The sequence below is a fragment of the Streptomyces sp. TOM-9 genome (assembly GCF_056858595.1).
The window spans coordinates 8594343-9517088 of the sequence record NZ_JBXEQB010000001.1 but is presented as its reverse complement, the minus strand read 5'-3'; the positions used below and the strand labels follow the sequence as shown (position 1 = coordinate 9517088).

At 71.6% G+C, this 922746-nt stretch carries 741 protein-coding genes, 1 tRNA gene, 43 pseudogenes and 2 riboswitches (2 of these 787 running past the window's edge); of the genes and pseudogenes, 392 read left to right on the top strand and 393 right to left on the bottom strand.

Features of this window, described 5'->3' with window-relative positions:
- Positions 1-797: the 5' portion of a TIR domain-containing protein gene (locus AC1VWI_RS43415; protein ID WP_499517057.1), read on the bottom strand. Its footprint begins 628 nt before the window's first position; the window shows 797 of its 1425 coding nt (coding positions 1-797); it begins with the start codon at positions 795-797; its stop codon lies beyond the left edge, outside the window.
- 125 nt (positions 798-922) lie between these two features.
- Positions 923-1468, bottom strand: coding sequence for a hypothetical protein (locus AC1VWI_RS43410; protein ID WP_499516539.1), 546 nt, complete (start codon positions 1466-1468; stop codon positions 923-925).
- Positions 1469-1993: 525 nt separating this feature from the next.
- Between AC1VWI_RS43410 and AC1VWI_RS43405 the strand changes: the two genes are divergently transcribed.
- Entirely contained in the window at positions 1994-2293 is a 300-nt protein-coding gene (locus AC1VWI_RS43405; RefSeq protein ID WP_499508795.1) for a transposase, read from the top strand.
- Positions 2290-3177, top strand: coding sequence for an IS3 family transposase (locus AC1VWI_RS43400; protein WP_499508794.1), 888 nt, complete (start codon positions 2290-2292; stop codon positions 3175-3177). The genes AC1VWI_RS43405 and AC1VWI_RS43400 overlap by 4 nt, the downstream gene beginning before the upstream one ends.
- 17 nt (positions 3178-3194) lie before the next feature.
- Here AC1VWI_RS43400 and AC1VWI_RS43395 read toward each other — a convergent pair whose 3' ends face one another.
- Both AC1VWI_RS43395 and AC1VWI_RS43390 read right to left on the bottom strand, forming a co-directional pair.
- On the bottom strand, positions 3195-4124 hold the full coding sequence (locus tag AC1VWI_RS43395) for a protein kinase domain-containing protein (RefSeq protein ID WP_499516538.1): 930 nt from the start codon (positions 4122-4124) through the stop codon (positions 3195-3197).
- Positions 4125-4134: 10 nt separating this feature from the next.
- Positions 4135-4698, bottom strand: coding sequence for a toll/interleukin-1 receptor domain-containing protein (locus AC1VWI_RS43390; RefSeq protein ID WP_499516537.1), 564 nt, complete (start codon positions 4696-4698; stop codon positions 4135-4137).
- A 944-nt stretch (positions 4699-5642) separates the two neighbouring features.
- Between AC1VWI_RS43390 and AC1VWI_RS43385 the strand changes: the two genes are divergently transcribed.
- Positions 5643-6215, top strand: a complete 573-nt coding sequence (locus AC1VWI_RS43385; protein WP_499516536.1) for a GNAT family N-acetyltransferase — start codon at positions 5643-5645, stop codon at positions 6213-6215.
- A gap of 1052 nt (positions 6216-7267) precedes the next feature.
- The gene (locus AC1VWI_RS43380) at positions 7268-7594 is read left to right on the top strand and encodes a hypothetical protein (RefSeq protein WP_499516535.1); all 327 of its coding nucleotides are present in this window, start codon (positions 7268-7270) and stop codon (positions 7592-7594) included.
- On the opposite strand, the gene AC1VWI_RS43375 is transcribed toward AC1VWI_RS43380, so the two are convergent.
- From AC1VWI_RS43375 to AC1VWI_RS43365, 3 genes are all read right to left on the bottom strand, one after another.
- Positions 7581-9371 (bottom strand): copper resistance CopC/CopD family protein, encoded by a 1791-nt coding sequence (locus AC1VWI_RS43375; protein WP_499516534.1) that lies wholly within the window; start codon positions 9369-9371, stop codon positions 7581-7583. The two genes, AC1VWI_RS43380 and AC1VWI_RS43375, sit on opposite strands and share 14 nt — an antisense overlap.
- A gap of 19 nt (positions 9372-9390) precedes the next feature.
- Entirely contained in the window at positions 9391-10149 is a 759-nt protein-coding gene (locus AC1VWI_RS43370; protein WP_499516533.1) for a YcnI family copper-binding membrane protein, read from the bottom strand.
- Positions 10150-10871: 722 nt separating this feature from the next.
- Positions 10872-11947 (bottom strand): IS630 family transposase gene (locus AC1VWI_RS43365; RefSeq protein WP_499516532.1). Its coding sequence is split into 2 segments (ribosomal slippage): positions 10872-11498 and positions 11501-11947, totalling 1074 coding nucleotides; the frame shifts between segments, so codons are not numbered across the junction.
- 236 nt (positions 11948-12183) lie between these two features.
- Here AC1VWI_RS43365 and AC1VWI_RS43360 point away from each other — a divergent pair.
- Positions 12184-12786: a sigma-70 family RNA polymerase sigma factor gene (locus AC1VWI_RS43360; RefSeq protein WP_499516531.1), complete on the top strand. Its 603-nt coding sequence runs from the start codon at positions 12184-12186 to the stop codon at positions 12784-12786.
- Between the two features lie 7 nt (positions 12787-12793).
- Entirely contained in the window at positions 12794-13600 is an 807-nt protein-coding gene (locus AC1VWI_RS43355; RefSeq protein WP_499516530.1) for a zf-HC2 domain-containing protein, read from the top strand.
- 468 nt (positions 13601-14068) lie between these two features.
- Here the strand turns inward: AC1VWI_RS43355 and AC1VWI_RS43350 are convergent, their stop codons facing one another.
- The 4 genes from AC1VWI_RS43350 to AC1VWI_RS43335 form a co-directional block, all read right to left on the bottom strand.
- Positions 14069-14359 carry a hypothetical protein gene (locus tag AC1VWI_RS43350; protein WP_499516529.1) on the bottom strand — a complete coding sequence of 97 codons (291 nt, stop codon included), beginning with the start codon at positions 14357-14359 and terminating at the stop codon, positions 14069-14071.
- Between the two features lie 67 nt (positions 14360-14426).
- Positions 14427-14882: a hypothetical protein gene (locus tag AC1VWI_RS43345; protein ID WP_499516528.1), complete on the bottom strand. Its 456-nt coding sequence runs from the start codon at positions 14880-14882 to the stop codon at positions 14427-14429.
- Positions 14879-15922 (bottom strand): metallophosphoesterase family protein, encoded by a 1044-nt coding sequence (locus AC1VWI_RS43340; RefSeq protein WP_499516527.1) that lies wholly within the window; start codon positions 15920-15922, stop codon positions 14879-14881. Before AC1VWI_RS43340 ends, AC1VWI_RS43345 begins: the two co-directional genes overlap by 4 nt.
- Positions 15919-16227: a plastocyanin/azurin family copper-binding protein gene (locus tag AC1VWI_RS43335; RefSeq protein WP_499516526.1), complete on the bottom strand. Its 309-nt coding sequence runs from the start codon at positions 16225-16227 to the stop codon at positions 15919-15921. The genes AC1VWI_RS43340 and AC1VWI_RS43335 overlap by 4 nt, the downstream gene beginning before the upstream one ends.
- A 900-nt stretch (positions 16228-17127) precedes the next feature.
- Here AC1VWI_RS43335 and AC1VWI_RS43330 point away from each other — a divergent pair.
- The 11 genes and pseudogenes from AC1VWI_RS43330 to AC1VWI_RS43280 form a co-directional block, all read left to right on the top strand.
- A pseudogene (locus tag AC1VWI_RS43330) lies at positions 17128-17247 on the top strand (sigma factor); the annotation flags it as partial.
- Between the two features lie 2 nt (positions 17248-17249).
- Positions 17250-17618: a sigma-70 family RNA polymerase sigma factor gene (locus tag AC1VWI_RS43325; RefSeq protein ID WP_499517077.1), complete on the top strand. Its 369-nt coding sequence runs from the start codon at positions 17250-17252 to the stop codon at positions 17616-17618.
- Positions 17619-17643: 25 nt separating this feature from the next.
- A complete protein-coding gene (locus AC1VWI_RS43320; protein WP_499516525.1) occupies positions 17644-18435 on the top strand; it encodes a zf-HC2 domain-containing protein in 792 nt (263 codons plus the stop codon).
- 527 nt (positions 18436-18962) lie between these two features.
- Positions 18963-19385 carry an ATP-binding protein gene (locus AC1VWI_RS43315; protein ID WP_499516524.1) on the top strand — a complete coding sequence of 141 codons (423 nt, stop codon included), beginning with the start codon at positions 18963-18965 and terminating at the stop codon, positions 19383-19385.
- Between the two features lie 229 nt (positions 19386-19614).
- Positions 19615-20031, top strand: a complete 417-nt coding sequence (locus AC1VWI_RS43310; RefSeq protein ID WP_499516523.1) for a hypothetical protein — start codon at positions 19615-19617, stop codon at positions 20029-20031.
- 47 nt (positions 20032-20078) lie between these two features.
- Positions 20079-20882 carry a hypothetical protein gene (locus tag AC1VWI_RS43305; RefSeq protein WP_499516522.1) on the top strand — a complete coding sequence of 268 codons (804 nt, stop codon included), beginning with the start codon at positions 20079-20081 and terminating at the stop codon, positions 20880-20882.
- A gap of 2 nt (positions 20883-20884) precedes the next feature.
- Positions 20885-21166, top strand: coding sequence for a Sec-independent protein translocase subunit TatA (gene tatA, locus AC1VWI_RS43300; protein ID WP_499516521.1), 282 nt, complete (start codon positions 20885-20887; stop codon positions 21164-21166).
- A gap of 317 nt (positions 21167-21483) precedes the next feature.
- A complete protein-coding gene (tatC, locus tag AC1VWI_RS43295) occupies positions 21484-22383 on the top strand; it encodes a twin-arginine translocase subunit TatC (protein ID WP_499517056.1) in 900 nt (299 codons plus the stop codon).
- Between the two features lie 618 nt (positions 22384-23001).
- On the top strand, positions 23002-23775 hold the full coding sequence (locus AC1VWI_RS43290; protein ID WP_499516520.1) for an enoyl-CoA hydratase-related protein: 774 nt from the start codon (positions 23002-23004) through the stop codon (positions 23773-23775).
- A 26-nt stretch (positions 23776-23801) separates the two neighbouring features.
- Positions 23802-24956, top strand: coding sequence for an NAD(P)-binding domain-containing protein (locus AC1VWI_RS43285; protein WP_499516519.1), 1155 nt, complete (start codon positions 23802-23804; stop codon positions 24954-24956).
- Positions 24957-25195: 239 nt separating this feature from the next.
- Entirely contained in the window at positions 25196-25333 is a 138-nt protein-coding gene (locus AC1VWI_RS43280) for a hypothetical protein (RefSeq protein ID WP_499516518.1), read from the top strand.
- Between the two features lie 261 nt (positions 25334-25594).
- Here the strand turns inward: AC1VWI_RS43280 and AC1VWI_RS43275 are convergent, their stop codons facing one another.
- Positions 25595-25798, bottom strand: coding sequence for a hypothetical protein (locus tag AC1VWI_RS43275; protein ID WP_499516517.1), 204 nt, complete (start codon positions 25796-25798; stop codon positions 25595-25597).
- 47 nt (positions 25799-25845) lie between these two features.
- A complete protein-coding gene (locus AC1VWI_RS43270) occupies positions 25846-26202 on the bottom strand; it encodes a hypothetical protein (RefSeq protein WP_499517076.1) in 357 nt (118 codons plus the stop codon).
- 322 nt (positions 26203-26524) lie between these two features.
- Here AC1VWI_RS43270 and AC1VWI_RS43265 point away from each other — a divergent pair, with 322 nt between their 5' ends.
- On the top strand, positions 26525-27733 hold the full coding sequence (locus tag AC1VWI_RS43265) for an ISAs1 family transposase (RefSeq protein WP_499516457.1): 1209 nt from the start codon (positions 26525-26527) through the stop codon (positions 27731-27733).
- Here AC1VWI_RS43265 and AC1VWI_RS43260 read toward each other — a convergent pair.
- Positions 27702-28685, bottom strand: a complete 984-nt coding sequence (locus AC1VWI_RS43260; RefSeq protein WP_499516516.1) for a helix-turn-helix transcriptional regulator — start codon at positions 28683-28685, stop codon at positions 27702-27704. The two genes, AC1VWI_RS43265 and AC1VWI_RS43260, sit on opposite strands and share 32 nt — an antisense overlap.
- A 93-nt stretch (positions 28686-28778) precedes the next feature.
- Between AC1VWI_RS43260 and AC1VWI_RS43255 the strand changes: the two genes are divergently transcribed.
- Positions 28779-29177, top strand: a complete 399-nt coding sequence (locus AC1VWI_RS43255; protein ID WP_499516515.1) for a VOC family protein — start codon at positions 28779-28781, stop codon at positions 29175-29177.
- Positions 29178-29392: 215 nt separating this feature from the next.
- Positions 29393-29761 carry a hypothetical protein gene (locus AC1VWI_RS43250; protein ID WP_499516514.1) on the top strand — a complete coding sequence of 123 codons (369 nt, stop codon included), beginning with the start codon at positions 29393-29395 and terminating at the stop codon, positions 29759-29761.
- A gap of 61 nt (positions 29762-29822) precedes the next feature.
- On the opposite strand, the gene AC1VWI_RS43245 is transcribed toward AC1VWI_RS43250, so the two are convergent.
- Positions 29823-32201, bottom strand: a complete 2379-nt coding sequence (locus AC1VWI_RS43245) for an ATP-binding SpoIIE family protein phosphatase (protein WP_499516513.1) — start codon at positions 32199-32201, stop codon at positions 29823-29825.
- A gap of 823 nt (positions 32202-33024) precedes the next feature.
- Here AC1VWI_RS43245 and AC1VWI_RS43240 point away from each other — a divergent pair.
- Positions 33025-33156, top strand: coding sequence for a hypothetical protein (locus tag AC1VWI_RS43240; protein ID WP_499516512.1), 132 nt, complete (start codon positions 33025-33027; stop codon positions 33154-33156).
- Positions 33157-33844: 688 nt separating this feature from the next.
- Positions 33845-35986 carry a SpoIIE family protein phosphatase gene (locus tag AC1VWI_RS43235; RefSeq protein WP_499516511.1) on the top strand — a complete coding sequence of 714 codons (2142 nt, stop codon included), beginning with the start codon at positions 33845-33847 and terminating at the stop codon, positions 35984-35986.
- Between the two features lie 204 nt (positions 35987-36190).
- Here the strand turns inward: AC1VWI_RS43235 and AC1VWI_RS43230 are convergent.
- The 3 genes and pseudogenes from AC1VWI_RS43230 to AC1VWI_RS43220 form a co-directional block, all read right to left on the bottom strand.
- Positions 36191-36367 (bottom strand): annotated as a pseudogene (locus AC1VWI_RS43230) (DnaB-like helicase N-terminal domain-containing protein); the annotation flags it as partial.
- Between the two features lie 240 nt (positions 36368-36607).
- Positions 36608-37504: an alpha/beta fold hydrolase gene (locus AC1VWI_RS43225; protein ID WP_499516510.1), complete on the bottom strand. Its 897-nt coding sequence runs from the start codon at positions 37502-37504 to the stop codon at positions 36608-36610.
- Positions 37505-37772: 268 nt separating this feature from the next.
- Positions 37773-38675: a LysR family transcriptional regulator gene (locus AC1VWI_RS43220; RefSeq protein ID WP_499516509.1), complete on the bottom strand. Its 903-nt coding sequence runs from the start codon at positions 38673-38675 to the stop codon at positions 37773-37775.
- 168 nt (positions 38676-38843) lie between these two features.
- Here AC1VWI_RS43220 and AC1VWI_RS43215 point away from each other — a divergent pair, with 168 nt between their 5' ends.
- A complete protein-coding gene (locus AC1VWI_RS43215) occupies positions 38844-40334 on the top strand; it encodes an MFS transporter (RefSeq protein WP_499516508.1) in 1491 nt (496 codons plus the stop codon).
- An 88-nt stretch (positions 40335-40422) separates the two neighbouring features.
- Here the strand turns inward: AC1VWI_RS43215 and AC1VWI_RS43210 are convergent.
- A pseudogene (locus tag AC1VWI_RS43210) lies at positions 40423-40717 on the bottom strand (DM13 domain-containing protein); the annotation flags it as partial.
- Between the two features lie 87 nt (positions 40718-40804).
- On the bottom strand, positions 40805-42583 hold the full coding sequence (locus tag AC1VWI_RS43205) for a PucR family transcriptional regulator (protein ID WP_499516507.1): 1779 nt from the start codon (positions 42581-42583) through the stop codon (positions 40805-40807).
- Between the two features lie 223 nt (positions 42584-42806).
- Here AC1VWI_RS43205 and AC1VWI_RS43200 point away from each other — a divergent pair, with 223 nt between their 5' ends.
- From AC1VWI_RS43200 to AC1VWI_RS43135, 14 genes and pseudogenes are all read left to right on the top strand, one after another.
- Positions 42807-43094, top strand: coding sequence for a general stress protein (locus tag AC1VWI_RS43200; protein ID WP_499516506.1), 288 nt, complete (start codon positions 42807-42809; stop codon positions 43092-43094).
- Between the two features lie 81 nt (positions 43095-43175).
- Positions 43176-45074: a molecular chaperone DnaK gene (gene dnaK, locus AC1VWI_RS43195; protein WP_499516505.1), complete on the top strand. Its 1899-nt coding sequence runs from the start codon at positions 43176-43178 to the stop codon at positions 45072-45074.
- 8 nt (positions 45075-45082) lie between these two features.
- Entirely contained in the window at positions 45083-45694 is a 612-nt protein-coding gene (locus AC1VWI_RS43190) for a nucleotide exchange factor GrpE (RefSeq protein ID WP_499516504.1), read from the top strand.
- 6 nt (positions 45695-45700) lie between these two features.
- The gene (locus AC1VWI_RS43185) at positions 45701-46642 is read left to right on the top strand and encodes a DnaJ C-terminal domain-containing protein (RefSeq protein WP_499516503.1); all 942 of its coding nucleotides are present in this window, start codon (positions 45701-45703) and stop codon (positions 46640-46642) included.
- Positions 46639-47046 (top strand): chaperone modulator CbpM, encoded by a 408-nt coding sequence (locus AC1VWI_RS43180; protein WP_499516502.1) that lies wholly within the window; start codon positions 46639-46641, stop codon positions 47044-47046. Before AC1VWI_RS43185 ends, AC1VWI_RS43180 begins: the two co-directional genes overlap by 4 nt.
- Positions 47037-49676 (top strand): ATP-dependent chaperone ClpB, encoded by a 2640-nt coding sequence (gene clpB / locus AC1VWI_RS43175; protein WP_499516501.1) that lies wholly within the window; start codon positions 47037-47039, stop codon positions 49674-49676. The genes AC1VWI_RS43180 and clpB overlap by 10 nt, the downstream gene beginning before the upstream one ends.
- Positions 49673-50131 carry a thioredoxin gene (gene trxA, locus AC1VWI_RS43170; RefSeq protein ID WP_499516500.1) on the top strand — a complete coding sequence of 153 codons (459 nt, stop codon included), beginning with the start codon at positions 49673-49675 and terminating at the stop codon, positions 50129-50131. Before clpB ends, trxA begins: the two co-directional genes overlap by 4 nt.
- Positions 50132-50787: 656 nt before the next feature.
- Positions 50788-51237 carry a DUF1931 family protein gene (locus AC1VWI_RS43165; protein WP_499516499.1) on the top strand — a complete coding sequence of 150 codons (450 nt, stop codon included), beginning with the start codon at positions 50788-50790 and terminating at the stop codon, positions 51235-51237.
- 363 nt (positions 51238-51600) lie between these two features.
- Positions 51601-52159, top strand: a pseudogene (locus AC1VWI_RS43160) (Hsp70 family protein); the annotation flags it as partial.
- An 88-nt stretch (positions 52160-52247) separates the two neighbouring features.
- The gene (locus AC1VWI_RS43155; RefSeq protein WP_499516498.1) at positions 52248-52511 is read left to right on the top strand and encodes a UBP-type zinc finger domain-containing protein; all 264 of its coding nucleotides are present in this window, start codon (positions 52248-52250) and stop codon (positions 52509-52511) included.
- Positions 52511-54217: an FAD-dependent oxidoreductase gene (locus AC1VWI_RS43150; RefSeq protein WP_499516497.1), complete on the top strand. Its 1707-nt coding sequence runs from the start codon at positions 52511-52513 to the stop codon at positions 54215-54217. The genes AC1VWI_RS43155 and AC1VWI_RS43150 overlap by 1 nt, the downstream gene beginning before the upstream one ends.
- A 351-nt stretch (positions 54218-54568) precedes the next feature.
- Positions 54569-55690 (top strand): hypothetical protein, encoded by a 1122-nt coding sequence (locus tag AC1VWI_RS43145; RefSeq protein WP_499516496.1) that lies wholly within the window; start codon positions 54569-54571, stop codon positions 55688-55690.
- A 311-nt stretch (positions 55691-56001) separates the two neighbouring features.
- On the top strand, positions 56002-57177 hold the full coding sequence (locus AC1VWI_RS43140; protein WP_499516495.1) for a glutathione-independent formaldehyde dehydrogenase: 1176 nt from the start codon (positions 56002-56004) through the stop codon (positions 57175-57177).
- 319 nt (positions 57178-57496) lie between these two features.
- On the top strand, positions 57497-59668 hold the full coding sequence (locus tag AC1VWI_RS43135) for an FUSC family protein (protein WP_499516494.1): 2172 nt from the start codon (positions 57497-57499) through the stop codon (positions 59666-59668).
- Here AC1VWI_RS43135 and AC1VWI_RS43130 read toward each other — a convergent pair.
- The 5 genes and pseudogenes from AC1VWI_RS43130 to AC1VWI_RS43110 all read right to left on the bottom strand — a co-directional run.
- Complete coding sequence (locus AC1VWI_RS43130; protein ID WP_499516493.1) at positions 59642-60181, bottom strand: phosphate-starvation-inducible PsiE family protein; 540 nt, start codon at positions 60179-60181, stop codon at positions 59642-59644. The genes AC1VWI_RS43135 and AC1VWI_RS43130 overlap by 27 nt on opposite strands.
- Before the next feature lie 199 nt (positions 60182-60380).
- Positions 60381-60512, bottom strand: a pseudogene (locus AC1VWI_RS43125) (IS256 family transposase); the annotation flags it as partial.
- Positions 60513-60526: 14 nt separating this feature from the next.
- A complete protein-coding gene (locus tag AC1VWI_RS43120) occupies positions 60527-61414 on the bottom strand; it encodes an IS3 family transposase (protein ID WP_499508794.1) in 888 nt (295 codons plus the stop codon).
- Positions 61411-61710, bottom strand: coding sequence for a transposase (locus tag AC1VWI_RS43115; RefSeq protein WP_499508795.1), 300 nt, complete (start codon positions 61708-61710; stop codon positions 61411-61413). Before AC1VWI_RS43115 ends, AC1VWI_RS43120 begins: the two co-directional genes overlap by 4 nt.
- 66 nt (positions 61711-61776) lie before the next feature.
- Positions 61777-62818 (bottom strand): annotated as a pseudogene (locus AC1VWI_RS43110) (IS256 family transposase); the annotation flags it as partial.
- 230 nt (positions 62819-63048) lie between these two features.
- Here AC1VWI_RS43110 and AC1VWI_RS43105 point away from each other — a divergent pair.
- Together AC1VWI_RS43105 and AC1VWI_RS43100 are read left to right on the top strand one after the other, a co-directional pair.
- Positions 63049-63249, top strand: coding sequence for a hypothetical protein (locus AC1VWI_RS43105; RefSeq protein ID WP_499516492.1), 201 nt, complete (start codon positions 63049-63051; stop codon positions 63247-63249).
- A 123-nt stretch (positions 63250-63372) separates the two neighbouring features.
- Positions 63373-63657, top strand: a complete 285-nt coding sequence (locus AC1VWI_RS43100; RefSeq protein ID WP_499516491.1) for a hypothetical protein — start codon at positions 63373-63375, stop codon at positions 63655-63657.
- A gap of 701 nt (positions 63658-64358) precedes the next feature.
- Here AC1VWI_RS43100 and AC1VWI_RS43095 read toward each other — a convergent pair.
- The 8 genes and pseudogenes from AC1VWI_RS43095 to AC1VWI_RS43060 all read right to left on the bottom strand — a co-directional run.
- Positions 64359-64493: pseudogene (locus tag AC1VWI_RS43095) on the bottom strand (IS701 family transposase); the annotation flags it as partial.
- Positions 64494-64632: 139 nt separating this feature from the next.
- Positions 64633-65127 (bottom strand): GNAT family N-acetyltransferase, encoded by a 495-nt coding sequence (locus AC1VWI_RS43090; RefSeq protein ID WP_499516490.1) that lies wholly within the window; start codon positions 65125-65127, stop codon positions 64633-64635.
- A 90-nt stretch (positions 65128-65217) separates the two neighbouring features.
- Positions 65218-65370 (bottom strand): annotated as a pseudogene (locus tag AC1VWI_RS43085) (DUF397 domain-containing protein); the annotation flags it as partial.
- 375 nt (positions 65371-65745) lie between these two features.
- Entirely contained in the window at positions 65746-68772 is a 3027-nt protein-coding gene (locus tag AC1VWI_RS43080) for an alpha-mannosidase (protein WP_499516489.1), read from the bottom strand.
- A 60-nt stretch (positions 68773-68832) separates the two neighbouring features.
- Entirely contained in the window at positions 68833-70086 is a 1254-nt protein-coding gene (locus AC1VWI_RS43075) for a glycoside hydrolase 5 family protein (protein ID WP_499516488.1), read from the bottom strand.
- A gap of 93 nt (positions 70087-70179) precedes the next feature.
- Complete coding sequence (locus AC1VWI_RS43070) at positions 70180-71097, bottom strand: carbohydrate ABC transporter permease (protein ID WP_499516487.1); 918 nt, start codon at positions 71095-71097, stop codon at positions 70180-70182.
- A complete protein-coding gene (locus tag AC1VWI_RS43065; protein ID WP_499516486.1) occupies positions 71094-72056 on the bottom strand; it encodes a carbohydrate ABC transporter permease in 963 nt (320 codons plus the stop codon). The genes AC1VWI_RS43070 and AC1VWI_RS43065 overlap by 4 nt, the downstream gene beginning before the upstream one ends.
- Before the next feature lie 12 nt (positions 72057-72068).
- Positions 72069-73355, bottom strand: a complete 1287-nt coding sequence (locus AC1VWI_RS43060; protein WP_499516485.1) for an ABC transporter substrate-binding protein — start codon at positions 73353-73355, stop codon at positions 72069-72071.
- A 386-nt stretch (positions 73356-73741) separates the two neighbouring features.
- Between AC1VWI_RS43060 and AC1VWI_RS43055 the strand changes: the two genes are divergently transcribed.
- A complete protein-coding gene (locus AC1VWI_RS43055; protein ID WP_499517055.1) occupies positions 73742-74788 on the top strand; it encodes a LacI family DNA-binding transcriptional regulator in 1047 nt (348 codons plus the stop codon).
- 142 nt (positions 74789-74930) lie between these two features.
- Here the strand turns inward: AC1VWI_RS43055 and AC1VWI_RS43050 are convergent, their stop codons facing one another.
- Positions 74931-75767, bottom strand: a complete 837-nt coding sequence (locus AC1VWI_RS43050; protein WP_499516484.1) for a ricin-type beta-trefoil lectin domain protein — start codon at positions 75765-75767, stop codon at positions 74931-74933.
- Positions 75768-75964: 197 nt separating this feature from the next.
- Between AC1VWI_RS43050 and AC1VWI_RS43045 the strand changes: the two genes are divergently transcribed.
- On the top strand, positions 75965-77554 hold the full coding sequence (locus AC1VWI_RS43045) for an MFS transporter (protein WP_499516483.1): 1590 nt from the start codon (positions 75965-75967) through the stop codon (positions 77552-77554).
- A 36-nt stretch (positions 77555-77590) separates the two neighbouring features.
- On the opposite strand, the pseudogene AC1VWI_RS43040 reads toward AC1VWI_RS43045, so the two are convergent.
- The 5 genes and pseudogenes from AC1VWI_RS43040 to AC1VWI_RS43020 form a co-directional block, all read right to left on the bottom strand.
- Positions 77591-79104, bottom strand: a pseudogene (locus AC1VWI_RS43040) (DEAD/DEAH box helicase); the annotation flags it as partial.
- A gap of 311 nt (positions 79105-79415) precedes the next feature.
- Positions 79416-79619, bottom strand: a complete 204-nt coding sequence (locus AC1VWI_RS43035; RefSeq protein WP_326569993.1) for a cold-shock protein — start codon at positions 79617-79619, stop codon at positions 79416-79418.
- A gap of 416 nt (positions 79620-80035) precedes the next feature.
- A pseudogene (locus AC1VWI_RS43030) lies at positions 80036-80302 on the bottom strand (hemolysin III family protein); the annotation flags it as partial.
- A gap of 16 nt (positions 80303-80318) precedes the next feature.
- The gene (locus AC1VWI_RS43025) at positions 80319-80651 is read right to left on the bottom strand and encodes a helix-turn-helix domain-containing protein (RefSeq protein WP_499516482.1); all 333 of its coding nucleotides are present in this window, start codon (positions 80649-80651) and stop codon (positions 80319-80321) included.
- 1418 nt (positions 80652-82069) lie between these two features.
- Positions 82070-83307 (bottom strand): IS3 family transposase gene (locus AC1VWI_RS43020; RefSeq protein WP_499516481.1). Its coding sequence is split into 2 segments (ribosomal slippage): positions 82070-83013 and positions 83013-83307, totalling 1239 coding nucleotides; the frame shifts between segments, so codons are not numbered across the junction.
- A gap of 539 nt (positions 83308-83846) precedes the next feature.
- Here AC1VWI_RS43020 and AC1VWI_RS43015 point away from each other — a divergent pair.
- The 3 genes from AC1VWI_RS43015 (at position 83847) to AC1VWI_RS43005 (ending at position 87163) form a co-directional block, all read left to right on the top strand.
- On the top strand, positions 83847-84065 hold the full coding sequence (locus AC1VWI_RS43015) for a hypothetical protein (RefSeq protein ID WP_499516480.1): 219 nt from the start codon (positions 83847-83849) through the stop codon (positions 84063-84065).
- 100 nt (positions 84066-84165) lie between these two features.
- Positions 84166-84324: a hypothetical protein gene (locus AC1VWI_RS43010; RefSeq protein WP_499516479.1), complete on the top strand. Its 159-nt coding sequence runs from the start codon at positions 84166-84168 to the stop codon at positions 84322-84324.
- 577 nt (positions 84325-84901) lie between these two features.
- Complete coding sequence (locus AC1VWI_RS43005) at positions 84902-87163, top strand: hypothetical protein (RefSeq protein WP_499516478.1); 2262 nt, start codon at positions 84902-84904, stop codon at positions 87161-87163.
- A 176-nt stretch (positions 87164-87339) separates the two neighbouring features.
- On the opposite strand, the gene AC1VWI_RS43000 is transcribed toward AC1VWI_RS43005, so the two are convergent.
- The 5 genes and pseudogenes from AC1VWI_RS43000 to AC1VWI_RS42980 all read right to left on the bottom strand — a co-directional run.
- Complete coding sequence (locus AC1VWI_RS43000) at positions 87340-89808, bottom strand: SpoIIE family protein phosphatase (protein ID WP_499516477.1); 2469 nt, start codon at positions 89806-89808, stop codon at positions 87340-87342.
- Positions 89809-90048: 240 nt separating this feature from the next.
- A complete protein-coding gene (locus tag AC1VWI_RS42995; protein WP_499516476.1) occupies positions 90049-91119 on the bottom strand; it encodes an endonuclease/exonuclease/phosphatase family protein in 1071 nt (356 codons plus the stop codon).
- Positions 91120-91127: 8 nt separating this feature from the next.
- The gene (locus tag AC1VWI_RS42990) at positions 91128-92255 is read right to left on the bottom strand and encodes a sensor histidine kinase (protein WP_499516475.1); all 1128 of its coding nucleotides are present in this window, start codon (positions 92253-92255) and stop codon (positions 91128-91130) included.
- Positions 92248-92931 carry a response regulator transcription factor gene (locus AC1VWI_RS42985; protein WP_499516474.1) on the bottom strand — a complete coding sequence of 228 codons (684 nt, stop codon included), beginning with the start codon at positions 92929-92931 and terminating at the stop codon, positions 92248-92250. The genes AC1VWI_RS42990 and AC1VWI_RS42985 overlap by 8 nt, the downstream gene beginning before the upstream one ends.
- A 701-nt stretch (positions 92932-93632) precedes the next feature.
- A pseudogene (locus AC1VWI_RS42980) lies at positions 93633-93859 on the bottom strand (ATP-binding protein); the annotation flags it as partial.
- A gap of 2 nt (positions 93860-93861) precedes the next feature.
- Here AC1VWI_RS42980 and AC1VWI_RS42975 point away from each other — a divergent pair.
- Positions 93862-94002, top strand: a pseudogene (locus tag AC1VWI_RS42975) (LuxR C-terminal-related transcriptional regulator); the annotation flags it as partial.
- Between the two features lie 416 nt (positions 94003-94418).
- Here the strand turns inward: AC1VWI_RS42975 and AC1VWI_RS42970 are convergent.
- Both AC1VWI_RS42970 and AC1VWI_RS42965 read right to left on the bottom strand, forming a co-directional pair.
- Positions 94419-94948: pseudogene (locus AC1VWI_RS42970) on the bottom strand (IS481 family transposase); the annotation flags it as partial.
- Between the two features lie 583 nt (positions 94949-95531).
- Positions 95532-96119, bottom strand: coding sequence for a hemerythrin domain-containing protein (locus tag AC1VWI_RS42965; RefSeq protein ID WP_499516473.1), 588 nt, complete (start codon positions 96117-96119; stop codon positions 95532-95534).
- A gap of 2350 nt (positions 96120-98469) precedes the next feature.
- Between AC1VWI_RS42965 and AC1VWI_RS42960 the strand changes: the two genes are divergently transcribed.
- The gene (locus tag AC1VWI_RS42960) at positions 98470-99444 is read left to right on the top strand and encodes a tyrosine-type recombinase/integrase (protein ID WP_499516472.1); all 975 of its coding nucleotides are present in this window, start codon (positions 98470-98472) and stop codon (positions 99442-99444) included.
- Positions 99445-99467: 23 nt separating this feature from the next.
- Here AC1VWI_RS42960 and AC1VWI_RS42955 read toward each other — a convergent pair whose 3' ends face one another.
- The 3 genes and pseudogenes from AC1VWI_RS42955 to AC1VWI_RS42945 all read right to left on the bottom strand — a co-directional run.
- On the bottom strand, positions 99468-100028 hold the full coding sequence (locus AC1VWI_RS42955; protein ID WP_499516471.1) for a GNAT family N-acetyltransferase: 561 nt from the start codon (positions 100026-100028) through the stop codon (positions 99468-99470).
- Between the two features lie 6 nt (positions 100029-100034).
- Positions 100035-100643 carry a superoxide dismutase gene (locus tag AC1VWI_RS42950; RefSeq protein WP_499516470.1) on the bottom strand — a complete coding sequence of 203 codons (609 nt, stop codon included), beginning with the start codon at positions 100641-100643 and terminating at the stop codon, positions 100035-100037.
- Between the two features lie 227 nt (positions 100644-100870).
- Positions 100871-101119, bottom strand: a pseudogene (locus tag AC1VWI_RS42945) (Tn3 family transposase); the annotation flags it as partial.
- A 185-nt stretch (positions 101120-101304) separates the two neighbouring features.
- Between AC1VWI_RS42945 and AC1VWI_RS42940 the strand changes: the two are divergent.
- From AC1VWI_RS42940 to AC1VWI_RS42915, 6 genes are all read left to right on the top strand, one after another.
- On the top strand, positions 101305-101436 hold the full coding sequence (locus AC1VWI_RS42940; RefSeq protein WP_499516469.1) for a hypothetical protein: 132 nt from the start codon (positions 101305-101307) through the stop codon (positions 101434-101436).
- A gap of 162 nt (positions 101437-101598) precedes the next feature.
- On the top strand, positions 101599-102414 hold the full coding sequence (locus AC1VWI_RS42935) for a sulfite exporter TauE/SafE family protein (protein ID WP_499516468.1): 816 nt from the start codon (positions 101599-101601) through the stop codon (positions 102412-102414).
- Positions 102415-102516: 102 nt separating this feature from the next.
- On the top strand, positions 102517-102852 hold the full coding sequence (locus AC1VWI_RS42930; RefSeq protein WP_499516467.1) for a hypothetical protein: 336 nt from the start codon (positions 102517-102519) through the stop codon (positions 102850-102852).
- Entirely contained in the window at positions 102849-103295 is a 447-nt protein-coding gene (locus AC1VWI_RS42925; RefSeq protein WP_499516466.1) for a MerR family transcriptional regulator, read from the top strand. Before AC1VWI_RS42930 ends, AC1VWI_RS42925 begins: the two co-directional genes overlap by 4 nt.
- Positions 103276-103590, top strand: coding sequence for a mercuric ion transporter MerT (merT, locus tag AC1VWI_RS42920; RefSeq protein ID WP_499516465.1), 315 nt, complete (start codon positions 103276-103278; stop codon positions 103588-103590). The genes AC1VWI_RS42925 and merT overlap by 20 nt, the downstream gene beginning before the upstream one ends.
- 11 nt (positions 103591-103601) lie before the next feature.
- On the top strand, positions 103602-103937 hold the full coding sequence (locus tag AC1VWI_RS42915; RefSeq protein WP_499516464.1) for a YnfA family protein: 336 nt from the start codon (positions 103602-103604) through the stop codon (positions 103935-103937).
- A 1-nt stretch (position 103938) separates the two neighbouring features.
- Here the strand turns inward: AC1VWI_RS42915 and AC1VWI_RS42910 are convergent, their stop codons facing one another.
- Entirely contained in the window at positions 103939-106992 is a 3054-nt protein-coding gene (locus tag AC1VWI_RS42910; RefSeq protein ID WP_499516463.1) for a Tn3 family transposase, read from the bottom strand.
- 274 nt (positions 106993-107266) lie between these two features.
- Positions 107267-107509, bottom strand: coding sequence for a hypothetical protein (locus tag AC1VWI_RS42905; protein WP_499516462.1), 243 nt, complete (start codon positions 107507-107509; stop codon positions 107267-107269).
- 358 nt (positions 107510-107867) lie between these two features.
- Here AC1VWI_RS42905 and AC1VWI_RS42900 point away from each other — a divergent pair.
- Together AC1VWI_RS42900 and AC1VWI_RS42895 are read left to right on the top strand one after the other, a co-directional pair.
- Positions 107868-108087 (top strand): annotated as a pseudogene (locus AC1VWI_RS42900) (glutamate-cysteine ligase family protein); the annotation flags it as partial.
- A 69-nt stretch (positions 108088-108156) separates the two neighbouring features.
- A complete protein-coding gene (locus AC1VWI_RS42895) occupies positions 108157-108435 on the top strand; it encodes a sigma-70 family RNA polymerase sigma factor (RefSeq protein WP_499517054.1) in 279 nt (92 codons plus the stop codon).
- A gap of 62 nt (positions 108436-108497) precedes the next feature.
- Here AC1VWI_RS42895 and AC1VWI_RS42890 read toward each other — a convergent pair whose 3' ends face one another.
- Together AC1VWI_RS42890 and AC1VWI_RS42885 are read right to left on the bottom strand one after the other, a co-directional pair.
- On the bottom strand, positions 108498-109013 hold the full coding sequence (locus tag AC1VWI_RS42890; protein ID WP_499516461.1) for a GvpL/GvpF family gas vesicle protein: 516 nt from the start codon (positions 109011-109013) through the stop codon (positions 108498-108500).
- A gap of 453 nt (positions 109014-109466) precedes the next feature.
- Positions 109467-110660 carry a PP2C family protein-serine/threonine phosphatase gene (locus AC1VWI_RS42885; RefSeq protein WP_499516460.1) on the bottom strand — a complete coding sequence of 398 codons (1194 nt, stop codon included), beginning with the start codon at positions 110658-110660 and terminating at the stop codon, positions 109467-109469.
- Between the two features lie 475 nt (positions 110661-111135).
- Here AC1VWI_RS42885 and AC1VWI_RS42880 point away from each other — a divergent pair, with 475 nt between their 5' ends.
- The 3 genes and pseudogenes from AC1VWI_RS42880 to AC1VWI_RS42870 form a co-directional block, all read left to right on the top strand.
- Positions 111136-111630, top strand: a complete 495-nt coding sequence (locus AC1VWI_RS42880; RefSeq protein WP_499516459.1) for a DUF6328 family protein — start codon at positions 111136-111138, stop codon at positions 111628-111630.
- Between the two features lie 114 nt (positions 111631-111744).
- A pseudogene (locus AC1VWI_RS42875) lies at positions 111745-111962 on the top strand (CDGSH iron-sulfur domain-containing protein).
- Positions 111963-112624: 662 nt separating this feature from the next.
- A pseudogene (locus AC1VWI_RS42870) lies at positions 112625-112876 on the top strand (flavodoxin family protein); the annotation flags it as partial.
- A 57-nt stretch (positions 112877-112933) separates the two neighbouring features.
- Here AC1VWI_RS42870 and AC1VWI_RS42865 read toward each other — a convergent pair.
- Positions 112934-113691, bottom strand: a pseudogene (locus tag AC1VWI_RS42865) (leucine zipper domain-containing protein); the annotation flags it as partial.
- A 108-nt stretch (positions 113692-113799) separates the two neighbouring features.
- Positions 113800-113883, bottom strand: a pseudogene (locus tag AC1VWI_RS42860) (NAD(P)-dependent dehydrogenase); the annotation flags it as partial.
- Positions 113884-113901: 18 nt separating this feature from the next.
- Between AC1VWI_RS42860 and AC1VWI_RS42855 the strand changes: the two are divergent.
- Together AC1VWI_RS42855 and AC1VWI_RS42850 are read left to right on the top strand one after the other, a co-directional pair.
- Positions 113902-114120, top strand: a complete 219-nt coding sequence (locus AC1VWI_RS42855) for an SOS response-associated peptidase family protein (RefSeq protein ID WP_499516458.1) — start codon at positions 113902-113904, stop codon at positions 114118-114120.
- Positions 114121-115622: 1502 nt separating this feature from the next.
- Positions 115623-116246, top strand: a pseudogene (locus AC1VWI_RS42850) (TIGR03557 family F420-dependent LLM class oxidoreductase); the annotation flags it as partial.
- An 11-nt stretch (positions 116247-116257) separates the two neighbouring features.
- On the opposite strand, the gene AC1VWI_RS42845 reads toward AC1VWI_RS42850, so the two are convergent.
- The gene (locus tag AC1VWI_RS42845) at positions 116258-117466 is read right to left on the bottom strand and encodes an ISAs1 family transposase (RefSeq protein WP_499516457.1); all 1209 of its coding nucleotides are present in this window, start codon (positions 117464-117466) and stop codon (positions 116258-116260) included.
- Positions 117467-117692: 226 nt separating this feature from the next.
- Between AC1VWI_RS42845 and AC1VWI_RS42840 the strand changes: the two genes are divergently transcribed.
- Positions 117693-117956 carry a hypothetical protein gene (locus AC1VWI_RS42840; protein WP_499516456.1) on the top strand — a complete coding sequence of 88 codons (264 nt, stop codon included), beginning with the start codon at positions 117693-117695 and terminating at the stop codon, positions 117954-117956.
- Positions 117957-118031: 75 nt separating this feature from the next.
- Complete coding sequence (locus AC1VWI_RS42835) at positions 118032-118334, top strand: DUF3040 domain-containing protein (protein WP_499516455.1); 303 nt, start codon at positions 118032-118034, stop codon at positions 118332-118334.
- 7 nt (positions 118335-118341) lie between these two features.
- Here AC1VWI_RS42835 and AC1VWI_RS42830 read toward each other — a convergent pair.
- Positions 118342-122857: pseudogene (locus tag AC1VWI_RS42830) on the bottom strand (cation-translocating P-type ATPase).
- On the bottom strand, positions 122854-123375 hold the full coding sequence (locus AC1VWI_RS42825; RefSeq protein WP_499516454.1) for a hypothetical protein: 522 nt from the start codon (positions 123373-123375) through the stop codon (positions 122854-122856). Before AC1VWI_RS42825 ends, AC1VWI_RS42830 begins: the two are co-directional and overlap by 4 nt.
- Before the next feature lie 180 nt (positions 123376-123555).
- Here AC1VWI_RS42825 and AC1VWI_RS42820 point away from each other — a divergent pair, with 180 nt between their 5' ends.
- Positions 123556-124245 (top strand): haloacid dehalogenase type II, encoded by a 690-nt coding sequence (locus AC1VWI_RS42820; protein ID WP_499516453.1) that lies wholly within the window; start codon positions 123556-123558, stop codon positions 124243-124245.
- A 10-nt stretch (positions 124246-124255) separates the two neighbouring features.
- On the opposite strand, the gene AC1VWI_RS42815 is transcribed toward AC1VWI_RS42820, so the two are convergent.
- Positions 124256-124930, bottom strand: coding sequence for an HhH-GDP family DNA glycosylase (locus tag AC1VWI_RS42815; RefSeq protein ID WP_499516452.1), 675 nt, complete (start codon positions 124928-124930; stop codon positions 124256-124258).
- A 97-nt stretch (positions 124931-125027) separates the two neighbouring features.
- A complete protein-coding gene (locus AC1VWI_RS42810; protein WP_499516451.1) occupies positions 125028-125993 on the bottom strand; it encodes an LLM class F420-dependent oxidoreductase in 966 nt (321 codons plus the stop codon).
- 255 nt (positions 125994-126248) lie between these two features.
- Here AC1VWI_RS42810 and AC1VWI_RS42805 point away from each other — a divergent pair, with 255 nt between their 5' ends.
- The gene (locus AC1VWI_RS42805) at positions 126249-126971 is read left to right on the top strand and encodes a type 1 glutamine amidotransferase family protein (RefSeq protein ID WP_499516450.1); all 723 of its coding nucleotides are present in this window, start codon (positions 126249-126251) and stop codon (positions 126969-126971) included.
- Here AC1VWI_RS42805 and AC1VWI_RS42800 read toward each other — a convergent pair.
- From AC1VWI_RS42800 to AC1VWI_RS42790, 3 genes and pseudogenes are all read right to left on the bottom strand, one after another.
- The gene (locus AC1VWI_RS42800; protein ID WP_499516449.1) at positions 126913-127257 is read right to left on the bottom strand and encodes a DUF3140 domain-containing protein; all 345 of its coding nucleotides are present in this window, start codon (positions 127255-127257) and stop codon (positions 126913-126915) included. The two genes, AC1VWI_RS42805 and AC1VWI_RS42800, sit on opposite strands and share 59 nt — an antisense overlap.
- Before the next feature lie 3 nt (positions 127258-127260).
- Positions 127261-127390: pseudogene (locus AC1VWI_RS42795) on the bottom strand (hypervirulence associated TUDOR domain-containing protein); the annotation flags it as partial.
- A 285-nt stretch (positions 127391-127675) separates the two neighbouring features.
- Complete coding sequence (locus AC1VWI_RS42790; RefSeq protein WP_499516448.1) at positions 127676-128308, bottom strand: UdgX family uracil-DNA binding protein; 633 nt, start codon at positions 128306-128308, stop codon at positions 127676-127678.
- A gap of 58 nt (positions 128309-128366) precedes the next feature.
- On the opposite strand from AC1VWI_RS42790, the pseudogene AC1VWI_RS42785 reads away from it, so the two are divergent.
- Positions 128367-129379: pseudogene (locus AC1VWI_RS42785) on the top strand (SDR family oxidoreductase).
- Positions 129380-129397: 18 nt separating this feature from the next.
- Here the strand turns inward: AC1VWI_RS42785 and AC1VWI_RS42780 are convergent.
- Positions 129398-129553 carry a DUF6131 family protein gene (locus AC1VWI_RS42780; RefSeq protein ID WP_089228969.1) on the bottom strand — a complete coding sequence of 52 codons (156 nt, stop codon included), beginning with the start codon at positions 129551-129553 and terminating at the stop codon, positions 129398-129400.
- A gap of 85 nt (positions 129554-129638) precedes the next feature.
- The gene (locus AC1VWI_RS42775; RefSeq protein WP_499516447.1) at positions 129639-129962 is read right to left on the bottom strand and encodes a plasmid stabilization protein; all 324 of its coding nucleotides are present in this window, start codon (positions 129960-129962) and stop codon (positions 129639-129641) included.
- Positions 129963-130046: 84 nt separating this feature from the next.
- On the opposite strand from AC1VWI_RS42775, the gene AC1VWI_RS42770 reads away from it, so the two are divergent.
- From AC1VWI_RS42770 to AC1VWI_RS42735, 8 genes and pseudogenes are all read left to right on the top strand, one after another.
- A complete protein-coding gene (locus tag AC1VWI_RS42770; protein WP_419249714.1) occupies positions 130047-130436 on the top strand; it encodes a transposase in 390 nt (129 codons plus the stop codon).
- A gap of 41 nt (positions 130437-130477) precedes the next feature.
- A complete protein-coding gene (locus AC1VWI_RS42765) occupies positions 130478-131461 on the top strand; it encodes an IS3 family transposase (protein ID WP_419249715.1) in 984 nt (327 codons plus the stop codon).
- Between the two features lie 391 nt (positions 131462-131852).
- A complete protein-coding gene (locus tag AC1VWI_RS42760) occupies positions 131853-132524 on the top strand; it encodes an HAD family hydrolase (protein ID WP_499516446.1) in 672 nt (223 codons plus the stop codon).
- A 605-nt stretch (positions 132525-133129) separates the two neighbouring features.
- Positions 133130-133625: pseudogene (locus tag AC1VWI_RS42755) on the top strand (IS5 family transposase); the annotation flags it as partial.
- A 5-nt stretch (positions 133626-133630) separates the two neighbouring features.
- Positions 133631-134248, top strand: a pseudogene (locus tag AC1VWI_RS42750) (thiamine pyrophosphate-dependent enzyme); the annotation flags it as partial.
- A gap of 1479 nt (positions 134249-135727) precedes the next feature.
- Positions 135728-135889 (top strand): annotated as a pseudogene (locus AC1VWI_RS42745) (IS256 family transposase); the annotation flags it as partial.
- Positions 135890-136475: 586 nt separating this feature from the next.
- A pseudogene (locus tag AC1VWI_RS42740) lies at positions 136476-136829 on the top strand (alpha/beta hydrolase family protein); the annotation flags it as partial.
- Positions 136830-136866: 37 nt separating this feature from the next.
- Positions 136867-137139: a hypothetical protein gene (locus tag AC1VWI_RS42735; RefSeq protein WP_499517075.1), complete on the top strand. Its 273-nt coding sequence runs from the start codon at positions 136867-136869 to the stop codon at positions 137137-137139.
- A 169-nt stretch (positions 137140-137308) separates the two neighbouring features.
- Here the strand turns inward: AC1VWI_RS42735 and AC1VWI_RS42730 are convergent, their stop codons facing one another.
- Entirely contained in the window at positions 137309-138037 is a 729-nt protein-coding gene (locus tag AC1VWI_RS42730) for an SDR family oxidoreductase (protein ID WP_499516445.1), read from the bottom strand.
- Between the two features lie 76 nt (positions 138038-138113).
- Between AC1VWI_RS42730 and AC1VWI_RS42725 the strand changes: the two genes are divergently transcribed.
- A complete protein-coding gene (locus AC1VWI_RS42725; protein ID WP_499516444.1) occupies positions 138114-138491 on the top strand; it encodes a MerR family transcriptional regulator in 378 nt (125 codons plus the stop codon).
- 22 nt (positions 138492-138513) lie between these two features.
- On the opposite strand, the pseudogene AC1VWI_RS42720 reads toward AC1VWI_RS42725, so the two are convergent.
- Positions 138514-138760 (bottom strand): annotated as a pseudogene (locus AC1VWI_RS42720) (transposase); the annotation flags it as partial.
- A gap of 249 nt (positions 138761-139009) precedes the next feature.
- Positions 139010-139891: an NmrA family NAD(P)-binding protein gene (locus AC1VWI_RS42715; protein ID WP_499516443.1), complete on the bottom strand. Its 882-nt coding sequence runs from the start codon at positions 139889-139891 to the stop codon at positions 139010-139012.
- A 123-nt stretch (positions 139892-140014) separates the two neighbouring features.
- Here AC1VWI_RS42715 and AC1VWI_RS42710 point away from each other — a divergent pair, with 123 nt between their 5' ends.
- Positions 140015-140917 (top strand): LysR family transcriptional regulator, encoded by a 903-nt coding sequence (locus AC1VWI_RS42710; protein ID WP_499516442.1) that lies wholly within the window; start codon positions 140015-140017, stop codon positions 140915-140917.
- 25 nt (positions 140918-140942) lie between these two features.
- On the opposite strand, the pseudogene AC1VWI_RS42705 reads toward AC1VWI_RS42710, so the two are convergent.
- Positions 140943-141111: pseudogene (locus AC1VWI_RS42705) on the bottom strand (transposase); the annotation flags it as partial.
- A 477-nt stretch (positions 141112-141588) separates the two neighbouring features.
- Between AC1VWI_RS42705 and AC1VWI_RS42700 the strand changes: the two are divergent.
- Positions 141589-141963 carry a cupin domain-containing protein gene (locus AC1VWI_RS42700; protein ID WP_499517053.1) on the top strand — a complete coding sequence of 125 codons (375 nt, stop codon included), beginning with the start codon at positions 141589-141591 and terminating at the stop codon, positions 141961-141963.
- Between the two features lie 202 nt (positions 141964-142165).
- On the opposite strand, the gene AC1VWI_RS42695 is transcribed toward AC1VWI_RS42700, so the two are convergent.
- Positions 142166-142294 (bottom strand): hypothetical protein, encoded by a 129-nt coding sequence (locus AC1VWI_RS42695; protein ID WP_499516441.1) that lies wholly within the window; start codon positions 142292-142294, stop codon positions 142166-142168.
- A 513-nt stretch (positions 142295-142807) separates the two neighbouring features.
- On the opposite strand from AC1VWI_RS42695, the pseudogene AC1VWI_RS42690 reads away from it, so the two are divergent.
- The 4 genes and pseudogenes from AC1VWI_RS42690 to AC1VWI_RS42675 all read left to right on the top strand — a co-directional run.
- Positions 142808-143068: pseudogene (locus tag AC1VWI_RS42690) on the top strand (protein kinase domain-containing protein); the annotation flags it as partial.
- Positions 143069-143148: 80 nt separating this feature from the next.
- Positions 143149-143538, top strand: a complete 390-nt coding sequence (locus AC1VWI_RS42685; protein ID WP_419249714.1) for a transposase — start codon at positions 143149-143151, stop codon at positions 143536-143538.
- A 41-nt stretch (positions 143539-143579) separates the two neighbouring features.
- Entirely contained in the window at positions 143580-144563 is a 984-nt protein-coding gene (locus tag AC1VWI_RS42680) for an IS3 family transposase (RefSeq protein ID WP_419249715.1), read from the top strand.
- A 50-nt stretch (positions 144564-144613) separates the two neighbouring features.
- Positions 144614-145525: pseudogene (locus tag AC1VWI_RS42675) on the top strand (serine/threonine-protein kinase); the annotation flags it as partial.
- A 119-nt stretch (positions 145526-145644) separates the two neighbouring features.
- Here the strand turns inward: AC1VWI_RS42675 and AC1VWI_RS42670 are convergent.
- The 3 genes and pseudogenes from AC1VWI_RS42670 to AC1VWI_RS42660 all read right to left on the bottom strand — a co-directional run.
- Positions 145645-145811, bottom strand: a pseudogene (locus AC1VWI_RS42670) (IS110 family transposase); the annotation flags it as partial.
- A gap of 308 nt (positions 145812-146119) precedes the next feature.
- Entirely contained in the window at positions 146120-146494 is a 375-nt protein-coding gene (locus AC1VWI_RS42665; RefSeq protein ID WP_499516440.1) for a fic family toxin-antitoxin system, toxin component, read from the bottom strand.
- On the bottom strand, positions 146491-146736 hold the full coding sequence (locus tag AC1VWI_RS42660; RefSeq protein WP_499516439.1) for a plasmid mobilization protein: 246 nt from the start codon (positions 146734-146736) through the stop codon (positions 146491-146493). The genes AC1VWI_RS42665 and AC1VWI_RS42660 overlap by 4 nt, the downstream gene beginning before the upstream one ends.
- 605 nt (positions 146737-147341) lie before the next feature.
- Here AC1VWI_RS42660 and AC1VWI_RS42655 point away from each other — a divergent pair.
- Positions 147342-147878, top strand: a complete 537-nt coding sequence (locus AC1VWI_RS42655; protein ID WP_499516438.1) for a GNAT family N-acetyltransferase — start codon at positions 147342-147344, stop codon at positions 147876-147878.
- 585 nt (positions 147879-148463) lie between these two features.
- On the opposite strand, the gene AC1VWI_RS42650 is transcribed toward AC1VWI_RS42655, so the two are convergent.
- Together AC1VWI_RS42650 and AC1VWI_RS42645 are read right to left on the bottom strand one after the other, a co-directional pair.
- Positions 148464-149729, bottom strand: coding sequence for a hypothetical protein (locus tag AC1VWI_RS42650; RefSeq protein ID WP_499516437.1), 1266 nt, complete (start codon positions 149727-149729; stop codon positions 148464-148466).
- Positions 149722-151260, bottom strand: coding sequence for an alkaline phosphatase D family protein (locus AC1VWI_RS42645; protein ID WP_499516436.1), 1539 nt, complete (start codon positions 151258-151260; stop codon positions 149722-149724). The genes AC1VWI_RS42650 and AC1VWI_RS42645 overlap by 8 nt, the downstream gene beginning before the upstream one ends.
- A gap of 1133 nt (positions 151261-152393) precedes the next feature.
- Between AC1VWI_RS42645 and AC1VWI_RS42640 the strand changes: the two are divergent.
- Positions 152394-152516, top strand: a pseudogene (locus tag AC1VWI_RS42640) (transposase); the annotation flags it as partial.
- A gap of 362 nt (positions 152517-152878) precedes the next feature.
- Here AC1VWI_RS42640 and AC1VWI_RS42635 read toward each other — a convergent pair.
- The 3 genes from AC1VWI_RS42635 to AC1VWI_RS42625 all read right to left on the bottom strand — a co-directional run bounded on the left by AC1VWI_RS42635 (position 152879) and on the right by AC1VWI_RS42625 (position 158292).
- Complete coding sequence (locus AC1VWI_RS42635) at positions 152879-156205, bottom strand: S8 family peptidase (protein ID WP_499516435.1); 3327 nt, start codon at positions 156203-156205, stop codon at positions 152879-152881.
- A gap of 672 nt (positions 156206-156877) precedes the next feature.
- Positions 156878-157861 (bottom strand): IS3 family transposase, encoded by a 984-nt coding sequence (locus tag AC1VWI_RS42630; protein ID WP_419249715.1) that lies wholly within the window; start codon positions 157859-157861, stop codon positions 156878-156880.
- Between the two features lie 41 nt (positions 157862-157902).
- Complete coding sequence (locus AC1VWI_RS42625; RefSeq protein WP_419249714.1) at positions 157903-158292, bottom strand: transposase; 390 nt, start codon at positions 158290-158292, stop codon at positions 157903-157905.
- 592 nt (positions 158293-158884) lie between these two features.
- Between AC1VWI_RS42625 and AC1VWI_RS42620 the strand changes: the two genes are divergently transcribed.
- Positions 158885-159298, top strand: a complete 414-nt coding sequence (locus AC1VWI_RS42620; RefSeq protein WP_499516434.1) for a hypothetical protein — start codon at positions 158885-158887, stop codon at positions 159296-159298.
- A 757-nt stretch (positions 159299-160055) separates the two neighbouring features.
- Positions 160056-161366, top strand: coding sequence for an AfsR/SARP family transcriptional regulator (locus AC1VWI_RS42615; RefSeq protein ID WP_499516433.1), 1311 nt, complete (start codon positions 160056-160058; stop codon positions 161364-161366).
- A gap of 168 nt (positions 161367-161534) precedes the next feature.
- Here the strand turns inward: AC1VWI_RS42615 and AC1VWI_RS42610 are convergent, their stop codons facing one another.
- The 6 genes and pseudogenes from AC1VWI_RS42610 to AC1VWI_RS42585 all read right to left on the bottom strand — a co-directional run bounded on the left by AC1VWI_RS42610 (position 161535) and on the right by AC1VWI_RS42585 (position 170549).
- Complete coding sequence (locus AC1VWI_RS42610) at positions 161535-162251, bottom strand: hypothetical protein (RefSeq protein ID WP_499516432.1); 717 nt, start codon at positions 162249-162251, stop codon at positions 161535-161537.
- A 154-nt stretch (positions 162252-162405) separates the two neighbouring features.
- Positions 162406-162640: pseudogene (locus AC1VWI_RS42605) on the bottom strand (IS701 family transposase); the annotation flags it as partial.
- Between the two features lie 1009 nt (positions 162641-163649).
- Positions 163650-164816 carry an ROK family protein gene (locus tag AC1VWI_RS42600; protein ID WP_499516431.1) on the bottom strand — a complete coding sequence of 389 codons (1167 nt, stop codon included), beginning with the start codon at positions 164814-164816 and terminating at the stop codon, positions 163650-163652.
- Positions 164817-165095: 279 nt separating this feature from the next.
- Positions 165096-168395 carry a PQQ-dependent sugar dehydrogenase gene (locus AC1VWI_RS42595; protein ID WP_499516430.1) on the bottom strand — a complete coding sequence of 1100 codons (3300 nt, stop codon included), beginning with the start codon at positions 168393-168395 and terminating at the stop codon, positions 165096-165098.
- 140 nt (positions 168396-168535) lie between these two features.
- Positions 168536-169504 (bottom strand): sugar phosphate isomerase/epimerase family protein, encoded by a 969-nt coding sequence (locus AC1VWI_RS42590; RefSeq protein ID WP_499516429.1) that lies wholly within the window; start codon positions 169502-169504, stop codon positions 168536-168538.
- Between the two features lie 94 nt (positions 169505-169598).
- Entirely contained in the window at positions 169599-170549 is a 951-nt protein-coding gene (locus AC1VWI_RS42585; RefSeq protein ID WP_499516428.1) for a hypothetical protein, read from the bottom strand.
- Positions 170550-171450: 901 nt separating this feature from the next.
- Between AC1VWI_RS42585 and AC1VWI_RS42580 the strand changes: the two genes are divergently transcribed.
- Together AC1VWI_RS42580 and AC1VWI_RS42575 are read left to right on the top strand one after the other, a co-directional pair.
- Positions 171451-172161, top strand: coding sequence for a hypothetical protein (locus AC1VWI_RS42580; protein ID WP_499516427.1), 711 nt, complete (start codon positions 171451-171453; stop codon positions 172159-172161).
- A gap of 366 nt (positions 172162-172527) precedes the next feature.
- Positions 172528-173262, top strand: coding sequence for an alpha/beta hydrolase (locus AC1VWI_RS42575; RefSeq protein WP_499516426.1), 735 nt, complete (start codon positions 172528-172530; stop codon positions 173260-173262).
- Between the two features lie 192 nt (positions 173263-173454).
- Here AC1VWI_RS42575 and AC1VWI_RS42570 read toward each other — a convergent pair whose 3' ends face one another.
- Both AC1VWI_RS42570 and AC1VWI_RS42565 read right to left on the bottom strand, forming a co-directional pair.
- Positions 173455-173865 (bottom strand): (R)-mandelonitrile lyase, encoded by a 411-nt coding sequence (locus AC1VWI_RS42570; protein WP_499516425.1) that lies wholly within the window; start codon positions 173863-173865, stop codon positions 173455-173457.
- Positions 173866-174009: 144 nt separating this feature from the next.
- Positions 174010-174777: pseudogene (locus AC1VWI_RS42565) on the bottom strand (zinc-binding dehydrogenase); the annotation flags it as partial.
- Positions 174778-175429: 652 nt separating this feature from the next.
- Between AC1VWI_RS42565 and AC1VWI_RS42560 the strand changes: the two are divergent.
- A complete protein-coding gene (locus AC1VWI_RS42560) occupies positions 175430-176980 on the top strand; it encodes a purple acid phosphatase family protein (protein ID WP_499516424.1) in 1551 nt (516 codons plus the stop codon).
- Positions 176981-177123: 143 nt separating this feature from the next.
- On the opposite strand, the gene AC1VWI_RS42555 is transcribed toward AC1VWI_RS42560, so the two are convergent.
- The 3 genes from AC1VWI_RS42555 to AC1VWI_RS42545 are packed head-to-tail and all read right to left on the bottom strand — an operon-like array spanning position 177124 to position 179707.
- The gene (locus AC1VWI_RS42555) at positions 177124-178227 is read right to left on the bottom strand and encodes a Gfo/Idh/MocA family protein (protein WP_499516423.1); all 1104 of its coding nucleotides are present in this window, start codon (positions 178225-178227) and stop codon (positions 177124-177126) included.
- Positions 178224-178511 carry an SDR family NAD(P)-dependent oxidoreductase gene (locus AC1VWI_RS42550; RefSeq protein WP_499516422.1) on the bottom strand — a complete coding sequence of 96 codons (288 nt, stop codon included), beginning with the start codon at positions 178509-178511 and terminating at the stop codon, positions 178224-178226. Before AC1VWI_RS42550 ends, AC1VWI_RS42555 begins: the two co-directional genes overlap by 4 nt.
- Complete coding sequence (locus tag AC1VWI_RS42545; protein WP_499516421.1) at positions 178508-179707, bottom strand: cysteine desulfurase-like protein; 1200 nt, start codon at positions 179705-179707, stop codon at positions 178508-178510. The genes AC1VWI_RS42550 and AC1VWI_RS42545 overlap by 4 nt, the downstream gene beginning before the upstream one ends.
- Before the next feature lie 207 nt (positions 179708-179914).
- Here AC1VWI_RS42545 and AC1VWI_RS42540 point away from each other — a divergent pair, with 207 nt between their 5' ends.
- Entirely contained in the window at positions 179915-180283 is a 369-nt protein-coding gene (locus tag AC1VWI_RS42540; protein ID WP_499516420.1) for a profilin family protein, read from the top strand.
- Between the two features lie 99 nt (positions 180284-180382).
- Here the strand turns inward: AC1VWI_RS42540 and AC1VWI_RS42535 are convergent, their stop codons facing one another.
- The 8 genes from AC1VWI_RS42535 to AC1VWI_RS42500 form a co-directional block, all read right to left on the bottom strand.
- Positions 180383-182752, bottom strand: coding sequence for a discoidin domain-containing protein (locus tag AC1VWI_RS42535; protein WP_499516419.1), 2370 nt, complete (start codon positions 182750-182752; stop codon positions 180383-180385).
- The gene (locus tag AC1VWI_RS42530) at positions 182749-183777 is read right to left on the bottom strand and encodes a peptidylprolyl isomerase (protein WP_499516418.1); all 1029 of its coding nucleotides are present in this window, start codon (positions 183775-183777) and stop codon (positions 182749-182751) included. The genes AC1VWI_RS42535 and AC1VWI_RS42530 overlap by 4 nt, the downstream gene beginning before the upstream one ends.
- Before the next feature lie 128 nt (positions 183778-183905).
- Positions 183906-185330, bottom strand: coding sequence for an alpha-L-fucosidase (locus AC1VWI_RS42525; protein ID WP_499516417.1), 1425 nt, complete (start codon positions 185328-185330; stop codon positions 183906-183908).
- Positions 185327-185506 (bottom strand): DUF6903 family protein, encoded by a 180-nt coding sequence (locus AC1VWI_RS42520; protein WP_089228667.1) that lies wholly within the window; start codon positions 185504-185506, stop codon positions 185327-185329. The genes AC1VWI_RS42525 and AC1VWI_RS42520 overlap by 4 nt, the downstream gene beginning before the upstream one ends.
- Positions 185507-185546: 40 nt before the next feature.
- The gene (locus AC1VWI_RS42515; protein ID WP_499516416.1) at positions 185547-186491 is read right to left on the bottom strand and encodes a carbohydrate ABC transporter permease; all 945 of its coding nucleotides are present in this window, start codon (positions 186489-186491) and stop codon (positions 185547-185549) included.
- Between the two features lie 17 nt (positions 186492-186508).
- A complete protein-coding gene (locus AC1VWI_RS42510) occupies positions 186509-187450 on the bottom strand; it encodes a carbohydrate ABC transporter permease (protein ID WP_499516415.1) in 942 nt (313 codons plus the stop codon).
- Positions 187451-187602: 152 nt separating this feature from the next.
- A complete protein-coding gene (locus AC1VWI_RS42505) occupies positions 187603-188928 on the bottom strand; it encodes a carbohydrate ABC transporter substrate-binding protein (protein WP_499516414.1) in 1326 nt (441 codons plus the stop codon).
- Between the two features lie 265 nt (positions 188929-189193).
- Entirely contained in the window at positions 189194-190210 is a 1017-nt protein-coding gene (locus AC1VWI_RS42500) for a LacI family DNA-binding transcriptional regulator (RefSeq protein ID WP_499516413.1), read from the bottom strand.
- Positions 190211-190260: 50 nt separating this feature from the next.
- On the opposite strand from AC1VWI_RS42500, the gene AC1VWI_RS42495 reads away from it, so the two are divergent.
- A complete protein-coding gene (locus AC1VWI_RS42495) occupies positions 190261-192186 on the top strand; it encodes a glycoside hydrolase family 35 protein (protein WP_499516412.1) in 1926 nt (641 codons plus the stop codon).
- 152 nt (positions 192187-192338) lie between these two features.
- Here AC1VWI_RS42495 and AC1VWI_RS42490 read toward each other — a convergent pair whose 3' ends face one another.
- The 4 genes and pseudogenes from AC1VWI_RS42490 to AC1VWI_RS42475 all read right to left on the bottom strand — a co-directional run bounded on the left by AC1VWI_RS42490 (position 192339) and on the right by AC1VWI_RS42475 (position 195258).
- Positions 192339-192611, bottom strand: coding sequence for a hypothetical protein (locus AC1VWI_RS42490; RefSeq protein ID WP_499516411.1), 273 nt, complete (start codon positions 192609-192611; stop codon positions 192339-192341).
- 94 nt (positions 192612-192705) lie between these two features.
- On the bottom strand, positions 192706-193482 hold the full coding sequence (locus AC1VWI_RS42485) for an outer membrane protein assembly factor BamB family protein (protein WP_499517052.1): 777 nt from the start codon (positions 193480-193482) through the stop codon (positions 192706-192708).
- Positions 193483-193519: 37 nt separating this feature from the next.
- Positions 193520-194056, bottom strand: a pseudogene (locus AC1VWI_RS42480) (outer membrane protein assembly factor BamB family protein); the annotation flags it as partial.
- Positions 194057-194412: 356 nt separating this feature from the next.
- Positions 194413-195258, bottom strand: coding sequence for an SDR family NAD(P)-dependent oxidoreductase (locus AC1VWI_RS42475; protein ID WP_499516410.1), 846 nt, complete (start codon positions 195256-195258; stop codon positions 194413-194415).
- 112 nt (positions 195259-195370) lie between these two features.
- On the opposite strand from AC1VWI_RS42475, the gene AC1VWI_RS42470 reads away from it, so the two are divergent.
- The 3 genes from AC1VWI_RS42470 (at position 195371) to AC1VWI_RS42460 (ending at position 197026) form a co-directional block, all read left to right on the top strand.
- Positions 195371-195733, top strand: a complete 363-nt coding sequence (locus tag AC1VWI_RS42470; protein ID WP_499516409.1) for a helix-turn-helix domain-containing protein — start codon at positions 195371-195373, stop codon at positions 195731-195733.
- Complete coding sequence (locus AC1VWI_RS42465) at positions 195718-196203, top strand: MmyB family transcriptional regulator (RefSeq protein ID WP_499516408.1); 486 nt, start codon at positions 195718-195720, stop codon at positions 196201-196203. Before AC1VWI_RS42470 ends, AC1VWI_RS42465 begins: the two co-directional genes overlap by 16 nt.
- 379 nt (positions 196204-196582) lie before the next feature.
- Entirely contained in the window at positions 196583-197026 is a 444-nt protein-coding gene (locus AC1VWI_RS42460) for a VOC family protein (RefSeq protein WP_499516407.1), read from the top strand.
- Positions 197027-197169: 143 nt separating this feature from the next.
- Here the strand turns inward: AC1VWI_RS42460 and AC1VWI_RS42455 are convergent, their stop codons facing one another.
- The gene (locus AC1VWI_RS42455; protein WP_499516406.1) at positions 197170-197367 is read right to left on the bottom strand and encodes a hypothetical protein; all 198 of its coding nucleotides are present in this window, start codon (positions 197365-197367) and stop codon (positions 197170-197172) included.
- A gap of 523 nt (positions 197368-197890) precedes the next feature.
- Entirely contained in the window at positions 197891-198118 is a 228-nt protein-coding gene (locus AC1VWI_RS42450) for a hypothetical protein (RefSeq protein ID WP_499516405.1), read from the bottom strand.
- Between the two features lie 374 nt (positions 198119-198492).
- On the opposite strand from AC1VWI_RS42450, the gene AC1VWI_RS42445 reads away from it, so the two are divergent.
- Positions 198493-199470 (top strand): HEAT repeat domain-containing protein, encoded by a 978-nt coding sequence (locus tag AC1VWI_RS42445; RefSeq protein WP_499516404.1) that lies wholly within the window; start codon positions 198493-198495, stop codon positions 199468-199470.
- A gap of 361 nt (positions 199471-199831) precedes the next feature.
- On the opposite strand, the gene AC1VWI_RS42440 is transcribed toward AC1VWI_RS42445, so the two are convergent.
- On the bottom strand, positions 199832-200635 hold the full coding sequence (locus AC1VWI_RS42440; protein WP_499516403.1) for a DUF6193 family natural product biosynthesis protein: 804 nt from the start codon (positions 200633-200635) through the stop codon (positions 199832-199834).
- Between the two features lie 460 nt (positions 200636-201095).
- Between AC1VWI_RS42440 and AC1VWI_RS42435 the strand changes: the two genes are divergently transcribed.
- The 3 genes from AC1VWI_RS42435 to AC1VWI_RS42425 all read left to right on the top strand — a co-directional run bounded on the left by AC1VWI_RS42435 (position 201096) and on the right by AC1VWI_RS42425 (position 240942).
- Entirely contained in the window at positions 201096-201308 is a 213-nt protein-coding gene (locus tag AC1VWI_RS42435) for an MbtH family protein (RefSeq protein ID WP_499516402.1), read from the top strand.
- 290 nt (positions 201309-201598) lie between these two features.
- Entirely contained in the window at positions 201599-217714 is a 16116-nt protein-coding gene (locus AC1VWI_RS42430) for a non-ribosomal peptide synthase/polyketide synthase (RefSeq protein ID WP_499516401.1), read from the top strand.
- Positions 217715-217776: 62 nt separating this feature from the next.
- Complete coding sequence (locus AC1VWI_RS42425) at positions 217777-240942, top strand: non-ribosomal peptide synthase/polyketide synthase (RefSeq protein ID WP_499516400.1); 23166 nt, start codon at positions 217777-217779, stop codon at positions 240940-240942.
- Between the two features lie 137 nt (positions 240943-241079).
- Here the strand turns inward: AC1VWI_RS42425 and AC1VWI_RS42420 are convergent, their stop codons facing one another.
- The 3 genes from AC1VWI_RS42420 to AC1VWI_RS42410 form a co-directional block, all read right to left on the bottom strand.
- A complete protein-coding gene (locus tag AC1VWI_RS42420) occupies positions 241080-241760 on the bottom strand; it encodes a GNAT family N-acetyltransferase (protein ID WP_499516399.1) in 681 nt (226 codons plus the stop codon).
- A 367-nt stretch (positions 241761-242127) separates the two neighbouring features.
- The gene (locus tag AC1VWI_RS42415) at positions 242128-243405 is read right to left on the bottom strand and encodes an MFS transporter (protein ID WP_499517051.1); all 1278 of its coding nucleotides are present in this window, start codon (positions 243403-243405) and stop codon (positions 242128-242130) included.
- Positions 243406-243558: 153 nt separating this feature from the next.
- Entirely contained in the window at positions 243559-243771 is a 213-nt protein-coding gene (locus tag AC1VWI_RS42410) for an MbtH family protein (RefSeq protein ID WP_499516398.1), read from the bottom strand.
- A 517-nt stretch (positions 243772-244288) separates the two neighbouring features.
- On the opposite strand from AC1VWI_RS42410, the gene AC1VWI_RS42405 reads away from it, so the two are divergent.
- Entirely contained in the window at positions 244289-245029 is a 741-nt protein-coding gene (locus AC1VWI_RS42405; protein ID WP_499516397.1) for a thioesterase II family protein, read from the top strand.
- A 34-nt stretch (positions 245030-245063) separates the two neighbouring features.
- On the opposite strand, the gene AC1VWI_RS42400 is transcribed toward AC1VWI_RS42405, so the two are convergent.
- Entirely contained in the window at positions 245064-245861 is a 798-nt protein-coding gene (locus AC1VWI_RS42400; protein ID WP_499516396.1) for an MBL fold metallo-hydrolase, read from the bottom strand.
- A 96-nt stretch (positions 245862-245957) separates the two neighbouring features.
- Between AC1VWI_RS42400 and AC1VWI_RS42395 the strand changes: the two genes are divergently transcribed.
- Together AC1VWI_RS42395 and AC1VWI_RS42390 are read left to right on the top strand one after the other, a co-directional pair.
- On the top strand, positions 245958-246566 hold the full coding sequence (locus AC1VWI_RS42395; protein WP_499516395.1) for an ABATE domain-containing protein: 609 nt from the start codon (positions 245958-245960) through the stop codon (positions 246564-246566).
- Between the two features lie 120 nt (positions 246567-246686).
- Positions 246687-246917, top strand: coding sequence for a hypothetical protein (locus tag AC1VWI_RS42390; RefSeq protein ID WP_499516394.1), 231 nt, complete (start codon positions 246687-246689; stop codon positions 246915-246917).
- Here AC1VWI_RS42390 and AC1VWI_RS42385 read toward each other — a convergent pair.
- A pseudogene (locus tag AC1VWI_RS42385) lies at positions 246880-247062 on the bottom strand (hypothetical protein); the annotation flags it as partial. The gene AC1VWI_RS42390 and the pseudogene AC1VWI_RS42385 sit on opposite strands and share 38 nt — an antisense overlap.
- 543 nt (positions 247063-247605) lie before the next feature.
- Positions 247606-252255 carry a family 78 glycoside hydrolase catalytic domain gene (locus AC1VWI_RS42380; RefSeq protein ID WP_499516393.1) on the bottom strand — a complete coding sequence of 1550 codons (4650 nt, stop codon included), beginning with the start codon at positions 252253-252255 and terminating at the stop codon, positions 247606-247608.
- Positions 252256-252874: 619 nt separating this feature from the next.
- Here AC1VWI_RS42380 and AC1VWI_RS42375 point away from each other — a divergent pair.
- On the top strand, positions 252875-253396 hold the full coding sequence (locus AC1VWI_RS42375) for an NUDIX hydrolase (RefSeq protein ID WP_499516392.1): 522 nt from the start codon (positions 252875-252877) through the stop codon (positions 253394-253396).
- A 574-nt stretch (positions 253397-253970) separates the two neighbouring features.
- Positions 253971-254570 (top strand): hypothetical protein, encoded by a 600-nt coding sequence (locus tag AC1VWI_RS42370; RefSeq protein WP_499516391.1) that lies wholly within the window; start codon positions 253971-253973, stop codon positions 254568-254570.
- Between the two features lie 171 nt (positions 254571-254741).
- Here the strand turns inward: AC1VWI_RS42370 and AC1VWI_RS42365 are convergent, their stop codons facing one another.
- Positions 254742-255518, bottom strand: a complete 777-nt coding sequence (locus tag AC1VWI_RS42365) for a DUF427 domain-containing protein (RefSeq protein WP_499516390.1) — start codon at positions 255516-255518, stop codon at positions 254742-254744.
- A 362-nt stretch (positions 255519-255880) separates the two neighbouring features.
- On the opposite strand from AC1VWI_RS42365, the gene AC1VWI_RS42360 reads away from it, so the two are divergent.
- A complete protein-coding gene (locus AC1VWI_RS42360; RefSeq protein WP_499516389.1) occupies positions 255881-256411 on the top strand; it encodes a hypothetical protein in 531 nt (176 codons plus the stop codon).
- Positions 256412-256789: 378 nt separating this feature from the next.
- Here AC1VWI_RS42360 and AC1VWI_RS42355 read toward each other — a convergent pair whose 3' ends face one another.
- Positions 256790-257542 (bottom strand): helix-turn-helix domain-containing protein, encoded by a 753-nt coding sequence (locus AC1VWI_RS42355; protein ID WP_499516388.1) that lies wholly within the window; start codon positions 257540-257542, stop codon positions 256790-256792.
- 240 nt (positions 257543-257782) lie between these two features.
- On the opposite strand from AC1VWI_RS42355, the gene AC1VWI_RS42350 reads away from it, so the two are divergent.
- Positions 257783-258448, top strand: coding sequence for a DUF4097 family beta strand repeat-containing protein (locus tag AC1VWI_RS42350; RefSeq protein WP_499516387.1), 666 nt, complete (start codon positions 257783-257785; stop codon positions 258446-258448).
- 160 nt (positions 258449-258608) lie between these two features.
- Positions 258609-259427, top strand: a complete 819-nt coding sequence (locus AC1VWI_RS42345; protein ID WP_499516386.1) for an alpha/beta fold hydrolase — start codon at positions 258609-258611, stop codon at positions 259425-259427.
- Positions 259428-259576: 149 nt separating this feature from the next.
- On the opposite strand, the gene AC1VWI_RS42340 is transcribed toward AC1VWI_RS42345, so the two are convergent.
- Positions 259577-263293: a S8 family peptidase gene (locus AC1VWI_RS42340; RefSeq protein ID WP_499516385.1), complete on the bottom strand. Its 3717-nt coding sequence runs from the start codon at positions 263291-263293 to the stop codon at positions 259577-259579.
- Positions 263294-263742: 449 nt separating this feature from the next.
- Here AC1VWI_RS42340 and AC1VWI_RS42335 point away from each other — a divergent pair, with 449 nt between their 5' ends.
- Entirely contained in the window at positions 263743-263970 is a 228-nt protein-coding gene (locus tag AC1VWI_RS42335; RefSeq protein WP_499516384.1) for a hypothetical protein, read from the top strand.
- Positions 263971-264126: 156 nt separating this feature from the next.
- Here AC1VWI_RS42335 and AC1VWI_RS42330 read toward each other — a convergent pair whose 3' ends face one another.
- Complete coding sequence (locus AC1VWI_RS42330) at positions 264127-264882, bottom strand: SDR family NAD(P)-dependent oxidoreductase (RefSeq protein WP_499516383.1); 756 nt, start codon at positions 264880-264882, stop codon at positions 264127-264129.
- A gap of 131 nt (positions 264883-265013) precedes the next feature.
- Between AC1VWI_RS42330 and AC1VWI_RS42325 the strand changes: the two genes are divergently transcribed.
- Entirely contained in the window at positions 265014-265448 is a 435-nt protein-coding gene (locus AC1VWI_RS42325) for an Rrf2 family transcriptional regulator (RefSeq protein ID WP_499516382.1), read from the top strand.
- Between the two features lie 147 nt (positions 265449-265595).
- Here the strand turns inward: AC1VWI_RS42325 and AC1VWI_RS42320 are convergent, their stop codons facing one another.
- Complete coding sequence (locus tag AC1VWI_RS42320) at positions 265596-265958, bottom strand: superinfection immunity protein (protein WP_499516381.1); 363 nt, start codon at positions 265956-265958, stop codon at positions 265596-265598.
- A gap of 381 nt (positions 265959-266339) precedes the next feature.
- Between AC1VWI_RS42320 and AC1VWI_RS42315 the strand changes: the two genes are divergently transcribed.
- Positions 266340-266912 carry a PP2C family protein-serine/threonine phosphatase gene (locus tag AC1VWI_RS42315; RefSeq protein ID WP_499516380.1) on the top strand — a complete coding sequence of 191 codons (573 nt, stop codon included), beginning with the start codon at positions 266340-266342 and terminating at the stop codon, positions 266910-266912.
- A gap of 88 nt (positions 266913-267000) precedes the next feature.
- Here AC1VWI_RS42315 and AC1VWI_RS42310 read toward each other — a convergent pair whose 3' ends face one another.
- Positions 267001-267915: a LysR family transcriptional regulator gene (locus tag AC1VWI_RS42310; protein ID WP_499516379.1), complete on the bottom strand. Its 915-nt coding sequence runs from the start codon at positions 267913-267915 to the stop codon at positions 267001-267003.
- Between the two features lie 131 nt (positions 267916-268046).
- Here AC1VWI_RS42310 and AC1VWI_RS42305 point away from each other — a divergent pair, with 131 nt between their 5' ends.
- The 6 genes from AC1VWI_RS42305 to AC1VWI_RS42280 all read left to right on the top strand — a co-directional run bounded on the left by AC1VWI_RS42305 (position 268047) and on the right by AC1VWI_RS42280 (position 275257).
- Entirely contained in the window at positions 268047-269069 is a 1023-nt protein-coding gene (locus tag AC1VWI_RS42305; protein WP_499516378.1) for a DUF4331 family protein, read from the top strand.
- A gap of 151 nt (positions 269070-269220) precedes the next feature.
- Positions 269221-269400, top strand: a complete 180-nt coding sequence (locus AC1VWI_RS42300; RefSeq protein ID WP_499516377.1) for a hypothetical protein — start codon at positions 269221-269223, stop codon at positions 269398-269400.
- Positions 269401-269697: 297 nt separating this feature from the next.
- A complete protein-coding gene (locus tag AC1VWI_RS42295) occupies positions 269698-273462 on the top strand; it encodes a S8 family serine peptidase (RefSeq protein ID WP_499516376.1) in 3765 nt (1254 codons plus the stop codon).
- Between the two features lie 310 nt (positions 273463-273772).
- Positions 273773-274525: a hypothetical protein gene (locus tag AC1VWI_RS42290; protein ID WP_499516375.1), complete on the top strand. Its 753-nt coding sequence runs from the start codon at positions 273773-273775 to the stop codon at positions 274523-274525.
- 125 nt (positions 274526-274650) lie between these two features.
- Positions 274651-274884, top strand: a complete 234-nt coding sequence (locus AC1VWI_RS42285; RefSeq protein WP_499516374.1) for a type II toxin-antitoxin system HicB family antitoxin — start codon at positions 274651-274653, stop codon at positions 274882-274884.
- A 1-nt stretch (position 274885) separates the two neighbouring features.
- Positions 274886-275257, top strand: a complete 372-nt coding sequence (locus AC1VWI_RS42280) for a toxin Doc (protein ID WP_499516373.1) — start codon at positions 274886-274888, stop codon at positions 275255-275257.
- 102 nt (positions 275258-275359) lie between these two features.
- Here the strand turns inward: AC1VWI_RS42280 and AC1VWI_RS42275 are convergent, their stop codons facing one another.
- Both AC1VWI_RS42275 and AC1VWI_RS42270 read right to left on the bottom strand, forming a co-directional pair.
- Positions 275360-279475 (bottom strand): carboxypeptidase regulatory-like domain-containing protein, encoded by a 4116-nt coding sequence (locus AC1VWI_RS42275; protein ID WP_499516372.1) that lies wholly within the window; start codon positions 279473-279475, stop codon positions 275360-275362.
- Between the two features lie 669 nt (positions 279476-280144).
- Complete coding sequence (locus AC1VWI_RS42270) at positions 280145-280996, bottom strand: D-alanyl-D-alanine carboxypeptidase family protein (RefSeq protein ID WP_499517050.1); 852 nt, start codon at positions 280994-280996, stop codon at positions 280145-280147.
- Between the two features lie 473 nt (positions 280997-281469).
- Between AC1VWI_RS42270 and AC1VWI_RS42265 the strand changes: the two genes are divergently transcribed.
- Positions 281470-285675 (top strand): carboxypeptidase regulatory-like domain-containing protein, encoded by a 4206-nt coding sequence (locus AC1VWI_RS42265; RefSeq protein ID WP_499516371.1) that lies wholly within the window; start codon positions 281470-281472, stop codon positions 285673-285675.
- Between the two features lie 509 nt (positions 285676-286184).
- Positions 286185-286259, top strand: a tRNA-Met gene (locus AC1VWI_RS42260).
- Positions 286260-286405: 146 nt separating this feature from the next.
- Here AC1VWI_RS42260 and AC1VWI_RS42255 read toward each other — a convergent pair.
- From AC1VWI_RS42255 to AC1VWI_RS42245, 3 genes are read right to left on the bottom strand one after another with little or no spacing between them, the layout of a single operon-like run.
- Positions 286406-286990, bottom strand: a complete 585-nt coding sequence (locus tag AC1VWI_RS42255) for a carboxymuconolactone decarboxylase family protein (protein ID WP_499516370.1) — start codon at positions 286988-286990, stop codon at positions 286406-286408.
- Positions 286991-287035: 45 nt separating this feature from the next.
- The gene (locus AC1VWI_RS42250; protein ID WP_499516369.1) at positions 287036-287899 is read right to left on the bottom strand and encodes an NAD(P)-dependent oxidoreductase; all 864 of its coding nucleotides are present in this window, start codon (positions 287897-287899) and stop codon (positions 287036-287038) included.
- Positions 287900-287920: 21 nt separating this feature from the next.
- Positions 287921-288865 carry an SDR family NAD(P)-dependent oxidoreductase gene (locus AC1VWI_RS42245; RefSeq protein ID WP_499516368.1) on the bottom strand — a complete coding sequence of 315 codons (945 nt, stop codon included), beginning with the start codon at positions 288863-288865 and terminating at the stop codon, positions 287921-287923.
- 232 nt (positions 288866-289097) lie between these two features.
- Between AC1VWI_RS42245 and AC1VWI_RS42240 the strand changes: the two genes are divergently transcribed.
- From AC1VWI_RS42240 to AC1VWI_RS42195, 10 genes and pseudogenes are all read left to right on the top strand, one after another.
- Positions 289098-290015 (top strand): methylenetetrahydrofolate reductase, encoded by a 918-nt coding sequence (locus tag AC1VWI_RS42240; protein WP_499516367.1) that lies wholly within the window; start codon positions 289098-289100, stop codon positions 290013-290015.
- Between the two features lie 62 nt (positions 290016-290077).
- The gene (locus AC1VWI_RS42235; protein WP_499516366.1) at positions 290078-291424 is read left to right on the top strand and encodes an aminomethyl transferase family protein; all 1347 of its coding nucleotides are present in this window, start codon (positions 290078-290080) and stop codon (positions 291422-291424) included.
- Positions 291425-291482: 58 nt separating this feature from the next.
- Positions 291483-292340: a formyltetrahydrofolate deformylase gene (gene purU, locus AC1VWI_RS42230; protein ID WP_499517049.1), complete on the top strand. Its 858-nt coding sequence runs from the start codon at positions 291483-291485 to the stop codon at positions 292338-292340.
- Positions 292341-292380: 40 nt separating this feature from the next.
- Positions 292381-292884 (top strand): VOC family protein, encoded by a 504-nt coding sequence (locus AC1VWI_RS42225; protein WP_499516365.1) that lies wholly within the window; start codon positions 292381-292383, stop codon positions 292882-292884.
- A gap of 796 nt (positions 292885-293680) precedes the next feature.
- Positions 293681-294000: pseudogene (locus AC1VWI_RS42220) on the top strand (transposase); the annotation flags it as partial.
- 305 nt (positions 294001-294305) lie between these two features.
- On the top strand, positions 294306-295175 hold the full coding sequence (locus AC1VWI_RS42215) for a cupin domain-containing protein (RefSeq protein WP_499516364.1): 870 nt from the start codon (positions 294306-294308) through the stop codon (positions 295173-295175).
- Complete coding sequence (locus tag AC1VWI_RS42210; protein WP_499516363.1) at positions 295172-296503, top strand: M24 family metallopeptidase; 1332 nt, start codon at positions 295172-295174, stop codon at positions 296501-296503. Before AC1VWI_RS42215 ends, AC1VWI_RS42210 begins: the two co-directional genes overlap by 4 nt.
- A gap of 241 nt (positions 296504-296744) precedes the next feature.
- A complete protein-coding gene (locus AC1VWI_RS42205) occupies positions 296745-297734 on the top strand; it encodes an MBL fold metallo-hydrolase (protein WP_499516362.1) in 990 nt (329 codons plus the stop codon).
- A gap of 671 nt (positions 297735-298405) precedes the next feature.
- Entirely contained in the window at positions 298406-299245 is an 840-nt protein-coding gene (locus AC1VWI_RS42200; RefSeq protein ID WP_499516361.1) for an IS5 family transposase, read from the top strand.
- 94 nt (positions 299246-299339) lie between these two features.
- The gene (locus AC1VWI_RS42195; RefSeq protein ID WP_499516360.1) at positions 299340-299792 is read left to right on the top strand and encodes a hypothetical protein; all 453 of its coding nucleotides are present in this window, start codon (positions 299340-299342) and stop codon (positions 299790-299792) included.
- A 157-nt stretch (positions 299793-299949) separates the two neighbouring features.
- On the opposite strand, the gene AC1VWI_RS42190 is transcribed toward AC1VWI_RS42195, so the two are convergent.
- Positions 299950-300804, bottom strand: a complete 855-nt coding sequence (locus tag AC1VWI_RS42190; RefSeq protein WP_499516359.1) for a bifunctional methylenetetrahydrofolate dehydrogenase/methenyltetrahydrofolate cyclohydrolase — start codon at positions 300802-300804, stop codon at positions 299950-299952.
- A 712-nt stretch (positions 300805-301516) separates the two neighbouring features.
- Between AC1VWI_RS42190 and AC1VWI_RS42185 the strand changes: the two genes are divergently transcribed.
- A complete protein-coding gene (locus AC1VWI_RS42185; RefSeq protein ID WP_499516358.1) occupies positions 301517-304549 on the top strand; it encodes an AfsR/SARP family transcriptional regulator in 3033 nt (1010 codons plus the stop codon).
- A 468-nt stretch (positions 304550-305017) separates the two neighbouring features.
- Here the strand turns inward: AC1VWI_RS42185 and AC1VWI_RS42180 are convergent, their stop codons facing one another.
- The gene (locus tag AC1VWI_RS42180) at positions 305018-309085 is read right to left on the bottom strand and encodes a carboxypeptidase regulatory-like domain-containing protein (protein ID WP_499517048.1); all 4068 of its coding nucleotides are present in this window, start codon (positions 309083-309085) and stop codon (positions 305018-305020) included.
- Positions 309086-309952: 867 nt separating this feature from the next.
- Between AC1VWI_RS42180 and AC1VWI_RS42175 the strand changes: the two genes are divergently transcribed.
- The gene (locus AC1VWI_RS42175) at positions 309953-311416 is read left to right on the top strand and encodes an MFS transporter (protein ID WP_499516357.1); all 1464 of its coding nucleotides are present in this window, start codon (positions 309953-309955) and stop codon (positions 311414-311416) included.
- Positions 311417-311429: 13 nt separating this feature from the next.
- On the opposite strand, the gene AC1VWI_RS42170 is transcribed toward AC1VWI_RS42175, so the two are convergent.
- The gene (locus tag AC1VWI_RS42170) at positions 311430-312674 is read right to left on the bottom strand and encodes an RNA-guided endonuclease InsQ/TnpB family protein (RefSeq protein WP_499516356.1); all 1245 of its coding nucleotides are present in this window, start codon (positions 312672-312674) and stop codon (positions 311430-311432) included.
- 144 nt (positions 312675-312818) lie between these two features.
- Here AC1VWI_RS42170 and AC1VWI_RS42165 point away from each other — a divergent pair, with 144 nt between their 5' ends.
- Positions 312819-313382 (top strand): TetR/AcrR family transcriptional regulator, encoded by a 564-nt coding sequence (locus AC1VWI_RS42165; protein ID WP_499516355.1) that lies wholly within the window; start codon positions 312819-312821, stop codon positions 313380-313382.
- A gap of 44 nt (positions 313383-313426) precedes the next feature.
- Here the strand turns inward: AC1VWI_RS42165 and AC1VWI_RS42160 are convergent, their stop codons facing one another.
- The 4 genes from AC1VWI_RS42160 to AC1VWI_RS42145 all read right to left on the bottom strand — a co-directional run bounded on the left by AC1VWI_RS42160 (position 313427) and on the right by AC1VWI_RS42145 (position 316762).
- On the bottom strand, positions 313427-313633 hold the full coding sequence (locus AC1VWI_RS42160) for a hypothetical protein (RefSeq protein ID WP_499516354.1): 207 nt from the start codon (positions 313631-313633) through the stop codon (positions 313427-313429).
- Between the two features lie 155 nt (positions 313634-313788).
- Positions 313789-314478 (bottom strand): thiamine phosphate synthase, encoded by a 690-nt coding sequence (gene thiE, locus AC1VWI_RS42155; RefSeq protein WP_499516353.1) that lies wholly within the window; start codon positions 314476-314478, stop codon positions 313789-313791.
- A complete protein-coding gene (gene thiM / locus AC1VWI_RS42150; RefSeq protein WP_499516352.1) occupies positions 314475-315284 on the bottom strand; it encodes a hydroxyethylthiazole kinase in 810 nt (269 codons plus the stop codon). The genes thiE and thiM overlap by 4 nt, the downstream gene beginning before the upstream one ends.
- Positions 315285-315355: 71 nt before the next feature.
- Positions 315356-316762: a purine-cytosine permease family protein gene (locus AC1VWI_RS42145; protein WP_499516351.1), complete on the bottom strand. Its 1407-nt coding sequence runs from the start codon at positions 316760-316762 to the stop codon at positions 315356-315358.
- Positions 316753-316846: riboswitch (TPP riboswitch) on the bottom strand. (Overlaps the previous gene by 10 nt.)
- Positions 316847-317024: 178 nt before the next feature.
- Between AC1VWI_RS42145 and AC1VWI_RS42140 the strand changes: the two genes are divergently transcribed.
- From AC1VWI_RS42140 to AC1VWI_RS42125, 4 genes are all read left to right on the top strand, one after another.
- Positions 317025-317372 (top strand): transcriptional regulator, encoded by a 348-nt coding sequence (locus tag AC1VWI_RS42140; RefSeq protein ID WP_499516350.1) that lies wholly within the window; start codon positions 317025-317027, stop codon positions 317370-317372.
- The gene (locus AC1VWI_RS42135; protein ID WP_499516349.1) at positions 317369-318034 is read left to right on the top strand and encodes a nucleotidyl transferase AbiEii/AbiGii toxin family protein; all 666 of its coding nucleotides are present in this window, start codon (positions 317369-317371) and stop codon (positions 318032-318034) included. Before AC1VWI_RS42140 ends, AC1VWI_RS42135 begins: the two co-directional genes overlap by 4 nt.
- Before the next feature lie 386 nt (positions 318035-318420).
- On the top strand, positions 318421-319647 hold the full coding sequence (locus tag AC1VWI_RS42130; RefSeq protein WP_499516348.1) for an acyl-CoA dehydrogenase family protein: 1227 nt from the start codon (positions 318421-318423) through the stop codon (positions 319645-319647).
- Between the two features lie 5 nt (positions 319648-319652).
- Positions 319653-320885: a CaiB/BaiF CoA transferase family protein gene (locus AC1VWI_RS42125; RefSeq protein WP_499516347.1), complete on the top strand. Its 1233-nt coding sequence runs from the start codon at positions 319653-319655 to the stop codon at positions 320883-320885.
- A 384-nt stretch (positions 320886-321269) separates the two neighbouring features.
- Here the strand turns inward: AC1VWI_RS42125 and AC1VWI_RS42120 are convergent, their stop codons facing one another.
- A complete protein-coding gene (locus tag AC1VWI_RS42120; RefSeq protein WP_499516346.1) occupies positions 321270-321464 on the bottom strand; it encodes a hypothetical protein in 195 nt (64 codons plus the stop codon).
- A gap of 724 nt (positions 321465-322188) precedes the next feature.
- On the bottom strand, positions 322189-322392 hold the full coding sequence (locus AC1VWI_RS42115; protein ID WP_499516345.1) for a hypothetical protein: 204 nt from the start codon (positions 322390-322392) through the stop codon (positions 322189-322191).
- 633 nt (positions 322393-323025) lie between these two features.
- On the opposite strand from AC1VWI_RS42115, the gene AC1VWI_RS42110 reads away from it, so the two are divergent.
- A complete protein-coding gene (locus tag AC1VWI_RS42110; protein ID WP_499516344.1) occupies positions 323026-323376 on the top strand; it encodes a DUF6233 domain-containing protein in 351 nt (116 codons plus the stop codon).
- A gap of 235 nt (positions 323377-323611) precedes the next feature.
- On the opposite strand, the gene AC1VWI_RS42105 is transcribed toward AC1VWI_RS42110, so the two are convergent.
- Together AC1VWI_RS42105 and AC1VWI_RS42100 are read right to left on the bottom strand one after the other, a co-directional pair.
- Positions 323612-324190 carry a cysteine hydrolase family protein gene (locus AC1VWI_RS42105; RefSeq protein ID WP_499516343.1) on the bottom strand — a complete coding sequence of 193 codons (579 nt, stop codon included), beginning with the start codon at positions 324188-324190 and terminating at the stop codon, positions 323612-323614.
- Between the two features lie 441 nt (positions 324191-324631).
- Complete coding sequence (locus AC1VWI_RS42100) at positions 324632-325309, bottom strand: HSP18 transcriptional regulator (protein WP_499516342.1); 678 nt, start codon at positions 325307-325309, stop codon at positions 324632-324634.
- A 129-nt stretch (positions 325310-325438) separates the two neighbouring features.
- Between AC1VWI_RS42100 and AC1VWI_RS42095 the strand changes: the two genes are divergently transcribed.
- The 4 genes from AC1VWI_RS42095 (at position 325439) to AC1VWI_RS42080 (ending at position 327592) form a co-directional block, all read left to right on the top strand.
- The gene (locus tag AC1VWI_RS42095; protein ID WP_499516341.1) at positions 325439-325873 is read left to right on the top strand and encodes an Hsp20/alpha crystallin family protein; all 435 of its coding nucleotides are present in this window, start codon (positions 325439-325441) and stop codon (positions 325871-325873) included.
- Positions 325874-325981: 108 nt separating this feature from the next.
- The gene (locus AC1VWI_RS42090; protein ID WP_499517047.1) at positions 325982-326371 is read left to right on the top strand and encodes a DUF2267 domain-containing protein; all 390 of its coding nucleotides are present in this window, start codon (positions 325982-325984) and stop codon (positions 326369-326371) included.
- A 109-nt stretch (positions 326372-326480) separates the two neighbouring features.
- A complete protein-coding gene (locus AC1VWI_RS42085; RefSeq protein WP_499516340.1) occupies positions 326481-326876 on the top strand; it encodes a DUF2267 domain-containing protein in 396 nt (131 codons plus the stop codon).
- 101 nt (positions 326877-326977) lie between these two features.
- Positions 326978-327592, top strand: a complete 615-nt coding sequence (locus AC1VWI_RS42080) for a Ku protein (protein ID WP_499516339.1) — start codon at positions 326978-326980, stop codon at positions 327590-327592.
- Between the two features lie 66 nt (positions 327593-327658).
- On the opposite strand, the gene AC1VWI_RS42075 is transcribed toward AC1VWI_RS42080, so the two are convergent.
- From AC1VWI_RS42075 to AC1VWI_RS42065, 3 genes are all read right to left on the bottom strand, one after another.
- Positions 327659-327874: a hypothetical protein gene (locus AC1VWI_RS42075; protein ID WP_499516338.1), complete on the bottom strand. Its 216-nt coding sequence runs from the start codon at positions 327872-327874 to the stop codon at positions 327659-327661.
- Positions 327875-327951: 77 nt separating this feature from the next.
- Entirely contained in the window at positions 327952-328323 is a 372-nt protein-coding gene (locus AC1VWI_RS42070) for a CBS domain-containing protein (protein WP_499516337.1), read from the bottom strand.
- Between the two features lie 337 nt (positions 328324-328660).
- Entirely contained in the window at positions 328661-328972 is a 312-nt protein-coding gene (locus AC1VWI_RS42065) for a helix-turn-helix transcriptional regulator (RefSeq protein ID WP_499516336.1), read from the bottom strand.
- A 136-nt stretch (positions 328973-329108) separates the two neighbouring features.
- Here AC1VWI_RS42065 and AC1VWI_RS42060 point away from each other — a divergent pair, with 136 nt between their 5' ends.
- From AC1VWI_RS42060 to AC1VWI_RS42045, 4 genes are all read left to right on the top strand, one after another.
- The gene (locus tag AC1VWI_RS42060) at positions 329109-329522 is read left to right on the top strand and encodes an STAS domain-containing protein (RefSeq protein WP_499516335.1); all 414 of its coding nucleotides are present in this window, start codon (positions 329109-329111) and stop codon (positions 329520-329522) included.
- A 361-nt stretch (positions 329523-329883) separates the two neighbouring features.
- A complete protein-coding gene (locus AC1VWI_RS42055; RefSeq protein ID WP_499516334.1) occupies positions 329884-330090 on the top strand; it encodes a hypothetical protein in 207 nt (68 codons plus the stop codon).
- 204 nt (positions 330091-330294) lie between these two features.
- Entirely contained in the window at positions 330295-330486 is a 192-nt protein-coding gene (locus AC1VWI_RS42050) for a hypothetical protein (protein WP_499516333.1), read from the top strand.
- A gap of 307 nt (positions 330487-330793) precedes the next feature.
- Positions 330794-334978: a carboxypeptidase regulatory-like domain-containing protein gene (locus AC1VWI_RS42045; RefSeq protein WP_499516332.1), complete on the top strand. Its 4185-nt coding sequence runs from the start codon at positions 330794-330796 to the stop codon at positions 334976-334978.
- A 158-nt stretch (positions 334979-335136) separates the two neighbouring features.
- On the opposite strand, the gene AC1VWI_RS42040 is transcribed toward AC1VWI_RS42045, so the two are convergent.
- On the bottom strand, positions 335137-342069 hold the full coding sequence (locus AC1VWI_RS42040; RefSeq protein WP_499516331.1) for a glycoside hydrolase domain-containing protein: 6933 nt from the start codon (positions 342067-342069) through the stop codon (positions 335137-335139).
- Positions 342070-343107: 1038 nt separating this feature from the next.
- Here AC1VWI_RS42040 and AC1VWI_RS42035 point away from each other — a divergent pair.
- From AC1VWI_RS42035 to AC1VWI_RS42015, 5 genes and pseudogenes are all read left to right on the top strand, one after another.
- A pseudogene (locus tag AC1VWI_RS42035) lies at positions 343108-343334 on the top strand (ferredoxin).
- On the top strand, positions 343324-344628 hold the full coding sequence (locus AC1VWI_RS42030) for an NAD(P)/FAD-dependent oxidoreductase (protein ID WP_499516330.1): 1305 nt from the start codon (positions 343324-343326) through the stop codon (positions 344626-344628). Before AC1VWI_RS42035 ends, AC1VWI_RS42030 begins: the two are co-directional and overlap by 11 nt.
- 36 nt (positions 344629-344664) lie before the next feature.
- On the top strand, positions 344665-345867 hold the full coding sequence (locus AC1VWI_RS42025) for a cytochrome P450 (protein WP_499516329.1): 1203 nt from the start codon (positions 344665-344667) through the stop codon (positions 345865-345867).
- A gap of 350 nt (positions 345868-346217) precedes the next feature.
- Positions 346218-347024: a hypothetical protein gene (locus AC1VWI_RS42020; RefSeq protein ID WP_499516328.1), complete on the top strand. Its 807-nt coding sequence runs from the start codon at positions 346218-346220 to the stop codon at positions 347022-347024.
- 4 nt (positions 347025-347028) lie between these two features.
- Positions 347029-347421, top strand: a complete 393-nt coding sequence (locus AC1VWI_RS42015) for a GntR family transcriptional regulator (RefSeq protein ID WP_499516327.1) — start codon at positions 347029-347031, stop codon at positions 347419-347421.
- A 31-nt stretch (positions 347422-347452) separates the two neighbouring features.
- On the opposite strand, the gene AC1VWI_RS42010 is transcribed toward AC1VWI_RS42015, so the two are convergent.
- The 3 genes from AC1VWI_RS42010 to AC1VWI_RS42000 all read right to left on the bottom strand — a co-directional run bounded on the left by AC1VWI_RS42010 (position 347453) and on the right by AC1VWI_RS42000 (position 350281).
- Positions 347453-348163: a class I SAM-dependent methyltransferase gene (locus AC1VWI_RS42010; RefSeq protein ID WP_499516326.1), complete on the bottom strand. Its 711-nt coding sequence runs from the start codon at positions 348161-348163 to the stop codon at positions 347453-347455.
- 106 nt (positions 348164-348269) lie between these two features.
- Complete coding sequence (locus AC1VWI_RS42005) at positions 348270-348968, bottom strand: response regulator (protein ID WP_499516325.1); 699 nt, start codon at positions 348966-348968, stop codon at positions 348270-348272.
- Positions 348965-350281 (bottom strand): sensor histidine kinase, encoded by a 1317-nt coding sequence (locus AC1VWI_RS42000; RefSeq protein WP_499517046.1) that lies wholly within the window; start codon positions 350279-350281, stop codon positions 348965-348967. Before AC1VWI_RS42000 ends, AC1VWI_RS42005 begins: the two co-directional genes overlap by 4 nt.
- Before the next feature lie 214 nt (positions 350282-350495).
- On the opposite strand from AC1VWI_RS42000, the gene AC1VWI_RS41995 reads away from it, so the two are divergent.
- Together AC1VWI_RS41995 and AC1VWI_RS41990 are read left to right on the top strand one after the other, a co-directional pair.
- Positions 350496-351203 carry an ABC transporter ATP-binding protein gene (locus tag AC1VWI_RS41995; protein WP_499516324.1) on the top strand — a complete coding sequence of 236 codons (708 nt, stop codon included), beginning with the start codon at positions 350496-350498 and terminating at the stop codon, positions 351201-351203.
- Positions 351200-353557, top strand: coding sequence for an ABC transporter permease (locus tag AC1VWI_RS41990; RefSeq protein ID WP_499516323.1), 2358 nt, complete (start codon positions 351200-351202; stop codon positions 353555-353557). Before AC1VWI_RS41995 ends, AC1VWI_RS41990 begins: the two co-directional genes overlap by 4 nt.
- A gap of 119 nt (positions 353558-353676) precedes the next feature.
- Here AC1VWI_RS41990 and AC1VWI_RS41985 read toward each other — a convergent pair whose 3' ends face one another.
- A complete protein-coding gene (locus tag AC1VWI_RS41985; protein ID WP_499516322.1) occupies positions 353677-354654 on the bottom strand; it encodes a methyltransferase in 978 nt (325 codons plus the stop codon).
- Between the two features lie 298 nt (positions 354655-354952).
- Positions 354953-355102, bottom strand: coding sequence for a hypothetical protein (locus AC1VWI_RS41980; RefSeq protein ID WP_499516321.1), 150 nt, complete (start codon positions 355100-355102; stop codon positions 354953-354955).
- A 288-nt stretch (positions 355103-355390) separates the two neighbouring features.
- On the opposite strand from AC1VWI_RS41980, the gene AC1VWI_RS41975 reads away from it, so the two are divergent.
- The 5 genes from AC1VWI_RS41975 (at position 355391) to AC1VWI_RS41955 (ending at position 359227) form a co-directional block, all read left to right on the top strand.
- Positions 355391-356848, top strand: a complete 1458-nt coding sequence (locus AC1VWI_RS41975; RefSeq protein WP_499516320.1) for a dihydrolipoyl dehydrogenase family protein — start codon at positions 355391-355393, stop codon at positions 356846-356848.
- A gap of 119 nt (positions 356849-356967) precedes the next feature.
- Entirely contained in the window at positions 356968-357429 is a 462-nt protein-coding gene (locus tag AC1VWI_RS41970; protein ID WP_499516319.1) for a DUF4279 domain-containing protein, read from the top strand.
- Positions 357430-357601: 172 nt separating this feature from the next.
- On the top strand, positions 357602-358120 hold the full coding sequence (locus AC1VWI_RS41965; RefSeq protein WP_499516318.1) for a GNAT family N-acetyltransferase: 519 nt from the start codon (positions 357602-357604) through the stop codon (positions 358118-358120).
- Between the two features lie 62 nt (positions 358121-358182).
- A complete protein-coding gene (locus AC1VWI_RS41960; protein WP_499516317.1) occupies positions 358183-358689 on the top strand; it encodes a hypothetical protein in 507 nt (168 codons plus the stop codon).
- 154 nt (positions 358690-358843) lie between these two features.
- On the top strand, positions 358844-359227 hold the full coding sequence (locus AC1VWI_RS41955) for a VOC family protein (protein WP_499516316.1): 384 nt from the start codon (positions 358844-358846) through the stop codon (positions 359225-359227).
- 31 nt (positions 359228-359258) lie between these two features.
- On the opposite strand, the gene AC1VWI_RS41950 is transcribed toward AC1VWI_RS41955, so the two are convergent.
- Positions 359259-359885, bottom strand: coding sequence for a TetR/AcrR family transcriptional regulator (locus tag AC1VWI_RS41950; protein WP_499516315.1), 627 nt, complete (start codon positions 359883-359885; stop codon positions 359259-359261).
- A 49-nt stretch (positions 359886-359934) separates the two neighbouring features.
- Positions 359935-361266: an MFS transporter gene (locus AC1VWI_RS41945; RefSeq protein WP_499516314.1), complete on the bottom strand. Its 1332-nt coding sequence runs from the start codon at positions 361264-361266 to the stop codon at positions 359935-359937.
- A gap of 511 nt (positions 361267-361777) precedes the next feature.
- Here AC1VWI_RS41945 and AC1VWI_RS41940 point away from each other — a divergent pair.
- The 5 genes from AC1VWI_RS41940 (at position 361778) to AC1VWI_RS41920 (ending at position 365552) form a co-directional block, all read left to right on the top strand.
- Positions 361778-361981, top strand: a complete 204-nt coding sequence (locus tag AC1VWI_RS41940) for a cold-shock protein (RefSeq protein WP_030224351.1) — start codon at positions 361778-361780, stop codon at positions 361979-361981.
- Between the two features lie 373 nt (positions 361982-362354).
- Positions 362355-363797, top strand: a complete 1443-nt coding sequence (locus AC1VWI_RS41935) for a DEAD/DEAH box helicase (RefSeq protein ID WP_499516313.1) — start codon at positions 362355-362357, stop codon at positions 363795-363797.
- Positions 363798-364018: 221 nt separating this feature from the next.
- Complete coding sequence (locus tag AC1VWI_RS41930; RefSeq protein WP_499516312.1) at positions 364019-364417, top strand: CBS domain-containing protein; 399 nt, start codon at positions 364019-364021, stop codon at positions 364415-364417.
- A 48-nt stretch (positions 364418-364465) separates the two neighbouring features.
- Positions 364466-364774: an SCO5918 family protein gene (locus AC1VWI_RS41925; protein WP_499516311.1), complete on the top strand. Its 309-nt coding sequence runs from the start codon at positions 364466-364468 to the stop codon at positions 364772-364774.
- A 436-nt stretch (positions 364775-365210) separates the two neighbouring features.
- Positions 365211-365552: a MerR family transcriptional regulator gene (locus tag AC1VWI_RS41920; RefSeq protein ID WP_499516310.1), complete on the top strand. Its 342-nt coding sequence runs from the start codon at positions 365211-365213 to the stop codon at positions 365550-365552.
- Between the two features lie 34 nt (positions 365553-365586).
- Here AC1VWI_RS41920 and AC1VWI_RS41915 read toward each other — a convergent pair whose 3' ends face one another.
- Together AC1VWI_RS41915 and AC1VWI_RS41910 are read right to left on the bottom strand one after the other, a co-directional pair.
- Entirely contained in the window at positions 365587-366627 is a 1041-nt protein-coding gene (locus tag AC1VWI_RS41915; protein ID WP_499516309.1) for an SPFH domain-containing protein, read from the bottom strand.
- A gap of 3 nt (positions 366628-366630) precedes the next feature.
- Positions 366631-367062, bottom strand: a complete 432-nt coding sequence (locus tag AC1VWI_RS41910) for an NfeD family protein (protein ID WP_499516308.1) — start codon at positions 367060-367062, stop codon at positions 366631-366633.
- A gap of 319 nt (positions 367063-367381) precedes the next feature.
- Here AC1VWI_RS41910 and AC1VWI_RS41905 point away from each other — a divergent pair, with 319 nt between their 5' ends.
- A complete protein-coding gene (locus AC1VWI_RS41905) occupies positions 367382-367738 on the top strand; it encodes a hypothetical protein (RefSeq protein ID WP_499516307.1) in 357 nt (118 codons plus the stop codon).
- A 194-nt stretch (positions 367739-367932) separates the two neighbouring features.
- Here the strand turns inward: AC1VWI_RS41905 and AC1VWI_RS41900 are convergent, their stop codons facing one another.
- Positions 367933-368424: an SPW repeat protein gene (locus tag AC1VWI_RS41900; protein WP_499516306.1), complete on the bottom strand. Its 492-nt coding sequence runs from the start codon at positions 368422-368424 to the stop codon at positions 367933-367935.
- Between the two features lie 291 nt (positions 368425-368715).
- Positions 368716-369720, bottom strand: coding sequence for a LysR family transcriptional regulator (locus AC1VWI_RS41895; RefSeq protein WP_499516305.1), 1005 nt, complete (start codon positions 369718-369720; stop codon positions 368716-368718).
- A gap of 173 nt (positions 369721-369893) precedes the next feature.
- Between AC1VWI_RS41895 and AC1VWI_RS41890 the strand changes: the two genes are divergently transcribed.
- Both AC1VWI_RS41890 and AC1VWI_RS41885 read left to right on the top strand, forming a co-directional pair.
- Positions 369894-370454, top strand: a complete 561-nt coding sequence (locus AC1VWI_RS41890) for a flavin reductase family protein (RefSeq protein ID WP_499516304.1) — start codon at positions 369894-369896, stop codon at positions 370452-370454.
- 82 nt (positions 370455-370536) lie between these two features.
- Entirely contained in the window at positions 370537-372135 is a 1599-nt protein-coding gene (locus tag AC1VWI_RS41885) for a 4-hydroxyphenylacetate 3-hydroxylase family protein (RefSeq protein ID WP_499516303.1), read from the top strand.
- 100 nt (positions 372136-372235) lie between these two features.
- Here the strand turns inward: AC1VWI_RS41885 and AC1VWI_RS41880 are convergent, their stop codons facing one another.
- On the bottom strand, positions 372236-375031 hold the full coding sequence (locus tag AC1VWI_RS41880) for an FtsX-like permease family protein (protein WP_499517045.1): 2796 nt from the start codon (positions 375029-375031) through the stop codon (positions 372236-372238).
- A gap of 5 nt (positions 375032-375036) precedes the next feature.
- Entirely contained in the window at positions 375037-375735 is a 699-nt protein-coding gene (locus AC1VWI_RS41875) for an ABC transporter ATP-binding protein (RefSeq protein ID WP_499516302.1), read from the bottom strand.
- A gap of 69 nt (positions 375736-375804) precedes the next feature.
- On the opposite strand from AC1VWI_RS41875, the gene AC1VWI_RS41870 reads away from it, so the two are divergent.
- Complete coding sequence (locus AC1VWI_RS41870) at positions 375805-376389, top strand: PadR family transcriptional regulator (protein WP_499516301.1); 585 nt, start codon at positions 375805-375807, stop codon at positions 376387-376389.
- A gap of 54 nt (positions 376390-376443) precedes the next feature.
- Here AC1VWI_RS41870 and AC1VWI_RS41865 read toward each other — a convergent pair whose 3' ends face one another.
- The gene (locus AC1VWI_RS41865; RefSeq protein WP_499516300.1) at positions 376444-377379 is read right to left on the bottom strand and encodes a LysR family transcriptional regulator; all 936 of its coding nucleotides are present in this window, start codon (positions 377377-377379) and stop codon (positions 376444-376446) included.
- Between the two features lie 135 nt (positions 377380-377514).
- Here AC1VWI_RS41865 and AC1VWI_RS41860 point away from each other — a divergent pair, with 135 nt between their 5' ends.
- From AC1VWI_RS41860 to AC1VWI_RS41850, 3 genes are all read left to right on the top strand, one after another.
- Positions 377515-378759 carry an MFS transporter gene (locus tag AC1VWI_RS41860; RefSeq protein ID WP_499516299.1) on the top strand — a complete coding sequence of 415 codons (1245 nt, stop codon included), beginning with the start codon at positions 377515-377517 and terminating at the stop codon, positions 378757-378759.
- 228 nt (positions 378760-378987) lie between these two features.
- Positions 378988-379467 carry a hypothetical protein gene (locus AC1VWI_RS41855; RefSeq protein ID WP_499516298.1) on the top strand — a complete coding sequence of 160 codons (480 nt, stop codon included), beginning with the start codon at positions 378988-378990 and terminating at the stop codon, positions 379465-379467.
- Between the two features lie 64 nt (positions 379468-379531).
- Positions 379532-379900: an SH3 domain-containing protein gene (locus tag AC1VWI_RS41850; RefSeq protein WP_499516297.1), complete on the top strand. Its 369-nt coding sequence runs from the start codon at positions 379532-379534 to the stop codon at positions 379898-379900.
- 87 nt (positions 379901-379987) lie between these two features.
- Here the strand turns inward: AC1VWI_RS41850 and AC1VWI_RS41845 are convergent, their stop codons facing one another.
- Positions 379988-380887 carry a helix-turn-helix domain-containing protein gene (locus AC1VWI_RS41845; RefSeq protein WP_499516296.1) on the bottom strand — a complete coding sequence of 300 codons (900 nt, stop codon included), beginning with the start codon at positions 380885-380887 and terminating at the stop codon, positions 379988-379990.
- Positions 380888-381045: 158 nt separating this feature from the next.
- On the opposite strand from AC1VWI_RS41845, the gene AC1VWI_RS41840 reads away from it, so the two are divergent.
- Positions 381046-381480, top strand: a complete 435-nt coding sequence (locus AC1VWI_RS41840) for a nuclear transport factor 2 family protein (protein ID WP_499516295.1) — start codon at positions 381046-381048, stop codon at positions 381478-381480.
- A 145-nt stretch (positions 381481-381625) separates the two neighbouring features.
- Positions 381626-381844: a hypothetical protein gene (locus AC1VWI_RS41835; protein ID WP_499516294.1), complete on the top strand. Its 219-nt coding sequence runs from the start codon at positions 381626-381628 to the stop codon at positions 381842-381844.
- Between the two features lie 73 nt (positions 381845-381917).
- On the opposite strand, the gene AC1VWI_RS41830 is transcribed toward AC1VWI_RS41835, so the two are convergent.
- A complete protein-coding gene (locus tag AC1VWI_RS41830) occupies positions 381918-382355 on the bottom strand; it encodes a DUF6174 domain-containing protein (protein WP_499516293.1) in 438 nt (145 codons plus the stop codon).
- A gap of 101 nt (positions 382356-382456) precedes the next feature.
- The gene (locus AC1VWI_RS41825; RefSeq protein WP_499516292.1) at positions 382457-382981 is read right to left on the bottom strand and encodes a tetratricopeptide repeat protein; all 525 of its coding nucleotides are present in this window, start codon (positions 382979-382981) and stop codon (positions 382457-382459) included.
- A 156-nt stretch (positions 382982-383137) separates the two neighbouring features.
- Here AC1VWI_RS41825 and AC1VWI_RS41820 point away from each other — a divergent pair, with 156 nt between their 5' ends.
- Positions 383138-384130 carry an ArsR/SmtB family transcription factor gene (locus AC1VWI_RS41820; protein WP_499516291.1) on the top strand — a complete coding sequence of 331 codons (993 nt, stop codon included), beginning with the start codon at positions 383138-383140 and terminating at the stop codon, positions 384128-384130.
- A 151-nt stretch (positions 384131-384281) separates the two neighbouring features.
- Here the strand turns inward: AC1VWI_RS41820 and AC1VWI_RS41815 are convergent, their stop codons facing one another.
- Positions 384282-385673 carry a phosphodiester glycosidase family protein gene (locus tag AC1VWI_RS41815; protein WP_499516290.1) on the bottom strand — a complete coding sequence of 464 codons (1392 nt, stop codon included), beginning with the start codon at positions 385671-385673 and terminating at the stop codon, positions 384282-384284.
- Positions 385667-386371, bottom strand: a complete 705-nt coding sequence (locus tag AC1VWI_RS41810; RefSeq protein ID WP_499516289.1) for a peptidase inhibitor family I36 protein — start codon at positions 386369-386371, stop codon at positions 385667-385669. Before AC1VWI_RS41810 ends, AC1VWI_RS41815 begins: the two co-directional genes overlap by 7 nt.
- 349 nt (positions 386372-386720) lie before the next feature.
- Here AC1VWI_RS41810 and AC1VWI_RS41805 point away from each other — a divergent pair, with 349 nt between their 5' ends.
- The 7 genes from AC1VWI_RS41805 (at position 386721) to AC1VWI_RS41775 (ending at position 395667) form a co-directional block, all read left to right on the top strand.
- Positions 386721-387743 carry a hypothetical protein gene (locus AC1VWI_RS41805; protein WP_499516288.1) on the top strand — a complete coding sequence of 341 codons (1023 nt, stop codon included), beginning with the start codon at positions 386721-386723 and terminating at the stop codon, positions 387741-387743.
- Between the two features lie 354 nt (positions 387744-388097).
- A complete protein-coding gene (locus tag AC1VWI_RS41800) occupies positions 388098-389081 on the top strand; it encodes an Lrp/AsnC family transcriptional regulator (protein WP_499517044.1) in 984 nt (327 codons plus the stop codon).
- A gap of 124 nt (positions 389082-389205) precedes the next feature.
- A complete protein-coding gene (locus AC1VWI_RS41795) occupies positions 389206-390138 on the top strand; it encodes a polysaccharide deacetylase family protein (protein ID WP_499516287.1) in 933 nt (310 codons plus the stop codon).
- The gene (locus tag AC1VWI_RS41790) at positions 390135-391448 is read left to right on the top strand and encodes an MFS transporter (RefSeq protein WP_499516286.1); all 1314 of its coding nucleotides are present in this window, start codon (positions 390135-390137) and stop codon (positions 391446-391448) included. The genes AC1VWI_RS41795 and AC1VWI_RS41790 overlap by 4 nt, the downstream gene beginning before the upstream one ends.
- On the top strand, positions 391448-392206 hold the full coding sequence (locus AC1VWI_RS41785) for an SDR family NAD(P)-dependent oxidoreductase (RefSeq protein WP_499516285.1): 759 nt from the start codon (positions 391448-391450) through the stop codon (positions 392204-392206). The genes AC1VWI_RS41790 and AC1VWI_RS41785 overlap by 1 nt, the downstream gene beginning before the upstream one ends.
- Complete coding sequence (locus AC1VWI_RS41780) at positions 392203-394428, top strand: 2-dehydropantoate 2-reductase (protein ID WP_499516284.1); 2226 nt, start codon at positions 392203-392205, stop codon at positions 394426-394428. Before AC1VWI_RS41785 ends, AC1VWI_RS41780 begins: the two co-directional genes overlap by 4 nt.
- A gap of 141 nt (positions 394429-394569) precedes the next feature.
- Entirely contained in the window at positions 394570-395667 is a 1098-nt protein-coding gene (locus AC1VWI_RS41775) for an NADH:flavin oxidoreductase/NADH oxidase (RefSeq protein WP_499516283.1), read from the top strand.
- A gap of 112 nt (positions 395668-395779) precedes the next feature.
- On the opposite strand, the gene AC1VWI_RS41770 is transcribed toward AC1VWI_RS41775, so the two are convergent.
- Entirely contained in the window at positions 395780-396112 is a 333-nt protein-coding gene (locus AC1VWI_RS41770) for a histone-like nucleoid-structuring protein Lsr2 (RefSeq protein WP_499516282.1), read from the bottom strand.
- A 668-nt stretch (positions 396113-396780) separates the two neighbouring features.
- Here AC1VWI_RS41770 and AC1VWI_RS41765 point away from each other — a divergent pair.
- A complete protein-coding gene (locus AC1VWI_RS41765) occupies positions 396781-397260 on the top strand; it encodes a DUF4232 domain-containing protein (protein WP_499516281.1) in 480 nt (159 codons plus the stop codon).
- A gap of 476 nt (positions 397261-397736) precedes the next feature.
- Here the strand turns inward: AC1VWI_RS41765 and AC1VWI_RS41760 are convergent, their stop codons facing one another.
- The 3 genes from AC1VWI_RS41760 to AC1VWI_RS41750 form a co-directional block, all read right to left on the bottom strand.
- Positions 397737-398216, bottom strand: a complete 480-nt coding sequence (locus AC1VWI_RS41760; protein ID WP_499516280.1) for a DUF6924 domain-containing protein — start codon at positions 398214-398216, stop codon at positions 397737-397739.
- A gap of 239 nt (positions 398217-398455) precedes the next feature.
- Positions 398456-398635, bottom strand: a complete 180-nt coding sequence (locus AC1VWI_RS41755) for a hypothetical protein (RefSeq protein ID WP_499516279.1) — start codon at positions 398633-398635, stop codon at positions 398456-398458.
- On the bottom strand, positions 398632-399090 hold the full coding sequence (locus tag AC1VWI_RS41750) for a hypothetical protein (RefSeq protein ID WP_499516278.1): 459 nt from the start codon (positions 399088-399090) through the stop codon (positions 398632-398634). Before AC1VWI_RS41750 ends, AC1VWI_RS41755 begins: the two co-directional genes overlap by 4 nt.
- 225 nt (positions 399091-399315) lie before the next feature.
- Here AC1VWI_RS41750 and AC1VWI_RS41745 point away from each other — a divergent pair, with 225 nt between their 5' ends.
- From AC1VWI_RS41745 to AC1VWI_RS41730, 4 genes and pseudogenes are all read left to right on the top strand, one after another.
- Positions 399316-400059, top strand: a complete 744-nt coding sequence (locus AC1VWI_RS41745) for an alpha/beta fold hydrolase (RefSeq protein WP_499516277.1) — start codon at positions 399316-399318, stop codon at positions 400057-400059.
- Between the two features lie 224 nt (positions 400060-400283).
- The gene (locus tag AC1VWI_RS41740; protein WP_499516276.1) at positions 400284-400712 is read left to right on the top strand and encodes a VOC family protein; all 429 of its coding nucleotides are present in this window, start codon (positions 400284-400286) and stop codon (positions 400710-400712) included.
- A 244-nt stretch (positions 400713-400956) separates the two neighbouring features.
- The gene (locus AC1VWI_RS41735) at positions 400957-401568 is read left to right on the top strand and encodes a GNAT family N-acetyltransferase (RefSeq protein ID WP_499516275.1); all 612 of its coding nucleotides are present in this window, start codon (positions 400957-400959) and stop codon (positions 401566-401568) included.
- A 214-nt stretch (positions 401569-401782) separates the two neighbouring features.
- Positions 401783-402001, top strand: a pseudogene (locus AC1VWI_RS41730) (IS5 family transposase); the annotation flags it as partial.
- Between the two features lie 51 nt (positions 402002-402052).
- On the opposite strand, the gene AC1VWI_RS41725 reads toward AC1VWI_RS41730, so the two are convergent.
- Positions 402053-402751: an alpha/beta fold hydrolase gene (locus AC1VWI_RS41725; protein WP_499516274.1), complete on the bottom strand. Its 699-nt coding sequence runs from the start codon at positions 402749-402751 to the stop codon at positions 402053-402055.
- A gap of 126 nt (positions 402752-402877) precedes the next feature.
- Here AC1VWI_RS41725 and AC1VWI_RS41720 point away from each other — a divergent pair, with 126 nt between their 5' ends.
- Together AC1VWI_RS41720 and AC1VWI_RS41715 are read left to right on the top strand one after the other, a co-directional pair.
- Positions 402878-403771 (top strand): IS982 family transposase, encoded by an 894-nt coding sequence (locus AC1VWI_RS41720; protein ID WP_499516273.1) that lies wholly within the window; start codon positions 402878-402880, stop codon positions 403769-403771.
- Between the two features lie 166 nt (positions 403772-403937).
- A complete protein-coding gene (locus AC1VWI_RS41715) occupies positions 403938-404876 on the top strand; it encodes a GNAT family N-acetyltransferase (protein WP_499516272.1) in 939 nt (312 codons plus the stop codon).
- Between the two features lie 86 nt (positions 404877-404962).
- Here AC1VWI_RS41715 and AC1VWI_RS41710 read toward each other — a convergent pair whose 3' ends face one another.
- From AC1VWI_RS41710 to AC1VWI_RS41695, 4 genes are all read right to left on the bottom strand, one after another.
- A complete protein-coding gene (locus AC1VWI_RS41710; protein WP_499516271.1) occupies positions 404963-405535 on the bottom strand; it encodes an SUKH-4 family immunity protein in 573 nt (190 codons plus the stop codon).
- Positions 405532-406560 carry an NAD(P)-dependent alcohol dehydrogenase gene (locus AC1VWI_RS41705; protein WP_499517043.1) on the bottom strand — a complete coding sequence of 343 codons (1029 nt, stop codon included), beginning with the start codon at positions 406558-406560 and terminating at the stop codon, positions 405532-405534. Before AC1VWI_RS41705 ends, AC1VWI_RS41710 begins: the two co-directional genes overlap by 4 nt.
- 153 nt (positions 406561-406713) lie before the next feature.
- Positions 406714-407400 carry a TetR/AcrR family transcriptional regulator gene (locus tag AC1VWI_RS41700; RefSeq protein WP_499516270.1) on the bottom strand — a complete coding sequence of 229 codons (687 nt, stop codon included), beginning with the start codon at positions 407398-407400 and terminating at the stop codon, positions 406714-406716.
- Positions 407401-407521: 121 nt separating this feature from the next.
- Positions 407522-409012 carry a serine/threonine-protein kinase gene (locus AC1VWI_RS41695; protein ID WP_499516269.1) on the bottom strand — a complete coding sequence of 497 codons (1491 nt, stop codon included), beginning with the start codon at positions 409010-409012 and terminating at the stop codon, positions 407522-407524.
- Positions 409013-409519: 507 nt separating this feature from the next.
- Here AC1VWI_RS41695 and AC1VWI_RS41690 point away from each other — a divergent pair.
- From AC1VWI_RS41690 to AC1VWI_RS41680, 3 genes are all read left to right on the top strand, one after another.
- Positions 409520-411457 (top strand): N-acetylmuramoyl-L-alanine amidase, encoded by a 1938-nt coding sequence (locus AC1VWI_RS41690; protein WP_499516268.1) that lies wholly within the window; start codon positions 409520-409522, stop codon positions 411455-411457.
- Between the two features lie 124 nt (positions 411458-411581).
- On the top strand, positions 411582-412286 hold the full coding sequence (locus AC1VWI_RS41685; protein WP_499516267.1) for a VanZ family protein: 705 nt from the start codon (positions 411582-411584) through the stop codon (positions 412284-412286).
- Positions 412287-412331: 45 nt separating this feature from the next.
- Positions 412332-413003 carry a response regulator transcription factor gene (locus AC1VWI_RS41680; protein WP_499516266.1) on the top strand — a complete coding sequence of 224 codons (672 nt, stop codon included), beginning with the start codon at positions 412332-412334 and terminating at the stop codon, positions 413001-413003.
- A gap of 74 nt (positions 413004-413077) precedes the next feature.
- Here the strand turns inward: AC1VWI_RS41680 and AC1VWI_RS41675 are convergent, their stop codons facing one another.
- Complete coding sequence (locus tag AC1VWI_RS41675) at positions 413078-414118, bottom strand: aldo/keto reductase (RefSeq protein WP_499516265.1); 1041 nt, start codon at positions 414116-414118, stop codon at positions 413078-413080.
- 176 nt (positions 414119-414294) lie between these two features.
- Between AC1VWI_RS41675 and AC1VWI_RS41670 the strand changes: the two genes are divergently transcribed.
- From AC1VWI_RS41670 to pqqE, 10 genes are all read left to right on the top strand, one after another.
- Positions 414295-414915, top strand: a complete 621-nt coding sequence (locus AC1VWI_RS41670; RefSeq protein WP_499516264.1) for a TetR/AcrR family transcriptional regulator — start codon at positions 414295-414297, stop codon at positions 414913-414915.
- Between the two features lie 202 nt (positions 414916-415117).
- Positions 415118-416512, top strand: coding sequence for a DNA-binding protein (locus tag AC1VWI_RS41665; RefSeq protein ID WP_499516263.1), 1395 nt, complete (start codon positions 415118-415120; stop codon positions 416510-416512).
- 129 nt (positions 416513-416641) lie between these two features.
- Positions 416642-418786 (top strand): catalase/peroxidase HPI, encoded by a 2145-nt coding sequence (gene katG, locus AC1VWI_RS41660; RefSeq protein ID WP_499517042.1) that lies wholly within the window; start codon positions 416642-416644, stop codon positions 418784-418786.
- Between the two features lie 280 nt (positions 418787-419066).
- Complete coding sequence (locus AC1VWI_RS41655) at positions 419067-419528, top strand: MSMEG_3727 family PQQ-associated protein (RefSeq protein ID WP_499516262.1); 462 nt, start codon at positions 419067-419069, stop codon at positions 419526-419528.
- Between the two features lie 13 nt (positions 419529-419541).
- Positions 419542-421242, top strand: a complete 1701-nt coding sequence (locus AC1VWI_RS41650; RefSeq protein WP_499516261.1) for a PQQ-dependent dehydrogenase, methanol/ethanol family — start codon at positions 419542-419544, stop codon at positions 421240-421242.
- A gap of 46 nt (positions 421243-421288) precedes the next feature.
- Positions 421289-421384 (top strand): pyrroloquinoline quinone precursor peptide PqqA, encoded by a 96-nt coding sequence (pqqA, locus tag AC1VWI_RS41645; protein ID WP_499516260.1) that lies wholly within the window; start codon positions 421289-421291, stop codon positions 421382-421384.
- 172 nt (positions 421385-421556) lie between these two features.
- Positions 421557-422378, top strand: coding sequence for a pyrroloquinoline quinone biosynthesis protein PqqB (pqqB, locus tag AC1VWI_RS41640; protein ID WP_499516259.1), 822 nt, complete (start codon positions 421557-421559; stop codon positions 422376-422378).
- Positions 422379-422382: 4 nt separating this feature from the next.
- Complete coding sequence (gene pqqC, locus AC1VWI_RS41635; RefSeq protein WP_499516258.1) at positions 422383-423081, top strand: pyrroloquinoline-quinone synthase PqqC; 699 nt, start codon at positions 422383-422385, stop codon at positions 423079-423081.
- A gap of 5 nt (positions 423082-423086) precedes the next feature.
- Complete coding sequence (gene pqqD / locus AC1VWI_RS41630; RefSeq protein ID WP_499516257.1) at positions 423087-423416, top strand: pyrroloquinoline quinone biosynthesis peptide chaperone PqqD; 330 nt, start codon at positions 423087-423089, stop codon at positions 423414-423416.
- Positions 423409-424518, top strand: coding sequence for a pyrroloquinoline quinone biosynthesis protein PqqE (pqqE, locus tag AC1VWI_RS41625; protein WP_499516256.1), 1110 nt, complete (start codon positions 423409-423411; stop codon positions 424516-424518). The genes pqqD and pqqE overlap by 8 nt, the downstream gene beginning before the upstream one ends.
- Here the strand turns inward: pqqE and AC1VWI_RS41620 are convergent.
- The 13 genes from AC1VWI_RS41620 to AC1VWI_RS41560 form a co-directional block, all read right to left on the bottom strand.
- A complete protein-coding gene (locus AC1VWI_RS41620; RefSeq protein WP_499516255.1) occupies positions 424515-425054 on the bottom strand; it encodes a manganese efflux pump MntP in 540 nt (179 codons plus the stop codon). The two genes, pqqE and AC1VWI_RS41620, sit on opposite strands and share 4 nt — an antisense overlap.
- Before the next feature lie 274 nt (positions 425055-425328).
- Positions 425329-427860, bottom strand: a complete 2532-nt coding sequence (locus AC1VWI_RS41615; protein WP_499516254.1) for a CehA/McbA family metallohydrolase — start codon at positions 427858-427860, stop codon at positions 425329-425331.
- A 431-nt stretch (positions 427861-428291) separates the two neighbouring features.
- Positions 428292-429365: a PP2C family protein-serine/threonine phosphatase gene (locus tag AC1VWI_RS41610; protein WP_499516253.1), complete on the bottom strand. Its 1074-nt coding sequence runs from the start codon at positions 429363-429365 to the stop codon at positions 428292-428294.
- Positions 429366-429634: 269 nt separating this feature from the next.
- The gene (locus AC1VWI_RS41605; protein WP_499516252.1) at positions 429635-430501 is read right to left on the bottom strand and encodes a class I SAM-dependent methyltransferase; all 867 of its coding nucleotides are present in this window, start codon (positions 430499-430501) and stop codon (positions 429635-429637) included.
- 93 nt (positions 430502-430594) lie between these two features.
- Entirely contained in the window at positions 430595-431179 is a 585-nt protein-coding gene (locus tag AC1VWI_RS41600) for a helix-turn-helix domain-containing protein (RefSeq protein WP_499516251.1), read from the bottom strand.
- Between the two features lie 170 nt (positions 431180-431349).
- Positions 431350-432945: an ABC transporter substrate-binding protein gene (locus AC1VWI_RS41595; RefSeq protein WP_499516250.1), complete on the bottom strand. Its 1596-nt coding sequence runs from the start codon at positions 432943-432945 to the stop codon at positions 431350-431352.
- Between the two features lie 375 nt (positions 432946-433320).
- Positions 433321-436269: a M14 family metallopeptidase gene (locus AC1VWI_RS41590; RefSeq protein WP_499516249.1), complete on the bottom strand. Its 2949-nt coding sequence runs from the start codon at positions 436267-436269 to the stop codon at positions 433321-433323.
- 239 nt (positions 436270-436508) lie between these two features.
- Positions 436509-437117, bottom strand: a complete 609-nt coding sequence (locus AC1VWI_RS41585) for a TetR/AcrR family transcriptional regulator (RefSeq protein WP_499516248.1) — start codon at positions 437115-437117, stop codon at positions 436509-436511.
- The gene (locus AC1VWI_RS41580; RefSeq protein WP_499516247.1) at positions 437114-438031 is read right to left on the bottom strand and encodes a hypothetical protein; all 918 of its coding nucleotides are present in this window, start codon (positions 438029-438031) and stop codon (positions 437114-437116) included. The genes AC1VWI_RS41585 and AC1VWI_RS41580 overlap by 4 nt, the downstream gene beginning before the upstream one ends.
- Entirely contained in the window at positions 438028-438516 is a 489-nt protein-coding gene (locus AC1VWI_RS41575) for a hypothetical protein (protein ID WP_499516246.1), read from the bottom strand. The genes AC1VWI_RS41580 and AC1VWI_RS41575 overlap by 4 nt, the downstream gene beginning before the upstream one ends.
- A 3-nt stretch (positions 438517-438519) precedes the next feature.
- Entirely contained in the window at positions 438520-439746 is a 1227-nt protein-coding gene (locus AC1VWI_RS41570) for a macrolide family glycosyltransferase (protein WP_499516245.1), read from the bottom strand.
- The gene (locus AC1VWI_RS41565) at positions 439743-440684 is read right to left on the bottom strand and encodes a patatin-like phospholipase family protein (protein WP_499516244.1); all 942 of its coding nucleotides are present in this window, start codon (positions 440682-440684) and stop codon (positions 439743-439745) included. Before AC1VWI_RS41565 ends, AC1VWI_RS41570 begins: the two co-directional genes overlap by 4 nt.
- A gap of 287 nt (positions 440685-440971) precedes the next feature.
- Positions 440972-441457 (bottom strand): MarR family winged helix-turn-helix transcriptional regulator, encoded by a 486-nt coding sequence (locus AC1VWI_RS41560; RefSeq protein WP_499516243.1) that lies wholly within the window; start codon positions 441455-441457, stop codon positions 440972-440974.
- A gap of 132 nt (positions 441458-441589) precedes the next feature.
- Here AC1VWI_RS41560 and AC1VWI_RS41555 point away from each other — a divergent pair, with 132 nt between their 5' ends.
- The gene (locus AC1VWI_RS41555; protein WP_499516242.1) at positions 441590-442096 is read left to right on the top strand and encodes a signal peptidase II; all 507 of its coding nucleotides are present in this window, start codon (positions 441590-441592) and stop codon (positions 442094-442096) included.
- Positions 442097-442135: 39 nt separating this feature from the next.
- Here the strand turns inward: AC1VWI_RS41555 and AC1VWI_RS41550 are convergent, their stop codons facing one another.
- Positions 442136-442501, bottom strand: a complete 366-nt coding sequence (locus AC1VWI_RS41550; protein WP_499516241.1) for a winged helix-turn-helix transcriptional regulator — start codon at positions 442499-442501, stop codon at positions 442136-442138.
- A gap of 54 nt (positions 442502-442555) precedes the next feature.
- On the opposite strand from AC1VWI_RS41550, the gene AC1VWI_RS41545 reads away from it, so the two are divergent.
- Both AC1VWI_RS41545 and AC1VWI_RS41540 read left to right on the top strand, forming a co-directional pair.
- Positions 442556-443641 (top strand): alkene reductase, encoded by a 1086-nt coding sequence (locus AC1VWI_RS41545; RefSeq protein ID WP_499516240.1) that lies wholly within the window; start codon positions 442556-442558, stop codon positions 443639-443641.
- Between the two features lie 149 nt (positions 443642-443790).
- Positions 443791-445758 carry an FUSC family protein gene (locus AC1VWI_RS41540; RefSeq protein ID WP_499516239.1) on the top strand — a complete coding sequence of 656 codons (1968 nt, stop codon included), beginning with the start codon at positions 443791-443793 and terminating at the stop codon, positions 445756-445758.
- On the opposite strand, the gene AC1VWI_RS41535 is transcribed toward AC1VWI_RS41540, so the two are convergent.
- The 13 genes from AC1VWI_RS41535 to AC1VWI_RS41475 form a co-directional block, all read right to left on the bottom strand.
- On the bottom strand, positions 445738-447384 hold the full coding sequence (locus AC1VWI_RS41535) for a phytoene desaturase family protein (RefSeq protein ID WP_499516238.1): 1647 nt from the start codon (positions 447382-447384) through the stop codon (positions 445738-445740). The genes AC1VWI_RS41540 and AC1VWI_RS41535 overlap by 21 nt on opposite strands.
- Positions 447385-447438: 54 nt before the next feature.
- Positions 447439-449562, bottom strand: a complete 2124-nt coding sequence (locus tag AC1VWI_RS41530; RefSeq protein WP_499516237.1) for a SpoIIE family protein phosphatase — start codon at positions 449560-449562, stop codon at positions 447439-447441.
- 331 nt (positions 449563-449893) lie between these two features.
- Positions 449894-450619 (bottom strand): hypothetical protein, encoded by a 726-nt coding sequence (locus tag AC1VWI_RS41525; RefSeq protein WP_499516236.1) that lies wholly within the window; start codon positions 450617-450619, stop codon positions 449894-449896.
- A gap of 128 nt (positions 450620-450747) precedes the next feature.
- A complete protein-coding gene (locus tag AC1VWI_RS41520) occupies positions 450748-451476 on the bottom strand; it encodes a sigma-70 family RNA polymerase sigma factor family protein (RefSeq protein WP_499516235.1) in 729 nt (242 codons plus the stop codon).
- Between the two features lie 248 nt (positions 451477-451724).
- On the bottom strand, positions 451725-452177 hold the full coding sequence (locus AC1VWI_RS41515; RefSeq protein ID WP_499516234.1) for a cupin domain-containing protein: 453 nt from the start codon (positions 452175-452177) through the stop codon (positions 451725-451727).
- Between the two features lie 221 nt (positions 452178-452398).
- Complete coding sequence (locus AC1VWI_RS41510) at positions 452399-454573, bottom strand: SpoIIE family protein phosphatase (RefSeq protein ID WP_499516233.1); 2175 nt, start codon at positions 454571-454573, stop codon at positions 452399-452401.
- A 54-nt stretch (positions 454574-454627) separates the two neighbouring features.
- Entirely contained in the window at positions 454628-455086 is a 459-nt protein-coding gene (locus AC1VWI_RS41505) for a carboxymuconolactone decarboxylase family protein (RefSeq protein ID WP_499516232.1), read from the bottom strand.
- An 87-nt stretch (positions 455087-455173) separates the two neighbouring features.
- Positions 455174-456055 (bottom strand): RNA polymerase sigma factor SigJ, encoded by an 882-nt coding sequence (gene sigJ / locus AC1VWI_RS41500; RefSeq protein ID WP_499516231.1) that lies wholly within the window; start codon positions 456053-456055, stop codon positions 455174-455176.
- A gap of 103 nt (positions 456056-456158) precedes the next feature.
- The gene (locus AC1VWI_RS41495; RefSeq protein ID WP_499516230.1) at positions 456159-456644 is read right to left on the bottom strand and encodes an RrF2 family transcriptional regulator; all 486 of its coding nucleotides are present in this window, start codon (positions 456642-456644) and stop codon (positions 456159-456161) included.
- A 60-nt stretch (positions 456645-456704) separates the two neighbouring features.
- Positions 456705-457166 carry a hypothetical protein gene (locus AC1VWI_RS41490; RefSeq protein ID WP_499516229.1) on the bottom strand — a complete coding sequence of 154 codons (462 nt, stop codon included), beginning with the start codon at positions 457164-457166 and terminating at the stop codon, positions 456705-456707.
- Complete coding sequence (locus AC1VWI_RS41485) at positions 457163-457639, bottom strand: hypothetical protein (RefSeq protein ID WP_499516228.1); 477 nt, start codon at positions 457637-457639, stop codon at positions 457163-457165. Before AC1VWI_RS41485 ends, AC1VWI_RS41490 begins: the two co-directional genes overlap by 4 nt.
- Before the next feature lie 134 nt (positions 457640-457773).
- The gene (locus tag AC1VWI_RS41480) at positions 457774-461400 is read right to left on the bottom strand and encodes a S8 family serine peptidase (protein ID WP_499516227.1); all 3627 of its coding nucleotides are present in this window, start codon (positions 461398-461400) and stop codon (positions 457774-457776) included.
- 357 nt (positions 461401-461757) lie between these two features.
- Positions 461758-462957 (bottom strand): MFS transporter, encoded by a 1200-nt coding sequence (locus AC1VWI_RS41475; protein WP_499516226.1) that lies wholly within the window; start codon positions 462955-462957, stop codon positions 461758-461760.
- 99 nt (positions 462958-463056) lie between these two features.
- Here AC1VWI_RS41475 and AC1VWI_RS41470 point away from each other — a divergent pair, with 99 nt between their 5' ends.
- Positions 463057-465621 carry an ADP-ribosylglycohydrolase family protein gene (locus AC1VWI_RS41470; protein WP_499516225.1) on the top strand — a complete coding sequence of 855 codons (2565 nt, stop codon included), beginning with the start codon at positions 463057-463059 and terminating at the stop codon, positions 465619-465621.
- Here the strand turns inward: AC1VWI_RS41470 and AC1VWI_RS41465 are convergent.
- The 3 genes from AC1VWI_RS41465 to AC1VWI_RS41455 form a co-directional block, all read right to left on the bottom strand.
- Entirely contained in the window at positions 465569-466036 is a 468-nt protein-coding gene (locus tag AC1VWI_RS41465) for an SAM-dependent methyltransferase (protein ID WP_499516224.1), read from the bottom strand. The genes AC1VWI_RS41470 and AC1VWI_RS41465 overlap by 53 nt on opposite strands.
- 131 nt (positions 466037-466167) lie before the next feature.
- The gene (locus AC1VWI_RS41460) at positions 466168-468333 is read right to left on the bottom strand and encodes an OmpL47-type beta-barrel domain-containing protein (RefSeq protein WP_499517041.1); all 2166 of its coding nucleotides are present in this window, start codon (positions 468331-468333) and stop codon (positions 466168-466170) included.
- 47 nt (positions 468334-468380) lie between these two features.
- Positions 468381-470861 carry a ThuA domain-containing protein gene (locus tag AC1VWI_RS41455; protein ID WP_499516223.1) on the bottom strand — a complete coding sequence of 827 codons (2481 nt, stop codon included), beginning with the start codon at positions 470859-470861 and terminating at the stop codon, positions 468381-468383.
- Positions 470862-471062: 201 nt separating this feature from the next.
- On the opposite strand from AC1VWI_RS41455, the gene AC1VWI_RS41450 reads away from it, so the two are divergent.
- Positions 471063-472103 (top strand): multicopper oxidase domain-containing protein, encoded by a 1041-nt coding sequence (locus tag AC1VWI_RS41450; protein WP_499517040.1) that lies wholly within the window; start codon positions 471063-471065, stop codon positions 472101-472103.
- A gap of 38 nt (positions 472104-472141) precedes the next feature.
- Here the strand turns inward: AC1VWI_RS41450 and AC1VWI_RS41445 are convergent, their stop codons facing one another.
- Positions 472142-474265, bottom strand: a complete 2124-nt coding sequence (locus AC1VWI_RS41445; RefSeq protein ID WP_499516222.1) for a HEAT repeat domain-containing protein — start codon at positions 474263-474265, stop codon at positions 472142-472144.
- A gap of 152 nt (positions 474266-474417) precedes the next feature.
- Here AC1VWI_RS41445 and AC1VWI_RS41440 point away from each other — a divergent pair, with 152 nt between their 5' ends.
- Together AC1VWI_RS41440 and AC1VWI_RS41435 are read left to right on the top strand one after the other, a co-directional pair.
- Positions 474418-475266 carry a GNAT family N-acetyltransferase gene (locus AC1VWI_RS41440; RefSeq protein ID WP_499516221.1) on the top strand — a complete coding sequence of 283 codons (849 nt, stop codon included), beginning with the start codon at positions 474418-474420 and terminating at the stop codon, positions 475264-475266.
- Positions 475267-475387: 121 nt separating this feature from the next.
- The gene (locus AC1VWI_RS41435) at positions 475388-476197 is read left to right on the top strand and encodes an SDR family NAD(P)-dependent oxidoreductase (RefSeq protein ID WP_499516220.1); all 810 of its coding nucleotides are present in this window, start codon (positions 475388-475390) and stop codon (positions 476195-476197) included.
- Between the two features lie 48 nt (positions 476198-476245).
- Here AC1VWI_RS41435 and AC1VWI_RS41430 read toward each other — a convergent pair whose 3' ends face one another.
- On the bottom strand, positions 476246-476722 hold the full coding sequence (locus AC1VWI_RS41430) for a MarR family winged helix-turn-helix transcriptional regulator (protein ID WP_499516219.1): 477 nt from the start codon (positions 476720-476722) through the stop codon (positions 476246-476248).
- 104 nt (positions 476723-476826) lie between these two features.
- Between AC1VWI_RS41430 and AC1VWI_RS41425 the strand changes: the two genes are divergently transcribed.
- From AC1VWI_RS41425 to AC1VWI_RS41410, 4 genes are all read left to right on the top strand, one after another.
- On the top strand, positions 476827-477876 hold the full coding sequence (locus AC1VWI_RS41425) for an LLM class flavin-dependent oxidoreductase (RefSeq protein ID WP_499516218.1): 1050 nt from the start codon (positions 476827-476829) through the stop codon (positions 477874-477876).
- Entirely contained in the window at positions 477869-478900 is a 1032-nt protein-coding gene (locus tag AC1VWI_RS41420) for an LLM class flavin-dependent oxidoreductase (protein ID WP_499516217.1), read from the top strand. Before AC1VWI_RS41425 ends, AC1VWI_RS41420 begins: the two co-directional genes overlap by 8 nt.
- Before the next feature lie 65 nt (positions 478901-478965).
- Positions 478966-479652, top strand: coding sequence for an NADPH-dependent F420 reductase (locus AC1VWI_RS41415; RefSeq protein WP_499516216.1), 687 nt, complete (start codon positions 478966-478968; stop codon positions 479650-479652).
- Between the two features lie 88 nt (positions 479653-479740).
- Positions 479741-481966, top strand: coding sequence for a HEAT repeat domain-containing protein (locus AC1VWI_RS41410; protein ID WP_499516215.1), 2226 nt, complete (start codon positions 479741-479743; stop codon positions 481964-481966).
- A 61-nt stretch (positions 481967-482027) separates the two neighbouring features.
- Here the strand turns inward: AC1VWI_RS41410 and AC1VWI_RS41405 are convergent, their stop codons facing one another.
- A complete protein-coding gene (locus AC1VWI_RS41405) occupies positions 482028-483560 on the bottom strand; it encodes a GntP family permease (protein WP_499516214.1) in 1533 nt (510 codons plus the stop codon).
- Positions 483561-483847: 287 nt separating this feature from the next.
- On the opposite strand from AC1VWI_RS41405, the gene AC1VWI_RS41400 reads away from it, so the two are divergent.
- The 3 genes from AC1VWI_RS41400 to AC1VWI_RS41390 are packed head-to-tail and all read left to right on the top strand — an operon-like array spanning position 483848 to position 486865.
- Entirely contained in the window at positions 483848-485080 is a 1233-nt protein-coding gene (locus tag AC1VWI_RS41400) for a CaiB/BaiF CoA transferase family protein (protein ID WP_499516213.1), read from the top strand.
- Between the two features lies 1 nt (position 485081).
- A complete protein-coding gene (locus AC1VWI_RS41395; RefSeq protein ID WP_499516212.1) occupies positions 485082-486023 on the top strand; it encodes a hydroxymethylglutaryl-CoA lyase in 942 nt (313 codons plus the stop codon).
- A gap of 44 nt (positions 486024-486067) precedes the next feature.
- On the top strand, positions 486068-486865 hold the full coding sequence (locus AC1VWI_RS41390) for an IclR family transcriptional regulator (protein WP_499516211.1): 798 nt from the start codon (positions 486068-486070) through the stop codon (positions 486863-486865).
- Positions 486866-486917: 52 nt separating this feature from the next.
- Here the strand turns inward: AC1VWI_RS41390 and AC1VWI_RS41385 are convergent, their stop codons facing one another.
- From AC1VWI_RS41385 to AC1VWI_RS41365, 5 genes are all read right to left on the bottom strand, one after another.
- Positions 486918-489047 (bottom strand): bifunctional serine/threonine-protein kinase/ABC transporter substrate-binding protein, encoded by a 2130-nt coding sequence (locus tag AC1VWI_RS41385; RefSeq protein WP_499516210.1) that lies wholly within the window; start codon positions 489045-489047, stop codon positions 486918-486920.
- 4 nt (positions 489048-489051) lie between these two features.
- Complete coding sequence (locus tag AC1VWI_RS41380) at positions 489052-491277, bottom strand: bifunctional serine/threonine-protein kinase/ABC transporter substrate-binding protein (RefSeq protein WP_499516209.1); 2226 nt, start codon at positions 491275-491277, stop codon at positions 489052-489054.
- A complete protein-coding gene (locus tag AC1VWI_RS41375) occupies positions 491270-492142 on the bottom strand; it encodes a hypothetical protein (protein WP_499516208.1) in 873 nt (290 codons plus the stop codon). Before AC1VWI_RS41375 ends, AC1VWI_RS41380 begins: the two co-directional genes overlap by 8 nt.
- A 169-nt stretch (positions 492143-492311) precedes the next feature.
- Entirely contained in the window at positions 492312-492890 is a 579-nt protein-coding gene (locus tag AC1VWI_RS41370; RefSeq protein ID WP_499516207.1) for a P-loop NTPase family protein, read from the bottom strand.
- Between the two features lie 94 nt (positions 492891-492984).
- Positions 492985-493398: a hypothetical protein gene (locus tag AC1VWI_RS41365; protein WP_499516206.1), complete on the bottom strand. Its 414-nt coding sequence runs from the start codon at positions 493396-493398 to the stop codon at positions 492985-492987.
- Positions 493399-493640: 242 nt separating this feature from the next.
- Here AC1VWI_RS41365 and AC1VWI_RS41360 point away from each other — a divergent pair, with 242 nt between their 5' ends.
- Entirely contained in the window at positions 493641-496175 is a 2535-nt protein-coding gene (locus AC1VWI_RS41360; protein WP_499516205.1) for an alkaline phosphatase D family protein, read from the top strand.
- 75 nt (positions 496176-496250) lie between these two features.
- On the opposite strand, the gene AC1VWI_RS41355 is transcribed toward AC1VWI_RS41360, so the two are convergent.
- From AC1VWI_RS41355 to AC1VWI_RS41345, 3 genes are all read right to left on the bottom strand, one after another.
- Positions 496251-497234 carry an aldo/keto reductase gene (locus AC1VWI_RS41355; protein WP_499516204.1) on the bottom strand — a complete coding sequence of 328 codons (984 nt, stop codon included), beginning with the start codon at positions 497232-497234 and terminating at the stop codon, positions 496251-496253.
- Between the two features lie 127 nt (positions 497235-497361).
- Positions 497362-498462, bottom strand: coding sequence for a M20 family metallopeptidase (locus AC1VWI_RS41350; protein WP_499516203.1), 1101 nt, complete (start codon positions 498460-498462; stop codon positions 497362-497364).
- A gap of 39 nt (positions 498463-498501) precedes the next feature.
- The gene (locus tag AC1VWI_RS41345; RefSeq protein ID WP_499516202.1) at positions 498502-499095 is read right to left on the bottom strand and encodes a DinB family protein; all 594 of its coding nucleotides are present in this window, start codon (positions 499093-499095) and stop codon (positions 498502-498504) included.
- Between the two features lie 195 nt (positions 499096-499290).
- Between AC1VWI_RS41345 and AC1VWI_RS41340 the strand changes: the two genes are divergently transcribed.
- On the top strand, positions 499291-500244 hold the full coding sequence (locus AC1VWI_RS41340) for a hypothetical protein (protein ID WP_499516201.1): 954 nt from the start codon (positions 499291-499293) through the stop codon (positions 500242-500244).
- 193 nt (positions 500245-500437) lie between these two features.
- Here the strand turns inward: AC1VWI_RS41340 and AC1VWI_RS41335 are convergent, their stop codons facing one another.
- Positions 500438-501406 carry an esterase-like activity of phytase family protein gene (locus AC1VWI_RS41335; RefSeq protein ID WP_499516200.1) on the bottom strand — a complete coding sequence of 323 codons (969 nt, stop codon included), beginning with the start codon at positions 501404-501406 and terminating at the stop codon, positions 500438-500440.
- Between the two features lie 339 nt (positions 501407-501745).
- On the opposite strand from AC1VWI_RS41335, the gene AC1VWI_RS41330 reads away from it, so the two are divergent.
- From AC1VWI_RS41330 to AC1VWI_RS41305, 6 genes are all read left to right on the top strand, one after another.
- A complete protein-coding gene (locus AC1VWI_RS41330; protein ID WP_499516199.1) occupies positions 501746-502492 on the top strand; it encodes a hypothetical protein in 747 nt (248 codons plus the stop codon).
- A gap of 187 nt (positions 502493-502679) precedes the next feature.
- Positions 502680-503756, top strand: a complete 1077-nt coding sequence (locus AC1VWI_RS41325; RefSeq protein WP_499517039.1) for a PP2C family protein-serine/threonine phosphatase — start codon at positions 502680-502682, stop codon at positions 503754-503756.
- 96 nt (positions 503757-503852) lie between these two features.
- Positions 503853-505094: an acyl-CoA dehydrogenase family protein gene (locus AC1VWI_RS41320; protein ID WP_499517038.1), complete on the top strand. Its 1242-nt coding sequence runs from the start codon at positions 503853-503855 to the stop codon at positions 505092-505094.
- Between the two features lie 42 nt (positions 505095-505136).
- Entirely contained in the window at positions 505137-505595 is a 459-nt protein-coding gene (locus AC1VWI_RS41315) for an RrF2 family transcriptional regulator (RefSeq protein WP_499516198.1), read from the top strand.
- A gap of 114 nt (positions 505596-505709) precedes the next feature.
- Positions 505710-506315, top strand: a complete 606-nt coding sequence (locus tag AC1VWI_RS41310) for a GOLPH3/VPS74 family protein (RefSeq protein WP_499516197.1) — start codon at positions 505710-505712, stop codon at positions 506313-506315.
- Positions 506316-506691: 376 nt separating this feature from the next.
- On the top strand, positions 506692-507399 hold the full coding sequence (locus tag AC1VWI_RS41305; protein WP_499516196.1) for a hypothetical protein: 708 nt from the start codon (positions 506692-506694) through the stop codon (positions 507397-507399).
- 82 nt (positions 507400-507481) lie between these two features.
- On the opposite strand, the gene AC1VWI_RS41300 is transcribed toward AC1VWI_RS41305, so the two are convergent.
- Positions 507482-507958, bottom strand: coding sequence for a MarR family winged helix-turn-helix transcriptional regulator (locus AC1VWI_RS41300; protein WP_499516195.1), 477 nt, complete (start codon positions 507956-507958; stop codon positions 507482-507484).
- A 199-nt stretch (positions 507959-508157) separates the two neighbouring features.
- Between AC1VWI_RS41300 and AC1VWI_RS41295 the strand changes: the two genes are divergently transcribed.
- Positions 508158-508607: a MarR family winged helix-turn-helix transcriptional regulator gene (locus AC1VWI_RS41295; protein ID WP_499516194.1), complete on the top strand. Its 450-nt coding sequence runs from the start codon at positions 508158-508160 to the stop codon at positions 508605-508607.
- A 20-nt stretch (positions 508608-508627) separates the two neighbouring features.
- On the opposite strand, the gene tatC (AC1VWI_RS41290) is transcribed toward AC1VWI_RS41295, so the two are convergent.
- From tatC (AC1VWI_RS41290) to AC1VWI_RS41270, 5 genes are all read right to left on the bottom strand, one after another.
- Positions 508628-509494, bottom strand: a complete 867-nt coding sequence (gene tatC / locus AC1VWI_RS41290; protein WP_499516193.1) for a twin-arginine translocase subunit TatC — start codon at positions 509492-509494, stop codon at positions 508628-508630.
- A 21-nt stretch (positions 509495-509515) separates the two neighbouring features.
- Positions 509516-509797 carry a Sec-independent protein translocase subunit TatA gene (tatA, locus tag AC1VWI_RS41285; protein ID WP_499516192.1) on the bottom strand — a complete coding sequence of 94 codons (282 nt, stop codon included), beginning with the start codon at positions 509795-509797 and terminating at the stop codon, positions 509516-509518.
- A gap of 72 nt (positions 509798-509869) precedes the next feature.
- The gene (locus tag AC1VWI_RS41280; RefSeq protein ID WP_499516191.1) at positions 509870-510109 is read right to left on the bottom strand and encodes a twin-arginine translocase TatA/TatE family subunit; all 240 of its coding nucleotides are present in this window, start codon (positions 510107-510109) and stop codon (positions 509870-509872) included.
- A 50-nt stretch (positions 510110-510159) separates the two neighbouring features.
- Positions 510160-511272 carry an alpha/beta fold hydrolase gene (locus AC1VWI_RS41275; protein WP_499517037.1) on the bottom strand — a complete coding sequence of 371 codons (1113 nt, stop codon included), beginning with the start codon at positions 511270-511272 and terminating at the stop codon, positions 510160-510162.
- A 103-nt stretch (positions 511273-511375) separates the two neighbouring features.
- Positions 511376-511849 (bottom strand): VOC family protein, encoded by a 474-nt coding sequence (locus AC1VWI_RS41270; protein WP_499516190.1) that lies wholly within the window; start codon positions 511847-511849, stop codon positions 511376-511378.
- A gap of 342 nt (positions 511850-512191) precedes the next feature.
- Between AC1VWI_RS41270 and AC1VWI_RS41265 the strand changes: the two genes are divergently transcribed.
- Complete coding sequence (locus AC1VWI_RS41265) at positions 512192-512794, top strand: CGNR zinc finger domain-containing protein (protein WP_499516189.1); 603 nt, start codon at positions 512192-512194, stop codon at positions 512792-512794.
- A 163-nt stretch (positions 512795-512957) separates the two neighbouring features.
- Positions 512958-514313 (top strand): mycothione reductase, encoded by a 1356-nt coding sequence (locus AC1VWI_RS41260; protein WP_499516188.1) that lies wholly within the window; start codon positions 512958-512960, stop codon positions 514311-514313.
- A gap of 78 nt (positions 514314-514391) precedes the next feature.
- Here AC1VWI_RS41260 and AC1VWI_RS41255 read toward each other — a convergent pair whose 3' ends face one another.
- On the bottom strand, positions 514392-516350 hold the full coding sequence (locus tag AC1VWI_RS41255) for a multicopper oxidase family protein (protein ID WP_499516187.1): 1959 nt from the start codon (positions 516348-516350) through the stop codon (positions 514392-514394).
- A 502-nt stretch (positions 516351-516852) separates the two neighbouring features.
- Positions 516853-517758: an NmrA family NAD(P)-binding protein gene (locus AC1VWI_RS41250; protein ID WP_499516186.1), complete on the bottom strand. Its 906-nt coding sequence runs from the start codon at positions 517756-517758 to the stop codon at positions 516853-516855.
- 203 nt (positions 517759-517961) lie between these two features.
- Here AC1VWI_RS41250 and AC1VWI_RS41245 point away from each other — a divergent pair, with 203 nt between their 5' ends.
- On the top strand, positions 517962-520217 hold the full coding sequence (locus AC1VWI_RS41245) for a SpoIIE family protein phosphatase (RefSeq protein ID WP_499516185.1): 2256 nt from the start codon (positions 517962-517964) through the stop codon (positions 520215-520217).
- A 29-nt stretch (positions 520218-520246) separates the two neighbouring features.
- Here AC1VWI_RS41245 and AC1VWI_RS41240 read toward each other — a convergent pair whose 3' ends face one another.
- The 11 genes from AC1VWI_RS41240 to AC1VWI_RS41190 all read right to left on the bottom strand — a co-directional run bounded on the left by AC1VWI_RS41240 (position 520247) and on the right by AC1VWI_RS41190 (position 531036).
- Positions 520247-520624 carry a nitrile hydratase accessory protein gene (locus AC1VWI_RS41240; protein WP_499516184.1) on the bottom strand — a complete coding sequence of 126 codons (378 nt, stop codon included), beginning with the start codon at positions 520622-520624 and terminating at the stop codon, positions 520247-520249.
- A complete protein-coding gene (nthA, locus tag AC1VWI_RS41235; RefSeq protein ID WP_499516183.1) occupies positions 520621-521220 on the bottom strand; it encodes a nitrile hydratase subunit alpha in 600 nt (199 codons plus the stop codon). Before nthA ends, AC1VWI_RS41240 begins: the two co-directional genes overlap by 4 nt.
- Positions 521220-521882, bottom strand: a complete 663-nt coding sequence (gene nthB / locus AC1VWI_RS41230; RefSeq protein WP_499516182.1) for a nitrile hydratase subunit beta — start codon at positions 521880-521882, stop codon at positions 521220-521222. The genes nthA and nthB overlap by 1 nt, the downstream gene beginning before the upstream one ends.
- 122 nt (positions 521883-522004) lie before the next feature.
- Positions 522005-522832, bottom strand: a complete 828-nt coding sequence (locus AC1VWI_RS41225) for an SDR family oxidoreductase (RefSeq protein ID WP_499516181.1) — start codon at positions 522830-522832, stop codon at positions 522005-522007.
- Positions 522833-522929: 97 nt separating this feature from the next.
- Positions 522930-523607: a histidine phosphatase family protein gene (locus AC1VWI_RS41220; RefSeq protein WP_499516180.1), complete on the bottom strand. Its 678-nt coding sequence runs from the start codon at positions 523605-523607 to the stop codon at positions 522930-522932.
- A 91-nt stretch (positions 523608-523698) separates the two neighbouring features.
- Positions 523699-524586 carry a phosphogluconate dehydrogenase (NAD(+)-dependent, decarboxylating) gene (gene gnd, locus AC1VWI_RS41215; RefSeq protein ID WP_499516179.1) on the bottom strand — a complete coding sequence of 296 codons (888 nt, stop codon included), beginning with the start codon at positions 524584-524586 and terminating at the stop codon, positions 523699-523701.
- 90 nt (positions 524587-524676) lie between these two features.
- The gene (gene pgi, locus AC1VWI_RS41210; RefSeq protein ID WP_499516178.1) at positions 524677-526326 is read right to left on the bottom strand and encodes a glucose-6-phosphate isomerase; all 1650 of its coding nucleotides are present in this window, start codon (positions 526324-526326) and stop codon (positions 524677-524679) included.
- Positions 526319-527353: a glucose-6-phosphate dehydrogenase assembly protein OpcA gene (gene opcA, locus AC1VWI_RS41205; RefSeq protein WP_499516177.1), complete on the bottom strand. Its 1035-nt coding sequence runs from the start codon at positions 527351-527353 to the stop codon at positions 526319-526321. Before opcA ends, pgi begins: the two co-directional genes overlap by 8 nt.
- Entirely contained in the window at positions 527350-528903 is a 1554-nt protein-coding gene (gene zwf, locus AC1VWI_RS41200; protein WP_499516176.1) for a glucose-6-phosphate dehydrogenase, read from the bottom strand. The genes opcA and zwf overlap by 4 nt, the downstream gene beginning before the upstream one ends.
- Positions 528900-530048, bottom strand: a complete 1149-nt coding sequence (gene tal, locus AC1VWI_RS41195) for a transaldolase (RefSeq protein WP_499516175.1) — start codon at positions 530046-530048, stop codon at positions 528900-528902. The genes zwf and tal overlap by 4 nt, the downstream gene beginning before the upstream one ends.
- A 208-nt stretch (positions 530049-530256) precedes the next feature.
- Positions 530257-531036, bottom strand: a complete 780-nt coding sequence (locus tag AC1VWI_RS41190; RefSeq protein ID WP_499516174.1) for an RNA polymerase sigma factor — start codon at positions 531034-531036, stop codon at positions 530257-530259.
- A gap of 132 nt (positions 531037-531168) precedes the next feature.
- Here AC1VWI_RS41190 and AC1VWI_RS41185 point away from each other — a divergent pair, with 132 nt between their 5' ends.
- The 9 genes from AC1VWI_RS41185 (at position 531169) to AC1VWI_RS41145 (ending at position 543220) form a co-directional block, all read left to right on the top strand.
- Positions 531169-531645, top strand: coding sequence for a MarR family winged helix-turn-helix transcriptional regulator (locus AC1VWI_RS41185; protein ID WP_499516173.1), 477 nt, complete (start codon positions 531169-531171; stop codon positions 531643-531645).
- 149 nt (positions 531646-531794) lie between these two features.
- Complete coding sequence (locus tag AC1VWI_RS41180; protein WP_499516172.1) at positions 531795-532799, top strand: LacI family DNA-binding transcriptional regulator; 1005 nt, start codon at positions 531795-531797, stop codon at positions 532797-532799.
- Positions 532800-533076: 277 nt separating this feature from the next.
- Positions 533077-534414, top strand: coding sequence for an ABC transporter substrate-binding protein (locus AC1VWI_RS41175; protein ID WP_499516171.1), 1338 nt, complete (start codon positions 533077-533079; stop codon positions 534412-534414).
- Positions 534415-534421: 7 nt separating this feature from the next.
- Entirely contained in the window at positions 534422-535372 is a 951-nt protein-coding gene (locus AC1VWI_RS41170) for a carbohydrate ABC transporter permease (RefSeq protein ID WP_499516170.1), read from the top strand.
- 56 nt (positions 535373-535428) lie between these two features.
- Positions 535429-536226 carry a carbohydrate ABC transporter permease gene (locus AC1VWI_RS41165; protein WP_499517036.1) on the top strand — a complete coding sequence of 266 codons (798 nt, stop codon included), beginning with the start codon at positions 535429-535431 and terminating at the stop codon, positions 536224-536226.
- A 76-nt stretch (positions 536227-536302) separates the two neighbouring features.
- Positions 536303-539032 carry a glycoside hydrolase family 38 N-terminal domain-containing protein gene (locus AC1VWI_RS41160; RefSeq protein ID WP_499516169.1) on the top strand — a complete coding sequence of 910 codons (2730 nt, stop codon included), beginning with the start codon at positions 536303-536305 and terminating at the stop codon, positions 539030-539032.
- Positions 539033-539115: 83 nt separating this feature from the next.
- A complete protein-coding gene (locus tag AC1VWI_RS41155; RefSeq protein WP_499516168.1) occupies positions 539116-542118 on the top strand; it encodes a glycoside hydrolase family 2 TIM barrel-domain containing protein in 3003 nt (1000 codons plus the stop codon).
- A gap of 51 nt (positions 542119-542169) precedes the next feature.
- A complete protein-coding gene (locus tag AC1VWI_RS41150) occupies positions 542170-542535 on the top strand; it encodes a YciI family protein (protein WP_499516167.1) in 366 nt (121 codons plus the stop codon).
- A 100-nt stretch (positions 542536-542635) separates the two neighbouring features.
- A complete protein-coding gene (locus AC1VWI_RS41145) occupies positions 542636-543220 on the top strand; it encodes a hypothetical protein (RefSeq protein WP_499516166.1) in 585 nt (194 codons plus the stop codon).
- Between the two features lie 13 nt (positions 543221-543233).
- On the opposite strand, the gene AC1VWI_RS41140 is transcribed toward AC1VWI_RS41145, so the two are convergent.
- The gene (locus tag AC1VWI_RS41140; protein WP_499516165.1) at positions 543234-544274 is read right to left on the bottom strand and encodes an SDR family oxidoreductase; all 1041 of its coding nucleotides are present in this window, start codon (positions 544272-544274) and stop codon (positions 543234-543236) included.
- Between the two features lie 13 nt (positions 544275-544287).
- A complete protein-coding gene (locus AC1VWI_RS41135; protein WP_499517035.1) occupies positions 544288-544731 on the bottom strand; it encodes a MerR family transcriptional regulator in 444 nt (147 codons plus the stop codon).
- Positions 544732-544949: 218 nt separating this feature from the next.
- On the opposite strand from AC1VWI_RS41135, the gene AC1VWI_RS41130 reads away from it, so the two are divergent.
- The 3 genes from AC1VWI_RS41130 to AC1VWI_RS41120 are packed head-to-tail and all read left to right on the top strand — an operon-like array spanning position 544950 to position 549538.
- Positions 544950-546632: an ABC transporter ATP-binding protein gene (locus AC1VWI_RS41130; protein ID WP_499516164.1), complete on the top strand. Its 1683-nt coding sequence runs from the start codon at positions 544950-544952 to the stop codon at positions 546630-546632.
- Positions 546629-548407, top strand: coding sequence for an ABC transporter ATP-binding protein (locus tag AC1VWI_RS41125; RefSeq protein WP_499516163.1), 1779 nt, complete (start codon positions 546629-546631; stop codon positions 548405-548407). Before AC1VWI_RS41130 ends, AC1VWI_RS41125 begins: the two co-directional genes overlap by 4 nt.
- Before the next feature lie 57 nt (positions 548408-548464).
- Positions 548465-549538 carry an iron-siderophore ABC transporter substrate-binding protein gene (locus AC1VWI_RS41120; RefSeq protein ID WP_499516162.1) on the top strand — a complete coding sequence of 358 codons (1074 nt, stop codon included), beginning with the start codon at positions 548465-548467 and terminating at the stop codon, positions 549536-549538.
- 72 nt (positions 549539-549610) lie between these two features.
- Here AC1VWI_RS41120 and AC1VWI_RS41115 read toward each other — a convergent pair whose 3' ends face one another.
- From AC1VWI_RS41115 to AC1VWI_RS41105, 3 genes are all read right to left on the bottom strand, one after another.
- Positions 549611-551434, bottom strand: a complete 1824-nt coding sequence (locus tag AC1VWI_RS41115; RefSeq protein ID WP_499516161.1) for a hypothetical protein — start codon at positions 551432-551434, stop codon at positions 549611-549613.
- Positions 551435-551598: 164 nt separating this feature from the next.
- Entirely contained in the window at positions 551599-551805 is a 207-nt protein-coding gene (locus AC1VWI_RS41110; protein WP_499516160.1) for an MbtH family protein, read from the bottom strand.
- Positions 551802-573674: a non-ribosomal peptide synthase/polyketide synthase gene (locus tag AC1VWI_RS41105; RefSeq protein WP_499517034.1), complete on the bottom strand. Its 21873-nt coding sequence runs from the start codon at positions 573672-573674 to the stop codon at positions 551802-551804. The genes AC1VWI_RS41110 and AC1VWI_RS41105 overlap by 4 nt, the downstream gene beginning before the upstream one ends.
- Positions 573675-573876: 202 nt before the next feature.
- On the opposite strand from AC1VWI_RS41105, the gene AC1VWI_RS41100 reads away from it, so the two are divergent.
- The 4 genes from AC1VWI_RS41100 (at position 573877) to AC1VWI_RS41085 (ending at position 577330) form a co-directional block, all read left to right on the top strand.
- Entirely contained in the window at positions 573877-574902 is a 1026-nt protein-coding gene (locus AC1VWI_RS41100) for a FecCD family ABC transporter permease (protein WP_499516159.1), read from the top strand.
- Between the two features lie 2 nt (positions 574903-574904).
- The gene (locus AC1VWI_RS41095; RefSeq protein WP_499516158.1) at positions 574905-575966 is read left to right on the top strand and encodes a FecCD family ABC transporter permease; all 1062 of its coding nucleotides are present in this window, start codon (positions 574905-574907) and stop codon (positions 575964-575966) included.
- A gap of 4 nt (positions 575967-575970) precedes the next feature.
- Positions 575971-576816 (top strand): ABC transporter ATP-binding protein, encoded by an 846-nt coding sequence (locus AC1VWI_RS41090; protein ID WP_499516157.1) that lies wholly within the window; start codon positions 575971-575973, stop codon positions 576814-576816.
- 115 nt (positions 576817-576931) lie between these two features.
- Positions 576932-577330 (top strand): tautomerase family protein, encoded by a 399-nt coding sequence (locus tag AC1VWI_RS41085; RefSeq protein WP_499516156.1) that lies wholly within the window; start codon positions 576932-576934, stop codon positions 577328-577330.
- A gap of 77 nt (positions 577331-577407) precedes the next feature.
- On the opposite strand, the gene argB is transcribed toward AC1VWI_RS41085, so the two are convergent.
- Both argB and AC1VWI_RS41075 read right to left on the bottom strand, forming a co-directional pair.
- Positions 577408-578268 (bottom strand): acetylglutamate kinase, encoded by an 861-nt coding sequence (argB, locus tag AC1VWI_RS41080; RefSeq protein ID WP_499516155.1) that lies wholly within the window; start codon positions 578266-578268, stop codon positions 577408-577410.
- On the bottom strand, positions 578265-579212 hold the full coding sequence (locus tag AC1VWI_RS41075; protein ID WP_499516154.1) for a methionyl-tRNA formyltransferase: 948 nt from the start codon (positions 579210-579212) through the stop codon (positions 578265-578267). The genes argB and AC1VWI_RS41075 overlap by 4 nt, the downstream gene beginning before the upstream one ends.
- An 82-nt stretch (positions 579213-579294) precedes the next feature.
- On the opposite strand from AC1VWI_RS41075, the gene AC1VWI_RS41070 reads away from it, so the two are divergent.
- On the top strand, positions 579295-580638 hold the full coding sequence (locus tag AC1VWI_RS41070) for a lysine N(6)-hydroxylase/L-ornithine N(5)-oxygenase family protein (protein ID WP_499516153.1): 1344 nt from the start codon (positions 579295-579297) through the stop codon (positions 580636-580638).
- A 1130-nt stretch (positions 580639-581768) separates the two neighbouring features.
- Here the strand turns inward: AC1VWI_RS41070 and AC1VWI_RS41065 are convergent.
- From AC1VWI_RS41065 to AC1VWI_RS41055, 3 genes are read right to left on the bottom strand one after another with little or no spacing between them, the layout of a single operon-like run.
- Complete coding sequence (locus AC1VWI_RS41065) at positions 581769-583835, bottom strand: iron ABC transporter permease (protein WP_499516152.1); 2067 nt, start codon at positions 583833-583835, stop codon at positions 581769-581771.
- Positions 583836-583841: 6 nt separating this feature from the next.
- Positions 583842-584813 carry an ABC transporter substrate-binding protein gene (locus AC1VWI_RS41060; RefSeq protein WP_499516151.1) on the bottom strand — a complete coding sequence of 324 codons (972 nt, stop codon included), beginning with the start codon at positions 584811-584813 and terminating at the stop codon, positions 583842-583844.
- Positions 584810-585682, bottom strand: a complete 873-nt coding sequence (locus AC1VWI_RS41055) for an ABC transporter ATP-binding protein (protein WP_499516150.1) — start codon at positions 585680-585682, stop codon at positions 584810-584812. The genes AC1VWI_RS41060 and AC1VWI_RS41055 overlap by 4 nt, the downstream gene beginning before the upstream one ends.
- A gap of 79 nt (positions 585683-585761) precedes the next feature.
- Between AC1VWI_RS41055 and AC1VWI_RS41050 the strand changes: the two genes are divergently transcribed.
- From AC1VWI_RS41050 to AC1VWI_RS41040, 3 genes are all read left to right on the top strand, one after another.
- Positions 585762-586583 carry a siderophore-interacting protein gene (locus AC1VWI_RS41050; RefSeq protein ID WP_499516149.1) on the top strand — a complete coding sequence of 274 codons (822 nt, stop codon included), beginning with the start codon at positions 585762-585764 and terminating at the stop codon, positions 586581-586583.
- 191 nt (positions 586584-586774) lie between these two features.
- Complete coding sequence (locus AC1VWI_RS41045; protein WP_499516148.1) at positions 586775-587494, top strand: FAD binding domain-containing protein; 720 nt, start codon at positions 586775-586777, stop codon at positions 587492-587494.
- A gap of 143 nt (positions 587495-587637) precedes the next feature.
- Entirely contained in the window at positions 587638-588030 is a 393-nt protein-coding gene (locus tag AC1VWI_RS41040) for a hypothetical protein (RefSeq protein ID WP_499516147.1), read from the top strand.
- 16 nt (positions 588031-588046) lie between these two features.
- Here the strand turns inward: AC1VWI_RS41040 and AC1VWI_RS41035 are convergent, their stop codons facing one another.
- Positions 588047-588622, bottom strand: a complete 576-nt coding sequence (locus AC1VWI_RS41035; protein WP_499516146.1) for a TetR/AcrR family transcriptional regulator — start codon at positions 588620-588622, stop codon at positions 588047-588049.
- Between the two features lie 167 nt (positions 588623-588789).
- On the opposite strand from AC1VWI_RS41035, the gene AC1VWI_RS41030 reads away from it, so the two are divergent.
- Positions 588790-589752: an SDR family NAD(P)-dependent oxidoreductase gene (locus AC1VWI_RS41030; protein WP_499516145.1), complete on the top strand. Its 963-nt coding sequence runs from the start codon at positions 588790-588792 to the stop codon at positions 589750-589752.
- 70 nt (positions 589753-589822) lie between these two features.
- Here AC1VWI_RS41030 and AC1VWI_RS41025 read toward each other — a convergent pair whose 3' ends face one another.
- Positions 589823-590731: a GNAT family N-acetyltransferase gene (locus tag AC1VWI_RS41025; protein WP_499516144.1), complete on the bottom strand. Its 909-nt coding sequence runs from the start codon at positions 590729-590731 to the stop codon at positions 589823-589825.
- 272 nt (positions 590732-591003) lie between these two features.
- Complete coding sequence (locus AC1VWI_RS41020) at positions 591004-591891, bottom strand: hypothetical protein (protein WP_499516143.1); 888 nt, start codon at positions 591889-591891, stop codon at positions 591004-591006.
- Positions 591892-591944: 53 nt separating this feature from the next.
- Between AC1VWI_RS41020 and AC1VWI_RS41015 the strand changes: the two genes are divergently transcribed.
- Positions 591945-592478: a GNAT family N-acetyltransferase gene (locus tag AC1VWI_RS41015; RefSeq protein ID WP_499516142.1), complete on the top strand. Its 534-nt coding sequence runs from the start codon at positions 591945-591947 to the stop codon at positions 592476-592478.
- Between the two features lie 73 nt (positions 592479-592551).
- Here the strand turns inward: AC1VWI_RS41015 and AC1VWI_RS41010 are convergent, their stop codons facing one another.
- Positions 592552-594054 carry an FG-GAP repeat protein gene (locus AC1VWI_RS41010; RefSeq protein WP_499516141.1) on the bottom strand — a complete coding sequence of 501 codons (1503 nt, stop codon included), beginning with the start codon at positions 594052-594054 and terminating at the stop codon, positions 592552-592554.
- 285 nt (positions 594055-594339) lie between these two features.
- On the opposite strand from AC1VWI_RS41010, the gene AC1VWI_RS41005 reads away from it, so the two are divergent.
- On the top strand, positions 594340-596376 hold the full coding sequence (locus AC1VWI_RS41005; protein WP_499516140.1) for a S9 family peptidase: 2037 nt from the start codon (positions 594340-594342) through the stop codon (positions 596374-596376).
- 304 nt (positions 596377-596680) lie between these two features.
- The gene (locus AC1VWI_RS41000) at positions 596681-600487 is read left to right on the top strand and encodes a GH92 family glycosyl hydrolase (protein WP_499516139.1); all 3807 of its coding nucleotides are present in this window, start codon (positions 596681-596683) and stop codon (positions 600485-600487) included.
- Positions 600488-600582: 95 nt separating this feature from the next.
- Here the strand turns inward: AC1VWI_RS41000 and AC1VWI_RS40995 are convergent, their stop codons facing one another.
- The 3 genes from AC1VWI_RS40995 to AC1VWI_RS40985 form a co-directional block, all read right to left on the bottom strand.
- Positions 600583-601383 carry a DUF1963 domain-containing protein gene (locus AC1VWI_RS40995; RefSeq protein ID WP_499516138.1) on the bottom strand — a complete coding sequence of 267 codons (801 nt, stop codon included), beginning with the start codon at positions 601381-601383 and terminating at the stop codon, positions 600583-600585.
- A gap of 110 nt (positions 601384-601493) precedes the next feature.
- On the bottom strand, positions 601494-603716 hold the full coding sequence (locus AC1VWI_RS40990; protein WP_499516137.1) for a TIGR03767 family metallophosphoesterase: 2223 nt from the start codon (positions 603714-603716) through the stop codon (positions 601494-601496).
- Positions 603717-603975: 259 nt separating this feature from the next.
- Positions 603976-604770 (bottom strand): SGNH/GDSL hydrolase family protein, encoded by a 795-nt coding sequence (locus AC1VWI_RS40985; RefSeq protein WP_499516136.1) that lies wholly within the window; start codon positions 604768-604770, stop codon positions 603976-603978.
- Positions 604771-604989: 219 nt separating this feature from the next.
- Here AC1VWI_RS40985 and AC1VWI_RS40980 point away from each other — a divergent pair, with 219 nt between their 5' ends.
- Together AC1VWI_RS40980 and gap are read left to right on the top strand one after the other, a co-directional pair.
- Positions 604990-605940, top strand: coding sequence for a GlxA family transcriptional regulator (locus AC1VWI_RS40980; RefSeq protein ID WP_499516135.1), 951 nt, complete (start codon positions 604990-604992; stop codon positions 605938-605940).
- Between the two features lie 136 nt (positions 605941-606076).
- Positions 606077-607075, top strand: coding sequence for a type I glyceraldehyde-3-phosphate dehydrogenase (gene gap, locus AC1VWI_RS40975; RefSeq protein WP_499516134.1), 999 nt, complete (start codon positions 606077-606079; stop codon positions 607073-607075).
- Between the two features lie 78 nt (positions 607076-607153).
- Here the strand turns inward: gap and AC1VWI_RS40970 are convergent, their stop codons facing one another.
- Positions 607154-607321 (bottom strand): hypothetical protein, encoded by a 168-nt coding sequence (locus AC1VWI_RS40970; RefSeq protein ID WP_499516133.1) that lies wholly within the window; start codon positions 607319-607321, stop codon positions 607154-607156.
- Positions 607322-607342: 21 nt separating this feature from the next.
- Here AC1VWI_RS40970 and AC1VWI_RS40965 point away from each other — a divergent pair, with 21 nt between their 5' ends.
- On the top strand, positions 607343-607681 hold the full coding sequence (locus tag AC1VWI_RS40965) for a hypothetical protein (protein WP_499516132.1): 339 nt from the start codon (positions 607343-607345) through the stop codon (positions 607679-607681).
- An 83-nt stretch (positions 607682-607764) separates the two neighbouring features.
- Here the strand turns inward: AC1VWI_RS40965 and AC1VWI_RS40960 are convergent.
- The 3 genes and pseudogenes from AC1VWI_RS40960 to AC1VWI_RS40950 all read right to left on the bottom strand — a co-directional run.
- A pseudogene (locus tag AC1VWI_RS40960) lies at positions 607765-607872 on the bottom strand (GNAT family N-acetyltransferase); the annotation flags it as partial.
- A 77-nt stretch (positions 607873-607949) separates the two neighbouring features.
- Positions 607950-608366 carry a hypothetical protein gene (locus AC1VWI_RS40955; RefSeq protein ID WP_499516131.1) on the bottom strand — a complete coding sequence of 139 codons (417 nt, stop codon included), beginning with the start codon at positions 608364-608366 and terminating at the stop codon, positions 607950-607952.
- Positions 608367-608424: 58 nt separating this feature from the next.
- Positions 608425-609795, bottom strand: a complete 1371-nt coding sequence (locus AC1VWI_RS40950) for an alpha/beta fold hydrolase (protein WP_499516130.1) — start codon at positions 609793-609795, stop codon at positions 608425-608427.
- A gap of 210 nt (positions 609796-610005) precedes the next feature.
- Between AC1VWI_RS40950 and AC1VWI_RS40945 the strand changes: the two genes are divergently transcribed.
- Positions 610006-610992 (top strand): ArsR/SmtB family transcription factor, encoded by a 987-nt coding sequence (locus AC1VWI_RS40945; RefSeq protein ID WP_499516129.1) that lies wholly within the window; start codon positions 610006-610008, stop codon positions 610990-610992.
- Between the two features lie 32 nt (positions 610993-611024).
- On the opposite strand, the gene AC1VWI_RS40940 is transcribed toward AC1VWI_RS40945, so the two are convergent.
- On the bottom strand, positions 611025-612758 hold the full coding sequence (locus tag AC1VWI_RS40940; RefSeq protein WP_499516128.1) for an MFS transporter: 1734 nt from the start codon (positions 612756-612758) through the stop codon (positions 611025-611027).
- Between the two features lie 308 nt (positions 612759-613066).
- Between AC1VWI_RS40940 and AC1VWI_RS40935 the strand changes: the two genes are divergently transcribed.
- On the top strand, positions 613067-614722 hold the full coding sequence (locus tag AC1VWI_RS40935; RefSeq protein WP_499516127.1) for a hypothetical protein: 1656 nt from the start codon (positions 613067-613069) through the stop codon (positions 614720-614722).
- 70 nt (positions 614723-614792) lie between these two features.
- Here the strand turns inward: AC1VWI_RS40935 and AC1VWI_RS40930 are convergent, their stop codons facing one another.
- Both AC1VWI_RS40930 and AC1VWI_RS40925 read right to left on the bottom strand, forming a co-directional pair.
- Complete coding sequence (locus AC1VWI_RS40930) at positions 614793-615644, bottom strand: hypothetical protein (protein WP_499516126.1); 852 nt, start codon at positions 615642-615644, stop codon at positions 614793-614795.
- Positions 615645-615722: 78 nt separating this feature from the next.
- Positions 615723-616154: a hypothetical protein gene (locus tag AC1VWI_RS40925; RefSeq protein ID WP_499516125.1), complete on the bottom strand. Its 432-nt coding sequence runs from the start codon at positions 616152-616154 to the stop codon at positions 615723-615725.
- 165 nt (positions 616155-616319) lie between these two features.
- Between AC1VWI_RS40925 and AC1VWI_RS40920 the strand changes: the two genes are divergently transcribed.
- Both AC1VWI_RS40920 and AC1VWI_RS40915 read left to right on the top strand, forming a co-directional pair.
- Positions 616320-616622, top strand: a complete 303-nt coding sequence (locus tag AC1VWI_RS40920) for a putative quinol monooxygenase (protein ID WP_499516124.1) — start codon at positions 616320-616322, stop codon at positions 616620-616622.
- Positions 616623-616811: 189 nt separating this feature from the next.
- Complete coding sequence (locus AC1VWI_RS40915; protein WP_499516123.1) at positions 616812-617270, top strand: universal stress protein; 459 nt, start codon at positions 616812-616814, stop codon at positions 617268-617270.
- Between the two features lie 131 nt (positions 617271-617401).
- Here AC1VWI_RS40915 and AC1VWI_RS40910 read toward each other — a convergent pair whose 3' ends face one another.
- Positions 617402-619000, bottom strand: a complete 1599-nt coding sequence (locus AC1VWI_RS40910; protein ID WP_499516122.1) for a phytoene desaturase family protein — start codon at positions 618998-619000, stop codon at positions 617402-617404.
- A gap of 408 nt (positions 619001-619408) precedes the next feature.
- Here AC1VWI_RS40910 and AC1VWI_RS40905 point away from each other — a divergent pair, with 408 nt between their 5' ends.
- Entirely contained in the window at positions 619409-620956 is a 1548-nt protein-coding gene (locus AC1VWI_RS40905) for a serine/threonine-protein kinase (RefSeq protein WP_499516121.1), read from the top strand.
- Positions 620957-620980: 24 nt separating this feature from the next.
- On the opposite strand, the gene AC1VWI_RS40900 is transcribed toward AC1VWI_RS40905, so the two are convergent.
- On the bottom strand, positions 620981-621193 hold the full coding sequence (locus tag AC1VWI_RS40900; RefSeq protein ID WP_499516120.1) for a hypothetical protein: 213 nt from the start codon (positions 621191-621193) through the stop codon (positions 620981-620983).
- A 312-nt stretch (positions 621194-621505) separates the two neighbouring features.
- Here AC1VWI_RS40900 and AC1VWI_RS40895 point away from each other — a divergent pair, with 312 nt between their 5' ends.
- Positions 621506-622414, top strand: a complete 909-nt coding sequence (locus AC1VWI_RS40895; RefSeq protein WP_499516119.1) for an SGNH/GDSL hydrolase family protein — start codon at positions 621506-621508, stop codon at positions 622412-622414.
- Between the two features lie 65 nt (positions 622415-622479).
- Here the strand turns inward: AC1VWI_RS40895 and AC1VWI_RS40890 are convergent, their stop codons facing one another.
- On the bottom strand, positions 622480-623937 hold the full coding sequence (locus AC1VWI_RS40890) for a dihydrolipoyl dehydrogenase family protein (RefSeq protein ID WP_499516118.1): 1458 nt from the start codon (positions 623935-623937) through the stop codon (positions 622480-622482).
- A 137-nt stretch (positions 623938-624074) separates the two neighbouring features.
- Positions 624075-624518: a VOC family protein gene (locus tag AC1VWI_RS40885; protein WP_499516117.1), complete on the bottom strand. Its 444-nt coding sequence runs from the start codon at positions 624516-624518 to the stop codon at positions 624075-624077.
- A 205-nt stretch (positions 624519-624723) separates the two neighbouring features.
- Between AC1VWI_RS40885 and AC1VWI_RS40880 the strand changes: the two are divergent.
- From AC1VWI_RS40880 to AC1VWI_RS40865, 4 genes and pseudogenes are all read left to right on the top strand, one after another.
- Positions 624724-626252, top strand: a pseudogene (locus tag AC1VWI_RS40880) (MFS transporter).
- 40 nt (positions 626253-626292) lie between these two features.
- Positions 626293-627054, top strand: coding sequence for a GNAT family N-acetyltransferase (locus AC1VWI_RS40875; RefSeq protein ID WP_499517033.1), 762 nt, complete (start codon positions 626293-626295; stop codon positions 627052-627054).
- Positions 627055-627217: 163 nt separating this feature from the next.
- Positions 627218-630694, top strand: a complete 3477-nt coding sequence (locus tag AC1VWI_RS40870) for a phosphodiester glycosidase family protein (RefSeq protein WP_499516116.1) — start codon at positions 627218-627220, stop codon at positions 630692-630694.
- A gap of 169 nt (positions 630695-630863) precedes the next feature.
- On the top strand, positions 630864-633164 hold the full coding sequence (locus AC1VWI_RS40865; RefSeq protein ID WP_499516115.1) for a SpoIIE family protein phosphatase: 2301 nt from the start codon (positions 630864-630866) through the stop codon (positions 633162-633164).
- 16 nt (positions 633165-633180) lie between these two features.
- Here the strand turns inward: AC1VWI_RS40865 and AC1VWI_RS40860 are convergent, their stop codons facing one another.
- Complete coding sequence (locus AC1VWI_RS40860; RefSeq protein WP_499516114.1) at positions 633181-634086, bottom strand: helix-turn-helix domain-containing protein; 906 nt, start codon at positions 634084-634086, stop codon at positions 633181-633183.
- A 162-nt stretch (positions 634087-634248) separates the two neighbouring features.
- On the opposite strand from AC1VWI_RS40860, the gene AC1VWI_RS40855 reads away from it, so the two are divergent.
- Entirely contained in the window at positions 634249-635178 is a 930-nt protein-coding gene (locus AC1VWI_RS40855; protein ID WP_499516113.1) for an alpha/beta hydrolase, read from the top strand.
- 159 nt (positions 635179-635337) lie between these two features.
- A complete protein-coding gene (locus AC1VWI_RS40850; protein ID WP_499516112.1) occupies positions 635338-635643 on the top strand; it encodes a hypothetical protein in 306 nt (101 codons plus the stop codon).
- Positions 635644-635771: 128 nt separating this feature from the next.
- On the opposite strand, the gene wrbA is transcribed toward AC1VWI_RS40850, so the two are convergent.
- From wrbA to AC1VWI_RS40835, 3 genes are all read right to left on the bottom strand, one after another.
- A complete protein-coding gene (gene wrbA / locus AC1VWI_RS40845; RefSeq protein ID WP_499516111.1) occupies positions 635772-636383 on the bottom strand; it encodes an NAD(P)H:quinone oxidoreductase in 612 nt (203 codons plus the stop codon).
- Between the two features lie 148 nt (positions 636384-636531).
- Positions 636532-636900 carry a type 2 periplasmic-binding domain-containing protein gene (locus AC1VWI_RS40840; protein WP_499516110.1) on the bottom strand — a complete coding sequence of 123 codons (369 nt, stop codon included), beginning with the start codon at positions 636898-636900 and terminating at the stop codon, positions 636532-636534.
- On the bottom strand, positions 636834-637364 hold the full coding sequence (locus AC1VWI_RS40835) for a LysR family transcriptional regulator (protein ID WP_499516109.1): 531 nt from the start codon (positions 637362-637364) through the stop codon (positions 636834-636836). The genes AC1VWI_RS40840 and AC1VWI_RS40835 overlap by 67 nt, the downstream gene beginning before the upstream one ends.
- Before the next feature lie 144 nt (positions 637365-637508).
- On the opposite strand from AC1VWI_RS40835, the gene AC1VWI_RS40830 reads away from it, so the two are divergent.
- From AC1VWI_RS40830 to AC1VWI_RS40815, 4 genes are all read left to right on the top strand, one after another.
- Positions 637509-638018, top strand: a complete 510-nt coding sequence (locus tag AC1VWI_RS40830) for a nuclear transport factor 2 family protein (protein ID WP_499516108.1) — start codon at positions 637509-637511, stop codon at positions 638016-638018.
- The gene (locus AC1VWI_RS40825) at positions 638018-638941 is read left to right on the top strand and encodes an NADP-dependent oxidoreductase (protein ID WP_499516107.1); all 924 of its coding nucleotides are present in this window, start codon (positions 638018-638020) and stop codon (positions 638939-638941) included. Before AC1VWI_RS40830 ends, AC1VWI_RS40825 begins: the two co-directional genes overlap by 1 nt.
- Before the next feature lie 75 nt (positions 638942-639016).
- Complete coding sequence (locus AC1VWI_RS40820) at positions 639017-640027, top strand: LuxR C-terminal-related transcriptional regulator (RefSeq protein WP_499516106.1); 1011 nt, start codon at positions 639017-639019, stop codon at positions 640025-640027.
- Positions 640028-640177: 150 nt separating this feature from the next.
- Positions 640178-644722 (top strand): S8 family serine peptidase, encoded by a 4545-nt coding sequence (locus tag AC1VWI_RS40815; protein WP_499516105.1) that lies wholly within the window; start codon positions 640178-640180, stop codon positions 644720-644722.
- 397 nt (positions 644723-645119) lie between these two features.
- Here AC1VWI_RS40815 and AC1VWI_RS40810 read toward each other — a convergent pair whose 3' ends face one another.
- The 6 genes from AC1VWI_RS40810 to AC1VWI_RS40785 all read right to left on the bottom strand — a co-directional run bounded on the left by AC1VWI_RS40810 (position 645120) and on the right by AC1VWI_RS40785 (position 651755).
- A complete protein-coding gene (locus AC1VWI_RS40810; protein ID WP_499516104.1) occupies positions 645120-646142 on the bottom strand; it encodes a cytochrome d ubiquinol oxidase subunit II in 1023 nt (340 codons plus the stop codon).
- Positions 646142-647572, bottom strand: a complete 1431-nt coding sequence (locus AC1VWI_RS40805) for a cytochrome ubiquinol oxidase subunit I (protein WP_499516103.1) — start codon at positions 647570-647572, stop codon at positions 646142-646144. The genes AC1VWI_RS40810 and AC1VWI_RS40805 overlap by 1 nt, the downstream gene beginning before the upstream one ends.
- A gap of 205 nt (positions 647573-647777) precedes the next feature.
- On the bottom strand, positions 647778-648806 hold the full coding sequence (locus AC1VWI_RS40800; RefSeq protein ID WP_499516102.1) for a LacI family DNA-binding transcriptional regulator: 1029 nt from the start codon (positions 648804-648806) through the stop codon (positions 647778-647780).
- Positions 648807-648856: 50 nt separating this feature from the next.
- On the bottom strand, positions 648857-649756 hold the full coding sequence (locus tag AC1VWI_RS40795) for an ATP-binding cassette domain-containing protein (RefSeq protein WP_499516101.1): 900 nt from the start codon (positions 649754-649756) through the stop codon (positions 648857-648859).
- The gene (locus tag AC1VWI_RS40790) at positions 649753-650748 is read right to left on the bottom strand and encodes an ABC transporter permease (RefSeq protein WP_499516100.1); all 996 of its coding nucleotides are present in this window, start codon (positions 650746-650748) and stop codon (positions 649753-649755) included. Before AC1VWI_RS40790 ends, AC1VWI_RS40795 begins: the two co-directional genes overlap by 4 nt.
- A gap of 5 nt (positions 650749-650753) precedes the next feature.
- Positions 650754-651755: a sugar ABC transporter substrate-binding protein gene (locus tag AC1VWI_RS40785; RefSeq protein ID WP_499516099.1), complete on the bottom strand. Its 1002-nt coding sequence runs from the start codon at positions 651753-651755 to the stop codon at positions 650754-650756.
- 260 nt (positions 651756-652015) lie between these two features.
- Between AC1VWI_RS40785 and AC1VWI_RS40780 the strand changes: the two genes are divergently transcribed.
- The 8 genes from AC1VWI_RS40780 (at position 652016) to AC1VWI_RS40745 (ending at position 665346) form a co-directional block, all read left to right on the top strand.
- On the top strand, positions 652016-653029 hold the full coding sequence (locus AC1VWI_RS40780; protein ID WP_499516098.1) for a carbohydrate kinase family protein: 1014 nt from the start codon (positions 652016-652018) through the stop codon (positions 653027-653029).
- Positions 653030-653158: 129 nt separating this feature from the next.
- Positions 653159-655573 carry a glycoside hydrolase family 32 protein gene (locus AC1VWI_RS40775; RefSeq protein WP_499516097.1) on the top strand — a complete coding sequence of 805 codons (2415 nt, stop codon included), beginning with the start codon at positions 653159-653161 and terminating at the stop codon, positions 655571-655573.
- Positions 655574-656011: 438 nt separating this feature from the next.
- Positions 656012-659323: a LamG-like jellyroll fold domain-containing protein gene (locus AC1VWI_RS40770; RefSeq protein ID WP_499516096.1), complete on the top strand. Its 3312-nt coding sequence runs from the start codon at positions 656012-656014 to the stop codon at positions 659321-659323.
- Positions 659324-659462: 139 nt separating this feature from the next.
- Complete coding sequence (locus tag AC1VWI_RS40765) at positions 659463-660554, top strand: ABC transporter substrate-binding protein (protein ID WP_499516095.1); 1092 nt, start codon at positions 659463-659465, stop codon at positions 660552-660554.
- Between the two features lie 112 nt (positions 660555-660666).
- Positions 660667-662280 carry a sugar ABC transporter ATP-binding protein gene (locus AC1VWI_RS40760; RefSeq protein WP_499516094.1) on the top strand — a complete coding sequence of 538 codons (1614 nt, stop codon included), beginning with the start codon at positions 660667-660669 and terminating at the stop codon, positions 662278-662280.
- Positions 662273-663241: an ABC transporter permease gene (locus AC1VWI_RS40755; RefSeq protein WP_499516093.1), complete on the top strand. Its 969-nt coding sequence runs from the start codon at positions 662273-662275 to the stop codon at positions 663239-663241. The genes AC1VWI_RS40760 and AC1VWI_RS40755 overlap by 8 nt, the downstream gene beginning before the upstream one ends.
- Positions 663238-664266: an ABC transporter permease gene (locus tag AC1VWI_RS40750; RefSeq protein WP_499516092.1), complete on the top strand. Its 1029-nt coding sequence runs from the start codon at positions 663238-663240 to the stop codon at positions 664264-664266. Before AC1VWI_RS40755 ends, AC1VWI_RS40750 begins: the two co-directional genes overlap by 4 nt.
- 63 nt (positions 664267-664329) lie before the next feature.
- Positions 664330-665346 (top strand): LacI family DNA-binding transcriptional regulator, encoded by a 1017-nt coding sequence (locus AC1VWI_RS40745; RefSeq protein WP_499516091.1) that lies wholly within the window; start codon positions 664330-664332, stop codon positions 665344-665346.
- Here the strand turns inward: AC1VWI_RS40745 and AC1VWI_RS40740 are convergent.
- Entirely contained in the window at positions 665340-665630 is a 291-nt protein-coding gene (locus AC1VWI_RS40740) for a hypothetical protein (RefSeq protein WP_499516090.1), read from the bottom strand. The genes AC1VWI_RS40745 and AC1VWI_RS40740 overlap by 7 nt on opposite strands.
- Positions 665631-665726: 96 nt before the next feature.
- On the opposite strand from AC1VWI_RS40740, the gene AC1VWI_RS40735 reads away from it, so the two are divergent.
- Complete coding sequence (locus AC1VWI_RS40735) at positions 665727-666806, top strand: sensor histidine kinase (RefSeq protein WP_499516089.1); 1080 nt, start codon at positions 665727-665729, stop codon at positions 666804-666806.
- On the opposite strand, the gene AC1VWI_RS40730 is transcribed toward AC1VWI_RS40735, so the two are convergent.
- The gene (locus AC1VWI_RS40730) at positions 666778-667239 is read right to left on the bottom strand and encodes a transposase (RefSeq protein ID WP_499516088.1); all 462 of its coding nucleotides are present in this window, start codon (positions 667237-667239) and stop codon (positions 666778-666780) included. The two genes, AC1VWI_RS40735 and AC1VWI_RS40730, sit on opposite strands and share 29 nt — an antisense overlap.
- Positions 667240-667357: 118 nt before the next feature.
- On the opposite strand from AC1VWI_RS40730, the gene AC1VWI_RS40725 reads away from it, so the two are divergent.
- Positions 667358-668119: an SDR family NAD(P)-dependent oxidoreductase gene (locus tag AC1VWI_RS40725; protein ID WP_499516087.1), complete on the top strand. Its 762-nt coding sequence runs from the start codon at positions 667358-667360 to the stop codon at positions 668117-668119.
- Between the two features lie 19 nt (positions 668120-668138).
- Here AC1VWI_RS40725 and AC1VWI_RS40720 read toward each other — a convergent pair whose 3' ends face one another.
- From AC1VWI_RS40720 to AC1VWI_RS40710, 3 genes are all read right to left on the bottom strand, one after another.
- Complete coding sequence (locus tag AC1VWI_RS40720) at positions 668139-668720, bottom strand: TetR/AcrR family transcriptional regulator (protein ID WP_499516086.1); 582 nt, start codon at positions 668718-668720, stop codon at positions 668139-668141.
- Positions 668721-668826: 106 nt separating this feature from the next.
- Positions 668827-669579: a hypothetical protein gene (locus AC1VWI_RS40715; protein ID WP_499516085.1), complete on the bottom strand. Its 753-nt coding sequence runs from the start codon at positions 669577-669579 to the stop codon at positions 668827-668829.
- A gap of 207 nt (positions 669580-669786) precedes the next feature.
- Entirely contained in the window at positions 669787-670059 is a 273-nt protein-coding gene (locus tag AC1VWI_RS40710) for a beta family protein (RefSeq protein WP_499516084.1), read from the bottom strand.
- 305 nt (positions 670060-670364) lie between these two features.
- On the opposite strand from AC1VWI_RS40710, the gene AC1VWI_RS40705 reads away from it, so the two are divergent.
- Positions 670365-670967 carry a hypothetical protein gene (locus AC1VWI_RS40705; RefSeq protein ID WP_499516083.1) on the top strand — a complete coding sequence of 201 codons (603 nt, stop codon included), beginning with the start codon at positions 670365-670367 and terminating at the stop codon, positions 670965-670967.
- On the opposite strand, the gene AC1VWI_RS40700 is transcribed toward AC1VWI_RS40705, so the two are convergent.
- On the bottom strand, positions 670922-671662 hold the full coding sequence (locus tag AC1VWI_RS40700; RefSeq protein ID WP_499516082.1) for a hypothetical protein: 741 nt from the start codon (positions 671660-671662) through the stop codon (positions 670922-670924). The genes AC1VWI_RS40705 and AC1VWI_RS40700 overlap by 46 nt on opposite strands.
- A gap of 482 nt (positions 671663-672144) precedes the next feature.
- Here AC1VWI_RS40700 and AC1VWI_RS40695 point away from each other — a divergent pair, with 482 nt between their 5' ends.
- The 4 genes from AC1VWI_RS40695 (at position 672145) to AC1VWI_RS40680 (ending at position 675874) form a co-directional block, all read left to right on the top strand.
- Positions 672145-672714, top strand: a complete 570-nt coding sequence (locus tag AC1VWI_RS40695; protein WP_499516081.1) for a TetR/AcrR family transcriptional regulator — start codon at positions 672145-672147, stop codon at positions 672712-672714.
- Positions 672715-672788: 74 nt separating this feature from the next.
- The gene (locus AC1VWI_RS40690) at positions 672789-673967 is read left to right on the top strand and encodes a GDSL-type esterase/lipase family protein (RefSeq protein ID WP_499516080.1); all 1179 of its coding nucleotides are present in this window, start codon (positions 672789-672791) and stop codon (positions 673965-673967) included.
- Between the two features lie 204 nt (positions 673968-674171).
- Positions 674172-674603, top strand: a complete 432-nt coding sequence (locus tag AC1VWI_RS40685) for a hypothetical protein (protein ID WP_499517032.1) — start codon at positions 674172-674174, stop codon at positions 674601-674603.
- A gap of 68 nt (positions 674604-674671) precedes the next feature.
- A complete protein-coding gene (locus AC1VWI_RS40680) occupies positions 674672-675874 on the top strand; it encodes a cytochrome P450 (protein WP_499516079.1) in 1203 nt (400 codons plus the stop codon).
- On the opposite strand, the gene AC1VWI_RS40675 is transcribed toward AC1VWI_RS40680, so the two are convergent.
- From AC1VWI_RS40675 to AC1VWI_RS40665, 3 genes are all read right to left on the bottom strand, one after another.
- On the bottom strand, positions 675840-676754 hold the full coding sequence (locus AC1VWI_RS40675) for a hypothetical protein (RefSeq protein ID WP_499516078.1): 915 nt from the start codon (positions 676752-676754) through the stop codon (positions 675840-675842). The genes AC1VWI_RS40680 and AC1VWI_RS40675 overlap by 35 nt on opposite strands.
- Positions 676755-676769: 15 nt before the next feature.
- Entirely contained in the window at positions 676770-679223 is a 2454-nt protein-coding gene (locus AC1VWI_RS40670) for a SpoIIE family protein phosphatase (RefSeq protein WP_499516077.1), read from the bottom strand.
- A gap of 145 nt (positions 679224-679368) precedes the next feature.
- Positions 679369-680685: an MFS transporter gene (locus AC1VWI_RS40665; protein ID WP_499516076.1), complete on the bottom strand. Its 1317-nt coding sequence runs from the start codon at positions 680683-680685 to the stop codon at positions 679369-679371.
- 84 nt (positions 680686-680769) lie between these two features.
- On the opposite strand from AC1VWI_RS40665, the gene AC1VWI_RS40660 reads away from it, so the two are divergent.
- Positions 680770-681117: an ArsR/SmtB family transcription factor gene (locus AC1VWI_RS40660; protein ID WP_499516075.1), complete on the top strand. Its 348-nt coding sequence runs from the start codon at positions 680770-680772 to the stop codon at positions 681115-681117.
- A 9-nt stretch (positions 681118-681126) separates the two neighbouring features.
- On the opposite strand, the gene AC1VWI_RS40655 is transcribed toward AC1VWI_RS40660, so the two are convergent.
- The 4 genes from AC1VWI_RS40655 to AC1VWI_RS40640 form a co-directional block, all read right to left on the bottom strand.
- On the bottom strand, positions 681127-682983 hold the full coding sequence (locus AC1VWI_RS40655; RefSeq protein ID WP_499516074.1) for an FHA domain-containing protein: 1857 nt from the start codon (positions 682981-682983) through the stop codon (positions 681127-681129).
- A gap of 191 nt (positions 682984-683174) precedes the next feature.
- Positions 683175-684011, bottom strand: a complete 837-nt coding sequence (locus AC1VWI_RS40650; protein WP_499516073.1) for a S1 RNA-binding domain-containing protein — start codon at positions 684009-684011, stop codon at positions 683175-683177.
- 11 nt (positions 684012-684022) lie between these two features.
- Complete coding sequence (locus tag AC1VWI_RS40645) at positions 684023-684502, bottom strand: SUKH-3 domain-containing protein (protein WP_499516072.1); 480 nt, start codon at positions 684500-684502, stop codon at positions 684023-684025.
- A gap of 14 nt (positions 684503-684516) precedes the next feature.
- Entirely contained in the window at positions 684517-685365 is an 849-nt protein-coding gene (locus AC1VWI_RS40640; protein WP_499517031.1) for an EamA family transporter, read from the bottom strand.
- Positions 685366-685519: 154 nt separating this feature from the next.
- Here AC1VWI_RS40640 and AC1VWI_RS40635 point away from each other — a divergent pair, with 154 nt between their 5' ends.
- Positions 685520-686410, top strand: a complete 891-nt coding sequence (locus AC1VWI_RS40635; protein WP_499516071.1) for a LysR family transcriptional regulator — start codon at positions 685520-685522, stop codon at positions 686408-686410.
- 277 nt (positions 686411-686687) lie between these two features.
- Entirely contained in the window at positions 686688-686888 is a 201-nt protein-coding gene (locus AC1VWI_RS40630; protein ID WP_499516070.1) for a hypothetical protein, read from the top strand.
- Positions 686889-686984: 96 nt separating this feature from the next.
- Here AC1VWI_RS40630 and AC1VWI_RS40625 read toward each other — a convergent pair whose 3' ends face one another.
- From AC1VWI_RS40625 to AC1VWI_RS40615, 3 genes are all read right to left on the bottom strand, one after another.
- On the bottom strand, positions 686985-688880 hold the full coding sequence (locus AC1VWI_RS40625; protein WP_499516069.1) for a LamG-like jellyroll fold domain-containing protein: 1896 nt from the start codon (positions 688878-688880) through the stop codon (positions 686985-686987).
- A 172-nt stretch (positions 688881-689052) separates the two neighbouring features.
- On the bottom strand, positions 689053-690267 hold the full coding sequence (locus tag AC1VWI_RS40620; RefSeq protein WP_499516068.1) for a PP2C family protein-serine/threonine phosphatase: 1215 nt from the start codon (positions 690265-690267) through the stop codon (positions 689053-689055).
- Between the two features lie 77 nt (positions 690268-690344).
- Positions 690345-691223 (bottom strand): alpha/beta fold hydrolase, encoded by an 879-nt coding sequence (locus AC1VWI_RS40615; protein ID WP_499516067.1) that lies wholly within the window; start codon positions 691221-691223, stop codon positions 690345-690347.
- Positions 691224-691297: 74 nt separating this feature from the next.
- Between AC1VWI_RS40615 and AC1VWI_RS40610 the strand changes: the two genes are divergently transcribed.
- Entirely contained in the window at positions 691298-692518 is a 1221-nt protein-coding gene (locus tag AC1VWI_RS40610) for a threonine synthase (protein ID WP_499516066.1), read from the top strand.
- A 69-nt stretch (positions 692519-692587) separates the two neighbouring features.
- On the opposite strand, the gene AC1VWI_RS40605 is transcribed toward AC1VWI_RS40610, so the two are convergent.
- The 4 genes from AC1VWI_RS40605 to AC1VWI_RS40590 are packed head-to-tail and all read right to left on the bottom strand — an operon-like array spanning position 692588 to position 697702.
- On the bottom strand, positions 692588-694540 hold the full coding sequence (locus AC1VWI_RS40605) for a glycoside hydrolase family 127 protein (protein WP_499516065.1): 1953 nt from the start codon (positions 694538-694540) through the stop codon (positions 692588-692590).
- Positions 694541-694573: 33 nt separating this feature from the next.
- Positions 694574-695395, bottom strand: coding sequence for a carbohydrate ABC transporter permease (locus AC1VWI_RS40600; protein WP_499516064.1), 822 nt, complete (start codon positions 695393-695395; stop codon positions 694574-694576).
- A gap of 16 nt (positions 695396-695411) precedes the next feature.
- A complete protein-coding gene (locus AC1VWI_RS40595; protein WP_499516063.1) occupies positions 695412-696392 on the bottom strand; it encodes a carbohydrate ABC transporter permease in 981 nt (326 codons plus the stop codon).
- 5 nt (positions 696393-696397) lie between these two features.
- Positions 696398-697702: an ABC transporter substrate-binding protein gene (locus AC1VWI_RS40590; protein WP_499516062.1), complete on the bottom strand. Its 1305-nt coding sequence runs from the start codon at positions 697700-697702 to the stop codon at positions 696398-696400.
- A gap of 211 nt (positions 697703-697913) precedes the next feature.
- Here AC1VWI_RS40590 and AC1VWI_RS40585 point away from each other — a divergent pair, with 211 nt between their 5' ends.
- Positions 697914-698942: a LacI family DNA-binding transcriptional regulator gene (locus tag AC1VWI_RS40585; RefSeq protein WP_499516061.1), complete on the top strand. Its 1029-nt coding sequence runs from the start codon at positions 697914-697916 to the stop codon at positions 698940-698942.
- A gap of 55 nt (positions 698943-698997) precedes the next feature.
- On the opposite strand, the gene AC1VWI_RS40580 is transcribed toward AC1VWI_RS40585, so the two are convergent.
- The gene (locus AC1VWI_RS40580) at positions 698998-699597 is read right to left on the bottom strand and encodes a flavin reductase family protein (RefSeq protein WP_499516060.1); all 600 of its coding nucleotides are present in this window, start codon (positions 699595-699597) and stop codon (positions 698998-699000) included.
- 168 nt (positions 699598-699765) lie between these two features.
- On the opposite strand from AC1VWI_RS40580, the gene AC1VWI_RS40575 reads away from it, so the two are divergent.
- From AC1VWI_RS40575 to AC1VWI_RS40565, 3 genes are all read left to right on the top strand, one after another.
- Positions 699766-700374 carry a hypothetical protein gene (locus tag AC1VWI_RS40575; protein ID WP_499516059.1) on the top strand — a complete coding sequence of 203 codons (609 nt, stop codon included), beginning with the start codon at positions 699766-699768 and terminating at the stop codon, positions 700372-700374.
- A gap of 162 nt (positions 700375-700536) precedes the next feature.
- The gene (locus AC1VWI_RS40570; protein ID WP_499516058.1) at positions 700537-701127 is read left to right on the top strand and encodes a flavodoxin family protein; all 591 of its coding nucleotides are present in this window, start codon (positions 700537-700539) and stop codon (positions 701125-701127) included.
- 159 nt (positions 701128-701286) lie between these two features.
- The gene (locus AC1VWI_RS40565; protein ID WP_499516057.1) at positions 701287-701760 is read left to right on the top strand and encodes a carboxymuconolactone decarboxylase family protein; all 474 of its coding nucleotides are present in this window, start codon (positions 701287-701289) and stop codon (positions 701758-701760) included.
- Between the two features lie 118 nt (positions 701761-701878).
- Here the strand turns inward: AC1VWI_RS40565 and AC1VWI_RS40560 are convergent, their stop codons facing one another.
- From AC1VWI_RS40560 to AC1VWI_RS40535, 6 genes and pseudogenes are all read right to left on the bottom strand, one after another.
- A complete protein-coding gene (locus AC1VWI_RS40560) occupies positions 701879-702898 on the bottom strand; it encodes an acetamidase/formamidase family protein (RefSeq protein WP_499517030.1) in 1020 nt (339 codons plus the stop codon).
- Positions 702899-703291: 393 nt separating this feature from the next.
- Positions 703292-704203 (bottom strand): annotated as a pseudogene (locus tag AC1VWI_RS40555) (APC family permease); the annotation flags it as partial.
- A 229-nt stretch (positions 704204-704432) separates the two neighbouring features.
- Positions 704433-705692 carry a vWA domain-containing protein gene (locus AC1VWI_RS40550; RefSeq protein WP_499516056.1) on the bottom strand — a complete coding sequence of 420 codons (1260 nt, stop codon included), beginning with the start codon at positions 705690-705692 and terminating at the stop codon, positions 704433-704435.
- Positions 705689-706948, bottom strand: a complete 1260-nt coding sequence (locus AC1VWI_RS40545) for an AAA family ATPase (RefSeq protein WP_499516055.1) — start codon at positions 706946-706948, stop codon at positions 705689-705691. Before AC1VWI_RS40545 ends, AC1VWI_RS40550 begins: the two co-directional genes overlap by 4 nt.
- A gap of 84 nt (positions 706949-707032) precedes the next feature.
- Positions 707033-708457, bottom strand: coding sequence for a hypothetical protein (locus AC1VWI_RS40540; RefSeq protein WP_499516054.1), 1425 nt, complete (start codon positions 708455-708457; stop codon positions 707033-707035).
- Between the two features lie 153 nt (positions 708458-708610).
- Positions 708611-709390, bottom strand: a complete 780-nt coding sequence (locus AC1VWI_RS40535; protein ID WP_499516053.1) for an SDR family NAD(P)-dependent oxidoreductase — start codon at positions 709388-709390, stop codon at positions 708611-708613.
- A 61-nt stretch (positions 709391-709451) separates the two neighbouring features.
- Here AC1VWI_RS40535 and AC1VWI_RS40530 point away from each other — a divergent pair, with 61 nt between their 5' ends.
- The 3 genes from AC1VWI_RS40530 to AC1VWI_RS40520 all read left to right on the top strand — a co-directional run bounded on the left by AC1VWI_RS40530 (position 709452) and on the right by AC1VWI_RS40520 (position 711745).
- Positions 709452-710015 (top strand): TetR/AcrR family transcriptional regulator, encoded by a 564-nt coding sequence (locus AC1VWI_RS40530; RefSeq protein WP_499516052.1) that lies wholly within the window; start codon positions 709452-709454, stop codon positions 710013-710015.
- A gap of 72 nt (positions 710016-710087) precedes the next feature.
- Positions 710088-710768, top strand: coding sequence for an NADPH-dependent F420 reductase (locus AC1VWI_RS40525; RefSeq protein ID WP_499516051.1), 681 nt, complete (start codon positions 710088-710090; stop codon positions 710766-710768).
- A 41-nt stretch (positions 710769-710809) separates the two neighbouring features.
- Positions 710810-711745: an AraC family transcriptional regulator gene (locus tag AC1VWI_RS40520; protein ID WP_499516050.1), complete on the top strand. Its 936-nt coding sequence runs from the start codon at positions 710810-710812 to the stop codon at positions 711743-711745.
- 48 nt (positions 711746-711793) lie between these two features.
- Here the strand turns inward: AC1VWI_RS40520 and AC1VWI_RS40515 are convergent, their stop codons facing one another.
- The 4 genes from AC1VWI_RS40515 to rpmB all read right to left on the bottom strand — a co-directional run bounded on the left by AC1VWI_RS40515 (position 711794) and on the right by rpmB (position 713561).
- Positions 711794-712495: an alpha/beta fold hydrolase gene (locus AC1VWI_RS40515; RefSeq protein ID WP_499516049.1), complete on the bottom strand. Its 702-nt coding sequence runs from the start codon at positions 712493-712495 to the stop codon at positions 711794-711796.
- Positions 712496-712688: 193 nt separating this feature from the next.
- Complete coding sequence (locus AC1VWI_RS40510; RefSeq protein ID WP_499516048.1) at positions 712689-712955, bottom strand: type B 50S ribosomal protein L31; 267 nt, start codon at positions 712953-712955, stop codon at positions 712689-712691.
- Between the two features lie 64 nt (positions 712956-713019).
- Positions 713020-713325, bottom strand: coding sequence for a 30S ribosomal protein S14 (gene rpsN, locus AC1VWI_RS40505; protein WP_499516047.1), 306 nt, complete (start codon positions 713323-713325; stop codon positions 713020-713022).
- Positions 713325-713561: a 50S ribosomal protein L28 gene (rpmB, locus tag AC1VWI_RS40500; protein ID WP_499516046.1), complete on the bottom strand. Its 237-nt coding sequence runs from the start codon at positions 713559-713561 to the stop codon at positions 713325-713327. Before rpmB ends, rpsN begins: the two co-directional genes overlap by 1 nt.
- An 85-nt stretch (positions 713562-713646) precedes the next feature.
- Between rpmB and rpmG the strand changes: the two genes are divergently transcribed.
- From rpmG to rpmF, 4 genes are read left to right on the top strand one after another with little or no spacing between them, the layout of a single operon-like run.
- Positions 713647-713811, top strand: a complete 165-nt coding sequence (gene rpmG / locus AC1VWI_RS40495; protein WP_089223718.1) for a 50S ribosomal protein L33 — start codon at positions 713647-713649, stop codon at positions 713809-713811.
- Positions 713812-713857: 46 nt separating this feature from the next.
- Positions 713858-715033 (top strand): CobW family GTP-binding protein, encoded by a 1176-nt coding sequence (locus AC1VWI_RS40490; protein WP_499516045.1) that lies wholly within the window; start codon positions 713858-713860, stop codon positions 715031-715033.
- Positions 715034-715067: 34 nt separating this feature from the next.
- Positions 715068-715340, top strand: a complete 273-nt coding sequence (rpsR, locus tag AC1VWI_RS40485; protein ID WP_499516044.1) for a 30S ribosomal protein S18 — start codon at positions 715068-715070, stop codon at positions 715338-715340.
- Positions 715341-715369: 29 nt separating this feature from the next.
- Positions 715370-715540, top strand: coding sequence for a 50S ribosomal protein L32 (gene rpmF / locus AC1VWI_RS40480; protein WP_499516043.1), 171 nt, complete (start codon positions 715370-715372; stop codon positions 715538-715540).
- A gap of 18 nt (positions 715541-715558) precedes the next feature.
- On the opposite strand, the gene AC1VWI_RS40475 is transcribed toward rpmF, so the two are convergent.
- The 8 genes from AC1VWI_RS40475 to AC1VWI_RS40440 form a co-directional block, all read right to left on the bottom strand.
- Positions 715559-716686, bottom strand: coding sequence for an LLM class flavin-dependent oxidoreductase (locus tag AC1VWI_RS40475; protein WP_499516042.1), 1128 nt, complete (start codon positions 716684-716686; stop codon positions 715559-715561).
- A gap of 14 nt (positions 716687-716700) precedes the next feature.
- Positions 716701-717450: an LLM class flavin-dependent oxidoreductase gene (locus AC1VWI_RS40470; RefSeq protein ID WP_499516041.1), complete on the bottom strand. Its 750-nt coding sequence runs from the start codon at positions 717448-717450 to the stop codon at positions 716701-716703.
- Positions 717447-718823: an NtaA/DmoA family FMN-dependent monooxygenase gene (locus tag AC1VWI_RS40465; RefSeq protein ID WP_499516040.1), complete on the bottom strand. Its 1377-nt coding sequence runs from the start codon at positions 718821-718823 to the stop codon at positions 717447-717449. Before AC1VWI_RS40465 ends, AC1VWI_RS40470 begins: the two co-directional genes overlap by 4 nt.
- 19 nt (positions 718824-718842) lie before the next feature.
- On the bottom strand, positions 718843-720096 hold the full coding sequence (locus AC1VWI_RS40460; protein ID WP_499516039.1) for an LLM class flavin-dependent oxidoreductase: 1254 nt from the start codon (positions 720094-720096) through the stop codon (positions 718843-718845).
- 264 nt (positions 720097-720360) lie between these two features.
- Complete coding sequence (locus tag AC1VWI_RS40455; RefSeq protein WP_499516038.1) at positions 720361-721098, bottom strand: GNAT family N-acetyltransferase; 738 nt, start codon at positions 721096-721098, stop codon at positions 720361-720363.
- A gap of 40 nt (positions 721099-721138) precedes the next feature.
- Positions 721139-722167 carry an ABC transporter substrate-binding protein gene (locus tag AC1VWI_RS40450; protein WP_499516037.1) on the bottom strand — a complete coding sequence of 343 codons (1029 nt, stop codon included), beginning with the start codon at positions 722165-722167 and terminating at the stop codon, positions 721139-721141.
- A 78-nt stretch (positions 722168-722245) separates the two neighbouring features.
- Positions 722246-723022, bottom strand: coding sequence for an amino acid ABC transporter ATP-binding protein (locus AC1VWI_RS40445; RefSeq protein ID WP_499516036.1), 777 nt, complete (start codon positions 723020-723022; stop codon positions 722246-722248).
- Complete coding sequence (locus AC1VWI_RS40440) at positions 723019-724023, bottom strand: amino acid ABC transporter permease (protein WP_499516035.1); 1005 nt, start codon at positions 724021-724023, stop codon at positions 723019-723021. Before AC1VWI_RS40440 ends, AC1VWI_RS40445 begins: the two co-directional genes overlap by 4 nt.
- Before the next feature lie 644 nt (positions 724024-724667).
- Positions 724668-724771: riboswitch (SAM riboswitch) on the top strand.
- Positions 724772-724971: 200 nt separating this feature from the next.
- Between AC1VWI_RS40440 and AC1VWI_RS40435 the strand changes: the two genes are divergently transcribed.
- The gene (locus tag AC1VWI_RS40435; protein WP_499516034.1) at positions 724972-725757 is read left to right on the top strand and encodes a glutathione S-transferase C-terminal domain-containing protein; all 786 of its coding nucleotides are present in this window, start codon (positions 724972-724974) and stop codon (positions 725755-725757) included.
- Between the two features lie 76 nt (positions 725758-725833).
- Here AC1VWI_RS40435 and AC1VWI_RS40430 read toward each other — a convergent pair whose 3' ends face one another.
- The gene (locus tag AC1VWI_RS40430) at positions 725834-726340 is read right to left on the bottom strand and encodes a cupin domain-containing protein (RefSeq protein ID WP_499516033.1); all 507 of its coding nucleotides are present in this window, start codon (positions 726338-726340) and stop codon (positions 725834-725836) included.
- Positions 726341-726479: 139 nt separating this feature from the next.
- Between AC1VWI_RS40430 and AC1VWI_RS40425 the strand changes: the two genes are divergently transcribed.
- From AC1VWI_RS40425 to ssuE, 11 genes are all read left to right on the top strand, one after another.
- Complete coding sequence (locus AC1VWI_RS40425) at positions 726480-726914, top strand: RrF2 family transcriptional regulator (protein ID WP_499516032.1); 435 nt, start codon at positions 726480-726482, stop codon at positions 726912-726914.
- Complete coding sequence (locus AC1VWI_RS40420) at positions 726911-727828, top strand: DsbA family oxidoreductase (RefSeq protein ID WP_499516031.1); 918 nt, start codon at positions 726911-726913, stop codon at positions 727826-727828. Before AC1VWI_RS40425 ends, AC1VWI_RS40420 begins: the two co-directional genes overlap by 4 nt.
- A 488-nt stretch (positions 727829-728316) precedes the next feature.
- Positions 728317-729891, top strand: coding sequence for an ABC transporter substrate-binding protein (locus AC1VWI_RS40415; RefSeq protein ID WP_499516030.1), 1575 nt, complete (start codon positions 728317-728319; stop codon positions 729889-729891).
- A 32-nt stretch (positions 729892-729923) separates the two neighbouring features.
- A complete protein-coding gene (locus tag AC1VWI_RS40410; protein ID WP_499516029.1) occupies positions 729924-730952 on the top strand; it encodes an ABC transporter permease in 1029 nt (342 codons plus the stop codon).
- 2 nt (positions 730953-730954) lie between these two features.
- The gene (locus AC1VWI_RS40405) at positions 730955-731845 is read left to right on the top strand and encodes an ABC transporter permease (RefSeq protein WP_499516028.1); all 891 of its coding nucleotides are present in this window, start codon (positions 730955-730957) and stop codon (positions 731843-731845) included.
- Positions 731842-732720 (top strand): ABC transporter ATP-binding protein, encoded by an 879-nt coding sequence (locus tag AC1VWI_RS40400; RefSeq protein ID WP_499516027.1) that lies wholly within the window; start codon positions 731842-731844, stop codon positions 732718-732720. The genes AC1VWI_RS40405 and AC1VWI_RS40400 overlap by 4 nt, the downstream gene beginning before the upstream one ends.
- Positions 732717-733586, top strand: coding sequence for an ABC transporter ATP-binding protein (locus AC1VWI_RS40395; RefSeq protein ID WP_499516026.1), 870 nt, complete (start codon positions 732717-732719; stop codon positions 733584-733586). The genes AC1VWI_RS40400 and AC1VWI_RS40395 overlap by 4 nt, the downstream gene beginning before the upstream one ends.
- 26 nt (positions 733587-733612) lie before the next feature.
- Positions 733613-734953: an NtaA/DmoA family FMN-dependent monooxygenase gene (locus tag AC1VWI_RS40390; protein WP_499516025.1), complete on the top strand. Its 1341-nt coding sequence runs from the start codon at positions 733613-733615 to the stop codon at positions 734951-734953.
- Between the two features lie 24 nt (positions 734954-734977).
- Positions 734978-736018, top strand: a complete 1041-nt coding sequence (locus AC1VWI_RS40385; protein ID WP_499516024.1) for an LLM class flavin-dependent oxidoreductase — start codon at positions 734978-734980, stop codon at positions 736016-736018.
- 1 nt (position 736019) lies between these two features.
- Positions 736020-736814, top strand: a complete 795-nt coding sequence (locus tag AC1VWI_RS40380; RefSeq protein ID WP_499516023.1) for an alpha/beta hydrolase — start codon at positions 736020-736022, stop codon at positions 736812-736814.
- Between the two features lie 56 nt (positions 736815-736870).
- A complete protein-coding gene (gene ssuE / locus AC1VWI_RS40375; protein ID WP_499516022.1) occupies positions 736871-737428 on the top strand; it encodes an NADPH-dependent FMN reductase in 558 nt (185 codons plus the stop codon).
- A 30-nt stretch (positions 737429-737458) separates the two neighbouring features.
- Here ssuE and AC1VWI_RS40370 read toward each other — a convergent pair whose 3' ends face one another.
- Positions 737459-738337 (bottom strand): LysR family transcriptional regulator, encoded by an 879-nt coding sequence (locus AC1VWI_RS40370; protein ID WP_499516021.1) that lies wholly within the window; start codon positions 738335-738337, stop codon positions 737459-737461.
- 101 nt (positions 738338-738438) lie between these two features.
- Between AC1VWI_RS40370 and AC1VWI_RS40365 the strand changes: the two genes are divergently transcribed.
- The gene (locus AC1VWI_RS40365; protein ID WP_499516020.1) at positions 738439-738975 is read left to right on the top strand and encodes a universal stress protein; all 537 of its coding nucleotides are present in this window, start codon (positions 738439-738441) and stop codon (positions 738973-738975) included.
- A gap of 730 nt (positions 738976-739705) precedes the next feature.
- The gene (locus tag AC1VWI_RS40360) at positions 739706-740557 is read left to right on the top strand and encodes an AAC(3) family N-acetyltransferase (RefSeq protein WP_499516019.1); all 852 of its coding nucleotides are present in this window, start codon (positions 739706-739708) and stop codon (positions 740555-740557) included.
- On the opposite strand, the gene AC1VWI_RS40355 is transcribed toward AC1VWI_RS40360, so the two are convergent.
- Complete coding sequence (locus AC1VWI_RS40355; protein ID WP_499516018.1) at positions 740550-741665, bottom strand: hypothetical protein; 1116 nt, start codon at positions 741663-741665, stop codon at positions 740550-740552. The two genes, AC1VWI_RS40360 and AC1VWI_RS40355, sit on opposite strands and share 8 nt — an antisense overlap.
- Before the next feature lie 169 nt (positions 741666-741834).
- Between AC1VWI_RS40355 and AC1VWI_RS40350 the strand changes: the two genes are divergently transcribed.
- The 5 genes from AC1VWI_RS40350 (at position 741835) to AC1VWI_RS40330 (ending at position 750122) form a co-directional block, all read left to right on the top strand.
- On the top strand, positions 741835-744102 hold the full coding sequence (locus AC1VWI_RS40350) for a large ATP-binding protein (protein WP_499516017.1): 2268 nt from the start codon (positions 741835-741837) through the stop codon (positions 744100-744102).
- Positions 744103-744170: 68 nt separating this feature from the next.
- On the top strand, positions 744171-745076 hold the full coding sequence (locus AC1VWI_RS40345) for an AAA family ATPase (RefSeq protein WP_499516016.1): 906 nt from the start codon (positions 744171-744173) through the stop codon (positions 745074-745076).
- Positions 745073-746101, top strand: coding sequence for a hypothetical protein (locus AC1VWI_RS40340; RefSeq protein WP_499516015.1), 1029 nt, complete (start codon positions 745073-745075; stop codon positions 746099-746101). Before AC1VWI_RS40345 ends, AC1VWI_RS40340 begins: the two co-directional genes overlap by 4 nt.
- Positions 746095-748899 (top strand): hypothetical protein, encoded by a 2805-nt coding sequence (locus AC1VWI_RS40335; protein ID WP_499516014.1) that lies wholly within the window; start codon positions 746095-746097, stop codon positions 748897-748899. The genes AC1VWI_RS40340 and AC1VWI_RS40335 overlap by 7 nt, the downstream gene beginning before the upstream one ends.
- Positions 748896-750122, top strand: coding sequence for a toll/interleukin-1 receptor domain-containing protein (locus AC1VWI_RS40330; RefSeq protein WP_499516013.1), 1227 nt, complete (start codon positions 748896-748898; stop codon positions 750120-750122). The genes AC1VWI_RS40335 and AC1VWI_RS40330 overlap by 4 nt, the downstream gene beginning before the upstream one ends.
- A 59-nt stretch (positions 750123-750181) precedes the next feature.
- Here AC1VWI_RS40330 and fxsT read toward each other — a convergent pair whose 3' ends face one another.
- From fxsT to AC1VWI_RS40315, 3 genes are all read right to left on the bottom strand, one after another.
- Complete coding sequence (fxsT, locus tag AC1VWI_RS40325) at positions 750182-754141, bottom strand: FxSxx-COOH system tetratricopeptide repeat protein (RefSeq protein ID WP_499516012.1); 3960 nt, start codon at positions 754139-754141, stop codon at positions 750182-750184.
- Positions 754138-755319, bottom strand: coding sequence for an FxsC protein (gene fsxC, locus AC1VWI_RS40320; RefSeq protein WP_499516011.1), 1182 nt, complete (start codon positions 755317-755319; stop codon positions 754138-754140). The genes fxsT and fsxC overlap by 4 nt, the downstream gene beginning before the upstream one ends.
- Positions 755320-755689: 370 nt before the next feature.
- Entirely contained in the window at positions 755690-756838 is a 1149-nt protein-coding gene (locus AC1VWI_RS40315; RefSeq protein WP_499516010.1) for an FxsB family cyclophane-forming radical SAM/SPASM peptide maturase, read from the bottom strand.
- 721 nt (positions 756839-757559) lie between these two features.
- Between AC1VWI_RS40315 and AC1VWI_RS40310 the strand changes: the two genes are divergently transcribed.
- Positions 757560-759860 carry an esterase-like activity of phytase family protein gene (locus AC1VWI_RS40310; protein WP_499516009.1) on the top strand — a complete coding sequence of 767 codons (2301 nt, stop codon included), beginning with the start codon at positions 757560-757562 and terminating at the stop codon, positions 759858-759860.
- Positions 759861-759983: 123 nt separating this feature from the next.
- Here AC1VWI_RS40310 and AC1VWI_RS40305 read toward each other — a convergent pair whose 3' ends face one another.
- Entirely contained in the window at positions 759984-760718 is a 735-nt protein-coding gene (locus AC1VWI_RS40305) for a class I SAM-dependent methyltransferase (RefSeq protein WP_499516008.1), read from the bottom strand.
- Between the two features lie 111 nt (positions 760719-760829).
- Here AC1VWI_RS40305 and AC1VWI_RS40300 point away from each other — a divergent pair, with 111 nt between their 5' ends.
- From AC1VWI_RS40300 to AC1VWI_RS40290, 3 genes are all read left to right on the top strand, one after another.
- Positions 760830-761303 (top strand): carboxymuconolactone decarboxylase family protein, encoded by a 474-nt coding sequence (locus tag AC1VWI_RS40300; RefSeq protein ID WP_499516007.1) that lies wholly within the window; start codon positions 760830-760832, stop codon positions 761301-761303.
- A gap of 110 nt (positions 761304-761413) precedes the next feature.
- On the top strand, positions 761414-762049 hold the full coding sequence (locus AC1VWI_RS40295) for a DUF1345 domain-containing protein (RefSeq protein ID WP_499516006.1): 636 nt from the start codon (positions 761414-761416) through the stop codon (positions 762047-762049).
- 182 nt (positions 762050-762231) lie between these two features.
- Positions 762232-762558, top strand: a complete 327-nt coding sequence (locus AC1VWI_RS40290) for a hypothetical protein (protein WP_499516005.1) — start codon at positions 762232-762234, stop codon at positions 762556-762558.
- A 102-nt stretch (positions 762559-762660) separates the two neighbouring features.
- On the opposite strand, the gene AC1VWI_RS40285 is transcribed toward AC1VWI_RS40290, so the two are convergent.
- Positions 762661-763140, bottom strand: coding sequence for a MarR family winged helix-turn-helix transcriptional regulator (locus AC1VWI_RS40285; RefSeq protein ID WP_499516004.1), 480 nt, complete (start codon positions 763138-763140; stop codon positions 762661-762663).
- A gap of 383 nt (positions 763141-763523) precedes the next feature.
- Between AC1VWI_RS40285 and AC1VWI_RS40280 the strand changes: the two genes are divergently transcribed.
- From AC1VWI_RS40280 to AC1VWI_RS40255, 6 genes are all read left to right on the top strand, one after another.
- Complete coding sequence (locus AC1VWI_RS40280; RefSeq protein ID WP_499516003.1) at positions 763524-763883, top strand: hypothetical protein; 360 nt, start codon at positions 763524-763526, stop codon at positions 763881-763883.
- A 68-nt stretch (positions 763884-763951) separates the two neighbouring features.
- On the top strand, positions 763952-764266 hold the full coding sequence (locus tag AC1VWI_RS40275) for a hypothetical protein (RefSeq protein WP_499516002.1): 315 nt from the start codon (positions 763952-763954) through the stop codon (positions 764264-764266).
- Positions 764267-764817: 551 nt separating this feature from the next.
- On the top strand, positions 764818-765471 hold the full coding sequence (locus AC1VWI_RS40270; protein WP_499516001.1) for an FMN-dependent NADH-azoreductase: 654 nt from the start codon (positions 764818-764820) through the stop codon (positions 765469-765471).
- Between the two features lie 186 nt (positions 765472-765657).
- Positions 765658-765939, top strand: coding sequence for a hypothetical protein (locus AC1VWI_RS40265; RefSeq protein WP_499516000.1), 282 nt, complete (start codon positions 765658-765660; stop codon positions 765937-765939).
- A gap of 47 nt (positions 765940-765986) precedes the next feature.
- Positions 765987-768863, top strand: coding sequence for a SpoIIE family protein phosphatase (locus AC1VWI_RS40260; RefSeq protein ID WP_499515999.1), 2877 nt, complete (start codon positions 765987-765989; stop codon positions 768861-768863).
- Positions 768864-769091: 228 nt separating this feature from the next.
- Positions 769092-769355: a response regulator transcription factor gene (locus AC1VWI_RS40255; RefSeq protein WP_499515998.1), complete on the top strand. Its 264-nt coding sequence runs from the start codon at positions 769092-769094 to the stop codon at positions 769353-769355.
- A 27-nt stretch (positions 769356-769382) separates the two neighbouring features.
- On the opposite strand, the gene AC1VWI_RS40250 is transcribed toward AC1VWI_RS40255, so the two are convergent.
- Positions 769383-769928, bottom strand: coding sequence for a TetR/AcrR family transcriptional regulator (locus AC1VWI_RS40250; RefSeq protein WP_499515997.1), 546 nt, complete (start codon positions 769926-769928; stop codon positions 769383-769385).
- A gap of 173 nt (positions 769929-770101) precedes the next feature.
- Between AC1VWI_RS40250 and AC1VWI_RS40245 the strand changes: the two genes are divergently transcribed.
- Together AC1VWI_RS40245 and AC1VWI_RS40240 are read left to right on the top strand one after the other, a co-directional pair.
- A complete protein-coding gene (locus AC1VWI_RS40245) occupies positions 770102-770953 on the top strand; it encodes an oxidoreductase (protein WP_499515996.1) in 852 nt (283 codons plus the stop codon).
- Positions 770954-771027: 74 nt separating this feature from the next.
- Positions 771028-772479 (top strand): aldehyde dehydrogenase, encoded by a 1452-nt coding sequence (locus AC1VWI_RS40240; protein WP_499515995.1) that lies wholly within the window; start codon positions 771028-771030, stop codon positions 772477-772479.
- 79 nt (positions 772480-772558) lie between these two features.
- On the opposite strand, the gene AC1VWI_RS40235 is transcribed toward AC1VWI_RS40240, so the two are convergent.
- The gene (locus tag AC1VWI_RS40235) at positions 772559-773158 is read right to left on the bottom strand and encodes an ATP-dependent DNA ligase (protein WP_499509137.1); all 600 of its coding nucleotides are present in this window, start codon (positions 773156-773158) and stop codon (positions 772559-772561) included.
- A 188-nt stretch (positions 773159-773346) separates the two neighbouring features.
- Positions 773347-773703, bottom strand: coding sequence for a DUF805 domain-containing protein (locus AC1VWI_RS40230; protein ID WP_499515994.1), 357 nt, complete (start codon positions 773701-773703; stop codon positions 773347-773349).
- Between the two features lie 282 nt (positions 773704-773985).
- Here AC1VWI_RS40230 and AC1VWI_RS40225 point away from each other — a divergent pair, with 282 nt between their 5' ends.
- Complete coding sequence (locus AC1VWI_RS40225; protein WP_499515993.1) at positions 773986-774381, top strand: DUF2267 domain-containing protein; 396 nt, start codon at positions 773986-773988, stop codon at positions 774379-774381.
- 18 nt (positions 774382-774399) lie between these two features.
- On the opposite strand, the gene AC1VWI_RS40220 is transcribed toward AC1VWI_RS40225, so the two are convergent.
- From AC1VWI_RS40220 to AC1VWI_RS40190, 7 genes are all read right to left on the bottom strand, one after another.
- Positions 774400-775137 carry a hypothetical protein gene (locus AC1VWI_RS40220; protein ID WP_499515992.1) on the bottom strand — a complete coding sequence of 246 codons (738 nt, stop codon included), beginning with the start codon at positions 775135-775137 and terminating at the stop codon, positions 774400-774402.
- An 86-nt stretch (positions 775138-775223) separates the two neighbouring features.
- Positions 775224-775592 carry a hypothetical protein gene (locus tag AC1VWI_RS40215; protein ID WP_499515991.1) on the bottom strand — a complete coding sequence of 123 codons (369 nt, stop codon included), beginning with the start codon at positions 775590-775592 and terminating at the stop codon, positions 775224-775226.
- A 109-nt stretch (positions 775593-775701) separates the two neighbouring features.
- Positions 775702-776400, bottom strand: a complete 699-nt coding sequence (locus tag AC1VWI_RS40210; RefSeq protein ID WP_499515990.1) for a DedA family protein — start codon at positions 776398-776400, stop codon at positions 775702-775704.
- Positions 776401-776405: 5 nt separating this feature from the next.
- The gene (locus AC1VWI_RS40205) at positions 776406-776939 is read right to left on the bottom strand and encodes a hypothetical protein (protein ID WP_499515989.1); all 534 of its coding nucleotides are present in this window, start codon (positions 776937-776939) and stop codon (positions 776406-776408) included.
- 135 nt (positions 776940-777074) lie between these two features.
- Positions 777075-777776: a TetR/AcrR family transcriptional regulator gene (locus AC1VWI_RS40200; protein WP_499515988.1), complete on the bottom strand. Its 702-nt coding sequence runs from the start codon at positions 777774-777776 to the stop codon at positions 777075-777077.
- 84 nt (positions 777777-777860) lie between these two features.
- The gene (locus tag AC1VWI_RS40195; protein WP_499515987.1) at positions 777861-780158 is read right to left on the bottom strand and encodes an LLM class flavin-dependent oxidoreductase; all 2298 of its coding nucleotides are present in this window, start codon (positions 780156-780158) and stop codon (positions 777861-777863) included.
- A gap of 175 nt (positions 780159-780333) precedes the next feature.
- Positions 780334-780903 carry a MarR family winged helix-turn-helix transcriptional regulator gene (locus tag AC1VWI_RS40190; protein ID WP_499515986.1) on the bottom strand — a complete coding sequence of 190 codons (570 nt, stop codon included), beginning with the start codon at positions 780901-780903 and terminating at the stop codon, positions 780334-780336.
- A gap of 160 nt (positions 780904-781063) precedes the next feature.
- Here AC1VWI_RS40190 and AC1VWI_RS40185 point away from each other — a divergent pair, with 160 nt between their 5' ends.
- Positions 781064-782494 carry an MFS transporter gene (locus AC1VWI_RS40185; protein ID WP_499515985.1) on the top strand — a complete coding sequence of 477 codons (1431 nt, stop codon included), beginning with the start codon at positions 781064-781066 and terminating at the stop codon, positions 782492-782494.
- 19 nt (positions 782495-782513) lie between these two features.
- On the opposite strand, the gene mdlC is transcribed toward AC1VWI_RS40185, so the two are convergent.
- Positions 782514-784103, bottom strand: coding sequence for a benzoylformate decarboxylase (mdlC, locus tag AC1VWI_RS40180; RefSeq protein WP_499515984.1), 1590 nt, complete (start codon positions 784101-784103; stop codon positions 782514-782516).
- 669 nt (positions 784104-784772) lie between these two features.
- Here mdlC and AC1VWI_RS40175 point away from each other — a divergent pair.
- Positions 784773-785636: a phosphatase PAP2 family protein gene (locus AC1VWI_RS40175; protein ID WP_499515983.1), complete on the top strand. Its 864-nt coding sequence runs from the start codon at positions 784773-784775 to the stop codon at positions 785634-785636.
- Here the strand turns inward: AC1VWI_RS40175 and AC1VWI_RS40170 are convergent.
- The 3 genes from AC1VWI_RS40170 to lplAB form a co-directional block, all read right to left on the bottom strand.
- Positions 785581-786315 (bottom strand): CE1759 family FMN reductase, encoded by a 735-nt coding sequence (locus tag AC1VWI_RS40170; protein WP_499515982.1) that lies wholly within the window; start codon positions 786313-786315, stop codon positions 785581-785583. The genes AC1VWI_RS40175 and AC1VWI_RS40170 overlap by 56 nt on opposite strands.
- A 3-nt stretch (positions 786316-786318) precedes the next feature.
- Positions 786319-787506 carry a CE1758 family FMN-dependent luciferase-like monooxygenase gene (locus tag AC1VWI_RS40165; RefSeq protein WP_499515981.1) on the bottom strand — a complete coding sequence of 396 codons (1188 nt, stop codon included), beginning with the start codon at positions 787504-787506 and terminating at the stop codon, positions 786319-786321.
- Between the two features lie 146 nt (positions 787507-787652).
- Positions 787653-788717: a lipoate-protein ligase LplAB gene (lplAB, locus tag AC1VWI_RS40160; RefSeq protein WP_499515980.1), complete on the bottom strand. Its 1065-nt coding sequence runs from the start codon at positions 788715-788717 to the stop codon at positions 787653-787655.
- Between the two features lie 160 nt (positions 788718-788877).
- On the opposite strand from lplAB, the gene AC1VWI_RS40155 reads away from it, so the two are divergent.
- Together AC1VWI_RS40155 and AC1VWI_RS40150 are read left to right on the top strand one after the other, a co-directional pair.
- Positions 788878-789786: a Sco1979 family transcriptional regulator gene (locus tag AC1VWI_RS40155; RefSeq protein ID WP_499515979.1), complete on the top strand. Its 909-nt coding sequence runs from the start codon at positions 788878-788880 to the stop codon at positions 789784-789786.
- An 82-nt stretch (positions 789787-789868) separates the two neighbouring features.
- Positions 789869-790690 (top strand): SAM-dependent methyltransferase, encoded by an 822-nt coding sequence (locus tag AC1VWI_RS40150; protein ID WP_499515978.1) that lies wholly within the window; start codon positions 789869-789871, stop codon positions 790688-790690.
- A 289-nt stretch (positions 790691-790979) separates the two neighbouring features.
- On the opposite strand, the gene AC1VWI_RS40145 is transcribed toward AC1VWI_RS40150, so the two are convergent.
- Both AC1VWI_RS40145 and AC1VWI_RS40140 read right to left on the bottom strand, forming a co-directional pair.
- A complete protein-coding gene (locus tag AC1VWI_RS40145) occupies positions 790980-791246 on the bottom strand; it encodes a hypothetical protein (protein ID WP_499515977.1) in 267 nt (88 codons plus the stop codon).
- 474 nt (positions 791247-791720) lie between these two features.
- A complete protein-coding gene (locus tag AC1VWI_RS40140) occupies positions 791721-794348 on the bottom strand; it encodes a non-ribosomal peptide synthetase (RefSeq protein WP_499515976.1) in 2628 nt (875 codons plus the stop codon).
- Positions 794349-794622: 274 nt separating this feature from the next.
- On the opposite strand from AC1VWI_RS40140, the gene sbnA reads away from it, so the two are divergent.
- Together sbnA and AC1VWI_RS40130 are read left to right on the top strand one after the other, a co-directional pair.
- Complete coding sequence (gene sbnA, locus AC1VWI_RS40135; protein WP_499515975.1) at positions 794623-795621, top strand: 2,3-diaminopropionate biosynthesis protein SbnA; 999 nt, start codon at positions 794623-794625, stop codon at positions 795619-795621.
- 121 nt (positions 795622-795742) lie between these two features.
- A complete protein-coding gene (locus tag AC1VWI_RS40130) occupies positions 795743-796675 on the top strand; it encodes an ion transporter (RefSeq protein ID WP_499515974.1) in 933 nt (310 codons plus the stop codon).
- Between the two features lie 45 nt (positions 796676-796720).
- Here the strand turns inward: AC1VWI_RS40130 and AC1VWI_RS40125 are convergent, their stop codons facing one another.
- A complete protein-coding gene (locus AC1VWI_RS40125; RefSeq protein WP_499515973.1) occupies positions 796721-797008 on the bottom strand; it encodes a DUF6480 family protein in 288 nt (95 codons plus the stop codon).
- A 284-nt stretch (positions 797009-797292) separates the two neighbouring features.
- On the opposite strand from AC1VWI_RS40125, the gene AC1VWI_RS40120 reads away from it, so the two are divergent.
- A complete protein-coding gene (locus AC1VWI_RS40120; protein WP_499515972.1) occupies positions 797293-798138 on the top strand; it encodes a patatin-like phospholipase family protein in 846 nt (281 codons plus the stop codon).
- A gap of 121 nt (positions 798139-798259) precedes the next feature.
- On the opposite strand, the gene AC1VWI_RS40115 is transcribed toward AC1VWI_RS40120, so the two are convergent.
- From AC1VWI_RS40115 to AC1VWI_RS40105, 3 genes are all read right to left on the bottom strand, one after another.
- Complete coding sequence (locus AC1VWI_RS40115) at positions 798260-798988, bottom strand: HAD family hydrolase (RefSeq protein WP_499515971.1); 729 nt, start codon at positions 798986-798988, stop codon at positions 798260-798262.
- Positions 798989-799053: 65 nt separating this feature from the next.
- A complete protein-coding gene (locus tag AC1VWI_RS40110; protein ID WP_499515970.1) occupies positions 799054-800334 on the bottom strand; it encodes an MFS transporter in 1281 nt (426 codons plus the stop codon).
- Between the two features lie 35 nt (positions 800335-800369).
- The gene (locus AC1VWI_RS40105) at positions 800370-801221 is read right to left on the bottom strand and encodes a DUF3626 domain-containing protein (RefSeq protein WP_499515969.1); all 852 of its coding nucleotides are present in this window, start codon (positions 801219-801221) and stop codon (positions 800370-800372) included.
- An 82-nt stretch (positions 801222-801303) separates the two neighbouring features.
- On the opposite strand from AC1VWI_RS40105, the gene AC1VWI_RS40100 reads away from it, so the two are divergent.
- A complete protein-coding gene (locus tag AC1VWI_RS40100) occupies positions 801304-801738 on the top strand; it encodes a hypothetical protein (protein ID WP_499515968.1) in 435 nt (144 codons plus the stop codon).
- Between the two features lie 255 nt (positions 801739-801993).
- Here the strand turns inward: AC1VWI_RS40100 and AC1VWI_RS40095 are convergent, their stop codons facing one another.
- The 6 genes from AC1VWI_RS40095 to AC1VWI_RS40070 all read right to left on the bottom strand — a co-directional run bounded on the left by AC1VWI_RS40095 (position 801994) and on the right by AC1VWI_RS40070 (position 805575).
- A complete protein-coding gene (locus AC1VWI_RS40095; protein ID WP_499515967.1) occupies positions 801994-802569 on the bottom strand; it encodes a shikimate kinase in 576 nt (191 codons plus the stop codon).
- 94 nt (positions 802570-802663) lie between these two features.
- Positions 802664-803119 (bottom strand): tellurite resistance TerB family protein, encoded by a 456-nt coding sequence (locus AC1VWI_RS40090; RefSeq protein ID WP_499515966.1) that lies wholly within the window; start codon positions 803117-803119, stop codon positions 802664-802666.
- A gap of 94 nt (positions 803120-803213) precedes the next feature.
- Positions 803214-804086, bottom strand: a complete 873-nt coding sequence (locus AC1VWI_RS40085) for an aldo/keto reductase (protein WP_499515965.1) — start codon at positions 804084-804086, stop codon at positions 803214-803216.
- Positions 804087-804192: 106 nt separating this feature from the next.
- The gene (locus AC1VWI_RS40080; protein WP_499515964.1) at positions 804193-804342 is read right to left on the bottom strand and encodes a hypothetical protein; all 150 of its coding nucleotides are present in this window, start codon (positions 804340-804342) and stop codon (positions 804193-804195) included.
- Between the two features lie 54 nt (positions 804343-804396).
- Positions 804397-804849 (bottom strand): VIT1/CCC1 transporter family protein, encoded by a 453-nt coding sequence (locus AC1VWI_RS40075; RefSeq protein ID WP_499517029.1) that lies wholly within the window; start codon positions 804847-804849, stop codon positions 804397-804399.
- 303 nt (positions 804850-805152) lie between these two features.
- Positions 805153-805575 (bottom strand): hypothetical protein, encoded by a 423-nt coding sequence (locus AC1VWI_RS40070; protein WP_499515963.1) that lies wholly within the window; start codon positions 805573-805575, stop codon positions 805153-805155.
- Between the two features lie 271 nt (positions 805576-805846).
- On the opposite strand from AC1VWI_RS40070, the gene AC1VWI_RS40065 reads away from it, so the two are divergent.
- Positions 805847-806614 (top strand): NPP1 family protein, encoded by a 768-nt coding sequence (locus AC1VWI_RS40065; RefSeq protein ID WP_499515962.1) that lies wholly within the window; start codon positions 805847-805849, stop codon positions 806612-806614.
- Positions 806615-806670: 56 nt separating this feature from the next.
- Here AC1VWI_RS40065 and AC1VWI_RS40060 read toward each other — a convergent pair whose 3' ends face one another.
- Positions 806671-807528, bottom strand: a complete 858-nt coding sequence (locus AC1VWI_RS40060; protein WP_499515961.1) for an aldo/keto reductase — start codon at positions 807526-807528, stop codon at positions 806671-806673.
- Between the two features lie 168 nt (positions 807529-807696).
- Here AC1VWI_RS40060 and AC1VWI_RS40055 point away from each other — a divergent pair, with 168 nt between their 5' ends.
- Both AC1VWI_RS40055 and AC1VWI_RS40050 read left to right on the top strand, forming a co-directional pair.
- Positions 807697-808572, top strand: a complete 876-nt coding sequence (locus AC1VWI_RS40055) for a LysR family transcriptional regulator (protein ID WP_499515960.1) — start codon at positions 807697-807699, stop codon at positions 808570-808572.
- Between the two features lie 130 nt (positions 808573-808702).
- A complete protein-coding gene (locus AC1VWI_RS40050) occupies positions 808703-811219 on the top strand; it encodes an excinuclease ABC subunit UvrA (protein ID WP_499515959.1) in 2517 nt (838 codons plus the stop codon).
- Positions 811220-811247: 28 nt separating this feature from the next.
- On the opposite strand, the gene AC1VWI_RS40045 is transcribed toward AC1VWI_RS40050, so the two are convergent.
- The 6 genes from AC1VWI_RS40045 to AC1VWI_RS40020 form a co-directional block, all read right to left on the bottom strand.
- On the bottom strand, positions 811248-811700 hold the full coding sequence (locus tag AC1VWI_RS40045; protein ID WP_499515958.1) for a TIGR03668 family PPOX class F420-dependent oxidoreductase: 453 nt from the start codon (positions 811698-811700) through the stop codon (positions 811248-811250).
- 31 nt (positions 811701-811731) lie between these two features.
- Positions 811732-812556 (bottom strand): LLM class F420-dependent oxidoreductase, encoded by an 825-nt coding sequence (locus AC1VWI_RS40040; RefSeq protein WP_499515957.1) that lies wholly within the window; start codon positions 812554-812556, stop codon positions 811732-811734.
- A 108-nt stretch (positions 812557-812664) separates the two neighbouring features.
- The gene (gene secD, locus AC1VWI_RS40035; protein WP_499515956.1) at positions 812665-814929 is read right to left on the bottom strand and encodes a protein translocase subunit SecD; all 2265 of its coding nucleotides are present in this window, start codon (positions 814927-814929) and stop codon (positions 812665-812667) included.
- A 64-nt stretch (positions 814930-814993) separates the two neighbouring features.
- Positions 814994-815422, bottom strand: a complete 429-nt coding sequence (locus tag AC1VWI_RS40030; RefSeq protein WP_499515955.1) for a hypothetical protein — start codon at positions 815420-815422, stop codon at positions 814994-814996.
- 60 nt (positions 815423-815482) lie between these two features.
- The gene (locus AC1VWI_RS40025) at positions 815483-816148 is read right to left on the bottom strand and encodes a response regulator (protein WP_499515954.1); all 666 of its coding nucleotides are present in this window, start codon (positions 816146-816148) and stop codon (positions 815483-815485) included.
- Positions 816145-817101, bottom strand: a complete 957-nt coding sequence (locus tag AC1VWI_RS40020) for a sensor histidine kinase (protein WP_499515953.1) — start codon at positions 817099-817101, stop codon at positions 816145-816147. The genes AC1VWI_RS40025 and AC1VWI_RS40020 overlap by 4 nt, the downstream gene beginning before the upstream one ends.
- 419 nt (positions 817102-817520) lie before the next feature.
- Here AC1VWI_RS40020 and AC1VWI_RS40015 point away from each other — a divergent pair, with 419 nt between their 5' ends.
- From AC1VWI_RS40015 to AC1VWI_RS40000, 4 genes are all read left to right on the top strand, one after another.
- Positions 817521-817805, top strand: a complete 285-nt coding sequence (locus tag AC1VWI_RS40015) for a TraR/DksA C4-type zinc finger protein (RefSeq protein ID WP_499517028.1) — start codon at positions 817521-817523, stop codon at positions 817803-817805.
- Between the two features lie 40 nt (positions 817806-817845).
- A complete protein-coding gene (locus AC1VWI_RS40010) occupies positions 817846-818232 on the top strand; it encodes a TraR/DksA family transcriptional regulator (RefSeq protein ID WP_499515952.1) in 387 nt (128 codons plus the stop codon).
- The gene (locus AC1VWI_RS40005; RefSeq protein ID WP_499515951.1) at positions 818229-819014 is read left to right on the top strand and encodes a rod shape-determining protein; all 786 of its coding nucleotides are present in this window, start codon (positions 818229-818231) and stop codon (positions 819012-819014) included. Before AC1VWI_RS40010 ends, AC1VWI_RS40005 begins: the two co-directional genes overlap by 4 nt.
- Before the next feature lie 78 nt (positions 819015-819092).
- Positions 819093-819935 (top strand): aldo/keto reductase, encoded by an 843-nt coding sequence (locus tag AC1VWI_RS40000; protein WP_499515950.1) that lies wholly within the window; start codon positions 819093-819095, stop codon positions 819933-819935.
- 16 nt (positions 819936-819951) lie between these two features.
- Here the strand turns inward: AC1VWI_RS40000 and AC1VWI_RS39995 are convergent, their stop codons facing one another.
- A complete protein-coding gene (locus AC1VWI_RS39995) occupies positions 819952-820581 on the bottom strand; it encodes a TetR/AcrR family transcriptional regulator (RefSeq protein ID WP_499515949.1) in 630 nt (209 codons plus the stop codon).
- 93 nt (positions 820582-820674) lie between these two features.
- Here AC1VWI_RS39995 and AC1VWI_RS39990 point away from each other — a divergent pair, with 93 nt between their 5' ends.
- From AC1VWI_RS39990 to AC1VWI_RS39980, 3 genes are all read left to right on the top strand, one after another.
- Positions 820675-821430, top strand: coding sequence for an SDR family NAD(P)-dependent oxidoreductase (locus AC1VWI_RS39990; RefSeq protein ID WP_499515948.1), 756 nt, complete (start codon positions 820675-820677; stop codon positions 821428-821430).
- Between the two features lie 50 nt (positions 821431-821480).
- The gene (locus AC1VWI_RS39985) at positions 821481-822284 is read left to right on the top strand and encodes a class I SAM-dependent methyltransferase (protein WP_499515947.1); all 804 of its coding nucleotides are present in this window, start codon (positions 821481-821483) and stop codon (positions 822282-822284) included.
- A gap of 573 nt (positions 822285-822857) precedes the next feature.
- Positions 822858-823154, top strand: coding sequence for a hypothetical protein (locus AC1VWI_RS39980; RefSeq protein WP_499515946.1), 297 nt, complete (start codon positions 822858-822860; stop codon positions 823152-823154).
- Between the two features lie 16 nt (positions 823155-823170).
- Here AC1VWI_RS39980 and AC1VWI_RS39975 read toward each other — a convergent pair whose 3' ends face one another.
- The 3 genes from AC1VWI_RS39975 to AC1VWI_RS39965 form a co-directional block, all read right to left on the bottom strand.
- Positions 823171-823284: an Rmf/CrpP family protein gene (locus tag AC1VWI_RS39975; RefSeq protein WP_499515945.1), complete on the bottom strand. Its 114-nt coding sequence runs from the start codon at positions 823282-823284 to the stop codon at positions 823171-823173.
- 529 nt (positions 823285-823813) lie between these two features.
- Positions 823814-824008, bottom strand: coding sequence for a hypothetical protein (locus AC1VWI_RS39970; protein ID WP_499515944.1), 195 nt, complete (start codon positions 824006-824008; stop codon positions 823814-823816).
- 198 nt (positions 824009-824206) lie between these two features.
- A complete protein-coding gene (locus tag AC1VWI_RS39965) occupies positions 824207-824767 on the bottom strand; it encodes a GNAT family N-acetyltransferase (protein WP_499515943.1) in 561 nt (186 codons plus the stop codon).
- Positions 824768-825209: 442 nt separating this feature from the next.
- On the opposite strand from AC1VWI_RS39965, the gene AC1VWI_RS39960 reads away from it, so the two are divergent.
- From AC1VWI_RS39960 to AC1VWI_RS39930, 7 genes are all read left to right on the top strand, one after another.
- Positions 825210-826241, top strand: coding sequence for a LacI family DNA-binding transcriptional regulator (locus AC1VWI_RS39960; protein ID WP_499515942.1), 1032 nt, complete (start codon positions 825210-825212; stop codon positions 826239-826241).
- 113 nt (positions 826242-826354) lie between these two features.
- A complete protein-coding gene (locus AC1VWI_RS39955) occupies positions 826355-827629 on the top strand; it encodes an extracellular solute-binding protein (protein WP_499515941.1) in 1275 nt (424 codons plus the stop codon).
- Between the two features lie 9 nt (positions 827630-827638).
- Positions 827639-828601, top strand: coding sequence for a carbohydrate ABC transporter permease (locus AC1VWI_RS39950; protein ID WP_499515940.1), 963 nt, complete (start codon positions 827639-827641; stop codon positions 828599-828601).
- Between the two features lies 1 nt (position 828602).
- A complete protein-coding gene (locus AC1VWI_RS39945) occupies positions 828603-829496 on the top strand; it encodes a carbohydrate ABC transporter permease (protein WP_499515939.1) in 894 nt (297 codons plus the stop codon).
- A gap of 91 nt (positions 829497-829587) precedes the next feature.
- A complete protein-coding gene (locus tag AC1VWI_RS39940) occupies positions 829588-830604 on the top strand; it encodes a glycoside hydrolase family 130 protein (RefSeq protein ID WP_499517027.1) in 1017 nt (338 codons plus the stop codon).
- Entirely contained in the window at positions 830601-831797 is a 1197-nt protein-coding gene (locus AC1VWI_RS39935; RefSeq protein WP_499515938.1) for a Gfo/Idh/MocA family protein, read from the top strand. Before AC1VWI_RS39940 ends, AC1VWI_RS39935 begins: the two co-directional genes overlap by 4 nt.
- The gene (locus tag AC1VWI_RS39930) at positions 831794-833458 is read left to right on the top strand and encodes a glycoside hydrolase family 13 protein (RefSeq protein ID WP_499515937.1); all 1665 of its coding nucleotides are present in this window, start codon (positions 831794-831796) and stop codon (positions 833456-833458) included. The genes AC1VWI_RS39935 and AC1VWI_RS39930 overlap by 4 nt, the downstream gene beginning before the upstream one ends.
- Positions 833459-833581: 123 nt before the next feature.
- Here AC1VWI_RS39930 and AC1VWI_RS39925 read toward each other — a convergent pair whose 3' ends face one another.
- The 6 genes from AC1VWI_RS39925 to AC1VWI_RS39900 all read right to left on the bottom strand — a co-directional run bounded on the left by AC1VWI_RS39925 (position 833582) and on the right by AC1VWI_RS39900 (position 842241).
- Complete coding sequence (locus tag AC1VWI_RS39925) at positions 833582-834499, bottom strand: LysR family transcriptional regulator (RefSeq protein ID WP_499515936.1); 918 nt, start codon at positions 834497-834499, stop codon at positions 833582-833584.
- Between the two features lie 271 nt (positions 834500-834770).
- The gene (gene fdhD / locus AC1VWI_RS39920) at positions 834771-835610 is read right to left on the bottom strand and encodes a formate dehydrogenase accessory sulfurtransferase FdhD (protein WP_499515935.1); all 840 of its coding nucleotides are present in this window, start codon (positions 835608-835610) and stop codon (positions 834771-834773) included.
- Positions 835598-837892, bottom strand: a complete 2295-nt coding sequence (locus AC1VWI_RS39915; protein ID WP_499515934.1) for an FdhF/YdeP family oxidoreductase — start codon at positions 837890-837892, stop codon at positions 835598-835600. The genes fdhD and AC1VWI_RS39915 overlap by 13 nt, the downstream gene beginning before the upstream one ends.
- 289 nt (positions 837893-838181) lie before the next feature.
- Positions 838182-840575 (bottom strand): SpoIIE family protein phosphatase, encoded by a 2394-nt coding sequence (locus tag AC1VWI_RS39910; RefSeq protein ID WP_499515933.1) that lies wholly within the window; start codon positions 840573-840575, stop codon positions 838182-838184.
- Positions 840576-840649: 74 nt separating this feature from the next.
- The gene (locus tag AC1VWI_RS39905) at positions 840650-841627 is read right to left on the bottom strand and encodes a WGR domain-containing protein (protein ID WP_499515932.1); all 978 of its coding nucleotides are present in this window, start codon (positions 841625-841627) and stop codon (positions 840650-840652) included.
- 65 nt (positions 841628-841692) lie between these two features.
- Positions 841693-842241, bottom strand: coding sequence for a GNAT family N-acetyltransferase (locus tag AC1VWI_RS39900; protein WP_499515931.1), 549 nt, complete (start codon positions 842239-842241; stop codon positions 841693-841695).
- 122 nt (positions 842242-842363) lie between these two features.
- On the opposite strand from AC1VWI_RS39900, the gene AC1VWI_RS39895 reads away from it, so the two are divergent.
- A complete protein-coding gene (locus AC1VWI_RS39895) occupies positions 842364-843083 on the top strand; it encodes an SDR family oxidoreductase (protein WP_499515930.1) in 720 nt (239 codons plus the stop codon).
- Between the two features lie 60 nt (positions 843084-843143).
- The gene (locus tag AC1VWI_RS39890; protein WP_499515929.1) at positions 843144-843614 is read left to right on the top strand and encodes a winged helix-turn-helix transcriptional regulator; all 471 of its coding nucleotides are present in this window, start codon (positions 843144-843146) and stop codon (positions 843612-843614) included.
- Between the two features lie 15 nt (positions 843615-843629).
- Here the strand turns inward: AC1VWI_RS39890 and AC1VWI_RS39885 are convergent, their stop codons facing one another.
- Positions 843630-844040 (bottom strand): DUF3662 domain-containing protein, encoded by a 411-nt coding sequence (locus AC1VWI_RS39885; RefSeq protein ID WP_499515928.1) that lies wholly within the window; start codon positions 844038-844040, stop codon positions 843630-843632.
- A gap of 229 nt (positions 844041-844269) precedes the next feature.
- Here AC1VWI_RS39885 and AC1VWI_RS39880 point away from each other — a divergent pair, with 229 nt between their 5' ends.
- Positions 844270-845433 (top strand): right-handed parallel beta-helix repeat-containing protein, encoded by a 1164-nt coding sequence (locus AC1VWI_RS39880; protein ID WP_499515927.1) that lies wholly within the window; start codon positions 844270-844272, stop codon positions 845431-845433.
- Positions 845434-845436: 3 nt separating this feature from the next.
- On the opposite strand, the gene AC1VWI_RS39875 is transcribed toward AC1VWI_RS39880, so the two are convergent.
- Positions 845437-846477, bottom strand: a complete 1041-nt coding sequence (locus AC1VWI_RS39875; RefSeq protein WP_499515926.1) for a serine/threonine-protein kinase — start codon at positions 846475-846477, stop codon at positions 845437-845439.
- A gap of 376 nt (positions 846478-846853) precedes the next feature.
- Between AC1VWI_RS39875 and AC1VWI_RS39870 the strand changes: the two genes are divergently transcribed.
- Positions 846854-848521, top strand: coding sequence for an ABC-F family ATP-binding cassette domain-containing protein (locus AC1VWI_RS39870; protein WP_499515925.1), 1668 nt, complete (start codon positions 846854-846856; stop codon positions 848519-848521).
- 53 nt (positions 848522-848574) lie between these two features.
- Here AC1VWI_RS39870 and AC1VWI_RS39865 read toward each other — a convergent pair whose 3' ends face one another.
- The 4 genes from AC1VWI_RS39865 to AC1VWI_RS39850 all read right to left on the bottom strand — a co-directional run bounded on the left by AC1VWI_RS39865 (position 848575) and on the right by AC1VWI_RS39850 (position 853602).
- On the bottom strand, positions 848575-850038 hold the full coding sequence (locus AC1VWI_RS39865; protein WP_499515924.1) for an amidase family protein: 1464 nt from the start codon (positions 850036-850038) through the stop codon (positions 848575-848577).
- A gap of 210 nt (positions 850039-850248) precedes the next feature.
- On the bottom strand, positions 850249-851466 hold the full coding sequence (locus AC1VWI_RS39860) for a phospholipase D-like domain-containing protein (protein WP_499515923.1): 1218 nt from the start codon (positions 851464-851466) through the stop codon (positions 850249-850251).
- 105 nt (positions 851467-851571) lie between these two features.
- Positions 851572-852099 carry a DoxX family protein gene (locus tag AC1VWI_RS39855; RefSeq protein ID WP_499515922.1) on the bottom strand — a complete coding sequence of 176 codons (528 nt, stop codon included), beginning with the start codon at positions 852097-852099 and terminating at the stop codon, positions 851572-851574.
- A gap of 54 nt (positions 852100-852153) precedes the next feature.
- On the bottom strand, positions 852154-853602 hold the full coding sequence (locus AC1VWI_RS39850; protein WP_499515921.1) for an amidohydrolase family protein: 1449 nt from the start codon (positions 853600-853602) through the stop codon (positions 852154-852156).
- Between the two features lie 259 nt (positions 853603-853861).
- On the opposite strand from AC1VWI_RS39850, the gene AC1VWI_RS39845 reads away from it, so the two are divergent.
- Genes AC1VWI_RS39845 through AC1VWI_RS39835 form a run of 3 tightly spaced genes read left to right on the top strand, consistent with a single transcriptional unit; the run spans position 853862 to position 856735 of the window.
- Positions 853862-855052, top strand: a complete 1191-nt coding sequence (locus AC1VWI_RS39845) for a CaiB/BaiF CoA transferase family protein (protein ID WP_499515920.1) — start codon at positions 853862-853864, stop codon at positions 855050-855052.
- Positions 855045-855875: a citryl-CoA lyase gene (locus AC1VWI_RS39840; protein ID WP_499515919.1), complete on the top strand. Its 831-nt coding sequence runs from the start codon at positions 855045-855047 to the stop codon at positions 855873-855875. Before AC1VWI_RS39845 ends, AC1VWI_RS39840 begins: the two co-directional genes overlap by 8 nt.
- Positions 855876-855877: 2 nt before the next feature.
- On the top strand, positions 855878-856735 hold the full coding sequence (locus AC1VWI_RS39835) for a dioxygenase family protein (protein WP_499515918.1): 858 nt from the start codon (positions 855878-855880) through the stop codon (positions 856733-856735).
- Between the two features lie 67 nt (positions 856736-856802).
- Here AC1VWI_RS39835 and AC1VWI_RS39830 read toward each other — a convergent pair whose 3' ends face one another.
- Positions 856803-857615 carry an IclR family transcriptional regulator domain-containing protein gene (locus tag AC1VWI_RS39830; protein ID WP_499515917.1) on the bottom strand — a complete coding sequence of 271 codons (813 nt, stop codon included), beginning with the start codon at positions 857613-857615 and terminating at the stop codon, positions 856803-856805.
- Between the two features lie 529 nt (positions 857616-858144).
- Here AC1VWI_RS39830 and AC1VWI_RS39825 point away from each other — a divergent pair.
- Positions 858145-858996 carry a formate/nitrite transporter family protein gene (locus AC1VWI_RS39825; RefSeq protein ID WP_499515916.1) on the top strand — a complete coding sequence of 284 codons (852 nt, stop codon included), beginning with the start codon at positions 858145-858147 and terminating at the stop codon, positions 858994-858996.
- A gap of 55 nt (positions 858997-859051) precedes the next feature.
- Here the strand turns inward: AC1VWI_RS39825 and AC1VWI_RS39820 are convergent, their stop codons facing one another.
- On the bottom strand, positions 859052-859978 hold the full coding sequence (locus AC1VWI_RS39820; RefSeq protein WP_499515915.1) for a pirin family protein: 927 nt from the start codon (positions 859976-859978) through the stop codon (positions 859052-859054).
- A gap of 125 nt (positions 859979-860103) precedes the next feature.
- Here AC1VWI_RS39820 and AC1VWI_RS39815 point away from each other — a divergent pair, with 125 nt between their 5' ends.
- Positions 860104-860592, top strand: coding sequence for a carboxymuconolactone decarboxylase family protein (locus tag AC1VWI_RS39815; RefSeq protein WP_499515914.1), 489 nt, complete (start codon positions 860104-860106; stop codon positions 860590-860592).
- Between the two features lie 74 nt (positions 860593-860666).
- Here the strand turns inward: AC1VWI_RS39815 and AC1VWI_RS39810 are convergent, their stop codons facing one another.
- Positions 860667-861689 carry an aldo/keto reductase gene (locus tag AC1VWI_RS39810; RefSeq protein WP_499515913.1) on the bottom strand — a complete coding sequence of 341 codons (1023 nt, stop codon included), beginning with the start codon at positions 861687-861689 and terminating at the stop codon, positions 860667-860669.
- Between the two features lie 175 nt (positions 861690-861864).
- Here AC1VWI_RS39810 and AC1VWI_RS39805 point away from each other — a divergent pair, with 175 nt between their 5' ends.
- The 4 genes from AC1VWI_RS39805 to AC1VWI_RS39790 all read left to right on the top strand — a co-directional run bounded on the left by AC1VWI_RS39805 (position 861865) and on the right by AC1VWI_RS39790 (position 863991).
- Positions 861865-862491 carry a TetR/AcrR family transcriptional regulator gene (locus AC1VWI_RS39805; protein ID WP_499515912.1) on the top strand — a complete coding sequence of 209 codons (627 nt, stop codon included), beginning with the start codon at positions 861865-861867 and terminating at the stop codon, positions 862489-862491.
- Between the two features lie 120 nt (positions 862492-862611).
- The gene (locus tag AC1VWI_RS39800) at positions 862612-862821 is read left to right on the top strand and encodes a DUF2180 family protein (protein ID WP_499515911.1); all 210 of its coding nucleotides are present in this window, start codon (positions 862612-862614) and stop codon (positions 862819-862821) included.
- Between the two features lie 72 nt (positions 862822-862893).
- Positions 862894-863331, top strand: a complete 438-nt coding sequence (locus AC1VWI_RS39795) for a Fur family transcriptional regulator (protein WP_499515910.1) — start codon at positions 862894-862896, stop codon at positions 863329-863331.
- A gap of 150 nt (positions 863332-863481) precedes the next feature.
- Positions 863482-863991 carry a Dps family protein gene (locus AC1VWI_RS39790; RefSeq protein WP_499515909.1) on the top strand — a complete coding sequence of 170 codons (510 nt, stop codon included), beginning with the start codon at positions 863482-863484 and terminating at the stop codon, positions 863989-863991.
- 60 nt (positions 863992-864051) lie between these two features.
- Here AC1VWI_RS39790 and AC1VWI_RS39785 read toward each other — a convergent pair whose 3' ends face one another.
- A complete protein-coding gene (locus tag AC1VWI_RS39785) occupies positions 864052-864810 on the bottom strand; it encodes a DeoR/GlpR family DNA-binding transcription regulator (RefSeq protein ID WP_499515908.1) in 759 nt (252 codons plus the stop codon).
- Between the two features lie 99 nt (positions 864811-864909).
- Between AC1VWI_RS39785 and AC1VWI_RS39780 the strand changes: the two genes are divergently transcribed.
- Together AC1VWI_RS39780 and AC1VWI_RS39775 are read left to right on the top strand one after the other, a co-directional pair.
- Entirely contained in the window at positions 864910-866070 is a 1161-nt protein-coding gene (locus tag AC1VWI_RS39780) for an MFS transporter (RefSeq protein ID WP_499517026.1), read from the top strand.
- The gene (locus AC1VWI_RS39775; protein WP_499515907.1) at positions 866067-866828 is read left to right on the top strand and encodes an alpha/beta hydrolase; all 762 of its coding nucleotides are present in this window, start codon (positions 866067-866069) and stop codon (positions 866826-866828) included. The genes AC1VWI_RS39780 and AC1VWI_RS39775 overlap by 4 nt, the downstream gene beginning before the upstream one ends.
- 13 nt (positions 866829-866841) lie before the next feature.
- Here the strand turns inward: AC1VWI_RS39775 and AC1VWI_RS39770 are convergent, their stop codons facing one another.
- A complete protein-coding gene (locus AC1VWI_RS39770; RefSeq protein ID WP_499515906.1) occupies positions 866842-867822 on the bottom strand; it encodes a D-cysteine desulfhydrase family protein in 981 nt (326 codons plus the stop codon).
- Positions 867823-867996: 174 nt separating this feature from the next.
- On the opposite strand from AC1VWI_RS39770, the gene AC1VWI_RS39765 reads away from it, so the two are divergent.
- Both AC1VWI_RS39765 and AC1VWI_RS39760 read left to right on the top strand, forming a co-directional pair.
- Positions 867997-868389 (top strand): SRPBCC family protein, encoded by a 393-nt coding sequence (locus AC1VWI_RS39765; RefSeq protein WP_499515905.1) that lies wholly within the window; start codon positions 867997-867999, stop codon positions 868387-868389.
- Between the two features lie 254 nt (positions 868390-868643).
- A complete protein-coding gene (locus tag AC1VWI_RS39760; RefSeq protein ID WP_499515904.1) occupies positions 868644-869483 on the top strand; it encodes a helix-turn-helix transcriptional regulator in 840 nt (279 codons plus the stop codon).
- Here the strand turns inward: AC1VWI_RS39760 and AC1VWI_RS39755 are convergent.
- The 4 genes from AC1VWI_RS39755 to AC1VWI_RS39740 form a co-directional block, all read right to left on the bottom strand.
- Positions 869473-870069 (bottom strand): chloramphenicol phosphotransferase CPT family protein, encoded by a 597-nt coding sequence (locus AC1VWI_RS39755; RefSeq protein ID WP_499515903.1) that lies wholly within the window; start codon positions 870067-870069, stop codon positions 869473-869475. The two genes, AC1VWI_RS39760 and AC1VWI_RS39755, sit on opposite strands and share 11 nt — an antisense overlap.
- Before the next feature lie 49 nt (positions 870070-870118).
- Positions 870119-870262 carry a hypothetical protein gene (locus tag AC1VWI_RS39750; RefSeq protein WP_499515902.1) on the bottom strand — a complete coding sequence of 48 codons (144 nt, stop codon included), beginning with the start codon at positions 870260-870262 and terminating at the stop codon, positions 870119-870121.
- Positions 870263-870480: 218 nt separating this feature from the next.
- Positions 870481-870750 carry a hypothetical protein gene (locus AC1VWI_RS39745; protein WP_499515901.1) on the bottom strand — a complete coding sequence of 90 codons (270 nt, stop codon included), beginning with the start codon at positions 870748-870750 and terminating at the stop codon, positions 870481-870483.
- 148 nt (positions 870751-870898) lie between these two features.
- Positions 870899-871513 carry a TetR/AcrR family transcriptional regulator gene (locus tag AC1VWI_RS39740; protein ID WP_499515900.1) on the bottom strand — a complete coding sequence of 205 codons (615 nt, stop codon included), beginning with the start codon at positions 871511-871513 and terminating at the stop codon, positions 870899-870901.
- 127 nt (positions 871514-871640) lie between these two features.
- On the opposite strand from AC1VWI_RS39740, the gene AC1VWI_RS39735 reads away from it, so the two are divergent.
- The gene (locus tag AC1VWI_RS39735) at positions 871641-872201 is read left to right on the top strand and encodes an ester cyclase (protein WP_499515899.1); all 561 of its coding nucleotides are present in this window, start codon (positions 871641-871643) and stop codon (positions 872199-872201) included.
- A gap of 15 nt (positions 872202-872216) precedes the next feature.
- Here AC1VWI_RS39735 and AC1VWI_RS39730 read toward each other — a convergent pair whose 3' ends face one another.
- Both AC1VWI_RS39730 and AC1VWI_RS39725 read right to left on the bottom strand, forming a co-directional pair.
- On the bottom strand, positions 872217-872786 hold the full coding sequence (locus AC1VWI_RS39730; RefSeq protein WP_499515898.1) for a TetR/AcrR family transcriptional regulator: 570 nt from the start codon (positions 872784-872786) through the stop codon (positions 872217-872219).
- A gap of 5 nt (positions 872787-872791) precedes the next feature.
- The gene (locus AC1VWI_RS39725; RefSeq protein ID WP_499515897.1) at positions 872792-874198 is read right to left on the bottom strand and encodes an amidase; all 1407 of its coding nucleotides are present in this window, start codon (positions 874196-874198) and stop codon (positions 872792-872794) included.
- A gap of 55 nt (positions 874199-874253) precedes the next feature.
- Between AC1VWI_RS39725 and AC1VWI_RS39720 the strand changes: the two genes are divergently transcribed.
- On the top strand, positions 874254-875048 hold the full coding sequence (locus tag AC1VWI_RS39720) for an SDR family NAD(P)-dependent oxidoreductase (RefSeq protein WP_499515896.1): 795 nt from the start codon (positions 874254-874256) through the stop codon (positions 875046-875048).
- Between the two features lie 94 nt (positions 875049-875142).
- On the opposite strand, the gene AC1VWI_RS39715 is transcribed toward AC1VWI_RS39720, so the two are convergent.
- The 5 genes from AC1VWI_RS39715 to AC1VWI_RS39695 all read right to left on the bottom strand — a co-directional run bounded on the left by AC1VWI_RS39715 (position 875143) and on the right by AC1VWI_RS39695 (position 880180).
- The gene (locus tag AC1VWI_RS39715) at positions 875143-876120 is read right to left on the bottom strand and encodes an ABC transporter permease (protein WP_499515895.1); all 978 of its coding nucleotides are present in this window, start codon (positions 876118-876120) and stop codon (positions 875143-875145) included.
- 175 nt (positions 876121-876295) lie between these two features.
- Positions 876296-877240 carry a MerR family transcriptional regulator gene (locus tag AC1VWI_RS39710; RefSeq protein WP_499515894.1) on the bottom strand — a complete coding sequence of 315 codons (945 nt, stop codon included), beginning with the start codon at positions 877238-877240 and terminating at the stop codon, positions 876296-876298.
- A gap of 34 nt (positions 877241-877274) precedes the next feature.
- A complete protein-coding gene (locus tag AC1VWI_RS39705; protein WP_499515893.1) occupies positions 877275-878924 on the bottom strand; it encodes an FAD-dependent oxidoreductase in 1650 nt (549 codons plus the stop codon).
- Positions 878921-879595, bottom strand: a complete 675-nt coding sequence (locus AC1VWI_RS39700) for a DUF5987 family protein (protein WP_499515892.1) — start codon at positions 879593-879595, stop codon at positions 878921-878923. Before AC1VWI_RS39700 ends, AC1VWI_RS39705 begins: the two co-directional genes overlap by 4 nt.
- Before the next feature lie 3 nt (positions 879596-879598).
- Positions 879599-880180, bottom strand: a complete 582-nt coding sequence (locus AC1VWI_RS39695; protein WP_499515891.1) for a hypothetical protein — start codon at positions 880178-880180, stop codon at positions 879599-879601.
- A 194-nt stretch (positions 880181-880374) separates the two neighbouring features.
- On the opposite strand from AC1VWI_RS39695, the gene AC1VWI_RS39690 reads away from it, so the two are divergent.
- Entirely contained in the window at positions 880375-881067 is a 693-nt protein-coding gene (locus tag AC1VWI_RS39690; protein WP_499515890.1) for a FadR/GntR family transcriptional regulator, read from the top strand.
- Positions 881068-881127: 60 nt separating this feature from the next.
- On the opposite strand, the gene AC1VWI_RS39685 is transcribed toward AC1VWI_RS39690, so the two are convergent.
- Positions 881128-881865, bottom strand: a complete 738-nt coding sequence (locus AC1VWI_RS39685; RefSeq protein ID WP_499515889.1) for an SDR family NAD(P)-dependent oxidoreductase — start codon at positions 881863-881865, stop codon at positions 881128-881130.
- A gap of 135 nt (positions 881866-882000) precedes the next feature.
- On the opposite strand from AC1VWI_RS39685, the gene AC1VWI_RS39680 reads away from it, so the two are divergent.
- The 5 genes from AC1VWI_RS39680 (at position 882001) to AC1VWI_RS39660 (ending at position 887140) form a co-directional block, all read left to right on the top strand.
- Entirely contained in the window at positions 882001-882642 is a 642-nt protein-coding gene (locus AC1VWI_RS39680; RefSeq protein ID WP_499515888.1) for a TetR/AcrR family transcriptional regulator, read from the top strand.
- A gap of 270 nt (positions 882643-882912) precedes the next feature.
- Positions 882913-883224 (top strand): SRPBCC family protein, encoded by a 312-nt coding sequence (locus AC1VWI_RS39675; protein WP_499515887.1) that lies wholly within the window; start codon positions 882913-882915, stop codon positions 883222-883224.
- 50 nt (positions 883225-883274) lie between these two features.
- Complete coding sequence (locus AC1VWI_RS39670) at positions 883275-883826, top strand: YrhB domain-containing protein (RefSeq protein WP_499515886.1); 552 nt, start codon at positions 883275-883277, stop codon at positions 883824-883826.
- Between the two features lie 234 nt (positions 883827-884060).
- Positions 884061-884804: an HAD family hydrolase gene (locus AC1VWI_RS39665; RefSeq protein WP_499515885.1), complete on the top strand. Its 744-nt coding sequence runs from the start codon at positions 884061-884063 to the stop codon at positions 884802-884804.
- A complete protein-coding gene (locus AC1VWI_RS39660) occupies positions 884801-887140 on the top strand; it encodes a glycoside hydrolase family 65 protein (protein ID WP_499515884.1) in 2340 nt (779 codons plus the stop codon). The genes AC1VWI_RS39665 and AC1VWI_RS39660 overlap by 4 nt, the downstream gene beginning before the upstream one ends.
- 60 nt (positions 887141-887200) lie before the next feature.
- Here the strand turns inward: AC1VWI_RS39660 and AC1VWI_RS39655 are convergent, their stop codons facing one another.
- Positions 887201-888190: an LLM class oxidoreductase gene (locus AC1VWI_RS39655; protein WP_499515883.1), complete on the bottom strand. Its 990-nt coding sequence runs from the start codon at positions 888188-888190 to the stop codon at positions 887201-887203.
- Positions 888191-888270: 80 nt separating this feature from the next.
- On the bottom strand, positions 888271-889485 hold the full coding sequence (locus AC1VWI_RS39650) for an MFS transporter (RefSeq protein WP_499515882.1): 1215 nt from the start codon (positions 889483-889485) through the stop codon (positions 888271-888273).
- Positions 889486-889645: 160 nt separating this feature from the next.
- On the opposite strand from AC1VWI_RS39650, the gene AC1VWI_RS39645 reads away from it, so the two are divergent.
- Both AC1VWI_RS39645 and AC1VWI_RS39640 read left to right on the top strand, forming a co-directional pair.
- Complete coding sequence (locus tag AC1VWI_RS39645) at positions 889646-890116, top strand: MarR family winged helix-turn-helix transcriptional regulator (RefSeq protein ID WP_499515881.1); 471 nt, start codon at positions 889646-889648, stop codon at positions 890114-890116.
- A gap of 170 nt (positions 890117-890286) precedes the next feature.
- A complete protein-coding gene (locus AC1VWI_RS39640; protein ID WP_499515880.1) occupies positions 890287-891114 on the top strand; it encodes an aldo/keto reductase in 828 nt (275 codons plus the stop codon).
- 64 nt (positions 891115-891178) lie between these two features.
- Here the strand turns inward: AC1VWI_RS39640 and AC1VWI_RS39635 are convergent, their stop codons facing one another.
- Both AC1VWI_RS39635 and AC1VWI_RS39630 read right to left on the bottom strand, forming a co-directional pair.
- Positions 891179-892042 (bottom strand): alpha/beta fold hydrolase, encoded by an 864-nt coding sequence (locus AC1VWI_RS39635; protein ID WP_499515879.1) that lies wholly within the window; start codon positions 892040-892042, stop codon positions 891179-891181.
- Positions 892043-892080: 38 nt separating this feature from the next.
- Positions 892081-892473 carry a hypothetical protein gene (locus tag AC1VWI_RS39630; protein WP_499515878.1) on the bottom strand — a complete coding sequence of 131 codons (393 nt, stop codon included), beginning with the start codon at positions 892471-892473 and terminating at the stop codon, positions 892081-892083.
- 239 nt (positions 892474-892712) lie between these two features.
- On the opposite strand from AC1VWI_RS39630, the gene AC1VWI_RS39625 reads away from it, so the two are divergent.
- Positions 892713-895055 carry an FdhF/YdeP family oxidoreductase gene (locus AC1VWI_RS39625; RefSeq protein ID WP_499515877.1) on the top strand — a complete coding sequence of 781 codons (2343 nt, stop codon included), beginning with the start codon at positions 892713-892715 and terminating at the stop codon, positions 895053-895055.
- Positions 895056-895119: 64 nt separating this feature from the next.
- On the opposite strand, the gene AC1VWI_RS39620 is transcribed toward AC1VWI_RS39625, so the two are convergent.
- Entirely contained in the window at positions 895120-895539 is a 420-nt protein-coding gene (locus tag AC1VWI_RS39620) for an SRPBCC family protein (RefSeq protein WP_499515876.1), read from the bottom strand.
- 35 nt (positions 895540-895574) lie between these two features.
- Positions 895575-896585 (bottom strand): aldo/keto reductase, encoded by a 1011-nt coding sequence (locus tag AC1VWI_RS39615; RefSeq protein WP_499515875.1) that lies wholly within the window; start codon positions 896583-896585, stop codon positions 895575-895577.
- Between the two features lie 287 nt (positions 896586-896872).
- Here AC1VWI_RS39615 and AC1VWI_RS39610 point away from each other — a divergent pair, with 287 nt between their 5' ends.
- From AC1VWI_RS39610 to AC1VWI_RS39600, 3 genes are all read left to right on the top strand, one after another.
- Entirely contained in the window at positions 896873-897976 is a 1104-nt protein-coding gene (locus AC1VWI_RS39610) for an NADH:flavin oxidoreductase/NADH oxidase (RefSeq protein WP_499515874.1), read from the top strand.
- Positions 897977-898085: 109 nt separating this feature from the next.
- A complete protein-coding gene (locus tag AC1VWI_RS39605; protein ID WP_499515873.1) occupies positions 898086-898655 on the top strand; it encodes a GNAT family N-acetyltransferase in 570 nt (189 codons plus the stop codon).
- Between the two features lie 276 nt (positions 898656-898931).
- Positions 898932-899456, top strand: a complete 525-nt coding sequence (locus AC1VWI_RS39600) for an AAA family ATPase (RefSeq protein WP_499515872.1) — start codon at positions 898932-898934, stop codon at positions 899454-899456.
- A gap of 32 nt (positions 899457-899488) precedes the next feature.
- On the opposite strand, the gene tpg is transcribed toward AC1VWI_RS39600, so the two are convergent.
- Together tpg and tap are read right to left on the bottom strand one after the other, a co-directional pair.
- Complete coding sequence (tpg, locus tag AC1VWI_RS39595) at positions 899489-900037, bottom strand: telomere-protecting terminal protein Tpg (RefSeq protein WP_499517025.1); 549 nt, start codon at positions 900035-900037, stop codon at positions 899489-899491.
- Between the two features lie 15 nt (positions 900038-900052).
- Positions 900053-902077 carry a telomere-associated protein Tap gene (tap, locus tag AC1VWI_RS39590; RefSeq protein ID WP_499515871.1) on the bottom strand — a complete coding sequence of 675 codons (2025 nt, stop codon included), beginning with the start codon at positions 902075-902077 and terminating at the stop codon, positions 900053-900055.
- A gap of 450 nt (positions 902078-902527) precedes the next feature.
- Here tap and AC1VWI_RS39585 point away from each other — a divergent pair, with 450 nt between their 5' ends.
- A complete protein-coding gene (locus tag AC1VWI_RS39585) occupies positions 902528-902851 on the top strand; it encodes a hypothetical protein (protein ID WP_499515870.1) in 324 nt (107 codons plus the stop codon).
- A 128-nt stretch (positions 902852-902979) separates the two neighbouring features.
- Entirely contained in the window at positions 902980-903837 is an 858-nt protein-coding gene (locus AC1VWI_RS39580) for an alpha/beta fold hydrolase (RefSeq protein WP_499515869.1), read from the top strand.
- Positions 903838-903855: 18 nt separating this feature from the next.
- Here the strand turns inward: AC1VWI_RS39580 and AC1VWI_RS39575 are convergent, their stop codons facing one another.
- Complete coding sequence (locus AC1VWI_RS39575) at positions 903856-904905, bottom strand: TDT family transporter (RefSeq protein WP_499515868.1); 1050 nt, start codon at positions 904903-904905, stop codon at positions 903856-903858.
- 276 nt (positions 904906-905181) lie between these two features.
- Here AC1VWI_RS39575 and AC1VWI_RS39570 point away from each other — a divergent pair, with 276 nt between their 5' ends.
- Both AC1VWI_RS39570 and AC1VWI_RS39565 read left to right on the top strand, forming a co-directional pair.
- Positions 905182-907314, top strand: coding sequence for a SpoIIE family protein phosphatase (locus AC1VWI_RS39570; protein WP_499515867.1), 2133 nt, complete (start codon positions 905182-905184; stop codon positions 907312-907314).
- A 58-nt stretch (positions 907315-907372) separates the two neighbouring features.
- On the top strand, positions 907373-907516 hold the full coding sequence (locus AC1VWI_RS39565; RefSeq protein WP_499515866.1) for a hypothetical protein: 144 nt from the start codon (positions 907373-907375) through the stop codon (positions 907514-907516).
- A 198-nt stretch (positions 907517-907714) separates the two neighbouring features.
- On the opposite strand, the gene AC1VWI_RS39560 is transcribed toward AC1VWI_RS39565, so the two are convergent.
- Complete coding sequence (locus AC1VWI_RS39560) at positions 907715-908551, bottom strand: polysaccharide deacetylase family protein (protein ID WP_499515865.1); 837 nt, start codon at positions 908549-908551, stop codon at positions 907715-907717.
- Between the two features lie 117 nt (positions 908552-908668).
- On the opposite strand from AC1VWI_RS39560, the gene AC1VWI_RS39555 reads away from it, so the two are divergent.
- Genes AC1VWI_RS39555 through AC1VWI_RS39545 form a run of 3 tightly spaced genes read left to right on the top strand, consistent with a single transcriptional unit; the run spans position 908669 to position 912233 of the window.
- Positions 908669-909193, top strand: a complete 525-nt coding sequence (locus tag AC1VWI_RS39555) for a PadR family transcriptional regulator (protein ID WP_499515864.1) — start codon at positions 908669-908671, stop codon at positions 909191-909193.
- Positions 909190-909876 (top strand): ABC transporter ATP-binding protein, encoded by a 687-nt coding sequence (locus tag AC1VWI_RS39550; protein ID WP_499515863.1) that lies wholly within the window; start codon positions 909190-909192, stop codon positions 909874-909876. The genes AC1VWI_RS39555 and AC1VWI_RS39550 overlap by 4 nt, the downstream gene beginning before the upstream one ends.
- Positions 909873-912233: an ABC transporter permease gene (locus AC1VWI_RS39545; protein ID WP_499515862.1), complete on the top strand. Its 2361-nt coding sequence runs from the start codon at positions 909873-909875 to the stop codon at positions 912231-912233. Before AC1VWI_RS39550 ends, AC1VWI_RS39545 begins: the two co-directional genes overlap by 4 nt.
- A gap of 15 nt (positions 912234-912248) precedes the next feature.
- Here the strand turns inward: AC1VWI_RS39545 and AC1VWI_RS39540 are convergent, their stop codons facing one another.
- The 5 genes from AC1VWI_RS39540 to AC1VWI_RS39520 form a co-directional block, all read right to left on the bottom strand.
- Positions 912249-913268, bottom strand: coding sequence for a LacI family DNA-binding transcriptional regulator (locus AC1VWI_RS39540; protein ID WP_499515861.1), 1020 nt, complete (start codon positions 913266-913268; stop codon positions 912249-912251).
- Between the two features lie 41 nt (positions 913269-913309).
- Positions 913310-915586 carry an alpha-xylosidase gene (gene yicI, locus AC1VWI_RS39535; RefSeq protein ID WP_499515860.1) on the bottom strand — a complete coding sequence of 759 codons (2277 nt, stop codon included), beginning with the start codon at positions 915584-915586 and terminating at the stop codon, positions 913310-913312.
- Positions 915587-915765: 179 nt separating this feature from the next.
- Positions 915766-916551 carry a carbohydrate ABC transporter permease gene (locus AC1VWI_RS39530; protein ID WP_499517024.1) on the bottom strand — a complete coding sequence of 262 codons (786 nt, stop codon included), beginning with the start codon at positions 916549-916551 and terminating at the stop codon, positions 915766-915768.
- A 32-nt stretch (positions 916552-916583) separates the two neighbouring features.
- Positions 916584-917486 carry a carbohydrate ABC transporter permease gene (locus AC1VWI_RS39525; protein WP_499515859.1) on the bottom strand — a complete coding sequence of 301 codons (903 nt, stop codon included), beginning with the start codon at positions 917484-917486 and terminating at the stop codon, positions 916584-916586.
- Entirely contained in the window at positions 917483-918778 is a 1296-nt protein-coding gene (locus tag AC1VWI_RS39520; RefSeq protein ID WP_499515858.1) for an ABC transporter substrate-binding protein, read from the bottom strand. Before AC1VWI_RS39520 ends, AC1VWI_RS39525 begins: the two co-directional genes overlap by 4 nt.
- Before the next feature lie 720 nt (positions 918779-919498).
- Here AC1VWI_RS39520 and AC1VWI_RS39515 point away from each other — a divergent pair.
- The gene (locus AC1VWI_RS39515) at positions 919499-919813 is read left to right on the top strand and encodes a hypothetical protein (RefSeq protein WP_499515857.1); all 315 of its coding nucleotides are present in this window, start codon (positions 919499-919501) and stop codon (positions 919811-919813) included.
- Positions 919814-919904: 91 nt separating this feature from the next.
- Here AC1VWI_RS39515 and AC1VWI_RS39510 read toward each other — a convergent pair whose 3' ends face one another.
- On the bottom strand, positions 919905-920372 hold the full coding sequence (locus AC1VWI_RS39510) for a hypothetical protein (RefSeq protein WP_499515856.1): 468 nt from the start codon (positions 920370-920372) through the stop codon (positions 919905-919907).
- A 406-nt stretch (positions 920373-920778) separates the two neighbouring features.
- Between AC1VWI_RS39510 and AC1VWI_RS39505 the strand changes: the two genes are divergently transcribed.
- From AC1VWI_RS39505 to AC1VWI_RS39495, 3 genes are all read left to right on the top strand, one after another.
- On the top strand, positions 920779-921111 hold the full coding sequence (locus tag AC1VWI_RS39505) for a tetratricopeptide repeat protein (protein WP_179279764.1): 333 nt from the start codon (positions 920779-920781) through the stop codon (positions 921109-921111).
- Positions 921112-921249: 138 nt separating this feature from the next.
- A complete protein-coding gene (locus tag AC1VWI_RS39500; RefSeq protein WP_499515855.1) occupies positions 921250-922395 on the top strand; it encodes an alpha/beta hydrolase in 1146 nt (381 codons plus the stop codon).
- A gap of 109 nt (positions 922396-922504) precedes the next feature.
- Positions 922505-922746, top strand: partial view of a TetR/AcrR family transcriptional regulator gene (locus AC1VWI_RS39495; protein WP_499515854.1) — the beginning only. Its footprint extends 463 nt past the window's final position; only the first 242 of its 705 coding nucleotides appear in the window; it begins with the start codon at positions 922505-922507; its stop codon lies off the right edge, out of view.

The following is a 922746-nucleotide window of genomic DNA, read 5'->3' as shown; positions in this document are numbered from 1 at the left end:
CCGTGGCGGACGTCCACGTGCCAGGTCGCGGCGAGATGGTAGTTGACCTTGCCGTGCAGCAGAACGGGAACGAACGGGCGGGCATGCACCTGGCCTTCCAGGATCATGCGGGTGATGTCGTCGGAGTCCTGGGACTCCGGGCTCATCACGACGATCACCGCCACGGCGTACCGCAGCTGCTGCCGGATCGTCCAGAAGTGCGCGTCCCCCGGGCGCAGGTCACCGACCGACCACACCCGCAGCCCCGCCGCTCTCAGCTGCCCGGCCAGCAGCCGGCCGTACTCTGCGTCGGCGGGCGCGTAGCACACCACGAACGCGGGCCGTTCCGGCGCAGTGACCGGCCTGGGCGCAGCGGTTTGAGCGGCCGCGAGATTGTCGCCGGGACCCGGGCTGCCTGCGGGGATAGGGCGGCCCGCGACGACAGCCGCGAGTTCGGCGACCTTCTCACCGAACTCCCGGCCGGTCACCCCGCTGAAGTCACGCCACACCCGGTTGGCGGCGAACGCAGGCGGCTGCGCCTGCTCGAGCAGCACCGGGATGAACCGCAGGCCGCGCCGGGCAGAGGCGGTGGCCAGCGCCGCGTACTCCTCCATCGCCCGCGGGGAGCGTGCCGATGCCGGGCTGATCACGGCGATACCGTGCGCGGCGGTAAGGAGAGCGGCGTCCACCTTGTGGACCACGACGTCGCCCGGTTCGATGCTCCACTGGTCGAAGAACAGCGACACACCGTGTCCGGCCAGGTGTTCGGCCAGCATCCGGGCCCAGGCGGCGTCCTCAGTGGCATAGGAGAGGAACACATCGTTCAACCCGCCGGACCTCCAGGGTGAGCGGTGGCACGGGCCGTTACGTTCCAGCCGGACCACGATAAGGCCGGAATGCGCCATTCCACCCCGCTTGTTGCACAATCAACCCGACCGTGCGATCAGCGAGTAATGACGAAGCCCTGCCGCCCGGGGCCGTTGTCCAGGTAAACCGATCCGGAACTGTATTCGACCACGTGCACGTCAAACCGGGTGCCCGGGAACTGGCCGTAGAACTCCTGGTCGGGGATGGAAAACCTCACCCGGAAACAGCCGCGACTGTCGGTCGGCACGGTCCCGACCACGTCGGTGTGGAAGTACACCTTGGCCTTGCCGTCAGCCACCACGCCGGATCCGGTGAGGGTGATCCTGGTATGGATGTCGCCCCGTGACGGAGACAGCGACAGCCGGCGCTCGGCAGGGCAGACACCTACACGCGCCGTCGACAGCGGAATCGCGGGCCGGGACGACGGCCCCGACAAAGGCCCGGACAAAGGACTCGACGAACGCCCGCGCGAAGGACTCAACGAAGGCTTGGCCGAAGGCCCGAACGAGGGACTGGACGAGGACGGGCCCCCCGGTGCGAGCCCGAAAAGCCCGCCGTCGCCACTCAGCAGCACCGAGCCGGCATACAGGATCACCCCCACCCCCACCCCCAGCACGACCATCCTGACAATGAGCCTCACCACCCACGGCAACCGGCGCCGCCGGACGACCGGGGCCGCGGCCGGCCAGGACCGAGGTGGAAGCCGGGGCCCGGGCCGGGACAAGGGCTGGTCCTGCGGCCCGAACAAAGACTGGGCCAGGTCCTGAGGCAAGGACCGGAGCAACACCTCGGCCAGGTTCTGAGGCCGAAACAGAGACCGGGGCCAGTCCTCGGGCCGGAACAGAGACTGAGGCCAGTCCTCGGGCACATCCCTGGGCCACGCTTGGGGCCGGGACTGAGCCTGGGGCTGGGATTGAGCCTGGGGCTGGGGCCGGGGATGCGGCTGGGGTTGGGGCCGCGAGTGGGGTTGGTCGCCCGGCCGGGGCTGGGGGCCCGGCCGCGGCTGGGGCCGGGGCGTCGGCCGGGGCGCTGGAGCGGAACGGGCAGGAGAAGGAGAGGTGCGTCCCGCGCCCGCCAACTGAAGCTTCCCCTCGATCGTGGACACCTGGAGACTGGGATCTTGAGGTTCCAGAGGAAGTAGCACCAGGTGGGAAGTAAGTACACGAAGCGTTACACCGAGGAGTTCAAGCGGGATGCGATCGCGCTCGTTGATTCCTCGGGCAAGACGGTCACTGCCGTCGCTCGGGAACTCGGCATCAGCTCCGAGTCCCTGCGCGGCTGGTACCGCCGGGCGAAGGCAGACCAGGGCGAGGGCAAGTCCGGTGAGCTGACCAGCGCCGAGCGCGAGGAGCTCAAGCGGCTGCGCAAGGAGGTCCGCGAACAGCAGCAGACGATCGAGATCCTGAAAAAAGCGACGGCCTTCTTCGCGAAGGAGAACGACCGGTGAGCGAGCTGTACCGGTTTATCCACACGGAGAAGGCGAACTATCCGATCATTCTGCTGTGCCGGGTGCTGAAGGTCGCCCGGTCCTCCTACTACGCCTGGTGCGAGGGCGAGGCCGCCCGCCGTGCCAAGCGGGCCGCCGACGACGCACTCGCACACGAGATCACCGTGGTGCACATCGCTTCCCGGCACACCTACGGCGTCCCGCGCATCCACGCCGAACTGCGCCGCCTGGGCCGACGGGTGAACCGCAAGCGCGTCGCCCGCGTGATGCGTGAACGCGACATCCGCGGCGTCACCCGGCGCAGACGGCGTTCGCTGACCCGGCCGGACGCGAAAGCGAAGCCGGCCCCGGACCTGATCGGCCGCGACTTTCATGCCGAACGCCCCGGGACCAAGCTGGTCGGCGACATCACTTACCTGCCCACCGCCGAGGGCTGGCTCTACCTCGCCTGCTGGCTGGACCTGGCCACCCGCGAAGTCGTCGGCTACGCCATGGCCGACCACCACCGCGCCGAGCTGGTGGTCGACGCTCTCGACATGGCGCACGGCCGAGGCGGACTCGAGCCCGGCTGCGTGGTCCACAGCGATCGCGGCAGCGAATACACCTCGACCCAATTCCGTGAGCGCATAGGGAGGTTGGGGCTGCGGCAGAGCTGCGGACGCACCGGATCATGCTTCGACAACGCCGCCGCGGAGAGCTTCTGGGCCCTGCTCAAGGAAGAGATCGGCACCCGCACCTGGCCCGACCGGGCCACCGCCCGCGCCGAGGTCTTCTCCTTCATCGAGACCTTCTACAACCGCCGCCGCCTACGCAAGCACCGCACGTTCGGCTACCTCACCCCGGCCGAGACCAGGCAACGTCAGCAGCACACGCTCGCGGCATAACGATCACGTGTCCGAGATCACGGGGAAACTTCAAACAGAGCCGGCGCCGGCGTGAGTGTTTCTCCCAGCAAGGGCGCAGCCAGGTTCCGCAGCACAGCCGTGCCGCGCGCGTCCCAGTTCGGTCCCAGTTCCCTGGCCGCCACGCGCTCCACCGCGATCGCCAGCCTCCCGGCGTCGGGGCGCAGCGCGGGATTCTTCGTCAGCCCGTCGGCGAGCAGCGGGCGCAGCGGCCCGGGGATCGCCGTCATCGGGACCGGTGCCGTGGTGTGCCCCGCCATCACACTGAACAACTGGACCGCGGGAAAAGGAAGGTCACCCGTCAGGCACGTGTGGAACACACAGGCCGCCGCGTACACGTCGGCCGCCGCGGTCGCGGCACCGTCGCCACGCCACAGCTCCGGCGCGCGCACTCCCGGCGCGCCTTCCGTCAGCGCGGCGAGCCCGAAACCGGACACCGACACTGCCGCGGCACCACCGACCAGCACCTTGGCCGGCCGTAGATCCCCGTGGACCAGCCCATGGCCACTCGCAGCGGCCAGCGCCCACAGCATGCGATGGAACACCACCAGCGCAGCCGGAGCACGCAACCTCCCGTGCGCCTCCAGCACCCGCGACAGAGCCACGCCCTCGACCGCGTCGCTCACCAGCGCGCCACCAACCGCCCCGACAGACCGGCTGTACGCGGACACCAGCCCCTTGGCCTGAACATACCGGCGCAGCCGCACCACCTCAGGCACATCAATCCCGGCAAGGCGCCCGACGTCCGCCCGGAACGCCTCGCCACGCTGCCGATGGATCAGCAGCCGGGCCGGCACATACCGCACGATCACCAGGCCGCCGCCCTCACCGTCCACCCGCGCCAGCACCGTCCGCCCGCACCGCCCCTGGTGCAATTCCCGCACCTCGGTGCTGCCCGGCAACTGCCACGGCCGGGTCACCATCGCCATCGGCATCCGCTCACGCACCCGTCCGCGACCGCTGCCTGCGCACAATCCCCACCAAACGGGAAACTTCAGCGTCATAACGCGGCCCACCGGGCTCACTCAGATCCAGCGGCTCACGGATCGCGGCGAACTGCGGCAACGCCACATCCCCGGTCCGGGCCGGCACGAACCGGAACCCACCGCCGTGCACCCGCTGCAGAAGCGCCGCGTACTCGTCCCTGATCCGCAGGTCGGCCATGGTGGCATCACTGAACAGCAGCACCCCGAACGTCGCACCCGCCAAAGCCCGCTCGGACTCCAGATACGACACCAGCCCCGGCTCCACCCAGCGCACCAGAAACACCCGAATACCGGCCCCTTGCAGGCACCCCGCCAGCCGCTCCGCCTCCTCCACGTCCGGCGCGGCATACGACACGAACACCTCGTAGGCATCCCCGCCCTCAGCCGCCACCAGCCGACCCCCCTCGCCACCACGCCGCCGCCGGATCCGACCCCTCACCCCGACATAGCCGAAATACGCCGACACCACCGCAATGATCAGGCCAACAACACCGATCGCCAGTTCCACCCCCGCCATGAGCCTATTTTAGGGAAATTGACCACAAAAATAAGAGGTTTGGCAGGGCAGCCCGGCAGGCGCCATCAGCAGGCGCTGACCTCGCATTCCCGCACCGCAAGCAACCGACAGGCGATCCGGCCGACACACCCGCGCCCAGCGCCCGGCAGGCAGGGCCGATTCTCCATCGTGGTGATCTTGCCGGGTACCGGACGCAGGATGCCCAGGAGCTTGAATGGGTCAGTGAAGGACTCAAAACCTCACCAAGACCCACGGCACCGTTGTGGTGGCCTCCGGTGACACTACCGACCCTGGCTAGGGCTGCCGGAGGGGTCGATCGATGAGCCCGAACCGCAAGGACGGGCGAGCACTGCCCGTCCTCGCGTTGAGACCCCGCCTCCCGCCAAAGGGACCGGCCGGGATCCGGCCGTGCCGGTCTCTGCGGCTGTGCCGCAGAGACGGAAGAGAACGGGCGGGTGACGAGGGGGGAGGGGCGGTCGTAGGGCGTGACCGGGGCGGGCTTGCGGTGCTGCGGGAGAAGGACTTGGTGCGCGCGGGGCTGGATGTCGCAGGGCTGCGGCGAATCACCGTGCCGTTGGGCCGTGCCGGGGGCGGCAAGTGGCACGTGCCCGCGACAGGGACGGGGTGGCGGGGTGCATTGCCGGTACGCGGAGCATCTGACCGGAAGTCCGCAGGTACTGCTGGACGCGCGGGAGCAGGTGTGCCAGCACTGCATCGGCCTGGTGAAGTGAACGGCGTACCTCCATCCGTCCGGAGTCCGGTACAGGACGAGACTGGTCAACGTCCCCCGGGGGCGCCACGGCCGCCGCCTACTCGCCATGCCGGCGAGGGACTGCGCACTCGCCGCCCGTGCGGCGCGTTCGGCGTCACCGGGACGTACGCGGCCCCGACCGTCCGGGTAAACGGATGGTCGAGGGCGAGCGTGACGCGACAGGATGCTCCGCATGACATTGCCCACCCCCGAGCTGCACACCGCTCGCCTGCGACTGCGGCCGTTCACCGACGCCGACGCGGCGCCGCTCTACGCGCTGCACAGCAGCACCCACGTGCTGCGTTACTGGGACTCAGCGCCGTGGACCGAACCGGCCCGCGCCCAGCGCTTCATCGCGACCTGCCGGACGATCGAGGAGGAAGGCACGGGAGCGCGGGTGGCCGTCGACCGCGTCTGCGACGGTGCGTTCATCGGCTGGTGCGGCCTGACCAGATGGAACCCGGACTTCCGCAGCGCGTCCCTTGGCTACGTCTTCGGCGCCGCCGCGTGGGGCCACGGCTACGCCACGGAGACCGCGCACGCCGTCCTGCAGTGGGCGTTCGACACCCTGGACCTGAACCGCGTCCAGGCCGAGACCGACACCCGCAACTTGGCGTCCGCCCGGGTCCTGGAGAAACTCGGCTTCGTCCGCGAAGGCACCCTCCGCGAGGACTGCGTCGTCAACGGCGACGTCTCCAACTCCTGGGTCTTCGGCCTCCTCCGCCGCGAGTGGCACCCGACGAGCACGCCGACGGCCGGCCGATAGGACCGAGACGCGCCGGCTTTTCAGTCCACAACCTCCACCGAGGTCACCGTGACTCGCTCCGGCGAGCTCAACGTCTTGGCTTGCCCCACCCCACCGATCCCGACCATCCGCACCGCTGGAGCATGGAGCGGCAACATTCTCATCTGCGTACTCGGGTGCTGTCGCTTCTCGTGAACATCGAACACGCTACGGCCCGGGTGCCTTCCGAAGCACTGAACAACTGCTGTCGTCACCGGTGAACCTAGCCACCACGCACCTCTGGCACTGTTCGCCCGTATCCCCGGGCAACTGCCCCGGCCCCGCATGGACAGGGCAATGTCCAAACCGGCGTCTCTGCTTCGGCGTTACCACTGGGCCGGTGCCCGGGGAAGTCGCGACCGATCTGGGGTGCACCGGCTGTCCACCAAGGTGTGGGGCGGCCCGATCATCCGCCGCAACCGCACGAAATCATGGCGGGGCGCAAAGTCGGGTCGCGTCCGGGTGCCACCGCTGCGGCGGCTGACGGGTGCCTTGGGCTGAGGTCTTCCACCGAGCCGGGGTACTCCTACGGGCGCGACGGGCTGGTGATGCGGGTCCTGGTGGCTCAGGACGCTCCCCGGCACACGCTTGGGGCGTCCGGTGGCGCCGCCGGGCGCGTTGCGGACAAGCTCAGCCGCGGAAAAGGGGCGGGCCGCGCGCCGGGACGGCACGCCCGCGGCCGCCCGGCGGGACAGTCGGGCAATCTCCCGTCCAACCCCTTGGCACGTATCCGGGCCGCGCAGCCACATAGCCCACAGCCGGTGCGAACGTCTGTGCAGATTCGCCGCACCCGGCGGCCAAGCCCTGCCGTCTGCGCTCCCCCGCAGACGGCAGGTCTTCCCTTCGACGACCCAAGTGTTCCGCCAGACGCTGCCGACAGCGTTGCGGGCCGAGGAGGATGCGTGACCCATTCCCGTCCCCTGTATCCAGGCGGCTTTGTGCCACACCAGCCTGCTGCTCACACTGCCCCAGGACCGCAGCCACCCAACCAGGTACAGGACGGTAGCTTCGCGACCACCCACTCCCCCAGCACCGTGACCGGGCCCGCCTCCCCGAGCGGCTCCCCATCCCCCAAGCCGGAACCGACCCGGTCACACCTCGAGAAGTTACTGCTGGGCGCCACCGTCACAGCGGGCATCGCCCTCGGCGCACTCGGCGTGACCTCTTCCTACCAGGCGCTGCTGAACAAGGCTGCCGCCTCACCCGCAGCAGGAGGATGGGGGTGGGGCGCCCACCCGTGGATGCTGCCCATCGGCCTGGACTTCGTGCGCCGGGTCCGTGACGAGATCAGGGCCCCCGTGGAGAACCTCATCGCCGAGATCGGTCTGCGCCACGCGGACCTGGGCCTCAGCCGATCCTGACCCGGCCGCGCACCGTGATCTGATCGATCTCCGACGTCCGCACGGTCACCGCCAGGGCCCAGGTGCCGGATACCGGCACCTGGAAACCCGAGGTGGTCCAGCGGCCCGCGGACAGCCGGCGCACCGGCACCCACAGCGGACCGATCCCCTGGGCTTTCAGGGTCAGCGCGACCTGCACCTCGGGGACGTCAAGCATGTCGCCGCCGGGCCGGGTGACCGACACGTTCACCGCGTTCGCACCGCTGCGGCCGGGATCCACCACGGCGGTCACGGTGCCCCGGCCACGTGTGCCGTGCGTGTCGAACGGCAGCTCCACGGCCGGGGGCGCGGCCGCCGCGGACTCCTGGGTGCGGGCTGGTTCGGTGGAGGTGAGGACCGCGGTGATGGCGAGTATGCACACGCCGACCAGGGTCTCGGCCGCTACCCAGCGGCGCAGCGCAGGCCGTGCCGGGGTGGTGGCCGGGGGTGTCTGCGGGTTCTCCTGGCCGGTGGCCGGGCGGGGTGCTACGGCGCGGGCGGGGACGGCCTGGGTCACCCGTGGCGGGGCGGTCGCGGTCCGGGGAGCCACGGCGGCCCGGGCGAGGCGGCCGATGAAACGCCGCGAGAAGAACGCCAGGCCCAACAGCAGCCCCACGGCGGCCACCTTGGCCGTCAGCAACTGCCCGTAGCGGGTGTCGGTCAGGGCGGTCAGGGTGCCCACTTGCCGCCAGGACTGGTAGATGCCGGTGGCCACCAGGACGGTGACGCTGGTGAACGCCAGCCGTGAGAACCGGGCCACCGACCGGGCGGGCAGCTCGGGGCTGGTGAACAGAGCCAGCGTCAGCAGGGTCAGGCCGCCCAGCCAGACCGCGGCGGCGAGCAGGTGCACCACGTCGACCGGCATGGCCACTGCGGACTGCAGTCCGACCGAGGCGTGTTCCGCGGCCGCCCAGGTCGTGGCCAGCGCCGCGGCCACAGCGGCCGCCGCCGTAAGCAGTGCCCGCCTGCGCCCCGCCGGCAGCGGCCCGCTTCTGCGCCACCTGGCCCAGGCCGCTGCGCAGGCGGCCAGCAGCACCAGGCGCGCCCCCAGCATCACGCCGGCTTTGGTCTGCGCGGCCTCGGTCAGCCGGGAGAGGTCGGCGACGTCGCCGAAGCGGCCGGAGCCGGTGTAGGCGCCCCGCAGGAGGAGCAGCGCAGCGGTGCTGGCGGTCACCAGGGCCCATCCGGTGATGACGGCGCGGCGCAGGGGGCGTCTGCTGAGTCCGAACGGCCAGCACAGCAGCAGGAAGCCGGTGCCGCCGACGAGGAGCAGCAGTCCGGCGTAGGCGCCGAAGCGGCCGGCCAGGTAGGCGTGTGCGACCGGTCCGGAGTCGGCGCTGTCGGTGTCGGCGGCGGACACCGAGGTGGTGGAGGGTGCGCCGATGGAGAAGGTGTACGCACCGGCCACGGGATGGCTGTCGGCGGAGACCACGTGGTAGGCGACGGTGTAGGTGCCGTGGGCCGGTGTCGTGGGCAGGCCGACGGCGTAGGCGGTGCCGCCCTGTGCGGTGGGGTGGGCGTCGTCGACGCGTTTGCCGGTGGGGTCCAGGACACGGATGGCATCGCTGTTCAGGGCGATCTTCTCGGAGAAGACCAGGACGACCCGGGTGGGTGGCCGGGCGGTCACCGCTCCTTGCTCGGGCGTGCTGTGTGTCAGTGCGGCGTGCGCGCCGGCCGGAGCGGTGGTGCCCAGCAGCAGGCCGATGGCAGCCAGGAGCAGCAGGGCCCAGCTGCGCAGGCGTGGAGCGGTGACCGTCATCGGTACTCCCTCAGCCTGGTCAGGCGCGGCTGCTGCGGGGGCGGCCTGCGAGGGCGGCGAACGGGATTCCGGCGGCGAATACGACCAGGCCCGCGATGCCCAGGCCACGGGCCGTGCCGTCGGTGGTGTCACCTGCTGTGGGTGCCGTGTTCTTATCGGCGTTGCCGGTTTGGCCGGTGTCGGGGTCCTTGGTGGCCGATGCCTGGTCGGCGGCGTCGTCTTGGTGGTGGTCGTCCTGCGTGGCGGCGGCCAGTTGCAGGGTCGGGGCGGGATGCTCCGGCTCCTCCTGGCCCTCGGCCTGCGGCTCGATCCACCGCACGACCTCCTTGTTGCTGTAGGTCTGCAGGGCCTTGAACACCAACTGGTCAGTTTTCTTGGGTAGTTGCCCCAGCGACAGGGGGAACTTCTGGAAGGAGCCGGGCGCGATGCCCTTGCCGGTGGCGGTCCAGGTCACCTTGGTGACCGCCTCGCTGATGCTCTGGCCGTGCAGTGCCAGCGGCTTGTCCGGCTTGGACTTGGTGATCTTGATGTCCCAGCCCGTGATCGCCTGCGGCTGGACCGACGCCAGCGGGTGATCGGCGGGGAGGACGACCTCGAGCTTGGTGGTGGAGGCGTTGTCCCGCTCGTTGGGGACCTTGAAGTTCACCGTGGCGTAACCGCCCTTGGTGGCCGGGCTCTGCGGCTGGACGGAGACGTGGGCGAAGGCGGGCGTCGAGGCGAGGACGATGCCGGCGGCCGCGGCAGCCGTGGCGATGCCGATACGGAAGGAAGAACGCATGACAGAACTCCGGTGGTGGAGGGCCCCGCGCGCGGCACGGTGGCGGCGCGTGGGGGGACCGCAGGGGTGTGGGGTGGTCGGCGCGGGGCGTGGTGATCGACGCGGTCCGGCCGGTACTGGGGTGCGGCCGACGGGGCGTCAGGCGTGGGCGGCCATCTCGGCCGGAGGTCCGCGGCGTGTCACCGCGTGCGTCGGCGACACCGGCATCCTGCTCGCGGGGTCCGGCGTCCGGGGTCCGTCAGGAGGGCGGGCAGCACAGCAGCCGCGCCATCGCTCCCTGGCAGCAGCCTCCTGGCCGGGTCCGGCACAGCAGGGTGATCATCCGCCGCCTGTTCGTCGAAGGCAACCAGTGCACCCTCCACTGGGACTGCAGCCCCCACCCCGAAGACCTCTACACCACGCTCACCCACGCCGTCATCGGGCTTGCCGGTGCCCAGGGCCGTTCGACCCACGACGGCTGGATCTTGCAGGACGCAGGCATCCCAGAGGGGTGTGTCACATCAGGCCGACGGCGTTGCCGAGCACGGCGGACGTGGCGTGCGCCGGTGGCTGGACGCCGGCGCGTGGGTTGCGACGGCGTCGCCGCTGTACGTGATGACAAGGGGGCCCGGTAGGACGCGGGCGGCACATCCGCCGTGCTGGTCGAGCGCGTCGTGGGGCCGCAGCACGAGGTCGTATCGCATGCGCACGGGCCGCACGGTGCGGGAGGCCTCTACTGAGGATTAATGCGTGATGTCGCCGGGGTTTGTGGCGAGGCCGGTGCCGATGAGGCAGCCGGTGATGATGGTGGGCCGGTACTGGATCTGGCGTAGGCCCCGGCGGACTGCGCTGACCAGGTGCGTGTAGTCGGTGAAGGCGATGTTGGCCAGGCTGGTGCGCCGCAGGCTGGACCAGATCCCCTCCACGGGGTTGAGGTCCGGTGCATAGGCCGGCAACTGGAACACCGTGAGCCACTCCCGGGCCGTGGCCCAGGCGCGCATCGCGCGACTGAGGTGCAGGCCGACGTTGTCCCAGACCAGCACGATCGGCCCGCCGAGCTTGGTGTGGGCGGCGGTGAGCAGGTCTCGTAAGTCCTTCCAGGAGAAGCCCTTGCGGCCGTCGACCCGCCGGTCACCGGTGTGCCGGAAGACCAACCGCGGCCGCTCGCCGGGCTTGTAGCAGCACAGAGCGGCCACTGACAGGTGCCGCCTGCTGCCGCCGTTGACCCGGATCACCGGGGTAACACCTGTGGGGGACCATGTGCGGGCGATGTGCGGCGTCATCGAGAACCCGGCCTCGTCGGCGAAGACGGTCCAGGCCCCGAGCGCCGCCGCGGTAGTTCCACGGCCGGCCAGGTCTCCTTCACCCACGTCGCAACCGCCTCATCGTCGCGCTGCACCGCCCTGCGAGCCGGGACCTGGGGCGACCAGCCGCGCCGGTGCAGCAACAGACACACCCCGGGCACGGTGTAGCTCTTGTGGAACATCCGCCCGATCAGCGTCCTAATCCGCGCGAGCGTCCAGCGCTCGTCAGACCAGCCGTGCGCCACCGCCCCCAACGCCAAAGCCGCCTCCAGCTTCACGAACAACTCGTCGCTGAGCTTGGGCAAGGACGCCGGCCCCTTCGAGACCAGGCCCGCCTCACCCCACTCAGCCCACTCACGCCGCCAGCGCTGCACCGAACGCACATGCACCCGCAGCACCCTCGCCACCTCGGCGTTGTCGCAACCGGCCGCGAACATCTCACCCGCGTCCAGACGGATCTGCTCGCGAAATGCCCTCCGCTCGGCAGTCAGCCCGCCACCCTGCGCGTACCTCATGACCGTGGTGTACCGCGACGATCACGACCTGTCAGCACCCCACGACATCACGCATTACAAGTCAGTAGGGGCGGCGAAATCTTCTCGGTCATCTCGGCTCGCTTCTCGTGGGACGGGAGGGGGATCCCGGCGATCGGTACTTATCAGGCTTCACGGGCGCCGGGGGCTGCACGGTTCGACACGTAAGCACCTTTTGTGGAATTTTGCAGATTTGCGCGATATGGGATCATTGCCTTATGCCGTGGCGTCTTCCGAAACGCGATCCGACGAGTCAGCCGGATCGCCCCGGGAATCGCGTCTCCGACAGGGGGACCATTTCCTACGCGGACGAGGAACTGCTCCGCACGCTGTACGCCGAGCATGCCGGGCCGCTGTTCCACTTCGTTCTGCGACTGACCTCGGGAGACTGGCAATGGGCCGAGGACGTGGTGCAGGAGACACTGCTGCGGGCCTGGCAGCATCCCGCGGCGTTCGACCCCGAACGCGGTCCGGCCCGGGCGTGGCTGTGTACGGTCGCCCGGCATCTGGTCGTCGACGCCCACCGGGCCCGCAAGGCCAGGCCGACCGAGGTCGACGGCGAGGTACTGGAACAGGTCGCGGAGCGGACGGCCGGGGAAGACGAGATCGAGCAGGCGCTGCAGAGCTGGGCGGTGGCCGACGCCATCCGGACCCTGTCCCCGGAGCACCGGGCCGTGCTGCTGGAGACGTACTACAGGGGCCGGACGATGGTCGAGGCGGCGAAGGTGCTCGGCCTTCCGGTGGGCACCGTGAAGTCGCGGACGTACTACGCCTTGAAGGCGCTGCGGCTGGCGCTGCAGGAACGGGGTATCGAGCCGTGACAGCGGCATGGAGGAGGTGCGGGCCATGAATGGCGGCCATGACGCCGTCCGGTTCTTGCTGGGCGGGTACGTGCTGGGGACACTGTCCCCGGCGGAGACGGAGCAGGTGCGCACCCACCTCGCGGAATGCGACGAGTGCCGCGCCGAGCATGCCGAGCTGGCGGGATTGCCCGCGCTGCTCGCGACGGTCAGCGTGGCCGAAGCCGAGGCTGCGGCCGCGCCCGCAGCAAGCGAGGAACTGGCCGACCGGCTCGTACAGCGGGCCGCCGCAAGCGCGCAGCCGCAGCCTGTACCCGCTGCCGTACCGGGCCCCTCGCGGGGAGCTGGACGGGGCCGGGTCGACCGGTTGCTCCAGCAGGCCGCGTCCCGGCGTCGTACCGCCTGGCGCAGGCAGCTGGTCGGGGTTGCCGCGGCCACGGCGCTCATCGCGGCGGCAGCGTCGGGCGGCACGTGGCTGGCCACCATCGCGTCCACCAGCGGCCAGGTGGCGCAGCCTGCACCGACGTCACCGGCCCCGGTCCGCACTTTTTCCGGAACCGACCCCACCACAGGCGTGTCCGCCTCGGTGAAGGTCTCGCCCGCCGCCTGGGGCAGTGCCGTGCAGGTCTCGGCCAAGGGAGCGCCCCCCGGGATCACGTGCAAGTTGCAAGCGGTCGGGGTCACAGGCACCACAGCGACCGCCGCCACCTGGCAGGCCGGCGAGTACCCGGGCGGCGCCAGGATTTCCGGGACGGTACCCATGTCCCCGGAAACGATCAGCCACTTCGCCATCTACGCCGGCAACGGCCAGAAGCTTCTCACCATCTCGGCGTGAGGCCTCACCCCGGCGTCGCCTACCTCGTGGGGTGGCGGTGATGGTCCGCCATCAGCTCTCGAATCCCACAAAGGCCCGCACGCGGGGAAATGTGTACGGCTTCGACGCGGTGGGCGGTTCCGGGCCTTGCAAGTACCTGCAAGGCCCGGGCTTTCACGGTGCCTGTCGGCCATGTGCGACGCAACGGCTGATGCCAGGCGGCCAGTTGGCCATTGCCTGGCCGAAGGATCTCCGCTGCCGGCTCCTGCACGCCGCCGCCCGTATCACCCACGGCGCCCGCCCCCTGCACCTGCAGATCGCCGCCACCCGGCCCTGGCACCACGACCTGGCGGCAGACCCTGCCCGGCCCGCCACCCGAGCCGGCACCGGCCGCTGCTGCCCACCCACGAATCGAGGCCCCTTGGAGAGCCCGGCCTCTGCGGGGTGGGCCCTGGACATGCCCCGCGACCGCACAAAGCCGGCAGGACATCACCGGCGCCGTCGTCCCGGCTCGGCCGGAGCCGACCCGAAGGCGGCGGCCAGGTCGTGCTCGGTGATCTCGTCGGCGGGGCGGTGGAGTGTCCAGCGGTGGACCCCGCCGTCCATGGGCACCACCTCGAAGACGGTTTCCCACGGCGGGTAGCCGGGTTCACCACAGCCGAATTGGCGGATCATGACGGCGGTGTCGTCGTCCAGGCCGAGCAGGATGCGCACAGCGTCCCTCAGTTCGCGCAGGTGCGGACTCGGCCAGGCGATTCCTGGGCGTGGTTCCAGGTGCATGGGAGATACCCCCTTGGTTCCGGGAAGAGCGGCAGGTGGCGTGGACGGCGGGCTGCGCTGTGTTGGTTCACTCCTGTGGTGTGCGGGTGGTGGCCCGGTTCCGGACCGGTGGCGTGAGGGGTGGTCGGGCAGCGCGGTGTTGTGCGGCCAGCGTCATCTGCCAGGTCGCCAGGAGCAGCAACGTTCCGGTTTCGGCGAGGAGAGTGAGGAGGGCCTGCGGTGCGGGCTGCAGACCGCGCTCGGTGAATCCGAACACGCCTACGGTGCGCGAGGCGGCGAAACCGCCGAGGGCCCCGAGCGCGACGCCTGCCGCGGCGGCCCTCAGCAGCAGGGGTGGCGTCCCGAACAGCAGCAGGGCGGCGAAGGCGAAGGAAGAGCCGGCCTGGAGGAGGAACAGGGGGCCGATGAGATGGATGAAGCGGTACTCGTCGAGGTAGAGCTGGGCGTGGATGTATCCGCCGGCGGCCAGGGTTGCGGCAGTCGCCCACCGCAGGACGGGGATGAGCAGTCTTCGGGTGTTCATACCAGCCTCTGATCCTTGATGGCCAGTTCGCGGTCGCCTTGGCGGTAGCCGACGCTGCGGATGCCCAGTGCGTCCTTGAGCTGCCGGGCGGGGACGACCTGCGGGGTGGGCGCGGGGGCACGGCCCGGCTTGGGCAGGGGGTAGGCGGTGGTGGTGGCGGAGTGGAAGGTGATGTTGCCCTCTGTCTTGGTGAACAGCTGGTGGACGTGCCCGTTGAGACAGGTGACGGAGGAAAAGCGGCGCAGGAGGGCGATGACCTTGAGGGCGTCGTCGGTGCTCCACCCCCACTGCGGGTACATCGCGAACAGCGGGATGTGGCTGAAGACCACGATCGGGGTGTCCGACGGCAGTCCGGCGACGTCCTTGCGGACGAAGTCGATCTGCTCGTTGCCGAGGTGGCCGAGCTTCTCCAGGCTCAGGGTGTTGACCAGGGCGATGAAGTGCACGCCGTGGGTGTCGAAGCTGTACCAGCCGTCGCCGAGCGTGCCCGTGCCGAAGGTCCGCCGGTAGGCGCGGCCCGCATCGCCGATGGAGTCGTGCTCGCCCGGTACGGTGAAGACACGGTCTGTCTTCATTGCTGCCATCATCTGCTTGACCTGGTCGAACTGCCCGGTCGTGGACAGGTGGGTCAGATCGCCACTGTGCATGACGAAGTCGGGCCTGAAGCCAAGCGAGTTGACCTGGTTGATCGCTTCGGTGAACGATCCGGCCACGTCCATGTTCGCAGGACCCTGGAACCCGATATGGCTGTCGGAGACCTGCACGAACCGCAGCGCGCCGCTTCCCGCGGCGGCGGCACCGGCCCCGGCGTTGGCGCTGGTGCCCCGGGCGTTGGCGCTGGTGCCCTGGGCGTCGGCGTTGGTGTCCCGGGCGTCGGCGATGTGACTGATCACCTCTCCACCGGCCACGGTCAGTACCACCGCGCCGCCGAACCACCCTGCGTGGCGGATGAGCTGGCGACGTGTCATGCCGTGTTCGGTATCGGACCGGCCGGCGTCGTGGTCCGGCGCTGCGTTGTGGCTGTCGTAGTAGTCGGTCATCGGGTCACCTCCACGGTTGCGGTCATGAACGGATGGATGGTGCAGAGGTAGGCGTAGGTGCCGGGTTTGGTGAACGTGTAGCTGTAGGTGGCGTGGGTGGCCAGGGCGGCGGACTGCAACGGGCCGCCCGTTGCGGCGCTGGTGACGGTGTGGTCGTCGGTGTCCTGGTTGGTCCAGGTCACCGTCGTCCTCACCTTCACCTTCAACGTGGCCGGGGAGAAGGCGAAGTTCTTGATCGCAACGGCGTTCCCGGTCACCGGCGCGGCCGGCGCGCCCGCACGCGAGTGACTCGTGGGCATGCTCATGCCGGGCATCGGCGAGGCGCCTGGAGGGGTGCCCGCCGCCTTCCCCGGCCCTGTGGCACCGGGCATCCCGGCCGTTTGGTGCTGGCGCGGACCGGGTGTGACAGCGCCGGCTCCGGAGGGCGAGGAATGCGGCGACTGAGCGCATGAGCTGAGGAGCCCCAGCGCGCCGACGGTGGCGACGGTGGCAACGGCCAGCCCGGCCGCAACGCGTGATCGCCGGCCCGGTGTGCGGAAGTTCAGATGCATGGTGTTGGTTCCTGACTGGTCAGAGGGAGACGGGGGCTGCGACGGCAGGGCAGGCAACCGCAGGGATGTGTGGTGGACGCCGTGTTCACGGCCTGTCGAGGTCGCTGCACGCGTCCGGCGCCGCGCAGCGCCGTCGCCGTGGCGTGCGCCGGGTACGGGCCGAGGCCGCGCGGTGGCGCCGGCTTCGATGTGCCAGAGCACGGCGAGCGTGGCCGGCGCCGGGAACAGATGCGTCGCGCGGTGTGTCCCGGTCGCCTGCGATCCGTCCTTTGGCACGTGGGGCATCGATGAGGAACTGCGTGGAAGCCGGCTTCTGCCCGGCTCCACGGACGGCGAGGGCCATACGGTTCGACATTTCTGCACTTTTGTGAGGTTTTTTGGCATCGCCGCAGATCGGTCGGCCTGCCCGGGCGCCGTGCACGCATGGTCCCGGTGATGTCGTGGGACCAGCCGCCGGCGCACCTCCCGGGACCATCACCGAGAGCTGCCTATGCGCCTCTGTGCGTTACAGAAAAAAGCCGTGCATGTGCGCGGTGATCGGCTTATGTCGCGGAGTTCCGAAAACGTGACCTGAAGACCGATCCGGATCGCTCCGCACGCCGTGTCTTGGGTAAAGGGACTCTTTCGGCCGCGGATGAGGAACCGCTGCGCACTGTGTACGCGGAGCACGCAGGACCCCTGTTCCACTACGTGCTGCGAGCGACCTCAGGAGATCGACAATGGGCCAAGGACGTGGTGCAGGAGACGCTGCTCCGGGCGTGGCAGCGTCCCGCCGCATGCGATCCGGCACGCGGCCCGGCCCCGGCATGGCTGCGCACCGTCGCCCGGCATCGGTCATCGACGCGCACCGGGCCCGGCAGGCCAGGCCTGCCAAGGCCCACGGCGACGTACTGGAGCGAGCCGCCGAAACTGCACCGGGCAAGGACAAGACCGAGCAGGCACCGCAGAACCGGGTGGCTGCCGACGCCGTGCGGACGCTGTCCCCGCACCACCGCGCGGTGCTGCCGGAGACCCACTACCGGGGCCGGACCATGGCGCCGGCCGCACGAGTGCCGGGCATCGCGCCGGACACCGTGAAGCCGCGGACGTACCCCACCTTGCACGCCCTACGACCGGCGCTTAAGGCGCGGGGGATCGAGCCATGACCGCGGCGTGCAGGAGGTGGCGACCATGAGTGCGCAGCACCACGCCCTCCGGCTGGCGCTGGGCGGATACGTCCTGAGCACACTGCCCCCGGCAGAAACCGAACAGGTGCGCGTCCACCTCACGGAATGCGACGAGTGCCGGGCCGAACACATCCGGCTGTCGGGACTGCCCCCGCTGCTCGCGGCGGTCAGCGCGACCGAGGCCGAAGCCGCGGGCCGGACAGCGCCGGCGGCGCACGGGGAGCCGGCCGACCGGCTGGTGGCACGGGCAGCCAAAAGCACGCAGGGCCCTTCGCCCGCACGGCCCGTGGCGCCGGCGACGCCGGCACCACAGGCGGGCGCCCTGGACCGGCTGCTCGACCAGGCTGCAGCCCGGCGCCGCAGGACCTGGCGTCTGCAACTGGCCGGCGCCGCCGCCTCCCTGACGTTCATCGCGGCAGCGGCCGGCGGCACATGGCTGGCGGCTACCGGATCCCCGAGCAGCCAGGCGAAGCCACCCGGGGCGACCGCGCCGGCTGCCTGGCGCACCTTCTCCGGAAGCGATCCCACCACCGGTGTCTCGGCCACGGTGAAGGTCTACCCCTCCGCCTGGGGCAGTGTCCTTGAGGTCTCCGCCAAGGGCGCGCCCGCCGGAATCACCTGCCGGCTGCAGGCGGTGGGGCCCGGCGGCGCCAGGACGGACGGCGCCACCTGGCGGGCGGGCCAGTACCCTCCCGGCACCACGATCACAGGGGCGGTTGCCATGTCCCCGGGAGCCATCGAGCACTTCGAGATGCTCACAGGCAACGGCCAGAAACTGGTCACCATCCGATCATGAGGCATTGACAACCGCCGCCATCACGCCGCGCTCCTGCTCCGCCCCCACCACCTGTCATCGCAAAGACTGTGCCGGCACCGGCGCAGCTCAGCGGCCCCGTCGCCGGCCGGCTGTGGTCCGCTCCCGCCACAGGGCTTGGGCAGTGGCGGGCCGGCCACCCCGGGCCAGCACCTCCCGGTCCCCTCGCACCCTCCCCTCGGCTCCCGCGAACCGGCCTGGTCCTGGGTCGGCTTGATGCGTGAGTGAGCCGACGATCGCGCGAGGGGACCCAGCTTGTCCTGCCCGGCCGGGTACGGCATCGATCGAGCTCCGACACATGCGCGTGGGTCCAGCCAGGTCACCGTACTGACGTGACCCACAAGAAATTACACAAAAGGCACGAATAGCCCGAACCGACGGGCATGTGCCATCCGTGGAACTGAATAACCGCGCCCATCAGGACCGGCCCACCAACCGCCCCGACGTTGCTGGCGCTCTCCCCCATTCCAAGCTCCGCACATCCACAGAAAAGCCAGACGACCATGTTTGTGACCGATTCGCCCCGCCCGAGTTCGCTGCTCGACCAACCCTGCCGCCACCAGGCGTTGCTCACCCTGCCCGCACAGGAGGCGCACGTCTCCGCCGCTCGTCACTTCGCGGCCGATCTACTCGAGACCTGGAGCGTGCCCACAAGCGAGCGGGACTCCGCCGTCCTCATCGTCGACGAACTCACCACCAACGCCGCCCAGTACGGCCGCGAACGCATGACCCTGGTGCTCGTCCTCGACCACGGAACTCTTCACATCGTCGTCACCGACTCCGGCATGACCGTGGAGCGCCCTCCTCGCGACATCGCCGCCGACGAACACGGCCGCGGCACCGGCATCGTCCAAGACCTCGCCCAGTCGACCGAGATCCACCAGACGCACGACGGCCGCGAGGTCCGCGCCTGCCTGAGGTGTCCGGCATGACCGGCCCGGGCATTCCGCGCGAGCTGCGGCGCCGCGTCACCCGACGACCCCGCGCGTGGGCCTCCGCGACCCAGGGGCCCTGCCCCATCGACGGTTGCCCAGGGCCGGCCCAGGTTCCCCTGCGGTCCGCGGCGCATCCACCGGCCCTCGATCGCGGCGGCCCCGACCACGACAGGGTGCTGTGTCGACGCTGCGGCGTCGGCCCTTGCGTACCGGCGGAGTGGTGACCGTGGACCTCACCCCGAACAGCCACGAGGACATCGGCGCCCCGCCTGCCCGCGAGGCGTACACCAACGCACCCGATCTGCACCGCGAGATGCACCAAATACTCGCTCTCGACGCCGAACGCGACGGCCGCCAAGCACCGACCGTCACCCGCCCCCCGCTCGACGCGACAGCCGCCGAACGGGCCCGGCTGCTACGCCGGGCCGCCCTCATGGACCGCATGGCCCTGAACGACCCCCGCCCCGGCCCCCTCGCAGCAGCCGCAGAAACCGCCGAACAACTCCTCCTGCACGACTGCCGCCATCCCCACCTCGTGGCCGGCCCGCACCACCCCGACGCGACCACGCCCGCTCCCAGCCGCCGCTTCTACGTCCGCCAGGAGTACGCCGCCTGGACAGCCGCCGGGCGCCCCGGAACCTGAACCGACACCGACACCGACCCGACCCGACCCGACCCGAAGAAGGACACATGACCGCCAAGGACATCAACACCCGGCACGCCCCCGCAACAGCCGGCCGACTCCCCCGCCCGACCGCCACGCGTGAACATCGCGCCAGCCGGCAACAGGGACGGTCACGCCAGTCAAAGCCGATGAACGCACCGTGGCCGAACGCGAAGACGCACCGGCTGTTCCAGGTGCCCGAACGCAGGTGTTCCCAGGGGCAGCAGCTGGGGCTCCATCCGGCCCAAACGCCCCCGCACACTCCGCTGGCGGGGCAGCCGGCGCAGGTGGCCATGCAGGTCACAGGCGGCGAAGTGTGCCTGGCCACAAGCCCGCCTGCGGTCCGGCTCCCTGCGGTTGCGGCGGCGACGGGCGACGAATTCGCCCGCAAGGCCTGGCTGGACGACGCCGTGGGAATCTCCCGATGGCACGGGCGGCGGACACCGGTGACACCACAGTGCCCAGTGCACCGGGAAGCCTCCTCCCCGGCGCCCGCGCACGAGACCGCGGGCGCGGGCGCGGGCACGGACGCCGGACTGCCCGGCCACCTCCTGCGGATCGCCTTCTGCGACGACGAGTGCCAGCCATCCGTCGGTGCAGAGCCGGAAGGGGAACTCTTCGCCCCATCGGCGAACGGGCAACCGTGCCGGACGCTTCCTCGGGCAGCGGCCGAGGCCCTGCGCGCGCCCGCAGAGCGCCGGGGCCATGCTCGGGGCAGCACGACACGATGCGCCGCGGACGCCCCCGTCCCCACCACCGCCTCGCACGAACAAGCGGCACGGATCGCCGAGACAGGCACGAAGGCCGACACGTTCGCAGGGGCGGTGTGACGATGTTCCGCAACGCGCTGGAACCCTGGCACCTGCTGATCCTGGTCGCGGTGCTGGTTTTGATCTTCGGCTCGAAGAAGCTACCCGACACAGCCCGGGCGCTCGGCAAGTCCATGCGGATTCTCAAGAGCGAGACCAAGGCCATGAACGACGACGGCGCCTCAAACGAGCCACGCCCCGAGCCCGAGCCTGAACCTGCACCGGGAACGGGAACGATCCCGGACGCTCCCGAAGACACCGCCACCGCCCGCACCGCGCCAGCGGACAGCACGACCAGCCGCTGAGACTGAGCCCGGTCGTGCGCGCCCTCGGCACATCCCCGCACGAGACGCTGCCCGAAGACCTGCCGGTCCGCTCACCTCTCGCACTGCCGGGCCGCCCGCATCACTGTCCGCGGTTTCGCCCGGCGCCCGGGCCGAAGCAGCGACCACGGTAAGTGGTGCCGACCCGGACAACCGCCTCCCGGACGCACCACCGGCCGCAACCGGCGCCACGGCGAACCGTACTGACGCAGGGCCGGCAATCTCCGGTCCGCCGCACGAGATGAGGACGTGGCGTGCCCCAATCGGCCCGCAACAAAGAAGAGGATCCCGAGCGGCGGATGCCGCTCGCGAAGCACCTTCGTGAGATCCGTAACCGGCTCGTCAAGGCCCTCCTTGCCATCCTGGTCGTCACGATCGCCGCGGCCTTCCACTACAAGGGCATCGTGAACTTCTCCACCAGGCCGGTACTGGACTCGGTCGGCTGCCCGACGTCCTTCGCCGATCTGGCCAAGCGGACCGCAAACACCACCTGCGCGCGGATCACGATCAATGGTCTGCTCGCGCCCTTCACCCTGACGCTGAAAGTGTCCCTCATGGCCGGCGTCGTACTGGCCTCGCCGGTATGGCTGTACCAACTGTGGGCGTTCGTTGCCCCCGGCCTGCACAAGCACGAACGGAAATACGCCTATGCATTCGTCTGCGCGGGCGTCCCGCTGTTCTGCGGCGGCGCCTTCTTCGCCTACAAGGTGCTGCCCACGACCGCGAAGGTATTGATCGGCTTCACCCCGCACGGGGTCGACAACCTGCTGCCGCTGGACGATCTGCTCGACCTCGTCACCCGCATGGTCGTCGTCTTCGGCCTCTCCTTCGAGATGCCACTGCTGCTAGTGATGCTGAACCTCACCGGAGTGCTGTCCGGACGGCGGATAATCGGCTGGTGGCGCGGCATGATCATGGGAATCACGGCCTTTTCGGCTGTGGCGACGCCGAGCACGGACCCGCTGACCATGCTGGCGCTGGCCGCGCCGATCTGGGTGCTCTATTTCGCCGCCGTTGTCTTTTCCCTTCTCAACGACCGGCGCAAGGCCCGAAAACAGGAAGCAGAACCCGGCGACCACGAGATCTCCGACCTCGACCTCACACCTCAGGACATCGGCGAGGTGGAACCAGTGTCCGCCAGCCAGGCCCTGCCTGCGCAGCCGGACACCGACGACCGCTTCGACGGTGAGACGACGTGACCTGAGGGGCCTTCAGCAGCCCCGAGGACTGGCGCGGTGGCCCGTGAAGGCAATGCCAATGACAGGCCGGCGCGCCGACGGGCGTCTACGCGCAGCATGATCACCGGGTACAGCTGACGGTGCTCCCTGGATTGACGCGCCCCGCCCTGCACCCCTTCACCCCCGCGCAGGCACGGTGCATCTCATCCAATCTGGAACGATCGGTCATTCCCAATGTTGGGCTCGATCACACCCTCCGCGCGCCGCGAGTGGCCTCACCTTCTGGGCGCGACGGAGGGTCATTCCGTAATGATCGGTAAGGAAACTGGGAAGCATGTCAGGGCTGCAGTCGAAGGTGATCGTCGTGACCGGCGGTACGGCCGGAATGGGTGAGGCGCTCTCGCGTCGCGCCGCCTCGGACGCCCGCCACCCGGTGCCGGGGCAAACACCCGGATCAGGTGGGACCCCGTTCACCCCTTCCAAGGACGCAACCACCTTCCGTCTCAGTATCAGGCTGTCCGGCCCGGAGGGGGAACTCCCATGTGGACGGAGTCCGCGATGTGGCGCCGTCCCGACGCCGACTCGGCCACGCCTCGCCCATTCGGGATAGATCGCCAGAATCTACGATAAAATTCTCTTGTGGCCGCATATGAGAATCTCGTCATGGCCAGTCAAGGGGATTCCGTCTGGATCACCCTGAATCGGCCTGAACGCCGAAATGCCTTGAGCTGGGAGCTGCTTCGCGAGTTGCAGAAGGCACTGACCGAGGTGGCGGGCTCGTCGGCCGTAGGGGTTGTTCTGGCGGCGAATGGACCGGTTTTCAGTGCCGGGCATGACTTCTCCGACGTGCTCGCACAGGACGCCAAGGGCATTCGGGAGCTGCTGCATCTGTGTACGGACGTCATGCGGCTTCTTCAGTCCGCACCGCAAGTGGTGGTGGCCAGAGTGCATGGTTTGGCCACGGCCGCAGGTTGTCAGCTCGTGGCATCGTGTGACCTGGCGGTGGCGGGTGAGTCTGCCGGATTTGCACTTCCCGGCGGCAAGGGGGGTTGGTTCTGCCACACGCCTGCCGTGCCGGTGGCCCGCTCCATCGGACGCAAGCGACTCATGGAGATGGCTCTCACCGGCGAGGTGATCGGTTCCCGTACCGCCCTGGAGTGGGGACTGGTCAATCGAGTGGTCCCCGACGGCGAACTGGACGAGGCGGTCGAGGAACTCCTCGCCCGGGCCAGTCGTGGCAGCGCGGCCAGCAAGGCGCTGGGGAAGCGAACCCTCTACGCACAGCTGGACCGTCCCGAATCCGACGCTTATGAGATCGCTTGCGAGGTCATGGCTGATGCCTCTCAGACCCCGGCAGCTCGCGAAGGCATTGCATCCTTCCTGGAGAAGAGGCCGCCGGTGTGGCCCGAGTGACGAATGAACGGAGCCCTGAGACGCCGATGCAGGATTCCACGTCGGTGCCGATGCTCATCATCGGCGGGGGGCCGTTTGCGCTGTCGGCGGCCGCGCTCGCCGGTGACCGAGGCGTGGATGCCGTCGTGGTCGGACGGCCGATGGGGTTCTGGTCCGAGCACATGCCGCAGGGAATGCTGCTGCGTTCGGGCATCGACTGGCATCTGGACGCCACCGGCGTCTACACCCTGGAGGCGTATCTGCGGGAACGGGCCCTCTCGCCCAAAGAGGTTGATCCGATTCCCGTGGAGCTCTTTCGTGAGTATGCCGACTGGTTCCGCCGCGCCAAAGGCATCACCCTGAGGCAGGACCTGGTCACGCGCCTCACCCACCGGGACGGCACGTTTCACGCAGAGCTCGACAGCGGCGAGCGGATACGCGCCGATGTCGTGGTCGCCGCGCCGGGTATCAGCTATTTCACCCGACTACCCGATTGGGGCGGCTCGATCCCGTCCGGCCGCGCGTCCCACAGCTGTGACCTGGTCCGCTTCGCTGCCCTGTCCGGGCAGCGTGTGCTCATCGTCGGAGGCCGACAGAGTGCGTATGAGTGGGCGGCTCTGATCGGTGAACACGGGGCGGCTCGCGTCGATGTGGTGCACCGCCATCCCATGCCCCGTTTCGCGTCGGTGAGTTGGACGTTCTTTGACGACTACCTCGAGGCCACGATGCGGGGTTCCGGATGGTGGCGCCGCTTGCCGGTTCCCGTACGGGAAGCAATCCTGGCGCGATGTTGGGAGGCCGGCCGCGGCACGCTGGAGCCGTGGCTGCCGGCGCGGCTCGATGCGGCCGACGTCCGGATCTGGCCGGAGACCGCAGTGGTCCTGGCGGAGCCGACAGTGGACGGCGGGCCGGTGCGGATCACGATGTCGAACACTCAGTCCCTGACCGTGGATCAGGTGATCTTCGCCACTGGATACGCGGCCGAACTGGCCCGCGTCCCGTTCCTGGCGGACCTGGTGGAACGCATCAAGATGCGAAATGGCTCTCCAGTGCTGGACGAAGCCCTCCAGAGCACCGTTCCTGGGCTGTATCTCACCGGCTTCTCCGCGGCGCAGGATTTCGGGCCGTTCTTCGGTTTCGTCAAGGCCGCTCCGGCATCCGCCGCCCTGATCATGCGCGACATGCTGGCACGTACGGGCTGAAAGTGGCACCCAGTCTGCATCGAAGCTCACACGGGCCTGGGTCCATCTCGAACACGCATATGTGCGAGCCGGTGCCGCGTCGGCGTTTCGCTGCGACCGTCGCCGACTGTGGACCCACGGCTGGCCGACGACCGCAGACCGCGGAACGCGTTGGTGACGGGTCAGTTGGGGGCGTTGGGTCTTACGTGGGAGCCGCGAACTCCTCAAGGCCCCGCTGTGCCGCCGCCGGGTCCATCCACATGGCTTGCCAGGGGTGGCCGTCGAGGTCGACGAAGCTACGCGAGTACAAGGAAGCCGTGGTCCTCGGCGCCATCCGCCTCAGAGCCGCCCGCGGCGAGCGCAGCGGCAGCGACCGCGTCAACCTCGTCGCGGGATGACACGCCGAGTCCACCGGCGTAAGCGGCCGCCCCCAGCGCGGATCGGTTCGCCGGCCTTGGACCGTCCATAAGTGGACCAGGCGGAGGCCAGGCAATGGGAGCACCAGGTGATGGACTCCACGCGGCGCAGCGACCCGCGCAGCACAACTCGCCGCCTGGCTTGGTGACATCAAGGCGCTCCGGGCGCACCTGCCGTCACAACGCCGCCTCCGCCGGCGGCGAGCGGCGCTCGCGGCGCCGGGTGCCATCGCGCCCGGGTTCCTAGTCGCCGTCGCCGCCCGTCCGGCTCAAGCTCCGGCGCCGGCTCCTGTCCGATTGGCGAAGCAACTCCCCCGCAGCAAGCGTCACGGTCGCAACGACACGGACCCAGCGGGGTCCGCCGCGCTCCGCCCACACCACGCAGACGCACCCGCCGACGACAAGCGCCAGCACGCCGAGCATCACCACAACGAACATGTTCTCCATCTCCGCAAACAGAGGGCCCCGCCGACCCGTCACTTGGCGGACGCACCTCACGAGCTGTCGGTTCCCGATCCCACACCCCGCCATGGGCCCGCCACCGTTCCAGCAGCCCCAGCAACGGCGGCCCAGGCCAAGCGGCAGTAGGTGAGGCATCGGCCGTGCTGGCAGAAGGAGCAGGCGCGCCGGAAGCGCAGCTTCGAGAGCACCAGCTCGATGCACAGGCGCGGATCCGCCGATGGGTGGGATTTCCCGGCGCGGGCGCCAGTCACGGCGGGCGGTGCGCGGGCGAGGCTGGTCTCGGCCACGGGGCCGGCGAGACCATCACCACCGACACCGACCCGTACGGCTTGATCGGCGGGCAGAAAGGTGAACACGGCTGCGACGACCAGCGGCACGACAGCGAACACCGCTCCCCCACCCAGCTGACCCATCCCCCCCGTCACCGTCATCTGCACCGGCCCGCGCGACGTGCTGGCTGCGCCATCCCATGATGTGGGTTCCTCGCCCTCCGTCAGACTCGTCGGGCGTGGGAAGCGAGGCGATCGGCGAACGCGATGACGAGGTCGCGCAGCAGGGCGGCTGCAAGTTCCTGGGGTGTGCGGCTGGTCGGGTTGTGACCGGTTGGGGCGTATAACAGGGCAGGCACGGGCTTCGTGATCATTGTGGTGTCTAAGCCCGATGATCACGAGGTTGCCCGTGCCTGCCGCTGTATCTTCTCCCATCCCTGCCGTGCTGGTGAAGCTGGGTCCACTGGATGCCGGTCGGATCGCCGACCTGCGTCCCTACTTCGACTCGGTACCCGACCCGCGCTCCCGGCGGGGCCGGTGGTACTCGCTGACCGCGATCCTGCTGGTGTCCGCCTGCGCGGTCGTCTCGGGAGCCAGGAGCATCGACGAACTCGCCGAGTGGGGCCAGCGTGCTTCGAACGCACTCCTGACAGTGATCGGTATCCGCCGCCACCTGCTCAGATGGCGGCGCGCTCCGTCGCCTGCCACGATCGGCCGTGTGCTGGGGGCTGTTGACGGTGACGCCCTGGACCGGGCGGTGGGCGCCTACCTGGCCGACCGGCATCGCGCCGCCACCGAGCCCGCCCAGGCGCCGTCGCCCTCCGCGTCCGGGCGGCCGCGCGTGATCGCTGTCGACGGCAAAGCACTCAAGGGATCAGCCCGTCTGGCCGCGACGCGCCGGCATCTGCTCTCCGCGGTCACCCACGGCACCGTCGTGACCCTCGCCCAGGTGGAGGTCGGCGCGAAGACGAACGAAACCACACACTTCCAACCGCTCCTGGCGCCGCTGGACCTGGCTGGCGCCGTCGTCACCTTCGACGCCCTGCACTCGGTCAAGGCGAACATCTCCTGGCTGGTCGAGACCAAGAAGGCCCACTACATCGCCGTGATCAAGACCAACCAGCCGATCGCCCACCGCCAGCTCGCGGCCCTGCCGTGGCGGGACATCGCAGTCCAGCACACCGCCTCCGCCTTCGGGCACGGCAGGCGCGAGTCCCGCTCGATCAAGACCTGCGCGATCGCTGAGGAACTCGGCGGGATCGCCTTCCCCCACGGCCGCCTGGCCATCCGCGTCCACCGCCGCCGCAAGCAGACCGGCAAGCGCGAAACCCGTGAGAGTGTCTACGCCGTCACCAGCCTCGACGCCCACCAGGCCGGCCCGGCCGATCTGGCCGCCGCGATTCGCGGGCACTGGGGAATCGAGAACTCCTCGCACCACATCAGGGACGTCACCTTCGCCGAGGATGCCTCCACCGTCCACGCGGGGACCGCACCACGAGCCATGGCGACCCTCCGCAACCTCGCCATCGGCGTGCTGAAAACCCTCGGAGCCGACAACATCGCCAAGACCACCCGAGCCATCCGCGACGAACCCGAGCGAGCACTCCCCATCCTGGGCATCACCAACGATCCGGACACCTACGGAACTTGATCAAGCCCTGGTCGCGCAGTTCATGGGGGCGCTCGACGACGAACGGCCGGTCGAGGGTTGCGAGCACCCGGGGCAACCAGTCGAGCCGCTCCGCCCGTAGTTCGACGCGCAGCCAGCGCTCGGTCTCCATGTCCTGGGCTGCCGCAGGCTCGGGGTGCCCCTCCAGGCTCGCGATGCCGGCGGGAAGGTGAGCACGGATCTGATCAACTGTCCCGTGGATCCGCAAGGTCACCTCATGCTGGTACTCGGCCGTGGCGAACCCTGCCAACACGCGCTGCGCCGGATCGGGATCCACGGGCGCTTCGAAAGAGCCGGGCAGGGTCCGCACGTCTGCGATGCGGTCGAGCCGGAAGGTCCGGTCCTCGCCGCTCCGGGCATCCACGCCCGTGACGTACCACCGGCCCGAATGGGCGACGATCCCGTACGCGTGCAGCGTGCGTTCGCCGCGCCGTCCGTCGCGGTCGGCGTAGCGGATCGACAGCGGTCGGCGGTGGCGCACCGCGTCGGCGATGGCGAGCAGCACCGCAGCGTCCGGAGTGGCGAACTCGCCCGGCTGATCCGTGAAGGCGAGAGCCTCCAGGAGGGCGTCGAGCCGACGGGCGACGTGCTTGGGCAGCACCCGCCGGATCTTCGCCGATGCCGTCTCGTTCGCCGTACGCTCCGTCGTGGTCAGCCCTGCGCGGCGCCCGGCGACCAGGCCGAGCAGTACGGCCAGCGCCTCGTCTTCGCTGAGCATGAGCGGAGGCAAGCGGTACCCCGGGGCGAGCCGGTACCCGCCGTAGCGGCCGCGCACCGATTCCACGGGCACGTCCAGGTCGATCAGCTGGTCCACGTATCGCCGCACAGTGCGCCCTTCGACGCCGAGCCGGTCGGCGAGTTCGGCCATCGTCCGGGTGCCGCCCGACTGCAGCAGCTCCAGGAGTGTCAGCACGCGGCCGGTGGGGCGAGACATACTCACAGTTTAAGGTCTATACAGGACCGATTCTGTCCACTATTTCTCCTAGCCTGCGCAGTGCACGCCCTTCAGCACAGCCAAGGAGATCCCGTGGATTTCGTCTCCATCCGCATCATCACCAGCGACGTGGCCCGCCTCGTCGAGTTCTACGAGCGAGCCACAGGGGCGCGGGCGACGTGGGCCACCGCGGACTTCGCCGAGCTCGAGACCGCGGGCGCCACTCTCGCGATCGCCGGCACCCGCACCGTCCCGCTGTTCGCCCCCGGCTCTGCCCGACCGGCGGACAACCACAGCGTGATCACCGAGTTCCTCGTCGACGACGTGGACCGCGTTCGCCAGAACCTGACCGACTTCGTCACCGACTTCGTCGGCGGGCCCACCACGATGCCCTGGGGCAACCGGTCACTGCTGTTCCGCGACCCCGACGGCAACCTCGTCAACTTCTTCACCCCCGTCACCCCAGCGGCCATCGAGAAGTTCGCACGTTGATGCCAGGCACAGCCGCGCACGCGCCGCTGAGCCCCGAAAGGATGACTGCGCTCGTGCCTGCGGATTGACGCCGGACGTCCGATCACACACCCACCCCGAGACCTTCGCTGAGCCGGACCACAGCGGACCGTGGCATCAGGAGCCGGGCTGACCAGGGCTCGCGGCGATCTCAGCGATCCATGCTTTTGTCCAGTTCTTCAAGGTGTTCGGTTCTCATGGTGATCGTGGCGGCCGCCGCCGAATTCCGCACGGTTTCCGGCCGGGTCGCCCCGGAGACCGCAATGAGGGACCAGCTCGCCATGTACCTGGCCGAGTCCCTGGCCGCCGGGCGGGAGAGCTGGCTGAAGGCCCTGGACACCATCGAACAGCTCGACCCGACCTCAGTCGTGTCGGGGTACAAGCGGGACGGGGATCCCGACAGCCCCGAGGACATCGCGCGCACCCGCCGCTACATCATGGACTTTTCAGCCGCGCGGAAGGAAGCCAAGGACGTCAACGCGCTGTACGAGGCGATGGTCAGTCGCTATCCCGATCGCGTCAACCGCGGCGTGCTGTGGAATTCCGCGAAGGCCGCCATGCCCTGAGCCGCAGATCCCGATGTTGGGGTTCGGCAGCTCACGGGACGACGCCTTCTCGGGGCGTATGTCAGATGCCGGGTGTCAATTCCTGTTCGGCCCAGACGATCTTCCCCTCGCCCGTCGCGTAGCGGATTCCGCGTCGTTGCGAGAGCCGGTTGACCAGGAGCAGACCGCGGCCGTTCTCGTCGGTGATGCGGGCGTGGCGCAGGCGCGGAAGGCTGTTGCTGGTATCGGAGACTTCGCAGGTCACGAATTCGTCGCGAATGAGGCGGAGGCTGATCGGCCCCTTGCCATGTCGTATGGCGTTGGTGACGAGTTCACTGACGATGAGTTCCGTGGATGCCGCCAGACGTTCCAGTCCCCAGGTCGCCAACTGGCGCGCCGACAGGGACCGGGCCCTGCCGACGGCAGCCGGGTCGGGAGGCAGGTCCCAGGAGGCGACCTGACACGGCCCGAGTACGTGGGTTCGGGCCATGAGCAGAGTGACGTCGTCGGCCGGCGGGTGCGTTGACAGGGCGTCGACGACGGCGGAGCACTGCTCGTCCAGCGGGAGGCCGTGCTGTGCCAGGACGGCCCGAAGACGGTCGGTCCCGGCGTCGACGTCCTGAGTCCGTGATTCGATCAGGCCGTCCGTGTACAGGGCGAGCACGCTGCCTTCCGGCACTTCGATCTCGATGGCTTCGAATGCGGACAGACCCACGCCGAGGGGAGTTCCGGGCGGGAGATCGGGGAAGGTGACATGGCCGTGCGGGTGTATGACCGCGGGCGGTGGGTGGCCGGCGCGTGCCATGGTGCATCGTCTCGTCACCGGGTCGTAGATGACGTACAGGCAGGTGGCCCACAGGACTTGAGTCGCCAGTTCCTGGACGCCGTCCTCCCGGGTGAGACGGATGATCAAATCGTCGAGGTGGGTGAGCAGATCGTCGGGGGGCAAGTCCAGGTCGGCGAGGGCCCGTACGGCGGTGCGCAGCCGGCCCATCGTCGCGGCTGCCTCGATGCCGTGCCCGACCACGTCGCCCACGACCAGTGCCACCCGAGCCCCGGACAGCGGAATCACGTCGAACCAGTCCCCGCCGACCCCCGCGTCGATGTCGGCCGGCAAGTAGCGCGAAGCCACGTCGACGGCGGATCCGCCCGTCAGGCGTTGTGGAAGCAGGTTGCGTTGGAGGGCCAGTGCGATGGCGCGTTCGCGCGTATATCGGTTGGCGTTCTTCAGGCTGACCGCAGCCTGCGCCACGATCTCCTCCGCGAGGAGCAGATCGCCGTCCTCGAACGGCACCGGGTTTCTCGAACGGGCGAAGGCCGCCACGCCCAACGCCTCGCCCCGTGCATGGATCGGCACGACCATGAAGGCGTGGATCCCGTACTCGTGGATCTTCTCGTCCCAAGCCGTCCCCCGGTGGGGACGGCCGTCGGGCAGAGACCGCAGGATCGCCCTGGACGGTGTTCCCGTGGACAGGACGCGGGCGTAGGTCGAGGTCGGTGGGACGGAGATCTCCTCCCCGGGCATCCAGATGGCCTCCGGGGCCCCCGGGTTGACGGACGCCAGGCCCGCGCGGCGGAAGACGGGGGTCGGACCACCTACCGGAGCCGGGTAGAGCAGGGCGTCCTGGCCGAGTTGGACCGAGTCGGCCAGGTCGACGATCGCGAAGTCCGCCAGGAGCGGTACCGCGATGTCGGCCAGCTCCTGACCCGTCCGCGCGACGTCCAAGGTCGTGCCGACACGGCTGGCGGCCTCGCCTATGATCGCCAGGCGTTCGCGGGCCCGGTCCCTGTCGGCGCTGTTCACCCACATCGCGCACACGGCCGGCGGGCTGCCGTCGGGGCCGTCGAGGCGGAAGTACGACGCCGCGAAAGGGCCGTACGCACCGACCGCCGAGAGCCATTCCGGATACTCGAGGTCGATGGCCGAGGTCCCGCTCTGCAAGACCTGCCGCATCGCCGTCTCCAGCGCTTCGGACTCGGTGCTGGGCCGCACGTCCGACAGACGCCGGCCAAGCCGCGTCGCGGCAGGAATTCCGTCGAGGAGTTCCGCGGTGCCGTTCACCCAGGTGCAACGCAGCCCCGCATCGCGGATGCAGATGGCGACCGGTGCGCGACCCAGGAGCGAGGACGGCCTCAGACCTCCGGCCGGCGAAGAGAGCACGGCATCCGCCCGGGTCGCCGAGACGAGCCACCGGACGACGCCGTCCGCCCCGGACAGCCGGGAGAGCCGCAGCCCCACCTCGAGGGCGCGCCCGTCGATGTGGCGGAGCCTGACAGTGCCGGACCAGACATCCGGGGCCTGGGAACGCCGTGCAAGGGCGGATGCCGTCGTCCAGTCCGTGGCTGATGCCAGCATGCTCGCTGCTGGCCGCCCCATCGCCTGCGCCGGGGAATAGCCGATCAGCTGTTGGGCTGTCCGGGTCCACCACAACACGGCGCCTTCCCCGTCGATCACGGCCATCGGTGTGCAGACCACCTCGGAGACTTCGAGAGGTGCGGGAGGAGCATGTCCTTCGTGTGTTGTCATCGGAGAGACGTCTCCTGACTGGTATGTGCCTTCAACGAGCCGTCGACGCGGGCTGCGCCGGCTGGGCTTCCCCTTCGGCGACAGCGGTCCGGGACTCGGACCGGCCTGGACCTTCTGCCCTGTGATCCAGTAGCACGGCAGTGCTGTCCTCAGCGCCTTCAGCCGGACGCATCCACCCGCTGCGGTCAGTGTCCGGCAGGCGGGCCCGCCTGCCGGATGCGGACACCGCCGGACAGGTCGCGAGGCCCACTCCTGTGCTCATCGGGATCGCCTCGAGATCTGGAAGGTCGATGCCCCGCTGCCAGGGTGCCCGACTTCTTGGCCACGCAGATCCGTGTTTACCCGCAGGATCGAGCCCCGGTTTCGAGCGGCTCCCAGGCCCCGACTGCGGGTTTGCCGCAGATCTGCGGCCGGCGCGGCGCTGCGGCAGCGTGGTGCGGGACCGCGTCGGCGATGAGCCTTCGCCGCCGGTGTCCGGCAGCCGGGGGGCGCGACCTCCGGCACATCCTTGGACCAGGGCCCGGGCGGTCTTGCCCCCGCCGGCCTTGCCGGATGCACCTCGAACAGCGTGTCGGCCTGGTCCGGGCAACGCCGCACCTGCACCTGCACCTGCACCTGCACCAGGCCGGGAGGAACCGCCGCTCAGGAGGTGGCGGGCAGGATGTTCTGGTTGGCGCGGAAGTTGTAGGGGTCGTAGCTGCGTTTGTTAGGTCCGTGCTGCGCTGGCACTGCACCCATGCCACGGAGTCGGCCCCTCGTGATGATCGTGCACGTGGCCAGCCAGGCGCCTGGGTCGTCGTCGCTGGCGACCTCCTTGTTCCGCCACCACTCGTACAGTCCCGCGAAGGCCTACTGGTGGAACCCGGACGCGATCTGCGTCGTGCGCTGAGCGGCCTCGCCGGCTCGGGCGGAGGGTGGGCGAGGCCGCCCAGCCACCATACCCATGCCCCCTAGCTAGTCGAGCGCGTCGAGACGGGAGGACGCGCCGGCGGGGCCGCGTGGGGCGCGCGCCCGGCCCTCACCACGTAACCGGGCGGGATGCTGGGGGTTACGGGCTGCGCGCCGCGCGGGCGGGCATCAGCAGGTTCCAGCCGACCCGGAGCCACCCCGTTGATCGTGACCCCGCGGCCGTCCACGGGCGGAAGGACGATGACGGACGGCTCCTTGACCGGGCATATATCCAGCGTGTCTCGCGCGGGACGCGGGTGCATTCTGGAGGTGCGGCTGTGGCTCCGCGGCACAGGATTCAGCCCTCGGGTGGGGGCGATGGCCGCTCCGTCACGCGATTGGTGGGTCCAGCGTTGCCTGCTCGCCACATCCACCACGCTCGCTGTGCCCACTGCCGGTGACACCACCGAGGCCGGCCCGGACGTCGCCGACTGTGTGTGCTATCCGAGCCCACCGCCCGGGCCGTTCCAGGACCACCGCGCTTCATGCGAAGCATCCGTGGAGGCGGCGCCCCGCGGCAGGTATATGGCCAGGCAAGCCCGGGCAGGCGCAGGAATGACGGGCGGTGGCAGCTCCGGCTGGCTGGGCTAACCCGCGATTTCCGGATGCCGGTGCACAGCGCCAGGTTGGTGACGACAGTGCAGGAAGCATCGCCGTCAAGCGCCGGGCCGGGCCTGGAACAGCTTGCGCGGCTGTTGGAGAACGTGCTGCAGGACTGCAGGGCGTCTATCGGCGCGCTGTATCTCTTGCCACCCGGCGGCAAGGCGCTGGAGCTTGCGATGCTGTCCGGCGGCCCCCGGAAGATGGCGGCGCCATGGGCGCGGATAGCGCTCGACGACCCCATGCCCCTGGCAGATGCCGTGCGACAGCGGGGCCTGGTGTGGGTGGGGAGCCAGGAGGAGATGGCCCGTCGCTACCCACGACTGGGGTTCGTGCTGCCCTACGACTTCATGCTGGCAGCTGTCCCGTTCACCCACGGGGACACGGTCTGGGGCGGACTGGTACTGCTGTGGCCGGTCTGGCACCCACCCGCACTGAGCTCGCGAGAGCGGGACACGATCGACGACTTCTGCCGCCATGCGGGCCTGCTCCTACAGCGGGCAGCTGACGAAGGCCAGCCGCTGCTCGCCGAGCCGACACCACGGACACTGGCCCCACTCCGGCACACCACACCGGAACACGCAGACGCCCTGGCCGCACACCAGTTCACCGAGCGGCTCCCTGTGGGCTGCTGCTCACTGGACCTCGATGGTCGGGTGACCTACCTCAACGCCGCCGCCGCCGAACTGCTGGACGTCGGCGCCGCCCCGCTGGTTGGTTCCAAGCCCTGGAAGGTCCTGCTATGGCTAAACCATCCCGATTTCGAGGAACGGTACCGAGCTGCGGTCATCAGTCGCCAGCCCACCACCTTCACCGCTGTGCGACCGCCCCACCACCGGCTGTCCTTCCACCTCTATCCCGACGACTCAGGAGTTAGCGTCCACATCACGCCCACGCCGCAGGGACCATGCGGAAACGCCACCGCACTACCGGCGCAGACACCGCGAGGCGCAGCCGAGTCGGCCGGCGCGACCACCCTCTATCACCTGATGCACGTGGCGGCGACCCTCAGCGAGGCAGTACACGTCAAGGACGTCGTCGACCTACTGGCCGATCAACTGGTGCCCGGCTTCGGGGCCCAAGGGCTGGCCCTGATGCTGGCCGAAGGCGGACGTCTTCGGATCGGAGGTCACCGCGGCTACAGCCCTGAGTTCCTGGCCCGCTTCGATGGCAAGCCCCTGACCGAGCCGACACCACCCGTGCAGGTACTGACCAGCGGCTCGCCAGTCTTCTTCTCCAGCTACGCCGACTTCCAGCGCGCCTGCCCCGATGCTCCCCGCTACCAGGACCGCGATGCCTGGGCCTTCCTGCCCCTGATCGTTTCCGGCCGCCCCATTGGTCTGCTCGCCCTGTCCTACGACCGCTCACGCGCCTTCCCCACGGCCGAACGCGCCATCCTGACCTCGCTCGCCGGTCTGATCGCCCAGGTCCTGGACCGCGCTCGCCTTTACGATGCCAACCTCAACCTGGCCCGGACCTTGCAGGCCGGCCTACTCCCACAAGCCCTGCCCGCCATCGCCGGATTGCAGGTCACCGCCCGCTACCTGCCTGCCGGCCACGGCACGGACATCGGCGGGGACTTCTACGACCTCATCCGTTGCGGGCCCCAGTGCGCAGTCGTCACCATCGGCGACGTCCAGGGCCACAACGTCCAGGCCGCCGCACTCATGGGCCAGGTCCGCACGGCCGTCCACGCCCACGCCACCGCCCACACCCCACCGGGCGCCGTCCTCGTCCGGACCAACCGCCTCATCGCCGACCTCAACCCTGGCCTGTTCACCAGCTGCCTGTATGTCCACCTGGATCTGGCACGGCACAAGGCTCGACTGGCTACCGCCGGTCATCCCCCACCCCTGATCCGACACCCCGACGGCCGCGCCGAGGCTCTGACCTTGACGCCCGGCATCCTGCTCGGGGTCACTTCAAGCGCCAGCTACCCCACCCTCAACATCCCCGTGCCGCCGGGCACGGTCCTCATCCTGTACACCGACGGTCTCGTTGAAGCTCCAGACACCGACATCGACCACGCCACCGATCGCCTCGCACGGCACCTCACCGAAGCCAGCGGCACTCAAGACGTGGACGACCTCGCCGACAACCTGCTCGAGCACGCCATGCTGGCCGTTCCCGGAACCGACGACATTGCCCTCCTCGTAGCCCGCATCACGTGACGACGTCGGCGATGTCAGTGCTGACACGTTTGCTCCGGACCACGGCCAGCCTAGCGTTCCCGATTGTCTGGCTGACCTTCGGAGATTCGCGTGATGCGGCCCGTAAGGCGGTGCGCGGGCATCACCGTGCCACGGGACCGGTGCTGGAGTGACGGAGTAGCAGCGGGCCGGTGCACGGCTCCTCGTGGCGGGGGCAAGGAAGACCTCCCGGCATGCCGGGCTGCTGAAATGCGCGGGCGGCAGGACCGCCATGACGTACGGGACCAGTCGCGAATGCTGGAGCAAGGCCACCAGGACCATGCGCTCGGCGTGCTTATCACGAGGAACAGGCTCGGCCGGCGGCTGATCAGGGTCGGAAGTACCGACCAAGGTCTTGGACATGGGCGCCTCACGGATGGGCAGAGCACGGACTCAACAGCTACGACGCTGCCGGAACGGCAGCGTCGACCGCAGCGGGATGCCGGTAGCCCCGCCTTCAGGCGGAGGCGACGGTTCCTGCCTGTGCGCGGGTTAGGGATCGGGGAGCCGGTCGCGGATGTACTGGCGGTGGCGAACCGGGTCGAAGGGCTCCCATTCGGTGCGCGTGTGGTCTGCGGCCGCCGCACGGGACGGTGCCGGACCTCAGCCGGCTGCGAAGAAGTCGAGGTAGGCCTGGGCCAGAGCGGTCGGGTTCTCCAGCGCGACGTTGTGACCGGCCGCGGGGATGACGACGCCGTGGACGTCGTCGGCCACTTGCGCCATCTGTTGTGCTACCGCTTCCCCGAGGTATTCCTCGGCTCCGACGGCCAGGACCGGGCAGCTGAGCGGGTCGGCGTAATGCGGGCGGTTCTGTTCGGCGTCGGTCTGCCGGGCGCGGTACATCTCCAGGATGGCCCTGGTGCCGCCCGGCTGCTCGGCCGAGTGCACGATCTCGTTGACGTCTTCCTCGGCCAGCGCGCTGGGGTCCCACATCTGGCGGCGGGCGTAGTACGTCCAGAAGGGCCGTTCCCGTCCGGCCAGCAGCAGTTCGGGGATGTGCGGCAGGCTGAAGAAGCTGAAGTGCCAGCCGGTGCGGCCGTCGTCAGGGGCGAGCGAGGGGTCGGGGCCGCCGCCCGGCATTCCCGGGCCGACCGGAAGTCCCGGCAGGAGCGTTTCCTGGAAGACCAGTTGCCGCACCCGGGGCCGGTGAAAGGCGGCGACGGCATAGGCGATGGCCGCGCCCCAGTCTTCGCCGGCGACGCGGAACCGGTCGAAGCCGAGGTGGGTGGCGAGTGCGGCGACGTCGGTGGCCATCGTGGAGGTGTCGTAGCCGCACAGGGGGCGCTGGGAGCTGCCGGCACCCCGGTTGTCGAGCACGATGACGGTGTAGTGCGGGGTCAGCAGCGGTACAACGTGACGCCAGTAGGCCATGGTCTTCGGCACGCCGTGCACCAGGAACACCGGCTCGCCGGTGCCGCCGATCGCGTAGTGGATCTCCACACCATTGACCTTGGGCTTGCCGTGTATGAGCCGGACTCCGGCGTGGTCAGTGAGGTTCACCTCAGTGACCTCCTTCTTCTTCTCATGGACTGTGCCGGCGCAGACCGTGTGGCGGATCTTCCGGAGCGGCGCTTCTTGGCCGCCGTCCAGCCGCGGTCGGCGTGAAAGCTTCACCCCCATGCAACCGCGCCTCCATCGCCGCTGATGTCGCATGCGTCGTGCTTGCCCCAGATGGAGTCCATCTGACGATCAGATGGTGGCAGCGCGGGCGCCTCCGCAGCCGCGCCGCTCCGGGTCGGCAGGGCCCCGGTCGCCGATGGGCGGCGAGTCAGCCGCCCGTCGAGCAGACGCGCAGCAGCTGATCGGCGAACCGCGCCGCTGCCGGGCTGGTCTCGCCCGCCGGGGGCAGCATCAGGTGGATGTGCCGCTCCAGACGCAAGCCCTCGACCTCGACGAACCGCAGGACGCTGTCCGGGTCGGTCAGCACCGGGTACTGCAGGCCGGTCGGAGCGAAGCCGATGCCGACGCCCGCGCCGACCAGTTCGAGGAACAGTTCCCAGTCGCCGACCTCACAGACGACCCGGCGCTGGATCCCCTCGGTGGCGAACGCGGCGTCACTGAGAAGGCGGGCCGTCCACCGCGGGGGCACCTCGACGAACCGCTCGTCGGCCAGTTCCGCGATGGTGACGTCGGACCGCTCCGCCAGGCGGTGATCGGCACGGCAGACGAGGCGCAGCGGCTCCCGCGCGAGGCCGGTCATCCGGATGCCGGGGACCCGGCCGACCGCGGGTCCGATCACACAGTCCAGCTCACCGGTCCCGACCATCGAGATCATCGTCAGCGCGGGCCCGTACTGGAGGCGCAGGTCGATACCGGGGTGATCGCGGGTGAACTCGCCGAGGTAGGAGGCGAACGGCACCAGATGCTGGGCGGAAAGCCCGACGCCCAGACGCAGGGTGCCGATGAGCACGTCACGGGTGTGATGCACGGCCTCTTCCGCCTGCGCGGCGCTGATCACGGTCCGGCGTGCCGGGCCGACCAGGGCTTCACCGGCCGCGGTGAGCCGGACCGGCCGGGTCCCGCGGACATAGAGGGGCGTGCCGAGTTCGCGTTCGAGGGCCTGGAGCGAGTTCGACAGGCCCGACTGAACGATGAGCTCCCGCTTTGCGGCGCGGGTGACGCTGCGCTCATCGACCAACGCCAGAAAGTGCCGTAGCTGTCGGAGTTCCATCGGCCGCCACCTCCAGGCCTGCATTGCAGTGCATCTGGACAGTTCCATCTGTCGGACAGATGCAGCCTATCTCGGCACGCTGCCGCCGGATCGCCATCGAGGTTCCGACCTGCGTGGTTGACACCGTCGAACCGGTAAGGAACACCATCAAGGACAGGGGATTCACCCATGCCGGACCACTCGGCGAAGCACGCCGCGCCTCAGCCCGCCCGAAGCGGATCGCAGCGGGCCGCGTTCGTCATCACACTGATCTGCGCCGCCCAGTTCGTGCTGCAACTGGACTTCAGCATCGTAAACGTGGCGCTGCCGTCGGTTCAGTGGGAGCTGGGCATGCCTGCAGCGCAGTTGCAGTGGATCGTCACCGGTTACGCGCTGTCCTTCGGGTCGTTGCTGCTGGCGGGCGGCCGCCTGGCGGACCTGCTCGGCCGACGGCAGGTGCTGACCGTCGGCCTGGCCCTGTTCGGGATCGCTTCGCTGGCCTGCGGTCTGGCGCAGTGGCCGATCATGCTGATCGCCGCCCGGATCGTGCAGGGCGCGGCCGGGGCGATGGTCTCCCCGGCCGCGCTGTCGCTGCTGACGACGACCAGTGCGGAAGGGGCAGCGCGCCACCGGGCGCTGGCGATCTGGCAGGCCACCACCGCGGCGGGCGCGACCGCCGGGATCGTGGCGGGCGGGCTACTCACCCAGTACTTCGGCTGGCGGGCTGTCTTTCTGATCAACCTGCCGGTCATCGCCGTCATCCTCGCGCTGGTCCCGCACCTGCCGGCCGGGAAGCGGTCCGGTGGCGGCAGCCTCGACGTGCGCGGGGCACTGCTAGTGACCACGGGCATCGCGGCGCTGATCTTCGGCCTGAGCAGCGGGCAGCAGCACGGCTTCACCACGCCCGCCACCCTCGTCGCTCTCGCCTTCGCGGTGCTGCTGACCACGGGCTTCGTGGTCGTCGAAAAGCGATCGGCGACCCCGATGCTGCCCCTGCCGATCTTGGCGGAGCCGGCCCGGCGGGCCGCGATCGCTGCCATGCTGCTGATCGGCGCCATCCTGGCCGGCTACGTATACTTCGCGTCGCTCTACCTGCAGAGGGTGCTGGAATTCAGCCCGGTGGCGACCGGACTGGCACTGGTCCCGTCGACCGGCACCGTCGTGCTGGTCTCCACCTTCGGCACACGCTGGCTGACGGCCCGGTTCAGCGTCAGGGCCCTGCTGCTCGCCGGGCTGGCCTGCATGGGAGCCGGGCAGCTGTGGCTCGCCCAGATCACCGCCGGGGCCGGCTACCCGGCGGCCGTACTGCCCGGCATGGTGCTGACCGCGGTAGGGGTCGGGCTCGCCCTGCCGACCGCCTCGATCGCGATCACCAACGGTGTCCGGGCCGGCGAGCAGGGGCTGGCCGGGGCGCTGTTCACCACCAGCCAGCAGACCGGCGCCGCTGTCGGCCTTGCGGTCCTCGCCACCGTCGCCGCGGCCGCCACCGGCCACAGCGGCTCCCCGGTGGACGGCTACCGCCTGTCGTTCCTCATCGCGACCGCTCTCGCGGTCCTCGCCACGATCATCGTCGCGCTTCAGCTTGGCTCGACACCCCGCCGCCTCGAACCCCAGCGCCGGCAGCCCGGCCCCGACGGAACGGCCAATGCGCGGACCGCGGCGCAGCTCGACGAGAGGTGACGGGACCGACGGGGGCCGCCTGGCAGCGTCGCCCCCGGCCAGCCGACGCCAGGCCAGGGGCGCGCCTCGATTCAGGGCGAGACGCGGGTTTCCGCAGTTCGGCAGCGCCGAAGGATACGTTGAACCGATCGCACCAGATACGCACGCTCGTGTACTTCTCGAGATCTCGGCGGCAGCGGGCAGTTGTGGCTGCCTTTGTTGCCCTTGAGCTTGCCGAGGCTGAGAAAGGCTCCGTCGTCGAAAACGTCCCGTCCGTCCTTGCCCGGCTTCACTGTCGCGTCCGTGATCCAGACTTTGAGGTCAGGGCCGTTGCCGGTGTCCAGATCTTCCAGGCGCGGCGCCCGGGAACCATCCGGCAACAACTGGACGATTTGCACGCTGCCGGGCCCTGGAAGTGGTGTACGGTTTCCCACCTTATCCAGATGTTTGCCCGGCGCCGGAGTGAGGGTCTCAAACTGAGACGGCCACTACTACTCGGCTCCGCCCAGCACGATCTTCCACACTCGGGTCGCCACCTGGAGGTTGAGCCGGTCCTCGACGTTCGCGAGGTTGTTGCCGCTGATGTCGCGGATGCGCTGGAGCCGATAGCGCAACGTGCTGCGGTGGATCGCGAGGGATTCGGCGGTGTCGTCGTAGTTGCCCCCGCAGTCGAAGTACCGGGATAGGGTCTCCACCATGGCTGTATGGTGCCGGGAGTCGTAGTCGATGAGCTGCCCGAGCCACTCGTGGACGAATGTCTCTAGTTCCCGGATATCGTTGCCAGGTCCCAGGATGCGGTAGAGGCCAAGCTCGTCGAAAAACGTCGTGCCGTAACGCTCGCGGGAGTGGCTGCGCACTTCCAGGGCGCGCTGCGCCTCCTGGTAGCGGTGGGGGATGTCGTCCGGGGAGTTGCACGGGGCGCTCACCCCGATAGCCCCGGCCCGTGACCCGATCTCCCTGGCAAGCGCCTCGTACAAAGCCCGGGCGTGCGGTCTGTCGTCGGCGAGTAGGACCACGTGGCCGGAACGTCGGGTCAGCAGCGCGCGCATGCCCGCGGCAGAGGCCGCCCGGCCCACGGTTTGTGCGAAGTGGGCGTCTGCAGTCCTGTTCGACCACTGCACCACGACGATGTAGTGGCTGCGGTGCAGGTCGTGTCCGACTGCCTCGGACCGGGCGTAGGCGCTCGCCTCGTCCGTCCCGGCCAGGAGATCGTCGGCCAGCTCGCGGTGCAGCCTTAGCTCCACTTCGGCCAGGTGACGCAGGTGCGCCAGCTCCGGGGCGAGCGACGTGGCGGCGTGCTCCAGCGCGAGCACAGTGTGCTCGTCGGCCTCGTCCCGGGCGTCGACCAGGGCCAGCACGCCCAGGATCTCTCCGTGGGGGCGGACCAGGGTGATCAGCCGATCCTTGATCCGCACCGGCCCGGCCTCCCGGGCGACGGCGTACAGCATTTCGTCCTGGCGCGCGGGGTCCGGTTCCGGATAGGGGTCAGGGCGGCTCGGGCCGCTCCAGGACCTCAGCCGACCGAAGCGGTCCTCGACCAGCGCGGGAAGTCCAGTGAGCCCGTGGAGAGCGCGGGTGATGGCTTCCTCGCCGCCGCCCGAGCCAGCAACCTCGGTCATGATCGCGTGTACGGCCCGCTGCCACCCCAGCTCGGCCACGACGGAAATCAGCTGCCGCTGGAGGGCTGTCCGTTCCTCCCTGAGCCGGTGAAGCTCCAACGCGTCCTCGCGGTGGCAGCGGCGTGCGAAGGCGACTGACAAAGCAGCAGCGGTGTGCCGGACCAGCGTGGCGAGTAGGGATCGCTCGGCCTCGGTGGGCTGGGATCGGGACGTCACCACGAGGTAGCCGAGGAGTCCCTCATGTCCGCGCAGCCCCAGGGCCTGGCCCCAGGGCCGGTCGGGTACGGTCACAGGGCCGTCTTGCCCGGCCAGCTCCCGCACCTTCCGGTCCACGGCCAAGGCATGGATCTGCCCGTTCCTCGGGCTCGGGACCAGGTCACCTTCCACCCTGAGGTATCCGGCCTCGGCGTTATATGGACCTGCGGCGCCTATGCGGTCCATGGCCAGCCGCAGGATCTCGCCTTCGTCCCGAGTGTCGAATAGGGCTCGGGATAGCGCCGTCAGTTCGTGGGGCGCATGCTCGGCTGGGGTTGGAACGCGTGGGCGGGAGCCTCTCCGCGCGGCCGTGGGGTACCGCCCGCTACACCGCGTGGGGCTGCTCTCCTGGTCGAAGTGGTGGTGGTACAGGTTGTGCGGCCGGCTGCCGGCCATGGGATCACACCCTTCCCCCCCCGAGCCTGCCGAGAAATGACGGCGACGCTTCCCGTACACCCCCCACCCCAACTTACCCGAGATGTCCGGAGTCTCCGGCTTGTGCTCACGGAGCGACGGGCTCTGCTGTTCTTTGACTTGCCGGGTGCAGGCGTAGCGCTGCTCGGTTCGCGAGTCTGGGTCTGTCGGGGGCTGCCGTACCCCCGGCAGGAAGGACTGGGCAATGACCGGGCACCCACGTAGGCCGATCGTCCCTTACGAGACGTACCAGGAAGCCGAACGGGCCATCGATCGCGTCTCGGACCAGGGGTCTTTCGTACAGAGGGTGGCCATCATCGGTCACGACGGCCGCCTCGTCGAGCATGTCATCGGCCGTGTGGACTACGACAGGGCCGCCTGGCACGAAGCGGCGAGCGCGGCCCTTCCCGATGCGCTGATCAGCTGGCTTTGCGGCCGGCGACCGGGTGGACCCCCCTCGTCTCCGCCCCGCTCGACGCCCTCCACGGCCTGATTTTCGGTGCGGTCGTGACCCATACCTGAACGATCAGATCCACAGTGCCGGCGCATGCCGCCGCACCGGGAGGAGTTCCTCATGGCCAAGGCAGTGGGCATCGACCTAGGCACCACGAACTCGGTGATCGCCGTATGGGAGGGTGGTGAACCTTCCGTCGTGCCCAACACCGAGGGCAGCCGTACGACACCGTCCGTGGTCGCCTTCACCGACACCGGGGAACGTCTCGTGGGACAGCTGGCCCGGCGCCAGGCGATCCTCAACCCCAAGGGCACCATTTACTCGGCCAAGCGATTCATCGGCCGGCATTTCAACGAGATCTCCGACGAGGCCAGGGCAGTGGCTTACGACGTCGTCGAGGGCGACGGCGGAGCGGCCCGCTTCAAGGTGCGCGACAAGCTCTACGCGCCTGAGGAGATCAGCGCACAGGTGCTGCGCAAACTCGCCGACGACGCCTCCAAGCAGCTCGGGGAGCGAGTCACGGAGGCAGTCATCACGGTGCCCGCCTACTTCAACGACGCCCAGCGCACCGCCACCAAGGACGCCGGACGGATCGCAGGACTGGAGGTGCTGCGGATCATCAACGAGCCGACGGCGGCTGCCCTCGCGTACGGCATGGACAAGAAGCAGCACGAGACCATCCTCGTTTTCGACCTGGGCGGCGGCACCTTCGATGTGAGCATCCTCGACGTCGGCGACGGGGTAGTGGAAGTGCGCTCCACCGCCGGCGACAGCCACCTGGGCGGCGACGACTTCGACCGGCGTCTGGTGGACTACCTCGCGGACGACTTCCAGAAGGAGAACGGCATCGACCTGCGCAAGGACCCGCAGGCCCTGCAACGACTGTTCGAGGCGGCGGAGAAGGCGAAGACCGAGCTCAGTTCGGTGACGCAGACGCAGGTCAGCCTGCCGTTCATCACAGCGGACGCCTCGGGCCCCAAGCACCTCACCGACTCGATCATGCGGTCCACGTTCGAGCAGATCACCGGCGACCTGGTGGAGCGTTGCCTGGGGCCGGTCCAGCAGGCAATGGCCGACGCCAAGGTCGGCGAGAGCGACCTCGACGAGGTCATCCTCGTAGGCGGCTCCACGCGTATCCCGGCGGTCCAGGCTCTGGTCCGCCGCCTGACCGGCGGCAAGGAACCCAATATGAGCGTCAACCCCGATGAGGTCGTGGCCTTGGGCGCCGCGATCCAGGCCGGGGTCCTCAAGGGCGAGGTCAAGGACGTCCTGCTGCTCGACGTCACGCCCTTGTCGCTGGGCGTAGAGACGCGCGGTGGAGTGATGACGAAGATCATCGAGCGGAACACCACGATCCCGGTACGTCGCAGCGAGACCTTCTCCACTGCGGAGGACAACCAGCCGGCCGTCGATGTGGTGGTCCTCCAGGGCGAGCGCGAGTCCGCGGCCGACAACCGCGTGCTCGGCCGGTTCCAGCTCACCGACATCCGGCCGGCTCCGCGGGGCGAACCGCAGATCGAGGTCACCTTCGACATCGACGCCAACGGCATCCTCAACGTCAAGGCCCGCGATCGGGACACGGGCAAGGAACAGGGCATCACCATCAGCGAGAGCTCCAACCTGGACCGCAGTGAGGTCGAACGCATGGTGCAGGAGGCCGAGAGCAACCGGGGCCAGGACCAGGCACTGCGCGAGGCCGTCGACGCCCGCAATGAGCTCGACGCCGTCGCGTACCAGGTCGAGAAGCGCCTGGCCGAACTGGGCGACGCGGCGCCGGCTCACGAGAAGGCACGCGCCGAGATGCTCGTGTCCGACGCCCGGGCGGCGGTCAAGGAGGAGGCGGGCGTGGAGCGCGTGCGGCCTCTCACCTCCGAACTCCAGCAGGTGCTCGCCGGGCTGGCGGCCCATCAAGGCGCCGCTCCCACGGGCAGTCCCGGCCAGGACGCCGCCACCGGTGGTCCCACGAGTGGCGGTGGCAGTGGCGACGATGTCATCGACGCCGAGTTCGACAAGGGCTGAGGCGCACCATGCCCAGCCGCCCTCAGGAACCCGACCGGGCCCCGTCGGATCCAGTCGAACCGGTCCCGGAAAACGCCGTACGCCCTGCGCGCGGGGATTTGCCGCAACCTGGCCCGCCGCCCCGGCCGGAGGCGGCGAACGACGAACCGGGGCCCGACGCCGCCGGCCCCGCGCCTGCCGAGGACGAGTACACGACCGCGATCCAGGATCTGGAGGACCGCTGGCGGCGCGCGCTCGCCGACCTCGACAACCTTCGCAAGCGTCACGCCAGGGAACTGGAGCGGGAGCGGGCGGCCGAGCGGGCCCGCACCGCCGCCGCCTTCTTGCCCGTCATCGACAACCTCGAACTCGCCCTGACCCACGCCGGCGCCGACCCGGGCGCGATCGTGGAGGGCATCCGAGCCGTACGAGACCAGGCGGTGAACGTCCTCGAACTGCTCGGCTACCCACGGCACGCGGAGACCGGCGTCGCCTTCGACCCGGCGCGGCACGAGGTGATCGGCATCGTCCAGGACCCCGACGTGGAGCCGGGCACGGTCGTCGAGGTGCTGCGCCCCGGCTACGGGGACGGCGAGCGGCAACTCAGGCCGGCAGCGGTGACCGTCGCAAAGCGGGAGTGACCGGCGATGGCAAGGGACTACTACGAGGTGCTGGGCGTGTCACGGACCGCGAGCCAGGACGAGATCCAGCAGGCATATCGCAAGCTCGCCCGCAAAAGCCACCCCGACGTCAACAAGGACCCCGCGGCGGAGGAACGCTTCAAGGAACTCAACGAGGCCTACAGCGTCCTGTCGGACCCGAAGACCCGGACCCGTTACGACCGCTTCGGCGAGGACTTCCGCAAGATCCCCGAGGACTTCGACGAGCGGGTCGCGGCGGGAGCGGGCGCCGGCTTCCGCGATGGGAGGACCACGGGCGCGGGCGGTCGCCGCGTGCGGTACGCCACTGGCTTCGGAGCGGAGGGCATCGACATCGAAGACCTGCTCGGCTCCATGTTCGGAGCCGGCGCCGCCCGAGGCGGCGTCCCCGGAGCGGACCAGGAGGCCGAACTGCCCCTCACCGTCGAGGAGGCGTACAAGGGAGGCCGTCGCACCGTCACGCTCGCCGGTCCCACCGGGCAGCCGCGGCGGTACGAGGTCGACGTACCGCCGGGCGTCACCGACGGGCAGCGCATCCGGCTGGTGGGCGAGGGCGGCCAGGGCAGTGGTGACGCCCCCGCGGGCGACCTGTACCTGCGGGTGCGTATCCAGCCCCACCCCCGGTTCCGGCTGGACGGCCGCGACGTGCACATCCAGGTCCCGGTCGCCCCCTGGGAGGCGGCCCTGGGTGCAACTGTGCCGGTGCCCACCCCCGGCGGTGGCACGGCCAAGGTCACGGTGCCCGCGGGCTCGTCCAGCGGCCGACGGCTGCGGCTGCGCGGCGAAGGCATGCCCAACCCGCGCGGCGCGAACGGCGACCTGTACGCCGAACTCCGCATCATGGTGCCGCCCACCCTCGGCGACCGGGAGCGCGAACTGTTCGAGGAGCTCGCCGCCACCTCCTCATTCGACCCCAGGAGGACGCGATGAACGACCGACCCACGGGAGCGGCAGGCATCGGCCGGGCCAGCCTGGGCGACCGTCCGGTACGAACGGGCGCCGACATCACCGCCTCGACGGCCGTCCGATACGCGCTCGTGGCCGCCCCCAGGCTCTCCCTGGACGTGGTGGCCCGTCGCTCGGGCCTCCACCCTGATCTGATCCGCCGGTTCGTCGCCCTCGGCCTGGTCGACGCCGAACGCGACAGCGCGGGGCGCCTGGTATTCGACCCCACGGCCCCGGCGGTCCTCGCCCGTATCCAGCGGCTGCGCTCCGGACTCTGCCTCAACTACGCATCCGTCGGCCTGGTGCTCGACCTGCTCGACCGCATCAGCCTGCTCGAAGCCGCCCTGCGCGGCCGCGGCACGAGGAGTGAAACACCCCCATGGACATGAACCGTCTCACCCAGAAGTCCCAGGAGGCCCTCCAGGAGGCCCAGACCGCGGCCGTCCGCATGGGGCAGACCGAGGTCGACGGGGAACACCTGCTGCTCGCACTTCTCGATCAGGAGGACGGTCTGATCCCGCGGTTGCTGCAACGGGCCGGCACCGAGCCGGAGGAACTGCGCGCGGCTGTGCGCGAGGAACTCTCCCGCCGCCCGAGGGTCACCGGCCCCGGCGCGGCACCCGGCCAGGTGTTCGTCACTCAGCGCCTCGCCCGCCTGCTCGATGCCGCCGAACGGGAGGCCAAACGCCTCAAGGACGAGTACGTGTCCGTGGAGCACCTCCTGCTCGCCCTTGCTGAGGAGGGCTCTTCGACCGCCGCCGGGCGACTACTCAAACAGGCCGGCATCACCAGGGACTCGTTCCTGAGCGCGCTCACCCAGGTCCGCGGCAACCAGCGCGTCACCTCCGCCAACCCCGAAGTGGCCTACGAGGCTCTGGAGAAGTACGGCCGTGATCTCGTCGCCGAGGCCAGGGACGGCAGGCTCGACCCGGTCATCGGCCGGGACGCCGAGATCCGCCGCGTCACCCAGATCCTCAGCCGCAAGTCCAAGAACAACCCCGTCCTCATCGGCGACCCCGGTGTGGGAAAGACCGCCATCGTCGAGGGCCTCGCCCAGCGCATCGTCCGCGGCGACGTGCCCGAAGGACTCCGCGACAAGATCGTATTCGCCCTCGACATGGGTTCGCTGGTCGCCGGCGCCAAGTACCGCGGTGAGTTCGAGGAACGCCTCAAGGCCGTGCTCAGCGAGGTCAAGGCCGCCCAGGGGCGCATCTTGCTCTTCGTCGACGAACTGCACACCGTCGTCGGCGCGGGGGCCGCCGAAGGGGCCATGGACGCGGGCAACATGCTCAAGCCGATGCTCGCCCGCGGCGAACTCCACATGATCGGCGCCACCACCCTCGACGAGTACCGCAAGCACATCGAGAAGGACGCCGCCCTCGAGCGCCGCTTCCAGCAGGTCCTGGTCGACGAGCCGAGCGTGGAGGACACCATCTCCATCCTGCGCGGACTGCGCGAACGTCTCGAGGTTTTCCACGGCGTGAAGATCCAGGACACCGCGCTGGTCTCCGCGGCCACCCTCAGCCACCGCTACATCACCGATCGATTCCTGCCCGACAAGGCCATCGACCTCGTCGACGAGGCGTGCGCCCGGCTGCGTACCGAGATCGACTCGATGCCCGCCGAACTCGACGAGATCACCCGCCGCGTCACACGCCTGGAGATCGAGGATGCGGCCCTGTCCAAGGAGACCGACCCCGCCAGCAAAGCCCGCCTGGAGGAGCTGCGCAGGGAACTGGCCGACCTGCGCGGCGAGGCCGACGCCAAACACGCCCAGTGGGAGGCCGAACGGCAGGCGATCCGGCGCGTGCAGGAACTGCGCCAGGAACTGGAGCAGGTCCGCCACGACGCAGAGGAGGCCGAACGCGCCTACGACCTCAACCGCGCCGCCGAACTCCGCTACGGCCGCCTCCAGGACCTGGAGCGGCGACTCGCCGCAGAGGAGGAGCAACTGGCCGCCAAACAAGGGCAGAATCGGCTGCTGCGCGAGGTCGTTACCGAGGAGGAGATCGCCGAGATCGTCGCCGCCTGGACCGGCATTCCCGTCGCCCGCCTCCAAGAGGGCGAACGCGAAAAACTGCTGCGCCTCGACGAGATCCTGCGCGAGCGCGTTATCGGCCAGGACGAGGCCGTCAAGCTCGTCGCCGACGCCATCATCCGAGCCCGCTCCGGCATCCGCGACCCTCGCCGCCCCATTGGATCGTTCATCTTCCTCGGCCCCACCGGCGTCGGGAAGACCGAGCTGGCCAAGACCCTCGCACGGACCCTGTTCGACTCCGAGGAGAACATGGTCCGCCTCGACATGAGTGAATACCAGGAGCGGCACACTGTCAGCCGGCTCATGGGCGCACCGCCCGGATACGTCGGCTACGAGGAAGGCGGCCAGCTCACCGAGGCCGTACGCCGCAAGCCGTACTCGGTTGTGCTGTTCGACGAGATCGAGAAGGCGCACACCGATGTCTTCAACACCCTGCTGCAAATCCTCGATGACGGCCGCATCACCGATGCTCAGGGCCGCACCGTCGACTTCCGCAACACCGTGATCATCATGACGTCCAACATCGGCTCCGAGCACCTCCTCGACGGCGCCACCGCCGAGGGTGAGATCAAGCCGGACGCCCGCGCCCTGGTGATGGGCGAACTGCGCGGGCACTTCCGCCCGGAGTTCCTCAACCGCGTCGACGACATCGTGCTGTTCAAGCCGCTCGGTGAGCGGCAGATCGAGCGGATCGTCGAGCTGCAGTTCGACGAGTTGCGGCAGCGGCTCGCCGAGCGCCGTATCGCGGTCGAACTCACCGACGCGGCCCGCGAGGTGATTGCCCACCAGGGCTACGACCCGGTGTACGGCGCCCGGCCGCTGCGTCGTTACATCTCCCACGAGGTCGAGACGCTGGTCGGGCGCGCCCTGCTGCGCGGCGACGTCCAGGACGGCGCGACGGTGCGCGTCGACGCCGAGCACGGAGAGCTGGTTGTCACCTACGACCAGCCGGAGGGGGCCCGGGAAGCGAGAGCGGCGTGAACACCACCCGGACGACGACCGTGACCTGCCCGAACTGTGGGCGTGACAACCGGGTTCCGGTGGCTGCCGAAGGACGCCCCAACTGCGGCCACTGCAAGCGGCCCCTGCCCTGGATCGTCGACGCGGGCGACGACGACTTCGCCGAAGTCGCCGACAACGCCACCCAGCCCGTCGTCGTCGACCTCTGGGCCACCTGGTGCGGCCCCTGCCGCATGGTCAGCCCCGCCCTCGAACAGGTCAGCCGGGACCTCGCCGGACGGAGCAAGCTCGTCAAGGTCGACGTCGACAAGAACCCACGAGTCAGCCGGCGATTCGAGGTGCAGGCGGTGCCGACACTGCTCGTCCTGGACCACGGAGAGACAGTCGCCCGGCAGGCCGGTGCGGCGCCCGCGCACGTCCTGCGCTCGTGGGTCGAGCAGGCGATGACGGGCGGGCAAACCACTGCAGGAGAGTGAACACGATGGGCCGACCACCGCGGAAGCCGACGAGACCGCAGTCCCCGGGACTCCGGGATTTGCACGGAAGGTATCCCCCGTTGACTGGACGAGCGGATCGGGCCAACGGCAGCACCAGACGAGTCGTGCATACCGTATTGGAGGGTCTTGAACGCCACGTCGGCGAAACAAGGGTGCGCCACGGCGCGCAAGAAGACGGAAGGCGATGAACAGGGATGCAGGACGCCCCGGCGCGCGGCCCGCCGTTCCGGTCGGGCACCCCGCGCCCAGCAGGTGGCGACCTGGGCGTCGGAACAGCGGCCCCACAGGCAGACCGAGATTCCCTGACACATGAGGAGAAGACCGGAGGCCCACTACTAGGGCGCCCTGCAGCGGACGAAGGGCCTGCGTCTGCCTGGGCCCAATTCACCCGGCCGGCCAGGCAGACCGACACAACAAAGATAGCGAAAATATCCCACCCGCAGGTACGTCCGGATCGACGGATCGCACGCTTGTCCGCCTACCCGGGGAGTCGGACGCCTGGGCCTGGCAGGGCAATTCAGGGAGACCGATTGGTCCCGACAAGCGTATGCGTTCACGTGCCCCGTCGGCGAGGCTGGCGAGGGAAGCCCAGGGGCCGGGAGCCACCCCGGCGCCCGCAGTCGGAGGTTGCCATCATGACCGTGATGTCCATAGCCAGGTTCGAAAGGTTCTTCCGCGCAGCCGCGGGGCTGGACGTCGACAAGAACGATCTCAAGCGCTACAGCGACTTCGTCGACGCCAAGCTCTACGATCTGCTGACCGTTGCCCAGGCCACCGCCAAGGCCAACGGGCGCGACATCATCCGGACCTGTGACCTGCCGATCACAAAAGGCCTGCAGGAAAGCATTCACCACTTCCAGAAGATCGACCAGGAAGTACAAATCAAGCCGATTCTCGAACAGCTCGCCACCCACCCCGCGCTGGACCGGACGCCCGACGAGGAGACCGAGGCGGCTTATCCGGACATCATCGGCGGACTCAGCCTGGCCCTTGCCCAGAGCTTCAAGATCATCCACCCCGACCTGAAGAACCCCCAGACCCAGCACTGGGACGAGGCTCGAGCAGTCTTCGACCTCCTGCTGTGAGTGGCGATCACCTGATCCACGTCCAGGGTGCCGCCAAGAGCGGTCTGCGACATCGCCAAAAGCGCAGTCGGTCCCGAGCCCGCTGCAGCACCGCGTCCACGTCGAACTCATCCATGAGACCGCCTGCGTCGCCCGGCCACGATTTCGTCGGCAACGGGCGCCCCTGCGAGGCGACAGTCCACAGGCTGGATGGGTGCGCGTAGCGCATAAAGCCCTGGCGCCGCGACGCTGGACCGGTTGGAGCGCCCCGAGGCCCGGGAAGCGCGTCTCGACGCGTCCTGCTCCGGACTGGTGCCCGGTTTGGCGCGCACGGCTCTGCGGGCCCACCCACCATTCCAGGAGTTTCGAGGAATGAAGACTCCTATGGCCAAAGCAGTCGGAATCGACCTCGGCACGACCAATTCTGCGGTCGCCGCGTGGCAGGGCGGGGAGGCCGCGGTCATCCCCGACTCTGCGGGTAGCCTTGCCACCCCGCCGGTCGTCGCCGCCTTCACCGACACTGACCAACCCTTGGCCTGCCGGCTCGCTGCAAGCGGGCTATCCCCAACCCCAAGGGGACCGTTTAGTCCGCCAAGCGTTTCACCTGCCGATGCTTCGACGAGTTCCACGACAAGGCCGAGGCTGACGGCTTCTACTTCGTCCCCGACGGGCACCGCAACGCGCGGTTCAAGGTCCGCGACAAGTTGCGCACGCCGGAGAGGATCAGCGCGCTGGTGCTGCGAAACCTCGCCGACAACGCGGGCAACGAGTGACGGAGGCGGTTCACCGCGCCCGCCCCTTCGACGTCAGCCTCCACCTCGTCGGCGATGGCGCGGTCGATGTGAGGTCCTCGGCGGGCTACAGCCACCCCTGGGGCGAGGGCTTCGACCGGCGCCAGGCGGCCCATCCTGCCGACACGTTCCGGCAGGAGAACGGCATCGACCCGCCCCTGGTCCTGCTCGATATGGGAGGGGCGTGGAGAGCATCGCCGGCCGCGGCTGAGCAGTCCCACCCACGGAAGGAGAACCCTGATGGCCACGATTCCTGACCCGCACCTGGCGATGGTGCACCCAGTGACGCCGCGTACCCCGGAGGGCTGCGAGGAGTGTCTCAAGGAGCGTTCCCCGTGGGTGCATTTGCGGCTCTGCCTCACCTGCGGGCACGTCGGCTGCTGCGACTCCTCGCCCCTCAAGCACGCCAGGCGGCACGCGGGCACCGCCGGTCACCCCATCGTGCAGTCCTTCCAGCCGGGAGAGGACTGGCGCTGGTGCTACGTCCACGAGGCCATGGTCTGATGAGCGCGGCCGAGCACAAGCAGAGTGCGGTCCACGAGACACCGGACCGATACGGGGCGTTCCCGCGCCTGACGCCGGAACAGTTCGAGGACCTGACCGCGCACGGTGAGCGCCGAAGGACCGCCGAGGGCCAGGTGCTGTACCGCGAGGGCGAGCCGTTCCGGGAGTTCCTCGCGATCCTCAGCGGGACCGTAGAGGTACTCCACGACCTCGGCGGGCCAGACGAGCGCACGGTGGCGGTGCACGGACCCGGCAGATTCCTGGGTGAACTCGGGTTGCTGGAGGGCCAGAGGGCGTTCGACACCGCCGTGGTGCGCGAGGCGGGCGAGGTCCTGGCCGTGCCGGTGGAGCGGCAACGCTCCCTGGTCGGTCGCGACCCCGTCCTGGGCGACCTGATCCTCCGCGCTTACCTGGGCCGCCGGTATCTGCTCATCGGCCTCGGCGCCGGCTTCCGGATCCTGGGGTCGTGTTATTCACCTGACACGCTGCGGCTGCGTGAGTTCGCCGCCCGCAACCGGCTGCCCCACCGGTGGGTGGATCTGGAGAAGGACAAGGAGGCGGAGGCGCTGCTGCGCCGGTTCTCCATCCGCCCCGAGGAGACTCCGGTGGTCATCTGGAAGGGCGAGCGGGTGCTGCGCAATCCGAGCAACGCCGAACTCGCCCGGCTCATCGGGCTGCCCGCCCCTTCCTCGGAGGCCGGGCGGTGTGACGTTATGGTGGTCGGTGCGGGCCCCGCGGGACTCGCCGCCGCCGTGTACGGTGCCTCCGACGGTCTCACCACGGTCACTGTCGATGCCGTGGCCACCGGAGGCCAGGCCGGTACCTCGTCGCGCATCGAGAACTACCTTGGCTTCCCGTCGGGCATCTCCGGGGGCGAGCTCATCGAACGCGCGGTGCTCCAGGCCCACAAGTTCGGCGCCCGCCTCATGGTGCCGGCCCAGGTCAGCGGGCTCACCCCGCAGGACGACAAGTACGTCGTCACCTTCACAGACGGGTCCCGAGCCCGGGCAGGCGCCGTGGTGCTCGCCTCGGGCGTCTGGTACCGCCGGCTCGAGGTGCCCGGCATCGACCGCCTGGAGGGCATCAGCGTCTACTACGCCGCGACGGTCCACGAGGCCAGTCTCTGCCAGGCGGATCCGGTCGCCGTGGTCGGCGGCGGGAACTCCGCCGGGCAGGCGGCGCTGTTCCTCGCGAACCACACGTCCGGGGTCCACCTCCTCGTCCGGGGCGGTGACCTCAACGCGGACATGTCGCGCTACCTGGTGGACCAGGTGGAACGGCACCCGAAGATCGAGGTGCTGCTCCACACCGAAGTCCGGCGTGCCTCTGGGGAGGAGAAGCTGGAGTCGCTGATGGTGGAGGACAACGCAAGTGGTGAGCGCCGGGAGCTGCGGGTCGCGGCGCTGTTCGTGTTCATCGGGGCCCGGCCGCACACGGAGTGGCTCAGGGGCGTGCTGGCCCTGGACGAGAAGGGCTTCGTCCTCACCGGCGCCGACGCCCAGCCTGCGGCCGACCCGACCCGGTGGGACTCGCTCGGCCGGGGTCCGTTGCTGCTGGAGACCACCCTTCCCGGGGTCTTCGCCGCCGGCGACGTCAGGAGCGGCTCGGTCAAGCGGGTGGCCTCGGCGACCGGTGAGGGTGCCATGGCGATCCGCCTCGTGCACGAGCACCGGGGAAAGACGGGAAATCTGGTCCGCTCCGCTTGACGATCCGTAGGCGGCCGGGCCCCCCGGGCGTCCTCCCAGCCGGCGTCCAGCGCCACGGCGACGGTTTCCATGGACGGGCTGAACCGGACGAGGGAGAGGGAGTGCCCAGCATCGCGCTGGTGACCGGCGAGCGGGCGCAACGACTCCAGTGTGAGCAGGAACGCTGCAGTGACTGAGCACGAACAGCATGGCATAGAGGCAGGTGATGCCGATGAGCAAGGCGGAGGAGATCTGGCTGTACCTCCTGCACCTGCTGGCTGAGGCCAGCGTGTCACACGGCGTCGACGTTACCTCAGGGGCATCCTGTGGGCACTTGCGATCGCGGGGGCAGCCGACGAGAAGGGCCCAATCATGCGGGTGTCGCCTCAGGGCGTTACGGTCGTGGCTCTCCTGGCGGATCCGGATGCGCCGACGGAGATCGCGCAGCGCATGGCCCAGGTACTTCCCAGGCGGCTCGCCGACAAGTCGGGCCAGGGCCGACGTTTCGACGTCGAGGTGGTCAGTGAGCCCTTCACCGCAGGGACCGAGGACCCGCCCACCTTGATGCGCCGGATCATGGACCGCGGAAGAGCGGAGAATTGGGACATCATCGTGGCCCTCACCGACCTTCCGCTCCAATCACACGGGCGCAGGCTCGTTGTGGATCTGAGTCACGAACACGGTTTGGCACTGCTGTCTCTTCCTCCGTTGGGGGGCTTACGTCTACAGACGAGGGCCCGGCGGGCCGTGGAAGAAGCCGTGCTTGGCTTGGCGGGTCCGCGGGCCACCGGGACTGGAGGACCTCCGCAAAGTCAGCCGCTGCTCGGGCCCTTCGTCAGCCGTCTCGCGCCTATTCACCTGGGCCCGGTCGAAGAGGAGGAGACCGCTGATCTTCGGTACGTCGTAAGCGGGCCACGCGGTTACCTGAGGGTGCTCATCGGGATGGTCCGCGCCAACCGGCCGTGGCGGTTGGTGCCGGGCTTGTCGAAAGCCCTGGCGGCCGCACTCGCCACGGGAGCAGTCGCCACCGTGAACTCCACCATCTGGAGCCTGGCCGAGTACCTGAGCGCGCCACGCCTCGTGATCGCCATGGTCGGATCTGTCGGGCTCATGATCGGCTGGCTGATCGTCGACGCGGAGCTGTGGCATCGATCAGCAGATGTCTCGCCGGAGGCGAGGCAGAGGGCGAGGCTCTACAACGCCTCGACGGTCATGACCGTGGGTATCGGGGTGCTCGTCTGCTACGGCGGTCTGATCGTCATCAACCTGGTGTGGGCTCTGTTCATCATCAACGGACAAGTGTTCGCTTCCGTGACACGAACCTCACTGCACGCCGCGGAATACTTGACGTTGTCATGGTTCGTCGCTTCGGTCGCGACCGTGGGCGGCGCGCTGGGATCAGGCTTGGAGAGCGACGAGGCGATCCGGGCAGCCGCCTACTCCAAGCGCGAACAGGAACGTCGCCTCATGCTCAATCACGACCATGGCGACTAGCTGGTAACGTGAGTTGGAGATGCGTTGTTTGTTGAGGGTCGTCCGGGTCCGATGATTCCGCTGGTCGATCGGTGCGTGGCTATTTCGCATCATGGGCCGACGGGGACTCGGACGATACGCCGCCGGAGCGCTGGGGCTCCGCCTCGCGGCCCGGCTGTGGGACCACCGTTCCATCTGAACCGCGTGAACGGCCGCACAGAGGGATGCCGGAGCCACGGACCCCAACGCACCAACTCCCGGGAGTCAGGCCCTTTGCGCCGTCTCCGTGCCCGCCGTGCTGCGCTCATGTCGCAGCACCAAAGGAAGCCATCATGAAAGCAGCGGTATATGAAGGCCCGCGAACGGTCACAGTGAAGGACGTACCGGACGCGAAGATCGAACACCCCTGCGACATCATTGTCAAGATCACCTCTACCAACATCTGCGGTTCGGACCTGCACATGTACGAGGGCCGCACCTCGTTCGAGTCTGGCCGCACCCTGGGACACGAAAACCTGGGTCAGGTCGTGGAGGTCGGCTCGGCCGTCCGCAAGGTCCAGGTCGGCCAGTACGTGGTCCTGCCCTTCAACATCGCCTGCGGCTTCTGCAAGCAGTGCGAGCGCGGTCTGACCAACTACTGCCTGACCATGCAGCCGGAACCGGCCCTCGCCGGAGCCGCGTACGGATTCGCTGACATGGGCCCCTACCAGGGCGGCCAGGCGGAACTGCTGCGCGTGCCCTACGGCGACTTCAACGCGCTGCGTCTGGGCGAGGACGCCGCCGACCGGCAGACCGACTATGTGATGCTCGCCGACATCTTCCCGACCGGCTATCACGCCACCGAGATGGCCCACGTCAAACCGGGCGACCAGACGATCGTCTTCGGGGCCGGTCCCGTCGGGCTGATGGCGGCCTACTCAGCCCTCCTCAAGGGCGCCGGCCGTGTCTGGGTAGCCGACCACCAGCCCGACCGGCTGCGCAAGGCGGAGGAGATCGGGGCCCTCCCGATCAACACCGCCGAGCAGGAGCCTGCGGAGGTCGTCAAGGAGGCCACCCTCGGTCTGGGCGCCGACAACGGCTGTGAGTGCGTCGGCTATCAGGCACACGACCCCAAGGGGCACGAGGACGCCAGCCTCACACTCAACGGACTGATCGACTCGGTCAGGTTCACGGGCGACATCGGCGTGGTGGGTGTGTTCCTGCCCCAGGACCCCGGCGGTGCCAAGGCCCAGGGGGAGTTGGAGGCGCAGGGCAAGGTCCCGATCGACTTCGGCATGATGTGGTTCAAGGGCCAGCACATGGGCACGGGGCAAGCGCCGGTGAAGAAGTACAACCGGGCGCTGCGGGATCTGATCGCCGGTGGGAAGGCAAAGCCGAGCTTCGTCGTCTCCCACGAACTCAGTCTGGACGAGGCCCCCACCGCCTATGAGCACTTCGACGCCCGTGACGAGGGCTGGACCAAGGTGGTCCTGCACCCGAACGGACACGGCAACGGCCACAAGGGGTAAGGGACCCGAGGGCCGCCGTCCCGCCGTTCCCCCGGACCGGTCCCGGCCGACGGCTGGCGCTCGCCCCGGCTCCGGCCGGGGCCGGACGGGTGACGATCGCCTGCGCTTCGACCGGACCTGAACCAGCGGCGATCGCCCGGGCTCGGGCCCGGTGGGACGGACGGTGGACGCCCAGCAGTGTCCGCAGTGGCAACACCCCGTCCCAGCGGTGCGGCCGGCCTGTTCCTGGGCCCGTGCCGGAAGCTTCCTTCCCTGACGGCTGCCGCACCTCGACCAGGTCGACGCGACCCGGCAGGGCGTTCCGGCTAGGCTCACACCCGTGACGTGGCTGCGGGCCTTCGGGGAGGTCGTGCGATCCGGGCTCACGATCGAGGAGACGCGGCTGGAGCCCTTGCTCGCGCTGCGCACGGCTGCTGGAGTGGCGATCGTCGTCGGGCCGGCGCTGTGGCTGGCTTCCCCTGCGTACGCCGCGTCCGCTGCCCTCGGTGCCTACTCCGCGGGTGGGGCCACCTTCCAGCGCACCTGGCGTCCACGCAAGGTGATCGCGCTCGGCGCGGGCGCGGGCCTGGCGCTCAGCACATTCGTGGGCTACCTGGCAGCGGGGCGACTCGTGACGTTCCTCCCGCTGCTGGCCGTATGGGCCTTTCTCGCGGGGATGGCGTGGGCCGTCGGATCGACCGCTGGGATCGTCGCAGCGACGACCGTCGGCAGCATGCTGGTGACCATCACCCTGCCCACGAGCGTCGGGCGAGCCCTGGAGCACGCCGGGATCATCGCGCTCGGAGGTGTGGCGCAGGCAGTGCTGATCTTGCTGTTCCCGATCCGCCGGTGGGGAGCGCATCGTGACGCGCTCGCCGAAGCTCTGGCCGCCGTGGCGGACTACGCCCGTCGGCTGCGGCACGACCCGACCGCCCCGTTCGACCCGGAGCCGTTGATGACGGCCCGGGACGCGGCCGCTGTGACGCCATCACAGGCCCGCACCCGTCCCCCCGCCCTCCACGGCCCCCGGGGCCTGGCAGAGCGCATTCGGCCGGTCGTCGCCGCGCTCGCCGACCCGGACGTCGGTGCCCCGGCGGAGGGACCCGGGCGGGACCGGGCCCGGGAACTGCTCGGCGCGGCCGCCGACGTCCTGGACGCGGCCGCCCGTTCGATCCGCCGCGGCACTCCCGCCCAGGTGCCGCCCGGGAGCGCGGATGTCCTGCGCGTCGACGAGGGGCACGAGGTACTGGAGGGGCCCGCCCGGCAGGCCGCCGAGCGGCTCGTGGAACTACTCGGCGAGGCGTTGGAGATCGCCGGGACCGGCGCGCGCGGGAGGACGCCCACGCCGCCCGGCCCCGCCGGAGCCCAGTTTCTGGTGCGCCCGACCATGTTCCGGCTGCTCCCGGTCGTCGTCCGGGCGGTCCGCGGTGAGCTCCGCCGGGACTCACCCGTGTTCCGGCACGCCATCCGCCTGGCGGCGGTGGCTACGCTCGGCTATCTGATCGCCGCCCAGCTACCCCTGCACCACGGCTACTGGGCGCCCATCGCCTCGGTGATGGTGATGCGGCCTGACTTTCACCGGACGTACGCGCGTGCGGTGGCGCGTCTCGCCGGGACCCTGGCGGGGGTCGCGCTCGCCACCGGGATGGTGCGGATCCTGGGCCCGGACGCCCACGTGCTCGGCGCGCTGGCGGTGGTCTCGGCGGGCCTGTCGTACACGCTGATCCGCACCGGTTACGCCTACTCCCAGTGCTTCACTGCCGCGTACGTCGTCTTCCTGCTCGGCATGGGCGGCCAGGCATGGGAGCAGACGGTCCCGGAGCGAGTGGTGCTCACCCTGATCGGCGGGGCCTTGGCCATGCTGGCGTACGTGGTGTTCCCCGCATGGGAGACGCCTCGGCTGCCGAACCGGCTTGCGGACTGGCTCGCCGCCAACGGCCGCTACGCGGCCGCGGTGCTGCGCAGCTACGCCGAACCGACCGGGGAGCACCGCGCCGACATGCGCAGGGCATTGCTGGCTAGCCGGGAGGCACGTGCCGCCTGGCAGGAGGCCTACGACCGGGCAAGGCAGGAACCGGTCCGCCCCAGGGGTCTGACGTCGCGCGAGGCGGAGGAGGCGCAGGAGGCGCTCAAGCGTTTCGGCCGGGCAGCGATGCTCATGGAGAGCCACGTCCCGCGGGCCGACAGCCGTTTCATCCCCGAGGCGGAGCGGTTCGCCGAGGCCCTGGAGGCGGACACAGCGCAGGCAGCGGACGACGTGCGCGAGCACAGGAATCCGGACTGGGGGCGCGTGGAGGAGGCGCTCCACGAGTGGGAAGGCGCCGCCGGCGACCGGAGCACAGTGGTGCGGCGCGGGGCGGAACTGCAGAAGCGAGCCTTGGAGGACCTCACGACGGCCGTCAGTCGCACCCCCCTGGAACGGGACGTCGACTCTGCACGCGAGGAGCGGCGGGTGCGGGCAGCCGTGGCGTCGGAAGGTGACGGATCAGGCCCCGCTCACCGGGGCCGGTGACGGCGCTGGCGGTGGGTAGCGCCGCGCCTCATGAAGCGGGAAGTAGTCTCCTGGCCGCGTCGAGCGCCGCCACACGTACCCCGCTGTCGCCATCACGAGGATTAGCCCCGCCAGGATGAGCAGTTCGATCCCCTCGACGTTCCACCGGAAGGACTTCTCCGCTTCGGCCGTCACGATGAGCACCTTGCGAATGCCGGCAATCAGGCCGACGACGAGGAACGGCTCCGCGTCGAGGGTCTGGTTCCTGATGGTGAGGCGGACGGTGTGGAGCAGCTCGGCCACGATGAACAGCACAAGGCCGTTGTCCAGGGCGGAGAGAACGACCGTGTCCTCGCGGTACGGCCCCTGGATCGACTTGATGACGTCGTGGACGACACCGACGGTCAGGAGCCCCGCGAGCAGTACGAGGAGCGCCGCGACGACCAGGTGGATGCCGTCCTCGATGAGCTGCAGGAGGCTCTGTACCCGGCCGCCGCCCTCGATCTTCGGGAGAATGAGTCGCACAGTCAGCATGCTAGGTGTCCCCCGGCCCATAGGCGCGGCGTGCTGCCGAACGGGTGGACAGTATTTCGTCGGTGCCACGTGTCCCTGAACGCCTGCTCAGATCGCCGATAAATTCGCAGGGTCAGTGCCTCATTAGAATTCCGGATATTTGATTTCCTGGAAAGGGTTTGTCCAAGGAACGGTGTAACTCAGGTGGTGGGAAATATCGGCGGCTGAGGGAGAGTCGACCGTCGAAGGTGATGTCGAAGGCTTGCAGGGCGGGTTTCCATCGCAGGGTCCAGCATTTGCGGCCGGCGCCGGTGGGGTTCAGGCTCATCACGGTGAAGTTTCCCCGTGATCTCGGACACGTGATCGTTATGCCGCGAGCGTGTGCTGCTGACGTTGCCTGGTCTCGGCCGGGGTGAGGTAGCCGAACGTGCGGTGCTTGCGTAGGCGGCGGCGGTTGTAGAAGGTCTCGATGAAGGAGAAGACCTCGGCGCGGGCGGTGGCCCGGTCGGGCCAGGTGCGGGTGCCGATCTCTTCCTTGAGCAGGGCCCAGAAGCTCTCCGCGGCGGCGTTGTCGAAGCATGATCCGGTGCGTCCGCAGCTCTGCCGCAGCCCCAACCTCCCTATGCGCTCACGGAATTGGGTCGAGGTGTATTCGCTGCCGCGATCGCTGTGGACCACGCAGCCGGGCTCGAGTCCGCCTCGGCCGTGCGCCATGTCGAGAGCGTCGACCACCAGCTCGGCGCGGTGGTGGTCGGCCATGGCGTAGCCGACGACTTCGCGGGTGGCCAGGTCCAGCCAGCAGGCGAGGTAGAGCCAGCCCTCGGCGGTGGGCAGGTAAGTGATGTCGCCGACCAGCTTGGTCCCGGGGCGTTCGGCATGAAAGTCGCGGCCGATCAGGTCCGGGGCCGGCTTCGCTTTCGCGTCCGGCCGGGTCAGCGAACGCCGTCTGCGCCGGGTGACGCCGCGGATGTCGCGTTCACGCATCACGCGGGCGACGCGCTTGCGGTTCACCCGTCGGCCCAGGCGGCGCAGTTCGGCGTGGATGCGCGGGACGCCGTAGGTGTGCCGGGAAGCGATGTGCACCACGGTGATCTCGTGTGCGAGTGCGTCGTCGGCGGCCCGCTTGGCACGGCGGGCGGCCTCGCCCTCGCACCAGGCGTAGTAGGAGGACCGGGCGACCTTCAGCACCCGGCACAGCAGAATGATCGGATAGTTCGCCTTCTCCGTGTGGATAAACCGGTACAGCTCGCTCACCGGTCGTTCTCCTTCGCGAAGAAGGCCGTCGCTTTTTTCAGGATCTCGATCGTCTGCTGCTGTTCGCGGACCTCCTTGCGCAGCCGCTTGAGCTCCTCGCGCTCGGCGCTGGTCAGCTCACCGGACTTGCCCTCGCCCTGGTCTGCCTTCGCCCGGCGGTACCAGCCGCGCAGGGACTCGGAGCTGATGCCGAGTTCCCGAGCGACGGCAGTGACCGTCTTGCCCGAGGAATCAACGAGCGCGATCGCATCCCGCTTGAACTCCTCGGTGTAACGCTTCGTGTACTTACTTCCCACCTGGTGCTACTTCCTCTGGAACCTCAAGATCCCAGTCTCCAGGTGTCCACGATCGAGGGGAAGCTTCACGGCCATGTAGACGCACTTCAGCCCGGCGGCCTCGTTCGGGAAGTGCCCGCGGGCCCGGACGGCTGTGCGTATGCGCGCGTTCACGCTCTCGATGGCGTTGGTGGTGCAGACGACGCGCCGGATCTCTGTGTCGAACTGCAGGAACGGTACGAACTCGGCCCAGGCCTTCTCCCAGAGTTTGGGGCCCCACTGTTCTTGGAAGTCCAGGAAGCGGTCCTGGGCGGCCTTGGCGGTCGGCGCGGTGTAGACCTGCTTGAGCGCACGGGAGATCTTGTCCCAGTCCTGGCGGCCCGCGTAGCGGAACGACGCCCTGATCACGTGGACGACGCAGGAGCCAGTACTTGGCGCCTCGCCGCCGTCGCCGGCCCACAGACCGAGGATGTCGCGGGTGCCGTCCACTGTCACCGCGAGGGCGACATAGATCGGCCGGTTGGCGACCTGGCTGTCGCGGACCTTCACGTGGATGCAGTCGATGAAGATCACCGGATAGGCCGGGTCCAGGGGCCGGTTCTGCTTTCGACCATCCCGTCCATGACCTTGTCGGTGATCGTGGAGATGGTCTGCTTGGACACGCTGGCCCCGTAGACCTCGGCCAGGTGCGCGAAGATGTCGCCGTGCGTCAGTCCCCGCGCGGACAACGACAGCACCATCTCGTCGACCCCGGTCAGACGCCGCTGGCGCTTCTTGACGATCTGCGGCTCGAAGCTGCCGTCACCGTCCCGCGGCACCGCGATCTCGACCGGGCCGACGCCGGTCAGCACCGTCTTGGCGCGCACCCCGTTGCGGGAGTTCCCGCAGCCGGCGCCGGCCGAATCGTGCTTGTTGTAGCCGAGATGGTCGGTGATCTCGCCCTCCAAGGCGGACTCCAGCACGCGCTTGGTCAGCTGCTGCAAGAGCCGCCCTCACCAGCCAACTGGAGGCCGCTCGCGCGGGCCCGCTCGACCAGCTGCCCGATCAACTGGTCGATCAGCAGATCCGCCGACAGCTCGACCGGGCGGACCTCTTCAACCGCCTCGACAAAGGCAGTCACCCCGCTCATCAGGAGTTCTTCCTTGATCGGGAGTTACACCGCTCTTTTTGCAGTCCCGGAGCACGAGGAGTTTCCCGCCCCGAGGGTTTCGTAGAGGTCTGCGAGGTAAGGCGACCAGCCGGAGCCGCCCGTTTCGCCCCCCGTTCGGGCGGTTCCCCGAGAGGCTCCCCCCTCTCGGCGGTCACGCCTTGCAAGCCGGGGCCTGCTCCACTCAGGCCCCGGGCCGGCGAGGAGGTCACATGGACGAGACGACCCGCATGCACCGCCCCGGCGAGAAAGTCCCCGCCAGCGGCATCTACGAATGCACCTGCGGTCAGGGCCACCGCTTCACCATCACGAGCACAAACGTGCAGGGCCACACCTTCCCGCCGGTACCGGAAAACTGCTCCGGAGTCGGCTGGAACCTGCTGATGCCCGCCCGCGCGGAGCGCAGCCCATAAGACAGCCGATACGCCCGCCTGGCCGTGCGGGGCCAAGGCAAGCGGTCAAGGCGGGCCTCAGACGCGGTCCCGTCAAACGCTGACCCGCCTGCCGCGGCAGGACCGCCACCCTTAGGAACGACCATGCACATCAACAGCATCACCGCCCGCCGGGTCGCAGCCGCCGCCCTCGCGGCACCTATCCTCGCGCTCGTCGGGGTCGGCACGGCCGCTGCCGCGCCACAGCAGACCGCCACCGCCACCCACCAGTCCGTCGTCGACCACGGCGGCTGCTGGGGTTACGGCTGCGGCTACGGCGGATACGGATACGGCGGCTATGGCTACGGACCCGGATTCGGGTACGGACCTGGCTACGGCTATGGATACGGACCCGGCTATGGCAACGGCGTCATAGTGATACTCGGGTAACCGCACGGCTGGAACCTCATGATCCCCGCCCGCGCGGAGCGTAGCCCGTAGACCCCCAAGCAGCCCGCCCGGTTACGTGGTGAGTGCCGGGCGGGCGCCCCACGCGGCCCCGCCGGCGCGTCCTTCCCAAACCTCGGCGGGGCCGCCCTACTGCCCGGGGCCCTCGGCCGCCACCACCCGCCCGCGCCCCGCCAACTTCACGCCCTCGCCCCAAAGTCGCATTTGTTTCTGGAGGCACGCATCACATAGCGGATTGGCCCCGACGCCGTAACGGACGCAGGGCTCGAAGCACTGCCGGCAACTGCTGTTCGCGATCCTCGGAGCGGTAGGAGTGGCCATGCCGCGCCCCCTAACCCCGGGCACTGACAGCCGACCGATTCATCACGTTCAGTGTTCTGGCGAACGCGTGCTGCTACTCTCAACCCAAGCGAGATCCACGGGAATCAGACCCCCCGCCGGCCCGGCACCCCACGCCGCCGAGCCACCCCAACGGCCCCTCTTCAGGCCGTGCTCAAGCAGCCCCCGCCGGTCACCCGGCTGGGGCCGCACCCGTTCAGACCTGCCGCCCGCGGTGCCGGACGAGTCACGGTGCCGTGACCGCCACCCGGCGGACCTCAACCCTCGTGATCGTGACACCAGGCGCTGTCCAGTCAGTCGCCCGGCGGAGTCGCCTCGCGCGCATGCTCCTCGGTGTCGAACAACGGGGTGTCTTCTCCAGCCCATTCGGCGATGCTCCAACAGTTTTTGCGTGGCAGGTCCGACAGCAGCCCCAGCATCAGATCCCGTACCCGACGCCGGGGTTCAACCCGGGCGAACCGGCCGGCTATCCGGCTCATCAGGCCCTCGAACGCTTCCTGCCAGCGAGCAGGGTCCACGCTGTGACCTGCAGCCATCGCAAGATCGTTAGTCTTCATCCACCGAGATCAGCGGTGGCCCGCAGCCTTCCCGCAGCCGACCCACGAGCGAGATCACGGTCTATGGCTGGAGGTCGCGCTGGTACCAAGTGCCTGACTTGCCGCCGAGATCGGCCGGGGTGGCAGGGCCAACCGAGACGAACCCGGCCTTGGCCAAGACTTTCTGGGACGCGGCGTTGTCATGGGAGGTGGCCGCTCGCAGTGTGAGCAGGCCGTGCATCGCCTCCGCCATCCGGCACAGCTCCCGGACGGTTGCGGTCGCCACGCCGCGGCCGGCGACCCGCTCCGCGACCCGGTAGCCGAGTCTGGCAGTGCCGTCCTCCACGTCGTACAGGTTGAACCTGCCGAGTACCGAGCCGTCCTCGGCGACGAGCACGTAGAAGGCGCAGATGCCGGCCTCCTGCTCGGCCAGCGAGGCGTTGTACCGGTCGGTGAACTGGTCGAAGAAGTCGTCGCCGCGGTCGGAGATCGAGGCAGCGAAGTAGGCGCGGTTCGCCAGCTCGAAGGCCAGGACCGCCGGGGCGTGGCCAGCATGCAGCGGCTTCAGCTTGGGCATTGCCCGACCTTACCCAGATGGTCCGCTGAGGCCACCTGGTTTTGCAGACAGCTCCAAGACCAGGGCACATAACGATCTACGACTGGAGAACTAGTCGAACTCGCCCTCGCGTACGCCTTCCCGGAAAGCCCTCCACTCCTCTGCCGTGAATCGCAGGGGCGGCAGGTCCCTGTTCTCGGAATCACGGATGGCGACGTCTCCGTCACCGAGCTCTGCGACTTCGACGCACTCCGGCAGATAGCCGCTCTTGCTGCTCTCGAGCTACCTGGCTCTACTACGTGGTGCACGAAGCGTGGGACGCGATACAAGCCAAGGAACTTGCGGCGTATGGGGGCCGCCGAAGATGTATGCCTCGGATATCTTCCAGAGGCCAACGACGCAGTACGGGTTACGGTCCAACAGCTTCGCGAGGACGGCATCGGTCGCCAGCACCTTGTGTCCGGCATGTGAAGGGGAGCACCGCCCGTCACTGGGCCGACGTTGCTGCGAGCGTCGAGCCCCCCGCCTGAACACAATCAGCTACGACCTATCGACAATGCGTTGACACGAGACTGACAGTCCCTGTCGGCGTTGCCCGGAAGCCGAACACGGCTTCCGGGCATCGCGTTCGTGCCGTCATCAGTTGCTACGGGTCAGCCTGAGAGTCACCAATTGGAAGGGTCGCAGCAGGAGTTCTACGGCGCCGTCGACCAGCTCCGGACCGGCCGCCCCGGCCGACGGCCGCTCCAGCAGGTCGGTCGCGGTGACGTCGGCCGCCGTGAAGTTGGGCCGCAGCCGTGCGGTCGCCCTCCCGCCCCGGGACTCGTACACCCGGACGATCACATCGCCGCTCTCGTCGTCCGCGAGCTTGACCGCGCTCACGACCACCGCGTCGTTGTCCACGGTGACCAGAGGCTCGACCGCGGCGGTGCCCGGCACGCGGCGCTCGGGCAAGTTGATGCCGTAGCCCTCGGCGACCGCGTCGCCGATCGAGGCCCCGGGCGCCAGGGCGTGCCGGAAGCGGTGCACCCCCTGGTCGGTCTCCGGGTCGGGGAAGCGCGGAGCGCGCAGCAGCGAGACCCGCACGGTGGTGGTGGTCCCGCCGTCCTCGCTACGCACGGTGCGCGTCACGTCGTGCCCGTAGGTGGAGTCGTTGACCAGGGCGACCCCCCAGCCCGGCTCCTCGACGTGGACGAAGCGGTGGTTGCACGCCTCGAATTTGGCCGCGTCCCAGCTGGTGTTGGTGTGTGTGGACCGGAAGACGTGTCCGAACTGGGTCTCGGAGGCGTATCGCTCGGCGTGCACGTCCAGAGGGAAGGCGGCCTTGAGGAACTTCTCGGTCTCGTGCCAGTCCACCTCCGTGTCGATGTCGAGGCGCTTGGCGCCCGGAGCCAAGGACAGCAACTGGGTGACCGAGGAGGAGCCGAAGCGGCGCACCACTCGTACCGACGCGGTGCCGTCGCCGGCCGGGACCAGCTCCTCCAGGTCGGTCAGGTCGGTGACGGTGTTCCGGTAGAACTCGTCGACGTCCCAGGCATCCCACTGGTTGGGGAAGTCGGGGTGCAGCTGCAGCAGGTTGGCCGCCGTTCCGGGGGCCACGGCCTCTCGGCGTGCGCTGAGGTCGAACGCGGAGACGACCAGGCCGCGCCCGTCGATCTCCACCCGCAGCAGGCCGTTGTCGAGGACGAATCCGCCGCCGTCCCGGGGCAGCGGTGCCGTGGCCACAGCCGCGGCCACGGGGGCGGCGCCGCCGGCGGACACGCCGGCACGGGTGTGCGGCGCGGCGTTGAAGACCAGTTCGCCGCCCGTGGCCGGGCCCGCCAGGGCACGCTGCGCGGCGTCGATGATGCCGAGCAGTTCCTCGGCGACGGCGGCGTACGTGGCGCGGGCCTCGCGGTGCACCCAGGCGATCGACGAGCCGGGCAGGATGTCGTGGAACTGGTGCAGCAGCACCGTCTTCCAGAGCCGGTCCAACTGCTCGTACGGGTAGCTGAAGCCGGTCCGCACGGTGGCGGAGGCCGCCCACAGTTCGGCCTCGCGCAGCAGGTGTTCGCTGCGCCGGTTGCCCTGCTTGGTCTGGGCCTGGCTGGTCAGCGTGGCACGGTGCAGTTCGAGGTAGAGCTCGCCCACCCACACCGGCGGGTCGGGGTACTCGGCCTCGGCCTTGGTGAAGAACTCGCGGGGGGTCTCCCAGTGGACCGTCGCCGAACCGTCGAGGTCGCGCATCCGGGCGGCCTTGGCGATCATCTCGCGGGTGGTACCGCCGCCCCCGTCTCCCCAGCCCGTCGGCGCGAGGGAGTGCCGGGCCCTGCCCTTCTCCTTGAAGTTCCGCGCGGCGTGCGCGATCTCGCTGCCCTTCATCGAGCAGTTGTAGGTGTCGACGGGCGGGAAGTGCGTGAAGATCCGCGTGCCGTCGATGCCTTCCCAGGTGAAGGTGTGGTGCGGGAACTTGTTGATGGTGCTCCAGGAGATCTTCTGGGTGAGCAGCCACTTCGACCCGGCGGCCTTGATGATCTGAGGCAGGCCGGCGGCGAAGCCGAAGGTGTCGGGCAGCCACGCCTCCTCGTTCTCGATGCCGAATTCCTCGAGGAAGAAGCGCTTGCCGTGAACGAACTGGCGGGCCATCGCCTCGGAGCCGGGCATGTTGGTGTCGGACTCCACCCACATGCCGCCCGCCGGGATGAAACGCCCCTCCGCGACGGCCTTCTTGACCTTCGCGTACACCTCGGGGCGGTGCTCCTTGATCCACGCGTACTGCTGGGCCTGGGACATGGTGTAGACGAAGTCGCCCTCGTCCTCCAGCAGGGCCGTCATGTTGGACGTGGTACGGGCGACCTTCCGCACGGTCTCGCGCAGCGGCCACAGCCAGGCGGAGTCGATGTGCGCGTGCCCGACCGCGCTGATGCGGTGCGCGGTGGGCCGCGCGGGTACGGCGAGGACGCCGGCCAGCCGCTCGCGAGCGGCGGCCGCGGTGCTGTTCACGTCCTGCAGGTCGATCGCGTCCAGGGCGCGGCTGACCGCGCGCAGGATGTCGTGGCGGCGGTCGGAGTCCTCCGGGAGCTCGACCATGAGCTCGCCGAGCACCTCCAGGTCCTGCACCAGCTCCCAGACCGTCTCGTCGAGAACGGCCAGGTCCATGCGGGTCAGGGTGTACTGGGGGTCGTCCCCGGCGGTGTCCTTGTCGCCGAGCTGCGTCGGCAGGAAGGGGTGGTAGTCGAGCAGGACCGGGTTGGAGGCAGCCTCGATGTGGAGCAGCACCTCCTCACCGCCGGTGGCCGGGGAGGCGATCCGCACCCACTGGTTGCGGGGGTTGAGGCCCTTCACCGGGCTGCCGTCGGGCCGGTAGACCAGGCCCTCGCACTGGAAACCCGGCATGTTCTCGTCGAAGCCGAGGTCCAGGACCGCCTCGACGGTCCGCCCGGCCCACGCCTCGGGCACGGTTCCGGACACACGGAACCAGCTGGTGCCCCAGGGAGCGCCCCAGCGATCGCCGACGGCGACCGGCTCCACGGGGGCGGTCAGGCCCTCGGCGACGGGTACCGGCTCTCCCGGGGCGGTCCACACGGACACCTCGAGCGGTGTCGACTCCGGGTAGAGGGCGGGCCGGATGCGTTCGTCGAGGACGCGCTTGAGGCGGGCTTCGACCAGCTTGCGGTCGTCGTGCATGGGATGGCTCCTGTGCGGGTGGGGCGGAAGGGATGGACGTGAGGTGGGAAGCGCAGCGGCTCAGCGCACCTGATCGGGCCGGACGACCTCGGTGATGCCGCGTGCGGCGAGGTGGGCGGCGTCGTCGGCGCGGGAGGCGAGCACCGCGGCGGGGCGGACACCGTCGGCGGTGAGCCGGACGAACGCCTCGTAGAACGCGCCTCCGGGCGCGCACACGGAGCGGTCGGGGGCCGCATCGTCGTCGCCGACGTCGACGGCGAGCGCGGTGGTCCGGGGCGCCGGCCGGCGCGGTTCGGCACGGCGCTCCCCCACGATCCTCCGGATGGCCTCGCCGGCCGGCTTGACCTTGCCCTCGTTGGTCAGCAGGCCGAGGGAGTACTCGAGTTCGGGGAAGTCGGCGAGGTCGCGGGAGACATCATGCGAGCACCACCAGGTGATGCCCCACACGTCCTCGCAGTCCAGGGCGTTCGCGACGGTGGCCTCGGTGAAGTCCGCGGCGTGCTCGGCGGGTATCAGGGGTGCGGGCGCGCCGACCTCCTGGAGCCAGACCGGGCGGTGCGGGTCGCCGGCCCATGCCTTGGACAGCTCGATGAGGTAGGCGGCGTGGTGTTCGGTGGCCGTTCCGGTGCGGCCGTGCCGCTGGGCCGTGCCGTTGAAGACCCACGAGTGCACGGCGGTCATCGCCCCCAGGTTCGCCGCGTGCGCGGGGGTGAAGGGGTGCCCGTCCAGGTACCAGGCGGCGTCGTAGGCGGCGTGCAGGTGCTGCCTGCCGGGGGCGGCGTCCTCGCATGCGGCGAGCACGGTCCGCAGCCAGGCGGCGGCCTGGGCCGGCGTGATCGGGTCGGGGTCGGGATGGGGCGGCCCGGAGAACTGGTTGATCTCGTTGCCGATGGTCATGCCGATGAAGTTGGGCAGGTTGTCGAGGGCGGCGGCCAGCGTGCCCAGGTAGGCGGCCTGGCCGGCGACGACGTCGGGGTCGGTGAAGATGTTGCGACGGTGCCAGGTCTGGGTCCACGCGGGCAGGAAGTCGAAGCTGGACAGATGCCCCTGCAGTCCGTCCACGTTGACGTCGAGCCCGCGTTCGCCGGCGGCCTCGGCGAGCGCGACGAGCTGCTCGACGGCCCGGGGCCGGATCAGGGACCGGTTGGGCTGGAAGACCGGCCACAGCGGGAAGACCCGGACGTGGTCCAGGCCGAGGTCCGCGATCGCGTCGAGGTCCCTGCGCACCGCATCGAGGTCGAAGTCGAGCCAGTGGTGGAACCAGCCCTGGCTGGGCGTGTAGTTGGCGCCGAAGCGCGGTCCTTGGGCGGGCATCGGTACGGGTGTCCTGACTCTCGTGGGGACCTGTTCCGCCGGGGGCGGAGCAGGCGGATGGTCGGTGCCGGTGGGCTGTGCGGGGCCATACGGTCAGCCCTTGACGGCTCCCTCCCCGACGCCGCGGAAGAAGTACCGCTGCAGGGCGCCGAAGAGCACGATCAGGGGGGCCACCGCGATGATGGTCCCGGCGGCCACCAGGCGTTCGTCGTTGGCGAAGGTGCCGTGCAGGTAATTCAGGCCGACCGTCAGGGTGTACTTCGAGGGGTCGCTCAGCACCACCAGGGGCCACAGGAAGTCGTCCCAGGCGCCCATGAAGGCGAAGATCGCCACCACGGCCAGGGTGCCCCGCGCGGACGGGAGGGCGATGCTCCAGAAGCGCTGCCAGACGTTGGCGCCGTCCATGTATGCGGCTTCCTCCACCTCGTTGGGCAGGTTCCGGAACGCGTTGCGCATCAGCAGCACGTTCAGCGCGCCGACAGAGCCGGGGAGCAGTACGCCGATCAAGGTGTTGTTCAGGCCGAGGTCGCGTACGAAGGTGAACTGGGCGATGATCAGGCCCTCCACGGGCACCAGCATCGCCAGCACGAACGCCAGGAGGAGCGCGCGCCGTCCGCGGTGCTGCAGCCGGGCCAGGGCGTAACCTGCAAGCGCCGCGCCGACGCAGTTGGTGACGACGCTGGACACCGCCACGGTGAGCGAGTTGAGCGCGTAGTCCCACACCGGGATGGTCTCGGAGACGCGCCCGAAGTTGTGCAGGGTGGGCTGCTGCGGCAGGAACGAAGGGGGCGTACTGAAGATGTCCTCGTGGGGGCCCTTCAGCGAGGTCGACAGCTGCCATAGGAACGGTCCCACGCTGATGGCGAGGACGGCGAGCAGCAGCAGGTAGCGCAGAACGAGTTCGGGGACCCGCACGCGGCGGCCGTCGGCGTCCAGCACTCCGCGTCGCGGCCGGCGACCGGCGGCCGGTGTGGTGGCGGGAACCGTGGGGGTGTCGGTGGCGCTGGTCACGCGTCCTCCTTCCGGTCGGCGCGCAGGGTCAGCAGCATCAGCGCGACCACCACCACGAAGATGACGACGGAGATGGCCGAGGAGTACCCGACCCGCCCGGTCAGTCCGGTGCCGGTGCGCTGGACGAGCATCACCAGCGTGGTGTCCTCGCCTGCGGGGCCGCCGTTGGGCCCGGCGAGGACGTACACCTCGGTGAAGACCTTGAAGGCGGAGACCGCGGAGAGTGCCGCGACCAGCACCATCGTGGAGCGGACGGCCGGAACGGTGACGGTGAGGAAGCGGCGCAGGGCTCCCGCGCCGTCGACCGCGGCCGCCTCGTGCAGCTCGCGCGGGACGTCGGCGAGCGCCGCCAAGTAGATGATCATGTAGTAGCCCAGACCCTTCCAGATCGTCAGGGCCATGGCACTCAGCAGCAGGGTCCACTGCTCGCCCAGGAAGTTGACCGGGCTCCCGCCTACCGCCGTGACGATGGAGTTGAGCAGGCCGCGGTCGTCGAGCAGCCACACCCAGATCAGGCCGACCACGACCACCGAGGCGACGACGGGCGTGTAGAAGGCGGCGCGGAAGAAGGTGATGCCGGGTATGCGCCGCTGTACGAGCAGGGCCAGCAGCAGTGGCAGGATCACCAGCGCCGGGACCACGCCCGCCACGTACAGGGAGCTGTTGCGCAGCCCGATCCAGAACGCGTCGTCGTGGAGCAGGGCCTGGTAGTTCTCGAACCCGACGAAGCTGCCGCCGACGAGCGTCCGGCGGTCGGTCAGCGAGTTGTACAGGGTGCTGCAGAACGGCCAGAGGCTGAACGCGCACACCACGATCAGGCCCGGCGCGGCGAACAGCCACGGGCTCCACCAGCGGTGGCGGCGGATCCCGCGGGAGCGCGGCCGTCCGGAGCCGGAGCTCCGGACGGCCGCGGTCCGCGGACCGCCGGCGATCGTTCCAGGGGCGGTCGAGGACGTCATGGCGTATCCCGGTCAGCTCTGGGCGAGGAGCTGGTCGGCTTGCTTGACAGCGTTGTCAAGCGCTTCCTTGGGGCTCTCCTTGCCCTGCAGCGCCTTGGCCACCTCGTTGCCGAGGGCGGTCTTCATCTGGTCGCTGAACTGCACCGGGGTGTAGTTCACGGCGTTGGCGAGGGAGCTGGCCGCCGCGATCCGCACCCGGGTCTCGTCCGTGCCGTCCTCCTTCGTGAAGTACGGGTCCTTCAGAGCACCGGCCGTGCTCGGGAAGATCGCGACCTGCTTGGCGAAGGCCATCTGCCGTGTGTTGTCGGTGACGAAGTGGGCGAAGGCGATGGAGGCCGCCTTCTGCTTGGCCTTGGAGTTCACCATCATGCTCTGCACGTAGACGTTGACCTTGCCGGTGTTGGTTATCTGGTCGGTGATCCCGATGTTCTTGTAGAGCGTCGGCGCCTGTGTCTTGAAGTTCTTGAGGTCCAGCGCGCTACCGGGGTTCATGGCGACCGCGCCGGTGAGGAACTTGTGGCCGGCCGACTCGGGGGTGGCGGTCAGGGCCTGCGGGTCCAGTGCGTGCGCGTCGTACAGCTTCTTGTAGTGCGTGAGCAGTTCGACGCCCTTGGCGTCGTTGAAGGTGAACGCGGTGCCGTCCTTGTTGACCAGTTGGGCCCCGTAGCGGCCGAAGTCCTCGATGGTGGGCACGTTGGACAAGGTGGCCACCTTGCCCTTGCTGTTCTCGGAAATGGCGAGGGCGTCGGCGAACAGGTCGTCGTAGGTCTTCGGCGGCTTCTCCGGATCCAGCCCGGCCTCCTTGAACAGCGCCTTGTTGTAGAACAGCGGGCCGGTGTTCAGATACCACGGGAAGGCGTAGGTGCCCTCCAGGCCCGGGACGGCGTCGGCGGACCAGGCGCCGGCCAGGTACTCGGACTTGTACTGGGCGGCGTCCTTGTCGAGGTCCAGGGCCAGACCGGCCTTGGCGAGCGGCGCCAGCAGGTCGGGGGTGACGTTGACGACGTCGGGGAGAGTCCCGCCCGATGCGTCGGCACTGAGCTTCTCCGCATAGCCGTCGGCCGGCTGGTCGACCCACTTGACGTGGGTGCCCGGGTACTTCTTCTCGAAGTCGGCGATGACGCCGTTGAAGTAGCCCGCGAAGTTGGCCTTCAAGTTCCAGGTCTGGAAGGTGATCGTGCCCGTCACCTTGCCTGACGAGTCGGTGGACGCATCTCCCCCGCCGCTCCCGCAGGCGGCGAGGGAGAACGTTGCAGCGGCGACGACGGCGGTGGCTACCGCCTTGTAGGAAGAACGCACGGTGGACGGCTCCTTTGCTCGGACCTTGCGCGTGGATGACGACCCGGGGCTGGGCCGGCCGGGTGCGCACGTGGGGGAGACCATTCCAGCCGCTGGGGGGAAAGTCAACGAATTCCCTGGAAGTTTCTTCTCGGTCGAAGCATATAGGCAGGTCAGAGTGGGTGCGGGAGGCGTCTTGGACTCGCAACTAATGCGCTTTAGGGCCGGTCCACTGAAGCGCTTTAGTTCCGTCCGCCGGTTCTGGGTCGGAAAAGCACGCGCGGAGCCGTACGATGTGTGCTCACGTGCAGGGAAGGGGACCACTCGCGGTGGCAGACGAGCAGCAGGGCAGAGACGTGGCCGATGCGCCGGGGCACGGCCGTCCGGCCGGGCGCCGCCGTCCCACGATCAAGAACATCGCCCAGCGGGCGGGGGTGTCCGAGAGCGCTGCTTCGTTTGCGCTCAACGGCCGTCCCGGCGTCTCCGAGGCCACGCGCGACCGCGTACGCCGCGTCGCCGAGCAGCTCGGCTGGCGACCCAGCGCCGCCGCACGGGCCCTGTCCGGCGAGGGGGCGGCGACGGTGGGCCTCGTACTGGCCCGGCCCGCCGAGACCCTGGGCGTCGACTCGTTCTTCCTGCAACTGGTCTCGGGTATCCAGGAGGTGCTGGCCCCGCGTCATCTGGGCCTGCTGCTCCAGGTGGTGGAGGACACCGAAGCCGAGTGCGGTGCCTACCGTCGCTGGTGGGCCGAGCACCGTGTCGACGGGGTACTGGTCGTCGACCCGCGCACCGACGATCCGCGCCCCGCCCTGCTCGATGAACTCGGCCTCCCCGGCGTGGTGATCGGCGCCCTTCCGGAGTCCGACCCCGGTGCGCACCACCGTCTGTCACAGGTGCGGGTCGAGGACGCGCAGGCCATGGCCGCCGTGGTCGGCCGCCTGCACGCCCTTGGCCACCGGCGCATCGCCCATGTCGCGGGTCTTCCGACCCTGGCTCACACCGCTCGCCGCATCGAGTCGCTCACGAAGGAGGCGGCACGCCAAGGGCTGGCTTCGGCACGGTCCGTGGTGACGGACTACTCCGACGCCGAGGGCGCCGCCGTCACACGCCGGGTGCTACAGGAGCCCGATCCGCCTACGGCGATCATCTATGACAACGACGTGATGGCGGCAGCGGGTTGGGGGGCGGCCGTCGGCCTGGGCCGCGACGTGCCCGGCGACGTCTCCATCGTCTCCTGGGAGGACTCAGCTGTGTGCCGCCTGGTCCAGCCATGGCTGACCGCGCTGTCCCGCGACGCGGTGGCCTTCGGCCGGACCGCGGCCGAGGAACTGACCGCCCTCCTCGACGGCGGCGTGGCCCGCGAGGTGAGTCTGCCGTTGCCCCGGCTCATCGAACGCGGCAGCACCGCCTCCGCGCCGTCCCGCGCCCTGAGCGAGGGGTCATCCGCAACGTGACTCCCTTGCGCGACCGGCCCGGGACGTGGGCGGGTGCCCCTACGGCGCAGTGGCTTTTTGACCGGAGAACAGCCAGGTCAACGTGACCGCGCGGACCAGTTCGAAGGGGGGCCCAGAATGCAGTCTCGCACGTGTCAAGGACTCATCGGGGTCCCGCACGGCTCACCCGGATGAAGGTGAGGCCAGTGCTTTGCGCTCCATGCTGGCTGCGTACAGCGGGGTCTCGAGCTGGTTGTGGGCGACGACTGCGATCTGGCGGTGGGAGGCCACATCTGCAAAGTTCAGGTCCTGCTGGGTGAGCATGCCAGGTCTGGCCGGTGCTGCCGCAGGTGGCGAGGGTGAGCTGGGTGCCGTTGGTGGCGCTGGCCGACGGGTCGGCCAGGCACCTGGTGTTCTCGGCGTTGCTGACCAGGGTGCCGTTGGTGGTGACCTTCCACTTCTGGGTCGCATCGGTGTTGCAGGTGTCGATAACGATCAGCGCGCCGGCGGCGGTGGAGTTGGCGTTGGTGTCCAGGCGCAGGCCGAGGACCTTGACGGTGCTGTCGGTTCCGATGGTCCATTTCTGGGCCGTGGAGGTGTTGCTGCAGGTGTTGATCTGGACCTTGGTTCCGGGGGTGGTGGCGCCCCCGGTGTCGTCGATGCATTTGGTGCCGCCGCCAGTGAGGGTGAAGCCGGTGACGAGGGGGCCGGTGACGCTGGCCTTCCGGCTCATGGTGTTGCCGGCTTTCTTGTTGGGTGTGTACCCGGTGTCGAGGTAGCTGGGAGTCTGGGTGGCGGTACCGGTGGCGGGGTTGCTGGTCGTGGTGACGCCAGCCTGGTTGGGCAGCGTCGCGGCGACGGTTCCGTCCGTACCGGGGTGTGCCGTCGTCTGGGTGGTGTCGGCGAGGGCGTTGCCGGTGGTGTCGTGGTTGACGGCACCGGTGCGGTCGCCGAGGAGGTCGTAGGGGATAAGGGCGACCTCACAGACGAAGAGTTCCAACGCGCCAAGGAGAAGATCGTGCACTGAGCGACACAGGTCGCGCAGGTGCAGACTCCACCATTCAAGGGCGGTCCCATCGATGCAGCCCGTTTTCGGCAACGGATGTACCGAAAGTAAGGGTATGCCTGCCTTATGGTGATCTGAGCGGTCGCGCAGACGAGCCGTGACGCACACCGGAAGCTCTGGAGGTGCAAGCGGTGAGGCGATGGCGGGCTCTGATCATCCTCGGTACCGCCCAGTTCCTGATGGTGCTCGACACCTCGGTCATGAACGTCTCGATCAGCCAGTTGGTAGAGGACTTCAACACCGAAGTCACCTCGATTCAGGCCGTCATCACCCTCTACACCCTGGTCATGGCAGCCCTCATGATCACAGGTGGGAAAGTCGGGGACATGCTCGGACGCCGCAAGGTGTTCGGCATCGGACTGATCGTGTACGCCACGGGCTCCGCCCTCACCGCTGTGGCCCCGGTCCTATGGGTGCTCACCGTCGGCTGGTCCGTGATCGAAGGACTCGGCGCGGCGCTGGTCCTCCCGGCGCTTGCCGCCCTCGTGGCCGGAACCTACCAGGGACGGGACCGGGCCGTCGCCTACGGGGTCGTCGGCGGCCTGGCCGGAGCCGGCATCGCAGTCGGGCCTTTGGTCGGTGGTTGGGTCACCACCTACCTGACCTGGCGTCTGGTCTTCGCTGCCGAGGTCGTGCTGGTGGTGGCCATCCTCTTGGGCATGCGCTGGATCGAGGATCAACCCCACCGCGGCTCCAGACCGCATCTCGACAAGGTCGGGGCCGTGCTGTCCACCGTCGGCCTGGCCCTGGTGGTACTGGGTGTCCTGCAAAGCAGCAACTGGGGCTGGCTGCGGCCCCGCAACTCCCCCGTGACCGTCTTCGGCTTCTCCCTCACCTTCTTCGTCATCGCTGCAGGCGCCGTCGTGCTGTGGTTCTTCCGGTTGTGGGAGCGACGGCAGGAGGCTCAAGAGCATGAGCCCCTCGTACGCTTCTCGCTGTTCGGCGTGCCCACTCTGCGGGCCGGCCTTGCCGCGTTGCTCAGTCAGAACCTCATCCTGCTGGGCCTGTTCTTCGTCATCCCTTTGTACCTCCAGATCGTGCAGGGCCTCAGTGCCTTCGAGACCGGGCTGCGGCTACTACCTGTGTCGATCAGCATGCTCGTGGTCTCCATGAGCGGCCCCCTGCTCGGCCGGTTCGCCTCGCCCCGCACAGTGGTCCGTACGGCCCTGCTGATTCTCATCGCGGCGATTCTCGGGCTGCTGGCCGTCATCACTCCGTCCCTCAACGATCTTTCGTTCGCCTGGGCGATGGCCTTGCTGGGCACGGGTATGGGCCTGCTCGCCTCCCAGCTCGGCAACGTCGTCCAATCCAGCGTCGGCGAGTCGGAACGCAGCGAGGTCGGCGGTCTCCAGTACACCGCTCAAAACCTGGGATCCTCCCTGGGAACCGCCCTCATCGGCTCGCTTCTCATCGGAGCACTCGTGCACGTGTTCACAACCCGGATCGAAGACAACCCGCAGATCTCCAGCGCAGCACGTCAACAGATCGGCATCACCATCGAGGCCGGCGTCAGCTTCGTCGGCACCAACCAGGTACGAGCCGCGGCAGAGCGCACAGGCCTGGCCAAGCCCGAGACCGACACCCTCGTGGCCGAGTACGCCGAGGCACAGCTCGGCAGCCTCAAAGCCGCCGTCCTCGCCACCGCCGGCATCGCGCTCGCCAGTTTCCCGTCCACCCGGCACCTGCCGACGGACCGGCTCCGCATGCCCTCGCCCAGCTGAGGGCTTCGATCCAGGACGGGTCACTACAAGAGCCCCGGCCTGGCCACGCCCGCACTGCCGCACGCGCACGCGGCGGGCACCCGAAGCGGGACTGCGGCGACCGCGGGAGGCCGCACTGCGCTTGCGTCGCTCGGGCGCCGACGCCGGCGCGGTGATGGTGACGGGGATGCCGGAGGGGGTCTGGGCGTCGGTGATACGGTTGAGGGCTTCATCGCCGGAGCGGACCTGGGTGGTCTGGGGCATGATGCCGGCGGCGGCCATGAGGCGGGTCATGTCGCGGCGCTGGTTGGGGGTGACCAGGTGACGACGCTGCCGGACCCGCCCGCGCGGGCCGTACGGCCGCCGCGGTGGAGGTAGTCCTTGTGGTCGGTGGGCGGGTCCACGTTGACGACGAGGTCGAGGTTGTCGACGTGGACGCCGCGGGCCGCGACGTTCGTGGCGACCAGCACGGTGACGTGCCCGGTCTTTAACTGGGCGAGGGTGCGGGTGCGCTGCGGCTGTGACTTCCCGCCGTGCAGGGCGGCCGCCCGTACTCCGCTGTTGAGGAGGTCCTGGGTGAGCCGGTCCACGGCGTGCTTGGTGTCCAGGAACATGATCACCCGGCCCTCGCGCGCCGCGATCTCCGTCGTCATCCGGTGCTTGTCGGTGCCGTGCACGTGCAGGACGTGGCGTTCCATCGTGGTGACCGCGCCGGCGGACGATTCGACGGAGTGGACGACGGGGTCGGTGAGGTAGCGGCGGACCAGGAGGTCAACGTTGCGGTCCAAGGTCGCGGAGAACAGCATGCGCTGGCCCTCGGGGCGCACCTGGTCCAGGAGTGCGGTGACCTGCGGCATGAAGCCCATGTCGGCCATCTGGTCGGCCTCGTCGAGGACGGTGATCGCGACCTGGTTCAGCCGGCAGTCGCCGCGGTCGATGTGTTCCTTGAGGCGTCCGGGGGTGGCCACGACGACTTCGGTGCCACCCCGCAGCGCGCCCGTCTGCTTGCCGATCGACATCCCGCCGACGACGGTGGCCAGGCTCAGCTTCACCGCTCTGGCGTAGGGGGTGAGGGCATCGGTCACCTGCTGAGCGAGTTCCCGGGTGGGGACCAGAATCAGGGCCAGCGGCTGGCGGGGTTCGGTGCGCTGTCCGGCGGTTCGGGCCAGTAGGGCCAGGCCGAATGCGAGGGTCTTGCCGGAGCCGGTCCGGCCGCGGCCCAGGACGTCGCGGCCCGCGAGGGTGTTCGGCAGGGTCGCGCCCTGGATCGGGAACGGCACCGCCACACCCTGCGCGGTGAGCGCGGCCAGCAGCTCCCGGGGCATGTCGAGGTCGGCGAACGCCTCGACGGCGAGCAGTGCGGGAGTGAGCGTTTTCGGCAGGGCGAACTCGCCCTGGACGGCTGCGGGCCGGCGGCCGTAGCCGCCCGAGCGGCTCGGACCCCCGGAACGGCTCGGGGCGGACGGACCGAAGCGGCTGCCCCGAACCGAACCAGCGGCGGAACCGAAAGCGGGGCCGCCGGTGCGGCGGCGGGTACGGGAGGAGCGGTCGTTCGTACGCGTGGGGTTCATTCAGAACCTTCCTTGATACGGCAGGTATCAAGGAATTCCCGCAGCGGGAGAGCAGCGCGGGGAATCACAAGAACGGGCCTAAATGGAATGCGAAAGCGCATCTGGCCTGCGGTAGCTCCAGTGCGGGGTGCAGGCGATGAAATGGTGACTTCACGTGGGCGTGAATCCAGTACGTCGACGGGTGCAGCTCCAAAGAGGTCCGCATCGGCGGGCGGGGGTTGTCCCACAGGTGACACAACTGTGGGACATGCCCGCGACTGGTGCCCGCACCCCGAGGGGTTCGGGCATCAGCTGCAAAACGGGCGCCGGCGTCAGGCGGGAACGATGTTCTCGGCCGTCGGGCCCTTTGGGCTCTGCGCGATGTCGTAGGTGACCTTCTGGCCTTCGCGCAGCTCGCCAATGCCCTGGGCGGCGATGTTCGAGAAGTGAGCGAACACGTCAGCGCCGCCACTGTCCTGCTCGATGAAGCCGAAACCCTTTGCCGCGTTGAACCACTTCACGGTGCCAGACGCCATGCCAAATCTCCTTTGGGGCAGTACACCAGCATCCGCACTGTACGGACACCGTGTCGCCGCGATGACGCCCCGCCCGGAAAATAACCGGTATATAAAAACGCCTCCAGTGGCCGAAAATACCTCACGGAGGTGCTTTAAGTTTTGGGAACCGCGACTGCAACTGAGGTCGACAGTAGCATGCCGTATCGGCCCGCGTACGCTGAATAACTTCACTCTGTTTATTGCGGGTAAAACTCTCCCCGCGCTACGCGCTAAATCCTCGCTTCGCGGTCATAGATACTGGCCTGCCGGGAGCGCGAAGTTAAGGAAGATGGTTGCCCTTCGCCACTCGAGGTCTTGCCTGCCGCGCCCCCGATCAACCCCCGACCTCGGGTGGCTGAGCACGGGAGGAGGGGGGCTGGGCCTCGCCGAGGCAGTCATGTGACTGCCAGGACGATGGCCGTGTAGTGCGCGGTGAAGGCGGCGATGGTAAAAGCGTGGAAGACCTCGTGGAAGCCGAACCAGGCCGGTGAAGGGTCAGGGCGCTTGAGTCCGTACACGACGGCGCCCGCGGTGTAGAGCAGGCCACCGGCGATGACGAGTACGACCACCGCGGTGCCGCCGGTGCGCGCGAAGTCGGGCAGGTAGAAGACGGCCACCCAGCCCAGCACGAGGTAGCACGGGGTGTACAGCCACCGGGGAGCCCTGCCTATTTGCGCGTCAGCTGTCGGACGCCTGCCGGGATGCGGCGCGGCGGTATTCGGCGTTGATGCGCTGCGCCTCTGCGAGCTGGTCTTCGAGAATGACGATGCGGCAGGCGGCCTCGATGGGCATCCCCTGGTCGACAAGTTCCCGGGCGCGGGCCGCGATGCGCAACTGGTAGCGGGAGTAGCGGCGATGCCCGCCCTCGGAGCGGAGCGGGGTGATCAGGCGGGCCTCGCCGATGGCGCGCAGGAAACCCTGGGTGGTGCCGAGCATCTCGGCAGCCCGGCCCATCGTGTAGGCGGGGTAGTCGTCGTCGTCAAGCCGGCTGAACGAGTCGTCTGCTGTCATTGCACCTCTCTATGAAACGCGCTGAGGGGCCCTGGTGCCGTATGGCACCAGGGCCCCGAAGGAACTGCTACACCATCTACCGGCCCTGGAAGTACGCCGGCCTTCTGTTTCCGCCCACCCGACCGGAATGCTGCCGGGGGTGCAGGGATCGCGGATGCGTGACCGGAGACCACCTCACTATCGATGTCCTGCGGTACCCGGGCTCACGATGTCCGCCCGGGCGATCCTGATGGCGCTCGGCTCCTCCGTTCTTCCCTCGGGAATCAATCACTTACCCACTGCGGGTACTGCTCTCCTGCGTACTGCTGGTGATGCGAACCGCTCAGTGACGTACCACAGCGCCACTGTCCGGCAGCCAGCCCCGTCGCCCGTCCTGCATCTGCTCCGGCTTGGAACCCCACTGCCGAACCTCCCGGCGCGCGCCCGCAGCCGGCGCCTTCACCGAGGTACTGCTCACTGACTTCACTGCTGGGTACTGCGAACTGCACTTACAGGTACTGCTCACGGCGGCCCCTGATCACTGCGGGCCACCCGGTCCGGCGTCAGTCCCGTCGCCGTCCTGCAACCGCTCTGGCTTCGGAACTCCACTACCGCACCGTCCTGCACACTGCAACTAGCTGTACTGCGGATACTGCTGACCGGCAGTTCGTCTCTGCCAGGCCCTCTGGTCCCTCTGGGCTACGAGAGAAACCATAACCACACCACAGCCCAATGTCTACTCCAGCCAACACAGATTTTTGTGCGCCGCACGGTGAGGTAATCGGCGGCGACAGCGACGTGGACAGGGTGCGAGACGCCGGCCCCGGCGGCCCGGTCCACGACCCCCGGCCACCGCACCCTGTGAATCCCGGTCCCCACCTGCAGCATGACTTCCGGCGGGAGCGGCGCGGACACGGCCACCTGGACGAAAAGGGCCGCAGAGCACCCCCTTTGGCCTTCCATCGCCACGCATGACATATCCGTCTTTTCATGGGATCTGCCCTATGAATGGCGGTTACTTGTATAGCGGCTCAGTCCCGGCCGGGACTCGCGATGGGCACCCGGCCAGCCGTTTCAGCGCCATAAGGCAGTCGGCCTCAGGCCGAGCGCGCCCCGGCCAGGGGCCCGCCGAGACGACGTCTCCCCCTCAAGCCCGCACACGGCCCACAGCGCCCCGCCCCGAAGCCGCCCGCCGCCGCGGCGCCTGACTCGAACCCGGCCCCACCCCCGGCCGCCCTCCCCCAGCCGGCCGGGATGAGCGCGCCACGGGCCCGTGCTGCGCGCAACCCCCGGTCCCGGCCACGCCCCGCGACAGCCAGGAGCGGGCGCACCCGCGCAGGGAAAGCCCGCCTACCCCCTCCCACAAGGGAAGTCAGGACCAGCACCGGGAGCTGGCGACGGCAGCCTGAATCGCTCCGGGTTTGGTGTCGAGCGGGATGTCACGCGCTGACGGGTTCGTCGGCGTGGGTGTGTTGGTGATGGTAGGCGTCTTCGTACTCGGCTGGGGTGGTGTGGCCGAGGGCTCCGTGTAGGCGCTGGTGGTTGTACCAGTCGATCCACTCGGCAGTGGCGAACTCGACGTCGGTGAAGGTCTTCCAGGGCTTGTTGCGGTTGATGAGTTCGGTCTTGAACAGGCCGATCGCAGACTCGGCCAGGGCGTTGTCATACGCGTCGGCGACGGTCCCGATCGAGGGTGCGATGCCGGCCTCGGCCAAGCGCTCGGTGAACGCGATCGAGGTGTATTGACTGCCGGCATCCGAGTGATGGATCAAGCCGCTGACCTGCTCGTTCGGCCGGTAGCCGCGCTGCCACAGGGCCTGCTCGACCACGTCCAGGACCAGGGATGTCTGCTTGCTCCGCGACGCCTTCCAGCCCAGGATCCGGCGCGAGAAGGCATCCACGCAGAATGCGACATAGACGGTCCCGGCCCAGGTGGGCACGTAGGTGAAGTCCGCGACCCACAACCGGTTAGGCCGCTCGGCGTCGAAGTCACGGTTGACCAGGTCACCTGCCCGGCACCCATCCTTGCCCGGCAAGGTGGTCCGTATCCGTCGTCCGCGGACCGCTCCAGCCAGGCCTGCCTGGCGCATCAGACGCTCAACGGTGCACCGCGCAACCTCGGTGCCCTCACGCCGTAACTGATGCCAGACCTTCCGCGCCCCGTAGACGCCATAGTTGACCTGATGGATCCGCCGGATCTCCTGGATCAACTCGGTATCGCGCACCGACCGCGCCGAGGGAGGCCGACGCTTGGCCGCGTAGTAGGTGGAGGCCGAGGCGGGGGTGCCAGCCCAGGTCAAGGTGCGGCAGATCGCCTCAACGCCGAACCGTTCGCGGTGAGCATCGATGAAACGGATCAACGCGGCGGCTTCGGGTCGAGTTCGGAGGCGAAAAAAACGGCCGCAGCCTTGAGGATCTCATTCGCCCGCCGCAGCTCGGTGACCTCCTTCTCCAGTTCCCTGATCCGCTCACGCTCCTGCTGAGCGGCAGCCGCCCGCGGATCGGCCTGGGCCTCGGCCTTCTTCACCCAGTGCCGCAGGGCCTCGGGATGAATCCCGAGAAGATCTCCGACCTCCCGGATGATCCCCGACCGCCCCGGAGACTGCCCCCGCTTCTCAGCGACCATCCGCACGGCCCGCTCGATCAGCTCCGCTGGGTACTTCCTCTGCGCCGGCATGAGCGCATCCTTCCAAGGTTCAACGCTCTGCACCGAACCCGGAGCGATTCAGCCCACCGCCGCACTGCAGCTCGGCCAGCGTCACACTCCGGCTGTACCGCGGTCGCCGCCCGCAAGGGGTCGGCCCAACGCGTCGTTGAGCGAAACAACTCTCATCAGACGTCTCGCGGGTGAGGGCGGGGCTCCGGTCAGGGGAGGGTCGCAGATCCCCGCTGCGGGCCGGTGATGTGACAGCTGTGGCGGCACCGGCCCGTCAGCTCACTGAAACCGCCCCGTGCCCTGCGAGGCGATCGGGCACGCCGTTGAGCAGCATGAATTGCCGTGGGGATCAGCTTGATGGTGCACCCGGCTGGGCTGTCGGTGCGATCCGGCTGTGACACGGCCACCTGAATGGCCTATCGGTGCGACCGGTGGCGCTGCGTTGATTCCACGCAGCGGGACGGCCCCGGCTGCCGCCGTTGCGGGCCGCTTGGGTATGCGTCGTACTCCCGTTCGGCGTAACACTGGGCCGGTCAGGTTGTCGACGCAAGGAGACAGCTATGGCGGTTGTTCACTGGCTTTCGGTGTTCTGGCTGGTCATGGACTGGCTGTGGACCGTGCTCCTGGGCCTCGCCCTGGGCCTGATGGTGAGATCGGGCTCGCCGTGGAAACGGCGGATCCCGCTGAGGCGGCCCACCGCTCTTGGAACGCTGGGTGTTCTCGCCGGAAAAACGGCGGCCAAACGGTTCGGCATCGGGCACGAGCCGGGCATCGACTGAGACCAGCATTTCCTGTAAGACTGGCGCGGTGGCCACTGTCACCGCATGGGTGCTTTGTGGCGTTCTGGCCGCACAGTTCGCTTCTCCCCGGGAGGCAACCGTGGTCGCGAGAGCCCTGCTGATCCCGGTCCTGATGATGGTGCTCATGCTCGTCCTCGACGTGCTCGAGGACGACATATTCCGGGCCCGGCCACCTCCGCCCACGGACGAGGACCAGGCCATCGCAGAACCCGCCCCGAGTGAACGAGCTGACCCCTAGAGGCAGTCACACCCGCGCACCAGCCTCTTCCTTCTCTTCCCCAGCGGCTGCCGCGCCAGAGGGGGAACGTGTCACCACCTAGCACCGACTTGACCACCCACCAGCAACCACACCCCCACGCCGGAGAAGCGCGTCCCCGGTGGGCCGGCCTCGATGATGCCGCCCAGTCGCCAAGGCGCCCGCAGCGCAGGCGCATCACCTCGAAAGCGCTTGCTGCTACAAGTCTAGTCAGGTGTCCGTCCCGCGAGCCGGGACGCGGCGGCATGGAAGAACGGGTGACTGAACGCCATACGGGGACGCGGTGCGTGCTTGGCCGATAGGTCCAGCCCCGCAGAGATGCCCGTGTCGTGGAACGCGACGTACACCCAATTCCCACATTTTCAGTCTCTCGCGGTGACCAGGCGCCTACATTCGCCGGCTGCGCCCTGGTACGGCGTTACGGCCAACTCGTCCCGTGGGGAACGGATTTACGCCGACGCAACTGGCGCTCCCCCACTACGGCAAGGTGACATCGTCAGCCACTAGTGTGGCGGGTGACCTGCACCCCCCATCCTCGGTAGCGACAGGAGCAGGACTGATGACCGGCCACGTGATGGCTGCCACCGACGCCGGTGGCGAGCGGCTCGCGGAACGTACCGTCTCCAAGGCGCCCGCTCTCGGTGAAGCCGCCGAATTCGGCGACGATTATCAGACGAACTACGTGTCGGTTCGCCATGGCCAGGACGACATCACCCTCTATGGGAAAGACGCCACCGGCACCTGGTCGGTCCTCGTCGCCGATGCCCCCGCCGCCGTCGTCGTGGAGATACGCCGCCAGCACGATGCCCTGTGCCGGCCGGAGCCGGCCTGGGACCGCGACCCTAACGTCGGCGACCCCTTCGCCTACGCCCCTCCCCTCGAGGAGGGTTACGTGTCGACCGCCATCGACGTGAACGGCGAACCGTACGGCGAGCGGGTCAGCAGCTCGGCGGCGACGCTCGCCGAGGCCGCCGAGCTCGGCGATCTTCATGAAACGGACTACGTGATAGCGGGCCGGGGCGACGGCGATGCGGTCACGCTCTACGGGCGGGACGCCGGCGGCTCTTGGTCGGTGATCACGGCCGACGTCGATGCCGAGACCGCCGAGGAGGTGTGCCTGTGGTTCGACCTCACGCAGCATTACCGGGGCCGGACCTCGGCCGGCACACACCCCAGCGGCCATGCCGGGCACCCTCTCGACCACGTCTCGGCACCCGAGGGCGGGCGGATGCCCGCAGCGCAGGCGATCTCGCTGGCCGTTGAGCGGATCCGGGCACGCCACCTGGACTACCCCACTCAGGGACTGGCAGCGGATCGCTTCGAAGCGGGCTGGAGCGTGTACGCGCCGGTCGACGTCGACGAGAGCGACCCAATGGCCTTCCTGAACATGCCGGTGGGCCGCTCGGTGTTCCTGGTGAGCGACGTCGGACGGGTCAAGGAGATATCGAGCTCGATCCCCCCACAGCAGGCGGAGGACATGTTCACCGCCGAAGAGGCCTACGTTCGCCGCAGGCCCGCCGAGGAACGGTTCATGACCGACCTCAGGGACGAAGCCCTGCGGCTGGACTCCGCCTCGGAAGGCTCCGCGGGCATCAGCTCCTTCACCATAGACGCCCCCGCCGAGGAGGCCGTCGCGTCCAGGGCATCCGGGCTGATCGGGCCGATAGCACAGCAGTTGGCCCAGCTCGGCCCACCAGGGTGGGACCGCCTTGCGGCGGTCTTCTCCTTCACGGTCTCCAGCGAGGTCGCCCAACTGCGATTTTGGACCGGGAAACGCAGCACCGAAGCGCGGGTACCCGAGCAGATAGCCCTGCTGGTCCGCCGACAGCGACACCTCGCCGCGCGAATGCCGGCCGGGCCGTGGTGGCGCCTGCTGCTCACCGTCAGCCACAGCGCAGGCACGAACGCCCAGGTCGCCACGGACTACGACTACGGCGACCATCCCATCCCCGACGACGATCTACTGGCCCCCGAGAATTACCGCGACGACCTGGCCGCCTACCCGCGCGCCCACACACCGACATGGCTGACCGCATACGTCAGCAGCGCCGACGCGCCCGGCGCCCCGACTCGCCCGGCACCGCAGGCCGCCGGTGCGACCACCCGGCCGCCCGACCCGCGGCAAGACCGGCCCGCGCCACCACCGCGACGGGCGCCGGCCCCACTACCCGACGCGGTGGCCCCTGGCCCGCAAAACGCGCCGACACCGCCGCAGGGCCCGACGCCCCACGCTGCGGCGGTGCAACCCAGCCAGATGCCGGTCCTCGACACCAAAATCGGCTGGACAAGCCTCCACGCCGACCCCCAGGTCATCACCTACGGCAAGAAATCGATCGCGCTCGACCAGGTGGAGTGGATCAGCTATTCGGCGACCCAGATCGCCGAAAAACGCTTCATGTTCCCCACGTTCTACGAGAACAAGTGGGACTTCCAGGTGGGGCGTTACCCGTACCACGGCGGGCCGAAGGTCGCCGTGCACTTCTCCAGGGCGGGCCGCCGAGCCGACCAGCCCGAGGAGTGGACGTTCCTGATGAACCTGGCCAGGCAGTACCTGGAGCCCCGGTTGCTCACCGAACTGGTCGCCCAGGTTCGCCGTGGTCAGACCATCACCATCGGCGGCAGCGTGAAGGTGAGCCAGGACGGCATCGCTTGTGCCAAGCCGCGGCTCTCCCTGCCCTGGGAGTCGATCAACGCTCCGCAGCTGAGGAACGGCATGATCTGCATCTACCAGAAGGGCGTCGACAAGCCGGTACTGACCGTACCTTTGAGTCACCCCAACGCGGCGTTGATCCCAGGCGTCTTCGCCACACTCACGTCATGATCGAACCGGCCATGGCATGACTCGCCAGATGCCGGCGACTCCACCGCCGGTACAAGCACAATGTGGAAAGCAGCATGGCGTGACATCGATGGCCAGCGCCACTGGTATCGCCCAGACGTCGCCATCGCAAGCTACTCGCGGTGGCCTCACCAACACAGATGACCTTGATTCGACTGTCAAGCAAGCTTGGGGCTGTATTCGGTGAGGAGTAGGGCGATGTCGTCGGCGCGATAGGGGGAACGCGTGGCGTGATGGAGCAGCCGGTCGGCAAGTTCGTCCAGGGAGGTCGCAGGGGCGTGGGCCAGGCATGTCCGCAGCCGGTCGATCCCCACATCGATATCAGTGCCGCGTTCCTCGACCAGGCCGTCGGTGTAGAGGGCGAGGATGGAGCCCGGTGGGAAGTCGATGACCGTTTGCGGGTAGGCGGGGGTGTGGTCCACCCCGAGGAGGGGACCGCCCTCCAGGTCCAGCACGTCGGTCGTTCCGTCGGGGCGGCGCAGCAGGGGCGGGGGGTGGCCGGCGCGGGCGGCCTGCAGGCGGTGGCCGTGCTCGAGGCGGATGTAGCAGCAGCTGGCGAGCTGCCCCGGGTCGAGGTCGATGAGTGTGCGGTTGGTGCCCGCCAAGATGTCGCCGGGTGTGTGACCTACCGTTGTGAAGGCCCGGACAGCGCTGCGCAGTTGGGCCATGGTGCCCGCCGCGGCGATGCTGTGTCCTTCGACGTCCCCGATCACCAGGGATACTCCGTCGCTGGTAGGGATGACGTCGTACCAGTCGCCGCCGATGTCCATGCCGCTGGTGCCGGGCAGGTAGCGGACGGTGGTGTGCAGGTCGGGGAGTTCCGGTAGTCGGTGCGGCAGTAGCGCCTGCTGCAGGCCGCGGGCCAGGGCGAACTCCGCGTCGTACAGCCGTGCCCGTTCCAGGGCCTGGGCGATCAGGCCGGCGAGCGCGGTCAGGACGCTGCGGTCCTTGGTGGTGAACGGGTGGGTCTCGTCGAAGCCCAGCACGCAGGTGCCGACGGGGTGGTTGGAGGCGATCAGCGGCAGATATCCCCAGGAACTCACCTCTCCCACGGGGATGCCCGGGTAGTCCCTCGACAGGTCCTGCTGCGAACCGATGAACAGAGGAACGCCGGAGGTGAGGACCTCCGTGGCGGGTAGGTGGGCGTGCAGCGGCGTGCCTTCCAGCCAGTCCAGGAAGTCCTCGTGGTGGCCGGTGTGGAAGAGCAGGTGCATGGTCCCCTCACTGACCACGTAGATCGCCAGCTGCTGGCCCCCGAAGGCCGGCAGGAGCTGGTCGGCGACGACGTCGCACACCTCACGCGCGGTGACCGCTTCGGTCAGCGCGCTCCCGAGCTGCAGGACGTGGTACATCACGCCCAGACGCGCCGGTGCGCCGCCGCCGGGTCCCTTGGTGGTCGGCGTGGCGGGCGCCGGCTCGGCTGAGGCGGGCCGTGCCACCGGCGCGGCTGTGCCGGTCACGCCGCCGGCATCCGGGTGGAGGGAGAAGGACAGCCACTGGTCCGGGGGCCGGCAGGCTATGAAAGAGGCTGGCATCTGCGAGATCACCACGGACCGGTGCCGGTACTCGACATCGGGATCGGACAGCCACGGCAGCACGTCCCACAGGCACCGCCCGAGCAGCGCCTCGCGCCGTACGCCCAGCAGCCGCTCCAGGCTGGTGTTCGCGTAGGTGACCCGGCCGTCCGGGCCAAGGGAAAACAGCCCGTCCCGCAGCCGCTCGACCGCAGCGACAGCCGCACCGCCGATCTGTGCGTCGAGAACCGCGCCAACCAGGTGGGTGCCCGCCTGCTCGTCGCCGGTTTCCGGCATGCGGCCCCATAGCTCGACCGTGCGATACCTCTCGCCGCTGTGCGCGCCGCTCTGGGCCTCTCGTACGCGCAGACGCCGTGCCGTGATCCTACCCTCGCTGGCGGCCGCGCGGGCCGCGGCGCGGAAGGCGGCAAGGTCGCCGGGATGGAGTCGGCCAGCGAAGGTGTCCGCCCGTCCGTCGAAGGTGCAGGGGTCCACACCGACGATGGCACAGAGCTCGTCGTCCCCGGTAAAGGCGCCGGTCAGGAGATCCCAGTCGAACAACCCCACGCGCACAGCCGGTGCGCAGGGAGCCGGGATCTGGGCAGGAACCGTCTGTGGGCCGCAGTCGACGGGATCGCCGGTACGGCAGTGGAGGGCGCCCAGGGCAGCACCGAGCCGGTTGGCGACGGTCCGCAGATGGCGACGCTGCGTCTTGGGCAGCCCTTCACAGCCAGGCAGCGCGGCCCAGACGACCGCCAATGCCCCGAAGGTCTCCCCGCCTGCCCTGACCGGCACCGAGCAGGAGCCGAAGGCGTGCGGCAAGGCCACCGCGAGCTGGGGATACCTACGCGCCGTCTCGTCGGCATCAGCCAGGTGGATCGTGCGCCCGCAGCGGTAGGCCGCGGCAACCGGGATGGGGCTGTTCACCGGGATCAGACGCCAGCCGCCCAGCAGGGACGGAGGCACCCCGCAGGTCGCGGCGAGCACGAGCGAGCGGCGATCCCCAGAACGGAGGAAGACGCTCCCCGCGTACGCCTTCGTCCCCTGGACGGCCTTGACGACGGCCGCTGCCAGCAGATCCTCACGCTCCGCACTGACGGTCACAACACCCATATACACAGTGTGCGCAGGGTTGCCGCTCCATGGGCCCCGGTCACGACATACCGCAGGTTGGGCCAGTACATCCGGCCCGCACACTGACCGACGCTCCGGGCAGCCGCCGGCCCACAGGTCAGCCGACCGGGGCGAGGGCCTCCCCCCGAGGCGTGACGCCACAGACGGGGAACAGCAGCAGCTTCCCCCCGACGGCCACGAACAATGCAGGTGGTAGCCAGGCGGCGCCCGCGGGTGAGTTCACCAGCTGATCCCGGCCGCCACCGGAAGATGATCGCTGCCGGTCTCCGGAAGCACCCAGGAGCTCTTCGGCTCCACACCCCTGACCAGGATCTGGTCAATCCGCGCCATCGGGAACGACGCCGGCCAGCTGAAGCCGAAGCCATCTCCGGCCTCCTCCTGGGCCGAGCGCAGCTGCGAGGTGAGGCCGGCGAACGTGCGGTCGTCCGAGGTGCCGTTCATGTCGCCGAGCACCACCATCCGCTCGCTGCGCTCAGCGGCGACGGCCTTGGTGAGCTTCGCCACGCCGTCGTCCCGTGAGTCCGTCCAGAAGCCGCCCCTGGGCATCACACGCACCGACCCAAGGTGCACCACGTACACCGCGAGCGGCCCTTGGTCCGTGGCCACCGTGGCGCGCAACGCACGGGGCGGGTCGACGGGCACGTCCTCGGGCCGTCGCTGTCGCGCCAGCGGTCCGACATTGCCGCGCAGCACGTCGACCGCCCGGATGTCCGACAGCGGCAGCTTGCTCCACAGTCCGACCGTGCCCTCGACCGCGTGGTGCGGATACGTCTTCGCGAGCTCCTTCTCGTACGTGTCGCGGGCCTGGTCGGTCACTTCCTCGAGCGCCAGCAGTCCCGCACCGGAGGCGGCGAGGGCGCGTGCGGTCCCGGCCGGGTCGGGGTTCTCGGCGCCGACGTTGTGACTGACCACGGTGAGGTCGGCGCCCGCCTGGGACTTGTCGGTGAGCACCCCGCCGAAGAGGCTCACCCACACCACGACCGGAAGGAGCAGCGCCACCACGGCCGTGGCCGACCGTCGCCACAGCGCGGCGGCGAGCAGCACCGGGACGAACACGCCGCACCATGGCAGGAAGGTCTCCACCAGTGAGCCGAGGCCACCGAAGTCCGTGATCTTGGAGTGCAGCGCCATGAGCAGGCCGAGGAACACCGCAAGCGTCGCGAGCAGGATGCCGCGCTTCCATGGGCCCGGACCGGCGAGGGTGCGGACAGCCCTGCGGATCCGCGGATGCAGACCGTTGTCCTCATGGCCCGCGCCGCGCTGCTGGGGTGCGTCGGTGACTTCTCGCACTGCTTGACTCACTGATCAGACGTCCTGTCGCTGAAATGTGCCGATGCTGCGGGCAGTTCGACGGCGATGCGGAGCCCGCCGTCCTGGCGCGGGGTGATGGTGAGGGTGCCGTCGTGCACCTCGGTGATCCGCTTGACGATGGCGAGCCCGAGGCCGACCCCCGAGTGATCGCTGTGCGTGCGCTCGGTGGCGCGCTGGAACGGTTCGGTGAGCGTCGCGACCACCTGCGGGGAGAGCTTCTCGCCGGTGTTCTCGACCGTGAGCAGCACGCTCTCGGGGCCCACGCTGGTCGCGACCTCCACGGAGCCCTTCTCGGGCAGGTTGTGGACGATCGCGTTGTGCACGAGGTTCGTCGTCAGCTGCAGCAGCAGCGCCGGCGAGCCGAAGCCCGTGGCGATGTCACCGGAGGTCTCCAGGGCGACACCGCGCTTCTCGGCGAGCGGGAGCAGTGTCTCGGCGGCCTCGTCCACGAGCAACGACAGATCGACCGGCTTGCGAGTGAAGGACCGCTGTTCGGCCCGGCTGAGCACGAGGAGCGCCTCTGTGAGGTCGATGGCCCGGGCGTTGACGGTGTGCAGCCGGTCGAGTAGCTCGCTGAGATCCTGCGTCGGATCGTTGCGTGCCACGTCGAGGAGCGCCTGGGAGATGGCCAGCGGCGTACGCAGTTCGTGGGAGGCGTTGGCCGCGAATCTCCGCTGCTCGTCGAGGTGCGCCTCGAGCTGGCCGAGCATCGTGTCGAAGGCGTCGGCAAGTTCACGGAACTCGTCCTTGCGTCCCGGCAGCCTGATCCGGTGGGACAGCGAGCCCTTCGTGGCCAGGCGGGTGGCGTCCGTGATGCGGGTCAGGGGGGCGAGCATCCGGCCGGCGAGCAGCCAGCCTCCGACGAGGCCGAAGATCAGCAGGAACGCCATGACCGATGCCGCCTTGGGAGCGAATTCGTGCAGGAGCCGGGATCGGATCGGGAAGACACCGTTGAGGGAGTCGGGGTCCTGGTTCGTGAGCATCGCACGATCGGGGACGTACGCCAGGAGGAACATCCAGACCGCCGCGAGCAGCAGAGTGCCCGCCACCATGAGGAAGCCCGCATAGCTGAGTGTGAGCTTGATCCGGACGCTGAACCCGGGCTGCCTATCCACAGTCGCCTCCTCCTGGCTGGCTGTCGATGCGGTACCCGGCACCGGGCACCGTGGTGATCAACCAGGGCTCGCCGAGCCGCTTGCGCAGCGCCGAGACCGTGATGCGTACGGCATTGGTGAACGGGTCGGCGTGCTCATCCCACGCCCGTTCCAACAGCTCCTCGGCGCTGACGATCCCACCCTCGGCGGCGGCGAGGACTTCGAGCACCGCGAACTGTTTCCTGGTCAGCGCGACATGCAGGCCGTCGCGGTAGACCTCGCGACGGAACGGATCAAGCCGAAGGCCCGCGATCTCCCGTACCGGCGGCCTGTGGTGCGCCCGCCGCCGGTCGAGCGCCCTGAGCCTGAGCACGAGCTCCTGCAGGTCGAACGGCTTCGTCAGATAGTCGTCGGCGCCGAGTCCGAACCCGCTGGCCTTGTCGTCGAGCCGATCGGCGGCGGTGAGCATCAGGATCGGCATCCCACTGCCGGAGGCCACGATGCTCTTGGCGACCTCGTCCCCGCTGGGTCCGGGGATGTCCCGGTCCAGGACGGCGATGTCGTACGCGTTGACGCTCAGCAGCCCCATGGCGGTGTCGCCGTCGCCCGCGATATCCGCCGCGATCGCTTCGAGGCGCAGCCCATCACGGATGGCCTCCGCCATATACGGCTCGTCCTCGACGATCAGCACCCGCATGGTTCGAGGCTACGAGCCGCCGCATATCGTGGGCATATCGAAAACCGCAGTCGTACCCGCACCCCAGGGCGCGGGCCTCAGGCCCCGCATACGTACCTGCAACACCGCACTTCGTTGACTGCGGGGCATGAACCGCCGTGAACCCGTCACCGCTCGTATACGGCCCGTCGGCCCGCACGTCCTGCCGTACTCGAAGGATCGCCGCCCTTGCCGTCACCGGCGCGACGCTCGGTGCGGTCGCCGGCTGACCTGATCGCCAACCGCCACAAGCGCGGCTCCCACGGCGGCCGACCCATGAAGTTCGACAGAAACGACTAGGCAGTTTCGATTGGATCAGCCGGTCATTGGTCCGGATGTGTCGCTGACTGACGCGCAGTGGGTGCGGATCGAGCCGTTGCCTCCCGACCGGGCGCCGAAGCGGGCGGGCGATGGCCGCATCAGCGGCAGGTGATCGACGCGATCGGCTTTCAAGTACCGCACCGGCGCCTCGGCACAAGGAACAAGGAACACGCCCCGGTGTCCGTCCGGGCGCATCGTGTTGTCAGCACGCACCTTCACGGGGTCGATGCGTGCAAGACAAAGGACACTGGGGTAAGCCCGCTTCATGGATTAGGGGCAGCCGCCGTGCTGGGGGCGGGAGTGGGAATGGTGGGCACAGCCACCACGGCTGTGTTCACCTGGTCCAATGCGGTCACAGCACTCTAGACGCAACCGTGGGTCCGGTGGAGCCCGTCCGGGAGTGCAATTTCGGCCCAGATGGTCTTGCCGTCGTGCCGTTGCCGGGTACCCCAGCGCTCGGCGAGCTGCGCCACGATGAACAGCCCCCGCCCGCCTCGTCGAAAATCCGGGCACGGCGCAGGTGGGGGGCGGTGTTGCAGGCGTCGGACACCTCGCAGATCAAGGTGTCCTCGCGGATGAGCCGCAGTTGGGATCGCCGACCGCATGGTGATCAGTCCCATGACCGCGAAGACCCATCTCAACCGGCCCATGACCAAGCTCCACTGCCGCGATCGTGCCCAGCTCGTGGTGCGTACCTACGAATCCGGCCTGATGGTCCCACCCAGCTCCTGAGAAGTCATCCGCTTACCGATCAACGGGCTTGCCGGGTGGACAGGGATCCCGATCGTCTGATCGCGGTGCGGTCGGTGCATGAAGGCAGCGGCCGGTGTCCTGGTCACGGTCCCCTTGTCACGGCCGTACTCGTCTTCCAGCGGCGCATCATCGCCGGACTGACCGCCGGCGGCGTGCAGTAGGGGCTGTGATCCGGTGGTGGACACCGGATCACGCGCCGGCGTCCCGCGATCTCGTTCGGACACGTGGATATGGAACTTCCGCACGGGCACCCCAACCAGGCAGCCTGTCTCTGCACATCAGGCACCGCGTGGTTCTATCCCCGCTCATGGCTCCGGGAACGACGATGATCCGCAAGCGTGATCACGAGATCGACTTGCGCGTTCTGGACGACCCCTGGCAATCGCCCGACCCCGAGATTCGCGGGCACTGACGGACACCTCAGTGAACGACGCCATAGACGATCTTCGTTTGTTGCCGTGGAAGACCTGGATGACGGTGTCGTCGAGGTGGCCGGTGACGACCTGGCGGGCCCAGGTGCGGCCGACTTGGACGCGTTGGCCTGCGACGACGAAGCCGCCATTGCTGGAGACGATCCGCTCGGCGGTCTGCGGTGCCGGCCGTGGGACGGTCGGTGGTGGGCCTGCGGGCCGGGCTCCGCGCAGTCGGCCGCAAGCCGTCGCTGGCAGGGCAGTGCGGCCTGCAAAGTCCGGTGCTCGTCCAGGACCTGCATGACGGTGCCGTCGAGCCGGAGGGTGACCCGTTGTCCTGCGAACGCCCAGCCGATGTTGACCTTGTCGCCGCCGAGGCCGACGTAACCGACCGGGTTGACGGTGCGGTCGACCTCCACCGCCGCGCCGGTGACCGGGCCCGGCTCCTGCGTCCACGGGCCGGCGGGCCGGGCATCGCCGCAGGCCAGCAGTGTCCGTAAGTCCCGGCCGGACAGCGTCCTGATCGACGGCGCCCGGCACAAGACGCTGGCCTCCACTGATGGACCGCACCCGCGACGCCATCCGGAACGCGATGAACGGCGACACCTGACGACAGGACCGCCTGGGCCTAATTCCGAGGCAAGGAGAGGCCCAGGCGGTTCACCTCGGCAGCATCCCCGCGGATAGGCCCCAGAGGGCTGGCCAGGTAGCCCACGATCCGAATCGCGAGCTGAACCAGGCTAGCCGCACACTCCTGGATTCTTGCATTCGATTCATTACCCTGGGTGACAGGGATCCCTGGCGTTGACCGCTATGCCCGCCCCATCCACATCAGGCCGCGGCGCGCCAGTCGGAACTCAGATGGTCCACAAGCGAAGCCCTGTGCAGCGCAGCCACGGGCTCCAACCGGTGGGGGTGCCGAAGCAGGGACGCGGCGCGCCGATCATAGGCGTCCGGGGTAAGGAGCCGGGGAAATCACTCACTGCCTTCCCACCACCTTCTCACCAAGTGAGGCAGAGCAGCGCGTCGGAGCCCGGGCCGCCGACCCCACCACGGCGAGCCGGCACGCTCCTCCGGCCAGGACCTCAGACCATGCCCTCAGTGACGGCTGCGGGAGGCTTCGACCGCGTCCTTGACCCGGTCCAAAAGTGAAGCGAACGGGCCCATCACCCATTGCGCTGCCGTTGATCCGGCGACCTTGGGATGCGGGTGTGTGGGCGCTATGGAAAGGACCGACTGCAGGTGGTAGCCCATGGTCCTCAATTGATCTCGGTCACAACCGGCGAGCACGGCGGGGAACTCCTGCTGTTCCTCTCGTTCGGCATGCGTGATGACGGCTCGTTCGAAGTAGGCGAACTTCTTGTCGAACTCGTCGCTGTCGACATCCATCGTCTCGAGTTCAGCCAGTGTCTCGCTGGCGAATTTTTCCTCGAGGTTGCGCGCCTCGACCTCTGCCTCGCCGGCGGCGCGTTTGGCAACCGGCCGCAGGATCATCTCCTCGGCGGTCTCGTGGCCGGCGAGTGCGGCACGGAGCTTGTCGAACCACTGCTGCCTCTCATCGCCCCGCGTTTTCTTCACGTTCGAGAACAGGTCCCGGATGTGAGCGTGCTGCTGCAATAGGATGCGTACGACATTGCCACCCGGAAGGTCGTCTGCTTGTTGACGTTCGGTTTTCGCGTCGCCCATGGCTCTCCACCCGCTCACGTAGCATTGGTGCACTTCTCGAGCCTCCCAACGGAGCACCTGACCGCAACGAGCTGCCCCAAACGAAACGCCTACTCGTCGGGTCTCCCTCTGCCGAGATCAAGCTGAATATGCGGGAGCACGTTCAGCCTGCTGATCGGTCCTGCGATCAGTGCCCCCGGCCGCAGTCGCAGGCGGCGGTTGACGAACGGGCCCATGACACGGCTGCGACTTGTCAGCGTCACCAGCGGAATCAGCGCGAACGGTATCCCGAATTGGCAGCGATGGCGGAGTCGATCGACTGGTTCAGCACGGAATGGCGGCCGGGCGACCAGTGACCTAAGAGGTCGTCTCATTTGGTGAGCCTGCGATAGCAGATGAGGGTGCAGGCGATGCGTGGGCCTTGTTCCAGCGGGTGGTACCCCCTGCACCGACCCTCGAAGTAGGGGTTTCCGAGGGCAGCGCGAAGATCCATGAAGTCGGCTGGGCTCGTAGGAGGTGGGTGGGCGGTCCCGAGGCTGGAGGCCCTATCGAGTGCTGAGCCCGCCCGGCTGGGGCCCGGGCCTCGTGGATGGTTCACACGACCATCGGGGCGGACACTTGCGGGCGGCCGCGCCTCTAGTCAGGGAAGGACGGCGACGATGCCGCACTTAAATGGTGCGCCCGCTCCCGAGAAAATGCGAGGCCCTCACCGCGCAGCCGCGGCGGTGGGGGCCCCTTCTTCCCGGGCGGCCTTGCGGGCGTGTAGAGGCACGTCGGGCAGGCTCGCTTTTCCAGAATGCCCGCAAAGGCTCGTTGCCGAGCGCTGAAGATGTAGGCCAGGCCCCGCCTCTCGCACGGCAGGGTCCTGGCCCTCGGCCGGAGGACATCTTGGGTGAGGTGGACAAACCCTCGGCGCTGCATCTAGCCTCCGCGGCCTGCAGGGGGCCGCAAGCTAGTCGCCGCAGCCGAGTGAGGGGCGGCCCCTCCCTGTGACGTCTCCCGCGTAGACGGGGCTGCGCTACCAGCATGCGACTGCTCGTGGCTGGGGTCACGCTTGCCGCATGAACTGCCGTGTGATCGTGTACCCGCCGACGGGTAGCGGGGGACGCCGTGTGCGTTACGACGGGAAGATCCTTGGCCTCACATACGCTCCGCGAGACCTGGTCGCGCTCGTGCGCCGCGCTGGGCTCCCGCTGCGGATAGCTGACTTGTACAGGGCGAGGTTGTCGAATGGCGTGGGGGCGGCCCGACGATGTGGACGGCGTAGCCTCCTCTGTTGGACCGCTCCCGGACCAGGGAAGGCCATTCTGGGGGCGGAGTTGGGTCGGAGCGCGACCCCGCCCGGTGTGCGCGACGGAGTCAGAGGGCGGGTCGCAGCCCAGGATGCGCAACATGCCCGGTAGGAGCACGCGGGACAGCGCGAGTCGGATGTCGTCCTACCGCCGCCAACGAGCGATGGCCGGCGCGCGTGAAGGGGCTTTGGGAGTGGCCCTCCGGTGTCCCTACGGCGCGTCGGCCTAACGCCTTACCTTGCACGCATCACCGAAACCTCAGGGGCCGGGAAGCTCCTGCGGGGCGGTGATCCGCATGCGACAGCGGACCAGGCCGTCCTCGGGCAGGTAGAGCAGCATGCTGCTTCCGTCGGTGGCGCGAGCCTGAATCCATGCGCGGACGTAGGCGACCTAGTCGACGGGGCCGGTGAGGACGATGTCGACGGCGTCGTGGTCGGGTGGCGGGAAGCGGTCGTTCTCGACTGTGCTCATAGCGTGTCAACGGTTGTCTGGGCTGGTGCGGCGGCCCGGGGCGGTGGCCACTCGAAGGAGTGGCGCCGGCTTGGCTGTGCCGCTCCCCCGCCACTCGCCGCGCTCCGACCAGCCCGCGGCGAATCCGCGCAGGCCTGCACCACTGCAGTGCCGGCATAGGTCCTCGGTCGGCGGACCGACGTCCTGGCCTCCAACCGACCGGCCCGGGCCTTTCCTCACCGACTGGGACCGCCTCGCTGCCGAGACCGCAAAGATCCTTAGCCTGAAGGCCGGGTGCCCCCCAACCGGTAACTCGCAGACCTGTGGGCCAACTCACGCTGCAGGCATTCGCATTTCTTGATCACCGCGGTGTGGCGCGCGCTGCGCCGACAGTCGTTGTCTGCGCCATGCCGGGCACGTCACGGGGCTTGAGGAACATCGGAACGAAAACCGGCGCTAAGCCCTCGTCGGCCCTGGTCGGCGGCTGACGGCGACTCGGCGCGGGTCGCGGTCTGAAGTCTTCCCACGGATAACACCCCAATATCTGCGGTAGCTTGATCCGTCACCTGCGGTGACGTTCTCCGGGCCGTACGTGAAGCGGCCCCGTTATCTGTGGCAAGGGGGAAGCGGTGCCCACCGTCGTGCAGCTGTCGGCCGGGAAAGCGTTGATTGTCCGTGCGGCGGCGGACGTGTTCCTGGACTCGCTCGGCAACCCGAACACGGTCCGGAACTACGGGATCGGGGTGGGCAAGACCGCCGATCGGCTCGGCGAGGCCCGGCCGCTGGCGTCGGTGGCGGACGACGAGATCGGTGAGGCTCTGGAACTGCTGTGGGGCACCGCCGCGGTGAACACGTGGAACTCCCGCCGCGCGGGGGTGCTGTCCTGGCTGAGCTGGTGCCGTGAGCGCGGCTACGAGGGGCCGATGGTCCCGGCCTGGACGAAGCGGCTGGCGGTGCCGGGCTCCGAGACCCCGGCCCGCTCGAAGATGGCGGTCGACCGGCTGATCGCGCGCCGGGAGGTGCACCTGCGAGAGAAGACGCTGTGGCGGATGCTCTACGAGACCGCTGGGCGCTCGGAGGAGATCCTGGGCGTGAACATCGAGGATCTGGACTTCGCCGGGCGCCGCTGCCCGGTCAAGGCGAAGGGCGCGCGGAGCAAGGCCCGTCGCCGGGGCCAGGCGCGCGAGGACTTCGTGCTGGAGACGGTGTACTGGGACGCCGGCACCGCCCGGCTGCTGCCCCGGCTGCTGAAGGGCCGCACCCGCGGGCCGGTGTTCGTCACCCACCGCCGCCCGGGGCCGGGCAAGGTCGTCAGCCCGCGTGACGTGTGCCCGGACACCGGATTGGCCCGGCTGTCGTACGGGCAGGCCCGCGCGCTGCTGGACGAGCACACCGCCGTGCGCGGGCCCGGGACGGGATGGGATCTGCACGAGTACCGCCACTCCGCCCTGACCCACCTCGGCGAGCAGGGTGCCTCGTTGCTGATGCTGATGGCGAAGTCCCGGCACAAGAAGCCGGAGAACGTCCGCCGCTACTTCAAGCCCTCCCCCGAGGCGATCGCGGAGCTGACCAGCCTGCTCGCCCCCGGGGACAGCAGACGCTGAGTTCCTGGCCGGTGGCCGGTGGCCTAGCGGGAGCGGTGCATCAGCACGCGGGCCTGCCCGCTGGGGATGGACAGCAATCTGGCTGTCTGCCAGCCGCGGGCCCGGTAGAGCGCCAGGGCCGGTGCGGCGTGGGGGTGGGTGACGAGCCAGCGGGGGCCTGCCCGGGTGGCGGCGGCGAGCGTGTCGTGGAGTGCGGCTCCCAGACCTTGTCCGCAGGCGTGCGGGGCAACCGCCAGTTCGCGCAGCTCGAACGGTGCGACACCGTGGGGTGGTGGCCGGCCGGCCAGGGCGGCGAGGTGGCAGGCGGGGCGTCCGTAGGCGAATCCGGCCGGGTGGCCTGCGCCGTCGTGGGCCAAGACGAGGATGAACCCCGGGTGCTGGGTGTCGTGGGTGAGCCGGTCGAGCGAGCGGGTGATGTCGGCCGGTGTCGCGCGCCACGGGCGGGGGGCGAAGGCGGCATGGGCGAGCCGGGCGAGTGCGTCGAGATGTGGTCCGACCGCGGCCGGCGGTATCAGATGCAGGCGCGGGGAGCGGGGTGGGCCGGGAAGTTGAGCTTCCCGGCCCACCGGTGAGGGTGCGCTCACCGGGTGTCAGGCACCGGTGGCTGCGGTGTAGCGGGCGGCGACGTCCTCCCAGTTGACCAGATCCCAGAGCTTGGTGACGTAGTCGGGGCGGACGTTCTTGTACTGCAGGTAGTAGGCGTGTTCCCAGGCGTCGAAGACCAGGAGCGGGACGCTGCCCTGGCCGACGTTGCCGTGGTGGTCGTAAACCTGCTCCACGATCAGGCGGCGTCCGAGCGGCTCCCAGGCCAGTACGCCCCAGCCGGAGCCCTGGACGCTGGTGGTGGCCACGGTGAGCTGCTTCTTGAACGCCTCGAAGCCGCCGAGGTGCTCGTCGATGGCGGTGGCCAGGGCGCCGTCGGGGCGGTCACCGCCGTCCGGGGAGAGGTTCTGCCAGAAGATCGAGTGCAGGACGTGGCCGGAGAGGTTGAAGGCGAACGTCTTCTCCAGTCCGACCAGGCCGGTCGGGGTGATCTGGTCCTTGTCGCGGACCTCGGCGATCTGCTCCAGGGTGTCGTTGGCGCCCTTGACGTAGGCGGCGTGGTGCTTGGCGTGGTGCAGCTCCAGGATCTCCGGCGTGATGGCCGGAGCGAGCGCGGAGTAGTCGTACGGCAGGTCCGGAAGCGCGTAGGCGCCCATGCGGTTCAGCCCCTTTCAGGCGGTGATCGTCGGAAGCAAGCATGACCCTTATTGCGATCTAGTTGCAACAACAAGCCTGGTGCATCAGCATGGAGGGGCGGGGTCGGTCAGTCAGCTTTCGGCAGTGCGGCACCATGAACGGTGCGTCCCTTCCCGAGAGGTGATCGTCTTCTCACCCGGCGCCCGCCGGTATCGGCCGGCCCCGCCTTCGTGCCGCGGGCTCGCGCTCACTCCTGCTCGGCCGCGTCCCGGGCACGCAGGGGCCGCAGCCCGTCGAGCAGGTCGGGGAGCTGGAAGGAATACCGGCCCAGCATGTTGATGTGGTGCCGGACGAACGGGGAGAGGCGGGCCATGTCCTCGCCACGGACCTCGAAGCCGTCCACCCGGAGCTGGTTCACCGCGGCGTCCATGTACCGGGTGTTGAACAGCACGAGGGCGTTGAGGACCAGGCCCAGGGCGCCGATCTGGTCCTCCCGAGCACCCGACCGGCGAGGAGGACGTCTCTGCCCTGGAGTTGTCGATCACCCTCGACATGCCGGGCAAGGTCGCCGACTTCCTTCGCTCGGCCGACCTGGAGCCCGCCGAGCGGGCCGCGCTCGACCAGGGGGTGACCGTACGGCGCGGCTAGGGCTACACCCTGCGCGTCAGCGCCATCCCCGCCGTGCACCGCCAGCTCCTGGCCCGCTGCCAGCCGCTCGACAGCGACCAGAGCATCCCTGCGGTCCCGGCGCAGCGCAAGGCCCGTCGCGAGTACGAGAAACGCGTCAGCACCCTCGCACCGATCGGACCATGATCGTTCTCAGCGCCAACCGCTGTACCGATGTTCCCCGAGGCCGGGATCGAAGGCCTGCGATCTGTGAGACCTGCTGAAACGTGAGGGGGCCTGCGGTGTCTTTCCCCGAAGGTGGGGTCGTGCCGTAGCGAGCGCAGGCCGCGACCAGCGAGGATGCCCGCTGTGGCCATAGAGAAGAACCTCGCTCCCGTACGTTCGACGCACCCGGCGCCTCTGGTGTTCGGTGCGGGAGCAGCCATCGGCGTTCTCGGCGGGATGATCGGCTTGGGAGGAGCGGAGTTCCGCCTGCCGCTGCTGATCAGCCTGTTCGGGTTCGCCGCGCTCTCGGCGGTCATCTTGAACAAGGCGATGAGTCTGGTCGTGGTCCTGGTCGCGCTGCCTGCCCGTCTGGCAGCGGTCCCGGCCTCGGAGGTGGCCGCCCACTGGCCTGTCGCGGTCAATCTGCTGGCCGGGAGCCTGCTGGGCGCGTGGGCCGGAGCGTCCTGGGCGGTGCGCATGCGCAGCTCCACCCTGTACAAGGTGCTGGCTGCGCTGATGGTCCTCATGGCCGCAGCCCTGCTGGTCACACACACGACCGTCCTGGAGACACTCTCCCTGCCACTGTGGGCTCAGGTGCCCTGCGGTGTCGTGGCCGGGTTCGGCATCGGGGTGGTCGCGGCGATCATGGGCGTGGCTGGGGGCGAGTTGCTGATCCCGACGATCGTGCTGCTGTTCGCGGTGGACATCAAGACCGCGGGAAGCCTCTCGCTGCTGGTGTCGCTGCCGACCATGCTGGTGGCCTTCGCCCGTTACAGCCGCGACGGCAGCTTCGCCGTGCTCGGCGCCAACCTCCGCTTCACCCTGACCATGGCAGCAGGCTCGATCGCCGGCGCGGTACTGGGCGGCCTGCTCCTGGACGTGTTCGCGGACCTGGTTCTCATCCCTGTGCTGGCGGTGATCCTGCTCGTGTCCGCGGTCAAACTCGCCCGCCACACCTGAGGGCGGACAAGCGCGCTCACCAGCTTGCATCCGGTACCCAGGTACAGGTTTACCGTCGGAGGTGTCCCCACCCCAGGGGACGTGACGACGGGAGTGAGCGCGATGAGTGATCTTGCGTGGGTGCCGCAGTCCTGCACCCTGCCCACCGAGGAGCGGCCCCTGCGGGTCGCCGAGTGGGATGCGCTGTTCTCCGAGCGGCTGACCTCGCTGACCCGGCCGCAGCCGCTCCACCTGCGTCTCGACCTGGCCGGCGGCCAGGGCGTGGAGGACAGGGTCCGTGACCTGGTGGAACGCGAGAGCGGCTGCTGCTCGTTCTTCACCTTTACCACCACCCCCGGCCAGGACCTGATCCGCCTGGACATCTCGGTGGACCAGGCGCACGAGGCCGTCCTGGATGCCCTGGCGGCGCGGACCGCTGCCGCCGGGGAGCAGCGGTGAGTACGGGCCTGCGCAGCGGGCAGGTCGCCGAGGCGGCCGGGGTGAACATTCAGACGCTGCGCTACTACGAGCGGCGCGGCCTGCTGGCCGAGCCGGAACGCAGCAACGGCGGCCACCGTCTGTACGGCGAGGACGCGGTGACCGCGCTGCGGGTGATCAAGGCCGCCCAGCGCCTCGGGTTCACCCTGGAGGAGGTCGCCGAGCTGCTGGAGGCCGGCCGCCACCGCCACGGCCGCCCCGTCGCGGGCCTCCAGGAGCGGGCCGCGGCCAAGCTCGCCGAGGTCGACGCGAAGATCGCCGACCTCACCACCATCCGCACCGCCCTGGCCACCGCCGTCGAGGCCGGCTGCGACGACCTGACCATCTGCGCCTCCAGCGCCTGCTGCCCCATCCCCTTCACCGACCTCGCCGAGGAGAACCGCCATGCCGGACCCTGCTGCTGACCCCCGCCCCCAGCGCGCCCCGAAGGCACTCGGGGGCCTAGCCGCCCTGGCCTGCGTGGCGTGCTGCGCGCTGCCCGTCCTGATCACGGCCGGAGTCGTCGGCGCCGGTGCGGGGGTGGTGGTGGGCTGGCTGCCCGCCCTCGCCGCCGTCCTGGCCGTGCTCGCCGCCGGCACCTGGTGGTACGGCCAGCGCCGCCGCCCCTGCTCCTGCGCATCGAAGACCGCAGGTGAGGGCGGGTGCGGCTGCAAGACGTCCGCCGACCCGCTGAAGATCACGAGCACCGGCCGCCGGTAGGGTCGGCCGGTATGACCGTCGCTCGTTCCGTTGCCCTGTTCGTCGTCGCCGCCCTCTTCGAGATCGGCGGCGCCTGGCTGCTGTGGCAGGGCATCCGCGAGCACAAGGGCTGGGTGTGGATCGGCGCCGGCGTCATCGCCCTCGGCCTCTACGGAGTGGTGGCCACCTTCCAGTCCGACGACAACTTCGGCCGGATCCTCGCCGCGTACGGCGGGATCTTCGTGGCCGGGTCGATCGCCTGGGGCATGGTCGCCGACGGCTACCGCCCCGACCGCTACGACGTCATCGGCGCCCTGGTGTGCCTCGCAGGGATGGCCGTGATCATGTACGCGCCCCGCAGCCACTGACCTACTCCTCGTCCACCGCGTCCGCATCGCGCAGGGGCCGCAGGCCGCCGGGCAGGTCCGGCAGCGAGAAGGAGTAGCGGCCCAGCATGTTGATGTGGTGCCGCACGAACGGCGACAACCGGGCTACGTCCGCATCCCGTACCTCGAAGCCGTCGGCGCGCAGCCGCGTGACGGCGGCGTCCATGTAGCGGGTGTTGAACAGCACCAGGGCGTTGAGGACGAGTCCCAGGGTGCCGATCTGATCCTCCATGCCGTCCTGGTAGCGCTGGTAGAGCTGCCCGGCCCGTCCGTGGAAGATCTTCCGGGCGAGCGCGTGGCGGCCTTCCTGGAGGTTGGCCTGCACCTTGATCTGGCGGCGGTAGCCGGGCTCGTCGGCCAGGCGCAGGATGTGCAGGGTCTTGGCGATCCGCCCGTAGTGCGCGATCGCGTCCCCCAGCGGTGTCGGCCGCCCGTCGCGCGACAGCATCCGGATCACGTCGTAAGCGCGGACGGCTCCGGTGTGGATGGAGCCGATGATCCGCAGGATGTCCTCCCAGTGCCGCTCGATCCGCGCGAGGTCGACCCGGCCGCGGGCCGCGTCCTGGAAGGCCCCGTAGTCGGCCGCGCGGTCGATGCGCCACATCTTCTGGTCCGGCAAGTCCGCCAGCTGCGGCGCGTACGCGAACCCTGCGAGCGTGAGCAGCCCGAAGACGATGTCGCTGTAGCTCGCGGTGTCGGTGACGATCATCTCCGGGCGCTTGCCGCCGTCGCGGTCGTAGAGGACATCCAGCACGTACAGCGAATCGCGCGGGGTGCCGGCCACCACCTTCCCGCCGAGCCCCGCCGCCTGGTCGTTGATCATGTTGAGCCAGGTCGCACCGCCCCGGCGCCCGAAGTACTTCGGGTTCGGCCGGGCGTACACCGAGGGCACCGGCACTACGAACCGCATCCCGTCCACCGACGCCACCAGTCCACCACCCCACGCGCGGGCGAGAGGGATGGATGCCTGGTGCTCGATCAGGGTGGCGTTGGCGGCCCGGTAGGTCGCCAGGCGCAGATACGTCTGGTCGACGTGGGACAGCCGCCCGTACTTCAGCGCGTCGATGCCGCTGATGACCGGCGTGTAGCCGACGTTGCAGCCGTGCGCGACCAGCAGCGCGGCGATCGTGACGTACAGGTCCTTCAGCCGGGCCTCGCCGCCGGTGACCGAGGTGAACGCCTGGTCGGCGCCGGTCCAGGAGAACACTTCCAGCAGTACCTCGGGCAGGTCGACGCGGGGCAGCATCGCGTTCACCGCGGCCCGCAGATCGAGCAGGGAGGCCGGTTCGGGCTCCGGCTCCAGGGCGGCGAAGTGCAGCCGGCCGTCGTCGAAGACGATCTGCGCGTTGTCCGGCAGCCGCCCCGAGACCTCCCGGTAGGTGCCGTCCAGCAGCGCGGCCCGCGCCGCCAGGTGCTCGTCCGCCGCGGCCGGCAGCCCGAGGGAGGCCAGCACGGTGGGCTTGGCCTGCTCCCACGCCTCACCGGCCAGCAGCTTCGCCCGCGGGTCACCCCACTTGGAGGAGTTCTTCGCGAACACCTCCTTCCGGCGCAACATCCGGTGGAACTGCTCCAGCACGCAGAACACGTACGCCTTCCAGTCCACCGTGCCCGGCTCCAGGTGCGGGGCCGCCAGCACCAGGCGCCGCCACGACCCCACCAGCAGACCGGTGTCGATCTCGGCCGGGCCCACCTTCTTGCGGCCCATCAGATCCGGCAACGACTTCAACGCGGTCAGGACCGGCAGCCCCTCCGGGGTGGCGCCGAAGTCGACCACCTTGACCAGCAGCTTCAAGAACGGCCGGACCGTGCCGAACCGGGTGACCAGCATCGACCGCCATGCCTCGTCCGCATCCGAGTCCAGCGGCGGCGTCAGCTCGAACAGCGCGGCAATCGCGGCGGCCAACTCGTGGCGGGGCACCACCGCCTCGATCTGCTCCCACATCGCCTCGAACGACTCCACCTTCGGCCCGCTGACCTCGCCGGTGTCGGTGTCGACCTGCTCGGCGGTGGTGTCGAACACGACCTGGAACGCGGTCGCCAGCTTCGCCGACGCGCGCTCCACCCTCGGCAGGGTCTTGATCTTCTCCTTGACCGTCTCCCGCTCCGCCTTGGCCAGCAGCTTCGTCGCGATCAGCACCTCCAACAGGTCCAGCGCGTCGTCCACAGCCCGGGTCGTCAGGTAGACCGCGGTGGCCAGCAGCGTCGCCAGCCGCCGCGAATCGCCGTGCCGCCGCAGCAGCGACGCCTTGCCGTCCACCCCGTACCGCGACAGCTCCGCCAGCCGCCGCGGCGGAATCGCCGAGACGTCCAGCACGCCCATCCCGAGGTCGGCGATCTCCTCCGCCCGCTGAAGCGACCACTTCATCTGCGGCCCGGACACCCGCACCGGACCCCGGCGCAGCCGGTCCAGCTCCGAGACCCGTGCGCCGGGCGGCACGGTCAGCAGCGAGTCCAGCACCGCCCGCTGCCCGGTGTTCAGCAGCCCGTACAAGGTCTCCCACAGCCGCTGGTTCGCCGCCTCCCGCACGGAGGCGACCAACCGGGCCAGCGTCGTCACGCCGGGCAGCAGCACCCGGCGCTCGCGCAGCCAGCCGGCCGCCGCGTCGAACAACGCCTTCGGGCCCTCGCCCGTCGTCCAGGCCCGCGCGTCCACCCACACCCGCAACTCCGGCTCCGCCTCGGCGAACTCCCGGTACTCCAGGACCCGCCGCAGCTCCCGCACGTGCTCAAGCCGGGTGTTCTCCCGCTCGCCGTACGCCTTCAGCACCGACGCATCTCCGATGTCGAGCTGCTCGGCGAGGTAGTCCACCACCTCCACCGGCACATCCGTCGGATCGTCCAGGAACACCCCGAGATACCGCGCCGCCGTCAGCTGCACCGCGAAGCCCAGACGGTTGTGCGCCCGCCGCTTGCCCTCGATCAGCTCCCGATCCGCGTCGTCCAGGAAGAAGAACCGCTCCAGCTCCGTACGCGACGGCGCCCCACGGAACGCCGCGTAAGCGGCAGCCTGCTCATCCGTCAAAAACTCGACCGGCACCCCGGACCTCCAGACAATCGATCAATACGACTGCCGAAGGTTCGGCCCTCACAGAAGCCCAGGTCAAAGCCCTCTCAGCACCGGGCAAGGCTTAGCGCCGGTTTTCGTTCCGATGTTCCTCAAGCCCCGTCACCGCGGGCACAGGGCACGGACCCTGTGCCCGCGACGCCACATGATGCCTGCTGTTGTGCGCGAACGGTGCAGAGAGCAGGGGGCTGGCGCTTGTGGCAGGCGCCGGCTGCCGTCGTAGTCTGAACTTGTCCGTCCGGCCGGATCAGGCCCTACGGGGGCCGATTAAGGCCGGGCGGGCCCGGCACCACACGTCGGGGCCGCCGCCGCGCCACTCGATCACGTCCGGGTCGGCGATGTCGAACCAGGCGGGATCAAAGCCAGCGAGCCAAAGAAACTGCTCCAGTTCTGTCATGTTACGGGCAGTCCCGAAGTACACCCCGTTGATCGTGACCCCGCGGCCGTCCACGGGCGGAAGGACGATGACGGACGGCTCCTTGACGGGCATATATCCAGCGTGTCTCACGCGGAACGCGGGTGCATCCTGGAAGTGTGGCCCTGCCCGTGCGGAGGGGACGCAGCCCTCGTGGCGGGGTCGCCCAAACGTCTGCCTGGCCATGCGAGTTGTCCACGCGGCTGGCCAGGTGGGCACGAAGGCGCGGTCCCGTCGCTTCCTCCGGGGCCTTCGGCGGGGCCGCTCCGTCGCGAGTTCCTTGACGAGACGGCCACCGAGAGCTGACCCCGCTGACTCGACACGTTGGCCAACCGTACAGTCGAACATATGAGCGACTTGCCGTCTGATGCTGAGCGGCTGCGGGTAATCCGGTTGTACCTTCAGCTGCAGATCGACGCGGTCGACGCGAAGATCCGCCCTGCTGGCGCTGAGCGCCAATTCGCCCTTTTGGCAGGGGCAGGACAGTGGCTACGCCAGTTACCGAAGCCGTGTATGGGGCAGATCGCCTCGGCTGGCCCCGTGGAGCCCCTCGGGTCCGCCGATCGCTACCACGACCTGGTGCGCACCATGGTGGCCACTGGGGCACTGCGGACGAAGGCATGATCTATTTCGATGCCAGGTTGTCGCGACGCAGGGGAGAGGGAGCCCCGACCTGCTGCCCTGCCACGCCGCCGAAGGCCAACGCCTAATCCGCCGCCTCACTGGATGCCCCGCCGCCTCAGGAAAGCGCCGGTTCCGGTACTGCCTGGACCGACCGCTTCGGCTACGAGGACGCCCGGCTGGACAGGGTCGCCGATTTGCACGCCCTGAAGCCGCTGCTGGACGAGCTGCCTGAGCGCGACCGGCTAATCATTTCGATGCGGTTCGGGCAGGACATGACCCAGGCTCAGATCGGCCGGGAACTGGGGGTGTCGCAGATGCATGTCTCCCGCCTCCTCTCGCGCATCCCGACCCCGCTGCGCGGCCAGATGGTGGCCTGAGGTCTCCGGTCGTCCGGCAGCGCGCACCAAATCGCGGCGGTCATTCCCGGCCGCGTGGGCTGCTACGACCGGCCGAAAGGTTCCTGCGCATAGCCTCTGGGCTCGGGCCGGGGCAAAGCGGCTGGGGAGAGTGGATCAGGCTGGTTCCGCGGGCGGGGTGAAAATGTAGGGGGCGCCGGGTCCGGTGATTCGGTCACCTCCCACTCCTGCTGGCCAGCCAGCGAGGTCAGCACGTCGGTGAAGTGCTGATGGTGCGCTGCCACCATCGCCGCCAATTGTTCCTGGTCCCGGTGTACGGTGGCCAACTTCAGCGTCAGCACGCTGGTGTGCTGAGCCAGGGCGTCTACGGTGCTGCGATGTATGCGAGCAGTCGCCTCCAGCCAGGAAAAGTCTTCCAGATGCCGTCTGAGTGCCTTGCGGGTGTATTCGATGCGCGGCACTTTGCTGACGGCTACGGCCAGGTCCGCGGTGTAGATGATCCGAACGCGGCGGCCAGCAATCCCACGTAGGTGCCGCAGGGCCTTGTCCTGTCCGGTGAAGGGCAACAGGACGGCGTAGCTGTACAGGGCGGTACTCAACGGTCCGTTCTCCCCTCGGGTAAGGTTTGGTCTGGGCGATTGAGCCGTCCGCTGGCTGTGAGGTACCTGGGGCCGCACGACGGATCGCCGGGAAGGTCCGTGATAATCCGAACGCGTTGCCGACGGGCCACCCATGGTGGCGTCTACCCGGGGCAGGGTGCGTGCGCTACGCGAGTCCCCCGCTGGTCCCCGGCGACGCCGAGTTGGTTGCCCGCCGTATTACCGCGGTCTGCTGGACACCCGTCAGCGCCTCGCGGACCAGCAAGCCGCCTTGCCTCGCCGAGCAAGGGTTGGCTGGCACGTCACCTCAGTTCCAGGCCGCCACCTGACTTTCGCTTGGATGCCGAGCCCCTCATGGCACCCTTTGAAAGCGGCCGGGGTTGCTCGCGCTCTTCAGGCGCTGGCCATGTGTGCAGGGGGTGAAAGTTCGGCATGCTGAACCAGCGTGCGCCGCTACGGGGCAGCTCCGATCCATTCGCAGATGAGGACGGTGGCGTCGTCTTTGAGCCTTCCACGATGGTGCTCGACGACTGCGTGCATGAGTCGGCGCAAAGTTTCCGGGGCCGGCATGCCATCGGCCTGCTGGCGGATGATGAAGTCGGTGAACCGGCCCCGGCCGAATTCGTTGCCTTGCGCGTCGCGGGCTTCTGTGACGCCGTCGGTGTAGAGCAGGACGCGGTCGCCGCGTTGGAGATGTTCGTGGCACGTCTGGACGGGCAGGCCCAGGTCGCTGCCCATTGGGTGCGAGGGCGGGCAGTCAAGGACGTGCACCCAGCGCCCGCCACGGATCAGCACCGGCGGCGGGTGACCTCGGTTGACCCACGTGAAACGGCCGGTGGAAAGGTCCAGGTCGGCCAGCACGCCCGTGATGTACCGCTGGTGCGCAAACTGCTCGATGAGCACCTCCTCGATAGCGGCACTGGCCGCCGCAAGGCCGACGCCGTGACGGCGCTGATTACGGCAGGCGGCCATCGCGAGTTGTGACGTCAGCCCGGCGGCGTTGTCGTGGCCCATGGCGTCGAAGATCGCCAGATGGAGTACGTCGCCCGCCAGTGCGTAGTCGAATGCGTCCCCGCCGACCCGGTAGGCCGGCTCCATCTCGGCGCAGACCACCACCCGGCCGTCGGCAAACGCCCGCGGGGGCATGAGCGCCCACTGCATCTCGGCGGCGATGTTCATAGACTCGACGCGCACCAGACGCGCATGCGAGTCGCTCGAAAGCCGTTTACTGACGAGCTGCAGTCCCACCAGAGAAGCGAGATACTCGGCCGCATCAAGGCCCACGCCGAGGGCTACGTCGACCCGCAGGACGCCCAGACGATGCGTGCCGTCAAGGATCGGCACCCAGTGGCGCTGCCGACCCGGTCCGGCACCCGGAGCGGTCATGATGCGGGTGTGGCGGAAGGCACGCCCCGGCAGCGTCGTTTCGATGCACAGCTCCTCACCGTCCCGGCCGGCATCGAGCCCGACGCCCGTCAGCTCTCGGAGCACCTCCTGTCGCAGGTCCGACACATAAACGCGGGCATCCTCCAGCTCCGCCTTCGCCGCGTGCTCGGCCACCAGCCCGGGAAGTTGCTCGATGCTCGCCAGGTGACCGGCCTGCAACAGGCCACCCAACATCCGAAGCACGTCATCGGACCGCGCCATCCAGTCGCCACCCTTACTCACCGATCCGTCCCCCACCCATCGTGCGCCTCAGGACCGAAGAGCAGACGCATTGCCATCCGCCTGGCTCGCCGCGTCGCCGGTGGTGAGGAGGGTCCCTGAGAGCCGGCGTACCCTGCAAACGGTCCACCCGGCTGGCCGTGTGAAGGGCCCGCGGCGGCCGCTTCGCCAAAGCAAACACGACGGCTGGGCGAAGCGGCCCCGCCCGCTGCCCTCGATGGGGGCAGATGATGGAGCCCCAATATCGTTTTGTTTCATATCGAAACCAACCTGCCCCTGCCACACCAGGAGCAGCGCGACCTCTGCAGTGCTGGCAGGCTGGTGCGGCGATCCGTCCGTTCAGGGCACCCGGCTCGCCCGATCGGACGGGCTTGTGTCGCGCCCACGCTGCCACCAGTTGGGAGGGCGGTAGACAGCAAGGTGACAATGCCGCCGAGCCGCCTGTGAGAGAGACGCCATGGCCGCTGACGCCCATGCCTCCGGACGCCATGAGACCGAGGAAGAGCGCGCGGACCGCAAATGGGGCGAACTGATCCAGGAGGTGCGCGTCGCCCAGACCGGCGTGCAGATCCTCTTCGGTTTCCTGCTGACGGTGGTGTTCACTCCCCGCTACGCGCAGCTGCAGCACGCGGACCAGGTCATTTACCTCGTCACCGTCGCCCTGGGGGCCTCGGCCACCGGCGCCCTGGTCGGGCCGGTGGCCTTCCACCGCCTGGTGTCGGGGCTGCACATCAAGCCGCAGACAGTGCAATGGGCCTCCCGCGTGACCTTCGTGGGTCTGATCCTGCTCCTCGCCACGATGACAGCGGCACTCTTGCTGGTGCTGCGCGTAGCCACGCAGGACCCCTTCGTCCCATACCTGGTCGGCGCGGTCCTGGCCTGGTACCTCATGTGCTGGTTTGTCCTGCCCTGCTGGGCACGGGTTCGCTTCGCAGGTCACCGGCACAAGTGAGCGGACGGATCCAATGGCGGCGGCTGGCTGCCAGACCCCCAACCTCGGCATCAGCCCTTACGCCGCACGTGAGGGTACCCGCGCCAGGACCTAAGGAAGAGCTGATGGTGATCCGTGCCGAACGCGAACGGTGAACCAGCGCCGACGCGCGTGACGATCACCCGGGACGGACCGATCCTGATCGAAGGCCCCGTCGCCTGGACGACTGCCGTGTCGTGCGTTCCGACCGCTTCGTCGTGGCTGTCTGCGCCTGCAGCCGCATCCGCACGTACCCGTGGTGCGACACCAGCCATCGCCGGCGCGCCCGGCCTGCCCCGGCTCCCGCGGATTAGGTCCCCGGAACGGCGGTTGCCCTGCCCTTGACCGGGGACGTCCGGTCAATCCGGCCTCAGCGGGGATGGTCGGCCGAGAACCGCGTTTCGGGGGCCAATTGCTCGGCGGATGGTTCCGATGGTCGGCCCACGCGCAGTGGCGGCAACGTGAGCAGCCTGCGGGCGCACAGTTCCTGTACGACGAGGAGCAGCACATTGCTCTGGTCCAGCCCACGCACCCACGCCGCGTCTGGGGCCGGCGCGGCTTCTACGGGCGACGCATCCCGTGGTCGCGGGACGCGTGGAGTCTGTCGAGCGGGTTCCTCAGCGCACTACCGCGATATCGGCGCCGAAGACTTCGTCTTGATAGGGCAACCGGGTGATGCCGCTTGGAGCCGATCACGTCTGGGTGAATCGGCTTGAGACTCAGCGTGATCCAACACAGCAGGTACCTCACCAGCCCATCGCCGCAGCGGTACCGGACGCCGTCGCGTGGTGACATGCCTGCTTCCGGCGGAGGCGCCCGATTCGGCTCACGCGCGGCTCTGACCGGGCGGGTGACACCAGCACTTTTCCGGAACGTACCCGTGCACCAGAGGTAGGTAGAGCCGCATGAAAGCTCTCGTCGTCAACTGCACCCTCAACGGTCGCCGCAGCCGTCCAACATCTACGCCATTGCAAGGGTGGCGGCGGACCAGCTCGCCGCCTGCGCCGTGGACATCGACTGCGTCCGCGCCGTGGACCTCGACATCAAGCCGGTAGTGACCAGCGACGAAGGCAACGGAGACGCGTGGCCCGAGGTCCACGGCAAGCTGTTGTCCTCGGAGATCCTCATCGTCGCCTCCCCCATGGTGGGTAGGACCTCGTCGATCGCCCAGCGCGTGCTGGAGCGCATGAACGCCATCATGTCCGAGACGGACGACCGTGGCCGACCGGCCGCCTACAACCGGGTGGCCGGTGTGGCGGTGACGGGCAACGAGGACGGCGCACGTGAACTTCTGGCGGGCTCCGATGGTGTGGCAGGCAGCCTGGAAGTCGTGCGAGAGCCGGTAGTTCTTGGCGTTGTCGGTCATGATCCGCGTGATGTGCGTGATGCCGTGGGTGCGGAAGAACGCGGCGGCGCGGGTCAGGAAGCCTGCGCAGGTCGTGCCCTTCTCGTCGGGCAGGATCTCGGCATAGGCCAGCCGTGAGTGGTCGTCGATGGCGGCGTGGACATAGTCGTAGCCCAGACCGCGCACTGCGGCTTGGTGCCACGGCCGTGGGCGCGGTGTCCGCCGCCGTCGGGGATCTTCCCGAGCTTCTTGACGTCGAGGTGGATCATGTCGCCGGGACGGGCGTGCTCGTAGCGCTCGGTGCTGGCGCGCGAGGCGCGGATGGCCTGTCCGGTCAGCGGGTCGCAGGCCGACAGTGGTGGCACGTGTTGGCGGTGCAGGATGCGGCTGACGGTGCGGGCCGGCACCCCGGTGTAGTCGGCCAGGCGCTAGGGTCCGCATCGCAGTTCGCGGCGGGCGGAGAGCACCCGCTGTTCCACGTCGGCGGGTGTGCGACGCGGGCACTGGTGAGGGCGGCTGCTGCGGTCGTGGAGTCCGGCCCAGCCCTCGGCCCGGTAGCGGTTGACCCAGCGATGAGCACACTGCCGAGAGACCCCCATCTCCTTCGCCACGTGCGCGACCGGCCGCCCGTCGAGGACGACACGACGCACGAGCAGGCATCTGCCGTGAAAGGTCAGCCGGGCATTAGCGTGGGCCACCAGGACCTCCGAGGTGAGTGAAGACGGCAATCTCCACTACGCCCGGAGGTCCTGCCATGATCAAGCACCGGCCAGCACTGTCACCAACGTGTCGACCGAATACAGCTAGTCCAGCAGATGGGCGCTGGGCTTGTACGCCTGAACGGAGCTGGTGTTGATGATCGAGCCGCCAGCGGTGAGGTGCTCGAGGGCCATTGCAGCGAACACGGCATGGCCTTCGCCAGCCTGTACGAATGGTGGCGGAACCAGGATATCGCGCACGATGACGACCCGGGCACTTGGCTGGCGACCTGCACGATGATCACTACCGAGGCGACCGATCTCGCCGGACGGCTCCGTCCCCGTATGCCGCTGACCATCGCGGCTGCCGACTACGACGCATGGCTCCTCCCGGAACACCAGGACGTCGACGAACTCCGCGCCTCCTGACGGCCCCTGCTGGTGGCCACCTGTCGGTCCGACCCCTACGGCCTGACGGCGCTCAGCGGGGCGGCTGGCGGAGACGCAGCACCAAGCGCTTGCTGTGCTCATCGATCTCCACGGCCCCACCCCGCTACCAGCAGGACCGTCCGCGGCAACGAGGTCAGCCTCAACCAGCGCCCCCGCCCTGGCCCTGAGCGGCGAATGGTCACAGCAGATCGTCCGCCACTGAACCTGCCCCGACCACCACGGTCCCCGACCACAGCGGTCGCACACCCACGCGCCCCCTTCCAACGACCGTCGCAGTTCCCGCCGATCGAGAGGTGAGTGCCTCCGGCTGGTGATCGCCGTCAACTCACGGGTGCGGCAGGAAAGCCCGCAAACACAGCGGACGCGCCTGGGTGAGGAGTTCACGGGTAGGCGAGGAGTCGGAGCAACCCTTCCCCCGGGGCACCACTCGGAGGTCGAAACCTCCGCGGCTCCCCTCCGCAACCACACGGTGAGGCGAAATGCAAGATCGAATAGTTATGGCTTACAAAGAGTGGCCCGACGGGTCTCCCCTGTGGGTTCTCATCACGATCATCGTGATGATGGGCTCGCTGGCGCTCATCGCCAAGCTGTTGCGCGACAAGAAGTGACACATCAGAAGGTACGGCTAACGCGAACTTCCCTCCGGTCCGGGGTACGCCGCTGTCATGCCGCGTCTACTGAGTTCGGCACCGATGACGCCGTGGACGTTGGGCAGCGGCAACCCTCGCGCCCCGGCCGTCCGGTAGCCGCCACCCGGCAACGACATGGCCTGCCGTGCCCGCCACGTGGCTGGACCAGCCACAAGACTCCCGACAAGAGCACGGGCACAAGCTCCGCAAGATCGAGGACGCCGCTGCGTGGCCCACCTCCCACCCGCGCCACGCTGTTCGAGCACCGTTTGCAGGATGCCAGGTTGTTCCAGATGGAGGTCGTGTTTCCAGCCCCGGGGACGCTCATGGCCAGTGTCCCGGATCGCTGCTGGAGCAGCCTGCCTCATTCCTCCGCAGTCAACGCCGCTCATCTGGCCCGCAGCCTTCGCGCCGCCCCAGTACCCGCCCAGCTGATCCCACCCTGAGCGGCCCATTCCCTCCGGAACACTCGACGACGGTCCCGCTTCGCCCAGCACCAAAACCCCAGTCCCTTACCTCAGCGCCGCCGTGCCCACCGGCCCCCGCTCACAGCGCGCCAGCGCGCCAGAAACGCGCATGATGGGAATACGGACGTTGCCATGGAACGTGCCTAGATTGGCGATGCGGGCCGTGCTTCCGCCCGCGGTTCCTCAGCGACGCCGGCTGGATGCCAGCCAGCATAAAGTGCCTTGCCGCAGCGCTCTCCCCCGGAGCCCCTACAGCCAGGCAAGGTCGTTGACGACGATATCCCAATGTGGCCCAGGGGCACGTAGAGCTGCTGCACAGATCGAGGAGACGTTTGAGTGCCGAATCGCTCGTCGCCTGATCATCAACCTGTAAGAAGGAAACGCTATGACCGCCCACGGATACTTCCTGTCCTCGGAGGAGTTCGCCCCCGCGGAACTGCTCGACCAGGCACGCATGGCCGAGCAGGCCGGTTTCCAGGCGCTGGCCATCTCCGACCACTTCCATCCTTGGAACGACGAGCAGGGCGAGAGTTCGTTCGTCTGGTCCATGATCGGTGCGTTGTCACAGGTGACGTCGCTGCCGATCACCACTTTGGTTACCTGTCCCACGGTGCGTCTTCATCCGGCGATCAACGCCCAGGCCGCCGCGACAGCGGCCGTGCTTACCGAGGGCCGATTCCGTTTCGGTCTGGGAAGCGGTGAAGCACTCAACGAGCACATTCTCGGCGACGCTTGGCCCGAGGCTGCTGAGCGCCTGCAGATGCTCGAAGAGGCCGTGCAGATCATCAGGAAACTCTCCACAGGAGAACGCGTCACGCACCACGGCACCCACTACACCGTGCAGAACGCCCGCCTCTACACCATTCCCGCCGAACCGGCTCCGCTTTACATCTCAGGCTTCGGGCCCGAAGCCGCCGCGCTGGCCGGCCGCATCGGGGACGGCTTCGTCACGATGACACCCGATACGGCGTTGGTGGAGCAGTTCCGGCGGGCCGGTGGCGGGAGCAAGCCAGGGCTTGATCAAGTTCCGTAGGTGTCCGGATCGTTGGTGATGCCCAGGATGGGGAGTGCTCGCTCGGGTTCGTCGCGGATGGCTCGGGTGGTCTTGGCGATGTTGTCGGCTCCGAGGGTTTTCAGCACGCCGATGGCGAGGTTGCGGAGGGTCGCCATGGCTCGTGGTGCGGTCCCCGCGTGGACGGTGGAGGCATCCTCGGCGAAGGTGACGTCCCTGATGTGGTGCGAGGAGTTCTCGATTCCCCAGTGCCCGCGAATCGCGGCGGCCAGATCGGCCGGGCCGGCCTGGTGGGCGTCGAGGCTGGTGACGGCGTAGACACTCTCACGGGTTTCGCGCTTGCCGGTCTGCTTGCGGCGGCGGTGGACGCGGATGGCCAGGCGGCCGTGGGGGAAGGCGATCCCGCCGAGTTCCTCAGCGATCGCGCAGGTCTTGATCGAGCGGGACTCGCGCCTGCCGTGCCCGAAGGCGGAGGCGGTGTGCTGGACTGCGATGTCCCGCCACGGCAGGGCCGCGAGCTGGCGGTGGGCGATCGGCTGGTTGGTCTTGATCACGGCGATGTAGTGGGCCTTCTTGGTCTCGACCAGCCAGGAGATGTTCGCCTTGACCGAGTGCAGGGCGTCGAAGGTGACGACGGCGCCAGCCAGGTCCAGCGGCGCCAGGAGCGGTTGGAAGTGTGTGGTTTCGTTCGTCTTCGCGCCGACCTCCACCTGGGCGAGGGTCACGACGGTGCCGTGGGTGACCGCGGAGAGCAGATGCCGGCGCGTCGCGGCCAGACGGGCTGATCCCTTGAGTGCTTTGCCGTCGACAGCGATCACGCGCGGCCGCCCGGACGCGGAGGGCGACGGCGCCTGGGCGGGCTCGGTGGCGGCGCGATGCCGGTCGGCCAGGTAGGCGCCCACCGCCCGGTCCAGGGCGTCACCGTCAACAGCCCCCAGCACACGGCCGATCGTGGCAGGCGACGGAGCGCGCCGCCATCTGAGCAGGTGGCGGCGGATACCGATCACTGTCAGGAGTGCGTTCGAAGCACGCTGGCCCCACTCGGCGAGTTCGTCGATGCTCCTGGCTCCCGAGACGACCGCGCAGGCGGACACCAGCAGGATCGCGGTCAGCGAGTACCACCGGCCCCGCCGGGAGCGCGGGTCGGGTACCGAGTCGAAGTAGGGACGCAGGTCGGCGATCCGACCGGCATCCAGTGGACCCAGCTTCACCAGCACGGCAGGGATGGGAGAAGATACAGCGGCAGGCACGGGCAACCTCGTGATCATCGGGCTTAGACACCACAATGATCACGAAGCCCGTGCCTGCCCTGTTATACGCCCCAACCGGTCACAACCCGACCAGCCGCACACCCCAGGAACTTGCAGCCGCCCTGGGAGCAAGCCGGTCATCGGCGGACTGAAGGTGTGCTGGGACACCGACCGAACGCGCGCGGTGAAAACCGTGCACGGGCTGTGGCCCAACGAGCAGCTTCCGGGCGAGCTGGCCCAGATCGTCCCCACCCCGGAGCACTTCGAGCAGGCCGCCACCCTCGTCACCGAGGACATGATCGCCGACGCCATCGTCTGCGGCGACACCACCAACGACCATGTCGAAGCGATCGACGAGGTCTACGTGAACCAGATCGGACCCGATCAAAAGCAGTTCTTCGACTTCTACCACGCCGAGATCCTACCGAGGCGGTCCGCTGGTTGCTCCGCCGGTTGATCTCTGCGCAGGGCGCGTGCCCTACTCGTGGTGCCCAGAGCGGAGATGTCGACGATCACCTGCAGGGGGTCCAGAATGGTTCTCGACGGAATCGAGCGCCTGCTCCGCCATGAGGACCGGGCGCTCGCTCGGCGACTGCGCACCATGCGCATCCGTACCCCCGTGCGGGAGGTCGCGGCGCGGTTCGCGCGGTGGCCGCGCGCCCTGCTGGTGACCTTCGTCGCCGGCACCACCCTGGCCCTGCTGCTGTCGGCGACGCTGACCAAGGACGCCCCGCTGGTGTGGGTCGGTGCGGCCTCGTGGGTCGTCACCTTGCTCGCCGCCGCATGGCCCACCTCGCAGAGGTGGTGGACTGGTTGGCGCAGGCGGGTCGTGTAACGGGCCCTCAGGTGGTGGACGGTGAGCACGGGGCGAGCGCGGCGAGGGCAACTGCTGCGGTCACCCCGGCCCAGGCGACGGGGCCGAGCGGGGTACAGCCGAAGAACTGGCTCACGCCGGGGGTCTGGATGACCGCGATGAGCGCGGCGGCGGAACCGAGCACCGTGAGCCACACCATGGGGCTGTGACGGCGACCGGTCACGGTCTGCGTCAGCTGGGCACCGACCACTCCGCACAGCGCCATGGTGCTGGTACGCCGGGCGCTGCCAGGGGTGATGGTGCCGACCAGCCAGGCGGCCGCGGCGCCCAGAGCGGTGAGGATTGCCGCGGTGGCGGATCTGCCGGGCCAGGGGTGCGCCCAGGATTCCCAGGCCCAACGGTGCGGTGCCGGTCCGTTCCGCTCCCTGTTCCGTGTCGGCGCTGGTATCCGCAGTGCCTTGGGGGGTCACGGCGACCGCCATGGCCGGGAACATGTCCGTGAGCAGGTTGACCAGCAGCAGTTGCCGGGTGGACAGCGGGGACGTGCCGGAGACCAGGGTCCCGAACAGGGAGAATCCGATCTCACCGGCGTTGCCGCCGATCAGGACGGTCAGCGCGTCGGCGACGCTGTGCCACAGGGCGCGGCCCTCGGCGACCGCCTCGATCAGCGCGGAGAGTTCGTCGTTGACGATGACCAGGTCGGCGGCGTTGCGCGCGGCCGCGGAGCCCCGGACGGCTATGCCGACGCCGACGTCGGCGGCTCTGATGGCGGCCGCGTCGTTGGATCCGTCACCGACCATGCCCACGACTCGTCCGGATTCCCTGAGGGCCTCGATGACCTGGAGCTTCTGCTCGGGGGCGACGCGGGCGACGACGCCGCAGTCGCGTACGAGCTCCGCCCGTCCGGTGCGGTCACGGGCGGCAAGCTCGTCCCCGGTGACGACGGAGACGTCCTCGGGCCAGCCGAGTGCGACGGCCACGGCCTTGGCGGTCTCGGGGTGGTCACCTGTGAGCATCACGGGTCGTACGCCGGCCTTCCGGAGGCCTGAGATCAGCGGTGCCGCGTCGGAACGGGGCGTGTCCGCCAGCGCGATGAAGCCGGTGAGCATCAACTCATGCTGCTCCAGGGGACTTTCCAGTGCACCCTCGAACTGGTCCGACTGCAGTTGGTGTTCCGCGACAGCCAGGACGCGCAAGCCCTCCGACGCCAGCCTCCGAGCCGTCTCCATCGTGTCGTCGGCGTCGGGGCAGAGGGGCAGCACCACCTCGGGGGCGCCCTTGACCACGAGCAGCGGGGTGTCCTCCGCGTCGTGACCGGTGGCCGAGGCGTAGCCGCGGGTGGCCTGGAAGGGCTGGGTGTCGCCGGGGGCCCAGTCCAGGTCGTCGCCCGCCGCCTCGAGGACGGCACCGTCGGTGGCGTGCGCGTGAACGCCGTGGTCGTCGTCGGCCTGGGGGCAGGTCCGGGCGGCCTGCCGCAGGATCGCGTGGCCTTCAAAGGATTCGGCGTCATGGTCGTGGCCGTCGGGCCCGGCGGTGCGGACCACCCGCAGCCGGTTCTCGGTGAGGGTGCCGGTCTTGTCGAAGCACACCGTGTCCATCCGGCCCAGTGCCTCCAGGGTGCGCGGGGTGCGCACCAGCACTCCGTGCTCGGTCAGCCTGCGGGCGGCGGCCAGTTGGGCGACGGTGGCGGTGAGAGGCAGCCCTTCGGGCACGGCCGCGACGGCGACGGCCAGCCCTCCGGCCACGGCTTGCCGCACGGGGGTGCCGCGCAGCAGCGACACTCCGGTCACCGCGGCTCCGCCTGCCAGGGTGAGGGGCAGGACGGTCGAGGTCAGTTCGCGCAGGCGGGCCTGCACTCCGGGCGCGGGCGGCATCCGGGCGGCCAGGTGGGCGGCGCGGCCTGCCTCGGTGTCGTCTCCTGTGTCGACCACCACGGCACGACCGTGGCCCGCCACCACGGTCGCGCCCTGGAAGACCATGCAGTCGCGGTCGGGGACCGGGACCCGGGGGGTGGCTTCCACCTGTTTGAGGGTGGGCAGGGACTCCCCCGTCAGGGAGGACTCGTCGACCTCCAGGTCCTCCGCTTCGAGCAGCCGCGCGTCGGCGGGGATCACGTCACCGGTCTGGAGGTCGATGATCTCTCCGGGGGTGAGCCGTCGGGCCTCGACGGTGCGCGTGTCGCCGGTGTCCGGGTCGACCACCCGGCGGGCCTGCTGACGCTGGCTCACGGCAAGTACGGCCAAGGCCTGTTCGGCGCGGAGACGCTGGATGCCACCGACGAGGGCGTTGACGCCCATCGCACCGGTGACCAACAGGGCGTCCACAGCCGAGCCCAGCAGAGCGGAAGCGGTGGCCCCGACGGCGAGCACGGGGGTGAGGGGGTCGTTCAGCTCGGCACGGACCACGCCGGCCAGACGACCCGTCAGGCGCAGTGGCGCGGCTACGGGTGACGCGGCCACGGCCTGGCGGACGCGCCCAGCCGCCGACCGGGCACGGGGCGTCTCATGGCGCAGCGACCGTTGCGTCTCCCGCAGCCGGTCGACGACCTCCTGGGGCTCCAGAGCATGCCAAGGCACACGCGGCCGGGGCCGTGGGACGTCGTGGTGCAGTACGTGCCGGGCGCCGCGCCAGCCGTCGACGAGGGCAACTGCCGCGGCGGCGTTGACCGGGCTCAGCCGCAGCCCCACACGCCAGGCGGCGCGACGTCCCCGCGAACCGCGTGTGAGCACCATCAGTTCCGACAGGGCAGCCCCGGCCTCGGCCAGGATCTTGGCGTGCCGGGCTGCGGTGTGGGCGCCCGGTACCGCGGTCAGCAGCCGCCACACGCCGGCCAGGTCGTCCAGGACGAGCGCGTCCGCGGCCCACAGCACGGCGCTGCTCCCATCGACGACGGTCACGGCCACGTCGCTGCTGAGCAGTCCCGTGGGCACATCGCCGTCGGGTCCGGTACCGGGGGCCGCCCGAGCCACCGTGAGCACGATCCGCCGGGACTGCCGAAGTTGACGAACGAGGTCCGTCAAGGTGACCTCCTCGGGGGTGAGTTGGTCGGCGAGCGCGCCGAACTCGCCGAGGGTCCCGTCGTCAGCCACGACCACGTGCAGGCCGGCCCGGCGGGCCACGTCGAGCACCGCCTCGGCCAGCGGGTCGACTTCCCTGCCGACGAAGACGGTGCCCACCTCACGGTTGTCCTGGTCGAGAGCGGTCATCTGCCCGGTGCGGGTGCCGGGGGCGGTGCCGGGAGCAGGCCGCAGACGCACCTCTCGGCCGGTGCCGGATTCACCGTCCGTCGGCTGCTCGTCTTGGTCCCGAACCGTGGCCGCGGCGGCATGCCACAGCCGGTCGTGGTCCCAGTCGTCGCCCCGGGGGCTGACCTCCATAAGGGTTCGTTTGCGTCCACTGATCACGGAGTGGTGCAGCACGATCGTGTCGACCAGCTCCAGCTGCCGGATCCTTTCCAGGTCCCGTACAAGCACCTTGCGACGGGCCAGGCCGGTGCCCAGGGCGGCGGTGAACGTGACGGGCCCATAGCGGGCGGCCCGCGGCGCGGCGGCGAGCACCGCCTCGGCTGCCTCGGCGCCATTGCGCATGAAGACCAGCGTCGCAGCCGCACCCAAAAGCCCTCCAGTGACGGCCTGGTCCGCGTACTGCTGGGCCGGCAGCACATGAAGGCGGGGCCGCCGCACCCGGGGCGCGGGCAGACTCTCCCGTTCGGGCGCGCACAGCCGATCGTGGACCTCGTCGAACAACGCGGAACGCGCGACGGATTCGACGAGCTGACCCGCGCGCAGGGCCGCGTCCAGCATGAGAGCCGTCGGGGACTGCCCGAAGCCGTGGGCGGCGGCGTAAGCGGCGGAGAGGACCACATCGGTGGCCGGTGTCCCCAGCCTGCGCTGGAGCCAGGTCCGCGGTCGGGAGTCCTCGCGCAGCGCCGTCACGGCCGCGGTCACCATCCGCGGGGAGCTGCGCAGGCGCAGCACCCGCGCGGCTGTCGCGGTGACGATCCCGGCCACGTCGCAGCCCAGGGCGGCGGCGTGTACGCGAGCCGCCGGGGCCTGCCCAGGGTGATCGTGGTCCAGCATGGGTTCCGCGGGTTGCTCCAGCTGGTGGGCGTCGGCGAGTTCCACCGCCCGGCCCGCCACCGTGTCGGCCACCGCGTCCTGTGCCAGCCGCACCACCAGCGATTCGAGGCCACCGTCCCAGTACGCCGCCAGCACCTCGGGGTGTTCGGCCAGCGACCGGGCTACCTTCTTCGCCGCCGCCTCCACCTGCCGGCGGTCCAAGGCCACGCCGGGGCGTGCCCGCAGAGGGACGTGCAGGCGGCGGTCGCCAACCCAGCAAGAGCCCGCGGTGACCGCCTGCTGGGTGGCCCGCCCCAGCCGCACCGCACCGTGTGAGGCGGTCACGGCGCTGCGCACTGCCGCGCGCGCCCCGGCGTTCGCCAGAGGGACCACGTGACGCGCCACGCCAGTGGGCGCGCTCGCCGCGAGCCGCAGGCCCGCGGCGGGCAGCCCGATCAGCAGTCCAAGCCCGTCCAGCGGCCTCATGTGTCGGAGGCCTTCGCCTTCTTGCCTTCCTTCGCCTTGACCTTGGCCTTGCTCGGCCCGCCCTCGGGAGTAGGCAACTCATAGGGATCGGTCATCGCTGCCGGCCCCTTCTCGGCCGTGGGGGACTCGCGCGTCTCCGTTGCTGACATGTGCCCCTGCGCGTGGGATTCGGCCGGAATCCGCGTCTCCGGCGGGATCATCGAGTCCTGCATCTCCGGCATGCCCTGCGCGGCCTGCGTCTGGGCCTGGTCCTGGACCGGCGCTTGGGCCCGCTTCGCGCCCGGCCGCTGCTGCGTCAGCCACACCGCGGCCGCGCCGGCGGCCGCGACCGGCCACTCGACGACCCCGGCAACGCCCAAGAGCCCGGCCCCGGTGTAGGCGGCCACCCGCCGCGTCCTCGGCGACACCACCCCGACCGTGTCCAGTACGTTGTCGACGGCCCCTTTGACCGTGTCCGCCCCTGGCAGCCGCTGCGCCGTGGACTTCATCGTGTCGAGGGGGTGCGCCATCGCGTCCATGACGGCGGAGGATCCATTACGCCCACGTTCATCCATCTTTATCACCTCATATACGTGCTGCCCAGAAATGCGAGGCTGAACAATCCACACCCAGGCGGCCACGCACGGAGGCCGCGCGCGCACCGACGGTGTCGCGCGGTGGAGAAACAGCCCACCAGCCACCGCTCAGGAGTCGTCATCGTGGCCGTGAACCGCATTGGCGTGATCGTCTTCGACGTGAATGAAACGCTCAGCGACATAACTCCCCTAGGCGATCGTTTCGCGGACGTCGGCGCGTCCGCCGACCTGCTGCCCACCTGGTTCGCCGGGATCCTCCGCGACGGTTTCGCACTGACGGCCGCTGGCGGGTACGCGGACTTCTCCGAGATCGCCACGGATAACGCGCGTGCCCTGCTCACCGGGTTGGGCGACTGGACCGGTGACGCGGAGGTCGCCGCCCACCACCTGGTCGAAGGATTCGCCGCGCTCACCGTGCACCCGGATGTGCCCGAGGGCGTCCAGATGCTGCACGCCGCCGGCTACCGGCTGCTGACGATGACCAATGGTTCCCGGGCCACGACGCAACGGCTGCTCGACAGCGCCGGCCTGCTGGAGCACTTCGACGCCCTGCTGGACGTCTCGGGGCCGCGCTGCTGGAAGCCCTCTCGGGACGCGTACCTCCACGCCACGGACACGGCGGGCGTGCGGCCTGCCGAGGCGATGCTCGTGGCCGTGCATCCCTGGGACGTCGACGGCGCGCGACGCGCCGGTTTGGCGGGAGCGTGGCTGCGAAGGGGGCGCGCACACTATCCCGAAATCATGACGCCTGCGAACTGGGAAGCGGCTAGCTTGACGGAACTCGCCGAGAAGCTCCCCGAGGCGCGCCGCTAGGAGCCCTCGCTCAGGACTGTGCCTCGGCGACCTCTTCGACGACATGGCGGTCGAGCGCCGCCCGCACCAGGGCCGCAGCGAAGACCGCGTGGGCGGCCTTGGGCACCAGGGCCGCCAGCTCTTCCGGCCGAGCCGGAAGCCCGAGCCGCTTGGCGCCCTGCAGGGCCTTGTCGTCGAACAGAGGGCCCGTCTCCGGCCAGACCGCCTGCACCTCCCGCAGGAAGATCTCCACGCCAACCGGCCCGAGCCCGGGAACCTGGCGCAGAGCGCGCCGGATCTCGTCCGGGTCGCCGTCCGCCTCGTCCCGCAACCGGCGCAGGTCGCCGCCGTAGCGGTCAAGGAGCAGCTCCGCCCCGTCCCCGAGCTGCGTCGCCGTCCGTTCGTCGTAGCGCCGGTAGTGTCCCCTGCCCAGCGCGTCGACCCGCTGCTGCCAGGTGGCGTCGCGCATCCGGCGCGGGTCGCGCATGCCCGCGGCGAAGAGCTCGTGAGCCGCGTCAGTGGCCACGGACGCCTTGATCCGGGCACTGAGCAGGCAGGCTGCCACCAGCGCCTGGTAGAGCGGCTGCGGGGTGTTCTTCAGCTTGATGCCGGCGTCCTCGGCATAGGTGTGGCCCTCGCTGTCCAGCAACGCCTCGACCGTCGCCTTGTCCTTCGTACGGTCCCGGGGTCCGGTGGTCCCGGCCATCACGCATCACCTTCTCGGAAGTCGAGGCATCACCTCATGCCGACCGCCTGCAGCCGTGCGGTGGTCTCCTGCCGACCGCGCCTGTGGGTGAGCGGGGTCAGAGTTCCCGCAGTGCGGGTAGGAGAGTCTTCTCAGCCCAGTCCAGGAACGATGGCTGCGTGTCGCCGCCGACCTGGACGAGGGCGACCTCAGTGAACCCCGCCTCCATGTACGGGCGAACCGCCTCCACGAAGTCCTCCGGGTCGCCGCCGCAGGGGATGGACTCCGCGACGTCCTCTGGCCGCACGTGGGAGGTGGCCGATGCGAAGGCCGCGGTGCCGGGGAGTTCGGAGTTGACCTTCCAACCGCCGCCGAACCAGCGGAACTGTTCGAGTGCCCGGCGCACGGCGGTATCCCGGTCGGGGTCGTAGGAGACCGCTAGCTGCCCGACCCGGGGCTTGCCCGCACCGCCCTGTTCGTCGAAGGCGGTCACCAGATCCGCATCCGGCTCCGTGGCGATCATCAGGTCGGCGAGGCGGCCAGCCAGTTCGCAGGACTGTGTCCCGGACACCGCGACCCCGATCGGCGGCGGCCGGTCGGGCAGGTCCCACAGTTTCGCCGACTCCACGGCGAAGTGCTCGCCGCGGTGGTTGACGTAACCTCCGCCGAACAGTGCCCGGATGATCTCTACGGCCTCGGCCAGCATCTCCTGGCGGACGTCCGCGGCGGGCCATCCGCCGCCCACCACGTGTTCGTTGAGGTTCTCGCCCGACCCCAGCCCGAGCCGGAAACGGCCGTCTGACAGCAGTTGCACCGTCGCCGCCTTCTGAGCGACCACGGCAGGGTGGTAGCGAACGGTCGGGCAGGTCACGTACGTCATCAGCGGGATCCGCGAGGTGGCCTGCGCGGCCGCGCCCAGAACGCTCCAGGCGTAGGGGGCGTGGCCCTGCTCGTCGAGCCACGGGAAGTAGTGGTCGGAAGTCACCGAGAAGTCAAAGCCCGCCTCCTCCGCCCTGACGACATGGGCCACCAGGTCCTTCGGGCCTGCCTGCTCGGTCATCATCGTGTATCCGAATTGCGTCATATGTGGCGGCTGCCCGGCCGGTCAAGGTGGAAACGGCCTCGTACGCGTGTGTGCGACGGCGGATCGGGGGTAGCCGGATGGCACGGTGAGACAGGCCGCATGGTGGGTGAATGCCCCGGACGCCGGGCCCCCCTCCCGGCGTCCGGGATCGCCTCGCGGCATTTGGCGTGCCCGACCATCAGTCGGGGGGTTCCTGTTGGCGGAAGGTCGCGCGGTGCATCGTAGACCTTTTTGTCCTGCCGCCCGCGTCCCGCAGTGTCGCTCGCCGACGTACAGCCCAGTCCCGCGCTGTCGCAGATCGGCAACACCTGGCCGACCGCCGGGCGCGTCATCGGCATCGTCACCGACGGCACCGGCGACCTGGGCGCCGTGGACGTCGTGCGACGCTCCGTGCTGGCAGGCGGCATGGTCCCGCTGATCGTCGCGCCCACCGGCGGCACTCTCACAGGTGAAGGCGCCGATCCCGTGACCGTGCAGCGCACCTTCGCCACCGCCCGCTCCGTCGAATTCGACGCCCTGCTGCTGGCCGGGACCCCCGGACCGGCCGCCGACGCCCAAGGTGGGCGCGACGCCAAAGCCGGCGTCCCGGCTCTCGCCGCCACGCCCGTGGACCCGCGCATCGTACTGATGCTCCAGGAGGCCTACCGCCACGCGAAGCCCATCGGCGGCTGGGACGACCCGGGCCCCGCACTGCAGGCGTCCGGCATCACCCGACGCACTCGGCGTCGTCACCGGCTCCGACGGCGAGACCGTACTGCGCGACATCACCGCGCTACTGGGCACCCACCGCATAAGGGACCGGTTCCCGGCCCCGGCAGAGAACGGCGTGGTCTGAGCGGTCGCGAACAGCCGCGGCGACGTCCCTCTCAGACGGCTCCGTCCCGGCTGAGGGAGGCGCGTCGCCGACTCGGCGTCCCGGTCACTTCAGTGGATCGTGGCTCCAGTTCAGCAGGGAGTAGCGCCACCGCGTGTCGGTGACGTCACCGCCGGGGCGCTGCTTGAGGTGACGGTGGACATAGCCGACGACCTTGCGCATGTGCGCCAGGTCGTCGTCGCTGAGGGCGCCCTTGTCCGTGCGCAGGAGGGTGACGATGCGCCGACCCGAGGCGTGGCCCACGCTCTCGCCACCGCCGCTCTGGCCGACGCTCTTCGACTTCTCGGTCACGAGCCACTTCTCGAACTGGGCTGCCGTCATGTTGACCGCTTCTTCGAAGGCGTCCACGGCGTCGTTCCGGTCGTCCCGGCTCTGGAGCTTCCCGGCCATGTGTCACCCCACCTTGCCCAGGGACCCGGGCTTGTGCACCGCGGAGCGCCCGGTCAAGTCGCTCCACCTCGTACGGCGGTTCCTCGCTCGAGGCGTCGACGGTGCGGCCCGCCGCCCGGGTGCGTCTGGTGATCTACACCGGCAGTGCCCTTCTCGAGTGCCCTCGCCCCGTACAGGTGCTGCAGGCCCCCGCCCCGCCTCCCACAGCAATGGGCTGGTTCCCGCCACACCACCACGGGCGGAAACCAGCTCATCGGGTTGAGGGCGCGAGAGGCCAGCGGCCCTCAGACGGTGCTCTTCACTGGTTGCAGCGTGCACCCAGCACGGCGATCTGGCATCTCGCACCCAGCGGAACGAGGCATGGTCAGTGCGTCTGCTGAGCCTGTGCCCGGGACCCGGCCCGGGAAACGGAATCGGGTCATCCGAGGGCGTCGGCCACCACGCGCAGGTCCGCCACCAGTCCGGCGTACATCTCCTCGCGGTTCTCGCCGGCGCGCAGTACGGCGGAGGGGTGGACGGTGGCGAGGACGTGCGCCCCGTCGAGGGGCACGCCCGGCGTCAGGAGCTTCCCGCGCTGCCGGGTGACCCGGAACTCCGGGCCCATCAGGGCCTTCGCGGCGGTCGCGCCGAGGGCGACCACGATCCGCGGGGCGATCCGTTCCAGCTCGGCCTCCAGCCAGGGCTTGCACGCTGCGACCTCGCGGAGCGTGGGCTGCTTGTGGATCCTCCGCCTGCCGCGCTCCGGGACGGTGAACTTGAAGTGCTTCACGGCGTTGGTGACGTAGGTGTCGGCCGGATCGATCCCGGACTCGTCCAGCGCCCTGCGCAGCACCTTCCCGGCAGGGCCGACGAAGGGAAGGCCCTTCCTGTCCTCCTGGTCCCCGGGCTGCTCGCCCACCAGTACGAGCCTCGCGGACGGCTCCCCGTGCCCGAAGACGGTCTGGGTGGCATCCGCGTACAGCGGGCACCCCCGGCACCCCGCAGCCGCGCTGCTCAGCGCCGCCAGGTCCGCGTCCTCGGGGACGTAGGGCGAGGCGTCATAGTCCGCCATGGGGGGTGCCTACCCCCGCGGCCTTGATACGAAGCCCACGACTCGGCTAGCCGAGTCCATGACGAAGCAGCGGCACACCAGGACGGTCGTGGTCACCGGCGCCAGCGGCGGCGTCGGCAGGGCAGCGGCCCGGGCGTTCGCCGCCCACGGGGACCGCGTCGCACTGCTGGCCCGCGGACGCACCGGGATGGCTGCCGCGGCGGACGACGTAGTGCGGGCGGGCGGTGAGGCGTTCACCGTGCCGGTCGACCTGTCGGACGCCGACGCCGTGGAGGAGGCCGCCGCGCGCGTCGAGGCGGCGTTCGGAGCCCCCGATGTGTGGGTCAACAACGCATTCACGGGTGTCTTCGCGCCCTTCATTGAGATCGCCGCGGATGAGTTCCGGCGGGTCACCGAGGTCACTTATCTGGGCTACGTGTACAGCACGCAAGCCGCGCTACGGTGCATGCTCCCGCGTGACCGCAGTGCGATCGTGCAGGTGGGGTCTGCGCTGGCCTATCGCGGCATCCCGCTGCAGTCGGCCTACTGCGGCGCCAAGCACGCCATTCAGGGGTGGAGCGAGTCGCTGCGGTGCGAACTGCTGCATTCGGGCTCACGGGTGCGTACGACCATGGTGCAACTGCCGGCGCTCGACACACCGCAGTTCGACTGGGTGCTGAGCCGATTGCCGCGCCGGGCCCAGCCTGTTCCGCCGATCTACAGGGCCGAGGTGGCGGCCCGGCGATCGTGCACGCCGCGGATCACCCTCGTCGGCGCGAGTCTGGGTGGGGGCGAGCACCGCTGGGACACTGCTGGCCAACGCGGTGGCACCAGGTGTTCTGGACCGCTACCTGGCGCGCACCGGCTGCCGTTCCCAGCAGACGGCTGAGGACCGCGGCACCGGTGAACCTGTGGTCCCCCGCCGACAGCGGTCCCGGCGGCCACGACTTCGGTATGCACGGGCGTTTCGGGCGGCAGGCTCGCGCGACGAGCGCGCAGTCCTGGGCGCCGCGCCACCGTGGGGCCGTGGGGACGGCGGCAGTGGCCGCTGCGGCGGCCGTGGCGGTCGCGCGCGGCCTTCGGATCGGCTGACGACGGGACCCGCGCTGCCTACCAGTAGTGCTTCCGCCCGCCGACGCTGTGCCCTACGGCTCCCAGCACCCAGAGCACGAGGCCGATGATCACCAGGATGATCCCGATGGTCCACAGAATCGAGATCCCGGTGAGGAAGCCGATGATCAGCAGGATGATTCCCAGGATGAGCACGATGCCCTCCGTTGGTCGGCTCTGTGGACGCGGCCCGCATGGCTGTGACCGCGTGATCACGTTGCACTCGGACTTGTGCCGACAGCTACTTTCCGAGCGCGCGTTCGAGTTCCGCCTTGTTCATGTGGGACCGCCCGTCGACGTTGCGACGTTTGGCCTCCGCGTAGAGCTGGTCGCGGGTTGGGCCCTGCGGCCCCTTGCCGGACCGCTGGCCGCCTCGCCGCCCGGAGGACATGTCCTCTATGGAACTGCGGCTGGCGGTCTTGGACTCGCCGCCGCGAGCCCGCTCCTTGTTGACCGTGCGGGCGGCGATCTCCTTGGCCCGCTTGTCACTCTCGCCGCTTTCGTTGGCGCTGTCCTTGATGTGCTCGTACTGGCGCTCCCGCTTGCGGCTCGATCCTGTTGGCATCTCGTTCCCCTCTCTGACAGCCTCGGCTGAGACACCCGGTTTATCGGGTTAGTCTGGATGGGCGAGACAGGAGATCCCTTCAGCATGGCCAGCACGACCCCGATACCCGCCGGTGACGATCCGGCGCCGAAGCCGAAGCGGCGGACGTTTTCCGCGGAGTACAAGCTGCGGATCGTTGCCGAGTACGACGCCGCCCCGGCCGGGGAGAAAGGCGCGATCCTGCGCCGTGAGCGGCTGTACCACTCGCACATCATCGAGTGGCGCCAGGCCCGCGAGGCCGGCGCCCTGGATGCCCTGGCCGACCGGCGGACCTCGGCGGTGCGGCCGAAGAAGGCGGCCGAGCAGGCCGAGCTGGAACGGCTGCGCAAGAAGGTCGCACGACTGGAGAAGGACCTGGCCCGCCGGGACGCGGCCCTGGAAGTCATGGGAAAAGCCAACGCGCTCTTGGAACTGCTCTCCGAGAGCGCGGACTGAAGCACGCCGCCGCGCCCCTGATCGACGAAGCGTTCACGGGTGTGCAGGGCCAGTTGGGGACCACAGCAGCCTGCCGGCTGACCGGGCGCTCACGCGCCACCCACTACCGTCACATCAACCCCAAGCCGAAGCCCGCACCGTCCCCAAGACCCACGCCCGCCTCGGCCCTCTCGCCGGCCGAACGGGCAGAGATCCTGGCGCTGTTGAACCGGCCGGAGTACGTAGACCTGCCGCCCGCGCAGGTCTGGGCGCGTGAGCTGGACGCGGGGAACTACTGGTGCTCGGAGCGGACGATGTACCGGATCCTGTCCGCCGCCGGGCAGAACGGCGAACGCCGCCGCCAGGCCACCCACCCGCCCAGGACGATCCCCGAGCTGACGGCGACCGGCCCCTCGCAGGTCTTCACCTGGGACATCACGAAGCTGCCCGGCCCGGACAAGGGCATCTGGTACCACGCCTACGTGATCATCGACATCTTCAGCCGCTACATCGTCGGCCACACCGTCGAGCGGGCCGAAACGGCTGAGCGGGCGGAGGAGTTGATCCGCGAGACGATCGAGCGCAACGGCATCGTGCCAGAGACCGTGCACGCAGACCGCGGCACCTCGATGACCAGCAAGAAGGTGTCCCAACTGCTGATCGACCTCGGCATCACCAGGAGCCACTCGCGCCCCAGGGTCAGCAACGACAACCCATACTCGGAAAGCCAGTTCAGGACCACGAAGTACACCGCCGACTACCCAGAACGGTTCGATTCGCTGGCCCATGCCCGGGAGTGGATGGACGCCTTCATCACCTACTACAACCACGACCACAGACACTCCGGGATCGGCCTGCACACCCCCGCCTCCGTCCACTTCGGCACTGCAGAGGAGGTCCGCGACCAGCGGGCCACCGCTCTCGCCGAGGCATACGAACGCCACCCCGAACGCTTCGCCCGCCGACCAAGACCACCCGAGATACCCGGCCAGGTCTGGATCAACGACCCGGCGAAACGAAGGCAACCCGAACCACAAGGTTCATAGCACCGCGAACGTCTCATTTGACTTGACAACTACCGTTCACTCCTGGGTGATGCGTCTGAGGCCGTCCTTGAGCTGCCACCCGCCTTCGTGACCGGTATTTCCGGAGAGAGAGAACGATCCCGACCAGCTCCGGATTTACAGTGAGGTTCTCGACACCGTGAGCTGAGGGGAAGAACCGCCAGCCAAGATGCTCGCGGTGCGCTACTCCGCCCGCGTGATCCAGCGTGATCGATCGGCCAAGCAGAGTCCTGCGTGCACGCCCCAGGAGGCATCCTTCACAGGCGGTGGCTGACCGCTGGACCGTGGAGCAGACACGCGCGTCCACCTCAGAGATGACGGGTAGCCGCCTTGGCAAGAACCACTCCAGTAATCGATCGGAAGGAGGGGCCTCATGAGTGACGAGGTCGAACGCGCGGCGCTGTTTGACATGGACGGCACTCTCGTCGACACCAACTACCTCCACGCCGTCTCGTGGTGGGAGGCGTTCCGGCAGGCCGGGCACACGGTGTCGATGGCGGACATCCACCGCTGCATCGGCATGGGGTCCGACCATCTCCTGGAGCGCCTGTTGGGCAGGGAGCGCGACTGCAGCGAGGATGCCACGATCAGCGGCGCCCACAAGGCCCTGTACGGCGCCTACGGCCCCGCGCTCGCTCCTTTGGACGGTGCCGCGGACCTGCTGCGCGCGGTGGCGGCCCGGGGTTTCCGGGTCGTCCTGGCCACCTCGGCGGACGGCAAGGAACTCGCCGTGATGCGGGCAGCCCTCGACGCCGACGACGTCATTGCGGACGCCACCAGCAAGGACGACGTCGATGCGAGCAAGCCGGCGCCTGACCTGGTGGCACAGGCCCTGGAACGAGCGGGCGTACCCGCAAACCGGGCGGTCTTCGTGGGAGACACGGTGTGGGACATTGAGGCCGCAGGGAAGGCGGGGGTGCCCTGCGTGGCGCTCCTATCTGGCGGCATTGGCCGCGCTGAACTGGAGGAGGCCGGCGCCGCCGCAGTGCACCGTGATCCACGCGACATGCTGACCTCCCTCGACAGCAGTCCCATGTGGCGATAGTCCCGCTTGCCGGGTACTGCCCGTTTGATCACGCAGAACGTTTTCGAGCCACTCCCAGGCGTCCCCCCGGGGCACCTTCGACGCGTCCTTCAGCGTTGGAAGATCGTTCTCCTGGGTGTCCGTGGGTTCCCCCGCGGCTCGCGGAGTCGTTCGCGTTGTCCGGACGAAGGTCATCACTGCCGCGCCCTCCCTGGTGGCCTAGCCTCACGGACGCCTTCCAGGTACTTCCGGAGATCCGCACGGGCCGGCGCCCGCAGTCAACGGCGATCGTCGGCCGTGCTTCCATATCGGGGGGCACATCCGCGGCAGCCAACTTCGACGGCCGGCCCGCGCCCGAGGGGCGTTGGGCAAGCAGCCTGCGAGCGCACAGAAGGAGACCGGTCCGACCAGCGCGCCGGTCGCGGACGCGCCCAGCGCGACCGTGAGGTCGGTCTGCCCGCTGGCGGTCCGCTCGCTCCTCCGGGTCTCATCGCGGCCCTCCCGACGGCCGGTTCCGTGAGCAGGCACAACGTCCTCCCGCCGATCGGTGATCTGTCCGGTTCCCCTCCACGTACCCGGGCAGAGAGCAAGGCGTCCTAGGGTCCGTCTTCAAAGATCATCGGGCAGTGGATCATGGTTGCGTGATACGTCGTCATGAACTAACCGATGAAGAGTGGGAGTTGCTCGCTCCGCTGATACCGCGGGCTGCGACAGGCCGGCCGCGAGTGGATGACCGGCAGGTCATCAACGGGATGGTCTACAAGATCCGGACCGGGATCTCCTGGCGTGACCTGCCGGAACGCTATGACCCGTGGCAGACGGTCTACACCCGCTTTCGCCGCTACGCACTGGACGGCGTGTTCACCCAGGCCCTGCAACAAGTCCGGGCTGAGGCCGACGCGGCCGGCGACATCGACTGCCTCGCACAGATCGACTCCACCATCGTCCGCGCCCATCAACATGCCGCAGCCACCGGCAGAAAAGGGGGAGCCTCAGGCCGGACGAAACGGATGATCACGGTCTCGGTCGGTCCCGAGGAGGGCTGACCACCAAAACCACCTCGCCTGCGACGGCAAAGGCCGCCCACTCGCGATCTTGCTCACCCCAGGACAGCGCCACGACAGCCCCGGCACTTGCGGATGCGCGGCAGCATGCGTGGTTCCCTGTCCGACACGCTCGCCACCATGGGGTCCGGTGTGCCGTACGTGATCGGCGCGAAGTTCGCCCACCCGGACCGCCCGGCGATCGCCCTGGTCGGTGACGGGGCGATGCAGATGAACGGGATGGCGGAGCTCATCACCGCCGCCAAGTACTACCGCGGGTGGTCCGATCCGGGGATGGTCATGGCCGTGCTCAACAACGGCGACCTCAACCGGGTGACCTGGGAGATGCGCGCCATGTCCGGAGGGCCGCAGTTCCTGCCCTCCCAAGCACTGCCGGACGTCGCCTACGCCGACTTCGCCCGCTCCATCGGCCTGGACGGCCTCCGCGTGGAGAAGCCGGGCGAGGTCGAGGGGGCCTGGCAGCGGGCGCTGGCCGCGGACCGCCCGTTCGTCCTGGACTTTCGCACCGACCCCGCCGTCCCGCCCATCCCGCCGCACGCCACGCTCGACCAGATCGAGGCGGCGGCCGCGTCCGTCCTCAAGGGGGACTCCGACCGCGCCGCCATGGTCCGGCAGGGCTTCAAGGCGAAGGTGCAGGAGATGCTGCCCGGCCGAGGACGCCACGCACACGACGAGCAGTGAGCCCCGCCACGATGGCGGGCAGCAAAGCAGATGCGGCTTTGGGGTGAGGGCGTGAAGTTGGCGGGGCGCGGGCGGGTGGTGTCGGCCGAGGGCCCCGGGCAGTAGGGCGGCCCCGCCGAGGTTTGGGAAGGACGCGCCGGCGGGGCCGCGTGGGGCGCCCGCCCGGCACTCACCACGTAACCGGGCGGGCTGCTTGGGGGTCTACGGGCTACGCTCCGCGCGGGCGGGGATCATGAGGTTCCAGCCGTGCGGTTACCCGAGTATCACTATGACGCCGTTGCCATAGCCGGGTCCGTATCCATAGCCGTAGCCAGGTCCGTACCCGAATCCGGGTCCGTAGCCATAGGGCGGGCATCAGCAGGTTCCAGCCGACTCCGGAGCAGTTTTCCGGTACCGGCGGGAAGGTGTGGCCCTGCACGTTTGTGCTCGTGATGGTGAAGCGGTGGCCCTGACCGCAGGTGCATTCGTAGATGCCGCTGGCGGGGACTTTCTCGCCGGGGCGGTGCATGCGGGTCGTCTCGTCCATGTGACCTCCTCGCCGGCCGGGGCCTGAGTGGAGCAGGCCCCGGCTTGCAAGGCGTGACCGCCGAGAGGGGGGAGCCTCTCGGGGAACCGCCCGAACGGGGGGCGAAACGGGCGGCTCCGGCTGGTCGCCTTACCTCGCAGACCTCTACGAAACCCCAGCATCGCCTGCACCCTCATCTGCTATCGCACGACTCTAAAATTGGTGAAGCCAGGCTGTGACCAGCAGTACCGTCAGTACCCCCAGTACCCCGGCCAGCAGGACCGGCCACCACGGAACTCCTTCACCGGAGGCACCCCGGTCAAGCGCCCGGTCGGCAACCGTGACACCGCGCAGTGCACCGAGCGCGACCAGCACCACCGGAATCGCGAGAGCTGCATGCGCTGCCCAAGCCCCCACTAGCGTGGGTCCACCCCACGAGTGCTGATAATCATGGTCGTCGATGAGGGGGTATAACAGCCCGTTTCCCGTTGCCTGGCCGGCCAACAACGCCACCGCCGCGCCGAACAGTCCAAGTACCACACCGCAGCCCCCGCGCAGGATGAGTAGCCCCCGATGCGTCCTGAGGCCCAGGACGAGTCTTGCCAGGGCAACCGGGAGCAGCACCGACCCCTTCGCCGCATCACGCCATACCGAGGCTCCTACGAGACTGGTCACCAAGGAGAGTCGATCGAGAAGAAGCGCCGTGGGACGCCGATTGTCTGCCATACCAACAAGGGAACCAACCAATGAACGTCGTCTCCATGGTGGTAGCCCGAGTGGAGGAACTCAGGGCTTCCCCCCTTCCGGTGCTTCGTTCGGCTGCAACTCACACGCCGCAACCAGCCCCGCGGAGTACCCGGCCGAAAGCGCGTCTTGGCTCGCACTCTGCTCGCCCCGCTGCCCGCCCGGCTGCCCAAGCCGCCGCCTGGGGACTATAAAAAACGGTGTAACTCCCGATCAAGGAAGAACACCTGATGAGCGACGTGACTGCCTCTGTCGAGGCGGTTGAAGAGGTCCGCCCGGTCGAGCTGTCGGCGGATCTGCTGAACGACCAGTTGATCGGGCAGCTGGTCGATCGGGCCCGCGCGAGCGGCCTCCAGTTGTCCGGTGAGGGCGGCCTCTTGCAGCAGCTGACCTGCAGTACTGGGAGCTGTCCGGCCGATCATGTGACTACTTGATGTCCGGGTCGTTGATGGACATCGGGCGGGGCGATCTGACAGACGCAGAGTGGGAACGGCTGTCGAAGCGAGCGTCGCTGGAGTACCAGTGGGAGCTGTCCGTCGCGCCCGGCTGGAAGGCGGGCGGCTGGCCGGCGGAGTTCACCTTCCGGAACCCGACGATGAGCTGTGCTGCGGCGAGTGCGGCGGCCCGGCGGAGGCGCTGCTGACGGTCCGCGCGCCCAGCTTGCTGAACGCGTCCAGCTTCTCGCCCGCCCGGCCTCTGCACCGCGCAGTCGTCGCGCAGGTTCCGGGAAGCCGGAGACCTTTGTCGCCGATGACGTGCGAGGGCCGGTTCCGAGGCTGCCCGGGTCCGATCCGTACCACGTGGAGGGGCCCGGCATGACGGCGGTGAACCGTGTGCAGACGCTGCGGTGGTGAGCAGATCGCTCACCACCAGCCCCGCACGTGGGACAGCCTGACGCCCGTCACCGGACCGCCCTGACGGTCAGGGCCGGATCTACCACGGCGGGTACGACTCCACCCTCGAGGAGAACTACTGGCGTTGGCCGCGGGCGCGCTGCGGCGCGGCTACAACGTCCTCACCTTCGACGGCCCCGGCCAGGGCAGCACCGTCCGCGACCAGGGCCTGCACTTCCGGCCCGACTGGGAGGCCGTGGTCACCCCGGCCGTCGACTTCGCGCTCACCCTGCCCGAGCTGGACGCCGAGAAACTCGTATTGATCGGCACGAGCCTCGGCGGCTACCTCGCCGCCAGGGCGGCCGCCTTCGAACACCGCATCGCCGCGTGCGTTCTGCACGACGGTGTCTACGACTTCCACGAAGTGGTGAAGGCGCTGGCCGCCCGCGCCGTTGCGACGCCCGGCGGCATCGAGGAGATGATGGCGCGGGACACCCAAGTGCGCTGGGTGGTGCGCAACGGCCGGTGGCTTGGGTGTGTCCGGTTTCGACGAGCTCGTCAAGGCCAGCGAGGCCTACACCATGGCCGGCATCGCCGACCGCATCACCTACCCGACACTCGTCCTCGACGCCGAGAACGACCAGTTCTTCCAGGGCCAGCCCAAGCGCCTCGTCGGTGAGCTGACCTGCCAGAAGGAACTGATCCTCTTCCGCGAGGACGAAGGCGCCGGCGAGCACTGCCACGAGGGTGCCATCTCCCTCTTCCACCAGCGCGCCTTCGACTGGCTCGACACCCTGCTCGCCCACTGACCCCGGAGGGCGGGCTGCTGATCAGGTCGAGTCCTGCCGGAGCGGCTGCGGAGCGCCGCTCCAGCGGGCGGGCACCGAGCACTGCCGAACCCGGAACGGTTCAGTTGGTGGAGTTCGAGAGGCCGATCGAGAAGCAGCCGACCGAGGTCCGTGCGGTCCGAGGGGACCCTCAGGCCGCCATCAGCGCCGCCAGGGCGCGGTCCATTGCGGCGTTGAACTCTTCGGGCGTCAGCGGAAGACGGGACTTGACGTCCCGACTCCACTGGTCGGCGAGGACCTCGGCGGAGCCCGCCTCGACTCCGTCGAGCGCCACGTCGGCCAGGTCCGACGGCGCGATCTTGTCCACGGGCCAGCCCGCGGCCATGTCGGTGTCGGCCAAGCCGAGGTGTACCGCTGTGACGAGCGTGCCCTGCTCGGCGAGCTCCAGGCGGACGCCGTTGGTCATGGCCCAGGCGGCGGCCTTGGTCAGGTGGTAGGCATTGGCGCCCTTGCCCCCGAACCACGACATGGCGGAGAGGACGTTGACGATCGCGCCCCCGCCGTTCCCGGCGAGCGCCGGCGCGAACTCCCGGATCATTCCCAGGTGGCCGAACATGTTGGTCTCCAGCTCGTGCCGCACCGCGTCCAGCGAACCGGTCAGCAGGTCGGTCCCCGTAGAGATTCCCGCGTTGTTGATGAGCAGCGATACGTCCGGGGCGGCCTCGGCGGCGGCCCTCACGGATGCGGGATCGGCGATGTCAAGGGCCAGCACCTCGACCCCGGGCAGGTCCACGGTCTCAGGTCGGCGGGCCGTCGCGTAGACCTTGTGGGCGCCGCGTTCAAGCAGGCGCTGGGCGAAGGCGCGGCCCAGGCCGCGGTTGGCTCCGGTGACAAGGGCGACGGAGTTGTTGATATCCATGCCCGGTACGCTAAAACCTGACGTTGACGTAAGAGGCAAGTGCTGGTCCTCAGGGCCAGGGGTGAGAGGAATCACCATGACCGTTACAGCGGCCGCGGCCGAGCGGTTGATCCGCATCGGCGAGGTGGCACGGGGTGCCGGCGTCTCGGTACGCGCCGTGCGCTACTACGAGCAGCAGGGGCTGCTCATCGCGGAGCGCAGCCCGTCCGGCCAGCGCCTGTACCGGCAGGACGCCATCCTCCTGGTCCGCTTCTTCCAGCAGATGTTCGCCGCCGGCCTGACCAGCCGAAGGATCAGCGAACTCCTTCCGTGCTGGGTCTCCGGGCACACCGACGCCGAGCAACGAGCCATGCTGCGCGCCGAGCGTGAGCGCATCCAGGGCAAGATCGACGACCTGCAGGCCGCTCTGGACCGCCTCGACGAGGTCATCGCGATCACGGACACGCACCCGTAGGCACGGTCGGCCAGACGTCTCACCAGCGAATACGGTAACTGCCGCTGCGGAGCTTGGGGATGGCCAGCTCGACCGTGCCGGCCCTGGCGTCCCACTCGCGCGGGCGATACCCGTTGCGGTGGTTGACGCGTTCGTCACTGACCTGCCCGTACCGCGTTGCACAGGGCATCGGCCTCCGCGGACATCAGCGCGTCGGCGAACGTCTTGACCATCGCGCGCAGCAGATCGGGACTCGCCGCTGCGAGGTTCTCATCGGTCAGGGCGTGCAAGACTGTCTGGTGCGGTCATCGTGCTGATCTCCTTCGAGCCTTAGACATCTCGAAGTTCAGCCGGTGGCCGTCTCCATATCCGGACCCTCACCTCGATGCCGGGGCAAACACCCGGATCAGGTAGGAACCCATACACCCCTTCCAAGGACCCAACCTTTCGAAGGGCGGCATCGCCCGATGCTGACGTGCGGGGCCGCCTCCTTCGGTGCTGGATTGGGCGGCTGTGCCGGGCACCGACCGGCGCGCTGATCAGGACTGGACGGACGGCAGCAAGATGCCCTGGCACCACTGGCGGAAATCGGTGGCGGTGGCGGAGGCGGGGTCGCAGGGTTCGGCGTCGTAGATTCCGTTGTTCTGCGCGTTGACCATGTCGGCCATGTCCTGGGCCAGCGCCGGGCTCGCGCCGCGCTGCACCATGCGGGCCTGGAAGTCCGCGAGCGGGACCTGCTGATAGCGCACCGTGCGGCCCAAGGTCTCGGAGATGATCTCGGCCATGGCGGCGGGGGTCAGGCTGTCGGGGCTGACCAGTGGAACGCGGGCCTGTCCGCTCCAGGCGGTGTCCAGCAGGAGCGCTCCCGCCGTGGCAGCCACGTCCCGGGTGGCAACGGTCAACAGCGGCTGGTCCGCGGCGTTCGCCATGGAGAACACCCCCTGCTCTGTGATCGTCTGGGCCTGATGGAGCAGGTTCTCCATGAAGAACGGCAGTGCCAGGGCCCGGTACTGCACGCCGGTGCTCGCGATCAGCTCGTCCATGTCGAGCGCGGCCGACAGGAGTCCGGCTCCGTCCTGGTAGCCGTGGCCCAGGGAGGTGACGTGCACCATCCGTACGCCCCGGCTCGCGGCCTCCTGGGCTACTGCCCGAGCGAAGTCCAGGTAGTAGCGCCTGGCGGGGCCGGCGTCACGGAAACCGGCCGGGGGCACGAGCCAGAACAGCCGCTCAGCGCCCTTCAGTGCCTTTGCGATCGTGTCCGCGTCGGCGTGGGAGCCCGCCACCACCTCAACCTGCGTTCGCACGTGCTCCGGGAGGCGGGAGAGGTCGCGGACGATCACCCGGACCGGCTCACCGCTGTCCACAACGCGGTCCAGGACCTGCCGGCCGATGTCACCGGTCGGCGTAGTAATGGTGATCATAAATTGCCTCCATGCGTGGTGGTCGACGGCGCACCCCAGGGCGCCGGGCAGGTGCTCTCGAGTGAACCCGGAGCAACGCTGCAGGTGAAGGACCAACCTGGTCGCGATTGATACCCTGGGGATATGAATGATCTGGAGGTACGGCAGCTCCGGTACTTCGTCGCGGTCGCGGAGGAACTGCACTTCGGGCGCGCCGCCGCCCGGCTGGGCATGGCGCAGCCCCCGCTGTCCCGCACGATCCGGGACCTGGAACAGCAGCTCGGTGTGACGCTGTTCGAGCGGACCACCCGGCATGTGAAGCTCACTGTCGCCGGGGAGGTTCTGCTGCGCGACGCCAGAACCGCCCTGGAGGCGATCACCGCCGCCGCTCACCGTGCTCGGCACGCAGGCAGCACCTCGCCCCGGCTGCGCATCGCACTCAAGGCCGACATCGACGGTGGCCTGCTGCCACAGATCCTGGACGCCTACAGCACCGACCCCGCCGCCCTGCCCACCGAACTGATCCTCGGAGGGTTCGGCGATCAGCCCAAGGCACTGCGCGATGGCCTGGCCGACGTGGCACTCGTGCTCTGCCCCATGGACGACCGCGGGCTGGACAGCGAGCCGCTGATCACCGAGCCGGTCCTGGTCGCCATGGCCGCCACCGACCCGCTGGCCGTCAGGACCCAGCTGTGCCTGGCGGACCTGGCCGGCCGGAAACTCCCCAGCGGTGCGCCAGCCGAGGCCGGCCGCGCCGAGCCGCGCCAGCCCGGGGCGACAAGGCCGGCCTCCAACTTGTCGGAGATCTTCAACCTCGTCGAAACGGGCAGCATCGTGTTCTTCGCACCTGCCTCGGTCGCCCAACGCAACCCGCGACCTGGGGTCGCCTACCGGCCGGTCAGCGACCTACCGAACTGCACACTGGCCATCGCGTGGCCCCAAGACGCCCGCTCCCCGGCCGTTGCCGCCCTCGTACGCGTCGCATGCACGATCGCAGCCACCCACCGCACACAAGCAGAGCCCCAGATGCAGAGCACGACCGCCTGAGGTCCACCGCCACTGAGACCGTGTCCTATGTGGTGAGGCGGTCGAGCCGTTTGCAGCAGCAGAGGGCAGCGGCGAGGCCGAGGAAGGCCAGGTAGTTGCGGGGATCGCGTTCGTAAGGGTGGTTGAGCCGGCGGTAGCCGGTGCCAGGACATGGTGCGCTCGATGGCCCACCTGCGGCGGCCGAGTCGCTGGCTGAATCAGGCAGGTCTCCTCCTGTTGCTGTGCGTTCCCGCGCTTCTTGACGGCGATGACGGCGGTGACGGACGGCGATCGGACCGGCCCAGGATGGCGGGCACGGCGTTGGGCAGGGCACTGTCGTCACTGTCGGGTGCCCATCGATAACACCGTGCGATGGGTCCTGATGCCGCCATCGCCGGATTGTGGCGGCCGCCCCTCAGGAGGCAGGGTGGTCTCGGGACAGGCGCACGGCGTCTCACGGATGCGGCTGAAGCCCGTCCTCATCGTGAAGCACGAGGTGTGAGCCCGGAACCCGGCGAGGTCGCTCGCCGCCGAACGGGTGGCTCAGTAGTACACAGGCCCGGAAGGCGGTGGCCGACGCAAGATCGTCCACTCCGGGCGGGCTTACGGAGGTGTCGTACATGTCAGAGGAGAACCCGGTACACGCGCCCGCTGCCGAGAGGCACGAGGTCTCGCTGCCACCCGAAGTCAAGATGCTCCAGGAAGTCACTCCGCCCTTCTTCCCCGAAGGCGGTTCGGGGATGACCATCCTCGTCGAATGGCCTCCCGGCCACCCCGGGCTCCCTCCGCACCGCCACTCGGGGCCGTCATTCGGCTACGTGATGGAGGGCGCGATCCGGTTCGAACTCGAGGGTGAGCCGGAGCGTGTGATCAAGGCCGGCGGGACGTTCTGGGAACCAGGTGGTGATGTGATCCACTACCAGGACGGTAACGCCTTGGCGGACGCACCGACCAAATTCGTAGTGATCATGGTGTGCGCGCCGGGTCAGCCGATGCTCACGCTGGTCGACGAAGAGGAGCTGAAGGGACGGGCACATCTGCGGGCTCCGCGCCCTTCCGCGGGCTGACCCGCGAGGCGACAAATCTCAAGGCGCCCGCGAAGTGGTGCGTGGCGGCCGCTTCGGTCACCCGGCGGACGTCGGTCGGGTGACCGTGCCTGGCGGGGCAACGGAGTGCCGCCACGCCACTCGAGTGTTTCCTCCTGTCGGGATCGGTCACTCAGGAGCCGACCTTCCTTCATGGATGTCGCGGCCGCGGGCTTCGACTTCCCTACCCGAAGGTGCCCGGCGGCCTGTGTCCTCGCGCCACCGTCTCCCGCTCGTCGAGGAGCGCGAACGCCATGTCGGAAAAGGGTTCCCACGGCATACCGAAGGTGACTTCCTTGGGCTGGACGGTCACGGTTCCCCCTGTGGCCGGCCGGAACATCCCCGTGAGCGCCGACACGGCGGACACCGATTCCGGAGCGTTCCCGCGCACAGGAAGGCGCTCCAAGACGCCGGCGCGCCGCGGGCTTCGGGAGAACAACCTGTCAGCGCGCGACGGTCTCCCCGGCAGGGCGCCCCTACCGGCGCCCACGCGGATCGTCCCCCAGGGCGGTCCACACAAGGCCTCCAGGCCGACCGTGGGTGTTCGGATGTGTCGGTCGGGCCGGCCTTCCCTCACCTGCGGATCGTCGGCGTGAAAACGGTTCGGCGCAGATGCGGGAGTCCTCCACGTGCGTGTGGCGGCCGCATCCGTCAGCCCATGCCTGCTCCGCCGCGAACGCCGCCTTGCATGCCCACCCGCGTGGCAGGCAGGAGCGGTCGGTGCACTCGCGCCGGGTTTGTACGCTGGATGGCGCCGCGCCGCAGATGCTACTCATGGGTTGGTGTGGCGCGGGACTGTTGTCGTGGGTCAAGGAGCGCTGCGGGCGTGCTGGTGGCGGGGCGGTATCGGCTGGAGGAGTCACTGGGGCGTGGGGGCATGGGAGAGGTATGGCGGGCCGCCGATCAGGTACTCGGAAGAGCGGTGGCGGTGAAACTGATGCTCGGCGACGCGGATGCCGAGAGCGCCGGCCGGTTCCGCCTGGAAGCCCGGACAGCGGCCCGTCTCAACCATCCCCACGTCGTCAGCGTGTACGACTTCGGCTCGCATGACGGCCAGTTATACCTCGTGACGGAGCTCGTCAACGGGCGCCCCTCTCTGACAGCCTCGGCTGAGACACCCGGTTTATCGGGTTAGTCTGGATGGGCGAGACAGGAGATCCCTTCAGCATGGCCAGCACGACCCCGATACCCGCCGGTGACGATCCGGCGCCGAAGCCGAAGCGGCGGACGTTTTCCGCGGAGTACAAGCTGCGGATCGTTGCCGAGTACGACGCCGCCCCGGCCGGGGAGAAAGGCGCGATCCTGCGCCGTGAGCGGCTGTACCACTCGCACATCATCGAGTGGCGCCAGGCCCGCGAGGCCGGCGCCCTGGATGCCCTGGCCGACCGGCGGACCTCGGCGGTGCGGCCGAAGAAGGCGGCCGAGCAGGCCGAGCTGGAACGGCTGCGCAAGAAGGTCGCACGACTGGAGAAGGACCTGGCCCGCCGGGACGCGGCCCTGGAAGTCATGGGAAAAGCCAACGCGCTCTTGGAACTGCTCTCCGAGAGCGCGGACTGAAGCACGCCGCCGCGCCCCTGATCGACGAAGCGTTCACGGGTGTGCAGGGCCAGTTGGGGACCACAGCAGCCTGCCGGCTGACCGGGCGCTCACGCGCCACCCACTACCGTCACATCAACCCCAAGCCGAAGCCCGCACCGTCCCCAAGACCCACGCCCGCCTCGGCCCTCTCGCCGGCCGAACGGGCAGAGATCCTGGCGCTGTTGAACCGGCCGGAGTACGTAGACCTGCCGCCCGCGCAGGTCTGGGCGCGTGAGCTGGACGCGGGGAACTACTGGTGCTCGGAGCGGACGATGTACCGGATCCTGTCCGCCGCCGGGCAGAACGGCGAACGCCGCCGCCAGGCCACCCACCCGCCCAGGACGATCCCCGAGCTGACGGCGACCGGCCCCTCGCAGGTCTTCACCTGGGACATCACGAAGCTGCCCGGCCCGGACAAGGGCATCTGGTACCACGCCTACGTGATCATCGACATCTTCAGCCGCTACATCGTCGGCCACACCGTCGAGCGGGCCGAAACGGCTGAGCGGGCGGAGGAGTTGATCCGCGAGACGATCGAGCGCAACGGCATCGTGCCAGAGACCGTGCACGCAGACCGCGGCACCTCGATGACCAGCAAGAAGGTGTCCCAACTGCTGATCGACCTCGGCATCACCAGGAGCCACTCGCGCCCCAGGGTCAGCAACGACAACCCATACTCGGAAAGCCAGTTCAGGACCACGAAGTACACCGCCGACTACCCAGAACGGTTCGATTCGCTGGCCCATGCCCGGGAGTGGATGGACGCCTTCATCACCTACTACAACCACGACCACAGACACTCCGGGATCGGCCTGCACACCCCCGCCTCCGTCCACTTCGGCACTGCAGAGGAGGTCCGCGACCAGCGGGCCACCGCTCTCGCCGAGGCATACGAACGCCACCCCGAACGCTTCGCCCGCCGACCAAGACCACCCGAGATACCCGGCCAGGTCTGGATCAACGACCCGGCGAAACGAAGGCAACCCGAACCACAAGGTTCATAGCACCGCGAACGTCTCATTTGACTTGACAACTACCGCGCAGCCTCGCTCAGGAACTCGCTGCGCGTAGCCCCGTGGACTCCGTGCGGGCGTCGGACATAGGTGCTCGGGCTGCTACGGGGCTGGCTGCGGCGCACCGGCAGGCCGTCATCCACCGCGACATCAAACCGGCCAATGTGATGGTGACCGTTGACGGCACCGTGAAGATCGCCGACTTCGGGATCGCCCGCTTCGCCGACGAGGCGTCCCGGGCGCTCACCGCCACCGGCCGGGTGATGGGCTCGAGCGGCTACCTGGCCCCCGAGCGGGCGCTGGGTCGCCCGGCCGAACCCGCCTCGGACGTCTATGCCCTCGGCTGCGTCCTGTACGAGCTGGCAACCGGCCGGCCCCCCTTCGTCGGCGAGACCCCGCTGGCGGTGATCCACCAGCACGTCGACGCGGCGCCGGTACCCGTCAGGCGGCTCAACCCGGCGGTGTCGGGCGCGCTGGCGGACTACATCCTGTCCCTACTGGCCAAGGACCCGGGCCAGCGTCCCACCGCCGACCAGATAGCCGACTGGGTTGCCGCCTCGGCAGGCCAGCACCCCGAGCGGCGGTCAGCGACTCCGGCCGGCATCGAGCCGACACCCACGGCGACCCTCCCCGACGCGGCCGCGTCCCGCCTGTACGGGCGAGGTGCCGCGCAGCCGCGGCGCACTCGCATCCTGGTCGGTGTCGCCGGACTTGCCGTGTTCGGGGCTGCGGCCGCCGTCGGTGCGGCCTGGAGCTCCGACGACGACGGCACCTCGTCACCCGGGCCGACGTCGTCTCCTTCCCCTGCTGTCACTGTGCCCCCCGTACCCTCCGCCGAAGTCTCACCGCCAGCCGGCGGCACGTCGCCGACCTCCCGGACTCCGCCAGGCCCTCGCGGCAAGGGTGAGGAGCACACAGGCAAGGACCACAAGAAGCACGGTCACGACGACTGACGGGCGCGACGCCACTCCCCAAGTGCCCTTGGCGCGGTGCACTGATGCCTCGGCTTGACGGAGTGACGTTGGGCGTCGAGGGTCAGGCCCGTGCCGGGCGTGAAGGCGCCAAGGGTGCCGGGCCGGTACAACAGAAGCAGGGCACGGATGCGGTTGGAGGTGCGCGGGTCGCGTCGGCCACCAGGGCCTGGTCGAAACCGGCCAGGACGGTCAGCTCGGCAGGGCCCTTGTCGGTCAGCGCCCCAGCGAGCGCCGAGTGTGTGTGCGGCATGACGCGTGCGAAATCCCGATGACGGCGGCATCACCCGGCATCCGCCGGGCCCGGTGAGACCCCCTGCCTCATTCCGAGACCGGGACCCGGCCCACCACCCCCGGCGGCACCCCGCGCGACCTCAACCCCACCACACCACACCTTTCGCCGACGACCTCCTGGTCACTTCCGCCGACGCGCGGTAAGCGCTGCGGCCGGCCCCTGAGGGTCCGCTCACGTAGCGGGACAGCGCAATCGGTGGGGGCACCGGGTGCACTACGAGTCACCACCGGCACCCGGCCCACACAGGGCCGAGGTCCTCCGACGCCTGCGAGCGCGACCGCCTACGCCGCCACCCATCCCCGGATGGCCTCTGCGACCGCCCGCACGTCCAACGCGTCCCGGTCGATCCGCGTCGCGAGCTCCGCCGCTTCCTTCGCGCCGACGGTCACGATGGCCCCGCTCGCCGTCAGGTAGGCCGCCGCCACCACCGCCCCGAACAACTCGTTGGCGTACTCCAGCGCCGGTACCCGGATGAGCTGGTGCATCAACGCGGCCGCTCGGTGGTGCACCTCCGTGTAGACGGGGGTGCCCATCACCTTGTCCGCGTGGCGCGCCACAGCGGCCGCCATCGACCCGAAGTCGGTGATGTCGGGGTCACCGGGCATGTTGCGGTGCGCGAGGTCCAGCAGCCACGCCCGGTCAATGTGGACGATCACGCAGCGGCCCCGGCGCTGCCATCGGCCCTGGGGTGCCCGAACTGCTCGGCGAAGGTGTCGCCCCAGGCGTCCGCGAAGTGAGCGCCCGCGCCGAGGAACCGGTGCCGCAGGTCATTCGCCTCGTCCGCGAGGACCTGACGCGCGTAGTCGGGCACGCTCATACCCGCCGCCTTGGCCCGCGCCTCGATCCCGGCGGCCGTCGCCTCGTCCACCCGTACGTTGATCTGCTTCTGACTGCTCATGCCCTTCATGGTAGCGCCCCGTTCGAGCCGCTACACCGGTTTTCGGGGGCGCGCCGTGGCACCACGCCCCGCGCGAGTCCACCTGATCGATGCTGCCGTCGGCCCCTGTCGCGCCACGCCCCCGACTAGGCACGGGCGTGTCAGCTCGTCGGCGCGCTCCCCTCGGACGTCACCTCGCCGCTGCCCTCGGGCCGCCTGGCCCCGCGGCACCCGTGCCCGGCTCTCGTTCGGGTGATCCGTCGGCGCACTGGGGCGACTGGACAGGACCCTTTGACGGAGGGCGGGGTTCGCGGCACATGAGGCACAGGGTGCCGGCCCCGCGCCGCCGACGCCGGGCGGGCAGGGCGGGCTTCTTCGCGCTTGGGCACACCAGAGACGATCGCAGCCGAGGGGACCGCGGGCACATTCGCCGCAGTGGCCCACCGGAACACGGTGCGACCGGGTTCTCTCGTGACCGTCATGGCACCGCCTTTCCGATCGCTATCTTCGGACCGGCCACGCCGACCTCGGCCGCGAGGGGCCCGTGCCCAGCGGCCGGTCATCGGGGAGGGATCAGGTGGGGAAACGCAGTTGATCGGCTGGCGCCCCTGGTATAGCAATGCCCCGTGATACGTGGCGAAAGGATCGGGCTGCGTGCCCGGCACGAGAACGACGTCCCAGTTCTCCACTCCGAGCTGTACGACGACGTGCCCACGCGGTCACGCGCCGACTCCCGCCCGTGGCGACCCATCCCACCGGGTCTGGGCCACTCGCCCTTCGCCGTGACCGGGCCATCGGACGAGGCGGCGTGCTTCTCCGTCGTCGAGCTGGAGTCGCATGAGCTGGCCGGCGAGGCCCTCCTCTGGGGCATCGACACGCACAACCGGACGGCTCACGTCGGGATCGCCCTGCGCCCCGCATTCCGCGGTCGCGGGCTCGGCGTGGATGTCCTGCGCGCACTGTGCGAGTACGGATTCGCCGTACGCGGACTACAACGCCTGCAGATCGAAACCCTCACGGACAACGGCCCCATGCTCGCGGCGGCAAGCAGGGTCGGGTTCACCCGGGAGGGAACACTGCGGCGCTCCGCATGGGTGTACGGCACATACGCCGACGAAGCCGTGCTCGGCCTCCTCGCGAACGATTGGACACCCCGGGGCTGAACAGCAGCACGAGCGGCAGGGGGAACGTTGACGAAGCCCTGCCCACACGCCCGGTCAGGGCCAAGTGGCTAGTGAAAGCCCGCGTGAAGCAGGCGTCCAGGTCCCGACTGCCTCCCCGACCCGCGCGTATCGGCCGGCTCGCCGTGGCGCCGGCCCGCCGGACAACTCACCTGCCCCACCGCCGCCACTACGGTGGCCGGCGGTGCCCAGCATGTCTTTGCGGCGGTTCAGGCCCCAGGAGCCGATCCGGCCATGCCGCATAGCGACCGCCGACCCTTGACGCACCACGGGGCGGCGAAGCCTGACCAGCAGAGACAAGCGCCGACCGCGACGGGGGGACACGGTCGGCACCTGCAGCCTTTGAGACCGTCCTCTGCGCGTTCACGCAGGCCTGGAACCGAACGCTTGGCGATGGGGCCGCGGCGACTCCTGAAGGCCCCGACGGGCACGGCCGATTCCGGGCCGGTCCGCGGAGGTGATCCGGCAGCGGTGCCGCAGGACCGCGTTCTTGCGCGGTTCCGGAACCGACTGCCGGATCTCCCCACCCGGGGTGGCCCGCGTGGACGTCCGCGGATCGAACGGACGTCACCAGTCCGAGTTGGTCGCCCCCAGACTCAGCAGGACCTGGTCGAAGGTGTTGCCGTCGTTGTCATCGGTGTACGACATGGAGAGTGTGCCGAACGGGGAGGAAGCCAGCGAGAGCTGCTCCTGCCGACCGGTCGTGACCTGGCTGACGGGCTGGGCCGGCAACCGGCCGGTGAAGGTGCCGTCGGGGTTGAGGCCTCGGGCCCAGACCGCCGGATCGGTGCCGGTGACGCTCCAGCCGACCACGGCGTCGCGCTGGTCGTCGATGCCGACGGTGGGATTGCCCGCTCCGGCTCCGCTGGAGACCTCGACCTCGGAAGAGCCGGCGGTGCCGGTCGCGGAGAACGATCGCGCCCAGACGCCACGGGTCCCGGTGTGATCGGACTCCCACACCACGGCGAAGTCGCCGTTGAAGTCGGCGGCCACGGCCGGGCGCTGCTGCTGCTGCCCGTCGCCGAGGCTGTTGGCACTGCGGCGGCTGAGCGTGACCGCCCCGTTCGCCTTGGCCAGCTTCACCAGACCGATCTGGTAGACGCCGTTGTTGTCGGTGTCCTCGTCCCAGACGACGACGGCGTCGCCCGAGGCGGAGGTCGCGACGTCGGGGTTGTGGTGCGCGCCGCCGGCCGCGTTGACCGTCACCTCGTAGGCCTTGGCGGTGGTCCCGGTGAACCCGGCTGCCTTCACCGTCGCCGCCGCCGTGCCCTGGACGTCCTCCCACACCACGGAGAACGCGACCGCCGTGGTGCTGTTGGGCGCGCCGTCCGGATCGACCGCGACACGCGGATGGATCTGCTGGCCGTCGGCGCTCGCGTTGGCCTGGCCGGAGCCGAGGAGCGCGCCGGCCGGCGAGAGCACACGGTAGGTGACGTTGTAGAACCCGTTGCCGTCCGGGTCCTCCGCCCACACGACGACGGCGTTGCCCCGGTCGTCGAGTCCCACGTCGGGCTGGAGATGCCGCCAGGCCACGCCCGCGGTCCCGCCGGCCGAGAGCTTCTTCTCGTAGGCCGAGACGCCGTTGCGGTACATCCGCACCCACACGTCGCTGTGCGCGTTGTCCCCCGGGTTGGTCGAGTCGCGGTCGTCCTCCCACACCACCGCGACGTCGCCGAGGCGGTTGGCCGCGATCGAGGCGGTGTCCTGGTCACCCGCGGAGTCACTGTTCGCGGTCACCCAGGACGAGGGACCCGCCGCCGAGGCCGGGGCGACCACGGCGAGGACGGCGACCAGGCCGGCGACGGCCGCGCCGAGTACGGAGAGCTTACGCATCGGCCAACCCCGGCCTTCCCTCGTGGATGACAAAGGTCCGGGCGGTGGTCGCCGGCGCGCCGTGTTCGGTCACCGTCGCCACCGACCGGAAGTCGGCTGTGAGCTGCGACGGCGTGATGTGCGTGCGGACGTAGCCGCGCCGTTCGGAGTAGAAGCGCAGATGCGGGTTGAGCGATCCGTTGGGGATCGTCGTGGTGGCGCTTCCGTTGCCGGTGCTGGTGATGGAGGTGCAGACGAGCTCGGAGCCGATCGTCGCCGACGACGGATTGGCGTAGTCGGCCTTGAGGTCGTTGGCCCATGCCGTGTGCACGTCACCGGTGAGGACGACCGGGTTGCGTACGCCGCGGTCGATGATGCCCTGCTGTATCCGCGCCCGGCTGGCCCGGTACCCGTCCCAGGCATCCATGTTCATAGCACCCGCCGAGTTGACGTTGCGGGCGAAGAAGACCTGCTGGCCTATGAGGTCCCAGGTGCTCAGGTGTTGGCCGAGTCCGTCGAGCAACCACGCCTCCTGGTTCGCGCCGGTGATCGAACGGGCCGGCAGATCGGCGTCGGCGCAGACCTTCATCCCGTCGCCGCAGGCCTGGTCGTCGCGGAACTGGCGGGTGTCGAGCATGTGGAACGTGGCGAGGGTGCCCCAGCGGACCCGGCGGTAGAGCGGGATGCTGTTGCCGGAGGGGGTCGCGGCGGCCCGCAGCGGCATGTTCTCGAAGTAGGCCTGGTACGCGGCGGTGCGACGCGCGGTCCACTGGGCCGCCGTCAGCACCGGGCTGCTGTCGGCGCGGACCATGTTGGCGTAGTTGTTCTCCACCTCGTGGTCGTCCGGCACGACCAGCCACGGCGCGATCGCGTGCGCGGCCTGCAGGTCGGGGTCGCTGCGGTAGAGCGCGTAGCGGCGGCGGTAGTCGGCCAGCGACACGATCTCGCTGCCGAGGTGCTGACGCACGGCGCCGGCGGTGGCGCCACTCTCGTAGATGTAGTCGCCCAGGTGCAGGATCAGGTCGGGGCGGTCGTCGGCCATGCGTCGGTAGGCGGTGTAGTAGCCCTGCTCGTAGTGGGCGCACGAGGCGAAGGCCATCGTGAAGTCCCGCCCGACCGTGTTCGGAGCCGGCGCGGTGCGGGTCCGGCCCACCGGGGAGGTGAATCCCTGGGCCCGGAACCGGTAGTAGTACTCAGAGTCGGGGGCGAGTCCCCCGGCCAGCACGTGCACCGCGTGGGCCTGTGCGTAGCGCGCGGTGAACGTGCCGGAGCTGACGAGGGCGGTGAAGTTCTGGTTGGTCGACACCTGCCAGTCGACGGCGACGTCGGCGTTGGGCATGCCGCCCTGACCGTCCGCGTTGGTCGGTGTGGGAGCCAGACGCGTCCAGAGAACCACGCTGTTGTCGTCCGGTTCGCCGGAGGCGACACCGAGCGTGAAGGGGAAGGGAGTGGAGGCGGCGGCTGGCTGAGCCACCGCCCCGAGCTGGAGCGCTGCGACGCTCGCGGTGGTGAGCCCGCCTAGGATGAAGATGCGGCGACTGAGGTTGCTCATGGCCGCAGATGCTCGCGGGCGCAGGTGAACTTCCCGCCCTGCGATGAGGACGGTCAAGTGACATGACCAAACCGCGAGTTGGTGGGCTTTTGTACGGCTATCGCGGGCACCGAAGCTGGAACTCAGCCCCTGACCAGCCGTTGCGGTTCAGCCGCACTGTTCACATCCTCGGCATCCGGTTAACCGCCCCTCCAATGACGGCCCTGACACGCAACCCGTCCTTCATTTTCTGACATGGTTCGATCAACGAAGCATGTCCTGACGGGCCCGTCATACTACTTACCCGAGGAGAGCCCAGCAGCTTCCACCGATGCCTCCCGCAACGCGCGAGGGCATCGTGCCGGCCGGGTCCCTCGCAGCGGCCGGCTGGAGCGCCGCCGGTACCGAAGTACCACGCACCACGGGTGCCCACGGCGGCGCTCAGAGCGGCGAGCGCATGTCAATTGGGTGCGGTTCGGTTTGAGAGACCTGGTGACCAGGTGTTGCGGCTTGTGGCAGCCCGGTAAGTCCTTGGGTGGTGCGGGGTTGGGCCCGGCGCGTCAGCGCTGGCGGCATCCGGGAGGCACGGGTGGAAGAAGTGCTGTCCGCGCTGTTGAAGGAGCGTGAGAACGGGGCTCAGGGGCTGGGTGGAGAAGCTGCGGGGCGAACTGGCCGCGCTGAACGTGCAGATCGCGACTGCCGGAGGCGAGGTGTCTCGGCTGGCGATCGCGCGGGAGACTCAGGCTGCCCTGGGTGTCGAATGCATCCCTCCAGTGCTGCAGTTTGAATCTCGCCGTGCCGGTTCGCGGATCCGGACGATCTGTCCGCACCGGTCCGGGCGTCGCGACAGGCAAGGTGTCTCCGGAGGGTAACTGGCCCTTGCCCCCTACTGACCAGCACCGACGCGCCACTTACGGCCAGGCAGATCTGCGAGCAAGTCCAGGAGACTGTTGACCACCGGCAAATCGCGGCGCTGCGGATGCGACTGAGGCCTCGCGACGGCGTGGTACGCCGCCGACTGTTGTTCACGCAATCCGGGCGCGCCGCAGGTCGAGCGGATCGCCTACCGCGCCCAAGGGGCCTCGAACCTGTATCCGGCCGACACGGAACTGGACCTGCCGACCGGCCGACACTCCCACACGCTGAAGAAGCTGGTCCACCTGGTGGTCTCCGACGCGCACGCCGGGCTGACCAGCGCCATCGGCAGGGTCCTGATCGGCGCGGCCTGGCAACGCTGCCGGGTGCACTTCGTGCGCAATGTGCCGACACAGTTCCCGCCGCCACCAGGGGATTCGACGTGGGCAAGAAGGTGAAGGGCCGCAAGAGGTTCATCGTCACCGACACCCTCGGCCTGCTCCTGACCGTCCACATCGTTGCGCCTTCTCGTGGCTCACCGCCCACCGGCGCCTCGCCGGGACAACCACGTCTGCACTGTTCTGCGCCAAGACGGTACGGTGGCGGCCGCGACCATTCGGCCAACCCTTTGGGAACGCGGGCGAGCCTAGTGGCCTGGTAGGCCGCCCGTTGATCATGACGGGAGAGGCCCCCGCCGTTGCGGGGCCCGTCGGTGCAGCGACGTCCGTGGGCCGGAACCGCGGAGGGCACGAGCCCTGGACCGCGGTTCCGGCCCGAGCGTGGGCTACTTCGTCAGGTAGGCGTCGACGATGGTCTCGTCCACGGTGTTGCCCTGCTTGTCCACGGCCTGGGCCTTGAACGAGACGCTGCCGCCGGCCTTGGGGTTGGTGACCTGGACCCGGCCGTCGCACACGCTCAGCTTCTGCCAATGGACTCCCTTGTCGTAGGAGGCCCACACACTGAGGGACTTGAGGTTCCTGCCCGCGGCGGTGCCGCGGACGGTCACCGGGACCCACACCTTCACCCGTGCCTTGCCTGTGTTGTCGAGGGACAGGACAGGGTTGAAGCGCACGACGGAGGTCGGGAGCTTGGTGATCCCCGGGGCGAACTCGGAGGAGAACGTCCAGCTCGCGGTCATGCTCGTGGAGACGTCGGCGACCGTGCCGCGCTTGACCGAGGTGGTCAGCCGGTAGTCGGCACGCTCGTTCTCCGCGACGTAGAAGACGTCCATCGGGTTGAGGCTGGTGTTGACGAGCTCACCGTTGCGGTAGAGGGACGTTCGCGCGCTCTCGATCGGTGAGCGGTTGTTGCTGATGTTCCCCTCGCTGTCCGAGAAGAGCGGAAGCCGTCCGTCGATCGCCTCGTCGGCCCGGAGCAGTCCGGTGCCCTCCGGGAGATCGGGACCGAAGACACCCACATTGAACACGTGCTCGTAGGAGCGCCTGGGCTTGAACGTCCTCGCAAGTGCGTCATAGCGGGACTCGTACGAGTCATTCGCGTCGACCTGCATGAAGCCCAGCTGCCACGCGTTGGTCCCCGAGAGCAGGTGCAGGGTACCGGTGTAGGGCAGGGCGTGCACGGTGCCGCGGCCGCCACCGCCCTCGGTGATCGGCGTGACGAACCCGAACTTGCCCTTCGCCGGCGCTCCGAGCTTCACTTGGACCTCGGCGAACTCCCTGGACTTGGCGTGGTGGGTGAAGCCGGTGAGGTACCTGTCGCCGGTCGGCTGGTACACCAGGTGGTACTCGTCGTGCCCGTTGACCCCGGTGGAGAAGCTGGCGACGAGCTTCTGGCTCAGCTTGTCGCCCGCGGCCACCTTGGGGCCCAGGTGGCCGGTGCGGTACTGCGCGAGGGAGCTGGTCAAGACCCCGAAGTAGGTACTGGATCCGTCCGGCAGCTCGACGCCTGCACCGAAGAAGCCGAATACCTGCTGGGCGGAACGGTCGGGGACGGTGATGTCCAGCGGCTTGGCGGTGCGCGCGTCCACCGTCACCACGGTGTCCTTGCTGACCTCGAGGTCGGGCTGGTTGAACCAGTCACCGCCGAGGTCGTACGAACCCGCCGGGTCGACCCGGACCATGCTGTTGAGGAAGTACCGGCCCTTGGGGACACGCACCGAGTACGTGTCGCCATACAGCACGGCGCCGACCCCCATCGCGGGTCCTGACAGGCCCTGCAGCTGAACGTCCCAGGCGGGCGCGGGTACGGGCTCGCCCTTGCGGTCCAGCGGCTTCACCGTGACGGTGTACATCTCCGACTCACGTTCCACAGCCAGCGCGGTGCCGACGGTCTGCCCGTCGCCAGTGGCCGTGATCCGTCCCGTGAAGAGGCCGACCGCATCGCCGCCGAGGCGAGTGTCGGCGGTGACCTTCACCGTCGCCTCGCCGTGCGCCGGGACGGTGACCTGGTCGTCGGCGGTGAACATCCCGGCGGGCGCGGCGCTTCCGTCCGGTCCGGTGGCGTCCACGGTCAGCTTCAAGGTGACCGGGGCGTCGCCCGTGTTCCGGTACGTGAGGTCCTTGGTGAGCGGCTGGTCGTCGGTGTGCGGCCACTGCGCGACACCGTACGAGAGCGACGTCTCGCGGGCGACGACGGTCTGCTTGATCGCCTTCCGCAGGTCGACCCGGCCCGAGCCCTGTTCGAAGGGCGTGTAGCCGAGAGGCGTCGTCGAGGAGACCAGCGCGTCCTTGATGTCGTCGCCGGTCCAGTCGGGGTGCTGCTGGGCGAGGATGGCGGCGGCGCCGGCGACGTGCGGGGTGGCCATCGAGGTGCCGTTGAGGGCGATGTATCCGTCCGCGACGGAGGGGGCGACACTTGCCAGGTAGCTGTCGTGCGCGGCCGCGGCCCCGATCGCCACGCCGGGCGCCGTCAGATCCGGCTTGATGCCGCCGTCACCGACGCGCGGGCCGGTGCTGGAGAACGGGGCCAGCTTGTCCTGCTTGTCCACCGCGCCAACGGTGAGGGCGGCGTCGGCGCTGCCCGGGGAGTTGATCGTGGCGGCCCCCTGCTCGCCGTTGTTGCCCGCCGCGACGACGAAGAGGGTTCCGCTCTCGGCCGACAGCCTGTTGACCGCCTCCTCCGCCGGATCGATCTCCGGGGAGTCCCCGGTGCCGAGGCTGAGGTTGACGACGTCGGCCTTCTCGGCGACGGCCCACTCCATGCCCGCGATGATCTGCGACATGCTGCCGCTGCCACCGTCGCCGAGGACCTTGCCGCTGAGGATGCGGGCCCCCGGCGCCACACCCTTGTACGTGCCACCGGACTTCGCGCCGGTGCCGGCCGTGATGGATGCGACATGCGTGCCGTGACCGAACCGGTCCTCGGTGTCCGGCGAGTTGGTGAAGTTCTGCTCGGCGACGACCTGCCCGGCCAGGTCGGGATGCGTGGTGTCCACTCCCGTGTCGAGGACGGCGATACGCGTACCGGTGCCGTCGAAACCGGCCGCCCACGCCTCGGGGCCGCCGATCTGCGGGACGCTCTTGTCCAGGCTCGCCTGGACGACGCTGTCCAGCCACACCGAGGCGATACCCGGTGCGACGGCGCGCTTCATCGCGTCGGCGGACCCGCTGGTGACCGCGGACCACAGTTCCGCGGTGCCGTTCGCGGGCGCGCTCACGGCGTCGGCGTCGATGCTGCTCAGCGTCCGCTGCACGTGAGCGCCGCGGGTGGAGCGCAGGGCCGTCCTGGCCGCCGGACGGGCCGCGTCGTACATCACGATGAGCCGCAGGTCATGGCGGTCCGAGTAAGCCGGCGCGCTCAGCGTGGTGATGTCGAACAGACGCCGGTCCACCCGACCGCTCTGGACGAGGTCCCGGGCGTCATCGGGCATGGCGTAGGTGTGGCCGTCACGGGTCTCCACCCGGATGGGTATGCCCTCGCGGCCCTTGGCGGGACGAGCGGCGACGACCTCGCCCTTCGCGTTCACCGCGATCCGGTCACCGGTGATCAGCGGGATCCACCGATGTGACCCGGTACCAGCCTCCTTGGTCCCGCGGCCCGTTCCGAGGGCCGGGGCCGAAGACGCGGCCAAGAACGGCGCGGCCGACGATGCCGTGCCGGTGGGCGTGGAGAGTGCCACGGACACCGACGGGGTAGCGGCGACCAGCAGCATGCTGATTCCCAAGACCGTGCCGATCGCAGGTCTCTTGGACGTGAATTTCACGGTTTCCTCTCGCTCATTCACCCCGCGCCAAAGCGTGCATTTCACGGTGGACTTGAGGTGCGCCGCACAGCGAAGCACCCGCCCCGAGTGGGTGTCAACGGGTTGATCTTGGATAGACGAATGATAAACGGGTCGTCAACCGGCAAGTTATCTCCGGCATGAAGCCTTTTTCCACCCCAACTCGCCCACCATCCGGCAAGACAGGCGCAGATCACGCACCACCTGCGGTGACATCGCACGACGGCCGACAGCCTCCATTCCTCCTCCACGGAGAAATCCATCCGGAATTCACCATTTCCCCGCCCGCCTCATTCGCTTCGAACCGAATGCGAAGACGCCATTGGGCGAGCACCCGTCCCAGTACTGCCGCGTCCGGACAGACAACGTCCGCCCGCACCTGGCAGGGCCACCAAGCGAATTCATCATCGGCACGCCGGCTGGCACACCGCCTCCCAACTGAGCGAATGCACACGCGACCTGAGCCGCAAGAAGTCATCGGCGGGCGATGCCCGTTCACCTGTGGCAAGAAGAACTGCACGCTACGGACTGGTGCCCTACGACCTGGGCTGGTGCAGGTATGCGACCGCGGTAGTTGTCAAGTCAAATGAGACGTTCGCGGTGCTATGAACCTTGTGGTTCGGGTTGCCTTCGTTTCGCCGGGTCGTTGATCCAGACCTGGCCGGGTATCTCGGGTGGTCTTGGTCGGCGGGCGAAGCGTTCGGGGTGGCGTTCGTATGCCTCGGCGAGAGCGGTGGCCCGCTGGTCGCGGACCTCCTCTGCAGTGCCGAAGTGGACGGAGGCGGGGGTGTGCAGGCCGATCCCGGAGTGTCTGTGGTCGTGGTTGTAGTAGGTGATGAAGGCGTCCATCCACTCCCGGGCATGGGCCAGCGAATCGAACCGTTCTGGGTAGTCGGCGGTGTACTTCGTGGTCCTGAACTGGCTTTCCGAGTATGGGTTGTCGTTGCTGACCCTGGGGCGCGAGTGGCTCCTGGTGATGCCGAGGTCGATCAGCAGTTGGGACACCTTCTTGCTGGTCATCGAGGTGCCGCGGTCTGCGTGCACGGTCTCTGGCACGATGCCGTTGCGCTCGATCGTCTCGCGGATCAACTCCTCCGCCCGCTCAGCCGTTTCGGCCCGCTCGACGGTGTGGCCGACGATGTAGCGGCTGAAGATGTCGATGATCACGTAGGCGTGGTACCAGATGCCCTTGTCCGGGCCGGGCAGCTTCGTGATGTCCCAGGTGAAGACCTGCGAGGGGCCGGTCGCCGTCAGCTCGGGGATCGTCCTGGGCGGGTGGGTGGCCTGGCGGCGGCGTTCGCCGTTCTGCCCGGCGGCGGACAGGATCCGGTACATCGTCCGCTCCGAGCACCAGTAGTTCCCCGCGTCCAGCTCACGCGCCCAGACCTGCGCGGGCGGCAGGTCTACGTACTCCGGCCGGTTCAACAGCGCCAGGATCTCTGCCCGTTCGGCCGGCGAGAGGGCCGAGGCGGGCGTGGGTCTTGGGGACGGTGCGGGCTTCGGCTTGGGGTTGATGTGACGGTAGTGGGTGGCGCGTGAGCGCCCGGTCAGCCGGCAGGCTGCTGTGGTCCCCAACTGGCCCTGCACACCCGTGAACGCTTCGTCGATCAGGGGCGCGGCGGCGTGCTTCAGTCCGCGCTCTCGGAGAGCAGTTCCAAGAGCGCGTTGGCTTTTCCCATGACTTCCAGGGCCGCGTCCCGGCGGGCCAGGTCCTTCTCCAGTCGTGCGACCTTCTTGCGCAGCCGTTCCAGCTCGGCCTGCTCGGCCGCCTTCTTCGGCCGCACCGCCGAGGTCCGCCGGTCGGCCAGGGCATCCAGGGCGCCGGCCTCGCGGGCCTGGCGCCACTCGATGATGTGCGAGTGGTACAGCCGCTCACGGCGCAGGATCGCGCCTTTCTCCCCGGCCGGGGCGGCGTCGTACTCGGCAACGATCCGCAGCTTGTACTCCGCGGAAAACGTCCGCCGCTTCGGCTTCGGCGCCGGATCGTCACCGGCGGGTATCGGGGTCGTGCTGGCCATGCTGAAGGGATCTCCTGTCTCGCCCATCCAGACTAACCCGATAAACCGGGTGTCTCAGCCGAGGCTGTCAGAGAGGGCCGCCACGTGCAAACGAGGCATCGACGCCTGCTTCCCGCACATCTCCGACGTGAAGGAGCTGCCGGGCGACGGCGATCTCGACCTCAGTCGCGATCACCTGGGCCGGGGGACCACCCCACCGAGGAAGGCGAACAAGATCAGCGCGCCTTAAGGTCCACGAAACCCGCCGACAAGCGCTCGCCCCTGCGCATCACCGTCGAAAACACCTCGCAGCGCGAGCACCTCGGCGGCCTGCGATGTCGATGCCCAGCAGCACCCCGGGGACGGACAGGCTTGCGGGTCACCTTGTCACGCAGCGAAACGATCACTCGCATGTGACGCCAGCCGAACCCGCCCCACCACCTGCAGCGATGGCTCTCCGAGCCCGGCAGGTGCCGCGCCGTTCCAATCACAGGTTTGCCTGCGAAGAAATAGGAGCATATGCTCATATCTGCTCGCTGGAATCACCGGACCGGCAGCCAATCGATACGACGCGCAAGCCGCGCCCCGACCGGATCCTCGAAGGAGACATGACATGGCGAACGCGGAAAGCAGTGACACCGACCGCCAGGGACTCAGCTACTACCCGTGGTGGCTGGACAACCTGGCCGAGGACGTCACACTGGAAGGCGCCGCCATGAACGGCACCGCGCGTGGCGCGGAAGCGGTTCGCGCCATCGTGGTCAAGGCCCGCGAACTGTATGAGTTCCAGGACTTCAGCTTCACCGGAGACTTCGGTGACAACGGCTTCCTCGAGATCTACGACGCCTCGGTCCTCGGCGAGCCCATGAAGGTCGTCGTCACGGTCACCTGCAACGCCGACGGACAGGCCCAGGAACTCGCGGTGCTCCATCGGCCGCGCAACACGCTGCTGCTCTTCTCCCGCGAGATGAACAAGAAGTTCGCCGGCACCCCCCTCGCCGAACACTTCCTCGCCGACGAGTCCTGAGGCGACGATCGCCCGGCGGGTCTCACTGCCCAGCCCAGGCACCGTCACCTGGGCCGTCCGGCCCGGTCGGCTGCGAAGCAACCCGAACTCTGCCCGTTGGGATCCAAAAGGGTTCAGCCCACGGACGGCCTGAGCAGGCCCCACTGGGTCGTCGAGCAGACCTTCGCCTGCCCAACCAGTTCAAGCGGCCCCGGATCCGCTACGAGATACGTGCCGATCTCCACCTGCGCTGCTCCCCCACGGCTGCACCATCACCTGCCCGAGAGGCCTCCGGGACCGCTCCGCTGTCACCCGCGCGATCGCGGAGATCCACGTTCCTTCGGCGGCTGCAGTTCGATCAAGCTGCCCGACAGCGAACGGAACGTTGACCGCTTCGGGTCGCAGAACTGCGGCGGCTACCCGAGGCAGCAGTGCGCCAACCGAAGGGATTCACCTCGATCCGCCACCATCGAGTCGTCACATCCGCACCGGTCACATCGTCTACCTGGCGTGAACATGGGAACCCAATGGGACGCTCGCACTGCCGTGGCTGCCGGTGCGCTCGCCGGCCCAGCCTATGGCGCGGCTGGGCCGTGCCGCGCGATGGCCGACGCCATCCGCCTCGGCTGCTCGTTTCGTGAGCAGCTTCGCCGAACGACACACTGAGCCGACCGCCGGAAAGCTTCACTCAGACCGACAACACACGACTGTTGCCATCCGCCGACACCCAGATCGGTACGGGGTGGGCCGCACCACTTCGAAAGGGACCAGTGCCGACGTGAGCGAACACTTCTGGTTCACGGTGTTGGGCCCGGTGCGCGCCCAACACGGCTCGACAGAGATCGAACTGGGATCCCGTCAGCAACGCGCGGTCCTTGCGGCGCTTCTACTGCGAGAGAATGGCCATGCCTCGGTCTCCGAGCTGGTCGAGGCGGTATGGGGGAAAGTTCCGCCACGCACGGCCAGGCAGACAATTCGTACCTACATACACCGTTTGCGGAAGAGTCTGGGACCGGCACACCATGCGGGAGCCTCGGTCATCGTCTCCACGGATAATGGCTATGCACTGCGAGTCTCCCCCAGCCGACTGGATCTAAGTGTGTTCCGTCAACGGGTTGCAATGGCAGATGAGGCCGCCGAAACAGGACACCACACCAGAGCCATAGCCCATCTCCGCGATGCTCTCGACCTGTGGCATGGAGAACCGCTGGCCGGAATTCCCGGAACGTACGCCATGTCGCAGCGCAACCGCCTCGAGGCGTTGCGCCTCGTCGCAGTCGAGCGACGCATCAACGCGGAATACGAGCTCGGCCGATTCGGCGAGGCCACCGCGGAGCTCTTCGATCTGGTCGCCAAAGACCCTCTGAACGAAAGATTCAGGGAGATGCTCATGTTCTCCCTCTGCAAAACCGGACGGCAGGCCGAGGCACTTGCGGTGTACCGAGAGGTGAGGAATCTCCTCTCGGAGGACCTGGGCATAGATCCCGGTCCCCGGCTGCAAATTCTCCACGAACGTGTCCGAAAAGCTGACGCTGAATTGCTGGTGTCGGACATATTTCCCGATCCCGCAGTCGGCTCTGCCATCCCGGAACACACGGCCGACACTGCCCCCGAGGTCTCGCCACCCCAGGCGCCCCCGCGGCCCGCCGACGTGGCGACGTGTGTCGGCTGCGACAACGAACTGGCCGTGCTCGACGCCCTGCTGGCTGCCGATGCACAAGGCGCCACCGCCACAGCGATCGGCGTAATCGTTGTCATGGCCGGAGTGCGTATGACCACCCCTGCGGTGCACTGGGCACACCGGATCGGGCATCGTTTTCCCGATGGGAACATATACCTCGATTTGCGCGGATCTGATTCTTCCAGCCCGGCCATGACTCCGATCGAGGCATCCGGATCGATTCTCCGGTCACTCGGAGTTTCCTCGCCGCTGCTCCCATCCGACTTGGAGGGTCGAACAGCGCTTTATCGCAGTCTGCTTTCCGGCCGGCGGATATTGCTGGTACTCGACCATGTCCGTGACGCGGAACAGATACGCCCCCTGCTGCCCCGCACGTCGAGTGCGCTGGTGGTCGTCACCAGCGGATGATCTCCGGCGCATCGGTTCACATGAGAGTTCGACAAACTCACCGCGAAGTTCGGTGCTGTGCCGGTGGTCGTAGATAAGTCTGCCTCGACAGCGGACCCATCTTTGCCTGCCGCTCGATATGCCACTGCTCCAGCGGCACGTCCATATACGAGCGCCGTGGGGTCCGTGTCAGATAAACAGGACGCTATCGATGTCGATAGTGACGAGTTCCACGTCCCGGAACACAGTGCCGTTCTCCCCGCGGCGGTAGACACGCCGCCGGGTTGGAATCATGATCCCGTCGAACTTCCTGTACTCGCCGACGTAGTGTGCGGCATGTCCGGCGTTGATGACCTCAGGCGTATAGTCATGCCTGCGCAGCAACCCGTCCGAGTCGAAGTAGAAGACCTGCTGCTGGCTGTGCGTCGCAATGCGGTCCGGGAAAGTGACCTCCAGACGCCTCCACTCCTCTCCCTGTTCCGTGACAGGAGACAGTTCCACAGCCCTGAATCCTGGCGAGGTGAACGTGAACGGAGACGTGAGGTACGTCCACATTGCATAACCGGCGAAGTAGGCAACGTGCAGATCGTCCCAAGCAGCACGCACGTCGGCCGGGAACGAAGCACGTGGGTCGAATCGCTCGGCCGTCACCTCCCCCGCGGAGGTCTCGACGGCCACGCGGTGCGGGGTGAAGGACGTCCGCAGGTGGGGCGCGGTAAACGGGTAGTGGCTGACACTCTGCCGGTACAGGTCGATCGAGACAGCCGTATGACTCAATATCCCCTCCTGCCCCTTCAGTCCCCACAGCGAGCCTCCGACACGGAGATGCGCGGTCGCTGAGCTGAACTGGTTGTAGCGTGCCAGCCCCCCGTGCGCCTCAGTGGCAATGGTGACAAGATCACACATATCGAACACTCCTTCGTCTATTGATGGCCGCGCGACCGGGGCGCACGCCTGCGGCGGACAGCAGGCGACCGCGAACGCTTTTAGGAGCATATGCTCCTATTCGCATGGCGGCAAGTATGGGGAGACATCGCCGTTCATGGCTGGAACCACGAGTCCAGGAGATCTCCTGAGGCCGGCTTACGCTGCGGCAGGCGATCACCCAGTGCCGGCGGTCCTCGCGGGTGCCAGGGGCGGACCTCCACGCGGGCCCAGTCGACAACGCGCGGACCGTGGGGGCGCCGGCGCCGCACGAGCGGCGTTTCCACCTCTGCCGTGGCAGGCCGATGAACAGGTCGTGGACGGGTGGTCCATGGCCAGCGGCTGACGACGGTGTCATGACGGGTTGCTGCGGCGGCGCTGGACGCGTTTGCCAGCCTGCCGGGTGTTGTGCAGACCATGTTGAGCGGGAATCTCCGTGCGGTCGCGGAGATCAAACTGCAAATGTTGGCGTTCTCCAGAGCCGGTGACTGCGGCTGGGACACAGGTGAGGAGGCCCGAGCCAGCGCGCTCCTCTGCAGGGCAGGCGGGACGCCATGGCCGGGCCTCGATTTCACTCACTGAAATCACCGGTGACGTGCCGCACAAACACGGTGCGGGGGCCGAGGTCGGCCCCCGCACCGTGCCGGTATTCGTCAGAGCGGCAGGTGGTGCTTCTTTCGGCGGTGTCGCTCACTGAGGGCAGTGAGCGTGGCGAGGACTGAGAAGGGCATGAACGCGATCAGCATCTCACTGGCAGTGAGGCCACCCTGTGGTACTAGGAACGCCAGTGTCACCAGTGTTCCCGCCACCAGTCCCACGAGGATGGGGTGGCGTGCGGCCCAACGGTTCGCAGCGTCACGACGTGGGGAAACACCCATGGTCACCACCGGTTCCATCTGCTGTAGCGGTGCCAGCCGCTTCTGAATCCGTTCCGGTATGCGCGCCGGACCGTGCTGCAACCGTACCGGCGCCACCGCGAAGCAGGACGACCGAAGTAGTGGCCGTACCGGCCGGCTCCGTGACCGAGTCCGCTTCCGTCGGGGCGTGGAGCAGCGGTACGACAACGCGTTGCCGATTGCACCACCAGCGATGGAGCAGGCGACGGTTCCCCAGCCGGCGGTCAATACGAACACTCCGGGCCGGATCCCGTACCTCGGCGACCCGCACCTGGCAGCAGACCCCTGACGGATCCGGGCAGCACGGCCGGAACATCGGGGGCGACCGCTCGCCGGGGCGGGCAGGAAGCCTGCGCGGCACGGTGGCGTGCTCCTGGGTCGGCCCGATCGGGCGAGGACCGGGGACGCACGCCGATGCAGGCTCTGGCCACGCCGCAGGGGCTGCGTACCGGGGCCGGGGCGGCCGGCGCATCCGGCCTGTCCGTCAGAGATGCCGCTGGAAGTCGAGTTCGCTGGCCAGCAGTGCCGCGCCGGCAACTCCGGCACGCGGGCCGAGTTCTGACAGCACGATCTGCAGGTTCCCGGTCGCGAGCGGCAGCGAGCCCTTGTACACGACGCTGCGGATCTCGGCGAGCAGGAGATGGCCGAGGCCGGAGACGCCGCCGCCGATCACGATCATCGACGGGTTGATGAAGCTGACCAGCGTGGCGAGGACTTGCCCCACCCGGTGGCCGCCGTCCCGGATCAGGTTGACGCACGTGACGTCCCCGCCGGCCGCGCACTCCGCCACGTCCACGGCGGTGAGGAGGCCCTCCGCGGCGAGGCGTTCGGCCAGCGCCGGCGACTGCCCCGAACGGGCGGCCTCGGTGGCGTCCCGGGCCAGGGCCACACCGCCGAAGAGGGCCTCCAGGCAGCCGGTCCTGCCGCACGAGCAGGCCGGTCCCTCAGCCTCGACCTGAATGTGGCCGATGTCGCCAGCGGATCCCTCCGACCCGCGGTAGATCTGGCCGTTGACCTGCACACCGCAGCCTATTCCGCTGCCGATCTTGACGAACAGCAGGTTGTCGACGGTCTTGGCCACCCCCGCGTACCGCTCGCCGAGGGCCATCACGTTCACGTCGTTGTCCACCACGACCGGGCAGCCGTGCGCGCGGGTGAGGGTGTCCCGGACGGGGAAGCGGTCCCACCCCGGCATGATCGGCGGGGAGACCGAGATGCCCTCCTTGAAGCTGACCGGCCCCGGCAGGCCGATGCCGATGGAGTTGAACCGCGCGCACCCGGCCTGGTCCGCCATTTTGTTCAGGAGTTCGTTGACCCTGTCCAGGACCGCGCGCGGACCTTTGCGGATATCGGCCGGTTCGGCATAGGAGGCGATCGGTTCCAGCCCTCCGTCGGTGATCTCGATGTCGATCGAGCTGGCCCCGAGGTCCACCGCCGCGAACCGGATTTCGGGATCGAGTTGGACGAGGGTGGAGGGACGGCCGCCTCGCGAGGTGGCCGGCCCCGCCTCGAGCACCTTCCCGGCAGCGATCAAGCGGTCGAGTTCAGCCAGCAGCCTCGGCCTCGCCACTTCCAGCTGGTCGGACAGCTGTGCGCGCGACAGCGGCCCGAGGTCGCGCAACAGGCTCAGCGCGCGGTACTGGATGGTCACAGGCTCACTTCCCGGGTATCAGCCGCATGTGTGACAAAACGTTAGGGGGGTTACGTCATAAGCGTCAATGGCTTTCGCGCGGATCTCCGAAAGTTAAATCAGAAACAAAGAAAGCATCGGTGTGCCGAGAAGTTACCCGACCCGAATCCCCGTCCGTGACTGCCGGCATGTGGACACACTCGAGGGCCCGGCGGCCGACGTCCGTCGACGGCCGCGGGTGGGCCCTGAAGCCGCCGGCAGGGTGCTGCCCGCCGTGACGGGCGGGCAGCACCCTTGGCTTCAGCCGGCCAAGCCTCCCTTCACGGCGAGGGCATCGCGGGCAAGAGCGGTGCGTGCGGTCGCGTCGGTCACCAGTGCGGTGTCCTTGGCCAGTTGCGCGACCTGGTCCAGGACCGCGGCCGCCTGGTTGGTGCGCCCTGCGTCGGCGTGCGCCCGGGCCTGGTCGAGCCGGACCGTCAGCCGCTGCCGGCCCTGCTCGGTCAGCCGGTTCTCCGCACGCAGCTGGGTGATCAGGGTGTCCATCTCGTCGAAGGATGTGCGGGTGGTGAAGTGCACGGTGCGCGTGGTGGTGTTGCCCGCCGCGTCACGACCTGTGACCACCAAGTCGTGGTCGCCCAGCGGCAACCGCCACAGCAGCAGTGGCTGCCCCGGGGTGACGGGAGTACCGTCCAGCGTCGCGGTCGCGGTCGGCCCTCCGGAGACGGCGTCCGTGGCCGAGACCACCGGCGTCGGGCGCTGGGAGTCCCCGTAGGCGGTGTCGGCCGTCACGCCCGTGACCGTCACCGTGGGTCCGGTCCGGTCGATCCGGACGGCGATGGTGCCGACCGCGGAGATGTTGTTGGCCGTGTCCGTCGCCCGGTACCGGATGGAACTCATCCCCTCCGTGGAGAGGGTGACCGCGCTGTTCGCGCTCAACCAGGTCGTGCCGCCGTTGAGCGAGTACTCCCGGCTCCTGACGGCGCCGTTGTCGGTGGCGGTGACGGTCAGCGACACATTGCCCGTGTACCAGCCGTTGCTGCCGGTGGGCTGCGCCGGGTTGAGGGCCGCCGTCGCCGTCGGCGGGGTCCTGTCGGCGATGCCGGACCCCTGGAAGGTGAAGGAGTCCACATCGACGCCGCCGGAGGACGTGACGTAGAGCTGCCCGCTGCCGGAGGGAGCCGCGCTCAGCGCCGTGTTGATCGTCTGCCAGCCGTCACCCGCCGGGACCGTGATCGTGGCGAACGGGTCGGACCTGGGTGTGCCCCAGCGCAGCGACAGGGTTCCGGCGCCGGTGGCACGGGTCTGCACCCCGGTGATGCCGGCGAAGGACACCGGGTCGTAGCCGATCCAGTCGCCGTTGTCGAAGGCGGTCAGCTTGCGCTGTCCGGACGCGGCGGCGTCATCGGTGATCACGACGCCCTGGGACGAGTCGTAGTGTTCGCCCTGCATGACAGCGGGGTTGAGGACGACCTGGGCGTCGCTGGTGGCGGGCGGCACGGAGCCGGCGCCGCGGTCGGTGTAGGTGAGACCGAGGACGCCGAAGACGTTCTCCGTGTCACCGTGGCCCGCGTCGGCCGGGGTGGTGATCGCCCCCGAGCAGCCGGTCCCGCTGCTCACCGGGTGGCCGTGCTGGTTGTGGCCGAGGCCGAGGGTCCAGGCGGCCTTGGTGCAGTCGACGTTGGCGCCGTCCTCCGGATCGTCGATCCGGGTGGCGTACGGCACCACGTCGCCCCAGGTGAAGAAGCCACCGTTGGGCGGGGAGGTGAACGCCACCGTCGGAGCGGTGTTGCCCACGGTGATCTGCTTGCTGGTCAGGCCGGTCTTGCCCTCGGGGTCGGTGACCTTGAGACGGGCCTGGAGCTGGCCGTTGTCGGGATAGGTGCGGGTGGCCGTGGGGCCGGTGGTCTCGAAAGTGCCGTTGCCGTCGAGGTCCCACTGGTAGGTGAGGGCGGAGCCTTCCGGGTCGCTGGAGCCGGTGGCGCTGAAGGAGACGGTGAGCGGCGCCTGGCCCGAGGAGGGGCTGGCACTGATCACCGCGGTGGGGGCCTTGTTGCCTTCGGCGTAGTCGATCCGGTAGAGGCCCGCGTCGGGGTTCTGCCGGAAGAAGCCGTCGCCGTAGTCGAGGACGTAGAGCGCGCCGTCGGGGCCGAACTCCAGGTCCATCGGGTTGTCCCACGGCGGGATGCCGTTCTCGGAACGCTGGCTGTTGGGGAGTACGTTCTCCAGCTTGGTGACCGGGCCGTCCGGGCCGGCCAGGGTCAGGGCGGCGACGTAGTCCTGGGAGAACTCCCCGAAGAAGGCCTTGCCGTCCCAGTAGGCGGGGAACTTGCCTGGGGCGGGGTTGGACGCGTCGTAGTGGTAGACCGGGCCGCCCATCGGGGCCTGGCCGCCGGGGCCGCCAGGGCCGCGGAAGGCGGTCAGTTCCGGCCAGGGCTGGTCGGTGTCGCGGTCGCCGTACCACAAGGTGGCCGCCCTCGACGGGGGCAGCTCGGTGAGGCCGGTGTTCCAGCGGGAGTCGTTGACCGGCGCCGCGCAGTCGAAGGCGGGGCCGGGGGTGAGGGTGGCGAAGTCGAAGTCCCGGTACGGACGGGTGTTGTCACCGGTGCAGAACGGCCAGCCGCTGTTCATGGCGGTGGTGGTGGTGTCCCACTCAACGTAGCCCATCGGTCCGCGGTTGGGGTCGGCGTTCCCGGCGTCGGGGCCGTAGTCGCCCCACATCACCGCGCCCGTGGCCTTGTCCACAGTCATCCGGTAGGGATTGCGCAGGCCCATCACGAAGATCTCGGGACGGGTCTTGTCCGTGACGACGGGGAACAGGTTGCCCGGCGGGATGGTGTACGTCCCGTCGTCCTGGACGTGGATGCGCAGGATCTTGCCGCGCAGGTCGTTGGTGTTCCCGGAGCCGCGGCGCTCGTCGAGGCCGGGGTTGTAGGTGGCCGCGTCGTTGATCGGGGTGTAACCGTTGACGTTGGGGCCGGACGCGGGAGTGTTGCCGCCGGTGGACAGGTAGAGGTTGCCCTGCGCGTCGAAGTCGACGTCGCCGGCGACGTGGCAGCACTGACCGCGGTTGGTGGTGACGCGGATGATCTCCTGGGCGGTGGACAGGTCGAGCTTGTCCCCCGTCCACTTGAAGCGGGTGAGGGTGTCGTAGCCCTCCCACTGCTTCCAGTACGCGTCGGTCTGCCCGGCCGGCAGCCGCTCGGGGGCCGCACCGGCGGGAGTGCTCAGCGGCGGCGAGTAGTAGAGGTAGACCCAGTGGTTGCTGGCGAAGTCCGGGTCGAGGGTGACGGTCTGCAGACCCATCTCTGAGTTCTGGTAGACGTCGAGGTGGTTCACGACCTTGGTGATTCCGGTGCCGGGGTCGGTCATCCGCAGATCGCCGTTGCGGGCGGTGTGCAGGACGCGCAGATCGGGCAGCACGGCGAGGTCGATCGGCTCGCCGGTGTCCTTGCTGAGCGTGGCCTTCTCGTAGTTCGACCAGTCCACGGCGGGGTCGGCGCTCGCCTGCGCCGCAAGTGCGTCGTCCGGGTGCGCCTGCGCAGCCGGTGCCAAGGCGAGGCCGCCCAGCATGGGCAGCGACGCCAGGAGCACCCCGGCCATGAGGCCTCTCAGGGTACGGTACACAGTGATGCGTCTCCTTGGTCTGTGCCGGTCAGGAGGTGCGCAGCCGGGCCGGCCCGCCGGTTGCGCCGTGGCAGCGGTACGCAACCGGCGGGCTGTGCCCGGTGGGGTGCCTGCGATCAGGCCAGCAGCCCCTTCAGGGCCGTGAAGCTGCGCTGCGCGGCGCCGAACGAACCCGGGGGGTTGGGCTGGGTGTTGGGCGCGGTGTCCTGCTCCCAGATGCCGACGTGGCTGCCGCGGGCCCCGATGTCCCGGATGAACTGCTGGTACGGCAGGACGCCGGCGCCGAACTCGACGATGGAGTAGCCGTCCGCACCCGAGCTGGCGGCGCCGTCCTTCATGTGGAACAGCGGGTACCGGTAGGGCTGGTTGCGCACGTAGGCCGCGGGGTCGAAGCCCGGCCAGCGGTGCTGGCCCACGTACGCCCAGTACACGTCCAGTTCCAGGTAGACGTAGCGCGGGTCGGTGTTGCGCAGGAAGACGTCGTACAGCCGGACCGACGGCTGGTCGGAGGCGAAGGCGAACTCTCCCGCGTGGTTGTGCTGGTACAGCTTCAGACCGCGGGCGGCCGCGGCCTGCCCCCAGGCGTTGAACTCGTCCGCGGCGGCGAGGTAGCCGGCGACCGTGTTGGAGTTCGACGGTGCGTTGGCGGTGCCGACGTGCGGCATGCCCAGGATCTGCGCCGCGTCGAGCTGGGCCTGGAGGTTGTTGCGGAAGTCCCCGATGCCGACGTGGCTGCCGATCGCCTTCAGGCCGTTGTCGTCCAGCAGTTGCCGGATCTCCTGGAGCGTGATCTGCCGGCCGAGGATCGAGGTGTTCTGCGTGTAGCCCGCGAACTCGACCTCCTTGTACCCGATGCGTGCCATCTCCTCCAGGACGACCCGGAAGCCGAGCGAGCTCACCTTGTCGCGGACGCTGTAGAGCTGCAGGGAGATGCGGTCCTTCGGGATGGACAGGATGCTGGTCGCGGCGGAGGCGGACGGCGCCGTCGCGGCGCCGACGATCGAGGCGGCGGCGACCGCCACGGTGCTGGCGGCGGTCGCCCGCAGGAAGTCTCTGCGGTCGAAGGACTTGTCCAGGTGGCCCACGGTCACTCCTTGATGGGTGGGGCAAAGAAGAGTGGGGTGTGAGGTGTGTGGTGCTGACGGCGCGAAGCGCTCTTCGCCCGTGGACGGGCTGCGATCACAGACCGGTGCCCTCGGCAGCCGCTTCGGCCTCCGCCTGCGCGGTACGCGCCGCCACCTTCGCGGCGAGGTCGGCACCGCGATCCTGCGGGGCCGCCTTGGCGGCCCGGGCGAGCGACGCCGAGGGGGCGGTGGTGGTCGCGGCGATGCCGCCGCGCACGCGGGCCAGTTCGCCCACCTGGAGGGCGGGGCTGTTGTCCGTGGCGGTGAGCTTGCCGCGGACGATGGTGTTGTCCAGGACCACGTTCGCGTTGTTGCCGGTGACCGCGAGGTCGCCGCCGAGGTAGGTGGCCTGCGCGCAGGAACTGAGCGGGCCGTCGCCGCCGAGCTGGAGGGTGTCGGAGTTGTTCTGGTAGGCCGTGTCGCCCTGGACTTCGCTGGCGCACAGGACACCGCCGAGCGTGTTGGCGCTCACGGTCAGCGTCTTGGCGACCGTGCTGTCGTATACGTCGGTGTAGAGGTTCGCGTCGCCGGAGACGGCGCCGGAGACGGTGGTGCCGGAGATGTACAGCTCGCCTGAGGAGGCTCTTATGTCTCCCTTGACCGTGGCGTCGACGCTGTACAGGAAGCCTTCGACGGCCGAGATGCCGCCACTGGCCGTGGTGTTCTGCACATGTACGCCGAAGGCCCCCTGCTCGGTCACCGCGCCCTTGACGCTGCTGTCGGTGATGTCCAGGTAGGCGTTGTCCCCGACGGCGACGGTGCTGCTGAAGGTGACGCCCTTCGCCACGAGGTCGGCGCCGGCTTCGATCGTCACCGTGCCCTTGACCTTCGTACCGGTCAGCGTGCACGACGCACCGGCCGGCACCACGAGGGCGCCGCTCACGGTGACGGCTCCGCCTTCTCCCACACAGGTGGTCGTCAGCGCCGCCTGCGCGGGCGCCGCAATCGTGACCAGCCCTCCCGAGGCCACCAACGAAGCTGCAACAAGGTAGTAACGGATCTTCATGGAGCTTCCCTTCTGCTGCGGTTACGGCCACGGCGACATGCCGCGGCCGGGAACCCCCGCCACGGCGGGGTGCTGCGGAGTGCGGGACAACTGTTACGACGGAAACCCGCTACGTGCGGCGGGCGGGAGCTCGGCTTCTCGTCGGCGGTGAGGACGCGTCACATACGGCCCCGGCATGCGGGGTGGGTTGCAAGGCCGCACTGGCGTTACGTCGACGCAACATCGCGTCGATCGGCTGGAACGCTAATCGGGGTCCCCAGTGGTGTCCAGAGCTTTGGACGGAGTCATCAAAATCTTTTGGGCGAACCGTCAAAAGATCGCCGTCATACGCGAATTGAATCCGCCCAAATGTTGGATAGCACCTTGACAGGGGTGACGCTCTGCCGCACGCTCGTGACGCTTCGCCACCCAGTCAGCGGTTCCAGGCACCATCGTCATCCCTGACAGGAGCGCTCATGCCGACCGGATCGTGGATCACCGGCGCCCGTGGCTCGGTCGCCACCACGGCACCTCCCGGACCGCTCGCCCTGCGGGCCGGACCGGCCGAACGCACCGGACGCGTGACCTGGTTGCCGCTCCCCCACGCAGGCCTTCCCGGGCCGGTCCGCCCCGGTCGTGGGCAACTGCGATGTATACGATCTCCCTCTGCGCCTGAACGCGGGGCTGCTCACATCGACGTGGGCGACGGCGGCAACTTCCCTTCCCCTCACCCGCCTCAGGGCTGCCGTAGCGCCTGACCGGCCTCGGCGAGGCCGCCTGTCGGGGCGCGGCCCACGGCCTCGTCTGTGAGGGACTGGACCGTGTGCCAAAGCAGACGAGCGTCTGAACTCCCGATCCGAGCCACGCTTGACCACGACCTGCTCCAGGACGATTGAATGCCCAAGTGATCGACTGGACGTAGGTGCTCGACCCCCTCGGGACTGCCGGCCGAGTGCCCGCCCTTCTGGACCAAGTGGAACATGATGAAGGTGCCGAGGCATGGGATCACCTTTGGGACGCGCTGTGCCTCGAAGGTGAGACCGTGGTTCCGGCGAGCTTCGCCGCACTTCCGCGGCTCGTGGCGCTCGGTCGGAGAAGTCCTGAAGCGCTGAGCCTGGCCGGGGCGATCATGCGCGGAGCCCTCCAGGATCACGGCGCTGACGACCTGCTGCTGAAATGCATCGACGTGGTGGCCCAACTACGGAAGCTACTGGACCAACGACTGAAGTCGCGGCCGACCGGCTACCTCCATGTCTTTCGCGACCTGCTGGCAGCCGATGGCCAGTACCACTGGAGTGCCGTACTGGGCAACTTCGCGGACGACTTCTACCACCTGCACTGCCCACGCTGCGACGTGCAGGTGACCGTCGCCATCGGCGACTACGGTCGGTACTCGGCCATCCGGGACTGGCATGCCGGAGATACAGAGAAGCGCGAACTGAAGCCCGCTTCGCCCGAAGACCTCGGCGGCACCGGACGCTGGATGTACGACACGGCCGTCCGTGACGGCCAGGACTGGCTCGCCAAAGGACTCACCTACCTCTTCGGGCGAGCCGAGTGCCCTCGTTGCGCCAGCACCTTCGTCATCGCGGCGGAGTACACGGCCGCCAACCTCCCGTCCCCGGAAGAGTGATCACAGGCAAGACTTCTGAAACAGGGTTTCGACGGCACCCAGCGTCACCGCCAGAGAAGTTGAGCCAGAACCTGAGAGACCACAGCGTCAATGCATCCCCGGCGTCGCAGAGCCGCCACTCGGGAAGTCGCGACGACACCCGAAGCGCTGCGCGGTGCCCCCGCGGCGTCCGGCCACGGAGACTCCGCAAAAACCCGTAGGCGGACGAGGCGCCCACTGCTACATTGCCGGAGGCCGTGCGAGAGATCGAGGAGGTGGTACCCGTGAACGCAGTATCGACATGGGTGCTCCCCTCCGGGGTCACGGTCGGGCGGTAGGCAGGTCGTCCGGGAGCGCCGTTCCAGCGCACTCCCGAAAGGCACGACCATGCATTTCACTTCCGAGCAGCGCCTCGACGACGGCGTCCTCGAACGCGAATTCACCCTCGGGGAGATCCCCGGCATCCTGTGGACACCCGCATCCGCATCCGCACCGGTGCCGCTGATCCTGCTCGGCCACCCTCCCCTTGGGCTGCGCAAGATGTACCCCCGACTGGTGGACCGGGCCCGGCACTCCGCGGCGGAGGGCTTCGCGACGGCCACCATCGAGCTCCCCGGGAGCGGTGACCGGCCCCGTTGGCCCGCCGCCGAGCAGGCCCGCGCCGACCTGCGCCGGGCGATGGAGGCCGGCGAGCGGGTCAGCGACGAGATCGTCGACGCCCTCATCCTCCCGCTGGTCGACAAGGCGGTCCCGGAATGGCAGGCCGCCCTGGACGCCCTCCTGTCGCTGCCCGAGATCGGCGGTCCGGTCGGGTACTCGGGGGGAGTGATCTCCATCGGCATCCGGCTGGCGGTGGTCGAGCCGCGCATCGTGGCCGCCGGTCTCTTCGCCGGGAGTTTCGTGCCCCGCGCCATGTTCGAGGAGGCCCGCCAGGTCACCATCCCGCTGCACGTCCTACTGCAGTGGGACGACGAGGGGAACGACCGGCAGGCGGCCCTGGACCTGTTCGACGCCTTCAGTTCCAAGGAGAAGTCCCTGCAGGCCAACATGGGCGGGCACACCGGCGTCCCGCAGTTCGCGGGAGACGCCGCGGCCCAGTTCTTCACCCGGCATCTGAAGTGAGGCCGAGCCGTCGGACCGGCAGCAGACGGTAGCTGATGCCGGCCGGCATGCCGCTCATGGAGGACAGGTCCCGGCCCTCCGCAGTCCTCCACAGCGTGGCCCCTGCCGAACGCTCGGCAGGGGCCCGTGCTGCCTGAAGTCAGGAACTGTTCGATTGTTCAGACCGTGTGGAGGGTCGGTTCAGGACCGGCGTCAGTCGGCGGCGGGCGCGGCGGCGTATTCCTGATCGGTGACCGGAGTCAGCCAGTGCACGACGTCGTGGTCGGCGTCGCTCTCGTTGACGGCCAGGTGGACCATCAGCCGGTTCGGCGCCGCGCCGTGCCAGTGTTCCTCGTCGGCCTCGAACAGGACGCGGTCGCCGGGACGGATGACCTCGACGGGCCCGCCGCGGCGCTGGCACAAGCCGACACCTTCGGTGACGAAGACGGTTTGGCTCAGCGGGTGGCGGTGCCAGTGGGTGCGCGCGCCTGGCATGAAGTGCACGAGGTTGGCACTGACCCGGGACGGGGCGGGAGCTGCGGCAACGGCGTCGATGTAGACGTCGCCGGTGAACCAGTCGGCCGGACTCTTGACGGTGTTGATGGAGCTTCGGGTGATCTTCAAGGTCGTTCCGATTCTGTGCGGGCGGCAGGTGAGCCGGCATGGCGAACCCGCCGCCCTCCTGGACAAGCACGAGCGGTGGCCTGTCGTCCGGCCAGGTCCGCATAGGAGTGCCAGGAGGAGGGCGAACGTTGCGCGGGTGACTGGTCAGGGCTTGAGGAGCGTCTTGATGGCGCGGCGTTCGTCCATGGCCTTGTAGCCCTCCGCGACGTGTTCAAGGGGCAGGGTGAGGTCGAAGACCTTGCCCGGGTTGATCTGCCCCGACAGGACGCGGTCGATCAGGTCGGGCAGGTAGCGGCGCACGGGGGCGGGGCCGCCGCGCAGGCCGACGTGGGAATAGAACAGCTCTTCCCCGTCGATGGCGACGTCGTGGGGGACGCCGACGAAGCCGACGTTGCCGCCGGGCCGGGCCGAGTACAGGGCCTGCCGCATGGACTGGGAGGTGCCGACGCATTCAAGGACGGAGTCCGCGCCGATGCCGCTGGTGAGGTCCTTGATCCCGGCGACGCCCTCGTCCCCGCGCTGGGTGACGATGTCGGTGGCGCCGAACTCCAGGGCGAGCTTCTGGCGTGTCTCGTGGCGGCTCATCACGATGATCCGCTCCGCGCCCATCTCCTTCGCCGCGATCACCGCGCACAGTCCGACCGCGCCGTCACCGACCACTACAGCTGTGGAGCCGGGCTTGACCTGGGCGGCGTCGGCGGCGAACCAGCCGGTGCCCATCACGTCGGAGACGGCCAGCAGGCCGGGCCAGAACTCCTCGCCCGGCACCTCGCCGGTGGCGACCAGGGTGCCCTGGGCGTTCGGGATGCGCACGTACTCGGCCTGGCAGGTACTCATGAACTGGCGGCTCAGGCAGCTGGACTGGAAGCCGTTCCGGCAGTTGGCACAGGTGTTGTCCGAGGTGGCGAACGATTTCCTGCCGATCGCGAGCGATCGGCGGCCGGACAGCGGCGGGCCAAGCCGGGAGAGGTGCTGAGCTGCCCAGGTCATGATGCAGGGAGGCTCCCTGAGGGACGAGGTCATTGCGACCTGGCAGAGGCGGGGTGAGGGTGTCGATCAGGACTCGGACAGGTAGCAGGGTGCTGTCGGTGGCGGTTCCAGGCGCCCTGGCGAGGACCTGCATGGCGGGGTCGAGTACGGCGCCAAGGCGCCCACCGATCGCCCGCTTCGGATTGCCCTGTATCTACCTCGCCCGAGTTTCCACACATTTTCGGCGTGCCCCCAGCCTTCCGTGATGCCGGTGACTCCGCCAACTGCCATCCAGGCGCAGACTCCAAACGGCACGGGAGCGCGCCCGCGCACCCCAACCGCCGGGAATGGCCGTCCGTTGCGGTGACCGACATCTGCCGTTCATACCTGTCCCACCGCTCCGGTCGACCGTGCTTCCTAGCGTCCGAGAGTGCGCGCACCGCTGACCTGCCGCAGCCCGCTGTCAGGTTCGGAGCGCTGCTGTCCGGTCGGTGTGCGACTGCACCCGACGACGCGAAAGGCCCCCGGAATGTCGCAAGAACCCAAGCAAACCAGAATCTCCCGCCGCAACGCGCTCGGCTTGTTCGGCGCGACGGTGTCCGGTGCAGCCGCCGGTCCACTGGTCCTCGGCGCCGGAACCGCCGAGGCGGTCCCGGCGAAGTCGGAGGTCACCGGTCTCACCACCGGCTCGGCCACCACCCCCGTCCAGGGCCTGCACCTGACCTTCGGCGCCGACCCGCGCAGCCAGATGGTCGTCTCGTGGGTCACCGACGCGGCGGTCAAGAACCCCCGGGTCGTTTACGGCACGCTGAGTGGCGGCTTCGGCTCCACGGTGCACGCGAGGACGAAGACCTACGTGGACGGCACCTCCGGGCGGACCGTCTGGGTCCATCACGCGCTGCTCAGCAAGCTCAAGGCCGACACCGACTACCTGTACGCGGCCCAGCACGACGGCGCCACCCCCGACGCCGGCACCTTCCACACGGCGCCGTCCGGCCGAGCTCCGTTCACCTTCACCAGCTTCGGCGACCAGGGTGCGCCCAGTGTGACGTGGAAGACCGGAGCGAACCCGGCCGACGCCTCGGGCCGGGACTTCGAGCCCAACGCCACGCCCGCCGCTGCCGACATCGTCACCGGCGTCGAGAAGGTCGGCCCGCTGTTCCACCTCCTCAACGGTGACCTCTGCTACGCCAACACCGGGCCCGACCGCATTCGCGTCTGGCGCGACTTCCTCACCAACAACAGCCGCTCGGCGCGATTCCGTCCGTGGATGCCGTGCGCGGGCAACCATGAGATCGAGCTGGCCAACGGCAAGCTCGGTCTCGACGCGTACCAGACCTACTTCGAGCTGCCCTCGACCGAGACCCAGCCCGAGCTCGACAACCTCTGGTACTCCTTCACGGTCGGCGGGGTGAGGGTGATCGCCCTGCAGAACGACGACATCGCCCTGCAGGAGGGCGGTGACATCTACATCAAGGGCTACTCCGGCGGTCGGCAGCTCGCCTGGCTGGAGAAGGAGCTCAAGTCGGCACGGGCTTCGAAGGACATCGACTGGATCGTCGTCTGCATGCACCAGGTGATGATCAGCTCGGCGACCGCCGCGAACGGCCCCGATGTCGCGCTGCGCGCGGCGTACGGCCCGCTGTTCGACAAGTACGGCGTCGACCTGGTGGTCTGTGGCCACGAGCACGACTACGAGCGCTCGTTGGCGGTGCGTGGCGTCGTCCCCGGCAGCGTCACCCTCACACCCAACCCGAGCCAGACCGCACTCGACGTGATCGACAGTGCGCACGGCACGACGCACATGGTCCTCGGCGGTGGCGGCGTGTCCGGCATCACCAACAACAGCTTCACCACCGACGACGCCGACGGTCACGGGCATCACTCGGCATACGTCCAGATGGAGCACGTCGGCAAGTACAACTCGGTCAAGGAGAAGGAGACGGCGGTCTGGATCGGCGTCCGCGACGCGGACCATCCGTACGGCTTCGCCGAGTTCGCCGTCGACCCGGGCCGTCACCCCGGTGACATGACCCGCATCCACGTCACCTACTACAACATCATCACGCCCACAGGTGAGCTGTCGGTCTTCGAGAAGTTCACGCTCCAACGCCGCCGTAGCGACGGCGGCCACGGCCAGCACTGACCCACCGCGACCAGCCGCAGCAGTCGGCAACGCCTGGGGCCGGGACGACGTCCCGGCCCCAGGCGTTGCCGACCGGGAGCCCTTGGCGTGTGGGCGCTGGAGCACCGCGGGCGGGCACGAAGAAGGCCGCGCGGCCGGCGGGATCAGCGGGCCGCCCACGCCTCCACCGCGGTCGTCACCGGCGCCCCCGTAAGCGCCGACTCATCGATGGCCAGCGCCAGCAGATGGTCCTGGCAGCCCTCGGCCAGCGGATACGGTTCCGGGCCGGCGTCCCGGACCCACGTGCCCGTACGGCACAGCAGGTCCACCACGGCGAGGTCGTCCTCGGACAGGCTCGCGCCCAGATAGTCGTTGCGCCACACAACCCGCCCGTCGAACGAGATGTGGTGCACCTCCGCCCCTTCGAGGTTGAGGTCGGTGCCGGTGCGGCGACGCACCAGCGGGGACTCCACCGGCGTGCGCGGATCGGCCATCCGCACCACCGTGTCGTCCACGATCTCGCCGAGCGAGCCGCGCACCACGATCCGGCGGGCACGCAGCGGATTCCACCACTGGTTGTCCGTGAAGTCGTACAGGCCCGTGCGGGCCCCGCCGAAGTCCAGGAGAGCGAGAGTGGTGACGGCGTCCTTGGGCGTGAGGTCGTCCGACCAGCCGCCAGGGGACAGCGGATCGGCGAGCGGGGCGGTGAAGGCCCGGGCCGTCACCGTCACGGGCCCGCAACCGACACCCAGCGTGCGCCGGATCAGCGACATCGCGTGATACATGTGGGTCGAGGACACCTGGACGGACGTGACCTCGCCGATCACGCCTTCTCGTACGAGGGCGATACGAGCGGCATGGCCGGGCATCAGTGTGTATTGCTCCGCGACCTGGACTAGTGCGCCGCCCCCGGCGCGCGTCGCGCCTCCCACGGCATCCCACAACTCCCGAAGCCCGGTGACGTCGGGCGCCGGCGGTGTCTCCGCGAGGACCGGGACCTCGTGCTCGACGAGTTCCCGTACGACCTGGGGCGTCACCTCCCACGGCACCGACGGGATGACGAACTCCGGTTCAGTGCCGCACAGTTCATCGACCGTCCGGAAGGCGGGCACCCCCCACTCCGCCTCCACCTGGGCGGCTCGATCGGCCGAGCGCGTCACCACGCCGGCCACCGCCAGCCGTTCGGGCAGCGCCCTCGCCAGCCGGGCGAAGAACTCGGCCCGCCAGCCACTGCCCACGATGCCGAACCGTATGGGTGCTGCGCTCACGTGTCCGCTCCTTCCCGCGTCCGGGGCGCGAGTCCAACCCGGTGACCTGTACCACGCGCCGCCGTCAGGGCGCACCTGTCCGGGGCGTACAGAAGGGCCGCCGCGTTCGCCCCGACCGGGCCGTCGATGACCGAGAAGGTCATGTCGGACGCAGCCACCTGCTCGGCCTCCCGTGCAGAGCTGTTGCAGTGCGCCGCGGCCTGGTCGCCGGCCCGCGCGAACGCCGCGGCGACGGCCCGGCCAATGCCCCGGGACGCGCCCGTGACCAGCGCTCCGCGGTTCACTCGGCCACCTCCGCGACACCGTCGATCAGCCGCTGCACGTCCTCGCCGTCGACGTACGGGGCGAGCCCGGCACGCACCGCACCGGTGTCACTGAGCCCCAGCAGCCGCGATGCCTCCAGCGCGTAGAAGTTGCCCGCGGGGGCGTTCACACCGCGCCGCGCCAGCCGCTCGTAGACCTCCCGGCCGGGCACTCCCTCCACGGAGAAGAACACCGTCGGCGTACGGCGTGCCGGCGCGCCGTACAGCCGCACCCTGTCGATGCCCGACAGCCCCTCCAGCAGCCGCCCCAGCAGCTTCTGCTCGTATGCCTCGACCGCTCGCATCGACTCCAGCACCCGGCTGCGCCGGTCGCCCGCGGAGGACGCCAGTGAAGCTATGTAGTCCACGGCCGCGGTGGTACCGACGAGCATCTCGTACGGCAGAGTGCCCAGCTCGAAGCGTTCCGGCACGTCATCGGTGGAAGGCAGCAGCTTGTCCGGTCGCAATTCCTCCCACAGTCCCGGATCGGCGACCACGACACCATGGTGGGGGCCGAAGAACTTGTAGGGCGAGCACGAGAAGAAGTCGGCGCCCAGGGTGGCCAGGTCGACCGGGGCGTGCGGCGTCAGGTGCACCCCGTCCACGTACAGCAGGGCTCCGACCGCGTGGACGGCCGCGGCGATCGCCGCCACGTCGGGGCGTGTGCCCAGCACGTTCGACGCCCCGGTGACCGCCACCAGCCGGGTCCGGCCGGACAGCTGTTCCCGCAGGGCGTCGACGCTCAACTCACCACTCCGGGGATCGAACGCGGCCCACCGCACCGCCGCACCGGCGGATTCCGCGGCCTGGATCCACGGCCGGATGTTGGCATCGTGGTCCAGACGGGTGACGACGACCTCGTCACCGGCTGTCCACTGCCGCGCCAGGATTCGCGAGACGTCGTACGCCGCCTGCGTCGCCGACCGGGTGAAGACGACACCGCGCGGCTCGCAGCCGAGAAGGTCCGCCACGGCCCGCCGCGCCTCCTTGACGACGTGCTCGGCACGGCGCTCGGCAGCTGTCACCGCGCCCCGGTTGGAGATGCCCGAGCACATCGCCGCGGCCATCGCCTCGGCGACCTGGCGGGGCACCTGTGAGCCACCCGGCCCGTCGAAGTGGGCCACCTTTTCCCTCAGCGCCGGGAAGTCGTCACGGATTCGCAGGACATCGAGATGCATGCACCTATCCTGCCGGAGCGCGGATTCCGCGCGGGCCGGGTCGCACAGGACGGATCCGAATCGGTGGTTCCTTTGTGCGTGCGCTGGTCACCGGCCCGGAGCAGCATCCCGCGCGGGGACCCGCCCCGGGTTGCACGCTAACGGTATGCGCGCTGTCTTGGAGCCGGGTCCGGCCGCCGTCGGCTCCCCATCGGAAAGGAGCGGTTCATGAGCTGGGAACCGTCCTGCGAAGGCATCGTCCGAAGCACCCCGGGCGTGGACGCGGTGTTCCTCGCTGATCCCAGCGGGAGCCTCTATGGCACCAGCGACGCCGCGCACTGGCGCCCCTCGCCCCAGGAGACCAACGACATCGTGCAGACGGTCCGCGACCCCGAAGCCACTCCGCGCCTGGCGGTTCAGGGCGAGGAATACGCGCTTACAGCGCGCCAGGACGACACCGTCATCGGCAAGAACGCCGACAAGGCAATCGTCGCGGTCGCCACCAGCAAAATGGTCATCGTCGCCCGCGTCGACGAGAGCGCCGCGCCTCAAGCCCTGCGCAAGCTCCAGAGCTACGCCGCCGAGAACGCCAGCTGACGATCAGCGGCCGAGGAATGGTTCCGGGATTACATCCAGACCGGGTTCAGGCCCGGCGGGCGCCGGTCCCGCGGAATGCCCGCGGGACCGGACGGGGGATCAGGACGCCGAGTTGTAGGCCGAGATCTCGGTCAGCGTCGGCGTGTACTGCTCCGTGGCGATCTTGCCGGTGAGGGCCACCCGCAGCTTGGAGGTGGTGACCGAGCCGAAGCCGGTGACGGTCAGGTCGTGACCGATGCCGGTGTCGCGGCTCGCGAAGGTGACCCAGGTGCCGGTGGTGTCGTCCCAGCGCTGCAGGTCGAAGGACTGGACGCGGGGGTTGGTGCCCGAGTCGGTGTACTCGTCCAGGTAGACCTGGTCGAAGGTGGTCGCCGCGCCGAAGTCGACGTCGAGGGTGATCGGGTAGGCGGCGTCGTCGGCGGCGGCCCAGCGGGTGCTGAGGTTGCCGTCGGTCAGCTTCTCCGCGCCGAGGGTGCCGTTCGCCCCCGGGTGGGTGGAGCTGGCGGTGACCGTCTTGCCGAGGGCGAGGTCGACGTGGTGGTCGGCCTCCTCCTCGATCGGGTCGTCGTCGACCGGGTGGGCAACCCGCTTGCCCTTGCGGGACTCGGCGATGCCGATGTCGGGCGCGGTACCGTAGTAGAGCTTGGTGCCGAGGAAGTCGGCGGTGCCCAGATGGGTGTTGTAGCGGCCCGCGTCGATCAGGGGCGAGTTCTTGCTCAGCGAGAAGTGCGCCGCCGCGGTACGGATCTTCGCGACGCCGGCACCGGTGACGTAGGTGTCCACGCTGCCCTTGAACTGCGGGTCCACGCGCAGGCCGTCGGGGTCGGCCGGCTCCTGGGTGGAGTGCTTTCCGCTCGCCTCGTAGTAGTCGTTGTTGGAGAACACGGCCTGGCGCAGCGCTCCGGTCCGCCGGTACCAGGTCGTCTCGTCGGTCTTCGACGTGTTGTGGAAGATGTTGTTGAGGAAGTACACGCGGCTCAGGAACGTCTCGTCGTGTACGTAGTCGAGCTGGGAACCGTCGTACACGAAGGTGTTGTTGACGAAGTACGAGGGCTCGTAGTTCGACGACAGCATGTTCTTCACCAGGACGCCGTTGTCGTTGACGCTCAGGTTGTAACGCGCCACCGAGTTCGAGCTGTTGCCCATGTAGGCCATCCAGCCGGCCGCGTTGTCGTGCGAGTAGTTGTACTGGTACGTGACGTTGAAGTTGGTGTACTCCATGTCCCAGGGCGTGCCGTCGTACTCGTTGTCCGGGCCGCCGTACACCTCGTTGTACTGCATGGTCGAGTCGGCGCCCGCCCACAGGTACAGGCCGCAGGAGACCGCGTCGTAGCGCTCCAGGAAGCCGTTGACCTCGTTGTACTCGACCGTCATCCGCTCGGTGTCGGCGAGCTGGATGGCACCCTGGCCGATGCTCTCGGCGTAGTTGTGGCCGATGTAGACGTCACGGCTGTACAGGTCGCGGGTACGCACCCACAGCTGCTCCCAGCCCTCGTGGAACTTCCCGCTGTCGTCGTACTGACCCGCGGCGGTGCCGTCCGCGTTGAACCAGTTGAACCCGAACTGCACCGCGTGCAGCTCCACGTTGACGAACGTGTTGTTCTCGATCCGGACGTCCTTGAAGTAATGGCCGCCGGTCGCGTAGTCCTTGTAGCTCTTGTTGCCGAAGACCTGGAAGTCCACCGCACCGTAGTGGATCTTCTGCCAGCGACTCGGACCGTCGAGGTCGTGGACGAAGATGTCCGAGATCCGGAAGTGGTCCATGATGTTGTCCTCGCCGGCCTTCAGCAGGTCGGCGTTGATCGACACCATGATTCCGTCGCGGACGTACGTGCCCGTGGTGATGTCGGTCGAGAAGTCGTCGTCGTTGGACAGCTCGACGTTGTCGATGTCCCAGTACTGCTGGTTGCGCAGCACGATGGCACCGGTGAGACCCACGGTGTCGGGGTTCTTGGTGCCGTCCGCGTTGAACGGGCTGGGGACGTTGCCGTTGGTCGCGATGTACGGGCGGCCGTCGTTCTTGTCACCGTAGGCCGAGATGGTGATCGGCTTGCCCGCGCTGCCGGAGCCCTTCGGCCACAGCTGCTCGTCCTGCCACTGCTCGCCGGCCTTCAGCAGGATGCGGTCGCCCGGCTCGAAGGTGGTCGCGTTCGCCTTGGCCAGGCTCTTCCAGGCGTGCTGCGCCGAGGTGCCGGACGCGGTGTCGTGACCGTGCGTGGCGTCGAGGTAGTAGTCGGTGCCGCCCGTCTTGTTGGGGGTGTTGCCCGGCCAGGACTTCGCGGTGGCCGCGGCCTTCGTCGCGGGCTTCGCCGCGGCGGCCGGCTCCGCGGCGGCGTACGCGGACGGCGCGAGCGGGCCCACGAGCAGCGCCGCGAGCAAAGAGGTGAGGCCGGTGCGCAGGCTCCGCCCGGTGATCCTCGGGCGCCGCGCCTTCCTGTCCTCGGGTGGGCCGACGTCGGCAGGTCTCATGGGTGCACATCCTTCGCGTTGATGGCGGCCATCGCCGAGTGGTCGACGTGCATCGAGGCGTCGTTGGCCCGGCGCTGGAGGTATCCGTCGTACTTCTTCTCGACCAGCGACTGGCGGATCCGCGACTTGTAGTCGCTGAACGCCTTGTCGTCGTCGGTCTTCTTGCCGTCGAGCTGGTAGTAGGTGATCTGTCCGCCGCCCTTCTCGGGCTCGGAGATCCCGCCCGGCTTCAGGTCGCCGAGCACGGACATCAGGTCCTGGTCGTGGGTGTTCACGCTGGTGGTGCCGTCACCGCCGTAGGTGTCGGTGGTGACCTGGGCGTCCGCCCACCCGCTCACGTCCGAGAGGTCGCCTGCGGCCTTCACCCGCCGCGCGAGCTTCGCGTCGAAGTCCGCGCCCGCCTTCGCCGGCACCTGCACCACGAGCTGTGTGTACGTGTAGGTGGTGGCGTTGGAGTTCCAGGAGTCCGGGTCGTCGTCGTACGCCTTCCGCACCTCGGCGTCGGTGACGTGCAGCGGGTCGCCCGGGCTCCTGCTCAGCTTGTCCTTGAGATCGGTGGCGAGCTCGGTCAGCCGGTGGCTGTAGTACTCGTCCAGGGAGTAGTCCGTGACGCCGTACACGGTCTGGCCGGCGGCGACGGCCTCGGCCCGGGAGGCGTTCTCGGCGGTGCGCTCGGCTTCCAGGTCCGCGAAGTCGACGGAGCCGACGAGGCCCTGCTGGTGCGCGAGCAGCAACGTGGTCTTGTCTTCGCGGATCTCGGCGAGCGCCCGCGACTCCAGACGCTGCAGCGCGGTGCGGTTCCCGGCCTCGGCGTTCCAGGAAAACGATGTCTTCAGGCCGGCGTAGGTGTTGCGCAGCTCGTTCTGCACGGTCGGCGCGAGGCGGTCCATGTGGAAGAGGAGCTCCTGCCGGGTGACAGGGTGGCCGTCCAGCGAGGCGACCTCGTCGCCGTGGTCCTGCCCTCCGAACGCGGTGACCGTGCCGGCGACCAGCGCGGCGACCGCCAGGCAGGCGGCGCCGGACACGGCGGCCACCCGCCGCGTCAGCCGTCCGCGGCCCGCCGCCGTGGGCGGGGGCGCGACCGACCGCCGGGCGGCGGAGGCCTTGCGTGCGCCAGGCTTGCGCGAACCGCCCGGCCGGCGGCCGCCCGCGCTCACGAGGACGCCCCGATCGCCGCCACCCGGGCGAGGACCGGGGTGTCCCGGGCCGCGGTGATCTGGAAGGCGATGGTGTCCACCTCGGTGGGCGGGAAGGTGAGGACGCGCTGGTAGCCGACGGCGCCGGTCTCGGCGAGCGTCGTCCAGACGCCGTCCAGGGCTCCCCGGACGACGACATGTTCGACGCGCTGGCCCTGGGTGATGTCCTCGCCGACGACGACCGCCTCGACCGGGCGGGGGCCGCCGAAGGCGAGCGTCACGCAGGGGCGTGTGTCGTCCTCGCCCGCGCGCCAGGAGGATTTGGCCCGGCCGGGCCAGACGGTGGCGATGTCGCCCGGAGTGCCGGAGCTGACCGTGGCGGTGGCGTCGATCCGGCGGGAGCGGAAGTCCGCGATCCGCCGGCCCAGTTCCCCCAAGGCGTCCACGTCCGCCTGGTGGAGCCGGCCGTCGGCGGCCGGGGGCACGTTGAGCAGGAAGCAGGAGTTGCCGCCGACCGAGCGGAGGTAGAGCGTGAACAGCTCGTCCACCGACCGGACCTGGGAGTCCTCGGCCTCGTGGTGGAACCAGCCGGGCCGGATCGAGGTGTTGACCTCGGCCGGGAACCAGACCAGGTCGTCCTCGTGCCCGGCGAGCGCCGCCCGGCTGCCGAGGTCCTGGTCGTCGCTGCGCACCAGCCGGGCGAAGGTGCCATCGTCGGCCTGCTGCGAGCGGGACGCGGTCCGCTCGGCGTCCTGGAGGGCGCGCGGTACGACGCTCCACTCGTCGGGGCGGGTCTCGCCGGCCTCGTTGCCGCACCAGCGGACGTCGGGGCCGCAGACGTTGATGACCGCGTCCGGCTGGAGTTCGCGGACCACCGCGTAGTATCGCTCCCAGTCGTAGGTCTGGCGCTTGCCGTTGGGGCCCTCGCCGTTGGCGCCGTCGAGCCACACCGAGAACACCGGGCCGTAGCGGGTGAGGAGTTCGGTGAGCTGGGCGACGTAGAAGTCGTCGTAGCCGGTGCCGGAGCCGTAGGAGGCCTCGGTGCGGTCCCAGGGGGAGAGGTAGACGCCGAACTTCAGGCCGTGCCGGCGGGCGGCGTCGGCCACCTCGGCGACCACGTCGCCCTTGCCGTCCTTCCACGGGGACGCCGCTACCGAGTATGCGGTGGCGTCGCTCGGCCACATGCAGAAGCCGTCGTGGTGCTTGCAGGTGAGGATGACACCGGTCATCCCGGCCGCCTTCAGCGCCCGCACCCACTGGTCGGCGTCCAGTTCGGACGGGTCGAACAGGGCCGGGTCGTCGTGTCCCTCGCCCCATTCGCGGCCGGTCATGGTGTTCATACCGAAGTGGATGAAGCCGTAGAACTCCATCTCTTGCCAAGTGAGTTGCCGCTCGCTCGGCCGGACGGCGGCCAGCGTCCGCGCGGACGCCGCGGCGGTCACCGGAACGTCCGGTTGTACGAGGCGAGCAGGGCGAGCAGTCCGCCCAGCGCGACGAGCATCACCGCGAGGTGGCCCCAGCCGACCGTCGTCCGCTCCACCACCACGAGCGCCACCAGGGCAGCCGCGATCAGGGTGCGCACGACGACGAGCAGGCCGGCACGCGTCGAGTCCTTCATCTCGGTTTGATTCCTTCCGACTTGGTTCCACGTGGGGGCGTCAGCCCTTGACTCCGCCGGACGCCATCCCCTCGATGAGCCGCTTCTGGATGAGCGCGTAGACGAGCAGCACGGGCACGATGACGATGACCATGCCGGCGTACAGACGGCCGTAGTCGGCCGCCGCCTTCTGTGCGGTGAACAGGTTGAGCAGGCCGACCTGGACGGTCTTGCCCTCGCCGGGCAGCAGGGTCAGCGAGATGATGAAGTCGTTCCAGTAGGCGAGGAAGTTGAAGAGGATCACGGTGGTCACCGCCGGGCGGGCCATCGGCAGCATGATCGTGGTCATGATCCGGAAGCGGGACGCCCCGTCCAGACCCGCCGCTTCCTCGTACTCGACCGGGATGGACCGGAAGTACGCGGTCAGCAGGTAGATGGTGAACGGGATCGAGGTGGCCGCGTACACCAGCGACAGCACGGTGGGGTTGTCGAGGAAGAAGCCGTCGGGGAAGGCGTCGACCAGCGCCTTGTCCCAGTCGACCAGCATCAGGAAGATCGGCACGACGATGTAGTTGACGTTCACGAACAGGCCGGCGAGCAGGGCCGTCTCGACGGCGCCCTTGCCGGGGAAGTCGAAGCGGGCGATGACGTAGGCGGCCGGCACCGACACCGCGAGCACGAAGACCAGGCCGAGCACGGTGACGAAGACCGAGGTCAGGAAGTACGAGCCGAGGTGGGCGTCGGTGAACGCGTCGACGTAGTTCTGCCGGCGCAGGCCCTCCGGGAGGGTCCAGGGGCTGCCGAAGAACTCGCTCTTCGCCTTCAGCGAGGCCATCAGCACCCAGGCGACCGGTACGGCGATCGCCAGCGCGAGGGCGGTGACCAGGGTGTAGGTGAGCGCGCGGCCGGTGCGGGCGGAGCCGGCGCCGGGACGGGCGGAGCCGGCGCCGGGACGGGCGGAGCCGGCGGAGGGCCCGCCGGAGCTGCGGGAGTCGATCATGGTCATGGTGTGGGGTTCCGTCCTCAGAACTGGAGGGGCTCGCGCCGCGTCGCACGGCTCACCAGCAGCGACACGAGGAACGAGAACGCGAAGATGACGACACCGATGGCCATGCCGTAGCCGTAGGACGAGTTGGTGTACGCCTGCTTGTACATGTAGCTGAGCAGCACCTCGGAGGAGCCGTCCGGGCCGCCGCCGGTCATCGCGCGGACCAGCACGAAGCTGAGGTTGACCGCGCTCATCACGAAGAAGGTCAGCGAGGTCCGCAGGTTCTGCCAGATCAGCGGCAGGGTGAGGGAGAAGAACTGCCGTACGGCGGAGGCCCCGTCGAGGGAGCTCGCCTCGTACAGCTCCTCAGGGATGCTCGCCATGGACGACAGGTAGAGGACCATGTAGTAGCCCAGCGACTGCCAGACCATGGCCATCCCGACCGAGTAGAGCACCAGCTTCTGGTCGCCCAGCCAGACCTGCTGCCAGGTGTCCAGGGACACCGCCCGCAGGCTGCCGTTCAGCAGGCCGTTGTTCTGGTCGTAGACGGCGGAGAAGATCGCCGCGATCACGACCACGGAGAGGATGTTGGGGATGTAGAGGACGAACCGGAGGAGGTTGCTGCCCCGCAGCTTCTGCCGGGTCATGATCGCGGCGAGGAACAGGGCCATGCCCATGGTCACCACGGTCACCACGACCAGCAGGGCGACGGTGTTCTGGAAGGCCCGCACGAACTGCCGGTCGTCCAGCAGATGGCGGAAGTTGTCCAGCCCCACGAACTTCATGTCCGGGGAGAAGCCGCTCCAGGTGTAGAGCGACATCCGGAACACGTTCACGGTGGGGTAGACCATGAAGACCGCGAACAGGACCAGCGCGGGAAGCAGGCAGGCCAGCACGAAGCGGGTGTCGCCCCGCTTGCGGGTCCGGGCGGGGGCACCCGGCCGGGTGCGGCGGAAGGTCGTCCCGGTCTTCCTCACGGGGCGTGCCGCCGGTTGTTGGGGTGGGGTGGAGAGGGTCGTCACCGTGCCGGTCCTCCGGTCGTACGAAGTGGTGCTGGCGAACCCGGAGGTTCACCGGATGGGGAAGGCTCCGGCGGCGGCCCGGCCGGACCACGCCGCCGCCGGGCCGGTCAGTTGCCCGCCTGGCGCAGTTTCTCGCTGGCCTCGTCCAGCGCCGCCTGCCACTTGGCCTCGGTGGTGTCGCCGCTGATGATGCTGTTGGCGGTGTCGAACAGGTCCGACTTGATGTCGACACCCTCGACCGGGTTCGTCGAGGCGAAGCCGCCGACCAGCGCGGAGACCGACGTGTCGTCGTAGAGCGAGTAGAACCCGGCGCTCTCACCGGTCAGGCTGTCCGAGAGGCCCTTGACGGGCTGGATCGCGTTCGACTTGGCGAAGATCTTCGCGGCCTCGTCCGAGTACAGGAAGGCGATGAACTCCTCCCCCGCGTCCTTGTTCTTGGCGGCACTGGGCACCCAGACCGACTCGACCGAGGTGGTCAGGTAGCGGGTGTCGCCCTCGTTCACCGAGGGCAGCGGGGTCAGGCCCCACGCGAAGCCGTCCGAACGGGGCGCGTCGGCCATCTCGCCGGTGATCCAGGTGCCGTTCGGCATGAACAGCGCCTTGTTGTCGAGGATCGACTGCTGGTTCTTGGTGAAGTCCTGCTCGTTGGCGTAGCCGACGGTGGACTTCCCGGCGTAGCCGAGCAGCCTGGTGGTGATGTCGAGGACCGTCTTGGCCTTCGCCGTCTTCCAGATGCCCTGCTTGTATGTCATGACGTCCTGGTAGAACTGCTCCCCGCCGACGTCGGCGAGCAGGGCGTAGAAGTACGAGTCGAGGTAGCCGGCGGTCGGATAGGTGAAGAGGGCGATGCCCTCCTTCTTCGCCTTGTCGCCCAGCGCGAACATCTCGTCCCAGGTGGCCGGGACGTCCCAGCCCTTCTGCTTGAACAGGCTCTTGTTGTAGAAGAGCCCGGTCGGGGAGTAGTACATCGGCATCAGGTACGTCTTGTCCGTGCCGTACGGGTTGGTGTTGAGGTTGCCGACGATGCCGTCGGTCAGCTTCTCGCCCACCGTCTGCTTCTCGCCGGGGACCTCGGTCTTCAGGACCGGGGTGAGGTCCTCCAGCGCCTTGTCCTTGATGAGGGTTTCGGTGAGACCTGCCTCGCGGCCCTGGCCGAGCACGACGACGTCCGGGTACTTGCCGGCCTTCATGTTCGGCGTGATCTCGTCCTCGATGCTCTTCGAGATCTGGAGCTGGACGTCGACGTCCGGGTGCGAGGACTCGTAGGCCTCGATGACCTGGTGGTACATGTCCTTGCCGTAGCCGCCCTCGAGAGCGGCAACCTTGAGGGTCGTCGTGCCCGAGCCGGAGTCCGAGTCACCGGCGGACGAGCAGCCGACGAGCAGCGAGAGCGCCATGACCGTGGTGCCGGCGAAGGCGACCGATCTCCTCATTTGGGGGTCCTTCCCATGGACGTACGCCCACCTGACTTGAGCGGCAGTGCGGGCCCGTCACGGACCCCGTCCGGGGCCCCTCCGCGTCGCGGGCACCACGCCACCGCACCCCGGATCCGGTGGACGTACGACCCGGCGTTGTTACGGTGGCACCGATAACATGCTGGGTACCATGGCATCGATCACATGACGGGCGCAAGGGGTCCGATGCCGTCGGATCAGCTCACAGCCGAAACGTGGCTCTTGAGCGCCACGCTGGCGCCCCTCAGACGGCGCGCGGCGGCGCCGTGGAGGCCCGCACGGAGAGCGTGGGGGTGCCCACGGCCTCCTCCGGACCCGCGTCCGCGTCCAGCAACAGCCGTACGGCCGCGGCGCCGTAGCCGAAGAAGTCCTGCCGTACGGCGGTCAGCGGCGGCGCGCAGAACGCGGCCAGGGCGATGTCGTCGACGCTCACGATGGACACGTCCTCCGGCACCGAACGGCCCCGCTCGCGCAGCGCCTTGATCACCCCGAAGGCCATCTCGTCGCTGGCCACGAAGACCGCCGTGACCTCGGGGATCATGGCGAGGATCTGCCCCTGCCGGTAGCCGGAGACGGGCGACCAATCGCCCTCCAGCGGCGGCGGCGCCTCGATCCCGGCCTGCTCCAGGCACTCCCGCCAGCCCTCCCGGCGCTGTCGGGCCTCGATCCACTCGTCCGGCCCGGAGACATGCCAGACCTGACGGTGTCCCAGGTCGAGGAGGTGCTGGGTGGCGATCCGGCCGGCCTCGCGCTGGTCGATGCCGAGCACCCGGGCACCCGCGGTCCGCGACCCGTCCAGGGTGACGGTCGGGATGTCCCGGGTGATCTCCTCCATCTTGCGGGTCACCGAGATCAGTGGCACCGCGATCACGAAGCCGTCGACGTTCTGGTCGGCGAGCTTGGCCAGGGAACGCTCCATCAGGCCCACGTCCAGAGCGGAGATGGTCGCGATGCTCACCGCGTACCCGGCCTCGCCGGCCGCCGACTCCACACCGGCGGTCACCGCCGAGCGCGAGTAGTAGCCGCCGGAGGCCAGCAGGACCAGGCCGATGGTGTGGCTGCGGCCCGAGGACAGGGTCCGCGCGGCGCTGTTGAAGCGGTAGCCGATCTGCTCGACGGCGGCCAGGACCCGCCGGTGCGTCTCCGGATTGACGTTCGGCGAGCCGCGCAGGACGCGGGAGACGGTCTGGGCCGACACTCCGGCGATCCTGGCCACGTCGGCCATGCTCGGCTGCCGCGGCCGCGAGGCGTCCTCGTTCATGGTGCTCCCTCCCCCGATCGGTTCGGAGGACCTTAGCAGGCTTGTTACTGATGTCATCGATAACATACGCTCCCCTGGTGAACGAGTCGCCCACGACGAACATCGACCCGCCGCGGCGCCCGGCCGAAGCCGCCGAGACCGACCTTGCCGCGCCCGAGGGCGCGGCGCCGACGGCCGCCTCCCCCGCACTTCTGTCCTGGCGGGACGGCCGCCTGTACCGCGACGGGATCCCTCACCGCATCCTGTCCGGGGCACTGCACTACTTCCGGGTACACCCCGATCTCTGGCGCGACCGCGTCCGCCGGATCGCCGACCTCGGGCTGAACACCGTCGACACCTACGTCGCCTGGAACTTCCACCAGCCCCGGGAGGACCGCGCGCCGCGCTTCGACGGCTGGCGGGACCTCGAGCGGTTCATCCGCACGGTGGGAGAGGAAGGCCTGGACGTCGTGGTCCGGCCCGGTCCCTACATCTGCGCCGAGTGGTCCAACGGCGGCCTGCCCAGCTGGCTGACCGGCCGGGACCTCGCGATCCGCAGCTCCGACCCGGAGTTCACCTCGGCCGTCGCCGCCTGGTTCGGCGAACTGATCCCGCGCCTGGCCGCGTTGCAGGCGTCCCAGGGCGGACCGGTCGTCGCCGTCCAAGTGGAGAACGAGTTCGGCTCCTACGGCGACGACCACGCCTACCTGCGCTGGAACCGCCAGGCCCTCACCGAACGGGGCATCGCGGAACTGCTGTTCACCGCCGACGGCCCCACCGAACTGATGCTGGACGGAGGCACGCTGCCCGGCACCCTCACCGCCGCCAACCTGGGCTCCAAGCCGAAGGCGGCCCGCGAGCTGCTGGCCGGCCGCCGGCCACAGGAGCCCTTCGTCGTCGCGGAGTTCTGGAACGGCTGGTTCGACCACTGGGGCAAACGGCACCACGTCCGCAATGTCGACAGCGCCGTCCACACTCTGAGCGGCATCCTCGACGACCACGGCAGCGTCAGCATCTACATGGCGCACGGCGGCACCAACTTCGGTCTGTGGGCCGGCGCCAACGAGACCGAGGGCCGGCTGGAGCCCGTCGTCACCAGTTACGACTCCGACGCGCCGATCGCCGAGGACGGTCGCTTCACGCCGAAGTTCCACGCGATGCGCGAGGTGCTGGGCGCGACCGGGCCGCTGCGTTCCCCCGAGCGGCTTCCCGTCCTCCCGCCGTCCCGGGTCGCGCTGGTCCGCCGGGCCGGCCTGCTCGACGGCCTCGACGCCGCGCTCCGAGCCGTACCGGTGGAGACCTCGGCCGCGCCGCGGCCCGCCACCTTCGAACGACTCGGCCTGGAGGCGGGCCTGGTGCGCTGCACCGCCCGCCCGCGCATCCCCGCCGGCGAACACCGGCTGGTCTTCACCGACGTCCGCGACCGCGCCCTGGTCTTCGCCGACGGCGTCTACCTCGGCGTTGCCGACACGGACTCCCCCGAGCTGAAGATCACCGGCACCGGGGAGACCGTCCGTCTGGACGTCCTGGTCGAGAGCCTCGGCAGGGTCAACTACGGTCCCGGCGTGGGCCGTCCGAAGGGGCTGCTCGGTCCCGTCCTGGTCGACCGGCGCATGGTCCAGGGCTGGCAGAGCACGCCGGTGGCACTCCCCGAGTGGTCCGAGCGGGAGCTGTCGGCGGCGCTGGACGCGGGCGTCAGCCCGGTCACCGGTACGGATGCCGGATTCGCCGTCGCCCAGTTCCACGCCGACGCGCCCGCCGACACGTTCCTGGCGCTGCCGGGATCGGTGCACGGACTGGTCTGGGTGAACGGCTTCCTGCTCGGCCGCCACTGGGACATCGGCCCCCAGGTCACCCTGTACTGCCCGGCGCCGCTGCTGCACGCGGGCGTCAACACCGTCACCGTCCTCGAACTCGAGGGCCTCGGGGACACCCTGGAACTCCGGGACGAGCCCGAACTGGGCCCGACCGAGGAGTACGTCGAGGAGTTCGACTGATCGGGCAGCCGGGGCGCAGCCGCTCCGCTCCCCGGCGTCGGGATCTGCTCGCGCCAGATCTTCAGCAAGCACGGGGGCCGGTCGGCGAGCAGGGCCGGTGACAGCAGTGACGATGGCCTGTGCGGCGCGGGGTCAAAGTCGCTGATCAGGTGTCACTCATAGCCGAGAAATTCCTTGGAGTGCAGGCGCCACCCGCCGTGCTGCTTGACCAGGACGAAGGCCGTGCGCTCAAAAACGTCGTAGTACCCGGATTCCGGTTCGTGGCCATATGAGAACCAGAGCGCCTCGATCCGCGCCGTCTGCGGGGTCTCGCTGACGACGGTCACCTCTTGCAGCGTGGTCACGGCGCCGAACCCATCGGTTATGTCGTGGTTGTGCGCTCTCGCGTACTCGGCGCAGAAGTCGGCAGGGCTCTGGTAGAGCATCTGAACCTCTTCGGTACAGGTTGCGGCCGGTTCGTATGAGCAGACTGTGATGGGCCTGGACACACTGACCGGCGCGGCGGCTGTGGGTGTGCTGTCAGGGGTTCTCGCGCTGTAGTGCGTACAGCGTGGCGCCGTGCTGGTCTGCCAGTGTCTGTCCGCCGGGGCCCGGGAACGGCTGGGCCAGGATGTAGAGCGTGCGGCCGACCGGGCAGGCCACGGCTTCACCGTTGGCGGTGAGGGGGTGGTGCCAACGAGTGGTGCCGGAAGCGGGGTCCAGGAAGGTGAGCGTGCCCCGGTCGGTGTGTTTCGTGGCGCGGGTGGCCACGCAGATCGTACCGCCGGTCAGGACGGGGCCCTGTGAACTGACCTGGGTTCCCATGTCACGGCTCCAGCGGCGATGGCCGGTGGCGGCGTCGAAGACCTGGACGAGGTAGGAGCCGGTCAGTTCTGGGAACTTCCTTCCCCCGGCCAGGACACTGTCGCCGAAGACGAGGAGGGGGGTCCTCACCATGTCGATGTCGGTGTCCGCCCGCCAGCGCGCACGTCCGGTCGAGGCCTCTATCGCGACGAGGGTGCTGCGGTACTGGTCCCCGTAACGGCGAACCGCCGAGTACAGCGTGCCGCCTGCCCGCTGCATGCTCAACTCGGTCCCGACCGGCAGATTTTCCGCCCGCCGCAGGACCTTCCCCCGAAGCGGCGTCGAGCGTGACGAGCGCGTTGTGCCCCTGGTCGGCGCTACCGCTGCTCGGGCTGGCGGTGATGTGGAGTTCGCCTCCGGCCAGAACCGGGGTTCCCAGGAAGCCTTCGGAAGGGAACTTCCAGCGCAGTGCGCCGGTCGCCAGGTCCACTGCCCACGCCATCGACCCCTCACTGAACACCCCGGTAGTCAGGTACACCAGGCCGTTTCCCGTCACCAGTGCCGACGGTCCCAACGTCACCGCGGGCAGTCGGGTACGCCACCTGGTCCTGCCGGACCCGGCGTCCAGCGCGTGCAGGACCGTCTCCGAAGCCACGGAGCGCTTTCCGGTCACCACGATCATGACGTCCCCGGCCGGTGCCGGGGCGTACAGGGTCAGACCGTCGAGTTCACGTTCCCACAGCACGCGGCCCGAGGACGTCTCCAGGCCGTTCACCACCGTCCGCCCGCCCGTCCGGACGCCGGTGATACAGACGACGCCGGCGCCGAACGCCGGGGCGGACTGGCTCTCAAGCCCCGACAGCGCCTGCCACCGCTTGCCGCCCCGGGACTGCTCCACCGCAGCCACCCCGCCGAAACCCGACACGTACACGACCCCGGCGTGCGCGTTCAGCGCCGACGGATACAACCCGTCCAGCGGCTCGGACCACTCTTGCTTCCACGGCCACTGCTTCACGCCGCTGTCGAAGAGCCGCCAGATGCCCACCCCACCGGCCGCGGCAGCCAGGCCACCCGCGCCCAGCACCATGAACCGCCGCCGCCCCGCGAACAGGCCTGACACCGGCCCGTCAGTTGCCGTCATCCCGTCAGCCGCCTCTGCCCCACACTGCCGCACCGACCCGCCGATCAACCATTCTCGCTCAACTAGCGCCGAAACAGCACGAGTTCGCCTGGTTCCAGGCTGCGATGGCGAGGCGGCGTCCGGCCCAGCGGATGCCCTTTCATTCGTAGGATCAGCTGGACCCAGGGGTTCTGGGTACGGCTGTCAGCGGACCGCCACAAGACGGCTGGAACCGATCCGATGCCCCGGCGACCGGTACCCAGGGTGGAGTCCAGGCTCCCCATCGCACGGGTTGGGAGCCTGGAGACGCATGACGTGAGCGGTCACCTCCCCGCCGGGTTGCCCTGGGCGAGGCAGGAGATGTGGTCCCACTCCTCCAGCCCCGCGAGCCGGCCGGCGAATTCCGTGCGCAGCGCATCGAGGCCGCCTGCGCCGAACAGCACCCGCAGCGGCGGCTTCAGGGCATCGGCCACCGCCAGCAGCGCCGCCGAGGTCGCGGCCGGATCACCCGGGACGAAACCGCTCGCACTCGCACCGGCGCACAAAGCCTCCCGGGCGTGGGTGTAGGCCGGGTTCGGCTGCGACTGCGACTGCGGGGAGGCTGCGGCCAGGCCGGTGGGGAACATGATCGGCTCGATCAAAGTGACGTGGATGCCGTACACCTCGACCTCGGTGGCCAGGGACTGGCTCATGGCTTCCAGGGCCCACTTGGAGGCCTGGTAGATGCCCAGCGCCGGGTAGGCGACCAGCCCGCCGATCGAGGAGACCTGCAGGATCCGGCCGGAGCGGCGCTCGCGCATCCCGGGCAGCACGGCCCGGGTGGCCCACAGCGCACCGAAGTAGTTGACGTCCATCTGCGCCCGGGCCTGCTCGGCGCTGACCTCCTCGACCGCGCCGTGGAGCATGTGCCCGGCGTTGTTGACCAGAATGTCGATGCCGCCGAACTGCTGTTCGGCGGTGTGGACCGCTGCGTCGACGGCAGCCCGGTCGGTCACGTCGAGTTCCAGCGGCAGCAGCCGGCTGCCGTGGCGGTCGGCGAGCGGCTTGAATACCGCTGCGTCGCGGGCGGTGGCCGCGACCTGGTCGCCGTGCTCGAGGACCGCCTCGGCCCAGAGCGCGCCGAGCCCTCGGGAGGCGCCGGTGATGAACCATGTGCGGGCAGTAGCCATGCGATTTCTCCGTACGTGAGTCCGTGCAACCCAGCGTCGGCGGTCCGGCGCGCGGTAGGCAGAGTGAGGTTGTCCCTGGCTACCGCGTCGCCGGGAGCACAGACTTTTCGGCATGGACACCCAGCAGCTCGCCCAGTTCCTCCGCATCCGGCGCGAGGCACTCAGCCCCGCCGACGTCGGCCTGGCCGCAGCCGGGCGGCGGCGTACGCCGGGGCTGCGCCGGGAGGAGGTGGCCGGGCTCACCGGTATCTCGACCGACTACTACACCCGCCTCGAACAGGAGCGGGCCACGGCGACGCCCTCGGAGTCGGTGCTGCGCGCGCTGACCCGCGCGCTGCGGCTGAGCCTGGACGAACGCGACCACCTCTACCGGCTCGCCGGGCTGAACGTGCCGGACCGCCGGCGCGGCGACCGGCACGTCGCCCGGCCCTGCTGGCCGTCCTCGACCGGCTCCACGACGTGCCCGCCCAGGTGATGACCGACCTCGGTGACACGCCGGCCCAGGACCACCTTGCCCGCGCCGTGTTCGGTGACCTCACCGGCCGCAGCGGCCCCGAGGCCAGCATCATCCACCGCTGGTTCACCGACCCCGGCACGCGCTGCGGCTACCCGGTCGAGGACCACGCCAACGAGTCGCGGGCCCTGGTCGCCGACCTGCGGGCCGCCGTCGGCCGCCGCGACGACGACCCCGCCCGCACCCTGGTCGACCGGCTGCGCAGCGACAGCCCCGAGTTCGCCGCGTTGTGGGATCTCCATGGCGTCGCCGTGATGCGGTACCGACGCAAACGGATCCTGCACCCCGAGGTCGGCCTGCTCGATCTGGACTGCCGGTCCCTGATCGACGAGGACCGCACCCAGGTCCTCGCCCTGTTCTCGCCGGTCGCCGGTACCGCGACCGCCGAGCGGCTCACCCTGCTCGGCCTCACCAGCAGGCCCCACCCGTGAACCCGCACCCCCAAGGCCACGACATCAAGTCCGCGGCCGGGCATCTCGGCTTGTCCGCCGACCCGCAGGGCGACCATGAACAGCACGGCCATGATGTAGCTGCGCGTGCAGTCGTGGTTTCGTGGCCACCGAACGAGAACACGCCGAACTGCGCCCCAGGCCGCTCATAGCTAGCTGCCCGACATCCCCGGGGTGTCACAGAACCACAGCCGCTCTGGTCGGCTACTGCGGAGCGGGCGGCCGCCCGGGGCAGAGCCCGCCGGCCTCGTGCACTGCACAAGTCTGCCGCACGCGGCTGAGGTGACGGCCTCGTGGCCACCCCGCTCCGTCGTGGTCCTCACCCCGGGACCACCCCACTTCGACGAAGGGTGACCCGACGATGACGGTACCTCCCGGTGACCTGCCCGTGCCCGAGCACGGTCTGCTCCTCACGCACTTCCTGACCGTGCGGGACGTCACGGTCTCGCGCCGCTTCTACGCCGACGTCTTCGGTGGCCAGGTCGTGATGGAGGAGAACCCGGCGATCGTCAAGATCGCCAACAGCTGGCTCATCATGAACCCAGGCGGTGGACCCACCCCCGACAAGCCGGACGTGACTCTGGAAGCGCCCCACACCGGCGACCGTGTATCCGGTTTCCTGAACGTGCGCGTCGCCGACCTCGCCGCCTTCCATGCGCACGCCGTCGCCCAGGGCGCTCACTTCCTGACCGAACCGGTGGACCGAGGCTCGGAGCTGCGCTGCTACCTGCGGGACCCCGACGGCTACCTCATCGAGGTGGGCCAGTCCACCGGCCTGCTCCGGGGAATCCTGGCCCAGCAATAGCGCAGCAGCACACCAAGGGGGGCCACCACCAACGGACCTGGCACGTCGGCCACTTCGACGGGCCTGTGTACGGCACGCGGACGGCCACCTTGGACGAGCCCGAACTCGAGCTGGTGGCACCCACTCCGGACCTCACACGGGTGTCACCGGTCGTACTGGTCGGTGTACTGCGGCCCGTCCGTCTCGGCCTTGCATCCCTCGGCGCCCGCGGGCATGCCGTGGGAGAGCACGAGAGCGTAGGACTGAGGGACGAAGTCGCAGCCCTTGCCCGACCACTGGGACGCCAGGAAGGTCCAGCCGACGGCAGCGGCGGCGAGTGTGTACTTGGTCTTGGCGTTCATACGAGATCGCGCCTCGGTTACGTAGGGTAATCGGGACCCGACTAGGGGTTATGCATAAGTATGAACGGATTGCACCCATACGCGCACCCCGACCTCAGGGGCAGGTGCACCCCAGGAAAGCCACCGTACGGGGGCCGTGAAAGCCGTCGCCGCAGGTCAGCCCGCGCGGCGGCACCCATTGAGGACGCCACTGGGGATGCGGGCGTGCAGGTATCCGCAGCTTTCGAACTCGTGGACGATGAAGGGCCGCGCCAGCCGGCACCGGGCGGTGGACGGCCGCAGGGCCGCCCGGTGGGAGCGGCACCGCTTGCCACCGTGCTACCGGCAGGCGGCCAGGACGTGCCGGGCGTGGGACTCGTCCGTCGTCACGACGCGGTCAAGGTCAAGGGCCTCGTGGTGATCCGGCGGGTCAGCGTGCAAGCGGGCGGTTGGCACGTCATGGCCGCCGACACACCGTGGCAGGGGGGATCGCCTCACCGGAATACATGACGCCCGATACCGGCCGGCCGCGTCGGGCACCGGGTCACCGGGCCGCCTGCTGAGCCGCCTGGTACGCATCCCACAACGGCTGCACCACCGTGCACTGACGCGCGGCCCCGTCCCGGCACGTCGGGCACGAGGTGGCGTGGTCCAGCCACGCCCGGTACGCCGCCTGAACCGCCTGGTTCACCTGCGCCACACGCGCCCGCACCACAGCACCGGGCCCCGAGCCGGTCTCCAACCAGCGCTCGGCGAACCCGGACTCCCCCATGACCAAAAGCTCCTCAACCCCGCCGGATCCCACATCCGGCCTGCCCCGACAGCCGACCCCAATGTATCCACACGCCGCACAACACACCCTGAACCGCCACATCATCAAGACAACTCCCCCAACTCGCACACACAACTGCCCCGCCGTGCAGCAACCGGTACGGAAACACGGACCCCCTGCACCCCTGAGCAAGCCCGGCTGCCGGTACCCAGGACAGGACGGCACCGGTTCTCCGAGGAACCGGCCAGGCGGAAACCCAGCGCGGTGCTGTGCGGGTGCGGTGACCGGAGCGTACGCTGACCCCCGCCATGCGGGCGCTGGACCGGCGGGAACAGGTCCCCGGTCCACGCCTCACCTCAGGGCAGGAGGCCCAGGTGACACCAGCCGAACTGTTCCGGTACGCCGACGGCACACTGGATGGTGATCCTTGGCCGCTCGTAAGGGAATTGGCCGTGAGCGGTGATCGCTCGGCGGCAGCGTCCGTACAGGCCGCGCTGGAAAGCTACGCGCGCGAGCGTAATTGGTACGGCCGGGACCTGATGGCACATGCCTTGGCCGGTCTCTCCGGGGCCGAAGCGTTCCCGCTGCTCCTGCGGGTCTTCGCCGGCGCGCTGCGCAGCGAGGACGACGATGACGGGGAACAACTGGGCATGGCGTTGAGCGCTGTCATGCGAGCCGATCGGACCGCGTGCCGGGCCGTCATACTCCCGGCGCTCGCCGGTGATGATCCCGACTTGCGCAGAGCCGCGCTATGGGCACTCCGCGACGTATGGGAGACGCCCGACATGGGGGTACTGCGCGACGCGCGGGCCGACCCCGATGCGACGATCCGGCGAACCGCCCTCAACTCCCTGCCGAGCGTGCACAACAACCCACAGGCATACGCGCTTGTGATCACGGCCTTGCAGGATCCGGACCCCTGGGTCCGGCATGATGCCGTGCTCCTGCTGGCCTGGACCGCCCCCTCGGCGGCCGTCGACCACCTGGTTCCGCTTGCCTCCGATCCCGCCTGGTACGTCCGTTCGGTGCTGGGCGAGGCGGTCGGCCGCAGGGCCGCGAACTCCGATCGCGCCCCGGCCGCGGCTGCCGCCCTGCGTGAACTGCTCGCCGACTCCGAACCGTCCGTGCGGGCCGGGGCGGCCCGCGGCCTCGGCATGCTGGGCGTGTCGCTCGATGCCCTGCGGTCCAGGACGGACGACCCAGACTGGTGGGTACGCGCCGCAGTCGCGGGTGTCCTCGCCACCAGTCTGCGGCACTGGCCGCCCGCACGTCCGCTACTGGCCCAACTGACCGACGACACGAATCCGACCGTGCGGGAAACAGCGACAGAAGCACTCCGCGCCTTCGAATGACACCCGCCGGAACTCGAGCGCGTGAGAGCTGGTAACACGATCACGTGGTGCAGCGCAGGTCGGCCGTAACCCCGTAAACGCCTCGACGCGCTGCTCGGCGACAAGGCGTACGACAGCGAAGTGGTCCGCCGGAGCTCAGGCGCCGATGCATCCTGCCGGTGATCCCCCGACGTGGCCACCCGGACATTCACGGCCTGGGCCGGATCCGCTACGTCGTCGAGCAGACGTTCGCTCTGCTGAACCAGTTCAAGCGCCTCGCCGTCCGCTGGGAAGGCCGCATCGACCTCCACGATGCCCTCGTCTCCCTGGGCTGCACGATCATCTGCTGGAGACGCCTCAAGAACCCATGCCCGTCGTCGTGTCATGATCCCAAAGCTTGCGGGACAGCATCGTCGGGCAGGCCGTCCAGGATCATCGCGACCGTTGTCGCCGCACCGTCCACCTCCTGAACCCGACCGTCGGCGAAGGTCACCTCGAATCGGCCGTTGCCGAGCGGTCTGGTCCGTGGCAGGTCGTGACAGATGGGCGGCGCGGCCCGGCGGCTGAAGGTCAGCCAGAACATGGAGCGTCCTGGCGACAGGACCCGCAGTCGCGGCTGTTCGAAGGCGGCTTCGATGAGGTCCTGCCAGTCAGCGTCCTGCCTGCGCACGGCGGACTCGCGCATCATCTGCCACCGAGCCGGCACGGCCTCACCGCGCTCGTGGGCTTCGGCCAGCTCCCAGGTCCTCAGGAAGGCCCACTGCGCGACGAGCTCGCGCACCCTGGCCCCCTGAATCCAGGTGCGCACTGCACCGGCCACCTCGGCCAGGTCCTGCGTGCTGCCCGAGGCCATGTGGATTTCGTGGGCCCAGCAGTCGACCAAGAACGTGCGCTCGCCGCTGGCCATCAGGACATTCGCCGAGCGATCGTCGGCTTCCATCGTCGCGGCGACGAGGCGCCAGCCCGGTGAGGACGTCAGCTCGACCGTAAGCGCACGGCCCTCACGATCGACCGTCGTCTGGAGAGCGTTCTGCAGCGAGCCCGCCTCCACCACCTCGGGATAGAGCGTGGCGTACTTGTGCAGGGGGTGGGTGGCATCCGTTGACGCCACATCCGGAAGCGGCGCGTACTCACCAACCGGATTGGCGACTCTGGCCGGTGTCACACCTGGAAGCTGCTCGGACATACGGCCGAGTCTGCCACCGCAGCCCCCGGATCTGAGGCCATCGACAAGATCGTGCAACGAGCTCTAAGGGTGCTGTCCGATGGAGTTTCGGGGTCGAGGGTCAGGGTCTGCCGGACGGCGAACCCGCGGCGCCGGAGCGAGCCGGGCCAGTGGCCGGAGAGCGTCGCGCCCTTCGCGATGCCGACCACGAAGGCCCGGCACCCGCACACGCCCCGGCGTCGCCGCCGGCCTGAACCCCCGCAGTCCGCGCCGGAACTCGCCGGTCCGCGATCCGGTGCAGCAGCTCAGTCAGGGCCTGCCGCACCCAGACGACAATGCGGGATCCACTGTCACCTGCAACCGCAAGATCATCCCGGTGCTGGTCGGCGGTAACTCCATGTTTGCTTGCGATCGCTACATTCCGCTGAGTAAAGTTCGGTAAAGCACGGGTAATTTGAACGAGCATCAGGAAGCACCAGACATGACGAACCCGTTCGAGGACCAGGAAGCCACTTACCTGGTGCTGGTCAATGCGGAGAAGCAGCACTCACTTTGGCCGACCTTTGTCGAAGTCCCCGAGGGCTGGGATATCGCATTCGGCGAGGCTTCACGACAGGACTGCCTGGACTACGTCGAGCGCTCTTGGACCGACATGCGGCCCAAGAGCCTGGTCGATGCCATGGGCGGCAACTGAACGCCCCGGGATGGGCGGTCCGTTGAATCGCAGCGGACCGCACTCGGGGCCGAGCAGCCCCGGGCAGGGACCGTCGCACGCGCTTCACGTCTTCGCCGCCCTCCGAGCTCCGAGGCGGCTCCCCGGTCCGCCGCCCGGGGACTGAACGCAGACCACAGGTGCCCCATACGGGCGCCGAACTGTTCACCCAGGCCGGATTCACGGCAGGCGGAGACTCGTTCTTCTGATATCAGCGAGAACTCACCACACCTTCGCAGACGGTTGTTAAAGCTTCGCTGGTCGCCACCCGGGTGGGTCCAGCATCACACGGCGCTCGCGGCCGGACCTCCGAGAGCCGAAACAGGATCCGCCGGCCACCTCTGTCGCTGACGGATGCCGACTCCGCGCAGCACGGAATTTCGCGCCGATTTCTCGCTGGATATCAAGTACACGGGATATGCAAAATGCCTAACCATGCCAAAAACGCCCTGACCGCGGCTCAAAAAGGCATCTGGTACGCCCAGGCACTGGATCCGGAAAGCCCGGCCCAGAACATGGTGGAGTACCTGGACATCGCCGGCCCTCTGCAGCTCGGCTTGCTGGAGAAGGCGTTCGGCCAGGCGCTGGCCGAGGCCGAGCTGTCGCATCGGTGGTTCGGGCAGGGCGACGATGGGCCGTGGCAGGTGGCCGAACCGCTGCCTGACTACCGGTTGCCCGTGATCGACCTGCGGGACGAGTCCGAGCCGGTGGCGGCCGCTGAGGCATGGATGCGTGCCGACGCCGCCCGCCCCGCCGATCTCGAACACGGCGGAATCATCACCTTCACCGCGCTCCTGGTGGGCGAGGACAGGACCGTGGTGTATCTGCGGGCCCATCACATCGCGGTGGACGCCGTCGGGTACGGGGTGTGGCTGAACCGGGCGACGGAGATCTACACCGCCCTGGAGGAGGGGCAGGACTGCCCGTTCACGCCGTTCGCGACCCTCGAGGAGATCGTGGCCGACGATGAGTCGTACCGCGGGAGCGCGCAGTTCGCGCAGGACCGGGCGTACTGGGCGGAGCGGATGGGGGACGCGCCCGAGGTCGTGACCCTGGCCTCGCGGACGGCGTCGGCGTCTCGTGATTCCCACCGCCGGACCGCCGTGGTTTCGGCTGAGGTCGCCCAGTCGCTTCGACAGGTGGCCCGCGCGTCGGGCGTCGCTCTGCCCGCCCTGCTGATCGGAGCCGCCGGGCTGTACGTGCACCGGGTGGCGCAGGTGCAGGACGTCGTGCTGGGACTGACCGTCACGGCACGCAGAGGATCGCGTGTGCAGGGGGCGGTGGCGAGCATGGCCCAGGTGCTGCCGCTGCGTATGCGCATCACGGCGGGCATGACCGTGCGTGACCTGGCCAGGGAGGCGTCCGCGCGGAGCCGGGGGGTCCTGCAGCACCAGCGTTACCGGTACGAGGATCTGTATCGCGACCTGAAACTCGCCCGTACGGGCGGTCACCTGTCCGGCCCTGGTATCAACTTCCTTCCCGATGACCGGACGATGCCCCGGTTCGGGCGATGCGAGACCACCGCGCGCACCTACCTGGCGAACGGTGCGGTGGACGACCTGACGATCCTCATCTACGAGCGGGACGCGGGTCTGCGGCTGGACTTCCTGGCCAACCCCACGCTCTACACCGAAGAAGAGAACGCCGCCCACCAGGCGCGTTTCCTGCATCTGCTCGCGGCCCTGGCCGGCCTGGAGCCCGACGCGCCGATCTCCCGGCTGGATCTGGCCACCCCCGTCGAACACCAGCGCATGCTCGTGGAGTGGAACGACACCACCCGGGACGTTCCCCTCGCGACGCTTCCCGAGCTGTTCCAGTCGCAGGTCGCGCGCACGCCGGACGCGACCGCGGTGGTGTTCGGGGACACCCGGTTGACGTACGCGGAGCTGAACGCCCGGGCGAACCGTCTGGCGCGGCTGCTGGTCACCAGGGGTGTGGGGCCGGAGTGCCGGGTGGCCGTGCTGATGGACCGCTCGGTCGACCTGGTGGTCGCCCTGCTGGCGGTGGTGAAGGCGGGGGCGGCGTACGTGCCGGTCGACCCCGCCTACCCCGCCGACCGGATCGGCTACATGCTGCGGGACGCCCGACCCGGCCTCGTGCTCACCAGCGAGGTGGCGCAGGAGGGACTGCCGGATGAGGTGCCTCCGCTGGTGGTCGATGCTCCGGGTACCGTCGCGGTGCTGGGGGACCTGGGTGACACCGACCTGGTCGACGCCGAGCGGTGCGGGGTGCTGCGGTCCGCGCATCCGGCGTACGTGATCTACACCTCCGGTTCCACCGGCCGGCCCAAGGGCGTGGCGGTGCCGCACGCGGGACTGGTGAACCAGTTGGTGTGCCTGCGCGAGGCAAGCGGCACGAGGGCCGGTGACGTCGTTCTGGCACGTACGTCCGTGAGCTTCGACGCGGCCGGATGTGAGGTGTGGCTGCCGCTGGTCAGCGGCGCCGCGATGTCCCTGGTGTCCACCGAGGAGGCCAGGGATCCGCAACGGCTGATGGCTCACATCGTGGGCCACGGCGTCACAGTGGCGCAGCTGGTTCCCTCGATCCTGGACACACTCCCGCTGGAGGACGCGGGTCGTCTCCGGCTCGTCCTCGCTGGTGGCGAGGCGCTTCCCGCTCCTTTGGCGGCGCGGGTCGCCAGGGCATGGGGCGTTTCGCTGATCAATCTGTACGGGCCGACCGAGACGACCATCCAGGTCACGCATGGACGATGGAGTGCGGCAGACCGCGAGCACTCCACCGTGCCCATCGGCCGCCCGGTGTGGAACACCCAGGCGTACGTGCTCGACGGTGCGCTGCGACCGGTGCCGCCGGGTGTCGCAGGCGAGCTGTACATCGCCGGGGTGCAGCTGGCGCGGGGATACCTGGACCGTCCCGCCCTGACCGCGCAGCGGTTCGTGGCCAGCCCGTTCGCGTCGGGTGAGCGGATGTACCGCACCGGTGACCTGGCGCGATGGGGCGCCGACGGTCAGCTGGAGTATCTGGGCCGGGCGGATGACCAGGTGAAGATCCGTGGTTTCCGGATCGAGCCGGGTGAGGTCGAGGCCGCGCTGACGGCACATCCGTCCGTGGACCGGGCGGCGGTGGTCGTGCGTGAGGACCAGCCCGGCGACAAACGCCTGGTCGGATACGTCGTCCCGGCGAGCGGTCCGGACGGTATGGACGTCGCGGACGTCCGTGCCGGCCTGTCAGCCGTGCTGCCCGGCTACATGATGCCGGCGGCGATCGTCGAACTGGACGCGCTCCCGCTCACGGTGAACGGCAAGCTGGACCGCAAGGCACTGCCGGCTCCGACTCACGACGCGGATGCCGGCGGCCGACGTCCTGTGACGGCACAGGAGGAGATCCTGTGCGCGCTGGTCGCCGAGGTGCTCAACCTGCCCTCCGTCGGGGTGGACCACAACTTCTTCGAGGTGGGCGGGCACTCCCTGCTCGCGACCCGTCTGGTCAGCCGCATCCGGTCGGTGTTCGGCGTGGAGATCCCGATCCGGACCCTGTTCGAGGCACCCACACTCCGTGAACTGGCGGGCCGGCTGACCACCTCCGGCGCGTCCCGGCCCCCGTTGACGCCCGCGCGGCGACCGGAGCTGGTGCCGCTGTCGTTCGCCCAGCAACGCCTGTGGTTCCTCAGCGAACTGCAAGGCCCCTCGGCCACCTACAACATCCCCATGGCGCTGCGGCTGACCGGCATGCTGGACACCGACGCCCTCCGCGCCGCGCTGCACGACGTCGTGGGCCGGCACGAGGTGCTGCGCACGATCGTCACCACCGTGGACGGCCGGCCCTACCAGCGGGTCCTTCCGTCCGAGGAGGCATGCGTCGTCCTGCCGGTCGTACCGGTGACGGAAGGCGCTCTGCAGTCGTGGGTGACCGAGGCCGCGGGGCACCGGTTCGACTTGGCCACCGACATCCCCGTCCGCGCGTCGCTGGCCGAGGTGGGGCCGGACGAGCACGTGGTGGTCCTGGTGGTGCACCACATCGCGGGTGACGGCTGGTCGCTGGGCCCGCTGGCGCGTGACCTGTCGGCCGCCTACGCCGCCCGCGCCACCGGTGAACTCCCCGCCTGGAGCGCGTTGCCGGTGCAGTACGCCGACTACGGCATGTGGCAGCGGGAGCTGCTGGGTGACGCGACCGACGCCGGCAGCCTGCTGTCGGAGCAGCTCGCCTACTGGCGCCGCACGCTGGACGGGGCGCCCGAGGAACTGGCGCTGCCCACCGACCGGCCCCGGCCACCGGTCGCCACCCACCGCGGCGGCACCGTCGACCTCCACATCGACGCCGAAGTACACCAGGCGCTGGTCGAGCTGGCCCGCGCACACGGCGTCACCGTGTTCATGGTGACGCAGGCGGCACTGGCCGTCCTCCTGCACCGCCTCGGCGCCGGGGACGACATCCCCATCGGCACCCCCATCGCCGGACGCACCGACGAGGCGGTGGAGGACCTCGTCGGATTCTTCGTCAACACCCTCGTCCTGCGATCCGATGTGTCCGGCGATCCGACGTTCCTGGACATGCTGAGCCAGGCGCGTGAGACGGCTCTGGGCGCGTACGCGCATCAGGACGTGCCGTTCGAACGCCTGGTGGAGGAGCTCACGCCGACCCGGTCGATGGCCCGCCACCCCCTGTTCCAGGTCATGCTCACCCTGCAGAACAACACGACACCGGATCTTGAGCTGCCCGGCCTGAACGTCGAGATTCTGCCCACCGGCGACGTGCCGGCCAAGTTCGACCTCGACGTCCAGCTCAGTGAGCACGTCACCGACGGAGGCGAGCCCGCGGGCCTGCACGGCGTGATCACCTATGCCGTCGACCTGTTCGACCACCACACCGCGGCCGGGATCGGCGAACGTCTGGTCCGGGTCCTGGAAACGGTGACCGCCGATCCGTCGGTCCTCGTGAGCCGGATCGACATCCTCAGCGCGGCCGAACACCACCACATCCTGGAGCAGTGGAACGACACCGGCCGGGAGGTGCCGCCGGCCACGGTGGCGGGGTTGTTCGAGACGCAGGTCGTACGCACCCCGCACGCCACCGCCGTGGCGTTCGAGGGCGTCGAAGTGTCCTACGCGGAACTCAACGCCCGCGCCAACCGGCTCGCCCGACTGCTGGTCGGGAACGGGGCACAGCCCGAACAACTGGTCGCTCTCGCGCTGCCCCGCTCCGTCGACCTCATCGTCGCCATCCTGGCCGTACTCAAGGCAGGGGCTGCCTACCTCCCGATCGATCCCGGTCACCCGGTCGATCGCATCGCCTACGTGATGACCGACGCCCGGCCCGCGCTGGTGGTGACCACCCGTGCGGTGGCGCCGGTACTGCCCGAGGGTACGGAGCGGCTGGTCGTGGACGTCCCCGAAACCGTCGAGGCGATCTCACGTCTTGAGGGCGGGGACCTGACCGCCGCCGGCCGCGGCGCGGCACTGCTGCCCGCCCACCCCGCGTACGTGATCTACACCTCGGGCTCCACGGGCCGGCCGAAGGGCACGGTGGTCTCCCACCACGCGCTCGGCAACTTCGTCGCCGCCATGCGCGAGCACCTGACGCTGGACGCCGACGACGCCCTCGTCGCAGTGACCACAGTGGCGTTCGACATCCACACACTGGAGGTGTACGTACCCCTGGTGTCGGGCGCCCGCGTGGTGCTCGCAGACCGGGACACCACCCGGGACCCGCAGGCGCTGGCGGAACTCATCCGCCAGTCGGCGGCCACGGTCCTGCAGGCGACGCCCGCGGTATGGCAGACCCTGGCCGTGGAGGCCCCGGACGCGATCAGCGGACTGCGGGCACTGGTCGGCGGTGAGGCACTGCCCCCGGCGCTCGCCCAGCAGTTGACGGCGACCACGACGTCGGTGACCAACCTGTACGGCCCCACCGAAACCACCGTCTGGTCGACGCTGGCGCCCCTGCATCCCGGACACCACGGCCGCATACCGATCGGACAGCCCATCTGGAACACCCGGGTATTCGTCCTGGACGCCGCGCTTCGGCCGGTACCGAGCGGCGTGCCCGGGGAGCTGTACATCTCCGGAGCCGGCCTGGCCCGGGGGTACCTCGACCGGCCCGGCCTGACCGCGGAGCGGTTCGTCGCCAACCCCTACGGCGAACCGGGTGAGCGGATGTACCGGACCGGGGACCTGGTTCGCTGGACTGCCGACGGGCAGCTGGAGTATCTGGGCCGTACCGACCACCAGGTCAAGATCCGCGGCTTCCGCATCGAACTCGGCGAGGTCGAAGCCGCCCTGGCCTCCCACCCCGCCGTCACCCAGGCCGCCGTCATCGTCCGCGAGGACCAGCCCGGCGACAAGCGCCTGGTCGGATACGTCGTCCCCTCGAGCGCTCCGGACGGTGTCGACATCGCGGACGTCCATGCCGGCCTGTCAGCCGTGCTGCCGGACTACATGCTTCCGGCGGCCATCGTCGAACTGGACACGCTCCCGCTCACCGTCAACCGCAAGCTGGACCGCAAGGCCCTGCCCGCCCCCGACTACACCGCCGGGGTCACCGGCCGAGGTCCGGCGAACGCCCAGGAAGAAATCCTGTGCGCCGTCTTCGCCGAAGTGCTCAACCTGCCGTCGGTCGGCGTCGACGACAACTTCTTCGACCTCGGCGGCCACTCCCTGCTCGCGACCCGCCTGACCAGCCGCATCCGGTCGGTATTCCGCGTGGAGATCCCGATCCGGGCGCTGTTCGAGACCCCCACCCCGGCCGCCCTCGCCGACCGGCTGACCACCTCCAACGCCTCCCGGCCCCCGCTGGCACCGGCGCAGCGCCCGGAACTGGTGCCACTGTCCTTCGCCCAGCAGCGTCTGTGGTTCCTGGGCGAGCTGGAGGGCCCGTCGGCCACCTACAACATCCCGATGGCGCTGCGGCTGACCGGCACCCTGAACACCGACGCCCTCCACGCCGCGCTGCACGACGTCGTGCGCCGACACGAAGTCCTGCGCACGGTGATCACCACCGTCGACGGCCAGCCCTACCAGCAGATCATCGACGCCGACACGATCGGTGACCTACTTACGGTCGTCGACGTCGAACAGGTCCCGCAGCCTGAGCTGAACCGCCTGATCACCGAAACGGCGCAGCACCGGTTTGATCTCGCGGACGAGATCCCGCTGCGCGCCCGACTGTTCCGGACCGGTCCCGATCACCATGTGCTGGTCGTGGTGATGCACCACATCGCCGGAGACGGCTGGTCGCTGGGCCCGCTGGCCCACGACGTATCGACCGCCCACACCGCCCGCGCCAACGGTGACGTCCCCACATGGGGGCCGTTGCCCGTGCAGTACGCCGACTACAGCCTGTGGCAGCGTCAGTTGCTGGGCGACGCGTCCGATTCCGCCAGCCTGCTGTCGGAACAGTTGGTCTACTGGCGCCACACGCTGGACGGGGCGCCCGAGGAACTGGCGCTGCCGGCCGACCGGCCGCGTCCACCGGCGGCCTCCCATCGCGGCGCCACCGTCGATCTGCACGTCGACGCCGAAGTGCACCAGGCCGTCGTGGAACTGGCCCGGGAACACGGTGTGACCGTGTTCATGGTGATGCAGGCCGCACTGGCTGTGCTGCTGAACCGCCTGGGCGCCGGTGAGGACATCCCCATCGGCACCCCCATCGCCGGACGCACCGACGAAGCACTCGACGACCTCGTCGGCTTCTTCGTCAACACCCTCGTCCTGCGCTCCGACCTGTCAGGGAATCCCGACTTCACGCAGCTCCTCGAGCGCACTCGTGAGCACGCACTCAACGCCTACGCGCACCAGGACGTACCCTTCGAGCGCCTCGTGGAAGAGCTCACACCGACCCGGTCGATGGCCCGCCACCCCCTGTTCCAGGTGATGCTCACCCTGCAGAACACCGGACAGGCCAAGCTCGACCTGCCCGGCTTGACCGTCGCGGCCCTGCCCACCGGCAACGGTCCCGCCAAGTTCGACCTGGACCTCCAGCTCAACGAACACCTCACCGACAGCGGAACCCCGGCGGGCCTGCACGGCGTGATCACCTACGCCACCGACCTGTTCGACCACCACACCGCGGCCGGCATCGGTGAACGATTCGTCCGAGTCCTGGAAGCGGTCACGGCACAGCCGTCCGTCCTCGTGAGCCGGATCGGCATCCTCAGTCCGGCCGAACACCACCGCGTCCTGGAGGAGTGGAACAACACCACCCGGCAGGTGCCGCAGACCACGGTCACGGAGCTGTTCGAGACCCAGGTCACGCGTACTCCCTCGGCGCCGGCCGTGGCGTTCGAAGGCGTCGAAGTGTCCTACGCGGAACTCAACGCCCGCGCCAACCGTCTCGCCCGACTTCTCATCGACCGCGGCGTACGGCCTGAAGACATCGTCGCTCTCGCGCTCCCTCGGTCCGTCGACCTCATCGTCGCCTTCCTGGCCGTACACAAGGCAGGGGCTGCCTACCTCCCGATCGATCCGGGTCACCCGGTCGATCGCATCACCTATGTGCTGTCTGAGGCACGGCCCACGGTCCTCATCGCCGACGATGCGACGTGGGAGAGTCTGCGGGGCGTCGACGTGGCTCGTTTGTCACTCCACGACCCCCTGTTGCGGCAGGACCTGTCGGGCCGCGCCGCGCATGATCTGTCGGACGTGGAACGGCGCAGCCCGCTGCTGCTCGACCACCGCGCGTACGTCGTCTACACCTCGGGCTCCACGGGGCGCCCCAAGGGCGTGGTGGTCACGCATCGCTCGCTCGCCAACAACATCGCCGCCGTCGCGTCGGAATACGGGATCGACGAGCGTTCGCGGGTGCTGGGGGCGACGGCGTTCAGCTTCGATGTGTCGGTGCAGGACCTTTTCATGACCCTGACCTCCGGTGCGGCTTTCGTGCTCGCTGCCGATGAGGATCGGGTCGACCTCGATCGCCTGCAGGGTCTGATGCGTGCGCAGAGCGTGTCGGTGGCGCATGTGACACCGGGGGTGGCGCGGCCGCTGGACCCCGCACGGTTGCCGGAGCTGCGGTTGCTCGTGGTGGGGGGTGAGGCGCCGGACGCGGGGCTGGTCGACCGGTGGACCACTGCAGATCGTGCGTTCTACAACAGCTACGGGCCGACGGAGACGACCATTGGGGCCACGCTCATGCGGTGTGCCGCGCCGTCGTCGGGCCGCATTCCCCCGATCGGCCGTCCGATAGCGAACACCCGCGCCTTTGTGCTGGACCGGTCGTTGCGGCCGGTGCCGCCTGGGGTGGCCGGGGAGTTGTACCTGGCCGGCGTCCAGCTGGCGCGGGGATATCTGGACCGTCCCGGGCTGACCGCCGAGCGGTTCACGGCGAACCCGTTCGGGGCGTCGGGCGAGCGGATGTACCGGACCGGTGACCTGGTCCGGTGGAACGCCGAGGGCCGACTCGAGTTCCTGGGCCGTACCGACGACCAGGTCAAGATCCGCGGCTTCCGCATCGAACTCGGGGAGATCGAGACCGCCCTGCTCACCCACCCGTCCGTCGCCCAGGCGGCGGTGGTGGTGCGGGAGGACCAGCCCGGCGACAAGCGCCTGGTCGGGTACGTCGTCCCGGCGAGCGCTACGGACGGTGTGGACATCGCGGACCTCCGCACCGGCCTGTCCTCCGTGCTGCCGGACTACATGCTGCCGGCGGCGATCGTCGAACTGGACGCGCTCCCGCTCACGGTGAACCGCAAACTGGACCGCAAGGCGTTGCCCGCCCCCGACTACACCGCCACGAGCCCGGGCCGGGAACCACGGACCCTCCAGGAACAGCTCCTCAGCCAGGCGTTCGCCGGCGTCCTCGGTCTCCCGTATGTCGGGGTGGACGACAACTTCTTCGACCTCGGCGGCCACTCGCTCCTGGCGACGCGCCTGGTCAGCCGCATCCGCACCACCCTCGGGGCCGAAGTCCCGGTTCGGGCCGTGTTCGAGACCCCCACCGTCGCCGGGCTCGCCCTCCGTCTCGCCAAGACCGGCTCCGACGCGGCGCGCCTGCCGCTGACGGTCCGGCCGAGGCCTGGGACGGTGCCGCTGTCGTACTCCCAGCAGCGCCTGTGGTTCCTGGAACAGCTGGAAGGACCGTCCGCGCTCTACAACATCCCCATCGCGCTCCGCCTCACCGGCGACCTCGCCCCCGATGTCCTGCGAACCGCTCTCAACGACGTCGTCACCCGCCACGAAGTCCTCCGCACCGTCTTCGGACATGTCGACGGCACACCCGAGCAGCGGGTCCTCGCCCAGCAGGCGATCGACCTACCGCTCTTCCCGGAGGAGATGACGGAGGGCGAGTTGGCGCAGGCGGTGGCGGAGGAAGCACGTCGCCCCTTCGACCTCACCGCTGAACTTCCCCTGCGAGCACGGCTGTTCACTGTCGCACCGCAGGAACACGTCCTGGTCCTGGTGCTGCACCACATCGCCGGCGACGGCTGGTCCCTCGCACCACTCGCCCGCGACATCTCCACTGCCTACACCGCCCGCGCCGACGGCCAAGCGCCGGCCTGGGAACCGCTCCCGGTCCAGTACACGGACTACACCCTCTGGCAGCGCGATCTCCTGGGCGAGGACCACGACGCGGCGAGCATCCTCAGCCACCAGCTGGACTACTGGCGCGAGGCCCTCGCCGGCCTGCCGGAGGAACTCACCCTGCCCACCGACCGGCCCCGGCCACCGGTGGCCGGCCACCGCGGCGGCACCGTCGGCGTGCGCATCGAGAACGAACTCCACCAGCGGATCAACGACCTGGCGCGCGCCGAGGGCGTCACCGTGTTCATGGTGCTCCAGGCCGCCCTCGCGGCGCTGCTCTTCCGCCTCGGCGCGGGTACCGACATCCCCATCGGGACCTCGCTGGCGGGGCGCACGGACGAAAGCCTGGACGAGCTGGTCGGGTTCTTCGTGAACACCCTGGTCATCCGCACCGACGTCTCGGGCGAACCGTCCTTCCGCGAACTGATGCACCGCGTACGCGAACGGGGTCTGGACGCCTTCGCCCACCAGGACGTGCCGTTCGAACGACTGGTGGAAGACCTGGCCCCCTCCAGGTCCATGGCCCGCCACCCCCTGTTCCAGGTCATGCTCGCCCTGCAGAACGCCGCTCCCGCGAGTCTCGATCTGCCCGGCGTCGAAACCCACCTCCTGGACGCGGGCGATCAGCCCGCGAAGTTCGACCTCGACTTCCAGCTCCGTGAGACGCACGCCGGCAGCCTGATCGGCTCCATCACCTACGCCGCCGACCTGTTCGACCACGCCACGGTGGAATCGATGGCCGCGCGGTTCGTCCGGGTCCTCGACACCGTGACCGCCGACCCGGCACGGCCCATCACGGACATCGAGCTGCTCAGCCCGGACGAGCGGCACCGCGTGCTGACGGAGTGGAACGACACCGCCCACGAGGTGCCGGTGGCGACGCTTCCTGACCTCTTCCAGGCACAGGTCGCACGCACCCCCGACGCCACCGCCGTGGTCTTCGAGGACGTCCGGCTGTCCTACGCCGACCTCAACGCACGTGCCAACCGGCTCGCCCGTCTCATGGCCGGACGCGGCGCCGGTCCCGAGACCCTCGTCGCGGTGCACCTGGAACGCTCGGTCGATCTCGTCGTCACCCTGCTGGCCGTCCTCAAAACAGGCGCCGCCTACCTCCCCGTCGACCCCGACCACCCCGCCGACCGCATCACCCGTCTCCTGGACGACGCCGGACCCGTCCTTCTGCTCACCACCCATGCCCTGAAGCCGGCGAACGGCGCACAGGTCCCCTGCCTCGTCCTTGACGACCCGGAGCTGACCACCACCCTGAGCCGTCTGTCCGCGATCGACCTCGAGAACGGCGACCGCACCTGCGGCCTGCTCGTCGATCACCCGGCGTACGTCATCTACACCTCAGGCTCCACCGGACGTCCCAAGGGCGTCACGATCACCCACGGGGGCCTGGTCAACCGGCTGGCGTGGATGCAGGACGCCTACCGGCTGACGTCGGACGACCGGGTGGTGCAGAAGACGCCGTTCGGGTTCGACGTGTCGGTGTGGGAGTTCTTCTGGCCGCTCATCGAAGGTGCGACGCTGGTGGCGGCCCGTCCGGGCGGTCACCGTGACCCGGGGTACCTGGCCGGGCTGGCCCAGCGCGAGCAGGTCACCGTCGCCCACTTCGTCCCGTCGATGCTGCAGGTGTTCGTCGCCGAGCCCACCGCCCGGGATTGCTCATCCCTGCGGGCCGTGGTCTGCAGCGGCGAGGCGTTGCCGGCCTCGTTGCGCGACCAGTTCCACGCGGTGCTGCCGATCCCGCTGCACAACCTGTACGGCCCGACCGAGGCTGCCATCGACGTCACCGCCTTCACCTGCGCGCCGGGGGCCGACGCCGCCGGCGGGGTACCCATCGGACGCCCGATCTGGAACACCCGGGTGTTCGTCCTGGACGCCGCGCTGCGGCCGGTTCCGGCCGGGGTGGCGGGCGAGCTCTACCTCGCCGGCGTGCAGCTGGCCCGGGGCTATCTGGACCGGCCGGGCCTGACCGCCGAGCGGTTCGTCGCCAACCCCTACGGCGGGCCGGGCGAGCGGATGTACCGCACGGGTGACCTGGCCCGGTGGAACACCGACGGGCAACTGGAGTACCTGGGGCGTACGGACGACCAGGTCAAGATCCGTGGGTTCCGCATCGAACTCGGCGAGATCGAGGCCGCCCTGCTCACCCACCCGTCCGTCACGCAGACGGCCGTGGTGGTGCGAGAGGACCGGCCGGGCGACAAGCGCCTGGCCGGGTACGTGGTGGCAGCAGGTGACACGGACGTCGCGGAGATCCGCGCTCACTCGGCTCGGATGTTGCCCGAGTACATGGTCCCGGCCGCGATCGTGGTGCTCGACGAACTGCCGTTGACGGTCAACGGCAAGCTCGACCGGAGGGCGCTGCCGACTCCGGATTACGGTGCGGGGGTCACCGGGCGTGGGCCGTCGACGGTGCAGGAGGAGATCCTGTGTGCGCTGTTCGCCGAGGTGCTCGGCCTGCCCTCCGTCGGTGTCGATGACGACTTCTTCGAGCTGGGCGGGCACTCCCTGCTGGCGGTGACGCTGGTGGAGCGGGCCCGGGCGGCGGGCGTCGCGGTGGATGTGCGGACGCTGTTCACCAGCCCGACCGTGGCCGGTCTGGCGGCACTGGAGGGCGCTCCGAAGGTGGTGCTGCCGGACAACGGCATCCCCGCAGGTGCCACGACGATCACGCCGGAGATGGTGACGCTGGCCGATCTCACGGCGGAGGAGATCGACGCAATCACCGCGGAGGTGCCCGGCGGTGCGGCCAACATCGCCGACATCTACCCGCTGGCCCCGCTCCAGGAGGGCATCCTCTTCCACCACCTGCTGGAGGGCGAGAACGGCAGCGACCTGTACACGCTGCCGTACGTCCTCGGCTTCGACTCCCGGCAGCGGGTGGACGCCGTCCTCGCCGCCGTGCAGCAGGTGGTGGACCGGCACGACATCCTGCGGACGGCCTTCCTGTGGGAAGGGCTCCGGGAGCCCGTCCAGGTCGTCCTGCGCACCGCCCCCGTCTCGGTCCGGACCCTCCAACTGGAGGGCGCGGATGTCGTGGGCGGCCTGCTGGCCACGCGCACCGCGCCGATGGACGTCCGGCGCGCCCCCCTGCTGCAGGCCTGCGTCGCGCAGGAGGCTGACGACGGGCGGTGGTACGTCCTGCTCGAAGTGCATCACCTGGTGCAGGACCGTACGTCCCTCGCCCTGGTCTTCAAGGAGATCCGCGCGATCCTCTCCGGCAGCGGGGACACGCTGCCGGCGCCGCTGCCGTTCCGCGAGTTCGTCGCGCGGGCACGGCTCATGATCTCGGCGCAGGAGCACGAGCGGTTCTTCGCGGAACTCCTGGGGGACGTGAGCGAGTCGACCGCGCCGTACGGGCTGCTGGACGTGCACGGCGACGGCCGCGGCGTGTCCGAGGTGCGCATGCCACTCGACGCGGATGTGGCGCGGCGATTGAGGGAGCAGGCGCGAGGCCTGGGTGTCAGCCCGGCGACGCTGTTCCACGTCGCCTGGGCGCGCGTCGTGGCGGCAACCTCCGGCCGTGACGACGTGGTGTTCGGCACCGTGCTGTTCGGCCGGATGAACGCCGGAGCCGGCGCGGACCAGGTGCCCGGTCTGTTCGTCAACACGCTGCCGGCCCGCCTCGACGTCGGCTCCGTGAGCGTGCGCGACGCTGTGCACGCCCTGCGGCGGCAGCTCGCGGACCTGCTGGTGCACGAGCACGCGCCGCTCATCCTGGCTCAGCGGGCCAGCGCTCTTCCCGCTCGGACGCCGCTGTTCACCTCGCTGTTCAACTACCGGCACGCCGAGGACACCGCCGCACCGACCCCCGAAGGCGTCGAACTGCTGCACGGGCACGAGCGCACCAACTACCCGCTGGAATTCGCCGTCAACGACCAGGACCCCCTGTTCACCTTCACCGTCCAGTCGGTGGCGCCGGTCGATCCGCGATCGGTGGGCGCCTTCATGCACACCGCGGTCGGGGATCTCGTCACGGCGCTCGAGGAGGATCCCGGGCGGCCGTTGCGTGCGATCCACGTTCTGGACGACAAGGAGCGCCGACTGCTGGTCGAGTGGAACGACACCGCCCGCGATGTCGCTCCCGCGACGCTTCCGGAGCTGTTCCAGTCGCAGGCAGCCCGGACCCCGGACGCCACCGCCGTGGCGTTCGAGGACGCCGAACTGTCTTACGCGGAGCTGAACGCGCGGGCCAACCGGCTGGCACGTCTGCTGGTGTCCCGTGGTGCGGGCCCGGAGCAGCGGGTGGCGGTGATGATGGACCGCTCGCCGGAACTCGTCGTCACGCTGCTCGCCGTGCTCAAGGCCGGTGCGGCGTACGTGCCGGTCGACCCGGAGTACCCGGCGGAACGAGTGGCCTATGTGCTGCGTGACGCCACACCGGCGCTGGTGGTGACCACCCGCCAGTTCGAGGGTGCCCTGCCCGAGGACGTGGCACGCGTGGTGCTGGACGACCCCGCGGCCGTGACCGAGTTGCAGAGCCAGGGGGACACCGACCGCGACCAGGTGCCGCTGCCCGCCCACTCGGCGTACGTCATCTACACCTCCGGCTCCACCGGACGGCCCAAGGGCGTTGCGGTCCCCCACGCGGGTGTCGTGAACCGGCTCGCGTGGATGCAGGACACCTACCGGCTGACAGCGGACGACCGGGTGGTGCAGAAGACACCGTTCGGGTTCGACGTGTCCGTATGGGAGTTCTTCTGGCCCCTCCTCGAAGGCGCCACCCTCGTCATGGCCCGCCCCGGCGGACACCGCGACCCCGACTACCTCGCCGACCTCATCCGCCGCGAACACGTGACCATCGCCCACTTCGTCCCATCAATGCTGCAGCTCTTCGTCACCGCGGCCGAGACCTCCCAATGGGCCCTGCCATCACTGCGCGCCGTCATGGCCAGCGGCGAAGCCCTGCCCGCCGAACTCCGCGACCGGTTCACGGCCTTCATCGGCGTCCCCCTGCACAACCTGTACGGACCCACCGAAGCCTCCATCGACGTCACCGCCCACGCCTGCGAACCCGACGCCGACACCGGCGGCGTCGTGCCCATCGGCCGTCCCGTCTGGAACACCCAGACATTCGTCCTCGACACAGCACTGCGACCGGTACCGCCCGGCGTCGCCGGAGAGCTGTACCTCGCCGGAGTCCAACTCGCCCGGGGATACCTCGACCGGCCCACACTGACCGCCGAACGCTTCGTCGCCAACCCCCACGGCGGGCCCGGCGAACGCATGTACCGCACCGGCGACCTCGCCCGCTGGACCACCGACGGGCAACTGGAATACCTCGGCCGCACCGACGACCAGGTCAAGATCCGCGGCTTCCGCATCGAACTCGGCGAAATCGCAGCCGCACTCCTCACCCACCCGGCCGTGGGCCAAGCCGCCGTCATCGTCCGGGAAGACCAACCCGGCGACAAACGCCTCACCGGCTACATCGTCCCGGCGTGCGAGTTGTCCGCCGAGGACGTCGACGCCTTCCGGGCGGCGGGCGGCGCCCTCCGGACCCATGTCGCGACCCTGCTGCCGGAGTACATGGTCCCGTCCGCGATCGTCGTCCTGGACGCGCTGCCGCTGACGGTGAACGGCAAGCTGAACCGTGCCGCCCTCCCGGCGCCCGATTACGCCGGCCAAGGCGAGCGGAGGGAACCCGCATCAGCCGAGGAAGCCGCTCTCTGCGACATCTTCGCCAAGGTGCTGGGCGTCCCCGGCTTCGGAGTGGACGACAACTTCTTCGACCTCGGCGGGCATTCCCTCCTCGCGACCCAGCTCGCCGGTCATATCCGCGCCACCCTCAACAGGGAAGTGCCGATCCGCGCGATCTTCGAAGCGCCCACTCCGGCCGGACTGGCGAAGCGGCTGGGACCGGAGAAGAACAGCCGGCCCGTCCTGCGTCCCCGCCCGCGCTAGGCACTGTCGTTCCTGCGCACCCTTACCTGTTCAGTCCGTCATTTGTCGTAGAGAGCACTCCGATGATTCCTCTGTCCTTTGCCCAGCAGCGGTTGTGGTTCCTCGGTGAACTGCAGGGACCCAACGGGATGTACAACATCCCGATCACTCTGCGGCTCACCGGTGACCTGAACCGGGAGGCCCTGCACACGGCACTGGCGGACCTGACCGAGCGGCACGAGGCGCTGCGTACGCTGATCGCGACGGATGACGGCGTCCCCGAGCAGCGGATCCTCTCCCCGGACGACACCAGCCTGCGGCTACCGGTGATCGAGGTGGCGGAAGACGACATCGCGCGGGTGGTGGCCGAGGAATCCGCCCGTCCGTTCGACCTCTCCCGCGAGATCCCCTTGCGGGCATGTCTTCTCGCGGTGGCACCACGCGACCACGTGCTGGTCCTGGTGGCCCATCACATCGCGAGTGACGGCTGGTCCCTGGCGCCTTTGGCGCGGGACGTCTCCACCGCCTACACCGCCCGGTGCAACGGTCACGCCCCCACCTGGGATCCGCTCCCGATCCAGTACGCCGACTACGCCCTCTGGCAGCGTGAACTCCTCGGGGGCGAGGACGACCCGGCGAGCTTCCTCCATCAGGAACTGTCGTACTGGCGGCAGGCGCTGGCCGACCTGCCGGAGGAACTGCCCCTGCCGTTCGACCGTCCGCGCTCGTCCGTGCCGAGCCACCGCAACGGCAGCGCGGACCTCGACATCCCCGCCGACCTGCATCGGCGGCTCGCCGCCCTTGCCCGGGCCGAGGGCGTCACCATGTTCGCGGTGCTCCATGCCGCTCTCGCCACCACCCTCTCCCGTCTCGGCGCCGGCACCGACATCCCCATCGGGACTCCGGTGGCCGGGCGTACCGAGGTCGCTCTCAACGAGCTCGTCGGCTTCTTCGTGAACACCCTGGTGATCCGCGGCGACCTGTCGGGACGCCCGTCCTTCCGTGATGTGCTGGCCCGGGTGCACGAACGGAATCTGGACGCGCTGACCCATCAGGAACTGCCCTTCGAGCGGCTGGTGGAGGATCTCGCGCCCGCCCGGTCGCTGGCCCGTCAGCCGTTGTTCCAGGTCATGCTGGCGTTGCAGGACAACGTCGAACCGGCCCTCGCGCTGCCCGGCCTGGACGTGACCGTGCTGGCGAGCAGGGAGGCGCCGGCCCGGGCCGACCTCGCCGTCTCCGTCCGGGAGACCTTCGGTCCCGGCGGCGTCCCGGCCGGTCTCGTGGGTGGCATCGGCTACGCGGCGGACCTGTTCGACCACGGCACCGTGCGGACACTGATCGAGCGCTTCGTGCGGGTACTGGACGCGGTGACCGCCGACCCGGCACAGCCCGTCGACGACATCGACCTGCTCAGCCCGGCCGAACGCCGGCAGGTCGTGGTCGGGTGGAACGACACCGCGCACGACGTCCCGGCGGCGACGCTGCCCGAGCTGTTCCAGGCACAGGTGGTTCGCACCCCCGACGCGGCGGCGGTGATGTTCGAGGACTTCGAGGTGTCCTACTCCGAGCTCAACGCCCGCGCCAACCGTCTCGCCCGCCACATGGCCGGCCACGGCGTCGGCCCGGAGACCCTCGTCGGGGTGCATCTCGAACGCTCCGCCGATCTGGTCGTCACCCTCCTGGCGGTGGTGAAAGCCGGCGGCGCCTACGTCCCCATCGACCCCGACCACCCCGCCGACCGCATCGCCCACCTGCTCTCCGACGCCCGGCCCGCCGTCGTCGTCACCACCGGCGCTCTCCTCCCCCGTCTCCCCGCCGGTGAGGAGGTGCGGCACCTCGTCCTCGACGACCCGGACACGACGCTCACCCTCGACGGCCTGTCCCCGACCGACCTGGACGACAGTGACCGCCATGGTGTGCTGCTGCCCGCGCACCCGGCGTACGTCATCTACACGTCCGGCTCGACCGGACGGCCCAAGGGTGTCGCCGTACCGCACCAGGGGGTGGTCAACCGACTGGAATGGATGCAGCACCAGTACCCGATCGGAGCCTCGGACCGGTTGCTGCAGAAGACCCCGTTCGGATTCGACGTGTCGGTCTGGGAGTTCTTCTGGCCCCTCCTCCAGGGCGCCGTCCTGGTGGTGGCCCGCCCCGCCGGACACCGCGACCCCGGCTACCTGGCCGACCTCATCCGGACCCGGCACGTCACCGTCAGCCACTTCGTCCCCTCCATGCTGAAGGCCTTCCTCACCGAGCCCTCGGCCTCCCGCTGCACCACCCTGCGCGCCGTCCTCTGCAGCGGCGAAGCCCTCACCCCCGAGCTCCGCGACCAGTTCCTGCGCACGCTGAACGCTCCCCTGCACAACCTCTACGGCCCCACCGAAGCCTCCATCGACGTCACCCACGCCTCGCATCTCGCAGCTGACGGCCCGACCGTCCCCATCGGCCGACCGGTGTGGAACACCCGCACCTACGTCCTCGACGCCTCCTTGCGACCCGTTCCCCCCGGCGTCCCCGGCGAGCTCTACCTCGCCGGCGCCCAGCTCGCCCGCGGCTACCTCAAGCGCCCCGGTCTGACCGCCGAGCGCTTCGTCGCCAACCCCCACGGCGGGCCCGGCGAACGCATGTACCGCACCGGCGACCTCGTCCGCTGGACCACCGACGGTCAGCTGGAATACCTCGGGCGCACCGACGACCAGGTCAAGATCCGCGGCTTCCGCATCGAGCTCGGCGAGGTCGAAGCCGCGCTGGCCTCCCACCCGTCCGTTGCCCAGGCCGCCGTCATCGTCCGCGAGGACCACCCCGGCGACAAACGCCTCATCGGCTACGTCGTCCCCAAGAGCGACATCGACGGCACCGACGTCCGCACCCACGTCGCCGGCCTGCTGCCCGACTACATGGTGCCCTCGGCCGTGGTGGTCCTGGACGCCCTCCCCGTCACGGTGAACGGCAAGCTCGACCGGGCCGCCCTGCCCGCGCCCGACTACGGCACGGGGCACGCCGGCCGGGGGCCGCGCACCCCCCGCGAGGAGATCCTGTGCGAGGCCTTCGCCGAGATCCTCGGCCGGCCGCACGTCGGGGTGGACGACAACTTCTTCGACCTCGGCGGGCACTCGCTGCTGGCCGTGACGCTGGTGGAACGGCTGCGCGCCCGTGGCCTGTCGGTCGACGTGCGGTCCCTGTTCACCACACCCACCGTGGCCGGTCTCGCGGCGACCACCGGTCGGGCCGAGGTGCAGGTCCCCGCGAACCGCATCCCGGTCGGTTCGCAGGTGATCACGCCGGACATGCTTCCCCTGGTCGACCTGGACACCGGGCACATCGCGGAGATCACCGCCCGCATCCCCGGCGGCGCCGCGAACGTGGCGGACGTGTACCCGCTCGCCCCGCTGCAGGAGGGCATCCTCTTCCACCACCTCATGGGCGGCGGGACCACGGATGAGGACGTGTACGTCCTCCCCACCGTTCTCCGCTTCGATTCCCGCGACAGACTCGACGCGTTCGTGGCCGCCTTGCAGAAGGTGGTGGACCGGCACGACAACCTGAGGACCGCTGTGCTCTGGGAAGGGCTGCCCGAGCCGGTGCAGATGGTGCTCCGGCGCGCCGTGCTGCCGGTGCGGGAAGTCGTGCTCACCGGCGACGCCGACGTTTCGGCCGACGACCGCGAACTGGTCGCCCGGCTGCTGGCGGTGTGCCCCCGGTCCATGACCGTCGGCAGTGCTCCGCTGATCCGTATGCACGTGGCCGCGCAGCCGGGCAGCGGACAATGGCTCGCACTGGTGCAGGTCCACCATCTGATCCAGGACCACACCGCGCTGGACGTCATCCTGGGCGAGGTGCAGGCGTTCATCGACGGACGCGACGACGAGCTGCCCGCACCGTCTCCCTACCGCGACGTCGTCGCCCAGGCACGAGGCCAGGTGTCCCGGCAGGAACACGAGACGTACTTCGGTCGCCTGCTGGGTGACGTCACCGAGCCGACCGCCCCGTTCGGGCTGGTGGACGTCCGGGGAGACGGTACGGGGGCCACCGAGTCCACCGCCCGTATGGATCCGCGACTCTCGGAGAGACTCCGTGAGCAGGCACGGCGCCTCGGCGTCAGCCCGGCGACGTTGTTCCACGTTATGTGGGCCCGCGTGCTGGCCGCGACCTCGGGCCGCGACGACGTGGTCTTCGGGACGATCCTGTTCGGCCGGATGGGCGCGGGCGCCGAACGGGTCGTGGGTCTGTTCATCAACACCCTCCCGGTCCGCGTCAGCACCGGCGGCACCACCACGCGCGACGTCGTCGGCGCCGTACAGGCCCAGTTGGCCGAATTGCTGCTGCACGAACACGCACCGCTCGCGCTGGCACAGCGGGCGAGCGGGATGCGCGGGGACGCCCCGCTGTTCACGTCGCTCCTGAACTACCGCCACAGCAGGGCGGATTCCGAGCAGGCACGTGACGGGCTTCCGGGCGTGGACGTGCTGTTCATGCAGGAGCGGACGAACTACCCCGTCGGAATGATCGTCGACGACACGGGCGACGGGTTCGTCCTCACGGCTCAGGTCGTCGCACCCGGGTCGCCCGACGTCCTGTGCGCCATGATGGAGACCGTCGGCGAGGGGGTGGTCGCCGCGCTGGAATCGGCTCCGGATGTGCCGCTCGGCGACATCGAGGTGCTGGGTGCCGATGAGCGCCGGCGTGTCCTGGTGGAGTGGAACGACACGGCGCGGGACGTGCCGGCGAGGACGCTGCCCGAGCTGTTCCAGGCCCAGGCCGCCCGCACCCCGGACGCGACCGCGGTGGTGCTCGGCGACACCGAACTCACCTACGCCGACCTCAACGCCCGCGCCAACCGCCTCGCCCGCCACCTGGTCGAGCACGGCGTCGGACCCGAGCAACTGGTCGCCCTGGCCCTGCCCCGGTCCATCGACCTCATCATCACCATCCTGGCCGTCACCAAGGCCGGCGGCGCCTACCTGCCGATCGACCCCGCCTACCCCACCGACCGCATCGCCTACCAGCTCACCGACGCCCGGCCCACACTCCTCATCACCAGCGCAGCAACGCTGCAAAAGCTGAGCGCGGCCGACGTCACACAGCTGTCCCTGGACGACCCCCAGCTGCGACAGGCCCTGTCGGCCCTCCCCGACCACGACCTGACGGACACCGAGCGACACGGTCCCCTGCGCACCGCCCACCCGGCCTACATCATCTACACCTCCGGCTCCACCGGCCGCCCCAAGGGCGTCACCGTCACCCACCACGGCCTGGCGAGCCTGGTCACCGCACAGGCCGACACGTTCGCAATCACAGCCGCGAGCCGCGTCCTGCAGTTCGCCTCACCCAGCTTCGACGCCGCCGTCTCCGAGATCGCCGTCACCTTGTGCACCGGTGCCACCCTCATCGCCGCCACCCGCGACGACCTGCTCCCCGGCCCGGCGCTGACCCGCCTCGTCACCGACCAGAACGTCACCCACGCCACCCTTCCCCCCGCCGTCCTCCCCGATCTCGACCCCCGCGAGCTCCCCCGCCTCACCACCCTCATCACCGCGGGCGAAGCCCTCCCCGCCCACCTGGTCACCCCCTGGGCGGCCGGCCGCGCCCTGATCAACGCCTACGGACCGACCGAAACCACCGTCTGCGCCACCACCGGCCGGCTCACCCCTCCCACTGACGTCCACATCGGCACGCCCATCGCCAACACCCGCCTCTACGTGCTGAACACCGCGCTGCGACCCGTCGCCCCCGGCGTCCCCGGCGAGCTGTACATCACCGGACCCGGCCTCGCCCGCGGCTACCTGAACCGCCCAGGCCTGACCGCGGAGCGGTTCGTCGCCAACCCCTACGGCGGACCGGGCGAGCGCATGTACCGGACGGGTGACCTGGCCCGCTGGACCGCCGAGGGTCAACTGGAGTACCTGGGCCGTACCGACCACCAGGTCAAGATCCGCGGCTTCCGCATCGAACCTGGCGAGGTGGAAGCGGCCCTGGCCTCCCACCCGGCCGTGGGCCAGGCCGCCGTCATCGTCCGCGAGGACCAGCCCGGCGACAAGCGCCTTGTCGGCTACGTCGTCCCCACCACCCCGGACGTGGACGCCGCCGCGCTCCGCGCCCATGTCGCCGGCGTGCTGCCCGACCACATGGTGCCCTCGGCCGTGGTGGTCCTGGACGCGCTCCCGCTGAGCGTGAACGGCAAGCTCGACCGCAACGCCTTTCCCGCGCCCGCGTACGCGACAACCGAAGAGTGCCGGGAGCCGCGAACCCCGCAGGAACAGCTCCTGTGCCAGGTGTTCGCCGACGTCCTCGGTCTCCCGCACGTCGCGGTGGACGACAACTTCTTCGACCTCGGCGGCCACTCCCTGCTCGCGACGCGTCTGGTCAGCCGCATCCGCACCACCCTCGGCGTGGAACTCCCGATCCGGGCCCTGTTCGAAACCCCCACCGTCGCCGGACTCGCCGACCGCCTGACCGATGCCGGGACGGCGCGCCGGAGGCTGACCACCGGGTCGCGCCCCGAGGTCGTCCCCCTGTCCTTCGCCCAGCAACGGCTGTGGTTCCTCGGTGAACTCGCAGAACACTCCGGGCTGTACAACATTCCCATCGCCCTCCGGCTCACCGGCGACCTCCACCCCGAGGCCCTTCGCACCGCCATCCACGACGTCATCACCCGGCACGAAGTCCTCCGCACCGTCTTCCCGAGCGTCGACGGCTCGCCCAGCCAGCGCATCCTCGGCCCGGACGCGATCGACCTCCAGCTGCCCGTGATCGACATACCCGAAGGCGAAGTCGCCCGGGCCGTCAGGGAAGGAGCCGCACGCGCCTTCGACCTCAGCCGCGAGATCCCGCTGCGGGCACGGCTGTTCGCGGTGACGCCGCAGGACCACGTCCTGGTTGTCGTCCTCCACCACATCGCCGGTGACGGGTGGTCGATCGGTCCACTGGCGCGGGACATCTCCACCGCGTACGCGGCCCGGGTCGACCACCGGATCCCGGCCTGGGAAGCCCTCCCGGTCCAGTACGCCGACTACACGCTCTGGCAGCGTGAGCTCCTCGGGGACGAAGGCGACCCCGCAAGCCTGCACGGCACGCAGCTGGCCTACTGGCGTGAGACCCTCGCCGGCCTGCCGGAGGAGCTCGCCCTGCCCGGCGACCGCCCCCGGCCGCCGGTGGCGTCCCACCGTGGCGGCACCGCGCGCCTGCACATCGACGCCGACATGCACCAGCGGCTCAACGCGCTGGCCCGTGCCGAAGGCGTCACCATGTTCATGCTGCTCAACGCGGCACTGGCGACACTGTTCTCCCGCCTCGGCGCGGGCACCGACATTGCCATCGGCACCCCCGTCGCCGGACGGACCGACGAAGGTCTGAACCACCTCGTCGGGTTCTTCGTCAACACCCTGGTGATCCGCACCGACGTATCGGGCGCCCCCTCGTTCCGGGAAGTGCTGCGGCGGGTCCGCGAGCAGAGCCTGGGCGCCCTCGCCCACCAGGACGTGCCGTTCGAACGGCTGGTGGAAGACCTCGCCCCCGCACGGTCCATGGCCCGCCACCCCCTGTTCCAGGTCATGCTCGCCCTGCAGAACACCGCCGACCCGGCACTCGACCTGCCCGGCCTGGACGGCCGCCTCCTGCCCAACGGGGACCAGCCCGCCAAGTTCGACCTCGACCTCCAGCTCCGCGAGAACCACACCGACGGCCGGCCCACGGGCCTGACCGGCACCATCACCTATGCGGCCGACCTGTACGACCGCTCCACCGTGGACACCCTCGTCCAGCGGCTCCTGCGCGTACTCGACGCCGTCACCACGGACCCCGCGCTTCCGGTCACCGGCATCGACCTCCTCGGTGACGTCGAACGCCGGCAGGTGCTGGTCGACTGGAACGACACCGGCCGTGAGGTACCGCGGGCCACCCTGGCGGAGTTGTTCGAGGCCCAGGCGGCCCGCAGGCAGCACGCCACGGCGGTCGAGTTCGGCGGCGTCGCGTTGTCCTACGCGGAGCTGAACGCGCGGGCGAACCGTCTGGCGCGACTCCTGGTGTCCCGCGGCGTGCGGCCGCAGGACCGGGTGGCGGTGATGATGGACCGCTCGGCCGATGTGGTGGTCGCGCTGCTGGCGGCGGTCAAGGCGGGGGCGGCGTACGTGCCGATCGACCCGGCTTATCCCGCTGACCGGATCGCCTTCATGCTGGCGGACGCCCGGCCGGTTCTGCTGGTCACGCAGCAGGCCCATGTCCGTGCGGACATCCCCGCGGAGCGCGTGGTGGTGGACGATCCCGCCACGGCAGCCAGGCTCGCGGATCTGCGAGGGGAGGACCTGCCGGACGCGGACCGGGGAGGGAGCCTGCTGGCCGGCCACCCGGCATACGTGATCTACACCTCCGGGTCGACGGGGCGTCCCAAGGGCGTGGTCGTGCCCCAGCAGGCGGTCGTCCGCCTCGTACGGCAGGCGAACTACGTCACGCTCGGCACGGATGATGTCGTCGCTCAGGCGTCCTCGGTGTCGTTCGACGCGGCCACGTTCGAGATCTGGGGTGCGCTGACCAACGGTGCGAAGCTGGTGGGCGTCGACCGCGATGTGCTGCTGTCGCCCGAACGGCTCATGGCGCAGATCGAGCGCAGCGGGATCACGACGATGTTCGTCACCACCGCGCTGTTCAACCGTCTGGCGGCGGAGTCGCCAGGCGGGCTCGGACGCCTGCGGTACCTGCTGTTCGGCGGCGAGGCCGTCGACCCTCTGAGCGTTCGGCGGGTCCTGGAGCTCGGCGCGCCGAAGCACCTGCTGCACGTGTACGGGCCGACGGAGACGACGACGTTCGCGACCTGGCAGCCGGTGGAGCGGGTCGAGGGCGGTTCCGTGCCGATCGGCGGACCGGTCTCCGGCAACCGGCTGTACGTCCTGGACGCCGCGCTGCGGCCGGTGCCGCCGGGGGTGGCCGGGGAGTTGTACGTGTCCGGGGCCGGGCTGGCCCATGGCTACGTCGACCGGCCCGCGCTGACCGCGGAGCGGTTCGTCGCCAGTCCCTTCGACGGGGCGGGCGAGCGCATGTACCGCACCGGGGACCTGGTCCGCTGGAACGCTGACGGGCAACTGGAATACCTCGCGCGCACCGACCACCAGGTCAAGATCCGCGGCTTCCGCATCGAACCCGGCGAGGTCGAAACAGCCCTGACCTCCCACCCTGCCGTCGCCCAGGCCGCCGTGGTCGTCCGCGAGGACCACCCCGGGGACAAGCGCCTCGTCGGCTACGTCGTCCCGGACACCGACGGCCCGGACGGCGGGGCGGTCCGGGAGTACGTGTCCCGGCTGCTGCCCGACTACATGGTGCCCTCGGCCGTGGTGGTCCTGGACGCGCTCCCGCTCACGGTGAACGGCAAGCTGGACCGCAAGGCCCTGCCCGTCCCCGACCACACCGCCACCAGCCCGGGCCGGGAACCACGGACCCTCCAGGAACACCTCCTCAGCCAGGCGTTCGCCGACGTCCTCGGCCTCCCGCACGTCGGGGTCGACGACAACTTCTTCGACCTCGGCGGCCACTCCCTGCTGGCCACCCGCCTGGTCAGCCGCATCCGCGCCAGCCTCGGGGCCGAGCTCCCTATCCGGGCCCTGTTCGAATCCCCCACCGTGGCCGGACTCGCCCAGCGCGTGACGGATTCCGGGACGGCACGCCAGAGGCTGACCTCCGGGCCGCGCCCCGCGACGGTGCCGCTGTCCTTCGCCCAGCAACGCCTGTGGTTCCTCGGCGAACTCGAAGGACCCTCCGGGCTCTACAACATCCCCATCGCCCTCCGCCTCAGCGGAGACCTCGACCACGACGCCCTCCGGGCCGCCCTCACCGACGTCATCACGCGGCACGAAGCCCTCCGCACCGTCTTCGCGAGCGTCGACGGCACGCCGGAGCAGCACATCCTCAGCCCCGATGCTATCGACCTCCGGCTGCCCGTGACCGAGATGCCGGAAGGCGAGCTCGAGCAGGCGGTGGCCGACGAGTCCCACCGCCCCTTCGACCTCGCACGCGAAATCCCGCTGCGGGCAGGGCTGTTCGCGGTGGCGCCGCAGGACCACGTCCTGGTCCTGGTCCTCCACCACGTCGCCGGCGACGGCTGGTCGCTCACCCCCCTGGCGCGGGACATCTCCATCGCGTACGCCGCCCGGTCGGGCGGCCAATCCCCCGCCTGGGAACCGCTCCCGGTCCAGTACGCCGACTACTCCCTCTGGCAGCGCCACCTCCTGGGAGACCCCGCCGACCCCGGAAGCCTGCACAACGCGCAGCTGGCCCACTGGCGTGAAGCCCTCGCTGATCTGCCGGAGGAGCTCGCCCTGCCCGGCGACCGCCCCCGGCCCCCCGTGGCCACCCACCGCGGCGGCACCGCGCGCCTGCACATCGACGCCGACCTGCACCAGCGGCTCAGCGCCCTGGCCCGCGCCGAGGGCGTCACCATGTTCATGGTGCTCAACGCGGCGGTGGCGACACTGCTGTCCCGCCTCGGCTCGGGAACCGACATCCCCATCGGCACGTCGGTGGCCGGCCGCACCGACGAGAGTCTGGACGAGCTCGTCGGGTTCTTCGTGAACACCCTGGTCATCCGTACCGACGTCTCGGGTGAACCGTCCTTCCAGGAGATGCTGCGCCGCGTCCGCGAGCGGAACCTGGACGCCCTCGCTCGCCAGGACGTACCGTTCGAACGGCTGGTGGAAGACCTCGCCCCCGCACGGTCCATGGCCCGCCATCCGCTGTTCCAGGTCATGCTGGGCCTGCAGAACACGACATCGCCCGTCCTCGACCTGCCGGGGCTTGCCACCGCCCTGCTGCCGACCGGCGAGCAGCCGGCCAAGTTCGACCTCGACATCCAGCTCCAGGAGACCTTCGCTGCCCACGGCCGGCCGAGCGGCCTGACCGGCGTCATCACCTACGCGTCCGATCTGTTCGAGCACACCACGGTCGTCACCCTCGCCGAACGGCTCGTCCGGCTCCTCGACGCCGTGGCCGCCGACGCCGCCCGGCCCGTCACCGGCATCGACCTGCTCAGCCCGGCCGAACGCCACCAGGTCCTCGTGGAGTGGAACGACACGGCACACGAGGTGCCGGCGTCGACGCTTCCGGAGCTCTTCCAGGCGCAGGTGGCCCGCACGCCGGACGCCACCGCCATCGTGTTCGAAGACCGCCAGGTGTCCTACACCGACCTCAACGCGCGCGCCAACCAGCTCGCCCGCCTCCTGGTCACACACGGCGCCGGCCCCGAACACCTCATCGCCCTGGCGCTCCCCCGCTCGACCGACCTCATCGTCGCCCTGCTGGCCGTACTCAAGACAGGCGCCGCCTACCTCCCCATCGACCCCGACCACCCCGCCGACCGGATCGCCCACCTGCTCACCGACGCACGGCCTGCGCTCCTGGTCACCACGGAAGCCGTCGACCCGGAGGGGGACGTCCCCCGGCTCGTCCTCGACGACCCGCACACGGCACGCGTCCTCGACGGCCTGCCCGCGGGCGACCTCGACGAGGCCGAGCGGCAGGGCCTGTTGCTGCCCGCGCACCCGGCGTACGTCATCTACACCTCCGGCTCCACCGGGCGGCCGAAGGGCGTGGCCGTCACCCACCAGGGCGTGGTCAACTACATCGCCCGCACCTGGGACGCCTATCCCGACCTCAGCGGAAGCACCCTGCTCCACGCGTCCATAGCCTTCGACCTCGGCGTCACGGCCCTGTACGGCGCGCTCACCAGCGGCGGGCGCCTCCACATCGCCCCCTGGGACGAAACCCTCCCCGCCACCCTCGCCGGCCACGAGATCACGTTCCTCAAGGCCACACCCAGCCACCTGGCGTTCCTCCAGACGCTCCCCGGCAACTGGGCGCCCACCGGCCGGCTCATGCTCGGCGGAGAAGCCCTGCGCACGGCGCAACTCCAGCAGTGGCACCGCGACCACCCGGACGTGCCCGTCGTCAACCACTACGGCCCGACCGAGACCACCGTCGGCTGCACCGACCACCCCGTGAACTTCAACGGCGGTACCGGCGATACCGGCCAGGGGATCACGCCCATCGGCCGCCCGATGTGGAACACCCGGACCTACGTACTCGACGCGGCCCTGCGGCCGGTTCCCCCCGGCACCCCCGGCGAGCTGTACGTCGCCGGCGCCCAGCTCGCCCGCGGATACCTCCACCGTCCCGCCCTGACCGCCGAGCGCTTCGTCGCCAACCCCTACGGCGGGCCGGGTGAGCGGATGTACCGCACCGGCGACCTGGCCCGCTGGACCGGCGACGGCCTGCTCGAATACCTCGGCCGGGCCGACGACCAGGTCAAGATCCGCGGCTTCCGCATCGAACCCGGCGAGATCGAGGCCGCCCTCACCTCCCACCCCGCGGTCACGCAGGCCGCCCTGCTCGTCCGCGAGGACAGTCCCGGAGACAAGCGCCTCGTCGGCTACGTCGTCGGGGGAACGGACGTGGACGGCGCCGCCGTCCGCGCCCACGTCGCCGGTCTGCTGCCCGACTACATGGTGCCGTCGGCCGTGGTGGTCCTGGACGCGCTCCCGCTCACCGCAAACGGAAAGCTCGACCGCCGCGCGCTCCCCGCACCCGCGTACGAGACGACCGGGGGGAGCCGCGAACCGCGGACCCTCCAGGAAGAACTCCTGTGCCAGGTGTTCGCGAGCATCCTCGGTCTGCCGCACATCGGAGTGGACGACAACTTCTTCGACCTCGGCGGCCACTCGCTGCTCGCCGTACGGCTGGTCAGCCGCATCCGCACGGTGCTCGGGGCGGAGGTCCCCATCCGGGCCCTGTTCGAAAGCCCCACGGTCGCCGGACTCGCGGCCCGGCTGGGGGACATGGACGAGACACGGCCCCAGGTCACGCCCAGGCCGCGGCCGGACGTCCTGCCGCCGTCCTTCGCCCAGACGCGGCTGTGGCTGGTGCGTGAACTGGAAGGCGGGAACGCCAACTACAACATCCCGGTGGCCCTGCGCCTGACGGGCGACCTGGACATCGAGGCGACACGCGCCGCCCTGCGCGATGTCCTCGTACGGCATGAAGTGCTGCGGACCGTCTTCCCGGCCCCCGACGGCGCGCCGCAGCAGTCGGTTCTCCCGTCGGAGTCCGTGTCCTTCGACGTGCCGCTCATCGACGTCGCCGAGGCGGACGTGCGGGAGGAGATGGCGCGGGTCTCGCGCTCCGCGTTCGAGCTCCGCACCGACATCCCGCTGCGAGCCTGGATCTTCAGGCTGGGCGCGCGGGAGCACGTGCTGGTGATCGTGGTGCACCACATCGCCGCCGACGCATGGTCGTTGGTCCCCCTGGCGAGGGACGTGTCGGCCGCCTACACGGCCCGGACCAACGGCCGGCCTCCCGTCTGGGAACCGCTGCCGGTCCAGTACGCCGACTACACCCTCTGGCAGCGTGACCTCCTCGGCGCCCCGGACGACCCCGCAAGCCTGCACAACACCCAGCTCGCCTACTGGCGGGAAAGGCTGGCCGGGCTGCCGGAGGAACTCGCCCTGCCCACCGACCGCCCCCGGCCCCGGACGGCCACCCACCGAGGCGGCACCTACGGCCTGCACATCGACGCCGGCCTGCACCAGCGGCTGACCGCACTGACCCGCGCCGAAGGCGTCACCATGTTCATGGTGCTCAACGCCGCACTGGCGACATTGTTCTCCCGCCTCGGTGCGGGCACCGACATCCCCATCGGCACCCCCATCGCCGGACGCACCGACGAAAACCTCGACCAGCTCGTCGGCTTCTTCATCAACACCCTCGTCATCCGCACCGACCTGTCCGGCGACCCCACCTTCCGCGACATACTCCACCGCGTCCGCGACGAGAGCCTGGGCGCCCTCGCCCACCAGGACCTGCCGTTCGAACGACTGGTGGAAGACCTCGCCCCCGCCCGGTCCACGGCGCGCCACCCCCTGTTCCAGACCATGCTCGTGCTGCAGAACGTCGCGCCTGCCACGCTCGATCTGCCCGGACTGGACATCGAGAGACTCGACGTCGGCGACAACCCGGTCTTCGACCTGTCCTTCATCCTGGGAGAGGAATTCGACGCCGAGGGCGGTGCCGCCGGTGTGAACGGAATCGTCACGTTCGCCGCCGATCTGTTCGACCGGGCGACCGTCGACATGCTCGTCGACCGGCTTGTCGAGGTGCTGAACGCGGTGACGGCCGACCCAGACCTTCCGGTGGGCCGCCTCGAGGTGCTGGGTGCCGATGAGCGGCGGCGTGTCCTGGTGGAGTGGAACGACACGGCGCGGGACGTGCCGGCGATGACGCTGCCCGAGCTGTTCCAGGCCCAGGCCGCCCGCACCCCGGACGCGACCGCGGTGGTGTTCGGCGACACCGAGCTCTCCTACGCCGACCTCAACGCCCGCGCCAACCGCCTCGCCCGCCACCTGGTCGAGCACGGCGTCGGACCCGAGCAACTGGTCGCCCTGGCCCTGCCCCGGTCCATCGACCTCATCGTCACCATCCTGGCCGTGACCAAGGCCGGCGGCGCCTACCTGCCGATCGACCCCGCCTACCCCACCGACCGCATCGCCTACCAGCTCACCGACGCCCGGCCCACACTCCTCATCACCAGCGCAGCAACGCAGCAAAAGCTGAGCGCGGCCGACGTCACACAGCTGTCCCTGGACGGCCCCCAGCTGCGACAGGCCCTGTCGGCCCTCCCCGACCACGACCTGACGGACACCGAGCGACACGGTCCCCTGCGAATCGCCCACCCGGCCTACATCATCTACACCTCCGGCTCCACCGGCCGCCCCAAGGGCGTCACCGTCACCCACCACGGCCTGGCGAGCCTGGCCACCGCACAGGCCGACACGTTCGCGATCACGCCTGCGAGCCGCGTCCTGCAGTTCGCCTCACCCAGCTTCGACGCCGCGATGGCCGAGATCGCGGTGACGTTGGGCAGTGGGGCCCGCCTTGTCCTGGCGGCTCAGGAAGAATTGGCGGGCGGCCCGGCGCTGGCCCGCTTGATCACCACCGGCGCGGTGACTCATGTGACGCTGCCGCCTGTCGTGCTGGCCGAGCTCGCGGCGGACAGCCTGCCCACGGTGACGACGTTGGTGACCGCCGGCGAGTCGCTGCGGCCGGATCTGGTCGGCCGCTGGGCGGCAGGGCGTCGTCTGGTCAACGCCTACGGCCCGACGGAGTCGACGGTCTGCACGACGATGGGGGTGCTGACCGCGGACAGCGCGATCCCGTACATCGGGGAGCCGATCGCTGACACCCGGGTGTTCGTGCTGGACGCCGCGCTTCGGCCGATGCCGATCGGGGTGGCCGGGGAGCTGTACATCTCCGGAGCCGGCCTGGCCCGGGGATACCTCGACCGGCCCGGCCTCACCGCGGAGCGCTTCGTCGCCAACCCCTACGGCGGGCCGGGTGAGCGCATGTACCGGACCGGTGACCTGGCCCGCTGGACCACCGAGGGTCAACTGGAGTACCTGGGCCGTACCGACGACCAGGTCAAGATCCGTGGCTTCCGCATCGAGCTCGGCGAGGTCGAAGCCGCCCTGGCCTCCCACCCCGCCGTCGCCCAGGCCGCCGTCATCGTCCGCGAGGACCAGCCCGGCGACAAGCGCCTGATCGGATACGTCGTCCCCACCGGGGACTCCACCCCGCAGAGAGACGGATCCGCCCTCCGCGCCCACGTCGCCAGTCTGCTGCCGGACTACATGCTTCCGGCGGCCATCGTCGAACTGGACGCGCTCCCGCTCACGGTCAACCGCAAGCTGGACCGCAAGGCCCTGCCCGCCCCCGACTACACCGCCGGGGTCACCGGCCGAGGTCCGGCGAACGCCCAGGAAGAACTCCTGTGCGCCGTCTTCGCCGAAGTGCTCGACCTGCCGTCGGCCGGCGTCGACGACAACTTCTTCGACCTCGGCGGGCACTCCCTGCTCGCGACCCGCCTGACCAGCCGCATCCGGTCGGTACTCGGGGTGGAGATCCCGATCCGGGCGCTGTTCGAGACCCCCACCCCGGCCGCCCTCGCCGGCCGGCTGACCACCTCCAACGCCTCCCGGCCCCCGCTGGCGCCGGCGCAGCGCCCGGAACTGGTGCCACTGTCCTTCGCCCAGCAACGACTGTGGTTCCTGGGCGAGCTGGAAGGCCCGTCGGCCACCTACAACATCCCGATGGCCCTGCGGCTGACCGGCACCCTGAACACCGACGCCCTGCACACCGCGCTGCACGACGTCGTGCGCCGGCACGAAGTCCTGCGCACGGTGATCACCACCGTCGACGGCCAGCCCTACCAGCGAACGCTGGATGCCGACGCGATCGGTGACCTACTTACGGTCGTCGACGCCGAACAGGTCCCGCGGCCTGAGCTGACCCGTCTGGTCGCCGATGCGGCGCAGCACCGATTCGACCTGGCCGGCGAGATCCCGCTGCGCGCCCGCCTGTTCCGGACCGGTCCCGATGACCACCTGCTGGTCGTGGTGATGCACCACATCGCCGGAGACGGCTGGTCGCTGGGCCCGCTGGCCCACGACGTATCGACCGCCTACACCGCCCGCGCCAACGGCCAGGCGCCGGCCTGGGAACCGCTCCCGGTCCAGTACGCCGACTACAGCCTGTGGCAGCGTCAGTTGCTGGGCGACGCGTCCGATTCCGCCAGCCTGCTGTCGGAACAGTTGGTCTACTGGCGCCACGCGCTGGACGGGGCGCCCGAGGAACTGGCGCTGCCGGCCGACCGGCCGCGTCCACCGGTGGCCTCCCATCGCGGCGCCACCGTCGACCTGCACATCGACGCCGAAGTGCACCAGGCCGTCGTGGAACTGGCCCGGGAACACGGTGTGACCGTGTTCATGGTGATGCAGGCCGCACTGACCGTCCTGCTCAACCGCCTCGGCGCCGGGGAGGACATCCCCATCGGCACCCCCATCGCCGGACGGACCGACGAAGCACTCGACAACCTCGTCGGCTTCTTCGTCAACACCCTCGTCCTGCGCTCCGACCTGTCAGGGAACCCCGACTTCACGCAACTCCTCGAACGCACTCGTGAGCACGCACTCAACGCCTACGCACACCAGGACGTACCCTTCGAACGCCTCGTGGAAGAGCTCACACCGACCCGGTCGATGGCCCGCCACCCCCTGTTCCAGGTCATGCTCACCCTGCAGAACACCGGACAGGCCAAACTCGACCTCCCCGGCCTGACCGTCGCGGCCCTACCCACCGGCAGCGGACCCGCCAAGTTCGACCTGGACCTCCAGCTCAACGAACACCTCACCGACAGCGGAACCCCGGCGGGCCTGCACGGCGTGATCACCTACGCCACCGACCTGTTCGACCACCACACCGCGGCCGCAATCGCTGAACGCTTCATCCGGGTCCTGGAAACCGTGACCGCCGATCCGTCGGTGCCGGTCAACCGCATGGACGTGCTCGACGCCGCCGAGCGGGACCGCATCCTGGTGGAATGGAACGACACCGCCCGCAAGGTTCCCCTCGCAACCCTTCCCGAGCTGTTCCAGGCCCAGGCCGCGCGCACCCCGGACGCGACCGCGGTCGTGTTCGAGGACACCGAGCTGTCCTACTCCGAACTCAACACCCGCGCCAACCGGCTCGCACGCCTTCTCATCGACCGCGGCGTACGGCCTGAAGACATCGTCGCTCTGGCACTGCCACGGTCGATCGACCTCATCGTCGCCATCCTGGCCGTACTCAAGGCAGGAGCTGCCTACCTGCCGATCGATCCGCGCTATCCCGCGGATCGAATCGCCTACATGCTCAGCGACGCCCGACCGGCAGTCCTCATCACCGGCGAAGCAGAGCAGGACGAACTGCCGCCCACCGGCGTGGTGCGACTGTCGCTGGAGGAAGCGCAGTTGCGGGAAGACCTGGCGGGCCACCCCGGCCACGACGTGACCGAGGCCGAACGCCACGGTCCGCTGCTGATCGGCCACCCCGCCTACGTCATCTACACCTCCGGCTCCACCGGCACCCCCAAGGGCGTCCTGGTCACCCACCGGGGTGTACCGAACCTCGCCGCCGACCACATCGAACGGCTCCGGATCGGACCCGAAAGCCGGCTGCTGCAGTTCGCCTCGCCCAGCTTCGACGCCTCGGTGGCCGACATGTGGCCGGCATGGCTGGCGGGTGCGGCCGTGGTGCTGGCTTCCGCTGACGAGATGTCGCCCGGTGCGCCCTTGGCACAGCTGGTCGCCAGGCAGCGCGTCACACACGCGACCCTGCCCCCTGCGACGCTGCCGCTGCTCGCCTCCGCGGGCGGTCTCCCGGAAGCGACAACCCTGGTCGTCGCCGGTGACGTGTGCCCGCCGGAGACCGCCGAGCGGTGGTCTCGCGGCAGGCTCATGCTGAACATCTACGGGCCGACGGAAGCGACGGTCGCCTCACTGGCCAGCGCCCCCTTGTCCGGGTCCGGCGTTCCGCCCATCGGCGCACCCCTGTGGAACATGCGCGCGTACGTGCTGGACTCCGCTCTGCGACCGGTGCCGCCTGGCGTCGCCGGCGAGTTGTACCTGGCCGGCGTGCAGCTGGCCCGGGGATACGTCAACCGGCCCGCGCTGACCGCGGAGCGATTCGTCGCCAACCCCTACGGCGGGCCGGGTGAGCGGATGTACCGGACCGGTGATCTGGCCCGGTGGAACGCCGACGGGCAGCTGGAGTACCTGGGCCGCACCGACCACCAGGTCAAGATCCGCGGCTTCCGCATCGAACTCGGCGAGGTCGAAGCCGCCCTGGCCTCCCACCCCGCCGTCGCCCAGGCCGCCGTCATCGTCCGCGAGGACCAGCCCGGCGACAAGCGCCTGGTCGGATACGTCGTCCCCGCCGCCCCGGACGTGGACGCAGCGGCGATCCGCGCCCATGTCGCCGGCCTGCTGCCGGACTACATGGTGCCGGCGGCGATCGTCGAACTGGACACGCTCCCGCTCACGGCGAACCGCAAGCTCGACCGCAAGGCCCTGCCCGCCCCCGAATACGGCGCCGGGGTCACCGGGCGGGGGCCGGCGAACGCCCAGGAGGAAATCCTGTGCGCGGTCTTCGCCGAAGTGCTCAACCTGCCGTCGGTCGGCGTCGACGACAACTTCTTCGAACTCGGCGGGCACTCCTTGCTCGCAGTGACGCTGGTGGAGCGGGCGCGGGAGCGGGGCATCGCCGTGGATGTCCGCTCGCTGTTCGTCAGCCCGACGGTGGCGCAACTGGCCACGGCCGTCGAACAGGCGGCCGGGGAGGTGGCCGTCACGCCGAACGGCATCCCCGCCGATGCCACGGTGATCACGCCGGAGATGGTGACGCTGGTCGACCTCACCGGCGAGGAGATCGATCGGATCGTCGCCGCCGTTCCGGGAGGGGCGGCCAACATCGCCGACATCTACCCGCTGGCCCCGTTGCAGGAGGGGATCCTCTTCCACTCCCTGATGGAGAGCGGGAAGGCCAGGGACCCCTACGTCCTGCCGATCGTGCTGGGCTTCGATTCCCAGGCACGGGTGGAGACGTTCCTCGCCGCGGTGCAGCGGGTCGTCGACCGGCATGACATCCTGCGGACCTCCTTCGTCTGGGAGGGGCTGCGCGAACCGGTCCAGGTGGTGGCGCGCCAGGCAACGCTTGCCGTGCGGGAGGTGGACCTCCCCGCGGAGATGGACCATGACAGTTCGGAGGTGGCGGACGGGCTCCTCGCGGCATGCCCGCCGCGCATGGACCTCTCCCGAGGCCCGTTGCTGCACGCCCATGTGGCCCGGCAACCGGGCGGGGGCCGCTGGATGGCGGTCCTGCAGGTCCATCACCTGATCCAGGACCACACCGCGTTGGACGTGGTCATGGGTGAGGTGGCCGCCTTCCTCGACGGGCGGCAGGACACCCTGCCCGAGCCGCTGTCGTTCCGGGAGTTCGTCGGGCAGGCCAGGTCGGGAGTGTCCTCCCGGGAACACGAGGCGTTCTTCGCGGCTCTGCTCGGCGATGTGAGCGAGCCGACCGCGCCGTACGGCCTGCTGGACGTACACGGAGACGGCCGTGACGTGACCGAGGCGCGGACGCCGCTGGACGCGGACCTCGCGGTACGCCTGCGGGAGCAGGCCCGGCGCCTGGGTGTCAGCCCGGCGACGCTGTTCCACGTCGCCTGGGCGCGCGTCGTGTCAGCCACCTCCGGCCGTGACGACGTGGTGTTCGGCACCGTGCTGTTCGGCCGGATGAACGCCGGAATCGGCGCGGACCGGGTGCCGGGACTGTTCATGAACACCCTTCCCGTCCGGGTGAACGCGAATGCCGGTGGCGTGCTGGAGGCGGTGCGGGGGATGCAGCGGCAGCTCGCGGAGCTGCTGGTGCACGAGCACGCTCCGTTGGCGGTGGCACAGCAGGCCAGCGGGGTTTCCGCCCAGACCCCGCTGTTCACCTCGCTGTTCAACTACCGCCACAGCGAGGCCGCCGCTGCCGGCGCCGGGCTCGACGGCGTCGATCTGCTCCAGGCGCACGAGCGCACCAACTACCCGGTCGCCGTCAGCATCGACGACACCGGTGAGGGCTTCGTCGTGAAGGCTCAGACCGTCTCCCCGATCGATCCGCACGCCCTTGCCTCGATGGTGACCACGGCGGCCGACGCCGTCGTGTCGGCGCTGGAGACGGCACCGTCGACCGCACTCGGCCAGGTCGAGGTGCTCGAAGCCGTCGAGCGGGAGCGGCTTCTGGTCGAGTGGAACGACACCGCCCATGATGTTCCTCCCTCGACGCTTCCCGAGCTGTTCCAGTCGCAGGCAGCCCGGACCCCGGACGCGGCCGCGGTGGTGTTCGAGGGGCTCCAGCTCACCTACGCGGAGCTGAACACGCGGGCCAACCGGCTGGCACGTCTGCTGGTGTCCCGTGGTGCGGGCCCGGAGCAGCGGGTGGCGGTCATGATGGACCGCTCCGCCGACCTCGTCACCACCCTGCTCGCCGTGGTCAAGGCCGGCGCGGCATACGTGCCGATCGACCCGGAGTACCCGGCCGAGCGGGTGGCCTATGTGCTGCGGGACGCCAAGCCGACGCTGGTGGTGACCACCCGGGAGGTCGAAGGCGTACTGCCGGCGACCGTGGCGCGGGTGGTGCTGGACGACCCGACAACCATCACCAAGCTGGCCAGGATGACCGACGACGACCTGTCGGACACCGACCGCGGCGGAGCGCTGCTGCCCGCCCACCCGGCGTACGTGATCTACACCTCCGGCTCCACCGGACGGCCCAAGGGCGTTGCGGTCCCCCACGCGGGTGTCGTGAACCGGCTCGCGTGGATGCAGGACACCTACCGGCTGACAGCGGACGACCGGGTGGTGCAGAAGACACCGTTCGGCTTCGACGTGTCCGTATGGGAGTTCTTCTGGCCCCTCCTCGAAGGCGCCACCCTCGTCATGGCCCGCCCCGGCGGACACCGCGACCCCGACTACCTCGCCGACCTCATCCGCCGCGAACACGTGACCATCGCCCACTTCGTCCCATCAATGCTGCAGGTCTTCGTCACCGCAGCCGAGACCTCCCAATGGGCCCTGCCATCACTGCGCGCCGTCATGGCCAGCGGCGAAGCCCTGCCCGCCGAACTCCGCGACCGGTTCACGGCCTCCTTCGGCGTCCCCCTGCACAACCTCTACGGACCCACCGAAGCCTCCATCGACGTCACCGCCCACGCCTGCGAACCCGACGCCGACACCGGTGGCGTCGTGCCCATCGGCCGCCCGGTCTGGAACACGCGCGTGTTCGTGCTGGACGCCGCACTGCGACCGGTACCGCCCGGCGTCGCCGGGGAGCTGTACCTCGCCGGAGTCCAACTCGCCCGGGGATACCTCGACCGGCCCGCACTGACCGCCGAACGCTTCGTCGCCAACCCCCACGGCGAACCGGGCGAACGCATGTACCGCACCGGAGACCTCGCCCGCTGGACCACCGACGGGCAACTGGAATACCTCGGCCGCACCGACGACCAGGTCAAGATCCGCGGCTTCCGCATCGAACTCGGCGAAATCGAAACCGCACTCCTCACCCACCCGGCCGTAGGCCAAGCCGCGGTCATCGTCCGGGAAGACCAACCCGGCGACAAACGCCTCACCGGCTACATCGTCCCGGCGAGCAGTTCGGGCGGCGGTGTGGACATCGCGGAAGTCCGTGCCGGCCTGTCAGCCGTGTTGCCGGAGTACATGGTGCCGTCCGCGATCGTCCAGCTGGTCGACGGGTTGCCGCTGACGGTGAACGGCAAGCTCGACCGCGCGGGGCTGCCGGCCCCGGATCACTCCACCGCACCCACGAGCAGGCAACCGGGAACCTCCCACGAATACCTGCTCCGCGAGGTATTCGCCGACGTCCTCGGCCTTCCTGAGGTCGGGATGGACGACAACTTCTTCGAACTCGGTGGGCACTCCCTGCTCGCCGTGCGGCTGTTGGGTGAGATCCGCAACGCCACCGGCACACAACTGTCCCTCGTGAGCGTGTTCCAGAACCCGACCGTGGCAGGCCTGGCGTCGCTCCTCGGCGCCGGCACCGAGGAGGACCTCTTCCAGCCGGTGGTGGCGCTGCGCGGGCACGGAGACCGGCCGCCGCTGTTCTGCCTGCCCCCCGCCAGCGGTGTCGGCCTGTCCTACATCGGTCTGGTGCGGCACCTGGACGCCGACCAACCCGTGTACGGACTGCAGGCTCCGGGGGTCACCCTCGCGCAGACGGCCCCGTCCGACCTCGACGCGCTGGTCACCTGGTACGTCGACCACATCACGAGTGTCCAGCCCAGCGGCCCCTACCACCTGCTCGGCTGGTCCATGGGCGGCAACCTCGCGCACGCCGTCGCGGTACGGCTCCAGGAAGCCGGGCAGGAGGTGGCTCTGCTGGCCGTGATGGACGCCTACCCGCCGGACACCGGGGCTCCGCACGAGGAGGCCGACGACCACACCATCATGGTTCAGCTCCTGCATGCCCTCGGGCACCCGGTGGACACCCCGGAGCATCCGCTCACCGTGCCCGGGACACTGAAGATCATCAAGGAGGAGATCCCCGCCCTGAAGGAGCTGACCGAGGACCACATCCGAGGGGTCATCCAGAACACTCGCGACAACTGGCGGATGGTCCGGCGCACCACGCCGGGACACTTCGCCGGCAACATCCTCCACTTCCCCGCCACCGAGACCGGGTTCTCACAGGAGGAGGTCCGCCGGCGGTGGGCGTCCTACTTCACCGGGCACCTGTCCATCCATCCCGTCGCCTCCGCGCATAACGACATGACCCGGCCCGAGCCCCTGCGTCAGGTGGGGACCGTACTGGCTGCCGTCTTGGCGAGCCGTTCGCGGTGACGTCGGGGCCCACGCGCGAGATCGCGCGTGGGCCCCGCGAGCGCGGGAGGGCGGAGCGGCAGGAACGGGATCTCCTTCTGGTCAGCCGACGTAGACACCCGGATGATCACCGCTGTCGTCCCCGTGCTTCTGCCGCGTCAACTCCCGCTCAGCGCGGCCGGTCTACACGATCCCGGAACGTGCAACATCCCTGGGCGGGCGGCGGCGGCCAGGGCCGGCGAAGGTTGCCCGACTTGGTGCAGCCGGACTCGGACCGGCGTGGAGAAGCGGCGGCAGACGTGGACCCGGGCGAACTCGCCCCGCAGTCGCTCTTCGTCGGCGAGCGTGGCGTGCAGGAACAGTGCGATGGGCCGCAGGCCTCCTCGGGCCGCCTCGATCGCGTGGCCGGGTTCATCGGACGAGGTGTAGTGGTTGGCGTAGACGTGCAGGTAGTGGTCGCTCTCGGCGAAGCCCATCGCCCGATACCAGGCCAGGGTGTCCGCGTCGTCGCGCGTCCAGGCGTCCAGCGTGGAAGCCCCGGCGGCCCGGGCCCGCGAGCGGGTCTTCTCCAGCAGTCGGCGGCCGATGCCGCGGTGCTGGTGGTCGGGGTGGACTGCGACGGTGTCGATGGTGGCCAGGTCGCCCTCGACGCTGGTGTCCATGATCCCGACGAGGCGGTCGTGCTCGTCGACCGCGACCAGGTCCAGGCCCGGGGCCGACGTGCCGGGCCTGGCCCGGAGGACGTCGTCGAAGTAGGCGGTGGTCAAGAAGGCCAGCACCCGGCAGTGCAGCCAAGCGGTCTCATCGGCGGGCGTGTACTCGCGGACGGTGTAGTTCACGGTCGTGATCCTCTGCAGGCGTGGTGGTGTGCGGACGGCGGCTGCAGAGGCGAGGGATCACGCCGCAGATCCTGGCCGACCCCGCGGACGGTCGGCAGGCGAGTTTCCCGCTCCCGCGGACCTGGCATGCGAAACGCCAGGTCAACGGCATCCGTCCTGCGCGGCAGCACCGCCTCCGGCAGCAGCACATGGGTCGTCGCGCGGGCAGGGCACCGCGTACGGCGGGGCCTCAACGTCAGCCCCGCACCGAACCGGTCCCGGGTCCTACGAGGCCGCGCATGATCGACGGCCCCGCTCCTGCGGCCCTCAGCCCACCCCATCCGGCACTGCGTCGCCGCCACCCGCTCGGGGCGGGAGCGTCGTCGCGTCACGGGAGATGCGGATCCACGTTCACCAGCGGGGCCGGCGCGCCGGCGGTCTCATCAACTGCGGCATCGACGTGGGAGCCGAAAAGAAACGCGCCGGCCAGGCACAACAGTACCGCTCCGGCAAGGAAGGAAGCCCGGGGGCCGATGCCGTAGTAGACCAGCCCTGTCAGCAGGACCCCCAAGGCGCCCGCACCCACGTTGACCATCTGAAAGGTCATGCTGACCCGGCCCAGCAGACCGGCCGGAACCTGTGTCTGGCGAAGTGAAGCCGCAGTGACGTTCCACACCAGGCTCACCGCTCCGTACCAGGCGACGAACAGCACCGCTGCCGTGGCCGATCCGGCCAGGCCGATGCCGGCGCAGATGCCCCCCATGATCAGTGAGCCGATCCACAGCACGCGGACCGGACCGATCCGGGTCCCCAGGTAGGACGCAAGCGGCACACCGGCGATCCCACCGACCGCGAACGCCGCCACCAGCAGGGCATAACCGGAGCTTCCCATTTCCAGTGTTTGCCGCGCGTACAGGACCAGAACGGACATCAGGCCGGCCACCACGAGATTGACCAGCGCGGACATGGCCCACACACGACGCAGCAGACCGTGCCGCCACAACCAGCGGAGACCGTGCAGAGCGTCCTCACGTAGTGACCGCCGAGCGTCAGGGGTGTCGCCGGACGCGGCCGGACGACCACCCGGCATCAGCAGAATGAGCCCTGCAGAGCACATGAATGACAAGGTGTCGATTACGAGCGGCAGTGCCGGTGTGATCTCGAAAAGGACGGCTCCCACCGGTGCGCCCACCAAGCTCCCGGCAATCAGCCAGCTGGCCTGGAGGCGTCCGTTGGCCTTGGTCAGCGATTCAGGGGCGACCAGGGAGGGCACGAGGCCGGACCAAGCGCCACTGTAGAGCGTGTGGCCGCAGCCCAGGAGAAAGGCGACCCCGGCCAGCATGGGGATCGACAGGCCCTGGAACACCGTGAGAAGCGCGACACCGGCCATGATCGCTGCCCGTGCCATGTCGACGAGCCACAGGACACGACGACGCTCAAGCCTGTCCGCGAGGACACCGGACACCAGGCTGACCAGAAGCCACGGAAGCTGTCCCGCGAAGGCCACCAGCGCGACCTGCCGGGCGTCGTCAGTGAGGTCGGCGGTGAGCAGAGGAAGGGCGACCTGCCGCATGCCGTCACCCAGACTGGAGACGGTCACCGAGGCCCAGACGGCGTGGAACTGCCGGGGCAGTTGCGGGCGGGTGTTTCGCCTTGGAGAGCGCATAGAAGGTTTCAGTAGATCAGCGGACCCGGACATGAGGGGCTCGTGGAGCGGGACCGCGATTCGGCCGACGGCCCACGCCGAGAGCGCTGGATCGCGCCCGGCAAGGTTTCGCTGCGGCTGACGCGACCGAGCCCCTGTTGTCTCGGATACGACTCAGTTGCCGTCCATGGCGTCAACAAGGCTCTTCGGCCGCATGTCGGTCCACGCCTGCTCGATGTAGTCCAGGCAGTCCTGCCGAGGAGCCTCGCCGAACGCGGTCTCCCAGCCGTCGGGGACCTCGACGAATACCGGCCACAGCGAGTACTGCCGCTCCGCGTTGACCAACACGAGGTACTGGGCGTCCTGGTCCTCGAACGGGTTCGTCATGACCATTTCCTTGTTCTCTGGTACTGGGTACTGCTCGAGGGAGGTCGCGCTCACGCGACGGCCGGATAGCAATTGAAGCTCCATGGTTGGTTCATCTTTTCACCAAATGCAACACTCCGGTGAGCGCAAGATCATCGGCAGGTTTACTGCGCCCCAACCTTTGGGGCGCTCACCGGTGCTCAGGTCTCACGTTGTGACATGACGGAACGCCAGGTGACAGGCCGCACCGCACTTCGATCCCACCCGGAACGACGTGCTAGCCTTCACCGGCTTCCGACGTGAGATCTGGCGGCAGGACTGATCCGCACACTCCGCAGGAACGGCTGGCCAAGGAAATCCGGCGCCGCACCAGGGGTACTCACCACCTTCCTCAAACCACCGCGCATCAGCCGGCCGGTGCCGTCCTGACGTAGCAGAGTGGCGGAAGGACCGAAGCCCGACGCTGACAACAGAGAAGAGAAGAGACGTGATGCACCGCCCGGCCAGTGGGACGTCGCTTCACCCCTGGTTCCGACAGGTGCGGAACTGCCGCGCCCCACGCCTGCGGCTCATCTGCTTCCCGCACGCGGGAGGATCGGCCGGCTTCTTCCGTTCCTGGGCCGGACTCGTTCCCGACGATGTCGAACTGCTGGCCGTCAGATACCCGGGGCGGGAGGACCGCTTTGCCGAACCGCCGGCCCAGCGCATGGAGGAGCTCGCCGAGCCGATCGCTCAGGCATGTGCGAAGCTCGCCGGCAGTCCGCTGGTCCTCTTCGGCCACAGCATGGGCGCTTCCGTGGCATTCGAAGTCGCGGCACGCCTGGCGGCGGCTCCCGCCGCGACCGGACTCGAGGCATTGTTCGTCTCGGGTCGGCCCGGTCCCGAGAAGATGCGCTCCCGGAATCTCGCCGACGCGAGCGACGAGGAACTGGTCGAGGAACTGGTCGCCATGAGCGGCACCAATGCGGAGGTGCTCGCCAACCCGGAGCTCCGGGAGCTGTTCCTTCCGGTGATCCGGGGCGACTACCGCCTCCTCGACGCCTACGAGGCCACGGTCCCGCCGCCGACTCTGGCCGTTCCAGTCGTCGCCTACTACGGCGACCAGGACGAGCACGTCGACGAGGACGCGGTGAACGCCTGGTCCGCAGTGACCCGGTCGGGCTTCGCCACACGCTCCTTCCCCGGCGGGCACTTCTACCTCGAACAGCACGCGGCACCCCTGGTCGCCGACCTGTTCGCCCGCCTCGACACGAACGCACCGCACCCGGACCAGGGCTGACGCGCCGGACATGCACGAGGGCCTCGTCCACGGTTCAGGCTGAGGAACGCTGCGCCCAGTCCTGGTCCAGGCGGTCGGCCAGACCCGCGGCGGCAAAGGCGGCCTCCAGGTCCTCGCGGCCCTCGGTGAAGTGGGCCCAGCTGTCGTGGTGGACCGGGACGACACGGCGGGCGTCGAGGATCCGGGCGGCCTCGGCGGCCTGCGCGCTGTCCAGGACGATCAGGTTGCCGTCGAAGAGCACGGGAAAACGAGGTGCACCGGCGAACAGGATGGCGGTGTCCACCGGGGCGAAGCGCTCGGCGATCTCCTTGACGGCGTCGAGGGAAGCGTTGTCGCCGCTGACGTAGACCGTGGGAAGGCCCTCTCCGGTCAGGACGAAACCGACGACCTGGCCGGTGAAGGGCTCGACCTCCTCGCGCGGGCCGGGGCCGTGGACGGCGGGAACACCGGTGACGGTGACGGTGCCGCCGCCCGGGCGCTCCAACTCGACCGTCTCCCAGTCGGCCAAACCCTTGGCCTTCTGCCCGAGGCGCTCGCCTCCGCCGGGGGTGGTCAGGGTGAGGGGGACGTCGGCGAGCAGAGCACGGCCGGAGGTGTCCAGGTTGTCGGGGTGCTCGTCGTGGGAGAGCAGGACCACGTCGACGGGGCCGACATCGGCGGGGGTGCCGGTGGAGGGGGCGGTCTTGGTCAGGACCGGGCGGCCGGGCCGGCCGTAGTCGCCGGGGCCGTCGAACGTCGGGTCGGTCAAGAACCGCAGGCCGCCGTACTCGAACAAGGCGGTCGGGCCGCCGTACGTGCGGACCGGGAACTGATCGGCGTTGAGCTCGGACATCACGTCTTCCTCATTCCTCACGCAAAAGATCTGTGTTTAACGTGACACCAGGCTAGGCAGGCCTCATGGAAAAAAGCAACCGCTACCATGAGAAGCATGGACGACACCCTGGCCACCGACACAGCGCGGACCGCCCTGCCCCCAGCTCCGGGTGCCGGCCAGTACCGCTCCCTGGACTTCGCCAACACCGCCGCGACCCTGCCCGCGGGCCAGAGCTACGACCTGCTCGCCACCCCCGGATCCGCCATGCACTGGCTCGTCGCCCACGACCTGACCACCCCGGACGTGCAGTTGTACGAGGTGTGCGCACAGCGGATGCGCGCGCTTCGCGCACACGTACGCGCCCTGTTCGCCGCCCGCGTCACCGGCACCACGCCGCCCGAAGACTCCCTGAGCGCGGTGAACGAGGCACTCACGGCTGTACCCACCGCACCCCTCCTCGCCTGGGACGGGGCTCAGGGACTGCGCCGCATCCAGGCACACCCCACCGACCAGGCCGTCAACCACGCACTGGCGACCCTCGCCGCCGACGCCGCCGACCTGCTCACCGGTCCCGACGCCGGCATCCTCGCCACCTGTGGCTCCGCCCCCTGCGACCGGTTCCTCATGCGTACCCACGGCCGGCGCCACTGGTGCTCCATCCGCTGCGGCGACCGCGCCCGCGCAGCCCGCGCCTACGCCCGGCGCAACGGCGCCTCGGGCTGACGCGCCGCCCAGAACCCCACCCCGGGCTCGTGCCGGCCCCTCATGCCGCCCCCGCGCAACCCGACGGATCACGCGTTCGTCCGCACTGATGAGCCCAACCCACACCACCAAGAGGCGGCCATGTCGCACCCCGCGGAACCACTCGTCGAATACTGCTTCATCATCACCTTCAGCCATCGTGACCAGGATCTGATGACCTTCTCCGGCACCTACACACCCGCGCCTGGAATGACCAGGCACGACGTCTACACCACCATCCATGCCGATCACGTGCGGCAGTTGCCCTCACACGTGCAGAGCAGCTTCTACCAGGTCACCTTCTTCTCCCTGGAGCGCAACCAGCTGACTTGACATCCTCCCCGTCCCAAAGGACGGGGATTCCTGGCTCACGTTGGCTGGGGACCGGCGGTCCGCCAGCGCTTACACGATCGGCACCAGCCGGGTTGAGACCAGCCCGGACCAGCATCACGCGGGCGGAGTTCCTGACCCTGGGGCTGGGCGGGATCGCCCAGCCCCAGGGTCACCGCACGCCAACGCACCCGCGTCGCCGCGAGAAGGACGTCCGATGGGCCGGCAACCCGCGGCCGGTCGAGCTGAGCGTGGGCGGGCGCATCATGGCTGCGCGTCGCAGGCTTGGTTATCGACCGTCGTCATGAGTGCCACCGAGGACGCGGCCATCGCCACACCCAGCGCGTTCCGGAACGGGGCCGCGCCTCTGGCGGGCACCCTCGCACCCGGTGCGACAGCGATGAAGACCGACGACGCGGTGATCGACCGCAGGCACGGCCGGAAGATCCTCGTCGTCGTACGACGTGCCGGCAGCGTGGCGGCACCCGAGTTCATCGGCAGTATCCGCGGACAGGCCCCAGGCGAGAGGCGGCACGGCCGGCGGGGTATCGCGACACCGATCAACCGTCCAGGGCCGCGGGGCCCCAGCGCACAGGCAAGGGCGTGCCAGATGGCCTTGCCCTTGCCGCGGGTCGTGTGCCTGAGCACCCCGTCACGGGGTGCTCAGGCACACGAGGTGTCGCCGGCTACATCAGTCGACTGGCATCACCCACACGTCGGCGATCGAGGGGTCGTAGTCGGCGCCGGTGTCCTGGAAGCGGAGCCGCACGGTGCCGTCCGACGTGCCGGCGGAGGGGTCGACCACGAACTGGTGGGTGATGGTGCCCTGGCCGCCCTCGCTTCGCCTCAGGTCGACGCTGTGCACCACCTGGCCGTCGACCTGGACGTCATAGGTCTTGCGCCGAGCGCCGTCGAAGGTCTCGACGATGCGGACCACGAAGCGGCCCGTGGTCGGTACGGCGGCGTCGAACTCCATCCAGCCACCCGGGTAGGAGGAGTGGGTGTAGCGCCGTGTCAGCCCGGCCTCGATGTTCGTCCCCGAGTGCTCCGACGCCGTCAGCCGGTGGGCGGACTCCGACGGCCCGTCACCGAGGTCGACGTGGTCGCTCGACTGCGCGGGTGGGGTGGGCAGCGAGACCGCGATCGTGCCGGTCGCCTGCTCCGCCGGCGTGGAGCCGGTCGCCACGGTGACCGTGGCCGCCTGGCCGACGACGGTGAGCGGCACCGTCACGACGGCTTGGACCGTCTTCTTCTCCCCCGGGTTCAGTTGGTAGGCGACCGGGTTCGGGGTCGGCCAGCCCTCGGGGAGGGCGAGCGTGAGCTTGCCGGACTGCACCACATCGGTGCGGTTGGTCAGCACGGTGGCGACGGTGGCCTCCTGGCCCGGGCCGGCCGGGTCAGGCGTGGTGGACACACCGTCGATGGCGACGCCGGGGGCGACCGGCAGGCCCGCCGACACCGGTAGCGTCGCCGTTCCTCCCGCGTATTGGTAGGACACCGAGCCGGTGAGGTCGGCCATGGACGCCTGCGCGTTGGTCGCCACGGTGACGTCGTAGGCGTGCTTGACCGTACTGCCCGCGCCTGTGGTGGACGCGTGCCGGCCCACGGGCTTCACCGTCCAGCCGCTGGGCGCCTGCAGAGATGAATCGACGCCGGTCAGTGGCCGCTTGCCGGTGTTCTTCAACGCCACGGTCACGCGGACGACATCGCCCGGGAGGATCTCGTCGGCCGGCACCTCCAGCGTGGCGACTGCGCCGACCAGGCGCGACGATGCCCGCGAGAGGGTCCGTTCGATACCGGTCAGTGCATCACGCAGCGCCGTGGCCGCCGTCTTGTCGATGGTGCCCTGATCGGCGTACGTCTGCGTCCATCGGTCGAGGTCCGCCACGCCGGCGAGCGCACGGTGCACCGCGGCGGCGGTCAGCCGCTCGTCCGCGCCCTCACTCTGCAGGCGCCAGGCGGCTGCGAGTTCGGTCCGCATCAGGGCGGTGCGCACCTGCAGGTGACCCTTGGCGATCTTGCCGGCGCCACGCACCTGCAGCGCGTCGACGTCGTCGGAGAACGACGCTGCTTGCTCCCGGGCCGCCCCCAGGTCCCCGAGCATCGGGTCGACCGCGAACGCATAGTGCCCCGAGCCGACCTCCAGCACCACGTCCCCGTCGGCCTGCTCGACGTATCTCACGTCGTCGACGTCACTGATCGGCGTGCCGCCCTCGGTGACCGCCCAGCGGTTCGCCGCCGGGATGCGCACCTCGGCGGTGGTGTTCGCCGGCACGGTGACGTCGAGCTTCATCGTCCCGCTGGTCGTGCTCCACGCGCTGCGCACCGTGCCGTACGGCGTCTGGTGGCTGAAGTCGACGTGGTCGATGCCCTCACCGGGCTCGGGGGCGATGAGCACCTTGCGGTAGCCCGGCTCGGCCGCCGAGACACCCGCCATGGTGCGGTACATCCACTCGCCGACCGCGCCGTACGCGTAGTGGTTGAACGAGTTCATCCCCACGTCGTTGAAGGTGCCGTCGGGGTTGATGGAGTTCCACCGTTCCCAGACGGTGGTCGCGCCCTTCCCGATCTCGTAGCCCCAGGACGGGTAGTCCTTGTGCTGCAGCAGCCGGTAGGCGATGTCGGAGCGGCCCGCCTGGGTGAGTGCCGGCAGCAGTCCGTCGACGCCGAGGAAGCCGGTCGACAGGTGGTAGTCGCGGCGCTCGAGGGTCTTGACGAACTTGGCGACGATCGCGTCACGCCGGTCGGCGGGGGCGAGGTCGTTGGTCAGCGTCAGGATGTACGAGGTCTGGCTGTCGCCCTTCACGGTGCCGTCGGCGCCGATGAACGCCGACTGGTACGCCGACCTGATCGCCTCGTAGCGCTGCTGGTACGCCGCCGCGTCGCCGTCCCGGCCGATGGCGGCCGCCATCTGCGCGAACTCGCGGGTGCTCTTGGCGACGAACGCGGTGTCGAGTACGTCGGCCGGGGTCGCGTCGTCGAGGTTGAGCCAGTCGAGGTAGCCGCCGGCGGAACGGATGTGGCCGGTGGAGTCGGCGTCGAGGAAGTCGACGTAGCCCTTCATCATGTCGTAGTTCTCGCGGATGACGTCGGTGTCGCCGTACGCCTGCCACACCGTCCAGGGCACGTGCACGCCGGAGTCCATCCAGCCGGCCGACTCGTAGCCGCCGTCGAAGCGGCCGGGGACCACGGGGGCGACGCCGGGCAGCGAGCCGTTGGGCCGCTGGGTGTCCCGCAGGTCCTGCAGCCACTTGGTCAGGAAGGACTGTGCGTCCATGTTGTAGACGGCGGTGCGGGCGAAGACGTTGATGTCGCCGGTCCAGCCCATCCGCTCGTCGCGCGCCGGGGTGTCCGTGGGGATCGACAGGAAGTTGCCGCGCATGCCCCAGACGATGTTGCTCTGCAGCTGGTCCACCAGATCGGAGTTGGTGTCGAGGCTGCTGGTGAGGTCGCCGTCGGTGCCGACGACGACACCGGTCAGGTCCTTGGCCGCGGGGGCCTGGTCGACGCCGGATATCTCGACGTACCGGAAGCCGTGGAAGGTGAACGACGGCTCGAAGGTCTCCGGCTGGTCGGTGGCGAAGGTGTAGTGGTCGGTCGCCTTCGCGGTGCGCAGGTTCGCGGTGTAGAGCGTGCCGTCGGGGTTGAGCACCTCGCCGTGCCGGATCGTCACCGTGCGGCCCGGCTGGCCCTTGAGGGTGAGGCGTACGTGGCCGACCATGTTCTGCCCGAGGTCGTAGAGGTAGACGCCGTCGGTCGGCGAGGCGATCCGCTTCGCGGTCCTGAGCTCCTGGGTGACCCGTACGTCGACCGCGGTCTGTGGCTCGAGTACGTTCACCGGCTCGTCGCGGACGTCCGCCGTGGCCCAGTGCGCGTCGTCGAAGCCCGGCTTGTCCCAGCCGCCCACCTGCTTCGCCACCCGCGCGTCGTAGGACTCGCCGTCGAGCAGGTCGGCCTCGCGGGTCGGACCGCCGGTGGTGGTCCAGGTGCCGTCGGTACGGACGGTGGTGCTGGTGCCGTCGGTGAACTCGACCAGCATCTCGGCGATCACCGAGTTGTCCTTGCCGTAGACGTCGGTGCCGAACATGGCGACCTTGCCGCTGTACCAGCCCGGCGCGACCTCGGCGCCGAGCACGTTGGCGCCGGCGCGGACCTGCCGGGTCACGTCGTAGGTCTGGTAGTCGATGCGTTTGTCGTACGCCGTCAGGCCGGGTGCGAGTTCGGCGCTGCCCACCCGGGCGCCGTTGAGCCGCAGTTCGTACACGCCGCGTGCCGATGCGTAGACGCGTGCCCGGGCGACCTTCTTACCGCCGAGATCGAACTCCTTGCGCAGCAGCGGGACAGGCTCGTCGCGGCGCAGCCAGGCTTCCCCGCCCGCGCTGTCGACGCGCAGGCCGCCGTCGGTCACGGTGCCGGACGCGAAGGTGCGGTCGCCCGCAGGGAAGGCGGTGTCGACCAGGACGGTTCCGTCGTCGCTGGTGACCGTGACGTCGCGGACCAGACCGCGCTCCGCGCCGCTGGTGCGGAAGCCCATCGTGCCGGGGCCGCCGAACGTCGCATCGGTGCGCTGGTCCAGCTGCTTGCCGTCGACGGTGGTGGTGATCGTGGCGCCGTCGACGGCGATCGCGTAGTCGTGCTCGGCGGCGAAGTCGAAGCCGGCCGGGAACGGTGTCGCCTTGAGGACCGAGTAGTTGCTGTTGCGCTTGACGTGCGGGCGCAGCGCGTCATCGGCGTCGCTGATCTGCCACATGTAGGCGTTCTCGGTGTCCTGACCGCGGAAGTAGACGCCAAGTGCCCCGTTGATGTCGGAGGCGGTGAACTTGATCGTGTAGTCGGTCCACTTGGCACCCAGCGCCGGTGTGTCCGCACCGATCCACGCGGCGGTCCACGGCCGGTCGCCCAGTGCGGTGCCGAACGTGGCGGGCGCGCTCCATTTGGAGGCGATGCCCCGGTCGTCCCATACGCGGACGGACCAGACGTAGTCGGTGTGCGGCTGCAGCGCGGGGCCGCCGTAGCGGACGCCGACCGACTGACGGGAGGAGACCTTGCCGCTGTCCCAGACATCGGGATTGCCGAGGCGGTCGGCCGAAGTGGCGACGTGTATCTCGTAGGCCCGCTGCGTGACGCCGCGGCGCTCGGAGCCGAGCTGCCAGCCGAGGGTAGGGGCCGCCAACGGGATACCCAGCGGGTCGTCAAGGGCGTTGACCGTCAAATCGCCGACGCTCGTTGCAGCGGCGGCGGGGGCGGTGGAGGCGGTGGGTGGACTCGCTGCCGTCGCCGTCGCGGGTGCCGCCACGACGAAGACTGATGCAGCGACCACCGCGGTGATCTGCTGACGCACGGGTGCTCCTCAAGAAGGGTACTGAAACGCTTCAATCACACCCTGGCGGCCAACACCCCCCATGGCAACGGGTTGGACAGATTTGATGGGACAGATTCGAGGGATCAATGAATCGGTTTAAGTCGATGAGGCCATCGCGTCCACGTGGCAGCGGGCTGGCCCGGTGGCCCGGCCTGCGAGCCCGTCGCCCACGCCGAGGCGGGTCCACGAGGCCTTGCCGTCGGGGAGGCAGCCCGGTCCGGACGGGCTCGTTCGCGGGCGTTGATGTGCACCACGGCGCACGGCACAGCACTTGGCAGGCCCGCCCTGGAAACCCGGCGGGCCGACCGGCCACTCGGGGTGCGGCAGGCTTCCACCTCACCCGGCCGACCGGCCCGGGCTCAGCGCCAGAACCTGGATGCGCGCCGCGAACTGCCCGGCGCCCGGGCGTGCCTTGAGGCAGTGGACGAGGTTGTGGCGATGCGGCCCGGCCGGGTCTGCCAGCCGGCAAGTCATTGAGAATTGAGACAGGGGCGTGATCCTTCGTTCGGTGGGGTGGGGCCGGTCTGAGTGCTCGAAGACTGTGTGACGGTCCGGTCATTCCGAGCGGGTGTCAGTGGGTTGTGCGATCCTCCGCGTCGTGGATGAACTCGTGGAACGCGTCGACGCTCAGGACCGTGTGCTGGGGGTGGTCAGTCGGCGGGACGCCGTTCGGGAGGGCTGGCTGCACCGGGTTGGCGTGGTGGTGTGCCGCGATGGGCAAGGCCGTTTTCTCGTGCATCGGCGGGCCGAGCACCTGTCCCGTTTCCCAGGGCACTATGAACTCGGAATCGGGGGTGCTGCGGGAGTCGGCGAGTCCTATGAGCAGGCAGCTGCCCGCGAGCTCAGCGAGGAGCTGGGAGTGCGGGCGACAGCGCACTTTCGGTTCAAGTTCCTCAACCGGGGCGGGCTCAGCCCTCACTGGCTTGCGGTCTGTGACGCCGTGCTTCCGCAGATCGTCGCCCCTGATCCGGCAGAGGTGGCCTGGCACGGGTGGCTGACCGAGTCCGAGCTGCGGCGCGCTCTGCAGCAGTGGACCTTCACCCCTGATAGCCAGGCGGTTCTCGATCGATATCTCGCTGGTCGTGCTGCCCCGGCTTCTGCGCAGGAACGGTGGTCATGAGCTGAGTCAGTGGGAGCCCGACCGATATTCGCTGTGAACTGCAGCCACCGGTTGGCCAGTTGATGCTCGGCGACAGTGGGGGACTTGCCCCACGGGATCGGGGCCATGACGGCGAACTAAACCCGTCTGATGCCACATAAGGCAGACGTACCGGGTGAACACGGGTGACAGCCATCGCCTGCAGCCTGGTACGCGGAGGGAAAATGCAGCACCGGCACCTCCGGGCCGACAAGGGGCGACCATTCCCGCACCGGCAAGGGGCTTCGACGGCGCCCGGTGGGGCGCCGACGCCGCTGCGCTGTCAGTCCCCCGCACTAGACTCACCGCGCGTGGCTCCCCCTGCGAACCGCGCTGCCGCGGAAGACGACGCATCCCTGAACAGGCTGCATGCCCCGATCGTGCGGAGCAGGAGGCTTCTGGGATCTTGTCCGGGGGTGGCGACGTCACACGACGCGCCTGCCACTTACGCTACGTGACGCGTAGTCACCACCGGGGCAGCCGACAGACCGCGGCCCAGCCGCGAGCAGCAGGCTGCCGAACTCCCGGTGGGGCTATACGAAGAAAGGGAAAGACTGTGAACACCAGCAAGGTTACGGCCCGGCGTCTGACGGCCGAGGAGGTCTCGGAACTGGGCCTCAAGGACGAGATCCTCGTCTCGGCAGCCATGGATGATCTCCCCCTCGGCTGCTACGCGCCGGCATCCCTCACGAAGTCGGGCAAGAATTTCGAGGGCGGATCCTTCACCGCGAGGACGGTCTTCGGCGAGGAAGTCCACATCCTCCCCGACGACGCCGAGCAGCCTGGGATATGGGTTGCCGACGAAGCCGGAGAGGAAATCGAGGTCCTGGCCAGTGCCGGCGTCCTGCTGAACCTCGCCCTCTTCGTGCCCGGCGGCAACACCGCGTCCCTCGAGTCGCTCTACGCCGCCGCACGGGAGGCGTTCGGCGCGGGAATCGTCCAGCGCTGGAACGAGGAAGTCGTCGCGGTGCCGGACGTCAAGGTCGACCTGTTCGAAGAGCCGGCCCGCGGGCGCAAGGGCACGACCGGCCAGAACCGGGACCGCCGCGCCCTGGACATCTACCCCACCCGGGTGCGGTTCATGGAAGCCAGCGCCGGCTGGAAGTTCGTCCTCGAACTCCACCAGGAACACGTCGACGAGACACCGACGATCTGAACCGGCGACGGCCCACCCCGGACGCCGGCGGCACCACGCCCCCTCCACGCCGGAGGGGGCCCCGCCGCGCCCAACCCGGTTTCAGACGGGACCAGGCTGCCCTCCCGGCCCGCGCGGGGAACAGGGGACGTGCCGTGTGGGGCGGCCCGGACTGCCGGGCCGCCCCAGGGCTCAGGGGGTGGCGGCGGCGGGCTTCGGCAGCAGGACGCCGTCGACGTACAGGTCGACGTGCTCGTTGTAGAACGCGACCAGGCCCGCGATGCGATTGGCCTGAATGGTGGGGAAATCGTACGCCCAGGCGATGTCCTGCTGCAGGTCACCGTCGCTGTCGAAGGACCAGTAGCCGCTCGTGGTCCCCTTGTAGGGGCATCGCGACACCGTGTCCGAGGCCTGCAGCCGGGCCCAGTCGACGTACATGCGCTCCACGTAGTAGCGGGTCGGCAGACCGGTCTCGAACAACTTCACGCAATTGGGCGCCTCGGCCAGCACCACCCCGTCCAGTTCCACCCGCACGCTGCTGGACGAACGCAGAGCGTCCACCCGCGAATACGGACTCCGCGGGTGGACGAAGACCGGCTCGTCCTCCTCGAACCAGGAGTCCAGCGCCTCCCACTCGAAGCGCACCTGGCCGCGCAACGGCCCAGGGGTACCCTCGTCCCACACCCACGCCGCACCCTCGCGGACCTGCGAACCCACCCGCAGCGCGTGCCGGCGTGCGGGACCGGCACCGTGATGCTCCGTGTGATGCTCATCGACGAGCACGCCGTCGACCAGGTCCTCCACCGGAATACTGAACTGCGGGTAGGCCCGCCACTCCCACACGTACAGTGCACGACGCGTGTCGAACACCACGCGGCTTCCCACCACGCCCCGGACCCTGCGCGGCACCGGCTCGACATGCCCCACCGGGACAATCAGGCTCGGATGCGCAACACTCTCACTTGCCATTGTGCCGACCTCGGTTCTCTCGTTCGTCTTGCATGCATCGCCTCGCGCGGCAGACGCCGCCCAGCACGGTGCTCCTGTCCACCGGAGCGGGCAGAGGCCGGATCGGCCCCGCCACCCACCTCACGACCGTGGTCGAGGTCGTGTCCTGCGCTGGTGACACCGCCGCGCACTTCCCCACATCCCTTACCGTCGCGGAGGGGGACCCGCCCACAGGCGGCGTACCCCCTCCGGACAAGCAGCAGCCACGCACGTCTTCTCGAGCACAGACCGGCGATGCACTACAAACGTGACAGGTTCCTGGAGGGGCTGGCTCGAAGCAGGGACCCTGCCGGTCCCGCCACCCCGTCCGGCATCCTGGAGCGGTGAGCACACCCGCAACGCCTTCACTCAGTTTGGTTCCCAGCGCTGGAGACACGTCATGGGGGCCAGAGTGGGTCCCACTCGATGCCTTCCGCGAGCCCACGGCGGTTGAGGAGCTCACCCGGTCTGCCTTCATCTGGGACAACTTCAAGGTCGACGTCAGCCTCAGGATCGGCAATGGCGACTTCTCCGACACCGCGACCTCCGTCTGCGTACTGGACTTTGTCCTCATGCTTCACGCCGCGAGGGTCACGCTCCGCAAGGACGGGCTCGCAGTGTTTGAACTGTCCGATCGACAGGACGAATGGCGCTTCACACGGGGTAAGGAGCTCATTGGGTTGCGCACCCGATACGCCACCCGGGAGGGCTGGTGCTTCCGCCCCGCAGAAGGGCACTGCCCGGCGGGTGAGTTCGACAGCCTGGTGGAGCACTCACTGACGGACGCTCTCGCTCTGATTTTCTCGAGGCAACCCGTGACACGACGGAACCCCTATCTGCAGGCGCTCGCAGGCGGCGGCTTCGGCGCTGCCTGACCGAGCCTGTCGTGCTGCTGACTGGGCACATTCATCCGTGCGTGCCCGAGCAGTTTCAGGAGCACGCCTATGACGGCTGTGAACGACCCCGGGGCTGCTGCCGATCCCGCAGTGGCGGCAGCACGTCCACCCGCCGGCCGCACGGCGCGCTCCGCGGCCGGAGTCGGCCGGTGCCATCACGCGGGCACGCCCCTGAGCAAGGCCGGCCGCCGGTAGCCAGGACAAGGCAGGACAGGACGGGACCAGTTCTGCCAGGAACCCGGCCGGACAGTAGCCCAGCGCGGTGCGGTGCGGTGACTAAAGGCACCGGGTCGGCTCTGCACGCACGCCTGCCACCGGCTCGCCGGCCGCAGCAGTCCCCGCCACCCAGAGGGCTGTCTATCCGTGGTCCGGACGCGGCGGGGCGGCGTCGGGGCTGGTGCCCGGCCTGGTGTGGAGGACTTCGCGGGCCTGCTCGGCAGCGCGGGTGATGCTTTCGCTGATGAAGTCCAGGAAACGGGCGATGTTCTCCAGCCGGGCGGCGGCAGGCGTGTCAGAGCCGAGAACGGCAACACCCTGACGTGCGGTCGCCACCAGCTGGTCGTTGGCCCGGGCGCTGGCGATCGTGGCCTGGTAGAACAGCTCGTCATCGACGACGTAGCGGTCCCGGCGGCGCTCGTCGCGCTCGCGGCGCACCAGGCTCTGGCTCTCCAGGAACGCGATCGCCTTGGAGATGGATGCCGGGCTGACCTGGAGCCGCTGGGCGAGTTCCGACGCGGTCAGGCTGCCCGCATCGGTGGTGAACAGACAGGTCAGCACCCGGGCCGACATTTTGCTCAGGCCCGAACCCATCAGCACGGTGGTGAACGTCTCCTCATATTCCGCCACCGCCTCGGCATCCCGCCCGTGCGGCTGAAGGCCCGGCTGCGCCCCCCGCGCCGAGGCGGGCCTGCGTCGGTGGGCACGGCGTTCGGTGGCCCGGTGCGCCAGGTCGGCGCGGTAGGCGGTGGGGCCGCCGTTGCGCATCACCTCCCGTGTGACCGTCGACGTCGGACGGTCCAGACGCCGGGCGATCTCGGCGTAGGGGAGGCTGTCGGCCAGTCCCAGCGCGATCTGCTGACGTTCGGTCTGGGTGAGCCTGCCGCCCGGCATCGCGGTCTCCCTCGGTGATCCTGCGTGGTGGTCCCTGACGCCCGCCACTATAGCGTTCACTCCACTGCCATTGCAATGATCGCAGCAGTGGGCGTTGCGTTCTCGGCAGAGCCGTTGCAACAGTTTCCAGGCATCTACCTGTGCAGATACGGATTTTGCGCAACAAGCTTGTTGCCACGAATTGGAAAGCAACGTAGCGTTTCCGGTGTCAGAAACCATGAGCGAACACGGGAGACCACGATGCGCACCTTCGACACCCCCGCCCCGATCTCCGCCGTCCTGGACGTCCCCGCCGGACGCATCCAGTTCATCGCCGCCGACCGCACCGACACCACCGTCGAGGTCCTGCCCGCCAACCCCGCCAAGAACAGCGACGTCCAGGCCGCCGAGCAGACCACCGTCACCTACGCCGACGGCGTCCTGCAGATCCGCAGCACCCAGGCCGGCAACCGGCTCTTCGGGCCCTCCGGGTCCCTGGAGGTCACCGTCCAGCTGCCCGCCGGCTCCCACATCCAGGCCAAGACCGCAAGCGCCGAGCTGCGCGGCGTCGGACGCCTCGGCGACATCGACTTCGACGGCGCCTACCGCCAGATCAAGATCGACGAGGCGGCCGGCGTCCGCCTCTCCGCCATCGACGGCGACATCGAGATCGGCCGGCTCACCGGCTCCGCCAAGATCAGCACCCAGCGCGGCGACATCCGCATCGCCTCGGCCCTGCGCGGCACCGTCGAACTGCACACCCAGTCCGGCGACATCACCATCGCAGCGGCCGCCGGAGTCTCGGCCACCCTGGACGCCGGCACCGGCCACGGCCGCATCAGCAACGCCCTGAAGAACAACGGCACCCCCGACCTCGACATCCAGGCCACCACCCCCCACGGCAACATCACCGCCCGCAGCCTGTAAGCGGCGCAGCACCACCCCGGGACAGCCACCGACCAAGAAGTCCCGCACGGCGGGTCACCAGCCCGCCCCGCCCCGCCCCGCCCCCGGGGCCCCGCGACCCACGTCGCGGGCCCCCACAAGGCCACACCTCACGTCCTCACACCACCAAGGCGGAAAAGACATGACCAAGAACAGCACTCCCCCGGCCGGCTCCGCGTGGAACGGCATGGTGCCCGTCGACGACACCGCCCTGGCCGTCACCGACACCGGCGGCCCCGGCACCCCCGTCCTCTACCTCAACGGCCAGTTCGCCACCCAGGGCTACTGGCGCCGGGTCATCACCGAACTCGGCTCCGGATGGCGGCACATCACCTACGACGAACGCGCCCGCGGCAGAAAATCGAAGCGCTCGGCGGACTACTCCTTCGAAGCCGCCGTCCGTGACGTCGACGCCGTCCTCGCCGCCAGGAACGTGGCACATGCAGTGCTGGTGGGCTGGTCCTACGGAGCAGTCGTCGCCGCCCACTGGGCCCACCGCAACCCCGACCGCACCCTGGGCGCGGTCCTGGTCGACGGCGCATTCCCCCACGACTGGCTGGACGGGGCCATGGAACAACGCATCCGCACCTTGTTCCGCCGCATGAGCTGGATCACCCCGCTCCTGCGCCCCACCGGCCTGACCCCCCGCATGACCGCCCACCAGATGGCCGACAGCAACATCGAACTCGGCCGGCTCTCCCGCGAACGCGAACTCGGCCCCGTCCTGGACGCCATCACCGTCCCCGTCCGCTATGTCGTCGCCTCCGGAACCTCCCTGGGAAGCCGCGGGGACGAGCAGGAACGCATACGGACCAGCCTCGAGGCCGTCACCACCCGCAACCCCACCATCCGCATCAGTGCGAAGGTCGCCAGCAACCACGGCGCCATCCTCAAAAAGGACGCCCCCGCCATCGCCCACGCCGTACACGAAGCCACCGGCCTGAACCGTGCCAACCACTGACCACACGCCACCACACACCGCCACGAACCCACGCACCACGCTGCGGCGGCAACAGCGAAGCAGGCCGGCCAGCCGCCTGCTTCGCTGTGCCATTGCGTTCGGTGCGCTCACCGCGCCGTGACCGCACCGGCGCGGTGTCGGCTCGCGGACTATCCGGCCGGCCAGTGCGGCCAGGCCGGGGCGTATCCGCACCACTGCTCCGGGCAGCCGACGCGGTAGGCCCGGGTGACCGTCTCCGTCACCGATGTGCCGGAGCGGTCCGTGGCGGTCACCTGCAGTGAGACCCAGCCGGTGCCCGTCGCGGGCACGGTCACCCGCCGGTCGCCGTCCCGGCCCCGGACCTCCGCCGCGCGCCAGGTGGCGCCGTCGTCCGTGGAGTACCGCACCGCCACCCGCTCGATGCCGGCGCCGCCGCTCACCCCGGCCTGCCGGCCGATGCCCAGGCCGAAGGTGAACTCCCGGTTCGCCGCGACCGAGTTGTCGCCGTCGAGCCCCGCCATGTCGTAGCGCGCGTCGAGCAGCGGCAGCGGGCGCTCGGCACCGGTGTGCTCCGAGCGGAACCGCCAGGTTTCCGTGACGTGCGTGCCCAGCTTCCACTCCGGGCTGTCGTGGTGCGCGGACGAGGTCATCTCGTACCACTGGCCACGTGCGGGCACGTCGAAGACGCCCTGCCCCGGCTCGTCGTTACGGGCGATCACCTTGCCGGAGCCATCGCGCAGCACCGTCTCGCCGGACTCCAGATTCCGCAGCGGCTCCGACCGGTGGCCCGCGGCGTCCGAGAACATCGGCAGCGCCAGACGCAGCTTGTCCCCGGCGCGGGTGGCCTGTGCCCGGCCGTCGGGGCCGTTGACCGACAGCGACGGGTTGAACGGCGCGGTGAGCCAGTTGTCCGTGACGGTGCGTCCCTGGCGGAGGACCGTCGGGTTGGTGTACTGCACACCCAGCGGTCCGTCGTCCAGCGCGTACTCGAACGTGGCCGTCGTCCACGGCACTTCGGGTGTGTAGTACGCCGTCATCCGCTGCGGTGCGCGGAACAGCGTCGACTGCTGGGCGAGATTGAGACCGCGGTAGGTCACCCAGCCGTAGATCCCCTTGGGGTCGTTGGGGAACCCGGTGGTGCGGAAGCTGTGGTCCACGCGGGCCAGGTCCCGGCGCCGGTCCTGCCAGTTCGCGCCCGCCGGCACCCCGTCGTCGTGGGCGTGGAACGTGAAGTAGGTGCGCTCGCCGTTGCGCTCCCCCTTGATCCGCAGGGTCACCTCGCCCTTGGCGAGCCGCTCGCGCAGCAGGGCCACACCGTGGTCGTCGGTACCCAGCGTGGGGTCGTCCGCGCCGATCGACGCCGACCCGGCCAGCAGGATCGCCGCCGGCCGCAGCGCCTTGACCGCCTGGTAGCGCCGGTCCAGCTCCTCCCAGGGCAGGCTCCAGTCCGACTCCAGGAGCACGATCCGGTCCTCGATCTCAAGACCCGTCAGGTCCCCGCCGTCGCCCGCGTCGGTGACCCGCTTCTCCAGGTCCCACTCCAGCCGCTGCGTCATCAGCCACACCGGCACGTCCACCGGGCTGCCGGAGCTGCCGGCGGTCGCCGCGAGGACGGACGGCTGCTCCCAGGAGGCGGCGGAGAAGTACGTCAGTCCGGGTATCTTCGCGCTGCCCACGGCATAGGACCGGTACGCGCCGGAGTAGAGCGGCGCGACCAGGCCCTCCGGGACGCCCGCCCCGGCCGACGAGACCAGCCCGGTCGCCGACCCCCACTCGTTGATCCGCATCTTCGGGTCGTCGATGCCCATGGTGACCGGCTTCGCGCCGGACAGGTCGGTCCGCAGCGTCCGGTCGCCGGTGAGGGTCAGGCGCCGGGCGACGGCGACGGACGTCTCGGGCACGCTCGCCCTGCCGTACCGGACGTACTCCCACACGCCGCCGAACACCCGGTAGTCGCCGACCGGCAGCCGGAGCTCCTCGGACCCCTCGGTGAGGCTGACCAGCCGGGCCTCGCCGGTCTGCTCGTTCTGCACCACCAGGTTGGTGTACGCCGTCTCGACCCCGGGCCGCAGCGCAGCGGCTTCGAGGGTGAGCGTGGCGGCCGGGCCCTCCGCGTCGACGCCGACGGGGGTGCGCGTCGTGCTGCCGTCACTGCCGTGTGCGGTGATCCAGGCGCTGTGGGCACCGGCGGACGCACGGGCGGTGTCGATCCGCACGGTCGCCTCGGCTGTGCTGCCCGCCGGGACGGTCAGCCGGCGTGTGACGAGCGAGACCGGTGCCTTGCCGCTCAGGGAGAGGTCCAGCCGGATGTCCTTGCCGCCGCTGTTGCGGTAGGTCACCGTGCGGGTCGGGTTGCCGGTGTACGGCCAGGTCAGCTCAGCGGAGACCACGGAAGGAGAGGCGGTGACCGTCGACGAGAGCGCGCCGGGCACGTCCACGCTGCCCGCGCCCTGCTCGTACACGCCGGCGCCGTCGACCGGGTCGGCGGTACCGACGAGCGCCGCCTTGAGCCGCTGCGCGTCCCAGTCCGGGTGCCGCTGCTTGAGGATGGCGGCCGCCCCGGAGACGTGCGGGGTCGCCATGGAGGTGCCGCTGATCGTCGCGTAGAACTCGCTGTTCGCGGCGCCGTCCAGCGTGCCCGCGGCTCGGGCGGCGGTGATCGCGCTGCCGGGCGCGGTGATCTCGGGCTTGACGCCTCCGTCGGTCACCGCCGGTCCCTGGGAGGAGAACGACGACATCGCACCCTCCTTGGTGATCGACCCGACGGTCAGGGCGCTCGGAGCGGCGGCCGGCGTGCCGATGGTGCCCGGCTTGCCCTCGTTGCCGGCCGCGACGACGAACAGCGGTCCGCCGTCCCCGGACAGGGTCTCGACGGCCTGGGAGATCGGGTCGCTGCCGTCGCTCGGCAGGTTGGAGCCGAGGCTCATCGAGACGATGTCGGCGTCCTGGGCGGCGGCCCATTCCATGCCTTCGAGGATTCCGCTGAAACTGCCGGACCCGCTGCCGTCGAGCACCTTGCCGATCAGCAGGTCGGCCCCCGGTGCGACGCCCTTGTAGCGGCCCTGCGAGGCGGCACCGCTTCCGGCGACGGTGGAGGCGACGTGCGTGCCGTGGCCGTGGAGGTCGGTGACGTCCTCGTCCCAGGTGAAGTTCTTCTCCGCGACGACCTTGTTCTTCAGGTCGGGGTGGGCGGGGTCGTACCCGGTGTCCAGCACGGCGACGCGCACGCCCTTGCCGTCAAGCCCCTTGCGCCATGCCTGGGGCGCGCCGGTCATGGCGACGGACCGGTCGAGGCTCGCCTCGACCTCGGCGTCCAGCCAGAGTTTCCCGGACGCGGCGGCGCGGGACGTCCCGCCGGCGGCGAGGAAGCCCCGCCAGGCCGTGGCCGCCTCGGACTTGGCGACCGTACGCGCCGCCAGCCCAAGCTCGGGGAAGGTGTCCCGCTGCGTGGACCCGCGGAGCGCGGGACCCGCCTGGGCCGTCGTGATCAGCGGAATGGACGCCCGGGTCGCGTCGTCGAGCCCTTGCGCGGCGAGTGCGGTGACGTCGAAGAGCTGCCGGTCCACCCGCCCTTCGGCCAGCGGCTCCGTGGCGTCGACGGGAATCACGTACTCGTGGTCGTTGAGCCTCGCCCGGGTGAACGCGATGTGGCCCCGGCCATTGCCCGGGGTCACCCCGCTGACCTGGAGTCCGCTCCCGCTGCCGGTGAAGCCGACCCGGTCGCCGCTGATCAATGTGACGGTGTGCTGCGCGGGCGGCGCCGGCGGTACGGCCGGGCGGCCGGTGCCGGCGGCCGGCTCCGGCCCGGCTGCCGCCGGCATCCCGGTGGCGAGCAGCGCCACCGCGGTGGCCGCGACCACGGCCGCGGTCCTCGATCTGGATCGCATAACGTTGTACCAACTCCCCTGAGATCGCCCGATGAACGAGCGTCACCGGCGTGTGCCCGGCAACAGTCGGGCCAGGAGTTGACGCCGTGCCAGGTGGAAGGGGTGGCACATAGACGCCATGTCACCTGTTCGCCAGTCGGCCACCCTGCGAGCGGTGGCGTGACCAGCGAGGGCCAGGTGCTCGGGAGTTGCCGCGTCCATCCGTGCCCAACTGCCGGCCGGCAAAGACGAGCTCGCACGACCGAATCGTCAACTGCCGCACGGCAGCTACGTCATCCGGGATCGGGAGGCGAGGTGGTCCGGCAGCCGGGCGATGGTGGCCGGGAAGGAGCCGGATGTGGCGCCGTCCGCGGCAGCGCGGTCCGGATGTCGGCGGTGCGGCGGCCGCAACCGGATGGATCGTTCGTTCGTCCGGAATGACGAGACCGGTCCCCCACCGAGAGGCAGCTGTGACCCAGCCCGCGGATCCCCTCGTCGAGTACTGCTTCATCATCACCTTCAGCCATCGCGATCAGGATCTGATGACCTTCTCCGGTACGTACACACCGGCGCCGGGGATGACCAGGCACGATGTCTACAACACGATCCGCGCCGATCATGTGCGGCAGCTGCCTTCACTGATCCAGGGCTACTGCCAGGTGAGCTTCTTCTCGCTGGAACGCAACCAGCTGCTGTGACGGGCTGTTCCGCCGGACGGGAACGCGCCGCTCCTGGAGCCGGCGATGGTCGCCCGGGGCGAGCGGCCACCGTGCCGCGGGCCGGCGCGGGCGCGCATGGCCCGCGGCATGGTGGCCGAGGCTCGATGTCTCTTCGGGGGCGCGGCAGGATCGCCCTCAGGCGTTGTAGCCGCCGTGGGCGTCCAGCACAGCCCCTGTGACGTACGACGCGGCGGGGCTCGCCAGGAAGGCGATCGCCGCGGCGATCTCCTCGGGGCGCCCCATGCGCTGGAGGGAAAGGGAGCCGACGAGGGCCTTGAGGGTCTCGGGGTCCGGCGGTTCCATGCCGCTCTCCATCAGTCCGGCCTCCACGACGTTGGCCGTGATGCCCCGGTGCCCGAGGTCCCGCGCGACGCCCATGGTGTACCTCTCGATCCCCGACTTGGTGGCCGAGTAGTCGGCCAGACCGGGAAGGCCGACGCGGGAACCGAGCCCGGAGCTCACGGTGATGATGCGGCCGTCCGCACGCAGCACCCGGGAGGCGGCCCGGATGACGGCGATCACACCGAGGTAATTGGTGGCGTGCATGCGGTCGAGTGCGGCGGTGTCGGCGTCCGGATCGTCCACCGTGCGGCCTTGTTCCACCGATATCGCCGCGTTGTTGACGAGGATGTCCAGACCGCCGAAGGCGGCGACCACCTCGTCGATCAGCGCCGGCGCCAGGCTCGTGTCCCCCTGGTCGGTCTGGATGGCGACGGCCTTCGCTCCCTTGCCGCGCACCTCGTCGACGACGGCCTGCGCCCGCTCTGCGGAGCTGACGTAGGTGAACGCGACATCGGCACCCTGCTCGGCCAGGAGCCGTACGGTGGCGGCTCCCAGTCCGCGGGATCCTCCGGTGACCAGGGCGACCTTGCCCGTGAGTGGCTGGCTCATAGTTCCCACCTCGTTGAATCTGTCTCTTCCGACGCCTGTCGCAACAAGAATGGTTACGACAGCTATCGCAACTATACTCGTTACGACTGCATAGTCGTAACAGAAAATGTTTCCACTGCGAGGAGGGTCACATGAGCGCCAACAGCAGGTTGACGATCGCCGCTCACGCGCTGGCCTGGATCGGCCTCTACCAGCGCCAGGGCCATGAGGTTGCCACCTCCGAGCAGATCGCGACCAGCGCGAACACCAATCCGGTGGTGATCAGACGCCTGCTGGGCGAACTGCGCCGAGCCGGTCTGGTGGAGTCCCGGCGAGGCGTGGGCGCAGGCTGGACGCTGGCACGTGAGCTGGGGTCGATCACCTTGCTCGACGTGTACGAGGCCGTGGAACCCGGCCCGCTCTTCGCACTGCACCGGACCACCCCGGACCAGGGATGCGTGGTCGGTCACGGCATCCAGCCGGCGATGCGGGGTGTCTACGAGGGCATTGAGGAGACCGTGCGACGCGAACTGTCCCGCGTCTCGCTCGAGGACGTGCTCCGGGACGTCCTCGCGGCACCTCGCTGACGGCAGGCGCGGCCCAGACGTGCGACCCGCGCCCACCGATCACTGCGGCGCGGGCCGCCCTCGGGGGTCGGCGGGAGGCAACCATCCGGCGCGTACGGGCCCCCGGCAGCCACCGTCCCTCACACTCTTGGCGACCTCACCAGCGATTCACGCCGAGGCTTGCACCGACGCCTTGGGCTTCTTGGGCGTGCGGGTTGCCATGTAGAGGGCCACACCCCACCCGATGAGCGATGAACCGAGGAACACGTTGATGACAAGAATCAACCACCGGTCCTTTGCTCCACGCGCAAACGCCACGTACGACGGCGCCATGTAGAGCACGGCAAAAGCAAGTATGAGCATGAACGTCAGCAGGTCTTCCACAGCGCCCCCCACGAGTTGATCTTGAAAGACTGCCACAACATACACCCGTGCCCGGGGTCCGCTGAAGGCTTCACGGGCGACCGTCCACCCTTTCCGGCCGACTCCTACCATCGTCACCGCACGTAGGCGGTCAAACACATCCTCCATCCATGATCCCTTGGCAAAACGCGCGAAAATGAAGAAGCAGTTGTTTCGGTATGTGCCAGGGAGCAACCCATGAACGCCTCGGACGAACTCCTGCAGAGGGCTGACCCGGCGGCTCTTGTGACGCTGGACGGGGCCATCCGCAGCCTCAACCCTGCGATGGCCACAACGCTGGGCAAATCGGCGGAGCAGTGCCTGGGACCTGGCAGGCCAGGCGCTGAGGCGCATCAGGTTGCAGCAGGCACGAGTCGAGCTGGCCACCGCGCTGCAGCAGACCATGCTCCCCACGCTGCCCGAGCACCTCGCGGGCCTGGAGGTCGCCGCCCGCTACCGACCCAGCAGACACGGGCTGGACGTCGGCGCGACTGGTACGACGCCTTCGTCATGCCCGACGGCGCCATCGCAGTGGAGATCGGCGACGCCCAAGGGCACGACGTGGACGCCGCCGCCCTCATGGGACAGGTCCGTTTGTCCATGCGCGCCATCGCCGCCCACGAACCGCATCCGGCAACCGTACTGAGGCGCACCAACGAGCTGCTCCTCACGATACGAGCGGCACGATTCGCCAGCTGCACCATGCTGCACCTCGACCCACACGACGGGCAGGTCACCGGCGCCGGCGCCGGCCACGTGCCGCTGCTGTGCGCGCACAAGGACGGCAGCCACAGCATCCACGAGCTGCCGGGCGGGCCGGTCCTCGGAGTCGTGCCCGACACCGAGTACCGCGAGGAGACCTTCACCCTGGACAAGGACAGCGCGCTGATCATGGTCACCGACGGCGTCGTCGAAGGACCGGGCCTCACGTTGGAAGCCGGACTGGAGCGAGCCGGAACACTGGCCGGCGCAGCCCTCCACGACGGACTGAACACCGAGGAGACCGCCGACCGCATCATCGACGCCGCGGTCGCGGTGGACCACGCCGATGACGTGGCCGTACTGGTCATCCAACGCACATGACGGCGCCCACGTCCTCACGCACCCGCATCGTGCGGGCAATGAGCCGGGACTCCGAGAAGGTCCGTGACTGGGCATCAGCCGGCAACCGTCAGCGATCCTCGCGGTGGGTACGCGCCGCGATCCGGAGCAGTTCCTCGACCGCGCCGGTCAACGGGCGGTCCTTCGGCCACACGGCGCGCAGCCGACGGCGCAGGTCGGCCCCCGTCACCGGGACCTCCACGATGCGCCCCTCGGCCAGGTCGTCCCGGACACTGACGGCGCTGAGCACCGCCGGGCCCGCGCCTTCGGCGACGGCCTTTCGTACCGCGACGTTGGCGTCCAGCACCATCAGAGGTCTGGCCGGCTCGGCTCCCGCGCCGGCGAGCACACGCTCGATGGTCTCCCGCGTACCTGAACCCGGTTCGCGGACGATCAGGCGGGTTCGGGCCAGCTCGGTCAGATCCACCGGCTCTCGCCGTCGTGCCCAGGCATGCTGCGGCGCGACCACGACGACCAGCCGGTCGGCACCCACCTGTCGTGAGCTGAGGCCGGACGGAACGGTGGGCGCCTCGATGAACCCCAGACTGATCCGGCCATTCGCCGCGAGCGTGGCGACCTGTTCGGAATTGGTCACCTTGAGGCTGACGTATACGTCGGGCGATCCGCGCTGCAGCGTGCCGATCCACCGCGGCACGAAGTGTTCGGCCAGCGTCATGCTGGCCGCCAGGTGCAGGTCGAGGGCGTGGTCACCGCGCAGCGCCGCGACGCCCACCATCAGGGAGTCCACTTCGGCCAGCACCCGCCCCGCCCATTGGCACACCGCCTTGCCCTCGACGGTCAGTGCGGAGCCGCGGGTGTCGCGCTTCACCAGCGTCAGCCCCAGGCGCCGCTCGAGTTGTGTCAGGCGCTTGCTCGCGGCGGGCTGGCTGATCCCCATCCGCTCGGCGGCCTGCCCCAGGCTGCCGATCTCGGCCACCCATGTCAGCAACAGGAGACTGCTGAGATCGGGAGACGACCTGCTCATAACCACAGTGTATGACGGCATTCCCGATGTGGCGGTACCAGGCCGCCGCCCGCTCGGCGAGGATGAAACAGCCGGAAAAACGCCCGGCACCCTTTCCTCGGAGAAAAACCGAAAGAGTTTAAGGACCGACCATGTCGCACCATCTCGACACTCCGCTGGCGGCCCAGAACGGCCAGCTGTTCATCGACGACCTGTACGTCTTTCCCGGTGAGCGCAGCACGGTGTTCATCATGGACGTCAACTCCGACATCACCGGCGTCTACGCCGAGCCCGGGTTCCACCCGGAAGCACGCTACGAATTCAAGGTTCACTTCGACGGCGCCGAATTCGAGACCTTGACCTATCGGGTCTCCTTCGACGAACCCGGCCCCGACGGCAGGCAAACCCTGCGCCTGCACGTCCTGACCGGAAACGAGGCGCGCGAGGACTCCGCTGACGGCGACCTGGTGCTGGAAGGCCGCACCGGTGAAACGGCCGACGGGGACGGCACCCGCGTCTGGGCCGGGCGCATCTCCGACTCCTTCTACATCGACCTGTCCCTGCTGGCCGTCGTCAATGGGGCGGTGGCCAAGGGAACGGCGGTGGACCTCTCGGACTGGCGCCCGCAGGAGGCGCAGAACAGCTTCGCCGGCACCACCGTGGAATCGATCGTGCTGGAGGTTCCGCACGAGCACGCGCAGCTGCGCCCCGGGGCCCGCACGGGCGTCTGGTGTGCGACCAAGCTGGCCACCGACGCCGGCGGATGGCGGCAGATCAACCGCGGCGGGCACCCGATGATGTGGCCGATCTTCTGGCCCGGCGACACCGACTTCAGCAACCCGGCCAACACCCGGCACCCCTCGCAGGACCGCGCCGCCGTGGGCGAATCCATCGCGGGCCAGGTCTCGGCTGTCGTCGCGGCCACCGGGACTTGCGCCGACCCAGAGGGCTACGGCCGGACCGTGGCCGGGCAGCTGTTCCCCGACGTGCTGGCCTACGTCGTCGGAACGCCCGCCACGTACGGCTTCGCCGCCCGCAACGGCCGCACCCTGGCCGACAACGCGCCTGAGGCGATGCTCTCGCTCGTGACCAACACGGCCGTGCCGGCCGGACTCAAGCCATCCGTCGCCCAGCACCTGCGGAACGACCGCTTCCCGTACGTCGTGCCCGTATGACCACCCCGGTCACCCGTCCCCTCCGCGTCGAGATCGTCGCGGAGGGCTTCCGGCTCACGGGTTCCGACCGCATCGAGAGCCCTCACGACACCGCCAACCATGGCGGCGGAGGACTTCGCGGGCACCGTCGAAACGCTCATCGAGGGCGTGGATGGCCGCGCCGGACGGCGTGAACGCCGTGGCGCCAGGCAAGGACGAGCCGCTGCTCATCTCCGGCGCCACCGGCGGTGGCGTCGGTGCCTTGGCCGTGCAGATCGCCGCCGCCCGCGGCGCTCACGTGATAGCCACTGCCCGCCCCGGCGTCGAGGCCGACGTCGTCACCTGCGCCTGACCCCGCCCTTCCGCGGTCCGTCGCCCAGGCGGCGGACCGTACCCCACCGCGGCCGCCCCGCCCCGCCCCGACAGCCCCCGCCGTGGAGGGGTATCGCGAGAGCACCGATGGGCGCTCCCGACTGCCGATCACAACGAGAGCCCGTTGTTCCGTTGGTGTGCCCACACCGATCTCTGGGAGCCGGCGGCACAGGCGGTGGGCGGAACGGGGCGGTTGAACGGGAGGTAGGCAACCAACACATCACATGTTGTGACACCATGCGTTGCACATCCAACGGAGACTCGACCAAGGACTCGTGTGCGACCACATATTCCGGCCCGGCAGGGCCTGCCCATCTTGGCGGCGGTCACCGCGCTGCTGACGGTGGTCCCCCTGGCGACAGCCGCCGACCACACCCCCGCCGCGGCCAAGGGCGTCACCATAGCCAACGGCGGTTCACTCGGATCCACTGCGCGGACCGTCACCCTCATCTCCGGTGACCGCGTCACCGTCACCCCCGACGGCTCCGGCCCCGCCACCGTCACCGTGGCCGCACCGAACGGGGACCGGGCGGACGTACGCGTCAGCAGCAGGGACGGGGACGTCTACGTCGTGCCCGCCGTGGCGGAGCGGTACGTGGCCGCCGGTCTCCTCGACGAGACCCTGTTCAACGTCACCCGACTCGTCGCCGACGGGTACGACGACTCGCGCTCTCGTGGGCTGCCCCTCATCCTGAGCTATTCCTCGGACTCGCTGCGCAAGATGGACCTGGCGTCCCTGCCCGAAGGTGCCACCGGCGCACGGGCGTTGACCAGCATCGACGGCACCGCTGTCACCCAGATCCACAGCCGGGCGGCGGACTTCTGGGCCGAGCTGACCCAGGCGACGCCCGCGGCTCGCGGCACCACCGCGGGCGCGCCGGCGCTGAACGGCGGCGTCCGCAAGGTCTGGCTGGACGGCAAGGTCAAGGCGACGCTCGAGTCGAGCGTCGCACAGATCGGCGCCCCCGACGCGTGGGCGCGCGGCAACACCGGCAAGGGTGTCGACGTGGCCGTCCTCGACACCGGATACGACACCGAGCACCCGGATCTCGCAGGCGTCGTCGCCTCGTCCCGGAGCTTCATCCCGTACGAGGACGTCGTGGACCGCAACGGCCACGGCACACACGTCGCCTCCACCATCGCCGGCAACGGCGCGGCGTCCGGAGGCAAGGAGAAGGGCGTCGCGCCCGGAGCCGAGCTTCACGTCGGCAAGGTCCTCGACAACTCCGGCTCCGGATCCGACTCCTGGGTCATCGCCGGCATGGAGTGGGCGGCGCGTGAGACCAAGGCACGCGTGATCAGCATGAGCCTCGGCGGTATCGCCCCCGACGACGGCACGGACCCGCTCAGCCAGGCGGTGAACGCACTCAGTGCCGAGACGGGCGCCCTGTTCACCATCGCGGCGGGCAACAGCGGGGAGAACGGCCCGTCCACCGTCGCCAGCCCGGGCTCCGCGGACGCCGCCCTGACCGTCGGCGCCGTCGACTCCACGGACGCACTGGCCTGGTTCTCCAGCCGCGGCCCCCGATTCCGTGACGACGCGATCAAGCCCGAGATCACCGCGCCCGGCGTCGGCATCCTCGCGGCACGCTCGCAGTACGCCACGTTCGGCAGCGGCTCCTACGCCTCCCTGAACGGCACGTCCATGGCGACCCCGCACGTGGCCGGCGCCGCCGCCCTCGTGGCGGCCGGCCACCCGGAGTGGACCGGGGCCCGCATCAAGGACGCCCTCGTGAGCACGGCCCACGAGACGCCCGCCAACACGGCCGACGACGGTGGCAACGGGCGCGTCGACGCCGCGGCGGCCTCCGCGGCCCGCCTGGTGGCCACCGGCACCGCCGACGCGGGCATCCACTCCCTGGGCGGAAAGCCCGGGCAGACCGTGGAGCGCCGGATCGAGTGGCTCAACTCCGGCGACAAGGCGGTCACCGTCACGCTACGGGTCGACGCGCCCGACGCACCGCAGGGCCTGTTCACCGTGGCGGACCGTCAGGTGACCGTGCCGGCCGCGGGCACCGCCGCCACTACGCTCACCACCGTCCTCGACCGCGCACCGGCGGGTTCCCGCTTCACCGGACACCTCACGGGCCTGGTGGACGGCAAGCCCGCCACGCGCACCCTGGTCGCCGTCAGCACCCGCGAGGAGCACCACCATCTGCGGCTGCACTTCCAGGGCCGGGACGGCGAACCGCTGGCCGACGTGGTGCGGGTCCAGCGCCATGGTGACGGGTCCCGCTTCGAAGGGGTGACCAACACACGCGGCGACATCGACCTGGTCGTGCCGAACGGCGTCTACACGGCCTGGTTGTGGGGCGACGTCCGAGGCACCCACGGGGCCTCGTCGCTCGGGCAGGGGCTCCTGCTCAAGACCGGCATCCAGGTCCGCGACGCCGACACGTCGGCGACCGTCGACGGCAGGCAACTGCGACTGACCGAGGTCGTCACACCGCAGGTGACCACGGCAGGCGTCGTCCGCGCCGATTTCCTCCGGTCGTTCACCGACGGCTCTCCCGCCATCGGCGAGACCTCGACCCTCGCCCCCCAGCACGACAGCATGTGGGCGCTGCCGGCGAGCAAGCCCGCAGACGGCGATCTGCTGTACACCGTCCGGGCACGGATGGAGCAGCCTCTGCTCAGCCTCTCCTCGGGCTTCCAGAACTTCGACGACCTGGCTCTGGAGCCCGGTTCGGCCCGGCCGGCCGACCGGACGCACACCCTCCCGGCCGTTTTCGCCGGTGACGGCCGGGAGCAGGACTACGTCGCGGCCGGGGCCCGGGGCAAGGTGGCCGTGGTCCGCTACGTACCCCCGCCGGACGACGACGATGACGGCGATTCCCGGACCGCCTCCCACGACCAGATCGCCGCCGCCGAGAAGGCCGGCGTGGCGGTCCTCGTCATCGTCAACGGCGACAGCGGACGCTACTGGCCGAGCGGCAGCCGCAGCAAGATCGTCGTCGCGGGCATCTCGCGAACCGAGGGCGAGATCCTGATCGGCCGCATCCAAAGCGGTTCCGGCTCGGTGCCCATGCACATCGTCGGCCGCTCCACGACCGCGTACCTCTACGACCTGGTGCGCACCTGGCGCGGCGGCATCCCGAAGACCCTGCGCTATGCGCCGGGCACGAGGGAACTCGCCCGGGTCGACGTCGATTTCCGCACGACGAACAAGGTGTACGAGAACCGGTTCGACATCCAGCCGTACCAGCTCTTCCTGCTGGACTCGACCCGGCTGTCGACCTCCGGGGCGCGACGCACCGACTGGGTGACCGCCGCCCCCGGCGCCGTCTGGAGGGAGGAGGCCCATCAGAGTGGCAGCCAGTACTCCGACCAGTATTCCAGCCAGGTCGCCTATCCGGCAGGACGTGCCACGAGCGTCCAGTGGTTCGGTCCGGTCGAACGGCCCCGGGTCGTCGAGTACCTGGACACCCCGCGGCGCACGGGCGCTTCCGTCGCCGGGCAGATTCCCGGCTTCGGGGACGGCGGCCGCCATCACGCCGGCACCAATGGGCCCGGTACCACGACGCAGTCCGTCGAACTCCGCCGGAGCGACAAGCTGCTCGGCAGCACCGAAGGCCCGTACTTCGACTTCCCGGTTCCGAGCACCCCGAGCCGCTACCGGCTGGTGACCACCACGAAGCGCACCGAAGGGCACCCGTACTCCATCTCCACCCGCACCGAGTGGGGCTTCATGTCCGGGGTACCGCGGAACGGCAAGGCGCCGCTGCTCCCCCTCGTGCAGCTGGACTACACCATCCCGACCTCGACCGACGGGTCGGCCCGGCGTGACGCCGAGCTCGTCGTGGAGCCGTCGCACATCCGCGGCGCCTCCACGGCCCGGGTCCGCACCGACACGGTGGAGGTGTCCTACGACGACGGCAGGACCTGGCACCGCGTCAAGCAGCGGGACCTGCGGGACGGCGCCGTGCGCGTGAGGTTGGACGCCCCGCGGAAGGCCGCGTTCGTATCGCTGCGGGTCCACGCCTCGGACAAGCGGGGCAACACCGTCACGCAGACGGTCATCCGGGCCACCGGCCTGCGCTGACCGGCCGTCGGCGACCGGGCCGGGTGGGAACCACTCGGCCCGGTCGGCCTCGGGGCCCTCGGGGTCCTCGGGGAGGTGCCATCGCGAGCCGCACCTGGCACGGGAAAAGGGCTCCGGGGCGATCCGTCCCGTGCCATGATCCAGGCTTGTGTGGGGTGACGAAAGTCTGGCCGAACTCGAGGATTCCCTGAAGCGCCTGGCGGTACCTGGCCGTGCTCCGGCCCGGGTCCGCGTTGCCATCCGTCGCAGGCGTCACCTTCGCATCTTGTTGACCTGCATCCTCTGTTGCGCAGCGACGGGTGCGGTCTTCGTGACCGTCGACTACATGACCGCTGACGGTGTTTCCATGGCACAGACCCCCTGGGCAGTGGTCGCGCTGGTCTTCGGTGCCGTCGCGATTCCGGTGATGACCCTTCGCAGTTCCCTCGGCGGACGCGAAGCACCGCAGACCCGCTTGTCCTTCCGGCAGGTAGGCGTGGTCTTCGGTGCACGGCGGTACGCACTGGTCATGGAGATCGCCGAGGCCATCACGGCCTGCGCGGAGGCGCACAAGGCGGGCGGCGAAAGGCTGGCACCGAAACTTCGCACGGTCTCCCGCCGGATCGGAGCGGTCAGTCGTGGCATATCCGCCGCTCACAGGCAACGGCGCTCCGTCTCCTTGCTCTCGCACCGCCGCAGGACGCTCAAGGCGCACGAGCGCCGGGTGATCGCCGCGCTGCGCGCCTGCGAAGCCCGTCTCGACAGCGATCCGCGCCCGGCGCTGGAGGAGCTGGGCGGACTCCTTCTGACCATCGCGGATCGCTACTGCCAAGCCCGGGTGGGCGCGCTTCTGGACGAGGGCCAGTTACAGGGCGCCGTGGCGGGGCCTGACCGGGAGTGGATCCGTACCGTCACGTGGGCCGTCCTCACGATCGGAGGCGTGATCGGCGTCTCCCGGCTGGGGTTGTCCGACGGTGCTGAGCCGATCGTCATGGCGTGCACCGCCATCGCGGTGGCGGCCGTGGTCTGGAACCGCTCCGTACGTCGCGCCCTCGACATCGTCGGCCTCGCCCTGGGCCCCTGAGAGCGGCCCCGCGCGCCGTGGGGCGCACCTGGGCGAGCGGGCGTCGGCACCAGCGTTCGCCGTCGCTTCGGCCTTGCGCTTGGAGCGGCATCCTGATGTATAGCAGTCTGCTATACACTGGGGGCATGGCGAAGCAGATCAACATCCGGCTCGATGACGCCGTTCATGCCCGTCTCGTCGCACGCGCCGAGGCCGAGGGCACCACGGTGACCGCACTGATCACGCAGGCTGCCGAGCGCGACCCCCGCCTCGACGACGGGGCCGCCACGGCCGCTGCGTTCCTGGCCAGGCATGCCGCGGAGTTCGCCGAGGCGTTCCCGGAAGAGGAGCCGGACAGCGCCACCGGACGGGCCGCCTGAGGTGGAGCTGCAGGTCGACATCCGCTGGCTGCTGGAACGCCAGGCCGAGGTGCTGCCGAAGGAGCCGTCGGTCCACGACTTCTCCGGTCTGGTCGCGGCGGTCGCCCGGCACCGGGTCAACGCCCCGAAGCTGGATTACACCGTAGACGCGGCCTGGCGTGCGGCAGCCCTCTTCCACGAGATCGTTTCGGTGTGCCCGCTGCCCGCCCGCAACGCCATGTACGGGGCGCTCGTCGCGGTGGCCTACATGGCGGCGTGCGGCCAGGCGGTCGATGCGCCGTACGGGGCGCTCAGCGACCTGGCGAAGCAGGTCCGTGCGGGGCGCGCGGACGTCTACGCCTGCGCCGACCAGATCCGCCGCTGGCGGCTCTGACCCACCTGCATCGTCACCCGCGACGAGGCGACCCGGCACCCACGGACGGGCGCGGGCCGGTCCCGAGGGGCCGGCCCGCGTCCGCTTCCGCCGGATCTGCGGTTACTGCTTCTTCAGCGTGAAGTCGCTGGTGACCGTCGCCCCCTTCTGGATCTTCACGGTGGTGGCCACCGGCCGGTAACCGTCCTTGGCCACGATGACCTCCAGCGGGTTGTTGCGGGAGTCCAGCCACAGGGAGTAGGTGCCGTCGGCGGCCGTCCTGAGCGAGTAGTCCGCCGCCCAGCTGCCGATCTCGACGGTGGCGCCGGCCAGCGGCTTGGTGGTGCCGTCGCTCTGGATGCCACGGACGGTTCCGGTGATCTTGCCCCAGGTCTTCGGCGGGTCGACGTGCAGGGACACCGGGACCTTCCGCATCCCGTACGGGCTGTCGTTGTCCAGCGCCAACTGCGCCGTGAAGTCACCCGGCTGCGCGACCTCGGGCACCGAGGCGTCCAGCGTGACGGTGACGGTCGTGCTCGCACCGGGCTGCAGGGTGAAGTGCTGGGTGCTCGTCCTCAGCCACGGGACGTCGCTCGTGCCTCCCTGGTCGTAACCGGGCAGGAGCTCCACGGTGTTGCTCGGGGTGTACGGCTCGCTGCCGCCGCCGATCTTGTACAGGCCGAGGGCGGCGCCGCCGCGGTAGGTGGCCACGTTGGCGTTGGGCAGGGCGGTCCAGGCGCCGGCCTGCGGGTCGTAGGCGAAGCCCTGGTTGGTGAGGGCCTCGTGGCTGATGCCGCTGGAGATCACGAGCTGGTCGTTCGCCGCGGTGGACGAGGAACTCCACAGCGGGATCGGCAGGTCGGGAAGCGCGGTCCACGTGTCGGCGGCCGGGTCGTACACGTAGGCGTGCTTGCTCTCGCCGAGGCCGTCCGCGTTGCCGCCGGCGCAGTAGAGCTTGCCATTGACGCCGCCGCACGACTCCCAGGCGACCCGCTCCGGGTAGTCGGCGATCCGGGACCAGGTGTCGGTGTCGGGGTCGTAGGCGTACGCCTCGGCGGTGCCGCAGCGGTCGTCGCAGCCGCCGACCGTGTAGAGCTTGCCGTCGAGAGCCGCGTTGCCCTGCCCCGCATAGGCCGCGGGCGTCGGTGCGCCGGTGCTCCAGCGGTCGGCGACGGGGTCGTAGATCTCCAGCTTGGGGTCGGTGGTGTTGTCCGGGAGCCAGCCCCCGACGGTGTAGAACTTGCCGTCGACGAACTGCCCCGAGGGCGCCTCCCGACGGTCCGCCGCGCTGGCCACCCGGCTCCAGCCGCCGACGACGGGGTCCAGGACGTACATCGCGTTGGTGACGTCGAAGCCGGTGTAGCCGAAGGCGGAGTAGACCTTGCCCCCGTAGGTGCCGACCGCGTTGCCGAGGACGGTCTCCGGGAGGTCGGGGCCGGTCTGCCAGGCGCCGCCGGACGGCGCCGCGGCGTGCTTCGCCCCGGTCGGGGCCGAACCCTTCTTGCTCGCGTGCGGGGAGAAGTGCCCCTTGACGGTCTGGAGGGGTGCGCCGCTGCCGAGGGCCTGGGACTGGAAGCCGCCGGCCCGTTCGCCCACCGTCACGGTGACGGGCGCGCCCCCGGTGTTCTTGACGGTCATGTTCCGCGTGGCGGACTTGCCCCAGGCGAGGGTGGCGCCGACGGAGTCCGGGGTCACGGTCAGTTGCCCGGCCTTGAGCTTGTAGGAGGCCGTGACGGCGCTGTCGGCCGCGATGTTGACGCTCTTGGTCAGCTCCGTGTAGCGCGGCCTCGCAGCGCTGACCTCGTGCTTTCCGAGGCCTGGCGAGAACATGAGGTAGAGCCCGTCGCCGAGTGCGGGGTCCTCGGGGGTGGCCACGCTCGTCGCGGTCGCCCCCGGCTCGCCCTTGACGGTGACGGCGGCGCCGACCAGGCCCTTGCCGGTGTTGGCGTCGGTCACGGTCCCGGTGACCAGGCCGCCGGGGGTGGCCGTGTAGCCGCGATCGCCGACGAAGACGTCGTCGACGCCCCACCACCAGGCGAACTCGGTGACGAAGTGGAAGCGCACGCGGACGTCCCGCTTGCCGGCGAAGTCGTCGAGCGGGATCTCGACCTTGGCGTGGTCCGCGAAGCCCGCCGTCGCCGACCACAGGGACTTCCATGTGGCGCCGTCGTCGGAGCTGGCGTCGACCGAGACCGCGCTCCCGTCGGACACCCAGTACATGGCGTCGAAGGCCAGCTCGGGATCGGACGCGCCGGTCAGGTCGTAGGCGGGGCTGATCAGCTGTGTGTCGTAGGGCGAACCGATGGTGGGGTTGTCGGCGATGGCGAAGGCTCCGTCGCCGCCGGTCTGGTTGCCACGGCCGCCGGGGTCGTCGAAGGTCCAGCCGCCCTCGCTGCCGTCGGCGTTGACGACGCGCCAGCCCTGCGGGGCGGAGTCGGTGGACGCGAAGTGCTCGGTGGCGCCGTCCAGGTGCACGGCGTAGCCGGGTGCGGTGGCCTGCCAGGGGTCGGCCCGCAGGGGCAGGTCGAGGGACTGCGGAGCGTCGGTGACCGTGAGGGACCTGGTCGCCGTCGTGTAGCCGGGCAGGGACGCGTCGGCGTGGAGGGTGTAGTCGTGGCCCTCGGGAAGGCTGAGGGTGAAGGCACCGGTGGCCGGGTCGGTCCACACCGGGCCGCCGGGGACACCGTCCACGGTGATCTTGGCGTACAGCGGCCAGCCGTGACCGGAGTCGTCGGTGACCTTGCCGGAGACGGTCTGGCTGGGGACCGGCTTCAGCGCGAAGTCCCGGGTGACGGTGCCGCCTTCGGTGACGTCGACGTCCTTGGTGGTGCTGCCGGCGTAACCGTAGGCGTCGACGGTGACGTCGTAGCCGCCCACCGGGAGGCCGAGGCTGTAACCGCCGTCGGCCCCGGTGCGCGTGACGTTGTCCGTTCCCGCGCTGACGGTGGCACCGGCGAGGGGCTTGCCGGTGACCTGGTCGGTCACGGTGCCGGCCAGCGTCCCGTGCGGGCCGGTGCGGAAGGCCCGCAGGCCGTCGGGGGTGCCCAGGCCCGTCGGGCCGTCGTATCCGTCGGCGCCGGAGCACAGGTAGGCCGGGGTGCAGGTGCCGTTGCTGCCGGCGGTGACGTCGTGGAACCCCGCGTCCGCCGCGTAGGGGTAGGAGTTGGGGTACGTGCCCGCGACGGGGGTGCCGGCGTTGGCGTAGACGGCGGCGATGATCGGCGAGCCGGCGCTGGTGCCGCCGAACTGCGCCCAGCCGCCGCCACCGTAGGTCTGGTACACCGCGACCGGGGTGGCGGGGTCGGCCACCGCGGCGACGTCGGCCACGGCGCGGTTGGCGCAGCCGGTGTCCTTCTGGAATGCGGGCTTGGGCACGTAGAGCGAGCACCCGGACCCCGCGCCGTCCCAGACGGTCTCGGACCAGCCGCGGCTGCTCCCGCTGTCGGCGGTCAGGGAGGTGCCGCCCACCGCGGTCACGTAGGACGACGCGGCCGGGTAGGAGACGCCGTAGCCGAAGTCGCCGGAGGAGGCGACCATCGCGACGCCGGGGTGGTTGTAGTGGGCGTCCAGCACAATCGTCTGGTAGGGATCCTCACCGCTGCCGAAGCGGTAGTCGGTGCCGTAGGAGTTGGAGACGAACTTGGCGCCGAGCGCGACCGCCGTGTCGACGGCGGCGCCGAGGTCCTCGAAGCCCGGGGTGTCGGCCTCGACGAGCAGGATGTGGGCCTCGGGGGCGATCGCCGAGACCATGTCGAGGTCGAGGGAGATCTCCCCGGCCCAGTCCGGGTCGGGCTGCGGGTAGTCGGTGCCGCCGCGCTGGTCGACCTTGCGGAAGCAGCCGTCGTCGGCGGTGCAGGCGGGCAGGCCGTACTGCTCGCGGTAGACAGCCAGGTCGTCCTCGGCGGTCGGGTCGTCGAAGGCGTCGACGATGGCGATCGTCTGCCCCGCTCCGCCGCCGGCCGGGAGGTTGTAGGCCGAACGCAGGTCGGCCGGTCCGAACCCGCCCGGCGCCGCGGTGGTCCGCAGGCCCTTGGCCGGCTTCACATCGGTGCGGCGCAGGGCGTAACAGGTGGCCTCGCCCTTCTTCGCGGCGCCGCACGCCGCTTCGTAGGGCGCGTCACCACCCGCGGCAGCGGACGCGGTGGCGGTCGCGGCGGAGGGCGCCGCAGCCTGGGACGGTGTCTGGATGCCCAGGACGGCCAGCGCGGCGGTGACGATCACCGCCGACCATGTGGACATCCGCCGCCGGAGCGGTGGACCGGATATATGTGCTACGCGCAACGTCCGACTCCCCAGTGATCCCGTGAAACGCCGATATATGAAGGTTCGACAGCGAACTTCTGCGGTCGCCGGGAGTCCATTAGCGGAGAGATCACGTATCCATGTCAACGCCGAAAAGGCAGAAACGGGCCGCCATTTCGCGTTCTCCGGTGCACTCGACGTGAATGTGTCCGGATTCCGGTGAGCGGGTGTGGATCAATGGCGCCATGCGTGACAGGTCGCACCATGAGGGTGGTTGACGCACGCATCGCCCGATTCCCGGCCTGCCGTCCTTACCCCGCCGTGGAGCCCGTGTGCCCCGCTTGCGGCCATCTGGCCCCAATCACGCGACGTACCGGGGTATTCGCCGACATCCCCGCTTTTCCCGGTTTCCGTGCGCGACCCCGGCCGGGTCGTTACCGCCGGGCAAAATCACGTCAATTATTCACCCATTGATGTTTCACTCGCCCGCGGGCGACTTGGCCGTACGGCGGGCACGGGATTGCCTATTCCCCATTACCTCCGACTTCCGGGACGGACATCCGGTCGCCGCGCAGGATGCCGGCCGGGCGGGTCCGCCGGCGAACGACGAAGGGTGTGCCCACGACCGTGCGGTCGTGGGCACACCCTTCACCATGGTGGGCTTGCCTACTTCTTGAAGCCGTAGTTCATCAGCTTCGTCGCGTCCGAGGCACGGCTGGTCGCCGAGGAGGAGGCGAGAACGGTACCGATGACCGTCTTGCCGTTCCGGGTCGCGGCGAAGACCAGGCAGTACTTCGCAACCGCGCCGGAACCGGTCTTGACACCGATGGTTCCGGAGTAGCTCTTCAGCAGCGTGTTGGTGTTGGTCCACGACATGTAGCGGTAGCCACCGCTCTTCGTGGTCACCTTCTGCTTGGTCGCCTTCGTCTTCACGACGGTGCGGAAGGTGGAGTACTTCATCGCGCTGCTGGCGAGCTTGGTCAGGTCGCGGGGAGTCGAGTAGTTCCCCCCGTTCCCGATGCCGTCGAACGAGTCGAAGTGGGTGTTCTTCAGACCCAGGCTCTTGGCCGTCGAGTTCATCTTGCCGATGAACGACTTGACCCGTGCGGCCCGCGTGGAGCCGCTGCCGAACTTGTCGGCGAGAGCGTAGGCCGCGTCGCAGCCGGACGGGAGCATCAGCCCGTACAGCAGCTGACGGACCGTCACCTTGTCACCGACGATCAGGTGCGCCGAGGAGGCGCCCTTGGAGACGATGTAGTCGCTGTACGCCTTCTGAATCGTGACCTTGGCGTCAAGGTTCAGATTCGGCTGGGCGAGCACGACGCGAGCGGTCATGATCTTGGTGGTGGAGCCGGTGGAACGGCGGGTGTCGGCGGCCTTCGAGTAGAGGGCCTTACCCGTCGCGTTGTTCATCACGAAGCCGCCCTTGGCGGTGATCGTGGGCACCGTAAGCGTCGCGGCCTGGGCCGGGACGGTGAGTGCTGCGGCGGACAGCACTGCTCCCGCAGTGATCGTCACCGCAGACACGCGGGATGTGATCTTTATACCGTTTTTCAAAGTGTATACCCCAAATGTTCCTATGGGTTGACGGCATGACGAAGCCGCCAGCCCATAGGACTCCCGAGGGGCGCAAAGGGATGCACATCCTGCCGAGAATTTTCCGAGTTCTCACGCGATTCATTCGGGCATAAGCATCGAATCACCCCTGCGTGGAGGATTTCGGGCCGGTGCGGCATGATGCCGACCCCGCCACGCACTCTCCCCCATCCAGGCCCGCCGCGGGACCGGCATCCGCATGCGCGACGGCCGCCGCCGGCATCTCCCGGTCGCCCGCCCGACGCTGCGCACCGCCCTGGGGCCGCTCCGCCAAGATCCGCTCAACCAGCCACCCAGCCAGCAGAAACGATGTCTAATGGCCCCGCAGTGAATGGATTCATTCGCCACCGCCGACACAGCTGATGGCGCATCACCGTCCAGATGGGATCACTTACTTGCACATATCGAGAAAGCTCACGCGCTTCGGACGGCACAGACTCACCGCGGGCCTGACGGTACTGAGCCTGTCGCTGCTCACCCTGCTGGGGACGCAGGCATCGGCCGCCACACAGACGCCGACCGGGACGACACGCGAGGTCGCGGACACCGGCAGGGACAACGGGCTGTCCATGGAGCCCTCCTGCTCCACACCCGAAAAGAACGAGTTCGCGTGCTTCGCCCTGCGCCGCACGGACCTCGCCACCGCCAGGCGGTCGTCGGAACCGGCCGGGTACGGCCCCGGCGATCTGCGGAGCGCCTACGACCTCCCGTCCAACGGCGGCGCCGGCCAGACCGTCGCCGTGGTCGCCGCGTACGACGACCCCACCGCCGAGCAGGACTTAGCGGTGTACCGGCAGCAGTACGGACTGCCGGCCTGCACCACCGGCAACGGCTGCTTCCGCAAGGTCGACCAGCGCGGCGGCACCGACTACCCGCAGCCCGATCCCGAGTGGGCCGGGGAGATCTCGCTGGACCTGGACATGGTCTCTGCCGTGGCGCCGAACGCGCACATCCTGCTGGTCGAGGCCGACAGCGCCGACCGCGAGAACCTCGGCGCGGCCGTCGACCAGGCCGTCGAGCTCGGCGCCAAGTTCGTCTCCAACTCCTACGGCTCCTACTACGACAGTTACCCCGGTGGCGGTGAGGACCCCGCCGAGACCACCGACACGCACTACGACCACCCCGGTGTCGCCATCGTCGTCGCCTCGGGAGACCTGAACTACGGGGTCCCCTATCCCGCCGCCTCCCCCTACGTCACCTCGGTGGGCGGAACCTCCCTCGCCCGTGACCCGAGCAGTCCCCGCGGATGGTCGGAGTCGGTCTGGAGCAACGGGAACGACGGCACCGGCTCGGGCTGCTCCGCCTACCAGGCGAAACCGGCCTTCCAGAAGGACACCGGCTGCCCGCGGCGTACCGTCGCGGACGTCTCGGCCGTCGCCGACCCCGCCACCGGGGTGGCGGTCTACCAGACGTACGGGCAGACCGGCTGGCAGGTCTACGGAGGGACCAGCGCGGCCACGCCGATCATCGCCGGGGTCTACGCGGCGGCCGGAACGCCGGCGGCCGACAGCTACCCCAACTCCTACCCCTACTCCGCCGTCGGCGGCCTCAACGACGTGACCAGCGGGGCCAACGGCGAGTGCGACCCCGCCTACCTGTGCACCGCGGGGCAGGGATACGACGGACCGACCGGACTGGGCACGCCCCGGGGTCTCGGCGCGTTCCGCGGCGGGCCGCGTGGGGAGGTCTCCGGGACGGTCACCGACTCCGGGACCGGCAAGCCGGTTGCCGGGGCCGCGATTTCGGGCGGTGACGTCGTGGTGCACTCCGACGCCTCGGGGGCCTACACGCTCTCCCTGCCGGCCGGAACCTACGACATCGGCGTCGAGGCCTTCGGCTATGCGACCGTGTCCACACCGGACGTCACGATCGCCGACGGGGCCGCCCTGACGAGGGACTACGCACTCCACACGGTGCCCAGCCGCACGGTCACGGGGAAGGTCACCGACGGTTCCGGCCACGGCTGGCCGCTCTACGCCAAGATCGCCGTGGACGGCTCGCCCGCCGGCCCGGTGTGGACCAACCCCACGACCGGTGCGTACAGCGTCAAGCTCCCGCAGAACCGTGCGCACACCCTGCGGATCACGGCCTCCCTCCCCGGCTACGAGGAAGTCACCCGGCACCTCGCGGCAGGAACGGCGGCGCAGAAGCTCGACATCCCGGTACCCGCCGACGTCTGGTCGGCCGGCGCCCCCGCCTACGCGCCGAAGCTGACCGGCCCGACGCAGGAGTTCGCCTCGACGGACTCCGCGCCGGAGGGCTGGTCGGTGGTCAACGCCGAGGGGACGCAGGGTGGCTGGGCGTTCGACGACCCGGGATCGCGTTCCAACACCACCGGCGGCGACGGCGGTTTCGCGGTGGTCGACAGCGACCACTACGGCTACCCGGCCAACCAGGACTCCAGCCTGGTCAGTCCGCGGTTCGACTTCACCGACGTCGCGGTCCCCGAGCTGGCCTTCGACACCGACCTGATGCCCTTCTTCGGTCAGACCGCCGACCTCGACGCGAGCACCGACGACGGCCACACCTGGAAGAACATCCGGTCCCTCACCAACGACGCGGCCGGCCCGGCACACCTCGAGGTGCCCCTGGCCGGGTACGCGGGCGAGCCCTCGGTCCGGCTGCGGTTCCACTACGCCGCCTCCTACGCCCTGTGGTGGGCCGTGGACAACGTCTTCATCGGCGGCCGGGAACTCACCCCCACCCCGTCCGGCCTGATCACCGGAACCGTCACCGACGCCAACACGGGCACGGGGCTGGCATCCGCCACCGTCACCGACCGCGACGAGCCCAGCCTGAGCGCGATCACGGCGTCGACACCCGACGACCCGAACCTCGGCGACGGCTTCTTCACGCTGACCGCGCCGCCGGGCAAGCACGCCCTCACGGCATCGACGCCGCGCTACACCGAGCGGACCAAGACGGTCGCGGCTCGCGCCGACACCGCCGTCGCCTCGTCGTGGGAACTCGCGGCGGGTCAACTGTCCCTGACGACCGACCCGATCGAGGCGACCGCTGTCCTGGGCAAGAGCGCGACGCACAAACTGACCGTCGCCAACACCGGGGGCGCGCAGGCCACCTTGACCCTGGCGGAACGGGCGGGCTCCGGCGACGCCGACGAGGGCGCACCTCTCCACCGCGTCACCCAGCGTCTGCTCCCGTCCTCCGGCGCCGACGGGCACTCCGCGCAGATCGACGGCCGCACCACGCGGACGGCCGGACACGCGGCTGCCCCCGCCACGGCCGGACCCTCGGGTGACGCCTGGAAGCCCGTCGCCGACCTGCCCACGGCCATCATGGACAACGTCGTCGACACCTACGACGGCAAGGTCTACTCGGCCTACGGGTACGACGGGGAGGACGACACCGGCGACCTGTACCGCCTCGCCCCGGACACAGGAACCTGGACCCGGCTCACCTCGTCCCCGCACCCGCGCCGCGCTCCCGCGCACGGCTTCATCGACGGCAAGTTCTACGCCGCGGGCGGCTGGGGCAGCAGCACCGGCGGCATCGACCCGGGCCTGGACGTCTACGACCCGGTCCGCAACACCTGGACCAGCGGCGCGAAGGCGCCCAAGGCCTACGCCGGATCGGGCAGCACCGTCCTGGACGGCAAGCTGTACACGATCGGCGGTTGCGCGGCCACGAGCTGCGGCACGACCGACGCCTCCGTCTACGATCCCCGGGACGACCGCTGGTCCGAGATCGCCCCGTATCCGGAGCCCATCGCCTGGCAGTCCTGCGCCGCCATCGGAACCAGGATCTACTGCGCCGGCGGGGAGAGCGGAGGCGCCGCCGCCGTCTCCTCCGCGTACGTCTACAACCCCGCCACCGACAAGTGGTCGGCCCTGCCCGACATGCCGATCCCGCTGTGGGGGGCGGCGTACACCGCGGCCAACGGACTGCTGCTGATCTCCAGTGGAGTGACCGACGACAGTCAGCTGACGAACCAGGGCTTCGCCCTCGACCCCGCGACCGGCACGTGGAGCACCCTGCCCAACGCCAACACCAGCACGTTCAGAAGCGGCGGCGCGACGGGCTTCTACAAGGTCGGCGGCACCGTCGACGCGTACGAGCTCTCCCCCACCACCACCGTCGAGCTCCTGCCCGGCTACGACCAGACGGGACTGTCGGAGGTCACCTGGCTCGGCGAGTCCGCCAAGAAGATCACCCTGGCCCCCGGCCAGAAGACGGTGCTCACGCTCACCTTCGACACCGCGGAACTGGAGGTCGCGCAGCCCGGCGACTACGGCGCCCGGCTGGCCCTGTTCACCGACACCCCCTACGCGCTGCCCGACATCCCCGTGTCCCTGCACGTCGACCCGCCCAGGACCTGGGGCGCCATCAGCGGAACGATCCTCGGGGCGACCCCGGCAGGAGGCACGGCTCCCCTGGCGGGCGCGACCGTGCAGATCGACGGCTGGGCCGGCTCCTACACGCAGACGACGCGCGCGGACGGCACCTTCGGGCTGTGGCTCGACAGCCGTAACAACCCGCTGACCGTCATCGTCGCCAAGGACGGCTACCGGCCGACCGTGGCCACCGTGCGGCTCGAGAAGGGAGCCACCGTCACCCACGACGTCACGTTGAAACGGGTATAGCGGCCACGGCCTCCCCGGGGACCGCGGCGGCCGTACGCAGTCCCCTGTGGGCTGCGTACGGCCGCCGCCATGGTCCACCCGGACGATCCGTCCGGTCCCTTGGGCGCGCCGCGCCATCGCCCCGAGGGCGGTGGCGGGACGCTCGCCGTAGCCGCGACGGGTTCCTCCCGTCGACAGGCCGGGCGCCGTATCCCCGAGCACGGCGCCCGGCCACCGGTGCGGTCGGGCGGCGGGTGCATGGCTGCGGCCATGCGGGGCAGCCAACTAAGTACGGCCGCGCCGCGACCATCCCACCCCCCGGTCGCCGGCGCGGCCGCCGCACCAAGGAACAAGGTCAGGACTCGTGGGAGACGAGCCGTGCGCGCAGTGAGGTCGTCGGCCAGGTCGGTAGAGGGCCGGCGCAGACCCTGCTCCGGTATCCGCTGACGGACACCGGCAAAACGCCTCCCGGACTCGCCACGGTAAATGTCAGCCCCGCCCGCCCGGATGACGTATGGTGGACTCACCGACGCGGGGTGGAGCAGCTCGGTAGCTCGCTGGGCTCATAACCCAGAGGTCGCGTGGTTCAAATCCCGCCCCCGCTACGACATCCGGCCCCTGCCACATCACGTGGCAGGGGCCGGACTTGTGTGTGCCGGGGCCCCACGCGAGGCGGAGCGCGTCCCGTCACCAGCCCCCAGGCCGGTACCGCGGAACTGCCGCGGTACCGGCCCTGAGGTGATGCAGATGCTCAGACGGCGGCGTCCACCGCGGCCGGCGGCTTACCGAGATCGAGGTCGAAGTCCATCACCCGGTGGAACCGGGTAAGGGCGTTCCACAGGCCGACGGACATCACGAGTTCGACGAGCTCCCGCGGTGTGAACCCGTCCCGAACCTGCGACAGCAACTCAGGGTCGACGCCGGTCACACTGTCACCGCGCCCGGTCACCGGGATGTCGACCGTGAGAGCACGCGTGAACCGCAGGGCCAACCGCTCCCTGCTGCTCAACGATGCGAAGTCACCAGCGGCCACTCGCTCCAGGTCCGCCTCGCTCACGCCCTTGGCCAAAGCCGAGTAGCAGCGGTGACTCGTGGTGTACCGGCAGTGGTTGAGCAGCGAAACGTAGATCGCGGAGAGCTCCTTGATGCGCTGGTCCAGTGCGCCGGGACCACTGACCGCCCGGACGAACGGCAGGTACGTCGCAAACATGCCGGGGCTGTTGGCAATGGCGAGCCATGTGTTGAGCAGCGTGCCGAACGACTCCTCCCCTGCCTCGATCAGCGGCAGATCGGTCGGATCGATCTGCTCCTTGTTCACCAGGGGCACGAGTGCCATGGCAGGACCTCCTTGGGCCGGATGGTGGTGGTTTGCGTCCGCCGGTCAGTCATGCCGCAGCACTTCCACGATCGACGCCCAGTCGTGGTCGGCCTTGCCCCGGTCGATCGCGGCCTCGAAGGTCCGTCGCAGTGCGGGCATCGCGGGCAGCTCCAGCCCGACCGAGCCGGCGGCGGCCTCGGCCAGACCGAGATCCTTCGCACCCAAGGTGGTGCGGAAGCCCGCCGGCAGGTACGCGCGGTCCGCCATGAGCTTGCCGTATCCCTGGTACACCGGGCCCGGCAGCAGGGTCCCCGAGATCAGCTCGTGCAGGTCGTGCGTGTCGACCCCGTGGCGCTCCGCCAGCGTGAAGCCCTCGGCCATCGCCTCCAGCGCGTGGATGATCAGAAGGTTCATGGTGATCTTCACGACGTTCGCCTGCCACGGCTCGTCGCCCACCCGCCAGGTCCGTCGGCCGAGCACCGAGAACACCGGTTCCAGAAAATCGATCAACCGGCCATCCCCTGCGGCGAGGAGGTTCAGCTGCCCCGCCTCGGCGACCGACGGACGTCCCAGCACCGGGACCGCCACGTAGCCGACCCCGGCGGTCCGGTGCCTCTCGGCCATGGCCCGCCCGGCGTCCACCGAGATCGTGGACATCCCGACGTGGACGGCGTCCGGCCCGGCCTCGGACAGTACCCCGCCGTTGAAGACCGCGGCGACCGCGGCGTCGTCAGCCAACGCGGACAGCACCGGCCCGGCGGCGAACAGCTCGGCCACGGACTCGGCACGCTCGGCGCCGAGCGCGACAAGGTCATCGACGGCCTCGGGCGACCGGTTCCAGACCGTCACCCCGATGCCCTCCGCCAACAGGCGGCGGACCATGCCCTTACCCATGTTGCCCAGACCGGCGAAGGACACCTGTTTCATGCGAAGCTCCCTCACCGGCGGTCAAATGACGGACTTGCCGAGACCGCCGTCGACTTGGAGGACCTGTCCGGTCACATACGAAGCGAGGTCCGAGGCCAGGAACACGGCCGCGGCCGCGATCTCCTCCGGGCGTCCCCAGCGACCGAGGCGGATCCCGAGGCTGTCGACCATGCCGTCCCGGACCTGCTCGGCGGTGAGGTTCTTCGCCTTCGCGGTGGCCTCATGACGGTCGCGCCAGACCTGCGTAAGAGTCATACCCGGTGAGATGCCGTTCACCAGCACACCCTGTGAGGCCGCTTCGGCAGCCAGGTAGCTGGTCAAGGCGACGACGGCGGCGTTCACCGCCGCGGCGACACCGATGTTCGGGACGAGCACGTGCGCGGCCATGCCGGCGACGTTGATGATGCGTCCGGTGCCGCCCTTCTCGATGAACGGGAGGGCCGCGCGCGCAACCCGTAGATAGCCGACGGCCTTGGCGTTCAGGGCGTCGGCCATGGCGGCCTCTTCGGCGTCCGCCAACGGGCTGACGGCCAGGAGCGGAGCGGCGCAGTTGACGACGATGTCCAGTCGTCCCTGCCACTCGTGGACCTGACGCATCGCGTCCACCACGGCCTCGTCGTCATTGACATCCGCCACAACGGAGAGCACCGGGCTCCCACCACGCGCGGCGAGATGCTCCGTGGCCGTCTCCAGCTTCGCCTTGGTGCGACCCAGGACGGCCACTGCCGCACCTTGCGCGTGAAGTGCCTGGGCCGTCGCGAGACCCAGCCCGCTGCCGCCACCCGTGATGAGCGCCGTGCGTCCGTCCAGTCCGATCCCAAGTGTCATTTCCGTCTCTCCGTCCTCAAATTCCGTACTCAGCGCGAACAGCGCCGATCGCGATCGTCCATCAATGACGGCCGAGCGACAAGGACGATTAACGACGCAGACAATTCCTCCGGATGCGGTTAACGAGTGCCTAACCATCCGGGCCGTAGGATCTCGCCTCACAGTGATCTCCCATCACTGACAACTACGCGATCCCCCACCTATGGAGCCGGGCCGCGCTCCGTTCAGGAAAAAGCGATCTCCGGCGATGTACATCCGGCATGACGACACGTATGCCCACGGTCATGGCGCGGCGTTGGATCAGCCCCAGTCTCCTCGTCAACCGCGAGGGAAACCTCTCGTCCATCTGCCCATAGCTGACGGCGGGTTCGTGGAACGAGGCGCGGACCGATCGCGTCTGCCTGATCTGCTCCAGCTCAAGAAAGTGGAGAATGAAATGACCCATCCTACTGGCAGGGAAACGTCGGTCGACGACATCGTCCGAAATTCCAGTATCGAGATCATTCCCCTCAAGGGTGCGGAGGAGAAGGCGGCGGTCGTGCCGGCCGGCACAACCGTGACCATCACCTGCTCACCCAGGTTCGGGCTGTCGCGGACCCTCGACCACGTCGAGGCGGCATGCAGGTCGGGGCACCGGGTCGTGCCGCATCTGGCAGCCCGAATGGTCGAGGATCGCCGGGAACTACGCGAATTCATCCGCAGGATCACCGATCTCGGCGTCGACGACCTGTACGTGGTCGGCGGTGACGGGGAGCAACCCGCCGGCAGGTTCGGTGAGGCCGGGGAAATCCTCGAGGAACTCGGCGAGTTCGATCACACGCTGAAGCGGCTGGGGGTCGGCTGCTACCCCGAGGGTCATCCGAAGATAGCCGACGAAACACTGTTCGACGCCCTGGTGCGCAAGCAGCAGTACGCCGACTACATGGTCAGCCAGCTGTGCTTCGACGCCACCGCCATGATCCGCTGGTTGCGCGTCACTCGCGAGCGTGGCATCACCCTGCCGTTGCGCATCGGCGTCGCGGCCCCGCTGCAGACCAGGAAGCTGATCGAGCTCTCGATCAAGATCGGTGTCGGCCAGTCCGTGCGGTTCCTGTCCAAGCAGCACGGCCTGGTCGGCAACCTCCTGCTCGGACGGGCCTACGAGCCTATGGACCTGCTGCTCGCCCTCGGCAAGGAGATCTCCTTCGACGATCTCGGGATCGAAGGACTGCACCTGTTCTCGTTCAACCAGGTCGACATCGCACTCGACTGGCTCTCCCGCGCCGGCACTGCGGAGAAGGCCGGGTAGTTCCGCGACCTGATACCGACAAGAAACCCAACACCCGCGGACCGAAGATTGGGCGTGGCTTCATGAATCTCGACGAGAAGATCCAAAAGAACGGAAACATCGCGGACATGCTCCGCAATGCGCCGCAGGGACCCTATGTCTATCCCATGCGCGCCGAGTACACCAATTGGCGGGACGAACAGCGTGCGTGGAAGCAGACCGCCGTACTGTTCGACCAGTCGCACCACATGACGGACATCTATTTCAAGGGTCCGGACGCACTGCGGCTGATGTCCGATCTGGGTGTCAACGGATTCAAGAACTTCGGCAGGAACAAGGCGAAACAGCTCATCGTCTGCAACTACGACGGCTATTTCGTCGGTGACGCCATCCTGTTCGGCTTCGAGGACGACGAGTTCAGCCTCGTGGGCCGGCCGGTCGCTCCCAACTGGGCTGCCTTCCACGCGGAGAAGGGCAACTACCGGGTCACCGTGACCCGAGACGAGCGCTCCATCGCCAACGACGGAAGGCGGCTCACCTTCCGCTACCAGCTCAACGGGCCCGCCACCCACAAGATCGTCGAAAGGGCGGTGGGCGCCCCACTGCCTCGCATCAGGTTCTTCGCCATGGGCGAGTTCGAGATAGCCGGCGTTCCGGTGCGCGCGCTCAACCACACCATGGTCGGTGTCCCCGGGCTCGAGTTCACCGGACTCGAACTCGTCGGTCCGTCGGAACACTCCGAGCGGGTCAGAGAGGCCCTCCTCGAGGCAGGAGAGGACTTCGGGCTGCGAGAGGGCGGAGCACGGGCGTACCCGTCCACGGCCATCGAGTCCGGCTGGATACCCGCGCCGGTGCCGGCCATATACACCGGCGAGGCGATGAGGCCCTTCCGGGAGTGGCTGTCCGCGGATGGCTTCGAGGCGAACGCCTCCATCGGCGGAAGCTTCGTGTCGGACGACATCGAGGACTACTACGTCACCCCATGGGACCTGGGTTACGGACACGTCATCAGGTTCGACCACGAATTCATCGGCCGGGCGGCCCTGGAGCGGATGGCGACCCGGCCGCACCGCAGAAAGGTGTGGCTGCGCTGGAACGACCGGGACACCACCGAACTGATCTCCGACAGCCTGTTCGGCAGCGGGCCGCATGCGAAGTACCTGGAGATGCCGGTATCCAACTACGCCACCGGGTCCTACGACAAGGTGCTCGTCGGCGGACGGCTGGTGGGCATCTCCGCCAACGCCGGCTACACCGTCAACGTGGGCGGCTGGTCCTCGCTGGCCATGGTGGACGCCGGCGAGGCGATCGACGGCCGCGAGGTGACGATCGTCGTCGGCGAGGAGAACGGCGGATCGGCCAAGCCCACCGTCGAACGACACGTACAGCGCCACGTCCGCGCCACGCTCCGCACCCAGCCGCTGGTATGACGGCGTCCCACTGCAGCGTGCCCGGGCAATCCGACTCACGGTTGAGGACGTGATCCGTTTGAGCTCCACGCGCTATGTACTCACCCTGACCTGCTCCGATCGACCAGGGATCGTCTACCACGTCTCGAAGTTCCTGCTCCACAACGGATGCACCGTCGTGGAGAGCCAGCAGTTCACCGACCGGGCGGCAGACAAGTTCTTCATGCGGGTGGAGTTCGAGGCTGCGGACCCCCTTGCCACGGCGGACTCCTTGCGCGCGGGCTTCAGTTGGGTGACCGAGCAATTCTCCATGGAATGGCGTTTGCTGGGCACCGCCAGGAGACAACGAATCCTGATCATGGCCAGCAAGTTCGGGCACTGCCTGAACGACCTGCTGTTCCGGGCCTTCAACGGAGGAATGGACGTCGAGGTCGCGGCCGTCGTGTCCAACCACGCGGACCTGCGCTACCTCGCCGAGGCCTACGGCATCGCCTACCACCACATCCCGATCACCCCGGAAACCAAGGAGGCCGGCGAGAAGAACCTGGTCGACCTGGTCAACGACCTCGAGGTGGACCTCGTGGTGCTCGCCCGCTACATGCAGATCCTCTCCGCCGAACTGTGCAAGACGCTCGAAGGACGCGCCATCAACATCCACCACTCGATGCTCCCCAGCTTCAAGGGCGCCCGACCTTACTACCAGGCGCACGACAGAGGAGTGAAGATCGTGGGTGCCACCGCGCACTACGTGACCCCGGATCTTGACGAGGGGCCCATCATCGAGCAGGAAGTGGCGCGCGTCGACCACTCCATGACCGCCGCCGAGGTGACCACCCTCGGCCGCGACGTCGAATGCCTGGCGCTGTCCCGTGCGGTGCGCTGGCACACCGAGAACCGCGTGCTCCTCGACGGCAACAGAACCGTGGTCTTTCCCTGATCAGCGCCGCACCGGCCGACAGCAAGCTATGGAGGTTCCTTTGACGCCCATCCCCGGACTCACTCGTGTCGACCATTTCGGGATCACGGTTCCCGATCTGGATCAGGCACGGGAGTTCTTCGAAGAGGTGCTCGGATTCGAGTACCTGTACAGGCTCGGACCGCTGAGGGGCGAGGGCCACTGGATGAGCGAGCACCTGAATGTGCACGACGAGGCGGTGGCACCGCGTATCTACTTCTTCCGGATGGGCGGTCAGGCGATCCTGGAGGTCTTCGAGTACACGTCACCCGATCAAAGGCCGGAGCCGCCACGCAACAGTGACATCGGCGGCCACCACTTGGCGTTGTACGTGGACGACATGGATGCCGCCGTGGCTGACCTGCGACGGCGCGGACTGCGGGTACTGGGGGAGCCTACACAGAGCAGGGGTCCGCACGAGGGGCAGCGGTGGGTGTACTTCCTGGCGCCGTGGGGACTGCACTGCGAGCTGGTCTCCTACCCGCAGGGCAAGGCGTACTTCCGTAACCCGGGGGCCTTCATATGAGCCTGTCCCTCCACGTCCCTGGCGTGAACGGCAGGCGAGCCCCGCGGAGCGCGCCGGCTGACGCACCCTGACGCCGCCGCCCTCGCACGTGCAGCCCGGCCCCACCGCCCAAGTCGGTGGGGCCGGGCTCTTCGTGCGTACGCCTTCGTCAGTCCGCCCGGTGCCGCGAGCGTCGAAGAACCCGTGTCAGTCGACTCCATGGGAGTCGACCGTTCACCTGCAGCCCCTCATCGAGGCCCTGACCGGGCAGTTTGAGGACCACCACGCCCGGCTGCCGGGGGTGCTGCCAGGCACCGTGGCCATGTCACCGCACAGGTCCAAGGACTCGACCGACTTATCGCCTACGCGGCCTACACGCTGGAAAAGATCCCAACCCCGCACGACGGCCGAGGAGCAGAACCGTCCGCCGGTGGCGTGAACGCCCGCTCCGTGGCCGAGAAACCGGACGCCGTCCCCCGGGATCGGTCCGGCCACCGCGCAGATCATCCGGCATCGCCTCACGCTCTCCCCGACAGACGCCGTCCGGGACCGCACGCAGGCCGGCAACGAGCTCCGCTCCCACCTGCGCTACTTCCCCGGATTCCGCACCGCCTTCCAGCCCGGACGCGAGGGCCTGTGCTCGGAGACAGCCGGGCTCGTACTGGCCGCCGCCCCGAGCCCGGGACAGGCCGGCAAGCTCACCCGCACCCAGCTGTGCTCGATCTTGAAGAAGGCCGGCCGCCAACTCGGAATCGAGGCGGAGGCCGAGCGGCTCCGCCAGGCTCTCCGGACACCGCGATACGGCAGCTTCCGCAAGTCGAACCTGCCATGGGCCGCCCACCTCGCCTCCTACGCGGGCCTCGCCCCCACCACCAAGCAGTCCGGCACCTCGATCCACGGCGAACACGCACCCCGAGCCGGGAACCGGCGACTGAAACGCGCGATGTTCCTGTCCGCGTTCGCAGCCCCGCACGACCCCGCCTCCCGCGCCTTGGACGCCGCTGCAGAGCTCGGGGCAAGACCCACACCCAGGCCCGCCTCCGCCTCGCCCGCCACCGCATCAGAGCCCTCTTCGCCCTCCGCAACTGCACCTTCTACGAATCCAGAACCCCGCGTGCCGCTTGCCGAAGGACATAGAGGCACCCCCCGTTAATCTCGGCGAATTCGAAGTGGATCCACAGCATGAATGCCATCGGCTAAGGACGGCGTGGGGTCGCACGGCTCGGCCCTGCAACTGCGGTCACCGACCTCATCGTGGCCACGGCGTGCGTGACCGGCGGTGGCGGGAAGACCACGTCCGAAGCCTCGGCGCCGCGCGACCCGAGCCGCCCCGTCCCCTGAAGTTCATCACGTAACGACGGTGAGCCGCCGATTGCCAAGGATTAACGCCCTGTCGAGCACACTCGAGCCCGCCACATTCTGCCAACCGTGGAGGGAACCTCATGGCATACCACATCTCACGTGCCTCCGAACGCGAGTGGGTCGACGTCAAGGACGTGCCTGGACTGCGCCAGGCGCTGATGGTCGGCGAGATCCACGGATCTCACCACATGGAGATCTCCCTCTACGAGCTCGCACCCGGTGCGACGCTCGGATGGAACCGCTGCCCGTTCGAGGAGTCGTGGTTCGTGACGGCGGGCAACGGGCGCGCCGCGCTCGCCGGCCTGGAGTACGACCTCGGCGCCGGGGACTACGGCGTGGCCCCCGTCGGTCTCTCGCACTCGCTGTCGGCCGGCGACCAGGGCCTGAGCTGGTTCTCGGTGCGGGCACCGAAGCCGCCCACGTTCGACGGTGCGCGCAGCAGCATCTCGACCCGACCGCTTTCCGGCGAGCACCTGGGTCGGCCGTCGGAGACCGACCCCCGGCACCGCTACGTCGGCCACTTCAGTGAGTCGGACGTGGCGCCCCATGGCGACCTGGCCATGCCCGGGTACCACGGGCCCAACATCAAGAACATCAGCATCCGGATGATGGTGGACCAGTTGCTGGGGGCCCAGCACCACACCACCTTCATCGCCAGCATCGCGCCGCGCTCCGGCCCCGGGAAGGCCGCGAAGGTGCACTACCACCCCTTCGAGGAGATCTACTACTTCATCGGCGGCGGCATGCGCGGCTGGATCGACGGCAATGAGGAGGTCACCGAGACCGGCGACCTCGTGTGGGTCAGCACCGACGGCACCCACGGCTTCGTCAACGAGCGTGACGAGCCCGCCCGTTGGATCGAGGTGCAGTCGCCCGTCCCGCCGACGTCGGACGCCTTCTTCTTCCCGGACGACTGGCGCGCGCTGCCCGAGGACGGGGAGACGCGATGACATCTGCGGCCACCTCCACGTTCGGCCTGAACACCGTCGACTGGGAGCGGCGGGTCGACGTCGACGGGCTGCGCGACGACCGGCTGCGAAGGCTCCGGGAGCAGTTGGAGGCATCCGAACTGGGCGCCGTCCTCGCGTTCGACTTCGCCAACATCCGCTACATGACCGCCACCCACATCGGCACCTGGGCGGTCGACAAGTTGATCCGGTTCGCCCTCCTGGTACGAGGTGGCGAACCCATCGTGTGGGACTTCGGCTCGGCGGCGCGGCACCACCAGTTGTACGCGCCGTGGCTCGACCACCCGCTCGACGAGCGCAACCCGTCGGGCGCCCGGGCCGGCATCTCCACGCTGCGCGGCGCGTTCGACCCCGGTGCCGGTGTCGCGGCCGAGGTGGCCCGTAAGGTGCGCCACGAACTCGACCTCTACGGCTTGGCCGCAGAGCCCGTGGGCGTGGACGTCATCGAGATGCCCGTCCTGGCCGCGCTCCGGGACGCCGGCGTGACCGTGACCGACGGGCAGCAGGTGTTCCTGGAAGCCCGTCGGATCAAGACCGACACGGAGATCACGCTGCTGACGCAGGCGTGTGCCATGGTGGACGCCGCCTACGACTCGCTGTACAGCTTCCTGCGCCCGGGCGTACGCGAGAACGAGTGCGTCGGGTTGGTCAGCAAGACCCTGTACGACCTGGGATCCGAGCAGGTCGAGGGGGTGAACGCGATCTCCGGCGAGCGGTGTTCCCCGCACCCTCACGTCTACTCGGACCGCATCATCCGGCCCGGTGACCCCGCGTTCTTCGACATCCTGCACAGTCACATGGGGTACCGCACCTGCTACTACCGTACCTTCGCGGTCGGCAGCGCGTCTCCGGCGCAGCGCGACGCCTACACGCGGTGCCGCGAGTACATGGACCGGGCCATCGAACTCGTGAAGCCGGGTGCCACGACCGCGGACATCGTGTCCGTGTGGCCGACCGCTCAGGAGTTCGGCTTCCCGGACGAGGAGGCCGCGTTCGCCCTGCAGTACGGCCACGGCGTGGGACTGTCCATCTGGGAGAAGCCGATCTTCTCCCGCCTGGTCTCACTGGACCACCCGGAGGTCCTCGAGACGGGCATGGTGTTCGCTCTGGAGACCTACTGGCCGTCCGCCGACGGCCTGGGTGCTGCCCGCATCGAGGAGGAACTGGTCGTCACCCAGGACGGCTGTGAGGTGATCACCAAGTTCCCCGCGGAGGAGCTGCTGGTCGCCGGGCAGCGCTACTTCGCTGTCGGCGGCCCATTGTCCACACTCCGCGAACCCCAGTCGCACCGCAACCGCGCCCGCGACTGACCGGTCCGGCCCGGCGTCCTGACGCTTCCGGACACGTCCGCCATCCGGCCTCGCGTCGACCGGGTCACCGTACTCGCAAAGCTGCTGCCCAGGAGTGCCCGGCCAGCCCCGACACGGGCACCCCTGGGCAGTATCGCCCCGCCCCGCCTCCGGCACACGGCCCACGCAACATGACGTGCGCCCATGCACGGCCTGCGACTCCGTCAGGCCCCGTGATTCCTCCACCCGAAAGTGAGCAACGATGACGCAGACAGCCCGCGGAATCGACGTCCCCCTCGTCCCCCAGAACGCGCTCGGTCCCACGGTGCCACCTTCCGGCTACCTGGTCGAGGAGGTCGTCGACGGCGTCCACTGGGTTACCGACGGCGGCTACCAGTGCGCGTTCGTCGTGTGCGACGAGGAGGTGATCGCCATCGACGCGCCCCCCTCGCTCGGCGGCCTGGTCACCCGCGCGATCCGCGACGTGACCAGCAAGCCCATCACTCACGTGGTGTACACGCATTTCCACGGCGACCACATCGGGAGGGTCGACCAGTTTCCCGATGAGACCATCCGGATCGCGCAGCAGGAGACCCATGCGATGCTGCGGGCGGCCAACGACCCCCTGCGTCGGCTTCCGGACGTGACCTTCAAGGACTCGTACCGGATGGAGGTTGGTGGCCAGGTCCTGGAGATGCACTACAAGGGCAGCAACCACGCGCCGGGCAACAGCTTCGTCTATCTGCCCCGGCAGAAGCTCCTGATGCTGGTGGACGTGATCTACCCGGGGTGGGTGCCGTTCACCAACATCGCACAGTCCAAGAACATCCCCGGATTCATGGCGCACCATGATCACGCCCTCGCGTTCGACTTCGACACGATGATCACCGGGCACTTGACCCGACTCGGCACGCGCCAGGACGTCGAGACGCAGCGCGAGTACATGCACGACATTCACGACGCCGCCCGGCATGCGCTGGAACTCACCCCGGTCAAGCGCGCCCTCGCACGCGACACCGTCGGAACGGATCACATCTACGAGTACTTCAAGACCATGTACGAGGGAGCGGCCGCGGAGGCGGCCGGGCCGGTCATCGACAAATGGTCCGGCCGACTGGGCGGTGTGGAGACCCTCGGGGTGAACCACGTGCTGACGATGTATCACAGCCTGCGCCTGGACGGCAATGTCGAGCCCCACGTGGTGTTCTTCCCGCCCACTGACGGCAGCGCCGGCGCCGATCACGTGTGCTGAGGGAGAGCCGGCCGGCGTGAGCCCGGATCGGTAAGGGTCGATCCGGACGACGCGTGGGACGAGGAGTTGCTTGCCGTCCCGCCGGCGGCGACGGCGGCACGTGCGCTCGCGGGTACGCACCAAAGAGCCGTGCCCGCCGGTAACGGTCCCTCCAAACTGCCGGCACCACTCGCGCGCGAGTAGCGGCAAGCGCCTCCCGTGTCCGTTCGTCACGCGACTCTGGTGGTGAGCGCCCCCCGCTCATTGCGAGTGGATTAACTCCCTGGCGGCGATGCTCGAGCCCGCTACCGGGATCACCACAGGGAACTGCCGCACTGGTCGAAGACCATCTCGAGATCACCGGAGCCCCCGGTGGAGACCGATCAGAGCCGAGGCAGTCCCGGAACCCCGCGCCTCAGGTGAGGCGACACCCGGCGACTCGCGGCCCGATCACCACAAAACCGCTCATGAGTGGGCATTTAGAGATGCTCTATGCCGGTAAGTAACTTTCACGGCTGCCAGACTTAGGGTTTTTATCCCATACGTACACCATCGCGCCCGTCGATCTGCGAAATTGCCTGCCGGTTTGCTCCGGCTCTCATGCACGAAGTCCGTCTGGTTTGAAGATCGGGCAGAAACGCCCAGCAGTAGCGGAACGGAACCGTCCGCCACATCCATGATCACGCTACGGCGTGAGCCAGCGGAAGCCGTACCCCAGCGACCTGTCCGACGCCCGATGGGCCTTAATCGAGCCGACGTTGACGGCCTGGAGAAAGGCTCGGCTCGACCGAAGGCCCACCGGGCAGCCGGCCAAGGTCGACCTGCGCGACGTATTCAACGCACTCCTCTACATCAACCGCACCGGAATCCCCTGGAAATACCTCCCGCACGACTTCCCCAACCACGGCAGCGTCTACGCCTACTACGCCGCCTGGCGCGATGAGGGAATCCTCGCCCAGCTCAACTACGACCTGACCGGTCTGGCCCGCGTGAAGGAAGGGCGCAAGCCCGAACCGACCGCTTCCGTGATCGACACCCAGAGCGTGAAGACCTCCACCAACGTGCCCCTGACCAGCCAGGGAACCGACGCGGCCAAAAAGATCGTCGGCCGGAAACGGGGCATCCTCACCGACACGATCGGACTCATCCTCGCCGTCACGGTCACCGCCGCGAGCCTGTCCGAGAACGCCGTCGGAATCCAGCTCCTCGACCAGGCCAAGAAGACCTACCCGACCATCTCCAAGAGCTGGGTCGACACCGGCTTCAAGAACGCCGTTATCGAGCACGGCGCCAGCCTCGGAATCGACGTCGAAGTCGTCAACAGAAACCCGCGAGTTCGCGGCTTTCACGTTGTCAAAAGGCGCTGGGTGGTCGAACGAAGTATTGGTTGGATCATGCTGCACCGGCGCCTCGCCCGAGACTACGAGACCCTGCCCGCCAGCTCCGAGGCCATGATCCACGTCGCCTCGATCGACAACCTCACCAAGCGCATAACGGACGAGACGACACCCACCTGGCGAGGAACTTACTAGTAGATAAAGGGCAATCCACCTAGATCAAACGCCCTCTGAGAGCTACACACCCGATCGCGATCGACCCTCCGAGCCCGACGTCCAGGAGAACCTCATGACCGAAGCCGTGTCCCCGTCAACGGCCGGCGCGTCCCCAGCCGGGTCCTTCAGTTCGGGGTTCCTGCACGACTGGATCGGCCGCCGGGCGACGTTCGTCCTCTTCGCGGTCAGCGGCGTGGTGTGCATCGTGGCGTACACCCAGATTCCGCAGGGAGCCAACGGCCTCCTCCTGGTGCTGGGCGTTCCGCTGGGAACCGCGGCGTGCGGATCGCTGGCCGGTACGGGCGTGTTCTTCAGCGAGCTGTTCCCCAGTCCGGTGCGCGGCACGGGTGTCGGGGTCGTCCACAACTTCGGTCGAGGGGTCGCCGCCTTCTTCCCTTCCATCGTGGGCGCTCTCTCCTCGGTGTTCGGGTTGAAGGCGGCCATGGGTGTAGGAGCCCTCGGGTACGTCCTGGTGATCGTCGGGGTGGTGGCCCTCCCGGAAACCCGGGGTCGGCAGATCGCGTAGGCCCGACAGTCCGGCATCGAGCCGAGGAGGAGGAACGGTCACCTGTGCGGCATCCCAGGAGTCGGGCGGGATGCCGCACAGGTGAGCACGCCTGCAGGCCCCACGGTCCACTGAGGATCAGCGGGTACGGGTGACCCTCTGCCGGGCGCGGGCGTCCTCAGTCGGCGCTGCGCTCGGCCGCCTCGACCACGTTGACGAGGAGTTGCGCGCGGGTCATCGGACCCACGCCGCCCGGATTGGGGGAGATCCAGCCGGCGACCTCGGCGACACCGGGGTGGACGTCGCCGAGGATCTTGCCCTCGGCGGTGCGGGAGACGCCGACGTCGAGCACAGCGGCGCCCGGCTTGACATCCTCGGACCGTATCAAGTGAGGTGAGCCGGCGGCCGCGATGATGATGTCGGCCCGCTTGAGATGTGCGGAGAGGTCTCGGGTGCCGGTGTGGCACTGGGTCACGGTGGCGTTCTCGCTGTGCCGGGTGAGCAGCAGCGGCATCGGACGGCCGATGGTCACTCCGCGGCCGACGATCACCACCTCGGCGCCTTTGATCTGCACGCCGTAGCGGCGGAGCAGCGTCAGGATGCCATTGGGGGTGCAGGGCAGCGGGGCGGGCTCGTTCAGGACCAGGCGGCCCAGGTTCATCGGGTGCAGGCCGTCCGCGTCCTTGCCGGGGTCCATCATCTCGAGGATGGCGTTCTCGTCGATGCCCTTCGGCAGGGGCAGTTGAACGATGTAACCGGTGCAGGCCGGGTCCTCGTTCAGCGCACGTACGACTGCCTCGATCTCCTCCTGGGTCGCCGTACCGTGCAGCTCGCGCTGGATAGAGGCGAGGCCGACCTGAGCACAGTCCCGGTGCTTGCCGGCGACGTACTTCTGGCTGCCTGGGTCGTCCCCGATCAGGATGGTGCCGAGGCCGGGCGTGATGCCCTTCTCTCCGAGTGCCGCCACGCGGGCGGTCAGATCGGACTTGATCTCAGCTGCGATGGCCTTGCCATCGAGAATCCGGGAGGTCATCGTCTCTGATCCGCGCTCGGACGGCTGTGCCCACCGTGGACAGCGTTCCGCACGTGCGGCAGTGCCTGGCGGGCGATGGCGGCCATCCTGTCGTCGCAACTGACCATCAGGGCATCGACCGGGGCCACACAGGTGAACCGCCGGGCCGGCTGTTCCCTGCCGGTGTGGCTGCGCCGTCGCGCGATAAGCGCCGGCCGTCCGTCAAGTCGCATATCTGGAGTCATTTGCACTTCCCCACTGGGTCACGGCGTGCATATCGTTCCCGTAAGCATCCGTCGCCGCCGACCATGCAGCAAGGACGATTGACGGCTCGGCTTTCCCCAGCGAAATTCGCTTAACGGTCGACAAACGAGCGCTGGTGCCTCGCGGCTTCTGACCGCAGATGACCACTTCAGGGAATAGGCCACTCACAAGGCGCGCTGTGACGGCTTCGACGAAACGAGCCAAAGTCACGCATCGGCTCGAAACGGCGCCGTAGAAGAAGCCGACGGGCCCTCAGGGAAACAAGCCCAGGCACCGTAAGCCCAGTCAGGAGACGCCGCTTGACGGGATGGAGCCACCATCCCCGTTAATGGCTGCGAAACCGAGCTTGACCCAGGTACATCGCGCTACCGAATATTGACGGCGTGGGGTCGTCCGGCTCTGCCCGGCAGCAGCGATGACCGACCCGACGAGGGTGCATGTGTTGTGACTCTGAGTGAGGCGGGCCACGATGGACGACGATCCCAGTTGTGGGGCGGGCAACCGGCCGATGGTGATCCGGCGAAAGCTCGCGGCACCCGAGCCCGGTGACGGCATCGTCCCGCGGGACCGGCTGACCGGGTGCATCCGATCCCTCATCGACCGGCATCCCGTGGTCACGGTGTGCGCGACCGCCGGTGGTGGCAAGACCACGGCCGTCGCCTCGGCGCTACGCGATCTCGACCGCCCCGTCGCCTGGCTGTCGCTCGATGGAACGGAGCAGGCTCCCGGCCGGTTGCTGGTGTACCTCGAAGCCGCGGTCGAGCAGTACGTCCCGGCCGCCGCCCGCGTCGCCTCCGACGCCCTGCGGAGCGGGATCCAGATCGGCGAGGCCGCGGGGCTGCTGGCGGAGAGCCTGCAGGGCAGCCACCTGGTGCTGGTGTGCGACAACGTCGAGCGGATCACCGCCGACGAGGGATCGTTCGTCGTGTTGTCGGCGCTGGCCAGGTACCTGCCCGGCGACGTCACCCTGGTGCTGATATCGCGTACCAGCGTTCCGCTGGACATCGGCTCGATCAGCGACATGGCTCGGGTCGGAGAACTGGGTGAGAGGGACCTCGCGTTCGACGCCGGCGAGGTGGCGGCGGCCCTACGGCTGATCGGCCACTCCGACGCCGACGTCCAGGGCATCGTCAAGATGACGGGGGGATGGGTGGCGGGAGTGCTGTTCGAGGGCTGGCGGACCGCGGAGGTGACCAGTGACAAGTCCGACGCCCTGCGCGGCTACCTGTCGGCCAACATCCTCCGCACCCTCTCCGCGGCCGAGCGCACCTTCTTGCTGCACACCAGTCCGCTGGCGGAGATCTCGGTCGCCGACGCGGTGGCACTGGGCCAGACCGACGCGGTCCGGCTGATGGCCTGCCTGCGGGTCAAGCGGCTGCCCGTCGCGTGGTCCCAGGACGGCAGCCGGCTGACCCCTCATCCCCAGTTCCGCGAGTTCCTGGCAGACGAACTGGCCAGGACGGAGGATCCGGACACCGTACGCCACCTGCACCGTCGGCACGCGGACCTGCTGGTGCAGCGCGGAGAGCTGGAGGAGGCCGTCGATGCGCTCCTGCAACTGGGTGAGACCGAGGACGCGTGGCGGCAGGCCGCAGTCGCCCTCCCCGACCTCGTAGGCCGGATGGACTTCGCACTGGCGGCCCGTTGGCTGGACGCGCTGAACGCCTCCAGCAGAACGCCCACACCCGAAGTCGGCACCATGGTCCTGCGTGTGTCCTTCGCCCTCGAACACTGCGGACGTGGCAACGAACTACTCGACCGGCACGGCCAGGACTGGTTGCCGTCACCCGGCTCACCGCATTTCGATGAAGCACTGCTACTGGCGACGTGGTGCCTGTGGCACTCCGGCCGACTTGCCGAGGCACGCGCGCTGGCCGACAGGCTGCCCGCCGGCCGTTCCCGAGAGGCCGCCGAGAACCTGCTGGCGTTGGCCGACGGCACCGCGCCGCCTTTCCCCGACTACACGCCGACCCCCTCCGGCACGGCCGACGGGATGCTCATGCGGATCGGATACGTACGAGGCCGCCTGAGCGGACTCGACCGGCCCGCCGCCCTGGATCCGTGGCGGACCGTGCTCGGCGCGCCGTGGGTCATCGCCGGACTGCGGGCGACCGGTCGCCTGCACGAGGCCATGGAGATGTACGAGGTACGCCGCGATTCATGGCAGCCACCTTGGCTGCACGCGTTCGACGCTGTCGACCTCATGATTGATCTCGGCCGGGGCGACGAGGCGAGCGCCGCCCTGGAACGAGGACACCGGCTGATCGCCGAGACGGGCTCCCGGGTCTACCGGGTCTACGGACTGCTGAACGAGGCCAAACTGTGCCTACGACTCCACCAGGACACCGAGGCGGCCGACCGTGCGCTCGCCGAGGCGGAGGCGTGCGGAGCGGCTGACTACGCGTTCAGCCGCGAGCTGTGCCTACTGTGGCGTGGTCTGTCCCTCCTTCTGCGGAACCGCAACGCCGAGGCACGCGAAGCGCTGGAGGCGTGCGTCGAAGGAATGCGGCGCGGCGACCGGCGTCTCGAGCTCGCCACTGCGGCAGCCTATTTGGCCGAGACTTATTGGCGTCTCGGTGAAGAGGACGCATCCGACGCCGCCGCCGAACTCGCGCTGGCGGAGTCCGCGGCGCAGGGATCACAGCATCTGCTGCTCAGCGCGCTGACCGACGTGCCTGCTGTGGCAGCCAGGGAAGCGGACGCCTCTCCGACCCGGATGTCGCGCTGGCACGAGCTCACCTCCGCGCTGTCCAGACAGGAGACACTGCGGGTGACCGCCAGGGCCCCACGTCTGCTGCTGGAGGAGTTCGGCGAACCCGTTCTCATCGTCGACGGGCAGCAGTCGGCGCTGCGGCTGAGCAAGAGCATAGAGTTGCTCAGTTACCTGCTCAGCGCGCGACGCGCAGTGTCCAAGCAGGAGGTTCTGGACGCGCTGTTCGACAACCAAAGCAAAGCCGCCGGACGCAACTACCTGCGCCAGGTTGTCTATCGGCTCCGCGAAGTACTCCCCGAGGACCTCGTCCCACAACAGGACGGGAACCAGCTCTACCTCGCATACCCTGACCTGGTCTGCGGCACGGCGCAGGTCGTGCTGGACGCACTGGCCCAGGCAGACCACCAGGACGGAGAGATCCGCCTGCGCACCATGACCGAGGCGTTCGCCCACGCCGACCGGGGACCGTACCTGTCGACGCTGACCAGCGGATGGGCGGAGCAACGCCGGTCCGAGATCAGCGACAGGGTCACCAGCGGCCGTATCGAAGCGGCCAGACTGGCCCTCCGGCTCAGCAGGTACCGAGAGGCCCGGCAGTTGGTGGACGATGTACTCAAGGTCAACCCGTACCGTGAGCAGGCCTGGCAGCTGTCGATCTCTCTGGCGCACGCAAGCGGTAGCGACGACGCCGTGCTGACGCTGTATCAGCGGTACTCGGCGGCGATGCGCGAGTTCGGTGTCGCCCCGTCCGCGGAGATGCGCCGGCTCGTCAAGCATCTGCGGCAGTGAGCCGCCGGTCCGGGAGGATCAACGCATTTAGCAGCCAGCCGGGCCTCGGCCAAGTCGCTTCCTCGAAGCCCCGCTCCGCCGGTGCGCGGCTCGAACACCGCCGCCGCGTCCGAGGACACCGAGCGGCGACCGGCGCGGTCGGCGGGCGGTGAGAGGGCTGAAGGCTGCGGTGGAAGACCGCGTTGAACGCCTTCGGCATCACCTTCGACGGCCGGATCTCAGCGGCCCGCCGGTAACCCGACCACCCTGGTTCCACCGTTCAATCGACCCGCGACCGGACCACCATCCTCTCGGCCGGCCTGACCGGCACCATCGGCTGACCCACCACACGGCCACGGCGCACCCCCGTTCGGGGGTGCGCCGTGGCCGCGGACGTCCATCTCCCGCGGCCGGCTCGGCGTTCACGTCCGCGGTGCGCCGACGGCCCGTTGCACGGGCCGTCGGCGCCGTCCCCGGCGCTTTTCCCGGTTACTTGCGCTTGAGGGTGAAGTTGGCGGTGACCGTCGCTCCCTTCTTCAGCTTCACCGTCGTGACGGTCGGCTGGTAGCCGTCCTTGGCGACGATGACGGTGAGCGGGTTGTTGCGGACGTCGAGCCACAGTCCGTACGTGCCGTCGGCGGACGTGGTGAGCGTGTAGGACGAGGCCCAGCTGTCGATCTGCACGGTCGCGCCGGCCAGGGGTGCGGTGCCGCCGGTGGCCTTGTTGCCCAGGACGAGACCGGTGATCTTCCCCCAGGTCTTGGGCGGGTCGACGTGCAGGCTGACCGGGATGCGCGGCACCGCATACGGCGTGTCGGTGCCCACGCTCAGGCCGGCGGTGAGGTCACCGGGCTGGGTCACGGAGGGAGCCGTGGCGTCCAGCGAGACGGTGACGGTCGTGCTGGCCCCGGGCTGCAGGGTGAGCTCCTGGACGCTGGTGCTCAGCCAGTCGACGTCGCTCGCCCCGCCCTGGTCGTAGCCGGGCAGCAGCTCGACCTTGCTGATCGGCCTGCCGGGGGCGTTGCCGCCGCCGACCTTGTAGAAGCCGGGTGCGCCGCCGCCGCGGTAGGTGGCGACGTTGGCGTTGGGCAGGGCGGCCCAGGTGCCGGACCTCGGGTCGAAGGCCTGGCTCCGGTTGGTGAGGGCGTTGTTGCCGATTCCGCCGACCAGCAGCAGGCGCCCGTTGGCCGCGGAGTAGTGGGTACCCCACTGCGGGGCCGGGACGTCCGCGAGCTGCGACCAGCTGTCGGCGCCCGGGTCGTAGGCGTAGGTGTGGATGACGTCGTTCTCGCTGGCGCCCAGACCACCGGCGCAGTAGATCTGGCCGTCGATGGCGCCGCACGCCTCCCACGAGATGGGCTCGGGGTAGGCCGCGATCTGGGACCAGCTGTCGGTGCCCGCGTCGTAGACGCTCGCGTCCGTGGTGCCGCAGGAGTCGGAGGTGCATCCGCCGATCATGTAGAGCTTGCCGTCCAGGACGGCGGTGCCGGAGCCGGCGTACGGCTTGGGCGCGGACGCGCCGGTGGTCCAGCTGTCCGAGGCGGGGTCGTAGATCTCGAGTTTGGCGTCCGGGGTGCCGGTCGGGCCCCAGCCGCCGACGGCGTAGAGCTTGCCGTCGATGAACCCGTGGGCGGGGTCCTCACGGGTGTCGGACGCGCTCGCCAGCTTGGTCCAGCTGCCGGCGACCGGGTCGAGGACGTACAGGTCCTTGACGTCGGTCGATCCGTTGTACCCGAAGGCCGAGTAGACCTTGCCGTCCAGGGTGTCGACCGCGTTGTCCATGAGGGCGGTCGGCAGGTCCGGGGCGGTCTGCCAGGTGTCGTCGGCAGGGGTCGCCGCGGCGGGCTTGGCCGTGTCGGCCGGTGCCCGGGCGTTGCTGGACAGCGGGTTGAAGTTGCCCTTGACGTTCTGCAGCGCGGCGCCCTTGGCCTGTTGGGTGAAGCCGCCGGCCTGTTCGCCGAGCTTGACCGTGGCGGCGGCGCCGCCGGTGTTCCTGACGGTCAGCTTCTGCGTCTTGGCCCCGCCCCAGGCGACGGAGGCGGAGACGGAGGCCGGGGTGATGGCGACCTGACCGGCCTTGAGCTTGAAGTTCGCCTGGACGGCGCTGTCGGCCCCGGCCTTGGCGGTCTTGGTCAGCGAGGTGTACTTCGCCTTGGCCGCGGTGTAGGGGTGGCTGCCGAAGGCGGACGAGACGAACGAGTAGTAACCGTCGGGGAGGTTCGGGTCGTCGGGGGTGGCCCCGGTGGTGGTCTTCTCGGTGGGCTTGTCCTGGCTGGTGACGGTGGCACCGACGATGCCGCCACCGGTGTTGGCGTCGGTCACGGTGCCCACGACCAGGCCGGCGGGGACGGGGGTGAGCTGCCGGTTGCCGATGAAAACGTTGTCGACGGCCCACCACCAGCCGAAGCTCCCGGTGAAGTGGAAGCGCAGCTGCACCTCGGACTTGCCCGCGAAGTCGGACAGCGAGGCCTCGATGTGGTCGCCGGTGACGTCCGAGCCGGGCGACCAGATCTTGGCCCAGGTCTTGCCGCCGTCCGCGGTCGCCTCGACGGCCGCGGACTGGCCGCCGTACTGCTTGTACTCGGTGTCGAAGGCGACCTCGGGGTCGTTCTTGCCGGTGAAGTCGTAGACCGGGCTGATCAGCGAGGTGTCCTGGGTGACGCCGCCGCCGAAGTGGTCGCTGTCGATGACGGCGAACGCGCCGTCACCGCCGGTGTGGTTGCCGCGGTCGCCCGGGTCGTCGAACTGCCAGCCGCCCGTGGTGTCCTTGGCTTTGTCCACCGTCCAGTCGGCGGGCGGGGCGTCGGTGGCGTCGAACGGTTCGGTGGTGCCGGTCACGTCGACCCGGTATCCGGGCGGGTTCGCCGTCCAGGAGTCGACCGGGACCGCGATGCCCACCGTCTGCGCCGAGTCGCCGACGGTGATCGTCTTGCTGACGGTCTTGTAGCCGGGCGTCGCCGAAGCGACGTGCAGGGTGTAGGAGTGCCCCTGGGGCAGGTCCAGGCTGTACGCACCGGTCGCGGGATCGGTCCACACCATGCCGGGGACGCCGTCCGCGGTGATCTTGGCGTAGAGCGGCCAGCCGTGGCCGGAGCCGTCGGTGACCTTGCCGGCGACCGTCTGGCTCGGCACCGGGGAGAGGCTGAAGTTCTTGGTGACCGTGGCGTCCTCGTCGACCACGATCCCGTCGGCCGAGCCGTCGGCGTAGCCGAACGCCTCGACGGAGACGTCGTAGGTGCCGGTGGGCACGGTCAGGGAGTAGGCGCCGGAGGCGTCGGTGTGGGCGATGCCGGTGCCCGCCGTGACGGTGGCACCGCTGACCGCCTTGCCGGTGGCGCTGTCGGTCACGGCTCCGGCGATCACACCGTGCGCGCCGGTACGGAACGCGTTCAGGCCGGCGGGCGTGCCGAGGCCCGTCGGGCCGTCGAAGCCGGTGGCTCCGTTGCACAGGTACGACGGGGAGCAACTGCCGTTGCTGCCGGTGGTGATGTCGTTGAGTCCGGTGCCGGCCTCGTACGGGTACGCGTTCGGGTACGAGCCGGCGACGGGGGTGCCGGCGGCGGCGTACACCGAGGCGATGATGGGCGACGAGACGCTGGTGCCGCCGTAGACCGCCCAGCCGTTGTGGCCGTAGGTCTGGTAGACCGCCACGTCCTCCGCGACGGCCGAGACGTCGGCGAGTGCGCGGTTGTCGCAGCCGGTGTCGTGCTGGAAGGCGGGCTTGGGCTCGTACAGCGAGCAGCCGGAACCGGCCAGGCTCCAGGCGTCCTCGGTCCATCCGCGGGGGGTGGACGGCGCGCGGGTCAGTGTGGTGCCGCCGACCGCGGTCACGTACTGCGAGGCGGCCGGGTAGCTCACGCCGTAGCCGTAGTCGCCGGTGGACGCGGTGATCGCGACGCCGGGGTGGTTGTAGTGGGCGTCCAGGTCCGTGGTCTCGGACGGGTCCTCGCCGTTCCCGCCGCGGTAGTCGGTGCCGTAGGAGTTCGAGACGTACTTCGCACCGAGCGCGACCGCCTGGTCGACGGCGGCGGACAGGCTCTCGAAGCTGTTGTCGTCGGCCTCGACCAGCAGGATGTGCGCGTTGGGCGCGATCGCGGAGACCATGTCGACGTCGAGCGAGATCTCACCGGCCCAGCCGGGGTCCGGTACGGGGTAGTCGGTGCCGCCGCGCTGGTCGACCTTGCGGAAGCAGCCGTTGTCCGTGGTGCAGGCCGGCAGCCCGAACTGCGCCCGGTAGACGGCGAGGTCCGCTTCGGCGGTCGGGTCGTCGAAGGCGTCCACGATGGCGACGGTCTGTCCGGCGCCCCCGTCGGCGGGCAGGTCGTAGGCGCTCTGCAGATCGGCGGCACCGTAGCCGGCCGGGGTGTCGGCCGCCCGCAGCAGGCCCTTGACCGGCTTCACATCGGTGCGGCGCAGGGCGAAGCAGCTGAAGTGGCCGGGCTTGGCATCGTCACAGGTGGGTTCGAAGGAGGGGCGGCCGTCGGAGGCCGAGGTGGCGGACTTCGCGCCTGCGGCCCCTGTGGCTAATGCCGGTGCTTGTACTCCGAGCACCGCCATGGCGGCGGCGCCGAGGACGGCCAGTCCTCTGGTCACCGTCCGGCGGAGGGGGTTGGTGGTTCTCGCTGGTCTGCGCAACGTGACTCCCATGCGTGCGTGCAGGGATAGAGCCGTGTACGGCTCCCGGGCGACGGCGAACGTCCGAGCGTTCACCGGAGCCCATTAGCGAGTTCCGCTCTGTTCATGTCAACAAGGAAGAATCGGCACCGATGGTGACCGAACGTCATCGCACGAATGCTGCACGTGCACGCCAGCCCCGATTGTTGGGCGTTTTGGAGGGGAATTGGTGTTGTAGCGTGTTCGCTGAGTGAACGCTGGGCTTCTGTTACTCGTGAGTGGTCACTGCACGTATCGAGGGCGTGAATACGACACGCGACGGAAAGCCGCCAGCACCCCGGAGGGTCGATCAAGGTTCCCGGACGGCATTTACGCTGGTCAGCAGCCCATTCACTGACAACTCACCGGCGCGATAGGTTCGTCCGCCGGAAATGTCCTGACGTGACCCGCCGCATCCGTAGAACCCGCCTGCGGCACGCCCCAATGCCGCCTTCCCGGCGTCCGGCGGAATTGCGGACCGCATCTTGGGTGGCGGCTTCCATCAATCCTTTTCTGACCCGTCATCAGCTCGCAGGGGCGATCCGGGGGAATCTCGGGCCGCACCGCATTCCTGATGGACGGGTTTGTCGCAGATCGGCTGCAGCACGCGTCGGCGTGCTTGCGCCGCAGCTCCTCGACGGAGACGCGGCCCGCCCCTCCCCGGCCAGGGAGGACGCTGCCGGGGAGGTGCCGGGAATATTGTCATCATGCGATGACTTCAGCTGAAGACATCGCATGATGACATCGAGGAGAGTCGTGGAGAATCCCGCGATGGCGGAGCCCCGGTCCGCGCGGCAGCGAGCGCTGGTTCCCGTGCTGGTCTCGCTCGGCATGCTGGTCGCCGTGGTCAGCAGCCTCGGCGCCCCGCTGGTGCCGACCATCGCCGCCGAGGAGCACGTCTCCCTGAGCGACGCCCAGTGGTCGCTGACCGTCACGCTGCTCGTGGGCGCCGTCGTCACACCGGTGATGGGACGGCTGGGGGACGGTCCACGCCGACGCCCGGTGATCCTCGGGGCCCTGGTCGCGGTGCTCACCGGCTGTGTCCTGGCGGCGCTGCCGCTGGGCATCGGCTGTCTGGTGACCGGGCGCGCGCTGCAGGGCCTCGGGCTGGGCCTCACCCCGCTGGCGATCGCCACCGCCCGCGACGCCCTGCCGCCGGAACGGTCGCGCCCCGCGGTGGCCCTGCTGTCGATCACCACCGTCGCCGGCGTCGGCCTGGGATACCCGGTGACCGGGTTGATCGCGCAGTCCTACGGGCTGTACGCCGGATTCTGGTTCGGGGCGGCGGTCAGCGCCGCCGCGCTGGTGGCGGCGGCCGTGGTCCTGCCGCCGTCCCCGCGCCGCGCCGCCCCGCGGCTGGACGTGCCGGGTGCGGTGCTGCTCGGCACCGGACTCGCGGGACTGCTGCTCGCCCTGAGCGAGGCCGAGCTCTGGGGCTGGGACTCGGCGCGGCTGCTCGCCCTGGTCGCGGGCAGCGTCCTGCTGCTCGCACTGTGGGTCGTGCACGAGCTGCGGACGGCACGGCCGCTGGTCGACCTGCGGCTGACCAAGGACCGCACGGTACTCACCGCGAACGTGACCGCGCTGGTGGCCGGCCTCGGGATGTACCTGCTGCTGTCGCTGGTCACCCGGTTCGTGCAGACGCCGCGCGAGGCCGGTTACGGATTCGGCGCCTCGGTGGCCGTCACCGGGCTGGTGCTGCTGCCCTTCTCCCTCGCCAGCATGGCCGCCGGCCGGGTCGTGCCGCTGCTGGCCCGACGGGCGCCCACCGCACTGGTGCTGTCGCTCGGGGGCGCGGTCTCCCTGGCCGCCGTGCTGGTCTTCGCCCTGGCCCGCGGGCAGCTGTGGGAGCTGTTCGTCATCATGACGGTGGCCGGCTTCGGGGTCGGCTGGATGTTCGCCGTCATGCCCGGCATGATCGTGGGTTCCGTACCCGCACACGAGACGGGCAGTGCGATGAGCTTCAACCAGGTGCTGCGCTACGTCGGCTACTCCACCGGAAGCGTGCTGAGCGCCACGATCCTGCAGGCCCACACCGCCGCCGGAAACGCGCTGCCCACGGGTGACGGCTACCGGACGGCCGCACTCCTGGCCTGCGGGGTGTGGGTCGCCATGATCCTGTTCACCGCCGTCCTGCCGCCGCGGCACCGGCGCGCCGCGATCACGGCTCCCGCACCGGGCACGGACGCCGTGACGCACGGTGGGGAATCGGCACGGCAGGAGGCGACACGTTGACGTCCTCCCCGTCCTAAGGGACGGGGATTTCTGGCTCACGTGGGCTGGGGACCAGCGGTCCTCCAGCGCTTACACGATCGGCACCAGCCGGGTTGAGACCAGCCCGGACCAGCATCACGCGGGCGGAGTTCTTGTCCCTGGGGAAGACGGCTTCGCACGCGGTGCAGGTGTAGGTACGTTCCGAAAGAGGAAGTGCGTGCTTGGTTCTCGCTCCGCACGACGCGCAGTCCATGGTGGTGTGCGCGGGATGCACCAGGCGGACGTCCCGCCCGTGCTTGCGGCCCATCTCGATCAGGGCCTGCTTCGTGGCGCCGATCGCGGCGTCCGCGGCCTTGCGCGCCATGGTGGTCTTCGCCAGGAACTTCGGCCGGAAGTCCTCGACCGCGATCGCGTCATGGTCGCGCACGACGCGCTTGGCCCACTTGCGGGCGGTTTCCTGCCGCCGACGGGCGATCTTCTTGGACACCTTCGCAGCGGCCTGGCGGGCCTTGCGGTAACCGTCGGTGTCGGGCCTGTTCCTTGGGGTACGCCGGCGGGCCATCATCTTCTGGTACCGCGCGAGGCGCTGCGCGGCGCTCTTCCCATGATGGGCGTGCGGCAGGTCGTGGGCGTCGCTGGTCGTGGTCGCGGTCTCCTTGACACCCCAGTCGATACCGATCACTGCGCCGGTGGCGGGCAGCGGCTGCACCTCGACGGCGACGACGAACGAGGCGTACCAGTGACCGAGGCTGTCCCGGTACACCCGTACCGACGTGGGGACTGCGGGCAGGTCACGGGACCACACCACCGTGAGCACGATGCCGCCCGCCAGGTGCAGGCGTCCGTCCTTGAGCCGAAAGCCGCGGGTGGTGTAGTTCAGCGACGGGGCGGCCTCGCGCTTGCGCTTGATCCGGGGCATCCCGGCACGCCGCCGCATCGGCAGCCGCGCCGCGATGTCCTTCAACGCTTTGACGCGGGCCTTGGCGAAGTCCCGGATGACCTGCTGCTGCGGCACCGAACTGCCCTCCCGCAGCCACGCCATCGACCGCCTCGCCTCGGTCAGCATCCTGTCGAGCTGCGCCGGGCCACACGTGATCTTCTGCCCGGCGGTCCTGTTCAAGCCGTGGACCTTGCGGGACACCGCCACGCACTCATTCCACACCCACCGGCAACGCGCCCACTCCGCCTCCAGACCGGCACACGCGGTCGCGGACACACGCAGCCGGTAGGTGTACCGGGCGTACCCGGACTCCTGCCCGGTCACTGCTGTCGTCGTCACGCTGCGGAACCTAACAGCCCCCACCGACAATGAAAGAGAGCACAGGTCAGAACAGATGCGCAGCCAACTCCGCCGCTTCGCGGCTCCGACCCAAGGACCCATTCCTCCCCGGCCTGAAAGCCCGGGCATCCTGGGAGAAATCAGGTGAACGAGGGCACACCGTCGCGCAAGCGCGACTCCACCCGCAGCCGCGAAAGGCTGTTCCAGGCGGCGAGCGAGATCTTCAGCGAGCGGGGCTTCGACCGCACCACGATCCGCGACATCGGGGAGCGGGCGGGCGTCGACCCGGCGCTGATCGCCCGGTACTTCAACAACAAGAGCGGCCTGTACACCGCGGTGCTGCGCGCCGAGCTGGGCGACGCGACCCCACCGGACCTGCTCGCACCCGAGCGTCTGCGCGCACTGTTCGACCGCGGGGACCAGCGCGGCACCGGCCCCGTCTTCCGCTCGGCCGTGCACGCCCACGACGACACCGCCGTGCAGGACGCCGCCCGCGCCCAGCTGTACCTGCGCGTGGTCGACCCACTGCGCGAGCGGTTCACCCGCGACGGGCTGGACCGGCCCCAACTGCGGGCCGAGGTGGCGGCCGCCGCCTTCATCGGGGTGCTGCTGGCCCGCGGCGCGGGAACACTCGACAAGCTCGCGGCCGCCGACCTCGACGATCTGGTGCCCCTGGTCCGCGCGGCCCTGGGCGGCCTGGACGTCTGACGCAGACAGGCGCAGCTCGCCGGAGGCGTGAGCGGGCCCGCCGGTCACGGGTTGAACGAGCCGAACGGGTTGCCGTGCGTGGCCAACGAATTGAACGTCATTCGGTCGCTGTGGGCCTGGTCGCGGCGGGCCTGCTCGATGCGCAGGCCGTCGGCGGTCTCCGTGCGGCGGTTGCTGCGGCGCAGGAGCTTGACGGTCAGAAAGGTCGCGAAGGAAGCGAGCAGGAGCAGGAAAATCGCAAGTTCGACCACAGCAGCTCTTCCCCGGGTTCAACGGCTACGTGATCGGCAGCGTAGCTTCGGCCCCGCGTCCTGTCTCTCCTCTTGAGCGCCTCTTGAGCTTGCACAGAAACCGGTTGGCGGGCGCCGGGACGGTACTGCGCGCGCCCACCTCCGCACACGCACCGTCAGGCGAGGTGCCTCTCCCGGCTCCGGGTCGGCACACGGCCCCAAGCGAGGGCGTACGCGCGGGCCGCGGCACGGGGGTCCTCGGCGGCGCAGATGCCGGACACGACGGCCGCGCCCGCGGCTCCGGCCTCCCGCAGTCGTGGAAGGTCGGCAGGGTTCACGCCGCCGATGGCCACGGTGGGCAGTGCGCTGAGCCGGGCGAGGCGGGCGAAGCCGTCAAGGCCGAGCGAAGGCGGGGCGTCCGCCTTGGTCCGGGTCGCGTGCAGCGCGCCGATGCCGACGTGGTGGACGCCCGCGGAATCCTGGGCGGCGGCACGCAGTTCCTCGGGGGTGGCGGCGCTGAGGCCCAGGACCGCGTGCGGTCCGATCAGTTCGCGGACGGCGGCCGGGGGCAGGTCGGACTGTCCGACGTGGACGCCCGACACGCGGATGCCCCCGGCGCGGGCGGCCAGGAACACGTCCACCCGGTCGTTGACGATCAACGCCACGTGCTCCGGGAGGACCGCGGCCACCTCCGTGACCGTGCGCAGGAATGCACCGCCGTCGGCGTGCTTCTCACGGATCTGCACCGCGGTGACGCCGCCCGCCACCGCCTGGGCGACGGTCTCGGCCACGCTGCGGCCCCTGGCGCTGCACTGGGCCGCGTCCGTGACCAGGTAGACCGACAGATCGACCGGCGTCGCCGTCACGAAACGGCCGCCCGCTCGGCGATGTCGGACTCCCGCAGCGCGGCGAGCGCGTCCAGGAACTCCACGGCGAAACTGCCGGGCCCGGCGGCCTTCTTCGCGGCCAGTTCGGCGGCGACCGTGTAGGCGGTCACGGCCGCCACCGTCGAGGCGAACGGGTCCTCGTCGACCGCCGCGTAGGCGGCCATCACGGCGCCCAGCGCGCAGCCCCCGCCCGTCACCCGGGTGAGCAGCGCGTCACCGTTGGCGATGCGGGCCGTACGCACCCCGTCGGTGATGAAGTCCACGGGTCCGGAGACGGCGACCACGCCGCCGGTCGCGCCGGCCAGGCGCTGTGCCGTCTCCTCCGCCGCCTCGACGCCGTCGGAGGAATCCACTCCGCGGCCGCCGCCGCCCGCTCCCGCCAGCGCGATGATCTCCGAGGCGTTGCCCCGTACGACCGTCGGCCGCAGCTCGAGGAGCCGGTGCGCCAGCGCGGTGCGCACGGGCAGCGCGCCGACCGCCACCGGGTCGAGCACCCACGGGGTGCCGGCCGGGGCAGCCGCCTGCGCGGCCTCGACCATGGCGGAGCGCTGCTCGGCGTGCGGGGTGCCGAGGTTGACCAGGACCCCCGAGGCGACCTGGGCGAACGGTCCGGCCTCCCCCGGGATGTCGACCATGGCGGGCGAGGCGCCCAGCGCCAGCAGGACGTTGGCGGTGAACCCCGTCACCACCGAGTTGGTCAGGCACTGGACCAGCGGGGAGTGGGCCCGTAGGCGCGTGAGCGCCTCCGCGGCGAAGGCGGTGTGGTCGGCGGACGTCGGGGACATGCGGTGTCGCTCCTTGGGGGGACGGACGTGTGCGGGCGCCTGCGATGGTCGGCGGTTCGGGACGCGGCGGTTCAGGGCCGCGAGCGCTGACGCAGTCGCAGCGGGGTGTACACCGCGAGGGCCACGAGGAAGGCCACGTAGTACGACAGGTCCGCACCGTGCAGGGCCTCCGCCACCGGGCCGACGTACAACGTGGTGTCCATGAACGGCACGGCCGCGGCGAAGGCGGCCACGAACGCGACCACGGCCGGTAGGCCGGGCTGCGACCGGTCGGTCTCGGCGGCGAGGTCGATCTCGGCGCCCGCCCGTGCCCGTGCCCGGACCAGCCAGTCGACGATGACGATCGCCACGAAGCCGGGGATCCAGTAGCCGACGAACAGCAGCACGTTCTGGAAGCGGGCGGTGGTGTCGGCGGCGTGCATCCACAGCACCAGGGGGAAGCCGAGTACGGCGGCGAATGCGGCCGCCGCCGGGCGGGGAACGCGCACGCCGACGGTCTGCAGGGCCAGGGATCCGCTGTAGTCGTTCATGGCGTTGCTGCACAGGGCCGCCAGGGCCACGGCGAGCAGCCCGAACGCCCCCAGCGGCCCGCCGCCCAGCAGATCGGCCACGCCCGCGGCGGTCTGGTCGGTCAGGACGGACGCGCCCCACAGCCCGAGGACCTGGACGGCCACGAAGGACACCACCAGGCCCGCCAGGGTGAACCAGAACATGCGCGAGCGCGAGGTGGTCCGTGGCAGGTAGCGGCTGAAGTCGCTGGCGTACGGGGCCCAGGACAGGGACAGGCTCAGCGCGATGGTGCTGGTCAGGACGAACGCCCCGCCCCGGTCGGCGCCGTGGGCGGAGCCGGTGACCGCGGGGTCGACGCCGTCGAGCAGCTTCCAGGCGATCAGGGCGAAGGCGACGGCGAGCACGAAGGTCATCACGATCTGGAGCCGGTGGATGGCCTCGTAGCCGAGGACGCCGAGAGCGCCCTGGCCGAGCATCATGATCAGGACACCGAGCCAGAAGGGCAGGCCGCACAGCCGCGCCAGCGCGTCCCCGCCGAAGAGCCCGATCAGGGCGTCCCAGGCGACCGAGGACAGCCACTGCAGGATGCCGGGCAGCGCGACGGCCCGGCCGAAGGCCAGCCGGGCCAGCGGCAGCTGCCCCGCGCCCGTCCGGCTCCCCCAGGTGCCCAGGTAGGCGGTGGGTATCGCGCCGATCACGGTGCCGAGCACCACGGCGGTGAGCGCGGTGGCGAAGTCCAGGCCGAGGACGATGCCGATGGTGCCGGTGAACACGCCGGTCATGGTGAGGTTGGGGGCGAACCACACGGTGAACAGGCGCCCCGGTCCGCCGTAGCGGTTGCCCTCGGGGACCGGTCGTATGCCGTGTGCTTCGATCCGTAGGTCGCCGGCGGCCGCCGGCATGCGGCCGTCGAAGACGGTCTGTCGGCTGTCGGCGGGCAGACCGCCGGAAACATGCGCCAATGGCATGGAGACATCCCTCCGCCAGTACGAACTGGTTCAGGTTCGACGGGTGTGATCTCAGCCCTCGGCGGGGCACCCCGTGTCCGGTACGGGGGACAGACTAACCCGACGGCGACGCCCGGTGCGCCGGGCGGGGCGGCCTCCGGCAGGGACCCGTTCGCGAGCGTTCACCCGGCGCCTGGAGGGGCGTGACGGTCACGGCGACGGCGCCCGCCCCGGATCGGCGGGTTTGTGGCCCCGGTACCGCGGGCTGGGAAATAATCGGGGCATGGCATCGACGTCCAGCACCACAGAGCTGCGCCGCGATCGGTTCCGCAGGCGGCTGCCCGCGGAACTGTCCGCTCTGCGGGGACCCGCGCACGGGACGATCGCCCTGCCGCTGCACCTGGCCTGGTCGGGCCTGACGGAGTTCGATCTGGACCAGCCGCGGCTGCGCATGAGTTGTTACCGGACCGTCCTGGCCGAGGGCCTCCACGACGACTTGGTCCGCTACCTCGACCGGGACCTTCTCATCAAGCTCTGGCCCGTGCTTCGCACGCTGATCAGCCGCGACATCCGCGACGTCTGGGAAGCCGCGTTCAGCGAACTCCCCGCTCGGGCGCCTCGAGCAGCGTGAACCTCGATCCACTGCACCGCCGGCTGCTGGCGGACGTCCTCACCATCGGCAATCCGTATCCCCTGGTCCTCACGGGTGGCTACGCGGTGCAGGCGCACGGCCTGGTCCAACGGCTCAGCCAGGACCTCGACGTCGCCACGGACCACAACGACCCGATGGACCAGATCGCCGCGACCGTCACCGCCGGGCTTCGCGACCGCGGCTGGCAGGTGCACGTCGTGGAAGCGGACCCGCTGGCCGCACGTCTCACCGTGACCGACCCGGACAGCGGTGAGGAATGCGAGCTCGACATCCTCAAGGAAGTCCTCACCCGCCCCGCCGTGATCACCGACCACGGACCGGTCCTGTCCCTCGAAGACGTGGTAGGTACCAAGGTCCGCGCACTGGCCGACCGCGGGATCGCCCGGGACCTCATCGACGTCCGTGCCGCGGCCCACCTGTGGTCCTCGATCGAGCTCGAAGCGCTCGGCCGCCGCCACGCCCGCGACGCCTTCGACCTGGAGGACCTGCTGGCCCGCCTGGGCGGCGCGGACTGGATCGACGACACCGAATTCGCCGCCTACGGTCTCACCGAGCCCGAGATCGGCGAATTGCGCCAATGGGCCCAGGGATGGGCCGACGATCTCACCGCCCGTCTCCACAACCAACCCCTCGACGACTGACCGCCCTCAGCGACGGCAGGCTCGGTCGCGGGAACCGGACGCTTCGCCCGTGGAGGGCACCGGCAGCCGTGGACCAGCCGCACGTGCGGTCCGCAGGGCCTGGCCCTACGAGCGCTGCGCCGAAGCACCAGCAGCGGCGCCGACGCACCACCGCCGACATGACGTTCCGGCAGTTCCCGCATCCTGCCCCGCCCGCCTCTCGCGCACCGTCGGCGACGGGCCACTCGGGTGGTCCGCGGCGACACCACCACCCTGGGCGGCGCGGGTCCGGGGGCGCCGCTCCGGATCCGCGTTTAATCGCGCTCGGATCCGAAAAGCCGGGGGCTGAGCGCGCCGGCGGGCGCGGATCTCCGTGCCAGGCCTCACAGCGCTTGAGGGAGATTGCCATGAGCGGCACCACGACCTTGCCGGCACCGTCCGGTCCCTACCTGGGCGAAGGGCTGCTGCCCGCGGACTTCTACGCCTACGAGGAACTGCTGTCGGACCGGGAACGGGAGAAGGTCGAGTCCGTCCGCGAGTTCCTCCGCACGCAGGTCGCCCCGATCGTCGACGACTACTGGGCGCGGGCCGAGTTCCCCTTCCAGTTGGTCGAAGGCTTCGGGAGGCTCGGGCTCGTGGACTGGGCCGACCCGGACTCGACGGAACCCAGGCCGAGCAACCTCTTCGCGGGTCTCATGGCCTTGGAGCTCGCCCATGCCGACGCTTCGGTGGCGACGTTCTTCGGTGTGCACACGGGTCTGGCCATGGGCACCATCCTCGCCTGCGGCTCCGAGGAACAGCGGCGGCGGTGGCTGCCGGCGATGAGCCGCTTCGAGAAGATCGGCGCCTTCGGGTTGACCGAGCCGCACGGCGGCTCCGACGTGGCCGGCGGGCTGCGGACGACCGCGCGCCGCGACGGCGACGGATGGATCCTCGACGGCGCGAAGCGGTGGATCGGCAACGCGACGTTCGCCGACCTGGTCGTCATCTGGGCCCGCGACGTCGAGACCCGTCACGTGCTGGGCTTCGTCGTGGAGAAGGACACCCCCGGGTTCACCGCGACGAAGATCGAGAACAAGATGGCGCTGCGGATCGTGCAGAACGCGGACATCGTGCTCGACGGTTGCCGTGTTCCGGAGGCCAACCGGCTGCAGAACGCGAACTCGTTCAAGGACGCCGCGGAGATCCTGCGCCGGACCCGCAGTGGGGTGGCGTGGCAGGCGGTGGGCATCATGTTCGGCGCCTACGAGATCGCCCTGGAGTACGCCAAGCAGCGGGAGCAGTTCGGGCGGCCCATCGGAGGCTTCCAGCTGATGCAGGACCTGCTGGTGAAGATGCTCGGCAATGCCACGGCGTCGTGCGGGATGGTGACGCGGCTGGCCCAGCTGCAGGACGCCGGGGTGTACCGGGACGAGCAGTCCTCGCTGGCGAAGGCCTACTGCACCGTGCGGATGCGGGAGACCGTGGGATGGGCGCGCGAACTGCTGGCCGGCAACGGCATCATCCTCGACTACAAGATCGGCCGGTTCGTCGCCGACGCCGAGGCCATCTACTCGTACGAGGGCACGCGCGAGATCCAGACCCTCATCGTCGGGCGTGCCGTGACCGACGGCCTGAGCGCTTTCGTGAGGTGACGACGTTGACCACCGAATCCGTGTTCACCGGGCTGAAGGTCCTTGACGCATCGAGCTTCATCGCGGCACCGGCCGCGGCCACCATGCTCTCCGACTTCGGAGCCGACGTCATCAAGATCGAGCCGCCGGGGAACGGCGATCCCCAGCGGCGGCTGGGCTCCGTGCCGCCCAGTCCCCAGGCACGGGCCAACTACAGCTGGCACCTCGCCAACCGCAACAAGCGTGGCATGGTGATCGACCTGAAGTCCCCGGCGGCCACCGGGATCCTCAAGCGCCTCGTCGGGTGGGCCGATGTGGTGATCACCAACTTCCCGCACGGCACCCGCGAGCGACTGCACCTCGGCTACGACGAGGTCGCGGGCTGGAACCCGCGGGTCGTCTACGCCGACATCACCGGCTTCGGTGACACCGGCCCCGACGCCGGGCAACCGGGCTTCGACCTGACCGCCGCCTGGTCGCGCAGCGGGCTGCTGGCCTCCACCAGGGACGCGGGAGCACCGCCGACGGTGCCGGTCTGGGGCAGCGGCGACTACATGTCGGCGATCGCCGTCTACGCGGCGATCGTGACCGCCCTGTACCGCCGTGAGCGCACGGGACAAGGGGCCAGTGTCGGGACGTCACTGCTCGCCACGGGCGTCTGGGCCACGGGAACCCTGGTGGCCGGCGCACTCGCCGGCGGCACGTCCTTCCAGCTGCACGACCGGAAGGCGCCGGCGAACCCGCTGGTCAACCCCTACCGGACCGCCGACGACGAGTGGTTCATGCTGGTCGCGTCTCCCCCGCACTGGCCGGGACTGACGCGGGCCATCGGGCGCCCCGAGCTGCTCGAGGACCCGCGTTTCGCCGACGTCGAGGGTGTCCTCGAGAACGCCGCCGCGCTCAGCGAGCTGCTCGACGCCGAGTTCCGCGCGCGGCCCTTCGCCCACTGGAAGGAAGCCCTGGGACGAGAACGCGTCACCCACAGCCTCATCCAGACCCCTGAGGAGGCCGCGCAGGACCCGCAACTGCGCGCGAACGACGTCGTGGTGCCGCTGGAAGGAGTCACCGGGCTCACGGAGACCATCAGCAGCCCGGTCAACCTGCGAGGGGTGCCGAAGGTGCCGGCGAAGCGTGCGCCGGACCTGGGCGAGCACACCGACGAGATCCTCGCCGAGCTGGGATTCGGCCCCGCCGAGATCGCCGAACTGCGCGCCCAGGGAGCGATCCCCGGCGGGTCGGAAACGAAGGCGCCGCGGTGAGCGGGGCATCAGCGTTGCGGGCCCCGATCCCTCGGGCTCGGCACCGAGCACCAACTGGCCCACGTGATCTACCGCAACGGCGCCCGGTACCCGGTGCAGGCATGGACGGACACGGCGACGCTCGCCAAGAGCGCAGCCGTCGCTGCTACAAGCCGTGCTGGGTACGCTCCAGGCGGCAATCCTTTGTCTGACTCCTGCTCCGGAAGCAGACGGAGCTCTGGCGTGAGGGCGTGAACCTGGCGGGGCGCAGGCGCCTGACGCCTGCCCCGACCCAAGCTCCCGCGTAGTAGAGCGGCCCCGCCGCGGACAGGGGAGGTACGCCGGCGGGGCCGCGTACGGCGCCCGCCCGGTACTCACCACGTAACCGGGCGAGCTGCTGGGGGCCTAGGGGCTGCGCTCCGCATGGGCAGGGATCAGTAGATTCCAGCCGATGCCGGAGCAGTCCTTCGGGACCGGAGGGAAGGTGTGGCCCTCCACGTCTGTGCTGGTGAAGCGATGGCCCTGGCCGCAGGTGCATGCGTAGATGCCGCTGACCGGGACCCTCTTTCCGGGGAGATTCACGCGGGTTTTCTCGTCCATCACGTCCTCCTCGCCGACCGGGGCCTGAATGGAGCAGGCCCCGGTCTGCAAGGCGCTGACCACCGAGAGGGGGAGCCCCTCGGGGCGCCGCCCGGTCGGGGGGCGAAGCGGGCGGCGTCGGCAGATCGCCTTACCTCGCACAGGTCGCCGAAACCTCCTAGGCGGGAACATCTGCAGCTCCGGGAGGCTGTGATCCGCATGCGGCAGCGGACGAGGCCGTCCTCGGGCAGGTCGAGCAGCATGCTGCTTCCGTCGGTCGCGCGGGCCTGAATCCGGGCGCGAACGGGGGCGACCTGGTCGACGGGGCCGGTGAGGACGATGTCGACGGCGTCGTAATCGGGCGGTGGAAAGAGGTCGTTTTCGACAATGCTCAAAGCGTGTCAACGGTTCGTACTGGGCGGCGGGGCCGGGGCGGTGGCCACTCGAAGGAGTGGCGCCGGCTGGGCTGTGCCGCTCCCCCGCCATCAGCGCCGCCACTGGCGCTCCCACCAGCCCACAGCGAGTGCGTCCAGGCCTGCACCTGATGCTGCAGACACTGCAGCACTCGCGGGCACACGGCACGGACCGGTGCCCGCGGGCGCCACATGACGCCTGCGGTTGCGCGCGAACGGTGCGAAGAGCAGAGTGCCGGCGCTTGTGGCAGGCGCCGACTGCCGTCGTAGTCTGAACTTGTCCGTCCGGCCGGATCAGGCCCTACGGGGCCGATTAAGGCCGGGCGGGCCCGTCACCACACGTCGGGGCCGCCGCCGCGCCACTCGATGACGTCGGGGTCGGCGATGTCGAACCAGGCGGGATCGAAGCCGGCAAGCCAAAGGAACTGCTCCAGTTCTGTCATGTCGCGGGCAGTTCCGAAGTAAACCCCGTTGATCGTTACTCGGCGGCCGTCCACGGGCGGAAGGACGATGACGGACGGCTCCTTGGCAGGCATATGTCCAGCGTGTCTCGCGCGGAACGCGGGTGCATGCCGGATGTGTTGACCGACGGCGTCTCCCGCCGCGTAGAAACCGACTCCGGACCCGGCGGCATCTTGGTCGTGTGCCGCGCCGAGGCGTGCGACAAGCGGGCACCGAGCGTGTTGGCTGTGGCGGCGGGCAGCACGCTGGACCCATCAACTGGGTGACGGAGCGGCCCCGCCGAAAGCCCCGGAAGGAAGCGACGGGGACCGCGTCTTCGAGCCCATCCGGCCAGCCGCGTGGACCACTTGCATGGCCAGGCAGGCGGTAAAGCGACCCCGCCCCGAGGGCTGACTCCGTTCCGCATGGGCAGGGCCGGTCTACCACTGGGAGCGGGCGCAGGTGCCGGACGGGGCCGTTCCGGCCTCCGCCCCTCGGCTGCGGGTATCGGTACTGGGCGGCATGTACGGGCTGCCTGGGGGGTACGTGGTCAGGTGCGGCTGGGGGTCCGAGTTCGGCGTGAGCCGCGGCACTGTGCGGAACCTGACCGCGGCCCTGCGGGAAGACCTCATCATGACCGCCCCGGGCATGGTTCGTTCGTCGACGAGACGGCTACCGAGAGCTGATCCCGCTGGCTCGACACGCTGGCCAGCCGTACAGTCGAACGTGTGGGCGACTTGCCGCCTGATGCTGAGCGGCTGCGGGTAATCCGGTTGTACCTGCAGCTGCAGATCGACGCGGTCGACGCGAAGATCCGCGAGGTCGAGGAGAGGGAGCCTCGACCCGCTGCCGCTGCTACGCCACCGAAGCAGGAGCGGTCGCACGCCAAGGGCGGGATCGGCTGGCGCCTCCAGCACATACCCAAGGGCGGGTCCCTCCACGGTGTGATCCACCGCGGCGACTGCCCGGACGCGGTCGGCGGCTGGCTCAGCCCCCGCGAGGTGGAGATCGCCCTCGGCATGCCCGACGTCGAGGCCTGCCCCCGCTGCCACCCCGCGCGCACCGCAGCCGGGGCCTGAAGACACGAAAGCGCCCCCGCCGTTCCGAAGGACAGCCGGGGCGGCCCAGTGCTGGAGATAGCGGCGCCTGCCACGCCCGTGAGGGCGCGACCCGCCACTGCTGTTCTGCTCCACCACGATGAGCGGCTTACCAGCCATGGCGGCATTTGCGATGAGGCACTTTCCTGCTGAGCGTCCGATCGCCAGAGGGCCTCGCGTTCGTGAAGCACATGGCCTTGCTGGCGGACCGGACCGGTCATGGTGGCGGGAGCGGTGTCCCGGCCTCGACGCCCAGCGGGACTTCGTCCGCTGGGCAGAGGTGGGTGCCCATGTTGCGCTCCATCATGCGCAGCGCCGCGTCGGCCAGGTCGCGATGGATGTGGGCGACGGCGTCACTCGCGACGGTCGTCGGCAGGTGCCGGACGTGCGCGTCGAGTGCCGAATACAGCACGCACTGCTCGGTGACCTGCCCGCACAGCACGAGATGGCCGACGCTCCGCCGGTCCAGGAGGTACTCCAGCGGGGTCTGGAAGAAGATCGAATGCCGGGCTTTGACGACGAACAGCGAGTCGGCGTCGGGCTTGACCGGTTCGACCAGGTCGGCGTGAGGGCCAGCGAGTGCCATGTCGAGGATTTCGTCGTGATGGGAGCGCCAGCGTCCGTAATTGTCGTTGACGTAAATGACGTCCACACCGATGGCGCGAGCGCGTGAGATCAGCTTCCGTACGCCGGGGAGCGCCTCTCGCACAGATGGCAGCAGCAGTTCGGCGTCCTCGTGCTCATACGTATTGATCATGTCGATCACGACGAGCGCGGTCGTTTCCTTGTCGTGCATTCGTTGCGGACCTCGATGGTTGCCGTGTCAGGCAGTCACTCCCCGGCGGCGTGCGGGGCTCGTACGTGGGGGAAGTGCAGAAAGCTCCGGACAGGGTCGTTGTTCCAGCATGCGGCCATCAAGACTGCGTCGCAGCCTGGAGGGGTGGAATGCCGAATGATCGTGTATACGCCTTCGGAATGCGGCGGGCGCCGGGTCCGGCTGGATGAGCGCATCCTCACCGTGGCCCACGGCCCAGGGGCATTCTCGTCTTGCTGCGGCGGGCTGGGCTCAGGCCCCGAGTCAGAGACCTCTGGAAGGGGAGCTGGTCGAATGGCGGGGCGGCGGACCTGATCTTTGGTGACAGGCGGCGCGCCACGCCGCCCGGTTCGCATCGACCCCCGATCCACCGTTCGGGCCTGCCCGGGGGGACGCCGGGCCGCTGCGGTTCGTTCCGCTGGGTCAAGCGTCGCGTCGCTGGTCGTTGCTGTCCTGGCGCAGCTGGTCGGCGTGCCGAATGAGAGCGTCCACGCGCGCAGCTATCTCCGGATGCCCCGGCTGCAGATGGATGCGGGCGGCCGCAAGGGGGGCCATCAATCGGGCCGCGTCGTTGTGGGCGAGGGCCCTGTCGATGGCGGCGATGGCGGAGCGAGCCGCGGGGGGAAGGTCGGACAGCCCGGTGACGAGAGCGGCCAGGCGGCGCAGGTCTGCGGCGTTGTCGCGTGCCCAGGCTGTAACGGTGCGGTCGGCGGCGCGGCGGTCGCGGGTGGCCTTCACCCGCTCCTCCCCCGTGCTGCCTGCTGCTCCCGGCTGCAGGCGCAGGTAGCGGCGCTCGGCAGCCTGGCGACTGGCGACCCCGAGAGGGCCTGCCAGGTCGGCCCAGCTGGTGCCGGCGGCGCGGGCGGTCTCGATAAGGCCCCTCTCCCACCCGGCGAGCTGCTCGCGCACCTCTCGCAGCAGCATGAGCGAGGCCAGCGCCTGTTCTGTGTCGTCACCTGAGATGGCTGCCGGCGTCGTATCCGCGGCGCGGGCCGTACGCAGAGCCTCGTCGATGACTGCCAGAGCGGTTGCGGCGGCCAGGAGCGGCACGGCTCCACCGTCTTTGGCAGCCGTCGACGCAGAGGGCTCGGTGGCATCCATGAGGCAGGTGTCTCCTCGTGTCATCGCCTCGACGACTTGACGTTTGTCATCGCTTGGACGACATGGTACAAGTGAAAGCAGGTGAAGCGCATTGGCAGCCACTGCCCGAACGCTTGGAGGTGTTTCACGATGTTGATGCGCACCGATCCGTTCCGTGAGCTGGACCGTCTGACCCAGCAGCTCCTGGGGACGTCCGGCACATGGACGAGGCCCTCGACGATGCCGATGGACGCCTACCGCGAAGGCGACCACTACGTGATCGCCCTCGACCTTCCCGGCGTATCGCCGGAAGCGATCGACATCGACGTCGAACGCAACATGCTCACGGTCAAGGCCGAACGCCGTCCCGTCGCCAAGGCCGACGACGTGCAGATGGAACTGTCCGAACGGCCCCTCGGCGTCTTCTCCCGGCAGCTCATGCTCGCCGACACCCTGGACGCCGACCACATCGAGGCCGAATACGACGCCGGCGTCCTGACCCTGCGCATCCCGATCGCGGAGCGGGCCAAGCCCCGCAAGATCGCCATCACGTCCACCGGCGACCGCAAGCAGATCAGCGGCTGAGCCCTGAGCCGGGCACCACCCGGCACATGCAGGCGGCGGAGGACGGCTAACCGTTTCCCTCCCTCCTCGGTTCCGTCCTCCGCGCAACCCAAGGGGATTACCGTGCCCATGCGACCGGATGCGTTCCTCGCACGCGTGCAGGAACGCGGCGAATACTCCACACCACAGGAGGCGGACCAGGCCGCACGCGTCGTGCTAGCCCTGCTGGGCGCACACGTGGTCGGCGAGGAGCGCGCAGAACTCGCCGCTCGACTCCCGGAGACCTACGCACTCATCCTGCTCAATCCGCTGCAGGCCGCCGAGCCGCTGGACGCCGAGCGGTTTGTGCGGGCCACCGCCGCCTGGATCGAAGGCGCCACCGAACAGACCGCACGCTGGGACGTCGGCGCCGTCCTCAGCGTGGCCGCCGAGGAGGCCGGACCAGACCTCCTGCGCCGGCTCTTGCTTCAGCTGCCCCCGGGCTACGACCTGCTGTTCGGCCACCTCGAGCCGGCCTGACCCTCACGACCGTGGGGCGGGACACGCTGCCCCCGCCCCACACCACAACAAGAAGATGAAAGGCACACCGATGTCCCCGCAGCCCCCAGCGGACCTCCGTACAACGGCGATGACGTTCGACGCGATGGTCGAGCACGTACGCTACGAGGGTGCCTACCCAACCCGCGAACGGGCCGAGCAGGCCGTCCGTGATGTGCTGGCCGGACTCGGTCGGCAGCTGATCGGCGAAGAACGCGTCGCCCTGGCCGCCCGGCTTCCTGTCGAAGCCGCGCTCGAGCTCACCGCCCAACTCCCCCGCACCGAACCGCTCACCGGCTTCGACTTCGTCTGCGACCTGGCCACCCGCACCGGCGGCACGCCCGCCACCGCACGTTGGGACGCCGGGACCGTTTTCGCGATTCTCAGTCGCCTGGCCGGGGACGACCTCATCAACCGCGTTCTCGCACAACTGGCAACCGGGTACGCCCTGCTATTCGGTCGGGCCGAATTGGCGCCGACCGCATAGCGGTGGCCGCGGTCGGCTCTCGCCCAGCAGTTCACCCCTTCGGCACACAACCCACTCGGACTGAGCTCGTTGCCCACTGGTGAAAGAGCGCCCGGAGCCGCTTGCGGACAAGGGGCATCGCAAAGCAACCGACAGTACCTACGCCGAGTCGAGCATTCCGCGCTGAAGGCCTACGAAACAGCTTGCGGGAGCGAGCCGAGCAAGAACCCGCCCTGCGTCTCAGTACGTCGGTACTGCTTCCAGGCACCGGATTCCACCAGGTCCACGCGAGCGACGGAGCCCGCATCAGGCACCGCAGGGTCTGCGAGCGCGAAGAGGTGGGGGTACCGCAGTCGGACATCGCGCGCGGCCGGCAGCGCCCCGACGGCCGCACCGTCGTGCTCCTCGATGAGGACCTGGCCGCACTCCCTTTTCCCACGAAGCGAACCGTCGACGTCCTCGGCTTCGTCGATGAGCGCGACGTCTACCCGATGCTCTACGCCAAGCCCTACTGGGTCGGGGCCGGCGAGCAGGGTCAGCGGCCATACGCGCTCCTGGTGGAGGCGCTGGCCCTGCACGGTTGCCGTCGACAAGGTCACCTTGCGCACCCGGGAGCGCCTGGCGGTCCTGAGGCCGCGGCACGGCATGCCGCCGGCACCGCGGCGATCCCCGCAACCGAGTGGGTGTCGGTCATCGACCTGGCGGCGCGGCTGCTCCTTTGGCCGGAGGCGATGTAGCCGCCAGAACGGGGGTAGCCGCCCCTTAGGTCCCCTGCCCGGCCCCAAGTGATCCCAGAAACCGGGTCAGGCAGGGGACTCACCAAATTTCGGGCCTGCGCTGCGCCGGTCGAACAGTTCGTCGTCCAGATAGACCGAGTCAGGGTCGAGGCCTGCACGCCGCAGGGACTCCATCAGGTCCCGACGGTCGTACGCGATGCCGAGGTCCTGGCAGTCCAGGCGCACGCGCCGACCGCCACCCTCAGAAGGCGGCGGATACACGACCACCCGATGCCGCTCCATACGAAGACTTCAGGCTGCACCGCCCGGGAGGGCGGCGGCCTGCCCTTTGGCAGGCAAGGGGGCAGCCCGCCACCGGATCAGGCGTTGACGTACACCCGGGTCACGAATTCCACGATCTGACCGTCCGTCAGATTGCGCGCGAGGTCGGCTTCGCTGATCATGCCGACCAGTTGGTGACCCTGCTCCGTGTCGATGACTGGCAGGCGCTTGATCTGATGCTGTTCCATCAACTGCAATGCCTCATCGGCACCGGCGCTCGCGTCGATCCATTGCAGATCACCGGCAAGGGTTCCCGCCTGGACCGTTGCGGGGTCGATGCCCTCCGCGTCGCACTGGACGACAATGTCCTTCGCCCGCGCAGGGGGCCTGTGTTCCAGGGCTGCACGTGCTGCGATTCTGGCTGCCGGGTCCGGTAGACAGCGGATGCTCGTGAGGCTGGTCAGAGCCATCTCGTCGATCGTTCGTGCGCCCCGCCGTGGCTCCAAGCCCATGCTGCAACCCGGCGTTCACAGGAAGGGGTGCTGTACGAAGGCACCCTCCTCCAGGATCGGCTTCGTCCCCACGGCTCGCAGGAGATCGCCGGGAGATCGCCGGAAATGAGACCATCCGAGGCAACGCATGCACGAACCCAGTGGGCGACAGCTGATCGATGGCATACGGCAACCGGGCATGCACCTGGCAGGGTGGTCACTGTCCGGAACCAGGTGCCGAGGTCGACATCCGTGCCCGGCATCGACGGCTTCCGTACGCCAGTGCCCCACCCGGCACCGACAACACGGCCGGCCGTCACGGCGCCGGGGGTTCGGTGATCAGCGCCAAGAGGCCGGCGATCTCGTGATCGGACTCGGCCGGATGACGGAACATGGCGCCAGGGACGATCTCGTAGCGGTTTCGCCGGCCCTCGCGGGACCGGACCAGGTATCCGCCCTCTTCGAGGTCGGAGACCACGCCCTGCACCGTCCGCTCCGTAAGGCCACAGGCGGAAGCCACGTCACGGAGCCTGATGCCGGGGTCGCGGGCGATCATGATCAGGACCCGCGCGTGACTGGTGAGGAAGGTCCACCGCGGCTGGTCCTGGTCCTGTGCGCGTCCGTCCATGCGCCCCATCATGCGCTCCCCGTTTCCTGATTATCAACCCACGAAAAATATTTCATGATTTGTTTGACGTACGTTGCCGGTCCGAGCATCATCACAGTTGGCAGGAAGTCCCCTGGTGGAACAGCGGGAGCCCACGATGTCGCGGCCAGACCACACCCACGAAGACGACGGCACCGCCCCGGACCCCTGGGCGCTGCCCACCTATCTGCCTCCCGGAGGCACGCGGAGCTTCGCCGACCGGGCCACGCTGAGCCTCGCAGCGCGCGGAACGGACGGAGCGGTGGCGGTGATCACCGGGGAAGTGGACGCCGGTTGCGCAGCGGACCTGGAACGCTGCCTCATCGCGGCCATGCGCGCCCACCCCGAAGGCCTCGAGCTGGACTTGTCCGGGGTCACCTTCTTCGACTGCTCGGGCCTCAACGCGCTTCTGGAGGCCAGGACCTTCGACGGCCGCGGCGGAGGCATCCTGACGATCAAGGTCATGAGCCCGCCCGTCGCCCGCGTCCTCGACTTGACCGAGACCCGGGCACTGCTCACCCGCGGCCGCTGACACCACCGGTGCGCACGGGTGCGTAGCGGACGCCGGCGGAAGCTGGCGTCCAGGGGCGCCGGTTGCCAAGCTCGCAGGTAACCAGCCTGTCAGGTGGAGACCCCATGTCACCCGCCGATCACTGATTGTGTCCGACGAAGTTGACCGTGAGGAAAGGACGTGTCGTGAGCTCCACCTACACCTACGTGCAGCGATTCGTCCTGACGGTGTCGATGCCGAACGGCTGACGTCTGATCGCACCTCGCCGCGGAGGCCCCTGCGTGGACGTCCGGCCAAACGGTACGGACCGACCCTCTGGGGTCGCAGTCTTGCGACCTGTTGGGGACGGGCCTCCGCACGCCGGGTCTGGGGTTCCCGGGGAGTGAGCACCCCCTTGGGGACCACCCAGCAGCGGTTCATGCGCCGTGGCGCCACCAAGATCTACTTCCTGGCGGACATACCGCGGCGACGAACGTGCCGACCCGCCAGGAGATCACCACTGGTCGACCTGTGCGGCGCGATCTCCGACGTCGCCGGCTGGTCGCTCGGCAACTCCCCGATCGACACCCCGACCTGGGCTCGACGCTGACCACGTCGATCCCCGGCGAGGACAAGGCCGGCGACACCATCGAGACCCTGCTCAAGAAGGGCGAGGAGGGTTTCGTCGTCATCCTGCGCAAGGGTGACGTCCCGGCGTCGAAAGCGCGGAAGAGATGGTCCCGGCGGCCCCCTTCGGGAATGACAACGGCGACGGAGTCATCACGTACCCGCCGGGCGCCGTCTGGTACTCCGAATGGCGGAAGTGGTCTCCCCCGGGGTGCTGCAGCAGCATCTCGCCAACGGCGAGTTCCACCGCGTGCCGTCCCTGAACCTGTGGACCGCCGACGCCGGAGACGGCCGCGCCCAGCTCAACATGAGACCGGACGAGCCCGGCGGGACCACGTCCCACTCCCGCGGCCGGTTCGAGGGCGACAGGTCGCGATGAGGCCCTTGCCAAGCGCAGACGGCAACGGCGCGGACGTCATGTGCAACAGGCTCAGGCGTTGCACGGTTGCGAACAGGGTCGCGGACCGGCCGCCCGATGGTGAGGCGCATCGCCACGGCGGGGCGGTTGCCGAGAAGTCGTGAATACGACACGCGGCGCCAAGTCGCCAACTCCATCCATTGACCTGGTTGTCGAGCGCGCGCGATCTTTCTTCGGGCAACGCGTCATGTGCCCGACAACGTTATCGGACCACTGCCGGAGTCGCCCCGTGCTCGTTCCCCGTCCTTCACGCCCCCTCTCCCGGTACTTGAGGGGCGCCCCCGCCCGGCCGACGGGATCCCGGTGGCAACGTGCCGTCGGCGGGGCCGCCGCCCTGCTGCTGGCCGTCCTCGCGGTCCAACTGCCCCAGCAGAGCCCGGCCGTCGCCGATGACGCCGGGCCGGCGGCGGAGTCGCTGTGCGGCGCCCCGCAGCCCGGGCACTTCGGTTGCTTCGCGGTGCGCCGAGCGGACACCGAGAGCGGTCGCACCGCACGGTCCGCCACTCCCGAGGGATTCGGCCCGGCCGACCTGCGCTCGGCGTACGACCTGCCCGCGGACGGCGGCGCCGGGGCGACCATCGCGGTCGTGGCGGCCTACGACAACCCGCTGGCCGAGCAGGACCTCGCCGCTTACCGGGACCAGTACGGGCTGCCCTCCTGCACGGCTGACAACGGCTGCTTCCGCAAGGTCGACCAGCGCGGCGGCACCGACTACCCGCAGCCCAACGACGGCTGGGCCGGCGAGATATCCCTGGACCTGGACATGGTCTCGGCCGTCGCGCCCAAGGCGCACATCCTCCTCGTCGAGGCCGACAGCTCCGCCACGGACGACCTGGGCAGCGCCGTCAACACCGCGGTGGCGCTGGGCGCCCGCTACGTGTCCAACTCCTACGGCGCCTACTACGACGGCCCCGACCTCGCCGCCCTGGACGCCGCGTACTTCGACCACCCCGGCACCGCCGTGGTGTTCGCCTCCGGCGACTACGGCCACGGGCTGAGCTACCCGGCCTCCTCCCCCTACGTGACGTCCGTCGGCGGCACCTCGCTCAGCAGGAGCGACACCGGTGCGCGCGGCTGGACGGAGACGGTGTGGAGCGGCACGGGCTCGGGGTGCTCCGCCTACCAGCCCAAGCCGGCCTTCCAGACCGGCACCGGCTGCGACAAGCGGTCGGTGACGGACGTCAGCGCGGTCGCCGACCCCGACACGGGCGTGGCGGTCTACAACACCTACTCCGGCGGCGGATGGGGCGTCTACGGCGGCACCAGCGCCTCCGCCCCGATCATCGCCGGTCTGTACGCACTGGCCGGGACGCCCGTCGATGGCACCTACCCGGCCGGGTACCCGTACCGCGCGCCCGGTGCGCTCAACGACGTCACCACCGGCAGCAACGCGCAATGCTCCGACGACGCGCCCTGCGACCCGGACACCACGCCCGCGTGCGAGCCCGCGAACAGCTGCACCGCGGGCCCCGGCTACGACGGACCGACGGGGCTGGGCACGCCGAACGGCGTCGGCGCCTTCCGCCCCGGCCCGCACGGCACCGTGACCGGCAAGGTCACCGACAAGGGCACCGGCAAGGCGCTGTCCGGCGCGACGGTACGGCTGGGCGCGAACTCGGCGGTCACCGGCGCGGACGGAAGGTGGTCGCTGGCGGCGCCCACCGGCTCGTACACGCTGACGGTCAACGCCTTCGGCTACTCCGAGAAGGACCTGGGCAAGGTCACCCTCGCCGACGGCACGGAGCTGACCAGGAACGCCGCGCTCGTGGCCGTGCCGACCACCACGGTCTCCGGCACCGTCCGGGACGGCGGCGGACACGGCTGGGGCCTCTACGCCCGGCTGACCGTCGACGGCGTGCCCGGCACCGTCCACACCGACCCCAGGACGGGCCGCTACTCCGTCCGCCTCGAGCGCGGAAAGACGTACACGCTGCGCGCCACCGGCCTCTACCCCGGCTACCGGCCGGCCGAGACGAAGGTCGTGCTCGGATCGTCCCCGAAGACGGCCGACCTGACGCTCCCCCTGGTCGGCTCCGGCACCCTCCCGCCGGGCTACGCCGTCGACTACCACGGCGGCGGTTTCCAGTCCTTCGACACCGCCGCGAAGCCTGCCGGGTGGAGCATCGTCAACCACACCGCAGCCGGCGGCTGGGGCTTCGACGACCCGCTCACCCGCGGCAACCAGACCGGTGGTGACGGCGGCTTCGCCCAGGTCGACGACTACGCCCTCGGCTGGGGCGAAGTCGACACCGAACTGATCAGCCCCGCCTACGACTTCTCGGCGCAGACCCGGCCGGCGCTGGAGTTCGACACCGCGCTGCCCAGTCTGTGGCGCTTCAACGACCCCACGGCCGACATCGACGTGAGCACCGACGGCGGGGACCACTGGGAGAACCTCTGGCACCACACGGACGTCGTGGAGGGCCCCTCCCACCAGGTCGTTCCGCTCACCGCCTACGCCGGCAAGTCCTCGGTGCGGCTGCGCTTCCACTTCGCCGGCTCCCTGACCGGCATCTGGCAGCTGGACAACGTCGCCGTCGGCACCCGCTCGCTGGTCACCGTCCCCGGTGGGCTGCTGACGGGCCGGGTGACGGACGCCAACACCGGTGCCGGAGTGGTCGGCGCGACCGTCTCCGCCGCGAAGGCCCCCGAGGACAGCGGCCACAGCATCGCCACGCCGGATGACCCGGCCGTGGGCGACGGTCTGTACTGGGCCTTCTCCTCCCGTACCGGCCGCCAGGAGTTCACCGCCGCCCTGCCCGCCTTCGGCTATCCGGCCGGGACGTCGTCCGTGTCGGTCAAGGGCGACGTCGTCACTACCGCGGACCTCGCGCTGCGCCCGTCCCGGCTGAAGGCCACCCCCGGTGCCGTGGGCGTCACCGTTCCCTGGGGCGGTAAGAAGACCGTCACGGTGAAGGTGCGCAACACCGGGGGCGCCCCGGCCTCCCTCGCCGTCGGCGAGCAGGCCGTCGCGGGAGCCCCGGCGCGCGTGTCCGGCGCCGCCAGGGAGCGGACGGCGGCCAGACCCGATCCGCTCGACGTCGCGGCCACCGCCACGACGAACACCACGGCGGCGGGCCGGACCGCCGGGGCGGCCGCCGGGCAGGCGTGGCAGCCGCTCGCGGACCTCCCGCAGCCCATGACCGGGGGGATCGCGGCCGCGTACGACGGCGTCCTCTACACCGGTCTCGGCCAGACCCCCGACGGTCAGTGGACCACCGCTCTGCGCTCCTACGACCCGGCCACGGCGACCTGGAAGGACCTCGCCCCGGCCGTCACCAAGCGCAGCGGCGCGGCCTACGGGTTCGTCCGGGGCAAGCTGTACGTCGTCGGCGGCAAGAACCGCGCGGGCACGCCGATCGCCGGGGGCGAGGTCTACGACCCGGCGAGCGACACATGGTCGCGGATCGCCGACGCGCCCAAGGCGTACGGCAGTTCGGCCGCGGCAGCGGTCGGCGACCGGCTCTATGTGATCGGCGGCTGCACCGGCATCTCCTGCGGCACGCGCGACGTCCAGGTCTACGACCCGGCCGGCGACACGTGGTCCACGGGACCGGCCTACCCTGTGCCGACCTCCTGGCAGAGCTGCGGAACCGTCGACGGGACGCTGTACTGCGCGGGCGGTGTCCACCAGGGCGACGGGCAGCCTCCGCACGCCACGGCCGTGGGCTACGCCCTGGACCGGGCCGCGGGCCGCTGGACGCCGATCGCCGACCCGCCGGTGGACTTCTGGGGTGCCGCGACGGCGAGCGGCGCGGGCCGGCTCATGGCCGCCGGCGGTGTGCTGGTCGGGGCCGCCGCGGTGACCAACGAGGCCTACGCCTACGATCCGGCCGCGGACACGTGGAGCCCGCTGCCGAACCTGCCGCAGCCGCTGTACGCGGCGGCCGGAGCACCCGGCTGGTCGGTCCTGGGCGGCCAGAGCGCGGACAGGGTGATGCAGACCTCCGCCCTCGAACTGCCCGGTTACGACGCGCCCCACGGGGACGTGACGTGGCTGGCGGCGAAGGCGGGCTCGTCCTCCGTCGGCGCGGGCAGGACGGCGGAGCTGACCGTCACCGTCGACGCCCGGGACATGGGTCCGGCCGACGCGGGCGTGCACCAGGCGCGGCTGGTCATCGACAGCGACGGGCCGTACGCCTCCGTCACCGTGCCGGTCACCATGACCGTGGTGGCGCCGCCGGGGTGGACGCACCTGACCGGCACCGTCAGCGGCGCCGGGCGGCATGGCGACAGCACCCCGCTGGCCGGAGCCACGGTCCGGGTCGGGACCGGGTCGGGCGCGCACACGCTGAGCACCGCGGTCGACGGCTCGTACCAACTGTGGCTCCCGGACGCCGGACCCGCCGTCTCCCTCACCGTGACTGCCGAGGGCTACCGGACGGCCGAGCGCACGGTGCGACCGCGCGGTCGTGACGCCGTCACCGCCGACGTGGTTCTGACAAGGCGTTAGGCGGACCTGCAGGACACGGTGGGGCCGGCCCTCCGGGCCGGCCCCACCGTGTTGCGCGGGCGACCGCCGCCGCCCACGGCCGCCCGGAATGCCGACGGCCCCTCCGGGTGAACCACTGGGGTTCACCCGGAGGGGCCGGCCGCCGGCGGCGGTGTGCGCTACCCCTGGGGGATCCACATGGGGTTGGCCCACTCCGTAGACGGCGCCCAGAATCCGGCGCCGCCGGCGGAGCCTGCTCCGTTGCTTCCGCGGCTCAGCAGGTCGGTCGCCCCGGCGATGCGGTCACCACCGTTGCCGCCGGCCGCGACCGGACGGTCGTCGCGGTCCGTGGGCTGGAACCCGACCGTGTAGGTGCGGGTGACCGAGCCGTTGGCCGAGGTCACCTTGATGGTGCGAGTGGTGAACCGGTGCCCGGTCGACGACAGGACCGAGCTGCCGTCGGTGACCTTCACGCGCGCACCGGACTGGGCCGGTACAGCGGAGAGGGCCGGGACCTTCTTGTTCTTCGGCCAGTCGACGACGTACGTGGACACGGCCGGGTCGAACCCGTCGATCGCGATGCCTCCGACGGTGATCGCCTTGGCGTCGGCGACGCTGGCCTTGGTGGCGTCCGTGTGGTTCGTCACCTTGACCGACCCGTCGGCGTTGACGACGACGCGCGCCGCCATCGCCGCCGCCAGGTTGATCCGCTCCCAGCTCGCTCCGCCGTCCGCGGTGAGGTCCAGCGGGGAGCCGGAGTCCGTCGCGGTCTGCTCGAGGATCTGGGTGCGCTGCTCGGTGGTCAGGTCCGGGAAGGCCGTGATCAGCAGGGCCGCCGCGTCGGACGGCGCCTTGAGGGCCTGCCCGGACTTCCCCACCTGGGAGAACCCGTAGTCCAGGCGCTGCGTGTACAGGTCGACGTGCTGCGCCGTGCTCAGGCCGGCGTAGGAGTCGCCCTCGCAGGCCTCGAGCGTGTCGCCGTAGCCCTCCTTCTCGCAACTGGCGAGCAGCACGTTCTCCATCTCGGTGTGGGCCTGCGTCAGCAGCTTCGCGAAGTCGGCGTCCGCCCACCGGTGCGCGACGGTGGCCTGTGCGGCGATGCGGCCGCCCATCACGTCGAGCGGGTAGTGGAACCCGAGGACGATGCGGTTGTCCCCGTACTCCGAGGTGCGGGCGAGGATCGACGGTGCCAGCTCCGGCAGGAGCGTGGCGAGGATGGTCCCCGCTTCGTAGCCGCCGTAGGTGTGGCCGCTCGGGTAGGAGCCGCTGGTGGTGAGGCTGCCGTAGGAACCGTCCTGCGACTCGTAGACGGCGCCGCCGTCGCCGACGAACCCGAGCCGCACGTACGGGCGCTGGTAGCCGAAGTGGTCCTTCGCCGCTCCGCCCTTGTCGAGGCCCTGCGTGACGCGGGAGAACAGCGCTCCGGTCTTCGGCAGCCGGCCGCCGTTGAGGGCGTCCAGGTAGATCCGGCCGAGCCGGGAGCCGAGGCCGTCGGCCATCGTGACGGTGGAGCTGTTCGTGGCGTCGACCTCGGCCCGGTCCACCTCCTTCTGCGTCGCCGCGTTGTTGATGCGCACCGCGATCCGGTCGTTCTCAGCGGTGAGCGGGGTGCCGCCCGGCACCTTGGTGTTGGCGGCGAGGATGTCGGAGTCGAGGTCCTTGAAGCCGTTGAGCAGGCCGTAGAAGTAGTCGGTCCCGTCACCGGTGCCCGGCCACTTGTCGGACGCGTAGGTGGCGTTGAGCGTGTCGTCCGGGAAGGGGGACGGCTCGTACGCCGGGTCGGAGGCGTCCGCCGCGGCGGACGCCGCGGTGGTCACCGGGGCGGTCGCGGCACTGTCGTCCGAGGTTCCGGCGAGGGTGACCGCGGTGACGGTGGCCGCGTGGGCCTTCGCCTTGCCCGTGGTCGTGAGCAGCGTCGTGCCCGTGGTGGCGGGGACGTGCGCGGTGGTTCCGTCGTCGAGGGCCACGGTGTAGCCGATGACCGGGAATCCGCCGTCGCCGGCCGCCTGCCAGGTCACGCGGACCTGCTTGCCGTCGGTGATCACACCCGTCACGGCCGGCTTCTGCGGCTTGCCGCCGCCGGTGACCACGGGTGCCGTGGCGGCGCTCCGCTGCGAGGTGCCGACGGCGTTGACCGCCTGGACGCGTGCCGTGTACGACCTGCCCGACCGCAGCCAGGTGAAGGTCGTGCTCCGGCTTTCCGGATCCTTGATCTTGATCTGGTGGCCGTCGCTGAGGGTGATCTCGTAGCCGGTGACCGGTGAGCCGCCGGTGTCCTTGGGTGCGGACCAGGCGACGGTCACGCTCGTGCCGGACGAGGTCGCCGACACCGCGTCAGGCGCGGCCGGCACCGTCTTGGGCTTCGTGGTGAGCGCGGACAGGGCGTGGCGAAGGGTGTCGTACCGGGCGGTGAGGGTCGCGTCCGTGGCCGCACCGTCGGCGACCGCGGTCTTCGCCACGGCGAGTGCCCCGGTGAACGCCTTCCACGACGCGTCCGTGTAGCGGTCGTCGTCGAGGGCGGACGCGGTGGCGACCAGGTCCTCCAGCTTCAGCCGCGGGAGCGGGATCAGCTGGCCCGCGGCCAGGGTGAGGCTGCGCGTCTGCGTGTCGACCTCGAGCTGGGTCGCGTCATCGGCGGTGACGAGGGTACGTGCGGCCGCGAGTTCACGCCCGTACACACCGAAGTCGATCGCGTCGTAGCGCTCCGCGTCGGCGGAGAGCCCCTCGTACTGCTCGATCGCCTTCCGCAGGGCGGACTTGTCCGTGACGGCGGGCGTCTCGACGTGGTTGAAGGTGATCCGGCCCAGGTTCGCGACGTACGGGTGCGAGGAGTCCGGGTTCGTCGTCAGCCGCAGGTAGACGGTGTGCGTGCCGGTGATCGCCTTGGGCAGCGTCACGCTCGTCGTCCCTCCGGAGGACCACGCGGATCCCGTGACCGGCAGCGGCGCGGTCGCGTACGGCGTGCCGGGGTTGGCCGTGTCGAAGGAGTCCAGGTAGAGCTGGACGGCGGAGCCGGTGCCGCAGCGGGCGGAGTTGTTGACGTAGGTGATCGTGACGGTGCTCTTCGGGGAAGCGCCGAAGTCGATGTCCCCGTAGTTGAGCCAGGCGCCGTTGTAGGTGCCGCCGAGGTCGGTCGTGGAACCCGAACCCGTCCAGCCGACGGGCTCGCTCTTGAGGCCGCCGCCGCTGTTGGAGCGCCACGCGGTGGCGTCGAAGCCCACGGGGGCGTCGGCGGTCTGCGTCAGGGCCAGCGAGTAGACGTTGCCCACGTAGGGCTGGGAGGCCGTCTGCGTGCTGGAGACGAACGCCGCGTACACGTCCTGGACGCCGGTGAAGACGCTCGGGTCGAGGTGCACGCTCGTGGAGGCGATGGTTCCCCAGCCCGATCCGCTGTAGTCGAGCGGGATGTCGACGCTCTTCGCGCCGTCCTTCGAGCCGAGGTGCAGCTCGATGTGCGAGTCCGACGCGGCCCGCGACTGGGGCTTGTCATAGCGGACGGTGACGGTGTCGGCGCCGCTGCGGAGGTTCGTGTCCTTCCACTGCGCCCACGCGCCGTTCGTCACGTTCTCGAAGATGCCGTTGCCGAGGTTGAGCGGCAGCGAACCGTTGCCGGTCGCGGTGCTGTTGACCGCGGTCAGCGTGGCGAGCGTAGTGGTGGGGGACGTCGAGACCTCGTACGGCGAGAACTGGTACCAGTCGAAGTTCGACACCCACTGCTGGCCCGACGGGGCGTGGAACACGAACGTCGCGCTCTTCGCGTCCAGCAGGGCGTCGGCGTCGGTGACGGCCGCCTGCACCGTGGAGTAGTACTGCCAGCCGCCGGTCCCGGGGAGCGAGACGGTGGCCACGACCGGGCCGTCGGCGGCGCCGGCGTGGATGTCCACGCTGCTCGGCTTCGCGTTCGTCGCCTGCGAGTTCGCGTAGCGGACCGAGATGGTCCGCGGGGCGACCCCGCCGAAGTCCAGCTTGGCGAACCGCTCCCACGATCCCTCGGTGACGCCACCGAGGTTGCCGTCGGAGTTGTTCCGCTCGCTGATGAGGCTGGGTCCCTCCTTCTGGTCGGGGCTCTCGGCCTGCAGGACGGCGTAGCCGCCCTCGTCGATGGTCAGGGCGTCGATGGCGGTCTGCAGCGCGTCCTGCGCGGCCATGATCGTGCCCGTCGCGGAGGAGGTGTCCGCGAGGACGGTCCGCGCGCGCTCCAGGGCCGACCGGAAGAGGTTCCAGGAGCCGTCGGAGTAGTTGGCGCTGCGCACCACGGACGCCTGGTCGACGAGTGCGCCCAGGGCCTTGCGGTGCACCGCGGCGGCGGAGATGAGGAGCGGGTCGGTCGGGGATATCCCGGTGCCGCTCACCGTCGAGGCCCGCACGCCGTGGGCGAAGGCCTCGTCGCGGAAGGTGATGCCGAAGCGTGCGTCGGTCTTCGTGGTGCCGGTGAGGGACAGCGTCGCCGTCCGCTTGTCACCGACGCGGAGGTCAGCCGTGACGCCGGCCGGCAGGCCGGTCACGCTCGCCGCTCCGGTCTTGGTGAGGCTGGTCCCCTTGCGGGCGTCGAACGACGCCGGTCCGTCCAGGGTGAGCTGCACGCTGTCGTGGAGGGTGCCGTCCTCGTCGGTGTCAACGGTGCCCGGGCGGGCGGAGACGACCGTGTCGCCCTTGTCCGTGCCCGCGTCACCGTCGCCCGTGTCGCCGCCGTCGGTGTTCAGCGAGTACGCGGGCTCGGTGTGGGCGCCCCACTGGGAGGGCTTGGAACCCATGGTGAAGTCCAGGGTTCCGCCGGAGATGATCTGGGAGTAGTCGAGCCACGTGTTGTCGAAGCGCTTGCCGTTGAGGGTCGCGTTCTGCACGTAGTAGTTGCTCGGCGACACGCCGTCGGCCTTCACCGTGAACCGGGAGCCGTTGGCGTAGCTGATCGTCGTCGAGTCGAAGAACGGGCTGCCGATCTGGAACTGGCTGGATCCGGCGGTCACCGGGAACAGGCCGAGCGCGGCGCCGACGAACATGGTCGACATGGTGCCGGCGTCGTTGTCCATGGTCGGCAGGAAGCCGTTCGGGGAGAGCTTGTAGACCTGGGTCTTGACCGGCGGGGTGAACTGGCCGCCGGAGCTGGGGGCCTCGTTCGTCGAGCCCGTCGCGATGTAGCGGTTCCAGGTCGTGCCGGTGTAGATGGCGCGTACCCACTTCTGCGTCAGGCTCGGCTCGCCGACGTAGTTGAACAGGTACGGGGCCTGCAGGTCGATCTCGTTCGCGTTGGAGTGCAGCATGGTCGATCCGTCGTCGACGCTGGAGTCCTCGCCGAACATGTGCTTGACCGCGGCCTTGCCGGCCTTGTCGCCGCCCATGGCCTTGATCAGGCCGCCCATGTCGTACGCGTCGTACCAGTGGTACTGCCACAGCGTGCCCTGGTAGAGGCCGGCCGCCTCGAACTTCTCGTAGTCGGCGCTCTGCCAGTCGCCGTTCGCGGCGCGCGGGGTGAGCAGCCCGACCTTGGTGCCGTCGGCCGCTGTCCAGGCGCCGGACTTCACGAGGTTGTCGATCGCCATCGTCGACTGGGTCCGCAGCTTCTTCGCGTCGTCCTTCTTGCCGAGCGCGTCGGCGACGACGGACAGCGCCCACTGGTCGTAGCCGCGCTGCACGGTCGTACCGGGGTCACCGGTGACGTACCCCTGCCGCAGCTGCGCGCCCGTGTAGTAGCCGGAGTACGACAGCAGCGCCGGGTACGCCTCGTCGAGCCGGTCGAAGTTCTTGAAGCCCTTCGACAGCGCGTCGGCGACCAGCACGGCCGAACGCTCCCAGCGCACGGTCGGGACCGAGTGGGTGAGACTGCCGAGGCTCTTGCCCGAGGTACGCGCGTCGGCGAAGAGCACGATGAGCGACTGGATCATGTCCCGGTAGGTGGCCGGGTCGATGTAGGACTCGACGGAGTACTTGCGGAAGTCGTCCCAGGTGGACCAGCCGTCGTAGTACGTGAAGCCGTTCGCCTTGTGCACCGCGCCGTCCGCGCCGCGGTACGTCCCGCTGGTGCTGGTGGCGTTCACCGGCAGCGCGTACATGCGGTACAGGTGCGTGTAGAACTCCTTGGTGAGCGTCGACCCGGGGTCGGACTTCACCGAGGAGCGCACGTCGACGGCGCCGAGCGCCTTGTTCCAGTCCGCCTTCGTCTGCGCGCGCGCCTGGTCGAAGGTGAGGTCGCCCACCTCGTTGTGCTGGTCGGTCGTGGCCTGCTCGGCGCTGATCGGCGACAGCGTGATGCGCAGCTCGATGTCGTCGCGCGCGGCCTCGTCGAACCCGAGGACGGCGCCGGTGTCGGACCCGTCCTGCGTGGTCGCGTCGCTCAGCTTGCCGTCGTTGCCCCAGCTCTTCAGGGAGGTCACGGGGACGTTCGTGGTGGCGGCGTAGTACAGCTTGTACGAGGCGCCGTTGAACGAACCCGCGATGAGCCCGGTGATCGACGTGGTCCCGTTCGGGAGCGTCGTCGCCTTCATCGTCGAGCGGGTGCGGCTGGTGAAGTTGTTCGCGAGGTCGAGGACGAGCTCGGGGTTCGACCCGGCGGGGAAGCTGTACCGCTGCAGCGCCGTGCGCGTGGTCGCGGTCATCTCGGCCTTGATGGTGCCCGGGTCCTGCTTCACCGACGACGCGGTTCCGGAGATGGCCCCGAGGCCCACCTGGTAGGAGCCGGGCGTCGCGCTCTCGTCGTCGTGGCTGTACGCGTGGGCGTACGTGCCGGCGGCGGGCCGGCTGTCGTACTGCACGGAGGTCGGGACGACGAGCAGGTCGCCGCCGCCTCCGGAGCCGCCGACGCCGTCGAGGTCCGTCGCGGTGAACCCGGCGATGTGGTCCTCGTTGTAGTCGTACCCGGTGTGGTTCCGGTTCGGCGTGGTCAGCGGGTTGACCTTGGCCAGGCTGTGGGGCGCCTGCGCGCCCGGCAGGTCGTTGCCGTCGTCGCCCGCGGTCGACACGAACGGGTCGACGAGCTTGGTGTAGTCCGTCCCGCCGGACGCCCCGCCGGACCCCGTGGACGTGGTGGCGACGGGCACGGCGGCGGCCGCGCCGCCACCCGCCAGCGCGCCGAGGCCGAGCGCCCCGGTGAGCAGCGCGGCGACCGTCGCGCGCAACGGCCGGCGACGCCCGCTCGCGGTTCTCGGAAGGACCGCGGGGGGCAAGGGGGGATGGGATCTGATGGACACGTAACCTCTCCAGCGTCGCAATACGCACGCACGGTTCGGCCTCACCAGAAGACAACGTTGTCAGCCCGGAAACGCCGGGCGTGCAACCCAGAGCGAGACGGTAGTGGACGAACGGCATCGCAGCCGCCGCTTTCACGACCGTACGTCATCAGACACGGAGAAGGCGTACGGAAGGAGAACAGAATTCGTACAGCACGTGCGCGCCGGGGGCCGCGAAGACGACACAACGGCTCGGCGTGCGGCGGGGCGTGAGGACTTCGGCCGACGACGGGTCAGAGCGTAGCGGGGCGGGCCCGCCCTGTACACGTCATCCGAGCCCGGTCCTTCGTCACGGGCGAGATCCGCGCCCCCATCCGGCTGTCCCCCTGCGTTGCCGCCGTTTCGACACTCATTCGACTGCGGCAGGTCGTGCGACGCGCTTCACTGGTGCCGTGGAGCTTGTCGAAGGACCGGTCACATGGGAACCGCAGCGGCATGCCGCCGGCACGAAGTCTCGCGAGCAGCGTTGCGCTTGGGCTTCTCCATGCGCACATGAGGCGGTGTGGAGCGTGCGCGTGAAGGACAAGGGTGCCGAGAGTTCGTGGGCCGTCTGCGAGGAGCACCGTGCCTCGTCAGCCGTCCTGAACGCCCTACGTCCCGTTGACTAGGACTTGCCCGGCCGACCATGTTCGGAGCCGGATGGTGAGGGTCGCTGCGACCGTCCAGGGGTGCCGGCCGAGGCAGCACACAAGCCCACAGGCCGACCTCGAATCCCAGCTCGGTCAGTAGGCCGAAGAACTGGTTTCACAGTTCCCCGAGGAGCTTCCCTTTGCCTCGCGCGAGGCCCGGTCCCTCAGCGCCGTCTCGCCTTGCGAGACCTGGGCGGAAGGCTGAACCTGAAAGTGAGGCATGCCTACCGACCACATGGACCGAGCGCGGACGGCAGCAGGGCTCGGGCACCGCGGCCCCTGCAGGGAACGGATTCCCATGAGGCTTGTCGTCGATCTCAACCGGTGCCAGGGTTCGCGCAGTGCGTCTTCGTCGCCCCGGACGTCTTCGCCCTGCACGGGGAAGAGGCGCTGCTGTTCTCCCCTCGCTTCGACGAGGCACAACGTGACCGGGTGGAGAAGGCCGCTGCCGCCTGCCCGGTCCAGGCGATCCTCGTCGACCACTTCGACGAGCCGACGAAGCGGGTGAAGTCCCATGTCGTCTGACGCGGACGTCCAGGTCCTGCGGCGCCAGGGCGGCATTGTCGTCGTTGGGGCCTCGCTGGCCGGTCTGCGCGCGGCGGAGACACTGCGCGAGAAGGGCTTCACCGGATTGCTCACCATGATCGGCGACGAGCCGTACGATCCCTACGACCGGCCGCCACAGTCGAAGCAGGCACTGCTCGGGCGGGCACGGCCCGAGGACACCGCGTTGCCGCGGCGGCGCGACATCGACGCCGAACGGCGTCGGGGCGTCGCCGCCGAGAGCCTCGACAGGGACGCCGAACAGGTACGCCTGACAAACGGCGACACCGTCCCCTACGACCGCCTGCCGATCACCGCCGGCACCAGAGCGCGGCCTCGGATCCACCCCGAAGAGACTTCATTGGACGGCGTGTTCGTGCTGCGCACGCGCGACGACTCCGCCCGCCTGCGCCGGAAGCCGACCGGGGGCGTGCCCCGGGTGCTGGTGATCGGCGCCGGTTTCACGGGCTCCGAGGTCGCCTCCGCCTGCCGAGAGCTGGGCCTTGCGGTCACGGTCGCCGAACGCGGCCCGGCACCGCTGGTGGGTGCTCTCGGCGGAGTGATCGGCACGGTCGCGGACCGGCTGCAGCGCAAGCACGGAGTCGACCTACGCTGCGGCATGAGCGTCACCGCCCTGGAGGGCGACGATGTAGGACGACTCAAGCGCGCCCATCTATCGGACGGCTCGGTGATCGACGTGGACGTGGCGGTCGTCTCGCTCGGCGCCGTCCGGAACACGGAACGGCTCGCCGGCTCGGGGGTGGCCGCGGGTCCCCGGGGCGTCGCCTGCGACGCCGGATGTCGGGTGTTCGACGTCAACGGCATTGTCACCGACGACATGTACGCCGCCGGCGCCCACAACATGATCTGCGCGGGTCCCGAGCGCCGTCCCCACCTGTGGCTGCCGACGTTCTGGTCCTCCCAGTTCGGTGTCTACATCAAGTCCGTGGGCGTGCCCCCGCTGGGCGACCAGCTGGTCGTCGCCCAAGGGGCCCTCGCCGAGGACCGGTTCGTCGCGGTGTACGGCTACCACGGCCGCGTCATCGCCGCGGTGTCCTTCGACGGAGCCAAGTGGCTGGGGTTCCATGAGCAGCAGATCGCGTCCGGCGCCCCCTTCCCTCCGGAGTACCGCACGGTCGACCGCCGCAACGAGACCTCGCAGCCGGTCGACCCGGCCTTCCCCGATCCCCATCTGCCCACCCGCGGGGCCACGGTCACGCTGACGGGTCACTCACCGGGCGAACGACGTGTTGCGTTCACTCCATCGCATGCCTGATCACCGGCCCTGTGCCGCCCGGCCCCAGGAGACGCCATGACGCCCGGCACCATCATCGAGCAGATCACCGACTACGCCAATCGAGCCGATCCGTACCCGCTCTACGAGGAGCTGCGCAAGACACCGGTCAGGCTGGAGGACGACGGCACGTACGTGGTCAGCACGTACTACGAGGTGCGGAGCCTGGCCAACGACCCACGGCTGAGCAACGACACGCGCAACCGGGCCGCCGGCTACGCACGCACAGCGGCCGCGGGCGACACGAACCTGCCGCCGAGCTTCATCTTCACCGACCCGCCGGTGCACGACCGACTGCGCGACACCATCAACCGGCCGTTCGGTCCCCCGCACAGTCCCAGGTTCCTCGACGACCTGCGCGGAGACCCCGCCAAGGTCGTCACCGAACTGCTCGACGCCTTCGCGGGCAAGGACCAGGTCGACATCGTCGAGGACTTCGCCTACCCCCTTCCCGTCACCGCGATCTGCAAAGTCCTGGGCGTGCCGCGCGACGACGAGTCGCGCTTCCACCAGTGGGCCGATGCCCTGGCGTCGTCACTCGATCCCCAGTCCGGCGCCGCCGGCCAGGAGAAGGGACAGCAGGCACGCCAGGAGCTGGGCGCCTACCTGTCCGGCCTGATCGAGACCAAACGCCGCCACCCCGGCCCCGGGATGCTCAGCGCGCTCGCGCCCGACATGACACCGGCCGACCTGGAGGCCACCGCGGTGCTGCTCCTGGTCGCCGGCCACGAGACCACCGTCAACGCGATCACCAATACGACCCTGACGTTGCTCCGCCACCCCGACGTCCTCCAGCGCTTCCGGAGGGAGCCGGACCTGGCCGCCCCGCTCATCGAGGAAGTGCTGCGGTACGAGCCCCCGGTCCAGTTCGTGCCGTGGACCACCGCGCTGGCCGACATCGAGGTCGCCGGCACCACGATCCCCAAGGGCTCGCCGGTGTGGCTCATGCTGGCCGCGGCCAACCGCGATCCCAAGCGCTTCGAGGACCCCGACCGGTTCGATCCCGACCGCAAGGACAACGAGCACCTGGGTTTCTACACCGGCATCCACTACTGCTTCGGTGCCCCTCTCGCCCGTATTGAACTGCACCTGGCCGTGCCCGAACTCTTTCGCCGGGTCAAGTTCTCCCGGTTGCTCGAGGACCCCCCGCCGTACCGCGCCAACGCGGTGCTGCGCGGCCCGCGCCATCTTCCCGTGGCCATCGAGGGCCTGACGGCCTGAGGACCACCGACGCAGGGCCGACTGAGGAGAACCCCCGTGGCGGCGTCGGTGCGCACCTTCAAGCTCTGAGGCGGGCACATGGCCCACGGGGTCGGCGGAACGCGGCTGGCCGGGAGCTGCTTTGGCACGAGTGATCATGGATCCGTAACCTTTCGGCACGTCGGGCAGTCTGTGGACCTGCCCGGAGCGTGAGTGCCGCCGGCGCCTTGACCCCGGCGGCCCTACGTTTCGGGCCGGCGTGGCGTCGGCGCCGCCGCGCTGCATTCCGTTGACTTGTCGCAAGGCTTGACGCACTATCTTGAGACAACGCTTGCGACATAGAGGAGTCACGTCAAAGGGAGGGTTGCTGGATGCCCGAGCAGTCCGTGCGTCCGGCGGATGTCGAGCAGGCCGGCGTGTGGTTGGCCCGGCACGGCCTGGTCGACGTCCGGCCGACGCCGCTGTTGGCCACGCGCCTGGCGGTCCGGCGCGGTGCCCGGCTGGCCGCTCAGGTCCTGCTGGCGGCGTTCATCATCGCGGTTGCCCTTGTCTACACGACCGACCGGCCTCCTGGGGCTGACGGCTCCGGGTCGTACCGGGAATCGTCGTTGCTGGTCCTGACGGCGGTGGTCGTCGGGTTGGTGCTGGCCCAGTCCCTGCTGGACTGGTGGGTGCGGCGGGTCGACCGGCGCGCCGGCGCGACGTTGCCGCGCCGGGTGGCCCACCCGGTCCGGCTCGGATGGCGCACCGTGCTCGGCCGGCCGCGTGCGGCGTTCGCGGTCGCCACGTTCGCGGGCGCGTCGGTACCGGCGGTCGTCGCCCTGACCGTGCGGGACTCCACCGCGCGGTATGCGGCACTCGTCCTGCTCATCGGGCTGTGCGGGGTCGCGGTCGGTACGGCTGTCCAGCTACGCCACATCCTGACGCACCCGGTCGTGGCCGACGACGAGGTCTCGCTGACCGCCGACGTCATCATGCGGGTCGAGGACGCCCGCGAGGTCGCCACGCCGACCGTGGTGTGGCTGCTGCCGATCGTGTCCGTGTTCGATACCGCGCTTGGCTGGTGGAACACCGCCTGGCTCGTCTTCGTCGCCCTGAGCACCGTCACGCTCGCCCTGATCACCAAGCGGACCGCGCAGAGCGGCACGGTGGCGCGGCACGCCACGAGCGTCCGGTGAGCCGATGATCGTCATCGACTCGGCCTCGCCCGTCCCGCCGTTCGAGCAGCTCCGCGCCCAGCTCGCCCGGCGGATCCAGGACCGCACACTGGCCGTGGGCACCCAGCTGCCGACCATCCGCCGCCTGGCCGCGGACCTCGGCCTGGCCGTCAACACCGTCGGCCGGGCCTACCGGGCGCTGGAGGAGGCGGGGCTGATCGAGACCCGCGGACGGGCGGGCTCGTTCGTCACCGCGGCCGGCGAGCAGGGGCGCGAGCGGGCACGCCACGCCGCCGCCGAGTACGCCGCCGTCATCGCCAGTGCGGGCATCGACACCGACGAGGCCGTCCGCATCATCCGAGCGGCGCTGGCCAACGGCGTCGCGGCATCGCCCCCTTCACGCACTTCGGTTGAATGAGGGGCCTGCCTGACGGGGTCCCGGCCCGCCGTCACGCTTTGCGGGCCAGGACCAGGCGCGCGTACGGGGCACCGTCCGGGCGGTGACCGAAGTCGGGTACCGCGGTCGTGCGTACGGTGAAGCCCGCCGCCGTCAGTTCGGCGCGCACCGCGCGGAGCGGGAAGGTGCGGTAGTACATGACGAAGGCCGGCCGCCAGACCGCGTTCCGTATCCGCATCGCCGCGTCGAAGCCGGCGGGTATCCAGTAGCGCCGGGAGGCGATGCGCGGCGGTGCGAAAACAGGGAAGGCGAAGAGCCCGCCGGGCCGGAGGGCGCGGTGCACCCCGGCGAACAGGGCCGGCCGCTCGGCGGCCAGGAAGTGCCCGAAGGCGCCGAAGCTGACGGCCAGGTCGAACTCCGCGGCGAAGGGCGGCTTCCGTGCGTCAGCGCGTATCCACTCCGCGTCCGGGTGGGCACGGCGCGCCTGCGCGAGCATGCCGGCGCTGAAGTCCACGCCCGCGACCCGGCCCCCGCACAACGGTTGCAGGACGCGCAGGCCCGCTCCCGTGCCGCAGCACACGTCCAGCCCGTCACCGAAAGGGCCGAAGGGACTCAGGGCGGCGGCGGTCGCATCGAGGATGCGGTCCGGGGTGCGGAACGGAGTGTGGTCGAACCTCGGGGCGAGCAGGTCATAACCGCGCTCGACGGACGACAGGGCCTGCACGGCCAGCTCACGCAGCGAGGGGCCTTCGGGTGAGAACACCGGTCCAGGGTAAGGCCGTTCGACCGGCCTGACGGGCAGCATCCGCTAACCCGAGCGCTCCGCCGAACTCCCCAGGTGAAGGGCGGCGTAGTGTCTCGGATCCGGGCTACGTCTGCTCGTCGGACTGCTGGCCGGCCTCACGTCCACCGGCGCTGACCAGCCCTGTCTCGTAGGCGACGATGACGGCTTGGACGCGGTCGCGGAGTCCGAGTTTGGCGAGGATGCGGGCGACGTGGGTCTTGACGGTCGCCTCGGCCAGGTGGAGGCGGTTGGCGAGCTCGGTGTTGCTGAGTCCTCTGGCCAGCAGGCCGAGGACCTCCAGTTCGCGGGGCGTGAGCGAGGCGAGGTCGCGGTGGAGGGCGGCGGTGTCGCTGCCGTGTTGGGTGAAGCGCTGCACGAGGCGGCGGGTGATGGCGGGCGCGAGGAGGGCGTCGCCGTTGCGGACCGTGCGGACGGACGCGGTCAGATGCTCGGGGGTGACGTCCTTGAGGAGGAAGCCGCTGGCGCCGGCGGACAGTGCCGCGTAGACGTACCGGTCGAGGTCGAACGTGGTCAGGATGATGACGCGGGGTGCGGTGGGGGCGCCGGTGAGGATGCGGCGGGTGGCCTCCAGGCCGTCCATCTCGGGCATCCGGATGTCCATGAGGACCACGTCGGGCCGCGTGCGGCGGACCGCTTCGACGGCTTCGGCGCCGTTGGTCGCTTCCGCCACGACGTCGATGCCGTCGGCGCCGAGGATCATCCGGAATCCGGTGCGGACCAGGGTCTGGTCGTCGGCGAGGGGCACGCGCAGCGGCTCGGTCACGGCGTCTCCAAGGGGATCAGGGCCTCCACACGGTAGCCGCCGGTCATGCGCCGGCCGGTGGTCAGGGTTCCGTCGTGGACGGCGAGGCGCTCGCGCAGGCCGATCAGGCCCCGGCCGTTTCCGGTGGGCGCGCCCGCGCCCGGGTGTCCGCCGGTGTCGGTGACTTCCACCCGGAGCCGGTCCTGGCCGTATTCGACGGTCACGGCGGCGGTGGCGCCGAAGGCATGCTTCACGGTGTTGGTCAGGGCTTCCTGGACCACGCGGTAGGCGGCGAGTTCGAGGCCGGGCGGGAGGGGGCGGGGCGGGCCGGTGACGGTCAGGTCGACGGGCAGTCCGGTGTCGCGGACCCGTCCGACCAGCGATTCCAGCTGGTCCAGACCGGGTTGCGGGGCCAGTTCCGCCGCGGTGCCGGCCAGGTCCAGGTCTGCGCCTTCGTCCGTGTCCTCGCCCTGCCCGGCCATGGTGAGCAGTCCCATGACGTGGCGCAGTTCGGTCATGGCCGCCCGGCCGCCCGCCTCGACGGCGAGCAGCGCCTCGCCGGCCTGCTCGGGGGAGGTTTCCATGATCTTGCGGGCGGCGCCCGCCTGGATGATCATCACGCTGACGTTGTGCGTGACGACGTCGTGCAGTTCGCGGGCGATCCTGGCCCGCTCGTGCTCGACGGCCCGGCGCAGCGCCTCGCCCTGCTCGCGTTCCAGCGCGGAGAGCCGGGTGCGGCCCTCGTCGGTGCGGAGCTTCCAGGTGCGCAGGCCGACGGCGGCCACGGCCATCGGGACCAGGATCAGCAAGGCGATGTATTCGTTGGGGACGATCGGGGTCACCGAGTTCCCCGAGGTGCCGACCAGGACGACCGACACCGGCAGCGCCGCCAGGGTCGCCACCCGGTACGGGCTGAACACGGCTGCGCTGTAGACGGCGATGACGAACGCGTAGAAGGTCAGCCGCAGGACGCTCTGCGGTGTCGCCAGGGTCGCGGCCGTCACGACGCACAGCACGGCGAGCGGGTAGCGGCGGCGCAGGGCCAGGGCACCCGAGGCGACGGCCGCGAGGGTCACCATGAAGGCCATGCCGCCGGGGCCGGACGGGCGCGGTATGACCCGCACCACGCCGGGTGCGATCTCCCGCATCACGACGTTGTCGGCGTTGTCGATGCCGTAGTAGACGGTGGAGATCCCGATGACCAGGGTCAGCAGCAGGTCGAACTGCCAGGCGCGCCGCGTGGGCCGCAGCGGTGGACCGCTCGGCAGCCTGGCGTCGCGGACCGTGCGGCGGGCGGCCTCCCTCAGCCGCTCCCGCGTCGTAGGTACGTCCATCACCGGTTCATTGTCGCGGCCGCGCGGATCCGCGGAGTCCGTCCCGGTGGTCATTCCCACTGCTCCGGGTACATCGCCCGCCTACATCGCAGGGATGACGTTTCCGGGGATCGTCCCGGCGCGGTACCGCAATGGGTCCGGGCGGGCGACGCGTGCGGGCCGGGCCCGCTCCTAGCGTTCACGCAGCCGACCGCGCCTACCCGAGGAGCCCTCCATGACCGTGCCGGTGATCGAACTGCGCGAGGTGAGCCGCCGATACGACGACGGCCCGCCCGCCCTGCACGAGGCGGCGCTGACCGTGCGGCCCGGCGAGTCCGTCGCGATCCTCGGCCCCTCCGGCAGCGGCAAGTCCACACTGCTCAATCTGATCGCGGGCCTGGACCGGCCCGACACGGGGACCGTCACCGTGGACGGGGTGCGGGTGGACCAGCTGGGCGAGGCCGGATCGGCGCTGTTCCGGCGGTCGAAGATCGGCATGGTCTTCCAGTTCTTCAACCTGCTCGACGATCTGACCGTCACCGACAACGTCGTCCTGCCGGCGCGCCTGGCGGGCATGGCACGTGGCGCGGCGGACCGCCGGGCGGCGGAACTCCTGGAACTGCTGGGCGTCGACCGGCACGCCCGCGCCTACCCGGGGCGGCTGTCCGGCGGCGAACGGCAGCGCGTCGCGGTGGCCCGGGCGTTGGTGAACCGGCCGACGCTGCTCCTGGCCGACGAGCCGACCGGGGCCCTGGACACGGCGGCCGGACAGGACGTCAGCAGGCTGCTCGCCGGCCTCAACGCCGAGGGCCAGACCATCGTCGTGGTCACGCACGACCTGTCGTTGGCCCGGTCCTGCACAAGCCGTACGGTCCGGATCGCCGACGGCCGGATCACCGAGGACGTCCGGTCGCAGGCCGTCGCCCCGGAGGCCGTCCGATGAGCGCGCTCGGCGCGGTGGTGCGCTCGGGGGTGGGACGGCGCCGGGTGCAGACCCTGGTGATCGGGCTCGCCACGATAATGGCGGTGGCCGCCTCCGTCCTCGGCGGATCGCTGCTCGTGGTGTCCGGCGCGCCCTTCGAGGACGCCTTCGCCAGGCAGCACGGTGCGCACCTGTCCGTGCAGTTCGACGCGGGCAAGGTGAGCGCCGGGCAGTTGTCGGCGTCCAGGGACGCCGAAGGGGTGAGCGGTGCGGCCGGGCCGTTCCGTACGGCGACCGTCACCCCGCGGTCCGACGGGGCGGGCCCCGGGTGGCCGATGACCGTGGTCGGCCGGGGCGATGCCGGCCGGGACGTGGACGAGGTGGCGCTGCTCGACGGGCGGTGGCCCACGCGTGACGGCGAGATCGTCCTGTCCCCCGACTCCTCCCTCATCCCGACCATGGGCATGGAGATCACCTTCCCCGATCTGTCCGGCGGCCCGGCGCTGACGGTCGTCGGTGTGGCCCGTTCGGTCACGCAGACCGCCGACGCCTGGGTGGTTCCGTCCCAGATGCCGGCGCTCACCGCGCCCGGCAGCGGCGGCTACCAGATGCTGTACCGCTTCACCGACGCGGGCACCGCCGCGCAGATCACCGCGGACGGCAAGGCCGTGACGGGATCCCTGCCGCCGGGATCGGCCGTCGGCGCACAGTCATGGCTCACCGTCAAGAAGAACGCCGAGCGCGACACCTCCCTCTACGTCCCGTTCCTCGTCGCGTTCGGCGCCCTGGGCCTGGTGATGTCGGTGCTCATCGTCGGCAACGTCGTCGCGTCGGCCGTCGGCATGGGGACGCGGCGCATCGGCATCCTCAAAGCCCTCGGCTTCACCCCGGCCCAGGTCGTGCGGGCCTACGTGGGCCAGGCGCTGATCCCGGCCGCCGTCGGCACGGCCCTCGGTGTCCTCGCCGGCCACCTGCTCGCCGTCCCCGTACTGGCCGAGACCGGGGAGGTGTACGGCACCGTGTCCCTGGCCGTCGCGCCCCGGGTCGACCTGGCGGTGATCGCCGGGGTGCTCGTCCTGGTGGCGGCCACCGCGTGGGCGAGTGCCTGGCGGGCCGGCCGACTGCGCACGGTCGACGCGCTCGCCGTGGGGCGTACCGGTACGGCAGGGCGCGGCCGGTGGGCGGCACGCCTGGCCGGACGGCTGCCGGTGCCGCAGCCGGTGGCCCTGGGCCTGGTCCGGCCCTTCGTGCGGCCCGCCCGTGCGCTGGCCATGGGGACGGCGATCCTGTTCGGCGCCGTCGCGGTCACGTTCACCGTGGGGATGAGCGCCTCGCTCGGCCAGGTGATGAAGGCCAGGGCACACGACGCCGCCGATGTCGTCGTGCCCGCGCCGTTGCCGGACTTCGGGCCTCAAGGCCCCGGCCCTGAGAAGCGGCCCGCCCAGCCCTCAGCCGATCCCGCCGCGGTCGCCGCGGCCATCGGGACCGCCGCGGGAACCGGGAGGTACTACAGGGCCGCGACGGTACGGGCGACCGTGTCCGGCCTGACGGGCACCGTCGACGTGATCGCCTTCACCGGCGACGCCTCCTGGGGCGGCTACACGATGGTCTCGGGCCGATGGATCGACGGGCCCGGCGAGGCCGTGGTCCCGACGCCGTTCCTGACCGCCACCGGCACCCGCACCGGCGACACCGTCACCCTGAACGGCCTGGCCGAGCCGGTCACAGTCAGGATCGTCGGTGAGGTCCTGGACACCCGCAAGGGCGGCATGCAGGTCTTCACCGACTCCTCGACCCTGGCGTCCGCGCATCCCGACCTGGCGGAGACGAGCCATCACATCGCGGTCGCGCCGGGCACGGACGTGACCGGTTACGTCAAGTCGCTGAACAAGCACCTGGGACCGCTGGGGGTCACCGCCCGGGCCGGCGGGCTCGACTCGGGCAGCGACATGGTCGTCACGCTCAACGCGTTGTCCGCGGTCCTCACGCTGATGCTCGTCGCCGTCGCCGCGCTCGGCGTGCTCAACGGCGTACTGCTCGACACCCGCGAACGCGTCCGGGAACTCGGTGTCCACAAGGCGCTCGGCATGACCCCCCGTCAGACCGTCGCGATGGTCGTCACCTCGGTCGTCGTGACCGGACTGGTCGCGGGCGCCCTGGGCGTTCCGCTGGGCGTGGCCCTGCACGGCTGGGTCATCCACGCGATGGGCGACAGCGTGGGGCTGCGCCTGCCCGGTTCGGTCATCGCCGTCTACCACGCGGCCGAACTGCTGCCGCTCGCGCTCGGCGGCCTGCTCATCGCCGCCCTCGGCGCGCTGCTGCCCGCCGGCTGGGCCGCCAGGGCCCGCACCGCCACGGCCCTGCGCACCGAGTAGGAGGCCGGGTTCAGGGCTCGTGGCTCCGGTCCCCACCGCAGGGAGCGGTGGGGACCGGTCGGCTCGTTCCCGCATGTCTGGCGCGGGAGGTGGGAGTCGGGAGTTGGGGTTCCGGAGTCTCAGACCGCCTCCAGCTCGATGATCTTGAACTGGAAGCCCGTCGGGGTGACGGCGGTGCGCCGCCACCCGGATGCGGCGAAGAGCCCGTCGAACTCGGGGAGGTCCCGCTCCTGCCCCGACAGCATCGCGAGCATGTGCATGTCCGCAAGGGGTTCGAAGCCGGGCGCTCCGATCTCCCCGATCACGTTCTCCACCACCACGACCCGCGCGCCCGGCCGTGCGGAAGCACGGCAGTTCTCGAGGATCCTGACGCAGTCGGCGTCGTTCCAGTCGTGCAGAACCATCTTGAGCAGGTACAGGTCGGCCGACGGGACGGACTCGAAGAAGTCTCCGGTGACCGCGGTGAACCGGTCGCCCACCCCCCGCTTCTCGGCTGCCGCCTGCGCGCCGGCAGCGGCGTGGGGCAGGTCCAGGCTCTGCCCTCGGAGGTCCGGGTTCGCCTGCAGGAGCCCCTGCACGAGCGCCCCCGTGCCGCCGCCGACATCGACCGCGACCGTGGTGCCGGTGGTGTCGAGCGCCTCGGTGAGGTCGCCGTTCAGCCGTTCCGCCATGCCGGACATGGCGACCGAGAAGAGCTCCGCCTCGGCAGGGTTGTCGCCGAGGTAGGTGAAGAAGTCCGTGCCCAGCGCGCTTTCGATCTGGGTACCCCCCTTGCGGACGGCCTCCGGGAACCGCTCCCAGGCACGCCAGTGGGAGGGCCCGCCCCACGTGAGCGCCACCTCCCGCAGGGTGTTCGGCACCCCGCTACGGAGCAGCCGGCTCAGGGGGGTACCGGAGAACCGGCGCTCGCCTTCGTAGGCCACCAGGCCCAGGGAAGCGCAAGCACGCAGCAGCCGGTAGGTGGTCGCGGGATCGCTGGCCTCGCGCTCGGCGATGTCCTCTGCGGCGAGGGGCCCATCAGCCAGATGGTCAGGAAGGGAGAGCTCGACCGCGGCCCGGACGATCTGAGTCACCCAGTAGCCGCTGAGCATTTGCATCAGGACACCGGCATTCTCGGTCTCGGAAGACGAGTTGGGACGATTCTCGGTCATCGACAAGCACACCAATCGGGACTGGTTTAACGGTCAACTACATGTAACTGTACCTCGTCCCAGAACCCCGCCCGTGTGACCTGCGTCAAACAAATGCCCTGCCGGGCCGCCCAGTTCGGCAAAGCGTCGGCGAAACTTCCACGGCAATTCACCATCCAGATCCGCGGGTCCAGGCGATACCGCCGTTCAATGTCGGCCTCCTGCAGGACTTCGGCGGCACCAGCAGCCCGGACGCCGTTGACGGTCAGCGCAGTTCGCAGGGCGCCTCGTGCAGCAAGGTCGCCGAGGCCGCGGCCGCGGTCACCATCGGTGCAGGTCCGCTGGGGAGGGACCGCACGTGGGCGTTCATCCGCCCGGCTGCGTCCTGGGCGACGGACGATGATTTGTGAGCCATTCGAATGATGAAACCCGGCCACAAGTAAATCGAATGAAATTCTCCCCGGGCATCCGCACAACGACGGACCGGGGCTGCGACACTGAGCCCGTAGGCCCGATGCTCTACCGCCCGCAGGGCGGCCGTACCGCACGTGGCGTCGGGACGGTGGCCACGCAATTGGCAGGCCGACCGTCAGGAGGGAAGGCATGGGAACGCGACGAGGGGAATTGCATTCGCTGCGCGTCCGGTCGTAGACGCTCCGCGATGCCACCTGCGGATCAGCACCGAAATTGAAGTGAGGCAGCAATGACCGAAGCATCCGGGATCCAGGATCACGACACATACGACGTGATCGTGCTGGGAGCAGGCCCGGTCGGGCAGAACGTCGCCGACCACGCCCGCGCCGCGGGACTCTCGGTGGCCGTGGTGGAACGGGAACTGGTGGGCGGAGAGTGCTCGTACTGGGCGTGCGTGCCCAGCAAGGCGCTGCTGCGGCCGGTCATCGCCGTCGCCGACGCGCGGCGGGTCGACGGCGCCCGGCAGGCCGTGACCGGGTCGCTGGACACCGGCAGGGTGTTCGCCCGCCGGGACCACTACGTCACCGACTGGGACGACACCGGCCAGGCGCGCTGGGTGAAGTCCATCGGCGCCGACCTCTTCCGCGGCCACGGCCGGCTCGACGGACCGCGGAAGGTGACCGTCACCGCGGCGGACGGCACCCGCCACACCCTTGCGGCGCGGCACGCGGTCGCCATCGCCACCGGCAGCCGCCCGGTGCTGCCCGACATCGACGGCATCGAGGAAGCCCGGCCGTGGACCAACCGGCACGGCACCGACTCCAGCACCGTCCCCGGCCGCCTGATCGTCGTCGGCGGTGGCGGGGTCGGGGTGGAGATGGCCACCCTCTGGCAGGGCCTGGGCTCCCAGGTCACCCTCCTCGCCCGGCGTCCTCTGCTCCCCCGGATGGAGCCGTTCGCCGGCGAGCTCGTCGCAGACGGGTTGACCGACGCCGGCGCGCAGGTCCGCATCGGCGTCCAGGTGACCTCCCTGCGCCGCCCCGACCCCGCCGGGCCGGTCACCTGCATCCTGGACGACGGCAGTGAACTGGAAGCGGACGAGATCATGTTCGCCACCGGACGCGCCCCGCTGACCGACGACATCGGTCTGGACACCGTGGGCCTCACCCCGGGGTCCTGGCTGGACGCCGACACCACGTGCCTGGTCCGCGAGGTCCCGGGCGACTGGCTGTACGCGCTCGGCGACGTCAACCACCGCGCCCTCCTCACCCACCAGGGCAAGTACCAGGCACGCACCGCCGGCGACGCCATCGGCGCGCGTGCCGCCGGCCGTCCCCTGGACGACGCCCCGTGGGGCGACCACGCCACCACGGCCGATCAGCACGCGGTACCGCAGGTCTTCTTCACCGACCCCGAAGCGGGCGCGGTGGGCCTGTCCGCAGCACAGGCCGCGGAGGCCGGTCTCCCCGTCAAGGTCATCGACCTGGACTTCACCGCCGCCCAGGGCGCCAACCTCTACGCCGACGGCTACCGCGGTCACGCCCGGATGGTCGTCGACACCGACCGCGAGGTCCTGCTCGGGGTGACCTTCGTCGGCCACGGCGTCAGCGAACTGCTGCACTCCGCGACCGTCGCCGTCGCAGGCGAGATCCCCCTCAAGCGGCTGCGGCACGCCGTCGCCTGCTTCCCCACCATCAGCGAGATCTGGACCTTTCTCCTTGCCGCGTACCACCGCGACGGCGACTGACGCCGTTGTGCCGGGCGCATGCGCTCGCTCCTGGAAGGGGGATGGCGGCGCGTGACGCCCGGCCCCGGGGCACCGAACAGTCCTGCTCGGCCCGCCTCCCGCGCGGCTATCCTCCCGGGATGCCTCTTCGCCAGTACGCCTATTTCGCGCTGTTCAGCCGGCATACCTCGGCAGATGAGATGACCGCGCACCTGGGCATCGCTCCTGACGAAGTGTCCATTCGCGGCAGCAAACGCACCACACCGAGAGCTGTTCCGGTCAACCACTGCTGGAAGGCCGTCTGCCAGGAACCCAACCTGTGCGTCGACGAGCAGATCGCCCGCATTCTCGACAGGCTCCGGCCCCATACGGACCGCATCGCCGACCTCGCCGACCGCCTGGCCGACCACGGCGGCGGAGCGGTTCTCCAGCTCGTACGCCATTTCGACGACACCGACCCGGACCAGCCCGATCGCGCGGATGCCCCCAACCTGTTCGGCTGGCACCTGGACCGCGGCGTCCTGGACTTCCTCAGCGCCACCGGCGCCGTGCTCGACGTGGACGAGTACGACATGACCGGGGACGGCGAGGACGGCGGCTGAGCGCGGGGAAGGCGGAAGCAGCAGGACCACACGAACCGCACCCGGTTGCCGGACCGGGGCCCTCTGAATCGCCCGGCCGGCCCGCGGCCGGACGACTCGATCGTGACACCGACAACCCTGCCCACGTCTGGATGAGCAGGAATGGCCGCCCCGGCCGATCGTGAGAAGACTGGTGCGGTGGCCGTACGAGGCCGCACCTCCGGGCGTCGCAGAGGCCGTCCGGTGCCGTGACAGCCTGGATAGGAACCGGATCATGAGCCTTGAGGTTGCGGTCGTCCGCGAGGCGGACGACGAGATGGTCGAGGCGTTCACCCGCCTGCTGCCCCAACTGTCCCGCAGCGCCGCCCCGCTGACCCACGAGACGCTGCGACGGCTCCTGGCCGCCGAGGCGAACACCGTGCTGGTGGCACGGGTCGACGGCCGTGTCGTCGGGACGCTCACGCTGGTCCTGTTTCCCCTGCCGACCGGGATGCGGGCCTGGATCGAGGACGTGGTGGTCGATGAGGCCGCCCGCGGTTACGGCGTCGGGGCCGCCCTCACCGAGGAGGCGGTTCGCCTGGCCGACGCGGCGGGAGCCCGCACGGTGGATCTCACCTCGCGCCCCTCGCGGCAGGCGGCGAACCGGCTGTACGAGCGGCTCGGCTTCGAGGTACGGGACTCCCGCGTCTTCCGCTACGCCCTGCAGCAGTAGTCGCGGCGGTTTCCCCGTACGCCGTCGGGAACCGTGCGGTCCCGGCGTACGTCGTATCCGCCATGATCAAAGAACCCGGACGACGCCTGCCCGGCGCCACGTTGCTCGCCCTCCCGCTCGCCGCGCTGCTGCTGTCGTGCTCTGCCCCGTCGGACACCGGCACGGACCGGGCAGCCGGCGGCACCCCCGCGCCGGCGGCCGCTTCGGCGTCCGCGTCCGCGTCCGCTTCGGCTGCCGAGCCGGCGGGACCGGTGGAGAAGGTACGCGACGCCTTCGCCACCTTGCAGGCCACCTACCACTCCGGCTGCACCGCCACCACAGCGCGGGGCGAGTGTGAGTACTTCCTGACCCGGGTGCACACCGAACTCGCCGAACTCGACGCCGCGATGAAGGCCGATCCCCAGGGCCCCGGCCACTTCAGCGAGCCCCTCGCCTGGATGACGGATCTGCGCGACGTCCTCGGCGCGGACACCTCCTTCGAGAACCTCAAGGCGCACCAGGACGAACTCGTGGCGACGCGCGACCGGATCAACCGCTGGATGCAGGGCCACCCCGAGGACTACCGCTGAGCCGCTGTTCGGACAGCGGAGAGTGCTGAGGAGGCCAACGCCGGAAACATCCGTACGTGCCGCGCCGTCCTCAGCCTCCTCGCACGGCCGCCGGCGGCCGTGCGCCTGAGAACTCGGTGGCGTCCCGGGGCGGGAGTCGGGAAGGCTTGCGCGCATGGTTTCGGTCTTGCAGAACGTGGCGATTGACTGTGCGGACGCCTACGGGTTGGCCCGGTTCTGGAGCGGGGTGACCGGCCGTCCGCTGCATCCGGAGGACAAGCCGGGTGACCGGGAGACTCAGGTGGTGCTCGCGGAGGGCCCGGTGCTGTACTTCAACCAGGTGTCCGAGCCCAAGAAGATCAAGAACCGGATCCATCTGTGTCTGCGCCCTGAGACCTCGCGCGAGCAGGAGGTGGAACGGTTGCTGGGCCTCGGTGCCACCTTGGTCGCCGATCTCCGGAATCCCGACGGCTCTGGCTGGGCGGTCCTTGCCGACCCCGAAGGCAACGAATTCTGCGTCCTGCGCAGCGACTCCGACCGAGCCGCGATGAGTTCCTGAAGCCCAGGCGACAACCCCGCTGCCGTATGCCTCAGCCCCGCTGGCCGGCCTGCGGCGCCGGGGTCAGGGCGGCGTCCAGGAGGACCTCGGCGGCGGCCCGGGCCGCGGCGGCGGCGCCGGGGTCGCCGTCCATGCGGACCGAGACCGCGCACCCGTCGTAGAGCAGGTGCAGACGGCGGCCGAGGGTCTCCGGGTCGGGAACGCCGGCTTGCCGGGCGAGGTCGGTGAACAGGCCCCTTACCCATGCCCGGTAGTCGTTGGAGGCCTGTTCTGTGCTGCTGCCCGGCTCGGCCTCCGCGCTCGCGGCGATGAACGCGCAGCCGCGGTAGCTGGGGCCCTTGAACGACTCCGTCAGCGCGTCGAAGACGCCGAGCAGCCGGTCGCGGGGGTTCTCGAAGCGCTCGAGGGCGGCGAGGAGGCGGGCGGAGGTGGCGGCGTGCCGGGACTTCAGGTACGCGTGGACCAACTCGTCCTTGCTGCCGAACGTGTTGTAGAGCGAGGCCTTGGCCACCCCGGCGCGTTCGATGATCCGGTCGATCCCGACGCTCTGCACACCCTCGGCGTAGAAGAGCTCGTTGGCGGCGGACAGCAGTCGCTCGCGTGCCGGAGCCTTGACCTCGGTGCGCGCGTCGTGCGCCCTGGTGCTGTCGGCAACCATCCCGGCCTCCCTGCTGGTTCGTGCCATCTTCCGGGCCTCGAGGCTCACTTTAGGCAATCACGGGTCGCGAACGGCTGCTGCGCCGTTCCGTCAGCAGACCGAGCAGGGCCAGCAGTGCCAGGACGATGACGGCCGCGCCGTACTCGCGGGCGGTGGCGAGCAGGCCGCCGGCGTGGACGACGAGGTAGCCGGCGATCACCGACGGCACTCCCATCCCCAGATAGGACACCACGTAGAGCAGGGACAGCACTCCGGAACGTTCGTGGGCGGCGGTCAGCGGAATCACGGTGCGGATGCCGCCCTGGAAGCCGCTGCCGAATCCGATGCCGGCGATGGCCGAGCCGGTGAAGAACAGGGCGGGCGAGCCGTTCTGCACCGAGAGCAGGGTGAGGCCGACGCCGACGACGAGGCTGATGATTCCGCCGACCATGACGCCGCGGGCGGGTGCCGTACGCAGTACGAGGGTGGCGGCCGCGGCCACCCCGGCCAGGACGAACAGGGCCAGTCCGCCGTAGACGGCCGACGTGGAGTGGGTGAGGGTCCGCACGAGCGCCGGGCCCAGGGAGGCGTAGAAGCCCGCCAGGGCCCAGACCGCGAACAGGACCGGGGCGGCGTTGAAGACGGCGCGCCGCACGGTCCTGGGGAGCTTCACGTCCGGGACCAGGGTGGCGAGCGCGCCCGGGGTGGGTGTGAGGGTCTCCCGCATCAGGACGACCCCCAGTGCCTGCACGGCCATCACGACAAGCAGGGCCAGGTAGACCAGGTGTGTCGGCGCGGGAAGGTACTGCACGAGGAACGCCGACGCCAAGGAGCCGGTGGCGGTGCCGAGACCGGGGGCGAAGGAGTTCGCGACGGTCCCGCGGCGGCGGTCGATGTCCAGCATCCCGGCCCCGATCGCGCCCAGCGCGGCACCGGTGGACAGTCCCTGGACCACCCGGCCGATCATCAGTTCCGGCACGCCGTGGGCCGTCGCGAACACCACCATCGCGGCCGCCTGTGCGGCGAGGGCCGCGAGCAGGACCGGGCGGCGGCCCAGGTGGTCCGACAGCCGTCCCAGGGTGAGCAGCGAGACCAGGACCGCGATCGCGTACACGCCGAACACCAGCGTGGTGGTCACCGGGCTGAAGCCCCACTCCGCCTGGTAGACCGCGTAGAGCGGGGTGGGGGCGCTTGAACCCGCCAGGAACGACACGACGATCGACGCCAGGAGGTAGAAGGCCACGCGCTGAGGCAGTACGCCGCCTGCGACACGCCCTCTCCCCTTGGGCGCGGCCGAGGTGAGCGGGGCCGGGCCCCCTGTCTCCGCGCCGACCGGACCGGTATCGGCCGCCGGCGTGGTGACCACGTTGCCGCGGTCCTGCGAGGTGGGCTGCTCGGGCATGCCACCGTCCCCATCTTGAGTAGACCGGTCTGTTCATTTTCGCTAGACAGACTGTTCATTTTCGCTAGACAGACCTGTCCAACACTGGCGTGAGGCGTTTCCTTCCCGTCATACCGACCGGATCTTCGGCCACCCGCGGGTCGCCCGGGTAGACAGGTCCGCCAGCAGGCGCGCCTCGGATCCGGCCGTGCGCGCGGGGGCTCGCGAGACGGAGGGCCGACCGCCGCCGGGCTGTGGTGCGCGGCGCAACGTGCCGAACGGTGTGTTCCGGGACGCTGAATATCTGTGCTCGCGAAGTGAGAAATTGGCGCAACGCGCGATGAGGTTTCTCACACGCCACGGCCGCGCCCGGTTATTAACCGTGCACAGCCGATCGCGCCATGCTACTCTCGAATAAGTTGCAGTTGTGGTTCCCAAAATTCCGGTTCATTTGCTGGCGGGGCAATCATCGCGGCGACGCGGGGTCCGTACAGTACGGATTCCGGGCACTGCCCCAAAGGAGATGCACCACATGGCTACTGGCACCGTGAAGTGGTTCAACGCGGAAAAGGGTTTCGGCTTCATCGAGCAGGACGGTGGCGGCGCTGACGTGTTCGCCCACTACTCGAACATCGCCGCCCAGGGCTTCCGCGAGCTGCAGGAGGGCCAGAAGGTGAGCTTCGACATCGCGCAGGGCCAGAAGGGCCCCACGGCCGAGAACATCGTTCCCGCCTGACGCTGAGCGCACGCATCGCAGCTGGGGCCCGCACCTTGGGTGCGGGCCCCAGCTTGCTGCACATCAGGACGCACCCTGCCCTGATGACGCCGTGACGACCTCACTGGTCCCACGATTTTGAGGGTGCCGCGATCCCACCGGCAACGGACGCTCCCGTCGGACTCCGGATGCACATCCGTCAGAGCTCCCCGACGCCCGTAACCCCGGTCTTTCGGACGCGGACCAGATCACCCCACCCGTTCGGCGCCTCGGCCCGCGGACTTCTCCCGCCGGCTGAATTCGCCATCGCATTTGCTTGGCCCATTCTTGCGATTCCCCGTCCTGCTCATCGCAGCGGAATCCCTTGATGCGGCCGCTTCAAGGAAGGTTCTGCATGAGCCGTACACGTACGAACGACCGTTTCACCGACCCGAGCCGTTCCGGCGGCCGACGCCGTCGCCCCGCCGCACCGCAGGCAGAGTTCGCCCTGCCGGACACGGCGACTCCGGCACTGCCCGCCGCCGGGGCGTTCGCCGATCTCGACATGCCGCGGCCGCTGCTGGCCGCGCTCACCGCCGAAGGCGTGACCGTGCCGTTCCCGATCCAGGCGGCGACCTTGCCCAATTCCCTCGCGGGCCGTGACGTGCTGGGCCGCGGGCGGACCGGTTCCGGCAAGACCCTCGCCTTCGGCCTCGCGCTGCTGGCCCGTACCGCCGGGCAGCGCGCCGAGCCCCGGCAGCCTCTGGCCCTGGTGCTCGTACCCACCCGGGAGTTGGCCCAGCAGGTCACCGACGCGCTTGCCCCCTACGCCCGTTCGATGAGGCTGCGGCTGGCCACCGCGGTCGGCGGGATGCCGATCGGCCGTCAGGCCGGCGCGCTGCGCAGCGGGTCGGAGGTCCTCGTCGCGACGCCCGGCCGGCTGAGGGACCTCGTCGAGCGCGGCGACTGCCGACTGGACCGAGTCGCCGTGACCGTCCTGGACGAGGCCGACCAGATGGCCGACATGGGCTTCATGCCGCAGGTCACAGCGCTGCTGGACCAGGTGCACCCCGAGGGGCAGCGAATGCTGTTCTCGGCCACCTTGGACCGCAACGTCGACCGTCTGGTCCGCCGCTACCTGCACGACCCGGTGGTCCACTCCGTGGATCCCTCCGCGGGCGCGGTCACCACGATGGAGCACCACGTGCTGCACGTGCACGCCGCCGACAAGCACCAGGCGACAACCGAGATCGCGGCGCGAGAGGGTCAGGTGATCATGTTCCTGGACACCAAGCACGCCGTCGACAGGCTGACCGAGCACCTGCTCAGAAGCGGCGTCCGCGCCGCCGCGCTGCACGGCGGCAAGTCGCAGCCGCAGCGCACCCGGACCCTGGCCCAGTTCAAGACGGGACACGTGACCGTCCTGGTGGCGACCAACGTCGCCGCACGCGGGATCCACGTCGACAACCTCGACCTGGTCGTCAACGTGGACCCGCCCAACGACCACAAGGACTACCTCCACAGGGGCGGCCGCACGGCCCGCGCCGGCCGGTCCGGCATCGTGGTCACACTGGTCACGCCCAACCAGCGCCGCGACATGGCCCGTCTCATGCAGCACGCCGGAATCCGCCCGCACACCACCGAGGTCCACCCGTCCGGGGACGATCTGATCCGCATCACCGGCGCGCAGACCCCCTCGGGCATCCCGGTCGTCATCACCGCACCGGCGGCGGAACGCAAAAACGGCGCCCCAGCCTCCCGCGGCGGGCGCAGCCGTGCCACCGCTCAGGACCGCCGCACCGGCGGGGCAGCACGCCGCACGGCCCAGCGGCGGCCCGCCTACGACGCGGTGGCCTAGGCCGTGTCGTCAAAGTCCCGCCTGCCCAGCGGCGCCTGGCACGGCACCTCGCTGCGTTGTCGAATCGTCCGAGTAGCCCACTACGAGGACGACTCTCCGCCTTACGATGCACCGCACCAGACGCCGCTGGGCCCGCCCTCCGGGCGGCCGGCGCTCCTTTGACGACACGGCCTAGCACTTTCCCCGTCACGCCGCCCATCAACTTCTCCAGGAGGCACTTCTTGACCCTGGCACACGACTTGCCACGCCCTGCGGATTCCGCCCACGGAACCGTGGCCGACGTCATGGACATGCCCGGACCGCAGGTCTGGGACGACATGACCGTCGAGGTGGCCCTGTCGGTCATGGCCAGCGCCCGTACCGGACATCTGGTCGTCTGCGACGAGGACGGCCGGTGCACGGGTCTGGTCACCCATGCCCAGCTCACCGCCGTCCGTGACGGCCACGGCTACACCGATCAGGTCCGCCTGCGGGAGGTCGCCGGTGACGGCGGGCCGTTCGCCTCGCCGATGACCAAGATGACCGAAGCGCAGCACGTCATGCGCCACCGGCAGCTCGCGGCCGTGCCCGTCGTCGACGAGCACGGCTGCGCCGTGGGTGTTCTCACGCGCTCACGCTGACCCGTCGCCCACCGGTCCCATCGCTTCCCACTCCTCCTGCGAGGCACCATGCGCTGCGTCATCGCCCGTTTCGCGTTCGACCTGTCCAAGACCGGGGTGGTGGCGTCGATGAAGGGCGTCAGGCCCGAGCCGGTCACCGGTGAGTCCGTGATCATCGGCCGCCGCCACTACCCCGTCATGCAAGTGGGCGAGGTCATCACCCGGCAGGACCGCCGTGACTTCACCGCCGGCGAGGTCCTCCGCGCCATGACGCGCCTCGGCTTCACCTGCCGCGCCCTCCCTGCCGCAGCACCGGCGCCCGGGCTCACCCCGCTCCAGGAAGCGTCGGCCCTGCTCGGCGTCCCCACCGCCGGGTAGCCGGGGTCGGGACGACGCACTGGCCCGACCATGGCGGCATGAGGGCTCGGTCGGCGCATGCCGGCCGAGCCCTCATCGAGTGGGGCGCCCGGTGCGGCTTCCCGTGGTCTGCCGTCCGTGGACGGCAAGCGGCACATCCCGGCCGTCCTGGCACTGACGCGCCGCCAGGTCGACGTTCGGCATGGAACCGACCTCTATCTCACCCGCCCGGACTGCCGCCGGCCTTCGTTCGGGCGCTGCCCCTGCCGGCCCACGGAGCGGGACCATGCCTGGCATGACCGGATCCGTATATCTTCGACCTCGACACACCACAACCATTGCGAGGAAACAAGAGGTCGGCGCGGACGAGGGCCGCCAGAAGGGAGTAGCAGTCCCTTCGGGGCCCTGGTGGCGGGACGGCGTCAAGGCCCCTCCACATGTTCCACAAAGAGGTGCAATGACGGCAGCAGCTGACTCCTTCGGCCGTATCGATGACGACGACTACCCCGCCTACACCATGGGCCGGGCCGCCGAGATGCTCGGCACCACCCCGGGCTTCCTCCGTGCCATCGGCGAGGCCCGCCTGATCACCCCGCTCCGCTCCGAAGGCGGACATCGCCGCTACTCCCGGTACCAGCTCCGCATCGCGGCCCGAGCCCGTGAACTCGTCGACCAGGGCACCCCCGTCGAGGCCGCCTGCCGCATCGTCATCCTCGAGGACCAGCTCGCAGAAGCCCAGCGGATCAACGCCGAATACCGCCGCGCCGCCGGATCGACGGATCCCACGGGCGCAGCCTGAGACGGGCCGGACCCCGCGGAGGGTGCGCCGGTTCTCACCCAGGACCGGCGAGGGGGTCGGCCGAGGGGCGTGCCGAGGGCGCCTCGGCCTGGGCGGCGTCGGCAAGGGCCTCGGCAGCGGCCTCTGCGGCCCGCGCGGCGTCGGCGGCGGCCTGGGCGGCCTTGTCGTCCGAGGACTTCTCCCGGGTGGCCGGCGACTGCGGCAGCACTTCGCTGAATGCGCGCGACACACCGTCCAGTGCGGAGGTGACCTCGCTGGGGATGACCCAGAACGTGCTGCCCGCGCCCTGCGCGAGCTGGGGCAGCATCTGCATGTACTGGTACGCGAGCAGCTTGGGGTCGGGGTCGTTGCGGTGCACGGCCTGGAACACCTCGTCGATGGCCCGTGACTGGCCCTCGGCCTTGAGGATCTCAGCCGTGCGGTTGCCCTCCGCGCGCAGGACGGCGGCCTGCTTGTCGCCTTCGGCAGTCAGTATCTGCGACTGACGTTGTCCTTCGGCCCCGAGGATCACGGCCCGCTTGTCCCGCTCGGCCCGCATCTGCTTCTCCATCGCGTCCTTGATGGACTGCGGCGGGTCGATGGCCTTGATCTCCACCCGGTTGACCCTCAGCCCCCATTTGCCGGTGGCCTCGTCCAGCACACCGCGGAGCTGGCTGTTGATGGTGTCGCGCGAGGTGAGGACCTTCTCCAGGTCCATGGACCCGACGACGTTGCGCAAGGTGGTGACGGTGAGCTGCTCGACCGCCTGGAGGTAGTTGGCGATCTCATAGGCGGCCGCCCGCGGGTCGGTGACCTGGAAGTACAGGACGGTGTCGATCTCCACGACCAGGTTGTCCTCGGTGATCACCGGTTGCGGTCGGAAGGAGACCACCTGTTCTCGCAGGTCGATCACCGGATAGACACGGTCGATGTAGGGGATGACGACGTTGAGGCCGGGTTTCAGGGTGCGGTGGTAACGGCCGAGCCGTTCGACGTTGCGGGCGCGTGCCTGGGGCACGATGCGTACCGCCCGCAGCACGGTGAAGACGACGAAGAGCGCGACAATCACTCCGGCGACGAGGAGCCCCGATTCCATGGTTCACTCCTGGGGGTAGACGAGTGCGGTGGCGCCGCTGATCTCGATGACGTCGACGGTCGTTCCCGGAGGTATCACCAGCGTCTCGTCATAGGCTCGGGCCGTCCATTCCTCGCCTCCGATGCGGACCCTGCCGCCCATGCCCGTCACCTCTGAGACGACGTAGGCGCTCCTGCCGACCAGCGCCTCGACACCGAATCGCTCCGCCGGGGGCCGGCGCACGTGGCGCAGCACGACGGGACGGATGAACAGAACGGTGCTCGCAGCAACGACGGTGAACACCACGAACTGCAAGGGCAGCGGAAGCCCGGCTGCCGCGGATCCCGCCGTGATCAAGGCAGCCCCACCCAGCAGCCCCAGCGCGGCAGTGAGCGTGAAGAGCTCCGCCACGGCCAGCCCTGCCGCGGCGATGAGCCAGATCAGCCACGGGTCCATGCCCCTCCTGCCGCGTGCAGTAGGTGAACGGCCGGCCGACGCGCCCCGCTCGGTCGGCGACCAAGTTCCCCCTTAGGTGACCTACCCGTACGAAATGCCGGAAATCAAAGCTTCAGCCGGAATGAGGGGAAACGCCGGGACGGGCGAGCAGCGCACGCCGTCGCAGCCACCCCCTGCCCTGGACGTGTGGAGTGGGGCGCCGCTGTTCGTCACGGACGGCGTAAACGATCAGCACCTCATGGCCGCACTCGACTGAGCGGCTCGCCGGACGCCCCGCGGCTACCCGCCGGGCCGGGCGCCGGCGCGAGAGGATTCCCGCATGCCGCACATGACAGCCGAAGAGGCCGCCGACTGCCTCGGCATCGCCGACGAGCACCTCGCCGCGTTCGTCGCCATCGTGGACGCACTGCGCACCCCCGACGCCCGGCGGGCCGAGATCGAGCAGCTGCGCGCCGAGCTCGAAGCAGTTGACGAGGTGCTGCGCGAGGCGGGGATCGACCACCCGACGGGCGCCCTGGGCGTCCACGACCTGCACAGCATGCGCGACATCGCCCGCGAGGACGCCGACGAGGACGCCCGGGCGGCACGAATCGTCGCCGCCCTCAGACGCACGAGGAACAGTCTGCCCGCGGAAGTCCTCGCCGCCCTCGACGAGTACGACGCGGCTTCGACGTGACGGGCGGGAATTGCGTGGCGCACAGGGGCAGACGCAGTGCCGAGGTCCACGCGCACGACGGGGCCGCCGGTGTCCGGGGGCGGCATCACCGTCACCCGGCGCTCCGCTCCTCCACGACAGCATCCTGATGGAGCAGTTCCGCGCAGATGACGCGGGGCGCGGGCCTCAGCCGGGCCCGCGCCGACCGTTCTGCGTCACCGGCGCCCCAGCCCTCCAGGGGTGTGTGACATGCCGTGCTCCTGGGCGCGAGCGCCACCGGGACGCGTTGTTGCCGCAGCAAGCGCGAGCACCAGGCCGATCGCTCCGACGATCACGTTGTTCGTGATGGTGCGCCACGTACTGACATCTCCCGCGATGCACCAGGGCGAGATGATCGTCCACAGGGCGATGATCGCCGCAGCCCAGGCCTTGGAGTGGGTGCGCTCGAAGCCTCGCCCCGCCCCGCCCATGAGCAGGGCGTACGCGATACCGGCGATGAGGTTGTTGACGGCGATCGTCGACAGCGCATTGAAGCCCAACAGCGCGTTGAAACCCGCGATCCACGGTGACGCGGCCAGATAGACGCCGGTGAGCAGACCCATGGCCCTGATGGCCTGACCGCGATGGGTCGCGGTCGCACGCTCGTAATCGGCGCGAAGTTCCAGCAGATCGGGGTGCTGCTCGATGCCGGGTTGTGTGCGCGACATACGGACCATCTCCCGCCATTTTGGTCATTCCACATATCCCCCTACCCGGACTTATGCATTCGATTCCGGTCGTTTCCGACCAGGCGCGACGCGGAGATCCAGCCGCCGGCAGGGCGGGGGCGCGGTCGGCAGGGGCCCGGAGCGTCCGGGGGGCGTCGGCGGCGGTGACGTGGCAGAGCTCGGCGACGCACACGCCCCGAGGGCGATGAATGCTTTCAATGACAGTGCCGACGGTCCGGACGAAACGAGCGGGATCCGCGGACGGCCCGCCCGCACCACCGAGCGGGTGGGTCAGTCCTGGCGCGTGCGAGGTCCGTCCATGCCGCCGAGGACACTCGCGGAGGCGAGCAGGCGCTCGCGCAGCCAGAGGTGCGCCGGGTCGCTGGTGTGACGGGGGTGCCAGTACATCCTCTCGTGGATGTCGGGCAGGGCGACGGGCGGGGGCAGGAAGCGGATGTCGGTCGTCGCGGCGGCGAGTTGGCGTGCCGCCCGCTCAAGGACCAGGCTGGCCAGGGACGTACCCCGGATCAAGAAGGGGACGAGGAGGAAACTCTCCACCGTGAACTCGATCCGGCGTGGGGTGCCGAGCCGGGCGAGGTGCTGGTCGGCCAGGTTGAGTCGCCTGTCCGGCCCGATGCTGTACACGAGGTGCGGAAGACGGAGATATTCGTCGATCGTTATTCGCTGCGTCGCGCCCGCGGGGTTCGCGGCGTCGACGGCGCACAGCCATTGGTCGCCGAACAACGGATACGACGGGAATCCGGTGTCGCCCATCAACTCTTTCGGTTCGATGATGAGCTCGGCAACATCGGAGTCGAGCAATTGCCGCGGATCTCTCGATCGGGGAAGGACGTGGATCGTCACGCCGGGGGCCTCGGCGGCCACTGCTTGAACAAAGGGGCTCAGCAATACCAGCGTCGCGTAGTCGGACGCGCTGATGGAGAAGCTCCGTACGTCCGTGGCCGGGTCGAATTCGGAACGCTGCGCTATGGTCCGCTCGACGAGGTCGAGGATCTCCCGTACGGGTCGCACCAGCCGCTCGGCTTCTGCCGTGAGGGCGAGTTCCCTGCCCTGCCGCACCAAGAGCGGGTCACCGAACAGCTTCCTGAGGCGGGCGAGCGACGAGCTGGTCGCGGGCTGACTGAGGCCCAGACGCCGCCCCGCGCGGCTGACGTTGCGCTCGGCCAGCAGGGCGTCCAGCGCCACGAGCAGATTCAGATCGACGTTCCGCAGGTTCATCATCCCTGACCAGTCCATATATTCGCGGCGCAAATACCGTGAATTCAACATATGCATTTGACGGGTGTGTTGCGCAGATCATAGCGTCCCGGTCCAGCGGTGCGGCCCGGACGGCCGAAACTGCGTCAGGTTTCCCCTCCTGGGCGGTGGCACCCGCGCCGTCGCCGGTTTGGAGAGATCGGATGATGGAATCAGGAAATACCGGCGGCGGCCCGTACGGGAAAGACACCGTGCGGCTCGACGCCGCGCCGCGGCCGCCGGAAAGGACGGCGGATGCGGATGCCTTCCGCTCGGCGATGCGCCGGGTGGTCGGCGGATTGGCCGTGGTGACCACCCGTCATGACGGTCGCGCCTGGGGAATGACGGTCAGCGCGTTCGCCTCGGTCTGTCTGGAGCCGCCGACGGTGCTGGTGTGCGTCAACGAGCGCACGGTCACCGCTGCGGACATCCACCGCGAGAGCCGTTTCGCGGTCAACCTGCTCAGCCTGGACCAAGTCCCCGTGTCACAGCTGTGCTCACGCCAGGGAACCGTGAAATTCGTCGACGACCACGTCGTCGCGGGCAGCGAACTGCCGGCCGAGGTGAACTCGCCGGTGCTGCGGGATTCGCTGGTGACCTTCGACTGCGAGACGGCCGAGGCACGGCCCGTGGGCAGCCACCTCGTCGTCATCGGCAACGTGCGGGCCGTCATCGCGCCCGACCTCCGCTCCCCCCTGCTGTTCGGGCAGGGACGCTACCAACGCGGCGTGGACATGGAGGCGGTTCCGGCGATGACGGAGGCGGTGGCATGACGCCGACCGGTCCGCCGGCCCGCCTGTACGAGGCCGCCACCCACCACCGTCACACCAACGACACCACCACGGGAGACACGCCATGAGGACCGGCAAGGAATACCTGGAGTCGCTGCGCGACGGCCGCAAGGTCTACGTCGGGGGCGAACTCGTCGAGGACGTCACCACCCACCCCAAGACCCGCGGATACGCCCAGGCGATCGCCGAGTACTACGACCTGCACCTGGACCCCGAGCACCAGGAGACCACCACCTTCGTCGACGGGAACGGCAAGCGCCAGTCGATGCACTGGTTCCTGCCGCGGTCGAAGGAGGACGCCGTCCGCCGCCGCAAGTACGCCGAGTTCCTGTTCCGGCACTTCAAGGGCGGCATCTTTACCCGGCCGCCCGCCGGTATGAACGTCGTCATGTTCACCCAGGTCGACGACCAGCAGCCGTGGGCCGAGAACTCCCGCTTCACCGGCCCCCGCCGCGACCTTTCGGGCAACATCCAGCGCCAGTGGGAAGAGGTCACCTCCAAGGACCTCGCGATCTCGCCCATGTTCGTCGACGTGCAGTTCGACCGCGGCCGCGACGACGCGCTGGCCGAGACCCCCATGCTGCGCATCATGGAGGAGAACGACGAGGGCATCGTCGTCCGTGGCTGGAAGGCCATCGGCACCTCGCTCCCCTTCGTCAACAACCTCCTGATCGGCAACCTGTGGCGGCCCGGCCAGACGCCCGAGCAGACCATCTACGCGATGGTGCCGCTGGCCACTGAGGGCGTGACCGTGGTGGCCCGGGAATCGCGGGCCCAGCCCGACGCCGACCCCTACGACCGTCCGCTGGCGACCATCGGCGACGAGCTCGACGGGATGGTCTACTTCGACGACGTGCTGATCCCCTGGCCACAGGTCCAGCACATCGGCAACCCCGACCACGCCAAGTGGTACCCGCAGCGGCAGTTCGACTGGGTGCACCTGGAGACCCAGATCCGGCAGTGCACGCACGCCGAACTCATGGTCGGCCTCGCGCTGCTCATCACCCAGGCCCTGGGCACCAGCCGCCAGCCCGTGGTGCAGTCGCAGCTCGCCGAACTGATCCGGTTCCGCGAGACCTGCCGCGCGTTCATGCTCGCGGCCGAGGAGACCGGTTTTGAGACCCCGGGCGGGCTGTACAAGCCGAACAACATCTACATCGACTTCGGCCGGGCCCACTACCTCGAGAACCAGCACGACATGGTCAACAAGCTGATCGACTTCTGCGGCCGCGGCGTGGTCATCCAGCCGACCAAGCGCGAGCTGGACGACCCCTACATCGGCCCCAAGCTGGAGGAGGCGCTGCGTGGTGCCGAGATCAGCGCCCGGGACCGGATCAAGATCTTCCGGCAGATCAGCGAGCGCTTCCTCACCGAATGGGGCACCCGCCACGAGATGTTCGAGAAGTTCAACGGCACGCCGCTCTACCTGATCAACATGCTCACCATGCAGCGCACCGAGTACCAGGTCGACGGGCCGCTCACCCAGCTCGCCCGCGACGTCCTCGGTTTCGGCGACACCTCCGAGCTGGGCAGGCGGGCGCAGGAGGCGGAGAAGGCCTCGCACTACGCCGGCGTGCGCTTCCAGCCCGGGTACGCCCGTGGCCAGGACGTCCACGAGGGCTACATCGGCCCTCGGCCGGAGGGGGCGGCCGACCGGCCGTGACGACACCTCCCCCGGCCGTCCCGGGGCCCGGGGCTCCCGGGCCCCGGGCCGCGGGTGACGGCCCCACGACGGATGGCCTCCCCGCCGTTCCCGGCATCCGTCATCCCACCGCCAGCAGATGGGCGGGGGCGATGCGTGACTGGGCGCGGACCGGGAGGGCCAGGGCGGCGCAGACGAGGACCACGGCGGCCAGGGTGGCGAGGAGCGCCGCGCCGCCGACGGCCGGGAGGCGCCCGTCCAAGGTGCCCCAGCCGATCGCGAGGACCGTCCCGAGCCCGGTGACCGCACCGGTGAGGCCGCCCAGGAGGGCGAGCAGGGCACCCTCGTAGTAGCTGAGCAGGGCGAGTTCACGGGTCGTCCAGCCGGTGGCGCGCAGCACGGCGAGGTCGGCGGCGCGTTCGCGCATGGACAGCACCAGGACGTCCACCGCGCCGGCGGCTCCCAGGAGCAGCGACAGGGCGACGCTCAGGTAGTCGGCGGTGCGGGCCTGTGCGACGACGGCGTTGCCCAGCAGCGAGCCGGCCGCCTCGCCGCGGAAGCCCAGGGTGAGGGCGAGCAGGACGGTGAAGGCCGCCACCGCCAGGGCCAGTCCCGCCGCGCCGAGCGCGGTACGGCCGCGTACCCGCAGCAGGTTGCGTACGGCGAGTCCGGGGACCGAACGTACGGGCGCCGCGCGGCCGGTGGCGGTCACCGGGGGCGTGATCGCGTCCAGGGGCCTCAGCCGGGTGGCACGCCAGGCCGGGAACAGCCCGGCGGTGACCGCGAGCAGCAGCGAAACGGGCAGCACGAGAGCCGCCTTGGTCCCCGCGTCGGGCAGCTTCAGCAGCAGGCCCAGGACGTAGGCGAGGACGGCGCCCGCGGCGCCCGCGCCCAAGCCGATGGCCAGGAGTTCGCCGAGGATGAGCCGGAGGATCTCCGGCGGGCTCCAGCCCAGGCAGCGCAGGGTGCCGATCTCGGTGCGGCGTGATCGCACGGAGGCCAGGGCGGCCTGGGCGAGGAAGAGCGCGCAGACGACGAGGACCAGCACGAACAGCACGGCGCTCTTGGCGTCGACGGCCTTGAGGATGCGCAGGGCCACGCCCTTGGCGGTCCAGTTCTCCACGACGTCGACGCCGGGCAGCGCGATGGTCTGCGGTGCCGGTGAGCTGCCGATGGTGATGTCCACCTGGAGACCGGGGTACGCGGTGCGGATGCGGCCCGCGACCGCGTTGACCCGGGCCTGCGAGGCCGGGTCGACTCCGGTGACGCCGGCGACCCGGATGCGGATGGCGCTGATGGGGGCCTTGTCCTGCGCGGTCGGCTGCCGGCGGCTCTTGGTGAGGACGGGGAGGGCGTCCAGGGAGGTGAGCATGGTGGGCGGTGCGGCGAGGTAGCCGCCGAGATTGCGGTCGGGACGCAGCGGCCTGTTGTGCAGCGCCGTCCGCCCGGCCTCGTCGGCGCCGGTGACCTGGGGCGAGCGGTAGGTCTCCAGCGGTACCTCGGACAGCGAGGAGAAGCCGGGCAGTTCGGTGGCGTCGTAGCGGCCGACCGGGGTCAGGTACGGGATCGGCGTCCTGCCGTAGTCCTCGTGCGCGCAGGTCCGGGTACCCCAGCAGGCGGTTCCGGGGTGGCTGACGATCTCGCGGAACTGGGTGCCGGTGTTCTCCTCGGGCACGAACTCCACGAACTGGCGGTCCGCGTTGGTGCGCCACACCTCCGGGGACTGGCCGGCGCGGGCGCGTGGGGCCAGGCCCGTCCCGGCGCGGCGGTAGTCGACGGGGCCGACCGTCCAGTAGCTGTCGGCCAGGGGGGCGAAGAGGGACTTCCCGGGAAAGCCCCGCTCCAGGTCGGCGCTGACGCGTCCCACCGGTGTTCCGCGCAGGTCGTCGACGAAGTCGTGGGCGGCGGGGCTGCCGAGCTTCGCGCGCAGGGCGGCGGGGTCGCCGGCGTCCAGCCGCTCCACGGTGGCGTTCACCGTGCCGGAGGTGAGGGTCTGGTCGCTGAGCACGGCCGGGATCGTCCAGTAGGGCTCGTTCGACCAGTTCTCCTTGCGGCCCCAGACGGGCTTGTCCCGGTCGGTGAGCATGCGGCCGGAGGTGATGGCGTGTGCGAGGCCCACCAGCCGGTCCTCGGCGGCGGGGTCCACCGCCGACAGGAGCACCGGGTAGGAGACCGGGATCTCGGCGATCGCCTTGTCCCGTCCCGACCGGCAGGTGAGCCAGGAGTTCATGTCGGGGTCGAACGGGGACTCCTCGCGGCGGTCCTCGCGCATGAGGCTGGGCTTGAGGGGTCCGAATCCGCCGTCGTCGGTGTGCTCGATGTGCACGTCGGTCTTGTTGTGGTTGTAGTACCAGCAGACCGGATAGGTCCGGTGGTCCGCGTGCTCCTCCAGCAGACCCGGGAACGTGGAGTCGGAGAAGGTCTCCGACGGCTCGATCGGGTTGCGGCTCAGGTACACGTACTGGTCGGCGGTCCGGTAGCGGCCCAGACCCGCCGTCAGGGTCGGCTTGATCCGCAGGATCTGGGAAGGCGCCGTGCCGTCCAGGAAGGACGACACGTCGACCTTCAGCGTCCCCGGCACCATCAGGTAGCCGACGTTGGCGACCGGCGCGGCGACCTCGATCCCCGGCATCTTCTTGATCCGGTCGTACTCGCCGAGGCCGATGCCGCCGAAGATCCCGGACAGGAAGTTCGCCTCGACCAGTCCGTCGCCGCGCTCGACCGCGGTCTGGCTCGCGTGGGGACGCACCAGGACGTCGTACGCGGAGCGGGCGTTCTTCCGGACGGTCTCGGTGGTCCGCGCCTGACTGGTGGTCACCGTCGAGGTGAGCAGGGTGAAGCTGGTCGCGGCCACGAGGATGCCGGCGGCCAGTGCCAGCGCACGGGCCCGATGACGCCGCAGCTGGGACCAGATCATGGCGATCACGGGCGGAGCCCCCCGAGCCGGTCGAGGACGTCGGTGGCCGGCGTCACGCGTTCGTCGGCCACGATCCGTCCGTCGCGCAGGCGCACGATCCGGTCGCAGCTCGCGGCCACCTCCACGTCGTGCGTCGCGACGAGCAGCGTCATCCCGTACTGCTCGGTCAGCGAGAGCAGCAGGTCGATGATCTCCCTGCCGGTCGCGCTGTCCAGGTTGCCGGTCGGCTCGTCCGCGAGCAGCAGGCCGGGCCGGTTGATCAGCGCCCGCGCGACCGCCACGCGCTGCTGCTGACCGCCCGACAGCTCCGAGGGCAGCGCCCCCGCCCGCTGTGCCAGGCCCACGGCCTCCAGGAGTTCCATGGCGCGGGCCCGCCGGTCGAAGTCCACCCGGCGGGGCAGCACCGGCGCCAGGACGTTGTCCAGCACCGTCAGCGCGGGCAGGAGGTGGAAGCGCTGGAAGACGAAGCCGATCCGGCGGCGATGGGCGTCGAGCCCGCCCGGTGTCAGCGCGGTGCCGTCGACCTCCACCGTGCCGGAGTCGGGCAGGTCCATGCCGCCGACCAGGTGCAGCACGGTCGACTTGCCGGCGCCGGACGGGCCGGTGAGTGCGACGGATTCGCCGTCCCCGATCTCCAGGTCGACGCCGTCCAGCGCCACGACTCCCGGGTGCCGGCGGGACACGTCCCGCAGGGTCACGCTCATGCTTCCGACCACCCCTCATGCATTGCGGCAATGCAGGGGTACATTGTCACAATACAGAGGGGATGCAAAATGCCGCTGCACCACGCAGTGCTCGCGCTGCTGTCCGAGGGACCGAGCCACGGCTACGAGCTCAAGAGCCGTTTCGAGGACGCCATCGGCCCGCAGTGGGGCGGCCTCAACATCGGGCACCTGTACCAGATCCTGGACCGCCTGGTGCGCGACGGCCACGTCACCCGGTCCCAAGTGGCGCAGAGCGACCGCCCCGACAAGACGCGCTACACCCTCACCGCGCAGGGCCAGGACGAGTTGCACTCCTGGGCGACCACGGCGTGGGTCCGCACGGGCGGCTTCCGTGACGAGTTGTTCCTCAAGCTGTTCGGCGCCGCCTCACTGGGCTCCGACGCCGTGCACGCCCTGGTGGAGACCCAGCGCCAGACCTACCTCTCCGAACTCGCCGGTCTCACCCGCCTGCGGCGCGGCCACACCGACGACCCTCTGGTGGCCCTCCTCATCGACGCCGCCATCGCCCACACCAAGGCGGACCTCGAACTCGTGGACAGCGCCGTCCAGCGGCTCGCGCCGCTCACGCGGCCCGGTGTCCCGTCGCGCGGGGCGGCGGAGGAACCGGAAGCCCGCGAGCGCAGGGCGACGTAGGGCGAGCCCCGCGCCGCCGCAGTCCTGCCGGGATCATCGTGGACGCGGCGGCGTTCAGTGCGCGGTCACCCAGCCCGGCGTCCAGGTCCCGGCGGCGTCGTGGCCGGCCGTGGCGGCGGCGAGGTGGGCGCGGAGGGTGGCCAGCGCCGGGTGGGGGTTGTCGCGGTGCCACAGGAGCGAGTGCGGGTAGACGGGTGTCGGGTCGGTCACCGGGATGCGGCGCAGGCCGTGGCCGGCGGGCCAGACGAGGCTGGTGTTCCCGCCCATGAAGGTGGCCAGGGCCGGGGTGTCGGCGACGGTGTCGAGGAGCGCGTCGGAACCGAAGTTGGGGCCGGTCGCCTCGATGGTGAGGCCGAACTCGGCGACGAGGTCGTCGTAGTAGGCGGACCACTCGGTACCCGGCACGATGCCGGGCATCCAGATCCGGTGCCCGGAGAGCTGTGCGACCGTCACCGACCGGGCGCCCGCCAGCGCGTGGGCGGGGCCGACGAGGAGCTCGAGCGGTTCGTCGAGCACCCGGACGGACTCGACGTCCTCGGGAAGGGGCCGGCCGGGCGCGGCGACGGCGCGGAAGGACGCGTCGATCTCACCGGACCGGATGGCGGCGACGGCCGTCTCGATGTCGAACAGCATCACCACGTCGAGCTCGATCTCGGGGTGCGCGCGGTGGAAGCCGCGCATCATGCCCGACGCCGCGCCACGCGAGGCGATGATGTCGACGCGCAGCGGACGGCGGCCGGTGCGCACCGACGCGACCGCGCGCTCGGCGACGCGCAGCAGCTCGCGCGCGTGGGGCAGGAACGCCTGCCCGTCGATGGTGAGCTCGGCGCCGCGCGCCGTGCGGGTGAACAGCCGCACGCCGAGGCTGCGCTCCAGCGCGGCGATGCGCTTGGAGACGGCCTGCTGGGTGACCGCCAGCTCGGCGGCGGCCTCCTGGAACCGCCCCGCGTCGGCGGCGGCGACGAAGGTCCGGACGGTCTCGATGTCCATGCCCGACACCCTACGGCCACAACCATTGGTTGTGGCCGCCGGTTCTGCGGTTGTTTGATCCCAGGCCGCGGGCCTCGCTTTGATGAGTCCGATCGCGGACCGGTTGTGCAGGGTGAGTGGCGAGGGGCGTCGGGCATGGGGAGCGGGCACCGGCTGGGACGGCGGTTCGGGTGGCTGTGGGCAGCGTACGGGACCAGCGCGCTCGGCACGTGGCTCGCCTTCGGCGCGTTCCCCCTGATCGCCATCCAGGTGCTGCACGCCGGACCGGCCGAGGTCGCCGCGCTCGCCTCCGTGGGGTCCGCGGTGGGCGCGGCCGTGGCGGTGCCGCTCGGCCCGTGGGTGGAGTTCCGCCGCAAGCGGCACGTGCTGATCTCGATGGACCTGGTGCGGTTCGCGGCGCTGCTGACCATCCCCGCCGCGTTCGCGCTCGGCGTCCTCACCTTCCTCCAGCTCCTGCTGGTCTCGGTCGCCGTCGCGGCGGCCGACATCACCTTCCGCGCCGCCTCCGGCGCCTACGTGAAGACCCTGCTGCCGGCCGAGGACCTGCTCGTCGCCAACGCCCGCTTCGAGTCCACGGCATGGACGACCACGATCATCGGACCACCGCTGGGCGGCGCGGCGATCGGGCTGCTCGGCCCGGTGGCGACGGTGGTGGCCGACGCGGTCAGCTACCTGCTCTCGGCCCTCGGCATCCGCGCGACGGGCGGGCACGAGCCGCGGCCCGAGCGCCGGGAGGCCACGCGCATGAGGAGCCGGGACCTGCTCGACGGCTGGCGGTACATCCTCGCCGACCGGGCACTGCGTCCGTTGTTCTTCAACACCGCCCTGTTCAACGGCCTGGTGATGGCCGTCCAGCCGTTGCTCGCCGTCCTGATGCTCGGCAAGCTCGGGTTCACAGCATGGGAGTACGGCCTCGCCTTCGCGGCGCCCTCGATCGGCGGGCTGCTCGGTTCGCGGCTGGCCCGGCCGCTCGTCACCCGGTTCGGACAGCGCCAGGTCCTGGTCGTCACGGGGGCGCTGCGCGCGCTCTGGCCCGTCGGCCTGGCCTTCCTGGGGCCGGGCACCGGAGGGCTGCTGCTGGTGATGGGCGTCGAACTGGGGCTCATCTTCTGCTGCGGGATCTTCAACCCCGTCCACGCCACCTACCGCCTCGAGCGCACCGCGACCGACCGGGTCGCCCGCACGCTGTCCGCCTGGGCGGTGACGACCAAGGCCTCGACGGCGCTCCTGACGGCCGTCTGGGGCGTGCTGGGAGGTCTGCTCGGGGCGCGCACCGCCATCGGCCTGGCCGGCGTGCTCCTGCTGGCGACCCCGCTGCTGCTCCCCCGCCGCGCGGCAGCGCACCCGCGAGAGCCGGAGCCGGCACCGAGCCGCCCCTGACGGAGTGCGCGGTCCCGACCGGCATCCCGCACACGGTGATCGCTTCTGACGGTACGTCAATGTGTCGTACACGGGTGCTTGTTGTGGACATGATCCATGGAACAGACTGGCGTCGATTCGCACAAAGAATCGAATCGCGGTGACGTGATCACCGCGGCCGCGTCCGACCGCCCGGACCGCCGCGCCGGCGGCGGTCCGCCGTACGCACCACACCAACGAGGGGGAACCATGTCCGTACGTCCGTCGCGCAGGTCGCTGACCAGCGCCGCAGGCGCCTTCGCCTTAGCCCTGGGCTCGACGCTCGCGGGCGCCGCCGTCGCGCCGACCACCGCCGCCGCCGACACGGGCGACCGCACGTCGACCGTGGCCTGCGCGTCCCTGTGGGTCAACGACTCCGGTGGCACGACCCACGCCAGGCTCCGGAACTGCTCCGTCACCTGGGGCAAGAACATCTTCGACGGCTCCTACTGGCAGACGGTGAAGTTCGAGCTGTACGACGCCCTCACCGACGGCGTCTGCGCCAAGTCGAACGTGATCCTGTCGCCCACCGGGGCGAGCTCGCAGGCGAGCGAGTGCAACGGCGTCTACACCGCGAAGTCGGCGACCTTCAGCGGCCGGGCCACCAACATCTTCATCAGGATCACCTACGGCTCCAACTCGACCTACGGCAAGATCAGCACGAACGTCGCACCGCCGTCCGGTTTCTGACAGCCGCGGCCGGCGGGTTCGCCTCCACCGGAACCATGCCGGCGCCAACGGGAGGGGATCAAGCATGCGATCGACACGCAAGGCGAAATGGGCGGCACTGGCCGCCGGAGTGCTCGCCGTGCCGGCGGCCCTGGTCGTGAGCACCGCGGGGCCGGCGACGGCCAACGCGTCCTGCGGTCAGGGCGCCTGGGGCACGGACGGCACGGACGTGCGCATGCCGCCGGGCGTCAGCGCCAACATGCGCAGCGGCTCCAGCACGGCGTGCGGGGTCGTCGGCTGGGCCGACAACCAGGACGTCCTGATCTACTACTGCTGGACGTCCGGCCAGAACGGCACCTGGACGTACCTCTACAACCAGCACGACGACCGCACCGGATGGGTGAAGGACTCACTGCTGCCCTACAACGGGTCCAACCAGTACTGCGGCTTCTGACAGCCGACCCGGCACCCCGGCCCCCGGCGGCGCCGGCCCGCACCGCGCACGACGCATCGGTGCGGGCCGGCGCCGCATCGCGGATCGTCAACCCTTGCGCCGCTCGTCGGTGTGGTCCGCCTCCCGCTCCGCTGCGGTGGCGGACCAGTTGGCGAGGATCGTCAGGGCGTCCTCGGCGGCGGACCCGGAGGGCGCGCTGTAGACGACCACGCTCAGACCGCTTTCGTCGGGCAGGCTCATGGTTTCCTGGTCGAGTTCCAGGTCGCCCACGAGCGGGTGGTTGAGGCGCTTGGTGCTGTCGCGGAAGACATGCACGTCGTGGGATCCCCACAGCATGCGGAAGGCGTGGCTGCGGGTGGACAGTTCACCGACCAGGTCCGTCAGTTCCCGGTCGTAAGGGTGCCTTCCCGCCTCGACACGCAGGGCGCCGACGGCGAAACGGGCCATGCGTTCCCAGTCGGCGTAGAACCGCCCGGCCGCGGGATGGAAGAAGGCGAACCGGGCGACGTTCGCTCCGCAGGTCGGGTCGGCGTACATCTCCGCGTACAGGGCCCGGCCCAAGGGGTTGGCGGTCAGCGTGTCGAGGCGGTTGTTCATCACGAACGCCGGCATCCGCGGCATCCCCTCGACGATCCGCGCCACGCTCGGCCGCACCGCGGGCCGGCTCTGCTGCGGTACCCGTGCCCGTACCCGCGCCGCGGGCGCCGGTCCCGCGGCACGGGCGAGGTCGTACAGGTACATGCGCTCGGTGGCGTCGAGCCGCAACGCCCGGGCGAGGGCGTCCAGCACGCTGCCGGAGACACCTTTGAGGTTGCCGCGCTCCAGGCGCGTGTAGTACTCGACGCTGACCCCGGCGAGCGTGGCCACCTCACCCCTGCGCAGCCCGGACACCCTCCGCTGACCGTACGTCGGCAGTCCGGCCTGCTCGGGGGTGATCCTGTCGCGTCTGGAGCGGAGGAAGGCACTGACGGCGTCCCGGTTGTCCATACGGACAGGGTAGGCAGGCCGCGCGAAGCGTGGGGGACCCTGGCAGTACCCCTCACGGCAGGGACTCCCCCGCCCCGGCCGTCCGGCGTTGCATGGTCTGTGCCCCGACCCCCCGGGGCACCACCCCCATGGTGAACAGGACCGGAAGGACACAGACGATGAACAAGGCGACCGAGACGGTGATTGAGAGCCCCGCGGATGTCGTGCGGGGGCTGTACGCCGCGCTGAGCAGGGGCGACGTCCCGGGTCTCCTGGAAAGGCTCGCCCCTGAGGTGATCGTCGACGAGCCGAACCAGCTCCCGTACGGCGGTGTGCACCAGGGCCGCGAGGTGTTCGTGCAGTCGGTCCTCGGCGCGATGATGGGCTACGCCGCCGTCGCCATCACCGCGGCCGAGGTGTACGAGGGCCCGGCGGGCGTCGTCGGCACGCTCACCGGAACGCTCACGGCCCGCACCACCGGTGAGGAGTTCCCGCTGACCATGGTGGAGATCCACCAGGTCGAGGACGGCACGGTGCGCAAGATCGACGTCTACACCAAGAACCCCCAGGCACTCGCCGCGTTCTACGCGCGGGCCGAGGCCGGAATCCGCTGACGACCGCCCCGAGCGGTCGGCAGACCGTCCGCCCGGTCTCTGCCGGTCCACGCGGCCCGAGCGGCCCTCCTGGTCGGGGCTGAGCAGACCGGCGCAGACCGCTTTTGCGCCCGCGGAGGCTGCCGGGCGTGCCAGTCTGTGCGGCATGGAGAAAAGTGCGGTGTGGATCGATCTGTCCGAACTCGACCCGGGCAGCGTGTCCGCTGCCCGGTGCACCTGGCACGGCGACCGTGCCCACCCGTGTACGGCCGACCCCGTGACCGGGGTGGTCGACCGCGCCGGGAAGCGGTTCTCGGCCTGCGCCCAAGCGGCCCGCGCCGTCGCCGCGGACCGTGGTGTCCCTCTCCCGTCGGCGGCGCTGTAGAGAAGCAGGGGGCAGGGACACGGTCGTGCTCTGCGACCCGGGTGGTGTGGGGGTGCGCAAGCGCGAACGATCCTCAGGGGTGCACGCGATACTCGGTGATCAGGTAGTCGGCCTCGTCGTCCACGGAGTTCGTCTCCCAGTCGAGGTGGATCTCGGTGGGGTGTCCGTCGGGAGCGAACACCGCGTCCGCGACATCGGCCTCGTCCGCCCGGGCCTGTCGCAGCTCGGTGAGGAGGTCGCGCAGGGTCCGCACGTTCTGCGGCTCGCGGGCGATGGTCCGCCGGGCCGCCTCGTCGAGACCTACCGCCTCGGCCACCTTCCCGTCCGCCACGGTGATCCGGTACTTGCCCAGGCCACCGCGCTCGCCGCCTTCGGAGAGCAGCGTGAAGGAGTACCGCGCCGGCTCGGCCCATCGGGGCTCCGGGGCCGCTTCGGTATCGGAGCCGCAGGCGGTCGCGGCCAGCGCGAGCGCTGACACCGCGGTGAGCAGGAGTGCGTGAGGTCTCGGCATCGGCGTGCCTTTCCGTGGTCGGCTGTCGCTCCGACGCGACGGGCGGCGATCCGGTTCCGCGCCGAGGTGCGCGGTACGGGTGTCGGCGGCGCTGTGCCAACTCAGTCCTCGATCAGAGCCTTTCCGTAGTGGGCCATGGAGCGGTTGTACCGCGGCAGATGCTTGGCCAGGGCGATCAGGACGAGCGACAGCCCTTCGCGTTCGCGGCCGAGTGAGGCGAGGCACAGCGCGGTGACGGCATCGAGAGCGTCGTCGAGGTGGTCCGAGCCGTGGGCGCGCTCGGCCTCCAGCATCGCCAGGCCCGCGGCCGCATCGCCGGTGTTGCGCAGGGAGCTGGACATCTGGATCACGGCGCGGCAGCGGTTCTCGCCGGTCAGGCCGCCGCGTTCGAGCGCCTCGCGGTAGAGCGGGACGGCCAGGCCGGAATGGCCCCAGGAGTCGCGGGCGCAGGCCCTGTGGAACAGGCCGTCGGCATCTCCTTCGGGCAGTTCGGCCACGAGCGCGTCGATCTGCGCGAGGAACGCGGCCTCCTCGTGGTTGTCGATGACGGCGAACAGCGCGGCGGCGCGGCGGTTGACCTCGGCATACCGGCCGCCCGGCCCGGCTTGGTCGGTGACGTCGTGCATTGCCGTACTCCCTTGATTCTCCGGTGGGTTCGACCGGTGCCGGCCGAGGTGATCAATCCTGGCCAGGCGGTTAGGATCACCACCAGTGATTCGGTACGGGCCGAATCACCGTCGCCGGCGTACGACGCTCGGGACACGGAACCCACGGGGGTGGGCGTGGCCATCAGCCTCGGCTTCGGGCCGTCCGACCTGGCCCGCTGCCGGTTCGCCTACTCCCCGGTCTTCGAGACCCTCGCCGCAGTACGGATCGCGACCGGACCGCAGGGCCCCGGGCCCGGTCCGCATCACCGTCGGTGGCTGCAGGAGGCGCTGCCCCGTCTTCAGGCGGTCGACCTGCGGCCGCTCACTCTGCTGCAGCCACGTCGCGGCTACACCCCGGACTTCCTCTCCCTGCCCCCGCTCACCTCCTCCCCGGACTTCGACGGCGAGCTCACCCGGATGGCAGCCACGCCCGCTTCCGTCGTGCGCCGCGAGATCGAGATGTCACTGCTCGACACCCCGGGCGCCCAGGCCGACGGACTCGGAGGGCTGCTGCTCGGCGACCCGGCCGACGTGCTCGGGCTCCTGACACAGTTGGTGCGCGCGGCGTGGCAGGCGCTCGTCGAGCCGGTGTGGCCGCAGGTGCGCGCAGCGCTGGAGGCCGACATCGCCTACCGCTCGCGGCGACTTGCCGAAGGCGGTCTGGACGGCCTGTTCGCCGATCTCGACCGGACGTTGCACTGGACGGGCGACACCCTCGTACGCGACCCCGGCGGCAACGAGCACGTCGCGCTCGCCGGGCGAGGCGTGCTGCTCATGCCCAGCGTGTTCAAGTGGGACGAGGCGATCGTGATCACGCAGCCGCCGTGGCAGCCGGCGGTCGCCTACCGGGCCCGGGGCCTGGGCAACCTCTGGCAGCCGACGCGTGAACTCCCGAGCGCCGCCCTGGCACGACTCATCGGGGGAACCCGTGCCGCCCTGCTGACGGCGCTCGACGAGCCGGCGTCGACAACACGGCTGGCACAACGGCACCAGCTGGCACCCGCCACGGTCTCCGAGCACCTGAGGGTGCTGCGGGACAGCGGGCTGGTCGTCGGGGCGCGACACCGTCACGAGATCCGTTACCGGCGTACACCGTTGGGGTCGGCGCTCGTCCACGGCAACGAATAGCCGATCAGCACAGTCCCCTCGTCACGCGCTCAACCCCCATCGCCGTTCGCCCTGTGCCGCCACCGGTTTCATCCCCTGTTCGGGACCGGTGGCGGCGCATCTCAGGCGACGGCGCCCTCGTCCGGCGGAACGGACACCGCCGGGCACCGGCTCACTGAAGGGGGTATCCGCCCGGACCGGCGAAGACCGCGTCGGCGACGGCACGTTCCTTCCCGTCCGACGGGGTGTTGGCGAGCGCGTTCTGCCACACCAGGGTGGTCGAGCCGCCACCGTCCATGTTCAGGGCGTCCACCGCGCCGAGGTCGCGGAGCAGGTTGGCCATCTCCAGGCGGGTCGCGCCCTTGCTGGCGCTGCCCCGGTCGACCGTCACGAGCATCATCCGACCGTAGCCGTCGGTGCCGATGGCCGTGCGCGCCACGGCGGAGTCGGTGGTCCCCGCCGGCTGGACGTACTCGACCGCGGTGTTGCGTACCAGCAGGTCACCGCCGGCGGTCGCGTTCAGCGAGGGGCTGAGGGGGATGTCGTCGCCGAAGCGTGTGTCGACGAGCGTCTCGGACACCTTCAGCTGCGAGCCGACGGCAGCGTTCGCGCGGAGCCAGACGGCTCCCTCGCCGATACCCTGGAGAATGCGGCCGCCGACGGGGACGGCGCGGCCGCCGCGAGGCTCGTAACGAGCGAGGACCGTGTCGTTCGCGTCCAGCACGACTTCGATGCCGCCATCGAGGCTGATCGTTCCGGGCTCGTTCGGATGGTCCGGGTCGTTCCCCAGGGCCTTGGCGGCGGTGGTGGGCGTGTTCGCGCCGTATTCGGGGGTGAAGGACACGATCTCGCTCGGATCGGTGCAGACGCCGTTCTCGTAGGTCTCGTCGGCGTCGGCTTCCGCGGCCCCCTCGCAATGGGCGTTGCGACCGGGGAAGCGGTTGATGCCGTCGAGTTGCCGCGGCGGGACGGAGCCGTCCTTCGGCTGCACCGTGAGCGTGGTGTTCAGCTCGGTGATGTACACCCGGCCGTGCTGCAGTACCAGCGCGGAGCCCACCGGCTTGTCGCCCTTGCCCCTGACGGCCTCGCTGAGCAGCCGCCCGTTGCGGATCACGACGCCGGCGACGTCGCCGCTGTAGGGCGGAGCGGACGGATCGGTGGCGTCGATGTCGAAGAAGCCCCCGTTGACCCCGGCCCGGGGGCGGCGCAGCAGGTTGGTGGACACGCCCTGGAGCATCGAGGTGGTGGTCTGGGCGGCAGCCATGCCGCTGCCGTACGTCCCCTTGAGGGTCAGCGGCGCCTTGTCCGGGTCGACGAGCACCACGTTGACCTTGTATGGGCCCGAAGTGCCGGTGTAGGCGTAGGTCGTTCGGGTGACCCCGGGTACGCCCGTGTCGTCGTCGTGTGTGCCCGAGTTCAGCAGGTCGAGGGTGAGGGTCGTCTCCGCCTGGGCGCCCGAAGTCTGGGCTCCGGCGGGTGCGGCCACCGTCGAGGAGGCCAGGATGAGCGCGGCGGCACCCAGGCCGGCCACCCGGCTCGCGTTCAGTCGTCCGCGGTTCAGCATGCGCTCGTCCCTTCGACCAGCTTGTGGGCGGAGAAGCTGCCCGCGTACGGCTGCGGTATCACGGTGGCGTCGGTCTTGAGCACCACGTAGGTCCGGTACGTCGTGCCCGCGTCGGTCCACGAGCCCCCGTAGCCAGGATCGCGGTAGAAGCACACGTGCAGGTTGGTGTAGTTGGCGACGGACACCACGCGGTTGTCCCACGCGGCGTCGTAGCGGTCGACGTCGCCCTGGGAGGTCGTCATGGCGCCCCGGCCGCTGGGCTGCGTGAAAAGGCAGAGGTTTCCGTCGGGGCACCGCTCGAAGCCCGTGAAGCAGCCGCTCTTGGACTTCGCCGACTTCTGCGAACTGACCCGGTCATCGAGCTGGGTGCTGGTGTCGGCCAGGTTGCCCTGGAAGCCGGGCCGGATCGCCTGGACGACGCTGCCGTAGTAGGTGTCCTCGTAAAGACAGGCCCAGTACGGCGAGTTGTTGTGCACGGAGCTGATCTGGTTGTCCCACTGTGCGGTGTGGACCTGGATCGCGGCGTCCGGTGCCGAAGGGAGTTCCCGCCCCTGGCCGTCGGTGTCGGTGTAGACGCACACTCGGCCGTCGGGGCAGTCCTGCCATTCGGCAGCGCTTGCCTGGAAGCCCGCCAGCGCGGTCAGGAGCAGGGCCACGAGGGAGACCCCGAGACCTGCTCGGGTCAGGGTTGGTTTCACAGGAAAGGCACTCTTCCTTCGTCGGTGGGATGCGTAGGACGCTCGCCGGTGAGACCGTCCGGGCAGCCGACGACCACCTGGCGGCGGAGAGCGTCAGGACATGGCACCGCTTCCCGGCATGATCACAGAACGAGCGTTCGGGCCGCACCTTACCGTGCGGGGCGGGGCGCTGACGGAGCGAAGTCCCCTACGTGGGCGCCGGCATGGGCGAGTGCACGAGGCCCTTCGGGGCCACCCCCGCCCGGCGGATGCGTCCCGCCCTCCTGGAAGGGAAGCGCAGGGTGCGGCGATGCACCCCGGTCACCGGTGCCGCGGCTCTCCGCAGGCTCGTCTCCCCTGGGGCGCGGGCATGCTTTCCCGCGTCCTGAAGTCCTCCAAGACGCGGGCCGTCGCCCCTGAAAAAACCGGCGGTCCCGGTTCGTCGAGCGCCGATATGCTCGCGGGCGTGACGCATCAGGGATCGCCGGGTACGGGCGAGGGCCCGCCCACCACAGCGCGGCTGCGGGCAGTGCTGGCCCGCGCCGCTCGCGTCGAGATCGTCGAGGGACCGCCCGACCAGACCGACTCCGCCGACCTGCCGCGACTCGTGGTGACCGGTGGCGAGATCGCCGACCTCGCTCGGGTGCTGTCCATCGTCGACGGTGGGACCGGCGACCTGTGCCGGTGCATCGGCTGGCCGACGATCCTGATTCACGACCCGAGCGGCAGACTGATCGCGCGCTGGTCCCTGCACCACCGGACCGGTCTCCGAGGGCTCGGTGATTGCGACGCCGACCTGGAGGACGGACCGGCACTCACCGCATGGCTGGCGGAGCGAGGCCTGACCGGATCACAAAGGGTCCAGGCCGAGCTGGCCGTCCAGGAGAACGAGGCCGAGCAGCGCCGGATGCGGTGGATACACGCCGCGCCGGCAGGGCTGTCCGATGCGGCCGCGGACGTGGCCGAGGCGCCGGGTGACGACCTCCTGGCCTGGTCAAGCCGACTGCGGGAGGCGGAGAAGCGGCTCGTCATGCGTACCCGCCGTCACTACCCTGACGCGATCGAACGGATTCGCGTCCTACTGGCCTGGGCGGGGATTCGGTCCAGGGAGTCCTCCGGCGGCTCCATGTGGTACGACCTGGCGGTGCTACGCCAATTGCTGGCCGAGGACGCCCACATCCTGCTCGCCGCACTCACCGTGCACCCGCCAGACCCGGCTCAGCTCGACGGTGCCGCCGAACTGTTCGGCTCACTTGAGTGGACGAACGCCCACGGCCGGAAGCTTCCCGAGCCCCTGAAGTCGATACTGATCGGACACATCAAAGCCTTCGGTACCGACGCGATGAGATTCCGCATGGACCACGGCACCTACGGTGCCCAACGGTCCGTCTGACGGCTTCCCGCGGTGACGTGCCGCGGCGTGGTCCGGACGCAACGCTCACCGATTGACCCGGGGACGGAACAACTGGAAGCGGCGTGCCGAAATAGAAGCAGCGTGCCATCGTCCATATCTCCGGCCTGTCGTGCGGTATGCGGCCATGAAAGAAAAGTGCAGTGCTCCGTGAAGGTATCCTGCACTCTCGCAGCGAACCCCCGTATGACTGTTGACCTGCAGATATGCAATATGCGGGCGCCAGACGGGCGGAGCGCGGGAAGAGGTGCCTTCGCCATGGCGCAGGATTCCTCCGTTGACCGTCATTTGGCCCAGGCTTAATGTTCCGGCATGCCTGATCGCCCCCACTCCGCAATCGTCGATGATATGGACCGCCGCATCATCGCGGCGCTCCAGCTCAACGGCCGTGCCCCGTGGAGTGCGATCGCCCATTGGGCGGGCGCCAGCGAGACCACCGTGCAGCGCCGGTACCAGAGCCTGCGCGAGCGGGGGCTCGTCCGCGTCGTGGCGACCCTGGAACTCGACCGCACCATGTCCGGTTCGTCCATGCTCGTCCGTGTCCAGGCGCGTCCGGGGAAGGGCCTGGAACTGGCGCGGTTGCTGGCCGAGTGCCCGGAGGTGCGTTTCCTGGCGGTGGTCACCGGCGCGGCGGACCTCATCGTGGATTTCGTCGCCCAGGACAACGACCAGTTGATGCGCCTGCTGTACACCGATCTGCCGGGCGCCCACCTGATCACGGGTACGGAGTGCGTCGCCGCCATCCGCAGCTTCACGTCACCGGCCCACTGGGACACGGGCCTGCTGCCCCCGCAGGCCCGCGACGCGCTGCGTCCCGTAGCGCTGGCGGCGCCCTTCGAACGCACCGGGTGGGACGAGGCGCCACAAGCGCTGTCCGATCTGGAACGGGAGGTCGCCGGGTCCCTGTCCTCGGACGGGCGGCTGCAGATGAGCACGCTCGCACGGCAGTTGGGGCGCAGCGAGTCCAGTGTGTCCCGGGCCCTGGAACGGATGGTCAACCGGGGGGTGCTGTACTTCCGCACCCTGGTCGACCCGGCGCTGCTGGGTTTCGAGGCCGAGTTCATGGTCTGGTTGTCGGTCGAGCCGGACCGGCTCGACGCGGCCGGACGGCAGCTCGCCCGCCATGCCGGGACGAAGTTCCTGTCCGCCGCCACCGGCAGGTTCAACCTGGTCGGGCACGTCGTCCTGCCCCACCGCACCGACGTGTTCCGCTACACGGCCGAGGTCGTCGGCGCCCTGCCCGGCCTGGTCGCCTCCGAGATCACCCTGCATCTGGCCACCCTCAAGCACGCCTGGACCAAGATGACGATCCCGGCCTGACCTGCTCGGGTCCGGGCTCTCCGGCGGTCCGACCGCCGCCTTCCCCGCCAGGGCACGCCGCTTCGGCGTCGCGCTCCTCGCGGATCTCTTCCTCCTGTCGTTCCCGACAAAGTGGAGACCTCCCATGCCCGAAACGGACAGCACCCCGCCCGCGGAGAGTTGGCGGTGGCCCGAGAGCGAATGGCGCCGGCACGTCGACGCGGTGCGCGCCGGACGGCGCCTCACCCCCGCCCAGTGGCCCGGCGGGGCTCGCGTCGCCGTCGCCGTGTCCTTCGATCCCGACCACGAGACGATCCCGCTGCGTGACGGAGAGACGAGCCCCGGCCGGCTCGCCCAGGGCGAGTACGGCGCTCGCGTGGGCGCACCCCGCATCCTGGCGCTGCTGGAGAAGTACGGCGTGCCGGCGACGTTCTTCATGCCGGCCGTGTCCGCCCTGCTCCACCCGGAGGAGGCCCGTTCCTACACCCGGACCGGCCATGAACTGGCCGTGCACGGCTGGATCCACGAACGCAACACGCTCTTGTCGGCGGCCGACGAGCGCGCCCTGGTCGAGAGGTCCGTGGACACGCTGACCCGGCTGACGGGTGAGCGACCGGTCGGTGTCCGCACCCCCTCCTGGGACTTCTCGCCGAGCACGCTGGAGACCCTCCTCGGCTTGGGGTTCAGTTACGACTCCTCGTTGATGGCCGACGACGAGCCGTACGAGATCCTCGCAGCCGGGCAGCCCACGGGGCTGGTGGAGATCCCCGTCGACTGGATCCGCGACGACGCCCCCTATTTCACGATGGACCGCTACGGCTCCGTCCGGCCGTACACCCGCCCCCGCGACGTCCTGGAGATCTGGACGGACGAGTTCGACGCCGCCTACCGGGACGGCGGGGTCTTCCAGCTCACCCTGCACCCCCACGTGATCGGCCACCGTTCGCGCCTGGTCGTCCTGCGTGAACTGCTCGACCACATCGCAGCCCACCCCGGCGTCTGGTACGCCACCCACGCACAGCTGGCGGAAGCGGTGCGCCACGACATCCCGTCTCGCGGAACGGAGAGCAGAGCATGACCGCACAGCAGGACCGGACCGCCCCCACGGGCGCCGAGCCCGCCGCGCGCCTGAACGCGCGTCAGGTGAAGGCCATCGCCGCGGGCGCCGTCGGCAACACCATCGAGTGGGTCGACTGGGCCCTCTACGCGATCTTCGCGAAGATCATCTCCACCGAGTTCTTCCCCTCCGGCGCCGACGACGTCGCCTTGCTGTCCACGCTGGCGATCTTCGCCGTCGGCTTCGTCATGCGCCCGGTCGGTGCCGCGGCACTCGGCGTCTACGCGGACCGCAACGGCCGCACGAAGGGCCTGACGCTGACCGTGGGTCTGATGGCGGGCGCGTCGTTCGTCATCGCGCTGACCCCGTCGTACGGCAGCATCGGCGTCGCCGCCCCCCTCGTGCTCCTGCTGGCCCGGCTGGTCCAGGGGTTCTCCGCCGGAGGCGAGTTCGGGTCCTCCTCGGCGTTCCTGGTCGAATCCGGGGTCCGGGGCGGCCGCGCGTTCGCCGGCTCCTGGCAGCAGGTGCCCGTCGGCGGCGGCGCACTGATCGCCTCGCTGCTCGGCACCCTGACGACATCCACGCTGGACGACGCGGCCCTGCACTCCTGGGGCTGGCGGGTGGCCTTCGCCGCCGGCGGCCTGCTGGGACTGGCCGGCCTGTGGCTGAGGATCTCGGTGGAGGACACCGACTCCTTCCACCGGGCACGGAGCGCGGGCCTCACCCGTTCGAACCCCCTGCGCATCATGGTCACCGAGCATCCCCGCGCGGCCCTGCGCGTCGCCGGCATCACCATCGCCGGCACCCTGACCTACTACATCTGGGTCAACTACCTGCCCACGTACGCCAACCTGACCACCGGCATACCCCTGAGCAAGGCACTGCTCTCGCAGAGCCTGTGCCTGGCCGTCTTCATCACCTTGCTGCCCCTGGTCGGCCGGCTGTCCGACCGCATCGGCCGCAAGCCCACGCTGGCCGGATTCGCCGCCGGGTTCATCGTGCTGAGCTGGCCCCTGCTCCACTTCCTCGACGCCAGCTTCACCCGCCTGTTCCTGGTGCAGCTGACGGGCATGCTGCTGATCCTGGGCTACTCCGCCAACTGCGCGGTCATCATGGCCGAGCAGTTCCCTCCCGAGATCCGCGCCACCGGCATCGCCCTCCCGTACGCCTTGGCGGTGGCCCTCTTCGGCGGCACCGCGCCCTACGTGACCACCTGGATGCACGACCACCACTACGGCGGCTGGTTGTGGCTCTACGTCTCCGCCGCCTCGCTCGTCTCCCTCGTCGTCTACCTCACCATGCCCGAGACCAAGGACAAGGAGTTCGCCTGATGCCCCACGCCGTCATCACCGGCGCCGCCGGCGGGATCGGGCGGGCGGTCGCCCGGCGGTTCGCGCAAGGAGGCTTCCGCCTGACGCTCGCCGACCTCCCGGGCGACGCGCTGGAGGACACCGCCGCAGCGCTGGGGGCCCATCCCGTTCCCGGGGACCTCACGGAGCCCGACACCGCCGGCGCTCTGGTCGAAGGGGCCCGGGCGGCCGGAGGCCCGATCGCCGTCCTGGTCAACGCCGCCGGTGTCTACCCCTCCCTGGACATGGCCGACGTCACCGCGCGGACCTGGGACCGCTTGTTCGACCTGAACCTGCGCGCGCCGGTGCTGGCCACCGCCGCGTACGCGAGGCAGGCACGGCAGGACGGGGCCGGGGGCTGCGTCGTCAACATCTCGTCCGGATCGGCGCTGCGTTCCCGCCTCGGCGGCGGCCCCTACGCGACGTCGAAGGCCGCGCTGGAGATGGCAACACGCGCCGCCGCCCTGGAACTCGGTGCCGAGGGCATCCGCGTCAACGCCGTCAGCCCGGGATTCGTCCCGGTCGGCAGCAGCGTCAATCCCGTCTCCGCGGAGTACGCCGCCGCCATCTCGGTCAACCCGCTCGGACGTGCGGGAACGCCGTCCGACATCGCCGAGGCCGTCTACTGGCTCAGCACACCGGAGGCTTCCTGGATCACGGGAGAGGTCCTGCGGGTGGACGGCGGCTCCAGCGCGGGAACCCTGCACCTGCCCCGCATCCAGGAGGGACGCACCGCATGACCGAGGGCACCTACACCGTGGTCGGGGGCGGCGCCATCGGCGGCGTCCTCGCCCACCGCCTGGTACGGGCGGGACAGCGCGTCCGGCTCGTCGACACCGATCGTGCTCACGTCGAGGCCATCCGCGCGCACGGGCTCGCGCTGGCCCGTGACGGCCGGGAACCCGAGGTCGCGCACGTCGAGGCGCTGCTGCCGGAGGAGTACGAGGGCCCGCTGCACCACGTGCTGCTGGCCGTGAAGGCACAGGCGACCGACACGGCACTCGACTGGATCGCCCCGCGCCTCCGCCCGGACGGATGGGTCGCCTCCCTGCAGAACGGGTTCAACGAGGATCGCATCGCCGAGCGGGTGGGACCGGACCGGACGATCGCCGCCTTCATCAACGTCTTCGCCGACGTGACCGAACCCGGCGTGGTGCGCGACGGCGGCACCGGCGCCCTCGTCCTGGGCGAGATGCGTGGCAGGCCGGTCTCCGCGCGGGTCCGCCGACTGGTGGCCCACCTCTCGGTGGGCGCCGACGCGGTGGCCAGCAGCAACGTGGACGGCTATCTCTGGGCCAAAGCGGGCTTCGGCGCCATGCTGGCCGCCACGGCGCTGGCGGACGCGCCGATGGCGGACCTGATCGACCGGCACACCACGGTCATGGCCGCGGTCGCCGCCGAGGTCTTCGCGGTCGCCGACACCCTCGGCGTCACCCTGGAACCCTTCGACGCCTTCGAGCCCGACGCCTTCCGCGCCGGCGCGTCCCCGCAGCGGGGACGCGCCGCGGCAGACCGGCTGACGCGGTGGCTGCGCACCCAGCCCAAGAACCGCAGCGGCATCTGGCGCGACCTGGCCGTCCGTGGCCGTCCTGTCGAGGTGACCACGCACTACGCCGAGGTGTTCGCCCGGGCCGACCGGCACGGCATCCCCACACCGGTGCTGCGCGCGGTGGTCGACGGCCTGAAGGAGCTCGAGAAGGACCCCGCCACCATGTCCGAGGAGCGGCTCGAAGCCCTGCGGCCCCTGGCCGCCAGGGGTGACGACGCGACCCGGCCCCCCGGGCGGGACGTGCCGCACCTGCCCGCGGCCGGCCCCGGGGACGCCGAGCGCATCCGGTCGTGGCTCGCCGGCCGGCACGAGGAGATCGTGGCGGACCTGGCCGCCTACACCGGGCTGGAGAGCCCCAGCGACGACCGGGAGCTCCTGGGCACGTGCCTCGACTGGCTGCGGCGGTGGCTCGACGAGCGCCTGGGGACCGACTGCGAGCAGGAAGTCCTGCGCCGCCCTGACGCGGGCGACATCCTGATCCGCCGCCACGCCGGCACCGGGGGCGCCCCCGTACTGCTCCTCGCGCACTACGACACCGTCTGGCCCGCGGGCACCCTGGCGGCACGCCCCTTCCACGTCGACGGTGACCGCATCACCGGGCCCGGCGTCTTCGACATGAAGGCCGGCCTCGTCCAGGCCGTCTGGGCGCTGAAGGCCCTGGACGCGCTCGGCCTGCCCCGGCCGGCCGTCACCCTGCTCCTCAACGGTGACGAGGAGACGGGGAGCCGGGCATCGCGGGACGTCATCGTCGACGAGGCCCGGCACAGCCGCGCCACCCTGGTCTTCGAGGCGTCCGCCCCCGGCGGAGCCCTGAAGACGGCACGCAAAGGCGTCGGCCTGTTCCGTGTCACCGTCACCGGGGAGGAAGCACACGCCGGTCTGGACCCGGAGCGCGGAGCCAGCGCGGTGGACGAACTGGCCCGCCAGATCCTGGATCTCGCCGGTCTGCGGAACCACGACGCCGGCACGAGCCTCAACGTCGGCGTCGTCACCGGCGGCACCCGGCCCAACGTCACCGCCGGCCACGCGGTCGCCGACATCGACGTCCGCGTCTCCACACAGGCCGAGGCGCAGCGCATCACCGCAGCCCTGGACGGCCTGCGGCCCCACGATCCCCGCACCACCGTCACCATCACCGGCGACTGGAACCGGCCGGTCTTCACCCGCACCACCGACGTGGCCGCCCTGGCCGGACTGGCACGGCGCTGCGCCGGGCTGCTCGGCGAGCGGCTCGACGAGGCGGGTGTCGGGGGCGCGAGCGACGGCAACCTCGCCGCAGCCGCGGGCAGCCCCGTCCTGGACGGACTGGGCGCGGTCGGCGACGGCGCCCACGCCGTGTCCGAATACGTCGACGCCGGCCGCATCGTGCCACGCGCGGCGCTTTCCGCGCTGATCCTCACGTCTTTCGCCTGAAAGACGCGGCAGCACCACCGCGAAGGTGTGTGGGCGCCGCCATGGCGGCGCCCACACACCTTCGTCATGGGGAGGGCATCGGTGGATTCCCCCTCCCGCACCTCATTTCCCACTGTTCTCACGTATTGAGGAGACACCTTCGTGAGCACGCTCTTCGAGCCTTTCACCCTCCGGTCGCTGACCATTCCGAACCGGATCTGGATGGCCGCGATGTGCCAGTACAGCGCCGCGCCGGACGGCGACCAGGCGGGCGTGCCGAACGACTGGCACTTCACACACCTGGCGGCCCGGGCCACCGGCGGCACCGGACTCATCATCACCGAGGCCACCGCGGTCAGCCCCGAGGGCCGGATCAGCCCGTACGACCTCGGCATCTGGAACGACACCCAGGCCGAGGCCTTCCGCCGGATCACCGACTTCCTGAAGTCCCAGGGCACCGTGCCCGGCATCCAGCTCGCCCACGCCGGCCGCAAGGCCTCCACCGAACGCACCTGGGTCGACCGCGGCGCCCCCATCACCCCCGACGCCCAGCACGGCTGGACACCCGTCGCACCGAGCGCGACCGCCTTCAAGGAGGGCGCGACGACTCCCGAAGAGCTCTCGGCCGATGAAATCGCCGCCGTCGTCGAGGCGTTCGCCGACGCCGCCCGGCGGGCCCTGGACGCCGGGTTCCAGGTCGCCGAAGTCCACGGGGCCCACGGGTACCTGATCCACCAGTTCCTGTCCCCGCACAGCAACCGCCGCACCGACGCCTACGGCGGCGACTTCGCCGGCCGCACCCGCTTCGCCCTGGAGGTCGTCGACGCCGTACGCGAGGTCTGGCCTGCCGGCCTGCCGGTCTTCTTCCGGGTCTCCGCCACCGACTGGCTGCAGGAGAACGACGATGCGCGCGACGGTTGGACCGCGGAGGAGACCGTCCGCCTCGCCAAGGAGCTCCGCTCCCGCGGCGTCGACCTCCTCGACGTCTCCACCGGAGGCAATGTGCCCGATGTGAACATCCCGGTCGGCCCCGACTACCAGGTGCCCTACGCGCAGCGCGTACGCGAGGGGGCCGGCATGCCCGTGGCCGCCGTCGGCATGATCACCGAGCCCGGTCAGGCGCAGGCCATCGTCGGCTCCGGTGGTGCGGACGCCGTCCTCCTCGGCCGCGAGCTGCTGCGCGACCCGTACTGGGCGCGCCACGCGGCCACGGCACTGGGCGGGCAGGTCACGACCCCCGTCCAGTACCACCGCGCTTGACGCTGGCGGCCCGGCGGCAGGGGGCCCGTGGTGTCTCCTGCGGTGAGGCGGGCAACGCAGTCCGGCCGGCAGGCGTGTCCCTGCCGGCCGGGCCGTCGTGCCGGTGCGGGTCTCAGCCGTTGGCCGCGGCCTCGAACTGACGGCGGACGCTTTCCGAGATACGGCCGCGGTCGCTGATCTCCACGCCGTTCGACTTCGCCCAGGCGCGCACCGCAGCATTGTCGGCACCGACCTGCGTCCGCTGCTGCGGCACTCCCCTGCCACGGCTGCGCGACTGCTTGCGGGCAGCCTTCTGGAACGGAGCGAGCGCATCGCGCAACGCAGCCGCATTGTCGTCGCTGAGGTCGATCTCGTACTCACGCCCGTCGAGGCCGAAGTTCACCGTCTCGTGAGCGGTACCGCCGTCGATGTCATCGACCAGCAGAGTCTGCACGCGCTGCGCCATTTTTCTTGTTCCTTTCCCGAACAACCAACGTGACCCTACACGCAATCGGGATAGGTGACCTGGGCGAGTTGCGTGACGGTTGTTGATGCGTTTGGAAGGCTCACTCCCCGGCAGGTCAGCGTCATTTCCGATCCGCTCGGCACCGGAAGTGCCGAGGGGCACGTTCTCGTGAATCCGGAAGGACCGCGGGATCGGACATCCCTCGGCGACGCGCCGGGCGAAGGCCGGTCGTTCGAGACAACACGCGTGCCCGCCGCGTTCACCGCCCGCAAGGCAGGGGCGAAATATTCGGTGAGCATGCGGTCGGCCGACGCCGTCGCTGCACCGTACCCGACAAATCCCGGTCCGGACGGTGAGAAGTCACCCCTGCGGCGCATCACGGGCGGCCGGCGCCGTCATCTCTTCGACCACGGTTCGTTAGCCGGGAAGACCCAGGACATCACCTGTTGGTCCGCCACCGTCGGTGCCGCCCGAACTCAAGTGACCGGCGTCCTGCCGGAAGGGAGCTTCCCGTGGTCCTCACCAGGCCTGCCGGCCGCCGCGTCGGCGTGCTGCTGGCGACGGGTGCCGTCTGTGCTGCGACGGCCCTCCCGGGCTGCTCGTACGCCACGCGCAGCACGGGGGCTGCGGCCCCCTCTCGCTCGGCGTCCACCGTCACCGTCGACACCATGACATCCGACTTTCCCGCCCGGGCGAATGATCGCCTTTCCGCGGGACCAGGGCCGTGCACCGAACTCGAGGCCCATCTGGGCAACAGCCAGGTCGACGCGGGACATCAGCGGGATCTCATCGTCCTCATCAACACCTCGACCCGGCCATGCGCGCTGTGGGGCTATCCTCCCGTTGCCGTGGCAGGCAGGAATGGCAGTCGCGTCGCGATCAGGATCACGCACGATGGCGGCGACGCCTTCTACACCGAACCCGCTCGCCGCCTTGTCGTGCAGCCTTCGGGTGAAGCCTCGTTCAACGTCGCGTGGCAACGCGTGCCGGAAGGGGTGAGCGACGTCTGCCGCGCCGGCTCCGCATACGTCGTGGGCGCTCCGATCGCCGCCCGCACGGCGTACCTCCCCATCGACGTTTCACCCTGCTCGCGCGGCCTCCTGGCAGTGTCGGCTTTCGTTCCCGGCAACGTGGGAATCAACGCCTAGCCGGTCGGTGGAGGCCGATTGCCCGGCCTTTCCCGTGGATGCCGGCTCAGACGCATATGGGTCCCGCTTCGTCCGTCCACGGGGCCTGTCACCGTCCTGACCTTCGCACCGTCTACAGCAGTCAGACCTGGCGCGCCGTCACCCGTCGAGCCGAATGCAAGCTGACACGCCGTGCACGCACCGGACTCGGCTCGTATGGTCGGTACGCAGGCAGGACCGACCCTGAAGATGCGCAGACAGGGTTGTACCAATGAGGTACGGCCGCTTCCCGAGTGGGGGCGGCCGTCCGCATCAGGGGCGCGGGGCGCACTGCCGTCAGTAGCGTCGGCCTCACCTTCGGGCGTACCCGACCGGGAGCTCTGGCCCTGCTGCCAGGGTACGAAGCCGCAGTTCAGGGGCACCTGGCACGAACATTCCCACGCCCCGAGCACGGACCGGGCCCGCCACGCTCGTGCGGGTCGGGTCCGTCCACGGCTTCAGTCAGATCCGCGGAAGACCCCCTCGGAATCATCGTGGGCCCATGCCGCGTACTCCTCGAATCCCAGGTTGGCGATACTCAGGTTCGCGTGGACCTCGTGGACCCCCGCTGGGGTGGTGCGGAATTCCCGGCCGAACTCGATCAGCTGCTCGTAGTCCTCATCGTCCTCGCAGTCCTCTCGCCTCAACGTCGTGACCGCCAGGAGCGAGTGGCTTTCGGCCTGCATGGTCGTCCGGTCGGCGAGGAATACGACGGACAGGTCCTCCGCAGCGCGGACCGCCTCCAGCACCTCGCCAACGGCCGCTCCTGCCCAGGCCGGATCGTTGATGACGTGGACCTGAGCGTCGTACTGCTCGTCTCCCCAGGGTTTCACCAGTGCCGCTGCCACGTCCTGCCACGCCGATTCGTCGTCGTAGTCGGTCCTGACGACGAGGGCCTCGAACTCATCCCGTCCGGTCATGGCGGGAAGTGGTCGCATGAAGGCTCCTCCTCGGTGGCGATCCGCAAACTGCGTCCGACCCTCTCATGGGCCTTTCATCGACCGGGAACTCGGTTACAGAAGAGTGCGAACGAGACCCGGGCACCATGGCCCGCTCGAGCGTTCTCACCCGGTTTACGTGACCCTCGGCCACACCGGAACTCCTCGGGAGGGCGGGCACCGTGTTGCCCACCCTCCGTCAGAGCGCGCCGTGCGCCGGGCGCTTGACCGGCGCCGATTCAGGTCGTCCCGCGGCGCTGCCGGGCCGCTCGCGACTGCCGACCGAGGCGGATGGCGAGGGCGGCCACGCCCGTCAGGCTCGCGGTCTTCGCCCACAGCGTCCCGGAGGCGTAGGCCAGCATGAGCGGCGCGAAGAAGGTGAACAGGTGCATCGGGTCCGCGCGCCCGGACTCGGTCACCCCGGGGCCGGCCGGCGCCTGGAAGGCGGTGACCGATCCCACGACCATCGGCACGCCCAGCGGCCTGCGAGAAGGCACCCCAGGACGACCGGCCACGGTGCATGGGCGAGCGGCGCATAGGTGCGCTCGCCGTCCCAGGGCAGCGGATCGCGCGGCCACACCGCCGGCAGCGCCGCCGGCAGCGAGGCCGCCACCGCGACGATGCAGGGGATCAGCGCGGCCAGCACCCGCCCCGCCGGGCGGGCCGAGTCCAGGCCCGTCCGCATCCGCAGCGCGTGCCCTGCCGCGGCCGCCGTCTCGCGCAGCGCCTCCAACCGGCCCACGCCACTGGTGACGTCCAGGGTCGCCGCGATCTCCGCACCGTGCTGCCGGCGGTACGCGGCCGGATACAGGCCGATCACCGGGTGCCGTCCGCCCACCGGGCGCTCCCCCGCCTCGACCTCACGGTCGCTCATGCGCTAGCTCCGCCCTGCACCGGCCCGGGGCGGCCCAGCCCGATGCGGCGGGCGGCCTCGCGCGCCGTCGCGCGCAGTCCCTTGACTCCTCCGACCGCTCATTTGCCTTGCCTGCAATCGACTTGTGCACAAGTCAATCTGGCGCTAGATTTCTCGGTGTCGGCGGCGCCCCAGCGGCGCACCGGCGAAGGACACGACCCGCACTGCCCAAGGAGAAGAACCACCATGAACGACACCTCCGCCCGCCCCGCCCCGCACAAGCCCACGGTCGTCCTGGTGCACGGCGCGTTCGCGGACTCCTCCAGCTGGAACGGCGTCATCGAGCACCTGCGTCAGGCGGGACATCCGGTCCTCGCGCCGGCCAACCCGCTGCGGGGCCTGGCCGGTGACGCCGCGTACCTCGCCAGCGTGCTGAAGAGCGTCGACGGACCCGTCGTGCTCGCCGGGCACTCCTACGGCGGCGCCGTGATCAGCCAGGCCGCCGACGGAGATCCGAAGGTCAAGGCCCTGGTGTACGTCGCCGCCTTCATCCCCGAGAAGGGCGAGAGCGCCCTGGAGCTGTCCAACGCCTACCCGGGCAGCACCCTCGGCCCGAACCTCGACGCGGTGCCCTTCCCGCTGGCCGACGGCGGCACCGGGACCGACCTCTACATCAAGACCGACAGCTTCCACGACCAGTTCGCCGCCGACGTGCCGCAGTCCGTGACCGACCTGATGGCCGCCACCCAGCGCCCGGTCGCCGCGGCGGCCCTGGAGGAGACGGCCACCGCGGCCGCCTGGCGGTCGATCCCCTCGTGGAGCCTGATCGCCACCGCGGACCGCAACATCCCGCCGGCGGCGCAGCGCTTCATGTCCGAGCGCGCCAAGGCCCACACGGTGGAACTCGACGCGTCCCACGCGGTGTCGGTCTCCCAGCCCGAGGCCGTCGCCCGCATCATCCGGCAGGCCGCCGAGAGCGCCACCCGCTGACCAGGCTTCCGGCAGATGTTCGGAGGAGTTGCCCAGGCCCGTGGCAGTCACTAAGTTCGATCGGGTGACTGCCGGGTCGGCCTTGAGCCATGCACGAGTCGGGTTGCCGGCCTCGGCGTGAGCGCGAGGCGGGCAAGAGCCCCGCCCTCCTTCCGAGTCTCCTCGCGGCGCCCCACGCGGTGCCCGTTCCCAGCGAATCCGAGACCCGGAGACCGATGTCACCCATGCCGAACGAGCAGCAGAACCCGTACGCGAACGAGCCGCCGACGGCTCCCGCCCGATTGGACCACACCGCTGTCCACGCCCGGGACCGGCAGTTGTCGGCCGAGTTCCTGGCCGTGATGCTGGGCCTGAAGGTCGGCGCGCCCTTCGGTCCGTTCCTCCCCGTCGAGCTCGGCAACGGCGTCACACTCGACTACTACGCGAAGCGTGACGAGCCGATCCAGTCGCAGCACTACGCGTTCCTCGTGTCCGAGGACCAGTTCGACGAGGTGATCGCCCGCCTGGAAGCGGTGGGGGTCACCTACTACGCCGACCCCGGCCATGCCGATCCCGGCCGGATCAACCGCCTGTTCGGCGGTCGTGGCGCGTACTTCGCCGACCCGGACGGTCACAACATGGAGGTCATGACCCGGCCCTACGCCCGTCCGTAGGCGACGGCGGTCGACCCGCCGTTCCTCCCGGCCCCGGGCGGTGAAGCCCGGGGCCGGCCGAGGGTGGGGCCGGTTCGCCAGTGCGGTGACCGCATAGGTTCACCGGGTGGGTGGTCGGGAGCCAACCCACGCGGTCACAGCACCAGGGGCGTCCATGTTCCGAACGCGGCGGAAGCGGCCGCGCGCACCACCGGTCCGGTGACACGGCGACTGGTCGGCGGAGTGGCCTGGGTACAGTCGCCCGATGCTGTGTATCGACTCTCCGATCGCCACTGCCCGGCTGATACTCCGCCCGTTCCGGCCCGAGGACGCGCAGGACGTTTGCGAGTACCAGCGCCGGCCCGACGTCGCCCGCTTCATGCGATGGGAGCCGCGCGGACCGGAGGACGTCCGGGTGGTGGTGGAGCAGATGGCCCGGGAGACCACACTGGTCTCGGACGGGGACTGTCTCAGCCTGGCGGTCGTCGAGCCGGGCACGGGGACGGTCGTCGGGCAGGTCGAACTGGTCCTGATCAGCGCGGAACACCGCCAGGGCGAGCTCGGCTACGTCTTCCACCCCGCCCACCAGGGCAAGGGCTTCGCCACCGAGGCCGCCTTCGCCGTCCTGCACCTGGCATTCGACGCACTGGAACTGCACCGGGTGATCGGCCGCTGCCACGCGGACAACGCCGCCTCCGCCGGGCTCCTCGAACGGCTGGGCATGCGCCGGGAGGCCCACTTCATCGGAACGGAGTTCTTCAAGGGGGCATGGCGCGACGACCTGGTGTACGCCCTGCTCCGGCGGGAGTGGCGGGCTTCAGCCGTCCACCGGAGCACGCCATGCACCCTTGAAACAGGCACTGGCACTTGCCCTTGAGTGAGATCAACGAGCAACCCGGCGAAGCTATGTGGTCGTCACAGCACTAGGGCGTGTGTCGAAAGTAGATCTTGGTCGTGAGACGATCTCGGTCTGTGCCGCGTGGTGACCTGACAGATGAGCAATGGGCGGTGCTGGAGCCTCTGTCGCCCAAGGGCAAGAAGCCTGGCCGACGGCCGATATGGACCAGACGGCAGCTGATCGACGGCATAGGCTCCCGGACAGGGCCGATCAAGCGCGCAACCGCGCGAAACGGGGCTCGTCCGGTGGCCGGCCGCCGAAGTTCGACCCGGTGGACTACCGCGAGCGGCACGCCGTCGAGTGCGGCATCAGCCGCCTCAAAAGGAACCGGGCCGTGGCCACGCGGTACGACGAGCTCGCGGTCCGCTACGAGGCGACCGTCCTCGTCGAAGCCATCAATGAGTGGCTGTGACCAGCGCACGTGATGCACGTCGGCAAGGAGTCCGCAAACATGGATCTAAGGTCATGCCGTGGCTATGTTCATGAGGATCTGCGCCAGTTCACGTGGCTCGGAGAGCATCGGCCAGTGGCCGGTGTCCATCTCGATCAGCCGCCAGTGCTCGCTGGTCAGCAGCTTGGCCACGTCGTCGCTCGGCTCTGGGTCACCGAGCGTGCACTTGATGTACGTCGCCGGGAGATCGCCGAGTGGCCGTGCCAGGGCGGCGGGTTCAGTCAGCGTGGCGCCCGGATGCGGCGTCGATCCGGCCACGATCCGTGCGATCTGCTCATCGATGAGACCGTGGCCCTCGTAATGGGCCGCGGGCGCGACCGGCCAGAATCCCCCGTTGTTGGCGATCGATGCCCTCATCATCGCCCCGCCGTCCGGCCAGGCGGAGACGAACGGTTCGCCATCGGTCGGAACGCTGGAGTCGACGAAAACCACGTGGACCAGCCGGTCGCCAATCCGCTCGGCGGCCTGACCGACGGGGATGCCCGAGTAGCTGTGACCGACCAGGACGACGTCGCGCAGATCCTGGCGCTCGACCTCGCCGACGATGTCCTGGACGTGGGTCTGCTGCCCGGCTGGCACGCCTTGCTTCTCGGCGAGACCGGACAGCGTCAACGGGTGGACTCCGTGGCCGGCCGCAGCCAGATACGGCACCACCTCGTCCCACGCCCACGATCCGAGCCGCGCACCTGCAACCAACACGAAGTTCGCCATGGCCGCACCGTAGCGGAGCGACACGACAACCACTCCGGAAATACTTTCGATACACGCCCTGGACGAGTAAGTCCTATGTCCCGGGCCGGTGATCGGGCGTGAAGAGAGGGTGTTCAAGATCATGTTGTGACGCAAGACCTGAACACCCTCTTGACCGCACTGTACGTGAAGATCGATGACGAGTTGGGAGGGCCGCGGTGGACGGGCAGACCGCCGGTGCTGACCGACTCCGAGCTGGTGTGTGTTGCGGTCGCCCAGGCGCTGCTCGGCTTCGCCTCCGAGGCGCACTGGCTGCGCTACGCCCGCAAGCATCTGGCCGGCATGTTTCCCTATCTGCCGCAGCAGTCCGGCTACAACAAACGGCTGCGTGCCGCCCTTGGCCTGGTCAAGCGGGTCATTCGGATGCTCGCGAAGTCCAGCGACTTCTGGCTGGACGACTGCTGGATCGCGGACTCCACCCCGGTGCCCTGCGGCATGTCCCGGCCCCCGGTCAAGCGCTCGGATCTGGCCGGATGGGCGGGCTACGGCCCCTGCGCCAGCCACTCGCGGTTCTACTGGGGGCTGAAGCTGTACCTGGTGTGCACCCCGGCTGGGATGCCGATCCTATGGGCGCTGGCCAATCCGAAGATCGGCGAACGGGAGGTGCTGGCCGCGATGCTCGAAGTCGACGCCGGCGTGGCTGCCGAGCATGACGGCATCCTCCTGATCTGCGACAAGGGATTCGCCGGGAAGGATTTCGAAACGCTGCTGGGCCAGTACGGCATCACCATGCTGCGTCCGTCCCGCAAGGACGAGAAGGCCCGCTACGGCGAGCCCATGCTCAAAAAGGTCCGGCAGCTGATCGAGTCGGTCAACGACACCCTCAAGGGTCAGCTCGACCTGGAAGACCACGGCGGACGCAGCTTCGAGGGCGTCGCGATCCGGGTCGCCCAGCGCGTCCTGGCGATGGCCGCCGCGATCTGGCACAACAACCACACCGCAGCCCCCGTCACCCGGTCACTGATCGCCTACGACCACTGACCGGGCCACCGACGGAATCCGTTGAGCTGCGGAAACACGGCTCGGGTGGTGTGGCGTTCCCTTGTCCCTGCGTGAATGTTCCCGGTGAACTGTGGCAAAGAACCGAGCGCGGAGGGAAGCGGCAAATGCTTTGACCCGGTCCCGCCCAGCCGTGATCATGGGCCGGATGCGATTCCTTCCCGCCACCGCTGACCCCACCACCCTTGACCGTGCCGCCGCGTACCCCACCGACGGCCCGGTTGCCGCCCTGACCGCCGAGAGGTTCAGCGGAGAGCTCGACGCCAACCGGTTCCGCCCGGAGTGGATCTGGCTTGCCGAGGACGAGGACGGGCAAGTCCTCGCCCGCGCGCTGTGGTGGGGCCGCGCCGACAGCGAGCGGCCTATAGCCCTCGACTGTCTCCAGGTCCGCTCCACAGTCGCCGATCCGGTCGCCGTCGCCACCAGGCTCCTCGACGCCGGGCATGCCGCCTTCGGCACGCGCCCGCTGTACAACCTCTCTCTCCCAGCGAACTGGAGCACCCGCCCGGAACTCACCGAGGCGGTCGCCTGGCGTCGTGAAGTGGGCTTGCGCACAGGGTTGAGCCGGGAAATTCAGCGCCTACGTTACGAATGGACTCCCGCGGCAGGACTGCCCGAAGCCGGCGGTCGGCTGATGTTCCGCGAGGGAAGCGACCAGGAGTTCCTGGATGCCTTCATCCGGGTGTCGGCAGGCAGCCTCGACCAAGCCACCCTTGACGAGCTGCGCACCAAGGACACCAGGCAGTTGGCCGAGGAGGACATGCGGTTCTACCTCGACTGCCCGGGCGAGCGCTCCTGGTGGAGGCTCGCGGAGCTGCCCGATGGCACGCTCGCCGGTCTGGCCGTCCCGTCAGCGACCCCGTACAACCGCAACGTGGGCTATCTCGGAGTCGTACCCGAGCAGCGCGGTCAGGGGCTGATCAACGAGATCCTCGCCAAAATCACCCGTTTCCATGCAACCGAAGGCGCCGAGCGGATCACCGCGACGACGGATACGACGAATGTCCCGATGGCCGCGGCCTTCGACCGCGCCGGCTACGAGGTGACGGAGATCCGTATGGTCCTGGAGGCTCCGGGGGCCGCATGACCAGCCGCGCTCGCGTTAATCGGCATTCCGTCACATCGGAGGCAGTATTTCGTCAGTGGGCCTGACCGGGCTTCGGACTTACTCGTCTAGTCCTGCATGAGGTTCCGCACGTACCGCAGCACGCTGTACCAGACGGAGTCCTCGTCCTCCATGACCGCGGCGTCGGCACGACGCATGCGTGTCAGCAGCCTGTCGCGCGCGCCCTGCGGGTCGACGCCCTCGTCGGTGGCGGCCTCGGGGTCGTAGTCCGGCCGTTCCTCCTCCAGCGCGTGGAGGAAGAACGCCAGCGCATCCACCGTGCTGTTGAGCAGGTGCGGTCCCCCGTCCTCCGGAACGCAGTACACGGCCCCGGTCCTGGTGTCGGCGACGACGTCGTCCATGCCGATCCCGCCGAGGGACAGCCACGACGACATGTCGAAGGGGCAGTTCGGGTACTTCTCCGAGACGGCCTGCCAGGCCTCGCCGCCGATGCGCAGGTCGCCGTCGATGAGCCGCTGGTCCGCCATGAACCAGCCGATCCGGTCCGGAAGGCCCACGTCCCTCAGAAAGACCCGGGTCGGCTCGTGGATGACGCCGGCGAGCGCCGCGTCATCCACGGTCACCAGTTCATCGGGGCCGAAAACCGACTCCATCGCGACGCGGTCGACCAGGGGACTCATTTCGCAACTCCCGGCCCTTCACCCGGGGGCGCTTGACGGCCGACAGTGATGACGGTCTTGCCGCGGGCATGGCCCCGCTCCACGTGGCGCATCCCCTCGGCAGCCTCGGCCAGCGGGTAGGTACGGTCGACCACGGGGGCCAGCAGGCCCGCCTCGATCAGCGCGGTGACGGCGAGCAGGTCCTCGTGGGTGGGCCCGGCCGGGGCCGCCGGGAGGATGACGCGCAGCCGCTGCCGGACGAACGCGTTGGCCGCGACCACGCGCAGCGTGGAGGCGACCGCGCCGAACATGCGGCCGGGTGAACCGCCCCCGTTGGCCACCAGGATGCCTTCAGGCGTGAGTGCCCGGCGCAGCCGGGCCGGCGGGTGGTTGCCGACGTTGTCCAGGATCAGGTCGTAGCGCGCGCCCGACCGGGTGAAGTCCTGCCGGGTGTAGTCGACGACGTGCGCGGCGCCCAAGGAGCGTGCCAGGTCGGCGTTGCCGGGGCTGCACACCGCGGTGACCTCGGCGTCCAGGGCCGCGGCGATCTGCACGGCGAAGTGGCCCACGCCTCCGGCGGCGCCGTTGACCAGCACCCGCTGCCCGGCCTGCGCCCGGCCCACGGTGCGGATGCCGCGCAGCGCGGTCACCGCCCCCATCGGCACCGCCGCCGCCTGTTCGAAGGTCAGCCCCGCGGGTTTGGGGACCACCAGGTCGGGGGTGGTGCGGGCGTACTCGGCGAACGAGCCCGGGCAGAAGCCCAGCACCTCGTCACCGGGTGTGACGCCCTGCACGCCTGCGCCGACCGCCTCCAGGTGCCCGGCCGCGTCGATGCCCGCCACCGGTACCTTCGGCCGGGTCGCCCCCATGCCGCCCATCAGCCGCGCCACATACGGGTCGCCGCGCATCATGTGCCAGTCGTACGGGTTGACGGCCGCCGCACGCACCCGCACCAGTACCTCGCCGGCTCCCGCCTCGGGCCGCTCGACGTCCTCCAGGCGCAGGACTTCCGGCGGACCGAACCTCTTCTGGACGATCGCTTTCATCGAGCTCCCCAGCCCCTCGTCGCCGACCGCCCGGAGCGGTACGCCCGGACGGTACGCCACTCAACTCCCTTGTCACGCACCGTAGGTGTACGGCGTACACCCGTCAAGAGGCGCGGGCAGGGAAGGCCGCTCGGGGGCGATCCTGCCGCCGCGTCAGACCCGGTTCCGGAGCCGCTCCAGGCCGTCCAGCATCAGGTCGAGGGCGAACTCGAACTCCAGCTGGTCGTCGCAGCCGGCACCGACGACGGACTGCTCGTCATGGGCGACGGCCATGGCCAGCTCGGTGACGTGCGGGTAGCGCGCGGCCATCTCCTCGGGTGGCGGTGCGTCCGGATCCGGCTCGCCGCCCGGGCTGTCCTCGAACAACTCCTGGGAGAAGCCCAGGACACGGCTGCCCATGACGTGCATCGCATGATGGACCAGGTCCAGTGGGAAACCCCCGGCCCTGAAGATCCCGATCATCGAATCCAGGTACGCCAGCACCGCCGGCGTCGGGGTCGTCCGCGCCTTCATCCGCGCCTCGATCACCCCGGACGCCCACGGATGACGCAGCAGCATCCGGCGCGCGGACAGCACGCGCCCCCGCACCGCACCCTGCCAGTCCGCCCCGGCGACCGGCGGGTCGATCTCACCGACCACGGCATCGATCATGCCGTCGAGCAACTCGTCCTTGTTCGCCACATGCTTGTACAGCGCCATCGGCACCACACCGAGCGCCCCCGCGATCTTCCGCATGCTCAGCGCCGCGACCCCGCCGTCATCGGCCAGGGCCACAGCGGCACCCAGGATCCGCTCCCGGCTCAACGGCTTGCGGGGCCGCGTCGTGGCTCCGGGCTGCATGGCGATCTCCACCGTCCCCCTCTCAACTGCTCCACCGGGCCTGCCCCGACCCGTCCCCACCGGCACACGCCGGCAGGCCGGGCCCCATCCTCCCCCACACCCGCTGCCGGTGCGTGTGGGGTCAGCTGTCGCTGCGCCGGCGCGGGTGCCGGACGGCGGCGAGGGCGGTGCAGGCCGCGGCCGCCAGGAGCAGGAACGTTGCCCCCTCTCCGTAGTAGCCGGACCTGCTCGCGATGACCGGCCCGACGCACAGGATCGCGCCGTAGGACAGCACCTGGGCGGCCGTTCCCGACCGGTAGAACACCCCCACCGCGCACGCCACGGCCAGCAGCAGGAGAATCACGATGCCCGGCATGTCGTCGCGCACCCACAGCAAGGTGGCCGGTGCGACCGCGGCGAAGGCCCCCGCAAGGCCCGGACGCAGGCACGTCAGCATCAGCGCGGTGAGCCACGCGGCGACCAGCGCCGTCATGGCCGAGCTCGAATAGGCGTAGGAATCCCACGTGGAGACCACCACGGGCAGCGCCAGCAACGTCGCCACGAAGGGGGCCAGCCGTTCGCCCCGCCACAGGGAGCCGATCTTCACCCCGCCCGGTGCGGGTGCGGCGGGGGGCGCCGCCGCGCCCGTGCCCGCCACCGGAGGGATCGTCGGCGCCGACGCGGGCTGAGGGGGCACCGGCGGTGCCGGCTGCGCGACACGCGCTGCCGGGGGCGGCCCGGCCGGCACCGCCACCTGCTCCTGCGACCCCGCGAGGCGGGTGCCGCCGGCCGTGCCCGCCAGGCTGCCGCCGCTGTGCAGGTTCCCCAGGGCGTCGCGCAGGGCGCCCATGCCCAGGAACCGCTGCCCGGGCTGCTTGGCCAGCGCGCGGAGCACCACGGAGTCGACGGCGTCGGGCAGTTGCGGGCGCAGTGCCGAGGGCGGCACCGGGTCCTTGGCGAGGTGCTGGTTCATCACCGCGAACGGCGAGTCACCGGTGAAGGGCGGCCTGCCGGTGAGCAGTTCGTAGAACAGGCACCCCAGCGAGTACTGGTCGGTGCGCGCGTCCACCGCCGTGCCGTGGATCTGCTCCGGTGAGAGGTAGGCGGGCGTCCCCACGGTCATCCCGGTCGCGGTCAGCCGGGTCGCCGTGTCGGCGACGACCTTGGCGATGCCGAAGTCGAGGATCTTGACCTGGCCGTCAGCCGTGATCATCACGTTGGACGGCTTGACGTCGCGGTGGACCAGCCCCTGCGCATGGCTGTGGGCCAGGGCGTCGGCGACGTCCCGCATGATCGCCGTCGAGCGCTCCATCGTGAGGGGACCGTCGCCCAGCACCTCGGCGAGCGTGCGCCCCTCGATGAACTCCATGACGAGGTAGGGAACGACCTCCTCACCGCCGGTGTCCTCACCGACGTCGTGGAGCACCGCGATCCCCCGGTGGGTGAGCGAGGCGACCGTACGGGCCTCCCGGCGGAATCGGGTCCGGAACTCCTCGTGCCGGGTCAGCTCGGGGGGCAGCACCTTGACCGCCACGGCACGGCCGAGCTCACGGTCGATCCCGCGCCAGACCTCGCCCATGCCGCCCCGGCCGACGGTCTCCACCAACTCGTACCGCCCCGACAGCACACGCACGGCGTACCTCCCGCCCCGTTCCCCACACACCCCACCCAGGTGACTTGCTGTCAGCCTATAGACGTACTTGTCACGTGTGGGCCGTTTTCCACAGGCTTCGGTGGGGGCGCAACGGCGTGAAGGGCGGCGCCCGGCGGGACCGGATGCTCCGCGATCACACGATGCGATGCCGGAGACCGCGACCGTCACAACAGTGTCATTGAGGCGCCTCGGTCACGGCCGTCTTCCCGCCCCGAAACGCCCCCCGGAAATGCGCGAATACCGCCCCATACTCGGCATCACGCCTCCCCCTTCCCCACAAACACACTGTTCATCTCGGCACCAAGACAGTGTGATACGTTCATCGGGCATCGAGTTCAGGGGCGATGCGACCTGGACCATGACGGTCACTCAGGACGGGCTCCGCTGGGGCCTGTTGGCCGGGCCGCCCTTCACTGACGGTCCGTTTCGTGCCGCTCCTCAGCGTGGACAGGTGGCGTGACCTCGTCACCCCGGAATCGGGATTCAATGACCAAAGACTCAGTACCGCGCCGGAAGCACGCTTCCCGCCGTCCCATCGCGCTCGGCGCGGCGATCGTCGCGGTGGCGGGAGCCATCGCCGTTCCCGTCGTGGCCCAGGCTGCGGAGGACACCCCTCGGGCGGACACCGCACTCCAGAGCAACTTCGCCGCCGCCGCGGCCGAGTACGAGGTGCCCGAGCAGGTGCTTCTCGCGGTGGCCTACCAGCAGTCGTCGTGGGACACCCACGAGGGGCGGCACAGCGCTTCGGGCGGCTTCGGACCCATGCACCTGACCGACGTCACGCCCGACATGCTCGCCGGCGGCGCCGCGGGCACGGCCGGCCGGGCGGAGGCCGCGGAACTCGCCTCGGGCGCGGCGCAGCACACCCTCCGGACCGCGGCGGCGCTGACGGGTCTGCCGGCCAACGAGCTGCGCGACGACCCGGCCGCGAACATCCGCGGCGGAGCCGCACTGCTGGCGTCGTACCAGAGGGAGCTCGGCGCGGAACCGTCCGACGACCCGGACGACTGGTACGGAGCGGTCGCCCGCTACAGCCAGTCCACGGTGCGGCAGGGTGCGACCGCGTTCGCCGACCGCGTCTTCGCCACCATCAAGAAGGGCGCCGCCCGCACCACGGACGACGGCCAGAGCGTCAGGCTCGACGCCGACGCCGCGGTGAGCCCCGCCACCTCGCAGGTGGACAAGCTCAAGCTGTCCGCGGCCGTGGTGGCGGACACCGAGTGCCCGCCGACGGTGAACTGCACCTTCGTCCCGGCCAGCCCGAAGAACGGCCAGGTCTCCGACCGGCCCGCGAACGGCGTCCGGATCGACCAGATCGTCATCCACGACACCGAATCGCCCTACGAATCGGCCATCGCCACCTTCCAGAACCCGCTGAGCAGCGTCGCGGCGCACTATGTCATGCGGTCCTCCGACGGCGCGGTGACCCAGATGGTGCCCGCCAAGGACCTGGGCTTCCAGGCGGGCAACTACTCCACCAACCTCCACTCGATCGGCATCGAGCACGAGGGCTACGCCGCGCACGGCGCCCAGTGGTACACCGAGGCGCAGTACCAGGCGACGGCCGACCTGGTGGGGTACCTGGCCGAGCGGTACGACATTCCGCTCGACCGGCAGCACATCATCGGCCATGACAACGTTGTCGCCCCCGCTGACCGGTTCGTCAACGCCCAGCACTGGGACCCGGGCCCGTCCTGGGACTGGGAGCACTTCATGGAGCTGCTGGGCGCTCCGGTCGCGGGCCGGCACGGCGTCGGCACGGTGGGCTCCGCCGTGACCATCGCCCCGGGCTTCGCCCGCAACAAGCAGACCATGGAGCTGTGCCCCGAGGACGACGGCAGCGACGCAACCGAGGAGTGCACCACGGTGCGCCAGGCGTCGAACTTCGTCTACGTGCGCACCGAGCCGCGTGCGGACGCCCCGCTCTTCGGCGAGCAGTCGATCCACCCCGGTGCCCCCGGCACCAACCGGATCAGCGACTGGGGCAGCACCGCCCAGGCGGGGCAGCAGTTCGTCGTCGCCGGCAAGAAGGGCGACTGGACCGCGATCTGGTTCAGCGGCAGCAAGGTGTGGTTCCACAACCCGCGCGGTGTCAACACGATCCCCGCGCGCGACGTGACGATCGTCAGGCCCGCCGCGGCCGTCCCGGTGAAGGTCTACGGCACCAGCTACCCGGACGCCGCCGAGTACCCCGCCGGTCTCTCGCCGTCCACGCAGGCTCCGCTGAGCATGTACGGCATCCCGGCGGGCCAGGCCTACGTCTCCACGGCGGCCCCGGCCCTGACGGACGACTTCTTCCCCTCCAGCGGGAAGGTCGTCTTCGGCGCCAAGAAGATGTACACCGTCCAGTACGGCCACAAGACCGCCCTGATCTACGCGGATGACGTGACCGCCAAGGGACGTCCGTCCCACCACGGCTCCTGACCCGGTCCTCGGGCAGGTCCACCGGGGGGTCCGGCACACACTGGTGTGCCGGACCCCCCGTGTATCGCGGGCGTATCGAAAAGCGCATACGCCACCGCAACGGCCCCGCGTCTCCAATGGGGGCGTGAACGACAACGCATCCCCGTCAGCACCGCTCCGCCGCATGCGCAGCTTCGTGCTCCCCGGCCTGGTGGTCCTCGGCGTGGCGGTCGCCGCGTTCGTCGTGCGGCGGCCGCTCATGATGTCCGCTCCGATGTGCATGGCAGGGCGGTGGCACGGCTGCTTTGACACGTTCAACGGCGTGGTGCTCATGACGTTGGTCGCGCTGCCGTTGGCCTTGCTGGTGGTGTGGGTTCTGGCGCGCGGTCGGCGTGCCGCCGGCGGCAGATCGGCCTGGCGGACGTCGCTGGCCGAGGTGGGCATGGTCCACGGGACGGTGCCGTTCCTGTGGCTGACCATGATGCCGGGCGGCGGGGCCGGCGTCGTCCCCGCCCGGGTGAGCCTGGTTCCGCTGCGGGACCTGGTCACGATGGGGCCGCTCGGGATCGCCGGCAACCTGCTGGTCTTCGCGGCGCTGGGGTTCTTCGCCCCGATGCGGTTCGCGGCGCTGGCGTCCGTGCCACGGATCCTGGCGCTCGGGGCGGGCTGCTCGGTCCTGGTCGAAACCGCGCAGTACGTCCTGGAGTTGGACCGGGTGTCCTCCGTGGACGACGTCCTGGTCAACGCCACGGGCGCCGTGCTGGCCGCGCTGGCGTCGCGCCGCTGGTGGCGCACCACGGCGCAAGCGCCGTCGGAGCGGCCTCGCCCCGCGCCGGCACGGGCAGGCTGAGGTGGGCATACGTCGGCGATACGTCGTGGTGCCTAGGCTTCGGACATGCGCGTACTGATCGTGGAGGACGAGCCCTACCTGGCGGAAGCCGTCCGTGACGGTCTGCGGCTGGAGGCGATCGCCGCCGACATCGCAGGCGATGGCGACACCGCCCTGGAACTGCTCGGCGTCCACTCCTACGACCTCGCCGTCCTCGACCGCGACATCCCCGGCCCCTCCGGCGACGAGGTCGCGCGGCGCATCGTCGCCTCCGGCAGCGGCATCCCGATCCTCATGCTCACCGCCGCCGACCGGATCGACGACAAGGCTTCCGGGTTCGGGCTCGGCGCCGACGACTACCTCACCAAACCGTTCGAGCTGCGGGAGCTCGTCCTGCGGCTGAGGGCGCTCGACCGCCGACGCGCGTACGCCCGGCCACCCGTCCGCGAGATCGCGGGCCTGCGGCTCGACCCCTTCCGCCGGGAGGTCTTCCGCGACGCACGCTACGTCGCGCTCACCCGCAAGCAATTCGCCGTGCTGGAAGTCCTCGTCGCCGCCGAAGGCGGGGTCGTCAGCGCCGAAGAGCTACTGGAACGGGCCTGGGACGAGAACGCCGACCCCCTCACCAACGCCGTGCGCATCACCGTCTCCGCGCTGCGCAAACGACTCGGCGAACCATGGATCATCGCCACGGTGCCCGGCGTCGGCTACCGGATCGACACCGGCGCGCGTACGTAGACGCCCGGGGCCCGGCGCCCGCCCACGGGGAACCGGGGCCCCGGAGGCGCCGTCGGCGCCGAGGCGGCGGCCGGTCAGGCCAGGTTGCCCGCCGGGATCCGGGTCGGGGCGAACCACTGCTGGATCCAGTTCGGGTAGGCGAGCGGCGGCCGGCTGACCTCGTCGAGCTCGGCGAGGTCCTGCTCGGTCAGCGTCAGGCCGACGGCGGCGACGTCGTCCGCGAGTTGCTCCACCGTGCGGACGCCGACGATCACGCTGGTGACGGCGCGCTGCGCCAGCAGCCAGGCCAGGGCCACCCGGGCCGGGCCGACCTCGTGCCGCGCGGCGACGTCCCGGACCACGTCGAGCACCGCGAAGCCCCGCTCCTCGTCGAACGGTACGAAGTCGAAGCCGTTCCGGGCCCGGCGGGAGTCCGGTTCCGTGGTTACCCCGCCGCGGTCGAACTTGCCGGTCAGGAATCCGCCGGCCAGCGGCTGCCACACCGTCAGGCCCAGCCCCGAGTCCTCGGCCAGGGGTACCAGGTCACGCTCGGCGTCGCGGGCCACCAGGGAGTAGTGGGTCTGGTTGGCGACGAACGCCGCCCGGTGGTGCAGTGCGGAGATGCCCAGCGCCTTGCTGATCTGCCAGGCGGCCAGGTTGGAGCAGCCGATGTAGCGGACCTTCCCCTGGCGTACCGCGTCGTCGAGGGCGCTCAGCGTCTCCTCCAGCGGCGTCACGTGGTCGTAGTTGTGGATCTGGTAGAGGTCGATGTAGTCGGTCCCCAGCCGGCGCAGGCTGTCCTCCAGGGCCCGCATCACGTGCAGACGCGACAGGCCCTGGTCGTTGGGCCCCGGCCCGACCGGAGCGAGGAGCTTGGTCGCCAGCACGACATCCCGCCGGCGCCGCCCGACCGCCCGGCCGAGCAGCTCCTCGCTCTCTCCGTCGGCGTAGACGTCCGCGGTGTCCAGGAAGTTGATCCCGGCGTCCAGTGCCGCGCCGACCACCCGGTCCACGTCCTGCTGCCCCAGTGCCCCATGGGGGCCGTACACCGGGTGGTCCTTGCCGCCGAACGTCATCGCGCCCAGGGAGATCTCGGAGACCCAGACCCCGGTGCGTCCCAGCAGACGATATTTCACCAGTCACTCCTCATCGCACACGTGCTTGCTCGCGCAGGCGACCGGGAGTCCCTAACCTTTCCGGTCACTGCATCCGGACATCGCGTCCGGAAATTACGCTACACGATGTCCGGACGCGGTGTAATGTGACGTTCGCTGCCGGGCCCCCCGCCCCGCGACGACCTCAGGATCCGGACATGCCTTCGATCACCCGACGCCGCACCGCGAAGGTCGGCCGCCCCACCTCGGCCGAGGCGGACGTCCTGGACGCCACCCAGCGCCTGCTGGCAGGCGGCGCGAACTTCACCGAACTGGGCGTGCAGCAGATCTGCACCGAGGCCGGCGTCGCCCGCTCGACCTTCTACAGCCACTTCCGCGACAAGGTCGACCTACTGCTGCGCCTGGCCGGCCGGCTCATGGCCTCCTCCTTCGACCTCACCTCGGCCTGGCAGCCCTCGGCCGGCGTCGAAGGCCTCGAGGAGGCCTTCGTGCACGTCATCGAGGTCTACCGCCGGCACGCCGCCGTCCGGCGGGCACTCGCCGAGGTCGCCACCTACGACACGGCCGTACGCGACTACTTCACCGCCGAACTCCACCAGTTCACCGACTGGACCATCAAGATCCTCCGCGACGAACAGGAGGCCGGCCGCACCCCCGCCGACCTCGACCCCGTCAGCGCCACCCGGATCATCGTCACCGGCGGCGAACGCGCCCTCACCGACCAGGTCACCACCGGAGACCCCGCCGGCGACCCCGCGTTCGCCCGCGAACTGGCACGCACCTGGTGGCACGGCATCTACCGCCGCCCCCTCGGCTAGTGCCCACGGGGCGTCCGCAGCCCGCCGACGGTACTAAGGTGGGCAGTGGAGGTCTGTGACACAGCCCGGAACGGGTGACGGAGCAGGGAGACCCGCGACGCGGTACGCGGTCCGCCGCAGGCCCGGCCGCCATGAGCGGTGACCGGCCCGGACCGCGGGCATGCCGCCGGCATTGGGGATGGACCAAGGGCGGTTCTGAACCATGAGAAGCACACATCGGCTTGAGCCCAACTCGGCGAACCTCGGCGGCGGCCCCGTTCTCGCGGCGTGGGAACGGTTCGTGCAGGGCGAGGACCACGTCCCCGGTGTCCGGCCCCTGGTGGCGATCTCCTGGCAGCGCTGCCGAGAGCAGTACCGAGTCGATCCCCACCTCACGAAGGCTCCGCCGGCCGTCACGAAGCCCGACCACACGCCCGAGCACGACGTGGTCCTCGCCGAGCTGGGCTTCCGGGCCGCCGCCGTGGCACATGAAGTGGGCAACCTCGGTGGGGTCGTCTCCGTCACCGACGCCACCGGCCGGATCCTGGCCGCGTGGGGTGATCACGCCACGCTCGCCCGAGCCGACGACTGCAATCTGGCGCCCTGGTTCTGCTGGTCCGAGTGCGCGGTCGGTACGAACGGCATGGGCACGGCGCTCGAGGCGCACGGCCCGGTGCCGATCAGGGGCGCGGAGCATTGGTGCCAGGCGTTCCACAACTGGGTGTGCGCGGGCATCGCGGTGCGTGACGTGGTGACCAGGGAACCGATCGCGGTCCTCAACGTCTCCTTCTGGCGCAACGGGCTTCCCGCGGCCGCCGAAAGCTGGCTGGCCGGCGCCGTCACCATGACCCGGTACCCGCTGAAGAGGCGCGCCCGGGACAGCGGCGCGGAGTTGGTCGCGGCCTACACCCAGGCCAGGGCGACGTCGGGTGCGGCGCTCGCCGCCGTGGACACCGCGGGTAAGGTGGTGATCGCCGACGACATGGCGAGCGTGCTCCTGGGCGTCCCCGCGTACACCCCGGCGATCGACCCCACCCTGCGCTGGAACCCCGGGCTGCCGGAATTCATCGCGGCCGCCCGGTATGCCAGCAGGCAAGGGGCCCACGATCCCGACTGGGTCGGCTCGACGCAGATCTTCGCCCACCTGGCCGACGAGCCGACGACGATCACCATCCGGCCCGTCTTCTCCTCCGGGCACCTGATCGGGAACCTGGTTCTGTTCGGGGTTTCCGACGGGGCGCGGCTCCCCCAAAGGGAGGGGGCGTCCCACCCTCGGGTGCCGCCGCGCCGACTGGTCGCGATGCGCGACAACCGGATGGTGCTGCTGCGACTGCCTGAAGTCTCCTTCGCCGAATCGCACGGAAACGACGTGTGGCTCTCCACCGATCAAGGTCGATTGCGAGCCGCCTCCCTGAGCCTGGACAAGCTCGACAGCGATCTGGCGGATGTCGGCTTCCTGCGGGTGCACCGCCGTTACGTGGTCAATCTGAGCCGCATCCGGGAGGTCGAGCGCGGGCTCAAGGGCGAGTTGTCCCTGGTCATGGACGACCGGACGAACGAGATGGTGCCGGTTTCCCGGCGGAACGCGCCAGCCGTGCGTCGCGCGCTGAACATCTGAACCACGACGCACCCTCTGATCCGGAAGGAGATCCCCGTGTCCGACATCCCGCACGCCGTTGCCGGCGAGACGGACTCCGGCAACGCGGGCGGCCTCGGCCTCTCCGTCACCGGGTACCGCGGACGGCCGATCGCAGGCGCGAGCAACCGCGACTGGTGGCCGAGCCGGCTCGACCTGAGGGTCCTGCGGAAACACCCCGCCGAGGCCGATCCCATGGGCGAGGACTTCGACTACGCGGCGGCGTTCCGCACGCTGGACCTCGACGCCCTGGCGCGCGACGTCGACGACGCGCTGACCACGTCGCAGGAGTGGTGGCCGGCCGACTTCGGCCACTACGGGCCGCTCGTGATCCGGATGGTGTGGCACTGCGCCGGGACCTACCGCATCCACGACGGCCGCGGTGGCGCGGGCGCCGGAATGCAGCGGTTCGCGCCGCTGAACAGCTGGCCGGACAACCGCAACCTCGACAAGGCGCGCCGGCTGCTCTGGCCGGTGAAGAAGAAGTACGGCCGCAAGATCTCCTGGGCCGACCTGATGGTCTTCGCGGGCAACCGCGCCCTGGAGACGATGGGTTTCACGACCTTCGGCTTCGCCGGCGGCCGGGCGGAGGTGTGGGAGCCCGACGAGGACGTCTACTGGGGTCCCGAGCACGCCTGGCTCGGCGACGAACGCCATGGCGGCGTCCGGGAGCTGAAGCGCCCCCTGGCCGCCGACCAGATGGGCCTCATCTACGTCAACCCGGAGGGGCCCAACACCGTCCCGGACCCGCTCGCCTCGGCACGGGACATCCGCGAGACCTTCCGGCGCATGGGGATGAACGACGAGGAGACCGTCGCGTTGATCGCGGGCGGCCACACGTTCGGCAGGACCCACGGCGCGGCCGCCCCGGACGCCCACCTCGGCCCCGAGCCCGAGGGCGCCCCGCTCGAGGAACAGGGCCTGGGATGGAAGAGCAGCTACGGCACCGGGAAGGGCACGGACACCATCTCCAGCGGGCTCGACGGTACGTGGACGCCCACCCCCACGACGTGGGACAACAGCTTCTTCGAGACCCTGTTCGGCTACGAGTGGGACCTGGAACTGAGCCCCGCCGGTCTGTGGCAGTGGGTCCCGCGGGACGGCGGCGGGGCCGGTACGGTCCCGGACGCCCACGACCCGTCGACGACGCACGCCCCGACCATGCTGACGACGGACCTGGCGCTGCGGTCGGACCCGGGCTACGAGCCGATCTCACGGCGCTTCCTGGACAACCCGGACCAGCTGGCGGACGCGTTCGGGCGGGCCTGGTTCAAGCTGACGCACCTCGACATGGGCCCGGTCCAGCGCTACCTCGGACCGCTGGTCCCCCGGGAGACGCTGCCGTGGCAGGACCCGGTCCCCGCCGTGGACCACGAGCTCGTCGGGCCGGCGGACATCGCCGTGCTCAAGAGCCGGCTCCTCGCCTGCGGGCTGTCGGTCTCCCAGCTCGTCTCGACCGCGTGGGCGTCTGCATCGACGTTCCGCGTCAGCGACAGGCGCGGCGGGGCGAACGGCGCGCGCATCCGCCTCGAGCCGCAACGGGGGTGGGAGGTCAACGAGCCCGACGCGCTGGCACAGGTGCTGCGCACCCTGGAGGGGATCCAGGAGGCCTTCAACGCCTCCCAAGCCGGGGACGAGAAGATCTCGCTGGCCGACCTCATCGTGCTCGGCGGGGCCGCCGCCGTCGAGCGGGCCGCCGGGACGGCCGGCCACGACGTGCACGTCCCCTTCCTCCCGGGACGCACGGACGCCACGCAGGAGTGGACCGATGTGGAGTCCTTCGCCGCCCTCGAGCCGACCGCGGACGGGTTCCGCAACTACCACGGCAAGGCCGACCGGCTGCCGTCGGAGCACCTGCTGGTCGACCGCGCCAACCTGTTGGACCTGAGCACGCCCGAGATGACCGTCCTGGTCGGGGGCCTGCGGGTGCTGGGCGCCAACCACCGTCAATCGCCGCTGGGCGTCTTCACCGCGAAGCCCGGGTCGCTGACCAACGACTTCTTCGTGAACCTGCTCGACACGCGCACGGAGTGGGAGCCGGTGTCCGCGACCGCCGAAACCTTCGTGGGCCGCGACCGGGCGACCGGCGAGGCCAAGTGGACCGGCAGCCGCGTCGACCTCGTCTTCGGCTCGAACTCCGAGCTGCGTGCCGTCGCGGAGGTCTACGCGAGCGACGACGCACGGGAGAAGTTCGTGAAGGACTTCATCGCCGCGTGGGACAAGGTCATGTGCCTCGATCGGTACGACCTCGCTTGATCCTCCCAACGGTGGCACATGGGGGACGAACGGTAGCCGGTCGCGGACGAACGGCATGAGCCGGCCCGCACGCGCGCTCACCCTTGTCGGTGTGATCCATACGGCGTAGCGTGCTTATTGGGTAGCAAATTGTCCGCTTTTCGGAGCAATTCAATCCACCCGCGCCGAATTCCACGACAATTCGGAGAACGTTTTCGAGGGAAGGTGTGTGATCGGCCGCGGAGCACCGCCGCCGGCGGAAGTGGACACAGCGATTCGGCATGAGGAGGGTGAAGCCCCGATGACGACCATGCAGGAGCGATCCGACCTGCTGGACAAGATCGGGTTGGCCGAACAGAACAAAGCAGCGCTGGGTCAAGTGCTGGGAACCGGTTGCATCGGATATGCCGCCGAGAAACCGGACGGCACCATGCAGGCCACCATTCGAATCCACCCGGATGAGCTGATCTGGGATCCATCAATTCTGGTCATGCCCCATGGAGGCGATATCGAGCTCGAGCTCATCAACGACGACCAGAACACCCACTGCGCGCTCCTGCCGAGCAACGGCGACCGGAAGTTCATCTGGCTGGTGAACCATTCGCGCGGACGGGCGACCCTCAACCTCGACGGACCGGGCTACTACTGGTACTGCTCGCCCACGGGCAACGACGAGGGCCGGGGGTTGACCGGGGCCATCGTCGTCCTGGGGGAGGCTCCGCCGGAGGCTCGCCTCGACCGCCCCGAGCAACCGCGGCCGTAGGAAGGAGGAGGAGATGTCCCTCGACTACGTGGACGCGGGCGAGGCAGTCGACCAGGGGTTGCTGAGCGGCAAGGTCGCGGGCGGGGAGGTCGCGCCGCCGGTGGTGGCCGGCCTCGACTACGAGCGCATGCTCAACGCCCGCCAGGAGCCGCACAACTGGCTCACCTACTACGGCGCCTACAACGGGCAACGCTACAGCCCGCTGGACCAGATCAACACGGAGAGCGTCAAGCGCGTCGTCCCCGCATGGGTCTTCCAGGCGGGCACGACCGGACTGATCGCGGGCGCGTCGACCTACTCGTTCGAGGCCGCCCCGATCGTCGTCGACGGGGTCATGTTCGTGTCCGGCTGGGACGGCTGGGTCTGGGCCCTCGACGCGAAGACCGGCGTGGAGATCTGGCGGTACAAGCACGCGGTCCCCTTCGACGTGTCCTTGTGCTGCGGGAACGTGAACCGCGGGGTCGCCGTGGCCCAGGGGAAGGTCTTCTCCGTCACGCCGAACGCCCGTCTGCTCGCACTCGACGCCACCACCGGAAAGCGGGTCTGGGACAAGACCTACGGTGATGTCCGGGCTGGGGAGAGCGCCACACTCGCCCCGTTGATCGTGAAGAACATGGTCATCGTCGGCAGTTCCGGCGGCGAGTTCGGCGTACGCGGCCACCTCGACGCGTTCGACCTCGCCACCGGCGAGCACCAGTGGCGCTGCTACACGGTGCCCAAGCCCGGGGAGCCGGGCTCGGAGACCTGGCCCGCCAACGGCGAGGCCTGGGCGCGTGGTGGGGCGAACTGCTGGGTCACCGGCACGTTCGACCCGGAGACGAACCTGCTGTACGTCGGCACCGGCAACCCGGCGCCCGACTTCGACGGAGGTGTCCGCGAGGGCGACAACCTCTTCACCGACTGCGTCATCGCCGTCGACGTCGACAGCGGTCAGATCCGCTGGCACTACCAGTGCACCCCGCACGACGTGTGGGACTACGACAGCATCGCCGAGTGCATCCTGTTCGAGCGGGACGGGCGCAAGCTGCTGGGGCACTTCGACAAGAACGGCTACTTCTTCGTCCTCGACCGCACCAACGGGGAGAGGGTCGGGATCACCCCCTTCGTGGACCGCATCACGTGGGGGGCCATCACGAGGGACGGCCGGGTGACGGCCAAGTCGTACCCGGACAAGGAGGGAGAGCCCGTCCACTTCTACCCGGGTCCGGCCGGTGCGAAGGAATGGACCCACGCGGCCTACAGCCCGAAGTCCGAGCTGTTCTACGTGCCCGTCCAGGACACGGGTGCCACGGCCACCCGACGGCGCCGGGAGTTCAAGGAGAGCATCCCGTACTGGGGCGCGGGCGTTCAGGTGGACATCGAGGACATGGCGGGGTCCGTCAGCGCGTTCGACGCCGACGGCGAGGAGAAGTGGCGCTGGCGCAACGAACTGCCCATGTGCGCCTCGGTGCTGGCCACCGGTGGTGACCTGGTGTTCGCCGGTGAGCCGTCCGGCGAGTTCAACGCGCTCGACGCCCGCACCGGGCAGGGGCTGTGGCAGTTCCAGTGCGGGAGCGGACACCACAGCAGCCCGACCACCTACATGGTCGACGACAGGCAGTTCATCGCCGTACCGGTCGGCTGGGGCGGGTGGGCCGAGGGATTCCTCCCCGGCATGCTCGGCGCGGGACACGGTAGCGCCCTGATCACCTTCGCCCTCCCGGAATGGTCGTAGCGCGCGACCAGAGCTTGCCACGACCGGCCAGAGAGGAGGTGAGTCCATGGAACCCCAGCTTGCTGTGTGGGAGACGCCCGAGTTCGAGGAGATCGCGGTCGCGGCCGAGGTGACCATGTACGTCGCCCGGCTGGAGGACTAGCGGACGTGGGGCATGCCGGACCGGTTCCGGCGCCCCGACGGCTCGGGACGCCGACAGGCGGCCGGGCCGACGACGGACCCGGACATTCGACGAACGGAGTGCCGGCGTGTTGGTGCGAGTGCTGGGCTCAGCGGCGGGGGGCGGGTCCCCGCAGTGGAATTGCGGCTGCCCCGTGTGCGCCGCGGTCCGCTCAGGGGCCGGCCCCCCGCGCACCCAGTCCTCGATCGCCGTCAGCGCCGACCGCTGCCGGTGGTTCCTCGTCAACGCCTCACCCGACCTCCGCGCCCAGTTCGAGGCCTTCCCAGGCCTGCACCCGCAGGGCGACCGGACGACGCCTCTGGAAGCGGTGCTGCTCACCGACGCCGAGCTGGACCACACGCTGGGTCTGCTTCTGTTGCGCGAGGCCCATGCCCTGCGGGTGTACGCCACGCCGGCGGCACACAAGACCCTGTGTGACGGCTCGGGCATCCTGAGCACGCTCCAGCACTACTGCACCGTGGAGTGGCGGGCGGTGATCCCCGGCACCGACCTGGCTCTGGCGGACGGGCTGTCCTGCCGTGCGTTCGACGTACCGACCGCCAAACGCGCCCGGTTCGGGGCCGAGGCGGACCACGGCCGCGTCGTGGGCTACCGGCTGACCGACGAACGCAGCGGGGGGACGCTGGTCTACCTGCCGGCCGTGCAGTCGCTGACGCCGGCGCTGTGCGCGGAGCTCGAGGGCTGCGGATGCCTGCTGTTCGACGGGACCTGCTGGCGCGACGACGAGCTCGTACGGCTCGGACTGGCCGGCAAGACGGCCCGGGAGATGGGCCACCTGCCCATCGACGGCCCGGACGGCAGCCTGGCCCGGCTCCCGTCGCTGGCCGCGGGACGGACGGTCCTCGTGCACGTCAACAACACCAACCCGATCCTCCTGGAGGACGCACCCGAGCGGCACATCTTGCGGGAAAGCGGCATAGAGGTGGCCACGGACGGCCTCGAGATCCAGGTGTAGAGCCGTGACGACGACAACCACGAGAACCGGCGCCGACGACTTCGTCGAGGCGTTGCGGGCCCACTCGCGGCGGTACCACGACCAACACCCCTTCCACGTCCGGATGAACACAGGCCGGCTGAGCCATCGGCAGATCCGCGGCTGGGTGGCCAACCGCTTCTACTACCAGGAGAACATCCCCCGAAAGGACGCCGCGATCCTTTCCAACTGCCCCGACCTGGACGTGCGCCGCCGCTGGATCCGACGGATCACCGACCACGACGGCAGCGCCGCCGGCGAGGGCGGCATCGAGGCGTGGCTGCGCCTCGGCGAGGCCACCGGGCTGACCCGCGACGAGGTCCGGGACCACCGGCACCTGGTACCAGGCGTGCGGTTCTCCGTCGACGCCTACGTGAACTTCGCCCGGACCCGCCCGTGGGTGGAGGCGGTGGCGTCCTCGCTCACGGAACTGTTCGCGCCCGACCTGATGGCCGCGCGCCTGGCCGCCTTCGAGCGCTGGTACCCGTGGATCGACCCCGACGGCCTCGCCTACTTCCGCACCCGCTTGGAGCAGGCCCCGCGCGACTGCGAGCACGCCCTCCACGTGGTCACGTCGCACTGCCTGTCCGCCGAGTCGCAGGCGCGCGCCGTCGACGCGCTCTCGTTCAAGTGCGACGTCCTGTGGAGTCTCATGGACGCCGTCGACCAGGCCTACCCGGAGTGACCGCCATGGACCCGACACCCCCAGGAGCGACCCGGAGCAGGACCAGGACCGGGCCCGGCGTCGAGGTGTGCGGCCCGGACCGGCCCCGGCTGGCGCGTCATGTCCGGCTCACCTTCTGCCGGACCAGGCAGCGTCAGGTACTGCTGCACCCCGAGACGGTGGTGGTCCTGAACGGCAGCGGCGCGGCGATCCTCGAGCTGTGCGACGGGCAGCACACCGTGGCCGAGATCGTGACGGAGCTGGGTGCCCGCTACCAGACCGTCCCGGATGACGAGGTGCGGAGGTTCCTGACCCGGCTCGTCACGCGGCGCTGGATGGAGCTCACCGATGGATAGCCCCTTCGGGTTGCTCGCCGAACTCACCTACCGGTGCCCGCTGGCCTGCCCGTACTGCTCCAACCCGCTGAACATGGCCGGTTACCAGGACGAGCTGGCCACGGACGAGTGGCGGCGGGTGCTGGCCGAGGCCGGCGACCTGGGCGTCCTGCAGTGCCACCTGTCGGGCGGGGAACCACTGCTGCGGCGCGACCTGGTGGAGATCACGGCGGCCGCCCACCACCTGGGCCTCTACACCAACCTCGTGACCAGCGCCCTCGGGCTCTCCCACTCGAAGGCCGAGCAGTTGCGGGCCGCCGGCCTGGACCACGTGCAGATCAGCATCCAGGCCGACGAAGCGGCCGCGTCCGACCGGATCGCCGGCGTCCCGTCCTTCGAGCGCAAGATCGAGGCGATGCACGTGGTCAAGGAGCTGGGCTGGCCCCTGACCGTGAACGTGGTCCTGCACCGGCACAACATCGACCGGGTCGCCGACGTGCTCGACCTGGCCGAAGAGGTGGGCGCCGACCGGCTGGAGCTGGCCAACACCCAGTACTACGGCTGGGCCTGGCGCAATCGTGCCGCGCTACTGCCCAGCCGGGCCCAGCTCGAAGCGGCCGAAGTCGTCGTGCGGGCAGCCCGTGAGCGGTTGCGGGACCGCATGGACGTCATCTACGTCATCTCCGACTACTACAGCCGCTACCCCAAGCCCTGCATGGGCGGCTGGGCGTCCCGGCAGCTGACCGTCACGCCGAACGGCGACGTCCTCCCCTGCCCGGCCGCCCAGTCCCTGCCGTTGCCGAGGGCCAGCGTACGTGAGGACTCGCTGGCGTGGATCTGGACCGAGTCCCCGGTGATGACCGCGTTCCGGGGAACCGACTGGATGCCCGAGCCCTGCCGGAGCTGCTTCCGGCGGGAGCTGGACTTCGGCGGCTGCCGTTGCCAGGCGTTCCTGCTCACCGGCGATGCGGCCCGCACCGACCCGGTCTGCCACCTGTCGCCCGACCATCACCTGGTCGCCCGGGCGGTGGCGGCCGCCAACGCCGGATCACGTTCCGACGATCCTCCGCTGGTCCCCCGACCGCACCGGGTTCGCCGGCCGGACCGCATCCGGGGCGGCTAGCCGCCGAACCACAACGGCAGCGCGGCAGCGGCGATGATCAAGGTGACCCCGCTCAGCAGGTCCGAGCGGATCCGGATGAGGCGCGCCGCGAACCGGCCCAGCTGCAGCCCGACCAGCGACATCACCGCCGTCATGATTCCGAAGACGGCGGCCGAGAACCACGGCGAGAGTCCGAGGATCCCCAGGCTCGCCCCGGCGAACAGGTTGTCCAGGCTCAGCGTCAGCGGGATGCCGAACAGCGCCCACGGATGGTCCAACTCCTCCGGCTCGGGGTGCCGAAGGGCCGAGACGACGAGGTAGAGCCCGTACCCACCCAGAGCGGCCGCACCCACCAAGTCTGCGACGTCGCCGACGGATTCCCCTATCCGGCGACCGATCAACAGCCCGACCAAGGGCATGACCGCGTCCCACAGCCCGAAGGTGAGCGCAACCTGCACCGCGCGCTTCAGACCGAATGGCACGGTGCCGAGCGCGATCGACACCCGGAAATTGTCGAGACTGAGTACGAAACCCAGGACCAGTATTTCCCAGATCATGGCGATGTCGCTGCCCGATGACGACCGATGACGGCGGGGCCGAATCCGCCGCGCGGAGTGACCGCCAGGTTGGAAACAATATCCCGGACGTCCCGCGCAACAAATCCGCGGAACCGACTTCCGGAGCACTGTCAACACTACTCGCCGCGGCGCGCGCGGCCAATTGGTCCGCGGAACCGCCCCGCCGCAGCACCCCCTCCCCTGGCGCGCCTGCGGCCGTAGGGAGAACCCGAGGCGCGGGGAGAGGGGGTACCGGAGGACCGATGCCGGCGGTTCAGACCAGCTTCGCCCGGAAGATCTGCTGCGTCTCGTCGCGCTGCGTGCGGGTCGCGCCGCGGTCGCTGGTGAACACCACGACGCCACGGTGCAGGGCGGGCCAGGTGCCGTTGCCCTGGTGGCTCACCTGGGTGGCTTCGGACCAGCCCTTCGCGCGGTCGAGGGTGGCGGTGAAGACCTTCCAGCGCCAGTCGGTCGAGCGGGAGTCGTACCAGACCGCGCGGACCGTGCCGTCAGGGTCCACTCCGAGCTTGGCCCGCTGGCTCATGGCTTCGGCGTCGAGGGCGACGTTCTCGAACGCCGTCCAGGTCGTGCCGCCGTCGGTGGAGCGGCTGGCCCGGAGCTGGAGGTTGGAGCCGGAGCTCTGGAGCGCACCGCTCTCCCAGATCGCGACGAACGTCCCGTCCCGGTCCACGGTCAGGCCCGGGTGCCTGTCCGAGCGGTCACTGACCCTGCTGACCTGGACCGGAGTACTCCAGCCGCGGCCCGGCGCCTTGCGCACCGACGCCAGGACCTGCCAGTTGTCCGGGTCGGTACCGCCGGCGGCCGGCTGGCCCGCGGGCGGGGTGTGGCCGGTCCACAACGGGTCCGGGTCGTAGCGGTCGTCCTGCCAGCTGATCACGGCGTGCTTGCCGTCGTGGACGGCGACGACCGGGAACAGCGAGGCGGGGTAGCGCGGCGAGCGCGCATCGCCGGGCACGCCAGGACCGGTCGCCTTGCCCGCCGCGGAGATGTTCACCGCGGCCTTGTCGATGCCGACGATCTGCGCGTACACGTCGAACGCGCCTTCGCCGTTGTCGGACCAGGCGACCAGCGGATGCTTGTCGTCGACCAGTGCCAGTGCCGGGTGGACGGCACGCCCCTTGCCCTTGCTGATCTTGGTCGGGGCCTTGAAGGAGCCGCCGCCGTCGGCGCTGTGCGCCAGGAGGATCACCGGACGGTGCGGCTGCTCCTTGCCCTGCTCGTCCTGCCAGGCCACCCACACGTCATGGGAGGTCGCGACGATCCGCGGGAACCGCGCCGTCGCCGAACGGCCGGACAGGGTGACGGACTTGGTGATCCTGCCCTTGCCGTTGAGCCGGCGGTAGACCACCTTGCTCGCCTGGTCCTCGTGCACCTCCGCCACGACGTGCGTGACGTCGCCCACCACCGCGACATCGGAGAAGCCGGTGAACGTGCCCAGGTCGCCGGTGACGAACGCCGCCTTGTCGTGGGCGGTGTCGGCGGCCGGGAGCGCGATCTCGGGCCGGGGGTCGGCCGGAGCACCGACGGAGACGAAGACGGGCGAGGTGGCACCGCGGAGCTGGTCGGGCAGGTTCGGGTCGGCGTCGGAACCGGAGGCGCTGCCGGGGGAACGGGCCTCGGCCCGGTACCAGCCGTGGTCGGTGCCCTTCAGGACGAGCGGCAGTTCGTAGCTCTCGTTGGCCCGTTGCGGCCGGTAGCTCGCGATGGGGCCCGCCGAACGACCGGGCGCCGCGTAGACGTGGACGGTGGTTCCCTTGCCGCCCCTGACGTTCACACGCAGCGTGGCCTTCTTGGGCAGCTTGCGGTCGGCCACGACCACCTCGTCGCCGCCGATCGCCTCGAACACGCCGTCACCGTCGACGTCGGCCTCGATGGTCAGGAACGGCCCCGCGGTGTTCTGCGCGACCGTCGTACGGCCGCCGCGGAACCCGTCGAGGATGCCCAGGACCGAACGCTTCGCCGCGAAGACGTGGGTGGTGGGCGTCCCGGGGGCGTCGATGTCCCACAGCTCGCGGAAGTGGCAGTCGCTCGCCGCCGCGACCCCGAAGCGGAAACCCGCGTTCCAGCGGTTCTCCGCGTACTCGACCTGCTCGTCCGGACCGGTGGACACGTTGAGCACCTCGACGAGGTCCGCGCCTTGGACGCTCGCGTTGGCGTTCGGGCCCGTCGCCGGCGTGTACTCACCGTCGTCGGGGTGCGCCTGCGACCACACCGCCCCTTGCGCGTGCACGTCCCAGACCGACTGCTGCACATGGCGGAAGGCCGCGGAACCGGCCGGGTTGGCGCCGTCCACGATCACGTCCACGTTGCCCAGCACGATGGCGTGGGGCGAGCCGTTCGCCTCCTCACCCGGGAGCAACAGCAGCTTGGACGACGTCCACTGGGGGTCCCAGACCTGGTCGTACGTCCGGTGGTCGGTCAGGGGCATGAAGTCGAGGCCGGCCTTCTCACCCTGGGCGATCTGGTCGCCGACGGGAAGGTTCCCGGGGAGGGTCTGGTGCGAGGTCTGCCGGGGTCCGCTGCCGTCCGACGAATGGTCGTCGTGGACGTGGGTGTCACCCGCGAGCCACGTGCCCTTGGGCGCCTTGGCCCGGTTGAGCACGGAGCTCCCGCCCACCGTCTTGACCTTGCCGTTCGGCTCGAGGGCGGATCCGCTGACCGCCTCGGCGGTGCCCGCACCGACGCCGACCGCCGCGACGGCGGTACCCGCCATGACCACGAACCGCCGGCGGGAAAGGCCCTCGGGCTCACGGTCCGGCCCGGTGGACCCTCTTGTCGTCTCCATGTACTGCGCCTTTCCGTGCACCGTTCCCCTGTGGATCGGTGTGAAGTCCCCGAGACGCTAAAGCGCGCCTTTTTCCGCGAAATGAACGAGCAGCGAACCATTCGCACCCATTGCGGGTATGTGGCATCACTTGCCGCCCGGATGATTCCCCCGTGCACGCGCCGAAAGGGACGACCGACCGGCCCGGAGCCATGCGGAAGGGCATCGCGAGGTCGCGGGCGCGGGAGCGGCCGCCTCCAGGCAGCGCTGATGAGCCGGTTTCCACGACCGGCCTCGCAGGGAGCCCAGCCGTCCTCCCTGCCCCGCCACTGTGACAGCCGGTGCGTGTGCCCTGCATGCGTCAAACGCCCCTATGGGTGTGGCTGCCCTCCGGGTCAAACGGCTCCCCTGGGCATTCCTCGGAACCTCGGCACGTGGTACCGGGCCGGTGGTCAACCGTGCCGCCACTGCTCCGCGTCCTCGCGCCAGGCCTCACCGGCCGACCTGGACAGCACAGCCGCGCTCGGTTCCTCGACACGGGTCAGGGCGACCATCGCCAGGTCGTCCTCGGGAAGCGCGCCTGAGTGCTCGACGACGTCCTCGAGGATCTCCCCCAGCACATCCGGCAGGCACACGTGGCCCGGTGTGCCCTCGCGGATCCACCGCCACGTCGTGGCGCGTTCCAGCAGCGGGTAGCACCGCCCGGCGGCGTCGCGGGCCTCCATGAGGCCGTCGGTGTAGAGCAACAGCGTGTCCCCGGGACACAGTTCGAAGCGTTCCTCCATGGCTCCGCAGTCCCGCAGACCGTACAGGCCCAAGGGGGGAGCCGGGCAGCCCGCCACCAGCGCGACGCTCCCCCGGCGGGCCCGTATGGGCGGCGGATGGCCGTGGTTGACCATGCGGGCGAACGGCTCGCCGTCCCGCACCTCCAGCAGAAGCGCCGTCACGAAACGTTCGTCCTTCTCGCGGGAGAGGTCGTCGCTGTCGGCCAGGTGGAACAGGAAGCTCTCCTCCAGCCGCGCCGAAAGCTCCGCCAGGGTCGCGGCGCGCGGCGCCCACTCCCGGAAGGCACCGAGCACCGCCGCGACGTCCTCGAACGTGGGCAGGCCCTTGCCGCACACGTCACCGATGATCAGGCGGGTCGCCTCGCCCGCGCGCGCGACCGCGTACAGGTCACCGCCGACCTGTCCCCGGCCCCCGCAGGGACGGTAGATGGAGGCGAGCCCCAGCGCGCCGATGCGCCCGGGGAGCGGCCGCAGCAGGACCCGCCGGACGGTGTCGGACACGGCGTGCGCCCGCGCCGCCCGGCAGCGGTAGCGGTCCTTCACACGTCCGAGCACCATCGCCGCGGTCCCCGCGGTGATCAGCGGCGCGAGGCCGCACGCGAGGCTCGGGTGGGAGTACAGCGGCAGGATCACACACACCGCGCACACCGCGAGGATCCACGCCACGACGCTCGCGACGGCCAGGTACCGCAGCGGTTTCCCCTCGTCCCGCCGCTCCTCGAACTGTTCGACGTCGGTCATCAGCGTCACTCCCTCGCGGTCTTGCGCGGGCCGGGAGCCGACGGATCCGCGAGCGGCCCCGGAACCGCGCATTGGCGTCCCACTCGTGACGGGACAACTCGACCGTAGGGAGGAGTACGGCCGAGCCCCTTGCCCCGTCGTGCACAGGCCTTTGCCCGTCCGTGCAGTGCCCGGCACCGTGGCACCTGGACCACTTGGGTACCGCCGGACCGCGGCGGCACAGGTGAGGGTGTTCAGCGGCACACGTGACGGTGTTCAGCGGCAGCGGGTCACGCCCGGCGGGCCGCCCAGACCGAGCGCTCGGTACGGACGCCCACGTCGGTGCGGCGCGGGATGCCGTCGGGACCGTCGGCGTCGAGCAGCCGGTCGAGGGCGGTCAGGTCGCCCGCCGTCAGGGCGGAGGCGACGGTGGTGCGCATGCGGCGCAGGCTGCTGAGTGCGTAGCGGCGGACGGTGTCGGTGGGGGGCGGGGCGACGTCGATGGTCAGGGTCCGTTCGCCCTCGATGGTGAAGCCGGCCTTCGTCAGCTTGGTCCCCCAGTCGGCGCCGCGGTGGGGGATGCGCTCGGCGTGGTGGTGGTCGAGTGCGGCATGGCAGCGCTCCTCCAGGCCCGGGGCGTCCCGCGGGGCGTCCCCGGGCAGGAAGCGGGGGAAGCCGGCCAGCTCGACGACGGCGAACAGTCCGCCCGGGGCGAGCAGGTCGTTGACCTGGCGCAGGGTCCGGTCGGGCTCGGTCATGTGGTGCAGGGAGGCCGAGGCCCACACCAGTTCCGGGGTGCCGAGATCGGGCCAGGCCGCCGCGTCGAGGTCGGCCTCGACCAGGTGCACGCGGTCGGCCACTCCGGCTGCGGCTGCCTTGGCCTGCAGGCGGCGCAGGTGCGGGGCCGAGGAGTCGACGGCCGTCACCTGTGCCGCGGGGAAGCGCCGAAGGAGGGCGAGGGTTCCCGCTCCCGTCCCGCAGCCCAGGTCCACGATGCGGCGGGGGCTGGTCTCGACGGGCAGCCAGGCCGTGATGGACGCGTTGTGTTCGGCGAGCACTTCGGCGTCCAGGTCGAGGATCTCCGCCTGAACGGCCGTGTCGTGCTCGTGGACGTGGGGCGCGGCATGGTCCGCTGCGTGCGGGTGGGGGTGATTCATGGCGCCCACGCTAGGTGAGCGGTCCGCGGGCGGCCCCGCGGCTTCCGGAATGCGCAAGGCGATGCCCGGCCGCGCTGCGGCAGGCGCAAACCGTCACGGTCTCGCCTTGCCGGTGGGCTCGCCGCGCTGGTGGCCGCGGCGGGCGTCGCGGTCGAAGATGCCCAGGATCTCGCAGGGTCCGCCCTCGGCCCCGATGGCGTGCGGGAGCATCGTGGGGAACTCCGCCGCCTGGTTGGTCTCGATCCGCAGGCGGCGGTTGCCCAGGAGCAGGACCGCGGTCCCGGACAGGACGACGAGCCATTCACGGCCGGGGTGGGCGCGCATGCCCGAGGGTTGGTCGGGCGGCGGGTTCGTCATGCGCTGCCGGATGACGGTCATGCCGGGTTCCGCCTTGACGGGCCAGCGCATCTGCCCGCGCGCCCGGTCCACCGTGGGGTGCGAGACGACGTCGTCCGACGCGGTCTCCACCAACTGGTCCAGGGAGGTGTCCAGGGCGCGGGCGAGGGTGACGAGCTGGTCCAGTGCCAGGCGCCGCTGCCCGTTCTCGATGCGGGAGAGCGTGGACTGACTGACGTTGGCGCGCGCGGCCAGGTCCTCCAGGGACCAGCCCTGGGCCACGCGCAGGGCGCGGATGCGCTTGCGTACCAGGCTGTCCAGATCACCATCGTCTTGCGTCATGAGCAAGAGTCTATGCGTGCGCGGCAAGGCCTGCCCAGCATCGCCACCGTTCGGCCCCGCCAGGGCCGGGGCCGCGAGCGGGGGCCGCGAGGAGATCCGCCGCTACGGCGGCACGGACGCGGCGGCCGTGAGGGGGCGTGGCCGCCGCGGCTGCGCGCATCGTCGTCCGGCTACTGGGTCACACCCTTCTGGATCTCCCAGAAGCGGAAGATGGTGGACGGGTCGAGGGTCCACTCCAGGCCGTTGATGTTGTCCTTGGACACCACGTACTGCTTGCCCTGCCACAGCGGGATGATCGGGACGTCGTCGGCGACCGTGCCCTGCAGTTCCTCGAAGTCGGCGCTGGTCGCGGCGCGGCCGTCCTCGGCGGCGGTGCGCGGGATCAGCTCGCCGGTGATCTTCTTGTTGACGTAGTTGTTGGACAGCACGTTGCCGTCACCGAAGAACGGGGCGGTGAAGTTGTCCGGGTCCGGGTAGTCCGGCACCCAGCCGCGCACGTACACCGCGTACTTGCCGGCCTCGATGTCCTTGGCGTACCGGTCGGCGTCGGCGCTCTTGACGTCCACGTCGAACAGCCCGCTGTCGTTGAGCTGCTTGGCGATCGCCTTCAGCTCCGCCACCGTGCCCGGCCCGAACCGCACCGGCGTCGCCCACAGCGTGAACGACACCTTGCTCGTGATCCCCGCCTGCGCCAGCACGGCCTGCGCCCCGGCCCGGTCGCCGCCCTCGCCGTAGCGGTCGAAGAACGCGGTGTTGTGACCGGTGATACCGGCCGGCACGATCGAGTACAGCGGGGTCGCGGTGCGCTGGTAGACGTCCCGGATGAACGCCTTGCGGTCGATCAGATACGCCACCGCGCGCCGCACGGCCCTGTCGCCCACCACCGGGTCCTTGAGGTTGAACACCAGGTGCTGGACCTCGGCGCCGGTGCCCTCCACCACCTGGATCCCGGTGTCGCCGGCTATCGAACTGGCCTGCAGCGAGGCGATATCGGCCGAGTCAAGACCACGGTAGGCCAGGTCCACCGACCCGTCCTCCACCGCCTCCTTCAGCGCCGGCTCGTCACCGAAGAACTTCATCGTCATGCCGGAGTTACGGATCTGCGCCGTGCCCCGGTAGTCCCCGTTGACCGAGAACACCGCCTGCTTGCCGGCCTCGTAGGAGTCCAGCTTGTACGGGCCGGAACCGGTCGCCTTGTCGTCCGTGCGGAGCTCGTCCGCCGGGTACTGCGTGTGGTCCACGATCGACCCCGCACCCGAGGCGATCTTCATCGGGAACGTCGCGTCGGAGTACTTCAGGTGGAACACCACCCGCTCCGGCGAGGGCGTGTCGATCGTCTTGATCGCGTCCAGCAGCACCGCCGGACCGTTCTCGTCATTGATCTTGATGGTGCGCTCGAAGGAGTACTTCACGTCCTGCGACGTCAGCGCCTCGCCGTTGCTGAACTTCAGACCCTGCCGCAGCGTGCAGTCGAACGTCTTGCTTTCCGCGTCGGTGAACTTGCAGCTCTCCGCGGCCTCGGGCTCGGGCTTGGTGGCGCCCCTGGGGAAGCTCAGCAGCGACTGGAAGACGTTGTTGAACACGATCCAGGAACCGACGTCATAACCGGCGGCCGGATCAACGGCCGTCACCTTGTCCGTGATCCCCATCGTGACGGACTTCCCGGAGGCCTCGCCGTCCGACCCTCCCGAACCGCAGCCGGCGACCACGACCGCCGTCAAGGTCGCGGAGAGCGGGAGCGCCAGTCGCTGGACTCGATTCCTCACAAGACTTCCCTCACTACTTTTTGGTGAACCTATCCCTGCTCACGCGCATACAGAAGGAATTTCCGGATTCGCGCCAGCCGGTCCCTCATCCTGCCAGGCCCACCGACGGCTCCCGAACCCGGGGTGACCAGCCCGAACGGCGCCAGGCGGTGGCGCGTTCGGATCGCGGGCCGTCAATCCCGGGCGACACACGTGCAGGAGCCACTTACTAAGCGTTCGCTTTTTGCTTCCGAATTGCCGCGCAATGGCTCGGTCGTGGATATCGCCCGCACCGCGTGCCGACGAAGCAAAAGGCGGCCCGTACCCACAAGGGGTACGGGCCGCCTGGTTCACCGGCCGGCGTCCGCCACGCTCGGTCCGGAGGACGCCCGGGCGTCATCGGCGGAGTGCCTTGAGTGCCTGACGGACCAGTGTCGCGCGGTCGGACGCCGAGGTGACGTGCTCGAGCCCGAAGCCCAGCAGCACGGTGTCGTCCGTCGTGACGGCACCCTGCGTCAGCGGGCCGGTGCGCACCCAGTCCCGCTGGGCCGGCGGGCTGCCCGCGGGCGGGCCGGTGACGGTCCAGGGGCCGAGGGAGGTCTCGAAGCCCTCGGTCTCGGTGACCGCGCCGCCGATGACCAGCGAGGTCTCGTCGGCCTGGACGCCCTGGCCGCCGGAGCCCGGGTCGGTGACGTAGCTGAGCGAGACCTCGACCTTCTTGCCCGCGTAGGCGCTCAGGTCGAAGTTCACCGGCTGCCAGCCCTGGGACGCGCCCGTGAAGCTGTTCCAGGCGCCCGAGGTGCCGGTCGCCTTGCAGCCGTCCGCGCCCGGGGTCAGGTAGTGCGTCAGCCACGGGTGCTCGCCGATGTAGAACCCGGCCTCGCACTCGGCGGGCACGGTGGTGCTGGTGGCGCCACCGGCCTCGGGGAGCGTGGTCCAGTCGTCGGCGCCGACGGTGTGGACCTCCAGGATCGCGTTGTCGTAGCCGGGCTCGGTGCTCCACAGCAGGCGGGAGCGGAGGGTGGGCGAGTCGGCCGCGCTCACGCCGGTGAGGTCGATCGTCCGGGTGAGCCGGTTGTAGGCGTCGTCGGTGTGGACGGCGGCCGCCATGTACGAGCCCGCGTAGGGCGCGTCCGAGCCGACGGAACCGGTGTAGCGGCCGGCTCCCTTGCTCGCGAACGTCGGGAAGGTGGCGGGCGCCAGCCAGTCGGAGGTCACCCGGTAGGTGCCCGCCGTGTCCAGCGGGTTGCCTGTGGCGGCGCCGAGCGGACCGGTGAAGCCGGCCAGTGCGCCCGTGCCGCCGAAGCCGGTGGCCCCGGTGGTCGACGTGCGCGAGTACGCGCCCAGGTAGTACTGGCTGAAGTCGTTCGAGGGCGTGCCGTCGGCCAGGGCCACGTTGCCGCCCGCCCGCTCGCCCGCCTCGATCAGCTTGCCGCCCTCGTTGAGGTAGGCGCGCAGTTCGAGCTGGGTGGGATTGCCCGGCAGGGCCGCGCCCGTGTAGTGCACGACGGTGCGGAAGTGCGCGAGGACCCCGAGCGCGTCGGGCGCGCCCTGGGTGGCGACGTCCCACACGGCCGCACGGTGGCCGTTCGCCTTCAGGGCCTCGACGTACGCCGTGGTCTGCGTGGCGGGTGCGCCTTCCTCGGCGACGACGAGGGTGTCGGCCGAGGGACGGGCGGCCACGGTGTAGGTGAAGTGGTCGCTGGAGACCTTCTTGCCGCTCTTGGTCCGGGCGGTGAACCACACCTCGACCTTGTCGCCGACGTCCCCGTCGCGGACCTTCGCGCGGTACTCGTCGAAGTAGAGGTTGTCCTCACCGCCGTAGGTCTCGCCGCCCCGCCAGTAGCGCAGCGCCTCGTCCTTCGTGCGGCCGCCGTTGACGCGGTAGTTGAGCTCCTTGCCGCGCAGTGACTTTCGGGCGACGACCGCGACCTCCTGGTCGTTGCCGCGCGCGTAGGAGGTCGTGAAGGACCCCGGGGTGAAGTCGGCGGCGTCCAGGCCCACGGAGGAGGAGGGGACGTCGGGGTGGGAGGCCGTCTCGGCCACGGAGAGCGCGAACGGGACGTTCTTCTCGAACTCCTGCTCGATCAGCTTCTCGTCGTCGGGGAAGTTGAACCCCGACTGGCAGTCGGAGGCCACCCACTGGTCGTCCGGGTCGATGTCGGACGCGGTCTGGCACGTCGACATCTCGGGCGTGAACATCGCCAGGCCGTTCGCGTTGGACGCGTGACCGTCGGCCTCGCCGTTGGTGGTGTACAGCTCGGACGACACCTGCGGGTGGTAGCCGGGGATGGCGGAGTTGTCCGGCGTGCCGGCCAGTGACCTGTACAGGACGTCGTCGGGGGTGTCCGTGGCCACCTGCCAACCGACCCCGTAGAGCAGCAGCTCGGCGGCGGAGTGGTAGTTGATGCCGTACGTGAAGTCGATGCGCTTCTGGAACGCGTCCAGCGCCCGCGTCTCCGGCTCGGAGTTCGGGCCGGCGCCGCGGTAGGTCTCGCTGGCCGGGTTCGGGGACGAACCCTCGTTGTCGTAGCCCCACTTGTAGGCGAAGTTGCGGTTCAGGTCGACGCCGTCGCCCGCGGTGATGACGCCGTCGCCGTTGTTGTCCCGCAGGTTCTTGCGCCACAGGCGGGTGTCGTCGCTCTGGAAGGTGTAGTCGTAGCCGTCCGGGTTCGCGGATATCAGGAACCACAGCTCGGTGGAGTCGACGAGCTTCTTGATCCGCTTGTCGGTGCGGTAGTTGTCCAGGTAGTGGTGCATCAGCCGGCGGGTCATCTCCGGCGTGATCCACTCGCGTGCGTGCTGGTTGGACATGTACAGCACGGAGGGCTTCGAGCCGTCCTTGGACTTCGCGGCGTCCTTGGTGAGTTTGAGGGCGAGGATGTCCTGCCCGCCCGTGGTCTTGCCGATCGAGACGACCTTCGTCAGCCCGGGGTTCGCGCGGTTGGTGGCGAGGATCTCCTCCTTGATGCCGCCCTTGCCGCTGTAGGGGCGGAACACCTTGTCGGCCGCGTTCTGCACCCGCGCCTCGGCCTTGGCGCCGAGCGTGTGCTCGGTGAGCCGCACGCCCTCGCGCCGCAGTTCCTCCGCCTGATCACCGGTGAGGTACACCTCGACCGAGGCCGTGCCCTGCGCCGGCGGCCGCTCGCTCAGCTCCTGCGCGTCCTGGCCGGCCTGGAGCAGCAACGGGATCTGGCTCTTCGTCACTTCCGCGCGGTACACCTTGACGGTGTCCGCTCCGGCGGCGGCCGTGCCCGCGTCGCGGGCCTGGGCCATGGGTGCGACGGCCGCACCGCAGAGGATGAGGGCGCCGACTGCTGCGATCGATAAGGATCTGGTTCTCACGAGCATCCCTTCACGTCGTTCCAGGACAGAGGCGCCAATCCCATAAGAAGTCAGGTCGCCCGTCAAGGTGCCGGGAAAACACGCCTCGGGGGTCGGCGCCCCGCGGGAGCGGACATTTCCCTTTGGGCAACGGGAAATTCGGCCGCCATTGCCCGAAGGCCGGGGCGAGGCGTCGGGAGAATTTCGGGATCTCGGTGAACGCGGTTTGTGATGGCCCGGGTGTACGTCGCGAGCACCTGCTATTGGCAGGAACAACTCGTTCCGCGCTCGACGGCGAGGCCGAACAGCTTCGTCAGCTCCTCGACGTCCAGTGAGGCCAGCGGTTCCGCCGGGAAGACGTAGCGCAGCATGACCAGGCCGGTCAGTTGTGCGGACACCGAGGACGTGAACATCGGTGACCGCTCGGTCTCCTCCGGGGCGATCCGGCCCAGGCACGAGGCGAGGGCCGCTTGGACACGGTCGCGGAGCGTCCTGGCGATCGGCCCGTCCGACATGCCGGTCCGGTACACCGCGACGAGAGCCGGGCGGGTCGACTCGTCCTCCCAGACGGGGAGGAACGTCCGGGCCAACCGCTCCCCCCGGCTCATGGGAGCGGCTTGCGCCTCCTCGGCCGTGGGCCCGTCGAAGAGGGTGGACAGGTCGATGCGGGAGGACACCGCGTCCCGGAAGAGGACGTCCTTGCCGTCGAAGAAGTAGCGGATCATCGCGGGGTCCACGTCGGCGCGCCCGGCGATCGCGCGCAACGTGGTGCCCGAGTACCCCTTGGCGGCGAAGAGTTCGAGCGCGGCCCTGAGGATCCTGGTCCTGGTGTTGCTCCTCCGGGCACGGCGGCCGGCGCCGTCGCTCATGGCTCCGCCACATGGTGGGCGCGCACGGCCGCGATCACGGTGTCGGCGGTGCGGTCGAGGTGACTGCGGCCTTCGGACGACCGTGCGGTGGGGCTGATGTAGCCGAGCGGTCCGACGTGCGTGGCCGGGTCGAGCCGGTGCACGCTGATCTTTCCGGCACGGCGGGCCCGGTTCCAGCCACTGCCGCGGGCCAGCGGCCAACGCTGGGGGAAGATCCAGGTGCCGAGCCGTTCGATGCGGTCGCTCGCGCTCGTCAGCCGGTGCAGGTGCTCGGCGTGGGTGAGGTCGTTGGCGCCGTTGTGGAACCCGCCCAGGGTGATCAGCACAAGTGGCGCGCCCAGTTGGGCGTGCAGTTCGTCGACCGCGCCGGTCGCGACCTGGGCCCCGCCGCTGTAGCTGAGCAGCACCACGGGGGTGCCGCTGCCGGGCGGGTAGCCGGCGAGCCGGAGCTGGGTGGCGATCTGGCGACCGACGGCCCGGTTGTACAGGGGGCGGTAGCGGTGGTCGGCGGCGACGAAGATCTGCACGACGTTGTGCAGGAACAGCAGCAGTGCGACGCGGCGGCGCAGCCACGCCCATACCGGCCGCTCGGCAAGGGGCTCCGCGAGGGGCGAGTAGGGCTGGACCTGGCCCAGTACCCGCAGTTCCGGCGCCCTGGCGATGAGGGCCGCGACGAGCCGGCCGCCGTCGCGGGTGTCGCGGACGCGGCGCTTGCCGATGCCGTCCAGGTAGACGAGGTACGCGTCGGGGTGGCCGTCGGGAGCCGCGCCGCGTGCGTAGGGAACGCCGTCCGGGAGTTCGGTGACGGGGGCGCGCCAGTGCGCACCGTAGGCCAGCACCTCGTAACGGGCCAGCAGCGCTTCGGCGATCAGCGCCGTGCCGACCGCGAACGCGCACATCAGGTACCCGTTCATGTCTTCGCCTCCAGCGGTTCGGTCGTGCTGATCCGCACGACCAGGCGTCGCACGGCCTCGACCGTCACACCCAGCCCGGTCCCCGCAAGGGCCACGCAACCGGTGGCGGCCCACCAGCCCAGGCCGGTGGCCGTGGCGAGCCGGCCGGCCAGCCCGGCCCCGACCCCGGCGAAGAGCAGCAGGTGGAGCAAGGGCCCGAGCCAGGGGAACGCGAGGACGCCGGCGAGCAGCAGCGGGGCCGCCAGGCCCGGCGTCCACACCGGTCCGGCGCCCGGCGGTGGCGCGGACAGTGCCAGTTCGGCCAGCGTGGCCGCGCTCAGCGGCCACACCGCGAGCACGGCGGCTTCGATGAGGCCACCGCCGATCAGCGATCCCGCCACGAGGGTGCGCGGCATGCCCGGCCCGCGTACGGCCAGGGGCAGGATGCGCCCGGCGGCTTTGGACACCCCGGCGAAGGCCAGCAGGATCATGGCGGGGAGCGACATGGGTCAGCCTCGCCCCCGCACGTGGGCGTGGACCGGCGACTGGTCGGCGGAACCCGCGGCCTGCAGGTACCGCTCGAGTGCGTCGGCCGCGCCCAGGTGTCCGCCGGCCGCCCGCTGGGCGGTCCGCAGGGCGGCCGCGGCAGCCCTGAAGCGGGGGTCCCGGACGAGGCGTCCCGCCCGGGCACGCACCGCGTTCCCGGTGACCTCCCGGGTGGGGATCGACAGTCCGGCGCCGAGTTCCTCGACGCGACGGGCCACCATCGGCTGGTCGGCGCCCTGCGGGACCACGAGCATCGGAACCCCGGCGTACAGGGCCTCGTTGACGCTGTTCATTCCGCCGTGGGTGACGAACAGCGCGGCGCGGTCCAGCACTTCGGGTTGCGGGACGAAGCGGCGGACGAGCACGTTGGACGGCAACGGGCCCAGCGCGGCGGGGTCGGTGCGTCCGGTGGAGACGACGGTGGTGCCCCCCAGTGTCGCCAGCGCGGTGGCGAGGGTGCGCAGCAGGTGCGGGTCGGCGTTGAACACCGTGCCCAGCGACGCGTACACCACGGGGTTCCGCAGCCGGCCGGTGGGGAAGGTGGGGTCGGCCGGGCGGGCGCCGATGCTGGGGCCGACGAACCGGTAGGTCCCGTCGAAGCGTTCGGCCTGGGGCTGGAACGCCCGTGAGGTGAAGACGAGGTTCAGGGGCTGGCGGATGTTGCCCAGGTCGACCGGGGGCAGCCCGTGGGTGTCGTAGTGGTGGCGCAGGTCCTGGCGCGACCGCAGGTAGCCCCGGACGCTGCGTGGGCGGGCCGCCGCGGCGGTCAGCAGGTCCCAGGAGCCGCGGGTGGGGCTCGGCACGTCCCGGTTGAACGCGAAGGTGGTGAACGACGAGGCGGCGGGCACGCCGAGTTCACGGGCGGCGACCGCGCCCCACGGGCAGGCGTTGTCGTGGACGATCAGGTGCGGCCGGATGCGGCGCAGTTCGGCGAGCACCGCGGGCAGCAGGCCGACGGCACTGCGGGCGAGCCCCTCCAGCAACGTGACCGGTGTCGGCGGATCGGGGAGCGGCTGGTCGCCGCCGGGGTAGAGGTACACCTCGGCGCCGGCGGCCTCGATCTCCTCACGGAACGCGGCCGAGGTGTGGTAGGTGACGCGGTGGCCGCGCCGGACGAGCTCGGCGACCACGGGCAGTGTCGGGTTGACCCGCCCGTGCATGGCGACGTTGAGGAACGCGATGGTGCTCACAGAAGGCCCCCTGATGCGCGAGGAATTGCCCCGGCCGGTCCGGCCGGGTCCGGCGGAGTGACGTCGGTCCGGTACAGGCCCGGTCCACTGGTGCTGAGCCCGTCGAGGAAGTCCCCCGCGGTGCGGTGCGCGGTGCTGATCAGCCGCTCGGAGTGGCCGAAGTCCCAGGGCGCGGGCCAGGTCTCGACGCCGGTCGGCAGTACGACGGTCGGGATGTGCCGGGACACCTCGTGCAGGTCGCGCTCGATCTGATGGCGCATCAGCAGCAGTCCGGCCCTGGCGGCGACCGCACCGGCCCCACGCCGCCGGGCGTCCGGGACCGGCGGCGAGCTCTCGGGCCCGGTCGACAGCGCCACGACGCTGGCCGCCCCGGCCTGCAGGGCCGCCAGTACGGGGAGGTAGGCGATCACTCCGCCGTCGACGAGCGTCCTGTGCTCGCGATCGACCGGGGGCAGGATGCCGGGGACGGCCGCGCTGGCCAGCAGGGCGGACTCCAGGTCTCCGTGGTCGAGCAGCGCCGGGGCGCCGGTGTCCAGGTCCATGGCGACCGCGGTGAACGGGATGGGAAGTTCCTCGATCCGGGACGGCAGCCCCGACCGCGAGATCAGCCGGCGCAGACCTCGATCGGCGAAGACGCTGGCCCGTGAGGGCGGGTACCCGATCGGGTACACCTCACGGCGGCGCAACTGGGTCCACACGCTGTCCAGCCATGCCGCCGAGCCGTCGGGGTGGGCGGCCGCGATCGCCCCCAGCAGCGCGCCCACCGAGGTTCCGACGATCATGTCGGGGACGAATCCGCGCTCTTCCAGCGCGTATGCCACACCGACGTGTGCCGCCCCGAACACGCCGCCGGCGCCCACCGCCGCGGCCACGGGACGGGGAAGGGCAGCCAGGGCCGCCGGCATGGACTGCGGTTTCCCGCCACGAGCAGTCCTCATGATCCACCTCTTTTCGCCAAGGCACCGCATCGGAGGGGTTGAGCGGGCCTGCACCCGGCGGCCCCGCGGATGCGGTCAGGACGGCGGGCGCTCCCGCGCCCACCGGGCATCCCCGGGGGCCACCCGGCCACTTTCGTTACATCTACGACCGTATCACCCGATACCGTCTTATGTGCGACTAATGGTGAACGCATCCCGCCGGCCGGCGCCGGCACCATCCGCGGGTGAACGACGAAAGCCGCGTGGCGGGCGCGCCACGCGGCTGGACGGTCTTCGCTACGGCAGGCTTACGCCTCGCCGCCTTCGGAATAGGCGAACCGGGTCAGCAGGTCCTTCAGCCGCTCGGTCTCACCGGGACCCAGTTCGGCGACCAGATGCTCGGCCAGGGGCACCGCCGCCACGTGGGCCGCGTCGAACAGCTCGACGCCCGCGGGCGTGATCTCCACCGCCCGCACCCTCCTGTCCCCCGGAACGGATTTGCGCACGGCGAGCCCCTTGCGCTCCAGGTCGTCCACGACCCGCATGATCCCCGCCTTGTCCGACCCGGTCGCCGCGGCCAGGTCCCGCTGCACCGTGGGTCCGCGGTCGACCAGCACCATCAGCACCGCGAAATGCCGCACCTCGATGCCGAGCGGCCGGAGCGCCTCCCCCATCACCGCGCCCGCGCGCCAGTGCGCGCGGCGCAGCAGCAGCCCCAGGGCGAACGGGGAGGTGTCCCCGGGTCGGTCGGTCGCACGCGGGGCGCTGGTTCCACGAGGGGCGTCGGCAGTCATGTACGCACATTACCAGCCATCTGATCGTTCGATACCGTATCGAGTGATACCGAACCTCGCTGCGGTCGCCCGCCGCGCCGCCGGAGGCTGCGCGTACGCTCGGTGCAGTCACCAGCGATCAGGAGGTGGGCGGTGCGGCGGGCGTATCTGCTGTGGACGGTTGCGGCGGCCGGATTCGCCGTGGACCAGGTCACGAAGGCGATCGCCGCGGTGGTCGTCGAGGGCCACGAACCCCGGCACGCCCTGGGTGGCGCGGTGACCTTCACCGCTTTCCGGAACTCCGGGGCGGCCGGCTCCTTCGCCCCCCGCGCGACCCTGCTCTTCACCCTCGTGGCGGTCGTCGCGCTCGTGGCCATCGCGCGGGTCGCCGGCTCCGTACGCTCCACGGGCTGGGCGACCGGCCTCGGGCTGATCTTCGCGGGTGCCGGCGGGAACCTCGCCGACCGCGTCTTCCGCACCCCCGGGTTCGGCCGGGGAGCCGTGCTGGACTTCATCCAGATCGGCGATTCCGGGATCTTCAACCTCGCCGATCAGTGCATCACGGCCGGTGCCGTGATCGTCCTCATCCAGGCCTTCCGCGGCGTCCCGCTGCGTGCCGCCGTCACGGGCGGCGTCGGGGGCCAGGCGCTGGAGCGGTAGCGGCGACGGGGCGCGGCGCACGGTGCGCGCCGCGGCCCGTCACGCCGTCAGCCGGATCTCCTCGCCGGAGGGAGCCTCCTCGTCCTGCGCGGGAAGCCAGGACTCGGCCCACTTCGAGATCTCCCGGACGACCTCCTCCAGCGCGCGGCCCTTGTCGGTGAGGCGGTACTCGATGGTCACCGGGGTCGTCGGGAGTACGTGGCGTTCGATGACGCCTTCCTGCTCGAAGCGCTTGAGGCGGTCCGACAGCAGCTTGTCGGTGATGTCGGGGATGGCGTCGCTGATCTGACGGAAGTGCGTCGCACCCCGGAGCAGCTCACGCAGGATCACCCCCGCCCACCGGCGGCCGATCATCTCGACGGCCAGGTGGTACCGGGGGCAGAAGTCGGGCTCGTAGCTGCTCATACCAGCCAGCTTACCAATGGATAGCGGCTTGCCGACAGGGCCAGCCACTTTCTAATGGATAGTCCCTATCCTCCAGGAGTGGTGCAACCTCACCGGACAAGGACAGACCTGAGGGTCCCCCACCGGATCTTCATGTCGCCCATGACGCGCAACCGCGCGACCGTCGACGGCGGACTGGCCACCGACGCCATGGTCGACTACTACGTGCAGCGGGCCGGGGCGGCCGCGCTGATCATCACCGAGGGCACCCAGCCCAGCCGGGTCGGCCAGGGCTACATCGCGACCCCCGGCCTGCACAGCGACGAGCAGGTGGCCGCCTGGCGCACCCTGACCGACGCCGTGCACGCGGCGGGCGGCACGATCTTCGCCCAGATCATGCACGCCGGGCGGATCGGCCACCGGGACCTGACGGGCCTGGTCCCGGTCGCGCCCTCCGCCGTACAGGCGCCCGGCGTCACGTACACCGCCGAGGGGGCCAAGGAACACGACGTCCCGCGCGAACTGACCGACGCGGAGATCCTCGGGACCATCGACGACCACGTGTCGGCGGCGCGCAACGCCGTCGCGGCCGGCTTCGACGGCGTGGAACTCCACGCGGCCACCGGCTACCTCCTGCACCAGTTCCTCTCCGACAGCGCCAACCTGCGCACGGACCGCTGGGGCGGCAGCACCAGGAACCGCATCCGCTTCGTGGTCGAGACCGTCAGGGCCGTGGCCGAGGCCATCGGCGCCGAGCGCGTCGGCCTGCGCATCTCCCCCGGCAGCACCGATCAGGGCATCGTCGAGAACGACCCCGCCGAGCTGTACACCGCCCTGCTGACCGCCCTGTCGGACCTGCCGCTCGCCTACGTCCACACCCGCGAGCAGGCCGGGCGCGACCTGACGCGCAAGGTCCGTGCCGCCTGGCCGGGCACGCTCGTCCTCAACCCCCAGTACGACGACGGGCGCCCGCCCCACGAGGCCGTGGCCGACGTGTTCGCGGAGGGCATCGCCGACGCCGTCACCCTCGGCCGGGCGTTCCTCGCCAACCCCGACCTCATCACGCGCATCAAGGCCCGGGGGCCGTACAACACCCCAGAGCCGGCGAGCTACTACGGCGGCGACGGGCGGGGCTACACCGACTACCCGGCCCTCGTCTGACCCCGCCCGCGTGCCGCCTCACCGGCGGCCCGCCGCAGCCGGACGCGCCGGGCGGCTCCCTCCCCGGGACACGCCGGGCGCTCTGGTAGGACTCGTCCCACGGCGCGGGCGGGGCACGGGTTCCATCGCCGTTCGGACGTTCGGAGGCCATGAGGTTGCCCCACTTCCCAGCCGGCCGCGCCGGTGGCCTCCTGCACGACGCCCTGCGCTCCGGCGGCGGGCCCGGCTACCGGTACGCCGCGGGGCTGCGCGCCGCGGTGAGCATCGGCGTCCCCCTGACCGCCGGGGCCGCCACGGGTCACCTGCCGTGGGGGCTGACCGCCACGATGGGTGCCTTCACCGCCGTCTACGGTGCGAAGGAGCCCTACGGCAGGCGGGCGGTGCTCCTGGCCGGGGTGGGGGCGGGGTTCGTACTCTCCGTCGCCGCCGGGTCGCTGGCCGGGGGCAGGATCTGGCTCGCGCCCGTCGTGATCGGCCTCGTCGGCGCGGTCGCCACCTACGTCTGCGACGCGCTGCGGATCGGGCCACCGGGTGGCTACCTCTTCGCCCTCGCCTGTGCCATGTCCACCCCCCAGCCCGTCGACGCGGCGGCGATCGGGCAGCGGGTCACGCTCACCGTGGCCGGTGCCGCCTGCGCCTGGCTGGTCTCGATGTCGGGATGCCTGATCGACCGCCACGGGCCGGAGACCAGGGCGGTCGCCGACGCCTACGACCAGCTCGCCGCCTACCTCGAAGCGATCGGCGGCCCCCGCCAGGACGCCGCCCAGCACCAGGCGGCCCTCGCACTGCGCACCGCCTGGTACGCCGTCGCGGCCCCGCCCCAGCCCCTGGGCCGGGCGACCGGCCGGGCACGGCTGCGACCGGCCGTGCGCCAGGCCCACCACGTGTTCGCCGCCGCCGTCCGCGCCGCCGCCACATCCCCCGCGCCGCTCCCCGGCGACCTCACCGCGGGGCTGCGCCGCACCGCCGAGTGCCTCCGCCACCGGCGTACGCCCCCGCCACCCCCGGCCCACGGGCCCGGCGGGGAGCCGGCCGTGCGTCGCGCGGTGCGCGGCGAGGTCGAGCAGGCCGTACGCGATGCCGCGTCGGGGGCGCCGCCGGACGACGAGGGGGAACTCCTCGAACCGTCCAGCGCCACACGGCTGCTCGCCTCGGCCAGGAAACGGCATTCGCTGGTCCTGCCCGCCGCGCTGCGCGTCGGATCGGGCGCCGTCATCGCCGGCTGGCTCGCCCACGCGTGCGGACTCGCGCAGCCCTACTGGGCCTCCGGCGCCGCCATCGTCGTCCTGCAGGGCGCCAACGTCACGACCGTGATCCGGCGCGGTATGCAACGCGGCACCGGCACCGCCGCCGGGGTCCTGCTCGGCGGCGCCGTCCTGGCCTTCCACCCCGGCCCGCCCGCGCTGGTGGCGGCAGTGATGCTCGCCCAGTTCGCCGCGGAAGCCGTCCTGGCCCACAACTACGCCCTCGGCGTCGCCTTCATCACCCCCCTGTCGCTGTTCCTGACCGAGGCCGCGCAGCCGGCGTTGCCCGTGAGCCAACTCGTCACCGCCCGCCTCCTCGACACGGTGTGCGGCTGTGCGGTCGGCGTGGCCGCGGGGCTCACGCTCTGGCGGCGCACCTCGACCGTCCGGCTCCCCAGCGCCCTCGCCCACGTCATCCGTGCGGAAGGCACGACCTGGCACCTGAACCTCACCGCGGGCGACGACGCCGGGTACAGCGCCGCCGCCACGGCCCGTCACCGCCTGCGCACCGACCTGATCAACCTCCGGGCAGTCGCCGACAGCGCCGCCGGCGAACGCCCCGCCCCCTGCGAACTCGCCCGGCTCTGGCCTGCCATCGCCGCCACCCAGCAACTCGGCTACCTGGCGATCTCCACCACCCGCCCACTGCCCCCGCAAGCGCGGCCCGGCCCCGACGACGCCGCCCGCGTCCGGCGTGCCTTCGACGCCCTCGCCGCCTCGGCGGCCACCGTCACCCCGCCCCCGCCCCTCGAACTGCCCCGCCTTCCGGCGCCGGCCCGCCTGGACGCCGCTGTGCACGGCCTCCACAGCGCCCTGAGCACACCGCAGGCCGAGGAATGCGGCTGCCGGCCGCTACGGCGCCGGCACCGCTGAGTCAGTCCGGGCACGGCGGTGTCCGACCCGCCGCCGGGCGTCCTTCAGCACCCGGCGGGCGGCGAGCAGGCCCGACGTGGCGTTGGTCCCCGCGCCCGGCCAGGTCGCGGCACCGGTCAGGTACAGGCCGGGGACCGCCGTGCGGTAGCCGCCGTGCCCGGGCATCGGCCGGAACAGGAAGTTCTGCGCCAGGTGGTGGCTGCCCCCGGTGCTGTCCCCGCCCACCAGGTTGGGATCGGCCGCTTCCAGGTCCTGCGGGGTGTACGCGGTGACGTGGGCGATCCGCGCCCGGCTGCCGGGCGCATAGCGCTCCAGCTTGGCCAGTACCCGGTCCGTCATCGCCTCGGCGACATCCGGCCAGTGGGTCTGCCGGATCGTGCCCGCCGCGTCACCACGGATGCGGGTGGGCATCGTCCGGACCTGGATCCACACGACGTGGCGGCCCGCGGGGGCGCGTGTCGGGTCCACGGAAGAGGTCTGCCCGACGATCAGCAGGGGGTCCGCGGGCAGCCGCCCCGCCTGGGACTCGGTGTAGGTGCGCGCCAGGTCGTCGACGTACGGCGCCACATGGACGTACCCGAAACCGGCCAGCTCCTCCCCCGCCGCCCACGGCAGCGGGCCGTCGAGCGCGAGGTGCAGCATCAGCGTGCCCGGGCCGTACAGGAAGCGGTCCGCTGTACGGCGCACCTGCTCCGGCACCTCCTCCGGTTCCAGCAGGTGCCGGTACAGCGCGGCCGGAGCGGTGTTGGCGATCACCGCGCGCCGCGCGGTGATCGTGCCGCCGTCCGCCGTACGCACGCCGACGGCCCGTCCGTCACGGCACAGCACGCGCTCGACCTCCACACCGGTGCGGACCTCGCCGCCGTGGTCGGCGAGGACGGCCGCGAGCGCCTGCGGCAGCCGCTGCGCGCCGCCCTCGACGACCGACATGCCGTTCTCCATGTCCGCGAAGAGTTCCAGGAGGGGGAACATCGCTCCTCCGGACACGTCGGGGGCGAAGTCCAGGTGCATGCCCCAGCAGGCCGCCATCGCCCGCGCCTCGCGCGTGGCGAACCAGACCTCACCCAGCTCCCGGGTGCTCATGAGCAGCGTGTGCGCGAGGTCGCCCGCGCCCCGCACGCCGTGGTGGCGCAGCAGGCTCAGCACCTGGCGTGCCGCCGACCGCGACGGCAGCGCGGATCCGTAGAGCGCGAACAGGTACGGCGCGAACCGCTGGTACTCGCGGTACAGGCCGGCGAAGCCGTCGGCGTCCCCGGCGTCGTGGGCCGCGAGCTGCTCCATCGTGCGCGCGTAGTCGCCGTACACCCGGAGGCTGCGGCCCTCGGGGAAGACGTTGGCGTAGGGGCGGTCCGTGGTGCGGAACCGCAGCCCGTGGCGCGCCAGTTCGGTGCCCAAGTCGGCGTACGCCCGGGAGCCGAGGAAGAGGTTCTGGTTGGTGGAGTACAGGTCGTGCACGAACCCGGGCAGCGTCACCTCGCCACCGGCGATCGCACCGCCCACGGCGGCGTTGCGCTCCAGCACGGCCACCGACCACCCCGCCCGCGCCAGGTACAGGGCCGCCACCAGGCCGTTGTGGCCGCCCCCGACGACGACCGCGTCGTACTCGCGGGAGCCGGCGGCCGTCATCGCCCCGCCCTCCCCGTGCCGCGTTTCCTCTCGCTTCGCCAAGGGGTCATGGGCCTATCCTCCGTTCGCCGGTGAGGGGGCCGCGATCAGCAGTGCCGTGTCGTCCGTACCGGGGGCGGTCCGCAGGGCGTGTTCGAGGAGACTGTCCGCAACGGCGTCCACGCCCTGGTCGGCCGCCGCCACCAGATGCCGCACCAGGTCGGCCGCGGCCAATTCGGCGTCGGCGCCGGGGGATTCGACGAGGCCGTCGGTGTACATCGCCAGCATCGTGCCCGGGGGCAGGGGGATCTCCGTGGTGGGGTACTCGCCGTCCGGTGCGATACCCAGCAGGAGGCCCGGCGTGAGTCCGAGGATCCCCGCGCGGCCGTCGGGATGGCGGATCAGGGGCGGGGGGTGACCGGCGGTGGCCAGCCGGGCGACCTGCCGCTGCAGGTCGATGTGGACGAACAGGCAGCTGGTGAACAGACCCGGGTCCAGGTCGGCCAACAGGCGGTTGGTCCGGGCCAGCAGGTCGCCGGGTGAGGAGTGGGCGGTGGCGTAGGCGTGGACGGCGATGCGGACCTGCCCCATCAGGGCGGCGGCCTGCAGGTTGTGGCCCTGGACGTCGCCGATGGTGACGGCCGCGCAGTGGGGTCCGCAGTGGATGAGGTCGTAGAAGTCACCGCCGATGTCGCTCCCGTGGCCGGCCGGCAGGTAGCGGGCGGCGACGTCGAGACCGGGCACCCGGGGCAGTTCCTTGGGCAGCAGGCCTGCCTGCAGGGTGCGGGCGAGTTGGTGCTTGGTGTCGTAGAGGTGGGCGCGGTCCATGGCCTGTGCGATGAGCCCGGCCAGTGCGACGAGGACGGTGCGCTCGGACTGCGGGAAGGGCCGGGGCCGGTCGTAGGACAGGACGAGCAGCCCGACGGGGCGGCCCGAGGTGATCAACGGCAGGAAGGCCCAGGCGTCCCTGTGCCGGAAGCGCAGGGCCTCCGGGTGGGCGCGGTGCAGTTCGGCGAAGCTGGAGAAGAACAGCGGGGTGGCGCGGTTGAGGGCCTGGGCGGTGACGATGCCGGAGGTCAGGGGCGTTCCGTCGATGCGGGCCATGAACTCGTCGGTGTAGCCGCGGTAGCCGGCCAGGCGCAGGCGCCCGCCCTCGGCGAGGAGCACGACCAGGCCCTGGGCCTCGAACGCCGGGATGAGCTGGTCGGCGACCTGGTCGACCACGTCCTGCACGCCCACCGCCTCGGTGAGCCTCGCGGCCAGGTACATCAACTGGTACATGGCCGACGCGCCGACCGGGCCGCAGACGCCGGCAGGGACCACGGGCTCCTCCGCCGCGTCCATCTGCTCCCGCGGTGAGCCGGCGATGCTGACGCTTATCCCGGTGGGTCCCGGGTGGAGCCGGAAGGACAGCCACAGGTCCGGTGGACGCAGGGCGGTGAACCAGGTGGTCTGCTTGGTGATGACGGCGGCACGGTACGCGTCCTCGAACGCCGGGCCGTCCAGCCAGAACAGCCGTTCCCACGGGCGTGAGCCCTTCAGGTCCGCCGCACCGACGCCCAGCAGGTCGGTCGCCGCGGCGTTGAGGAATCTGACCCGGCCCTCCAGGTCCAGCGAACAGCACCCGGTCGGCAGCCGTTCGGCGAAGTCGTAGGCCGCAAGCGCCTCGGCCCGGCTGGGCTCCCGACGCCGTACCGCGCGCAGGATCAGCGCGTCCGCGCCGGCCAGGACGGGGTGGCCCCGGTCCGAGTAGTGCCTCAGCAGCCGCCCCGACCTGCCGCAGAAGATGCCGATCGTGTCCCGTTCCCCGGGGCTCAGGACCGGCGCGTGCCAGATCGGCCACAGCAAGCACACGCCGCCCCACATCACGTCGCCGTCCATGATCGGCGCCGCCGCCAGCATGATCTCGTAGGGCGCCACCAGCGCGACCCGGGGAAAGCGTTCCGCCAGCTCCGTGGAGTTCCCCACCCACACCAGCGACCGCTCCCGCACGGCCTGCGCCACCGGCGCCGCGTCGTCCAGGGCGATCCGTGCCCACGGGGCGGCGATCCGCCGGGACGTGCCGGACAACGCCACCAGCTCCAGCGTCCGCTCCCCCGGCGCGAGCACGTAGAGCATGCCCACCGCGGTGTCGGTGTCCCGGACGAGACCCTCGAACAGGCCGGCGAAGCGCCGCATGCCGCCTGTCAACGGTTTCACGTCATGCCGGGTCACCGCGTTCGCCCCCGTCGCCGTCGTGCCGGGACACGCGGGCAGGCCACCGGCGGTACCGGGCCCGCCGAGCCGTCCGTCCGTGCCGCAGAGCCCCGCGGCCCCAGCACCGCTCTGGTCCCATAAACGGACCATACGCCCCAAGGGGCACTACGGCATCCACGGCGCCGGTCACGGTGCGCGGACCCACGGGGCAGGCCGTGTCCCCCGGGAGGGTCGGCGACCCTCGCCGTGCGGGCGGGTCGGACGGGCCGCCGGCTCCGCGCACGCCTGCACCCTGCGTGCGCGGAGCCTTCCACGGACCGGTGCCGGAGCGCCGCTACCGCAGGCCCTCGGTGACGACGTCCATGTCGGCGCTGAAGATGACGACCTTCTCGATCAGGTCCCCGTGGAGCTGGAGGATCTCCGATCCCAGTGCCGACTTGCCGCCAGGGAAGCCGAAGTCCCAGGCCCAGTGGATGAATTCCCGGTTCTGGGAGTGACCCGTGATGAGGCCGCTCAGCGGCGGCGCCTGACGCTGCACGGCGGTGATGTACGCGTTGATGGCCTCCCGGCCCACGATAACCTGGTCGGGCTCCATGATCGTGATGTCCTCGGTGTAGATGCCCTCCATCACCTCGGCACGCCGGGCCGGGTCCGGAGTCATCCAGACCTCCAGGTGCTTGGCTATGAGCACCCGGGCGCGGTCCGACCCGGCGGTCAGCGTCAGGTGGAGCCGGGAGATCCGCCCGTCCGGGCCCAGGGAGACGGAGACCGGTCCGCTGCCGGAGCGACCGTTGCCCCGGACGTCCAGTCCGGCCCGGCTCCACGTGCCCGTGATGGAGCCGTCCGCCGCCACGGAAGCCGTCCACTGGTGCGTGGACTCCTTCCACTCGGCAGCCAGCGTCCGGTGGAGGTCGACGGCGGGCTCGCGGCCCTGGACCATGTCCCCGCTGTGCATCAGCAGCACGTCCTCGGCGAAGACGTCCCTGAGGTCGTCCAGGTGGGAGTGGCCGCCGTCGGCGGAGTCCACGATCTCGAAATAGCGGTCGAGCATCGTCGTCACGCTTGAATTCCATTCTGTCTGCACGTGTCGGTGGCGCCGCACTGCGGGAGGGCGCCCGGGGGCGGTGGCGCATCGTCGCGATCACGTTCCCGCCAGGGAGACGACACGGCCCGCACCGACGTGACGGATCAGGCGCCCGGAGTTCGCTCCGGGTGCTGGTTCCAGCGGCGCAGCTTCTCCGGGTTGAGCACGGCCCAGACCTGCGCCACGCGGCGGTCGGTGACGTCGAGGCTGATGACCGCGGCCACGGTGTGGTCGCAGCGCACCACGAGTCCGGTACGGCTGTTCACGGACTGGGCGGTCAGGGTGGTGCGCGGGTGGGGGCCCAGCAGCGTCAGCAGGCTGCGGGTGACCTGCTCGCTTCCGTGCACGGATCGGACCAGTGTCCGGACCTTGCCGCCGCCGTCGAAGACGGCCATGGCGTCGGGTGACAGCGCGGACGCCAGCAGCCCGGCGTCGCCCGCCGTGCAGGCTTCCCCGACGGCGCGGACGGCCGCGTCGTGCTCCAGCGGGCCCGACGGACCGGAGCGCTGTGCCTGGAGCCGGCGACGCGCGATGGCGGTGAGTTCGTCGTACCTCGACCTCGCCTCCGGGCCGTCGCGCCCGGGGCCGCGGTGCCCGTCGGGCGTGCCCGGGTCGCCCAGGCAGATGCCGCCCGCGGTCGTCGACAGCCAGGCACGGGGCGACGTGATGGCCGCGCGCTCCGCGTCGGACAGCGCGTACCACCGGCGATAGGTCTCGTCGATCACGCTCTCCGCATCGCTGCGGCTGCCCGACATGCGGTGGGCGACATCCAGCAGATGCCGGCGCTCGTCGAGCAGCACCGCGATCGGCACCGCGTCGCTGGCCACGTCCATACGGCATCCTCCCTCTCGTACAAGACCACACAACGCGGCCGCACGCAGCAACCTCGTCGAAGTTCGAGGGCGTGGGGGAGTGGTCCGCGAGGCGGGTGTCTTCCCGGGTCTCGTCAGGGAGACGACGTGGCCCGTACGGGTGTGACAGGCCGGCCCGAGGAGAGCGGCTGGGCGGACTCCGAGGAGTTCATGGCCCATTCCGGGCCGCGGCTGCCGCCCCTGACCCGGATGCTCACCGGCGACCGGGATCAGGACGGTCGCGGTGCGCGGCGGTCCCGGCGACCGGCCAGTTCCCGGTCGTCGACGAACGTGAGCATGGGCTTGCCCTTCTCGCAGAGCATCACCACGACGAAACGGAGCGGTTGGTCGTCCTGGTTGTTGCCGTCCTGGTAGTGGATGACGTCGCCGCCGGGCTCCCAGAACGACTCGCCTGCCCGCACGAGGCGCTCCGGCTCGCCCTCCAGCTCGAAGAGCATCTCGCCTTCGATGACGTACCCGAACGCGGGACCGGTGTGCCGGTGCGGGGGGATCCCCGGATAGCCGGGCGGGTACTGCACGAGCAGGGTCATCGCCTGGGGGTGTTCGGGGACGAAGGGCGGTTCCTGTTCCAGCAGCGTGGTGATGCACGATTCCCAGGGGACCTGGTCCGCGGCAGCCCCGGAGCGGCCCTGTCCGGACCCGCTGGTTTCGTTGTTCGGCATGGTCACTGACCTCACGATGGACAAGCGCGCCGTGGACATCGGCAGCTCAAGGACCCCTTCCACGCTACTGCTCAGCCGGACGACGCGCTCAGCACGTCGCGCCCGGCGCAGCTGTCACACCGGCGGGGGCCGCCTCGCGGGCCAGGGACGGTCGGCGGGCCGGCACCCGGACGGCGCCCCACCCGCTGACGATCCGTCACCCGGCGTGTCTGGAGCGCGTGTTACGCGGCGGCGACGGACCTGATGAGCAGTAGCGCGATGTCGTCGGTGCGGGGGGCGGTCCGGCGCGCGTGGTCGATCAGGTCCGTGGCGAGCCGGTCCATGGGCTGGGGGGCGGTACGGGCGAGGCGGGCGGCGAGCCCGGCCATGGCGTCGTCGAGGTCGACCCCGGGGGTCTCGACGAGTCCGTCGGTGTACAGGGCGAGGACGGTGCCGGGCTCCAGGGGGATCTCGGTGGTGGGGTAGTCCGCCTCGGGGTCGATGCCGAGCAGCACCCCCGGCGGAACGGTGAGGACCTCCGTGTGCCCGTCCGGGTGGCGCAGCACCGGCGGCGGATGGCCGGCGGTGGCCAGGAGGGCCCGGCGTCGCGCGAGGTCGAGCCGGGCGTAGAGGCAGCTGACGAAGCGGCCCGGGTTCAGGTCCAGCAACTGGCGGTTGGCCTGGCGCAGGGCCTGCGCCGGTGCGGCCCCGGCGAAGGCCTGGGAGCGGATGGCGGGCCGGATCCGGCCCATGAGGGCCGCTGCCCTGACGTGGTGGCCCTGGACGTCGCCGATGACCGCGGCCGCGGTGGTGTCGTCGACCCGGACCAGGTCGTAGAAGTCGCCGCCGATGTCCATGCCCCGGACGCTCGGCAGGTAGCGGGCGGCGACGTCGAGTCCGGGGAGGTCCGGCAGCGAGTCGGGGAGCATGGCCGCCTGCAGGGTCTCCGCGAGCTCCTTGACGGTGTCGTAGAGGCGGGCACGCTCCAGCGCCTGGGCGATCAGCCCCGCGAGTGCGGTCAGCACGGTCCGCTGGTTGCCGGAGAATCGGTGGGGCCGGTCGAAGGCGAGGACGCACAGGCCCACGGGCCGGCCGGAGGCGATCAGCGGCAGGTAGGCCCAGGCGTCCAGGCCCTCCCGGCGGGGGGCGCGCGGATAGGCGCCGAGCATCTCCTCGAAGGTGGCGAAGAAGGCCGGCACGCCCTCGGCGAGGGTCCCGAGCGCGGCCGGGGAGGTGAGCGCCGCTCCGGTGAACATCTCCGCGGGACAGGGGTTGTAGCCCCGGCAGCCGACGAACCGCAGGGCGCCGTCCACGGGCGAGAACAGGGCCAGGGCCAGGGTCCGGGCGCGGAAGGTCGGCAGCATCTCGTCCGCGACGAGGTCGACCACGTCGCCCACGCCGACGGCCTCGGAGAGGGCGGCGGCCAGGTGCAGCACCTGGTAGAGCTCGCCCAGGGCGATCGGCGCGCCGCGGGGTGCCGCCGTGCCGGGGGGCACCGCGTTCCGGACGCGGTCGGGACCGTAGGGCACGATGCGGACGCTCACCCCGGAGGCGTCGGGGTAGAGATCGAAGGCGAGCCGCCGGTCCGGCGGGACCGTCGCCGTGAAGGATTCCTGCTGCCGGCTGACCACGGCCGCCCGGAAGCGGTCCTCGAAGGCGGGGTCGGTGGACCAGGACAGGGCCTGCCAGGGGCGTCTGCCGAGGAGACCGGGGACGGTCCCGCCCAGCAGACGGGCCGCGGTGGCGCTCAGGTAGGTGAATCTGCCCTCGAGGTCGAGGGTGCAGCTGCCTCCCGGCAGGCGTTCGGCGAAGTGTGCCGCGGCCTGTGCCTCGGACGGCTCCCACTCCTGGGCGGGCGGCTGGGCCAGGGTCCGCGGGGACGCCGCGGGGGTGACCGGGTGCCCGGCGTCCGCGGCGTCCCGCAGGAACCGCCCCAGGCGCCGGCAGGCGGCGGCGACCCGCTCGTGGCTGGGTCCGGCGAGCTCGGCGGCGTCGCAGCAGGGCCAGAACAGCAGGAGCGCCCCCCAGGTCTCGGAGCCGTCGAGGACCGGTGCCGCGGCCACCGCGAAGTGGTACGGCAGGGCGATCGCCGTGCGGGGGTAACGACGGGCGAGTTCCTGGGGCTTGCTGAGCCACACCAGGCGTCTGTCGCGCGCCGCGTCGGACACCGGGATGTGGGCGGACAGGGCCACCCCGAACCAGGGTGCGAGGTACTCCGCCGGCATCCCCGTGGTCACTTCGAGCCGCAGCGACCGTCCTTCGGGGCTCAGCAGGAACAGCGCGCCCGCGTGGGCGCCGGTGTCCCGCGCGGCGAGCTCCAACAGCCGGTCCAGTTCCGCCCGGCACGTCGGCCCGGCGGCGTCGGCAGCGGTGCTCGCGTACGCCTGAGCAGCACCGTCGTCCGGTGTAGCGCTCATGGCTCAACCGTACGTCCGGACCGGCCGGCCCCGCCCGGGACGCCGGGCGGCGGCTCAGCCGGCGACCCGGTAGCGGCTGGTGATCGCGACGCGGTTGAACGCGTTCATCACCGTCGCCAGCCAGGCGACCGCCGAGACCTGGTCGGCGGTGAGCACGGCCGCGGCCGCCTCGTAGTCCGCGTCGCTCACGTGCCCCTCCGGCACGCGGGTGATCGCCTCCGTCAGGCGCAGGGCGGCGCGGTCGGTCCCGGAGAAGTAGCCGGCTTCCTCCCACGCGGGCAGCACGGCGATCCGGTCCGGGTTCTCGCCCTTCTTCAGGGCGTCGCGCGTGTGCATCCGCAGGCAGAACGCACAGCCGTTGATCTGGGACGTGCGGATCTTCAGCAGTTCGACCAGGAGCGGGTCGAGGCCTGCCGCGGCGGCGCTCTCCTCCACCACCGTGGACAGGGCGAGGAGCGCCTGGTAGCTGTCCGGGTGCTGCTTTCCGATGTTCACGCGCTGCTGCTCGGTCATGGATGTCCCCTCTGGGTGTGGTCTGCCGGGTAAGCCTCGTCGAAGGTCCGCCGTCACGCGCGGCGGGGTGCCGTCCGGTGGCACGGGTCAGACGTGTGCGATCTTCGCCGGGTTGAGGACCCTGCGGTAGGCGGTGATCAGGCCGTCCTCGATCTCCACCGTGTCGACGGAGAAGACACGGCCTGCGCGGCGGTGCAGGAGCGCGGGTTCGCCGCCGACCTCGACGAGGTCGACGCGGTCCGGACGCCACCGGAGCCACACCCCCACCATCAGCTTGGCGATGCGCGTGCCGCCGTGGACCAGCTTGCGCGCCGTGAAGACCTCGCCGCCGCCGTCCGTGACGTACACGGCCTCGGGGTGGAGGAGCCGCACCAGCCCGGCCATGTCCCCGGCCTCGTACGCGGCGCGGAACGCTGCGAGCAGCCGTTCCCGCTCCGCCCGGGTCGCCTGCGGCGTGGAGTGCCTCGCCTTGGCCACCTTGCGCCGGGCCCGCGAGGCGAGCTGGCGGGCGGCCGGTGCGGAGGCGTCCAGCACGTCGGCGATCCGGCTGAACTCGAGACCGAAGACGTCGTGGAGGATGAAGGCCACACGCTCCGGCGGGCTCAGTTCCTCCATGACGAGCAGCATCGCCGACCCGACGGACTCGTCGACGAGCACCGGCTCCGACGCGTCAGGCCCCGTCAGCAACGGCGCGGGCAGCCACGGCCCCACATAGGTCTCCCGGCGGGCGCGCGCGGACTTCAGGACGTCGTACGACCGTCGGGCGGCGACCGTGACCAGCCAGGCCCGGAGGTCGCCGATGTCGCGCAGGTCCGCTCCGGCCGCCCGCAGCCACACGTCCTGGGCGATGTCCTCCGCGTCGGCCACGCTTCCCAGCAGGCGGTACGCCACCCCGAAGACGGCGGGCCGGTGCGTCTCCCACTCGGCCTCGAGCACCTCGGGCGACCTGGGTATACGCGTGAGACTCATGCTGGCGTGACCTCCTTCGCCCCCACATCCGGCAAAATCGAGATGTTTTTCATCCTGAATGAAGCTCCGCGGGAGCAAAGGGCGCCCAGCACCGGAAGCGGGCTCAGTCGCGCCCGAGCCCTCCGCGTACGTACGACCCCACCGCGGGAGCGTGCGCTTCGGCCTCCGCCCGCACCTCGGCGAGACTCTGCTCGGCCAGCGCCTTCCGCCAGGCCAGCTCGGCCCGCCCCATGGCGCTGTTCACCGCGCAGGGGCGGCGGAAGCCGCCCGCCGGCACCCGTTCGCCGATCGTGCCGCAGCGGCGGATCTCGGCGCAGCGGAACAGGGGGTCGTCGCCCTCGACGGCGAGGACCACGTCCAGCATCGACACCGCCTCCAGTGGGCGGGCCAGCCGGAAGCCGCCCCGCGCACCCGGCACGGATTCCAGCAGCCCCGCCTTGACGAGCTGCTGGAGTTGCTTGTTCAGGTAGGACGCCGACAGATCGTGACCGGCGGCCAGCTGCGCGGTCGGGACCGGCTCGCCGTCCCCGAGCCACGCGAGGTTGAGCAGTGTGTGCACCGCCCACTCGACGCCCTTACCCGTTCGCATATCTGGATAATAAACATCCAGATATCGCCCGTCAAAGGTCATGTCCCCTCGTGGGGCACCTCAGCGGTGACGGCCGCCCCTGCGGGGGTCGCCGGTCCGGCTGCGCACCACGGGGAGGGTCACGGCGTACGCGCCGAGGGCGGAGGGGGTCACGACGGCGCCGATCCACGTGGTGCGCAGGCGTATGTCGCTCCAGGACAGCGCCGTTCCCCAACCGTGGGGCAGCCCCAGGAGCACGGCGCTCGTGAGGAGCGACAGGGTGGCCGACCACGCGAGGGCGGCGGTCAGGTGGACGAGCCAGCCGGGGGTGCGGTGGTCGCGGGTCCGCCACACACGGGCGAGGCCGTAGGAGGGGAGGACTCCCGCCGTGCCGGCGAGGACGGCCAGCAGCAGCGCGCCGATGATGCCGCCGTGGTAGCTCCCGGCGAGGCCGAGGCCGATGACGAGCAGCGCCGCGACGGCCGTGCCTGCCCCCCATGCGGCGGGCAGGCGGAGTTCCCCGCTCCTTCCCGGGTGCGTCATCGGACACCCGCTTCCGCGGCGGGCGGTCCGGCCGAGGCCGGTCGTCCGGGGGCCTGCGGGCAACGGTCGCGGTACCCGGACACCGCGAAGGCGGCGGCGCAGAGTGTGCCGGCGGCGCCGGCGCCGATGCCGAGGACGGCGGTCGGCGGCATGTCGTCACCTGCCGGGTAGCGCCGGCCGCACAGGCGTACCGACCGGGGGTCGTCCGCTGCCGCCTCCAGGCACGGGTGGGCACCCACGGCGACGCGGCCCGGCATCTGCGACACGGGCAGGTCACGGTCGGCAAGGGGCCGCCCGGCGACCTCGTACCCGACACGCGCACTCGTGCCCCTGCCGAACGTCACCTCTTCGATCACGCCGTCCACCCGCACGGGCGAGGCGTCGATCCGGTCGGCGCCCCGGACCTGGCCGTAGAGGAACCAGGCGACGCCCAGCGTCAGGAGCAGGCAGCAGACGGCAATGAGACACGGCACTTTGGGCACTGTCTTGGCGAAGTCCCCCCGCATGCACCGGAGTATGGCACCGCGGCGGGACGAAAGCGCCCGGCCGGACGCCGGGGCCCGCGGGGCCGGTGCCGCGGTGTGTGCGCGGCACCGGCCCCCGGGCGTCACTTCAGGCCGAAGGCCCGGATGACGGTCTGCGCGACCGATCCCCCGGCGCGTGCCGTGGCGCTGGTGCGCAGCGACACGAACGCGGCCGAGGAGGGGGCGTGCAGGGTGGCCCGCCAGGACCCCTGACGGACCTTCAGGTCCTGGCGGTGCCAGGACGCTCCGTCGTCGTAGGAGACCTCGAGCCGGACCGAGGACACCGCGTCCTTCGCGGACGTGCCGAGCACCGAGGGGGTGACGGTGACCTCCTGCGTGCGGCGCGCCCTGCCCGCGGCGTCGAGTTCCGTGCCGTAGTCGAGTTGGACCAGCGGCACGGTCCCGGACTGCGCCTTGCCCGAGACGAAGTCCCACTGCGTGTGGGTCTTCGACGAGTACGGGCTCAGCGCCGGATCACCCGCGGTGTCGACGACCAGGCGGTACGGCAGCGACTCGGCCGGCAGGTCGAAGGCGTTGACGTAGGCGCTGTCGGTGGTCAGCAGCGTGGTGCCGCCCTGGAGCAGTGAGGTGCGTGCGGTCATCGTCTCGGTTCCCGCGGAGCCCGTGTGCGGGGCGCCCGAGTCGCTCCAGCCCGGGACGACCAGCGAGAGGGAGGTGTCGTCCCGCACCTGGGAGTCGCCGTCGGACATGCGAGGCCGCAGGACCGGGCCTAGCCACCGTTCCTGCTGGACGCTGCCCGGCCGGTAGGACGTGGGACTGTTCGTCGCGCCCACCCAGCCGCTGACCGACGCGGTCTGCTGCCACGTGGCGTCCTCGCCCGCGGTCACCCAGTCGGTACGCCGTCCGGGTGCCATGGGCTCGAGTCCGAAGGAGTACCCCGCGGCCCACTCGTACGCCGGGTAGTCCGTCCTGCGCTCCAGGGCCTGCTTGCCCCGCGGCTGGGCGAAGTCGACGTCGACGCGCGCCAGGCGGTCCGGGTCGGCCCGGTAGGCCACGTCCGAGGGCACGGCGCCCGCGTGGTACTTGACCAGGTCGTACAGGTACGAGGGGGACGGGTGGGCCGCCACCCGGAGTCCGACCCGGTGCTCGCGCGCCGAGGCGATCCTCGCGATCAGTGCCTCGCCCTCGTCCTTGGTCACCGACACCACGGGCACGTCCGAGTCGGCGGTGTAGTCCGGCGACCCGTACCAGGCGGCCAGCCGCCCCACTCCGTCGTTGACCACGAGCAGCGCTCTGGCGCCCGCCGCCTTCGCGGCCGACGCCTGCTCCGAGGGCGCGACCTCGGCGCTGTGGCGGACCACGGCGACCCTGCCGCGGGCTCGCGCCCTGGCGAACTCCTCGGGCGAACCGGCGCCGGCGAACACCGCGTCCGGTGTCGACGTGCCATCCGGCAGGGCCGCGCTTCCCTCCTGGGCGAGCGCGTCGTCGATCCTGCCGCCGCCGTAGGACAGGTCGAGCGGCGTCTGCTGGGCCCGCAGGCGGGTGGCGAACACGAAGCTGCCATGCCGTACCTTGGCGCCGGTCGGCTGGGCCCAGACGCTGTCGTAACCCGGGCCGACGATCACGTTCTCCCTGACCGCGCCGTAGTCAGCGGGGCCGGGTTCGGTGGAGGTGAAGGAGCGGAAGAAGTCCAGCCGGGTGTTCACGAGCGTGGTGGGCTTCGGTGTGACGGCCCGCACCTGGTGCGCCGTGGAGGCGTCGAGGACGACCTGCCGGTCCGCGGTCAGGTCCACCTCGGGGGCGCTCAGCAGGGCGATGCCGCGGGAACTCGGGCCGTGGGTGCCCACGACGTCCGCGTACGACACCACCGTGTAGGTGTCGGCGGGCAGACGCAGGGTCAGCTCCCCGCTCGCGGGGATCTCGTACGCGGTGGTGGACCTGCTGAGGGCGCCCTTGAGGTGGATCCAGCCGCTCATCGGCTCGCCCGAGCGGTCCTTCATGGTGATGCCGAGGTCGTACCGCTCCGGCTCGAGGCCGATGCCGGCGACCGTGTGGGCGACCGCCGCGCCGGTGGCGTCGCGGGCGACGACCTGGGCGGTGTGGTCGCCCCGTGCGAGGCCGGACGGGTCGGCGCCGACCTCCACCACGGTGCTGCCGTGGGCCGGCACGGTGACCTGGTCGGCGGAGAGGGAGAACACGCCGTCGTCCGGGGCACCCGCCTCCACCGCGAGGCGCAACGTCAGCGGCTCGTCCCCGGAGTTGGTGTACGTGATCCCCTGCGTGACGGGGCCGGTGCCGCCGTTGGGCCACCGGAGGAAGCGGAAGACCGAACCGGTCGCCGTGACCCGGGCGCGGACCGCGGCCGCGACGTCGACACGCCCCGAACCGCCCTGGTAGGCGGTCAGGTACGGCGTCGCCTTGCTGGTGCTCATCAGGGCGTCCTTCAACCGGCTGCCCGGCCAGTCGGGATGCCGCTGCGCCAGTAGGACCGCGGCGCCCGCGACGTGCGGGGAGGCCATCGAGGTCCCGCTCATCGTGGTGTAGGGGCCCTCTCCCCCACTCGCGTACTGCGACCGGGCGGCCAGGACGTCCACACCCGGGGCCGTCAGGTCGGGCTTGACGCCCTCGTCGCCGACCCGCGGTCCGACGCTGGAGAAGAACGCGAGGTCGTCGGAGGGGCCGACCGCGCCCACGGTCAGCGCGGCGTCGGCGGCGGCCGGGGAACCGATGGTGTACGGCGTGGACCCCCGGCCGCTGTTGCCGGCGGCGACGACGAACAGCGTGCCCGTCTCGGCGCTCAGCGCGTTGAGGCTCCGGCTCATCAGGTCCGTTCCGTCGCTCGGCTCGGCGCTGCCCAGGCTCATGTTGACGACCCTGGCGTGCTCCGTGCGCGCGGCCCACTCCATGCCGCCGATGACCCAGGACTCCTGTCCCTCGCCGCGGTTGCCGAGCACCTTGCCGACCACCAGGTCGGCGCCGGGGGCCACGCCCTTCTCCTTGCCGTCCGACGCCGCACCGGTGCCGGCGACGGTGGAGGCGACGTGGGTCCCGTGGCCGCTGCCGTCCGGCACGTCCTGGTCGGGAACGAAGCTGCGGGTGCTGACGATCCGGTCCTTCAGGTCCGGGTGCCCGGTGTCGGCGCCGGTGTCCAGCACCGCGACCTTGACGCCGGAGCCGGTGTCCCCCGACTCCCAGACCTGCGGCGCGCCGATCTGGGCCGTGGTGTCGGCGAGCGTCGCCTTCGTCCTGCCGTCCAGCCAGATCTTGTCGATGCCGCCGGTGAACGACGGGACCGCGGCGGCACGGCGGGACCCGGTCGCCTCCTGCCCGGAGGAGCCGGCGCCGCCCGCGGTGAGCACGGCCCAGGCGTCGGCCGCTTCCGACCGGTCGGCCGCGAGGGCGGCGCCGCCGACGGAGGGCAGATCGCGGCGGGTCTCCGCACCGGGCAGGGCGGAGCCGCCGCGGCGGAGGGCGGCGTGGTTCCCGCCGGTGACGATCAGGGGCAGCCGCGGGGCGTGCGCGTCGTCGTAGCCCTGCGCGATCAGCCCGGTGACGTTGAAGAGGCGCTTGTCGAGGCGGTCCGCCGCCACGTACGCGAGGGCGTCGTCCGGGTAGACGTAGGTGTCGCCCGCCTCGGTGACGATGCGCACCGAACCGGCGGCCCCGGGACGGCGCTCGACGCTCAGCGAGTCCCGCGCGCCGCCGGTCCCCGGGGTGACGACGACCTTGTCCCCGGTGATGAGGGTCACGGTCTTCACCCGACCCCCGGCGGGGGCCGGCGGCCCTTCCGGCGGTGCGGCGGACGCGGCCGCCCCCGCCGACGCGGGGCTCAGGAGAGTGACGAGTACGGCGGTGGCGGTGCCCAGAGCCGCCAAGCCCGTTCTTCGGGCCGTGGTGAACAGCACTGTTCCTCCTTGCGTTTTCCTGGGCGAATACGATCACATCCCTGAGATTTCGAACAGATCTTGACAGCCTCGAACAGCGCAGCGGCGCATGTCGGTTGAGGCGCTGATTCCTGGAGCGGCGCTCGGGTCGAAGCGCGGTGTCAGGTGCGGGTGCGGGGTGGGGTTCCGGTGCCCCGCATGCGCTGCGCGGCCTCCGTCACGTCACCGCGTACGCAGCGGCCGGCGCAGCAGGAAGACGCCGACGGCGGCGGACACCAGGATCACGTACAGCGCGAAGACCACGCCCGCGTCCCGCAGTCCGAGCGCCAGGCTCAGGGCGCCGACCCCGACCACCGGTACGGAGATGCCGACGTAGGCGGCGACGAAGAAGGCCGAGATTGTCGCGCCGCGGTGCTCGTCGGGGGCCACCGCGCTCACGCCGGTCAGGCCCGCGCGGAACGACATCCCCTGCCCGAGGCCGCCGACCAGGGCACCCACCACCAGTACCGGCAGGGACTCCACCACCAGCGAGGCCGCGACCACGGCCATGCCCGCCGTGAGCGCCAGGCATCCGGCCGGCAGTGCGCGCCGGACGCCCAGACGGCCCATCAGCATCTGCCCGGCGGTGGACGCGCAGAACACGGAGAAGACGACGAGGCCGTCTACGGCCAGGTTGTGCTCCCCCAGCGTCATGGCGAGGAAGCTCGGCGCCACCGCCGTGAACAGGCCGAGCATGGAGAAGCCGGCGAACGCCGCCAGCCCGGCGGGGACGAACGCCGCCCGCGTCGGCGGCGGGACGACCATGCCCTGAGGACGCAGCGGGGGACGCGGGCTGCGCACCGCCACCGTCTCGGGCAGGGCGCGCGCGACGGCGTAGGCCGCCAGCAGCAGGACGATGTGCACCAGGAAGGGCAGCCGGAGGGGCCACGGCGCGTACTGCGCCAGGACCCCCGACAGCAGCGGCCCGCAGCCGAGGCCGCCCATGTTGGCGGCGGTGGCCGCGAGGCCCGCGCGTGCGCGCCGGTCCGGGGGCGCCAGTTCGAGCACCGCGGCCGTCGCGGCCCCGCTGAGCAGACCGGCCGAGAACCCCGACAGCAGCCGCCCCGCGAACAGCAGCGGCAGGCCGCTCTCGAAGAGGAAGCACACCGCGCTCAGCAGCGACAGGCCCAGCGCGGCGAACAGCACCGGACGCCGGCCGAGGACGTCGGAGAAGTCCCCGGCGACCAGCAGCGCGGCGATCACTCCGATCGCGTAGACCGCGAAGACCACCGTGACGACCAGTTCGGAGAAGCCGATCTGCTCCCGGTAGAGCCCGTACAGCGATGTCGGCAGCGTGGTGCCCGCCATGCCGACCGCGAACACGCCCGACGCCGCGACGTACGCGCTCCGCGCGCGGCGTTCCCCGGTGGCTTGCTTGATCACCCTTCCACGCTAGCTGACGACCCGTCGGATCGGACGCTCCTGCGCGCCCCACGGCGGCGCCTTGAGAACAGGCAGGCCGACGTGCCAGGCTGACCCGCCATGACCCGCACACCCGGCCCCCGCCTCGACGCCCGGGGCATCGACCGCGCGGCCGGGGTGCTGCTCGGGGCCGCCGTCGGTGACGCGCTGGGCGTGCCCTACGAGTTCAAGGCGACCCTGCGCGAGGACCAGCAGCCGGGCATGATCGGCGGCGGTCTGGGGCCGTACCGGCCCGGCGAGTACTCCGACGACACCCAGACGCAGGTGTGCGTCGCCCAGGTCGCGGCGACCGGGGCGGACCTGCGCAGCCCCGCGGCCCTGGACGCGATCGCCGCCGGCTTCCGGCACTGGGTGGACGGCGGGGCCAGCGACGTCGGCGCCCAGACCCGTTCCGTGCTGGGCGCCTCCGAAGCGCTGCCCGGAAGCCCGGCGGAGGCGCTGCGGGAGGCCGCCCGCCGGTACGCCGCCGGGCACCGGCTCACCGCGGGGAACGGCTCGCTGATGCGCACCGGGGTCGTGGCGCTCGCGAACCTCGGGGACGCCGCCGCGATGGCCGAGGCCGCCACCGCGGTCAGCGCGCTCACCCACCCGGACCCCGACTGCGCCGACGCCTGCGTCCTGTGGTGCTCCGGCATCCGCACCGCCGTGCTGCACGGCACCTTCGACGGTGTGCGGGCCGGGCTCGACCTCCTCCCGCCCGTACGGCGGGACACATGGGCGAAGCGGCTGGACGAGGCGGAGGCCGCGCCGCCCGGGCACTTCGCCGACAACGGCTGGGTCGTCCGGGCGCTCCAGGCGGCCTGGTCGGCGATCACCCGTACCCCCGTGCCCGAACTCGACCCCGGAAAGGGCCGTTTCCCCGCGGGGCACCTGCGGCAGGCGCTGGCGGCGGCGGTACGGGCCGGTCACGACACCGACACCGTCGCGGCGATCGCCGGCGCTCTGCTCGGCGCGCGCTGGGGCTGCTCCGGCATCCCCCTGGACTGGCAGCGGGCCGTCCACGGCTGGCCCGGCCTGAGCGGGCCCGACCTGGTACGGCTCGCGGTCCTCACCGCCAGGGACGGGGCCGACGACGATGACGGCTGGCCCTCGGCACCGCGCATGCCGCTGCCGTCCCACTCCCCCACCGGCCTCGCCGTCGCCCACCCGCACGACCCCGGTGTGATGCTGGGCAACCTGGCCCTGGCCCAGGGCGCCGAGCCGGTCCCGGTCGACGCCGTGGTGTCGCTGTGCCGTACGGGAACGGCGCCCGTGCTGCCCGGCGCCGACGTCGAGCACATACAGGTGTGGCTGCGGGACGGCCCGGGAGACAACGCCAACCTCGCCTTCGTGCTGGACCAGGCCGCCCGGCAGGTGCTGCGGCTGCGGCGCGCGGGCAAGAAGGTCCTGCTCCACTCGTCGGCCGGGCAGAGCCGGACCGCCGCCGTCGCCGCCGTCTACAGCCATCTCGCCGGCGGAGCGCCGGGCGGGTCGTACCCGGTGCCGGCCCACCCTGAACTCCGCGACGCCCTACGGGCACTGACCGCGGCACCCGCCCCGGCCGCCGCGTACGGCACAAAAGCCCCCGCGGCGGCCGTGCCGGCGGCGCGCGCCGCCTCCCCGGAGGAGGACGCCGCCGACGGCATCGACACCTCCGACCCCGAGGAGGAGCCGGAGCACGAGGGCGAACGGCCGCCACTGCCGCGGTACACACTGTCCCGCGTGCGCGGGCTGCTGCTCGGCCTGGCCCTGGGCGACACACGGGGCTCCGCCCAGGGCACACTGCCGGACCGCGGCCCGCTGAGGGCCGGCGCCGGCACGCAACTGGCCTGCTTCACCGTCGAAGGCATCATCCGCGCACGGACCGGTGCCCGGCACGGCACCGGTCATCTCCCGTCAGCCGTGCGGCGCGCCCACGGCCGACGGGCCGCCCTCCAGGAGGCAGGCGGCCACCAGCCGGACGGCTGGCTCGCTCGCGTCCCCGCACTGGCCGAACCGCGCGGCGAGGAGCCGGACTTCCTCGCCACCGTCCTCGCCACCGTCCTCCCCGCCGTCCTCCCCGTCGCCGTCACCGGCGCCACGCACGGCCCGGCCCAAGCGGCCGCCTGGGCACGCGAGATCGCCGCCGACTCCGCGGCGGCCCACGCGACCGTGCTGCTCCACCACTGCCTGACCGGCACTGCGGAGGCCCAGGAACCCCTGTTCGCCGAGCATTCGCAACTCCACATCGCCCTGCGAGCCGGCCTGGACGCCCTCGGCGACACCGGCGTTCCCGGCGACCTCCACACGGCGTACCGGCAGGCCACGGACGACCCGGCCGACCCGCGACGGCTCGCCGCCCTCGCCCCGGACGCGACCGCTCCCTCAGCGCTGCGCGGCGCCCTCTACTGCGCCGCTTCCTTCCCCCACCGGCACCAGATCGGCGACGCCCTCCACCTCGCCGCCGCGGCGCCTGACAGCGCGTGCGTCGCCGCCGTCACCGGCGCCCTCCTCGGCGCCGCCCACGGCGTACGGGCCCTGCCGGCCGGTCCGCTCAGCCGCCATGAACTCGCCTGGGTCCTGGACACCCTCGCCCACGACCTCATCGCGCCGGCTACGGCTGGAAGTACTCCGACATCAGATCGCCGACCCATTCCGGCTGCTTGACGTCCACCGCGCGGAACTCCACCATCGTCGGCTTCAGGTCGATGACCGGGGTGCCCGAGACCGCGTCGAGGCCCACCACCGTCAGTTCGCGGCCGTGGACCGATTCGATGGCGCAGCACGTCACCCCGATGCGGTTCGGCCTGCGGGGGCCGCGGCCGGCGAAGACACCGACGGGCGGCAGGTCGGAGCGGCCGCGGTAGGGGCGGGGTTCGCGGTGGTCGTCGCTCTCCGGGAACCGGTCGAAGACGAAGAGGACCTCCACGTGGGAGAAGCCCTCCAGACCCTGCAGGCACGCCTCGCCGAAGCGCTCGTCGACGGTGATCGTGCTGCGGACGGCGCCCCAGTTGTCCGTGTGCTGGACGTCCGTCCGGTCGTTCCGGACCGTACCTATCGAAGTGACCTCGAAGCTCGGCATGCCAAGGTTCTACCGCTTGGGGCGGTGTCGTGCCCAGATGAGGACCGGTCCCGGGACCGGCTGCCCGGGCGACGCGGTGGGCCCTCCCCGCGGGTGCGGGGAGGGCCCGGGAAGCGGTCAGGGATGGCGGATCACAACTGCTTGATGCGGATGTCGCGGTAGGAGATCACGTCCGTCGTGCTGTGGACCTGGAGGCCGATGTAGCCGGTGGCGTAGCGCCGGCCGTCGGTGCCCGGGTCCCCGGCGCGCGGCGGGGTGAAGACCTGGCCGCCGACGTTGTCGAACTCGTTGATGACGACGCCGTTGCGCAGGACCGTGAAGTGCTGGCCCTCGGCGCGGATCTCGTAGTCGTTCCAGGTGCCCTTCGGGGTCACGCCGGCGCCGCCGAGGCCCACGCGGTCGAAGCCGTAGACGGAGCCGGTCTTGTACATGTCGCCGTCGGGGCGGTCGAGGATCTGGATCTCGTGCCCGTAGTTGATGGCGACCCACTCGGGGCGGGACTCCTCGGGGTGGTCGTGGACGTCCGGGAAGCGGATGAAGACACCGCCGTTGGCGTTGCCGGTGCCCGGGGCGTCGTCGCGGAACTGGAGCTTGAGCGAGAAGTCGCCGTACTTGCGCTCCGGGAACCACAGCATGCCCATGCCGGGGACGGTGGTGCTGCTGGTGATGGCGCCGTCGCCGGAGAGGGTGAAGCGGCCGCCGCCGACCTGCTCCCACTTCGCCAGGGAGGCCTCGGTGCCGTCGAACAGGTCGCGGTAGCCCTGCGTCTGGCCGGGCTTGCCGATCTTCGACTGCTTGGCGGCCTTGGTGATCTTGTTGAACTCGCGCTGGTCGATGACGTTGTCGGCGAGCAGCCCGTCGAGCACGCCGTCGACGTGCTTGAGGAACAGGGCGTGCGAGGACCAGTCCTTCTCGTCCTCGATCAGCTCGTTGATGGTGCAGCGGCTGCGGGTGAGCCGGTTCGGCACACCCGAGTCCACCGTGCCGACGATGACGGTCAGCCGCTCGTCGTACTCGGGGCAGTTGGGCGCCGGGACGCCGCCGCCCTGCGCGATGGTGAAGGTCACCTCGCGCGCCGTGGCGGTGTTGCCCGCCTTGTCCGTGGCGCGGTAGGCGAGCGTGTGGGAGCCGATCCGGTCGACGATGACGGGGGCGGAGTACACGAGGTAGGGGCCGCCGTCGAGGGAGTACTCGATCCGGTCCACCCCGGAGCCCTCGTCGGTGGCGGTGACGGTGACCTTGGCGCTGGTGATGTACGCGCCGTTGGAGTTCCTGGTGCCGGTCACGGTCGCCGAGGTCTGCGGCGCGGTGGTGTCCTGGGTGGGCGGCGCCACGACGGTGAACGCGACGGACTTCTCGGCCGACGCGTTGCCCGCCTTGTCGGCGGCGCGGTAGCGGACGGTGTGCGAGCCGACCTGGTGCACCATCACCGGCGCGGTGTAGGTCTGCCAGGCGCCGGTGGTCCCCACCGCGTACTCGATGGTGTTGACGCCCGATCCGGTGTCCGAGGCGGTGACGGTGACCGTGGCCATCGTCAGGTAGTTGCCGTCGGCGTCCTTCTCGCCGCTCACGGTCGCCGAGGTCTCCGGCGCGGTGGTGTCGTCGGTCGGCGGCGCGACCACGTCGAAGGCGACGGACTTCTCGGCCGCGACGTTGCCCGCCTGGTCGGTGGCGCGGTAGCGGACGGAGTGGGCGCCGACCTGGTCGACGACCAGCGGTGTGGTGTACGGCTGCCAGGGGCCGTCCTGGCCGACCGCGTACTCCACCGTCTTCACACCGGATCCGTCGTCGGTCGCGCTGACGGCGACCGTGGCGGAGCCGACGTAGGCGCCGTCGGCGTTCTTCTGGCCCGTGACCTCGGCCGCCGTGGTGGGCGCGGTGGTGTCCTCGCCGCCGGGCTCGGTCACCGTGAGGATGCCCTGCATCTGGCCGTGGCCGGGGATGCTGCAGAAGAAGCGGTAGCGCCCGGGCGTGAGGGTGACGTCGACGGTGTGCCGGCCGCCGGTGTCGTCGCCCGGGTTGGCGAGGATGTTGACCGGGACGTCGTGGTTGTACTCGGGGTCCGACACGTCGAAGGTGAGCGTGTGCGGCATGCCGATGTCGTTGCCGGTCGCCGCGCTGTTCTCGAAGACGAGCGTCGTCGGCCCGGCCACCGCCGTGGTCGGGAAGCTCGCGTACCGGTCGGTGCGCGAGCTGGCCGTCCAGGTGAGCACCTGGGCGGCGGCCGTGGTCCCGCCGGCCGCCGCACGGTCGTCGGTGCGCCCGTACGCGACGGTGGAGGTGAGCCCCAGCACCATCAGCAACGCGCCCAGCAGGGCCGCCAGCGGGCGTAGAGGTCGCTGTCTCACTGTGCCGCCTTCCTGACCAGGTCCTGCGCGGCGGGGGTCGCCGCGCCGCCCGTGTACGTCACGCGCCACAGCGCGGACTGGGAGTCGGAGGTGAAGAAGCCGCGCCCGTAGTCGAGGACGTAGAGCGAGCCGTCCGGGGCGAACTTCCAGTCCATGAGGTTGCGGATGCCGCCCTGGCCGACCGGGATGATCTTCTTCAGCGACCCGGCGGTGACGGGCAGCCCGCCCTTGCCGACGGTCTTGGGGTCGGTCAGCACCGCGTGGCGCGGGTTGTCCGCGTCGTAGAAGTCGCCGACGAACCACTTGCCGTCCCAGTACTGCGGCCACGCGCCGGCGCCCGCGGTCGTGGCGTCGTAGCGGTAGACCGGGCCGTCCATGGTGGCCTGGCCGCCGCCCTTGAGCCAGGGCAGGAGGTAGGTGGCCTCCTCGTTCTTGTAGCTCGGGACTCCATTGGCGTCCCGGGGGAAGTCGGGGGCGCCGCCCTGCGGGGAGTACCAGATGGTGTTGCCGGTGACGGGCGGGAGGTTCACCAGTCCGTCGTTGTTCGGCGACTCGTTCTTGGGGGCGTCGCAGTCGTACCAGCCCAGCGGCTTGCCCGGGTCCGGCAGGTTGCGGTCCCGGTAGGGCTGCTTGTTGCCCATGCAGAACGGCCAGCCGTGGTTGCCCGCCTTGGTGATCGCGGCGAACGTGTCGTACTTCGCCGGTCCCCAGGTCGTGCTCGGGGCACCCGCGTCGGGGCCGACCCAGCCCGCGTAGAGGATGTCGGTCTTCTTGTCGACCGAGATCCGCGCCGGGTTGCGCACGCCCATGACGTAGATCTCGCCGCGGGTCTTGCCGCCGCCCTCGTCCTGCTCCTTGCCGGTGAAGAGGTTCCCCTCGGGCAGGGTGTAGGTGCCGTCCGGCTCCGGGTGGATGCGCAGGATCTTGCCGTTGAGGTTGTTGGTGTTGCCCGCGGTGCGGCGGGCGTCGGCGAAGGACAGGCCCTTGAAGTTGGGCTGGGGGTTGTTGCCGGAGTAACCGTCGCTGAATCCGGACGAGTTGTTGTCGCCGGTGGCGATGTACAGGTTGCCCTTGGAGTCCCAGGCCATCCCGCCGCCGGCGTGGCAGCAGCTGTGGACCTGGACGGGCCACTTGAGCAGGACCTTCTCGGAGGCGAGGTCCAGCTTGTCGGTGGCGAGGTCCAGCGTGAAGCGGGAGACGCGCCGCTCCGCGACATGCTTGTCGCGGTCGAGGCCGGAGTGCGGGGTGTAGTGGAGGTACACCCAGCCGTTGGTCTCGAAGGCGGGGTCGAGCTCGATGCCGAGCAGCCCTTCCTCGACCTTGGTGAGCTCGTCGCCGCCGCCCTTGTTGCCGAAGACGGTCAGGGCGCCCGCGAGGGTCACCTTCTTCGTCGCCGGGTCGTAGACGTGGACCTGGCCGAGGCCCTTGCCCATGTCGGGGCTGTTCCAGTCGGTCACGACCGGCGCGCCGTTGGCGCCGCCGCCGCGGCCGATGTACAGCACCCGCCCGTCGGGGGCGACGACCATGCCGTGCGGTTCGCCGATCTGGTCCTGCTGTCCGGGCTGGTTGGGCTGGGTGACCTTCACCGCGCTGTAGTTGGCGTCGATCGTCGCCTTGCAGTCGGCGCGTGAGAGCCGGGTGGTCCACTGCAGGGCGCCGCGCAGGTGGTCGCGGAAGTCGGTCTCGGCGAACGACTCCGCCGTACCGCCCATCCCGGTGTAGAAGGACCGGCCGCCGTCGTAGTCACGGCACCAGGAGACGGGGTGGTCGACGCCGTTGGCGCCGGTTCCCGGCGTGTAGCTGCTCTCCCTGACCTTGGCGACGGTGTGCACCGTGCCGGTCGGGTTGCTCGCCCAGTTCAGCCACTTGTCGGGCCGCTTCCACTCCAGCGGCAGGTCCTTCGTGGCCGGATTGGTCCGGTCGGGGATCTCGACGACGGCGCGCTGGACGGCGGCCGGGCTGGTGGCCGCGGGCCGGGCGCCGATCAGGCCGGCGAACCAGTCGGAGTACGGTTCGGTGCGCGCCGCGTCATGGATGCCGAGGAAGCCGCCGCCGGCCTCCATGTAGGCCTCCAGGCCGGCTTCCTGCTCGGGGTCGAGCACGTCGCCGCCCCCGGTCAGGAAGACGACCGCGTTGAAGGTGCCCAGTCGCTTGGCGTTGGTGAAGACCGAGGCGTCGTCGGTCGCGACGGTCTTGTAGCGCTGGGCCGCGGGCCCGGTCAGGCCGATCGCCTCGATCGCCTCGATGCCCGCGTCGACGGTCGGGGACTCCTCGGTGGCCGAGGCGTGGAACACCAGGACCTTGACGTTCTTGCCGCCCGGCGGGGACGGCAAGGATAACGTTGTCGGCACCGGCTCCGGATACGGTCTGGCCGAGGCGGTGGTACCGCCCAGCAGGGATGCCGCCAGGGTCCCGGTCACCAGGACCGCGGCCGCGCCTCGCCGGGATCTCGACCGGTGATGTGGTGCGCTCTGCATCGTTCACCCACCTTCGTAGGTCACAGCAACAGCGCCTGAAGCTAGACGGCTTTTGACGGTCCGCCAACAGCTATGGACGGAATCTCACCAACTTTGTCCTGGGTGTGGATAAACGGAGATCCCTGGTCTACCGTGTGGCCGTCCCCGGGGACCCTCGCGCCCCGACCGTCTCCTCACGGCACTGGAGAGACCGGTATGGCTTTGGACAGAAGGAGTTTCAACCGGCGGCTGCTGGCCGGTGGCGTGGTCGCCGCCACCGGGACGGCCTCGCTGGCGGTGGCCTCCGCCCCCTCGGCTTCCTCCGCGGAGCCCTCACCGCCCACCGCACCGGCCGGCGGCCAGGTGCGCCACCTCAAGCTCTACGCCGAGACCTTGCCGGACGGCCGGATGGGGTACGGCCTGGAGAAGGGCAAGGCCACCGTGCCCGGCCCGCTGATCGAGCTGGTCGAGGGCGACACCCTGCACGTCGAGTTCGAGAACGCCTCGGACGTGGACGCCAGCCTCCACGTCCACGGCATGGACTACGACATCGCCAGCGACGGCACCCGGATGACCCGCAGTCACGTCGAGCCGGGCGGCACGCGGACGTACACCTGGCGCACCCACGCCCCGGGCCGGCGCAAGGACGGCACGTGGCGCCCGGGCAGCGCGGGCTACTGGCACTACCACGACCACGTCGTGGGCACCGACCACGGAACGGGCGGGATCCGCAAGGGCCTCTACGGGCCGGTCGTCGTGCGCAGGAAGGGCGACATCCTGCCGGACAAGCAGTTCACGATCGTCTTCAACGACATGACGATCAACAACAGGTCCGGCGCCGACACCCCGAACTTCGAGGCGACGGTGGGCGACCGCGTCGAGATCGTCATGATCACGCACGGCGAGTACTACCACACGTTCCACATGCACGGTCACCGCTGGGCCGACAACAGGACGGGCCTGCTGACCGGACCCGACGACCCCAGCCGCGTGATCGACAACAAGATCACCGGACCGGCGGACTCCTTCGGCTTCCAGATCATCGCGGGCGAACACGTCGGCGCCGGCGCGTGGATGTACCACTGCCACGTCCAGAGCCACTCCGACATGGGGATGGCCGGTCTGTTCCTCGTCGCCAAACCCGACGGAACGATCCCGGGCTACGAACCGCACCACCCGGACCACCCCGCGGACGCGGCGAAGTCCGGGAAGAACGGCGCGAAGACGTCCTCCGGCGGGGAACACGCGCACCACATGGGGTGAATGCGCGCCCCGCCGCGGTCAGGCCCTTCCCCGCAGGTTCAGGACAGGCGTGCGAGGAGGGCGCGGCACGTCCGCTGCAACTCCTCGTCGTTCTCCACGTTGCCGAACCGGCCGCTGCGACGGGTGCGGGTCAGCTCCTCGCGGACACGCGGCAGGGCCTCCCCCGCGGCCGGACCCATCCGGTCGAGGCAGGCCACGACGTGGTTCGACGTGGCGCCGTTCTCCTCCCACGCGGCGAGGAGGGTCCGTACGACGACGGCTGCCTCGGCCGGGCCGCCGACGTCCCACAGGGCGCTCGCGCCGTGGACCCGGGTCCACTCGTAGTCGGCGGTCAGCATCTCCCGCAGGCGCGGCAGCGCACGGGCGGCCGGCCGTCCGATCCGGGCGAGCACGTCGGCCGCCTCGTGGTGCGGGTGGCCGTCGAGGACGTCCTCCAGCAGGGGCACGACCGTGGCCGGATCACCTTCCGCCGCCCACAGCGCGGCCGCCGCGGCCACCCGGGCGGAGCGGTCGTCGGCCCGGGCCAGCCCGCGGACCGCTTCGAGGGCGGGTGCGGCCGCGGTCCCGAAGGTGGCGAGTGCGTTGAGGGCGGCGGCGGTGGTGCGCCACCGCCCGTGGCCCGCGGCGGCGGTGGCGGTCCCGGCGAGCACGGGCACGGCCGCCGGGTCGCCCAGCCGGGCGAGCGCGGAGAGCACGGCGTTCGTGCTCATGTCCTGCCACTCCTCCGTGGTGACGTCGATGCCGCCGAGGTGCCGGCACAGCCGCGGCACCAACTGGTCGGCCGCCTCGACGAGGTGGCCGGCCACCTGCACGGCGCGCCAGGCGTCGACGCCGCCGTCCAGTGCCGTCAGCAGGCAGGGCAGGGCGCGCATGTCGCCGAGGCGGGCGAGGGCCATGACGGCCTGTTGGTGCGCACGGCGCAGCACCGGGCGAGGGGTGGCCCAGACCTCCGGTCCGTGCGTGTCGCGTTGGGCCGCGACGTACGCGGCGAGGGCCTCGCGGGCGGGTTCGGCGATCGGGGTCAGGGCGCCGAGGGCCTCGGCGGCTTCGGCGGCGGTGTACGGGTGGCCGGGGAGCAGGCAGGCGGCGAGCTGCGTGACCAGGGCGGTGTGGTCGCCGCGCCAGGCGCCCATGAGCTCCTTGGCCATGCGTATCGCGTCATGACGGATGGCCTGATCCGGGCTGCCGATCTGCTCGGTGAGGAGCGCGGTGCGCTCGGCGACGCGGGAGTCCAGCACCTCGTGGAAGGTCCGCAGCAAGGATGTGAGCGGGGAGTGCGTGCGGTTGTACCGGTCGAGGTCCTCGAACGCGGCGAGGACCTGCGGCGGCACCTTCTGCGCCGACGCGTCCTGCGGCACCTCCGCCGGTGCCTCGGACGCGGCGCACCGGCACTCCCCGGCGGTGCATCCGCCGGCGGCCTCGTCGCCGGCCCCCGGTGCCGGGGCGGGTGTGCTCTGCCGCAGCAGGCCGATCGCCTCGGGCACCGTGCCGGCGACGATGCGTTCCGGGGCGCAGCGGGCGCCGTGGACAAGGGCGGAGAGCCGGGTGACCGGGTCCGCCGCAGCGTCGGCGGTCAGCGCGTCGAACCAGGTGGTCGCGGCGTCCCGGGCCGCCGGCAGGCGCAGCACGAGCGTGGCCGTCGTCTCCACGACGAGCAGCCGCTCCTCGATCCCGTCCTCGGCGGGCAGGCGGTCGCGCAGCAGTGCGGCCGCACGGACGGCGTCGTCGACGAACAGCCCCAGTCCCTCGATCGCCGCCCGGCGCACCAGGGGATCGTCGTCCGTCGCGTAGCTCACGAAGGTGTCGGCACGCTCACGCACGACGACGGCGCTGCCCTTGTAGTCCGGCCCGTCCACGTAGTCGTACCCGCAGCGTTCGACCGCATGGCGCCCGATGCTGACCAGCAGCCCGACGATCGAGGCGCGGTCGGGCGTTGCGGAGTCGTCGGCCAGGGCGAACAGGAAGGGCAGGCTCGCCGTCGTGCTGGCGTACACGTCCCCTTGGTGGTGGACGGCGCTGTAGAAGTGGTTCAGGGCCTTCCGGCGGGTCTCGGCGTCCGGGGAGGCCAGGTCCCTCAGCCAGGCCGGGACCTCGTCAGCGGGGCCGTACGCGTGATGCAAGGACGACCAGTCGATGGCGTCGAGTTCTCGTTCGTCGATCATGGCGGCACTCTGCCGGAGGGCACTGACACCGGCGCCGCGGCGGGAATCCGACGCGTCCCTTTGTCGATATATGATCCGCGCGGCCCCTCCCCGCCAGGGGTCGTGTTCCGGCCCGCGGGCGACGTGCACCAGAGAAGAGAGCCAGGCCTCCCATGAACGCAGTGGTCCCCCCGGCGGTCGCGGAGCGGTCCGAGGCCGAGGCGATGTACCGGTTCGAGACGGAGGCGCCCGGGTCGGTGCGGGCCGCGCTCGGGATGAACGCCGCGCGGATCGGTGGCGGTGTCGTGCTGTCGATGCGCAACGACCCCACCCACTACTGGAGCAAGGCCCTCGGGTTCGGCGTCACCACCCCTGTCACGGCGGAGGTGATCCACGAGGTGTGCGACTTCTACCGCTCGGAGGGGACCGCGCAGGCCGTCCTCCAGATCGCGCCCGCGTTCCTGCCCGAGGACTGGGACGACATCCGCGGCCGCGAGGGCATCACCGCGGGATCGTCCTGGGTGAAGCTCGTCTGCCCGGTCGAGGAGGCCGTGGCGCGCGCCGAAGCGCTGGGACCGCCCGCCGCCGGGATTTGGGTGGCCCCGCTGGAGCCGGAGCAGGCCCAGGAGTGGGGCGCGGTGGTGACCCGTGCGTTCGGCATGCCCGAGGAGCACTACGCGCAGATGACCGCCGCCTCGGCGAGCCGGCCCGGGTGGCATCCGTTCGCGGCCCGGCTGGACGGGGAGATCGTCGGCACGGGCACGATGCACGTCCACGGCGACGCGGCCCAGATGTTCGCCGGTGCGGTGCTGCCGCACGCCCGCAAGCGCGGCGGACAGACCGCCCTGCTCGCCGCACGGGCCCGGAGGGCACGGGAGCTCGGCTGCGGTGTGCTGGTCGCCGAGACCGGAGCCGAGGCACCGGGCACCCACAACTCCTCGCTGCACAACATGCTCCGGCTCGGCTTCCAGGTGGCGTACGAGCGCCGCAACTGGGTCTGGCGGTCGTCGCCCGAGACGTGAGGTCCCGTGGGCGGCCGCGACGCGTCCGCCGCCCGTGCGGCGGAGCGCGGCCCGGGCCGCGACGATGGGTGGACCGGGTCCGCGCGACGGGACGGGTCCGGCCCGCCCCCGGAAGGTGCCCATGACCCGCGACCAGGCAGACCGCGCCCGAGCCGCACTGATCACCGGCGCGTCCTCGGGGATCGGGCGTTGCTACGCCGAGCAGCTGGCCCGGCGCGGCTATGCGCCGATCCTCGTCGCCCGCCGCGCGGACCGGCTGGCCGCGCTCGCCGAGTCCGTGCACCGGGAGACCGGTCTCGAGGCGACCGTGCTCGCCGCCGACCTGGCCGACCCGGGCGGCCTCGCCCGTGTGGAGCGGGCCGTCCTCGACCACGACGGCCTCGCCGTGGTCGTCAACGCGGCCGGCCTCGGGGCCCTCGGGCCGCTGCGCGAGGCCGCGCCCGCGGACCTGGACCGTCTCGTCGCGGTGAACGTGCTCGCGCTGACCCGGCTGTCCCGGGCGGCGCTGCTCTCCTTCGACCGGCACGGCTCCGGCACGCTGATCAACGTGTCGTCGATCGGCGCGTTCCACGCCCCGCCCGGCGGCACCGCCTACGCCGCCAGCAAGGCCTACGACCTTCATTTCTCGCGGGCCCTGCAACGCGAGGTCGAGGGCAGCGGCATCCGCGTGCAGGTCGTGCTGCCGGGTCCCGTGCGCACCGAGTTCTTCGAGGCTTCCGGCGTGGATTCCGCCCTGTTCCCGCAGGAGTCGTTCGTCGAAGCCGACGACTTCGTCCGCGCCGCCCTCGTCGGCCTGGACATGGGAGAACTCGTCTGCATCCCCACCCTCCCCGACATGTCGGCCTGGGAGGACGAGGCCGCGCGGGGGCAGGGCCTGCGGAACGCCGCGGGTCTGCGCGGCGTCATCAGCGACCGTTACGCCAGGCCCTGACCGGTCAGGGACCGGTCCCCGACCGGGCCCCGACCGGCCCCGGCGGCCTCAGGAAGGCCCGGAAGCGGCGTCCAGCCGGGCGCGCAGGGCCCGGGCGATCTCACCCGCGGCGGCCATCTGCTCCGCCGTGAGGGAGTCGACGAACATCTCCCGGACGGCGCCGAGGTGCGGCAGCGTGGCCCGCCGGAAGGCCTGGGCCCCGTCGTCGGTGAGGAGCACCTCGGCGCCCCGGTTGTCGGTGGTGCACTCCACGCGGCGGATCAGCCCGCGCCGCTCCATGCGTCCGAGGTGGTGCGACAGGCGGCTGCGTTCCCAGCCGATCGCCGCCGCGAGCTCGGAGGAGCGCAGCCGGTGGCCCTCCGCCTCCCGCAGCGCGAGCAGGACGCCGTAGTCCCCGGGGGACAGCCCCGAGTCGCCCTGCAGGCGCGACGCCAGGTGGGAGCGGAGCCGCTCCGTCGTCTCGATGAAGTCACGCCAGATCCCGAGTTCTTCCGTGGTGGGCAGAGGCCCGTGTCCGCGTCCCATGACCGCCCCTCTATTTGACACGTCAATCATATCGATGCATGCTTGACGCGTCAATCACTTGGCCGCCGGACGCGGAACCGTTCCGGAGGCGGGAGGAGGGGACCATGACGCCCACTGCCTTCGAACTGGGTCTGAACTCGTTCGGAGAGATCGCGACGGACGACGGCCGCGTGCTCGGCGACGCCGAGACCGTCCGGCTGCTCGTCGAGGAGGCCGCGCTCGCCGACGCCGCGGGACTCGACGTCTTCAGCGTCGGCGAGCACTACCGGGCCGGGCACATGGACACCGCCACCCCCGTCCTGCTCTCCGCGATGGCCACCGCCACCGAGCGCATCAAGCTCGGCACCTCGGTGACCGTGCTCAGCACCAACGACCCCGTGCGGCTCTACCACGCGTTCTCCACCCTGGACGCGGTGTCGGACGGCCGCGCCCAACTCGTCCTCGGCCGGGCCTCGGTCACCGAGTCCTTCGCCCTGTTCGGCCACGACATGGCCGACTACGACCGGCTCTTCGACGAGAAGCTCGAACTGTTCATGCGCCTGCAGCAGGAGGAGACGGTCACCTGGTCCGGCACCGTCCGGTCCCCGCTGACCGACCAGCACCTGCGCCCGCGCATGCGCAAGGGCGGCATCCCCACCTGGATCGGCGTGGGCGGCAGCCCCAACTCCACGATCCGCGCCGCCCGGTACGGCCTGCCGCTGATGCTGGCGATCATCGGGGGCCGCCCGCAACGCTTCGCCGGCCACGTCGACCTCTACCAGCGGGCGCTCCAGCAGTACGGGCACCCCGCCCAGCCCATCGGGCAGCACTCCCTGGGCCTGGTCGCCGACACCGACGAAGAGGCGGTCGAGACCTGGTGGCGGTACTGGGAGCCGGTCGTGGCCGCGATCTCCGAGGAGCGCGGCTTCTACAAGCCCAGCTACGAGCGCTACCGGGCGGAACTCGTCGACGGCGCGCTGTTCGTCGGTTCCCCCGGGACCGTCGCCCGCAAGATCGCCCGGGTCGCCCGCGACCTCCACCTGGACCGCTTCGACCTCAAGTACGACATCATGCACCTGCCCCGCCAGGCCCGCGCCCGCACCATCGAGCTCCTGGGCCGGGAAGTGGCCCCGATGGTGCGTGAACTGCTCACGAAGGAACCCTCTGATGTCTGACCTCGAATTCGGCCTCGACACGTTCGGCGACGTGCCGGTGGACGACACCGGTGCCCCCGTCTCCCACGCCACGGCGATCCGGCAGGTGCTCGACGAGGCCGTCCTGGCGGACCGGATCGGCGTCGACGTCATCGCGCTCGGCGAGCACCACCGCCCCGAGTACTCCGTGTCGACCCCCGAGACCGTGCTGGCCGGGATCGCCACGCGCACCGAGCGGATCAGGCTCGCCTCCGGCGTGACCGTGCTCAGCTCCGACGACCCCGTCCGGGTCTTCCAGCGCTTCGCGACCGTCGACGCCCTCTCGCGGGGGCGGGCCGAGGTGATCCTGGGCCGCGGCTCCTTCACCGAGTCCTTCCCGCTGTTCGGGTACGACCTCAGCGACTACGACGTGCTCTTCGAGGAGAAGATCGAGCTCTTCGCGAAGCTCCTCGACGAGAAGCCGGTGACCTGGAGCGGCACCACGCGGGCGCCGCTGAAGGACGCCGACGTCTTCCCCAAGACCGAGTCCGGCCGCCTGAAGACCTGGGTGGGCGTGGGCGGCTCGCCCCAGTCCGTCGTCCGCACCGCGCGCTACGGCCTCCCGCTCATGCTCGCCATCATCGGCGGCTCCCCCACGCGCTTCGCGCCCTACATCGACCTGTACCGGCGCGCCGCCGACCAGTTCGGGACGACCGCCCACCCAGTGGGGATGCACTCCCCCGGTTTCGTCGCGGACACCGACGAGGAGGCCCGGGAGGGGTTCTGGCCGGGCTACAAGGTGATGCGCGACCGCATCGGCAAATTGCGCGGCTGGCCGCCCGTCCGCCGCGAGGAGTACGACGCGGAGATCGAGCACGGCTCCCTCTACATCGGGTCGCCCGAGACGGTCGCCCGCAAGATCGCCCAGGCCGTCGGCGACCTCGGCGTCGGCCGGTTCGACCTGATCTACACCGTGGGCCCCCAGCCGGTCGGCGCCCGCATGCGTGCCGTCGAACTCTTCGGCACGAAGGTGATCCCCATGGTCCGCGACATCCTCGCGGACTGACGCCGACACCGACGCCGACGCGGACGCGGACGCCGGAACGGAACCGAAGGAACGGAGACCACTAGATGAACACCGAGGGCGTGCGCACGATCGGCATCCTGGGCGCGGGCAAGGTCGGGACCGTACTGGCCCGGCTGGCCCTGGCCGCGGGCCACCGCGTGCTGATCGCGGGCTCGGGCGACCCCGCCGCCATCGCGCTCACGGTGGAGGTCCTCACCCCGGGCGCGGTCGCGGTCACCGCCGCGGAGGCCGCGGCCCGGGCCGACCTCACGGTCCTCGCCCTCCCCCTGGGCAAGTACCGCACCGTCCCGGCCGAGGCGCTGCGCGGCAAGCTCGTGATCGACGCGATGAACTACTGGTGGGAGGTCGACGGCATACGCGACGACCTCACCGATCCGCGTACGTCGTCGAGCGAGACCGTCCAGGCGTTCCTGCCGGATTCGCGGGTGGTGAAGGCGTTCAACCACATGGGCTACCACGACCTGGAGGACGGGGCCCGGCCCGCCGGGACGCCCGGCCGCAAGGCGATCGCCATCGCCGGCGACGACCCCGGCGACCTCGCCGAGGTCGCCGGCCTGGTGGACGCGCTCGGCTTTGAGCCCGTCGTGGCCGGCCCGCTGGCCGAGGGCGTCCGCCTGGAACCGGGCACCGAGCCCTTCGGCGCCAACGTCGACAGCGGCGAACTGCGGGCCATGCTCGGCCGCTTCCCGGAGACCGACCGCGGGCGCAGCGTCGCCGCGGCGCGCGCGTAGGCGGCCGGGGACCGCAGGGCCCGGGCGGGATGCGATGGCCTCCCGCCCGGGCCCTGCGTTGTCGGACCCCCGTGACACGATCCGAGGTATGGATCTCGACACCGTGTTCGCCGAACTGGACCGCGTCGCCTGGGCGGAGCTGCACCATGCCTACGGTCCCGCCGGTGATGTCCCCGCCCTGCTGCGGGCGTTGACCTCGCCGGACCAGGAGACGGCGGAGGAGGCCGAGCAGGAGCTGTGGGGCAGCCTCGTGCACCAGGGCACGGTGTACCGGGCGACGGTCGCGGCCGTGCCTTTCCTGGCGCGTCTCGCGGTGGCGGGGGTGCGCCGCACGGAGCTGCTGGGCATGGTGGGCGCCATCGCCGAGAGCACGGACGAGCACGATCCGCAGGGGCCGGGCGCCGCGCGTGCGGCGGTCGTCGCGCAACTTCCGCTGCTGCTGCCCCTGTTGTCGGACGCCGACCCCGAGGTGCGGCAGTGCGCGGCCTGGGCGGTCGCCCAGTGCGGGCCGGAGGCCGGGCCGGACGCGCGGGTGGAATTGCGGCGGCGTTGGGAGACGGAGACCGATCCGACGGTGCGGGCGGACGTGCTGACCGCGTGCACCGCCGTCGACCGGGGCGCGGCTCAGGAGCTGTGTGCGGCCGCTCTGCGGGCGACGGAGTCCCCGCAGGTGCGGGTGGCGGCTCTGCTGGCGATCGTGGACACCGGTCAGCCGTGGGGTGGCGGCGCGGCCGCCGTCGTCGCGGCGTTGTCGCCGCTGGAGCCGCACACCGTGGGCGGCCAGTGGGAACGGGAGGCGCTGGAGTCCCTGGTCATCGGACTGCACGGGCGGGGCGACGTCGACGCGGCGATCGACGTCGCCGTCTCGGCGCTCGACCGCGCGGTGGAGGCCGTACGCGCCGGTGCGGACCCCAAGGAGTCCGCCGGGGAGGCGACCTGGGCGGCCGAGTGCCTCGCGCTGCGCTCCCGTACCGCCCCGGCACGGCTGCTGCCCGCGATGCTGCCGCTGCTCGACCACCCGGACACCGCGGGCGCCGTCATCGACGCCGTGCGCGACTGGTCCCAGCCCGCGCCGCAGGCGGTGCCGCCGCTGGTCCGCCTCGCCGAAGGGGCGGGCGAGCACGCCGACCGGGCCCTGGCCGCCCTGGTGTGGCTGGGTGCGCCCGAGGCCGCGGAGCTCCTCGCGCGTCAGCTCGAGGACCGCCCGCGGGCCCTTGACGCGGCGTTCCGTCGCACCCTGCGCAGACCTCCGGCTCCGCTGCCGTGCACCCCGGAACTGCTCGACGCCGTCCGCGCGCGGCTCGCGGCCCGGACAGCCGACGCGGCGACGCCCCGCACACGCGCGCCTCTGGCGGCGGGCGGTCTTGCCACCGCCAACGAGCCGGTCCACCTCGCCGGTGTCCTGGCCGGCTGGGGCCCCTCGGCCCGTGCCGCGCTGCCGGAACTCATCGATGCCCTCCCCCACCATCCCCTCCCGGTCGGCCGCGCGCTCGCCGCCATAGCCGACGCCGGGCGCGACCCGGACGTGGTCACCGCGCTGCGGGCCTGCGCCGGGACCGGGTCCCGGTCGGACCGTCAGGCGGCAGCCGCCGCGCTCCACGCGGTGACCGGCGACGTCTCCGCCCTGCTCGCCGTCCTGGGGCCCGCCCTCGACGAGCCGGGCGGCCCGCGCGAGGACTGGACCCGTGCCGTCGCGCCGCTCGGCGAGCAGGGGCGTCCGCTGCTGCCCCGTCTTCTGGCGCTGCTGGCCGAACCGGCGGAGACGCGGTCCACCGTCCCCGTGGTCGAGGCGGGGCTGACAGCGGCCGCCGCGGTCTGGGAGCTGACGGGTGATCAGGAGGCGGTGCTGCCCATGATCCTGGAGGGCCTGACCTGGGCCGACAGGCCCTGGGGGGACCGGACCGCCAAGCGGGCCGCCGAGGTCGCCGCCCTCGTCGGTCCCGCCGCGCAGCCGGCCGTACCGCGGCTGCTGTCGATGCTCGACCGCCCGGACACCGCCGGGGCCGCCGCGCGTGCACTGGTGGCCCTGCGCCCCGGCAGTGACCGTCCGGCCGGTGTCCCGCTCACGGAACTCGTCGACCGCGTCCTTCCGTCCGTCGAGCCGGGCGCCCACCTCAACTCCGCGCTCGCCGCGCTGGACGCCCTGACCGTCCTCGGCCCCACCGCGTTCACCCCCTCCCAGCTCGACCACGTACGCCGACTCGCCGACGGGGAGCACCGCATCGTGGGATCCGGCGTCCAGATCGACATCATCCGCGGCGACGAGGAGTTCCGTGCCGCCGCCCGTGACGTCCTGGCGGTTCTGACGCGCTGAACGCCGCTTCCGCGGTGCGGTCCGCGGACCACGGACCGCACCGCGGAGCGCACCGCCGGACTCACACGAACATCGACAACGGCAGGAGCAGCAGGAGGGCGACGACCGAGGCCACGGAGACGCCGAGCGTGCAGCTCTTGAGCGTGCCGCGGGTGGTCTGGCCCATCAGGGACTGCAGCAGCCAGAAGGTGTTGCTCGTGACGTGCACCGCGAACAGCGAGCCCGCGCCTATGGCCAGCGCCACCAGCACCGGGTCGAGGCCGAGGCCGGGGGCGATCGGGGCGAGGATGCCGGCCGTGGTGATCGCGGAGATGGTGACGGAGCCGACGGCGAGGTGGAGTGCGGCGGCGACGGCCCACACGAGCAGCAGCGGTGCGACGTGCCCGCCGGTGGTGAAGGAGCCGCGCAGGATGCCGCCGAGACCGGACGCCCCCACGACGGCGGCGAGCGAGCCGCCCACCGCGGTCAGGATGAGGATCTGGCCGCTGTCCTTGAAGCCGCGGGCCAGGGCGCGTTCCACCCCTTCGCGGCCCACGGTGAACCGCGCGACGAGCAGCGTGCCGACGAGCCCGGTGAGCAGTGCCACCTCGGGGCTGGAGATGAAGGTCAGCACCGGGCTGCGGGCGTGGGTGGCCTGGGCGACCGCGCCGCCACCGATCATCAACAGGGCGGTCACCAGCGGGGCGAACCGCACGAGCAGCCGCGGGCCCTTCCCCTCGCCGCGCTGGAGCGCAGCACCCACGGGCGTGGTCCGCAGCCCCGGCGCGGGGCGGTGCCGCAGGGGGCGGCCGGTCCCGGGCCGGGCACGTCCCGGCGTGGTGCCTCCGCCGACCACGGCGACGGCCGGGACGGGGTCGACCCGCGCCGCGTCGGCCTTGCAAGTCGTCTCAGGCTCCGGCTCCGGCTCCGGTTGCGGTGCCGCGGGGTCGGCCGTTCCGGGGGCGACGGCGGCGTCCTCGTCGGTGGCGCCGTTCCACAGCCCGCGCCGGAACAGGAAGGACATGACCGTCACCGAGACGAGGACCGTGGGGACGATCAGCGCCAGGCCCCACAGCAGCATCGTGCCCAGGGGCACGTGGAGCAGCGCGGCCAGGGCCAGTGCTCCGACGCCGGGCACCATGAGGACGATGCCGCTCTCGAGGCCGATCGCGAGGGCGGCACCCATGCGGGCCGAGCCGAGGGGGCCGATCTTGCGGGAGGCGGTGCGGGCCAGCGGTGCGCAGATGACCAGGAGTACGTCCAGGTAGATGGCCTGCAGCAGGGTGCCGATGGTGAGGGCCATGGAGTGCGGGAGCCGCCGGGGGCCGAAGACGCGGAGCAGGCGGTCGACGAGCTGCTCGACGGCGCCCATCTCCTGGAGGACCGCGCCCATGAGGACGCCGAAGGCGATGAGCAGGCCGACCTCGGCCATGATGTCGCCGAAGCCGGTGGTGATGGTCCTGATGGTCCGGGTCACTCCCAGACCGGTCGCGAGGCCCAGGTAGAGCGACCCCACCACCAGGGAGATCACCGGGTTCACGCGGAAGCGGACGATCAGTACGACGATGCCGACGATCGCGACGGCGGTGTTGGCCAGCACCGGGACTTCGGACATCCGCGCTCCCTTGCACACACGGCGCCGGAGAGGCGAGTTCGGGCAGGCGCCCCATCATGGTGCGGAAGCGGGCTCGTCCATGACCGGCTCTGAGTGAGACGGCGACTCATCATGAGGGTACTCCGCCGGTCCGGCACATGCACACGCATGCTCCGGGCGGCCGATTTCGCGCGGAAAAGAGCACGTCTCACCCATTGAGAGGAACATATGGGACTTATTGACGGGAGACTCCCTGACCCACATCATGGAAGTGGACATCACCATATGGGTCTGCGAGGTGATGGCAGATGCCCGAACCCTTCGAACAGGACAGCGAAACGCCGTCCGGCCCTCTCACGGGGCTGCGGGTCCTGGAGCTGGGCAATTTCATCGCCGCCCCGTCCGCCGGCCGTCTCATGGCGGACTTCGGCGCCGACGTCGTCAAGGTCGAACGGCCGCGCGTCGGGGACGAACTGCGCCGCTGGCGGCTGCACGAGGGCGACACCTCCCTGCTCTTCCGCGCGATGAACCGCAACAAGCGCTCCGTCACGCTCGACCTGCGGCGCCCGGAGGGCCGCGAGGTGGCCCTGGCCCTGATCGCCCGCGCCGACGTGGTGCTGGAGAACTTCCGCCCGGGCACGCTCGAACGCTGGGGCCTCGGCCCCGAGCGCATGCGGGAGGTCAACCCGGCGGTGATCCTGGTCCGCATCTCCGGCTACGGCCAGACCGGGCCCTACCGCGACCGCCCCGGCTTCGGCGGCGTGGCGGAGGCCGTCGGCGGACTGCGCCACCTCACCGGCGACCCCGACCGCCCCCCGACCCGGGTGGGCATCAGCCTCGCCGACTCCGTGGCCGGTCTGTACGCCGTCGTCGGCGCCCTGGCCGCGCTCCACCGCCGCGCCGCGACCGGGCGCGGGGAGGTCGTGGACGTCGCCCTGTACGAGGCGGTGTACTCCCTGATGGAGTCCCTGACCCCCGACCACGACGCCTTCGGCGTCGAACGGGAACGTGCCGGCGGCGCCCTGCCCGGCGCCGCGCCGTCCAACACGTACGAGTGCGGGGACGGAGTGTCCGTGGTGATCAGCGGCAACGGCGACGCGGTCTTCAAGCGCCTGGCGGCCGTCATCGGCAGGCCCGGACTGGCCGCCGACCCGCGCCTGGCCGACAACGCGGGACGCGTGCGGCACGCCGCCGAACTGGACGCCGCGATATCGGCCTGGACCGGCGGGCTGCCGTACGAGGAGGTCCTGCAGCGGCTGGAGGAGGGCGAGATCCCCTCCGGCCCGATCTACACCGCGGCCGAGATCGCCAAGGACCCGCACTTCGCCGCGCGCGGCATGCTCGAACGGCACCGCGTGGCCATCGCCCCCGGATGGCACCAGGACGTGGCCTTCCCCGGCGTCGTCCCGAAGCTGGCCGAGGCACCCGGCGGCACACGCTGGCTCGGCCCGGACCTGGGCGAGCACACCGACGCCGTCCTCGCCGAGCTGGGCATCGGGGCGGACCGCCGCGCCGAACTGCGCGCGCAGGGGGTGGTGTGAGATGACCGCCACGCCCGACCAGGTGGTGATCACCGATGTGCTGCTCCGCGACGGGCTGCAGAACGAGCCCGCCGTGCTCCCCCTCGCGGACAAGCTGCGGCTGGCCTACGGGCTGCTGGAGGCCGGGGTGCCCTCGCTGGAGATCGGTTCCTTCGTCAACCCGGAGAAGGTTCCGCAGCTGGCCGACACCGACCGGCTGGTGGCCCGGCTACGGCCCGGGGAGTCCGCACTGCTGCACACACTGGTGTTCAACGAACGCGGCGCGCGCCGGGCGATCGCGGCCGGCGCGCGCGACGTACGGCTCACCGTCTCGGCGAGCGACGGCCACAGCCGCGCCAACGCCGGGGTGCCGCGCGAGCAGGCGCTGGAACGCCTGCTGCCCGCGGTGGAAGTGCTGAAGGCCTACCGGGTGCGGCTGGAGGCCACCATCGCAACCGCCTTCCTCTGTCCCTTCGACGGGGAGACGGACCCACGCACCGTGGTGGAACTGGCCCGCCGGCTCGACGGGTTCGGCATCCGCGTGCTGCATCTCGCCGACACCATCGGCGCGGCCAGCCCCTGGCACATCCGGCGCACCGTCACCGCCGTCCGCGACGCGCTGCCCGAACTCCCCCTCGGCCTGCACCTGCACAACACCTACGGGATGGCGTCCGCCGGCGTCTGGGAGGCGCTGCGGCTGGGCGTACGGCGCTTCGACGCGGCGCTCGGCGGCATCGGCGGCTGCCCGTTCGCCCCCGGCGCCGCGGGGAACCTGGGGACGGACGACCTGGTCAACCTCTGCCACCACGCGGGCATCGGCACCGGGATCGACGTCCGCCGTCTCACCACGCTGCGCGAGGAGTTGCGGGTGCTGCTCGGGCACCGGCTCGACTCCGCGCTGTCCGCGGTGCCGGCCGCACCCGTGCCGCTGCGCACCCGGGTCGCGCCGGCTGACGTACGGTGAGTCCTCGTACGGAAGGGCCCGGCCAGGGCCGGAAGGACGCGGTGATGCGCATGGGCGGGAAGGCGGGGACCGCGCCGCTGCTGGTCCTGCAGAAGATCCGCCAGATCCTGGAGTGCTTCACCATCGAGCGCCCCGAGCTCAACCTCCAGGAGATCACCCGGGCCACCGGCCTGCCGGCGAGCACCTGCCAGCGCCTGGTGCACAACCTGTTGCGGGAGGGCTTCCTCGACCGTGACGGGGACACCTACCGCATCGGCCTGCACTTCGTGCAGTGGGCGGCGCCGGGGACCTTCGGCCTGGACATGGTGCGGCTGACCCGGCCCGCGCTGCAGCGGCTGCGGGACAGGACCGGGGAGACCGCCTGCCTCTACGTCCGCGACGGCGCCCACCGCACCGTGGTGTCGCTGGCCGAGGCCCACCACGTGGTGATGCGGATGTTCGCGGTGGGCATGGTGATGTCCCTGCACGCGGGCTCGGCCGGGAAGGTCTTCATGGCCTTCGACCCCACCGCCCGCCGGGACGCGGTCGGCCACGGCCTGACCCGGCACACCCCGCGCACCGTGGTGGACATCGACCTCCTGGACGACCAGTTGGAGGAGATCCGCCGCAACGGCTTCTCCGCCTCATTCGAGGAACGCGACATCGGCGCCGCGTCCGTCAGTGCCCCGGTCTTCGGCAGCACCGGCGAGCTGGCGGCCGCCGTGGGCATCGGCGCGCCGACGCAGCGGCTGACCCCGGCCGACGTGGGCCGGCTCGCCCCCTGCGTCGTCGAGGCCGCGGAGGAGGCCTCCCGCTGTCTCGGCTATCGCCCCGGCATCCGGGGTGACGGCACCGCGCGCTGACGGCCCGGCACAAGGGAACGGCCGGGACGGCCGGGGTGCCGGACGCCGGCCCTCATGTGCTTTTGCCGATGTCGTCGTGGCGGCAGACGAAGCGGGCCCGGCCGTCCTCCACGTGGTAGAGGAACCATCCGCCGTCCTGGCCGGTCTCCAGGAACTGGGACTGGCTCTCGTAGCTGAGGCGGCGGGTGATGCCCTGCCAGGGGGCGCGCAGGAGTTCCCCGCGCAGCGACTCGCGGTCGTCGCCGGTCCGGGCGGCGAGGCCGTGTGCGGCGAAGCGGACGGCATCGTAGGCCTCGGCGGCCCAGGGCCCCGGGTCGCTGCGGTGGCGGGTGCGGTACGCGGAGGCGAACGCGCGGGTCCCGGGGTCCGCGGAGGCGTCGTCGTAGGCCGTGCCGATCCACCAGCCCTCGGCTTCACGGAGGAAGGACGCGGACAGCACGTTCTCGTCGGCGACCCGGACGCCGCGGTGACCGGCCGTGCGAAGGGCCTTGGCACAGGCGGCGGCACGGGCGGGGGTGACGCCGGCGAAGAGGACGGCGTCGTCGGGGCGGGCGGCGATGGTGTGCGCGGCAGCGGTGAAGCCCTTGCCTGCGGCCACTTCCAGGACGTCGACGGTGCCGTCGAGCTTGCCGTGGACGGTGACGATCTGGACGGTGGGCAGGCCCTCCTCCTCGTCGGCGAGGTCGTGGACGACGACCGTGCGCGAGGGCCGGACGACGCGGTTGAGGTAGCGCACCACGGCGCCGGGTCCGGCGGTGCGGGTGGGGCGCAGCACGAGGGCGGTGGTCGTGTGGACGACGTTGAGCTGCTCGGTGTCGGCACGGGTCACCAGCAGGCAGACGCCGGCCTCGGTGCAGACCGGAACGGCCGCGGGCACGGCCTGGCTGGTGCCCGCCGCGATGACGGCGTGCACGTCGGGGTCGGCGGCGAGCCGGGCGGCAGCGGCGGCGGAACCGGCCGCGGTGCCCCGGTCGTCGGCGGTGCGCAGCGCGAGGTCGAAGGACCGGCCGGGACGGGCGTTGTGCTCGGCGACCGCGATGCCCGCTCCGCGTTCCTGGGCCTGGACGGCCGCGTCCGAGCGGTCGCCGAGGACACCGATGACCCGGGTCGGCAGCGTGCGCTTCCCGGTCCCGCCCGCCCCGCGGGACCGGCCCCACTGCCACCAGGCGGTGCCGCCGCCGATCGCGCCGACGCCGAGCGCGGCGGACGCGGTGAGCAGCCGCCGCCGGGAGGTCCCCGCCTCCGGGGACGCGGCGGACGGCGGATGCGGGCCGGGGCCTGCGGCGGACAGCTCCGTCGGTTCCGGCACCGGCAGGTCGAGGACGCGACCGGCACGGTCGGCGACCACCGCCGGCAGTCCGCCGGGCAGCCACGACCGCGGGTCGAACGCGCCGAACAGGCCGCGCAATTCGGCCACCGTGGGGCGTCCACCGGCGTCCTTGGCGAGGCAGGCCCGCAGAGGTGCGTCGAGTTCGCCGGGCAGGCCGGTCAGGTCGGGTTCCTCGTGCACGGTCCTGAAGAGCACCGCGGCGGCTCCCCCGGTGCCGAACGGGGCCCTGCCGGTGGCCGTGTGGGCGAGCACGCAGCCCAGTGAGAACACGTCGCTCGCGGGTCCGACGGCCCTGCCGCGGGCCTGTTCCGGGGACAGGTAGCCGGGTGAGCCGATGACGGTGCCGTCCGTGGTGAGCGCCGTCGCGCCGACGGCCCTGGCGATGCCGAAGTCGATCAGGCGCGGCCCGTCGGCGGCGAGCAGCACGTTGGCCGGTTTGACGTCGCGGTGGACCAGGCCGGCGCCGTGCACGTCGTCCAGGGCCGCGGCCAGCGCGGCGGCCAGGGTGCGGACCTGCGCGGGCGGCCACGGCCCGTGCCGGGCGAGGGCCTCGTTGAGGGGCAGGCCGGGTACGTAGGCGGTGGCCAGCCAGGGCGAGCGGGCGTCCGCGTCCGCCGTGAGCACGGGCACCGTCCAGCGGCTCGACAGACGGGTCGCCAGCTCCGTCTCGCGTCGGAACCGGGCGAGGAAGCCGGGGTCCTCGGCGTATTCGGCGCGGATCACCTTCAGCGCGACCCAGGCGCCGTGCGGTGAGCGCGCCAGGTAGACGACACCCATGCCGCCGGCCCCGAGCCGCGCCACGAGTCGGTGCCCGCCGATCCACGCCGGGTCGGCGGGCAGCAGCTGGTCCATGGCCCTACTGGTTCTCCTGCTTCGGCAAGATCGGCCCGATCTGCTGGAAGCGTCCGTCGCGCACCTGGTGCACGTACGTCTCGCTGCCCATGTTCTGCGTCGTGGTGGCGTACTGGTGGTACTCGTTGAAGGTGTACGTGCGCGCGACACCCTGGTAGCTCGCCTTGGCGAGCCGCTGGGCGAGCGCGGGCCGGGCGGGCCGACCCCCTCCGGTGGGCACGGTGCGGGCGAACTCCTGCAGCAGCATGCGGGCGCTGTCGTAGGCCTCGGTGGCGTACGGCTCCGGGGTGCTCCCGTAACGGTCCCGCCAGGCGGCGGTGAAGCGCTCGGCCTCCTCGGTCCCGAGTGCCGCCGGGTCGACGGCGGGCGTCACGGCGTACCAGCCTTCGCCGGCGGCACCCGCCAGGCGCGGGAAGTCCGAGCCGTAGAGCAGGTGGGACATCCACCGCCGGCCGGTGAAGCCCGCCCGGGCCAGTTGCCGGGCCGCGTCGACGGTCGCCTCCAGCGGCCCCAGGTAGACGAAGTCGTCGAGGTCGCGGGAGAGCAGGTCACGGACCGCGGCCGGGCCGTCTCCCGAGCCTTCCGCGACGACGCGTGGCACGACCTCCCCGCCGAGGGTGTCGCGCCACTGGGTCACCAGCACCCCGCCTTGGTCGTGCATGACGGACCCGCCGGACCGGTCGATGACCACCCCGGCACGGCCCAGCTTGCCGGTCACGAAGGCGCTCAGCGCGATAGCGGTGCCCTCGGCCTGGTGGGGCGCGCCGGTCTGGAAGGTGACGTCCGGGGACGAGACGTAGTAGTCGTTCTGCCCGGTGGTGCTGGAGACGTGCGTCAGCTTCGCGGCCGCGTAGATCCGCGAGGCGGCCCGCAGGGTCACCTCGCCGGTCGGGCCGAGCACGGCGACCACGTCGCGGTCGGCGGCGAAGTCGTGGGCGACAGTGACGGCCCGGTCGACGGTCCCGCCGTCGTCGAGGACGCGCACGCGGACGGAGAACGCGCGCTTGGGGTTCGCGTTGTGCTCGGCCACGGCCAGCCGCGCGGCCCGTTCGCAGGTGGTGGCCAGGCCCGCGTCCGGCCCGCCGCGGGTGACCTGTACCCCGAGCACGTACGAGGGCTTGGCGGCAGCGGCCGGTTTCTGTTCGGGGTCGTCGCGTCCTGCGGCCCACAGCGCCGCCCCCGAGCCGCCGCCCGCCAGCAGCAGCGCCCCTCCGACGGCCAGCAGCCGCCGCCGGGACGTGAGCCGCTGCCGGGGCGCCGACGGGGTGTCGCCGGGCTCGTCCACCACGGTGGGTTCGACGGGCGGCAGGGCGAGGCTCTCGGCGGAGCGTGCGGCGACCGTGCGGGCCACCGCGTCCGGCAGCCAGGCCGGGGGCGACGCGACGGCGCCCTCGGGGACGGCGCCTTCCGGGGCGGCGTCCTCGGGGCCGTCCTCGGAGAGCCGCCGCTGCAGCTCCTGCGGAGTGGGCCGGGCCTGCGGGTCCTTGGCCAGGCAGGCGTCGATGACCTCGCGCAGCTCGCCGGTGACCCCGTCGAGGTCGGGCTCGTCGTGGACGGTCCGGTAGAGCAGGGCGTCGGAGGTGCCGGTGCCGAACGGCGGGCGGCCGGTGGCGGCGTACGCGAGCACGCAGCCCAGGGCGAACACGTCACCGGCGGGGCCTGCTTGCTCGCCGCGGGCCTGTTCGGGCGAGAGGAATCCGGGGGTGCCGATCACCAGGCCCGAGGCGGTGATCGCGGTGTCGTCCGCGGCGCGTGCGATGCCGAAGTCGATCAGCCGGGGGCCGTTGACGGCCAGCAGCACGTTGCCCGGCTTGACGTCGCGGTGGACCAGACCTGCCTCGTGCACGGCGGCCAGGGCCTCGCCCAGCAGGGCCCCGAGGACCCGTAGCACGGACGGCGGCAGGGGGCCGTGCTCGGCCACCGCCTCGCCGAGCGAGGGGCCGGGCACGAACGCGGTCGCCAGCCACGGCTCGTGCGCCGCGGCGTCGGCACCGAGCACGGGGACCACCCAGGGGCTCTCCACGCGCGCCGCGAGCTGCGCCTCCCGCGCGAACCGGGCGCGGAACTCGTCGTCGGTGGCGCTCTCCGCCCGGATCACCTTCACCGCGGCCAGCGCGCCCGCCTCGGAGCGCCCCAGGTACACCACGCCCATGCCGCCGGCGCCGAGCCGCCGCAGCAGCCGGAAGCCCCCGACGGACGCCGGGTCGGTCGGACGCATCGGCTCACTCATCGCCCGCACCCTCCGCTTCGCCGCCGGACACCCCGGCCTCCTTCGCCTGCACGGCGCCGAGCCGGTCGATGTCGGCGGTGACGTACGTGACCCCCGTCAGCGCGGCCTGTGTGACCTTCGACTTCTCGGCCTCACCGGCACCAGCGGCGTGCCGCACGGTCGCCGCCACCGTCACCGGGCCGAGCCGGTGCTTGAACCAGTCGAAGCGGCGGGGTTCCCCGTCGCCGTCCACCACGTACTCGCCGAACTCGATGAGGTCGTCGTCGGACGTGGCGTTCCGCTGCTCGTCGTACGGGTCGCCCCGCGAGGCCATGCCCTGCACCCACTCCGTGGCGTTCAGCTGCTGCTTGGGGCAGCGCAGGGGTTCCTCCAGCGACACCGCCATGTCCCGGCGCGCGCCGACCTCGGAGGTGTGCACGGTGACCGTCAGGGAAACGAATACCGCGCCCCTGCCGTCGTTGCCGTCGGTGTCCGGCCGGACGAAGGAGCGGGTCAGGCTGGCCAGGACGGTGCCCGCGAGCGGTTCACGCCGCCACACGCAGTCCTCGCCCAGCACCGTCCAGGTCGCCGGCCCGGTCTCGTACGGCTCGCGCTTGCGGTATCCGGAGCCGAAGTAGTCCGGCCGCACGGTCAGCCCCCGGACGAAGTCGGCCGCCTGCGCCCGGGTCCTGGGGGCCGCGCTCTCGGCCAGCGTGTACGGGTCGTTCACCGCCGACGCCGAGGGGGCCGGGCTCTGGGTGCTCCGCCCGCTCGGGCTCGCCCCCGACGGCGTCTTGGCGCCCTCGCCCTGCTTCCCCTCACTCGTGCACCCCGCCAGCAGCAGCGCCCCTGCCGCCGCCAGCAGCACCGGTCTGCGTAAGCCCACTCCCACCCACCCCTTCGCACTCTTCGCACCGTCTCGGCGACCGGCGACCGCCGCTTGCCGCGCGCACATGCCATGGTGCGCCAACTGGCATGCTCAGGCTATGAGTTGACCATGCTTGAGACGAACCGTGACCCCATGACCACGGCTCGGTGACAGTCCTGCGGCAGTCCTACGGCCGCGTGACGACGGAGTCCCGCAGCGGCCCGTCCGCCCAGCGGGCCGCCTCGATGTGGCTCCGGATGCGCACCACGGTCAACTCCGGCCGTTCGTTGAGCAGTCGGGTCACCCGCGCCGCCGTCTTGCCGTGGGTGTTCCACGCCCAGCGGACGATGTGCTCGGGGTCGGTGAGGATCGTCCACAGCGGCGGCTCGACGTTGCCGTTCCACAGCCGCTGCCGGCGGAGGCGACGTACCAGGGTGCGCCGGATCACCTGGCGCATGACGCGGCGCCGGGGAAGGTCCAGCCAGAGCAGCACGTCGGCGCGGGCGGCGAGGTGGGCGCGCACCGAGCCGTACTGCCACTCGGTCACCCAGCCGGGCTCGGCGCTGAAGCGGTGGACGTCGGCCTCGAACGAGGGGCGCCTGGTCCAGCCGGGGCCGTGGAAGAGCGCGTCGATCTCCACGTGCGGCACCCGCAGCGCGGCGGCGACACGGGCGGCGAGCGTCGTCTTGCCCGCGCCGGACGTGCCGGCGACGAGCACCCGACGCGGTCGGTGGGGCAGTGGGTCAGCCGGTCCCAGGAGTGGCACGCCGCCACGGTAGCAACGCCGCCGCCGGCCCCCGCGCCGGGGCATCCCCGGCCGGCCGGGCGGGCGCGGAACGCGCGCCCGGCCGGCACGGGTGTCAGGCGTTGCCGTCCTTGTAGACGGGGTGGTACTCGGTGTCGCCCTTGACCTTGACGACCCACATGCGGATCGGCGTCCCTTCGGGCAGGTTGCCGCTCGCCCAGCCGGAGCAGTACGGCGAGTGCTGGCCGCGGGTGCTGACCTTGCGGTCGATGTCGCCGTCCCGGTTGACGTCGAGCCTGACTTCGATCCCCCAGCCGTCGGCGATGGTGTCGCAGGCCGCGATGGAGTCGCCCGGGGCGTCGTCCCAGCCGATGGGGTCGGGCCCCGGGTCCTGCATCCAGTAGCCGTAACCGCCGCCTTCGTACGCGCCCCAGCTGAAGGACGCGGCACTCGCGGAGTTGCCGATGGTGCACACCAGCCCGAAAGCGGCGAGTACGACGCCGACTGCCCGAACCCTGCGTGACTTCACGTGACAGTTCCTCCCCGTGGATGTGACAGCCCCCCGTGCCGCCGGACCGCTCCAGGGCGGCGATGGGGCGCCGCAGATGAACACCCGGCAGCCTAGCGAGGTCCGCGATCATGAATCGCGAGTGAACTGCCTTTCCAAGCCGTGGAGTTGCACACACCGCCCGCGCCCGACATGTGCCGGACACCGTCCCTTCCCCGCGGCGACACCCGCCCGGCCGTACGGCTGCTGCACGATCTTGGGACGTGACCACCAGCCCTGCACTGCGCACCCTCGACCGCCGCCGTTTCCTCGCCCTCGCGGGGGGCACCTTCGGGGTCCTGGCCGCGGGCCAGTTGACCGAGGCGCTCTCCGCACGCGCCGCGGAACTGGACCCCGCGCCCTTCTCCCTCGGCGTGGCCTCCGGTGACCCGGACCACCACAGCGTCGTGCTGTGGACCCGCCTGGTACCCGATCCGCTCGACGCGGAGACCGGCGGCATGCCCGCGACGCCCGTCGAGGTGCGGTGGGAGGTCGCGAAGGACGAGTCCTTCCGGAAGGTCGTCGCGAGCGGCGCGGTGACGGCGCTGCCCGAGTCCGCGCACACCGTGCACGTCGTCGTCGACGACCTGGCCCCCGACCGCTGGTACTGGTACCGCTTCCAGTACGGCGAGGTCCGCAGCCGCACCGGCCGCACGCGGACCATGCCGTCGCCCGGCGCGAAGGCCGACCGGCTGCGTTTCGCGTTCGTGTCGTGCCAGTCGTGGACGGGCGGCGCCTACCCCGCCTACCGCGACCTGGCGGAGCAGGACCTCGACTTCGTCCTCCACCTCGGCGACTACATCTACGAGACGACCGACGGCGGCCTCACCGAGTTCCGCCGGCTGCACGCCCTGTACAAGACCTCGCCCGAACTGCGGGCGGCCCACGCCCGGTTCCCGTTCTTCGTCACCTGGGACGACCACGAGGTCCAGAACAACTACGCGGCCGACGTGCCGGGTGGCGCCGGAGACGGCCGTCCCTTCCTGGAGCGCCGGGCCAACGGCTACCAGGCGTACTACGAGCACCTGCCGCTGCGGCCCGGGCAGCGGCCCACCGGCCCGGACGCACTGATGTACCGTCAGGTGCGGTTCGGGAAGCTCGCCGAGTTCAGCGTCCTCGACACCCGCCAGTACCGCACCGACCAGGCGTACGGGGACGGCCGCAAGGAACCGGGCCCCGAGGTCTGGAACCCGGAGCGCACGATGACCGGCCCGGAGCAGGAGAAGTGGCTGCTCGGCAACCTGGACCGCTCCAAGGCCCGGTGGAACGTCATCGCCCAGCAGACCATCATGGCCGCCTTCGACTACGACCTCGGCCCGGGGAAGATCGTCAACCTCGACCAGTGGGACGGGTACGCGGGTGCCCGCGCCCGCATCCTCGACTTCCTCGCCGACCGCGACGTCGCCAACCCGGTGGTGCTCAGCGGCGACTGGCACACCCACTGGGTCAACGACCTCAAGACCGACTTCGACGACCCGCACGCGCCGGTCGTCGCCACCGAGTTCGTCGGCACGTCGATCTCCTCCGGCGCCGGCTGGGACGCCGACGTCCGGGCGGGTCTCGTCGCCAACCCGCACGTGAAGTTCTACAACGGCACCTACCGCGGCTACGTGATGTGCGACGTGACCCGCGACCGGTGGCGCGCCGACCTGCGCATCGTCCTCAAGGGCGACGACGCGGCCTCCCCGGCCTTCACCATCGCCGCCTTCGAAGTGTGCGACGGACGCCCCGGGGCCCGGCGGATCGACGCCGGCGACGGCCTGGTCGGCCGGATCACCGACAAGGTCACCGGCAAGCCGCTCGCCAACGTCCAGGTGACGGTCACGGCGGCGGACGGCACCCGGTTCGCGGCCGTCACCACCGACACCACCGGCGAGTACCTGGCCTTCGCGCCGCCCGGACAGTACGCGGTCGCCGTGGGCGGCGTCGGCTACGAACCGGCGACCGCCACGGCCACCGTGCGCGCGGGCGCGCAGACCCGGGGCGACGTGGCCCTGACGCGTGCCGCCGTACGGGCCGGCACCGGCCGTGCGGTGCCCGGGCCGCAGTCGCAGGCGGCGGCCACGGACGTCACGCTGTCCAACGGCATGCTGTCGCTGGCCGTCTCCGCGGGCTCCCAGGACCCCCAGCTGTCCGGGGTCACCCTGGGCAAGCCGCTGGACCTGGCGGCCGTGGGTCACCTGGACCAGCTGGACTGGATGAACCTGCCGTACGCCTCGGCGGCGCGGCCGCGCGGGAGCAACGCCTGGCAGCAGCTGACCGTGCGGTCCACCACCCTGGAGGTGCTCGCCGCGGGCGGCCCGGTCGCCTCCGCGCGCGCCACCGGGGCAAGCACCCAGGTCCCCGGCGTCGAGGTGGTCACGACGTTCACGATCGGCGAGGGCGAGCCCTGGGTGACCGCCGAGAGCGTCTTCACCAACCGGGGAACGGAGTCCCGCACCTTCTGGCTGGGCGACGTGCTGGACCACGACGGCGCCGGCCAGCGCAGCGGCGTCGCGGGGCACGGCACCGTGACCGCCTCCGCCCCGGCCGACTTCGAGCCGACGGCGCCGTGGGTGGGCATGACCGGTTCCGACGGTCAGACGTACGGGCTGCTCTACGACGAGCCGGGCTTCACCGTGTACGCCTGCGGGATATGGGCGATGACCCAGCGTCAGGTGACGATCGAACCGGGCGCCGCGTTCACCCTGCGGCGGCGGATCGCCGCCGTCGACAACGGCGGTGCGGCCGACCCGTTCGCGGTGCTCGCCGGGCTCTGATCCGGGCACGGAACGGACGCGGCGGCGGTCCCCCGGTCGCGGGGACCGCCGCCGCGGCGCTCGGCCGGCGGTCGGTCAGCGGTTGGTGGACTCCAGCGCCCGCGCGGTGTAGCGCGCGCCGCTCACCTCCCGGGCCGGGACGGCGGCTCCGAGCGCGGCGCGTTCGTCCCGCGACAGGACGAGGTCGGCCGCCGCGGCGTTCTCCTCGAGGTACTTCCGCCGCTTCGTACCGGGGATGGCCACGGCCCCCTGCGCATCGACCCAGGCGAGCGCGACCTGGCCCGGTGTCGCACCGCGTGCTTCGGCGATCTCCCGTACGCGCTCGACCAGGACGAGGTTCGCGGCGATGTTCTCCGGCGAGAAGCGGGGCAGTCCGCGCCGCGCGTCGTCCGGCGCCAGGTCGTCGACGCTGCGGATGGCCCCGCTGAGGAAGCCGCGGCCCATGGGCGAGGAGGCGACCAGGCCGATGCCCAGTTCGTCCATCGTCGCCTTGCGGCCGTTGTCCAGCAGGTCCTGGGTGAACAGCGACATCTCCGACTGGACCGCGGTGAGGGGGTGGACGGCGTGGGCCCGGCGGATGGTCTCCGAGGAGACCTCGGAGAGCCCGATGTAGCGGACCTTGCCCGCGGTGACCAGTTCACCCATCGCGCCGATGGTGTCCTCGACGGGCGTCCCGGGATCGACCCGGTGCATGAAGTAGAGGTCGATCACGTCCGTGCCCAGGTGGCGCAGCGAGCGCTCCACGGCCCGGCGGACGTGCTCCGGCCGGCCGTCGAGAGGACCGGGCGTACCGTCGTCGGCGAAGTCGAGGCCGAACTTCGTCGACAGGACGACCTCGTCCCGGCGGTGTCCGAGGGCGCGGGCGATCAGCCGCTCGTTCTCGAAGGGGCCGTAGGACTCGGCCGTGTCGATGAACGTGACGCCCAGGTCGACCGCGCGGTTGAGCGTGATCACGGACTCCCGCTCGTCCCCCGCCCCGTAGTCCACGCTCATCCCCATCGCACCCAGGCCCTGCACCGGCACGCGCAGTCCCTGACCGCCGAGGTCCACCGTCCGCATCGCCATTCCCTCCCGCAGTGGTGTCGATCCGCCCCGGTGCGCCGGCGCGCACGGCGGTCGTCAGCTACCTCCAGGACCGGACAGCCCCCGTGTCCGTGACACCGGGCGGCGACGGGGGCCCCTGCGGCTACCCGTTCCGGATGGCGTGCACCAGGCCCGCGACGAGGGTCGCCCGTTCCGCCATGGCGTCGACGACCACGTACTCGTGGTCGGCGTGCGCCCCGCCCCCGACCGCTCCGAGACCGTCGAGGGTCGGCACTCCCAGCGCGGCGGTGTGGTTGCCGTCGCTCCCACCGCCCACGGCCCTGCCCTCGATGCCGGGCAGCAACCGCTGCGCAAGGGCGAAGAGCGCGGCGGACGCCGACTCCGGCATCGGGGGCCGCCGGACGCCGCCGCGGACCGAGATGGCGGCTCCGTCCAGGTGCGGGGTCAGCGCGGCGAAGCCGGCTTCGACGCGTTCTTTCTCCTCGGCCGTCTCGACCCGTACGTCGGCGACGACGGTCGCCTGCGCGGGCACCACGTTGTCGACGGTGCCCGCCGACGCCACGGTCGGGGTGACGGTCGTCCCGGCCTCGGGCCGGCTGAGCGCCGCGACGGCCAGCACCTGGTGCGCGGCCTCGACGAGGGCGTTGACCCCGGCCTCGGGCTCCAGTCCCGCGTGCGAGGCGCGGCCGGTGACGGTGACCTCGAACGTGCCGCAGCCCTTGCGGCCCGTCTTCAGCGCCCCGCCCTCGGCCGCGCCCTCGAAGACGAGCACGGCGCCGCAGGCGAGGGCCCGCTCCTCGATGAGGGCCCGGGAGTGGGCGGAGCCGACCTCCTCGTCGCAGGTCACCAGGATCTCGACGCCCGACCGGTCCTCCAGGAGCGCCACACCGTGGACGGCCTGCACGAGACCGCCCAGCATGTCGAACACGCCGGGGCCGGTGGCGTGGCCGCCGGCGACGGTGAACGGGCGCCGTGCGAGGGTACCGAGCGGGAACACCGTGTCGTGGTGTCCCAGGATCAGCACCTTGGGGTCGCCCCCGGAAGACCAGCGGACGTGCGGCCCGACGGGGCTCTCGACGCAGACGGCCTGGCCGCCGAGGCGCCTTTCGATGACGCCGGCGACGGCCTTGGCCGATGCCGTCAGGGCGTCGACGTCACGCGAGGGGGACTCGACCTCGACGAGCGTCCTGAGGTCCTCGATCATCGCGTCGACACTCGCGGGGCCGATCCTGTGCATCGTCATCCCGCCAGGGTAGTGAGCATACCGGCCGGCACGCTCGGGTCACTCGCCGGCCTCGCGTGCCACGCGCTCGAGCCGGCCGCGGTACTCCTCCCACCAGGCCCGGTCGTCCGACGGGATGCTGTCGTTGCCCCGCAGGAATCCGACGCTGCCGTCGATGAGCTCGCGGAGGATGTCGGCGTGGCCGGCGTGCCGCTGGGTGTCCGCGATCACGCGCACCAGGACGTGGTTGAGGGTCACCGCCCGGCGTTCCTCCGGCCACCACGGGACGTGGCCGACCGCGTCGAGCGGCAGCTCCTCGATCGTGCTGTCCGCGTGCTCCCAGGCCCGGCGGTACAGCCCGGTGATCTCCTCGCGCGTCTCGTCCGCCGTGGCCCACATGTCCGCGTTGGCCTCCGCGTCCTCCCGGTACCAGGAGGGCCGCTCCGCACCGAAGAACGGCCGCCCGAAGGTGTCGCCGAGGTAGCCCAGCTCCACACCGGCGGCGTGCTTGACCAGCCCCAGCAGGTTCGTCCCCGTGGGCGTGAGGGGGCGGCGGACGTCGTACTCCGACAGCCCGTCCATCTTCCACAGCAGGGTGTCCCGCGCGTCCTGCAGGTACCGGAGGAGGTCCGCCTTGGGATTCGGTTCGATCATGCCGGGAAGTCTCCCACCCGGCACCGACAGCGGCCCCCGTGCGCGGGCGGTCGCGGACGCGGAGAAGCCGGGCGGCGCGCACGCAGCGGTCGGCGGTCTGCCCTTCACCCTCCGCTCCCCCGGAGTTCGCGTGGACGATCTTCGGCCGCGTCAGGGTCGAACCCTGCCCTGCCACCGGATCGACCGAGGGGAACCATGCACGTACGGACCAAGATCGCTTCAGCCGCGGCAGCCTGCCTTGCGGCGGCGGCACTCATGGCGGCCACGGGCCTCGGATCCGCCGAGGCCTCGACCCCGGCGGTCGCGAAGGCGGCGGTCGCGAAGGCGGCCCCCACGGAGTACACGGCCGAACTCCGGCACACCTTCGCCGCCTTCGACGCGCGGCAGGGCGTGGCCGTCGACCGGAAGTACTTCTACGCCGTCAACAACCAGACCATCACCAAGCACGACAAGGCGACCGGCAAACCTCTCCTGCAGTTCGTCGGCGACGCCGACGGCCCGATCATCCACATGGACAGCGCCACCGTGGTCGGCGACAAGCTGTACGCGGCGACCTCGAACTACAACACCACGCCCGAGAAGAGCTCCGTCGAGGTGTTCGACACCCGGACGATGAAGCACATCGACACCTTCGGCTTCGGCATCGACCGCGGCTCGCTGACCTGGCTGGACCGGCACGACGGGGCGTGGTGGGCGGCCTTCGCCAACTACGACAAGCCCCCGGCGGGCTCGACGGAGCCGTACGGCGGTACCGACAACACGCAGATCGTCAAACTCGACGACCGGTTCCGGGTCGTGGAGGCCTGGACGCTGCCGCAGGAACTCCTGGACAAGATCCGGCCGATGAGCAACTCCGGAGGTTCGTGGGGCCCCGACGGCCGGCTGTGGATCACCGGCCACGACTACGACGAGGCCTACGTGATGGACCTCCCGTCCGAGGGCTCGGACCTGCGCTGGGTGGCGACCGTCAAGCTGCCCGACGTCGAGGGCCAGGCCATCGCCTGGGACCGCTCCGGCAGGACCCCCGAGCTGTGGACCATCAAGCGCTCCACCGAGCAGGTGCTGGTCTTCCAGGCCCCCTACACCTCGATCGAGGACACGCACACCCGCCAGTGGAAGGTCGTCGGCCCGGGCCACTTCGTGGAGTGACGCCCCTCGCGTCCGCCGGGCGCCGTGGGGTGCCCACGCCACCCGGCGGACGCCTCCCCATGGCCGGGGTCCCTGTGGGGCCCGTCGATCACGGCGAGGCGGTACCGCCTTTGCGGCAGAGCCTCATCGAGCGGCACCGTTGTCGACGTGGCATCGGGCACGGGCCGGGCGCAAGACGCCGCACGCATGCGACTCAGAGCTCGGGCAACCGTATGGTCATCCCGTACAGTCGGGTGGTCTGCATGTCGCTCTGGTTGTCGTCGGTGACCATGAGGACCTTCAAACGACCGTCCGGGGTGGTCCCGGTGATCGTCATGCCCTCGATGTTGCCGAGCAGGGGGTTGGCCTGCGACTGCTTGTTCGTGGCTCCGAGCGGCGGGCAGTTGACCATGTCGACCAGCAGGGTCTTGTTCATCAGGGAGACGTCGTCCTGGCCGGACAGGTTCTCGACGTGGGTGATGTCGTCCGCCTCGCGCGGGTCGGCGAGATAGACCCGGATGATGTTGCCGACGCTCTTGTCGAAGCCCCGCTCCAGAACGAGGAGCCTGCCGTCACCGGACGCGCAGATGTCCGACAGCAGCAGGCCCTTGTCGCGCACGTAGCCCCACTGCACGCCGATCCGGAACTCGTCGCCTGCCGTCTCGCGTTTCCACGCCTGGAAACGCACGTAGTCGCTCTCGTCACCCCTCAGCGCGCCCTCCATCGACGCCACCAGGGTGAGGCCGCCGGGCTGCATGGCGAGGCCCTCGAAGGTCTCGTTGACCACGGCCCGGCCCGCAGGCGCGAGGAGGAGGCTGTCCGGCACCGGCAGCCTGTCGATGAACTTTCCCTCCGGGGTGTAGCGACGAACGGCCGGTTCCTCGGAGGCGATCAGGAGCGTGCCGTCCTCATCGAAGACCAGGGCCTCGAAGTCCGTCTCCTTCCCGTTCTCGTCGTACAGCGCCACGACTTCCACGGGCTCGTGGGTGGCGGCGTCCAGGTGGAAGAGCAAGGAGCGGTCCGCGAGGGCGGCCACACGTCCCTCGGGGCTGACCGCCAGGGCCGACATGTTGCCGACGAACTTCTCCTCGAAATGGGTCTTGTCGAGGGCATCGGAGAACCAGTCGACAACGGCCCAGGCGGAGCAGGCGTTCGGCTCCGGGCCCTCGGAAAATTCGGTCATCGTAAACCCCTTCGCATCGGGCCTAAACCCCTCCACACCGGTCTTCTCGGCCGCGCCCGTCGCCTGGGATGCTCTCGCAGTAGGTTCCAGCGATTCCTCACCACCGCGCGCGAAGGCGTTGCCGCCATGGAGCGATCCGGCTGCGCGGGAGTGATCACGGCGTCGGAACCCTACTGGATGGCCTCGTTGGCCGGACCGAGTCCGCGGCAGTCCGCCTGCGGCACGCGATCGCTCGGGCTGCCCTCGACGGCCGTCCCGCCCGTAGCTCGCGCGGGGACCGCAGTCCGAATGGCAGGCCCGCAAGGCAATCGTGTCGGAGGCCTGGTCTAGGTTCGGCCCATGCACGAGAGCCGTTCCAGCGCCGGGGTGCCCCTTGAGCCGGACGTGCCGCCCTACCAGGTGGTCCTGGCGGAGACCGATTGGGGCTCGCTCCAAACTGCTTTCGGGAGCGGCGAGGACCTTCCCGACGTCCTCGCGCGGCTGTTGGAGCCCGATCCCAAGATCCAGGTCACCGCTTTGTCGGAGCTGGGTGAGATGGTCAACCACCAGGGCACCATCTACGGGGCCACCGCACCCGTCGCCCTGTACGTCGCCGGCATCCTCACCCACCCGGCGGCCGCGAACCTCCGGGCCTACGGCGACGTCCCCATCCGCGCGACGCTGTTGAACTGGCTGGTTTCCACGGCCTACGACGCTTCCGACGAGATCGCAGGCCCCATCGAGCAGCGGTTCCCCGGGTTCCTCACCCACGGCACGACCATGGCGTCCTTCCGGGACCTGCGCCCGATGCTCTACCGGGCCGTCGCTCCCTTCGTGCAGGACAGCCACGAGAACGTGCGCGAAGCCGCCGTCGTTGCCGCGCTCATCCTCGCCGAACACCCGGCACTCGCCGAGCAGCGTGATCACCTCGCCGTGCACGCGCGCCGCGTCCTCGACACCAACGGCCACGAGCCCGACCGCCGCATCGCCCGGAGGGCCCTTGAAGCGTGGGGCCACGACGTCCCCGGCCCCGGACCTTTCCGGGCGGAGCCCTGGGACCGGGGGCCGCACCGCGACGGCCGCGGGGATCTCGAACCTCCCTTCTGACCCGTACGCGCAGGGCCCACCCGCGGAACACCGCGGCAGGTGGGAGACACCAGCCCAAGAACGCGCGACTTCCGCGGACCCCCGAAGGGCGTCCCGGGGCGGACGCGGCATCAGATGTCGTACCTGCGGGGTGCGATCATGGATCGCCTACGATCCAGCCATGAGCGCTCTGGCCCGGTATCGGACGATGTGGTCGAACCTGCGGCGACGGGACCCCGTTCTGCTGTCCCCCGCCGTCCTGACCGCGGTCATCGGGGTCCTGGCGATCCTCACCCCCCAGGACGTCCCCTTCACCCGCCTGCTGCCGGCGGCGCCCGCGCTCGCCGCGTCGCTCTGGTCCGTGCGGGCGACCCTCACCCTCGGGATGATCTGCCTGCTCCCGGTCATCGGCTACGCCCTGGCCTTCTCCGACATGTCCGCCCTCTACACCGCCGGGGCGATCGGCGCCGTCAGTCTGGCCGCCGCCTACGCCAGCCACCTGCGCCTGCAGCGCGAACACACCCTCGCCCAGGTCCGCGCCGTCGCCGACGCGACGCAGGAGGTCCTCCTCAGGCCGGTGCCCGAACGCATCAGGAACCTGGAGATCGCGACCTTCTACCTCGCCGCGGCCCCCCAGGCGCGCATCGGGGGCGACTTCTACGCCGCGGCCGACACCCCCCACGGCCTGCGCCTGATCCTCGGGGACGTCCGCGGCAAGGGCCTGCGCGCCGTGGGGGTTTCGGCCGCCCTCCTCGGCTCCTTCCACGAGGCCGCCTACGAGGCCCCCGACCTGCCGCACCTCGCGCACCGCCTGGAGACCACCATCACGCGGTACACCGCGGCGGTACCCGCCGAGGACGACTGCGAACGCTTCGCCACCGCCGTCATCGTCGAGATCCCGCCCGCAGCCGACCATGCCTCCGTGCTCAGCTGCGGGCACCCGCCTGCCCTGCTGGTGCACGGCGGCCGCACCCGGGCCATCGACCCGGTGGTCCCCTCACCACCGGTCAACCTGGCGGCACTTGTCGGCTCCGGCTACCACGTCGACCGCGTTCCCCTGGCCGTCGGCGACCTGCTGCTGCTCTACACCGACGGCGTCAGCGAGACCCGCGACCCGGGTGGCGCCTTCTTCCCCCTCACCGCCTGGACAGGGCAGGCCGCCACCACCGCACCGGCCGGGTTCCTGCACCTCCTCCACCAGGCGCTCCTCCGCCACAGCGACGGCGGCCTCAACGACGACATCGCCTGCGTCGCCATCCGCAGGACCGCTGCGGGCACCCCGTGAAGCGGCCGCCGCCGAGTATTTCCTAGTGAATTGATGGGAAAGCATTGACGGTGGTCCGACAGGCTGCGCAGGATGAGGAACGTGCCCCAGACGCCCATGGACGTTGAGACCGCGCCGTCCGGCTCAGCACCGCCGCCGGAGCCGGAACCGGAGCCGACCGGGCCCGGCCGCGCGCACTGGCTGCGGGTGGCCCGTGAGACGGCGGACGACCTGGCCACGGACGCGGTCGCCAGGGACCAGGCGGGCAAGCCCCCGTTCGACGAGGTCTCCCGGATGCGCGAGGCGGGGCTGCTGCCGCTGCTGGTGCCCGCCGGGTCCGGCGGCGGTGGCGCGGACTGGGCCACGGCGTACGCCGTGGTCCGGGAGATCGCGGCGGCCGACGCCGCGATCGCCCAACTGCTCGGCACGCACTACTTCGTGTCGTGGAGCGCCCGGCTCCTCACCGGGCCCTCGGCCGCCACGGGGCTGGAACGGCGTTCCGCGGCCGGGCAGTGGTGCTGGGGCGGTGGGTTCGCCCGCCAGGACCCGACGCTGACGCTGGCCAGGACCACGGGCGGCTACCGGCTGGAAGGCCGGCAGAGCTACCTCACGGGCGTCCTCGTCGCCGACCGCATCGCCGTACGCGCCGTGCGGGCCGACACCGGGGAACCGCTCGCCGTCGCCGTCGACCCCGCCCGGCACGGCGTCGCGGTCGGCGCGGAGGACGATCCCTTCGGCCAGCGGCTCGCCGCCGGGGGCGGCGTGGAGTTCGCCTCCGTGGCGGTCACCGCCGACGAGGTGCTCGGTTCGCTCTCCGCCGAGGAGGACGTCCTGCCGCCCCTGGCCTCGCTGGCCTCGCCGCTGGGGCGTCTGATGTCGGTCCAGCTCCGACTCGGCACGGCCGAGGGCGTGCTCGCCGAGGCCCGTGAGTACAGCAGGGCGGGCCAGCGGCCGTGGCAGCCGGAGTGGCCGGCCGGATCGCCCCAGGACCCCCACGTGCTCGCCGCGTACGGCGAGCTGACCGTCCTCACCCGCTCCGCCTCCGCGCTCGCCGCTCAGGCGCTGGAGGCACTGGAGGGCGGCCTGGCACGAGGGGAGGCCCTCGGCTACGAGGAGTGCGCGGAGATCTCGGCGCTCGTGGCCGTGGCCGAGGTCGCGACGTCCACCGCCGTGCGGGAGAGCACGACGCGCGCCCTGGACGTCATCGGGCCCCGCTCCGCGTCCGCGCGCCTGGGCCTGGACCGTTTCTGGCGCAACGCGCGCACCCACACCCTGTACGAGCCCGTGGCCCCCCGCCTCCGCGACGTCGGGGACTACTTCCTCAACGGCACGCACCCCCCGTTCACGCTGCCGGTGTGACCCGGAACCGACACCACCGGCACCCGACGGGATAATGCGCCCATGCGGATCTCAGCCAGGGCGGACTACGCGGTACGTGCCGCGCTGCAGCTCGCCGCGTCACCGGAGGCCGGGCCGATGAAGGCCGAGGCCATCGCCGCCGCCCAGGACATCCCGCACAAGTTCCTCGAGGGCATCCTCAACGAGATGCGCCGCGCCGGTCTCGTCCTCAGCCAGCGGGGCGGCAACGGCGGTTACCGCCTGGCCGGGCCCGCCGGGTCCATCAGCATCGCCGACGTCATCCGCGCCGTCGACGGACCGCTCGTCTCGGTCCGCGGGGTCCGCCCCCCGGACCTGGCGTACACCGGGCCCGCCGAGTCGCTGCTGCCCCTGTGGATCGCGCTGCGGTCCAACGTGCGCGAGATCCTCGAGGGCGTGTCGCTCGCCGACGTCGCCGGGGCCGAACTGCCGCACGGCGTCCTGGCCCTGACGGAGTCCCCCAGCGCCTGGACGAACCCCTGACCGGGCACCGCCCCGACCTGCGCGCACCGTGGGGGGCGGCTCGCCGTGCGCCGGGAACGGCGGACGGCGGCCCGCGGCGACGTATCGTTGTTGATCTCTTCGACGGGAGCCGCCATGAGCACGCCGCAGGACCTGATGATCGTCAGCATGGATGTGCCTTCGAGCCCTCCCGTCGAACCGGGCGACCTGTCGCTCGCGCTCGCGGGGGCCGAGGTGATCGATCTCCTCGGAGCGCGGGCGGTCACCCTGGACGGTGACCGCCTGGTGCCGGCGGACGGGCCGGCCACCGGTGACCACCTGCTGGACCAGGCGGCCTCCGCGCTCGTCGACCAGGAGCCCTACGAGTCCGTCGAGGACTGGCTGTGGCGCAGGGGCCGCAACCTCTCCTCGGTCTACCGCGGCGCGCTGCAGGCGACCGGTCTGACCGCCGTGAGCCGCCCCCGGTGGCGGCCCTGGGCCACCGGGGAGCAGGTGCTGCTGGACTCCCCCGCCCGCCGGGAGGCACTCGGCCGACGGTCGTCCGGGGAGCCCGTCCTTGCCGCCCTCGCGTCCGCCGCCGGGGTCCCCGGGGACCGGACCCCCGGCGACCTCGCCGACGTCGGCGACGACGCCGTGGCCACGGTGCTGGCCGCGGTCCACGACGCCGTCGAGGAACTGCAGTCGGTGCGGCAGCGGAAGGACATCGAGAAGGCGGCCTTCGACAACATCTGGCGGGCCTGAGGGCGAGGGCGGCGGCTCAGGAGGGCGGTCAACGGCGACTCACCCGGTGGGGTTCCCTCGAACGTGCCCTGCCCGTACATGGGTTCGCCCGTCAGGGACTCCTCCCTCACCGCGGGACCGGGCGCCGCATCTGCACCCCGCCACCGTGAAGGCGCATCTCAACTACGCCAACGGAATGATGAGTTGGGATGAGTACGTCTCTCCCGGCCCGCCCACGGGCCTGCCCCGCACGGGACTTGCGGCGGCGGGGCGTGCGGCCGGGACGTCCACGGTGAACACCGCCCCAACTCGCTGAGTACGGGGCGGTTCCGCACGGTGAGCGCGGAGGATGGGTACGATCCGGCAGCAACATCCCATACACCAGGAAGCGGCTGTCGTGTCCCACAACACAACCATTCAGGACCGGTATGCGGCGCGTCTCGCAGAGGACCTGGAGAACAACGCCAAGGATCAGGAAGCGGTCCGGGAGCAGGTGGCCGGGCTCCAGGCCCGCCTGACCCGGCTCGAGGACGAGCGGGCCTGGCTGACCCGGCTGCAGGGCAGCGTGACGACCGGCGGACCCCGCGTCGCCCCGCGCGACGAACCTGCCGATGCCGTGCCGGCGGACGAAGTGCCGGCCGAAGAAGTGCCGGCCGAGGAGGTTCCCGCCGAGGTGGTTCCGGCCGCCGACGTGGCCGGGGCGCCGGAGGAGGGTGCTCCCCGGGCCGTCCCGCGGCCCCGCACACGGAAGCCGGCCGGCGGGGCGAAGGCCCGGAAGGCCGGCAAGAAGGCGGCGCCGTCCCGCGACAAGGAGAAGCCGACCCTGCGCGGCCTCGTCGCGGACGTCCTCGCCGCCGATGAAGAGCCGCGCATGGTCAGTGAGTTCGTCGACGCGCTGGCCAAGCGGCATCCGGATCGCTCCGCCCCGAGCGCCCCCGTCGTGCGCAACGCCCTGGAGGCGTTGGTCGCGAAGGGGCTCGCCGAGCGGTCCCGTCGTCAGGGGAGCGTCTTCTACACCCCTGTCACGCCGTCGGCCGGGACCACCGGTGACGGCGCGGGCGCGGCAGCGCCCGAGGCCGGGAAGCCGGTCGCGGCGAAGGCCTGACCGGGCGCCGTGGCAGGGGCACGCCTCTGCCACGGCGGAGTGGCCGCGGAGCCGGGGTGGGCACCTCGGCCGCACGGGGCTTTCAGGTGGCGACGTTCCTCAGGGCCGCGCCGAGCGCCTTGAGGTCCAGGCCTTCGAGGTGGTCGAGGAAGTGACGGCGCACGGACACCAGGTTGGTCCGCCACGCCTCCTTGAGGCGGGCGAGGCCGGCGTCGGTGAGGACCGCGTTCCAGCCGCGGGCGTCCTCGGCGCACTTCACGCGCTGCACGAGCCCGTCGTTCTCCAGCCGGTGGACGACGCGCGTCATCCCGCTGACCGACAGTTCGCAGGCCCCGGCGAGGTCGCTCATGCGCATCTGCCGACCGGGCGCCTCGGAGAGGTTCATCAGGGTCAGGTACTCGATGAGCGGGAGCCGCTGCTCGCGGACCAGATCAGCGTCCATGACACGGGGCAGGGCGTAGATGACACGACTCAGCGACCGGACGACCGCTTCCTCGTCGGGACTGAGCGGCACGATCGCCTCGGGGGCCGCTTCCTGCCGCGGCATGACGTCTGACATGCCCCTAGTTTACTTGCGCGGCGAAGGAAGTGAACGCTTCCTAACGGCGGGATCCCGGCATCCTCGCACATCCGGAAATTACGACGCGTTTCGTCCGTTTAGTCGGTCACGGTAGGTCTCAAGCAGCCACTGCCTGTCGTTCTCGTTCCCCTGTGGGAGCAGATGCTCGTATCATGGGGAGGATGCTCGGGAGGAGACCATGACCGCTGCGGCGTCGAAAGCCGACTCGTGCAACAACCTGGCGCTGCGCAAGGCGGCCCGGTACCTCGGCGCGACCTACGACAAGGCCCTCGCCCCGGTGGGCCTGCGTGCGACCCAGTTCAGCATCCTGCAGCAGCTCAGCGTCCACGAAGAGATGACGATCACCGCCCTCGCCGACATCATCGCGATGGACCGTACGACGATGGCCTCCAACCTCAAGCCGCTCGCGCGGGAGGGCCTGGTCACCGTCGAGACGTCGGCGACCGACCGCCGCGCGCGGATCGTCACGCTCACACCGGACGGCCTCGCCAGGATGAAGGCGGCGCTCCCCCTCTGGAACGACGTCCAGACCCGGTTCGAGGAACGGTTCGGGTCCGCGGACGCGGCCCTGCTGCGCGGGTTCCTCGACGCCGTGCTGGACACCGGCTTCGAACCGTGGGCGGAGTGAGCGGCTCCCGGCGCGACACGTCATGACCGGCCGGCGGCGACGTCGTCGGGGGCGGGAGCGGGGGCCTCGACGGCGCCCGGGGCCGGGTCGGGGCGGCCGGGTGCGGTGCGCCGTCGCCGGCGGTCGTTGCACCAGGCGACCGCGCACGCCGCCCCGTACAGCAGGCTGATGGGCGTGGCGAGCAGCAGCATGCTGATCGGGTCGGTGCTGGGGGTGGCGATCGCCGCGAAGGCGGCGACCCCCATGAGCATGCCGCGCCACCACCCGGTCATCCGCCGGGCGCTGATCACCCCGCCGAAGTTCAGCAGCACGAGGAGCACGGGGAGTTCGAAGGAGAGGCCGAAGACGATCACCATGCGGGTGGCCAGGTCGAGGAAGTCGTCGACGGGCAGGATGTTGGTGGCGTTGTCGGGCGTGAAGGAGATCAGCACCCGGGCCGTCGTCGGCAGCGTCCGGTACGCCACCGCGGCACCGGTCAGGAACAGGGGGATGCCCGCCCCGAGGAAGGCCAGGGTGTACTTCCGCTCGCGGCGGTGCAGTCCCGGCGCGACGAAGGCCCACAGCTGGTAGAGCCACACCGGGCTCGCGCCGACCACTCCCGCGGTGACCGACACCTTGAGCGCGAGGGAGAACGGCGAGAGGAGACCGTTGAGGGAGATCACGCCGCAGTGACCCGCACCGTCCGCCCCGGAGGCCCCGGTCAGGCGGCCGGGGGCACAGCCGGGCAGCGGATCGATGAGGAACCCGATGAGCTGCCGGTGGAACAGGGCTGCGGCGACGGTGACGAGCAGGATCGCCCCGACGGCCTTGAGCAGGCGGTTGCGCAGTTCGCGCAGGTGCTCCCGCAGGGGCATCCGATCGGGGTCACGCGGGGTACGGGTGGTCATGGCCGGTCCGTCCGGGGCGCTTCAGCGCCGGTGGGGTGCGCCCGCCGCGGTGGCCTCGGGCGCCGTGTGCGGGGTCGCGGCCCCGGGCTCAGGAGTCGCGGCCCCGGGCTCGAGGGCCGCGGTCCCCACGGCACCCGGGGGCTCACCGGAGCCGTCCTCCCGCATGGCCTTGGTCTCGCTCCTGAGGATCCGGAGCGACTGCCCGAAGGAACGGGCCATGTCGGGAAGCCGTTTGGCCCCGAAGAGGAGGAGGACGACGACGAGGATGAGGAGGATCTCGGGTGCTCCGAGCCTTCCGAACATGGGTGTTTCCCTTCTGAGGTGCCGAGGTGAGGAGGTGCCGCACGCGGATCCGGGCGCCGCCGGACGGCCGCGTCACGGCCGGTGGCCGCCGGCGGGCGGATCGCGCGGGTCGAGGTCCGTGAGGTCCAGGTCCCGCAGTTCGGGTGGGAGTTCGTCCCGGAGGCCCGCCCGGGCGCCCTGCGCGAGCTCACGGAGCCCGCGCAGGGCACGCACGGTGTCGGAGACCAGCCCGGGGAGCCTGTCGGGTCCGACGAGGACGACCGCCACCACGAGCAGCGTCAGGACCTCCAGCGGGCCGATGTCGGAGAACACCGTGCCTCCCGTCTGTGGGTGGGGTTCGCCGGGACGGACCCGGCCGGGGGTTACCGCGAGGCGCCGGCGGCGCGGCGGTACGGGGCGAGGAACGTGCCGAGTTCCGCCAGCATCTCCTCGGGTGCCTGCTCGGCGACCCAGTGACCGGCGCCGCGGATGACCACGCCCCGTACGTCCTCCGCCAGGGGCTCCATCGCGCCCGCGACGGCACCGCCCCAGCTCTCGGATCCGCCGATCGCCAGGACCGGCATCGTCAGCTTCTTCCGCGCGCGGTCCTCGTTCTGACCGGTGGTGCCGTCCCACGCGCGGTAGAACCCGAAACTGCCGCGCAGCGTCGCGGGGTCGCAGAAGAGGCGGACGTAGTACTCGCGCGCGTACCGGGGCAGCCTCTCCCCGCCCTGGATGTCGAACTCGTAGCCGAAGAAGTCCGCTTCGCGCCCCCTGACCAGCCGTTCGGTCAGCTCGTGGTCGACCCGGTTGAACGGGATGTGCCAGAGCCTGTCGTTGTCCCGCCCGTCCACGAAGAGGATCGGTGAGGCGGACTTCCGCGGGGGTCCGGGGACCTCGGCGAGGGCCACGCGGGCGACGCGCTCCGGGTGGTCGGCCGCCAGCGCGTAGCTGATGATCATTCCGGTGTCGTGGCCGACGACCGCGAACCGCTCGTGGCCCAGGGCGTCCATCAGGGCGACCAGGTCGCCCGCCAGGGAGCGGGTGTCGTACCCGCTCACGGGCTTGTCGGTGAGTCCCATGCCGCGCTGGTCGACGGCGATGACGGTGTGGTGCCGGGCCAGTTCCGGCATCAGCATGCGCCACGCGTACCAATTCTGCGGCCAGCCGTGCACCAGGAGCAACGGCGGCCCGTCGCCTCCGGTCACCACGTGCTGGCGCAGCCCGCCGGCCCGCACGAAGCGGCTGCTGAAGGTCTTGGTGAACCCGGCCGGCAGCCGGGGCGCCGAGGAGACCGAGCCGAACCCGTGCGGCGTCCGCAGGGGCGGGGTGGCGGAGGCCGACGGCAACCCGCCCGCCAGCGAGATGCCGGCGACGGTGACGGCGGAGGCGGCCGCGCCGCCGACGAAGGCGCGTCGTGACAGTCCGCGCGGGGCACGGTGCGACACCGGCCTCGGGCCGGGGCCGTCCTGCTCGGACGGCTCCACGGGGGGCATGTTCACGGGGTTTCCTTCCACTAGGAACGAGCATATGCACGTATTGGGGTGCAGGAGGGGTCGCGTCCGTACGGCTCCGTACGCCCTGCGGTGACGGGGTGGGTCAGCGGCCGGGGAACCGCTGCTTGATCTCCTGGAGCACCCAGCCGTTGCCGTCCGGGTCGCTGAAGGTGGCGAACGAGCCGTACGAGGCACGGTCGGGATGCAGGCCCGCGAGCCGCCCCTGACCTTCCTGCCGGTGGGTGATCTCCCCGCCCTCATGGCCGTGGAACAGCATCCCGCCGGCGTCGTGGAACACCTCGCTCACCTCGACGCCCCGGGCGACCAGCTCCGCACGGGCCTCCTCGATGTCGAGGACGGCCAGGTACAGCCCCTGGGCCGAGCCCGGCGCGGCGGAGGTGAGCCCCTGACCGAACATCACCGAGCACTCCGAGCCCGGCGGGGTGAAGTGCACCGCGCGCCAGTCCTCGCTGACGGCCTTGTCCAGATCCAGGCGGAATCCCAGCGCCTCGTAGAACGCCTTGGCCCGGTCGACATCGGACACGGGCAGCACGACAAGTTCCAGCTTCGTGTACATGGGGGCCTTCCTTCGTAGAGGACGGTGCGCCGCACGCCGGCGGTCACCGTTTTCGGGGGACGAGGACGGCGGAGCCACACCGGCGCCGCACGCCGGATCCCCGGCCGGGTCGCCGAAGGCTTCGAGCCGCAACTACCGGAGCGGCTCAGCCTGTCTTCGTGGTGATGACCGTAGGCCATTAGGTCGCAACCCGCAACACGCATCCACACGAATCGGGGCGAGCGTGACACACCTCACCGCACTTCACTGGGACTCCACCACACAGGAAGAGAATGACTACCGTCGCGGTTTCACCCACAACGGGGAGCGAACTAGACTGACCCGGAAAGGGAGGCCCGCACGATGCCGACGCCCACGACCGAGCGCAGTCCGCTGACCCAGCCCGCAGCCGTCGACGCGCTCCTGCGGTTCCTCAACACGCACGCTTCGGGGCCGAGGCAGCTCCCGGAGCGCTTCACGGACGCCCGCAGCATGCACGCATGGCTGCTGGAGCACGACCTGGGCACGGAGGCCACCCACGTCACCGAGGCCGACGCGGCCGCCGCACGCGAACTGCGCAACGCCCTGATCACCGTGCTGCTGGCGCACGCGGGCGACAAGAACACCACCCCCGGGGCGCTCGCCCGGGCGGAGGAGCACCTTCGCGGCATCGCCGCCCGCTACCCCCTGGTCACGGTCGTCACCGCCGAGGGGGCCCGTTTGGCGAGCACGCAGAGCGGCATCCCCGGGCTGTTCGGGACCGTACTGGCGAGCGTCACCGAACTCGCGCACGCGGGCGTGTGGGACAGGCTGCGGGCGTGCCGCCACGAGCCGTGCCACTTCTGCTTCTTCGACCGGACGCGCAACAGCTCGGCCGGCTACTGCGGCCCGAGGTGCGGTTCCCGCGCGTCCATGCGGGCCTACCGGCAGCGCAGGAAGGAGCAGGCCGCCGGAACGGCGGGCTGACCCCGCCGGCTGTGTCGCGCCGATGGTGCACCCCCGGCGCCCCGTGCCCGTGATATGAACCTCGAAGGACCGAACAGGCACAAATCGGGCGGGCCGTCCCGCGGGGGCCTGCCCCGCAGCCAGGACGTCCGGACATCTGCTGACCGGCGGAAGGCGGGCGGACATGCCGCACTACGATCTTGTGGTCCTCGGCGGGGGCAGCGGCAACATGCTGATCGGGGACGAGTTCGCGCACCTGCGCTGCGCCATCGTCGAACCGAGCCGCTTCGGCGGCACCTGCCTGAACCGGGGCTGCATCCCCAGCAAGATGTTCGTCGTCGCCGCCGACGCGGCCGAGGGCGCGCGGGCGGCCGCGCGGCTGGGGGTCCGCGCCACCGTCGAACCGGTGGACTGGAAAACCGTCCGCGACCGGGTGTTCCACCGGATCGACCCGCTCCACGACAGCGCGCTGGACTACCGCCGGGACCACGGCATCGACGTGTACACCGAGGAGGCGCGCTTCGTCGGGCCCAAGGTGCTGCAGGTGGGCGGGGAGCGGATCACCGCCGACACCATCGTCGTCGCGGTCGGCTCACGGCCCGACGTGCCCGACGTCCCCGGACTGGACACCGTGCCGTTCCACACCTCCGACACCATCATGCGGATCGAGGACGCACCCGCTTCGCTGGCCGTCATCGGCGGCGGGTTCATCGCGGCCGAGTTCGGCCACGTCTTCGGCGCGTTCGGGTCGGACGTCACGATCATCCAGCGGGGGCCGCGCCTGCTGATGGCCGAGGACGAGCAGGTGTCCGAGCGCTTCACCGAGCTCGTCTCCCGTCGGCACCAGGTCCTCCTCGGCGCCACCGTCACCGCCGTGGAACGCCGCCCCGACGGTGTCGAGGTGAGTGTGACCTGCGCCGAGGGCGAGCAGGTCGTCCAGGCCGAGATGCTGCTGGTCTGCACCGGCCGCCGGCCCAACACCGACCGGCTGGACGCGGCCGCCGGCGGGCTGGAACTCGACGGGCACGGGCACATCGTGACCGACGACACCTACCGCACGTCCGTACCGGGGGTCTGGGCCCTCGGCGACGCGGTGAACCACTTCCAGCTCAAGCACATGGCCAACGCCGAGTCCCGTGTCGTACGGCACAACCTGCTCCACCCGGACGACCTGCGCACCCTGTCCAACAAGCTCGCTCCGCACGCGGTCTTCACCAGCCCGCAGATCGCGAGCGTCGGGCTGACCGAGCAGGAGGCGCGCCGCCGCGGCGTCGCGTACCTGGTGAGCGTCCGCGACTACGCGGACACCGCCTACGGATGGGCCCTGGAGGACACCACCAGTTTCGTGAAGGTCCTGGCGGACCCCCACGACCGGACGATCCTGGGCGCGCACATCATCGGTCCCCAGGCCGCGACGCTCATCCAGCCGCTGATCCAGGCCATGGCACTGGGGCAGACGGCCGACCAGGTCGGCCGGGAGGTGCTGTACATCCACCCCGCGCTGACCGAGGCCGTCGAGCAGGCCCTGCTGGACCTGTAGGCCCGGGGTCCGGGTCCGCCCGGAGCGGTCCCGCCCGAGACGGGACCGCTCCGGGCCTTGACGCCCCGGCGGTGGGGGCTACATCTTCATGTGCTCCATGTCGTGCGCGTCCATTCCCCGGCCCATGTCCATCAGCATCCGGTGGATGTCGCGGACCGGCGACGGCATGACGACGAAGGGCCGCATCATGCCCTCGTCCTCGTGGTCGAGGAGGTGGCAGTGGTACATGACCTTGCCGGTCTGGTCGGCGAGACGTCCCGCCACGGTGACGAGGGTGTTGGCGTTGACGGTGATGGTGTCCTTCCAGCCGGACTCCTCCGGGGCGACCGGGACCGGGGCGCCGACCGTGATGGGCTTCCTGGTCTGCGCCGTGGCGAAGTCCACACCGGAGGAGTCGACGGCCCGCCGGTCGACGACCTGGAAGTTCATCAGGTGGATGTGCATCGGGTGGTAGATGGGCACGCCCTCGGGGGCGGCGCTGATGAAGTGCCACTTCTCCCAGGTGCCGGAGGCGCCGAAGAAGGTGGTGGTGTCCTCGAACATGCTGCCCGTGCGACGCAGCGTCCGGGTGCCGCCCGGCATGTCGACCGTCACGACGCCGGTGCCCGGCGCCGTGTCGGCCGGGACCTGCTCCATCTCCCAGATCTGGGGCATGGCGCCGGTCCTGTCGAAGCCGAGCAGGACGAAGCGCTCGGTCGCGTCCTTGGGTACATCGGCGAGGGTGAGCTTGCGGAACGACTTCGACAACGTTGTCGGAAGCGGGTGCAGCGCGCGGCGCTTCTTCTCGACGCGGAACTGCATGACGTCGGGGAAGGGGATCATGAAGTCGGGCAGCGCGGCCCCGGGGGTCTGGCCGGGGATGGTGTTGACGAGCTTGAGCTTCCTGCCGGGGAAGGCCGCGAAGTCGACGACGACGTCGGCGCGCTCGGCGGGCGAGAGGGAGATCGCCTCGTCGATGATCTGCGGCTTGCCGAGCAGCCCCATGTCGGTGCCGATGAGTCTCATGGCGCCGCGCACGACCTTGCCGGTCTCCGCGTCGACGACGACCAGGCGGTAGACGCGGGTGGTGGAGACGTTCACCAGGCGGAAGCGGTAGGCGCGGGCCTGCACGTCCAGGTACGGCCACACCACGCCGTTGACCATGGTGAACGGGTTCAGGCTCGCCAGGGCAGGCGGGATGGTGCCCGGCATCGGCATCGCGCCGCCGCCCAGGATCCGCTTGGCGAGGACCTGGCCGGTGAGGCGGCCCTGGGCGTCGGTGTCGAAGTTGACGTCCTGGATGGTCAGCGGGATCTCGTACTCGCCGCGGGGCAGTCCCAGCCGGTCCTCCTCCGCGTCGCGCACCACGTAGTTCCCGACCAGACCGGCCTGGACGTTGAGCGAGGTCACCGACATGGCGTGGTCGTGGTAGAAGAGGTGGGTCGCCGCCTGGTCGTTGGCGTACTCCCCCAACTGTCCGTTGCCGGAGGTGACTCCGAACTCCGCGGCGCCGTCGCTCAGGGCGTTCTGGTGGCCACCGTGCACATGGACGGTGGTCCAGGCGGTGAGCCGCTCGACCTCGGGGCGCGCGGCGGCACCCTCGGCACCGGGCCGGTTGTAGGGGAGCAGGCCGGGGCCGGGCCCCTCGGGGTTCACCCACACCGCCTTGACCGGCGTCCTGCCCTTGAGCTTGTTGTTCCAGGCGATGCGGACCCGCTCCCCGCTGCGGACCTCGATGGTCGGGCCGGGGAAGTGGCCGGCGTAGGTCCACAGCCGGGTCGGCGGCATCTGCGAGTGCAGCCGGACCGAGGACGGGACCATGTCGATCTCCGTGATCCCATGGCTCTTGGGGCGCAGCGTCGGCGGGACGCGCAGCGCGTCCCGGAACGGTTTCAACGTCGTGAACGTGGGCTCGTTCACGCCGTGCAGCGTGTCGGCCGCCTCCGCCGTGCCCTCGAAGACGCCGGCGGAGCCGAGGACTCCGGTGCCGGCGACGGCGACGGCCGCCGCGGTGACCCCGGCCATGCCGAGGACGGTCCGCCTGCTGGTCGTTGACATGTAAGTGTTCATCCTGTTCTGGGTGGTACGAGCGCGGGAGGCGGAGCTTCGAAGGACGCACATGCGCTCCCCTGGGTCCGGGGAGCGTCGTTCCGCGCGCCTCAGGACGGCGATGCCGAGCGGTCGACCTGCGGCCTGGGGAAATCCGTGCACGGACGGATGCCGTCGGGCCTGTCGGCCACCGGCATCCCGCGTCAGGGCAGGCACGTCGGCCTGCCGGCCGGTCCCGACGAGGGTCCTGTCGGTCCGGCGCTCCCGGAGCGCGCATCCTCCCGGTGGGTTCGCCACCTCGGTGCGGCACTCGTACCCGGGCATTCCCCCCAGCCTGCGCTGAGCCCCCCGCGCACTATTTGCTCGGTCAAGCAAGTAGAACAGTTGATTACTTGTACGTGCAAGTAGCTTGATTCGTCATCAAACCGGCGGCGGCACCACGGGCCCGCGGACGCACGGCGCACCCCGCTCCGGCATCCCCGCGGGATGCCGGAGCGGCCCCACCCCGGGCTCAGCCCAGGTAGAAGTCCCGGCGGGCGGCGACGAACTGCTCGACGGTCCTGGCGGGCACGCCCGTCACACGCTCGACGTCGTCGGACGCCCGGTCGTAGCGGTTCTCCCGGTGCAGCCGGCCCATGGTGGCGATGTGCGCCTCGACGTGCGGCGGCAGACCGGCCCGGCTGAGCACCTCGTCCCGCCACCGCTCCGGCGGCACGTCGACGTAGGCCACCTCACGCCCCAGCGCCCGGGAGAACTCCTCGGCCATCTCGGCCATGTCGAGCGTGCGCGGCCCGGTCAGTTCCAGGACCCGGCCGACGTGCGGGACCGGGTCGCGCAGGACCGTGGCGACGACCCGGGCGACGTCCTCCACGGCCACCGGGGACGTACGCCCGGTGCCGAACGGCAGCGCGATCGTCCCGGTCTCCCGGATCGACCGTGCCGCCAGTGCGGTGAACAGCGGATTGTCCAGGAAGGACGTCGGGCGGACGTGGACCACCGGCAGGCCCGACCAGTTCAGCACCTGCTCCGCCAGCCAGTGCAGCCGCTGCTGGTGGGACTCCCCCGTGCTGGTCGCGGTCATCTGCGACACCGTCATCTGCGACATGCCCACCAGCGCGTCCAGCCGCCCGTACGCGCGGGCGACGCTCGCCACCACGGTCGCCGCGAGCAGGTGATCGGTCGAGACGGGCATCGCGAAGTACATCCGCCGCGCACCCTCCAGTGCCGCCGCCACGGTCTCGGGCCGGGTCAGATCGCCGGTGACGACCTCCGCGCCGAGCGCGCGCAGCGCGTCCGCCCGCTCGTCGTCGTGGCGGACCATCGCGCGCACGGGTACGTCCTGCTCACGCAGGAGTTCGAGGACGGCACGGCCCACGCCGCCGACCCCGGTGACGAGGACAAGATTGCCGGCAACCATCGGTCGGTCTCCTTCTGGGTTGGCTGAGTTACGGGTGACGGGTGTGACCACGGACTCCCGTGGCGTCCGAGGTGCCGCAGGGCGCGCACCCCCACCCGCACCATTACGAGCATATGCTCCTATCTTGCGAGCGGCAAGCGCGGTCTTCGCCCCTGAGCGACCGGTCACCCGCGCACCTATACTCGCCAAGAGGGAGCCGTTCGATGACCAGCAACAGCGCAGTCGGAGAACACCGCCGCGAAGGCGCGCCCGCACGGATCGAGGGCACGGGTCTCGAGGAGGTCCTGCACGGCGCCCTCCGTGAGGCCCTGTTCCGGATGGACGCCGTCGCCGCGGCGGTCTACCTGCTGGACCCGGACGGCGCCGAACTGCGAGCGGCGATGATCGCCGGCAGCCCGCCCTCCATGTTCACGATCCCCTGCCGGATGACCATGGACATGCCCCGCGCGTCGACCCGCGCCGTCACCACGGGCGCGACGGCGGTGCTGCCCGATCCCGACCCGGCCGACCCGGACCAGCGCTTCGCACTGCCCTATCCGTACGCGGCCCTGGCGTCCCCGGCCACCGCCGGCGGGCACCGCTTCGGCGCGCTCACCGTGCTGCGCCTGGAGAGCCACGGCGACTACGGCCCCGCCGACCACACGGTGCTGCGGGAGATCGCGGACGCGCTGGCCACCGCCCTCGCCGAACTCGTCCGTCACGGCGTCGCCGTCGCGACCGGCCCCGCACCCGCCCTCGTACCGGTGTTTCACGCGAGCATCCACACCCCGGGCTGGGGGGTGCACGGCGTCCCCGGCTCGTCCGGCGCCAGCCTGATGTACCCCCTGCGTCATTTCGCCGAGCGCCTCAACCAGGCCACGACGGTGGACCACGTCGTCGCGGCGGCCCGGGACTGCATCATGTCCCCCTTCGGCGCCGGAGCCGTGGTGCTGGCCTCGGTGAGTGCGGGCCGGCTCTGGGTCCTGGGACACAGCGGACCGTCCTCCGCCCTGGTCCGCACCGTCCACGGCGCCAGACTCGGCGCGAGCACTCCCGCGGTGGAGGCGGCACGCGGGCACGCGCTGTTCCTGTCCGAGGGCCCACCACCGGGCACGGACCCGGACCGGCACGACGCCGGGCCGCGGGCCGAGGCCTACCTGCCGCTCGTCGTCGGGAGCAGGAGCGTCGCCGAGGTGTCCCTGATGAACCCGCGCATCATCGGGGTGTGCTGCCTGGAGTTCGAGGGGGCCCGCGCGTTCCCGCCCGAGGAGCGGACGGTGCTCGGCATGATGGCCGGCATGCTGGGGGCGACGGTGGAACGCGTCGAACTGGGCAGCCGGCAGCGCGAGATCGCGGAACACCTGCAGCGCAGGCTCCTGCCGCCCGTCCTGTCCGAGCTGCCGGGGCTGGCCACCACCGCGCGCTACCGGCCCGCCACGACCACCTGTCAGGCGGGCGGCGACTGGTACGACGTGATCAAGGTGTCGGACGACCGGATGGTGCTCGTCGTCGGTGACGTGGAAGGCCACGACCTGGACAGCGCCGCCGTCATGGGCCAGGTGCGCACCGCGCTGGCCTCGTACGCGACCGAAGGCCACCGCCCCGCCGTGGTGATCGACCGGACGGGCCGGCTGCTCGCCGAACTCGGCACGGAGCAGCTCGTGACCTGCTGCGTGGTCGCCCTGGACACCGCCGACGGTACGGCAGAGGTGGCTCTCGCCGGGCATCCGGCGCCGGTCGTACGGCGGCCCGACGGAGGCGTGGACGTCCTCGACGCACCTCCGAACCTTCCCCTGGGCGTCACCACGCAGCACCCTTACCGCAGTTGTGAGCACACCCTGTCCCCAGGGTCCGTGCTGATGCTCTACTCCAACGGCCTGACCGACTCCCTCACCGGGGACCACGGCGCGTGCGCGCGGACCCTGCTCCGTGCGGGGGTCCGGGAGACCGGGGCCGGGGCCGGGGCCGACCTGGAACAGGTCGCCGACCGCATGGTCGCCGAGGTCTCCGGCCCCCGGTGGCGCCGGGACGACGCGGTGCTGCTCCTGGCCCGATACGAAGGCGCCGCGGGCAAGGGGGCGCCGCTGACCGCGAGCCTGCACGTGCAGCGACGCGATCTGCACGGGGTCAAGGCGGCCCGGGCATTCGTCGACGAGCAACTGCACGCGTGGTCGCTGCCGGTGGTCTCGGACACCCTCCAGCTGATCGCGTCGGAGATCGTGACCAACGCCCTCATCCACGCGGGCAGCGACGTCGACGTCCGGCTGCGGGCCTTCGGCGACCACGTCCGGCTGGAGGTGCGGGACTCCGACAGCAACCCACCCGTCCCCTCGCCACTGGCCCTGGACGAGGAGGAGAACGCCGAGGCCGAGCACGGCAGGGGTCTGCTCATCGTGGAGGCCCTGGCCGGGCAGTGGAACACCTCGCCCAACGGCCGCGGCAAGACCGTCTCCCTGGACCTGCCCATCCCGCTCGGCTGACGGAACAGGCCTGGACCGGTGCCTCGCGGTCAGTGCCGATGTGCGTGGTCGTGGTCGTGGTGGTCGTGGTGGTCGCCGTGGTCGTGGCCCGCGGGCCGGCCGGCCAGGATCCGGGCGCGCGCGGTGACCTCGCCCGCACGGACCACGTCCTGTTCGGTGAGCACGTCCTCCAGCGCGGCCAGCCAGAGCCGGTAGTAGTTCCAGGGACCGTCCGCCGGCGGCGCCTTCTCCCAGGCCCGGATGCGCGCGATCAGCGCGGCCTGGAACCGGGGCCAGGCGAAGGCACCCGCTTCATGGAGGCCGACGGCCATGCCGAAGGCGCGGCTCTCCCACGGCTCGGCGAAGACCAGCTCGCCGTTGGAGCGGGGCGGCGCGGCCGGACCGTCGACGTCCAGGGGCGCGGTCACGGCGCCGTCACCTTCGCCACGCCGACCATGGCGTCCCGGGTCACCAGCGGCACGAGTTCCTCCTCCGTCAGGTGCCTGGTGCCGGCGGGGCGTTCGGGCAGCACCAGCCAGCGCACCTCGCTGGTGGAGTCGCGGACGGTGATCCGCACGTCGTCGGCGAGGTCGAGTCCCATCTCGGAGAGCACCGTGCGTGGTTCCCTCACCACGCGCGCACGGTAGGCGGGGTCCTTGTACCAGCTCGGCGGCAGGCCGAGCACCGGCCACGGATAGCACGAGCACAGGGTGCAGACCACCACGTTGTGGGTCGTCGGGGTGTTCTCCACGACGACGATGTGCTCACCCTGCCGCCCGGCGAAGCCCAGTTCCGCGATGGCCGCGGTGCCGTCCTGGAGCAGCCGGCGCTTGTACTGCGGGTCGGTCCACGCCTTGGCGACGACCTTGGCGCCGTTGAGCGGGCCCACCTGGGTCTCGTAGGTGGCGATGATCGTGTCCATCGCCGCCGGGTCGATCAGGCCGCGCTCGGTGAGCAGTTGCTCGAGCGCCTCGGTCCGCAGGGCCGGGGGGAGGTGGTCGCCCGGTCCGCTGGTGGAGGTCATCAGGGGGTCTCCAGGTAGCTCTCGAACAGCTCGGCGGTGACGGAGAAGGGCTCGGCGGCGGCGCCCCACAGTTCGCGGGAGTCGAACCGGACCGAGTAGACGTGCTGCGGGTTCTCGCCCAGGAAGTGCGCATGGGTGTCCGGCAACAGCGCGGCGGGCTGCACGAGCTCGACGACGCCGGGGTGTCCGCGCAGGTAGCCCGGCAGCCGCGTGTGCCCGGGCGGGGACATGTCCTTCGCGCGGACCCGCTCGCCGACGGCGAAGGCCGGCGGGGTGTCCACGGAACGCAGCGAGCCCGGTGCGGTGGGGGCGTAGTCGGGACGGGCCGGTTCGGGGACCGGTGGCTCCTCGACGCCCGCGCCGCGCAGGTTGCGGGCGCGGGTCTCGACCGCGGTGGGCGCCAGGACGGCGCTCTCGGTGAGCATCAGCTCCGCGGCGTTCAGCCAGCGGCCGAAGTAGCCGTCGTCCAGGTAGGCGGCCCGGTCCAGGCGTTCCGTGGCGTGCCGGAAGGCGTCCACGTTGTACCCGGACACCTGGATGGAGAGGATCGCCAGCGCGAACGCCCGGCCCTGCCAGGGCTCGGCGAAGACCGGTTCGCCGGGTCTCGGCGGCCGGACGGGCCCCCATCCCCGCGTGCCCCCCATGTCCGCGATGCCCTCCATGGCGCGCCCTTCCGTGTGCCGGGACCACTGGCACATCAGCTTGGACCCTGGGCGGCCGATGGCCCCGGCGACACGGCCCGCGCGCCTCCCGGTTCCATCCGATGGGCAGTCGGGCCCGCGTCCTACCGGGGGCGGAGGAACTCCCGGGCTCCGCGCAGACGGGTCCGTATGCGCCGCTGGGTGGCGCTGCTGTCGAGGCGGACGTCGAGGGGGCCGGGGACGGGGCCGTCGATGCGGAGTCCGGGGCGCAGCACGGTGGCGTCGAGTCCGTCGCGGCGGGCGATGAGCCCGCCCAGTTCGTAGCGGTTGAGTGCGTCCGTCCCGGCGAGGTGGAACACGCCCGAGGCGTCGGACACCGCGAGTTCCCACAGAGCGGAGGCGAGGTCCTCGACGTGCACCGGGCAGCGGACGTCGTCGGTGAACAGGACGCCGTCGCGCACGCCCGCGGCCAGGTCGTGGACCAGGCGCTCGTGCGCGGATCCGCCGTCGCCGATGATCAACGAGGTGCGCGCGACCACGGCGGCCGGCGCCAGGAGCCGCACCGCGGTCTCGGCGGCGGCCTTCGCCGCGCCGTACGGGCTGATGGGATCGGGCAGGCAGGTCTCGTCGTAGTGGACCCGGCCCCCGGAGAAGACGGCGTCACTGGAGACGTGGACCAGGCGGCAGCCGTGCTCCGCGGCGGCCAGGGCCACGCGGACCGAACCGTCGGCGGTGACCTCCCAGTCGCTGTACCCGCTGCTGGCGTTGACGACGGTGTCGGGGGCGACCTCGGCCAGTACCTCGCCGAGGTGCCCAGGGGCGCGGAGGTCGAGGTGGTGCCACGGGACACCGGGGACCCCGCCGGGGTGGCGGGAGCGGTACGTCGCGGCCGTCTCGAGACCCGCGGCCGCGGCCTGTCGTACGAGTTCCCTGCCGAGGAACCCGCTGCCGCCGACGATGAGGACCTTCACGGGCTTCACCGTAGGGCAGGCGCAGCACCGGCGGGGCTCCTCCGCCCCGGAAGACGGCGAGGGCGGGGGAGGAAGTTCCTGACGGGGCGACGCCCCCTCACCGGCCCGGGGACGAGTCGTGCTCGGGGCGCCGCTGCGGGGGGATCGTGCCGGACGGGGAGGGCGCGCCGGTCGCCCGGGGGCCCGTGGTGTTCCAGGCCTTGATGACGGGGCGGTCGTGCTCGGTGCCGAGCCGGCTGACGGTGCCGGTGTCCAGGGCGAACAGCGATCCGGCCGACGGCGGCAGGCCGAGGCGGCGGGCGGTGAGGACGCGCAGGATGTGGCCGTGCGCGACGAGCAGCACGTCGCCCGCGGCGGGGTCGCGCAGCAGCGGCTCGACGCGCGCGAGCACGCGGTCGGCGCGGCGGCCGACGTCCTCGGGGGCCTCCCCCGGATGGTCGGCGGGGCCGGGGGCCACGCCGTCGGCCCACAGGTTCCAGGTCGGGCGGGTGCGGTGGATCTCGGCGGTGGTGACGCCCTCGTAGCCCCCGTAGTCCCATTCCCTCAGGTCCGGGTCGATCTCGGCACCGGACACCCCGGCCAGTTCGGCGGTGCGTACGGCGCGGCGCAGGGGGCTGCTCAGGGCGAGGGCGATGTCGTGCCCGCGGAGCAGGTGGGCGACGCGGGCCGCCTCCCCCTCTCCGTGCGGTGTCAGGGGCAGGTCGGTGTGGCTGGTGTGCTGTCGGGACAGGGTCCACGCGGTTTCGCCGTGGCGGAGCAGGAGCAGGTCGCCCATGGTCGTTCATCCACTTTCGGCACAAAGGAACAGGGTGGTGCGGGTGGGGCGGTACGGAGCCCGCGCCGGCGGGCGCGGGCTCCGGCGGTGACTAGGCCTTGTCGTCCGCGGTGGTGACGGCGTGGCCGCCGAACTGGTTGCGGAGCGCGGCGATCATCTTCATCTGCGGGGAGTCGTCCTGACGGGACGCGAAGCGCGCGAAGAGCGACGCGGTGATCGCGGGCAGCGGCACGGCGTTGTCGATGGCCGCCTCGACGGTCCAGCGGCCCTCGCCGGAGTCCTCCGCGTACCCCCTGAGTCCGTCGAGGTGCTCGTCCTCGTCGAGGGCGCCCACGGCCAGGTCCAGCAGCCAGGAGCGGATGACGGTGCCCTCCTGCCAGGAGCGGAACACCTCGCGCACGTCGGTGACCGAGTCGACCTTCTCCAGCAGCTCCCAGCCCTCGGCGTAGGCCTGCATCATGGCGTACTCGATGCCGTTGTGGACCATCTTCGCGAAGTGGCCGGCGCCGACCGCGCCCGCGTGGACGAAGCCGAAGTCGCCCGCGGGCTTGAGGGCGTCGAAGACCGGCTGCACCTTCGCCACGTGCTCTGCCCGGCCGCCGACCATGAGGGCGTAGCCGTTCTTCAGGCCCCAGACGCCCCCGGAGACACCGGCGTCCACGAAGCCGATGCCCTTGGCGGCCAGCTCCCCGGCGTGCTTCTCGTCGTCCGTCCAGCGGGAGTTGCCGCCGTCGACGACGATGTCGCCCGGCTCCAGGAGGCCGCCGAGCTCGTCGACCACGGACTGGGTCGGGGCGCCAGCCGGCACCATCACCCACACCACGCGGGGTGCGTCGAGCTTGTCGACCAGTTCGGTGAGGCTGCCGACGTCGGCCAGGTCGGGGTCCCGGTCGTAGCCGACGACGGTGTGGCCGGCGCGGCGGATCCGCTCGCGCATGTTGCCGCCCATCTTGCCGAGGCCGACGAGTCCGAGTTGCATGTCAGGTGCTCCTTGTGTGTGTCGCGGGTGTGGTCGGCGGGCGGCGCGCACCCGGGGCCGGGCGGCGCCGCCATGGGAGTTCCCCCCGGGTCAGTTGCCCCGCAGGGACCGGTACGCGGCCACCAGGGCCGCGGTGGAGGGGTCGAGTCCGGGCACGTCGGCTTCGCCGGTCAGGGCGGGTTCGACGCGCTTGGCGAGGACCTTTCCGAGTTCGACGCCCCACTGGTCGAAGGAGTCGATGTTCCACAGGGCGCCCTGGACGAAGACCTTGTGCTCGTAGAGCGCGATGAGCTGGCCGAGGACCGAGGGGGTCAGTTCGGTCGCCAGGACGGTGGTGGTCGGGTGGTCGCCGCGGAAGGTCCGGTGCGGGACCTGTTCCTCGGGCACGCCCTCGGCGCGGACCTCGTCGGCGGTCTTGCCGAAGGCGAGCGCCTGACCCTGCGCGAACAGGTTGGCCATCAGCAGGTCGTGCTGGGCGGTGAGTTCCGCGCTCAGCTCGCCGGCCGGGCGGGCGAAGCCGATGAGGTCCGCCGGTATCAGCTTCGTGCCCTGGTGGATCAGCTGGTAGTACGCGTGCTGCCCGTTGGTGCCGGGCGTGCCCCACACGACGGGGCCGGTCTGCCACTCCACGGGGTGCCCGTCGCGGTCCACGGACTTGCCGTTGGACTCCATGTCCAGTTGCTGCAGGTAGGCGGTGAACTTGGACAGGTAGTGCGAGTACGGCAGGACGGCGTGCGACTGGGCGTCGAAGAAGTTTCCGTACCAGACGCCGAGCAGTCCGAGGATCAGCGGCGCGTTGGCCTCGGCCGGCGCGGTGCGGAAGTGCTCGTCGACGGTGTGGAAGCCGTCGAGCATCTCACGGAACCGCCCCGGGCCGATGGCGATCATCAGGGAGAGGCCGATCGCCGAGTCGAAGGAGTAACGGCCGCCCACCCAGTCCCAGAACTCGAACATGTTCTCCGGGTCGATGCCGAACTCCGCCACCTTGCCGGTGTTGGTCGACAGGGCGACGAAGTGCCGGGCGACGGCCTTCTCCTCCCCGTCGAATTCGGCCAGCAGCCAGCTGCGCGCGGAGGTGGCGTTGGTGATCGTCTCGATGGTGGTGAAGGTCTTGGACGCGACGACGAACAGGGTCTCGGCCGGGTCGAGGCCCTGCAGGGCCTCGTGGAGGTCCGCGCCGTCGACGTTGGAGACGAAACGGAACGTCAGCGAGCGGTCGGTGAACGGCCGCAGCGCCTCGTACGCCATGGCGGGGCCGAGGTCGGAGCCGCCGATGCCGATGTTGACGACGTTCCTGATCCGCTTGCCGGTGTGACCGGTCCACTCACCGGAGCGCACCCGGTCGGCGAAGGCGGACATCTTGTCGAGCACCGCGTGGACCCGCGGCACGACGTTCTCGCCGTCCACCTCGACGACGGCGTCCCGCGGCGCGCGCAGGGCGGTGTGCAGGACGGCCCTGCCCTCGGTGACGTTGATCTTCTCGCCGCGGAACATGGCGTCGCGCAGCTCGAACACGCCGGTGGCGGCGGCCAGGTCGCGCAGCAGGGCGAGGGTCTCGTCCGTGACCAGGTTCTTGGAGTAGTCGATGCGCAGGTCACCGACCTCCACCGTGTAGCGCCGCGCGCGTGCGGGGTCCGCCGCGAACAGCTCGCGCAGGTGCGGTCCCGGCCGCGTGGCGGCGCGGTGCTCCGCCAGTGCGGCCCACTGCGGGCGGTGGCTCGGCTCGGGTGTGTCAGGCATCGTCCTTCTCCTGGTTCTCGTGCTGGTGCGCGCGCTGGGGCGGCACCGGGGCGGCCTTGCCGGAACGGGCCCTGGCGGAGGGGGCCTTCGCCGGGAGGGCCTTCGTGCGGGGCGCCTTGACCTGGGCCCGCAGCGCGGCGGCGTAGGCCTCGTCCGGGTCGAGACGGCGGAGCTCCTCCGCGATGAGCTCCGCGGTGGTGCGCACCTTCAGCGCCAGGGCGCGGGTGGGCTGTCCGGGGATCGACAGCCGGGCCACGGCGCCCTCGGGGCGGTCGATGGTGACGTCGCCGTGCGGGGTGCGCAGCCGGACCGCGGTCACGACGGGCCCTTCGGTGACGACCCGTTCGACGGGTACGCGCAGCCGGTCGGCGAACCAGCGGGCCAGCAGTTCGGCGCTGGGGTTGTCGGCCTCGCTCTCCACGACCGCGGAGGTGACCCGGGCCTGGGCCTGGTCCAGCGCGGCGGCGAGCATGGAGCGCCACGGCGTCGTCCGGGTCCACGCGAGGTCGGTGTCGCCGGGCGCGTACGCACCGGCCCGGGCCGCCAGTGCCTCCAGCGGCCGGTCGACCGCGTAGGCGTCGGTGATGCGGCGCTGGGCGAGGGCCCCGAGCGGGTCCTCGGCCGGCACGTCGGGTGCGTCCGCAGGCCACCAGACGACGACGGGGGCGTCGGGCAGCAGCAGCGGCAGGACCACGGAGTCGGCGTGCCCGGCCACTTCCCCGAACAGCCTCAGCAGCACCGCCTCGCCGGATCCGGCGTCGGAGCCGACGCGGACCTCGGCGTCGACGCGGGAGGGGGTGCGCCGGCCGCTGGTGCGCGACGGCCGCTTGATGACGACGAGGGTGCGCGAGGGGTGTTCCTGAGCGGCCTGCTCCGCCGCCTTCAGGGAGTCGTGGGCGTTCTCCTCGTCGGTCACGATGACCATGGTCAGGACCATGCCGACGGCGGGGGTGCCGATGGCGCGGCGGCCCTGCACCAGGGCCTTGTTGATGTGGCTTGCCGTGGTGTCGGTCAGGTCGATCCTCATGGCCTGCGCCAGCTCCGTCCGTCTCGTGCGAGCATCTCGTCGGCCTCCGCGGGGCCCCAACTGCCCGCGGTGTACTGCGCGGGCCGTCCGTGCGTGTCCCAGTGCTCCTCGATCGGGTCGAGGATCTTCCAGGACTCCTCCACCTCCAGGTGGCGGGGGAAGAGGTTGGCGTCACCGAGCAGCACGTCGAGGATGAGCCGCTCGTACGCCTCGGGGCTGGACTCGGTGAAGGACTCGCCGTAGGCGAAGTCCATCGTCACGTCGCGTATCTCCATCGACGTCCCGGGCACCTTCGACCCGAAGCGCACCGTGATGCCCTCGTCGGGCTGGACGCGGATGACGATCGCGTTCTGCCCGAGTTCCTGCGTCGCCTCCGGGCCGAACGGGGAGTGCGGGGCGCGCTGGAAGACGACCGCGATCTCGGTGACGCGGCGGCCCAGGCGCTTGCCGGCCCGGAGGTAGAAGGGGACGCCCGCCCAGCGGCGGTTGTCGATCTCCAGCTTGATCGCGGCGTAGGTGTCGGTCCTGGACTCGGCGTCGATGCCGTCCTCCTCCAGGTAGCCGTCCACCTCCTCGCCGCCCTGCCAGCCGTGCGCGTACTGCCCGCGCACGGTGTGCGCGCCCAGGTCGCCGGGGAGCCGTACCGCGCGCAGCACGTTCAGCTTCTCGGTGAGGAGCGACTCGGCGTCGAAGGAGGCGGGCTCCTCCATCGCGGTCAGCGCGAGCAGTTGGAGCAGGTGGTTCTGGATGACGTCGCGCGCGGCGCCGATGCCGTCGTAGTAGCCCGCGCGGCCGCCGATGCCGATGTCCTCGGCCATCGTGATCTGCACGTGGTCGACGTAGGAACGGTTCCACAACGGCTCGAACATCGTGTTGGCGAACCGCAGCGCCAGGATGTTCTGGACCGTCTCCTTGCCCAGGTAGTGGTCGATCCGGAAGACCTGCTCCGGGGCGAACACCTCGTGGACGAGCGCGTTGAGTTCCCGCGCGCTGGCCAGGTCGTGGCCGAAGGGCTTCTCGATGACCGCGCGTCGCCAGGAGCCCTCGGGGGCGTCGGTGAGTCCGTGCTTCTTCAGCTGCCGCACGACCTTGGGGAAGAACTTCGGCGGTACGGACAGGTAGAACGCGTAGTTGCCGCTGGTCCCCCGGGTGGCGTCCAGCTCGTCCACGGTGACGGCGAGCTGCTTGAACGCGACGTCGTCGTCGAAGTCTCCGGGGATGAAGCGCATGCCCTCGGCGAGCTGCTGCCAGACCTCCTCGCGGAACGGCGTCCGGGCGTGCTCGCGCACCGAGTCGTGCACGACCTGGGCGAAGTCCTGGTCCGCCCAGTCGCGGCGCGCGAAGCCGACGAGCGAGAAGCCCGGCGGCAGCAGCCCGCGATTGGCGAGGTCGTACACCGCAGGCATCAGCTTCTTGCGGGACAGGTCGCCCGTCACGCCGAAGATCACCAGACCGGACGGGCCGGCGATGCGCGGCAGCCGCCGGTCGGACGGATCGCGCAGGGGGTTGGGCCACGGGGTGGTGGCGGGTGCGGTCGGGTCCTTGCTCATCGCGCGTCGGCTCCCTTGCCGTTCAGTGCTGTTCCGATGGCCTGCAGCAGTTCGGCCCAGGCCGCCTCGAACTTCGCCACGCCCTCGTCCTCCAACTGCCGGACGACCTCGTCGAGGGGGATCCCCAGTCGTTCCAGGGCCGTCAGGTCGGCGCGGGCCCGGTCGTGGCGGCCGGTGACGGTGTCGCCGTCGACGCGGCCGTGGTCGGCGACGGCGTCGAGCGTCGCCTCCGGCACGGTGGTGACCGTTCCGGGCGCGACGAGTTCCTCGACGTAGCGGGTGTCCCGGTAGGCCGGGTCCTTCACGCCCGTGGAGGCCCACAGCGGCCGCTGCTCGTGCGCGCCCGCCGCGGCGAGCGCGGCCCAGCGGTCGCCGGTGAAGAACTCCCGCTGCGCGCGGTACGCCAGCCGGGCGTTGGCGAGCGCCGCCCTGCCCTTCAGGGCCGACGCCTCTTCCGTGCCCAGCTCCGTCAGCCGCCGGTCGACCTCCGTGTCGACGCGGGAGACGAAGAAGGAGGCGACGGAGTGCACGGTGGACAGGTCGATCCCGGCCGCACGCGCCTTCTCCAGACCGGTCAGGTACGCCTCCATGACCTCGCGGTGGCGCTCCGGCGAGAAGATCAGCGTGACGTTCACGCTGATGCCGAGGGCGGTGACCTCCGTGATGGCCGGCAGGCCCTCCTCGGTCGCCGGGATCTTGACCATCACGTTGGGGCGGTCGACCAGCCAGGCGAGCTGCCGGGCCTCGGCGACGGTCGCCCGCGTGCGGTGGGCCAGGCGCGGGTCGACCTCGATCGACACCCGGCCGTCCCGGCCGCCGGTCGCCTCGTGCACGGGTCTCAGGAGGTCGGCCGCGGCACGCACGTCGGCGGCGGTCATCATGCGGACGGCTTCGTCCGGGGTGACGCCGCGCGCGGCCAGGTCGGCGAGCTCTTCCCGGTAGTCCTCCCCCGAGCCGATGGCGGCCCGGAAGATGGACGGATTCGTGGTGACGCCCACCACACGTCCCGATGCGACGAGTCGGGCGAGGCCGCCGGAGGCGATGCGTCTGCGCGACAGGTCGTCCAGCCAGACCGAGACTCCCTCGGCGGCCAGTCGCTGCAACGGTTCCGCGGTTGCGGTTGGTTCTTCGTTCACTGTGATCATCTTCTTTCTGCGCTCGCGTCAACCGCGGCGGACCCCAAACGATTCCCGGCTGTGGAGGGCCGTGTTTCCGCAGGTGACGGAGGTTTCCCTCCCCGCGGGCATGACAGCGCGGGCCCCGGGAATGTGACGAGAGACGAAGATCACGCCGCGCGTGGGTGCCGCGCGGGCCCGCCGGCCCTTGCCCGCTGCCCGTCCCGGCGACGACGTGTCATGCGGATCCGCTCCGCCCGGCACCGACGAGGTCGCCGCAGGCGTACTCCTGCTCGGACGCCGCCACGCGTGGGCCTTCGGCCGCCCACAGCCGCAGCCGGGCGTCGTGCAGCCAGTACGCCGCAATTGCTGCGGAAACATCCATGATGTCTGCTATCTCCTGATAGGCGAAGCCTTCAACGGCCGCGAGGTACACGGCGAACCGCTGTTCCTTCGGCAGCGTGAGGAGGGCGGCCCGGACGTCCGCCTCGGACAGCAGGACGAACTCGTCCAGCGCGGACACCCGCACCCCCTGCGGGATCCCGGACTCCGGGGGCAGCACGCACACCTCCGGGTGGGGGCCGACGAACGCCGAGGCCAGGAGGTCGTAGAGCCAGGCCCGGTGGTCGATGCCGTCGAGGAGGTGCGGGAACGCGGCGTACGCCCGGGTGAACACCTCCAGGACGAGCCCCTCCGCCTCGGCCGGGTCGCCCGTGACGCCCAACGCGGCCCGGTAGACGGGGTCGAGGAGGGTCAGCACGTCACGCTCGAAGCGGGCCTCGCGCCCGGCGGAACCGTCCTCGTCGCCGACGGCCGGCCGCACCGGCTCCTCGGCGGCCTGCCGGGCCTGCGGGGCGCGGACGGTCCTGCGGTGGCGGCCGCTCCCGGGAGCCGTACCGCTCCCCCGCACGTACGGTTCGCCGTCGACGCTCCGGCCCCGGTGCCGGCCACCGCCCGGGCCGGACACCGCGTACCGGATTCCTGCGGTGGACTGGGCGTTCGTCAGCGACTGAGGCATGTGCGTCTCTTTCCGGGATGACTTGCGGGGTCGGTACGGTCACGCGGGCGCGGTGGCCGCGCCGCACGGCTCGGCATTAATTGCTTCGCGCAGCAAATATATATCCTTCGCGAAGCAAGTAAAGTAGGGGGCATGCACGATGCCGCACACCGCCCGGAATCAGACCCGGATCTGCTGGATCCCCTCAATCCGGACGAAGAAGCCCTCATGCGGTCCCTCAGCCGTGTCATCTACGCCCTGCCCCGCGCACTGGACGCCGACATGACCCGCGAGCAGCAGCTCCCCCTCATCGAGTACCGGGCGATGATGAACCTCTCGGAGGCGCCCGGGCGGCGGATGCGGATGAGCGACCTCGCCGCCGCCTGCGAGATGTCGCTCAGCGGCATGACGGGCGTGGTGCGCCGGCTGGAAGGCCAGGGGTTCATCCGGAGGGTCAGGTGCGAGCGGGACGCCCGGGGCTCGAACGCCGTCCTCACCGACGCCGGGCTGGCCCGCCTGGAGGAGGCCTGGCCGACCCACCTGGCCTCCATGCGCCGCCACTTCCTGGACCACCTCGCCGGTCTCGACCTCCGGGCGCTCAGCGCGGCGCTGCGCACCGCGGCAACCTGACCCCGCCTCTTTTCCCGAGGTCAGAGCCGCGCCGAGGGGCCCGTACCCCCGCAGCCGCGCGGGGACCTGATCTCGCGCCGCCCCGTCCGGGACGTGCATACTCAGGCCCTGCGGGCGCGCCGGCACCCGCGACGATCGGGAGGTACGCGATGGTGTCGTCGTCAGGGACGGAATCCCGGAGGGTCACGATCCATGACGTCGCCCGGTCCGCGGGGGTGTCGCGGCAGACCGTGTCGCGGGCGCTCAACGACAAGGACGAGATCGACGGCACCACCAAGCAGCGTGTGCTGGAGGCCGCCCGCGAGCTCGGCTACCGGCCGAGCCGCTTCGCCCGCGGCCTGGTCCGGCAGGACACCACCACGATCGGGCTGGTCATCCCCGACCTGCTCAACCCGTTCTTCACCGAGGTCGCCGCGGCCGCGCTGGAGGCGGCCCGGGCACGCGGCTGGCACGTCGTCGTCTACGACACGGGGGACAGGGCCGAGGAGGAGTTCGGCACCCTGCAGGTGATCGCCTCGCAAGTGGACGCGGTCGTCGGCTACTTCAGCTGCTCCGAGCACGACCTCGAACGCTTCACCCGCGGAGTGCCCGTGGTGCTCATCGGCCGTGAGCACCACACGGCGCGGTTCAGCTCGATCCGCATCGACGGCGAGGAGGGCGTCAACGCCGCGGTCGCCCACCTGGTCGCCGCGGGCCACCGGCACATCGGCATGCTCGACCACGACGGCCGTGCCGAGCCGAGCGTCCGGCGCGAGTGGTTCGCCACGGCCGCGGCGGCCCACGGGATCGACGCGGGCAGGGTGGTCGGGGCCGCCCAGTCGGCCGACGGCGGCGGGACGGCGCTCAGGAAGCTGCTGGCCGCGCATCCCGACGTCACCGCGGTCTTCACCTTCAACGACATCATCGCCATCGGCGCCCTGCGCGAGGCGCGCCGGCTCGGCAGGGCCGTCCCCGAGGACCTCGCCGTGGTCGGCTTCGACGGACTGCAGCTCGGCACGCTCGTGGAGCCCCCGCTGTCCAGCGTCGCGCTCGACACACGCCGGCTCGGCGCGCTCGCCATCGACCAGGTCGCACGGCTGCTGACCGGGCTGGAACCGCTCGGGGCCGACGACCTCGTCGTCCGCGCCGAGCTGCGGCTGAGCGGCTCCGCTTAACCTGCCGGACCCGTGCGCGCCGCAAACTCTTGACACTTGACGGCACCGGAGCGCACACTTCCGAACAATTCTCAATGGCCCCGTGAGCGTTCACGTGAACGCTCACGTGAACGCTCACGGGACCGGAACACGTGGTTTTGCCCAACCTTGCGACGGTGCTCGGTGCGTGCACCGGAACCCGTCGCTCCCCCTGTCCCTCCTCTCCAGCACGGCCCGCCTGAGGTGTCAACGTCGACCCGGCTGGCGCCCACGCCAGTCGTCCTCCGGAACGGAAACCATGAGCAGCACAGTCACGCGCATCCGCGTCGCCGCCGTCGCCGCGGCAGCCAGCATCGCCGTACTCGCCGGATGCTCATCGCCGGCCCCTTCGGGTGACAGCGCATCGGCAGACGCCTGCGCGCCCGCGAAGGGCAAAGTCACCCTCCAGTACTGGAACACCGTTCCCGGCATGGACGAAGTCGTCGCGCTGTGGAACAAGAAGAACCCGAACATCCAGGTCGAGACGAAGAACATCTCCAACGACCAGTACGGCACCATCGGCAACGCCCTCAAGGCGGGCAAGGCGCCGGACCTCGCCCAGGTCGGCTACGACGAACTGCCCAACCTGCGCAGCCAGGACGCCTTCGCGGACGCCTCCGCCTGCAAGGCGGCCACCGACGCCAAGTCGGCGTTCGTGCCCTGGACCTGGTCGCAGGCCAGCTTCGGCGGCACCGGGGTGTTCGCCATCCCGCAGGACACCGGCCCGATGGCCCTGTACGTGCGCAGCGACATCTTCAAGAAGCACGGCCTGGAGATCCCCAAGACCTGGGACGAGTACGCGACCGAGGCGCAGAAGCTGCACAAGGCGGACCCGAACCTCAGCATGACGTTCTTCGACCCGAACAACGCCGAGTGGTTCAACGGGCTCCTCTGGCAGAACAGCGCCGAGATGTACTCCTACTCCGGCGACAAGTGGCACGTCGCCGTCGAGTCCGAGCAGAGCAAGCAGGTCGCCGACTACTGGCAGAAGCTGATCGACGCCAAGCTGGTGCGGACCGACCTCGCCCACGGCTCGACGCAGATGTACACGGCGTACCAGAAGGACCAGATCGCCACCTACGTCGGCGCCGCCTGGGGCTACAGCATGTTCCGCGACAACCTGCCCAAGCAGGCCGGCAAGTGGTCGATCGTGCCGATGCCGACCTGGGGTTCGAGCGCCGCGTCCGGTGACTGGGGCGGTTCCACCGTCGCCTTCATGAAGGGCGGCAAGCACCCCTACGAGTCGGTCAAGTTCAACACCTGGCTGAACACCGACCCCGAGGCCCTCGCGCTGGAGAACAAGCTGGGCGGCCTCTACCCGGCGGCCACCGCCGGTCTGGCGCTCCCCGCGCTCTCCCAGGGCGTGGCCTACTACGACAACGAGAAGATCTTCGACGTCTTCGCCGAGTCGTCCAAGAACATCGACACCGACTTCACCTGGGGCCCGACCCAGAAGACGGTCAACCTGGCGCTCCAGGACGCGATGGCCAAGGCGACCGCCGGTGACGGCACCGTCGCCGACGCCCTCACGGCCGCCCAGGACGCCGCGCTGAAGTCCATGAAGGACCAGGCGATCCCGGCCACGGCGGGCAAGTGACCGTCGCATGACCGACCTCGCAACCCGCGCGACGCGCGGGGTGGCGACCACCGAGGGCCGCCGTCGCCGCCACAACGGCGGCGGCCCCCGGGCGGGCACCATCGCCGCGTTCGTGACCCCGTTCTTCCTGCCGTTCGTCCTCTTCTACCTGGTGCCGATCGGCTACGCGTTCTGGCAGAGCCTGCTCGTCGTGCGCCGCACCGGCGGCCAGTACGGCACGTCGTACACGACCTTCGGCGGTCTGGAGCAGTACACGCAGGTCTTCCAGAACACCGAGTTCTGGGGCAGCATCGGCCGCATCGGGCTGTTCGGCATCGTGCAGGTGCCGGTGATGCTCTTCGTGGCGCTGGTCATGGCGCTGCTGCTCGACACCCCCCTGCTGAAGCTCAAGGCCTTCTTCCGCATCTCGGCGTTCATGCCGTACGCCGTGCCCGGCGTCATCGCCGCGATCATGTGGTCGTACCTCTACTCGCCGCAGATCAGCCCGGTCGTCGACCTGCTCAAGGGCGTCGGCCTCCAGCCCGACTTCCTCGGTCCGGGTGCCGTGCTGTGGTCGACGGCGAACGTGTCGACCTGGCTGTGGACCGGCTACAACATGCTGATCATGTTCTCCGCGCTGCAGTCGATCCCGCAGGAGCTCTACGAGGCCGCCAAGCTCGACGGCGCCAGCAACTGGGCCATCGCATGGCGGATCAAGGTGCCGATCATCGCCCCGTCGGTCGTCCTGACCACGGTGTTCTCCATCATCGGCACGCTGCAGCTGTACGCCGAGCCGGCGGTGCTGCGCCAGATCTCCTCGAACATCTCGAGCACCTTCACCCCGAACATGCTCGCGTACACGGTGGCCTCCGGGAACAACTACCAGCAGGCGGCGGCGATCTCCGTGGTCATCGCCGTGATCACCTTCGTCTTGAGCTTCGGGTTCATGCGACTGACCTCGAAGAGGGCCGGACTGTGAGCGACCAGACCCCGATCCGCGAGAGCCGCGTCAGCCGCACGGCCGCCACGGCCCTGATGTTCCTGCTGGCGGTCTACTTCCTGCTGCCGGTCTACTTCCTGGTCGTGGCGGCGACGAAGCCGCAGGGCGACCTCGCCTCCACCAACGGCCTGGCGTTCTCGCACTTCGACCTCTTCGCCAACCTCGACACCCTCTTCACCCGCAGCGACGGCATCTTCGGGCGCTGGGCGCTGAACAGCGTGCTGTACGCGGTGCTGGGCGCGGCGGTCGGCACCCTGATCTCGGCGCTGTGCGGCTACGCGCTCGCCAAGTTCCCCTTCCGGGGCCGCGAGTTCCTCTTCTCCGTCATCCTCGGCGGGATCCTCGTACCGACCACCGCGCTCGCGCTGCCGCTGTTCCTGCTGTTCTCGGCGACCGGGCTCGTCAACACCTACCTCGCGGTGTTCCTGCCCAGCATCGTCAGCCCGTTCGGCGTCTACCTGGCCCGGATCTTCGCCGCGTCGGCCGTCCCCCAGGAGATCCTGGAGTCGGCGCGCCTCGACGGGGCCGGGGAGTTCCGGACGTTCTTCTCGGTGGCGTTCAAGCTGATGACGCCCTCGCTGGTGACCATCTTCCTGTTCCAGTTCGTCGCGATCTGGAACAACTTCTTCCTGCCGATGGTGATGCTGCAGAAGGAGTCGCTCTTCCCGATCACGCTCGGCCTGTACCAGTGGAACGGCCAGACCGCCCGCGCCCCGCTGCTGCAGGAGTCGGTGATCACCGGTTCGCTGGTCTCGATCGTGCCCGTGATCGTCGTGTTCATCCTCCTCCAGCGGTTCTGGCGCACCGGACTGGCCGCCGGCTCGCTCCGCTAGCCCCGCGCCGGCACCCCCGCGCTCCCCCGCCCTTCCCTCCCCCCGCCGCCCCGCCAGCACAGAAGGTCCCGTTGCCATGCCCCGATCCGCCGTCTTCGTGCCCCACTTCCACTGGGACCGGGAATGGTACGAGCCCTTCCAGGTGTTCCGGCACCGGCTCGTCACCGCCCTGGACACCGTGCTGGAGACGGCCGAGACGAACCCGGACTTCCGCTTCACCGTCGACGGGCAGATGGCCGCGGTCGAGGACTACCTGGAGATGCGGCCGGAGAACCGCGAGCGCGTCACGGCCCTGGTCGCCGAGGGCCGGCTCGCCATCGGGCCGTGGCTGATCCTGCTCGACGAGTTCCTCTGCTCGGGCGAGACCATCGTCCGCAACCTGCAGATGGGGTGGGCGGCCGCGGCGGAGCTGGGCGGCTCCATGCCCATCGGCTACCTCCCGGACATGTTCGGCCACGTCGCCCAGATGCCGCAGATCCTGGCGCGCGCCGGGATCGAGCACGCGGCGCTGTGGCGCGGGGTGCCCGGCTCCGTCGACGGCCACGCCTTCCGCTGGCGCGCCCCCGACGGTTCCGAGGTGCGCACCGAGTTCCTCTTCGACGGTTACGACAACGGCCTCGACGTCCTGCTGGTGCCCGATCAGATCGGGCGCGCACTCGGCGAGTACGCGGAGATGACGGCCGGACGGTGGGGCGACGACCCGGTGCTCGCGATGGCCGGCACCGACCACAACGCACCGGACCCGCGCCTCGCGGAGTGGCTGCGGCAGGCCTCGGGCGAGGGGCGCACCATCACCATCGCCACGCTCGACGAGTACATACGCAAGCACGTGCGCGACGAGGTACCGGCCGTCGTCACCGGTGAACTGCGCAGCCACGTACGCGGCAACATCCTCCCGGGCGTGCTCTCGGTGCGGCGCGGGCTCAAGCGCCGGATGGCCGTCGCCGAGCGCACCGTCGACCACGCCGAGCGACTGAACGCGCTGTGGTCCGGACGTGACGACACGCCGTTCCTCTCGCTCGCGTGGCACAAGATCATCGAGTCGAGCGCCCACGACTCGGTCGTCGGCTCCGGCACGGACGAGACCGCCGACCAGGTCGAGGCGCGGCTCGCCGAGGCCGCGCACGCCGCGCGCGCCGTACGGGACGCGGCGCTGGCCGGACCCGCGGCCCGTGTGCCGAGCGACGGCCACCTGGTCGCCAACCCGCTGGCGGTCCCGCGCACGACGCTGGTCGAGGTCGACGTCGTGGCCCCGCCCGAGGGGACCGTCCTCGTCGCGACCGCGGCCGACGGCTCGGAGCACCCCGTACAGCTGGTCGCGCAGGCGCCGACCGTGCTCAGCGACGAGCGCATGGACGCCTCGCAGCTCGAACGGGTGCTGCGCCGCATCCACCGCCGCGAGCTGTTCGGCCGTCAGATCGACCACTACGAACTCACCGCGGGCTCGCTCGTCTTCCACCTCGCCGAGGTGCCCTCCAGCGGTCCGTTCGACCTGCTGATCCTGCGCCGCGAGGTCGCCGCCGCTGCCGCCGCGCACCCGGGCGAGTGGCGGGTGCTGACGCTGGAGGAGGCACGCGCGACCGCGCTGGTGCCGGTCGCCGTCCCCGCCTCCGGGCTCGCGAGCTTCACGGTCGCGCCCGCCGGGCACGCGCCCGCACCGGGGACCGCCTTCGCGCCGGCGACGGCGACGGCCGGGTCGCTGTCGAACGGGCTGGCCGAGGTCGTGATCGCCGCCGACGGCACCCTGGAGGTGACCGGGGCGGACGGCACCGTGCTGCGCGGGGTCGGCCGTCTCGTCGACGGCGGTGACCGCGGCGACAGCTACAACTACGGCCCCCCGGCGCACGACCTGCTCGTCTCGGAGCCGACGGAGGTCTCCGTCGAACTCCTGGAGGACGGCCCGCTGCGTTCGCGGGTGCGCATCACCCGCGTGTACCCGTGGCCCGCCGCGCTCTCCCCCGACCGCGACGTACGCGGCGACCGGACCGTGCCGACGCCGGTGGAGACCGTGGTGGAGCTGCGCGCGGGTGAGCCCTTCGTGCGCGTCACCACGTCGTTCCTGAACCAGGCCGCCGACCACCGGCTGCGCTTCCACGTCCCGCTCCCCCGGCCGGCGGCGGGCTCGGCGTCGGCCGGGCAGTTCGCCGTCACCGAGCGCGGGCTGACCGCCGAGGGCGGCTGGGGCGAGTACCCGATCCCGACCTTCCCGGCGAGCACCTTCGTGTCGGCCGGCGCGGCCACCGTGCTGCTCGACCACGCCACCGAGTACGAACTGACCGCCGGGGGTGCCGAACTCGCCGTGACCCTCCTGCGCGCGATCGGCTCGATCAGTGTCAACATCCATCCGCTCCGCGACGAGCCGGCGGCGAGCGAGATCCCCGCGCCGGGGGCGCAGGACCTCGGGGTGCGCATCGAGAACCGTTTCGCCGTCCTGCCGTCGGCGACCGGCTGGCAGGCCGCGGACGCGGTCGCCCTGGCCGAGGAGTTCCGCAACGACGTGCTGGTCACCCGCGGTACGGCGCCCGCCGGTGGGCAGTTGCCCCCCGACACGGCCGGCGTGCGGGTCGACGGCACGGACGTCTTCGTCTCCAGCGTCCGCCGCGTCACCGGCGACGAGCTCGGTGCCGGCACCGAGGTGCGGCTGGTGGCGATGAGCGACACGGGCTCCACCGCCCGTGTCACCGGTGCGTTCGGCCGGGTGACCACGGTCGACCTGCTCGGCCGGCCGCTGGCCACCGCACCCGCGGAAGGCGCGCTCGAACTCGCCCTCGGCCCGTGGGAGATCCGGACGATCGTGCTCAGGTAGCCGCGGTCGCGGCCGTGACCCCGACCGCGGCCGTGACCGCACACCGGATCCCCCTCTCGCTACCAAGAAAGAGTTGTGACCTCTTGCCCTCCGAGCTCTCCGCGTATGTTTCGGACACCACACCAGGGCGTGGCGCGCTGCGTCCGGCGCGCTCGTGGCTGCACTCCGACGCCCCCTCCCGCTCGCTCAACGGGCACTGGCGGTTCCGTCTGTCGCCCACGGCGACGGCGGCGGACGACTTCGCGGCCGAAGGCTTCGACGACGGCGGCTGGGACGACATCCCGGTGCCCTCCCACTGGGTGCTCCAGGGGGACGGGACCTACGGCCGGCCCATCTACACCAACATCCAGTTCCCCTTCCCCATCGACCCGCCCCACGTGCCGGACGAGAACCCGACCGGCGACTACCGCCGCCACTTCGACCTGCCCGCCGACTGGTCGCGGGCCGAGCGGGTCGTGCTGCGCTTCGACGGCGTGGAGTCGCTCTTCAAGGTGTGGGTGAACGGCGACGAGGTCGGCAGTGCCTCGGGCAGCCGGCTGGCCCACGAGTTCGACGTGACCGCGTCCGTGCGCCCGGGCGACAACGTCGTCGCCGTGCGCGTGCACCAGTGGTCGGCGGCGAGCTACCTCGAGGACCAGGACCAGTGGTGGCTGCCGGGCATCTTCCGCGACGTCACCCTGATCGCGCGGCCCGTCGGGGGCATCGAGGACGTCTGGCTGCGCACCGGGTTCGAGCGGGGGCGCGGCCGGATCGACCCGGAGGTCACCGCGGAGGCGGCGGCGTTCCCGGTCACCCTCCGCATCCCCGAGCTCGGCGTCGAGCGGGTCTGGGGCTCCGCGGCCGAGGTGACCGCGTTCGAGGTCGACGGCGTGGAACCCTGGTCGGCCGAGGTGCCGCGGCGGTACGAGGTCACGGTGGCCTCGGCGGCGGAGACCGTCACGGTGCGGACGGGCTTCCGCACGGTCGAGATCCGCGGCGACCGGTTCCTGGTCAACGGCCGCCGCGTCGTCTTCCACGGGATGAACCGCCACGAGACCCACCCCGAGCGCGGCCGTGTCTTCGACGAGGAGCACGCGCGCGAGGACCTGGCCCTGATGAAGCGGTTCAACGTCAACGCGATCCGCACCAGCCACTACCCGCCGCATCCGCGGCTGCTCGACCTCGCCGACGAACTCGGGTTCTGGGTCGTCCTCGAGTGCGACCTGGAGACGCACGGCTTCGACAAGGTCGGCTGGGCCGGCAACCCCAGCGACGACCCGGCGTGGCGGGAGGCGTACCTGGACCGGATCCGGCGCACCGTCGAACGGGACAAGAACCACCCCAGCATCGTGCTCTGGTCGCTCGGCAACGAGGCGGGCACCGGCGCCAACCTCGCCGCGATGTCGGCCTGGGTGCACGCCCGCGACGCGGGGCGCCCCGTGCACTACGAGGGCGACCACACCGGCGCGTACACGGACGTCTACTCGCGCATGTACGCCTCGGTGCCGGAGACCGAGCAGATCGGGACCGACGGCTCGCGCACCCCGCTGCAGGACTGCACCCCCTCGCAGGGCGCACGGCAGCGCACCAAGCCGTTCCTGCTGTGCGAGTACGCCCACGCGATGGGCAACGGGCCGGGCGCCCTCGACCAGTACGAGGCGCTGGTGCACCGGCATCCGCGCCTGCACGGCGGCTTCGTGTGGGAATGGCGCGACCACGGCATCCTGACGACGGCCCCGGACGGCACGCCCTACTACGCCTACGGCGGCGACTTCGGGGAGGTCGTGCACGACGGCAACTTCGTGATGGACGGGATGGTGCTCAGCGACGACGTCCCGACCCCAGGCCTCCACGAGTTCAAGGCGGTCGTGCAGCCGGTCCGCTTCACCTTCGACGCGGGCGCCGACGGCGACGGCGGCGACGACGGCGTGGTGACGATCACCAATCTGCGGCACTCGGCCGACACCGCCGACCTGCGCTTCCGCTGGCGCGTCGAGCACGACGGGACGCCCGTGGACGCCGGGGACCTGGACGTGCCCGTCGTCGTGGCGGGCGGGTCGGCGCGCGTGCCGCTGCCGCGGATCGCGGTGTCGCGGGACGCGGAGACCTGGCTCACCCTGGACGCGGTCCTGGCGGCCGGCACCGCGTGGGCGACCGAGGGCCATGTGGTCGCGACCGCCCAGCTGGACCGTTCGGCGCGACGTGCCGTGCCCGCCGTCCGGCTTCCGGCCGACTGGCGGCGGAGCGAGGGGACGCTGACGCTCGGCATCGCCGAGTTCGCCGGCGGGGACCTGGTACGGCTCGCCGGCCGCGCCGTGGCGGGCCCGCGGCTGGAGCTGTTCCGCGCCCCGACCGACAACGACGAGGGCACCTCGGGGGTGGCCGAGGAGAGCGACGCCCACGTCCCCGGGGTCTCCAACGCCGAACTCTGGCGTGGCGACGGCCTGGACCGGCTGACCACGCGGGTGCTGTCGGTGGAGACCGCCACGGACGCGCTGCGGACCGTCGCCAAGGTGTCCGCGGCGAACACCGCGTCGTCGGTGACGGTGGAGACCGTCTGGTCCCTCCAGGGGGACGAGCTCGAACTGCGGGTGGAGATCGAGCCGTCGGGCGGCTGGGCGACGGTGTGGCCGCGCATCGGCGTCCGTTTCGACCTGCCCGACGGCGGCGCCCCCGTCGACGGCGCCGAGTGGTTCGGCACGGGCCCGCGCGAGTCCTATCCCGACAGCCTCCGCGCGGCGCGCACCGGCCGCTTCTCCGCCGGCGTCGACGAGCTCTCCGTCGCCTACGCGCGCCCCCAGGAGACCGGGCACCGCTCCCGCCTGCGACGGCTGGAACTGACCAGTGGCGGCGCCGGAGTGCTGCGCTTCGTGACCGTCCCGGACGGACAGGGGCGCCTCCCGGGCTTCACGCTCAGCCGCCACACCCCGCAGCAGATCGCCCGGGCGGCGCACCCGTTCGAGCTCCCTGAGTCGGCGACCAGCCACCTGTTCGTCGACGCGGCCCAGCACGGCCTCGGCTCCCGGGCGTGCGGGCCGGACGTGTGGCCCGAGTTCGCGCTGCGCCCGCAGTCACGGACGATCAGGCTCCGCATCGCGGCGGGCTGAAGTTCCGCCGGCAGAAGGCCGCGACGAGCGGCCTTCTGCCAGGGTGGTGGCATGAAGTACCTGGTGCTGATGTACGCCGACCCCGCGGCGACCGAGGCGATGACCGCCGAGGAACGCGCCGAGGTGTTCCGCCGGCACGACGAGCTGCACAAGGATCTCGCGGGCACCGGCGAGCTGCTGAACGGGGCCGGACTCGCCTACCCCAGGGACACCACGACGATCCGGCTGCGCGCGGACGGCGCGACGACGGCGGACGGACCGCTCACGGAGGCGAGGGAGCAGGTGACTGCCTACTACGTGGTCGACTGCGCGAGCCCGGAACGTGCGCGGGAGATCGCCGGACGCGTCGTCGACTTCCACGTCGTGGCGGTCGAGGTCCGCCCCGTCCACGACTCGTTCGGCATGGACGGAAGGTGACGAATTCGACACCCTCCGTCATCACCGTGCGCCGAAGTGCGGGAACCGCGCCCCGTGGGCCGAATGGGCATTATGACCCATTTGGGTGAATAATGGACTAATGGATGTCATTTTTGAACCGTCGGTGTACCCACCGCTCGCCCTCGGCTTCTTCGGCCTGGCGACCGGCTATCTGATCTGGGGCTCCCAGGAGCTGTTCGGCTGGCCCAAGAGGGACGAGCGGGTCGACCGGGCGATGGGCGTCTGGGGCATCTGGCTGCCGGGCTTCTGCCAGCTCCTGGCCGGCGTCATCCTCTTCGTGGGCCTCACCTGGTTCGAGGTGTTCAAGGAGCCGCCGCTCTACATGGCCGCGCTGGCCTTCACCGCGTACGGCATCCACTGGTTCGCGCTCGGCTGGGACCGCTACCGCGGCAACGACGCACGCGTCAACGCCGGGGTCGGCGTGGCCTACATGGTCCTTTCGGCCCTCGGCGCGACGGTGTTCTTCGCGGTCCACGACTGGCCCGTCGGGCTGGTCTTCGTCGGGCTCTTCGCCGTCTACCTCAGCAAGTTCGTCATGTCGGTCGGCGTGCCCGTCGCGGAGCGCGTGATGGGGCTGTTCCGCCTGCTGACCGCCGCCTGGCTGCTGTACCTGACCTTCGCCGTGGTGGTCGACTTCACCCTCGGGTACCACTGGCCGACGTGACCCGCACGGGGCGTCAGACGTCGACCAGCCCCAGCCGCAACAGGCTCTCGGCGGTGTCGAGGACGGTCGTCCCCACGGAGCGGGGCTCCCAGCCCAGCACCGCGCGCGCCTTGTCGGTGCGGAGCACCGGCACCTTGCCCAGCCGACCCGCCGCCTCCCGCAGCGCCGGGTCGGTGCGCGCGCCCTCCCGCACCTCCTCGGGGGTGAGTTCCCGGGACGGCACCTTCGCGGCGCGCTCGCCCAGCCCCTCCGCCAGGATGCGGGCCATCGCGAAGAGGCTCGTCGCCGTTCCGGTGCCGATGAGGAAGCGCTCGCCCGCGGCGGCCGGTTCCGTCATCGCCCGCAGGTGGGCCTCGGCCACGTCACGCACGTCGGCCACGTCGAAGTACTGCGGCGGGACCACCGGCAGGGCCCCCTCCAGCATCGCCTTGACGAGCCCCACCGAGGCGGACAGGTGCCGGTCCAGCACGGGGCCGAAGATCCCGGGCGGATTGATCACGGCCAGTTCGAGCCCGCCTCCCTCGGCGGCCGTGAAGTCCCATGCGGCGCGCTCGGCGACCGCCTTGGACTTGACGTAGGGGGTCAGGTCGTCCCCTGGGTCGGTCCAGTCGCTCTCGTCGTAGGCGCCGCCACCCGTACGGCTGTAGCCGACGGCGGCGAAGGACGAGGTCATCACCACGCGCCGGACGCCGTGGTCACGCGCCGCCCGCAGCACGCGCAGTGCTCCGTCCCGGGCCGGGACGATGACCTCGTCCTCGTGGCGGGGCTGCCGGGCCGGGAAGGGCGACGCCACGTGCAGGACGTGCTCGCAGCCCTTCACCGCCTCCGCCCAGCCCACGTCCGCGCCCAGGTCGGCAACGACGATCTCCAGCCGTCCGGGGTCGGCGCCCACCCGGGCCGCCGTCGCGCGGACGCCTTCCACGCGGTCCGGCGACCGGACGGTGGTGCGTACCCGGTGGCCGGCGCGCAGCAGCGCGTCGAGGACGTGCGAGCCGAGGTAGCCGCTGCCGCCCGTCACGAGGACGGGTCCGGAGCCGGGGTTCAGGTCGTACATGGTGTTCTCTTCCCTATCTCAGATCGGGCACCGTGCGCGTGAGTTCGTCCACGGCACGCTGCTCCGCGTCGTCGTCGCCCCGCTCCCGCGCGTCCCACAGGTCTGTCTTGAGCTGCAGGTACCGCAGGCGGACCCGCATCCGCTCGAGCTCCTCGGCCACCCGGTCGGCGTTGCGCCGGAACAGCTCGCGCAGTTGCACGGCCCGGTCGGGGTCCGCCTCCCCGTCGAGGTGACGGAGGTAGGCGTGCATGTCGCGCACGCTCATCCCGGTCGCCTTGAGGCAGCTCAGGGCCTCGATCCTCTCCACCGTGGAAGCGCCGTAGCGGCGGTGGCCGCTGCTCTCGTCACGGGGGACCGGGCCGATCAGGCCGATCTTCTCGTAGTAGCGCAGTGTCGGCTCGGAGAGGCCGCTGCGTCGCGACACCTCCTGGATCGACACCGGCGGGGCGTCTGTCATTGCCACGTCCTCAGTCTTCGGAACCTCAAGCGCTTGAGGTCAAGCGTGGGGTGCGCACGTGGCCGAGGTCACTTCGCCGGGCCCCGGCGCGTCGCCTGCCGCGGGGTCCGGGACGTCTCCGGGGGACCTCACCCCCGAGGGGGACTTAGTGTAGCCTTACCTAAGCTTCAGACAGGGCGTGCTGGTCGCCGTCGGCTGGGTTCCGGAGGGGTCGCGGGGTGGGAACGAAGGTGCCGTCGGGGCGGGATGTCCTGTTGCGGACGGTCAAGGACCGGCGGAAGGACGTCGCCGTGGGCGCCGTGCTCGGCGCCGGCCATCAGTTCGGGGAGGCGCTCGTCCCCGTCCTCATCGGCATCGTCATCGACCAGGCCGTGTCCGACGGCGACGGACGTGCACTCTCCGGCTGGCTCGCGGTGCTGGCCGTCGTGTACGTCGGGCTCTCCTTCAGCTTCCGCTTCGGCGCCCGCGCCGGCGAACGCGCCGCCGAACAGGCCGCGCACGAACTGCGGATCGCCCTCGTACGCCGGGTCCTCGACCCCCGCGGCGGCGCCGAACGCGGCCATCTGCCCGGTGAGCTGGCCAACATCGCCACCGAGGACGCCAAGCGGGTCGGCGCCGTCAACATGGCGGTCATGACCGGGATCTCGGCCCTCACCGGACTCCTGGTCAGCGCCGTGGCGCTGCTGCGGATCTCCGTCCTGCTGGGCCTGGTCGTCCTCCTCGGCACACCGGTGCTGCTCTGGCTCGGGCACCTGCTCAGCAAGCCCCTGGAGCGGCGCAGCGAGGCCGAGCAGGAGCGCGCCGCGTACGCCTCCGGGATCGCCGCCGACCTGGTGGCGGGACTGCGGGTGCTCAAGGGGATCGGGGCGCAGAGCGCCGCCGTCGAACGGTACCGGCGCACCAGCCGCGCCTCGCTGGGCGCCACGGTGCGGGCGGCGCGCGCGGAGGCCTGGCAGAGCGGGGTGGTGCTCACCCTGACCGGGGTCTTCATCGCGGTGGTCGCGCTGATCGGCGGACGGCTCGCCACGGCGGGCGACATCACGCTGGGTCAGCTCGTCTCGGCGGTCGGCCTGGCGCTGTTCCTCCTGGGGCCGCTGGAGGTCTTCGCCTGGGTCAACACCGAGTTCGCCCAGGGGCGGGCCTCCGCGGGACGCATCGCGGCCGTGCTCGCCGCGGAGCCCGACGTGCAGCCGGGCGACCGCGCCCTGCCGGAACCGGTACGCGGCGGGCTGCGGCTGCGCGGCGTCACCCTCGGCGCCCTGCGCGAGGCCGACCTCGACGTCCGGCCCGGAGAACTGCTCGGCGTCGCCAGCACCGACCCGGCCGCCGCGCAGGCACTGCTCGCCTGCCTCGGCCGCACCACGGACCCGGAGGCCGGCGTCGTCGAACTGGACGACGTACCCCTGCCGGAGCTCGACCCCGCGCGGCTGCGCACCGTGGTCCTCGTCGCGGCGCACGACGCCGACCTGTTCGAGGGCACCCTCGCCGACAACCTGGGCGGCACCGGGGACGACGACCTCGCGCTGGCCGCCGCCTGCGCGGACGAGGTGGCCCGGGCCCTGCCGCGGGGCACCGCCACCGAGGTCACCGAGGGCGGCCGCTCGCTCTCCGGCGGCCAGCGCCAGCGCGTCGCGCTCGCCCGCGCCCTCGTCGCCGACCGCCCGGTGCTCGTCGTGCACGACCCCACCACGGCGGTCGACGCGGTCACCGAGGCCCGCATCGCCGGCGGCCTGCGCGAGCACCGCCGCGGCCGCACCACGCTGCTGGTGACCAACAGCCCGGCCCTGCTGTCCGTCGCCGACCGCGTCGTCCTCCTCGACGGCGGCCGGGTGGCGGCCGACGGCGCGCACGGCGACCTCGTGCACGGCGACGCGACCTACCGGACGGCGGTACTGGCATGACGACGGCATCGGGATCCGCGGCGCGGGAGCTGCTGCCCACGGCGACGCCCGCGCGGACGCGTGCCGCGGTACGGGAACTGCTGCGTCCGCACCAGGCGCTGGCGGTGGGCGGGGCCGTGGTGATGGTGGCGGCCACGACGGTGGGGCTGCTGACCCAGCCGCTGCTGGGGCACATCGTCGACCTGGTGACCGACCGGCGCCCGGCGGGGGCGCTGACGCTGCCCGTGGTGCTGCTGGTGCTGGTCGCCGTGGCGCAGGGCGTGGCCACCGCCTTCGGCATGTCGCTGGTGTCACGGCTCGGCGAGACCGTGCTGGCCGAGCTGCGCGAGCGCTTCGTCGAGCGGGCACTGTCTTTGCCGCTGGAGCGCCTGGAGCGGGCCGGTTCCGGCGACCTCAACTCCCGGGTGACGCGGGACGTGTCACGGGTGGCGGACGCGGTACGCACCGCGCTGCCGGAACTGGTGCGCTCGGGGCTGTCGATCGTGCTGACGCTGGCCGCCCTCGCGGTCCTGGACTGGCGGTTCCTGCTGGCGGCGCTGCTCGCGGTGCCCGTGCAGGCGCACACCGCGCGCTGGTACGTCCGCAACGCCACACCGCTGTACGCCAAGGAGCGCATCGCCACCGGCGCCCAGCAGCAGCAGTTGCTCGACACCATCGGCGGCGCGGCGACCGTACGGGCCTACCGGGCCGAGGCCGGGCACACCGAGCGGGTCACCGAACGCTCCCGCGCGGCGGTCGACCTGACGCTGCGCGGGGTGCAGCTGGTGCTGCGCTTCTACAGCCGGCTGCACGTGGCCGAGTACACCGGGCTGGCCGCCGTGCTGGTCACCGGTTTCCTGCTGGTGCGCGGCGGCTCCGCGTCGATCGGCACGGCGACGGCGGCGGCCCTGTACTTCCACAGCCTGTTCGGCCCGGTGAACACCGCGCTGGTGCTGCTGGACGACGCCCAGTCCGCGACCGCCGCCCTGGCCCGGCTGGTCGGCGTCGTCGACGAGCCGGTGCCCCTCGTCGCGGATGACGCCCAGCGGCAGAACGTCCCCGGTGTTCCCGCCGTGACCGTGGAGGGCGTCGGCCACGCCTACGTGCCGGGACGGCCGGTGCTCACCGACGTGGACCTGGTGCTGCGGCCCAAGGAGAGGGTCGCCCTCGTCGGTGCCAGCGGCGCCGGCAAGACCACGCTCGCCAAGATCGTCGTCGGCATCCACCGGCCGTCGTCCGGCCGGGTCGACGTCGGCGGCGGCGAACCCGCGGAGACCGGGCGCACGGTCGCGCTGGTCACGCAGGAGGTGCACGTCTTCTCCGGCCCGCTCGCCGACGACCTGCGCCTGGCCCGACCGGACGCCACCGACGAGGAACTGCGCGAAGCCCTGGAGCGGGTCGGCGCGCTCGGCTGGGCTCAGGCGCTGCCCGAGGGCCTCGACACCGTCGTCGGCGAGGGCGGCCACCGGCTGACCGCTGACCGCTCGCAGCAACTCGCCCTCGCCCGGCTGGTGCTGGCCGACCCACCGGTCGCCGTCCTCGACGAGGCCACCGCGGAGGCCGGCAGCGCCGGCGCCGGGCGGCTGGAGGAGGCCGCCGAGCGCGCGCTGGAGGGCCGTACGGCCCTGGTCGTCGCGCACCGGCTCAGCCAGGCCGCCGCCGCCGACCGGGTGGTGGTGATGGAGGAGGGCCGCATCGCCGAGAGCGGTACCCATGACGAACTGCGCGCCGCCGGGGGGCCGTACGCCGCCCTGTGGCAGGCCTGGGCGGAGCACCGCAGCACCCCCCGGCCGTAGCGGCCGCCGCCTCTGAACCAACCCGTCCAGAACCGAAACGAACAGAAGGATCACCCGATGCCCCGCGCCAACAGAGCCACCCGGTTCGCCGGACTGCTCGCCTCCGTACTGATGCTCGTCGGTGCGGCAGCCGCCTGCGGCTCCTCCGACTCGCCCTCCGACGCGTCGAAGCCGGGCTCCGGCTCCACCAAGGCGTCGGCGGGCAACGCCTTCCCCGTCACGATCGCCCACAAGTACGGCAGCACCACGATCAAGTCCGAGCCCAAGCGCGTGGTCACCGTGGGCCTCACCGACCAGGACGCCGTCCTCGCGCTCGGCACCGTCCCGGTCGGCACCACCGAGTGGATCGGCGGCTACAAGGGCGCCGTCGGCCCCTGGGCGCAGGACAAGCTGGGCTCCGCCGCGGCGCCCACCGTCCTGAAGGACACCGGCACCGGGCCGCAGGTCGAGAAGATCGCCGCCCTTAGGCCCGATCTGATCCTCGCCCTGTACTCGGGCCTGACCAAGGCGCAGTACGACACGCTGTCGAAGTTCGCGCCGGTCGTGGCCCAGCCCAAGGAGTTCAACGACTACGGCATCCCGTGGCAGCAGCAGACCGAGACCATCGGCAAGGCGCTCGGCAAGCCCGAGGAGGCCACGAAGCTCGTCGAGGGCGTCGAGGCGAAGTTCGCCGAGGCCAAGAAGGCGCACCCCGAGTTCGCCGACGCCACCACGGTGATGGCCACCCCGTACGAGGGCACCTTCGTCTACGGCAGCCAGGACGCCCGCTCGCGGCTGCTGGCCGACCTCGGGCTGAAGCTCCCGGCCGACCTGGACAAGGTGATCGGCGACACGTTCGGCGCCAACATCAGCAAGGAGCGCACCGATCTGCTCGACCAGAGCGTCGCGGTGTGGATCGTGCCGGACACCACCACGGCCGTCGCGAAGCTGCACGAGGACAAGCTGTACGCCGACCTGAAGGTCGTGAAGGAGGGCCGCGAGGTCTTCGTCAAGGAGTCCGGCGACTACGGCAACGCGGTGTCCCTGTCGACCGTGCTGAGCATCCCCTACGTCCTCGACCGCCTCGTCCCGCAGCTCGCCGCCGCGGTGGACGGCGACCCGGCCACGAAGGTGGAGCAGCCCGCGTCCTGAGCGTCCGCCTGCCCGGTGGTGTGTGCACGCCTGCACACACCACCGGGCAGCTTCCTGTCGGCCCGGTGCCGGTCACCAGGTGTCGGGCCACGGGTACCCGAGTTCCCGAGCGCGCTCCCGGGTTCCGCCGCACAGCCGTGCGTAGGTCTTCGGGTCCTCCCCCGACAGGCGCCGCAAAGCGGCCGCGGCCTGTGCCTCGGGCGGTGTGCCGTCGTCCGCGATGTCCCACCGGAACTGGAGCGGGCTGTCGGGCCGGTCGGGGTTCCCCGAGGCGAGTCCGGGCACGTACCAGAAGGTCACCACGGTGGTGTCCGTCCGGTCGTCGAAGCTGCTGCTGATCCAGCCACGGCTGGCATCCCATCTGCCCAGCAGATCGGGCTCCGCCACCAGACCCGCCTTGATGAGGCGGGCCACGGTACGGGCGCGCCAGGACCACCCGCGGTCGGTCTCCGCGCGGGCGACCTCCGCGTCGTAGGCCGCGGCGTCGAAGCGGTACGGCGGTGGCTCGGGCGTGGGCTCCTCCGAACCGGGCAGCGCCCGGCGCCAGTTCGACCACACAACCTGCCCCCCGTCGCGCCGGATCGTGACGTGGAGCGCCCCGCAGCAGCCTTCGGTGCAGCGGGCCTCCGCGAGTTGCACTTCGCGAGGCTCCGGACCTGCGCGCAGTCGCCCCTCCTCCAGCAGGAGTTCGGGGCTGTTCGCGGGACCGTGGGAGAAGAGCGCCGGGACGACGGGGCGGCCGTCGACGAGGATGCGGGTCTCGGCCCGGTCCCGGTCCGCGGGGTCACCCGGCACCACCTCGATGCGCAGCCGGCCGCCCGTGGCCGGGAGGGTGAACGGCCGCCGCCCGGTCCGCCGGATCCAGCCCGCTCGCCGCCGCTGCTCCGCGGTGCTCGCCGGGACTGCCGTCTGCGGGGCCCATCGTGGTTCGGCCAGCAGCCGCCCGAGTGTGTCGAGCAGCGCCGCACGCCGGTTCCTCGGCCAGTCCAGGAGCACCGCTGAGCCGCTGCTCATGTCGAGGGCGAGCGAGAGCAGGGTGGCATGGTGGTCGAGGGTAGGCGCGAGGAGTCCCGCACGTGTGACGACCCTCTCGTACAGGGCAAGTGCGTCCCGGTAGGCGAGGAGGTGGCTCGGGTCGTCGTACGAGCGCCCCATCACCACGAGCAGCCTGCCCGCCTGTGCCAGCAGAGCCGTGTCCCGGGGGTGCCGGTCAAGCAGTCCGGGCAACCGAACGGCCTCCGCGACCCGGCGTGCGTGCGCCGCGCCGAGTCCGCGCAGCGGGTTGGGAAGGGCGGTCGTCGCGGCGAAAACCGCGTGCTCGTCTCCCGTCCGCAGGGCCCTGACGAGGGGCCGCAGCTCGTCGTCGGCGAAGGTGGCGAGGTGGACGACGGCCGCGGACCTGCGGTCCAGTCGGTCGAGGGCGTTCACGGCCAGACCGGTGAGCTGCCGGAACACCCCGAGAGCCGCGAGGTACGGTACGTCCTCGGGCTCGCCGAGACGGATGAGGAGGGCGATTCCCGCCGTGACGGCGGGCACGGTGGTACCGGTCCTGGTCAGTCGCCGGGCCAGTGCGCGGGCCGTGTCCCGCTGCTCCTCCGGCAGCTGCAGGTCCGCGACGGCGGAGCGGATCAGGGACCTGTGGCGGTCCCCTACGCCGAGCCGGGCGAAGCGGTGGTGGAGGGTGGGTGAGTCGTCCGGCAGCGGGTCGAGGGCCGCGCGGATGGCGGCCCTGACCTCGTCCCGGGGCAGGTGGGGACCGGCTGACTCGGCTTTCCCCGGGAGGGAGTGCCCGCGCCGGGGCGGCAGCCCGTCCGGGGATTCGCGCAGCAGGTGCAGGGCACGGTCGTACAGGGCGGGCGGCAGCGTGAGCGCGTCGCGCTCTTCCCGGGCGCTCACCGGGCGGGGTGGGACTCGATTCGGTCGGTCATGTGCGCAGCCTGCCAGGCCTGCTCACACTTCGTCGACGGAATTACGGTCGAGGTCGGTCGGATCCGTCGGCCGGGGTACGCAGGGGGCCGACCCGCGCGGTGCGGGGCGGCCCCCTCGGCGTGTGCGGGCGGCTACCGGCCCTCGACGAGGCTCTTCGGGCGCAGGTCCGTCCAGTTGGTCTCGATGTACTCCAGGCATTCCTGGCGGGCGGCCGGGCCGTGGGCGACGGTCCAGCCGGCCGGGACGGCGACGAAGTCCGGCCACAGGCTGTGCTGGCCCTCGGCGTTGACCAGGACGGAGTAGACGCCGTCGGGGTTCTCGAAGGGGTTGGTGCTCATCGGGTGGTTTCCTTCCGTGTGACCAGGGCCTCAAGGGCCCGGAACCAGGTCTGCGCCAGATCCCGGACGGCCTCCTCGGTGAGGAGTTCGCCGGCGTAGGCCCAGTGGGCGCTCAGCTCGGGGCCGCCGGGGCGGTCCTCGGTGAGGGCGTTGAGGGTGAGGGCGTGGGACATCGGCATCCCGGGGTCGGCGTCGAGGTCGGCGGCGTCGCCCTCCGGCGCGTACGACCAGTCGGCGGCCTCGGGGACGTCGAAGCGGCCCATGTAGTTGAACTCGATCTGCGGCTCGGCGAGCCGGGCCAGTTCCGGACCGGTGACCGGGTTGAGGTGCCGCAGCAGGCCGTGTCCGACGCCGCCGGTGGACGGGCCCGTCAGGTGCTCGCGGACGCGGGCGACGGCCTCGTCGGGGTCGAGGCCCGCCGGGCCCGGGTCGAGGCGGACCGGGACGACGCTGGTGAACCAGCCGATGGTACGGGACAGGTCGGCGTTGCCGGCGAGTTCCTCCTCGCGGCCGTGGCCTTCGAGGTCGACGAGGACCGCGGTGCCGGGCTCCGCGCCCAGCAGCCGGGTGCGCCAGTCGGCGACGGCCTGCGCGAAGGCGGTCAGCAGCACGTCGTTGACGCTCGCGCCGTACGCGGCGGGCACCCGCCCGAGCAGCGGCCCGGTGACCTCGGCAGGCAGGGTCAGCGACAGGTAGCGGGTGCTCTCCACGGTGTCGCGTGCCGTGTCGAGCGGCCGGGCCAGCGGCAGGCCCGCGCCGTCCGCGAGGACCGAGGTCCAACGGGGCAGTTCGTCCTCGCGGGAGGGGTCGAGGGCGCGGGCGGTGAGCAGTTCGGACCAGCGGCGGAAGGAGACGTCCACGGGGGGCAGCTCCGGTGTGCGGCCCGCCGCGACGGCCGCCCAGGCGGTCTCGAGGTCGGGGAGCAGGATGCGCCAGGTCACGCCGTCGACGACGAGGTGGTGCAGGAGCAGCAGCAGCCGTCCCGGCCGTCCGGGCCCGGCGTCGAACCACACCGCGCGCACCATGTCGCCGGTGTCGGGGTCGAGTCCGGCGCGCGCGCTGACCGCGTGGGCGGAGATCGCCTCCCGCAGCGCGGTGTCGTCCGCGCCCGAGACGTCGGCGCGGGCGAGCCAGGACGCCACGTCGACGGTGCCCGGGGCGGGCACGCGCAGCGCCCACTGCTCGCCCCTGTCGCCCTTGTGGCACGGCTGGGTGCGGGTGCGTTCCAGGCGGGCGCGGAGCATGTCGTGCCGGTCGGCCACGGCGCGCAGGACCGCCAGTAGGCCGTCCTCGTCCAGGTCCGCCGGGGTCTGCAGGAAGGCGGCCTGGTGGTAGCCCCAGATGGGGCCGCCGCGCTCGCGCAGGGCGTGCATGATCGGGGTGAGCGGGACGAGGCCCGTGCCGTCGTCGTGGGTGCGGACCAGCTCGTCGCCCGCGAGCGGGACGGCGACCCCGGCGAGCGAGGCCACGTCGCGGTGCTGGAACACCTGACGGGGGGTGATCCGCAGCCCTGCCGCCCGGGCCCGGCTGACGAACTGCATCGCGACGATGCTGTCGCCGCCGAGGGCGAAGAAGTCGTCGTCGGTGCCGACGGCCTCGGCGGGCAGTCCCAGCACCTCGGCGACCAGGCCGCACAGGGTGCGTTCGGTGTCGTTGCCGGGCCTGCGGCCGCCCGTGCCCGCGGTGAAGTCGGGGGCGGGCAGCGCCTTGCGGTCCAGCTTGCCGTTGGACAGCAGCGGCAGCCGGTCCAGGACGACCACGGCGGCCGGGACCATGTACTCCGGCAGGCTCGCCGCCACGTGGGCGCGCAGGGCGGCGGGGTCGGCGGTGCGGCCCTCGGCGGGGACGACGTAGCCGACCAGCTGCCGCACGCGGGGCCGGTCCTCGCGGGCGGCGACGACGACCTGGGCCACGGTGCCGTGCGCGGCGATGGCGGTCTCGACCTCGGCGAGCTCGACCCGGTAGCCGCGGATCTTGACCTGGTCGTCGGAGCGGCCGGCGTACTCCAGCTGCCCCTCCTCGGTCCACCTCGCGAGGTCGCCGGTGCGGTACATCCGGGCGCCGGGCGGGCCGTACGGGTCGGCGACGAAGCGCTCCGCCGTCAGGTCGGGCCGGCCCAGGTAGCCGCGGGCCAGCCCGGCGCCGGACAGGTACAGCTCGCCGGTGACGCCGGGCGGGACCAGGCGCAGCGAGCCGTCCAGGACGTAGGCCCGCGTGCCCCGCACGGCGCGGCCGACGACGGGCCGGTCGCTGTCGGCGACCCGGCCGACGAGGGCGTCGACGGTGGCCTCGGTGGGCCCGTACAGGTTGAAGGCCTCGGTGGACCCCAGCGCCGCCAGGCGCGACCAGAGGGCGTCCGGCACGGCCTCGCCGCCGACGCCGACCACCGCCAGCGGGCAGTTTCCGTCGCGGATCAGTCCGGCGTCCGCCATCTGGGCGAGCAGCGACGGTGTGACCTCGATGAAGTCCAGCCCCTCGGCGCGGATCAGGGCGGCGAGCTGCTCCGCGTCGCGGCGCGTCTCGTCGTCCACGATGTGCAGCGCGTGGCCGTCGAGCAGCCACAGCTGCGGCTGCCAGGACGCGTCGAAGGAGAACGACCAGGCGTGGCCGACCCGCAGGTGGCGGCGCCCGGTCAGTTCCTTGGCGCGGTCGTGGAGGTCGTGGCGGTGGCTGTGGAAGAGGTTGGCGAGGCTGCGCTGGGTGACGACGACGCCCTTGGGGCGGCCCGTCGAGCCCGAGGTGTAGATGACGTACGCCGGGTGGTCGGGGGCCGGTGCCTGCGGGGCCGCCTCGGGCAGCCCGTCGAGGGCGTCCAGGTGCAGCACCGGGACACCGGTGTCCGGCAGGGACGCGGCGAGTTCCCGCGTGGTGAGGATCAGCCGCGGCGCCGCGTCGGCGAGCATGTCGAGCACGCGGTCGGCGGGCAGGTAGGGGTCGACGGGCAGGTAGGCGGCGCCCGCCGTCATGACGGCCAGGATCGCCGTGATGTGGTCGGCGGTACGGGGCAGCGCCAGCGCCACGATGCCCTCGGGGCCCGCGCCCGCGCCGGCCAGCACGCGGGCCAGCCGCCCGGTACGTGCGGCCAGTTCGGCGAAGGTCCACGTCACGGACGGGTCGGTGACGGCGACCGCGTCCGGGGACGCGGCGGCCTGCGCCGCGAAGAGGGCGGGGACGGTGGCGTCGCCGGCCCGCGGGAGCAGGGCCGTGTCGTTCCAGGCCTCCAGCAGCAGGCGCCGGTCGGCGTCGCCCAGGATGTCGATGCGGCCGACGGCGGTGTCCGGGTCGGCGGCCATCGCCGACAGGACGGAGAGCATCGCCGAGGCGATGCGCCCGGCGGCGGCCGGGGTGAACAGGTCGGGGCGGAACTCGGCCGTCAGGCGCAGGCGTTCGTCGGGCTCGACGGCCCATGCGAACGGGTAGTGCGTGGAGTCCTCGTGCTCGCGCACCGACAGGCGCAGCCCCGGCTCCTCCGGCTCCTCCGCGACCGGGTAGGACTCGAAGACCATCAGCGTGTCGAAGAGGTCGCCGAGTCCGGCGCCGCGCTGGATGTCGGCCAGGCCCAGGTGCTGGTGCGGCAGCAGGCGCGACTGCTCGTCCTGGAGGCGGTCCAGCAGGGCGCCGACCGGCTCCTGCGGGCGCAGCCGGACGCGTACGGGCACGGTGTTGATGAACAGGCCGATCATCGACTCGACGCCGTCCAGCTCCGGCGGACGACCCGCGACCGTCGCACCGAACACCACGTCGTCGCGGCCGGTCAGCCGGGACAGCACGACCGACCAGGCGGCCTGCACGAGGGTGTTGACGGTGAGCCCACGACGCCGGGCGAGCGCGCCCAGCGCCTCCGTCAGCTCCTCGTCGGCCTCGACCGTGTGGGTGAGCGGCACGACCGGCGCCCGGCCTGCGTCGGCGGGCACCAGGTGGGTGGCCTCCTCCAGCGCGTCCAGGGCCGTGGCCCAGGCGGCCGCGGAGGCCGCCGTGTCCTGCGCGGCGAGCCAGCGCAGGTAGTCGCGGTAGGGGGCGCCGGCGGGCGGGGTGGTCCCTTCGTAGAGGGCGGTCAGTTCCGCCATCAGGCGGGGCACCGACCAGCCGTCGAGCAGCAGGTGCTGGTGGGACAGGACGAGGCGGTGGGCGCCCTCGCCCGTCCGGGCCAGCAGCAGCCGCAGCAGCGGCGGTTCGGCGGGGTCGAAGCGGCGGCGTTCCTGCAGCAGCAGACGCTCCCACTCCTGCCCGGCGTCCGGGACGGCGGTGAGGTCGACGTGGCGCCACGGCAGCGGCACCGAGCGCGGCACGACGGCCACCGGGCGGCCGGAGGAGAGGTAGCGGAAGCCCGCGCGCAGGCTCTCGTGCCGGTCGAGCAGGGCCTGCCCCGCGGCGCGCAGCCGCTCGGGGTCGGGCTCGCCCTCGATGTCGTACGACACCTGGACGGTGTAGACGTCGGGGCCCTGGTCGCCGGAGTCGAAGGAGGCGTGGAAGAGCAGGCCGGCCTGGAGCGGGGTGAGCGGCAGCAACTCGGCCGTTCCGGCGCCGGGGAGTTCGGCGCGCTCGGCGTCGGTGAGATCCGGGAGCAGCTCGGTGTCGCCCTCCGTGTCCTCGCGGACGGTGTCGACGGCGACGGCCGCCAGGCCCGCGGGGGTCTTGTGGCGGAAGACGTCGCGCGGCGTGATCGTCAGCCCGGCGGCGCGGGCCCGGACGACGAGCTGCATGGCGACGATGCTGTCGCCGCCGAGGGTGAAGAAGTCGTCGTCGGCGCCGACCCGTTCGAGGCCGAGGACGGCAGCGACGAGCTCGCACATGCGCTCCTCGCGCGGGGTGCGGGGCACGGTCGCGGTGACCTGGGCGGCGAAGTCCGGCGCGGGCAGGGCCGCGCGGTCGAGCTTGCCGTTCGGCGTGAGCGGGAGTCCGTCCAGGACGACGAAGGCGGCGGGCACCATGTGCTCCGGCAGCGCGGCGGCCGCGTGGGCGCGCAGCGTCGCCGTGCCGGCGTCCTGCCCCGGAGCGGGGACGACGTACGCCACCAGGCGCTCGTCGCGCAGCAGGACGGTGGCCGAGGCGACCGCGGGATGCCCGGACAGCACTCCCTCGATCTCACCCGGTTCGACGCGGAAGCCGCGCAGCTTGACCTGGTCGTCGACGCGGCCCAGGTAGTCCAGCTCCCCCTCGCGCGTCCAGCGGGCCAGGTCGCCGGTGCGGTACATCCGGCTCCCGGGCTCCCCGTACGGGTCGGCGACGAACCGCTCGGCGGTCAGCCCGGCCCTGCCGAGGTAGCCGCGCGCCAGCTGGACGCCCGCGAGGTACAGCTCACCCGGCACGCCAGGGGGAACCGGGCGCAGCGAGGCGTCCAGCACATAGGTGCGGGTGTTCCACACCGGACGGCCGATGGGGACGGTGCCGGCCCCCGGCGTGACGTGGTGGGCGGTGACGTCGACGGACGCCTCCGTGGGGCCGTACAGGTTGTGCAGCCCGGCCGTGCCCAGCACCGCGTGGAAACGGGCGGCGAGCGGGGCGGGCAGCGCCTCGCCGCTGCAGATCACACGGCGCAGTCCGGTGCAGCCGGCCGCGGCCGGCTCGTCGAGGAAGGCACGCAGCATCGACGGCACGAAGTGCGCCGTGGTGACGCCGCTGTCCTGGATGAGCCTGGCGAGGTAGGCCGGGTCCTTGTGGCCCTCGGGGCGCGCCACGACGAGCGTCGCGCCGGTGATCAGCGGCCAGAAGAACTCCCAGACCGACACGTCGAAGCTCGACGGCGTCTTCTGCAGCACGCGGTCGTCGGCGGTCAGGCCGTAGGTGTCCTGCATCCACAGCAGGCGGTTGACGATGCCCTCCTGCGGTACGACGACGCCCTTGGGACGGCCGGTCGAGCCGGAGGTGTAGATGACGTAGGCGGGCCGGCACGGGTCGTACGCCTGCGGGAGCGGGCCGGTGGCGGCGTCCGCCGCCGGGGCGCCGTCGGCGTCGACCAGGAGGCGCGGCGCGTCGGTGTCCGGCAGGCCGACGCCGTCGGTGGTCACCACGCACACCGGGCGGGCGTCGGCGAGCATGAACGCCAGCCGCTCCGCCGGGTAGTCGGTGTCGAGCGGCAGGTAGGCGCCGCCCGCGCGGTGGACGGCGAGCAGGGTGACGACCAGGGCCGCCGAGCGCGGCAGCGCGACGGCCACCGTGGACTCCGGGCCGACGCCCGCGCCGGCGAGGACGTGGGCGAGGCGTTCGACGCGGGCGTCCAGCTCCGCGTACGCAACCGGGGTGTCCTCCACCAGCAGCGCGGGCGCGGCCGGGGTCGCGGCGGCCTGGGCGCGGAACAGCTCGGGGAGGGTGCGGCCGGGCACGGCGTGGCCGGTGGCGTTCCACTCCCCCAGGACGCGGGTGCGTTCATCGTCCTCCAGTACGTCCAGGTGCCCGACGGGCCGCTCGGGTGCGGCGGCGGCCTGCTCCAGCAGGCGTTCCATGCGGCGGGCGAGGAGTTCGGCGGTCGGCCGGTCGAAGAGGTCGGCGCTGTACTCGATCCAGCCCTGGATGCCGTTGCCCTCGCCCTGCTCGACGAAGTCGAAGCTGAGGTCGAACTTGGCGGTGTCCTGGCCGACCGGCTCCGGGCGTGCCGTGAGGCCCGGCAGCACGGGGGTGCCGGCGCGCTCGGCGAGATGGACGACCATCACCTGGAAGAGCGGATGCCGGGCCAGCGAGCGGCTCGGGTTGAGGGCTTCGACCAGCCGCTCGAAGGGCAGGTCCTGGTGCTCGTACGCGGCCAGGTCGGCGGTCCGGACGCGGCGCAGCAGCTCCGCGAAGCCGGGCGCGCCGGACAGGTCGGTCCGCAGCACGAGGGAGTTGACGAAGAAGCCGACGAGGTCCTCCAGGCGCTCGTCCGCGCGCCCGGAGACGGGCGCGCCGAGCGGGATGTCCTCGCCCGCGCCGAGCCGGTGCAGCAGGGCGGCGACGGCGGCCTGGGAGACCATGAACATGCTGGCGCCCTCGCGGCGGGCGAGCGCGCGCAGGGAGCGTTCCAGCTCGGGCCGGATCGTGAAGCCCACGGTGCCGCCGGTGTGCGAGGACTCCTGGGGGCGCGGCCGGTCGGTGGGCAGCGCCAGTTCCTCGGGGAGGCCGCGCAGGGTCTCGGTCCAGTACGCGAGCAGGTCGTCGCCGGAGTGCTCCAGCAGCTCGCGCTGCCAGAGCGTGTAGTCGGCGTAACTCACCGGCAGCGGGGCCCAGTCGGGGCCGTGGCCTGCGGCGCGCGCGGCGTAGGCGGTGCCGAGGTCGGCGAGCAGGGCCCGGTCGGACCACTCGTCGGTGGCGATGTGGTGCAGCACGAGCAGCAGTACGTGCTCGTCAGTACCGGTCGCGGACAGGTGGGCACGCAGCGGGAGTTCGCGCTCCAGGTCGAACGGCCGCGCGGCGATCCGGGGCAGTTCGTCGGGGGTCGCGGTGCCGAGCGTCACGCGCGCCTGCTCCGGGGCCAGGACGTGCTGGTGGGGCACGCCGTCCACGGCCGGGAAGACCGTGCGCAGGGTGGTGTGGCGGGCGACGAGGTCGTTCAGCGCCGCCTCCAGCGCGGCACGGTCCAGGGCGCCGGTCAGGCGCCAGGCGGCCGGGAGGTTGTACGAGGGGTCGGCGGCATCGACCTGGTGCAGCAGCCACAGCCGGCGCTGGGCCGAGGAGAGCGGCAGCCGCTCGGGCAGGGCGCGGCCGGCGGTCAGGGCCGGACGCTCCTCGGCGCCCCGGCTGTCCAGCAGGGTGGCGAGCCGGGCGACGGTGGGCGAGTCGAAGACGGCGCGCATCGTGACCTCGCCGCCGAGCGCGGTACGGATGCGGCTGATCAGACGCATCGCGAGCAACGAGTGGCCGCCGAGGACGAAGAAGTCGTCGTCGATGCCGACCCGTTCCAGGCCCAGCACGGCCGCGAACTGCTCGGCGAGCAGCTCTTCGCGCGGGGTGCGGGGCAGGCGGCCGCCGACCGCGGACGACAGGTCGGGGGCGGGCAGCGCGGCCCGGTCCAGCTTGCCGTTGACGGTGCGCGGCAGGGCCGCCAGGTTCACGAACGCCGCGGGCACCATGTGCTCGGGCAGCACGGCGGCGACACGGGCGCGCAGCGCGGCCGGGTCGGGCTCGTGGCCGGGGGCGGGGACGACGTACGCGACGAGGCGCGGCACGCCGGGGGTGTCCTCGCGGACGACGACGGCGGCCGTGGACACACCGGGATCGGCGGTGAGGACGGACTCGATCTCGCCGGGCTCCACACGGAAGCCGCGGATCTTGACCTGGTCGTCGGTACGGCCCAGGTACTCAAGGGTGCTGTCGGCCCGGCGTCGCGCCAGGTCGCCCGTGCGGTACATGCGCTCGCCGGGGGTGCCGTACGGGTCGGCGACGAACCGCTCGGCGGTCAGGTCCGGCCGGCCGAGGTAGCCGCGGGCCAGGCCCGCTCCGGCGAGGTAGAGCTCGCCGGCCACACCGAGCGGTGCCGGGCGCAGCCGCTCGTCGAGGACGTACGCGCGGGTGTTGTCCAGCGGCGCCGCCCACTCCGGTGCGCCGCTGTGGCGACCGTAGGCGTCGACGGAGGCTTCGGTGGGCCCGTACAGGTCGTGCACCTGGGTGCCGGGGAGCCCGGACAGCCGCTGCCACAGGCCGGGCGGGGTGGCCTCGCCGCCGACGGTGAGGACGGCGGGCGCGTAGCCGCCCGCGGCGAGGAAACCGTGGTGGGTCAGCTCGCCCAGGTAGGTCGGGGTGAGGTCGACGTAGTCGGCGCCGGTCTCCGCCAGGTGCGCGAGGAGCGCGGCCGGTTCCGTCATCGTCGTCTCGTCCACGACGTGCAGTTCGTGGCCGGCCAGCAGCCACAGCAGCGGGTCCCAGGAGGCGTCGAAGCTGAACGACGCGGTGTGCGCGGCCTTCAGGACCGCGCGGCCGGTGGCACGGACAGCCGGTTCGACCATGTCGCGCAGGTGGGCGCCGAAGAGGTTGGACAGGCCCCGGTGGGTGCCGATGACGCCCTTGGGGGTGCCGGTGGAGCCGGAGGTGTAGATGGTGTACGCGGCACTCGGCGGCGGGTACCCGGCGGGGTGTGCGAACTCGGCCTCGGGCAGTGGCCCGTCGAGCAGCAGCCGCGCGACGCCCGGCGTGGCCGGGAGGCGTTCGGCGAGGTCGGCGGTGGTGAGCAGGCAGACCGGGCCTGCGTCGCGGAGCATGAACTCCAGCCGGTCGGCGGGCAGGGCGGGATCGAGCGGCAGGTAGGCGGCGCCCGAGGCGAGCACGGCGAGGATCGCCGGGACCATGGCGTGCCGCCGCAGCGCGAGGGCCACCACCGTGCCCTCGGCCGCGCCGTGCGCACGGACCAGGGCGGCGACGGAGTCGACGCGGACGCCCAGTTCGGCGAAGGTCAGCGTGCCGGAGGCGGTCACCAGGGCCGTCCGCTCCGGGTGGGCCCGTACGGTGTCGGCGAGGATCTCGGGCACCGCCCGGGTCTCCGCTCCGTGCCGCGTCGTGTCGTTCCAGGCGACGGCGGCGGCCTCGTGCTCGGCGGGCGTGAGCAGGTCGAACTCCGCCAGCGGGAGGTCCGGGTGGGCCGCGGCCTGCCGCAGCAGCAGGACCAGGCGGGCGACGAGCAGCGCGGCGGTGGCCTCGTCGGCCAGGTCGGTCGCGTACTCCAGCAGCAGAGCCAGTGGGTGTGCCTCGCCGTGGTCGACGAAGGTGAAGTCGAGGTCGAACTTGGCCGTGCCGGTGTCCATGTCGAACCACTCGGTGGGCAGCCCGAAGACGTCGGGGTCGCCGTCGGGGCGGTGGTGGTAGCCCAGCATCACCTGGAACAGCGGGTTGCGGCCCGCTACGCGGGGCGGGTTCACCGCCTCCACGACCCGGTCGAAGGGCATGTCCTGGTGCTCGAAGGCCTCAAGGGCCGACTCGCGCACCCGGCCGAGCAACTGACGGAACGTCAGTGTGTTGCCGGACAGGTCGGTGCGCATCACGAGGGTGTTGACGAAGAAGCCGACGAGGTCGTCGAGACCGCTGTCGGTACGGCCGGCGATGGGCGCGCCGAGCGGGACGTCCTCGCCCGCGCCGAGCCGGTGCAGCAGCGCGGCGGTCGCGGCCTGGAACAGCATGAACATGCTGGTGCCGGTCGCGGAGGACAGCTCCCGCAGTTCCCGGCCCAGCCCCACGGGCACCTCACCGCGCACGATCGCGCCGGCGCCGGTGGGCGCGGCGGGACGCGGCCGGTCGAGCGGCAGCGCCAGCTCCTCGGGCAGGTCACGCAACCGGTCGGTCCAGTAGGCGAGCTGCGTGTCACCGACGGTGCCGAGCAGGCGCTCCTGCCACAGGGTGTAGTCCGCGTACTGGACGGGCAGCGGCTGCCAGGCCGGGGCGGAGCCCGCGGCGCGGGCGGTGTAGGCGGCGGTCAGGTCCGCCATGAAGGGGCGGTCGGACCACTCGTCGGTGGTGATGTGGTGCAGCACCACGGCCACCACGTGGTCGTCGGCGCCGACCCGGAACACCTCGCAGCGCAGCGGCAGGTGTTCCGTCAGGTCGAACGGGCGGCGCTGGGCCGCCTCGATCAGCCCGGGGAGGTCGGACTCGGCGCACTCGGCGACGCTGAACCCCGGCAGGGCTTCGGCCGCGGGGACGATCCGCTGGTACGGCTCGCCGTCCTGCTCGCCGATCAGGGTGCGCAGCGCCTCGTGGCGGGCCGCGACGTCGCCAAGGGCCCGGCGCAGTGCGTCGGTGTCCAGGGCGCCGCGCAGCCGGAAGACGAGCGGGAAGTTGTACGCGGCGCCGCCGCCGGTGAGGCCTTCCACCAGCCACAGGCGGCGCTGCGCGGCGGAGAGCGGGACGAGGGCGGGCCGTTCGGCGGCCGCGGTGAGCGCGGGGCGGGCGGGCCGTCCGGCGTCGGCGCGCTCCGCGAGCCGGGCGGGCGTCGGGGCCTCGAAGAGGTCGCGGATGGCGAGTTCGGCGCCGAGCTCGGTGCGGGCCCGGCTGACCAGGCGGGTGGCGAGCAGCGAGTGGCCGCCCAGGTCGAAGAAGCTGTCCTCGGCGCCCACCGACGGCAGGGCCAGCACCTCGGCGAAGAGGCGGCACAGCACCTCTTCCTGCGGGGTGCGCGGTCCGCGTCCGCCGCCGAGCGCCACGGCCGGCTCGGCGTCGGGCAGCGCCCGCACGTCGAGCTTGCCGTTGGCGTTCATCGGCAGCCGGTCGAGGGTGACGAAGGCGGCCGGGACCATGTACTCGGGCAGTTCGCGCTTCAGGTCCTCGCGCAGCACGCGGACCAGGGCGCTCTCGTCGCGGCCCGCGGCCGGGTCGTTGGCGTACGGGGCGCTGCCGCCGCCCGGCCGGTACAGCCCGGCGGTCGTACCGGTGGTGCCGGCCGGGACGAAGACGGCCTCGTAGGTGCCGGCTTCGGCGCCCCACGTCGTGAGCACGCGGCAGCCGAGGTCGGCGGCCAGGTCGTGCAGGGTCTCCGGGTCGACGCCGTCCGGACGGACGCGGCCGTCCGGCACGCCGCTGAGGCGCAGCCGCTCGGGCCGCTCCTCGCGCAGCCGCTCGGCAAGACCGGGCGACCACGCCACCACGGACTCCTCGCCCAGCCGAACGGAGGCCTCGCCGCGGTAGAGCACGGCGTCGTAGCGGTGCCGGGTCAGCTCGTTGTGGTGACGTCCGCGCTTGGTGCGCAGGTCGAGGCCGTAGCCGAGGTGCGCGAAGAAGTCCGGGTCGACCAGGAGTTCCTTCTCCAGGCGCAGGCCGCGTTCCACGGCCCGCTCGAACTCCTCTCCGTCGGTGCCCCGGGCGCGCTGGATCTCGGTGTGGAAGGTGCGGGCCAGCCGCAGGTTGCGGACGTCGCCGACGAAGAGCGCGCCGCCGGGGGCGAGCAGGTCCATGGCGCCCTGCACGACCGACTCCAGGTAGGCCACGCTGGGGAAGTACTGGATGACGGAGTTGATGACGACCGTGTCGAAGTACCCGGTGGGCAGCCCCTCCAGGTCGTCGGCGGGACGGCAGCGCAGCTCCACCTTGGCGGCCAGCTCCGGATCGCGCCGCAGCTCCTCGCCGATCTTGCGGATGACGGGGGCGGCGAAGTCGGTGGCCCAGTACGCATCGGCGTCCGGGGCCAGCCGCGACAGCAGCAGGCCGGAGCCGACGCCGATCTCCAGGATGCGGCGCGGGCGCAGTTCGCGGATGCGGGCGAGGGTGGCCTCGCGCCACTCGTGCATGTCCTCGAAGGGGATGGGCTGCCCGTCGTAGGAGCTGTCCCAGCCCGCGTACTCCTCGGTGAAGACGGCGGTGGAGATCTCCTCGTACTCGTCGGAGTAGATCTCCTGCCACTCGCCGACCTGGGCGCGCTCGGTGGACTCGCGCTCGGTGGCGTCGGCGGGGGCCGGGACGACGTAGCCGATCAGCCGGTCGTCGCGGACGACGACGGCGGCCTGCGAGACGCGCGGGTGGCGGCTGAGGGCGGTCTCGATCTCGCCGGGCTCGACGCGGTAGCCGCGGATCTTGACCTGGTCGTCGGTGCGCCCGAGGAAGTCGAGGTTCCCATCCGGGTTACGCCGCACCAGGTCGCCGGTGCGGTACATCCGCTCGCCGGGCTCGCCGAAGGGGTCGGCGACGAACCGCTCGGCGGTCAGACCCGGCCGGTCCAGGTAGCCGCGGGCCAGGCCGATGCCCGCGATGTACAGCTCGCCGGGGACGCCGTCGGGCACCGGGCGCAGCCAGGCGTCGAGGATGTGGGCGCGGGTGCCGCGGATGGGGCGGCCGACGGTGGGCGTGGCGCTGTCGTGGGTGCCGCCGCCGAGGGTGTTGATGGTGTACTCGGTGGGGCCGTACAGGTTGTAGCCGTAACTCCCCTCGGTGTCGCGCAGCCGCGTCCAGACCGCCTCGGGGACGGCTTCGCCGCCGAGCAGCACCAGCGGCGGGACGTGCCCTTCGAGCAGGCCCTCCTCGATGAGCAGCCGGGCGTAGGTCGGGGTGACGTTGACGACGTCGATGCGGTGCCGCTCGCAGTAGGCGGTCAGCGCGTGGGCGTCACGCCGCAACTCCTCGTCGCAGACGTGCACTTCGTGGCCCTCGACGAGCCACAGCAGCTCCTCCCACGACATGTCGAAGGCGAAGGAGACGGTGTGCGCGACGCGCAGCCGCCGGCCCCCCGCCGCGGCGATCGCCGGTTCGAAGATCTCCTTCTGGTGGTTGAGCTGCATGTTCGTCAGGCCCCGGTAGGGGGTGACGACGCCCTTGGGGCGGCCGGTGGAGCCCGAGGTGTAGATGACGTACGCGGGGTGCTCCAGGCTGAAGCTCGCGACGACCGGGGCCTCGGACAGCTCCGCCAGCTCGGCGGCGACGGACGGATCGTCGAGCAGGACGCGCGGGGTGCGGGCGTCCAGGGTGGCGGAGACGGCGGCGTTGGTCAGGAGCAGCAGCGGCCGGGCGTCCTCCAGCATCAACGAGAGCCGGTCGGCCGGGTGGTCCAGCTCCAGCGGCAGGTAGGCGGCGCCGGTCCGCAGCACCGCGAAGAGGGCCACGACCATCTCGGCGGAGCGGGGCAGGCCCAGCGCGACGACCTTCTCCGGGCCCGCGCCGCGGGCCAGCAGCAGCCGGGCCGTGCGGTTCACGGCCGCGTCGAGTCCGGCGTAGGTGAGGGTGCGCTCGCCGAAGACGAGGGCGGTCGCGTCCGGGGTGCGGGCGGCCTGCGCGGCGAGGAGGTCGGCGATGGTCTCGGTGGGCTCCGGGACGCGGCTGACGGCCCACTCCCGCTCCAGGGCGGCGTGTTCGGCGGGCAGCAGCGGGTCGAGACCGCCGACGGGGGCCGTCAGGTCCTGCGCCAAGCGCTCCAGAAGGAGGGTGAAGCGGTCCAGCAGCGCGCGGGCGGTCTCGTGCGGGACGACGTCAGGCCGGTGCGCGAGCGTGACGAGGACGCGCTGCCCCGGCGTCACGATCAGGTTGACGGGGTAGTGCGTGGCGTCGACGTTGGCGACGGCGGTGGCGCCGTGCTCGGTGCGCAGCCGCTCCAGCCGGTCCTCGGTGTCGTTGTTGCGCAGCACGAAGAGGGTGTCGAACAGCCGCCGGTGACCGGTCTCGGCCTGCAGCACACCGAGGCCCAGGTACTCGTACGGCATGAGTTCCAGGCGCTCGCCCTGGATGCGCCGCAGCAGGTCCAGGACGGGCTCCGCCGGGTCGAGGTGGACGCGGGCGGGAACGGTGTTGAGGAACATGCCGATGACGTGTCCGACGTCCGGCACCTCGGTCGGCCGGCCCGCGACGGTCGTACCGAACACGACGTCGGTGCGGCCGGTCGCGGAGGCCAGGGTCAGGCCCCAGGCGGCGTTGAGCACCGTGTTGAGGGTGAGGCCGTGGGCGCGGGCCCGCTCGCGCAGCGAGTCGCCGAGCTCCGCGGGGAGCACCGCGTCCAGCTGCTCGGGGATGACGGGTTCCAGGCCCGCGTCGGCGACGGCCGGGACGAGCAGGGTGGGCTCCTCCAGGCCGGCCAGCGCGGCGCGCCAGGCGGCGGTCGCGGCGGCGTCGTCCTGGGTGCCGAGCCAGGCCAGGTAGTCCCCGTAGGAGCCGGGGCGCGGCAGGCCGGCGTCGTCGCCGCCCGTCGCGTAGAGGGCGAAGAGCTGGTCGAGGAAGAGCCAGGCGGACCAGCCGTCCCACAGGATCAGGTGGCGGCCGATGACGAGGCGGTCGCCGTGCTCCGCGCCGCGGCGTACGAGCAGCATGCGGAACAGGGGCGGCGCGGACAGGTCGAAGCGGCGGGTGCGCTCCTCGTCCATCAGGGCGCGCAGCCGCACCTCCTGCTCGGCGGCGGGCAGTTCCGACAGGTCGACGGTCTCCAGCGGCACTTCGGGCTCGGCGACGATGAACTGCACCGGCTGGCGCAGCCCGTCGCTGGTGAACCCGGCGCGGAGCCCCGGGTTGCGGTCGAGCAGGGTGCGGGCGGCGGCGCGCAGCCGGTCCTCGTCCAGGCGCTCGGCGAAGTCGAAGGTCTCGTGGACGGTGTAGACGTCCAGGGCGCCGTCGTCGTAGGCGGAGTGGAAGAACAGGCCTTCCTGGAGCGGGGCGAGCGGCCAGATCTCGGCGACGGCTCCCCCGGCGGTGCGGTGGACGCGCTCGGTCTCCCCGGGCGTCAGCTCGGGGCGGACGGGGCCGGTGCGCTCCGGGGCGGTGGCGCCGGTGCGGGCGGCCAGGGCGAGGGCGGCGGGGGTGCGGTGCTCGAAGACGTCGCGCGGGGTCAGTTCGAGACCGGCGGCGCGGGCGCGGCTGGCGACGCCTATGGAGCTGATGCTGTCGCCCCCGAGGAGGAAGAAGTCGTCGTCGGGGCCGGTGTCCGGCAGGCCGAGGACGGCCGCGAAGACCTCCGTCAGCGTCCGCTCGCGGTCGGTGCGCGGGGCGCGGGCGGGGGCGCGCTCGGCCTCGGGCGCGGGCAGCGCGGCGCGGTCGAGCTTGCCGCTGGGGGTCAGCGGCAGCGCGTCCAGCACGACGAAGGCGTCCGGGACGAGCGGCGCGGGCAGCAGCTCGGCCACGGCGGCGCGCAGGGCGGCGGTGTCCGGGCGGCAGTCGCGCGTCGGGACGACGTACGCCACGAGGCGCTGCTCGCGCACGGTCACCGCGGCCTGGGCGACCTGCGGGAGCCGTACGAGGGCGGCCTCGGTCTCGCCGGGCTCGATGCGGTTGCCGCGCAGCTTGACCTGGCGGTCGGTGCGGCCCAGGTACTCCAGGACACCTCCCCCAGCCTCCGTCCGGGGGGACCCCCAACGCCGGCGCACGAGGTCGCCGGTGCGGTACATCCGCTCGCCGGGCGCGCCGTACGGGTCGGCGACGAAACGCTCGGCGGTGAGCGCGGAGCGGCCGTGGTAGCCGCGGGCGAGCTGCACTCCGGTCAGGTAGAGCTCGCCGGGCACGCCGTCCGGCACCGGGCGCAGGCAGGCGTCCAGCACGCGCAGGCCCGTGTTCCACACCGGGCGGCCGATGGGCACGGTGGTGTCCGGGGCGCCGTCGAAGGCGTGGTGGGTGACGTCGACGGCGGCCTCGGTGGGCCCGTAGAGGTTGTGCAGCGGCACCCCGGTGAGCGCCTGCCAGCGCGCGGCGGCGGCGCCGGGCAGGGCCTCGCCGCTGCTGAGCACGCGACGCAGGCTCGCCGCCCACGAGGCGTCGGCGGTCACCTCCGGCGTGCTGAGGAACGCCTCCAGCATGGAGGGCACGAAGTGCATGGTGGTGATGCGCTGTTCGCGGACGAGCCCGGCGAGGTGGACCGGGTCGCGGTGCCCGTCGGGCCGGGCGAGGACGACGGCGGCGCCCTCGCACAGCGGCCAGAAGAACTCCCACACGCTGACGTCGAAGCTGGACGGGGTCTTCTGCAGGACGCGGTCGTCGGCCGTCAGGCCGTACTCGCCCTGCGTCCAGGCGAGGCGGTTGACGACGGCGCGGTGGGTGACGACGACGCCCTTGGGGCGGCCGGTGGAGCCGGAGGTGTAGATCAGGTACGCCGGGTCGTCGGGCCGGGCCGCCGCACCCGCACCGTTCACCTGGGCGTCTTCGGCGGGGGCGTCGACCAGCAGCGGTGTCAGGCCCTCCACGGCGGGCAGCCGCGGGGCGTCGGCCGCCGTGGTGACGACGGTGGTGGCGCCTGAGTCGGCGAGCATGTAGGCGACGCGCTCGGCGGGGTAGTCCAGGTCGACGGGCAGGTAGGCCGCGCCGGACTTGAGGACGCCGAGCAGCGCCACCATCAGTTCCGCCGAACGCGGGACGGTGACGGCGACGAAGCCCTCGGGGCCGGCGCCGCGGGCGCGCAGCCGCGCGGCCAGCGCCTCGGCGCGCGCGTCGAGTTCGGCGTACGTCAGGGTGGTGTCGCCGTACACGACGGCGGTCGCGCCGGGGGTACGGGCGGTCTGCGCGGCGATGGCGGCGGGCAGCGTCGTCGCCGGGACGTCGCGGGCGGCGCCGTCGAGGTGGGCGGTGGCGTGCTCGTGCGGGGTGAGCAGGTCGACGGAGCCGACCGGGCGGCCGGGGTCGTCGGCGATGGCTTCCAGCAGCAGCGTGAGCCGGTCGCCGAGGGCGCGGACGGCCTCGGCGTCGATCCGGCGCACGTGGTGCTTGAGCCGCAGGTCCATGCGGCGGCCGGGCTTCACGATGAGCGCGAGCGGATAGTGCACGGTGTCGTGGAACGCGTGGCCGCTGACGCGCACGGTGCCCGAGGGGTCGGCGAGGCCGGTCTCGGCGGGGTAGTTCTCGAAGACGACGAGGGTGTCGAAGAGTTCGCTGCCGCCCGCGTGCCCGGCGGCCCGCTGGATCTCGGCGAGGCCGAGGTGCTGGTGGTCCAGCAGGGTGCTCTGCTCGTCCTGGAGGCGGCGCAGCAGCGTGCCGAGGCCGGTGGCCGGGTCCCAGGCGAGCCGGGTCGGCAGGGTGTTGATGAACAGGCCGACCATGGAGTCGATGCCGTCGACGGCGGCGTCGCGGCCGGAGACGGTGGTGCCGAACACGACGTCCTGCTGTCCGGTCAGCCGGCCCAGCAGCAGGCCCCAGGCGCCCTGCACGACGGTGCCGAGGGTGACGCCGAGCTCGCGGGCACGGGCCGCGAGGCGGGCCGTGACGCGCTCGGAGAGCTCCACGCGGATCTGCGCGGGCTCCACCGGGCCGCCGTCCGCGGGCGCGTCCACCAGGCGCGTCGGGCCTTCGAGCCCGGCGAGCGCGGTACGCCACGCGGTGCGGGCGGCGTCCCGGTCGGCGGCGGCGATGCGGCGCAGGTAGCCGGCGTACGCGGGCACCGCGGGCAGCGGCGCCGGGTCGTCCGCGTACAGGGCCATCAGCTCGCGGTGGAGGACGGGCAGCGACCAGCCGTCCGCGACGATGTGGTGGAACGTCAGCAGCAGGCGGCTGCGGTCCGCGCCCAGGCGGACGAGCGCGCAGCGCAGCAGCGGCGGCCGGGCGAGGTCGAAGGGCCGGGACCGCTCGTCGGCGGCGACGGCGTCCGCGAGGCCGCGGCGCACGCCGTCCTCCTGCGCGGACAGGTCGACCTCGCGCCAGGGCAGCACGGCGCCACTGGTGACGACCTGGACGGGCCGGCCGTCGGGGAGCTGGCGGAAGCAGGCGCGCAGCGGAGCGTGCCGCTCCAGGAGCCGTTCCATGGCGCGACGCAGCGCTGCGCCGTCGACGGGGCCGGACAGCTCCACGGCCTGCTGCACGACGTAGGCGTCGTGGTCGGCGCCGTCGACGAGGGCGTGGAAGAAGAAGCCCTCCTGCAGCGGGCCGAGCGGCAGCACCTCGTCGACGGTGACCGCGAGGTCGCCGCGCACGGCGGCCAGTTCGGCGTCCGTCAGGGACAGCAGGGGCGCGGCCTGCTCCTCCGCGGTGGCGTCGTCCGGGCCGCCTTCCTCGGCGACCTCGGCGAGCGCGGCGACGGTGCGGTGCCGGAACACGTCGCGCGGGGTGAGGCGCAGGCCGGCGCGGCGGGCGAGGACGAGCAGTTGGATCGCCACGATGCTGTCGCCGCCGAGCGCGAAGAAGTCGTCGTCGATCGTGACGGTCCGCACACCGAGGGCCTGCGCGTACAGGGCGCACAGCAGCTCCTCGCGGGGGTCGCGCGGGGCGCGGCCCGAGCTGAGGGCGGCGTAGTCGGGGACGGGCAGGGCGGCGCCGTCGAGCTTGCCGCTGGGCGTCACCGGCAGCCGGTCCAGGGGCACGAGGGCCGCGGGGACCATGTACTCCGGCAGGAATTCGGCGGCGTGCGCGCGCAGCGTGCGCATCAGCGCGGTGACGTCGCGGAAGGGCGCGGGCCGGTTGGCGAACGGGCGGCCGCCGCCGGGCCGGTACAGCGGGCCCGGGTCGGCGCCCTCGGCGGTGAAGACGGCGTCGACGCTGCCGTCGTCGGCGTCCCCGGTCCAGGTCAGGGCGGCGGACAGGCCGTGCCGCGCGGCGAGTTCGTGCAGCGATTCAGGATCGACGCTGCCGGCGCCGTCTGCGCCGGGGCGGCTGCTGTCGTCGAGGACGGCGAGGGCGTCGAGGTCCTCGGTGAGGCGGGCGTTGGGCACGGCGGTGACGCGCAGCCGCTCCGGGCGCGCGGCGAGCCGGGCGTCCAGGGCGTCGAGGCCGCCGAGGGCCGCCCAGGCGATTTCGTCACCCGTGTCCGGCTCCACCGAGGTGGGTGCCGGGCGCAGTTCGACGTCGTAGCGGTAGCGGGTCAGCTCGTTGTGGTGGACGCCGCGCTTGACGCGCACCTGGGCGGCGAAACCGTCGAGACCCGCGAACCAGTCCGGGTCGACGAGGAGTTCGCCCTCCCACGCCACCGAGCGGTCGACGGCGGCGCGCAAGGCCTCCTTGTCGGCGGCGTCACCGGCGGCGCCCTCGTCGCCGGCACCGCGGCGGCTCTCCACGGCGGCGCGCAGGGTGCGCAGCAGCCGCAGGTTGCGCACGTCGCCGACGAAGATCGCACCGCCGGGGGCGAGCAGCGCGGCGGCCTTGCGCAGCACGTCCTGGAGGTAGTCGGCGCCCGGGAAGTACTGGGCGACGGAGTTGATGACGACGACATCGAAGTGGCCCTCGGGCAGTCCGGTGGTGTCGTGCGCGGGGCGGGCCGACAGCTCGACGCGACCGGCGAGTTCCGGTACGTCGCGGATCTGGGCGCGCAGCGCGGCGACGGCCTCCTCGGAGACGTCGGTGCCCCAGTACGCCTCGCAGCCGGGGGCCAGGCGGGACAGCAGCAGGCCGCTGCCGACGCCGATCTCCAGGACGCGGCGCGGCGCGAGCGCGGCGATGCGCTCGACGGTGGCCGTCCGCCACTCGCGCATGTCGGCGAGCGGGATGGGCAGCCCGTCGTACATGCTGTTCCAGCCGGCGAAGTTCTCCTGGAAGCCCTCGGAACCCGCGGCGGAGTAAAGGAGTTCGTGCAGGTCCTTCCACTCGGCGACCTCGGCGTCGGCGTCGAGCGACGGCACGACGTAAGCGGCCAGCCGCCGGTCGCCGGGCCGGTCCTCGCGGACGACGACGGCGGCCTGGGCGACGCCGGGGTGGGCGCGCAGCACCGACTCGATCTCGCCGGGCTCGATGCGGAAGCCGCGGATCTTGACCTGGCTGTCGACGCGGCCGAGGAACTCCATCCGCCCGTCGGACTTCCAGCGCACGAGGTCGCCGGTGCGGTACAGCCGCTCCCCCGGTTCGCCGAAGGGGTCGGCGACGAAGCGCTCGGCCGTCAGGTCGGGGCGCCCGAGGTAGCCGCGGGCCAGCCCGGCGCCGCCGAGGTAGAGCTCTCCCGCGACACCGGCGGGGACCGGCCGCAGCCGGGCGTCGAGGACGTAGGCGCGGGTGCCGGGATCGGGCACGCCGATGGGCACGATGGTGCCGGCCGGGGTGTCGGGATCGCACAGGCCGAGCGTGGAGTTGGTGGTCGCCTCGGTCGGGCCGTAGGCGTTGAACATCATGCGGCCGCGCGCGTAGCGGCCGACGAGTTCGGGCGAGACGCGCTCGGTGCCGGCGAGCAGCGTCGCCTCCGCGGGCAGGCGCACGTCGTCGGGCATGGCGGCGAGCAGCGCGGGCGGCAGGATCATGAAGGTGATGCCGTGGGCGTTCGCGTAGTCGGCCAGCGGCGGGCCGGGGACGCGTCGTTCGGAGGGTACGACGACGAGCCGTCCGCCGGAGAGCAGGCCGAGGCACAGGTCCCAGAAGGCGACGTCGAAGCTCGGGGAGGCGAACTGCAGCACCCGGCTGTGCGGGCCGATGCCGAAGCGCTCGCTCTGGGTGGCGACGAGCTTGGCGACGCCGGCGTGGGAGAGGACGACGCCCTTGGGCCGGCCGGTGGAGCCGGAGGTGTAGATGACGTAGGCGGCGTTCGCGACCGTCAGCCGGCCGCCGGACCCGGGGTCGTGGGCCGGCAGCCCGGCGAGCTCGGCGACGGTGTCCGGGGCGTCCAAGAGCAGCGTGGGCACCTCGCCGGGCAGGTCGGCGGCGACCTCGGCGGTGGTGACGAGGCACACCGGCGTGGCGTCGGCGAGCATGTAGGCGACGCGGTCGGCGGGGTAGTCGGTGTCGACCGGCAGGTAGGCGGCGCCGGACTTGAGCACCGCGACCTCGGCGACGATCAGCTCGGCCGAGCGCGGCACGGCCAGTGCCACCACCGTCTCGGGGCCGGCGCCCCGGGCGACGAGGGCGTGGGCCAGCCGGTTGGCGCGGGCGTCGAGTTCGGCGTAGGTGAGGCGGACGTCCTCGAAGACCAGGGCGGTCTCGTCGGGCCGGGTGCGGACCTGCTCGGCGAACATGGCGGGCCAGGTGGCGAGCGGCACGTCGTGGTCGGTGTCGTTCCACTCGTGGAGGACGCGGTGCCGCTCCGGCCCGTCGAGCAGCGCGAGGTCGCCGACCGCGCGGTCGGGGTACGCGGTGGCGTCGGCGAGGAGGGTGGCGTAGTGGCCGAGGATCCGGTCGACGGTGGCGGCCTCGAAGAGGCCCGGGTGATAGGCGGCGTGGACCTCGCCGGACGCCACCCGCAGTTCGAGGTCGAGAGGACCGCCGGCCCAGTCGCCGACGGCGAAGCCGGTGTTGCAGAGCAGACCGCCGCCGCGGGTCGCCGCGGCGCCCAGCTCGGCGGCGAGGACGGTGGCCGGGGCGCGGTGGGCACGGGCCCGCTCCGCGGCGTCGGCCACCCGCGCGGTGAGCCCGGCGAAGGTGGTGTCGGCGGTGAGGGCGACGCGCAGCGGCAGGCCGTCGTGGGCGAGGACGAGGTCGGTGGCCCCGCCGCCGTAGTGGTGGAGCAGGGCGACGTACGCCGCGAGGTGCCGTTCCTGACCCGAGGCCGTGCCGGGCAGGGCACGGGAGCGGACCGCGGCCGGTCCCGCGGGACGCTGCGGATAGGGGAAGTCGACGGGGAGAACGGTCTCCTGTGCGAGCGGAATCAGCCGCTCGCGCCAGAAGTCCTTTGCCGCCATCGCCAGTTCTTCGTTACCCGACACCGGTGCCCGTGCCTTCCCTTATGTGCGGAATCGACTCGACCGAGCCGTGACCGCTCGCCATATTAAGGTAAGCATTACCTAACTTAATAGACCTCCCCATCGGGGCATGACCGCACAGCTCACGGCGGTAGGGTTAAGGTGTGCCTAACCTAAGGATGCTGGCCGTGGAGCCATGCCGGTGACCGCGCGCGGAAACCTGCGCCCAGCCCTGCTCGTCGTGTTGCCGGTCGTCACCCTGGCCGGACTGTGCGTGCTGTCGATCGGGCTGGGTGCCGTCGACATCCCCCCGGACCAGGTCGTCCGGGCGCTTTTCGGCCACCCCTCGAGCCATCTCGTGGACAACATCGTCTGGACCGTCCGCGTACCGCGCACCGTCCTCGGCCTCACCGCGGGCGCCGCCTTGGGGCTGTCCGGCGCACTCATGCAGGCCCTGACCCGCAACCCGCTCGCCGACCCCGGCATCCTCGGGGTCAGCGCGGGCGCGTCCTTCGGGATCGTCGTCGCCATCGCCCTGTTCGGGCTCGGCTCGCTGTACGGCACGATCTGGTTCGCCCTCGCCGGCGCGCTCGGCACCAGCGTGCTGGTCTTCCTGCTGGGCCGGACGGGCCGTTCGGGCGCGACGCCGGTGAAGCTGGCGCTGGCCGGAGTCGCCGTCACCTTCCTGCTGTTCTCGCTGACCAACGCGATCGTCCTCACCGATCCCGACGCCCTGGACCGCTACCGCTTCTGGTCCGCGGGCACCCTCGCCGACCAGGACGGCACCGTCGTGCGGAGCATCCTGCCGTTCCTGGCGGTCGGGGCGGTGCTCGCGCTCGCCGCCGCCCCCGCGCTCAACAGCCTGGCCCTGGGCGACGACGTGGCCGCGTCCCTCGGGCGCCGGCTCGGCCTCGTACGCCTGCAGGGGGTCGTCGCGGTGATGCTTCTCACGGGCGCGTCGGTCGCCGTGATCGGCCCGGTGGTCTTCCTCGGCCTGGTCGTACCGCACGTCGCCCGGGTGCTGGCCCAGCACGCGGGCATCGGCCCCGACCACCGCTGGCTGCTGCCGCTTTCCGCGGTGCTCGCCCCGTGCCTGCTGCTCACCGCGGACATCCTCGGCCGGGTCGTCGCACGGCCCACCGAGGTCCAGGCCGGAGTGCTCGTCGCCTTCATCGGCGGCCCGTTCTTCGTCGCCCTGGTCCGCCGGCGCAAACTCGCGGAGGTCTGAGCATGACCGCCCTCGCCCCCCTCCGCGGCCGCCGGCCCTTCCGGCTGGCGGCCCCACCGGTCTCCGGAGTGCTCCGGCCGCGGCTGGTCGCCGTGTGCGCCGCCCTGGTCGTCGCGGTGTTCCTGCTCTTCTGCTGGGGCGTCTCCCTCGGGGACTACCCCATCGGGTTCGCCGACGTGGTCAAGGCCCTCACCGGCGCCGGCGACCCCGGAACTGTGCTGGTCGTACGGGAGTTGCGGCTGCCGCGCGCGCTCGCGGGACTGCTCGTCGGCATCGCCTTCGGCATCTCCGGCGCGCTGTACCAGACCATGACCCGCAACCCGCTGGCCAGCCCCGACATGATCGGGCTGACCGAGGGCGCGGGGACCGCCGTGGTCGCGGGCATCGTGCTCGGCTGGGACGGCGGCCTGGGCACCCAGGGCCTCGGCCTGCTCGGAGCGCTGGTGACGGCGCTGCTGGTGTACGCGCTGGCGTGGAAGGGCGGTGCCACCGGCTACCGCATCATCCTGGTCGGCATCGGCGTGTCCTGGATGTGCACCAGCGCCACGGACTACCTGGTCGCGCGCGGCGAGCGGTTCGAGGCGCAGGCCGCCCTCGGCTGGCTGGTGGGCAACCTCAACGGCCGCACCTGGGACCAGGTCACGCAACTCGCGGTCGCCACGGCCGTGCTCGTGCCCCTCGCCCTCGGCATGGGCCGCCGGCTGCGGACCCTGCAGCTGGGCGACGACGTGGCGGCCGGCCTCGGCACGCCGGTGCAGCCGGTACGGCTGGCCCTGCTGCTCATCGGCGTCGGGCTGATCGCCTTCGGCACGGCCGCGGCCGGACCGGTCGCCTTCGTGGCGCTGGCCGCCCCGCAGATCGCCCAGCGGATGGCCGGCACGGCGTGGCCGCCGTTGGCCGCCTCGGGACTGACCGGCGCGCTGGTCGTCCTGGGGTCCGACCTCATCGCGCGTGAAGCGATCCCCGGCACGGAACTCCCGGTCGGGATCGTCACCGGCGTCATCGGCGCGCCGGTCCTGCTCTGGCTGCTCATCCGCGCCAACCGCGCGGGCTCAGGAGGCTGAACCCATGGCGACCACCGACCCCGCCCCCACCGCCGCCGCGGGCCCCGACCTGCGGGCACGCGGGCTGCACCTGGCGTACGACGACCGGCTGGTGGTCGAGGACCTCGACCTCGTCATACCCTCCGGCCGCATCACCGCCATCGTCGGCGCCAACGCCTGCGGCAAGTCCACCCTCCTGCGCGCCCTGGCCCGGCTTCTCGCGCCCCGTCAGGGCGTCGTCGAACTCGACGGCCGCGCCCTGCGGTCGGTGCCGACCAGGGAACTCGCCCAACGGCTGGGCATCCTGCCGCAGACCCCGGTGGCCCCGGAGGGGCTGACCGTCATCGACCTGGTCAGCCGCGGCCGTTCGCCGCACCAGACGTGGTGGCGGCAGTGGTCCAAGGCCGACGAGCTGGCGGTCCACGAGGCACTGGCGGCGACCGGCATGACCGAGCTCGCGAACCGGGCCGTGGACGAGCTGTCCGGCGGCCAGCGCCAGCGGGCCTGGATCGCCATGGCCGTCGCCCAGGGCACCCCCGTCCTCCTGCTGGACGAACCGACCACCTACCTGGACCTGGCCCACCAGATCGACGTCCTGGACCTCGTCACCGACCTCAACCGCCGAGAGCACCGCACGGTGGTGATGGTCCTGCACGACCTCAACCAGGCCTGCCGCTACGCCGACCACGTCATCGCGATGAAGTCGGGGCGGATCGCCGCCGAGGGCACACCGGCCGAGGTGATCACCGCCGGGACCGTCGAGGACGTCTTCGACCTGCGCTGCCAGGTCACCACCGACCCGGTGAGCGGCACCCCGCTGGTGATCCCCATGGGCCGCCACCACGAGGCGGTCCCCGTCGCCGCCGAGTGACCCGCCCGGTGGCGGGCCGGAGGCGATCCGGGAGCCGGACACCGCCGACCTGCGGCGCGTACGGCTGCGGCCTACGGTGTTGGTACGGGGTCCGCACGGCTGATCGGAGCCGGCCATGCCTGTCTACCATGTGGTCACCACGCAGAACACGGTCTCGGCGCGGCAGAAGGCCGAGTTGGCGGCGGAGATCACGCGTCTCCACGCGTCGATCACCGGGGCGCCCACCTCCTTCGTGCACGTGACGTTCGCCGAACTGCCCGAAGGCAGCGTCTTCACGGATGCGGCTCCCTCACGTCCCCTGCTGATCGAGGCGACCACACGGGCGGGCCACGCGGACACGGAGAAGACACAGCTGGCCAAGGACATCTCGGCCGCCGGCAGCAGGGTGACCGGCGTGCCGGAGACGCACATCCTCGTGATCATCAAGGACAGCCCGGCCCGGTTCGCCGCCGAGGGAGGCCGCATCCTGCCCGAGCCGGGGGACGAAGGCGACTGGCCGGCAGGAACCGACTGACCGGCTGCCGGCTTCGGCCGCCGGGGCGGACAGGCGCGGGCGACCGCGGCCCGGCCACCCCGGCGAACCTCACGGCCCTAGCCCGGCAGGACGGTCGTGCCGGCGCCGCCCGGCCCGACGGACAGCGCGCGCAGCAGGGCGTGCGGGGCGCGGCCGTCCAGCACGCGGGCCGTGCGGACGCCCGCCCGGACGGCCCGCAGGCAGCTCTCCATCTTGGGCACCATGCCGCCGCCCAGCGCCGGGAGCATCGCCTCCAGTTCGGCGGCGGTGAGCCGGTCCAGGACCCGTTCGCGGCGCGGCCAGTCGGCGTACAGCCCGGGCACGTCGGTGAGGACGACCAGCGCCTCGGCGTCGAGCGCGGCGGCCAGGGCCCCGGCAGCCGCGTCCGCGTTGACGTTGTAGATCTGGCCGTCCGTGCCCCGGCCCAGCGAGGAGACGACGGGGATGTGGCCGTGGTCCAGGAGCACGTCCACGGCCGCCGTGTTGACCTCCGTCACCTCGCCGACGAGGCCGATGTCGACGATCTCGCCGTCGACCTCGGCGTAGCGGCGCACCGCGGTCAGCGTGTGCGCGTCCTCGCCGGTGAGCCCCACGGCGTACGGCCCGTGCTCGTTGAGGAGCCCCACCAGGTCCCGCTGGACCTTGCCGGCCAGGACCATCCGTGCGACGTCCAGGACCTCGGGGGTGGTGACCCGCAGCCCGCCGACGAAGCGGGCCTCGATGCCGATCAGGTCGAGCTGGGCGCTGATCTGCGGGCCGCCGCCGTGCACCACCGCGACCCGCACCCCGGCCTCCCGGATGCGGACGACGTCCTGCGCGAAGGTGCGCAGCAGGGCGCCGTCGCCCATGGCGTTGCCACCCACCTTCACGACGACGGTGCGGCCTCCGAGCGCGCGCAGGGCGGGAAGCGGCCCGGGGCCGGCCAGGGCCGTCGTCACGGACGCGCGGTCAGGTAGCCGCCCATGGTGCGGAACCAGTCGCCGGCCGCGTACTCGGTGCCGTCGTTTGTGCGGACCGTGCGCACCAGCAGTCCCTTGCGGTGGCCGCCGCGGGCGTCCGCGCCGGCGACGATGACGACGCCGTCGCCCTCGCGGATGAAGATGCGGCCGGGCGTGCCGCCGTAGCGGGCCTGCGAGACGGCGGCGGAGACGATCCTGATGCGTTCGCCGCGGTGGTACGTGAAGGCGTTGGGGTACGGGTCGGACTGCGCCCGCACCAGGCGTTCCAGGTCCTCGGCGGGCCAGTTCCAGTCGATGCGGCTGTCCTCGACGGAGCGCTTGTGGAAGAAGCTGGCGCGGGAGCGGTCCTGGGGCGTCCACTTGGCGCGGCCGGAGGCGATCAGGTCCAGGGACTCGCGCACGAGGGGTGCGATCAGGTCGCAGGTGCGGTGGAAGAGGTCGGTCGCGGTGTCGTCCGGGCCGACGGGCTCCGAGCGCTGCAGCAGGATGTCGCCGGCGTCCAGTTCGCCGTCCATGCGGTGGGCGGTGACGCCGACGCGCTCCTCGCCGTTGATCAGCGCCCAGATGATCGGGGAGAAACCCGCGTAGGCGGGGAGCAGGGAGTCGTGCACGTTGAGGGTGCCGTGCGGCGGGAGGTCGAAGATCTCCGGCGGCAGCCAGGTGCGCCAGTTGTTGGCGACGATGATGTCGGGTGCCGCGGCGCGGATGGCCTCCAGCAGTTCGGCGTCGTCGGGGCGGTTGCGCAGCAGCACGGGCACGCCGTGCTTCTCGGCGAGTTCCGCCACCGAATCGTCCCAGATCTTCTCGTACGCGTGCTCACTCCTGGGGTGGGTCACGACGAGGACGACCTCGTGATCCGACTCCAGCAGGGCCTGCAGCGTCCGGTGTCCCCAGGTCTGATAGCCGAACATGACGACCCGCATGGGCTGCCTCTCCTTCAGTGATTATTGCAAGGTTAGGCTTACCTTATCTAGTATGTGGCGCGCATAGGGAGGCGATGCAACGGTGACAGCACCGCTCAATGAGCCGGACACGATCCACGACATCCTGGGAATCGGTTTCGGTCCGTCAAATCTGGCTCTGGCGATAGCCATCGAGGAGCACAACGCACAAGTCCCCGCCTCCCGGCGGATCAACGCCCGCTTCCTGGAGCGGCAGCCCCGCTTCGGATGGCACCGCGGCATGCTGATCGACGACGCGACGATGCAGGTCTCGTTCCTGAAGGACCTGGTCACCATGCGCAACCCGACCAGCGACTTCAGCTTCCTGTGCTACCTGCGCGAACAGGGCCGGCTGGTCGACTTCCTCAACCAGAAGACGCTCTTCCCGCTCCGCGTGGAGTTCCACGACTACTTCGAGTGGGCCGCCGCCCGCGTCGCCGACGTCGTCGACTACTCCTGCGAAGTGCTGTCCGTCACACCGGTCCGCGACGCCGGCGGCGAGGTCGACCACCTCGACGTGACGTGCCGGGACCCCGAGGACCCCGCGCGGACGGTCACCCACCGAGCCCGCAACATCAGCGTGGCCGTCGGGCTCGAGCCGCACCTGCCGCCGGGCACCGAGCTGTCGGACCGCGTGTGGCACAACAGCCAGCTGCTGCCCAGGGTCGCCGAGCTCACCGCGACGGGCACCCCCGTGCGCCGGGCCGTCGTCCTGGGCGCCGGCCAGAGCGCGGCCGAGGCGGTCGACTTCCTGCACCGCACCTTCCCCGACGCGGAGATCTGCGCGGTGTTCGCCAAGTACGGCTACACGCCCGCCGACGACAGCCCCTTCGCCAACCGGATCTTCGACCCGGAGGCGGTGGACCTCTACTTCGGCTCCCCGTCCGAGGTGAAGCAGTCCCTCGTCGACTACCACCGCAGCACCAACTACTCGGTGGTCGACATGGACCTCATCGAGGCCCTGTACGCGACCTCCTACCGCGAGAAGGTGCAGGGCCGCGAACGGCTGCGCTTCCTCAACGTCTCCCGCATCCGCGACGTGAGCGCCGCGGACGACGGCCTCGACGTGACGGTGGAGTTCCTGCCGACCGGCGAGCGGCACGTCCTGGAGGCGGACGTCCTCGTGCACGCCACCGGGTACCGCTCGCAGGACGTCGGCACGCTCCTCGGGGAGTCCGCCAAGATCTGCCTGCGCGACGACGGCGACGCCCTCCGCGTCGGCCGCGACCACCGCGTCGAGGTCGCCCCCGAGGTGCGGGCGGGCATCTACGTGCAGGGCGGCACCGAGCACACGCACGGGCTGACCTCCACGCTGCTGTCCACCACCGCCGTCCGGGCCGGTGAGATCGTCGCCTCGCTCGCCGCCCGTCAGGACGAGCCGGCCGCGGCGGCCGCGGCCCGCGCCTGAGACGCCTCTGGGGCCGCCGGTCGTCCGGCGGCCCCGGGTCCCCTCCTTGGCTACGCCTCCTGGTCCCGGGCCAGGAGCCGGTCGAAAAGGCGCCGGTCGCCGGCGACCTCCAACTCCAAGGGCCCGCCCGCCCCGCCCGCCCCGCAGGGAGGCCTCTGACTGACGGCGGGAGCCTGTGCCGGCCGCCCTCGAGGAGGCGCTTGCCCCCGCCGCGCACACCGGGCCGGTGGGTTGGGCCGGGGGGTGTGCGCGGATTCGTCTCGCGCCCTTCGGGCGCACAGCGCCGGCTGCGGACGGGAGGGTGGGGGCCCGGCCTTGTCTGCGGTGTGCGGGTCGGTGGGTGGCCGGGGTTCAGGCACCGGAGCAGGGCCGGTTGTTCGTACGGTTGCGGTCTCGTTGCCGTCCGCGAGTGCAGACGGCCTGCGACGACGCCCACCCTTCGTGGGCGGCGCGCCCGCCGTAAACCCGCGTCTGCGGGTGCTTCCCCGACATCGGGCCCTCTTTCAACGGCTATGACGCTGAAAGCGAGCCCGATCCCCGTCAGCTCAAAGATCGGGCCCTGTTTCGACGTCCATACCGCCGAAACAGAGCCCGATCTCCCGCCGACCGCCCGGCAGCACCCCGAATCACCCGCGGACGCGGGTCACGGCGGGCGCGCCCACCACCGGAAGCAGGCGTGGAAGCGGCCATCTATACCCGCGCACGGCGACGAGACCGACACCGCCGGAAAGGTGACCCGCTCCGGCGTCTGAACCCCAGCCACCCACGCACCCGCACACTGCCGAGCGGCCCCGGACCGCCACCCGCCCATCCGCAGCCAGCCGCTGTGCGGCCGAAGGGCGCGAGACGGCGAGAGAGCCGGACAACCGGCAGGGCGCCACCAACCACCCGTGGCGTACCAAGGTCTGCGGTCCGCACCCACTGGTAGACGCACTGCTCGCGGACCTCGAGTTCGCTAGGCCGTGTCGTCAAAGTCCCGCCTGCCCAGCGGCGCCTGGCACGGCACCTCGCTGCGTTGTCGAATCGTCCGAGTAGCCCACTACGAGGACGACTCTCCGCCTTACGATGCACCGCACCAGACGCCGCTGGGCCCGCCCTCCGGGCGGCCGGCGCTCCTTTGACGACACGGCCTAGCGCCGCGTGCGCAGCAGCAGGTGCAGGAAGTACGGCGTGCCGATGACGGCGGTCATCAGGCCGGCGCCGATCTGGGCCGGGGCGATGACGGTACGTCCGAGGAGGTCCGCCGCGCAGACCAGCGAGGCGCCCAGGAGCACCGCGACCGGTACGACACGGACGTGCCGGCGGCCCACCAGGGCCCGGGCGGCGTGCGGGGCGACCAGCCCGACGAAGCCGATGGTGCCGGCGGCGGCCACGGCGGTCCCGGTGAGCAGCACGCTCGTCACGAGGAACCCGAGCCGGGCCGGGCCGCGGCGCAGCCCCAGCAGGGCCGGGGTGTCCTCGTCGACCGACAGCAGGTCGAGTTCGGTGCGCCGCGCGACCGCCACCGCCAGGCCCAGCACGAGGGCGGCCGCCACGGGCAGCGTGTCGGGCACGGTCCGCCCGTAGGTGGAGCCGGACAGCCAGGTGAGCGCCTTCGTCGCGTTGAAGGGGTCGGTGAGCACGATCAGCAGGCTGATCAGGGCCGTCGCGGCCGCGGACACGCCGACGCCGACGAGGACCAGCCGCGTCTGCTGGAAGCCGCCCCGCGCCGCGAGCCCGAACACGAGCACCGCGGTCACCGCGGCGCCCGCGAACGCGGCGGCCGCCACGCTCCACGCGCCGGGGACCGGGACCGTCGTGACGAGCAGCACCGCGCCGAGCGCGGCGCCGCCGGAGACGCCGAGGATGCCGGGCTCCGCGAGCGGATTGCGGGTGACGGCCTGCACCAGCGTGCCGGACAGGGCGAGCGCCGCCCCCGCCAGGAGTGCCGCGAGCACCCTCGGGACACGGGTGTCCAGGACGAAGGAGACGGCCTGACCGGCCCTGCCCTGCGTCCAGTTGGCGACGTCGCCCAGGAGCAGTTTGGTGTCGCCCAGCAGCACTCCGGCGACGGTCAGCCCGACCAGTACGGCGACGAGGAGGGCCATGGTCACCAGGAACGCCGCACGGCCGGGGATCCGCATCCGGTCCGGGGCTCCCACCCCCGCGGAGTCCTGGGACCGCAGCGCCATGACGACCAGGAACACCGCGCCGACCAGGCTCGTGACGACCCCGGTGGGGACCGCGACGGCGGTCTGCGCCGGTACCACGGCGCGCAGCAGGACGTCCGCGCCGAGCACCAGGCCCGCGCCGGTCAGGCCCATGACGGGCAGTGCGGAGCGGGTGCGCACCAGCGGGCGGAAGCGCCGGGCCAGCGGCCGTACGAGGGCGGGCGCGCACAGGCCGACGAAGCCGATGGGCCCGGCAAGGGTCACCGCCGCGGCGGACAGCAGCGACGCGCACACCACGACGGTGACGCGCGTGCCGCGGACGGGGACGCCGAGGCCGCGGGCGTCGTCGTCGCCGAGCGCCAGGGCGTCGACGCGCCGGGCCACGAGCAGCAGTCCGGCGACACCGGCCACGGCGACGGGGGCCATCTGCACCACGCCGTCGAAGCCGTTCTGGCTGATGCTGCCCTGGCTCCACTGGTAGAGGCCGTTGGTCTGCTGCGGGAAGAGCAGGATCAGCCCCTCGGTGACGGAGGTCAGGCCGAGGGTGAGCGCGCTGCCGGCCAGGACGAGGCGCACGGTCCCGGCGCCCAGCCCCGACAGCGACAGGACGACGGCGGCCGCCGCGAGCCCGCCGGCGAAGGCCACACCGGAGGAGGCCAGCAGCGGCAGGGACGTCCCGGTGACCATGAGGACGCCGAGGGCCAGGTACGAACCGGCGTTCACGGCGAGGGTGTCGGGCGCGGCGAGCACGTTGCGGCTGACGGACTGAAGGGCCGCGCCGGCGGTCCCGAGGGCGGCGCCGACCAGCAGGCCGGCGGTCATGCGGGGCAGGCGCGAGGCGATCACGACGGACGCGTCGCCGGGACCGGCCCCGCCCGTCAGGGCCTTCCAGACCTCGGCAGGGCCGACGGCCGCGGTGCCCTGGGTGATGTCGACGACCGCGAGGACGGCGACCAGGAGCACGAGCGCGGCCGTCACCGCGGCCGCTCCCGTCCGGGAGCCGGCCGCGTGCGGACGGGTGGCGGGGGTCGTTGCGGTGACGGCCACGGCGCGCTACTTCGTCAGGGCGCCGACGACGGCGTCGACGTACGACTCCATCGACTGCGGGCCGCCGAACATCCAGATGCCGTCGGGCAGCCGGTGCACCTCGCCCTTCTTCACGAACGGCAGGGACTTCCACACGGAGTTCCCGGCGAGGTCGTCGGCGAACGGGTCGCTGCCCTCGCTGTCGCTGCCGATGTAGGCGAACTGCACGTCACCGAGGCCGGTGAGGCCCTCGACGTCGGTGGCGGCCAGGCCGTAGTCCTTGTCGCCCTCGACCTTCCAGGCGTTCTTCAGGCCGAGCGCCTCGTTGACGCCACCGATGAGGGAGCCGCCGGTGTAGGGGCGGATGGAGACCTGGTTGGAGGCGACGTAGCCGTCGGCGAAGGCGATCTCCGAGCCGGCGAGGCCCGCGTCGGCGAGGGCCTTCCTCCCCTCGGCGACCTTGGCGTCGTAGGCCTTCTTCGCCTCGTCGGCCTTGGCGGTGGTGCCGGTCGCCTCGGCGATGAGGTCGAGGTTCTCCTTCATCCGTCCGACCGGGTCGGCGGCGTCGGCGGAACGCACCTCGAGGACCGGGGCGATCTTCTTCAGCTGCTTGACGGCGGCGTCCGGGAGGTCGGTGGTGGCGACGATCAGGTCCGGGGAGAGCGAGGCGATGGTGTCCATGCTGGGCTCGCCGCGGGTGCCGATGTCCTTGGGCCGGTTCTTCAGCGGTACGACCGTGTCCCAGGTGCCGTAGCCCTTGACGTCGGCGACGCCGACCGGGTCCACCCCGAGCGTCACGAGGGACTCGACGACGTTCCACTCCGTGCCGACGACCTTCTCGGCGGGCCCGTCGAGGCTGACCTCGGCTCCGCTCGCGTCGGTGAGCGTGATGCCCTTGGTGTCGTCCTTGGCGGCGCCGTCCGCGTCCGGCTCGGTCGTACCGCAGCCGGCGAGGGCGAGTGCGGCAGCAGCGGCGGCGATGACGATGGAGCGTCTCATGGGGTGGTGACGGGCCTTTCGTTGCGTGCGTGGTGGCGGCCGACGGCGCGGGTGCGCAGCAGGCCGGTGAGGGGATCGGTGTCGACCTCGACCCGTATCCCGTAGGCGTCGGTGAGGCGTTGCGGTGTCAGCACATCCTCGGGGCTGCCGTCGGCGGCGATCCGGCCCGCCCGCAGCAGGGCGATCCGGTCGGCGACGGCGGCCGCCTGGTCCAGGTCGTGCAGGACGACGCCGACGGCGATGCCGTGGTCGTCGGCCAGGTCCCGGATCAGGTCCAGCAGTTCGACCTGGTAGCGCAGGTCGAGGTAGGTCGTGGGCTCGTCGAGGAGGAGCACACCGGTCTCCTGGGCGAGGCAGCTCGCGAGCCAGACGCGCTGGAGCTGGCCGCCGGAGAGGTGCTCGGCGCCCCGGGCGGCGAGGTCCGCGACACCGGTCAGCGCCAGCGCGCGGTCCACCGCGGCCGGGCCGTCCGGGTCGGAGCGGCCCCAGCGGCCCCGGTAGGGGTAGCGGCCGAACTCCACGACGTCCCGTACCGTCAGCCCGCCCGGCGTGGGGCGCCCCTGCGTCAGCAGGGCCACCCGGCGGGAGAACTCACGTGCCGTCAGGGCGAGCCCGTCGGCGCTGGTCCCGTCGTGCGCGTCGATCGTCAACGTGGCGCGGCGGGCCCGCTGCAGGCGTGCCACGGTGCGCAGGAGCGTCGACTTGCCGCTGCCGTTGGGGCCCACCAGGGCGGTCACCTCACCGGGCCGGAGGGTGATCGCCGCGTCATGGACGACGTCGACCCCGTCGTACGACACGGTCACGTCGTACGCCGTCAGCCGGTGACCGCGCAGGGTTGAGGCCGCGGCAGTCTCTTCCGTAGAACTCACAAACGAAGGTTAGCCTAACCTAATCTCTGCCCGAACCACCCCCCTCTCACTTCGGTAAACTTAGGCTAACCTTCCCTGCATGGCGAAGACCGCGCGGCTCATGCCGCAGAACCCCAGGATGTTCCGCGCCGAGGTCGTCAGGACCGAGCGGGTCTCCCCCTCCCTGCACCGCGTGACCGTCAGGGGCGCGGACCTCGCCGACTTCCCGTGGCTGGGCTACGACCACTGGTTCCGCCTCTTCATGCAGCTCCCCCACCAGGACGCCCTGCGGCTGCCCGAGTTCTCCGGGGCACGCTGGTGGCAGCCCTACCTCGCCATCCCCACGGCCGAGCGTCCGCACTACTCGAACTACACCGTCGCCGCGTTCCGTCCCGAAGCGGCCGAAATGGACATCGAGTTCGTGGTGCACCGCACCCCGGACGGCGAACTCGAGGGCCGTGCCGCGATATGGGCCTGCGGCGCCCGGCCCGGGGACGCGCTGGCGCTCCTCGACCAGGGCGTCATGTTCGACTGCCCCGAGGACGCCTCCGAGGTCCTCGTCGTGGCCGACGAGAGCGGCATGCCCGCCGCCACGGGCATCCTGCGCTCCCTCCCCCGCGGCACCGTGGGCCGGCTGATCCAGGAGATCCCCACCCCGGACGACCGGCGCGACCTCGACGCGCCCCCGGGGATCGCCGTCACCTGGGTCGTGCGCGACGACCCGCACGCGGTCCCCGGCTCCGTCGCACTCGCCGAACTGCGGGGGCACACCCCGGTGGACGCCACCGGGTACGCCTTCGTCGTCGGCGAGCAGAGCCTCGCCACCAAGGGACGCCGGCACCTGCACCGCGCCGGCCTCCCCAAGGACCGCATCACCTTCTCCGGGTTCTGGCGGCACGAGGCACGCCACGAGGACGCCTGACCCACGCCGCGGGACGGGAACGCCGCCTCGGCCCCGCGCACGCGCAGCACTTCGCGCACGGAGGGCGCACAAAGGGAACAGTTGAGCCCTGTACGCGCTCCCTCGGGTACGGGGAGAATGCGTAACGCAAGCGATCAAGCGACCGGCGCGCACCGTCCGGTCGCCGACTCCCGGAAGGCGGGTCGACTGCCGTGCTGCTGCATCTGCCCACGTCCGTGCCCGAAGCACAGGAGTTCATGGCTCAGGGGGCGGTGCCCGTCGGCGGGGCGACGCTCGTGTGGGCCACCTGGCAGCGCGACGGCTTCCCCGAACAGGCCATGTCGCTGCGCGATCTGCCGGAGGCCAACACGGTCGGACGCGAGGCGCTGGGCGCGGCGGTGGTGCTGAACCGGATCGACGACCGGGTTCCGGAGGTGCTGCGACGGGCGGCCGCCGGTGTGGGCACCGGCGCCGTGCGGCGGACGGCCACCGTCGGCGGCAACCTCGTCGGCAGCACCCTGCGCTGCCTGCTGCCCGCCGCCCTCGTCCTCGACGCCCGCGCGATCACGCTGGAGCCGGACCGCACCCACGAGACCGATCTGGCCGAGGCCGTGGCCAAGCAGCACCTCCTGCTCGGCATCCGCTGGCGGGAGCCGCTGGTGAGCACCTACGAGAAGCAGTCCGGCGAGGCGGGCGGACCTCCGCCCCTCGTCGTCGCCGCCGCGGTGCACGCCGCCGACGACGGGCACCGTCTGCGCGTCGCCGTCCGTGACGGCTACGAAGTGCTCTGCGCGAGTGCCCCGTTCGACGGCGGCACCGCAGCGGCCCTGCACGCGCTGGAGGAGACGGACCTCGCCGCGCTCCACCCCGCGGCGTGGGACGTGCTGCGCCGGCAGGTCACCGGACTCGCCGGACGGCCCCCCGGCTCCTGACCCCGCACGGGCCCCGCGATCTCGCCCGCCGCATCGGGTATGACCCGGCGCTCCCGGTTGTTGATGAGTGCGAGGGCCCGCGCCGCAACCCCGGCGCGGGACCTCGCCCATCCCCCACCGGATCGGAAGAGGCGAGAGCAGAGATGGCTGACACGCCGGAAGACCCAGGGCACGCGGCGTCGTTCGGCATGGTCCGGAGCGGGCCGGCCCCGGCGCGGATGTGCCTCATCACGCCCGGCGGCGTTTCCACGGTCGAGTTCGTCCTGGAGCCGTCGGTCGGCCTCCGGTGCGCCCGGATGGAAGGCGCCGCGGCACTGGCCCTGAACCGGTGGCTCCACGACGCTGACCCCTCCCGGTACTTCGAGCTGCGGATCGCGTTCCTGCAGTTCGAGTACAACCCCGGTCACGAGTCCTTCGCCGCCGACGAGGTCCGTGCGCTGCGCGCCCTCCTGGAGGAACAGCGGGGCACCGAGCGGTGGAACGACGCCCTGGCGAGCCTGCTCGCCAGGCTGGAGGCCTGCGAGGCGCAGCTGTGACCGCCGACGGGTGAGGTCAGCCGGCGGCGGGCAGAAGGAGGCGCCCGGTCATCGCGCCGACGGCCGCCACGACCGCCGCGCGGTGCCGGTCACGCCGGGCCGTCTCGTCGTCGTCCCCCGGATTGCGGATGCTCGCGGGCGTGGCGACCCACGCCTGCGCGGCGGACAGCGCGACCATCAGCGCGTCCATGCCCGCTTCGAGGCCGACGCCGTGGGCGTCGGCGACCGCCTGGGCCTTGCCCAGGTGGTTGTCCCGCTCCATGGCCGAGGCCTCGGGACGCTCGAGGGCCTTCCACTGGGTCAGCTTGACCAGGTCCGGGTCGTCGCTGAAGACGTCGAAGAGCGCGCCCGCGTACCCGGCCAGGTCGTCCGGGGTGAACGGCACGACGTCGGCCAGCACGCGGAGCCGGGCTTCGAGCACGGCGTCGAAGAGCTCGTCCTTCGAACCGAAGTAGGCGTAGATGGCCTGCTTGTTGGCCGGCGCGGCCTTGGCGATCCGGTCGACCCGGGCCCCGGCGAGCCCGTGCGCGACGAATTCGCCGTACGCGGCCTCGATGAGGCGCGCCCGCGTGGCGGCAGAGTCATAAGCCATGGCGACAGCCTAAGAGATGCAGGTCGGGCGGGGCTGCGCGGTTCGCGGCACGGGCCATGATCACCGTAGCGGCACCAATGCAACCAACCAGATGGTTGCATGTGCGGATCTCGCGGCCTACATTTAAACCATCCGGTTGGTTGCTTACCCGAAAGCAGGAAGAACCCATGTCACTCGTCACCGGCATCCCCTTCGGGGCGCACTCCACCGCGGCGGACGTCGTACGCGACGTCGACCTCTCCGGCAAACGCGCCGTCGTCACCGGCGGCGCGTCGGGCATCGGGCTGGAGACGGCCCTGGCCCTGGCCGGGGCGGGTGCGGATGTGACCCTCGCCGTACGCGACCCGCAGGCAGCCGGCCCCGCCGCCGACCGCATCCGCCGGGAGACCGGGCGCGACGGCGTCCACGTCGCCCGGGTCGACCTGGCCGACCTCGACAGCGTGCGCGCCTTCACAGAAGGCTGGACCGGGCCGCTGCACATCCTCGTCAACAACGCGGGCGTGATGGCCGTACCGGAGCTCACCCTCACCCCGCAGGGGCGGGAGACGCAGTACGCCGTCAACTTCACCGGCCACGCCGCCCTCACGCTCGGCCTCCACGCGGCGCTGCGCGCGGCCGGTGGCGCCCGGGTCGTCATGGTCGGCTCGTCCGCGCACCTGATGGCCCCGGTCGACTTCGACGACATCCACTTCGCCCACCGCCCCTACGAGGCGTGGACGGCGTACGGCCAGTCGAAGTCGGCCGCGATCCTCTTCACCGTCGCGCTCGCCGGGCACTGGGCGGCCGACGGCATCACCGCCAACGCGCTCCACCCGGGCGGCATCATGACCAACCTGCAGCGCCACCTGAGCGAGGAGCAACTGCGGTTCGTGGGCGCCACGGACGAGGCGGGCCGGAAGCTGGACGTCCCGCCGGGCTGGAAGACCCCGCAGCAGGGCGCGGCCACGCCGGTGCTCCTGGCCGCCTCACCCCTGGTCGACGGCGTGACCGGCCGCTACTTCGAGGACTGCCGCCCGGCCGAGCTCCAGCCCGAACCCACGGCGGGCGGGACCGGCGTCGCCGCGTGGGCGATCGACGAGGCGTCGGCCGAACGGCTCTGGGAGGACACGAGGAAGGAGCTCGGGTACTGACGCCGCTCCCCGGAGGTGCGGGACCCGGTCGTACACCCGGGTCCCGCACCGCGCCTTCCGTCGAGCGGGGTCAGGGCCAGACCAGGTCGATGCGTTCCTGGGCGATCGGGTAACCGGCCCTGGCGAAGTGCGCGGCCATCGGCACGTTGGTCCGGTCCGTCCCCGCCACGATGCGGTCCACGCCCTCGTCGGCGAGCTTGTGCGTCGCCTCGACGAGCAGGTCGTAGGCGTATCCGTGGCCGCGGTGCTCGGGCACCACGCCGATGTAGGCGATGAGGGGATCCCCGTAGTGGCGGCCGGGGACGCTCAGTCCGACGAGTTCCCCCGCGGAGTCGTAGGCCAGGCGCCACCACTCGCGCGGGCTCGGCAACCAGCGCAAATAGTCCAGTTCTTCCTGGGCGGCCGCCTCGAGCCCGGAGGTGGCGACGGTGCGGCGCACATGGGCGTCGAGGCTGCCCCGGTGGATGCGGCGGAAGACGTCGAGGAATGCCGCGTCGTCGGGCTCGGGACGGAATTCCAGGCGGCCCGGGCGCGCAGGCACGCCGCATTCCGGCGTCCAGCGGTAGCGGAAGCGCTCGACCAACGGGGACAGCCCGGCCGCGACGGCCGCGTCGATCCGGGCCTCGGCCTGCTCCCGGACCGGAGGGACGTCGCGCCAGCCGGGTCGCAGTTTGAGGGAGTACTGGGCACGCAGCGGCGAGGTGCGGAGCAGTTCCACGGCCGCACCGGCGTCGGTGAAGTCGAACCAGTCCAGGGCGAGTGGGCTGGCGTCCTTCGGCCCGGCCCACCATGCCGCGCGCGCGACGACGACGCCGTCGCGCAGGGCCACCCAGGTCCACTCGGGGCGGTACTCACCGGCGGCGGCCATCCCACCGTAGGTTTCACCGAAGGCGGCGAAGCCGACCAGACCGGGATCGGGCATGGATTCGAAAAGCGCTTCCTCGCCTGGAGCGAGGGGGCGGATGACCAGATCGGTCACGCGAGGTCCTTCCGGGAGGCGACGTGCTCCCGTTCAGATCCTCGGCGCCCTCGGAACGGGGTGGGAGCACATGAGAGTCGGCTGGCTCACGGTTCCCACCTCCTTTGTCCATCGAGGACGCGACCGCAGCATAACAGCGTGATCGAATCGCGTACAACGGCCCGCACGACGGTTCGGCCGAAGGCGTCAAGGCAGCGCGCCCGGACGTCAGGGTCGTCGGGCGAGAGGTCCGGCCGTCGACACGGGAGAGTTCGCGTGCTGCGCGTCCACGGTCATCGGTGCTCCGCGGGTGCGTCCCCCTGGTGGAGCGCGAGGGTCCAGGTGTGGACGGTGTGCGTGGTGGGGTGGCCCGGGCGGGGTGCGGCGATGACCGCGGTGAGGCGGTCGCCGTCGCGGCGCAGCGAGCTGATGTGGCCGGACGCCTTGTCGGGGGCGATCGGCAGCAGTTCGGCGAGGACGGTGCCGTCGAGGCGGCGGTCGACGGCACGGAGCACCCCTGCGTCGAGCACCAGGATCGTCCCGTCCTCCAGCACCACTGGCCGAGGCGTCACCGGGCCGGAGAGCCGGGGACCGCGCTCGATCACGCCACCGGGCAGCAGCCGGACCACGTGGCTCCTGGTGGGGTGGCTCCGGTCGGCCTCGACGACCCGGATGCCGGTGCCGACGACGTAATGGCCGTAACTGCGCCAGGAGTCCACGGCGGCGCCGTCACGGTCGTACTCCCAGGTGTCGAAGAAGTCGTAGCCCGCCAGGCCGAGGACGAACCGTCCCCCGCGCAGCGCGGCACCGTGCTCCCCGCGCAGTTCGGCGACCAGGGTACCGTCCGCCAGGTCGAGCAGCAGGGCAGGACCGAGGAACTCCCAGGGCGTGTACTCCAGGGAGTCCGTGGTGACCAGCACCCTGCCCCCGGCGACGTGCGCGGCGTTGGGACGGCCGGCGCACGCATGGGTCCAGCGCGTCCGTCCCGAGACGTCGACGCAGTTGATCTCCCCGGTCGCCCCCTGGATCCGCAGGTCGTCCCGTCGCGCCAGCGGTCGCCCCTCGGGCGGCCGCGACGGGTACGGCGGCCTGCCCACCGCGCTGTGACGGTCCACCACGGTGACGCGCCACCGACCGGGGTCCGCCCCCTCGGCGCGCCTGCTTTCCTCGGGTATCGGCATGGCCGCGATGCTAACCGCCGCGCGGGGCACGGCGACACGGTTACCATGCCACCGTGATCAAGGTGCGGGCCATGCGCATGGACGACGTCGACGCCGTCTCCACGATCCGGGTGAGGGGCTGGCAGGCGACGTACGCCGGGATCGTGCCGCGGAGTTACCTGGACGCGATGAGCGTCGAGGAGGACGCGTTCCTGCGCAGGACGTGGCTGGCGACCGCCGGGAACCGCGTGGAGAACCTCGTCGCCACCGAGGACGGCGTCGTGACCGGCTGGGCGGCCCTCGGACCGCGCGCCGGGGAGCCCCGGGAGCCCGGCGGAGGCGTCGCCTGCGAGCTCTACGCCCTCTACGTGCGGCCGGACCGCATCGGCACCGGCACCGGGCGCCGGCTGATGTCGGCGGTGCGCTCCCGGGCGGCCGAACTCGGCCATCTGCGGCTGGAGTTCTGGGTGCTGGCCGACAACGCCCGCGCACGGCGCTTCTACGCACGCGCCGGGTTCTCGCCCGACGGCGCCGAGCAGGTCGAGGAGTACGACGGCGTTCCGCTCCGGGACCTGCGGTACGCGGGCGACACGAGCGCGCCCGCCTGAACCCTGCGACGCGACCGTGGCGCCGCACCCGGTCCTGCCGGGCACGGCGCCACACCCTGCCTCGTGCTTCCGCCTACTCGTCGATCGCCGCGCCGAACTGCGCGTTGGCCGAGGGAGCGCCCAGGGTCGCGCCGTCGTACGTCCAGGTGCCCTGGGCGACCAGCCCGGAGGACGACGCGGGGACGACCCAGACGAAGCCGTCGTTCGTGTTCTCGCCCGGGGCCGCCGCGAGGAGGCCGAAGCGGCCGTCCCTGTCGGCGTCGACCAGCCGGATCTGGCCGCCCCAGCGGTCGGAGGCCTCCGCGGCGCCCGGGATGCCCGCGGTGTTCTGGTCGAAGCTGCGCGCTCCCGTGGCGGTGAGCCCGCCCGGTGCGCCGCGCAGGGTCCAGACCGCGCCGGCGTCGGCGACGGAGCCGATGTCCTCACCGGGGGCACCGATGGCCAGGTCGGGGAGGCCGTCGCCGTTGGTGTCGCCGGCGGACAGTTCGGCGCCCCAGCGGTCTCCCGCCTCGGCGACGCCGGGGACGCCGGCCGAGTCCTGGGTCCATGTCTGCGCCGGGGTGGGGTCGAGGCCCGACAGGTCGCCCCTGCCCAGGTGGACGGTGACGGATCCGCCGAGTGCCGAACCGGTGCCCGTGTCGCCGATGGCCAGGTCGTCCTGGCCGTCGTGGTTGAAGTCGCCGGAGGCGACCGCGGGTCCGCCCTCGAAGGTGCCGCCGTCGCCGAGGTCCTCGACGCCGGGTGCGCCGTGCAGGACCTGGGTGACGCCGACCCCGGGCCGGTCGCCCGTGGTCACCCCGGAGATCGCCAGGTCGGCCCAGGAGTCCTCGTTGTAGTTGCCGTGGCTCAGGCTCCGCAGGGCGAGGCCGGTGTCCTGGGCCGTGCGCTCCAGGGCGCGGACTCCCCGGTCCGCCTGCCGCAGGAGCGGCGCGGCGGTTCCCGGCTGGGCGGTGAAGAAGAGCAGGGAGTCGTTCTCCAGGACGGCGATGCTGTCGCGCAGGTTGGCGTCGGGGGCCGAAGGATCCGGGGCGAAGTACCGGGCGGCTTCTACCGCCCGCCCGAAGTTCGCGCCGGCCCGCGGCTGGTCGGGATCCTCCAGCCAGAAGCTGTCGCCGCCGTGCAGACCGGTCGGGGAGCCCCAGAAGACGACGGCACCGCCGGCGTCGGAGAGCGCCCCCAGGTCCTCGCCGGGGATGCCGACGATCGCGTCGTCGTAGCCGTCGTTGTCCAGGTCGCCGGTGGCCACGGCCTGTCCGAAGCCGTCGCCCGCCTCGGCGGCGCCCGCGACGCCCGAGGTGCTCTGGCTGAGGACGGATCTCTTGGTGGTGCTGAGGCCGCCTGACCCGCTGTACTGCACGGTGACGTACCCGGCGCCCTTGGCCCCGGACACGGTGGCGCCGGGGGCGCCGATCAGCACGTCGTCGTACCCGTTGCCGTCGAAGTCGCAGTTGCGCTGCTGCCACCCGATCGACGGGAAGGGCACCGCCGCCTGTGCGGCGGGGGCCGTGAGGAGCGCACCGCCGCCGAGGGTGAGGAGTGCCGCGGCCGCGAGGGCCGCGCTCTTGTTGTGACGCACAGAAGAACCTCCATGGTCTCCTGGGTTGCCCTCGGCGTCCCCCGAACCCGCGTCGAATCGCCCGCGGTCGGGTGGCGTCCGGCCGGCAACGCCCGCTGTTCCGTCACCCGGAAGACACCTGACGTTCGCCGAGGGTTGTAGCGAACGGGCGGGCCGCCTCCCGGCGCGGGTGGTCGCGACGGGCCGCCGACGGTCGTCGTGGGCCGCCGCTGCCTGCGTCTTTGACCGCGATTTGCCGCCGGGGGCACTGGTGCGGGGCGGCCCCGGGGATTCAGGATGATCCTCATGCCCGAATCCACTGCATTCCACGACCTGGCGGCGTTCCTCGCGCTGCCCCGCGTCTCCTCGCTCGCGCTGTCACCGGACGGGACCCGTCTGGTGACGTCGGTGCAGGAACTGTCCGCCGACCGCACCCGGTTCATCGGTGCCCTGTGGGAGGTGGACCCGGCCGGGGAGCGTCCGGCGCGGCGGCTCACCCGCTCGGGGCGCGGCGAGTCCGCCCCGGGGTTCCTGCCCGACGGCACCCTGCTCTTCTTGTCCTCGCGTCCGGTCGCCGACCCCGGTGACGGCGAGGACGACCGGCAGGAGGCGGCGCTGTGGAGCCTGCCGGCCGGCGGCGGCGAGGCGGCACAACTGCTGGCCAGGCCCGGCGGGATCGGCGAGTACGCGACGGCCACCGGCGCCTCCCGGGTCGCCCTGGGGGCCTCCTTGCTGCCCGGCGCGGCCGACGCGGAGCACGACGAGCGGCTGCGCGAGGCCCGCCGGAAGGCCAAGGTCTCGGCGATCCTGCACGAGTCGGTGCCGGTGCGGTACTGGGACCACGACCTGGGTCCCGGCGTCCCGCACATGTTCACCGTCGCGGACGCCACCGCGGAGCAGCCCGCCCTCGTGGACTGCGGCGCGCGCCGGGCCGCCTTCGCCGAGGGTGTGGCGCTCTCCCCCGACGGCTCGCTGGTCGCGTACGCGACGGCCGTGGGCACCCTCCCCGACGAGGTCCGCTCCGTGGTCGTCGTCGCGGACGCCGAGACGGGCAAGCCGTTGCGGATGCTGGAGTCCCCCGACGCGGAGTTCGGCGCCCCGGCGTTCACCCCGGACGGCCGGGACCTGGTGTGCGCCCGACGGCGGCGTGTCACCTGGGAGGCCCCCGGTGACGTCACGCTGTGGCTGACGAGCGCCACGGACGACCAGGACCCCGGACGCGACCTGCTGCCTGATTTCGGCCAGTGGCCGGGTTCCCCGGTCGTCTCCCCGGTTCCCGGTCAGGACGGTGCCCCGGTGGTGTACTTCGCCGCCGACGAGGGCGGTCACGGCCCGGTCTTCCGGCTCTCCACCGGCAGCGGCGAACTGGTCGCGCTCACCGCGTCCGGTACGTATTCGGACGTGGTGGTGAGCCCCGACGGCGGCACCGTGTACGCGCTGCGCTCCGCCGTGGACAGCCCTCCGCTCCCGGTGCGGCTCGACGCCACGACGCCCGGGCAGCAGCCCGTTTCGCTCCCCTGCCCCGGGCAGGGCACCGTGCTGCCCGGCAGCCTCACCGAGGTGCACACCACCGCCGAGGACGGGACGGCCCTGCGGGCCTGGCTGGTGCTGCCGGACGGCGCGAGCGCCGGCACTCCGGCGCCCCTGCTGCTGTGGGTGCACGGCGGCCCGCAGACCAGCTGGAACGCCTGGCACTGGCGCTGGAGCCCGTGGGTCGCGGCCGCCGCGGGCTACGCGGTCCTGCTGCCGGACCCGGCGCTGTCCACCGGCTACGGCCAGCAGATGCACGAGCGCGGCTGGGCGCACTGGGGCGGCGCCCCGTACGACGACGTGATGGCGCTGACCGACGCCGCGCTGCTGCGGGACGACCTGGACGGCGGGCGCACCGCGATGATGGGCGGCTCGTACGGCGGCTACATGGCCAACTGGATCGCCACCCGTACCGACCGCTTCAAGGCGATCGTCACCCACGCGAGCCTGTGGAACATGTACAGCTTCGCGCAGGTCACGGACTTCCCGGCGTACTGGATGCGGCGCCAGGGCGACCCGCTGGTCAGCACCGAGCGGTACGAGCGCGAGTCCCCGCACCTGCGGGCCGCGCAGATCACCACGCCGATGCTGGTGATCCACGGCGACAAGGACTACCGGGTGCCGATCGGCGAGGGCCTGGCGCTCTGGAACGACCTGGTGCGGTTCGAGGTCCCGGCGAAGTTCCTGTACTTCCCCGACGAGGGCCACTGGATCCTCAAGCCCAACAACGTCCGCCTGTGGTACGCGACGGTGCTCGGCTTCCTCGCCCACCACGTGCTGGGCGAGGAGTGGCAGCGCCCCGACCTGGTCTGACGGCCCGCCGTCGCCGGGGCCCGGTCCGCACCGGGCCCCGGCGGCCTCCCCTCTCCCGGAGCCGGCCGGGACGCCGACGCGGCCGCCGTACCCCCACGCGTCCGGCCCTGACGTGACGGCACCTCCGCCGCGGGTTCGACGCCCCTTCACACCCGCCGCGCCGGGCCGTGGCGGGTGTCCGCGACCCCCACCGGTCCGAAAGTCACACCAACACCCTTGACACCACCGGTGCCTTGACCCCCTACTGGCCCTTGCACAGCGAACTTGACAACGTTGTCTAGGCGCAGAAAGGGTGCTCGCGCATATGCAGCAGAGAGCTGCCCGGCACAGATGGAGTTCCTCGGCGGTCGTGTTGGTGACCGCCCTCGCCCTGGCCGCGGCCACGCAGCAGGCGGCGGTCGCCGTGCCCGAACCGGGGTCGCACGTCGACACCTTCGCGTCGTCGTTCGAGTCGGGCGATCCGGCGCCCGACTGGCGCAACACGGTGGACACCGCGGCGGACGGGTCCAAGCGGGCCTCGGGTGTGGACGGTGGCTACAGCACCGGCATCCCCGGCAACCTCAACGACCACGTCACCGACATCCGCGCCAACGGCGAGTACACGGACTCGGGCGAGGTGAAGGAGAACCTCGTCGACGCCGAGCCGGGGACCAAGTGGCTGGTCTTCCAGCCCACCGGCTGGGTGGAGTTCGACCTCGACGGCCCCGCGAAGGTCGTCACCTACGCCCTGACGTCCGCCAACGACGCCGCGGAACGCGACCCGCGCGACTGGACCCTGCAGGGCTCCACCGACGGCAAGGACTGGAAGACCCTGGACACCCGCTCCGGCGAGTCCTTCCCCGAGCGGTTCCAGACGAAGTCGTACGACCTCGCTGAGCCCGCCGAGTACCAGCACTTCCGGATCGACATATCCAGGAACAACGGCGCGTCGGGCATCACGCAGCTGGCCGACCTGCAGCTGTCCACGGGCGCCACCGGCGACCCGGTGCCGCAGGACATGCTCTCGCTCGTCGACCGCGGCCCGAGCGGCTCGCCGACGGCGAAGTCGGGTGCCGGCTTCACCGGTACGCGGGCGCTGCGCTACGCGGGCCGGCACACCGGCGACGGCAGGGCGTACTCGTACAACAAGGTCTTCGACGTCGACGTGCCCGTCCGCCGGGACACCGCGCTGTCGTACCGGATCTACCCGTCGATGGCGGACGGCGACCGCGACTACGACGCCACCAACGTCTCGGTGGACCTGGTCTTCACCGACGGCACCTACCTCAGCCGTCTGGGCGCCACGGACGAGCACGGCTTCGCGCTCACCCCGCAGGGGCAGGGCGCGGCCAAGGTGCTCTACGTCAACCAGTGGAACGACGTCGTCTCCCGGATCGGGTCGGTCGCCGCGGGCAAGACCGTCGACCGCATCCTGGTGGCGTACGACTCCCCCAAGGGCCCGGCGAAGTTCCGCGGCTGGCTGGACGACGTGACGCTGGAGCCGCTCGCGCAGGAGAAGCGGAAGGCGCACCTGTCGGACTACGCGCTGACGACCCGCGGGACCAACTCCAGCGGCAGCTTCTCGCGCGGCAACAACTTCCCGGCCACGGCCGTGCCGCACGGCTTCAACTTCTGGACGCCGGTGACCAACGCGGGCACCCTCAACTGGCTGTACGACTACGCCAAGGCGAACAACTCCGACAACCTGCCCACGATCCAGGCGTTCAGCGCCAGCCACGAGCCCAGCCCCTGGATGGGCGACCGGCAGACCTTCCAGGTGATGCCGTCGGCCGCCTCCGGCACCCCGGACACGGCGCGCGGCGCACGGGCCCTGGCCTTCCGGCACGAGAACGAGACGGCGCGCCCCTACTACTACGGCGTGAGGTTCGAGAACGGCCTGAAGACGGAGATGGCCCCGACCGACCACGCGGCCGTGCTCCGCTTCACCTACCCCGGTGACGACGCGAGCGTGCTCTTCGACAACGTCACCGAGCAGGCGGGCCTGACGCTCGACAAGGAGACCGGCACCTTCACCGGCTACTCCGACGTGAAGTCCGGGCTGTCCACCGGCGCCACCCGGCTGTTCCTGTACGGCGAGTTCGACGCGCCCGTCACCGAGGGCACGTCGAGCGGCGTCAAGGGCTACCTGCGCTTCGACGCCGGCGAGGACCGCACCGTGTCGCTGCGGCTGGCCACCTCCCTGATCAGCATCGACCAGGCGAAGGACAACCTGCGCCAGGAGATCCCGGGCGGCACCTCCTTCGAGACGGTGAAGAAGCGCGCGCAGAAGCAGTGGGACGAGCTGCTGGGCCGCGTCGAGGTCGAGGGTGCCACCACGGACCAGCTGACGACCCTCTACTCCAGCCTGTACCGGCTGTACCTGTACCCCAACTCCGGCTTCGAGAAGGTGGGGTCGAAGTACCAGTACGCGTCCCCGTTCTCCGCGATGCCCGGTCCCGACACCCCGACCCACACCGGCGCGAAGATCGTGGACGGCAAGGTCTACGTCAACAACGGCTTCTGGGACACCTACCGGACGACGTGGCCGGCGTACTCCTTCCTGACTCCCAGTCAGGCGGGTGAGATGGTCGACGGGTTCGTGCAGCAGTACAAGGACGGCGGCTGGACCTCGCGCTGGTCGTCCCCCGGCTACGCGGACCTGATGACGGGCACGTCCTCGGACGTCGCCTTCGCCGACGCCTACGTCAAGGGCGTGAACTTCGACGCCGAGGCGGCGTACGACGCGGCCGTGAAGAACGCGACCGTCGTCCCGCCGCAGTCGGGCGTGGGCCGCAAGGGGATGGCGACCTCCCCCTTCCTCGGCTACACGAGCACCGACACCCACGAGGGCCTGTCGTGGGCGCTGGAGGGCTACCTCAACGACTACGGCATCGCCGAGATGGGCAAGGCCCTCTACGAGAAGACCGGCAAGAAGCGCTACAAGGAGGAGTCCGCGTACTTCCTCAACCGCGCCCAGGACTACGTCAACCTCTTCGACCCGCAGGCGGGCTTCTTCCAGGGGCGTGACGCCAAGGGCGACTGGCGGGTGGACTCCGCGAAGTACGACCCGCGGGTGTGGGGTTACGACTACACCGAGACGAACGGCTGGGGCTACGCCTTCACCGCCCCGCAGGACAGCCGGGGCCTGGCCAACCTGTACGGCGGCCGCGACGGTCTCGCGGAGAAGCTCGACGGGTACTTCTCCACCCCGGAGACCGCCTCGCCCGAGTTCGTCGGCTCCTACGGCGGCGTCATCCACGAGATGACGGAGGCCCGGGACGTGCGGATGGGCATGTACGGGCACTCCAACCAGGTGGCCCACCACGTCACGTACATGTACGACGCGGCCGGCCGTCCCTGGGAGACGCAGAAGAACGTCCGCGAGGTGCTCTCCCGCCTCTACACGGGCAGCGCCATCGGGCAGGGCTACCACGGCGACGAGGACAACGGCGAGCAGTCTGCCTGGTTCCTCTTCTCCGCGCTCGGCTTCTACCCCCTGGTGATGGGCAGCGGCGAGTACGCCGTCGGCTCCCCGCTGTTCACCAAGGCGACCGTCCACCTGGAGAACGGCAAGGACCTGGTCGTCAAGGCGCCCAAGAACAGCACGCGCAACGTGTACGTGCAGGGCCTCGAGGTCAACGGCCGCTCCTGGACGTCGACCTCGCTTCCGCACTCGCTCCTGGCCAAGGGCGGTGTGCTGGAGTTCGCCATGGGCCCGAAGCCCTCGTCGTGGGGCACCGGCAAGAACGCCGCGCCGGTGTCGATCACCCACGACGACAAGGTGCCCGCGCCCCGAGCGGACGCCCTCAAGGGCGACGGCGCCCTGTTCGACAACACCTCGGCGACGGACGCGGCGGCCACGACCGTCGACCTTCCGGTGGACGGCCGCACCAAGGCCGTCCAGTACACGCTGACCTCGTCGTCGGACCGCTCCAAGGCCCCCACCGGCTGGACCCTCCAGGGCTCCTCGGACGGCACGCACTGGAAGACCCTCGACAAGCGCTCCGGTGAGTCCTTCGCCTGGGACCGCCAGACCCGGGCCTTCTCGGTCGCCTCTCCGGGCGGTTACACCCAGTACCGCCTGGTCCTGGACACCGAGTCGACCCTGGCGGAGGTGGAACTGCTCGCCTGATCCGCTCAAGGCGACGGGGGCGGGCGCGGATGGACTCCGCGCCCGCCCTCGCCGTTCACCATGGACCGGCCGCGACGGGACGGGGTGAACAGGGCCTAGCAGTCGTAGCGGTGGGCGAAGGGGAGTTCGGGGCACCGGCGGCAGAGGAAGAAGTACACACCGCCCGCATCGCCCATGACCATGTCGTGTTCATCGTCCGCCGTGATGCTCAGGAGGTGTTCCATGCGGTGACCGCGGGCGCAGTCCGGCCAGTCGGGCTCCTGGTTCCAGGCAGGGTAGCCCCCCACCTTGGTCCGGTGAGCACGGCAGAGGCGTTCCTCGAAGGCCGCGAGGAGGTCCATGTACGCGTAGTCGGTGTCCGGGGTGGGTGCGACCGTGCAGGGGCGGGGCATGAACTCGTCGTGGTCCTCGCCCTCCCGGGGCGCGGGCACGTCGCGGAGCGGTCCGCCGGCCAGGACGTCGGCTTCGGCACGCCAGTGGAGGGACGGCCCGGCGACCATGACCTCGTCATCGGGGTGGAGCAGCGGGCACCACAGGACCTGGAGCACGTCCTTGCCGTCGGGGAAGCGCAGTTGGGCCACGTCACGGGCGAACAGTTGCAGCACCGGAACCATGGGGACCGGTCCCACCGGCGGGCCGCTGAAATCGGCAAGGTGGCCGGGGCGGTCGCACTGCGGCCACGGCTCGTCGCCGGGCCGGAGGGCGGGGCCGCCGAGGGAACTGTCCCTGATGCCGGGGGATCCCTGTTCCGGCCGGAGCAGGGTGGTGGGCCGGCGGAACGACGCGAGCTCGGGTATGGGCTTGTGCAGGACCGGTCCGTCGGCGGCGTGCGGTGACACGGTCCGGTCTCCCCTCGGCTCGGCGTCGGCGGCCGAGCGGTACGCGTGGGCGGACACGGCCGTGGCCGTGCCCGTCCGGCGAACGTACTCCCCCGCACCGACACCCGTCGCCGGGAGCATCCGAGCCGAGGGCGGCACCCCGTCGCCGGGGTGCCGCCCCCGTCGGGTCAGGGGGCCAGCAGGTTCAGCCAGGTCCCGGTCCGTACGGTGCCGTCCGCGGGCAGGCCGCGGGAGGACTGGAAGGAGCGCACCGCGGTGTCCGTCGCCGGGCCGAAGGCTCCGTCCACGGTCAGTCCCGCACCGCGGGTGTTCAGCAGGTACTGCACGGCGGAGACGGCGGGTCCGGTGTCGCCCTGCTTGAGCGTCGCGACGACGAGCGGCTGCCAGGTCGCGGGGCCGACGACGCCGTTCGAGGGCAGACCGCGCGAGGTCTGGAAGGAACGGACACCGGCGGCGGTCGTGATGCCGAAGACGCCGTCCACGGCGAGCCCCACCCCGCGGGCGTTCAGCAGGTACTGCAGGGCCCTGACCCGGGTGCCGCTCTGGCCCTGCTGCAGCAGGGGCCAGTCGGGCGCGGGCGTGCCGGCGCCCGTGGGCAGCGCGAAGGGCAGCGGGAGCAGCAACTGGGTGTTGCGCGCCGTCGGCGCGCCGCGCCGCAGGTCGATGCCGCGGGCGACGGACTGGATGTCGTTGGCGGCCAGTTCGCGTGCCAGGGAGGCCAGCGCGGCAGGGGTGCCGGTGTCCCCGCCGTACGACAGCGGGGCGTCCGCGTCGACCATGGTGGTGAAGATCGACAGGTATCCGCCGCCCTCGGCGATCTCGACGATCCGGGACTGCACGGGCCAGTCGATGTGCGAGGCGGTGTTCACCTCCCAGAATCCGGCGCTGAGCGCGGAGGTCCAGGCGGGCTTGTGCGCGGTGATGTTGTTGGTGTGCGTGTGGCCGTCCACCATCAGGACGACGTTCGGGAAGCGCAGCAGCTTGTCGCGCAGGTCGGCGCCGCTGTAGGGCGCGTCGTCGTCCGTGTTGTCCATCGAGTCGAGCGTGTGGTGGCAGCAGACGACGATCAGCTTGTCCTTGACCCCGGGCTGGGTGACGACGGTGCCGGGACCCGTGCCGTTGGGTCGGTCCGTCTCGTAGCGGGAGCTGTTCGCCCTCAGCTGCGCGTCCAGCCACTCCCACTGCGCCTGGTCCAGGGCGCCGTCCGCGCCGCCGCCCGGGTTGGTGGTGTCGAGCACGAGGACCTGGACGAGGTCGGAGGGGCCGGAGGGTATGGCGTAGTATGCCCGGTCGCTGCCGGAGGTGAAGCCGTGTCCGGCGGGGGTGCCGGTGGTGCGGAAGTGCTCGGCGACGAACTCGCGCCGCTCCAGCAGGCGTCGTGCCGGGTCGGCGGTGACCTTCTCGGTGTCGAGGGTGAAGTCGCCGGTGATGATGTCCGTCAGCAGCTCGATGTAGTAGGCGGGCCCGTTGTCGAAGACGTCGGGGACGCCCTCGATCTGGGTGATCTTCGTCGAGCCGGTGGCGATGCTCTTGAGCGGGTCGAACGGCAGGACGTCCGGCGCCACGTTGCCCTGCACGAGGCCGTCGTGGTTGCCGTAGGCGGCGTACCAGGGCATGCGCAGGCCGCCCGCGGTGAAGGGCCTGCGGGCGGCGGCGAGCAGACCGGTCACCAGGGGGAAGCCGGCCACTTCGTTGTTGTCGGCGGGGCTCTGCCGGGCCTGCGGGTGCCAGTAGTGGACGTCGGTGCCGAACCGCCCGCTGCTCACGCTCTCGTCGAGGGCGAGGTTGCCTGAGTCGGGGGTGACGGTGTTGCCGTCCAGCAGGTCGATGTACCAACGGGTCTCGTTGTACTGGCAGTTGTCGACCGCGTCGCCGGTGACGACGGTGAAGGCCAGCGGTGCGCCGGTCCGCGGCCCGCGTCCGACCTGCCGTACGGCGCGGCACATCGCGTCGGTCGTCTGGGTCGACAGGAACTCGTGCGCGCGGTAGGCGGACTCGGTGGGATAGGAGTTGTAGTGCGGCGGGCCGTAGTCGGCGAGCCGGTCGAGGCACTCGACGCGCAGCGGTGACTGGTCGTCGACGATGTGCAGGTCGGACATCTGGGCGAAGGCGATCAGTGACCGGGTCACCGTGGGTGCGGTGACGTTGGCCAGGTCCTTGCGGACGAGGTGGGGTTCGCCGGGCCCCGCGACGATCCCGCGGTAGCCGGACCCGAGGTCCGGGCCGCGCAGCAGCGTGCGGTCCAGGGTCGACAGGCCCGGTACGGAACCGTCGTCGGCGGTGGTCCGGGGGGCGGCGGCCGCGAGGCCGGCGAGGCCGCCTTGGGCGACTGTCGCGGTCACCACGCTCACGGCGGTCGCGATCAGCATTCTTCGGCGCGTCAGAGACATTCCGCATCCTGTTCGGTCGTCAGCCGCCGTACGCGGGCAGCACGGCATGGCGATGGGGGGGACGAGGGAGGCGCGCGAACCACCCGGTCGCGGAGCGGAGGACCGGGCCCGCCAAGAGTGGCAAAGGGAGGGCCCGACCGCAAGGAGTGGTACAGCCACTCATCCACTTTCTGACCGACTCACTTCCCGGTGACGGCATGGCGCGACCCCGCACGGACCTTCGGGCACGGCCGTACGGGGTCGGCGGGGAGGTGGGTGGTCAGCTGTTGGCGTTCAGCACGGGGTAGTAGCCGCTCGAGTGGCCCTTGGCGGTGGGGTGGTAGGACTCCCAGCTCGGGGAGACCACCAGGGAGTGCAACCAGTCGTCACCGGAGCACAGTTCATGGCCGTTGAAGGTGCCGCGGACGTCGCCGAAGACGAAGCCGTGGGCCGCGGCCCGGGCGGCGATCACGCCGTCGAGGACGTCCGCGGCCTCGTCGATCTTGCGGTGCTTGGTGTCGGACAGGCCGACGCACAGCACGTTCAGGGTGTACACGCGGGGATAGCCGAGGACGACGACCTTGGCGTTGGGGGCCTTGGCGCGGATCGCGTTGTAGGTGGCGTCCAGGCGGGCGGGCAGGGTGTTGCGGGCGTAGTTCTCCGCCTGGGTGACCCGGTTGACGCAGTCGGTGTCGGAGCCGATCACACAGGTCGTCATGACGTCCGAGAAGCCCGCGTCGTTGCCGCCGATGGTGAGGGAGACCAGACCGGTGGAGGCGTTCAACGGGCCGAGCTGGTTGTTGGTCACGTCCGTGGTCACCGCACCCGAGCAGGAGGTGTCGGCGAAGGAGGAGGGGGCGTGGGCGTTCTTCCAGAGGTACGGGTACGCACTGAAACTCCGGTGGCAACTGCCGCTGGCGCTGTCGTAGTTGCCCGCTCCGTTGCCGGCGGAGTACGAGTCCCCCAGCGCGACGTAGGCGGGCCCGGCGGCGTGTGCCGGGGTGGACCACAGCAGGCCGAAGGCCAGGGTGACGATCAGGGTGGTCAGGGCCGACAACGACGTGGTGCGTCTCACGGAACCTCCCTGGGCGGAGAGTTGACTACCACTTGGTAACCCCGGACCCGGCCCGTTGGGAAGTGTCCATGACAATGGAATGTTAAAATTTCTTCGCGCGTAGATCCCTTGTTCGGCTCACCGCCGCCTCCGGGCCGGGGAGGCGCCGGGCGGCCGGTGGCAGGATGCTTGCGGTGGTGGTCGTCCACGCCACCGAGCGGGAGAGCCGGAGGAGGCCCGTTGAGCCGCAGGAAGAACCATCACGTTGTCGTGCTCGTGCTGGAGGGTGCCAAGCCGCTGGACGTCGGGATCCCGGCGCAGGTGTTCTCCAACCGGCCGAGCATGCCCTACGACGTGCGGGTGTGCGGCGCCGCGCCCGGGCTGGTGACCGGCGGCGACGGGCTGTCGTACCACGTGGCGGAGGGTCTGGAGGCGTTCGAGGACGCCGACACCGTCTTCATCCCCGGTTACCGGGAGCCGGCCGGCGCCGAGCCGCCCGCGGCGGTCGTCGGCGCGCTGATGGCGGCCCACGAGCGCGGGACCCGGCTCGCGGCCATCTCGACCGGGGCGTTCGCGCTGGCGGCGACGGGCCTGCTGGACGGCAAGCGGGCCACGACCCATTGGCGCTACACCAGGGCCCTCGCCGAGCGGCACCCCTTGGTGAAGGTGGACGAGAACGTGCTGTTCGTGGACGAGGGCGACGTGCTCACCTCGGCCGGAGCGGCGTCCGGCATCGACCTGTGCCTGCACCTGGTGCGGCGGGACCACGGCGTCGGCCTCTCCAACCACGTGGCGCGGCGGCTGGTGGCGGCGCCGTACCGCAGCGGGGGCCAGGCCCAGTACGTCCCCCGGAGCGTGCCCGAGCCGCTCGGCGACCTCTTCGCGGGCACCCGCGAGTGGGCCCTGGCGCACCTGGCCGAACCGCTGACGCTGGAGACGCTCGCGCGCAACGCGCGGGTCTCGGCGCGCACCTTCTCACGGCGGTTCGTGGAGGACACCGGCTACACGCCGATGCAGTGGGTGCTGCGCGCCCGGGTCGACCTCGCCCGCGAACTGCTGGAACGCACCGATCTGGGCGTGGAGCAGATCGCCGACCGCGTCGGCCTCGGCACCGGCGCGAACCTGCGGCTGCACTTCCACCGCATCCTCGGGACCTCCCCCACGGAGTACCGGAACACCTTCTCGGCCTGACCGGCGAGGGAGTGGCGGGATGCTTGCGATCGATGGCGAAAGGTATGGCGGGATACTTGCGCATGCTGTCGTTCAGGCCACTGCCGCAAGGGCCCGCGCATGCGGAGCATGGAGGCGGCAACGAAAGGAACCCGCCATGACCCGCATCGCCGTCAACGGATTCGGCCGCATCGGACGCAACACCCTCCGCGCCCTCGTCGAGCGCGGCAGCGACCTCGAGGTGGTCGCCGTCAACGACCTCACGGCACCCGAGTCCCTCGCGCACCTGCTCAAGTTCGACAGCGCGCTCGGCCGGCTCGGCCGCACCGTCGAGGTGGACGGCTCCGAGCTGGTGGTCGACGGCCGCCGGATCAAGGTGCTCGCCGAGCGCGAACCGGCCAAGCTGCCGTGGGCCGAGCTGGGCGTCGACGTCGTGCTGGAGTCCACCGGCCGCTTCACCTCGGCCGAGGCCGCCCGCGCGCACCTGACCGCCGGCGCCAAGCGGGTCCTGGTCAGCGCTCCCTCCGACGGCGCCGACGTCACCCTCGCGTACGGCGTCAACACCGAGGAGTACGACCCGGCCCGGCACACCATCGTGTCGAACGCCTCGTGCACCACGAACGCCCTGGCCCCGCTCGCGTCCGTGCTGGACGACCTGGCCGGCATCGAGCACGGCTTCATGACCACGGTGCACGCCTACACCCAGGAGCAGAACCTCCAGGACGGCCCGCACCGCGACATGCGGCGCGCCCGCGCCGCCGGCGTGAACATCGTGCCCACCACCACCGGGGCCGCCAAGGCCATCGGCAAGGTGCTGCCGAAGCTCGACGGCAAGCTCTCGGGCGACTCCATCCGCGTGCCCGTGCCGGTGGGTTCGATCGTGGAGCTCAACACCACGGTCTCCCGCGAGGTCACCCGCGAGCAGGTGCTGGACGCCTACCGGGCCGCCGCCGACGGCAAGCTGAAGGGCATCCTCGACTACGCCACCGAGCCGCTGGTCTCCAGCGACATCACCGGCCACCCGGCCTCGTCCATCTTCGACGCCGCCCTCACCCGCGTCGACGGCCGCCACATCAAGGTGGTGGCCTGGTACGACAACGAGTGGGGCTTCTCCAACCGGGTCGTCGACACCCTCGAACTCCTCGCCCGCGCCTGACCGTCGCCCGGGGGCCGGCAGCACACGCCGGCCCCCCGACCGCGCCCCGTCAGGAGAACGGCCGGTACCAGGGCCGCTTCACCGGGGCAGCCGCCGGGCGAAGAAGGCGGCGACGACGGCCTGCTGGGTCTCGTCGAAGGCCCGCTTGGGGAAGAACCCGTAGGCCCCGCTGACCTGGCGGATCGCTCTGCGGTACTCCCGTCGAACGCCGAAAGGGTACCGGGCGCCCTGAACGCGCCCGTCCACGGGGGGATAGGATCGCGCGCCGTGGCGACCCCGAGCTTCATCGACTGCTGCGCCGGGCCCGAACTCGCCTGGGTGCGGACGCTGTACGAGTCCCACCACGACCAGGAGTCCCTGCTGTGCTGCGCGGCCTGCCGGACCTACTGGTTCCACCGCTTCCACGAGTACCCCGACTGGTCCGGCGGCGGCGACGACCTGACGACCTGGTACACCCGCCTGACCCCCGCGGAGGGCGAACGTCTTCGGGACGCGGCCGACCCGTCCGCCGAGGACCTCTCCTTCCTCCGGACGCGCCCGGGCTGGATGGACGACGCCCGCGGCTCCCGCCCGGTCGACGGCGCGCCGGACCACCCGCACGGCTGACCGGAGATGAGCAGGGTGGTGCCGGCCGGGCGGAAGCCCAGGCGGCCGTAGATGCGGGCGACGGTCTGGTGCGCGTGGGCGAGGAAGACGGTACGCACGCCATGGTCGCGGGCGTGGGCGGGGAGGGCGGCCGTCACGCCGGCGCCGAGGCCCTGGCGGCGGGCGGTGGGGAGAGTGCCGACGCCGCCGATCTCCGTGGTGCCGTCGGCAGGATGGTGGTGGCCCGCGGCGAGCGGGGTGCCGTCGGGGACGAAGGCGGCGATGGCGTCTAGCGGCCGGCGCGGCCCGCCGGGCCGGTCGCGGCGCCCTCGTCGGCGAACGCCGGCCCGGGGAGGGCGAGTACGGCGGGGAGGGCGGGATCGTCGGCGTGCACCCCCGGATCGTGACCCCGTCGGGGAGGGGCTGCCTCGATGCTCCCACGCAGTGACGGCGTGACCTCCGCGAGCCGTTCGAAGGCCTGCGGCACGCCGAGTTCGCGCTGCCGGGCGCGGACCCGGGCGAAGTCGTCCGCGGAGGGCGCCCCGCGGCCGCCCACCGCGTCGGGGCGGGCGTGGTTCGGGCCGCCGTAGTAAGGGGTGCCGGGCTCCTTGCGGACGAACAGGCACAGGGAGCCGAGCCTCTCGGCTTCGGCGAACAGCAGCGGCACCGTGGCGTAGTAGCGCTCGATGCCGCCGGGGCGCCGCATCCGGATGGACGGATGCGGCGCCCCCGGCGGCCCGGCGCCCCTGCGGCCCGCGCGGCCGTCAGCGCCCCAGCAGGAAGGCGTGGACCGCCTGGCGGCCCTCGTCGCTCGCCGCCCGGCTCTGCACGGAGTGGGCGGCACCGTGGACGACCACGACCTGGGCCCGCGGGGTCAGCTTCTTCTGGTCGTACAGCCATTCCAGGGGCGTCGACAGGTCCCGGTCGCCGCCGAGGAGGAGCACCGGGACGCCGGGGAGGCGCCGGTGCGCGGCGGGCAGCGGCGGGGCCGGGGTACGGGGCCAGTCGAGGCAGCTGAGCATGGAGCCGAGGCCCGTCGCCGTGGCGGCGTCGAAGGGGCCGTGGTCGGCCGGGGTCAGTTCGGCACCCGCCTTCTCCAGCGCGTCCCGGCGGCCGGCGACCGGGGCGTCCGACCTGCCCCAGGGGTAGCGTCCGTCGAGGCACAGCGTCGAGGCGTGGAGCCCCTGGCTGAGTTCCTCCGGCGTTGCCGCGCTGCCCTGCCGTACGCCCTGGATGAGGCCGTTGAGCAGTCCCGGGTCGCCCTCGGCGGCCTGGTGGAGGGCGTCGATCATGTCCGCGTAGTCGGGGTCGACGAACTCCCAGGTGGTGAGCGCGTCCAGCACGTCGACACCGTTGCCGTACGTGTCCACGACCTCGGCCAGGTCCGCCGCCGGGTCCGTTGCGCAGCCGATGCTCTCGCACGCCGCCGTCAGCACGCGCGGCGCGGCCCGCATGGCGGCCAGGTCCATCGGGTCGTAACCGGTCTGCGGCACCACCGAGTCCAGCACCATCCGGGCCACGTGCCCGGGGTGGGCGAGGGCGTACCGCTCGGCGGTGTACGTGCCGTAGGAGACACCGTCGAGGGTCATCTTCCGAACGCCCAGCGCGCGGCGCAGCAGTTCGAGGTCGGCGACCGTGTCGCCCGTCGCGTAGAAGCGGCGGTCGCGACCGATGGCCGCGGCGCAGTCCCGCACCGCGCCCGCGGTGGGCGGTGTGAGGTCCGACGACCCCATCTGCGCCTGCAGTTCCGGGCACTGCAGGGCGTTGCCGCCGGTGCCGCGCTGGTCGATCATGACGAGGCGGTAGTCCTTGAGCACCGGCTCCATGGCCTTGGCGATCCGTTCCACGAAGGGGACGCCCGGCTGCCCGGGGCCGCCCGTGAGGAACAGCAGGACGCCCATGGGCGCGTCCGCGTTGTCCCCCATCGCGACCTTCAGGCCCAGCCGGCCCCGCACCGCGCCGCTGTGGTCGAGCGGAACCGTCAGCGTGGCGCAGCTGAAGCCCTCCAGGCCGGGGCAGGCCGCGGTGCCGGAGAGCCCCCCGCTCCCCCCGGCCGGCCCCGCGGTGCCCCGGTCCTGGGCCGACGACGTGCAGGTGCCCGCCACCATCAGCAGGCCGGCGGCGGCCAGCGCCACCGCCGCCCGTGCTCCGGACCTCCGCGTCCCCCGTGCCTTTCCGGCCCCGCGCATCGCCCGCATCACGCACACCCCCGCTTTCCGGTGTCCTCCGTGCCCCTGCCGTCCGTCGGCCATCAGACTGCGCCAAGGGGGCTCGCCACGGCGAGGTTCCGTGCCACGATTCGAGCACGTTCGAAGGAACCAGGGTGAGGGGCAGCAGGGACAGCGATGATCGAACTCACCGTGGACGCCGCCGGGTTGGCCCGGTCCCACTTCGCGGTCTCGCCGCTGCACGAGGTCTCGGCGACGCTGCTGCCGTGGGGCCTGCACCCCGGACCGGAAGCCGATCCGTGGGTGAGCCGCGCCCGTCGTGTGCTGCGCCGTGCGCGGCTGCCGTTGCTGTCGGAGCTGGCGCTCGACGGGGGCGGCTACGTACCGGACTTCCTCAGCCCGCATCCGTCCGGCCCGTCGCCCACCGTCGAGGAGGAGCTGGACCGGGTGCGGGCCACACCGCCCGACCGTGTGCTCGGCGAACTGAAGGCGTTGCGCGAAGGCCGCCCCTGCAACGGGCTGGCCGGATCGGAGCTGCCGCCCGGGGTGCGGCGCGCGATGGCACGGGGCGGCGGGCACGTCGCCCGGCAGGTGGCGGAGGAGCTGCGGCGGTACTGGGATCTCGCCTTCGCCCCGCACTGGCCCGACGCGAGGGCCGCGCTCGACGCGGAGGTCGACCGGTGCGCGGGAGTGCTGGCCCGGCAGGGCGCCGCGGGGCTGTTCAACTCGCTGCACCCCGGGATCCGGTGGGCCGGCGGCACGCTGCACGTCGAGAGCCGTTTCTCGGTGGGGCTCGCCGTTCCGCTGGTGGTCGTGGTGCCGTCGCTGGTGTCGGGGGCGCCGGGGGTGGTCGTGGATCCGGTGCGCGGCGGGCGGCGGCCGCCGATGGTGGCCTATCCCGTACGGGACCGGCCCGCCGCGCCGGCGGCCCCTTCCACCGAACTGGCCAGGCTCCTCGGCCCCACCCGCGCGGGGCTGCTCGGGGCGCTGGCGCGGCCGGCGTCCACCACGCAGCTCGCGGCGCGTCACTTCCTGAGCGCCGCCACGGTCTCGTACCACCTGGGGGTGCTGCACCAGGCCGGTCTCGTGACCCGTTCCCGGTCGGGGCGGACGGTGCTGTACCGGCGTACGCCCGCCGGGTCGCGGCTGACGGGGCGGGGCTGACCCCCTGCGGCCCGCCCCACCCGGGCCACCGGTCAGGCCGTGACGGTCTCGCCGGGCAGCGCCAGGTCGAGGTCGACCAGGCGCTCGTCGCCCGCGTGCGTGGCCGCCGAGGCGAGGGGGCCGTGCCCCGCCGCGCGCGCGGCGAGCACGTACGGGCCACCGGCCGGGACCGCGAGCGCGTAGCTGCCGTCCTCCGCGGAGAGCGTCGCACCGGCCTGCCGCCCGCGGCGGTCGATCAGGGTGACCTTGGCACGGGCGACCGGAGCGCCCCCGGCGCCCACGACCCGGCCCCGGAAACCACGCAGGACCTCCTCCGCACGCGCCAGGCCGGCCTCCTCCTCGCTGCTGGCGCGCAGCTGCAGGCCGGTCCGCCGTCCGGGCAGGCCGAGGGCGAGCAGCAGGCCGAGGAGGACGGCGCCCGTGGCGATGAGGAACGAGACGCGGAAGCCGTGCATGGTCGGGATGGCGACGCCGTTGACGTGCTGGGCGGTGTTGGCCAGCACCATGCCGATCACGGCGCTGGACACCGAGGTGCCGACGGACCGCATCAGGGTGTTCAGGCCGTTGGCCGCGCCGGTCTCGGAGGCCGGCACCGCGCCGACGATGAGCGCGGGCAGCGAGGAGTAGGCCAGGCCGATGCCCGCGCCCAGGATCACCGAGGTGAGGACGGTCTGCCAGACGGCGTCCATCAGGCCGAGGCCGCCGCCGTAGCCGGCGCCGATCACCAGCAGGCCCATGATCAGCGTGGTCTTCGGGCCGAAGCGGGCGGACAGGCGGGCGTAGACGGGGGCGGTGAACATCATCGTCAGGCCGAGCGGGGCCACGGCCAGACCCGCGACGACCATGGACTGGCCCAGGCCGTAACCGGTGGCGGCGGGGAGCTGGAGGAGCTGGGGCAGGACGAGCGAGACGACGTAGAAGCTGACCCCGACCATGATCGAGGCGAGGTTGGTGAGCAGCACCTCGCGGCGGGCGGTGGTGCGCAGGTCGACCAGCGGGGCCTTCACCCGCAGTTCCATCACGCCCCACAGCAGCAGGACGACGGCTGCGGCGGCGAACAGCCCGAGGGTGGTGCCGGACGACCAGCCCCAGTCGCTGCCCTTGGTGATCGGCAGCAGGAACAGGACCAGGCCGGTGGACAGGCCGAGCGCGCCGGGCAGGTCGAAGGTGCCCTTCGCGCGCGCCGGGGACTCCGGCACGACGGCCAGGGCGAGGACGATGGCGAGGACGCCGAGAGCGGCCGCGGCGTAGAAGAGCGCGTGCCAGTTCGTGTGCTGGGCGATCAGGGCCGCGCCGGGCAGCGCGAGGCCGCCGCCGACGCCGATGGAGGAGCTCATGAGGGCCATCGCCGAGCCGAGCCGCTCCCGCGGCAGCATGTCGCGCATCAGCCCGATGCCGAGCGGGATGGCGCCCATGGCGAAACCCTGGAGCGTACGGCCCACGATCATGGTGAGCAGCTGGCTGGTGACGGCGCTGATCACGGCGCCGACCACCATGACCGAGAGGCTGGCGATCAGCATGCGGCGCTTGCCGTAGAGGTCGCCGAGGCGGCCCATGATCGGGGTGGCCACCGCGCCGGAGAGCAGGGTGGAGGTCAGCACCCAGGTCGCGTTGCTCGGCGCCGTGTGCAGCAGCTGCGGCAGGTCCTTGATGACCGGCACGAGCAGGGTCTGCATGACCGCGACAACGATGCCCGCGAAGGCGAGTACCGGGACGACCGCCCCGCTGGCTCTCCGGGCGGGCAGGTCGGTCGTCGTGAGCGTCATGGGGTGAGGCCTCCGGGCAGAGGTGAGGACCGTGGTGGTGGTCGTGCGGATCGCGTACGAGGATGCAACCCCGTATGCCGAGGCAACTATTCCGTCACCCGGAAACCATAAAACATGCATTTTACCGGCTTATTTGGCTTTGGTCCCGGCACACACGGATCCCTTGCGGCACGGCAGCCCCATCCGTGACCGCTCTGTGATCTTCCCGCGCACAACGGTGCGGATGGCCGGACGGTCTCAAAGACGTGCGCCCAGGGCGGCGCACGCCGCAGACTCCGACATCCGTGACATCCGACAAGGAAACGTTGATGAGACGTCCCGTCCGCAGATCCGTCTTCCGGGCAGCGATCGGACTCGTGGCGGCCGCCGCTCTGGCCGCCGGTTTCGGCCCCGCCTCCTCCGCCTTCGCCGAGGACGGCGCCCCGCTGCCGGTCACGATCACCGGCAAGAGCCACGTGGACCTGTCGCTCCAGAGCGACGGCGAGGACTCGGACGAGCCCCAGGTCACCCTGCGGCTCGCCGCGCCCGGCAGCGACGAGCCCGGCGACGACGGGGTGATCCCGGTCGTCCACCAGGGCCCGTACACGATCAAGATCGATGCCAGTGGCCTCGACGGCGTCGCCGCCGTGAAACTGCCCTGCGGCGCGAAGGGCCTGACCGCCGTCTGCGAAGGCAGCGAGATCAACGCCGGCGAGACCTACAACGAGATCGGCGACATCCGCCTGAAGGTCGACGCCGACAGCGCGGCCGGGGACTTCGGCACCATCGAGGTGACCGGCGAGGGCGAGGGCGTCGACTTCGCGCCCCTCACCATCGACGTGCTGGTCGGCGGTCCTGAACTGCGGGGCCGCACCCTGTCCGAGCCCAAGGGCCTCGCCGCCGGCGACACGTACGAGGCGCCGGTGGGCTTCCGCAACGTCGGCGGCATGGCGGCCGACGGCACCGTGCTGCACTTCCACGGCTCGCGCGGGCTGAGCTTCCCCGACAGCTACGGCAACTGCGCCTACAAGCAGACCACCGAGGGGTCGCTGCTCTACCAGGGCACCGACGCGATCTGCACCTTCTCCGGCACCTACAAGGCCGGCACGGCCTACACCCTGTCCGAACCGCTGAAGGTCAAGACGGCCGCGTTCGCCCTCAGGGACGGCTTCAGCTACGGCTTCTCCGCGGTCGGCGCGAAGAAGGCCGAGGCGCTGCTGGAGAACGACGGCTACACGCCGGGTACCGGCGCGCCGCTGACCCTCGAGGAGATCCCCGGCGCCCCCGCGGGTGACTACACGCGCTACACCGATCTCGACCTGCCCAGCGGCAACACGTACGACCTGGTGCTCACCGGTGCTTCCGCCCGGGGAGACGCCGGCGACACGGTGAAGGCGGAGATCGGCTTCCGCAACGACGGTCCGGCCTGGATCAGCGCTCTGCGCAGCGGCGGGGAGCCGATCATCTTCTCCGTCGCCGTGCCCGAGGGCGCGAAGGTGACCAAGAGCCCCAAGGGCTGCAACTTCACCACCATCGACGAGGGCGTCAAGGGCTACCTGTGCTGGGTCGACACCCCGCTGCTGGAGGACGCGAAGCTGAGCTTCCCGTTCGAGCTGCGCATCGACAAGGTCGTGAAGAACGCCAAGGGCAAGATCGCCCTGCCGACGTGGAACAACCCGGCCGAGCCCGAGCAGTCCAACAACACCGCCTGGATCGTCCTCAACGGCACCGGCGACGGCGACGACTCGCAGGGCTCCTCCGGCGGCCCGTCGGCCACCCCGGAGCCCACCGCCTCCGGCGACGACGAGTCGGGCTCCGCCGGCACGTCCGGCAACGGCGGCTCCTCGTCCTCCGGCGGTGACTCCGGCGGCGGCCTCGCCTTCACCGGCGCCGGCGGCGCGCTGCTCCTCGGCGGCTCCGCGCTCCTGGCCCTCGGGCTGGGCGCCGTGATCATCGTCGTCGTCCGGCGCAGGAGCGCCGCCTGACGCCGCACCGCCACCACGCGACGGCCGCCGCGCCCTTCGGGGCGCGGCGGCCGTCGTCGTACGCGGAGGTCTACCGCCCGCCGAGCTCCACGGGCCCGCCGGTGAAGGCGTCGAGCAGGATCCGCCCGCCGAGCGGCCGTTCCAGGCGGACCGTCACCGGATCGACGAGCAGTTGCGCGGTGCACGGACCGTCGTCCGCGCCGCGGACCATGCCGCGGAGCACCACGCTGTCGCGGGTCTCCAGCACGTCGACGGCCGGACCGTCGTCACAGGCGCCGTGCTCCGCCTGGACGGTGACGCTCCGGCCGTCCTCGGCGACCTTCCGCAGCCCGTGCAGCGGCATCCCCGGATCGGTGGCCTGGGAGAGGGCGGCGATCGGCGCGCCCGGCAGCCGCGCGGGGCTGATCGCGGCACGCACCAGCGGGGTGTCGTAGCCGTCGAGCGTGAAGTGCCAGGCGGGGACGCGGGCCTCGCCGCGGCTGGTGAGCAGGGTCATCTCGCCGAAGGTGGCCTTGGTGACGGTCAGCGGGTCCGCGCGGCCCTCCGGCCCCTCGTCCAGCCCGTCGTAGGCCTCCCGTGCCGTCATCGGCGTGACGGGCGTCGACGTCCCGTCCGCCCAGCGGATGCGGCCCTTCTGCTCGGTGCGGGGCAGCACCCCACGGTGCTCGAAGTTCCGGGTCAGGTAGGCCTGCTTGTCGGCGTCCGTGCGGAAGGCGTTGTCCGGGAGCCGGACCACGTCCTCCAGCGGGTAGAAGCCCTCCCGCCACGATCGTGCGGCCTCCGAGCCCTCCCAGGCCTCGGCGACCTCCCGCATGCGCGCGGTGGCCGCACCGTCGTCGTCCGTCGCGGACACCGTCCGCGCCCCGCATCCGGCGGATCCCAAGAGCAGACAGACGGCACCCACCAGCACGAGCGGTCTCATGACGCCTCCCCAAGGCAGTAGGCCCCCCTCGGACCCTGCCGATGTGACGTGCCGCCCCGGCAGCGGGTTCCGCCCGCGTCACCCGCCGGCCGCGGCGGCCGGCGCGGGCGGGTTCCTCCGGTTGCCCACCCAGGTGAACAACCCCGCGCCCGGGGGCAGTCCCAGGAGGATGCCGGCCTGAAGGGCGAGGTCGGCGGCGGGCGGGGACACCAGCAGCGCGACGGTGAAGCCGAGCGCTCCCGTCGCCGCCACGACCAGTGCACCGACCGCGGCGGCCACGCCCCAGCGGCGAGGACGCTCCCGCGCGGCGTCGGCGACGGCACCACCACCGATCAGGGCGGTCACCACCGGCGCCGTGCTCGCACCGGGCAGCAGGCCGAACGGCCAGAGCAGCAGGGCGATGACGCCCAGCGGCACCAGCGCCATCACCATCAGCCACGCGGTGAGTGCGGCCACATCACGGGGCCGGCGCCGGCCGGGGCCGGACGCGTCGGGCCGCTCGGTCGCCACGGCGCGAGCCTATCCGGGCTCCCGCCCCGTAGGGCAGGCCCGAGGCACACGGAACGACGCCGCGAAATGCCGGGCCGGCTTCGCGGGAGGCGCCGGGCCGGCCGGGTAGCGTCGCCCTCACCAGCGGCCCGAGCGGCCGTCCCTCCTGCGACCTGGAGCACCTGTATGCCCGCGTACGGATTCTTCGTGGAGTTCGAGGCCCGGCCGGGCCGGGAGGACGAGGTCGTCCGCTTCCTCGTCGACGCCAAGACGCTGGTCGACGCCGAGCCGGGGACGTTGGCGTGGTTCGCCTTCCGCCCGGGGCCCTCCTCCTTCCGCATCTTCGACGCCTTCGAGACGGAGGAGGACCGCGAGACGCACCTGCGGGGCAAGGTGCGGCAGCGCATCGAGGCGCTCGGTGACGAACTGTTCGCCGTGCCGCCCGTCATCACCCCGGTCGACGTCCTCGCGGCGAAGCTGCCCGGCTGACGGGGCGCAGGGTACGGCAGCCACCGGGCTCAAGGGGCACCACCCCCCGCCGCGGACGGCGCCACCGGTCGGCGCAGACTGTGAACGGAATGTTCACGCCGTACGACACCGCCGGTCAGGGGAACTCCACCACCGCAGGCGTCTACTGAGTGCGCGAACCCCTGCTCAGCCCTGGAAGAAGAGATAAAGATGTCCATGTACCAGCGCATCATGGTTGCCGTCGACTCGAGCCCCTCCCGCCAGTCCGCCCTGCGCACGGCCGGGGACATGGCCCGGCTGACCGGCGCCGCGGTGCACGTCGTGCACGTGCTCGCCTCGACGGTCGCGTTCGACACCGTCATGACCCTGGAAGAGGACTCCGACGCCGGCGCCGTCGTCGACGAGGCCGTCGCCACGCTCCACGCCATGGGTGTGGCGGAGGCCGACGGTGAGCTCGTCCGCGACGTGACCACGCAGGAGATCGCCGGCGCGATCTCCACCGCGGCGGAGCAGTTCAAGGCGGACCTCCTGGTCGTCAGCCCCCACCACCGCGGCTCGGTCGCGGCCTTCTTCAACCCCCGTGTCAGCGACGCCATCGCCCACACCAGCCGCATCGCGGTGCTGCTCGTCCCCGAGGAGCGCGCCGAGGGCGACGACTCCGCCGTCTGACCGCGCCGGGTCGGGTCGGCCCGTCCGGCTCCGGCGAGCCGGGCGGGCCGTGCCGGTACGCCCCGGTCACGGCGTGGGCACGTGCTCCGGGAGCATCCCGGCGTGCTGACGGCGTGCCAGAACTCCCCCGGTCAGTGGCGCCCCGGTCGTCGTGGGCCGCGGATGAGCTGCTGCGCGGCGAGGTGGCCCGAGCCGCCGCCGAGGCCGGGGCCGGGGTGGGTGGAGGCGCCGATGTGCCACAGCCCGGGGACGGGTGTGGCGTGCCGGGGCGCGCCGGGCAGCGGTCGCCACAGGAGGCTCTGGTCGAGTTCGGCCGAGCCCCCGTAGGGGTCGCCGGCCACCGCGTTGGGGTTGTGCCCGCACAGGTCGGCTGGGGTGACGGCGTCCCAGGCGAGCACCTTGCCGGGCAGGTCGGGGGCGTGGCGGGCCACCCGGGCCAGGACCCGGTCGACGTAGCCCTCGGTCAGTGCCTCCGTCCAGCCGCCGCCGACGTCGAGTTCGCCGGCCGCGTCGCCGACGGGCGCGAAGGGCAGTTCCTGGAGCTGGATCCACAGTGACGCGGCGCCTTCCGGCACGCGGGACGGGTCGAGGACGTACTGCTGGCCGACGACCACCGTGGGCCGGCGCGGCAGCAGGCCCGCCTCGGCCTCCGCGCAGGCGATCCCGGTGCTCGCCGATCCGTCGCTCAGGTGGAACAGCGGGATGCCGGCCAGCCGGTCGTCGTTCCAGCCGGGCGGGGCGGAGAGGGCGACATGGAGCTGCATCGCGGCGCGGCCGTAGCGGTAGCGCCGGGCCTGGTCGCGGACCACGGTGGGCACCGGGGCGTCCTGCGGCAGCAGTTCCCCGTACAGCGCGGTCGGGGTCACCGAGGCGAGGACGGCACGGCGGGCGTAAATGTGCTCACCGCCGCCGGCGACCCCGGTGACCCTGCCGTCGGTGAGGAGCAGCCGCTCCACCGGGTACCCGGTGCGGACGTCCACGTGGAGTTCCCCGAGCAGCGTCTCGAAGGCGCGGACGAAGTTGCCGGCGCCGCCCGCCACGACGGGCACTCCGTAGCCGTGGAGCGAGGCCGCGAGCACGGGCAGCAGCAGGCCGCCCCCGGCGTGGTCCGGGGACAGCCCCGCGTGCAGCAGCCAGGGCACCCACAGCAGGTCCGCCTCGTCGCCCCGGAACGCGCCGCGGCAGTAGGAGCGTCCGCTGGTGACGGCGGACCGGAGCCAGGCCTCGGTACCGGTGAACCGTTCGCGGCGCACCAGCTTCGCGATGTGCCGCAGCGTCCTTGGGGAGCGGGGCTCGCCGCTCAGCATGCCGCCGATGGCGTCGGCGTTGTCGAGGAAGCGCCCCAGCATGGCCAGGTAGGCGGCCCTGTCCTCGGCCTCGCCGAACGCCTCCGCCGTGATGGCCGCGTCGCGGTGCACGAGGAGCACGCGGCCGTCGTCGGTGACGGTGCCGGTGACGAAGCCGTCGCCGTTGCGGTACTCCAGGCCGTGTCGGTGCAGGTCCTCGCCGAGGACGGCGTAGGCCCCTCCGGACACGAACAGCGGGTACCAGGAGGAGTAGGTGTCGTGCAGGTAGCCGGGCAGGGTGCGTTCCTCGGTGGCGATGAAGCCGCCCAGCCGGTCGCCCTGTTCCAGCAGGGCCACCGACCAGCCGTCCTTGGCCAGTTCGGTGGCGGCGACCAGGCCGTTCACACCGGAACCGACGACGACGGCGTCGACCGTGCGTGCCATCAGTGCTCCTCGGGTGCGTCACTCCGGGAGGCCGCACCACGGGAACCGGCCGGGGCGACGTCCCCGTGCGTCCATGGTCCAGCGTGCGCGCGGGGCGCGGCACCCGCACGTCGGGCGAGCCACGCCCGGCCGCCACCGGTCCGGTCCCGACGCGGGTGGCCGCCCCAGGGGCGCCGCTTCGTGGGGCGCGACCAGGTGCTTCGGCCGACGTGTCGCACCGACGCACCCAGGCCGTCCACGCCCTTGCTGTCGACGGCCGGCGTGCCCGATGCTCATATCCCCAGAACCACATCGGTCGCCCCCGGCAGCCGTGGCCCGGTCCCGCGAACCGCCCCCCCTCCGGCGGCGGGCATCGGCGCGACCCGCCACGGCGTGCGGGGGTGGACCGGTCGTCAAAGGGGGGGTTCGATGCGGACTGAGCGGGTGATCCCGGTGTTCCAGCCGTTGGCGCCCGGTGATCCGGCCACCGTCGCGGGGTACCGGATCGCCGCCCGCCTCGGTGAGGGGGGCATGGGGACGGTGTACCTGTCGTACACACCCGGCGGGCGCCCCGTCGCCATCAAGGTGATCCGGCCGGACCTGGCCGGGGACCCCGAGTTCCGCCGCAGGTTCCGACTGGAGGTTCACGCCGCCCAGCAGGTGCAGGGCCTCTACACCGCCCCGGTCATCGACAGCGACACCGATGGGGACCGCCCCTGGCTCGCCACGGCGTATGTGGCCGGGCCCTCCCTCCAGGCGGCCGTCGGCCGGCACGGGCCGTTCCCGGTGCCTGCCGTGGCGCTGACCGTCGCCGGGATCGCCGAGGCGCTGCAGGCGATCCACAGCGTCGGCATCGTGCACCGCGACCTCAAACCGTCCAACGTGCTGCTGGCCGCCGACGGACCGCGGGTCATCGACTTCGGGATCGCCCGGGCCGCCGACGCGACCTCGCTCACCCGCAGCGGCGTCATCGTCGGCACCCCCGCCTTCATGACCCCCGAGCAGGCCTCCGGCGCCCCGTGCCTGCCCCCCACCGACGTCTTCGCCCTCGGCCAGGTCGCCGTCTACGCCGCCACCGGCCGGCCCGCCTTCGGCGAGGGCACCCCGCACGCCGCCCTCTACCGCATCGTCCACGCGGAGCCCGACCTGTCCGGCGTACCCGATGAGCTCGCCGAACTGGCCCGGCTGTGCCTGAAGAAGGATCCGGCCGCCCGCCCCACCCCCGCCGAGGTCATCGACATCTGCCGTCGGATCTCACCGCGGACGGAATTGCGCCGCCCCGAGGGCTGGCTCCCGCCGGCCGTCGCCGCCGACATCGGCCGCCACACCACCATGCCCGCTCCGCCCGCCCCACCGCGCTCCCCCGGCTCGGCCCAGCGCCGCAGACCAGGCTTCGCCGTGGCCGTCATCGCGGGTCTGGCGGCGGCGTGCGTCGGCGCGCTCCTTCTGTACGGCAGAACCATCGACGGGGCGGGCGAACCGGGCGGGTCCGGATCGCCGGACCGCGGCTCCGTGTCGCAGACCGCTCCGAGCGGCGGCGACGAGAAGGCCGCACCGGCGGCGGACCCGCCGTCCACGTCCTACAAGGGCGTCGACCTGGCCGACGGCTACACCATCTCCCTCTCCGACCTGCCGCCCAAGCCGTACCACCCCAGGGTCGGCCCGTACTACGAAGGGGACTTCGGCTACACCTGGGGCGCGCGGGGCTGGGGCTTCGCCACCCCCGAAGGCAACACCCTGGTGCTGCTCACCAGCCGTCAGACCGGGTCTCTGGCCACGTGCCGCTCCGCGACCCGGTACTCCCAGGAGATCTCGCGGAAGAACGCGGTCGGGGGCAGCCGGATCTGCGTGGTCACCGACGCCGGTCACATCGCGCTCGTCACGGTACGGGACTACTCCCCTGAGGGTGCCGACAACGACTACGCCACGGTCGACCTGACGGTCTGGCAGAACGCGGAGACGCCCGGCGAGGAATGAACCGCCGCACGCGCCCGCCGGTTCTCAGGCCGGCGCGGGCAGCGGTCCCCCGGCACGGCGCCTGCGGGCCCGGCCGGGGACCGTCCACTCGTACACCGGCCCCACGACCAGCCAGGCGACCGTCCAGGGCGCGCGCACGCAGGCCAGGAGCCCGCGCGGCCACGGGTGCCGGGGGGGGTGGGCGCTCCGGTCCTTGCGGTGTGCGCCGTGGAGCCGTGCCGGATCGTCCGTGCTCATGGGGATCACCTCGTCGTGGCGGGGCCGTCGTCCTGTCTGCTCTCTCGCCACCAGCAGACAGGTGGCGGAAGGCGCTGTCATGCCCCGAGATCACGGGGCTTGAACGGCCGCCTGGGATGTGCAGGGCGCCGCCCCGGCCGGTGGCACGCCGGGCGCCGGCGTTTGCGTCTCCCGAAGGCACGATGATCTACTTGCTTGGCGCAGCAAATAGCTTGCGGACGCGGCGTGCTGCCGCCGCAGGAACCGCTGCGAAGCCGGGGGCCGCCTCGTCCGGCGGCCCGGACGGCCAGGAACCACGACGAACGGACACAGATGAAGAGAACACTGACCCGGCCCGGCACCCGTCGCGGGGTCGCACTCGGTGCCGCCGCCCTGACGGGCATGGTGACGCTGCTGGGCTTCGGAGCAGGGACCGCCGGCGCGTCGCCGGCCGGCCACGGGGGCGGTGGACGGGACTACGTCGCGCTCGGCGACTCCTACGCGTCCGGCCCGCTGATCCCCGACCAGGTGGACCCGACGTGCCTGCGGTCGAGCCACAACTACCCCTCGCTCGTCGCGGCGCGCGAGAGCGCCCGCCTCACCGACGTCAGCTGCTCGGGGGCGACCACCGCGGAGATGACCGCGCCCCAGGGCACCGCACCGGCGCAGCTCGCCGCCCTCAAGCGCGGCACTGACCTGGTCACGCTCAGCATCGGCGGCAACGACATCGGCTTCAGCAGCGTCATCGCCACCTGCGCCGGCCTGACGTCCGCCGAGCCCACCGGAGCCCCCTGCCGGGCCCACTTCACCGCGGGTGGCCACGACCAGCTCGCGGAGCGCGTCGCGCAGACCGCGCCCAAGGTCGCCACCGTCATCCGCGACATCCACCGGCGCGCGCCCCACGCCCGCGTCGTGGTGGCCGGGTACCCGGACCTGTTCCCTGACGACGGATCGGCCTGCACCAGCGCCACGGTGCCCTTCGCGGCCGGTGACTTCTCCTACCTGCGCGACACGGAGAAGGCCCTGAACGCCATGCTGGCCACCCAGGCCCGCAAGGCGGGCGCGCGCTACGCCGACACCTACACCCCGACCATCGGGCACGACATGTCCGCGCCGACGGGCACGCGCTGGATCGAGTCCCTCGCCCCCGCGACCCCGGCGGCACCGGCGCACCCCAACGCCCAGGGCGAGGCGGCCATGGCCGGCGCCGTGCACCGGGTCGTCACCCGTCATCACCGCTGACCCCGTACGGTGACCGAGGACCCGCCTCCCCTCGAGAAGGCGGGTCCTGGCCGTATGACGTGCGGTCAGGCCGCCCGCATGTCCCGGTAGGTCTCCAGGACGCGCAGCCAGACCTCGCTGATCGTCGGGAAGGCGGGGACGGCGTGCCACAGCCGGTCCACCGGGATCTCACCGGCGACGGCGACGGTCGCCGAGTAGAGCAGCTCCTGCACTCCCGGGCCGACGAAGGTGACGCCGACGACCATGCCACGGTCCGGGTCGATCAGGACCCGGGCCTTGCCCCGGTAGTCCTCGGCGTACTGCGCGGCTCCGGCGAGGCGCCCGATGTCGTAGTCCACGACGTCCACCCGGCGCCCCGCGGCCTCCGCCTCCCGGGTCGTCAGGCCGACGGAGGCGACCTCCGGGTCGGTGAACACCACCTGCGGCACGGCGTCGTTGTCGGCGGTCGCGACGTGCGCGCCCCACCTGCGGTCGTCCACGGGCTCGCCCTTGGCCCGTGCTCCGATCACCGCTCCCGCGATGCGGGCCTGGTACTTCCCCTGGTGCGTCATCAGGGCGCGGTGGTTGACGTCGCCCGCCGCGTACAGCCAGCCGTCGGCGACGGCCGTCACCCGGAAGGTGTCGTCCACGGCCAGCCAGTCGCCGGGGGCCAGGCCGACCGTCTCCAGGCCGATGTCCGCGGTGCGGGGGGCGCGTCCGGTCGCGAAGAGGATCTCGTCGGCGACCAGCGTCCCGCCGTCCGCGAGCGTGACGCGGACGGGACCGCCCGGGCCGTCCTCACGCGCCACGGCGGTCACGGAGGCGCCGAACCGTACGTCCACACCGGCCTCGCGCAGGGCGTCGGCGACCATCTCCCCGGCGAACGGCTCCATGCGGGCGAGCAGTCCGCCGCTCCCCCGGACCAGCACGGTGACCTCGGAACCGAGCGCCCGCCACGCGGTGGCCATCTCGACGGCGACGACGCCGCCCCCGACCACCACCAGACGGCCCGGTACCTCGTGGGCGCTCGTCGCCTCGCGGTTGGTCCACGGACGCACCTCGGCGAGCCCCGGCAGATCCGGGAGCAGCGTCGTGGTCCCGGTGGCGACGACGACGGCGTGCCGCGCGGCCAGGCGGACCGTCCCGCCGTCCGGTGTGTCCACCACGACCTGCCGCGGCCCGTCCAGACGGCCGTGGCCGCGCACCAGGTCGACGGAGACGGAGTCCAGCCACTCGACCTGGCCGTCGTCCTTCCAGTGGGAGGAGAGCCGGTCGCGGTGGGCGAGGACCGCGGCCACGTCCAGCGGTCCCTCGACCGCGTCCCTCAGGCCGGGTATGCGGCGGGCGTCGGCCCGTGCCGTCACGGGCCGCAGCAGCGCCTTGCTCGGTTCGCACGCCCAGTACGAGCACTCGCCGCCGAGCAGTTCGCCCTCCACCAGCACCGTGGCCAGTCCGGCGGCGCTCGTCCGGTCGGCGACGTTCTCGCCGACCGGTCCGCCGCCGATGACGACGACGTCGTACTCCCGGGTTTCGTCGGTCTTCATAACTCGCTTCCAAAGGGGGCCGGAGGGGACCCGGTCACGGGCCCGCGGTGCCGCGGAGGGGGGATCCGCGGCACCGCGGGAGTTCGGGGGTCGGGGTTCGGGGAAGGTCGGGAGGTCGTCGAGGAGGGTGGGCGGGGTCAGCGACCCGGCAGACGCTCCGTGACCTCCTGGAGCGCCCAGCCGTTGCCGTCCGGGTCCGCGAAGGTCGCGAAGGAGCCGTAGCTGGCACGCGCCGGGTGCGGGCCCGCGACCCGGGCGGTCTCGCCGGCGTGGTGGAAGACGCCGCCCGCGTCGTGGAACACCTCGCTGATGTCGACGCCACGTGCCGCCAGTTCGGCGCGGGCCGCCACGATGTCCTCGACGATCAGGTGGAGGCCCTGCACGGAGCCCGGTGCGGCCGTGGTGACGCCGTCGCCGAAGAGGATCGAGGCCCCGGATCCCTCCGGGGTGAAGTGGACGACGCGGAAGCCGTCGTCGCCGACGTAGTCGACGTCCAGCCGGAAGCCCAGCGCCGCGTAGAAGTCCTTGGCCCGGTCCACATCGGACACGGGCAGCACCACAACCTCGAGCTTCAGGTCCATCGGGTTCTCCCAGTTCTGTAATCGTCACCGCTTTGACTGGTGACGAGCATGGCTCAGCACTCCGTAACCTGTCAAGGCGGTGACGGATGCACGTCCCCCACGGACACCGGCCCGGCACCCTCAGGATATACTTGACCCGTCAAGCACTTGGCAGTCTGCCCGTGGCGCGTCCACGCCCTCGTCGACATCCGTGAGGAAGACCGAGATGACCACACCGGCTGTGACAACCCCGCGGCAGGAACCCCCGGCGGAACCCGACACCCGGCGGTGGTGGGCCCTGGGCGTGATCGCGCTGGCGCAGCTCATGGTCGTCCTCGACGCCACGATCGTGAGCATCGCCCTGCCGTCGGCCCAGCACGACCTCGGGCTCACCGACGGCAGCCGGCAGTGGGTCGTGACCGCCTACACGCTCGCCTTCGGCGGACTGCTGCTCCTCGGCGGACGCATCGCGGACCTCGTGGGCCGCAAGCACGCCTTCACCGCCGGCCTCGTCGGCTTCGCCACCGCCTCCGCGCTCGGCGGCGCCGCCACGGGCCCCGCCATGCTGTTCGCGGCCCGCGCCCTGCAGGGAGGCTTCGCCGCGCTGCTCGCCCCCTCGGCGCTGTCCCTGCTGGCCACGACCTTCACCGACGGCAAGGAACGCGCGAAGGCGTTCGGCATCTTCGGCGCCCTCTCCGGCGCCGGGGGCGGGCTGGCCTGCTCCTCGGCGGCGTCCTGACCCAGTACCTGGACTGGCGCTGGTGCCTGTACGTCAACGTGGCGATCGCCGCCGTCGCCGTGGCCGGCGCGGTCGCCTTCCTCCAGGACCGCGCCGGGCACCGCGCGGTGCGGCTCGACGTCCCCGGGGCCGTCCTCGGCAGCGGCGGTCTGGTCACCGTGGTGTACGCGCTCAGCAGGGCCGAGTCCGACGGCTGGGGGTCGGGCACGGTGGCCGGCCTGCTCGTCGCGGGCACGGCGCTCCTCGCCGGGTTCACCTGGTGGCAGTCCCGCACCGCCCACCCCCTGCTGCCGCTGCGCATCATCGCGACGCGGGCCCACGGCGGCCCGGTCCTGACCCTGGGACTGGCGATGACGGGCCTGTTCGCGGTGTTCCTCCTGCTCACGTACTACCTGCAGGACATCCTCGGCTACTCGGCGCTCAAGAGCGGCTTCGCCTTCCTGCCGATGTCCGCCGCGATCGTCCTCACCTCCACCCAGGTCTCCGCCCGCCTGCTGCCCCGCGTGGCGCCGCGGACGATGATCGTGCCGGGACTAACCGTCGCCGCGGCCGGCATGTTCACCTTCACCACCCTCGGCACGCACTCGGCCTACGCCACCCACGTCCTGCCGGGCGCCGCGCTGCTCGGGTCCGGCATGGGCCTGGTCTTCATGCCCATCATGGCCACGGCGACCGCCGGGGTCGCCCCGGGGGACGCGGGCACGGCCTCCGCGGCGGTGAACACCGCGCAGCAGGTGGGCGGTTCCCTGGGCACCGCCCTGCTCAACACCCTCGCCACCACCTCAACCGGCCACTACGTCGCGGCGCGGCTCGCCGCGCACGGCGGGGACCGGGTGACCGCCGCACAGCGGCACGCCATCACCGACGCCGGCGTCGTCCACGGCTTCACCACCGCCTTCGGGTGGGCCGGCGGTCTCACGCTCACCGGCGCCCTGGTCGCCGCCCTGCTCGTGAACGTCCCCTCGCCGCGCCGCCGCGGGGGCGTGCTCGCGTCCAAGGCTCGGGCGGCGGCGTAGCCGTACGGACGGGCCGGGTATCCTCCGCGGCGTGACCGAGATGATCAGCCATGCCGCGGTGGACGCCCTGCAGGGGGCCATGGAGCGGTTGACGGACCTCCTGCCCGGCGCCTTCACGCGGCGCGGCCCGAAGGGCGGGCGGCTGGTGTGCACCGGCCTGCCGGTCGCCCTCCTGAACACGGTGTCCGCGGGTCACGAACGGGACCTGCGCGAGACGGAGGCGCTCGCCGAGGAGCTGTCGGCGACGGGTCTGCCCTGGAGCATCCAGGTCCGCGGCGAGGCCGGCCCGGAACTGACCGCGCTGGCGGCCCGGTTCGGCCGTACGGGCGCCACCACGCTCCCCCTGCTGGCGTGGGACGCCGCGTCGCTCGCCGAACTGCCCGCCGCGCCGCCCGGGGGCGGTACGGTGCACAAGCTCACCGGTACCGAGGCCGGGCGGTACTCCGCCGCGCTCGCGGCGGGGTTCGGCATGCCCGGGGAGGTCGCGGACGCGTTCGCGCTCCCGGCGCTGCTCGACGCCCCCGGCATGACCGCGTTCACCCTCGACGTGGACGGCGAGGCCGTCGCGACCGGGTTCAACGTCCTGACCGGCGACCACGTGGGGATGTTCAACGGTTCGGTACCGCCGCGGCACCGGGGCAACGGTCACTACCGCGCCCTGGTGACGGCCCGGCTCCACGACGCCGTCGCGTCGGGGGCCCGCCACGCGTTCACGCAGAACTCCCCCATGTCCCGGCCCCTGTACGAGTCCCTGGGCTTCCGGCTGGTGGAGACCTGGACGTACCTCACCCCCGCGGGCTGACCCCTCGGCCGGTGCCCAAGGGCGTCGCCGCAGCTCACAGGGCCGGCGGTGGCGGATGTTCACCTTGCACATCCCGGATGACCACCCGTTTATCGGCACGGCGACACCGACGGCACATCAACTGAACGGCGACCACCACCCCAACAGGGAAAGAAGTCAGCAAGTGCCGTTCCCCCTCCAGCCCGCCGTCCCGAGCCCGCGTTCCGCGGCACGACGCGGTGCCGCCGTGCTCGCCCTGGCCACCGCGCTCAGCATCGGCGCCGGGATGATGACGACCGCCCAGGCGTTCGCGCCCGAACAGCTCGTGTCGGCGCCCACGGGCGCGACGAAGCCGGGCGGCTCCGGCCACGGACTCGTCCCGAGCACCCCCGGCGAGTCGATCGTCACCCGTGAGACCCGCACGCCGATCGCGCCCGGGCTGAACCTGACCCGCTTCGACCGTTTCGAGGCCGACGGCTGGGTCCGGGGGCAGGTGCTCGTCGCGGACCTCGCCGAGGACCGGCTCAGCGTGGACCACATATCCTCCGGCACGGTCACCGGGAAGTCCCGGGTGACCGAGCAGGCCCGGCACACCGGCGCCGTCGCCGCCGTCAACGGCGACTACTTCGACATGAACGACACCGAGGCCCCGGTCGGCGCGGCGGTGTCGCGCAAGGACGGCCTGGTCAACTCGCCCACCGAGGGCCGCAACCAGACCGTCGCCATCGGCGCGGACGGTCTCGGCCGGCTCGCCCAGGTGTTCCTGGAGGGCGACGTCACGGTCGGCGGGACGGAGCACCTGAAGCTGTCCGGGGTCAACTCCCCCGTCCTGGCGGCCGGCGGGATCGGGCTCTTCACCGACCAGTGGGGGGTCTCCCCGCGCACCAAGCCGGTCGGCGGTGCGGACCGGGTCACCGAGGTCCGGCTGCGCGACGGCAAGGTCACCGAGGTGTACTCGTCCGTCAGCAGCGGCCCGATCCCCGCGGGCACCAGCGTGCTGCTCGGCCGGGAGGCGGGCGCCGACGCGCTCGCCGGGCTCGCGCCGGGCGACGCCGTCACCGTCGCCTACAAGCCGCGCGCCGACTTCGGCGACGTGGCGGTCGCGGTGGGCGGCGGCCAGGTCCTCGTCGCGGACGGCACGGTCAAGCACTACACGGACGGCGACACCGTCACCGCCACCTCCCGTACCAGCGTCGGCTTCTCCGCCGACGGCCGCACCATGTACCTGGTCGCCATCGACGGCAAGCAGACCGACAGCCGCGGCATGGACCTCAACGAGCTCGGCGCCTTCATGAAGGCCCTCGGCGCCCGGAACGCCCTGAACATGGACGGCGGCGGTTCCACCACCATGGCCGCCCGGCTGCCGGGCGAGAGCACGACGGGCCTGGTCAACAGCCCGTCGGACGGTCCGGAGCGGCAGGTCGCCAACGGTCTGGGCCTGTTCGCCGCGCCCGGGTCGGGCGCGGTCCGCGGCTTCCGCGTACAGCCCGCGCTCACCGCGGACGGCTCGGAGAAGGTCTTCCCCGGGCTGCACCGCACCGTGCGGGCGCTCGCCCACGACGAGACGTACGCGCCGGTGCCGGCCGGACGGACGCGGTGGCAGGGCGACGGCAGGGTGAGCGTCCGCTCCGGGCGCGACGGCTCCGCCGTCGTCACCGGCAAGCGCTCGGGCACCGCCCGGGTGGAGGCCTCCTCCGGTCACCGCGCCACGGGTTCGACGGAGCTGACCGTGCTCGCCCCCGCGGTGCGGATCGCCCCGGGCAGCAGCCTGGTGGCCCTCGACGGCCTGGACGACACCGCCCGGCTGACCGTCACCGGTTACGACGCGCTCGGCGACTCCGCCCCGATCGACGCGTCCGACGTCGAGGTCACCGGCGGCGACGGGATCGTCTCGGTGCTGCCCGCGGACGACGCGACCTTCACCGTGCGCGGCCTGACCGACGGCGCGTCCACCACCTTGCACCTGACGGTCGGGAAGCTGACCACCGACGTCGCCGTCACGGTGGGCCTCGCCGAGAAGTCGTTCACGGACCTGTCGGACGCGGCCTCCTGGACCTCCGCGAACGACCGGGCTCCCGGCGGCTCCGTCACACCGGCCGCGGGCCACGACGGCGCCCCCGGCCTGAAGCTGACGTACGACTTCACCCGGTCGACGGCCACCCGCGGCCAGTACGCCGTGCCGCCGCAGCAGATCCAGCTGCCCGGCCAGCCGCAGGCCGTCACCATGTGGATCAACGGCGACGGCAACGGCGAGTGGCCGCGCCTGCAGTACCGCACGGCCGCCGGTGTGACCGCCAACCTGGACGGCCCCACCATCACCTGGACCGGCTGGCGCAAGGTCGAGTTCCCCGTGCCCGTGGGCACCCCCTACCCGCTGACGTTCCAGCGGGTCCGGCTGCTGGAGACCAGCGCCGCCCGCTCCTACACCGGCGAGGTCACCGTCAGCGACCTGCGGGTCAAGGTCGCCCCCGACGTGGAGCTGCCGGTGCGGCCGAAGGTCGAGGACCCGGTCGTCGTGACCAACGGCACCGTCGACGGCCGTCCGCTGCGCGTGGCCGTCATGTCCGACGCCCAGTTCGTCGCCCGTGACCCCGGCAGCCCGCTGGTCGCCGCGGCCCGCCGGACCCTGGAGGAGATCGCAGCGGCCAAGCCCGATCTGCTGGTCATCAACGGCGACCTCGTCGACGAGGGCTCCCCGGCCGACTTCGCGCTCGCCCGCACGCTGCTCGACGAGTTCGACGCCCGTACCAAGGGCACCGTCCCGTGGCACTACGTCCCGGGCAACCACGAGGTGATGGGCCCCGGGAACACCTCCAACTTCAAGGCCGCCTTCGGTGACACGACGTCGGTCTTCGACGTCGAGGGCACCCGCTTCATCACCCTGGACTCCTCCAGCGGCACCCTGCGCGGCGGCGGCTTCGCCCAGCTCCAGCTGCTGCACGACCAGCTCCGCGACGCGGCCGCCGACCGTTCCGTCAGCGGTGTCGTGGTCTTCGAGCACCACCCGACCGAGGACCCGCTGCCGGACAAGGCCAGCCAGCTCGGCGACCGCAAGGAGGCCGCCCTGGTCGAGCAGTGGCTCGCCGACTTCCGGGCCGAGGGCCACAAGTCCGCCGCGTTCGTCGCCGGCCACGTCGGCGCCTTCTCCGCGACGCGGGTCGACGGCGTCCCGTACCTGGTGAACGGCAACTCCGGCAAGAATCCGGCGAGCACGCCCGACAACGGCGGCTTCACCGGCTGGACGATGCTGGGCATCGACCCGCGCCACGGCCGGGTCACCGACCCCTTCGACGTCCCCTCCGGTGACTCCGGGACCTGGCTGCGCGCCGAGGTGCACGCCCGCACCGACGCGGTGGACATGGTCGCCCCCGCCACGCTCACCGTCGGCGGCGTGGGCCACGCCTCGGCGACGGTCACCCAGGACGGCACCCGTACCGTCCCGGTGGCCTGGCCGGTCGGCGCCGCATGGTCCGGCAGCCGCGTCGACGTGGCGGGCGGCGACGGGGACGGCGAAGGACACGGGCACCACGACGGGGCGCCCGTCATCGCCTACGACCCGGCCACCTCGACGGTCAAGGGGCTGCGTACCGGCACCGCGGTGCTCCGCGTGACCGTCAACGGCGTGACCACCGAGCGGACGATCACGGTACATCGCGGCTGAGCGCCGGCACCCGGCCCTTCCGGGCGCGTCCCGTACCGGGGAGCGCCGCCCGGAAGGGCCGTGCCGTGTCCGGCGGTGGTACGGGCTGAGCCGATCGGCGGAGCTGTCGCGTGGGCGGGCCTGCCGCCGGGACGGCGCGGGCAGGCATGGAGCCGGAGGTGCGTGGTCCATGCCCAGCGGTGACGTGCTGTTCCTCGTCGACGAGGACGGCCGGGTGGTCGAGTGGGGCGGTCCGGCCGAGGAGTTGTTCGGGTGCGCCGCCGAGGAGGCCGTCGGCCGGTCCCTGGGCGCGCTCCTGCACGGGATCACCGCGGACGCCGGACGTCCGCGCGCCGGGTTCCCCGGCGGCGTCGCGGTACGGGTCGAGCCGGTGCTGCGCGGCACCTCGGTGCTGTGGCGGGTGCGCGCGGCGGTGGACACGGCGCTGTCGGAGCAGGACGTGGCGATCCTGAAGGCCGTCTTCACCGACGCCCCCATGGAACTGCTCGTCCTCGACCGGCAGTTGCGCGTGATCCGGATGAGCGCCGGCGTGACCGCGGCGGGTGGCGCGCGGGCGGTGAGCGCGCTGGGCCGGCACTTCACCGAGGTGTACGACCTCGACGGCCCCGAGGCGGAGGCCGGCGTGGCGCGGCAGGTCCTGGGCAGCGGGGAACCGGTCCTGAACCGGCTCGTCCACGGCCCCGGGTCGCCGGGCCGGCGCGGGTGCCGCATCCGCTCCGTCTGCTTCTTCCGCCTGGAGGACTCCCGGGGCGACGCGCTCGGGCTGGTGGCGTCCGCGGTCGACGTCACCGACCGGGAGAGGGCGCGGGGCCGGCTGGACCTCCTGGAACAGGTCCGCGCACAGGTGGGGCACGTCCCCAACGTGGGACTCGTCTCCCGGGAACTGGTGGACGCGGTCGTGCCCGCCTTCGCCGACACGGCCGTCGTCGAGATGGTCGACGAGGTCGTCCGCGGGGAGGAACCGCCGAAGGTGCCGGTGCACCAGGACGTTCCCCTGCGGCGGGCCGCGTTCCGGGGCCGCCTGTCGGCGTACCCGGTCGGCGAGGTGCGTCCCCTGCCGCCCGGGACCCCGTTCATGGACGTCCTGTCCGACGCCAGGGCCCGCCTGGTGCCGATCGACGAGCACGCCGCGTGGCTGGCCACCGACCCGGCACGGACGGACGCCATCCTGGGAGCCGGCGCCCACTCCTTGATCGTGGCCCCGCTGACGCTGCGCGGCCAGGCCCTGGGCGTGGTCAGCTTCTACCGCGAACAGGACCGGGAGCCCTTCGACGAGGACGACCTGGCGGTGGCCTCCGCCGTGTGCGCGCACGCCGCCCTCTGCATCGAGAACGCCCGGCAGTACATGCGCGAGTGGATCATCGCCTCGACCCTCCAGCGCCGGTTGCTCCCCGGGCAGCCCGCAGGACGCCCCACCGTGGAGGTCGCCCGGCTGCACCAGCCCGGTGTGGAGGGCGGCGGGGCCTGGTCCGACGCGATCCCGCTGCCCGGCGCGCGGACCGCGCTGGTCGTCGGGGACGTGGCCGGGCGGGGGATCGTCGCGGCCATCACGATGGGGCTGGTCCGGACGGCCCTGCACACCCTCGCCGCCTTGGACCTGCCCCCGGACGAGCTGCTGGCCCGGCTGAGCGAGACCGCCGCCCGTCTCGCCGCCGCATCGGCCGCGCTGCCGCAGCTGGACTTCGAACCGATCGACATCGGCTGCGCCATCGCCGTGTGCGACCCGGTGGAACTCACCTGCACCGTCGCCCGGGCAGGCCTGCCGGAGCCGGTCATCGTCCTCCCGGACGGCACCTCGGCCACCCTGGCCGTCCCCGCGGGTCCCCTGCTCAGCGGCCAGGACAACGCCCCTTTCCCCGCGACCACCGTCGGCCTCCCCGTGGGGAGCACCCTGGCGATGGCGACGACCTCGTTCGCGGAGCGGGTCCTGGCGCCGTCCGCGCCGCTGCGGCCGCTGCTGGACGGCGCGGGCTCCCGGCCCCTGCCGGAGGTGCGCGACGCCATCGGGTCCGCGTCCACCGGCACGGACGCGGGCGAAGAATCGGTGCTGCTGCTCGCCCGTACGCGGGCGCTGCCCGCGGACCGGGTGCTGACCTGCGCGCTGCCGCCCGGCGCCGAGGCCGCACCCATCGCCCGCGCGGCGGCCCGCCGTCAGCTGGCGGCCTGGGGCGTGGCGGAGGAGACGGCGTTCACCACCGAGCTCATCGTCAGCGAGTTCGTCGGCAACGCGGTGCGTTACGGCACTCCACCCCTGCGCCTGCGCCTGGTCCTCGAGCAGATGCTGACCTGCGAGGTCAGCGACACCGGCCCCGGCGCCCCGCACGTGAAGCACGCGCGCACCGTCGACGAGAACGGCCGGGGGCTGTTCATCATCGCGGGCCTCGCCGACCAGTGGGGCGTCCGCTACCGGGCCCAAGGCAAGACGGTGTGGGCCCAGCAGCCGGTCGGAACACCCACGGACGGCCGCTGAGTCCGGCGGACCCCCGTCACCCCTGCCCGGGCCGCTCCCCCGAGGGCGAGGGCTCCGTGGAACGGGTTCCGGCGCTGCCCTGTTCGGTCGCGGTCCAGCTGGCCGGCAGCCGCAGGGCCTCGTGGGAGGGGGAACCCGGCTCCGCGGTGAACCCCATCAGGGTGAGCCCGCCGGCGCCGGCGATCTCCAGAGCCTCGAAGTGCAGTGTGAGGTCACCGACCACGGGATGGCGGAACTCCTTGGTGCCGCGCCGGTGCGCGCGTACGTCGTGGGCCGCCCACCGGGTACGGAACTCCCTGCTGCGGGTGGCCAGTTCCCCGATGAGTCCGGTGACCGCCCGGGAGTAGGGGGCCCTGGCCGCCTCGACGCGCAGCAGCGCCACCACGACGTCGGCCGTGTGCTCCCACGCGGGGAACATCTCGTCGTCGAGGAAGACGAACCGGGCGAGGTTCGGCTGCCCGTGCGCCCGCTCGAAGACGCCGCCGTATAGGGCCCGGCCCAGCGCGTTGGCGCCCAGGAGGTCGAGGTGCCCGTTCTGCACGACCGCCGGCGCGGTGACCATCGCGTCCATGAGCGCCTGGGCGCCCCGGGGTACCTGCGAGCCGGCCGTGCGGCCCCGGGCCGGACCCTGGCCCGCCCGCGTGCCGGCGGCCCGCGCCAGGGCGAACAGGTGCGCCGTCTCCGCCTCGTTCAGGCGCAGGGGCCGGCCGATCGCGTGCAGGACCTCCTCGGAGACACCGGTGGCGTTGCCCCGCTCGATCTGGACGTAGTACTCGGCGCTCACCCCGGCCAGGAGCGCGACCTCCTCGCGCCGCAGTCCGGCCACCCGGCGGCGCCCTCCCGGCGGCAGCCCCACCTGGTCGGGGGTGATCTTCGCGCGGCGGGTCGTCAGGAAGTCCTTGATGTCCTTGGCGATCTCCATGCTTCCCAGGCGAGGCCGGTCGCCCCGGAGCAAGGAGGGGCTGCCGGTACCCCCCATGAACAGGCTCTCCCCCGCCGGCGCCCGGCGACGCAGGGTGGATCCGCGGGCCCGAGCCGACCGGCCGGGACCCGGACCCCCGACGACGACGACAAGGAGCGACCAGTGGACGCCGTCACCTTCCCCAACGGCCCGGTCACCATGGCGGGCCACCTCCACCTTCCGGCGGACTTTGCCCCCCGGGGCCGGTACCCGGCGATCGTCACCGTCCACCCCGGCGGTGGCGTCAAGGAGCAGACCGCGGGTCTGTACGCGAGCAGGATGGCCGAGCAGGGCTTCGTCGCGCTCGCCTTCGACGCCTCCCACCAGGGCGAGAGCGGTGGCGAGCCGCGCCACCTGGAGGACCCGGCCGCCCGCGTCGAGGACGTGCGCGCGGCGGTGGACCACCTCCAGACGCTCGGCTTCGTCGGCCCCGGGCGCATCGGCGTCCTCGGTGTCTGCGCCGGTGGCGGCTACGCCGTCAACGCCTCGATGACCGACCACCGCGTCAAGGCCGTCGCCACGGTCAGCGCGGTGAACATCGGCGCCTCCTACCGCAGGGGCTGGTTCGGCACCGACCCCGACGCGGCCGCGGCGCCGACGCTGGGCGCGGCCGCGGAGCAGCGGACGGCCGAGGCGCAGGGCGCCGAGGTCGCCACCGTCCCCTACGTCCCGTGGGAGACGGACGCGGACACCCCGCGCGACCTGGTCGAGGCGCACGACTACTACCTGACCCCGCGGGCCCAGCACCCGAACGCGCGGAACAGGAAGATCTTCGCCGGGAGCATCTCGCGGATCCTGGCCTTCGACGCCTTCCACCTGGTCGAGGACCTGCTCACCCAGCCGGTGCTCATGGTGGCGGGCGGCGACGCGGGCTCGCTGTGGGCGACCACCGGGCTCCACGCCCGGCTGCGTGGCCCGAAGAGGCTCGTGGTGGTCGAGGGCGGTACCCACATGGACTTCTACGACGTACCGAAGTACGTCGACCGCGCGGTCGCCGAGGCCGTTCCCTTCTTCCGGGAGCACCTGTCCGGCCCCGGAAGGGCGCGGGACTGAGGCCCCTCCGGACGGCGGCGGGGGATGTTCCCCGGATGGGGGGAGGACTTTGTCCCCTTTTCACCGGGCTCCCGCCGTGTCACCGTGAAGTCTCGTCGCCCACCGGCGACGCGACGCATGCCGATGGACCTCAGCAGCCGAGGAGCAGGGAAACCCGCCATGTCCAGCACCGGAGACCGTCACGGGGGGACCGCCGACGTCCGCGGGGACGGCGGCTGCGCGGACCAGGACCGGTGGTTCGTGGGCTTCCGCTTCCGCACGCCCCGGGGCTCCGTCGGCCGGCAGTTCTTCGTCGTCGGCGAGGCGGACGACGCCGAGGACGCGGTGGCGATCGCGCTGGCGCGGGCCTCGCTCCCCCGGTCCCGCGCCGCACGTGAGGACGACGCCGAGATCGACGGTGTCGAGGTGCGCCGCCTGCGGTGGGATCCGCTGGGGTGGGTGTACCTCAGCAACCCCTGCGCCTGACGCGGCGCGGGCACGGGATACGGGTACGGGTCGGCGGCGCCTCCGGCACGACAGGAGGAGGCGCCGCCGAGTGGATGGACGGCGCACCCGTGAACGTCCGTCTCAGCGGGTGCGCCGTCGGCTCGGGGTCAGCCCGCGAGGCCGCGGTTCAGCGCCGCGGTGAGCTTGATGACGCGCTCGGTCTGGATGCGGGCGGCGGTGCGGGTGGTGTCGTTGACGGGGTTGTTGCCCTGGGCGTCCACGTGGGAGGTGCCGTAGGGGTTGCCGTCGACGAACTTGGCGGGGTCGGTGTAACCGGGGGTCACGACGATGCCGCCGAAGTGGTGGATGGAGTTGTACAGGGCGAGGAGGGTCGACTCCTGGCCGCCGTGCGAGGTGGCGGTGGAGACGAAGCCGCTGTAGACCTTGTCGGCCAGCTTGCCCTGCGCCCACAGGCCACCGAGGGTGTCGATGAACTGCTTGAGCTGCGAGGACATGTTGCCGAAGCGGGTGGGGGTGCCGAAGATCACGGCGTCGGCCCACTCGACGTCGGCGGGGGTGGCCACGGGGACGTCGGCGGTGGCGGCGTGGTTGGCGGCCCAGGCGGGGTTGGAGTCGATCGCCGCCTGCGGGGCGAGCTCCGCGGCCTTGAGCAGGCGGACCTCGGCGCCGGCCTTCTCCGCGGTCTCGGCCATCTCCTTCGCGATCTCGGTGATGGTGCCGGTGGAGGAGTAGTAGACGATCGCGAGCTTGATCGACAAGGTGGTTCCTTTCAGGGAGGACCTTCCCCGCGATTCGGGGTTGCGTGGTCCAGGGACACCGCGGCCCGTGAGGGCGGGCCGCGCTTCACTGGTTGAAGAATAAACAACATTGGGGCACCCCTGTCCACCGGCCCCCGTGCGACGAATGTCACGCCGGCCGGTCCCCCATCCCGCGAACGCCCGCCCCGCGAACGCCCGCCATGCTCCGCGCGGTACGGGCGAAGGCGGCGACCTCCGGGCGCCCGGCCTGCCGGGGCCAGGCCAGCGCCAGCGTCGTCGCGGGCAGGTCCGCGACCGCGACCGCGACCACGTCCCGGGTCAGACGGTCCGCGGCGGCCGAGCCGACGACGGTCACCAGCCGGCCCAGCGCCACCCGGTCGACGATCTCGTCGAGACCCACCGGCGGGCACTCCTCCCGGAAGGCGGGATCCTCGCGCAGCTCGGCGGTCGTCACCTCACCGCGGGCGGCGAGCCGGTGCCCACGCGGCAGCAGCGCGACGGGCAGCTCCTCCGCCACGTCGGCCGTCCCGAGGCGGTCAGGTCGTCGCTGCCGACGCACAGCAGCGCGACGTCGGCCGTGCCGTCGCGCAGGGCGCCGACCCGGTCGTAGGTGAAGACGAGCTCCGGGGCGGCGCCCTCGTACGACCTGACCAGCTCCGCCAGCAGGCCCGAACCCGTACCGGGCCGTACCGCCAGGGTGAGCCGGGCCGGTGCGGCCGCCCGCCGGGCGCGCTCCACGGCCCCGTCCAGCTCCCGCAGCAGCCGCCGGCACTCGTCCAGGAAGACCTCCCCCGCGGAGGTGAGCGCGACGCGGCGGCTGGTCCGCTCCAGGAGCCGGACCCCCATGCGGCGCTCCAGGCGCGCGATCGCCCGCGACAGCGGTGGCTGCGCGATGCCCAGACGCTCCGCCGCGCGGCTGAAGTGCAGCTCCTCGGCCACGGCCACGAAGTACTCCAGCTCACGAGTCTCCAGGCGATCCATACCTCCAGAGTATCGCCGCATGTCAGAAGCGTCATGGCTCCCCCGCGCGGCCCCTGGTCCACTGGGACGGAACGCACGCCCGACGGCTCGGGGGGCCGCTCCGGTGCCCGAGCCGCAGGAAGAGAAGAAGGGGAGCCGTCACACATGAGCAGCGAGGAGCGCGCGGAGCGCGATGTCCGGGAGGTCCGGGAGGTCCTGGCCCGCTACGTCCGCGCGACGGACCGACGGGACGGCAAGGGCCAGGGAGCCCTGTTCACCGACGACGCCGTCGTGCAGATCTACGCCAGGACCGGTACCGCCGGCCACGAACCCGTCGGCGAGCCCCTCATCGGCGGGGCGGCCGTGGCCTACGCGGTCGAGCACTACATGGCCCCGCACCCGGAGGGCGGTGCCGGCCACCACATGACCGCCGACCACCTCGTCGAGGTCGACGGCGACCACGCCCACATGAACGCCCAGTTCGTCGTCTTCCGGACGCGCGCCGCCGCGCGGCCCGCCGAGGGGTGGCCCGCGGGCGCCTTCGGCGCACAGGGCACGGTGGAACCGGTCGAGTCCGGCTACTACGACACCGACCTGCGCCGGGTGGACGGCGTGTGGAAGATCGTCCACCACCGCGTCCTGATGGACATGCCGATCGCCCTCCCGGGGGCGTGATGCGGGCCGTGGTCTACCGCCGCTACGGCGGCCCCGAGGTGCTGGAGCTCGCCGAACTCCCCACGCCCAGGACCCATGTCGACTCGGTGCTGGTCCGGGTGCGCGCGGCGGCGCTCAACCCCGCCGACCTGGCACTCCAGGCGGGAGCGCTCCACTCCGCCGTCGACACGTACTTCCCCGTCGTCCCGGGCTGGGACATCGCGGGCGTGGTGGAGCACGCCGGGCCCGCCGCCCCGGAGTTCGCCCCCGGCGACGAGGTCATCGGGTACATCCGCGGCGACGTGCAGCGCGCGCACGGCGCACTGGCCGAGCTGGTCGCCGCCGACGTGCGCACCCTGGTGCACAAGCCCGCAGGGATGGGCTTCGCCGAGGCCGCCGGGCTGCCCCTCGCGGGGCTGACCGCCCATCGGGCGGTGGTGCGCGCGCTGGACGTCCGGCCGGGCCAGACCCTGCTCGTGCACGGCGCGGGCGGCGGCGTCGGCTCCCTCGCCGTCCAGCTCGCGCTGGCCCGCGGCGCCCGGGTCATCGGCACCGCCTCCCCCGCCGACCAGGACCACCTGCGCGCGCTCGGGGCGGAACCCGTCGCCTACGGACAGGGGGCCGCCGCGCGGGTACGGGAACTCGCGCCGCGCGGAGCCGACGCGGTGCTCGACACCGCCGGTGGCGGCACCCTCGCCGCGACGGCGGACGCCGCCCGTACGGGCGCCCGGGTGGCCTCCGTCGCGGAGACCGGGCTGCCGGGGGTCGTACCGGTCTTCTGCCGCCTCGACCGGGCCGACCTCGCCGCGCTGGTGGTACTCGCCGAGGCCGGGAAACTCTCCGTGCGGGTCGCCGCCACCCACCCGCTGGAACGCGCGGCCGACGCCCAGCGCCAGCTGGCCGCGGGCGGCTCCCGGGGCAAGGTGGTCGTCGACGTCACCTGACCCACGGCTTTGAAGTTGCCGCCCGTTCTTGGTTCGATCTCGTCGGCGACGTGGACGGCAGGAATGGATGCTCTCGTGGAGAATGACGCACCGCTCGCGTGGGTCGGGGTGGACACGGTGGCGGAGCGGGCCTACCGCCTCCTGCTGTCCCGCGACAGCACGACCGTCGACGACGTGGTCGCCGCCCTCGGCGTGACGGCGGACGAGGGGCTGGCGGTGCTCGAACAGCTCCACCACGCGGGGCTGATGAGCCGCCGCTCCTCGGGCGAGTTCTTCACGGTGGACCCCCGGCACGCGCTGCACGCGCTCGTCGAGTCGCGCGAGCGCCAGCTGGCCGCGGTGCGCGAGGCGGCCGGCCCGCTGGGCGTGCTCTTCGACGCGGCCAGGAGGGCCAGGGACGGCGGTCCCGGCACCGCCGTGATCAGCGGCCTGGAGGCCGTCGGGGACCGCTACTACCGGCTCAAGCAGACCGCGCGGAGCGAACTGTGCGCCCTGGACCGCCCGCCGTTCCTGCTCGCCCCGAACGAGCCGCTCGACGAGGCGGCGGTACGGCGGGGCGTGCGGGTGCGGGCGGTCTACGCCGCCGCCAGCTTCGAGGCCGACGGCGGGTGGCAGGAGCTGGGCAGCCTCGTGTCGCGCGGGGAGGAGGCCAGGGTCGTGCCGGCGCTGCCGATCAAGCTGGCGATGGCCGACCGGTCGGCCGCGATGGTGTCGCTGAGCCTGTCGGTCGGGAGCGCCGAGTACCTCTACACCGAATCCCCGCCCCTGCTGGAGGCCTTGGGTGAATTCTTCGAGAAGTACTGGGCCTCCGCCTCCCCGTTGACCGGTGAGCCGGGATCCGGCACCCTGCCGACGGCGGTCCCGGGGGATCCGGCGGACGCAGCGGACGGGTCCCGCAGGCCGACCGACGAGGAGCGGAACCTGCTCGCGCTCTTCGCGGCCGGCGTCAAGGACGAGGCGATCGCCCGCCAGCTGGGCATCTCGCCCCGGACGCTGCGCCGCAGGATCCAGGACCTGTTCACCGAACTCGGCGCCACCAACCGGTTCGGCGCGGGCGTCGCCGCGGCCCGCCGCAACTGGATCTGACCGGAAGGCGGTGGCCCCTTCTGGCCACTGGCCGGTTTCGGCAGCGCAGGACGTTGGTCACCAAAGGATCACCCGGCTAGAACTTGTGTGCGCCCGAACGGCGTTCCACTCGGCCGGGCTGTCCGGCCACCCCCTGATGAAGGAGCTTTGGTGGCACCACCTGCCCATCCTTCTGCGCGCCGGTCGGCGATACCGCGGTCACTCGCGGCCCTCGTCGCCGGCGTCAGCCTGACGGTCCTCACCGCGGCCGCCCCGGCACCGGCCGTCGCGGCCCCGGTCCCCACGCCACCCGCCGTCCCGGCGCCGTTCGCCGCGCACGACCCGGGGAACGGCGAACCGCCGTCCGCCGGGCGGTACATCGTCACCCTGCGCGAGCCGGCCGCGGCGACGTACACCGGCGGCGTGGCCGGCAAGGCCCGCACGGCCCCCCGCGAGGGCGAGGGCCTGAAGGCGGGCTCGGCACCCGTGAAGGCCTACCGCACCTACCTGCGCGAGCGTCAGGACGACGCGGCCAAGACGGTCGGCGCCCGCGTGATCTCCTCGTACTCCGCCGCGCTCAACGGCTTCACGGCCGAGCTCCAGCCACGGCAGGTCGAGGAGTTGCGCGCCGATCCCACGGTGGTGTCGGTCGTCAAGGACGACCTGCGCAAGCCGCTGGCCGCCGTCAACTCGACGGACTACCTGGGCCTCAGCGGCACGAGCGGGGTGTGGGCCGCCAACGGCGGCGTCGCGGGCGCCGGCAAGGGCGTGGTCGTCGGCGTCGTCGACACCGGCATCGCCCCGGAGAACCCCTCGTTCGCCGGTGCGCCGCTCGGTACCGCGCCCGGTCAGGAGCCGTACCTGGACGGCTCCGTGGTCACCTTCCGCAAGGCGGACGGCGGGACCTTCACCGGCACCTGCACCGCGGGCGTCCAGTTCACCACCGCGGACTGCTCCACCAAGCTGGTGTCCGCGCGCTACTTCGTCGACAACTTCGGCGCCACCCACATCGGCGGCCCCTCGGTCGGCGAGTACCTGTCGCCGCGGGACGGCGAGGCGCACGGTTCGCACACCGCCAGCACGGCCGCGGGCGCGGGCGGCGTCGCCGCCGACCTGGGCGGCGTGCCGATGGGCCCGATCTCCGGTGTCGCGCCGGCCGCCAAGGTGGCGGCCTACAAGGCCTGCTGGAGCGGCCCCGACGCGAAGGACACCACGGACGACGGCTGCGCCACCGGTGACCTGCTGGCCGCGATCGACGCGGCCGTCGCCGACAACGTCGACGTGATCAACTACTCCATCGGCTCGGCCGGCGGCGCCCTCACCACCGACTCGGTCGTGGACGAGGCGTTCCGCAACGCCGCCGCGAGCGGCATCTTCGTCGCCAACGCCGGCGGCAACTCCGGGCCCGGCGACAGCACCGTCGACAACGCATCGCCGTGGATCACCACCGCGGCGGCGAGCACCATGCCGACCCGCGAGGCCACGGTGGAGCTCGGCGACGGCCAGAACGTGCTCGGCGCGTCCGTCTCGCTCCCGGCGGACGGCCGCAAGGTGACCGGCCCGCTGGTCGCCGCCTCGGGCGCCAGGACCGCGATCTCCGTCCGGCCGCAGCTGTGCGGTCCCGACAGCCTGGACGGTGCCAAGGTCAAGGGCGCGATCGTGCTGTGCGAGCGCGGCACGTACGACCGGGCGGCCAAGTCGGCCGAGGTGAAGCGCGCGGGCGGCATCGGGATGGTCCTGGTGAACCCCTCGCCGGACTCGACGGACCTCGACACCCACGCCGTCCCGACGATCGCCGTCGACGCGGACGGCTACGACGCGCTGGTCTCGTACGCCGCCACCGACGCGCCCACGGCCACCCTGGTGGCCGGCAACCCGCACCGGCTGGCGTCGGCGGCGGTCCCGCAGATCGCCGGGTTCTCCTCGCGCGGCCCGGTCCAGGCCGACGGCGGCGACCTGATCAAGCCCGACCTCGCGGCTCCGGGTGTGGCCGTCCTCGCCGACGGCGCCAACGCCGCCGGTGGGCGGCCGAGCTTCACCTTCATGTCGGGCACCTCGATGGCGTCCCCGCACGTGGCCGGTCTCGGCGCGCTCTACCTCGGCCTGCACCCGCAGGCGACCCCGGCCGAGATCAAGTCCGCGCTGATGACCACCACCCGGCCCACCGTGACGGGCGCGGGGGAAGCGTCGGAGGACGTCTTCGCCCAGGGCAACGGCCAGGTGGACGCGACCCGTTACCTGCACCCCGGGCTGCTGTACCTGAACGGTCCCGACGACTGGGCGCGGTACGTCGCCGGGGTCAAGGGCGACCGTACGGCGCCCGCGCCGTCCGACCTCAACCTGGCGTCGATCGGCGTCGGTTCGCTGGCCGGCCGGCAGACCGTGACCCGCACCGTGACGTCGACGGGGCCCGGCACCTTCACCGCCGACCCCGTGCGGATCCCGGGCGTGGACACCGTCGTCGAGCCGCGGTCGCTGACCTTCACCGCGGCGGGGCAGTCCAGGACGTTCAAGGTGACGTTCACCCGGACCACCGCGCCGCTGGGCGAGTACGCCACGGGGTACCTGACCTGGCGCGCCGGTGGGCAGAGCGTGCGCAGCGCGGTCGCCGTACGACCGGTGACCCTGGTGGCGCCCACGGCGGTCGCCGCCGCGGGGAGCACCGGCCGGACCACCCTGCCCCTCAAGGGCGGAGAGGACCGCGACGTGCCGCTGGACCTCACCGGGCTCTCCCGCGGCCTGCGGGTCCAGGACTCGGGAACGGTCGGCGGACCCGCGCGGACCCACGTCGTGGAGGTGCCGGCCGGGACGGAGCACGCCCGCTTCGCCCTCGACGCCGCCGACGACTCGGCCGACCTGGACCTGTCGGTGTACCGGCTCAACGAGTACGGCGACACGGCGCTGGTCGACCGGGCGGCCACCGAGTCCGCCGACGAGCAGCTCGACCTGGAGGACCCCGAACCCGGTCTGTACGAGGTCGAGGTGGACTTCTTCGCCGGGTCCGGACCGCTCGACTTCACGGTGACCAGCTTCGCCCTGGGCGACAAGGGCGCCGAGGGCTCGTACACCGCGCAGCCCGCCACGGCGGCCCTGCACGCGGGCGGCACCACCCCGGTCACCCTGTCCTGGAAGGGCCTGCGGGCCGGAGCGGTGTACCTCGGCCGCGTCACGTACGGCGACACCGGACGGACCACCTACGTGACCGTCACCGGTGACCCGCGCACCGGCCCGCCCGGCGGTTCCCCCGGCGCCCGGCCCACGGTCGCCGTCAAGCCCGCCTACGCCGTGCCGGGCCAGTCCGCCGTCGTCGTGGCGAAGGACCTGACCCCGGCCGTCGACTTCCAGATCCGGGTGAAGGGCACCAACCGGGTGCTGGCGACCGGACGCACCACCGACGACGGCGGCGTGGGCCGTCTCGTCACCCTCCCGGCCGACATCGCCACCGGGAAGCAGACCCTGGAGGTCAGGTACGGCAGCCGGAGCGCGGGCGGCTCCTTCACCGTCGCCAAGCTGGTCCTGGGCGACGCCGAGCACTCCGACGCCCACGCCTTCGACGGCAACCCGCTGGCCGCGATGACCACCGCCGTCAAGGGCAAGGGCACGGTGCGCATCACCGTCCGCGGCGCCTCCGGCACCTACCTGGACCGGACGCTCGCCGTCGACGCGGGCGAACTGCCCTGGTACGCCTGGAAGTCCGACCCGGTCGAGACCAGGCCGGGGAAGCTCACCGCCACCCTCGCCGTGGTCGCGGGCCACGGCCGCACCGGGCAGACCAAGTCGGTGACCTGGACGCCCACCGCCGTCAAGGCGAGCACCGCGTCCATCACCGAGGACCGCAGCACGGCGCACACCGCGCAGGTGAGCTACACCAACAACTCGGAGGTGCCGGTCTTCCCGACGCTGCGCTACAAGCTGACCAACGGCGACCTGGTCCTCGCCACGCTGCAGACCGATCCCGAGGACACGTTCACCCGCTCCTACGACACGACCGGGGTGGACCGCCTCGACCTCGTGCTCGACGGGACGACCGTGGCCACGTACCGGAACAAGGACCGTGCCGGGCGCACCGGCCGGCCCGCGATGGTGGAGCCGTTCTACGCGACCTTCCAGCGCGGCACCCCGGCGAAGCACCACGGCGGCCCCGCGCCGCTGAGGATGACCGTGACCAACCGTCCCGCGGCGTACAGCGGGGGATTCGCCCTGACCGTCGGCGAGGGCCCGGAGATCTACGCGGGCAGCTCGCTCCTCCTCGACGAGCGCATCCCCACCACGCGCAGCCCGCAGGAGGGGGCGCCGATCTCCCGGACCGTCACGGTGCCCGCCGGGCGGCCGCTGTGGGCCACCGCGTACTACGAGATCCAGGGCCCGATCTTCCAGGCCCTGGCGGTGCGGCGGATCCTCGTGCCGCCGGTGGACGCGGACGACCTCGAACCGGTGCACGGCTCCGGGTCCCGGTCGCCGTTCGTGGTCGACACCATGCCCAGGGAGGCGGCCGCCGGTTCCACGGCGTCGGTCACCGCGGCGGGCCTGTCGCCGAGTGAACGGTTCACCGTGCGGCTCGACGGCCGGGTCGTCGGCTCCGGCCGCGCGACGGCCGCGGGCTTCGCCCACGCGTTCGTCACGGTCCCGCACGGCCACGGACGGACGCTGACGGTACGGGTGACCGGAACCGGGGCGGGCCGTTCGGGCGAGACCGTACTCGGCCTCTCCGGCTGACCGGTGGGCCCGGCCGGAGTACCCTCCCCAGGGGTACGCCGGCCGGGCCGCGGTCATCACAGGGTGCGTGCCCGCCGACCGGACCGCCGGGCGTGCCCGCCACCGTGGACACCGCAACGCGGGGCCCATGGTCCCGGCGAGGGGAGCGGGCACTCCGGCCCCCGGGCGCCCCGCCGTCTGCGGCACGCCCGGGACGCGAACGCCCCATGACGGCGAGTCCCCGGCCGGGGACTCGCCGCTCGGCTGCCCCATGACGAGCAGGATCGCGGCCCACGCCACGGCGACCTCGGCCCGCGAGAACCCGGACCCGCTGATGACCTGGCGCGTACACGCAGGCATCGGCGGGCAATCGCCTCCCCCTCTCCCCCCGTTCACGTGCGCCCGGGCGGACGTGCCCTCAGGGCCGCGGCTCGGCCGGTTCCTGATCCCCCGGCCGCAGGCTGCCCCGGTTGGCGAGCCGGAACAGGAGCGCGATGGAGGGGAAGATGAGGAGTCCGGCCACGACGGCGACGCCGATCGTCACCGCCAGGGTGGCCTGCGGGGCCGCGGCCTCGCCGATCTCCAGATGGGTGCCGAGGAGGTACGGGTACTGGGCGACGCCCCACCCGAGCACGACCAGGGCGACCGCGGCCGCGGCGAGCCCGCGCAGGAACCTCGTCCGCTGACGCCACACCATGACCGTGGTCGCGACCCCGCAGAGCGCCGCCAGCAGCACCAGCGGCAGGGCGCCGTGACTGAGACGGCGGAACAGGTGCGGCGAGTCCTGCTGCAGCACGAAGACGCCGGCGATGCTGACGGCTCCGGTCAGCACGGCGGCGCACAGGGCCCTGCTGCGGAAGTGCCGCTGCAGGGTGTGGTCGCGCTGCTGACGGGCCGCCACGTACAGGTAGGTGGCGGCGAGGTAGGCGCAGACGAGGACGGCCAGCACGCCGCCGAGCACCGACGTGGGGTTCAGCCAGCTCGTGACGGCGTTCCCGTTGCCCGCCGAGGGCACGCGCCCGGAGGCGATGCCCCCGGCGATCGATCCGAAGCAGTACGGGGTCAGGACGGACGAGGCGGCGAACGCGACCCCGTACACCCGCTGCTCGGGGGTGCGCAGCGAGGCCTTGCGGAAGGCGAAGCCGGCGCCGCGCAGCACGATGCCCAGGACGGCGATGCCCAGCGGGACGTAGAGGGTCGTGGTGATGGCGGTGAACGCGGCCGGGAACCCCGACCAGAGGAAGACCAGGCAGTAGACGAGCCAGGTGTGGTTGGCCTCCCACACCGGGCCGACGGAGGTGTCGATCAGGTGCCTGGGGCGCCGGCCCCGCTCGGCCCCGCCCGCCGTCAGGTCCCAGAAACCGGCGCCGAAGTCCGCGCCGCCGAAGAGGCAGTACGCGATGACGCCGAGGAAGAGGAAGGCCGCGACAGCTTCCGGCATCACCGCTCCGTCCCGGCTCGCGCAGCGACGGGTTCCGGGCCGCTGCGCGGACCGTAGGGGACGTCCACGCTGTCGTCGTCCCCGGCCTGCCAGCGCCGTTTCATCGACAGCAGCACCGTCACCGCGCCGGCGCCCACGGCCGCGTAGATGACGACGACCGACCCGAAGAACGGCCACAGGTTGCCCTGGGTGGTCACCGCGTCGCGGGTGAGGAGGTGGCCGACGACGGTCCAGGGCTGGCGGCCCAGCTCCGTGACCATCCATCCGGTCTCCAGGCAGGCCACGGCGGCGAGCCCGCTGACCGCGCAGCAGCGCAGGAACCACGGCTGCCGTTCCAGGGAGCGCCGCCGCCACCACAGCCAGAGGAACCACACGACGAGCGCCAGCAGGGCGAAGGACAGCCCGACCATCACGTCGAAGGCGAGGTGGACGGTGCTCACGATCCGGTCCGAGGGGCGTACGTCCGCGGGGATCGCGTCGAGCCCCTTGATCTCGGTGGACGGGTGGAATCCGGCCAGCAGGGAGGCCATGTCCGGTACGGGGAGCCCGTACCTGACCTCGCCGTCGACCAGTACCCCGCCGAGCGTCTCCGGGACGTGCGTGCCGGTCTGCGGCAGCAGCTCGACCGCGGCGAACTTGGCGGGCTCGGCCTGGTACACGTACCGGGCGATGGTGTCGCCCACCACGACCTGCAGGGGCAGCGCGACGGCGGCGGTGACGAAGCCGATGAGGAACCCGGTGCGGTGGTAGCGGGACGTACGGCCCCGCAGCATGCCGACCGCGTAGACGCTCGCCACCGCGAAACCGGCGACGATGTACGCGGCGAGCAGCATGTGGAGGAACTCCCACCGGAACGCCCCGTTGAAGAAGACCTCCGCCGGCCGGACGGCCACGATCTTCCCGTCGCGCATCGTGAAGCCGCCGGGCTGGTTCATCCAGCTGTTGGCCGCGATGACGGCGGCCGCGCCCCCGATGCTGGAGAGCGCCACCGGTACGCCCGTCCAGAAGTGCGCCCACGGCGACAGCCGGTCCCAGCCGTAGATGTAGAGGGACACGAAGATCGCCTCGAGGAAGAAGAACAGCCCCTCGATGGCGAACGGGAACCCGAAGGCCGGCCCGTACCCGCGCATCAGGCCCGGCCAGAGGATGCCCAGCTCGAAGGAGAGGACGGTGCCCGTGATCGCCCCCACGGCGAAGAGCACCGCGGCCACCTTCGACCAGCGCCGCGCCAGCAGCATGGCGTCGGCGTCCCCGCGGCGCAGACCGCGGTGGTTCGCGATGAGCATCAGCGTGGTGAGGGCGACACCGAACGGCACCAGGATGATGTGGAAGCCCAGAGTGAAGGCCATCTGCTGACGGGCCGGCAGCAACTGCGCCGGATCACCCGCCGACCCGAGGCCCTGCGCCACCACCTGCCAGGCCCCCGTCATCGCCCGCACCGCCGGTCAGCAGGGGGCTTCCGGCCTGGGCCCCCCGTGCACGCCACCGCCATCACATCGACCACGACCCTTTCGTGACAGGACGCTCACCATAGGTCACGACGATCGGTATGGGCGGGAATGCGCACTGCGGGCGGGGGCCGATGACCCGTTCGGTGGTCGAGGTCCGGCCGGTCCCCGGCGCGGCACCCGGCGGTCAGCGGGTACGGGCGGGCGGGGGCAGTTCCCCCGAGCCACGGGGGACGAGCCGGGTCTCGACCAGGAGGGTGCGGGCCCGGGTGCGGTCGCCCTCAAGGCGTTCGAGGGCGGTGGAGCCCGCCAACTCGCCCATGGTGACCGGATTCTGGGCCACGACGGTGAGGGCGGGTTCGAGGATGGCGGCCATGGGGACGTCGTCGAAGGCGACCACCGCGACGTCCTTGCGCCCGCTGCGGGAGAGCTCGGTCATGACCCCGATCGTCATGACGTTGTTGCCCGACAGCAGCGCGGTGGGCGGGTCGGGCAGGGCGAGCAGCCGGGCCGTCGCCTCGGCGGCGCCGGCCGGGTCGTGCGCGTCGGCGACGAGGGCGCGGTCGTGGGGCAGCCCGGCCTCGGCGAGCGCGGCGCGGTAGCCGGCGAGCCTCTCACGGCGGGTGTACAGCCGGGCCGGGAGGTCGCCTATGAACCCGATCCTGCGGTGTCCGCCGGCGATCAGGTGGGCGACGCCCTCCTGCGTGCCGGCCCGGTTGGAGCTGACCACGGTGTCGGCGGTCAGGCCGTTGCCGGGCCGGTCGAGGAAGACCACCGGCAGTCCGGCGGCCCGGTGGGACTTCAGGTGGGCGTGGTCGGCGCCCACCGCGGGCGCGACCATGAGCACGCTGACCCGGCGGGCCAGGAAGGTGCCGATCAGCGCGTGCTCCCGCTCCGGGTCGTCGTCCGACGAACCCATCAGCAGGGTCAGTCCGTGCCCGTGCACGGCGTCCTCGATGCCGCCGGCGACGGCGCCGAAGAACGGGTTGCCCAGGTCCGGCACCACCAGACCCACGGTGGTGTCGGGGCCGCCCACCCGCATGCTCCTGGCCATGAGGTTGGGCTGGAAGCCGAGCTTCGCCACGGCCTCCAGCACCCGCCTCCTGGTCTCCGCGGAGCTGGGACCGTCCTCGTTCAGCACCCGGGAGACCGTCTTGGCACTGACACCCACCTCGCGGGCCACGTCGGCGAGGGTCGGTCTGCGGGTCGCTGTCATGGACCACCTTTTCTCCGGATGTCGGCCCCGCGGATGCCGGGGCCCGTCGGTCAGCTCCCCCCGACCCCTGCGGCCGAGGCTGCGTCACTGTCCGCCACGACCGTACCGCCGTCCGGTCGCACGCCGAGCGCGCCGGTCATGATGGCCACCACCTCGGCCATCGAGTAGTCCGACGGCTTGATGACGGCCTCCCGCCTGCCCAGCCGGTGGACGTGGACGCGGTCGGCGATCTCGAAGACGTGGGGCATGTTGTGGCTGATGAGGATCACCGGGATGCCCTTGTCCCGTACCCGGCGGATGAGGTCGAGGACCTGTCCTGACTCCTTGACGCCGAGGGCGGCGGTCGGCTCGTCCATCACCACGACGCTGCGCGCCCAGGCGGCCGCGCGGGCCACGGCGACGGCCTGGCGCTGGCCGCCGGAGAGCGTCTCCACCGGCTGCGTGATCGAGCCGACGCCGACCTTGAGCGCGGCCATGTGGTCGGCGGCCTGACGGCGCATCGCCTTCTTGTCCAGCAGGCGGAGCACCGAGCCCAGCACGCCGGGGCGGCGGATCTCGCGGCCCAGGAACATGTTGGACGCGATGTCCATGGACGCCGCGACGGCGAGGTCCTGGTACACCGTCTCGATGCCGTGCGCCCGCGCGTCCTGCGGCCCGGCGAACCTGATGGGTCTGCCGTGCAGCCGGATCTCGCCGGCGTCGGGGACGAGTGCGCCGGTGAGCGCCTTGATCAGGCTGGTCTTGCCGGCACCGTTGTCGCCGATGACGGCCAGCACCTCGCCGGGCATGAGGTCGAAGTCAGCGTGGTCGATGGCGGTGACGTGTCCGTAGCGCTTGACCAGCCCGCGCGCGCTGAGCACGGGTTCGGGCCCGGTGGCGGGCGCCGGGGCCTCCGGTGCGGGGGACTCCGGGTCCCGGGGGGCGGGGTCCCGGGGAGCGGGGCCGGTCATCGGGTCCCCTTTCGCGAGAGCTGGTCGACGGTCACCGCGAGGATCACCAGCACGCCGGTGACCAGCGTCTGGTACACGGAGGAGACGCCCATCAACTGCAGGCCGTTGCGGAAGACGCCGACGATGAGCACACCGACGAACGTGCCGAGGACGGTGCCGCGGCCGCCGAACAGGCTCGTGCCGCCGAGGACGACGGCGGTGATGCTGTCGAGGTTGTCGGTCTGCCCCGCCTGGGGGTCGCCGACCCCGGTCCGCGACACCAGCAGCAGGGCGGCGATGCCGTAGACCAGTCCGGCCACCGTGTAGACGCCGACGGTGAGCCGGGAGACCCGGATGCCGCTGAGCCGTGCGCTCTCCGCGCTGTTGCCGAGGGCGTAGACGTGGCGGCCCCAGGCGGTGCTGCTCAGCGCGTAGGCGAAGCCCAGGAAGAGGGCGATCGTGACCAGCGACCCGTAGGTGACGTCGGTCCTGCCGAGCGGGAAGGTGCGACCCAGCGCGGTGAGCGGTTCCGGGAGGCCGGTGACGGTCTGTTCGTCGGAGTAGATGTGGGTGAGGGCGAAGGCGACGTTGAGCATGCCCAGCGTCACGATGAACGGGGGCAGCGGCACCGTCCGCACCAGGAGCCCGTTGACCAGACCGAACGCTCCGCAGACCAGGATGCCGAGGGCGATGGCGAGCAGCGGCGGCAGCGGACCCTGGACGGCGAGTTTGGCGATGAGGATGCCGCCGAAGGCCATGACCGCGCCGCACGACAGGTCGATGCCGGCGGTGAGGATGATCAGCGTCTGGCCGATGGCGAGCGTGCCGACCACCATGACCTGCTGGAGGATCAGCGAGAAGTTGCCGCCGGAGAGGAACTGGTCGGTGGCCAGGGAGAAGAACACCGAGGCGAGGACGAGGGCCGCGAACGGTCCCGCGGCGGGCGCCGTGAGGAACCGGCGCAGCGCGGCCGGTTCCCTGCTCACGGCGGGGAGCGAGGTGGATGCGGTCACCGGGCTCAGCCCCAGCAGTTCTGCAGGCCGAAGCCGGTGTCCTTGGACTCCGCGCCCGTCTGCGCCTTGTCGGTGATCAGGGTGACGCCGGTGTCGGTGTAGCCGCTGGTCTTCTTGCCGTCCTTGGCGAACGCGGCCACCGCCTTGACGCCGTCGGCGGCCATCTTCAGGGGGTACTGCTGGGAGGTCGCGGCGATCTTGCCGTCCTTGACCGCCTGCACGCCGGTGCAGCCGCCGTCGATGGCGACGATCGTGACGTCCTTCTCGCGGCCCTTGGCCTTGATGGCGGTGTACGCGCCGAGCGCCGCCGGCTCGTTGATCGCGTAGACCAGGTTGATGTCGGGTGCCTTCTGCAGGCAGGTCTCCATGGCGGTCTGGCCCTTGGCCTGGTCACCGCCGGTGTCCTGGGAGCAGACGATCGACGGGTCGGAGGCGCTGACCCCGAACCCCTTGATGAAGCCCTCGTGGCGCTGCACGCCGACCGACACGCCGGGGGCGAGGTCCAGCGTGGCGATCTTCGGCGTCTTGCCGGCCATCGCGGCCTTGGCGTACGCGCCGATCAGCTCGCCGGCCTTCACGTTGTCGGTGGCGAACAGCGCGTCGGCGGCGTCCTGCGGCTCCGGAGGGGTGTCCAGGGCGATGACGAGCACGCCCTTGGCACGGGCCTTCGCGATCGCGGGGACGATGGCCTTGGAGTCGTTGGGGGTGATGAGCACGCCCTTGACGCCGGCGGCGACCATGTTCTCCAGCGCCGTGACCTGGCTGGCGTTGTCACCGTCGAACTTGCCCGCCGCGGTGGTCAGTTCAATGTTCTCGCTCTTGGCGGCCTGCTCTGCGCCCTGCTTCATCTTGACGAAGTAGGGATTGGTGTCGGTCTTGGTGATCAGGCCGACCTTCACCTTGCCCCCGGACGGGGAGCCGCCGCCGGAACCGGAACCGCACGCGGCCAGTGACAGGGCGAGGCCGGCGGCACCGATGACGAGGACCGGACGGGCTCTACGGGACATCTGCGACTCCTACGGGAAGCAGTGAGCGGGGAAAGCCGTATGGCGCTGCGTTCGGCGAAGGATCTCGCCAGGGGAATGCCAACGTTGACACATGTCATCGTTGACACCGCATGCGGAGGATGATGGACTCCCGCTCCGGCAACGTCAATGCCTTTGCCGAGGAAGCCCGTTGGCAGCACGTGGCGCCCGCCCCCGACACCCCGCCCGGGCCGCCGCCGGGGCCGGCCCACGTCCCCGCTCCCACCTGGAGGAACCACCCCATGCAGCCGCGTCAGGTCACCGTGCTCGGAGAGTGCGTCGCCGATGTCTTCCCCGAACCCGGGCACGGGGCGGCCCCGTCCGGGGCGCCCGGCCGCTCCCCGGACGGGTCGCAGGAGCTGCGGCTGCGCGCCCTGCCGGGCGGCGGTCCGGCCAACACCGCCGTGGGCCTGGCCCGTCTCGGCACGCCGACCCGGCTGCTGGCACGGTTGTCCGGTGACGTCTTCGGCCGCCTGTTCCGCGCCCACCTGCTGGCATCGGGTGTCGACCTGTCGGCGGCCACGGACGCTCCCGAACCCAGCACGCTGGCGGTCGCCGACGTCGACGGCGACGGGCAGGCCGCGTACTCCTTCCACGCCGAAGGCACCGCGGACTGGCAGTGGACGCGCGAGGAGCTGGGCCGCGCCGCACTCGGCGACGCGGCCTGCGTCCACTCCGGTTCGCTCGCCCTGGTCAGGCGACCGGGGGCCGTCCTCCTGGAGGAGGTGCTGGCCGGGGCACGGCAGCACGCGACGGTCAGCATCGACCCCAACGTCCGGCCCGCCCTGGTCGATCCGCGGGTCTACCGCGACCGGATCCGGACGTGGTGCGCGACGGCCGACATCCTCCGGCTGAGCGAGGACGACCTCGCCGTGCTGGCCCCGGGCACCACGCCGGAGGCGGCCTGTGACGACTTCCACGCGTCGGGGGCCCGCCTGGTCGTGGTCACCCTCGGGGCGCGGGGCGTCCTCGCCTCTCTCGACGGCGGGCGGGTCTCCGTGCCCGGTGTGCCCGCGCAGGTGGTCGACACCGTCGGTGCCGGGGACTCCTTCACGGCGGGGCTCCTCCACCACCTCGGCGGCCGCGGGCTGCTGGGCGGCCGGCTCGACCGGCTGCGCACCGACGACGTCGTGGCGGCCTGCGCGTACGGGACCCGCGTGGCCGCGCTGACCTGCGCCGTCGCCGGACCGAACCCGCCGTGGGCCCATCAACTGGAGGCGGAAACCCTTGACCTGACGGTCCGTCCGACCTCGTGAGGTGCCGCAGCCGATCCTGCAGGGGGCGTTGACGGGCTCCCGGCAGGGGCCCATCATCGGTCATCGATCGGATGTCAGCGATGACATGTGTCAACGATGACATCACCGGCGTGCAGAGAGTGGGTTCACATGCGTCGAAGAGTCGGGGCGCTGCTCGTCGCCCTGATCGCGAGCCTGGCCGCGTTGCTGCCCGGCACCCCCGCGGTCGCCGGGACCGTGGGGGAATACCCGGAGTTCCCGTATCCGGCGACCACCTACAGCGAGCCGTTCCGCGGCCAGTTCCACTTCAGTTCGCAGTCGGGCTGGATGAACGACCCCAACGGCCTGGTGTACGCCAACGGGCTCTACCACTTCTTCTACCAGCACAATCCGCACGGCCTGGCCTGGGACACCATGCACTGGGGCCACGCCACCAGCACCGATCTGGTGCACTGGACCCAGAAGCCGATCGCGCTCGAACCCGGCGTCCACCCCGGCACGCTCTTCTCGGGTGGCGGCGTCGTGGACAAGGACAACACCTCGGGGCTGAAGACGGGCTCTCTCGACCCGATCGTGGTGTTCTCCAACACCGACGGCGTGAGCGTCTTCTACAGCAACGACGACGGCCGGACGTTCCAGGCCTACGACAAGGGCCGCAAGCAGATCGAGATCCCCGCCGAGAGCCGTGACCCCAAGGTGTTCTGGGACGCGGCACGCCACCGCTGGGCCATGGTCGTCTGGTCCAACGAGGGCGGCAACGGTGTGTCCGTCTACACCTCCCCGAACCTCCTCGACTGGACCTTCGCCAGCCGCTTCAAGGCACCGTGGCTCTTCGAGTGCCCCGACATGTACCCCCTGGCCCTGGACGGCAAGGCCGGGCAGCAGCGGTGGGTCCTGACCTCCGCGTCCAGTCAGTACGTCGTCGGCTCCTTCGACGGCACGACCTTCCGCACCGACTGGACCGGCCCGCAGCAGATGGACCTGGGCACCACCTTCGCCGGGGGCACCTTCTACGCCGCCCAGACGTTCACCAACACGCCCGACGGCCGCACCGTGCAGATGGCCTGGCAGGGCGGCAACCGCGGCAGCACCTGGACGGGCAACTCGACCTTCCCCGCCTCCCTCGGCCTGGTCAGCACCCCCGACGGACCGCGGATCACCCGGACACCGGTCGCCGAGCTGGCCTCACTGGGCTCGGAGACCCGCAGCTGGAAGAACCAGACGGTCAACGCGGCCAAGGGCGAGAACCTCTTCGCGGGCATCAAGGCCGACACGTACGAGATCACCGCCCAGTTCGACGTGAAGGGCGCCACGGCCACGCAGTTCGGCTTCGACCTGCACGCCCGCTCCGACGGGTCGGCCGACCGCAGCGTCGTCTACGACACCACGGCGCAGACCCTGCGGGGCAAGCCCCTCAAGCCGCGGAACGGCAAGGTCACGATGCGGCTGCTGGTGGACCGGGGGCAGTTGGAGACGTTCGCCGACGGCGGGCTCTACTCCCTGTCCGACAACGTCGACTTCGACTCCGCCGCGGACAGCCAGGGCATCCGGCTCTTCGCCGTCGGCGGCAAGGTGAAGCTGGACAGCGCGACCTTCACCCGCCTCAACTCCAGCTGGGGCACGGCCCAGTCCACCCTGGAGAGCAGCCTCAAGGGCCCGTGGCACGCCGCGGGCGGGGCGTGGACCGACGTCAGCGGCGGCAAGCGCGCCTCGACGAGCGGCGACGGGTTCTACCTGAGCGCGAGCAGCGGCGGTGACGCCGTCTACCAGGGCGACCTCACGCTGGACACCGCGCAGGCCGCGGGCCTGACGTTCCGCGCGAACGCCTCGGGCGCGGGCTACACGGCGAACATCGACACCAGCGGCGTCCTCAAGCTGTGGCGCCCGGGCCGGGACATCGCGACCTACGCCACCCCGGTCACGAAGGGCCGCACCTACCACCTGAAGGTGCAGACGAGCGGCTCCCGTATCCGGGTCTGGCTGGACAACGGCACCGACCCCGTCATCGACGCCACCGACGACACCTACACCACCGGTGTGTTCGGGGTGAACGTCTTCAACGGCACGGCGACGGTGCAGAACCTCAACACCGGAACGGCCGGTTTCTCGGCCTTCCCCGCCGGCCGGTGGACCCCGCGAGGCGGGACCTGGACGGTCACACCGTCCGGGCTGAGGGGTAGTTCGTCCCAGGACGGCTTCTACCTCAGCGACCGCATGGGAGGTGACTTCACGTACGAGGGCGACCTGTCCGTCACCAACGGCACGGCGGCCGGGCTCACCTTCCGCGCCCGCGACGACGGCGCCGGCTACACGGCGAACATCGACTCCAGCGGCGTGGTCAAGCTGTGGCGGCCGGGCCGGGACATCGCGACGTACGCCACCCGGATCGTCGAGGGCCGCACCTACCACCTGAAGGTGCGCACGGACGGCTCCCGCATCCGGGTCTGGCTCGGCGGCGGCGCCGATCCCGTCATCGACGCCACCGACGACACCTACGCGACCGGGTTGTTCGGGGTGAACGGCTTCGCGGCCAACACCCTGGTGCAGAACCTGACCATCGGCTGAGCCGCCGGCTGACCCATCGGGGACCGCTCCGGGGCGGGCTTCCGTGCCCGGCCCCGGGCGGTCCTTCCGTCGCGCCGGTTTCCAACGTTGAACACGTTCCGGTTCGCCCTGACGGCATCCCGCATCACGCCAACACGCTCCAGTTGGCCGCCACTTCGCAACAGCCCAGCCGGCCTCTTGATCCCGTTCCGCTCTGCGCCGGAGCGGGCACGGTGGCGTGCGCGGCACGTTCTCCCCTGCCCTGACGGCCCGTTGACGAGCTTCTACGCGAGGTCTGGACACGGCGGCAGGGCCCTGCTTTCATGCTCTCCGCGCCGAAAATTTCCAACGTTGTACAACCGCGTTTCCGGCGCGTAGCGCTCTTGGTCCCAGGCACCGCACACTCCTGACCCGCAACTTTCCCGTCAAGGCGTCGACGACTCCCACGGAAGGTGCACCATGAGTCCTGGCCGACGACGTACCCACCGCTTTGCTCGGTTCACCGCCCTGCTGGCGCTCCTCCTCGGTGCGGCCCTGCTGACGCCCTTCCCGGCGTCCGCCCGGCCCCCCGCCACGACCGACGTCCCCACCGACGTCACCGCCGCCTCCGCCGACGCGGGCCTGCGCGGCGACTACTACCGGATGTCCAGCGGCACGGCCCTGGACTTCGCCCGGTACACCGGCACCCGGATCGACACCTCCCTCCACGTGGACGACCTCCTGCCCACGCTGCGGGCCTACGCCGGCACGACGGACAACGTCGCCGTGCGCTGGACGGGCCGCCTGGAGGTGCCCACCGACGGCACGTACACCTTCTACATCAAGGGCGACAACGGCTTCCGCATGTCCCTGGACGGCGCGAGCGTGATCGACCACTGGACCACCGACTGGGACGTCCAGACCACCTCGCAGCCGATCACCCTGACCGCGGGCCTGCACGAGCTCGCCTACGACTACAACCAGGGCAACGGCGGTGCCTACCTGCACACCGAGTGGTCGGGGCCGGGCTTCGACCGCCGCCCCGTACCGGACTCGGCGCTGCACCTGCCGGCCGGTTTCGCCCCGGCGGACGCCGAGGCGTCGGTGGCCACCAGCGGCCGCAGCGCCACCGTCGAGCTGGGCTCCCGCGTGACCGGCCTCCCCGTGGACGCGGCCTCGCACCTCGCCCTGCTGTCCGGCGGCACCCGCTGGTCCGCCACCGTCTCCCGCGACCCCAAGCACCCCACCCGGCTGGTGCTGAAGCCCGCCGAGGCCGACTCCCCCGTCTCGCTCAACGCCGACGTGCGGATCAGCTACGACGGCAAGGGCGGCATCACCACCGCCGGCGGCGACCTCGGTCCCTTCTCGGTCGTCGCGCGCAACGACTCGACCTGGTACTTCCAGACCAGGTGGGCCAAGGACGTCTCCCCGTCCCACCCGCTGCCCGACTACCCGCGGCCGCAGCTGACCCGCAAGCAGTGGAAGAACCTCAACGGGACCTGGCAGTTCCAGCCCACCGCGCAGGACGCCGCACTCCCCCAGGGCAAGCTGAGCGGCAGCATCGTCGTCCCGTACCCGATGGAGTCGGGGCTGTCGGGCGTCGCGCGGCACCACGACTGGTCGCTGTACCAGCGCACCTTCACCGTCCCAGACGACTGGCGGGTCCGCTCCGGCAACCGGCTGAAGCTCAACTTCGGCGCCGTGGACTACGAGGCCTGGGTGTACGTCAACGGCCGCGAGGTGGCCCACCACACCGGCGGCTACCAGGCGTTCACCGCCGACGTCACCGACGCCCTGACCGGGCGCGGTCCGCAGACCCTGCTGGTGAAGGTCAAGGACACCACCGACGACCGCTACGCGCTCGGCAAGCAGTCCCGCAACCCCAGCGGCATCTGGTACACGCCGAGTTCGGGCATCTGGCAGACCGTCTGGATGGAACCGGTCCCCGAGGCGTCGGTCGACTCGCTGGTGCTGACCCCGGACGTCGCGGACTCCTCGCTCGCCGTCACCGTACGGCCGGGCGCGGGCACCTCGCCGGGCGCGAAGGTCACGGCCACCGCGTTCACCCGTGACGGGCGCAAGGCCGGCTCGGTCACCGGCGCCGCCGGGACTGCCCTGCGGCTGCCCGTCCCCCGCGCCCATCTGTGGAGCCCGGACGACCCGTACCTGTACGACCTCGAGGTCACCCTCACCGACGGCCACGGCAAGGACCGCGTCGGCTCCTACTTCGGCATGCGGTCGATCGAGGTGTCCCCGGCCGGCGGCACCAACCGGATCAAGCTCAACGGCAAGCCGGTGTTCGTGCTCGCCACCCTCGACCAGGGCTTCTGGCCCGACGGCCTCTACACCGCGCCGACCGACGAGGCCCTGAAGTACGACCTCGTCCAGCACAAGAAGCTCGGCTTCAACGCGGTCCGCAAGCACATCAAGGTCGAGCCCGCCCGCTGGTACTACTGGGCGGACAAGCTGGGCCTGATGGTGTGGCAGGACATGCCCAGCCGCGGAACGGCGGCCGCCGGCACCCCGGAGACCGAGACCTTCGTCGACCAGGTCCACCAGATCGTCGACCAGCACATCAGCACCCCGTCCGTCCTGGTGTGGACGCTGATGAACGAGGGCTGGGGCGAGTGGAGCAAGCAGGCCACCGGCGAGCTCGCCGACGCCGTCAGGGAGCAGGACCCCTCGCGCCTGGTCGACGCCCACTCCGGCGTCAACTGCTGCGCCTCCAAGGGTGATTCCGGCCGGGGCGACCTGATCGACTTCCACGACTACCACGGCCCGGCCAGTCCGGCCCCGGACGACACCCGCGCCGCCGTCGACGGCGAGCACGGCGGCTACTCCTACCTCGTCCCCGGCCACATCCTGGGCACCGCGGGCGGCCAGGACTACGGCGACGCCGCCCACAGCAAGGAGGAACTGACCGCGGCCTACGTGGAGAACACGCGCAAGCTGCTCCGGCCGGCGGCCTGCGGTCTGTCCGGCTCGGTCTACACGCAGATCACCGACGTCGAGGGCGAGCTCAACGGCCTGCTCACCTACGACCGCGACGTGGTCAAGGTGATCCCGGAACAGGTACGGGACGTCAACCGGCAGGTCATCGCGGCCGGCGCCACCGCCGGCGGGGCCGACGTGCCGCCCGGCACACCCGGACCGACCGGCGTCGGCTGGTGGCCGCTGCACGAGGGCTCCGGCACCGTGGCGAAGGACGTCGCCGGCGGCCATGACGGCACCCTGACCGGCGGCACGAGCTGGACGACCGGCCCGCACGGCGCCGCCCTGCAGTTCGACGGCCGCACCGGATCCGTCGACACCGGCGCCACCGTCCTGGACACCGACACGCACGACTACTCGGTCGCCGCCTGGGTCCGGCTCGACGACAAGGGCCACTTCAGCACCGCGGTGTCCCTCGACGGCGACACCAACAGCGCCTTCTACCTGCAGTACTCGCAGGCGGACAAGCGGTTCGCGTTCAGCTTCGCCGGGAGCCGGGCCCTCGCGGGCACCATCGGCGAGCCGGAGGCGGGCCGCTGGTACCACCTGGTGGGCAGCTACAGCCACCACGACGGCCGGCTGCGCATCTACGTGGACGGCGCCGAGGCCGGTTCCGTCCGCGGCTGCAACGCCGAGGGGCCCTCGGGCCACCTGGTGATCGGCCGCGGCAAGTACGGCGGGAACCTCGTCGACTACTGGGGCGGCGCGATCTCCGACGTGCACGCCTACGACCGCGCACTGACCGCCGCCGAGGTGGCGTCCCTGGCGGCCGGCGAACCCGCCGTGCCGGCGAAGCGCTGACCGAGCACCGGCCACCGCAGCGGCCCGCCCCGGCACGGGGCGGGGCGGGCCGCCTCCCGGACCGTCCCCCGGGGCGACGGCGGCACCACCGCACCCCACTGATCAGCTCGCACACCGCTCTCCGAGGAGTTGAACGTCCATGAGCACCTCCCGTTCCACCCGCTTCCTTGCCGTCGTGTGCCTCACCGCCGCGGCCGCCCTGACCGCCACCTCCTGCGCCAAGGAGGAGGGCTCCGGCAGCGCCTCCTCCGCCTCCTCCGAGGGCGCCCAGGTCGTGCAGTCCCCGACCGCGGCCACCGACGCCTCCGGCAGCGGCTGCACCCTGCAGACCTACGGGGCCCAGAAGATCGACCTCAAGGACGCCGTCGTCGGCTTCTCGCAGTCGGAGAAGGAGGCGAACCCGTTCCGCATCGCCGAGACCCAGTCCATCAAGGACGAGGCGGCGAAGCTCGGCGTCAAGAAGCTGCTCACGACCAACGCGCAGTCGCAGCTGCCCAAGCAGATCAGCGACATCCAGGACATGCTCGCCCAGGGTGCCCAGCTGCTGATCGTCGCCCCGCTCAACTCCGACGGCCTGGAGCCCGCACTGCGCGCCGCGGCGGCCAAGCACGTGCCGGTCATCACCATCGACCGCAAGATCAACGCCACCGCGTGCAAGGACTACGTGGCCTTCCTCGGCTCGGACTTCGTCGAGCAGGGCAAGCGCGCCGCCGACCAGATGATCAAGGTCACCGGCGGCAAGGGCAAGGTCGCGATCCTGCTCGGGGCCTCCGGCAACAACGTCACCACCGACCGGACCAAGGGCTTCGTCGACCGGATCAAGGCGCAGGCCCCCGGTCTGGAGATCGTCGCCCAGCAGACCGGCGAGTTCGCCCGCGACAAGGGCCAGCAGGTGATGGAGCAGCTGATCCAGGCGAACCCCGGGATCACCGCCGTCTACGCGGAGAACGACGAGATGGGCCTCGGCGCGGTCACCGCGCTCAAGGCGGCCGGGAAGAAGCCCGGCAAGGACGTCAAGATCGTGTCCATCGACGGCACGCGCAACGCCGTGCAGGCCCTGGCGGACGGCCAGTACAACGGCGTCATCGAGTCCAACCCGCGCTTCGGGCCGCTCGCCTTCGCCACCGCGCAGAAGTTCTTCGCCGGCGAGGCCATCCCCGAGGACGTGATCATCTCCGACCGCGAGTACGACGCGTCCAACGCCAAGGGCTCGCTGGCCGGGGCGTACTGAGCCCCCGCGCCTGCCGCCCGGTCCTCCTCCCGGCCGGGCGGCAGGCCCGTCCCTCCTCGGCTCCCGACTCCCCGGCCCCGGCTCCCGACCGCGAACCCATGGAAGGCCCGCTATGGCACCCCCCGACGCGGCACCCGCCGCACCGCCGCCCGGCCCGGACGGCCCCACCGCCCCCGCGGTGCTGGAGGCCGTCGGCATCGGCAAGCGCTTCCCCGGTGTGGTGGCGCTCGACGACGTCTCCTTCACCCTGCGCCGGGGCGAGATCCACGCGCTCGTCGGCGAGAACGGCGCCGGCAAGTCCACCCTCATCAAGGTCCTCACCGCAGTGCACCGCCCGGACGCCGGGGAGGTACGGCTCGACGGCCGCGCGGTCGCCTTCGCGCGTCCCTCCGACGCCCAGAACGCCGGGGTCACCACGATCTACCAGGAGGTCAACCTCGTCCCGCTGATGAGCGTGGCGCGGAACATCTTCCTGGGCCGCGAGCCCAAGAACCGCCTCGGCCTGATCGACTTCCAGCGGATGCACCGGGAGGCGGCCGCGCTGCTCGCGGGCTTCGGCGTCACCGCCGACGTCCGCCGCCCGCTCGGCAGCCTCGGCGTGGGCACCCAGCAGATGGTGGCGCTGGCCCGCGCGGTGTCGGTGCGGGCCAAGGTCGTCGTGATGGACGAGCCGACCTCGGCGCTGGAGCCGCGCGAGGTCGAGACGCTCTTCCGGGTCATCGGCGACCTCCACGACCGGGGCATCTCCGTCCTGTACGTCAGCCACCGACTCGAGGAGCTGTACCGGATCTGCGACCGGGTCACGGTGCTCCGCGACGGGCGCCTGGTGCACACCGGCGACCTCGCGGACCTGGACCGGATGCAACTGGTCGCCATGATGCTGGGCCGCGAGGTCTCCGAGGTGCGCCGGCACGGGCGGACCGGCTTCGGCGAGGACCACCACCCCGACCGCAAGGCGGTGCTCACCGCCTCCGGGCTGAGCCGGCGTCACGTCCTGGACGACATCTCGCTGGAGCTGCACCCCGGCGAGGTGCTGGGCCTGGCGGGGCTGCTGGGCTCGGGGCGCAGCGAGACCGCCAAGGCGCTGGCCGGTGCGCTGCCGCTGGACTCGGGATCGGTGACGGTCGCCGGGAAGCGGCTGGGCCGTCCCTCCCCCGCGGCCGCGATCCGCGCGGGCATCAGCCTGCTGCCCGAGGACCGCAAGGCGGAGGGCATCGTCCCGGGGCTGTCGGTACGGGAGAACATCGTGCTGGCCGCCATGCCCCGGCTGTCCCGGGCGGGCGTCGTCTCGCGGGCCCGCCAGGACCGCGTCGTCGAGATCTTCATGAAGCGGCTGCGGATCAAGGCTTCGGGACCCGAGCAGAAGGTCGGCGAGCTCTCCGGCGGCAACCAGCAGAAGGTGCTGCTGGCCCGCTGGCTCTGCCTGGAGCCGAAGGTGCTCCTCCTCGACGAGCCGACGCGCGGCATCGACGTGGGCGCCAAGGCCGAGGTGCAGGCGCTGGTGGACGAACTGGCCCAGGAGGGACTGGCGGTGCTGCTCATCTCCTCCGACATCGAGGAACTCGTGGAGGGCGCCGACCGCCTCGTGGTGCTCCGCGGCGGCGCCGTGGCCGGCGAACTGACGGGCGAACAGGTCGGCGAGGGGGACCTGCTGGAGGTCCTCGCGGCCCACGCGCCCGCCTTCCGGGACGCCGCCGCGGACGGGGAGGTGCGGCACGATGGCTGAGCTCTCCCCGGCCGTGCGGCGGGGCCCGGTCGGGCTCCCTTCCCCCGCCTGGTTCCAGGCGTACGGGGTGTACGCGGCGGTGGCCGTGCTGGTCCTGTTCAACGCCGTCTTCACCGACCACTTCCTGACCGCGGCCAACCTGCGCACCCAGCTCGTCCAGGTGGCCCCGGTGGTCATCGTGGCGCTGGGCATGGCGCTGGTGATCGGCACGGAGGGGGTGGACCTGTCGGTAGGGTCCGTCATGGCCCTCGCCGCGGCCCTGCTGCCGCTGTACCTGGGGTACGGACTGCTGTCCGCGCTGCTCATGGCGCTCGCCGCGGGGGCGGTGGTGGGCGCGGTCAACGGCACCCTGGTGGCGGTGGTGGGTCTGCAGCCCATCGTGGCCACCCTCGCGCTGTTCGTGGGCGGCCGGGGCCTGGCCCTGGTCCTCGCCGACGGGCAGCTCAAGCAGATCGCCAACCCGGGTCTGCTGGGCCTGGGCACCGACGACGTCCTGGGCGTCCCCGTGGTCGTGCTGATCGCCGCTGTGCTCGCCCTGCTGGTCGCCGGGGTCGTGCACCGGACCACCTTCGGACGCCAGTTGGTCGCGATCGGCGGGAACCGCGCCGCCGCCGGGCTGGCCGGGCTGCCGGTGAAGCGGGTGCTGATCGGCGTGTACGTGGTGTGCGGGGTGCTGGCGGCCCTGTCCGGGGTGCTGGCCACCGCCCGGCTGACGGCCAGTGACCCGTCCACGCTGGGCACCTTGATGGAACTGTCCGCGATCACCGCGGTGGTGGTCGGCGGGACCCCGCTCACCGGCGGGTCCGTGCGCGTCCTGGGCACGGTCTGTGGAGCGCTGCTGATGCAGCTGCTGCGGGCCACCCTGGTCAAGCACGACCTCCCCGACTCCACCGCGCAGATGGCCCAGGCCGTCATCATCCTCGTCGCCGTCTACGTCGCCCGGGAGCGTCGATCCCGATGAAGTCACTCATCACGCCCCGCTCGGCCGGGGCGACGCCGCAGCCGCCTTCCGTGGCGGCGGCCCGTGCCGGGGACCGGCGGCGGCTGGCCGTGCTGGTGCAGCGGCAGGGCGTGCTCGCCGTCCTCCTGCTGCTGGTGCTGGTCTCCTCCTTCGTCTTCCCGTCCTTCGGAACCCTCGACAACGCGCAGAACGTCACCGTCCAGGCCTCCTTCCTGGCGATTGTGGCGCTCGGCATGACCCTCGTCGTCATCACCGGCGGCATCGACCTGTCGGTCGGCTCGGTCTTCGCGCTCGGCGGTGTCCTCGCGGCGTGGGCCTCGCAGTACGGGATGCTGCCGGCGCTGCTGCTGCCGCTCGCGGTGTGCGGTCTGCTCGGCACCGTGCACGGTCTGCTCATCGCGCGGGCGGGGATGGCCCCGTTCATCGTCACCCTGGCGGGGCTGCTGGCCGCCCGGGGACTGCTGCTGGCCCTGACCGACGAGGGCGCCGACACCTACCTGGTGCCGCATGGTTCGGCCTTCGCCGAACTCGGGCAGGGCACGGTGGCCGGGTTCGGCCACCCGGTCCTGGTCGCGCTGGTGCTCTTCGCCGTCGGCGGGCTGGTGCTCCAGCGGACCTCCTTCGGGCAGTCGCTGTTCGCGGTGGGCGGCAGCCCGGACGCGGCCACGCTGATGGGCCTGCCGGTGGCCAGGACCCGGGTGCTGGTGTACACGATCAGCGCACTGCTCGCGGGGTTCGCGGGCGCCCTGAACGCCGCCCGGCTCTCCTCGGGTGTGACCATCATCGGCGTCGGCATGGAGCTGGACGCCATCGCCGCGGTCGTCATCGGCGGCACACTGCTGATCGGCGGTGCGGGATCGGTCAGCGGCACCCTGTGGGGCGTCCTGGTCCTGGCGGTGATCCAGAACCTCATCAACCAGATCGGCTCCCTCAATTCCTCGTACCAATCGGTGGTCAGCGGCGGCTTCCTTATCGTGGTGGTCGTGGCCCAGCGGTATCTCGCGCGGGGACCGCGCACCACATGACCGTGCCGGTGCCGGTGGACCGCGCGCGGCCCTCCGGCACCGGCCCAACCCGGAGGGAGCGCCGTGGGCGTCAGCCTCAAGGACGTCGCGCAGCGCGCGGGAGTGTCCATCAAGACCGTCTCGAACGTCGTGAACGGCTACCCGCACGTCACACCCGCGATGCGCGCGCGGGTCCAGCAGGCGATCGACGAACTGGGCTACCGGCCCAACCTCACCGCCCGGCACCTGCGCAAGGGCCGCACCGGCATCATCGCGCTGGCCCTGCCCGAGCTCGGCAACCCGTACTTCGCCGAGCTGGCCGGCGCCGTCATCGACGCCGCCGCACGCCACGACTACACCGTGCTGCTCGACCACACGGCGGGCGAACGGCGCAAGGAGATCCTGGTGACCCAGGGCTTCCGCACCCATGTGATCGACGGGCTGATCCTCTCGCCGATCGAACTGGAGGCGTCGGACCTGCTCGCCCGCGACGACAGTTCACCCCTGGTGCTCCTCGGGGAGCGCGAGTACGACGCCCCGTACGACCACATCGTGATCGACAACGTGGCCGCGGCGCGCAGCGCGGTGCGGCACCTGGCGGGGACGGGACGCCGGCGGATCGCCTTCATCGGCGCCCGCAGCGAGGTCGCCCGGCAGCCCGCGCACCTGAGACTGCGCGGCTGGCGCGAGGAGCTGGCCGCCTGCGGGCTCCCGCACGGCGACGACCTCGTCGCGACCGCCTCCGGGTACGGCCGGGCCGACGGCGCCCAGGCGATGGCCGACCTGCTGGACCGCGGGGCGCTGCCGGACGCGGTCTTCGCCTACAACGACCTCCAGGCCATAGGGGCCCTGCGGGTGCTCGTCACACGGGGGCTGCGCGTACCGGAGGACGTCGCGCTCGTGGGCTTCGACGACATCGAGGAGGGGCGCTACGGCACGATCACCCTGACCACGATCTCGCCGGACAAGAAGGCCATCGCCCGCCAGGCCGTCGACTGCCTCGTGCAGCGCCTGACCGGCGCGCCGGACGCCCCGCCGCGCCGCGTGCGCCCCGGGTTCGACCTGGTCGTCCGCGAGTCCACCCTGGGCCGCGGTCACTGACCGGCCGTGCGCGCCGCGCGGGCCGGCTCGGCGTCGTACTGCCCGGCGTCGAAGTGCAGTTCCGGCGGGGGCCGCGTGAACGGCCCCCGCCAGGCGGTCCACTCCACGACGGCGCCGCTGCGGCGTACGTGGACCGGCAGGTGACCGCAGCAGCCGCCGGTGCACTCGGGTTCCCCCAGCTCGACGCGACCGCCTTCGACGGTGGCGGCCGGCGGGCCCGGCCGGCCCGGCGGCAGCGCCCACGCCGCGAACGGACCGCGCCCGCCCGGTCCGAGCAGGTCCACGTCACCGTGCCGGAGGCGTCCCCCGGGGCATACGCCGGCGATACGCCGTGCTGCCTAGGCTCCGGGTATGCACGTACCGACCATGACCAGCCCCTCGTGAGCAGACGCCCAGGGCTCAGCGCCCGGCTGAAGCTCACGCTCAGCTACGCCGGGTTCCTCGCCGTCGCCGGCGCGCTCCTGCTGGCCGTGGTGTGGGGGTTCCTGCTGCGCTACGTGCCCGACAACTCCAAGGGCCTTCTCGGGGTCTCGCCCAACCGCTACCTCCTCGTGCACACCTTCGCCCCCGCCGCGGCCGTCGCGATGGCCTTCCTCCTCGTGTTCGGCCTGCTGGGGGGATGGCTCCTCGCCGGCCGGATGCTCGCACCCCTCGCCCAGATCACGGATGCGGCGCGGAGGGCCGGGAGCGGGTCGCTGTCCCACCGGATCCGCATGACGGGACGCCAGGACGAATTCCGCGAACTCTCCGACGCGTTCGACTCGATGCTGGAGCAACTCGATTCCCACGTCGCCGAGCAGCAGAGGTTCGCCGCGAACGCCTCCCACGAACTGCGCACCCCGCTGGCGATCTCGCGGACGCTCCTCGACGTCGCCCGCAAGGACCCCACACGGGACCGGGGCGAGCTCATCGAACGCCTCCACGCCGTCAACACGCGGGCGATCGACCTCACCGAGGCCCTCCTGCTCCTCAGCCGCAGCGAACGCGGGAGCCTCAGCCGCGAGAGCGTCGACCTCTCCCTCATCGCCGAAGAGGCCGCCGAAACGCTGCTGCCCCTCGCCGAACAGCGCCGGATCACCCTCGACGTCTCCGGTGGGGCCGCCCGGACCAGCGGCTCCGCGGAGCTCCTGCTGCGGTTGGTGACGAACCTCGTCCAGAACGCCATCGTCCACAACCTCCCCGCCGGCGGCACCGTGACGGTCCACACCGAGGCGCACGGCGACACGAGCGTGCTGCGGGTGAAGAACACCGGCCGTCCGCTCCCACCGGAACTGGTACCGACCCTGACCGAACCCTTCCAGCGCGGAACGGAACGCGTGCGCACCGACGAGCACGCCGGTGTCGGCCTCGGCCTGGCCATCGTGCAGAGCATCGTCCGCGCCCACGACGGGACCCTCGACCTGGCCCCCCGCCCCGCCGGCGGTCTCCTCGTCACGATCCGGCTTCCCGGCACGCCGTAGGGCCCGGCGGTCGGACCGTCCCGGCGTCCGAGCCCGTGATCGTCCGGCTCGGCGAGGACACCGCCGGGCGGCTCCATCCGGAGCTCCCCCTCCTCCTCGCCCTGGCGGCGCGCAGATGCGCCCGGCGGTCGGCGGAGTCGGCGTCGAGGTCCCAGGTGATCAGATCCGTCGCCTCCGCCCGCTCCTGGAGCTGGGTGGAGATCCGCTGCCACGTCCCGTCCCGCTGCCAGCGGTGGAACAAGTCGTACACCCGGGCCCACGATCCGTACTGCCCGGGCACGTCCCGCCAGGGGACCCCGGTGCGGACCCGGAACCGTATGCCGTCGATCAGTTGCCGCCGGGTCCATATCGGCGGCCGACCGACCTTCTTGCCCTTCGGCAGCAACGGCTCCAGCACGGCCCACTGCTCGTCCGTCAGATCTCCACGCGCCACGAACCAAGATCATCTCACATCTTTTCTTTACCAACCGTTCGTTCCAGATTATGTTAGCCTCCGATGACAGGCGGGACCGAGCCCGCGGAAATCCCCTCGACACACCCATGGAGCACACATGTCCCACCGTCTGGAGTCCAAGGTCGTCATCGTCACCGGAGGAACGTCGGGGATGGGCGCCGCCTTCGCCCGGCGCGCCGCGTCCGAGGGCGCGACCGTCGTGATCGGCGCGCGGGACAAGGCCCGCGGCGAGGCGACCGTGGCCGGGATCGAGGCCGAGGGCGGCCGCGCGTCCTTCCTGCCGACGGACGTCACCGCCGAGGACGAGGTCGCCCGTCTCGTCGACTACGCGGTGACCGAGTTCGGCGGCCTGCACGGGGCGTTCAACAACGCCGGCGGCGGCGACAACCAGCGCACCTTCGGCACCACCGACGCCGCCTTCTGGCACCACATGATCGCCACCAACCTGACCAGCGTCTTCTACAGCCTGAAGCACGAACTCCCGGCGATCGCCGCCTCGGGCGGCGGGTCGATCGTGAACAACGCCTCGACGGCGGCCGTGGTGGGCGACCCGGGCATGCCGGCCTACGTGGCCGCCAAGCACGGCGTGGTGGGCCTGACCCGCTCCGCGGCGCTGGACTCGGCCAAGGCGGGCGTCCGCGTCAACGCGCTGGTCACCGGGCTGATCGACACCCCGCTGTGGCGTTCCGCCGTCCAGGCCCACCCCGGGATCGAGGACCGGTTCCTGGAGCGGATCCCCGCCGGACGGGCGGGCGCGGAGGCGGACGTGGCCGCCTTCGCCGCCTTCCTGCTCAGCGACGAGAGCAGCTTCGTCAACGGCGCCGCGCTCGCGATCGACGGCGGCTTCACCGCACAGTGAGCAGCCTGGCGGGCCAGGGTCAGCCGAGGGCGTCCAGGGCGGCGTCGACGACGGCCGTCAGCGCCTTCCGGTCGGGGTTGACGGCCCCCATGACCCGCAGGCCGTGCATCGTGACAACGAGGTACCGGGCGAGGTCCCGCGCGTCGCGCTTGCCGGACACCTGGCCGTCCGCCTGGGCCTCCGCGACGACCTGGGCCAGCGCGTCCTCCAGCAGCGCGGTCGTCGACTCCACGTGCGTGGCGACCCGCGGATCGTGCGCGACGCGCTCCATGGCCGCGCCGACGATCAGGCAGGCCCGCCGCCTCCCGTCGCGCGCGATCTCGTCGACCGCCGCGACCAGGACCTCGCGCAGCAGCTCCCGGCCGGGCGCGCCGGCCCGCAGGGCCTCGACCAGGGGCAGCGCGTACTGCTCCCGGTAGCGGTCCATGGCCGCCAGGTACAGCCCCTCCTTGCTGCCGAAGGCCGCGTACAGCGAACCGCGCCCCACGCCGGTGGCGTCGACCAGGTCCTGCACCGACGTGCCCTCGTAGCCCTTGCTGCGGAAGGCGTTCATCGCGGCCTCCACGGCCCTGTCGGTGTCGAACTCCCTCACGCGTGCCATGGGCCGGAGTGTACGCCTATCAGGAACGAACGGTCCAGTTTTGCGGATGACGCGCCCGGTCCGAGTTCACCACCCTCCGATCCCGCCGCCCAGACCCGCCTGCCGCTTACGGAAGCGATGCGTAAGGGAGAGCCGATTCCCATTTCCTGTCAAACTGCCCCCTGAAGAATTCGTACCAGTTGGGATCATTCTGGCGCGTTACGGAGAATGTGGGCCGCTGCCAATGGTCGGCTTGGAAGGTCGCAATGCGCATGACGATCTTCCCGTGCCGCAACGCAGGATCGGAGGCAACCACAGTGTTGTGCGGAACGTAATTCAGGGTTCTTATCTCCAGCCTCCCTGCCACCGTCCCGGCGATCGGAGCCGTCAGCCTCCTGAGATTGGCCTCCAGGCTGGTACTCAGCTCGCTCGCGCTGTAACTCTCCGACTCGATGGCCGCAATTCCCATCGCAGCACTGTTCGGTTCGATGACCAGAATCTTCATGTGCAGCCCCCTGGAGACCGCCCGCCTGATGTCATCCGCATGCGTAACGAGATGCGTCCCAAGGGTCCATCCGTGGAGCCAAACCTCGCGCGACGACAGGATCATCTCCCGTATCTCATCCCTGTCATCAACCTCGGAGAAAAAGCGATCAGCACTCGGCCGGGCACCAATTTCGGTCAGGGACCGATTGATTCTTTCACTCTGCGATCTGAGCCTCAGCAGCGAAAATCCCACAAGTGCGAGCACGGCCAGGATCCCGGAAGAAATCACCTCCTGCGAAGCCTTTCCGGCCAGACCCAGGATGCCGAATACAATCGCCGCGGCCAGTGTCACGTAGAGATCGAGGCTGTGCACGAAGCTTCGCACCATCGCCACGAAACCAGACCTGGTACCAGGCATATCAACCCCCACTCCCCCACACATCCGCCCCTCGACCCGGAAATTCTCTCCAGGATCGGGGGTCGCAAATCATCTGGCCTGTTGAGGCCACTCAGTGGCTCAGTCGCTGCTGTAGGGAAGGGTTCGAGGCCTGCACGGACGTAACCCCACACTGCCGACCCGGAAGCAGTTGCCTCCTCCGATCTACGGATGTCCGGTAGCGGCCAGGCGAGCCGTCACCAAGGCGAGGTGGTGCGACGTAGCCCACGCCCGCCATTCCCTGCTGCCCCCTGCCTTCTGGCGTTTTCGCAGAGCACAGTCCTGAGGACGGGCGTCGCCCCACGACGTGGCAGCCCCCGAAGGTGGCCAGTAGGGGGAATTGACGAGGTCGTGACTGAGAACGAAGAAGTCATCGTTGCCCGGCCGAATCCGCGGGTACACGAAGACCTGCCACTCGGTTGCCGTGGTGTAGCGCATGTTCGGGTCGGGCGTCCCCCGGCTCTTCGGCAGCCGGCCGGTGGCGCCCCCCGGGAGCCGCGCGTCCTGCCGCCGCCGCGGCCGCGCGCGGCGTGGCCGGCCGAGGCGCAGGCCGCGGTGGACTTCGCCGAAAGGCTCCCCGGAGGCTGCTGCACGCTGGACCTGGACGGCCGGATCCTCTTCGCCACCACCGAGGCCGCCCGCCTCCTGGGCACCGACACGTCGCCGCGCTGCTCGGCACCTGTCTGTGGAAGGTCCTGCCGTGGCTGGACGGGCCCGTCGTCGAGGACCACTACCGGGCCGCGATGATCAGCAGGCAGCCGGCCTCCTTCACCGCCTCGCCGCCCGCGGGCCCGTGCCTGTCGTTCCACCTCTACCCGGACCCCTCCGGCGTCAGCGTCCGCATCGTCCCCGCCGCGCTCCCGACGGACCCCTCACGGGTGCTGCGCCCCGCACCCCCCGCGGAACCCGGCCGGGCGGCCGTCCTCTACCACCTGACGCACCTGGCGGCCACGCTCACCGAGGCGATCGGCGTGCGGGACGTCGCCGACCAGGCCACCGACCAACTGCTGCCCGCCTTCGGCGCCCAGGCCCTCGCGCTGTTGACCGCGGAGGACGGCCGGCTGCGGATCATCGGCCACCGCGGCTACCCGTCCGACCTCATGGAACGCTTCGACGCGGCTCCGCTGACCTCGGACGCCCCCGCGGTCCGGGCCCTGGCCACCGGCGCGCCCGCAGTGACGACGTCGCCCTGCTGCTCATCCAGGCGCGGCGGAACGGCGGTCGAGACCGCCCGGGGCATCACCGGCCGGTTCGCTCCGGTGATGCCCCGGGACCCTCCCGGCGGGAGGAGTGACGGCCTTCAGCCGACGCGCCGGGCCCTGACGCCGCTGGCCTCGAAGTCGTAGACGTACCGGTTGATCCGGAGGCCGTCTACCGCGCCGACCCAGATGTTGTCGCGGCCCTTGCCGACGGCGACGGTGTAGACGGTGGCCTGCGGGAGCGCGTTCTTCAGCGTCGTGAAGTTGCACGGGCTGGACTGGGTGCACAGGGGCCCGAGTTCGTTGCCCGACAGGAACCACTCGCCGTTCACGGTGGTGGCGTCGAGGTACCCGCTCCACTGGTTCACCGGCGCGACGGCGGGCGGGACCCACACCATGGTGGAGTAGGTGTCTCCGGGCGTCAGCCTCGGATTGATCTCGATCCTGATGTTCGGCAGGTTCCGTGTGCCGCCGTAGCCGACGTTCTCCTGCGTCTGGAAGACGTGGAACCCGAGCGCGGTCAGGTCCCGCACCCGGCTGCCGTAGAAGTCGACCTCGTTGCCGAAGTCGACCTTCTCGCTGGGGGGACTCAGCGTGGTGGACTCGTTCGCCACCGCGATTCCGAGGCTGCCGTTGCCGTAGGGCGGCCTGGAGACCGAACCCGTCACACCGTACGAGCCGAACGGGCCCTCCCTGAGGTCGGCGACGGGGGAACCGATCGTGTTGCGGGCGATGACGCCCCAGTGGCCGGAGTCTATGGAGCCTCCGGAGTGCCCGTCCGCGACGGCGGACACCGATCCCGTGAGGGCCGAGGTGACGATCGTGGCGAGCGCAACGGCCACGAGCGTCCTTCCCCGGCTCAAGCCAAGACGAGCCTTCACAACCCATTCCTTCCGGGTAGCCGAAGGGCCCGCTGCGCCGCCCGTGCCGGTGCGCCGCGCGGCACACGGCAGCGCGGCACGACACGGCGGCGGCCGAGTCGTGACCCTTCGCGTTTCAGCAGAACTTGGTGAGTGGTGGTGGATCGTGCGGGGGGATGCGTCCGAGGTCACTGCCTCCCGTACGACAGGAGTCGTTCCCGGGGGAGTTGACCTCGACGTCGTGGGCGAGGCGGACGGTCATGCGACGGCCGGAGCCGTCCACGAGTCCCCTGGTCCCAGCCGAACCCGAAATGCACATGACGACCGTTACATGCCGTGACGTGAGCCGCATCCTGGGTGGGCCGTTCGTAGCGGAGCGTGCGCATCCCGGGTTCCGATGCTAGGCGTTTGCCTAAACAATTTAGGTAGGTGCATAATCGATTACGGAGGAAGGGAGGCACGCCGTGCCACGCGTAGGACTCACCGCGGAACGCCTGACCCGGGCGGGGGCGGAACTCGCCGACGAGGTCGGCTTCGCCCAGGTGACCGTCTCGGCGCTCGCCGAGCGGTTCGGCGTCAAGGTCGCGAGCCTGTACTCGCACGTCAGGAACTCGCAGGACCTGAAGACCAGGATCGCCCTGCTCGCCCTGGAGGAACTCGCCGACCGGGCGGCCGAGGCCCTCGCCGGCCGCGCGGGCAAGGACGCCCTGGTCGCCTTCGCGAACGTGTACCGCGCGTACGCCCGGGAGCACCCCGGCCGCTACGCGGCGGCGCAGCTGAGGCTCGACCCGCAGACGGCGGCCGCCAGCGCCGGCGTCCGGCACGCCCAGATGACGCGGGCCATCCTGCGCGGCTACGACCTCCCGGAGCCGGACCAGACGCACGCCGTCCGTCTCCTGGGCAGCGTCTTCCACGGCTACGTCAGCCTCGAACTGGCGGGGGGCTTCGACCACACACCCGTCACCGCGCAGGAGTCGTGGTCGTGGGCGCTGGACTCCCTTGACGCCCTGCTGCGGCAGCGGTCGACGTCCTGAGGACGCGCCCCGGCACCTCCCAGCGAACGGACGGGCACCCAGCCCACGGACAGCCACCGGACAGGCAACGCACCATGCACACGCACCAAGACCTGATCACCACCCCCGTCACCGAGGAGCTGCTGCGCGGCGCCCTCGACGTGGAGCGCACCCGCCACGGGCTGCTCCCGCACCGCCTGCCCGCCGCGGCGCGCCGGCAGATCCCCGACGAGCAACTGGCCGTGGCGGAGGCCCAGCCGTCCGGCGTACGGCTGGCGTTCCGCACCCGGGCCACCACGGTCGAACTGGACACGCTGCCCACCAAGCGGGTCTACCGGGGCTTCCCGGCCCCGCCGGACGGCGTGTACGACCTGCTGGCCGACGGCCGTCTCGCCGCCCAGGCCACCGTGGCCGGCGGCAACGTCCGCGAGATCGTCGACATGGTCACCCAGGCCGCCGAGCTGCGGGAGGGGCCGCCCGGCACCGCCCGGTTCGGCGAACTGCCCCCGGGGGACAAGGACGTCGAGATCTGGCTCCCGCACTCGGAGATCACCGAGCTGATCGCCCTGCGCACCGATGCCCCCGTCGAGCCGTCCGCGCCGCGGGGCCGCAAGGTGTGGCTGCACCACGGCAGTTCCATCAGCCACGGCTCCAACGCCGCGCATCCGACCGCCATCTGGCCCGCGCTGGCAGCCGCCGCAGGCGGAGTGGAGCTGGTCAACCTGGGGTTCAGCGGCAGCGCGCTGCTCGACCCGTTCACCGCCCGCGCGATGCGCGACACTCCGGCGGACCTGCTCAGCCTCAAGATCGGCATCAACATCGTCAACACCGACGCGATGCGGCTGCGCGCCTTCACCCCGGCGGTGCACGGCTTCCTCGACATCGTCCGCGAGGGCCATCCCACGGCACCGCTGCTGGTCGTCTCCCCCCTCCTGTGCCCCGTCCAGGAGGACACCCCGGGCCCGCTCGCCCCGGACTTCGAGGGCGGCAGGCTGCGCTTCAAGGCCACCGGCGACCCGGCGGAACGCGCCGCGGGCCGGCTGACCCTCACCGTCATCCGCGAGGAGCTGGCCCGGATCGTCGCGCAGCGGGCGGCCGACGACCCCAACCTCCACCACCTCGACGGGCGCGCGCTCTACGGTGCGGCCGACTACGCCGAACTGCCGCTGCCCGACGAGGTCCACCCCGATCCCGCGGGACACCGGCGCATCGGCGGGAACTTCGCCCGGCTGGTGTTCGCGGGCACCGGCCCCTTCGCCTCGGCGAGCCGCTGACCCGCAGCCGCTGACCCGAGGCTGCGGGTCGGCGGCTGTGTTCATCGGCCCGCCGCATCACGGCATGAGATCGATCGATTTGCTTCACCTCATGCGCGGATCCACCATGGCAGCGCTACCTCAGGTCGCCCCCGCGGAGTTCCGGCAGGCAGTACGGCATGTCACGCGGAAGACGGCGAACACCGGAAAGGTGGAGACATGGCCATGGACGCCGTGTGGGTCCGTGGCGTGAACGGGCTTCAGATGCACCACGTCACCGACCTCCAGGACGCCGGCAGGTTCCTCGGCAACGCAGCCATGGCCCTGCGGGCCGCCCACGTGCGGACCGGCGCAGAGCACTACGAGGGCCTCGCCGCCGAGCTCAGGGCCCTGGTCACCCGGGTACGGGAGCTGGAGGACCAGGCCCGCTCCGCGATGCACGAGCTGCACGAGACCGACCCGGAGCGCTTCGTCCGCTGCCGCGAGGGCCACGAGCCCTGGCCCGGCGAGATCGAAGCCGGGTTCATCCCCCGCCACACCTGCCGCGACGAGTGCCTCCACCACGACCGCGGCGTGCTCGAGGCGATCACGCAGTGCACCTGCGGCAGGCCGCCCTGCCAGGCCTGCGGGATCGACGGCCGCCTCCCCGCCCGTTGATCCCCGCCCGGATCACCTCTCGGCGGCCACCGCGCTGCGACCGCGCACCGCCGGAGAAAGGAGTCCCCATGCGCAAGCCCCCGGAACGGAGCGGGCTCGACCCGGCCGGCCACCGTCTCCACGAAGACACCGCACGCCTCCAGGCGGCGGGCCCCGCCACCCCCGTCGAACTGCCCGGAGGCGTCCTCGCCTGGTCGGTCACCCGGTACGACGCACTGCGGCGGCTCGCCGACGACCCCCGGGTCTCCCGCGACGCGAAGCAGCACTGGCCCGGCCTCGGCGACCTGCCCGAGGACTGGCCGTTGTCGCCCTTCCTCGTCTCGCCGACCGTGCTGAACGCCCACGGCCCCGACCACCGCCGGCTGCGCGCCGTGATGGAGCGTGCGTTCACCCCCGGGCGGACGGCCGCCCTGGGGGCGAACCTGCGGCACAGGACGGAGGCCTACCTGGAGGCACTCGGCACGCCGGGCTCCGGGCGCGTCGTCGACGTCCGCGCCCGCTACGCCCGGGTCGTCGCGTGCGAGACGCTGTGCGACCTGTTCGGCGTACCGGAGGACCGCTGGGAGCAGGCCGTCCGGGCGATGGACGCACTGCTGGAACCACCCTCCGACCCCGGGGCCGCGGCCTCCGGCGTGGACGAGGCGATGGCCTTCTGGGCCGCGCTGCTCGCCGAGAAGGCACAGGTACCCGGCGACGACATGGCGACGACCCTGGTCGAGGCCACGGACATGACCGACGAGGAACGGCTCCTGGCCCTCGTCGTCACCGTCGCCGGGGGCGTCCCCTCGGCCACCGACCTGATCACCAACGCCGTCATCGGCCTGCTGCGCCACCCGGAGCAGCTGAGGGACGTCCTCGGCGGCGGCGTGCCGTGGCAGGCGGTCGTCGAGGAGACCCTGCGCGCGGACTCCCCCGTCCGGCACATGCCGCTGCGGTACGCCGTGGAGGACATCGACCTCGGGGAGGGCGTGCTGATCCGCCGCGGTGAGCCGATCGTCATGGGCTTCGGCGCGGGCGGCCGCGACCCGCGCAGGCACCCCGACGACACGGACGCCTTCGACGTCCGCCGGCGCGACAAGGACCACGTCGCCTTCGGCCACGGCGTCCACCGTTGCGTCGGCGAACCGCTGGGACGGCTGGAGGCGGAGGCCGCCCTCCCCGACCTGTTCGAGCGCTTCCCCGGCCTGCGGCCGGCGGTGCCGCCGGAGGACCTGCGGCCCCTGCCCACCTTCGTCTTCAACGGGAGGACGGAGCTGCCGGTCCGCCTCTAGAGCGGGCCCGTGGCGAGGGTTCCCAGTGCAGGCGGACGCCGGTGAGGCGGGCGATGGCCCGCAGGTGCGGGCCGGTGTTGCCGACGTACCAGATCCGCCGGTCCGCGTGCGGCCACGCGTAGGCCGGGACGCCGTCGTCCAGCAGGGTGGTCAGCCGGGGTTGTTCCAGCGAGGCGGCCGAGAACGCGTAGAGCTCGGACAGCCGCGGGGCGATCACCCCGTAGTCCAGCATGCGGGCGAGGGCGTGTTCGTCGAGGACGGTGTCCTCGACGGGTGTGGTGACCGGGTACTCGGGCGGGAAGGACCGGCCCAGGTCGAGGTACATCTGGACGGCCCGGTGCCGGGGGTCGGCCATGAGGGGGCCGAACGCGGCCAGCGGGCCGAGCGCGAGCCGGGGCTGCGTGAGCATCGCGTGCGTGAACAGGACGCGCAGCAGCGCGACGTTCATCATGAACCGCTCCACCTTCAGCTCGGCGGCGGCCAGTTCCTCGTGCTGCAGGTAGCCGGCGACGATGCTGGCGTTGTGCGCGTGGTACCAGCGGCGGGGTTCGGGCGTGCGGATGAAGTCCAGCCAGAACTCGACGCTGCGGGCGCCCGGGGTGCCCGCAGCTCCGGCGGACAGCAGCTGGGCCTCGGTCTTGTCGCGCAGCAACCGTTCGTTGACGGCCCGCCACCAGGGGCTGCCGGGCGGGGAGGCGGTCTCCGGTGCCAGTACGCCGCGGCCCAGCGACCAGCGCATGAAGCTGAGTTCGGCGTGGCCGAAACGGCGGCGGGGTCCGGCGGCGAGCCGGTAGAACTCCCGGGCCAGCGCGTAGCGCGCGGCCGGGTCGTCGCGCACCCGCGCGACCCGTTCCCCGGCGCGTGACGCTGCGTCAGCCACGGTTGCCCGTCCGGATCAAGGCCATGCGGCGACCTCACGGGGCCTGAGGGGTTGTTCCGACCAGATGGTCTTGCCGTCCCCCGCGTACCGGGTGCCCCAGCGCTCCGCGAACCGGGCGACGAGGAAGAGGCCGCGGCCGCCCTCGTCGGTGGTCCGGGCGTGGCGCAGGTGGGGCGAGGTGCTGCTGCCGTCGGAGACCTCGCAGATGAGCGTGCGGTCGCGGATGAGCCGCAGCCGGATGGGGCCCGAGGCGTGGCGGACGGCGTTGGTGACGAGTTCGCTGACGACCAGTTCCGTGGTGAGGGCGAGGTCGCCGAGCCCCCAGGCCGTGAGTTGCCGCGCCGCCCGGGCCCGCGCCGGCGCGACCTCGGCCGGGTCCGCGGGGATGTCCCAGGAGGCGACGTGCTCGGCGTCGAGGGCGTGGGTGCGGGCCAGGAGCAGGGCCGCGTCGTCCGCCGGCCGGGCGCCGGCGAAGGCGGTGGCGGCGTCGCAGAGCCCCTCCAGCGAGGTCCGCGGGCAGGCGAGGCTGTCGAGCAGGCGCCGCAGTCCGCGGCCGGCGTCGAGTGAGCGGTCCTGGATGAGGCCGTCGGTGTAGAGGGCGAGGACGCTGCCTGCCGGGACGTCGATTCCGGTGGCCTCGAAGGGCAGGCCGCCGAGGCCGAGGGGCGGGCCGCCGGGGAGGTCCACGAGGCCGGCGGCGCCATCGGGGGTGACCAGCACGGGTGCGGGGTGGCCGGCGCGGGCGAGGGTGCAGTGGCAGCCGACCGGATCGTAGACGGCGTAGAGGCAGGTCGCGCCGATCACACCGGAGGTGTCGGCGGCGGCGGATTCGTCGGCGATCCGGCTGACCATGTCGTCGAGGTGGGCGAGTACCTCGTCGGGGGCGAGGTCGATGTCGGCCAGGGTCTGCACGGCCGCCCGGAGGCGGCCCATGGTGGCGGCGGCGTGGATGCCGTGGCCGACGACGTCGCCGACGACCAGGGCGACCCGGGCGCCGGAGAGCGGCAGGACGTCGAACCAGTCGCCGCCGACCCCGGCCTCCGCGTCGGCGGGCAGGTAGCGGTAGCAGGCCTCCACGGCGTTCTGCTGCGGGAGGTCCAAGGGGAGCAGGCTGCGCTGGAGGGCGAGCGCGGCGGCGTGCTCGTGGGTGTAGCGGCGGGCGTTGTCGATGCAGACCGCGGCGTGTGCGGTGAGTTCCTCCGCGAGGACCAGGTCGTCGGGCCCGAAGGGGCCGCCGTCCCGGGAGCGCCCGAAGGTGGCCGCTCCCAGGGTGGTGCCGCGCGAGCGGATGGGCACGATCATCAGGGAGTGGACGCCGAGGGCGCGGTGGTGGGCGCTGCGGACGGGGTCGCCGGCGGTCCAGTGGGGGTCGGCCGGGTCCAGTTCGGCGACGCGCACCGAGGTGCCGTCCACGAGCGCGCGGGCCGTGGGCGACCGCCGGGGGTAGTCGCACCGGCCGCCGTGCGGGGTGGGCGGCGGGACGTCGTCAGGTGCGGAACGGTGCCCGGCGCAGCGCAGTTGGGCCACGGTGGCAGCGTCGGGCGGGCCGGGCGGGGGCTCGTCACCGTGGAGCACCGGGTCGAGGAGGTCGACGGTGACGTGGTCGGCGAGGCCGGGGACGGCGGCGTCCGCCAGTTCCTGTGCGGTGCGCGGGACGTCGAGCGCGCTGCCCATGCGCTTGCGGGCCTCGTTCAGCAGCTTCAGCTTCTGCCGGACGCGGTAGTGGTCGGTGGTGGACAGGACGATGTAGCAGGCCCCCAGCGGCTGCCCGTACTCGCTCTCCAGGCGGAAGCACGACGTGGAGTAGGTGACCCGGTCCGGGTCGGACAGGACGTGGCCGAAGTACTCGCGGCCGGTGGAGGGGAGCCCGGTCTCCATCACCTGACGGATCTCCGCCTCGGTGTCCGCCACGTCCAGGCCCGGCAGGACGTCCCCAAGGCACCGGCCGAGGAAGCGCTCGCGCGGAATGCCGCACAGCTGCTCCATGGCGTCGTTCACCCAGGCGAGCCGCAAGTCCGTGTCGATCATGGCCATGCCCACCGGTGCGGTGAGGGTGATGCCCTCCAGCAGGGAGCGGCTGGCGCTCGTCCACCAGCTCCGCGTCAGGTCGGCCGCGAGGATCAGCCGCAGCGAGCGGTCGCCCGAGTCCTGGACGGGCAGGATCTTCACCTCCAGGTCGAGGCGGCGGCCGTCCCCGTGACGTACGGCCTGCCGGCCCTCCCAGCCCCGCGCCGAGCCGAGTCGCGTCACCAGGTCCGGCGTTCCGGCCCGGTACGCCGCGGTCCCCACCGGCGGGAGGACGTCCGCGAGCGGCCTGCCGATCGCCTCGGGGGCCGGGCGGCCGAGCAGTCGCACGGCTCCCTCGCTCCATCCGCGCACCACCCCCGCGCCGTCGACCACGACCACGGCGGTGCCGGGGCCCGACAGCGGGTCCGCCGCGGCGGAGGGGATCGTTGTGGGAGCACCCATGCCGGCCATCCCGTACGGCTGCGTTCCCGGCGCACGGACGCCTGATCGGACGGGGCGGGCCGGGCTGTTTCCACCATACCCGCGACCGGTGCGCCCGGCCCGGCCCGTGACCTGCGACGACAGGCCGGGGCGGGCCGCGCCGCGGTCAGACGTCCGCCGGGGAGCCGGGCCCGCGGGCCGGGCCGGAGACCGCGGCGGTCGCGGTCAGCCGGCGGGTGGAGGCGGCCGGCTCCTCCGCGGGCGGGGCCGGCGCCGGCACCACGACGGGGGGCCTGCGGACGACGGCTCCCGAAACGACCGCCAGCAGCGCGAGCACGACCACCCCGGCGCCGTACACCGTCGCCGTGGAGTGCAGACCGAAGGACGGCACGGCGAGCCCGGCCAGTACGGCGGGAACGCTCAGGGCCAGGTAGCTCACGACGTAGACCGACGCGAACAGTTCCGCCCGCTCGGTGGGCCGGGCCAGTGCCGCCAGGGAGCGGAAGGCACCCAGGAAGGCGGCGCCGAAGCCGAACCCGGCGAGGCCGGTCCCGAGGAAGAACAGCGCCGTCGAGGGCCCGGCGAGGGCGAGCAGCGTGAGTCCGGTGCCCACCGCGAGCACCGCCGAGCCGCCGGTCATCATCCGCCGCGGCGTCACGTCGCGCACCACCAGCGAGGCGACGGCCGCCACACCGAAGAGGGTGGTCACCACCAGGCCGCCGACCAGGTGGCTGCCGATGTGCAGCACCCCGGCGGTCAGGGAGGGGCCGAGGGCGAGGTAGAGACCGCCCATCGCCCAGGTGGCGACGAGGCAGGGCGTCGCCGCCAGGAAGGTCCGGCGGGCCTGGACCGGCACGGCCGCCCGGGGCCGCAGCGAGGCCCAGGCCCCCGGGCGCGGCGAGACGGGATCGGGCAGGAACAGCACCAGCGCCGCCAGCACCACGAACACGGCGGTCAGCACGACGAAGACCAGCCGCGTGGGGGCCGGGGCGTACTGCACCAGCAGACCCGCACCCAGCGCACCGGCGGCCAGTCCGGTGGCCGGCGCCACGGTGTTCAGCAGGGAGCCGAGAGGCGAGGTGGGCGAGGGCTGCAGGTCGATCAGCCCCGCGCTGATGGCGCCGGCGGCCGCGCCCGTCGCCACGCCCTGCAGGATGCGGGCCAGGAACAGCGGTCCGACGCCGTCCGCGGTGAGGAACACGACCATGGCCGCGGCCTCGACGACCAGCGCCGCCAGGAGCACCGGCCGCCGGCCGACGTGGTCGGACAGCCCTCCGACGGTGAGCAGCGCCACCAGCAGCGCCAGCACGTAGACCGCGAAGACCGTGGTGAGCACGATCGGCGAGAAGCCCCATTGGTGCTGGTAGACCACGTAGAGCGGGGAGGGCGCACTGGAGGCGGCCAGGAAGGCGAGCAGGGTGGTGGCCAGCAGCCAGAAGCCGACCGGACGCGGCATCCGCCTCGCGGTGCGCTGGGTGTGCATATCGGTACTCCCGAACGGTTCCAAAAATATCGAACCATTCGAGGGTAGGCACACACGCGCCGATTGTTCAACTATTATCGAACCATGACTGGAGCCCCCCGGGAGCTGCCGCACCCCGACGCCGCGGACCTGGTGCTGACCGACGTGCTCTTCGCCCTGAGCGACCCCTCACGGCTGGAGCTGGTGCGCCGGCTGGCCGACCGCCCCCTGGAGGGGTCGGCCTGCCAGCCCGTCAACGGGGAGATCCCCAAGTCCACGCTCTCCCACCACCTCAAGACGCTCCGCGAGGCCGGGGTCGTCCGCAACGACCCGCACGGCCGGCAGCGCCTGGTCAGCCTGCGCCGCGAGGACCTGGAGCGCCGCTTCCCCGGGTTGATCACCGCCGTCCTCGACGAGCCGGGCGCCGCACCGCCCGGGCCGGTCGCGTTCTGACCTGGCGGCTCAGCCGGCCACCGGGGCCGTGCGCGACGCGGGCCGTGCGTCCCGGTAGAAGATGTCGATGTCGACCTCCTCGCCGCCGACGGTGACGGTGTCCCACGGACCGCTGTCCCGCAGGGTGCGCAGCGTCTCGCTCCCGAGGGTCTCCAGGTGCTCCCGCAGGGTGGCGTCGTCCGGCATCCCGGCGATGCGCGGAGCGAGCCGTTCCCGGATCGCGCGGAGCTGCTCCATGAGGGCGTCGAGGTCGGCCTCACGGTCCGGCTTCCCGGCGGCGGACTCCTCGATGCTCCGCGCGATCTTGTCCTTGATCGCCTGGCCCACCCCGTTCTCGTCCGTGGTGATCATCGCGTTCCAGGCGCGGCTCTTGTGCCGGTACTGGAGCATCGACATCGCCGCCTCGTGCCGTACGAAGTCCGCGTCGCGCAACGGCCTGCCGCGCCAGGTGCCGCTGAGCGTACGGGCGAGCGAGACGGCCGAGGCCAGACCGCTGTTCAGGCCGCGCCCTGGCCAGAAGTGGATGGCGTTGGCGGCGTCCCCGAGCAGGAACCCGTACGTCCCCGGGGTGGCCGCGGTCGCCGGGTGGAGGCGGGCCGTGAAACGCGGCCGCTGCACCATGTCCAGCCGGAAGGCGGTGATCGCGGTCAGGTCCTGCTCGTCGACGTCGAAGAGCGTCAGGCCCTCCTTGACGCGCTGCCAGAGCGCCGAACCCTTGATGAGGGCGGGCAGGAAGAACGTGCTGTGGGTGGAGCAGTGGAAGTCCCCGTGCCCGTCGCGGCTCATCACGCAGGGGCGGGAGGCGATGCACTGCTCGAAGACCTGCCGCACGGGGTCGATCCCGACGACCTCCTGCGCCTCGGCGTCGGTCAGGCGCATGTTCAGGAAGCCCTCGCCGCGCAGGGAGTTGAGGAGGAACCGATTCTGCGCGACGGTCAGCAGGACCGTCATGGGGTCGGAGAGCCCCGACTTCACGCGCAGGCCCAGCACCACGTCCTGGAGGTGCTCGCCGTCCAGCGAGTAGATGGACGTGTCGGCGGTCCCGAACCTGGCGGCGAAGTGCTCGCGCGTGCGGGACCGTCCGCCCTCGCAGATCGCCAGGACGTGGTCCTGGGTCACCGTCTCCTGCCGCTCGGCCGCGTCGAACCGGGCGGGCACCAGGCGGATGCGGTCGCGCTTGGCGTTGGCGAGGTCCAGCAGCGTGTCCTCGACGTAGGCGATGCGTATGTTGCGCGGGTTGAAACCGCGGATCGAGTCGGGCCCCGCGGGCCACATCTCGGTGTACGTGCCCTCCGTGAACAGCCGGGCCTGCACCTCCTCGGGCAGGTTCAGGTACTGCCGGCTCTGCACCGTCACGACCTGCTGCCGGCGGACGTTGCCCTGCCCCTCGTCCTTCCAGACGACGCGGTCCCCGTCCTGCGCCCAGCGGGCGTCGTAGACGGTGACGCGGACTCGCCGGCCCATCAGGTTCTCCAGCAGGAGGGCGAACGCCAGCCCGACCGGGCCGCCGCCCGCCACCGTCACCTTCAACACCGGCCCGGGTTCCTCCGGTTCCGCCGGCGGCATCAGCGCCTCCAGCAGGGAGAGGTCCAGGATGGTCTCCATCGCGTCGGCGGCCTCGAAGCCGAAGGTCTCGTCGCCGATGGAGATCTCGTCGCCCGGCTGCAGCACGTGCGACGTCACGCGCTCCCCGTTGACCCGCGTCCCGTTGCTGCTCGCCCGGTCGTAGAGCACGAACCCGTGGCCCTCGCGGCGCACCTCCGCGTGCAGACGGGAGACGCTGACGCTGGCGATCACCACCGTGTTCCCGGCCTTGCGCCCGAACGTCAGGGGCTTGTCGCCGATCCCGAACCTCTCCCCTGCCAACGAGCCTCGACGCCCGACTATCTCAGGAGGCATTGGTCCCTCATCTCCACGTGTCAACGAACCCCGGGGAACGCACGCACAGTTGCTGGCTGCCCAACCCGCCCACCGTGGGAAACACCCCCGGCGCAAGACGGCGCGGAACCACCCCCCGCACGGCCCTCACCTACGACCGCCGGGCCCGGCCGCCTCCGTCATCCGTCGGATTGACGGGCCCCGGGAACCCGCCGCCGGGACAGGTGGAGCCTGCGGCCCGGGCGGTCGACCTCGATGACGACGACGGTGATCCCGTCGCCTGTCCTGACGACCTCCTCCGGCGCCTCCACGGCCGTGTCCGCGAGCTCCCGGAGGTGCACCAGCCCCACGACCCCGTCGGCGACCTCGACGAAGGCACCGAACGGGACCAGCTTGGTCACCCGTCCGCGCAGCGTCCGGCCCACCTCCGTGCGGTCCGCGAACTCCCCGAAGGGGTCCGGCAGGGTGGCCCGCAGGGAGAGCCGGGCCTCGCCGTTCGTCGTGTCGAACTGGAGGAACTCACACGTGACGCGCTCTCCGACCCGGACGACCTCCGAGGGGTCCTCGAAGTGGCGCCAGGAGAGTTCGGGGAAGGTGATGAACCCCACGCCGGGGAAGACCGGGTGGCCCGGGCCGTCGTCCAGCGCCACGAACACCCCGAACGGCTCGATCGACGCGATCGTGCCGGTCATGCGCTCGCCCGGGTGCAACGACGCCAGGAACGCCCACAGTTCGGCGTGCTCGGTGGCTGCCGTCGACAGGAAGACCCTTGCCCCGTCCACGTCGACGGACAGCACCCGGGCGGTGATCCGCTGCCCGGGTTCGACGTCGGGACGCCGGATCCAGGACGTGTCCAGCGGCCCCACCGTCCCCAGCGGACGCCCGGGGAAACCGTCCAGCGTCACCCTCACCTCGCGGTGGGTGACCTCCGCCGCCGTCCCGTCGCAGACGTCGCCCACGCGGACCCCGGCCAGGAACTCCCTGCAGGCCGCCTGATCGTCGGAAGATTCGCTCACGCGGGACACTCTCACCCCGCGGTGGGGCAGTTGGCGAGCCAGTCCGCGGGTTCGGCGCGACTGCCTCCGCCGTCGCCGTCCACGATGTAGGTCAAGGCCTCGGCGAAGGTCGCGCCCAGGTGCCACACGACGTTCGGCCCCACGGCGATGACGCGGCCGCCGGCCGCGCGGTAGCAGCAGAACTGGGACGACCACATCCCCAGCGGGGTGTGGTTCTCCGCGTAGTGCCGCCTCAGCGTGGACGCTTCTTCGGCGGTGTCGACGCAGGCGTCGACGGGGTCCACGTGCAGGGACGAGCCGGGGCGACGGGCCGGGGAACTCCTGATCGTCAGCCCGCCGAACTCGGCCCAGACGGCGACCGCCGCGTCGTCGGGTTCGAACCCGGCGGCGGTCAGTTGGCGCCGCCAGTGCTCCGTGGCGACCGTGCGACCGGGTGTCCATCCGGCAACGCCCAGCGCCGCTCGTACCGATGGACCGAAGCTCGCCGGCAACTCATGGCTGGGCGCTATGTGTTGTCCCCTCTCATCCCCACGGGTTCGTTCCCGGCAGTCTCCCGCGCGTCCGTGCCGACCGCCACCGCGTTCGCGGTGACGATCACGAACGTGGCGAGCCAGGCGGCCGGGTCGAGGTGCTGGTCGAGGACAACCAGGCCGACGAGCGCGGCGAAGACCGGGTTCACGCTCATGAAGAGGCCGAAGAAGTGCGCCGGGACCCGGCGGAGCGCCAGCAGGTCGGACAGGAACGGTACGGCGGAGGAGAGGATCCCGGCGGTCACGGCGCAGGCCAGGGCGGTGAGGGTGGGCGGATGCCACCACAGGGCCAGCGCGCCGGCGGGCACGTAGGCGGCGCCGGAGACGGCAGCGGCGGCGGCCGGGCCCTGCAGTCCGGGCAGCCGTCCGCCGACGACGCGGTTGAGCACGATGTAGCAGGCCCAGCAGGCCGCGGCGAGCAGCGCGAGGCCGATGCCCGGGTAGTCGGTGGAGGGCTGGGGGCGGGTGAGGACGACCACCGCGGCCGCGACGGCCAGCGCGCACAGCACGTGGGTGCGGCGGCGTGAGCCGACCAGGGCCACGGCCAGCGGCCCGAGGAACTCAAGGGTGACGGCGAGCCCCAGGCCGATGCGGTCGACGGCGGTGTAGAGGGAGAGGTTCATCGCCGCGAACACCACCGCCAGGGCCAGGACCGGGCGCCACTGCGCGGCGGTGAAGGCCCGCATCCGGGGCCGGCCCGCCCCGCACAGCACCGCCGCGGCCACCCACTGGCGGACCGCCACCACACCCAGCGGCCCGATCACGGGGAACGCCAGGGCAGCGACGGACGCGCCGACCTGGTTGGACAGGCCGCTGCTCAGCATCAGCGCCACCCCGCCGAGGCGTCCCGCGGCCCCGGCCCCGGCCGGTGCGGCCGGCGCGACGTCGCCGGAGGTCTCCATCGTCATGCGGGCCACTGTCCCGCCGCGGGTGGCCATGCGCGAAATGCATACGACGCACCATCGATACGCTGGACGCATGGACGAGCATCGTGGAGGAGCCGCCGGACTCGAGCTCCGGCACCTGCGCTGCCTGGTCGCCATCCTCGACGCCGGCAGCTTCACCGACGCCGCCATCGACCTCGGGATCTCCCAGGCGGCGGTCTCCCGCAACCTGCTGGCGCTGGAGCGCGTCCTCGGGGTGCGACTGCTGCACCGCACCAGCCGTACCGTCGCCCCGACCACCGCGGGCGTGCAGGTCCTCGCCCGGGCCCGGGTCCTGCTGGGCGGTGTCGACGAGCTCGTCAGGGAGGCCGCGACCGGGCACACCCGCCTGCACATCGGCCACGCCTGGTCCGCCTTCGGCCGCCGCACCACCGAGTTCCAGCGCGTCTGGCGGGACCGCCACCCCGGCGTGGAGCTCCAGCTCATCCGCCACAACACCCCCACCGCCGGTCTTGCCGAGGGCCTGTGCGACCTCGCGGTCGTCCGCGCCCCCATCGACCTGGACCGCTGGTCCCACGCGCTCATCGGTCACGAACCTCGCTACGTCGCCCTCGCCGCGGACGACCCCTGGGCGCGACGGCGCAGCGTCCGGCTCGCCGAGATCGCCGCCCGCACGCTGGTCGTCGACCGGCGGACGGGCACGACCAGCCCCGACCTGTGGCCCGAGGGCAACCGGCCGGCCGTCGAGTACACCCACGACATCGACGACTGGCTCGCCGCGATCGCCACCGGCCGCCGCGTCGGCGTCACCCCGCGGTCCACCTCCGCCCAGTACCGCCGCGACGGCATCGTGTACCGCGCGCTGCGGGACGCCGCCCCGGTGCCCGTGCGCCTCGTCTGGCGCCGCCACGACCCGCACCCGGCCACCCACGCGGCCGTCGCGCTGGCCATCGAGCTGTACCGGGCCGACGACCGCCGGGCCTAGCCAGGGCCGAGGACCCCGCAAGCTGTGGCCAGGGGTCGTGCCGCGTCATCCGTTCGGAGCATCGGGGCGTCGGGGCCGCGGCCCTCGTCGCGACCTCGCGGCGGCGGCGTGACCAGGGAAGCGACGGGCGGCGACGGTTCACTCGATTTGCGTACGGCACGGCCGGGAGGACGATAACGGACGGAGCCCGTTTCATCCGGTCCGGTCGGCGGACCAGCGTCCACCGACCGTTGTTCGCGCCACCGCCGGCGCGACGGCCGCACGGAAGGGAGCAGCCGTGTTGATATCCGCCGTGCTCGTGCCGCTGATCATGCTCGCCGCCGTCCTGGCGCCCAACTGGTACCAGGCGTGGAAGACGTACTGCGAATCGGTCAGGCTGCCCGTGTCCCCTCCGGAGGCTTCGGAAGCGGTGGGCGACCGCCGGAGCCGGTGGTCCGCGGAACTCGCCCGGCTGCGGAGCCGCTGGATGCAGGACTGAGCGGCCGCGTCCCGCCTCGGTCCTGGTGCGCCGACGCGGTCCTGCCCCGGGCTGGGCCCGGGGCAGGACCGCGTCAGGCGGCAGGGGCAGCTGCGGTCACACGCGCGGCGTCATGAACTCCGCCGGTGCCAGGGCGCGTTCGACGATACGGGTGTCACCGATCCAGCCGTAGAAGCCCTGCCCGAACTGCTCCGCGAACTGCGTCCCCCCGATGACGAAGGGCTTGCCCAGCGTCTCGATGCCGGTGGCCGGCTGGGACGGGTTGCGGGCGATCTTCGAGCCGTCGACGTACATCACCGTGCGACGGCCGTCGTTGACGACCGCGATGTGGGTCCAGCGGCCGACGGGCAGGGCGTGGCTCCACGAGGTCGGGTCGGCGTCCTGGACGTCCGGGTAGAGGACGAACTGCAGGAACCGCTCGGGCGTGACGTTGAGGCTGCACGTGGGCTCGTCGGTCGACCAGCCCGTGGTCTTCCCGGCGTCGCCGTTGCGGCCCTCCCAGCTGAGGATGCCCATCCAGGCGTGGTCGCCCTCGAAGGGCTCGGGCAGCCTGATGAAGGTCTCGATGGTGAAGCCCTTGCGGAACTTCATGCTGTTGAGCGGCGCCGTGGCCTTCGTGGTGAGGACCGCGCCCCGGTCGGGGCCCTTGCCGCCGTCGAACCGCAGGCTGGCGTGGGCCGGCTGGCCGGTGTGGTGCTCCGCCGACCAGGTGAGGACCTCGGCGGCGCTGTCGTGCAGGAGCCGCACCGCCAGGTCGTTGCCGTTGCCGCTCAGGTCGCGCGCCACGGTGCCCGCGGCGACGGTGGAACCGGGGCGGCCCGCGCCGGCCAGGCCCTCGGCGTCGAAACGCCAGTACGCCACCGTGCCCTTGGGCATCACGCGGTGCGCGGGACGGGGCTTCGGCGGGGTCACCTGGTCGAAGCCGCGGAAACGCTCGGCGAAGTCGATCGCGAGGCTGAACCGGTCCACGTCGCCGGTCAGTTCGATGGTCTCCGCCTCCAGCGGCGTCCGCTTGGCGGGGTCGCGGGCGAGGAACCAGGGGGAGAAGGTCTCCACGTCGACGACGTTGCGCACCGTGTCGAAGGCGTAGAGCCGGATCATGCCGGCGCCGCCGTAGTAGCGGTCCTGGTAGTTGGTGATGTGGACGTGCACGTCGTGCCCGGCGTCGTTGGTGAGCACGGTCCGGCCGGGCGGCCAGTAGTGGCCGCCCAGCGCGAGGAAGATCTGGTCGTTGCCGCGGATGATGCGGTCCCACAGACGCTGCCCGTTGTCGGACAGGTGCGCCTCGCCGTCGTCCTCGGCCCAGGCGATGTCGTGCGTGGTCAGGACGGCGGACAGGGTCGGGTGGGCGTCGAGGACGCCCTGCGCCCACGCCAGGCCCTTGTCCGAGGCGCGCCAGTCCAGGGCGAGCACGAGCCACTCGCGGCCGGCCGCGCGCAGCACGTGGTAGCTGTTGTAGCCGTCGGGCGAGGAGCCGCCGAACGTCGGCATGGCGGTGAACCGCTTCGGCCCGAAGGCCCGCAGGTACGCGGTGTCGCCCCGCTGGTCGTCGGTGCCGCCGTTGATGTCGTGGTTGCCCGCGAGGACGCTGTACGGGACCTTGCCGTGGATGGTGCGGAAGGTGTCGGCGGCGAGCTCGATCTCCTGCTCGGTGCCGTGCTCGGTGACGTCTCCGAGGTGGGTCATGAACGCGATGTTGACCTCCTCGCGCTCCGCCACCAGGTAGCGGAAGGTCGCCTTCAGCGGCTCGGGGTCGGCGCTGTCGGCGTCGAAGAGGTACTGCGTGTCGGGCAGCACCGCCAGGGCGAAGCGGGGGCTCTCCTCGTCGAAGCCACGGTCCCGGGAGCCGGCCGTGCCGGGGTCCTGGTGCCGGGGCGCGGCCTGCGCCGTGCCGGTGCCGAGGACCGACGCCGCGGCGCCCACCGCGGGCACCGCGACCGCCGCCTGCAGCAGCGATCGGCGTCCCGGGCTGGGATGGCGGGGATTGCTCATGTACGTCTCCGTGCTGGGGGGAACTGCTGTCAGCACGGATCGTGCGCGGCCCGGGCGAGGACCCGGCAAAGCGATCTTGAACATCCGGCGCCCTGGACTGGTCCGGACCACCAACTCGTCCCGTGATGCGACCCCGCACCGGCCGTTCACGGCCGGTGGGCGGCTCGGCCTCTCAGAGGCGGACGACGACCACGGCCGTGTCGTCGGTGCCGGCGCTCAGGGCGATCAGGGTGTCCGCCAGGTCCTCGGGGCCCTGCCGGCGGTGTTCGGCGAGCCGGTCGGCGAGGCGCCGCATGCCGAGGTCGATGTCCTCCCCGCGGCGTTCGATCAGCCCGTCGGTGTACAGCACGAGGGTGGAGCCGTCCGCGTAGGTGGTGGTGGCCTGGGGGCGGGGGGTGTGGTCGGAGGCGGCACCCAGCGGTGGGTCGGTCGCCCGGTCCAGGAAGCGCACGGTGCCGTCGGGGCCGGCCAGGGCCGGCGGCGGGTGGCCGGCACTGCTGTACGTGATGCGGTGGCCGGACCGGGCGACGACGGTCTGCACCGCGGTGGTCGACATGGCCCCGTCGACGGAGCGGGCGTACAGGTCGAGCCCGTCGAGCGCCTTCGCGGGGCCGTCCACGACGCGGATCGCGGCACTGAGGGCGCTGCGCAGCTGGCCCATGACCCCGGCGGCGGCCAGACCGTGGCCGACGACGTCCCCGACCGCCACGGCGTCGTCGCCGGAGGGCAGTTGGGTCACGTCGTACCAGTCACCGCAGACGCCCAGGGCGTGGACCGCGGGCCGGTAGCGGACCGCTGCCCGGTGGTGGGCCAGTGGTTGCGGGGCGGGCAGCATCGCCTCCTGCAGGGCGAGGGCGACCTCGCGTTCGCGCGCGTGGGACTGGCGCAGCCGCTCGTTGACCTGCCGCAACTCGCGGGAGCGGGCGTACAGGTCGGCCTCCATCTGCAGGCGGCGGTCGTCGACGGCGGAACCGCCGGAGCGCACGAGGTCGGTGAGCTCGGCGAGCCGGTGCACGAGCAGGACGACGCGTCCTGCGGCGTCCAGGACGGGGGCGTTGATGGGGCTCCAGTAACGCTCGGCGAACTCCCCCGGCCGGTCCAGGTCCTCGACGTCGTAGCGCATGGGGCCGGCGGCGTCCGGGGCGCCGGTCTCCACCACCCGGCGCATCGACGCCTCCATGTCGCCGCGTCCGGCACCGTGCGGGTCGTCGGGGTTGTCGGGGTAGGCGTCGAAGACGTAGCGGCCGACGAGCTGGTCCCGGCTACGGTCGAACAGCCGCCGGTAGGACGCGTTCGCGTCCACGATGACCAGCGCGAGGTCCAGCACCAGCATCGCGCTGGGTGACGCCTCGAAGACGGCCTGGTAGTCGATCTCCGGTCCACTCACCGCGCTTCCCGCACCCGTTCCCGACCGGCCGGGCATCCCCGGTCGCTCCTCCCCCAGTATGCGCTCCGGCGGGCGGGTCACGGCTCGTCGAGGAAGTCGGCCACGACGCGGTTGAACAGGGCCGGGTTCTCCAGGAACATCAGGTGGCTGCCGCCCTCGGCCGCGGAGAAGACGCGTGCCCGCGCGCCGGGGATCAGGGAGGCGACCCACTCGGCCGTGCCGGGCGGGAAGATGCTCAGGTCGCCGCCGATGACGAGGGTGGGGACGTCGATCCGCGGCAGGACGTCCCTCCAGTCGCCCCCGCAGTGGTCCAGGTGCAGCGCGGCGGCGTGCCGCGGCGGGAAAAGCCGGTTCTGCTCCACGAGCCACTCCACGTCCGCGTCCGGGAGGGACGGGCCGTGCAGCATGCCGACGATGGCGCGTGATGTGGCGGCGGCGGAGTCGGGCGTGCCGCGCAGCCCGGCGACGATGCCCTGGGACATCTCCGGGGTGAACACCGCGGAGGGCGGCGCCTCGTCCCCGGCGCCGGCGAGCGCCGAGGAGATCACGGGCGGCTGGTCGACCAGGATGAGGCGGGCGATCCGCTCGCCGCCGAAGAGGTCCCAGTGGGACCACACGACCGGGCAGCCCATGGAGTGGGCGAGCAGGGTGACGTCCCGCAGGGCCAGGGCCTCCAGGAGGTTGTGCAGGTCCATCGCCAGCCGGGCGATCCGGTAGCCGTGGGCGGGTCTCGCGGACCGGCCGTGGCCGCGGTGGTCCGGCGCGATCACGCGGCGGCGGCCGCTCAGCCCGTCGATCTGCGGGCCGAACTCGGCGGCGCTCTGCGCGAAACCCGGGACGAGGACGAGCGGCTCCCCGGCGCCCGCCTCCGTGTAGCGCAGGCGCACTCCGTCGTTGGTGACCACCTCGCCCTCGCGGCGTTCCGCGGGCGGGGGGCCGGTCGTCGCGTCGTCCATGGCACCTCGTGCGCCGCGTGGGCGGCGCCCTTCCCATGCTAGCGACAGGCACGCGAGGAGGTATGAAGGGAACCATGACCTTGCCATTCAGTGTGCTGACGCATCTGGAGTGCGCGCGGTGCGGCCGCCGCCACGACGCCGACCGGGTGCAGAACCTGTGCGCGTGCGGATCGCCGCTCCTCGCCCGCTACGACCTGGACCGGGTCCGGGACTCCCTCACACCCGCGGACCTCGCGGGCCGCCCGCAGAACCTGTGGCGCTACCACGAACTGCTGCCCGTACGCGATCCGGCACACGTCGTCACCCTCGGCGAGGGCATGACGCCCCTGGTGCCGCTGCCGCGGTACGGCGCGGCGATCGGCGTGCCGGGACTGGTGATGAAGGACGAGGGGCTGATACCCACCGGCAGCTTCAAGGCGCGGGGCGCGGCCGTCGGCGTGGCCAGGGCCCTCGAACTGGGCGCGCGCGGGATCGCCATGCCCACCAACGGCAACGCGGGGGCGGCGTGGGCGGCCTATGCCGCGCGGGCGGGCCTGGAGGCGCTCGTCGCGATGCCGGCGGACGCGCCGTCGATCCCCCGGGCCGAGTGCGCTGCCGCCGGGGCCGAGCTGTACCTGGTGAACGGGCTGATCGGCGACGCGGGCCGGCTGGTGGCGGAGAAGATCGCCGCCGAGCCCGGTGTCTGGATGGACGCGGCGACCCTGAAGGAGCCGTACCGCATCGAGGGCAAGAAGACCATGGGTCTGGAGATCGCCGAGCAGCTCGGCTGGCGCGCGCCGGACGTCATCGTCTACCCCACCGGCGGCGGCGTCGGCCTCATCGGCATCCACAAGGCCCTGGTCGAACTGCGGGCCCTGGGGTGGCTGCGGGGGCCGATGCCGCGGCTGGTGAGCGTGCAGGCCTCCGGCTGCGCCCCCATCGTGCGCGCCTTCGAGAAGGGCGAGCGCACCAGTGAGCCGTGGCAGGACGCGCGCACGGTCGCGTTCGGCATCACCGTGCCCAAGGCGCTGGGCGACTTCCTCGTCCTGGACGCGCTGTACGAGACCGACGGCCGGGCCGTCGCGGTCGACGACGAGGAGCTGCTCGCCGACCGCGACAGGTGCGCCGCCGCCGACGGTGCCCTGCTGTGCCCGGAGGGCGCGGCGACGCTGTCGGCGGTGCGGGTCCTTCGCGAGCAGGGCTGGCTGTCCGGCGACGAGGAGGTGGTGGTGCTGAACACCGGGGCGGCGGCCAAGTACCCGGAGACCTTCCGGGTCGACCCGCCGGTCCTGGAGCTCACCGACCGCATCCCGTAAGTCCTCGCCGCCGCCGGGCGTCCCCGCCCGGCGGCGTCCGGCGTGCGCCACGGCGGTCGTGACGGGGCGTCAGCCTTCCGGCGCCGGCGCGGACTTCCGCGCGGCACCCGGGGTGGTGGGCATCCAGACACGCATGGTGGAGGGTCCGCGGCTCGCCCAGGTGAGGTACGGCACCAGTGTCAGCTCCATGCGCTCACCGGCCGGGACCAGCGGGCGGTCGTGCGCGTAGGGCCACCACCCCGCGGCGTGCGCGGCGGTCAGCTCGCCCGCGACGACCACCCGGTCGTCCTCCCCGTCGCGCGGTGGGACGGAGGGGTCCACGGTGACCGCGTCGACGTCGCGGCCGTCCGGGAGGTCGGGGGACTCGACGCAGTAGACCACGGGCCCGCGCTCCAGGGCGATCGCGCCCCGTACCGCGTCGACCCGCGGGTCGGCGTGCACCCACCGGGGGGCGACGGGGAGTTCGAGGCGTACCTCGTCGCCCGGGCGCAGCGTCCCGGGGACGACGGCCATGCCGGGCGGTACGGGCCGGCGCTGTCCGTCGGGGGTCACGAGCCGGGCTCCCCCGCCCGCCCAGCCGGGCACACGCAGGGACAGGCTCCACCGCGCCGCGGGCGCCTCGTCGACCCTGACCGCGACCGCGCCGTCCGCGGGGTAGCCGGTCCGCACGCGCAGCGCGAGGCGTTCGCCGCCGGCCGTGCGGGTGGTGATCTCGGCGTCGGCGTACTGGTACAGCTGCAGCCCGTCGGCGTCCGCGGTGGCGACGTAGCCGTCGAGCGCGGCCAGCGTGCGGGCCACGTTCGGCAGGCAGCAGGAGACGGCGAACCACGGGGCGCGCAGGCCGGATTCGGGGCGCGGGCGGTCGCTGTCGTGCGGGGGGACGGTCCGGCGCACACGCTGGTGGAGGGTGTTGGCGTAGAAGAAGGAGCGGCCGTCGTCCGCGGGCGAGGTGGCGATGACGTTGTAGAGGGTGCGTTCGGCGAGGTCGGCGTAGCGGGGGTCGCCGGTCGCCAGCAGGAGGCGCCAGCTGAGCATGACCGAGGCGACGGAGGCGCAGGTCTCGGAGTAGGCGCGGTCCGGTGGCAGGACGAAGTCCTCGCCGAACCCCTCGTCGCTGTGGTGGGAGCCCATGCCCCCGGTGAGGTAGGTGCGGCGGGCGGTGGCGTGCTCCCACTGCCGGACGACGGCGGCGAGCAGTGCGTCGTCGCCGGTCTCGACGGCCACGTCGACGGCGCCGGAGGCCAGGTACAGGGCCCGTACGGCGTGCCCGCGCAGGGTGTGCGCCCGCCGTACGGGGACGTCGTCCTGGAAGTACCCCGGGCCGAACTCGCCCCCCGCCAAAGTGCCGTGGCCTCGGCGGTCGAGGAAGAGGGCGGCCTGGTCGAGGTAGCGGCGTTCGCCGGTGGCACGGTGGAGTTCGGCCAGCGCGGTCTCGATCTCGGGGTGCCCGCACAGGCCGGGGTTGGCGCCCCCGGGTCCGAAGACGTGGCAGATGTGGTCGGCGGCGCGGATCGCCGCCTTGGCCAGCGCGCCGTCGCCGCGGGTGCGCAACTGGGCCACGCCGGCCTGGATGAGGTGGCCGGCGCAGTAGAGCTCGTGGCCCCATTCGAGGTCGCTGTAGCGCGGTGGCCGGCCGGGGTGCCCGAAGGCCGTGTTCAGGTAGCCGTCGGCCTCCTGGGCGGCGACGACGGTGTCGGCGAGTTCGTCGACCGCGGCGTCGAGGGCGCTGCCGGGGGTGCGGGCCGCCTCCCACACCATGGCCTCGAGGAGCTTGTAGACCTCGGAGTCGGAGAACTCCCGTCCCCGGCGGCGTTCGCCGAGGGGGCCGCCGCTGGCGGCGACGCGGAAGTTGTCGATCCAGCCGACGCGTTCCATCCACTGCCGGCAGTGGTCGAGGGTGGCGGAGGCGTTGACCTGCTGGCGTCGGGCCCAGAAGCCGCCGGTGATGCGGACTTCACCGAGGCCGAGAGGACGTCGGCCGCCGTGGGTGGGCAGCACGGGAGCCGGGATCGGCTGTGTCATGGGGTCTCTTTCGGTCGTGGGGCCGGGGCGGGGTCAGCCTTTGAGCGCGCCGGACATGAAGCCGCGGATGTAGTGCCGCTGCAGGAGGAGGAAGAGCACGAGGCAGGGCAGGGCCAGCACGACGACCCCCGCCTCGGTCGTCCCGTAGTCGATGGCCCCCATGGACCGCTGGCGCAGGTTGGCGATGGCCAGGGGCAGCGGCGCCTTGGCGCTGTCGGAGATCAGGATCAGCGGGGCGATGAAGTCGTTCCACGCGGCGAGGAAGGCGAACAGCCCCACGGTGACCAGGCCGGGCCACACCGCGGGCAGGAGGATGCGGACCAGTGCCTTGGCCGTGCCGCAGCCGTCGACGAGCGCGGACTCCTCGAGTTCGTGCGGTACCGACTCGAAGGAGATCCGCATCATGAAGGTGGCGAACGGGAGTTGGTACACCGTCAGCACCAGGCTGAGCCCGATGAGCGAGTTCTGCAGGCCCAGGTCGCCCAGCAGCACGTACAGCGGGATCAGCAGGGTGGCGTACGGGACCATGAGGATGGCGAGGGTGAGCAGGAACAGGGCGTTCTTCCCGGGGAAGGTGAAGCGGGCGAAGGCGTACCCGCCCATGAGGGAGACGACCAGGGTGAGGGCCACCGTCAGCAGCGAGACGAGGGTGGAGTTCCACAGGTACTGCGCCAGTCCCGCGTCGTAGTGCAGGAGCGAGCGGTAGTTGCCGAGACCGTAGCCCGACTGCTGCGCGGTACCGGGCTGCCCGCTGACGGAGGCCCACGCGCTCCAGGCCAGCGGGAACAGGAAGAGCGCGGCCAGCCCTCCGACGAGGACGCGGTGGGGGGTGCGGCCGAGGCCGTGGGGTTTCATGGCGTGTCCCTGTCCGCTAGGTGTCCGTGCCGCGCAGTCCGCGGAACTGGGCGGCGTTGAGGATCAGCAGCACGGCCAGCACGACGACGGACAGCGCGGCCGCGGCCCCGAGGTCGAGCCGCTGGAACGCCTCCCGGTAGATCAGGGAGACCACCGTCATGGTGCTGTTGTCGGGTCCGCCCTTGGTGAGGATGAAGAACTGGTCGAAGGCGAGCAGTGAGCCGGTGACCGACAGCAGCAGCGTCAGCGCGAGCGAGGGCCGCAGCAGCGGCAGGGTGATGCTGCGGAAGGTCTGCCAGCGTCCGGCGCCGTCCATCCGCGCCGCCTCGTAGACGTCCTGCGGGATGCGCTGGAGCCCGACCAGCAGGATCAGCATGTAGAAGCCGGCGTACTTCCAGACGATGAGGGCGACGGTGGACCACAGGGCGGAGGTCGGGGTGCCGAGGAAGGAGACGGGCCCGTCGACGAGGCCGAGCCTCTCCAGGAGCGGGCTGATCGGGCCGACGTTGGGGCTGTACATGCCGAGGAACAGCAGCGAGGCGGAGGCCAGCCCGAGCGCGCTGGGCAGGAAGAAGACCGTGCGGAACAGTCCCGTCCCGGGACGGGACTCCTGGACCAGCAGCGCGAGCAGGAGGGCGAGTCCGAGCAGCAGGACCGTGACGAGCGCGGTGTAGGTGAGGGTGAAGCGGACGGCGGGCCACAGCAGGTCGTCGCCGGCGGCCCCGGTGAAGTTGTCCGGGGCGTTGAGGCCCTGGTTCCCGGCCAGCAGCGGCCAGTCGCTCAGGGATATCCGGCCGACCAGGACCAGCGGCACCACGAAGAAGACCACGACGAACAGGGCGGTCGGTGCCGCGTAGCCGATGCCCTGTGCCGGGCGGGTCCGCCACCAGGGGACGCGGTGGACGGGGCGGGCCTTCCCGGTCCCGGACGGGGACCGGGAAGGCGGCTCCCCGCCGGGCGCCGGGGAGCCGGAGCCGCGCGATCGCGCGAGCAGCATGTCGGTCAGTCCTTCAGGGACTCGGTGATGGCCTTGTTGTCCGCGTCGACCTTCGACGGGTCACCGAACACGGCGTCCCGCATCAGGGCCAGCCACGGCCCGTTGGGGTCGTTGAAGGTCTGGCCGAACTTCTCGGCGAAGGGCGTCGTGCCCTTGGCCACCAGGGTGTTGATCAGCACCTGGCGGGGGTCGGCCTTGGCGTACTTGTTCTCGGCCAGGTCGGTGCGGGCGACGATGTCCTTGTGGGCGGCGAGCACCTCGACCTGGGCCTCGTCGCCGAGCGACCACGCGAGGAAGTTCCAGGCCTGGCCGGCGTTCTTGCTGGTGGCCGAGATGCCGAGCGAGTCACCGCCGACGAACGTCGACTGCCCGCCGTCCGGGCCGGGGATGGCGGCGACGCCGAAGTCCAGCCCCGCCGGCATCAGGCCGAGGGTGGTGGACGGCATCGGCATCACGCCGATCGTGCCCTTGGGGAACAAGCCGGTCCAGGTGGCGCCGGTCTCCTCGGCGGCACCGGGGGCGGTGATGCCGTCCTGCGCCCAGCCGCGGTAGGTCGCGTAGACCTCCTTCGCCACGGGCGAGTCCAGGGTGGCGGCGGTGCCGTCCTCGTTCATGACCTCCTCCCCCGCGGCCCAGACCGACGGCCACCAGGTGAAGACCCCGCAGCCGCCGCAGTTGCCGCCGAAGAAGGTGCCGTTGACGTCGCCGCCCAACTTGTCGACGGCGCGGGCCTGTTCGTCCCACTCCTTCAGCGTCGTCGGCGGCTTCTCCGGGTCCAGCCCCGCCTTCTTGTACAGGGTCTTGTTGTAGAAGAGCACGGAGGAGTCGATGGTGTGGGGCACGGTGTACTTGCGGCCGTCGAGCGTGCCGGCGGCCATGTGCGCGGGCGCCAGGTCCTTGCCGTACGGCAGGGCGTCGATGCGGTCGGTGATGTCGGCGTACAGGCCGCTGGCGGTGTAGTTCGGCACGAACACCACGTCGGAGGCGAGGATGTCGGGCAGCGACTTGGAGCCGGCCGCGGCGCCCACCTTCGCCTGGTAGTCGTCGGTGGGGATGACCGTCAGCTTCACCTTGTTCTGGTGGGACTTGTTGTAGGCCCCGACCAGGGCCTGGCTCTGCTGCTGCGTGGCGGCGCGCGTCCACATCGTCAGGGTGGCGCCGTCGTCGGGGCCCATGACCCCGCCCTTGCCCTCGGTCGAACCGCTCCCGCCCGAGCCGCAGGCCGCGAGCGCGGTCGTGACGGTGAGCAGCCCCACGGCCGCGGCCAGGACCCGGTGGCGCCTTCGTCTCCGGACGTCGGTGGTGTTCATGTCTCGCTCCTTGCTCGGAGGGCCTGGCCATGTCGAGGGGGCGGCGCCGGCCGCCTAAACGCACCGAAAACGTTTTCCGTAAAGTTAGAAGCGGCACCCGTGGGCGTCAACCACCCTGCACGCATCGCGGAAAAAGACTTTCGAGTAGCCTTTCCCCCACCTGCGGGCGCCGCCCCGCGGGCCCGCGACGGGCACGAGGAGGGATGCAGCCATGGTTCAGCCGGCCGAACACACCGCGGGCCGACCCGCGACGCTCAACGACGTGGCCCGGCTGGCCGGGGTCTCCCCGGCCACGGCCTCCAAGGCGCTCAACGGCCGCAGCCAGGTGCGCGAGCAGACCCGGCAGCGCGTCATCGAGGCGGCCGAGCAACTGGCGTTCCGGCCCAACCCCGTGGCCCGCAGCCTGCAGGCCGGACCGACCCGCACCGTCGGGCTGCTCACCGGTGACCTCGAGGGACGCTTCAGCATCCCGATCCTGATGGGCGCCGAAGACGCTTTCGGCGCGGGTGAGCTCGCCGTCCTGCTGTGTGACGCGCGCGGCGACGCGATCCGCGAACGGCACCACGTCCGGGCCCTGCTGGACCGCCGTGTCGACGGGCTGATCGTGGTCGGCGCCCGTACCGACCCGCGCCCCTCACTCGGGCGCGGGCTGCCCGTGCCGGTGGTGTACGCGTACGCGCCGTCCGAGGACCCGGACGACCTGTCGATCGTCCCCGACAACGTCGACGCCGGGCGGACCGCCGCCCGCCACCTGCTGGCCTGCGGCCGCAGCCGCATCGCCCACATCTCGGGCGACCCGACCTACGCCGCGGGCCGCGACCGCGTACAGGGCGCGCTGGAGGTGCTCGCCGGGGCGGGTGTCCCGCCGGTGGGCGAGGCCCGCTTCGGCGAGTGGTCCGAGGGCTGGGGCCGCGCGGCGACCGTCATGCTCCTCGACCAGCACCCCGAGGTCGACGCCATCATGTGCGGCAACGACCAGATCGCCCGCGGCGCGATCGACATCCTCCGGGAGCGCGGACGCACGGTGCCGGACGACGTCGCGGTCATGGGCTTCGACGACTGGAAGGTCATCACCACCGCCTCCCGCCCTCCGCTCACCAGCGTCGACATGCAGCTGGAGCACCTCGGCCGGGTGGCCGCCCGCGCCCTGTCCGCGGCCATCGCGGGGCAGCGCCGCTCCGGGACCGAGCCGCAGCCCTGCCGTCTGGTGATCCGCGGCTCCACGGCGCCCCTGGCGTAGGTCCTGTCGTCCCATGCCCTCCCCCGGCCCCGACGGCCGGCTTCGGTCACAGGGGTCAGGGCTCCTCGTACGGGATGCGGTTCAGGTGCCGGATCTCGCCGAGCGTGCCCCACTCGTCGGCGCCGAGCTTGGTCAGCGGCCGCAGCAGCGGGGCGCTCGGGCGGCCGTCCGCCAGGACATCCCGGTCCGCGACGGCGTGCACCACCCGCCCGAAGACCAGCGTCGAATTGCCCATCCGCAAGGTGGTGTGCGAGCGGCACTCCAGGGCGACCGGCGAGGCCACCACCCTGGGCGGACGCACCCTCAGGCTCGGTTCGCGCTCGATGCCCGCGTGGTCGAACTCGCTGACGTGCCGCGGGAAGTCGGTGGCCGTGACGTTGACCAGCGGCATCAGGGCCTCGGAGGCGAAGTTCACCACGAACTCCCCGGTGTCCTCGACGTTGCGCAGCGAGTCCTTGCGGCCGATCGAGGTGAACTGCACGATCGGCGGATCCGTGCTCGCGATGCTGAAGAAGGAGTGCGGCGCGAGGTTCTCGTACCGGCCGTCCGGGGTGACGGTGGAGATCCACGCGATCGGCCGGGGCACGACCACGGAGGTCAGGAAGCGGTAGAAGGCGAAGCCGCCCATGGCCTCGGGATCGAAGTCGACGCGCATGGCCGCAGTATCCACGGCCGTGCCCCCCGTCCCGCCCCCGCGGCGACCGCCCGGCGTGTCGGGCTCCCAGAGGTGCCGTGGCCGCAGCGGTGAAGTGGGGCATGTGCACGCACGCGGCTGAGTACGCGTACTCAAGCGCCCCGCGCCGCCCGATCCGAGACTGTCCGCATGACACGAACTCCCGCACTCGCGATGGCGGTTCTGACCGCCCTGTCGCTTGCCGCCTGCGGCACCGAGCACACGGACGCAGCCGACGCCGTAGGGGTGCGGCCCGCCGTGGCACCGTCGGCTGCGGAGGATCCGGAGCCGGCGTTCGTGGAGATGCTGAACACGGTCGCGCGGCCCTGCGCCCTGGAGGTCCCGTCCGGGGCGGACGAGCCGGTCGCCCCGGGCGAGGAGCCGCGGACCGGTCCGGCGGAGGCACTGCCGACCGGTGACGGCGCGCCCGCGCTGCCCACCGCGGGCCAGGAGGTGGATCTCAACGCGGTGGAGTGGTGCGCGGGGCACCTCCACGTGGAGCGTGTCACCCAGGCGCTGATGGGTGTGGCGGACCCGACCCCCGACGAGGTGAGGCGGGTCCTGAACGGTCTCGGGTACATCGACGAGCGCATCCACGGCCTGAAGCGGTCCGGTGCGGCCACACGGTTCTCCATCGACCTGCGGGTCATGGGCGGCGCGCTCGGCCTGAAGGGCACGGCGGCCGGCGCGTACACCGACGTCGAGTTCGTCGCGGTCCCCGGGACCGGCCCGTTCGAGCCCGGCGCCGCGGGCCGCTGATCCCGCGGGCGCCCGGTACCGGCCCGAGGCCGACATCGGCCGGCAAGGTGCTCCTGGTCACAAACGGCCGGTTGGTGTCATAGCGGCGGTCACTGTCCGGTCGTGGTGGGTGAGGGCTCCCCCAGGGGAGCCGGAGACACCCCCCGCAAGAGGAGAACGTCCATGACCACACCCGTCGTCGCGATCGCGTACCACTCCGGATACGGCCACACGACCGTCCTCGCCGAGGCCGTGCGTGACGGTGCCGCGGAAGCCGGCGCCGTCGTCCACCTGGTCAAGGTCGACGAGATCACCGAGGAGCAGTGGGAGCTGCTCGACGCCGCGGACGCGATCGTCTTCGGTTCGCCGACCTACATGGGCACGGCTTCGGGTGCCTTCCACCAGTTCGCCGAGACGACCTCCAAGCGCTGGTTCGTCCACTCCTGGAAGGACAAGCTGGCCGCCGGCTTCAGCAACTCCGGCGCCAAGAGCGGCGACAAGCTCCACACGCTGCAGTACTTCTCCATCCTCGCGGCCCAGCACGGCATGACCTGGGTCAACCTCGGCCTGCACCCGGGCTGGAACAGCACCACCGCCTCCGAGGACGACCTCAACCGCCTCGGCATCTACCTCGGCGCGGGTGCCCAGACGCACACCGACGTCGGCGCGGACGAGGTCCACAAGGCCGACGTCGCGACCGCCGCGCACCTCGGCCGCCGGGTCGCCGAGCAGGCCCGCATCTACGCCGCGGGACGCTCGGTCGTCGGCGCCTGAGCCGGTCCCGCCCCACCACGCGGCCGGTGCGCCCCCGGGTGTGCCGGCCGTCGTGCCCCGCGGGAGACGGAGAGCCGCGTCGCGTGCGCCGCGCTGTCACATTCCGCGGGGCAGCCCGGTCAACGTTGCGTATCGCACCCCACAGCAGAGGAGATCACCATGGAAGCCCGCGTGAACTACTTCGGCCACCCGCTCGCCGGCAAGGTCATGAGGCACCTGAACTCGGCGAGCAAGGTGCTGGCGGAGTCCACGCTGCCGGTCCTCACCCAGGAGCTGGTGAAGATCCGCGCCAGCCAGATCAACGGCTGCGGCTTCTGCACCGACATGCACACCAAGGAGGCCGCCGCCGCCGGTGAGACCTCGGTGCGCCTGAACCTGATCGCCGCCTGGCGCGAGGCCACGGTCTTCACCGACGCCGAGCGCGCCGCCCTGGAGCTCGCGGAGGAGGCCACCCGTGTCGCCGACGCCGCCGGTGGCGTCTCGGACGCGGTCTGGGGGAACGCCGCCAAGCACTTCGACGAGGACCAGCTGGTCGCGCTGATCTCGCTCATCGCCGTGATCAACGCCTACAACCGGATCAACGTGATCAACCAGCAGCCTGCGGGCGGCTACCAGCTCGGCATGTTCGGCTGACCTGCGGTTCCCACCGCCGGCGCCGCACAGGCCTGGCCGTCCGTCCCCCTCCCGCTCCCGACCGCGGGGCGGGGACGGACGGCGTTTCCCGGCCGTCCCCGACGGTGCCGGCGGCGGTTCAGCGCGTACGGAGGTACTCCAGCCCCCTCTCGCGCAGCGACCGGTGCAGGCCGTCGTACGCGGGCGAGCCGTCCAGCACGGTCTTCGGCAGCTTGGCGACCACGGTGTAGTTGGTGTCGACCACGTTCCCGATGGGCGCCAGTCCGGCCTGGCTGACCAGCTGGTACGCGTCCAGCTGGTGCAGGCCGGTCAGGGAGGACGTCCAGCCGACCAGGTCGTGCTGGCTGATCCGGTAGGCGTCCTCGAGCGGCCGGACCGACCCGGTCGACATCAGGAAGCGGTCGTCCTCCAGGCGCGGCCAGGCGGGCGCGCCGCCCTTGAGCAGGTCGATCACGACCACGGTGTGCATCGCTGCCTCGACCGCGGTGCCGCACACCTCGCCCTCGCCCTGCCGGCAGTGCCCGTCGCCGATCGCCAGCTGCGCCCCGGGCACGTTGACGCCCAGGTAGAGGGTGGTGCCGGCGCGCATCTCCGGGGTGTCCATGTTCCCGCCGTGCGCGCCCGGGGTGATGCTCATGACGACCTCGCCGGCGGCGGGCGCGACCCCCACGGTGCCGTGCATCGGGTCGAGGGGCAGCTCCACCGTGTGGTCGGAGAAGCGGGCCTGGAACCGGCAGCTGTTGCGCTCGCGGTCGATCCCGTACCGCCAGACGACCTCCTCCAGCGGGTCGTGCAGCATCGCCGTGGCGTGCGTCGTGGTCAGCGCGCCGAAGTGCGGGAAGGTGGTGGACACCGCCCAGTCCCGGGCCGGCGCGATGTCGACGAAGTGGACGGCCAGGGTGTCCCCCGGCTCGGCCCCCTCGACGTGGATCGGGCCGGTGACCGGGTTGAGGTACGGGAACTCGCACACCTTGCTCGGGAGGTCCTCGGGGCCCCGGACCAGGCCGCCGAAGCAGTCCTCCGTGAAGAGCTCCACGATCGTCCCCGGCCGTACGCGCAGCAGGGGCTCGCGGCCGCCGAAGGCGTAGGCGTACTGCTCGGGCGACGGGTGGAGGCGTACCACTTCGAGGTCGCTCATGACGGTTCGGCCTCCTCGGCCAGGGTGGTCTCGGAAGGCTCGGCGGGCAGTTCCGGGCGCCGGCCCGCGATCAGCAGCCCCACCAGCAGGGCCGCACCGATCGCCAGCCAGAGGAAGCCGAGCCGCTGGGCGGTGACCTTGGCGTTGACGACGACGAAGGTGAGGATCCCGAAGCCGATCAGCGGCGCGACCAGGTGCCGCCACCAGTTGCGGCTGCCCTGCCGGACGACGTAGTGGACGACGACCGAGACGTGCAGCACCAGGAACGCGGTCATCGCCCCGAAGTTGACCAGCGAGCTGAGCAGGGTGATGCCGTCGTCGCGGGGTCATGTACAGGCCCAGCCCCAGCGAGACCACGGCCACCAGCAGCGTCGCGTTGACCGGGACGCGGCGACGGGGGTCGATCTCGGCCAGGAAACGGGGCAGTTGACGGTCGCGGGCCATCGCGAACAGCAGCCGGGACGTCGCCGCCTGCGCGACCAGCGAGTTGGCGAAGCCCCAGGCGATCGCGGTGGCCAGTGCGCTCAGGGTGCTCAGCCAGCGGCCTCCGGCGACCTGGGCCGCGTCGTAGAAGGCGGTGCCGTCCGGGTCCCCCTCCTTGATCAGCGTCGGGGCCTCGGGCACCAGCATCGCCGCGATCCAGGTCTGGACGATGAACAGCGCACCGGCGAGCAGCAGCGCCGCCATCATGGCCCGGCCGATCGCCCGGGCGGATTCGCGGTTCTCCTCCGCGAGGGTGGAGATGCCGTCGAAGCCGAGAAAGCTGAGCACGGCGATCGACACCGCCCCGAAGATCAGGGACCAGGAGAAGGTGCCGGAGTCGTAGAAGGCGTGCAGGCTGACGTTGCCCTTGCCCTGGGCGAGCGCGCTGATCCCGAAGGCCAGGAAGAGCGCGAGGACGATCAGTTCGGCCACGAGCATGATCTTGTTGATCCGGGCGGTCATCTCGATGCCGAGCCAGTTCACCACGGTGTTGAGGACGACGAACCCGATCAGCCAGATCCACACGGGCACCGAATCGACCTGCGAGTTCATCGCCACCGCGGCGATCAGGTAGAGCAGCGCCGGGACCAGGATGTAGTCCAGCAGGATCATCCAGCCGGAGAGGAAGCCGAACGGCCTGCCGATGCCCCGCCCCGCGTAGGAGTAGACCGACCCGGCCATCGGGAAGGCCCGCGACATCTGCGCGTAGGAGTGCGCGGTGAACATCATCGCCAGCATGCCGATGGCGTAGGCGAGGGCGACCATGCCGCCCGAGCCCTGGAAGACACCGCCGAAGATGCCGAACGGCGCGATCGGCACCATGAAGACCAGGCCGTAGACCACCAGGTCCCGGAAGCCGAGTGACCGCGCCAACTGCTGCGTGTAGCCGTACTTCTCGAGATCTTGCCCTTGAGGTGCGCTGTCGCTCACGTCGCCTCCCCGGCGGCCGCGGTCCCCTGACTGGCGGGGTGATCTTAGGGTCCGCGGCCGACGCAGGGGAACGCCTGTGCACGGGGTTTCTGACGGAACATGAGATGTCTCCCTGGCACCGTCACCCGGCGGGGCCGGACGACCCGATGACGACCACGCGCGCCCAGTCGGGCGGCGTGTCCGGCACGTAGTCGGGATCGTGCTCGCGCCACGAGCGGCGCCCGCCCTGGCGGGGGAACAGGCCCACGACCGTGCGGCAGGCCGGGCGCGCGTCCGGCCAGGGCGTCTGACCGTCGGTCAGCACCACGACGACGTCCGGCCGGGGCCGTGTGCGCAGCGCCCGCGCGAAGCCGCTGCGCAGGTCCGTACCGCCACCGCCCACCAGCGGGATGTCCTCGGCACGGCACAGCGGGTGGGCGATCCGGGCCGCGGCGTCGCACGGCACCACGGTGACCAGGTCGCGGCGGCCGCCCACGGCGCGGGCGATGGCGGCCACTTCGAGGAGCGCGCTGCCCAGTTCGGCGTCGCTGACTGAGCCGGACGTGTCGATGACCACGCAGACCCGGGGCGGTCTGCGCCGCAGGCCCGGCAGGACGACGCCGGGCACACCGGCCGACCGGCGCGAGGGCCGACCGTAGCTGTAGTCCTGGCCCGCGCCGGAACCGGAGGCCGCCGAGCGCACCGCCGCGCCCAGCAGTTCCCGCCACTGCTGCGGCGGGTGGAACGCCTCCTCCGCCCACCGCCGCCAGCTCTTCGGCGCATGGCCCGGGCGGCCGTTGATGGCCTGCGCCACGCGGAAGCGGACGCCGTCCCGTTCCTGCTCGCTCAGGCCGTGGGCGCCCTCCGGACCGAGGTCCCACTCGCGTTCGAGGCCGTCCGCACCGCTGCCGCAGTCCAGCCAGACGAAGTCCTGCGTGAGCGGGCCGATCCCGAACCGCCCGAGGTAGTCCTCCATGAGCTGCCCGTCGGGGAGTCCCAGGGTCCTGGGGAGGACGGCGCCCTCGGGCGTGTCCAGCCCGTCCCCGAAGGCGTCGTCGTTGACCTCGCAGTCCGCGGCGATGTTCATCCGCAGCCGCTCCGCCGGGCCCTCCAGTCCCTGCTCCCGTGCGACGCGGTCACCGCGCCCGTGGTGGTCGCGCAGCAGGTGCGACACCTCGTGCACCCACACCCCGGCCAGTTCTTCGAGCGGCGTGCGGTCCACGAACCCCGGTGAGACGTAGCACCGCCAGTGCGCGTCGACGGCCATCGTCGGTACCCGCCGGGACTCCACGACGTGCAGCGCGAACAGGGCCGTCGCCAGATAGGGGCGGACCCGGGCGGCGTACAGCCGGGCGGCGAAGAGCTTCTCGAGGTCCAGCGCCACCGGCGCCTGCGCGTTCACCGGCCGGCCTTCGCGACGAGCCCGGCCCCGGTCCGGTCGGCGGCCCGGTCGGCGCGCCGGGACAGGGACACCACTGCGGCGAGCCGCTCGATGGCCGCGGGGACGTCCCAGTCCTCGCGGCGCAGCGAGGCGAGCGTGGTGGCCGGGACGACGACCAGATCCGGGGCCCCGGTCTCCAGGGCCCGGACCAGCAGGGCCCACGCCGCGTCCCAGCGCGCCTTCTCCGGCCGGTTGCGGACGGCGTCCACCACACCGTCCAGGACGGCCTGGCGCAGGTCCCCGCGCTCGGGCAGGACGGCGCCGGCCGGGTCGGCGAGCAGTTCCTCGGGGTCGGGGAGGTCCATGCGGTCCATGCTCGCCAGCAGTTCCAGCCCCGGACCGTCCCCGACGGCACCCCTGACGAGCAGGGAGAGCACGTCCCGGGAGGCGTCGGCCGCGGTCGCGAAGGCGATCAGGCACAGCGTCATCTCCCAGCTCCGGGGGGACGGCCAGGCGCCGCCGCGGCGGGTCTCGTTGGTGGGGAGGCGGTGGACGAGGCCGGGGCGGGCGGCGAGGAGCCCGCACACCGCTCGGCGGGCGAAGTCCACGGCACCGGGCAGCTTTCCCGGGTCGAGCCGTGGCAGCGTCGCCCGGGGCCAGGTGCCGCCGAGGCCGCGGACCACCACGTCGTGGTCGTGGGTCCACTGGAGGTGGACGAAGCGGTTGGCCAGCGGCGCGCTCAGTTCCCAGCCGTCGGCCGCCGAGGAGCGGGGGTTCGCGGCGGCCACGATCCGGACCCCTGGCGGCAGCCGCAGGGCGCCGATCCGCCGTTCGAGCACGAGACGGAGCAGGGCCGCCTGCACGGCGGGCGGCGCGGTGGACAGCTCGTCGAGGAAGAGCAGGCCCCGGCCGGCCCGGACCAGGCGGACCGCCCAGTCCGGCGGGGCCATCGGGACGCCCTGTTCGGCGGGGTCGTCCCCGACGACGGGCAGCCCGGAGAAGTCGGACGGCTCGTGGACGCTGGCGATCACCGTGGTCAGCGGGAGGTCGAGGGCGGCGGCGAGCTGGGTGAGCGCCGCGGTCTTGCCGATCCCGGGCTCGCCCCACAGGAGCACGGGCAGGTCGGCGGCGACGGCCAGGGTGAGGGCCTCCAGCTGGGTGTCGGGGCGCGGTTCGGTGGTGGTGTCGCGCAGCAGGGTCAAAAGGGCGTCGGCAACGTCGAGTTGGGGGGCGGAGGCCGGGTCGGCGGGCAGGGTGGACAGGGCGGGCGTGGGCATGGGTGATCACCTCGGGGGTTCGTGGAGCCGAAAGCCGGAAAGGGGTACGGGGGCGTGCGCGGGGACGCCGCGCACGCCCCGGGGTCAGCGGGAGGTGCGCTGCCGCGGGTGCGGCCGGCCGGGGCGGGAACGGGTGCGGGGTGCCGGGAAGCGGTCGCGCGGCGGTACCCGCCCGGGGGCGGGCCCGGCGAGACCTGCCCGGAACAGGCCGTAGGCGATGCGCCGTTGGGCGGCCGCCTCCAGTTCGTCCCGCAGCGGTCCGTCGCGGAGCACCGCGCCGGGACCGAGCAGGCCCTCGACGACGGCCAGCGCGCCGGCGGTGTCGCCGTGGTCGAGGCGTGCCCTTACGTCGGCGAGGGATTCCGGACGCCGGTGCGCCCGGTCGATCGCCTGCAGGCAGGGCAGCGGGGTACCGGTCAGCGCGACCAGCAGTTCCTCGCGGCGGATCTCGTCCGGGTCGTGGTCCAGCGCGGTCAGGACGCCGTCGACCAGGCCGATCCGGTGCGGTGCGCCCCGGCACTCCACGACGCGCGGTCGTCCCGGCCGCCCCCGCGGCAGGGACGGACCGGACGGCGTGTGCTCCGGTACGAGCGCGGCGGCGACCAGCGGGTGCAGCCCGTCGGCGCCGATCAGGCCGGCGTCGAGCAGTTCGAGGTCCGGCGGCACCCAGGTCGCCGCGTCCGGCAGCACCGGCAGCGCCCGGGCGCCGCCGCCGTCCGCTGGCGCCGCCGTGATCCGCGCGGTGGGCGCCCCCGTGCCGTGACCGTCGCCGGTCACGTCCACCAGCAACCGGTGGCGGGAGCCCAGGCGCACGATGACGGCACCGCTGGTGCGGCCTTCGGCACGCAGCACCCGCCGCGCCTCGTCCGCCCACCGGTCGACCGCACAGCGCTGGTGCGGCGGCAGTGGCCCGGGCGGCTCCGGGTCCGGGAGGGGAGGCAGGTCGGCGGACCCGCGGCCGGTTCCGGCGCGCAGCGGCAGTTCACGGGTTCTGCGCGCGTCCCACAGGTGGCGGTGCAGGTCGAGACGGAACCGCCGGTGGGGACGGGCGTGCGGATGGTGGAGGGCACCCGCGTCGGGGTGGTCCGGGTCCCACAGGGCGAGGCTGATCCGCTGCCCGCCGTCCGCCCACGCCGGCGGGGTCCGGACGACCAGGTGCACCTGGTCGCCGTCCTCCGGCCCCGCGGCCCCGTACCGGGCCAGGGCGATGGTCAGGCCCGGACGCAGCAGACCGTCGGGTGCGACCCTGGGCATGTGCCAGCGCAGCAGGTCGGGGACCAGATGCCGGAGGTCGGCCCGGACCCGGGCCGCGCGTTCCCGGCCGTGGGTACGGGCCAGGGAACGCAGGTTGAGGTCGACGTCGATGCCGGCGGCGGCACAGGCCCCGGCCCAGTCACCGCCTCGGCGGCGGGCGGTCGCGGTCTCGACCATGGAGGGCGGCACGGCGAACTCGCGCACGCGCAGCCAGAAGGAGAGGCGGGAATCCTCGTTCGCGGTCTGAGTGAGCATCAGCACTCACCTTGCGCGGACGGGTCCCCCAATCTGGAAGGAGAGTCAGTTGTCATCGCGGGGAGCATAGCGTTTCCCGTCACGATCTGTCAGGCCCTCACCCGGCCCCGGCTTCCCGGCACCGGGCGCCGCCAGGCTCCGCGGGGGGCCGGGTCACGTCACGGAGCGGATGGTGCCGCCGTCCACGCGGATCGTGGCGCCGCTGACGTAGTCCGCGTAGGGGCTCGCCAGGTAGGCGACGGCGCCCGCGATCTCCTCGGGGCGGCCGAAGCGGCCGATGTCGTTGGGCACGAAGTCCCGTGCGGCGTTGCGCTCGATCTCCTGCCACGACCGGCCCCAGCCGCGCTCCGGCGCGAGTCCGGTGATCAGGTCCTGCACCGCGTCGACGAGGATCGCCCCGGGGGAGACCACGTTGGAGGTCACCCCGGTGTCCTTCAGCTCCCGCGCCAGGGAGACGGCCAGGTTGTGCCGCGCGGCGAGCGTCGCGTTGTAGTGGGGCTGCATCGCGATCGGCTGCGAGGCGAGCCCGCCGCCGATCTGGATCACCCGGCCCCAGCCGCGCTCGCGCATCCCGGGCACCAGCCGCTGGATCATGCGGACGCCCGAGACCACGTTGACCTCGTACGTCCGCAGCCACTCCTCCGCGGTGGCCTCGGCCCAGCCGATGTGGTCGTACGCACCGGCGTTGTTGACCAGGACGTCGACCTCGCCGGCGACCCGGGCCACGGCGTCGGCGCCCTCGTCCGTGGCGAGGTCGCCGATCGCCACGGCGACCGCACCGGCCTTCTCCGCCACCTCGCGCGTGCGCGCCTCGTCCCGTCCGTGCACCACGACGTCGGCGCCCTCCGCGGCGAGCAGCTCGGCGATCGCCGCGCCGAGGCCGGAGCTGGAACCGGTCACGAGGGCCCGGCGGCCGGTCAGGTGGAGATCCATCGCAGTGTCCTTCCGATCATGTATACACTCGTAGACATGACTCCAGTCTACACTCGTCAACATGACGACTCCGCGACGCCGCGACGCGGCCGCCACCAAGGAGGCCATCCTGCGTGCGGGCATCGAGGCCTTCACCCGGCACGGCTACGACGGCGTCGGGGTGCGGGAGATCGCCAAGGCCGCCGGGGTCACCGCGATGCTCGTGGGCCGCTACTTCGGCTCCAAGGAAGGGCTCTTCGCCGAGGTGGTGGAAGCTTCCATGACCGAGCGCACGGTCCTCACCAGCGACCCGGCCACCCTCGCCCGTGACGTGGCAGCCGCACTCGTCCGCCGGACCGCGCCGGAGGCCGACAGCCTCGACCCGTTCCTCCTCATGCTGCGCTCGGCGCCCAACCCCCGCGCCGCGGAGATCCTGCGGGCCGGCATCGAGAACCACGTCGAGGCCCATCTGCTGGACGTCGCACCGCAGTTGCGGGGGACCGACCGCGCCGCCATGGCCCTCTCGGTCGTCGCGGGCTTCTGGCTGATGCGCACGATCATCGGCAGCACCGCGCTCAACGACACCGACGAGCCGGCCCTGGCCCAGAGGCTGGAACGGGTGTTCGACCTGCTCCTCGACGGCTGACCGCCCTCCCCTTTTGCCCGGTCTTTGCGGCCCCGCGGAAACAGAATCGCGGGGCCCGGGGTTGCGACCTACATGGCGACTCTTGGACTGATCGGCAGCGGATCCATCGGCGGCACCCTGGCGCGGCTCGCCGTGGACGCGGGCCTGGACGTGGTGCTCAGCAACTCACGCGGACCGGAGACCCTCGACGGCCTGGTGGCCGAGCTGGGCCCCCGGGCACGCGCGGCGACCCCGGCGGAGGCCGCCGCGGCGGGCGACTGGGTCGTGGTGACGATCCCGCTCAGGGCCTTCGACCAGGTCCCCGCGGCCCCGCTGACCGGCAAGACGGTCATCGACACCGGCAACTACTACCCCCAGCGCGACGGCCGGATCGCCGCGCTCGAGGACGGCACCAGCACGGAGAGCGAACTGCTCCAGGGCCACCTGCCCGACGCCCACGTGGTGAAGGCGTTCAACAACATCTTCTTCCGCCACCTGGCCGCGCTCGCCCGCGCGAAGGGCTCGCCCGACCGGACCGCCCTGCCGATCGCCGGCGACGACCCGGTCGCCGTCGCGCACGCGACGGAACTCCTCGACGTGCTCGGCTACGACGCGGTCGGCTACGGCACCCTCGCCGACAGCTGGCGTTCGCAGCCCGGCACCCCCGTGTACGGCCTGCCCTACGCGGGCGGCGAGGCCGACTTCTCGAAGGCCACGGCGACCCCTTCGTCCGCCGACACGATCCGGGCCGCCCTCGCCGCCGCCACCCGCTGAAGGACGGACCCCGCGGCACCGCCGACGGCGCCGGAGGACATGTGAGCGATCCGCTGACCGACATCCTGGGCCTGCTCGACCTGCGCAGCGCACACTTCGCCCGGCTGGAGGCCCAGGAGCCGTGGGCCGTCGGATTCACCGGCTACCGGCACATCAAGTTCGGCGCCGTGCTCCTCGGCAGCTGCCGGATAGCGGTGGCCGGGGCCCCGGAGCCGGTCACCCTGAAGGAGGGCGACTGCTACCTGATCGGCGGCGGCCGCGGCTACGAACTGGCGGGCGGTCCCGAGGTCCCGGCGGTGCCGAGCGACGAGGTCTTCGCCGGCTTCAGGCCCGGCAACACGGTCCGGATCGGCACGGCGACCGACGCGGTCCTGGTGGGCTGCGGATTCGACCTCGACGAAGCCAACGCCGCCGTGCTCCTGGACGTGCTGCCGCCCCTGATCCACGTCGGCGCCGGGTCCACCGCGGCGGAGGGCATCAGGGCAGCGCTAGAACTGCTCCGAGCGGAGACCGGCGAGCCCGCGCTCGGCACCCCCTTCGTGACCGAGCGGCTGGCGCACGTCCTGCTGGTCCACCTGCTCAGGGCGCACGTCGCCGAGCACGGGCCCGGGGGCGGCGCCTGGCTCACCGCGCTCGCCGACCGCCACGTCGGGGCCGCGCTGGGGCTGATGCACGACCGGCCCGCACACCCCTGGACCGTCGCCGAACTCGCCGGGAAGACCGGGATGTCGAGGTCCCGGTTCGCCGACAGGTTCACCAGGACCGTGGGCGTCCCGCCACTGGAGTACCTCGCGGGCTGGCGCATCCGCTCCGCGGCGCGGGAGCTGAGGACGGGCGACCGCACCGTCGCCTCGATCGCGGCGCGCTGGGGCTACGGCTCCGAGAGTTCGTTCAGCCACGCCTTCAAGCGCGTCATGGGGTCCTCGCCCGGGCGCTACCGCGCGGCGGGACCGCACCGCCCCGAAGGGGCGCGGTGAGGGCCCCGGAGAGGATCTCCGGGGCCCTCACCGGCCGGGGCGCGCCGGTCAGTGGCCGGCGTCGGTGGTGATCAGCTTGGCCAGCTCCACCGGCATGGACAGGAAGGGCGAGTGGCCCGAGGGCAGCCGGTGGGTGCGCTGCGCGCGGGCCGCCATGGCCTCCTGGTACTCCGGGGCGAGCGCCGTGTCCCGCTCGGTGAGGATGTAGGTGGAGGGCACGGTCTTCCAGGCGGCGGCGGTGAGCGGTTCGCAGAAGGACCTGGCCGTCTGGAGGACCAGGCGTGCGGTGGCGTTCTCCGCGTCCTGCGGTGCGGCGTCCCCGTAGAAGGCGGCCTTGGCGTCCTCGTAGTGCCCGTGCGCGGACAGCGAGGCGACGCCGGCTCCGGAGATCTTGCCACCGCTCATGCCGTCGATGGACTCGCCCTCGTCGAGCACGAAGGCGGAGAGGTAGACGATGCGGGAGACGTTCGGCGCGTCCGCGGCGGCCTGCGTGACGGGGATGCCCGCGTAGGAGTGGGCGAGGACGGTCACCGGGCCGGCGACGGAGTCCAGGCGCTCGCGGACGGCCCGCGCGTCGTCGTGCATCCCGGCCGTGTTCCCTTCGTCGGGCGAGGCGCTCGGCAGGTCGACGGTCTCGACCCGCCAGCCCAGCGCGGTGAGTTCGGGGACGAGCCTGTCGAAGCACCAGGCGCCGTGCCAGGCGCCGTGGACGAGGAGGATGGCGGGCCGGCTGTTGTCTGCAGTGGTCATGTGAGGCCTTTGGTACACGGTCGGGAACGCGGACGTCGGTGACGCCGCCCGTAACCGACCGTAGTTCCGGGGCCTGCGGCGGACCATGCGCGTCCGTCCGGCGTTCTTGAGCGCACGTCCCGCGTACGCGCGCGGGGCGGCACCCGGCACCGGGGGGCCGGTGTCCGGGCGCCGCCGAGGGGCGCGACGAGCGTCAGCTTGTGCCGTGTGCCGTGTCCCCGTTCCCGTAGCGGCGCCGGAACCGCTCCACGCGGCCGGCGGTGTCCACCACGCGGGCGGTGCCGGTGTAGAACGGGTGGCTCGCGGAGGAGATCTCCACGTCCACGACGGGGTAGGTGTTGCCGTCCTCCCAGACGACGGTCCTGTCGCTGGTCATCGTGGAGCGGGTGAGGAAGGCGAAGTCCGCCGCCCGGTCGCGGAAGACGACGGGACGGTAGTCGGGGTGGATGCCGGGTTTCACGGGTTCTCCGAGACGTGTCGTGCGGCCCGCGGGGGCCGGTGGCGGGGTGTGCCGGGGGGCGGTGTCACCAGGAGGCCTTGCGCACGCCGGGGAGGTGGCCCGCGTGGGCCTGGGCGCGCATGGTGATCCGGGAGAGGCCGAACGCCCGCAGGTGACCGCGGGGCCGCCCGTCGAGGGCGTCCCGGTTGCGGAGCCGGGTGGCGCTGGCGTCGCGGGGCTGCCGGTCCAGCTCCCGCCGCGCCGCGGCCTTCTCCTGCGGGGTGGCGGTGGGGCGGCGCAGGACGTCCTTCAGCTCGGCGCGCCGTGCGGCGAACCGCGCGACGACGGCCTTGCGCCGCTCGTTCTTCGCGATCTTGCCGGTCCTGGCCATCAGACCTTCCCTCCCCGCGCGCGGATGACGGCGACGGCCTTCTCGATGCCGATGCGGTCCACGGTCCTGATGCCCTTGGCGCTCAGCGTGAGCCGGACGGTGCGGCCTTCGCCGGGCAGCCAGTAGCGCTTGTGCTGGACGTTCGGGTCGAAGCGGCGCCTGGTGCGCCGGTGCGAGTGCGAGACGGAGTTGCCGAAGCCGGGCTTGCGACCGGTGAGTTGGCAGTGTGCGGGCATGACGGTCCGTTCTGTCGTCCGGTGGGCCGGCGGAGCGCCCACCGAGCTTATTGGAAATGAAAACCAGTTCTGTATAGTACCCGCCATGGCTCGCACCGATCTACGCCCCGTCATCAAGCTCCGCTCCACCGCCGGGACCGGCCACACCTACGTGACCCGCAAGAACCGCCGGAACGACCCGGACCGACTGGTCCTGCGCAAGTACGACCCGGTGGTCCGGCGCCACGTCGAGTTCCGCGAGGAACGCTGACCCGGCCCCGCCCATCCGCCCCTCCCCGACACGAAAGGCACCTCCCGTGGACAGCAGCCCCAAGCTGCCCGTCGTCCTCGTCGGTGGTCTGCACGCCGAGGCCCGTCGCGCCGCGGTGCGCGAACTCCTGCACTCCACCGCCGGATCCCTCGCCCTCCACCACGACCTGCGGCCCGCCGTCGGCGGTCCCGTCCGGCGCGTCCTCAGCGACCGGGACGGCGTCATCTCCCGCACGGACACCGAGCTCGTGAACGACTGCGCCTGCTGCGCGCTCCGCGCGGACCTGCTCCCCGAGCTGCTGCGGCTGGCCGCGGACCCCTCCTGCCGGCTCGCCGTCGTCGAGCTGTGGGACTCCGTCGAACCGCAGGCGATGGCCGAGGTCCTGGTCGGCACCCCGCTGCCCGACGGCACCGCCTCGGGGCGCCTGCTGGCGGCGGCCGGCGTGGTCACCTGCGTCGACCCCGCCCTCCTGCTCGACCACCTCGGCTGCGGCGACGACCTCACCGAGCACGGCCTCGCCGTCGCCCCCGGCGACCACCGGACCGTCGCCGACACCCTGGCCCGGCAGCTCGAGTACGCCGGCGTCCTCGCCCTGGCACCGGGCGACACCGCGGACCCCGGGGACAGGGAACTGCTCACCCAGCTCCATCCGACGGCCCGTCAGGTGACCATCGGCACGGGCCGGCTGGCCTCCGCCGCCGTTTCCGGCTTCGACGTGGCCGCGGCCGCCTCACGGCAGCATCCGGCCTGCGCCCTGCTGCCCCAGGAGGCCGACGCCCACGGCGTCGCCACCCTGGTGTGGCGCGCCGCCCGCCCCTTCCATCCCGGCCGGCTGCACGCGGCGCTGGAGGACCTCAGCTGCTCCGCCGCCCGCAGCCGCGGCCGCTTCTGGCTGGCCGACCACCCCGACACCCTGTTCTCCTGGGAGGCGGCCGGTGGTGCGCTGTGCATCGAGGACGTCGGGCCGTGGCTCGCCGCACTGCCGGACGCGGAATGGGAGACCGTGCCGGCCGAACGGCGCGTGGCGGCCGCCCTGGACTGGCATCCCGAACACGGCGACCGCGGCCAGCACCTCGCCTTCACCTCGCCCGGCCTCGACCGCGAGGGGCTGACGGCCACCCTCGACCGCTGCCTGCTCACGGACGCCGAGTACGCGGCCGGACCGGCCGGCTGGCGCCGCCTCCCCCACGCCTTCGACGACTTCCTCGACCACGCGGCCTGAACCGCACGCCGCCACGACCACCGGAGACAGCACCATGACGACCGTCCACACCGCCACGGCCAAGGGCACGGGCAAGGGCAGGGGCCGGGGCAAGGACGCCCGCAAGCCCCGCCCCAATCCGCTCATCGCCGCGGGCATCGAGTACGTCGACTACAAGGACACCGACCTGCTGCGGAAGTTCGTCTCCGACCGGGGCAAGATCCGCAGCCGGCGGGTCACCCACGTCACCGCCCGGCAGCAGCGGGCCCTCGCCCGCGCGGTGAAGAACGCCCGCGAGATGGCCCTGCTGCCGTACGCCTCCCGCTGACCGCACGCCCACCCGTACAGGAGACCCCGATGGCCGTACCCAAACGCAAGACCTCCCGCAGCAACACCCGTCACCGCCGGGCCCGGTGGAAGGCCGCGGCTCCCCACCTGGTCCCGGTCACCGTCGACGGCCGTGAGCAGCTGGTGCCGGTCCACCTCGTCGCCGCGCTCCGGCGCGGCCTGCTGCCCGGGCGGGACTGACGGCGCCACGCCGGACCGTCAGCGGCGGTGCCACTCCTCGGCCAGGAGCCGGTGGGAACGGACCCGGTCCTCGTGGTCGTGGGTGATGGTGGTCACGATCAACTCGTCGGCGCCGGTGGCCTCCTGGAGCTGCTCCAACTGGTCGGCGACACGCTGCGGCGAGCCGACGAACTGGGTCTCGACCCGGTCGGCCACCAGTGCCCGGTCCGCCTCCGTCCACGGGTGCGCCCGGGCCTGTCCGGGGGTGGGGAACTCGATGGCGCCCTCGGCGGTCCGGATGCTGCGGACCCAGGGGGCGTAGCCGGTGGCGAGCTCGCGGGCCCTCGCGTCGTCCTGCGCGACGACGACGTCGGCGGAGACGCTGACGTAGGGCTTGTCGAGCACGCCGCCCGGCTGGAAGGCGGCACGGTAGCCGTCGACCGCCTCCAGGACGCTGCCCGGGCTGACGTGGTAGTTCGCGGCGAAGTGCAGTCCGTGGCGGCCGGCGACCTCGGCGCTCTGGCCGCCGCTGCTGCCGAGGATCCACACCTGGACGTCGGCACCCTCCCCCGGCACGACGTGCGCCTCGACGCCGTCCGCCGAGCGGTACGTGCCGCGCAGCAGCGCCAGGATGTCGTCGACCTGCTCGCCGTAGTCCTGGGAGCGGGCGCCCGGCTGCTGGAGCAGGTGCCGCTGGAGCGCGATGCGCGGTGAGCCGAGCAGGTGCTCGAAGGAGAACTTCGGCGGGATCCGCAGTCCGCCCGGCGTCCGGCCGTCCACGACGGGTGTCGTGGTCGGCACCGGGTCCGGCGTACCGCCCGGCGGGCGGCCGCCGGAGCGGCCGAGCCCCAGGTCGAGCCGCCCCGGGTGGAGGGCGTCGATGAGGCCGAACTCCTCGACCGTGGACAGGGCGGTGCGGTGACCGAGCTGGACGGCCCCCGAGCCGAGCCGGATCGTGGAGGTCGCGGCCGCGGTGAGGGCCAGCAGGACGGCGGGCGAGGTGCCGGCGACACCGGGGTTGAGGTGGTGCTCGGCGAACCAGTAGCGGGCGTAGCCGGACTCCTCGGCCCGCCGCGCGAGGTCGATGCTGTTGCGCAGGGCGTCGGCGGCGGTGGAGCCGGACGATATCGGGACGAGGTCGAGGACTCCGAGCGGTGTGCGGGACACGATGGGCTTTCTCCTCAGCGATGGGCGGGTTCGGGCGAGGACGGGGCCGGGCCCCAGGCGAACGGCGGGTCCGGGATGGCGCGCCGCAGCACCGGGGCGACCTCGGACTGGAAGAGCTCGAGCGAGCGGCGGTGCCGGGCGTGGGACAGCCCGCCCGCGTCCGCGTGGACGTGCAGCACCGTGTGGCCGAACCGCTCGTGGTAGCGGTGGACCTTGTCGACGACCTGCTGCGGGCTGCCGACCAGCGCCGAACTGCGCGCCACGAAGTCCTCTGCCTGCGCGTCCTTCAGCGCGGGACGGAACCGGGTGTCGGCGGTCACCTTCCCCTCCCGCCAGAGCCGCCGGAACACCTCGTAGCTCTCGGCGTTGCGGTCCCACTGGTCCTCGGGGGTGACGTGGAACAGCTCGCGCTGCGCCGTGCCGTTGCCCTTGCCGATGATCAGCTCCAGGCGGCCGCCGGACAGGTGGTCCAGCGTCGCGTAGTCCTCGTAGGCCCGCACCGGGTCGAGGAGGCTGAGCGTGGTCACCGCGGTGAACAGCCGGATCCGGGAGGTGAGGGCGGCGATGTGGCTGAGCACGACGGGCGGTGAGGAGGAGAGGAACGGCTGCTCGTGGCGCTCCCCCACGCCGAAGCCGTCGAAGCCCAGTTCCTCGGCCAGCAGCGCGTTGTCGAGCACCTCGCGGAACCGCGCGGCGGTCGGCTTCAGCGCCCCGGTCACCGGGTCCGGGGCGTGCACGATCAGGGTGATGGCCAAGAACCTCACGACGCGGCCCGCTCCGCCGCGGCGCCGGCGTCGGGGTGGGCGAGACCGAGGTGGGCGCGCAGCGTCGTCCCCTCGTAGTCGGCACGGAACGCACCCCGCTCCTGGAGCAGCGGGACGACGGTGTCGGCGAAGCCGTCCAGGCCACCCGGGGTGACGTGCGGGACGAGGATGAAGCCGTCGGCGGCGTCGCCCTGCACGAAGTCGTCGATGGTCGCGGCGACGGTGGCCGGGGATCCCACGAAGGACTGGCGGTTGCCGGTCTCGATGACCAGGTCGCGGATCGACCACTTGTTGGCGGCGGCGAGCTCCCGCCACTCGCGGGCGGTGGTCAGCGGGTCACGGTACATGCGCACCTGGGCACGGCCGCGGGCGACGGTGTGCTCTCCGGGATCGGGGTCGATGTCCGGGAGCGGGCCGTCCGGGTCGTAGGCGGACAGGTCGCGGTTCCAGACGAACTCCAGGTGCTTGATCGCGGTGGCCCCGCTGACCTGCTGCCGCCGCACCTCGCGGGCCAGTTCGGCGGCCTCGGCGTCGGTGTCGCCGAGGACGAAGGTCGCGGCGGGCAGGATGAGCAACTGGCCGGGGCTGCGTCCGTACTTGGGCAGGCGGCCCTTGACGTCGCGGTAGAAGGCCCGGCCCTCCTCGAAGGTGCTGTACCGGCTGAAGATGGCGTCGGCGTCGGCGGCCGCGAACTCCCGGCCCTCCTCGGAGTCGCCGGCCTGGAAGATCACGGGGCGCCCCTGCGGGCTGCGCGGGACGTTGAACTGCCCGTGGATGTCGAAGTGGTGCCCCTTGTGCACGAAGGATCCGGCCCGCGCGTCGCGCAGGAAGGTGCCGGTCGCCCGGTCGGCGACGATCTCCTCGCCCTGCCAGGAGTCGAGGAGCTCGCCCGCGGTGGCCAGGAACTCCCTCGCGCGGGAGTAGCGCTCCTCCTGCGGGAGGAAGCCGCCGCGGCGGAAGTTCTCCCCGGTGAAGGCGTCCCAGGAGGTGACGACGTTCCAGGCGGAGCGCCCGCCGGAGAGGTGGTCGAGGCTGGCGAACTGCCGGGCCACCTCGTAGGGCTCGTTGAAGGTGGAGTTGATCGTGCCGGTGAGCCCGATGTGCTCGGTGACGGCGGCGAGCGCGGCGAGGACGGTGAAGGTGTCGGGCCGGCCGACCACGTCCAGGTCGTAGATCCTGCCGCCCTGTTCGCGCAGGCGCAGGCCCTCGGCGAGGAACAGGAAGTCGAACTTGGCGCGTTCGGCGGTCCGGGCGAAGTGCGCGAAGGAGCCGAACTCGATGTGGCTGCCGGCCTGCGGGTCACTCCACACGGTGGTGTTGTTGACGCCGGGGAAGTGGGCGGCCAGATGGATCTGCTTGCGCGGCTTGCTCATGGCGTACGGTTCCTCCGGCTCAGGCGGTCGCGCTGGTGGCGGCGTAGCGGTTGGCGGGGCGGGCCAGACCGAGCAGGCCGCGCAGGGTGCGGGCCTCGTAGGCGTCCCGGAACGCGCCGCGGCGCCGCAGTTCGGGCACGAGCCCCCGGGTGATGGCCGGCAGGTCGTGGCCGATCACCGCGGGGCGCAGCCGGAAGCCGGTGAGCCCGGCCCGCCGCCACTCCAGCAGCAGGTCCGCGAGACCTGCGGGCGTGCCGGCGAAGACCTTCGCGTCGCTGGTGTACGGCGTGCCGGCGAGGCCGTCCAGCCGCTCCAGGCGGTCGCGCGCCGCACCGGCGTCGTCGTCGAGGAGGACCACGAGATCGCCGAAGACGTGCAGGGGCTCGCGCTCCCGGCCGGCCGCCTCCTGGGCGGCACGTATCCCGGTGACGATCGCGCGGGCCTGGTCGCCGTCGTGCGGGGTCACGTATCCGATGTCCGCGGAGCGCGCCACGAGCCGGAACGGCACGTCGCTGTGGGCGAGGGCGCTGACGACGGGCTGGCCCTGGGGCGGCCGGGGTGTGATGGAGGGGCCCTTGACGCTGAAGTGCCGGCCCTCGAAGTCGATGTAGTGGAGCTTGTCTCGGTCGATGAAGCGGCCGGTGGCGACGTCGCGGATCTCGGCGTCGTCCTCCCAGCTGTCCCAGAGGCGGCGCACCACCTCGACGTAGTCGGCCGCCTCGTCGAAGAGGTCGGTGACCAGCTCCCGTACCGCCGGGGTGTCCAGGTCCTCGATGCCGAACGGGGGGATGGCGCGCCTGCCGAAGTGCGCGGCCTCGTTCCGCCGGGCCGAGACCTGGACGCGCAGACCGGCCCGGCCGGTGCTCACGTAGTCGAGGGTGGCGATGGCCTTGGAGAGGTGGAACGGCTCCGTGTGGGTGGCGACCACCGTCGGCACGAGACCGATGTGCCGGGTCAGCGGGGCCACGCGCGCGGCGATCAGGACGGCGTCCAGGCGGCCGCGCACCTGGTCGGTGCGTCCGTCGGGTTCGGTGAAGTGGGAGGACTGCGGACCGAGGGAGTCCTCGATCGTCACGAAGTCGAGCAGCCCCCGCTCGGCCTCGGTGACCACGTCCTGCCAGTAGCGGGCGGTGAGCAGTTCACGGGGCCTGGCCGTCGGCTCACGCCAGGCGGCCGGGTGCCAGCCGGCCCCGTCGAGGGCCACGGCCAGGTGCAGCGGGGCGTTCGGCGAAGGAGCGGGAAGAGGGTACGGCGAAGGGATGTCCGAGGACATGGGAGGGGCCTTCCTGATCGACCACGGGTCTCGGCGGCCCTCGTCGGGAGGGCCGCCGGCGGGAACGGGGGTCAGGAACGACAGAGGGAGGCGGCCACGCGCTGCAGGTCGATGTGCGCGCGCGAGTAGAGCAGGGGACCGCGGGGTGGGGCGGGGACCACGAGGGACGCGCGGGACGGCGTCGGCACGGACCTCACCTCCGCTCTGTCCGGATACGGCGGGCGGCACGGCGCCCGTACTTCTCCTGCCAACGCAACGCCTTCCCTAGCCGGTCTGTTCCCCCGGGCCGCCCGGGGTTCGCAGGAAGAGGAAGGTCGTCCGGCGGCGCAGGGTGAACCCGATCGACTCGTAGAGCCGGATCGCACCGGTGTTGACGGCGGCGGCATGGAGGAACGGGGTCTCCCGGCGTTCCCTGATCCCCGCGGCTACGGCCCGCACCAGCCGGGTCGCCAGGCCCCGGCCGCGGTGACCGGGGTGGGTGCACACCGCGCTGATCTCCGTCCATCCCGGGGTCCGCAGTCGTTCCCCGGCCATGGCGACCAGCCGTCCGCCGTCCCGGATGCCGAGGTAGGTCCCGAGTTCGACGGTCCTGGGGAGGAAGGGACCCGGCTTGGTGAGGGCGATGAGTTCCAGGATCTCGGGGACGTCGGCGACGCCCAGCCGCACCGCCTCCGGGGCGTGTTCGGCGCGCAGGGAGGTGTCGACCAGTTGCACCCCCACCCCGCCCTCGACGAGTTCCCATCCGTCCGGCGGCTGCTGCGCGCCGGTGACCGCGACGGCGGCGCCCGGCCCGGCGAGTACGGTCAGGTCCGCCCAGGCCCGCGGATCGGCCGGGTCGGACAGCGCGGTGAACGGGGAGACGTCGGCGGGATAGCGGGCGGCACGGCCGACGCGCTCGGCGAACCGGGCGTGCGGACCGGTGAGTGCCGCCCAGGCGGGGTTGTCCAGGACGTGCGGTGCCGCCGGGCTGTGCGGGCGGTCCGCGGGGATGCTGAGGGACATGGCTGCCGGATCTCCGTACGGTCGTGCGGCGGACGGGGCGTCAGGAGTTGTCGAGCGGCAGTCCGGGCGGGTCGACCTCCGAGGTGCCGACGGCCTCGTTGGACAGGTTCCAGGCGGCGAGCCACTTGGCGTACTGCCCGTTCTCGATCAGGTGGTTGATCGCGGCCGCGACCGGCTTCGCGAGCCCGCTGTCCTTCTTCGCGGTCGCGGCGATCAGGCCCTGCAGGCTCGCACCGGCGCCGGAGAACTTGCCCGCGTTGCGGGTGGGGCGGGGGGTCGTGGCGACCTGGGTGATGTGGTAGGCGATGCCGGGGTTGGGGCCGAAGTAGGCGTCGATCTTCCCGCCGCTGAGCGCCAGATAGGTGCTGTTGTTGTCGGGGAAGTACTTGACGGTCAGCTCCTTGCCCTCCGCCTGGAGCTTCTTGCGCCATTCCAGGAGGATCTTCTCCTGGTTGGTGCCGGAGCCGACCGCGACGGTCTTCCCGTCGAGGTTCCGGTAGTCGTCGGCGAAGTTCCAGGTGCTGTCCTTGAGGACCTCGAAGGCCAGGTTGTCCTCCCGGTAGGAGGCGAACTCGTACTTCCGCTTGCGTTCCTCGGTGTCGGTGACGTTGGAGAAGGCCACGTCGACCTTGCCGCTGTCGATGCCGACGAAGAGGTTCTCCCACGTCGAGTTCTTGAGCCGGGGCTTGAGCCCCAGCACCGCCGCGACCAGACGGCCGAGGTCCGGCTCGGCGCCGGTGAGGGTCTTCTGGTCGCTGCCGACGTACGCCAGCGGCGCGAAGCCGGCGGGCAGCGCGCCGACGCCGATGACCAGCTCGCCCCTGCCGGCGACGGCCTTGGGCAGTCCGGCGCTGATGGACTTCACCTTTGTCACCTTCAGCGTGGTCTCCTTGGCCGCGCCGTTGGACAGACTGCCCACGGTGACCGTTCCGGCGGAGGATCCCGCGCCGATGGTGGCGGAGGCCTCGCTGTCACTTCCGCAGGCGGCGAGTCCGCCGGCAAGGAGGGTGAGGGCGGCGGTGGCCGTCAGGGTACGGATGAGTCTGCCGCGAGGGCGAAGAGTGCGCATGGCCGTCCTTGTCCGTTGTCTGTCGTTCGTCGTTCGTCGTTCGGTGGTCCGTGGAGCGCGGGGAAGTGGTCAGAGGAGTCAGAGGACCTTGCTGAGGAATTCCTTCGTCCGCTCGTGTTCGGGGTGGTTCAGCACCCGGTCGGGCGGGCCCTGTTCGACGATCCGGCCCTCGTCGAGGAAGACGACGCGGTCGGCGACCTCCCGGGCGAAGCCGATCTCGTGGGTGACGATCACGAGGGTGGTGCCGCTGGTGGCCAGGTCCTTGATGACGGACAGCACCTCGCCGACGAGCTCCGGGTCGAGGGCGGAGGTGGGTTCGTCGAAGAGGATCACGCCGGGGCGCAGGGCGAGGGCCCGGGCGATGGCCACGCGCTGCTGCTGGCCACCGGACAACTGCCGGGGGTAGGCCGCGGTCCGGTCGGCCAGCCCCACCCGGCCGAGCAGGGTGCGGGCCAGCTCGCGCGCCTCCGGCTTGCGCAGCCGGCCGGTCGCCACCGGGGCGGCGGCCACGTTGTCCAGCACGGTGAGGTGCGGGAAGAGGTTGAAGTTCTGGAAGACGAAGCCGATCCGGCTGCGCTGGGTGAGGATCACCCGCTCGCTCAGTTCCCTGAGCCGGGTGCCGTGCCGGCGTACGCCGATGAGCTCCCCGTCCACACTGACGTGACCGGCCTCGGGCTTCTCCAGGTGGTTGATGACCCGCAGCAGCGTGGACTTGCCGGAACCGGACGGCCCGATGACGACGGTGACCTCTCCGGGCCGGACCGTCAGGCTGATCCCGTCCAGCACCCGGTGGGCGCCGTACCACTTGTGCACGTCGTGGACCTCGACGGCGGCCGGCCGTACGTCGGTGGTCATGTCGCGGTCTCCGTCCGGACGCGGGCCCGCAGGTCGCCCAGGGCGATCCGCAGTTTCTGCAGGGGGGTCGGCGGGACGGTGCGCAGCGCGCCGCGCGAGTAGTGCCGCTCGACGTGGAACTGGACGACGGAGACGACGCTGGTGAGGATCACGTACCAGACGGTGGCGACCAGCAGCAGCGGCACGATGTCGCCGGGGTAGGTGCTGCCCATGCTCTGGACCGAGCCGAACAGGTCGAGCAGCGAGACGTAGAAGACCAGCGAGGTCCCCTTGATCAGCCCGATGAGCTGGTTGACGTAGTTGGGGACGACGGACCGCAGCGCCTGCGGAAGCACGATCCTGGCGAACTGGTAGCGCTTCGGCAGGCCGAGCGCGGCGGCCGCCTCGTGCTGGCCCTGGTCCACCGAGAGGATTCCGGCCCTCACCACCTCGGAGGCGTAGGCCGCCTCGTTCAGGCTCAGACCCACGACGGCCACCACCAGGTCGGTGGCGAGCCTGGACTCGTCGAAGGTGAGGAAGGCCGGCCCGAAGGGCACGCCCAGGCTCAACGTCCGGTACAGCGCGCTGAAGTTGTACAGGAACAGCAGCACGACGATCAGCGGCACCGAGCGGAACAGCCAGGTGTACGTCCAGCTGACGGCGCGCAGCACGGGGCTGCCGGAGAGCCTGGCCAGTGCGAGCGCGATCCCGCCGAGCAGCCCGAGCACCGCGCTGTACGCGGCCACCTCCAGGGTGATGAGCAGCCCGTCCAGGATCACCGGCCGGACGAACCAGTACGCGAAGCGGTCCCACTGGTAGAAGGGGTTGGTCACCAGGCCGTGGGCGATCTGGGCGACGAGCACCAGCACGACCGCGGTGGCGATCCAGCGTCCGCGCCGCCGCAACGGCAACACCCGCTGTGCAGTGGGGGGTCGTGGAGCGGGGAGCGTTCCGCCGGCGGGCGCTCCGGGCGGGGGCGGCGCCGGCCGGGAGGACACGGCGATGCCGGGTGGTTCGGTCATGGAGGACTCCAGCGGTTCGGCACGTCCCGGTCGCGCACGCGGCAGCGGCCCCGCCGGGATCGGGTGTCCGGCGGGCGTGGCGATGGGACGGGGAGGCGGGCGGAGCGGGCCCGGGAGAGCCCGGGCGGGCCTGGGCGGGAGGGCACGCCGCCGCGTCAGCGGCGGGGGCCGGGGTTCAGGAAGCCGTCAGCCTTGACAGAGGGCGCGACAGTGCGCGGTACACACGCAACAGGAGGCGCCGGGGACGTGGTGCGTGGCGACGGGGAGCCGCGGGTGCGACGGGACGCGGCCGTGGGGCCGCTGTGCGGCCGTCCCCGGGGCTGCGTGCATCGTCGTCACCGTCACCGTTCCGCCCCGCGGGGCCTCGCGTCCACCGTCGTCGTCGGACCGTCCGGTCCGGTCGTCATCCGGGGCGTCCCACCGCGACACGGGGGCCGCCGGCCGGCGAGCCGGGCTCGCGCCGGAGCTCATGACCGATCTGCGGCGTAAGTTAGGCACGGCCCTCTGGGAATGTCAACGACGCCGTCTCACATCGTGAGCGGTCCGATGAGACGCATACGCGTCCCTTGACGCACGGGGTTTGACGACTCGACACTGATGGGCAGGTCACGATCGTCAGCGCCCACCACACCGCCCCGCGGCACGGTGGGTCATCGGCCCCGGCCCGCTGACCGGCAACCCTCACATCGCGGTGGGGTGCCCCGGGTGACGACCTGGTCCCGCCGGCGCGGCGGGGCAAGCGCGGTCCCGCGTCCTGCGGGCCCCGAGCCGGGGAGGTGGACATGCCCAGGGCACGAGTCCTCCTCCTCACCCGACGTCTGCACATCGACTTCCTGCGCGTCTGCAGCTCGTTCGGCGCGGCCGGCTGACCCCACCCCGGACCTTCAGCCGTCCCGCCGCCGGTGCCCCCAGGGGGCGACCGGTGGCCCGCCACGCCTTGGAGAGGGCATGACCGAGACGATCCCGCTCGACCCCGCACTCCACGTCTCCTGTTCGGCGCTGCCGCGCGCGTCCCGTCCCGACCGCTTCCGCAGCCGCATCGGTGTCGACCTCGCCGGCGGCTTCTACCCGGCGCCACGCAGGTACGAGCTGTTCCTGTCACCGGGCTGCCCGCTCTCGCAACGGGTCGCCGTCACCCTCGACCTGCTGGGGCTGCGGGACTCCGTCGTCACAACGCCCGTCCCTGCGGGGGCCGCCGGCGACACCGCGCTCGCCGCGCTGCGCGCGGCCTACGAGGCCACGTGGCACCACTACGACGGACCGCTCACCGTGCCCGCGCTGTGCGACCGGTGGACCGGGCGGGTCGTCAGCAACCACACCCCGGACATCCTCGGCGACCTCGCGGGCCGCCTCGGCGCCGAGGGGTGCGCCCCCGTACCGCCGCTGTGTCCCCCGTCCCTCCTGCCCGACATCGAGGCCCTCCGGCACACGGTCGACGCGGGCGTGACGAGAGCCGCCGAACTGGCCGCGGACGGGGCACCGGCCGACCGTGACGCGGCCCTGCGGACCCTGCACGCCACCCTCGACCTGCTGGACCGCCGGCTGGCCCGCGGGCCGTACGTCCTGGGTGGCCACCTGACCGCCGCCGACGTCGACGTGTGGGTGGCCCTCTCCCACCTCGCGAGCGGCCTGCTCTGCTCCTACGGCCACCTCACGGCGTACGTCGCCCGTCTCGGCGGGCACCCGGCGTTCCGTGCGCAGCCGGCGGCCGCCGCGCTCGCGGCCGCCCCCTGACGCACCGCAGCCGTCCCCGCCCTCGCCACGCGGGCGGAGGGCGGGGACGGCTGCGCGGGTCCGGGCGTCCGGCCGCTCAGGCGTCCTCGGCCGGAAGGGCGTACAGACCGGGGAGGTTGACCACGACGGCCTCCTGGGTGCTGCGGGCGATGACGACCACGGCCTCCTGCGCGGGGTCCGGGTTCTCCTCGCGGTGCGGCACGAACGGGGGGACGAAGACGTAGTCGCCGGGCGAGGTGCGCAGGCGCACCTCCTCGGGCGCGTCGCCCGAGTCGTCCAGGAAGACGAACTCGGGGTGCCCGCTCACCACGTAGATCGCGGTCTCGGACTCGCCGTGGTGGTGGTCGGAGGAGGCCGTCGCCGGGGCCACGTGGGTCTGGCCCATCCACAGCTTCTCGGAGCCCACGGTCCGCCCGCTGACGGCGGCGAACCTGCGCATCCCGCCGGTCTGCGCCGTCTCGCCGTCCAGGGCGCCCGCGCGGATGTGGTGCAGCCGGGTCCGCAGGGGCGCGGCCGCCTGCCCGGGCGCGTCGTGGAGATGGGGGTGGAAGCCTTCACCGGGGTTCGTCAGGGGCTCGCTCATGGCCCGGACGCTAGAGCGGCCCCGAAAAGGATGTCAAGAAGTGTCCTTTGCGCTTCACCTGCGGCAATGCTGCCGCAATGTACGGAGCACGGCGGCCGAACCCCCGGGCCGCGCCGCCCGGTTGGGGCATGATGGGCCCATGCATATCTCCGCGAAGGCGGACTACGCCACGCGGGCTCTGCTGGAGCTCGCCTGTGAGCCTGCCCGCCCCCTGACCTGCGAGGCCATCGCCTCCGCGCAGCAGATCCCGTTCCGCTTCCTGAAGTCCGTGGTGGGCGAACTGCGCAAGGCCGGGCTGGTACGCAGTCAGCGCGGCTGCGAGGGCGGCTACTGGCTCGGCCGGCCCGCCGGCGAGATCACCCTGCTGGACGTTGCGCGCGCCGTGGACGGCGAGTTGATCACCCTGCGGGGGGAGTCGCTGGCCGGGCTCGGCTACCCCGGTCCGGCCGCCGGGCTGCCCGGGGTGTGGCGCGAGGTCGAGGCGGGCGCGGCGGCGGTCCTCGGCGGGGTGACCCTCGCCTCGCTCCTGCCGGCGGCCGCCGCGGAACGGCTGGACCGGAAGGGAGCCGCGTGACGGCCCCGCCTCCCCCGCCCTCCGTGGAGGTGGTGGAGTACACCGATCCGCTGTGCCCCTGGGCCTGGGGTTCGGAACCGGTATTCCGCAGGCTGCGGGCCGCGCTGGGCGGCCGGGTGCGCTGGCGCCGCGTGTACGGCGTCCTGTTCGACGTCGACGACGACCCGGCGCCCGACCCGGCCGCGGAGACCGCCTGGTACGCGCGGCACGTCGAGGAGATCAGCGCGCACACCGGGGCGCCGCGTGCGGAGCGGCTGAGCCGGGTGGCAGCGAGCTCCTGGCCCGCCTCGCTGGCCGCCAAGGCGGCCGAACTGCAGGGCGAGGAGGTGGCCGGGCGGGTACTGCGCCGGCTCCGGGAGACCGTGTTCGTGCTCGGGGAGCCGGCCGACACGCCCGCGCTCGCGCTGGCCGCCGTACGGGGCGCGCCGGGACTGGACCCGGTACGGCTCGCGGCCGACGCGGCGGCCGACGACGTTCTGGCGCGGGTACGGGCCGACCGCGCGGAGGCACGGCGCCCGGTGCGCGAGGCGCTGGCGGCGCGCAGCCTGTCGCCGCACCCCGGAGCGGCGAAGGAGACCGGCGACGGCGGGTACCGGTACGCGCTGCCGACGCTGCTCGTACGCGCCCCGGCCGGGCAGCGTGTGGTGCCCGGCTGGCGGCCCTACGAGGAGTATGCCCGCGCCGTCGAGGAGTTGTGCCCGGCACTGCTGCGGACCCCGGATCCGCTGGCGCCGGACGAGGCGCTGCGGCGCTACCGGAGCCTCACCGATCCCGAGCGGGCCCTGCTGGTCACCGGGGCCTGGCCGCCGCCGGAGGCGGTCCGGGTGGACACCGGGAACGGCCCCCTGTGGCTGCACCCCGAGGAGGCCGCCACGCACCCGGCCACCGCTCGCGGTGCGCGCGCCGCGCGCTGAGCGGGCTCTGATCCGCCGTCACGGACCCGTCCCGCCAAATGAGACACCAATTGGTGTCTATTGACAGCCGCTCGCGGCGCTCGCCAGGATGAGCAGCATGCTCACGACGCACCCCGGTGTGGTGTGCCGCTACGTGGACCTGCGGCGCACCTGCAGCGCCCTCTGTCGCTGACCGGCCGCCGCCCACGGCCCACAGGCGCCTGACCGCATCCGTCAGCACCGGCCGCGCCGCCGCCCCGTCGAGCCGCGCCCGCCGTCCGCGCCGCCCCTTCCGCGCTTCGCCGCCTTCTCCCACCGCATCCCGGTGAGCCCCCGCGTACCCCCGAACGCCCTGCCCTGAGCGCGGCGTGCCCGGCGTCTGCCCGCCAGACCCCGACGGCACGGCCGTACCGGCACGGGACGGCGTCGGGCGCGGGTGCGCGCCGTGCCCGCCGCCACGCCCCCGCCTGCCCTGAGCCGGTCCGGGGGCCCTCGAAGAAAGCACTCAGATGCCCGGACGACTCACGCCCAGCCGCCCCGGACCCGCCTCCCCTGCCGCCCGGCGCCCGGGCCGGCTGCGCACCGCGGCCCTCGGAACCGCCCTCGTCTCCGTCCTCGTTCCCGCCCTCGGCGCGTGCGGCGGCGGCGCCGGCGCGTCGACGGGGAGCGCCACACTGAAGTGGGCTTCCTCCTACTTCCCCGCCCACTGGGACCCGGTGGTCTCCGGCAGCGGCGCCCAGTTCCGCGAACTCGCTCTCGTCTACGCCTCGTTGACGCGTACCGACGAGAACGGCAAGGCCGTCCCCGACCTCGCGAAGAGCTGGGAGTACAACGACAAGGGTGACGAGATCACCTTCCACCTCCGCCCCGGCCTGAAGTTCAGCGACGGCGAGCCGGTCGACGCGGCAGCGGTCAAGGCGGCGATCGAGCGGGCCAAGAAGCAGAAGAACTCGGCGCTCTTCGGCGACCTGACCTCGATCGCGTCGGTGGACGCCAACGGCCTGGACGCCGTCGTCCACCTCACCCAGGTCGACTACCAGATACCGCAGTTGCTCGGTGAGCGCGTCCTGCAGATCGCCAGCCCCAAGGCGGCCGCGGCCCCGCAGAAGCTGGACCAGAACCCGGTCGGCGCCGGTCCGTTCGTGGTGAAGCAGCTGATCCCCGGCACCAAGGTGCTGCTCAAGAAGAACCCGGACTACTGGGACGCGAAGAACATCCACATCGACGACGTGGAGCTCACCTCCGCCCCCGACGCCTCGACGGTCGTCTCCGGCCTCCAGACCGGCGTCTACAACTTCGCCGACCTCGAACCCAGTCAGGCGGAGGCCGCCGAGAAGGCCGGCCTGGACGTCTTCGTGCAACCCGGTTTCAACGCCTCGAACCTCAGCCTCAACGTCAACAAGGCACCGTTCGACGACGACAGGGTCGTCGACGCCGTCCGCCACGCGGTCAACCGCGCGGAGTTCGTCGACAAGCTGACCTTCGGCTACGGCGAGGCGACCGACCAGCCCTTCCCGCCGGGGTACGTGGCCTACGACCCGAAGTCCCGGGACCCGTACCCGTACGACCCGGCGACGTCCCGCAAGCTGCTCGCCGAGGCCGGCCACAAGGCGGGCGACATCAAGCTCGACCTCGTCATCCCGGCGGAGGACCCGCAGGCCGAGATCGTGCAGGCGCAGCTGGCCGCGGTCGGCATCACCGTCCGCATCAAGGTCGACAAGAACTGGGCCACCCCGTTCTTCGCCAAGGACCTGACGTTCTCGCTCTACGGCACCACCGGGCGCGACTCCGCGGTGCAGACCCTCACCGCGCACTTCGGGCCCAACGGCCCGCTGAACCTGAGCACCCCGTACGAGCCGGCCGGTTTCGACGCGGCCGTGGCGAAGGTCCGCCGCACGCCCCTGGAATCCCCCGACTACGTGGGGAACCTCCAGGCGGCGACCCGGGCCGGGCTGAAGAGCAAGGCCCTGGTCTTCACCTACTCCTCGCCCAACCTCTTCGCCAAGAACAAGGCGATCTCGGACCTGCCGAAGAACCCGGCCCACATCGACTGGACCGGCGTGACCATCGCCGGCGGCAGCTGACCACCGTCCACCACTGAAGGGGAGGCAACCTCATGACGACGACCGCCGCGCCGGTCGCCCTCACCCCCCGTCGCGGCGTCGCCGCGGCCAGGGCCCGGCACGCCGCGGGCCGGGTCCTGGCCGCCCTCGCCCGGTCCGTCGCGATCATCGTGCCCGTGTTCCTGGTCGCGACCTTCGTAACCTTCGCGCTGCGGGCGCTGAGCGGGCTCAGCCCCGCACGGATCCAGCTGGGCGAGGACGCGACACCGCAGGCCATCGCCCGGGTCGAGGCCCAGTGGGGGCTCGACCGGCCGTTCCTGGTCCAGTACGGGGACTGGCTCGACGGCATCCTGCACGGGCGGCTCGGCACCAGCTGGGCCAACGGCGCCGACATCTCCACCCTCATCGGGCTCGGCCTGGGCGTCAGCCTCTCGGTCGCGACGCTGGCCCTGCTCATCGGGGTGGTCGTGGGCTTCGCGCTGGGCACGGTGGCGGCGCTGCGCAGCACCACCTGGATCGACCGTGCCATCACCGGATTCGTCACGGTCATCTCGGTGATGCCGGCCTTCGTGGTGGGCATCGTGCTGGTCGTCGTCTTCGCCGTCGGTCTCCACTGGTTCCCCTCCGGCGGCTACGTCCCGGCGGAGCAGGGCGTCGGGCCGTGGCTGGCCCACATCACCCTCCCGGCGATCGCGCTGAGCTTCGACGTGGTCGCCGACGTCGCCCGCCAGCTGCGCGCGGGCCTCGTGGCGGCCCACCGCGAGAACTACGTCACGGGCGCGGTCGTGCGCGGCCTGAGCCCGCGGCGGATCTTCTTCGGTCACGTCCTGCGCAACGGCCTCGGACCGGCGCTCGCCACCCTCGGACTGAAGTTCCCGGCCCTGGTGGGTGCCTCCGTCGTCACCGAATGGATCTTCGGTCTGCAGGGCTTCGGCAGGTTCGCCAACGACGCCGCCCAGGCCGGGGACGTACCCGCCGTCCAGGGCGTCCTCGTGGTGTCGATCGTCCTGGTCGTCTCCTTCAACCTGATCGTCAACCTGGTGCTGGCGCGCGTGACGCCGGCGTCCCAGCGGGGGGTCTGACCATGGTGCGCCGCGTCCTCTCCCTCACCTCCGGCCGGATCGCCGCGGTCGTCCTGACCGTGATCGCGCTGCTGGCGCTGCTCGGTCCCTGGCTCGCACCGCACGATCCCCTGGCCACCAGCGACAACACCCTGGCCGTCGCCTCGGGCTCGTACTGGCTCGGCACGGACTACCTCGGCCGAGACGTCCTCAGCCGGCTCCTGGACGGCTCGCGCGTCAGCGTGCTCGGTTCGCTCGAAGTCGCCCTGACGGCCCTGGTCGTCGGCGCGGTGCCCGGCATCCTGTCGGTCTACTGGGGCCGGGTCTTCGAGTGGGCGACCCTGCGCCTGGCCGACACGCTGGTCGCGCTGCCCTTCCTGCTGTTCGCCGTCGCCGTGGTCGCGCTCCTCGGCAACGGCCTCACCCAGGCCATGCTGGTCACCGGCGTGCTGGTGTCACCGCTGTTCTACCGGGTGGCCCGCGCCGCCACCCTGGCCGTGGCGCGCTCGCCGTACGTGGAGGCGGCGCTCGTCTCCGGTGCCTCCACGGGCTGGATCGTACGCCGCCACGTGTGGGGCAAGATCCTCCCGCCGGTCGCGGTCGCGCTCGCCCAGACCATCGGCGTCGGCTTCGTGATCGTCTCCAGCCTGACCTTCCTCGGCATCGGTGTGCAGCCGCCGGCGCCCACCTGGGGCGGCCTGCTCGCCTCGGACCTGGGCTACCTCAGCCACCAGCCGTGGGCCCCGGTGGCCCCCGCCCTGCTGATCATGGCCACCGTCTGGGCGAGCAACCTGCTCGCCGACGCGATCCGCGACGTCTCCGGCGAGGCGGGACGCGCACTGCTCGACCGCCGCAGGGCCCGCGCCAACCGCCTCGACAAGCCCGACCCCGCCCCCACCGGAGGTGCGCGATGACGACCGTGTCCGAAGGACTGCTCCCCCGGCCCGCCCCGGGCGCCGCGCCGGACACCCCGGCACCGCCGGTGCTGTCCCTCCGCGACGTGCGCATCGGCGACCGCGCGGGCGACCGCGAGATCGTCCACGGGGTGAGCTTCGACCTCGCACCCGGTGAGGCGGTCGGCATCGTCGGGGAGTCCGGCAGCGGCAAGACCCTCACCTGCCGCGCGGCACTCGGCATCCTGCCCGCGCACTTCGAGGTCACCGGTGGGTCGATCGAGATCGACGGCACCGACATCGCCACCCTGACACGGGCTCAGTGGACGGCCCTGCGGGGCGCCACGATCAGCGCGGTCTTCCAGGACCCGGCCTCCTACCTCAACCCCTCGATCCGGGTCGGCGCGCAGATCGCCGAGGTCGTGCGCGCCAAGAAGGGGCAGCGGCGCCGCGAGGCCCGCCGGCAGGCCGTCGAACTGCTGCGGACGGTGCAACTGCGCGATCCGGAACTGGTCTACGGCAGTTACCCCCACGAGTTGTCCGGGGGCATGCTCCAGCGCGTCCTGATCGCGGCGGCGATCGCCGCCGGCCCGCGGATCCTCATCGCCGACGAGGCCACCACCGCCCTCGACGTCACCGTCCAGGCCGGGATCCTCGACATGCTCGCCGAACTGCGCGAACAGGCGGGGCTGGCCCTCGTCGTCGTCTCCCACGACCTCGCGGTCGTCGCGCAGCTCTGCGACGAGGTCGTCGTCCTGCGGGAGGGCGAGGTGGTCGAGCAGGGTCCGACCCGCGCGGTGCTGCACGACCCGCGGCACGAGTACACCCGACTGCTCATCGCCGAACACGAGCAGTACGGCCTGGACAAGTTCCTCACCGTGAAGGAGGACGCATGACCGGCGAACCGCCGCGGACGACGCCGGCCGGCGGTGCGGACCCCGCCGGTCCCGTGCTGGAGATCACCGGCCTCGACGTGCACCACGGCCTGCGCCGCCGGCGCCGCCAGGCACTGCGCGGGGTGTCCCTGACCGTCGCGCCCGGCGAGGCCGTCGGCCTCATCGGCGAGACGGGATCCGGGAAGTCCACCCTGGCCCGGGCCGTACTGGGCCTGGTGCGCGCCTCGGCCGGGTCGGTCGTCGTCGGCGGGGAGGACGTCACCCGGCACGGCCCACGCCAATGGCGCGCCCTGCGCCGCCGAGGCGTCGTCCAGTACGTCTTCCAGGACCCCCTGCGCAGCCTCGACCCGGACCTCACCGTCGAGGAGTCCCTCACCGAACCGCTGGTCCTGCAGGGCGTCCCACGCGAGGAGGCGGCCGAGCGCGCGCGGGCGTTCCTCCCCCGCGTCCGCCTGCACGAGGAGCTCCTCGGCCGGCTGCCCGGGGAGCTCTCCGGCGGGCAGCGCCAACGGGTCTCGGTGGCCCGGGCGCTGGTCACCGGACCGCGCCTGGTCATCCTCGACGAACCGGTGAGCGCCCTCGACGCGGCCAACCGCGTGCAGGTCCTGGAGATCCTCAAGGACCTGCGCGGCTCCGGAGTGGCCCTGGTCTTCATCTCCCACGACCTCGGCTCCGTGGCCGGGGTCTGCGACCGCGTCGCCGTGCTCCACCAGGGCGAACTGGTCGAGGTCGGCACCACCCACGACGTCGTCAACCACCCCCGCCATCCCTACACGCGCCTGCTCGTCGGCTCGGCGCCCACCCTGCGTTCCGCCCCGGCGGACCGGGCCGAACGCGAAGCGCTGCGCGCCCTGCTGCGCACCTGACCCCACGACAGACAGGAACAGCCACCATGTCCCGCAGGATCCACCTCGCGCTCCACCCCTACGGCGTCGGCGGCCCCGGCCAGCACGGCCTGTGGAAGGACGCCCGCGTCGCCAAGAACGCCAGCACCGACATCAACTACTACATCGCGCAGGCCAAGGCGGCCGAACACGCCCTCTTCGACGCCCTCTTCATCGTCGACAGCCAGTTCATCAACGCCACCTACCCCGCCCACTACCTCAACCGGCTGGAGCCGCTGACCCTGCTGTCGGCGGTCGCCACGCACACCCGTCACGTCGGGCTGGTCGGCACGGCCAGTTCGACGTACAACTCGCCGTTCAACCTCGCCCGCCGCTTCGCCTCGCTCGACCACATCAGCGGCGGCCGCGCCGGCTGGAACGTCGTGACCAGCTTCGACACGGGCACCTCCAGGAACTTCGGGTTCGACGAGCACCTGGACTACGCCTCCCGTTACGGCCGTGCCCTGGAGTTCGTCGAGGTCGCCCGCGGCCTGTGGGACTCCTACGAGGACGACGCCTTCCCGGCCGACGTGGAACGGGGCGTCTTCCTCGACCCGGCCAAGCTGCACGCGCTCGACCACGAGGGCGAGCACTTCAGGGTCGCCGGCCCCCTCAACCTGTCCCGGTCCCCGCAGGGCCAGCCCGTGATCTTCCAGGCCGGCGTCTCCGAGGAGGGCCGCGACCTGGCCGCCCAGGTGGCCGAGGGCATCTACGCCCCCGGGGGCACACTCCGGCAGGCGCAGGAGTACTACGCCGACATCAAGCAGCGCACCGCCTCCTACGGCCGCGACCCCGACCACATCAAGATCTTCATCCACGGCGGTCCGGTGGTCGCCGCCACCGACGAGGCGGCCCGGCGCCGCGAGCGGGAGATCTTCGAGGAGGACAACGACTTCGACCGCAACCTCGCGCTGCTGGGGCGTTCCTTCGGCGCCTACGACTTCAGCGTGCACGACCTGGACGCGCCCTTCCCCGACGTCGCGCACCTCGCCGAGAAGGGCGGACGCACGGGCGCGGCCAGGATCATCGAGCGGGCCCGGGCGGAGAACCTGACCCTGCGCCAGGTGGCCCAGTCGGCCAACGAGTTCCGCATCTCCCCTTTCGTCGGGTCGCCTCGGACCGTCGCCGACACCATCGAGCAGTGGTTCGGCGCCGGCACCTTCGACGGCATCAACCTCGCCTTCCGCACCACCGACGAGCTCGCACTCTTCGTGGACGGCGTCGTGCCCCTCCTCCAGCAGCGCGGCCTGTTCCGCACCGAGTACGAGGCCGACACCCTGCGCGGCAACCTCGGCCTGCCGGTCCCCGCCAACCGCCACACCCACGAGCGCCTGCTCGTGGCCGACTGAGCACGGGACGGGACGGACGAGGCCATGACCACCGAGCACCCGCGCCTGCGACTCGGCTTCCTCACCCACGTGCAGGGCCGCGACGACGACCCGGTCCGCACCTACCGCAACGCCCTGGAACTCTTCGTCGCCGCCGACGAACTCGGCTTCGACGCCGGCTGGGTGGCCCAGCACCACGTCTCCCTCGGCGGCGGGGGGCTGTCCTCGCCCTGGACGTTCCTCGCCCACGCCGCGGCACGCACCACCCGGATCCGGCTCGGCACCGCCGTCACCATCCTCCCGCTGGAGGACCCGATCCGGCTCGCCGAGGACGTCGCCACCGTCGACACCCTCAGCGGCGGCCGCGTCGAGATCGGCGTGGGCAGCGGCTACAACGGCCTGGAGTACGCCGCCTTCGGCCGGGACGTCGCCCGCAAGCGCGAACTGACCAGCGAACACCTCGACGTACTGCGCAGCGCGCTGGCACGTGAGGAGGTCGGCGCGCCCGGCTTCCGCATCCAGCCGGCCGCCGGCGACTTCGGCGACCGCATCTGGCAGGGCGCCTTCAGCACGCAGGGCGCCGCGTACGCGGCGACCGCCGGGTCGAACCTCCTGCTCAACCGGGCGGCGTACGGCTTCGACTCCCCGACCGACGCGGTGCAACGCCCTTGGGCGGACGCCTACCTCGACGCCTGGGACCGGCCGCGCCGCCCGCGGATCGGGCTGTCACGGTTCGTGTTCCCGGCCAAGGACCGGCGGACGGCGCTGGGGCAGATCGGCGAGGACGTCCACCGGGCGGCGCTGCGCATGGCGGAGGGCGGCGCCTTCCCGAAGGGCCTGGACCTGGACGAGGCGCTGCGCCGCTTCCACTCCTTCTTCGGGCATCCCGAGGAGGTCGTCGAGGCGCTGCGGCAGGAGCGGGTCCTGCCGGTCGCGACCGACCTGATCACGCAGTTCAACCCCGCCGTCCCCGACCACGACGCGGCGTTGCGCGCCCTGGAGCTCATCGCGACCGAAGTGGCGCCGGCGCTGGGCTGGCGGCGCGCGTCCGAACCCGAGCCCCGGCCCGAGCCGGCAGGAGTCTGAGATGACCGAGCAGACCGACCGCATCGACCACGCCGACCACACCGACCACCACGGCCCCGAGGGCCTGCTCGTCCGCGGCACGGTCGTCGTGGTGCCGGGCCGCGGCGAGACACGGGCGACCTACGCCCGCTTCGCGCGGCGGCTGGCCGCCGACGCCTACCGCGTACGGGTCGTCGACCCCCCGGAGCCGGACGCGGACGACCCGGCCGGTTCCCTGACCCGGTTCGGCGAGCGCCTCGCGCACGCCGTCGAGGGCACCGCCGCCGGGGGCGCGCCGGCCACCCCCGTCGTCCTGGTGGGCGCCGACTCCGGCGCCGTCGCCGTCGCCGCGCTCCTGGGCCGCCCCGGCCGGGCCGGCGTCCGGCCGGACGGCGTCGTCCTCGCGGGGCTTCCCGGCCGGGCGGCCCCCGCCGGGGACGGCGGCTGGGACGGGGAGCTCGACGTCCGCACGTCCTGCCCCACCCACCGCGACACGCTCACCCGGGACCCGGGCGTACGCCGGGGCTCGCTGGGCGAGCCGGTGCCCGACGCCCTGCTCACCGCCGCGTACGAGGCCGAACTCGCCCCGCCCGTGCTCTTCCTCGCCGGTGACGCCGACCCGCTCGCCGATCACGACGGGCTCGCACGCGCCGCCAAGTCCCAGCCCCGCGCCCGGCTCTCGGTCGTCCGCGGCGCCCACCACGACGTGCTCAACGACGTACAGCACCGCTCGGTGGCAGCCGAGGTCGTCACCTTCCTGGAGACGCTGCGCAACGGTCTGGTGCCCGTCGTGGCCGTCGAATCCAGCACCTGGTGACCGCGCCGAGGTCCCCGCTCGCCCCCACCCCGCCCGCCCGAACCCGGAAGGTCCCCATGGCCGTCATCCTGTCCGTCTCCGGAAGCCCCTCCGCCACCTCCCGCACCGCACGGCTGCTGCGCCACCTGGACGACCGGCTGCGGCTCCAGGGCCACGAGGTGGTCCCCCTGGACGTGCGTACGCTGCCCGCCGACGCCCTGCTCGGCGCCGACGTCCACCACCCGGCCATCACCGGGGCCGCGGCCCTGTTCCAGCGGGCGGACGGGGTGGTGATCGGCACGCCCGTCTACAAGGCCGCCTACTCGGGCCTGCTGAAGTCGCTGCTCGACCTGCTCCCGCAGTTCGCCCTCGCCGACAAGACCGTGCTGCCGCTGGCCACCGGTGGCACCACGGCCCACGTCCTGGCCATCGACTACGCGCTGCGCCCGGTGCTGAGCTCCATGGGCGCCGCCCACATCGTCCCGGGGTGGTTCACGCTCGACAAGGACCTCACCGTGTCCGACGACGGCACGCTGACCGTCGCGCCCGCCACGGCCGAGGCCCTGTCGCAGGTCACCGACCGCTTCTCCGCCGCGTTGGGAGGCCGTACGACCGTGCTGGCGCCCACGGGGTGAGCCCCTGCCCGCCGTACGCCGCGCGCGGGGTCACATCGCGGGGCCGGTCCCCTGGCACAGGTCGCGGATCGCGGTCACGTGCGGGTGCCAGGGGCGCGTGGCCGGCCCGGTGAGGAGCAACCGCCGTTCCACGCGCGGCAGTACGGGGACGAGGGTGAGGCCGCCTGGCAGCATGCTCCCCGCCAGGGAGGGGACGACCGCGACGCCGAGGCCGGCCTCGACCATGCAGAGCAGCGTGCCCAGTTCACGGATGTGCTGGGTGGGGCGGTACGGCACCCCGGCCCGTGCGTGGAGCTCCTTGAGCTGGCTCTCGGCGCCGGAGGTGGTGGCGAGCAGCGGGTCGTCCAGGAGGTCGGCCAGCGCGACGGACTCCTCACCGGCCAGCGGGTGGTCGCCGCGCAGGACGGCCTCGAGCGCGTCGGTCGCGACCTGGACGGCCCCGCGGGGCACCGGGTCCGGGTCGATGAGGATCGCGGCGTCGACCGTGCCGCCCTCCAGCCACTGGGTGATCTCCTCGGCGAAGCCCTCGAAGATCCGGACCTCGACCTGCGGGACGTTCTCGCGCCACAGCTTCAGCAGCCGGGGAAGCAGCCCGTGCGCGGCGGTCGGCGGCACGGCCAGGGTGATCGTGCCCTCGGCACCCGCGTCGTGCCGGGCGGCCGCCGCGGCGTCGAACGCCCGGGCCGCGGCGAGGGTGGCACGCGCGTGCGGCAGCAGCGCGTCGCCCAGGGGCGTCGGCCCGACGGGGGCGGCGCGCCGCACCAGTTCACCCTGCACGGCACGCTCCAGGGAGGCGAGCGAGTGCGACACCGAGGACTGGCTCATGCCGAGCGCGGCGGCCGCCGTACCGAACCCCCGGTGGTCGGCGATCGCGACGAACACGCCCAGTTGCCGCAGGGTCACGTCCATCGGCGCCTCGCATCACGGGATGAGTGCCATCGATTTGCCTCATCCTACGCGGCCCGGCGACGCTGGCGGGGTCCCGGCAGGACCCAGACGGGAGGCACCCCATGCGGAACGCGACAGGAGCGGGCCGGGTCGTCGTCGGCACGAGCGGTTCCCTCGCCAGTCTCGCGGCGCTCCGCCGCGGCGTCCTCGAGGCCCGGGCCACCGGGCGGCCGCTGCTGGCCGTCATGGCCTGGGAACCTCCGGAGGGCGAGCTCCTCTACGGCCTGCAGCCTGACTCCGCCTGGGCGGACGCGTGCGCCGCGGAAGCGGCCGGACGCCTGGCCCGGGCCCTGGACGAGGCGCTCGGCGGCATACCGCCGGACGTGCGGATCGAGCGGTGCGTGCTGCGGGGCGCCCCCGGGGCCGTGCTGTGCGCCGTCGCGTCCGGCGCCGACGACCTGCTGCTCCTCGGCGCGGCCCGGTCCTCGCGGACTGCGGTGGGTGGGCACCGCAGGCCCGTGCAACGGGCCGTCCTGGCGGACGCCGTGTGCGACGTCGTGATCGTCGGCGGACCGCGCCTGCGGCCCTCCGAGGCGCGGCTGCTGCGCCGCTGCCGCAGGCAGGACGCCCGGCTGAGGACACGTCAGCAGCCGGTCTGAGTGCGAACACCGTCCGCGTACGGACGTCACCGACCACCGATTCCCGGAGGGAACCCCGTATGACCCGAGCGACCGGCCCGGCTCCCCACGCCGATCCCGGCAGGGCCCGCGATTGCCGGACCTGCCGCGGATGGGGAACGCTCGTCACCGGCCACGACGGGCTCGCCCTGTGCCCGGTCTGCCGGCTCCCCCGGCAGCGGTCCGGTCCTGCCGTCCCGCAACCCGAGGACCCTCCCCCGCGGCGCGCCGCCCGGTACTCCGCGGCAGCCGCGGCCGTCGCTGCCGCTGACGTGGGGCGCTGAGCCCCCGGACGTCACCGCCCGGACGGCGTCATCCCTCCGGCGGCCGTCCCGCGGGCCGACCCGGTACGGGCCTGGAGATCGTCGTCGTGGTCCTCACTGCGATGCGGACGCTGACGTGGGTTGCGCGGCTGCTGCGGCTCGGTGAGCCCGTTGTCCTCATGGCGGCGGCTGCGCGGTCGGGCGCCTCCCCCGCACGGACGGCAAGTGCGCCGTCTGCGGTCCCTGCTGGACGTGGAGGAGGCACGGCTGGAGGTCGCGGAGGCCGCGTCGCGTCGCCGCCCGGCGAGACCGCCTGAACCCGCGCCGTGGGGGGCGGGCCGGATCCGGCCCCCTACCGGGCGGCCGGGACCGGGCGGGACACTGACTGCGCGGTCGTGCCGGGCGGGGGGCGGGTGGGTCCTGCGGCACGGAGGGGGAAGGGGGACGGGATGACGGTCGGCTCCACCGAGGTGACGGCTCTGGCGGGATCCCTGACGGCACTCGGCCTGGAAGCGGGCGGGGTCGTCCTGGTGCACGCCTCGCTGCGCGGCGCGGGTGGCACCCGCGCGGGCACGATGCTCGACGCGCTGCTGCGGGTGCTGGGACCGCGCGGCACGCTGGTGACGCCCAGTTTCACACCCGAGAACTCCGACTCCTCCTCCGCCCACCGGGCGCGTGTGGCGGGACTGGACGCCCGGGAGGCCGCCGCCGTACGGGGCGCGATGCCGCCCTTCGATCCGGCGTCCACGCCCGCGCCCGGGATGGGGGTGCTCTCGGAGACCCTGCGCACCGTGGAGGGTGCGGTGCGCAGCGCCCATCCGCAGACCTCCTTCGTGGCGTACGGCCCGGCCGGGGAAGCCATCACGGCGGAGCACGGGGCCGACTGCCACCTCGGCGAGCGGTCCCCCTTGGCGGCGCTCTACCGGGCCCGCGCCCGGGTCCTGCTCCTCGGCGTCGGGTTCGACGTGTGCAGCGCGTTCCACCTGGCCGAGTACCGGGTGCCCCGGCCGCCCCTGCGCACCTACCGCTGCGTCGTCGTCAGGGGCGGGCGGCGTTCCTGGTGGAGCTACGAGGACGTGGCCCTGGACGACTCGGACTTCGCGGCCCTGGGCGCGGCGTACGAGGCCGAGGGCACGACCAGGACCGGCACCGTGAGCGGGCTCCGGTGCCGGTTGCTCGACCTGCGGGAGGCCGTCGACTTCGCGGTGCGCTGGATGCCCGCGAACCGGCCGCGACGGGCGGGCACCGGGGCCGGGGCCGGGCCCGGTCCCGGTCCCGGAGCCGGGCCCGGGCTCACCTGAGGCGGTCGAGGACCCTGCCGGCCCGCAGGAGGTGCAGGTCGTGCCGTACGGCCGCGGGGAGCGCGGCCTCGTCGTACGGCACGCCGTCCAGGAAGTCGCGCAGGCCCACGTCGCCGACGCGCGACATCGTGTACGGCGGAACGGAGTGCCGGGTGAGCACGAGGGGCCCTGGTCCTGCGTGCCCGAGCGCCTCGGCGAAGATCGCGCGCACCCGGTGGAAATGACGTTCCTGGACGCCGCCGATGTCGATGACGCCGACGGCTTCCGCGCCGGAGGGCGTCGTGCCGCCGATCCTTCGCAGCGGCAGCCGGCCGAGGTCGTGCAGCAGCACGTGGGCGGCCGCGTACTCGAGGGTCTGCCGGTCGGAGAGGCTGCCGCCCTTCCCCTGGAGCCGCCGGGCGATCTCCTCGCGCGGCTCCTCCCCGAGCCGGGCGATGGTGTCCTCGATCGGATCCTCGCCCGCGGGCAGGGGGAGGTCGGCGAACAGCCCGTAGTGGCCCGCCATCGGCCCCTGGTCCAGGACGCGGCACAGGTGCTCGGCGAGGAGCCGGCCCTCCTCCGCGACGACCGCGGCGGGCAGGGCGTTGATCCGCGCGCCCAGTTCGCCCACGTAGAGCACCTGCAGGTACGGCAGCCGGCCCGTGACCGCCTGGACCCGTTCCGCCATGAGCACGGCGGGCAGCACGTAGCTCAGGGCGCGCAGCGGCATGCGCACCGACGCGCCGAACACCACCCGCAGCGCCGGCGGTCCGTACACGGCGGCCTTGCCCACCACGTCCAGGAGGGGCTCCACTCCTCCCTCGGGCAGGCCGCGGACGTACCCCTGCAGCCGGGCCGTACGGCCGACGACGGCGTCGAGGAGGGCCGGGCGCACCCGGTTGACCACCCCGGCGGCGGCTCCGTACTCCGAGGGCCGGAACCGGGCCAGGCACGAACGGACGTCCGCTTCGGCGAACGGGACCATGGTGTCCTGTCCCATCAGCGGGATCCCGCGCAGGACCGCGGTCAGCAGGTTCTCCTGCCGCTTGCCCAGGCCCGGGGGCGCGGATGGGGAGGGCGCCGGCCGGGGGCCGGGACGGGAGAGCGTCGCGGGGTCGACCCCACCCATCAATGAGTCGTACATATAAAGTGATAGCCAGTCATACATGTGCTGCGGAACGGGTCATGACGAGACGTCAGCGGATTCTTCCATGATGACGCCAGTGCGGGCGTCCGTGACCGCGCCCGTTCGTACCGGTTCGGACGGGTGGGGGATGAAGAATACGTACACCTACGCCGTGAGTTACCTGCATGGCAGGGACGAGGCCTGGGTGGCGCGCTTCCTGGACGACCTGGACCGGCGGCTGGGCACCTCCCCGGTCCGTTTCGTCAGGGCGGCCACCGACGACGGCCGGGGCCCGGCCTCGCCCGGGGTGGCGACGGCGGACCGCGTCCTCGTCCTGTGCTCACCGGCCTACTTCAGCGAGGGCCCCGCGGACGCGGACTGGGCGATGCTGGCCCACCGCACGAGCCTGGACCGGGCCCGCGGGGCGGCGGAGAGCGGCATCGTGCTGCCCCTGCTCTGGGAACCCGTGCTCCAGCGGATGCCGGCGGTGGTCGCCGAGGCGGACACGTTCACGGCGGGGCAGCCGCCCGAGTACCGGACCCACGGACTCGCGTTGATGACGATGCAGGCCGCGCGCCACCGGGCCGCCCTCGACGAGGTGCTCGGCAACCTCACCCGATGGCTCACCACCGCTCCCCCCACCGGAAGCGGCCCCGCCCCGCAGGACATCCCCGCCGAACTCCCCCCGGCCCTGACCTCGGACGACACCCGGTTCACCGGCCTGTACCGCGGCCAGCTGACCGGCACCGCGCCCGGACTCACCGGCGGGCGCCCACTGGGCCGGCGACTGAGCTGGCAGGACGGTCCGTCGCGACGGCACACCCCGTCCGGGGAGCCGGCGGCCGCGGGCCGGCGGCTGTTGCTGGTCGGCCCGGCGGGTTCCGGGCGCAGCGCCGTGCTCGGGCACCTGGCGGACCGCGTCGCGGCCGGCCCGAGCGGAGCGCCCTGGGGCTGCCAGGTGGCGTTCACCCTGCGGGCGGACACCGGCGGACTGCCCTCCCCCGACGGGATCGTCCAGGCGGCCGCCCCCTCGCTGGCCGCCCGGGAGCCCGCGGGCTGGACCGCCCGGCAACTGCGCGGCGGGCGCGCGCTGCTGGCCGTCCACGGCCTGGACCGCGCGCCGGTCCACATGCGCCCCGCGGCCTGGGAATGGCTGCTGCGCACGGCCGAGCACTACCCCGACGCCGTGATCCTGGTGGAGGCCAACGGCAGTTCGGTGCCCTGGCACCGGATCGACGGTGTCTTCACCCCGGTCCTCCTCGACCCCCTCGACCCCGCGGAACGCGAAGCCCTCCTCGCCGGGGGCGATCCTCTCGCCGGCGCCCCCGGCGGCAGGTCCGCGCTCACGGCCCTGGCCGACGACCCGCTGCTCGCCGACGCCGCGCGCTGGCCGTCCGCCGCGGTCGCGGTCCGGCACGCGGCCCGGGCCGCCGGAGACCGCGGGCCGGACCGCATGGATCTGCTGCGCGCCGCGGTGGCCGCCGTCTGGCGCCCCGACCGGGAGGCCGCCAACGCGCGCACCAGGGTGCGCGACAGCGTCCTGCGGGCGGCGGCCGGCGGCCTGGCCGCCGCCACGCTCGGGTCCGGCGACGCCCCGCTCCCGGCCGACACCGCGCTCGACGCGCTGTACGGACTCAGCGCGCCGGGCCTCACCGGCAGCGTTCCCCCCGCCCGGCTGCTGTCGCAACTGGCCGACGAGGCGGGCATCCTGTACGCGCCGGCTCCCGCGACGATCGCCTTCGCCGGCGAGTCCGTACGCCAGTACCTCGCGGCGGAGCACCTGGCCACCCACCCCGGCCCCGACGGCGACCGGATCCTCGCCGAGCACCTCGAACGGACGGGGTCCGCCGGGCTCGCCCGCCTGGTCGCCGAGCTGAGCGCGGTCCGCAAGTCGCTCCCGGACGTCCCCGGCCTCCTCGAACACGGTGCCACCGGCCGGCGCCTGACGGCATCGGCGACGCCGGAGATGCGGGCCACCGGTCCCGTCGTCGTACGGTCCGCGGAGGAACTCGCGGGCCTGGCCGCGGGGCGGGACGCCGCGCCCGAGGTCTGGTGCCAGGGGCCGCTCGGGGAACTGGAGGCCGTGCTGCCCGGGATCCCCGGACTGCGGAGCCTGGTGATCCTGGACCACCCGGAGATGACCGCGGTGCCGGACCTGAGCCGCTGCGCCGCGCTCCGGTCGCTGCGCCTGTCGAACTGCCCCCGGCTGCACGACCTGACCTCCCTCGGCGCCTCCCCGGTGATGTTCCTGACCATCGCGCCCTGGCTCCCGTCCCTGGACCTGAGCCCGCTTCAGCGTGCGCCCTGGCTGCGGAGGATCGACCTGGTGACCGCCGCTCCGCGGGGCGGAGACGACGCCGTCCGCGCCCCGCGCGTCGGGCGCGCCGACGTGCGCGTGCTCGCGCCGCCGGGCCCCCCGGGAGGGCCTCCCGGCCTGTAGATCAGCCGCGACGCGGTCCGTTACAGTGGCGCCACAGCGTGTGGTGGCATGACGTTCTCGGGGGGCACATGCGGTACACCAAGGTCTTCGACCCGCAGGCGCCCGGCGCCGTCGGGGAGACCGGCGCCGACGCATCCTCGGGGCGTCAGGACGACCAGGTGTACCTGTTCGACGAGGACACGGTGCTCGCCGTCAACGTCGCGCTGGTGACGCGCCGTCCGCTGCTCGTCCTCGGCCCGCCCGGTTCGGGCAAGTCCACGCTCGCCCCCAACGTGGCACGCGTCCTGCGCTACCGCTTCTACGCGGAGGTCGTCACCGCCCGCACGGAGGCACCCGATCTGCTCTGGCGCGAGGAGGCGTTCCGTCAGCTCAACGACGCCTCCCGGGGCAAGCTCGGCTCGCCCGGCGACCAGCCGTACCACCGGCCCGGCCCCTTGTGGAAGGCACTGGACCCCGCCCAGGACGACGCGGCGCCCGACGGTCTGCGCGACCGTCCCGCCGTGGTCCTCATCGACGAGATCGACAAGGCGGACCCCGACCTCCCCAACGCGCTCCTCGACCCACTGGACAACCTGCGCTTCGAGGGCCCGGACCGCTCCCGGGTCACGGTGCGCCCCGAGATCGGGCCGCCGCTGGTCGTCATCACCAGCAACGAGGAACGCGAGTTGTCGGCCGCGTTCCGGCGGCGCTGCATCCCGCTGCGGCTGCAGGTCCCCGGGCGCGCCCACCTGCTGGAGGTCGCCCGGCTGCACATGGGATCGGACTTCGATCCGGAACTCGGCGCCGAGGTGGCCGACCTCTTCCTCGCCCAGGGCTCCGGTACGGGACGTCTCGCGGCGGCGAGCACCGCGGAATACCTGGACACGCTGCGGGCGTGCCACGAGATGGGGCTGACCGCCGATTCCGAACTGTGGCGCAGCGTCGCGCGGTTCGCCATGGTCAAGGACACCTACGAGCCGACGGCCTACGCGTGAGCCGCGGTCCGGTGCACGCCGGCGACGTCGTGCGCGCCGCCGCCGCGCTGGGCATCGCCGACCCCGCCGGCGTCCTCTCCCTGGTGCGCGCCATGGGTCTGCCCGGCTCCGGACCCCGGCCCCCGGAACCGGACGCCCCGGCGACGGAACCCCGGCCGGGCACCGAACCCGCGCCGCCGGCCCGTCCCGTCGGCCGCACGGTGCCCGGGGACGGCGGCGGCGTGCCGGAGCCGTCCCCGCGGACCGCCACCGGCGCCGACCCCGCGGGCCGGTCGGTCATCACCTTCGCCCCTCCGCGGACCCCGCCCGGACCCGGGCGACCGGCCGGTGAGCCGGCGGGTCCCGAGGAGCCGCTCTTCGCCGACCGCGGGGAGGTCAGCGAGCAGCCGCCGTCGCCGCCGTGGAATCCGCGCACCCAGCAGGCGATCATGCTCACGGTGGCGGCCACCGAGGCACTCGGCAGGGAGCTGGACCACCGCAGGCTGATCGACCTGATGGTCCGGCGCCTGGGTGGCAGGCCGTCGTCCGGCCTTCGCCTCCCCTACCGGCCCCGCCCCACCACCCGGGCGGGGCTGCACGTGCTGCTGGACCGGAGCCCTTCCATGCGGCCGTTCCGCCACGACCACCAGTGGGTCGCCCGGCTGGCGCGGCAGGTACTCGCCCCCGACCAGCTGCGGATACTCGACTTCCGGCTGCCCCAGGGCGCCAGCGCGGACGGCGGCCGCACCTGGGGTGCGGCGGTCCGCCCGGCACCCGGCACTCCGGTGCTGCTCGTGTCCGACCTCGGCCGGCTGCGCCCTCCGGTGGCGGTGCGCAACCAGGCGTCACCGGCCGACTGGCTGGCCTTCCTCGGCCGGCTGAAGCACGCCGGCCACCCGGTGACCTGCCTGACCCCGTTCAGTCCGGACGTCTACCCGCCCGCCGTCCGCCGGTTGGTGGCCCTCGTCCCGCTGGACCGCCGTACCTCGGTGTGGTCGGCGCGCTCCCAGATCAGACGGCTGCGCCGCCGGAGGCAGGCATGGTGACGGCGGCCGGCGGACGGACCTCCGCGGCCAGGCTGATCCACGAACAGCGCCAGGAGGAACCGGACGTGGTCCGGCTGGCCCAGTCGCTGAGCCTGGCGGCGCAGGCCGAACCGTACGTCGTGCGTGCCGCGCGCCTGCGGTTCGTGCCGCGCAGCAGCGCCGGGCTGGAGGCCCAGCTGTGGTTCTCGCCCCTGGTCGAGGCCGCAGGCGGCCTGACCATGGTGCTCGACCCCGCGGTGGCCGCGGTCCTGCGCCGGGACCTCGCCACCAACGACCGCGCCCTGCTGGCCTCCGTCCGCAGCTTCACCGAACGCGCCCACCACGACGCGCCGCTGGCGGTGCGCACCTTCGAGACCCTCCTGTGGGCCGGCACGGCGCAGGCGGTGCCGGCGGAGGGCGACATCCGGCGGGAGCTCGAACCCTTCCTCGCCCAGGTGCTCTCCGACGGCCCCGAGGCGCTGGAGGCCGGCCGGTGGGCGATCCGTCACCTGCCCCGACTGCCCGACGCCGTACGGGACTCGGCACCCGCGAGGCGCCTGCGCATCGCCGCGGCCGAGCGCCTGGGCCTGGAGCTGACGCCCGCCGCGGCGGGCCTGCTCCCTGAGGAGGTGACGGCCGTCCGCCGGATGGTCCACCGTGACGTCGACGTCGGGATCCGGGCCGAGCCCGGCGGCATCGTGCTGACCAGACCTCCGGAACGCGACGCCCAGGTGTGCCAGGTGAGCGGGGCCGCCCGGGTCAGGCTGCGCCTGCGCGCCGCCCTCCCCGGAGCGGCCTGGCACGAACTGGACCTGCACGACCGCAGACGGGCCGCCGCGCCCCTGGACGTGGTGGCCGCGGCCCGGCTCGACGGCAGCCTGGACGGCGCCCGGGCCGAACTGGGGGACGTGGTGCGCTGCGTCTGGGCCGGGGAGCACGGAGCGCTCGCGGTCAGCGCGGCGGGCCGTACCGAGATCCGGGTCGACGCGGCCGGACGGGTGCTGGTCGCGGACCTCCCGGTGCCCCCCGACCTGCTCGCGGTCGCCGACGCGGGGCCGCCGAGGGCGGCCGCGGCCGGGGGCTCCGGGCTCCAGGTGGTCGGAGCGGCCCTCGACGCCTCGGGCGAGGTGACCGCCCATCCGTGGTCCCCGGCGCCGACGGCACTGGGCTGGGCGGCGCCGGGCGGGCCGGGCAGCGGTCCGGCCGTCCTGTGCGTGGCGGAGGGCCGGAAGGTGCACCTGCTGGACGACGGCGATCCGCGGCGCGTGGTGCTGACCCTCGATCACCCCGCCGACGTCACCCACCTGTGGACCTCGGTCTCGGCGGCCCTGATCGCGGTCGCGGACGCCGAGGGAAGGGTCGTGGCACGTCACGCCGCTCCCGGGAACGGCATGGTCTCCCGCCGGTTCGCCACCGGGGGGTCCCCGGTGACCGCGCTCGCGGGCGACCCGCTGACCGGGGACGTCGTCTGGGCCACCGAGGACGGCCGGGTGTGGCTGGCCCGGAGCCCGGAGGACGACGCGCGCGATCCGGTGCCGCTCGGCCGGCTGCCCCGGCCGGCCACCTCACTGGCCGTCTCCTCCTCCGACGCCACGGTGGTCGCCGCGGACGGGGGACGCCACCTGCTGCGGCTGCGCCGTCCCGCGGCCGGCGACCCGGAGGACCCCGGCTCCGCGCCGCTCCCCGGCGCCCGGCTGCCGTTCCAGGTGCGCGAGGTGTTCGCGGCCGGCCGGGGCCGCCTGATGCTCACCGGAACCGGCGGCCCGGTCGAGATACGGTCCGAGGACGGCAGGGTGCACCTCGTCCTGCCCCACCCCGCCGCCACGACCGCTTCCGCGTCGCAGGCGCCGGGGCCGGGGCCCACCTGGCTGCGCGCGTCGGTCGGCGTCGCGCTTCCCGGCCCCGGACCGGAGGCACCGCCCGAGGACGTGCTGCGTGCCGCCCGCCGCTGCGGCATCGGTCACATCCGGCTCTCCGGGCCGCACCCGCAGGACTCCCGTCGCACGGACCTCGTGGTCGAACGGGCCGGGGAGGCCGGACTGCGCGTCGTCGCCGGCCTTCCCGCGCCCCCACCGGAAGCCGCGCCCGCCGACGTCCTGCTCGACGCGCGACGTCTCCTCGACGCCCACGTCGACGCACTGCTGCTGGAGGACCTGGCGGCCTGGCCCGCCCACCTGCTGGACGACCTGCGGCACCTGACGGACGCCTACACCGGCGCGGGCCTGATCGGCACCGCCGGAACGTCGCCCACCGGCGGGCCGGAGGAAGCGGCCCCGCGAAGCGCCGTCCATCTGACCGTGGGCCCTCCGCCGCTCCCGCGACCCGGGGCCTGGACGGTCCCGCCGGGCACGGCCTGGGTGCTCCCGGAGCGGCCGCCGGCCGATCCGGGGGTCCTGCTGGCCCTGCCCGGCTGCCACGAGGTCCCCGCCGGTCTGCTGACGGCCACGGGGCACCGGGCGGAGGCGCTGCGCGTCCTGCTCTCCGTCCGGGCACGGCAGCAGGCCCTGGTCCACGGCTCCGTCGACGCGGCGCTGCCCGAACCGCTGCCAGGGGTGACGGCGTTGTGGCGGCGCCACGGCAGCGAGGCCGTCCTGTGCCTGGGCAACGCCGGCGACGCGCCGGTCGCGGTCACCGTACCGGCGCCGCCCGACGGGCCCGAGCTGGTCGGGATCGCGACGCTCGGTGCCGCCGCGGGGGAGCCGTGGCCGCTCACCGTACGCCCGTCGGCCGGCGGGTACGCGATCACCGTGGCCCCCGGTGCGACCCACTGGCTGAGCCTGTGGGAGAGCACCGACCCCGGATGGCGGCCGGGCGCATGAACGGGACGTCCTCGCGCCCGTTGGTCTTCCTCAGCCGCAGCGAACCGCCCGGCTGCACCTGCACCTGCTGGCCGGCCAGGAGATCGGTGATCGGCCTCCTCGAGGCCGCCGGCTGCGAACCGATCGTGATCGACAGGCAGACCCTGGTGCCGGGCCAGGACTGGATGGAGGCCATCTCCGACGGCATGGGCAACGCCCACGGCATGGTGCTGCTCGCATCGCCGCACGCCGTCGAGTCACCGCACGTCCAGAACGAGCTGGCCATGGCGGAGCTGCGCAACCGGCACGACGGCTTCCCGATCATCCTCGTACTGCTCCCCGAGGTCGACCGGGAGGGCCTGGAGGCCAGCAGGCTCGGTTCGCTCAGTCCCACCCGGCGGCAGAACATCGACTGGCCCGTCGACGGGGACCTCGCCGACGTCGTCAGGGACATCACTCCCCAACTGGAGCTGATGCGGGCCCAGGTCAACGAGGACCGGGTGCACCAGCGGGTCGTCCAGCACCTGCGCGAGGTCGACGGGCCCGTCCTGAGCCGTGCCGGGGACCGGCTCGGTGTCTCGCGGGAGATCCTGCTGCCCCTGATGCACCACCGCGTCGCCGAGGGGCTGCTCACGGAACGCCGCAGTGAGCCCCAGGACGATCCGCTGCGCGCGGCCCTCACCGAACTCCTGCCGCTCCAGGCGACCTCCGGATCGCGCGAGGTGATCGAACTCAGCGTCACCCATGCCCGGGTCCCCGCATCGGACTCCCGGCGCATCAACGAGGTGCTCACGGCCCCGGCCGCCCCGCGGGCCGCGGTGCTGCCCGCACACTCCACCGAGACGGCCCGGCGCTTCGTCCACCGCGCCAGCGGACAGCCCGTGGCCTGGGACCACTTCGTCGTGCCCATCGACGTGGGTTCCGGCGTCGCGGAGAGCCTCATCGCCGGCGTCCGGGACCACCTGACCGAGGTCGACGTCCACGACCTGGAGACCCTGCTGCAGCACGAGCACGACTTCGGCCCGGTGGTGGTGATCGTGCCGCATCCCCCGGACCCCGACCTCGTGGCGCGGCTCGGCGAGGAGTTCCCGGCGGGTGTGCTCTTCCTCTTCGTGGTGGACGGCGACCTGGTCGGCACCGCGCCCGACCCGCTGCCGCGGCTGCAGGGGCTGCCCCGCCCGCACGAGGAGGAGATGAACCGCACCATACGCACCTTCGTGCGCCGCTACGCGGGCCGCAACTGACGACGAGCCGCCCCCGGGATCCGGGAGCGGCTCGTCGTGGCGGCGGTCCGGCCGCCGGGTCAGATCGGCGGCATCTCCAACTCGAAGTCGATGCGCCGCTGTTCCCTCATGGCGACGGTCGTGGGATGCGTGTCCCCGAACCGGGCGGCGGACCGGCGCGTGATCTCCCGCACCCGGTCCTCCGCTCCGGGGTCGCCGACGCGCATCCGGTCGACCGCGAGGTTGTACTCACCGCAGAGCACGCGGGGGTGCCGGTCGCCGAAGAGGGACAGGAACTCCCGGTGCGCGCGCTCGTCCTCCGCCACCGCCTCGTCGTGCCGCTCCATCTGGGCGAGGACCCCCGCCACGTCGGCCCGGCAGGCGACCGCCGCCGGATGGCCGCCGCTCACGCGCCGTTCGAGCGCGGCGAGCGTCGGGCGGCCCAGGTCGAGGGCGGCCAGCGGTTCGCCGCCCAGCCTGCGGGCGATGATCAGGTTGGTGGCCGCGGCGAGCGTGAACGGGTGCTCGGCGCCCAGCGTCGTGTGGTAGTTCGCGTGGTTCCGTTCGGCGATCTCCCGGCCCTCGTCGAAGGACGGGTCGCTCTGCGTGCCGGCCAGCGCGAGCAGGTCGCAACTGAGGTTCGCCGCGCAGGCCAGCGTCTCCGGGTGCCGCTCGCCGTACCGGCGCCGGTACTGGTCGTACGTCGTGCGGGACAGGGCCTCCGCCGCCCGGAACTCGCCGAGCCGGCGACGGGTGACGGAGAGCGAGGCGTCGGTGCGCATCACCTCGGGAGAGTGCTCCCCGGACAGGGCGACGTAGTGCTGCCTGGTCTCCAGCAGCAGTTCGAGCGAGCCCTGGTAGTCGCCCATCTCCCGGCGGTCCAGCGCGGCACCGAGCGCGTAGCGCGAGCAGGCGGGGCTCCTGACCCCCAGCACCTGACGGGCCGTCTGGTAGGCCTCCTCGGCGAGTGCCAGTGCCTCACGGGGGCGTCCGATGAGGTTCAGCGACACGCCGTAGTTGTTGATGGCGCGGAGCGTGTCCGGGTGGTCGTTCCCCACCGACCGGCGGTACCGGTCCAGGGTGTCCGCGTCGGACTCGCAGGCCTCCGCGTAGCGGCCCAGACCGTTCAGGTCGGCGCCGACGTTGCGGGCGGTGATGAGGGTGTGCGGGTGGGCGAGGCCCAGCGCCGGGTGCTCACGCTGCCTGCGCAGGGTGTCCGAGTCCAGTTCGAAGGCCTCGGCGTAACGGCCCATCGAACGGAGTGGGTTGGCCAGCTGAGCCGCCAGGCGCAGGGTGAGCGGGTCGTCGGCACCACGGTTCGCGGTCCACGCGTCCAGGGCCCGGCGCCCCAGACCGATCGCCGCCAGGTGGTCCTTGACCAGCCACAGGTTGCGGACCTGGCTCACCACCCACTCGCCGACCTGCGGGTCGACGCTCTCGATGGCTCCGGACGGTTCGAGGTGCGGGCGGAGCTCCGCGAAACGCTGGAGCGACGCAGGGTGGTCCTCCCCCTGCGAGGGCGAGGGGAGCGCGCTGGCCAGCACGAGGTGGGCCTGGCTCCGGGTACGCGCCAGGGCGTCGGGGTCCACCGCCATCCACTCGCGGACGAGGGCCTGCAGGAGCCGGTGCACCTGCAGCGAGCGTCCCTCCAGGCGGGCGAGGGCGTACCTGCTCAGATCGCGGATGAGGTAGCCCATGATCATCGGGTCGCGGAGCGCGGAGTCGGACTGGGCCAGCTCGTTCCGCATGCCGTCGCTGTAGAGCAGCGAGTCCGCGATCGGCTCGGGTGAGAAGAACGAGCACAGTTCCAGCAGGCGGACCGCCGCGGGCCGCTCCGCGCGCAGCCGCTCCACGGACAGCCGCCAGACGGCGGGCAGTTGGGTCTGCCGCTCGAACTCCCCCGCGGGGCCGGCGCTCAGCACTTCACCGACGCGGCTGCGCACCTGTTCCAGGTAGGTGTCCACCGGCATCCCGGTTTCCCGGAGCCACGCCGCGGCGAGTTCCACGGCCATGGGCAGGTCGCCGAGTTCCTCGGCGATCCGGTCCGCGTCCTGACGGGTCAGGTTCTCCACGCGGCGCCGGAGCAGCGCGACGCTCTCCGCCCGCCGGAAGACGCCCACTTCGACGGTGGCGGGGCCGCTGTCGGACTCCCGTGCGGTGATGATGACGTGCCCCGGCCCGTTGGAGGGCAGGTAGTCCTCGAGCCGGCGGCCGCTCTGGCGGGTCTCCTCGTCGTTCGCCGCGTTGTCGTAGACCAGCAGCCACTTGCCCCGCCTGCCGCTCTCCAGCTCGGCCAGGGTCGCCATGGCCAGGTCCTCGGCGGTCTCGCCCTGGACGCCCAGCTGGACGCCCAGGTTCGCCAGGCTCTGCGGGATCAGGTCGGTCTGCTCCGCCGGGATCCAGTGCACCAGGTCGTACTGGGCACCGAAGCGGTGGACGTACTCCAGGGCGATCTGCGTCTTGCCCATGCCGCCGAGCCCGTAGAGGAAAAGGCGGTCAGCCGGCGTGTGCACGTCGTCCAGGGAGTCCTGGCCGAGGTCGTCCCAGAACTTGTCCAGCTCCTGGTCCCGGCCGGTGAACAGGTTGTACCGGGGCGGGGCCTTGAACGTCGAGGGGGCTTCGCCCGGGTACCGGGTGCGGCCCGCCACGGGCTCGTTGAGGGCCGGCACCCCGATGAGCGCGGTCACCCGCTCCAGCGCCGTCGCGGCCGTCATCCCGACCAGGGAGAACCCGGGGAGGCTCGCCAGCGCCGTCGGGGTCTGGAACTCGCGGGTCCGCAGGCCCAGGATCCGCGGACCGTCGCCGCGACGGTCGGCGGCCTCGACCAGGGTGACCAGTTCCTCGGCGACGTTGGTGTTCACGAAGTCCGGTGACAGCAGCGCCAGGACGGTGTCCGCGGCGGTCGCGGGGACGGGCGCCAGCGCGGTGGCGCTGCTGGGGCGCAGTGTCACCGCCACGCCCGCCGCCTTGAGCTGGTCGGCGATCCACTCGGCCCACAGCCGGTCGCGCAGGGCGTGGTCGATGCGGACCCGCGGGGTGGCCGCTCCGGCCACGGGCACCCGGTCGAACCGCTTGACCAGGGACGCCCGCTGCTCCTCCGCCATGTGCCCGATCGCGGTCACCTCGCCGCGCGTGATGACGGACGTGAGGCGTTCGTAGGCGGCGAGCAGCGTGCCCTGGTTGCGGATCGGGTCCTTCAGGGTCGCCAGGACCTCTTCGTAGGCGTAGTAGGGGCGGTAGGGGATCTCGATGTCACCCCAGTACCGGTCCGGGTCCGGGTGCGCGGATTCGTCGAGGAACTCCTGGAAGCGGCTGCGCGCGTGCTGCCGGGCGGTGTCGAGCCGGTCCTGCTCGGCGGGGTCGACGCGCATCGGGACCGGCAGGATCGTCACGTGGGGGGCGAACCTGCGGACGTCGCGCGCGACGTTCGCGCCGCCGTCGACCGACTGGACGTTGAAGGTGAAGCAGTTCACGAGGACGTCGGGCAGCAGGAGTGTGGTGATGCCCGAGGTGTCGCTGAAGCCCGTACGGCTGTCGATCAGCGCGTAGTCGTAGCCCGCCTGCATGTCCTCGCGCAGGGCGTGCAGGAACGCCTTCCCGTTCCGGTTCTCGTAGAAGCCGCGCCAGTCGTAGGTGTTGACGTTCTCGGAGTACTCCGGGGTGCGGCGGCCCGAGGAGACGAACTCGATGAAGCCGCCGCCGGGGAAGGAGCACTCCAGCGAGTGCGCGTGACGGTCGACGCGTGCGTACGTCCGCAGGCCGTCCGTCAGGTGCGGGCTCATCCGCTCGAATTCGCGGACGAGGTCGATCACGCCCGGCGTGGAGCTCAGTTCGGGGTCCCGCAGGAAGGGGGCGAAGTAACGGTGCAGACCCGGCGCCTCCAGGTCCCAGTCCATGACCAGGACCCGTTTGCCGTTCGTGGCCAGGATCCAGGCGACGTTCGCCATGGCCATGGTGCGGCCCGTACCGCCCTTGAACGAGTAGAACGTCACTACGGTGCCGGGCCCCTGGGCGCCGGGACCGCCCGAGTCGTGCGTCATGAGGAAGACCTTCCGAGCAGGGGGAACGAGTCGAGGCCACCTGTGGGCGTGGGCAGGCGCTGAGCGACCTGTGCGGACTTCATGGCGTCGTTCTGGGCGCGGACCAGGGCCTTGCGGAGCGCCGCGGTGAACTTCTCCTCGTCGGGCAGTCCCCAGCGCTCCAGTTCCGTGGCCTGGCCGCGCAGCGTGGGCAGCACCTCGTCGAGGGCGGCGTCCAGGTCCTCGGCGTGCTGCCACGACTGGGTGTCGTCCTGGTTGCGCGGTTCCAGCACGGCGGTGCCCTCGGGCACGGCCGCGTCGAGCGAGGTCAGCAGGCGCTGCTGCCGCTCCGCCTTGGCCGCCCAGGCGTCGACCAGCAGGACGACCAGTTCCTCCGGCCGCGGTCCTGAGCCCACCTGTTCCACGGTGCTCTCCTCGAGCGCCAGGACGTCGGGGGCGAGGTCCAGTTCCGCCGCCGTGTCGCAGAGCAGGGAGGCCAGCTCACCGGGCCGCCCGGGTGCGTACGGGGACCAGTCGACGGGCGTGGTGCCGTAGTACTCGCGGGCGGTCCGCTCGCCCGGCAGGTCGTCGGCGGCCGCGGCGGCCACGACGAAGCTCACCGTCTGGTGTCCCGGGTACGGCGGGAGCGGCGGTGCGCCCTGCCGCCTGCCGGTGGCGTCGAAACCGGCGGCGTCCGGGAGGTGCTGCCCGAGGGCGGCCGCCACCCGGTCCGCGAGGGCCGCCACCACGAGCCGGTAGTCCTCGGCGTACCGGGCCTTCAGGCGCAGGAGGTGGAGCAGTCCTTCACGGGCGTAGGCGGTCGAGTCGGCGGTCAGCGGACCCTTCCGCCGGACGACGGGCGGCAGCGGCTCGGTGGCCGGCGCCCAGACCACCGGGATGATGGCGTCCGCGCTGCGTCCCGTCCGGGACCACAGCACCTCGGCCCGGTGCTCGAAGTAGGACCATTCGGTGGCGCAGTAGGACTGGCCGAAATACGCCGGTGCGTACAGCGCCACCATGGTGGTCGCACCGCGCATGCGCTCCACCGTGGCCTCGGGTGACCGGGGTGTGCCGCACACCCCGACCGACTCGGGCGACTCACCGGTCCGGGCGGCGACCGCGTTGCGGAGGTCCCGGAATAAGGTCGCCGTCCACTCGTCGTCGACCCCGCGGATATGGCTCATGTAGAACCGGCTCATGGTGACTCCGTCGCGCGTGTCGGGACGCCCCGCAACGAGCGCGGCAGCGGGGACGACTCGATAGGGGCCAACGGCTCGCCGTAGGCATCACTATTCGAGCAATAGCGGATAAATACCACATCCGGGCACCGCAGACGGGCGCGCATCGGGACCGTCACCCCTTCCTGATCAGGCTTTCCGCACCGTCCGTCGGGGAGCCTGCTCGGCGTGCCCGTGCGCTGCGGGGACAAGGGGAACGCACCCGGCGGGCGGCCCGGCCGGCCGCGGGGGCGGCGGGGCGCGCGACCACCGGCGCGGTGCGCCGGAGGTTCATCCGGACGGGTACCCGCCATGGACCGTTCGGCCATCCCGGCGGACGGTGGAGGGGCGCTCATGACGCCCCTCCGATCAGAGCGCGGACGTCGGCGGTCACCCGGTCCCTGATGTGCTCGGTCAGCAGTTTCAGATCGGCGCAGTAGACGCTCGGATTGGCGAACCCGTTCGAGGGGCGGTAGCGGTGCGCCCGCAGCCCGCCCCCGCACAGCCGCACCACGTCGCAGGCCCGGCACTGCGGGGAGAGGGAGCTCAGCCCGCGGCCCTGCTCCCGCAGCAGCGGATGGTCGGCGGCGGTGTCGAAGTCGTCCGCACCGATGTCCAGGCCCATGGCGGTGGCGCCCTCGTACGCCGCCTTGAGCGAGTCCGGCTGTTCGATCGACCCATCGGTGTCGACGACCACGAACGGCGGGCGGTCGAGCCCGACGGCCTCGGCCGTCGCCCTGCCGCCGAGCACCAGATCCATGATCGTCTCGAACATCCGGATCCGGGTCTCACGGACCGGCGCCGCGTACCAGCGGTCGAAGACCGCGAGCAGCCACCGGCCGTAGGGGGCCGTCGCGGGGTCGTGGCCCGGCGGCGGGAACTCCCAGGTCGCGTGCGGGAGCAGCAGGTCGATGACCGGGGGCCGGTGGCTCAGCAGCGACTCGTAGACGCCGAGGGGTTCATTGGCGAGGTCGACCGTACACAGCAGGCCGCCGTATAAGCCGGCGTTCTCCGCGCGCCGCAACAGCCCGATCCCCCTCTCGGCAGCAACGTGGCTGCTCTGCCCCCCACGTGTGCGCCGGTGGCGGTCGCTGGCGTCCCTGCCTCCGTCGAGGCTCACCCCCACGCGCACACCGTAGCGGCGGAACAGGTCCATCCAACCAGGGTTCAGCAGCGTCCCGTTGGTCTGTGCGGCAAATTCCACGGACGTGATTCCGTGCGCCGCCTCGCGCACCGATTGCAGCAGGTGCTCGACCCGTCGCCGTCCCGCCAGCAGGGGCTCACCGCCGTGCAGGACGACCCGGACGGACGGCAGCCGGTGACGCTCGGCGTGCTCGGCTATCCGTGTGGCCAGGCGCTCGGCGAGGGCACGCGAGAGCACGGCGGGCTTGCGCTGCCAACTGCTGTCGCGGAGTTCGTAGACGTAGCAGTACGAGCAGGCGAGGTTGCACAGGCCGTGCACCTTCACCACGAACTCGTGGATGGGCCGCGTCCCCTCCATCACCGACCTCCCGCCGGGCCCTCACCCCCGTCCCGGGGTCACAACGAGGAATCGAATCCGGTGTGCGGGTCGGGAACCTGCTCCGACCGGTCCTCCGCGACGCGGAGCAGCGATTCCACCAATGCGCTCGGTGGGAGCGCGCGGAGGCGCTCCGGCTCGATGCGCAGGTGCATGACATCGCCGTGCGCGTCACGTGGTGCCGTTTCCATCGACCAATGCCCCCGGTACCCCTTGCCGCCCACGGTGGCTCGACCCTGCCGACGCGTGCGTGATCGGACGTGGCTGGAGCCCTCGGGTGTCACCGCCGGCTCCCCCGTGCTGACTGCTGAAGTGTCCCTCCCAGGGAAGCACAGCGCCACGGACCAGGCCAGACCGCCTCCCGGACAGCTTCACGCCCTCTCGCGCGGCATCGGACGCCACGCCCGGAACGGAGGACCGGTCCGCCGTACGATGCGAGCCGGTCCCGTTCTGCGGCCGATGTCACCGCGTGCCACCACCGCCGCGGCTCCCACCGCACCGGCGTGCGACCGGACCTGACGGCGCGTCATCACCCTGCGGATCGCGCTGCAGCGGGGCCGGCCCCGTACCCGCACCCGTACGGACCGGGGCGTTCCGGTCACTGTGTCCGGACGATCTTCGTCGTCCGTTCATCTGCGCGCCCGATTGCGCTGGTCCGGCGGCGAGATGATCGGCATTCCGACCGTAGCGCAACGGAGAGACGATGCTCCCCAAGAGAACCTACGCCGCGCTCACGACCGCGGCTGTCGCTGCCGGCACGCTGGTGGCCGCGAGCCCTGCAAGTGCCCACCACCCGAACGTGACGCCGGCCTTCCAGCGCACCGCCACCTACCCGGTCTTCCAGAACCGCCCGGCGGGCGAGGACCCGGCCACGGCGACCGTCGCCGAGATCTCGGCGGTCAGCGAGGACGGCCGCACCCTGGTCTACACCGACGCCCTCGCGCGCCGGATCGGCTTCCTCGACATCAGCGAGCCGGGCAGTCCGCGCGGCCTCGGCACCCTGTCGCTGGCCGGGCTCGGCGACGCCGAGGACGAGCCCACCTCCGTGGCCGTGGTCGGGCAGTACGTGCTGGTCGTGGTCAACACCAGCAGCGGCTACTCCACCCCCTCCGGACGTCTCGACGTCATATCCCTGCGCGACCGCAAGCGGGTCACCAGCATCGACCTGGGCGGCCAGCCGGACTCCATCACCATCACCAAGGACAAGCGGTACGCCGCGATCGCGATCGAGAACGAGCGCGACGAGGAGGCGACCCCGCCCGGCGGCGAGGAGGGCGACCTGCCCCAGGCCCCGGCCGGCTTCGTGCAGATCGTCGACCTCAAGGGCACCTCGCCGCAGCACTGGCGCACCCGGGCCGTACCGCTGACCCGGCCCGACGGCGGCGCGCTGCCCGCGCTGACCGCCGCCGGGATCGTGGAGCCCACCGACCCGGAGCCGGAGTACGTCGCCGTCAACGGCCGCAACCAGCTCGCGCTGACGCTGCAGGAGAACAACGGCATCGTCCTCATCGACCTGCCGACGGGCCTGATCACCAAGGCCTTCAGCGCCGGCACCGCCACCGTGCACGGCATCGACACCGTCAAGGACGGCGTCATCGACCAGACCGGCTCGATCACCGACGTGCGGCGCGAGCCCGACGCCGTCAACTGGATCGACGACCGCTACTTCGCCACCGCCAACGAGGGCGACTGGAAGGGCGGCACGCGCGGCTGGACCGTCTTCGACAGCCGCACCGGCAAGGTCGTGTGGGACGCGGGCGACAGCTTCGAGCGCCTCGCCGTCCGCTACGGCCTGCACAACGAGGACCGCGCGGGCAAGAAGGGCACCGAGCCGGAGGGCGTGGTCGTCGCCACCTTCCACGGCGTGCGGTACGCCTTCGTCGGCTCCGAGCGCAGCAACTTCGTCGCCGTCTACGACGTCAGCCGGCCGACCGCCCCGGTCTTCCGCCAGATGCTGGCCACCACCAACGGCCCCGAGGGACTGCTGCCGATCCCGTCGCGCGACCTGCTCGCGGTCTCCAGCGAGGAGGACGACGCCTCGGTCAACGTGCGGGCCTCGGTGAGCCTGTTCCAGCTGGGCAAGGGCACCCCGTCCTTCCCCGGCGTCGTCTCGGCCCCGGACTCCACCGGCGCGCCGATCGGCTGGGGCGCGCTCGGCGCGCTGTCCGCCGTCCCCGGCCGTCCGCACGAGCTGTACACGGTCACCGACGCGGCGTACTCCGTCACCAAGATCATGACCATCGACACCTCGCGGAAGCCGGGGGTCATCACCCGGGCCCTGACCGTCAAGGACACCGACGGCAAGCCGGTCGGCTACGACGCCGAGGGCATCCACGCCCGTCCCCAGGGCGGCTTCTGGCTCGCCGTCGAGGGTGCGACCGGCGACGGCAACAAGCTGGTCCGGCTCGACCGCGACGGAGTGACCCGCCAGGTCGTCACGCTCCCGGCGGACGTCGCCGCGGGCCTGGCGAAACAGGGCTTCGAGGGCGTCACCGCCACCACCGACCGGGGCGGCCGCGAGGTCGTGTGGGCCACACTGCAGCGTGAGGTCAAGGGCGACCCGGCCGGGGTCGTCCGGATCGGCCGCTACGACGTCCAGTCGAGCACCTGGAGCTGGTTCGGCTACCGGATCGGCACCACGGACACCCCGGGCGACTGGATCGGCCTGTCCGAGATCACGGCGGTCGGCGACAAGCTCGCCCTGATCGAGCGGGACAAGCTGAACGGCCCGGCCGCGAAGATCAAGCGCGTGTACACGGTCGACATGCCGAAGTCCGCCGCCCCGTCGGGCCCGCTCCAGGTGCTGCCCAAGAAGCTCGCCCACGACGTGCTGCCCGACCTCCGGGCGACGAACGGGTGGACCCAGGAGAAGCTCGAGGGGCTCACCGTGGGCGGTGACGGCCACGTCTACGCCGTGACCGACAACGACGCCCTGGCCGACGCCACCGGCGAGACGGTCTTCCTGGACCTCGGTTCCGGCAAGAAGGTCTTCGGGCAGCACTGATCCTCCGCGAAGCCCTCCCCCGTACGGCCGCCGGTCCGCCGGCGGCCGTACGCGTCGGGCCCGTGCGCGTCGGGCCCGTGCGCGTCGGGCCCGTACGCGTCGGGCCCGTACGGGCCCGGCCGGTCACGCCTCCGGACGGCGCGCGAGGAAGACGAACTCCCGGCCGGGCCGGTCCGGGGCGTCCCGCACCTCGTCGAGGTCGTACCCCTGTGCGGTGAGCGCCGCCTCGACCTCCTCCCGCTCCCGGAACCGGAGAGTGGAGGTCGAGGTCAGCACCTCCCGGCCGGCGGCCAGGACGTAGGTCCAACGGAACGTCACCAGCGGCCCGCTGACGTCGAGCAGGTCGACCCAGTGCTCCACCGGTCCTGTGCCCGGCACGTCCACCACCCGGTGCGAGGCCTCGCGGTTCCAGCCCTCCCATGCGCGCTTCGCCGGGTCCCGGGTCTCGAACACCAGGCGGCCGCCCGGCCGCAGCGCCTCGTACGCCCCCCGCAGGGTGTCCTGCCACGCCGCGGGGTCGTCGATCGCCTGGGCGACGTTGGCCGTCATCGTCGCCAGGTCCACGCGCAGCGGCGGTAGCACCGTCGCGTCACCGCGGATCCACCGGACCCGCCCACTGCCCGGCTTGGCCCGGGCGACGTCGAGGGCCGCCCCGGCCGGGTCGACGGCGACGACCTCGATGCCGAGGCCGGCCAGGCGCAGGGCGAACACCCCCGTCCCGCAGCCGATGTCCAGCACCCGGCGCGCGTCGCACTCCCGCACCAACGCGGTGTACGCGTCGAGGTCGCCGCGGCCGGGGTCATCGAGGGCGTCGTACAGCGCGGCGAGCCGCGGGTCCCGGAATTCCTCGTCAGCCATGGGGGCGACGCTACCCGCGGTGGGACCCACGTCACATCCGTGCCCGCGTCACGTTTCCGCCGGCCCGTCCGTCATGGCTGCGTAACCGTCACCACGCAAGAGGAGCCCACCATGGAAGCCCGCGTGAACCTGTTCGGCAACGACCTCGCGCTCAGGTTCTTCAAGCACCTCAACTCGGCGGGCAAGGTGCCCGTCGAGTCGGGGCTGCCGGCCGCGACCCAGGAACTGGTGAAGATCCGCGCCAGTCAGATCAACGGCTGTGCCTTCTGCGCCGACATGCACACCAAGGAGGCCGCCGCGGCCGGTGAGACCTCGGTGCGCCTGAACCTCGTCGCGACCTGGCGCGAGGCCACGGTCTTCTCCGAGGCCGAGCGCGCCGCCCTGGAACTCACCGAGCAGGGCACGCGCATCGCGGACGCCGCCGGCGGCGTCACGGACGAGGTCTGGGCGAACGCCGCCAAGCACTACGACGAGGAGCAGCTCGTCGCCCTGATCGGCCTCATCGCCGTCATCAACGCCTACAACCGCGTCAACGTCATCAACCGCCAGCCCGCGGGCGACTACCGGCCCGGCCAGTTCGGCTGAGGGCGGGCGCCCCGGCCCGTGCCCACGGGCCGGGGCGCCGCTGCACCCTCCGGGCGATCCCAAGTGCCGCTGCCACGGGCCGCGGACGCCGGGTTGTAGCGTGATGCGGCATGAGGACCAGTTCGCCGCTCTCCGCGGTCCCCCGGCTGGCAGGCGCGATCGTCGTCGGCGCGGTGACCGGCGTGGTCGTCGGTGTCCTGACGGACGCGTCGCTGGGCGTCCTCGCCGGGATCGCGGCGACGGAGACGGTCTTCGTCGTGACGGGCTGGCTCGTGCTGTGGCCGATGGACGCGACCGCCACCCACCGCAACGCCCGGCGGGAGGACTTCCGCCCCGTCGTCGAGGAGCTGGTCGTCGTCGCCGCGGCCCTGTGCGGGCTGCTGGCCATCGTCGTCCTGCTCCTGCGCGGTGGCACCGACAAGGATCACGCCGCGGCGGCGACCGCGCTGAGCGGGGTGTTCATGGCCTGGGCGGCGCTCCACCTGATGTACGCCGCGCGCTACGGGTACCTCTACTACACGGCCGCGGCGGGCGGGATCGACTTCAACTCCCCGCACCCGCCGACGTACCGGGACTTCTTCTACTTCAGCTACAACCTGGGCATGACCTACCAGGTCTCCGACACGGACGTCTCGAGCCCGGCGATCCGTGCGACGGTGCTGCGGCACTCGCTGCTGTCGTACGTCTTCGGCACCAGCATCCTGGCCACGACCATCAACCTGGTCGCCGGGATGGTCACAGGCTGAGAGCGGACCGGGCGTGCAGCTTATATCCCGAGCCGAAAATTCCTGTCAAGTCCCGAATTGCAGCGACATGACGCCGGGCGCCGTACCCGGCTTACTGGAGACATCGGGTTCCACCCCCCAGGGGCGGCCCACCGGACCACCACCGGAACCCCCTCCACCCCCGCTCACGAAGGACGACGACCATGGCCCCCACCCTCCGCACGAAGCGCCTCGTCACCCTCACCGCCGTGGCCACCCTGGCCGCGGGAGGGGCGCTGCTCCCCACCACCGCGTTCGCCGCCACCGCGCCGGCCGAGGCGCACGCGGCCACCGCGAAGGAGTCCGGCCGGGGCGGCGGTCACGGCGGAGGCCGGGGCCACGACGACGAGGGCTGGGGGCGCGGCGGCTGGAACCAGGGCGGCAACCGCCCCAACGCCAATGGCAACGGCAGCATCATCATCGTCGTCGGCGACAACAACTCCACCAACATCAACAACGGCACCGTCAACAACGGCGTGATCTTCGACTGAGCATCGCCTACGTCCCACCGACCCGAAACCACCAGCACCTCCGGCCACCGGGGGTGCTGTTCCCGTCCCCGTGCGCGGACGGGCGCCGGCCGGGCCCGCGGGTCACTCCTCGGCGCAGAGCTCGTCGCCCGGCGAGGTGCGCACCCGGGCCAGGAGGCCGCGGAGCGCCGTGACCTCCTCCGGGGACAAGTCCCCGAAGAGCCCCCGCTCGACCTCTTCCACCGCCGCCTGGGCCTCGGCCAGCACGCCGCGCCCCCGGTCCGTGATGGCGACGATGTGCCGGCGACGGTCCGACGGGTCGCGACGGCGCTCGACGAGCTCCGCGGACTCGAGGTCGTTGAGGATCGCGACCATGATGCTGGGATCCACCTCGAGCGCCGCGACGAGACCCTGCTGCCCCATGGACCCGCACCCGCCGAGCAGCATCAGCGTGGCTCCGGCCCGCGGTGTGAGGCCGCAGGAAGCGAAGGCGCGCTGGACGCGGCCGTTCGCGATGGCGCCGTGCCGGGCCAGCAGGAAACCGAGCTGCTCCAGCGGGTCGCCGCCGGCAGCACCCTCAACCGCGATCTCGTTCACTGCCATGCCTGCATGATAGCGCGCCACCAACCATCGTGATCGATGGGTAATCCATGAACTTCAACGATTTAGCGACCGCGACCCCCACCACGCCCCCACGGACGAGGTCGCCCCCAGCGGTCGTTCGTGCCCCGTTATTCCACTTCTCCCGATTCCTTGCGCGAGGCGATGGTCACATCCCATAAATGATTGACCCTCCTCAATCATCTGTTAGGTTCCATTCACCAGCGATCCACAGCGACGCCGGCCCCGCGGAACCAGCACCTGCGAACCAGGCGCCCCGCCCCGGCAGCACCACGGAATCGCCCCCGCACGACGGGGACCGGCCCAACCGGCCGGACCGTCGTCCGACGCCCCGCACACCGGGGCACAGCAAGGAGACACCAGTCATGAACAAGTGGACGCGCATCATCGCCACCTCCACCGCCTCGGTGGCACTCGCCGGCACCGCCCTGCTCGGAGCCACGGGTTCCGCCTCCGCCGCCCCCCGGCCCGCCGGCCAGGACCGGCAGGCCGTGAGCGTCAGCAGCACGACGTGGGACAGGACGGGCGACCGCACCGGGAACGACGACCGGCGCTGGAACGACGAGGTCACCCGCCACCACTACGACTACGGCCACCACCAGGTGCAGTACTGGTACGGGTACGACGGCAAGCTCTACCGGTACGACGGCCACCGCCTGGCCCGCTGGTCCCACGGCCACTGGGTGACCGTCTGGCAGTCCCACGGCCACGGGCCCGTCCGCTGAGGCGCGACCGGATCCGGCACACCCCGCCGGGCCACGCACGCCCCGCCGACAGGCAGGAGGCCACACCGGTGCCGAGCCGCCCCGTCCTCGCACGGCCCGGCACCGGCACCGGCCCCCGCCCCTCCCCCACCCGCGCCGCCACCGGCACACCGAAAGACCCGGAGAACACCATGCCCATCCCGACGACGAAGTCCGGCGGCCTGCTCAACAACGCCTTCGTGGCGGTACGGCGCCTGCAGACCCCGGCCACCGCCTCCGGTACCGGACGGCACCGCGGCCGGCCCGCCGGTGAGCGCATCACCTCCATCGGCGTCCGGGGCATGGGCACCCACCGCCGCCCGCTCGACACCCCCGGCTCCGGCGACGCGGCCGCCCGGGCCTGAACACCGCCCGGGCCTGAACACCGCCCGCGCCGTCCCGCCCCCGACCTCACCGACCCGCGCCCGCGCATGCGCCTGCGCCGGGCCGACACCAGAGGGAACAACCAACTCCGCTGCCCCGGAGTTGAGTTGGCCGCGCGTCTGCCGCGCACACCGCGCGCCCCGGCACCCCTCCGCGGAAAACCGCCCAGGCTCCCCGTCCTGACTCCTCCGGACCGGGGAGCCTTCGGCGTACCGCCGCACACGCACCGTCGGCCGGGCCGAGCGGCGCTGCGGCGCGCCATGACGCCCGTGTGGCGGCCGTGGCAGGCCACTCCCTTCGCGGTCGACTCCCTTTCCACCGACGGTGGTTCATCGCCCCACGACCAGGTACTTACCAAAAGTTAGCGGCTAATCCTCTCTTTGGCCCGCGGGACCCGGGTGCATCACGGTGGAGCCGTGGGACCCGCACCTCGCATCCCCCCGGCGACGCGGGCCACCGGGCTCCCCGGCGTCATGACGCCGGGGAGCCGCCCCACGGGGACACGCACACGTCTGACGCACCTGGAACTCACATGGCAACCCTGCTGCACCTCGACTCCTCCCTCCACCCGGGCTCCGACTCCCGCTCCCGCACCGTCGCGCTGACCTTCCGCGACGCATGGCAGGAGCAGCACCCGGACGGCACCGTGGTCTACCGCGACCTCGCCGCGGACCCGCTCCCCCACCTCGATCTGCACGGCTTCTCCGCCGCCTTCGTCGACGCCCCGTCGCACACCCCCGAACAGGCGGCGGCCTTCGCGGGCCGTCTGGCCCTGATCGAGGAACTGGAGAAGGCCGACGCCGTGCTCCTCGGCGCCCCGATGTACAACTTCACGATCCCGTCGACGCTCAAGAGCTGGATCGACCACGTGCTCATGGTCGGCCGCACGACCGGCGACACCTCCAGCGTGAAGGGCGTGCCGGTGACCGTCATCGCCAGCCGCGGCGGCTCCTACGCTCCGGGCACCCCGCGGGAGTCCTCCGAGTACGTCCAGAACTACCTGCGGTCCATCCTCGGCGAGTACATGGGCCTGGACCTGGACTTCATCGTCCCCGAACTGACCGCGGCGGCCTCGAACCCCGCCATGGCCGAGCTCGTCCCGCTGGCCGAGGCCTCGTGGACCCGGGCACTGGAGGACGCGACCACCAAGGGCAAGGAAGTCGCGCAGCGCGTCGCGGCCGCCTGACCCCGGGCCGTGTCCTGCCCGTACCGGGCAGGACACGGCTCCCCCCGCTCCCCGCCTGGTACCGGGAGGCATAGGAACAGCGTTCCGTGGCCGGCTCGGCCGCGATGACGCAACCTTGGCCGTGTCCGGCACACCTCGCACGGCCGCCCGCCGCGGTCACCCCCCCGCCCCGTTCGGAAGACGCCCATGAGCAACCAGACGACCACCCATCGCCACGCCGCCGCTCCCCACGGCCCCGCCGGCCCCGACGCCGCCTCCGGCGCGCAGGAGTCCGGCATCGACGGTCTGGCGCACCTGGTCGACGACCTCGCGCACGCGATGGCCACGACACCGGAAGCCCTCCTCGCCGGCATGTCGGACGACGTGCTGAACGCCCTCTTCCTCCTGCACGTCCAGGAGGCCCCCGACCGCGCCCCGTGCCCCGGCGGCCCCGGGGAGCCCGAGCGGAACCGGACCACCACGGAGTAAGGCCTGCCTCGCCTGCCAGCTTTGCTCCATAAATGTACATTTACATCGTGAACGACCGATTGGCGCTCCTCGCCGATGTGGAGAAGGGCATCGGTGAGGGCGAGGTGCTCCGGCTCGCGCTGCAGCACGCGGTCGCCGAGCTGGACGGGCTGGGCGGCACGGTCCACCTGTGCGGGCCGATGTCGGCGCTGCGCCTGGTGTCCACGGTCGGACTGTCACCGGGGTACGTACGCCCCTGGGAGATCATCGACCAGGAGAGCCCGGCGGTCCCGGCGCGCGCCGTACGCCGGCACGGCCGCGTGTGGGCGGCCGACGGATCGGCCGGCGCAGGCCGGCCCGGGACGGCGAAGGGATGGCCCGGCACGGGACTGGCCTCCGTGGCCCTGTCCGACGGGGTGAGCTCGGTGGGGTCGCTGACCGTCGTCACCGGCTCGGCCGGGGAGCCCACCGAGGAGCAGTGGCGGTTCCTCGAGGCGGTGACCGCCTGGGCGCAGGAACGCGTGGACCAGGCACCGCCCCCGACCCGCCCCACGCACGAGGAACCCAGCGGCAGCCGGTTGCGGCAGGCGCTGAAGGCCGTCGAGGTGGGCACGTGGGACTGGAACATCCGCACCGGCGAACTCGCCTGGGACGACGCGGCCATGGCCGTCTACGGCACCGACCCCTCCGACTTCGTGCCCCGGGTCGAGAGCTGGATGAAGGTCGTCCACCCCGACGACCTTCGGTGGACGCTCGCCACCGCCGAGAGGGCGATCCGGGACCGGGGCGTGTTCGAGGCCGAGTACCGGGTGCGCCGCCCCGACGGCAGCTACGGCTGGACCGAGACCCGCGCCAAGGTGGTCCTGGACGACAGGGGCGAGCCGTACCGGATGATCGGCACGGCGTGGGAGAGCAACGAGTCGCGGTCCGCGCGTGACGCGCTGAGCCGCGCCCTGCGGTACATGAGCGACGGCTTCCTCTCCGCGGACGAGGACTGGCGCATCACCTTCGTCAACCTGGAGGCCGAGGACGTGCTCGGCTCCTCCGAGGAGGAGCTGTTCGGCCGGGTGCTCTGGACGCTGCCGTCGCTGCGGCAGATCCCCGGCCTGGAGTCGCGCTGCCGGGAGGCCGCGGCCAAGGCGGCGCCCACGAGCTTCGACGTACGGATGCCGGACACGGGCTCCTGCTACCAGGTCCGGCTGGTCCCCCTGCCCGACGGGGTGACGCTCTACTTCACCGACGTCACCGACCGGCGCAGGCACGAGGCCGAGCGCGCCGCCGCCGAGCGAGCGGCGGGCGAACGCGCGACCCGGATCGCCGAACTGACCGCGGCCCTCGCCAAGGCGACGACCTCGCGCGACGTGGTGGACGCCGTCGCCCAGCGTGTCCTGCCGCCGTTCGGCGCCACCGGGCTGCTGGTGCAGGCGCTCGAGGACGGCAGGGCCTACAACGTGGGGTCCGTCGGCTACCCGCAGGCCTTCCTCGACAACCTCCAAGGCCGTCCCCGGGGTGCCAAGGACCCGGTGTGGGACGCCATCTCGACCAGCGGACCGGTGTTCGTCTCCTCGGCCGAGGAGTACGCGGCGCGGTACCCGGCCATGTCCGACCGCCCGCACCTGACCGGGAAGGGGTCCTGGGCCTTCCTGCCGCTGACCGCCTCCGGGCTCACCTTCGGCGTCTGCGTGGTCGCCTTCGACCAGCCGCGGCGCCTGACGGACGAGGAGCGCACCCTGCTGAGCGCCATCAGCGCCCTGGTGGCCCACGCCCTGGAACGCGCGCGCCTGTACGACGCCGAGCACACCCGCTCCCGGGAACTGCAGAGCGCGCTGCTCCCCCAGGAGCTGCCCGCGCTGCCGTCGTGCACCCTCGCCGCCCGCTACCTGCCGACCGAGCAAGGCGCGGACGTCGGCGGCGACTGGTACGACGTGATCCCGCTGTCCGCCGGCCGGGTCGCCTTCGTCATCGGCGACGTGATGGGCCACGGCCTGTCCGAGGCGGTCACCATGGGACGCCTGCGCACGGCCGTCCACACGCTGGCCGGTCTCGAACTGCCCCCTGACGAGATCATGGGGCACCTCAACGACATCGTCGGCGGACTCGGCGCGGACTCCTACGCCACCTGTCTCTACGTGCTCTACGACTCGACCACCGGCACCTGTTCGGTCACACGCGCCGGACACCCCCCGCCCGCGGTCGTCCATCCCGACGGCACCGTGCGCTTTCCGAAGGCGGCGCCGAACCCGCCCCTGGGGGCCGCGGAGCAGCCGTTCGAGAGCGTCGAACTGCAGGTCCCCCGGGAGAGCCTGCTCGTGCTGTTCACCGACGGGCTGGTCGAGTCCTCCGAGCGCGAGATCGACGAGGGCCTGGGCGATCTGGCGCGCCTGCTGGCCGACGCGGACGCCGAGGACCTGGGGGCGCTCTGCGACGCCCTCATCTGCGGGCTGCTCCCGGTAGGGCGGACCACCAGCGACGACATCGCGCTCCTCGTCGCCCGCGTCCACGCGCTCGCCCCCGAGCGGATCGCCTGCTGGCCGCTCCCCGAGGACCCGCGGGCGGCGGGGATGGCCCGCGGGCACGTGCGGGAGCAGTTGTCCGCGTGGGGTCTGGAGGAGCTGACGCCGACGACGGAACTGCTCGCCAGTGAGCTGGTGGGGAACGTCGTCCGCCACGGGAAGGGCCCGATGACGCTGCGGCTGCTGCGGGACATCGACCTGGTCTGCGAGGTCTCCGACGACAGCCTGACGATGCCCCGCATCCGCCACGCCTCCGAGACGGACGAGGGGGGCCGGGGCCTCCAGCTCGTCGCCTCCCTGTCCCAGCGGTGGGGCACCCGCTACACCCCGAACGGCAAGTGCATCTGGACGGCGCAGCAGCTGCCGGACCCCGACGCCTGCGTGCCGCTTCCGGAGCCGTTCGACGTGGACGCCGTTCCGCCCCTCGACTGACCGGCCCTCCGACTTCCCCCGTGGGCGGCGGTGTCGGCGGGCAGGCGGCCCCCTGGGCCGGCCCCGCGGGCATGGTGTGACACGTCTGTGACAGTCGGCGGACGGGGTCATGACCTCGCAGCGCGAAAGTGGTCCATGGAGGGCAAAACGCCCCAATCGGACATCCACCTCCTGCTACCGAGGGCGTGAGCAGGGACCGCAGCCGCCGAACCGCCGAAGGACACCGCCATGAGCTCCGCACCCGCCACGCCCCAGGCCGACCCCAGCCCCGACGCCGACACCGCCGGCACCGGCGGCGACGTCCCCGAACTCGCCCCCCGCGAACGCGAGACCCTCCGCCACATCGCCGCGGGCCGCACCTACCTCCAGACCGCCCGCCACATGGGACTGTCCAAGCACACCGTCGACGCCTACCTCCGCCGCATCCGCACCAAGCTCGGCATCTACAGCACCGCCGAACTCACCCGCACCGCCATCGCCCTCGGACTGTGACCGCCGCGCTTCCGGCCGCCCGGAGGATCAGGAGCGGCCGAAGCCGTTGAGGAACGCGTCCACCACGAGGTCGGCAGCCCGCGGGGGCTCCACCTCGGGAAAGCGGTGGGCGACGGTGTCCACCAACTGGTCGAGGACCGCCCTCGCCCACTCCGGGGAGGCGTCGGGGCGCAGATGACCCTCGTCCGCGGCGCGCCGCACGAAGGCGTCAAGCCGCGCGCTCTGCTCCGCACGCCGGCGGTCGGCGTCGGGGTCCTGCCGCATCATGCGGCGCGTGTCGACGGGCCACTCACGGCTGACGGGGACGATCCCCTCCACGTAGCGGTGGAGGGCCACGCCCACGGGCGCCTCCATGAGCCGCGCCTCGTCGAGGACGCGCTCGGCGGAGTCGAGTTTCGCGTGGAAGACGGCGTTGAGCAGGGCTTCGCGCGTGGCGAAGCGGCGGTGGACGGTCGTCCGGTCCACCCCCGCCGCGCTGGCGATGGCCGACATCGACGTGCCGGGGTCCTCGGCCAGCAGCCGGGCCCCGGTGCGCAGGACCACGGCGAGGTTACGTGCGGCATCGGCTCTCATGATGGCGTCATGGTAACAGGGAGTCGCAGTTAGACGTACATCACCATCACACCCGCTGCATCGGCCGGGCATAGTGCTACATTGATGTTGCAGTTAATCGAAGAGCTTCGACAGTGACCTCGGATCCGTCCCCCGGCCCGAGAGCGCTCGTCGCAGGACAGGAGGAACGTCCCATGGCACGTACGTGGCTGATCACCGGTGGTTCCCAGGGCCTCGGGAGGGCCCTCGCGGTCGCGGCGCTGGAGGCGGGCGACCGGGTCGCGGTGACCTCGCGCAAGCCGGAGGCGCTGGCGGAGCTGGCGGCGGCGAACCCCGAGCGGCTCCAGAGCCTCGCGCTGGACGTCACCTCGCCCGCGGAGGCCCGGCAGGTGGTCGCGGCGGTGGTCGAGCGCTTCGGCGGCCTCGACGTCGTGGTCAACAACGCGGGTTACGCGACCAACGGCTCGGTGGAGGACTTCCCGGAGGACGAGTTCCGGGCCCAGATCGAGGCGAACCTCTTCGGGGTCGTCAACGTGACGCGGGCGGCGCTGCCCGTCCTGCGCGGCCGGCGCTCCGGGCACTTCGTGCAGATCTCGTCCATCGGCGGCCGGGTCGGCGGCACGCCCGGCCTCAGCGCGTACCAGACCGCCAAGTTCGCGGTCGCGGGCTTCTCCGAGGTCCTGGCGAACGAGGTGGCCCCGCTCGGCATCAAGGTGACCATCGTGGAGCCGGGCGGCATCCGCACCGGCTGGGCCGCCGGCGCCGCGCTGACCTCAGGCCCGATCGGTACCGACTACGAGCAGACCGTCGGGCGGTGGCAGGAGCGGTTCGCGGCCTACAGCGGCAACGAGCCCGGCGACCCGGCCCGCATGGCCCGGGCGATCGTCGACGTCGTCGGCGCCGAGGAGCCCCCGCGCCGCCTGCTGCTCGGCAGCGACGCGCTGGAGATCGCACTGGACGCCGAGGAGGCACGTCTGACGGAGGCCAGGACGTGGGCGCACCTCAGCCGCTCCACGGACCACCCGGTCGCTTCCGGCTCCGCGTGACCCCGCACCCCCGTACCCCCGCCCCCCGCTTTGCCCTTGCCCCACCTTGCCCCCGCAACTGGAAGACGTGACTGATGACCCTTCGCGACAGGCTCTTCATCGGCGGCTCCTGGGTGACCCCCAGCGACCCTGACCTCCTCCTCGAGATCCGCTCCCCCCACGACCAGTCCGTCCTGGGCAGGGTGGCCCAGGCAGCCGACGCGGACGTGGACGCCGCCGTCGCCGCGGCGCGTGAGGCCTTCGACAACGGGCCGTGGCCGCGCACCGACCCCAAGGAGCGGCAGGAGGTGATCCGCCGGGTCAACGCGCTGCGCGAGGCCCGTGCCGACGAGATCGCCGCGGCCATATCCGCCGAGAACGGTTCGGCGGGCTGGTTCACCAGGGCCGGCCAGCCGTTCCTGACCCGCCAGGTCGACGCCTACCTCAAGGCCGCCGCCGAACTCGGCTGGGAGGAGGTCCTCGAACCCTCCGACCCCTCGGTGGACTTCGACACCGTGGTCAGGCGCGAGGCGATCGGCGTGGTCGCCGCGGTCATCCCGTGGAACTCGCCCTTCTCCGCGGCCACGGCCAAGCTGACCCCGGCCCTCCTGGCCGGCAACACCGTGGTGCTGAAGGTCTCCCCGGAGAACTCGCTGAGCATGATGCTGCTGGCGGACCTCTTCCACGAGGCGGGCCTCCCCGAGGGCGTGCTCAGCGTCCTCCCGGCGGACCGGGAGACCAGCGAGCACCTCGTCTCGCACCCGGACGTCGACAAGATCGCCTTCACCGGCTCGACCCGCGCCGGACGGCGCATCGCCTCGATCGCCGGCGAGCAGCTCAAGCGGGTCAGCCTCGAACTGGGCGGCAAGTCCGCGGCCGTCATCCTCGACGACGCCGACCTCCCCGCCGTGATGCAGGGGCTGCGCTTCGGCTCCCTGGCGAACAACGGCGAGGCCTGCATCCTGCAGACCCGGATCCTGGCGCCGCGCAGCCGCTACGAGGAGGTCGTCACGGCCCTGAAGGAGATGGTGGAGTCCCTGAAGGTCGGCGACCCCTCCGAGCCGGACACCTTCATCGGCCCCATGATCCGCCGTGACCAGCAGCAGCGCGTGATCGACTACATCAAGCTGGGCATCGAGGAGGGCGCCCGCCTGGTGACCGGCGGCCCCGAGGTACCGCGCGGGCTGGAGGAGGGCAACTACGTCACTCCCACCGTCTTCGCCGACGTCGACAACGGCATGCGCATCGCCCGGGAGGAGATCTTCGGCCCCGTGCTGGTCGTGATCGCCTACGACGACGAGGACGACGCGGTGCGGATCGCCAACGACTCCGACTACGGCCTGTCGGGGGGCGTCTGGACCACGAGCCCCGAGCGTGCGCTGGCGGTCGCCCGCCGGCTGCGCACCGGGACCGTCACCCTGAACGGCTCCCCGATGAGCTTCGACGGCCCGTTCGGCGGCTACAAGGCCAGCGGCATCGGCCGCGAGTACGGGTCGGTGGGCCTGACCGGCTACGTCGAGCACAAGACGATCACCCGTCGGCGGTGACCGCGGGCGGGCCGGGCCCGGGAGGCGTGTGGGGCGCCCCGGGCCCGGCGGTCACCGGTCGCGGCGGCCCGGGTGGGGGTCAGGAGTCGTCGGCGTGGAGGTTCTTGACCTTGATCCAGTCACGGCTGCGGCGACCCGGCAGGTACGTACTGGTCAACCGCTTCGCCACCACACCGTCGTACCCCTCCTGACGGATGTAGTGCAACGCCTCACTCGCCATCGCCGGCCAGTACGGCGGCACCACCACATGCGGCCCCGACACCCCCAGATCATCCAGCAACGCCCGCCGCGCCGTGTACGGCGAATGCAACACCGGCTCCCCCAAGTGCAGGATGTCGTACACCACCAACTGCGCCGGCATCGCCTCGGCCGCCTCCGCCACCGCCGCCGGATGCCGCAGACTCATCCGCCGCTGCAACCGCTCCACCGACACCCCACCATGCTTCCCCAACGCCACGATCTCCCCGTCCAGCACCCCCACCAGACCCGGCGGCAACGACCCCGGCAACCCCCGCAACTCCGGATACCCCGCCGTCACGTCCTGCCCGATCCCCGACACCAACCGCACCTCACCGTCCCCCGGCAGGTACACCAGCACCCGGGCACCGTTGAACAACGGCTCGAAACCGTACTCCGCCTCCGCCCCCGGCCCCGGCAACGGCCCCGCCACCGCCAGCATCGGCGACCACCCGGGCAACTCCGCCCGAGGCACAGAATCCGCAGGAACGCGCGTACTCATATACACCAGCATCCCCCCACACCCCCCGACCGGCGAATTCAGACACCGCACGGCCCGGACGGCACGCGGCCCCTTCCGGCCGGCCCGGCCGGAAGGGGCCCCTCACCACGCGGAGATCAGGCGGGAGATCAGGCGGGCGCGCCGCTGAACTTCGGGTTCGCGCCGTACTGGTTCTCGGAGGGCTGGCCCTCGGTGCAGAAGAACACCAGCAGGACGATCGCGCCGACGACCGGGACGAGGGCGATCAGGATCCACCACCCGGACCGCCCGGTGTCGTGCAGGCGGCGGACGGCGACGCCGAGCCCGGGCAGCAGCACCGCGAGCGCGTAGACCGACTGGAGGAAGTTGAAGTCGATCGCGCGCCCGACGAGGACCAGCACGATGCTGATCACCACGTTGAACAGCGCGAACATCCAGTATTCGGTGCGGCGCGCGCGCCCGCCGAAGACGGCGTACTTCTTGAGCACGTCCACGTACCAGTGCATGCGGAACCCCCCAAGGTCGACGAACGGAAGCCCGTCCGGAGCGGCCGGGCAGGCGGAATGTACGGTTTTGTAGTGCGCAGGTCAAGACTTACGACGGCAGAAGGCCTTGCTCCGCTTCACGGCCTTCGGGCCGTACCGTCCTCATGGCGGTCCGGCAGTCATACACCGCGGATTCCGGGGTAGACGGGGGCGGAACGGCCGGACCCCCCGGCCGGCACGCCCACCCACCGCGGAGGTCCTCCGATGTCCCCCCAGCCCCAACCGGGTCGGCCCACGGCGTCCATGACGTTCGACCACATGCTGGAGCGGGTGCGGTACGACGGCGTCTACCCCACCCGGGAGCGGGCCGAGGAGGCCGTGCGGGCGGTGCTCGCCGCCCTGGGCCGCCGGCTCATCGGCGACGAACGCGTCGCCCTGGCCGCGTGCCTGCCGGTCGAGGCGGCGCTGGTCTTCACCGCCGAGATCCCGGAGATCCGGCCCATCACCTGCGGCGCCTTCGTCGAGGACCTGGCCGCCCGCACCGGCGGCAGCACCGCCACGGCACGCTGGGACAGCTGCACCGTACTCGCCGTGGTCGCCCGCCTGGCCGGACGCGACCTGACCACGCGGGTCCTCCACCAGCTGCCGTGCGACTACGCCCCGCTGTTCGGCCGCGACGACCTCGTCAGCGCCGCCTGAGCCTGCCGCCGGGAGCGGCTAGAGGTGCCGCATCCACAGGTTGGACTCGGCGTAGACGCCCTGGTCCCGCTCACGGTCGATCTCCACGAGGTCGAGGGCTCCCGGGACGACGTAACCGCCGGTCCGCGGGAAGGCCATGCCGGCCCACGACTCCCACTCGGCCACGGTGCCGGGGATCACCATGGAGCGCGGCGCGGGCGCGAGGACCGTCGCCCCGAGCCGTTGGTGGGTGCGGATCCAGGGGTCCAGGTGCAGCCCGTCCGGGCGCGCCCAGCCGGCGAAGTCCTCCATCGGCGCCAGCGGGTAGCGCGCCTTGAGGGTCGGCCGCACCGGTGCGATCACCCGCCTCAGTCCGGCGTCCACGGCGCGGTCGCGCAGCGCCGTGAGCACCGTGCCGGCCAGTCCGCCGCCGAGGCGGTCCGGACGCACGGTGGCGACCATGATGCAGAGGGTGTCGGGCACGACGGAGGCCTCGTGCCCGGTCACCGCGGCGGCCATCGCGCCGTCGTAGCCGTCCGGCAGCGTGCCGACGTCCCCGTCCCAGCGCAACGCCACCCCCGCCCCGCCGGCCACCACCTCCCCGCCGTCCAGCAGCAGCACGTCGAACCGCGGGAAGTACGCCAGCGCCCGGCGCCGGTACACGGCCGAGGACGGCGCGTGCAGGATGAACTCCGGCCACCCGCCCCAGAGCGCGTCCTTCACCTGCCGACGGAGGTCGGGGCGCTCACCGGATGTCACGATCTCTGTCTCGGGCACGCGGGGATCCTAGAGGGATCACCGTGCGTGCGGTATCCCCTCCCCTGGCACCGGTCTCCCTGGCGGGGAGCCCACCGGGGGCCGCCTCACGCGGGAAGGTAACTCGGCCACCACGGCGGGACGTTGTCCGTGCACCAGGGGCTCGGGTAGGAGTCCGGCATGCCGAGCCACGTCACCAGGAACCACGTGAACCAGACGGTGAAGGCCAGACCCGCGACCAGTGCCGCCCGTCGGTGGCGTCGTCCCAGGGTGCCGTGCAGGACGACCCATGGGATCGCCGTCGCGACCCAGATGAGGGGCGCGAGGAAGAGCAGCGTCAACGAGTTCGCGGCCGCGTTGACGCCGACGTCGCACGCGGCCCATGCCCTGCCGATGGCGACGACGGAGACCACCGAGGTCAGCCCGCCGTAGAGGATGCCGAACCCGATCCCCCTGGACCAGGGTCTCGGAGGCACCCGTGTTCCCGATTCCGCCGTCATCCGTCCCCCCCCGTTGCCGCGCGGAGGCGCAGAGTACCAACCGGCCTCGCGCCGGGGTCCCGGGTCGGACCGTGAACGCGGTCGCTCACGACTCCCGTGCGGAGCTGTACGTGCCCGCGGGGTCCTGCTCCGGTGTCCGCGGGGCGCGCCCGCCGGACGCCACGATCCTCGACGCGGCGCGTGCGCTCCCGCGCCGGTGCCGGGCGACGAGCCGGGTGGCGACCAGCGCGGCCGCACCCGCGGCGACGAGCACGGGGATCGCGACGAGACCGGCCCGGTGCAGCAGTTCCGTGGCGGCCGCGCCGGCAAAGTAGCCGAGCAGCACGTTGCCGACGCCCCAGACCAGCGACGCGGCGCTGCTGTAGGCGAAGAAGCGGCGGTAGGGCATGCCGGACGCCCCCGCGACGAACGGCAGGAAGGTACGGACGAAACCGACGAACCGGCCGGTGAACACCGCCGCCCCGCCGTGGCGCAGCAGGAAGTGCTGGGCGCGTCCGATCCGGCTGTCGGGCCGTATCCGGTGCAGCCACGTGCCCGGGTGCCGCTCGCAGTGCCGGCCCAGTGCGAAGCCGAGGCTGTCACCGGCCATGCCGCCGGTGACCACGGCGGCGGCCAGCAGCAGGGGGTCCAGGTCCCCCCGGCCCGCGATGGCGGCCGCGAGGAGGATGACCGTCTCCCCGGGGAGCAGCAGGCCGACGAACGCGCTGGTCTCCCCCGCCGTCACGGCGAACACGACGACGTACGACCACCATCCGGCTGCCTCGATCAGGCCGTCCAGGTGCATGGCCGTCAGCCCGCCTGCCGCAGCGGCGCCGCTTCGGGTGCGCGTCGCGCCCCCCGCCGGTACGGCACGTGGCGTGCGGTGAACCAGGCGAGCACCGGCACGCCCGCGGCCAGCAGGGCGCCCGCCACCGGGTCGTCGGCGGTCGCCACCGCCGCCGTGACCGAGGACAGGGCGATCGCCGCCACGGCGATCCGCGCCCAGACGGCCGGGACGGTGGCGACGACCGCGAGCGCCGTCAGCAGGTACCAGCCCGCCCCCGCGCCGGGCAGCGCGAAGTAGTCCGCCAGGTAGTCACGGGCGGGAGACGCCCCGCGCACCGGCACGCGCCCCATGGACGCGGAGAGGGCGAGCCCGGCCCCGCTCGACAGCAGCAACGCGACGGCGACGCGGACGTAGACCGCGGGTTGCCGGTGGGACAGCCAGAGCAAGGTCACCGCCATCAGCGGCCAGGGGGCCACGGCGTGGATCCGGTCGAGCACGTGCGCCGCGTCCTGCCCCAGTGCCGTCCAGCCATCTCTCGCGGATGGGGATGGGTTCACGGCGGCCTCCTGATCAGCCGGGTCCGCGTCGCCACGGCGGCGCGTCGACTTCGTCTTCCGATCAGGTAACCGGACTTGGCTCTCCACTTATTTCCGCCGTGACGCACCTAACACCGCACAGGCCCGGCGGTACGGTCAGCCGAGGCCGCGGCCCTCGCGGCCCGGCGCCCGCAGGCCCTTGGCCTCCGCGTTCCCCAGCAGCGCGCGCTGGGTCTGCATCGGGGTCGGCGCGGCCGGCAACGGACCGGTGTGGACCGGCCTGCACGCCTCCAGCAGGAACGCCACCAGGCGCCGCCACGCGTGGGGGGCGGCGCCCCGGGTCACCTCGATGACGCCCGCGTTCGCCATGAGGAACAGGAGGACGTCCTCCGGAACGACGTCCTCGCGCAGGGCTCCGGCCTCCTGTGCCCGGCGCACGAGTTCGCCCACGGCGCGGTTCTGGCGCTCACAGGAGCCGGCGGCCACCCGCGAGTTGGGAAGCCTGAGGACGAGCAGGTCGCTGATGCCGCGGTCGGCCGCCATGGCCCCGCACAGCCGCTCGACGAACGTGGTGAAGCCGGTCCACGGGTCCTCGCAGAGCAGCGCCTCCTCGGCGATGGCTCCCACCTGCGTCAGCTCTTCCGCGAAAGCGGCCTCGACCAGTTCCTCGCGGGTCGGGAAGCGCCGGTAGAGCGTGCCGGCGCCGACCCCGGCGCGCTCGGCGACCTCGTCCAACGGCGCGTCCAGGCCCCGCTCTTCGAAGATCTGACGCGCGGCCGCCACGATCCGCTGCCGGTTGCGCACGGCGTCCGCGCGCAGTCCCCGTTCTGCGGATCGGGGGCTCTCGGTCGCTGCCATACGCCCAGCCTACCAACCGGAGAACCCACTCCGGATGGCGTCGCTCAGGACCCCTCAGCGGCCCGGGCGATCGCGGCCGTGGGCCTACCGTCCGGCCGTGCCGCCGTCGGAGGACGTGGCGGGCGGGATGGGGAAGTTGCGGTTGAAGACGTTCCCCGGGTCCCACTCGGCCTTGGTCCGGCGCAGCCGCGTGAGGGCCGGCTCGGGGAAGGCGTCCTGGAGGCGGGCCGGGTCGGTGTCCGTCTCGAAGCTCAGGTACATGCCGTCCAAGTGCGGGTACAGACGGGCCCACTGGGCGTTCATGCGCGGGACGAGGTCCGGCGCGGTGGCGGCGAGCACGGAGAACTCCTGGGTGCGGTGCGACCAGGCCGTCGCGTCGGCGGGCACGTCGTGCACGGCACCGCCCATCGAGCGGAACTGCATGATGAGGAGGTCGCCGGACTTCATCATCGCCTCGACGGTCTCCGCCGCCTCGCGGGTCATGTGCGCGAGCAGTCCGCTGCGCGTGTCCTCCAGGCCCTGCCCGCGGTGCCGGTTTCCGGTCGGCGCCACGATCGCGTGGTACGGGGCGAGTTGGGCCTGCTGATCGAGGACCGGCCCGGTGCCCAGGAACGGCGTGAGGGCCTGCTGCGCCTCCTCGACGTCGTCGCCCGCGTACACCAGGGTGATCCGCGCGGTCACCGGCGCGCCGCGCCGTCCCGGGAAGAGCGACAGGAAGCTGCTGATCTCCCGCGGGGCGGCCTCCACCAGACGCCCCCATTCCATCAGGAAGTCCGCTGTGTCGGTCGCGTCGACGACGAGCGTGGCGTAGGCGACGTCCTCGACCTCGTAGGCCTCCAGCTCGAAGGCCGTGACGACGCCGAAGTTGCCGCCCGCGCCGCGTATCGCCCAGAAGAGGTCGGGGTGGTGCCCGGCGTCGACGCGGAGCTTGCGGCCGTCGGCGACGACGATCTCGGCCGCGGTGACGTGGTCGATGGTGAGGCCGTACTTGCGGGCCAGGTAGCCGATGCCGCCCGCCGTGGCGAGCCCGCCGACGCCGACGTCGCCGTAGTCGCCGGAGCTCATGGCCAGGCCGTACGGGGCGAGGGCGCGTGCGACGTCCCCCCATCGCGCGCCGGGCTCGATGCGGACCCGGCCGGTGGACCGGTCGAGGACCTCGACGGCGTTCATCGCGGAGAGGTCGATGACGACCCCGCCGTCGTTCGTGGAACGGCCGCTGATGCCGTGACCGCCGCTGCGCACCGCGACGGCGGCGTCCTGGCCGCGCGCGTAGGCGAGGGCCGCCACCACGTCGTCGGCGCTCTCCGCACGGACGACCAGGGCGGGCGATCCGGTGCGGGTGTAGGTGTGGCGCACGTCCTCGTAGCCGCGGTCGCCCGGTTCGACGACCTTGCCGGCCAGGGACTCGGGGACGGCGTCGTAGTCGAGCGTGTCGTGGCGCGCGGCGAGGGTGACCGCCGGGCGCCGCGGGGCGGTGCCCGTGCCCGCGGCGGCCCGTTCGCGTGCGACGGCCTCGCGCAGCGCGGGCGCCACCTCCTCGCCGAAGGTTCGGATCACGTGCGGGTCGTCCCGGCCGATGAAGAAGCCGGAGAAACCGTGTTCCAGGACGAGCGGGAGCAGTTCCTCGACCCACTGCGCCGGCGGGCCCTGGAGGTGGCCGCGCCGCACCGGGGAGAAGTCCACCCGGAGGACGTTGAGCAGGCGCCGGACCTCCCCGGGGTCGCGGCCGGCCGCGAGCGCCGCCTCGTCGATCGTCTTGCCGGCCTCCGCCATCCCCGGGGTCCGCAGGTACTCCAGGGTGGGCAGCCATCCGTCGGCCTTACGGCCCGTCAGGCGCAGCATCCGCGGTTTGTAGGCGCCGAGCCAGACGCCGATGTCGTGGGCGGGGCGCGGGCCGCGCTTCATCCCGGGGACGGTGTGGTGCCGGCCCTGGAAGCGCAGGGGGCCGGGAGCGTCGCCGTCCCACACGCCACGGATGACGTCGAGGGCCTCCTCGAGCGCCTCGGTCCCCTGGCCCGGCGTCAGGCGGCGGCCGCCCATGCCGTGCACGGCGTCGGGGAAGGCGCCTGCGCCGAGGCCGAGTTCGAACCGCCCTCCGGACAGGAGGTCCAGGCTCGCCGCCGTACGCGCGAGCATCGCGGGCGGGCGCAGGGGCAGGTTCGTGACGTTCGCCGAGACGCGCAGCCGGCTCGTCCGCGCCGCGACCCAGGTCATGAGCGTGTAGGTGTCGAGGAAGTCCGGGTTGTAGGGGTGGTCCTGGAACGTCGCGACGTCCAGGCCCGACGCCTCGGTGAGTTCGGCCAGGGCCACGGCCTGCGCGGGGTCGTGGGCGGTCGGGGTGATGAACGTGCCGAGCAGGAGCTCGTGACCGTGGTCGGGCATGACCTCGCCCCTCTAAGTATGCTGCCGGACAGCTTATCTGCCTCGCAAACAATATATATTGCAGCACATCTGTGGGCGCACGCATTCCTCGGCCCTCCAAGACGAAGCCGCCGCCATCCGGACGGACGGCGGCGGCAGCAGTGGAGCGGGGGCGCCACCACGGCACCCCTGACGGTCAGTTCGCGGGACGCCGCCGTCCGCGGCGTGGTGCCCGCGCCGACTCCTCGGCGATGCCGAACTCGACGACCACCTGGCAGGGGTCGACCATCGGGTCGCGCCCGGTCACATGACGGGCGAGGGTGCACAACATGCCGTGGAACGCCTCCCGCGACTCCTCCGGCAGCACGCCGAGCAGCTGCTGCTCGACCAGGCCGACCCGGGCACGCAACCCCTCCCAGCGTTCGGCGCCGCGCTCGGTGGCGAACACGTGCCGGCTCCTGCGGTCGGCGGGGTCGGGCCTGCGCTCCACCAGACCGGCCTCCTCCAGGTCGTCCAGGAGGTAGGTCATGACCGTCCGGTCGACCCCGAGGCGTTCGGCGAGGGACTTCTGGCTGCCCGCCTCGCCCGAGACGGCGGCCGCGAGCACGAAGTAGCCGCGGGGGCCCCCGGGGATGTCACCGACAGCGGCGTCGACCGCCTTCGCGTAGGCGCGGAAGACCGCGCCGATGGCGAAGCCGAAGTCGCCGTCCAGTCCGGACGGTCCGCTCTCCGGTACCTCCGCACCGAGGCTGCGCTGTGAAGTCACGAGGACACCCTAATTCACCTCGGTGCCGCATATAGTCTGCTTGACAGATCATCTTACCTACATAAGATCTGCTTGGCATCTTTCTCCGGGGCCCGAGTGCCGCCCGACCTCCCGGGCGCCGGAACCGGCGGAACCCGCACCCGTTCGCAGAGAAGGCCCCATGCCACCCCTTGCTCCCCCGCGTCCCGCGCGCCCGCGCGCCGTCCTGGCCGTCGTCCTGCTGGGCGTCTTCACGTTCGCCCTGCTCCAGTCGCTGATCAACCCGGTGCTTCCCCGGTTGCAGGAGGAACTGCGCACCACACAGACGCTCATCACCTGGGTCGTCACCGCCTTCCTCCTGTCGGCGTCCGTCTTCACACCCGTCGTCGGACGCCTCGGCGACCGGTACGGCAAGGACCGGATGCTCGTCGTGGCACTCGCCGCGCTCGCCGCGGGCTCGCTGCTCTCGGCGGTCGCCACGGACATCACCGTGATGATCGCCGGACGGGCCGTGCAGGGCATCGGCGGCAGCGTCCTGCCGCTCGCCTTCGGGATCATCCGCGACGAGTTGCCACGGGAGCGGATCCCCGGCGCGATCGGTCTCGCGTCGGCGCTGACCGCGGTGGGCGGCGGCATCGGCGTCGTCCTGGCCGGACCGCTCGACGACGCCCTGGGCATCCGGGCGTTGTTCTGGGTCCCGATGGCCCTCACCGCCGTCGCCGCGGTGGCGGCACGGCTGGTGGTGCCGCCCTCGCCGTCCCGGAACGACGGGTCCGTCAGCTGGGTGTCCGCCCTGCTCATGGCCGGCTGGCTGCTCGCACTGCTCGTACCGCTGACCCAGGCCTCGGCGTGGGGGTGGTCGTCGGGCAGGGTGACCGGCCCCCTGGTCGCGGCCGTCGCGCTCGCCGCGGCCTGGGTCGTGACGGAGAGCCGCTCCGCGAGCCCGCTGGTCGACCTGCGCATGCTGCGCGTCCCCGCGGTGTGGACCACCAATCTGGTCTCGCTGCTGCTCGGCGCGGGCGTCTTCGCCGTGCTCGGCTTCATGCCCGCCTTCCTGCAGAGCCCCCCGGAGAGCGGCTACGGCTTCGGGGCGGGCGTCACCCGGGCCGGGCTGCTCCTGCTGCCGATGACGGTGGCGATGTCCGTCTCCGGTCCGGTGTCGGTGCGACTGACGCGCCGGCTCGGCGCGCGCACGGTGCTCACCGCCGCGGCCGTGCTCGACGTGGTCGCGCTGGCCGGGCTCGCCTTCCGGCACGACCGCGCGTGGCAGGTGGTGGTCGCGATGGTGCTGCTCGGCGCCGCCTTCGGGGGAGCCGTCGCCACGATGTCGAACGTCGTCGTGGCCGCCGTCCGCCCCGAGCAGACGGGAGTGGCGGGCGGTGTCAACGCCAACCTCCGCACCATCGGCGGCGCCCTGGGCGCCGCGCTCATGGGCGGGATCGTCGGCGCCCGCGTCGGCGAGGGCGGACTGCCCGCCGAGTCCGGGTACACGTACGGCTTCGGCGTGCTCGCTCTCGCCGGACTGGGGGCGGTCCTCGCCGCATGGCTGGTGCCCCGCCGGAGCGCGGCCGGGCACACGCCCGCGAAGGAGGCGATCGTCGCCCGCTCCTGACGGGACGCCGGCGGCCCCTTCAGCGCTGGTGGACCTCGACGAGCCGGGGGACCTGGGCGGTCGGCCCCTGGTGCACGAAGTCCGTCAGGTCCTGGAGGTCCTCCGCGCGGTGCGCCTCCAGGCCGTAGCCGCGGGCGAGGTCCAGGACGCCGATGCCGGAGATGTCCAGGTAGTCGCCCTCCGGGACGTGGAGGAGCCGGGAGAACTCCTCCAGCGCCCGGTACCTGCGGTTGTTGCAGACCACGAAGGTGACCGGCACCCGGTAGCGGGCGGCGGTCCACAGGGCGGAGGGGGTGTACTGCATGGCCCCGTCGCCGATCAGGGCGACGACGGGCCGCTCGGGACGGCCGAGCCGCAGCCCGATGGCGGCGGGCAGGCCCCAGCCCAGGCCGCCGGAGGCAGGGTAGAACAGCGACTTGGGCCGGGTGATGGTGAGCCGGTCGCGCGCCATGTCCGCGGACGTCCACTCGAGGGCGAACACGGTGTCGTCGCTCTTACCGCGCTCGATCGCGTCGAGGATCGCCTCGGCGGTGAACGCGGGCCCGGAGGTGTCCGCCGCCGCGACGGTGCGCCCGGGGGGCCAGGGCCGGTCGCCCGGGGCGGCCGCCTCGGCCAGACGCACCAGGGCGTCGGACGGGTCGCCCACGGCGAGGCGGCCGAAGGGGGCGCGGGCCGCTTCGTCCGGGTCGTCGGTGACGCCGTACACGCTGACGCCCGGCGGCAGGAAGTCGCTGCCGCTGGGCGCGTGGTACCGGAAGACGGGCGCCCCGAAGCACAGGACGACGTCGTGACCGGAGAGCACCTCCGCGACCGCGCCGACGGCGGACGGCAACTGGCCCTGGTAGCAGCGGTGTCGCGTGGGGAACGGCGCCCGCGGCGGGCTGGGGGCCACCCAGACGGGGAGCCGGGCCCGTTCGGCCAGCGCGACCGCCGCGGGGAAGCCGGTCTCGGTGTCGGCTCCCGGGCCGAGGACGAGCACCGGCGACGCGGCGCGGTCCAGCACGCCGGCCAGCGCGTCCAGCACGCGCGGCGCCACCACGGGGCTGCCCTCGACCCCGCGGTCCATGAGGCGGGCCAGGTCGCCTTCCTCGGCGGGCTCGTTCCAGTCGTCCAGCGGTACGGACAGGTAGACCACGCCGCGCGGCGCGGAGCCGGCGAGCATCAGGCCCTTGGAGACCAGTGCCGGGCCGTCCTGCGGCCGCGGCGGTTCGCCGGACCACTTGACCAGCGGGTCGCAGAGTTTGGTCGGGTCGACGTTGGTGAGCATCGCGCCCACGGGGACGTAGCGCCGGGACTGCTGGCCGGCCATGACGACCATCGGGGTGTGGCAGCTCGCCGTGTTGGTCATGCAGCCCATCGCGTTGCCGGTGCCCGAGGCGGCGTGCAGGTTGAGGAAGCCGGTCGTGTCCGACGCCTGGGCGAAGCCGTCGGCCATCGCGATCGCGGCGCCCTCCTGGAGGGCCAGGTAGTAGGGGATGTCCTCGGGCAGCCCGGTGAGGAACGAGAGCTCGTTGGACCCGGGATTGCCGAAGACCGCCTTCACCCCGTGATGGCGCAGGATTCGGTAGAAGGCATCACTGACGGTGACCACGGCCGTCCCCTCACGCAAGGTGATGGACCCTGTCCCATGACCGTAGAAGTGCCGCAGGGGATCGGCAAATCGGCACGGCACCGCCATCGCCGGGCGCCACTCACGAGCGACCCGCCGGAAACGGGGACGGTGCCGAATTCCGCGTCCACGGGCACCGATTCATCGCCGCGGAAAGGCCTGTCGCAGGTATGCCCCGCATTCCTCGCCGGAAATCCCCGGAGGACGCACGGAAGCCGCACCCATCCCAGATGCTTGCAGCGTCAAGTAGATACCGGTCGCCGTTCCCTGTCAACTCCACGTCGGGCACCTTGCGCGTGAGCAGCGATGACACCTCTCATCGGACGCATGGTCAGTTCACTTTGCCCTCAGGGAAGAAACGCCCGGCCTCCCGTGATCCCCCCATGCCGCGCCATGGCCGGCGCATCGCGACGACTTCCTGTGATCTTCCCCACCACGACCCTCTGGAATACGGGAAACGAAACTCCCAGTTGTTGCGATGCGTTCGAGCACAACTGAACCGGAGGCAGAAATGAACGGCCCACTCCCCTCGTCGGACGGCAGTGGCAGAAACACCGACGGCAGCCGGATCGTCGTCCCGCTGTGGCGGGCCCCGCTCGCGGGTGCCGGAGTCCGCGCGGAGTCGCACCCGGGAACCCAGAGTGACCGGCAGGGCTTGCGGACCCCGCGATGAGCGTCATCGCGCCCTACGCGCACCGCGCCCGCCACCTGGCGTACGACGCCGTCTCCTGCCGGGCGGCCCATGACGGGCCCCCGGCCGCCACCGCGTCCCGGCTGGTCCCGCGGAGCGCGGTCGTCGTGGCCGCCGTCATCGGCTACTTCGGCGTCCGGGGCCTGACCGACGGTTCGCAGGGCACGGCCCTGCACAACGCCGCCCGGGTCCAGGCCACCGAACGGTTCCTGCACCTGGACTGGGAGTCCCCGCTGCAGGACCTGGTCGTCGACGACCGCACCCTCACGCGGGTCCTCAACTGGATCTACATCTTCGGCCACTGGCCGGTCATCGCGCTCACCCTGCTGTGGCTGCTCTCCCGGCACCCGGAGGTGTACACCCGGGCGGCCGGCGCGATGCTGTTCTCGGGCGCGGCCGGGCTCGTCGTCTTCGCCGCGTTCCCCGTGGCCCCGCCGCGACTGGCGGCGCCGGGCATGACGGACACCGTCACCCAGCAGTCCCATGCCTACCGCGTGCTGCAGCCGCCCGCCTTCACCGACCAGTACGCGGCGATGCCGAGCCTGCACGTCGGCTGGAACCTGCTCATGACGCTGGCGGTCCTCGCCGCCACCCGGAAGGTCTGGCTCCGCGTCCTCGCCGTCGCGCTCACCGTGTCGATGGACGCCACCGTCGTCCTGACCGCCAACCACTACGTCCTGGACGCCCTCGCGGGCGCCGCCCTGGCCCACGCCGGCTGGTACGCCGCCGGACACCTCAGCTCCCGGCTCCGGCTCCGGCCCCGGCGCGGCGGGATCGCCTCGGCGGTCAGCCGGCGGGGCCTTCCTTCCGCAACGGGGCTCCCCCGGCGGCCAGGCGCATGAGCGGGGTGTCGAAGTCGACGTCGGCGGCGGTGCGTTCGGCACGCGTGGCGTTGCCGCCGAAGCGGTGCTGGTAGCCGGACCAGGCGCGGTCCGCGATCGTGTCGGCGACCCCGCTGGCCATCAGCGCCGCGAGCTCGACGGCCGCCCGGCCGATGCGGTCCCCCAGCGCCGACGCGCCCCAGTCCTCGGGGGCGGCGAAGACCGACGTCGGGACGGAGAGGGCGCGCAGGTAGGCGAACATGGGGCGGACCTGGTCCTCGACCACCAGCGCATGACGCGCGCTGCCGGCCGTCGCGGCGAGCAGGACGGGCTTGGCGACGAACAGGTCGCCGTCCAGGACGTCGAAGAACGACTTGAACAGGCCGCTCACCCCCGCGGTGTAGACCGGGGTGGAGGTGATCACGCCGTCCGCGGAGGCCAGTTCGCCGATCGCCGCCTGCAGGTCCTCACCGGGGTGCCCGGAGACGATCGCCCGGGCGATGTCGACGGCGAGCGGACCGAGTCCGATCGACCGGGTCGTGGCCGTACGCCCCTGCTCGCGCAGCGCGGCGACGGCCCGGTGGGCGATGCGGCCGGCCAGCAGCCGCGACGACGAGGGATCACTGACCCCCGCGTCGACGACGACGAGGCTGAGCGGGCGGGCGGCGGACGCGTCGGCGGCCGGGGTGCCGGTGCTCATGGCTCAGCCCGCCAGGGGCCGGTGCGCGGCGACCGACGGATCATTGTCCTGGTACGGGGAGGCGCCGGTGACGTTGTCCCCGCGGTTGGGGTTCGGCCGCGGCTGCCGCGGCTCGGCGTCCCCGTACTTCGCCCGCACCAGGCTCGCGTGCGTGGGCGCGTCCGCCACGCCCGGGGCGCGCAGCGAGGCCATCTCCTTGCGGAGCACCGGCACCACCTCGGTGGCCAGCAGCTCCATCTGCTCCAGGACGACCTCGACGGGCTGCCCCATGCCGTCCACGTTCCACAACTGGCGCTGGTAGTCGCCGAAGCGCTCCCGGAAGTCCATCGTCTTGTCGATGACCTCCTGCGGACTGCCCACCGACAGCGGTGTGAGCTTGCGGTACTCGTCCAGCGAGTGCCCGCGGAACAGCGGGTGGCCCTCGAAGTACGGGCGGAACGCCGCGACCGCGTCCTGCGAACGCCGGGCGATGTGGGCCTGGCCGCCGAGGCCGACGACCGCCTGCTCCGGGGCGCCGTGCCCGTGGTGCGCGAACCGCTGGCGGTAGAAGGCGACGAGCCGTTCGAAGTGCCCGTACGGCGCCAGGACGTTGTTGGCGAAGAAGCCGTTGCCGTAGTAGGCGGCCTGTTCGGCGATCTCGGGCGTGCGGATGGAGCCGTGCCACACGAAGGGCGGCACGTCGTCCAGGGGGCGTGGGGTGGAGGTGAAGCCCTGCAGGGCGGAGCGGAAGTTGCCCTCCCAGTCGACCACGTCCTCCCGCCACAGTCGGTGCAGCAGGTTGTAGTTCTCCAGGGCGAGTTCGACACCCCGGTGGATGTCCTGCCCGAACCAGGGGTAGACCGGCGCCGTGTTGCCGCGTCCGAGGACGAGGTCGACCCGGCCCTTGGCGACGTGCTGCAGCATCGCGTACTCCTCCGCGATGCGCACCGGGTCGTTCGTCGTGATCAGTGTGACGGAGGTACTCAGCGTGATCCGCTCGGTGAGCGCCGCGATGTGCCCCAGGATCGTGGTGGGCGAGGAGGGGATGAACGGCGGGTTGTGGTGCTCGCCGATGGCGAAGACGTCCAGTCCCAGCTCGTCCGCGCGCCGGGCGATGCGCACGATGGCGTCGATGCGCTCCGCCTCGCTCGGCGTGCGTCCGGTGACCGGGTCGCGGGTGACGTCGCCGACTCCGAAGATGCCGAATTGCATGGTGGTTCGTCTTTCTGGTGCGCGGACGGACGCCCGGGGGGTTCCGGGGTCCGCGCCGGCAGGCCCGCACCCCACATCTTTGACTCGTCAAGCATAGACATATGCTTGACGAGTCAAACACACGGGGCGCGGGCCGGGTGCGTGCGTCACGGCACGCGAGCGGTCCACTCCGCGGTGCCGAACTTCGCGGCGACGAGTTCCTCCGCGCGCGCCAGCTCCTCGGCGCTGATGCTCCCGTCCGTGAGGCCGTAGCGGGCGCGGAAGGAGTCGATCATCCGGTCGATGACGGCCTCGCGCGGCAGCCCGGTCTGGCGGCGCAGCGGGTCGACGCGCTTCTGGGCGCTGCGGGTGCCCTTGTCGGACATCTTCTCGCGTCCGATGCGCAGCACCTGGAGCATCTTGTCGGCGTCGATGTCGTAGGACATCGTCACGTGGTGGAGGACCGCACCCGCGCCCCCGTCGGGGGCGACCACGCGCTTCTGCGCGGCGCCGGCGATCTTGCCGGCCTCGGTGGCGATGTCGTTCAGCGGCTGGTACCAGGCCTTGATGCCCATGTCCCCGAGGGCGTCGAGCACCCAGTCGTCGAGGTAGGCGTAGGAGTCGGCGAAGGAGAGCCCCGACACCAGGGAGGCGGGCACCGACAGGGAGTACGTGATGGTGTTCCCGGGCTCCACGAACATCGCGCCGCCGCCCGAGATCCGCCGCACGACGGTCAGGCCGTGGCGCTCGGCGTTCTCCGCGTCGACCTCGTTGGCGAGGGACTGGAAGCTGCCGATGACGACCGCGGGACCGCCCCACTCCCACACGCGCAGGGTCGGGGGCCGGCGGCCGGCCGCGACCTGCGCGGTGACGACCTCGTCGAGGGCCATGTGCAGGGCCGGGGACTGCGGTCCCTCGTGGATCAGCTGCCAGTCGTAGTCCGTCCAGTCCGTGGCCTGGGCGAGGGCCCGCCGTACCGCGACGGCGACCCCCTCCGCGGTCAGGCCGTACATCACCGTCCCCTCGGGCAGGGCCGCCTCGATCCGGGCCGCGAGGCCGGCGGCGTCGGTGTCGGCGGGCGCGCCCTCGAGCGCCCGGTCGATGGCGGTGATCGCCTCGTCCGGCTCGAGGAAGAAGTCGCCTGCGACGCGAACATTGCGGAGCATCCCGTCGTGGTCGTCGAGGTCCACGACCACGAGCTTCCCACCGGGCACCTTGTACTCACCGTGCATGCCGACGACAACCGTCCCGGCCGCCCCTTTACTCCCGGCGGGTGCGCCGGACACCGGCGCGGTGGGCACCGGGCACGTCGCCGCGATGCGGATGTGCCTGTACTGACGGGCCCGGCGATGGAACACTGAATCCGCAACCAGTCGTCCAGGGGGATCCGACATGACTGCCGCCTGGCCGGGCCACGAGCCCGCCACCGGTTCGCCGCTCGCCGCGCAGCGCGGCGGGCCGACGGTGCTCCGCATCGTCCTGGGCACGCAGCTGCGCCGGCTGCGCGAATCCCGGCAGATCAGCCGCGAGGCGGCCGGCGAGGCGATCCGCGCGTCGCACGCGAAGATCAGCCGCCTCGAGCTGGGCCGGGTGGGGTTCAAGGAGCGCGACGTCGCCGACCTCCTCACCCTGTACGGCGTGACCGACGCGCAGGAGCGCGCCGACCTGCTGGGGCTCGCACTGCGGGCCAACACCCCCGGCTGGTGGCACCAGTACGCCGACGTCCTGCCGAGCTGGTTCGAGACGCACATCGGCCTTGAGGAGGCCGCCCACACCATCCGCACCTACGAGGTGCAGTTCGTCCCCGGCCTGCTGCAGACCGAGGCGTACGCCCGGGCCGTCACCAGGCTCGGCCACCCCCGCGCGACCGAGCGGGAGATCAGCCGCCGTGTCGACCTGCGGATGACCCGTCAGGACCTGCTCGCCAAGGCGGACGCGCCGCAGCTGTGGGTCGTGCTCGACGAGGCCTGCCTCCACCGGCCGCTCGGCGGCGTCGAGGTGATGCGCGGTCAGCTGGAGCACCTGATGAAGGTCGCCGCGCTCCCCAACGTGACGCTGCAGATCGCCCCGTTCGACATCGGCGGTCTGGCCGCCGCCGGCGGCCCCGTCACCATCCTGCGCTTCTCGGAGCCGGACCTGCCCGACATCGTCTACCTGGAGCAGCTGACGAGCGCGCTCTACCTGGACAAGCAGGACGACGTGGAGCACTACCTGACCGTCATGGACCGGCTCGCCGCCGAGTCGCAGCCGCCCCGCAACACCGGCCGGATCCTGACCCGCCTCGTCGACCGCATGGGCTGAGCACCACCGCCGGGGGTGAACTGCCCACGATCTTCCCTAGGATGACGGTTGCCCGGCGTCATCGCGGAGAAGGATGGGTGTCATGACGGACGACGTCTCCTGGGTCGACCAGACCAGGCCAAGCATCGCACGCGTCTACGACTACCTGCTCGGCGGCAAGGACAACTACGCCGTCGACCGGGAGATCGGCGACGTGTTCAAGAAGGACCTGCCCGGCTCGGTGGCGATCGCCTTCGCCAACCGCGCTGCACTGATCCGCGCGATCCGGGAGATCGCCACCACGACCGGTGTACGCCAGTTCGTCGACCTGGGCAGCGGTCTGCCGACCGCGGACAACGTCCACCAGGTCGCCCAGCGCCACTCCCCCGGCTCCACGGTGGTGTACGTGGACAGCGACCCGATCGTGCTCGCCCACGGCCGGGCGCTGCTGGAGCAGAACGACGACACGCGCGTCATCCAGGCCGACATCCGCGAACCCGAGGTCATCCGGAACCACCCGGACACCCTCGAGGTGATCGACTTCGGCAAGCCCGTCGCCGTCATCCTGAGCGCCATCCTCCACCACGTCAACGACGACGAGGACCCGGCGGGCATCGTCGGCTACTGGCGCGACCAAGTGCCCTCCGGCAGCTACTTCTTCGTCAGCCACTTCCGGTCCGGCAACAACCCGGAGACCGCCGAGTCGGAGCGCATCCTCCAGCAGACCTTCGGCCGGGGGCGCTGGCGCACCGACAAGGAGATCGAGGACCTGCTGGACGGCCTGGAGGTCCTGGAGCCGGGGATCGTCCCCGCGTCGCTGTGGCGCCCGGACGCGAGCGACGGTGTCTCCCGCATCGGCGACTCCGAGCGTGAACTCACCGTCTGGGAGCGTCTCATCGCCGCCGGGATGGCCAGGAAGCCGTAACGGGCGGCCCTTCCGGGCTCGCCGCCGGTGCGCTCGCCCACCCGCTGCGTCGGCCACGCGCCCGTGAACTCCGCGGCGGGCGCAGGGTCGTCCGGGCAGGGCAGGGCCGGGCACGGCGGGAAGAGCGGCCCGGGACCGAACCGGGGGCCACTCCGGGGCCCCGGGACCGCTGTGTTCATCAGACACCCGGGGGCGCGATCCGGCGAGCCGGACTGACCCACCCGGGGCCCCCGCGGCAACCCGGCCCGGTGGACGCGACCGTGACGGGGCGTCCGCGACGCCGGGGCGGTCAGCGACTGTCGCCGTGCCAGTCCCAGTGGCCGGTGTCCCCGTCGCGAGGGGCGTACCGGGCGCGGCCGCCCGGGCCGAAGCGGCCGATGTCGGTACGCAGCTCCGCGCCCGCCGAGTGCTGCGGCGCGGTCCAGCCGGTCACGTCGAGCAGCAGCCCGTCCAGCGGGCCGCCGACCAGTTCCCGGTAGACGTGCCCCGGCTTGGGGCCCGGATGCGGGTCGTCCACGTCGGCGCCGTAGACCCTGGGGTGTATCACCTCGTCCATGGTGTCCACGGTGCCACCCGGCACCGACAATCCCCGGGGAAGCAGCCTGCGCCGGCCCGGATGGGGGCCGGACCGGCGCGGGAATGAGGCGGGTGCCGGTCGCCGCTCCCCGGCGGCCTCGTGGGGGCCGGACCGCTGCGCGGTCCCCACGGCGCCAGGTCGCGTACTCCCGCCACCGGTCACCCGCGTCGTGTGCAACCGCCGGACGGACGATGTCATTCCCGTTGCGGGCGGCGGGACCGCCGCACAGTCGTCACGTGTGGTGCGCGATCGGTGACGCACGGCGTTTGTCCAAAATGGGGCATTCCGCTTATACCTGGATAAAGAGCTCATAAGGCTCGACATCATGCCGCCTCTCCGTGCACCCCAAGGAGTCCCGGATGTCCCACGGAGCACGCTCCGCTCCCGCCGTCCCGCATCCCGACCTGGCCGCGGCACGCAGCTGCGCGGTCTGCCTCGGGTGGGGCACCCGGATCACGGCGCGGGGGCATCAGCTGTGCCCCGCGTGCCAGCGCCCGGCGCCGCCCCCGGTGCCGGGTGTCGACGGACCGGTGCCGGCGGACCTCCGGCAGTGCCGGCCCCCGGCTGCCTGAGCTCCCCGTCCTGCGGCCCGCCCACGCGCCGCCGGGCCTCCAGAGTCCCTGCGAGGTCGGCCAGCACCGGGTGGGCGTTGACGTCCGCGGGGGTGACGTCGCGGTCCAGCAGGATCGCCAGGCGCACCGCGGCCAGTGAGGTGCCGCCCCGGTCGAAGAAGTGGTCACCGCGGCCGACGCGGTACTCCGCGATTCCGAGCGCCTGAGCCCACGCTGTGGCCAGGCGGCGTTCGGCCGCCGTGTGCGGGGGCTGGTGTGCACCGGCGGGGTCCGCACGGCCGGCGAGCGCGGCCAGGGCCTCGCGATCGGTCTTCCCGTTGCCGGTCAGCGGCAGGCGCTCCAGCCAGTGGAAGGCCGCCGGGATCATGTAGGCGGGCAGCGCCGCCGCCAGGTGTTCGTGGAGCGCGGCCGCAGGTGTCGGCCGGTCCCCGGTGCAGAAGGCGGCCAGCCGGGTCCCGTGACCGGTCAGGACCACGGCGGCGTCACGGACGCCGTCGGCGCGCGTGAGGGTGTTCTCGATCTCGCCGATCTCGATGCGGAAGCCGCGGATCTTCACCTGGCCGTCTGTCCGGCCGAGGAACTCCAGCCGGCCCCCGGGATGCCAGCGGCCGACGTCACCGCTGCGGTAGAGCCATGCCCCGGGGTGGTGGGGGTCGGGCAGATAGGCCTCGCGGGTGCGCTCGGGGTCGTTCACGTAACCCCGGCCGACGCAGATCCCCGAGAACGCGATCAGGCCGGGGGCACCCAGCGGGACGGGCGCAAGGTGCTCGTCGACGACGTACACGCGGACGTTGTTGACCGGCCGGCCGACGGGGACCCAGTGGGACTCGGGGGGACGGTCCATGACCGCGTGGTTGGTGTCGTCGCTGGTCTCGGTCAGCCCGTACGCGTTCACCAGCCGGGTCCCCGGCACGGCGGCGAACCAGCGCTCGACGAGGTCCTTCTTCAGCGCCTCCCCGGTCACCGAGACGCACCGCAGGTCCGGCAGGCGCCGCGGCCGGCTCTCCAGCGCGGACAGCACGACGTCCAGGTGGGAGGGGACGAGCTGCAGCACCTCGACCGGTTCCCCGGCGACCGTGTCGAGGAAGCGGTCGGCGTCCAGGACCACGTCCTGCCCGACGACGAGGACCCGCCCGCCGGCCAGCAGCGGGGCGGTCAGCTGCCACAGGGAGATGTCGAAGCTCTGCGGCGCGGTCTGGGCGACGACCTGGCCCTCCCCGATGCCGAGGTCGTCGATCTTGGCGTAGAGGTGGTTGAGGAATCCGGCGTGCTCGCACATCGCGCCCTTGGGCTCCCCGGTCGAGCCGGAGGTGAAGTACACGTACGCCAGCTGGTCGCCGGCCACGGGGACACCGGGATCGGACGGCGGGTGCTCCTCCGCGCGGGCCTCCTCCACGAAGACGGTCGTGGTGCCGGGCAGCCCGGCCAGGGCCCGTTCCAGGGCGTCGGTGCTGCCGTGCTCGGTGATGACGGTCGTGCAGGCGGCGCGGGTGAGGACGGCGGCGATCCGGCCGGGCGGCAGGTGCGGCTCGACGGGCAGGTACGCGCCCCCGGCCTTGAGCACGGCCAGCACCGCGGCCAGCCAGTCCAGGTTCCGCCCGGTGACCACCGCGACCACGTCCTCGGCCCGCAGCCCGCGGGCCAGCAGGGCGTGGGCCAGGCGGTTGGCGCGGGCGTTGAGCTCCCCGTACGTCCACCGCCGGCCGGCGTGGACCGCCGCCACCGCCTCGGGCCGGCGTGCCGCGCGCTCCTCGAAGAGCTCGTGGAAGCGCCGGTCGGGCAGCCTGCGCCGGGGCCCCGCCATCCCGTCGAGCTGCAGCCGGGTCTCCTCCGCCGTGAGCAGGCTCTGGCGGGCGTGCTCGGCGTCGACGTCGGCGGCCATCAGGGTGAGGGCGGTCAGGTGGTAGCCGGCGATCCGGGCTGCCGCCGGCTCGTCCAGCACGTCGGTGCGGTAGCCCAGCTCCAGTACCGGACGGCCCTCGTGGGCGCCCAGGCCCACCCGCAGCACCGTCGACCCGTCCGGCGCGCCGTCCGCGCCGCCGGCCGGACCGGCGCCCACGCCCGCCGGGTCGCAGACGGTTTCGAACAGCGGGCCGGTCATCCCGAGCTCCCGGCTCAGCTCACCGACCGGGTAGTCCTGGAAGGCCAGCACCTGCGCCTCCACGCGGTGCGTGGCCAGCACCAGCCCGCGCCACGTGGCGGCGGCCGCCGACAGCCGGCACGGGAGCACCCTCCCGTCCCCGACGGCGTAGCCGGTGACCACCTCCGCCTCCCCCGACAGGGCCGCCAGCACCTTGGCGTGCGCGGCCGGCAGCATCGAGCGCAGCGGCACGCCGAGGCGGTACGCCTGCCGTCGCAAGGCCGCCACCAGCCCGTCCGGGAGCCCCAGCCGGTGCACGGCGGTGCCCGGTGGGGACGGCCGGGAGTTCCAGCGCGGTATCGAGGTGAACCCGCCGGTGGTCACCATGGAGTGCCAGAACCTGCGGCCGGTGTGCGCGTACGTGTCCATCGGGTCGTCCTTCCGGTGCGGTGCGGTGCGGTGGCGTCGGGTCGTCGGTGTGCCGGGGGCGCCGCCCTCCAGTAGGCACCGGAGCCGACGGCCTGTCCTGCCCCGGCAATTCGGTACTTGACGCGGCGGCGTACGTCCCGACAATCCGCCCACCCCGCCCGTTCGGCGCCCGCCCGTAACGGCGCTCCCGGTCGGCGTCAAGTCACGGATTCCGGTGACATGACGGACAGCTCCCGATGGGTGTCACTGGAAGCACCCCCCGGAAGGAGACACCGTGCCGGTCATATCCGCACCCCAGGACTTCAACGAGGACGATCTGTACGTCGACCTCGAACCCGTCCTCGCACAGCGGCTGTTCCTCAAGTGCGAGGGCTTCAACTTCGCGGGGTCGATCAAACTCAAGGCGGCCGCCGCCATGATCGGGGCCGCCGAGCGCAGCGGACGCCTCGGGGCCGGCTCGGTCCTGGTCGAGTCCTCGTCGGGCAACCTCGGCGTGGCCCTGGCCATGATCGCCGCGAACCGCGGCCACCGCTTCGTGTGCGTGACCGACACCCGCTGCAACCTGGCCACCCGGCAGATGATCGCCGCCCTCGGCGCCCGGGTGCACCTGATCACCGAACCCGCTCCCGTCGGGGGCTGGCTACGGGCCCGCATCGACCACGTCCGCGCGCTGTGCGCCGCCGACGACCGTTACGTGTGGCTGAACCAGTACACCAACCCCGACAACGGCCGGGCCCACTACCGCACGACCGCCCCGGCCATCGCCGCCCGCTTCCCCGCCCTGGACGTCCTGTTCGTCGGCGCGGGCACGACCGGCACGCTGATGGGCTGCGCCCGCTACTTCCGCCGCCACCATCCCCGCGTCCGCGTCGTGGCCGTCGACACCGCGGGCTCGGTCACCTTCGGCGGCGCCCCCGGCCGGCGCATGATCCCCGGGCTCGGCACGAGCGTCCGCCCGCCGCTGCTCGACACCGCGTACGTGGACGAGGTCGTCCACGTCGCGGAGGCGGACGCCATCCGCACCTGCCACCGCCTGGCCCGCCGCGGCTTCCTCTTCGGCGGCTCCACCGGAACCGTCGTCAGCGCCGCCACCGACTGGCTCGCCGACCGCGGCCACGACGCCCTCACGGCGGTCGCCATCGCCCCCGACCTCGGCGAACGCTACCTCGACACCGTCTACCACACCCCCTGGGTCAGGGACCTCTACGGCGACGACGCGCTCGCCGGCCCCGACCACCCCGCACCGCGCCCCGTCGGTGCCAGGGCTCACTGAACCGACGCCTCCCGAAGGGAAGTTGAGTGCGTCTGCGGACCCGTGGGCCCGCCCGCCGGCCATAAGATCCACTTCAGTCGGGTCAACAGGCAGGCGCCAGCGGAGGACCGGGTACACGCACATGGCAGAACACACCGCCACTCCCCCGGGCCGTGCGCTCGCCGCGCGCTGCCGTCGCGTCGTCGACTCCGAGTGGTTCGGCGTCACCGTCTTCGCCCTCGTCCTGGCCAATGCGGCCGTCCTCGGCGTCGAGACCTACGACGGCATCGCCGCACGCTGGCACGGCCCCCTGAAACTGGTGGAGCACGCCTTCCTGGCGGCCTTCACCGCCGAGGTCGTCCTACGGGCCTGCGCCCACGCCGACCGCCCCAGGGACTTCCTCCGCGACCCGTGGAACGTCTTCGACCTGGCCGTGGTGACGCTGGCCTACCTGCCCTTCGCGCGCGAGAACGCCACGGTGCTGCGTCTGCTGCGGCTGGCCCGGGTCGTGCGCGCCGCCCGCTTCCTGCCGCAGCTGCGCATCATCATCGTGGCCGTCGGCAAGAGCCTGCCGGGCACGGTCAGTTTCCTGCTCGTCGGCACGATGCTGCTGTACGTCTACGCCATGACCGGCTGGGTCTTCTTCGCCGACGACGACCCCGAGCACTACGGGTCCGTCGGGCGGGCCGCCCTGTCGCTCTTCCTGCTGATCACCCTCGACGGCATCGGCGACGCCGTCCGGGGCGGCCTGGAGATCTCGCGCTGGAGCCTGCTCTACTACGCGTCTTATGTGCTGCTCGGCTCGTTCGTGCTGGTCAACCTGCTCATCGGCGTGGTCATCAGCTCACTGGAGGAGGCCAGGCAACTGGAGCGCGAGCGCGAGGCGCCGCCCCGGCCGACCGAGGGCGGGCCGCCGCCCGACCACCTGCGGGAACGTCTCGCCGCCGCCCGGCGGGCCCTGGACGAACTGGAGGCCGGGCTCGATCTCGTGGGCGCGCAGAGCGCGGGCCACGGCACCGCCGCCCGGTCCGCCCCGTCCGGCGGGCATCCGGCCGGGTCACCGGCCCCGAGCTGAGAAGGGGCGCTCCGGCGTCCTGGACCGTGTGCCGCCGACGACCGGTCAGAGCGTCAGGACCCTGCCGAACATCCCGACGGCGATCAGGAGCGTGACGGCGAAGATCGCCACCAGGGCCACGATCTCCCAGGTCTTCGGGACCTCCGGGGGCTCGGTGTACGAGATGCCCGCGGTGGTGCTCTCCTCGCAGGCCGGCGTCGGGGTGGGCGCCACCCGGTCCCGGTGCGGGCGCAGGGCCGGCGCGGGCTGCGCCGCGGTGCCGGTCGTGGCGCCGAACGCCGGGCCGATCGTGGGGCCGATCACCGGCCGGGGAGGAATCAGTGTCTCGGACATGGTCACCACTCCGGACGTTCCTGTGGCGGACGCGGGAATCGCTCCGCATGGCGTCACCTCGGGCCGCGGCGGCCGGGGTCCACGGAGGTCTCCGCCGCGCACCGCCCGGGCGATTCATCTTATATCCGCACGAAGGGATCCACGATCAGGGAGCCCACGTGACCAGCGCGTCACGCTGGGTGGCCGACGACACTCGTCCTCTTCGCGGAACCGGACGATCCGGCCGCCATGGGAGAGGATGGGACGAGGGTCGACGAGGGCAACGCCGAGGGAGAGGGCGGAAGATGACCGACGCACTGGTGCTCGGTGGCGGGGGCGTCGCGGGGATCGCCTGGATCACCGGACTGCTGACGGGGCTCGCGGACGCGGGGCAGGACGTGGCGGGAGCCGACGTGCTGGTCGGGACGTCGGCGGGGGCGACGGTCGCGGCGCAACTGGGCAGCGGGCTGTCGCTGCAGGAGCTCTACGCCCGGCAGACCGAGCCGGAGCTGCAGTCGGCCGAGATCATGGCGGACGTGGACCTGGCGAACTTCGGCGCGGGCATCGCCGACGTGCTGCAGGGCGCGGCCTCCGTCCCCGACATGCGGCGCGCGGTCGGCAGGTACGCCCTGGACGCCGGGACCGTGCCGGAGGCGGAACGGCGGCGGGTGATCGAGTCCCGTCTCCCCTCACACGACTGGCCCGCCTCACGGACGGTGCGGATCGTCGCCGTGGACGCGGAGACGGGGCAGCCGCGCGTCTTCGACGGCTCCTGCGGCGTGGGCCTCGTGGACGCCGTCGCGGCGAGCTGCGCCGTGCCGGGCATCTGGCCCCCCGTGACGATCGAGGGGCGCCGCTTCGTCGACGGCGGCGTACGGTCCGCCACGAACGCCGACTACGCCGGGGGCGCGTCGCGCGTGCTGGCCATCGCGCCGATGGGGACCACCGACCTGTTCCCCAGCGAACTGCCCCTGGAGCGGGCCCTGGCGGAACTACGGGCCGCGGGCGCCGAGGTCGCGGTGGTCGAACCGGACGAGGCGTCACTGGCGGCGATCGGCACGAACCCGCTCGACCCCGCCACCCGCCGGCCCGCCGCCGAGGCCGGGCGGGCACTGGGGCGCGAGCTGAAGATCGAGTGGAGCCGGGCCTGAACACCCTGCGGGCGGCGCACGGACATCGCCCTCACCCCTCCTCGAACCAGGAGCCCTGAAGGCGGAGGCGGCCAGGAAGGAGGCCCGGCCCACCTGCCACGTGTGAGGTGCCCCGGGCCGCTCACGACCGCACCCCGGCCAGCCGGAGCACCGCGTCCAGCCCCCGGTGCCCGCCGGGGGCAGCGCCTGCGGGCAGCACGTACGAACGCAGTCCCGCGCCGGCCGCGCCGCCGTCCTTGGCCGGGTGGTCGCCCACCATGAGCGTCTCGGCCGGATCGACGCCCAGTTGACGGCAGGCGTGCCCGAACAGGACGGCGTCGGGCTTCTCGGTGTCGTACGCGTAGGAGTGCACCCACGCCGAGAAGTGGTGGTCGAGCCCGTGATGGGCGAAGGTCGGCCGCAGATCCCAGCCCACGTCGCTGACGACGCCCATGGCGATGCCCGCGCCCCGCAAGGCCTCCAGCGTGTCCCCGGCGTCGGCGTACGGCACCCAGTGGCCGGGCGCCCGCAGCTGCTCGTAGAGCGCGTCGGCGTACGCGGCGAGTTCGGCAACGGAGGCGTACCACGTCGTGAAAGCGTGACGGTGCGCCTTCGAGGAGACGTCCCGGCCCCGTTGCGCACGCACCACCTCGGAATCCGTGAGCCCCGCCTCCAGCCCGTCCAGCAGCCGGTCCATCTCCGCATCGCCCACGGGCCGTTCGAGCACCGCGCGGATCCGGTCCGCGTACGACGCGATCTGGAACAGCGTCCCGGAGAAGTCGAAGAGAACGCCACGCACAGGCGCCGACCCACCGGCGACGACCGCGGCACGCAGGGGCCCTTCGGGGCCGCAGACGGGAGGCTGTGTCATTCGGTCTTCCTACCGCACGCCCCACGGCAGCCACCAGGCCCGGCGGAGGGCCGGATGGTGACAGCTCAGGACTGCGGCTGGGTTCTGCGCCGGGGCGGCCTCTCCTCCCCACTCGCCGGCAGGCACAGCACGCGGACTCGACGGCGCACCAGCGGAACCACGGCGGCGCCGAGCGTGATCAGGCCGCAGCCGGCCAGCGCCGGCCGCACGCCGAAAGCGTGGGCCATCGGCGCGGCCGTGAGGGAGGCCAGGGGGACGGGGGCGAGCTGCAGCAGGGTGGAGAACGCGATGACCCGGCCGAACGCCTCGTCGGAAACACGGCGTTGGAGCAGCAGGGTCCACACCGTCGACACCAGGGCCTCCCCTGCACCGGCCAGGAAGTACCCGGCCCCCACGGCCGGAAGACCCGTACCGGCCGCCATGGTGAGCATGGGCAGCGCCATCAGCGCGGTCCCCGCGCAGAGCAGCCGGCCCACGCGACGGACGTGCCACCACAGCGCCACGCCGGCGCCGACGAGGATTCCCGCGGTGAAGCCGGTCATGGCCAAGCCCCACGCTGCCGCACCGCCCAAGTGCTCCTCCGCGTAGGCGGGCCCCAGCGTCTGGAACGACACCAGCCAGACGGGCACCACCACCGTCCCCTGGACCAGCAGCAACCGCAGCCACGGACGCGCGGCGATCTCCCGCCATCCCTCGCCGGGCCGCAGACCGCCGGTCCGCGGGCGCGCGTCGGGCGGCCGCGGGGTGCGGAGGCGGACGGAGAGGAGTCCCGCGGCCAGGTACGTGGCCGCGTCCCAGGCGATGGCCCACTGCGGCCCGGCCGCCGCCACCAGAATGCCGCCCAGCGCCGGGCCGGCCACCTTCACCGAGTTCTGCGCCAGCCGCAGCAGCGCGTTGGCCTGCCGGAGCTGTTCCGGCGGCACCACCGCACGGAGCACCCCGCTCGACGCGGGCCCGATGAACGCCCCCGCCACGCCGCCGAACGCCGCCGACACCGCCAGGTGCCATACCTGGGCGGTCCCGGACCACACCAGCGCAGCCGCGCAGCCCTGCCCCACGGCGGCGACGACGTTGGCAGCGACCAGCACCGTGGACCGGGGCCACCGGTCCGCCACCGCGCCCCCGACCAGCAGCAGCGCCGCTCGTGCCGCCATCTCGGCCGCCAGCACGACCCCGAGCCCGCCGACGCCCCCGCCGATCCCGAGCACGGCGAACGCCAGCGCGATCGGCGAGACCGCGGTCCCCGTCCACGACAGCACCCGCGCCGCGAAGTGCCGTCGGAAGAGGGGACCGGACAACGGAAGCCATGCGGCGGTGAAACGGGCAGTGAAGCGTGCCGAGGTCATCGTCCCCGTCCCCCGGTGCATTGTCCGACGTGGCGTCAACTTCGGGCGCCGTCCGCCCCGAAGCGGGCGAGGCAGTGCCACACCTTCTTGAGCGCCTGGGGGTCGTGGCGGCCGGTCGCGGCGGCCGTGCCGAGGACGCGGGGGTCGAGCAGGCCGTCGACCGCGATCCGGGCGCCCAGGTCCACGTAGTCCTGGCCGCGGTACGCGGGGCGCAGCCGGAGTTCCCCGACGGTGAGCCGGAAGCCGCCGTGCCACTCCACGGGGCAGGGCAGCCGGCGGGCGGCGTCCTCGACGGCCGTGCCCCGGTAGCAGGGGTCCAGGACCAGCGCCTCGACATGGCGGTCCAGACGGACCGGTCCGTGGACCTGTGCCTCGATGTAGTCGTCGAGGGCGTCCCTGGAGTCGGCCAGGGCGAGCGCGACCAGGCCCATGCGGTCCCCGACGCCGAAGTCCGAGGGTTCGAAGAAGCTGTCGGGGTAGCAGAACGTCGTCCGGGCCACCGTCCCGGCGCTCAGGCGGAAGTGGGCGGACCCGAACCGCGGCGCGGCGCCGACCGTCTTGCGGCGGAAGTTCAGCGCCCCGTAGACGGGGCGTTCGGCGGGGGGCGCGGCGTCGTAGGCACCGTTGAAGATGCGGCTCTCCCACCGCCACCGGTCACCGCCCGGCCGGGCGGTCAGACCGCCGTTGCTCGTCCCCGTGACGAACTGCGAGTGGTAGACGCCGCCTTCGGACAGGGCCTGCAGCACCGGCTTGCCCCGCGCGGCCCGGTCCGGGTGGAAGTTCAGCGTGACCCGTAGCGCCGGATCCACCGGAGGTCCCGACGAAAGCCCCGTAACGTGCCGCAGGGCCCGCTCCCGCGGGGTCGGGGCGGTGGCGTCGGTGGCCATCCCCGCAGTGTCCCGCGGACGACGGGGAGTTCGCACATCCGTATCACCGGCCAGGCATGATGTGTCCATGCGGAGATCATCTTTGGGTTCAGTCACCGTCGCCCTCGCCCTGACGGTCCTGGCCGGCGCCTGCGGGTCGGGGGACAGCGACCGGGCACGCGACCTCGCCCGTGAGGCGTGCGGGACCTACGAGATGTTCCTCCCCGGCGGCTTCGACACTCCCGAAGACCGGGACACGGTCCGCGAGCGGGTCGTACCCGCTCTCGAGGAAAGTGCGCGCCAGGCCGCCCAGGCCGCCCGCCTCGACTCGGACTGGCGGGAACTCGCCCAAGGGCTGTCCCGGACGGTGGAGTGGGCCTCGGCGAGCCTCGAACTCGCCGACCTGAAGGCGGATGCCGCGCCGGCGTCGGACGGCACGGACGAGGCGGACGCACTGCAGGCCCGCGTCCTCAGCCTCGGCAGCGAGCTCGACGCCCACGATCCCCAGGCGCAGTGCCAGAAGGCCCAAGCCTCCTGACGCCGGGAGTCGCCGCACGGCCGGCCGCGGACGACCCCGGCCGGCTCCCCGGCCACGACGCACCTTCACGTGGGGCCGCCCTAGGCCGTGTCGTCAAAGTCCCGCCTGCCCAGCGGCGCCTGGCACGGCACCTCGCTGCGTTGTCGAATCGTCCGAGTAGCCCACTACGAGGACGACTCTCCGCCTTACGATGCACCGCACCAGACGCCGCTGGGCCCGCCCTCCGGGCGGCCGGCGTTCCTTTGACGACACGGCCTAGTGGGCGGGGAGGAGGCGCAGCACGTGGTCGATGCTCTCTTCCGGGGTGTCGCCCTCCGTGCAGACGACGTGCGTCGCGACGGCGCGGCACGTGGGGTCGTGGAGCCAGTGCGCGAGGAAGTCATGGCCGTCGGTGATCCAGTCGGTCCCCTTGGACGCCATCGAGCGGCGGCGCAGCACGGCGAGGGCGCGCTCCGGGTCCGCGGCGGGGAGCAGCAGGTGGACCGCGGTGCAGGGGCGGAGGGCGGCGCGGACCTGTGCGTCGTGGCGGGGTTCGGCGTAGCTCGTGTGGCCCGCGCCGAGGGCGATCACCGCCCCGGGGTGGTCGGCGAGGACGCGCCGCACCGCGTGGACCCGGGCGGGCTCCCACTCGCGTTCGGCGGCCACGCGGCCGAGGGCGGTGATGCGCTCGCGCAGGCGCGCGACGCTCCAGCCGACCTCGCGGTAGTAGGTGTCGGCGATCGCGTCGAGGTCCGTGAAGGGGCGCCCGAGCCGGGCGGCGACGCCCTGCCCGACGGTCGTCTTGCCCGTCGCGGCCGGGCCCACGAGGACGAGCAGCGGTGCGGCTTCCATGGCGGGCCATGATGCGGCATCCCCCGCGGCAGGAGAAGAGCCGGGCCGCCCCCGGTCCCGGGGGCGGCCCGACGTGCGCACCGTGCGGGGAGGCTCAGAGGTCGAACTCCGCCGGGGCCAGGTCGAGGGCGTAGCAGGCCTCGCGGACGACGGCCTGCTCGGCCTTGTCGAAGTTGCCGTCGGCGCCGCCGATGACGATGCCGATCTGGACGACGGCCCGCGCCTCGGCGGGCTTCTTCCTGGCCTTGGCGATCTCCTGGAGGACGCCGACCTTGCCGAAGTCGAAGTCGGCGGTGAGTTTGTCCAGGCAGTCGTCGAAGCGCCGCTGCAGGTCGGCGGCCGGGAAGTTCTGCAGGACCTCGTTGGTCGCGATGAGCTGCGCGACGCGCTGTCGTTCGGAGGGGTCCACGGTGCCGTCCGCGGCGGCGACGAGGGCGCACATCGCCATGCTCGCGTCGCGGAAGGCGCCGCTCTTCAGGTCGTTCTTCTTGGCGACGAGCTGCGTCTGCATCGTCGCGGCCGAGTCCTTGATGCGGTCCCAGAGGGCCACGGTCTCTCCTCAGGTGATGGTCCGGCGTTCACCGAGGAGGTAACGAAGGACGCGCGGCGCGAGTGCCGCGCCGCACGGCGGCCGTGCCCTCGCGTCAGACCGCCGTCGTCAGCGCCTCGTACTGCTCGTCGGTGAGCCGGATGCCCGCGGCGGCGATGTTGTGCTCCAGGTGCACGACCTTGGACGTGCCGGGGATGGGCAGCATGACCGGGGAGCGCCGCAGCAGCCAGGCGAGGGCGAGCTGGGACGGCTGAGCGCCGTGCGCCTCGGCGATGCGGTCCAGGGGGCCGCCCTTCCGCGCCAGTTCGCCCGTGGCGAGCGGGAACCAGGGGATGAAGCCCATGCCGTGCCGCTCGGCGTGGGCGAGGACGTCCTCGGCCGCCCGGTCGGCGAGGTTGTAGCGGTTCTGGACGGAGACGATGGTGGCGGTCCTCGCGGCCTCGTCGATCTGGGCCGTGGTCACCTCGCTGAGCCCGATGTGCCGGATCTTGCCCTCCTGCTGCAGCGCGGCGAGTTCCCCGACCTGGTCGGCGATGGGCACCTCGGGGTCGACGCGGTGCAGCTGGAGCAGGTCGATGCGCTCGACGCCCAGGTGGCGCAGGCTCAGCTCCACCTGCTGCCGCAGGTACGCGGGCCGCCCGACCGCGACCCACTGTCCGGGACCGGGGCGGGCGAAACCCGCCTTGGTGGCGATCACCAGGTCCTGCGGATAGGGGTGGAGGGCCTTGCGCAGGAGCAGTTCGGCGGTGAAGGGGCCGTAGGCGTCCGCGGTGTCGATGAAGGTGACGCCGAGGGTGACCGCGCGCCGCAGGACCCGTACGGCCTCGTCGGGGTCCGCGGGGTCGCCCCACACGCCCTCGCCGGTGAGCTGCATCGTCCCGTAGCCCAGCCGGTGGACGGGCAGGTCGCCGCCGAGGTCGAAGGTGCCGGAGTCGCGGGCGTCGGCCTGCGCGCTGGTGGATGTCATGGGGGTCTCCTCGCGTCGTGCCGGCGGACGGCTGCTCACCAGCTTCAGGGGCGGCGCCCGCTCCCCGCTCGGCGGACTACGCCGACCGGCGCCCCCGGCCGGTCCCTCAGCTCACCGCCTGCCCGCCCGGGGCGTACGTCACGGCCGAGGCGGCGGCGACGATCAGCAGCTGGCGTGCCGCGGTCCGGGCGGCCTTGCGGGGGCCCGCGTCGGAGCCGAGGACCGCGCCGACGAGGAGCGAGGCGAGGGCCGTCACGGCGGGGACGCCGCCACCGCGGCCGTCACGGCGGGGACGCCGCCACCGCGGCCGTCACGGCGGGGACGCCGCCACCGCGGCCGTCCCGGAGGTGAGGGACCACGGCGGCAGCGGCACGAGGGCCCCCGCCGTGAGGAGCAGCGGCAAGCAGACGGCAGCGACCATGGGCGATCCGGCCTCCTGGGCGCTGACGCCGAACAGGATGCGCAGGGTCGTCTGCCAGTTGGTGCGCTTGGCGGCGGCGATCCCCCGGCCGGCCCGGACCGCGGGCTCCTTGTCGAGGCCGCGGTCGCGCATGTGGCGCGTCATGTGCGCCGGCACGACGGGGGGACGACAGCGTCCACGCCCGGTGGAGGGCGTCCTCCTCCCCCCTGTACCGCCGGTGATCTCCCGCCGCCCGCGTACGGAGACCCCCGCGGCCATGGACAGCGCGCCGGCGAGCAGGCACGCGAGGCCGGTCAGCCGTACCGTCCCGGGACCGGCGCTCGCGCCCGCGACGCCGAGGATCAGGCAGAGGTTGGTGACCAGGCCGTCGTTGACGCCCAGCAGGGCGGCCCGGATGCCGCTGCCCGCGACGCGGTGGGCGGTGCGGGCGAGCCCGGCGAGTTCGGCCGGCGCGCGGCGGCGTCGCCCCGCGCGCCGCGCCGGGCGGGGTCCCAGCGCGGCGCGAGCACCGACCGGTCAGGACCCGTCGATGCGATGCGCAGCCTCCTCGCCGTTCGTCGCATCAGGCCACGGTCGTGCCCGGTACGGGGGCGGCGAAGGGCGGCGGGGCGGTGTGCCGGGCCCGCCGCGGGAGCGGGCCGGCCGTCAGCCGACCGCGTCCTTGAGGCTGTCGTGACCGGTGGCGGCGAGGATCGACTCGCGGACCTCGGGGCAGCCCTGCTGCGCGGCGGCGTCGAAGTCCGCGGCCGTGCGCGGCTGCTGCTCCGGGTGGTCGGAGACCCAGGTGGCCAGGTCGATCGCCAGGGCGGCCTGCGCCCCGACGTCGGAGCCGATGCCCTTCACCTTGGGCTGCTCATCGGTGAGGAAGGCGCAGAAGGCCGCGGCGTCGACCGGGTTGCCGTCGCCGCCCTTCGCCGGGTCCTCCGCGGAGGCGCTCCTCGACGCGCTCGCGCTCGCGTCCGGCCCCGGCGTGCCGGCGGAGGGCGAACCGCCGCCCGCTTCGGCGCCCTTGCCGCCGCACGCGGTCAGGAGCAGCAGCAACAGGGCGGCGGGCATCGCGTACTTCATGGTTCCCCCTCCGTCGGAACGCCCCCACGACGTCCGGTACCGCAATCCAACGCCCTCCTCCGGCGCGTGTCCCGCGGGCACACGGGTCCGGTACCCGGCGGTGACGATCCCGGGACGTCGCGGCCGTCCGGCCCTGCGCCCGCTATTGGTTGACGCTTCATCACCGGGACATCCGCCGAGGCTCGACGCGTCACCGCGGTTCGGGAAAGATGAGCCGGGCATGTCAATCAGGCCGTGCACTCCCCCACCGCGGTCGACCAGGAGGAAGCAAGTGAAGAGAAGCTCGCGTATCGGCAGGGTCCCGGCTGTCGTCGGCGGCGCGGTCGCGCTGGTGATCGCCCTTCCGGGGACGGCGTTCGCCGCCCCGCCCCCCGCCCTGCCCGCCAACGCGGACGGCCTGGAGCAGACGTTCCAGCCGGCGTTCGACTACGACACGGACGGCTGCTACCCCACCCCCGCCATCGGCCCCGACGGGACCGTCAACCCGGGCCTCAACCCCACCGGCGCCCTGAACGGCAACTGCCGCGACCAGTCGGACCTGGACAACACCAACGGCTACGCCCGCTACAAGTGCAACAACGGCTGGTGCGCCGTCATCTACGGCCTCTACTTCGAGAAGGACCAGGCCATACCCGGCATCAGCCTCGGCGGCCACCGCAACGACTGGGAGCACGTCGTGGTCTGGGTGAAGGACGACCAGGCCCAGTACGTGTCCACGTCGGCGCACGGCAACTTCAACATCTACGGCCGCGACCAGATCCGCTGGGACGGGACCCACCCCAAGGTCGTCTACCACAAGGACGGCGCGAGCACGCACTGCTTCCGTCCCGCCAACACCAACGACGAGCCGCCGGAGAACCACTACCACGGCTGGCAGTTCCCCGACCTGATCGGCTGGAACGGCTACCCCGCGGGCCTGCGCGACAAGCTGAGCCAGGCCGACTTCGGCAGCGCGGTCTTCGGCCTGAAGGACGGCAACTTCAACGGCCACCTGGCCAAGGCCAAGCCGGCGGGCATCCCGTTCGACCCGAACGCCTGACGCGTGCGCCGGGACGGGGCGGCGCACCGCCCCGCCCCGTCCCGGTCACGGCCGTGTCAGACGGCGTCCAGCTCCGCGATCTCCTCCGCGGTGAGCACGAGTTCCACCGCGGCCACCGAGTCACGGATGGTCTCCGGCCGGCTGGAGCCGGGGATCGGGATCACGTAGGGGGACTTGGCGAGCATCCACGCCAGGCACACGCGCTGCGGGCTGACCCCGTGGGCCTGCGCGACCCGGGCGAACGGCGCGTAGGACGAGCCGAGTTCGCCCGCCTGGGAGATGCCGCCGAGCGGGCTCCACGGCAGGAAGGCGATGCCGAGCTCGTGGCACAGTTCGAGCTCCGGCTCGCTGGAGCGGAAGGCCGGGGAGAACTGGTTCTGCACGGAGACCAGACGGCCGCCCAGGATCTCGTCCGCCTGCCGGATCTGCTCCGGGTCCGCGTTCGAGACGCCCGCCATGCGGATCTTGCCCTCGTCGAGCAGGTCGCGCACCGCGCCGACGGACTCGGCGTACGGGACCTTGGGGTCGGGGCGGTGGAACTGGTACAGGCCGATGGCCTCCACGCCCAGCCGGCGCAGCGAGTCCTCGCAGGCCCGCTTGATGTGCTCGGGCGAGCCGTCGAGGGTCCAGCGGCCGTCGCCGGGGCGCAGGTGGCCGCCCTTGGTGGCGACCAGGACGTCGGAGCCGCGTCCGTGGGACGCCAGCGCCTTGGCGATCAGGGTCTCGTTGTGGCCGACCTCGTCGGCCCCCAGGTGGTAGGCGTCCGCCGTGTCGATCAGCGTGACACCGGCGTCGAGCGCCGCGTGGATGGTGTCGATGGACCGCGCCTCGTCCGGCCGGCCCTCGATCGACATGGGCATGCCGCCCAGGCCGATCGCGCTGACCTCGGTGGCGCCGATGCGGCGAGTCTCCATGTGTCCGTGGCCTTTCTCGGCTTGCGTCTCGTCTTGCGCACTGATGGCGTGCCGGCACGGCCGGAAACGGGCCGCAGCCGTGCGGGCACGCGGTCAAGCCTCGCCGGAGCTGCACCCACACGTCCAATAGAAGAAAGCGAACACATTCAGGAGCTAGGCTTCTGAATCATGGAGCTACGCCATCTGGAGTACTTCGTCGCGGTCGCGGAGGAGCACCACTTCACCCGCGCCGCCGAACGCCTCATGATCTCGCAGTCGGGTCTGTCCGCCTCCGTGCGCGCCCTGGAGCAGGAGCTCGGCACGCCGCTGTTCGTGCGCAGCACCCGCAGCGTGGAGCTGACCGCGGCGGGCCGGGCCCTGCTGGACGAGGCCTGCCGCACGCTGGCGAGCGTACGGGCCGCCAAGGAGGCCGTGGCCGCCGTGCAGGGCCTGATGCGCGGGGTGCTCACCATCGGCACCGAGCAGTGCCTGGCCGGCGTCGACGTGCCGGCGCTGCTGGCGCGCTTCCGCGCCCAGCACCCGGGCGTGGAGGTCCGGCTGCGGCAGGCCGGGTCGGCCGCCCTGGTGCAGGACATCACCAGCGGCCGGCTGGACGTGGCGTTCACGGCCCTGAGCGGCGAGGCGCCCGAGGGAGTGCGGCTGATGCCGATCACCCGGGCCCCGATGGTCCTGCTGTGCCATCCCGGGCACCGGCTGGCCGGGGCGGACTCGGCCGGCTGGGCGGACCTCGGCGGCGAGGAGTTCGTGGACTTCCACGCCGACTGGGGCGCGCGCGGGCTCACCGACCGGGCCTTCGCCGCGAACGGGGTACCGCGCCGGGTCGCCCTGGAGGTCAACGACGTGCACAGCCTGATCGACCTGGTCCACCACGGGCTCGGGATCGCCGTCGTGCCACGGCCCATCGCCCGCAAGGAGCACGCCGCGGGACTGCGCACCGTGACGCTGGACGGCGCCGAGGACCACGTCTGGGAGGTGTCGGCCGCCCTGCCCCAGGAGGACCGGGTCTCCCCCGCCGCCCGCAAACTGCTGTCCTACCTGCCGTGACGTCACCGTCCACGCCTTCGCCGGCGGCCCCGCCGTGGACCTGCGGGCACCCGCACCGGCGCGCACACTGGTGCCGGGCGCGCGGTGCCGCGCTCCCGGCACGTACCCCGACCCCGTTCTCCGGAGGGGCATGAACAGCACGGCCCACGACCCGTACGTCCGGGTGCGCGGCGCCCGCGAGCACAACCTGCGCAACGTCGACGTCGACGTCCCGCGGGACGCGCTGGCGGTGTTCACGGGGGTCTCCGGCTCGGGCAAGTCCTCGCTGGCGTTCGGCACCATCTACGCCGAGGCGCAGCGCCGCTACTTCGAGTCCGTCGCCCCGTACGCCCGCCGGCTCATCCACCAGGTGGGCGCGCCGGCGGTCGACGACATCCTGGGGCTGCCCCCGGCGGTCGCCCTGGAACAGCGCCGCGGGGCGCCCACCTCCCGCTCCTACGTGGGCACGGTGACGACCCTGTCCAACACGCTGCGGATGCTCTTCTCCCGCGCGGGCCGCTACCCGCCGGGGGCCGGACCCGTGGACTCCGACGCCTTCTCCCCCAACACGGCCGCGGGCGCCTGCCCGGTCTGCCACGGGCTGGGCCGGGTGCACCGGGCCACCGAGGAGCTGATGGTCCCCGATCCCTCGCTGAGCGTCCGGGAGGGCGCGATCGCCGCCTGGCCGGGCGCCTGGCACGGCAAGAACCTGCGGGACGTCACCCGCACCCTCGGGTACGACGTCGACCGGCCCTGGCGCGACCTGCCCGCGCAGGACCGGGAGTGGATCCTGTTCACCGACGAGCAGCCGGTGGTGACCGTGCACCCGGTGCGGGAGGCGGGCCGGATCCAGCGCCCGTACCAGGGCACCTTCCAGAGCGCGCGGCGCTACGTCATGCACACCTTCGCCGACTCCAAGAGCCCGGCGCTGCGCGCCCGCGCGGAGCGGTTCCTGGAGAGCTCGCTCTGCCCCGCCTGCGGCGGCAGCCGGCTGCGCCCGGAGTCCCTGGCCGTCACCTTCGCCGGCCGGAGCATCGCCGAGCTCAACGCGTTGCACCTCGCGCGGCTCGCCGACGTGCTGCGCCCGGCCGCCCGCGGCGCGGTGGACGACCTCCCCGAGGGCCCGGAACGGCAGATCGCCACGACGCTGTGCGCCGACCTCGTCGCGCGGATCGAGGTCGTCACCGAACTCGGCCTGGGCTACCTCAGCCTGGACCGTACGACGCCCACGCTCTCCCCCGGCGAGCTGCAACGCCTTCGCCTGGCGACCCAGTTGCGCTCCGGGCTGTTCGGTGTGGTGTACGTGCTGGACGAGCCCTCGGCCGGCCTGCACCCGGCGGACAGCGAGGCGCTGCTGACGGTGCTGGTGCGGCTGCGGGAGGCGGGGAACTCGGTGTTCGTCGTCGAGCACGACATGGACGTGGTGCGCCGCGCGGACTGGATCGTCGACGTCGGACCCCTCGCGGGCGAGCGCGGCGGCCAAGTGCTCTACAGCGGCCCGGTGGACGGGCTGGAGGCGGTCGCCGAGTCCGCCACCCGCCGGTTCCTGTTCGCCGCGGGGCCCGATCCGGCCGCCGGGCGCACCGCACGGAAGCCGTCGTCGTGGCTGGGTCTGCGCGGCATCGCCCGGCACAATCTGCGCGGCGTGGACGTCGAGCTGCCCCTCGGGGTGTTCACGGCGATCACGGGGGTGTCGGGTTCGGGCAAGTCGACGCTGGTGGGCGTACTGGCCGGGGTGCTGACGGAGCACCTGGGGCCTTCCGGCACCGCGGACGGCGCGGCCGTTCGCGCGGACGCCGCCGAGGGCGACGGCGACGACGAGGCCTGGGAGGGCGCCGGCGCCGGGCCGGCGTTCGGCGTCCTGGCGGACGGCCTGCAGGCGGTGGACCGGCTGGTACGGGTGGACCAGAAGCCCATCGGCCGCACCCCGCGCTCCAACCTCGCCACCTACACCGGTCTGTTCGACGCGGTGCGCAAGCTCTTCGCGGCCACCGACGACGCGCGGCGGCACGGCTACCAGGCCGGGCGCTTCTCCTTCAACGTCGCGGGCGGCCGCTGCGAGACCTGCCAGGGCGAGGGCTTCGTCGCCGTCGAGCTGCTGTTCCTGCCCGGCACGTACGCCCCCTGCCCCACCTGCCACGGGGACCGCTACAACGAGGAGACCCTGTCGGTCCGTTACCGGGGGCGGAACGTCGCGGAGGTGCTCGGCATGACCGTGGACGCGGCGGCGGAGTTCTTCACGGACGTCCCCGCGGTCGCCCGCAGCCTGCGCACCCTCCAGGAGGTGGGTCTTGGCTACCTGCGGCTGGGGCAGCCCGCCACCGAGCTGTCGGGCGGCGAGGCGCAGCGGATCAAGCTCGCCTCCGAGCTGCAGCGCGGCCGCCGCGGGCACACCGTGTACCTGCTGGACGAGCCCACCACGGGCTTGCACCCGGCCGACGTGGAGCTGCTGATGCGGCAGTTGCACGGGCTGGTCGACGCCGGCCACTCGGTCTTCGTCGTCGAGCACGAGATGAGCGTCGTGGCGGGTGCCGACTGGGTCATCGACCTGGGCCCCGGCGGCGGGGACGCCGGAGGGAAGGTCGTCGCCACCGGGCGGCCCGCGGAGGTGGCCGGGGCCGAGGGCAGCCGTACGGCGCCCTACCTGGCGCGCCGGCTGACGGGCTGACCGTTCCCTCCACGGTCCGCCCCCGGCTTCACACGGCCCGCCAGCCGCTCCAGCGCCGTACGGAGACCTCCAGGACGGGCCCCGCGGGTGGACGGCCCGCGTACTGGCCGTACTTGGCGGTCAGCAGGGCGACGCAGCGGGCGGCCGCTGCCGATCCGCCGGGCGGTCCGCCGACCGATCCGCCCACCGGTGGGAGGACGCGGGCCGTGCCGTCGGCGCGGGCCCACCACAGCAGGTCCCAGTCCTCGTCGTAGCGGTCGGCGAGCAGGCAGACCGACGGGTTGGCGTCGATGTTGGCCAGGCGTTTCAGGCGCGTGGTCCGTTTGGGTTTGTGGTCCACGGCCAGCGCGACCGTGTCACCGTCCACGGCGAAGACCACCGGCACCAGGTGCGGCACACCGGCGGCGTCGGCGGTGGCCAGGCGTGCGACGCGTGCCGCGGCGAAGCGCCCGCGCGCCTCACCGCCCGTCAGGGCCGGCATTGGGTCCTCCCCTCGTCGTGGCCCCGCCGGGTCAGCGGAACCGGTCGGCCAGCGCGGCCATTTCGTCCAGGTGCTCCAGGGTCTCCCGTTCGGGCAGCGTCGGCAGGTGGAGCAGCACCCGTTCGACGCCGAGCCGCTGGTAGCCCTCGAGCTGCTCGGGGCCGCCGCGGACCCCGTACACCGTCACGGGCACGTCGCGTCCGGTGACCTCGCGCAGCCGCTCGATGCGCGGGCCGAGGTCGTCCGGCGCGTCACTGTTGGCGAGCCAGGCGTCGCCGAACTCGGCGACCCGGCCGAACCCGCCCTCGCCGCCGCCGACGTAGATCGGCGGATGGGGCCGCCGTACCGGCTTGGGCCAGGCGAAGACGGGGTCGAAGTCGACGAACCGGCCGTGGAACTCGGCCCTGTCCGCGGTCCACAGCTCGCGGATGGCCCGCAGCCGTTCGTCGGTGAGCAGGCCGCGCGTGGCGGGGTCGGCGCCGTGGGTCCTCATCTCCTCGCGGTTCCAGCCGACGCCGACGCCGAAGACGGCACGGCCGTCGGAGACCAGGTCGAGGGAGGCCACCTCCTTGGCCGTGTGGATCGGGTCGCGCTGCGGGATCAGCGCGATCCCGGTGCCCAGCAGCAGACGCCGGGTGACGGCGGCGATCACGGAGAGGGCGACGAAGGGGTCGAGGGTGCGGTAGTACACCTCCGGCAGCTCGCCGCCCATGGGGTAGGGGCTCTCGCGCTTGACGGGGATGTGGCTGTGCTCGGCGATGAAGAGCGAGTCGAACGCCCGTTCCTCCAGGGCGGTGCCGAGCGGGGCGGGGCGGATGCCCTGATCGGTGATGAACGTGGAGATCCCGATGTACACGACGGCTCCATGGGTCGCGGCGAGCGGATGACACCGCTGTGCTGCCTACCCCGCCCGGGTGGCCGCGCGACCACGACCACCCGGGAGGAGCATCGCGCCGGGCGTCCCTCAGCCGGCCGCCACTGGACGCGCGGTCACCGGCGCCCGCTTGCGCCGGTGCAGTTCCACGGCAAGCGGCGCGGCGGTGAACACCGAGGACCAGGTGCCCACGGCGAGCCCGATGAGCAGGGCCAGCGCGAAGTCGGCGAGCGATCCCTCCCCCAGCACGGCGAGCGCGGCGAGGATGAACGCCGCGCCCATCCCGGTGTTCACGGTGCGGGGCACCGTCTGCAGGACCGCGGCGTTGGCGACACGCGCGAAGGGGCGCCTCCGGTCGCGCCGGGCCAGTTCCCTGACCCGGTCGAAGACGACGACGGAGTCGTTGACCGAGTAGCCGACGACGGTCAGCAGGGCCGCGACGAAGACGCCGTCGACGGGCTTGCCCAGCCAGGCGAACACCCCCACGAGGACGACGACGTCGTGCGCCATGGCGACCACGGCCGCCGCGCCGAACGTCCACCGGAACCGGGCCGCCAGGTAGACGAGTTGGGTGGCCAGCGCCACGGCGAGGGCGATGACGGCACCACGCCGCAGCTCCTTGCCGATGCCGGGCCCGACGGACTCGTCACGGAGTTTCTCCGCCTGCCCGCCGAGGCCGCTGATCGCCGCGGTGACGCGGTCCTCCTCCGCCTCGGTCAGCTTCGCGGTGCGCACGGTGAGACGGTCGTCGCCCAAGGTCTGCACGACGGCCCGGGGGAATCCGGCAGCGGCCAGGACCTCGCGCGCCCGGTCGGCGCCCACCGGCCGGTCCGTGGCGTACTCGACGAGCCGGCCACCGGTGAACTCCACCCCGAGGTCGGCACCCCGCACCAGGACGCCGGAACCCGCCAGGACGAGGACCGCCGCCGACACGGCGAGCCAGCGCCGTGGGCGCCGCATCAGGTCGGGGTCGCGCCGGGTGATCCGCTCCCGTACGGCGCCGATGCCCGCGATGCCGGACAGGTGCGGGCGCCGTCGGACGCAGCGGCGGGCGACGGCCGTTTCGGCGAGGGCCCGGGTGATCACCAGCGCGCTGAGCATCGACGCGAGGACACCGATGCCGAGGGTGACGCCGAAGCCGCGCACCGGCCCGGAGCCAAGGAAGAACAGCAGCGCGGCGGCGATGAGGGTGGTGACGTTGGTGTCCGCGACGGCGCTGAAGGCCTTCCGGAACCCGGCGGTCAGCGCGGAACCCAGGCTCGCACGGCGCCGTGCGGCGTACTCCTCGCGGGCCCGTTCGAAGACGAGCACGTTGGCGTCCACGGCCATGCCGATCGCCAGGACGAATCCCGCGAGCCCCGGCAGGGTGAGGGTGGCGCCGAGGGCGGCCAGCGCGGCGTAGGAGACCAGGCCGTAGCAGGCGAGCGCGACGACGGCCAGGGCGCCGACGAGGCGGTAGACGGCGATGACGAACAGCGAGGTCAGCACGGTGCCGATGCCGGCGGCCCAGACGGCGGCCGTGACGGCCGCGGCGCCGAGGGTTGGGCCGACCGTGCGCTGCTCGACGGTCTCCACGGGTACGGGCAGGGCGCCCCCGCTGATCAGCAGGGCCAGTTCGCGTGCCTCGGCGTCGTCGAACGTGCCCGTGATCCGGGTCGAGCCGCCGGTGATGCCGGTCCGGCAGGCGACCGACGGGTCGACCTGCGGGGAGGAGATCACCTTGTCGTCCAGGACGATGGCGACGCGACGCGACGGGTCGCCCGGGGTACGGCAGGCCGCCTCGCCGGTCAGGCGCGCCCACGCGTCCCGGCCCTCCCCCTTGAAGTCGAGGTCGACGTACCAGCCCGCACCCGTGTCCTGGTCGAAGCGGGCGTGCGCGCCCTTGACGTCACCGCCGGTCAGGGAGGCGGCGCGGAGCCGGAGCGACTGGCCTGACTCGTCGGCGAGGACGCGCTCCGCGGGCCGCTTGGGCAGCGGGGTGGTGACGGCGTCGCCTTCGGAGGCCGTGCCGAGTACGGCGTGGAAGGTGAGCTGGGCGGTGCGGCCGAGGACGGCGGCGGCCTGCGCCGGATCCTGCACACCGGGCAGTTCGACGATGATCCGGTGGTCACCGGACTGCACGATGGCGGGTTCCGCGACGCCGAGGGCGTCGACGCGGCCGCGCAGCACCTCGACGGTGCGGGCGGTGGCCTCGGCGTCGGCGGGCGCCGAGGGGGTCGAGCGGGTCTCCAGGACGATCTGGGTGCCGCCGCGCAGGTCGAGTCCGAGGCGGACCGGCACGGTGGCGGCGACGTAGAGGGACAGGGCGACGGCGATGAGGGCGAGCAACGCCCGCACGCGCGTGGCGCGTGTCACGGGGGCCTCCAGCAGGCAGGGCGCAGCCGCACGGGGCGGCATGCGAGGGGGATGTGAGGGAGTGTCAGCTGCCTGGAGAGGAGGGCGGGGCACGTCCGCGGCAGGGTGACGCCTGCGCGGTCGCGGGGGCGGCGCCGGCCGCGGACGGTCGCGGCGTGACGGACCGCGGGCAGGTGAGGGCGGTCCGGGCGGAGGCGGTCGCGGCGTCGAGGAGCGGCGAGTGCCGCTCACCCGGGGCGTCGCGCCAGGACCGGGCGGACGCGGCACGGTCGGCGTACGGCCCGGTGGCGTACGGCCCGGTGGCGTACGGACCGGGGTCCCGGTCACCCGTGGCGGCGGGGGGCGGCGGGGCCTGCCCGGGTCCCGTCGCGGCGACGGCCGGGACGAGGACCCCGAGGAGGGCGAGCAGGGTGACGACCAGCGTCCCGGCGACCGCCGTCGCCGACCGGCGAGGGCCGCGCGGGCGGGCCGCGGGGGCACGGCGCGGTGCCATGCGGCACCTCCTCGTCGGTCGTCGGGGGTGGGGGAGGGAAGCGAAGTCCGGGCGGCGGGCTCACGCCTCGATGAGGCCGGCCCTTATCGCGTAGCGGGTGAGCTGCAGCCGGTCGTGCAGGCCGAGTTTGCCCAGCAGGTTCGCGCGGTGCCGGTGGACGGTCTTGACGCTGATCACCAGCGTTTCGGCGATCTCCTTGGAGGAGTGCCCCTCGGCGACGAGCTTGAGCACCTCCTCCTCGCGCGCCGTCAGCACGTGGTCCGGGGCCTCCTGGCCGTGGCGGGCACGGTCGAGGTAGTTGCGGATCAGGGCGGTGACCGCGCCGGGGTAGAGGAACGGTTCGTCGCGCATCGCGGCCCGGCAGGCGGCGACCAGGTCGCGGTCGGCGACCGACTTCAGCACGTAGCCGCAGGCACCCGCCTTGAGTGCCTGGAAGAGGTACTGCTCGTTGTCGTGCATCGTCAGCATCAGGATGCGCAGCCCCGGTTTCAGCGCGGCCAGGTCGCGGGTCGCCTGCAGGCCCGTGAGACGGGGCATCGAGACGTCCAGGATGGCGAGGTCGACGTCCTGGGCGCGGGCCAGCGCGATGGCCTCCGCACCGTCGCCGGCCTCGGCGACGACCTCCAGATCCGGTTCGCGGTCGAGGATCAGCCGCACCCCGCGGCGTACCAGGGCGTGGTCGTCGGCGAGGAGGATGCGGATCGGCGTCGGTCCGGCCGGGGTCATGAGCGGTCCCTCGGGGCGGGCACGGTCAGCCGGACCTGGGTGCCGGCCCGTGGTGTGGAGGTGATGTCGAGCGCGGCCCCGAGGAGCAGGGCCCGTTCGCGCATGCCGCGGATACCGGCGCCTTCGTGGACGATGCCGGTGCCGCGTCCGTCGTCGCTGACGCCGAGCACGACGCGGCCGGCGCTGTGGCGCAGGCTGACCTCGACCCGTGCGGCCTCGGCATGGCGGGCGACGTTCGTCAGGCTCTCCTGGGCGACGCGGTACAGCACGAGTTCCGTCTCGCGGTCGAGGGACGGCAGATCGGTGTCGAAGCGGCGCCGCACGCCCAGTCCGGTGTGCGTCGCGAAGTCGCCGGTGAGCGAGGTCAGCGCGCTCACCAGACCGAGGTCGTCCAGCACCGCGGGGCGCAGCCGGCGGGCGAGCCTGCGGACCTCGTCCAGGCTCTCCCTGGTGATCTCCTGCGCCTGCTGCAGTTCGCATCGGAGCGGCTCGGGCGCCTGGTCGGCGGCCCGGGTCAGTTCGAGCAGGACGGCGGTCATGCTCTGCCCCACCTCGTCGTGGAGTTCCTGGGCGACGCGCCGGCGCTCGGACTCCTGCGCGAACAGGACGCGGGCGCTGCTGGTGGCCCGCTCCTCCTCCAGCCGGTCCAGCATGGCGTTGAAGGTACGGATCAGCTCGGGGACGCCGCCGTGGCCGCGCGTGGCCGGGAGCCGCTGCCCGGGGCGCAGCAGGTCGACGGTGGTCATCAGCCGGTTCAGCCGGTCCAGCGGGGCCAGGCCGACCCGCAGGAGCACGGCGTTGGCGACCAGCATGACGGCGAGGCCGCCGACCAGGATCACCGCCTCGGCCAGCACCACGGGTACGGAGACGGTCACCGGGGCCCACAACAGCAGCGCCGTGGCCGTACCCAGCACCATGGCGTTCAGCCCGAAGATCCGCCAGAACAGGGACACCTGACGTCGGCCTCCTTCTCCCGCTCTTCCCTCGTCGCGTCACACGCGCACACCTGCCGCCCGCCTCCGCGGATTCCGGCAGGCGGGCGCGACCGTCACGGTGACGGCCTCCGTCCAGCCTGCCCTCGCCCGGGTGCCCCGGTCGATGGGGTGCGACCCCCATCTCCGGCGTGGTCATGAGGTCGCCGGCGGGGCTCCGGATGGGGTCCGGTACCCACCGTGAATGGGTGTCACGGCCGATGGGCAGGCGCCGCCCCCTCGGCCAGGGTGGGAAGCGACCCCCCGCGTGGTCGCGGCCGGCGCCACCCCCGGCGCCGGCCTGCCGCGCGTCCCCTTCCAGGAAGGATCCCGCCGTGCCTCCCGACATCGCCCAGTCCGGACCGCGGCCCGAACCCCGGCCCGGCCCCCGTCCCGGCCGCATGACCACGCACGAGGCCCGTCAGCGCCTCGAGCACGAGCGCAGCACCCGGCTGACCCAGCTCCGGGCCGTCGCCGAGGCCGGCTGGGCGGCGGACGACCACGTCATGGTCGTGCAGAAGGAGGCCATCCGGCGGGTGCTGGGGGAGATCGAGGCCGCGTTCGCACGCCTCCAGGACGGCAGTTACGGGGTCTGCCCCGACTGCGCCAAGCCCATACCGGCCGAGCGCCTGGAGATCCTCCCGTACGCACGCTGCTGCGTCGCCTGCGGGCGCCGTGCCGCGTGACCCGTGACCTGTGACCAGCCGGAGAAGGGAGAAGGGTGACGTGGTGAACCACCGGACCGCGGACGACCGCGCCGCGCATCTGTCCGCCGAGGACCTCGCCGCGCTGCGCGTGAGCCTCGACGAGCAACGCCTCTTCCGCCGGGAGCAGTTGCGGCAGGTGGCCGCGGCCGTGCCGGCCGAACCGCACCAGCCGCCGGGAGGGCGGGCGGGAGAGCGGGCGGCCGCACGGGAAGAGGTCCGCGCCGCGCTCGCCGCCGCGGCCCGGATGGTGCTCGCCGACGTCGAGGCGGCCCTGGAGCGCATGCGCGAGGGGCGGTACGGGTTCTGTCCGCTGTGCCGGGAGCCCATCCCGCTGAACCACCTGGTGGTCGTCCCCCAGGCCCGTTACTGCGGCCGCTGCCTGCAGGCGCGGGGGGCCGAGGGATGAGCGCGCCGTGGCTGCCGGTCCGCCGGCAGACGGGGTTCGCCATCGACCTCGGCAGTGCCCGCACGCGGGTCTGGGCCCTCGGCCGGGGCATGGTGCTCGACGTGCCCACGGTGACGTTCCCGGGCTCGGGCACCGTCCGCCCCGTCCGCAGCGGAGTCATCGACGTCCCCGGCACCGCCCGGATGCTCGACCGGTTGCTCCGCCACCGGCTGCCCGGTCTCGGCCGCCCGCTGGTCGTGCTGACGGCGCCCGTCCTGGACGGCGTCGCCTACCGCGCGGCGGCCCGGGCCGCCGTGGAGGTCCTGCGGCCGCGCGCCGTCCTGACGGTGCCCACGGCGCGGGCGGTGGCCCTCGCGGCCCGCGAGGACCTGAACCGCCCGCTGCTCGTGGTGGACGTCGGCGCCCACCTCACGGAGACGGTCCTGCTGGTCGACGGCGCGGTGACCGACGCGCACCGCGCGAAGCCCGGCACCGCCGACCTCGACGCGGACCCCGCTGCCGCCGCACGCCTCGTCGACGCGCTGGTGGCCACCGTGGCGACCGTGCTGGAGGAGGACCGGACGGCGGCCGCGCCGGCCGCCCTGGCGCACGGCATTCTCCTCGCCGGCGGGGGCGCACTGCGCCCCGAGGTCGTCTACCGTCTCGCGCGCCGGCTCGACGTCCCCGTCAAGGTGGTGCCGGCGCCGCACACGGCGGCGGTGCGCGGCGCGGCCGAACTCCTGGGATCCGCCCGCCTCCACCCGTCGTTCACCGGCAACGTCCGCGCGCCGGTGCCGGAGTAGGAGCCAGCGCCGTCCACCGAGTTGCAGGACCGGATGCGCGGTGGTGGCCTGAAGGTGTGTCGTGCCGGGGAGGCAGGGATGGCGACAGCGTCGATGCGTACGGTCCGGCTGTCCTCGAGGGACGTCCCCGCGCTCGGACAGGGCACCTGGCACCTCGGTGCGGACCCGGGCCGCCGCCGCGAGGAGGTCGCCGCCCTGCGGCTCGGTGTGGACCTGGGCATGTCGATCGTCGACACCGCCGAGATGTATGGCGACGGCGCGGCGGAGGAACTGGTCGGGGAGGCCATCGCGGGACACCGTGCCGAGGTGTTCCTCGTCAGCAAGGTGCTGCCCGACCACGCCGACCGCCGTGGTGTCGTCGCGGCCTGCGAGGCGAGTCTGCGACGGCTCCGCACGGACATCCTGGACCTGTACCTGCTGCACTGGCGGGGGCGGCATCCGCTGGAGGAGACGCTGGCCGGGTTCACCGAGCTGATGGCCGCCGGCAAGATCCGCACCTGGGGGGTCAGCAACCTGGACGCCGGGGACATGGCCGAACTGGTCTCCCTCCCGGGCGGGTCCGCCGTGGCGGTGGACCAGGTGCTCTACAACCTCACCCGGCGCGGCATCGAGTGGGACCTGCTCCCCTGGTGCCGGCGCAACCGGGCCGGAGTGATGGCGTACTCCCCCATTGAGCAGGGCAGACTGCTGCGTTCCGCAGCGCTGCTGGCCGTGGCGGACGGCCTCGGCGCCACGCCCGCCCAGGTGGCGCTGGCGTGGGTGCTGGAGCAGGGCGTGGCGGCGATCCCCCGCTCGGGGCGGCCCGAGCACGTGCGCGAGAACCGCGCCGCGGCGGACCTGCGACTCCCCGCGGAAGCGCTGGCGGCGCTGGACGCCGCGTTCCCGCCGCCCCGCGGGCCCGTGCCGCTGGAGGTGCTCTGAGGGGTGCCGTGCCCGGTCAGGGGGCCGACGGCACGGGTGCGGGTACCGGTACGGGTGCGGCGAGGAGCCGTTCGATGCCCAGGTCGAGGGCGGCTTCCAGGTGCGTGAGCGAGCCCGTCGACATCAGGATCGAGACACCGCCCTGGATGCCCGCGAGGAGGGCGGACGCGACACGGTCGGCGTCCAGCTCCGGTGAGATCTCCCGCTGCTCCTGCATGGCCCGGATGCCGGTGGTGATCTGGGCCTGCCACGAGGCGAGGAGTTCCCTGGTGACGGCCTGCGCACCGGGCGTGGCGGGGCTCAGCTGCGAGATAAGCGTGCCGAGCGGGCACTGCTGCCCCTGCCGCCGGTAGCGGTCGACGACCGCGTCCCGCCAGTCGTACCAGGCCTGCCAGGAGGTGAGCGCGCCGAGGTGCGGCTGCTGGTCGGCCAGGACCCGGCCGGCCTCGTGACGGGCCACGGCGAGCAGCAGTTCCTCCTTGCCGCCGGGGAAGTAGTGGAAGAGCTGGCTCTTGCTGGTGGCCGTGCGGGCGCGGATGTCGTCCAGGGTGGTCTCGACCGCGCCTCGCTCGCGGATCTCCTCCGCGGCCCCCTCGACGATGCGCTGCCGGGTGGCGGCGCCCTTGGCCGTCAGTCGTGCTGCCATGCCTCCATCCTGCCACTTTTTGGACTTGCAGGTCCAATTTCCGGGTGGCACCTTGGCCGTTCCCAGCCGGTTCACGGAGAAAGGTGCGGAAACATGAGCAAGCGACTCACCGGGCGGACGGCCCTGGTCACCGGTTCCACCACGGGCCTCGGCGCCGCCATCGCGGCGGCCCTGGCTGCCGAGGGCGCGTTCGTCGTCGTCAGCGGACGCGACGCGGCCCGCGGTGCCGACGTGGTGGCACGCATAGAGAAGGACGGGGGCTCGGCGGCGTTCGTCGGCGCCGACCTGTCGGGCGGCGCCGACGCCGTCGGCCGCCTCGCCACCGACGCGCTCGCGGCGGCCGGCGGCCGGATCGACGTCCTCGTCAACAACGCGGCGCTCCTGCTCACGCCCACGCCGACCGCCGAGGTCCCGCAGGAGACCGTCGACCAGGCGCTGGCGGTGAGCGTGCGGTCGGTGTTCCTCCTCACCGGCCTGCTGGCGCCGCCCATGGCCGAGCGCGGCCACGGCGCCGTGGTCAACCTGGGGTCCATCAACGGCATGCGGGGCATGGCGCATTCGGCGCTCTACAGCATGACCAAGGCGGCCGTGCACTCGCTCACCATGTCGTGGGCCGCGGAGTACGGACCGCACGGGGTCCGGGTCAACACCGTCGCTCCCGGTCCCACCCTGACGGAGAAGGTCGCGGCGATGGAGGAGCACCTGACCCCGATCATCTCGCGCATGCCCTCGCGCCGCGCAGGCGACCCGGCGGAGGTGGCGTCGGCCGTCGTGTTCCTGGCGAGCGACGAGGCCTCGCAGATCCACGGCGCCACGCTCACCGTCGACGGCGGGTTCACCGCGGTGTAGCGACCGGCCGCCGGCGGGTGCGCTCGTCCGGCGCTTGCCACAATGAGGGCATGACCAGCGCCGGTCGCTACGGTGAGCGCTTCTTCCGCCCGGAGGACGCCGGCGAGGGCGACCGCATCGACCTCGCCGCCGCCTCGTACGACGACACCACCCTCACCCGCCTGCGGCAGCTCGGGGCGGGCCCCGGGTGGCGCTGCCTGGACGTCGGCGCCGGCACGGGCACGGTGGCGCGCAGACTGCTGCGCGAGGCCGGGGTCAGCGAGGTGCTCGCGGTCGACCGGGACGTACGGTTCCTGGCGGCACGTCCGACGCCGGGCCTCACGGTGCGGCAGGCGGACGTCACCGTGGACGGCTTCCCGCCGGGCCGGTTCGACCTCGTCCACGCGCGGTTCGTGCTGATGCACCTGCCGTCGCCGGAGCGGATGATCGCCACGCTCGGCGGCCTGCTCGCCCCCGGCGGCGTCCTGGTGGTCTGCGACGCCGTGGACCTGACCACCGCCGCCGCCCCCGACACGCCGTACACGCTGGCCATGCGGGCAATGTGGCGGGGGCTGCGCGACACCATCGGCACCGACGTCTCACGGGTGCCGCGCTACCCCGGGATGCTCAGGGCGGCCGGGCTCCGATCGGTCGCGGCGGAGATCCACGTTCCGCCGCTCCTGCCCGGGAGCACGATCAGCCGGTTCTGGGCGGAGACCTGGAACCGGACCCGGTCCACCATGACCGCCACCGGCCTCGTCGACGACACCCTCGTCGACGAGGCCCTGCGCTACCTGGACTCACCCCAGTGCGCCGACCTGTCCCCCGGCATGCTCACGGCCTGGGGGCGGTCGCCCTCGGAGGACATCACCTGACCGGCCCACCGTGACGTGCGGGCACGCGCGACCACGACGAGGCTGGGCGATGGTGTAGTTGGAGGGCTCCGACTCTCCCCGTTCGAGCCCTCATCGCCATGAGTCGGGCCCCTGCCGCAACGGCGCGGCGGGGGCCTGCGGCATGCCCGGGCGCCCCTCCGCCGCGAGTGCTGCCCGCGGTCGGCGTACTGCGGCGAGACCGCTCTCCGCATCGACGAACTCGCCACAAGGAAGACGAAGAGCCCACTGAGCGACTGTCTGGAGTGCTGCTGCGCAGCCGGCGCATGATCGACCAGTCGCAGTACCAGTCACTCTGGAGAAACGGCTGGCCGGGGTGGCGCGTCGCGGTCAAGCGTGCGAGCCGTCCGGGTCGCGGGTCGCGGGTCGCAAGAGCCTGGGTGCGCAAACCGCTGCGACCATGCCAGGAAGCGCGGGAGGGGGCCCGTTTCTGGGCATGCAAAAAGGGGCCGCCCGCGCCTGGCGGTCGGGCCCCGTGAGGTGGCGTCGAGCTTGGCGATCAGTGGGCAAGGCCGTCCCGTGCGCGTGCACGGATCCCCGCTCCTGGACCTAGCCATGATCAACACGCTGTGCGATCATCTGCCGGTGCCTGGTCACTGGACTGGTTCGGTCCTCTTCGCCCTTCTCGCTGTCGGCGCCTTCGCGTTGGCCGTCCGCGACTCCGTCCAGCGTAAGTGGATCACCGCGGTGCGGGACGCCTCGGGCGCGCTGGGCTTCGCCTGTATCAGCGCCGGTAACGAGGGCTACGCCGTCGCAACCGGTGGATACGGGGCGGCGTGCTTTTTCACGGTTTCGATGGCCGCCAGCCTGTTCATCCGGCGGGAGAACCGCAACAAGCAGACAGCGGCGTAGGCTCCTCGACCGGCCTCTACGGGGCTGCTGCTGGGTAGTGCCAGCTGCTGGCGCTCGCCCTCGGCACGGTCGAGGCGTAACCCTTGATCCACGCCTTGCGGAGCAGCGACGAGGCAGGGTACGGGCACACAGTGGCGCGCTGGCCGGTCCCGCCGGCCTCCGCCCCTGCGCGATCGCGTGCGTGATGTCGGCCCGCATGCCCATGGCGTCACCTCTCGTTCTGGTGGTCGGCCTCGTTCTTCCGGGCCCCGGCCGCCCAACGCTGCTCGCGTCCTGGGTGACGTGCGATGAACTCGACCTGAGTGAGGCGGCCTCCATGCCCTGTGCGAGCTGCCAGGCAATGACGCGGAGGAGTCGGGCCTCTACGTCGGCGTACTGGTCGGCGGTCTGCGCGGCCAGGTACTCGACCTGATCAGGCGGCACCGGCACTGCGCCTCCCCTGAAAGTTGTGCGAGGCAGTGATCTACGGGCCGGCCACTGAACTTGAACTCGTGATGTCGGTCGGCTCGTGGTGGCGGCGTCAGGGTCCGAGACTGCTGGCTGTTGCCCTCCGAATCCCGCAGCGGATGACGATACACGCGGGTGTTGGCGCGATCTTTGGCCGTTGGCTTGCCCGGGCTGGGGTCGAGCATGGCGTGGAATCGGGCCGGCTCCTGCCTTTACGCCCTGGCGGTCGCGCCGGCTTCGCGAGTACGGGACCGCTCGGGCGCGCTGGGCGGGACAACCGCGGGCGTGCCGTCGGCGAGGGCTTGGCCGAGCGAGATGATCCGGGGCGCGGTGCCGTCGGGGACGTCGACGATGCGGGCGGATACGTCATGGCCGACGGCCGGCGGCGTAGGGTTGCCGGCGGTCATGGCTGAGAACTCTGGTCATGGTCGGGTTGGGCCCGTCAGGCGGTGAAGTCGCAAGCCGTTCGTCCGAAACGGCGGCCTCACGCCCGCGGTTTGACCCGGCCGAGGTCGAACTCATCGTCCCACTCACCGCCGGATGACGGGCTCGCGGCAGATCGCCCGGTCGCGCCGGCCCGCGACCCGCCCACGGACCTGCCCCGGTCAGCCATCAGCGGCACCCGCCAAGTCCCCCGGCACCAGGGAGAACAGGACGAGGTCGACGCGGCCGGCGTGCACGAACCCCGCGTTGCGCAGGACGCCTTCACGGCGCAGGCCGGCCTTCGTGGCGACGCGCTGGGAGGCGGTGTTGCCCGTGGCCGCGCGGAGTTCCAGGCGCTGGAAGCCCTGTTCGGTCAGCAGCCAGGTCGCGAGGGTCCGGGTCGCCTCCGTGGCGATGCCGCGTCCCCTCGCCCAGGGGGAGACCCAGTAGCCGACCTCGCTCGTCAGCGCCCGCCGGTCGGTCCGCTTCAGGCCGACGGTGCCCAGCAGTCGTCCGCCGTCCGCGTCGGTGACGGCGAAGTGGATGCCGTCGCCGGACTCGCGCAGGGCGTGGGAGACCGTCGTGCACCAGGCCGTCGCGTCGTCGAGCGTGTAGGGGCGGGGCAGGGGCAGCCACCGCTGGGTGTGGGGGTCCTCACAACTGGCCCGGGTGTCGTGGGCGTCGTCCGGGGCGAACGCGCGCAGGAGGAGCCGTTCGGTGCGCAGGACCGTGTCCGGGAACACATCCGTCTCCGTCGTTGCCTCCGTCCGCCGCCCGCCGCCCACCGCGGGGTTGGGCAGACGCTAGCAGCACGCCGCGCCGTACCGGCACCCCGCAGGGGCTGTGACGCACTGTCACGGCCCGCGCGGTACGTGGTGACCGGTGCACCGATACGACATTTCGGACTTATCGCCGCACTTGCCGCATATAACTCCCCAACTGAGAGTAGGCCCTTGACACTCCGCCCCCCGAGGTTCATGGTTCCTCACATCGCTCGTTTAAACCGGTTCAAACGCGAGGTGACGAGATCCCTTCGCGTTGGTTGCCCCGGTATGCGAGTGCAAGAACGTGCTGCCTCCGGCGCCGAAGGTGCCGCCGGACGGTGTGCCCCTCGGGGTACGCCGGCCGACGGGACCCGCGGATGCGGATGTGGCGCCCTTCCGCCGCCGTACACGGAGAGTCCGCATGGCCAGACGCCCCACGATCGCCGATGTCGCCCAGCTGGCGGGTGTGTCCAGGGCGACGGTCTCCTTCGTCCTCAACGACCGCCCCGGCGTGGCCGCCGCGACCCAGGAACGGGTCCGCGCGGCGGCCGAGAAGCTGGGCTGGACGCCGAGCCGCAGCGCCCGTGCGCTGTCGACCGGGCGGGCCAGGGCCGTCGGCCTGGTCCTGACGCGCGAACCCGACCTGATCGGCACCGACCCCTTCTACCCGGCCTTCATGGCGGGCATCGAGTCCGTCATATCCGAGTCCGGTGACGGCCTCATGCTGCACGTGACGGGCCCCCGCAACGAGATGGACACCTACCGCCGCCTGGTGGACGACCAGCGCGTGGACGGGGTGTTCCTCACCGACCTGCGCGTGGGCGACCCCCGCCCCACGCTGCTGCGGGAACTGGGCCTGCCCGCCGTGGCCGTCGGCGCCGACGACGGCGTCGAGGGGATCGCCACCGTGAACCTGGACGACCGGCCGGTGGTCGCGGGCGCCGTCCACCACCTCGTCGGACTCGGCCACCGCCACATCGCCTACGTCGCGGGCCCCGAGGAGTACCTGCACGCCCAGCGGCGGCTGGGCGCCTGGCGGGACGCGCTCGCGGAGGCGGGCCTGCCCCCGGGCCCCGTGCTGCCGGGCGGCTTCACCGCCGAGGGCGGCGCGCTCGCGACGCAGGCCCTGATCACGCGGGGCGACCGGCCCACCGCCATCGTGTACGCCAACGACCTGTCGGCCACCGCGGGCATGGCGGTCGCGCAGGAGGCCGGTCTGCGGCTGCCCGACGACCTGTCGGTGGTCGGCTTCGACGACGTACCGCTGGCCTCCTGGACCAGACCCTCGCTCACCACCTGCCGTGCCGACGCCGCCACCTGGGGCCGCGCCGCCGCACTCGCCCTGATCGAGACGATCGAGCAGGGCACCACCCCGCACGTGGAACTGGACCCGGCCGCGCTCATGGTGCGCGGCTCCACGGGCCCGGCCCCCGCCGGCACCACCCGCCCCTGAACGCGCGCCCGACGCGCCCACGACGTTCTCCGCTCCCCGGAGGGCCGTCACCGAGGCAGGACGACGCCCCGGAACGGCCTCTCCCCACCCCTTGAGAACCCGGAGCCACCGCAATGAAGAAAACCCTCCTGACCGTCCTCTCGGCCGTCGCCCTGACCGTGCCCCTCGCGGCGTGCGGCAGCGGCGGGTCGGACACCGCCGGGGGCGGCGACGCCGCCCACGGGCCGATCACGGTCTGGTACTCCAACAACGCCCAGGAGGTCGCCTGGGGCAAGAGCATGGTCGCGTCCTGGAACGCCGCCCACCCCGACGAGAAGGTGAAGGCGCAGGAGATACCGGCGGGCAAGAGCTCCGAGGAGGTCATCGGCGCGGCCATCACGGCGGGCAACGCCCCGTGCCTGATCCTCAACACCGCCCCCGCGGCCGTGCCCGGCTTCCAGAAGCAGGGCGGCCTGGTGGCCCTGGACGACTTCCCCGGCGGGGAGGCGTACCTCAAGGCGCGGACCGGCGACCGGCTCTCTCAGTACGCGTCGCCCGACGGCAAGCACTACCAGATGCCCTGGAAGAGCAACCCCGTCATGATCTTCTACAACAAGGACCTGTTCAAGAAGGCCGGGCTCGACCCCGAGCACCCCAAGCTCTCCACTTACCAGGACTTCCTGACCACCTCGCGCGCCCTGGTGAAGGGCGGTGTGCACGCCGCCATCTGGCCGGCGCCCACCTCCGAGTTCTACCAGTCCTGGTTCGACTTCTACCCGCTCTTCGCGGCCCAGACCGGCAAGCAGCTCGTCGAGGACGGCAAGGCCCAGTTCGCCTCGCCCGACGGCGTCAAGGCCGCCGAGTTCTGGAAGACCATGTACGCGGACCGCCTGGCCCCCAACGAGCAGTACAACGGTGACTCCTTCGCCGACGGCAAGGCCGCCATGGCGATCGTCGGCCCGTGGGCCGTCTCCGTCTACGGCGACAAGGTCAAGTGGGGCGCCGTGCCGGTGCCCACCGCGACCGGCACCGAGGCCAAGGGCACCTTCAGCGACGAGAAGTCCATCGGCATGTTCACCGCGTGCAAGAACAAGGGCACGGCCTGGGACGTGCTGAAGTTCGCCACCAGCAAGGAGCAGGACGGCAAGCTGCTGGAGGCCACCGGCCAGATGCCGATGCGGCAGGACCTCCCGGCGGCGTTCCCCGACTACTTCGCCTCGCACCCGGACTACAAGACCTTCGCCGAGCAGGCCGACCGCACCGTCGAGGCCCCGAACGTGCCGAACTCCGTCGAGATCTGGCAGACGTTCCGCGACGCCTACACCAAGTCCGTGATCTTCGGGAAGGGCGACGTCGAGAGCGCCTTCCGCGAGGCCGCGGGCAAGGTCGACGGCCTGGCGAAGCAGTGAGTCACGGCCATGTCCTCCACGCACCATGACGTCCTCCGCCCCGGGTCCGCCCGGGGCGGGGCCCGCCCCCGGGCCGACCGTGAGCCGCGGCCGCGCCGGCTGCGGTTCGCGGGCCGGCAGCCGATCGGCCTGGCCTTCGTCTCCCCGTACCTGATCTACCTGGCCGCGATCTTCCTGTACCCGCTCGGCTTCGCGGTGTGGATCTCCTTCCACGACTACTTCTTCGCCGCGCCGGGCGCCCAGGTGGACCGTCCCTTCGTGGGGCTGGCCAACTACACGGCCGTCCTGACCGATCCGGCCGTGTGGCGTTCCTTCGGCAACATCGCGGTCTTCCTGGTCATCAACGTGCCGCTGACGGTGGCGGCGTCGCTCGTGCTCGCCACCGCCCTCAACTCCAAGCTGCGGGCGCGCACGTTCTTCCGCACCGCCTACTACGTCCCGTACATCACCGCCAGCGTCGCCGTCGTCGGCGTGTGGCTCTTCCTGTTCAACTCCAACGGCCTGGTCAACAAGGCGCTCGGGCCGCTCGCGCCGGACCCGTCGTGGCTGGTCAACTCGCACCTCGCGATGCCGACCATCGCGCTGTTCGTCGCCTGGAAGCAGCTCGGCTTCTTCATCGTGCTCTACCTCTCGGCGCTGCAGAACGTGCCCGGCGAGCTCTACGAGTCGGCCGCGCTGGACGGCGCGGGCAAGGTGCGGATGTTCTGGTCCATCACCGTCCCGGCGGTGCGCACCGCGACGCTGCTGGTGCTGGTCATGGCGACGGTGACGGGCGCGAACCTGTTCACCGAGCCCTACCTGCTGACCAGCGGCGGCGGACCCGACGGCGCCACCACCTCACCGGTGCTGCTGATGTACCAGCGCGGTCTGCAGCAGGGCCACCCGGACGAGGCCGCGGCGATCGGCGTGATCCTCGTCGTGCTGATCACCGGTATCTCCCTCCTCTACCGCCGTCTGCTGGAGAGGGACTGACATGGCCGACGCACACGCCCCCTCGCTCCTGCGCCACTCGGCGCACCACAGGCCGCACACGCACTCGCGCGCCCGCCGGATCCTGTCGCGGCTGGCCCTGCTCGCCGGGGCCTTCGCCTTCCTGTTCCCCTTCTACTACATGCTCATCGGCTCCCTGCAGCGCGAGCCCGACAGCAGCCCCGCCGGGGCCTTCCCGCAACCGGGGAACCTCTCCCTGCACAACTACGCGGAGATCAACTCGGCCATCTCGCTCGGCCGTTCCCTGATCAACTCCGGGATCTTCACCGGCGGCGTCATCGTCTGCACCACCGTCTTCGGTCTGCTGGCGGGGTACGCCCTGGCCCGGCTCCACTTCCGGGGCAAGGGCTCCACCTTCGCCCTGGTGCTGCTGGTGCAGGTCATCCCGTTCCAGCTGCTGATGATCCCGCTGTACGTGCTGATCGTCCGCGACTACGGCCTGGCCGACTCCTACATCGGGATCATCCTGCCGTTCGCGATCAACACCAGCGCGGTCTTCATCTTCCGGCAGTTCTTCCTGCAGCTGCCGCAGGCGATGTTCGAGGCCGCGCGCATCGACGGCGCGGGCGAGCTGCAGATCCTGTTCCGGATCGCGATCCCGCTGTGCAAGCCGGCGCTCGCCTCCGTGGTGCTGCTGAGCTTCACCGGGCCGTGGAACGAGTTCCTGTGGCCGTTCCTGGTCACCAAGGAGCAGGACATGCAGCCGCTGGCGGTGTCCCTGGCCAACTACATCAGCACGGTCTCCTCCGCCGCCGCCAACCCGTTCGGCGCCATCCTCGCCGGTGCCTGCGTACTGGCCGCGCCCGCGGTGGCCCTCTACCTCGTCTTCCAGAGCCGCTTCACCTCCACCGACCTCGATTCCGCCACGAAGGGCTGAACTCGCCGTGAACGACCGCACCACCAGCACCGCCCGTACCACCGGCTCCAACAGCTCCGTGCCCTACCGCCTGACCCGTGTCGGCGTCGTGATGTCGCCGCTGGCCGGCGAGGCCAACGAGGCCGAGGGCGTGCTCAACCCCGCGTCCGGCCGCACCCCGGACGGCACCCTGCACCTGCTGCCCCGCCTCGTCTCGGAGGGCAACGTCTCCCGGGTGGGCCTCGCCGAGGTCGTGATCGAGGACGGCGTGCCCACCGGCGTCGAGCGCCGCGGCGTCGTCCTCGCCCCCGACGCCGGCTGGGAGCGCGGCAAGAACAACGCCGGCGTGGAGGACCCGCGCACGACGTGGATCGAGGCGCTCGGGCTGCACGTCATGTCGTACGTCGCCTACGGCCCGCTCGGCCCCAAGCCGGCGCTGGCCGTCTCGAAGGACCTGGTCACCTGGGAGCGCCTGGGCCCGATCCAGTTCGCCTACCAGGCCGACCTCGACACGGACCTCAACCTCTTCCCGAACAAGGACGTGGTGCACTTCCCCGAGCCCGTCCCGGGACCGGACGGCGAGCCCGCCTTCGCCATGCTGCACCGCCCGATGTGGGACCTGGGCTGGTTCCGTCCCGGGGAGGGCGTCCACCTGCCGGCCGGCGTGACCGACGAGCGCCCCGGCATCTGGATCTCCTACGTCCCGGTGGCCGAGGTGGAGAAGGACCTCAGCGCCCTGGCCCGCCCCCGTGACCACCGTCTGGTCGCGCTGTCCGAGCACCCCTGGGAAGAGCTCAAGATCGGCGCCGGCCCGGCCCCGATCCGCGTCGAGGAGGGCTGGCTGCTCATCCACCACGGCGTGTCCGGCACCATCGACGACCCCTTCGCCCAGCAGCAGAAGGTCAGCTACGCGGCGGGCGCCATGATCCTCGACCCGCAGGACCCGGCCCGGATCCTGGCCCGCACCGACGAGCCGCTGATGGAGCCGGAGACGGAGGAGGAGCGTTCCGGCACCGTGCCGAACGTCGTCTTCCCGACCGCGATCGAGGAGATCGACGGCGTGCGCTACGTCTTCTACGGCATGGCCGACGCCCACATCGGCGTCGCCCGCCTGGACCGTGCCGAGTGACCACGCTCGGTCTGGGCCTGGCCGGCTGCGGCGCGTTCGGCGCCTACCTGCTGGACGCCGTGGCCGATCTGCCCGGCGTACGCGTCGTGGCCTGCGCCGACCCCGACGGTGACCGTGCCGCCGCCCTCGCGCGGCGGCACGGCGCCGCCGTCGCCGCCGACGCCGCGGCGCTGGCGGGCCTGCGCGGGGTGGACGTCGTGGCGATCGCCACTCCCCCGGCCACCCACGCGGAACTCGCCGTCGGCGCGCTGCGCGCGGGCCGGCACGTGTTCTGCGAGAAGCCGCTGGCCGTGACGCTGGAGGACGCCCTGCGGGTGGAGGCCGAGGCCGAAGGCTCCACCGGCGTCCTCGTCGTCGACCACGTCCTGCGCTACAACCCCGTCCTGCGGATGCTCGAGCGGCTGCGCGAGGAAGGGCTGCTGGACCCGCTGGTGCGCTTCGCCTTCGAGAACGACGCCGCCGACGAGGACCTGGGCCCCGGCCACTGGTTCTGGGACCCCGCCCGCAGCGGCGGCATCCACGTCGAGCACGGCGTGCACTTCTTCGACGCCGCCCGCGCCCTCATGGGCAGCGAGCCCGTCGAGGTGCACGGCACGGCCGTGCGCCGCGAGGGCGGCCCGGTCGACATCGTCGTGGCCACCGCCACCCACCCCGGCGGCGCCGTCGCCACCCACACCCATTCCTTCACCCACGCCCACCGCGCCGAACGGCAGTTGATGCGCCTGGACTACGGCTTCGCCGAGGCCCGGGTCACCGGCTGGATCCCGACCCACGCGACGGTCACGGCCTGGACGGACGAGCAGGGCGCCCGCCGCTGGGAGGACCTGCCCGCGCGCGCCGCCGCGCTGCTGGCCGTACCGGGGCTGCGGCCGCACGGCGAGGAGCGGATCACCGTCACGGTGGAACGCGACGCGGGACCGGCGGCGCCCGCCCGCGGCCGCGGTGTGGAGCGGAGCGTCCCGCACCGGGTGACCTGCGTGGTCGACCTGGGCGGAGAGGCACGCAAGCAGCACGTGTACGCCGAGAGCGTGCGCGCCGCCTTCACCGACCTGCTGCGCTGCGCGACCGGGGGCGGCACCCCGGTGGCCGACGTGCGGTCCGGGCGGACCGCGGTCGCGGTGGCCGAGGCCGCCACGCGTTCCACGGAGACCGGCCGCACCCTGCCGGTCCCGTCCGGCCCGACAGGAGCATGAGGAGCACCGTGAGCACCACCCATCCCGCACCGGCCACGCCCTGGTGGCGGGACGCGGTCTGCTACGAGATCCACCCGCGTGCGTTCGCCGACGGCGACGGGGACGGCGTCGGCGACCTCGCCGGCGCCGCCGACCGCCTGGACCACGTGGCCCGGCTGGGGGCGGACGCGGTGTGGATCACCCCGTTCTACCCGTCCCCGCTGGCCGACGGCGGCTACGACATCGCCGACCACACCGCCGTCGCCCCCGACCTCGGCACCGACGCGGACTTCGACGCCTTCGTCGCGCGCGCCCACGGCCTGGGGCTGCGGGTCCTGATCGACCTCGTCCCCAACCACACCTCGGACACGCACCCCTGGTTCCGGGAGGCCCTCGCGGCCGGCCCGGGGAGCGCGGCGAGGGACCGCTACCTCTTCCGCACCGGACGCGGCGCGGACGGTGAACTCCCTCCGAACGACTGGGAGTCCGCGTTCGGGGGTCCGGCGTGGACCCGTGTCCCCGCACCGGACGGCGGCCCGGGCGAGTGGTACCTGCATCTGCACGCGCCCGAGCAGCCGGACCTCAACTGGCGCCGGCCGGAGGTCGTCGCCGACTTCGAGCGGATCCTGCGGCACTGGCTCGACCGCGGCGTCGACGGTTTCCGCATCGACGTGGCCCACACCCTCTTCAAGGCCCCGGGCCTGCCCGACGCCGGACCCGGGCAGCACCAGGACCTCCTGCGCAACCACCTGCTGCCGTACCACGACCAGGAGGAGCTGCACCCGCTGTTCCGTTCCTGGCGCCGGCTGCTGGACACCCATCCGGCGCCGCCCGGTGCGGTCCCCCCGGGGCAGCGCGTGATGGTGGCCGAGGCCGCCGTGTTCGAACCGGCCCGGCTGGCCCGGTACGTCAGCCCCGGCGAGATGCAGCAGGCCTTCAACTTCGCCTTCCTGGAGTCCCCTTGGGACGGGACGGAGCTGCGCGCGGTCATCGGGCGGTCCGTCGCGTCGATGCGGGCCGTCGGGGCACCGGTCACCTGGGTCCTGTCCAGCCACGACGCGGTCCGCCCGGTCACCCGCTACGGCGGCGGGCAGCGCGGCCGGCGCCGAGCCCGGGCCGCCGCGCTGCTCATGCTCGCGCTGCCCGGCGCCGCGTACGTCTACCAGGGCGAGGAACTGGGGCTGCCGCAGGCCCACGTGCCGGACGACCGGCTGCGCGATCCCCTCTGGGAGCGCTCCGGCCACCGCGAGCGCGGCCGCGACGGCTGCCGGGTGCCGCTGCCCTGGGAGGGCCCGGCGGCTCCGTACGGTTTCAGCAGCGCCCCCGCTGACGCCTGCTGGTTCCCGCAGCCCGACGACTGGGCGGACCTGACCGTCCGGGCCCAGGAGGACGACCCCGCCTCGATGCTCGCCCTGTACCGCTCCGCGCTGCGGCTGCGCCGCGCCGCGCCGGTCCCGGCGGACGCGGCGCCGGTTCCGCAGGGGCCCGAGGACGGTTCCTGGTTCGCCTTCGACCGCGCGCCGGGGCTGCGGTGCCTGACCAACTTCGGCCCGGATCCGCTGCCCCTCGCGGAGGGGGACGAGGTGCTGCTGGCCAGCACACCGCTCGACGGCCGCTCGGTGCCCGCGGACACCACCGTGTGGCTCCGCCCCGCCGGGACCACGACCGCGGTCACGTCCTAGACGGGCAGTCCCGGGGCTGCGCCACTCGGCGAACGCCCGGCGGACGTCTCGTCCGGCAGCGCGACGACCACGACGGCGCCGGGCCCCGCCGCCGTCGGGCGTCGTCGGCCGCGATCCCCGGTCTCACTTCATCCGGGGAAGCGACTCCAGGGGCTTGAGGTCGGCGTGCTGCGCGGTGGCGACCAGCGCCTGCACCATGACGGACTCGGGATCCCGGCGGAAGGCGACCAGCCCTATCTCGGCAGCCCGGGCGGGCTCCACCATCGGGACCGCCCGCACCCCGGGCGGCACTCCCAGGGCATGGATCCACGCCAGAGGGGCGATCCCGGCCCATCGCCCGGGCACGACGTGCGCGATCAGCGAGGCGAACGAGTCGGTCTCCACCCTCGCCGTCGGTTCGGCCCCGGCCGCGGCGAAGAGGGCGTCCATGGTGCGCCGTCCCCGCATGGTCGATGTGAGCAGGCACAGTGGCAGGGCCGCCGCCTCCGCCCAGGTCGCCGTCGCGCCGCCGGCCGGGGCCCACGAGGCGTCGGTGAGCAGTGCGTACTTCTCCCGGTACAGCGGCACGGTGCGAAAGGCGGCGCGCACCTCGTCGTCCAGGTAGGTGACGGCGGCGTCGAGGGTGAAGTCCCTGAGCATCGTGAGGATGTCACTCGACGTCAGGTCGTTCACGATGTGCGCGGTGAGCAGCGGGTGCCGCGTGCACAACGGGTCGACCAGGCGCGGCACGGCGGTGGCCGCGCTGGGCACGACGCCGATGCGGATGCGGCCGCTCAGTCCGGTGCGCATGGCGGCGACCTCGCCCTCCATGGCGTCCCGGTCGGCCAGGATCTGCCGCGCCCACACCACGACGCGCTCGCCCTCGGCGGTGAGTCCGTCGAACCGCCGGCCCCGCTGGATCAGCGGGACCCGCATCTCCTCCTCCAGCTTGCGGATGCCCTCGGACAACGAGGGCTGGGACACCCCGCAGCTCTGCGCGGCGCGGGCGAAATGCCCCTCCTGCGCCAGGGCCACCAGGTATTCGAGCTGCCGGAAGAGCACGGCTGAGCACCTCTCAGGATTCCGCCGGCCGGGAGACGCGTCGGACCTGTTCCCGGGTTCCGAGCTGTATACCAAGTCGCTCCCGGCGGGCCGACGGCGCCCGCCTCCGCGAAGTGCCCGGAGCGCTCGTGTTCCCAGTGAACCGGTGAGTGCCGTGCGCGGCGAGTCGAGGATGCGGTCACGGCGCCACCGGGCGCGGAACGGGTGCCGCCCGGCGGGCGGCACCCCTGGCGCACGCCCTTGCGCACGCACCGCCGGGCGACGCTCCGCGTCAGGCGACGGGCTGGGTCACGCGCAGCCGCTCGGCGCCGGTGTACACGTTCGCCGAGCGGCCGCGCAGGAAGCCCACCAGGGTCATCCCCGTCTCGTCGGCCAGGTCCACGGCGAGGGAGGACGGCGCGGACACCGCGGCCAGCACCGGGATGCCCGCCATGGCCGCCTTCTGCACGAGTTCGAAGGACGCCCGCCCGCTCACCATGAGCACGGTGCCCCGCAGCGGCAGCAGCCCTTCCTGCAGCGCGTGGCCGACCACCTTGTCGACGGCGTTGTGACGGCCCACGTCCTCACGCAGGCACAGCATCTCGCCGTCCGTCGTGAACAGCCCGGCCGCGTGCAGCCCGCCCGTGCTGTCGAAGACCCGCTGCGCCGCCCGCAGCCGGTCGGGGAGGGTGAAGAGCACCTCGGAGCCGATCTGCGCGTCGTCGCCCGCCACGCTCCAGTGCTGCGTGGTCCGCACCGCGTCCAGGCTCGCCTTGCCGCACAGACCGCAGGAGGAGGTGGTGTAGAAGTTGCGCTCCAGGGAGAGGTCCGGGAGGCGCACACCAGGGGCCAGGACGACGTCGACGACGTTGTAGGTGTTGCCGCCGTCGTCCGTGGCACCGGCGCAGTAGCGGATGCCCAGCACGTCGTCCGGACCGTGGATGACGCCCTCGCTGACGAGGAAGCCCACCGCGAGGTCGAAGTCGCTGCCGGGGGTGCGCATGGTGACCGTCAGCGCGCGGCCGCCGACCCGGATCTCCATCGGCTCCTCGGCGGCCAGCGTGTCCGAGCGGTGCCCGGGCACCCCGTCCCTGATCCGCAGCACCCGCCGCCGCGCGGTCACCCGGCCCATGCCGCCGCCTCCAGTCGTACGACGACGGCCTTGGAGGTGGGGCAGTTGCTGACGTCCGCGACGCTGTCCAGCGGGACCAGGACGTTGGTCTCCGGATAGTAGGCGGCGGCCGACCCCCGGGAGGTGGGGTAGGGCACCAGGCGGAAGGACTCGGCCCGGCGCTCGCTGCCGTCGGTCCAGATGCTCACCAGGTCCACCATCTGCATCTCGGTGAGCCCCAGGGCCGCGATGTCCTCGGGGTTGACCATGACGACCCGGCGGCCGCCCTGGATGCCGCGGTAGCGGTCGTCCATCGCGTACGGGATGGTGTTCCACTGGTCGTGCGACCGCAGGGACTGCAGGATGAGGTGGCCCTTCGGTGCCCGCGGCATCTCGAAGTCGTTGCGGGTGAAGACGGCCTTGCCGCTCGGCGTCCGGAAGGTCATCGCGTTCACCGGGTTCGGCAGCTGGAAGCCGCCCGGTTCGGCGACGCGCCGGTTGAAGTCCGCGAACCCCGGGACGACCCGGGAGATCCGGTCCCGGACGGTGCCGTAGTCGGCCTCGAACTCCTCCCAGCCGATCGCCGGGGAATCGCCGAGCGTGGCCCGGGCCAGCCGGGAGATGATCGCCACCTCGCTCAGCAGGTCGGGGGAGGCGGGCGCCAGCTTGCCGCGGGAGGCGTGCACCATGCTCATGGAGTCCTCGACGGTGACGAACTGCTCGCCGCCGGCCTGGACGTCCCGGTCGCTGCGGCCCAGGGTGGGCAGGATCAGTGCGGTGTCACCGCACACGGTGTGCGAGCGGTTGAGCTTGGTGGAGATGTGCGCCGTCAGCCGGCAGCGGCGCATCGCCCGCTCCGTGACGTCGCTGTCGGGGGTGGCCCGGATGAAGTTCCCCGCCACCCCGAGGAAGAACTTCGCCTCGCCGTCGCGCATGGCACGGATGGCGTCGACGGAGTCGTGGCCGTGCTTGACGGGGGGTGTGAAGCCGAACTCCCGTCCCAGGGAGTCGAGGAAGCTCTGCGGCATCTTCTCCCAGATGCCCATGGTGCGGTCGCCCTGGACGTTGCTGTGGCCGCGCACCGGGCACGCCCCGGCGCCGGGCTTGCCCAGGTTGCCGCGCAGCATCAGGAAGTTGACGATCTCGCGGATGGTCGGCACACCGTGCTTCTGCTGCGTGACGCCCATGGCCCAGCAGACGATGACGCTCTTGGCCGCCAGGACGCGCTCGTGGACCTGCTCGATCTCCTCGCGGGTCAGGCCGGTGGCCGTCAGCACGTCGACCCAGGAGGTCTTGCGGGCGTGCTCGGCGAACTCCTCGAAGCCCGTGCTGTGCTCGCGGATGAAGTCGTGGTCCAGGACCGTGCCGGGAGCGGCGTCCTCGGCCTCCAGGAGCAGGAGGTTCAGCGCCTGGAAGAGGGCGAGGTCGCCGCCCGCGCGGATGTGCAGGAACTGGTCGGCGATGACCGTGCCGCGGCCGATGACGCCGCGCGCCTTCTGCGGGTGCTTGAACCGCATCAGCCCGGCCTCGGGGAGGGTGTTGACGGCGACGACGCTTCCGCCGCCCCGCTTGGTCTCCTCCAGTGCGGACAGCATGCGCGGGTGGTTGGTGCCGGGGTTCTGTCCGACGACGAAGATCAGGTCGGCCTCGTGGATGTCGTCCAGGCTGACGGTGCCCTTGCCGACGCCGAGGGTCTCGTTCATCGCGGCGCCGCTGGACTCGTGGCACATGTTGCTGCAGTCCGGCAGGTTGTTGGTGCCGTAGGCGCGGGCGAAGAGCTGGAGGAGGAAGGCGGCCTCGTTGCCCACGCGTCCGGAGGTGTAGAACAGGGCCTCGTCCGGGGAGTCCAGGGCCCGCAGCTCCTCGGCCATCAGGGCGATGGCCTCGTCCCAGGAAATGGGCTCGTAGTGCTCCGCGCCCGGCCGCTTGACCATCGGTTCGGTGAGTCGGCCCTGCTGGTTGAGCCAGTAGTCGGACTTGCGGCCCAGTTCCTCGACGGTGTACCGCTCGAAGAACTTGCGCCGTACGCGGTGCGACGTCGCCTCGTCGTTGATGTGCTTGGCGCCGTTCTCGCAGTACTCGTTCATGTGCCGCTTGCCCGGTGCCGCCTCCGGCCAGGCACAGCCGGGGCAGTCGATGCCCTTGGCCTGGTTGACGTTCAGCAGGGTCAGCATGGTCCGGCGGGGCGAGGTCTGGCTCAGCGAGTACCGCAGTGCGTGCGTGACCGCGGGGAGACCGGTCGCCCATGTCTTGGGCGAGGTGATCTCCAGGTGCTCGTCCGTTGGGTCCTCCAGAGCGCTCATGCCTGCCCTGCCTTCCCGGCTTCCAACACCGCGGAAACCGCCGCGAATACCGATCCGCGCAAAAGCTAGACCCGCTTCACCGGCCCGTCAAAGAGGCCGTTCCTTTTGCTTGATAGGCGGCGCCGATCAAGCAAAACCAGCGGCTGACTCCCTGCTCGTCGCGGCACTGCACGCATCCGGGGGAACGCGGCGAGAAAGCCGGCGCAAAAAAGCGTCCCGCCATCCGGGGATTTCCCCGGGGACGTCCGTTCCGCCGCCCACGAGAATTCAGGGCCGGCTCCGCGCCCCTCTAGACGGCGATGGTCTGCTCGGTCCAGATGGTCTTGCCGCGCTCCCGGTAGCGGGTGCCCCAGCGCTCGGCGAACTGGGAGACCAGCAGCAGGCCGCGCCCGCCCTCGTCGGTGGTGCGGGCGTGGCGCAGGAAGGGTGCGGCACTGCTGGTGTCGGAGACCTCGCAGGTCAGCGCGCGGTCGCGGATGAGCCGGAGCTGGATGGGCGGTGCCGCGTACCGGATGGCGTTGGTGACCAGTTCACTGACGATGAGTTCGGTGGCGAAGCACTCGTCGTGCAGGGCCCACGCCGCGAGCTGACGTGTCGTCAGCGTCCGGGCGGTGGCCACGGCGGCGGGGTCGCACGGCAGGTCCCAGGTGGCGACGGAGTCGGAGCCGAGCGGCCGGGGGCGGGCCACGAGCACAGAGGCGTCGTGGTCCGGGTCCGCGGGGACCAGGGCGTCGGTGAGCAGCAGGCTCATGTCCTGGGGGGAGTCGCAGGGCGTGGCCAGCAGCCGTTCGAACTCCGCCCGGCCGGTCCCCTCCGGGTGGCTCTGCAGGAGCCCGGGGGTGCGGAGCACCAGCATGCATCCCGCGGGCAGTTCCAGGGTGGCCATCTCGAAGGACGGCCCGGGGCGGCCGAGCGGTTCGCCCGCGGGGGCGTCCGGGATCCGCACGGTGTGGTCGGGGTGGACGACCGCCGGCGGCGGATGGCCCGCCGAGGCCATGGTGCTCTGCCGGGTCACGGGGTCGTAGACCATGTAGAGGCAGGTGGCCCCGACCGGGGAGCCCGAGCCCGCGCCCTCGTGCTCCTGGGCGAGGTTGCGCACCAGGTCGTCCAGGCGGGCGAGGACCTCGTCGGGGGCCTGGTCCAGGTTGGCCAGGGTGTGCACGGCCGCCCGGAGCCGGCCCATGGTGGCGGCGGTGCGCATGCCACGGCCGGGGGTGCTGCCGCTGACGAGGGCGACGCGTGCGCCGGGCAGCGGGATGACCTCCGTCCAGTCGCCGCCGGCACCGGAACGCACCAGGTGGTGGGCCCACTCCACGGCGCTGGGCGCGGGCAGCCGCTGGGGCAGCATGCCGCGCTGCAGGGCGAGGACGGCGTTGCGTTCACGCACGTAGCGGTGGGCGTTGTCCAGCGCCATCGCGCCGCGGCCGGCGAGGTCGACGGCGAGCGTGAGGTCGTCGTCCTCGAAGGGGCCCAGGTCCGGGTCCCACCGGTGGAAGGTGACCAGGCCCAGCACGCAGTCGCGGACCAGCAGCGGCACCACCATCAGGGAGTGCACCCGCTCCTCCAGGATCCTGCCGCCCCGCACGGGGTCGTCGCCGATCCACGCGCTGTCCTGGCTGAGCCGGGGGACGAGGCGCGGCTCGTGGTCGGCGAGCACCTGCAGGGCGGGCGAGCCCACCAGGTGGGTGCTGACCGCACCCGTGGTGTACGCCCCGGTCCGGCCGCAGCGGGCGGAGGTGGCGGCGCGCCGCAGCCCGGTGTCGTCCGCGACCGGCCCCGCCGCCATCTCCTCGCCCCCGAGGAGGGGGGCCAGCAGGTCCACGTTCACGCAGTCGGCGAGTACCGGGACGCCCACCTCGGCCAGTTCCTGCGCCGTGCGGATCGGGTCCAGGGTGGTGCCGATCCTCCGTCCCGCCTCGGCCATCAGGGCCAGGCGCGCCTCGGCGAGGTGGCGTTCCGTGACGTCGACGACGGCGTCGGCCACGCCGAGGATGCGGCCGTCCTCCGACTCGAGCCGGAAGGCGGACGCCGAGTAGACGTGCTCCTTGGCGGGGTCGCCCGGCGGACGGCCGCGCTTCTCGAACGAGATCGCGGCCTCCCCGGTCCTGAGCACCCTGTTCATCACGCGCTCGGCGAGCTCGGCGCTGAAGTCGGGCCAGACCTCCGTGGGTCGCCGCCCGAGGGCGAGTTGCGACCGGTGGTCGTTCATGCCCTCCGCCGCCGGGTTGAACCGCATCAGCCTGAGCTGCGGGTCCAGCACGAACAGCCCGATGGGCGAGCGGGTGAACAGTGCCTCGAGGAGGGCGCGGTCGACGTCCGGGGAGAGGCCCGACACCCCTGTCAGCAGGTCGACGGTCAGGCGCGGGCCCGTCCCGTCGTCGCGCACGGCCCGCAGGCTCGGCCGGCAGGCCACCGTCCACCCGTCACGGTGCCGGAGGAGGACGCATCCGGGCCCGGCGCACGCGCCGGATCCGGCGTCGGCGGTGCCGGGGGCGGGGACGGGGGCGAGCAGGTCCAGCGCGGGCCGGCCGAGCACGTCGTCCGCCGGGTGGCCGAGGAGGGATTCCGCCTCCGGGCTCCATGCGACGACCGTGCCATGGGCGTCGATCACCATCCGCGCCGCCGTGCGCCCCGCCGGCTCCTCGCGCCCTTCGCCGCGTTCCCGCGATGCCCAAGTGCCCATGACCGTCCCATCACGTTCCGGTCCTCAGGTTCCCAGTCTTGCGCAGGCGGGCGAGGTCACCACTCGGGGCCGCCTCAGCCGTGCAGGAAGGCCGTCACCTCCGCGAGGGACGGGACCTCGGCGGGTGTGAAGCGCCGGGTCTCGCCGCGGAAGGAGCGCACTTCCAGCCGGCTGCCGGGGTCCGCGCCCGGCAGTGCCGCCAGGAGGGCCTGGAGATCGGCGGCGCCGAACACCTTGAACGTCCGTGTCCGACGGTAAGGGGACGGCTGGACGTCGAAGCGGAGGTCCACGACCGGTTGCGGCCGGCGGGCCCAGTCGGCGTACGGCAGCGAGCCGTGTCCGTGGATCCGCGCGTCGACCAGGACCTCGGGATCCGCGTCACCGATCTCGCAGTCGAAGACCGGGAAGGCCGCGGCGACGCGGTCGGCGATGGCGGGGTAGGCGACGCAGCCCCGTCCGAGGGCCGGTGCGCAGAACAGCGCGTGGCTGAACGCCCCGACCGGCTCCGGCAGCGGCACCTTGTGGTGGGAGCGCCCGTCGAAGGCAAGGTCGCGACGGGTACGGACGAAGTCCAGGAAGGCGGACACCGCCGCGGCGTCACTCCGGTCGGACCGCACGGTGAAGCGGACGGCGCTGCGTCCGTCGTCGCGCAGGACCACGTACTCGTGGAAACCCGCCGGCCGCCCGGGCGCGAGCACACGGCGGTACACCTGCTCGAAGCCCTCGACCGGCAGGTACTCCAGGGCCGGGGCGTGCGGCCGGGCGTGCGGGCGGGCGCCCGCCCGCAGCACGTCGAGGACCTTCGCCTCCGGGTCGGGTCCGGCGTCGTCCTCCGGCGGGTCGACCTCCACGAAACCCTTCCGCAGCCACTCGCCGGCCTTGCGCGCGGCGTGGCGCCGGGCGTGCTCCTCGTCGTCGAGCGTCGAGGTGCTCCCCTTGCCGTTCGCGCCGACGGAGCCCAAGCGCAGGAAGCAGCGGATCCCCTCCTGACGGATCTCCCGGTACTCGGTCCTCCCGGCCACCGGGGCCTCGAACCGCCGCCACCTCGTCATCCGTGTCCGTCCTCCGGCGTCCGCGGCGTCGCCCGTGCGCTGTACGCCGCCTCCCGGCGGCCATGTTAGGGCGCCCCGACCGGGGCGCCCGCCGTGATCCGGTACAGCACGTTGGGGCGCAGCGGCCCTTCGGGGGCGGTGGGGTCCTCGAAGTCGCCGGCGTGGTCGCGGGTCATGCCGATGCGGCGCATGACGGCCTGGGAGCGCAGGTTCCCGGCCGTCGTCACCGCGAGGATCTCGGCGAGCCCGAGGGTGCCGAAGCCGAAGCCCAGGACGGCCAGGGCCGCCTCGGTGGCGTAGCCCCTGCCCCAGGCCGCACGGGCGAGGCGCCAGCCGATCTCCACTCCCGTGAACGGCAGGCCGTCGTCCACCCGGTCCAGGCCCGCGAAGCCGGCGAACCCGCCGGTCGCCCGGATCTCGACCGCCCACCAGCCGTAGCCGCGCTCGTCGAATTCGGCCAGGAACCGGGCCACGGACGCGTCGCTCTGCTCCCGGGTCAGCGGCTCCCCCAGGTGCTCCCGCACCTCGGGGTCGGCGTTCATCGCCGCCCAGGGCTCGAGGTCGCGGTCCTGCCAGCGGCGGAGGATCAGGCGTTCGGTGCTCAGTTCGGTCACGCCCCCCAGCCAACGGCAACCGCGGCCCCGGGGCAAGGTCATTTCCCGGCTGAGTTGCTTTTCGGAATCCAGCTGACCTAGATTGGAGACACCTACTCAGCCCAAGGGAACGAGCGCTCCTCATGGACATCAAGAACTCCGTCGCCGTCGTGACCGGCGCCAACCGCGGCCTCGGCCGCCACCTGGCGACCCGGCTGCTCGACCGGGGCGCCGCCAAGGTCTACGCCGGCGTCCGCAACCCCGACGCCCTCGACCTGCCCGGCGTGGAACCGCTCCGGCTGGACATCACGGACCCCGAGTCGATCGCCCGGGCGGCCCGGACCGCCTCCGACGCCACCCTCGTGATCAACAACGCGGGCATCAGCACCCACGTGGGGCTCGCCGAGGGGAACATGGCCGACATCCGCCTGGAGATGGAGACCCACTTCTTCGGCTCCCTGGGTGTCACGCGGGCCTTCGCGCCGGCGATCACCGCGAACGGCGGCGGAGCCGTCCTCAACGTCCTGTCCATCCTGTCCTGGATCCACCTCCCGGGATACGGCGGCTACAGCGTGGCCAAGGCCGCCGAGCTGGCGATGACCAACGTCCTCCGGCAGGAGCTCGCCCCGTCCGGCATCGACGTCACCGCGCTCCACGTGGGCTACATGGACACCGAGATGGCCGACTACGTCGACCCCTCCGACAAGGTGGACCCCGCATGGGTGGCGGAGCTGGCCCTGGACGGCATCGAGCAGCGGGCCCTGGAGGTCGTCGTCGACGACCGGAGCCGCGGCGTCAGGGCCGCACTGTCCGGCGGACTCGAACTGCTCTACCCGGGTCTGCCCGCACCGGCGGCCCGCTGACCGGCGCACGCCGCGGGAGCAGCTGAATTGGAAATGTCAATCCAGAGGTACATTGGAGGCATGTCCAGCGCCAAGGCCACCGGCAAGGAGGAGACCGTCTGCTCGATCGCCCGGACCCTCGAGGTCGTCGGCGACAAGTGGACGCTGCTCGTCCTGCGTGAGGCGGCGATCCGGGGGGTGACGCGCTTCGCGGACTTCCGCCGGGAGCTCGGCATCGCGCCCGATCTGCTGACCGGGCGCCTGGGCTCGCTCGTCGACGAGGGGATCATGGAGAAGCGGCCGTACCGGGAACCGGGCAGCCGGACCCGGTACAGCTACCACCTGACACCGGCGGGCGAGGAACTGCGGCTGATCCTCGCGGCGCTCCAGCAGTGGGGCGACACGCACCGGACCCCCGCGCGGGGGCCGAGCCACCTGCGGCGCTCGGCGGACGAGGGCCGCCCGGTCAGCGTCGCCTTCGTCGACGACGCCGGCACCGTGCTCCCGCCGGAGGGCGTGGAGTTCACCCCCTCGCAGGGCGTCGCCCGCTGACCGCGCCACCCTGGCTCACGACCACCCGGGCGCGATCCGGGCGAGCGCGTCCGCGCGGATCCGGCTCATGGGCCTGCTGCTCACCCGGTAGCGCCCGTTGGGCACCTCGGCGGACCGGACGATGCGTACGGTGACCGGGCCGGCCCACTCGTAGCCGCGCCGGTCGGCGTGGCGCAGCAGCGAATCCGTCAGCGCCTCCCCCACGCGGGCCCGGTGCGGGATCAGCTCCCGGTGCGGGGCGTCGGCCAGCTCCACCGTGTACACGTTCGGCACCACCACGCGGCTCGAACTGCACACCACCGCCCGTTCGTCGCACTCCCGGCGCAGGGCGTCCACCAGTTCCACCGGATCACGGTGGATCAGCTTCGCCACCAGCACCTGTTCCCAGCCCTCGATCACCCGTTCCCATCGTTTCAGTGCTCCCATGACGATGCGCCTGCCCGGGGCCCGGGCCGTGATGCGGCCGCGGCCACCCCATCAGCCGTACCGGGTCGATTCCGGCCACCGGACCCGGCACCCCCGTGGGCCCCGGGGCCACCGGCCGATCAGCGCCCCGTCGCCCGCATGCCGCGGGCTCTGGAGTGGCGAGGTGTCAGATCCGTCCATAGCGTCTGTTTTCGGCTGATCACATGTCACGGAAAGCAGGTGCACACACATGAAGCTCTGTCGGTCCCGCAGGGCCGTCGTCGCGGCGGCCGCCACGGCGACCATCGTGGGGGGCGCGGTCGCGTGCGGCGGCGAGTCGCAGCCCACGGCCTCGCAGTCCGCGGACGCACAGAAGAAGATCTCCGTCCGCGCGGGGGAATCCATCCAGTCGGCGGTGGACCGCGCCAAGCCCGGTCAGGTCATCGACATCGCGGCCGGTACCTACCACGAGAGCGTCCAGATCAGCACGCCGCGGCTGACGCTGCGCGGAGCGGGCACGGGCACCGTCATCTCCCCGAGCACGAAGGGCAAGGAGAACGCCTGCGCCAAGGCGGGCGAGGGCATCTGCGTCACCGGTACGGCACAGAAGAAGGCGTCCGACGTGACGCTGGAGTCGCTGACGGTCGCCGGGTTCAAGAAGGCCGGCATCCACGCGACGCAGGCCGACGGCCTGCAGGTCGTCCGCGTCACGGCACGGGACAACAAGGTGCAGGGCATCCTCGCGGAGAAGTCCGTCCGCACCGTCTTCCGTGACAACACCGCCCGCAAGAACGGCGATTCCGGCATCTTCCTCGCCAACTCCATGGACACCGAGGGCGGTGCGCTCGACACCCAGGGCGCCGTCATCGACGGCAACAAACTGACGGAGAACCGGATCGGCATCGGACTGCGCCGCGTCCGGGGCGTCACGGTCGAGAGCAACCAGGTCACCGGCAACTGCGGCGGTGTCTTCGTCGTCGGCGACGAGGGCGTCCCGCGCGGCGGTGCACTGACCGTCACCCGCAACACGGTGACCGGCAACAACAAGTACTGTGCGCCCAGCGCCCGCCTCCCGTTCATCCAGGGCACGGGCATCCTGCTCACGGGCGTCGAGAAGACCGTCGTGACCGACAACGACGTGCGCGACAACAGCGGCAAGTCCCCGATGTCCGGCGGCATCGTGCTGTTCGGCAGCGTCGTGGGGACGTCCAACTCCGAGAACACCATCCGCGACAACGTCGCCCGCGGCAACAAGCCCGCCGACCTCGCCAACCGCGACCTCAAGGGCAAGGGGAACACGTTCGTCAACAACACCTCGGAGACCACGGAACCCAAGCAGCTGCCCAACAGCTCGCCCAGCGGCGCGTCGAGCACCGCGCCCAGCACCGCTCCCAGCACCGCGCCCAGCAGCTGACGTTCAAAGACCCGGCAGACGACGGAAGACCGCCCGGGCCCACATCGGCGGGTCCGGCGGCGGTCCCGGGGGCGTGGGGAGCACGGGCGCCCGGGGCGTCACCCGCGTCACCTGGTGGTCGGGGGAACCGCCCCGCGCGGAACCCTCCTCCGACGCGGTCGCGGCCGCGGCCGCCCGCAGGGCACCCACGAACTCCAGGCAGGAGTCGTAACGGTCCTCGGGGACCTTCGCGAGCGCCTTGGCCATGACGTCGTCCATGGCCGGCGGGATGTCCGGCCGCCGCTCGCTGAGGGGTGGCGGCTGGTCGTACTGGTGCGCCCACAGCAGGGCCATGTCCTCCTCACGCTCGAAGGGCAGGCCACCGGTCAGGCTCTCGTAGACGACGCAGGCCAGGCTGTACAGATCGCAGCGACCGTCCACCGGGCGCCCGGAGATCTGCTCGGGCGCCACGTAGTCCAGGGTGCCGACGAACTCGCCGACGGTGGTGAATCCGGTCAGCGACAGCGATTTCTTGGTCAGCCCGAAATCCGTGAGGTAGACGTGCTCGGGGTGCTCGCTGTCGGTGCCCTTGGCGACGAGCACGTTCCCCGGTTTGACGTCGCGGTGCACCAGGTCGTGGTCGTGCGCCGCGTCCAGTGCGGAGGCCACCTGGGTGGCGATGCGCAGGGCGGTGGGGACGGGGAGCGGACCGTCCCGGTCGAAGAGCGCCCGCAGGTCGAGGCCCGAGACGTAACGCATCGCGATGTAGAGGACACCGTCGGTCTCCCCGGCCTCGAATATCGGCACGATGTGGGGGTGGTCGATCGCGGCCGCCACCCGTGACTCGTGTGTGAAACGGCGGCGGAAGGTGTCGTTGCGGGCCAGCTCGGGGGCGAGCAGCTTCAGTGCCACCGTACGGTCCAGCCGCAGGTCCCGGGCGCAGTAGACCACGGCCATGCCGCCGCGGCCGATCTCCCGCTCCACGCGGTAGCCGGCGATCTGGGCCCCGATGAGCCCGGAGGACCGCCCGGCGTACACGCTCACGTCATGCGGAATCGAATTCATCGCGCACCACCGCCACGCGGCCCGACATCGGAGACCTTTCCGCGCTCCCTTTCTGAATTGTATCGACCGGGCCCCGGCAATTCGCGGCCGCGCGTTTCCCCCGAAGCCTGAGGTACAGTTCCCGGGTCCTGTCGTCTCCGATAGAGGTGGACGTTGCTCATCTGAGGTCCGCGATCATCGCGCGCACGGCCCCACTGCCGTCCGCCGGTCACGCAGCAGCCGGCCTTCCCGCCGCCCGTGACCCCGCGCGCATGCGACCTCGGTGCACGAGCCGTCCCCGTTCCCCGGAGGACCGCACCCCCCTTCCCGCACGGTCGCCGCGTGGTGCTCGCACACGAAGCCCGCCACCCCTGCGCTTGCGACTGCGAGGACCATCATGTCCACTCCCACCCCCACCGCGACCGGCCCGTCCCTGGGCTGTTCCGGCCTCTCCTTCCGGTGGCCGGACGGCACACCCGTGGTCGACGGGCTCTCCCTCACCATCGGCAGGGGCCGCACCGGGCTCGTCGGAGCCAACGGCGCCGGAAAGTCCACCCTGTTGAAGCTGCTGGCCGGCCGGCTGCCCCCCACCCGGGGGTCGGTGACCGTCGGCGGCAGCCTCGCCTACCTGCCCCAGGACGTCACCCTCGACACCGCGCTCCGCGTCGACCAGGCCCTCGGCATCGCCGGACGGCGCGCCGCCCTGCGGGCCATCGAGGCGGGGGACGTCGGGGAGGAGCACTTCGAGACCGTCGGCGACGACTGGGACGTGGAGGAACGCGCCCTGGCGACCCTGGGCTCCCTCGGGCTCGGCGGCCTCGGACTGGACCGTACCGTCGGCCGGATGTCCGGCGGCGAGACCGTGCTGCTGCGCCTGGCCGCACTGCTGCTGGGCCGCCCCGACGTCCTCCTGCTCGACGAACCCACCAACAACCTCGACCTCTTCGCGCGCCGCCGGCTCCACGAGACCGTCGGATCCTGGCGTTCCGGCGTCCTCGTCGTGGTCAGTCACGACCGCGAGCTGCTCGAACGCGTGGACCGCGTCGCCGAACTGCGCGCGGGCTCCGTCACCTGGTACGGCGGGACGTGGTCCGACTACGAGGGGACCGTGGCCGCCCAGCAGGAGACGGCCGGGCGCGCACTCCGCGCCGCCGAGGCCGACGTGCGCCGCCAGCGCCGCGAACTGGAGGAGGCGCGGATCGCGTCGGACCGCCGACGGCGGCACAGCGGGAAGATGGACGCCCAGCGGCGCGCCCCGCGGATCGTCGCGGGCGAACGCAAGCGTTCCGCGCAGGAGTCCGCCGACCGGCTCCGCGGCGTGCAGGAGGAACGGCTCGCCCGGGCGCGCGAACGCCGCGAGGCCGCCGCGGACGCGCTCCGGGACGACGCGGAGATCCGGGTCGACCTGCCGCACACCGCGGTCCCGGCGGGCCGCACCGTGCTCACCCTGCAGGGGCTGCGGCCACGCTTCGGCAGGCTGCGCCAGGGCGACCTCCACGTCCACGGGCCGGAACGCGTCGCGCTGGTCGGCCGCAACGGCGCCGGCAAGACGACACTGCTGCGCACCCTCACCGGCGAACTCGCCCCGCTGTCGGGCGAGGCGAGGACGCACGTGCCGCTGCGGTTCCTGCCGCAGCGCCTCGACGTCCTGGACGAGGAGCTGAGCGTGGCGGCGAACGTCGCCCGCGTGGCTCCCGGGGCGTCCGAGAACGAGATCCGCGCCCGGCTCGCGCGGTTCCTGTTCCGGGGTGCCCGCGCCGAACAGCCCGCGGGCACCCTCTCCGGCGGGGAGCGCTTCCGCGCCGCCCTGGCGGCGTCGATGCTCGCCACGCCGGCCCCGCAGCTGCTGATGCTGGACGAGCCCACCAACAACCTCGACATGGACGGCGTCCGTCAGCTGACGACCGCCCTCGCGTCCTTCCGGGGCGCACTCGTCATCGCCGGCCACGACCTGCCGTTCCTGGAGTCGGTCGGGATCACGCGCTGGCTGCTCGTCGGCGAGGAGCTCCACGAGACCACCGCCGAGGAGGTGCGCGGCCTGTTGGAGGACGCCGGGAACGACTGACCGTGGGACCGGGCCGCCCCGCCCGTGCGGGGCGGTCCCACGCGCCGGCGCCGTCAGCGCTCCGCGTCCGCCGCCCTCGGCGCCGGTACGGCGAGCGGACGGCGGCGCAGCAGGGTGGGGTTGACGGCGGACGGCGGCCTGCGCAGCCGGGTCGCCTGCTCGTAGTCGTGCGCGTAGCCAAGGAGCAGCGGCTCGCTCCACGCCCGTCCCAGGAAGGTGATGTTGAACGGGCGGCGGTTGGCCGCGAGGTAGCCCGCGGGCACGGTGACCGAGGGATAGCCCGCCTTGGCGCCGATGGACGAACTGCCGCTGTTCGCGAACAGCAGGGCGGTGACGGCGTGTTCGGCCATCAGCGCGTCGATGCGGTCCTTGCTCTCCTCCAGGTCCCGGGCGCGGGCCGCCTTGTACTCGACGGTGTCCGCGCTGTCCGGACCGAGGTCCCTGGCCTGTGCGGCGAGCGCGAGCGTCTGCCCGAACTTCAGCGCGAGGTCCGCATGGGCCTCGTTGTGGGCGATCACGTCGGCGAGGGTGCGCACCGGTGCGCCCTCGGGCAGCCGCGCGAGGTAGGCGTTCAGGTCGCGCTTGAACTCGTGGCTCAGCACCGGGGAGGCGACGTCGTACCGGCGGCGCGCCTCGATGCCGACGTCGACGAGTTCGGCGCCGCGTCGCGCCAGTGCGTCCAGGGCCGCGTCCCACAGGGCCCGTTCGTCCGTGCCGTCCTCGGGCGTCTGTTCCGCGACGACGCCGATGCGCACGCCGCGCAGGGCGTCGGGGGACAGGTCGGCGGTGAAGTCGTGGCCTTCGAGCGGGTTTCCGGCGGTGGCCGGGTCCTCGGGATCGGTGCCGGTGAGGACGGTCAGCAGGGCGGCGGCGTCCGCGACGGTCCGGGTCATCGGGCCCGCGGTGTCCTGGCTGGACGCGATGGGCACGATGCCGGTGCGGCTGACGAGACCCAGGGTGGGCTTCACCCCGACCCCCGACGTCGCCGACGCCGGGCTGAGGATGGACCCGTCCGTCTCGGTGCCGATGGTGACGGCGGCCAGTCCGGCCGCGGCGGCGACCCCCGAACCGGCGCTCGAGCCGCTCGGCGTCTCGCTCAGGTCGTACGGGTTGAGCACCTGACCGGCCAGCGAGCTGTAACCGCTGGGCATGCCGACGGTGAGGTAGTTGGCGAACTCGGTGAGGTTCGCCTTGCCGAGGATCACCGCACCCGCCTCGCGCAGCCGGGTCACCAGCGGGGCGTCCTGCGCGGGGTGGGAGTCGGCGAGCACCACCGAGCAGGCGGTGGTCGGCATGCCGAGGACGTCGACGTTGTCCTTCACGAGCACCGGTATGCCCAGCAGCGGGCCGCCGGGGTCGCCGCCCGCCCTGCGCACGTCGGCCGCGGCGGCCTCCTCAAGGGCGGCGGGATTGACGCAGCGCACCGCGTTCAGGGCCGGCCCGCCGACGTCCAGCTCCTCGATGCGCCGCAGGTAGGCGCGGGTGAGGGAGACGCTCGTGATGCGGCCCGAGACCATCAGTGCGGTCAGCTCGGCGACCGTCGCGACCTCCAGGTCGGCGGGGAACGGTTCGTGCGGCGCCGTGTCGGCGGCGTCGGTCCGGCTGCCTGTCGATGCCGGTTCTGGGCCGGTGTTGACGTCGATGTCGCCCTCCAGGGTGAGCGGTGCGCTGACGCGCCCGGTGTCCGTACGCCCCCGCGGCCGTCTCGTGGGGCGACACCATGATGCTCACAGGAAGCGGCGGATGGGCGCGGTCGCCACCTCCTGGGCCCGCTCCAGTGAGGAGCGGGTGCGCCAGCGCGTGCCGTCGACGGGGTCGCTGCGCAGCAGGTCCTCGTCGAAGTGGGCGTCGAGGACGGAGGTGAAGGTCTCGTCGAGCACCGCCAGCATCACCTCCTCGTCGTGGTCGAGGGAGCGGCGGTTGAAGTTGGTCGAGCCGATCAGGGTGGCGACCCCGTCCATGGTGATCACCTTGGCGTGCATCATGGTCGGCAGGTAGTGCCAGATCCGCACGCCGCAGTCGAGGAGCCGCTGGTAGTAGCGCTGCCCGGCCAGCTGGCAGACGCGCTTGTCGGTGTGGAGGCCGGGCAGCAGGATCTCCACCTCCACCCCGCGGGCCGCCGCGTGGCAGAGCAGGCCGACGAAGTACGGGTCGGGAGCGAAGTACGCGGTCGCGAGCCGGATGCGCTGCTCCGCGGAGGCGATCACCACGCGGAGCAGGGTGCGCATGTCCTGCCAGCCGACGCTCGCCGAGCCGCGGACGACCTGGACGATCGCGCCTCCGCTCTGCTCGTGCTCGCCGAAGCGGTCGCGGTCGTCGAACAGCCCGTTGCGCCGGCACTCCGCCCAGTTCTGCGCGAACGCCGCGGCGAGGCCGTCCACGGCCGGCCCGGTGACCCGGACGTGGGTGTCCCGCCATTCGCCGGGGTGCCGGGCGTCGCCGCACCACTCCTCGGCGATGCCGACGCCGCCGGTGAAGGCCACCTCGGCGTCGACCACCAGGACCTTGCGGTGGCAGCGGTGGTTCTGCTTGAACGGCGACAGCCGCACGGGCTTGCGGAACCAGGCGACGTCCACGCCGGCCCGGTCCATGCCGTCCAGCAGTTCCTGCTCGATCAGCCGCCCGCCGAAGCCGTCCAGCAGCAGCCGTACCCGTACCCCCTCCGCCGCCTTGGCGGCCAGCGCGTGCGCGAAGTCACGCGCGATCTGGCCGCGCCAGTAGACGAAGGTGGTCATGTCGACGGTGTGCTTCGCCGCGCGGATCGCGTCGAGCATCGCGGGGAAGATCTCGTCCCCGTTCCGCAGGGCCTGCAGGCAGTTGCCCTCGGTCGCGGCGATGCCGATGAGCCGTTCCAGGCGGCGGCGCAGTTCCTGCTTGCGGTCGGCGACGGAGCGCTCCGGCCGGTCCCCGTCGGTGCGGTCGGTCTCCTCCAGCGAAGCGCCCATGCCGTCGTGCCCCCCGGTTCCGGTGCCGCCGCGGCCCGTCCGGCCGCGGCGTCGCGTGGCGTACTCCAGCCGTATGCCCGGCCGGAGGCGGCTTATCCGGAGTGACTACGCGTTCCCGTGGGACTCGGGGGACTCCCTCCTGCTCCTGCGCACCTTGGCGCGGCCGGCGAGCGGCACCGTCGCCGCGAGGAGTCCGGCCGCGAGCGCGGCCGCGCCCCAGGCGGGGGCCGGCCGCCAGCTCAGGCCGAGGACGTGGTCGAGCGACCACTCCCCCGGCCCCGTGAAGCCGAGGCACGCGGCGACCGCGCCGTAGAGGAACGGCACCTCGCAGCCGCCCTTGTGCGCCCAGAAGCCGCCCGGCGCCGTCGAGGCGGCGGCCACCGTCATCGTCCCGACGACGACCGCGCACCCGCCGGGCGTCAGCAGTCCGGCCGCGACCGACGCCGCGCCGGTCAGCTCGGCCACCCCGGCGACCAGGGCCATCCGCGGCCCGGGGACGATGCCGTAGCGCTCGAAGACGGCGCCGGTACCCGTCAGGCCCGCCCCGCCGAACCAGCCGCGCAGCTTCTGCGTGGCGTGGCCGAACAGCAGGGCGGCGAGCAGCAGTCGGAGCAGCAGCAGCCCCATGCTCATCTCTCGGTTCTCCTTCGTCTCGCTCGTGTCACCGTGCCGGCCGTGCCGCCGCTGTCACCGGCCGTGCGTCGAGGCGCTGCGGTAGTCGGTGTAGGTGTAGGGGTTGTCGAGCACCTTCGTCTCGGGGACGTCGGGGTTCATCCCCTTGCGCCACTCCTCCTCGCCCATGGCGGACCGCAGGTGGTCGACGGTCTCCTCGACCTCGCGCCGCACGGCGGCCAGGTCGACGCCGACGAGGCGGTGCTCGTGCTTGACGACCCGTCCGTCGACGAGCACGGTGTGCACGTCGCCGCGCTGCGCCTGGAAGGCCACCTGGCCGTACGGGTTGAGCAGCGGGAAGGAGACCGGCGAGTGGTCGTTCTTCAGCAGGACGATGTCGGCCTTCTTGCCGGCTTCCAGGCTGCCCAGGTCCCGCTCGCGGCCGAGGGCCCGGGCCCCGCCGAGGGTGGCCCACTCCACCACCTGGTCGGCGCGCAGGGCGCAGTGGGTGACGGTGTCGCCCTTGGCGTGCGCCTCCAGGTGCGCGCGGGCGCGGTCGGCGCCGAGGGTGGTGCGCATGGCGGAGAACAGGTCGCCGCTCCACCACACGCTGGTGTCCATCGACAGGGAGACGGGGATGTCGTGCGAGCGGATGGCCCAGGTCGTCGGGTAGCCCTGGCCGGCGCTCTGCTCGCTCTCCGTCGACACCGAGACCGAGCCGCCGGTGGCCGCGATGCGGTGGTAGGAGTCGGCGCTGAGCGTCGAGGCGTGGACGTACACCGTCTCCGGGGTCATGAAGCCGTTCTCGTACATCAGGCGGATGCCGTCGTCGTTGGTGGCGCCCCACACCCCGGCGTGGGTGGTGACGGCGACGCCCAGTTCGCGGGCCACCTCGAAGGCGGGCTTCTCGGGGAAGGCGGGGTCGCCCGTGACGTCGAAGGCGAGCTGGAAGCCGAGCATGTCGTCGCCGTCGATGCGGCGGGCGACGAAGTCGCGGAACTCCGGCGCGGCGGTCCACTCCGCGGGTGCCTGCTGGATGTTGCCGTAGGCCAGGACGAAGCGGCCGGGCACGGACCGCAGGGCGTCCACGGCGGCGTCGGCGTGGTCCACGGTCTGCAGGCCGTGCGACCAGTCGACGACGGTGGTCACGCCCGCGTCGAGGGCCTCCACCGCGGCGAGCCGGTTGCCGGCGTGGACGTCCTCGGGGCGGAACTTCCTGCCGTGTTCCAGGTAGTACCAGACGAAGTACTGGGTGAGGGTCCAGTCGGCGCCGTAGCCGCGCATCGCGGTCTGCCACATGTGGCGGTGCGTGTCGATCATGCCCGGCATCACGATGCCGCCCGTGGCGTCGATCTCCACCGTCCCGTCGGGGACCGCCAGTCGCGGACCGACCGCCGCGATCCGGTCGTCGACGACGAGCACGTCGGTGTCCGCGAGGACCTCGCGCTCACGGTTGACGGGCAGCACGGTCCCGCCCCGCAGGACGATGGGCCGCCCCGGGGTGAATGCCTCGACCTTATCCATCGTTGAACTCCCTTGGCCGCTTGACGGACACAGGTACGCTATTCGGCCAATGGACCGAGCGCTAGCCTCGCGACGCAGTTCGCAGCACACACGCCCGCGGATGGGCCCCGGCCCTGTCGCAAAACGAGACACCGCAGTGCCGGCAGGCCTCTGACCGGCCACGGCGGTGACGATCGCCCTTGACGCCCCCGGCTTTCCGCAACAGAATCACGGCGACGGACGGCTGTCCGTCCTGCGGTCAGATGAAAGGTGACACTGGATGTCAGAGAGCACCGCGCCTGCGCGACCGGGCCCGGCGGGCCCGCTGTCCGGGCTGCTGGTGGCCGACTTCTCCCGCATCCTCGCCGGGCCCTACGCCACGATGCTGCTGGCGGACCTCGGTGCGGACGTCGTCAAGGTCGAGGGCCCGCGCGGGGACGACACCCGCAGCTGGACGCCCCCGGTGCGCGGCGAGGTGTCCACCTACTACCTCGGCATCAACCGCGGGAAGCGTTCCATCGCACTCGACCTGCACGACGGGGCCGACCTGGAGGCGGCGCGCGAACTCGCGCGCCGGGCGGACGTCGTCATCGAGAACTTCCGGCCCGGCGGGCTGGTCAAGTACGGGCTGGACTACGCGTCGGTGCGGACCGGGAACCCGGCCGTCGTCTACGCCTCCATCAGCGGTTTCGGTTCCGGCGCCGGGCGCAAGGTGCCCGGCTACGACCTGATGGTGCAGGCCGTCTCCGGGCTGATGAGCCTCACCGGGGAGCCCGACGGCCCGCCTTTCCGGGCCGGGATCTCGGTCTTCGACGTCATGGCGGGCAACCACGCGGCCATCGGCATCCTCGCCGCGCTGCGCCACCGCGACGCCACCGGCGAGGGCCAGCACGTCGAGGTCAACCTGCTGTCGTCGGCGCTGACCGGCCTGGTCAACCACAGCTCGGCCTACGTGGCGGGGGGTGAGGTCCCCTACCGGATGGGCAACGCGCACCCGAGCGTGTTCCCCTACGAGCCCTTCCCCACGGCCGACAACGACCTGATCGTGACCGCCGCCAACGACGGCCAGTTCCGCAAGCTGTGCGAGGTCCTCGGCATCCCCGGGGTCCCCGACGACCCGCGCTTCGCGCGCAACGCCGACCGCACCGCGAACCGGGAGGAGTTGCGGCCGCTGCTCGTGGAGCAACTGCTCAAGCGCGGCGCCAACGAATGGTTCGAGCTGCTGGTCGAGGCCGGGGTGCCGAGCGGGCCGATCAACACCATCGACGGCGGCTTCGCCATGGCCGAGCGGTTCGGGCTGGACCCGGTCGTCACCGTCGGCGAGGGCGACCGCGCGGTGCCCACCACCCGCCACCCGGTCACCTTCTCGGCCACTCCCGCCGTGTACCGGCTGCCGCCGCCCGAACTCGACGAGCACGGCGCCGAACTGCGCGCGTGGCTGGCCCAGGACCCGGAGGACACCCGTGACTGACCCGTCCGCGTCCGGCGGCTACCCCACCGCGCTGGGCGCCTCGGACCGCAAGAGCATCACCCTGCTCGGCCAGGACCTCGCCGAGGACATCATGGGCACCGTCGGCTTCGGCGAACTCGCCTTCTGGCTGGCGACGCAGCGCCGGCCGAGCCGCGGCGAGACCCGCGTCTTCGAAGCCGTGCTCGCGGCCCTGGCCGACCACGGCTTCACGCCCACGGCCATCGTCACCCGGCTGACGTACCTGTCCGCGCCGGACTCCGTCCAGGGCGCGCTCGCCGCGGGTCTGCTCGGCGGCGGCTCGCGCTTCCTCGGCGTCACCGAGGACACCGGGACGTTCCTGCACGAGGCACTCGCCGCACACGGCGAACCGCCCCACGACGACTCCGGCTGGGACGAACTGGCGCTGCGCCTGGTGCGCGAGCAGCGGGCGGCCGGCCGCTTCGTCCCGGGCCTCGGCCACCACGTGCACAAGGACGGTGACCCGCGCACGCCCCGGCTGATGGCCATCGCCGCCGAGGAGGGCCTGTTCGGCCCGCACCTGTCGCTGTTCGCGGCCATCGGCCGCGTGCACCCCGAGGTCCTCGGCAAGGCCCTGCCGCTCAACGGCGCCGGCGTGTGCGGAGCCGCACTCGCCGACCTCGGGCTGCCGCTGCCGCTGCTGCGCGGCTTCGCCCTGCTCGCGCGCACCGCCGGGCTCATCGGCCAGCTCGCCGAGGAGATGCGCGATCCGGTCGCGAACGACATCTTCCTCTCCGTCGACCTGAACAACCGGCCCGTCCCGCCCCGGCCGGACACCGAATCCGCAGGGAACACCAAGGAGTGACCGTGTTTGTCAACGAGGACAACCTCACCGAACTGGCGGCCCGGCGCTGGGCGACCGCGCACGCCCCCCGCCAGGCCGAGCTCCTGTCCGCGCTGGTCCGCCACCTCCACGCGTTCGCGCGCGAGGTGGAACTCACCGAGGACGAATGGATGGCCGCGATCCAGTGGCTGACCGAGGCGGGCCGGATCAGCGACGCCAAGCGTCAGGAACTGATCCTCGCCTCCGACGTGTTCGGGCTGAGCACGCTCGTGGTGCAGCTGAACAACAGGTTCGCGCCGCGGGCCACCCCCGCCACCGTCCTCGGCCCCTTCCACATCGACGGGTCCCCCACCGCCCCGTACGGCTTCGACATGTCCGAGGGCATCCCCGGGACGCCGTTGTTCATCACCGGCAAGGTCACCGACCTGGACGGCAAGCCCGTGCCCGGGGCCGTCCTCGACGTGTGGCAGGCGGACGCCGACGGCGCCTACGAGGCGCAGCTCCCCGAGATCGACGAGGCGCGGCTGCGCGCGAAGTACCGGGCCCGCGAGGACGGCACCTACTGCGTCCGCACCATCGCGCCGCGCGGCTACGCCATCCCGATGGACGGCCCGGTCGGCGACCTGATCAGCGCCACCGACATCAGCCACTTCCGCCCCGCGCACGTCCACTTCCTCGTCGACGAGCCGGGGTACGAGAAGCTGATCACCCATCTGTTCCAGGAGGGCAGCGAGTACCTGGACAGCGACGTCGTCTTCGGCACGAAGGAAGCGCTGGTGGTCCGGTTCACCGGACGACCGGCGGGACCCGCCCCCGACGGAACGGCCGTCGACGTGCCGTACCTGCTCGCCGAGTACGACTTCGTCCTGCAGCCCCGCTGACGCGGCGCCGGCCGCAGGTGCGGTGCGTCACCGCCGCCATGGCGCGGTGCCCTGTTCCGGCAGGGCGTCAGCCGGCGGCGGGGCGCACCTCGCCGTGCGGCCGGCTCTGCCACAGTGCCCAGTCCGCCGAGACGTCCCCGGCCGCTCGCAGCAGCAGGGGCAGGTACGTGCCGGTGAGCACGTCCACACTGGTCTCGGCGGCGTGCACGGTGACGTTCATCGCCGCCCGGACCACCCCATCGCCGTCCCGTACGGGCACGGCGACCGACCGTACGCCGGGCGCGAGTTCCTCGTCGGCCAGCGCCCAGCCGCGGGCCCGGACGGTGCGCAGCTCCGCGGCGAACTCCTCGGGCGTCCGTCGCGGGGACTCCGGCAGCCCGGAGCGGCTGGGCTCGGCCAGGACGGCCTCCAGCTCCTGCGGGCCCAGGCCGGCCAGCAGCACCTTGCCCTGGGAGGTCTGCGGGGCGGGGAACCGGGTGCCGATGTCCACCCGCAGCGCGATGATCTTCGGTACGGAGACGCGGGCCACGTAGACGATGTCGGAGCCGTCCAGCTGCGCCATCGAGGACGACTCCCCGGTCTGCGTGACCAGCGCCTCCATGTGGGGGCGGGCCACGTCCCACAGGCCGAGCGAGCCCACGTAGGACATGCCCAGGCGCAGCACGCGCGGCGTGAGGGTGAACGCGCCCTGGTCGGCGCGGACGTAGCCGAGCTCCTCCAGCGTCAGCAGCAGTCGGCGCGCCGTCGGCCGCGCCAGCCCCGTCGCGGCGGCGATCTCGCTGAGCGTCAGCCGGCGGTGCCGGGCGTCGAAGCAGCCGAGCACGTCCAGCCCGCGGGCCAGCGCCTCCACGAAGTCCGGACCGCTTCCGCGCCCTGCCATCCATGCCTCCCGGGTCCACGACGGCGATGCCCGGCCCACGGGTGACCGCAGGACGGACCGCCCGCAGACGGCGTCGCGCCTGCGTCCGTTCCCCTTCACCGGCTCCCGACCGCACGGGCATCCTCTCGGCGGCCATTATACGGACGATCGTCCGTCGCCGGCGCGGCCTTGGCGACGCCCGGCCACGGCCGCCACGACGGGAAAGGTCCGCATTCCGCCGGCGATGACACCCGGGCGATGATTTCCGGTACCACGCATCAGGCAAAGCAAGGTCGGTCCGCATTCGGCGATCCCCGCCGCGGCGAACCGGCGACCGGCTTCTTTCTGCGGCTCCACCCGCCACGCAGCGCGACTTTACCCAAGGACGAATTCCCGTTGACCCGGCCTTGCATTGCATATTGCACGCCGATGGCATAGCGCGCCATTTCCCTTGTGACGTGCAACTCCTTTTCCTTCACGACGCCTCGACGGACCTAGCATCGGGAAAACCAGGACGGACATTCCGGTACATCAGTGAAGAGGTGACACCATGCCGATCCCCGTGTCCCAGGCCCTCGACGAGCAGGGGCGGACGGCCGCCGAGAAGGCCGCCGGCCTCCGCAGCCCGGGCCGCTACCTGGTCAGCTCCCTGCTGGCCGGGGCGTTCGTCGGGGTCGCGGCGGTGCTGCTGCTCACGGTCACCGGACCGCTGGCGGCCGCGGGGTCGCCGTCCACGAAACTCGTCCAGGGCCTGGTGTTCGGCGTGGCGCTCACCCTGGTGGTCTTCGCCGGCGCCGAACTCACCACCGGCAACATGATGACGACGGTCCAGGGCGTCGTCGTCCGCAGCATCAGCGGCGCCAACGCGGCCGCCCTGGTCGTCGGTTCGTTCCTGGGCAACCTCATCGGGTCCGCCCTGTTCGCGCTGCTGGTGCACGGCAGCGGCGTCATCACCGCGGGTGCCGCTCCCGGGCACACCGCGCCGGCCCTCGCCCTGCTCACCACCCTGCTCAAGACGAAGGCGGCGGAGTCCGGCGGGGCGCTGTTCTTCCGCGGTGTGCTCTGCAACTTCCTGGTGTGCCTGGGCGTGTGGATGGCCGCGCGGACCCGGTCGGACGGCGCCAAGATCGCGCTGATCTTCTGGGCCCTGCTGGCGTTCGTCGGCTCCGGCTTCGAGCACGTCGTGGCCAACATGACGTACTACTCGCTCGGGATGCTGGAGCACGTTCCGGACGCCACGGCCGCCGGCTTCGCGCGCAACCTGCTGCTGGTGGGCCTCGGCAACCTCGTCGGCGGCGGACTGCTGGTGGGCGCGGCGTACGCGTTCGTGGGCCGCGGCAGGCCGGGGAGGCCCGCCGGCGGACCCGCCCCCGTCGAGGCTCCGGAGTCGGTCCCGGTCTGAGCGACGCGGACCGGTCCGGCGGCGGACCCGGGTGGCCGCCGCCGGACCGCACCGGTCAGTGCGTGTTCCCCCGCGGCTTCAGGGGCACCCGCGGCAGTTCGGGCGCGGGCAGCGCGTCGCCGTCGTAGCCCTTGACCTCACCGAACCGGGTACCCGTCATCCAGTCGGAGCGGGCCTGTTCGATGTCCTCCTGCGTGCGGCCGATGAAGTTCCACCACATGATGATCCGCTCGCCGAGGGGAGGTCCCCCGAGCAGCACCGCCCGGGCGGGCACGTCGGCGTGGTTGGTCAGGGTCAGGGTGTCGCCGCCGGGGGCCAGGTAGCCGAGTTCGGCCGGGCTCAGCCGGGTGCCGGCCATCTCCACGTCGCCGGCGTCGACGAGCAGGCCGTGCTCGTGGGCCGGGTCGATCGCCAGGGTGACGGTCGCACCGGGATCGAGCGCGAGTTCGGCGCCGAGCAGCGGGGTGAAGGTCGGCACCGGCGAGGTGTCGCCGGCCAGGGACCCCAGGAACACCCGTGCCACGCCGCCGCCGAGCGCCACGGGCTCCGGGACGTAGTGCTGGAAGGCGGGGGCGGTGTCACGGTGCCGCTCGGGGAGCACGACCCACAGCTGGACGCCGTGCAGCACCGTGGTGCGCTCGGTGGAGACCTCCGAGTGGCTGATGCCGTGGCCGCCGGTCATGAGGTTGAGTTCGCCGGGCCGTACGTAGGCGTGCGTCCCGAGGCTGTCGCGGTGCTCGATCTCGCCGCTGAAGAGCCAGCTCACGGTCTGCAGCCCGGTGTGCGGGTGGGGCGCGACGTCCATGCCTCCGGTGTCGGAGACGTCGTCCGGCCCGTAGTGGTCGGCGAAGCACCAGGCGCCGATGAGCGAGCGGTCCCGCTGCGGCAGGGTGCGCCGCACCGTCATCGCGCGGGGTCCGCCGAGCGGGACGTCGCGGGCGGACAGGATCTCCACGGTGCCCTCGGGCTGGGTCCCGCTCATGTCGCGCTTCTCACACAACGACTGCTTCGAATTTCAACAATCATGGAGTTGATGATACGGCGATGCCCCCGAAGGACGACGGCGCATCCCACAGCGGCCGGAGACGGCCCGGCGAAGGAGTACTGGTGAGCGACACCACGGCGGTTCGGCAGGGCAGGCGGATCTTCATCGACAAGCAGAGCCCTCGGGCCTACAAGGCGATGCTGGCGGCCGCCGAGACCGTACGTGCCGTGGCCACCGAGGCCGGGCTCGAACACGACCTCGTGGAGCTGGTGAACATCCGCGTGTCGCAGCTGAACGGCTGCGCCTTCTGCCTGGACCGGCACACCAGGACCGCCCTCAGCGCGGGCGAGACCCCGCAGCGGCTGACCGTGCTGCCGGCCTGGCGCGACACCGAGCTGTTCACCGCGCGCGAGCGCGCCGCGCTCGCGGTGGCCGAGGTGACCACGGACCCCACCGACGCCACCGCCCAGGAAGAGGCCTACCAGGCCGCGCGCGAGGTGTTCGGCGACGACGAGCTCTCGGCCCTGATCTGGGTGGCGATCACCATCAACTCCTTCAACCGGGTCTCCATCCTGAGCAAGCACCCGGTCCGCCCCGGCCCGCGCCGGTGAGCCACGACCGTACGCGAAGGGGCGCGGCCCGCCGTTCGTGACGGCCGGGCCGCGCCCTTCCCGTTACGGCGGGGTCAGCCGTCCAGGTCCCGCTTGGCCCCCGGGCCGGAGTGCACCCGCTCGATGTACTCCGGGGCGAGCCGGCTGACCTCGTCGAGCGCGGCGAGGTCGTCCTCGGTGAGCGTGAGCCCGGCCGCGGCGAGGTTGCCCTGCAGCTGGTCCATGCGGCTCGCGCCGACCAGCACGCTGCTGACCCCGGGCTGCTGCATCACCCAGGCGAGGGCCACCTGCGCGACCGTCGCGCCGTGCCGCGCGGCGATCTCGTCGAGGCGGTCGACCACGTCGTATCCGCGTGCCTCGTCGACCGGCGGGTTCGAGCCCTTGCCCCAGCGCGTCGAGCGGTCGCGCTCCGCTCCCCGGCGGAACCTGCCGCTCAGGAAACCGCCCGCGAGGGGGCTGTAGACCAGCAGGCCGAGCCCCTGGTCGCGCACGGCGGGGAGGATCTCGCGCTCGATGTCGCGGCCGACGAGGGAGTAGTAGGCCTGCAGGGAGGCGAAGCGCTCCAGGTCGTGCAGGGCCGAGACGCCCAGCGCCTTCATCAGCTGCCACGCCGCGAGGTTGGAGGCGCCGATGTAGCGCACCTTGCCCTGGCGGACCGCGTCGTCGAGCGTGCGGAGGGTCTCCTCCAGCGGCGTCAGCGGGTCGAAGCTGTGGATCTGGTAGAGGTCGATCCGGTCCGTGCCCAGCCGCCGCAGGCTGTCCTCCAGCTGGCGCATGACGTGCAGGCGCGACAGGCCCATGTCGTTGGGGCCGGCGCCCATCCGGCCGTAGACCTTGGTGGCGAGGACGACGTCGTCGCGCCGCCCGCCGAGTATCCGGCCGAGCACCTCCTCCGACTCCCCGTCGGAGTAGATGTTCGCGGTGTCGATCAGGTTCACGCCGGCGTCGAGCGCGGCGTCCAGCATCTTGCCGGACTCGGTGTCGCCGAGGCCCCCGAGCACCTTCCAGAAGTCGTGGTCGCCTCCGCCGAAGGACATGGTGCCCAGGCCGAGCCGGGACACCAGGAGGCCGGTGTTGCCAAGTCGCGTGTAGCGCATGTCGTCGTCTGCCTTGCCTTTGCGTGTCACTGCCTCGCGGACGGGACAGCGGTGCACCGTTCACGGGGCACATCGGACAGTATGCACGACACTCTGTCGGACATAGTGTCCGAGACAGTACGGTGACCTATGGGACGGAGAGAATGGGCGTCCGGTCAACCAGGGAGCAGTACACATGGCATCGATCACCCGCCCGACCCGCCAGACCAGGCGCCGCGCGGACTCCGAGGCGGCGGTCCTCGCCGCCACCGAGCGGCTCCTCCAGGGCGGCGCCACCTTCACCGAGCTCGGCGTCCAGCGGATCGCCGCGGAGGCGGGCGTGGCGCGGTCGACCTTCTACCTGTGCTTCCGGGACAAGACCGACCTGCTCATCCGGCTGACCGCCCACATGAAGGAGGAGCTGTTCCGGATCGGCGGCGACTGGCGTCCGACCGGGCCGGACGGCGGCCCCGACGGCCTGGCGGCGATCTACGTGGAGCAGCTGCGCTACTACCGCGAGCGCGGGCCCCTGCTCGCCGCCATCGCCGAAGTGGCCGCCTACGACGCCGAGATGCGCGAGGCCAGGGCACGGGAGATCGACCGGTTCACCCGGCACATGACCCGGCTGATCGAGGAGGAGCAGCAGGCCGGCCGCCTCCACCGGGGGGTGGACGCGGCGGCCGCGGCGCACGTGCTGGCCTGGGGCGGTGAGCAGGTCATCGCACGTCAGGTGGCGACCGGCGACCCGGCCCGGGACGAGGCCGTGGCCCGCGACCTGGCCGGGTCGCAGTGGTACGGCACCTACCGCCGCCCGGAGGCCTGAGTCCTTCCGTATGGCGGAACGCGTACGGCCCGAGATTTGACTCGGTCAATTCTGGCCCTTACGTTCGAGGGGCGGGCGACGAGAACCGCACCCCTCCCCCACCCCACGGAGCGAACCCGCGTGAAGTGCTACGACTGCGTCCAGGAAGCGCGCCACGACAGCGAAGGCATCGGCGTCTGCACCCGTTGCGGGCTGTTCACCTGCGCGGACCACTCCCGCGTCGTCCGCCTCCCCGTCCACCAGCCCCGGGGGCTCGGCCGGGCGACCAGCCGCCTGCCCGCGCGCCGCGTCGTCTGCTCCACCTGCCACACGGCCGAGACCGCCGAGTGAGCACGGCCATGGCGGCACGTGCACTAAAATTGACTTTGTCAAATCTCGTGCGCGAAGGAGCGTGACGCCGCCATGGAGCAGTCAGTGGGCGACCTGCTCAAGAGCAAGGGGCTGCGCAGTACGGCACAGCGCCGCGCCCTCCTCAGCGCTTTGCAGGGCCACCCCCACTCCACCGCCTCCGAGCTCGAGGCGAGGATCGGCGTCGGCTCCCCGGGCGCGGGCGGACTGTCCAAGCAGGGCCTCTACAACGTGCTCGACGACCTCACCAGGGTGCAGTTGATCCGCTGCATCGAGCCCGCCGGTTCCGCCGCACGCTACGAGCTGCGCGTCGGCGACAACCACCACCACCTGGTCTGCCGCAGCTGCGGACGTGTCGAGGACGTCGACTGCACCGTCGGCGCGGCCCCCTGCCTGGACCCCCTGGAGGACAAGGGCTTCGTCATCGACGAGGCCGAGATCACCTGGTGGGGACTGTGCGCCGACTGCCAGAAGGCCGCCACCGGCGCCTAGATTTGACCGGGTCCAATCTAGGCGTAGTGTGGGAAGCGCACCAGGACGAAGGCCGCCACCGGCCCCGTCACACCCCTCCCACCTCGCCGGCCGGACGCGGACCTCGCGGCACGCACCGCACACCGCCCGCCCATGGGAACGGAGTCCATCGTGACCACGACCCTGCACGCCTCCCCCACCAACCGGCGCCGCGCTTTCGACGCCGCCCCGTTCACCGCCTCTGCACCGCTGGCCGCCACCCTCCAGGACGTCCTCGTCGACCTGCTGGAACTGCACGCACAGACCAAGCAGGCGCACTGGAACGTCGTCGGCCGCGGCTTCCGCAGCCTGCACCTGGAACTGGACGAGATCGCCGCGACCGCCCGTGAAGCGGCGGACGAGATCGCCGAGCGGATGCGCGCCGTCGGCGCCACCCCCGACGGCAGGAGCGACACCGTGGCACGGACCACGACGCTCCCCGAGTTCCCCGCGGGCCGTATCGAGGACACCCGCGCCGCGGCCCTCGTCCTCGGCCGCCTCAACACCGTCGGATGCGTGCTGCGCGCGGCGTCCAGCGCCACGGGCGGCGAGGACCCGGCCACGGGGGACCTGGTCAACACCACGCTGCAGTCCGTCGAGAAGCACGCCTGGATGCTGCGCGACCGCCTCGCCCACGGCTGACCTTCCGTCACATTCCGTACGGTCGGGACACCTTGACGACGTCGGACGACGGACGCGTGGTCACACCTGCCGGACCATGACACCCGCCGCGGTCAGTGCGCCGACCGCGTCCTGCGGCGCGGAGTCGTCCGTGACGACGGCGTGCAACGCGCCGGCCGGGGCGACGAAGGCGAGGGCGGTGCGGGAGAGTTTGACCCCCTCCGTCACCGCGATGACGCGGCGGGCGGAGCCGATGGCGGCCCGCTTCACGGCAGCGTCGTCCAGGTCGTAGGCCGTGAGGCCGTTGGCGGCGTTCAGACCGCAGCAGCCGATCACCGCGGTGTCGAAGCGCAGCGCGGCCAGCGACGCCTCGGTCAGCGGGCCGGTGAGCGCCAGTTCGCCGGGCCGCGGCCGGCCGCCCGGGACGAGCAGGGTCAGATGCGGGGCGCCGGTCAGGGCGTTCACCGAGTGCAGGGACAAGGGCATCACCGTCAGCCGGCGCCCTTCGAGCGCCCGGGCCACCTCCAGGCAGGTCGTACCGCTGTCCAGGACGACGGCCTCGCCGTCGGCGATCAGCCCGGCGACCTCGGCGGCGATGCGCCGCTTGCCCTCCTGCCCCTCCTGGGACCGGAGCCCGAAGGGCGGTTCCTCACCGCGCAGCAGCAGGCTCCGCGCGCCGCCCCGGTAGCGCTCCAGGACACCCTGGGCGGCCAGCACCTCCAGGTCGCGGCGGACGGTCATCTCCGAGGCGCCGGTGAGGGCGGCCAGTTCGGCGACGCCGACGCGGCCCGCCTCCTGCACGGCCTCGGTGATCTGCCTGAGTCGGTCGGTACCAGCCATGACCGCATTGAACAGCAGTAATGTTCAAAAGGCAAGGTTTCGAAAGCAATCGATGTTCGCTATGTTCGAAGTGTGAACACAGCACCTCGGGCCGCCCGGATGGCCACCTTCGCCTACTTCGTGCTGAACGGCTTCGTGCTGGGAATGTGGATCGTGCACATCCCGGAGATCGAGCACCGCACGGGGATCGGCCATGCCACGCTCGGCTGGCTCCTGCTGCTGCTCGGCGCGGGGGCCTTCGCGGGCATGCAGATCGTCGGCCCGCTCACCGACCGCCTCGGTGCCCGTACGGTCGTGCCCGTCAGCGCGGCGCTGTGCAGCGCCACCGTCGTCCTGCCGGGCCTGGCCGGCGACGCCTGGACCCTGGGGGCCGCCCTCCTGCTGCTCGGCATCGGCAACGGCAGCCTGGACGTCAGCATGAACGCCCACGCCGTCCAGGTCGAGCACGGCTACGGACGGCCCGTCATGTCGGCCTTCCACGCCACCTTCTCCATCGGCGGCGTCCTGGCCGCGCTCGCGGGCGCGCGGACGCTCAGCAGCGGCTGGAGCCCGGCGTGGACGCTCGGGGTCGTCGCGGCGCTGGGCGTCGTCGTCGCGGTCGCGGCGGCACCCGCCCTGCTGCGGCCCGCAACCCGCGCCCCCGATACGGGAGATGCGAAGGCTCAGGTCCACCGGCGGACGCCACGGCGCATCTGGGCACTCGCCGTACTCGCTTTGATGATCATGATGTGCGAAGGGGTGGCCAACGACTGGAGCACGCTCCACCTGAGCACCGTGCTGGACGCGCCGGCCGCCACCGCCGCCCTCGCCTACGGGGCCTTCTCCACCGCCATGACGGCCGGCCGGTTCGTCGTGGACCGCGTGGCGACGCGGCTCGGTCCCCTGGCCGTCCTGCGGGGCGGCGCCACGGTGGCCGCGGCCGGGCTCCTCACGGCGGCCCTCTCCCCCTGGGTGCCCCTGGCGGTGGCCGGCTGGGCCGTGTTCGGCGCCGGACTGTCCGGCTGCGTGCCCCAGTTGTTCAGCGCGGCGGGCCACGCCGACCCCGCCGCCGCCGGCGCCAACGTCTCCCGCGTCGCCGGGCTCGGCTACCTCGGCATGCTCGCCGGCCCGGCGGTCATCGGGCCGCTGACCCATCTGATGCCGCTCAACATCACCTTCCTGCTGCCCGTGGCATGCTGTGCCGTCGCGGCCGCGGCGGCCGGCATCCTGCGGCCGCCCGCGCGCACCGCACCGGCGCACCAGGAGGTCTCGACGGCATGACCGGCACCGAACGCACCGGCGGGAAGCCCGCCACGATCGAGTCGTTCACCGTGGACTGCGACGGGGAGACCCTCGGTTGCACGGCGGCGCGCCCGGTCACGGACGACACGGGAGCGGCCGGGGCGCTGACGGCCGTTGTCCTGCACGGCGCGGGAACCAGCGACAGGCAGCGGCTCACCGGCCTGCTGGGCGACGTCGCCGCCCGTGGTCACCACGCCCTCGCCTTCGACTTCTCGGGGCACGGCGACAGCACCGGCCTGCTCGCGGACTCCAGCCTGAGGCGGCGGTTCCTCCAGGCCCGGGCCGTCATCGACGGACATGTCCCGGCCCGGCACCGCCTGGCCGTGATCGGCTTCAGCATGAGCGGGCAGACCGTCGCCGACCTGGCGCGGCACTACGGCGCACGGGTGGCGTCCGTCGGCCTGTGCGCCCCTGCCGTGTACGCGCCCGACGCGTGGACCGTGCCCTTCGGGGCGGGCTTCACCGAGATCATCCGGACGCCGGAGAGCTGGCGGAACTCGCCCGCCCTCGACGTCTTCCGCTCCCTCTCCGGCCGGGCGGTCCTGGCGACCCCGGCCGCCGACGCGGTGATCCCGCCCGCCGTCACCGAGGCCGTCGCCACCGCGCTCGGGGGCTCCCGCGCGCGCTTCACCCGGCTCACCTACCCGGACGCGGAGCACCGCCTCGCCCTGTGGTTCACCGGCAACCCGGAGCCGCGCGGCCGCTTCGTCGACGCCGTCCTGCGCGACGGGGCGTGAACGTCCGGGCCCGTCAGCCCCGTTCGTACGCCCGCAGTGCGGCGACCGAGCGGCGTACGGCCTCGGCGTGCCCGAACAGCCCGGGCAGGCCGCCGGTGTGCAGGAAGACGGTGCGCCGGCCGCGGCGGATGTCGCCGTCGCGTACCGCCGCGGCCAGACCGGCCATGGCTCGGCCGGTGTAGGTGGGGTCCAGGGCGATGCCCTCGGTGGCCGCCGCCGTACGCATCGCCTCCAGGACCGGTTCGTGGAGCGTCGCGTAGCCGGCGCCGACCTGGTCGGTGCGAATGCGCAGCGAGTCCGGGGCGACGGCACGGTGGGCGACCGCCCCCACCAGGTCCGCCACGATGGCGGCGGGTCCGGTCACGGCGCCGCAGTGGACGCCCAGGACCCGTTCCTCACCCAGTGCGGCGACGAGACCGGCCATGGTGCCGCCGGAGCCGAGGGCCACCACCACATGGGCGACGTCGGGCAGTTGGGCGTGGAGCTCCTCACCGGCCTCGACGTAGCCGCGGGCACCGCTCGGGCTGGAACCGCCGAAGGGGATGAGGTGGGGCAGCGCGCCCTCGCGGCGCAGTTGTCCGCACACCTCCTCGGCGACGCCCGCGAGACCGGCGGGCTCGGCGTCGCCGGCCCAGACGACCCTGGCACCGAAGAGGCCGTCCAGGACGAGGTTGCCGGTGCCGGACCCGGCTTCGGGTTCCTCGCCGGGGAAGACGAGGACGACGTCGAGCCCGAGGCGCGCGCCGGCCGCGGCGGTGAGGCGGGCGTGGTTGCTCTGCGCCGCGCCGACCGTCACCAGGGTGTCCGCGCCCGCGTCGAGTGCCTCGCCGACCGTCCACTCCAGCTTGCGGACCTTGTTGCCGCCGCCGCCCAGCCCGGTGAGGTCGTCCCGCTTGATCCACAGGTCGTCCGCGCCCAGGCCGAGGGCGGTGGCCAGGCGCGGCATGGGCTCGACGGGCGTGGGCCAGGTGGACAGCGTGATCTTGCCGGGCATCGGCTGCGCTCCAGGGTCTGACGGCGGCGGTGACCGGCGTTCCGGATGCCGGTGGAGTCCATTGTGGGCGCTGCCGGGCGGCCCACCCCTCCGGAAGGGCGGACGGGGGCCCGGTGGCTGCCTCCGCGCGGCGAAGGGACACTTGGAGTCTCCCCCTGAGGAGGTGGGATCGCCGTGAGCGAGTTCGAGCGCTCCATGAACATGACGGCCTCCGCGGACCGCGTCTTCGACCGGGCGCAGGACCTCGGCCGCATCGAGTCCTGGCTCCCCGACGAGCTGCACGTCCGCGCCGCCGAACCGCCCGCCGTCACCGTGCACGACGACGACACCGGACGGGACGCGGCCGCGCTCTTCCGGGCCGACCGCGCGCACAAACGGCTGGAGTGGGGTACCAGCGAGGACGACCGCTACGCGGGCTGGCTGCAGGTGGACCGGACCGACGAGCGGACCAGCGAGGTGACCATCCACCTGTCGTTCTTCGACGAGAGCATCGCGCCGCCGGAGGACGTCGTGGACCAGGCCTTGGACGACAGCCTGCACCGTCTGTCGCGCATGGCCACCGCCTGAGTCCGGCGGCGCGTCCGGGCGCCGGGGCCAACTGTCGGCGCCGGCCGCACCGCCGGTGCGAGAGGACGGCTCCCGGGATGACGCACGTCCCAGCGGACCCGGACTCCGTCCCCTCGTGCCTCCCAACGTAAATCTCAGTTTGGACTGAGTCAAATGTCGGCGGTCGCCCCGGACCGGCCCCGTGCCACCCTCGCCGGACTTCCTGGGACTGCGGGTACCAGGCAGCCACGCGGCCCGCGCAGCACACTGGGGACATGGCGGCGACGGAATTCGGCAGAGCGGTGCGGAGGTGGCGGGAGCGGGTGGCCCCCGAGGCCGCCGGGCTGCCGGTCGGCGGGCACCGGCGTGCCCCGGGACTGCGCCGGGAGGAACTGGCGCAGCTGGCGGGGATCTCCGTCGACTACGTCACCCGGCTCGAACAGGGCCGGGCCTCCCATCCGTCGGCGCAGGTCGTGGAGGCCCTGGCCAGGGCGCTGCGGCTGTCCCCGGACGAGCGCGGGCACCTGTTCCAGCTGGCCGGCCTGGCGCCCCCCGGGCCGGACACCGTCCCCGCCTACATCACGCCCAGCGTCCAGCGTCTGCTCGACCGGCTGACCGGCACCCCGGTCGCCGTCTACGACGCGTCCTGGACGCTGCTGGTGGCCAATCCCCCGTACGCGGCGCTCATGGGAGATCCGTCCGGGTGGCGAGGCAACCAGCGCAACGGGGTCTGGAACCACTTCGTCGGCGGGGGCGAGCGGATCCGGCGCACCCCGGAGTACCTGGCCGCCTTCGAGTCGGCACTCGTCGCCGACCTCCGCGCGGCCGCCGACCGCTACCCGGCCGACCCGCAGGTGCGCCGGCTCGTCGCGGACCTCCGCGCGAACAGCGAGCGGTTCGCCGGGCTGTGGGACGCCGGCGCGGTCGGCCGGCACGAGGCGGCCCGAAAGACGCTCGACCACCCGCGCGTGGGCCCGCTGACCCTCGACTGCGACGTGCTCACCGTGACGGGCAGCGACCTGCGCATCATGGTCTACACCGCAGAACCCGGCACCGAGGACGCCGACCGCCTGGCGCTGCTCACCGTGCTCGGCACCCAGGAACTCACCGGGTGACGGCCGCCAGTCGCTCGAACGCGGTCGGGAACGGCCTGCGGGGCAGGAAGTCACGGATGCGGCGGGCACACTCCGCCGCGGAGGTCTCGGTCGTGTCGCACTCGACGTCGTAGAGGCCGTGGGCGTGGACGAGTCCGGACTGACGGGCCGCCAGGCCTTCGGGGCGGTCCCCGCGCTCGCGCTCGCGCCGCCGGAGTTCCCCGGGCGAGCAGTGCACCCCCACCAGGACGACGTCCCTCGGGGGGAACAGCCCGAGGCAGTCCCGCAGGCGCCAGGGCTCGCTGAGGACGTGGTCGACCACCACGTTGTTGCCCCCGGCAGCCATGCCGGCGACCGCGCGGTGGAATCCCCGCCAGGTGCGCCGCAGAACGCCCGGCAATTCCTCCGGGCCCACCTCGCGACGGGACCGCATGGCGTGGAACGCGTCCACCGGCATGTGGAAGTAGGTGCCGTCCAGGGTGAGCAGCAGTTCCCTGGCGATGCTCGACTTCCCGGAACTGGACGTCCCGTTGAGGAAGACGATGAGGCCGCCTGGCCCGGCTTCGGTGGCTGCGCCGGTATCGGTGGTCGCGTCGGCTTCGGGCAAGGTGCCTCCTCCGCCGCCGGACCGCCGGGGGCCGTGGTGGGCGGTCGCCCTACGGCGCTTGCGTGCCAGGCGCGTTGGGGCCTGCCGACGGCTGGGTGGGGGGAGGACCCACGATCCGGTCCTCCACTGCGGACAGGACGAGCATCAGCCCGAGCAGGAACACCGGCAGCCCGAGCACCAATGCGGCGATCATCGCAGATCCTCCTCGCACGGCAGGGACGTTCGCCTGCGGCGGGCAGGGGCGTCGGACGGGTGGCGGCGGTCGTGGACACGGTGGGACACGGGCGACATGGGCACCTCCGCTGTGGCGTCGGATGCCCGCCTTCCCCGCTTCGGGCGTTGTATGGGGGCGCCCGGGAAGCCGGCGCTCCCGCGTCCCGGTTCCGGTCCCGGGCGCCGCGCCCCGTCGGGTCAGTAGCGGAAGGCGTCGGGACCGTCGAGCCGCCCGAACCGCCGCGGGTGCGGGATCTGCTCCGGCCGCTGGGCCCACCGGGCACGGCGGCGCCGGGCGCCTCCGTGCTCGCCCCAGTAGAGGACCGCGACGACACCGGCCGTCGCGCACAGCAACGCGCCGACGACGACGCTGTAGACCGTGCCCGTCGAGAACACCCCGACCACGGTGCCCAGCACGACTCCCAGCATTCCCGCACCGAAAACGAGCCTGCGAATCTTCAAATCCATGAAGAATCACTCCCTTTCGCCAGAACGCATTCCCCGGTGAACGCCCGTCAATCCACGGATCGCCTTAACGAGTGACACCCGGCCCGGGTTTGTGACGCATCATCATGCCCTTTCCCCCGCATTCCTCCACGATCGGGGAGCCGCGGTTTCACACGAGGGCGTCCATCGCCGTGCGGTATAGGACCTCCTCGGCCCGGTCCCACGACCAGCCGTTCTCCACCACGAGCGTGCGCCAGCCGGTCGGGCCGAACCAGAACCAGAGCAGGTCGGCGGTCTCCTCCGGCGAGTAGCGCGCGGCGGATCCGCTCACCGCCAGGAAATGCCGGGCGACCGCGCGCAGCGCCTCCCGGTAGTCCGCCGTCGCCCTTTCCCACAACGCCTCGCCGTTCTCGTGCACGGGCAACGCCTTCTGAATCGCCTCGTGCGCCTTGAACTGGCTCTCGTTGCCCGCCCGGGTGCCGCCGGCGAGCGCCCGCAGGACACCCTCGGGCGTCCGTACGGCCAGGATGCGCGCGACCGCCCCCTCGTAACCGGACCCCACGACGGCCTTGTCGACGATCCGGTCCAGGATGTCCGATTTGCTGCCGACGCTCGCGAAGACCGTCTTCGACGCGACCCCGGCCGCCGCCGCGATGTCCGCGACGGTCACCCGCCCGTAGCCGCGTTCGGCGAAGAGCTGCTCCGCCTGTTCGAGGATCACCGCACGCGTCCGCGCCGCGGCCTGTTCACGGAGCGGGGAGACGTAAGCGCGCTTGGTGACCATGACGTCATCCTACTATCGGTGCCGCTTTGACCTATCCAATCGGTCCTCTATAACCTCAATATCGGATGCGTGGCTCGCGCATCCGGTGAGACCGGCCCGCAGGACGGGCGGGCGAAAGGTGGGAACGATGGCGATGGACGCCAAGGACCTGGCCGAAGGGCTCTTCCGGATCCTGGAGACGGGCGACGCGGCGCTGGCCGCCGAGGTCGTGGGCGCCGACAACCACAACCGGGAGGCGGCCGTCTCGCCCGCGGCCTGTTCGATACCCGGCCCGGCGGGGACGCTGGCCTCTGGCGCATGGCTCCGCTCGGCCTTCAGCGAGCTGCGCTTCCCGGTGCTGGGCATCGCCCGCAACGACGATCAGGTCTGGATCCGGCTGCGCATGCAGGGACGGCACACCGGTCCGTTCGTGCGCTTCCGGGACGGCGTCCTCGACCAGGCGATCCCTCCCACGGGGCGCGAGGTCGACTTCGAGCAGGTGCACCTGCTCGACCTCCGCGGCGGCAAGGTCGTCCGGCACGAGGCGCTGCGCGACGACGTCACGATGCTGGGCCAGCTCGGCATCTTCCCCCCGTCGCCGGGCGTGGCGCTGCGCATGGTCGCCTGGAAGGTCTCCGGACGCGCCAAGCGGGCCGCCGACGAGGTCACGAAGCTCGCGGCCGAGGCGGCCGGGCAGGCGCGCGCGTAGCCCGGCGGGCCCGGCTCAGCGGGCGCCCGAGGCGCCCCGTGCCAGCAGGAGCAGCGCGTCGACCAGGCTCTCGGCCGAGCTGCCGGTGGCCAGGCGGCGCAGCTGCATCCCGAACACCAGGGCCACGACCGTCGAGGCGGCCTCCTCGGCGTCCGGCACGCCGAGGGCGGTCAGCACGGACGCGGCGAGCCGGTCGTAGGCGGCGAAGCACTCGGCCGCGGCCTCCCGCAGTGCGGGGTCGCGGCCGGCCTGGACGTACAGCTCGAAGGGCGCGAGGTGGGTGCTGTCGAAGCCCGTCCCCTCGGCGACCTGCCCGACCAGCGCGGCGGCGCCCTTGAGGTCGATGCCCTCCTCCTGCCCCCGGGCGGCCAGTTCGGTGAAGCGGCCGGTCTCCTCCTCCACGAAGTGCAGCAGGCTCTCCCGCAGCAGGTCGTGCTGCGTGGCGAAGTGGTAGGTCACCGAGCCGAGGGACACCCCGGCCTCCTGGGCGATGCGCCGGTTGGTGACCGCGGCGACACCGTCCTGACCGATGATCCGCAGGACGGCGCTGATGATGTTCTGGCGGGTGCCGGCGGGGTTGGGCATGCCTGTCATTGTGTCACCGCGGCAGGGGCGCACTGCTCGTACCAGCGCTGATCGCTCTCCAGCTGCGCGGCGAGCGAGATCAGCAGGGGCTCGCTGTGGGCCGGCCCGAGGAGCTGGGCGCCCACCGGCAGGCCGTCGCCGAAGCCCGCCGGGACGCTGATGCCGGGCCAGCCGAGCACGTTCCAGGGCCAGGCGTACGGGCAGGCCGCGATCACCGCCCGGTCGGTGCGCCGCCCGGACAGCTCCGTCATGGCGCCCACGGCCGGGGGCGGGGTGGCGGTGGCGGGGGTGAGGAGCACGTCGAAGCGGGAGAAGATCTCCCCGATCCGGCGGTGCTGGCCGCCCTCCGCGCGGCGGGCGCGGCGCAGGGCGGCCCCGGCGAGCAGACGCCCGTTCCGGGAGGCGGTCAGGGTGCGGGGGTCGAGGAGCGTACGGTCCGGGACGCGGTCGCTCCACTGGCTGATGCCGGCGAACGCGCGGGGCAGGAAGCTCAGTCCGATCAGGCCGTAGCGCGGCTCGGCCTCCTCCACGTCGTGGCCCAGCCGGGCGAGGGCGTCGGCCAGGTCCCCGAGCGCGCGGCGCACGGACGGGTGGAGCGGGGCACGGGCGGCGACGAACGGGGGCCGCCAGGACACCGCGATCCGCAGCCGGCCCGGCTCGCGACCGGCCGCCTCGACGGCGGCGATGCCCGGGGGCCGGTGGAGGTCGCCCGGGTGCTGTCCGGCGGCGGCGTCCAGCAGCAGCGCCGCGTCGCCAACGGTGCGGGCGAGCGGGCCGTTGACGGTCAGGCCGTGGAAGGACTCGGCGTCGGGCCAGGTGGAGACCCGGCCACGCTGCGGCTTGATGCCCACCAGACGCGTCCACGCCGCGGGGATGCGGACCGAACCCGCCCCGTCCGAGCCCAGCGCCCCGGCCACCACCCCGGCGGCCACCGCCGCCGCCGCGCCGCCGGAGGAACCCCCGGGCGTGTGCCCGAGGTCCCACGGGTTGCGGGTGGCACCAAAGGCGGGGCCCTCGGTGAACGGCCACTGCCCCAGCTCACAGGTGTTGGTCTTGCCGACGACGATCGCGCCGGCCGCACGCAGCCGCCGTACCGCCTCGCCGTCCTCGGACTTGGCCGGGAAGGCCCCGGCGCAACCGAACGCGGTCGGTTCGCCCGCCAGGTCCGTGTCGTCCTTGATCGCGACGGGGACGCCCAACAGCGGCAGCCGCTCGCCCCGCTCCAGCCGCCGGTCGGCCTCCTCGGCCTCCGCCAGGGCGGGCTCGGCGCGCACACGGCGGAAGGCGTTGACGGTCGGCTGGGTGGCGTCGATGCGGCCGAGCGTCACGCGCACCAGCTCCGCCGCGGTGACATCGCCTTCGCGCAGCGCCCGGGCCTGCGCCGCGAGGCCCTCGGTACGGGCAGTGGACACGGCCGCCCCCTCTCCCTATTGTTCGTTCGAACGAACGAGACGGGAGGTTAGACGGATGCGCATCGCCGGTGCAACTGTTCTGCTCACCGGTGCCACGGGTGGGCTCGGCCAGGACATGGCGCGCGAACTCGCCGCCAGGGGCGCGCGGTTGACCCTCAGCGGGCGCCGCGCCGACATCCTCGAACCCCTGGCCAAGAGCCTGGACGCGAGGGCCGTCCCCGCCGACCTCGCGGACCGCGCCGACGTGGAGCGGCTGGCCGCCGAGTGCGCCGGCGTCGACGTCCTCGTGGCCAACGCCGCCCTGCCGAGCAGCGGCGAGCTGCTGGACTACTCCCCCGACCAGCTCGACCGCGCCCTGATGGTGAACCTGCGGGCACCGGTCCTGCTGGCGCGGCTGCTGGCGCCGGCCATGGTCGAGGCCGGGCGGGGCCACGTCGTCCTCATCGGCTCGCTGTCCGGCAAGGCCGCCTCGCGGTCCACTTCCCTGTACAGCGCGACCAAGTTCGGCCTCCGCGGCTTCGCCCACGGCTTCCGCGAGGACCTGCACGGCACCGGTGTCGGGGTGTCCCTGGTCCAGCCCGGATTCGTCCGGGATGCCGGCATGTTCGCCGACACGGGTGCCAAGGCACCTGCCGGGGCACGTACCGTGACGCCCCGGCAGGTCACGGCGGGGGTCGTCCGGGCCGTCGAACGCAACCTCGGCGAGGTGAACGTGGCCCCGCCCGAGCTGCGCCTGCTCAGCGCGGTGGCCGGGCAGTTCCCGGTGTTCGCCGCCCGCGTCCAGCGGCTCAGCGGATCCGCCGAGCGTGCGACGCGGGACATCGTGACCGCGCAGCGGCACCGCCGCTGAGCGGCCGTCCGCCGCAGGCCGGGAACGTGCGCGCCGCTGCCGGACGGCGGGGCCGCCGTACGGGTGTGACGCCGTCCGGCACGACCGTACGGGGTCACATCTGCGGGTACCGGCGCCGCCGCCAGGTCCACGCCACCGCGGCGGCCGCCGCCGCCCAGCCGAAGAGCACCAGGTACGGGAAGGCGTACTGGTTCTCGGCGAAGTAGATCGCGTTGTGCTGGGCGTTGACCGAGGCCCCGGGCGGCAGCCAGCGGCCGACGGCCCCCAGCGGCTCGGGCAGGAGCAGCCAGGACACCGCCCCGCCCGAGGACGGGTTGCCGAGCAGCACCATGAGCAACCACGTCGGCAGGATGGCCCATTTGCCGAACAGCATGTAGAACGCCGTGAACACCAGCCCCGAGGTCACCATCGTGAGGGTCAGGATCGCCCAGGACTGGAGGAAGGGCAGCCGCAGCACGTGCAGCCCCCAGTCCACCACCGCGACGATGGACAGGCTTCCGAGCGCGGAGTACGCGACGATCGTCAGGAAGCGCTCCAGCGGTCTGAGCTCCGACGCGTGCACGGTCAGCTGCACCGCGCCGAGGAAGCCCACGATGACCGCGGCGAGCGTGATGTAGAAGATCGCGAGCCCCTGCGGGTCGCCGGGCTGCAGCGGTCTGAGGTCGCCGAGGCTCAGCCGCACCCCGGCCTGCGCGGCCGCCACCGGGGCCGCCGCCGCCAGCACACGCGCCACCGAGGCCCCCGCGGCCGGCACCAGGTCGAACGAGACGGTGCCGCCCCCGGCCTTGGTCTGCGCCACGGCGAACACATGCTGCCGGTCGACGGCGTCGACGGCGGCCGCCCGCGTGGCGAAGCGCCGCTGCACCAGTTCGGTGCTCAGGCCCGAGTCCATGCCCGCCACGAACTTCTGCAGCTGGGGGGAGTCGTCCACGACGCCGATCGGGATGTGATGCGGTGTCGGATGCGCCATGGCGAAGCTGTACGAACCGGCGAACAGCCCCGCCCCCACCGCCAGGAGCAGGACGATGACCACGGCCGGCCGGAAACGTGACAGCCCGGAGGGGGGAGTCATCGGCATACCCTCATCGCGCCCTCCGAAAGGCCGAGGCCCGTCCCCGGCGGCTTCGCGGCACGGCCGGCGGTGTGGGGCGAACCCGCGGCCCAAGTTACTGCCGGTGATCCACCCCCGCTACCTGACGGGACGTGGGCCCGGCGCACCGACGCGCTGGGCCCGGCGAGCCGTCCGGTCACGCGGCGGCGGCCTCCAGGGCGCGGACGGCCCAGTCGAGGGCGGGCCCGCGGCTCTCCAGGACGGGCCAGCCGTTGACCACCGCGAGCAGCCGGGCGTACCGCTCCCGGCGCGGGTCGGACGCGGTCCGCAGACGGGTCAGCAGTCGTCGCCGGAGCTCGGCGCCGTCCGCGGCGCCGAGGAGGTCCGCGTACTCCGCGGCGACGGCCGCGACGACGGTACGCGCCCGGTCGGAGGCAGGGTCGACGCCCGCGGCCAGGGTGGGGACGACCCGCTCGCCGACCGACGCGACGACGTCGCGGCGCGGCGACGTGGTCCCGGCGCGGGCACGGTCGGCCGCGTGCTCCCCGGCCATCCGGCGCATCGTGGCCCGGAAACCTGGGTCCTGTGACAGTTCGGCGAGCTCCACCCACGCCTGGACCTGGTCCGGCCCGGGGTCCTCGGGCAGCGCCGGGGTGAGGGAGCGGCGCAGGCCCTCGATCGCGGGCGCGTCCGCGAGGTCACCGGGTCCGCCGAGGACGGCGTCGAGGAAGTCGTCGATGAGCCGTCCGCGTTCCGCAGCGGACAGCCCGGCCAGTTCGTGCATGAGCTCCGTCTCCTCCGGGGTGGACCCGCGCCGGGCCACGGCCGTCAGCACCGCGCGCCGCAGCCGCAAGGTGCGGATCTGCGTCTCCAGGGCCGCGGCATGGGCCGCCGCGACCTCGGGCAGGGACAGCTCCCGGTCCACGACCCGCCGGATCGTGGCCAGGTCGAGTCCCAGCTCGCGCAGGGTCCGTACGAGTTCCAGCCGGGCCAGGGCCTCGTCGCCGTAGCGGCGGTAGCCGGCCGGACTGCGGCCGGCCGGCGTCACGATCCCCCGGTCGGAGTAGAAGCGGATGGTCTTGACCGTCAGCCCGGTGCGCCGGGCCAGGTCGCCGATCGAGTAGCGCGCGTCGCCGTTCACGCCCGCTACTCTTCCGTCTCCCCCCGGGGGAGACTCAAGCCCCCGCGCGGGCCGCGACGGCACGGGCCGCCGCCGCGACACCGCCCCCGCGGGCCGCGCCGGTGAGCGGATCGCTCGGTGCGTAGCGCACGGCGACGCCGTACTGGGCGCAGCGGGCGGCGATGGCGGGACAGGCACGTTCCGCGAGGGCCGCGATGGTCAGGGAGGGGTTGACGGTGAGGGAGGTGGGGACGGCCGCACCGTCCGTCACGAAGAGGCCGGGGTGGGTGCGCAGCTCGTTGAGCTCGGTCAGCGCGGAGATCGCGGCGGAGTCGCCGAGCCGGCAGGAGGCGAGGGGGTGGGCGGTCACCGTGCCCGCCACATCCTCGCTCCACGGGCGGACGGTGGCGAGGCCGTCCCGTTCCAGCACCGCCCGTGCGTACGTGTCGGCCTCGGACCAGCCGCGCCGCGTGCCGGCCGTCGGTGCGAACCGCATGGTGCCCAGGCCCAGCCCGTTGGCCAGGCGGGTGAAGCTGCCGGTGAGGGGCGGCACGCCGAAGCTGCCCTCGGCCTCGTCCTCGGTCATGGCGAGCACGGTGAGCCAGGAGCGCCAGCGGGCCCGCATCTGCTTCTTGGCGACACCCGACCAGCGCCCCGCGGCGGTCTGGGCGAGGGAATTGGTGACGGTCGGGAAGTAGATCTGCTGGAGGGTGAAGCGGGAGAACTCCGGCGCCCGGGCGTCGAGGCGGTCGAAGGACGCCGCGGTGATCGGCATCCCGATGTGCAGTGCCTCGTACGCCACCGTCGCGCTGCGCGCCAGCCCGAGCAGGGAGCGGACCTTGCCCTCGTCCATCTCCGCGACGCTGACCCGGTCGCCGTTGCCGGAGAAGTAGCCGCCGACGGCGGGCGGGACTCCCCCCAGGGCGAGCGCCGAACGCTGCAGCAGGACCGGTGTGCCGACCGCGCCCGCGGCCAGCACCAGGACCTTGGTGTGGAGGGTGCCCGCGCCGGTGGGGCAGGTGTAGTCCGCCGGGTCCACGGTGGTGTAGTCGACGGCGTAGCGGTATCCGGGCACCGTGGACGGGCGGATCAGCTGCACCTCGTGCAGGGGGCGGATCTCGGCGCCGTGCGCCTCCGCGGCGGGCAGGTAGTTGAGCAGCATGGAGCGCTTGGCACCGAAGCGGCAGCCCGAGAGCATCCAGTTGCAGTCGGTGCAGCGGGCCCGGTCGACGGCGACGGGCACCGGGTTGCAGGTGTGCCCGGCGCGGTCGCAGGCGGCGGCCAGCACGCCGCCCGCGTACGAGACGTCGGGCCAGTCGAGCTTCGTCACCGGCAGGGCCTGCTCGACCTGCTCGTACCAGGGGTCGAGGGCGGCGCGGCTGAGGGAGGCGGGCCACAGCCGCCGTCCCGCGGCGTCGCGCCGGTCGAAGACGAAGGACGGCGCGCGCAGCGACGCGGCGAAGTAGACGACGCTGCCCCCGCCCACGCAGTTGCCCGCGACGACGGAGATGCCGTCGCCCTTGATCACGTCGACGATGCGGGGGTACGCGCCCAGGTCGAGGTCGTGGGTGAAGTCCTCGGTGGCCAGGCGCGGTCCGCGTTCGAGGACGGTGACCCGGGCTCCCGCGGCGGCGAGGTGGTAGGCGGGTATCGCACCGCCGAAGCCGCTGCCGATGACGAGGACATCGGTGGTCTGGGGGCTCATGCGGGGCTCCCGGAGGGGGTGGTGGCGGGGTGCGGCTCGGAGAGGGCCGTGCCGTAGGAGTGGGACGGGTAGCGCCACAGACCGTCGGCGTCGGGCGGCGGGAAGCCGGTCCAGACCAGACCGGGGTGGCCTTCGGCGAGGGCCTGCGCGGTGTGGCGGTGGGCGGCGGTGTCGAAGGCCAGACCGACGAGGAAGGCGAGCAGTTGCCAGATCGGGCGGTCGAGGTCGTCGGCCCGGAAGAGCCCGGTGACCAGGGTGGTGCGGTGGTCGAAGGAGAGACCGACGAAAGGCGGTCGGTCGAGCGGGAGCAGGATGAGCCGGCTGATGGCGTACGCGGTGGCGCGGGCGTCCAGCAGCGCCGCGATGCCCGGCAGGAGCGGGTTCAGCGGGAGGTCGGGCGAGGTGAGCAGGGTGATGACCCCGGCCTGTACGGCGCCCGGGCCGGAGGCGGCGCCGGCGATGGCGCGGTCGGAGGGGGAACGTCGTTCCCCCGGCACAAGGGTGTCGGCGAAGGCCTCCAGGGTGGAGACCGGCCAGGAGCCGAGCGCGGCGGCCGCGGCAGGAGCGGCCGCGGCGGGAGCTGCCATCGTGCCCAGCGCGGGCAGGGCGGCGACGGCGGCGGCCAGACCGCGCAGCACTGCGCGCCGGTCGATGCCGGGGAGCGGCTCCATCGGCTACCACCCCGCGCACAGGAGGCTGAAGGGCAACGTGACGGAGAGCCCGCTCTCGCCGGCCTCGTCCCCGTACGCGTCCAGGACGTCCGCGACCTCGGGCAGTTGCGGACGCAGCGCGGCCACCAGGTCGCCTATGCCCACGGTGACCCCGTTGAGCCGGAAGTTCGTCAGGAGCATCGCCGCACGCCGGTTGCGCTTGTCGAACCAGTAGCGGCCGTCCCAGGAGACGTACGGAACCGCCCCGGTGGTGGACTGCACGCTCCAGTGGTCGCGCTGGTAGTAGCGGCACACGGGGAGGGCGAGCGCGAAGCGGGCGGGTTCGGCGAGCAGGAATCGGACGGCGCCGCCGTTGTCGAGGGTGATGTCGCGCTTGGAGTACTCCACGCACACCGGGTCGGACAGCCAGAGCCACGGGTCGGGGGTCTCGCCCTCCCCGTACGCGTGCCAGTCGCAGGCGGCGGCGAACGACGGCTCGGAGTACGGGTCGGGAGCGTTGGCCGAGGCGGGGGCGGTGGCGGTCACCGCGAACAGGGCGGCCGCGGCCAGGGTCAGCAGGCGTGAGGAACGGCGGAAGCGGGGCATGGGCAGACTCCGGCGGTCGTGGGGACGGGGCGTACGGGGCCTGGGCACCACGCAGGATGCCGCTGACACGACGTCAGGGCAAGGGGTTGCACACAGACTCATTGAATGAGTGGCTCATCCACTGCCTGAGTATGTTGACGCGGTCCCCGTTGCTCGGTGGGCTTGGACCGGACCGCTTCGAGAGGACGACCACGGTGGAGCCACTGCCCCGCGAGACCATCGTCGACGTGCTGGAACGCCGCCTGCAGGAGGACATCCTGGGCGGCACCCACCCCGCCGGCACCCTGCTGCCCCCGGAACAACGCCTCGCCGAGGGCTACGGCGTCACCCGCACCACGGTGAAGCACGCCTTCGGCCGGCTCATCCAGGCCGGTCTCCTGGAGACCCGCCACGGCGTCGGCACCCGGGTCCGCGACTACCTGCGCCTCGGCGGCGCGGACCTGCTGCCCATGCTCGTACGGCACAACCCCGGGTGGCTGGCCGACATCTTCGAAGTCCGTGCCGGTGTCGGCACGTTGATCGCCGAACGCGCCGCCGTCAAGGCCACTCACCCGCAACGCGCCCGGCTGCGCACCCTCCTGGACGCCGTCGGCGCCGCCGCCGACCCCGACGCCGTCCAACTGGCCGACGCCGAGGTCCACCGCGCCCTCGCCCAGGCCACCGGCAACCGCGTCTACGTGCTCCTCACCAACACCCTCTTCGCCGCCTACCTGCCGTTGCGCGCCCGCCTCGTCGCCCCCTTCCGCGACCCGGCGGAGGCCGCCGCCCGCCTGGAACCCCTCGTCACCGCCGTCATCGACGGTGCCGCGACCACGGCCCGCACGGCGGCCCAGACGTACCTCGCCGAGACGCAGCGCATCATGCTGGAGGCGCTGGAGTCGTCCTGAGCCGGGCGGGCCGCCGCGGAAGGGTTCCCCGGTTCCCCCTGTCCGCGGCGGCCGGCCGCGTCAGCGGGCCTGGTCGGTGGGCCGGATCAGGATCTCGTTCACCGCGACATGGTCGGGCTGGGTGACCGCGTACAGGACGGCGGCGGCGATGTCCTCGGGCTGCAGGGTCCGCATGGACTCGGCCATGCTCTTCGCCATGGCCCGGATCCCCGGGTGGGTGATGTGGCTGGTCAGCTCGGTCGAGACGAAGCCGGGTTCGACGAGCACGACCCGGACACCCTGCTCGGTGACCTCCTGCCGGAGCGACTCCGCGAAGGCGGTGACGCCGAACTTGGTGGCCGAGTAGGCGCCGCTCGCGGCCGTCGCCGTGCGCCCCGAGGTCGAGGAGACCTGGACCACGGCCCCCTTGCGCTCCAGCAGGTGGGGCAGGGCGGCGTGGACCGCGTACATCGAGCCGAGCAGGTTGGTCTCGACCATGCGCGTCCACTCGGTGGTGTCCGCGTCGAGGATCGGGCCGCTGAGCATGACGCCCGCGTTGTTGACCAGGATGTCGAGACCTCCGAAGCGCTCGACGGTCGCCGCGACCGCGTCACGCACCGATGCGTGGTCGGTGACGTCCAGATCGAGGGCGAGCATCTCGCCGGGGGCGTCCTGCACGAGGTCCTTCAGCCGGTCGGCCCGCCGGGCCCCGACCGCGACCAGGGCGCCGGCCTTCGACAGGGCGAGGGCCGTGGCCCGGCCGATGCCCGAGGACGCGCCGGTGACGAGGACGACCTTGCCTTCCAGGGTGCCGCTCACGTTGTTCTCCCAGGAGTTCGTGTTCGTGGTTCGCGACCCGGGCAGAAGATGACCGCCGGGTCATGTTGAGCGTAACAGCTAACCTGACCCTCCGGTCACCTTGGTGATAGGCTCCACACCTGGGAGGAGGCAGGGATGAGCGGGACGACAGCCACTCCGGGCCAGCGGGCGGACATGGTGCGCAACCGACGCCTGCTGCTCGAGGCGGCGACGGCGGCGTTCGCCGAGCACGGGGTCGACGTGCCGATCGGTGAGATCGCCCAGCGGGCCGGCCTCGCCAAGGGCACGGTCTTCCGGCACTTCGCCTCGAAGGAGGACCTCCTCGCGGCGATCATGCTCCAGTTGCTCGACCAGCTCGTCGGCTCGGCCGGCCGCCTCCTGGAGGCCGACGACTCGGGCGCGGCGCTGCGCGAGTTCATGACCGACGGCGTCGAAGCGCTCGCCACCGACCGCGCGTTCTGCGAGGTGATCGGCCGCCCGTCACTGCAGCACGCCGAGGTCCGCGACCGCATCGCCCTGCTCTGCGACGCCGCCGAGGCGCTCACGGCCCGGGCGCGCGAGCAAGGCGCCGTGCGCGGCGACATCACGGGGACCGACGTCGTCCTGCTGCTCGGCGGGATCCACCAGACGGCGGCACCGCTGCTGCCCATCCAGCCGCAGGCGTGGCGCCGCTACCTCGCGCTGGCCTTCGACGGACTGCGCGCCACCGACTCCGGACCCTTGCCGGAGCCGCCGCCCGCGCGCCTGGAGATCGCCGACCCCACGACGTCGCCGTAAGGCACGCGCACCCACCCCTTCCCCGACCAGCGGAACATCGGGCCCGCCGGCGCATGCCGCCGGCGGGTCTTGACCACGCCCATGCGACGACGCGGGCGTCGGAGCGAGCGCCACGTGTCCCAGGCGTGCATGTCGCTGACGAGCCGCCACACCGTGGCGACCGGTGCGTCAACGGTGACCGAGCTGGTCGACCTGACCGCGCGCGCTCGTCCAGCCGGCCCTTCTTCGCGTACTCCTCGTGAAGTTCCCCGAGCGGCGGGCCCGCGTGCCGTGGAACCGGACGCGCGCTTCCGCTGGAAGCTGCGGGGGACGCGCATCACGTCCTCCTTCGCCGTGGTGGCGCCCGAGCGGGAGCTGTCGTGGACGGGGCTGGCGATGGGCTGGATGAAGGCGGTCGACCGGATGCGGATGGCACCCAGCGACGACGGCCGGACGGTCGTCACGATCGAGGAGTCGCTCTCCGGGCCGCTCCTCACGCTGTTCTACGACAGCGCACGGCTCCGCAGGGGCCACGAGGACGTACTCCGCATGCTGAAGGCCGCCGCGGAGGAGAGCCCGGCCTCGTGCCGACCCGGGACCTAGGACCAAGGGACCACTGGCCCGGTCCGCGCCGGTTGCGGGATGCTCCCCGCATGATCGAGCGCGAGGACGCGGTCCGGAGGGTCCAGGAGCACCTGGACCGGTGCTTCCCCGGGCGCATGGCGGTGGTGGAGGCCGAGGAGCACGAGCTGGCGTGGGTCGTCGTCTACCAGTCCGCGCAGTACGTCAGGACCGGCGACGCGGAGCACCTCCTGGCCGGCAACGGACCGTACCTGGTGGACCGGGCCGACGGCCGCATGCACGCGATCGGACCTGTGGACTACCTCATGGGCGGATGGGAGGACGAGTACCGGGCCCGTGTCCGCGGACTGCCGGTGCGGACCGCGGTGGACGATCTGGACGACGGGATCCGCACGTCGGTGGCCGCCCACGGCCGCGTGTTCGCCATGGTCGAGCTGCGGGAACGGATACCGGCGCTCACCCCCGCCGACGCCTTGGCCTACGTGACGGCCCTTCAGGCCGCCCGCCCCGCGCCGCGGCGTCCGCTCGCCGTCGTCAGCGAGGCCCTGGTGCCGTACCGGGAGCCCGTGATCAAACCCGTCCCCCAGCGACGCGAAGACGCCGGTCAGGACGGGGGAACCTGACCGGCGCCGGTCTGCGTTGCGGGGCCGCGGTGGCGGTCGCCCCCGGCGAGGGGCTCCGTGGGGCTTCAGCCGAACGATCGTCCCCACGGGCGAAGGGATGAGGCCCGGGGTCACTGGCCCACTCACGGCACCCGCATCAGGTGGAACCGTGCCCCGGCCCGGATTGTTCCCGCGTCCCGGTGGTCCGCGGCCGCGGAAGGCATGCCCGGGGCCCGCTGCGGGGAAGCGCGTTGCATGACGAAGACCGGTCTCCCGGAGGGCATCCGGGCCTGCCTGTTCGATCTCGACGGAGTGCTGACCAAGACCGCGGTCGTGCACGCCGCCGCCTGGAAGGAGGTGTTCGACGACTTCCTGCGGCACCGGGAGGGTGCGGACTTCCGCCCCTTCGACAAGGTGACCGACTACGACGAGTACGTCGACGGACGCCCACGCGCGGACGGCGTGCGGGCCTTCCTGGCCTCGCGCGGCATCGAACTGCCCGAGGGCTCCGCGGACGACCCGCCCGAGCGCGACACGGTGCACGGGGTGGGCAACCGCAAGAACGAGATCCTGCTGGAGAAGATCCGCAGCGAGGGCGTCGAGGCCTATCCGGGCTCGGTCCGCTACGTGAAGGCCGTACGGGCCGCCGGCCTGCGGACGGCCGTGGTGTCCTCCAGCGCCAACTGCCGCGACGTGCTGGTCGCGGTCGGCATCGAGGACCTCTTCGACGTGCGCATCGACGGTGTGGTGGCCGCCGAGCGCAAACTCCCCGGGAAACCACACCCCGACACCTTCCTGGAGGCGGCGCGCGAGTTCGGGGTGGAGGCGAAGGCGGCGGTGGTCTTCGAGGACGCGCTGGCCGGCATGGACGCCGGCCGCTCCGGCCACTTCGGGTACGTCGTGGGGGTGGACCGGGTGGGCCAGGCCGACGCCCTGCGCGCGCACGGCGCCGACATCGTCGTGCGGGACCTCGCCGAGCTGCTGGAGGCGGACGCGTGATCAGCCACTCCTCCTACGTGGTCGAGCCGTGGTGCCTGCGTGAGACCGAACTGGACCTCGACGTGCTCGCCCAGAGCGAGTCGGTGTTCGCCCTCTCCAACGGCCACGTCGGCTGGCGCGGCAACCTCGACGAGGGCGAGCCGCACGGGCTGCCCGGCTCCTATCTGAACGGTGTCCACGAACGGCACCCGCTGCCCTACGCGGAGGCGGGTTACGGCTACCCGGAGGCCGGCCAGACCGTCATCAACGTCACCAACGGCAAGATCATCCGGCTGCTCGTCAACGACGAGCCGTTCGACGTGCGCTACGGGCGGCTCGTCTCGCACGAACGCGTCCTCGACCTGCGCGCCGGGCATCTGCGCCGCACCTGCGAATGGACCTCCCCGGCCGGCTGCACCATCCGGGTGACCTCGACCCGCCTGATCTCGCTCACCCAGCGGTCCATCGCCGCGGTGGTGTACGAGGTCGAGGCCGTGGACGACGTGCGCCTGGTCGTCCAGTCCGAGCTGGTGGCCAACGAGCAGCTGCCGACGACCTCGGGCGACCCCCGGGTCTCGGCCGTGCTGGACTCCCCCTTGCAACCGGAGGAGAACCTGGCCCTGGACAACCGTCTGCGCCTGGTGCACTCGACCTCGGTCACCGGACTGCGGGTCGCGGTGGCGGCCGACCACGCCGTGGAGGGGCCGCCGTCCACCCGGAGCTTCAGCGAGAGCAACGACGACACCAGCCGGCTCACCGTCACCTCGTCCCTGGCGGCCGGGGAGAAGCTGCGCCTGGAGAAGATGGTCTCCTACGGCTGGTCCCAGGTCCGTTCGCTGCCCGCCGTGCGCGACCAGGTGGAGGCGGCGCTCGCGGGCGCCCGCAGCACGGGCTGGCAGGGGCTGTGCGACGAGCAGCGCGACTACCTCGACGCGTTCTGGGCGCGGGCGGACGTGGAGATCGACGGCGACGCCGAGATCCAGCAGGCGGTCCGTTTCGCCATGTTCCACGTCCTGCAGGCGGGTGCGCGCGCCGAGCAGCGGGCGATCCCGTCGAAGGGCCTGACGGGCTCGGGCTACGACGGGCACTCCTTCTGGGACACGGAGACCTTCGTCCTTCCGCTGCTCACCCTGACCTCGCCGGAGTCCGTCGCGGAGGCGCTGCGCTGGCGCCGTGCCACCCTGCCCGCCGCCCGGGAGCGCGCCCACCAGCTCGGCCTCGAGGGCGCCGCCTTCCCGTGGCGCACGATCGACGGCTCCGAGGGCTCGGGCTACTGGCCGGCGGGAACGGCCGCGTTCCACATCAACGCGGACATCGCCGACGCCGTCGTCCGCTACGTCTCCCTCACCGGCGACGAGGACTTCGAGCGCGAAACGGGTGTGGAGCTCCTGGTCGAGACCGCGCGCATGTGGCACTCCCTGGGTCACCACGACCCCCACGGGAACTTCCACATCGACGGGGTCACCGGGCCCGACGAGTACAGCGCCATCGCGGACGACAACGTCTACACCAACCTGATGGCCCAGGCGAACCTGCGCGCCGCCGCCGACGTCGTCGAACGCCACACCAAGGAGGGCGCGGCCCTCGGCGTCGACGACGAGGAGACGGCCGCCTGGCGGGACGCGGCCGCGGCCATGACCGTCCCCTACGACAGCGCGCTCGGCGTCCACGAGCAGTCGGCGGGCTTCACCCGGCACCAGATGTGGGACTTCTCCACCACGCAGCCCGACCAGTACCCGCTGATGCTGCACTTCCCCTACTTCGACCTGTACCGCCGGCAGGTGGTCAAGCAGGCGGACCTGGTACTGGCGATGGTCAAGCAACCGGAGGCCTTCGACGACGAGCAGAAGGCCCGGAACTTCGCCTACTACGAGCCGATGACGGTGCGTGACTCGTCCCTTTCGGCGTCGACGCAGGCGATCATGGCCGCCGAGGTCGGTCATCTGCGCCTCGCCTACGACTACCTGGGCGAGGCGGCGCTGATGGACCTGCACGACCTGGAGAACAACACCCGCGACGGCCTGCACATCGCCTCCCTCGCCGGCACCTGGGCCGCGCTGGTCGGCGGCTTCGGCGGGATGCGGTACCGGGACGGCTGCGCCGCCTTCGCACCGCGGCTGCCGGAGAAGCTGCGGCGGCTCGCCTTCACCCTGCAGGTGCGGGGGCGGCGGCTGAGGGTGGAGATCACCGGCGCCGCGGCGACGTACACCCTGCTGGACGGGGAGCCGCTGGAGCTCTACCACTACGACGACGGGTTCACGCTCACCGTCGACCGCGCGCAGACGCGCAAGGTGCCGACCCTGCGCACGCGTCAGGCGCCGGAGCAGCCGCCGGGCCGCAGTCCCCGGCACCGCTGACCTCCCCGCCCGCCGGGCGGATGCGCCGGCGCCGGTTCCCCGAGGGGGCCCGGCGCCGGGTCAGCGCCCGGGGAAGTGGGGCAGGACCTCCTCGGCGAGTTCGTGCAGCACCTCCGCGACCGGGCGGTCCCCCGGACGGAGGTTGAGGGAGACGTGGGCGACGCCCAGGTCCGCCATCGCGCCCAGGTGGTCGACGAGGGCGGTGCGACCGGTACGCAGGCCGAGGCGGATCGGCTCCGGCCGGGCCGCGGGGTCCGCGACCAGGTCGAGCAGCATGGGAGTGAGGTAGGGCTTGTACCGCCCGCCGGTGAGTTCCCGCCACCGCTGGACGTCGTCGCGCAGGGCGTCGAGGGGCCGGGGGTAGTTCAGGCCCGCGTCGGCGTGCCCGGCGATCCACTCCGGGGCCTGACGGGCGCTGCCCGCCACCGCGATCGGGATGTCCCCGCCCACGGGCTTCGGCAGGACGTCGATCCGCCGCTCGGCCCGGAGCCCGGTGCCGGGCAGGGCCAGCCCGAGCCCGGGAGCGGGGGTCGCCCAGGCGGCGCGCAGGGTGCGCACGCCGTCGCGGAAGGCCTGTCCGCGGCCGTCGAAGTCGGCACCGAAGAGCGGGTACTCCACCGGGCGGTCCCCGCTGGCCAGGCCCAGGACGAGGCGTCCTCCGGAGAGCACGTCGACGGTGGCCGCGGCCTTGGCCACGTGCAGCGGGCTGCGCAGCGGCAGGACGACGGCGGAGGTGCCGAGCACGACGTGTTCGGTCAGCGCGGCGAGGTGCCCGAGGTAGGCGAAGACGTCGAAGACGGATCCGGCGTCGCCGAAGGCGAGCGGGTCGTACACCGGTACGTCGCGCAGCCACAGGGCGCTGAAGCCGAGGCCGTCGGCGAGCCGGGCGAGGTCGGCGTGACCGCTCAGGTCCGGCACCCCGAAGGGACGGCCGGCCTGCTGGTCGGCGGCACGGCGGCCGGCTCCCCAGTCGTTGTCCAGGGGCAGTTCGAGTCCGAGGGTGAGCCGCTGGTGCGGGCCGGTGAGGCGGGTGAGGGCGGTGCTGGTCATGGTGCGGGCCTTCGTCGGTGCGGTGTCGGGGCCGGGGCCGGGACCGGGACCGGCGGTGCCCGTGGTCCCGGCCCCCGCGGTCAGTGCCGGGAGGTGAGGGCCGGCTGCTCGGCGGGCGCGGCCCCGGTGACGACCCGGCTGGTGCGGCCGCCGCGGCCCTTCTCCAGTGCCGCGGAGACGACCGCGAGCACGAGGGCGGAGGCGGTGAGGACCGCCCCGACGAGGTTCGGCGCGGTGTAGCCGAAGCCCGCGGCGATCACGACCCCGCCGAGCCAGGCGGACAGCGCGTTGCCGAGGTTGAAGGCGCCGATGTTGACGGCCGAGGCCAGGGTGGGGGCGCCGGACGCCTGGTCCAGGACCCGCTTCTGCAGCGGCGGCACCGTTGCGAAGCCCAGGGCGCCGATGAGGAGGATCGTCACACCGGCCGTGACCTCGTTGTGGGCGGTGAGGGTGAACAGCGCCAGCACGGCGGCCAGGGAGCCCAGTGCCGTGTACAGCATCGGCATCAGGGCGCGGTCGGCGTACTTGCCGCCGACCAGGTTGCCGACGACCATGCCCGCGCCGAACAGGACCAGCAGCCAGGTGATGGAGGAGTCCGCGAACCCGGTGACCTCGGTCATCATGGGCGCGATGTAGGTGATGGCCGCGAAGACGCCGCCGAAGCCGAGCACGGTCATCGCCATGGCCAGCAGGACCTGGACGTTGCGGAAGGCGCCCAGTTCGTGGCGCAGGCGCACGCCCTGCGGCTTGGGCATGTCGGGCACCAGCTTGAGGACGCCGGCCAGGCCGACGACGCCGAGGCCCGCGACGACGAAGAAGGTCACGCGCCAGCCGGCGTTCTGACCGATGAAGGTGCCCAGCGGCACGCCGATCACGTTGGCCACGGTGAGGCCGGCGAACATCATCGAGATCGCGCGCGCCTTCTTCTCCGGGGCCACCAGGTCGGCGGCGACGACCGAGCCGATGCCGAAGAAGGCGCCGTGCGTGAACGAGGCGAGGATGCGCCCGGCCATCATCACGCCGAAGGCGGGTGCCAGGGCGGAGACCAGGTTGCCGAGCACGAACAGGCCCATGAGCAGCATGAGCATGTTCTTGCGGGAGACCTTGGTGCCGAGCAGCGTCATGATCGGCGCGCCGATCATGACGCCGAGTCCGTAGCCGGTCACGAGCAGGCCGGCGGTGGGGACGGAGACCCCGAAGTCGGAGGCGACCTCGGGCAGCAGGCCCATGATCACGAATTCGGTGGTTCCGATCCCGAAAGCCCCGATGGCGAGGGCCAGGAGCGCGAGAGGCATGGCGGAGACCTTCCAGATGTTGCAGTGGCACCTAACAAGCGAAAACAATAATTGCAGACGCGCTATAACGTCAAACGCTGGACATCTTCGGGCGGCGGCTTACCATGGCCAGTGACGACGAACAGCCTTCGCCCGCAGCCGCCGCACAAAGGGGACCTCGATGACCGCCACCGATCCGGCCCTGACCGCCCTCGCCCAGGGGTGGCACGCCCTGTCGCTCCTGCACGGACGGATCGAGGGGCGGATCGAGAAGCAGCTCCAGATTCACCACGACCTCAGCGTGCGCGAGTACTCCCTGCTCGACGTCCTCAGCCGTCAGCACGACGGGGAGGGCGGCCACCTTCAGATGCGCCAGGTCGCCGACGCCGTCGTGCTGAGCCAGTCGGCGACGACCCGCCTGGTCACCCGGCTGGAGGACCGCGGCCTGCTGGCCCGCTACCTCTGCCCCACCGACCGGCGCGGCATCTACACGGACGTGACGGAGGCCGGCCTGAAGCTGCTGGAGGAGGCCCGGCCGACGAACAACGCGGCGCTGCGCGCGGCGATGGACGACGCGGCACTCGTCCCGGAGCTCGCACCCCTGGTCAAGGCGGTGGAGGACCTGCAGGGCGCGAAGGTCCCGGCTTCCTGACCCGGCCATTCCGCGTACGACCTTATTCCGCGTTTGCAATTAACCGCGTACACAACTAACCTGGTCGTGGAGCACGGGAAGGACGCGTCCCCCGCCCCCTCCCGGGACGTTCACCCGTCCGCACTCGCACCGGCACCCACCGCCGGGCGCGACGCGAAAGGATCTGCACCATGACCACCCCCACCCCGGACATCACGCTGAACAACGGCGTCACCATGCCGCAGCTCGGCTTCGGCGTCTTCCAGGTGCCCGACGCCGACACCGCGGCCGCCGTCACCTCGGCCCTGGAGAGCGGCTACCGCAGCATCGACACCGCGGCGATCTACGGCAACGAGGCCGGCGTAGGCCAGGCCCTCGCCGCCTCGGGCATCGCCCGTGACGAACTTTTCGTCACCACCAAGCTGTGGAACGGCGACCAGGGCTACGACAGCACCCTCGCCGCCTTCGACGCCTCCCTCGCCAAGCTCGGCCTCGACCACGTGGACCTCTACCTGATCCACTGGCCGGCCCCGGCCCGCGACACCTACCTGGACACCTGGCGCGCCTTCGAGAAGATCCACGCCGAGGGCCGGGCCCGCGCCATCGGCGTCTCGAACTTCCAGCCCGCGCACCTGCAGCGGCTCATCGACAACAGCGACGTCGTGCCCGCCGTCAACCAGGTGGAGCTGCACCCCCAGCTGCAGCAGGCCGAGCTGCGCGCCTTCCACGCCCGGCACGGCATCGCCACGGAGGCGTGGAGCCCGCTCGCCCAGGGCGCCGTCCTGAAGGACCCGGTCATCACCGGCATCGCCGGCCGCCTGGGCAGGACCCCGGCCCAGGTGATCCTGCGCTGGCACCTGCAGCTCGGCAACGTGGTCATCCCCAAGTCGGTGACCCCCGAGCGGATCCGCGAGAACCTCGACGTCTTCGACTTCGCGCTCTCCGACGCCGACGTCGCGGCGATCACCGCCCTCGACAACGGCACCCGCATCGGACCGGACCCCGACGCCTTCAACTGATCGCCCGGCCACGGGCCGCGGGAGCACCCCGCGGCCCGGCGGGCGGCACCGTACGGCGCGTGCCTCAGGAAGCGGTGCGCTCCTCGATCCGCCGCAGCGCCTGCTTGAGGTACCCGGCGAAGCGCGGGTAGTTCTCGCTCATCGGGAAGTGCCCGATCTCCTTCATCTCGATGAACTCGGCCCCGCGGATCTGCTCCGCGGTACGGGCCCCGTCCTCGGGGGTGGTCAGGTAGTCGTACTCGCCGGTGAGCATGACGACCGGGCAGCGCTCCCCGTCGATCTCCCCCAGCCTGCCCCGGAGGTCGTGGTCGACGGAGTAGAAGTACAGGTCGCCCTTGAACGCCTCCGAGCCCTGGCTGTAGTAGAACCAGGTCGCCCAGCGGTCCGCGTCTGGCGACTGCGGGGCCATGAGGTCCCACACCCCGCTGGCGCAGACCTGCGCCGCGTTGGCGTGGGGGTGCTGCCACCAGTCGAGGTAGAAGCCGGGAGAGTAGTCCGCCCCCTCCACGGGGATGACCGCCTTGAAGCGGTCCGGGTGCCGCAGCGCCAGCTGCAGGGCCACGTTCCCGCCGAAGGAGGAGCCCATGAAGATCGGGTCCTCCAGACCGAGCGCGTCGCAGAACGCGGTGATGAAGGCGACGTAGTGGTCGGCGGTGAGCTTGTACTCCTCCTTCCACCACTCCTTGTTCAGCGGCGGGTCGGACTTGCCGTGGCGGGCGAGGTCGTAGGCGATGACACGGTGGTTCGCGGTGATCTCCTCGTCCTCCAGGAGGCCGCGCCACTGGTGGTTGTGGCAGCCCGCCGTGTGCTGGCACACCAGCGGCTGCCCCTGGCCGTTCTCCAGGTAGAAGACCTTGTACTGGACGTCCTCCACGTCGATCGTGACGTAGTGGCCGGTCACCGGGGAGATACGGGAGGCGGTGCTCATCTAGGGGTCCTTTCGGCGGTGCGGGGCGGAACGGTGGTTCAGCCCAGCGGGCCGGTGAGGCGGAGCAGTTCCAGCTGACGGGTGAGGCAGCGCAGGTTCTGCATGAGGACCAGCAGGTCGCCCTCCAGCCGCATGTCCCGCTGGAAGCTCGCCGCCCAGATGCCGTGGTACATCGGCTTGGGCACCGGCGAGCAGAACTCCCGCCAGGTCTCGGCACTGGCCCTGATGGCGAAGTCGTAGGCCGTGAGCGGTTCGGGATCGACGACGAGGTCCTCCACCCGGCCGCGGTGCATGCGCACCAGGAAGGCGTGCCGTTCCATGTCCAGCAGATAGGTGCAGCTGAAGTACGCCCCGTGCGCCCGCAGCTCCGCGTCGCCGTCACTGAGCCGGCGGAACTCCTCCACCGGCCCCTGCGCCGTTGCCGTCGCCATGTCCTCTCCTCGCTGACGCCGATCTTTGCGCTCAGCTAATACACCGCCGGGTGCGCACGGGCGGGGGGCACGCCGTCACGTCCCCCGCACGCACCCCGGCAAAGCGTCCGGTGGTGGCACCGCCACCCCGTACGGCGGACCCGCGCTCCTGGTGCGCCTCAGGAGAGGACAGCGCCCCACATGCCCCCATAGGATAAAGATCATCATTAAATGCAACATTTGTCCCGAAGGTGATCGGTATGAGCGTCCAGGGCGTGAACGAGCCGATGGCACCCGGCGACGGCCGGCCCGAGGTACCGCCGACCGGCGGTGAGGGTCCCGCCGACGACAAGCGGCCCTCCCGGCACGGCTACCACCACCCCGCCGCGGGATGGGGCGCCGCCAAGAGCGTCACCCGGGTACTGCTGCGGGAACGCGCACTGGTCGACGGCCCCCGGGCGATCTTCAAGATGAACCACGAGAACGGCGGCTTCGACTGTCCCGGCTGCGCGTGGCCCGACGACACCAAGGGACTCAAGCTCGACATCTGCGAGAACGGCATCAAGCACGTCACCTGGGAGATGACGCCCAAGCGCGTGACACGGGACTTCTTCGCCGCCCACACCGTCACGGAGCTGTCGACCTGGACCGACTTCGCGCTCGAGGACCAGGGCCGACTCACCGAACCCATGGTGTACGACCCCGGCACCGACCACTACGTGCCCATCTCCTGGCAGGCCGCCTTCGATCTCGTCGGCCGCGAACTCCGCGCCCTGGACAGCCCCCACGAAGCCTCCTTCTACACCTCCGGCAGGCTCGGCAACGAGGCCACCTTCCTCTACCAGCTGATGGCCCGGGAATTCGGCACGAACAACCTGCCGGACTGCTCCAACATGTGCCACGAGGCGTCGGGCCGGGCGTTGCAGGCGTCCCTGGGCACCGGCAAGGGCACCGCCGACCTGAAGGACTGGGATTCCGCCGAGGCACTGTTCATCATGGGCGTCAACGCGGCCTCCAACGCGCCGCGGATGCTGACCGCGCTCGCCGACGCCTACCGGCGTGGCGCCCAGATCGTGCACGTCAACCCGCTGATCGAGGCGGCTGCAACCCGGACGATCGTGCCGCACGAGATGACGGACATGGCCCTGTTCAAGTCGACCCGGACCAGCACGCTCAACCTGCAGGTCCGCGCCGGCGGCGACATGGCGCTCCTGCGGGGCATGGCCAAGGCCGTGCTGGAGCAGTCGGCCGGCGACCCCAAGGCGCTGGACCGGGAGTTCATCGAGCGCTACACGTCCGGCTTCGAGGAGTACCGCGCCCTGTGCGAGGCCACGCCCTGGGAGGAACTGGAGCACCAGTCCGGGCTGACCCGCGCCGACATCCTCAAGGCCGCGGCCGTCTACTCGCGTTCGGACCGCACCCTGATCAGCTGGTGCCTCGGCGTCAGCCAGCACGAGCACGGCGTGGACACCGTCCGCGAGATCGTCAACGTCCTGCTGCTCCGCGGCAACCTGGGGCGCGAGGGCGCCGGCCCCTCCCCCGTGCGCGGGCACAGCAACGTCCAGGGCAACCGCACGTGCGGGATCGACCACCGGCCGGCCGAGGCCTTCCTGGACCGGCTCGCCGCGGTCTGCGGCATCGACCCGCCCCGGGAGCACGGCCTGGACACGGTGGGCACCATCGCCGCCATGCACGAGGGCAGGATCAAGGTGTTCGTCGGGATGGGCGGCAACTTCGTGCTCGCCGCGCCCGACACCCCGTTCACGGCCCAGGGCCTGGCCAAGTGCGCCCTGACCGTGCACGTGAGCACCAAGCTCAACCGGAGCCACCTCGTCCACGGCAGGCAGGCACTGATCCTGCCGTGCCTGGGCCGCACCGAGAAGGACGAGCAGCGGCGCGGACTGCAGGCCACGTCCGTCGAGGACTCCATGAGCATGGTCCACCTGTCCGTCGGCATGAAGCGGCCCGCCTCGTCCCACCTGCTGTCCGAGCCGGCCATCATCGCCGGCATGGCGCGCGCCGCCCTCCCCGGCAGTGCCACGCCGTGGGAGCACTACGTCGAGGACTACGACCGGATCCGCGACACCATGGCCAAGGTCCTGGACGGGTTCGAGGACTTCAACCGTCGTGTCCGGCTCCCCCTCGGCTTCCGGATCCGCCAGCCCGCGCGCGAACTGGTCTTCTTCACGCCCTCCGGGCGTGCCGAGTTCTCCAGCGCGCCGCTGCCGGACGTGGTGCCCCGCGACGGGATGCTCGTCCTGCAGACGATGCGCTCCCACGACCAGTGGAACACGACCATCTACTCGGACGACGACCGCTACCGCGGCGTGAAGAACCTGCGCACCCTCGTCCTGATGAACCCGGCCGACATGCGGGCCCGGGACATCGAGCCCGGCACCCTCGTCGACATCACGGCGACGGCCAAGGACGGCAGCCGACGCACGCTCACCGGCTACCTCGCGCTGCCCTACGACATGCCCCGCGACTGCGCGGCCGGCTACATGCCGGAGATGAACGTGCTCATCGCCGCGAACGACTACAGCACCCAGAGCGACCAGCCGCTGATGAAGAGCGTCCGGGTCACCATCGGCCCCACCGGCTGAGGCGCCTGCCGTCACCACGACGCTCCCCCGCCACCGGACGTGACGGGGGAGCGTCGGCGCGGGTTCAGCCCGCGAGCGTGCCGTGGAGCGCTTCGAGGCCGTCGCGGTAGATGCCGGTGAACAGCTCGACCACCTCCGCCTCCCCGGCCCCGTCGGGGACGAACCGGCCGCTCCAGACGACCTCCGCGACCTCCGGCTGCCCGGGTACGGCGTGGACCCGCAGGTCGGAGACGTACCCGGTCACGGGGAAGGGCGCCTGAAGGATCGCGTACGCGTAGTGGCGCTCGGCTTCGTTGAAGGCCACCATGCGCTCGACGATCACCTCGCCGTCGGGGTTGCGGAGCCTGCGCACCCGCCCGCCCTCCAGTGGGGTGCTCTCGGGGATGAACGGGAGCCAGTCGGGCAGCGCGTGGAAGCCGCCGATCAGGTCCCAGACGCGTTCGGGCGACGCGGGCACGACTCGGCTGACCGAGGTGGACGCCATGGTCTTCCTCCTTGGCTTGTGGGGGGCGAGGGCGTTCAGGCGCCGTTCGGAAGCGGCGCGGCGGAGCTGACCAGGCCGGAGGCGCGCAGGTCGGACCAGAAGGCGGCCGGGACGTCCTCGTCGAGCGCGGCGATGTCCTCGGCGATGCGGCCCGGCTTGGTCGCGCCGGGGACGGCGGCGACGGCCACCGGGTGCGCGAGGGAGAACTGCAGGGCCGCCGCCTTGACGCTCACCCCGTGGCGGGCCGTGATCTCCTTGATGCGCCGTACGCGCTCGACGACCTCCGGGGGCGCGTCCTGGTACTCGAAGTGGGTGCCGCCGGCGAGGACCCCTGAGCTGTAGGGACCGCCGACGACCATGCCGACGCCCTGTTCCTGCGCCTTGGGCAGCAGCCGCTCCAGCGGGCGCGCGTGGTCCAGCAGGGTGTAGCGGCCGGCGAGCAGGAAGCCGTCGGGCTGCGGCTCGTCCAGGTCGAGGGTCAGCTCGATGGGCTCGACCCGGTTCACGCCGAGGCCCCAGGCCTTGATGACGCCCTCGTCGCGGAGCCGGGACAGCACGCGGAAGGCACCGGTGCGGGCCTCCTCGAACTTGCTCAGCCACAGGTCGCCGTGGAAGTCCTGGGCGATGTCGTGCACCCAGACGATGTCCAGGCGGTCGACGCCGAGGCGCTTCAGGCTTCCCTCGATCGACCGCTCGGTGGCGTCGGCGGTCCATTCGTGGAGCATCGCGTTCGGACGGCCGTGCTCGAACAGCCCGCCCTTCTCGCCGAGGTCGCGGGCGCCCGGCTCGGGCTCGTCCAGGATGACGCGCCCGACCTTGGTGGCCAGCACGTACTCGTCGCGGGGCCGCCGCGAGAGCAGCTCGCCGAGCCGCAGCTCCGCGAGGCCCGCGCCGTAGAAGGGGGCCGTGTCGTAGAAGCGGACGCCCTGGTCCCAGGCGGCCTCCAGGGTCGCGCTCACCTCCTCTTCGGGGATGGCGCGGAACATGTTGCCGAGGGGGGCGGTACCGAAGCCGAGGCGGCCGGGGATGAGTTCCTTGAGCGACATGGTGGTGCCTTTCGACGGCCGTACGCCGGGGCGAGGTACCCGCCGCGGGGCCGGGAGGTGAGGGGATTGCGCCTTACGAGGATCGACGTTACTTGCAGACGCGGACTAATGCAAACGCTTGATATCTGCGTCATCCACTTGTGGGCGATCGAACACTGCGCGCGGGATGCGGGAATTAATCAGCGCGTGCAATTATTGAGGGAGCCTGTAGGGCGCATACGCATGAGCGATGCACCGACGCGTCGCCGCGTGACCCGGCCCCGACCGCCCCCTGAGGAGACAGCTTCGTGACCACCACCTTGTTCGAGCCTTTCACCCTCCGGTCGCTGACCATTCCGAACCGGATCTGGATGGCCGCGATGTGCCAGTACAGCGCCGCGCCGGACGGCGAGCAGGCGGGCGTGCCGAACGACTGGCACTTCACGCACCTGGCGGCCCGGGCCACCGGCGGCACCGGACTGATCATCACCGAGGCCACCGCGGTCAGCCCCGAGGGCCGGATCAGCCCGTACGACCTCGGCATCTGGAACGACACCCAGGTCGAGGCCTTCCGCCGGATCACCGCCTTCCTGAAGTCCCAGGGCACCGTGCCCGGCATCCAGCTCGCCCACGCCGGCCGCAAGGCCTCCACCGAACGCACCTGGATCGACCGCGGCGCCCCCATCACCCCCGACGCCCAGCACGGCTGGACACCGGCCGGCCCCAGCGCCGTCCCGTTCGACACCGGCTCCACCACACCGGAACAGCTCAGCACCGAGCAGATCGGCCGGATCGTGGCGGACTTCGCCCGGGCCGCCCGACGCGCCCTGGACGCCGGGTTCCAGGTCGCCGAGATCCACGGGGCCCACGGGTACCTCATCAACCAGTTCCTGTCCCCGCACAGCAACCACCGCACCGACGCCTACGGCGGCGACTTCGCCGGCCGCACCCGCTTCGCCCTGGAGGTCGTCGACGCCGTCCGCGCCGTCTGGCCTGCCGACCTGCCGGTCTTCTTCAGGATCTCCGCGACCGACTGGCTGAGCGAGAACGCCGACGACGACCGCGAGGGCTGGACCGCCGACGACACCGTCCGCCTCGCCAAGGAGCTGCAGGCCCGGGGCGTGGACCTGATGGACGTCTCCACCGGCGGCAACGCCCCCAACGCCAAGATCGTCGCGGCTCCCGGGTACCAGGTGCCGTTCGCCGAGCGTGTCCGCAACGAGACCGGTATGCCCGTGGCGGCCGTCGGCATGATCACCGAACCCGACCAGGCGCAGGCCATCGTCGGCTCCGGTGGTGCGGACGCCGTCCTCCTCGGCCGCGAGCTGCTGCGCGACCCCTACTGGGCGCGCCACGCGGCCACCGCGCTGGGCGGGAAGGTCACCACCCCCGTCCAGTACCACCGCGCCTGACGGCCGTAACAGCCCCGTCCCCGTCGTACCGTCGTACGGCGGGGACGGCGCACGCCAGAGGCGGAAATCGCGTTGCGCGGCCTCTCCCCGCCCGGACAGCATCACCTCCGTGACCTACACGCTGCGTGAGTACACCCCGGCGGACGAGGCGTCCTGGCTGCGCTGCAGGGTGCTCTCGTTCCTGGGCACCGCCTACTACGACGACGTCGACCGCGCCAAGCCGCCGATCCCGGACCCCGGCCTGGAACTCGTCGCCGTCGACACGCCGGGGACGGTCGTCGGCATCATGGACACCATCGTCGACGCTGCCCTGGCGACCATCGACACCGTCGCGGTCCACCCCGACCACCGGCACCGCGGTCTCGGCCGGGCCCTCCTGCACCGCACACGCGCCGAGGTCCGCGAGCGGGGCGCGACGACCCTCGACGCCTGGACCCGCGACGACCCGGACACCCTCGCCTGGTACCGCGCCATGGGCTTCGCGGAGAGCGACCACTACCTGCACGTGTACGCCCACCAGTACACCGCTCCCGGCGAACCGGACCGCGCGATCCTCACCCCGCGCCCCGGCCTGCGGCTCATGGCCGCCTTCCTGCACGCGAAGCTCGAGGACGAGGCCCGCATGCGCGCGGAGTTCAGCCGCGTCCGCGTGTGCCGGCGCTTCTCCATGACGACATGACCCCTCTTCGCCGGTGACAGCGGCCTGTTCCTGGTCCTGGCCTTCGCCGCCTCGCTCCTCCTCGCGCCGATTGCTGTCGTCCTGGCGCTCCACCCCAGCGGCAACATCGGCGTCCAGGTACCGGAGATGGTCGGCTTCGCCGACGGCACGCGACGTGAGGGGCCTCCTCCGTCACCAGCAGGACCGGCCGGCCCGTGGTCTGGCCTGTAGCGGGCGGGCCGGCACCGCCGGACGCGCAGCGTTGCCGCCGGACGCGCAGCGCTAGCATCGGGACCCATGATCGTATGGCTCAACGGCACCCACGGCGCGGGCAAGACGACGACCAGTGCGCTCCTGCAGCCGCTGATCCCGGATTCACGGGTGTTCGACGCCGAGAAGGTCGGCGAGACGCTCATGGACATCACGCCCGGGCTGCCTTCGACGGACAACTTCCAGCACTGGCCGCCGTGGCGGCCGCTCGTCGTCGAGACCGCCCGCCGGGTGCTCGAATACACCGGCGGCACCCTGGTGATGCCCATGACCGTCCTGGTCGAGCGGTACTGGCGCGAGATCAGCTCGGGTCTTGCCGAGCATGCCATCCCGGTCCGGCACTTCGTCCTCCACGCCGACCAGGACACCCTCCGCGCGCGCATCGCGGACGACTCCGTGATCGGCCCCGACTCCCCGTTCCGTCTCCGGTACCTCGAGCCCTACGCCGAGGCGGCCCGCACCTGGCTGCACAACGAGGCCGAGGTCGTCGACACCACGCACCTCACGCCCGTACAGGCCGCCCAGCGGATCGCGGAGGCCGTCAAGGGCTGAGGTGCGGCGCGCACGCGCTCGGCCGTCGACGCTCAGAAGTCGAACTCGACGTAGTCGATGTCGGTGAAGTCGACCTGGAGTCCCTGCGCGCGGCGGCCGCGGTCCTTGAAGTAGACCTCCTGGAGGCCCTCCGCCGCGATGGCGCGCAGTTGGTCCTCGCCGGCGCCCGCGGAACGGGCGGTGAAGAGACGGGCGGCGTAGTCGGGGGGAAGGGCCTGGGTGACGAGGCGGACGCGGGCGTCGTCGGTGGAGCCGGGGGCGGCCGTGAAGCCGAAGCGGGCGCGGGTCTCGATCACGATGCCGCCGGTGGTGGCCGCGTGGCGGCGGGCGCGTTCACGGACGCGGGGCTGCCACCGTCTGCGGACCTCGTCCTCGAGACGGCCGGCCAGGTCCTTGCGGGGACGCTTGATCTCGCCCGTGAGGTAGCGCTCGACGGTGCGCTGCGAGACGCCGAGCAGGGCCGCGACGGCCCTGGTGCCCTTCTCCTGCTTCGCCAGGAAGCGCATCTGGGCCTGCGCCGACTTGGGCACGGGCCGTGTGAGGGTCTTCGCCGTGGCCTTGTCGAGGCCGTCGCCGAGCATGCCCACCGGGCTCTCCTACTCTCCGTCGAGTGCGGCGTCGCCGCCCTTGATGTGGCGGGCGGGGTTGTGGCCGTCCTCGAGCAACTCCACCGCCCACATGAGGGGTTGGGTGCCCTCGTGCTTGACCATGCCGGGTGAGACCCCGAGCCGGAAACCGCCGGGCAGCGGCTTGCCCTCGGGCGTGCGCGGCAGGAAGTCCAGCGGGCCGGGGCCGTCGGACAGGTACACGGCGCAGTCGGAGAGCACCGCCACCGGGAAGAGGCCCACCGCCGCGAACCTGACCATCTTGCGGTGCATGTTGACGCGCGCGGTGGCGATGACGGCGGCGCGGATGTCGGGGCGCCACGTGGGCCGGTCGAGGGCGGGCCAGCGCTCCCCCGGACGGTAGCCGGCGCCCTGGGGGCGTTCGCGGAGCTTGCCGATGCCGCCCTTGACGGTGGCCTTGACGGCCGAGAGGAGGCCGGCGCGGGCCGGGTCGGCCTGCTTGTGGTGTTCCATCGCGGCGAGGAATTCGGCCTCCGGCATGCCGGAGACGACGCCGAGCTCGGCCATGGTGGTCATGTAGGCGTCGCGCAGGCGGCCGTACCAGGCGTCGAGGTACGCGCCGTGCTCGGGGCGGACGTAGGCCTCCGTCGGGCGCACGTCGTGGCCGAGTTCGACCGCGTACGCCACGGTGGGGGTGGCGTACCAGGCGGGGCCCTCGGGGCGGGTCCCGTCGGGGGTGAACGGGTTCGGCAGGCGCGGGTCGACGTCGATGTGCGAGAGGTCGACGAGCCAGGACCCGGGCAGCGCCTTGTCGAACTCCGGGGCGTGGACGTGGACGGCGGCGCCGAGGCCCACGTTCAGGCGGTTCGCGGCGGCGGCGAACGCCATGTTGACGTCGATCCCGACGGCGTACTTCCGGGCGCACTCGTCGTCGGTGAGCAGTTGCGGGTCCCGGGTCCACTCGAAGGCCTCCTCGTCGAGGACCTCTTCCGGGGTGCGGCGGTGCCCGCGCGCGAACAGCGAGGCCACGACGGGGTGTTCGTCGGGGGCCTCGGGAGGTGCCGGGTCCACGGGCTGCGCGAGGGCACCGGGGTTCGGAGCCGGGACCCAGGTGCCGGTCGCCTGGTCCCTGACGGCGCGGGTCGGCGGGCGCAGGGCGGTCATCAGCTCCAGGCCGCTCACGGCGGTGGAGCCGCGCGGGGTGATGACGCGGTGCGCGTAGTCCGCGAGCAGTTGGGCGAGCTCGGGGGGCGGCAGGTGCTCGGCGTCGCCCCAGGAGCGGCTGTCGAGGGCGCCCCAGGGCAGGACGGCGAGTTGTACGCACTGACGCCTGCCGTCCTGCGCCGGACGGTACACGCGGGCCCAGGGGCCGAATCCGCGGCGGGTGAGCTGCCACTTGGCGCGGGCGATCTGCCGGACGACCTTGTGGTCGGGGGGCAGGCGCAGGGCCCTGCGGTCCTCCAGGACGGCGGGCAGGCCGAGGCGTTCGGCGGCCGGGGCGGTGAGGACGATCAGCGGGTCCGCGTCCTTGCCGTTGCGGTGCAGGCGCGGCGCACCGAGCCTCGCTTCGGTGAGCGTCCACGCGACGAGCGAGGGGACGTCGGTCGCCGGGCAGGGCAGCACGAGGCCGCCGGCGCAGTAGGCGGTGCCGTCGCCGTCCAGCACGGCGAGCGGGCCGTGGGCGAAACGCGGATCCGCCGCGGCGGGCACGGGCTCCGCTTCCTTGCGCGCGGGGGCGTGCGCCGGGCGCGCGGCGGGTCCGGGGGCCGGGACGGCGGGGGCGGCGGGCTCGGGCTCGGGCTCGGTGGCGCCGAGTTGGGCGGCGATGCCGTCCAGGAGCTTGGCGTACGCGACGCGGGTGACACCCTGCGGCTCGCTGCGGCCGGACTCCCAGCCGGCCACGGTCGTCCGGGTCACGTCGAGCGCCTCGGCAACCTCCGCCTGGGTCAGGCCGTACTCGGTGCGCAGCCGGGAGCGTTGGGCGGGCTCGGGCAGGCGGGTCCGCCGCGGCCCCGGCTTCAGGAGGGCGTCGACGGGATCGGACGTGCTGGCCATGCGGCGGTGGGCTCCTTCGCTGCTCGGTGCTGGCCGGTTACGGGGGCACGACGGGGTTCCGTGTCGGGGAACTCGCGCAGGTGCTGCCCCGTGAGGATACGGGCCGGGTTGCGCCCCGGGGGCAGCGGAAGGCTGCTGCCCGGCACCCAGCGGAAACGCCGTGCGGGTGTCAGGTGGAACGCGTACTCCCCGCCGCCGGCGTCGTCGGCCCCGTACCAGGCGACCGTCCGGGCCGACAAGCGCCAACCCCGGGCCGTGCTCTCCTCGACGGTGCGCCCGTCGCGCGGTGCCCGCCGTACGTCCACCGCCGGCATCCCCGGCCCTCCCTCCGCCGCTCCGTCCGGCCCCTGACCACCCTTTCCAGGTCCGCGACAACGGACTTTATCGGCCGGCAAAGCGGCCCGCGGGCACCGAAGCGCCCGGCGGGGCGTCCGTCGTAGGGTGTGGTCCGTGGCCGACCTCATGGGCTGTCTGATCCTCGCCGCCGTACTGGCCGGGGTCATGGGCGTGTTCGCCTGGCTGGCGCGGGTGATCCGGCGCCGTGGTGTCGCCGGCCATGCGGTCGCCGCCGCCCTGGCCTCCTATGAGGAGGCGTTCCGCGTCACGTCCTACGAGGCCCACCAGGAGATCCGCACCCAGGCCGAGCGCAGGCTGCCCTTCGACTCGCCGGACGAGCCCTGGCGCCCGGCCCGCGCGACGGTCCCGGCCCGCCCGGCCGTACGCTCCGCGCGGGGGCCGCGCATCTGGGTCCGCCGCCTGCGGCGTCGCCGCTGACTGATGAGCCCGGTGAGGCCCTGCCGTCGCCTGCACCTTTGAGCCGGACCGAACATTGCCGGACAATATTGGCAACGGTGGCACGCACACCGCCGACGGCGGGGGCTCACCCAGCGCAGGACGGCATCATGCCTTCGTACGTGCACACCACGGCACCGACCCGGTACATCGAGGTGGACGGCGACCGTTACGCCCATCGCCGTTTCGGGGCGGATTCCGGGACGCCGCTCCTGATGCTCCCGCATTTCCGCGCGGGCATGGACCACTGGGATCCGCTCGTCACGGACGGCCTCGCCGAGAACCGGCCGGTGATCCTCTTCGACAACGCCGGGGTGGGGAACTCGGGCGGCCGGACGCCGGAATCGGCGGAGGGTTTCGCCGAGAACGCCGTCGCGTTCCTGCGGGCGCTCGGCGTTCCCGAGGTCGACCTGCTGGGCTTCTCGGTGGGCGGGTACGTCAGCCAGGCCCTCGTCCTGGCCCATCCCGAACTGGTGCGCCGCCTGGTCCTGGTCGGGACGAAGCCGCGCGCGGGCGAGACGGCGGGCGTCGGCGAACGGGTCGCGGAGGTGGCCGCCCACGAGGTCCTGACCGAGGTGGACTACCTGTACCTCTTCTTCGACGACTCCCCCGGCGGACGCCGGGCCGGCCGGGAGTTCTGGCTGCGCCGCCACGAGCGGACCGTGGACGCCGACGCCGAGTCCGGCCCCGACAGCGTCCGCGCACAGCAGGCGCTGCGCGCCGAGTGGAACACCGGACGGGGCGAGCGGTACACGGAGCTGCGCCGCATCACCCAGCCGACGCTCGTGGTCAACGGCAGCGACGACATCATGGTCCCGACCGTCAATTCGTGGATCCTCGCGCAGCACATCCCCCACGCGCAGCTCGTCATCTACCCGGACGCGGGCCACGGGGCGCTCTTCCAGTACCCCCGGCTGTTCTGCGCCCACGTCGCCCGCTTCCTCGACAGCGAGGTCCCCTTCACCTGACCTCGCCACGGGCCCGCCTCACTCGGCTCCCGCGACCGCCCGGTGCCGGCCCACGGCGCGGACGGCGTACCGGACGGTGGCCGCGTACAGGGCGAGGAACGCCCCGCTGACCAGGACGATCACCATCCAGGTCAGGCCCTGCCAACCGGGGACGGCGGCGCCGTGGAGCCAGCGGACGAGGAAGTTGCCGGTGGCCGCCGCGGGGAAGGAGAAGACCCAGTAGCCGGTGTGGAACCCCTCCTGGCGGACGTGCGGCACCAGGAACAGGACGATCAGGACGGTGAAGAGCACCAGCCCGGCGAAGCCGTACCCCACGGCGTCGACCCGTCCGCCGTGCGCTGCGGTCCAGGCGAGGCCGCCGACGGCGGGCGGGATCGTGAGGACGGTCAGCGTGGGGCGCGCGGGTCCGGGCAGGCCGTCCGTCACGAGGCGGCCGAGGACCACGGTGCCGAAGGCGAGCCAGTACAGGACGCCCACCGCGAAGGCGGCCGAGGCCGCCTCGGGGAGGGCGACCGCGGTGCCGGTGGTGCTGGCGATGAAGGGTCCGGAGACCACCGGAAGCAGGTAGCCGGGGTGCAGCGGGGCGGAGCCGAGGCCGCCGGTCACCCAGTGCGCGAGCAGCCGGGCGGCGAGGGCGGCGGAGGCGAGGGCGAACAGCGCGTAGAACCAGCGGGCGCCGTCGACCCCGAAGCGGGCGAAGTGGCCGGTGGCCAGCATGCCGATGATCGGGACGTACGCGAGCGCGAAGCCCTGACCGGGGTGCCGCAGGTCCTCCAGGACGTTGCGCCGGCGTGCTCCGCCGTGCCGCACGTACTGCGCCAGCAGCACCACCCACAGCAGTCCGCTGACCACGAACAGGGCGTCGCTGACCCCGATGGGCGCGGACACCGTGGCCGATGCCGACTGCCAGAGCCCGCCCAGGCCCGCCGTGCCGAGGGAGACCGACATCATGGCGATGTGGGTGGCGCGCCGGGCGCCTGCGCCGTCCCCGGCTGCGGCGTGCGCGGGCCCCGACGAGTCGTCCGGGGGCGTGACGGTCACGGGTGCGTCGAGTACGGCCGACTGCATGCGGTGCTTCTCCTCGGGGGTCCGGCGCCGCGGAGGGGCGCGGCGGGGTGTGGTTGCAACTTTAAACCAGGCGCGGCGGCGAGCCCTTCCCGCTCCCGCGGGGAATCCGGGATCGCGTCCCGGAATCCCCGGCCCGGCCCCGGGGCCGGGGCGGGCCGAGATGCCCCCACCTGTCGGCGGGGACTATCGTCCACATATGGGAGCGCCCCGGCCACGCCGAAACGGCGTTCCCCGGCGGCGAACGGCCCGTTGGGCACCGCGCGGGGCCGGTGGGTGATGAGCGGGAGCGCAGCGCCCGGCGCCGCGCCGGAGGAAGAGGCCGCACTCGACCAGGCCCTGGCCGAGGTGGCGAGAATCACCGCGTCCCACGCTGCCGGCGTCTTCCTGCTGGTGCCGCACGCCCAGGCGCTGCGCCTGGCGGTGGTGACGGGCCTGTCGGCCGGAGTGGTGCGGCCCTGGTCGCGGCTGGCGCTCGCGACACCCGCGCCCGTCTCCACGGTGGCGCGCGACGGACGTCCGGTCTGGGTGCACGGCCACGACGAGCTCGCCCGCCGGTTCCCGCGCACCGCCTTCGCGCTGCCCTACCGGCTGGCGATGTACGTCGTGCCGTTGCACACGGGCACCACGGTGTCGGGCGTGCTGCAACTGCTGTGGCCCGACACCCGTCCCGACCGGCTCGCCCAGGAGGAACGGGCCGCCGTGACCCACGCCGCCGACCGGATGAGCGCGCTGCTGACGCGCGCCGCCGCCCGGGGGCGCCCGCTGCGGCCGGGTGCCGTTCCCCGGGTGCTCGCGCCGGACCCTCCGCCGTCCCTGCCGCCCGCCGAGGCCCAGGCCGCGGCGGAACTGGCGGAGCGCCTGGACGACGGGGTGCTCGCGCTGGACCTGGAGGGGCGGGTGACCTTCCTCAACGCCACGGCCGCCGAACTGCTCGGCCGCGGCAAGGCCGAGCTGATGCACACCCGCCTCTGGGAGTCCCTGCCCTGGCTGATCGACCCGGCCTACGAAGACCCTTACCTGGCTGCGCTGTTCAGCCGGCTCCCCACGGACTTCACCGCGCTGCGCCCCCCGGACGACTGGCTGTCCTTCCGGCTCTACCCCGACACCACCGGGATCAGCATCCGTCTGCGGACCGCCCCGGCCCCGGCGGGCGACCGGCTCCCGCCCGCCACACCCTCAGGGACAGCGCCGACCCGCGCCGGCGCGCTGTACCACCTGCTGTACATCGCCTCGTCCCTCACCGAGGCGGTCGGCGTCCAGGACGTGGCGACCGCCGTCACCGAGCAGATCATGCCCGTCCTCGGGGCCGACGGCCTGTCGTTGCTGATCGCGGACGAGGGGCGGTTCCAGGACGTCGCCTCCCGTGGTTTCCCCCGGACCCACAAGGACTTCTTCCGCGGTCTGTCGCTGACGGTCGACACCGCGGGCTCCCGCGCCGTCGCCACGGGGGCGCCGCTCTTCTTCAGCGACGTCGACGCGATACGGCAGGCCTTCCCCCTCGTCACCCCCTACACACGGATGGGCGCCTGGGCGTTCCTCCCGCTGAACGCCTCGGGCCGCACGATCGGCTGCTGCGTCCTGGGCTTCGCCCTCCCCCGCGCCTTCCCGCCCGACGAGCGCGCCGCCCTCACCTCGCTGGCCGGCATGATCGCCCAGGCGCTGGAACGTGCCCGGCTGTTCGACACCAAGAGCCAGGTCGCGCGCACCCTCCAGACTGCGCTGCTGCCGCACTCCCTGCCGCACGTGCCCGGCCTGCGCGTCGCCGCCCGCTACCTCCCGGCGACCAGCGGGATGGACATCGGCGGCGACTTCTACGACCTGATCCGCCTGGACGGCGCCGGGGCGGCGGCCGCGGTCATCGGCGACGTCCAGGGGCACAGCGTCAACGCGGCGGCGCTGATGGGCCAGATCCGCACGGCGGTGCACACCCACGCGAGCACGGGCGCGGCCCCGGACGACGTGCTGACCCGGATCAACCGCCTGTTCAACGACCTCGACACCGACCTGTTCACCAGTTGCCTGTACGCACAGCTGGACGTGCCCGGGCACCGCGCGCTGCTGGCGAGCGCCGGACATCTGCCGGCGCTGCTGCGCCACCGGTCAGGTCGCACGGAGATCCTCGACGTACCGCCCGGGCTCCTGCTCGGGGTCGACGTGACCGCGGACTACCGGGCCGCGGAGGTGTCCATGCCGCCGGGAAGCGTGCTCACCCTGTTCACCGACGGCCTGATCGAACGTCCCGGCACCGATCTGGAGACGGCGCTCGGGGAACTCGCCGGCCGGCTCGCCGCCGCGCCCGTCCGTTCGCTGGACGACCTGGCCGACGAGCTCCTGCGGGAGGCCCGGCGGACCTCCGGGGGCCGCGACGACATCGCCCTGCTGCTGGTGGGCCCGGTGCCCGGGGAGTGACGGGCGGGGGTTCCGCGCGCGCTCAGGCCGCCCGGCCGGCGAGACGGACCGGCCGAGGGTGTCCTGCATCAGCCGGCGCACCTCGGCCCACGTGCCGTCGACCGCCGCGTCGCCGCGCAGCACGCGCTCCGTGGGCTGGGCCGCGAACCAGCGGGCGCGGCGCAGCGCGTCGACCCCGGCGATCGTCCCGGCCACCACGTAGTAGTGGCGGACGAGCGCCCCCGAGCCGCCGCGATGTCGCAGCCCGACCAGCCAGACCACACCGTCCTCGTCACCGTTGTGAGGGTGGGTGTCCGTCATGTCTCGCTCCCGCCACGCACTCCCTGTTCCGGTCGTCCACGGTGCCGCCGAAGCCGCCGGCGGGGCCACCTCCATCCGGCCGCGTCCCCCTCGGATCCGGTCAGGGGCGGTAGACCGCCCCGGGCTGCGGGGTGCCGGGGGCGAGCAGCTGCGGAACGGTCACGAAGGTGAAGCCCCGCTTCTTGAGCGCGTCGATGATGCCGGGCACGGCCGGCAGGGTGCCCCGGTAGCCCTTGGCGGCCGGGCCGGGGACGAGGTCGTGGAGCAGGATGATGCCGTCGCGGTCGGCCTGGTCCAGGACGCGCTTGGTGATCAGGTCGGGGTCGTTGGTCTCGTAGTCCTTGGCGGTGACGCTCCACAGCACCTCGGAGAGGCCCATCTCACGGGCGATGCCCTGGACGGTGTCGTTGGTGCGTCCCTGCGGCGGGCGCATGAGGGTGGGCCGCCGGCCCGTTATCCGCTCGATCGCGTCGTTGGGACGGCTCAGCTCCTCGCGTATCTCCTCGGGCTCGATCTGCGTGAGGATCTTGTGCGTCCAGGTGTGGCTGGCGACCTCGTGCCCCTCGGCGGCCATGCGCTTGACCATGTCCGGGTAGCGGTCGATGTGCTTCCTGCCGAGGAGGAAGAAGGTGGCGGGCACCTGCTTCTCCTTGAGGACGTCCAGCAGCTGCGCCGTGTGCTTGCTCGGTCCCGCGTCGAAGGTGAGCGCGATGCACTTGGCCTTGCGGCAGTCGACGCTGCCGAAGGTGCCGTTGCCGGTCTTGCCGGCCTCCTGCCGCACGGTGCCCGGGGAGGTGGTCTCCACGCGGGTGCAACCGGTGAGCGCGAGCGCGAGCGCCAGGGCTGCCGCGGGAAGCGCCGCCCATCTGCGGACGGTGCGGGCGGAGGCGGCGTCGCGTCGGGCGGGCAGGAGGCTTCGGAGCCGGGTGGTTCGCATGGCCGCGACTCTACACAGGGGGTATACACGCAATTCATAGCGGGGGTGCCCCCTGCCGCACACGATCACGACATCGCGTCTACATGACGTGTATACCTCATGTGTATATTGACGCGCATGTCCATCGGTCACACCCTCCTGGGCCTCCTCGAATCCGGGCCGCGCCACGGCTACGACCTCAAGCGCGCCTTCGACGAGCGATTCGGCCACGACCGGCCGCTGCACTACGGGCAGGTCTACTCCACGATGTCGAGGCTGCTGAAGCACGGCCTGGTCGAGGTCGAGGCCATAGAGCCCGGCGAGGGCCCCGAGCGGAAGCGGTACGCCATCACGGAGGCCGGCGTCACCGACGTCGCACGGTGGCTGGCGACCCCGGAGAAGCCCGAGCCGTACCTGCAGTCGACGCTCTACACCAAGGTCGTCCTCGCGCTGCTCACCCAGCGCGACGCGGCCGACATCCTGGACGTGCAGCGTGCCGAGCACCTGCGGCTGATGCGCGACCTGACCGAACGCAAGCGCACCGGCGACCTGGCCGACCAGTTGATCTGCGACCACGCCCTGTTCCACCTCGAAGCCGACCTGCGCTGGCTGGAGCTGACCGCGGCGCGACTCGACGGGCTCGCCCGGAAGGTGCGCGCGTGACGCCCGCAGAGCCCCTGCTCACCGCCGACGGCCTGCACAAGAGATACGACCGGACGCCGGCCCTCGACGGGGCGGACTTCTCCATACGCTCCGGCGAGGTCGTGGCCGTGATGGGCCCGTCCGGCTCCGGCAAGTCCACCCTGCTGCACTGCCTCGCCGGGATCGTCGTCCCGGACGCCGGCACCATCACCTACCGCGGTCGTGAGCTGTCCGCGATGAACGACGCCCGGCGCAGCGCCCTGCGGCGCAGCGAATTCGGCTTCGTCTTCCAGTTCGGGCAGCTCGTCCCCGAGCTCACCTGCGCGGAGAACGTGGCGCTGCCGCTCCGGCTGGGCGGCACCTCCCGCAAGGAGGCGACGCGCACCGCCTTGGAGTGGCTGCGCAGGCTGGAGGTCGAGGACGTCGCGGGCCAGCGGCCCGGGGCGGTCTCCGGCGGGCAGGGACAGCGGGTGGCCGTCGCCCGTGCCCTGGTCACCGGACCCCGCGTGCTGTTCGCCGACGAACCCACCGGAGCGCTGGACTCCCTCAACGGCGAACGCGTGATGCAGTTGCTCAGCGCCGCCGCCCGCGAGACCGACGCCGCGGTCGTCCTGGTCACCCACGAGGCGAGGGTCGCCGCGTACTCCGACCGCGAGGTCGTCGTGCGTGACGGGAAGGTCCGCGACACGGCGCGCGTGGCATGAGCCCGGGCGACACCCCCGGCACCACCCGCGGGAGCCGGATCCGGGACCTGGCGATGGGTGTCCGGTTCGCCGTCACCGGTGGCCGCGAGGGCTGGGTGCGTACGCTCCTGACCGCCGTCGGGGTCGGCCTGGGAGTGGCCCTGCTGCTGCTCACCGCCGCCCTTCCGAACGCCCTGACGCAGCGTCACGACCGCGAACGCGCCCGCAACGACATGACGTACACCTCGGTCGTCAAGCACCGGGCCGACGACACCATGCTGATCGCGACGGTGGACACCACCTACCGCGACCAGGAGGTGCGGGGCCGCCTGCTGCAGCCCGAGGGCCGGCGTCCACCGCTGCCGCCCGGCGTCGGCCGGCTGCCAGGGCGCGGGACGATGGTGGTCTCCCCCGCCCTGCGGCGGCTGCTCGCCTCTGCGGAGGGCCGGCTGCTGAGCGAGCGGCTGCCGTACCGCGTCGCGGGCACCATCGGGCAGGCCGGGCTGGTGGGACCGGACGACCTCGCCTACTACGCGGGGACCTCCGGGCTATCCGCCGGCGCCGGTGCCGGGCAGACCGTCCGCGTCGAGCGCATCCACGCCTTCGGCTCGGTGGACCAGGGCAGCCCGGCGGACCCTGTCCTCGTGCTGCTCGTCCTCATCGTCTTCGTGGCGCTGCTGATGCCGGTCGGCGTGTTCATCGCGGCCGCCGTCCGTTTCGGCGGGGACCGCCGCGACCGCCGGCTCGCCGCGTTGCGCCTGCTCGGCGCGGACGCCGGGACCACCCGACGCGTCGCCGCGGGCGAGGCCCTCGCCGGCGCCCTGTGCGGACTCGCCGTCGGCGCCGTGCTGTTCGCGGCCGGGCGCGCCCTGGCGGGCCGGGTCGGCTTCTACCGCGTCAGCGTCTTCCCCGGCGACCTCACGCCCGCGCCCGCGCTCACCGCCCTGGTCGCCGTCGCCGTCCCGGCCGCCTCGGTGGCCGTGACGCTGCTCGCGCTGCGCGGCGTGGTCATCGAGCCGCTCGGTGTCGTCCGCGCGAGCAAGCCGCCGCGCCGCCGGCTGTGGTGGCGGCTGCTGTTGCCGCTCGGCGGGCTCGCCCTCCTGTACCCGATGGTCGGGCAGGGCCGCGACCGAGGGAACTTCAACGAGGCGCTGGTCGTCGGCGGCACGGTCCTGCTGCTGATGGGCGTCACGGCACTGCTGCCGTGGATCGTCGAGGCCGCCGTCGACCGGCTCGGCACCGGCGCTCCCTCCTGGCAGCTCGCGGTCCGCAGGCTCCAGCTGAACAGCGGCACCGCGGCCCGCACGGTCAACGGCATCGCCGTCGCCGTCGCCGGGGCGATCGCGCTCCAGATGCTCTTCGCGGGCGTCGACGGCTCGTACACCCGCAGTACCGGGAACGACCTCGCGCGGGCCCAGATGGAGGTCCACCTCCCGGCCGCCGACTCCCCCGCGGACGCCGCCCGGCGGCTCACCGCGGCCGACGCCGTGCGCGAAGCGACCCCGCTGTCGGTGGGGACGCTCGGCGAACGCGCCGAGGACCCGCAGCGGTACGTCGAACTGACCGTGGGCACCTGCGACGCGCTGCGCGTGGTGGCGAGGGTCTCCGCGTGCCGCGACGGCGACGTGTTCGTCGTCCGGGACCGGGAGTACGACGACGACACCGTCCGCACGGCGAGGCCAGGACACGTCGTCTACCTGGACCCGGGCTACGCCGGCGCGCCGGGACGCGGACTCGCCTGGCACCTGCCGTCCGGCCTGAAGGAGGCCCGCACCCGCGCCGACCCGAGCGGCTACGAGCGCGGCGGCGTCCTCGTCACTCCCGGGGCGCTCCCCCCGTCCGCCGCCGGGACGGTCACGGGCAGGGTCTACGTCTCGATCGACCGCTCCGTGCCGGACGCGCCCGAGGTCGTCCGCAACACGGTGGCCGCGATCGACCCGCTCGCCGACGCGCGCGAGTACGTCACCAGGACCGAGTCCGCGCGCTTCTCCTCGATCCGCACCGGGTTGTTCGTCGGCACCTGCTGCGTCCTGCTGCTGATCGGGGCGAGCCTGCTCGTCTCCCAGCTGGAGCAGTTGCGCGAGCGGAGGAAGCTGCTGTCCACCCTGGTCGCCTTCGGCACCCGCCGCAGCACCCTCAGCCTGTCGGTGCTGTGGCAGACCGCCCTCCCCGTCGGCCTCGGCCTCGCCCTCGCGTGCGCGGTGGGCCTGACCCTGGGCGCGGTGCTGCTCCGCATGGTCGGTGCGCCCGTCACCGTCGACTGGCCCGACGTGGGCGCCATGACCGGCGTCGGCGCGGCCGTCGTCCTGCTGGTGACCGCGCTCAGCCTCCCTGCCCTGGTCCGCATGATGCGACCGGACGGCCTGCGCACGGAGTGACGGCGACGGGGCCGGTCACGGGGCCACGGCCGCCGGCGGGGCGGTCGTGGCCCGGGGGGTCAGGAGTGCGGAGAGCACGGTGGTCTCCGGCACGTCGTCACGGCCGGCGAGCTTGGCCAACAGGAGCTCCACCGCGCGGGTGCCGATCTCGGCCGAGGGGATCGACACGGAGGTGATGGGCACCGATGCCTGCTCGGCGGTCTCGTCGGGGCAGATCGCGGCGACCGACAGGTCCTCCGGTACCCGCAGGCCCATGGCCTGGAAGGCGGAGATCAGGGGCTGGGTGATCGGCTCGTTGTGGACGACGATCCCGGACAGCCCCGGCTGTTCGCGCAGCAGTTGCTCGGCCATGGCTCGCGCGGCGGCCGGGGTCTCCGGGCAGGGGTGGACGGACGAGCGCAGGCCGAGGCGGTCGGCGGCGGCCGTGAACCCCGCGGCGACCCGGCGGGCGAAGCCGGTACCGCGGACGTAGACCTCGGGGGGTGAGCCGACCAGGGCCACGGTCCGGTGGCCGAGCGAGGCGAGGTGCTCGACGCACGCCTCGCCGGCACCCGCGAAGTCCAGGTCGACGCAGGTCAGCCCGGCCGGGTCGGAGGGGAAACCGATCAGCACGGACGGCCGGTCCATGGTGCGCAGCAACGGCAGCCGGCGGTCGTCCATCTCGACGTCCATGATGATGAAGGCGTCCGCCATGGCGCTCTGGGCGACCCGGATGATGCCCTCCTCCCCCTCGCTCTGCGTGAGGAGGAGGACATCGTGGTCGTGCTCCCGGGCCGCGGTCAGCACGGACGTGGCGAATTGCATGACCACGGGCACGTGGATGCCCTTCCGGAGGGGCAGCACGAGACCGAGCACCCGTGACCTGCTGCTGGCCAGGGACCGGGCTCCGGCGTGCGGCCGGTAGCCCAGTTCACGGATGCTGTCCTCGATGCGCCGCCGGGTCTCCGGGGAGATCGGCCGCTTGCCGCTGAGGGCGTAGCTGACGGTGCTCGGCGACACGTTGGCGTGCCGCGCGACGTCAGTGATCTTGACCATGCAACTCCCTTCCCGTACGTGCGTGCTGCAGCAGACCGCCCTCAGGAGCCGGCGAGCTCCAGGGTGAGGACGGCCGTACCGGCCGCCGCACGCGCGGAGGGTCCGCCGGCGACCTCGACGCCCCACGGGAGCGACGCGTCGGAGGTCTCGGCCCGCAGCGTGGAGCCCTCGCGCACGACGGTGATCTCGGCCGCGGCCGTGCCGTCCTCGCGGGGGATCCGCACGGTGGTGCGGGAGCCGTCGGCGGGCTCGAAGACCCGGACGGTGACGTCGTCCGCCCACGCGTAGTCGGGGCGGTCGGTGACCGCGCCGACCGGGATCGCGGAGCCGGGCCGGGCCAGCAGGGGGACGCTCAGGTAGTCGTGGGTCTCGCGCACCCAGCGCGGGCCGGTGACCTTCTCGCCGGTCGTGAAGTGGGTCCAGGTGCCCTCCGGCACGTAGTACGACACCTCGCCGTCCTCGGAGAACACCGGCGCGACGAGCAGGTCCCCGCCGAGCATGTACTGGCGCTCCAGCGAGGCGCAGCCCGGGTCGTCCGGGAACTCCAGCACCATGGCCCGCATCATCGGGACGCCCTCGGTGTGCGCCTGGTGCGCGGCACCGTAGAGGTAGGGCATGAGGCCCAGCTTGAGCTTGGTGAAGTGGCGGAGGACGTCCACCGCCTCCTCGTCGAACAGCCACGGCACGCGGTAGGACGAGGAACCGTGCAGCCGGCTGTGCGAGGAGAGCATGCCGAAGGCGGTCCAGCGCTTGAACAGGCCGGCGTCGGGCAGCCCCTCGAAGCCGCCGATGTCGTGGCTCCAGTAGCCGAAGCCGGACAGGCCGAGCGACAGGCCGCCGCGCAGCGACTCGGCCATCGACTCGTACGTGGACTCGCAGTCGCCGCCCCAGTGCACGGGGAACTGCTGGCCGCCGGCCGTGGCCGAGCGCGCGAAGAGCACGGCCTCGCCCTCGCCGCGGTGCTTGCGCAGCACGTCGAAGACGGTCTTGTTGTACAGCTGCGTGTAGTAGTTGTGCATGCGCTCCGGGTCGGAGCCGTCGAACCAGGCGACGTCGGTGGGCACGCGCTCGCCGAAGTCGGTCTTGAAGCAGTCGACGCCCATGTCGAGGAGGGCCTCGAGCTTGGACGCGTACCAGGCGCAGGCGTCGGGGTTGGTGAAGTCGACCAGGGCCATGCCGGGCTGCCACAGGTCCCACTGCCACACGCCGCCGTCAGGGCGCTTGAGGAGGTAGCCGGCCGCCTTGCCCTCGGCGAACAGCGGTGAGCGCTGGGCGATGTAGGGGTTGATCCACACGCAGATGTGGAGGTCGCGCTCCTTCAGCCGGCGCAGCATCCCCTCGGGGTCGGGGAAGACGCGCGGGTCCCACTCGAAGTCGCACCAGTTGAACTCGCGCATCCAGAAGCAGTCGAAGTGGAAGGCCGACAGCGGCAGGTCGCGCTCGGCCATGCCCTCGACGAATCCGGTGACGGTCTGCTCGTCGTAGGAGGTGGTGAACGACGTGGTCAGCCACAGCCCGAAGGACCAGGCGGGCGGCAGGGCCGGACGGCCGGTGAGCGCGGTGTACTTGCGCAGGATCTCCTTCGGCGTGGGGCCGTGGATGACGTAGTACTGCAGCTGCTGCCGCTCGGCGCTGAACTGGACGCGCGAGACCTGCTCGGAGGCGACCTCGAAGGAGACCTTGCCGGGGTCGTCGACGAAGACGCCGTAGCCGGCGTCGGTCAGGTAGAACGGGATGTTCTTGTAGGACTGCTCGCTGCTGGTGCCGCCGTCGGCGTTCCAGATGTCGACGGTCTGGCCGTTCTTGACCAGCGGGCCGAAGCGCTCGCCGAGCCCGTAGACGGAGGTGCCGACGGCCAGCCGGAGCTGCTCGCGGACGTGGTGCTCGCCCTCGGCGGTCTCCATCAGCGCCATGGCCTTGACGTCGCTGCTGGTGAGGGTGCGTCCGTCGGCCTGGAACTCCATCCGCCACTCGCCGTCGAGGCGGAAGCGGACGCTCAGGTCGCCGGAGGTCAGGACGGCCTGCTCCTCGTCGACCGTCACGAGGGGCTCGTGCGGCTCGTGGTGCAGCTCGAAGTGGGGCCCGGTCTCGACGTCGCCCTCGAAGTGGGTGATGCGCACACCGATCACTCCGGGCATGGGCGCGGTGCAGTCGACCGTGACGAGCGGGCCCTTGAGCAGGTCGCCGCGGTGCCGGATGTGCTGGGTGGGCGCGTGGACCCGCAGCGTTCCGGGGCCCGGGACGGCATCGAGGACCTCGGCCGGATACGCCGCCGTGACGCCTTCGCGCAGCAGCCAGTACCCGTTGGTGAACTTCATCGTCGATGCCTTTCCCGGTGGGCGGCCACCGGCGTTCTCGGTACGTGTGGGAGCAGGTGGGGCCGGCTCTGCCTCCTGCCGCGGAGCAGGGAGGCAGCGGGGAGGCAGAGCCGTGGGCGGGACGCGGGGAGGTCATCCGCCCGGGTGGAGGGCCGCGGACACGGTGGTCCGGGCGCGGATCACTTCACGGCGCCGACGGCGATGCCGCGGGTGAGGGTCCGCTGGAAGAGCAGGAAGAAGACGATCGCGGGCAGCGCGCCGAGCAGGCCGGCCGCGTTGGTCATCGTCGCGTCCATCAGACGCTGGCCCTGGAGCACGCCGAGCGCGACCGAGACGGTCTGGTTGTCGTTCGACGGCAGCATGACCAGGGGCAGCAGGAACTCGTTCCAGGTCCAGATGAAGAAGAACACCAGCAGGACGCCCAGGGTGGGCCGGCTGACCGGGACCACCATCCGCCACAGGATCTGCCAGCTGTTGGCGCCGTCGATCCTGGCCGCCTCGATGATCTCCTTCGGGAAGGCCCCGAGCACGGAGGAGAGAAGGTAGGTGCCGAACGCCGCCTGCACGACGCTGAAGACGATGATCAGGCTCAGCCTGGTGTCGTACAGGCCCACCTGCTTGGACAGGTAGTACAGCGGGTAGACCAGGGCCTCCTGCGGCAGCACGTTGGCCAGCACGAAGAAGGCGAGGAAGTAGGCCTTGCCCTTGATCCTCCCGATGCCGATCGCGTACGCGTTCAGCACCGAGAGGATGACGCCGAACACGGCCACCGAACCCGAGATCACGATCGAGTTGATCAGCGTGTGCCCGAAGTTGACCCGGGTCCAGAAGTCCGTCAGGCCGTCCAGGTGGAGGCCGTGGGGCAGCGAGAGCGGGCCGTGCGCGGAGTAGTCGGCGGGCGACTTCAGCGCGTTGATGAGCACGATCAGGAGCGGCAGCACCATGAAGATCGCGCCGAGGATCATGGCCACCAGCACGGGGTAGCGCTTGAGCGCCTTCACTGTGCGTCCTCCGATCGGGTCTGGAAGCGCAGGCCGACCGTGGTCAGCGCCAGGATGATCAGCGTGAGGACCGTCGCGATCGCCGAGCCGTAGCCCACGTCGGTCTTCTCGAAGAAGGTCGAGAAGGAGAAGTAGGACGGGACGATGGTCGAGTCGGCGGGTCCGCCCTTGGTGAGGACGTAGACCGCGCCGAAGACCTTGAGCGCCGCGATGGTGCACCACAGCATCACCACGTAGATCTCGGGGCGGATCTGGGGCAGCGTCACGTGCCAGAAACGCTGCCACCAGTTCGTCCCGTCCAGCTCGGCCGCCTCGTAGAGCGAGGGATCGACCCGCTGGAGTCCCGCCATGAAGATCACGACGGGAAACCCCAGCTGCACCCAGACCATGACGGCCATCACGCTGTAGAGCGCGAACTTCGGGTCACCCAGCCAGTCCTGCTGGAACGAGCCCAGGCCGACCGCCTTCAGCAGCTCGTTGAGCGAGCCGTTCTCGGGGGCCAGGATCCAGCTCCAGACGATGCCCGCCACGGTGATGGGCAGGACCTGCGGGAGGTAGAAGCAGGCACGCAGCACGCTGGCCAGCTTCGAACCGAAGTGCTTGCCGATGAAGTCGAACAGCGCCGCGGCCACCACCAGGCCGACGGCGGTGGGGATCACCGCCATCGCCAGGACCATGGCGACGCTGTGCCGGAAGGACTCCCAGAACCGTGAGTCCTTCATCAGCTCCCGGTAGTTCTCCAGCCCCGCCCAGGTGGGCGAGCCGACGCCCTGCCAGTGCGTGAAGCTGAAGTAGATGTTCATCGCGAACGGCACGATCACGACGGCCAGGAAGGCGATGACACCCGGGATCAAGTACAGCGCGTAGGGATTGCGCAGCCGGAGGGGTCGGGCACTCATGACGTGGGCGCACCCGCGTCATAGGCCTTCTGCAGCTCGTCCAGGACCTGGTCCGGGGTGCCGCTGCCGGTGATCAGCTTCTGCGTCGCCGAGACCAGCACGTCGTAGAAGCCGGGGACCGGCCAGTCCGGGTAGAAGGCGAGACCGTCCTGGTCCGAGACCTTGTTGAAGTTCTCGATCAGCTCCTTGGAGCTGGGGTCGGTGATCGCCGAGGGCTCGGCCGCGACGGGCACGCCGCCGTTGTTGCCGAGGGTGTTCTGGATCCCCTTCTTCATCGTGATGTCGATGAAGTCGTAGGCCAGCTGCTTGTTCTTGGCGTTCTTCGGGACGACCCAGAGGTTGCCGCCCGAGCCGAGGGTCATCTTGGACTCCGGGAAGAGGAACGAGCCCCACTGGAACTTGTTCTCGTCACGGAAGCGGCCGTACCACCAGCTGCCCGAGAAGAAGATCGGGGACTTGCCGCCGATGAAGGAGACGCCGGCGTCCTCGGCCTTGGCGCCGCTGCTCGTCTTGGCGATGTAGCCCTTCTTCACCCAGTCCGACAGGGTGTTGGCGGCGTACGTCCAGGCGGCGTCGTGGAAGTCCGCCTTGCCCTTGTAGAGCTCGAAGGAGTCGACCCAGCTGCGGTCGGCCTTGGTCAGGGCCAGCTGGTACAGGTACTGGTGGGCCGGGTACTCGGCGCCGCCGTTGGCGAGCGGGGTGATGCCCTTGGCCTTGAAGGCGGCGAGCGCCTGCTCGAACTCGTTGAACGTGGTCGGGACCTTCACGCCGTTCTTCGCGAAGAGGTCCTTGTTGTAGTACACCATCGTGTACTCACCGAAGTTCGGGATGCCGTACCAGTTGCCGGAGCCCATGACGCCCTTGGCGTCGTAGCGGCTGGTGGTGGTGACGCTGGGGCTGAGCAGCTTGTCCCAGCCGTACTTGGTGACCTGCGGGGTGAGGTCGGTCAGCAGGCCCTGCTTGGCCAGCAGGCCGGCCGTGGCGTTGCCCTTGTTGTACTCCATGAGGTCAGGGGCGTTGCTGGAGTTGAGCACCATCGAGGCGGTCTTCTGGATCTGCTCGAAGCCCTTGGCCTCGAACTCGACCTTGACGCCCGGGTGGCTCTTCTTGAACTCCTCTATCGCCTGGTTCCAGGCGATGCCCATGGCACTGTTCGGGGCTTCGTAGTGCCAGAGCTTCAGCGTCTTGCCGTCGCCCTCCGCACCCCCGTCCGAGCTTCCGCACGAAGTGATGAGCATGGCGCCCGCAAGGGCAGCTGCTGCGAGAGCCAGCGGTCTGCGCACCTTCAACATTGAAGTGACCTCCACCTGGGCCGAACGAGTGAGGCGTCCATCGAATGGTTTCGATGCGACGCGTCGAAGCGCTTCGACGCAGGACCGTATGCAGCGATCGCGGATATGTCAATGGTGTTAACAAATCGCCGACCAGCGATTTTTGAAGCGTTACCGATGCGCAACAGCTGCGCGACATGCGACGGATGCCCGGAGTGACCACATGGGGACGCAGCGGTGTCGACGGAGGGGCGGAAGCGCTTGACAGCGAAGCGGATTCACCTCTTCCGGATTTCGGCGGGAATTTCCCCTACACCCCACTGACATCACTCGCCCCTTCTGTCTCATTTGCCATATCGGCCCCTGTGGTCACGGGGGGCTCGTGGCGGAAGGGGTCGCCCGGCGGCTTCAACCGGCCTGGCCCGAGGGCTCGTTGGGCGACCGCTGACACAACGGAACCTGTGCGGTACGCACGGTTGAAAGGGCGTCACAGTAGAGCAAAAGATACCAATATGCACTTTTTGTCGGATCCCTTTGACGGGCGGCACAAAACGCGCCTACCGTTCATATAGGGACGTCTTCAACTACAGATGTCTGTTCCGGCGTTCCACGTCCGTGAGGTGCGTCCGCACCAAACGCCCGCACCCCCATCTGCGCCGGGATCACGCGCACGATCCGGCGCGACGGCGGCCCGCTCCGTGCGGACCGCGACCCGAAGTCCAGATCCCCGAAGGGGGAGTCATGCGCACGCTTACCATCCGCAGGATCGCCGCCGCCGCCGTGGTGGCGCCCCTGCTCGCCTTCGCCGGAGCCACCGCGGCCAGCGCGGCGACGCCACAGACAGCACCCACCACCGCGCAGTCCGTCGTCGACCACGGCGGCGGCTGGGGCGGCGGACACGGTGGCGGCCACGGCGGCTGGGGCTGGGGGAACGGCTACGGCTGGGGCGGCTACGGCGGTTACGGGGGCTATGGCGGCTATGGCGGTTACGGCGGCTACTACGGCTTCTACCCCGGCTTCTACGGGACCGGCTTCTACGGAGGCTTCTACCGCTGAGAGCCACATCCACTGAAGATCATCGAGGAACGACCGACGGCCCCCGCGACGCGGGGGCCGTCGGTCGTGTCCTGCGCCGCCGCGCGCCCGCTCAGTCCCACAGTTCGCGGACCGGATCGTGCGGCCAGGAGGGTTCGGTGTCGGGGTAGGTGATCGTGAGCTTGGTGAAGTGCCGCAGGTGCGGGTCCTCGGGCCAGGGCTTGCTCTCGGAGAGCCTGATCTTGACCGGGAAGGTGTGGAAGTGGCCCGCCGCGCAGTACGGATCGCAGTCGTTGGCCTCCTCGTAACCGGTGCCCACGGCCGAGTCGCTACCCCAGTGCGACCAGTACAGGCCGCCCAGCCGGTCGTTCCCGTCCCCGCAGGCCAGGAGGAAGTCCGGGGGCATGACCAGTCCCCGGCCGAAGCACGTGACGAGCACCGTGGCGTAGGTCGGGGCGGCGCCGCCAGGGGTGGCCTGGGCCGTCGCGGCGCCGGCGGCGGCCGTGGCGGGGGCGGCCGCGACCACGGTCGCGAGGGCCGCGGACGTGGCGGTCAGGGCGAGGGTGCGGAGGAGTGGCATGTCGGTCTGCCTTCCTGGCCGCTGCCGGGGGTGGTGGCGGTCGTGGGCGAGGATGCGGTCCGGAGTGCCGCTGCGCGGTTCGCGGGATGCGGGGGGCACGATTGTCGGCGTCCCGAGCGGGGCCGCTGCGCGGCGGAGAACGGGAGCGGAGGAGGGCGGAGGACGGCGGGAGATCCTCGGACGTGCGGCCATGCGGCCTCGAAGTCACGTTCCCCCAGGAGGGTGAGGCGCGCAACCCGGCCGGGCCCCCTCCGACTCCGGACGACACGCACGGTGACCGGTCCGGCACACAAAGATTCCGGCAGATCAAGAGGGCGGAGTGGAACAAATCAGACACTTGCCCCGGTTGGAAGGCATACCAAGGAGATCGTCCTTCGACCGAGGTGATGCAGTAGTGGGCACCGACATGAGCAGTCCGACCACGGAGACGTTCAAGCGCGCCGTGCTCTTCTTCAACCGGCAGCGCTACGCCGCCGCGGCCCGGACGCTCGCGTCCATCGTGGACGTGGCGCCCCGCAACATGGCGGTGCGCATGCTGCTGGCCCGGTCGTACTACTTCTCCGCTCAGCTCTCGCGGGCCGAGGCGGAGCTGCGCGACCTCCTGCGTGCCGAGCCGCAGGACGCGCACGCGCACCTCCTCCTCGGCCGCACGCTGGAGCGCCAGGGCCGGCTCGCCGAAGCGGCCCCCCACCTGCGGCTCGCCGACGCGATGACCGCCTGGGACCTCGTCGTGGTCTGACCCTTCGGGCCCGGGAAGGCCGCGTGGCGCCGACGCCCGCGGGCCACTCCCCCGGCCCATCCCCGGTTGTCCGGACCGTACCGCCTCCGCAGGCTGCTCACGTGGGGGCCATCGACCGACCACGGTTCGGAGACCGCAATGACCTGTCCGCACGTCCGGTCCATAACGCGACGCAAGGCACGCTACGCCGTCGCAGTCCTCCTCGCGGCGGCCGCGGGCCTCACAGCCTGCGGTGAGAGGGCGACGAACGCCCTGCGCGTCGACCACGCGGTGCCCGCCGACACGCCCGCGCCGAAGGTGCCGTGCGGCAACCCGCCGGTGCGGCTGGACCCGCAGGACCAGGACTTCCTCGACCAGCTGGCGGCGGCGGACGGCCCGCCGCTGTACACGCTCTCCTACACGGCCGCCCGGGACGTGCTGAACAAGCTGCAGGCGGGCCCGGTGGACATGCTCCCGGCGCAGATCAGCGAGCGGACCGTGCCCGGCGGACCGACCGGCCCGGTGTCCGTGCACGTCGTACGGCCCGAGGGCGCCAAGGGGGACCTGCCCGGGATCGTCTACATCCACGGCGGCGGGTGGGTGCTGGGCAACTTCAAGACCCACGAGCGCCTGGTGCGCGAGCTCGCCAACGGCGCGCAGGCGGCGGTGGTCTTCGTCGACTACACCCCCTCGCCCGAGGCCCAGTTCCCCGTGCCGGTCGAGCAGGCGTACACCGTGGCCAAGTGGGTCGCCGACCACGGCGGCAAGATCGGCGTGGACCCCTCGCGGCTGGCCGTCGCCGGTGACTCCGTGGGCGGTGACATGACCGCCGCCGTGGCGATGATGGCCAAGCAGCGCGGCGGACCCGACTTCCGCCGCCAGGTGATGCTGTACCCGGTCACGGACGCGAACTTCGACACCGCCTCGTACAACCGCTTCGCGGAGAACTGCTGGCTCACCAAGCCCGCGATGAAGTGGTTCTGGGACGCGTACGCCCCCCGCCTCAAGGACCGGCAGAACCCGCTGGCCGCCCCGCTGCGCGCCACGGTCGACGAGCTGCGCGGCCTGCCGCCGGCGCTGATGATCACGGACTCCGACGTGCTCCACGACGAGGGCACCGCGTACGCAGAGAAGCTGCGGAAGGCGGGTGTGCCCGTCCAGCTCACGCACTACCCCGAGATCACGCACGACTTCATGATGCTCAACGCCCTCCGCGGCACCGAGTCCAACAAGAAGGCGGTGGCCGAGGCCACCACGGCGCTGCGCGAGGCGCTGCACGGGGAGGGCTCCGGCCCCGCCAAGTAACCCTCCCGGCTCGCGGGACGTGAAGGGGCGGCCGCACACCCGGCCGCCTCTTCACGGTCTTTCGACCGAGAAGTTTCCCTTGGTAACATATTTCTGTTATCATCGATTCATGGATGAAAGGGCGACCACCCGAGAGCGGATCATGTCCGCCGCCGCTGCCCTGCTCGCCGAGGGCGGCCGCGACGCGGTCTCGACCCGGTCGGTCAGCAAGGCGGCGGCCGTTCAGCCGCCGACCATCTACCGGCAGTTCGGCGACATGCAGGGCCTGCTCGACGCCGTCGCGGCGGAGGGCTTCGCCGACTACCTGCACCGCAAGACCGACCGGGTGCGGGCCAGCGACCCGGTCGAGGA

Coding starts and splice junctions, on each gene's coding strand:
- AC1VWI_RS41380 (WP_499516209.1), bottom strand. CDS start 491,277: ATGAGTGAGCCGATGCGTCCGACCGACCCGGCGTCCGTCGGGGGCTTC.
- AC1VWI_RS42575 (WP_499516426.1), top strand. CDS start 172,528: ATGCATTTCACTTCCGAGCAGCGCCTCGACGACGGCGTCCTCGAACGC.
- AC1VWI_RS41705 (WP_499517043.1), bottom strand. CDS start 406,560: ATGAAAGCGATCGTCCAGAAGAGGTTCGGTCCGCCGGAAGTCCTGCGC.
- AC1VWI_RS39905 (WP_499515932.1), bottom strand. CDS start 841,627: ATGACGAGGTGGCGGCGGTTCGAGGCCCCGGTGGCCGGGAGGACCGAG.
- AC1VWI_RS40525 (WP_499516051.1), top strand. CDS start 710,088: ATGGCGACTCTTGGACTGATCGGCAGCGGATCCATCGGCGGCACCCTG.
- AC1VWI_RS43075 (WP_499516488.1), bottom strand. CDS start 70,086: ATGCCCGCCCAAGGACCGCGCTTCGGCGCCAACTACACGCCCAGCCAG.
- fdhD (WP_499515935.1), bottom strand. CDS start 835,610: ATGGGCCGGGTGACCGCGCGGCGGCGGGTGCTGCGGATCAGGGACGGG.
- AC1VWI_RS39930 (WP_499515937.1), top strand. CDS start 831,794: ATGAGGAGCACCGTGAGCACCACCCATCCCGCACCGGCCACGCCCTGG.
- AC1VWI_RS41245 (WP_499516185.1), top strand. CDS start 517,962: ATGACCAGCAACAGCGCAGTCGGAGAACACCGCCGCGAAGGCGCGCCC.
- AC1VWI_RS41145 (WP_499516166.1), top strand. CDS start 542,636: ATGGATGTCATTTTTGAACCGTCGGTGTACCCACCGCTCGCCCTCGGC.
- AC1VWI_RS41995 (WP_499516324.1), top strand. CDS start 350,496: ATGACCGTGCCGGTGATCGAACTGCGCGAGGTGAGCCGCCGATACGAC.
- AC1VWI_RS40425 (WP_499516032.1), top strand. CDS start 726,480: ATGCATATCTCCGCGAAGGCGGACTACGCCACGCGGGCTCTGCTGGAG.
- AC1VWI_RS40515 (WP_499516049.1), bottom strand. CDS start 712,495: ATGACCACTGCAGACAACAGCCGGCCCGCCATCCTCCTCGTCCACGGC.
- AC1VWI_RS40245 (WP_499515996.1), top strand. CDS start 770,102: ATGGCACGTACGTGGCTGATCACCGGTGGTTCCCAGGGCCTCGGGAGG.
- AC1VWI_RS42350 (WP_499516387.1), top strand. CDS start 257,783: ATGCGCACCTTCGACACCCCCGCCCCGATCTCCGCCGTCCTGGACGTC.
- AC1VWI_RS41960 (WP_499516317.1), top strand. CDS start 358,183: ATGATCAAAGAACCCGGACGACGCCTGCCCGGCGCCACGTTGCTCGCC.
- AC1VWI_RS42810 (WP_499516451.1), bottom strand. CDS start 125,993: ATGACGCAATTCGGATACACGATGATGACCGAGCAGGCAGGCCCGAAG.
- AC1VWI_RS42065 (WP_499516336.1), bottom strand. CDS start 328,972: ATGGACGGACGCGCACAGGACCAGGACCAGCCGCGGTGGACCTTCCTC.
- AC1VWI_RS39530 (WP_499517024.1), bottom strand. CDS start 916,551: ATGATCCTCGGCGCGATCTTCATGGTGCTGCCGCTCCTGATCGTGCTC.
- AC1VWI_RS41985 (WP_499516322.1), bottom strand. CDS start 354,654: ATGCAAATGCTCAGCGGCTACTGGGTGACTCAGATCGTCCGGGCCGCG.
- AC1VWI_RS42365 (WP_499516390.1), bottom strand. CDS start 255,518: ATGGCAAGTGAGAGTGTTGCGCATCCGAGCCTGATTGTCCCGGTGGGG.
- AC1VWI_RS42105 (WP_499516343.1), bottom strand. CDS start 324,190: ATGCACGACAAGGAAACGACCGCGCTCGTCGTGATCGACATGATCAAT.
- AC1VWI_RS40335 (WP_499516014.1), top strand. CDS start 746,095: ATGGTGACGGCGGCCGGCGGACGGACCTCCGCGGCCAGGCTGATCCAC.
- AC1VWI_RS41950 (WP_499516315.1), bottom strand. CDS start 359,885: ATGGTTGCCGACAGCACCAGGGCGCACGACGCGCGCACCGAGGTCAAG.
- AC1VWI_RS39575 (WP_499515868.1), bottom strand. CDS start 904,905: ATGCAGTCGGCCGTACTCGACGCACCCGTGACCGTCACGCCCCCGGAC.
- AC1VWI_RS40850 (WP_499516112.1), top strand. CDS start 635,338: ATGTCCAGCACCGGAGACCGTCACGGGGGGACCGCCGACGTCCGCGGG.
- AC1VWI_RS39775 (WP_499515907.1), top strand. CDS start 866,067: ATGACCGGCACCGAACGCACCGGCGGGAAGCCCGCCACGATCGAGTCG.
- AC1VWI_RS40380 (WP_499516023.1), top strand. CDS start 736,020: ATGACCGAGCAGACCGACCGCATCGACCACGCCGACCACACCGACCAC.
- AC1VWI_RS42460 (WP_499516407.1), top strand. CDS start 196,583: ATGACGGTACCTCCCGGTGACCTGCCCGTGCCCGAGCACGGTCTGCTC.
- AC1VWI_RS39515 (WP_499515857.1), top strand. CDS start 919,499: ATGCGCACGCTTACCATCCGCAGGATCGCCGCCGCCGCCGTGGTGGCG.
- AC1VWI_RS41170 (WP_499516170.1), top strand. CDS start 534,422: ATGACCGACCTCGCAACCCGCGCGACGCGCGGGGTGGCGACCACCGAG.
- AC1VWI_RS42515 (WP_499516416.1), bottom strand. CDS start 186,491: ATGACCATGATCGACTCCCGCAGCTCCGGCGGGCCCTCCGCCGGCTCC.
- AC1VWI_RS43035 (WP_326569993.1), bottom strand. CDS start 79,619: ATGGCGTCTGGCACCGTGAAGTGGTTCAACGCGGCAAAGGGTTTCGGC.
- AC1VWI_RS39545 (WP_499515862.1), top strand. CDS start 909,873: ATGAGCCCGGGCGACACCCCCGGCACCACCCGCGGGAGCCGGATCCGG.
- AC1VWI_RS40305 (WP_499516008.1), bottom strand. CDS start 760,718: ATGGCTGACGAGGAATTCCGGGACCCGCGGCTCGCCGCGCTGTACGAC.
- AC1VWI_RS42180 (WP_499517048.1), bottom strand. CDS start 309,085: ATGGCGGTGCTCGGAGTACAAGCACCGGCATTAGCCACAGGGGCCGCA.
- AC1VWI_RS43320 (WP_499516525.1), top strand. CDS start 17,644: ATGAGTGCGCAGCACCACGCCCTCCGGCTGGCGCTGGGCGGATACGTC.
- AC1VWI_RS43190 (WP_499516504.1), top strand. CDS start 45,083: ATGCCCAGCCGCCCTCAGGAACCCGACCGGGCCCCGTCGGATCCAGTC.
- AC1VWI_RS41785 (WP_499516285.1), top strand. CDS start 391,448: ATGCCCCACGCCGTCATCACCGGCGCCGCCGGCGGGATCGGGCGGGCG.
- AC1VWI_RS40345 (WP_499516016.1), top strand. CDS start 744,171: ATGCGGTACACCAAGGTCTTCGACCCGCAGGCGCCCGGCGCCGTCGGG.
- AC1VWI_RS42495 (WP_499516412.1), top strand. CDS start 190,261: ATGTCATCGATAACATACGCTCCCCTGGTGAACGAGTCGCCCACGACG.
- AC1VWI_RS40290 (WP_499516005.1), top strand. CDS start 762,232: ATGGCCCCCACCCTCCGCACGAAGCGCCTCGTCACCCTCACCGCCGTG.
- AC1VWI_RS39635 (WP_499515879.1), bottom strand. CDS start 892,042: ATGAGCACCGCCTCCCGTATCTCCCCGGTGACCGGCCACTACGTCACG.
- AC1VWI_RS41030 (WP_499516145.1), top strand. CDS start 588,790: ATGTCACTCGTCACCGGCATCCCCTTCGGGGCGCACTCCACCGCGGCG.
- AC1VWI_RS43150 (WP_499516497.1), top strand. CDS start 52,511: ATGAGCGCGGCCGAGCACAAGCAGAGTGCGGTCCACGAGACACCGGAC.
- AC1VWI_RS41545 (WP_499516240.1), top strand. CDS start 442,556: ATGGATAGTCCCTATCCTCCAGGAGTGGTGCAACCTCACCGGACAAGG.
- AC1VWI_RS40310 (WP_499516009.1), top strand. CDS start 757,560: ATGCTCCCCAAGAGAACCTACGCCGCGCTCACGACCGCGGCTGTCGCT.
- fsxC (WP_499516011.1), bottom strand. CDS start 755,319: ATGAGCCGGTTCTACATGAGCCATATCCGCGGGGTCGACGACGAGTGG.
- rpsN (WP_499516047.1), bottom strand. CDS start 713,325: ATGGCCAGGACCGGCAAGATCGCGAAGAACGAGCGGCGCAAGGCCGTC.
- AC1VWI_RS39655 (WP_499515883.1), bottom strand. CDS start 888,190: ATGACCAGCACCGCCCTCACCCGCCTCACCGGCCCGCACCAGCGGCTC.
- AC1VWI_RS40760 (WP_499516094.1), top strand. CDS start 660,667: ATGGCACCCCCCGACGCGGCACCCGCCGCACCGCCGCCCGGCCCGGAC.
- AC1VWI_RS42085 (WP_499516340.1), top strand. CDS start 326,481: ATGACGTTCGACGCGATGGTCGAGCACGTACGCTACGAGGGTGCCTAC.
- AC1VWI_RS40060 (WP_499515961.1), bottom strand. CDS start 807,528: ATGGAGACTCGCCGCATCGGCGCCACCGAGGTCAGCGCGATCGGCCTG.
- AC1VWI_RS40945 (WP_499516129.1), top strand. CDS start 610,006: ATGATCGAACTCACCGTGGACGCCGCCGGGTTGGCCCGGTCCCACTTC.
- AC1VWI_RS41795 (WP_499516287.1), top strand. CDS start 389,206: ATGCCCGAAACGGACAGCACCCCGCCCGCGGAGAGTTGGCGGTGGCCC.
- AC1VWI_RS40560 (WP_499517030.1), bottom strand. CDS start 702,898: ATGAGCGACCTCGAAGTGGTACGCCTCCACCCGTCGCCCGAGCAGTAC.
- AC1VWI_RS42195 (WP_499516360.1), top strand. CDS start 299,340: ATGACCGAAGCCGTGTCCCCGTCAACGGCCGGCGCGTCCCCAGCCGGG.
- AC1VWI_RS39805 (WP_499515912.1), top strand. CDS start 861,865: ATGGCATCGATCACCCGCCCGACCCGCCAGACCAGGCGCCGCGCGGAC.
- AC1VWI_RS42535 (WP_499516419.1), bottom strand. CDS start 182,752: ATGAGACCTGCCGACGTCGGCCCACCCGAGGACAGGAAGGCGCGGCGC.
- AC1VWI_RS39625 (WP_499515877.1), top strand. CDS start 892,713: ATGAGCGTCCAGGGCGTGAACGAGCCGATGGCACCCGGCGACGGCCGG.
- AC1VWI_RS42685 (WP_419249714.1), top strand. CDS start 143,149: ATGGCCAGCACGACCCCGATACCCGCCGGTGACGATCCGGCGCCGAAG.
- AC1VWI_RS41035 (WP_499516146.1), bottom strand. CDS start 588,622: ATGGCTTATGACTCTGCCGCCACGCGGGCGCGCCTCATCGAGGCCGCG.
- AC1VWI_RS40580 (WP_499516060.1), bottom strand. CDS start 699,597: ATGCGCGTCGACTTCGATCCCGAGGCCATGGGCGGCTTCGCCTTCTAC.
- AC1VWI_RS41550 (WP_499516241.1), bottom strand. CDS start 442,501: ATGAGCAGCTACGAGCCCGACTTCTGCCCCCGGTACCACCTGGCCGTC.
- AC1VWI_RS41135 (WP_499517035.1), bottom strand. CDS start 544,731: ATGACAGACGCCCCGCCGGTGTCGATCCAGGAGGTGTCGCGACGCAGC.
- tatC (WP_499516193.1), bottom strand. CDS start 509,494: ATGACCACCCGTACCCCGCGTGACCCCGATCGGATGCCCCTGCGGGAG.
- AC1VWI_RS40355 (WP_499516018.1), bottom strand. CDS start 741,665: ATGGGTGGGGTCGACCCCGCGACGCTCTCCCGTCCCGGCCCCCGGCCG.
- AC1VWI_RS41405 (WP_499516214.1), bottom strand. CDS start 483,560: ATGTCCGAAGTCCCGGTGCTGGCCAACACCGCCGTCGCGATCGTCGGC.
- AC1VWI_RS41780 (WP_499516284.1), top strand. CDS start 392,203: ATGACCGAGGGCACCTACACCGTGGTCGGGGGCGGCGCCATCGGCGGC.
- AC1VWI_RS40785 (WP_499516099.1), bottom strand. CDS start 651,755: ATGTCCCGTAGAGCCCGTCCGGTCCTCGTCATCGGTGCCGCCGGCCTC.
- AC1VWI_RS39980 (WP_499515946.1), top strand. CDS start 822,858: ATGATCAACACGCTGTGCGATCATCTGCCGGTGCCTGGTCACTGGACT.
- AC1VWI_RS41885 (WP_499516303.1), top strand. CDS start 370,537: ATGAGGACCGGCAAGGAATACCTGGAGTCGCTGCGCGACGGCCGCAAG.
- AC1VWI_RS41920 (WP_499516310.1), top strand. CDS start 365,211: ATGACGGCAGCAGCTGACTCCTTCGGCCGTATCGATGACGACGACTAC.
- AC1VWI_RS43145 (WP_499516496.1), top strand. CDS start 54,569: ATGCGGGTGTCGCCTCAGGGCGTTACGGTCGTGGCTCTCCTGGCGGAT.
- AC1VWI_RS41050 (WP_499516149.1), top strand. CDS start 585,762: ATGGCGAAGACCGCGCGGCTCATGCCGCAGAACCCCAGGATGTTCCGC.
- AC1VWI_RS40430 (WP_499516033.1), bottom strand. CDS start 726,340: ATGAGCGAGCCCCTGACGAACCCCGGTGAAGGCTTCCACCCCCATCTC.
- AC1VWI_RS43215 (WP_499516508.1), top strand. CDS start 38,844: ATGCCGGACCACTCGGCGAAGCACGCCGCGCCTCAGCCCGCCCGAAGC.
- AC1VWI_RS42520 (WP_089228667.1), bottom strand. CDS start 185,506: ATGAAGGACTCGACGCGTGCCGGCCTGCTCGTCGTCGTGCGCACCCTG.
- AC1VWI_RS41385 (WP_499516210.1), bottom strand. CDS start 489,047: ATGGACCAGCTGCTGCCCGCCGACCCGGCGTGGATCGGCGGGCACCGA.
- AC1VWI_RS41765 (WP_499516281.1), top strand. CDS start 396,781: ATGACATCCGACTTTCCCGCCCGGGCGAATGATCGCCTTTCCGCGGGA.
- AC1VWI_RS41690 (WP_499516268.1), top strand. CDS start 409,520: ATGACCAAAGACTCAGTACCGCGCCGGAAGCACGCTTCCCGCCGTCCC.
- AC1VWI_RS40910 (WP_499516122.1), bottom strand. CDS start 619,000: ATGGCACGCACGGTCGACGCCGTCGTCGTCGGTTCCGGTGTGAACGGC.
- AC1VWI_RS41710 (WP_499516271.1), bottom strand. CDS start 405,535: ATGAGTCCCCTGGTCGACCGCGTCGCGATGGAGTCGGTTTTCGGCCCC.
- AC1VWI_RS40775 (WP_499516097.1), top strand. CDS start 653,159: ATGCGTCGAAGAGTCGGGGCGCTGCTCGTCGCCCTGATCGCGAGCCTG.
- AC1VWI_RS39715 (WP_499515895.1), bottom strand. CDS start 876,120: ATGACTCCCCCCTCCGGGCTGTCACGTTTCCGGCCGGCCGTGGTCATC.
- AC1VWI_RS40710 (WP_499516084.1), bottom strand. CDS start 670,059: ATGCGCTACACCACGGCAACCGAGTGGCAGGTCTTCGTGTACCCGCGG.
- gnd (WP_499516179.1), bottom strand. CDS start 524,586: ATGCAACTCGGACTCGTCGGCCTCGGCAAGATGGGCGGCAACATGCGC.
- AC1VWI_RS40015 (WP_499517028.1), top strand. CDS start 817,521: ATGACCACGCACGAGGCCCGTCAGCGCCTCGAGCACGAGCGCAGCACC.
- AC1VWI_RS40565 (WP_499516057.1), top strand. CDS start 701,287: ATGGAAGCCCGCGTGAACTACTTCGGCCACCCGCTCGCCGGCAAGGTC.
- AC1VWI_RS39645 (WP_499515881.1), top strand. CDS start 889,646: ATGACCGCCACCGATCCGGCCCTGACCGCCCTCGCCCAGGGGTGGCAC.
- AC1VWI_RS41350 (WP_499516203.1), bottom strand. CDS start 498,462: ATGACGATGCACAGGATCGGCCCCGCGAGTGTCGACGCGATGATCGAG.
- AC1VWI_RS39845 (WP_499515920.1), top strand. CDS start 853,862: ATGTCAGAGAGCACCGCGCCTGCGCGACCGGGCCCGGCGGGCCCGCTG.
- AC1VWI_RS43140 (WP_499516495.1), top strand. CDS start 56,002: ATGAAAGCAGCGGTATATGAAGGCCCGCGAACGGTCACAGTGAAGGAC.
- pqqE (WP_499516256.1), top strand. CDS start 423,409: ATGGATAGCCCCTTCGGGTTGCTCGCCGAACTCACCTACCGGTGCCCG.
- AC1VWI_RS42800 (WP_499516449.1), bottom strand. CDS start 127,257: ATGGCCGGGAAGCTCCAGAGCCGGGACGACCGGAACGACGCCGTGGAC.
- AC1VWI_RS41790 (WP_499516286.1), top strand. CDS start 390,135: ATGACCGCACAGCAGGACCGGACCGCCCCCACGGGCGCCGAGCCCGCC.
- AC1VWI_RS40250 (WP_499515997.1), bottom strand. CDS start 769,928: ATGAGAGCCGATGCCGCACGTAACCTCGCCGTGGTCCTGCGCACCGGG.
- AC1VWI_RS40610 (WP_499516066.1), top strand. CDS start 691,298: ATGACCTTGCCATTCAGTGTGCTGACGCATCTGGAGTGCGCGCGGTGC.
- AC1VWI_RS39615 (WP_499515875.1), bottom strand. CDS start 896,585: ATGTCGCTCAAGGAACTCATCCCCGGCCGCCTCGGCTTCGGTACCGCC.
- AC1VWI_RS40795 (WP_499516101.1), bottom strand. CDS start 649,756: ATGACCGGCCCCGCTCCCCGGGACCCCGCCCCCCGGGACCCGGAGTCC.
- AC1VWI_RS39760 (WP_499515904.1), top strand. CDS start 868,644: ATGGCGGCGACGGAATTCGGCAGAGCGGTGCGGAGGTGGCGGGAGCGG.
- AC1VWI_RS39560 (WP_499515865.1), bottom strand. CDS start 908,551: ATGCGAACCACCCGGCTCCGAAGCCTCCTGCCCGCCCGACGCGACGCC.
- AC1VWI_RS39830 (WP_499515917.1), bottom strand. CDS start 857,615: ATGGCAGGGCGCGGAAGCGGTCCGGACTTCGTGGAGGCGCTGGCCCGC.
- AC1VWI_RS39960 (WP_499515942.1), top strand. CDS start 825,210: ATGGCCAGACGCCCCACGATCGCCGATGTCGCCCAGCTGGCGGGTGTG.
- AC1VWI_RS40900 (WP_499516120.1), bottom strand. CDS start 621,193: ATGAGCACGGACGATCCGGCACGGCTCCACGGCGCACACCGCAAGGAC.
- AC1VWI_RS41855 (WP_499516298.1), top strand. CDS start 378,988: ATGTCCGTACGTCCGTCGCGCAGGTCGCTGACCAGCGCCGCAGGCGCC.
- AC1VWI_RS42050 (WP_499516333.1), top strand. CDS start 330,295: ATGGCGGAAGTGGTCTCCCCCGGGGTGCTGCAGCAGCATCTCGCCAAC.
- AC1VWI_RS40640 (WP_499517031.1), bottom strand. CDS start 685,365: ATGCTGAGCAGCGGCCTGTCCAACCAGGTCGGCGCGTCCGTCGCTGCC.
- AC1VWI_RS40145 (WP_499515977.1), bottom strand. CDS start 791,246: ATGGACGAGGTGATACACCCCAGGGTCTACGGCGCCGACGTGGACGAC.
- AC1VWI_RS42015 (WP_499516327.1), top strand. CDS start 347,029: ATGATCGTCATCGACTCGGCCTCGCCCGTCCCGCCGTTCGAGCAGCTC.
- AC1VWI_RS41870 (WP_499516301.1), top strand. CDS start 375,805: ATGCCGCTGCACCACGCAGTGCTCGCGCTGCTGTCCGAGGGACCGAGC.
- AC1VWI_RS42070 (WP_499516337.1), bottom strand. CDS start 328,323: ATGGCTCTGACCAGCCTCACGAGCATCCGCTGTCTACCGGACCCGGCA.
- AC1VWI_RS41125 (WP_499516163.1), top strand. CDS start 546,629: ATGACGACGGCATCGGGATCCGCGGCGCGGGAGCTGCTGCCCACGGCG.
- gap (WP_499516134.1), top strand. CDS start 606,077: ATGACCCGCATCGCCGTCAACGGATTCGGCCGCATCGGACGCAACACC.
- AC1VWI_RS39680 (WP_499515888.1), top strand. CDS start 882,001: ATGAGCGGGACGACAGCCACTCCGGGCCAGCGGGCGGACATGGTGCGC.
- AC1VWI_RS39985 (WP_499515947.1), top strand. CDS start 821,481: ATGACCAGCGCCGGTCGCTACGGTGAGCGCTTCTTCCGCCCGGAGGAC.
- AC1VWI_RS41335 (WP_499516200.1), bottom strand. CDS start 501,406: ATGACCGAATTTTCCGAGGGCCCGGAGCCGAACGCCTGCTCCGCCTGG.
- AC1VWI_RS41095 (WP_499516158.1), top strand. CDS start 574,905: ATGACCGCCCTCGCCCCCCTCCGCGGCCGCCGGCCCTTCCGGCTGGCG.
- AC1VWI_RS41415 (WP_499516216.1), top strand. CDS start 478,966: ATGAACACCGAGGGCGTGCGCACGATCGGCATCCTGGGCGCGGGCAAG.
- AC1VWI_RS40660 (WP_499516075.1), top strand. CDS start 680,770: ATGACTGGAGCCCCCCGGGAGCTGCCGCACCCCGACGCCGCGGACCTG.
- AC1VWI_RS41455 (WP_499516223.1), bottom strand. CDS start 470,861: ATGCAGAGCGCACCACATCACCGGTCGAGATCCCGGCGAGGCGCGGCC.
- AC1VWI_RS40800 (WP_499516102.1), bottom strand. CDS start 648,806: ATGACAGCGACCCGCAGACCGACCCTCGCCGACGTGGCCCGCGAGGTG.
- AC1VWI_RS41990 (WP_499516323.1), top strand. CDS start 351,200: ATGAGCGCGCTCGGCGCGGTGGTGCGCTCGGGGGTGGGACGGCGCCGG.
- AC1VWI_RS40895 (WP_499516119.1), top strand. CDS start 621,506: ATGAAGAGAACACTGACCCGGCCCGGCACCCGTCGCGGGGTCGCACTC.
- AC1VWI_RS39955 (WP_499515941.1), top strand. CDS start 826,355: ATGAAGAAAACCCTCCTGACCGTCCTCTCGGCCGTCGCCCTGACCGTG.
- AC1VWI_RS41845 (WP_499516296.1), bottom strand. CDS start 380,887: ATGGACAACCGGGACGCCGTCAGTGCCTTCCTCCGCTCCAGACGCGAC.
- AC1VWI_RS42355 (WP_499516388.1), bottom strand. CDS start 257,542: ATGCCGGGCGGCAGGCTCACCCAGACCGAACGTCAGCAGATCGCGCTG.
- AC1VWI_RS41250 (WP_499516186.1), bottom strand. CDS start 517,758: ATGGTTGCCGGCAATCTTGTCCTCGTCACCGGGGTCGGCGGCGTGGGC.
- AC1VWI_RS39950 (WP_499515940.1), top strand. CDS start 827,639: ATGTCCTCCACGCACCATGACGTCCTCCGCCCCGGGTCCGCCCGGGGC.
- AC1VWI_RS42330 (WP_499516383.1), bottom strand. CDS start 264,882: ATGAGCCAGCCACTCACGGGCAAGGTCGCCCTGGTCACCGGAGGATCC.
- AC1VWI_RS42835 (WP_499516455.1), top strand. CDS start 118,032: ATGGTTCTCGACGGAATCGAGCGCCTGCTCCGCCATGAGGACCGGGCG.
- AC1VWI_RS43245 (WP_499516513.1), bottom strand. CDS start 32,201: ATGGCCGTGATCGACGGGGAAGGCGCCGTGTTGTGGTGGACCCGGACA.
- AC1VWI_RS42435 (WP_499516402.1), top strand. CDS start 201,096: ATGACGAACCCGTTCGAGGACCAGGAAGCCACTTACCTGGTGCTGGTC.
- AC1VWI_RS41060 (WP_499516151.1), bottom strand. CDS start 584,813: ATGAGACGCTCCATCGTCATCGCCGCCGCTGCTGCCGCACTCGCCCTC.
- AC1VWI_RS41735 (WP_499516275.1), top strand. CDS start 400,957: ATGCTGTGTATCGACTCTCCGATCGCCACTGCCCGGCTGATACTCCGC.
- AC1VWI_RS42210 (WP_499516363.1), top strand. CDS start 295,172: ATGACATCTGCGGCCACCTCCACGTTCGGCCTGAACACCGTCGACTGG.
- AC1VWI_RS41040 (WP_499516147.1), top strand. CDS start 587,638: ATGGCTGACACGCCGGAAGACCCAGGGCACGCGGCGTCGTTCGGCATG.
- AC1VWI_RS40575 (WP_499516059.1), top strand. CDS start 699,766: ATGACACGAACTCCCGCACTCGCGATGGCGGTTCTGACCGCCCTGTCG.
- AC1VWI_RS40050 (WP_499515959.1), top strand. CDS start 808,703: ATGAACAGCACGGCCCACGACCCGTACGTCCGGGTGCGCGGCGCCCGC.
- AC1VWI_RS41325 (WP_499517039.1), top strand. CDS start 502,680: ATGTGGTCGAACCTGCGGCGACGGGACCCCGTTCTGCTGTCCCCCGCC.
- AC1VWI_RS42880 (WP_499516459.1), top strand. CDS start 111,136: ATGGCCGCTGACGCCCATGCCTCCGGACGCCATGAGACCGAGGAAGAG.
- AC1VWI_RS43065 (WP_499516486.1), bottom strand. CDS start 72,056: ATGACGTCCTCGACCGCCCCTGGAACGATCGCCGGCGGTCCGCGGACC.
- AC1VWI_RS40175 (WP_499515983.1), top strand. CDS start 784,773: ATGAGCGTCATCGCGCCCTACGCGCACCGCGCCCGCCACCTGGCGTAC.
- AC1VWI_RS39640 (WP_499515880.1), top strand. CDS start 890,287: ATGACCACCCCCACCCCGGACATCACGCTGAACAACGGCGTCACCATG.
- AC1VWI_RS40410 (WP_499516029.1), top strand. CDS start 729,924: ATGACGACGACCGCCGCGCCGGTCGCCCTCACCCCCCGTCGCGGCGTC.
- AC1VWI_RS42455 (WP_499516406.1), bottom strand. CDS start 197,367: ATGAACGCCAAGACCAAGTACACACTCGCCGCCGCTGCCGTCGGCTGG.
- AC1VWI_RS41000 (WP_499516139.1), top strand. CDS start 596,681: ATGCAGCAGAGAGCTGCCCGGCACAGATGGAGTTCCTCGGCGGTCGTG.
- AC1VWI_RS42635 (WP_499516435.1), bottom strand. CDS start 156,205: ATGCTGCTGGTCGCCGCTACCCCGTCGGTGTCCGTGGCACTCTCCACG.
- AC1VWI_RS41825 (WP_499516292.1), bottom strand. CDS start 382,981: ATGCACGACGTCACCGACCAAGCCGGGCCGGGCGGCCGGTATGCCGAG.
- AC1VWI_RS42250 (WP_499516369.1), bottom strand. CDS start 287,899: ATGAAACAGGTGTCCTTCGCCGGTCTGGGCAACATGGGTAAGGGCATG.
- AC1VWI_RS40810 (WP_499516104.1), bottom strand. CDS start 646,142: ATGCCGGAAGCTGTCGCGGCCTTCCTCTTCCTCGGCGTCATCGCGTAC.
- AC1VWI_RS40085 (WP_499515965.1), bottom strand. CDS start 804,086: ATGACATCCACCAGCGCGCAGGCCGACGCCCGCGACTCCGGCACCTTC.
- AC1VWI_RS42030 (WP_499516330.1), top strand. CDS start 343,324: ATGTCGTCTGACGCGGACGTCCAGGTCCTGCGGCGCCAGGGCGGCATT.
- AC1VWI_RS41180 (WP_499516172.1), top strand. CDS start 531,795: ATGGTGTCGTCGTCAGGGACGGAATCCCGGAGGGTCACGATCCATGAC.
- AC1VWI_RS41310 (WP_499516197.1), top strand. CDS start 505,710: ATGAGCACGCCGCAGGACCTGATGATCGTCAGCATGGATGTGCCTTCG.
- AC1VWI_RS40590 (WP_499516062.1), bottom strand. CDS start 697,702: ATGAACACCACCGACGTCCGGAGACGAAGGCGCCACCGGGTCCTGGCC.
- AC1VWI_RS40595 (WP_499516063.1), bottom strand. CDS start 696,392: ATGCTGCTCGCGCGATCGCGCGGCTCCGGCTCCCCGGCGCCCGGCGGG.
- AC1VWI_RS42215 (WP_499516364.1), top strand. CDS start 294,306: ATGGCATACCACATCTCACGTGCCTCCGAACGCGAGTGGGTCGACGTC.
- AC1VWI_RS42190 (WP_499516359.1), bottom strand. CDS start 300,804: ATGACCTCCCGGATTCTCGATGGCAAGGCCATCGCAGCTGAGATCAAG.
- AC1VWI_RS43370 (WP_499516533.1), bottom strand. CDS start 10,149: ATGCGTTCTTCCTTCCGTATCGGCATCGCCACGGCTGCCGCGGCCGCC.
- AC1VWI_RS41440 (WP_499516221.1), top strand. CDS start 474,418: ATGAACGCAGTGGTCCCCCCGGCGGTCGCGGAGCGGTCCGAGGCCGAG.
- AC1VWI_RS41575 (WP_499516246.1), bottom strand. CDS start 438,516: ATGTCGCTCCCCGCCATGATCCTGCTGGCCTTCGCCGGGGTGTCCAAA.
- pqqD (WP_499516257.1), top strand. CDS start 423,087: ATGGACCCGACACCCCCAGGAGCGACCCGGAGCAGGACCAGGACCGGG.
- AC1VWI_RS40300 (WP_499516007.1), top strand. CDS start 760,830: ATGGAAGCCCGCGTGAACCTGTTCGGCAACGACCTCGCGCTCAGGTTC.
- AC1VWI_RS40915 (WP_499516123.1), top strand. CDS start 616,812: ATGTCCATGTACCAGCGCATCATGGTTGCCGTCGACTCGAGCCCCTCC.
- AC1VWI_RS41905 (WP_499516307.1), top strand. CDS start 367,382: ATGCCGCACATGACAGCCGAAGAGGCCGCCGACTGCCTCGGCATCGCC.
- AC1VWI_RS42090 (WP_499517047.1), top strand. CDS start 325,982: ATGCGACCGGATGCGTTCCTCGCACGCGTGCAGGAACGCGGCGAATAC.
- AC1VWI_RS39915 (WP_499515934.1), bottom strand. CDS start 837,892: ATGAGCGCTCTGGAGGACCCAACGGACGAGCACCTGGAGATCACCTCG.
- AC1VWI_RS43080 (WP_499516489.1), bottom strand. CDS start 68,772: ATGCACGACGACCGCAAGCTGGTCGAAGCCCGCCTCAAGCGCGTCCTC.
- AC1VWI_RS41835 (WP_499516294.1), top strand. CDS start 381,626: ATGGAGAAAAGTGCGGTGTGGATCGATCTGTCCGAACTCGACCCGGGC.
- AC1VWI_RS40835 (WP_499516109.1), bottom strand. CDS start 637,364: ATGGATCGCCTGGAGACTCGTGAGCTGGAGTACTTCGTGGCCGTGGCC.
- yicI (WP_499515860.1), bottom strand. CDS start 915,586: ATGAAGTTCACCAACGGGTACTGGCTGCTGCGCGAAGGCGTCACGGCG.
- AC1VWI_RS42245 (WP_499516368.1), bottom strand. CDS start 288,865: ATGGTTAGGCACTCGTTAACCGCATCCGGAGGAATTGTCTGCGTCGTT.
- AC1VWI_RS42770 (WP_419249714.1), top strand. CDS start 130,047: ATGGCCAGCACGACCCCGATACCCGCCGGTGACGATCCGGCGCCGAAG.
- AC1VWI_RS40140 (WP_499515976.1), bottom strand. CDS start 794,348: ATGGACACGTACGCGCACACCGGCCGCAGGTTCTGGCACTCCATGGTG.
- AC1VWI_RS41355 (WP_499516204.1), bottom strand. CDS start 497,234: ATGCGGACGGTGGACCTCGGCGGTCAGGGACTGCGCGTGCCGGTGCAG.
- AC1VWI_RS42470 (WP_499516409.1), top strand. CDS start 195,371: ATGGACACCCAGCAGCTCGCCCAGTTCCTCCGCATCCGGCGCGAGGCA.
- AC1VWI_RS39700 (WP_499515892.1), bottom strand. CDS start 879,595: ATGGAGCCGCTCCCCGGCATCGACCGGCGCGCAGTGCTGCGCGGTCTG.
- AC1VWI_RS40125 (WP_499515973.1), bottom strand. CDS start 797,008: ATGTCCGAGACACTGATTCCTCCCCGGCCGGTGATCGGCCCCACGATC.
- AC1VWI_RS39500 (WP_499515855.1), top strand. CDS start 921,250: ATGACCTGTCCGCACGTCCGGTCCATAACGCGACGCAAGGCACGCTAC.
- AC1VWI_RS41875 (WP_499516302.1), bottom strand. CDS start 375,735: ATGAGCGTGACCCTGCGGGACGTGTCCCGCCGGCACCCGGGAGTCGTG.
- AC1VWI_RS42390 (WP_499516394.1), top strand. CDS start 246,687: ATGTCGCACCCCGCGGAACCACTCGTCGAATACTGCTTCATCATCACC.
- AC1VWI_RS41750 (WP_499516278.1), bottom strand. CDS start 399,090: ATGAGCGACCGTGAGGTCGAGGCGGGGGAGCGCCCGGTGGGCGGACGG.
- AC1VWI_RS41140 (WP_499516165.1), bottom strand. CDS start 544,274: ATGTACGACCTGAACCCCGGCTCCGGACCCGTCCTCGTGACGGGCGGC.
- AC1VWI_RS40955 (WP_499516131.1), bottom strand. CDS start 608,366: ATGCGGCGCCCCGGCGGCATCGAGCGCTACTACGCCACGGTGCCGCTG.
- fxsT (WP_499516012.1), bottom strand. CDS start 754,141: ATGACGCACGACTCGGGCGGTCCCGGCGCCCAGGGGCCCGGCACCGTA.
- rpsR (WP_499516044.1), top strand. CDS start 715,068: ATGACGACCGTCCACACCGCCACGGCCAAGGGCACGGGCAAGGGCAGG.
- AC1VWI_RS42775 (WP_499516447.1), bottom strand. CDS start 129,962: ATGCCAACAGGATCGAGCCGCAAGCGGGAGCGCCAGTACGAGCACATC.
- AC1VWI_RS41880 (WP_499517045.1), bottom strand. CDS start 375,031: ATGATCTGGTCCCAGCTGCGGCGTCATCGGGCCCGTGCGCTGGCACTG.
- dnaK (WP_499516505.1), top strand. CDS start 43,176: ATGGCCAAGGCAGTGGGCATCGACCTAGGCACCACGAACTCGGTGATC.
- AC1VWI_RS41075 (WP_499516154.1), bottom strand. CDS start 579,212: ATGCGGGTCGTCATGTTCGGCTATCAGACCTGGGGACACCGGACGCTG.
- AC1VWI_RS41585 (WP_499516248.1), bottom strand. CDS start 437,117: ATGAGCGACGGCGCCGGCCGCCGTGCCCGGAGGAGCAACACCAGGACC.
- AC1VWI_RS40720 (WP_499516086.1), bottom strand. CDS start 668,720: ATGGCACGCGTGAGGGAGTTCGACACCGACAGGGCCGTGGAGGCCGCG.
- AC1VWI_RS42020 (WP_499516328.1), top strand. CDS start 346,218: ATGCCCGAGCAGTCCGTGCGTCCGGCGGATGTCGAGCAGGCCGGCGTG.
- AC1VWI_RS41915 (WP_499516309.1), bottom strand. CDS start 366,627: ATGGAATCGGGGCTCCTCGTCGCCGGAGTGATTGTCGCGCTCTTCGTC.
- AC1VWI_RS43385 (WP_499516536.1), top strand. CDS start 5,643: ATGACATTGCCCACCCCCGAGCTGCACACCGCTCGCCTGCGACTGCGG.
- AC1VWI_RS41605 (WP_499516252.1), bottom strand. CDS start 430,501: ATGAATCACCCCCACCCGCACGCAGCGGACCATGCCGCGCCCCACGTC.
- AC1VWI_RS40885 (WP_499516117.1), bottom strand. CDS start 624,518: ATGGACCTGAAGCTCGAGGTTGTGGTGCTGCCCGTGTCCGATGTGGAC.
- AC1VWI_RS40530 (WP_499516052.1), top strand. CDS start 709,452: ATGACGACTCCGCGACGCCGCGACGCGGCCGCCACCAAGGAGGCCATC.
- AC1VWI_RS42000 (WP_499517046.1), bottom strand. CDS start 350,281: ATGGACGTACCTACGACGCGGGAGCGGCTGAGGGAGGCCGCCCGCCGC.
- AC1VWI_RS41955 (WP_499516316.1), top strand. CDS start 358,844: ATGGTTTCGGTCTTGCAGAACGTGGCGATTGACTGTGCGGACGCCTAC.
- AC1VWI_RS42325 (WP_499516382.1), top strand. CDS start 265,014: ATGAGCGCCAACAGCAGGTTGACGATCGCCGCTCACGCGCTGGCCTGG.
- AC1VWI_RS42115 (WP_499516345.1), bottom strand. CDS start 322,392: ATGCCTGCCAAGGAGCCGTCCGTCATCGTCCTTCCGCCCGTGGACGGC.
- AC1VWI_RS43005 (WP_499516478.1), top strand. CDS start 84,902: ATGACCGGCCACGTGATGGCTGCCACCGACGCCGGTGGCGAGCGGCTC.
- AC1VWI_RS42345 (WP_499516386.1), top strand. CDS start 258,609: ATGACCAAGAACAGCACTCCCCCGGCCGGCTCCGCGTGGAACGGCATG.
- AC1VWI_RS42320 (WP_499516381.1), bottom strand. CDS start 265,958: ATGGAGGATGTGTTTGACCGCCTACGTGCGGTGACGATGGTAGGAGTC.
- AC1VWI_RS41615 (WP_499516254.1), bottom strand. CDS start 427,860: ATGGAGACGACAAGAGGGTCCACCGGGCCGGACCGTGAGCCCGAGGGC.
- AC1VWI_RS41190 (WP_499516174.1), bottom strand. CDS start 531,036: ATGCCTCAGTCGCTGACGAACGCCCAGTCCACCGCAGGAATCCGGTAC.
- pgi (WP_499516178.1), bottom strand. CDS start 526,326: ATGCCTGACACACCCGAGCCGAGCCACCGCCCGCAGTGGGCCGCACTG.
- AC1VWI_RS42025 (WP_499516329.1), top strand. CDS start 344,665: ATGACGCCCGGCACCATCATCGAGCAGATCACCGACTACGCCAATCGA.
- AC1VWI_RS43355 (WP_499516530.1), top strand. CDS start 12,794: ATGGAGGAGGTGCGGGCCATGAATGGCGGCCATGACGCCGTCCGGTTC.
- AC1VWI_RS41430 (WP_499516219.1), bottom strand. CDS start 476,722: ATGGGACGCGGACACGGGCCTCTGCCCACCACGGAAGAACTCGGGATC.
- AC1VWI_RS41340 (WP_499516201.1), top strand. CDS start 499,291: ATGCACGTACGGACCAAGATCGCTTCAGCCGCGGCAGCCTGCCTTGCG.
- AC1VWI_RS40455 (WP_499516038.1), bottom strand. CDS start 721,098: ATGTCCCTCAGCATCCCCGCGGACCGCCCGCACAGCCCGGCGGCACCG.
- AC1VWI_RS40680 (WP_499516079.1), top strand. CDS start 674,672: ATGCGCAAGCCCCCGGAACGGAGCGGGCTCGACCCGGCCGGCCACCGT.
- AC1VWI_RS40930 (WP_499516126.1), bottom strand. CDS start 615,644: ATGAGACCGCTCGTGCTGGTGGGTGCCGTCTGTCTGCTCTTGGGATCC.
- AC1VWI_RS42100 (WP_499516342.1), bottom strand. CDS start 325,309: ATGGATGCCACCGAGCCCTCTGCGTCGACGGCTGCCAAAGACGGTGGA.
- AC1VWI_RS40615 (WP_499516067.1), bottom strand. CDS start 691,223: ATGGACGACGCGACGACCGGCCCCCCGCCCGCGGAACGCCGCGAGGGC.
- AC1VWI_RS40445 (WP_499516036.1), bottom strand. CDS start 723,022: ATGACCACCGACGTACGGCCGGCCGCCGTCGAGGTCCACGACGTGCAC.
- AC1VWI_RS42595 (WP_499516430.1), bottom strand. CDS start 168,395: ATGGCCGGGGTGCTCCTGGCGTCGCTGCCCATGCTGGGCGGCCTCGCC.
- AC1VWI_RS42235 (WP_499516366.1), top strand. CDS start 290,078: ATGAATCTCGACGAGAAGATCCAAAAGAACGGAAACATCGCGGACATG.
- ssuE (WP_499516022.1), top strand. CDS start 736,871: ATGGCCGTCATCCTGTCCGTCTCCGGAAGCCCCTCCGCCACCTCCCGC.
- AC1VWI_RS42395 (WP_499516395.1), top strand. CDS start 245,958: ATGGACGACACCCTGGCCACCGACACAGCGCGGACCGCCCTGCCCCCA.
- AC1VWI_RS40115 (WP_499515971.1), bottom strand. CDS start 798,988: ATGACACAGCCTCCCGTCTGCGGCCCCGAAGGGCCCCTGCGTGCCGCG.
- AC1VWI_RS43250 (WP_499516514.1), top strand. CDS start 29,393: ATGGTGATCGTGGCGGCCGCCGCCGAATTCCGCACGGTTTCCGGCCGG.
- AC1VWI_RS43390 (WP_499516537.1), bottom strand. CDS start 4,698: ATGGCGGGGGTGGAACTGGCGATCGGTGTTGTTGGCCTGATCATTGCG.
- AC1VWI_RS41300 (WP_499516195.1), bottom strand. CDS start 507,958: ATGTCAGACGTCATGCCGCGGCAGGAAGCGGCCCCCGAGGCGATCGTG.
- AC1VWI_RS40400 (WP_499516027.1), top strand. CDS start 731,842: ATGACGACCGTGTCCGAAGGACTGCTCCCCCGGCCCGCCCCGGGCGCC.
- AC1VWI_RS41220 (WP_499516180.1), bottom strand. CDS start 523,607: ATGGGCGACCTGCTCCTGCTCCGCCACGGCGAAACCGCGTGGACCCTG.
- AC1VWI_RS41980 (WP_499516321.1), bottom strand. CDS start 355,102: ATGGCTCACAAATCATCGTCCGTCGCCCAGGACGCAGCCGGGCGGATG.
- AC1VWI_RS43130 (WP_499516493.1), bottom strand. CDS start 60,181: ATGCTGACTGTGCGACTCATTCTCCCGAAGATCGAGGGCGGCGGCCGG.
- AC1VWI_RS40130 (WP_499515974.1), top strand. CDS start 795,743: ATGGCAGAACACACCGCCACTCCCCCGGGCCGTGCGCTCGCCGCGCGC.
- AC1VWI_RS40005 (WP_499515951.1), top strand. CDS start 818,229: ATGAGCGCGCCGTGGCTGCCGGTCCGCCGGCAGACGGGGTTCGCCATC.
- AC1VWI_RS42425 (WP_499516400.1), top strand. CDS start 217,777: ATGATTCCTCTGTCCTTTGCCCAGCAGCGGTTGTGGTTCCTCGGTGAA.
- AC1VWI_RS42175 (WP_499516357.1), top strand. CDS start 309,953: ATGGCGGAGCCCCGGTCCGCGCGGCAGCGAGCGCTGGTTCCCGTGCTG.
- AC1VWI_RS40210 (WP_499515990.1), bottom strand. CDS start 776,400: ATGCACCTGGACGGCCTGATCGAGGCAGCCGGATGGTGGTCGTACGTC.
- AC1VWI_RS40570 (WP_499516058.1), top strand. CDS start 700,537: ATGACCACACCCGTCGTCGCGATCGCGTACCACTCCGGATACGGCCAC.
- AC1VWI_RS41830 (WP_499516293.1), bottom strand. CDS start 382,355: ATGCCGAGACCTCACGCACTCCTGCTCACCGCGGTGTCAGCGCTCGCG.
- AC1VWI_RS41620 (WP_499516255.1), bottom strand. CDS start 425,054: ATGATCTGGGAAATACTGGTCCTGGGTTTCGTACTCAGTCTCGACAAT.
- AC1VWI_RS42950 (WP_499516470.1), bottom strand. CDS start 100,643: ATGGGCGCCTACGCGCTTCCGGACCTGCCGTACGACTACTCCGCGCTC.
- AC1VWI_RS42140 (WP_499516350.1), top strand. CDS start 317,025: ATGGCATCGACGTCCAGCACCACAGAGCTGCGCCGCGATCGGTTCCGC.
- AC1VWI_RS40935 (WP_499516127.1), top strand. CDS start 613,067: ATGAGACGTCCCGTCCGCAGATCCGTCTTCCGGGCAGCGATCGGACTC.
- AC1VWI_RS40000 (WP_499515950.1), top strand. CDS start 819,093: ATGGCGACAGCGTCGATGCGTACGGTCCGGCTGTCCTCGAGGGACGTC.
- AC1VWI_RS41295 (WP_499516194.1), top strand. CDS start 508,158: ATGACCGCTGCGGCGTCGAAAGCCGACTCGTGCAACAACCTGGCGCTG.
- AC1VWI_RS39910 (WP_499515933.1), bottom strand. CDS start 840,575: ATGGGCACTTGGGCATCGCGGGAACGCGGCGAAGGGCGCGAGGAGCCG.
- AC1VWI_RS41940 (WP_030224351.1), top strand. CDS start 361,778: ATGGCTACTGGCACCGTGAAGTGGTTCAACGCGGAAAAGGGTTTCGGC.
- AC1VWI_RS41185 (WP_499516173.1), top strand. CDS start 531,169: ATGCACGATGCCGCACACCGCCCGGAATCAGACCCGGATCTGCTGGAT.
- AC1VWI_RS41610 (WP_499516253.1), bottom strand. CDS start 429,365: ATGACCGACGTCGAACAGTTCGAGGAGCGGCGGGACGAGGGGAAACCG.
- AC1VWI_RS39855 (WP_499515922.1), bottom strand. CDS start 852,099: ATGAGCATGGGGCTGCTGCTGCTCCGACTGCTGCTCGCCGCCCTGCTG.
- AC1VWI_RS42650 (WP_499516437.1), bottom strand. CDS start 149,729: ATGCGTAAGCTCTCCGTACTCGGCGCGGCCGTCGCCGGCCTGGTCGCC.
- AC1VWI_RS42475 (WP_499516410.1), bottom strand. CDS start 195,258: ATGGCTACTGCCCGCACATGGTTCATCACCGGCGCCTCCCGAGGGCTC.
- AC1VWI_RS40690 (WP_499516080.1), top strand. CDS start 672,789: ATGCACACGCACCAAGACCTGATCACCACCCCCGTCACCGAGGAGCTG.
- AC1VWI_RS42620 (WP_499516434.1), top strand. CDS start 158,885: ATGGCGAACGCGGAAAGCAGTGACACCGACCGCCAGGGACTCAGCTAC.
- AC1VWI_RS41670 (WP_499516264.1), top strand. CDS start 414,295: ATGCCTTCGATCACCCGACGCCGCACCGCGAAGGTCGGCCGCCCCACC.
- AC1VWI_RS39505 (WP_179279764.1), top strand. CDS start 920,779: ATGAGCAGTCCGACCACGGAGACGTTCAAGCGCGCCGTGCTCTTCTTC.
- AC1VWI_RS42340 (WP_499516385.1), bottom strand. CDS start 263,293: ATGCGATCCAGATCGAGGACCGCGGCCGTGGTCGCGGCCACCGCGGTG.
- AC1VWI_RS40765 (WP_499516095.1), top strand. CDS start 659,463: ATGAGCACCTCCCGTTCCACCCGCTTCCTTGCCGTCGTGTGCCTCACC.
- AC1VWI_RS42315 (WP_499516380.1), top strand. CDS start 266,340: ATGCCCGACGGCGCCATCGCAGTGGAGATCGGCGACGCCCAAGGGCAC.
- AC1VWI_RS41740 (WP_499516276.1), top strand. CDS start 400,284: ATGCCGAACGAGCAGCAGAACCCGTACGCGAACGAGCCGCCGACGGCT.
- AC1VWI_RS43360 (WP_499516531.1), top strand. CDS start 12,184: ATGCCGTGGCGTCTTCCGAAACGCGATCCGACGAGTCAGCCGGATCGC.
- sigJ (WP_499516231.1), bottom strand. CDS start 456,055: ATGAGTCTCACGCGTATACCCAGGTCGCCCGAGGTGCTCGAGGCCGAG.
- AC1VWI_RS40225 (WP_499515993.1), top strand. CDS start 773,986: ATGACGTTCGACCACATGCTGGAGCGGGTGCGGTACGACGGCGTCTAC.
- AC1VWI_RS41160 (WP_499516169.1), top strand. CDS start 536,303: ATGCCCCGATCCGCCGTCTTCGTGCCCCACTTCCACTGGGACCGGGAA.
- AC1VWI_RS43185 (WP_499516503.1), top strand. CDS start 45,701: ATGGCAAGGGACTACTACGAGGTGCTGGGCGTGTCACGGACCGCGAGC.
- AC1VWI_RS40670 (WP_499516077.1), bottom strand. CDS start 679,223: ATGGGTGCTCCCACAACGATCCCCTCCGCCGCGGCGGACCCGCTGTCG.
- rpmG (WP_089223718.1), top strand. CDS start 713,647: ATGGCTCGCACCGATCTACGCCCCGTCATCAAGCTCCGCTCCACCGCC.
- AC1VWI_RS42710 (WP_499516442.1), top strand. CDS start 140,015: ATGAATGATCTGGAGGTACGGCAGCTCCGGTACTTCGTCGCGGTCGCG.
- AC1VWI_RS40780 (WP_499516098.1), top strand. CDS start 652,016: ATGCAGCCGCGTCAGGTCACCGTGCTCGGAGAGTGCGTCGCCGATGTC.
- AC1VWI_RS40395 (WP_499516026.1), top strand. CDS start 732,717: ATGACCGGCGAACCGCCGCGGACGACGCCGGCCGGCGGTGCGGACCCC.
- AC1VWI_RS39750 (WP_499515902.1), bottom strand. CDS start 870,262: ATGATCGCCGCATTGGTGCTCGGGCTGCCGGTGTTCCTGCTCGGGCTG.
- AC1VWI_RS42915 (WP_499516464.1), top strand. CDS start 103,602: ATGACCGTCGCTCGTTCCGTTGCCCTGTTCGTCGTCGCCGCCCTCTTC.
- AC1VWI_RS40460 (WP_499516039.1), bottom strand. CDS start 720,096: ATGTCCTCGGACATCCCTTCGCCGTACCCTCTTCCCGCTCCTTCGCCG.
- pqqA (WP_499516260.1), top strand. CDS start 421,289: ATGGAACCCCAGCTTGCTGTGTGGGAGACGCCCGAGTTCGAGGAGATC.
- AC1VWI_RS41490 (WP_499516229.1), bottom strand. CDS start 457,166: ATGACGCACCCGGGAAGGAGCGGGGAACTCCGCCTGCCCGCCGCATGG.
- AC1VWI_RS41535 (WP_499516238.1), bottom strand. CDS start 447,384: ATGACGGCCGCCGGCTCCCGCGAGTACGACGCGGTCGTCGTCGGGGGC.
- AC1VWI_RS40830 (WP_499516108.1), top strand. CDS start 637,509: ATGAGCAGCGAGGAGCGCGCGGAGCGCGATGTCCGGGAGGTCCGGGAG.
- AC1VWI_RS40255 (WP_499515998.1), top strand. CDS start 769,092: ATGAGCTCCGCACCCGCCACGCCCCAGGCCGACCCCAGCCCCGACGCC.
- AC1VWI_RS40405 (WP_499516028.1), top strand. CDS start 730,955: ATGGTGCGCCGCGTCCTCTCCCTCACCTCCGGCCGGATCGCCGCGGTC.
- AC1VWI_RS41665 (WP_499516263.1), top strand. CDS start 415,118: ATGAGAAGCACACATCGGCTTGAGCCCAACTCGGCGAACCTCGGCGGC.
- AC1VWI_RS40270 (WP_499516001.1), top strand. CDS start 764,818: ATGGCAACCCTGCTGCACCTCGACTCCTCCCTCCACCCGGGCTCCGAC.
- AC1VWI_RS39870 (WP_499515925.1), top strand. CDS start 846,854: ATGTCCACTCCCACCCCCACCGCGACCGGCCCGTCCCTGGGCTGTTCC.
- AC1VWI_RS43180 (WP_499516502.1), top strand. CDS start 46,639: ATGAACGACCGACCCACGGGAGCGGCAGGCATCGGCCGGGCCAGCCTG.
- AC1VWI_RS42965 (WP_499516473.1), bottom strand. CDS start 96,119: ATGGGCGACGCGAAAACCGAACGTCAACAAGCAGACGACCTTCCGGGT.
- AC1VWI_RS41505 (WP_499516232.1), bottom strand. CDS start 455,086: ATGACCGAGCAGCAGCGCGTGAACATCGGAAAGCAGCACCCGGACAGC.
- AC1VWI_RS41935 (WP_499516313.1), top strand. CDS start 362,355: ATGAGCCGTACACGTACGAACGACCGTTTCACCGACCCGAGCCGTTCC.
- tap (WP_499515871.1), bottom strand. CDS start 902,077: ATGGCCAGCACGTCCGATCCCGTCGACGCCCTCCTGAAGCCGGGGCCG.
- tatA (WP_499516521.1), top strand. CDS start 20,885: ATGTTCCGCAACGCGCTGGAACCCTGGCACCTGCTGATCCTGGTCGCG.
- AC1VWI_RS42545 (WP_499516421.1), bottom strand. CDS start 179,707: ATGCATCTCGATGTCCTGCGAATCCGTGACGACTTCCCGGCGCTGAGG.
- AC1VWI_RS41275 (WP_499517037.1), bottom strand. CDS start 511,272: ATGCCCCCCGTGGAGCCGTCCGAGCAGGACGGCCCCGGCCCGAGGCCG.
- AC1VWI_RS42790 (WP_499516448.1), bottom strand. CDS start 128,308: ATGGCGGACTATGACGCCTCGCCCTACGTCCCCGAGGACGCGGACCTG.
- AC1VWI_RS41470 (WP_499516225.1), top strand. CDS start 463,057: ATGACCCGCACACCCGGCCCCCGCCTCGACGCCCGGGGCATCGACCGC.
- AC1VWI_RS41120 (WP_499516162.1), top strand. CDS start 548,465: ATGCCCCGCGCCAACAGAGCCACCCGGTTCGCCGGACTGCTCGCCTCC.
- AC1VWI_RS41580 (WP_499516247.1), bottom strand. CDS start 438,031: ATGAACGGGTACCTGATGTGCGCGTTCGCGGTCGGCACGGCGCTGATC.
- AC1VWI_RS40605 (WP_499516065.1), bottom strand. CDS start 694,540: ATGACACAGCCGATCCCGGCTCCCGTGCTGCCCACCCACGGCGGCCGA.
- AC1VWI_RS40770 (WP_499516096.1), top strand. CDS start 656,012: ATGAGTCCTGGCCGACGACGTACCCACCGCTTTGCTCGGTTCACCGCC.
- AC1VWI_RS41400 (WP_499516213.1), top strand. CDS start 483,848: ATGCCCGAACCCTTCGAACAGGACAGCGAAACGCCGTCCGGCCCTCTC.
- AC1VWI_RS41520 (WP_499516235.1), bottom strand. CDS start 451,476: ATGGACGTGGCCAGCGACGCGGTGCCGATCGCGGTGCTGCTCGACGAG.
- AC1VWI_RS41715 (WP_499516272.1), top strand. CDS start 403,938: ATGCGATTCCTTCCCGCCACCGCTGACCCCACCACCCTTGACCGTGCC.
- AC1VWI_RS40685 (WP_499517032.1), top strand. CDS start 674,172: ATGGACGCCGTGTGGGTCCGTGGCGTGAACGGGCTTCAGATGCACCAC.
- AC1VWI_RS41465 (WP_499516224.1), bottom strand. CDS start 466,036: ATGCCGAGCTTCGAGGTCACTTCGATAGGTACGGTCCGGAACGACCGG.
- AC1VWI_RS42310 (WP_499516379.1), bottom strand. CDS start 267,915: ATGAGCAGGTCGTCTCCCGATCTCAGCAGTCTCCTGTTGCTGACATGG.
- AC1VWI_RS40600 (WP_499516064.1), bottom strand. CDS start 695,395: ATGAAACCCCACGGCCTCGGCCGCACCCCCCACCGCGTCCTCGTCGGA.
- AC1VWI_RS43090 (WP_499516490.1), bottom strand. CDS start 65,127: ATGCCCAAGCTGAAGCCGCTGCATGCTGGCCACGCCCCGGCGGTCCTG.
- AC1VWI_RS41270 (WP_499516190.1), bottom strand. CDS start 511,849: ATGTACACGAAGCTGGAACTTGTCGTGCTGCCCGTGTCCGATGTCGAC.
- rpmB (WP_499516046.1), bottom strand. CDS start 713,561: ATGCCCGCACACTGCCAACTCACCGGTCGCAAGCCCGGCTTCGGCAAC.
- AC1VWI_RS43025 (WP_499516482.1), bottom strand. CDS start 80,651: ATGACAGCAGACGACTCGTTCAGCCGGCTTGACGACGACGACTACCCC.
- AC1VWI_RS41910 (WP_499516308.1), bottom strand. CDS start 367,062: ATGGACCCGTGGCTGATCTGGCTCATCGCCGCGGCAGGGCTGGCCGTG.
- AC1VWI_RS39695 (WP_499515891.1), bottom strand. CDS start 880,180: ATGCCCCGCTTCCGCCGTTCCTCACGCCTGCTGACCCTGGCCGCGGCC.
- AC1VWI_RS40365 (WP_499516020.1), top strand. CDS start 738,439: ATGCGGAACGCGACAGGAGCGGGCCGGGTCGTCGTCGGCACGAGCGGT.
- AC1VWI_RS43000 (WP_499516477.1), bottom strand. CDS start 89,808: ATGGGTGTTGTGACCGTCAGTGCGGAGCGTGAGGATCTGCTGGCAGCG.
- AC1VWI_RS39875 (WP_499515926.1), bottom strand. CDS start 846,477: ATGAATTCGATTCCGCATGACGTGAGCGTGTACGCCGGGCGGTCCTCC.
- AC1VWI_RS41410 (WP_499516215.1), top strand. CDS start 479,741: ATGGATCTCGACACCGTGTTCGCCGAACTGGACCGCGTCGCCTGGGCG.
- AC1VWI_RS42255 (WP_499516370.1), bottom strand. CDS start 286,990: ATGGCACTCGTGCCCCTGGTGAACAAGGAGCAGATCGATCCGACCGAT.
- AC1VWI_RS42825 (WP_499516454.1), bottom strand. CDS start 123,375: ATGGACGCGATGGCGCACCCCCTCGACACGATGAAGTCCACGGCGCAG.
- AC1VWI_RS43205 (WP_499516507.1), bottom strand. CDS start 42,583: ATGGCCGGCAGCCGGCCGCACAACCTGTACCACCACCACTTCGACCAG.
- AC1VWI_RS43350 (WP_499516529.1), bottom strand. CDS start 14,359: ATGCACCTGGAACCACGCCCAGGAATCGCCTGGCCGAGTCCGCACCTG.
- AC1VWI_RS39880 (WP_499515927.1), top strand. CDS start 844,270: ATGAAGCTCTGTCGGTCCCGCAGGGCCGTCGTCGCGGCGGCCGCCACG.
- clpB (WP_499516501.1), top strand. CDS start 47,037: ATGGACATGAACCGTCTCACCCAGAAGTCCCAGGAGGCCCTCCAGGAG.
- AC1VWI_RS40150 (WP_499515978.1), top strand. CDS start 789,869: ATGACGGACGACGTCTCCTGGGTCGACCAGACCAGGCCAAGCATCGCA.
- AC1VWI_RS40750 (WP_499516092.1), top strand. CDS start 663,238: ATGAAGTCACTCATCACGCCCCGCTCGGCCGGGGCGACGCCGCAGCCG.
- AC1VWI_RS43395 (WP_499516538.1), bottom strand. CDS start 4,124: ATGGCGATGGTGACCCGGCCGTGGCAGTTGCCGGGCAGCACCGAGGTG.
- AC1VWI_RS39995 (WP_499515949.1), bottom strand. CDS start 820,581: ATGGCAGCACGACTGACGGCCAAGGGCGCCGCCACCCGGCAGCGCATC.
- AC1VWI_RS43100 (WP_499516491.1), top strand. CDS start 63,373: ATGCACATCAACAGCATCACCGCCCGCCGGGTCGCAGCCGCCGCCCTC.
- AC1VWI_RS40440 (WP_499516035.1), bottom strand. CDS start 724,023: ATGACCGAACCACCCGGCATCGCCGTGTCCTCCCGGCCGGCGCCGCCC.
- AC1VWI_RS41090 (WP_499516157.1), top strand. CDS start 575,971: ATGGCGACCACCGACCCCGCCCCCACCGCCGCCGCGGGCCCCGACCTG.
- AC1VWI_RS39745 (WP_499515901.1), bottom strand. CDS start 870,750: ATGGATTTGAAGATTCGCAGGCTCGTTTTCGGTGCGGGAATGCTGGGA.
- AC1VWI_RS41175 (WP_499516171.1), top strand. CDS start 533,077: ATGAGCAGCACAGTCACGCGCATCCGCGTCGCCGCCGTCGCCGCGGCA.
- AC1VWI_RS42120 (WP_499516346.1), bottom strand. CDS start 321,464: ATGGACGAGAAAACCCGCGTGAATCTCCCCGGAAAGAGGGTCCCGGTC.
- AC1VWI_RS42305 (WP_499516378.1), top strand. CDS start 268,047: ATGTCGCACCATCTCGACACTCCGCTGGCGGCCCAGAACGGCCAGCTG.
- AC1VWI_RS41165 (WP_499517036.1), top strand. CDS start 535,429: ATGTTCCTGCTGGCGGTCTACTTCCTGCTGCCGGTCTACTTCCTGGTC.
- AC1VWI_RS40990 (WP_499516137.1), bottom strand. CDS start 603,716: ATGTCTCTGACGCGCCGAAGAATGCTGATCGCGACCGCCGTGAGCGTG.
- AC1VWI_RS40465 (WP_499516040.1), bottom strand. CDS start 718,823: ATGAGCAAGCCGCGCAAGCAGATCCATCTGGCCGCCCACTTCCCCGGC.
- AC1VWI_RS39510 (WP_499515856.1), bottom strand. CDS start 920,372: ATGCCACTCCTCCGCACCCTCGCCCTGACCGCCACGTCCGCGGCCCTC.
- AC1VWI_RS39940 (WP_499517027.1), top strand. CDS start 829,588: ATGTCGCCGCTGGCCGGCGAGGCCAACGAGGCCGAGGGCGTGCTCAAC.
- AC1VWI_RS42505 (WP_499516414.1), bottom strand. CDS start 188,928: ATGAGGAGATCGGTCGCCTTCGCCGGCACCACGGTCATGGCGCTCTCG.
- AC1VWI_RS43200 (WP_499516506.1), top strand. CDS start 42,807: ATGACCGGGCACCCACGTAGGCCGATCGTCCCTTACGAGACGTACCAG.
- AC1VWI_RS39540 (WP_499515861.1), bottom strand. CDS start 913,268: ATGGTCAAGATCACTGACGTCGCGCGGCACGCCAACGTGTCGCCGAGC.
- AC1VWI_RS40200 (WP_499515988.1), bottom strand. CDS start 777,776: ATGGCAGCGACCGAGAGCCCCCGATCCGCAGAACGGGGACTGCGCGCG.
- AC1VWI_RS42285 (WP_499516374.1), top strand. CDS start 274,651: ATGGCGAAGCAGATCAACATCCGGCTCGATGACGCCGTTCATGCCCGT.
- AC1VWI_RS39770 (WP_499515906.1), bottom strand. CDS start 867,822: ATGCCCGGCAAGATCACGCTGTCCACCTGGCCCACGCCCGTCGAGCCC.
- AC1VWI_RS41925 (WP_499516311.1), top strand. CDS start 364,466: ATGCGCTGCGTCATCGCCCGTTTCGCGTTCGACCTGTCCAAGACCGGG.
- AC1VWI_RS39890 (WP_499515929.1), top strand. CDS start 843,144: ATGTCCAGCGCCAAGGCCACCGGCAAGGAGGAGACCGTCTGCTCGATC.
- AC1VWI_RS40330 (WP_499516013.1), top strand. CDS start 748,896: ATGAACGGGACGTCCTCGCGCCCGTTGGTCTTCCTCAGCCGCAGCGAA.
- AC1VWI_RS40940 (WP_499516128.1), bottom strand. CDS start 612,758: ATGACGCTCACGACGACCGACCTGCCCGCCCGGAGAGCCAGCGGGGCG.
- AC1VWI_RS40875 (WP_499517033.1), top strand. CDS start 626,293: ATGATCAGCCATGCCGCGGTGGACGCCCTGCAGGGGGCCATGGAGCGG.
- AC1VWI_RS40755 (WP_499516093.1), top strand. CDS start 662,273: ATGGCTGAGCTCTCCCCGGCCGTGCGGCGGGGCCCGGTCGGGCTCCCT.
- AC1VWI_RS41320 (WP_499517038.1), top strand. CDS start 503,853: ATGGACGTTGAGACCGCGCCGTCCGGCTCAGCACCGCCGCCGGAGCCG.
- AC1VWI_RS42400 (WP_499516396.1), bottom strand. CDS start 245,861: ATGTCCGAGCTCAACGCCGATCAGTTCCCGGTCCGCACGTACGGCGGC.
- AC1VWI_RS43305 (WP_499516522.1), top strand. CDS start 20,079: ATGACCGCCAAGGACATCAACACCCGGCACGCCCCCGCAACAGCCGGC.
- AC1VWI_RS40625 (WP_499516069.1), bottom strand. CDS start 688,880: ATGAGCAATCCCCGCCATCCCAGCCCGGGACGCCGATCGCTGCTGCAG.
- AC1VWI_RS41945 (WP_499516314.1), bottom strand. CDS start 361,266: ATGCCCGAGCAGCCCACCTCGCAGGACCGCGGCAACGTGGTCACCACG.
- AC1VWI_RS40110 (WP_499515970.1), bottom strand. CDS start 800,334: ATGACCTCGGCACGCTTCACTGCCCGTTTCACCGCCGCATGGCTTCCG.
- AC1VWI_RS41020 (WP_499516143.1), bottom strand. CDS start 591,891: ATGCCGATACCCGAGGAAAGCAGGCGCGCCGAGGGGGCGGACCCCGGT.
- AC1VWI_RS40435 (WP_499516034.1), top strand. CDS start 724,972: ATGACCGAGACGATCCCGCTCGACCCCGCACTCCACGTCTCCTGTTCG.
- AC1VWI_RS43345 (WP_499516528.1), bottom strand. CDS start 14,882: ATGAACACCCGAAGACTGCTCATCCCCGTCCTGCGGTGGGCGACTGCC.
- AC1VWI_RS42440 (WP_499516403.1), bottom strand. CDS start 200,635: ATGTCCGAGCAGCTTCCAGGTGTGACACCGGCCAGAGTCGCCAATCCG.
- AC1VWI_RS41515 (WP_499516234.1), bottom strand. CDS start 452,177: ATGCCGAACAACGAAACCAGCGGGTCCGGACAGGGCCGCTCCGGGGCT.
- AC1VWI_RS43155 (WP_499516498.1), top strand. CDS start 52,248: ATGGCCACGATTCCTGACCCGCACCTGGCGATGGTGCACCCAGTGACG.
- AC1VWI_RS40535 (WP_499516053.1), bottom strand. CDS start 709,390: ATGGATCTCCACCTGACCGGCCGCCGGGCCCTCGTGACCGGTTCCAGC.
- AC1VWI_RS42725 (WP_499516444.1), top strand. CDS start 138,114: ATGACCGTTACAGCGGCCGCGGCCGAGCGGTTGATCCGCATCGGCGAG.
- AC1VWI_RS42410 (WP_499516398.1), bottom strand. CDS start 243,771: ATGACGAACCCGTTCGAGGACCAGGACGCCCAGTACCTCGTGTTGGTC.
- AC1VWI_RS40540 (WP_499516054.1), bottom strand. CDS start 708,457: ATGCTCACTCAGACCGCGAACGAGGATTCCCGCCTCTCCTTCTGGCTG.
- AC1VWI_RS41600 (WP_499516251.1), bottom strand. CDS start 431,179: ATGACGCAAGACGATGGTGATCTGGACAGCCTGGTACGCAAGCGCATC.
- AC1VWI_RS39970 (WP_499515944.1), bottom strand. CDS start 824,008: ATGACCGCCGGCAACCCTACGCCGCCGGCCGTCGGCCATGACGTATCC.
- AC1VWI_RS40805 (WP_499516103.1), bottom strand. CDS start 647,572: ATGACGGGGGCCTGGCAGGTGGTGGCGCAGGGCCTCGGGTCGGCGGGT.
- AC1VWI_RS39600 (WP_499515872.1), top strand. CDS start 898,932: ATGATCGTATGGCTCAACGGCACCCACGGCGCGGGCAAGACGACGACC.
- AC1VWI_RS41420 (WP_499516217.1), top strand. CDS start 477,869: ATGTCTGACCTCGAATTCGGCCTCGACACGTTCGGCGACGTGCCGGTG.
- lplAB (WP_499515980.1), bottom strand. CDS start 788,717: ATGCACGGTGAGTACAAGGTGCCCGGTGGGAAGCTCGTGGTCGTGGAC.
- AC1VWI_RS41770 (WP_499516282.1), bottom strand. CDS start 396,112: ATGGCGCAGCGCGTGCAGACTCTGCTGGTCGATGACATCGACGGCGGT.
- AC1VWI_RS43220 (WP_499516509.1), bottom strand. CDS start 38,675: ATGGAACTCCGACAGCTACGGCACTTTCTGGCGTTGGTCGATGAGCGC.
- AC1VWI_RS43285 (WP_499516519.1), top strand. CDS start 23,802: ATGCAGGATTCCACGTCGGTGCCGATGCTCATCATCGGCGGGGGGCCG.
- AC1VWI_RS40705 (WP_499516083.1), top strand. CDS start 670,365: ATGATCAGCAGGCAGCCGGCCTCCTTCACCGCCTCGCCGCCCGCGGGC.
- AC1VWI_RS39705 (WP_499515893.1), bottom strand. CDS start 878,924: ATGAGCCCCCAGACCACCGATGTCCTCGTCATCGGCAGCGGCTTCGGC.
- AC1VWI_RS39860 (WP_499515923.1), bottom strand. CDS start 851,466: ATGGGCGCTTCGCTGGAGGAGACCGACCGCACCGACGGGGACCGGCCG.
- AC1VWI_RS41840 (WP_499516295.1), top strand. CDS start 381,046: ATGAACAAGGCGACCGAGACGGTGATTGAGAGCCCCGCGGATGTCGTG.
- AC1VWI_RS41805 (WP_499516288.1), top strand. CDS start 386,721: ATGCTTTCCCGCGTCCTGAAGTCCTCCAAGACGCGGGCCGTCGCCCCT.
- AC1VWI_RS41445 (WP_499516222.1), bottom strand. CDS start 474,265: ATGATCGACGAACGAGAACTCGACGCCATCGACTGGTCGTCCTTGCAT.
- AC1VWI_RS43165 (WP_499516499.1), top strand. CDS start 50,788: ATGACCGTGATGTCCATAGCCAGGTTCGAAAGGTTCTTCCGCGCAGCC.
- AC1VWI_RS41005 (WP_499516140.1), top strand. CDS start 594,340: ATGCCCGAATCCACTGCATTCCACGACCTGGCGGCGTTCCTCGCGCTG.
- AC1VWI_RS41460 (WP_499517041.1), bottom strand. CDS start 468,333: ATGGTGCTGGGGCTCACCTCCACCGTCGCGTACGGGCGCACCGACGAC.
- AC1VWI_RS41105 (WP_499517034.1), bottom strand. CDS start 573,674: ATGGCGGCAAAGGACTTCTGGCGCGAGCGGCTGATTCCGCTCGCACAG.
- AC1VWI_RS42985 (WP_499516474.1), bottom strand. CDS start 92,931: ATGCGGGTGCTGATCGTCGAGGACGAGCCGTATATGGCGGAGGCCATC.
- AC1VWI_RS40240 (WP_499515995.1), top strand. CDS start 771,028: ATGACCCTTCGCGACAGGCTCTTCATCGGCGGCTCCTGGGTGACCCCC.
- AC1VWI_RS40415 (WP_499516030.1), top strand. CDS start 728,317: ATGCCCGGACGACTCACGCCCAGCCGCCCCGGACCCGCCTCCCCTGCC.
- AC1VWI_RS41565 (WP_499516244.1), bottom strand. CDS start 440,684: ATGAGGACTGCTCGTGGCGGGAAACCGCAGTCCATGCCGGCGGCCCTG.
- AC1VWI_RS39580 (WP_499515869.1), top strand. CDS start 902,980: ATGCCTTCGTACGTGCACACCACGGCACCGACCCGGTACATCGAGGTG.
- AC1VWI_RS42300 (WP_499516377.1), top strand. CDS start 269,221: ATGGCCGCGCCGGACGGCGTGAACGCCGTGGCGCCAGGCAAGGACGAG.
- AC1VWI_RS41700 (WP_499516270.1), bottom strand. CDS start 407,400: ATGCAGCCCGGAGCCACGACGCGGCCCCGCAAGCCGTTGAGCCGGGAG.
- AC1VWI_RS42905 (WP_499516462.1), bottom strand. CDS start 107,509: ATGCCCGTCAAGGAGCCGTCCGTCATCGTCCTTCCGCCCGTGGACGGC.
- AC1VWI_RS42625 (WP_419249714.1), bottom strand. CDS start 158,292: ATGGCCAGCACGACCCCGATACCCGCCGGTGACGATCCGGCGCCGAAG.
- AC1VWI_RS39650 (WP_499515882.1), bottom strand. CDS start 889,485: ATGCCTCTCGCGCTCCTGGCCCTCGCCATCGGGGCTTTCGGGATCGGA.
- AC1VWI_RS39810 (WP_499515913.1), bottom strand. CDS start 861,689: ATGCGCTACACGCGACTTGGCAACACCGGCCTCCTGGTGTCCCGGCTC.
- tatA (WP_499516192.1), bottom strand. CDS start 509,797: ATGTTCGGAAGGCTCGGAGCACCCGAGATCCTCCTCATCCTCGTCGTC.
- AC1VWI_RS42145 (WP_499516351.1), bottom strand. CDS start 316,762: ATGCCATTGGCGCATGTTTCCGGCGGTCTGCCCGCCGACAGCCGACAG.
- AC1VWI_RS41745 (WP_499516277.1), top strand. CDS start 399,316: ATGAACGACACCTCCGCCCGCCCCGCCCCGCACAAGCCCACGGTCGTC.
- AC1VWI_RS41850 (WP_499516297.1), top strand. CDS start 379,532: ATGCGATCGACACGCAAGGCGAAATGGGCGGCACTGGCCGCCGGAGTG.
- AC1VWI_RS43325 (WP_499517077.1), top strand. CDS start 17,250: ATGCGATCCGGCACGCGGCCCGGCCCCGGCATGGCTGCGCACCGTCGC.
- AC1VWI_RS40450 (WP_499516037.1), bottom strand. CDS start 722,167: ATGCGCACTCTTCGCCCTCGCGGCAGACTCATCCGTACCCTGACGGCC.
- AC1VWI_RS39570 (WP_499515867.1), top strand. CDS start 905,182: ATGAGCGGGAGCGCAGCGCCCGGCGCCGCGCCGGAGGAAGAGGCCGCA.
- AC1VWI_RS41390 (WP_499516211.1), top strand. CDS start 486,068: ATGCGCATGGGCGGGAAGGCGGGGACCGCGCCGCTGCTGGTCCTGCAG.
- AC1VWI_RS39780 (WP_499517026.1), top strand. CDS start 864,910: ATGGCCACCTTCGCCTACTTCGTGCTGAACGGCTTCGTGCTGGGAATG.
- AC1VWI_RS40165 (WP_499515981.1), bottom strand. CDS start 787,506: ATGCAATTCGGCATCTTCGGAGTCGGCGACGTCACCCGCGACCCGGTC.
- AC1VWI_RS43410 (WP_499516539.1), bottom strand. CDS start 1,468: ATGGTCGTGCTGGGGGTGGGGGTGGGGGTGATCCTGTATGCCGGCTCG.
- AC1VWI_RS41110 (WP_499516160.1), bottom strand. CDS start 551,805: ATGAGCACCAACCCCTTCGAGAACCCCGACGGCGTCTACTCCGTCCTG.
- AC1VWI_RS40890 (WP_499516118.1), bottom strand. CDS start 623,937: ATGAAGACCGACGAAACCCGGGAGTACGACGTCGTCGTCATCGGCGGC.
- AC1VWI_RS41395 (WP_499516212.1), top strand. CDS start 485,082: ATGACCGCCACGCCCGACCAGGTGGTGATCACCGATGTGCTGCTCCGC.
- thiM (WP_499516352.1), bottom strand. CDS start 315,284: ATGTCCCCGACGTCCGCCGACCACACCGCCTTCGCCGCGGAGGCGCTC.
- AC1VWI_RS39885 (WP_499515928.1), bottom strand. CDS start 844,040: ATGGGAGCACTGAAACGATGGGAACGGGTGATCGAGGGCTGGGAACAG.
- nthA (WP_499516183.1), bottom strand. CDS start 521,220: ATGACCTCCACCAGCGGACCGGGCGACCACCTCCCCCCGGCCCTGCGG.
- AC1VWI_RS40385 (WP_499516024.1), top strand. CDS start 734,978: ATGACCACCGAGCACCCGCGCCTGCGACTCGGCTTCCTCACCCACGTG.
- AC1VWI_RS40545 (WP_499516055.1), bottom strand. CDS start 706,948: ATGCCCACGCCCGCCCTGTCCACCCTGCCCGCCGACCCGGCCTCCGCC.
- zwf (WP_499516176.1), bottom strand. CDS start 528,903: ATGAGCAAGGACCCGACCGCACCCGCCACCACCCCGTGGCCCAACCCC.
- opcA (WP_499516177.1), bottom strand. CDS start 527,353: ATGAGGATCGACCTGACCGACACCACGGCAAGCCACATCAACAAGGCC.
- AC1VWI_RS40235 (WP_499509137.1), bottom strand. CDS start 773,158: ATGCTGGCGGTGGCGGGGCCGTTGCCGGGGCCGGGGGCGGAGGCGGAG.
- AC1VWI_RS41970 (WP_499516319.1), top strand. CDS start 356,968: ATGCCTCTTCGCCAGTACGCCTATTTCGCGCTGTTCAGCCGGCATACC.
- AC1VWI_RS39620 (WP_499515876.1), bottom strand. CDS start 895,539: ATGGCGTCCACCTCGGTCAGCCGAGTCGTGCCCGCGTCGCCCGAACGC.
- AC1VWI_RS40585 (WP_499516061.1), top strand. CDS start 697,914: ATGGTTCAGCCGGCCGAACACACCGCGGGCCGACCCGCGACGCTCAAC.
- AC1VWI_RS39665 (WP_499515885.1), top strand. CDS start 884,061: ATGACGAAGACCGGTCTCCCGGAGGGCATCCGGGCCTGCCTGTTCGAT.
- AC1VWI_RS39670 (WP_499515886.1), top strand. CDS start 883,275: ATGATCGAGCGCGAGGACGCGGTCCGGAGGGTCCAGGAGCACCTGGAC.
- AC1VWI_RS40295 (WP_499516006.1), top strand. CDS start 761,414: ATGAGGACCAGTTCGCCGCTCTCCGCGGTCCCCCGGCTGGCAGGCGCG.
- AC1VWI_RS41085 (WP_499516156.1), top strand. CDS start 576,932: ATGCCTGTCTACCATGTGGTCACCACGCAGAACACGGTCTCGGCGCGG.
- AC1VWI_RS40105 (WP_499515969.1), bottom strand. CDS start 801,221: ATGGCCACCGACGCCACCGCCCCGACCCCGCGGGAGCGGGCCCTGCGG.
- AC1VWI_RS40285 (WP_499516004.1), bottom strand. CDS start 763,140: ATGGCAGTGAACGAGATCGCGGTTGAGGGTGCTGCCGGCGGCGACCCG.
- AC1VWI_RS43335 (WP_499516526.1), bottom strand. CDS start 16,227: ATGAGCATGCCCACGAGTCACTCGCGTGCGGGCGCGCCGGCCGCGCCG.
- tatC (WP_499517056.1), top strand. CDS start 21,484: ATGCCGCTCGCGAAGCACCTTCGTGAGATCCGTAACCGGCTCGTCAAG.
- AC1VWI_RS40370 (WP_499516021.1), bottom strand. CDS start 738,337: ATGGACGTGACCCTGCGGCAACTGGGCGTGTTCGTCGCGATCGCCGAC.
- AC1VWI_RS40905 (WP_499516121.1), top strand. CDS start 619,409: ATGCGGACTGAGCGGGTGATCCCGGTGTTCCAGCCGTTGGCGCCCGGT.
- AC1VWI_RS39945 (WP_499515939.1), top strand. CDS start 828,603: ATGGCCGACGCACACGCCCCCTCGCTCCTGCGCCACTCGGCGCACCAC.
- AC1VWI_RS39525 (WP_499515859.1), bottom strand. CDS start 917,486: ATGAGTGCCCGACCCCTCCGGCTGCGCAATCCCTACGCGCTGTACTTG.
- AC1VWI_RS40825 (WP_499516107.1), top strand. CDS start 638,018: ATGCGGGCCGTGGTCTACCGCCGCTACGGCGGCCCCGAGGTGCTGGAG.
- AC1VWI_RS40360 (WP_499516019.1), top strand. CDS start 739,706: ATGACGGTCGGCTCCACCGAGGTGACGGCTCTGGCGGGATCCCTGACG.
- AC1VWI_RS42715 (WP_499516443.1), bottom strand. CDS start 139,891: ATGATCACCATTACTACGCCGACCGGTGACATCGGCCGGCAGGTCCTG.
- AC1VWI_RS43260 (WP_499516516.1), bottom strand. CDS start 28,685: ATGTCTCGCCCCACCGGCCGCGTGCTGACACTCCTGGAGCTGCTGCAG.
- AC1VWI_RS43105 (WP_499516492.1), top strand. CDS start 63,049: ATGGACGAGACGACCCGCATGCACCGCCCCGGCGAGAAAGTCCCCGCC.
- AC1VWI_RS42930 (WP_499516467.1), top strand. CDS start 102,517: ATGAGTGATCTTGCGTGGGTGCCGCAGTCCTGCACCCTGCCCACCGAG.
- AC1VWI_RS41540 (WP_499516239.1), top strand. CDS start 443,791: ATGAGGTTGCCCCACTTCCCAGCCGGCCGCGCCGGTGGCCTCCTGCAC.
- AC1VWI_RS41260 (WP_499516188.1), top strand. CDS start 512,958: ATGCCGCACTACGATCTTGTGGTCCTCGGCGGGGGCAGCGGCAACATG.
- AC1VWI_RS41255 (WP_499516187.1), bottom strand. CDS start 516,350: ATGTCAACGACCAGCAGGCGGACCGTCCTCGGCATGGCCGGGGTCACC.
- AC1VWI_RS42500 (WP_499516413.1), bottom strand. CDS start 190,210: ATGAACGAGGACGCCTCGCGGCCGCGGCAGCCGAGCATGGCCGACGTG.
- AC1VWI_RS39740 (WP_499515900.1), bottom strand. CDS start 871,513: ATGGTCACCAAGCGCGCTTACGTCTCCCCGCTCCGTGAACAGGCCGCG.
- AC1VWI_RS42130 (WP_499516348.1), top strand. CDS start 318,421: ATGAGCGGCACCACGACCTTGCCGGCACCGTCCGGTCCCTACCTGGGC.
- AC1VWI_RS42275 (WP_499516372.1), bottom strand. CDS start 279,475: ATGTCCACATGGTCGGCGGTGATCGTCACCGCCGCGCTGGCCGTCCTG.
- AC1VWI_RS40195 (WP_499515987.1), bottom strand. CDS start 780,158: ATGCCCGACCACGGTCACGAGCTCCTGCTCGGCACGTTCATCACCCCG.
- rpmF (WP_499516043.1), top strand. CDS start 715,370: ATGGCCGTACCCAAACGCAAGACCTCCCGCAGCAACACCCGTCACCGC.
- AC1VWI_RS40120 (WP_499515972.1), top strand. CDS start 797,293: ATGACCGACGCACTGGTGCTCGGTGGCGGGGGCGTCGCGGGGATCGCC.
- AC1VWI_RS40230 (WP_499515994.1), bottom strand. CDS start 773,703: ATGCACTGGTACGTGGACGTGCTCAAGAAGTACGCCGTCTTCGGCGGG.
- AC1VWI_RS40665 (WP_499516076.1), bottom strand. CDS start 680,685: ATGCACACCCAGCGCACCGCGAGGCGGATGCCGCGTCCGGTCGGCTTC.
- AC1VWI_RS41725 (WP_499516274.1), bottom strand. CDS start 402,751: ATGGCGAACTTCGTGTTGGTTGCAGGTGCGCGGCTCGGATCGTGGGCG.
- AC1VWI_RS42855 (WP_499516458.1), top strand. CDS start 113,902: ATGGCCTTCGCCAGCCTGTACGAATGGTGGCGGAACCAGGATATCGCG.
- AC1VWI_RS39730 (WP_499515898.1), bottom strand. CDS start 872,786: ATGCCCAACCCCGCCGGCACCCGCCAGAACATCATCAGCGCCGTCCTG.
- AC1VWI_RS40390 (WP_499516025.1), top strand. CDS start 733,613: ATGTCCCGCAGGATCCACCTCGCGCTCCACCCCTACGGCGTCGGCGGC.
- nthB (WP_499516182.1), bottom strand. CDS start 521,882: ATGGAGGGCATCGCGGACATGGGGGGCACGCGGGGATGGGGGCCCGTC.
- AC1VWI_RS41650 (WP_499516261.1), top strand. CDS start 419,542: ATGTCCCTCGACTACGTGGACGCGGGCGAGGCAGTCGACCAGGGGTTG.
- AC1VWI_RS42060 (WP_499516335.1), top strand. CDS start 329,109: ATGTCGCGGCCAGACCACACCCACGAAGACGACGGCACCGCCCCGGAC.
- AC1VWI_RS42490 (WP_499516411.1), bottom strand. CDS start 192,611: ATGCTCTACCAGAGCCCTGCCGACTTCTGCGCCGAGTACGCGAGAGCG.
- AC1VWI_RS41680 (WP_499516266.1), top strand. CDS start 412,332: ATGCGCGTACTGATCGTGGAGGACGAGCCCTACCTGGCGGAAGCCGTC.
- AC1VWI_RS41150 (WP_499516167.1), top strand. CDS start 542,170: ATGAAGTACCTGGTGCTGATGTACGCCGACCCCGCGGCGACCGAGGCG.
- AC1VWI_RS41495 (WP_499516230.1), bottom strand. CDS start 456,644: ATGCGAACGGGTAAGGGCGTCGAGTGGGCGGTGCACACACTGCTCAAC.
- AC1VWI_RS42730 (WP_499516445.1), bottom strand. CDS start 138,037: ATGGATATCAACAACTCCGTCGCCCTTGTCACCGGAGCCAACCGCGGC.
- AC1VWI_RS42540 (WP_499516420.1), top strand. CDS start 179,915: ATGAGCTGGGAACCGTCCTGCGAAGGCATCGTCCGAAGCACCCCGGGC.
- AC1VWI_RS41510 (WP_499516233.1), bottom strand. CDS start 454,573: ATGAGCGCTACACCGGACGACGGTGCTGCTCAGGCGTACGCGAGCACC.
- AC1VWI_RS39795 (WP_499515910.1), top strand. CDS start 862,894: ATGGAGCAGTCAGTGGGCGACCTGCTCAAGAGCAAGGGGCTGCGCAGT.
- AC1VWI_RS42700 (WP_499517053.1), top strand. CDS start 141,589: ATGCTCCAGGAAGTCACTCCGCCCTTCTTCCCCGAAGGCGGTTCGGGG.
- AC1VWI_RS42660 (WP_499516439.1), bottom strand. CDS start 146,736: ATGAGCAGTCAGAAGCAGATCAACGTACGGGTGGACGAGGCGACGGCC.
- AC1VWI_RS42185 (WP_499516358.1), top strand. CDS start 301,517: ATGGACGACGATCCCAGTTGTGGGGCGGGCAACCGGCCGATGGTGATC.
- merT (WP_499516465.1), top strand. CDS start 103,276: ATGCCGGACCCTGCTGCTGACCCCCGCCCCCAGCGCGCCCCGAAGGCA.
- AC1VWI_RS42450 (WP_499516405.1), bottom strand. CDS start 198,118: ATGGGGGAGTCCGGGTTCGCCGAGCGCTGGTTGGAGACCGGCTCGGGG.
- AC1VWI_RS40170 (WP_499515982.1), bottom strand. CDS start 786,315: ATGAGCACCGGCACCCCGGCCGCCGACGCGTCCGCCGCCCGCCCGCTC.
- AC1VWI_RS42760 (WP_499516446.1), top strand. CDS start 131,853: ATGAGTGACGAGGTCGAACGCGCGGCGCTGTTTGACATGGACGGCACT.
- AC1VWI_RS41345 (WP_499516202.1), bottom strand. CDS start 499,095: ATGATCGAACCGAATCCCAAGGCGGACCTCCTCCGGTACCTGCAGGAC.
- AC1VWI_RS40920 (WP_499516124.1), top strand. CDS start 616,320: ATGCCCGCGTACGGATTCTTCGTGGAGTTCGAGGCCCGGCCGGGCCGG.
- AC1VWI_RS39720 (WP_499515896.1), top strand. CDS start 874,254: ATGCGCATCGCCGGTGCAACTGTTCTGCTCACCGGTGCCACGGGTGGG.
- AC1VWI_RS41975 (WP_499516320.1), top strand. CDS start 355,391: ATGACCGAAGCATCCGGGATCCAGGATCACGACACATACGACGTGATC.
- AC1VWI_RS42205 (WP_499516362.1), top strand. CDS start 296,745: ATGACGCAGACAGCCCGCGGAATCGACGTCCCCCTCGTCCCCCAGAAC.
- AC1VWI_RS40185 (WP_499515985.1), top strand. CDS start 781,064: ATGCCACCCCTTGCTCCCCCGCGTCCCGCGCGCCCGCGCGCCGTCCTG.
- AC1VWI_RS40025 (WP_499515954.1), bottom strand. CDS start 816,148: ATGACCCCGGCCGGACCGACGCCGATCCGCATCCTCCTCGCCGACGAC.
- AC1VWI_RS39865 (WP_499515924.1), bottom strand. CDS start 850,038: ATGGTCTCGGGCCGCATCACGAGCGTCTCCCTCACCCGCGCCTACCTG.
- AC1VWI_RS43015 (WP_499516480.1), top strand. CDS start 83,847: ATGGCGGTTGTTCACTGGCTTTCGGTGTTCTGGCTGGTCATGGACTGG.
- AC1VWI_RS41425 (WP_499516218.1), top strand. CDS start 476,827: ATGACGCCCACTGCCTTCGAACTGGGTCTGAACTCGTTCGGAGAGATC.
- AC1VWI_RS42885 (WP_499516460.1), bottom strand. CDS start 110,660: ATGGCGCGGTCCGATGACGTGCTTCGGATGTTGGGTGGCCTGTTGCAG.
- AC1VWI_RS40860 (WP_499516114.1), bottom strand. CDS start 634,086: ATGGAGATCGCCAAGGACATCAAGGACTTCCTGACGACCCGCCGCGCG.
- AC1VWI_RS40155 (WP_499515979.1), top strand. CDS start 788,878: ATGACTGCCGCCTGGCCGGGCCACGAGCCCGCCACCGGTTCGCCGCTC.
- AC1VWI_RS40055 (WP_499515960.1), top strand. CDS start 807,697: ATGGAGCTACGCCATCTGGAGTACTTCGTCGCGGTCGCGGAGGAGCAC.
- AC1VWI_RS40045 (WP_499515958.1), bottom strand. CDS start 811,700: ATGCCGGCCCTGACGGGCGGTGAGGCGCGCGGGCGCTTCGCCGCGGCA.
- tpg (WP_499517025.1), bottom strand. CDS start 900,037: ATGCTCGGCGACGGCCTCGACAAGGCCACGGCGAAGACCCTCACACGG.
- AC1VWI_RS40725 (WP_499516087.1), top strand. CDS start 667,358: ATGTCCCACCGTCTGGAGTCCAAGGTCGTCATCGTCACCGGAGGAACG.
- AC1VWI_RS39520 (WP_499515858.1), bottom strand. CDS start 918,778: ATGTTGAAGGTGCGCAGACCGCTGGCTCTCGCAGCAGCTGCCCTTGCG.
- AC1VWI_RS42585 (WP_499516428.1), bottom strand. CDS start 170,549: ATGAAGATCCGTTACTACCTTGTTGCAGCTTCGTTGGTGGCCTCGGGA.
- AC1VWI_RS41655 (WP_499516262.1), top strand. CDS start 419,067: ATGACGACCATGCAGGAGCGATCCGACCTGCTGGACAAGATCGGGTTG.
- AC1VWI_RS41315 (WP_499516198.1), top strand. CDS start 505,137: ATGCGGATCTCAGCCAGGGCGGACTACGCGGTACGTGCCGCGCTGCAG.
- AC1VWI_RS41560 (WP_499516243.1), bottom strand. CDS start 441,457: ATGACTGCCGACGCCCCTCGTGGAACCAGCGCCCCGCGTGCGACCGAC.
- AC1VWI_RS42610 (WP_499516432.1), bottom strand. CDS start 162,251: ATGTGTGATCTTGTCACCATTGCCACTGAGGCGCACGGGGGGCTGGCA.
- AC1VWI_RS39630 (WP_499515878.1), bottom strand. CDS start 892,473: ATGGCGACGGCAACGGCGCAGGGGCCGGTGGAGGAGTTCCGCCGGCTC.
- tal (WP_499516175.1), bottom strand. CDS start 530,048: ATGATCACAGTGAACGAAGAACCAACCGCAACCGCGGAACCGTTGCAG.
- AC1VWI_RS42075 (WP_499516338.1), bottom strand. CDS start 327,874: ATGGAGCGGCATCGGGTGGTCGTGTATCCGCCGCCTTCTGAGGGTGGC.
- AC1VWI_RS39895 (WP_499515930.1), top strand. CDS start 842,364: ATGGACATCAAGAACTCCGTCGCCGTCGTGACCGGCGCCAACCGCGGC.
- AC1VWI_RS41435 (WP_499516220.1), top strand. CDS start 475,388: ATGACCCGCGACCAGGCAGACCGCGCCCGAGCCGCACTGATCACCGGC.
- AC1VWI_RS39820 (WP_499515915.1), bottom strand. CDS start 859,978: ATGAGCGGGACCCAGCCCGAGGGCACCGTGGAGATCCTGTCCGCCCGC.
- AC1VWI_RS41865 (WP_499516300.1), bottom strand. CDS start 377,379: ATGGACATCGAGACCGTCCGGACCTTCGTCGCCGCCGCCGACGCGGGG.
- AC1VWI_RS40030 (WP_499515955.1), bottom strand. CDS start 815,422: ATGGCACCGCGCCGTGCCCCCGCGGCCCGCCCGCGCGGCCCTCGCCGG.
- AC1VWI_RS42415 (WP_499517051.1), bottom strand. CDS start 243,405: ATGCGCTCTCCAAGGCGAAACACCCGCCCGCAACTGCCCCGGCAGTTC.
- AC1VWI_RS39825 (WP_499515916.1), top strand. CDS start 858,145: ATGCCGATCCCCGTGTCCCAGGCCCTCGACGAGCAGGGGCGGACGGCC.
- AC1VWI_RS41815 (WP_499516290.1), bottom strand. CDS start 385,673: ATGCTGAACCGCGGACGACTGAACGCGAGCCGGGTGGCCGGCCTGGGT.
- AC1VWI_RS40095 (WP_499515967.1), bottom strand. CDS start 802,569: ATGGAAGCCGCACCGCTGCTCGTCCTCGTGGGCCCGGCCGCGACGGGC.
- AC1VWI_RS41330 (WP_499516199.1), top strand. CDS start 501,746: ATGCACGAGAGCCGTTCCAGCGCCGGGGTGCCCCTTGAGCCGGACGTG.
- AC1VWI_RS41895 (WP_499516305.1), bottom strand. CDS start 369,720: ATGCATATGTTGAATTCACGGTATTTGCGCCGCGAATATATGGACTGG.
- AC1VWI_RS43280 (WP_499516518.1), top strand. CDS start 25,196: ATGGCTTGCCAGGGGTGGCCGTCGAGGTCGACGAAGCTACGCGAGTAC.
- AC1VWI_RS39785 (WP_499515908.1), bottom strand. CDS start 864,810: ATGGCTGGTACCGACCGACTCAGGCAGATCACCGAGGCCGTGCAGGAG.
- AC1VWI_RS40265 (WP_499516000.1), top strand. CDS start 765,658: ATGAGCAACCAGACGACCACCCATCGCCACGCCGCCGCTCCCCACGGC.
- AC1VWI_RS41760 (WP_499516280.1), bottom strand. CDS start 398,216: ATGCGACCACTTCCCGCCATGACCGGACGGGATGAGTTCGAGGCCCTC.
- AC1VWI_RS42095 (WP_499516341.1), top strand. CDS start 325,439: ATGTTGATGCGCACCGATCCGTTCCGTGAGCTGGACCGTCTGACCCAG.
- AC1VWI_RS39850 (WP_499515921.1), bottom strand. CDS start 853,602: ATGGATAAGGTCGAGGCATTCACCCCGGGGCGGCCCATCGTCCTGCGG.
- AC1VWI_RS43375 (WP_499516534.1), bottom strand. CDS start 9,371: ATGACGGTCACCGCTCCACGCCTGCGCAGCTGGGCCCTGCTGCTCCTG.
- AC1VWI_RS39735 (WP_499515899.1), top strand. CDS start 871,641: ATGGCGATGGACGCCAAGGACCTGGCCGAAGGGCTCTTCCGGATCCTG.
- AC1VWI_RS43340 (WP_499516527.1), bottom strand. CDS start 15,922: ATGACCGACTACTACGACAGCCACAACGCAGCGCCGGACCACGACGCC.
- AC1VWI_RS41860 (WP_499516299.1), top strand. CDS start 377,515: ATGGGGAGCGGGCACCGGCTGGGACGGCGGTTCGGGTGGCTGTGGGCA.
- AC1VWI_RS43275 (WP_499516517.1), bottom strand. CDS start 25,798: ATGGAGAACATGTTCGTTGTGGTGATGCTCGGCGTGCTGGCGCTTGTC.
- AC1VWI_RS41900 (WP_499516306.1), bottom strand. CDS start 368,424: ATGTCGCGCACACAACCCGGCATCGAGCAGCACCCCGATCTGCTGGAA.
- AC1VWI_RS40635 (WP_499516071.1), top strand. CDS start 685,520: ATGGACGAGCATCGTGGAGGAGCCGCCGGACTCGAGCTCCGGCACCTG.
- AC1VWI_RS42645 (WP_499516436.1), bottom strand. CDS start 151,260: ATGAGCAACCTCAGTCGCCGCATCTTCATCCTAGGCGGGCTCACCACC.
- AC1VWI_RS40070 (WP_499515963.1), bottom strand. CDS start 805,575: ATGAAGTACGCGATGCCCGCCGCCCTGTTGCTGCTGCTCCTGACCGCG.
- AC1VWI_RS39990 (WP_499515948.1), top strand. CDS start 820,675: ATGAGCAAGCGACTCACCGGGCGGACGGCCCTGGTCACCGGTTCCACC.
- AC1VWI_RS40865 (WP_499516115.1), top strand. CDS start 630,864: ATGCCCAGCGGTGACGTGCTGTTCCTCGTCGACGAGGACGGCCGGGTG.
- AC1VWI_RS39555 (WP_499515864.1), top strand. CDS start 908,669: ATGTCCATCGGTCACACCCTCCTGGGCCTCCTCGAATCCGGGCCGCGC.
- AC1VWI_RS40280 (WP_499516003.1), top strand. CDS start 763,524: ATGAACAAGTGGACGCGCATCATCGCCACCTCCACCGCCTCGGTGGCA.
- AC1VWI_RS40315 (WP_499516010.1), bottom strand. CDS start 756,838: ATGGAGGGGACGCGGCCCATCCACGAGTTCGTGGTGAAGGTGCACGGC.
- AC1VWI_RS42815 (WP_499516452.1), bottom strand. CDS start 124,930: ATGGCCGGGACCACCGGACCCCGGGACCGTACGAAGGACAAGGCGACG.
- AC1VWI_RS41265 (WP_499516189.1), top strand. CDS start 512,192: ATGCCGACGCCCACGACCGAGCGCAGTCCGCTGACCCAGCCCGCAGCC.